Origin of the sequence: Delftia tsuruhatensis, from assembly GCF_903815225.1 — a bacterium.
In the GTDB taxonomy this organism is placed as follows: domain Bacteria; phylum Pseudomonadota; class Gammaproteobacteria; order Burkholderiales; family Burkholderiaceae_C; genus Comamonas; species Comamonas tsuruhatensis_A.
Genome location: NZ_LR813084.1, coordinates 777134 through 1681092, shown reverse-complemented (window position 1 = coordinate 1681092; position 903959 = coordinate 777134). Strand labels below are relative to the sequence as shown.

The window sequence follows — 903959 nt, the reverse complement described above, 5'->3', positions numbered from 1 at the left end:
AACCGATGGAGTGATCCGCATCGCGCAGTTGCATGCCCTCGATCTCCACGTAGTGGCCATCGGGCAGTGCATGCAGCGAACGGCGGTCCACCGGCCCCGCGCCGAGCACGGCGGCCACGGAAGCAGGCAGCAGCCGGCTCAGTTCGGACATGTCCAGCCCCACCAGGTCCGATGGCTGCCTGTCCAGCCGCAGCGCGGCCGCCAGCATGCGGTTGGCAGCCACCACCTTGCGGCCTTGCACGTCGGTCACGAGAATGCCTGCGGGAAAGCGGTCGATGATGGCTTCCAGCCGGTGCTGGGTCTCGGCCAGCGCGGTTTCGGCGCGCCGGCGCGCATCGGTGTCGATCATGGTCCAGATGACGCGGCCATCATCCTCGTCGGGGTCCAGCAGGGAGCCCTGCATGTCGAACCAGTGGCCCGCTCCGGAGGGCATGCGCAGGATCCACTCGGTGCGTACCGTGCCCCGCGCGTTGAGCTGACCGTAGAGCTGGCCGAAGCGTTCGAAGCTCTCGTCGCTGACATGCAGGGCCCGGAACGACACGCCCGCCGGCAGCCGTGAGGTATCGATCTGGAAGGTCTGCACCGCGCGCTCGTTGGCGTAGAGTATCTCGCGCTGGGGGCCGGCCATCACGATGAGTGCGCTGCCCCGGTCCAGCAAGGCCTTGATCAGGCGGGACTGCTCCACCCGCTGCTGGATGTCGGTGTGCGTGCCCAGCATGCGCACGGGCCTTCCTTCGGCATCGCGCTGGGTGACCTCACCGCGCGACTCCACCCACAGCCAGCTGTCCGCAGCCGCCCGCAGCCGCATCTCCACCCGGAAATCGGCGCCGTCATCCAGATGCCGCTGCAGCCGCTCCAGCACACGGGCCCTGTCCGAGGGGTGCACCATGGCGCAAAAGGCGTCATAGCTCATGGGAAACTGCGCGGCATCGAAGCCCAGCATCTGGTAGCAGCGTGCATCCCACTGCACATGACCGCTTTCGCAGTCCCACTGCCACAGGCCGTCGCGCACGGCGCCCACGGTCAGGCGCAGGCGCTCCTCGCTGCTGCGGATCGACTCCTGCATGGCCTGGTCCCGGGTGACGTCATGCACATAGCCATGCCACAGCAGCGAACCGTCCTCCTCCTGCTGTGGCCGGGCATGGCCATGGAGCCAGCGCACGCCGCCATCCGGCCCGAAGACCCGGTACTTGTGCTCCCAGACCTCCCGGTCGCCCACGCTGGCCTGCACCGAAGCCGTCAGCGCCGGCAGGTCCTGGGGATGCACGCGCTGCAGCAGCTCGCCATCCATGGACAGGTCCGCGCCGGCCCTGGCACCATGCAGCTCGAAAAAACCGGGGCTGGTGAACGGGAACTGGAACTGGCCATCGGGGCCGATGCAGAACTGGAACAGCCCGCCCGGCACCTCCTGCACCAACCGTGCAAAGCGCCTTTCGCCCTGCAGCCGCAGCCGTTCGCTGAGCTGGCGCTGGCGCGCCAGCCACAGAGTCAACAGCACGGCCAGCAGCAGCACCGCCGTGCCGATGCCATTGCGCAGCAGGCCTCGCTGCAGGGATGCCTCCAGCGGCTCGAAGATCGCCTTCTTGTCCAGCCCGGCGCTGACGATCAGCGGATAGCCATCCACCCGGCTCCAGGCATACATGCGCTCCACGCCATCCACGGCGGATTCGGCCTCGTAGGTACCGCGCTCCAGGGCTGGAGCGAACAGCGACACCCGCACGTCCGACACGGAGCGCCCCATCACGGTCTCCTGGCCCTGTGAGCGCGACAGGTAGGCACCGTCGGTGCGCAGCAGCAGGATCACGTCGTTGGCACCATCGAAGATCGACTGGAAATAGCGCGAGATGTACTCGGGCGACAGGGAGAGCACCAGCACCCCCGAGAACCGGCCCTGGCGGTACAGCGCCCGGCTCAGTTGTATGGTCCACTTGTGGGAGACACGCCCCTGCACGGGACGGCCGATGAACATGCCCATGGTCTCCCGGTCGGCATGGACCTTGAAATGTTCGCGGTCGCGTATGGAAACCTTGGCGGCCTGGGTCTCCGAAGGCTGCTGGAGGTTGGAGTAGACGATATCCCCGTTCTCGTCGGCCACGGCAATCTGCAGGAAGGTTCCGGCCGGATAGGCATCGAACGTGCTTTGCACCGCGCGCCTGAAGCCCACGCCATCGCCGTCGGCATAGTCCGACTCCAGGCCGCGCATGGTGTAGTCCAGCCCCGACAGCAGGGTCTGCACCTGCACCGAGATCGCATGCGACATCTGGCCCACGCGCAGCCAGGTCTGTGCCTCGGTGAAACTGCGCTGCGTGCGATGGCTGTCGACCAGCACGGTCCAGTAGGCCACCGTCGCCAGCAGCACGCAGCACAGGCCCGCCCAGACGGCCACGGCGGTCTGGCTCAGCGACTCGGCCGACAGGAAGCGGGACAGGCTGCGGGGCATTTTTGCGCGCATATCAAGCATCATGTTGAGTCACACACGGGCCGTGCGTCCCCGCGGTCGGTGGCCGCGGCAGCCCGCCGGGCTGCATCCTGGGAGACGCGACGATTGTTCCACACACAGGCCAGCCGCATGCATGGACTCAGTCCGATCTTTGCGCCAGCGCCCATCCCACATGCTCGCGCACGATGGCATCGGGATGCCCCGCCCGGCTGACCAGTGCCTGCCGCAGCGCGGCGTCACCGCTTTCGCGCCAGGCGTTGCCCAGCGCCACGGCCACGTTGCGCAGCCAGCGCGCATGGCCGATGCGGCGGATGGGGCTGCCTTCGGTCAGGCGCAGGAAGGTGGGCTCGTCCCAGGCGAAGAAATGCACGAGCTGCGCACCCGTCAGCACCTCGCGTGCATCGAAGTCGGGCAGACGGCTGGGCTGGGCGAACTTGTTCCAGGGACAGGCCAGCTGGCAGTCGTCGCAGCCATAGATGCGATTGGCCATCAGCGGCCTGAACTCCTCGGGGATGGAGCCCGCATGCTCGATGGTCAGGTAGGAGATGCAGCGCCTGGCATCGACACGGTGGGGTGCGACGATGGCCCCCGTCGGACAGGATGTCATGCAGGCCGAGCAGCTGCCGCAGTGCGCCGTGACCGGCTCGGTGGGCTCCAGCGCCAGGTCCACATAGATCTCACCCAGGAAGAACATGGAGCCCGCCTCGCGGCTGAGCACCAGGGTGTGCTTGCCGCGCCATCCCTGCCCGCTGCGGCTGGCCAGCTCGGCCTCCAGCACGGGAGCGGAGTCGGTGAAGGCGCGATGGCCGAAGGGCCCGATTTCCAGGGCGATGCGCTCGGCCAGCTTCTGGAGCCGGTTGCGCAGTACCTTGTGGTAGTCCCGGCCCCGGGCATAGACGGAGACGATGGCTTCCTGCGGCCGCTGCAGGCGCCGCCACTCCACCGCCTGCCAGTCGGGCGGCGTGCCGGCTGGCAGATAGTCCATGCGCGCCGTGATCACGCTGACCGTGCCCGGAACCAGTTCCACGGGCCGCGCCCGCTTGAGGCCATGGGCCTGCATATAGTCCATCCCGCCATGGAACCCTTGGGCAAGCCACTGCATCAAACCCGGCTCGGCGGACGACAAATCCACTCCAGCCACGCCAATTTGGGAAAATCCCAGCTCGCGGGCCCAGCCTTGCATCAAAGGAACCAATTGACTGCTGCACAACATACTCCCTCGATTGTAGGAAACGGACAGCCTCGGGAGCCGGGCTTCGCCGGACACCGCTGGACATGGCATGGCGAGGAAGATACGCAGCGGTTCGCGCAGCAACTGGCCGCGCAGCCTGGCCTGCGCAACGCCTATGTGACGCTGCACGGCGACCTGGGCGCGGGCAAGACCACCCTGGTGCGCCACTGGCTGCGCGCCCTGGGCGTGCAGGGCCGCATCAAGAGCCCCACCTACGCCGTGGTGGAACCCCACGAGGCCCCGGACCTGTCCATCTGGCATTTCGACTTCTACCGCTTCGACGACCCGCGCGAGTGGGAGGATGCAGGATTCCGTGATATTTTCGCCAGCCCCGGCCTCAAGCTGGCAGAATGGCCCGAAAAGGCTGCAGCGCTCACGCCTGCAGCCGATATAGCTATCCATATCGAAGCAATCGACGAGACGCAGCGCCAGGTCACCCTGCTGGCCGGCACACCCGTCGGACGCGCCGTGATCGAAGCACTCCAGGCATGAGCGACGCCCAATCCTCCTATCCCTACGGTCTTTCGCGCCGCAGCCTCCTGCAGGCCGGCTCCGTCGTGCTGCTGCTGGGCCGCCAGCACATCGCACATGGCGCCACCATCGTGGCCGTGCGCGTCTGGCCCGCGCCCGATTACTCGCGCGTGACCATAGAGTCCGACCGGCCGCTGGCCGCCAAGCAGTTCTTCGTGGACCAGCCTCCGCGCCTGGCCGTGGACATCGAGGGGATCGACCTCAATCCCGCGCTGCGCGAACTGGTCGCCAAGGTGCGGCCCGACGATCCCAACATCGCCTCCATCCGCGTGGGCCAGAACTCGCCCAGCGTGGTGCGCCTGGTCATCGACCTCAAGCAGCCGGCCAAGCCCCAGGTCTTCACGCTGCAGCCGGTGGCTGCCTACAGGCACCGCCTGGTGTTCGACCTGTACCCGGCCAAAGCCGTCGATCCGCTGGAGGCACTGATCAGCGAGCGCCTGCGCGACGCCTCCGGCGACGACACCGCCGTGGCATCCGCGCCCCCACCTGCGCCACGGCCCTCGGGCCCCAGCGCGCCTGCCGCCGATCCGCTGGGCGACCTGATCGCCCAGCACAGCAGCGGCCCGGGCGGCAAGATGCCCGCGCCGCCTGCCGTGGTCGCGCAGGCGCCCGCTCCTGCACCCCGCCCGCCGGCCCCCACGCCGACGCCGGCACCCGCTCCAGCCCCCGCGCCCGTTGCCGCGCCCAACATCGCCACCTCGCGCCAGACCGACCGCATCATCATCGTGGCGCTGGACCCGGGCCATGGCGGCGAAGACCCCGGCGCCACCGGCCCCAACGGCACGCGTGAGAAGGACGTGGTGCTCAAGATCGCCCATCTGCTGCGCGAACGCATCAACGACACGCGCATCGGCGGCAGCCCCATGCGTGCCTTCATGACGCGCGACGCCGACTTCTTCGTGCCGCTGGCCACGCGTGTCGAGAAGGCCAGGCGCGTGCAGGCCGACCTGTTCATCAGCATCCACGCCGATGCCTTCACCACGCCGGCAGCACGGGGTGCCAGCGTGTTCGCGCTCAGTGACAAGGGCGCTTCCAGCACGGCCGCGCGTTGGCTGGCCAACAAGGAAAACCAGTCCGACCTCGTCGGCGGGCTGAACATGGGTTCTCAGGACCAGCATGTACAGCGCATGCTGCTGGACATGAGCACCACGGCCCAGATCAAGGACAGCCTGAAGCTCGGCGGGGCCCTGCTCGGCGAGATCGGCAACATGGCCAAGCTGCACAAGCCACGCGTGGAACAGGCCGGCTTTGCCGTGCTCAAGGCTCCCGACATTCCCAGCGTGCTGGTGGAGACCGCCTTCATCAGCAACCCCGAGGAAGAGGCCCGGCTGCGCAGCACGGCCTACCAGGTGCAACTGGCCGATGCGCTGATGCGCGGCATCCGCAACTACTTCGCGCACAACCCGCCACTGGCGCGCAGCCGCTCCGTCTGAGCCGGCGTCAGGGCCGCCCTGTCGGACGGCGAAGACCGGACACCTGCAACTCGCCCGTCGCCAGCTCGGGCAGCTCTCCTACCGCCGCCGCGGGTCTGAAATGAGAGCATGCAAACATGTTCCACACAGTGCTTGCACCTGACGCCATCGAAGGCAACCACGCAGGCCACGACAGGAGATGAACATGAAGACACGCCTCTACTCCATTGCCGCAGCCGCCGCCATCGCCTTGTTCTCGGCCGGCTGCTCCACCAACCCCAGCAATGCCCAGATCGGGACCGGCGTAGGTGCCGTGGCCGGCGGCGTGGTGGGTGATGCGCTGTTCGGCAGCACACTGGGCACGGTCGGCGGCGCGGCAGCAGGCGCGCTGATCGGCAACGAGGTCGGCAAGCGCAACGACCGCCGCTGAGTGCAGCCCTTAGGGGCACGAAGCAAAAAGCCCCTCGGGCCCAAGGCCTCAAGGGGCTTTCTGTCGGGTACGGGCCGCTCAGGCAGCGGTCGTTGGCGCACGCCCCGCACGCCATGCGCCGAAGATGGCGATCAGGCCCGGCACCAGGATCAGGCCCCAGATGATCTTCTCCAGGTTCTCACGCACCCAGGGCAGATTGCCGAAGAAGTAGCCGGCCGCGCTGATGCCGAACACCCAGACGATGGCACCTCCCACGTTGAATGCAGTGAACTTTCCGCGATTCATCGCCGCCACCCCCGCCACGAAGGGTGCGAAGGTGCGAATGAAAGGCATGAAGCGGGCCAGCACGATGGTGATGCCGCCGTAGCGCTCGTAGAACGCATGGGCCTGGTCGAAGGCACGGCGGTTGAACCAGCGTGATTCCTCCCATTGGAAAACCTTGGGTCCGATGAAGCGGCCTATGGTGTAGTTGCACTGGTCCCCCAGCACGGCAGCCACCAGCAGCACGGTGCACGCGATGGAATAGTCCATGAGGCCGGCGCCGCACAGCGCGCCGACGATGAACAGCAGCGAATCGCCCGGCAGGAACGGCATGACCACCACGCCCGTCTCCACGAACACGATGAGAAACAACAGGGCATAGACCCAGGGACCGTAGGCCACGACAAAGGCCTCCAGGTGCTTGTCTATGTGCAGGATGAAGTCGATCAGGAACTGGATGATTTCCAAGGCAAGAGTCCTCCGCGGCGGGCGCCGCACCGGCCCGTACTGTACTGCGCGCTGCAGACTGCACGGAGCAAGTGCCCCCACCGCGTGGCAGGTACGTCATTTGTTACACCTCTTCATCAATCCATACCAAAAACTCACAGGCACGTCAGGTTTTTGCAGGCAAAGTCCGGGAATGGGCAGGCAAGGCCTGCCCCCATCCCGCAAACACAAGAGGAAATGCATCCATGAACAAGCTCCGCTCATCTTTCGGCAAGTCCCTGACCCTCGCCGCCGTTCTGGTCGGCGCCCTGGCCCTGGGAGGCTGCGCCCACCGCCCCAACAATGCCCAACTGGGCACGGGCGTGGGTGCCGTGGCCGGCGGCGTGCTGGGCAATGCGCTGTTCGGCTCCACGCTGGGCACCGTGGGCGGTGCGGCGGCCGGCGCGCTGATCGGCAATGAAATGGGCAGCAACAGCGACCGCGCAGGCCGCCGTCGCCACTGAGGCATTCGCCCGGCACCCCGGCTCTGGCCTTTATGGCCGGGGTGTCCCTGGAGCCGCTTTCGCGGCTCCTTTTTTTGGGGTGTTCAGGTCGCGTCAGCGCATTCCCACAGGCGCGAAGCGGTGCAGTCCACCGCCTAGAATTACCGCGTGAACGCATCCATTCCCACCCCTGACACCCCCGTGCGCCGCCCTATCCGCGATCTGCCCGATGAGCTCATCAGCCAGATTGCGGCCGGCGAAGTCGTAGAACGCCCGGCCTCGGTGGTACGCGAACTCGTGGACAACGCACTGGATGCCGGCGCCCGCCAGATCAATGTGCGGCTGCTGGCCGGTGGCGTGCGGCTGATCTCGGTGGAGGACGACGGCGGCGGCATCCCGCGCGACGAGCTGCCCGTGGCGCTGCGCCGCCATGCCACCAGCAAGATCACAGACCTGCACGACCTGGAGACCGTGGCCACCATGGGCTTTCGCGGTGAGGCGCTCGCGGCCATCTGCTCGGTGTCCGAGTCATCCATCCTTTCGCGCCCGGCCGGTCAGGATTCCGCCTACCTGCTCGATGCGCGCAGCGGCGAGCTGCGCCCCGCCGCCCGCAACCAGGGCACGACGGTCGAGGTCAAGGAGCTGTTCTTCTCCACGCCGGCCCGCCGCAAATTCCTCAAGAGCGACGCCACGGAGCTGGCCCACTGCATCGAGTCCGTGCGCCGCCACGCGCTGGCCCGCCCCGACGTAGGCTTCGCCATCTGGCACGAGGGCAAGCTCGTCGAGCAATGGCGAGCCGCCGGGAGCATGTCGGCCGATGCCTTGGCACAGCGCCTGGCCGATGTGCTGGGCGACGGCTTCGTGCAGAACTCCGTGACCGTGGACCATTGGTCGGGCGCTGTCCATGTCACGGGCCGCGCCGGCATACCCGATGCGGCGCGCTCGCGGCCCGACCAGCAGTTCTGCTATGTCAACGGCCGCTTCGTGCGCGACAAGGTGCTCACCCACGCATCGCGCAGCGCCTACGAGGACGTGCTGCACGGCCACAAGCAGCCCGTCTACGCCCTTTATGTGGAGATCGATCCCGCGCGCGTGGACGTGAACGTGCACCCGACCAAGATCGAGGTGCGCTTTCGCGACAGCCGCGAGGTGCACCAGGCCGTGCGCCACGCCATAGAGAATGCCCTGGCCGCCCCGCGCGCTGCGGCGGCCGCCGCCGCTGCCGCCGAGGAAGCCGCCCGCACCCCGGAGCTGGCCCCTGCCGCACCGGCCACCGCACCCAAGGTGGCGGCTCCCGCCTGGCCCCAGGCGCGCATGAGCTTTGGCGATGAACAGGGCGGTCACAAGGTCAGCAACATGGCGGGCCTGTGGGCACCCATGCGCGAAGCCGCACCGGCCCCCGTTGCGCTTGCTGCCCAGACGGCCGCGCAGACTGCCGGTGCCGCCGAAGTCGCGGTGGACAGGCCCGGCGTGCAATGGCCTGCCGGCGATGTGCCCGCCAGCTACGCACCCGCTGCACAGCCCCAGCCAGTCACCGTCTCCGAGCCTTCCCCTGCGCACTTCACGGCAGCGGCAGCGGACACCGCTGCCGCTGCCGAAGAAGCCATCTGGCCGCTGGGCCGCGCCGTCGCCCAGATCCACGGCGTCTACATCCTGGCCGAGAACGCCCAGGGCATGGTCGTGGTGGACATGCATGCGGCGCACGAGCGCATCGTCTACGAGCAGCTCAAGAATGCTGTCAATGCCTCGCAGCAGATCCCCAGCCAGCCGCTGCTGATCCCCGCCACCTTCGCCGCCACGCCCGAGGAAGTGGCCACGGCCGAGGCCCATGGCGACACGCTTCAGGCCCTGGGCATGGAGGTCTCCCCCTTCTCGCCCAAGACCCTGGCCGTGCGTGCCGTGCCCGCCACCCTGGCCCAGGGCGACGCCGTGGAGCTGGCGCGCAGCGTGCTGGCCGAACTGGCCCAGCACGACGCCAGCACCGTGGTCCAGCGCGCGCGCAACGAGATCCTGGCCACCATGGCCTGCCATGGCGCCGTGCGCGCCAACCGGCGCCTGACCCTGGACGAGATGAACGCCCTCCTGCGCCAGATGGAAGTCACCGAGCGCTCGGACCAGTGCAACCATGGCCGCCCCACCTGGCGGCAGATGAGCATGAAGGAGCTGGACGCGCTGTTCCTGCGGGGCCGCTGAAAGCCCCTGCCCCGCGTCAGTCGCGCATCCGGCCGAACGCCGCCAGCTGCTCGTACTTGCGATCTTCCTCGGCGATGAGCCGTGCCAGGTCCTCGTGCCCCGTGGCCGGTACCATGCCGGCATCTTCCAGGCGCTTGCGCACGGCGGGTTCTGCCAGCGCCTGCTGCAGCGCGGCGGTGATGCGCTGGGCCGTGGCGGCGGGCAGGCCGCGCGGTGCCATCAGCGCGAACCAGCCGACCAGTTCATAGCCGCCCAGCGCACCCAGTTCGGCCACGGCCGGCACCTGGGTCAGCGCGGCCAGGCGCCGGGCGCTGGTGACGGCCAGCGGCACGATGCGTCCGCCTTGCAGGAAAGGCAGGGCTGCCGTGGGCGAGAGCATGGCCAGGTCCAGCGTGCCGCCCGCCAGGTCGCTGGTCAGCGGCGCCACGCCCTTGTAGGGCACATGCGCGATGGAGACGCCCGCGCGCTGCTTGAGCAACTCGCCCGCGAAATGCAGGGTCGAGCCCACGCCCGAGCTGCCATAGCTGAGCTTGTCCGGCTGGCGCCGCGCCAGTTCCAGCAGTTCGGCCAGGCTCCTGACGCCCAGGCCCGGACGCGCGACCAGGACCAGCGGGCTGGTGGCGATCAGGCCCAGCGGCGTGAAGTCGCGGCGTCCGTCGTAGCGCTGGGCGGGATTGACCAGCCGCGTGGCCACCAGTTCGTTGCTGGCCCCCACCAGCAGCGTATGGCCATCGGCGGGAGCCGAGACCACGCGCTGTGCGGCGATGGCACCGGCTGCACCGCCCACGTTGTCCACCACCACCGTGGCCTTGAGGTGCGCGGCCAGCGCATCGCCGGTCACACGCGCGGCCAGGTCCACCGAGCCGCCGGCCGGATAGCCCACGACCAGCTTCACGGGCCGGGACGCAAAGGTGCCTTGCGCCATGGCCGGAACGGCCAGGCCCAGGGCCGCCGCGCCGAGAAGGCTGCGCCGGCTCGGGCCGGGGGCATGGGAAAAGGAAAATGCTGTGCTCATGGGGTCAATCACGGAGTGGGCGCGCAGGCGCAGTGGGAGAGAAAGACCGCCTCAGGCGGCGGACAGGAAGCGCCTGGCCAGCTTCACCCAGTAGGTGGCCGCCAGCGGCAGGATGCGGTCATTGAAGTCGTAGCCGGGGTTGTGCACCATGCAGCCTCCCGTGCCATGGGTCTCGCCCACGCCATTGCCCACGATCAGGTAGCTGCCCGGGCATTGTTCGAGCATGAAGGAAAAGTCCTCGCTGCCCGTCAGCGGCTGCAGGTCAGGGATCAGCGCCTGCTCGCCCAGCCAGTCGCGCGCCACTTCGCGTGCCAGCACCGTGCTGGCCACGTCGTTGACCAGGGCCGGGTAGCGCCAGCGGTAGTCGACCTCGGCCTGCACGCCCAGCGTGGCGGCCTGGGCCCGGGCCAGTTCGGTGATGCGTTCGCGCAGCAGGGCACGCACCTCGGGCCGGTAGGCGCGCACGGACAGGCGCAGCTCCACCTCGCCGGGGATGACATTCGGTGCATCGCCGCCATGGATGGCGCCCACGCTGACCACGGCCATGTCACGCGGATCGACATTGCGCGAGACCACGGTCTGCAGCGCCAGCACCAGGTGGGCCGCCGCCACCACGGGATCGGCCGACAGATGGGGCGCCGAGCCATGGCCGCCCTTGCCGCGCACGGTGATGACGACCGTATCCGACGAGGCCATGAACGAGCCCTCGCGAAAGCCGAACTGGCCTGCGGGAAAGCCCGGCATGTTGTGCAGGGCAAAGATGGCGTCGCAAGGAAAGCGCTCGAACAGGCCATCCTCGACCATCTTGCGGCCGCCGCCCAGGCCTTCCTCGGCGGGCTGGAAGATCAGGTGCAGCGTGCCATCGAAGCCCCGCGCCTCTGCCAGTTCGCGCGCCGCCGCCAGCAGGATGGCCGTATGGCCGTCATGCCCGCAGGCATGCATGCGGCCCGCATGGTGGCTGGCGTACGGCAGGCCGGTCTGCTCGTGGATGGGCAGCGCATCCATGTCCGCGCGCAGGCCCAGGCGACGCGCTCCCTGGCCGCTGCGCAGCGTGCCCACCACGCCCGTGCCGCCCAGGCCACGGTGCACCTCGTAGCCCCAGGAGGCCAGGCGCTCGGCGACCAGGTCACTGGTGGCGAATTCCTCGAAGGCCAGTTCGGGATGGGCGTGCAAGTGGTGGCGCAACTCCACCATCTCGGCTTCGGTGGCACGGATGCCGGGCAGCACGGGATCGGTGCCACCGGGCGCGGGAGAAACGGGCAAGTCGTGGTTCATGGCGCCAGAGTCTAGGAAGCGGGACCACCGCACAAAAGACCACCTGCGCTTGCCCCGCCAGGCATGGCTGGTCATCCCCCATGCGGGAATGGCACGGAACCTGCAAGATCGGGCCATGACCTCCCTGCCCTCGACCGCTGCCGCTCCGGCCATGAAACTGCACCAGATGCGCTACCTCGTCGCCGTGGCCGGCTGCGGCAGCGTGCGCGCCGCATCGCGGTCGCTGGGGGTCACCCAGTCGGCCATCACCCAGGCCCTGCGCGAGCTGGAGGAAGGCCACCGGCTGGCGCTGTTCGAGCGACAGAGCAGCGGCATCGCCCTCACGCCCGCAGGCCACGCCCTGCTGCGCCACGCCCAGCTGATCACCGCCCAGATCGCCCAGGCCGAGGACGAAATGGCGCGGCTGCGCGGCCACGGCGCCGCCACCCGCCTGTCCGTCGGCGTGACGCCCTGGGTGGGCCAAAGCCTGCTGCCGCATGTGCTGCGCTCCTTCCGCGCCGAACTGCCGCAGGTCCGGCTGGAGCTGTTCGAAGGCCTGTCGGCCGTGGCCCATCCCCGCCTGCGCGAGGGCACGATGGACCTGCTGATCGGCCGTGTGCCGCAGGGGGCATCGGCCGGCGACCTGCATGGCATGCCGCTGCTGCGCTACGAGGCCACGGTGGTGGCGCGCGCCGGCCATCCGCTGGCCGGTGCGCGATCCCTGGCCGCGCTGACCGACTGCGACTGGCTGCTCAACTACACGCCGCCCGAGGAAGAAGCGCTGGTGCAGCGCATCTTCCTGCGCCACGGCCTGCCCGTGCCCGCGGGCCGTATCCACCTGGTGCACTCCGCCTCGCTGCTGCTGCATCTGGTCGCGCACAGCGACATGCTGTCGTTCTGCCCCTGGCCATTGATCGAGTGCAGCGCGCCACAGGGCCGCATCGTGCCGCTGGCCCTGCGCGAGCAGTTCGAGCCGCACACGGTGGGCGTGGTCCAGCGCGGCCATGGCCGCCTGCCCTGGCCGGCCGAGCGCTTCGTGCACCACCTGATGGAGCAGGTCCGCGCCTGCCGCCACAGTCCGGACCCGGTGCTGCAGCGCGTGTTCCGCTCCATCGACGTGCTGGCCTGAGTGCGGTAAAAATTGCAGATCAATTGTTATTCATGCACACTATCAACAATTGAACCCAGCTTGCAGAGATGGCCATGGACACACTGACCCTTGAACAATTGCGGACCACCACGGATGCGGGTGGCGTTGCGGGCGTCACGCTCAAGGCCGAAGGCGGCGACTTCATCGTGCAGATCGAGACGCTCAAAGGTGGCGAAGCAGTGCTCGCCAAGGCCCGCAGCACCGAGCCCCGGCGCTTCGGCAACCCCGTCCAGGCCCTGGGCTTGCTACGCGAGCTGGGTCTGACGGTGGGAGCCTTCAATGTCGAACACTGGAACCCGGATGACAAGTCCACCGCCCGGGCGCGGCCCGATCGTGCCCTGGCGCTCCGGCGCACGCACCAGGCGGCGGGCTACGACCAGTGGTTCCGGGCCCAGGTGGAGCAGGGACTGACAGAGGCAGATGACGCGGAAACCAGCTGGATCTCGCAGGAATCCGCCAAGAAGGACATGCAGCGCCAGCGTGAGGTGCTGCAGGCCCGGGCCAAAGGCACCCGGTGATGGAACTGGCATGGACACCACGCGCCCAGCGTGACCGACAGGCCGCCATCGACTACATTGCCCAGGACAACCCCATCGCCGCCCTCGGCCAGCTCGACGAGATCGAACGGCAGACCGACATGCTGGTGCAGCACCCCCGCATGGGAAGGCCCGGCCGGGTGGACGGGACCTTCGAGCTGGTCATCAGCCATACCCCCTTCATCGTGGTGTACCGGCTCAGGCCAAAGGCCCGGCGCATCGAACTGATCCGCCTGCTGCACGGCGCCCAGTGCTGGCCGCCGGCCCAGGACGCGGGGCCATAGACCCGGACTGGCGGCTGCCGTTCACCGCCCCCCGGCCTGCGCCAGCGCCTGGGCGGCAGGCACATCCCAGCCCCCGCCGATGGCCCGGATCAGCCCCACGGCCGCCTGGTACTGCGCGGACTTCACCTGCAGGGCCTGGCGCCGGTTGCGCAGTTCGCTGCGGCGAGCGTCCAGCAGGTCGAGCTGGCTAACGTAGCCGTTGCGGTAGCGCGTGTCCGACAGACTGGTGGCGCGCTGGGCCGCCACCACGGCACGGGCCTGCACGGTGGACTGCTCCTGCAGTATGCGGATGGAGGACAGCTGGTCCTCCACCTCCTGGAAGGCCACCAGCGCCTGCTGGCGGTAGGCGGCCAGCGCGGCATCGAGCTGTGCGCCTGCAGCCTGCACGCCGGCCTCGCGCCGGCCGCCGTCGAACAGCGGCAGCGACAGCAGGGCGCCCACGCCCCAGGAGCGCATGGACCACTTGAACAGGTCACCGACCTCGGGCGAGGCATGGCCTGCAGCGCCGGTCAGCGAGATGCTGGGGAACCATGCCGTCTTCGCCACGCCCACGCGCGACTGTGCCGCGAACACGGCGCGCTGCGCGGCCGAGATATCGGGCCGGCGCATGAGCACCGTGGCCGGCACGCCCGCTGGAATGGAAGGCAGGGCCGTGGTCCAGGCGCCTTCGCCCAGGCCGAAGCGCGAGGCGGAGTCGCCCACCAGCACGGCCAGCGCATGCTCGACCTGGGCGCGCTGGCGGTCCAGTGCCAGCGCGTCCGATTCGGTGGCGGACAGCTCGGCCTGGATGCGGGCCACGTCAAGCTCGGCAATGTCGCCGGCCTGCAGCCGGCGCTCGGACAGGCGCAGCGTGTCGCGGTAGGCCTCCACGGTCTCGCGCATCAGGGCGCGCTCGGCATCCAGCGCGCGCAGCTGCAGATAGGTCTGCGCCACCTCGGCCTGCACGGCCAGCCGCGTGCTTTGCAGCAGGGCCTCGCGGCCCTCGGCGTCCAGCCGCGATGCGTCGGCCGCCTGGGAAATGCGGCCGAACAGATCGACCTCATAGGACAGGTTCAGCCCCGCATTGACCAGGGTGGCAGGCCGCGTGCCCGATGCCTTGTCCAGCCCCGCGCTGCGCGTGGCACCTGCGCCCAGGCCCAGCTGCGGCAGGCGGTCGGCATTGGCGCTGCGCGCCAGGGCGCGGGCCTCGGCCAGGCGTGCGGCTGCGGCCTGTATGCCCTGGTTGTCCAGCGTGGCCTTGTCCACCAGCGCGTCCAGCGCCGGGTCGGCAAAGGCCAGCCACCATTGGCCGCGCGCCTGGGCTTCGGCAGGCAGGGCCTGCGTCCAGCCCGCCTGCGGCGCGGCGCCCTGCTCCTTGAAGGCGGGTGCGGCCGGCAGCTCGGGCAGGCTCTGGGACACGCTGGCGCAGCCGGCCAGCGCCAGCGCCGCCACCAGGGGCAGCAGGCGCCTGGGCAGTTTCGAAAGCGATGGGATCTTCATGATCGGTTCCTGTTCTTGTGATGTGGGCTCATTCATGCTCGCCACGCGCAGCAGAGGGCATGGGCAGCGCGCCGCCACCCGAGGCATGGCCGTGGGCGGGTGCATGTGCAGGGACCTCTTCATCCATCTCGGGCCCATGCTGCTTGAGCGGCCGGTTGCCTGCCAGGCGGCGCATCAGCACGTAGAACACGGGCGTGAGGAACAGGCCGAAGGCCGTCACCCCGATCATTCCCGAGAACACGGCCACGCCCATGGCGCGGCGCATTTCCGAGCCGGCGCCCGTGGACAGCACCAGGGGCAGCACGCCCATGACGAAGGCCAGCGAGGTCATCAGGATGGGGCGCAGGCGCAGCCGGCTGGCCTCGATGGCGGCCTGTATGGGCGTGCGGCCCTCGAACTCAAGCTCGCGCGCGAACTCCACGATCAGGATGGCGTTCTTCGCGCTCAGCCCCACCAGCACGATGAGCCCGATCTGCGTGAAGACATTGCTGTCACCGCGAGAAAGCCACACGCCGGTCATCGCCGCCAGCAGCCCCATGGGCACGATCAGGATGATGGCGATGGGCAGGGTCAGGCTCTCGTACTGCGCGGCCAGCACCAGGAACACCAGCAGGATGGCCAGCGGGAACACGATCACTGCCGAATTGCCGGCCAGGATTTCCTGGTAGGTCAGGTCGGTCCATTCGAAGGCTATGCCCTTGGGCAGGGTCTCGGCCGCGATGCGCTTGATGGCGTCCTGCGCCTGGCCCGAAGAAAAGCCCGGTGCTGCACCCCCGTTGATGTCGGCCGTGAGGTAGCCGTTGTAGCGCATGGCGCGCTCGGGGCCGAAGCTGGAGTCCACCTTCATCAGCGCCGACAGCGGAATCATCTCGCCCGAACTGGAACGCACCTTGAGCATGCCCACGTCCTCGGCACGCGCGCGGTAGGGTGCGTCGGCCTGCACGCGGACGCTGTAGGTGCGGCCGAACTTGTTGAAGTCGTTCGCATACAGGCTGCCCAGGTAGATCTGCATGGTGTCGAAGATGTCCGTCACCGGCACGCCGAGCTGGCGTGCCTTGGTACGGTCGATGTCGGCGTACAGCTGGGGCACGTTGACCTGCCAGCTGGTGAACATGCCGGTCAGCTCGGGCGTCTGGTAGGCCTTGGCCATGAAGGCCTTCACGGCCGCGTCCATCTGGTCATAGCCCAGCGAGGCGCGGTCCTCCAGCTGCAGCTTGAAGCCGCCCGTGGTGCCCAGGCCTGCCACCGGCGGCGGCGGGAACATGACGATGAAGGCGTCCTGGATGCCTGCGAAGGCCTGGTTCAACTGGCCGGCCACGGCGCCGCCGCTCTGGTCGGCTCGCTTGCGCTCGTCAAAGGGCTTGAGCGTGGCGAAGACGATGCCCGAGTTGGAGCTGTTGGTGAAGCCGTTGATGGACAGGCCCGGGAAGGCGATGGTGTCCTCCACGTTGGGGTTGTCCTTCATGATCTCGCCCATGCGGCGGATCACCTCGTCCGTGCGGTCCAGCGTGGCGCCGTCGGGCAACTGGGCGAAGCCGATCAGGTACTGCTTGTCCTGCGCCGGCACGAAGCCCGAGGGCACGGCCTTGAACAGGCCGAAGGTCACGGCGATCAGCGCCAGGTAGATGCCCAGCATCAGCGCCTTGCGCGATATCACGCGGCCCACACCGCCGCTGTAGGCCTCGGAGCCCCGGTGGAACATGCGGTTGAAGCCACGGAACAGCCAGCCGAACGCACGGTCCATGCCACGTGTCAGCGCGTCCTTGGGCGCATCGTGGCCGCGCAGCAGCAGGGCCGCCAGCGCGGGCGACAGCGTCAGCGAATTGATGGCCGAGATCACCGTCGAGATGGCGATGGTCACCGCGAACTGCTTGTAGAACTGGCCCGTGAGGCCGCTGATGAAGGCCAGCGGCACGAACACCGCGCACAGCACCAGGGCGATGGCGATGATGGGCCCGGACACTTCGCGCATGGCGCGGTAGGTGGCGTTGCGCGGCGTGAGACCGGCCTCGATGTTGCGCTCCACGTTCTCGACCACGACGATGGCGTCATCCACCACGATGCCGATGGCCAGCACCAGGCCGAACAGGCTCAGCGCGTTGATGGAAAAGCCCAGCAGATGCAGCACGGCAAAGGTGCCGATCACCGAAACCGGCACGGCCAGCAGCGGGATGATGGAGGCGCGCCAGGTCTGCAGGAACAGGATCACCACCAGCACCACGAGCACGATGGCCTCCAGCAGCGTGTGCACCACCGATTCGATGGAGGCGCGCACGAACTGCGTGGGGTCGTAGGCGATGCGGTACTCCAGGCCCTCGGGCATGTTCTTGTTCAGGGCCTCCATGGTCTTGCGCACATTGGCCGAGATCTCCAGCGCATTGGAGCCCGGCGCCTGGAAGACGCCCATGCCCACGGCCGGGTCGTTGTTCAGCAGCGAGCGCAGCGAATAGTCGGCCGCGCCCATCTCCAGGCGGCCGATGTCGCGCAGGCGGGTCACGGCGCCGTCGGCGCCGCTCTTGACGATGATGTCGCCGAAGTCCTCCTCGCTCTGCAGGCGGCCCTGGGCGTTGATGGACAACTGCATGTCCACGCCCGGCAGTCCCGGCGAGGCGCCGACCACGCCGGCCGCAGCCTGCACGTTCTGGCCACGGATGGCGGCCACCACATCGCTGGCCGACAGGCCGCGCTGCGCCACCTTCTGCGGGTCCAGCCACACGCGCATGGCGTAGTCGCCGCCGCCGAAGATCTGGATCTGGCCCACGCCCTCGATGCGCGCCAGCGGGTCTTTCACGTTCAGCACCGCGTAGTTGCGCAGGTAGTTGATGTCATAGCGCTGGTTGGGCGAGACCAGGTGGACCACCATGGTCAGGTCGGGTGCGCTCTTGACCGTGGTGATGCCCAGGCGGCGCACCTCTTCCGGCAGGCGCGGCTCGGCCTGCGAGACGCGGTTTTGCACCATCTGCTGCGCCTTGTCGGGGTCGGTGCCCAGGCGGAAGGTGACGGTCAGCGTCATCACGCCGTCGCTGGTGGCCTGGCTGCCCATGTAGAGCATGCCTTCGACGCCGTTGATCTGCTCTTCCAGCGGCGTGGCCACGGTCTCGGCGATCACCTTGGGATTGGCGCCCGGGTACTGGGCGCGCACCACCACGGACGGCGGCGCGACCTCGGGGTATTCCGAGATCGGCAGCCCGCCCATGGCGATCAGGCCGGCGATCAGCATCAGCAGCGAAAGCACGCCCGCGAAGATCGGCCGGTCAATGAAGAATTTGGATAGGTTCATGGTGTTTGGCTCCGCCACGGCAAAGCGCGGCCCATGCCGCATGCGGTCAGGCGGCATTTCAGAGGCAGGAAAGGTGTGCGGCTAGATCAGGACTTGGTTGCGTCAGCCACTTGTTCGGCTGCCTGCCGGGTGCCAGGCTGGCGGGCATCGGCCCGCGCATCCATGGACACTTCCTTGGGCGCGACCAGGGCGCCGGGGCGGATGTGCTGCAGGCCGTTGACCACCACGCGCTCGCCAGGCTGCAGGCCCTGGGTCACGTTGCGCAGGCCGTTGACCGAGGCGCCCAGCACCACCTCGCGGTAGACGGCCTTGTTGTCGCCGCCCACCACCATCACGTACTTCTTGCTCTGGTCCGTGCCGATGGCGCGCTCGCTGACCAGCAGCATGCTGCTGTTGCGCGCCTGGCCCATGCGGATACGGGCGAACTGGCCGGGCATGAGGGCGCCATCCTTGTTGTCGAAGGCGGCGCGCACGCGCACCGTGCCGCTTCGGGCATCGACCTGGTTGTCGATCAGTTGCAGCCGGCCCTCGAAAGGCGTGCTGCCGGCCGTGGCCGTGCCCATCTGCACGGGAATGCTGTCGATCCTGGCGCGGTTGCCAGCGCCGCCGTCCAGCTCCTTGAGCGCACGCGTGATGACCTGCTCATCGGCATCGAAGCTCGCATAGATGGGGCTGACCGAGACCAGCGTGGTCAGCACCGGCGCGCCCGGGCCTGCGGCCACCAGGTTGCCCACGGTGATCTCGCGCTTGCCGATGCGGCCCGACACGGGGGCGCGCACCTGGGTGTAGCCCAGGTTCAGCCGTGCCGATTGCAGGGACGCCTGGGCCGCGCGCAGATTGGCCTCGGCCTCGCTGCCCGCATTGATGCGCTCGTCCAGCTCGCGCTGGGCAATCGCCCGCTCGTCCCACAGGCGGCGCGCGCGTTCCTGCTCGCTGCGCGCATAGGACTGGCGCGCCTGCGCCGAGGCCACCTGGGCTTCGGCCCGCTCGACCTCGGCGGCGTAGGGGGCCGGGTCGATGGTGATCAGCAGATCGCCCTGCTTGACCAGCGCGCCTTCGCGAAAGTGCACGGCCTGCACGGCACCGGCCACGCGCGAGCGGATGTCCACGCGCTCCACGGCTTCGAGGCGGCCCGAGAACTCGTCCCAGGCGGTGACCTCGCTTTCGGCGACCGTGGCCACCGACACGGGCGTGGCGGCGGGCTGGGCGCTGGCGGGCACGTCATCGGCCTTGGCCTCGATGCCGTGCAGGCCGAACAGGCCGGCGCTGACGGCGAGGATGGCCGCAGCGGCGGCAGGCAATCTCCAGCCCTTGCGCTGGGCGGAGACGGAAGAAGAGGACGAGGTGGATTCGGTGGACATGGTGTTTTTTGGGAAATTCAGGGAACACGATGCCCGCCCGGCGCCTGAACGCGCCGGGAAGGCGGAAGGGAAAAACGGGGCAGCAAGGTTCGCCGGCTGCGGCGGCGCGGGGCCTAGCCCGGTGCTGCGGGCTTGTTCATGGTGGCCTCGAAGAAGTCATGCACATGCAGGGACACGGCGGCGCTGCAGGCCGTACAGGCCTCGGCCTCGGACAGGGCCTGCGGCCAGTTCGACGCGCTGGGCAGCACATGGCTGCTGGCCGCCACCCCGGCCGCGCGCAGGCGGGCCGCATAGGCCTGGGCCTCGTCGCGCAGCGGGTCGTCACCGCCCACCAGCACCAGGGCCGGCGGCAGCTGGGCCAGGCGCAGCGAGCTGCCGGGCACGGCGTAGGGATGCATGGCGTCCTTGGGGCAGCTCAGGTACTCGCGCCAGCCCGTGGCCCAGCGGCATTCGCCAGCCTCGGGCGTGGCCTCGCGCTGCGAGGCCGTGCCGGTGCAGGGATCGAGCATGGGCGACACCAGGATCTGGCCCGCAAGCGGCGGATGGCCCCGGTCGCGCGAGATCACGGCCACGGCGGCGGCCAGGTTGCCGCCCGCTTCCTCGCCCGCAAGAAACAGCGGCGCGCCCTTGCCCGCCATCTTCACGCGGTGCTTGTACAGCCATTGCAGCATGGCGTAGCCGACCTCGATGGGCTGGGGGAACGGATGCTCGGGCGCCAGCGGATAGGCCAGCGACACCACGACGGCGCCCGCCTCCGCCAGCAGCCGGCCGATGTAGCGCCCGTTGTCCAGCGTGCCGCAGACAAAGGTGCCGCCATGGAAATGCAGCACCAGCGGCGAGACCGTGCCGGGCCTGCGCTGGCCATAGGCGCGCGCAGCCACGGTGCCGTGCTCGGGCAGCTCGATGGAGAATTCTGTTTCGGCAATCTGCGCCCCGACGGCGGGGCCGTTCGGGAGCGACGGGGAAGTGGACATGGCGCGAACCTGCGGCAATGGTCGATGGTTGGAATATAGGCGGCGCCGGCCATGTCTGAAATAGCAACGCAGCCATCGCTCTGTTTCCGTTTCACGAACAATCGCCCGATACCGCGCATGTGAGAATTCCGCCGAGCCGGCATTCCCTTGCCGGGCGCTGCAGGAGCAACTTTCCATGGACCAGATCCAGGCCATGCGTGTCTTCGTCCGCGTGGTGGAAGCAGGCAACTTCACCCGCGCCGCCGATTCGCTGGACCTGCCCAAGGGCACGGTCACCAAACAGATACAGGCGCTGGAGGCGCGCGTGCGCGTCAAGCTGCTCAACCGCACGACGCGGCGCGTCACCGTCACGCCCGATGGCGCGGCCTACTACGAACGCGCGGCGCGCCTGCTCAACGACTTCGACGATCTCGAAGCCAGCATGGTCAACACCCAGACCGCGCCCAGCGGGCGGCTGCGGCTGGACGTGGGCAGCTCCATGGCCCGGTTGATCATCATTCCGGCGCTGACCGAATTCTGCGAACGCTACCCCGACATACAGATCGACCTGGGCGTGGGCGACCGCCTGGTGGACCTGATCAGCGACAACGTGGACTGCGTGATCCGCGGGGGCGAGCTCAGCGACCAGTCCCTGGTGGCGCGGCGCATAGGGTCGATGAACTGGGTCACCGTGGCCTCGCCCGCCTACCTGGCACGCCATGGCGTGCCCCAGCACCCGTCCGAGCTGGATACGAAGCACCAGATCGTCGCCTTCTTCTCGGGCCATACGCGGCGCATGTACCCGCTGGAATTCCACCGGGGCGATGAATCCATCGAGGTGGCGGGCAACTACCGCATCGCGGCCAACGACAGCAATGCCTACACGGCCGCCGTGCTTGCGGGCTTTGGCATCGCGCAGCTGGTCACGGCCTTTGCCCAGCCGCTGATAGACAGCGGTGAACTGGTGGAAGTGCTGCCCGAATGGACCCAGCCGCCACTGCCCGTGCATGTGGTCTACCCACCCAACCGCCACCTCAGCGCCAAGGTGCGGGCCTTCGTGGACTGGGCCGCCGACCTGTTCGCGCGGCATCCGCAGTTGCAGCGCAGCTGAGCGGCCCATTGCCAAAGCCTTGCCGCCGGCAAGGCCTTCCCGCCCGTCAGACATGTCGGCCGGCAGGGCTGATCCATGCCCATTCGCCATGCCCGCCCCCGCCACCGGATACGACCTGCATCGGTTCAGGCCATGGTTCTTCCTGCGTGAAGGGGTTCGCGGTCATGCACCAAATGTCATCACCCCCATTCTGAAAATGCACCCGAACACGGCATGAAGGCACCAGTCTTGCGCACGATTCACCAAAACGATGCATGAAGGCATAACTTTTTGGCATAATTTTGGCTGCACATTCCCTCAGCAGCCTGTTTTTTAGTCAGAAGGTTCTCCTATGAAGTACGAGTCCGTCGGCCAATTCCTCGACGAAGTGGCGCAACGCAACCCTGGCCAGCCCGAATTCCTGCAAGCCGTCACCGAAGTGATGGAAAGCCTGTGGCCCTTCATCGAGAAGAATCCCAAGTACGCCGAACACGGACTGCTGGAGCGCCTGGTCGAGCCCGAGCGCGTGGTGATGTTCCGCGTCAGCTGGACCGACGACAAGGGCCAGGTGCAGGTCAACCGGGGCTTCCGCATCCAGCACAGCATGGCCATCGGCCCCTACAAGGGTGGCCTGCGCTTCCACCCCTCGGTCACGCTGTCCGTGCTCAAGTTCCTGGCCTTCGAGCAGACCTTCAAGAACGCGCTGACCACGCTGCCCATGGGCGGCGGCAAGGGCGGCTCCGACTTCGACCCCAAGGGCAAGAGCCCCGCTGAAGTCATGCGCTTTTGCCAGGCCTTCGTCACCGAGCTGTTCCGCCATGTGGGTCCGGACACCGACGTGCCGGCCGGCGACATCGGCGTGGGCGGCCGCGAGGTCGGCTACATGGCCGGCATGTACAAGAAGCTGTCCAACAGCGCCGCCAGCGTCTTCACCGGCAAGGGCCTGTCCTTCGGCGGCTCGCTGATCCGCCCCGAGGCCACCGGCTACGGCACCGTCTACTTCGCACAGGAAATGCTGGCCACGCGCGGCCAGTCCTTCGCCGGCAAGACCGTGTCGGTGTCCGGCTCGGGCAACGTCGCGCAGTACGCCGTGGAGAAGGCCATGCAGCTGGGTGCCAAGGTGGTGTCGGTCTCCGACTCCTCGGGCACCGTGTACGACCCCAACGGCTTCACCACCGAGAAGCTGGCCATCCTGATGGACGTGAAGAACCACCGCTACGGCCGCGTGGACGAGTACGCCAGGCTGGTGGGCGCCGAATTCCTGGCCGGCAAGACGCCGTGGCACCTGAAGGTGGACGTGGCCCTGCCCTGTGCCACGCAGAACGAACTCAATGAGCAGGATGCCAAGGTGCTGATCGCCAATGGCGTGCTGTGCGTGGCAGAAGGCGCCAACATGCCCTCCACCATCGAGGCCGCCAAGGCCTTCGAGAAGGCCGGCGTGCTGTACGCGCCGGGCAAGGCCAGCAATGCCGGCGGCGTGGCCACCTCGGGCCTGGAAATGAGCCAGAACGCAGCGCGCCTGTCCTGGCCCGCCGAGGAAGTGGACGCCCGCCTTCTGCAGATCATGCAAGGCATCCACGCCGCCTGCCTGAAGTACGGCAAGCGCGAGGACGGCACCGTCAGCTATATCGACGGCGCCAACATCGCCGGCTTCGTGAAGGTGGCCGACGCCATGCTGGCCCAGGGTGTGATCTGACCCTGCGCTTCACCCCCTTGCGCACCAAAGCCCATGCAGCCCGCTGCATGGGCTTTTTGCATGCCTCTTCCCGCAGGACGCACGCCCTGCGCCGTGGACCCGCCCAGGTCCGCCATGATCGAGGCATGGGGCGCACGACCGTCGGACGGTCATGTCGATTCAGGTCGCTGCGCGATGGGCCGCCCGCTGCAGCGCCTGCAGGACATCAGCGACAAGATGCTCCGAGGGTTCCAGGCCGACGGCCAGACGAATGATGCCAGCCTGCACCTTGCAGTACGTCCGCTTCGCCTGCTCGGCCGCCGGGTAGTAGGCCGCCAGGCTGTGCGCGCCGCCCCAGCTCGCCCCGATCTGGAAGACCTTCAGCGCATCGAAGAACGGATGGACCTCTTCGGTCGATGCAAGCCTGGGCACAAACGAAAGCACGCATCCACCCCCTTTGAACGACGCCTTCCAGCGGGCATGGCCTTCGTCCCCCGCAAGCGGCGGAAACAACACGCGCTCCACCATGGGGTGCCGGGCCAGTTTCTCCGCCAGGGCCAGCGCGCAGGCACATTGGTGGGCATACCGCAATGCAAGGGTGTCCAGCCCCCGCAACGCGAGAAAGCAATCGTCGGGGCTCACGGCTTGCCCCAGCACACTCTGGGCCGTGCGCAGCTTCTCATAGAGCGCGCGACTTGCGGTCGACAAGGCCCCGAGCAACAGGTCCGAATGCCCCCCCAGGAGCTTGGAGACGGCCTGGACCACGATATCGACGCCAGCGGGCACCCCCTGGAAGCCCAGAGGTGACGCCCAGCTGTTGTCGAGGACGGTCAGAATTCCGTGGGCCTTCGCTGCCTTCACGATGGCGGGAATGTCCTGCATCTCCATGGTCAAGGAACCCGGGGACTCCATGAAGATGAGTTTCGTGCCGGGCTTGAAGCGGCCGGCGATCTCCGCGCCAATGGCCGGATCGTAGGTTTCGCACTCGACCCCGAAGCGGCGAAGGTATTCGTTCGCGAAAGTTCTCAAAGGCCCATAGCAGGAGTCGGCGATCAGCACATGGTCGCCCCAGCCCAGCAACGCCAGGCCGATCTGGCACAAGGCAGACTGCCCCGAGGGACTCGCAACGCAGAAGGGGGCGTTTTCAAGGCATGCGATGCGCTCCTCCAGGGCGCGGGTCGTCGGCGTACCCGTCACGCCATAGGTATATCCGTCGAACAAGCGCTCCTTGCGCGTCGTGAAATCCGCGATGTCATCGAACAGGACCGTGGAAGCGCGCCATATGGCGGGCGACAGGCTTCGGAAATCATCAATCTTGGCCACTGGGAAAGCCCTCTTCATCTCAAGTTGGAACGGCACGCCGCGCAAACCTGCAATCCCGCAAGGATTGCGCCTGGCGTCAAGGCCAGGTGAACACCCATCGCTCATCTGGCAACCCGGTAGCCACTCTAGGATCTCATCCGATTACAATCAATGATCTGGACATGCAACTCCATGATCAAACCTTATGGGCTGTTGATGAATTTCCGCCAAGTCGAAGCGTTCCGGGCAGTGATGGTCACAGGCTCTGCCTCGCGCGCCGCAGACCTGCTGAACGTCACCCAGCCTGCCATCAGCCGCAGCATTCTCGAGCTGGAGAAGGCCACGGGATTCCAGCTGTTCGACCGGGTGCGGGGCCGGCTGGTCCCCACGGCCGAAGGACATCTCTTCTTCCGGGACGTCGAAACCACCTTCCAGGGCCTGGATCGCCTGAAGGCCAGCGCCGCGCGGATTCGCGACTTCGGCACGGGAGACATCCGGGTGGCCAGCCTGGCAGCCATGGGCTCCACGCTGGTGCCGCATGCGTTGAGACTGTTCAGGGCCAGGCACCCGGCGATCGCGATCACATTGCAGGTGACGGCTTCCGCCACCGTTCGGGAACTGCTGATGAGCAGCCGCTTCGACGTGGGACTGGCAGCGGATGAAATTGATGTCGCAGGCCTGGAGCATCAGCTCTTCGCGACCCCCCAGGCGATGTGCGCCCTGCCGGCAGGACACCGCCTGGCCGAACGGGCGGTCATCACGCCACAGGACCTCGCCGGCGAGTCCTTTATCGCGCTGTCGCCGGAAGATACGGTCCGGCGCAAGCTGGAAAAAGTCTTTCTCGAGAATGGCGTACGCCCGCGCATCGTGGCGGAGACGCCCAATTCGTCAACCGTCTGTGCGCTGGCGATGGAGGGGCTGGGCGTGGGCCTGGTGAACCCGTACTCGGTGGACGGCTATGCGTCCCGCGGCGTCACATTCCGGCCCTTTTCGGCAGCCGTGCACTTCAGGACCTTGCTCCTCTTCCGGCCGGACCTTCCGAAATCACGGATCGTCCGCGACCTGGCTGCATGCCTGATTGAAGCCCGGAACGCGCGCGCCGACCGGCTGGTGGGCTAGCGCCTGTTGTGCACGGCGCAGGGCTCAGGGTCTGCCGCGCACCGCATCGGCCAGCGCCGCCCAGGCCTTGAGCGTCAGCGCATGGGTAAAGCCCGTGCCCGCCACGGGATGCGACGACAGCTTGACCACCACCATCTGCGCGGCGGGATTGACGTGGATGAACTGGCCGTGGATGCCGGCGGCCTCGTAGGCGCCATCGGCGTTGTGCAGCACCCACCACTGGTTGCGGTAGCTGTAGCCGGGCCGCGCGGCCTGGATGCCGCGGAACTTGAACTGCTCGCGGTCGCCGCCACGCGCGATGTCCTCGATCACCGCCTTGTCGAAGACCCTGGCGCCATTGAAGCTGCCGCCCAGGCGCAGCATCTCGCCCACCCGCGCCAGGTCGCGCGCCGTGGCGTTCAGGCCCGCGCCCTGCAGCGGCGTGCCCGTGCTGTCCACCATCACATAGGCATCCTCCTGCATGCCCAGCTTCTGCCAGATGTTCTCGCTCATGAGATCGCTCCAGCGCCGGCCCGTGACGCGCGAGACGATCCAGCCCAGCACCTCGGAGTGCACGGTGCGGTAGACGAAGCCCTCGCCATGCGTGCCTTCCTTGGGAAGGGTCTTGAGGAAGTCGTAGACATTCGCCGGCCCGGTGTATCCCGGCGGACGCGGCAGCAGGCCCGACGCCCAGGAATAACCGAAGATCTCGGTCTTCGGATCGGCATAGTCCTCGCGAAAGCGCACCGCGCCCGTCATGTCCATGACCTGGCGCACCGTCATGTCGCCCCAGGCCGATCCTTCCAGCTCGGGCACGTACTTCGTGACCAATGCCTGTGGATCGATGCGCCCTTCGTGGGCCAGCTGCGCCGCCATCAGGCCCGTGAACGACTTGGTGACCGAGAACAGCAGATGCGGCGAGCTGGCCTGCATCTGGTTGGCATAGCGCTCGAAGACCACGCGCCCCTTGTGCAGCACGACGACGGCGTCGGTATAGGTGCGGTCCAGCCATTGGTCCACCGTGACGGGCTGGCCCTTGTCATCGTCAAAGCGCAGCGCGCCCAGCGGCATGGGCGCCTCGGGCAAGGCGGAAGGCGGCGCGGCGCCACGGCGGATGTTCTGCGTGGGCTGGATCTCGCGCAGGTGCTGGACCACCCAGCGCAGCTGCGGATAGCGGTAGCCGTTGGACACGTCGACGCGCTTGTCGGCCGCCGGAGGAAAGCCCTGCATCAGTCCCAGTTGCTCCAGGCGCACGCTGTCGGGCGGCGGCAAGGCCGGCGCCGGGGACTGGGCCGCGGCCCAGGCCGGCAACAGGGCCGCCGCGGCCATCGCCAGCCGGGAAGGCACAAAGAGCTTTCGGACCATCGCTGTCTCCTGGAGTTGGGGAAACGACCAGTCTTGCAGAATGCCCTTGCCCGGTCATGGGTGTTCCCCCGCCCGTCGGCCCGCAGACTGTCGTCTGCGCGACGGCGGATCAGCGGCGCGTCACGGCCGCGTCGCACCAGCGCTGGGCCACCTGGGGCGAGGTCATGCAGACCGTGTCGTGCGTCACCGTGGTCACGGCGCGCTCCAGCAGCTGGATGTCGGCCTCGTGCTGGCGTGCCACATGCGGATCCTCGAAGAAGATCACGCGCTGGCAGCGCCGGTCCAGCACCAGGTCGGCGATCTGGGCATCACCCCCCAGCGGGCCGCTGTTGTAGCGGTCCACCCAGGGCCGGTCCTCGGGCCAGCCACGGCTCCAGGCCATCTCGTTGAGCCGCTGGCCCGTCGTGCCCGTGCCCACGCGCCGGCCGAAGCGCGACAGCAGCTCGAAGTTGCGCGCCGCGAACTCCAGCATCGTGGGCTTGAGCGCATCGTGGGCGATCAACGCCAGCGTCTGCTGGCCGTAGTCATGAAAGCGCCGCGCCCCCGCGTCGGCGGGCAGGCCGGCATGGATGCGTTCCATCTCCACCCAGTCGCGCGCCGAGGCCACGGTGGACAGGAAGGGCTTGCCATGGATCACGCATTGGCGCTTGAGCGCCACGGCCTCGGGGAAGATGGAGGAGGGATCGACGGGATCGGTGAAGTAGATGGCGCCGTCGATGGTGCGTTCATCGCCTTCCACGCCCACGACCTCGGCCACCAGCTTCATCAGCCCGCCTTCGCGTCCATAGGGATAGCGGCGCAGGCCCCGGTAGGAGGCCAGCATGCCGGCGGCCTGGATGGCATCGAAGGTGCGGCCCACGGCATGCAGGCCCAGCTGCAGCTCGCGGATACCCGACTCGCAGGCTCGCAGCCAGGAGAACAGCGCGGCATCCTCGGTCTGGTGGTGGATTCGGTTGGCGGCAAGGCCCAGGCGTATCGGCATACAAGAATGATCCATCGGAGGGGGCTGCCCGCGGCGCCCCCGCGGCCCGTGGGCAGGGTGCAAGAATAGCGCCATTGCGTGACGGCCGGCCGCTGTGCCGGGCACTGAACTTTTGACCGTTTCCCGCCTCCATCCAGGCTTGATGTCCAAGTCGCCCCCTCCCCCGTCCGCCCGTCGCTGGCTGCGCCGCACCGCGCTGGCCCTGGGCGCGGCCGCGCTGCTGGCCGGCACCGGCTGTTCGGTCCTGGACACCAAGCAGCGCGAATGGATCTTCCAACCCAGCGACCGCAGCTGGCCCGGCGCCAACACGGCGGGCATGGAGGATGTCTGGATCGACATGCCCGCGCCCCATGGCGCCGGTGCCCGGCTCCACGGCCTGTGGCTGCCCGGCGAGGCGGCCGATGCGCCCGTGCTGCTGTACCTGCACGGCGCGCGCTGGAACGTCGCCGGCTCCTCGCCACGCATGCGGCGCCTGCATGAGCTGGGCTTCTCGGTGCTGGCCATCGACTACCGGGGCTTCGGCAAGAGCAGCGCCGGCCTGCCTTCCGAGGCATCCGCCGCCGAGGATGCGCGCGTGGCCTGGGACTGGCTGGGCCGCAAGGCGCCGGGCCGGCCACGCTACCTGTTCGGCCACTCGCTGGGCGGCGCCATCGCCATCGACCTCGCGCGCCAGGTCGATGACGAGGCCGGCGTCATGGTCGAGGCCACCTTCACCAGCATCCCCGACGTGGTGCGCAGCTTCCGCTGGGGCTGGCTGCCCGTGGGACCGCTGATCACGCAGCGCTTCGCCTCCATCGACAAGGTGGCCGGCATTGGCTCGCCGCTGCTGGTCGTGCACGGCAGCGCCGACCCGCTGATTCCCGCCACGCTGGGCCGCCAGCTGTTCGAGGCCGCCAGCGAGCCCAAGCGCTTCGTGCTCATCGAAGGCGCCAACCACCACAACACCCAGTCGCGCGCCATGGACCAGTACCGGCAGGCGCTGGGCGAACTGTTCGGCCTGCGCCCGCCCGCGCAGCAGGCGGCCCAGGCCGCCCTGCACTGAGCTTCACGATCCCCGGCCAGCGCCGAGGGATCCTAGGAGCAGCTGGCCGCGGCCTGCGAGATCACCGCGCGCAGCTGGCGCGTGGTGGAGCTGTCGTCAGGGCCCAGCGTGTTGCGCGTGTAGCGGCAGCCGTAGGTGGGCGCGGCCACGGTGGCCGGGGTCTGCACATCATCGCCGCCCGGCTTGGCGCCGCCCTGCTCCCACTGCACCATGGCGTCGAAGGCCTCGACCTGCTCGGCCACCGTGAAGTCGCAGTGCGAGGCCCCCCGGATGGCGCGCTGCACCAGCCACTGGCCACGGCCCTTGTCGGCCACGCGGCGCTGGTAGATCTGCTGCATGCTGAACGGCACGTAGAGGTCGCCCAGCGTGTGCAGCGTCACCACGGGGATGCTGATGTCGCCTGGGCTCACGGGAATCCAGCGCAGGCCGTCGCGGCGCAGCCGGTTGGCGTCGGGCGCGGCCGTGCGCTTCTGGACGGACGCGTTGAGCGCGGCCGAAGCGGCGGCATCGCCATCGATGCGGTAGGTGAAGCGCGTGGTGTCGGTCACATTCCTGTTGAGGATGCCGTTGACCGATCCGTCGCTGCCGAACACCCCCCAGACCGGCGCGAACGAGCCGCCCACGGCCACGCCCAGGTCGAACAGCGGGCGCGGGCCGCCCGTGAGGTTCTGGATCACGGACAGATAGGCGCGGCCCGACGCGGTGGGCGCCGCCGGGAAGCTGGTGAACAGGGTCGATGTCACCTGCCCCTGGATGGCCGCCCACTCGGTCAGAGGGCGCTGGGCCACACCGGCAAGGGCCTGGGCCGTCACCTGGGCCCCCGCGAAATAGTCGAACAGCTCGGTATCGCCCATCACGCCGCACATGGGCACGGCGCCCTGGTAGCGCACCTTGTTCCTGGCCGTGGCCAGGGCCTCGGCCTCGATGGCCGCCGCCGTGACATGGCCGCCCATGGAATGGCCGGTGATGTACAGGCGCTGCGGCTGGGCCAGCGGCCGGCCGTGGGCGGCCGCCAGTCGGTTGAAGGCCAGCGCCAGGGCATTCGTGTCCTCCACGCCGGCGCGCACGTCGTAATAGTTCTTGCTGTAACTGGACGCCGCCCAGGCGTAGCCGTTCTGGATCAGGTGGCGTCGTATCGACGGATTGGTCACATTGAGCGCATTGCCCTCACCCGCATAGCCGTGGGCGTACATCACCAGGCGGCCGTTCCAGCGGGCCGGCACCTCGATGCGGTAGGCCGCGCCCTCCAGCACACCCGCCCAGCGGCTGGTGCTGGCGTTGTCCACGGCATCGCCCGGCGCGGCAGCCAGCGCCTCGAAGGTGGTGGCCGAGGGATTGGCGGGCGAGAAGCTGCGGCCGTCCTGGGCACGGACCTCCTCCGGCGCGTCGCCGTCCCCGCCGCCACAGGCCGCAAGGGCCACGGTGGCCACCAAACCGAGAGATTTCCAACGATTCCAACGCATGGCTCGCATAAAGCTGTCTCCTTGTGGATGGGAATGAACCGGGGACCGGAGCCGGGTTCTGGCGCAGGTGCCGACGCAGCCTATGCCAGGCACGGTGACGGACATGCCGGTAGGAACCCGCAGCCCGGGCCTCGGGCTGTCGCATACATGACGGCCGCCTTGCGATAACATCGGCCCTCGCGGTGCAGGCCGCGCCCGGACCCGCGGGAAGGGTTGAACCCACTTGCATGCGCTTGCGCGCCTTCTTCCTTTTCACATGCCTTTGTGCAGCCGAGATGCGGGTCGTCGGTGTCTGCGCACGGAGGTATTCCAGTGAAACGCATCCCCGCCCGGCCCGACATGGGCCATCTCAAGAAACAGGCCAAGCAACTGCTGGCCGCGTACCGCGCCGGCTCGGCCGGGGCCATGGTCGCATTGCGCACCTTCCTGCCCGCAGCCTCGGGCCAGGATGACCAGGCCCTGGCCGCGATGGACCTGCGGCTGCACGACGCCCAGTCCTGCATCGCACGCGAACATGGCTTCGCCTCCTGGAGCGAGCTGTCCGGCTATGTCGCGGCCTGCCAGCGCCTGGCGGACGACCCCGGACAATCCCGGCGGCACTGGCTGGCCCTGGTCTATGCCGGCGATGTGGCCGGCGGCACCCAGCGCGGCCAACCCGCCCTGGCCCTGCGCCTGCTGGACGAGCGTCCGGACCTGGCAGGCAGCGACCCCTGGGTGGCCTGTGCCACGGGCGACCTGGCCGTGCTGCGCGAAACCACGCAGCGCGACCCGGGCTGGCTCCAGCGCGCGGGCGGTCCGTTGATGCTGGTGCCACTGATCGCCGTCACGCATTCGTCCCTGCTGCGCCTGCCGCAGTTCGCCGATCGGCTGCGCGCCTGCGCGCGCTGGCTGCTCGATGCCGGCGCCGACCCGCACCAGGGGATCGGCAACCGCTGGCCGCCGGCCAGCCTGCAATCGCCCTCCGAGACCGAGCGGCTGTCAGCCCTCTACGGCGCGGCAGGCCAGAACCACGACGTGCAGCTCACGCAGATGCTGCTGGAGGCGGGCGCCGACCCCAACGACGGCGAATCGCTCTACCACGCGCTGGACGGCAGCCCGGCCAGCCGCGAATGCACGCGCCTGCTGCTGGAGGCAGGGGCGCGCGTGGATGGCAGCAATGCCCTGTTCCGCGTGCTGGACCTGGACGATCTGCCGGCCTTGCACCTGATGCTGGCGCATGGGGCCGACCCGAACGAGGACAACGGCCAGGGAGAATGGGGCCGCCCCCTGCTGTGGGCCATACGCCGGCGCCGTTCGCCGGCCCATGTGCAGGCCTTGCTGCAGGCCGGTGCCGATCCGGCCACGCGGACACCGCAGGGCCTTCCGGCCACCACGCTGGCACGGCGCTTCGGCCTGGCCGAGGTGGCGGACCTGCTGGAGCAGGCGACACAGGCCGGCCCCGCCTCGCCTGAAGAACAACTGCTGGCCGCCTGCGCGCTGGGCGATGGAGCGGCAGCCCGCGGCCTGCTCGATGCCCATCCCGGCCTGCTGGCCGGCCTGGCCCCCGGGCAACTGCGCATGCTGCCCGAACTCGCCGCCCTGGGCTGCCTCGATGCCGTGCGCTGCATGGTGGAGCTGGGCTGGCCCATCGCCGCGCGCGGCGGCGACTGGGATGCCTCGGCCCTGAACCAGGCCGTGTTCCGCGGCGATGCGGCCATGGCGCGCTTCCTGCTGGAGCATGGCGCCCAATGGACCGAACGCCATGGCTACGGCGACAACTGCGCGGGCACGCTGTGCTGGGCATCGCTGAACCAGCCCGAATCGCCCGCCCCCGGCGGCGGCGACTGGCTGGGCTGCGCCCAGGCCTTGCTGGACCATGGCATGCCCAGGGCCAGGCCCGATCCCCAGATGCCCGGCTGTGTGCTGATCGATGGCAACCGCCAACGCTATCCGGATGAGATCACGGACCTGCTGCTGGGCGTGACGCCGGACTGAGCGCCTCAGCTGCGGCTGGCCTGCCAGTTGCGCAGCACGAAGCCCAGCCACAGCGCGGTGAACACCGCGGCGCCGAAGACCCAGCCCGACAGCGCGCCGGCCATGCTGCCCGACAGCAGCGTGCCGATGGTGCAGCCCAGGCCGGTCATCGCGCCCCAGCCCAGCAGCGCGCCACCGCCCAGCCCGCGCGCCACGTCGCGCCAGCCGGGGCGGCGCGGCAGCCATTGGCGGCTGGCCACGGCCGCCCCCCAGGCGCCGGCCACCAGGCCCAGCAACAGCACGGCATGGGGCGTGAGCAGGCTGTTCACCACGGCCGTGGCGCAACCACCCAGGGTGTCCAGGCCGTGCAGGCGCTCGGGCACCCAGCCGCCCGACTGGGCCCAGCCGCGCACCGTGCTGCCCAGGGTGGTGGTGACGCCCAGGGGCCGCATGCGCACGATGGCGGCGGCCGCGATCAGGCCCACGGCCAGCCCGCCCAGCGCAGGGTTCCAGCGGCCTCGCCAAAGCCCCTGCCAGAGCTGGCCCAGGCCTGGCGTCTGCGGCTGTACCTGTCCGGCCTCGGGCCGGGGCCATGCCCGGCCCGCTCGCGCATGCACACGCCAGATCCAGGCAGCCAGCAGGCCCAGCACGGCCAGTTGCAACGCCAGCGCGCCACCATAGCCCAGGTGGGCCGGCAGCCAGACCACGGGCGCATCGGCGATGGCCAGGCTGTACAGGCCGTTCCAGCTGCGAAAGCCCAGCACGAAGCCCAGGCCTGTCCCGGCCAGGGCGAACGGCGCCACGGGCGAGCCCTCGCCCAGCCGGTACCAGTGGGCGCTGATGCACGAGCCGGAGAGCGACATGCCCGCGCCAAAGGCCAGGCCCGCCAGCACCAGCACCCAGCTGACGGGGCCGATGTGCATGTCGGGCGGCAACTGGCCCGGCTGGGGCACGGCGACCCAGCTGCCCAGCACCACGGTCATGCCGACCGAGCCCACGGCCAGCGCCAGCAGGATGGACAGCACGCCACGCGGGTCACCGGACTCGAACCAATCGCGCGCATGGCAGTAAAAACAAAACCGCGCGCGCTGGAGCACCAGCCCCAGCACCAGGCCCAGGGCCAGCGCGAACACCAGCGTGCGCCCGCCGCCGTATCCCTGCAGGTGCGCGGCCAGCGGCCCCGCCGCCGCCAGCACGGCGGCCAGCGGCAGCCACCGCAGCCCCTCGCGCACCGCCTGCCCGTCCTGCGCCTTCGCACCGCTTGCCGCTGCCATGGCCACCCCCACCGTCATGATTCAAAAAAAGGGGGCCCGCTGCACGCGGGCCCCAAAGGAGCCGGGCTTTTGCCAAAGCCACTCGTCATGCGCCTGATCGGATCAAAGCACTGACACCCCCGCCCGGCCCCCGCCTTCAAGGATTCCTGCTCACTTGGCGGCCCAGACCGTGCCTGCCGGATTGTTGATGGGCACGCCCACGGAGTTCCCGTACTCGGTCCAGGAGCCGTCGTAGTTGCGCACCTGGTAGCCAAGGATCTTGGACAGCGCGAACCAGGTATGGCTGGAGCGCTCGCCGATTCGGCAGTAGGTGATCACGGGCTTGCTGCCGTCGATGCCCACGCCGGCGTAGAGCTTTCTGAGTTCATCCGCCGATTTGAAGCTGCCGTCCTCGCGCACGGCCTGGCCCCAGGGCACGTTGACGGCACCCGGGATATGCCCGGCACGGATGGCCAGTTCGGGCACGCCGGCCGGCGCGAAGATCTTGCCCTGGTACTCGTCGGCCGATCGGATGTCGATGAGCCTGGCATCGCTGCGGCCTTCGGCCGAGGCCAGGGCATCGGTCAGGCGGGCACGCAGCGCGGTGTTGACCTTGCCCACGCGGTAGGTGGTGGCCGCATATTCGGGCGCACGGTTGTTGAGCGGGCGGCTCTCGGCCTCCCATTTCTTGCGGCCGCCATCCAGCAGCTTGACGCCCTGCACGCCATAGATGTCGAAGACCCAGGCGCCCCAGGCCGCGAACCAGTTGTTGGTGTCGCCATAGAGAACCACCGTGGTGCCGTCCTTCACGCCGGCCTGGGACAGCAGCTTCTCGAACTGTTCCTTGCCCACGATGTCGCGGCGCAGCTTGTCGTTGAGGTCGTTGTGCCACGAGAAGTTGACGGCACCCGGCACATGGGAGCGCTCGTAGAGGCCGGGGTTGACGCTGACCTCCACGATGCGCACATCCGGCCGGTTGAGGTTGGCGGCCAGCCATTCGGTGCTGACCAGCGGTCCCTCGGGAATCGGCGTGCTGGCATGGACCGCGCCGCCGATCAGGGCCACGCCGTACAGCAGGGTGCACGCGCCCTGGCGCAGGGTGGCGGGGAGGGAGGAAAAAGCGGTCAGCGTTGCCATCACGTTCCTTTGTTCACGGTTGCGTTGCGTCGGGTTGCTCTGCGATGCAATGTAGGCAGGGCCGCGGCGGTTCCCAACTGCCGAATGCGCAGATGGATATGCACCACCCATGCATGGACAGCGTTGCCCCGCGTTCTCTGCTACCCTCGGGCGCCTATGTCAGCGCCCCTGTCCCCCGCCACCGCTGCTGCGCAGCCGGCCATGTCCCCCGTCCTGGTCGTCGTCCTGCTCGGCCTGCTGCTGGGGTTGCAGCCGCTGGCCACCGACCTGTACCTGCCGGCCCTGCCCGCGATACAGACGGCGTTCTCCACCCAGGTCTCCCAGGTGCAGCTCACGCTGACGGCCTTCCTGCTGTGCTTCGGCTGCTCGCAGCTGGCCTGGGGGCCCTTGTCCGACCGCTTCGGGCGCCGCCCCATCCTGCTGGCGGGCATGGCCGTCTACGTGCTGGCCGCCCTGGGCAGCGCCAGCGCCGAGACCATGGAATCGCTGGTCGCCTGGCGCGCCCTGCAAGGTGCCTCGCTGGGAGCGGGCGTGATGTGCGCACGCGCCATGGTGCGCGACCTGTTCGCGCCCCACCTGGGCGCCCAGGTCATGTCCAAGGCGCTCACGGGGCTGGGCGTGATCGCCTTCCTGAGTCCCGTCAGCGGCAGCCTGCTGGTGGACGCGCTGGGCTGGCGCGCGACCATGCTGGCCCAGGCCCTGATGGGCGCGCTGGCCCTGCTGCTGGTGGCGCTGCGCTTCACCGAGACGCTGGCGCGCACCAATCCCACGGCGCTGCAGCCGCTGGCCCTGGCGCGCAACTGGATCACCATCCTGCGCCACCCCGGATTCCAGTCCTACCAGTTGCTGACCTGCTGCACCTATGCGGGCCTGTTCACCAATCTGGCCGCCTCCTCCTTCACCTACATCCAGGTGCTGGGCGTCAGCCGCACGGCCTATGGCCTGCTGATGGGCAGCAATGCGCTGTGCTACATCGCGGGCACCTTCCTGTGCCGCTGGCTGCTGCGGCGCATGCCCGTATGGCGGGCCGTGCAGATCGCGGGCCTGGCCAGCCTGCTGTCGGCCACGGCCATAGGCATCGCGGCGCTGGCCGATGCGCGCAGCCTCTGGGCCTATGCCCTGCCCTTCTACGTCTTTCAGGTCGCCCACGGCGTGCACATGCCCTGCGGGCAGAGCAATGCCATCGCCCCCTTCCCGCAGTCGGCCGGCACGGCTTCGGCGCTCAATGGCTTCACCATGATGCTGATGGCCTTCGCCATGGGACACTGGCTGGGCCTGCAGTTGGACGGCCAGTCCACCCGGCCCATGGCCTTCGGCATCTGGTTCTGGGGCGTGTGCACGGCCCTGGTCGCCTGGGTGCTGGTGCGCCGCCACGGCCGGGCCGAAGGCCACCGCTGATTTCATTTTTTTGCGCTCCCGCTTGCCCATGTCCACCGTTTCCCCGCTTCCCTGCCTGGCCATCGCCGGCCCCACCGCCTCCGGCAAGACCGCCGCCGCCCTGGCCCTGGCCCGGCTGCTGGCCGGGCACGGCCAGGCGGTGGAGATCATCAGCGTGGATTCGGCCCTGGTGTTCCGGGACATGGACATCGGCACGGCCAAGCCCACGCCCGAGGAACTGGCCACCTGCCCCCATCACCTGATCGATATCCGCGATCCGCTGCAGGCCTACAGCGCGGCCGAGTTCGTGCAGGATGCGCAGCGGCTGGTGGCCGCCATCCGCGCGCGCGGCGCCCTGCCGCTGCTGGTGGGCGGCACCATGCTGTACTTCAAGGCCTTGCGCGATGGCATCGACGACATGCCTGCCGCCGACCCCGCCGTGCGCGCCCGGCTGGATGCCCAGGCCGCGCAGATCGGCTGGCCGGCCATGCATGCGCTGCTGGCCGGGGTCGATCCCGCCACGGCCGCGCGCCTGGCCCCCGCCGACAGCCAGCGCATACAGCGCGCGCTGGAGGTCTGGCAGGTGTCGGGCAGGCCGCTGTCCAGCTTTCACACAGGCCGCAGCCTGGACGCCCAGGGCCTGGTCGCGCCCGGCGGCTTTTTCTCGCTGGAGCCCCGGGACCGCGCCTGGCTGCATGCACGCATCGCGCTGCGCTTCGACGCCATGCTGGAGGCCGGATTCGTCGACGAGGTCCGGCGCCTGCGCGCGCGCGGCGATCTGCACCTGGACCTGCCTTCCATGCGCTGCGTGGGCTACCGCCAGGCCTGGGAATCGCTGGACGGGCTGCACCCCATGGAGTCGCTGCGCGAACGCGGCATCGCTGCCACACGCCAGCTGGCCAAGCGCCAGATCACCTGGCTGCGCAGCATGCATGAGCGCCACGCCGTGGACTGCGACGCGCCCGATGCCCAGCAGCAACTGCTGGCCGCCGCGCTGGCGGTGGTCGATGCGGCCCCCGGCCGTTGAAAGGACCTTGCCCATGCCCGGCCCGATCCCTGATGCCGCGCCCCTGCTGGAGGTCCAGGGCCTGGCGCGACGCTACCGCGACGAGGGCGGCAACGACACCGCCGTCTTCGAGAACGTGGACTGCCGCGTGGCAGGCGGCGAGTTCGTGGCCATCGTGGGCGACTCTGGCGTGGGCAAGTCCACCCTGCTCAACTGCCTGGCGGGACTGGACGAATGGCAGCAGGGCCGCGTGCTGCACCAGGGGCTGGATCTGTCGGGACTCGACGAAGCCGGCCGCGCGCTGTGGCGGCGCAGCCATGTGGGCTTCGTGTTCCAGGCCTTCCATGTGCTGCCGCATCTGGATGTGTGGCACAACGTGTGCCTGCCTCTCATGCTGTTGCAGCGCCTCGATGCGCAGGGCCGCCAGCGCGTTGAACGGTTGCTGCAGGCCGTGGGACTGCAGGGGCTGCAGACACGCCTGCCCTGGCAGCTCAGCGGCGGCCAGTTGCAGCGCGTGGCCATCGCCCGAGCCCTGGTCCACGCACCGGCCCTGCTGCTGGCCGACGAACCCACGGGCAACCTGGACCCCGGCACGGCCGCCCAGATCATGGATCTGCTGCTGCACCAGACCCGCGAGCATGGGGCCGCCCTGGTCCTGGTCACGCACTCCATGGAAGCCGCGCGCCGCGCCGACCGCGTGCTGCGCCTGACGGCCCAGGGCATGCGGCCGGCCTGATCCGGGAAAGCGACCACGGATGCTCGCCCTGCTGCGTACCTTCTCCTGGCAGGAGCTGCGCCAGCACCCCTGGCGCACGGCCACGGCCCTGGTGGCCATCATGCTGGGCGTGGCCCTGGGCTTCGCCGTGCATGTGATCAACCAGTCGGCGCTGGACGAGTTCTCGCGTGCCGTGCGCACGGTCAACGGCCAGCCGGACCTGGAACTGCGCGCCATGCAAGGCGCCCTGCCCGAGGCCTTGTACGGTCAGGTCGCGCAGCAGCCCCAGGTCGGCCTGGCCGCCCCCTGGATCGAGGCCACGGCCCTGGCCACGGGTACCGGCCAGGCCACCGCCCCCATCCAGTTGCGCGTGCTGGGCGGCGACGCCTTGCGGCTGGCCTCCGTGGCGCCGGCGCTCATGCCCCGGCTGTTCGAAGGCGGGGGCCGGCTGGACCTGTTCGCGCCGGATGCCGTCTTCCTCAACGCGGCCGCGCTGGAGGCCCTGGGGCTGACGCCCGGACAGGCTCGGCAGGCGCCCCTGCCCTGGCAACTGGCCGGCCGCATGCAGACCCTGCGCATCGCGGGCACGGTGGCCGCATCCGGCCCGCCGCTGGCCGTGATGGACATAGGCGCCTTGCAGGACAGCCTGGGCCGCTGGGGCCAGGTGGACCGCATCGACGTGCTGCTGGCCGAAGGCGCCACGCGCGAATCCCTGCTGGCCGGGCTGCGCCGCCTGCCTGACTGGCCGGCCCAGGCGCTGGCCAGCCGCCCCGGCGACGACCAGCAGCGCATTGCCGAGATGTCGCGCGCCTACCGCGTCAACCTCACGGTGCTGGCCCTGGTGGCCTTGTTCACGGGGGCCTTCCTGGTGTTCTCGGTGCTTGCGCTCAGCGTGGCGCAGCGTGCGCCGCAGTTCGCACTGCTGGCCGTGCTGGGACTGACGCCGCGCCAGCGCCTGGGCCTGGTCCTGATCGAGTCGCTGCTGCTGGGCATCGCGGGAAGCGCTGCCGGCATCGCGCTGGGTGCGGGGCTGGCCTGGCTGGCACTGCATCTGCTGGGCGGCGACCTGGGCGGCGGCTACTTCGCGGGCGTGCAGCCGGCGCTGCAATGGAGCGCCGGTGCCGCGCTGACCTTCGGCCTGCTGGGGGTGGCCGCCACCGTCGCCGGTGGATGGTGGCCTGCGCGCCAGGCCATGGAGCTGCCACCGGCCGCCACGCTCAAGGGCCAGGGCGCGGGTGGCGAGCGCGCGGCGCGCGGGCTGCCGGCCCTGCTGCTGATCGCGGCCAGCGTGGCCCTGGCCTTTCTGCCGCCTGTGGGGGGTATCCCGCTGGCAGCCTATGCGGCCGTGGCCCTGCTGCTGCTGGGAGGCATGGCGGCCCTGCCCTGGCTGCTGGGCCAATGGCTGCGCCTGGTGCCCCGGTCCCTGCTGGGCCGCCCGCTGGCCCTGCTGCCCGTGGAGCGCGCGCGGCGCATGCGCCGCAGCACCACGGTGGCCGTGGGCGGCGTGGTGGCCAGCCTGAGCCTGGCCGTGGCGCTGACGGTGATGGTGGCCAGCTTCCGGGACAGCATGGTCGCCTGGCTGGACGCCGTGCTGCCGGCGCCGCTGTACCTGCGCATGGCCGGTGGCGCAGGCCGCGCCGACGCCGCGCAACTGCCCACTGACCTGGCTGCACGCATCGCCGCCCTGCCCGGTGTGCAGCGCGCCCAGCCCATGCGCAGCACCAGCCTGTGGCTCAACCCCGAGCGTCCGGCGGTGAGCCTGCTGCTGCGGCCGCTGCACGGCCCGCAGGGCCAGCAACTGCCCTGGGTGCAAGGGCCGGTGCCGGTGCCCCCGGGCGACACGGCGGTCTATGTCAGCGAGGCCGTGGCCCAGTTGTATGGCGTGCGGACGGGTCAGGCATGGCCGCTGCTGGCCCAGGCGCTGCAGGCCGACAGCGACCGCATCGTCGTCGCCGGCATCTGGCGCGACTATGTGCGCCAGTACGGCGCCATCGCCATGGACTGGGAGGACTACGGGGCCCTGGCAACGGAAGGTCCGACGACGCCGGGCCCCACCGAGATCGCCATCTGGCCCCTGCATGACGGCCCCGATGCCGTGCAGCAGCTGCGTCCGCGCATCGAGGCCCTGATGGCCGTTCCCGGCGCCGCCCGGGCGCTGGAATTCGCCAGCAGCGGCGCACTGCGCGAGCGGTCCCTGCGCATCTTCGACCGCAGCTTCGCCGTGACCTACTGGCTGCAGGCCGTGGCCATCGCCATCGGCCTGTTCGGCATCGCGGCCAGCTTCAGTGCCCAGGTGCTGGCGCGGCGCAAGGAGTTCGGTCTGCTGGCCCACCTGGGCCTGAGGCGGCGCGACATCCTCGCCGTGGTGGCCGGCGAGGGCATGGCCTGGACCCTGGCGGGCGCCATCGCGGGCACCCTGCTGGGCCTGGGCGTGGCCGTCATCCTCGTGCACGTGGTCAACCCGCAGAGCTTTCACTGGACCATGGAGCTGTCCCTTCCCTGGCCACGGCTGGCGGCCCTGGCGGCCAGCGTGGTCGCGGCCGGCACGCTGACCGCCTGGCTGGCCGGGCGGGCAGCGGCGGGGCGCAGCGCGGTGCTGGCGGTCAAGGAGGATTGGTAGCGGGCGGCCCGGCTGCGACAATGGCTGCCATGCCGCACACCCACTCCCCCTGGCTGCACGAGGCGATCAACCGCATCGAGGCCGACTACCAGCGCAGCGCCGACACCCACCTGATCCCGCTGCCCCTGCCCGGCTACGCCGCCCAGGGCATCGACCTGTACCTCAAGGACGAATCGACCCATCCCACGGGCAGCCTCAAGCACCGGCTGGCACGCTCGCTGTTCCTCTACGCGCTGTGCAACGGATGGGTGCGCGAGGGCTCGACCATCGTCGAGGCCTCCAGCGGATCCACCGCCGTGAGCGAAGCCTATTTCGCGCGCCTGCTCGGCCTGCCCTTCGTGGCCGTGATGCCGCGCGGCACCTCGGCCGAGAAGATCGCGCAGATCGAATTCCATGGCGGGCGTTGCCATCTGGTGGACAGCGCTGCCCAGGTCTATGACGAGGCCCGCAGCGTGGCCGTCCAGACCGACGGCCACTACATGGACCAGTTCACCTACGCCGAGCGCGCCACGGACTGGCGCGGCAACAACAACATCGCCGAAAGCATGTTCACGCAGATGCGGCGCGAGCGCCATGCCGTGCCACGCTGGATCGTGGTGGGAGCGGGCACGGGCGGCACCAGCGCCACCATCGGCCGCTATGTGCGCTACCAGCGCCATGCCACCCAGGTCTGCGTGGCCGATCCCGAGGGTTCGGTGTTCGCCGCCTACCACCGCACGGGCGACGAGACGCTCACGGCGCCGGGCTCGCGCATCGAGGGCATAGGCCGTCCGCGCGTGGAGCCCAGCTTCGTGCGCACGCTGGTGGACCGCATGGAGGAAGTGGCGGACTGCGACTCCCTGGCGGCCATGCGCAGCCTGTCGGCGCTGCTGGGCCGGCGCGTGGGGCCCTCCACCGGTACCAACTACGTGGCCATGCTGAGGCTGGCCCATGGAATGCGCGAGCGTGGCGAGCAGGGCTCCATCCTCTCGCTGCTGTGCGATGCCGGCGAGCGCTACCTGCCCACCTACCATGACCCCGACTGGGTGATGCAGCGCATCGGCGACTGCTCGGCCGCCCAGGCACGGATCGTGCAATTGCAGGGCTGAGCGCGGCATGCCCATGCTGCCCCGACGCCGCCTGCTGGGCCTGGCTGCCGCCATGGGCGCCGCGGCGGCCGGCATGCCCGCCCTGGCCCTGCCGCCCCGCGCGCTGGCCTTTGCGCGCGACCATGGCAGCCATCCGGATCTGCGCACCGAATGGTGGTACATCACCGGCCAGGCACGCGCCGCGGGCCAGGCCTGGGGTTTTCAGGTCACGTTCTTCCGCTCGCGCGTGGATGCGGCGCAGTCGCTGCGCTCGGCCTTCGCGGCGCGCCAGCTGCTGTTCGCGCATGCGGCGCTGTGTGACGTGCAGGCAGGGCGGCTGCACCACGACCAGCGCATCGCGCGTGCAGGCTTCGGCCTGGCCGAGGCGGGCGAAGCCGATACCGATGTGCGGCTGCAGGACTGGTCCCTGGCCCGGTCGGACACGGATGCCGGCGAGCGCTACGACACCCGCATCCGGGGTGCCGGCTTCGCGCTGGAACTGCGCTTCGAGACCGCCGATCCGCCCTTGCTCCAGGGCCTGGCCGGCCTGTCGCGCAAGGGCCCCGACCCCGGCCAGGCCAGCTACTACTACAGCCGCCCGCAACTGCGCGTGGGCGGCAGCCTGGAACTGGCGGGCCGGCGCATGGAGATCGAAGCCGCGCGCGAGCCTGGCGACAACCGTGCCTGGCTGGACCATGAATGGAGCCAGGCCCTGATGCACCCCGATGCCGTGGGCTGGGACTGGATAGGCATGAACCTGTTCGACGGCCGCGCGCTCACGGCCTTTCGCCTGCGCCGTGCCGATGGCAGCGCGCTGTGGGCCGGTGGTTCCCTGCGCGGGGCCGATGGCACCGTGCAGGTTTTCGCCGCCGACGTCGTGCAATTCACACCGCTGCGCCAGTGGCGCAGCCCCGCCAGCGGTGCGAGCTACCCCGTGCAATGGCAGGTGGACACACCCGCCGGCCGCTTCACGGTCCATGCCCTGGTGGACGCCCAGGAACTGGACAGCAGCGCCTCCACAGGCGCCATCTACTGGGAAGGCCTGTGCAGCCTGCAAAGCCGGCACAACCCTGTGGGCCAGGGTTATCTGGAAATGACGGGCTACGCCCGGCCGCTGCAGCTGTGAGAGGCGATGCACGAACTGGCAGAAGATTGCGGTTCTTGCCAAATTTTGCCAATCACCCCACACTCGTGCCATGAGCACCATGAACATCTCTCTTCCGGACAGCCTCAAGTCCTTCGTGGATGAGCAGGTCAGCCAGCGTGGCTACGGCACGAGCAGCGAGTACGTACGCGAGTTGATCCGCAAGGATCAGGAGCGTCTGCAATTGCGCAGCCTGCTGTTGGCCGGGGCAGGCTCGGCACCGGCTGCCTTGGCAGATGCTGGCTATTTCGATGGTCTGCGCAGCCGGGTGCGGCAGGATTCCAAGTCTGGCGTCAAGACGTGAAAGCCAAGGCAATCATCCCGCGCGAGCAGGCCAACCGGGATGTCGATGAGGCCCTCGCCTACTACCTGGACCAGGAGGCCGAATCCGCTGCGCTGGGGTTCATCGATGCGCTGGAGAGGGCATATACCCACCTCAGCCGCCACCCGGCCACAGGCTCGCTGCGGCATGCCCACGAACTGCACCTGCCCGGTTTGCGCGCCTGGCAGCTGACACGTTACCCCTACATCGTCTTCTACGTAGAGCATCCTCACCACGTCGATGTCTGGCGTGTGCTGCACGGTCAGCGCGACATTCCAGCGTGGATGCAGCCCGGCAACGAATGACAGCAGGCTGCCAGGACCTGCATGGTCCTGGCAGCCTGCTTTTGTGCAGCGCCTTGAAGCGCAACGATGTCAGGGGCTGCGCTTTTTCTGCAGCCAGGCGATCAGCTCGCCCATGATGCCCTTGCGGAACAGCAGCACGCAGACCACGAAGATCAGGCCCGTGACGATGGTCACCGACTCGCCCAGCGTGGAGAACCATTCCACCCCCGTGATGCGCTGCAGGAAGCTGCCGAACTCGCCGATCTTGTTCTCCAGCATGACCACCACGGCCGAGCCCAGGATGGGACCGGACAGCGTGCCCAGGCCGCCCATCAGCGTCATCAGGATCACGTGGCCCGAGGTGGTCCAGTGCACGTCCGACAGCGTGGCGAAGCCCAGCACCACGGTCTTGAGCGAGCCGGCCAGGCCGGTGAGCGCGGCCGAGATCACGAAGGCCAGCAGCTTGAAGCGGGCCACGTCGTAGCCCAGCGAGGTCGCGCGCGGCTCGTTCTCCTTGATGGCCTTGAGCACCTGGCCGAAGGGTGAATGGATGGTGCGCACGATCAGCAGGAAGGCCAGGGCCACGATGGCCAGCGTGACGTAGTACATGGTCAGGTCGCTGCTCAGGTCGACGAGGCCGAACAGCTTGCCGCGCGGCACGCCCTGCAACCCGTCCTCGCCGCCCGTGAACGGGGCCTGCAGGCAGACGAAGAACAGCATCTGGGCCAGGGCCAGCGTGATCATCGAAAAATAGATGCCCTGGCGGCGGATGGCCAGCCAGCCGAAGATCAACCCCAGCAGCGCGCCGCCGGCCGTGCCGGCCAGCATGGCCAGCTCGGGCGTCAGCCCCCAGCCCTTGATGGCATAGCCCGTCACGTAGGCCGCGCCACCCAGGAAGGCCGCATGGCCGAAAGACAGCAGGCCCGTGTAGCCCAGCAGCAGGTTGAAGGCCGAGGCGAAAAGTGCGAAGCACATCAGCTTCATCACGAACACCGGATAGGCGCCCAGCAAGGGGGCGGCCAGCAGGCCCAGCAGCAGCAGGCCGTAGCCCCAGGGGGCGATGCGTTGAACAAGCGTCTTGGATTTCATGTGGTCTGCCCCTTGTCCTCGTTCTTGTTATTTCTCTTTGCCGAACAGGCCGGCGGGGCGGATGAGCAAAACGATGACCATGATGAAGAACACCACGGTGGACGATGCCTCGGGCCAGAAGACCTTGGTCAGGCCCTCGATCACGCCCAGGCCCAGGCCGGTGAGGATGGAGCCCATGATGGAGCCCATGCCGCCGATCACCACCACGGCGAAGACCACGATGATGAGGTTCTGCCCCATCAGCGGCGTGACCTGGTAGACGGGTGCCGCCAGCACGCCGGCGAAGGCCGCCAGGGCCGCGCCGAAGGCATAGGTCAACGTGATCATCACGGGCACGTTCACGCCGAAGGCCTCGACCAGGCGCGGGTTCTCGGTGCCCGCCCGCAGGTAGGCGCCGATGCGCGTCTTCTCGATCATGAACCAGGTGGCCACGCAGACGACCACCGATGCCACCACCACCCAGGCGCGGTAGTTGGGCATGATCATGAAGCCCAGGTTGGTCGCCCCCTCCAGCAGCTCGGGCGTGTCGTAGCCCAGGCCCGAGACGCCATAGACCGAACGGAACAAGCCCTCGATCAGCAGCGACAGGCCCAGGGTCAGCAGCAGGCCGTAGAGGTGGTCGAGCTTGTAGATCCAGCGCAACAGGAAGCGCTCGATCAGCACGCCCAGCAGCCCCACCAGCAGCGGCGACAGCACCAGCATCACCCAGTAGTTGATGTTGAAGTAGCTCATGGCCATCCAGGTGACCATGGCGCCCAGCATGAACAACGCGCCGTGGGCGAAGTTGATCACGTTGAGCAGGCCGAAGATCACCGCCAGCCCCAGGCTGAGGATGGCGTAGAACGAGCCATTGACCAGCCCCAGGAGGAGCTGGCTCATCAGGCCTGGCAGGGAAACACCGAAGATTTCCATGGGATGCAGCGGTCGTGGTTGGCCGGAGGGCGGTTGGGGTTCAGTTGCGGTGCGGCCTTACTTCCACAGCGCGCACTTGGTCTCGGCCTTGGTGGTCCAGACCTGGTCGGCGGGCAGCGTGGCCACGACCTTCAGATAGTCCCAGGGCTTCTTGGACTCGGCCGGCTTCTTGACCTCGACCAGGTACATGTCGTGGGCGAAGGTGCCATCGGGGCGGATCACGCCCTTGCCGTAGAAGTCGTCGATGGGCGTGCTCTTGAGGTGGGCCATGACCTTGTCGGCGTCCGTGGTCTTCACGGCCTGCACGGCCTTGAGGTAGTTGGTCACGGCCGAGTAGTCCGCGGCATGGATGGACGTGGGCATGCGCTTGGTCTTGGCGAAGAAGCGCTCGGCGAACTTGCGCGTGGCATCGTTCATGTCCCAGTACCAGCTGTCCGTGTACTGCATGCCTTCCGTGTTCTTCAGGCCCAGGCTGTGGATGTCCGTCAGGAACACCAGCAGGCCCACGGTCTTCATGCTCTTGTTGATGCCGAATTCCTTGGCGGCCTTGATGGCGTTGATGGTGTCGCCGCCCGCATTGGCCAGCCCCAGGATCTGGGCCTTGGAGGACTGCGCCTGCAGCAGGAAGGAGGAGAAATCGGATGCATTGAGCGGGTGCTTGACGCTGCCCACCACCTTGCCGCCCTTGGCCTTGATCACCGCCGTGGTGTCATTCTCCAGCGCCTGGCCGAAGGCATAGTCGGCCGTCAGGAAGAACCAGTCCTTGCCGCCACGCTCGACGACGGCCGTGCCCGTGCCCTTGGCCAGGGCCACGGTGTCATAGGCATAGTGCACGGTATAGGCATTGCACTGCTCGTTGGTCAGCGCGGACGATCCCGCGCCGCTGTTGAAGTGCACGCGCTTTTTCTCGTTGGCCACTTGCGATACCGCCAGGGCCGTGCCCGAGTTCGTGCCGCTGAACACCAGCGAGATGCCCTGGGTGTCGACCCACTCGCGCACCTTGGAGGCGGCGATGTCGGCCTTGTTCTGGTGGTCGGCGCTCAGCAGCTCGATGGGCTGGCCCAGCACCTTGCCGCCGAAGTCATCGATGGCCATCTGCATGGCGATGACGGCGTTCTTGCCCTCCACGTCGGCATACAGGCTGGACATGTCGGTCACGAAGCCGATCTTCACCTTCTCCTGGGCCATGGCAAGCGGGCTGGCCAGTCCGGCAGCGGCCAGCATGCACGACAAGGCGGTCAGTTTTGCTTTCATTTGTCTCTCCTTCGGGTTGCTGTCTTCGGTTTTTGTCACAGGGCCATGGCAGGAATGCGGCCGGCGAGCCCCAGGCGCCAGCTGCGTGGACATGCAAGGAGGATCAGACGCCCAGAAGCTCGTTGAGCACGGGCATCTTGGCCTGCAGTTCGGCCGCGCCGAAACGCTCGACCACATGCCCGTGCTCCACCACGTAGAAGCGATCGGCCAGCGGCGCGGCGAAGTGGAAGTTCTGCTCGACCATGACCACGGTATAGCCCTTGGCGCGCAGCGTGGTGATCATGCGGGCCAGCGCCTGCACGATGACGGGGGCCAGGCCCTCGGATATCTCGTCGAGCAGCAGCAGCCGTGCGCCCGTGCGCAGGATGCGCGCCACCGCCAGCATCTGCTGCTCGCCACCCGACAGGCGCGTGCCCTGGCTGTGGCGCCGCTCGGCCAGGTTGGGGAACATGGCATAGATCTCCTCCACGCTCATGCCGGGCTGGCCGGTCTTGAGCGGCGGCGGCAGCATCAGGTTCTCCTCGCACGACAGGCTGGAGAAGATGCCGCGCTCCTCGGGGCAGTAGCCCACGCCCAGGTGGGCGATGCGGTGCGTGGGCAGGTGGATGGCCTCCACGCCATTGATCCTGATCGAGCCCTTGCGCGCGCCCGTCAGCCCCATGATGGCGCGCAGCGTGGACGTGCGGCCCGCGCCATTGCGGCCCAGCAACGTGACCACCTCGCCAGGCTGCACCACCAGGTCCATGCCGTGCAGCACATGGGATTCGCCGTACCAGGCCTGCAGGCCCTTGATTTCCAATGCCGGTGCAGTCATCTCAATGTGCTCCCTGCAACTGGCCGTCGGTGGTGCCCATATACGCTTCCATCACTTGCGGGTTGCGCGAAACCTCCTCGTAAGGCCCCTCGGCCAGCACGGCGCCGCGCTGCAGCACCGTGATGCGGTCGGCGATGGTGGAGATCACCTTCATGTTGTGCTCCACCATGAGAATCGTTCGGCCGGCCGAGACCTTCTTGATCAGCTGGGTCACGCGGTCCACGTCCTCGTGGCCCATTCCCTGGGTGGGCTCGTCCAGCAGCATCAGCTCGGGCTCCATGGCCAGCGTGGTGGCAATCTCCAGCGCGCGCTTGCGGCCATAGGGCAGGTTCACGGTGACCTCGTCGGCCAGATCCTGCAGGCCGACCTCGGCCAGCAGCTCCATGGCGCGAGCGTCAAGCTGCGCCAGGCTCTTCTCGCTGCGCCAGAAATGGAACTCGGTGCCCAGCTTGCGCTGCAGCCCGATGCGCACGTTCTCCAGCAAGGTGCAATGCGGGAACACGGCCGAGATCTGGAAGGAGCGGATCACGCCGCGGCGCGCGATCTGCGCCGGAGCTTCCCGGGTGATGTCCTCGCCATTGAAGCGGATGGTGCCCGAGGTGGGCTCCAGGAACTTGGTCAGCAGGTTGAAGCAGGTGGTCTTGCCTGCGCCATTGGGGCCGATCAAGGCGTGGATGGAGCCACGGCGCACCGACAGGTCCACCTTGCTCACCGCCGTAAATCCCTTGAACTCTTTGGTCAGGTTCCGGGTTTCGAGAATAACGTCGCTCATGTGCGCTTCGCCTGCTCCGTTGATGCTGCCAGCCGACAACGCCGCGCCAGGGGTTCCGGCGCGCATTGTTCAGGGTCGGTCGCATCGTAGGCTTGGCCGCTTTGTGCACCGCAGCGGGAAAACGCCTACGTAGGTGCTCCTAAGCACAGGCCCTGCCCCGCAGTGCAACATGGGCCGCGCAGGCTGGTCAAAGCAAAAACAGACAGCAAATACTCACACTCGAGCAACTCAAGCCAGGCAGGGGCTGTACGGGCATGCGTATTCGTGCAAGCACTAGGGTTCTCCAGAGTGCTGGCCTGCCACCGAACAGATTGCGGGATCCAGCGCTTCCAAATCGATAGCAAACTACCGCTTTCCAGCGCTTGAGGACCTTGGCGATGTCCGCTGCCTTACGGGAAACACCGGATGCGGCAATCTCCCTGCGCCCTGCTCGGCCACTATGCGAAAAGCCGCAAATATGCTTAGGTTTGTCGCTCTTTCAAAAGAATGGCGACAAAGTGAAGCAATTTGCTATTCAATCAAGAGCAAAGAAGAAAGGCCCTGAATGGGGCCTCATGGATAGACGACGATGGTGCCAATTGTCATCGGCAAGATAGCAAGCGCCTGGCCGACTCACTGCAGCGTGTCCTTGCTGCCTTCCGGCAGGGCCAGGGGCAGCACGGCAATGCCTTCGTCCAGCAGCTCCATGGCCTGCTCGGGACTGGCCTTGCCACGGATGGCGCGCTCGTCGGTCTCGCCATAGTGCATGCGGCGGGCCTCCTCCACGAAGCGCTCGCCGACATCCTCGGTCTGCCGCGCCACCTGCCGGGACCACTGCAGCCATGCGGCCTGCATGGCTTGCAGATGCTCGCGTGCCTGGGGTTCGAGGGCGCGTGCAGGGAGGGTCCCGGCGTCGGTGGAAGGAGCCGCCGCTGACGGGGCGGCTGGGACCGGCCGGGCCCCCAGGTTGAGGCGGGGCGCACTCAGGCGCTTGGTGATGTCGCTGTGGCCGCAGACGGGGCACAGCACCAGCTGGCGCTGCAACTGGCCCTGGAAATCCTCTTCCGAGGCGAACCAGCCTTCGAAGAGATGGCCTTGCGGGCAATGGAGGTCGAGCACTTTCATCACGCACCCTCACCCATGAAACCACCGGTACCGCAGCCTCAGCCGCGGCGGTGGACCAGAAAACGATACACGAAACCCGGGAACGCCAGTGTCAGGAACAGTGCTCCCGTGATGGCATAGAACTCCCAGCCCTGGGGCGCGATCTGTCCCACGCGGCGCTCCAGCATCAGGGCCAGGCCGCCGACGATGAAGTACAGCAGCAGCATCTCCAGCAGGCACAGGGCCAGCGGCTTGCGCTGCGCGCGCAACGGCCCCAGCTGCAGCCAGCGGGGATTGAAGAAAGGCAAATTGGCTGCCACGAGGGCAGCCAATATCACGAGCCAGATCGAAGCGGTTTGCGACAAGCCGAAGTCCTCATCGCGGGACCTCGCCGGGAGGCCCCGCTTCGGGAAGGTGGATCAGGAGGCCAGGGCGCGCACGACGGCGTCGGCGCACAGGGCCATCAGGCCGCCCGGCAGGATGCCCAGGCCCAGCACCAGGGCGCCGTTGAGGGTCAGCACCACGCGCACGTCCAGCGAGGCAGAGACGCTGGTGGCGGTGATGGGTTCGTCGAAGTACATGACCTTGACGACGCGCAGGTAGTAGAAGGCGCCGATCAGCGACATGATCACGGCGAACACGGCCAGGGCGATATACAGGCTGTGACCCGAAGCCACCAGCGCCTGCAGCACGGACAGCTTGGCGTAGAAGCCGACCAGGGGAGGAATGCCGGCCATGGAGAACAGGCAGATCGCCATCACGCCGGCATACAGCGGGCTGCGCTGGTTCAGGCCTGCGAAGTCGGAGATTTCCTCGCTCTCGAAACCTTCACGGGCCAGCAGCTGGATCACGCCGAAGGCGGCCAGTGCGGTCAGCACATAGGTGACCACGTAGAACATGGCCGAGCTGTAGGCGTTCTCGATGGTGGCCGGATCGACCTTGCCATCGACCACGCCCGACATCAGGCCCAGCAGCACGAAGCCCATCTGGGAAATCGTCGAGTAGGCCAGCATGCGCTTGAGGTTGGTCTGCTGCAGGCCGGCGAAGTTGCCCACCAGCAGCGAGGCGATGGCCAGCACGCCCAGCATCTGCTGCCAGTCGATGGCCAGCGGCAGCAGGCCGTCCACCAGCAGGCGGATCACGATGGCGAAGGCCGCCAGCTTGGGGGCGCCGCCGATCATGGTGGTAATGGCGGTGGGAGCGCCCTGGTAGACGTCGGGGACCCACATGTGGAAGGGCACGACACCGAGCTTGAAGGCCAGGCCGGCGACCACGAAGACCAGACCGAACACCAGCACCTGGTGCTTGATCTCGCCCGAGTTGATGGCCTTGAAGACCTGGCCGATGTCCAGCGAGCCGGTCGCTCCGTAGAGCATGGACATGCCATACAGCAGGAAGCCGCTGGCCATGGCGCCCAGCACGAAGTACTTCATGGCGGCTTCCACTGAGGCCGTGTGGTCGCGGCGCAGTGCCACCAGCGCGTAGCTGGACAGGGTCAGCAGCTCCAGCCCCAGGTAGATGACCAGGAAGTTGTTGCCCGAGATCATGATGAACATGCCCAGCAGAGCCAGCATGGACAGCGTGAACATCTCGCCGCCACGCAGCATGTCGCGCTCGGCGGCGTAGGGGCGGCCATAGACCAGGGTGATCATGGTGGCCACCGAGGCGAAGCACTTGAGCCAGTTGCCCATGGCGTCGGAGACGACCATGTTGCCCCAGCCGTAGAATGTGTTGCCGCTGGAGGCGTACATGCCTTGCAGCACGGCGACCACGCCCAGGGTCAGCAGCGTCAGGACATAGGTGCCCGTGCGCCGCGCACTCTTGACGCCCAGGTCCACCAGGGCGATCACGCAGGCCATGACCAGGAGAAGAATCTCCGGATAGATGGCCAGCCAGCTGATGTTGTCAATCATCTCGAATCTCTCGTTTCAGTCTGGTCACTGCAGCTTGCTGATCGCGACATGCTTCAGCAGCTCGGCCACGGACACATCCATCACGTCGGTGAAGGGCTTGGGATACAGGCCCATGTACAGCACGGCGATCGCCAGCAGGCCCAGCACCAGGAACTCGCGGTTGCCGATGTCGGTCAGGCCGCGCACATTGTCGTTGGTGACCGGTCCCAGGTAGACGCGCTTGTACATCCACAGCGTGTATGCCGCGCCGAAGATCAGCGCCGTGGCTGCGCCCAGGCCGATCCAGAAGTTGTACTGCACGGCGCCCAGGATCACCATCCACTCGCCGACGAAGCCGGCTGTCGCGGGCAGGCCGCAGTTGGCCATGGCGAACAGCAGCGCGAAGGCCGCGAACTTGGGCATGGTGTTGACGACGCCGCCATAGGAGGCGATCTCACGCGAATGCACGCGGTCGTAGAGCACGCCGATGCACAGGAACATGGCGCCCGACACGAAGCCGTGGGCAATCATCTGCACGATGCCGCCGGACACGCCCAGCGGGTTGAAGAGGAAGAAGCCGAGGGTCACGAAGCCCATGTGGGCCACCGACGAATAGGCCACCAGCTTCTTCATGTCCTTTTGCACCAGGGCGACCACGCCCACGTAGATCACGGCGACCAGCGACAGCGCGATGATCAGCCAGGCCCACTTGTGCGCCGCATCCGGAGCGATGGGCATGGAAAAGCGCAGGAAACCGTAGGCGCCGAGCTTCAGCATGATGGCGGCCAGCACGGCGGAGCCGCCGGTGGGCGCTTCCACGTGCACGTCGGGCAGCCAGGTGTGCACCGGCCACATCGGCACCTTCACGGCAAACGCCGCGAAGAAGGCGAAGAAGATCAGCGTCTGCGCCGTCATGGACAGCGGCAGCTTGTGCCAGTCCAGGATCTCGAAGCTGCCACCCGACTGGGTGTACAGGTAGATCACCGCGACCAGGGTCAGCAGCGAGCCCATCAGCGTGTACAGGAAGAACTTGAAGGCCGCATAGATGCGGTTGGGGCCGCCCCAGATGCCGATGATCAGGTACATCGGGATCAGCGTGGCTTCGAAGAACACGTAGAACAGCAGGCCGTCCAGCGCGCTGAACACGCCGACCATCAGGCCGGACAGGATCAGGAAGGCGCCCATGTACTGGTTCACGCGCTCGGTGATGTTCTCCCACGACGCGATGACCACGATGACGGTGATGAAGGCCGTCAGCGGCACGAACCAGAACGAGATGCCGTCCACACCCAGGTGGTAATGGATGTTGAAGCGCTCGATCCACAGTGCGTTCTCCACGAACTGCATGGCAGCCGTGCCGTTGTCGAACTGCTGTATCAGCGGCAGCGTGACCGCCAGGCCGGCAAGCGCGCCGACCAGGGCCAGCCAGCGCACGGCCTTGACCTGCTCCTCGCGGCCCAGGGCCAGCAGGAGGGCGCCGAAGGCGATCGGCACCCAGATTGAAAGACTCAACCAATGCATTTTTGTTCTTCCTCTACTACTTGTTGAGCCACACGAAATACGTCATGAGAGCGAACACGCCCAGCAGCATGACCAACGCGTAGTGATAGAGATAGCCCGATTGCAGCTTGCGCACCAGCGCGCCGATGCGGCCCATGAGCTTCCAGGAACCGTTGACGATGGCACCATCGATGATGGCCTGGTCGCCGACCTTCCAGAAGAAGCTGCCGAAGGCGCGCGCGCCGCGGGCGAAGATGTTCTCGTAGACCCAGTCCACGCCGTACTTGCCTTCCAGCGCCTGGTAGACACCGATCTTCTGCATGGCGGCCTTGATGGCGGCCGGCACTTCGGGCTTGACCATGTAGAACAGGTAGGAGACGACCACGCCGGCCAGGGCCAGCCAGAACGGCGCGGCCGTGAAGCCGTGCAGCGCCATGGGCACCCAGCCGTGGATCTTCTCGGCCAGTTCGGCCATGGCACCGTGCTTGCTGCCATCGACGTGGATCACGCCCTTGAAGAAGTCACCGAACAACATGGGCATCAGCGCGATGGCACCGATCACCACCGAGGGGATGGCCAGCAGCATCAGCGGGCCGGTCACCACCAGGGGCGACTCGTGCGGCTTGGCGTCGTGGCCATGGCCGTGGTGGTCGTCGCGACCGTGGTGGTCGTCGTGGTGCGCGTCCGGGTTCTGGTCGTAGCGCTCCTTGCCGTGGAACACGATGAAGTACAGGCGGAAGGAGTAGAAGGCGGTGATGAACACGCCGGCCAGCACCGCGAAGTTCGCGAAGCCCGCGCCCGGCAGGTTCGTGGCGTGCACGGCCTCGATGATGGCGTCCTTGGAGTAGAAGCCCGAGAAGAACGGCGTGCCGATCAGCGCCAGGTTGCCCAGCAGGAAGGTAATCCAGGTGATGGGCATGTACTTGCGCACGCCGCCCATCCAGCGGATATCCTGGTTGTGGTGCATGCCCATGATCACCGAGCCGGCGCCAAGGAACAGCAGGGCCTTGAAGAAGGCGTGGGTCATCAGGTGGAACACGGCCACCGAATAGGCCGATGCGCCCAGGGCCACGGTCATGTAGCCCAGCTGCGACAGCGTGGAGTACGCGATCACGCGCTTGATGTCGTTCTGGATGATGCCCAGCACGCCCATGAACAGCGCCGTGATGGAGCCGATGATCAGGATGAAGCTCAGGGCCGTATCCGACAGCTCGTACAGCGGAGACATGCGCGAGACCATGAAGATGCCGGCCGTCACCATGGTGGCGGCGTGGATCAGTGCCGAGATGGGGGTCGGGCCTTCCATCGAATCGGGCAGCCAGGCGTGCAGCGGGAACTGGGCCGACTTGCCCATGGCGCCGATGAACAGGCAGATGCCGATCACGGTCACCAGCAGCCAGCCCGTGCCGGGCAGCAGGGTGTTCTGGATCTCGGGCAGCTTGGCGAAGATCTCGCCGTAGTTCATGGTGCCGGTGAAGGCGGCGATCAGGCCGATGCCCAGGATGAAGCCGAAGTCGCCCACGCGGTTGACCAGGAAGGCCTTCATGTTGGCGAAGATGGCCGAGGGCTTGTTGTAGTAGAAGCCGATCAGCAGGTAGGACACCAGGCCCACGGCTTCCCAGCCGAAGAACAGCTGCAGCAGGTTGTTGCTCATCACGAGCATCAACATGGAGAAGGTGAACAGCGAGATGTAGGAGAAGAAACGGTTGTAGCCGTCATCCTCCTGCATGTAGCCGATCGTGTAGACGTGCACCATCAGCGACACGAAGGTCACCACGCACATCATCATGGCCGTGATGCTGTCGATCAGGAAGCCGACTTCCATCTTCAGGCCACCGACCACCATCCAGGTGTAGATGGACTCGTCGAAACGCGCGCCGTCGAAGATCACGCTGTTGAAGGTGATGGCCGACAGGATGAAGGCGATCAGCACGCCCAAAATGGTGAGGGAATGGCTGCCGCCGCGACCGATCTTGTTGCCGCCGAAGGCCGTGCCCCAGATACCCGCGAGCGCGGAGCCCGCCAGCGGTGCCAGCGGCACCGCCAGGAGCATGGATGCAGAAAGGGTTTGACTCATTCTTAAGAACCTTGCAAGTGACGGCGGACTCAACCCTTGAGGGAGTTGAGATCTTCCGCATTGATGCTGGTCTTGTTGCGGAACAGAAGCACCAGGATGGCCAGACCGATGGCCGACTCGGCAGCCGCCACTGTCAGGATGAAGAACACGAACACCTGGCCGTGCATGTCACCCAGATAGCTGGAGAACGCCACGAAGTTCATGTTGACGGCCAGGAGCATCAGCTCGATGGCCATCAGCAGCACGATCAGGTTCTTGCGGTTCAGAAAAATGCCAACGACGGAGAGCGCGAACAGCATGGCGCCCAGCGTCAAGTAATGGCCCAAAGTCAGCGTCATGCTTTTGTCTCCACGGCGGGGGTTGCCTGGGCGGCCGGCGGTTGCGGTGCCTGGGTGACCGGCACCTTGACCAGCTCGAGGCGATCCTGGGCGCGCACGCGGATCTGCTGGGCCGGGTTCACGGCCTTGCTGTCCTTGCGCTTGCGCAGCGTCAGCGCAATGGCGGCGATCATGGCCACCAGCAGGATCACGGCAGCGATCTCGACGGGGTACAGGTATTCGGTGTACAGCAGCTTGCCCAGGGCCTGGGTGTTGGAGTACTGCACGGTCTGGCCTGCGGCGTTGACCATGGTGGCCGCGACGGCCTTGGGCTCCTCGACGCCGCTGAAGCCGCCCATCAGCACCATGCCCATTTCAAAGGCGATCAGCGCACCGATCAGGGCGGCGAAGGGGAAATGCTTCCAGAAGCCCTGGCGCACGGCGTCGATGCGGATGTCCAGCATCATCACCACGAACAGGAACAGCACCATCACGGCGCCCAGATAGACCAGCACCAGGGTCACGCCCAGGAACTCGGCCTTGAGAAGCAGCCAGATGCCGGCGGCCTGCGAGAAGGCCAGGATCAGGTTGAGCACGGCATGCACGGGGTTGCGCGCCGTGACGACCCGGAAGGCCGCAAACAGCAGCACGACCGAGAACAGATAGAAGAAACCAGTTTTGGCGTCCATGGATCGAATCTTTTCAAGTGATCAAGGAGCCGCTTCAGCGGTACTTGGCGTCCGCGGCCTTGGCCGCGGCAATCTCGGGTTCGTAGCGATCGCCGACGGCCAGCAGCATGTCCTTGGTGAAGTACAGGTCGCCGCGCTTTTCTCCGTGGTACTCGAAGATCTGCGTCTCGACGATGGAATCCACCGGGCAGCTTTCCTCGCAGAAGCCGCAGAAGATGCACTTGGTCAGGTCGATGTCGTAGCGCGTGGTGCGCCGCGAGCCGTCGTCACGCACATCGGATTCGATGGTGATGGCCATGGCCGGGCAGACGGCCTCGCACAGCTTGCAGGCGATGCAGCGCTCTTCGCCGTTGTCGTAACGGCGCAGGGCGTGCAGGCCGCGAAAGCGCGGCGACAGAGGTGTCTTTTCCTCGGGGAACTGCACCGTAACCTTGCGGCGGAAGGTGTAGCGGCCGGTCAGGGCCATGCCCTTGGCCAGTTCCCAGAGCATGAAGCTCTTGAGAAAGTCTTTGAACGAAAAAGGGGTAGCAGCAACCGCAGACATTCTTGCTCCGCTCAGTTCCAGATGTTCCAAGGCGAGTGCATCCAGCCACCCACGATGACCAGCCACACCAGGGTGACGGGAATGAAGATCTTCCAGCCCAGACGCATGATCTGGTCATAGCGAAAGCGCGGGAAGGTGGCACGGATCCAGATGAACATGGACACGACCAGGAAAGTCTTCGCCGCCAGCCAGATCCAGCCGGGGATGAACGACAGGAAGTCGAACGGTGGCAGCCAGCCGCCCAGGAACATGATCACGGCCAGGATGGACACCAGCCACATGCTGGCGTACTCGGCCAGGAAGAAGATGGCGAAGCCCATGCCCGAGTACTCGACCATGTGGCCGGCCACGATTTCGGCCTCGCCTTCGACCACGTCGAAGGGGTGGCGGTTGGTCTCGGCCACGGCCGAGATCAGGTAGACCACGAAGATCGGCAGCAGCGGCAGCCAGTTCCACGAAAGGACGCTGGCACCCATGCTGGCGAACTGGCCCTGGCCCTGGCTCAGCACGATCTGCGTGAGATTCATGCTGCCCGTGACCATGATCACGACCAGGAAGCAGAAGCCCAGCGCGATTTCATAGCTGACCATCTGCGCCGAGGCGCGCAGCGCGCCCAGGAAGGCGTACTTGGAGTTGGAAGCCCAGCCCGCGATGATCACGCCATAGACCTCGATGGAGGTGATGGCCATGATCAGCAGCAGGCCCGCATTGACGTTGGCCAGCGCCACTTCGGGACCGAAGGGAATCGCCACCCAGGCCGCCAGGGCCGGCATGATGGCCATCACGGGGCCCACATAGAACAGGCCCTTGGCCGCGGCCGTGGGCTGGATCAGTTCCTTGGTCAGCAGCTTCAGGCCGTCGGCCAGGGGCTGCAGCAGGCCGAAGGGGCCCACGCGGTTGGGGCCCATGCGCACCTGCATGAAGCCCAGCAGCTTGCGCTCCCACAGCGTCAGGTAGGCCACGGCGCCCATCAGTGGGGCGACGATGGCGACGATGCCCAGCAGGATCCACAGGACGGGCCAGGCCACGTCGGTCCACCAGGATGCGGCGATCAGGCCGGCACCGGCCGTCTTGAGTGCGTCAATCATGCGGCGCCTCCCTCACGAGCCTGACGGGCGTCGGCCGTCAGTTGCAGCGATGTCGCGCGGCGCACGATGCTGTCGAGCTGATAAATGCTGGCGACCACGGGCGCGGCCAGGCCTGCGCCATCGGCGATGGATGTCACGGCGGCGGCGCCGTTGCCCAGCAGGCTGGCGGGAACGCTGGTGGCACCGCCCGTGGCGGCAGCCAGCACGTCCTGCGAGGTCTCGTAGTCCACGCCCTGCACGCCCAGCAGGTTGGCCAGCACGCGCAGCACCTTCCAGCCCGGGCGGGCCTCGGCCAGCGGCTTGACCACGGCATGGAAGCTTTGCAGGCGGCCTTCGGCATTGACGAAGCTGCCCGAGGTTTCCGTGAACGGGGCAATGGGCAGCAGCACGTCGCTGAATTCCATGTTGGCCTTGAAGGGGCTCAGGGTCACGACCATCTCGGCCTTGTCCAGTGCCTGGGCGGCACGCGCGCCGGCGGCCGAGTCGAACACGGGTTCGTTGTTCAGCAGCAGCACGGCCTTGAGGTTGCCGGACAGCATCTCCGCGGCGTTCAGGCCGGAGGCGGCGGGTCGTGCACCCACCCACTGAGCGCCGACGGTGTTGGCGGCTTCGGTCAGGTAGCCGACCGAGGCGCCGGTCTGCTCGGCGATCCAGCGGGCCAGCGACAGCAGGGTCGACGCCTGCGCGTGGTGCGCGGCGGCATTGCCCAGCAAGATGGCCTTGCGCTCGCCGCGCAGCAGCGCGGCGGCGATGGATTGGGCCTCGGCATGCACGTTGGCGGCGGCAACGGGAGCAGCCACGCCCTTTTCCTGGGCCACGGCGGCGGCCACGTCAGCCAGGGCCTGGGCCCAGTCGCCGGCAGCCACGACGGAAGCCGTCACGGGCATGGCCCAGTCGTAGACGCGCTCATTGATGGCGAGCACGGCACAGCCTTGCTTGGCCGCCTGGCGGATGCGCTGCGCGAACAGCGGGTGATCCTTGCGCAGGTTGGAGCCCAGCACCAGGGCCGTCTGCAGCTTGGACAGCGACGCGATGGTCGTGCCCAGCCACTGCACGCCCTGGGCGGCCGTGAACTCGGCATTGCGCAGGCGGTAGTCGATGTTCTCGCTGCCCAGGCCACGCACCAGCTTGCCGGCAAGATACAGCTCTTCGAGCGTGCTGTGCGGGCTGACCAGCGAACCGATGGCGGAGGCGCCATGGTCGTTCTTGATCTGGCGCAGGCCGTTGGCCACGTATTCGAGAGCGGTCTGCCAGTCGACTTCCTTCCATTCACCGCCCTGCTTGAGCATGGGGCGGGTCAGGCGATCGTCGCTGTTCAGGGCTTCGTAGGAGAAGCGGTCGCGGTCGGCGATCCAGCACTCGTTGACCTCTTCGTTCTCGAAAGGCACGACGCGCAGGACCTTGTGGTTCTTGACCTGGACGATGAGGTTGGCACCGGTGGAGTCATGCGGGGACACCGACTTGCGGCGCGACAGCTCCCAGGTGCGGGCGCTGTAGCGGAACGGCTTGCTGGTCAAAGCGCCCACGGGGCAGATGTCGATCATGTTGCCCGACAGCTCGGAGTCCACCGTATCGCCCACCACCGTGGTGATCTCGGAGTGCTCGCCGCGGTTGATCATTCCCAGCTCCATCACGCCGGCCACTTCCTGGCCGAAACGCACGCAACGGGTGCAGTGGATGCAGCGGCTCATCTCCTCCATGGAGATCAGCGGGCCCACATCCTTGTGGAAGACCACGCGCTTTTCCTCCTCGTAGCGCGAGGAGGAGCCGCCATAGCCCACGGCCAGATCCTGCAGCTGGCACTCGCCACCCTGGTCGCAGATGGGGCAGTCCAGCGGGTGATTGATGAGCAGGAACTCCATCACCGATTGCTGGGCCTTGATCGCCTTCTCGCTCTTGGTGCGCACGATCATGCCCTGCGTCACGGGCGTGGCGCAGGCGGGCATGGGCTTGGGGGCCTTTTCCACGTCCACCAGGCACATGCGGCAGTTGGCGGCGATGGAAAGCTTCTTGTGGTAGCAGAAATGCGGGATGTAGGTGCCTGCCTTCTCGGCTGCATGCATGACCATGCAGCCCTCGGCGACCTCCACCTTCTTTCCGTCCAGTTCAATTTCAACCATATGCTTGTCTCGCGATCAGGCGGCGTGGACCGTCTGCTTGGAAGCGTTCTGGATCTTCGCTTCAAACTCGTGGCGGAAGTGCTTGATCATGGCGCGCACCGGCATGGCTGCCGCGTCGCCCAGCGCACAGATCGTGCGCCCCATGATGTTCACGGACACCGAGTCCAAGAGCTCGATGTCTTCAGGACGGCCTTCGCCGTGCTCGATGCGGTTGACCACGCGCCACAGCCAGCCCGTGCCTTCGCGGCAGGGGGTGCACTGGCCGCAGGACTCGTGCTGATAGAAGTAGGACAGGCGCAGCAGGCTCTCGACCATGTCGCGCGAGTCGTCCATCACGATCACGGCACCCGAGCCCAGCATGGATCCGGCCTTGGCGATGGAGTCGTAGTCCATCGTGCATTCCATGATGATGTCGGCCGGCAGCACGGGCGAGGACGATCCACCAGGGATCACCGCCTTGAGCTTGCGGCCCGTGCGCACGCCACCGGCCAGCTCCAGCAGCTTGCTGAAGGGCGTGCCCAGCGGCACTTCGTAGTTGCCGGGCAGGTTCACGTCACCGCTGACCGAGAAGATCTTGGTGCCGCCGTTGTTGGGCTTGCCGCACTCCAGGTAGGCCTGGCCGCCGTTGCGGATGATCCAGGGCACCGCCGCGAAGGTCTCGGTGTTGTTGATGGTGGTCGGCTTGCCGTACAGGCCGAAGCTGGCCGGGAATGGCGGCTTGAAGCGTGGCTGCCCCTTCTTGCCCTCCAGCGACTCCAGCAGCGCGGTTTCCTCTCCGCAGATATAGGCGCCGAAGCCATGGTGCGCATGCAGCTGGAAGCTGAAGCTGCTGCCCAGGATGTTGTCGCCCAGGTAGCCGGCGGCACGCGCCTCCTCCAGCGCGGCCTCGAAGCGCTCGTAGGCCTCGAAGATCTCGCCGTGGATGTAGTTGTAGCCCAGGGAGATGCCCATCGCGTAGGCCGCGATGATCATGCCCTCGATCACGATGTGCGGGTTGTGCACTAGGATCTCGCGGTCCTTGCAGGTGCCCGGCTCGCCCTCGTCCGAGTTGCACACCAGATGCTTCTGGCCCGGGAACTGGCGGGGCATGAAGCTCCACTTCAGGCCCGTGGGAAAGCCTGCGCCGCCACGGCCGCGCAGGCCCGATTCCTTGACGGTGGCGATCACCTGGTCCTGGGTCAGGCCTTCGCCGCCGTCCTTGCCCAGGATCTTGCGCAGGGCCTGGTAGCCGCCGCGCGCCTCGTAGTCCCTGATGGACCAGTTGGAGCCGTTGAGGTCGGCATAGATCTGGGGATTGATGTGACGGTCGTGGAAGCAGGTTTCCTTGCCCGAGGAGGCAAACCTGGCCAGGACCGATTGTGCGGCGGCGTTCATGCCTTGCCCTCCGCGGCGCGCAGGCCGTCGATCAGTTCGTCGAGCTTCTCGTTGCTCATGAAGCTGCACATGCAGCGGTCGTTCACCAGCATCACCGGCGAATCCGCACAGGCGCCCAGGCACTCGGACTGCTGCAGCGTGAACATGCCGTCGGGCGTGGTCTCGCCCATCTTGATGCCCAGGCGGGATTCCAGGTGGTGCAGCGCCTTGTAGCCGTCGCGCAACTGGCAGGGCAGGTTGGTGCAGACGTTGAGCTTGAACTTGCCCACCGGCCGCTGGTTGTACATGTTGTAGAACGTGGTCACTTCGTGCACCGCGATCTCGGGCATGCCCAGGAACTCGGCGATCACGGCCTCGCTCTCTGCGCTGACCCAGCCCTGTTCCTGCTGCACGATGGACAGGCAGGCCATCACGGCCGACTGCTTCTGGTCGGCCGGGTACTTGGCCACCTCGCGCGCAAAGCGCTCCTTGGTCGCTTCGGTAATCATCGGTCAACGTCTCCAAACACGATGTCCAGGGTACTCAGCACCATCACGGCATCGGCCAGCATGTGGCCGCGGCACAGCTCGTCCATGGCGGACAGATTGGCGAATCCCGGCGGACGGATCTTCAGGCGGTAGGGCTTGTTGGCCCCGTCGCTCACGATGTAGATGCCGAACTCTCCCTTGGGATGTTCGACGGCCGCGTATGCCTCGCCTTCGGGCACGCGGAAACCTTCGGTGAAGAGCTTGAAGTGGTGGATCAGCTCTTCCATGTTGGACTTCATGCCTTCGCGCGGCGGTGGCGCGATCTTGTGGTTGTCCACGATCACCGGGCCCGGGTTGGCGCGCAGCCAGTCCACGCACTGCTTGATGATGCGGTTGGACTGGCGCATTTCGGCCACGCGCACCAGATAACGGTCGTAGCAGTCGCCGGTCTTGCCCACGGGCACGTCGAAGTCCATGCGGTCATAGACCTCGTAGGGCTGCGACTTGCGCATGTCCCAGGCCACGCCGGAGGCACGCAGCATGGGACCGGTCAGACCCAGGTTCATGGCACGCTCGGCCGTCACCACGCCGATGTCCACGTTGCGCTGCTTCCAGATGCGGTTGTCGGTCAGCAGGGTCTCGTACTCGTCCGCGCACTTGGGGAAGCGCTGCGTGAAATCGTCGATGAAGTCCAGCAGCGAACCCTTGCGGTTGCGGTTCATCAGCTCCAGCGATCGCGCATTGCGCACCTTGCTGGCCTTGTACTGCGGCATGGTGTCCGGCAGGTCGCGGTAGACGCCACCCGGACGGAAATAGGCTGCATGCATGCGCGCGCCCGACACCGCCTCGTACATGTCCATGAGGTCTTCGCGCTCACGGAAGGTGTAGATCAGCGTGGTCGAGCTGCCTGCGTCGTTGCCGCTGGAGCCCAGCCACATCAGGTGGTTCATGATGCGGGTGATTTCCGAATACATCACGCGGATGTACTTGGCTCGGATGGGCACCTCGATGCCCAGCAGCTTCTCGATGGCCAGGCAGTAGGCGTGCTCGTTGCACATCATGGACACGTAGTCCAGCCGGTCCATGTAGGGCAGCGACTGGATGTAGGTCTTGCTCTCGGCCAGCTTTTCCGTCGCACGGTGCAGCAGACCGATGTGCGGATCTGCCCGTTGCACCACCTCACCGTCGAGCTCCAGCACCAGGCGCAACACACCGTGCGCTGCCGGGTGCTGCGGACCAAAGTTCAGGGAATAGTTCTTGATTTCAGCCATGGTCGTCCATCAAAAAGGCGCCCGGGGCGCCTTCAGTGCAGGCCCCCGTAGTTGTCTTCGCGGATGATCCGCGGCGTGATCTCGCGAGGCTCGATGGTGACCGGCTGGTACACCACGCGCTGCTGCTCGGCGTCATAGCGCATCTCCACATGGCCCGACAGCGGGAAGTCCTTGCGGAAGGGATGGCCGATGAAGCCGTAGTCGGTCAGGATGCGGCGCAGGTCGTCGTGGCCGTCGAACACGATGCCGAACAGGTCGAACGCCTCGCGCTCGAACCAGTTGGCACCGTTCCAGATCGGCGAGACCGAGGGAATGACCGGAAAATCGTCGTCCGTGCAGAAGACCCGCACGCGCACGCGCTGGTTCAGGCTGATCGACAGCAGGTGGGAGACCACGGCAAAGCGCGGGCCCTCGCGGCCGATCTCGGCATAGGTGGAGTAGTCCACGCCGCACAGGTCCACCAGGACCTCGAAACGGCAGTCGGGGGCCTTGTGCAGCACCTGCATGGCCTCCAGGTAGTCGGCAGCGGACACCTCGACCGTCACCTCGTCCAGGGCCACGGTCACGCTGCGCGCCTTGTCGCCCAAGGCAGCAGCCACCACATCCCGAAGCACTTCGGGGTGAATCGCAATAGCAGTCATCATCAAGCCCTTAGACGCGAGCGATGGTATGGGTGCGGCGGATCTTCTGCTGCAGCTGAATGATGCCGTAGATCAGGGCTTCCGCCGTAGGGGGGCAGCCGGGAACGTAGACATCGACCGGCACGATGCGGTCGCAGCCGCGCACCACGGAATAGCTGTAGTGGTAGTAGCCGCCGCCGTTGGCGCACGAGCCCATGGAGATGACCCAGCGGGGCTCGGACATCTGGTCATAGACCTTGCGCATGGCCGGAGCCATCTTGTTGCACAGGGTGCCGGCCACGATCATCAGGTCCGACTGGCGGGGGCTGGCACGGAAGACTTCCGAGCCGAAGCGGCCGATGTCGTAGCGCGCCGCCGCGGCGTGCATCATCTCCACCGCGCAGCAGGCCAGACCAAATGTCATGGGCCACAGCGAGCCCGTCTTGGCCCAATTCACCACAGAGTCGTAACTCGTGGTGATGAAGCCTTCCTTCATCACGCCTTCGATCATCGTGTTTCCTCAGTGAACCCGCTTCAGTCCCAGTCCAACGCACCCTTCTTCCATTCGTAGACGAAGCCCACGACGAGAACGGTCAGGAAAATCAGGACAGCGGCGAAACCAGCCCCGCCCACGTCCCGAAGCGCGACGGCCCAGGGCAGCAGGAAGGCGATTTCCAAATCAAACAGGATGAACAGGATGGCGACGAGGTAGTAGCGCACATCGAACTTCATGCGCGCGTCTTCGAAGGCCTCGAAGCCACATTCGTAGGGAGAGTTCTTGGCGGCATCGGGCCGGTTCGGACCCAGCACGTAACCCAGCACCAAGGGGACCACGCCGACACCCATGCCGACGAGAATGAACAAAAGAACGGGAAGATACTGGTCGATGTTCATCGTGTGCGGCTACCATGAAAGGCATGCCCGCACCGATCACAGCCTGATCAGCAGGGCAGGCTCTTAGTTATATCTTTGGTGCCGTCGGCGAGACTCGAACTCGCACAGCTTTCGCCACTACCCCCTCAAGATAGCGTGTCTACCAATTTCACCACGACGGCTACGTCTCGATTTCGGCTGGCTCTTTATCTCCGTTGCAAAGATTCCGCCTACCGAACAATCCCTGGATTCTACTCTGAAAAACCCTCGGATCCGGAGGCCCGAGGACTTTGTTTGAAATTATTTCGTGGGGATCTGGGCAGCACCTTCGGCACCCGCAGCAGGCGCCTGACCCGCGGCAGGAGCAGGCACTTCGCCAGCGGGCACGGCGGAAGCCGGTGCCGGCGCCGTGACGGGCGCGGGAGCCGCGCCTTCCAGCACGCTGCCCGAGCTCACGGGACGCGCATTGCTCAGGTAGGCCAGGGCCAGCGTGGTCACGAAGAACACGGTGGCCAGGCCTGCCGTGGAGCGCGACAGGAAGTTGGCACTGCCCGAGGCGCCGAACAGGCTGCCCGAGCTGCCGCTGCCGAACGAGGCGCCCATGTCGGCGCCCTTGCCGTGCTGGATCAGGATCAGGCCGATCATGCCCAGGGCCGCCAGCATCTGGACGGCGAGAATCACGCTTGCGAATGCATTCATTGGTTGTACCTGCTAGTAAACGCTAGTGGAGCTGAAAAAGCTGTTGGAGATGCCGACAAGCCTCACTGGGCCGCGGCGATGATGGCCAGGAAATCGGGCGCCTTCAGCGATGCGCCGCCCACGAGGCCGCCATCGATGTCGGGCTGGGCCAGCAGCTGGGCCGCGTTGGCGGCATTCATGCTGCCGCCGTACAGCAACGCGATGCGGTCGGCCTGCTGGCTGGCGGCGGAGAGCTGGGCCCGCAGCACGGCATGCACCTGCTGGGCCTGCTCGGGCGATGCGGTCTTGCCGGTGCCGATGGCCCAGACGGGCTCATAGGCAACGACCAGCTCGCTGATGCACGCACCCACCTGGTGGACCACGGCGGCCAGCTGGCGCTTGACAACCTCCTCGGTCCGCCCGGCCTCGCGCTCGGCCAGCGTCTCGCCCACGCAGACGATGGGCGTGACCCCCTTGGACAGCGCGGCCTGCGCCTTCAGCGCCACCACGGCATCGGTCTCGCCATGGTACTGGCGGCGCTCCGAATGCCCGACCAGCACGTAGCGCACGCCGAAGTCCTGGAGCATGGCGACCGACAGCTCGCCCGTGTAGGCACCCGCTTCATGCTGCGACACATCCTGCGCAGCCACGGCGATGGCCGAGCCGGCCAGCTCGGCCTGGGCCTGGGCCAGATAGGCCGCCGGCACGGCGACCGCAATGCCCGCCCCGCCCTCCTGGGGCAGACCTTCCTTGAGCGCCTTGAGCAAGACCGCGTTGGCAGCCAGGCTGCCGTTCATCTTCCAGTTGCCGACGATGAGTTTCTTCTTCATGGTTACCACGTCAAAACGATTTTGCCGGTGTGCTGACTCGACTCCATCAGCGCATGCGCCTTGTCCGCATCCGCGGCGGCAAAGGTGCTGTGGATCACCGGACGGATATGGCCCGCCTCGATCAGCGGCCAGACCTCGCGGCGCAGGGCCTGGGCAATCGCGCCCTTGAAGGCCACGGAACGCGGGCGCAGCGTGGAGCCCGTCACCAGCAGGCGACGGCGCAGCACCAGGCCCGCATCGAACTCCGCCTTGATGCCACCCTGCACCGCGATGATGACCAGGCGGCCATCCTCGGCCAGGCTTTGCACCTCGCGGGCCACGTAGCCGCCAGCCACCATGTCCAGGATCACATCCACGCCCTTGCCGCCGGTGATGCGCTGCACCTCCTCGGCGAAGTCCTGGGTCCGGTAGTTGATGGCATGGTCGGCGCCCAGCTTCAGGCAGTCGGCGCATTTGGCATCGGAGCCGGCCGTCACGATGACCGTGGCGCCACGCGCCTTGGCCAGCTGGATCGCCGTCACGCCGATGCCGCTGCTGCCGCCCTGCACCAGCAAGGTCTCGCCCGCCTGCAGGTTGCCGCGATCGAACACATTGCTCCAGACGGTGAAGAAGGTCTCCGGCAATGCCGAAGCCTCCACCTCGCTGAGTCCTGCGGGAATGGGCAGGCACTGGGCCACGGGCGCCACACAGTATTCGGCATAGCCGCCACCGGCCAGCAGCGCGCACACGCGGTCGCCCACATGCAGTCCGGCCTGCCGCATGGCATCGTCGTCACCCGAGACGATCACCCCGGCCACTTCCAGACCCGGAAGGTCCGAAGCACCGGGCGGCGGAGCATAGTGGCCCTTGCGCTGCAGCACGTCGGGGCGGTTGACACCGCTGGCCGACACCTGGATCAGCAGCTCCTGCGGACCCGCCACAGGCAGCGGACGCTCGCCCAGGCGCAGCACCTCGGGAGCACCAAAGTCCGTGAGTTCCACGGCACGCATGACTTGCTTTTCCATTTCGCGACCTCGCAATCCCTGTCCTGTCCAAAACGCCACAGGCGCTGACCAGGTCAGCGCCCTTGCCATCGATCACGGCACGTGTACCCGCAAGGCCGCACCCTCATCGGGGACGCAGCCTTGCCAGGCATCACTGCTGCTGTTGCTGCTGCTGCTCACCCTCGGCCGCGGGACGGCTTTCACGGGGCTCGCGCGCTTCGCGGGACTCACGCGGCTCGCGGGGTTCACGCGGCTCGCGGTACTCACGCGGCTGGCGCGGCTGGCGTTCGGCGGGCGCGGGGCGATCGCTGCGCTCCATGCCGGCAGGACGCTCGGTCAGCGCCTTCAGCGACAGCTTGACACGGCCCTTTTCGTCGGTTTCCAGGACCTTGACCTTGATGATCTGACCTTCCTGCAGGTAGTCGGAGACCTTCTCCACGCGCTCGTGGGCGATCTGGCTGATGTGCAGCAGGCCATCCTTGCCGGGCAGCAGGTTCACCAGGGCGCCGAAGTCCAGGATCTTGGTCACGGGGCCTTCGTAGATCTTGCCGATCTCGACCTCGGCCGTGATCTCCTCGATGCGGCGCTTGGCTTCGTCGGCCTTGGCGGCATCGCTGGAGGCGATGGTGATGGTGCCGTCTTCGCCGATGTCGATCTGGGTGCCGGTCTCTTCGGTCAGCGCACGGATGGTGGCGCCGCCCTTGCCGATCACGTCGCGGATCTTCTCGGGGTTGATCTTCATCGTGTACAGCTTGGGCGCGAAGGACGAGATCTCGGCCTTGGCCTCGCCCATGGCTTCCTGCATCTTGCCCAGGATGTGCATGCGCGCTTCCTTGGCCTGGGCCAGGGCGACCTGCATGATTTCCTTGGTGATGCCCTGGATCTTGATGTCCATCTGCAGCGCGGTGATGCCGTTGGTCGTGCCGGCCACCTTGAAGTCCATGTCGCCCAGGTGGTCCTCATCGCCCAGGATGTCGGTCAGCACGGCGAAGCGGTTGTCTTCCTTGATAAGGCCCATGGCGATGCCGGCCACATGGGCCTTCATCGGCACGCCGGCGTCCATCATCGACAGGCAGCCGCCGCAGACCGAAGCCATGGACGAGGAACCGTTGGACTCGGTGATCTCCGACACCACGCGGATGGTGTAGGGGAATTCTTCCTTGCTGGGCAGGCAGGCCACCAGGGCGCGCTTGGCCAGGCGGCCGTGGCCGATCTCGCGGCGCTTGGTCGAACCCATGCGACCCACTTCGCCGGTGGCAAAGGGAGGCATGTTGTAGTGGAACAGGAAGCGGTCCTCGAACTCGCCGGCCAGCGCGTCGATGCGCTGCGCGTCGCGCTCGGTGCCCAGCGTGGACACGACCAGGGCCTGCGTCTCGCCGCGCGTGAACAGGGCCGAGCCGTGGGTGCGGGGCAGCACGGAGTTGCGGATCTCGATGGGGCGCACGGTGCGCGTGTCGCGGCCGTCGATGCGCGGCTCGCCGGCCAGGATCTGGCTGCGCACGATGCGCGCCTCGATGTCGAACAACATGCCTTCGACCTTGACGCCGTCGAACTCCACGCCCTGCGCGGTCAGGCCGGCCTTCACGGCGGCATAGGCTTCGCGGCAGGCCTGCGTGCGGCTTTGCTTGTTGCGGATCTGGTAGGCGGCGCGCAGGGCTTCGTCGCCCAGTGCGGCCACCTTGGCGATCAGCTCTTCGTCCTTGGCGGGAGCGACCCAGTCCCAGACGGGCTTGCCGGCATCGCGCACCAGTTCATGGATGGCGTCGATGGCGATCTTGCCCTGCTCGTGACCGAAGACCACGGCGCCCAGCATCACGTCTTCGGGCAGCTGCTGCGCCTCGGACTCGACCATCAGCACGGCGGCTTCGGTACCGGCCACGACCAGATCCATCTGCGAATCCTTGCGCTGGGTCTGTCCGGGGTTGAGCACGTACTCGCCATTGATGTAGCCCACGCGGGCGGCACCGATGGGGCCGTTGAACGGGATGCCCGAAACGGCCAGCGCTGCCGAGGTGGCGATCAGGGCGGCGATGTCGGCATCGACCTCCGGATTCAGCGACACGGTGTGGATGACCACGTGCACGTCGTTGTAGAAGCCTTCGGGGAACAGCGGGCGGATCGGGCGGTCAATCAGGCGGCTGGTCAGGGTCTCCAGCTCGCTGGGCTTGGCCTCGCGCTTGAAGAAGCTGCCAGGGATCTTGCCTGCGGCGTAGGTCTTCTCGATGTAGTCGACGGTCAGCGGGAAGAAGTCCTGGCCGGCCTTGGCCTGCTTGGAAGCCACCACGGTGGCGAGCACCACGGTGTCATCGATGTTCACGAGCACGGCGCCGGAAGCCTGGCGTGCGATCTCGCCGGTTTCCATGGTGACCGTGTGCTGCCCCCACTGGAAGGTCTTGGTGACTTTGTTGAAGATGGTCATGTTTGCTCCTTGGTATGCGGACCGGATACCCTCACCCGGTCCAGGAACGGAGCGCAATTCAGAACACGATGCCATTCCATTGCTGGATTCATTGCTATCAAATCAGAAGCAATGGAATGACACAGCTTCGCTCCGTCTTGCTTTCTCCGAAGTAAAAAACGCCTGAGCTAGACAGGCTAACTCAGGCGTTTCGATCTCCCACCGTGCTTACTTGCGCAGGCCCAGCTTGGCGATCAGTGCGGTGTAGCGATCAGCGTCCTTGGACTTCAGGTAGTCCAGCAACTTGCGACGACGGCTCACCATGCGCAGCAGGCCGCGGCGACCGTGGTGGTCCTTGGCGTGTTGCTTGAAGTGAGGGGTCAGCTCGTTGATGCGGGCGGTCAGCAGGGCCACTTGCACTTCGGGGCTGCCGGTATCGTTGGCAGAGCGTGCATTGGACTTGACGACTTCAGCCTTCACGGAAGATGCGATCATTGTTTTTCCTTGGAAATTGGCAGCTCGCGAGGAGGCCGCCTTGGTTACTTGCGCCGGGACTGGAAAGGCCCCGACGTGCGTCTTGCACCATGCAAAACCCTGGGATTATACCAAGCGCGCTCCCTCCGACATTTCCACACCCCCAACGCCCCCAAGCCCGGGCCGCGAACGCTCCGAACAGAATGCAGACATACCGGCACGCCGGCAGTCCATCACCTACGGGAGGCAGCACCATGGTCATGCATTTCTCAACCCGGGCCGCACACGGCCCAGTGCTCCGGCGCACCTGCGCCGGGCTGGTCCTGGCCGCCCTGGGCCTGGCCCTGGCCTTTCCCGGGCACACCGCCCACCCGCCCGCCGACGTGCTGGCGACCACCAAGGCCGACAAAGCCGCCAAGACAGCCAAGGCCGGCAAGCGCAGGCAACCGGGCCAGCGGGTCCGTGCCCCCGCCCAGCGCAGCGGCTCCGAGGAAACCCCGGAACAGCGCGACAGGCGGCTGTACCGCGAATGCCAGGGCCGGCACAACGCCGGCGCATGCGCCGGGTACACGCAGCCACCGCCGGGAAACCGCCAGCGCTGAAAAAACTGTCCTAGATTTTCTTTCATGCGGACGCAGCCCGCAAAGCCGCGCCAGGCTTGGCTTGCGGACTGCACGACCGTGCCCGCAACCCGGCAGGACGCGCCGAAATTCCTAGGCCACAGCCAAAAAACCAGAATGTTCCGAGAGACAGGGTAACGACAGACCCATACGCTGAACGGCACAAAAGGCACCAGCAGGACCTGCGCGACAGGCAACGCGGCAAACACCCGGCACCCGGGCCTCGGCCGCTCCTTTGCCCCTGACCGTGCAAGGCCTGACGAGCCATCGCATTGCCAGCCAACCAGCGGGAGGGAACCCCAGCATGTCATCGCCCCCGGCATACCCATGCCTCTGGCAGGCCGCAGGCCTGCCCTTTCCACACCCTCGCTCACCTTGCACGCAGGCGCGAGGCTTTACCGCCGTCGAACTGATGGTGGTCATTGCCATCCTCGCCGTGCTGGCCTCGCTGGCGGCCCCCAGCTTCAGGCCCCTCATCGAGCGCTGGCGCGTGCGGCAGGTCGTCGAAGGACTGCAGTCCACGCTCCACTACGCGCGCTCCGAAGCCGTCCGGCGCGGTGGAGGCATCTCCATCCAGAAGCTGCCGCAGAACACCAACGGCTGCAAGCTGGCCCAGAACAAAGCCGACTGGGACTGCGGCTGGGCCATCGTCGCCAATAACCAGGAAATCCGGCGCATCGACACCCCGGCAGACATCACCGTGACCCGAACCACGAGCGGCCCGAACGCGGACAGGATCCAGGTGGACCGCTGGGGAGGCATGGATGGTGTCACGGCCCTTGGCTTCACCATTGCCCCCCTCCCGGACGGAATATCCTCCCCCGCCACCAAGGGCGTGTGCGTGGCCGCCGGCGGCCGCATCAAGGTCGTGGACCAGGTGCAGGTGCCATGCTGACCCGGCAAACACGCCACCGGCGCCAGTCCGGCATCACCCTGATCGAAACGCTGGTCGCCCTGGTCGTGGCGGCGCTGGGCATCCTCGGGGTGCTCGGCGCGCAGATGCGCACCCTGGCCGACAACCAGACCGGCGTGCGCCGTGCCCAGGCCATACGGCTGATCGAAGACCTCGGCGAGCGCACCCGGGTCAATCCCAACTCCCTGGGACAGATCAACGCCTACGTCTCCGACTGGAGCCACGTCCCCGCCATCACCACGGACTGCGCCACCGGCGAGTGCAGCCCGGCCGAGTTGGCGGCCTACCACCTGGCGCGCTGGAAAACCTCCGTGGGCCAGGTGCTGCCCGGCGGCACCGCCAAGGTCTTCATCTCCGAGGACGAGGCAGCCGCCACGACCGGCAACCAGCGCCAGCTGGGCGTCATGATCAGCTGGCGCGAGAACGAGAAGTCCGGCGACGCCACCTACAAGGACCCGATCGGCGGCGGCGCGCGCGACAACAAGGCCGTCGCCTGCCCCGCCGACAGGACCTGCCACCTCCAGTACATCCCCCTGAGTGCCCGCTGTGCGCCCTACTTCGGCGACAGCGCGGTGCAGTTCTTCTGCGCGGGCTAGCCATGACCCATCGACGCCCTCCCCCTTCTCCCGCCCTCCAGGGCGACCCTCGGCGCCGGCAGCAGGGCATGACCCTCGTCGAGCTGCTGGTCGGCATGGTCCTGGGCCTGCTGGTCATCGGCGTGGCCCTGGGTGCGCTCATGGCCTCGCGCGGCGTGACCGGCACCGTCAGCGACGCCAGCCAGCTGCAGCAGCAGGCCTCCCACATCTTCCGCGTCATGGGCCGGCAGCTGCGGCAGGCCGGCTCGCTGCGCCTGCTGCTGGCCTCGCAGAAGGCGCCGAACGAGCCCATCGACATTGCCGACCCCGTGGCCCTCGAAGCCCGGGCAGACGACTTCATCCCCGCCAACGACAGCATCCGGGGCAACGACACGCCCGCCAGCAACCAGTTCGCACTCACCGTGGGCTACAGCAACTACACGCAGCCGCTGCACAGCCCCCAGGGCAGCGCCTCCCTGCAACGCAACTGCCTGGGCCAGACCAACAGCGCCACCCTCATCCAGAGCCACTTCGTGCTGGACACCACCAGCAATACCCTGCGCTGCGCAGGCGGCGGCAGCACGCGACAGCCTTTTGCGGAAAACATCGCCAACTTCCAGCTGCGCTACCTGATGCAGGCCCCGGACGGCGCAGCCCGCGTCCGGTATGTCAGCGCGGCCGAGGTCGGCGCGAACTGGCCGCGCGTCTACGGCGTGGAGGTCTGCCTGGTGCTGTTCGGCACCGAAGCCATCGACATGCCCGCGGGCAGCACCTATACCGACTGCGCCGACAGCACGGGCACGGCCGCCACCATCGACATGACCACCCTGCCCGCGCCGCGCACCCGGCGCCTGCACATGGTGTTCCGCAGCGTCTACCAGTTGCGCGGCCAGGGGCTGGCCGGATGATGCGGCGGGCCCCACCCCTGCGGCATGCACAGCACGACCGCCCGGGCCCGCCGCCCCGGCGCCAACAGGGCATCGCGCTGTTCATCGTCATCGTGCTGGTGCTGCTGTCCATGCTGCTGGCGCTGTGGGCGTCGCGCAGCGCGCTGTTCAACGAACTGGTCGTGGGCAACGACGCCGACTACCAGCGCGCCTTCGAAGCCGCCCAGGCCCTGTTGCTGGATGCCGAGCTGGACATCCGTGGCGAACGGGCCAACGGCCAGGCATGCGAGGACGATGCCAGCAAGCCCTCCGTCTGCCGCAGGGGCAACACCACGGCCCGGTTTCCGCTGGAAGCCAAGGAGGTGCAGCCCCTGCTTGCCTTCCTGGACGCCCAGGCCGGCACCAAATGCCGCGATGCCCTGTGCGCCAAGCGCACCGGGCCGCAGGACTTCTGGAACAACACCGACGCCAGCCAGGGCCCCACCCTGGCCCAGATGGCCGCTGCGGGGGCGCGCTACGGCCAGTACACGGGCGCGATCACGGGATCGAACAGCAACCCCATCCTGGCCGAGCAGGGCGGCACGGACGGCGGCTGGTACTGGATAGAAGTCCTGCCCCATGACCCCCAGGCCGGCAATGCCGGCCTGGTTGCCGACGCAAGGCCCCTGCTGCCACTGCACATGGCCCCCCAGGTGCTCTACCGCGTGACTGCGCTGGCGCGGGGCCGCAAGGCCGGCACCCAGGTGGTGCTGCAGCAGACCTATGCGCGCCAGCGCATGAAGAACTGAGTAAACCGAAACCGAAGAACCGACGCAGGGAGCGGCGTATGAAGCAACACATCCCTTTCAAGGCCACATTGCTGGCCGCCATGACGGCCACCGCCTGGGCCCCGGCCAGCGGCTGGGCGCAGACGCTGAATCTGGCGCAATCACCACCGGCGACGGTGGAGCCGTTCGTGGCGCCGAATGTGATTCTCAGCCTGGATGATTCGGGCAGCATGCGCTATCGGATCAACAGCACCACAGCTTTAGGCGACCAAACGATCACGCAACCGGACTCCAATGGAAGTTGGTCGATTCGTGCCAGTCGCGTCAACATCCTTCGGCATGCCCTCAAGACAGTTTTCGAGGACCACCAATTGCTGCCCGATGGCAGCATTCGCTTCGCCTGGCAGACCATGGGCCGCTGCGGCAATGGTGGTGATGGCTGGACTGCGATGACACTGGACGCCAGCAGGCGCGACACCCATTCCATACGTGTGCTGGACAGCACCCACAGACAAAACTTTCTTAACTACATCGACAAACTCACCGGCTGCGCCTGGACCCCCACACACACCATGGTCAGCCAGGCAGATCGGTACATGCGGGCCAAACTCAACATCAACGGCCCCTGGGCCAGCGAGCCTGGGGAAAAAGACACCCCCTATCTGGGCTGTCGGCGTAACTACCACATCCTGATGACGGACGGAGGCTGGAACTATGCGATACGCAGTCCTGGCAACCAGATCCCGGACAGCCCCAACTTCGATGGAACCGGCAGAACACTTCCCGATAGCACGCCATATGCCACCACAGATCCGCAAACACAGATCTACCGCGACAACGACGCTGGCAGCTTCTCGACCATCGCAGATTGGGCATTCAAAAGCTGGGCCGATCCATTGCAAACCACTGGCTTGACCGGCAGTCCTCGCACTTCGACTGAGTACAACAGAGCGCCGCCCCAGGAAACATTCACCAGCAGTACCAACAAGGCCTCCTCCATCACGCTGAAAAAGTATTGGAACCCCCGCTACAACCCGGCCACCTGGCCGCACATGGCCACCTTCACGGTGGGCTTCAGCCAATATGCGCTGCCCCAGTTCAACTACACGGCAAATGGACGGACCCCCATAGCTTCCCCGCCTTCCGGCACCGTCCCCTATGGCTACGACGGCAATTTCGCCGACTATGCCAATGGCACCTTCGCCTGGCGAGCCGCAGGCAGCATGACGACGGATCAAAGTCTTCCCGGTGACGATCAGGCCGACCGTGGTCACGACATGTGGCACGCCGCCATCAATGGCCGCGGAAAGTTCTACGCCGTCAACCGCAGCGAAGACCTGGCCACGGCCTTCCGCCAGATCGTCCAGCAGATCAACGCCGAATCCGAACCAGACCGCAGCTCGGCCGCCACCAGCGGCTCCACCAGCACGCGCAACGCCGTGGGCCTGTACACCGCCCACTACGACCCCCAGCAGGCATGGAAAGGCTGGATCACCGCCCAGACCATCGCCCCGGGCGGCGCCACCGGCGCGGCCGCGGGCTGGGGCGCCCACACCGCCGACCAGCTCGACGCCCTGACCGACATCAACAACCGCGCCGTCCTCACCTGGAATGGCAACCACCCCGGCCAAGGGGTTCCGTTCCGGTGGGCATCCCTCAATACCGCGCAAAAGGCGCACCTGGGCCAGAGCAGAGGCACCCCCGATGGCCATGGCGAGAATCGCCTCAACTACCTGCGCGGCGAACGCGGCATGGAAGGCACCGGCAGCCCGCCCAGCTACACCGCCACCCGGCCCTTGCGCCAGCGCCAGTCGCGCCAGGGCGACATCATCAACTCCGCCATCTGGTACACGGGCGCGCCCTCCAGCCTCTACCCCACGCAGGACTACATGCAGTTCGCCCAGACCCGCCAGAACCGCACCCCCATGCTCTACGTGGGCGGCAACGACGGCATGCTGCACGGCTTCTCCGCCCTCGACGGCTCCGAGAAGCTGGCCTACGTGCCCCGGGGCGTGATTCCAGGCCTGGCCCAGCTCACCGAGCCCGGCTACGACAATCGCCACCGCTACTTCGTCGACGGCTCGCCCATGACCGGCGACGTGAAGATCGGCAGCCAGTGGAAGACCTTGCTGGTGGGCACCCTGGGCGCCGGCGGCAAGGGCTACTTCGCGCTGGACGCCACAGATCCCGCCAACTTCGGCGAAAACAATGCCGCCTCCCTGGTGCTGCTGGACCGCAGCCTGCACGCCAGCGAAACCTTCCCCGCCAACTGCTCCTTACTGTCCGACGACCAGGCCCGCAAGCGCTGCGAGGAGGACAAGGACATCGGCCATGTCTTCGCCCCGCCCGTGCTGGATGACTCCAACCCCCAGCGCACCACCCAGATCACCCAGCTGAACGATGGCCGCTGGGCCGTGGTCATGGGCAATGGCTACAACAGCCGCAATGGCCGGGCCGTGCTGCTGATCCAGTACCTGGACCAGGGCCGCGAGCTGCTGCGCCTGCCAACGCCGGCCGGCACGCCGGGCAACGGCCTGTCGGCCCCGCGCCTGGTGGACATCAATGGCGATGGCCGGCCCGACGTGGTCTATGCCGGCGATCTGCGTGGCAACCTGTGGAAGTTCCTCATCGCCAGCGATGATCCATCCAGCTGGGAGGTAGCGTTTGGCGGCCAGCCCTTGTTCCAGGTGGACAACTCCCGGGCACCGTCCATCACGGCCGCCCCGACCGTACGCGCCAACGACCGCCGGCAGGTCATGAAGAACTCTGCGGGCCAGGACGAGAACCTGGCCGTGGGCGGCATGATGGTCGCCTTCGGCACGGGCCGCAACGTGACGGTGCAGGATCCCGTCAACCCACAGGCCGGCACTCTCTATTCCGTGCTGGACAGCACGCGCTACAAGCGAGCCGGTGGCGGCGCCCGCGTGGAGCCCTGCCTGTCAACGGCCGATGCCGATTGCAAGCTGCGCGCCGACCAGGTGCCCAGGCCCACAAGCCCCCATGAGCTGATCGATCTGGCCCAGGCCGGCGCCAACACCACAGGGACCGGCGCCAGCGCCGGGCGCAACTTCTGGCAGGTCAACGGCGGGGGGGTCAACTGGACCACGCAGCGGGGCTGGCGCTTCACCCTTCCCGAGGTTGGCGAGCGCCTGCTCAAGCCCATGGCCTTCTTCGACGGCAGCAACATCCTGGCCATCCACACCCAGATTCCCGCCCAGGGCGACGGCATCGACGGTGTGGCCGCAGGGCCGCAGGAGACCTGCGAGGCCACGGCGGTCAATGGTGAGCGCCAGTTCCTGACCCTGCTCAACATCATGGACGGCAAGCGCCCTTCGGTGCAGGTCATGGACACCAATGGCGACGGCGTCTACAACGCCGCCGACGGGAACATGCACCGCATGACGGTCTCCAAAGGGGCCCAGACGCAGATCATCCAGGGCGAGCGCATCGTCATGAAGGGCGACAAGGACGAGGAGAACATCCTGGCCCGCATGCCCGAGCAACCGGCCCGCCCCAGCTGGCGCCAGATGCAATGAGCGACCGGCGCGCACCCCCAGCCAGCCTGCGCCACCGCGGCTTCACGTTGATCGAGCTCATGATCGTCGTGGCCGTGGTGGCCATCCTGGGCGCCATCGCCGTGCCCAGCTACAACGAGTACATCCGCCGCGCCCACCGCGCCGACGCCCGCGCCGGCCTGCTGCAGGCCCAGCAGTGGATGGAGCGGGCGGCCACCGCCACCGGTGTCTATCCCACCGGTGCGCTGCCCGCCGCGCTGAGCTGGACCGGGGATGCCAGCAAGCGCTACACCATCGGCCTGAGCGCAGGAAACACCCCCTCGGCCTATACCCTGGTCGCCACGCGCCGGGGCTCCCAGACCGGTGACCGCTGCGGGGATTTCACGCTGACGCATACGGGTGTGCGTGACGCCCTGAACCTCGCGGCCGGCACCAGCGCGGCGGAGTGCTGGTCGCGGTAGGGTCGCGGGCAAGCGACAGTCCCTGCCACCACCCTGGCCAGCCACTCATCCAGCGGCTGCATCCATTCGTCCGGTTCCCTCGCCCGCCCGTGAGTGCAATGCCTAGCATCCGGGCATGCACGCATTGCACCCACAACGGCTGCCACACGCCAAGGCACCCGCCCGACGCCACAAGGGGTTCACCACCCTGGAGCTGATGGTGGTGGTCGCCATCCTGGCCATACTCACCGCCCTCGCCGCGCCCAGCTTCACGCCCTTGATGGAGCGCTGGCGCGTGCGGCAGGTTGCCGAGGATCTCCAGGGAACCATCTATTTCGCCCGCTCCGAAGCCCTCAAGCGCGGCGGCAACGTCACCATCATCAAGGCCGCCAATGGCAATGGCTGCGCCAATGCCGGCGACAACACCCAGTGGGGCTGCGGCTGGCAAGTGACCAGCGGCAACACGGTGCTGCAGCAGACGCCCGCCCCATCCCGTATCCAGATCACCCTTGCCGACAGCACCGGCTCCATTGCCGTGGACCGCTGGGGCATGCTCTCGCACGGCGGCGGCACCGTGGCGGCGGCCATGGATCTCCTGCTCGTTCCCGAAGGCAAGATCGCCAGCGACCGAAGCGCAGTCCGGCTTTGCACAGGCACGGGCGGCAGGATCGTGCAGATGAAGGGCAGCGAATCCTGCTCCTGAACCGTTCCAGAGAAAGCAACATGCACAGACTCCAACGCAGCAAGCCGGCAGAGCGCCGCAACCAACGAGGCCTCACGATGATCGAATCCCTGGTCGCCATCGTCGTGGCCGCCCTGGGCATCCTGGGCATCCTGGGCACGCAGATGCGCACGTTGACGGATACCCAGACCACGGTCCGGCGTGCACAGGCCATCCGCCTGATCGAGGACCTTGGCGAACGCATGAAGGTCAACCCCAGCGTGCTGAGGGATACCGACGCCTATGTCGCTGATTTCAATAGCACCCCCGCGGCGGGCGATTGCCAGGCAGTCTCCTGCAATCGCACGCTTTTGGCGGCCTACGACCTCGGTGTGTGGAAGCAGACGGTCAGGGACACGCTGCCCCTGGGCCGGGCCAGCATCTTTCTTGCACCAGGCGAAGAAGTCGGCACCAACCGCCGGCAGATCGGCGTGATGGTCGCCTGGCGCGAGAACGAACGGGACCTGTCCGACAGCAATCAGGCCAATCAGAAGGCCTACAAGGACAACATCGACGCCACCCAGGTCCGGGCCGCCGATGGCACGCTGAGTTCGGGCGGTGGCGGCACGGCCGCGACCTCCTGCCCCGATGGCTACACCTGCCATCTTCAATACCTTCCGCTGGCTGCCCGTTGTGCCCCCTACTTCGGCAGCGGTGAAGCGACTCCTCAATATTTCTGCCCAGGATTCTGACCATGGCAGCACCCAGCCCCATGCCCCCCAACTCGCCAGTCCCGTCGGGACGAGCCCGCAGGCATGCCTTTGCCCGTCCTCTGGCCCAGCAAGGCTTCACCCTGCTGGAACTGATGGTGGGTATTGCCATCGGCCTGCTGGTCGTCGCCGTGGCCACGGCCGCGCTCATGGTGTCCCGTGGCGTGTCCGGCTCGGTCAGCGATGCCAGCGGCGTCCAGCAGCAGGCGGCCTATGCCATGCGTGTCATCGGTCTTCAGCTGCGCCAGGCAGGCTCCCTGTACCTGAACCTTGATCCCAAGAACCTGAAGCCCGATGCTGCCCTGGTGACCTCGACGCCCGTGGCGTTCGAGACGACGGCCAAAAGCGACTCCGGCCTGGAGTTTGACCCGTCGCTCAATACGGTCAGTGGCACGGCCACGCCCACCACCCTGACCGTCGGCTATCGCCGCTACAAGGAACCTGTCTACACAGATGCCGCAGAGCAGTCCCAGGCGCGCAACTGCGTGGGCGGGCCGGCCAACAGCAGTGTGGACCAGCGTATAGACAACGTCTTTCAGCTGAGCGGCAGCCAGTTGCAATGCAGCGGCAATGGCGCGGCCGCGCAGACCCTGGTACAGAACGTGGCCGATTTCCAGGTCCGCTATCTCATCCAGGACAACACCAAGCCGGGTTCGCCGGGCATCCAGTATGTTCCATCGGCCAACATCGGTGCCTGGACCACCGTGGAGTGGAGCAAGGTACGGGCCGTGGAAGTCTGTCTGGTCCTCTATGGCAATGAGCCCATCGATCTGCCTGCGGGCAGCAGCTATGTCGGTTGTGACGGCACCTCCGTCAACATGACCACGCTCACCGGCCAGCGCAACCGACGCATGCACATTGCCTATCGCAATGTCTTCCAATTGCGCAGCCAGGGCCTGATCGGCTCTGTGCTTTGATCATGAGAAAGCCAGCAATGCATCGCAAGACTGCCAACCACGCCCCTGGGCAGCAACGGGGCGTCGCGCTGTTCGTCGTCATCATCTTCGTCATGCTGTCCATGCTGCTGGCGCTCTGGGCGTCGCGCACCTCGCTGTTCAACGAACTGGTGGTGGGCAATGACGCCGACTACCAGCGTGCCTATGAGGCCGCCCAGGCGCTGCTGCAGGATGCGGAACTCGACATCCGCGGCGAAAAGGCCGACGGCACCATCTGCACGGGCCAGGACAATGTGTGCCGCACCAGCACCACCGCCAAGATCCCGCTGGAAACCCAGGAGATCGCCCCTTTGCTGTCCTCCTTGGGGGCCAGTTGCTCCCAGGGCCTATGCGGCAAGCGCGGCGGCAAACAGGACTTCTGGAACAACAACGACGACAAGCTGGGCCTCACACTGGCGCAACTGACCACGGCAGGAGTGGGGGCCCGATATGGCCAGTACACAGGCGCCTCGCTGGGTTCCACCGACAAGCCCGCAAACCCCATCCTGGCCGACACCAGCGCGGCCGATCGCGGCGGCTGGTACTGGATCGAGGTGCTTCCCTATCTGAACACCAAGAACATGGGACTGATCGCAGACACCCCGACCAACCTGCTGTCGCTCAACCTGAAGCCCTATGTGGTGTACCGCATCACGGCCCTGGCCTACGGCCGCAAGCCCAACACCATGGTGGTTCTGCAGCAGACCTATGCACAGCAAAAACGCAAGAACTAGGTGGCCCAGGGTGCAGCCATCGCAAACGCAAACGAATCCGAACACTCGGCATAGACATCAAGAGGCGCAGACATGAAATGCAAGCCCCCCAGCCCTCATCAGCTGTTCCCCCGCTCCCTGCTGTCCTGGGCCGCCGCGGCAGCCCTGCTGCCGCACGGCGCCTGGGCACTGGATCTGGCCCAGTCGCCGCCCGGTACCAAGGAGCCCTATGTGGCCCCCAACGTCATCATTTCCATCGATGACTCGGGGAGCATGAACTTCCGGCTCGACACGGAAAGCTCCAGCGGCGCCAGCAACCAGACCGAACCCAATGCGGACGGCACCTGGCCGATGTCCAGCCGCCGGGTCAACGTCCTGAAATATGCACTCGTCGGAAAGAATGGATCAGGCGGCATCTTCCGGGATACCACGTTACTGCCCGACAAGAAGATCCGGCTGGCATGGCAAGGCATGTGGAACAACGGCAACTCGTCCGGTGCCGACAATGTGGACAGCGCCGACAGCCGGGGCGCCGTCCAGATGAATACGAACTCCATGCGCCCGCTGCAAAGCACGCATCGCGCGAACTTCATCTCCTTCATCAGCAACCTGAGCCCTGGCGGTGGCACGCCATCGCATCTGATGTTCAGCCAGGCCGACAGCTACATGCGACGCGGGCTCAGCAAGAACGGCCCCTGGGCCAGCGACCCGGGCAATACCGGCGCGCCCTATCTGGCCTGCCGCCGCAATTACCACATCATGATGACCGACGGACGCTGGAACGGCACTGCCACCAGCGTCCCCGACAGCACCAGACGAGACAATGCCACCAGCCTGACGCTCAGCGACAACATGGTGTACGGCGGCAGTAGCGCGGCCGACCAGAGAAAGTCGGCCCTGTACCGCGACACATCCACGGGCACCACGCTGGCCGACTGGGCCTTCTATAGCTGGGCCACCCCGATGCAGACCTCGGGACTGACGGGCACCATGCAGCCGACCGCGGACTACCGCAAGGCCCCGTCCGTGGAAACATTCACCAACGACAGCGGCAGCTCCGTCACGCTGGACCGCTACTGGAACCCCCGCTACAACCCGGCCACCTGGCCGCACATGGTCACCTACACCATCGGCTTCAGCAAAATGGCGTTCGACTGGAGTTATTCCTCCATTACACGCCCGACGCAAATGGTGCCATTCGGCTATGACGGCAGCTTTCCGGATCTGGCCAAGGGTACGACCACCTGGCCCAATCTGACGGCCAGCACGGAGTCACGCAATGCGCTGGACCTGTGGCATGCAGCCCTCAATGGCCGTGGCCGTTTCTATGCAGTGGAAAAAGGCGAAGACCTGGAAAAGGCCTTCCGGGAAATCTTTGGCCAGATCAACACGCAGACCGACCCTGATCTGACCTCGACGGCTACCAGCGGCTCCAATGCATCGCGCAACGACGTCGGCAAATTCACCGGTGCCTATGAACCGCAGAATTACTGGAAAGGCTTCGTCACGGCGGAAACCGTGCAGAAAGACGGCACGACCGTATCGACCCCCAGCTGGGGAGGAAAGAATACGGCGGACAAGCTCGACGCCATCTCGGACATCAATACACGCCTCATTCTCACATGGAGCAACAAATGGGACTCCAACAGATACAGGGGCGGCGTACCATTCAAGTGGGCTACCGATGATTCCTATCTCAGCAGCGCGCAAAAGGCATCACTCGGCCTGAACTCAAATGATGTCACCGCCAAGACGGGGACCAAAGGTGAAAATATTCTCAACTATGTCCGTGGTGATCGGCGCTACGAAGGCTCTGAAACCAGCGGCTACACGACTAGCAGTCCTTTTCGTGAGCGCAAAAGCCGCCAGGGCGATATCATCAACTCCGTCGTCTGGTTCACTGGAAAGCCGTCCAGCAACTACTCTCTCCCGGGCTATCTGAGTTTCGTGAGCGGAAGCTCCCGTCCGGCCATGATCTATGTCGGAGGCAATGACGGCATGCTGCATGGATTCTCTGCCGTGGATGGCAGCGAGAAGATTGCCTATGTTCCCAGAGGCATCATTCCCTCGTTGAAATCTCTCGCCGACCCTACCTTCAACACCAGCCATCGATATTTTGTCGATGGCTCCCCGATGACCGGGGATGTCTATTTGAGCTCCGGGTCTAACTCCTTCTGGCGCACCTTGCTGGTGGGTACTCTGGGAGCCGGCGGCAAGGGCTATTTTGTCCTGGATGTGACCAATCCTGACAGCGCAAATCTCAGTGGAGGAACACCCGGATTTTCCGAGGCGAATGCCCAGGCGCTGGTCAAGCTGGACCGGACCCGGGATGCGTCGGAAACACCGACATGCCCCTTGACAGGTATCAGTGCGGCCGAGCTTGCGGCATGCACCCAGGAGGTGGCGGAAGACAGGGACATCGGGCATATCACCGCACGTCCGGTGCTGGATGAGAATGACCCCATGCGTACCACGCAGATCACCCTCATGAATGATGGACGCTGGGCTGTGGTGATGGGCAACGGATACAACAGCACCAGCCAGCGGCCGGTGCTGTTGATCCAGTATCTGGACGGTAACCAGGAACTGCTGCGCATCCCGGTCACGACCGATGTCCCCGGAACGGGATTGGCTGCGGACAATGGGCTTTCCGCCCCCAGCTTGGTCGACATCAATGGAGATGGCCGTCCAGACGTGGCCTATGCAGGAGACAACCTCGGCAATCTCTGGAAGTTCGATATCACGAGCGCTCGCCCCAGCAAGTGGCAGGTAGCTCTGGGTGGCCAGCCTCTTTTCACCGCAAGAGGACCGACCGCATTGAATTCCTCTCTGCGCACGAATGTTCAGCCCATCACGGTTGCACCGACTGTGCAGGCCAATGACCGCACCATGACCAAGGGCTCAGGCAAGGACGCAAAAATCGTTCGCGTAGGAGGAATGATGGTGGCGTTCGGAACGGGGCGTAACGTCACGAAGGATGATCCCAACAATGTACAGGTACAAACCCTGTATTCTGTGCTTGACGAAACCCGCTACCGGTTCACAGATAGCACCAGGACGCTGATCGAAGTCCACCCAGGCGAAGCTTCCTGCAGCCGGGGGGGAGATTGCATACCCACGCCAAAGGCATGGGGCGTCGGGGTGACAACTGCCAAGCTGGCCAAGCAGACCATCACCGAACTCGGCAATGGCGATTTTGCCACCGTCGATTCCGTTGACAAGCTGGGCGTCGCCACGTGGGGCGACTTCAATGGCTGGTATATGGATATGCCGGCCATCGGAGAGCGCCTCCTCAAGCCCATGGAGCTCTACGATGGCAGCAATATTCTGGTCATGTATTCCCAAGTACCAGCCAAGGGATCTAATGTGGATGTCAGTGTGGAAAGCTGCGAATCCACATCCGTCGATGAAGAGCGTCAATACCGCACCATGATCAATATCATGGATGGCCTTCGTCCCACGGTACAGTTGGTGGACAAAAATAAGGATGGAAAATACAACAGCAGTGATGAAGGTGTATCGCGAGCCCGGGTCAGCAAGGGATCGCATAACCTGATCACACAGAAAAAGAACATTCTGGATATCGACGCCAAGAACAACAAGGAGCCTCTGGCCCCAATGCCGGAAGAGTCCTTGCGCCCCAGCTGGCGCCAAGTCAAATAAGCATGCCTCGTTCTACTCACAGATGATCATCATGAAAAGAAAAAATCAGGGCTTCACTCTCATCGAATTGATGATCGTCGTGGCGGTTGTCGGAATTCTCGGAGCCATTGCCATACCGAGCTACTCCGAGTACATACGTCGCGGACACCGCGCGGAGGCCAGGGCAGGTCTTCTGCAGGCGGCGCAATGGCTTGAAAGGGCTTCCACGGCCACGGGAACCTACCCCCTGACCGCAGCATTTCCCAGCTCGCTCGCCACGGTGCCTTCCAATCGATACGACATCTCACTGAACTCGACCGATGGAAGAACTTTCACCTTGACGGCAACCCCCAAGGGCGCCCAGACAGGCGACAAGTGCGGCAACTACACGCTGACGAACGCAGGACTGCGAGGCGCCAACGGGAAAGTCTCCTCGGATACCGGCTTCGACTCCGCCTGCTGGGGCAAGTAAGCCAGACGGTCAGGCTGGCTTACCATTCCGGCCATGGCAGATTCCGACCACTACATGCACCAGGCGCTTGGGCTCGCTGCCCAGGCGCTTTTTCTTACCTCCCCCAACCCGCGCGTGGGCTGCGTGCTGGTGACGCCTGACGGGCGGATCGCCGGCCAGGGCTTCACACAGCAGGCCGGCGGTGCGCATGCCGAGGTGATGGCCCTGCGCGATGCCCAGGCCCGAGGCCAGGACGTACGCGGGACCACGGCCTATGTGACGCTGGAGCCCTGTTCGCACCACGGCCGCACGGGCCCCTGCTGCGATGCCTTGATTGCCGCGGGTGTCGCCAAGGTGGTGGGCGCGTTGACCGATCCCAATCCCCAGGTGGCGGGCCAGGGCTTCGCCCGGCTGCGGGCGGCGGGTGTCGAAGTGCAGGTGGGCCCGGGGGCTGCCGAGTCCCGGGAGCTGAACCTCGGCTTTTTCAGCCGCATGCAGCGGGGCCTGCCCTGGGTGCGCATGAAGGCGGCCAGTTCGCTCGACGGGGCGACCGCCCTGCACAATGGCCAAAGCCAATGGATCACCTCCCCCGAGGCACGTGCCGACGGCCATGCCTGGCGGGCCAGGGCCTGCACCATCCTGACCGGCATCGGCACCGTGCTGGAGGACGATCCGCGACTGAACGTGCGGGAAGTCGCCACCCCTCGCCAGCCACGCATTGCCGTGGTGGACAGCCACCTGGACATGCCGCTCACCGCCCAGGTACTCCAGGCCCCGGCCGGCTGCCTCATCTACACCAGCAGCCGGGACGCATCGAAAACCAGTGCACTTCAGGACCTGGGCGCGACCGTCATTCCCATGCCCAATGCGCAAGGCAAGGTGGACCTGGCCGCCATGCTGCGTGACCTGGCCGCACGCGGCACGAACGAGCTGCACGTGGAGGCGGGCTTCAAGCTCAATGGATCCCTGGTCCGTGAAGGGCTGGTCGATGAAATGCTGCTGTACCAGGCCCCCAAGCTGCTGGGAACCGGTGGCATGGGCATCGCCAGCTTCGGTCCCCTGGATGCGCTGTCCCAGGCATTGCCGATGGTCTTGCAGGATGTGCAGCGCATCGGCCCCGACCTGCGGGTCGTGGCCCGTGTCCAGGGGCGTGACGGCTTCTGACGCGGCTGGCCGCTTCCAGGGCATGCGGCAGGCGCCACCGTCCGACAGCGGATCGCACGCTCTCTGGGATATATCTCTGAACCATGTCCGGCGCTCACTCCCTACCGCATCCCTTGATACGCAGCCTTTCCCGAGGATGGTGGAGGGCTGCGCTCATGCTGTGGCTGTCCGCCATGGCCTGCGGCTGTGCCAACGGCCTGCCCACCCAGGTCGATCGTCCTGTCAGCACGGCTTTCCAGGCCCCGCAGGACACTCCGCTGGGCACCATGGTGCAGCAGCTGCGGCCCGCAGGCGCAAGGCCCCAGACATCCGCCTTCACCCTGCTGGCCGGCGCCCAGGCGGCCTACGGCGCGCGGCTGGCCCTGGTCGATGGCGCGCAGCGCACGCTGGACCTGCAGTACTACGCAATCCATGCCGACGAGAGCACGCAGCGGCTGCTGCGCGGCGTGGTCGATGCCGCCCGCCGGGGCGTGCGGGTACGGGTACTGCTGGACGATTTTCACAGCACGGGCGCCGATGCCCAGGTCATGCGCCTGGCCTTCGTGCCCGGCATAGAGATGCGCATGTTCAATCCGCTGGCCGGCGCGCGCGGCTCCGTGCTGGGACGGGCCTATACGCTGCTGACCGATTTCCAGCGCGCGCAGCAGCGCATGCACAACAAGCTGTTCATCGCGGACAACGTGATGGGCGTGATCGGCGGGCGCAATCTGGGGGATGCCTATTTCGACGCGGACAGCACCAGCAATTTCGTGGATCTCGACGTGCTGGCGGCGGGGCCGATCACCGCAGACCTGTCGCGCAGTTTCGACAGCTATTGGAACAACCCCCGGGCCTATCCCGTGCAGTCGCTGATCAGCCTCAAGGAACTTCAGCAGCTGCGCCAGCGCTTCGCCACCCAGGACGACGCAGCGCAGGACGATGATGCGCCAGCCACCTCCGTTGCATCCAGGACCGAGGATGGCCAGGATGTCCGGCACAACCAGGCCGTATGGGACCAGCAGCCCATGGACCTGCGCAAGGCGCCCTGGACCTGGGCCGCTGCGGCCGTGCTGGTGGATCAGCCCGCCAAGATTCCGCTGGACAAGGAAGAAGGGGCGGACGGCTCGACCGTGTCCAGCCCCGGCGAGGCGCAGGCCAGGCCAGCGGGCACGCTGGCGCTGAGCCAGCCCCCCCATGCGCTTCGCCAGGCCACGCGCCCCGTCCTGGAAGCCGACTCCGTGGTAAACGGGCTGCTGGCCCTGGTCCGCAAGACCCGGCGTGATCTGCTGGTGGTCTCCCCCTATTTCGTCCCCGGGCCGGACATGATGCAAGCCTTCCGTGGCGCACGGGATCGCGGCGTGCGTGTGCGCATCCTGACCAACTCGCTGGCCTCCAACGATGCGCCGCTGGCGCATGCCGGGTATGCGCGTCACCGCAAGGCCTTGCTGGAAATGGGCGTGGAGCTTTATGAGCTGCGCAGCACGGCGGCAGGCCTGCGCTCGGCGCTGCGCGCGGGCAGCACGGGCGGCGGGCCGTCAGGCTCTGCGGGAGCCTCGCGGGCCATGCTGCATTCCAAGCTGCTGGTGGTCGATGGGCATCTGGTGGCCGTGGGATCGATGAACCTGGACCTGCGCTCGCAGCTGCAAAACACCGAGATCGCACTGCTGATCGCCAGCCGTGAGTTCGGCCGGCTGGCCACGCAAAGCATTGCGCAAGGCCTGGAGGACGGCAGCTGGAAGGTGGAAATCGACCAGGATGGAGACCTTGTCTGGCGAGCCTCCGAAGACAGTGACCGCGAGGATGAACGCAGCGAGCCCGATGCCAGTTGGGGTCTGCGGCTGATGCTCAGGCTGCTGGGCCCGCTGGCGCCAGACCACCTGCTGTAAAGGCGCCTGCTCGCCTCAGTCCTGCTGCCGCCGTACCAGGGACTGGACCCAGAGCGTGATCTCGCGCTGATCGGTCTGGGTGCGCACGTCCTGGTAGGCCTGTTCGGCTTCGGGAAATCGCCTGCGCAGCAGGTTCAGCCACTGCTTGAGGCGGCCTGCACGCTGGCGCGGCTCCAGATCCTCGCAGACCATGTCCCAGAAACGCTGCACCTGGGGCACGAGGTCGCTCCAGCACACAGGCGCCGCCTGGACCGCGCGCCCCTGCACCGCCGCACGGATGGCCAGCGCCAGGCCCGGGTCGGCGACGATGCCCCGCCCCAGCATCAGGTCGCCGCAGCCCGATTGCTCGCGGCAACGCAGGGCATCGTCCACCGTCCATATCTCCCCATTGGCGACCACGGGAACGGAGACGGATTCCCGGATGCGCGGAATCATGTCCCAGTAGGCCGGAGGGCGGTAGCCATCGAGCTTGGTGCGCGCGTGCACGACGATCTCGCAGGCACCGCCCGCCTGCATGGCCTGGGCGCATTCGGTCATCAACGCGGTGTCGTTGAAGCCCAACCGCATCTTGGCCGACACGGGCATCGCTGGCGGAACGGCGGCACGCACGGCCGCCACGACGCGGGCGATCTGCTGCGGGTCCTGCAGCAGCGCGGCCCCGCCTCCATGGCGGTTGACCACCTTGGCAGGGCAGCCGAAATTCAGGTCGATGCCTTCCGGCCCCAGGCGCGCCAGATTGGCTGCGTTGGCGGCCATGCTGTCCGGGTCCGAGCCCAGCAGCTGGGCGCGCACCGGCACGCCTGCCAGCGTGCGGCTGCCATTGCGCAACTCCGGCATGGTGCGCAGGAACACCTTGTCCGGCAGCAGCGTTCCGGTGACGCGGATGAACTCCGAGACACAGCGATCAGCGCCTCCGACACGCGTGAGCACATCGCGCAACACAAAATCGAGCAAGCCCTCCATGGGCGCCAGCAACAGTCTCATCACCTTTGTCCCGGAGTCCGGGATCCCGTCCTTTGTTACAGATCAAACCTTGCGCTCATGGGAAGCAGACGGCCTGCACCACCAGGAACCACGGCCCGCCATGCTGCGGCAGGCGATTGTGCCCTTGCGGCAAGACCTTGCGCAGGGCGAGTTGTCATGGCTTCGTCATGCCACGGTCATTCATGTAACGTGCAATCGGGGTTTGTCGGACTCCCCCTGCTGCCCATGCTGCAAAAAACCGCAAAGGCCCTTGAAGAGCTGCAGCCCGGCCGCCGCAGCCTGCCGCTGCGCGAGCGCTCCGTGCTGCTGATGGCCGATGGCCGAACCGACGCGCAATTGCAGCAAGTCCTGGGTGCGCAAGCCGGGGAACTGGTCCGGCGGTTGATCGCCGCAGGCTACCTCCAGCGCGTGGCGGACGCTGCTCCATCGGCAGCCCCCGAGCCCCCGGCCATGGCACCCGCCGCATCCATGGATCCAGGACCTGTGGAGTCCACTGCTCCATCGACCACCACCCCGTTGAATCTTGCCGGCACGCGCATGTACCTGTTCGACATGTGCGAGCGCCTGTTCGCCAACCGCCACGAGGACAAGGCCCAGGCGCTGCGCCATCTGCTGCGCGAGGCGCGTGACCTGCCCGCGCTCCAGGACGCCGCTCAGCGATTGCTGCTGACCGTGCATGAGCATGCGGGCAGCGAACGCGCCGAGGCTCTGCGCGAGCGGCTGCGGCACCTGCTGCCGCACGAGACCGCATCCAGCGCCTGACTCAGGCCGCCGCCAGCCTCCACAGCGAGGTCAGCTCCGCCGCTCGCGCTGCATGCAGCGGATCGGCGGCATCCATGGCCTTGCCATGGCGCGGACGAATGTCTTGCCGGCCCAGGACCTTCAGGCCCGCCGCCTCGATCCACCCCAGCAGTTCGTCGCGCGAGCGCAGCTTCAGGTGCTCTGCCAGGTCCGACAGGATCAGCCAGCCTTCGCCCTCCGGCTGCAGATGGCTGGCAAGGCCCTGGACAAAGCCGCGCAGCATGCGGCTGCCTTCGTCGTAGACGGCCTGCTCCAGCAGGGAACTGGCCTTGCCCGGCAGCCACGGGGGATTGCAGACCACCAGGGCGGCCCGGCCTTCGGGGAACAGGTCGGCATGGCGCAGATCCACGCGCCGGGCCAGGCCCAGCCGCTGCAGATTGTCCTGCGCGCAGGCCAGCGCCCGGTCACTCAGATCGGTCGCCACCACCTGTTGCACGCCACGGTGCAGCAAGATGGCGGACAGCACGCCCGTGCCCACGCCGATATCCCAGACGGGCGCCTGGGCCTGCCGTACCGCCGCGGGCAGCGGTGCCTGCGCCACCAGGTCCAGGTACTCGCCACGCACCGGGGAAAACACGCCGTAGTGCGGGTGGATGCTCAATGGCGGCAGGCCCGGCACGGCCAGCGCCACGCCCTTCTTGCGCCATTCATGGGCGCCCAGGGCACCCAGCAGTTCGCGCAAGGGAACGAGCACGCTGGCCGCCGCCTCGTCCTGGGGTACGTCGCCCCAGGCCTCACCGCAGGCCAGGCTCCAGTCGGGCGCCCGCCGCAAGGCACAACGCCAACCGGCGTCGAGTTCGATCAGCAGGCTGGACAGAATGCGGGCACGCTGTGCCTGCGCCTGGCGGTGCAGGTGAAAGGCATGGGGAAACGCGGCCTTGCCGTCATCCGCGTCGGCGCGCCGATGGCGGGCCTTGGCCGAGGATGCGCCAGGCGCCTTGTCCAGGCGCCGGCCCAGGGCCTGCAGCAGCTGGCGCGCGTTCTGGAAATCGCCACGCCACAGCATGGCCTGTCCCTCGCAGGCCAGCCGGTAGGCACGGTCCGCAGGCAGGCTGTCATCGGCGATGACAATGCGGCGCGGCGCGGCCATGGTGCTGTCCATTCGCCACAGCGCGGCGTGCGTGGCATCTTGTTCCTGCCACTGCAGCAGGGACCAGTTCCGGGAAGAAGACATGGCCTGCTGCTCCGTGGATGATGGGCGGATGGACGCGCTGGCCAGATCAGTTCAGTGCGCGCTTGAGGCGCACTTCTTCGATCTTGAGGCCGCCGATCTGGGCGGTCTTGGCCGTGGACATCTCGCGCTTGAAGCCGGCGAGCTCATGGAAACGCAGTGCGCGCTCGTTGCGCAGCGGCACCCACGAGGTGACATTGGTGCAGCCTTCTTCCAGCAGACCGTCGCGCGCAGCGTCCCACAGGGCCACGCCCACGCCCTGGTTCCAGTGCGAAGGGGCGGCATAGATGGCCCAGATTTCGCCAGTGGTCTGGCGCGACTTCTCGTCACGCGAGCGGTCGAAACCGACAAAGCCCACGATCTTGTCGCCATCGATGGCCACCTGCACCTGGGGCTCGCAGTATTCGATGGCCTCGCGCCAGTAGGCCTGGCGCTTTTCTACCGACGACATGCTTTTGAGCTGGTCGTCAGGGACCAGTCCTCGATAAGCCTCCATGGCGGAAGCAGTATGGATCTGGGCAATCGCTTTTGCATCGCGGAGAGTGGCTGGACGAACCTGGATACTAGACATGGAAAAACCGAAACGAAAACAGGTGAAAATAGAAGGGCGTGATTTTCACCGGAATCGCGCTTTTTGCGTGCACTGCAGGCCTTAGCCATGCACGCAAGTACGGCTGTGCTCGTTTTCTTGCCCTTGGCTATCGGATGTGCTAGATGCTCTTCAAAAAAGAGCAACTGATGCATGTGACACAAGGCCTGGCAAAGAATCAGTTGACAATTCATGGCGATGCAGGCAGGACTGAGCGAACAGCCTGCCATCCTGCCTTGCCGGGCTTCACAGCCAGCGGCGCATCAGCGCCATGATGCGGTCGAACTTCGGCCCATAGGGCGGGTACAGCATCGAGGCGCCCGACCAGCGCGACTGCACGAACACCGCCTTCTGGTGGCTCAGCCGCGCAAACCCCTGCTCCGAATGGTAGGCCCCCCAGCCGCTGTCGCCCACGCCTCCGAACGGAAGGTTCTCGTGGGCGAAATGCAGCAAGGTGTCGTTGACCGTCACCCCGCCGCTGATGGTGCGCGACAGCACGGCATCACGCAGCTTCTCGTCCCGTCCGAACCAGTACAGGGCCAGCGGCCTGGGCCCGGCGTTGATGGCGGCGACCACGTCATCCAGCCGGTCATAGCTGATCACAGGCAGGATGGGCCCGAAGATCTCCTCCTGCATGAGCTGCATCTGGCTGGTGGCATTGAAGACCAGCGCAGGCGCCATCTGCCGCTCCACGGCATCGCCCCAGCCGGCCTCTGCGCCATCCAGTCCCGTGCCGCCATCTTCCATCCACTCGACATGGGCGCCCATGCCCTGGGCCTGGCGCAGCATCTGGCGCAGGCGCGCCAGGTGGCGCTTGGTCAGGATGGCCGCGTAGTCGGGATTGCCGGCAAAGCGCGGGAACAGGCGGCGTGCGGCGGCGCGAAAGGCCTCGGTGAACTGTGCCTCCTGGCCGCGCGGCAGCAGCACATAGTCGGGCGCGATGCAGGTCTGCCCCGCGTTGACGAGCTTGCCATGCGCGATCTTCAGCGCTGCTTCCTCCAGGTCGCAGTCGCTGGAGAGGATGCAGGGCGACTTGCCGCCCAGCTCCAGCGTGGTCGGCGTCAGATGGGCCGCCGCGGCCTGGGCCACGCGCCGTCCCACGGCCGTCGAGCCGGTGAACAGCAGGTGGTCGAAATGCAGCCCGGAGAATTGCGTGGCCACGCTGACGTCGCCCTCGATGACGGCGAACTCCTCGGGCGCGAAGAACTGCCCCACCAGGGCCGCCATCTGTGCCGAGGTGTGCGGCGTGAGTTCGCTGGGCTTGAGCATGACGCGGTTGCCGGCGGCCAGGGCCGTGATGGCCGGGCCCAGGGCCAGCTGCACCGGGTAGTTCCAGGGGGAGATCACGCCGACCACGCCCAGGGGCTGGCGCTCGATCCAGCCTCGTCCGGGCAGCAGCATCAGGGGCGTGCGCACCCTCTGGCGTCCCGACCAGCGCGCCAGGTGGCGCAGCGTGTGCTTGAGCAGGTTGCGCAGCACGAACAGCTCCACCATCTCGGTCAGCCGCGGCGAACGCATGCCGAAGTCAGCCTGCACCGCCGCGGCCAGCACGGGACCATGTTCTTCCAGCAGTTTTTGCATGCGCAGCAGGCGCTCGCGCCGCACCAGCAGCGGCACGTCCACCTGCGCCCGACTGGCCTGGTACTGAAGGTCGAAGACGCGGTGGAGATCCAGCGGGGTCATAGGCTCGATGATAAGAAACGCTTGCCTGCGCCGCAGTCCGGCCGGAACACGGCGGCAGGAAAAAAAAGGGAGCCTTGCACGGGCTCCCGGGGGTTACAGACTATACGGGCCTGCAGGCACAGCCCGACACCGAAGATGCGCAGGCCGCGTAAAGGCTGAAGCAAGACGCTTCAGGGCTCGCGCACTTCACGGGGCTGAACGTCGGTCACCTCACCCGCGCCAGGCAGCACGCCGGCACGGCGGCCTCCGGCCTCGGCGGCGCCATAGGCACGTTGAGGCCGCTGCGCCATCCATTCCGAACCCGAGCGGTAGACGGTCTGCCAGCCCGCTCGCGGGCTCATGCGCATGGACCAGGGCGTCACGGGCCGGCCCGTGAACCTGGCCCACAGCGCGCGCACGCCCCATACCAGGGCCAGCAGCGCGGCCGCCGTGAGCAGGCTGACAAAGAAGACCAGACCCACGAGCATCAGCAGGATGCGCACGGCCCAGCGGGTCAAGGTGGCGACGAAATCGTTCAAAGCAAAGCCTTTCCTGGCAGGTCCGGTGCGTCAGGCGGAATCTGCCGCATCGAACCGGAATACACCCGGTTCCTGTACCGGGTCCACATGCACCGCAATCGTGCTCTTGGGCGGAAAGCGCCCTTCGAGCAGCAGTTTCGACAGCGGGTTCTCGATCCGCTGCTGGATCGCGCGCTTGAGCGGCCGGGCCCCGAAGACGGGATCGAAACCCACCTTGGCCAGTTCGGCCAGGGCCTGGTCGGACACCTGCAGCGCAAGGTCCATTTTCTCCAAACGGCGCTCCAGCAGCTTGAGCTGAATCCTTGCGATGGACTCGATATTTTTCGCATCCAGCGCATGGAAGACAACGGTCTCGTCGATGCGGTTGAGGAATTCGGGCCGGAAATGGTTCTTGAGTTCCCCCCAGACCGCATCCTTGACCTCATCGTATTCCTCGCCGACCATGGACTGGATCAGCAGGGAGCCGATGTTGCTCGTCATCACGATGACCGTGTTCTTGAAGTCCACGGTGCGGCCCTGGCCGTCGGTCAGGCGGCCGTCGTCCAGCACCTGCAGCAGCACGTTGAAGACATCGGGATGGGCCTTCTCCACCTCGTCGAGCAGCAGCACGCTGTAGGGCTTGCGGCGCACGGCCTCGGTCAGGTAGCCGCCCTCCTCGTAGCCCACGTAGCCCGGAGGCGCGCCGATCAGGCGAGCCACTGAATGCTTTTCCATGAACTCGCTCATGTCGATGCGCACCAGATGGTCCTCGCTGTCGAACAGGAAGCCTGCCAGGGCCTTGCACAACTCGGTCTTGCCGACGCCCGTGGGACCCAGGAACAGGAAGGAGCCCGTGGGGCGGTTGGGATCGGACAGACCCGAGCGCGAGCGACGGATGGCGTTGGCCACGGCCGAGATGGCCTCATCCTGGCCGACCACACGGTCATGCAGCCTGTCCTCCATGTGCAGCAGCTTGTCCTTTTCGCCCTGCATCATCTTGGACACGGGAATGCCCGTGGCGCGGCTGACCACTTCGGCAATCTCTTCGGCACCGACCTGTGTGCGCAGCAGCCGGTGGGCCGGGGCACCGCCCTGTCCCTGTTCGCTGGCCTGCACCTCGTTGAGCTGCTTCTCCAGCGTCGGCAGCTTGCCGTACTGCAGCTCGGCGACCTTGTTGAAATCCCCCTTGCGCTTGAGCTCCTCGATCTGGATGCGGATCTGATCGATTTCCTTGCGGATCTGCTCCGAGCCCTGGGCACTGGCCTTCTCGCTCTTCCAGATCTCCTCGAGGTCGGCATATTCACGCTCCAGGCTGCCGAGTTCCTCCTCGATCAGTTGCAGGCGCTTTTGCGAAGCCTCGTCCTTTTCCTTCTTCATGGCCTCGCGCTCGATCTTGAGCTGGATCATCCGGCGCTCGAGCTTGTCCATCGCCTCGGGCTTGGAATCGATCTCGATCTTGATCTTGGCCGCCGCCTCGTCGATCAGGTCGATGGCCTTGTCGGGCAGGAAACGGTCCGTGATGTAGCGGTGGCTGAGCTCGGCAGCGGCCACGATGGCCGGATCGGTGATGTCCACGCCGTGGTGGGCCTCATAGCGCACCTGCAGGCCGCGAAGGATGGCGATGGTGTCCTCCACCGAAGGCTCGTCGACGAGCACCTTCTGGAACCTGCGCTCCAGCGCCGCGTCCTTCTCGATGTATTTGCGGTATTCGTCCAGCGTGGTCGCGCCGATGCAGTGCAACTCGCCGCGCGCCAGTGCGGGCTTGAGCATGTTGCCGGCATCCATGGCACCATCGGCCTTGCCGGCGCCGACCATGGTGTGGATCTCGTCGATGAAGAGGATGATGCGCCCCTCTTCCTGCGATACCTCCTTGAGCACGGACTTCAGGCGCTCCTCGAAGTCGCCGCGGTACTTGGCACCGGCCAGCAGGCCCGCCATGTCCAGCGACAGCACGCGCTTGTTCTTCAGGCTCTCGGGTACCTCGCCGGCAACGATGCGCTGGGCCAGGCCTTCGACGATGGCGGTCTTGCCCACGCCGGGCTCGCCGATGAGCACGGGATTGTTCTTGCTGCGCCGCTGCAGCACCTGGATGGAGCGGCGGATCTCGTCGTCACGGCCGATCACGGGGTCGAGCTTGCCGCTGCGCGCACGCTCGGTCAGGTCCAGCGTGTACTTCTTGAGCGCCTCGCGCTGGCCTTCGCCTTCCGCGCTGTCCATGGTCTGGCCGCCGCGCACGGCGTTGATGGCGGACTCCAGGGTGGAGCGCGTCACGCCGCTTTCCTTGAGCAATTGGCCTGCGCGCGTGGAGCTGCCGCTGCCGTCGGTCAGCGCCAGCAGGAACAGTTCACTGGCGATGAACTGGTCGCCGCGCTTGAGGGCTTCCTTTTCCGTGGCCTGCAGCAGGCGGCCCAGCTCGGAGCCTACCTGGACCTGGTCCTGGTGCTGCACGCGCGGCAGGTCGGCCAGGGCCTTCTCGGCCGCGGCCTGCAACTGGCCGACGTTGGCGCCGGCGCGCTGTAGCAGCGAGCGAGGGCCATCGTCCTGGCGCAGCAGCGCCACCAGCAGGTGCAGGGGCTCGATATTGGATTGGTCACCGCCCAGGGCCAGCGTCTGAGCGTCGGCCAGGGCTTCCTGGAACTTGGTCGTCAGTTTGTCGATTCGCATGGTGTTTCTTTTGCTCCTGAAACAGGGTCACTGCGATTTATCTGATACCTGCGGGGGAAATTTCAAGGTGTGCAGCGCCCACACGGGCGCCGGCTTGCGCCAGATCAAGCCCGCTGTCGCGCCCAGCCGGTTGCCCTGCCCGTTTCCCGATCAGCGCCAAGCATTGCGCTGAAAGAGCGAGAACTGCGTAGGCGTAACACCCAAATGCGTGCGAAAGCTGCGCACGAGATGGCTTGCGCTGGAAAAACCGCAGTCCAGGGCCAGGTCGGCCAGCGGCGGCGCCTGGCGCGCCCGCAGTGCCTGGCGGGCCCGCGCCAGGCGCTGCTGCAGCACCCATTCGTGCACGGTGCAGCCCATGCTCTGGCGGAACATGCGCGCGAAGTGGAATTCAGACAGGCAGGCCACCTGGGCCAGGGCCACCAGGGTCAGCGCCTTGCTGTCATGCAGATGCTCCTGGACATGGTCCAGCACCTTGCGCCGCGCGGCCTGCGACAACCCGCCCAGCGGTCGCTGCAATGCCTGCAACTGGCGCGGCGTGGCCGACTGCTGCACCAGCCTGTCGATCAATTGCTGCCCGATGGTATCGGCCTGCAGCAGCTGCTGCGGGTCCTGCCAGTCCAGCCGCATCAATGAGCGGGCACCGGCGTTGAAGGCCAGGTCATCGCCATAGATCTGCGGACGCAGCGTGCGTGAGCGCGGCTCGGCGTCGAGCATGCGGACCACGCGCCCGGCCCAGGCCAGATCGGAGACGTAAAGGTGCAGGAACTGTACCGGCGCGCGCACCAGCCAGTGGGACTCGCCCTCAGGCGGGAAGATGCAGATGCGCCCCGGCGCACCCATGGCCTCGGGCCGCTCCTTCAGCTGCGACCCTTCACCCCCGGCCAGATAGACCGACAGCGTGTGGTGGCCGGGCTGGCAGTAGCGCACCTCGTCGTCCCCATTGGCCCAGACGGCCAGCTCCACGCCTTCGCTCAGGCGCGCGCGCCGCTGCAGGCAGGCCTTGGAGCGGGACAGCACCTGGCAAAGGTGACTGGGGGGCAGCTCGGGCAGCGGCGTGGGCGTCATGGCTGCGATTGTGGGGCCACGGCGGGCTGGCAGTGGATGGCCATGCCACCAAACCGCAGGAATCTGCCATGGCTCCCGGGCCGGTGGCGCCATCATCAGCCGCCATGACTGCCACCCTTTATTGCCTGGTCGTGCTGATCTGGGGCTCAACCTGGATCGCCTTGAAGATGCAGCTGGGCTCCGTGCCCGTGGAGCTGTCCATTGCCTATCGATTCGCCCTGGCCGCCGTGCTGATGTTCACCTGGCTGGCCTGGTCCAGGCAGCTGCGCGTTCCGCGCGGCCCGGCGCTGCCGCGCGTGCTGGCCCAGGGCCTGTGCCTGTTCAGCGTCAACTTCGTATGCTTCATGCATGCCAGCGAGACGCTGGCCAGCGGACTGGCCGCCGTGGTCTTCTCCAGCGCCAACCTCTGGAACGCGCTGCTGGCGCGCATCCTGCACGGACGCAGGCTGGCGCCCCATGTGCTGGCTGGCAGCGTGTTCGGCCTGGCGGGCCTGGCCGTGCTGTTCTGGCCCGAGCTGCGCGAAGGCCGGCATGCCAGCCTGCCGGGCCTGGGCTGGGCCGTGCTGGGTACGCTGTGCTTTTCCTGCGGCAACATGCTGTCGGCCTCGCTGCAGTCCATGGGCTGGCGACCGGCCCAGACCAATGCCTGGGGCATGCTGGCGGGTACGCTGGCGCTGTCCGCCTATGCGCTGGTGGCGGGCCTGCCCTGGCGCTTCGACACAAGCTGGTCCTATGTCGGGTCGTGGCTTTACCTGGCCATTCCGGGGTCGGTGATTGCCTTCACGGCCTACCTGACCCTGGTGGGACGCATGGGCCCCGAGAAGGCCGCCTATGCCACGGTGCTGTTTCCCATCGTCGCCCTGGCCATCTCGGCCCTGGTCGAAGGCTATGTCTGGACCCCGCTGGCCGTCTCGGGCCTGCTGCTGGTGATCTGCGGCAACCTGCTGGTGTTCCGCCCGCCGCAGTGGCTGCGAAACGCGCCCCCCCACAAGGCCTGAGCCCCTCACTGGCGCCAGCGCGCCAGCGCCTGCTCGTCGCTGACGCGCGCATCGACCCAGCGCGCGCCGGCCGGGGTCTGCTCCTTCTTCCAGAAGGGCGCCAGCGACTTGAGGTAGTCCATGATGTATTCGCAGGCCTGGAAAGCCATGCCGCGGTGCGATGCCGTGACGGCCACGAGCACGATCTGGTCCATGGGACGCAGCGGTCCGACGCGATGGATGACCCGCGCGCCATGGATGCCGAAGCGTTGCACGGCCTCGTCGATGATGGCTTCGATGGACTTTTCCGTCATGCCCGGGTAGTGCTCCAGCTCCATGCTGGCCACGGCATCGCCCTCATTGCGGTCGCGCACCGTGCCCACGAAGCTGCACACCGCGCCCACGCGCGCATCGCCGGTGCGCAGGGCAGCCAGTTCGGCGGATACGTCGAAGTCTTCGGTCTGGATGGAAACACGGACGGCTTGCATGAAGGCATTGTCGCAGGCCGGTGATGCCGTGGCGAACTTGGTAGCATTGCCGTCCCCAGCAGCCGGACCTTTGCCGCAGCAGCCCACATGGCCACACTCACCATCAACACCGCCGAGTACACGCTCTACCCCTCGCCACGCAACGAGCACCGGGTGGTTTTCGAACACCAGCTGTTCGTGCCCCATCCCTACACCATCATCCATCTGCCCGACTATGGCTTCCAGGGCAAGGCGACGCTGTTCGCGGCCCACCGCCTGGCCGACGGCAAGATGGGCCAGCTCGTGAGCTGCGAGCTGGCCGAGGACCTCGCACGCTTCGAGCGCATGTTCGAACCCGATTGAGGCGCGCCCATGGACGACACCAGCCAGATCCAGCCTCCGCCCAGCTTCGCCGCCCTGTACGCCGACCGCCACGGCCGGCTCAAGGCCTCCATCGCCGAGGTGGTGGCCCGCTATGAGCTGTGCGAGGACCTGTCCAGCCATCTGGTCGAGCAGGCGCAGACGCTCTACCACACGGGCAACTCCTCGGAAGTGGGGGTCTTGCTCGGCATCCACGCGGGCCTGGCGGCCGAGGGCTCCATCGTCAGCCCCGGCGAGGCGCGCTGGATCGTGCAGCGCCTGGCGGAATTGCTGGAGTGGCAGGCTCCGTTGTTGACGCAGTCGGCCGAAGCGCCGGACGCCGCCTGACAACGGCGCGCGGGCGCGCTACACTGCACGCCATGTCTGCTGTCTTTGCCTCTCCCGCACACCACGGCCTGCCCGTGCGTGCCTGCCTGCGCAAAGCCTGCAAACCCCAGCTCGTCTGACCGGAGCTGAGGTTCCGTCCAGATGAGCGACGGAATCGGCCCGGCAGCCTCTCTCCCCTCCTTCTTGCTTCAGGCGCCTGCCTTTCCGCCCTCGGTCTGGCCGGTGGCCATGTCCGGTCGTCCATCGATTGAAGTACCGAAGGGATTTCCCATGTCCTTGCATTCCACGACCTTGCCGCATGCCCTCTTCCAGGGGCTGTGGCTTCCGCTGGTCACGCCGTTCGAGGCCGGCGACGACGCCCCGGTGGACCACGGCGCCCTGCGCGCCCTGGTGCAGCACTACAACGGCACCGGCATCGCCGGCTACGTGGCCTGCGGCTCCACGGCGGAAGCCGCCGCGCTGAGCGAAGCCGAGCAGGACGCCGTGCTCGCGACCTTGCTCGATGCCGCCCGGGGCCTGCCCGTGGTCATGGGGGTATCGGACTGCCACCTGGGCCAGGCGCTGGCACGCGTGCAGGCCCTCAACGCAAGGCCGCTGGCCGGCATCTTGGTGCCGGCCCCGCACTACATACGCCCATCACAGGCAGGCCTGCTGCAGTGGTTCACGGCCATCGCCGACCACAGCGTCCATCCCGTCATCCTCTACGACATTCCCTACCGCACGGGCGCGGTGCTGGATCTGGCCACGCTGCGCGCGCTGGCCTCCCATCCGCGCATCGTGGCGATCAAGGATTGCGGCGGTGATGCCGCCAAGACCCAGGCCCTGATCGCCGACGGTCGTTTGCAGTTGCTGGCCGGCGAGGACGCCCAGATCCTTGCCACGCTGGCCCAGGGCGGCGCGGGTGCGATCGCCGCGAGCGCCCATGCCCATACGTCGCATTTCGTCGAGATGATGCAGTGCATGGCGCGTGGCGACCTGCCTGCGGCACGCGCGCTGTGGCAACCGCTGCTGTCCCACATCGCCGCATGCTTTGCCGAGCCCAACCCTGCCCCCATCAAAGCCTGGCTTGCGGGCCAGGGCCGCATGCGGGCCGGCCTGCGCGCGCCCATGCAGCCGGCATCCGCAGCCCTGGCGCAGCGCCTGGCGCAGATTCAGCTACCGCCGCTGCTGTCCATGGACACCGAGCGCATCTCGGCATAGCGGTTCAATATCCGTTGTACCTGCCCGTGGGTCCATTCGCCACCCCGGGCCGCCGCGATGCCGCGGGTGTTGAGCTCGGCAGCCATGGCGCGGTGGGTCAGCCCGCGCGCCTGCAACTCGGCGAACAGCGCTTCATGCTGCCGGGCGAAGGCATCGGCGGTGGATTTTCGCTTTTCCACGGTGGCGCGCAGGTTATCGGCGCCGGCGCGCCCCAGTTGCACGCCACGTGCCCTTGCTTCGGACAGGGCCTTGCGCGTGCGTGCGCTGATGGCCTGGTCCACGGACTTGTCTGGGGCCATGGCGCTCAACCTCCGGTGACGGGGGGAAAGAAAGCCACCTCGTCGCCCTGGCGAATGGCAGCCACGCCCTCGCACAAGGTCTGGTTCAGCGCCATGCGCACGGCGCGGCCCTGCGCCAGCGCCTCGGCCGCCGCGCCACCGCGCGCGATCAGTTCGTCACGCAGGGCGCCCACGGTGGCGGCCCGCGTGGAAAGGGTTTCGCTGCCCGTGCCCAGGGCCTCGCGGATGGAGGCGAAATAGCGCACGGTGACGGTGATGGACTGGCTCATGACAGCAGCTCCGAGAAAGCGATGAAGCGGACCTTGTCGCCAGGTGCGATGGTCTGGCCTGGCGGGTTGTCGACCACGCCGTCGCCCCAGGCGGCCGATGTCAGCACGCCCGAGCTCTGGTTGCGGAACAGCTCCAGGCCGCCGCTTTCGTTGTAGCGCACGCGCAGGAACTCGCGACGCCTGTCCCCGCGCGGCCAGTGGAAGTCGGCGCGCACCTCGACGGAGCGCGGCAGCACCGATCGTACGCCCTGCAGACGCAGCACGAAGGGACGCACCAGCAGCAGGAAGGTGACGAAGCTGGAAACCGGGTTGCCGGGCAGCCCGATGAAGTGGGCAAAGCCGCCTGCCTCGCCGGCCTCTCCGTCCAGGCCCACGCGGCCATAGGCGAAGGGCTTGCCGGGCTTGACCGATATCTGCCACAGATCCAGCTGGCCCAGGGCCTGCACGGCGGGCTTGACATGGTCTTCCTCGCCGACCGAGACACCGCCACTGGTCAGGATCAGGTCGTGGGCACGGGCAGCCTCGCGCAAGGCATGGACCGTCGCTTCGCGCTGGTCCGGAACGATGCCGAAGTCGGTGACTTCGCAACCCATGCGCTGCAGCAGGGCGCGCAGGAAGAAGCGGTTGCTGTTGTAGATGCTGCCGGGCGGCATCTGCTCGGGTGCGATGGTGCCGGGCATGACGAGTTCGTCGCCCGTGGAAAACAGGGCCACGCGCGGCCTGCGTGCCACCTGCAGGCGGGCCAGGCCGATGCTGGCCGCCAGCCCCAGTTCGGCCGGCGACAGCCGCGTGCCGGCCGCGATCACGGTGGCGCCCTTGCGGATGTCCTCGCCCGAGCGGCGTATCCACTGGCCGGCCTCGGGCCGTGCCTTGACGCGCACGCGGCCATCTTCCAGCACCTCGCAGTCTTCCTGCATGACGATGGCATCGGCCCCGGCCGGCACGGACGCGCCCGTGAAAATGCGGGCCACCGTGCCCTCGGCCAATGGCTGGCCCGTGGAGCCTGCGGGAATGCGCTGAGAGACGGGCAGCACGGCATCACCGGCCGCGCAGTCGGCGCTGCGCACGGCATAGCCATCCATGGCGCTGTTGTCCTGGGGCGGCACCTGAAGGGGCGAGACGGCATCGGCCAGCAGCACGCGACCGTCCGCGTCGAAGCTGTCCACGGCTTCGACGCCATCGAGCGGCAGGGCATGCGCCAGCAGCTCGGCCAGTGCGTCATCGAGGGACTTGAGGGGGGCTCGCATGGTGTTCTTCTCCTGGTCTCATCGGCTGTCGGGTGCACGGTAGCTCAGTTGCTGCGCGTGTTCCAGTAGCCATTGCAGTATCTGCGCCGGCGCGTTGAGGTCCAGCACCGGCTGGCGCGGCGGCACGGGCAGGCGCCATGGTGCATCGGTGGCGATGGCCAGCACATGGGGATCGTGCGGATACAGGGGCGCCTGGGACTTTCCGGCGCTGGCGCGCTCGGGCTGATCCCGCCAGATCTCGATCTTGGGCAGGTCGGCGTGCTTGAAGCCCTCGACCAGCACCCAATCCACGCGCGGATCGAGTTCCGCCAGCATCTCGTGCACCGACAGTTCGGCAGGTTCGGCGAACTCGCGCATCAGCGCAAGCCGCCGGTCGGACGCCAGCACCACCTCGTAGGCACCGGCCTTGCGGTGGCGCCAGCTGTCCTTGCCCTCGTGGTCCACGTCGAAATCGTGGTGGGCATGCTTGACCACCGAAACGCCGAGCCCCTGCGCACGCATCAGCGTGATCAGGGGCTCCACGAGGCTGGTCTTGCCCGCGCCCGAGTAACCGGCAAAGCCGATGACCTTCATCGCCGCGCGCTCCAGCAGCGGGCGGGTAGACAGACCCGCCTTGGCATCAGTCGCAGTGCTGCGCGATGTAGGCCTTGATGCGCTGCGCATCGGCAGGCATGACGGTCACGCGCTTGGGCAGGTCTTCGATGCCTTCGAACTGCGCCGGGCGGTCGGGCTGGCGGCCCAGTGCTTCCTCGATGGTGGCGGCGAACTTGATGGGCAGCGCCGTCTCCAGCACGATCATGGGCACGCCGGGCAGCAGGTTCTCGCGCGCCACCTTGACGCCGTCGGCCGTGTGCGTGTCGATCATGGTGCCGAAGCGTTCGAAAGTATCGCGGATGGTGGCCAGGCGGTCGGCGTGCGTGCTCTTGCCGCTGACGAATCCATAGCGGGCGGCCGCTTGCTGGAACAGCGGATTGCCGCCCAGGTCGAAGCGGCCCTGGCGCGCCACGCCTTCGGCGAACAGCTCGCGCGTGGCATCGCCGTCACGGCCCAGCAGGTCGAACACGAAGCGCTCGAAGTTGCTGGCCTTGGAGATGTCCATCGAGGGGCTGGACGTCTCATAGGTATGCTCGCTGCCGCGCACCACATAGGCACCAGTGCGGAAGAACTCGTCGAGCACGTCGTTCTCATTGGTCGCCACGACCAGGCGTGCGATGGGCAGGCCCATCTGGCGTGCCACATGGCCTGCGCAGATGTTGCCGAAATTGCCGCTGGGCACGGTGAAGGCGACCTTCTCGTCGTTGCCCTGCGTGGCCTGCAGGTAGCCGGCGAAGTAGTAGACGACCTGGGCCAGCAGGCGGGCCCAGTTGATCGAATTGACGGTGCCGATCTTGTACTTCGCCTTGAAGGCGTGGTCGTTGGAGACGGCCTTGACGATGTCCTGGCAGTCGTCGAACACGCCTTCGATGGCGATGTTGTGGATGTTGGCATCCTGCAGGCTGAACATCTGGGCCTGCTGGAAGGGGCTCATGCGGCCGTGCGGGCTGGTCATGAACACGCGCACGCCCTTCTTGCCGCGCATGGCGTACTCGGCGGCACTGCCGGTGTCGCCGCTGGTGGCGCCCAGGATGTTGAGTTCTTCGCCGCGGCGGCCCAGTTCGTACTCGAACAGGTTGCCCAGCAGTTGCATGGCCATGTCCTTGAAGGCCAGCGTGGGGCCGTTGGACAGGGCCTCGAGCCAGAGGCCGTCCTCCAGCCGGCGCAGCGGCGTGATCTCGGCCGTGCCGAAGACCTGCTGCGTGTAGGTCCTGGCGCACAGGGCGCGCAGATCGTCGGCAGGAATGTCGTCGATGTACAGGCTCAGGATCTCGAAGGCCAGGGCTGCATAGCCCTCATCCTTGTAGATGCGGCGCAGCTCGCCCAGACGGGCGGCATCGATCTGCGGATAGTGCTCGGGCAGGTACAACCCGCCATCGGGCGCCAGTCCCTCGAGCAGGATGTCGCAAAAGCGCTTGCGGTCCGCATGGCCGCGCGTGGAAAGGTACAACATTTGAATTCCTTGTCAGTGGCCTCAGGGCGCTGCGCATGAAACCGGCGCCTCCCCACCTGGGGGCACCGAGGAAGGGCCTACGCCGGCCGCGCCGCCCCGCACCGAGGGTGCCGTCCCCCTCCCGCGCAGCGAGAGAGGGGAAAGGCGCGCAGCGCCTCAAGGGGAGCCTTGTCAGTTCAACTCTTCCTTGCGGATGCGGTTGATGGGGGCCAGGACCGTGGGCAGCTGCTGGATCTGCGCCAGCGCCGCGTCCATGTCGCCTTCGCGCGTGGCGTGGGTGAGGATGATCAGATCCGTCTGAGGCACGCCCTGGCTGCCTTCGCTGTCACCGCTCACCTCGCCAGCCTCGCGCTGCAGCAGGGCGTCGATGCTGATGCCGGCACCGGCGAGGATGCTGGTGATCCTGGCCAGCACGCCCGCCTCGTCGGCCACGCGGATGCGCAGGTAGTAGCTGGTCACCACCTCGCTCATGGGCAGCACGGGCAGCTCGCCGCCGGCGGCGGCCAGGGTGCTCGACTGGAAGGCCAGCGGCGGCACGCGATGCTCGGGATCGGCCGTGTGCAGGCGGGCGATGTCCACCAGATCGGCGATCACGGCGCTGGCCGTGGGCTCGGAACCCGCACCCTTGCCGTAGTACAGGGTCGTGCCCACGGCATCGCCGTGCACGACGACGGCGTTCATCGCGCCTTCGACGTTGGCGATCAGGCGCTTGGCCGGCACCAGGCTGGGGTGCACGCGCAGCTCGATGCCCTTGTCCGTGCGCTTGGTGATGCCCAGCAGCTTGATGCGGTAGCCCAGCTGCTCGGCGTACTTGATGTCGGCGGCCGACAGCTTGGTGATGCCTTCCACATGCGCCTTGTCGAACTGCACGGGAATGCCGAAGGCGATGGCGCTCATCAGCGTGACCTTGTGGGCGGCATCCACGCCTTCGATGTCGAAGGTGGGGTCGGCTTCGGCGTAGCCCAGGCGCTGGGCCTCCTTGAGCACCACGTCGAAGTCCAGCCCCTTGTCGCGCATCTCGGACAGGATGAAATTGGTCGTGCCGTTGATGATGCCGGCCACCCACTGGATCTGGTTGGCCGTCAGGCCTTCGCGCAGCGCCTTGATGATGGGGATGCCGCCGGCCACGGCCGCCTCGTAGGCCACCATCACGCCCTTGTCGGCCGCGGCCTTGAAGATTTCGCTGCCGTGCACGGCCAGCAGGGCCTTGTTGGCGGTCACCACATGCTTGCCGGCCGCGATCGCCTCCAGCACCAGGGCCTTGGCGATGCCATAGCCGCCGATCAGTTCGACGACGACATCGATCTCGGGGTTGGCGATGATCTCGCGCGCATCGCCGACCACCTTGGCCGTGTCGCCCACGACGGAGCGTGCACGTTCCGTATCCAGGTCGGCCACCATGGCAATCTCAATACCGCGGCCCGCGCGGCGGCGGATCTCTTCTTGGTTGCGCTGCAGCACGTTGAACGTGCCACCGCCCACGGTGCCAATGCCCAGGAGGCCTACTTGGATCGGTTTCATAAAGCTACTTGCCAGTCAAAAAGCGCTGCGGCGGTCGGGAGGCGCCCGCCTGCAGCCGTGAAAAAGCGGATTGCGGGCGGGGCTGCGGCCCCACCCGCGCGAACGGGTCAGCCACGGTCCGTGCCGTGGCGCTTGCGGTATTTCTCGAGGAACACGGCCAGGCGGCGAATGGCCTCGCGCAGGTCGGTCTCGTGCGGCAGGAAGACGATGCGGAAGTGGTCCGGCTCGGGCCAGTTGAAGCCCGTGCCCTGCACCAGCATGACCTTGGTTTCCTGAAGCACTTCCAGGAAAAAGGCCTGGTCGTCCTTGATCGGATAGATCTCGGGATCGAGGCGCGGGAACATGTACAGGGCTGCCTGCGGCTTCACGCAGGTCACGCCGGGAATCTCGGTGATGAGCTTGTGGGCCAGATCGCGCTGCACGCGCAGCCGTCCGCCGGCCTGCACCAGCTCGTCGATGCTCTGGTGGCCGCCCAGCGCCGTCTGCACCGCCCACTGGCCGGGCACGTTGGCGCACAGGCGCATGTTCGAGAGCATGTTCAGGCCCTCGATGTAATCCTTGGCCGGCTTCTTGTCGCCGGAAACCACCATCCAGCCAGCGCGATAGCCGCAGCTGCGGTAGGCCTTGGACAGCGAATTGAAAGTCAGCGTCAGCACATCGGTGGACAGGCTGGCCAGCGGCGTGTGCTTGACGTCGTCGTAGAGCACCTTGTCGTAGACCTCGTCGGCGAAGATCACGAGGCCATGCTCGCGCGCGATATCGACGATGCTTTGCAGCAACTGGCGGCTGTAGAGGGCCCCGGTCGGGTTGTTGGGATTGATGACGACGATGCCCTTGGTGCGCGGCGTGATCTTGGCGCGGATGTCGTCCAGGCTGGGCATCCAGCCGTTGTGCTCCTCGCACATGTAGTGCACGGGTGTGCCACCAGACAGGCTGGTCACCGCCGTCCACAGCGGGTAGTCGGGCGCGGGCAGCAGCAGCTCGTCGCCGTCGTCGAGCAGCGCATTGGTGGCCAGGCTGATCAGTTCGGAGGCTCCGTTGCCGAGGTAGATGTCGTCCAGCGACACGCCCAGGATGCCCTGGCGCTGGGTCTCGTGCATCACGGCCTTGCGTGCCGCGAAGATGCCCTTGCTGTCGGAGTAGCCTGCCGAGTTCGGCAGGTTGCGGATCATGTCCTGCTGCACTTCCTCCGGCGCATCGAAGCCGAACACCGCGAGGTTGCCGATGTTGAGCTTGATGATCTTCTGCCCGTCCTCCTCCATCTTCTTCGCCGCGTCCATGATGGGCCCGCGGATGTCATAACAGACGTTGGCTAGTTTGGCGGATTTGCGAACGGTTTTCATGCTGAAGATATGGAAGTGGCCACAGCGCTGTTGCGGCCTTCGTGCACGCCAGAATGCCCCATGCATACTGGTGAAACCTATAATTTGACCACAGTTCCGCAATGCAGCATCGCCCTGGCCCCGCCCAGGTGGCGACCACCCCCATCGCGCGCTCCGCGCCAGCCCCATCCATGAAATTCCACGCCGACAAATCCGATGCACAGATGATCACGGGCTATGGCCCCGGCTGGCTGGCAGTGGACAAGGAAAAATTCCAGCACAGCCTGCTCGTGGGGGCCCAGGGCCTGCGCCAACCCTGGGATTGCACCCGCTTCGAGGACCTGACACCGGAGCACTTCGAAGCCCTGGCCCTGCTGGATGCCGAAGTCATCATCCTGGGCAGCGGCCGGCGCAACCGCTTCCCCCCAGCGGCCTGGCTTCGCCCCTTGATGGCCAGACGCACAGGGCTGGAGAGCATGGACACCCAGGCCGCGTGTCGCACCTACAACATCCTTGCCAGCGAAGGCCGCAACGTCGTCGCGGCCCTACTCTTGGAGTAGACTCCTGCCCCCCTGATTCGGACAAATCCCGTTTTCAGGGTAAAATTGCAGGTTGCGGTTGGGGGCAATCGATAAAAGCAAGAACACCCACACAGCCCTCGGCATTTCAACGACTACACCCGAGAGATACAAGCGCATGGCGATCGTTGTCAACAAACCCCTTCCTGAATTTGAAGCCAACGCGACCGGCGGGATCAAGGTGACCAACACCTCCCACACGGGCCAGATTCTGATCCTGTATTTCTACCCCAAGGACAACACGCCTGGCTGCACCACCGAAGCCATGCAGTTCCGCGACAAGTACAAGGACTTCGTGAAGGCCGGTGCCACGGTGTTCGGCGTCTCGCGCGACAACATGAAGTCGCATGACGACTTCAAGGAGAAGCTGGAGCTGCCGTTCGAGCTGATCGCCGACACGGAAGAAAAGATGTGCCACATGTTCGGCGTGGTCAAGAACAAGATCATGTACGGCAAGAAGGTCAAGGGCATCGAGCGCTCGACCTTCCTGGTCGGCGCCGACGGCGTGCTGGTGCAGGAATGGCGCGGTCTGAAGGTGCCGGGCCACGTCGACGAGGTGCTCAAGGCTGTCAAGACACTGAAGTCCCTGAAGCAGGCCGCCTGATTCGGCACATTCCGACAACAGACCGGGAAAAGCAGCCACATTCCTGCCATTGGGCTATGCATAATGGGCCAATGCCTCAGTGCAAAACCGCCTTTCCCTGTCCCCCTACCAAAGCCGCCTCGGTTTCCAGGCGGCTTTGTGCTTTTTGATCCTTGTTGAGGAACGGTTCGTCCACCATGCCCCTGCCCCCCGCACCTGGCCGTCGTGCCGCCAAGCTCTCCCCCGAAGCCTTCCTCCCCGTGCGCGGCAACCAGCTCGCAGACACCGCGCCTGATGACAGCCACGCCAGCCCTTTGACCAATGGCGCTGCGACGCCTGCCCTGCGCGCCCGCAAATCAACCGCCAGCACAACCGAGCCCGCACGCAGCCGCACGTCTGCCGCCAGGAAGGCCGCCACCCCGGCCCCCGTCGCAGCAGCACCCGCCAAGCGCGCCAGCAGCAAGGTCGCCGCCGCCTCCAGCGCCCGCGCTCCCACCAAGCCTGCCACCGAGGCCAAGCCCGCCGCATTGCTGAGTGCGCCGGCGCGCCCGCGCCGCACACGCACGGGCCCCAAGACGCTGTTCGTGCTTGACACCAATGTGCTGCTGCACGACCCGACCAGCCTGTTCCGCTTCGAGGAGCACGACATCTTCCTGCCCATGGTGGTGCTCGAAGAGCTGGACGGCCACAAGAAGGGCATGACCGAGGTCGCGCGCAATGGCCGCCAGGTCAGCCGCACGCTGGATTCACTGGTAGCCTCCCAGCCCTCGGAAACCCTGGACAAGGGACTGCCGCTCAATGCCACGGGCCAGCGCAGCGCCACGGGCATGCTGCACTTCCAGACCGAGCCGCTGGAGACCTCGCTGCCCGACAGCCTGCCCCAGGGCAAGGCCGACAACCAGATCCTGGGCGTGGTCGCCGCGCTGCGCAAGAAGTTCAGCGAGCGCGAGGTCGTGCTGGTGTCCAAGGACATCAACATGCGCGTCAAGGCCCGCGCCCTGGGCCTGGCGGCCGAGGACTACCAGAACGACAAGGTGCTGGACGACGGCGACCTGCTCTATGCGGGTGCCCTGGCCCTGCCCCAGGACTTCTGGGCCAAGGCCGGCAAGAACGTCGAGAGCTGGCAGGAGGGCGCCATCACCTACTACCGCATCAGCGGCGCCATCGTGGACCAGCTGATGATCAACCAGTTCGTCTACCACGAGGCCCCGGGCGAGCCCAGCCTGTTCATGCGCGTGACCGAGATCCGCGACAAGACGGCCGTGCTCAAGACGCTCAAGGACTTCGGCAACCCCAAGTACGCCGTCTGGGGCGTCACGGCACGCAACCGCGAACAGAACTTCGCGATGAACCTGCTGATGAACCCCGACATCGACCTGGTCACGCTGACCGGCACGGCCGGCACGGGCAAGACCCTGCTGGCCCTGGCCGCCGGCCTGTCCCAGGTGCTGGACGAACGCCGCTACACCGAGATCATCATGACGCGCGCCACGGTGAGCGTGGGCGAGGACATCGGCTTCCTGCCCGGCACCGAGGAAGAGAAGATGGGCCCCTGGATGGGCGCGCTGGACGACAATCTGGAGTTCCTGGCCAAGGGCGACGGCGGCAATGCCGGCGAGTGGGGGCGCGCCGCCACCAACGAGCTGATCCGCAGCCGCATCAAGATCAAGAGCATGAACTTCATGCGGGGACGCACCTTCCTGAACAAGTACGTCATCATCGACGAGGCGCAGAACCTGACGCCCAAGCAGATGAAGACCTTGATCACGCGCGCGGGCCCGGGCACCAAGATCATCTGCATGGGCAACCTCGCCCAGATCGACACCCCCTACCTGACCGAAGGCTCCTCGGGACTGACCTATGCCGTGGACCGCTTCAAGGGCTGGCCCCACAGCGGCCACATCACGCTGGCGCGCGGCGAGCGTTCACGCCTGGCGGACTTCGCCAGCGAGGTACTGTAAGCCATGGCGATCAGCTGGATCACGGCGCTGAAGATGGTTCCCTGGGGCGATGTCATCGAGGCCACGCCCCAGGTCGTCAAGGCCGCCAAGAGCCTGCTGCGCAAGAAGGAAGCCGCGCAGCAGATCGACGCCCAGGCAGCTGCGGCCAGCGAGCCGCCGGCCGCAGCCCGCACGGCCGGCGAGCAGGCGCTGCTGCTGATCCAGTCGCAGGAAGCACGCATCGCCCAGCTGGAGCAGTCCCAGCGCCAGTCGCTGGAGCTGATCGAGAAGCTGGCCGAGCAGAACGCACAGATCGTCGCCACCGTGGGCGCGCTGCGCACCGGCGCCCAGCGACTGGCCTGGGCCTGCGCCATCCTCGGCACATGCGTGGCCGGCCTGCTGATCCAGGTCTGGCGCAGCACCTAGGCATCACCTTCTCAAAAGACAAACGGCCCGCCAGGGCCGTTTTCCATGGCGCAGCGGGACATCCATCAGTATTCGTCGCCGCCCCCATAGCCCACGGCCAGGTTCTCGAAGCGCGTCTGATTCTTCTGGAAGAACAGCTTGACCGTGCCCGTGGGGCCGTTACGCTGCTTGCCGATGATGACCTCGGCAATGTTCGGCTCCTTGCTGTCCTTGTTGTAGTAGTCGTCGCGATAGATGAACATGATGATGTCCGCGTCCTGCTCGATGGCGCCCGACTCGCGCAGGTCGGACATCATGGGACGCTTGTCGGTGCGCTGCTCCACCGAGCGATTGAGCTGGGACAGGGCGATCACCGGGCACTGCAGCTCCTTGGCCAGCATCTTCAGGCCCCGGGATATCTCGCCCAGCTCGGTCGCCCGGTTGTCGGCGCTGCCGGCTCCCGAACCGCTCATCAACTGCAGGTAGTCGACCACGATCAGCCCCAGCTTGCCACAGGTGCGCGCCAGGCGCCGCGCGTTGGCGCGCAGCTCCGTGGGCGACAGGCCAGGTGTCTCGTCGATGTGCAACGACACCGTGCGCAGACGCTCGATGGCCTCGGTCAGCCGCGGCCACTCATCGTCGCTGAGCTTGCCCGTGCGCAGATTGCCCTGGTTGACGCGGCCGATGGAACCGACGATACGCACCGCCAGCTGGGCCGCGCCCATTTCCATGGAGAAGATGGCAACCGGCAGACCCTCGTTGAGCGCCACATGCTCGGCAATGTTCACCGCGAACGAGGTCTTGCCCATCGAGGGACGGGCCGCCAGCACCACCATGTCGCCCGCCTGCAGGCCGCTGGTCATGCGATCCAGGTCTACGAAACCCGTGGGCACGCCGGTCACATCCATGGGGTTGTCGGCCATCTCCTGGACGCGGTCCAGCAGGTCCACCACCAGGGTGTCCAGCGACTGGAAGCCCTGCTTGTTGCGCGCCCCCTCCTCGCCGATGGCCAGGATCTTCTGTTCTGCCTCGTCCAGGATGCGCTCCACCGTCTTGCCCTGCGGATTGAAGGCATTGGTGGCGATCTCGTCGCTGGCTGTCACCAGCTTACGAAGGATGGAACGCTCGCGCACGATCTCGGCATAGCGCCGGATATTGGTGGCGCTGGGCACGTACTGGGCCAGCTGGTTGAGATACAGCAGCCCACCGATCTCCTCGGCCTTGCCCATGCCCTGCAGGTGCTCGTAGACGGTGATCACATCGGCCGGCTTGCTGGCGTTGATCAGCTTGCCGATGGCCTCGTAGATCAGCTTGTGCTCATGCCGGTAGAAATCGCCATCCACCAAGATGTCGCCCACGCGGTCCCAGGCATTGTTATCCAGCAGCAGGCCGCCCAGCACGCTGGACTCGGACTCCATCGAATGCGGCGGAACGCGCAACTGGGCGACCTGCTGGTCGTGCTCGCCAGAAGGCAGGGGCGCGAACGCATCATCATCGAGATCGAGCGGGGGCATTACGGACGACATGGGATTCCTAGACACAAGACTGCCATCGTAGCGGCAGGCAAAAGGCCGCGCCACCAGGCGCCATCACCCGGGCGGGGCAAAGCAAAAAGCCGCCCGAAGGCGGCTTTCTGACGATACGGGACAAGCCCCGGATCAGGAGTGGTCGCCGTAGACCGACACCGACACTTCGACGCTGACGTCGGTGTGCAGTGCCACGACCACGGTGGCGTCGCCCACGGTCTTGATGGGACCGTTGACCAGACGCACTTGCGACTTGGCGACGTTGAAGCCGGCCTTGGTCAGCTCTTCGGCGATGTCGGCATTGGTGACCGAGCCGAACAGGCGGCCGTCCACACCGGCCTTCTGGGTCAGCTTGACGTTCACGCCATTGAGCTTCTCGCCCAGTTGCTGTGCAGCCGCCAGCTTTTCAGCGGCTTGCTTTTCCAGTTCGGCGCGCTTGGCTTCGAACTCGGCCTTGGCGGCAGCCGTGGCACGGCGGGCGGCGCCCGTGGGGATCAGGAAGTTGCGGGCGTAGCCGTCCTTGACCTTGACGATGTCGCCGAGGCCACCGAGGTTCACAACCTTGTCGAGCAGAATGACTTGCATGGTTGTTACTCCTTAGATCTTGTGCTGGTCAGAGTAGGGAACCAGAGCCAGGAAGCGGGCGCGCTTGATGGCCGTGTTCAGCTGACGCTGGTAGATGGCGCGCGTGCCGGTCAGGCGAGCGGGCACGATCTTGCCGTTTTCGGCGATGAAGTCACGCAGAGTGTCGACATCCTTGTAGTCGATTTCCTCGACGCCGGCGACGGTGAAGCGGCAGAAGCGCTTGCGCTTGAACAGCAGCGACTGCGTGTTGCGCTTGGGGCGCTTGTCCTTGTTGAATTTCTTGAACGTGGCCATTTCTGGACCTCTTGAAAATTAGTTTTGTTGAATGTCCTGGATGTGCAAAACCAGCAGTTTGCCGTTGCGGGGCGTTGCCAGGAAGCCCTGGAACTTCCATCGGCTGCCAAGCGCCTGGCGGGCCAGCTTTTCAGCCAGCGCGCCGAAGGCCACCGCCTTGACGGATGCCGTGACGCTGCGCTCGCTTCCTGCTTCCTTTTGCCTGGACTCGTGTTCGAGCCGCAGATCCAGTGCAGGCAGCCCTGCCGGCGTGTAGCGCAAAGCCTGAAGCTCCGCGATGACTGCCGTCAGTGCAACGTGGTTTTCCACTCCTTCAGGTTCTTGACGGGCTGGGCTCAGGCCTGTTCGGTCTGGCTGGCCTTGCGGGCTTCTTCGCGCTCGACGGTCTTCATCATCGAGGAAGGAGCGGTGTCGGCCTTCTTCTTCTGAACCGTCAGGTGGCGCAGCACGGCGTCGTTGAACTTGAAGGCATGCTCCAGCTCAGCCATCACAGCCTGGTCGGCTTCGATGTTCAGGCACAGGTAGTGGGCCTTGGCGAGCTTGTTGATCATGTAGGCCAGTTGGCGACGGCCCCAGTCTTCTTCGCGATGGACCTTGCCACCGCCAGCGGTGATCATGCCCTTGTAGCGTTCCAGCATGGCGGGAACCTGCTCGCTCTGATCCGGGTGGATCAACAAAACGATTTCGTAATGACGCATATCGACTCCTTTTGGGAAAACGCCGCCCACTGCGTCTGTAGCGGTGCGGCAAGGCAAAGCATTGGATTCTAGCGCAGGCCTCATCCGTCTGTACACTTCACGCTGTCCGAGACCCCGGATCGGCGTGGGGCTTTTACCCCGGCGCACCGGCTTTGCCGCCACTGTGTGGGCCTGCACGGCCCCCACACGGACAGAAGGCCCTTGAAAATACACCGATCCGCTCGCATCTTGAGTCAAGATCGTGCAATCGCCGGATCTGCATCCAGGACCGGCGACCGCTTTGTTTTGTAGCTGAAGTTTCCACCCATGTCCGAACAGAACTCCAACCCCTTGCAAGACGCATCCCCGGAAGAAGTCGAGGCCGCCATGGCTGCCAACGCAGCCGACGAACTGTCGCGCCTGCAGGCCGAGCTGGCCGAGCTCAAGGCCAAGAGCGCCGAACTGGCCGACCAGTTCCTGCGCGCCAAGGCCGAGGCCGAGAACGTGCGCCGACGCGCCGACGACGAAGTGGCCAAGGCCCGCAAATTCGGCATCGAGAACTTCGCCGAAAGCCTGCTGCCCGTGTGCGACAGCCTGGATGCCGCCCTGGCCATCCAGCAGGCCACGCCCGAACAGCTGCGCGAAGGTGCCGACGCCACGCTGCGCCAGTTGACCGCGGCACTGGAGCGCAACAAGGTGGTGTCCATCAATCCGGCCGCCGGCGAGAAGTTCGACCCCAACCTGCACCAGGCGATCAGCATGGTCCCCGCACAGCAGGAGGCCAACACCGTCGTATCCGTGCTGCAAAAGGGCTACCTGATCGCCGACCGCATCCTGCGCCCGGCTCTCGTGACCGTGGCCCAGCCCCAGTAAGCACGCGCTCACGGCACACGCTCACGGGGCGTTGACAAAAAACAGGCAAAGCCCCTTGAAGCTGCGCGCGCCGGCCACAGTTAGCAGACATTCAAACATTTCACAGATCGCGGAGAGAACACAAAATGGGAAAAATCATCGGTATTGACCTGGGCACCACCAACAGCTGCGTGGCCATCATGGACGGCAACAACACGCGGGTGATCGAGAACAGCGAAGGTGCACGCACCACGCCCTCGATCATTGCCTACCAGGAAGACGGCGAGATCCTCGTCGGCGCCTCGGCCAAGCGCCAAGCCGTCACCAACCCCCGCAACACCATCTACGCCGCAAAGCGACTGATCGGCCGCAAGTTCGACGAGAAGGAAGTACAAAAGGACATCGACCTGATGCCCTACTCCATCGTCAAGGCCGACAACGGCGACGCCTGGGTGGAAGTGCGCGGCCAGAAGCTGGCTCCGCCGCAGATTTCCGCCGAAGTGCTGCGCAAGATGAAGAAGACCGCCGAGGACTACCTGGGCGAGGCCGTGACCGAGGCCGTCATCACCGTGCCTGCCTACTTCAACGACGCACAACGCCAGGCCACCAAGGATGCCGGTCGCATCGCCGGCCTGGAAGTCAAGCGCATCATCAACGAGCCCACGGCAGCCGCCCTGGCCTTCGGACTGGACAAGACCGACAAGGGCGACCGCAAGATCGCGGTGTATGACCTGGGCGGCGGCACCTTCGACGTGTCCATCATCGAGATCGCCGATGTGGATGGTGAAAAGCAGTTCGAAGTGCTGTCGACCAACGGCGACACCTTCCTGGGCGGCGAAGACTTCGACCAGCGCATCATCGACTACATCATCACCGAGTTCAAGAAGGAGCAAGGTGTCGACCTGTCCAAGGACGTGCTGGCCCTGCAGCGCCTGAAGGAAGCCGCCGAAAAGGCCAAGATCGAGCTGTCCAACTCGGCCCAGACCGACATCAACCTGCCCTACATCACGGCCGATGCCTCGGGCCCCAAGCACCTGAACATCAAGCTGACGCGCGCCAAGCTGGAAAGCCTGGTCGAGGATCTGATCGAGCGCACCATCGCTCCCTGCCGCACCGCCATCAAGGATGCCGGCGTGTCCGTGTCCGACATTCATGACGTGATCCTGGTCGGCGGCATGACCCGCATGCCCAAGGTGCAGGAGAAGGTCAAGGAATTCTTCGGCAAGGATCCCCGCAAGGACGTGAACCCCGACGAGGCCGTGGCCGTGGGTGCCGCCGTCCAGGGCCAGGTGCTGTCGGGCGACCGCAAGGACGTGCTGCTGCTGGACGTGACGCCTCTGTCCCTGGGCATCGAGACCCTGGGCGGCGTGATGACCAAGATGATCACCAAGAACACCACCATCCCGACGAAGTTCGCGCAGACCTTCTCGACTGCCGACGACAACCAGCCGGCCGTGACCATCAAGGTGTTCCAGGGTGAGCGCGAGATGGCATCGGGCAACAAGATGCTGGGCGAATTCAACCTCGAAGGCATCCCGCCCGCAGCACGTGGCGTGCCGCAGATCGAGGTGGCTTTCGACATCGATGCCAACGGCATCCTGAACGTCTCGGCCAAGGACAAGGCTTCGGGCAAGGAAAACAAGATCACCATCAAGGCGAACTCCGGCCTGTCCGAGGACGAGATCCAGAAGATGGTCAAGGACGCCGAGCTCAACGCCGCCGACGACAAGAAGAAGCTGGAACTGGTCCAGGCCCGCAATCAGGGCGAAGCCGCCGTGCACAGCGTCAAGAAGAGCCTGGGCGAGCATGGCGACAAGCTGGACGCCGGCGAGAAGACCGCCATCGAGAGCGCCGTCAAGGAACTCGAGGAAGTGCTCAAGGGCGAGGACAAGGATGCCATCGATGCCAAGACCACGGCACTGATGACCGCCAGCCAGAAACTCGGCGAGAAGATGTACGCCGATGCCCAGGCCGCTGGCAGCCCCGAAGCAGCAGCTGCCGCCGCGGCGGCCGGTGCCGCGGGGGCTTCCTCGGCAGGTGCTGCCGCTGCTGACGACAACGTCGTGGACGCTGAAGTCAAGGAAGTCAAGAAGGACTGAACGCAGCGCGAGGTCCCTCGATGACCGCTTGCCGCCGCGCTCGGCCCTGTCAAGGGCTGACGCGGCGTTACTGTTCCCACTGACTGGCTAGCACACACCATGTCCAAACGCGATTTTTACGAGGTCCTCGGCGTTGCCAAGAACGCCTCGGACGACGACATCAAGAAGGCCTATCGCAAGCTGGCGATGAAGTACCACCCGGACCGCAACCAGGGTGATGCGGCACGCGAGGCCGAAGAGCGTTTCAAGGAGGCCAAGGAGGCCTACGAGATGCTCTCCGACAGCAGCAAGCGCGCGGCCTACGATCAGTACGGCCATGCGGGCGTGGACCCCAACCGCGGCATGGGTGGTGCCGAGGGCTTCGGCGGCTTCGCCGAGGCCTTTGGCGACATCTTCGGCGACATGTTCAGCCAGGGCGGGCGCCGCGGCGGCGGTGGCCGCCAGGTCTATCGTGGCAATGACCTGAGCTATGCCATGGAGATCACGCTGGAGGAGGCGGCCCACGGCAAGGATGCGCAGATCCGCATCCCCAGCTGGGACAGCTGCGACACCTGCCACGGCAGCGGCGCCAAGCCCGGCACCAGCGCCAAGACCTGCACTACCTGCAACGGCATGGGCAGCGTGCAGATGCGCCAGGGCTTCTTCAGCGTGCAGCAGACCTGCCCGCATTGCCGCGGCACCGGCAAGATCATTCCCGAGCCCTGCACCAGTTGCGGCGGCCAGGGCAAGGTCAAGCGCCAAAAGACGCTGGAGGTGAAGATCCCTGCCGGCATCGACGACGGCATGCGCATCCGTTCCTCGGGCAACGGCGAACCCGGCACCAATGGCGGACCTGCGGGCGATCTCTATATCGAGATCCGCATCAAGGACCACGACATCTTCGAGCGCGAAGGCGACGACCTGCACTGCAACGTACCCGTGAGCTTCATCACGGCGGCGCTGGGCGGCGAGATCGAAGTGCCCACCCTCTCGGGCAAGGCTGCCATCGACATCCCCGAAGGCACCCAGGCGGGCAAGCAGTTCCGCCTGCGCGGCAAGGGGATCAAGGGCGTGCGCTCCAGCTATCCGGGGGACCTGTACTGCCACATCGTGGTCGAGACGCCGGTCAAGCTGACCGAATATCAGCGCAAGCTGCTGCGCGAGCTGGAGGAATCGCTCAAGAAGGGCGGCTCCAAGCACTCGCCCAGCGGGGAAAGCTGGACCGACAGGCTCAAGAGCTTCTTCAGCTGACCCCCGCCTGGAGTCCCAAGGAAAAACGCCTCTTGCGAGGCGTTTTTTCATGGACATGCAAGGCGTTCAGGGCGCGGGCCTGGGCTTCCAGGCGGCCGCCTGCCGCTCGACCCGCGCACGCTCGGCGGCATTGAGCGGCCCGGCCATGCTGTCGCGCTTGGTGGCCAGCGAGCGGTCCTTGCCGGCCGCCAGCAGCATCCAGAAATAGGCCTGTGAAGGACTGCGCTCCACACCCTTGCCCGAGGCATAGAGGCTGGCCAGATTGGACTGCGCCAGCGCATCGCCCTGCTGGGCTGCGCGCTGCAGCCAGTGGGCTGCCTGCTCGTCACTGGCAGGAACGCCCTGCCCATTGGCATAGAGCACACCCAGGTTGGACTGGGCTGCGGCATTGCCCTGCTCGGCCGCCTTTTCCAGCCATTGGGCAGCCTGCGCCATGTCACGGTCCACCGCGCCACCCTCGGCATAGAGCATGCCGGCATTGAACTGCGCATCGACGTGGCCCTGGCCCGCTGCGGCCACGAACCAGCGCAGGGCCTGGGGCACATCCTCGGCCACACCCCGCCCCGTCGCATACATCACGCCCAGGCTGTACTGCCCGGCGGCCTCGCCCTGCTCGGCCGAGCGCTGGAACCACTGCACGGCCTGGACGGGATCCCTGGCCGCGCCACGCCCTTCGGCCAGCATCAGACCCAGGTTGTTCTGCGCCACGGCGTCGCCCTGCTCGGCGGCCTTGCGATACCACTGGACGGCCTGGCCATCGTCGCGCGCCACGCCCCTGCCATTGGCATACATCAGCCCCAGGTCCGACTGCGCCGGCGCATAGCCCTGCTGCGCCGACTTCAGGTACCAGCGTGCCGCCGTCTCGGCATTCAGGGGGACGTCCTGGCCGCGCTTGTACAAGGAGCCCAGCGCGTACTGGGCACTGGCCTCTCCCTGCTCGGCACGTTGCTGCAGCGCCGCCAGCTCTGCGCTGCTCAGGCTCGCCTCTGCCTTGCTCGACTCGCTGCCGGCAGCCATCGCCGCCGCCCCAACGCCGGCTGCGGCGCCCGCGGCGACAGCCGTCTTGGCCGGAACGCCGCGGACCGCAGGCGCAGCCGCCTTGCCCCGGGATCTGGTGGTCGCCTTGGCCGCAGGTTTGGCCGCAGGCTTGGTACCCGGCCGGGAAGCGCTCTTGGAGGGACTCTTGGCTGCACTCTTGGCGGGCGGCTGCGGCTTGGCCAGGGCGGGCGCTGCGGCGCAGGCCAGGGCCGTGGCCAGCAGCAATGACAGGCCGGCAGGCAGGGCCCGCAGGCCCATCGGGAATCGATCGTTCATATGCTCTTATTTTTGCAGCAATCCATGCAAGCGACTGGCGCAAAGATTGACAAATTCTTTCAGAACGCTACCGAGGGAGCGCACGGAGCAGAGCGGCCCCCTCTTCAGCAGATATGGCACCCATCGCCATGCAATCGCACGCCACCACCAAAGACATCGCGCTTGAAGATGACAACCTCATATTTTGTGAGAGAAAATCCATCCAACTTCTCCTAACGAGAAGCCTGAGCCCCACCCATGAAGAATTCAGAGCGCAGTTTTGCACGGCGCATAGACCTCACCTCCCTGCAGTTGTTCGTGGCTGTCTGCGAACTGGGCAGCATCGGCCGCGCGGCCGAGCGCGAGTTCATCGCGGCCTCGGCCGTGAGCAAGCGCCTGTCCGACCTCGAAGCCACGGTGGACACCGCCCTGCTGTACCGCCACAGCCGCGGCGTGACCCTGACGCCGGCCGGCGAAAGCCTGCTGCACCATGCCCGCAACGTGCTCTACGGACTGGAGCGCATGCAAGGCGAGTTGTCCGAGTACGCCGACGGTGTTCGCGGACATGTCCGCATCCACGCCAACATGTCAGCCATCGTGCAGTTCCTGCCTGAAGACCTGGGTGTGTTCGCCCGCAAGCACGGCCAGGTCAAGATCGACCTGCAGGAGCAGTTGAGCCCCGCCGTGCTCGCCGCCGTGCAGGAAGGCACGGCCGACATCGGCATCTGCTCCATGGCGCACATGCCCAGCGGCAATGGCCAGGCGAGCCCCGCGCTCCAGCACCGCCCCTACCGGGAAGACCGCCTGGTCGTGGTCGTGCCCGAACAGCATGCGCTGGCGCACAGTGACAGCGTGGCCTTTTCCGATGTGCTGGAATGGGACATCGTGAGCCTGCAGGCCGGCTCCTCGATCAGCCTGGCCATGCGGGCCGCCGCCGCGCAGGCCGGCCATGCGCTGCACCAGCGCATACAGGTCACCAGCCTGGATGCCATGTGCCGCATGATCGACAACGGCCTGGGCGTGGGCCTGATCCCCGACCGTGCCTTCGAGCTCATGCATGGCGTAGGCCACCTTCGTGCCCTGGAGCTCACCGACGACTGGGCACGGCGCGAGCTGAGCATCGTGGCGCGCGACTTTGACGCGCTGCCCGTCACGGCGCGCCTGCTGGTCGAGCACCTGAGCCCGCCGGCAGCCACGTCCTGAGGCCTCGCGGGCCACAGGACGCCCCCAAGAATTTCCCCACGAACCCAACCACCAGAGACAGCCATGGGACGCACCCTCTACGACAAGATCTTCGACGAGCATGTCATCCACACCGAGGATGACGGTACCTCCGTGCTCTATATCGACCGCCACCTGGTGCACGAAGTCACCAGCCCCCAGGCCTTCGAAGGCCTGCGCATGGCCAACCGCAAGCTGTGGCGCGTCAGCTCCGTCGTGGCCACGGCCGACCACAACACGCCCACCGACGGCTGGGAGCGTGGCTATGACGGTATCGCCGACCCCATCAGCAAGGAGCAGATCACCACGCTGAACGCCAACATCGGCGAATTCGGCTCCGCTGCCTTCTTCCCCTTCATGGACAAGGGCCAGGGCATCGTCCACGTGATGGGCCCAGAGCAAGGCGCGACCCTGCCCGGCATGACCGTGGTCTGCGGCGACAGCCACACCTCCACGCACGGCGCCTTCGGTGCGCTGGCCCACGGCATCGGCACCTCCGAGGTCGAGCATGTGATGGCCACCCAGACCCTGCTGGCCAAGAAGGCCAGGAACATGCTGGTCCAGGTCAACGGCAAGGTGGCTCCCGGCATCACGGCCAAGGACATCGTGCTGGCCATCATCGGCAAGATCGGCACGGCAGGCGGCACCGGCTACACCATCGAGTTCGCGGGTGAAGCCATCCGCGATCTCAGCATGGAAGGCCGCATGACGGTGTGCAACATGGCCATCGAAGGCGGCGCACGCGCCGGCCTGGTGGCCGTGGACGACAAGACCATCAGCTACGTCAAGGGCCGCCCCCTGGCCCCCACCGGCGCGGAGTGGGATGCCGCCGTCGCCTACTGGAAGACGCTGCATTCGGATGCCGACGCGAAGTTCGACCGCGTGGTCGAGCTGCAGGCCAGTGACATCGTGCCGCAGGTCACCTGGGGCACCTCGCCCGAGATGGTGCTGGGCGTGGACGCCATCGTGCCCGATCCCGACAAGGAAAAGGATGCCAGCAAGCGCGGCGCCATCGAGCGTGCGCTGACCTACATGGCCCTGGAGCCCGGCAAGCCCATCAACGACATCTTCGTGGACAAGGTCTTCATCGGCTCGTGCACCAACAGCCGCATCGAGGACATGCGCGAGGCCGCCGCCGTGGTCAAGAAGCTGGGTCAGAAGGTGGCGCGCAACATCAAGCTGGCCATGGTCGTGCCCGGCTCGGGCCTGGTCAAGGAACAGGCCGAACGCGAAGGGCTGGACCAGATCTTCAAGGCCGCGGGCTTCGAGTGGCGCGAGCCCGGCTGCTCCATGTGCCTGGCCATGAACGCCGACCGGCTGGAGCCCGGCGAGCGCTGCGCCTCGACCAGCAACCGCAACTTCGAAGGCCGCCAGGGCGCGGGCGGGCGCACCCACCTGGTGAGCCCGGCCATGGCCGCGGCCGCCGCCATCCACGGCCACTTCGTGGACATCCGCAGGTTTTCCTGATTTCCCACTGCCCGCCAGCACACACCATGAAGCCCTCCTTCTCGATCCTCCTGATCGGCCTGGCCTTCACCCTGGCCGCCTGCAATACCGTCAAGGGCATTGGCCAGGACGTGCAAAGCGCGGGCAGCGCCATCGAGCGCGCCGCCCGCTGAACCCCGAATCCGATACAGCCATGCAACAATTCACCGTGCACAAGGGCCTCGTCGCCCCCATGGACCGCGAGAACGTCGACACCGACGCCATCATCCCCAAGCAGTTCCTCAAGTCGATCAAGAAGACCGGCTTCGGCGTGAACCTGTTCGATGAATGGCGCTACCTGGACCATGGCGAGCCCGGCCAGGATCCGGCCTCGCGCAAGCCCAACCCCGACTTCGTGCTCAATCAGCCGCGCTACGCAGGCGCATCCATCCTGATCGCGCGCAAGAACTTCGGCTGCGGCTCCAGCCGCGAGCACGCCCCCTGGGCACTGGACCAGTACGGCTTCCGCGCCATCCTCGCACCGAGCTTCGCCGACATCTTCTTCAACAACTGCTTCAAGAATGGCCTGCTGCCCATCGTGCTGCCCGAAGCCACGATCGAGATGCTGTTCAACGAGGTGGCGGCCTTTCCCGGCTACGAGCTGACCATCGACCTGGAGCGCCAGGTGATCGTGCGCCCACAGGGCGAGGAGATCCCCTTCGACGTCATCGCCTTCCGCAAGTACTGCCTGCTCAACGGCTTCGACGACATCGGGCTGACACTGCGCCACGCCGACAAGATCCGCGCCTACGAGGCCGAGCGCCTGGCCACCAAGCCCTGGCTGGCTCACACCCTCGTCCAGAAGCACTGATCCTCCGGCCTCCAACGTTTCCACGGGCCGCGGGCGCTGCTGCACAAGCCGCCAGCGGCCTTCCACCATCCGAACAGTCTCTCAAAGGAACACCATGAAAATCGCAGTCTTGCCCGGTGATGGCATCGGCCCCGAAATCGTCGCGGAAGCCGTGAAGGTCCTGGGCGCGCTGGGCCTGGACTTCGACATGCAGACCGCCCCCGTGGGCGGCGCCGCCTACGAAGCCAGCGGCCACCCGCTGCCCGAATCCACGCTCAAGCTGGCCATGGAATCCGACGCCGTGCTGTTCGGCGCCGTGGGTGACTGGAAGTACGACACGCTGGACCGCCCCCTGCGCCCCGAGCAGGCCATCCTGGGCCTGCGCAAGCACATGGGCCTGTTCGCCAACTTCCGTCCCGCCATCTGCTACGAGCAGCTGACCCACGCCTCCAGCCTCAAGCCCGAGCTGGTCGCGGGACTGGACATCCTCATCATCCGCGAGCTGACGGGCGACATCTACTTCGGCCAGCCGCGTGGCCGCCGCGTGGCCACGGACGGCCACTTCCCCGGCGCCGAGGAAGCCTTCGACACCATGCGCTACTCCCGGCCCGAGATCGAGCGCATCGCCCACGTCGCCTTCCAGGCCGCCCAGAAGCGCAGCAAGCGCGTGACCAGCGTGGACAAGGCCAACGTGCTGGAGACCTTCCAGTTCTGGAAGGACGTGGTCACCGAAGTGGGCAAGCAGTACCCGGACGTGCAGCTGGACCACATGTACGTGGACAACGCCGCCATGCAGCTGGTCAAGGAGCCCAAGCGCTTCGACGTGGTGGTCACGGGCAACATGTTCGGCGACATCCTCTCGGACGAAGCCTCCATGCTGACCGGCTCCATCGGCATGCTGCCCTCGGCCTCGCTGAACTCCAGGGGCCAGGGCCTGTACGAGCCCAGCCACGGCTCGGCTCCCGACATCGCGGGCAAGGGCATCGCCAACCCCCTGGCCACCATCCTGTCGGCCGCGATGATGCTGCGCTTCTCGCTGAACCAGGAAGCCGCCGCCCAGCGCATCGAGGCCGCCGTGCAAAAGGTGCTGGCGCGGGGCCTGCGCACGGCCGACATCTACAGCGAAGGCACGACCAAGGTCACGACGCGCGAGATGGGCGACGCCGTGGTGCAAGCCCTGGCCTGATCCCGAACCGACGCCATGCGGGCCCGCCCGCATGGCAAAACGTCAAATTTGATATCCATTTTTCGTCGTTTCGACGAAGATAATCATCAAAACCGCAAAGCCATCGGCAAACATATTCGCTAGAATGGCTGCTCTCATGTTTGCCGCACACCAGTCCCTCCTGCTGAACATTGCACCCGCCGCCCCGGCCGGTGTGGTCGTGCGCGCAATCGCATCCATCACCATTACGACAACCAAAGGCTGACCCAGCCCGGTTCGTCGTGCGCCCTCACCTGGCCCAGACGAGCCGGGCGACAACAGTCTTGGTCAAGCACTGTTTCACACTGAAAGGGCGTTTCAAATGAACAAGCCACAAGATAAGCAACTGGTAGGTCTGGTCGGCTGGCGCGGCATGGTCGGCTCCGTGCTGATGGACCGCATGCAGGCCGAGGGCGACTTCGAGCTGATCGAACCCGTGTTCTTCTCCACCTCCAACGCTGGCGGCAAGGCCCCGGCCATGGCGAAGACCCACACCGAGCTGCGCAACGCCAACGACATTGCCGAGCTGGCCAAGTGCGACATCATCATCACCTGCCAGGGTGGCGACTACACCAAGGAAGTCTTCCCCCAGTTGCGCGCCTCGGGCTGGAACGGCCACTGGATCGATGCCGCCTCCTCGCTGCGCATGGAAAAGGATGCGGTCATCGTTCTGGATCCGGTCAATGAAGATCTGATCAAGGCCAGGCTGGCCGCCGGCGGCAGGAACTGGATCGGCGGCAACTGCACCAACTCCATCCTGCTGATGGGCCTGGGCGGCCTGTTCAAGGCCGGCCTCGTGGAATGGGTCAGCTCCATGACCTACCAGGCGGCCTCCGGCGGCGGCGCCAACCACATGCGCGAACTGCTCAAGGGCATGGGCGTGGTCCATGCCGCCGTGGCAGACGAACTGGCCACACCCGCATCCGCCATCCTGGACATCGACCGCAAGGTGGCCCAGACCATCCGTACCGACGTGCCCACCGAGTTCTTCGGCGCGCCGCTGGCCGGCGGTCTGATCCCCTGGATCGACGCACAGCTGGACAATGGCCAGTCCAAGGAAGAGTGGAAGGGCCAGGCCGAGGTCAACAAGATCCTGGGTACCGAGCAGACCATTCCCGTGGACGGCCTGTGCGTGCGCATCGGCGCCATGCGCTGCCACAGCCTGGCACTGACCCTCAAGCTCAAGAAGGACCTGCCCCTGGCGGAATTGGAAGCCATCATCAAGTCCGGCAACCCCTGGGTGAAGTGGGTTCCCAACGACCGCGCCATCACCGTCAAGGAACTGACGCCTGCCGCCATCACCGGCGGCCTGGAAGTCGGCGTGGGCCGCGTGCGCAAGCTCAACATGGGTCCCGAGTACCTCTCCGCCTTCGTGATCGGCGACCAGCTGCTGTGGGGCGCCGCCGAACCGCTGCGCCGCATGCTGCGCATCCTGCTGGCCAACTGAGCCCGGCCGGCTTGAGCCAGCACAAAAGCGCCATGTCCCGGCCCGGGACATGGCGCTTTTTTCGGTTTTGAAAGCGGATCATCTGGGCACAATGACCGGGTCTGGTCACGGGCCTGTAGGCGGTTGCCTACAATAACCAAAGATACATTGTGTTTCTTCTCGTTGCCGTTCGACAACAACCATGGGTGTTGCCCGGCATCCAGGCGCTTGCGATCCTATAGCGTGGCCGACAATGCGACCCAAGCACCTTGGTATATGGCGTGCCATCTATCCCCGGGTAAATTTCAATTACATGTGCAAACGCGGGCAATCCCACAAAAACAATAGTGCCCGCCCAATTGCACCCACACAGGTTTGACGCCTTATGCATCGTTGGAAACTCTCTGTGCTGGCCGCTGCGGCCGTCGTCTCTGTCGGACTGCCCGCCTCCGAGGCATGGGCACTGGCGCTGGGCCGGGTGAACGTGCAGTCGGCCCTGGGCGAGCCCCTGCGGGCCGAGGTCGAGATCCCCCAGATCACCGCGGCCGAGGCCGAGGGCCTGCGCGTGGGCGTGGCCCCGCCCAGCGTGTTTCGCACCCAGGGCATGGAATACAACGCCACGGCCAGCCAGGTGCGTGTCAGCGTGCAGCGCCGCGCCGACGGCTCGGCCGTGCTGCGCCTGACGAGCACCCAGCCGGTCAACGAGCCCTTTGTCGACCTGGTGATCGATGCCAGCTGGGCTTCGGGCAATCTCCAACGCAACTACACCCTGCTGCTGGACCCTCCGGCACTGCAAAGGCCCGCGCCGGCCGTGACGGCTGCTGCCCAGGCATCTGCGCCCGAGCCGGCCGCCCCGGCACGCCGCCCCGTGCCCGTCACGCCTGCCGTATCCCAGGCCAGCGCCGGCAATGTCGAGGAAAGCCGCACAGCGCCCGCAACCACTTCGCGCAAAGCCGCAGCACCGGCCCGCGAGCGCTCCGCCCCAGCGTCGGAGTCCTCCGAGGTCAGGACCAGGGCAGGAGACACCGCCGGGCGCATCGCTGCGGCACACCTGCCGGCAGGAGTGTCCCTGGACCAGATGCTGGTGGCCATGCTGCGCGCCAACCCCAAGGCCTTCATCAACGGCAATGTGAACCGCATGCGTGCCGGCGCGGTGCTGACCGTGCCTGACGAAGCCACGGCCCAGGCCACATCGCCACGCGAGGCACGCCAGATCGTCGCAGCCCAGTCGCGCGACTTCAACCAGTTCCGCCGCCAGTTGGCGAGCGCGGCGCCGGCCGCTCCCGTGGCCTCGGCCAACCGGGAGGCATCGGGCAGCGTCCAGGCCCAGGTGGAAGATCGCAAGCCCTCCACGGCCGGCCCCGACAAGCTGACTCTGTCCAAGGGTGCCGTCAAGGGCGTCGAGGCCGATGAACGACTGGCCAAGCAAAAACAGGCCGACGATCAGACATCGCGCGTGGCAGAGCTGCAGCGCAATATGTCGGAGCTGAGCCAGATCGCATCCGCCACCAAGCCCGCCGACGGCACCGCCGCCGCCCCGGCCACAGCCGGCGCGGCGGGCGTGGCCGTGCCGGGCGCGCCCACCGTGCCCCCCCCACCAGAAGCCGCAGCACCCGCTGCAGCGCCCCCCCTGCAGCATCTGTCGACACTGCGCCACCCGCCCCCACGGAAGGCGTGGTACCCGGTACAGTGCCCGCGGAAGCCACGGCACCGGCCCCGCACCGGCTGAGCCCCCCCAAGCCAAAGCCTGCTCCCCGTCGCCCCGGTCGCCGAACCCAGCTTCATCGAGACGCTGATGGACGACCCCACCATTCCACTGGCCGGAGCCGCACTGCTGGCACTGCTTCTGGGCTACGGCGGCTATCGCGTCATGCAGCGGCGCCGCGCCGCAGCGGCAGCCAGCGAAAGCGCCTTCGGCGACAGCCAGCTGGCGGCCGACTCCTTCTTCGGCGCCAGCGGCGGCCAGCCAGCGGGTGGATACCGGCGCCTCCAGCCAGCTGTCGGGCACTTCCATGCACTACTCGCCCAGCCAGCTCGACGCCGGCGACGTGGACCCCGTTGCCGAAGCCGACGTCTACCTGGCCTATGGCCGTGACCTGCAGGCCGAGGAGATCCTCAAAGGAAGCCCTGCGCACCGACCCCTCGCGTACCGCACTGCACCAGAAGCTGGCCGACATCTATGCCAAGCGCCATGACCGCAAGGCCTTCGAGGCCGTGGCACAGACACTGCACGGACTGACCCAGGGCAAGGGCGCGGACTGGCAGCGCCTGGCCGATCAGGGCCGCATCCTGGACCCGGACAACCGCCTCTACCAGCCCGCTGGTGCCGCCGGGCTATCCACGGCCGCCGCGGCCGGTGGCGCCGCCGTGGCAGGCGCGGCGGCAGCCGGCCTGGCAGCCGCTTCGCTGGCGGACCGCCCGCTGGACCTGGAGATGCAGCGCGAAGGCCCCGCCACGCTGCCCATGGATCTGGACATGGACCTGAACATGGACCTGCCCGGGGGGCCTGGCCGATGCCAGCCTTCCCGTGCAGCACGCCGCCCCCTGCCCGCCCCGGCCCCCATACCCAGCGAGCAGGATTTCGCCGCCCTGGAGCCTACGCTGCGCACCCGCAGGAGGCCGCTGCGCCGACCGCACCCGCCACCCAGCGGGTCGAGCCTGCCACCGCCTCGCTGGACATGCCCGGCTTCCAGCCCACGGCCCACGCCTCGCTGACGGAGGCCTTGAACAGCAACAGCGCCATGACCGACCTGCGGCCGACCGAGATGCTGCCGCTGGATCTGCCGGGCGCGCCGTCCATCGCGGGTGAAGACGATGCAGTCCGCACCGAAATGCTGTCGCTGTCTTCCGACAGCTTCCCGGCTACCGAACCTTCTCCCCTGACCGGCCTGTCCACCCCGGGCGAGCAGTCCAAGGCCACGACGCTGTCGCTGGATGCGATGGAGTTCAACCTCGAGGATCTGGGCACACCGGCAGCCTCCACGGGCTCGGGCGTGCTGGAGACGGCAGCGGCCGCCAAGCCCGAGCCGGCAGAATCGCTGGAGTTCGATCTGGGCAGCCTGTCGCTGGACCTGGGCAACGACTCCCCTGCCGCGGCAACGCCACCTTCGGCCCCCGAGGACCCGCTGGCCACCAAGCTGGCCCTGGCCCAGGAGTTCAATGCCATCGGCGACAGCGACGGTGCCCGTACCCTGATCGAGGAAGTGATCGCCGAAGCCCATGGCGAACTCAAGGCCAAGGCCCAGCGCCTGCTTGCCGAGATCGATTGAAGCCGGAACCAGGTGCCTGCCATGGGCGCCGCGGGCCTGGACCGGGCCCGCGCCGGCTGCGTGTGACACGGGTGGCGCAAGCCACCAAGCGAATCCAGAACCTGATGCACAGTCAACACATGCCGGAGGCCTCGCCATGCGCGTAGCCCTTGGTGTCGCCTACAACGGCCAGCGCTACAGCGGCTGGCAAAGCCAGCCTTCGGGCAACACCGTACAAGACCATCTCGAAGCGGCCCTGGGCCGCTTTGCCGCTCAGGAAGTAGCCACCCTCTGCGCTGGCCGCACCGATGCGGGCGTGCACGGGCTGATGCAGGTTGTCCACTTCGACACCCTGCTGGAACGGGCCCCCTTTTCCTGGGTCCGTGGCACCAACACCTTCCTGCCGCCCGACATCGCCGTGCAATGGGCCCAGCCCGTGCCTGATGCCTTCCACTCGCGCGCCTGCGCCACCGCAAGGCGCTATGCCTATGTGCTTTTGCAGTCCCCCGTGCGTCCCAGCGTGGAAGCCGGGCGCGTGGGCTGGGTGTTCCATGCGCTCGATGGCATGGCCATGCAGGCGGCGGCACGGCATCTGCTGGGAGAACATGACTTCAGCTCCTTTCGCGCCTCCGGCTGCCAGGCCAAGACCCCCGTCAAGACGCTGCACCGCATCGAGATCACGCGCCGCATGGCCGGGGACGGTGCCCTGGCGGCCGCGGCCAGCGCCATGCGCCCCGGCGACGCCCCCATGGAATGCTGCTATTGGCGCTTCGAATTCGAGGGCAGCGCCTTCCTGCACCACATGGTGCGCAACATCATGGGCTGCCTGATCGCCATAGGCCAGGGCCTGTACACACCCGATTGGATGCAGCAGGTGCTGCAGGCGCGTTCGCGCGATGCCGCCGCCCCCACGTTCTCGCCGGACGGCCTGTACTTCCTGGGCCCGGTCTACGATGCCTCGTGGGGCCTGCCCTCGCGAACACCCGCCTATGATTGGCTCCCATGAAGAAGAACACCCCGCTTTCCGCCCACCGTACCCGCATCAAGATCTGCGGCCTCACGCGCGAGCAGGACGTGGATGCCGCCGTGGCCGCCGGGGCCGATGCGGTGGGCTTCGTGCTCTACGCCCCCAGCCCGCGTGCCGTGACGGTGCAGCGCGCCGCCGAGCTGGCAGGGCGCCTGCCCCCCTTCGTGACGCCGGTGCTGCTGTTCGTCAATGAAAGCGCGGCCAACGTGATGGCCGCCTGCGCAGCCATCCCCGGCGCCTGCGTGCAATTCCATGGCGACGAGTCCCCGGACGAGTGCCTGGCCGCGACGGGTGGCGGCACCCGCGCCTTCCTTCGTGCGGCACGCATTCCCCTGGGGCCTGACGCCGCAGGCTTCGACCTCGTAGAATACGCACAGCGTTACTCGAAAGCCCAGGCCATACTGCTCGACGCCCATGTCGACGGCTATGGCGGTGGCGGAAAAGCATTCAATTGGTCACTCCTTCCACCAAACGTCGCCTCTCACCTCGTTTTGTCTGGTGGACTCACGCCTGCAAACGTGACCGATGGCATCTTGCAAGTGCGCCCGCGAGGACTCTCGCTGGCCGTTGATGTCAGCTCCGGCGTCGAGGCCGACGGTCCCGACGGCAAGCCCCTGAGGGGCATCAAGGACGCCGGCAAGATACACAGCTTCATCGCCGCCGTGCGCGCGGCCGATGGCCAACCTTTGCAGACAAGCCATGTTCGAATACCAATACCCTGACGCATCCGGTCATTTCGGCCGCTTCGGCGGCAGCTTCGCCAGCGAAACCCTGACCCACGCCCTGACCGAGCTGCGCAACGCCTACGCCAAATACCAGAACGACCCCGAGTTCGTGGCGGAATTCCAGTCCGAGCTGGCCCACTTCGTCGGTCGCCCCTCGCCGGTCTACCATGCGGCCCGCATGTCGCGCGAGATGGGCGGCGCCCAGATCTACCTCAAGCGCGAGGATCTGAACCACACGGGCGCGCACAAGATCAACAACGTGATCGGCCAGGCCATGCTCGCCAGGCGCATGGGCAAGCCGCGCATCATCGCCGAGACCGGCGCCGGCCAGCATGGCGTGGCCACAGCCACCATCTGCGCGCGCTACGGCCTGGAGTGCATCGTCTACATGGGCGCGGAGGATGTGAAGCGCCAAAGCCCCAACGTCTACCGCATGCGCCTGCTGGGCGCCACCGTGGTGCCGGTGGAGTCGGGCAGCCGCACGCTCAAGGATGCGCTCAACGAAGCCATGCGCGACTGGGTGGCCAATGTGGACAACACCTTCTACATCATCGGCACCGTGGCCGGCCCCCACCCCTATCCGGCGATGGTGCGCGACTTCCAGAAGGTCATCGGCGAGGAATGCCTGGTGCAGATGCCCGAGTTCCTGGGCGCCGACCGCCAGCCCGATGCCGTGGTCGCCTGCGTGGGCGGCGGCAGCAACGCCATGGGTATCTTCCACCCCTACATCCCGTTCGAGAACACGCGCCTGATCGGCGTGGAGGCCGCCGGCGAGGGACTGGACAGCGGCAAGCACTCGGCTTCGCTGCAGCGCGGCAGCAGCGGCGTGCTGCATGGCAACCGCACCTTCATCCTGCAGGACGAGAACGGCCAGATCACCGAGACACACAGCATCAGCGCCGGCCTCGACTATCCGGGCGTCGGCCCGGAGCACGCCTGGCTGCAGGAGCTCGGTCGTGCCCAGTACGTGGGCATCACCGATCAGGAGGCACTGGACGCCTTCCACTACCTGTGCCGCACCGAAGGCATCATTCCCGCCCTGGAGTCCAGCCATGCCGTGGCCTATGCCATGCAACTGGCCAAGACCATGCGTGCCGACCAGTCCATCCTCGTGAACCTTTCCGGCCGCGGCGACAAGGACATCGGCACCGTGGCCGACCTCTCGGGCGCCGACTATTACGACCGACCCTCCATGCGCGGGCTCACGGTCAAGGGAGGAGCCGCTCAATGAGCCGCATCACCACGACTTTCGACAAGCTCGGGGAAGAAGGCCGCAAGGCCCTGATCCCCTACATCACGGCGGGCTTCCCGTTCGCCGCCATCACCCCCGCGCTGATGCACGGCATGGTCGAGGCAGGCGCCGACGTGATCGAGCTGGGCGTGCCCTTCTCGGACCCCATGGCCGATGGTCCCACCATCCAGAAGGCCGGCGACCGCGCCATCGCCAATGGCGTGGGCCTGGTGCAGGTGCTGGCCTATGTGCGCGAGTTCCGCCAGAAGAACCAGACCACCCCCGTGGTGCTGATGGGCTATGCCAATCCCGTGGAGCGCTATGACCAGGTCCACGGCCAGGACCGCTTCGTCAACGACGCGGCCGAGGCCGGCGTGGACGGCCTGCTCATCGTGGACTACCCGCCCGAGGAATGCGAGCAGTTCGCAGCCCAGCTGCGTGCGCGCGACATGGACCTGATCTTCCTTCTGGCGCCCACCTCCACCACCGAGCGCATGCAGCAGGTGGCGCGCGTGGCCAGCGGCTATGTCTACTACGTCTCGCTCAAGGGCGTGACCGGCTCGGGCGCGCTCGACACTTCGGCCGTCGAGGCCATGCTGCCGCGCATCCGCGAGCATGTAAGCATCCCCGTGGGCGTGGGCTTCGGCATCCGCGACGCCGCCACGGCCCAGGCCATCGGCCGCGTGGCCGACGCGGTGGTCATCGGCAGCCGCATCATCGAGATGCTCGACGGCCAGCCCCACGAGAAGATCGTCCCGCTGACCATCGACTTCCTGCGCGGCGTGCGCAAGGCACTCGACGCATAAGACGCATAATGCAGCCCTTGCATGCGGCCTGGTGCCGCATGCCCTGCGCCTGAAAAGGAAACACCATGTCCTGGCTTGAAAAACTCCTGCCTGCCAAAATCCAGCAAACCAACCCCACGGATCGCCACCAGCAGATCCCCGAGGGTCTGTGGATCAAGTGCCCGAGCTGCGAGACCGTGCTCTACAAGGCCGATCTGGAGAAAAACCAGAATGTCTGCCCCAGCTGCAGCCACCACCACCGCATTGGCGCGCGTGCACGCCTGAACCATTTCCTGGACGCCGAAGGCCGCTATGAAATCGGCCAGGAAGTCATTCCCGTCGACGCCCTGAAGTTCAAGGACAGCCGCAAGTACCCCGAGCGCCTGAAGGAAGCCCTGGAGAACACGGGCGAGACCGATGCGCTGGTCGTCATGGGCGGCGCCATCAAGAGCGTCAACGTGGTCGCGGCCTGTTTCGAGTTCGAATTCATGGGCGGCTCCATGGGCTCGGTGGTCGGCGAGCGCTTCGTGCGTGGCGTGGAGACCGCCATCGAGCAGAAGGTGCCCTTCATCTGCTTCACCGCCACGGGTGGCGCGCGCATGCAGGAAGGCCTGCTGAGCCTGATGCAGATGGCCAAGGCCAACGCCGCGCTCACACGCCTGGCCAAGAAGGGCCTTCCCTACATCTCGGTGCTGACCGACCCCACTTTCGGCGGCGTCTCGGCCAGCTTCGCCTTCGTGGGCGACATCGTCATCGCCGAGCCCAAGACCCTGGTCGGCTTCGCGGGCCCCCGCGTGATCGAGACCACCGTGCGCGTGAAGCTGCCCGAAGGCTTCCAGCGCGCCGAATTCCTGCAGGACAAGGGCGCCGTGGACATGATCGTGGACCGCCGCGAGCTGCGCGACCGCATCGCCGGCTCCCTGGCCATGCTGCAACGACTGCCTGCCGACGCGGTCCAGTAAAGCCGCGCCTGGACATACGAAAGCCGCCGCAGGTTGACGCCTGCGGCGGCTTTTTTCTGCTCCCCAACGATCAGACCAGCAGCATCAGGCCCGAGGCCTGGACATGGCCCAGCACCATCAGCGCGACCTGCAGCAGCACCAGGGCCACCAGCGCCGACAGGTCGATGCCGCCGATCAGCGGCACGATGCGACGGATGGGACGCAGCATGGGCTCGGACAGACGCTGCAGCACGCCGTAAATCGGCGACTGCGGCTGCACCCAGGACAGGATGGCATAGATCAGCAGCACGCCCACCATGCCGGACAGCGCCACGCGCACCAGCCCGCACAGCGCCAGCCAAGGCAGGGCGACCACACTGGAGTGCCCGCCCATGAGCAGCCACAGCAGCACGAACTGCAGCATCTGCAGCAGGAACGCCGCGATCAGGCTGGACATGTCCCAACGTCCGGCCGGCTTGATGATGCGGCGCAGCGGCATCACGATCCAGTCGGACAGCGCGAACACCAGCTGGCCCACGGGATTGCCGAACGGCACGCGCTGGGCCTGCATGTAGACCCGCAGCAGGCAGACCCCGGTCAGCAGGCCCACAACCACGTCGAGCAGGAAGGTAAGGATCTGGAAAAGCATGGCGTTGTAGGACGGCGAGAGAAAGATCGGACCGCCGCCTGCCGGCTGCGGCTCAGCATGGGATGATAGCCGCCGCATCCAGCCCGCCACATGACCGCTCCAACCGTACTGCACTCCCTGCCTCTGTTTCCCCTGGGCAGCGTACTCTTCCCCCAAGGCCTGCTGAGCCTGCGTGTCTTCGAAGTCCGCTATCTCGACATGGTCCGCAAGTGCGAGCGCACTGGAGCCCCCTTCGGTATCGTCGCGCTGCAATCCGGCAGCGAGGTGCGCAAGGCCGGTGCCGCCACGGAGCAACTGCATGCCGTGGGCACGCTGGCCCGGATCGTCCATGTGCAGCAGCCTCAGCCGGGCCTGTTGCACCTGCAATGCGAGGGAACGCAGCGCTTTCGCATGCAGCAGCACCGCCAGCTGCCCTATGGCCTGTGGGTGGCCGATGTGCAGATGCTGCCTGCCGATGCCGTGGTCGCCATTCCCGGGCACCTGCGTGCCACGGCCCAGGCCCTGGCCCAGGTGCTGATGCAATTGCATGCGCGTTCCACGGATGCGGACCACGCGCAGCTTCCCAGCGCGGATCAGATGGCCGATTGCGGATGGGTGGCCAATCGCTGGACCGAGCTGCTGCCCCTGCCCCTGCCCCTCAAGCAGCAGTTGATGGCACTGGACAGCCCCCTGGTCCGGCTGGAGCTCGTCTCGGATGTGCTCGAGCGCAGCGGCATCGGCCAGGCCCCGACGGATTGAAACAACAGCGGCGTGATACCGCGGCACGGTACGGCACATTGACGACACCATGCCCCGCAGGGGCGACAAAAATCTTAAAATCTCCGATTCAGCCAACCAGATGCGGGGCTTGGCGTCGGCATTGCCGGCGGCAGTCCAGCCTCCAGCCCCTTTCACCTGGCGTTTTTCCCGGCTTTCCCCGGTTTCCCCGGCCCATCGGCGTCCTGCGCCGGCGCTCACCCTCATGACCGAACACAACACCCCATCCGCGGCGGACCAGACCGCTCCCCAGGACGAAAACCAACTGATCGCCGAGCGCCGCGAAAAACTCAAGGCCCTGCGCGAACAAGGCGGCGTGGTCTTCCCCAACGACTTCAAGCCCGCTGACCGCGCCGAGGCCCTGCAGCGGGCCCATGCGGACAAGAGCGCCGAACAGCTCGACGCCGAGGCCGTGCAGGTCAGCCTGGGCGGGCGCATGATGCTCAAGCGCGTCATGGGCAAGGCCAGCTTCGCCACCATCCAGGACGGTTCGCTGGGCCCCACGCATGGCCGCATCCAGCTTTACATCACGCGCGACACGGTGGGCGAGGAGGTCTACGCGGCCTTCAAGCGCTGGGACCTGGGCGACATCCTGGGCGCCGAAGGCACGCTGATGAAGACCAAGACCGGCGAGCTGTCGGTCAAGGTGCAGACGCTGCGCCTGCTCACCAAGAGCCTGCGCCCCATGCCCGACAAGTTCCATGGCATGGCCGACCTGGAGCAGAAGGTCCGCCAGCGCTACGTGGACCTGATGATGGACGAGCAGGCGCGCCGCCGCTTCATCGCACGCAGCAAGGCCGTCTCGGGCATCCGTGAGTTCATGGTGGACAACGGATTCCTGGAGGTCGAGACCCCCATGCTGCACCCCATCCCCGGCGGCGCCAATGCCAAGCCCTTCGTGACGCACCATAATGCGCTGGACCAGGAGATGTACCTGCGCATCGCGCCCGAGCTGTACCTCAAGCGCCTCGTGGTCGGCGGCTTCGAGCGCGTGTTCGAGATCAACCGCAACTTCCGCAACGAAGGTATCTCGGTGCGCCACAACCCCGAGTTCACCATGATGGAGTTCTACGCGGCCTACTGGAACTACCGCGACCTGATGGACTACACCGAGGCCCTGGTGCGCGACGCCGCCCAGAAGGCCGTGGGCACGCTGCAGCTGACCTATGGCGGCAAGCCCGTGGACCTGGCCCAGCCCTTCCAGCGCCTGACCATCCCCGAGGCCATCGTCAAGTACACCGAGGCCGGCGACAAGGTCGCCGACCGCGAATGGCTGACCAATGCCCTGCGCAAGCTGGGCATGAACGAGGAAAAGGACCGCCTGTCCACGCGCACCCTGGCCGGCCTGCAGGTGCTGTATTTCGAGGAAGTGGTCGAGGAAAAGCTGTGGCAGCCGACCTTCATCATGGAGCATCCGACCGAGATCTCGCCGCTGGCACGCGCCAATGACGAACGCCCCGAGGTCACCGAGCGCTTCGAGCTGTACATCACGGGCCGCGAGTTCGGCAACGGCTTCTCCGAACTCAACGATGCAGAAGACCAGGCCGCGCGCTTCAATGCCCAGGTCCAGGCCAAGGATGGCGGTGACGACGAGGCCATGTACTTCGACCACGACTTCGTGCGAGCCCTCGAGTACGGCATGCCCCCCACGGGCGGCTGCGGCATCGGCATCGACCGCCTGATGATGCTGCTGACGGACAGCGCCAGCATCCGCGACGTGATCCTGTTCCCCGCGCTGCGCCGCGAACAGTAAGGCCGTCAAGGCCGACAGCTGCCCGAGCCGCCTGCGCCCCTTGGGGCCCAGGCGGCTTTTCCCTATACTGGCTCGCCATGCACATTCCCACCTACTGGGCGCAGGCGCGTCTGCGGCATGAAAGCCGCCCCACCCACGGCATCACCATCCAGCGCTGGGGATGGTCGGACACCAGCCAGGAAGCCGCCCAGGCCCACGCCGACGCACGGGCGCGCCAGGCCCTGGAGGCAGCCCGCAATGCGGCGCTGCCGCCCGGCGAGCCCCGCATGGAATGGAAGAACGAGTACGCACTCGACGGCTTCACCACGCCCATCCGCGAGGAGGTTCTGCAGCGGCGCGACGACACGGTCATGACACGCAACAGCTACGGGGCCCACTGCCTGAACACGGCCCGTGTGGCCATTGCCGACGTCGACCTTCCGCAACCGCCCCGGGCCCTGCGCTTTCCCGCCGTGACACTAGTGCTGCTGGCGCTGGCGGCGACCTGGCTGGCACAACTGGCCCCACACAAGAGCCTGTCGAGAATGGTGGGCACGGCGCTGGTCGTGCTGCTCCTGTTCCTGCTCACGCGGCGCGTGCAGCGCTGGTGGGAGACACGCCAGGCGCGCAGGCGCGCGGCCTCGGACCCTGCGCCCGCACGGGCCATGGAACGCGTGCAGGCCTTCCATGACAGCCACCCCGACTGGGGCCTGCGCGTCTACGAGACGCCCAACGGGCTGCGCGTCATCGTCACGCATGCCGACTTCGCCGCCGACGACCCGGCGGTGGAGCAATTGTTCGATGCCCTTCAGGTGGATCCGCTGTACGCCCTGCTCTGTGAACGCCAGCAGTGCTTTCGTGCACGGGTTTCGGGCAAGCCCTGGCGCATGGGCCTGACCGGCCTGTCCACCACGCTGCGCCGCTGGCCGGCCTCTCCTTCCACGTTGGAAGAAAGAAGGCAGTGGGCACTCGCCTATGACGAAAAGGCCAAAGGCTTTGCCGCCTGCCGGCTGATGCAACAGCTGGGCGACACTCGGATCTGCACGGCCGCCGAAGCCTTCGTGCAGTGGCATGACGAGGCCAGCCAGGCCCGCTCCAACCTGCCACTGGCCTAGGCGCAGGCTTGGGGCGACAATCATCGGCACACGGATGCTGCGCCCGACTTACACTGGCGCCACCCCCATGCCGCGCCCCGCGCGGGTCCTTGTTCCACGCCTGGTCTCGCAACCATGAAGGCCATGACTGCCCCCCCATCACCCCTGCCCGCCGAAAGCGCCGACTCCCCCGCCATCGAGCCCACGGGAGCACGCTTCGCCAAGCCGACGGACGAGTCCTCGCCCTTTTGCGTGCTGGTCGTGGAAGACCAGGCATCGGTGCGTACCAGCCTGGTCAGCGAATTGCTGCACGCAGGCGTGACACGCGTGCTGGAGGCAGCCGACGGCATCAGCGCCCTGGCACTGTTCCGCGAGCAGCGCCCCGACCTGGTGCTGCTGGACATCCGCCTGCCCGGCGAGGACGGCTACTGGGTCGCGCGCCAGCTGCGCGAAGCCGAGCCCGGTGAATGGACGCCCATCATCTTCCTGTCCGGTCTGGACAATGACCTGGACGTGTGGCGTGGCATCGAAGCCGGCGGCGACGACTACCTGGTCAAACCCGTCAAGCCCATCGTGCTCGTGGCCAAGCTGCGCGCCATGCGCCGTCTGCTGGACATGCGCCGCCGCCTGGTGTCGCTTTCAGCCGAGCTGCACGAGGCCAACCAGAAGCTCAACGAGATGGTCGAGCTCGACCAGTTGACGGGTCTGGTCAACCGGCGCGGCTTCGACCGCATCCTGCATGCCGAGCTCGCCTCGGCACGCAGGGAAGGACAGCCGCTGACGCTGATGCTCTGCGACCTGGACCACTTCAAGCGTTACAACGACACCTACGGCCATGTGCATGGCGACGAGTGCCTCAAGCAGGTGGGACGGCTGCTGCGCGAGGTCTGCGTGCGTCCGCGCGATGTGGCGGCACGCTATGGCGGCGAGGAATTCGCGCTGATCCTGCCGCGCACGCCGCGCTCGGGCGCCATGACCTTCGCACGCGCCGTGGGACAGATGCTGCGCGTGCTGCGCATACGCCACCCCGATGCGCCCGAAGGTGCGGGCCTGACGCTGTCGGGTGGCATCACCACCTGCATTCCCGACGAATACACCAGTGCCGAAGCCATGCTCATGCGCGCCGACCAGGCCCTGTATGCCGCCAAGGCCCAGGGACGCGACCGCTTCTTCAGCTTCGAGATGCAGATGGACACGGTGGAGCAGCGCCGCAGCTGACCACCGGGCCTTGCGCCAGCGCTTACGATCGCAGGCTGATGGCCCCTGGCACCCCGGTCGCGCACGCGGCCCCTGCATGCCGATTCCCGTTTCCTGAATGTTCGAAGTTATGCGACGTTTTCAAGCGCACCTGCCTGCCTGGATGCAGGAATGGCTGGAGTTCATCGTTCCCGGTGCCCAGATCCTGCTGATCATCTTCGCAGCCTGGCTGCTCAATCGCCTCGTGCGCCGCCTGATCGTGCGCGCGGGTCGCCACTACGGCCTGCCGCCCGAGTTGCTGGTGCCGCTGCGCGGAGTGTTCCGCTGGATCCTGATTGCCGCCACGGTGCCCCTGGTGCTCGAGCGCCTGGGCGTCTCGGCCACCGTGCTGTGGACGGCCTTCACGGGCTTCGCCACCGTGGGCGCCGTGGCCTTCTTCGCGGCCTGGAGCGTGCTGTCCAACCTGTTTTGCGCCGTGCTCATCGTGGTCGTCGGACCTTTCCGCCTGGGTGACTACATCGAAGTGCTGGACACGGCAGAAAAGCCCGGGGCCAAAGGCCGTGTGATCGACATCAACATGCTCTACACCACCTTGCAGGATGCGAATGCCCCCGACGGCGCACCCAACCTGCTGCAGATCCCCAATTCACTGATCTTCCAGCGCGTGGTCAGGCGCTGGAAAGGCGGCCTGGGCGCCGATGGCGAACATGCCAGCCCCAGCGAGGAAGCGTGCGCCATGCGCCTGACCACGCCACATGACGCCCAGGCCTCGCTGCCAGCCACGCACGCCACCAACTGACCCATTTCCCCATGGAAAAACCGCCGTCCGGCAACGGTACGGCGGTTTTGTCATTGAACAGCGCCTCAGGGCTTGCGAGGCCTGACCTTGCCTGCCGCCAGCTTGGCCCGGGCGCGGGCCTGCTCCACGTCCTGGGCGCGGGCCAGCGCCACGCCCATGCGGCGCTTGACGAAGCTCTCCGGCTTGCCGAACAGCCGCAGATCCGTGCCAGGCACGGCCAGGGCCTCTTCCACGCCATCAAATACCAGCCCCTCGGCATCCTGGGCGCCATAGATCACGGCGCTGGCACCGGGGTTGCGCAACGAGGCATCGACGGGCAGGCCCAGGATGGCACGCGCATGCAGTTCGAACTCGCTTTGCCACTGGGTGGCCAGCGTGACCAGGCCCGTGTCGTGCGGCCGGGGCGAGACCTCGCTGAACCACACCTGTTCGCCCTTGACGAACAGCTCCACACCGAACAGGCCCAGGCCGCCCAGGTCATCGGTCACGGCCTTGGCGATATCGCGCGACTTTTGCAGCGCCACCGGGTGCATGGGGTGCGGCTGCCAGCTCTCCACATAATCGCCGGACTGCTGGACATGGCCCACAGGATCGCAGAAGTGCGTTTGCACCTGTCCATCCGCGCCCTTGGCGCGCACCGTCAACTGGGTGATCTCGTAGTCGAAGTCGATGAAGCCCTCGACGATGACACGGCCATGGCTCACACGGCCGCCTGCCATGGCATATTCCCAAGCCTTGGCAACGTCACCGGGGCCGTCAAGCTTGCTCTGCCCCTTGCCGGAGCTGCTCATCACGGGCTTGACCACGCAGGGAAAGCCGATGGCGGGCCTGCCATCCGTGCCATCGATGGCGGCCTGCAGTTCCTGCTGCGAATCACAGAAACGGTAGGGGCTGGTGGGCAGTCCCAGCGTCTCTGCCGCCAGGCGGCGTATGCCTTCACGGTCCATGGTCAGGCGCGCCGCGCGGGCCGTGGGGATCACGGTGACCACGCCGGCGGCCTCCAGCTCCTCCAGCATGGGCGTGGCGATGGCCTCGATCTCGGGAACCACCAGGTCGGGCCTTTCCGCTTCGATCAGGGCCTTGAGCTGGGCCGGATCGCTCATGGTGATGGTGCGCGCATGGTGCGCCACCTGCTGGCCGGGCGCATTCTCGTAGCGGTCCACGGCAATCGTCTCCACACCCAGGCGCTGCAGCGCGATCAGCACTTCCTTGCCGAGCTCTCCGCTGCCCAGCAGCATGACTTTGGTGGCGTGGGGGGAGTAAGGGGTTCCGAGGGTGGTCATCTGCGCGTCCTGGGCAAGATAGGAAATGGAGAAAGGCAGGCCTGCGCGGCCCGCAGCAGCCCCCGATCATAGGGTGCCGATGCAGGCGCTGCCTACAGATCCAGCGCCTGCGCGAGATTGCTTCGCGCCCGTGCCTCCAGCCGTTGGCGGAACCAGTCCGTGCAGTAGATGGCCTCACGCCGCATGAAACCCTGCAGTACCTCGCGGCGCCTGGCACGGTACAGCGGCAGGGGAACCCACTCGTACTCGGCCCGCACCTGCACTTCGTACTCCGCAAAGCGCAAGGGGTCGGCCGCCAGAATGCCCAGGTCCGCATCCACCAGCAATTCGGCGTCCCGGCCTGCCGGCCGCGCGGCATGGCAGGTCGCCATGACCAGCCCGTGCACGCGTCCTGCCACATCGGCGGACAGGCCCTGCTCCCGCACCACGGCCGCAGCCCAGCTGGCGCTGCGCGCCTCGTTGTCCTTGGCCTGGGCGTCGTAGATGGCGTCATGGAACCACAGGGCCAGCCCCAGCTCGCCGGGATGCTCTGCCAGGGGCAGCGCCGGCTGCAGCAGTTCCATGGCCTCGGCCAGGTGCTGCAGCGTGTGGTAGCGACGACTGGGCTCGCTGTAGCTTTGCAGCAGTTGGGCCAGCGGCGGGGCGGGCGCCGACACCCCCAGCGCTCGCCAGGTCTGCATCCACGTGTGGTGCCACGCGTTGCCGGGCACAGTCTGCGTCATGCCGCATTCTTTCCCAGGCAAATGCCTATGTCGCGCGCCATGGTCAGGAGTCCGTGGTCCAGCGGCACCGTGCGCTGGGTATTGGCCACGCGGGAGATTTCCACGCTGCCGATCTGGCCACCCTGCAGCGTGACCATGCGGCCAAAACGTCCCGTCAGCACCAGTTGCGCCGCATGGTGGCCGTACTGCGTGGCCAGCACCCGGTCGAATGGAGTCGGGTCGCCGCCGCGCTGCACATGGCCCAGCACCGTGGTGCGCACTTCGCTCTTGAGGTGGGGCTGGAGGCGCTCGCGCAGCACATGGCCCACGCCGCCCAGCCGCACCGGATCGGGGCTTTGCGCGATGCGCTCGCGCACGGTGAGACTGGCGCCGCCTTCCTTGGCACCTTCGCCGATGCAGATGATGGTGTAGCGCTGGCGCTGCTCGCGCCTGCGGCAGAAGTCCACGATGGCCTGCAGCTCGTAGTCGATCTCGGGCAGCAGGATGATGTCAGCCGCACCTGCGATGCCGGCCTCCAGCGCCAGCCATCCCGCATGGCGCCCCATGGTCTCGACGATCATCACGCGATGATGGCTGTTGGCCGTGCTCTCGATGCGGCGCAGTGCCTCGGTGGCCGTGGCCACGGCCGTGTCGAAGCCGAAGCTGCGCTCGCAATTCGCGATGTCGTTGTCTATGGTCTTGGGAACGCCCACGCAGGTCAGTCCCACCTGTTCGGCCAGGCCATGGGCCAGGCTCATGGTGCCGTCGCCGCCGATGGCAACCACCACGTCCAGACCCAGTGCCCGGACATTGCGCCCCACCTGTTCGAGCGTGGCCGCGTCGCGCAGGGGATTGGCGCTGTTGCTGGTGCCCAGGATGGTGCCGCCCACATGCAGGATGCCCGACACCTCGTCCCAACCCAACGGCTTGACACCCGGCGGCTCGAGCATCAGCCCCTCGAAGCCATCCGCGATGCCCAGCACCTCGCACTGGCCGTGGTTGATCAGGGACTTCGTGACCGCACGGATCACCGCATTCAGGCCGGGGCAGTCGCCACCCCCGGTCAGCACGCCAACGCGCATCGGGAAACTCTCCTGTGAAGCAAGACAGCCATCATGCCAGCCCCCGGCCGGGACAAGAGCATGTGTCCGGCACATCCATACAATGAGGCGGCACCACATATTGCTCGCAGATTGTGGGCAGATTCGGCCAATCGACACGCGCCATCGAAACCACACGAAAACACAGACATGGTGAACTCCCCCTCGGAACAAGGCGCCAGTGCGGACATGTCCTCCGCCCCCTGGATCGTCCCGCTGCGCGCGGGCAACGGCCCGCGCTATCTTCAGATAGCGCGCATGATCGGGCGCGCCATCGAAGCCGGCACGTTGCGCCCCGGTGACCAGATTCCCACGCAGCGTGCGCTGGCCAGCCGGCTGGGCGTGGACCTGACCACGGTCACCCGCGCCTATGCCCATGCCCGCCAGCAGGGCTGGATCAGCGCCACCACGGGTCGCGGCTCCTTCGTGGCCCGGCCCACGGCGGCGCGCGAGGACAGCGCCGTGGCCGACCTGGGAATGAACGTTCCCCCCACGCATGGCGGATTGGATGCGCTGCTGCGCCAGGGCCTGGATGCCTTGCTGCAGGCCCATGGCGCCTGTGACCTGTCCTCCTACGAACCAGCCGCCATTGCCGACCAGGTGCTGGACGCTGGCCGCGATTGGCTGCGTCCCGCGCTGGGTGCGCAGACGCTGCAACAGCCCCTGCTGCTGGCCGCCGGCACGCAGGCCGCGCTGTGTGCCATCCTGATGCGATCCTGCCGCCAGGACGATGCCGTGCTTTGCGACCCATTGACCTACCCTGGCTTCCTGCTGGCCGCGCGCAGCCTGAGGCTGCGCATCGTGCCGGTGCAAGGCGACGATGCCGGCATGCGGCCCGATGCGCTGCAGGCGGCGCTCGACGGCGTGAATGCACGGTTGCTCTATCTGAACCCCACGCTGCACAACCCGACCACGCGCACCATGCCCACAGCAAGGCGGCAGGCCATCGCTGCCGTGCTCCGCGAACGACAGTTGACGCTCATCGAGGATGATCCCTACCGCCCTCTGCTGACCGATGCCCCGGCGCCGCTGACGCACTGGACCGGCGGTGTGCGCAGCTTCTACGTGGCATCGCTGTCCAAGACGATCTGGCCCAGCCTGCGCATGGCGTTCGTCCTCGCGCCCGACCAGGCAGCGGCCGACGAGGTGCAGGACTGCCTGCGTGCCACGGGCATGGGCTGCTCGCCTTTGCTGGCCGGCCTGGCCGCGCAGTGGATGGCCAGCGGACAGGCCCGGCGCATGGTGGGCGAGGTGCAGCGCGAAGCCCGCCTGCGCCAGGCGGCGGCACGCGAGCTGCTGCCACAGGCGCAGGCCGACGCCCAGGGACTGCATGCCTGGCTGCCCCTGCCGCCCCACTGGACGCAGCAGCTGTTCATGCACGCCTTGCAGGAGCGCGGTATCGCGGTCGCGCCGGCGCAGGCCTTTGCCGTGGATGGCCAGGGCCCCGAGGCGGTGCGCCTGTCACTGGGCGCCGCTGCCGGCATTGCGCAGCTGCGCACCACGCTGGAGAGCGTGGCCCGCCTGTGGCATTCGGGCGCAGCACGCAGCACGCGCGCACGGGCCGTGGTCTGAGTCCGAACTAGGACACCATCCCGCCCCAGGCCATCAACTGGCGCATCAGCCAGGCCGCCACCAGCAGCGTTCCCACGCTGGAGCACCAGATCAGCGCCAGCCAGCCCAGCTGGCGCACCGCCTTGCGCGTGCGGTCGCCGCTCATCAGTGATAGGCCTCGCCATGGCGGACCTTGCCGCGGAACACGTAGTAGCTCCATGCGGTATAGCCCAGGATGACGGGAAGGATGAACAGCGCGCCCACCAGCGCGAAGCCCTGGCTGGACTGCGGCGCGGCGGCCTGCCAGATGGTCAGCGAGGGAGGCAGGATGACGGGCATCAGACTGATCACCAGACCCGTGTAGCCCAGAAAGACCAGCGCCAGCGCCAGCGCGAAGGGGCTGCCATTGCGCCGCCTGCTGCCCAGTGCACGCCACAGCAGCGCCAGGCAGCCTGCCACCAGCAAGGGCACGGGAAGGAACCAGTAGAAGGCCCGGGAATGGAACCAGCGCTCGGCAATGCCGGCATGCAACAGCGGCGTCCACACACTCACGATGGCGATGGCCAGCGCCATCAGCACCGTGCAGTCGCGCGCCGTGCCGCGCAGCCGCTGCTGCAGCACGCCCTCGGTCTTCATCACCAGCCAGGTACTGCCCAGCAGCACATAGGCGGCCACCAGGCCCAGGCCCGTGAACAGGCTGAATGGCGTGAGCCAGTCGAAGGCGCCGCCCGCGAAGACACCGTCGCGCAGCTCGAATCCCCCCAGCACCGCGCCCAGCGTCACGCCCTGCATGGCCGTGGCCAGCAGCGAGCCGCCGGCAAAGGCCTTGTCCCAGATGTGGCGCCGGCCATTGCTGGCCTTGAAGCGGAACTCGAAGGCCACGCCACGCAGGATCAGCCCGATCAGCATCAGCATGATGGGCAGGTACAGCGCGCTCAGCACAGCCGAGTACACGACGGGGAAGGCCGCCATGAGCCCGGCGCCGCCCAGCACCAGCCAGGTCTCGTTGCCGTCCCAGACGGGAGCGATGGTGTTCATCATCACATCGCGGTCATGGCGGTCGGGGAAGAACGGAAACAGCATGCCGACCCCCAGGTCGAAGCCATCCATCACCACATACATGAAGACGCCAAGCACGATGATGCCGGCCCAGATCACAGACATGTCGATTCCCATGGGATTCCTCTTTTGATGATTCAGTGTCGGCCTGCGGGGGCCGGATGGGAGCCCGAGATCGGACGCATGGGCTGGTTGGGCTCGCCCGGGCCACCTTCGGCCGGCATCTCGCCCTCATGGGGCGGCGTGGCCAGCATCTGCAGGCCCATCCAGGTGCCCGTGCCGAAGACCAGCAGGTAGACCACGACCAGAGCGGCCAGGGACACGGCCAGATGCGAGACGTCGTGGCTGGACACGCCCTGGGCCGTGCGCATCACGCCGTAGACCACCCAGGGCTGGCGGCCGGTCTCGGTGACGAACCAGCCGGCCAGCAGGGCCACCAGGCCCGACGGCCCCATGGCCACGCAGAAACGCTGGAACCAGGGGGCTGCATACAGACCGCGACGCGAGCGCAGCCACAGTCCCCACAGCCCCATGGTGATCATCAGCACGCCCAGGCCCACCATGACGCGGAACGACCAGAACACGGTCGCCACATGGGGCAGGTCCTCGGGCGGATAGTCCTTGAGCGCGGGAATCTCGCCATCCCAGCTGTGCGTGAGCAGCAGACTGCCCAGGCGCGGAATCTCCAGTGTGTGGCGATTGGTCTGCGCCTGCTGGTCCGGCAGGCCGAACAGCACCAGCGACACGCCTTCGCCGGGCTTGGGATGCTCCCAGTGGCCTTCGATGGCCGCCAGCTTCGCGGGCTGGTGCTCCAGTGTGTTCAGGCCGTGCTGGTCGCCCACCAGGGCCTGCAAGGGGGCCGCGGCCAGGACCATCCACAGCGCCATCGACGTCATGCGGCGCACGGCGGGCGTTCCCCGCCCCTTCAGCAGATGCCAGGCACCCGTGGCGCCCACGATGAGCGCCGTGGACAGAAAGGCCGCGATGACCATGTGCACCAGCCGGTAGGGGAAGGAAGGATTGAAGACGATGGCCAGCCAGTCCGTGGGCATCACTCTGCCATCGACGACCTCGTAGCCCGCGGGCGTCTGCATCCAGCTGTTGGAGGCCAGGATCCAGGTGGCCGAGATCAGCGTGCCCAGGGCCACCATCAGCGTCGCGAAAAAATGCAGGCGCGGGCCCACCTTGTTCCAGCCGAAGAGCATCACGCCCAGGAAACCGGCCTCCAGGAAGAAGGCCGTCAGCACCTCGTAGGTCAGCAGGGGGCCGGTGACGCTGCCCGCGAAGTTGGAAAAGCCGCTCCAGTTGGTGCCGAACTGGTAGGCCATGACCAGACCCGAGACCACGCCCATGCCGAAGCACAGCGAGAAAAACTTGATCCAGTAGTGAAAAAGATCCTTGTAGACCGTGCGCCCCGTGGTCAGCCACAGGCCCTCCAGCACGGCCAGGAACGACGCCAGGCCGATGGAGATGGCGGGGAACACGATGTGAAAGGACACCGTGAAGGCGAACTGCACCCGGGCAAGGTCCAGTGCACTGATGTCAGGCAGGCTGGGCATGATTTGTCTTGTTGCTGAAATTTCGGGAAATTCTGAAATACATGCACACAAAAAGACATGCAATCTATTTCTGCATGCATGCTACTCCATACAAATTCCCGGCAATGTACGCAGGTAATTTCCATGCAATCTACATTGCATGCAATCTTCCACGCCCAAAGAAAAAGCCGCCCTGGTGGGCGGCTTCTCATTGGGTGGCCCTGACTCAGGGCAGCAGGTCCAGAGCCTGCAGATAGGCGGGCTGGCGCATGAGATCGTCCCAGGGCTGGGGCATGGTCTGCGGCAGCAGGGCCAGGCGACGGGATTCGCTGTCGGCATCTGGCTGCCAGCGGCCTGTGCGCGCGGCTTCCTGCATGCCTGCCAGCAACTCGTCCACATGCTCGCCCAGGCCCAGGCTCTGGTTGCACAGCAGCACCATGTCGCAGCCCGCATCGAGCGCGACCAGGGCTGCCTCGGTGTAGCCGATGACGCGCCCATCGATGCGGCGCGCCCCCTCCATGCTCAGGTCGTCGCTGAAGATGGCGCCGTCATAGCGCAGGCGGCCGCGCAGGATGTCCTTGAGCCACCTGGCCGAGAACCCGGCCGGGCGCTTGTCCACCTTGGGATAGACCACATGGGCGGGCATCACGGCCGTGAGCACGCTGGACAGCCAGGGGTAGGGCGCGGCATCCTCCCCGAGAATGGCGCCGAGGCTGCGCCCGTCGACAGGGATGTCGACATGCGAGTCGGCCTTGACGAAGCCATGGCCCGGGAAATGCTTGCCGCAGTTGCCCAGGCCGGCCTGCAGCAGGCCATGCATCAGGCTCCTGGCCAGCGCCGCCACCACGCGCGGATCGCGGTGGAAGCTGCGGTCGCCGATGACGCTGCTGGCGCCATGGTCCAGATCGAGCACGGGCGTGAAGCTGAAATCCACGCCGCAGGCGCGCAACTCGCTGCCCAGCACGTAGCCGGCCGCCGTGGCCGCATTCATGGCCGCCAGGGCGCCGCTGCCCTCCCGTTGCTGTCTGCCCTTGCCGTCGTCCATCCACATCTGGCCGAAGGCGCGCAGTGCGGGCAGATGGGTGAAGCCGTCCGTACGGAAACGCTGCACGCGCCCGCCCTCATGGTCCACGCAGATCAGCAGATCGGCCTTGACGGCCTTGATGTCGGCGCACAGCTGCACCAGTTGTTCCCGGTCTTGCCAGTTGCGCGCGAAAAGGATGATGCCACCGACCAGCGGATGAGCCAGGCGACGGCGGTCCGCATCGGCCAGCCGCGTGCCGGCGATGTCGATGATCAGGGGGGCGTGTTCAGTCATGGGAAGTCTCTCGGGTTTCGACCACGCAAAAGCTCGCTGCATAGTCGCTTTCGTCGGTCACGGACAGATGGACCTGGAGCCTGCGCTCTTCGAACCACAGCTTGAGCGCGCCGTGCAGCACGATGCTGGGCTGGCCGCTGGGCAGCTTCACGACCTCGCAGCTGCGCCAGGTCATGGGCATGACCATGCCCATACCGATGGCCTTGGAAAAAGCCTCCTTGGCCGAGAAGCGCGTGGCCACGAAACGGATGCCGCGCTCGGGCCAGCGTGCCCGCCGCGCGCGCCAGGTGGCCAGCTCGCCCTCGGCCAGCACCTTCTCGGCGAAGCGGTCGCCGTGGCGTTCCAGGCTGGCGCGGATGCGGCGCACATCGCAGATGTCGGTGCCTATGCCATAGATCATGACGCTCTCTCGCGCAGTGGTTTCAGGCGCCCTGGCGCTGCTGCATGCCCTGGTCGATGCATTGCTGGTAGGCACGCACCGTCTCGGCATAGCCCAGTTCCAGCGCATCGGCGATCAGCGCGTGGCCGATCGAGACTTCCAGCAGGCCTGGCACGCGCGCCACGAAGGCGGCGAGGTTGTCGCGGTTCAGGTCATGCCCGGCGTTGATGCCCAGGCCGGCATCGAGCGCCGCCCGGGCGGCCGCGGCATAGGCCTGCAACTGGGCTTCCTGTGCGTGCGTACCCCAGGCCGCCGCATAGGGCTCGGTATACAGCTCGACCCGGTCAGCGCCCACGGCACGCGCCGCAGCCATCTGTCCGGGCACCGGATCCATGAACAGGCTCACCCGCACGCCGAGCTGGCGGCACTCGTCGATCAAAGGCTTCAGGCGCTCGGCATCCTGAGGAAAATTCCAGCCATGGTCGCTGGTGAACTGGTCCTCGCTGTCGGGCACGAAGGTCGCCTGGTGCGGGCGCGTGTCGCGGATGAAGTCCATCAGGTTCTGCGTCGGGTTGCCCTCGATGTTGAACTCGGCCTGCGGCCACTGTGCCATCAGCGTCTGCAACTCGTACACGTCCTCGCCGCGGATATGGCGCTGGTCGGGACGCGGGTGGATGGTGATGCCCTGGGCACCCGCCTCCAGGCAGATCCTGGCGGCGCGCGTCACGCTGGGAATGCCCAGATGGCGCGTATTGCGCAGCAGCGCAACCTTGTTGACATTGACCGACAGCGCCGTGCGCTGGGAAGCATGGGGAGGATTCATAGGGATTGCAGATCCATCATCAACTGGCGGGTGCGCAGCATGGGACTGCCGCAATGGTATTGCAGCAGGGCCCTCAACTGGGGCTTGAGGGCCAGCGCCAGCTCGGGGCGGGCCGCCACATGCAGCGTGGCGTTGAAGGCCTGGCGGGCCTGCAGTGCATCCTCCAGGGCCAGCCATTGCTGCGCGTCCAGCACGGCGCGCTCGCCCTGGAGTGCAGGCCGCAGCCCCCCCTCCGCCACCAGCGCATAGCAGCGGCCCGCGGCCAGTGGTGCCAGCGTCGCGCTTTCCTCGCTCAGGGCCGGCAGATGGCCCAGCTCACGCAGCAGCAGCAGCTCGAAGGTGCGCAGCACGGGCTCGATGGCATCGCCATGCTGGCCCGCCAGCACGCGGACCACGCCGGCATAGATATCGAACAGGGCCGCATAGGGATCGTCGCGCGCCAGCAGCCGCATCAACAGCTCGTTGAGGTACAGGCCGGACAGCAGGGCATCCCCCTGGGGCATGACATGCCCCCCCACCCACTCGGCCCCCTTGAGGGTGTGGATCTCGGCATTGCCCTCACCGCCCAGGGTGTAGCTCAGGCGCAGCGGCTGCAGTGGCAGCAGCACCGGGCGGAAGTTCGAGGTCGGGCGCTTGACCCCCTTGGCCGCCAGCGCCACGCGCCCCCGGTGCCGCGTGAAGACCTCGAGGATCAGGCTGGACTCGCTCCAGTCATAGCTGTGCAGCACGAAGGCCGGCTCCTCCGAGACACGTTTGGCGCTAGCCATGGTTGCGGGCGAGCAGGATGAGTCGGTTCACTCGTAGCCGAAGGAGCGCACGCGGGCCTCGTCATCGGCCCAGCCGGATCGTACCTTGACCCAGACTTCCAGGAAGACCTTGGCATCCATGAGCTTCTCCAGCTCCTGGCGGGCCTCGGTACTGATGCGCTTGAGGCGCTCGCCCTTCTCCCCGATGACCATGGCCTTGTGGCCATCGCGCTCGACGACGATGGTGGCCGCCACGCGGATGAAGCGCTTGTGCTGCTTGCTGGCCTCTTCCTCGAACTTGTCGATCACCACCGTGGAGGTATAGGGCAGTTCGTCGCCCGTGAAGCGGAACAGTTTCTCGCGCACGGTTTCGGAGGCCAGGAAGCGCTCGCTGCGGTCCGTCAGCTCGTCCTCGGCGTACATCCAGGGCTGCTCGGGCAGGTATTTCTCGCAGATGCCGAACAGGCGCTCGATGTCGCCCTTGTTCTTGGCCGACATGGGAACGAATTCCGCGAACGGATGGCGCTCCTGCATGCCCTTGAGCCAGGGAGCGATCTCGGCGCGGCGGCCCACGGTATCGAGCTTGTTGGCGATCAGCAGTGTCGGAATTCCGGGCTTGAACAAGGACAGTACCTTGGCATCGGCCAGCGTGAACTGGCCCGCCTCGACGACGAACAGGATCAGGTCCACATCGCCGATGGCGCCCATCACCGTCTTGTTGAGGGACTTGTTGAGCGCCGTGCTGTGCTTGGTCTGAAAGCCAGGCGTGTCGACGAAGACGAACTGCGTGGCCGCGCGTGAACGGATACCCGTGATGCGATGGCGCGTGGTCTGCGCCTTGCGCGAGGTAATGCTGATCTTCTGGCCCACCAGCGCATTCATCAGCGTGGACTTGCCGACGTTGGGCTTGCCGACGATGGCGATCAGGCCGCAGCGCTGCGGGCCCGCCGGCACCTCGGGAGCCTCGCCTTCAGCCGGTGCCGAGGCCGAACGCGCAGTGCCGGCACCCGGTTTGGCCGCAGCCAGCAGGGCTTCGAGTTCAGCGGCGGTCTGTGCCGGCGCCGGGGACTTGTCTTGGTTCATGGGTGTCTTGCTTTCAGTAGTTCCAGCATGGCGGCAGCTGCTGCCTGCTCGGCCGCCCTGCGGGAGGCGCCCGTTCCCCGGGCCTGGAGCTGCAGCTGCGCAATCTCGCAGGCCACCTCGAAGGTCTGGCGATGGGCTGCGCCCGTGGTGGCCACCACCTCGTACTGCGGCAGTTTCATGCGTTGTCCCTGCAGCCACTCCTGCAAGGCCGTCTTCGCATCCTTTTGTGCCGCGCGCATGTGGGGGTTGATGTCCACACCCTGGAAAAGATGATGGACCACCTTTTCGCCCGCAGCGTAGCCGGCATCCAGATAGACGGCGCCGATCAGGGCCTCGACCGCATCGGCCAGGATGGAGGGACGCTGCTTGCCGCCGGATTTGGACTCGCCCTCGCCCAGACGAAGCAGATCGGGCAGCAGCAGCTTCAACGCGATCTGGTGCAGCGTGCCTTCCTTGACGAGATTGGCACGCACCCGCGAGAGGTCGCCTTCGGGCAGGGAGCTGAGCCGCTGGTAGAGCAGGCTGGAAATGGCAAGATTGAGCACCGAGTCACCCAGAAACTCCAGGCGCTCGTTGTTGTCTGCCGAGAAGCTGCGGTGCGTGATGGCACGCTGGAGCAGCGCAGGCTCGGCGAATTGGTGCTGCAGCCGCTGCTGCAGCGCATTCAGTAGGGGAGGCACCTATTGGGTCTGCTTCTTAAAACGATAGGTCAGATACGCCGGGCCCACGAGATGGATCTCGCGCGAATATTCGAAGCCCACGGCTACACGGTCATTGATCTTGGTCACCTCCAGGCCATCGGCCGTGACAGAAGTGAAATCGTCAATGGCCGCAGATCGATTGAAACTGGCCTTCACCTCGGCCACGGAATTACCCTCGCGCGCAGCCTTGTTGGCCGCCTTGGTGATGGCCTGGTATTCCAGGAAGACGGGAACGGATTGTGCGCCGACGGCCACCACGGCCACGGCCAGGGCCACGAAAAACACCAATCCCAGAAAGGACAGGCCGCGCTGGCGCGAACGCCGATTGCTGGATGTCAACATGCTTTTTCCTCCTCCGATGCGAGTCCCTCGCGCATGCCTGCGCAAATTCCGGCCGCAGGCATGCATCTGATCAATGGAAGCTGCCGATGCGCTTGATATCCCCGAAGTTCATCCACACGAAGAAGGCCTTGCCGACAATGTTCCTGTCGGGCACGAAGCCCCAGTAGCGGGAATCGAGCGAATTATCCCGGTTGTCGCCCATCATGAAATACTGCCCTTCAGGCACCTTGCAGGTGACCCCCTCGACGCTATAGCGGCAATTGTCCCGGAATTCGAAGCCGCTGGCCCCTTGCACGAAGGCGGGGACATCCTGGTTCACGATCATGCGGTGCGGCTTGTCGCCCAGCGTCTCCTCGTACTGCTTGAAGTAGCGCATCGCGTCCTTGTCGAAGAAGTCCGGCAGCTCGGTGGTCGCCACCGGCTTGCCGTTGATGGTCAGGCGCTTGTTCAGATAGGCCACTTCGTCGCCGGGCAGCCCCACCACGCGCTTGATGTAGTCCAGGCTGGGCTGCGGCGGGTAGCGAAAGACCACCACATCGCCACGCTGCAGGGGCGTGCCTTCGGTCAGCTTGGTATTGACCACGGGAAGGCGCAGGCCGTAGGTGAACTTGTTCACCAGGATCAGGTCCCCCACCAGCAGCGTCGGGATCATGGAGCCCGACGGGATCTTGAACGGCTCGAACAGGAAGGAGCGCAGCACGAAGACGATGGCGATCACGGGGAACAGGCCCGCAGTCCAGTCCAGCCACCATGGCTGCATGAGGATGCGGCCCTTGGCCTCGTCCGATACCTCGATATCGGTCTTGGCGATGCCCATGCGGTCGAGCTCCGCGCGGCGCGCCACGGCGGCCTGCTCCAGCGCCTGGGCAGCGCGGCGGCGGCCCGGCAGGAAGTAGAGGCGCTCGGCAGCCCAGTACACCCCGGTGACCACGGTGGCCAGGAACAGCAGCAGCGCGAAGTTGCCTTCGATGACCCCTGTGTACCAGGCGCCGATGTAGCCCACGAATGCCGCCAGCACGGCGGCCGTAATCCATTGCATGGCTTGCATCAATCCTCCACTTGCAAGATGGCCAGGAAGGCTTCCTGGGGCACTTCCACCGACCCGATCTGCTTCATCCGCTTCTTGCCGGCCTTCTGCTTTTCCAGCAGCTTGCGCTTGCGGGTGATGTCACCGCCATAGCACTTGGCCAGCACGTTCTTGCGCATGGCCTTGACGGTTTCGCGCGCGATGATGTTGGCACCGATCGCGGCCTGGATGGCCACGTCGAACATCTGGCGGCTGATGATCTCGCGCATCTTGGACACCACGGCGCGGCCGCGGAACGTGGCCTGGGAGCGGTGCACGATGATGGACAGCGCATCGACCTTCTCGCCGTTGAGCAGGATGTCCACCTTCACCACATCGGAGGCGCGGTACTCCTTGAACTCGTAGTCCATGGAGGCATAGCCGCGCGAGACCGACTTGAGCTTGTCGAAGAAGTCCAGCACGATCTCGCCCAGCGGCATCTCATAGGTGAGCATCACCTGACGGCCGTGGTACTGCATGTTGATCTGGACGCCGCGCTTCTGGTTGGCCAGCGTCATCACCGGGCCCACATAGTCCTGGGGCATGTACAGGTGCACGGTCACGATGGGCTCGCGCACCTCCTGGATGCGGCCGGCCTCGGGCATCTTGGAGGGGTTCTCGACCTGGATCACCTCGCCATCGCCCTTGACGACTTCGTAGACCACGCTGGGCGCCGTGGTGATCAGGTCCTGGTCGAACTCGCGCTCCAGGCGTTCCTGCACGATCTCCATGTGCAGCAGTCCCAGGAAGCCGCAGCGGAAGCCGAAGCCCAGCGCCTGGGACACTTCCGGCTCGAACTGCAGCGACGAATCGTTGAGCTGCAGCTTCTCCAGCGCATCGCGCAACTGGTCGTACTCGCTGGCCTCGGTCGGATACAGGCCTGCGAACACCTGGGGCTTGATCTCCTTGAAGCCGGGCAGCGCCTCGCTGGCCGGGCCCAGATTGTTGGGCAGCTTCTTTTCCAGCGTGATGGTGTCGCCCACCTTGGCGGCCTTGAGCTCCTTGATGCCCGCGATGATGTAGCCCACCTCGCCCGCGCGCAGCGCATCGCGCGGCACATCGGCCGGCGTGAAGACACCCAGGTTGTTGGCCTCGTAGGCCGCGCCCGTGGCCATCATCTTGAAGCGCTCGCCCTTCTTGAGCTCGCCGTCCACGACCCGCACCAGCATCACGACGCCCACGTAGGTGTCGAACCAGCTGTCGATGATCATCGCGCGCAGCGGACCGCCCGGGTCGCCCTTGGGCGGCGGCACCTTGGCGACCACGGCCTCCAGGATCTCGTCGATGCCCATGCCCGTCTTGGCCGAGCAGGGAATGGCGTCGCTGGCGTCGATGCCGATCACGTCCTCGATCTCGGCCTTGGCATTGTCCGGATCGGCCTGAGGCAGGTCCATCTTGTTGAGCACGGCCATCACCTCCACGCCCAGGTCCAGCGCGGTGTAGCAGTTGGCCACGGTCTGGGCTTCCACGCCCTGCGAGGCATCGACCACCAGCAGCGCGCCTTCGCAGGCGGACAGCGAGCGCGAGACTTCATACGAGAAGTCCACATGGCCGGGTGTGTCGATCAGGTTGAGGTTGTAGACCTGACCATCCTTGGCCTTGTATTGCAAGGCGGCAGTCTGCGCCTTGATGGTGATGCCGCGCTCTTTCTCGATGTCCATCGAGTCCAGCACCTGGGCCTCCATGTCGCGCTCGGCCAGGCCCCCGCAACGCTGGATCAGGCGGTCGGCCAGCGTCGACTTGCCATGGTCAATGTGCGCAATGATGGAAAAATTTCTGATGTGGTTCATCAACGAGAAGGACTGCTAGTGAAGTGGAAAACGACAGGGCCGGCGCGCAAGAAAAAAGGGCGCGTCCATGAACGACGCGCCCCGAACCAACAATCTCTGGCAACTGCGATAGTTGGGACTTTATTGTAGGCAAAAAGGGCCGCAAACCAAGCCCTGACAAGGCCTGCAAAGCTCCTGGCTTGATCTGTCACAATTATTTATCAACAGTTTATCAACAGACTGGGCAAGCCATTTCTCGCCCGTCAGCCACCGGATCGAGCAGTGCTTTTGCACTGCAACACCTCCCGATGGAAAACAGTTTCTGACGCCTTGGGCCGTCACGCTTTGGTGAGGCATTTTACCCAATGCCCCAAGGGGCATGGGTGGCCTGCGGCCCGGATTCCGAGGGTATTCCCGAGGATCCGGGAAAAGCACGGCATTGCTGCCTCAACGAGCCGGGCGGATCAGCACATACTGGGCCCATTCACCGCGCCGCACCAGCAGGTTCACGGGCTTGGTCTTGTCCGCCTTGGCCAGGGCCGCCTCGAAGCTCTTGAGCCCGGTGACTTCGATGTTGGCCAGTTGCAGGATCACATCGCCTTCGCGCAGACCGGCACGCGCGGCTGCATCCACGGCCGCCACCACGCGCACGCCACCCTTGATGCCGAGTTCCTTTTTCTGCGCATCGGTCAGCTCGCCCAAGGTCAGCCCCAGAGGCTGCGACACCAGCGTACTGCTCTTGCCAGCAGCCTTGGCCTGTGGCGCGCCATCGGGCTCGACCTCGGCGATCACCATGGTCAGATCCTTGGCGGCGCCACGGCGGAACACCGTGATGGTGCTACGTGTGCCGGGCTTGGTGTTGCCCACCAGACGCGGCAGGTCGGCCACCTTGTCGATGGCCTTGCCGTCGAACTTGATGATCACGTCACCGGGCTCGACCCCCGCCCTGGCGGCAGGCGAATCCGCCTCCACGGCAGAGACCTGCGCCCCTTGTGCCTTGCCCAGGCCGATGGATTCCGCAACTTCCTTGCTGACCGGGCCGATCTGCACCCCGATACGGCCGCGTGTGACCTTGCCCGTGGCGCGCAGCTGGTCGCTGACGCGCACGGCCTCGTCGATCGGGATAGCGAAGCTGATGCCCATGAAGCCGCCCGAGCGCGAATAGATCTGGCTGTTGATGCCCACGACCTCGCCGCGCATGTTCAGCAGCGGGCCGCCCGAGTTGCCGGGGTTGATGGCCACGTCGGTCTGGATGAAGGGCAGGTAGTCTCCCGTGTCACGCTGCTTGGCGCTCACGATGCCGGCCGTGACGGAATTGTCGAGACCGAAAGGCGAGCCGATGGCCATCACCCATTCGCCGACCTTGAGGCGGTTCACGTCGCCTATCTTCACGGCTGGCAGGCCGCTCGCCTCGATCTTCACCACGGCCACATCGGTGCGCTTGTCGCTGCCCACGATCTTGGCCTTGAATTCGCGCTTGTCGGTCAGCGTCACGATGACCTCATCGGCGCCCTCGACCACATGGGCATTGGTCATCACGTAGCCATCGGCCGTCAGGATGAAGCCCGAACCCACTCCGCGTGGTTGCTCCTCCTCGGGCTGGGAACGCGGCTGGGGGCGCTGGCGCGGCACATTGGGCACAGGCAGGCCGAAGCGGCGAAAGAACTCGAGCATGTCCTCATCCATGCCCAGCGCCTCGGCGGAATTGGCAGACACCTTCTCCAGCGTCCGGATGTTGACCACGGATGGCCCCACCTGCTCCACCAGGTCGGTGAAATCCGGCAGTCCCCGCACCATGGCGCCGCTTTGCGCATGGGCCGTACCCACTGGCAGCAGCGCACCCGCGCCGCCAGCAGCCAGCGCAAGCACGCCAGCCAGCGCGCAGGACTGCAGCGTCTTCCATCGAATGGTGGTCATGGTCATCCTTTCCTTCTCGATCATTGCATTGCCTCGGGCAGAAACCGCCCGGGTGGTTTGTTCAAAGGCTCAGCGCCGGTCCGCCTCGTGGACAAGCACTCATTCTGGCGCAGTCCCGGCGCCCAACGGCCAGACGATGGCTCAGAAGCCTGAAAGTCACGGTAAGTTCCCGGTCTGCAGCATCGGTGTGGCACGGCACGACCGCTGGCTTGCGCACAAATGACTGCACCCGTGTCCAATTTCAACGCCAGAAGGCAGGACACGGGTGCAAAAAAAGATCCGAGGCGGCAATACCCCGAGCCGCGAATCAGCGCTGCGAGGCGCGCGGCGCGGAGGCGAAATTGGCGTTGCGCAGAAAGCTGGCCGGCATCTGCAGCGTGGCCGGACCGCTGTACTGCGGATGCGATGCCAGCAGCGCATCCAGACGGGGATCGCGCAGCATCACGCTCTGGCCATAGGGGCCGGCCACGGCCACCACGGAGGAGGACTGCGCCGTGGCATCCAGCGGGAAGTCCTGGGGACTGCCGACCGCGGCCACGGGAGTGGCTGATCCGGAGTCCAGAGAGGCCAGCGCCCGTCCCTGCTGCAGGCCCGAACCGGCAGGCGTGCCCAGCATCACGCTCCAGCCGATGGCCGCCACTGCCGCCACGGAAGCAAAGCCTGCGGCCATCTTCCAACGGAACACCGACGCATTGGCTGCGTCGCGCATCGGGGCGCCATTGGCCACGGCACGGTCCTGGGCCGGCCTGGCCACCTGCTCCAGTTGTTGCGCCGCCACGGCCACCAGGGGTCGACGCGGCTCCTCGGCCAGTTGGGCCCGGATGCCGGAAAGCAGGTCATGCCGGCTGTGATGTGCCAGCTCGGGCGAGCGCAGCACGTCTCCCACGAGGTGGTACATGCGCCACTCCTGCTGGCCTGCATCGCTTTCCGCATAGGCCAGCACGGCCTGCAGTTCTGCGCTGCCGAGCTCTCCATCAGCCAGTGCCGACAACTGTTCGCGCTTCATCAGATCGTCATTCATGATCAATCACCTGCTTGTCTGCAAAGAGACTCTGTTCCCCATGGGTGCTTTCGCGACGCCCGCTACCAGCGCTTGCCCGACTGGCGCTCCAGCAAAGGCTTGACCCTTGCGGAAATCGCCTCCCGGGCGCGGAAGATCCGCGAGCGGACCGTGCCGATGGGACAGCCCATGGCGTTCGCGATTTCCTCATAGCTCAAACCTTCGATTTCCCGCAACGTCACCGCCTGGCGAAGATCCTCGGGCAAAGCCTCCATGGCAGCATTCACGGCCTGGGCGATTTCCTGCGCGGCCAGGATGGTTTCGGGCGTTTCTTCGGTGGTTAGTTCCTGGCTGGGCCGGGAAGTTTCATCATCGTCATCCCCGTTGTGTAACGCGCTTTCCGTGATCAGGGGTGAACGCTTCATGTCCAGCAGCGCCTTCTTGGCCGTGTTCACTGCAATGCGGTACAGCCAGGTATAGAACTGCGCTTCGCCGCGGAACTGGTGCAGCGCCCTGTAGGCACGTATGAAGGTTTCCTGGGTGATGTCCTGCACCAGGTCGACATCGCGCACCATGCGCCCCACCAGGCGTTCGATACGGCGCTGGTATTTGATGACCAGCAGTTCGAAGGCCCGCATGTCCCCTGCGTTGGTGCGTTCGACCAGGGTCAGGTCGCTGTCTGCAGAAGAAGGCGGGAAATCGGGAGGGGTCATGAAATCGATGAGAGCGAGCCACGCGGGCCCTGGCGCAGTCACTGCGGCCGTTCTGAAGGTCTGGGCGGGAAATATACAGCACGCCGCAATTCACCCCAGGTTTCCGGACTCTGCCGCTGCCGCAGGAGCAGCCAGCGCGTTCCACGCCATGGCTTGGCACCCGACCCACCTGCCTGCCAGGCCTGCGCCCACAACCATCGCCCTCCATCGGCGCGCACCTGCAGCGAGATCGGCTGCATGTCCTTGCCCCGCCCGGCCTCGCAGATCCACCATTGCTCACCATCCCACAGGACTACGCCTCTGCACAACCCACGCCATCCCTGGCGCAGACCGACCGCTGCCGCCAGACCGCCGAGAACCGCCACCGCAGGCCGATTCCCCGCAGGGAACTGCATGGCCCAGATCAGCAAAAGAAGGGCGGCCAGCAGCCACAGGCCGCACAGGCATGCCGCCAGCACCCTCGGCGGGTTCAGCGGATACCGGACTGCGGGTGGCGCGTGTCTCAAGGGCATGCGTGCAGTGTCGCAAAAGCCGACATGCCCCCGAACTCCGGCACTGCCACCTGGAAACGAAAAAGCCCGCAGCCTTGCGGCGCGGGCTTTTCTTCAATACGGGGCGCGATCTCAGATCCGCTTGAACACCAGCGTTCCGTTGGTGCCGCCGAAACCGAAGTTGTTCTTCACCGCCACCTCGATCCTTGCGTCCCGCGCCGTGTTGGCGCAGTAGTCGAGGTCGCATTCGGGATCCTGGTTGACCAGGTTGATGGTTGGCGGGATCTTCTGGTCGTGCAGCGCGAGCACGGTGAAGACGCTTTCGATGCCGCCGGCGCCACCCAGCAGGTGACCCGTCATGGACTTGGTCGAACTGACAACGGTCTTGCGCGCGTGGTCTCCCAGGGCCGCCTTGATGGCATTGGTCTCGTTGAGATCCCCCAGCGGTGTGGAGGTGCCATGGGCATTCAGGTAATCGACCTGATCGGCATTGACACCGGCATTGCGCAAGGCTGCCAGCATGGCACGGCGGGGGCCGTCCATGTTGGGGGCCGTCATGTGGCCGGCATCGGCGCTCATGCCGAAACCGCCCAGCTCGGCATAGATCCTGGCACCGCGGGCCTTGGCATGCTCGTACTCCTCCAGCACCAGCACACCCGCGCCTTCGCCCAGCACGAAGCCGTCGCGGTCCTTGTCCCAGGGGCGCGAAGCGGCCTTGGGATCATCGTTGCGCGTGGACAGTGCACGCATGGCGGCAAAGCCACCGACGCCCAGAGGGGAGACCGTGGCTTCCGTGCCACCGGCCACCACCACATCGGCATCGCCGTATTCGATCATGCGCCCTGCTTCACCGATGCAGTGCAGCCCGGTCGTGCAGGCCGTCACCACGGCAAGGTTCGGCCCCTTGAAGCCGAAGCGCATGGACACATGGCCAGCCACCATGTTGATGATGGAGGCTGGCACGAAGAACGGCGTGATGCGGCGCGGTCCGCGCGCAGCCAGTTCCGCGTGGGTATTCTCGATCAGCGGCAAGCCGCCGATGCCCGAGCCGATCACGCATGCAATGCGCGTGGCCATATCCTCGGACAGGGCTTCCCCCGTAGGCAGACCCGCGTCCTGCACGGCCTGCGCCGCGGCAGCGATGCCGTAATGGATGAAAGTGTCCATGGAGCGCGCATCCTTGGCGCTCATGTACGACTCCACATCGAATCCCTTGACCTCGCCTGCAATCTTGCAGGCAAAGTTCGAGGCATCGAACTTGGTGATGAGGTCAATGCCGGACTGGCCGGCCAAAAGATTGGCCCAGGCTTCGCCCACCGTGTTGCCCACGGGGGAGATGCAACCCAGGCCGGTCACGACAACGCGACGACGGCTCATGCGTAAAACCTTCTGCTGATCGCTCGGGACAGGGCCCTGTCAGGCCTTCTGGTGGGTGTTGGCGTAGTCGATGGCGTTTTGCACCGTCGTGATCTTTTCCGCGTCTTCGTCGGGGATCTCGATGCCGAATTCATCTTCCAGGGCCATCACCAGCTCCACCGTGTCCAGGGAGTCAGCACCCAGATCGGCCACGAAGGCCTTTTCGTTGGTGACTTGAGACTCTTCAACGCCGAGTTGTTCGGCAATGATTTTTTTGACACGTGCTTCGATATCGCTCATGGTTTCCCTCTGGGGGTTGTGAATGAACCCGCGATTCTAGCTGCTCCGGGCCAAAGTCCCTCGGCGGCCGGCCGTCGCGAGGAAACGGCCTCATGGGTTGCAAGCTGCGCCGGCTTCTGGCAGGAAGCCTTCGCGGCCCGCCGGTTTACATGTACATGCCGCCGTTGACGTGCAGTTCCTGCCCCGTCACATAGCCTGCGCCCGCGGAAGCCAGATAGGCCACGGCGTGGGCGATGTCGCTGGGCTGACCGAGGTCACCCATGGCGATCTGGGCCTTCAGCGCCTTCTTCTGCTCTTCAGGCAGCTCGGCCGTCATGTCGGTGGCGATGAAGCCCGGGGCGACGCAGTTCACGGTGATGCCGCGGCTGCCCAGTTCCCTGGCCAGTGCGCGTGTCATGCCCGCCACGCCGGCCTTGGCTGCGGCATAGTTGGCCTGGCCGGGGTTGCCCGAGGCACCCACCACGCTGGTGATGCTGATGATGCGGCCGAAGCGCTGCTTCATCATGGGCCGGATGGCCGCACGGCTGACGCGGAAAACCGCCTTGAGATTGGTGTCGATCACCGCATCCCAGTCATCGTCCTTCATGCGCATGGCCAGGGTGTCGCGCGTGATGCCGGCGTTGTTGACCAGCACATGCAGGCCGCCGTCGTTCTTGACGATGCCGTCGATCAGCGCCTCGACGGCAGGACCGTCCGTGACGTTGAGGTTCACGCCGCGGCAGCCTTCGTAGGCCGACAGTGCCTGGCTGATCTTTTCCGCGCCGCCATCGGTGGTGGCCGTGCCGATCACGCGATAGCCGCGCGCCGCCAGTTCCTGGGCGATGGCTGCGCCGATGCCGCGCGAGGCGCCCGTCACCAGGGCGACCTGGGGCTTGTTCTGGTTGTCAGTCATGCGAGGGATTCTTTCACGTCGGCCAGCGTGGCCGGATCATGGAGGGCTGCGGCCGTCAGGTCCGCGTCAATCCGCTTGGTCAGCCCCATCAGCACCTTGCCGGGGCCGCACTCGACGAGATGGCCGATGCCACGGGCCTTCATGGCCTGAACGCACTCCACCCAGCGCACGGGACCAAAGGCCTGGCGATACAGCGCATCACGGATCGCATCGGCGTCCTGCTGCACGGCCACGTCGATATTGTTGATCACGGGAATCTGCGGCGCGGCCAGCACTGTGGAAGCCAGTGCCGCCTTGAGCTTTTCAGCGGCAGGCTTCATCAGGCTCGAATGAAAGGGTGCCGACACCGGCAGCGGCAGCGCGCGCTTGGCGCCTGCCGCCTTGAGCGCTTCGCAGGCCTTTTCGACAGCCGACTTGCTGCCGGCGATCACGGTCTGCGAGGGATCGTTGAAGTTCACGGCCTCAACGACCTCCGCGCCGCCCAGCGCGGCGGTGACCTCGGCACAGCCTTCGCGCACCTTGTCCGCGTCCAGGCCCAGGATGGCCGCCATGGCGCCCGCGCCTACCGGCACTGCCTCCTGCATGGCCGCCGCGCGCAGGCGCACCAGCGGCGCAGCCTGGGCCAGGGTCAGCACACCCGAGGCCACCAGGGCAGAGTACTCACCCAGCGAGTGGCCCGCCACGGCGTCGGGCAATGCACCGCCCTCCGCCTGCCAGACACGCCATGCCGCCACGCCAGCCACCAGCATCACGGGTTGCGTATTGGTGGTCAGCGCCAGGACTTCCTTTGGGCCCTGCTGTATCAGTTGGCCGATGTTCTCGCCCAGGGCGTCCGAGGCCTCGGCCAGCGTCTGCGCCACGACGGGGTGGTCACCCCAGCCGTCGAGCATGCCCACGGATTGCGAGCCCTGACCCGGAAAGACAAATGCAAACTTCTTCATGTTCTTCAAATTGAAAGATTGTCGGCAGACATTGAAGCCATGCCCGGACTACATCTTCAGCAGCACGGCACCCCAGGTGAAGCCACCACCCACGCCTTCGAGCAGCACGTTCTGACCAGGCCTGACCAGGCCCGAGCGCACGCCATGGTCCAGCGCCAGCGGGATCGAGGCGGCCGAGGTGTTGCCATGCTGATCCACCGTGACCACCACCTTGTCCATGGACAGCTTGAGCTTGCGCGCCGTGCTCTGCATGATGCGGATGTTGGCCTGGTGCGGAATCAGCCAGTCGATGTCGGCATCGGTGAGACCCGCCTTGTCAAGCGTGGCGCGTGCCGCCTTCTCGAGCACGCCCACAGCGAGCTTGAAAACGGCCTGGCCATCCATCTTGAGCAAGGGATCGCCCAGCACCTGTCCGCCGTAGACGTTGCCCGGCACGCAGAGAATACCCACATGCTTTCCATCGGCATGCAGGTCCGAGGCCAGGATGCCCGGCTGCTCGGAAGCCTCCAGCACCACGGCGCCGGCACCGTCGCCGAACAGCACGCAGGTCGTGCGGTCATTGAAGTCGAGGATGCGGCTGAACACTTCCGACCCCACGACCAGGGCACGGCTTGCCGCGCCGGACTGGATCATGGCATCGGCCACCGTGAGCGCATAGACGAAGCCGCTGCACACCGCCTGCACATCAAAGGCAGCGCAACCGTTGGCGCCCAGCTTGTTCTGCAAGATGCAGGCCGTGGACGGAAAGACCATGTCGGGCGTCGAGGTCGCCACGATGATCAGGTCGATGTCCTGAGGCTGGCATCCAGCGGCCTCCAGAGCCTTCCTGGAGGCCTCCAGCGCCAGATCGCTGCTGGTGACATCGGGGGCGGCAAAGTGACGGGCATGGATACCGGTGCGCTCGACGATCCACTCGTCCGAGGTCTCGATGCCACGCCGGGCCAGATCGGCAGCCAGATCGTGATTGGTGAGTCGGCGGGGCGGCAGGTAGCTGCCCGTGCCGGTGATGCGTGCGTAGCGTCTCATCTGTGTTAGGGCGCCGACGTTCCTTGTTCCGCCTGCGCAGCCAGCAACAAAGGCAGGGCTGCGGAGATGCGGGTGCGGACACGGTCGAGCAGGTTGTTGCGGGCCGCATCATACGCGCGGTTCAGCGCATGCTCGAAAGCCAAGGCATCGGCCGACCCATGGCTTTTGAACACCAGCCCTCGGAGCCCCAACAGCGCGGCCCCGTTGTACCGGCGGTGATCAACGCGCTTCATAAGCGCATTTAGCACCGGATAGGCAACGATGGCCGCCATTTTCGTCAAGATGTTGCGCTTGAACTCCTGCTTGAGGATACCCGAGATCATGGATGCCACGCCCTCGGAGGACTTGAGCGCCACGTTGCCGACGAAGCCGTCACAGACCACGACCTCGGCCGTCCCCTTGAAGATGTCGTTGCCCTCGACATTGCCATAGAAATTCAGGTGCCCCGCCTTGCCCGCGGCGCGCAGCAGCTCGCCCGCGCGCTTGATGACTTCGCTGCCCTTGATCATTTCCTCGCCGATGTTGAGCAGGCCCACGGAGGGCGCCTCCTCGTTGCCAAGCGCCGACACCAGGGCCGAACCCATGACGGCGAACTGCAGCAGATGCTCGGCCGAGCAGTCCACGTTGGCCCCCAGGTCCAGCACGGTGGTCGCCGCACCCCGGGCGTTCGGCAACTGGGTGGCGATGGCCGGGCGGTCTATGCCGTCCAGCGTCTTGAGCAGGTAGCGCGAGATCGCCATCAGCGCGCCGGTGTTGCCGGCCGACACGGCAGCGACTGCCGCGCCATCCTTGACCTGCTGGATGGCCACACGCATCGAGGAGTCTTTTTTCCTGCGCAAGGCGACTTCGACCGGATCGTCCATGCCCACCACCTCGGTGGCGGCCACCACACCGGCACGTTCATGTGCCAGGCCGGCCAGTTCCTCGGGCTTCCCTACCAGCAGCAGGCGCGCATCGGCATGGGAATCGAGGAACTTGCGGCACGCCGCGAGCGTGACACGGGGACCGTGGTCGCCCCCCATGCAGTCAACAGCCAAAGTGATCATGAGCGACTACTGGCAAGCCTGCTGCGCGGCTTGAGAAGAAAGAGAGCAGCAATCAGAAAAACAAAAGCCCGCGCTACGAAAACTGTAGCCGCGGGCCCTGCGGGAAGTGCCGAAGATCAGGCTTCGGACTTGTTCTTCAGCACTTGACGGCCGCGGTACACGCCGTTGGGGCTGATGTGGTGGCGCAGATGGGTCTCACCGGTGGTGGGTTCCACGGCGATGCCGGGCACATTCAGTGCATTGTGCGAACGGTGCATGCCGCGCTTGGAGGGGGACTTCTTGTTCTGCTGAACAGCCATGATGGCTCCTGTGTATCTTGAAAGGGTTGGTAAAAAACGCGATCAGCCCATTAAAGACACGAGGGGGTTTCGCGCGAAGCCCTTGATTATAGCGCAATCGCTTTTCAAGGCCCCGGCCTTTTTGTCGGGCATCGCCATCAGTCGGCCGATTTGCCCACATCCAGCCCGCGCAGGACGGCGAACGGACTGGGCTTTTCCTCGTTGGCCTGCTCGAAATCGGCGTCACTGGATTGCATGCGCACGGGCTCGGGACAGCTGTCGTGCCGAGGCACCACGGGCAACTCCATGAGCAACTCATCCTCGATGAGCTCGAGCAGGTTGAACTCACGACTGAGCACCAGCACATCCTCCTCGCTCTCGTCATCCTCGGCCTCGGCCGTTGCCTCATCCGCCACGAAGCGGAAAGACCGATCGACCTGCAGGGAGATCGGAGCCACGGTCATGCAACGCTGGCAGACCATGGGCACCACGGCATCAGCCTGGAGATGCAGCCACACCTGACCAGGGCCGCCGGTCTGATCGACCAGTTCGCCCTCGGCCTGCCAATGCACATGGCCACGTGCTTCGCCGGCATCCGGCTGCGCATCCTGGGCCAGGCGCGGGAAGACCGACAGGGCGACCTCGTCCTGAAGATGGCCCTGCGACTGCGCAAACGCGCGAACATCGAGACGGGCCGCAGAAAATTCCTTGCTCATGCGGGCAGTGTAAGAGAATCCGGGCATGCAAGCTTCCCACCCCACTTCGTCCCAGGCTCCCGGCCCGGGACGCCCCCTGATCCTCGGTTCCACCTCCCGCTACCGCCGCGAATTGCTGGAGCGGCTGCGCCTGCCTTTCCAGACCCTCTCGCCCGAGGTCGACGAAACGCCGCTGGCTGGGGAAACACCGCTCGACCTGTCGCTGCGCCTGGCCCGCGCCAAGGCCCATGCTGTGGCCGCGCGGCACCCGCAGGCAGTGGTCATCGGCTCCGACCAGGTCCCCGAGCTTGACGGCCAGCCACTGTCCAAGCCCGGCAACCATGAGCGCGCCACCGAGCAATTGCGCCTGATGAGCGGACGCCAGATGAATTTCCATACCGCCGTGAGCGTGGTCTGCCTGGAAACAGGCTTTGCCGAAACCGACGTGGTGACGGTCCAGGTGCGCTTTCGTGAGCTGAATGATGCAGAGATCGAACGCTATCTGCGCGCCGAACAGCCCTATGACTGCGCGGGCAGCGCCAAGAGCGAAGGCCTGGGCATCTCCCTGCTCGACGCCATCGTCAGCGATGACCCCACGGCGCTGATCGGCCTGCCCCTGATCCGCACCTGCCAGCTGCTGCGCGCCGCAGGGGCGGTGCTGCCATGAGCGAGGCCCTTCCCAAAAGCGCCAAGGGAACGCTGTATCTGGTGCCCGCCCCCCTGGACTTCGGCTGCGACGAACAGACACCGCTGGCCGACGTGCTGCCCGATGGAACGCTGCGCACCGCGTCACGCCTGACGCACTGGATCTGCGAGAACGCCAAGAGCACACGCGCCTACCTCAAGCGCGTCGATGCACTGCACGGCCTGGTCCAGCCGCTGCAGGCCCAGCAGATCACCGAACTGCCCCGCGAAGCCCACAAGAAGGGTGACCACGGCGACAAGGGCGCTGCCGTCTTCGACGCCAGGCCGCTGCTGGCCCCGCTGCTGGCGGGCCATGACATGGGCCTGGTCAGCGAAGCCGGCATGCCGGCCGTGGCCGACCCCGGCAGCTCCATCGTACGTGCAGCGCATGATCTGGCCATCCGGGTCGTACCGCTGGTCGGGCCGGTATCGCTGCTGCTGGCCCTGGCCGCCAGCGGGCTCAATGGGCAGAACTATGCCTTCGTAGGCTATCTGCCCCAGGATCCGGGCGGGCGCTCACAGCGCATCAAGGAGCTCGAAGCGCTCGCGCTGCGCCAGGGCCAGACCCAGCAGTTCATAGAGACCCCCTACCGCAATGCCGCACTGTGGCAGGCCTTGCTGCAGACGTTGCAACCTCATACGCGTCTGGCCCTGGCCTGCGGCCTGACACTGGAAAACGCCCGCATCGAAAGCCGCCTGGTGCGCGAATGGCGCCAGCACAGGGAGGTACCGGACAACCGCACGCCGGTGGTGTTTTCCATCGGGCGTTGAGAAAGCCGCCCGACAAAAAAGCCCGCGCTTCCCCTGGAAGGCGGGCTTTTCAAGCGCCGGGAACCCGTTCAGCGCAAGACCGGCAGGCTGGAACGCAGGGCCTGCACCGCGCCGCCACCGAAGGCCGCGCCAAAGCGCTTGGCCAGACGCTCGGCCACATTGTCGCGGCGCGTGTAGTCGACGACCTCCTCGGCCTTGACCACCTCGCGGGCCACGTAGTCGAGGCTGCCCAGTTTGTCGGCCAGGCCCATCTCCACCGCCTGCTGCCCCGTCCAGAACAGGCCGCTGAAGGTTTCGGGCGTCTCGTGCAGCCGGTCGCCGCGGCCGGCCTTGACCACATTGATGAATTGCGAATGGATCTGGCCCAGCATCTGGTGCGCATGTGCACGCTGCGCCTCGGACATGGGACTGAAGGGATCCAGGAAGCCCTTGTTCTCGCCCGCCGTCAGCAGCCTGCGCTCCACGCCCAGCTTCTCCATGGCGCCCGTGAAACCGAAGCCATCCATGAGCACGCCGATGCTGCCCACGATGCTGGCCTTGTCGACAAAGATCTCGTCGGCCGCCGCGGCGATGTAGTAGGCCGCCGAGGCGCAGGTCTCCTCGACCACGGCATACAGCGGCTTGTCGTACTTGCCCTTGAGGCGAATGATTTCGTCATTGATGATGCCGGCCTGCACCGGACTGCCCCCCGGCGAGTTGATCAGCAGCACCACGGCGCGCGAGCCGGAATCCTCGAAGGCGCTGCGCATGGCGGCAACCACGAATTCCGCGCTGGCATCGGCGCCCGCGGCGATCTCGCCCTTGACCTCGACCACCGCGGTGTGCGGGGAAGAGCTGGTCGTGGTCGCGGTGTCCTTGGCGAACAGCACCCACAGCACGGCAAGGATGACCGCCGCCCACAGCAGACGCCCGAACAGGCGCCAGCGGCGCGCGGCACGCTGCTCGTTGATGGTGGCGAAGACCAGCTTTTCCAGCACATCCCGTTCCCAGCCGCTGGATGCCGCGCGGGCATCGGCGGCCGCCGCGGCAGGCGTGGCCCTGGCCCACAGGTCCGCGCCCGGGGTCGGGTGCGATGCGGAGCCAGGATTTTCCGGAGGTATGGGGGAAGTCATGTCAGAACTCGACGGGTTTCAGGTTATCGGCAGTATGCCAGTGCACCACCCCCGCGCCTTCGCTCAGGGAGATTTTCACGAGGCCACCCCGACAGGGCCCGCCAGCGCACGCACCGCTGTCCGGCGCATAGACTGCGCCATGGGTGGCGCACAGCAGCCAGCGCCCGGAGTCATCGAAAAGGCGGCCCGGCTGGTAGTCCATTTCCATGGCCACATGGGTGCAACGATTCAGGTAGGCATGCACCCGCCCCTCGAAGCGGATGGCAAAGGCACGGCAGGCATGCCCCGCATGGACCACATCGAACGGCACGGCCAGCCCCCCCTCTCGCAAGGCCTCGCTGGGGCACAGGAAGATGCGCTCAGTCATTCCGAAGGCCCTCCGGAGAAGAATGGCAGCCGCTGCTGACGCGGGCATGACGGATCACGCATGGGCCAGCAGCCACTGATGCAAATCCGCAACACTGTGCGCCACATGCAGCGGCTCCAGCGCACCGAAACCATCGGAGGCATGTGCCCCGTAGCCCACGCCCACGCTGGCACAGCCGGCGTTGCGCGCCAACTCCAGGTCATGGGTGGTATCGCCAATCATCAGCACACGCCCGGGCTCCACGCCGAATTCGGCCATCAGCTCCTGCAACATCAGCGGATGGGGCTTGCCCGCGGTCTCGTCCGCCGTCCGCGAACCATCGAACATTCCGCGCAACTGCGGGTCCTGCAACGCATCGTTGAGGCCGCGCCGGCTCTTGCCCGTGGCCACGGCCAGCCAGTGGCCTCGCCCTCGCAGCGCGGCCAGCATGGGCAGCACGCCGGGGAACAGGCTGATGTCATCCTGGTGGCGAAAGAAATGGTGGCGGTAGCGATTGCCCAGCTCGGGATATTTATCCGGTGGCACATCGGGCGCGGCGCGCGCCAGCGCCGGCATCAGCGCCATGCCGATCACATAGGAAGCCGCCTCGTCGCTGGGTGGCGTGCCGCCCACGTCCGCCACCGCCGCCTGTATGCACTTCACGATCACGGCCGTGGAGTCCGACAGCGTGCCATCCCAGTCGAAGGCGATCAGATCAAAGCGCCGCGCGCGTTGCCTCTCGGAAGAACCAGCAGAAGTTGTCATATCTGGGGATAGTCAGTGCCGGCCTCAGCCGGCGAAACGGGCCAGCTCTTCGGGAAGCTCGGCGCGCAGTTCCACCCGCTCGCCACTGGCCGGGTGAGTGAACTGTAGCCGCCAGGCATGCAGGAACATGCGTTTGAGCCCCTGCTTCTGCAGCCGACGGTTCAGATCGAAGTCGCCGTATTTGTCATCCCCGGCAATCGGATGCCCCTGGCTGGACAGGTGCACGCGGATCTGGTGCGTGCGCCCGGTCTTGATGGTCACCTCCAGCAGGCTCATGGCCGGCAGGCCCAGCAGGGGTTGAGGTGCCATCGTGCTGCGCACGCGCACCAGGGTGACGGAGCGCATGCCGTCGGGGTCGTCGGCCGTGGTCACGCGTACACGGCGCTCGCCGTCGGCCTGCAGATATTTGTGCAGCGGCAGATCGATCACCTTGCGGCTGGCCGGCCACGTGCCCTGGACCAGGGCCAGATAGGTCTTGCCGGTTTCACGCTCGCGGAACTGGTCTTGCAGATGCGTCAGCGCCGAGCGCTTCTTGGCCACCAGCAAGATACCCGAGGTCTCGCGATCCAGCCGGTGCACCAGCTCCAGGAAGCGGCACTGCGGCCTCGCCTGGCGCAATTGCTCGATGACCCCGAAGCTCACCCCCGAGCCTCCGTGCACGGCCACGCCGGCGGGTTTGTCGATGGCGATCAGGTGCTCGTCTTCCAGCAGGCTGGGGAAATCCCTGGCGGGCGCCGGGCGCTCGGCCTTTTCCGCGACCCTCTCGGAAATGCGGACAGGCGGAACCCGCACGACATCGCCTGGCGAAACGCGGGTTTCCGCACTGGCACGCCCCTTGTTGATGCGCACTTCACCACTGCGGATGATGCGGTAGACATGCGTCTTGGGAACGCCTTTGAGATGGCGTATCAGAAAGTTGTCCAGCCGCTGGCCGGCCGAATCAGCGTCGACTTCGACCAGCCGCACGGAGGCGGAGGCTGCGCCCAGGGGACGGTCGTGCGCCGGTTTGCCCTCTATAATGTGTTTCACCTGTGCCGAGCTATTTATAAGTGGTTGATTCGCATGGAGTTTAGTCCAAACAACCATTTCCCCCGCACAGGCAGGTCGATGCCATCCGGTGTCATGTACGCGAAACAGCAGGAATCGATGGCCTGCGAAGTTCGTCGTTGCATCGGTTGTGGCTGACGAATTGAAACACTGATACGGAATCTCAAGCTGGCAGAAGGTGTCGGACCCGGCGTCCGCAGCTGTCAGCGGATCAAAGCGAGCATGTGGATCTTTTGGGCATGGATGGTCACACTGTGGAGCAGGAAAACGCCTGCGCCCAGGATCATTGCCGCCCCCAAGCCTCCCGCCTGCCCCGCACGTGCAGCAGCTTCGCTCGAAGCTGGACGGCGTGCCTCTCTCATCGCTCTCGTCCCCCTGCCCTTGCCCCCATTGCTGACTTGAGCCAGGTCTCAAGCATCAAGGCATCCGGCGATTCCTTTCGTTTCGACGCGTCAGTCCGGCATCTCGGCTCCCCGCGAGCCTGTCTTTGATTACAAGTCAAAGGCGTGACGGTCTGGCAGCAGAGGCTGCACTCCGGCGCGCCCCAGAGAGAACGAATAAAGGAAACGCATCATGAAACGGATGCTCATCAACGCCACGCAGTCCGAAGAACGGCGCCTGGCCATCGTCGACGGCCAGAAGCTCCTCGATTACGAGATCGAGATCGAAGGCCGCGAACAGCGCAAGGGCAACATCTACAAGGCCGTCGTCACCCGCGTCGAGCCCAGCCTGGAGGCCTGCTTCGTCGACTACGGCGAGGACCGCCACGGTTTCCTGCCCTTCAAGGAAATCTCCAAGCAGTACTTCGCCGAGGGCGTATCGCCCAGCCAGGCACGCATCAACGAAGTCATCCGCGAAGGCCAGGAGCTGATCGTCCAGGTCGAGAAGGAAGAACGCGGCAACAAGGGTGCGGCCCTGACCACCTTCATCTCGCTGGCCGGCCGCTATGTGGTGCTGATGCCCAACAACCCGCGCGGCGGTGGCGTCTCGCGCCGCATCGAGGGCGAGGACCGTGCCGAGCTCAAGGAGGCGATGGACCAGCTCGAGTATCCCAAGGGGATGTCCATCATCGCGCGCACCGCCGGCATCGGCCGCACCGCGCCCGAGCTGCAGTGGGATCTGAACTACCTGCTCAAGCTGTGGAACGCCATCGACGGCGCGGCCAAGTCCGCCAAGGGCGCCTTCCTGATCTACCAGGAATCGAGCCTGGTGATCCGCGCCATCCGCGACTACTTCAACGGCGACATCGGCGACATCCTGATCGACACCGACGACATCTACGAGCAGGCGCAGCAGTTCATGCAGCACGTCATGCCCGAGCATGCCGCCCGCGTCAAGCGCTACCGTGACGACGCCCCGCTGTTCAGCCGCTTCCAGATCGAGCACCAGATCGAATCGGCCTACGCACGCACCGTGACCCTGCCCTCGGGCGGCGCCATCGTCATCGACCACACCGAGGCCCTGGTCTCCATCGACGTCAACTCGGCCCGCGCCATCAAGGGCGGCGACATCGAGGAAACCGCCACCCGCACCAACCTGGAAGCCGCCGACGAAGTGGCGCGCCAGATGCGCCTGCGCGACCTGGGCGGCCTGATCGTCATCGACTTCATCGACATGGAGGAGAGCAAGAACCGCCGCGAGGTCGAGAACCGCCTGCGCGACGCGCTGCGCCAGGACCGCGCCCGCGTGCAGTTCGGCACCATCAGCAAGTTCGGCCTCATGGAGATGAGCCGCCAGCGCCTCAAGCCCGCCCTGTCCGAAGGCGCGCACATCAACTGCCCGCGCTGCGGAGGCTCCGGCCACATCCGCGACACGGAAAGCTCGGCGCTGCAGATCCTGCGCATCATCCAGGAAGAGTCCATGAAGGACAACACGGCCGCCGTGCACTGCCAGGTGCCCGTGGAAGTGGCCAGCTTCCTGCTCAACGAAAAGCGCGGCGAGATCACCAAGATCGAACTCAAGCAGCGCGTCAACGTGATCATGGTACCCAACAAGTCCATGGACACGCCGCACTACAAGCTCGAGCGCCTCAAGCATGACGATGCACGCCTCGAAAGCATGGAAGCCAGCTACAAGCTGGCCGAGGAACTGGACGCCGAAACCACGGTGACGCGCCGCTCCCAGGAACCCACCAACAAGCAGACGCCCATGATCAAGGGTGTGCTGCCCGACATGCCGGCGCCCATCGCCGAGCCCCGTCCCGAAGGCAGCCGCAGCCGTCCGGGCCAGCGCGATGCCAGGCCTGCAGCGGCCGCCTCCCCAGCGCCGACCGCTGCCCCCGTGGTCGTCCGTGAACAGGGCTTCTTCGCCTGGCTCAAGAGCCTGTTCGGCTTTGGCACGGCGCCTGCCCCGGTGGCAGCTCCCGTGGCCCCTGCCGAGGCTCCGGTACGCGAAGCGCGCCGTGAAGGCCGCAACGACAACCGTGGCCGCCGCAACGAGCGTGGCGACCGCACCGAGCGCAATGCCGAGCGCGCCGGCACCCCCAATGCGGAACGTCAGGCTGGCGGAGGCGACCGCAGTCGCCGCAACGCTGAACGTGGCGAGCGCACGGAGCGCGGTGAACGAACAGAGCGTGGTGAGCGCCGCGGCCGTGGTGAACGCAGCCGTGACGGCGAGAACCGCCAGCCGCTGGAAGCCGTGAATGCCGTGGCCGCCGATGGCAGCGCCATCGAGGCACCCCGCGCCGAGCGCACGCCGCGCGGCGAGCGCCAGGAACGAGGCGAAGGCCGCCGCGAGCGTGGTGAACGAGGCGAACGCAGTGAACGTGGCGAACGCCAGCCCCGTCCATTCGACGCAGTGGCCGAGGGTGACGAAAACCTGGGCAACCAGGTCCAGCAACAGGATGAAGCCCAGGGCAATGCCGCCCCTGCCTTCGGCGAAGAGCAACCGCGCCAGCGCCGTTCGCGCGACCGCTATGGCCGTGACCGCCGCGAGCGTGGCGACCGGGGCGACCGTGCGGAGCGCGCCCCGCGTGAAGGCGAAGCCCTCGAGGCCTTCGAACCTGTCGAAGCCACCGCGCCCGGGCAGGACCAGCCAGCCCGCCGCAGCTACTTCAATGCGACAAGTGCTGCCACCGGCGCCCAGGCCTCAGCAGTGGTCGCCGAAGCCGTGGTACCCGCTGCCGCGGTCGCAGCCGTGGAGCCCCAGCCCGCTGCCGAGCCCGCGCAGCAGACAGCCGCAGCACCTGCCCCGGTGGCAGCGCCCATGGCTGCCACACCTGCTGCCGCAGCGGCCGATCCGCAGCCCATGGCTGCCGGGCGCGGCCTGCCCAAGGTCCAGTCCTACGCGCTGCCGATCTCCGAACTGCAGGCACTCGCCGAGGCTTCGGGCCTGCAATGGGTGGGCTCCGACCCCGACAAGGTCGCTGCCGTCCAGGCCGCCATCGCTGCCGAGCCCCAGCCCGAGCGCGTGGTGCGCGAGCGCCCGCCGCTGATCGTCCTCGATGATGGTCCGTTGATCCTTGTGGAGACCCGCAAGGATCTCGGCGACCTGCAACTGCCGTTCGAGCAACAGCAGCGGCAGGGCACGGCCCACGTCTGACGGCAGGCGGTGACGACACAGGGGCCCTCGTGGCCCCTGTTTGTTTTCGCCTTCGTCTCCATTTCCCTTCTTTCCCCCTTTTCCAGGAACCACCGCCTGCCATGCTGCTGCTGCTCTCCCCCGCCAAGTCGCTGGACTACGACACGCCACTGCCCCATGGTCTGGCGCACACGCTGCCCGTCTTCTCCGAGCAGCCCCAGGAGCTGATCGAGGTGCTGCGCCGCCAGTCTCCCCAGCAACTGTCGCAGCTCATGGGCATCAGCGACAAGCTGGCCGCGCTCAACGTGGCGCGCTATGAAGCCTTCAGCCCACGCTTCACGGCCGACAATTCCCGCCAGGCACTGCTGGCGTTCAACGGCGACGTCTACGAAGGCCTTCAGGCGCGCAGCCTGGATACCGAGGACCTCGACTGGGCACAGAAGCACCTGGCCATTCTCAGCGGCCTGTACGGCGTGCTGCGTCCGCTCGACCGGATGCAGCCCTATCGACTGGAAATGGGCACCCGCCTGGAGACGGAGCACGGCAGCAACCTGTACCAGTTCTGGGGCAACCGCATCGCCGAATACCTGAACCAGCGCGCAGCCCGCCAGCCTGCCAGCGAACGCGTCATCGTCAACCTGGCTTCGCAGGAATACTTCAAATCGGTAGACTTGAAGCACCTCAAGCCCCCGGTGGTGGAGTGCGCGTTCGAGGATTACAAGAACGGCTCCTACAAGATCATCAGCTTCCATGCCAAACGCGCGCGCGGGCTGATGGCACGATTTGCCATACGACAGCGCGCCCGCAGCGTGGCCGAACTCCAGGCCTTCGACCTGGAAGGCTACGCGCTGGCACCGGCCTCATCGACGCCTGCGCGGCTCGTGTTCCGCCGCAAGACGGCCGAGTGAGCCCCGCCCGCCGCTGTGGCGGCCCCTGGTTTCGACGCCTTTGGAGTCCATTCAACGCGGCAAGGGCCGCCTGCACGCCATGAGCCTCAATCCCTCCTCCCCCGATTCCCAGACCACGGCGCAGGACCTGCCGCCAGGCCTCACGCCCGAGCTCATGCAATGGGTGCAGGAGCAAAGCGCATCCGGTGTTTCACCCGCCGCCCTGCTGCGGTCCATGCGCGATGTGGGCTGGAGCGAAGCGCTGGCACGCAAGGCGCTGGGCCTGCCCGGGGAGATCGAAGCGGCCCCGGCCGCCGCCATCGTCTCTGCCTCCAGCCTGCCCGAGCCGGACCTCGCCCAGGACCCCTGCACCATCGATGTCGGCGACCGCCAGGTCCAGGTGCTGGTGAGCATGCGCAACCCGCGCATCGTGGTCTTCGGCAACCTGCTGTCGGATGAGGAATGCGAGGCCATCATCGCCGCCGCGCGACCACGCATGGCCCGTTCGCTCACGGTGGCCACGCAAAGCGGGGGCGAAGAGATCAATGAGGACCGCACCAGCAACGGCATGTTCTTCCAGCGCGGGGAAACGGGCATCGTCAGCCGGCTGGAGGAGCGCATCGCCCGCCTCGTGCGCTGGCCGCTGGACCACGGCGAAGGCCTGCAGGTGCTGCACTACGGACCTGGGGCCGAATACAAGCCCCACCACGACTATTTTGCGCCCCACGAGCCCGGCACGCCGACCATCCTCAAGCGCGGTGGCCAGCGCGTGGGCACCTTGGTGATCTACCTGAACGAGCCCGAGCGCGGCGGCGCCACCGTCTTCCCCGAGGTCCCACTGCAGGTGGTGCCACGCCGGGGCAATGCCGTCTTCTTCAGCTATGAACGCCCCGATCCTTCCACGCGCACCCTGCACGGTGGTGCCCCCGTGCTGGCTGGCGAGAAGTGGATCGCCACCAAATGGCTGCGCGAGCGCGAATTTCACTGAGAAATAGCGCCGCGACAAGGCCGCCAGCCGTATCGGCTCCATAGGGCTTGCAATGCCTGCAGGCATCGAATTTCAGTTAGCTTTGAGGGCTTGATCCGCGCATCTTCGCCTGGCGTGGACAGCCCAGGCCCAGAAAATCGCCGGCACGGCCGGCCCATCTCCCATGAACACACCCGAACAATCCCAGCTGGGCAAGAGCTCCGCCTACATCGACCAGTACGACCCCTCGCTGCTCTTTCCCCTGCCACGCGCTCCCAAGCGCGAGGAAATCGGCCTGAGCGGCGGCCAGATGCCTTTTTTCGGTGCCGACCTCTGGACCGCCTTCGAGCTGTCCTGGCTCAATCCGCGCGGAAAGCCCCAGGTGGCGCTCGCGCATTTCACCATCCCCTGCGAGACGCCCAACCTCATCGAGAGCAAGTCCTTCAAGCTCTATCTGAACAGCTTCAACAACACCCGCCTCGCCGACGCCAGTGAAGTGCAGGCCCGGCTGCGCGCCGACCTGGCCGAGGCCCTGTGGCGCGGCAGCGGCAAGAACGGCAGCATCGGCGTGAAGGTCATCGGCCTGGACCGCTTCGACCAGGAAATGGTGCAGGAGCTCGATGGCCTGCTGCTGGACCGTCTCGATGTGGAATGCACGCAATACCAGCCAGCCCCGGAGCTGCTGCGTGCCAACCATGGGGAAGCACCCGTCACCGAAACCCTGGTCAGCCACCTGCTCAAGAGCAACTGCCTGGTCACGGGCCAGCCCGACTGGGGCAGCGTGCAGATCCAGTACAGCGGCGCGCAGATCGATCAGGAGGGGCTGCTGCAATACCTGGTCAGCTTTCGCAACCACAACGAATTCCACGAGCAGTGCGTGGAGCGCATCTTCATGGATGTCTGGACACGCTGCCGCCCCATCAAGCTGTCGGTCTACGCGCGCTACACGCGCCGTGGCGGCCTGGACATCAACCCGTTTCGTACCAGCCATCCCGGGGCGCTGCCGGCCAACGTGCGCTCGGCACGGCAGTAGGCTCACCGCCTGCGCTGCCCGGCTCAGCGCAGCGTGAACACCTCCAGCGACCGCTCCAGCGACTGCGCACTGGCGCGCAGCGAGCCGGCGGCGCCGGCCGACTGCTCGACCAGGGCGGCATTCTGCTGGGTGACGGAGTCGAGCTGGGCCACGGCCTCGTTGACCTGGGCGATGCCGACCGACTGCTCGCGCGTGGCGATGCTGATCTGGTGGACCAGGTCGCTGACGCGACCCACGGCATCGACCATGCCGTCGATGGTGCGACCCGCGGCGTCCATGCGGGCATTGCCGTCATTGATGCCTTCCACCGTGCGGTTGATCAGGCCGCTGATCTCCTTGGCGGCCGAGGCGCTGCGCTGCGCCAGCGCCCGGACCTCGCCGGCCACGACCGCGAAGCCCCTGCCCTGCTCGCCCGCGCGCGCGGCCTCGACAGCCGCGTTGAGGGCCAGCAGGTTGGTCTGGAAGGCAATGCTTTCGATCACGCCGATGATCTCGCCCATGCGCCGCGAGGAGCCACGGATGTGCTCCATGGCCGAGCCCACCTCCTGGATGGCGGCCCCGCTCCTGCCCGCCACCTGGCGGCTCTGATCGCTCTCATTCGCCATGAGCTGGGCCGTGTCGGCGGTCTGCGCGACGGTGCCGGAGATCTCCTCCATCGACGCCGCCGTCTGCTGCAGGCTGGTGGCCTGGGATTCGGTGCGCTGAGCCAGGTCGAAGCTGCCCTGGGCGATTTCATGGGCCGTGGTGGCGAAGCCGCGCATTTCCGTGCGCACGTCGCCGACCACAGCGCGCAGATTGATCTGAATCTGCTGCAGCCGCTGCATCAGGGCACCCATGGCACCGGTGCAGTCATGCTCCAGGTTCGTGCCCAGCTGGCAGCTGGCGATGTCGGCAGCAAAGCTGCTGGCCTTGTCCAGACCCGCCACACAGCGTTGCTGGAAGCGCCACAGTACAAAGCCTCCGCCGGCCAGCAACACGGCCAGCCGTGCGCCCCAGGCTGCCGCCCCCTGCAAGCCCAGCAGGTCGGGCAGCATGGCGGCCAGGCCCACACCGCCCAGCATCAGCGCCATGCGGGAGGTCAGGCCCAGATCACCGCGCCGGTCCCACAGGCCGGCCAGACCCAGCCGACGCAGTTCGCCACCGCGCAGACGCAGCGTCTCGCGCCCGGACTCTGCCTCGGCGCGCATGCGCGCGTACAGGGCTTCGGCGGCCTCGATCTCGGCCATCTTCGGCTTCGTGCGCACCGACAGGTAGCCGCGCGGCCTGCCGCCCTCCATGATGGGGGTGACGTTGGCGCGCACCCAGTAGTGGTCGCCATTCTTGCGCCGATTCTTGACCAGTGCCGTCCACGGATAGCCGTGGGCGATGGTGCGCCACATGTCCTTGAAGGCCGCGGCGGGCATGTCGGGATGGCGGATCAGGTTGTGGGGCTGGTCGATCAGTTCCTCATAGGAATAGCCGCTGACCCGCACGAAAGCCGGGTTGCAATGGGTGATCTCGCCCTTGGTGTTGGTGACGGACACCAGCAGTTCATCGCCTGGAAAATCGTAGTTGAGCTGGCTGACGGGCAGGTTCATGCGCATGGGTACCACTCCTTTGGCTGTCTCTTGTTATGGTGAAATGGCAAGGCGAAGCGCGCTGAAGCCACCGGAATCCATCAAACGGAAACACAAATTCACATTTCCAAATCATCTCACAGTAGGCTTACGCAAGCGCCATGCTCGGAACTGGTGCATGGTTTTTTGCAGCGCATACGCCAGATCTGTGGTGATGATTCAGAACAGTTGAGGTGTAAAGGGATCGCTGTCGGGTGCGGGCTGGATGGTGCCCCGCAGCAGTTGCTCTCGCGCCAATGGGTCCTGGGCCGAGGCTTCCCAGTCGGCCTTGCGCACCAGGTTGCCCACGCGCACGCCCAGCAGGCGCAAGCGTTTGGTCAGCGGCACGCGCTTGAGGCACTGCCCCGCGGCGTGGCGCAGCGTGCGGGCGTCGGCCATAGGCAGCTCCAGCGTATGGTCGCGCGTGGCGGTCTTGAAGTCGTCGTAGCGCAGCTTGATGCCCACGGTACGCCCCATGTAGCCCTTGCGCTGCAGGTCCTGGGCCAGACGCTCGCACAGGTCGGTGAAGATGGCGCCCAGCTCGGCACGGTCGCGCACGGCGTGCAGGTCGCGCTCGAAGGTGGTCTCCCGGCTCATGGACACGGGCTCGCTGTGCGTGACCACGGGCCGTTCGTCATGCCCCCGCGAGACGCCGTGCAGCCAGTGCCCGTAGGAGCGGCCGAACCATTGCACGAGCTGGGGCAGGCTTTGCGCGGCCAGCTCACCAATGGTGTGTATGCCCAGGGATTGCAGTTTGGCATCGGCCTTGGGGCCTATGCCATTGATCTTTCGGCAGGCCAGCGGCCAGATGCGGCCTTCCAGGTCCTGTGGCTGGACGATGGAGATGCCATTGGGCTTGTCGAACTCGCTGGCCATCTTGGCCAGCAGCTTGTTGGGCGCCACGCCGATGGAGCAAGTCAGGCCCGTGGCGTCGAAGATGGATTTCTGGATCAGACGCGCCAGCACACGCCCGCCTTCGCGCTGGCCGCCGGGCACATCGGTGAAGTCGATGTAGACCTCGTCCACACCCCGATCCTCCATCTGCGGTGCGATGGAGACGATGATCTCCTTGAAGGCATGCGAAAAGCGCCGCACCTCGGCAAAGTCCACGGGCAGCAGGATGGCCTGGGGGCACAGGCGCGCGGCCTTCATCATGCCCATGGCGGACCCGACGCCGAACTGGCGCGCCGGATAGGTGGCGGTGGTGATCACGCCCCGGCCCGCGTAGTCCTTGAGGCGCGAGAATGCCTCGACCGGAATCTCGTTCAGCCGCCCGGCGTAGCGGGCCTCCAGCGCCTCGTCATGCGCGCGGCGACCACCCCCGATGACCACGGGCAGGCCCTTGAGCTGCGGATAGCGCAGCAACTCCACCGAGGCATAGAAGGCATCCATGTCCAGGTGGGCGATGCGGCGCGGCAGGCCTGCCTGCGCCGGGGTCGTGGGGTTCGTCGATGGGGTTTCGGGCACGCCGCCATTATTGCGGCAACTGTGCATTCATACAGCCCCAAGACCGCTCATCCCTGCAGGCAGATCAACACGAGGCCGAGGACCATCAGGCCCATGCCGATCTTCTCCTGGCGGCTCAGGCTTTCGCTGAGCACGCGGCGCGAGACGATGTAGCTGAAGACCACTTCGACCATGCCCAGCGTGCGCACGGGGGCCGCGCCCTGCATGGCATAGGCGGTGAACCAGGCCAGCGAGGCCGCCGCGCCCATGCCGCCGGCCAGCAGCGAGACCCGCCAGGCGCGGAAGATGGGGCGCAGGCCCTGCGCATGGGTGCGCGCGATCCAGGCCCCCAGACCCAGGGTCTGCATCAGTTGCGCGATCAGCACTCCCCAGGCGCCCGACAGCCAGGGCGAGGTCTCGCCCAGCCGCGCCAGCTCTACGGCACCGCCGCGGTAGCCCACGGTGGCGACGGCGAAGCAGGCACCGCAGGCCAGACCGTACAGGGCCGAGCGGCTGGCCCATGCCGACAACGACAGCATCTGCCCGCGCGGCGGCAGCGACAGGATGAGCACGCCGAAGGTGGCCAATGCCATGGCCACCAGGGCCACAGCCGTGGGCAGTTCGTGCAGGAAGATGCCCGCGAACAAGGCCACCTGCAGCACTTCCGTCTTGGACAGGGTCACGGCCACGGCGAAATTGCGTTCCTTCATGGCCAGCAGCAGGGCAGCCGTGGCCGCGACCTGGAAGAACGCGCCCAGCGCGATCCAGCCCAGGTAGGTCCAGGAGAACTGCGGCAGGGTCCAGGCACCGTCTCGTGCGGCGTACAGCGCCAGCAGGTAGGCACCGGCGAACGGCAGGCCGTAGAGAAAGCGCACCAGCGTCGCCGGCAGGGTGCCAAGCTCTGCGGTCAGCGAGCGCTGGGCCGTGTTGCGCACGGTCTGGGCCGCCGCAGCGAACAGCACCACGGGAACCCACAGCCAGGTCATGTCTTGAAGGGAAAAGGGCATTTCGGCAGATAAAGGAACGCACAAGGCAAGGCGCCGGCCAGCATAGCGCCAGCCTGTACGCCGGGCACACGCGCTTGGCGAGGGCCGCCCCGCCCGCCAGCGAAACGGGCGGACTTGCACGAGGCCGGACGGCCGCCCTCCTCGGATCCAACGGTTCCGGCTGCACCTGCTGGCAGCACACTCCTCGCCAACGACGCCGGCGGCTCAGGCCCGCACGGCGTCGCAGAACGCCGAGGGCGTCATGCCGAAATGGCGGCGAAAGGCCAGCGAATAGGCGCTGTGGCTCTCATAGCCGGCCCCCAGCGCCACCTGGAGTATGGACTGCCCTTCCAGCAGGGGCTGCATGGACGACAGCAGCCGCGCACGCTGGCGCCAGCGCCCGAAGCTCAGGCCCGTGGCCCGCAGGAAATGGCGGTGGAAGGTCTTTTCGCCCATGGCCAGACGCTCGGCCCAAGTGCCGGCGGTGGCGGCCAGGGCCGCCGCGTCCTTGCCTTCAGCCAGCGCGCGGCACACGCCCGCCATCCGCGCCTCCTGGGGCCAGGGCAGGTACAGCGGGACCACGGGGGGCTGGCGCAGCTCCTGCAGCAGCAGGTCCACCACCAGGCGGTCGCGCGGATTTCTCCGCCCGCAGGCAGGCCAGCGCGCCACCTCGCTGATGAGCTCGCGCAGAAGGGGCGAGACCTCGATCACGCAGTCCACCTCCGGAAGGCCTGCCGCCGCCTGGGCGTCAACGAACAGGCTGCGCACCTGTACGGCGCCACGCATGCGCAAGGCATGCGGCACGCCCGAGCGCAGCCAGACGCCGCGCGTGGGCGGCACCACCCAGCGCCCGCTGCGCGCACGCACCTCCAGCACGCCCTGCACGGCGTACAGCAGCTGGCAGCATCCGTGGGAGTGCTCCTCGACCTCCAGCCCCGCCGGATAGTCGGCGGCCACGCCGCTGACGGGCAAGGGCGCGGCCGCCTGCAGCTCGGGCAGGCCGGCGTGGCCGCAGGGCACGGTGGGCAGATCGGTGACGGTGCGCATGTTTGTCCAGATCCATGGAGGAAATGAGAAATTCTATGAAGACAGACAAACGCTCTGCCCGCAAACTGGCACCTGTTCGCCGTGATCCAACGCCATCGCACCATGTCACCCCTGCCCTCGTCCTCCCTGCTATCCCTGGCCCATGGCCGGGGTCCGGGCGCCTGCGCAGGCGCCGCATTTCGCACCGACTCTCCCTGATCCCGGCCTGGCGCAGCTTCCCGCAGTGGAAGCCAGGAGAGCGGGGCCGCCGTCCATACGGCGGCTGCAAACCCCAGCGTTTCCTGCGAGGCCCGCATGCTGAAGAATCCCGCGTCCCGATATCTCCCCTTTCCCACCATCGATCTGCCCGACCGCCAATGGCCGTCACGCCAGTTGAGCCAGGCACCCGTGTGGCTGTCCACCGATCTGCGCGACGGCAACCAGGCGCTGTTCGAACCCATGAACCGCGAGCGCAAGCTGCGCCTGTTCCACGAGCTGGTGCGCATTGGCTTCAAGGAGATCGAGGTGGGCTTTCCCTCGGCCTCGCAGACCGACTACGCCATCGTGCGCCACCTGATCGACGAGAACCTGATCCCCGCCGACGTGACACCCATGGTCATCACCCAGCTGCGCGAGGACCTGATCCGCGCCACCGTGGACAGCGTGGCCGGCGCGCGCCGCGCCATCGTGCACTTCTACAACGCCATCGCACCCGCCTGGCGGGAGATCGTCTTCGGCATGGAAGTACCCGGGATCATCGCCATGGTGGAGCGGCATATCGCCCTGCTGCGCGAACTGACCGATGCGCATCCCGAGACCGAATGGGTGCTGCAGTACTCACCCGAGACCTTCTGCATGGCCGAGCTCGACGTATCGCTGGCCGTCTGCAACGCGGCCATACGCGCCTGGGATGCCGGCCCGGCGCGCCCCATGATCATCAACCTGCCGACCACGGTGGAGGTGAGCACGGCCAATGTCTTCGCCGACCAGATCGAATGGATGCACCGGCGCCTGGAACGGCGCGAGCACATCGTGCTGTCCGTGCACCCGCACAACGACCGGGGCACGGGTGTGGCCTGCGCCGAGCAGGCCCTGCTGGCCGGCGCCCAGCGCGTGGAGGGCTGCCTGTTCGGCAATGGCGAGCGCAGCGGCAACCTCGACGTGGTGACGCTGGCGCTGAACCTGTACACGCAGGGCATCGCGCCGGGCCTGGACTTCTCGGACATCGCGGCCGTGGCCCGCATTGCCGAGGAATGCACGGCCTTGCCCATCCATCCGCGCCATCCCTATGTGGGGGACCTGGTGTTCACGGCCTTCTCCGGCTCGCACCAGGACGCCATCTCCAAGGGCTTCGCGGCGCAACGCCCCGACGCACCCTGGCGCGTTCCCTACCTGCCCATCGACCCGCAGGACCTGGGCCGCACCTACGACAGCATCGTGCGGGTCAACAGCCAGTCGGGCAAGGGCGGCATCGCCTTCCTGCTGCAGCGCGACCATGGCGTGGCCATGCCGCGGCGCATGCAGGTGGAGTTCAGCGCGGTGGTGCAGCGGCAGGCCGACACCAGCGAGACCGAACTGGCCAGCGAGGCGCTCTGGGCGCTGTTCGAGGCCACCTATCTCGCCCCCGAAGGCCTGCCCTGGCGCTACCGCAGCCACCACCTGTTCGACAGCACCCTGGGCCAGGGCATCTCGCTCGAAGTGGACACCGCCGACGGCCTGCGGCTGCAACTGCAGGGCGAGGGCAGCGGCCCCATCGATGCCGTGGCCGCCGCCATCGGCCAGCACCTGGGCCTGGCAATGCGCATCGACCACTACGAGGAACGCAGCCTGGGCCAGGGCGCGGGGGCCAGGGCGCTGGCCATCGTGGAGGCCGCCCTGCCTGGCGTGGCCGGCACGCGCTTTGGCGCAGGGCGCCATGCCAACATCGTGACCGCCTCCATCCTGGCCGTGCTGCATGCGGCGGGACGTCTGGCTGCGGCACGCATCGCCGAGCCCGCGCGGTCCGAGGCCTGACGCGGCCGCTCTCCCCGGGCATCAACACAAAGGACCGCCTCGGCGGTCCTTTCTTCTGTCAGCTGACTGGCTGGTACCGCTTCAGCGGTCGGCTCCCGGATAGGTGCCCGGCAACAGGATGGATCGGTCCACGGTATCGATCCGCGTATGGCCGCAGAAGGCCATGGTGGTCTCCAGCTCCTTCTGGATGATCTGCAGCGCGCGCGTCACGCCGTCCTGGCCGTAGGCGCCCAGGCCATAGAGGAAGCTGCGGCCGATCATCGTGCCCCGCGCGCCCAGGGCCCGGGCCTTGAGCACGTCCTGGCCGCTGCGGATGCCACCGTCCATCCAGACCTCGATGCGCTTGCCGGCCGCTTCGGCGATGGCAGGCAGCGCCTCGATGGAGGACGGCGCGCCATCGAGCTGGCGGCCGCCATGGTTGCTGACGATGAGCGCATCGGCCCCGCTGTCCGCCGCCAGGCGCGCATCCTCCGCGTCCATGATGCCCTTGAGGATGAGCTTGCCGCCCCAGAGCCTCTTGATGCGCTCCACATCATTCCAGTTGAGGCTGGGATCGAACTGGCTGGCCGTCCAGGACGACAGCGAGCTCATGTCCGCCACGCCGTCCACATGGCCGACGATATTGCCGAAGCTGCGGCGCTTCGTGCCCAGCATGCCCAGGCACCAGTGGGGTTTGGTCGCCAGGTTGGCGAGGTTGCGCAGCGTGGGCTTCGGGGGCGTGGACAGGCCGTTCTTGATGTCCTTGTGGCGCTGACCCAGGATCTGCAGGTCCAGCGTCAGCACCAGGGCCGAGCAGTTGGCGGCGCGCGCCCGCTCGATCAGGCGCTCCATGAAGCCGCGGTCGCGCATCACGTAGAGCTGGAACCAGAACGGGTGGCGGCCCGTGTGCTCGGCGATGTCCTCGATGGAGCAGATGCTCATGGTGGACAGCGTGAAAGGGATGCCGAAGGCCTTGGCCGCCCGCGCCCCCAGGATTTCGCCGTCGGCGTGCTGCATGCCGGTCAGGCCCGTGGGCGCGATGGCCACGGGCATGGCCACCTCCTGGCCGATCATGGTGGTGCGCGTGCTGCGCCCCTCCATGTTCACGGCCACGCGCTGGCGCAGCTTGATCTTCTGGAAGTCGTCCTCGTTGGCGCGGTAGGTGCCCTGGGTGTAGGAGCCCGAGTCGGCGTAGTCATAGAACATGCGCGGCACGCGGCGCTGTGCCACGGCACGCAGGTCTTCGATGCAGGTGATTTTGGAAAGGTCGGTGGACACGTGTGCAAGCCTTCTGGAACCCGCTGGCCGCGGGACTGCCGAGCATGGTAGTGCGCACGGCGGGTTCCGGTCACCCGCTGGGGTTTGAAGTGATTTGTGCACCGATTGAAATTTTCTCTCGCACAGTCCGACCAAGGGCTAACGCTAGTGTGCCGATCACTGCAGCGGAGGAGCATCCCGGCCGCACAACGCAAAAAACGCTTTCCAAAAAGGAGAAAGTCCTATGGTCTGGCAACAGGTTTACGATCCGCTGTCCAACATGTGGCTGTCCACCCTGCTCGCGGCCGTACCGGTCGTGGTGATGCTGGTGGGCCTGGGCTTACTGCACATGAAGGCCCACCTGGCCGCCGGCGCGGGGCTGGTGGCGGCGCTGGTGATCGCCATCTTCGTCTACGACATGCCGACCGGCATGGCCGGGCGCGCAGCGCTGTTCGGCGGCTTCACGGGCCTGCTGCCCATCGGCTGGATCGTGCTGAACATCATCTTCCTGCACCAGCTGACCGAGAAGAACGGCAGCTTCAAGATCCTGCAGGACTCCATTGCGGGCATCACCGAGGACCGACGCATACAGCTGCTGCTGATCGCCTTCGCCTTCGGCGCCTTCTTCGAGGGCGCGGCCGGCTTCGGCACGCCCGTGGCCGTGACGGCGGCCATCCTGATCGGACTGGGCTTTTCGCCGCTGGCCGCCTCGGGCCTGTCGCTGATCGCCAATACCGCGCCCGTGGCCTTCGGTGCGCTGGGCACACCGGTGATCACGCTGGCCAAGGTGCATGGCTACGATCTCATGGAGGTCACGGCCATGGTGGGCCGCCAGTTGCCGTTCTTCTCGGTGCTGGTGCCGTTCTGGCTGATCTGGGCCTTCGCGGGGCGCAAGGCCATGATGGAGATCTGGCCGGTCATCCTCGTGACCGGCGTGTCCTTCGCCATACCCCAGTACCTGGTGTCCAACTTCATCGGCCCGGAGCTCGTGGACATCATCGCGGCCATCGTCTCCATGGTCTGCATCGTCGCCTTCCTGCGCGTGTGGCAGCCCAGGAGCATCTGGCGCTCGACCTCGCTCAAGGGCCATGAGCAAAGCGGCGGCGAGGCCCGGCAGGCCAGCGCCGTGACCCAGCACCCGCGCGCCGACGTGATCCGCGCCTGGACGCCCTGGGCCATCCTCACGGTCTTCGTCTTCATCTGGGGCCTGCCCTCGGTCAAGGCCGCGCTCAACGGCCTGTTCGCCCCGGCCTTTCCGATGGAGGGCCTGCACAACCTGGTCGAGAAGGTGCCGCCCGTGGTGCGCCAGCCCACCAGGGAAGGCGCCATCTACACGCTGAACCTGCTGTCGGCCACCGGAACGGGCATCCTGCTGTCGGCCATCGTGGGCGGCCTGGTCATGAAATACAACCCCGTGCAGCTGGCCGGCCAGTTCCTGCGCACCCTCTGGCTGGTGCGCTACTCGCTGCTGACCATCGTGCTGATGCTGGCCCTGGGCACGCTCACACGCTACTCCGGCACGGACACCACGCTGGGCCTGGCCTTCGCCAACACGGGCGTCTTCTACCCCTTCTTCGGCACCCTGATGGGCTGGCTGGGCGTGGCGCTCACGGGTTCGGACACGGCATCGAACGTGCTGTTCGGCGGCATGCAGAAGGTGGCCGCAGAGCAGCTGGGCCTGTCGCCCAACCTCATGGGCGCGGCCAACAGCTCAGGCGGCGTGATGGGCAAGATGATCGACGCCCAGTCCATCGTCGTCGCCTCCACGGCCACGCGCTGGTTCAACCACGAGGGCGACATCCTGCGCTACGTGTTCTTCCACTCCATCGCCCTGGCCTGCCTGATGGGCATCTTCGTAACTTTGCAGGCCTATGTCTGGCCGTTCAGACTGATGGTGAACTGACGCAGCCCACGCCGGGCATCACCGCCGGCAGTTAACGACGCCGTTGCCCGGAAGTGAAGCTGGAGATATAGTTGCAAGATACAACATTTCTTCACCTGTCCTTCCGGAGCACGGCATGCCGCAGCACGATCTTTCCCTGGTGGACGGTATCCGCACCGCCTCGCGCCTGATGGTGCGCGAGCTGGGCTTCATGCAGGCCACGCTGGCAGCCACGGACTACCCTCCCTCGGCCGTACATGCCATTTTGGAGATCGGTGCGCAGGGGCGCATGCCGGCCTCGCAACTGGCCCAGGTCCTGGGGCTGGAGAAGTCCAGCATCAGCCGCATGGCACGCAAGCTGGTGGAGGCCGGTGAGCTGAAGGAAATGGCCGATGGAGAGGATGGCCGCATCAAGCAACTGGCACTCACCGCCAAGGGCCGGCGCACGCTGGCCGCCATCGAGGCCTTCGGACGCCAGCAGGTGACGGCCGCGCTGGACCGCATGCAGCCGCCCCAGCAACAGGCGGTCTCGCGCGGGCTGGCCCTCTACGCCCAGGCACTGCAGGCGCACCGGCAGGAAGAACCCCTGCCCGCGCCCGCACAGATACAGGTCCTGCCCGGATACCGGCCCGGCTGCATCGGCCGCATCGTGGAAATGCATGCGCGCTTCTATGCACGCCACGCAGGTTTCGGCGTCTTCTTCGAAAGCCGTGTGGCCAGTGGCCTGGCCGAGTTCGCAGGCCGGCTGGACAAGCCCTGCAATCAGTTGTGGACGGCGCTGGACGGCGAGCGCATCGTGGGTTCGGTGGCCATCGATGGCGAGGACCTGGGCAACGGCCAGGCCCATCTGCGCTGGTTCATCCTGGACGACGGCCTGCGCGGCGCAGGCATAGGCCGCCAACTGCTGCAGCAGGCCTTGGAGTTTTGCGACCGCCACGGCTTCGAGGCCACCCAGCTGTGGACCTTCCGGGGCCTGGATGCGGCACGCCGGCTCTACGAATCCTCGGGCTTCGCGCAGGCCGAGGAATGGGAGGGGCAGCAATGGGGCACGCCCGTGACGGAGCAGCGGTTCGTGCGGCCAGGGCCGCGCGCAGGCTCCGGCGGCTGAGCCGTTCACATGCCCTGCTCTCCCGCCACCAGCACGAAGGCAATGCGCGCAGGCCGGCCAGAGCGGTTGGCCCAGGCATGGTTGGTGCCGCGCTGTATGAGCACGTCTCCGGCGCGCAGCACGGTTTCCTGGCGATCCAGGATCGCGACCAGCTCGCCTTGCAGCATCAGCGCGTAGTCCACCGTATCCGTGCGGTGCATGCCCGGATGCTCACCGGGCTGCACGTTGCGATGGGCGTCGCCGTACATGCGCGCGAAGGTGGCATTGAGCGCGCGCTGCAGCTCCTGCGGATTGGTGGGCTCGGGCGGAATGTCCAGGATGCGCAGCACCGTTCCGTAGGGCGGTGGCGCCACGCCCTGGTGGATGGCAATGGTATCTGGCGCATCGATCTGCGCGGGAGAGGCATCGGTGCGCCAGAGGTTGGTGATGCGGTAGCCGGGGCGTTCCTCGACCAGGCGCACGGCGGGCGATGCCCCGTCCTCGGCAATGAAGGAGCGGCCCTGTGCGTCGTTGGCCGTGATCACGCGGCGGATGGGGGGCAGGCTGGAATCTGTCATGGGTGGAAATCGATCGAAATGCAAAACCGGGAAACTCAGGGAGCGGGATGGCGTTGCGCTGCCTCGCCCTGCTTGCGGAATTCATCGCGGATGCGCCGCTCCCACTGGCGGCGGTCCTGGGGGAAGACCACCTGGTCGCCGCGCTGGGCCACCTGCCTGACGGCGTCCGAGCGCGCGGCGGCGGCACAGGCGGCATCCAGCCGGCCCAGCACCGCCTCGGGCACGCCACGCGGCACGAACAGACCGGCGAAGGACTCCTCCTGCACCGCCATGCCCAACTCCCTGAAGGTGGGCACTTCGGGGAAGGCCGGGTGGCGGCGCTCCGAGGCCACGGCCAGCAGGCGCAGCTTGCCCGCACGGATCTGGGGCGCTGCCGAGGCCGCGATGCTGCTGACGAAATCCAGGCGCCCGGCCAGCAATTCCTGGATGGAGCCGGCATCGCCCTTGTAGGGCACATGCAAGAACTTGAGCGCCTGGTCGCGCTCCAGCTGGTCCATGGCCAGGAAGGGGGCCGAATTCGGCCCTGGCGATCCGTAGCTCAGCGACCCCTTCTTCGCGGCCGCCACCAGGTCGCCGATGGACTTGAAGGGGCTGTCGGCTCGCACGCTCACGCCCAGGATGTTCTCGGTGACGCCGCACAGCGGCTGCACGCTGTCCGGCCCCAGCTTCAGGCCCTTGACGTAGTGCGGCTGCACGGTGATGGGGGTCATGGGCGTGAAGGCCAGCGTCAGCCCGTCGGCCGGTGCCTGGGCCAGCAGGTTCATGCCGATCACGCCCGAGCCCCCGTCGCGCGAGACCACGACCACGCTCTGGCCCAGTTGCTGGCGGAATTCCTCGGCCAGCGTGCGCGCCATGACATCGGTGGAACTGCCCGCCGCCCAGGGGTTGATGAGGGTCAGGGGCCGCGACGGAAAGGATTCCTGCGCGGCGGCAACGGTGCAGCCCAGCGCCATCAGGGCGGCGAGCCACTTGCGGGTCGTCATGGTGTGTCTCCTTGTGATTTCTGGAATCGGGTAGCATGGTAATTCAGTCAGTCGACTGAATCAATCCCATGCAAGCTTGGGACGTCAGGCTTTGGCGTGGAACGTCCCCGCGCTGACTATGATCCGCAGCCATGACGCCCAGCACCGATGACACGCCGGCCGTGGAACCCCGCGCCCAGGCCCGCGAACGCCTTCTGAAGGCTGCAGAACAGCTGTTTGCACGGCATGGCTATGCGGGCACCTCGCTGCGCGCCGTCATGGCGCTGGCCGAGGTGGACACGGGGGCCATCCACTACCATTTCCGCAACAAGCTGGGTCTGCTCAAGGCCTTGTTCGAACAGCGCGTGGCACCCGTCAACGGGGAACGCCATGCGCTGCTGGAGAAGCTGGAGCAGCAGGAGACACCGCCCGCCATCGAGGACATTCTTCGCGCCTTCATCGCTCCCGCGCTGCGCGCCGCGCACAGCGAGGGCGAGGCCGACTTCAACCGCGTCACGGCCCTGTGCTCGGTGGATCCCGAACGGGAGGTCAGGGAAGTGGTGTTTGCCGCCTACGACGAGGCGGCCAGGCGTTTTGCGGCCCTGTTGCGTCAGGCGCTGCCGCAGCTGTCGCAGCACGATTTCCAGTGGCGGCTGGAGTGCATGTACGGCGCCATGATGTACATCCGCTCCGACAACGGCCGTGTCAGCCGCATGCTGGGCTGCGGCCACCGCGCCGATCCCGTGGAGCATGTGATCGACGAGCTGGTGGCCTTCACTGCGGCGGGCCTCAGTGCGGCGGGCCTCCATGCGGAGCGGTGATCGCTGCCAGCGCCTGATCAGCGTCCGCCCGCGCGCGAAGCCACCACGCCGGCGCCACGCACCTCTACCTGCACGCTGTCCAGCACCTGCCCCTTGGCATCGACCAGTTCCAGCCGGTGGCGGCCCGGCCAGGGCATCCAGGCGGCGGCCGCACCCCGGCCAATTTCCTTGGGCGCAGGCTCGGCCGCGCCGGGCGGGGCGGCGCTGACCATGCGCCAGCGCAGGCTGGCGTCCTGCCATTCCTGCATGGCGGCCGTGCCGGCGGGACGGGCCGACAGTTGCACCCGCTGGCGGTCCGGCGGGATGTCGGGGTCCAGCGCGAGGATGGTGCCATTGGCCGGGCGCGCGATGCGCACGGGCGAGGCGGCCGAAGTGCCGCGTCCGGAGGACGAAGCCACCGGCAAGCCGCTGCCCGCCATGGCGAACAGGTTTTGCTGCGTGCCCGCGACAAACCACTCGCCGCGCGCGCTTTCCAGCGGCAGGCCCGAGGCATCGGGCCCGAAGCGCACGGCCTGCTGCAGCACGCCGTCGGGCGCCTTGGGCGCGCGGCTGGGGGTGCGGGCATGCAGGAATCCCATCACGGCCGCCCAGACCGGCGCGGCGCCGCTGGTGCCGCTGACCGAGTGCATGGCATCGCCGCGCGCATTGCCCACCCACACGCCCACGGTGTAGCGCTGCGACCAGCCCACGGCCCAGTTGTCACGCATGTCCTTGCTGGTACCGGTCTTGACGGCCGTCCAGAAGCGCGTGGCCAGCACGCTGTCCGTGCCGAAGGTGGGCGCGCGCGCCATGGGGTCGGACAGGATGTCCCCGACGATGAAGGCCGCGCGCGCATCGATGGCCTGCACGGGCGCCTCGGCCCGGGCCTGGCCCGGAGTCCAGCGCACGGGCGTCAGCTGTCCGCCATTGGCAAGCGCGCGGTAGGCATTGGTCAGCTGCAGCAGCGGCACCTCGGCACTGCCCAGCGCCAGACTGAAGCCGTGGTAGCCGCCGCTTTCGCGCAGCGGCAGGCCCAGGCGCTGCAGCTGGGAGAAGAAGGCATCGGGCGTGACCATGACCAGGGTGCGCACCGCCGGCACATTGAGCGAGGACGCCAGCGCGGTGCGCGCGGAGACCCAGCCCTTGAAGCGCCGGTCGTAGTTCTGCGGGATGTAGAGCCCGTTCTGCGTGGGAATGTGGGCCGAAGAATCCTCGATCAGCGAGGCTGCAGTCAGTCGCCGCTCGGCGATGGCCTGGGCATAGAGAAAGGGCTTGAGCGTGGAACCGGGCTGGCGCATGGCGGTCACGCCATCGACCTCGGCCGCCTGGCTGAGATCGCCCGACGAGCCCACCCAGGCCAGCACATCGCCCGTGGCGTTGTCCAGCACCACGATGGCGCCATCCTCCACATTGCGCCCCTGCAGCTCCCGCAATTGCTGCTGCAGGCTCTGCACGGCAAAGCGCTGCACGGGCGCACTCAGCGTGGATCGCACGCTGGCCAGTCCCCGGGCCTGCCCGCCCGCCAGCAGCCGGCGTGCCAGGTGCGGCGCCATGCCCTCGCTGGCGGCCCATTGGCGGCGCTGCAGCATGCTGGCCGTGAGCAGCTCCATGGCCTTGCAGTCGCGCGCCGCGACGTCCTCGGGCGCCAGTGCCTGCAGCACGCCACAGGCACGCTGGCCCACGCGCTCGGGCAAGGCGTTGGGCGCCCGCACCAGGGCGGCGGCGATGGCCGCCTCGCGTGCATCCAGGCCGTGCGCGGCCTTGCCGAACAGTGTGCGCGACAGCGCGTCTATGCCCACGATCTCGCCACGGAACGGTACCAGATTCAGGTAGGCCTCCAGGATCTGATCCTTGCGCCAACGCCGGTCCAGCACCTGGGCAGCCACGGTCTGGCCGAGTTTCTGCACCACGCTGCGCCCGCCAGGTCCCTGGCGCCAGTCGCCATCCAGCAAGCCCGCCAGCTGCATGGTGATGGTGCTGGCACCCCGTGTGCGCTGGTTCCAGAGATTGCCCCAGGCGGCGGCGGACACGGCCTTCCAGTCCACGCCGCTGTGCTCGTAGAAGCGCTTGTCCTCGCTGAGCACCAGGGCCGTTCGCAGCGCGGGAGAGATATCGGACAGCGCCACCCATTCGCCACGGCGCACGCTGGTGTCCGTGCGCTGGCGCTGGAGCACCTCGCCCTCGCGCGAGAGCAGTGCGGTCTCGGAGGAGCGATGGCCCTCGCGGACTTCGGAAAAGCTGGGCAGCGCCTGGGCGGCACCGGCCGCGAACAGCAGCGCGGCCACCAGGGCCGCGCGGGGAAGGCGCATGAAGGAGGGAGTTCGCCGGCAATGGATCATGGAGCCGGCATTGTCCGCCTTTGCACCCGCAGCTCAGGAAGAATGGCGTATGCCCTTCTTGAGCTTGAAGGACAGCAGCACCATGAGCACGCCGAAGATCACCGCATACGTGGCCAGCACCCAGAGCATGGCCATCATGCCCGCGCCAGGCTGGGCCAGCACGAAGGCGCCGAACAGCACGGACAGCACGCCGCCCAGGATCAGCAGCCACTCGCCCGTGATCTCCTTGCGCAGCCGCACGGCCGCCACGATTTGCAGCAGGCCCGTGACCAGGGCCCATGCGCCGATGTACAGCGTCATCACCAGGGCCGTGACACCCGGCGCCACCACGGTGAGCACGCCCACCACCACGCCAGCCAGGCCCCACAGCAGCAGCACCCACCAGTGGCGCATCTGGTCCCGGCCCTGGATGGCCGAGTACACGCCCAGCAGGCCGTCGACGAACGTGAAGGCGCCGAAGGTGAGGACCAGCGCAGCCAGCGACACGGCCGGCTGCGCCCAGGTCAGCACGCCGAAGGCGATGGCGACCAGGCCGCGCAGCAGAAGCACCCACCAGGTGCGGTGAAGAATCGTGGACAGGGGGTTGGGGCTCATGGATGCTCCTTCAAGAGGGACCCCATGACCTTGGAGCAGGCCCGCAGCACTGTCTGTAGGCGAAGGCCGGTTTGGCAGCGGCGCCTGACCTGGATCAATCCAGCTGCAACAGCAAGGGCTGGTGGCTCGAGTACCGTGCTTCGCTGTTCACGGACCGGCCGCGCACAGGGGCACGCAGGCTTTCGCCGCCCCAGTCGAAATGCTGGGACCGTTCCTGATGCAGCAGGTTCCAGCTGCTGTGCCACTGGTCGATGGACAGGACGCCGTCCTCGCCCGCCGCCCAGGGTGCGGACAGCCGAGCGTATTCGTCCTCATGCAGCAAGAAGTTGAAGTCGCCGCAGAGAACGGCATGCAGCGTGTGCGGTCTGGTCTGCTGGGGCGAGCCATTGCTGGCGGGCTGAGGCGGCGCCAGAACCGGTCCCCGGGCTTCGATCTCCTGCAGGCACAGCACGTAGACATCGCCCCATGGACAGCGCATGCGCGACGATGCGCTCTTGGTCCATGCGGCCGCACCACCGGGCCTTCCAGATGAGGATCTGCATCACCCGGGCAGCGGCTCGCGCAGCTGGAACATATTGCCCTCGGGGTCCATGGCGTTGCAGACGCGAAAGCCAGGCCCTTGCCAGGATTGCTCCCACAGTTGGCCGCCATGGGCGATGACCAGGGGACGCACGGCCGCAAAGCTCTGCACGGTGGCAAAGAACTTGAGGGCCACGTTCTCGCGCGGCTGCGGCGGCTCGGTGATGGTGATGTGCCGCGCGATCGCCTCGGGCACGGCATGCAGCACCATCTGCAGGCCGGGGGACTGCAGCACGATCAGTTCGGACGTATGGTGCTGCATGCGCAGGCCCAGCACCTCCATGTAGAACAGCGCCAGCCTGTCGGGCTGCTTGGCGTAGATGAACAGGCCTGCGGATGCGGGACCGGACATGGTGTTCCTCGGCGACGATGGAGCGGCCACTGTAGCACCGCGCTCAGCTGTGCCCGGGCGCGCGGTTGAGCAGGTGCGTGCGCTGGTCGGCGCTCAGCGACAGGTAGCGCTCGTAGTGGCGCAGGATGTCGGCGATGATCTCCTCGCCGCGCAGGTACTGGATGTCATGACCCAGGCGACCGTCCTCGAAGAAGGTGATGGGCTCGTGGACATGGCGGTGCTCGCCCTCGCTGGCGGCATCGCGCACCATGAAGGTGGGCACGGCGCGCCGCGTGCTGCGCACGCCGTAGACGAAGTCGCGCAGCGAAGGATCTGGCACGGTCAGGCGCACGGCGCCCTCGCCATCCAGGTCTTCGCTGACCACGGCCTCGACCCCGCGCTTGTGCATCTCGGCCGCCACCTCGCGCATGGCGGGCAGCACCACGGTCGACAGGAAGCGGCGCACATCGGAGCGCGAAGGCTGGTGCACGATCTGCTCCAGTCGCTTGCGCCAGTGCTGGCCGCTCCAGAAGCTGGTGGCCGGCGCCAGGTCCGGCGAGAAGTGCGCGCGATCGGCCAGCAGGCCCCGCCACAGGCCGTAGCACAGCGACAGCATGATGACCGCCACGGGCAGGGCCGCCACCAGCGTCATGGCCTGCAAGGCCTTGAGGCCGCCGGCCAGCATCAGCACCATGGCCGTCACGCCCAGCACGGCCGCCCAGAACAGGCGCTGCCAGACCGGCGAGCGCGCATGGCCGCGCGAGGCGATGTTGTCCACCACGAAGGCGCCCGAGTCTGCCGAGGTCACGAAGAACACCGCGATCAGCACGATGGTGAGCCAGGCCACGGGCTTGAACCAGGGCAGGTATTCGAAGAAGCGGAACAGCAGCGCATCGACGTTGCCCGCCGTCTGGCCCAGGGCCCCCATGGCCACATGGGTGTCTATCCAGATGGCGCTGTTGCCGAAGGCCGTCATCCACAGCAGGTTGAAGGCCGTGGGCACCAGCAGCACGCCCGTCACGAACTGGCGGATGGTGCGCCCGCGCGAGATGCGCGCGATGAACATGCCCACGAAGGGCGACCAGGAGATCCACCAGGCCCAGTACAGGATGGTCCATCCGCCGAACCAGCCATCCTGGTTGGGCGGCTCATAGGCGAAGGTGCGGAACGACAGCTGCACCAGGCCCGAGAGGTAGTTGCCGATGTTCTCGCTCAGCGCCTCGAACAGGAAAACCGTGGGCCCCGCGACGATGACGAAGGCCAGCAGGATGAAGGCCAGCACGAGATTGAACTCGCTCAGGCGGCGCACGCCCTTGTCCAGGCCCGAGACGGCCGACAGCCCGGCCAGAGCGACGACGATGACGATGACCGAGATGCGAAACACCGCCGTGGACGTGTCCCAGCCGGTCAGCGTGTGCAGGCCCGCGGCCAGCTGCAGCGCGCCATAGCCCAGCGTGGTGGCGATGCCGGCGATGGTGCCCACCAGCGCGAAGGCATCGACGCTGTGCCCGATGGGCCCGTCGATGCGCTTGCCCAGCAGCGGGTACAGGCCCGAGCGCATGGTCAGCGGCAGGTTGTAGCGAAAGCCGAAATAGGCCAGCACCAGGCCCATGGTCCCGTAGACGGCCCAGGCGTGGAAGCCCCAGTGGAAGAACGTGGACTGCAGCGCCTCGCGCGCGGCGGCCGGCGTGGAGGGCACGGCCGTGGGGGGCTTGAGGAAATGCTGCAGCGGCTCGCCCACGCCGAAGTACATGAGGCCGATGCCCATGCCCGCGGCAAACAGCATGGCGGTCCAGGAGATGAAGCTGAATTCGGGCTCGGCATCGTCGGGGCCCAGCCGGATATCGCCGAAGCGGCTGGACGCCACGAAGATCAGAAAGGCCAGGAACAGCGTGACCGCGACGGCGTAGAACCAGTCCATGTGCCCCACCACCCAGGCCTGGGCACTGGAGAACAGCCGGTCTGCATTGTCCGGCAGCAGGCCGCAGTACAGCAGCAAAAGGCCCAGGACCAGCAGCGATGGAATGACGACGGGCCCGGAGAAGGTGATGCGCGGCGCGGGATCGGCGGGCGATGGCGGGGCGGCCTGCGGCGGGGCGGCGCCGGAGGTATCCGGGGCATCCGGTGGATGGAGCCCGGCCCGGGGATCGGTATTCGTGTCTGGCATGTACCCTCTCTCTCGTGATCAATGGTGTGCCCGGGAACCGATGTGCAATGGTGCAGGCCCGGCCTTCGTGGGGCGGGCTGCCTTCCCTGCTCGGGGGATGTCCGCCGGGCAAAGGCCGCAAGTATGCAGCGCCGGCGCGGCGACGCACGTCAGACGGAAACACCAAAGGCTTCCGCTTTGCTGACGTCAGTCGCGGCTTCCGAGCACCCCGGTCCAGCGCGCCAGCGCGCACAGCACGGCAGGCCAGAACACGGTGTTGGCGACATCATGCAGGCTGGCGCCCCAGCGCCAGTGACCGAAGCTGGCGACATCGTCGCGCATGTCGAGCAGTTCGCCCCCCACCGCGACGGCCAGGACGGCCAGCACGGGAGTCCAGCTGCCCAGGGGCCTGCGCAGCAGCGCGCATGCGGCAAGCGCCGTCGCCAGGCCCACGTAGACATGCAGGGCATCCTTGGACAGGCCCGTGGCCGCCACGATGGCCAGCTTCACGGCCTGGACGGTCGACGGCTCCATGTGTCGCGGCTTTCAGCCGGCCAGCCGGGCGACCACCGCCGGCGCGATGACGCGGTGTGCCGGCGCCACGCCCAGCATGTAGATGCGGCCCAGGGCATTGTGCACATGGACCACGGTGGACATGGCGACGGTGAATGTGCTGGACGACCCGCCTTCGGGCCGGGGCAGCTTCATGAGGGAGACCTGCACATCCAGATGCCTGTCGCTGTCGCCCAGCACCACCTCGTCGTCGCTCAGCGAATGAACGCGAAAGATGCCGGCGCGGTCACCCACGCGGTAGCTCGATGGAGCCCGCTGCGCATCCACGCCGCTGAGGGTGCCCAGGTCCTTGATGCCGAAGGGCGCCACCATGCGGTTGCGCATGCGCATCAGGAAGTCGATCCAGCCCGGCGTGCGTCCCACGGCGCGCAGGTACAGCGCCATGGGGCTGCTGCCGTCGTCCGGCAATTGCAGCTGGTAGCTGTCGTGGAAATAGGCGGTCTTGAGGCGGTCCTGCAGGGCGCTGCCTGCGGGAACCGGAGAGAGGATGACTTGTGCCATGGAGCGGAGGGTGATGAAAAAAGGGGGCGGTCCTGCAGCCATCATAGGCCGCAGGGCCGCCCCCTTGTCAGGGCGCCATCAACGCTGCATCAGCGCTTGTCGCTCACCTTGATGCGGGCGTTGGGAACCTCGCCGAACATCTCGGGCGCGTAAAGCGCCTCCACCCGCGTGGGCGGCAGCGCGAAGTCGCCGGCATTGTTCAGCCGCACGGTGTATTCCACGCGCGTATTGCCCTTGGGCAGGTACTGGTAGTAGGCGCGGTAGGCCTCGAAGCTGCGCTCCTCGTAGGCCAGCCAGCCCGAGCCTTCGGCGCGCTCGCCGCCCGAGGCGATCTCCGAGTCGCGCCCCAGTCCGCCCCCCAGGATGGTGGCGCCCGTGGGCACGGGGTCGGTGATGGCCACCCAGGTCATGTCGGTCTTTGCCTGCACCTCCAGCGTCACGCGCAGCACGTCGCCTCGCGAGTACTGGCCTGCGGGCAGGCCCTTGTCGGCCTGTTCCACGGGCTGGACCGTGCGCGTGACGGTGTAGCCGGCGCTGAACGGCGCCTTGAGCTGCACGGCCGCCACAGACTGCAGCGTGAGCCAGGGCTTGCCGGTGCCCTGCTGGGTCACCGTCAGCTGACCCTTGCGGGCATCACCCACCGCGCTCCACGGCAGGAACATGGTGTTGTTGCGCAGGCCACCGACCACCGTGGTCGCGCCGAAGCTGGAGGCCTGGTGGGCCGCCCCCTCGCTGTCGCTGGCGCGCATGCGCGTGACCTGGCTCCAGTCCACACGGGCCTGGGCGGCACCCAGGGCCGCCTGGGTGGCGCCCGTGACGGGCGTGGCCTCGAACTGCTGCGAGAAGCGCTGCAGGGCCAGAGCGCCCCACAGGTTGGCCGTGGTCGTGCTCCAGGCGCCATTGGCCTGGCGCGAGATGAAGCCGTTGGCCAGCCGCGGCAGGTCGTCCTTCCAGGTCGGGTCGTCCATGTTCACGAGCATCAGGCGCGCGAGGTTGACCTCGGGGCCCTGCATCAGCCACCACCACTGGTCATCCTGCTCGTTGCTGAAGCCCACGCGCGTGCCCTGGAAGCTCAGGCGCGCACGCAGGATCTGCTGTGCCTGGGCCAGCTGGGCGTCGCGCTGGGGTAGCTCGCGCACGTGCTTGAGCAGGGCCACCCAGTCGATGACGGCATGCGTGGGCCAGTCGTTGGGCGCGATCGTGATGCTGTCGAGCATGCGGGGGTTGGCGCGGCCCGTCAGCGCCAGCGCCTGGATGGCGGCCAGCTTGCGCATGTCCAGGTCCTTGCGCGGACTCCAGAAGTTGCGCTGGATGCGGCCCTCGACGAAGGCGATCAGTCCGTTTTCCATGCGCTCGCGCTCGGCCGCAGGCAGCACGAAGCGCTTGTCCACGCCCTGGGCCAGGGCCGAGAGGTTCAGCAGATGCGCGGTCAGCGCATCGCTGCCGCGCGCCGCTGTGTTTGCGCCCAGCGGGAAGTAGCTGGCCAGGCCGTCGCCGTCCAGGTAGTTGGGCAACTGGCCCATCGTGCTTTGCCACAGCGTGGCATCACTCATGCCCACGGCCTTGCTGGTGACCTGCTCCAGGCAGCTGTACGGGTAGCGCGCCCACCAGTCACGCACGCCAGGAAGGCCTTCGGCCAGCTTGGGTGCCAGCGACATGCGCAGGCCGCCACGGCCGGCCAGGGCATCGGCCGGCAGTTGCACGGGCAGGTTGATGCTGCCGTCGACCTGCATCAGCGTGCCCTGCTGCACCGTCAGCGGCACGGCCGGGATGATGCGCTGGCTGATCTTGAGCCTGTCGCTGGCGGGCTTGTCACCGCCTGCGGTATCACGCGCCTCGATCTCCCAGATCAGCGCCTCGGCGCGCGTCTGGCCCAACTGGGCCGGCGCCGTCACGTTCCAGGCCACCTCGCGCGCCTCGCCGGCGGGAATGTCCACGGTCTGCTGCGCCAGCTCCAACAAAGTGGCACGCGGCGTGACCTGGACCTTCATGGCCTTGGCCGAGGTGTTGCGCAGCGTGACCTGGGCGCGGAACTGGTCCTCCTCGCGCACCAGCGGCGGCAGGCCGCTGATGATCTGCAGGTCCTGGGCCGTGCGGATGGGCGCCTGGCCCGTGCCGAACAGCGCCAGGCCCTGGTCGGCCACGGCCACCACCTGGAAGGTGGTCAGCGAGTCGTTGAGCGGCACGCTGACCTGGGCCTTGCCCTGGGCATCGAGCACCACGCGCGGATTCCACAGCAGCAGTGTGTCGAACAGCTCGCGCGTCTGGCTTCGGCCACCGCCGCCGCCTGCGGCCACGGCCTTGCGGCCATAGTGGCGCCGGCCGATCACCTCCATCTGCGCGGTGGAGGTCTGCACGCCCCAGTCGCGCCGGCGCAGCATGGCATCGGCCAGTTGCCAACTGGTGTTGGGCATGAGTTCCAGCAGGGCCTGGTCCACCACGGCCAGCGCCACTTCGGCACCGGCAGCGGGCTTGCCATCGGGCAGCGTGGCGCTGACCGTGACCTTGGCGGTGCCGCGCACCTGGTAGCTGGCCTGGTCGGCCGTGACCTTGACGTCGATGCGGTGGGCCTTGGTGCCCACGCGGATCTCGGCCATGCCCAGACGGTAGGCCGGCTTGGACAGATCGACCAGGGCCGTGGGCGCGATGTATTCCTTGCCCTCGTACCAGAAGGCATTCCACCACTCGCGCGGTGCCTTGAAGCCCCAGGTGAAGAAGCTGTACCAGGGCACCTCGCGCAGCCGTCCGCGCAAGGCCAGCACGCTCACGTAGACGTTGGGGCCCCAGTCGGGCTGGACCTTGAGTTCCACGGTCGGGTTCTGGCCGTTGAGCTGCATGACCTGGGTGCTGACGATGCCCTCGCGCTCCACTGCGACCAGGGCCGTCGCATAGCGGAAGGGCATGCGCACCTGGAAACGCGCGGTCTCGCCGGGCTCGTAGCTGCGCTTTTCAGGCAGCACGTCCATGCGGTCATGGTCCTCGCCACCGAACCACAACTCGCCCTGGCGCGTGACCCAGACGCTGGAGGCGGCCTGGGCCGCGCGGCCTTCCTTGTCGGAGGCGGTGACGATCAGCTCGACCTCGCCGGGCTGCGACAGCTGGGCCTCGCATTGCACCAGGCCCTGGGCATCGCTGCTGCCCGAGCACACCGTGCCCATGGACTTGAGCGCGGTCTGGTTGTCGTAGCTGTAGAAGCCGCCGACCAGGCGCTTGCGGCTGGAGGTGGTGACGCGCGAGATCGCCTCGACCTTGACCGGCACGCCGGCCTGGGGCTTGCCGTCGACGCCCAGGGCCAGTGCCTGGAACTGGAGTTTGCGCCCCGTGGTGATCCAGTTTTCGGCGCGCACGCCGGCGACCACGGCCGCGGGCCACAGCGTCTGCGTGCTGCGCAGGGTCTGCACCTCGCCATTGGGGTCGGCGTAGCTGGCCTCGATCAGCAGCTCGCGCGGCTCGCGCTGCCTGGGCAGGTTCTCGATCTTGAGCTTGCCCAGGCCTTCGCGGTCCAGCGTCACGGGCAGCTTGTCGGCCACCACCTTGCTGTCCTGGGAGGCCGTGGCCTCCTCGTCGTCGCTCTGGCCCGTGTCCTCGGCACTGCGCGGCGCCGAGAAGCTGAAGCCCTGCCATTCGCTGCGGTCCACCGCGGTGGACCGCACCAGGGCCGACACGCGCACCGGCAGGTTGGCGGCCGGGCCACCGGAGACATAGTTGACCTGCACCTGCACCGGCAGGCTGGAGACGCCGACCAGGGCCTGCTTGCCTTCGGGTCCGACACGGCCTTCGAAGACGGGCAGGCGGAATTCCTCGACGCGGAAGCTGCCCGTGCCGAAGCGTGTGCTGCGGCCGCGCGCGCCATTGCCGCCGTCGCCGCGCAGCTCCACGGAGTAGGAACCCAGCTTGGCGCCCTTGGGAACGGAGAAGCTGTTCTCGGCGCTCAGGCCTCCCGTGCCCGTGGAGCGCCACTCCAGCGGCTGCGTGTACTGCTGGCCGCTGCCTTCGTGCGTGATCACCAGCTGCGTGGGCCGCTGCTCGGGCAGCGCAAAGCCGCCCTGGCCCTGGCCTATGCCGGTCTGGGTACGCATCAGGTGCTTCATGGACACGGTCTCGCCGGCACGCAGCAGCGTGCGGTCGAAGATGGTGTGGGCCACTTCGTCGCGCCGGGCGCTGCTGCTGGTGGGCACGTTGAAGCGCCAGGACTCGATGCCGCGCTGCCAGTCGCTCCAGGTGAAGGCCAGCTCCTGCTGGCCGTCCTTGCCCTGGGCGCGTGCGCTGACGAAGTAGGCCGGCGAGCGGTAGCCGACACCGCCCGTGCACTGGGGCGGCTCGGGCGACAGGCCTTCCAGGCGCGCCACGCCGCTGGCGTCGGTGGTGGCCGAGGTCAGCACCTTGCCGTTGCAGTCGGAAACCTGGATCTTGGCATTGGCCACGGCCTGGCCCTTGTCCAGCGTGGTCACCCAGGCGGCAGCGTTTTCGCGGCCGAGCTTGAAGTGCACGGACAGGTTGGTCACCAGGGCCGAGGTGCGCACATACATGCTGCGCGCCGAGCCGTAGCGCTCATCGAGCAGCGACTGCCCCAGCAGCGGCGAGGCGATCTCGACCACGTGAAAGCCCGGCGTGAGCGGAATGCCCACCACCTCGAAGGGGCGCGGATCGCCCTTGACGGGCTTGGGCAGCTCCAGCGTCTTGACGTCGCCCTGGCCGGCCAGCAGCGACAGCATGCGCGTCTGCACATAGTCGCGGTTTTCGTTGTCGATCACGGGCGGCAGCGGGCCCTTGATGTCGCGCGAGGCGCGCTTGCGGTCCATGTCGGAGGACTCGTAGTCCGCCACACGGCGCATCCAGGCAATGATCTCGGCGTCGCTGCCGGGCTGCTTGGTGCTCACGCGGCTGGCATCCAGGGACTTGGTGGCCAGTTCGGACTCCACATTGCGCAGCGTCACGGGCAGCAGGGCCGGGCCGTCCGGTCCCTCGGCATAGCGCTCGACGATGCCGAAGGGCGAGGCCGCGAACTTGGCCAGCGGCGGCAGCGCGCCCGTGGCCACCTGCAGCGGGAACATGTCGGCATTGCTCAGGCTGCGGCCCGCCGCGTCCTTGAACTGCGGCGGCAGTTCCACCGTGTAGCGGCCCTGGGCCTGCATGGTGGCCGGGAAGCTCAGGTTCTGCACCAGCGAATCCTCGCCGAGCTTTTCGCCATATTCGCCGTCGATGACGGGCGCCACCTTGGAGGCGCCGCTGCTCAGGCGGATGCCCTCGGCCAGCTTGCGCGGCACGGGCGCATTGAAGCTCAGGCGCATGGGGCGGATCGGCAGGCAGGCGGCCTGGGCGTTCTCGCGCTCGCAGCTGAACTCGGCCGCGAAGGGCTCGCGCACGCGGTACTCGAAGCGCCTGTCCTGGCGGCTGGCCACGCCATTGGGCGTGGCAATGCCGGCGCCGAAGACCAGCTTCATGGTCGTGCCCGCCGTCAGGCGGCGGTTGCAGGCCAGCGTAGCGTACTGCAGCGGGTTCTTGGCAGCAGCCTTGTCCCAGCCGCGGTGCTTGAGCAGCTCGTCGCGCTCCTTGCCGTCGATCAGGCGCACGGGAATGCGCTCGCCCACGCCTTCGGCCGTGCACCACATGTGCTGCTGCAGGCTTTGCACGGTGGCCGGGCCCGACAGGCGCAGCGCGAAGTACTGCTCCTCGTCGATCTGTTCATAGGTGTCGGGCGCCATGTCCAGCACGGCCGGGCCGCCGGTCTGGAACTGGTAGCTGGCAGCGCCCGTCACGGCCGTGCCCGCAGGCGACTTGTAGCCGGCCACCAGCTGGGCCGTGCAGCGCACGCCGGGCGGCAGGGCCTGCTTGAAGTCGAACACCCATTCCCGGTCGCTGTTCCAGCGGCCCGTGCCCTGGGTGGCCGCCGCATCGCTGCAGCTGAGCGTGACCGGCGCGGCCGCCTTGGGGTCGCCAAAGCGCACGGCCGTGCCATCGAACTGCACCACCACCTGCTCGACCTTGGCCACCTCCCCCTGCGGACTGAACTGGCGCACGCCCACGGCCTGCGCCGTCAGCGCCGCCGATCCCAGCAGCAGCCCCAACCCCCACCGGCTCCAGGGCCGGCTGTGCGCCGGAGCCCCCTGCAACCCATTGATCGCTTTCATGCGAAGCACCCCCATGGCAATCCCTTCTGTCGGGCTCAGATGGCCCGCTGTTTTCTTGGAATGAGCAGGATTTCAGCACTGCGATGCGAGCTGCCCGCATGACACGCTGCCAATGCAAATGGAAAAACCCTGCGCTGCTGGCAGGGCTCGGCGGCAAGGGCTGGAACAAGGCGCTGGCCTGTCGCCCGCATGCACCGAATGCAGGGCCGCATCCGCTGCGGCTGAAAACCACTGCGCGGGATGATACCGGCCCGCATCCGCTGCAGGCCCTGCTGCGGGTGCCCGGAACCGCGTCTGCGGTGTATCCATCTGTAAGACATCGGCGCATCAACGCGTCATATATGTCCGCTCACAAGGATTCACTCCAGCCGCTATGCAGGCCAGCTTCGGCGATGGCCGTACCAAAACACAGCGCTTGTTGCCGGCCACAGGGGCTGTCGCCCCGCAGTCCGCATGTCTTACTGTGGCTGGAAGCCGCTGGTCTGGATGATGCGTTTCCAGACCTGGGTATAGGCCTGCTCGCGCTCGGCCAGCCGTGCGGGCGGCATGTGGCCCACGGTCAGGCCCAGGGCGGTGAGCTGCTCGTGCACATCGGGCTGTTTGAGCACGGTAGCCACGGCGGCGGAGAAGCGGTCGATGAAGGCCTGGGGCGTGCCGCGCGGCGCGTAGATGCCGTAGTAGGGCGTGTCCTCGAAGCCCTTGACGCCCTGCTCGGCCAGCGTGGGCACTTCGGGCATGGTGGCCTGGCGACGCGTGCCCAGCACGCCGATCACGCGCAGCTTGCCGGCCTTGTGGTTTTCCATGAAGTCCTGCACCGAGGCGATGCCGGCCGGAATCTGGTTGCCCAGCATGTCGGCCAGCATGGGCGCGCTGCCCCGGTAGGGCGCGGCCACCAGATCCAGCCTGTAGTGCTCGCCCAGCAGCCTGACCAGGAATTCCGGCGTGGACGCGGGCGCGGGAATGCCGATGCTGCCCCGCCTTGCGCCCTGGCGCACCCACTCCACATACTCGGCCAGGTTGCGCGCCGGCGTGTTGGCGGAGACCGCCAGCGCGTTCACGAAGGTGGCAAAGCCGGCCACGGGAACGAAGTCATGGCCAGGGTCGAAACCCGGCTTCTTCACCACCTGGGGGAGGATGGAGATGGTGTGGTCGTGCGTGAGGAACAGCGTGTGCCCGTCGGCCGCGGCTGCCTTGAGCTGCTGCGCTGCGATCTGGCCGCCCGCGCCGGGACGGTTGTCCACCAGCACCGTGGTGCCCAGCACGTCCTTGAGCCGGTCGGCCAGCAGGCGCGCGATGGCGTCCGTGCCGCCGCCCGGCGGAAAGCCCACCAGGATGCGGATGGCCTGTCCCGGCTGTGCCCAGGCCAGCGGAGCCAGGGCCGACGAGGCAGCAACGGCGGTCACTGCGCCGGCCGCGCGCAGCGCCTCGGTCAGCAGTTGGCGGCGGGAGGATGTCATGGGCGTGGCTCCGCGTTCGAGGGGATCAGCCCAGGCGCGCCTTCAGGCGTGCCTGGTGGCCGGCGAGCTGCTTGCGCACCTGGGCCGGCGCCGTGCCGCCCAGTGTGTTGCGTGCATTGAGCGAGCCTTCGAGGCTGAGCGCCTCGAAGACATCGGCCGCTATGCCGGGGTTGAAGGCCTGCAGTTCGGCCAGCGGCAGCTCGGTCAGGTCCACGCCCTTTTGCGAGGCCAGCTTGACGGCATGGGCCACGGTCTCGTGCGCATCGCGGAAGGGCAGGCCCTTCTTGACCAGGTAGTCGGCCAGGTCGGTAGCGGTGGCGTAGCCCTTGAGTGCTGCGGCGCGCATGGCTTCGGCGTTGACGGTGATGCCGCCCTTCTTGCCGCCCGTGGCCGGGTCGGCCTGGCCGCCAATCATCTCGGCGAAGATGCGCAGCGTGTCCTTCAGGGTGTCCACCGTGTCGAACAGCGGCTCCTTGTCTTCCTGGTTGTCCTTGTTGTAGGCCAGGGGCTGGCCCTTCATCAGGGTGATCAGGCCCATCAGGTGGCCGACCACGCGGCCGGTCTTGCCGCGTGCCAGCTCGGGCACGTCGGGGTTCTTCTTCTGCGGCATGATCGACGAGCCGGTGGTGAAGCGATCGGCGATGCGGATGAAGCCGAAGTTCTGGCTCATCCAGATGATCAGTTCCTCGGACAGGCGGCTCACGTGCACCATGCACAGGCTGGCGGCCGAGGTGAATTCGATGGCAAAGTCGCGGTCGCTGACGCCGTCCAGCGAGTTCTGGCAGACGCCTTCCATGCCCAGGGTGCGGGCCACGCGCTCGCGGTCCAGCGGGTAGGTGGTGCCTGCCAGGGCGGCGCTGCCCAGCGGCAGCACGTTGACACGGCGGCGCAGGTCCAGCATGCGCTCGGCATCGCGCTTGAACATCTCCACATAGGCCAGCAGGTGGTGGGCGAAGCTCACGGGCTGGGCCACCTGCAGGTGGGTGAAGCCGGGCAGGATCACGTCCACGTTCTTTTCCGCGACCTCGACCAGGGACAGCTGCAGCTCATTGAGCAGGCCCTCGATCAGATCGATCTCGCCGCGCAGCCACAGGCGCACGTCGGTGGCCACCTGGTCGTTGCGGCTGCGGCCGGTGTGCAGTCGCTTGCCGGCGTCGCCGACCAGCTGGGTCAGGCGGGCCTCGATGTTCAGGTGCACGTCTTCCAGGTCGAGCTTCCACTCGAACTGGCCGGATTCGATTTCCTGCGTGATCTGCGCCATGCCCTTGCGGATGGACTCATGGTCGGCGGCGCCGATGATGCCCTGGGCGGCGAGCATCTCGGCGTGCGCCAGGCTGCCCATGATGTCGGCCTGCCACAGGCGCTTGTCGAAGAACACGCTGGAGGTATAGCGCTTGACCAGATCGCTCATCGGCTCTTCGAAGAGAGCGGACCAGGCCTGGGCCTTGGTGTCGAGCTGGTTGTGCGAGGCGGACGTTGGTTGATTGGCAGACATGTGAGGACGCGATCTTCGATAAGGCGGCGGGCGGCATCGCCCCCCGGCGCAGGCAGGAAGCGAAGATTCTATCGACCTGGGCCGCACCCCGCCCGGGCAGGGGCCTCGGCCGCCGCTGTGCAGGCCGCGCCGCCATGGCCATAATCCCGGCAGGCGGCCCCTGCCCCGCCCGTCATCCAGCCGAAACGATCTTGTCCACCCAGCCACCGCCCCCTGCAGCTTCTGCGCCCGCGGCGCTCGTCTTCGACGCCTGCAACGTCGGCGTGGTGCTGCGCGCCGTGCTCTTCGTGCAGGCCGTGGTGGCCTCGGCCGCCATGTTCGGCGCCGACTCGCCCCTGCAATGGCTGGAGCAGATGGCCCTGCTGACCGGTGCCAGCTTGCCCGGCACCCTGGTCTGGCTGGTGGTGGCCTGCCTGCTCAAGCACCCGCTGCAGCGCCTGCCTGCCGCCGGCCAGTACGCGGCCGGCGTGCTGCTGGGCATGGGCGCCGGGCTCTATGCCTGCGCCATGCTGCAATGGGCCGGCGGCGGCGGCGCGCCCTGGCTGGCCAGCGCCACGGCGGGCGGCCTGCTGGCGGCCGTGCTGGTGGCGGCCCTGGTGCTGCGCGCGCGCGGCCATGCCCCGGCCTATACCCAGGCCCGCCTGGCCGAGCTGCAGTCCCGCATCCGCCCGCACTTCCTGTTCAACACGCTCAACAGCGCCATTGCCCTGGTGCGCGCCGAGCCGGCCAAGGCCGAGGCCCTGCTGGAGGACCTCAGCGACCTGTTCCGCTACGCGCTGGCCGAGCCCCACAGCACGACGACCCTGGCCGAGGAGATCGAACTGGCCCAGCGCTACCTGGCCATAGAGCAGGTGCGCTTCGGCGAGCGGCTGCAGGTGCAATGGCAGCTGGATCCCGGCGCCCACGGCGCCCTGTTGCCTCCGCTGCTGCTGCAGCCACTCGTGGAAAACGCCATACGCCATGGCGTGGAGCCCAGCGCGCGCGGTGGCAAGCTGCAGGTGCGCACCGAGCGCCGTGGCGACCAGGTCGAGGTGCGCATCACCAACACCCTGCCGACCGATGTCGTGCACGCTGCGTCCACGCGCGGCCACGGCATGGCACTGGCCAATGTGCGGGCCCGGCTGTCGCTGCTGCATGACCTGCAGGCGCATCTGAAGGCCCGCACGCTCCAGGGCCATTTCGTGGTGCGCATCAGCCTTCCGCTGGCCGTGCCCGCAGGGCGCCGAGCCCCGGCCGCCCCATCGAAGAAGAACCATGCACATCCTGATCGTTGACGACGAAGCCCTGGCACGCGCCCGCATCCGCACCCTGCTGGCCGACGTGCAGGCCTGCACGGGTACCGGTCCGCACCTGATCAGCGAAGCCGCCGATGCACGCGAGGCCATGGCGGTACTGCAGGCGCCAGGGCCGCGTGCCGTGGAACTGGCGCTGCTGGACATCCACATGCCGGGCCAGGACGGCCTGTCCCTGGCCCATGCGCTGCGCCGCCTGCCACAGCCGCCTGCCGTGGTCTTCGTCACGGCCCACGCCGGCCATGCCGTTGATGCCTTCGACCTGGACGCTGCCGACTACCTGACCAAGCCCGTGCGCCGCGAACGCCTGCAGCAGGCCCTGGCCAAGGCCGCGCGCACGACCGCCCTCCAGACGGCGGAGCGCGACAGCAGCCCCGTGCTGCTGATACAGGACCGCGGCGCCACCGTGCGGCTGCCTCTGTCCGAGGTGCTCTACCTCAAGGCAGAGCAGAAATACGTGACCGTGCGCACCGTGGGCCGCAGCTACATCCTGGACGGTGCCCTGGCCGAACTGGAAGCCCGCCACGCCGACCACCTGCTGCGCGTGCACCGCAACGCCCTGGTGGCCCGCAATGCCCTGCGCAGCCTGGAGCGCCACGACGACCCCGCCGAAGGCGAAGGCTGGGCCCTGCGCCTGCACGGCATCCCCGAACTGCTCATGGTCTCCCGCCGCCAGCTCCCCCAGGTCCGCGCCGCCATCCGCGACGAAAGCCAGCCGGGCTGATGCCCTGACCGCGCCAGAGAGCGCAAGGCTTGAAACAGGCGCGGCCCGTCTCAGGGACACCGAGGAAGGGCCGCCCCGCACCGAGGGTGTCGTCCCCCTCCGCGAAGCGAGAAGGGGGAAGGCTCGTCAGCGCCTCAGGGGGTCACGCCATTTTTCTAGACAGGTCCCACATCGCATCCACCAGCAGATCGATGTCGCGCGCGTCGTGCCACAGGTGGGTGGAGACGCGCACGCCATAGTGGTCGGCCGGCGCACCGATGACGGGGAAGTTGGAGTTGCGGATCACGAAGCCCTGCGGATAGTCGCTGAGCATGCGCGCCACGAAGGTCGATGACTTGCTCCCGTTCATCACGTCGTCCTTGTTCTGGAACGGGTTGAAGCAGGTCAGCGCCGACAGCAGCTTGGGATCGTCCTTGGGCGAGTACAGCGAGTCCACGCCCCAGCGCTCCACGATCTTCTCCTTCAGGTAGGACGACAGCGTGAGGTCATAGGTCTCGATCTTCTTGCGGCCGATGCCGTCCCACTGGGTACAGGCCTGCACCAGCGCCTGGAACATGGGCGTGTGAACGCTGCCGCAGGCAGTGACCGAAGCCGCCACGTCGAAGGTCTCCTTGGCCGTGGTCGTGCGTTCCAGCGCGGGGTAGGCGCTGGTGTGCACCGGGTACCACTTGGGCAGCGGCAGCGGGTTGGAGGCGCGGATCTTGTTGCGGATGATGAGGATGCCCGTCGAGCCCGGACCGCACTGCCACTTGTGGCCTGCGCCCGACATGAAGTCCATGCCCAGCTCGGCGTAGTTGTAGGCCATCATGCCCGGCAGGTGGGCGCCGTCCACGATGCTGATCAGGCCGTGCGCCTTGACCACGGTCATGAGGTCGGCGATGGGCAGCATGGTGCCGGTCTTGTAGGTGGGCGAGGACCACATCATGGCGCGCACGCGCTTGCCCTGGGCCTTGAGCGCGCGGATGCGCTCGTCGAACAGGTTCACATAGGTGGCTGCCGTCTGGTTGTTGCCCACTGGCAGCGCGATGCGCGAGACTTCGATGCCGTAGCGGTCCTGGGCGATCTTCAAGGGCGTGTCGCCGCCGCCATGCTCATGGTTGGTGGTCACCACCACGTCGCCGCGCTGCCAGTCGATGCCCAGGATGGCGTGGCACATGCCCGACGAGGTGTTGGCCGAGAACGCCAGCTCGTCGGCATCCACGCCGAAGCCCGGAGCCACCTGCTTGCGCAGGTCCAGCAGGTTGCTGTAGCCATTGCCCGAATCGGCCGCCTTCTCGCGGTTCTTCGTGTCGAACACCTCCAGCACCAGCTTGGGCATGGAGCCGGCCGTGCCGATGTTCATGTAGGTCTTCTCGGGCTTGAGGATGAACATGTTCTGCACATCCGTCCAGAAGGCCTCGTCGCGCATCAGTTGCTCGCGCAGCGCGGCGGCCGAGGTCTGCGCATTGCCGCTGCCGCAGGCCGCCAGCAGCGGCCCCAGCGTGGCCGCGCCGGTGCCGTAGCCCAGCATGCGCAGAAAGTCCCGGCGCTTGGAGGTCCAGCGCTGCGGATAGCCCGACTCGAGCCCGGCGCGGGCCGGTGCGGAGGATGCCGTGGTGTCGCAATGGATGCCGTTCATGGGGTGTCCTCCTGGATGTCAGCGGCGGCCGACGATGGCCGAGATCTCGATCTTCACGTCGCGCGGCAGACGCGCGACTTCCACGGTGGCCCGTGCCGGCGCACCGGTCTTGAAGTACTCGCCATAGACCTTGTTCATGGCCGCGAACTCGTTGAGGTCCTTCATGAAGACCGAGGTCGACAACACGTCCTCGTAGGACAGCCCCTGGGACTTGAGCTTGGCGCCGATGTGGTCCAGCACCGCGCGGGTCTGCTCCTCGATGGTCGTGCCCTGGATGGCCGTGCCCTGGGCGTTCAGCGGCAGCACGCCCGAGAAATAGAGGGTGTTGCCATGCGCCACCATCTGCGAATAGGGGCCTATGGCCGGGTAGATCTGCGTGGTGGACAGCACCTCGCGCCTGTTCGGCGCCGCACAGCCCGCCAGCGCCGCCGCCATCACGGCCACCGCGCACGCCAGCGCCGCGCGCCCCTTGTTCGAACGAATATCCATGGCATTGCCCTCCTGTTAAAAAGCCGGATTTCATTTGCCGTGCACCACAGGGCCACATCGGCATTCCAGAAACACCTGGTCACCTTCAAAAAACATCGAAGGTGGCACGAACCATTGATACAAAATGATTCAAACTCGTTGTTTCATGGAGAAATTCTAGGCAGGGATGGCAGGCATTCGATAATCAATTTTCCCCTACGCACCACTACGCAGACCGGCCTGCGCAGTGCTACGCAGTGCAAACACTCTCTTTGAAAACAATGACTTGGCATGGATTCTGCTCCATGCAGCCGAACACTTAGGACCGCAGAGGTATGGCGCACCACAATACGGCAGATTGATTATCCAGAACCCCAAGATGGGGACATTGCACCAAGAAAATGCATATCCACTTCCGCGCACTGATCGGATATTCTTTCGTGCGCGATGAATAATTCAATGCATTGCTCAATCATGGGATATTCAATATCGTCGCTCCCGCATGCTGATTCACGGGAATATGCACACGATCTGGAACTGGGAGGGGTAACGCGCCTGCCATTCGCAAGATCCGGGACCGCGCCCCACGCGATACGCGCAACCCCTGTTGACAAGGGTCAGGCGCAGGACCGACAAGAGCGTCGGTGCATCCCACACAGGCTCCCATGCAACTTCCGCTGAAACTTGCGCTTTTGTCGATCGCCGCCATCCTGGTCGCACTGGGCCTGGTCGCGGCGACCGTGCAGCATCAGACGCTGGAGCTCGCGCGCCAGGAGCGCGAACTGGTGGAAACCGCCTACCTGCACAGCAAGGAGACGGAGCTGCGCCACTATGTGCAGCTGGCGAGCACCGCGCTGGCGCGCATCAAGTCCAGCGGCGAGGCGCTGGCGCAGCAGCAGCGCCAGGCACTGGAGACGCTGTCGCGCATGCAGTTCGGGGAAGACGGCTACTTCTTCGTCTACGACGAGCACGGCAGCGTGCTGCTGGACGCGCGCCAGATGGGGCTGTCGGGCGTGGACCTGTGCGACCCCAACAGCCCGGGCGGCGCCGAGCCCGCCCGCATCATCCTGGATGCCGCGCGCGGCGGCGGCGGGCTGGTGCGCTACCAATGGCAAAAGCCGTCCTCGCTGCGCACCGAGGCCAAGCTCGCCTACGTGGCCACGGTGCCCGAATGGGGCTGGTCGCTGGGCACCGGCCTGTACCTGGACGATGTGGAGCAGGCGCTGCGCCAGATCGACGAAAGCGCCCAGGCCAATATCGCGGCCACGCGCTGGCGCATCTTTGCCATTGCGGCGCTGTGCATCGTGCTCATCGGTGTCGCGGGCCTGGCCTTCAATCTCAGCGACCACCGCGTCTCCAGCACCAAGCTGCAACGGCTGGCGCAACGCGTGGTGCATTCGCAGGAGGAGGAGCGCACGCGCGTGGCGCGCGATCTGCACGACGGCGTGGTCCAGGTGCTGGTCTCCTCCAAGTTCATGCTGGAGACGGCCCAGGCCCAGCTCAGAAGACTGGCCACCCAGGACCCCGCCACGGCCCGGCGCATGGTGGATCAGGGGCTGGAGCAGCTCAACCACGCGCTGGTCGAGATACGGCGCGTGTCGCACGGCCTGCGCCCCGCCCTGCTCGATGACCTGGGACTGGCTGCGGCACTGGAATGGATGAGCCAGCAGGTGCACGCCGAAGGCGGCCTGCACATGCAGTTCGGCTGCCGTGGCGAGCCCCGCCTCCTGCCCCCCAGCCACTCCACGGCGCTGTTTCGCGTGGCCCAGGAGGCCGTGACGAACGCGCAAAACCACGCGCAGGCGACACGCATCGAGGTCAGCCTGCACTTTCAGCGCCGCCGCACCGTGCTGCAGGTCAGCGACGATGGCCGGGGCTTCGACATGCGCCGTGTGCAGCGCGACCGCCAGTGCGGCATAGGACTGCGCAACATGCGCGAGCGCATCGAGGGCCTGGGCGGCCAGCTGTCCATCAGCTCGGGCCGCAGGGGCACCCGGCTGGTCGCGGTTCTCTACCGGGACGGCGTTGCCGCGCAGCACTCCTCCCCAGAATTCGAACTTCCACAGGCTGCCGCATGAACCCCATGATCCGCGTTCTTCTGGTGGACGACCATCCTCTCGTGCGCGACGGCGTTTCCATGCGCCTGCAGGCCACGGACCATATCCGCGTGGTGGGCGAGGCCGCCAGCGTGGACCAGGCCCTGTCCCTGGCGCGGGAGCTGGCGCCCGACCTGGTGGTCACCGACATCCGCATGCCGGGCGCCAGCGGCATCGACCTGGCGGCCCTGTTCCGCGAGCAGTTCCCGCTGGTGCGCGTGCTGGTGCTGTCCATGCACGAAGACCCCGAGTACGTGCGGCGCGCCGTGGCGCTGGGCGCGCGCGGCTACGTCCTCAAGGACGCGCCGGCGCAACAGCTCATAGAAGCCATGGATACGGTCTACGGCGGGGGCCTGTATTTCAGTCCCGGCCTGCGCACCGTGGTCGAGGGCGACGGAGGCATGTACGGCCCCCGGCGCGCCCTGACGCCGCGCGAGGCCAGCGTGCTGCAGTGGATCTCCGAAGGCCGCTCCAACAAGGAGATCGCAGCGCTCATGGGCACCTCGGTGCGCACCGTGGAAACCCACCGCCTGCATCTGCGCCGCAAGCTGCGCATCGAAGGCCATGCCGCCTTCATCAAATACGCCGTGGACTACGCCGACCTGCTGGGCGGCACGTCCCTGGAGCCGGGCAGCGCCCTCCTGCGATGACACCGGCCGTGTTGACGTGCTGGCGCCCGTGACCCGCGCTCAATGCGCGTGGGCCGCGCCGCTGACCACGGTGACCAGGACGATGCCCAGCAGCAGCCAGCCCACCTGGGCCACGGTCTCGCGCGCACTCAGGCGTTTTTGCAGCTGCGGAATCAGGTCCGCCAACGCCACGTAGATGAAGCTGCTGGAGGCGACGGCCAGGAAATACGGCAGCAGCTCCTGCAGTTGCCCGACCAGGAAGTAGCCCGCGATGCCCCCCAGCGTGGTCACGGCACCGGCCATGGACACCTTGATCAGGGCCACGCGCCGGTTGGAACTGGACTGCCGCAGCACCACGATGTCGCCCATGTGGTGCGGTACCTCGTGCGCGAGCACCGACACCGCGGCGATCAGGCCCAGGCGCAAGTCCGCCATGAAGGCAGAGGCGATCAGCACGCCGTCGCCAAAGCAGTGCACGCTGTCGCCCGTGAGCACGGCCCAGCCGCTGCCGCCGCGCCCGCCATGGCCATGCGCGTGCCCATGGTGGCCATGATCATGGCCGTGGTCTCCCGCATGGGCGTGGGCGTGGGCGTGGGCCTCGCCATGCTCGTGCCCGTGGTGCCACAGTTCGGCCTTGGACAGCAGGAAGAAGAACACCAGGCCCACCAGCAGCGTGATAAACAGGTCATGCGCCCCGGCCTCACTCTCGAAGGCCTCGGGCAGCAGATGCATGAAGGCCGTGGCCAGCAAGGCCCCGGCCGCCAGGCTCAGCAGGCGCTGGGGCATCATGCCCGGCGAGCGGTTGCCTCCCAGCCCCATCAACAACGCGGCCACCCAGACGCTGCCAATGCCGGCGGCCAGGGTGGCCAGAATGATTGCTACCAATGTCATAGCGATTTATGCTTCAACCGTATGCCCTTGCAGGCGAAACCCGCGAATTCTCGCAGAAGACGGGCCGCATCGCCGCCGTGGCCTGCGATCCCATGAAGGGAGCAGGCCGCGGTTTTGCATGCCCTTGGGTTTCAGCCTACAGAAGCTGTCAAGCCCCCCTTGGCACAGCGCTTGGGGGCCCGGCAAAGCAGCCGCTCAGGGAGCAACCCCGTTCTTGTTGAACCAGGCCAGCATCCTTTCCCAACCGTCCCTGGCCGCCTGCTCGCGGTAGCTGGGCCGGTAGTCGGCATGGAAGGCGTGAGGCGCCTGCGGATAGATCACGAACTCCGAAGCCTTGGCCGCGGCCGAGCCCTGCTTGAGCGCTGCGCGCATGCGCTCCACGGACTCCAGCGGAATGCCCGTGTCCTGGCCACCATACAGGCCCAGCACGGGGGCCTTGAGGCTGGAGGCCAGCTCCAGCGGGTGGCGAGGCTGCAGGGCGGTCTTGGCGCCCTCCAGTCGCCCGTACCAGGCCACGCCGGCCTTGACCGGGCCATGGGCCGCATACAGCCAGGTGATGCGTCCACCCCAGCAAAAGCCCGTGATGGCGACCCGGGACTTGTCGCCGCCCTGCGTGCCCGCCCATTCGACGGCCGCATCGAGGTCGCCCATCACCTGTTCGTCAGGGACCTTGGAGATCAGCTCGCTCATGAGCTTGGCGATCTCGCCGTAGGCCATGGGATCGCCCTGGCGCGCGAACAGCTCGGGAGCGATGGCCAGGTAGCCCGCGCGCGCCAGGCGCCGGCAGGTGTCGGCGATGTACTCGTGCACGCCGAAGATCTCGGAGATCACCAGCACCACGGGCAGGTTCTTCCTGCCCGCCGGCGCCGCGCGGTAGGCCGGTACCTGGAAGCCGTTGACGGTGAAATGCACTTCCCCTGCCGTCAAGCCGTCGGCCGGCGTGGAAATCGCCGTCTGCGCCATCAGCGGCGTGGCCGCCGCCGCATAGCCCAATCCCAGTGCCGTCTGCAGCGCCAGCCGCCGCGAAGGGCCGGCCTCGGTACTTTGGCCCGGAACCAGGGCCATCAGGTCCTGCCGCTGATCATCACGCATGCATCTCTCCTTGGTGGTGGTTGAGAACCGGCCCAGTCTACGATGCCTGCGTGAAGTTCAATGCGCCTTGTCCCAGTCGGGGCCGACGCCCACCTCGGCCAGCAGAGGCACCTTCAGCTCGGCCACGCCAGCCATCAGGCGAGGGATCTCGGAGCGCACCCAGTCCACGTCGCCCTCGGGCAGCTCGAACACCAGTTCATCGTGCACCTGCATGATGACGCGCACCTCGGACTGCCTGGCATCGAGCTCGGCCTGCACCGCGACCATGGCTTTCTTGATCAGGTCGGCGGCCGTGCCCTGCATGGGCGCATTGATGGCCTGGCGCTCGGCGGCCTTCTTGCGCGGGCCGCTGCCGCCGTTGATGTCCACCAGGTACAGGCGCCGGCCGAAGACGGTTTCCACATAGCCGTGCTCGCGCGCGAACTCCACCGTCTCGTCCATGTAGCGCTTGACGCCCGGATAGCGCTGGAAGTAGCGGTCGATGTAGGCCGCCGCCGCCTTGGTCTCTATGCCCAGGTTCCTGGCCAGGCCAAAGCTGCTCATGCCGTAGATCAACCCGAAGTTGATGACCTTGGCGTAGCGGCGCTGCTCGCTGCTGACCTGCTCCAGCTCCACGCCGAAAACCTCGGCAGCCGTCGCGCGGTGCACGTCGCGGCCTTCGTGGAAGGCGCGCAGCAGCGACTCGTCGCCGGACAGGTGGGCCATGATCCGCAGCTCGATCTGCGAGTAGTCGGCGCTGGCGATCACATGGCCGGGCGCGGCGATGAAGGCCTCGCGCACGCGACGGCCCTCGGGCGTGCGGATGGGGATGTTCTGCAGATTGGGATCGTTGCTGGACAGGCGTCCCGTCACCGCCACAGCCTGGGCATAGTGCGTGTGCACGCGCCCCGTGCGCGGCAGCGCCAGCTGCGCCAGCTTGTCGGTATAGGTGCCCTTGAGCTTGGAGAGGCTGCGGTGCTCCAGCAGCTTGGCCGGCAGCGGGTAGTCCTCGGCCAGCTTCTCCAGCACTTCCTCGTCGGTGCTGCGCGCGCCCGTGGCGGTCTTCTTCACGACGGGCATGCCCAGCTTGTCGAAGAAGATCTCACCCAGCTGCTTGGGGCTGGCCAGGTTGAAGGGCTGGCCCGCGATGTCATAGGCCTCCTGCTCCAGCTGCACGATGCGCTGGCCCAGGTCGTTGCTTTGCCTGGCCAGCGTGGCGGCGTCGATCAGCACGCCATTGCGCTCGATGCGGTACAGGGCCTCGCTGGTGGCGATCTCCAGTTCGTAGATGCCGCGCAGGCCGTCGCTGGCCTGCAACTGCGGCCACAGCACGCGGTGCACGTCCAGCGTCTGGTCGGCATCCTCGCAGGCATAGGCTGCGGCCTTGTCCACGGGCACCTGGGCGAAGGGAATCTGGTGGGCCCCCTTGCCGCACAGGTCCTCGTAGCTCAGCCCCGTGCGGTTGGCGTGGCGCAGCGCCAGGCTGGCCAGGCCATGGGGGCGGTGCACTTCCAGCACATAGCTTTGCAGCATGGTGTCGTGCACATAGCCCTGCACCTCGACGCCGGCATTGGCGAACACATGGCGGTCGTACTTCACGTGCTGGCCCAGCTTGGGCCGGCGGGCATCCTCCAGCCAGGGCTTGAGGCGCGCCAGCACCTCGTCGACGGGCAATTGCTCGGGCGCATCGGGACCCGCATGGCGCAGCGGGATATAGGCCGCCGCGCCGGGCTCCACGCTCAGCGAGATGCCGACGATCTCGGCGCGCATCTCGTCCAGCGAGGTGGTTTCCGTGTCGATGGCCGTGAGCTCGGCCCCGCCTATGCGCTCCAGCCAGCGGTCGAAAGCGTCCCAGGTAAGGACCACGTCGTAGTCGAGCGTGCGCTGCTGGGCCGCCTCGGCCTCGGTCGTGGCCTGGTCGGATTCGGTCTGCTCCTGCGCAAACATGTCGCCCGTGGCCTGGTCGGCACGCGGCCTGCCCGCCTTGCGACCGGCCTTGACGGCCTCGAGCGCATCGGGCTCGGCCGCTGCACCGCCCAGTGCGCGCGCCAGCCCCTTGAAGCCATAGCGCTCGTAGAACTCGCGCAACGGCGTGGCATCGGGCTCGCGTGGCGCCAGCGCATCCAGCAGAGGCAGGCCGGGCACCTCGGCCCGCAGGTCGCAGTCCGTCTTCATGGTCACTAGCTGGCGGCTCAGCGCCAGTTGCCCCGAGGCGATGGCGTCGCGCAGATTCTGGCCGGCCACGCCCTTGATGCCCTCGGCGGCAGCGATCAGGCCATCCAGCGAGCCATGCTCGGCCAGCCACTTGGCCGCCGTCTTGGGGCCGACCTTGTTCACGCCCGGCACGTTGTCCACGGCATCGCCGACCAGCGCCTGGTAGTCGACCATCAGCGTGGGCGGCACGCCGAACTCGGCCGTCACGCCAGCCACGTCGCGGCGCTTGCCGCTCATGGTGTCCATGACCATGATGTGCTCATCCACCAGTTGCGACAGGTCCTTGTCACCGCTGGAGATCACCACGTTCACACCCTGCGAGGCGGCGGCCTTGGCCAGCGTGCCGATCACATCGTCGGCCTCCACGCCCTGGATGGCCAGCACGGGCCAACCCAGCAGCCGGACCACTTCATGGATGGGGTCGATCTGCGAACGCAGGTCATCGGGCATGGGCGCGCGCTGGGCCTTGTACTCGGGGTACAACGCATCACGGAAGGTGGGCCCGCTGGTGTCGAACACGCAGACGGCGTAGTCGGCCGGCACTTCCTTCCTGAGCGCCTGCAGCATATTGATCATGCCTCGGATGGCGCCTGTGGCGGGGCTGGCCGGATTGCCGGGCTCGGCACGCAGGTCCGGCATGGCATGGTAGGCGCGGTACAGGTAGCTGGAGCCGTCGATCAGCACCAGGGTCTTGGAATTGCTCATGCGCCGATTGTGCACGTGCCGGCTGGCGTACGCGCGCGACAGCGGCGTGCGCAGGTTCTACAATGCCGGCATGCGCGCCGCACCACTCCTCATTCTTCTGAGCCTGGCCGCCAGCCCCGTGCTGGCCCAGAACACCACGCCTGCCCCGGCGGCCTCCACCGCTCCCGCAGATGCGGGCTCCGCCCAGCCCGCGCCGGACACGGGCAGGCCCGAGAGCCGCGACAGGACCAACCAGCGCGTGGAACACATCCATGTGGAAGATGGCGGCAGCCGGGTGGACGAGTTGCGCGTGGGCGGCCAGACACGCAGCATCACCGTGCAGCCCAAGGTCGGCGACATGCCTTCCTACGAAGTGCAGTCCAACGATGGCGCGCGTGCCTCGCGCAATCGTGGAGATGGCGACGGCACCAATGGCACGCGCGTCTGGAACCTCAAGAAGTTCTGAACCTCGCAGGACTGCCCTGCCCCGCAGCGGGCGGCATCCCAGGGGCAGCGCCTGATGGCGCTGCCCTTTTTACGTATCTGAAGACAACGATTTCCGCCGTGCCGTGAAGGCCGGCTTCGCAACATGGCCGTTTTCACCGAAGTCACCGAAAAAGACGCGCGCGAACTGCTGCGCCGCATGTCCCTGGGTACCCTCAAGCAGTTGCGCGGCATCCAGGGTGGCATCGAGAACACCAACTACTTTCTCACCACCGACCAGGGCGAGTGGGTGCTGACACTGTTCGAGCGTCTGACGGCCGAGCAGTTGCCGTTCTACCTGTACCTGATGAAGCACCTGGCCCAGGCCGGCATCCCCGTGCCCGATCCGCAGGCCGAGGCGCGCAGCGGCGACATCCTGCTGCGCCTGTGCGGCAAGCCGGCCTCCATCGTCAACCGCCTGCCCGGTCGCAGCGAGCTGGCCCCCCAGGCCGTGCACTGCACGGCCGTGGGCGAGATGCTGGCACGCATGCACCTGGCCGGACGCGACTACGAGCGCCAGCAGCCCAACCTGCGCAGCCTGGCCTGGTGGAACGAGACCGTGCCCACGGTGATCCCGCACATCGACGCCGCCACAGGCGAACTGCTGCGTTCGGAGCTGGCCTTCCAGAACCACGTGGCCGCTTCCCCGGCCTATGCCGCCCTGCCGCGCGGTCCCGTGCACGCGGACCTGTTCCGCGACAACGTGATGTTCGAGGGCGAGCGGCTGACCGGCTTCTTCGACTTCTACTTCGCCGGCGTGGACAGCTGGCTGTTCGATCTGGCCGTCTGCCTCAACGACTGGTGCATAGACCATGCCACCGGAGCCCATGACGCGGCCAAGGCACAGGCCATGATCGACGCCTACCAGGGCGTGCGCCCCTTGAGCGCCGCCGAGCGCGAGCTGTTCAACCCCATGCTGCGCGCAGGCGCGCTGCGCTTCTGGATTTCGCGCCTGTGGGACTTCCATCTGCCGCGCGAGGCCTCGCTGCTCACGCCCCACGACCCCACGCATTTCGAGCGCGTGCTGCGCCAGCGCCTGGCCCATCCCGTGGCGCTGGCCTGACACCCCTGGCGCCAGGGCCAGGGGCTTTGCGGTCCATGGCGCCACATCCTCGGGTACAGTCCCCGTTCCGGCGCCGGCCGCGCGGCCCACGCCAGAGGCCATGTCCGCCGGGACGCCCCGACCTCCTCACCCCATGAAACTTCTCATCGTTCCCGCCCGCACCGGCCTGCAATGGGTGCAGCAGGGCATCCGCACCTTCCGCCAGCAGCCGCTGGCACTGGCGGCATTGTTCTTCCTGTCGATGGCGGCCATCTCGCTGGTGACGCTGCTGCCCCTGATCGGCCCCGTGATCGCCCTGGGCCTGCTGCCGGCCACCTCGCTGGCCATGATGGTGGCCGCCGCCGAGGCCTCGCACGGGCGGGCGCCCACGCCGACCCTGCTGCTGGTGGCCTTTCGCACCGGCCGTCAGCGCCTGAACTCCATGATCACCCTGGGTGCCATGTATGCAGCCGGCTTCCTGCTGATCATGGGCCTGTCCATGCTGGTGGACGACGGCCAGTTCGCCAACGTCTACCTGGGTGGCGAGCCTTTGACGCGCGAGATCGCGGAGTCCGCCGACTTCCAGGCCGCCATGTGGCTGAGCATGGGTCTCTATCTGCCGCTGTCGCTGCTGTTCTGGCATGCCCCGGGACTGGTGCACTGGCACAACATTCCCCCGGTCAAGGCATTGTTCTTCAGCCTGGTGGCCTGCGTGCGCAACATCGGTGCGCTGGTGGTCTTCGGCCTGAGCTGGATGGGCGTGTTCATCGTCGCCGGCATCGTCATGTCCCTGGTCACCGCCATCCTGGCCCAGGTCCTGGGCAATATCGCCAACGGCCTGGTGATCGCCACGGCCATGCTGCTGGCCGCGATGTTCTTCACCTCCATCGTCTTCACCTTCCGCGACTGCTTTGCCGCCCCCGATGCCAGCGACAGCAGCGATGCCATCGGCTCCGAGCCACCCCCGCCACCGGGGTTGTCCCAGTGAGAGCAAAGCCCCTTCTCAGGGGCTTTTTCTTTGGGGCACCGCAGCCGTGCCCCATGGCAGCGTCACGACTTCGTCATATTCATGACATTTCCATGTCACGCAAGCTACCTAGCATGCCGGGCGGACGTCGAGCTTGCCCACGCTGCGCTGCGACGCCCGGCCCTCTCCGACCGGATGGCCGTCACAAACAATCAACGGAAGCCCCATGTCCCAATCCACGATGCTCTCGCGCCGCAAGGCACTGCAATTCCTGACCGGTGCCCCCCTGCTGCCGCTCGGCTCCGCTGTGTCTGCCACCGGACTGCTGACCGCCTGCGGCGGAAGCGATGGCCCTGCGAGAAACTATGTGTCGGCCAGCTTCACGTCGATGGCCGCCCCCACGCTGGCCACCCCCCAGGCGATGGCGAAGATGACCGTGGCCTCGCAGCTCAAGGTGCAGTACAGCGACGACAGCACGCAGACCTATGACCTTGGCTACCAGCCCTTCTTCGTGACGGGCGATGAAGTGCCAGACGGCAAGGGAGGAAAGATCCTGGCAGGCGGCTATTACGACATCAACAACAACAAAATCATCGATCGCACGGTGGCCGGCAGCGAGCGCCACTTCTTCTCCGATTCGCCTGACGGCACTTCGCTGCTGACAGTGCCCAATGCCAAGGTGGAAGGCGTGAAGGGCAAGCCCGTCTTCGCCGTCGTGCAGTTCGAATACACGACCTGGGCCCAGGACGGCAAGACCGACATGTACGGCAAGCTGCCGTCGCCCATCGCCGTGCTGACGCTGGACCAGGACCAGGCCACGGGCAAGCTCAGCCTGGTCAAGTACCACAACGTGGACACCTCCAAGGTCCATGGCCTGTGGATCACCTGCGGCGCCAGCCTGTCGCCCTGGGGCACGCACCTGTCCAGCGAGGAGTACGAGCCCGACGCCTTCGCGTCGGGCAACGCCCAGCTGCAGGCCTTCAGCCAGAACCTGTACGGCGACCAGAACAAGGCCAACCCCTACCACTATGGCCACATGCCCGAGGTCACCGTCAACGCCGACGGCACGGCCAGCATCAAGAAGCATTTCTGCATGGGCCGCATCTCGCACGAGCTGGTGCAGGTCATGCCCGACCAGCGCACGGCGCTGATGGGCGACGATGCCACCAACAGCGGCTATTTCGTCTTCGTGGCCGACAAGGAAAAGGACCTGTCATCGGGTTCGCTGTACGTGGCCAAGGTGGGCGCGGGCTTTTCCATCGACCCCGCTTCGGGCAGCGCCGCCGCGCTGACCTGGATCAAGCTGGGCTCGGCCACCAGCGCCGAGATCGAGCAGTTGGCCAACACGCTCAAGCCCACGGACATCATGAGCGTGGTCAAGGCCGATCCCAACGACGCCAGCTACACGAAGATCACGGCCAACGGCAAGGTCGAGTGGATCAGGATCAACCCCGGCATGGACAAGGCCGCCGCCTTCCTGGAAACCCATCGCTATGCGGCCTTCAAGGGCGCCAGCATGGGCTTCACCAAGATGGAAGGCACGACCGTCAACGCCAAGGACAAGGTGGCCTATTCCGCATTGCAGAACTGCGAGAAGTCCATGGTGGCCGGCGACGCGCTGAACGTGGCGGGCAACGGCGTGTCCATCCCCAGGCAGCTCAAGGCCGGCGCCGTGATGGCACTGAACCTGCGCGGCGGCCAGAAGGACACGGCCGGTGCCGCCATCAACAGCGAATGGATGCCCGTGGACACCAAGGCCCTGCTGGCCGGCGAGGACATCCCGGCCGATGCCCTGGGCAACACCGGCAATCCGAACAAGATCTGCAACCCCGACAACCTCAAGTTCTCGGAGAAGATGCGCACCCTGTTCATCGGCGAGGACAGCGGCCAGCACGTGAACAACTTCCTGTGGGCCTACAACATCGACACCAGGCAGCTCTCGCGCCTGATGTCGATTCCCGCCGGTGGCGAATCCACCGGCCTGCACGCCGTGGACGAGATCAACGGCTGGACCTACATCATGAGCAACTTCCAGCACGCCGGTGACTGGGGCAGCATCCACAACGTGGTCAAGCCCACGCTGGATCCGCTGATCAGCGCCAACTACCGCGGCAAGTTCGGCGCCGCCGTCGGCTACCTGACCGGCACGGCCGCCCAACCCAGGCTATCGGCCTGAGCATGCACCAGGAGCGCCCCGCGCGGTACAGGGGGCTGCTCGCCACGGGCCATGGTTCTCTCCATGGCCTTCTTTCATGGCCTCCGGCCCGCACGGCGGATGCCATGACTGCAGCCCATGCACGCAGGACGAGGCGTGCGGCGATGTGCGCCACACCGCCGCGCCGAACCTCGGAATCACGCCTGGATCTGCGGTGCCGGCTCTACATCAGTCCGTCGGCGCGCAGCATCTCCATGACCTTGAGCACGCCGCTGACCTGGGCGGGCTCTCGCGCATAGTCCTCGGCGCAGAAAAAGCGCAAGGCACCGATTTCCTGGCCGGGCCGTATCCGCTCATCCTCACCGAGCGCATAGAGAAAGCAGTCCTGCTCCATGCGGCGCGCGGGCACCTCCCCATAGGCGAGTGCGGTGACATGGCCATAGGGGCGCAGTTGCCGCGGCCGCAGCACCAGGCTCAGCTCCTCCTCGATCTCGCGGTGCAGCGCCTGCTCGGGCGTCTCGCCGGCATCGACCTTGCCGCCCGGCAGATACCATGCACGCCTGTTGTTGGAGTAGGCCAGCAGCAGGCGGCGCTGCCGGACCACGATCAGCCCGGCCGTGGCCAGGCCCGGAGCCTGTGCAATGGACTCTGGCACGGCCATCACTCCACCACCGTGAGCTTGGCGATGGACAGCGCCAGCCACTTCGTGCCATGCCTGCCGAAGCTGACCTGGGCGCGCGCGTCATCGCCCGTACCCTCGAGCGCCAGCACCTTGCCCTCGCCGAACTTGTTGTGGAACACGTTCAGGCCCACGCGCAGTCCATGGCCCGGATCGGCCTTCTGCGCAGGCACGGGCGGGCTGGCGAAGACTTCGCTGCGCCAGCCTTCGGCCTTGTTGCCGAAGCCTCCCCGGTCGCGCGCGCCATAGCCGCCGCCCCCGGGCTTGGGTGCGTAGCTGCCGAAGCCGCTCTGCCGGGGCGTGATCCACTTGAGCGCCGCCTCGGGCAACTCGTCGAAGAACCGGCTCTTGATGTTGTAGCGCGTCTGCCCGTGCAGCAGGCGCGTCTGCGAGTGGCTCAGGTACAGGCGCTTGCGCGCACGCGTGATGGCCACGTAGGCCAGGCGGCGCTCCTCCTCCAGGCCACCCCGGTCCATCATGGCGTTCTCGTGCGGGAACAGGCCCTCTTCCACGCCGCCGATGAAGACCGCGTCGAACTCCAGGCCCTTGGAGGCATGCACGGTCATCAGTTGCACCGCGTCCTGTCCCGCCTGGGCCTGGTTGTCGCCGGCCTCCAGGGCCGCATGGGTCAGGAAGGCGGCCAGCGGCGACAGGGTCTCGCCGGTGTCGGCATCGACCGTGGCGGCCGCCGTGCCGGCCGGCGGCTTGAGCGGCGTGTCCAGCAGCGGCTGCGATGGGTCCAGCCCCTGGCTGGCCGGGCTCTGCGTCAAGGCCCTGGCACCTTCGTGCTCGTCCAGCGGCAAGGCCACGGCATCGCGGCCGAAACCTTCCTGGGTGACGAAGCTTTCGGCGGCGTTCACGAGTTCCTGCAGGTTCTCTATGCGGTCGGCGCCTTCCTTCTCGTTGCGGTAGTGCTCGATCAGGCCGCTGTCCTCCTCGACGGCCTCGATGATCTCGCGCAGCGTGCGGCCCTGGGTCTGCTCGCGCAGCACGTCGATCCTGGCAACGAAGCCCGCCAGCTTGGCGCCCGGTGCCCCCGGCACGGCCGAGACCGCGTCGTGCAGCGAGCAGCCCGCGCCGCGCGCCGCGTCCTGCAAGGCCTCCACGCTGCGCGCGCCGATGCCGCGCGGCGGGAAGTTCACCACGCGCAGGAAGCTGGTGTCGTCGTGCGGGTTCTCCAGCAGGCGCAGGTAGGCCAGCGCATGCTTGATTTCGGCACGCTCGAAGAAGCGCAGGCCGCCATAGACGCGGTAGGGGATGGCGGCATTGAACAGCTGGGACTCGATCACGCGGCTTTGCGCATTGCTGCGGTAGAGCACGGCGATCTCCTGGCGCTGCCAGCCGTCCTTCTTCACGAGTTGCTGGATCTCCTCGACCATCCACTGCGCCTCGGCGATGTCGGTGGGCGCCTCGTAGATGCGCACCGGCTCGCCCGGGCCCTGGGTGGTGCGCAGGTTCTTGCCCAGGCGCTGGCTGTTGTGGCTGATCAGCGCGTTGGCGCAGTCCAGGATGTTGCTGTAGGAGCGGTAGTTCTGTTCCAGCTTGATCTGCCGCTGCACGCCGAACTCGCGCACGAAATCCTGCATGTTGCCCACGCGCGCCCCGCGGAAGGCGTAGATGCTCTGGTCATCGTCCCCCACGGCGATCACGCTGCCCCCGGCCTGCAGCCGGCCGTCGACCAGGTCGCCCGCCAGTTGCTTGAGCCACTGGTACTGCAGCTTGTTGGTGTCCTGGAACTCGTCGACCAGGATGTGGCGGAAACGCCGCTGGTAATGGGCACGCAGCGCCGCGTCGTCGCGCAGCAGCTCGAAGGAGCGCAGCATCAGTTCGCCGAAGTCGACCACGCCCTCGCGCTGGCACTGCTCCTCGTAGAGCTGGTAGATCTCGACCTTCTTGCGCGTATCGGGGTCATGGGCCACCACGTCGCCCGGACGCATGCCCTCTTCCTTGCAGCCGGCGATGAAGTACTGCAGCTGCTTCGGGGGAAAACGTTCGTCGTCCACGTTGAACTGCTTGCACAGACGCTTGACGGCCGACAGCTGGTCCTGCGTGTCCAGGATCTGGAAGGTGGACGACAGCCCCGCCGCCTGGTGGTGGGCGCGCAGCAGCCGGTTGCACAGGCCGTGGAAGGTGCCTATCCACATGCCGCGCACGTTGTAGGGCAGCATGGCCGACAGTCGTGCCAGCATCTCCTTGGCGGCCTTGTTGGTGAAGGTCACGGCCAGGATGGATCCCGGCGTGGCCTGCCCGGTCTGCAGCAGCCATGCGATGCGCGTGGTCAGCACCCGGGTCTTGCCCGAGCCCGCGCCGGCCAGGATCAGCGCATGGCCGGCCGGCAGCGTCACGGCAGCGAGCTGCTCCTCGTTGAGGTGGGCCAGCAAAGGGGAGTTGGAGTCGGGCGCGGCGCCGGGCGCGCCGTCGAGCAGATCGATCGGGAACATTCCGGCATTGTAGGAAGACCCCGCCCGCCGGGACATCCAGGGCCGCATTTCCTTGTATCCGGCCACGCGCCGTGTTCATAAGCCCAACGCTATGGCCGCCATATCGAAAGGGTTCGCATGCACCCTGCCGGCAGCGTATAGAATCAATCACCGGGCCCAAGTTTCTTGCGGTCCGGTTTTTTGTGCCCGGGCCACAGCCGCCCTGGCGACGCGGCCCGCCCGCGCCGCCCGCAAGACCGGCCTCCAAGCCAAGCGCCCCATCGCGGAGGGATGTTCCTGCCGCGACCTTTCATGGAGCTTGGAATCAAATGGAAATCTTCGACTACGACAACATCCTGCTGCTGCCCCGCAAGTGCCGCGTGGAAAGCCGCTCGGAATGTGACGCCAGCGTGGAACTGGGCGGTCGGTCGTTCCGCATCCCGGCCGTGCCGGCCAACATGAAGACGGTGGTGGATGAACAGATCTGCACCTGGCTGGCCCGCAACGGCTACTTCTATGTGATGCACCGCTTCGACCTGGACAACGTCCAGTTCGTGCGCGAGATGCAGGGCAAGGGCTGCTTCGCCTCCATCTCGCTGGGTGTCAAGAAGCCCGACTACGACACCGTGGACCGCTTCGTCGCCGAAGGCCTGTGCCCCGAGTACATCACCATCGACATCGCCCATGGCCATGCCGACAGCGTGAAGAACATGATCGGCTACCTCAAGCAGCACCTGCCCAAGGCCTTCGTGATCGCCGGCAACGTGGGCACGCCCGAGGCCGTGATCGACCTGGAAAACTGGGGCGCGGATGCCACCAAGGTCGGCATCGGCCCCGGCAAGGTCTGCATCACCAAGCTCAAGACGGGCTTCGGCACGGGCGGCTGGCAGCTGTCGGCCCTGAAGTGGTGCGCGCGCGTGGCGACCAAGCCCATCATCGCCGACGGCGGCATCCGCAGCCATGGCGACATCGCCAAGAGCGTGCGCTTCGGCGCCACCATGGTGATGATCGGCTCGCTGTTCGCGGGCCACGAGGAATCGCCCGGCCAGACCGTCGAGGAAAACGGCCAGCGCTTCAAGGAGTACTACGGCTCGGCCTCGGACTTCAACAAGGGCGAGTACAAGCACGTCGAGGGCAAGCGCATCCTCGAACCCGTCAAGGGCCACCTGGCCGACACCCTGATCGAGATGGAACAGGACGTGCAAAGCTCGATCAGCTACTCGGGCGGCAAGAAGCTCATGGACATCCGCAAGGTCAACTACGTCATCCTGGGCGGCGACAATGCAGGCGAGCACCTGCTGATGTAGGCACGCTGCGTGCAGGAAAAATGGCGGCTTCGGCCGCCTGTTTTCCGCCTGTGCGCACCGATGACGATCTGGAAGAGACATGAACACCCCCACATCCCCGCACGCTGGCCATCATGGCAGGCGGCGAGGCCACCGACTTCGAGCATGCCCAGCCCGTCTTCGCCCACCTGGGCCGCGCCACCCTGGTCGGCCCGCATGGTGCGGGGCAACTGGCCAAGCTTGCCAACCAGATGATCGTGGGCATCACCATCGGCGCCGTGGCCGAGGCCTTGCTGCTGGCCGAGCGCGGTGGCGCGGACCCTGCCAGGGTGCGTGAGGCGATTGCAGGCGGCTTTGCCGACAGCCGCATCTTCCAGGTGCACGGTGAGCGCATGGTGAAGCGCGACTTCGCACCGCGCGGACGCATGACCGTGCAGCTCAAGGACATGCGCAACGCCCTGGCCACCGCACAGGACCTGGGCTTCGATGCCCCCATTACGGTCCTGTTCGAGCAGTTGTACGCGCAGGGCGTGGAACAGGGCCTGGGCGATCTGGACCAGAGCGGCCTGTTCATGGAATTGGCCCGACGCAACGCCATGCGTTAAAAAATTCGGCAGGTTTCCTGCAAGCGCCGCAAAAATGCCGCATAATTGCGGTCTCGTTTGCATAGCAGGCGACACGTGGGGCTCTTAGCTCAGCTGGTAGAGCAGCGGACTCTTAATCCGTTGGTCGAGTGTTCGAATCACTCAGGGCCCACCACATTTTCCAGGTTGATTCTTTCAGCCTGGGCCTTCGGAAACTCCGAGGGGGCTCTTAGCTCAGCTGGTAGAGCAGCGGACTCTTAATCCGTTGGTCGAGTGTTCGAATCACTCAGGGCCCACCAAAATTCCTTGTCAGCCTGGACCATTCCAGGCGGATTCCTTTGGAAACCCCAAGGGGGCTCTTAGCTCAGCTGGTAGAGCAGCGGACTCTTAATCCGTTGGTCGAGTGTTCGAATCACTCAGGGCCCACCACCAAACCAATGCAGGCACTGAAGCGAGTCATCGCTCAGTGCTTTTGTCTCTGGTACTGCATGAGCACGGTCATGCTCTCGCGGCCCGCCTTGGCCACCCACTCGCGACCGAACCGCTCGCCCATGAGGTCCAGCATCCTGCGCAGGTCCGCCGTGGGAGTGGATACCAGGACCTTGTTGTCCATCAGGGCTTTCCTGCCCAGTTCATCGGCCTGCCGCGCCAGCTCCCACCCCTGCTTTTCCGCCAGCCCGGCGGCTTCGGCGATGGCACGGCGCTCGGGCTCGCCCAGCGATTTCCACGCCACTTCGCTGACACACAGCATGTTCTTGGGAATCCAGGCCTTGATGTCCAGAAAGACCTTCATCGTTTTCCAGGCCTGGCTGTCCACGCCCGTGGTGCTGGACGAGAGCATGGCATCGATGCTGCCCTGCTCCAGGCTGCGGGGCAGCTCGCCGGCCGCGAGCACCACGGGCTGGGCACCCCACAGCTCGGCCAGCCGGCGCGTCCAGTCGCTTTGTATGCGCAGCCTGAGCCCCTTGAGATCGGCAATGCTGTTGACCGGGCGGCGGCAAAACAGCCCCTGCGCCGGCCAGGGGACGGCGCAGAGCAGGCGCACCCCCTGGCGGGCCAGCAGGAACTCCTGGATGCCGGGCCGGGTCAGCTGCCACAGGCGCTGGGCATCGTCGAAGCCGCGCACCATGAAGGGCAGCGCGTCCATGCCCAGCAGGGGATGCAGGTGCGCACAGGACGACATGAGCACCTCACCGAATGCGATCTCGTTGCGCTGCAGGGCCGGCAGGACCTGGTCCATGGGTCGCAGCGCTGAATTGGACACCACCTCGATCTCCAGGGACTGCCGCGTGCCGGCCGAGATCCGTTGCGCGAAGCTGCGCAGGTTCTGGGTGTGGAAGACCGCATCGCCATAGGCCGCCGAAAGCTGAAGGCGCCGGCCACTGGACCAGGCAGGCGCGGCGGACAATTGCAGCGCAACCGCGCCCAGGCACGACAGGGACGTGCGGCGAGACAAGGTCATGGATTCCCTCCCGGATGAAGCGCATGGACCGCGGCCCTCACCGCGGCGGCATCATCTTTGGCAAGATGACTTTCAATAAAGTCTATCAAATATCTCAAAAACAAACACATCAACTATCAAACAGGGCATGGCCGCGCCTTCGCACTACGGCAGATGGGCATGGCCACCTTCACACCAAAGGCCCCCAAGCCGCTACAGTGTGGACCTGCCGCATGGCGCGTGAGCGCGCGGCCTTCTCCTGCGCCGCCGGCCCTGCCCGCTGCACACAACCGCCCCGTCTTCATGCCGCAAAATGCTCCCCCGCTCTGGCAGGGCCCGCGCTGGGCCCTGGCCGTCCTGCTTGCCATCCTGGGCATGCTGGGCCCGTTCTCGATCGACACCTACATCCCCGCCTTTTCAGGCATTGCCCAGGCCCTGGACGCCACACCGCTGCAGATGCAGCAGACGCTGTCGGCCTATCTGTTCGGCTTCGCCTTCATGAACCTGTTCCACGGCGCCCTGGCCGACAGTTTCGGCCGCCGGCCCGTGGTGCTGTGGGGGCTGGCCGTGTTCACGCTGGCCTCCGCAGGCTGTGCGCTCTCCCAGAGCATCACGCAACTGGTGCTGTTCCGCGCACTGCAGGGCCTGTCCACGGGTGCGGGCATCGTGGTTTCGCGCGCCGTGGTGCGCGACCTGTTTCCACCCGCTCAGGCACAGCGCGTGATGGCCCAGATCACCATCTTCTTCGGCATCGCACCGGCCCTTGCGCCGGTGATCGGCGGCTGGCTGTTCGTGCACCTGGGCTGGGCTGCGGTGTTCTGGTTCCTGACGCTGGTGGGCGTGCTGCTGTGGAGCATCAACTGGCGCTTCCTGCCCGAGTCGCTGCCGCCGCAGCAGCGCCAGCCCTTTCGCTTCAAGCCGCTGATGCAGGGCTACAAGGTGCTGTGCAGCGACCCCCGCTTCGTGCTGCTGGCCTTTGCCAGCGGCGTCCCGTTCAACGGGATGTTTCTCTACGTGCTGTCGGCGCCAGCGTTCCTGGGTGATCTTCTGCACCTGCAGCCCCAGCAATTCTTCTGGTTCTTCGTGATCTCGATCTCGGGCATCATGGGCGGCGCCTGGGTCAGCGGCCGACTGGCCGGGCGCATTCCACCCAAGCGCCAGATCCGCCATGGTTTTCTGATCATGTTCGTGGTGTCCATCATCAACCTGGCCGCCAACCTGATCTGGCCCGCGCATGTGAGCTGGGCCCTGATTCCCGTGGGGGTGTTCGCCTTCGGCTGGGCCATGATGGTGCCCGTGGTGACCCTGCTGGTGCTGGACATCCATCCCGAACGGCGCGGCCTGGCCTCGTCGCTGCAGGCGGTGGTGGGCTCCACGGCCAACGGCATCGTGGCCGGCATGATCGCGCCGCTGGTGATGCACTCCACCGTGCTGCTGGCCGCGGGCTCGATCAGCATGATGCTGATCGGCCTGGTGTCATGGATCTATCTGCACCACCGCTGGCCCGAGATCGGGCGACATGCCTCGGAGGCCTGAGCCCCTGCCGCGCTCAATCTACGCTGCGTTGCCCTGGCGCAGCATCCTGTCCTTGTAGTAGCGGGCCTTTTCCGCGTACATGGCCTGGTCCGCGCGCGAGACCGTGGCTTCGACCTGGCTGCCCGAATCGCAACAGGCCACACCCATGGAGAGGCTGACCGCCTGGCCCGGATAGAACTGGTTGTTGAGTTCGAGCAGCGAGAGGATGCGCTCCTTGACGGCCTGCGCCGCGCGCTCGTCCGAGGCCGGCAGCAGCACCATGAACTCGTCGCCACCGATGCGCGCAGCGCAGGCCGGCGCGTCCACGGCCTTGGCCAGCACTTCGCCCACGCGGCGCAGCATGTCGTCGCCGGCCGCATGTCCGTGCTCGTCGTTGGCTTCCTTGAGTCCGTTCATGTCGATGGCGATCACCGCCAGCGGCCAGGGCCCCTTGCGCGCCAGGCGGTTGAGCTCCTCGATGTAGAAGGCGCGATTGCGCAGCTGGGTCAGCACATCGTGCTTGCCCAGGTATTCGAGGTAGGCCTCGGCCTTCTTGCGCGCCGTGATGTCCACCAGCGACAGCAGCACCAGGCCCCAGTCGTGCGCGTGGCCATCGAGCACGGCCAGTTGCATGTGGATGTGCAGCGCATCGCCCGACAGTGCATAGTTCACCACTTCGCGGTGCTGCACGAGCTTGCCGTTCCAAAGATCCTGCAACTGCTCGGCAAAGGAGTCCATCATCTCGTCGCGGAAGATGCGCCCCAGACGGCTGAGCAACTGAAGCTTGTCGGTTGCCCCGAACATGCGCAGCGTCTGGCGATTCACATCCACCACGCGGATCTCCTGCATGCAGCGGGAGATGAATTCAGGATGCACCTTCAGGAAGGTGGCGAAGTCGCTGATGCCCTGGGCACGCACGTCATCGAGCAGGCGCTTGATGGCGCTGAAATCCTCGACCCACAAGGACACGGGAGAGTACTCGAACAGATCTCGCGCGTACTGCTCGCTGCGGTGCAGCTGGCGCGTGCTGCGCATCTCGGCCGTCACATCCTCCAGCGACACGAGCACGCAGTCCCACAACAGCTCATGGCCCGGCAGGATGCGACCGCGGATCTGCACATCGAGGCGGCGGCCATCCAGCGTGTAGTTGGCCGTGCGGTTCGCGAAAGTCAGGGAGCCGTTCCAGAGATCCTCGAGCTCGCAGGCCAGCCCGGCATGCATGTCGTCCCGGAACACATCGGCCAGGCAGCCGAGAAAGGTCTGCTGATCCTTGGCGCCGAACAATTCCAGCGTGCGCTGGTTGACACGCACCACCTTGAGCGCCGCGCTGCACTGCAGCAGCGCTTCGGGATGGGCCGCGAAATGCGCACGCAGATCGGTCACGCCTTCAGAGCGCCACTGGTCGAGCAACTGCCTGAGCGCGCTGTAGTCCTCCAACCACAGCGAAACAGGAGCGAGTTCGAACATGTGCTCGAAATCCACACTGGACGCGATCAAAGACTCCACAAGACACCTCCGCGCCGCGATTATGGCAGTCGCAGCCCGCGCCGAAAGCAGGTTCTGCGCACAAAAGACAAGCCAGGTTCCCGCTTTGCGCGGGACATAAAAAAACCGGCCCCGAAGGACCGGTCCGCATGGAGGATGCCGGGTCTGTCAGCGCACGGCGCGCTTGCGGTCACCGCCCTGAGGCTGGTAGGGCTTGGGAGCGCTCTTGCCGAAAGCCGGGCGGCGATCGCCACCACCGAAGCCACGCGATTCACCGCCAAAGCCACGCGACTCGCCTGTCGCACCACGGAAGCCACCTTCGCGACGCTCACCGCCGCGTGCCGCGCCACGGTCGCCGAAGCTGCGGCCTTCGCCACCCCGACCATAGCCGCCCTCACGCGGTCCCTGGCCATAGCCACCTTCACGGGGCGCCTGGCTGTGGTAGCCGCCTTCACGCTGGCCACCCTCACGCGGACCGCCGAAGCCGCCGAAGCCGGCCTTGCGGCCATAGCCCTCGGAGTCCCGGCGCGCGCCGAAGCCGCGCTCGCCGCCACGGTCACCGAAGCTGCGCTCGCGATCGCCGCCGAAGCCACGATCGCGGTCACCACCGAAGCCGCCACGGTCGCCGCCGAAACCACCGCGGCCACCGCCACGGCGATCACCACCACGACCCTCGAAGCCGCCACGGCGGCCGCCACCACGGCCTTCGTTGCTGCTGGGCGCGCGCTGCACAGGCTCCAGACCGGGGATCACCTCGGCCTTGAATTGCTGGCGGCTGTAGCCTTCGATGTCGAAGATGCGGCGGCGGTCGCGGAATTCCGCGAATGTGACGGCCACGCCCTCGCGCCCCGCACGGCCCGTACGGCCGATGCGGTGGGTGTAGTCCTCGGCCTTCATGGGCAGGCCATAGTTGAAGACGTGGGTGATGGTGGGCACGTCGATGCCGCGTGCCGCCACGTCGGTGGCGACCAGCACTTGCACCTGACCATTGCGCAGCGCCATCAGGCGGCGATTGCGCAGGCCCTGGCTCAGGGCACCGTGCAGCGCCACGGCCGAGAAGCCATCCTGCTGAAGGTCATTGGCCAGACCGTCGCACTCGACCTGGGTCGACGCGAAGACGATGGCCTGGTTGATCGAGGTATCGCGCAGCCAGTGGTCCAGCAGCTTGCGCTTGTGCTGGGAGTTGTCGGCCCAGAACAGCACCTGCTTGATGTTGGCATGCTTTTCCTGGGGCGTGGCGATGGTGACCTTCTTCACGCCGGAGCCGCCGTCGTGCATCACGCGCATGGCCAGTTGCTGGATGCGCGGCGCGAAGGTGGCGCTGAACATCATGGTCTGCTTGCGCTGGGCCGTGAGTTCGTTGATCTCTGCCAGATCGTCGGAGAAGCCCAGGTCCAGCATGCGATCGGCTTCGTCAACGACCAGGAACTGCACCTGGTCGAGCTTGATCTGCAGCGAACGCTGCAGGTCCAGCAGACGGCCGGGCGTGGCCACCACCAGGTTGGCGTTCTGCAGCTTGGCGATCTGCAGTTGGTAAGGCATGCCGCCGACGACGTTGGCGATGCGCAGGCCACGGCAGTGCTTGACCAGCTCGATGGCGTCATGCGCCACCTGCTGTGCCAGCTCGCGCGTGGGGCACAGAATCAGGGCGCCGGGCACGGCGGCCTTGAAGTTGCGGGGATTGGTCGGGTCCTTGCGCTTGTTGCGCTTGGGGGCCGGCTGGCCGCTGGCGGCCGCCTCGGCGCACTGGCGCTCGTATTCGGCGCGGCTGGCGGCCTCTTCCTCGGCGCGCTGCTGGATCAGCGTGTGCAGAACGGGCAGCAGGAAGGCTGCGGTCTTGCCGGAGCCGGTCTGGCTGGAGACCATGAGGTCGATGAAGGGCTGGTCACCGCCGGAGTTCATGGCCAGGGGAATGGCCTGTTCCTGCACGGGCGTGGGCTGGGTGTAGCCGAGATCGGCCACGGCGCGCACCAGCTCCTCGGCCAGGCCCAGCTCGACGAAGGCGTTGGGCAGCGCTTCGGCGGCCTCGGCCTCGGGGGTCTGCTCGATGGACTGGTCGGCGGCGGCAACGGCTGCGTCCAGCACGGACGGGGCGGCCTCGGAAGATGCAAAGGAAGAATCGGCAGCGGCGATGGCGCCCTGCTCAAGAGAGATGTCGTTCATGAATGGCTCTAACGAAAAGCATGCGCAGTCAGCGCTCTGCCACGCTTTTCTCGACGGTTGGTTCAACATCCACCGTCAGACTTGACCGGCCCTTCGCAAAAGGGCGGATGGGCATTTTCGGCTGGTCTGGCCACTCGATCGCCGCAAGGCGCATCGATTGCAGACACACAGCGCAGGGCCCTTGTGTGATGGAGATGTGCAAATTGCCCTTGTTGATGGGGCAAGACGACGATTCTCGCACACTGCGGGTTTTCCCGCAAGCCCCTGCGCAAGCCAACGTCAATCAGACACTCAGCAACTGCGCCCGGTAGTGCTGCAGCTCATCGATGGACTCATGCACGTCGGCCAGCGCCGTATGGCGCTGCGCCTTCTTGAACGAGGCATAGGCCTCGGGCTTCCAGCGCCGGGCCAGCTCCTTGAGCGTGCTGACATCGACATTGCGGTAGTGGAAGAAGGCATTGAGCCGGGGCATGTAGCGCTCCATGAAGCGCCGATCCTGGCCGATGCTGTTGCCGCACAGCGGTGCCTTGCCCTTGGGAACGTACTGCGACAGGAACTTGATCAGCGCGGCCTCCGCATCGGCCTCGGTGACGGTCGAGGCCTTGACGCGTTCGATCAGCCCGCTCCTGCCGTGCGTGCCCTTGTTCCAGGCGTCCATGCCATCGAGCAGTGCATCACTCTGGTGAATGGCAAACACCGGACCCTCGACGCGCGTGGACAGGTCGGGGCTGGTGACAACCACCGCAATCTCGATGATGCGGTCGGTGTCGGGCTGCAGCCCGGTCATCTCGCAGTCGAGCCAGACGAGATTGAGATCGGATTTGGCCAGGGTGGCGGTCGTGCCGGATTCGGCGGGGGAGGAAATGCAGGCGCTGGTGGCTTCGGACATGGCCCAAATTGTCGCCTACACTGCGGCCACATGGCCTCCACCCCCGATTTTCCCCCGTCGCTGTCCCTGCTGTTCGCCGCAGCGGTGCTCGCCCAGTGGTTGCTGCGCGCCTGGCTGGTCTCGCGCCAGGTGCGCCATGTGGCACGCCATCGCGGTGAAGTGCCGGCGGTGTTCGCGCAGCGCATCAGCCTGGCCGCGCATCAGAAAGCCGCCGACTACACGCTGGCCAAGGCCCGCGTCGCTCTGATCGACATGACGCTGGGCGCCGTCGTGCTGCTGGGCTGGACCTTGCTGGGCGGACTCGATGCGCTCAACCAGTGGCTGCTGGGCTCGATGGGCGCGGGCCTGTGGCAGCAGCTGGCGCTGCTGGCCGGCTTTGCCCTGATCTCCGGGCTGGTGGAACTGCCGATGTCGCTCTACCAGACCTTCGTGCTGGAGCAGCGCTTCGGCTTCAACCAGATGACGCTGCGGCTGTGGCTGATCGATGCCGCCAAGTCCAGCCTCGTGGGCGCAGCCATCGGATTGCCCGTCGCCGCCCTCATCCTTTGGCTCATGGCATCGGCCGGCGGTCTGTGGTGGCTCTGGGCCTGGGCCGTCTGGACAGGCTTCAACCTGCTGCTGATGTGGATCTTTCCGAGCTTCATCGCACCGTTGTTCAACAAGTTCGAACCACTGGCCGACGGCCCGCTGAAGGAACGCGTGACCACGCTGATGCAGCGTTGCGGCTTCACGGCCAAGGGCCTGTTCGTGATGGATGGCAGCCGCCGCTCGGCCCATGCCAATGCCTATTTCACGGGCTTCGGCCATTCCAAGCGCGTGGTGTTCTTCGACACCCTGCTCAAGCAGCTCGACGCCGACGAGGTGGAGGCCGTGCTCGCGCACGAGCTGGGCCACTTCAGGCACCGCCACATCCTCAAGCGCATGCTGCTGATGTTCGCGGCCAGTCTGGCCGGCTTTGCACTGCTGGGATGGCTGTCGCAGCAGCTGTGGTTCTACCTGGGCCTGGGCGTGCGCCCCGGCCTGGACCTGGCATTGGGCCAGACCGGCATGGGTGGCAACGAGGCCGTGGCGCTGCTGCTGTTCCTGCTGGCCGTGCCGGTGTTCAGCTTTTTCGTCACCCCGCTGTTCTCGGCACTGTCGCGCCGTGACGAATTCGAGGCCGACGCCTATGCCATGCAGCAGGCCGGCGGCGCCCATCTGGCCTCGGCCCTGCTCAAGCTTTACGAGGACAATGCCGCCACGCTCACGCCCGACCCCTGGTACGTGGGCTTTTACTACTCGCATCCGCCGGCCCTCGCCAGGCTCGCGCGCATGCCCTCTCCGACCTGAACCCACCGCATTCATCATGAGCACACAACGCTTGCAACAACAGGACTGGTCCACCCAGCAGCGCCGCGCGCTGACTTCCGACGAACTGCGCGCCGCGCTGGCCACCCTGCCCGGCTGGCAGCTCGATGGCGACGCCATCGCCAGGAGCTACGCTTTCGCCAACTACTACGAGACCATGGCCTTCGTGAACGCGCTGGCCCTGATCGCCCACCAGCAGGACCATCACCCCGATCTGGCCGTGAGCTATGGCCGTTGCGGCGTGCGCCTGAACACCCATGACGTGAACGGTATCTCGTCCACCGACATCGAATGCGCGCGGCGCATCGATGCGCTGCTGGAGCGTCCATGAAGCGCAACCCGGTGTCCCATGGCTGAGCGCGCCGCACTGCGCGAAGGCCTGGTCGTTTCCAGCCACGGCCGCCACTGCGTGGTCGAGACCGAGGACGGCGCACGCCACATCTGCCATCCGCGCGGCAAGAAAAGCCAGACCGTGGTCGGTGACCGCGTGCGCTGGCAGTTGCCGCCTGCGGGCCAGGGCGAGGAAGGCACCATAGAGAAGGTGCTGGAGCGGCGCAACCTGTTCTATCGCCAGGACGAGATCCGCACCAAGTCCTTCGCGGCCAACATCGACCAGGTGCTGATCCTGATCGCGGCCGAGCCGGTGTTCTCCGAGAGCCAGCTGGCCCGGGCCCTGATCACGGCCGAGGCCACGCACATCAAGCCCCTGATCGCCCTGAACAAGCGCGACCTGACCGAACCCTTTGCCGACGCCTGGGAGCGCCTGGCGCCTTATCGCGAGATGTACCTGGGCCGGGAAACACCGCACTACGAGGTGCTGGCGCTTTCATTGGCCAATGAGGGGGAAGCCGACCGCCAGCTGCTGATGCAGCACCTCCAGGGCAAGGCCACGCTGGTGCTGGGCCCGTCCGGCTCGGGCAAGAGCACCCTGATCAACCTGCTGGTGCCCGGCGCGCGCGCGGCCACCAACGAGATCTCGCAGGCACTGAACTCGGGCAAGCACACGACCACGACGACCAGCTGGTACTGGATGGACGAGGAGCGCACGACGGCGCTGATCGATTCGCCGGGCTTCCAGGAATTCGGCCTGCACCACATAGAGCCGACCGACCTGCCCCGCTGCATGCCCGACATCGGCGCCCATGCACAGGAATGCAAGTTCTACAACTGCACCCATCTGCACGAGCCGGGCTGCGCCGTCATGCCCCGCGTTGAAGACGAGGAAAACGGCATGGACGCCGACCACGACATCAGCGCCAACCGCTACTACATCTATGCCGAGCTGTTCGACGAACTGAGCCAGGCGAAAAAGTACTGACCGGGCTGCTCAGCCCAGCAGGCGTGCCAGCGACAGCAGAGCCAGCAGCAGCAGCCAGACCACGACCGAGCGCCAGACCAAGCCGACGACGCTGCGCAGGTGGCCGATCTCGGGCTCGCGGCCCGGCGTGGCCTCGCTGTCCACATCCAGGTCGATCTCCTCGCCATCGTCGCGCGTCACCGAGATGCCCTCGCGGCGCTTGAGCGCCTCGCCACCCAGGCGCACGTTGATGGCGCCCGACGTCGCGGCCAGGATGACGCCGTCGTTGTCGTTGGGAAAGCGCTGGGCATGGAAGCGCCACCCCTCGATGGCCTCTTCGAAGCTGCCGACCACGGCGAACGACAGCGCGGTCAATCGGGCAGGCAGCCAGTCGATCACGGTCCAGGCCTGGCGCGCCGCATGCTGGAGCTGGGGGCTGACCTGGGAACCGCCCACCAGCCCCTTGCGCGACCAGGAGCGCGACAAATGCTCGGTCATGCGATAGAACACGGCACCCAGCGGACCCAGCCCCAGCGCCGCCAGCGCCGAGAACCAGAACAGCACGCCGAACACATGGCGGTGCGCAGCCAGCACCGAGTACTCGATCACATGGCGCACCACCTCGCTGCGCGGCACCTCGCTGGCATCGACCTGCTGCCAGTGCGCCAGGGCCTCGCGTGCGGCATATTCGTCACCGGCATCCAGCGCGTCGCGGATCCGGGTGAAATGGTGGCTGAACTGGCGAAAGCCCAGCGTCACGTAGAGCACGGCCACATTCCAGACCATGGCCAGAGGCCAGCCCACCCCCCACAGCAGCAGCAGGTAGATACCCATCACCAGCACGCAGGGCAGCGCCACTGCAACGGTCCAGGCCAGCCAACCGTGGTGCGCCTGGCCGGCATCGAAGTTGCGCCGCACCGATACCGTCCAGGCACGATAACCGGCATGCACGAGATTGGCGGGAGCCAGGGGTCGCGCCTGCTCGATCAGCAGGGCGATCAAAATGGCAAAGAAACTCATCCGGCCATCATACTGGGCCAGCCATCCCAACCCGTGACCACTGGATGGCACGCCACCCGATCCGGGGCTCAGGCCGACAGGAATCGGTAAAGATTGCGCAGCATGCCCGCCGTCGCGCCCCAGATGTAGCGCTGGCGGTCCCCATCCTGGTAGGGCATGGCGAACCACTCGCGCGGCACGCCGTTCCAGACCATGGCATGGCGTTCGTGGTTGGCGGGGTCGAGCAGGAAGGCCAGAGGCACCTCGAACACGTCCGCCACCTCGTAGGGATTGGGTTGCAGCCGCGCCCGCGGATCGACCAGCGCCACCACCGGCGTGATCAGGAAGGCCGTGCCCGTGATGTAGATCGGCAGCGTGCCCAGCACCTCCACATCGCCGGCCGCCAGCCCGACCTCCTCCTGCGCCTCCCGCAAGGCCGTGGCCTGGGCCGAACCGTCCTCGGGGTCGCGCTTGCCGCCGGGAAAGGCCACCTGGCCGGAGTGCGTGGACAGGTGGGCCGTGCGCTCGGTCAGCAGCACCGTCGGCTCGTCGCGCAGCACGATGGGCACGAGCACGGCCGCATCGGCGGGCTGGCGATCGCTGAAGCGTTTCTCGCGCACCACCTCGGGGGCCCACTGCGGCGGAAGCGCGAAGCGCCTGCGCAGGGCCTCGGGCGTGCGGACCTCGGCAGGGACCGCCGGCAGATGGCTGTCGATGCCAACCAAAGGGGCCTGGCGTGGATCGGCGATCGACGGCATGGCCACGGGCCTGGGGCCGCCAGTGGGCTCGGGATTGTCGATAGGGGGCAAAGAGGACACGAGGGATGAGGGAGTGTGGAGCCGGCTAGGCAACAAAAAAGCCGCTACAGGCGACTGTAGCGGCTTTCCGGCTGTGGCGCAGGTGCTCAGGCTTCGGCAGAAACCTTGACGCGCGACGGCAGCTTTTCCTTGATGCGGGCCGACTTGCCGCTGCGCTCGCGCAGGTAGTACAGCTTGGCACGACGCACATCGCCGCGGCGCTTGACTTCGATGCCGGCGATCAGGGGAGAGTAGGTCTGGAACGTACGCTCCACGCCTTCGCCGCTGGAGATCTTGCGCACGGTGAAGCCGCTGTTCAGGCCGCGGTTGCGCTTGGCGATCACCACGCCTTCGTAGGCCTGCACGCGCTTGCGGCTGCCTTCAACCACGTTCACGCTCACGATGACGGTGTCACCAGGGGCGAACTGGGGGATGGTCTTGTTCAGACGGGCGATTTCCTCTTGCTCGAGGGTCTGGATCAGGTTCATGGTCAAATCCCATCGATCTTGTCCGCGCCAGGATTGGCAAGCACCGGGATTGGCGCCATGGCTGCTTTAAGGCACAGCAGCGGCCGGATAGAGGATCGAAGAATCCGGCATTATAGCCCGCAGGCGTTTTTTGCCAAAAACCCCTCGTCCTTGGCGTTGAGCAGACCCTGGGCACGCGCCTGCTCGATCAGCTCCGGGCGGTGCCTGGCGGTGATGGCCAGGCGCTGGTCGCGGCGCCAGCGCTCGATCTGGGCGTGGTGCCCGGACAACAGCGCCGCGGGCACCTCGCGCCCTTCCCAGACTTCGGGACGCGTGTAGTGCGGGCAGTCGAGCAGGCCGTCCAGCGCGGGATTGAAGCTGTCCTGCTGGAAGCTGCCCTCGTCGTTGAGCACTCCCGGCTGCAACCGCGCCACCGCATCGAGCAGGGCCATGGCCGCGATCTCGCCACCGGAGAGCACGAAGTCCCCCAGGCTCAACTGATGGGTCACATGGGCATCGATGAAACGCTGGTCCAGGCCCTCGTAGCGCCCGCACAGCAGGATGGCGCCCGGCCCCTGCGCCCAGTCGGCAACGACACCGTGGCGCAGCGTGGTGCCGATGGGTGAAAACAGCACCACGGGAGCCGACCCGGCCTCACCCGCGTCACGGCGCGCCTGCTGCGCCGTCTCCAGGCAGCGCAGCAAAGGCTCGGCCATCATCACCATGCCCGGGCCTCCGCCAAAGGGCCTGTCATCCACGCGCCGGTAATTGCCCTGGGCGTGGTCGCGCGGGTTCCACAGATGCACGCCGACCTGGCCTGATGCATAGGCACGACGGGTCACGCCGCTTTCAAGAAAGGGCGCGAACAGCTCGGGAAACAGCGTGATGATGTCGAAGCGCATGGCGATCGGAGGTCAGTAGTCGGGTTGCCAGTCCGCGACAATGGTCTTGCCCGGCAGATCCACCTTGTCCACATAGGCGTCGACAAAGGGAATCATGCGCTCGCGCTCCTTGCCATCCTCTTCATAGGCCAGCACAAGCACGGTCTGCGGCCCCGTGGACAGCAGATCGCGCACGATGCCCAGAGCCACGCCTTCACGATTGACCACAGACAGGCCCATCAGGTCGACCCAGTAGTACTCACCGTCCTCGGGCTGCGGAAAGTCGCTGCGCGCCACGAAGATGCGCGCACCGCGCAGCGCCTCGGCCGCATTGCGGTCGAGGACGGAAGGCGACGTGGCGACCACCGAGTCGGAATGCACACGCGCCTGCTTGACCGGCAGCAGCAAGGTTCCCGAAAACTGCCGCGCGCCTTTCTCGGCGGGCTGCAGGTACCACTGCCTGGCGGTGAACAAGGCCTCGGGGTCGGAGCTGAAGGCGGCCACCTTGAACCAGCCCTTGATGCCCCAGGCTTCGGCGATGCGGCCGACCTCCACGGCATCGGCAGGCAGGACGCTGGCTTCGAGTTCGGGCATGTGGCTCATGGCAGTCGGTGGACGGTCGATAAGGGAAGGTGAAAACAAAAACGGGCCCCGTCAGACAAGCCAACGGAACCCGCTTTCAAGAGGGGATGCGGATCAGGCAGCCTTCTTGGTGGCCTGGCTGATCAGGCGATCGGCAGTCTCGGAAGTCTGCGCACCAACGCTCTTCCAGTAGTTGACGCGGTCCAGAGCGACGCGCAGACCCTCTTCGCCGCCACGGGCGTTGGGGTTGTAGAAGCCCAGGCGCTCGATGAACGAGCCATCGCGGCGAACACGCTTGTCGGCGGCAACGATGTTGTAGAACGGACGGGCCTTGGAACCGCCGCGGGAGAGTCGAATGACGACCATGATTTATCCTTCGGGTGGGCGCAGCCACCATGCATTAGCTAGACAATGAACGGCTGCACAGTTTTGCGGCGTTGAGACACGCGACATGGCCACCCGGCCAGCGACACGCCGTAAAGCCGATCATTATATCGAACTTCTTCTCCCATGCCTAGCATCCGACCCAGCCAGGACGGCGATCTCGCCGCCATCACCGCCATCTACCGCCACCATGTGCTGCATGGCACGGGCACCTTCGAGACCGATCCCCCTTCCGAATCCGACATGGCCGCGCGCCGCGCCGATGTGCTGGCCAAGGGCCTGCCCTACCTGGTGGCCGTGGACGCGCAGGGCCTGGTACTGGGCTTTGCCTACGCCAACTGGTTCAAGCCCCGCCCGGCCTACCGTTTCTCGGCCGAAGACTCCATCTATGTGAATGAGGCGGCCCGTGGCCAGGGCGTGGGCCGCCTGCTGCTGGACGCGCTGTCGCGCGATTGCGAGGCCGCAGGCGTGCGCAAGCTGCTGGCAGTGATCGGCGATTCGGCCAATGCCGGCTCCGTCGGTGTGCACCGCGCCGCGGGCTTCAGTCCTGCCGGCACGCTGCGCTCCATGGGCTGGAAGTTCGGCCGCTGGCTGGACATCGTACTCATGGAGAAGACCCTGGGAGACGGCGACCGCAGTTCGCCCGAATAATGGGCACATGAACCGACCCGGCATGCCCCTGAACGACACCGCGCCTGCGCCGGTGCCGCGCCACAAGAACAAGACCCTGGCCGCATGGCTGGCCTTCATCGGCGGCCCGCTGGGCCTGCACCGCTTCTACCTGCACGGGCTGGGAGACTGGCTGGGCTGGCTGCTGCCCATCCCCACCGCCCTGGGCGTGTACGGCATCGAACGCGTGCAGCAACTGGGCCAGGACGACCAGCTCAGCTGGTTGCTGATTCCACTGCTGGGCTTCACTATCGCAGGCTGCGCGCTGCGCGCCATCCTCTACGGCCTGACCGACACCGAGGCCTGGAACCGGCGCCACAACCCCGGCGCCGACCTGCAGGCACCGGCGGGACGCACCGGCTGGCCGACCATCTTCGCCATCGCGCTGTCCCTGATGCTGGGCGCGGCCGTGCTCATGGCCAGCATCGCCTACAGCTTCCAGCACTACTTCGAGTACCAGGTCGAGGAGGCGCGCAAGATTTCCCAGTGACGATCGCGCTGGACGGAGCGGGCCTCAGCAGGTGCCAGCGCCAGGGACACCGGGGAAGGGCCTGGGCCGGCCACGCCGCCCCGCACCGAGGGTGTCATCCCCTCGGGGGAAGGCGTGCAGCGCCTCAGGGGGTCAATACAGCTGCAGGCTGATCCAGTAGGCGATGGATGCCACGAAGGCGCTGGCCGGGATCGTCAGCACCCAGGCCCAGACGATGTTGCCGGCCACGCCCCAGCGCACGGCGCTGGCGCGCTGGGTCGAGCCCACACCGACGATGGCGCCGGTGATGGTGTGGGTGGTCGACACCGGAACGCCAAGGAAGGTGGCGAAGAACAGCGTCAGCGCCCCGCCGCTTTCGGCGCAGAAACCGCCTACGGGCTTGAGCTTGGTGATCTTCTGGCCCATGGTCTTGACGATGCGCCAGCCGCCGAACATGGTACCCAGTCCGATGGCCAGGTAGCAGCTGACGATGGTCCACATCGGCGGCTCGGCATCGCCGGCGTTGGCATAGCCCGTGGCGATCAGCAGCAGCCAGATGATGCCGATGGTCTTTTGCGCATCATTGCCGCCATGGCCCAGGCTGTAGGCACCGGCAGAGACCAGCTGCAGCCGGCGGAACCAGCGGTCCACCTTGTTGGGAGCGGCACGCCGGCAGACCCAGGCCACCAGCACCATCATCAGCGAGCCCAGCAGGTAGCCCAGCAGCGGCGAGACGAAGATGAAGGCCACGGTCTTCCAGATGCCGCCCGCGATCAGCGCGCCCGCGCCGGCCTTGGCCATCACGGCACCCACGATACCGCCGATCAGCGCATGCGAGGAGCTGCTGGGAATGCCATAGATCCAGGTGATCACGTTCCAGGCGATGGCGCCCACCAGGGCACCGAACACCACGTGCGTGTCCACGATGCCGGGCTGCACGATGCCCTTGCCCACGGTGGCCGCCACACTCAGGTGGAAGACGAAGACCGCCACCACGTTGAAGAAGGCCGCGAAGGCCACGGCCTGCGTGGGCTTGAGCACCCCCGTGGAGACCACGGTGGCGATCGAGTTGGCCGCATCGTGGAAGCCGTTCATGAAGTCGAACAGCAAGGCCAGCACCACCAGCAGGATCACGACCCACAGGGCCGCTTGTACGGTTTCCATAACGAAACGACTCCGCGAGGGCTCAGGAATTCTCGAGGACGATGCCCTCGATCAGGTTGGCCACGTCCTCGCAGCGGTCGGTCACCGTCTCCAGCAGCTCGTAGATGGCCTTGAGCTTGATGACTTCGCGCACATCGGGCTCCTCGCGGAACAGCTTGCTCATGGCCGAGCGCATGACGCGGTCGGCATCCGATTCGAGGCGGTCGATTTCCTCGCAGGTCTTCATCGCCGCATCCACCACCGAAGGGTCGGAGATGCGCGACAGCAGCTTCACCGCGTCGCGCAGCCGCTCGCAGCAGCGCACGCACAGGTCGGTCAGGCGCGTGATCTCCTCGGTCATGTGGCGCACGTCGTACAGCGCCATGGTCTCGGCCGCGTCCTGGATCAGGTCGGCCACGTCGTCCATGGTGTTGATCAGCGAGTGGATGTGCTCGCGGTCCAGCGGCGTGATGAAGGTCTTGTGCAGCGCCTTGGTGACCTCGTGCGTCACACGGTCGGCAGCACGTTCGGCGTTGTTCACATCCTCGTTGTACTTCTCGCGAAGATGGGAATCGTTGTAGTTGGCGACAAGCTGCGAGAAGGCATGCGCGGCTTCGACGATGCGATCGGCATGCTGGTTGAACATCTCGAAAAAATTGCCTTCGCGCGGCAATAACTTGCCAAACAGCATGAATGCTCCTTACCGGGAAAAGTGGGGAACCAGGCGACTCACTGCGTCACATTGCGGATGCTTGGCATGGCTTCCCGGCTTGAACGGGGCGAAGTGTACTCTTGAGTCCAATGCGCGTTTTTGCGCGCTGGCGCGCCGGCCGCTCAGCCTCCGCGAAAAATAAAATACACGGCACCCACCATGCACAGGCCGGCCCACAGGAAGTCCCATTTGAGCGGCTGGTTCAGGTAGAGCACGGCAAATGGCGCAAACACCGCCAGCGTGATCACCTCCTGGATGATCTTGAGCTGGGCCACGCTGAACTGCGTGTGACCGATGCGATTGGCCGGCACCTGCAGCAGGTACTCGAACAGCGCGATCCCCCAGCTGGCAAGGGCTGCCACGTACCAGGGCGAGGAGGCGTGGTTCTTCAGGTGTCCATACCATGCAAAGGTCATGAAGACGTTGCTCATGGCCAGCAGGACCACGGTCTGCAGACCGACGGGAATATGTTGGAGCCAGCTCATGTGATTTGCCGCCTGGTGCATGAAAGAGGGAATTATGGCTTCGCCTGCCGCAGCCTTGGCATCTTCGATTTTTTTCCCAAATTTGCTTTTTTGCGCGATTCCCTGTGAGAACCACTTCTCATCGCATCAATACGCAACATCTCGCATCGATCAAAACCGGTCAAAGCTTCATCGGATCGTCATTTTTTTGTCATATCCCGTCGACGGCACGGGGAATTGCGCCCACGCTGGCGCCAGCTCACTCGCCCAGATAGGCGGCCCGCACACGCGGATCGCTGAGCAGGGTCTGCCCAGGCCCTGTCATGGTGATCAGTCCTGACTCCATGACGTAGCCGCGGTCGGCCAGGGCCAGGGCCCGGCTGGCATTCTGCTCGACCAGCACCATGGTCACGCCCAACGCGTGCACGTCGCGCACCACCTCGAAGATCTTGTCCACCATGATGGGGGACAACCCCATGGATGGCTCATCGAGCAGCAGCACCTTGGGCTGGCTCATGAGCGCGCGCGCCATGGCCAGCATCTGCTGCTCGCCACCGGACATGGTGCCGGCCAGCTGGTCCTTGCGCTCCTTCAGGCGCGGGAAGATGCCGAACATGCGCTCTATGTCGGCAGCAATGCCCGCCTTGTCGTTGCGCGTGTAGGCGCCCATGAGCAGGTTCTCGGTGATCGTCATGCGCGCGAAGACGCCACGCCCCTCGGGAACCATCACCAGACCCTGGGCCACCAGGTCCCATGCGCCCGCATGGCGAATGCTGCTGCCCAGGTAGTGCACGTCACCATCGGCCATCTGCAGGCTGCGCGTGACGGCCTTCATGGTCGTGGTCTTGCCGGCGCCGTTGGAGCCGATCAGCGAGACCAGCTCGCCCTGGCGCACCTCGAAGTCCACGCCCTTGACGGCCTGTATGCCGCCATAGGCCACCTTGAGGCCTCTTACCTCCAGCAGCACCGGCGCGGACGCGCCCCCGTCTTGCACATGCTCAGCCATGGTTCAGTGTCCTCCGGTGCCCAGATAGGCCTCGATCACCTTGTCATTCTTCTGCACCTCGGCAGGCGTGCCTTCGGCGATGGGCTTGCCGTAGTCCAGCACGGTGACGCGGTCGCACAGCCCCATGACCAGCTTCACGTCGTGCTCGATCAGCAAGATGGTGCGCTGATCCTGGCGGATGCGGTCGATCAGCTCGCGCAACTGCACCTTCTCGGTGGCGTTCATGCCGGCCGCAGGCTCGTCCAGCGCAATCAGCTGCGGGTCGGTGGCCAGGGCACGCGCGATCTCCAGGCGGCGCTGATCGCCGTAGCTCAGGGTCCGGGCCTTGAAGTCGGCATATCTGGAGATGCCCACGTAGTCGAGCAGCTCACGGGAGCGTTCACGGATGGCGGCCTCCTCGGCCTTGAAGCCGCGTGTGCGGAACACGGCGCCGACCAGGCCCGAATGCGTGCGCACATGGCGCCCGACCATCACGTTCTCCAGCGCCGTCATCTCGGCGAACAGCCGGATGTTCTGGAAGGTGCGCGCAATGCCGGCCCTGGCCACCTTGTGCACGGCCGTGGGCTCATAGGCCTGGCCCGCCAGCTCGAAGCTGCCGCTGTCGGGCGTGTACAGCCCCGTGATCACGTTGAAGAAAGTGGTCTTGCCCGCGCCATTGGGGCCGATCAGCCCGTAGACCTGGCCGCGGCCAATGGTCATGCCCACGTCGGACAGGGCCTGCAGTCCGCCAAAGCGCTTGGAAATACCCGACACCCTGAGCACCGGGGCACTGGAACTGTTATCTGCCGTGTTCGCCATCTGCGGTATCTCCATGCTCAGGACTGGTGCGGCAGGTTCTTGCCATGCTCGGGCGAGGGCCACAGGCCGCGCGGGCGCATCAGCATGATGACGATCATGGCCAGCGCGATCAACAGCTGGCGCAGGATGGAGGCATCGAGCCGCCCGTCGGTCATCTGCTGCAAGGGTCCAGCCACATAGCGCAGCACCTCGGGCAGGGCCGACAGCAGCACCGCGCCCAGGATCACGCCCGGCAGGTGGCCCAGGCCGCCGAGCACCACCATGGCCACGATCATGATGGACTCCATGAGGCTGAACGACTCGGGCGAGACGAAGCCCTGGAAGGCGGCGAACATGGCGCCCGAGACGCCGCCGAAGGATGCGCCCATGCCGAAGGCCAGCAGCTTCATGTTGCGCGTGTTGATGCCCATGGCCTTGGCGGCGATCTCATCCTCGCGGATGGCCATCCAGGCACGGCCTATGCGCGAGTCCTGCAGGCGCCAGCAGATCACGATGCTGACCAGCACCAGGAACAGGAACAGGTAGTAGTACAGCGTGACCGAGCTGATGTCGTAGCCGAATATCTCCTGGCGCCTGGCCAGGTCCAGCCCCAGGATCTTGACCGAGTCGATCTGGCCTATGCCCTTGGGACCGTTGGTGATGTTGACCGGCTGGTCCAGGTTGTTCATGAAGATGCGGATGATCTCGCCGAAGCCCAGCGTGACGATGGCCAGGTAGTCGCCGCGCAGCTTGAGCACCGGGATGCCCAGCAAAATCCCCGTGATGGCCGCGAGCAGCGCCGCCAGCGGGATCACCAGCCAGATCGAGGTGTGCAAGCCCTCGGGGAACATGGCGGCGAAGCCCTCGAAGGTCTCGGCCAGGTGGGGCGAGGCCATGAGCGCGAACATGTAGGCGCCCACGGCGTAGAAGGCCACGTAGCCCAGGTCCAGCAGGCCTGCATAGCCCACCACCACGTTCAGACCCAGTGCCAGCAGCACGTAGAGCAGGGCCAGGTCGGCGATGCGTACCCAGGCATTGCCGAAATACTGGAGCACCAGGGGCAGCACCAGCAGCGCCAGGCCGCCCGCAATCCATTGCACGGTTTTCTTGCTGTTCATATGCAGCTCCTCAGGCGCGGTCGGCCACGCGCTCGCCCAGCAGCCCCGAAGGGCGCAGCGTCAGGATGACGATGAGCACGATGAAGGCGAAGATGTCGGTGTAGTGGCTGCCCAGCACCCCGCCCGTCAGGTCGCCGATGTAGCCCGAACCTATGGACTCGATCAGCCCCAGCAGCATGGCGCCCACCACGGCGCCGGCCAGGTTGCCGATGCCGCCGAACACGGCCGCCGTGAAGGCCTTGAGGCCCGGCAGGAAGCCCATGGTGTGGTGGGCCGTTCCGTAATTGGAGGCATACATGATGCCCGCGATGGCCGCGAGCACGGCGCCGATGATGAAGGTCGCCGAGATCACCACATCGGGCTTGACACCCATCAAGGCCGCCACGCGCGGATTCTCGGCCGTGGCCCGCATGGCACGTCCGAGCTTGGTGTAGTTGACCAGGTAGGTGAGCGCCGCCAGCGCGATCGCCGTGACCACCAGCACCAGGATCTGCGTGGGGGTGATCACCGCCGTGCCGATCTCGAAGGGCGTGCTGGGCATCAGCGTGGGATAGGCCTTGTAGTTGGGCTTCCAGATGATCATGGCCAGCGTCTGCAGCAGCAGGGAGACGCCGATGGCCGTGATCAGCGGCGCCAGGCGCGGGCTGTTGCGCAGGCGGCGATAGGCCACCTTCTCGATCACGAAATTCAGCGCGGCCGCCACCACGCAGGCGATCAGCGTGGCCAGCAGCAGGATCAGCCAGCCGGGGGCGCCGGGCATGGCCTCCTGCATGAGCCCTATGCAGCTCCAACTGGTCAGCGCACCGACCATGAGCACCTCGCCATGGGCGAAGTTGATGAGCTGGATGATGCCGTACACCATCGTGTAGCCCAGGGCGATCAGGGCATACATGCTGCCCAGGACCAATCCGTTGATGATCTGCTGAAGCAGTATGTCCATATGTGCTCGCCCCTCTCGTCCAGGATGCAGACATTGAGCGTGCCTCGCATCCAAACGAACGGAGCCAGCAATGCCATGGTGGTGGAAGCTCTCCCGCCGAATCCTGGCTTGTGGCCGGGAAGCCGCAGGGGATGGGCGATTCTAGGCAGCGTCCGGCGACCTGCAATGCCTTGTTGCAGCGGGGTTTTCCGTGGCTTTACAAGCGAAACGCAGTTATGTAGCACTGCAGCATTTGCCAGGCTCACTCGCTGGTTCGCAGGGCCTCCTCCTCCACGTCGCGCAGCCGGTCCTTGCCGAAGTAGATCTCGGTGCCGACAAAGAAGGTCGGAGATCCGAAGGCGCCGCGATGGAAGGCATGCTCCGTGTTCGCCAGCAGCGCGGCCTTGACCTCGGCCGTCTGGCTGGCGGCGACGAGGGCCTGCGCATCCAGGCCGGCAGCAGTCAGCTCGGATCCGATCACTTGCGCGTCGTCCATCTTGCAGCCCTTCTCCCACATGCTGGAGAAGACGGCATCCACATAGTGCTCGAAGCAGCCCAGCCCCCGGGCCGCGACGGCCCCGCGCATGATCTGCAAGGTGTTGACCGGGAAATGGGGATTCATCCGGTAGCGCATGATCCCGTGTCTTTGCACGAAGCGCCGCAGCTCCAGCTCCTCATAGGCGCGCTTGAGGGGAATCGCGGCATTCGCCTCGGCCGGCGAGCGGTTGTTGGCGAGCTTGAACAGCCCGCCCAGCAGCACGGGAACATAGTCGAAGTGCAGGCCGCTGCGCGCCTCGATCCCGGGGATGACGCGGTGGCAGAGGTAGGCATTGGGACTGCCGAAATCAAAGAGGAATTGCACGGTGGATGGCATGGTCTGGCTTTCCTGGGGATGGATCGGATGGACAGGGAGCGGGACACGGCGACGGGGGCGCTTACCAGGACTCCATCCAGGGACGGATCTCCGTCTCGTGCGTCCATGCATCGCGCGGCTGCTGGTGCAGCTGCCAGTAGAGGTCGGCGATGTGGACCGGGTTGAGGATGCCGTCCTGCTGCTTGAGCGCGTACCGCTCGGGGAAGTTGCTGCGGATGAATTCCGTGTCGATGGCGCCGTCGATCACCGGATGGGCCACATGGATGCCCTGGGGCCAGAGCTCACGCGCCATGCTCTGGGCCAGCGCCCGCAGGGCGTGCTTGGCGCCCGCGAAGGCGGCAAAGCCCTCGCGCCCGCGCAGGCTGGCCGTGGCGCCCGTGAAGAGGATGGTGCCCCGTCCACGCGGCAGCATCACCCTGGCGGCCTCGCGCCCCATGAGGAAGCCCGCGAAGCAGGCCATCTCCCAGACCTTGTAGTAGACGCGCGCCGTGGTCTCGGTGATGCCGAAGCGCACATTGGCGCCGATGTTGAAGACGGCCACTTCGATGGGGGCGATCTCGGCCTCTATCTTCTGCACCAGGGCCACCATCTCCTCCTCCTTGCGCGCATCGCTGCCGAAACCGTGGGCCTCGCCTCCCGCAGCGCGGATCTGCTCGACCAGGGGCTGGAGCTTGTCGGCACTGCGGCGCGTGACGCAGGCGATATAGCCTTCGCGCGCAAAGCGCTGGGCGATGGCACCGCCCGTGGCGTCGCCGGCGCCGATCACGAGGATGGCTTTCTTGTCGGTCATGGATTCTCCGTGGATGAAGTTTCAAGTTCATTTTTTGAACTGACTGCACGGTAGGTTTAAAATCAGAACCCGTCAAGCGGGGAACTGCCCAATGAAATGGAACGAACTCGAGGAAGAATGCTGCTCCGTCGCACGCACGGTCTCGGTCATCGGCGACCGCTGGACCCTGCTGGTGTTGCGCGACTGCTTTCTGGGCATACGACGCTTCGATGAATTCCTCGGGCGGCTGGGCATTTCGCGCCCCATGCTCTCGGACCGGCTGGCCCGGCTGGTCGATGCGGGCGTGCTCGGGAAAGTGCCCTACCAGGAGGCTCCGGTCCGGCATGAGTACCGCCTGACGCCCAAGGGCCTGGACCTGCATCCCGTGATCATGGCCATCGTGCACTGGGGCGATGTGCACATGGCGGGCGAGGCCGGCCGCCCTCTGCTGCACCGCCATGCCGGCTGCGGCCATGTCTTCGACCCGGTCATGGTCTGCTCGCAATGCCATGCGCCCTTGCGGGCCCGGGACGTGACCGTGGAGCCCGGCCCGGCCGCCCGGGGCTGATCAGGACCCTTCGCCGGCCTCTGCGTCCCATTGGCGCAGCACGGCCAGCTTCTCGCCTATCTTGATCTCCAGGCCCCGCGGCACGGGCTGGTACCAGCCGGGCTCGGCCATGCCTTCGGGCAGATAGGTTTCACCGGCCGCGTAGGCATTGGGCTCGTCGTGCGCGTAGCGGTACTCATGGCCATAGCCCAGCTCCTTCATGAGCCGGGTGGGCGCGTTGCGCAGGTGCACGGGCACCTCCCGGCTCTTGTCCTGCTTCACGAAGGCGCGCGCCTTGTTGTAGGCGTTGTAGCCGGCATTGCTCTTGGCGGCCATGGCCAGGTAGATCACGGCCTGGCCCAGCGCCAGCTCACCCTCCGGACTGCCCAGGCGCTCATAGGTCAGGGCCGCATCATTGGCGATCTGCATGGCGCGCGGATCGGCCAGGCCGATGTCCTCCCAGGCCATGCGCACGATGCGCCGCGACAGGTAGCGCGCATCGGCGCCGCCGTCGAGCATGCGCGTGAGCCAGTAGAGCGCCGCATCGGGGTGGGAGCCGCGCACGGACTTGTGCAGGGCCGAGATCTGGTCGTAGAAGTTGTCCCCGCCCTTGTCGAAACGCCTGGAATTGAGGGTCAGCGCGTTCTGGACGAAGTCGGCGTCGATCCGGGTGATACCCGCTGCGCCCGCGGCTGTCTGGCATTGCTCCAGCAGGTTCAGGAAACGGCGGGCATCGCCATCGGCATAGCCGATGAGGGTGTCCCGGGCCAGGTCATCGAACTCCAGACCATCCAGGGCCTTGTCCCGGGCCCGCCGCAGCAACAGCTGCAGCTCCTCGTCCGTCAGTGACTGGAGCACGTAGACCTGCGCGCGCGACAGCAGGGCCGAATTCACCTCGAAGGAAGGATTCTCCGTGGTCGCGCCGATGAAGGTCACCAGGCCGCTTTCCGCATAGGGCAGCAAGGCATCCTGCTGCGACTTGTTGAAGCGATGGATCTCATCCACGAACAGGATGGTATGCCGGCCCATGGCCAGGTTCTGCTGGGCCTGCTCCATGGCGGCGCGGATGTCCTTGACGCCCGAGAACACCGCGGACAGCGCGATGAACTCGCACTTGAAGGCCGTGGCCGTGAGCCGCGCCAGCGTGGTCTTGCCCACGCCGGGCGGTCCCCAGAAGATCATCGAATGCGGCTTGCCCGACTGGAAGGCCAGCCGCAGCGGCTTGCCCTCGCCCAGCAGATGGGACTGGCCTATGACCTCGTCCAGCGTCCTGGGCCGCAGCGCTTCGGCCAGCGGTGCGGCGGGCTCCCGGGTGAACAGATCAGCCATGGTGCAGCTCCCGCACAGGCATTGGCGCGCAGCGCCAAGCGGGCAGCCCGCGTTCCGGATTCATCGCCGGGAGGAACAGAAGCAATTGCGAAACCATGGCGCCATTGTCCACGCCATGGGCGCCCGCCGTGCGCCACGGCCTGCATGCCTGATACAGGTCATCGGCTGAAGATCTGTTTCTCCAACAGGAAATGCCGGCATCGGCCCCAGGCATGTCACTCCCATGACATGGATGGTTTGCATGCACCCCAACCAGAGCAATCACTGACATTTTTCTCGTGTCCGGGGCCACAGCCCTAAAATACAGCCCTTTGCGAGGCCAGCCGCGTTGTCTTCGCGGCCTTCGGGGCCATGCCCATGCAGCCCCCGCGCTCCGCGTTTCCCCACTGTTTCTGGAACTGCCCGCCATCCGGCAAGCAGGGCCTTTTCCTTTCCGCATCCATGCAAACACTCAAGACCCGGGACCTCATCGCCCTAGGCTTCATGACCTTTGCGCTGTTCCTCGGCGCCGGCAACATCATCTTCCCGCCCATGGTCGGCCAGGGCGCCGGCGAACATGCCGCCGCCGCAGCCACCGGCTTTCTGCTGACCGGCGTGGGCCTGCCCCTGCTCACGGTGGTGGCGCTGGCGCGGGTCGGCGGTGGCCTGGATGCGCTGACCTCGCCCGTGGGCCGCAAGGCGGGCATGGCGCTGGGCCTGCTGATCTATCTGATCCTTGGCCCGTTGTTCGCCACGCCGCGCACGGCCACGGTCTCGTTCGAGATGGGTTTCGCCCCGTTCATCGGCCACAGCGGCGCAGCCCTGTTCATCTACTCGGCCGTGTACTTCGCCCTGGTCATGGGCCTGTCCCTGTTCCCGGGCAAGCTCATCGACAGCATCGGCAAGCTGATCACTCCCGTGCTGATCCTGGCCCTGGTGGTGCTGGGCGCCGCCGCCGTGCTGCTGCCGGCCGGAGCAGCCACCCGCGCCAGCGGCGACTACCTGGTGTCGCCGCTGGCCGAGGGCTTCCTGGAGGGCTACCAGACCATGGACGCGCTGGGCGCGCTGGCCTTCGGCATCGTCATCGTCAACGCCATCCGCGACCGCGGCGTTACCCACACCGGCCTGCAGACGCGCTACGCCATCATCGCCGGCGTGATCGCGGCCGTGGGCCTGGGCCTAGTCTATCTGTCGCTGATCCACCTGGGCGCCACCAGCCAGTCCATCGCCCCTGGGGCCCGGACCGGCGTGCTCATCCTCACGCAGTATGTGCAGCACACCTTCGGTCCCGTCGGCAGCGTGCTGCTGGCCGTGGTGATCTCCCTTGCCTGCCTGACCACGGCCGTGGGCCTGGTCAGCGCCTGCGGCGCGTATTTCGGCGAAATGCTGCGCCTGCCCTACCGTGCGGTCGTGGTGGCCATCGGCCTGGCCTGCATCCTGGTGTCCAACCAGGGCCTGGCCCAACTGATCGCCATCTCCGGTCCCGTGCTGGTCGGCATCTACCCGCTGGCCATCGCCCTGGTACTGCTGAGCCTGTTGTCGGGCCTGTGGCGCAATGCCCGGCGCGTGTTCGCGCCGGTGCTCGCCGTGGCGCTGGTGTTCGGCCTCATCGATGCGGCCAAGGCCGCCGGCTGGCAGGACTGGCTGCCAGCCTTCCTCGGCAGCCTGCCCGGCAACGGCATGGGCTGGGCCCTGCCCGTGGCCGCCACCCTGGTCCTGGCCGGCCTGCATGACCGGCTGCGCCCCGTGGCCGCACGGCCCGCCGGTGCCTGAGCCGACAGGCGGACCACCCGGCGTCTCCCCAGTCAGGCGGTCCTGAAGCGGGCCATGAGTTCGACCAGCTGATGGGCCTGCTTGCGCAGGCTCTCGGCGGCCGAGCTGGTCTGCTCCACCAGGGCGGCGTTCTGCTGGGTCCCTTCCTCGATGCGGACGATGGCGCTGTTGACATGGCTCACGCCGGCGCTCTGCTCGCCGCTGGAGTGGCTGATGGCGCCGATCATGCGCGAGACATTGGCGATGGCCTCCTGCGCCGAGGCCATGGTCGCTCCCGCGCTGTCCACCTCCTGCGCCCCCAGGGCCACGCGCTGGGCATTGGCCTGGATCAGGTCACGGATCTCGCGCGCCGCGCCCGAGCTGCGCTGGGCCAGCGAACGGACCTCCGCAGCCACCACGGCAAAGCCGCGGCCCTGCTCGCCGGCGCGTGCGGCCTCGACAGCGGCGTTCAGCGCCAGGATGTTGGTCTGAAAGGCGATGCCGTCAATCGTCTCGATGATGCTCACGACGCGCTCCGACGCATCCTGGATGCTGCGCATGGTGCCCACGACGGCGGAGATGGCATTGCCGCCGCGCGTGGCGATGTCGCTGGCCGTAGAGGCCAGGGCATTGGCCTTGCGGGCATGGTCCGCGTTGCCGCGCACGGTCGAATCGAGCTGGACCATGGAGGATGCCGTCATCTGCAGCGCCGAGGCCTGCTGCTCGGTGCGCTGTGCAAGATCGCTGTTGCCCGCCGCGATCTGCGAACTGGCCGATGCCACCTGCTCGGCATTGCCGCGCACTTCCACGACGATGCTGCGCAGCTGCTCCTGCATGGCGCCCAGCGCACGCAGCAACTGGCCCAGTTCGTCGCGCCCGCCATGCTCGATGGCATTGGTCAGGTGGCCCTGGGCGACCTTCTCGGCCAGCCGTACCGCGCTGCGCAGCGGCGCCACGACCGCCCGCGTGATGCGCCAGCCTATGGCAACACCGGCTGCCGCGGCCACCAGCATCAGTGCCAGGCTCAGCTCGGTGGCGTGCCTGCCGCTGCGGTAGGCTTCATCGCCCACGGCCTTGCTCTGCGCCGCGATGCCGGCCTTGAGCCGGGCCAGCAGCTCGGCCGGTTCACGGTCCACGCCGCGCACGGCCATGTCACCCACGGAGGGGTCGAAGCCCGTGGCCTCGAACTTGTCCAGGCCCACACGGTAGCCCTGTGCCATCTTGCGGTGCTGCGCGACAAAGCCCTGGGCCATCTCGCGCAGCGCCGCATCGTCCACCAGAGCCAGCAGGGCCGCGGTCTTTTCCTGCACGGCAAGCTCATCCGCGAGGAATCCTTTCCAGTGCTGCTCGCGCAGCGCATTGTCCGAGCCGCGCAGCAGCACGTTCTTCCATTCCTGGACCTGGGTCTTGAAATGGCCCTCCACTTCGGCGGCCAGGCGTTCCGCAGTCATGTGGCGCTGGACATCGCCATGGAAAACGCCCAGGGATTGATGGGCCGACCAGAGGCCGAAGAAGCCGGCGGCGAGGGTGAAGAACAGCGCCATGGCAATGGCGAGCGGCAACTTGCGACTGAGATTCATAGGGACATGCGAGAGCCGGCCAGCATGTCCTTGTGGGACGTCGAAACAGCAAGCTGGCCGCAGACCGCCATTGTCCCGGCGATATTAGGCAAAACCATTACAAAACCTCACAATTTGCACACGGCAGACAGTGAAGGCATTGAAGGCTGCCCGGGCAGCGATGGACTGTCTACTGCTTGAGCACGTCAGCGCCCGCAGGCACCTTGAACTCGAAGGTCGAGGCCGGCAGGGATGCCTGGGTCTGCAGCTGGCTGAAGCGGATCAGAGAACGCTGGCCGAAGCTGTCAAGAATGTCCAGCGCCGCGAGCTGCCCGTCGGCGGCAAAGCCCACGCGCACGCTCTTGAGCTGGCCGTTCCTGTCCTTGGGGCTGGCCTGCACCCATTGCAGGCCATCCTGGTCGGGGGCGGACTGCAGGTCGAAATCGGCGCCCAGCGCCTTCAGATCGCTGGCCGACGCCAGGATGGCGGCCGGCGTGCTGCCCAGGGCCTGCGCCTGGGCACGCTGCGTGACCTGGTTGAGGTCGGCGTCATACAGCCACAGCGTCTTGCCGTCCGCGACGATGGTCTGCTCGAAGGGCTTGGTGTAGACGAAGCGGAACTTGCCCGGACGCTGGAATTCGAAATGGCCGCTGGAGTTCTTGGTGCGTGGCGGCTGCCCGTCCTTGGCCGGGGCCGTCACCGCCTGGGTGAAGTCGGCCCGGCCGGCCTGGGAGTTCTTCATGAAGGCTTCCAGGCTCTTGAGGCCGTCGGCCCAGGAGGCCGTCGCGCTGGCCGCGATCAGCATTGCAGTCAACAGTCGTTTCATTCTTTCTCCGTGGTTGCGGTCCGGCCTCACTCACCGGAACGTGCCGGCACCAGCACATCGCGCTGGCCGCTGGAGGTCAGGGAACTGACCAGGCCCGCCTTCTCCATATCCTCGAGCAAGCGTGCCGAACGGTTGTAACCAATCCTGAGCTTGCGCTGCACATAGGAGATGCTGGCCTTGCGGTCCTTGAGCACCACCTCGACGGCCTGGTCGTACATGGGATCCTTCTCGCCGCCACCGCCTTCGCCGGCCTCCGAGCCGAACTCGCTGTCGCCCTCGGCCGTGCCGCCTTCGAGCACGCCTTCGATGTAGTCGGGGTCGCCCTGCTCCTTGAGGTAGCTGACCACGCGGTGCACCTCCTCATCCGAGACGAAGGCGCCGTGCACGCGCACGGGCAGGCCCGTGCCGCTGGCCATGTAGAGCATGTCGCCCATGCCCAGCAGCGACTCGGCGCCCATCTGGTCGAGCACGGTGCGGCTGTCGATCTTGCTGCTGACCTGGAAGGCGATGCGCGTGGGGATGTTGGCCTTGATCAGGCCCGTGATCACATCCACGCTGGGGCGCTGGGTGGCCAGGATCAGGTGGATGCCGGCCGCACGCGCCTTCTGGGCCAGGCGCGCGATCAGCTCCTCGATCTTCTTGCCGACCACCATCATCAGGTCGGCCAGTTCGTCGATGACGATGACGATGTGCGGAAGACGCTGCAGCGGCTCCGGCTCCTCCGGCGTGAGGCTGAAGGGGTTGGGAATGGATTCCTCGCGTGCCTTGGCCTCGTCGATCTTGGTGTTGTAGCCGGCCAGGTTGCGCACGCCCAGCTTGCTCATCAGCTTGTAGCGGCGCTCCATCTCGGCCACGCACCAGTTCAGGCCGTTGGCGGCCTGCTTCATGTCGGTGACCACGGGACACAGCAGGTGCGGAATGCCCTCGTAGACCGACATTTCCAGCATCTTGGGATCGATCATGAGCAGGCGCACATCGCGCGCCTCGGCCTTGTACAGCAGCGACAGGATCATGGCATTGATCCCCACCGACTTGCCCGAACCCGTGGTGCCGGCCACCAGCACGTGCGGCATCTTGGCCAGATCCGCCACCACGGGGTTGCCCACGATGTCCTTGCCCAGGCCCATGGTCAGCATGCTCTTGGCATCGTGGTAGACCTGCGAGCCCAGCACCTCGGACAGCCGGATGGACTGGCGCTTGGCATTGGGCAACTCCAGCGCCATGAAGTTCTTGCCTGGAATCGTCTCTATCACGCGGATGGAGACCAGGGACAGCGAGCGTGCCAGGTCCTTGGCAAGGTTCACGATCTGCGAGCCCTTGACGCCCGTGGCCGGCTCGATCTCGTAGCGCGTGATCACGGGACCTGGCATGGCGGCGACCACACGCACCTCGACACCGAAGTCCTTGAGGCGCTTCTCGATCAGGCGGCTGGTCATCTCCAGCGTCTCGGGCGAGACACTTTCCTGGCGCTGCTGCGCCGCATCGAGCAGGTCCACCTGGGGCAGCTTGCTGTCGGGAAGCTCGGAAAACAGCGGCTTTTGGCGCTCCTTGACCACGCGCACGCTGGGCGCCGCGGCCTCCTGGAGCACGGGTTCGATGATCTGCACGGGCTGCTGGTGCTGGACGGCGCTTTCGATGCGTTCCTCCTGCACCACCTCCTCGCGCTCGCGCGCTGCGCGGCGGCCCACAGCCTCGTCCTTGGCCTTCTCGCGGCGCGCGAAGATGAAATGCACCCAGCCGTCCAGGCGGGCGCCCATGGCTTCGGCCAGATGCCCCCAGGAAAAGCGGAACACCATGGCCAGGCCGATCACGGCCACGCAGATGCCGATCAGCCCCGAGCCCATGAAGCCCAGCCATTGCAGGCCGTGGTATCCCAGCATGTAGCCGAAGACGCCGCCGGCCGGGCCGGGCAGCACACTCTCGAAGCGGTACAGTCGCGTCCACTCCAGGGCGCAGCTGGCGCCCAGCAGCAGCAGCAGGCCGCCCCAGAAACGAAGACGCCGGCGCCACAGCGGCGCCGGCTGCACGCCTTCGCGTGGCACGCCACCGCGCAGCCAGCGCGCAAAAGAGGACAGCCAGGTCTGCAGCGAGGCCAGCACCAGCCACCAGACCGACATGCCGAAGCCGAAGTAGCAGGCGTCGGCCAGCCAGGCGCCCACCCGGCCCATCCAGTTGCCGACCAGGCGCATATGCCCGGCCCCGGAGGTGGACCATGCGGGGTCCTGCGGGGAGTAGCTGAACATGGAGGCGAGCCAGAACACCAGGGCGAGCAGCCCTGCCAGCAGCAGCATTTCATGGCCGAAGCGCGCCACCATGCCGGGGCGCGCTGCGGACTTGGCCTTGCCCTTGGCCGATGTGGAAGCGTTCAGAGCGTTCAATGAGTAGGTCATACGCAGGCGGGAGCTTACCCCAGCCCCCTCGGACTGGCCGCAAAAACAGCCAGGGCGACCTGCTAGCGTAATGCAAGCACTTGCAACAGACCATGACAGTCCTGCGCGGGCAGGTCGGCGCGATCATTTTTGACAATCCAGGCCATTGATCCATATGGCGGCAGGAACCTGCAGGCGGAGCGATACTCCATCGCTCTGCCCGATGTCTCTTTTTCTGCGCGCCGATCGTCGGCGTGCGCTTTTTTCAAGAACCGCATCCATGTCTTCTACGCAACACGCCAAAGTCCTGATTCTCGGCTCCGGCCCGGCCGGCTACACGGCCGCCATCTATGCCGCACGCGCCAACCTCAACCCGCTGCTGGTGACCGGCCTGGCACAGGGCGGCCAGCTGATGACGACGACCGAGGTGGACAACTGGCCTGCGGACGTGAACGGCGTGCAGGGCCCCGAGCTGATGCAGCGCTTCCTGGAGCATGCCGAGCGCTTCAAGACCCAGGTGGTGTTCGACCATGTCCACAGCGTCGACTTCTCCAAGCGCCCCTTCACGCTGACCGGCGACTCCGGCACCTACACCTGCGACAGCCTGATCATCGCCACCGGCGCATCGGCCAAGTACCTGGGCCTGCCCTCCGAGGAGGCCTTCATGGGCCGTGGCGTCTCGGGCTGTGCCACCTGCGACGGCTTCTTCTACCGCGAGCAGCCCGTGTGCGTGGTCGGTGGCGGCAACACGGCCGTGGAGGAAGCGCTGTACCTGTCCAACATCGCCAGCAAGGTCACCCTGGTGCACCGCCGCGACAAGTTCAAGGCCGAGCCCATCCTCGTGGACAAGCTCATGGACAAGGTCCGCGCCGGCAAGATCGAGCTCAAGACCCATTTCGTGCTCGACGAGGTGCTGGGCGACGCCTCGGGCGTGACCGGCATCCGCATCAAGAGCACGCAGGACGGACATGCCGAGGACATCCAGCTGCAGGGCTGCTTCATCGCCATCGGCCACGCGCCCAACACCGACATCTTCAAGGGCCACCTGGAGATGGATGAGACCGGCTACATCATCACCCAGGGCGGCCTCAAGGGCTTCGCCACCCAGACCAGCGTGCCCGGAGTGTTCGCTGCCGGCGACGTGCAGGACCATGTCTACCGCCAGGCCATCACCAGCGCCGGCACGGGCTGCATGGCGGCCCTCGACGCTCAGCGCTTCCTCGAACAGGAATAAGCGGGAAACCGCCGCCGGCACAAAAGCCCCTGGGTACGGACGTGTTTGGCCGCCCCCGGGGCTTTTCTCATGGTGACGCTATAATGCGTGGCTTTGCTGGATTTGACGCGCCTTGCATGCCAAGGCCTGATGCTCCGGCGGATGGGGTTACCGCCACCCCTATTCTGGCGAGGTGAGGTTGCCGGCGAACTTTGCAGCGCGATTGCGCCCTTTGCAAGGACCAGAGCCGGCGGCTGTTGAAACTATCGGAGTGTCCTCATGGCACGCGTATGTGAAGTAACGGGCAAGAAGCCCATGGTGGGAAACAACGTTTCCCACGCCAACAACAAGACCAAGCGTCGTTTCCTGCCCAACCTGCAGTACCGCCGTTTCTGGGTGGAAAGCGAAAACCGCTGGGTGCGCCTGCGCGTTTCCAGCGCCGCCCTGCGCCTGATCGACAAGAACGGTATCGACTCCGTGCTCGCAGACCTGCGTGCCCGTGGCCAAGCCTAATTCCCTCAAGGAGAAACACCATGGCTGCTAAAGGCGGACGCGAAAAGATCAAGCTGGAATCCACTGCGGGAACCGGCCACTTCTACACCACCACCAAGAACAAGAAGACGATGCCCGAGAAGATGCTCATCGTGAAGTTCGACCCCAAGGCTCGCAAGCACGTCGAGTACAAGGAAATCAAGCTGAAGTAATTCAGCGGGATCTCCCCACAGGAAAGCCGCCACGCGCAAGCCTGGCGGCTTTTTTGCGCCTGGAAACTCACCCCCGCGCCGGTTGGCCCAGTTGCGAGCAGGCCATGGCGCCCAACTCGCGGCAGGCCTGCTCGACCACGGCATCCACGGGCAGGGTGCAACCCAGGCGCATGCAGTGCTCGTAGCGCCCCGAGTTCGAAAACATGCTACCCGGCGCCGTGCGTATGCCGTGCGCCAGCGCCTGGGTGAACAGCTCGGAGGTGGAGACGCCGGCCGGGAACTCCAGCCACAGGCTGAGCCCGCCCGAGGGAAGGCTCAACCGCGTGCCCAGCGGGAAAAAGCGCGCCACCAGCTGCGCCATGCCCTCGCGCTGGCGCCGCAACTGCTGCCTGATGCGCTGCAGGTTGCGCAGATGGGCCGGCGAGCCCACACAGGCCGCCGCCAGCAGCTGTGCCAGCGTCTGTGTGCCACGGCTGCGCGCGAACTTGAGCATCTGCACGCGGCCGTGCCACTGCCCCGCATTCATCCAGCCCTGGCGCAGGCCGGGTGCCATGCTCTTGTTGAAGGCCTCGCAGTAGATCACCTGGCCCGGCAGCCGGTCCCAGGCCTTGATCGGGCGCACCGGCTGGCTGCTTTCCACGAACAGTCCATAGGAGTCGTCCTCGATCAGCGCCACGCCGTGGGCCGTGCACAGCGCGACCAGGCGTGCCTTGTGCTCGTCGGGCATGCGCGTGCCCAGCGGCATCTGCAACTCGGGCACGACCACCACGGCCTTCAGCCGTGGCTGGGTCTGCAGCGCCAGCTCCAGCGCCTCGAGGGACAGGCCCGTGCGCGGACTGCAGGGAATTTCCAGGGCCTGCATCTGCAGCGATTCCACGACCTGCAGCAGCCCGTAGTAGGTAGGCGACTCCACGGCCACCACATCCCCGGGCGAGGCCACGGCGGCCAGCGCCAGGCTCACGGCCTCGGAATTGCCGGTGGTGGCCAGCACATCGGCCGGCGCCACATGGATGCCGGCGGCCAGCGCGCGCCGGGCCATGGCACGCTGGAAATCCGGGTGGCTGCCCATCATGGAGCGCCCCAGCACCAGCAGGTCGGGCTGCTCGCGCAGCAGCCGCGCAGCAGCCTGGTTCAGATAGCCATGGTCGAACAGTTCGGACGGCGGCGTGGCACCGCCCAGGTCCACGCGCACATCGGCCTGGCGCCCGCGCTCCAGCAGCAGCGAAATATGCTCGTTGATGCCCGCGAAGTGCTGCTGCGGCAATGGCTGCACGGGCCGGCTCAGGTCCGGCTCGCTGGCCGGCGCCAGGCCGACCGGGCGAGCATCGCGCACGAAGTAGCCCACGCGCGCCCGGGCCTCCAGATGGCCCAGGTCTTCCAGATGGCGCAGGGTCTGCAGCGCGGTGGACAGGCTGATTTCATGGCGGCGCATCAGCTCGCGCACCGAGGGCATGCGCTCGCCTGCCTTGAGTGTTCCCAGTTCCATGGCCAGGCTGTAGTCGGCCGCCAGGCGGCGGTACAGGGTGGGAGCGGCGCTGGCGGAAGTCATGGACGCAGAGTCAGAAGAGGGCAGATGGACCTGTGCAGGATCTTGCCGCAATCCACTGTTACGCAACAGATACAGATACCTATTGAAAACAGCAGAACAGAAGGCCTGCAATCCGCACTGCTGCGGCGCAACAAGCCATCGCTTGTGCCTGTGCCCAGGGCCGTTGCACGCCTACGCTGGAGGGCCTGTAAACACAAGGACAAAGACCCATGCACAGCGCCGATACCGACTCCCTTGACCTGCGCAGCCTGCCCCCTGGTGCCGAGCTGCACCTGCTGGTGCGTGAAGGTGGAGAACTGTTCTGCCGCCGGGGCCAGCTGGAAATCACCATCCCCCAACAGGCCTGGGAAGAAGGCATGCCAGGGCTGGTCCTCACGCTGCTGCCCGGGCAAGGCTGGCGCGCCGGTGCCGATCTGCGCATACGCGCCAGGGCACGGACCCAGGCCGTGGCAGACCTGGAACTGCACCAGGCTCCGATGGAACAAGGCCGCATGGCCTCCGAAGAGGGCATGCGGCCCCAGGCATGGTCGCTGGCCGGCTGGCTGCGTGGTTTCAGGCGTGGGCAGCGCGCAGCCTGACCGAGAACTCCTTGAGCGCGGCAATGCCGCTGGCTTCGGCGCGATGGCACCAGGCCTGGAGATGGGCGATGAGCTGTTCGCGTGACAGCGAGGTGTTGAGCCACAGTTGCCGCAGTTCCTCGCGCATGACCAGCATCTGGTCCAGCACGGGATGTGCCGCGCGCGCCTGGGCCAATTGGCCCAGGGCCTGTGCAGGCACCTTGTCCACATCGCGGTGCAGCCAGCGCCGCGCCGTCCTGAGCAGCGAGAGGTCGGCCTTTTCAGCCTTGCGCTGCTTGAGTGCGTCCAGTTCGACCTGAACCGCGGCGCGCACGCCGCGCGCATAGCGGGCCATGACTTCGTAGCGGTTGGCGATCACGGCCTCCAGCGTCTTTTCGTCGGCGACCGGCTTGACGGCACCCATGACCAGCCTGGGCGGTGTCTTCTTGACCTTGGCCCAGCCGATCTTCTGCATGGCGCTGATGTAGGCCCAGCCCACATCGAACTCGTAGCGCTTGACCGAGAACTTGGCCGAGGTCGGATAGGTGTGGTGGTTGTTGTGCAGCTCCTCGCCGCCGATGATCAGGCCCCAGGGCGAGAGATTCGTGCTGGCGTCCTGCGCCTCGAAATTGCGATAGCCCCAGAAATGGCCCAGGCCGTTGACCACGCCGGCCGCCCAGAACGGGATCCAGACCATCTGCACGGCCCAGATGGTCAGGCCGACGGCGCCGAACAACGCCACGTCGATGAACAGCATCAGCGTCGGCCCCCAGGCCGAGTGACGGCTGTAGACATGGCGCTCCATCCAGTCGTCGGGCGTGCCGTGGCCGAACTTCTTGAGCGTCTCGGCGTTCTTGGCCTCTTCGCGGTACAGCTCCGCCCCCTTGCGCATCACGGTGTCGAGGCCGCGCGTCTGGGGGCTGTGCGGATCGTCCGCCGTCTCGCACCTGGCATGGTGCTTGCGGTGGATGGCCACCCACTCCTTGGTGACCATGCCCGTGCCCAGCCACAGCCAGAAGCGGAAGAAATGCGAGGGCACCGGCCCCAGGTCCAGCGAGCGGTGGGCCTGGCAGCGGTGCAGGAAGATGGTCACGGCCGCGATGGTGATGTGCGTGGTCACCAGGGTGTAGAGCAGCAGTTGCCACCAGGACAGCTGCCACAGGCCGTGGGCCATCCAGTCCACGGCGACATTCCAAACCGACCCGAAATCCAGCGACATAAGCACAGCCCTTGGCAATGGCGGCACCGGGCGGCGCCGCTGCCTCAATTTTAGGCGCCCTCACCAGAACAGTAGGAAATCTCCTACGGTTTACAGCTTATTGCGCCTGGACTCAGCCCTTGCGGGTCCAGACGGCCGCGAAAAAGCCGTCGGTCTCATGGCGCTGCGGCCACAGACGCAGGTACTGCGTGCCAGTCTCTCCGCCGCTGCACAGCGCGGCGCCCTGCTCCACCTTGAGCTGGGCCAGCAGCTCGCCCGCATCCATGGGCACGAAGTCCTGGTGTTCGGCAGCGAACGCCTCGGCGATGGCCTCGTTCTCCTGAGGCAGCACGGAGCAGGTGGCATAGACCAGGCGCCCGCCCGGCTTGACCAGGCGCGCGGCGCTGGCCAGGATGGCGGCCTGCTTGCCGGTGAGTTCCTCGACAGCCTTGGCGGACTGGCGCCATTTGAGGTCGGGATTGCGGCGCAACGTGCCCAGGCCCGAGCAAGGGGCATCCACCAGCACGCGGTCGATCTTGCCGGCCAGGCGCTTGACCCGGTCGTCACGCTCATGGGCAATGGCGGCCGGATGCACATTGGACAGCCCCGAGCGCGCCAGGCGCGGCTTCAGGGCCTCGAGCCGGTGGCCCGACACGTCGAAGGCATACAGGCGCCCGGTGCTGCGCATGCAGGCGCCGATGGCCAGGGTCTTGCCGCCCGCGCCCGCGCAAAAATCCACCACCATCTCGCCGCGCTTGGCATCGAGCAGCAGCGCCAGCAGTTGCGAGCCTTCATCCTGCACTTCGATGGCGCCGCGCGTGAAGGCGTCCAGCCGCGTCAGCGCGGGCTTGCCCTGGATGCGCAGGCCCCAGGGCGAGTAGGGCGTGGCCTCGGCAGCGATGCCGGCCTGGCCCAGTTCCTTTTGCACCTCGGCACGCTTGGCGTTCAGCGCATTGACGCGCAGGTCCAGCGGTGCGGCCTGCTCCATGCTTTTCGCAAAGGCCCAGAAGTCCTCGCCCAGTTGCTGCCTGAGCGGCTCGACCAGCCATTCGGGCAGGTTGTGGCGGTGCGACTCCATCAATTCCTCGGGGCGCACGGCCTCGCAGGCATCGAGCCATTGCAGCTCCTGGGGCGAGAGTGCCGCGCGCACGAAACTGCGGGCCTCCTTGCGCGCCTGCTCGGAGCGGGCCATCGCCTCCTGGCTGTGGGCCAAGCCCAGGATGGCCAGCCGTCGCTCGCGCGCGCCGCTGCCCGAGCGCGCCAGGCTTTCGAACAACAATTTCTTGCGCAGCACGGTGTAGGCCGTCTCGGCCAGCGTGGCGCGCTCGCGCGGGCCCAGGTTGCGGTTGTCGCGGAAAAAGCGTGACACCACGGCATCGGCCGGGTGTTCGAAAGTCAGGGTGCGCTTGACCAGTTCGGCGCAGGCGTCGAGAAACGGTTTGGGATGCATGGGCGCGATTGTCCCACTGCCTTGCATTTCCGAGAGGGCCACAGGTCGGAACGCGGCGCGGGCACCGCTACCATGCCTGTCCATGAACGATGACGACCTTCCCCCTCTGACCCCAACGCCCCCAGGCCTGTACCGCCACTACAAGGGCGGACGTTACGAAGTGCTTGCCACCGTGCGCCACAGCGAGACGCGCGAGCCCATGACCCTGTACCGCGCGCTGTACGGCGAGCGCGGCCTGTGGGTGCGCCCCGCCGCGATGTTCAACGAGACCGTGGTGATCGATGGCGTGCAGCAGCCCCGGTTCGCACGCTGCCCCGAACCGGAGCAGCAGTCCTTCCAGAGCGAAGGGCTGTGACGGTTCAGGCCTGCATCAGCCGTGCCACGGCGCGCGGATAGATGATGTGCTCCTGCACGAGCACGCGCGCGGCCAGGCTCTGTGCCGTGTCGCCGGGCAGCACGGGCACCACGGCCTGCTCGATGATGGGGCCCACGTCCAGCTCGGCCGTCACGCCATGCACGGTGCAGCCCGCGAACTTGCAGCCCGCGTCGATGGCGCGCTGGTGCGTGTGCAGGCCCGTGAATGCCGGCAGCAGGGAAGGATGGATGTTGACCATCCGGCCTTCGTAGCGGGAGACAAAGCCCGGCGTCAGGATGCGCATGAAGCCGGCCAGCACGACCAGGGCCGGATCGTGGCGGTCGATCACCCGGGCCAGTTCGGCGTCGAAGGCCTCGCGGCTGGGAAAGGGACGGTGGTCCAGCACCTCGGTGGCAATGCCCTGCTCCTTCGCGAACACCAGGCCCGATGCCTCGGCCTTGTTGCTGACCACGGCCGCGACACGCGCGCCATAACGCCGTGCCCAGTCCTGTTGCTGCGAAGCACGCACAATGGCAGCCATGTTCGAGCCGCCGCCCGAGATCAGGATCACGATATTTTTCATGGGCGGCGATTGTCGCACCGCAGGCCCCGGGGCCTGCGTCCGCCCCGGCAAGGCCCACGACCGTGCCGGGCCATCTCCTTCGTTCCGTACCCATTCGCCATGCCATTCGATCCCCGCACCACACCCCTGACCGCCGTCGAGGCCCGCGTACTGGCCACGCTGATGGAGAAGGCGCGCACCGTGCCCGACAGCTATCCACTCACACTCAATGCCCTTGTCACCGGCTGCAACCAGAAAAGCAGCCGCGACCCGGTGATGGAGGTCAGCGAGGGCGAGGCCCAGGAGGCGCTGGACAGCCTGCGCCTGCGCACCCTGTCCGTGCAGATCAGCAGCGCGCGGGCCACGCGCTGGGAGCACAACTTCCCGCGTGGCGTGGGCGTGCCCGATCAGAGCGCCGTGCTGCTGGCCCTGCTGATGCTGCGCGGCCCGCAGACGGCCGGCGAGTTGCGCATCAACGCCGAACGCTGGCACCGCTTTGCCGACATCTCCTCGGTCGAGGCCTTTCTCGATGAGCTGCGCGAGCGCAGCGAGGAGAAAGGCGGCCCCCTGGTCGTTCTGCTGCCGCGCGCACCCGGCGCGCGCGAGCAGCGCTGGGCCCACCTGCTGTGCGGTCCAGTGGATGTGCATGCCATCGCCGCAGCACCGGCTGCCGGGGGCCCGCGCGGCGACGCGCTGGCACAGCGCGTGGTCGACCTTGAGGCCCAGGTGCAGCAATTGCAGGCGCGCCTCGCACATGTCTATGCCCAGCTGGGCCTGGAAGAGCCTGAACCCGATGCCTGACAGGAAACATGTCCCGTGACGGCAGACCGCCCGGGACATGCTCCATCAGGGATTGCCATAGGTTGTCACGCCCTGGACAGTTCAAAAAAGAACGTGCGTGCTACAAAAGCCGGGATTGAAGGAGACACCATCCATGGACCTGGCATTTACCCCTGAAGAACAGTCCTTTCGCGAGGAAGTCCGCGCCTGGGTGCGGGCCCACCTGCCCCAGGACATCGCGCACAAGGTGCGCCATTCGCTGCGCCTGACGCGCGACGACCTGCAGAACTGGGCCAAGATTCTTGGCAAAAAGGGCTGGCTGGGCTACGGCTGGCCCAAGCAGTTCGGCGGCCCCGGCTGGACAGCCGTGCAAAAGCACCTGTTCGAGGAGGAATGCGCGCTGGCCTGCGCGCCGCGCATCATCCCCTTCGGCCCCGTGATGGTGGCGCCCGTGATCATGGCCTACGGCTCGCCCGAGCAGCAGCAGCGCTTTCTGCCCGGCATCGCCAGCGGCGAGGTCTGGTGGAGCCAGGGCTACTCGGAGCCCGGCTCGGGCTCGGATCTGGCCAGCCTCAAGACCCGCGCCGAGCGCGTGGGCGACAAATACATCGTCAACGGACAGAAGACCTGGACCACGCTGGGCCAGTATGGCGAGTGGATCTTCTGCCTGGTGCGCACCAGCAACGAAGGCAAGCCCCAGACCGGCATCAGCTTCCTGCTGATCGACATGAAGAGCCCCGGCGTGACCGTGCGCCCCATCAAGCTGCTCGATGGCGAGTGCGAGGTCAACGAGGTCTTCTTCGACAACGTCGAGGTGCCCGCCGAGAACCTCATCGGCGAGGAGAACAAGGGCTGGACCTACGCCAAGCACCTGCTGAGCCACGAGCGCACCAACATCGCCGACGTGAACCGCGCCAAGCGCGAGCTGGAGCGCCTCAAGCGCATCGCCAAGGCCGAGGGCGTCTACGAAGACCAGCGCTTCCGTGACGAGATCGCCCGGCTGGAAATCGACGTGGTGGCACTGGAGATGCTGGTGCTGCGCGTGCTGTCGGCCGAGAAATCCGGCAAGAACCCGCTGGACATCGCGGGCCTGCTCAAGATCAAGGGCAGCGAGATACAGCAGCGCTACTCCGAGCTGATGATGCTGGCCGCCGGCCCCTTCAGCCTGCCCTTCATCGAGGAGGCCATGGAGGCCGGCTGGCAGGGCGACTTCCCCGGCGGCGTGGTGGACAACGCCCCGCTGGCCTCGACCTACTTCAACATGCGCAAGACCACCATCTACGGCGGCTCCAACGAGGTGCAACGGAACATCGTCGCTCAGACGGTGTTGGGCTGATTTGGACTCAGGGGGTGGCGCCAGGGCGCCATCCCCATTCGGCATCAGGAGTGAGACAAATGGATTTTGATTTTTCGGATGACCAGCAACAACTGCGCGACGCCGTTCGCCGCTGGGTGGACAAGGGCTACACCTTCGAGCGCCGCCGCGCCATCGTGGAGGCCGGCGGCTTCTCGCGCGAAGTCTGGGGCGAACTGGCCGAGCTGGGCCTGACGGCGCTGACCGTGCCCGAGGCCCATGGCGGCCTGGGCCAGGGCGCCATCGACGTGATGGTCGTGATGGAGGAGCTGGGACGCGGGCTGGTGATGGAGCCGCTGTCGCAGGCCTTCGTGGCCTCGGCCGTGCTGGGACAGTACGCCGAAGCCGCCGTCGCCGGCCAGTGGCTGCCGCGCGTGGCCAGCGGCGAGGCCCTGGTCGTGCTGGCCCACCAGGAGCGCCAGGCGCGCTACCGGCTCGATGTCTGCGCGGCCAAGGCCACAAGGAACGGCAGCGGCTACACGGTCGATGCCGTCAAGAGCGTGGTGCCTGCGGGCGATGCGGCCGACGCCTTCCTGGTGCCGGCCCAGCTGGACGGCAAGATTGCGCTGTTCCTGGTGGAGCGCGGCGCCAGCGGCGTCGGCACCCAGGGCTACCGCACGCAGGACGGCAGCCGCGCGGCCGAGCTGCGCTGCCAGGGCGCGCCGGCCACCCTGGTCAGCACCGACGGCCTGGCCGCGCTGACGCTGGGCCAGGACGTGGCCAATGCCGCGCTGTGCGCCGAGGGCGTGGGCGCCATGGAGCAGACACTGCACCTGACCACCGACTACATGAACCAGCGCAAGCAGTTCAACGTGCCCATCGCCAGCTTCCAGGCCCTGCGCCACCGCGTGGCCGACATGAAGATGCAGCTGGAGCTGGCCCGCTCCATGAGCTACTACGCCAGCCTCAAGATGGGCACGCCCGAGGCCGAGCGCCATGTGGCCATCGCGCGCGCCAAGGTCCAGCTAGGGCAGTCGCTGCGCTTCGTGGGCCAGCAGTCGGTGCAATTGCACGGCGGCATCGGCGTGACCGACGAATACGCGGGCAGCCACTACTTCAAGCGCCTGACGCAGATGGAGATGACGGGCGGCGACACGCTGCACCATCTGGGCACCGTGTCCGAGAAGATGCAGGACACGGCCGGCGTGTTCGCCTGAGCGGCACCTGCCCCCTGGCAAGCCCCGCGACGGCGGGGCTTTTCCTTGCACGGCCGCCAGGCTAGGCCGCCGCAGGCTCCAGGGCCGCCCTGGCGCGGCCCGCATCGAACAGCCGCCGGATGCGCTCGCGCTCCGCATCCGACTGCCCGAAGCACCAGTGGCAGCCCAGGTACAGCAGCAGATTCACGCCCAGGGCCAGCACGCCGGCCGTCAGGCTGCCCAGGCCGGGAATGTCGTCGGGATAGATCCAGGTCAACACGGCCGCCAGCGTGAAGCCCACGCCCATGGACAGCAAGGCACCGATGCGGTTGCCGCCGCGCCAGAACATGCCCAGGAACAAGGGCACGGCCAGTTGCACGATGCCTTGGTAGGACATCTGCGCCAGCAGCTGCAGCCGCGGCATGTCGTAGGTCATGAAGGCCACGACGGATGCGCCCAGCATGAAGAGGGCCATCGAGGCCTTGGCGATGAGGGTCAGCTGCCGGTCCGTGCGCGGCGAGATGACCTGCACGACGTCATTGGCGATCTGCGCGCCGCAGACCTGCACGCAGCCATCGACCCAGCCCATGCTGGCCGCCAGCACGATGACGATGGCCAGCCCCAGCATCCACTCGCCGCCCACGTGATACAGCAGCGTGAACCAGCCGTCCTGCGGCTTGGCGCTGACCACGTCCAGGCCGCTGGCCGCCAGCGCCACCAGCGTCAGGAGCGCATAGAAGCCGCCGGCCACGACCATGGTCTGCACCGTGCCCTTCTTGACCGCGCCCACGCCGCTGGCGGTGTAGATGCGCTGGTAGCTCGTGGGCCAGCACAGCGATCCGATCACACCCGTAAGGATCAGGCTGGACACATACCAGATACCGTACTGGCCGCCCTGCCCCGGCAGGCGCAGCAGCTCGGACGGCAGCGTCGCCAGGTTGCTGTATGACGCCTCGCGGCTGAACCAGAGCAGCCCCAGGCACAGCAGCGCGCTGCCGCCATAGGCCACGATGCCTTGCGCCAGGTCGGTGATGACCAGGCCGCGCATGCCCATCTGCACCGTCCAGATCTGCCGCACGCCGATCAGGGCCACGCCCGCCACCAGGCTGGCGCCCATGCTCCAGGCGCCGAAGCTGGCGAAGTGGAACAGCACCGTCATGGCCTGGATGCCCAGCACCAGCCAGGGGAACAGGCAGATGATGCCGATCAGGCTGGCGATCACGCGCACCGCCCGGGAATCGAAGCGCATGCCCAGCATGTCGCACTGCGTGCGCAGGTCAAAGCGCTTGCCCCAGACCCAGGCGCGCTCGGCCATCAGGTACATGGCGGTCACGCCCAGCAGCGTATAGGCCAGCGCATACAGCCCCAGCACGCCCGCCCCCGCGCTCAGGCCGAAGAAGGCGGTGTAGGTCGCGCCCGGCCACCAGGAGTTGGTATAGGACATGGCGATGAACCAGGCGGAAAACGAGCGCCCACCCACCGCGTAGTCGGTGAAGCTGCCGCTGCTGCGCTGCGTGGCATACAGGAGCACGACGATCAGCGCCATGAACCCGAACAGCAGGCCGAAGGTGATCAGAGGGGATCCGTTCATGGCGTTCTTTCAGCAAGGTTCGTTGTCCAGCTCATCGCCGAATTCGCCGCGCACGCGTTCCACATGCATCAGCAGGGCGACGCCCGCGATCAGCAGCAGGGCATCGATCAGCCAGTAGGCGATGGCCAGCGGCATGCCCAGCACCAGCATGCGCTGGCCGCCTGCGGCCAGGTAGAACGGCGGAAAGACCGCCAGCAGCAGGCATGCGCCCAGCCACAGGGTGACGATGCCGGCCTTGGCGCGCGCCGGCAGTTGAAGGATCAGGTCGTTCATGAGGGGCTCCGGCACGCCGACTCCTGCGCCAGCGCGCGGGAGTCGGCGGCATGGAAAAGGGCTAGAAGGGTGTGCGGTCCAGGAAACGGTCGAGCACGTTGCGCGTGATGCGTGACACGTTGTTGTCGTAGCCGTTGTGCGACAGGCTGCCGGCCCAGGCGATGGAGCCTGTCGAGAACACCGCGCCGCCCGCCGCGGTCTCGTAGAAGACCAGGTCGGCCTTCACCAGCGGACTGACCGTGCCGCCGGTGCCGGGGTAGTTGATCAGGATTTCCTCGGCCACCACCTGGTAGATGTCGGAATGCCCGGTCGAGGACGCCAGCACCAGCGTATTGGGCGGGCTGCCCAGCAGGCGGTCGACATGGTCCAGTTCCAGGCCCGCGGCACCATTGCCGACCAGGCCGAAGTCGCCGATGCGCTCATCGTCCGCAATGCCCTCGAAGATGAAGCGGGCGCGCGGATCGAAGCTGCCTTCCTTGCGCAGGAAGTAGGAAGAGTCATCGAAACCCTGCGCGATGAAGCCATTGCCGGCGATCATCTGCGGCGCGCGGCCCTGGCGTCGCCACAGCCCGCCGTACTCGCCGGTGAAGCTGTGGTAGTACTCGCCGGGCTCGGCCGCCCAGGCGCGGGTGCCGTCCTCGTTGCGGCGCACCTCCATCACGCCCGGCACCACCGGATTGAAGGCCACGCGCCAGTACCAGGTGTTGCCGCCCATGGACATGATGCGCCCGCCGCGCGCGCGGAAAGCGTCCACGGCGTCCCACATCTCCTTGGACCAGTATTCGGAGTGGCTGCTGGTGATCAGCACATCGTGGTCGCCCAAGGCCGCCTCGCCCTGGTAGTGCAGGTCTTCGTCGGACAGGCAGTCGAAGCCGTAGCCCAGCGCCTCCAGCCAGTCGATCACATGCGTGTCGGCGTTGAACTGCCACAGCGCCGAACCGCGTCCGCCCAGCCAGGAACGGTACTTCGGCCGCATGTTCAGGATGGGCCGCAGCCGCGAGGTATAGCAGACGCCCGCGCCGTCGCTATGCACGTCGTAGCAGGAGTTGCCGTATTCGCGCTGCTCGCCGAGGAACAGGTCGTTCTTGCGCAGGATGGCCACCTGGTCGGTCAGCAACTGCGCCAGCGGCGCATCGGTGGGCATGTGCTCGTTGGCATAGGCCATGTAGCTGGCCGTGGGCACCAGGTAGGCGATGCGGTGGCGCGTCCTGCCGGGCACGGGGCGCACGACGAAGGGAATGAATTCCTCGTCGTCGCCGCAGCGCAGGTGGGCCGCGTACAGGCCGGACGGCAGCGATTCGGGCACGGTCAGCGAGAAATCGGTGTCCCAGCCCGCGTCGTGCACGGCATCATCATGGAAGTGCATGGCGCCGTACTCGCGTGGCGCATGGCGCCAGTTCATTTCCTCGCCGGTCCAGTTGGCGCCCTTCATGGCGCGCACCGGCAGGTTCACCGTGCGGCCATGCAGCTGGTTGCCGCTGATGTCCTCGATGGTCTCGGATTCCATGCGGCGCGAGAAATCCCATACGCCCACCACGCCATGCGTGCGCATGCCGGCAAAGCAGGGGTCCTCCAGCGCGCGGATCCCGGCCTCGTCCAGCGCACGGGCGCTGAGCCGGGGCCGGTCGATCTTGCCGTTCATCAGCGCCCGGCCCACGACGCGCCCGTCGGCCAGCGCCGGCGTCGCGGCAAAGCCCAGCAGGGTCTGCGCATCCAGGGCCGGCGCCGCCATGCGCTGCTGCACGCAGGCCGCGTCGTCGACCCTGGCGTAGACGCGGTGCGGGATCTGGCGCAGCGTGACCGTGCCCTGCTCCGCATCGATGGACAGCGCCACCGAATACCATTCGCGCGCCAGCAGGGGCTTGCCGCTGGCCAGGATCTCGGTCCCGCCCGCGCCGGCCAGCACGGCCTCCAGTTCGCCGCGCGCATTGATGTCCAGCCGCACGCCATGCTGCGTCTGGGGATTCCACAGGCACATGACGGTCTGCGCCCGGCCGCCGGGCTGGGTCGGCCAGACGATGGCCTGCAGCGTCATCGCGCCCAGCCGCGCGACATGGCGGTTGCCGCCGACCCAGGCGAAGGAGCCGCAGTGGATGCGCTGTTCGCGCCCGTCGTAGGTCCGCTCGATGCTGCTGGGAATGTGCTCCTCCTTGTAGCCCGGTCCCTGCGGGTTCATGTCGCCATGGATGATGCGGACAAGCCGCGCCCCGTAGGGCCGGGCGGGCCGTGCGCTCACCTTGAACGCAATGGTCTCGCCCGCCGCCACGCTGATCTTGTCGCTGTAGCCGGTGATGCTGTTCATCGAATGTCTCCCCCAACGCTGGTTGCTGGTGTCCGCCGTGCCGTCAGTCCGCGAGCGCCTGCCCGAAGTGCTGCTGCCAGCGGGCCTTGAAGACGAACCATTCGGCGTCCTCGATGCGGTCGAACACCGCGCCCTCGATGGGCTCGACGGGGGCGCCGCGCGTGGCGCCCAGGCGTGCGGCCTGCCAGGGACCGAAATGCGCCAGCTCGACCAGCACATGCTTGCCGGGCATGGGCGCGCTGCGAAAGCGCTCCAGCAACCTTTTGAGCGCCTCGCTGTGCTGGCCGCACGGATGGCGGCGGAATTCCTCCGCCAGGCCGGGATCGGGTATCGGTTTCATCGTGTTCCCCTTGGGTGGATATCGGCGTGACCCAAGATATCAGCGCCCCCGCGCGGGAATGTGGCCGCAATGTACAGTGTGTTTGGCAGGCGCCGTGCACACGCGCGGCCGGCATGCCTAGCCGCGCGGACCCGGCGCCGCCCGGCCCTGGCGCAGATCGCTGGCGGTGCAGCCGAAGCGCTGCTTGAACGCGTAGCAGAAATGGGAGAAGTTGGTGAAGCCGGCGCGGTACATCACCTCCTTGATCGACAGGTGGGACCAGCGGGCATCGGCCAGCATCTCGTAGGCCAGTTGCAGGTGCGCATCGCGCAGCTGCTGGCCAAAGCTGGTGTTGTGCCCCGCCAGTATGCGGTGCACATAGCCGGGCGAGATGCGAAGCTGCTGCGCCACCTGCGCCGCGCTGAGCGTGGCCTCGCCGTCTCCGGCACGGATGCGGCTGACGATTTCGCGGTACAGCCAGGCCGCCGAGCGCCCGCGGCCTGGCGGGGCTGCGCCGGCCTCGCCCTCGCCGCGCAGCAGGATGGCCACCAGCCGCGCCAGCTCGCCCGCCAGATCGGGGGCGAGCCGCTGGCGCGTCGGCTCGTCCAGCTCCCAGACAGACCGCGCGAAGCCCCGCACCACGGCCGCCAGGCCGCTGGCGCCGCCGCGCCGGTTCGCGCAATGCATCCACACGTGCGGATACTCCGCTTCAAGCATGGCTGCGGGCACACGGATGGTGGTGTTGCGGAAATTGTCGGCACAGGACAGCTCGTAGTACTCGCTGCTGCGGACCATGACGTAGCCGCCCGCATCCACGTAGCCGTTGCGTCCCTGGTGCGCGAAATACAGCGGCCCGGTTTCGGGAAAGACCAGCACGTAGCTGTCGTCGGCGTCGCTGGCGATGTGGCTGCGGGTGCGCAGCACGCGCTGCCGGTCGGAGTCGAAGCGCGTCAGGCTGACGCGGCCCAGCGCCTGCTCGGACAGTTCGCCCCGGATGCCGTGCTTGCGGTCGCCGACGATGTCGACGCGGTAATACACATCGCCCATGATCTGCTGCCACCGCAGCAGCTGGCGCGACGAATCCACACCGGCGGTGCTGTGCACTTGTGCCATGCTGTCCCCCCTCTCGGTTTCCGTCCGGAGCCGTCGCCCGCATGCCTGGCGCAGCGCCATTGCGGCAGCGGATCGTGGACGCCATGTCAGCAGAAACCGGCCGGTGTCGCAATCATCGGAATCGATGACGTGCGGCCGACCGGCTCCCCCGTGCCCGCGCCCTCAGGTCAACCGGTAATCCACGGGCCTGAGCGGCGCCGGCAGGTCCGTCTCGCCCAGCGTGCGGCCCAGGCTGATCTCGATGGAGCGGCAGATGGTGTCCAGCGGCAGGTCGTTGCTCTCCAGGCCGAAAGGCTCCTCCAGCTCATCGCCCAGCGCGTCGAGCCCGTAGAAGGTGTAGGCCACGATGGCCACGACGAAGGGCGTCATGAACCCCGTCGTGTCCACCAGGCCGAAAGGCAGCAGAAAGCAGTACATGTAGGCCGTGCGGTGCAGCAGCAGCGCATACGAGAACGGCATGGGCGTGTTGCGGATACGCTCGCACGAGGCCGCCGCCGCCGTCATGCGCGTGAAGGTCTTGTCCATGGAGGCCGCCAGGCAGGGGTCCATCTCGCCACGGCGCACGCACTGCGCCAGGTCGCGCCCCATGTCCATCATCAGTGCATCGCAGCGCTGCTCCAGCGGCAGGGCCTGCAGCTGGCGCCATTCCCCTGGCACCAGCCAGCGGCCCGCAGCCGCATCGTCATGCAGGCCGCGCAGCTGGGCCCGCAGCAGATGCGCAAAGGCGATGGCCCGGTGCACCATGCGCACGCGCACATCGGTGGCGGCCTGGCGCGGGTCGGGCACCGCATCCAGGACGATCAGGCTCTGGCACTGGCGCGCCAGAGTGCGCGCGCAGATCACCATCTCACCCCAGAGTTTGCGCCCTTCCCAGTAGCGGTCGTAGGCCGTGTTGTTGCGAAAGCCCAGGAAGATGGCCAGTGGCAGGCCGATCAGCGTGAAGGGAATGGGCGTGACCGTGATCTTGACGTCGAACAGGTTGCCGTGCACCAGGGTGATGAGGGCGGCGAACACGATGTTCACGAGCAAAGTGACCTGGATGCGCTGGAGCACCGAGCCCCGCAAAATCAGAAACAGCCTGAGGCCGGCGGGGCGATCACGGACGATCATGGGAATGTTTTTAGGTGAAAACCCTGATTCGATCACACATTGAGCAGGTCAATTCCCTGCGACCTCGCCCGCGCGCAAAAAAAGGCGCCCCGAGGGCGCCTTGCTTCACGGACAGCGGGCTGTCACAGCGGGCTGGAACGGCGGCGCGCCATGCCCCAGCCCATGAGGCCCAGCAGGGCGGACATCAGGAGCAGGCCCCACTCGGAGAGGGTGGGGATGGCTGCGGGACCGGGGGGAGCCGCGATCACCACGGGTGGTGCCGCCGCCTGGTTGTTGGCAGGCGTGACGTCGTTGTCCGCGCTCGTGGTGACCTGCACATTGGACGTGCCGGGCGCCGTCGGCGTACCGGAGACGGGGCAGACCACGGTGGCGCCCGCCGGGACGGTGTCGCCCTGCGCCCAGTTCACACCGCCGATCTTGCACTGGCCCACGGTGACGCCGGGCGGCAGGCCTGTCACGCTGCAGGTCGCGTTGGTCGCATCCACCGCGCCCTGGTTCTTGCAGGAGAACGAAGCCGTGGGTGGATACGGCTCGCCCACCGTACCCTTGGGAGGCAGCCCGCCAGTGTCCGTGCTCATGTCGCTGGAGGTCGCCGCGGCCAGCAGGTTGGTCTGCACCATGGCACCCAGCAGCGTAGCCACACCGTCACCACCAATGACATAGTTGCCGTTGTTGATCTGGTCCGTGGGCGTTCCCACCGGCACCTTCACCGTCATCGTGAAGCTGAGGGTCTCGCCCTTCTTCAGCAGCGGGATGGAGCAGGCGGCCGGTGCCGTGGAGGCTGGTGCAGGCCCCGTGCAATAGCCCTTCGGATCCTGCAAGGAGACGAAGGTCGTCGAATTGCCGCCGCTGTCCTGCGGCATGGAGGGCGTCACCACGACGTTGCTCACGTCGGCATCGCTGCTGTTGGTGTAGGTGTAGGTGTAGGTGATCTCGGTGGCGTCATCCCTGGGTGCGCTCACCGGTCCCGATGCCGTGATCCACAGCCCTTTGGGCAGGGCCGTGGTGAAGTTGTCGACATACAGGTGGCCCGAATGGCCACCCGGGCTGCATCCGGCGGCAATGGCTTCCAGCCGCACCTTGTCGCCTACGCGCAGCACTTCGTTGCCCGGGGCGACGTCATAGGCTTGTGGTTCCGTGAACATCAAGGTCTCGCCGCCCTTGTCGGTGAAGGTCTTCCACGCTACACCCGACTGTCCTCCGTAGTGGTACTTGAAAAACAGCTCCTTGGGCGTGGTCAGTGTCGTGTTCGTCTGCACGTCGTAGGTCTTGACCAGGGAGATCGCATAGTACGGACGCTGATTGGCAGGGTGGCCGGAGTCATGCAGCACGGGAGCTGCGATGAAGCGGATATGGATCTTTCCGTCCTTGTCCACATCGTCTGCCGTCAGCGTGACCTCCTGCTGGATGGAGCTCACCGACTTGGCCTGCGTGCTGAAACCGGCAGGTACGCTGTTGGTGCGAGGAATCCTGGTGTCCTTCAGGTTGATACGTGCAGAGTTCATGCCCCGGATCGGCAGCATCAGCTCAGGCATGCCTGCAGGGGTCGACTGCCATAGCAGATCATGCACGGTCGCTTCCGCGGCATCCGGGACCACCTGGTTGAGGAGCAGCATGCCGGCAGCGGCTGGCTGGCGCTGCAGATCCGCGAGCTTTTGGGGATTGGTTGTGGCGGTCGCCGTCGTCCCATCGTTTTGCCAGATACCCTCGGTCCAACCCGTGAAGTCCTTGGCTTCGAAGTCGCCGTTCACGAACCCCGCGTGCGCCCACATGCTGGACAGCAGGGCACAGCCCAGGGCCCATTTCCTGGACCTCCTCCACGCCACGCCATGAGGCGCAGTCTGCAAGGCATTCAAATGCTTCATGGAATCCCCCTTCTTCTAATCGAGTGGTGCCGTTGCACCGTTGCACAAATGACCGCGCGGTCTGCGCGCTCCGGAACGGCTCGCATGTGCCGGTCGCCGGAAAAAAGACGAACGAATCCCCCACGCGCCCGAGGCCGTGTTCAAAAACAGGGGAGGTAAAAAGTGACTGGCGCCTAGGGAACGAACACCAGCCCGCGACCGAACACCGCCCTCACGGGCAGGGCCAGGCCGGAGATATCCAGGGTCTTGCGGCGCAGCCGCGTCAATTGCGATTCGATGCGGTGAAAACCGTCATCCACATCGGCGTAGCCCATGGCCTCGATCAGGGTCTGCTTGGCGACCATGGCTCCAGGCGTGGCCATCAGGCAGCCGAGCAGTTCCAGCTCGCGGCTGGTCAGGGCGACGATCTGGTGGTTGGGCGCGACCAGGCAGGCTGACAGAGGATCGAGCCGCCAGGTCAGGAACGGTGCCGGTGCCCTGGCCGGCTGGCTGCTGTTGCGGCGCAGTTGCGAGCGGATGCCGGCCACCAGCTCGTTCATGTCCGTGGGCTTGACGAAATACTGCAAGGCCCCTGCGTTGAGGCCGGCGATACGGCTGTCCAGGTCGCCACGCGCCGTCAACACCACGACCGGTATCTCCTGCTCCGCCAGCCGCTTGACCAGGCTCAGTCCGTCCTCGCCAGGCAGGCCCAGGTCGACGACGACCAGATCGGCCTTCTCGCGCAGTAGCTTTACGTAGAAGTCTTCCGCAGAATCCGTACCCCAGGCATGCAGTCCCGATTTCGTTAAGAATCGACACACATTGATACGAATATCCTCATCGTCCTCCACGACGGCGACGGTGAACTCGATCGATGGCTCTAGTGTCTGCTGCATGATGAATACTTATTGGTGCGCGGATTTTCATTGGGGCCAGGGTCCGCCGCCATGCACGAACACTCTCGAATGCTCACAGTTCCGAGAAACGCACAAAAATTTACATTTCTTGCATGGATCACGGCGTCGCTGGGGCTGCTGGCATTTTTCGTGCTGAGCCCGGCATCCATGCCTCCCCCTGACAAGGGGCTGCGCCTGGGCAAGGATCTGCCCATGCAGGTGCTGGTCGATGCGGGCCGCGACATGACGGTGACGCAGGTCGCGGCCCTGCCCGATGATGCCTTCGAAACCCGCAATGCGCCTTTGAACGAGGGCTATACCCGCCAGGCGTACTGGGTGAGGGTTGCCATGCCAGCGCTGGCACCGTCCAGTCCCCTGGCACGCGACGATCCGCTGTGGCTGGAGATCACGCCCACCTACCTCGACAAGGTCACGCTCTACCAGCAGGTCCACGGTCTGTGGCAGGCGCGCGAAAGCGGGGATACCGTGCCCATGACCCAGCGCATCCACGTGCGCCAGCTGGTGTTTCCGCTGCGGCCCGGGCAGCCCTTTCTACTGCGCCTGGAGACCAGCAGCGCCATGCAGCTGTACGCCACGGTCTGGCGCAGCACGGGGCTGCTGGCCTGGCTGTCCAGCGTGGAGTGGGCATCCGGCGTGCACCAGGGCGTGAACCTGGTGCTGACCCTGCTGATCGGGGGAGCGGCCCTGGCCTTGCGCATGCGCAGCCTCATCGCCATGACCTTGCTGGCTTTCGTCGTGCTGACGCACAACGCCAACGTGCGCGGCTATGCCCAGCTGTGGCTGCCCGAGCCGTGGTCACCGCATGCGGACATCTGGGTCAGCGTCGGCGTTTTCCTGCTGCCCGCCGCATTCGCCTGGCAGGCGCGCGAGACCCTGACCCAGGGCACGGCATGGCGCCGCATCGACCGGATGCTGGTGCTGCTGACCCTGGCACCGCTGCTGGCCGTGCTCAGCATCCCGGCGGGGTACTACACCCAGTGGGCCTGGCTGGGTGTCAGCGTGCCCTGGATGGTGAGCGCCTTGAGCGCGCTGGTTGCGTGGAACAACCTGTTTCGTCAGGGCGCCACCATCGTCAACCTGCTGGTCCTGATCCCCTACTCCCTGCATGCGGTCATGGGCCTGCACGTGGCCGCGGCCTATACGGGACTGGTGACCTCCAGTGTCGAGGCAGGGCTGTACTGGCAGCTGGAATCCCTGCTGCTGTACATCCTCATCATCATCGCGGTCGGCGCCAGCCTGGTCGAGAAGTTCCAGAGCTCCATGGGCAGACAGGCCCAGCTGGTGGAATCGCTGGCCCGGTCCGAACATGCACTGGAGGCCAGGGTGCGCATGCGCACGGCCGAGCTGCTGCATGCGCAAAATGCGCTGCAGGCTGCCCTGCACGGCGAGCGCACCTTGCGGCTGGAGCAGCGCCAGTTCTTCAACATGGTCAACCACGAATTCCGCACGCCGCTGGCCGTCATGGACAGCGCCGCCACGGAGCAACTGACCTTTCCCTCCTCCGACATCGACGAGCAGCTGGAGCGCGCCGCCCAGATCCGGCGCGCCTGCAGGCGCCTGACGGGCCTGGTGGACAACTGTCTGGTCAGTGACCGCCTGGATGCACCCGCATTCCGACTGCAGCTCGACCGGGTGAACGTCATGGACCTGATCGACGATGCCGTGCAGCTCGTGCACTGGTCCCGCCGCCATCGCCTTGCACTGGAAACCGCGGGCGCTCCTGCCCTCTGGGAGTGCGATCCCACGCTGGTGCGCATCGCCCTGTCCAACCTCGTGGACAACGCCGTGAAATATGCCCAGGCCGGTGACATCGCCGTGCGCGCGCGCACCGATGCACAAGGCCGGCTGGAGCTGACCGTCAGCGACCAGGGTCCGGGCCTGGCGCCAGAGCTGGCGCAGCGCATCTTCGAACTGCATGAGCGCGGCGAGCATGCGGACAAGACCCGGGGCTTCGGCCTCGGCCTGTGGGTGGCCCGGCGCGTGGCGCAGATGCATGGTGGCGATGCGCAGGTCTGCCCGGCCCCTGGCGGGGGCACCTGCTTCACCCTGACACTGCCTCCCGAAATACCCGAGGACGGAGGCCTGCCCCCCACCACGCCGACCGGCCCCCCGCCTGGCACGGCCACCACTCCATCGCCCGATACCCCATGCTCACCCGATTCCTCCAACGCAGCGTGAACCGGCTGGCACTGCCGGGATGGCTCGTGCTGTCGCTGGGCCTGGTGGTGTGCTTCATCCTCAGCCCCGCCTGGCAGTCCCTGCCGGCAAAGCGGCTGCAGCTGGGCACGGACCTGCCCATGCTGGCGCTGATCGACCCGCTGGGCACGCGGACCATCGAGGAGGTGGCCGCCACGCCCGAAACGGACTTCACGCTGCTCGATGCGCCCTTGAACAAGGGCTATACCCGCGACGTCTACTGGCTCAAGATACCGGCCCCCTACATCGCGGCCGGCAAGGTGGAGCCTGAGCATGACCCGCTGTGGCTGGAGATCCTGCCCAGCTACCTGGACCAGGTCACGCTGTACCAGCGCAGCCAGGGCACCTGGCAGGAGCGCCGCAGCGGCGATGCCGCCCGCGACACGCAGCGCGTCCATGTGCGGCAGCTGGTGTTTCCCCTGCTCCCCGGCGAGCCGCTCATCCTGCGCGTGCAGACCTCCAGCCCCATGCAGGTGGACGCCACGATCTGGCGCAGCAGCGGGTTGATGACACAGTTCTCCGCGGTGGAGTGGGCTTCTGGCCTGCACCAGGGCATCAACCTCATGCTGGCCCTGCTGATCATCGGCGCGGCCCTCGCCCTGCGCCTGCGCAACCTGGCCGCCATGGCCGTCGCCGCCATGGCCGTGCTGGTCCATGGTGCCAGCGACCGTGGCTACCTCCAGGTCTGGCTGCCGCCGCAGCTCGCCCCGTGGGGAGATCTGTGCGTGAGCCTCGGCACCCTGATGCTTCCCGCAGCCCTGGCCTGGCAGATGCGCGAGCTGCTCACGCGCAACACACGCTGGCGGCGCATGGACCAGGCCTTGCTGGCCCTGGGTGTCATCCCCCTGCTGTGCCTTCCCGCCATCCCGCTGGGCCGCTACCAGGACTGGGCCTGGATCGGCGTGGGCGCGCCCTGGGCCATCAGCGCGCTGTTCGCCGTGGTGGCCTGGAGCAACCTGCTGCGCGAGCGCGCCACCCTGGTCCACGTGCTGATGGTGGTCCCCAGCACCATGTACGGATTGATGGGCCTGTATGTGACGGCGGCCTATGTCGGCCTGGCCAGCCTGCCGACCATAGAGACCAGCGTCTTCTGGCAGCTCAACACCTTGCTGGTCAACATCGTGATCACGGTGGCGGTCGGCGCCAGCCTGATCCAGAAATTCCGCGACTCCATGGCCCGCCAGGCCCAGCTGCTGGAGTCCCTGGCCCGGTCGGAGCATGCGCTGGAGGAACGGGTACGCCTGCGCACGGCCGAGCTGCTACGCGCCCAGAATGCGCTGCAGGCGGCCCTGCACAGCGAGCGCAGCCTGCGGCTGGAACAGCGCCAGTTCTTCAACATGGTCAACCATGAGTTCCGCACACCGCTGGCCGTGGTGGACAGCGCGGCCACCGAGCAATTGTCCTTTCCCTCACCCGACATCGAGTCCCAGCTCGATCGGGCCGCCCAGATCCGCCGGGCCTGCAGGCGCCTGACGGCCCTGGTGGACAACTGCCTGATCAGCGACCGCCTGGACGCCCCCGCCTTCAGGCTGCAGCTGCACAAGGCCCCCGTCATGGAACTGGTCGACGATGCCGTGCAACTGGTGCACTGGTCACGCCGCCATCACCTACGCCTGGACAGCGCGGATGCCCCCACCACCTGGGAATGCGACTCCACCCTCACACGCATTGCCCTCTCCAACCTGGTGGACAACGCCGTGAAATATGCCCAGGCCGGCGAAATCGCCGTGTGCGCGCGCACCAACGTACAAGGACAGCTGGAATTGAGTGTCAGCGACCAGGGCCCGGGCCTTGCGCCCGAGCTGGCACAGCGCATCTTCGAGCGCTTCGAGCGCGGCCATCGCTCGGACCAGGCACGCGGCTTCGGCCTCGGCCTGTGGGTCGCGCGACGCATCGCGCGGCTGCACGGCGGCGACATCCAGGCGGCCCCCTCGGCACAGGGCGGCACATGCTTTACCTTGACGCTGCCGATGCGCCCTGACCCCGCCGCACAAGCCAAGCCCCTGCCGACAGCCTCTTCAAACATCGTGACCTGAAGAATCCACGATAATGAAAAGTTCGCCGCTGGCGTGGCTTCATGGCGTTGATCACCAACGATGCCCTCGCCACCCCCTGGCCATACTCACCATACTTGTCCATGAGCGCCATTTCCATTCCCGCCGATATCAACCGCAAGTACCTGGAAGCAGCTCGCCAACAGATCGCTCAGGGCGACCTGAAAAAGGCCGCGCAAACCCTGAACAAGGCACATCGTCAAATGCCCAACGATGCCCGCGTCTTCATGCTGGCGGGTCTGATGGCGGAAAGAGCGGGAAACATTCCCAAGGCAGAGGAAGCCTTTGGCCAGTGCCTCGAGCTGGCGCCCGTCTGGGGGCCTGGCCTGCTGGAAAGCGCACTCTTTCGTGCAAGACACGGCCAGTTCGAGACAGCCATTGAATTGGCGGAGAAAGTGGCCCGTATCGAACCCCGGAACCCCCAGGTCCTCGCAGGTGTGATCGACATTGCACATCGTGCCGGCAATCTACCGATGGCCATCAGGCATCTGCAACGCGGACTGGAACTGCACCCCAACGATGCAACGCTGCGCCAGCACCTGGCAGGCGATCTGGGCGATGTGGGAGAACATGCACAGGCCCTGCAACTGTGGAATGGGCTGATCGAGGAGTTCCCCCAGCAACCCCGATACAGGATGGGCCGAGTCAAGTTCAACGTCGCGCGTGGCCAAGCTTCGGAGGCTCTGGATGACATCCTCATCCTGGAAAAGGAATTTCCCGAAGATCCCACACTGGTCTATTACGCTGCGCTGGCAAGGGGAGAGACCCCGGCGCATCTGCCCGAGGAAATTCACCGCAACCTGTTCGACAACATGGCGGAGCAGTTCGACAAGCACCTAGTCCAGGGACTGGGCTACCAATTGCCGAAACTGGTCGCACAGCAATTGATTGCACGGCACCCCGAAAAGGAGGTCAATGTGCTGGACCTGGGCTGTGGTACAGGTCTGCTGGGACTGTGCCTCGGCCCCATGCAGGGCTACCTGATTGGCGTGGACAGCTCCCTGAAGATGATCGAGCAGGCCTCCAAGCACGGGGTCTACGACCGCTTTCACCACGTCAATCTGCTGGACGCACTGAGCAATACCCCGGACCAGGAATACGACGTTATCACCTGTCTGGATGTTCTGGTCTACATCGGCGATCCTCAGCCGGTGATTTCCAATGCAGCGCGCATCCTCAAGACCGGGGGCGAGTTCATCTTCTCGTGCGAAACGGGCGCAGAAGACGGCCCGGACTTTGCTCTGCAGCAGGCCAATGGACGCTACACGCACAAACGCAGCCACATCGAGGCAATGTGCAAGCAAGCAGGCTTCAGTGTTTCCACTGAAGAAATGGTGCTGCGCATGGAAGGCGGCCAGCCCGTGCACGCCTTCGTAGTGACCGCCATCAAAACAGCCTGAGGCAGCTCCCGCAGCCTACACCCACGCCACCTCGTGCGTGGGTCCCATGCCCGTGCAGGAGCCATCCCGCGCCCAGCGCGAGCTCCTGGGCACGTGCAGCAACAGGAACTCCATCTGATCGGCCAGAATGCGCCGGTTGCGCAGGATGAAATCTTCCCAGAGACTGGGCACGTAGGGCGCGTACAGCAGGGGCATGCGCGCCTGCTCGGGCGTGCGGGCGCCCTTGCGGTGATTGCAGGAGCGACAAGCCGTCACCAGGTTCATCCACTGGTGGCCACCGCCCGCCGAGATCGGAACGATATGCTCGCGCGTGAGGTCGCTCTCATGGAAGAGCCTGCCGCAGTAGGCGCAGATGCAGCGGTCGCGCGCGAACAGCTTGCCATTGGTCAGGCCCGGCTGCAGGCTGTGGGGGTTGATGGAAGGCGCGCCGCGTGTGCCGATGATGCTGTTGATGTGGATGACCGACTGGCAGCCCGTGACGGCATTGTGACCTCCGCGAAAGCAGGCCACCTCCCCCCCGGATTCCCAGCGCACATCGTCCGCCGCGTAATGCAGCGCCGCCTGCTCCAGCGAGATCCAGGATTGGGGCAGCCCTTGGGCCGACAGCTTCAAAACCTTCACGACACGCCTCCTCTGACACCTTGGGTGAGTGGGAATGCAGCCAGTGCATAGGCCCCGGGCAGGCCTTATCGAAGCAATATACTCTGTTTCCATGTCGGATTGACAGCCCGGGCCGGGTGCGCGCGTGCCAGCCGCTACTGAAAACAAAGCATCCCATGAAGATTTTTCGAGGTTTCAACCATCCAGGGAAAGAGTCGGCCTGTGCTGTCACCATCGGCAATTTCGATGGGGTGCACAGGGGCCACCAGGCCATGCTGGCCCTGCTGGCAGCCGAGGCCGCGCAGCGCGGCGTGCCCACCTGCGTGCTGACTTTCGAACCCCATCCGCGCGACTATTTCGCCCAGGTCCTGGGCCGGCCCGGAATCGCCCCGGCGCGCATAGGCACGCTGCGCGACAAGCTGTCGGAGCTGGCGCGCTGCGGCGTGGACCAGACCGTGGTGCTGCCCTTCAACCAGACTCTGGCCAGCCAGGCGCCCCAGGCCTTCATCGACGAAGTGCTGGTGGCCGGGCTGGGCGCCCGGTACGTTCTGGTCGGTGATGATTTCCGCTTCGGCGCGCAGCGCGCGGGCGACTACGCCATGCTCGATGCGGCCGGCCAGCGCCAGGGCTTCGACGTAGCGCGCATGAACAGCTACGAAGTCCATGGCCTGCGTGTATCCAGCACCCATGTGCGCACGGCCCTGTCCGAGGGCCGCATGCAGGATGCGGCGCGGCTGCTGGGCCATCCCTACACGATCTCCGGGCATGTGGTGCATGGCCGCAAGCTGGGCCGCAGCCTGGCCGAAAGCCGCCAGGGCGCGGGAGACGGCTTTCGCACGCTGAACCTGCGCTTCAACCACTGGAAGCCCGCGGCCGGCGGCATCTTCGCGGTGCTGGTGCATGGCCTGCACGAGCAGCCGCTGCGCGGCGTGGCCAACCTGGGCGTGCGGCCCTCGCTGGACCCCGCCGACGTCAACGGCGGGCGCGTGCTGCTGGAGACCCACTGCCTCGATTGGCCCGGCGCGCCGGGTGGGGAAGAGGCCTACGGTAAAATCATCCGCGTGGAACTTCTGCACAAACTGCACGACGAACTGAAGTACAACAGTCTTGACGCCCTCACCGCAGGCATCGCCAAGGACTGCGATGACGCGCGCGCGTTCTTCGCCACCATCCACACGCCCATCTACACCGAGACCCGTCGCCAGACCACGCGCGACCGAATTTGACGCTCTCCGTCACCTGCCTGGGCGTGGGTGCGCTCCAGGCTTTCCGTTTCCCTTTTCGTGTCCGGGCCAGGCCGTCCGGGCCCTGGCCTGCTTTCAAGGTTCTCCATGTCTGATTCGAAAGTCTCTCCCAACGCCAATGCGGGCTATCGCACCACGCTGAACATGCCCGACACGCCCTTTCCCATGCGCGGCGACCTGCCCAAGCGTGAGCCGGGCTGGGTCCAGGAATGGGAGGACAAGGGCATCTACAAGAAGCTGCGCGATGCACGCCATGGCGCACCCAAGTTCATCCTGCATGATGGTCCACCCTATGCCAACGGCAAGATCCACATCGGCCATGCAGTGAACAAGGCGCTCAAGGACATGATCGTCAAGAGCCGCCAGCTCGAAGGCTTCGACGCCATGTACGTACCGGGCTGGGACTGCCACGGCCTGCCCATCGAGAACGCCATCGAGAAGCTGCACGGCCGCAACCTGCCGCGCGACGAGATGCAGGCCAGGAGCCGCGCCTTCGCCACCGAGCAGATCGCCCAGCAGATGGTGGACTTCAGGCGCCTGGGCGTGCTGGGTGACTGGGACCACCCCTACAAGACCATGAACTACGCCAACGAGGCCGGCGAACTGCGTGCCCTCAAGCGTGTCATGGAGCGGGGATTCGTCTACCGCGGCCTCAAGCCCGTGTACTGGTGCTTCGACTGCGGCTCCTCGCTGGCCGAGTTCGAGATCGAGTACGCCGACAAGCAGAGCCAGACACTGGACGTGATGTTCCCCGCTGCCGAGCCCGAGAAGCTCGCCGCGGCCTTCGGCCTGCCGTCGCTGGACAAGCCGGCCTTCATCGTGATCTGGACCACCACCGCGTGGACCATCCCCGCCAACCAGGCACTGAACGTCAATCCCGAGCTCGAATACAGCCTGGTGGACACCGAGCGTGGCCTGCTGATCGTGGCCTCGGCCCTGGTCGAGAAATGCCTGGCGCGCTGGAAGCTTGAGGGCCGGGTCGTGGCAAGCGCCAAGGGTGAGAGGCTCGACCACATGCCGTTCAGGCATCCGCTGGCCCATGTGGACAAAGGCTATGACCGGATCTCGCCCGTCTACCTGGCCGACTACGCCACCGCAGACGATGGCACGGGCGTGGTGCACTCGGCTCCAGCCTACGGTCTGGACGACTTCAACTCCTGCGTCAGCAATGGCATGGCCTATGAGGACATCCTCAACCCCGTGCAGGGCAACGGAGTCTATGCGCCCGAGCTGCCGCTGTTCGGTGGCCAGCACATCTGGAAGGCCGTTCCCGTCATCCTCGACGCGCTGAAGGTGGCCGGCCGCCTGATGGACACCACGACCATCACCCACAGCTACCCGCACTGCTGGCGTCACAAGACGCCCGTGATCTACCGCGCCGCCGCCCAATGGTTCATCCGCATGGACGAAGGCGAAGGCGTGTTCACCAAGGTCGGCGACAAGCCCGCCCAGACGCTGCGCCAGATCGCGCTCGAAGCCATCGAGAAGACCCAGTTCTACCCGGAGAACGGCAAGACCCGCCTGCGCGACATGATCGCCGGCCGGCCCGACTGGTGCATATCGCGCCAGCGCAGCTGGGGCGTGCCCCTGCCCTTCTTCCTGCACAAGGACAGCGGCGAGCTGCACCCGCGCACCATGGAGATCATCGACCAGGCCGCCGCCATGGTCGAGCAGGGCGGCATCGAGGCCTGGAGTCGCGTGACGGCCGAGGACATCCTGGGCGCCGAGGACGCCGTGCACTACACCAAGAGCACCGACATCCTCGAGGTCTGGTTCGACTCGGGCTCCACGTTCTGGCACGTGATGCGCGGCACGCACGCCGACATGCACCACGACCAGGGCCCCGAGGCCGATCTGTACCTGGAAGGCCATGACCAGCACCGCGGCTGGTTCCATTCCTCGCTGCTGCTGGCTTCGGCCATCTTCGGCCGCGCGCCCTACCGCGGCCTGCTGACCCACGGCTTCACCGTGGACGGCCAGGGCAAGAAGATGTCCAAGTCGCTGGGCAACACCGTTGCCCCGCAGGACGTGAGCAACAAGATGGGCGCCGAGATCATCCGCCTGTGGGTGGCCTCGACCGACTATTCGGGCGACCTGGGCATCGACGAGAAAATCCTGGCGCGCGTGGTGGACGCCTACCGCCGCATCCGCAACACGCTGCGCTTCCTGCTGGCCAACGTCAGTGACTTCGATGCAGCCAGGGATTCCGTGCCCGTGGACGAGCTGCTGGAGATCGACCGCTGGGCCCTGGCCCGCGCGGCCCAGTTCCAGGCCGAGGTGCTGGCCCACTACAAGGTCTACGAGTTCCACCCCGTGGTGGCCAAGCTACAGCTGTTCTGCTCGGAGGACCTGGGCGGCTTCTACCTGGACGTGCTCAAGGACCGCCTGTACACCAGTGCACCCGGCAGCCTGGCCCGCCGCAGCGCCCAGACCGCGCTGCACCGGATCACGCACGCCATGCTGCGCTGGATGGCGCCGTTCCTGTCCTTCACGGCCGAAGAGGCCTGGAAGGTCTTCGGCGACAGCGAGTCCATCTTCCTGGAGACCTATACCGACCTGCCGGCCGGCGACGAGGCCCTGCTGGCCAAGTGGGCGCGCCTGCGCGAGATCCGTGACGTGGTGAACAAGGACATCGAGGCCGTGCGCGCCGAAGGCAAGCTGGGTTCGTCGCTGCAGGCCGAGGTCCGTCTGTCGGCCCAGCCCGAGGATCTGGCCCTGCTGCACAGCCTGGGCGACGACCTGAAGTTCGTCTTCATCACCTCGGCTGCACAGGCCCTGGCCGGCGAAACCTTGCTGGCCGAGGTCACGCCCAGCAGCCATGCCAAGTGCGAGCGCTGCTGGCATTACCGTGCCGATGTGGGCACCAACCCCGAGCATCCCGGCCTGTGCGGCCGCTGCGACAGCAATCTGCACGGCGCCGGCGAAGTGCGCACGACCGCCTGACCACCGTCCGAGGCCCAGCCATGACCCCTACCTTTGCCGCGGTACCCCAATCCCGCAACAGCCGCATCTGGCCCTGGCTGGCCTGGTCGCTGGCCATCATCGCCATCGACCAGCTCACCAAGCAGTGGATCCTGGATGCCTACCAGCTGGGGGACTGGACACCGATCACGGGCTTCTTCAACATCGTGCGCGCGCACAACACCGGTGCGGCCTTCTCCTTCCTGGCCGGTGCCGGGGGCTGGCAGCGCTGGCTGTTCGTGGGCATCGGCGTGGCGGCCACGGTGCTCATCGTCTGGCAGTTGCGCAAGCACCCGGGGCAGAAACTGTTTTGCTTCTCCCTGGCCAGCATCCTGGGCGGCGCCATCGGCAACGTGGTCGACCGGCTCCAGCACGGCTATGTGGTGGACTTTCTCGACTTCTACTGGGGCCGCTCGCACTTTCCGGCCTTCAATGCCGCCGACATCGCCATCAGCGTGGGCGCGGCCTGCCTGATCCTCGATGAGGTGCTTCGCGCACGGCGCGCCGGCAAGAGCTGACCCGCGCCGCGATGGCGCTTCGCGACAGCCCCTCCCGCGAGGGGCTTTTTCGTTGACGCCGCATCCCGGACACCGATGCATGGGGGTTTTCCTGAGTGCGTTTGTGGTCAACGGAATTTCTTTTTGCTTCGTTTTATTTCTACAATTTTCCTTATTTCGCACCAAACTGTGCGCTCATGCGGCCGCCTCTCCTGCGCGCAAGCCAGGACCGGGGTTATATTGGTCCGCTTCTCCGCTCACAGCACATGAAGCACTTACTCAATCTCCTGGCCGCCATCGCCCTGCTGGTATGGGGCACGCACATGGTCCGCACCGGCGTGCTGCGTGTGTTCGGCGCCAACCTGCGCAACCTGCTCGCCCACAGCATGAGCAACCGCTTCTCGGCCGCGCTGTCGGGCCTGGGCGTGACCGCGCTGGTGCAGTCGAGCACGGCCACTTCGCTGATGACCTCGGCCTTCGTGGGTCAGGGCCTGATCACGCTGCCGGCAGCGCTGGCCGTGATGCGTGGCGCCGACGTAGGCACGGCACTGATGGCGGTGCTGTTCTCCACCGACCTGTCCTGGCTGTCGCCTCTGTTCATCTTCGTGGGCGTGGTGCTGTTCATCACCCGCCAGGACACGACGGCCGGGCGCATAGGCCGGGTGCTGATCGGCCTGGGCGTGATGCTGCTGGCGCTGCGCCTGGTGGTGGAGGCCACCGAGCCGCTGCTGGAGGCACCCGCCGTGCGCACATTGCTGGCCTCGGTGACCAGCGACATCTTCATGGAGCTGCTGCTGGGTGCCGTGCTCGCCGTGATGGCCTACTCCAGCCTGGCCATCGTGCTGCTGATCGCGGCCATGGCCAGCTCGGGCGCGATCCCCATGGAGGTGGCGCTGGGCCTGACGCTGGGCGCCAACATCGGCAGCGGCCTGGTAGCCGTGCTGACCACGGCCAAGTCCAGCGTGGAGGTGCGCCAGGTCACCATCGGCAACATGCTGTTCAAGATCATGGGCGTGGCCATCGTCGCGCCCTTGCTGGGGTTGTGGATCACCTATGTGCTGCCGCTGATCGAGGGCAAGGGCCAGAACATCGTGCTGTTCCACCTGGCCTTCAACATCTTCAACAGCCTGTGCTTCATCGGCCTGACGCAGACCGTGGCGCGCTGGGTGACGGCCCTGCTGCCCAAGCCCGAGGCCAGCGCCACCAGCCTGCTGCGCCCGCGCCATCTCGACCCCTCGGCACTGAGCACGCCTTCGCTGGCCATCTCCTGCGCCGCGCGCGAGGCCCTGCACCAGGCCGACATGGTGGAGTCCATGCTGATCGGCATGCAGCGCGTGCTGGAGACCGACGACCTCAAGCTGTCCCAGGAGCTGCGCGAGCTCGAGGGCACGGTGGACGACCTGTACTCGGCCATCAAGTACTACATGACCAAGATCTCGCGCGCCGAGCTGGATGAGCGCGAGGGCCAGCGCTGGACCGAAATCATCAGCTTCACCATCAACATGGAGCAGATCGGCGACATCATCGAGCGCGTGCTGCTGGACATCGAGGACAAGAAGATCAAGAAGGGCCGCCAGTTCTCGGAAGCCGGCACCCAGGAAATCCGCGAACTGCTGCACCACCTGCTGGACAACCTGCGCCTGGCCATGAGCGTGTTCCTCAACGGCAATGTGCGCGAGGCCCAGAAGCTGCTGGAGGAGAAGGCGCGTTTTCGCGACCTGGAACTGGCCTACTCGGCCACCCACCTGGCGCGCCTGTCCGACAACACCGTGAGCAGCATAGAGACCAGTTCGCTGCACATCGATCTGATCAGCGACCTCAAGCGCATCAACTCGCTGCTGTGCTCGGTGGCCTATCCCATTCTGGAATCGGCCGGTGCGCTGGCGCCCAGCCGCCTCAAGGAGTCGGCACTGGACCAGACGGCGCGCTGAGCGCCGAGCATTCACCAGCCCAGCCAGGCAGCCAGCACCTGTGCGGCCTCGGGCGTGAACCGGTCCTGGAGCAGCCATTCGATGAGCTGGCCGCGCTCCATGAGCGCGAAGGCCTGCACCTCGCCATCCTGGTTGTCGGGCCGCAGGCCATCGGGCACGGTGGCACTGAACCAGTCGATGCGCTCGCGCATGAAGCCCCGGCCTTCGGCCTCGTCGCTGGGGCGCTCGAACAGCACATGTCCGCCATGGCGCATGCCCTGCAGTTCGGCTACGCGCAGGCCGGCCTCCTCCCAGGTCTCGCGTTCCACAGCTTCGGCCACGGTATCGCGCGCGGCCACCATGCCCCCCATCAACGTGTCCCACATGCCGGGGTTCGTGGGCTTGTCCCGGGCACGCTGCTGCACCCAGACGCGTCCGTCGGGTGCCTCGCCGACCAGGTGCACGGCCTGTGTGGCAATGCCCAGCGGGCGAACGGCGCCACGCTCCACCGTGGCAATGCGCCGGCCCTGCAGGTTGCACACGGCCAGTTGCTCATCGCGCCAGGGGCCGCAGTGGCCCGTGGCGCGCAGCACTCGGGCCAGGGCGTCGAGCTGCTGCGTGGCATCGCCCTCGCCGCTCAGATGCCAGCCCTGTGCCCGGCCCTGCAACGCCACGCCATGGGCCTGCAATGCCTCGTGCGGCAGCTGCCGCGCCAGACTGTCTTGCAGCGAACCTATTTCATGGCCCGCCACCCACAATGCACGGCGTGGCTGCTGCGCCGGCTGGCGCACATCGGCCCGCAGGCGCAGCAGCCAGGCCTGCACCCCAGGATCGTGCGGCGTACTCATGGCACAAGAATGGTCGAACCCGTGGTCCTGCGCGCCTCCAGGGCCACGTGCGCCTGGCGAACATCGGCCAGTGCGAAACGCTGGTCGATATGGATCCTGACTGCGCCGCCTTGCACGACCGCGAACAGCTCGTCCGCCATGGCCTGGGTGGCATCGCGGCTGGTGATGTGGGAGAACAGCGTCTGACGCGTCACGTACAGCGACTTGGCGGCCAGCACGGCGGGCGCGAAAGGCGCCACCGGCCCCGAGGCATTGCCGAAGCTCACCATCAGGCCGAAGCGCCGCAGGCAGGCCAGCGAGCCTTCCCAGGTGTCCTTGCCCACGCTGTCGTAGACCACCTTCACGCCCTGGCCGCCCGTGATCTCCTGGACACGCTCGGCGAAATTCTCGCTGCGGTAGTTGATGGCATGCGCCGCGCCATTGGCCAGCGCCAGCGCGCATTTCTCGTCCGATCCCGCCGTGGCGATGAGCCTCAGGCCCAGGGCCCGCGCCCATTGGCAGGCGATCAGTCCCACGCCGCCGGCCGCCGCATGGAACAGCACGGCATCGCCCGGTGCCAGGCCTTCGACGGGCATGCATTTGCGCAGCAGATACTGGGCCGTGAGCCCCTTGAGCATCATGGCCGCACCCATCTCGAAATCGATGCCGTCAGGCAGCCGGCACACGCAGATGGCCGGCATGACGCGCACCTCGCTGTAGCTGCCCGGCGGATTGCTGGCATAGGCCACGCGGTCGCCCACGCGCAGGTGGTCCACCCCCGCCCCCACGGCCTCGACCACGCCCGCACCCTCCATGCCCAGGTTCAGGGGCATGGGCAGCGTGTACAGGCCTGAGCGCTGGTAGACATCGATGAAGTTCAGCCCCACCGCGTGGTGGCGTATGCGCACCTCGCCCGGCCCGGGCTCGCCGACGGCGACCTGTACCAGCTCCAGGACCTCGGGACCGCCGTTGTGGCGGATCTGCACTGCAATACCCATGGGATGCACTCCTGTGAAAGCGACAAGAGCGGCATCGTGCCATGTTTTGGAGCGCCTCGCGGGACGCGACAGCGCGGGCGCCATGCAGCGCCTATAGTGGCGAGCCTGAAAGGCCCGCCTCCCACGCGTACCGCGATCCGCATGAACCAGCCGCTGAAGCCCTCCACCGCCGCCATACTGACGCTGCCGCCCCTGCTGTGGGCAGGCAACGCCATCGTGGGCCGCATGGTCCATGACCTGATCTCGCCCTTTGCGCTGAACTTCCTGCGCTGGGCCATCGCCTTCGCGCTGTTGTTGCCGCTGGCCGCCCGGGCGCTGCGCCCCAGCGGCCCCGTCTGGCCGCAGTGGCGCCAGTTCGCCCTGCTGGGCTTGCTGGGCATCGGCTGTTACAACGCCCTGCTGTACCTGGCCCTGAAGACATCGACGCCACTGAACGCCACCCTGGTGGGCTCGAGCATGCCCGTATGGATGCTGGTCGTGGGTCGTATCTGCTGGGGCATTGCCGTCAGCCGCCGCCAGATGCTGGGTGCCGCGCTGTCGGTGGTGGGCGTCGCCGTGGTGCTCTCGCGCGGCGACCCACGGGTCTTGCTGCAGCTGCAATTGGTGCCTGGCGACCTGTTCATGGTGCTGGCCACCATGCTCTGGGCCTTCTACACCTGGCAACTGTCCCGATCCACCGTGTCGCAGGAACTGCGTTCGGACTGGTCAGGCTTTCTGCTGGCGCAGATGGTCTTCGGGCTGATGTGGTCCGGCCTGTTCACGGGGCTGGAGGCGGCCTCGGGCCGTTTTCATCTGCAGCCGGGCTGGCCCCTGCTGGGCGCACTGCTGTTCATCGCCATCGGCCCGGCCATCCTGGCCTACCGCTTCTGGGGGCTGGGAGTGCAGCGCAGCAGTCCTGCAGTGGCAGGTTTCTTCGGCAATCTGATGCCCCTGTTCACCGCGCTGCTGTCCATCCCGCTGCTGGGCCAGACGCCCCAGCCATACCACGCACTGGCGTTCGTGCTCATCGTGGGCGGCATCATGGTGTCTTCGCGCCGGGGATAGCCTTGGCCACGCCGTGCCCGGCGGCGCGCACGGGCACCTTGGCCAGCAGTTGCTCGAAGCTGAGAATCGGCACGGGCGGACTGAACAGGTAGCCCTGGAAGTACTCGCAGCCATAGTGGGCCAGCAGGGCGCGCTGCTCCAGCGTCTCCACGCCTTCGGCGATCACATCCAGGTTCAGGTTGCGGGCCATGCCGATGATGGTCTGCACGATCACGTCGTCGGTGTGGCGCATGCCCAGGTGACGCACGAAGGACTGGTCGATCTTGAGCTGGTTGAGCGGCAGCTGGGTGAGATAGGTCAGCGAGGAGTGGCCGGTGCCGAAGTCATCCATGGAAAAGCACACGCCATGGCTGCGCAGCTGCTTCATCTTGGCGATGGACTCCTGTACGTTCTCGATCACCAGGGACTCGGTCAGCTCCAGCTTGAGCAGATGCGGGGCGATGCCGGCGTTGCGCACCTGCTCGATCACCTGGGAGGCGAAGTCCTGGTGGCGGAACTGGCGCGCGCTGACATTCACGGCCACCTGCAGATGGCGCAGGCGCCCATCCTTTTGCCAGGCCGCCAGCTGCTCGCAGGCCGTGCGGATCACCCACATGCCCAGAGGCACGATGATCTCGCTTTCCTCGGCCACCGCGATGAACATGCCGGGCGGCACCAGGCCGCGTTCAGGATGGCGCCAGCGCAGCAGGGCCTCGGCGCCGATGACCTCGCCCGCCAGCGTGAACTGGGGCTGGTAGTGCAGCTCGAACTGGGACTGCGCCAGGGCCTGGCGCAGATCGCCCTCCATGCGCACGCGCTGGTGGATCTCCACCTGCATCTGCGGGTCGAAAAAGCACAGGCCGCTGCCGTTGCGCGCCTTGATCTGGTACATGGCGATGTCGGCCTGCTTGAGCAGTTCCGCCGCCGACTGCGGCTGGCGGCCGAACAGCGTGGCGCCGATGCTGCAGGCGCTGCGATGCATGTGCGCCCCCAGCACATAGGACTGGTTGAGCCGCGCCAGGATCTTCTCGCCGATGCGCTGCGCCAGCGTGGCAGCCTCGGCCGGTTCATGCGACAGCTCGCAGAGCATGACCACGAACTCGTCCCCGCCCAGGCGTGCCACCGTGTCCGAGGAGCGCACGGCGCTGCGCAGCCGGTGGGCCACCTGTTGCAGCAACTGGTCGCCCACCTCATGGCCCAGCGTGTCATTGAGCATCTTGAACTGGTCCAGGTCCAGGAACAGCAGCGCCCCGGTCCAGCCTTCGCGCGCGGCCAGCACCGTGGCTTGGGCCAGGCGATCAAGCAGCAGGCGACGGTTGGGCAGGCTGGTCAGCGGGTCATAGAAGGCCAGGCTCTCGATCTCGGCCGTCGCCAGCCGGATGTCCGTGATGTCGTTGTAGGTGATGACGACGCCGTCCTCGGCAGCCGGGCGCGCCGTCATCTGCACAAAGCGGCCACTGGGCAGTTGAACCTCCACAGGCTTGCCGGACAGTTCCAGCAGTTGGGCGTGCAGATCCCTGGACTCTTCGAGCAGGTCCTTGGACATGTTCAGGCCGCAGGTGCTCGGACAGGCCTCCAGCAGTTCGCGCAGAGGACGGCCTGGTTCCAGCAGCGGGACATGCCAGGGAAACATCTCGCCATAGCAATGGTTCCAGCGCAGCACGCGCAACTGCGCATCAAGCTGCAAAAAGCCGCTGACCATGCTGTCCAGCGCCTGGTCCAGCCATTGCTCGGAGCGCTGGGCCTGCCGGCGGGCCGCATGCAGGCGCTCCATGTAGCGGTGCACCGTCCATCCCAGCACGGCCAGCAGCCCCCCCAGAAGGATCAGGGCCGCCACCATCACCCAGGCAGCCACGCGCCAGCCCGCCAGCACGGTGGACATGGGCAGGCTGGCCGTGACCCACAGATTGCCGCGGGGCAGCGGGTGCGCGGCGACCAGTGCGGGCACCCGGCTCAGTCGCGAGGCCATGTACATGACGCCGCTGGAAGCCATCTGCGATGTGGCGGGCAGCAGGCGCGTCGCGGCGGCCTCGCCAAATTGCGGCATGGACAGCAGCAGCTCGCCATGGCCCTGCTCCAGGGTCACCTCCAGCCCGTCGAGCACACCACCCTGGGCCAGCACCGCGCCCAACGCCGATGCCGGCAACTGCATCAGCACGCTGTTGCGCGGCGCCCCGTGGCCCAGCGGCCGCAGCACGTACAGCATGCGCTCCACCCCAGGCACCTGCGGCGCCACGGCGGGGGGACTGGCCAGCAACTCCGACCGGCTGCGGGCGCCGATGCGCTCCCAGACCTGCGCAGGCAGTTCGATGGCGGGTCCGTCGCCAGAGGCAGCCAGTTCTCCACCCTGGGCACCGTGCACGGACATGCGCCGCACCAGCGGGTTCTGCCGCGCCATGGTGTGCAGCATCTCCTGCAATTGCTCCCGCGGCATGGCCGCCGGATCACGCGCGCCCAGCAGATCATCGACCCCCAGGGCCAGCGCGTCGATGGACTCCAGGCTGCGGCCTATGGCGGCCTCGGAGCCCAGCACGAAGCGCACCAGGCGCAGCGAGGCCTCCTCCTGCGCCGTGCTGCGCATGCTGCCGAGCAGCCAGACCATCGCCCCCGCCAGGGCCAGTGTCAGCAGCACCAGCAACAGGCCGAGCGTATGGCGCATGCCGGCGGGCCGACTCCAGGGGCCGGTATTCCCGGCCTCCGATGGCCGGGCCTGATCGGTCATCGTCCTGCTCCTGTCATGGCATGCGGGGCCTGGAGGACCGTCTCACCCCGCGGCCTGAATGGCACTGCAAGACCAGCCACACATCCGTCTTGGCCCCGGACCTGTTCATGGCGGCAGTGCGGGCACGCATCAGAAGGTCCCTGCGTACAGGCCACCGTCGGGCAGGATGTTCTGGCCCGTCATGTAGCCGGCGTGCACGCTGCAAAGGAAGGCGCAGATGGCACCGAATTCCTCGGGTGTGCCGAATCGGCGCGCAGGCACCTGGGACTGCTGGGCCAGGCGGACATCGTCAACGCTCCGGCCGCTCTTGTCCGCGGCAGCCGAGAAGGTCGTGCGCAGGCGATCGGTATCGAACTTGCCGGGCAGCAGGTTGTTGACGGTCACGCCCTTGGCGGCGATGCCGCTGCGCGCCAGGCCCGCCACGAAGCCGGTGAGGCCGCTGCGCGCGCCGTTGGACAGGCCCAGGATGTCGATGGGCGCCTTCACGGCGCTCGACGTGATGTTGATGATGCGGCCAAAGCCGCGTGCCGCCATGCCATCGACCGTGGCCTTGATCAGCTCGATGGGCGTCAGCATGTTGGCATCCACCGCCTTGAGCCAGGCCGTACGGTCCCAGTCGCGGAAGTCACCGGGTGGTGGCCCGCCGGCATTGGTGACGACGATGTCGAAGTCCACGCCGGGGCCACCCGCGGCCGTCAGCACCGCGGCACGGCCCTGCTCGGTGGTGATGTCGGCAGCAACGGACACGATCTGGACCCCGGGTGCCAGGGCCGAGAGGCGGGCTACGGCCTCCTGCAGAGCTTCGGGATTGCGTGCGTTGACCACCAGGTTCACACCCTCCTGCGCCAGCGCACTGGCGCAGCCGTAGCCCAGGCCCTTGCTGGCGCCGCATACCAGGGCCCACTTGCCCGCAATTCCCAGATCCATGTCTCACTCCTGAACAAACAAAAACCCCGCCAGCGCCCGTGCGGCGGCAGAGCACATTGTGCGCGAGGCTTCGCCGGTTTCGCGCCAAACCTGCGAAAACGTGGGCACGCACGCCGCGGGAGGCACCGGAGGCCGGCTTCAGTGGACGCCGCCTCCGGGCTGGCCGCGGAACAGCCTGTGGTGCAACCGCCGCAGCGACCACCATACGCCCAGCGCCACCAAGGGAATCGCGACGGCGGCCGTGCTTTCGGGCGACCAGGGCCAGCCCAGCGTCTTCGCGCCCTTGGCCAGGTAGCTGATCAGGCCCGTGAAGTAATAGGTGATGGCGGCGACCGACAGGCCCTCCACCGTGGACTGGAGCTTGAGCTGCATGTCCTGGCGCTGGTTCATCGCCCCCAGCAACTGCTGGCTGCTTTGCTGCTGCTCGATCTCCACGCGGGTGCGAAGCAGGCTGCTGACGCGCGAGACGCGCTCGGACAGTGCGTTCTGGCGCCGGGCCGCCCACTCACAGGTGCTGCGCGCGGGCGTCAGGCGCCGGTCCATGAACTCGCGGATGGTCTGCATGCCATCGATGCGCGACTCCTGGATATCCTGTATGCGCTTGTCCACCAGTTCGAAATACGCGGCACTGGCCGAAAAGCGCGAATGCGTGGTCGCGTACTCGCTCTCCACCTGCCCGGCCAGGCGTGTCAGCCGGTCCAGCAGGGCCGGCTCGGCGTCGCGGTCCGCCAGCCGGATGGAATGGGCCAGGGCCGCCAGGTCGCGCTCGGCCGTGGCCAGCACGGCAGCGGCCTGCCGGGCCGCCGGCAGCCCCAGCAATGCCGCCATGCGGTAGGTCTCGATTTCCAGCAGCCGCTGCACCAGACGCCCCAGGCGGCGCGCAGACAGGGACTCGCCCGCCAGCAGCAGCATGCGCGAGAAACCATCGGCATGGATGGCGAAGTCCGTGTAGACCTTGCCACCGTCGCCTGCCACGCAGGCACCCACCAGCGTGTCCTCCTGCAGCATGTGGCGGACCAGATGCCGCGCATCGACAGCGCTTTCCTGCAGGGCCCACAGATGCAGTGCGCTCAGGCATTGCCCCGGCAGGGCGGCCAGCCAGTCGCGCGGCACATAGTCGATGGCCGCCTCGGGCTCGCGCACATCGTCGATGCCGGCCTGGGCCATGGGCTTGCTGAAGGTCCAGCAGACGAATTCCGTATGCAGCTCCCAGCGCAGATGGAAAGCCCCCAGGTCGATCAGCACATGGGTGGTGGACGCATCGGGCGGCGGCCGGTGGTGGTTGCGCAGCAGCGTGGTCACATGGGCGCGGCTGGCTTCGCGCTGGGCCGCGTCGGCCAGCATGACCACATGCGTGATGGCCAGGGGAGCCTGCATCTCCTCGGCCGGGCGGGCGTGGATCTCGTTGTGCAACAGCACGCGCTGGGGGTGCTGGGATGACAGAAGTGGGGACATCGGAACCTCGAAAAACTGCGCGCTATTGTGCAGGCAACGACGCAGCGGGCATCAGGGCCATCCCAGGCAAAAAAAACGGCCCCGAAGGGCCGTCAAGCAACATGGTTGCAACGCTGAGGCGATCAATCCTCCACGAATGCTTCTTCGCGCTTGTTCTTCACTGCGGGCATCAGCACCACCACCAGCAGCACCACGGCGGCGAGCAGCAGGCCGGCCGAGATCGGACGGGTCACGAACACGCTCCAGTCGCCACGCGACAGCAGCAGCGCACGGCGCAGGTTCTCTTCCATCATCGGGCCCAGGATGAAGCCCAGCAGCAAGGGAGCCGGTTCGGTGCCCAGCTTGTGGAACACATAGCCCACGAAGCCGAAGATACCCACCATCCACACGTCCCAGGTGTTGTTGTTGGTACCGTACACGCCGATCGCGCAGAACAGAACGATGGACGGGAACAGCCAGCGGTAGGGCACGGTCAGCAGCTTGATCCAGACGCCGATCAGCGGCAGGTTCAGGATGATCAGCATCAGGTTGCCGATCCACATCGAGGCGATCAGGCCCCAGAACAGCTCGGGGTTGCTGGTCATCACCTGCGGGCCGGGCTGGATGTTGTGGATGGTCATCGCGCCCACCATCAGCGCCATCACGGCATTGGGCGGAATGCCCAGCGTCAGCAGCGGGATGAAGGAGGTCTGCGAACCGGCGTTGTTGGCCGACTCGGGAGCGCACACGCCACGGATGTTGCCTTGGCCGAAGGGGACTTCGCCCGGCTTGAGCTTGGTCTTCTTCTCGATGGTGTAGGCAGCGAAGGCCGACAGCATGGCACCGCCACCGGGCAGGATGCCCAGGGCCGAGCCCAGGGCCGTGCCGCGCAGCATGGCAGGCAGCATGCGCTTGAAGTCCTCGCCCGTGGGCATCAGGCCGGTCACCTTGGCGGCGAACACTTCGCGCTCGTCCTCAGGCTTGGACAGGTTGGCGATGATTTCGCCGTAGCCGAACACGCCCATGGCGATCACGACGAAGTCGATGCCGTCGGTCAGTTCGGGAATGTCGAAGCTGTAGCGAGCCACACCGGAGTTCACGTCGGTACCGACCATGCCCAGCAGCAGGCCCAGCACGATCATCGCGATGGCCTTGAGCAGCGAGCCCGAAGCCAGCACCACGGCACCGATCAGACCCAGGGTCATCAGCGAGAAGTACTCGGCGGGGCCGAACTTGAAGGCGACTTCCGTCAGCGGAGGCGCGAAGGCCGCCAGGATCACGGTGCCCACGCAGCCGGCGAAGAACGAGCCGATGCCGGCCGCGGCGAGCGCGGGTCCCGCTCTCCCCTTTCTGGCCATCTGGTAGCCGTCGATCACGGTCACCACCGACGAGGATTCACCGGGCAGGTTCACCAGAATGGCAGTGGTCGAGCCGCCATACTGGGCGCCGTAGTAGATGCCGGCCAGCATGATCAGCGCCGCCACCGGAGGCAGGGCGTAGGTCGCGGGCAGCAGCATGGCGATCGTTGCCACGGGACCGATGCCGGGCAGCACGCCGATCAGCGTACCCAGCAGACAGCCTACGAAGCAGTAGATCAGGTTCTGGAAAGTGAAGGCGACGCCGAAGCCGGTCGCCAGGTTCTGAAAAAGTTCCACGGACGATGCTCCTGCTTAGCCGGTGATGAAGCTGGGCCAGACGGGGAACTGCAGATTCAGTGCCCATACGAATGCCACATAGCTGCCCACTGCGAGGACGGTGGACAGAATCGCCACTTCCTTGAAGTTGAAGCTGTGGCCACCCAGGCTGGCGATGAACACCAGCGCATAGATGGCGACGATCAGGCCGAACTGGGGAATGCCAAGGCCGGGAACGCCTACCAGCAGGATGCCGAACGCAAAGTTCGCGGCCAGGATGAAGAACACCTGCTTCCACGCCCACTTGCCGATCTTGTCACCGCCCGACGGACCCTTGGTCAGGCCCGTGACGCAGATGGCGGCACCCAGGATGGACATCAGCACGCCCAGGATCAGCGGGAAGTAGCCCGGGCCCATGCGGGCGCCGGTGCCGACGGTGTAGTTGGTTGCGCCGATCGCAAAGGCGAGGCCGACCACCAAGAACATCACGCCGGAAAAAAAGTCTTTCTGACTCTTGATTTTCACGAGAATGTCTCCTTACGGAATCACGACCCGGCGATTTTGCGTTCAGAAAAACTGTGTCCGAATGTGGATTCCACCTACAAAGGGCATACCCTCATGTCCTACCCGCATGGTCCTTTTTCCATGGCACCGGCGCCGGCACGACCTCACCTTGCCGGCCCCAAAACAAGAGCAATCACTCACACCGAAACCTAGCCGTCAGCCCAGCAACGGCGTGCTGGCCATGACCTCCTGCAGCGTGGTCACGCCTTCTGCCACACGCAACGCACCAGCCAGGCGCAGCGGACGCATGCCATCCTGCACGGCCTGGCGGCGCAAGGCATCCATGGAAGGCGAGGTATGGATCTGCTGCTTGAGCGCCTCGCTGACGGTCAGCAGCTCGTACAACCCCATGCGGCCGCGAAAGCCCGTCATGCGGCAATCCACGCAGCCCACGGGCCTGTAGGGCTGGCAGCCGCCCGACAGTTTCCAGGGCCGCACGGTCTCGGCCAGCGTGGCGGCCGAAGTCTCCTCGTCGCGCTGCTTGCACTGCGGGCACAGCGTGCGCACCAGGCGCTGGGCGAGCACGCCCAGCAGCGTGGCATTGATCAGGTAGGGCGGCACGCCCAGCTCCATCAGCCGGCTCACGGCGCTGGGGGCATCGTTGGTGTGCAGCGTGGAGAACACGAGGTGGCCGGTGAGCGCGGCCTGCACGGCCATCTCGGCAGTGGCCAGATCACGGATCTCGCCCACCATGATGATGTCCGGGTCCTGGCGCATCAGCGAGCGCAGGCCTTCCGTGAAGCCGAAGTCCAGTTGCGGCTGCACCTGGGTCTGGTTGAAGCTGGGTTCGATCATTTCGATCGGATCCTCCACGGTGCTGACATTGACCTCCTCCGTGGCCACGCGCTTGAGCGTGGAGTACAGCGTGGTGGTCTTGCCCGAGCCCGTGGGACCTGTCACGAGGATGATGCCGTGCGGACGGCGCACCAGCTCGTTCCAGCGCTGTGCGTCGTGGCTGGTGAAGCCCAGCGCGTCGAGGTCCTTGACGGTGTTGTCGGGATCGAAGATGCGCATCACCAGCTTCTCGCCGAAGGCCGTCGGCAGCGTGGACAGGCGCATCTCCACCTCGTCGCCGCGCGGATTGCGGGTCTTGATGCGGCCGTCCTGCGGGCGGCGCTTCTCGACCACGTCCATGCGCCCCAGCAGCTTCACGCGCGAGACCATGGCATTGAGCACGCCCATGGGCATCTGGTAGACCGGGTGCAGCACGCCGTCGATGCGAAAGCGGATCACGCCCTGCTCGCGCCGCGGCTCCATGTGGATGTCGCTGGCGCGCTGGTCGAAGGCGTACTGCCACAGCCAGTCCACCACGCGCACCACGCCCTGGTCATTGGCGTCGAGCTGCTTGCTGCTGTTGCCCAGCTCCACCAATTGCTCGAAGCTTGCGGCACTGGCCGCGCCGCCGGCCTTCTCGGCCGCGCGTACCGATTTGGCCAGTGCGAAGAATTCTGCCGTGTAGCGCTTGATGTCCTGGGGATTGGCCACCACGCGGCGCACCTTGCGGCGCGCCTGTCGCTCGACCTCGGCCACCCAGTCGTCCAGGAAGGGTTCGGCCGTGGCCACCACCACCTCCTGGGGGGCCACCTGCACGGGCAGCACCTTGTGGCGCTCGGCGTAGCTGGCACTCATGATCTCGCCGACACGCCCCACATCGACACGCAACGGATCGATGCGCAGGTAGGCCAGGCCGCTGCGGTCGGCAAGGTACCGGGTCAGTTCCTCGATGTCCAGTGCACGGCCGTCGCTGGCGCGGGCCATGCCCACGTTGGCCAGCCGCACCAGGGGGTGCTGGCTGCTCTCTGCCTGCGAGCAACGCGCCACCGTGCGCTGGGCCTCCTCGGCCGTGATCACCCCATCGGCCAACAGCCACTGCACCAACCTGCGCCAGTCCAGCGGTCCCTTGGCACCTTGCGCGGTGGTGGGTTGACTGTGCAAGGCGGTGGAGGTCAGGTCGGACATGGCGTGCTCGAGGCGGAAGGTGAATTCGCCCTATGGTAAGCCCGCCGGTGCGCTGTCCTGTTCCTGCGCCTTGCCCCAGCGCGCGCACCGCCCTACCAGGGCCGCACGAAAATCTTCGGCCAGCGGGCCGTGGGCAGATCCCAGCGGGCCTGCACCTGCTCGCAGGCCACCTGCAACTGCCCTGGCTCCAGTGCGCGCGGTGTGCGCTGGGCCAGCACCACGGTATTGCCTTCGCGCGTGGGACGGAACGCCCACATGGCCTCCTCGCCGAACGCCTCGGCCATGCGCGCCAGGCTGCGCTCGTAGCTGGAAGTGCGGCCGAACAGATTCACCGTCATGATGCCGTCCTCGGTCAGCAGGCGGCGGCAGTCGGCATAGAACTCTGCGCTGTCGAGCACCGGGGCGGCCGCCTCGTGGTCATAGAGATCGACGGCCAGCGCATCGACCGTGCCCAGCCACTCGCTCCTGCGGATCTCCCGGGCTGCATCGGCCAGCACCACGCGCAGGGTGTCGCTGTCGGGCGGCAGCTTGAACCAGCTGCGGCACACGGCCAGCACCTGCGGGTTCAATTCGATGGCCGTGGTGCGCATGCGCAGCTTCTTGTGGCAGAACTTGGTGATGGCGGCCGCGCCCAGGCCCAGTTGCATGGCATGGCGGCCGGCCACGCCGGCCGGCTCCATGAACAGCAGCCAGCCCATCATGCGCTGCACGTATTCCAGCTCGATCTCGAAGGGTTCGCGGATGCGCATGGAACCCTGGATCCAGGGCGTGCCCAGGTGCAGATGGCGCACATCGCCATCGTCGGAGACACTGACTTCGGGCAACTCGGCGGCGGTATCGGGAGTGGATGGGGCGGCCTTGGCGGCGCCACGGGTCTTGCGTATCACGTCGAAGGATTGGAAATGAGGGGTTCAGAGCAATTGATGGGCCGCCAGCGCCTCGCGCCAGGCATCGACCTTGCGTTCGAAACGCCAGCTGGCATTGGCCGGACTGGTCGAGGGCAGCTTCACCACGGAAAGGCCAAGGGCCTGCGTACGGCCTGCGTGCTTGTAGCTTTCGCCACCGTTGTGCAGGGCCAGCGCCAGGTGCGGACAGCGCGCGCGCAGCGCCACGAAGTCGTTCACCTCGGCGGCGCGTATGGCACTGTCCAGGCTGCCTTCGCGCTCACAGCTGGCATACACATCCCACAACCCCAGGCCACGCACCAGCAGCCACTCGCAACGGCCGGCATAGTCGTCACGGCCCGGTTGCGGATGTCCCGGCCACAGGGCCTGGAGCAAGGGCCAGAACTGGTTTTGCGGATGGGCGTAGTACTGCTGCAATTGCAGCGAGCGCAGGCCGGGAAAGCTGCCCAGCACCAGCGCACGGGTGCGCTCATCGGCCACCGGCGCCAGCCCCTGCCAGCGCGGGGCGTCCGGAGTCTGCGGATCGGAAACGGGCAAGGACATGGCCGGCATTGTCGCCCAGAGGCCACGGGGCCGCTCGCGCCAGCCGGCAAGACCGTGGATGCCGGCCCTTTGCTCAGGCCATGGCCGGCAGGCCGCGCAGCGCAGCGCGGGCGTTGCGGCCCGTGGCCAGTGCCAGTGCCTCGGGCGTGATGCCGCGCAGCCTCGCCACCTCGGCCGCAATGCGCGGCAGCTCGGCCGGCGTGTTGCGTCCCTGAGGCAAGCCCTTTGCCCGCTGTTCGGCCGTGGCATACAGCCAATGCGGAGGTATGTCGGGCGCATCGGTTTCCACCACCAGCGCGTCCAATGGCAAGCTGGCAGCCAGTTCGCGCAGCCTGAGTGCACGGTCATAGGTCACGGCCCCGCCGAAGCCCAGCTTGAAACCCAGTTCGATGAATGCCCGCGCCTGCTGCGCACTGCCATTGAAAGCATGGGCGATGCCGCCCTGCACGGGCCTCGCGCGCAGTGTCTTGAGCAGCCGGTCGCTGGACCTGCGCACATGCACGATGACGGGCAGCTTGAACTCACGCGCCAGCGCAATCTGCTGCTCGTAGAACCAGATCTGCCGATCCACGTCCAGGCCAGGCACGAAGAAATCCAGCCCGATCTCCCCCACGGCCACCAAATGCGCATCGCCACGCAGCCGCACAAGCATCTCGCGCAAGGCGGTGATGTCTTCCTCCCGGGCCCGGGGTGTGTACAGCGGGTGGATGCCCAGCGCATAGCTGTCGCCGTGGCGGTGCGCCAGGGCCGCCACGGCATCCCAGTGCGCACGCGCCACGGCCGGTATCACCAGATGGGTCACCCCGGCATCCGCCGCTTGCGCGCGCACGGCATCGCGGTCGGCGTCGAATTCAGGGGCGTCGAGATGGCAGTGGGTGTCTATCCAGGCGGGCATGCCGGCATCATGCCACCCGGCCGCAAGACAGCGGCGCGGCAGGGCAAGCCGCGATAAACCAAGGGTAAACCCTTGGGTTATTGCGAACGCAATCCGTTTGACAAAATCAATGCACGAAGGACTTCCCCCACCATAAAAATACATCAAGAAACATTTGCAACCGCATCGAACGCTCGCGTCACGGCAGTCACTCTTTGGAGAGAGGAATTTCCCATGAAGCGCTCAGCATGGAGTCGAATCCTGGACCTTGGCGGCGGACGCAGGCAGGCGGAGCTGGACGGCCAGCTGGCCGCCCTCCACAAGTCCCAGGCGGTGATCGAGTTCGATCTGCAAGGCCATGTCCTGGCTGCCAACCGGAATTTCCTGGACACCATGGGCTACGAGGAGCGGGAGGTCCTGGGCCAGCACCATCGCATGTTCGTGGACCGTCAGATGGCCGAGTCGGCCGAGTACGCCGAGTTCTGGCGGCGCCTGGGCAGCGGCATCCACGACGCGGGACGCTACCGGCGCATTGCCAAGGATGGGCGCGATATCTGGCTGCAGGCCAGCTACAACCCCATCTTCGACCGCCAGGGGCGACCCTTCAAGGTGGTGAAATACGCCACCGACATCACGGAGCAGCAGCGCCGCAACGCCGATGCCGAGGGCCAACTGGCCGCCATCTCCAAGGTGCAGGCCATCATCGAGTTCGACCTGCAAGGCAACATCCTTCACGCCAATGCGCTGTTCCTGCAGGCCATGGGCTACGCACTGGACGAGATCGTGGGACGGCACCACGGCATGTTCGTGCAGCCCCATGAACGCCAGAGCCCCGCCTATGCGCAGTTCTGGCGCAAGCTGGGCAGCGGCCAGCATGACGCGGGCCAGTACCTGCGCATCGGCAAGCATGGCCGTCAGGTCTGGATCGAGGCCAGCTACAACCCCATCTTCGATGCGGACGGCCGCCCGTTCAAGGTGGTCAAGTACGCCCGGGACATCACGCGCCGCTTCACCGCGGCGCAGACGCTGGGCGAGGCCATGCAGGGCCTGAGCGAAAGCGCCGAACATGCGGGCCAGGCCAACGAACTGGCACGCCAGGCCTGCCAGGTCGCCGAGCAGGGTGGGCGCACGGTGCACGAGGTGATGGGCACCATGGAGTCCATCAGCGCCAGCTCGCGCAAGATCAACGACATCATCGGCGTGATGGATGGCATCGCCTTCCAGACCAATATCCTGGCGCTGAACGCGGCCGTGGAAGCGGCCCGCGCAGGCGAGCAGGGGCGTGGCTTCGCCGTGGTGGCCGGCGAGGTCCGGGCGCTGGCACAGAACAGCGCAGCGGCCGCAAAGGAGATCAAGCAACTCATACACACCTCGGTCGAGCAGGTTGCGCTGGGGGCCGAGCAGGTACGCCAGGCAGGCGGCACCATGCAGGAGATCGTGGATTCATCCCATCAGGTCACGGCCATCATGGGCGATGTGGTCCAGGCCTCGATGACCCAGTCGGCACGTCTGCGCGAAGTGACGGCCGACCTCACCGCCCAGACCCTGGCCGTGACCGAAGCGCCCAGGGCACCGATCCAGCACAGACCGGTGCCGGCCACCCTGGTCCCCGACGCGCCGCAGATCAAGGCGGCCCCGACTGCCACGCCGTTGACGGCGCGCGCCCAGCGCCTGCCGGGCGAGCTGCTGCGCATGGCCTGAAGGCGGACCTAGGCCAGTTGCCCCTGTACCAGGCGCACCTTGCGATCACAGCGCGCCGCAAGCTGCTCGTCGTGCGTGACCATGACGAAGGCCGTGCCATGGCTGCGCGCCAGCTCCAGCATCAGCCGGAACACGGTATCGGCCGTGGTGCGGTCCAGGTTGCCCGTGGGCTCGTCGGCCAGCACGCAGGCCGGCTGGGTCACCAGGGCGCGCGCGATGGCCACGCGCTGGCGCTCACCGCCCGACAGTTCGGCGGGACGGTGCAGCATGCGCTCACCCAGCCCCACGGCCGCCAGCATGCGCGCCGCGCGCTCCAGACACTCGGCCTTGTCGTCGCGGCGTATGCGCAGCGGCATGGCCACGTTGTCCAGGGCACTGAATTCGGGCAGCAGGTGGTGGAACTGGTAGATGAAGCCCAGGTGGCGGTTGCGCAGCGCGCCCTGCTTTTGCGCACTGAGCTCATGCAAGGGCTCGCCCTTGAGCGTGACGCTGCCGCTGGTGGGCGCATCCAGCCCGCCCAGCAGATGCAGCAGCGTGCTCTTGCCGGAGCCCGATGCGCCGACGATGGCCAGCGTCTCTCCCGCATGCACCTGCAGGTCCACACCGGCCAGCACCTGCACATCGAGCAGGCCTTCGGCGAAGCGCTTGGTCAGGCCGCGTGCATCGAGAACCACGGACGGCGGTGGGGACACGTCGAAACCGGGCATCACATTCACTTCATTCATAGCGCAGCGCCTCCGCGGGATTGACGCGGCTGGCACGCCAGCTGGGATAGATGGTGGCGACAAAGGCCAGGATCAGCGAGATCACGGCAATCGGCATGATGTCGCTGTACTGAGGATCGCTGGGCATCTTGCTGATCAGGTACACGTCCTTGGGCAGGAAGTTGGCGTGCAGCAGCCGCTCGATGGCCGGCACGATGACGTCGATGTTGAAGGCGATGCCCAGGCCCAGCAGCAGGCCGGCGAAGGTGCCGATGACGCCGACCATGGCGCCTTGCACCATGAAGATGCCCATGATGCTGGACGGTGATGCCCCCAGCGTGCGCAGGATGGCGATGTCGGCGCGCTTGTCGGTCACCGTCATCACCAGCGTGGACACCAGGTTGAACGCGGCCACGGCGACGATCAGCGTGAGGATGATGAACATCATGCGCTTTTCCAGCTGCACGGCCGCGAACCAGGTCCGGTTCTGCTGGGTCCAGTCGCGGATCAACAGGCGGTCGGTGATGGTATGGGCCAGCTCCATGGCCACGCCGGGCGCCTCGTGCAGGTCCTTGAGCTTCAGGCGGATGCCGGTGGGCCCTTCGAGGCGGAACAGGCGTTGCGCATCCTCGTAGTGCATCATCACCAGGGCCGAGTCGTATTCATAGTGGCCGGAGTCGAAGGTACCTGCCACATGCATCTGCTTGAGGCGCGGCACCACGCCGGCCGGCGTGACCTGCCCACCCGGAGCGATCAGCGTGACCAGATCGCCCTGGCGAACGCCCAGCGAGCGGGCCAGCTCCACGCCCAGCACCACGTTGAACTCGCCGGGCACCAGGCGGGCCAGCACTTCGGCGTTGGTGGCCGCCACATCGGTGACCTCGCCCTCGCGCGCAGGGTCGATGCCGCGCACCAGGGCGCCCTTCATGTCCTCGCCACGCGCCAGCAGCGCCTGGGCGGAGACGAAGGGAGCGGCGCCCAGCACATCGGGGTTGCCGCGCGCCTCGCGCATGGTGCGCTCCAGATCCGGCAGGGCGGCTCCCTGGGGCGCGAAGATCTCGATGTGCGAGACCACGCTGAGCATGCGGTCGCGCACTTCCTTCTGGAAGCCGTTCATCACGCTGAGCACGATGATCAGCGCCGCCACGCCCAGGGCAATGCCCAGCATGGAGACGCCCGAGATGAACGAGATGAAGCCGTTGCGCCGCGTGGCGCGCCCCGCCCGGGTATAGCGCCAGCCCACGGCCAGTTCGTAAGGAAATTGCATGGGCATGCATTGTGTCATTGCCCACAGGCCCTGCATGGCGGCAGGCTTTGCCGTCGGCGTGTCAGTGCCCGCGCCATGCACCATACCGGGGGCAAACCCCGGGCGCCGGCAGCCGATCCACCCCATGCCCGACAATAGCGGCCATGCTTTCGACCGCGCCCCTGGTTTCCTCCTCCCAAGCACTGCTGGAGGAAACGACCGAATGGATCATCCCCTATGCCGGCGGCCCGTCTTCCGACACGGGCGATGGATCGGCCGCCGCCGCAGGCTGGTCCGGCCTGCAACTGCCCATGCTGCAGGCCCTTCTCTCCCTGATGCAAGCCGGGCCCGCGCAGGCCGGCAACGAAATGGACTTCTCGCCCCCCCATGAACGCGCCCTCGCGCGCTCCATGGGTCTGCCGGACGCTGCGGGACTGATTCCCTGGGCCGCCTGGCAGGCCGGCGAGCCGGACCGGGCCTGCGCCTATGTCACGCCATGCCACTGGCACATCGGCGCGGACCAGGTGTTGCAGGGCGACCCGTCCTCCACGCGATTGGGCGAAGAGGAGTCGCGACAGCTCATGGCCCTGCTCTCACCCTGGTTCGCCGACGACGGCATCACCCTGGAGTATCTGCAGCCACAGTGCTGGCTGGCACGCGCGGACCTGTTCGACGGGCTGCCCACGGCCTCCATGGACCGCGTCATCGGCCGCGACGTGCGTCCCTGGCTGCCCGATGCGCAGCAGGCACGGGCCCTGCACCGCCTGCAAAGCGAGGTGCAGATGCTGCTCTACACCCATGTCTTCAATGACACCCGTGCCGCCAAGGGCCAGGTACCTATCAATGCCTTCTGGGTCCATGGCAGCGGGCGCCTGCCGGCGGGCGCACCCGCCGCCCCTGCCCTGGCCGTGCAATGCGTGCAGGACCTGCGTGGTCCTGCGCTGCAGGGCCACGCAGGCGACTGGCGCAGCGCCTGGCAGGCACTGGATGCCGGCCTGATCACCCGTTTGCTGGAGCGCGTGCGTGCAGGCAGGGAACTCACGCTGACCCTGTGCGGCGAACGCCATGCCATTTCGTGGCACAGCCGCGCGCCGCGCTGGAAGGACAGGCTGACAGGCCTGTTCGGCCCGCGCGCCCTGCCCGATCTGGGCAGCATGCTCTGACACACCGCCCATGAAAATCATCCCCCGCGAGATCCCTGCGCAACAGGCCACGGCACTGCGCCAGGCCGGCGTCCACCCGCTGCTGGCCCAGCTCTACGCGGCGCGCGGCGTCTGCTGCGCCGACGAACTGGACGATGCGCCCGCGCGCCTGCTTCCCCCCTCGGGCCTGCTGGGCATGGAGGCCGCCGTGCGGCTGCTGGCCGACGCCATAGAGCGAGGCCTGCGCCTGTGCATCGTGGCCGACTACGACTGCGACGGTGCCACGGCCTGCGCCGTGGGCTGGCGTGGCCTGCGCATGCTGGGAGCGGCCCAGGTCGACTATCTGGTGCCCGACCGCGTGGTGGACGGCTACGGCCTCACCCCCCCCATCGCGCGCCGTGTCAAGGAAACCGGCGCCGACGTGATGGTCACCGTGGACAACGGCATCGCCAGCGTCGAGGGCGTGGCCGAGGCCAAGGCCCTGGGCCTGCAGGTGGTCGTCACCGACCACCATCTGCCCGGCAGCCACCTGCCGTCGGCCGATGCCATCGTCAACCCCAACCAGCCCGGCTGCGGCTTCGAGAGCAAGTCCATGGCCGGGGTCGGTGTGATGTTCTACGTCCTGCTGGCCCTGCGGGCCGAGCTGCGCGCGCGCGGGCGCTTCGACAAGGCCGGCCAGCCCCGCCTGGAAGCCCTGCTGCCCCTGGTGGCCCTGGGCACCGTGGCCGACGTGGTGCGGCTGGACGCCAACAACCGCCGCCTGGTGGCCCTGGGCCTGAAGCAGATCCGCCGCGGGCAGATGCAGCCGGGCCTGCAGGCCCTGTTCGATGCCGCCGGACGCAAGGCCTTTGCGGCCACCACGTTCGACTTCGGCTTCGCCCTGGGGCCGCGCATCAACGCCGCGGGCCGGCTGGCCGACATGACCATCGGCATTGAATGCCTGACCACGGACGATGCGGGCCGTGCCGCCAACCTGGCCCAGATGCTGGACGCCATCAACCGCGAACGGCGTGAACTGGAAGGCGGCATGCGCGAGCAGGCCCTGCTCATGGCCGAGGGCCTGTGCGAGGACGGCATGACGCCGCCGGCCGCCATCAGCGTGTTCGACCCGGACTTCCACGAAGGCGTGGTCGGCATCGTCGCCTCGCGCATCAAGGACCGCATGCACCGCCCCAGCTTCGTCTTCGCGGCCAGCGGCGCGCCGGGGCACGAGCACGAACTCAAGGGCTCGGGCCGCTCCATCCCGGGCTTTCACCTGCGCGACGCGCTGGACCTGGTGTCCAAGCGCCACCCCGGGCTGCTGTTGCGCTTCGGCGGCCACGCGATGGCGGCGGGCTGCACCATCGCCGAGGCCGATTTCGCCCTCTTCGAGAAGGCCCTGGCCCAGGTGGCCCAGGAATGGCTGGATGCCGCGACGCTGACGCGGCGCATAGAGACCGACGGGCCGCTCGATCCGGATTTCCGCAAGCCTGAAATCGTCGAACGGCTCAACCTCGCCGTCTGGGGCCAGGGTTTCGCGCCGCCCACCTTCAGCGAGCAGCTGGAAGTGGTGTCACAGCGCCTGGTCGGCGAAAGGCACCTGAAGCTGCAACTGCGCCATCAGGGCGAAACCGTGGACGGCATCTGGTTCGGCCACACCGACCCCTTGCCGCCCTCGGCCTGCATGGCATTTCGCATGGACATCAATGAATGGCGCGGGGAGCGCAAGGTCCAGTTTCTGATCGAAGGAATCCATTCGGACGGCATCTAGATGCCTGCCCATGGACGAAGGCCTGCAGGCCGGCCCTGACCAGGTACCGGCCTGCATCCTCGCTCCTCCCCGCTCAGAAGGTCTCCCAGTCGCCATCCGCCGCGGCCTTTGCGGCCGGTAGCGCTGCCTTGGCGGGGGGCTTGGCCTGGGGCGGCTGTATCCCGCCCGCCGGGGCGTTGCGCACGGCAGGCGCGGGCCGCGCCGGCGCGGCAGGGGCTGCCGCCGCGGGCCTGCGGGCCGGCGCGGACGCCCTGGCAGGCGCCAGCGCACTGCCCTCCTGCCCCAGCTTGAACACGGCCACCACCCCCGCCAGGCGCCTCGCCTGCTCCTGCATGGCCAGCGCCGCCGCGCTCGACTCCTCCACCAGCGCCGCATTCTGCTGCGTCATCTGGTCCAGCTGGCTCACCGCCTGGTTCACCTGGCCGATCCCGTCGCGCTGCTCCGTCGACGACGCCGTGATCTCTCCGATCAGATCACTCACCCTGCGCACGCTGGACACGATCTCCTCCATGGAGCGCCCCGCCTGCTCCACCTGCTGCGAGCCCGATTGCACGTTGTCCACGCTGGTCGTGATCAGCGTCTTGATCTCCTTGGCCGCCTCCGCGCTGCGCTGGGCCAGCGAACGCACCTCGCCCGCCACCACGGCGAAGCCCCGGCCCTGCTCGCCCGCGCGCGCCGCGTTCAGCGCCAGGATGTTGGTCTGGAAGGCAATGCCGTCGATCACGCCGATGATGTCGGCGATCTTGCGGCTGCTGTCCGTGATCTGCTGCATGCTCTGCACCACCTGGCCCACCACCGCTCCGCCCTGCTCGGCGGCCTTCGCCGCCGTGGCCGCCAGCTGGTTGGCCTGGCGCGCCGTGTCGGCCGACTGGGTGACGGTGGCCGTCAGCTGCTCCATGCTGGCCGCCGTCTCCTGCAGGTTGGCTGCCGTCTGCTCGGTGCGCGCGGACAGGTCCTGGTTGCCGCTGGCGATCTGGTTGGAGGCCGTGGACACGGACTCCACGCCCGAGCGCACCTCGCCGACCACGCCGCGCAGGCGCTCGGCCATGCCGTTGAGCGCGCTCAGCAGATGGCCCAGCTCGTCGCCACGGCTGCTCTGCACCGAACCGGTGAGGTCGCCTGCGGCAATGCCATCGGCCAGTGCCACGGCCTGGTCCAGCGGCCGGGTGATGGAGCGCATGATGGCCACGCCCATGAACAGCCCCAGGGCCACGATGGCCGCGCTGGCCAGTGCACCCAGCCAGTAGGCCTGGCGCCGCTGCGCCATGCCCTCCTCGCGGGCCAGCTCGCTTTGGTGCTCCAGCTGCTGCACGAAGGCCTCCTGTGCCGCGTTGTAGCGCTCGGCCGCCGGGCGCAGCTGCTTTTCCACGATATCGAAGGTAGATGCGAAATCGCTGGCCTTGCGTGCATCCTGGGCCGCGGAGTTGGCCTTGAGCGTCTCGCGGCGCTCGGCCGCCACGGCGTCCAGCGCCTGCTTGGACTGGGCATTCAGTTGAAGCTCGCCCACCTGCTTTTGCAGCACATTGATGCGCTCTATGCCCTTGCTCATCAGCGCGCGCTGCTGCGCGGCCAGCGTCTCGTCGGGGGACATGGCCGCGACGATGGAGCGCTCCACACTCATCTGGGTCAGATGCCGCCACTCGCGCGCCAGCGTGGCGCCGCGCTGCGCGGTCATCACATCGGTATTGATCTTGTCATTGACCCCATGCAGATAGACCAGGATGCCGCCATTGACCGCCAGCATGCCCGCCAACAGCCCCAGCACCAGGGCCCAGAGCTTCTGGGCAACGGTGATTTGATTCAGATTCATGGAAAACCGATCTTTTCTCTAACATTGCCGGAGCCTGGCCACGGCGCCCCTGCCGACCATTGCTCCGGGGAACCATTCTTGTCCACCCTTGACGGCGCCTGGCTGATCATCGTCATGCGGCTGTCACTATTGAGGGGGGTTGACCCGCACTCAGGGAAGTCCCCAGCCATAGCGCGGGACCCGGGAAATGCCCCCCACCTACAATGGGCCGGTGCCCAAGTCCTATCTGAACGCCGATCTGCACAGCCACTCCGTGGTCTCGGATGGAACGCTGACGCCGGAGCAACTGGCCGAACGCGCCGCCTCCCGGGGCGTGCAGCTGTGGGCGCTGACCGACCATGACGAGGTCGGGGGCCAGCACCGCGCCGCGGCCGCGGCACGCGCCTGCGGCCTGGACTACCTCACGGGTGCCGAGATCTCGGTGAGCTTTGCCGGCACCACGGTGCACATCGTGGGGTTGGGCTTTGATGCCGACGATCCGGCACTGGTCGAAGGCCTGTACGCCACGCGCGACGGACGCGGTCCCCGGGCCCGTGAAATGGCCCGACAGCTGGAGCTGGCCGGCATCGCGGGCAGCTACGAAGGCGCGCTGCGCTTCGCCGGCAATCCGGGCCTGATCTCGCGCACGCATTTCGCGCGCTTTCTCGTGGAGTCGGGATACTGCCGTGATACCGGCGAGGTATTCCGCCACTACCTGACCGAAGGCCACCCGGGCTATGTGCCCCATACCTGGGCCCGCCTGGGCGACGCGGTGCGCTGGATCACCCAGGCCGGCGGCGCGGCGGTGATCGCCCATCCGGCCCGCTACACGCTGACGGCCAACGAGGAATACGCGCTGTTTTCCGAGTTCAAGGCCCACGGCGGACAGGGCGTGGAAGTCGTCACCGGCAGCCACCGGCCCAGCGAGTACGCCATCTACGCCGACATGGCGCGCGAGTTCGGGCTGGCCGCCTCGCGCGGCAGCGACTTCCACAGCCCCGAGGAATCGCACACCGATCTGGGCGACCTGCCCTATCTGCCGGGCGAGCTGACACCCGTCTGGGAGCTGCTCGACGCACGCATACAGAGGGCCTGAGCCGCCCCCCACAAAGAACACCATGGTCCTACGCTTCGAAGCCCACCCCGACAACCCCCAGCCCCGCCTGATCAAGCAAGCCGCCGAGATGCTGCGCCAGGGCGCCATCCTGGCCATCCCCACTGATTCGAGCTATGCCCTGGTCTGCCACCTGGACGACCGCCCTGCGGTGGAGCGGCTGCGCCGCATCCGCCAGATCAACGACAAGCACCACCTCACGCTGCTGTGCCGCGACCTGTCCGAGCTGTCCAGCTACGCGCGCGTGGACAACCGCCAGTACCGCCTGCTCAAGCTGGCCACGCCAGGGCCCTACACCTTCATCCTGGAAGCCTCCAAGGAAGTTCCCAAGCGCCTGAGCCATCCCTCGCGCAAGACCATCGGCCTGCGCGTGCCCGATCGCAAGGGCACGCAGCTGCTGCTGGAACAACTGGGCGAGCCACTGATCGCCACCACGCTGATTCCCCCGGGCGAGACCGAGCCCCTGCATGACGCCGACGAGATCATCGAGCGATTTGCCCACGACCTGGATGCCGTGGTCGATGCCGGTGCCTGTCCCTCGGAGCCGACCACGGTGATCGACCTCGTGCCCATGTCCTTGGGCAACCCGCCCACCGTCGTGCGCCAGGGGCGGGGCAGCCTGGAGGCCCTGGGACTGGAAGCGGCCTGAACGCTGGCGCTCAGTGCTGCGCCCACTCCAGTGACCGGGCAGCGGCAGGCGCGCGCCGAGGGACCCCGGCTGCGGGCACCGCCGGTGCCAGCGCAGGCCGCTCCTGCATTGCCGCGAAGCCGGCGGCGGCTGGCGGCTCGTCATCGAGCTTGAAGGCGCCCACCGCCTGCTCCAGCTCCTGCGCGCGCTCCGTCAGGGCAGAGGCGGCACGCGAGGCCTGCTGCACCAGGGCCGCGTTTTCCTGGGTGGCACTGTCCATGTGGCCCACGGCGGTATTGACCTGGGCAATGCCCTCGCTCTGCTCCCGCAGCGCCTGCGACATCTCGCCCAGCAGGCCCGAAACCTGCCCGACGGCGCCCACGATTTCCTGCATGGTGTCGCCCGCCTGGCTGACCAGTCCCGCTCCGCTTTCCACCTGGCGAACGCTGGTGGTGATCAGCTCCTTGATCTGCTTGGCGGCCTCGGCCGAGCGTCCGGCCAGGCTGCGCACTTCGCTGGCCACCACGGCGAATCCCCGGCCCTGTTCGCCCGCGCGCGCCGCTTCGACGGCGGCATTGAGCGCCAGGATATTGGTCTGGAAGGCAATGCCCTCGATGACCTGGATGATGTCCACGATCTTGCGCGAGCTGCCGCTGATGGCCTCCATGGTCTGCACCACCTCGCCCACCACGGCGCCGCCGCGCCGCGCCGTGGCCGAGGCGTCGACGGCCAGGCCGCTGGCCGAATGCGCGCGGTCGGCGTTCTGGCGCACCGTGGCCGTGAGCTGCTCCATGCTGGCGGCCGTCTGGGCCAGCGCCGAGACCTGGGCCTCGGTGCGACGCGACAAGTCGGTGTTGCCGGCGTCGATTTCGCCGGCCGACAGGCCGATGGAGTCCGTGGACTGCTTGATGCGCCCCACCAGTTCGGTCAGCGTGTCCTCCATGGTGCCCAGCGCGCCAAGCAGGCGGCCGAAGTCCCCCTGGAGCTCGGTGGAGAACTCCTGGCTCAGATCCCCTGCCGCCACGGTCTCCGCGATCAGGATGGCCTGCCCCAGCGGCTGCACGATGCCCCGCCTCAGGCTGAACCATGCCACCAGGGCCAGCGTGCAGACCACCGCCCCCAGGCCCAGCACCCACCAGCGCGTCTGCTCCAGCGCCTGTTCGGCCACCGTGGTCGCGCCACCGGCCGCCAGCGCCTGCTCGGCCCGGCCCAGCGAGAACACCGTGACGGCCATCATCGTGAACACCAGCAGATTGATACCGCCGAACGCAATCACCAGCCGCCAGCCTATCGGCAGCCTGCCCAAGCCCAGTACGCCCACATCCCACCTCGTATTTGCGTGGCCCGGAGGCCTTGGTGAAAAACCTGTTGAGGAACTTGCCCCTTGATGTTTCATTTTGCAACACACACCAAGGGTTGCCAATCTGTGGAAACCTCCATGTCCACGCGGCCAGCGCCGCGCACGGGCTCTGCGGGGGGCTGCGGCAAGGCGGGCCTGCGTCTGAGACAATGCCCGCCGTGGACCTCTCCAACCTCATACAGACCGTACTCATCTACGCCCTGCCCGTGCTCTTCGCCATCACGGTGCACGAGGCGGCCCATGGCTATGCCGCGCGCCACTTCGGCGACCACACGGCCGCCATGATGGGACGCATCACGCTCAACCCCATCAAGCACATCGACCCCATCGGCACCATCCTGATGCCGCTGCTGCTGTACTTCGCCACCTCGGGCGCCTTCCTGTTCGGCTATGCCAAGCCCGTGCCGGTGCGCTTCGACCAGTTGCGCCACCCCAAGCGCGACATGATCTGGGTTGCGCTGGCGGGGCCGGCCTCCAACTTCGCGCAGGCGCTGCTGTGGGGCATCGTTCTGGTCGTTCTGGTAGGCCTGGGCATCGATGAACGCTTTTTTCTCGAGATGTGCCGCGCCGGTATCCTGGTCAATCTGGTGATGTGGGCCTTCAACCTGTTTCCGCTGCCGCCGCTGGACGGCGGGCGCATCCTCGTCGGCCTGCTGCCCTGGCGCCAGGCACAGTGGGTGGCGCGCATCGAGCCCTGGGGCTTTTTCATCGTCATGGGCCTGGTCATCGCCGGCGTGGTCGGCAGCCTTTGGCTGCGCCCGCTGATGGACCTGGGCTACGCAGTGATCGACTTCGTCCTGACCCCGCTGATCTCGCTGTTGCGTTGAAAGCCTGGCCGGCCTTGCGGCCAGCCAGGCCTTGCAGCGCCGCTTTTTTCATTCCCTGTCGCAGTCTCCCGTCATGAGCACCATCCGTTTCCTCACCGGCATCACTCCCAGCGGAACCCCGCACCTCGGCAACTATGCCGGCATGCTGCGCCCGGCCATCGCGGCCAGCCGCTCGCGCGAAGTGGAGAACTTCTATTTCCTGGCCGACTACCACGCCCTGATCAAGTGCCAGGACCCGGCGCGCGTGCAGCGCTCGACCATCGAGATCGCTGCCAGCTGGCTGGCGGCCGGCCTCGATCCCGAGCATGTGACCTTCTACCGCCAGTCCGACATTCCCGAGATTCCCGAGCTGTGCTGGCTGCTGACCTGCGTGACCGGCAAGGGCCTGCTCAACCGCGCCCACGCCTACAAGGCGGCGGTGGACAAGAACCAGGCGGACGGCACCGAGCCCGATGATGGCGTGACCGCCGGCCTGTTCATGTATCCCGTGCTCATGGCGGCCGACATCCTGGCCTTCAACGCCCACAAGGTGCCCGTGGGCCGCGACCAGGTCCAGCACATCGAGATGGCGCGCGACATGGCCTCCAGCTTCAACCACATCTACGGCGGCGAGTATTTCAAGCTGCCCGAGGCCCAGGTCGAGGACAACGTGGCCACGCTGCCCGGCCTGGACGGCCGCAAGATGAGCAAGAGCTACAACAACACCATCGCGCTGTTCTCCTCGCGCGAGCAGTTGCGCAAGCTCATCGGCAGCATCACCACCGACTCGCGCGCGCCGGGCGAACCCAAGGAAGTGGAAGGCTCGGCCCTGTTCCAGATCTACCAGGGCTTTGCCAGCGAAGAGGAAACCGAGGCACTGCGCCGACAGTACGCCGAAGGCATCGCCTGGGGCGACGCCAAGCAGCAACTGTTCGAGCGCATCGACCGCGAGCTGGCCCCCATGCGCGATCGCTATGAACATCTGATTGCCCACCCCGGCGAACTGGAGGACATTCTCCAGGCGGGCGCCGCCAAGGCGCGCCGCGAGACCACGCCGCTGCTGCGCGAGCTGCGCTCGGCGGTCGGGCTGCGCAACCTGGCGCAGGCGCAGGTGGGCGGCAAGGCCAAGGCCGCCAGGCAGGCGCTGCCGCAGTTCAAGCAATACCGCGAAGCCGACGGCAAGTTCTACTTCAAGCTGTTGGCCGCCGATGGCCAGCTGCTTCTGCAAAGCCAGGGCTTCGATGCCCCCAGGGAGGCCGGCCAGGCCATCGCCCGCCTGCAGCAAGACGGCGCGCAGGCGCTGGCCTCGCTGATGCCCCGACTGGAGCCCTCGGACTCCACGCGGGTGCTGGCTGCGCTGCAACAGCTGCGCGATGCCGCAGAGTAAGGGTAAGCTTCGCTTGGAAAACCGCATTTTTGCGGGCAGTCTTGCCCGCAGCCCGGCGCCAGGGATTCTGGCGCTTGCGTGAAAGGACATTTGGATGCGTATCGCTGCTCTGGACGATGATCCGCTGCAACTGGAGATGCTGCGTCAGGTCGCGCTGGAGACGGGCCACAGCTGCCACACCTACCAGACGGGATCGGCCCTGCAGCTGGAGCTGCGCCGCGAGAGCTTCGACCTGCTGATCGTGGACTGGCACCTGCCCGACATGGAGGGAACGGACCTGGTCCGGTGGGTACGCGGGCATGTCAGCCGCGAGCTGCCCATCCTGATCATCACCCACCGCAGCGAGGAAGCCGACATCGTAGAAGGCCTGTCCTGCGGCGCCGACGACTTCATGGTCAAGCCCGTGCGCCATGGCGAGTTGCGCGCGCGCATGGCCGCGCTGCTGCGCCGCGCCTATCCGGTGAACACGCAAAGCGTGCTGGAGTTCGGGCCCTATCGCTTCCTCACCGCCACCAACAGCCTGGAGATGCACGGCCAGCCCATCGAGGTCACGCACCGCGAATACACGCTGGCCCTGACGCTGTTCCAGAACCAGGGTCGCCTGCTGTCGCGCGAGCACCTGCGCGAGGCCGTGTGGGGCCACAATGCCGAAGTGCAGTCGCGCTCGCTGGACACGCATATCTCGCGCCTGCGCGCGCTGCTGAACCTGCGCGCCGGCCAACCCTACGCCATCAGCGCCGTCTATGGCTACGGCTACCGCCTGGACGTGCCCGATGCCGCCCTGCAGGCGGCCGCGCAGACGCCATGACCGGACACATGCCCGCCACGGCTCGATGGCATGGCCCCATTGCCCGGGCCTGCGTGCTGGCGACGCTGACAGCGCTGGGAATGGGCGGTGCCCTGGCACAGATCAAGCCAGCATCCCGCGACGGCGACATGATGGCGCACCGCGTGGTCTCCGGCGACACCCTGGAGCAGCTGGCAGCACGCTATCTTGGCGATCCTCGCCAGTGGACCCGGCTGCAGCAGCACAACGGCGTGGCCGACCCCTATCGCCTGAGGCCCGGCTCCGTGCTGGAGATCCCCGTGCGCCTGCTGCGCGCCGCCGTGGCTTCGGTGGAGTTCGTGCAGGGTGATGCGCGCTCCACCCGCCCGCTGGACCACCTGGCCGACAGCCGGGCGGATACCCAAGGTGTCGGCGAGCCGGTACGCAAGGGCCAGACGCTGCAGGAGGGCGACCGCTTGCAGCTGGCCGAGGACGCCTTTGTCGCCGTGCGCCTGGCCGACGGCTCCCTGGTCCGCGTGCAGTCGCAATCGGACGTGCTGCTGCGCCAGATGCGGCGCAAGGGCCGCGCCGGCAGCCTCCAGTCCGTGCTGGACCTGCGCGAAGGTGGCGTGGAGGCATCGGTTCCTCCCGAGCCCGACCATGCCGAGCGCCGCTTCGAAATCCGCACGCCCGCGGCCTCGACCAGCGTGCGTGGCACCCGCTTCCTCGTGCAGGCCGATGCATCGGGCAGCACGGCCGCAGCGGTCGATGAGGGAACGGTCGCCGTGGACTCCGATGGCCCCGAGGCCGGCGCCGCGCTGCTGCGTCCGGGTCAAGGCGTGGCCGTGGCTTCTGATGGCAGGGTGGGCCCTGCCCGATCCATGCTGGAAGCGCCCGACGTCACGGCGTGGCCCGCGCTGTCCGAGGATGCCAACTGGGTCAGCCTGCCACTGCCGACCCTGCCGGGCGCCGTGCGCTACCAGTTGCTGCTGTCCCGTGATGCCGACATGACCCAGGTGCTGCGCAGTGCCAGCTTCCAGGCCATGGCATCGCCCTTGCGGCTGGCCGGGGTCGAGGATGGGGACTACGTGCTGTCGCTGCGCGGCGTCGACGCCCAGGGCATTCCGGGAGCCGCCAGCCGCCATGCGTTGCGCGTCAAGGCCCATCCCGTGCCGCCGTTGTACGAGGCACCGCAGGCAGATGCCACCGTGGGCCTGGGCCAGGCCAGCCTGCAATGCACCAGGGTCGTGGGCGCTGCCCGCTACCGCATCCAGGTCGCCTCCGCCGAAGCGGGGAGCGGATTCGCAGCGCCTGCCATCGACGCCCGCGACCTGAGCGACTGCGTCCTGCCCCCGGCGGCTCTGGCCAGGCTGCCCGCTGGGCGCTATCTGTGGCGCACCGCCAGCATCCGCACGCTGGCAGATGGCAGCGCCGATCAGGGCCCCTTTGCCGCGCCACAGGCCATGCGGCTCGCGCCCGTACCGGCAAAGCCGTCGGCCGATGCGCTGCAGATGGGTGACCGCCCCGGGGAAGGCAGCCGCCAGATCCGCTGGAGTGGCGAATCCGGCCAGCGATACCATGTGATGGTGTCGCGCGACCAGGAGTTCAACGCCCCGCTGGTCGACACCTGGACCGAGCAACCCCAGTGGAGCGCCGAAGGCCTGCCGGCAGGCACCTACTACCTGCGGCTGCAGATCGAAGATGCCAACGGCCTGCGCAGCGACTTCTCGGCCGCGCGCCAGTTCCGCACGGGCAGCTGGATCGTGGATGCCAGCGGCCAGATGCTGCATTCCGGCAGTGGAGAACGCCTGCAGCGCCAGTAGGCCGCGCCTCAGCCCCACGTCGAACCTCTCCAGCGCTTGTCCAATCTTCCGCCCACGCCAGAGCCCGGCCCCGAAGCCCCCGCGCAACAGGCGCCAGCCCGTGGCCGCGGGCTGCGCAGGGACTGGCTGCTGCTGGCCGCCGGCCTGCTGTCCCTGGTGCTCTGGCTCAGCGGTGACGGGCAGCTGGAGCGCGCCAACGGCTTCGTGCAGGACACGGCGAGCTGGCTGCACCAGCCACGGGCCTCCCGGGACATCGTCATCATCGCCATCGACGAGGCCAGCATCGACGCCATCGGTCGCTGGCCCTGGCGGCGCGCACTGCATGCAGGCCTGCTGGAGCGCATCGGCCAGGCCCCGCCACGTGCCATCGGACTGGATGTGATCCTCAGCGAGGAAGACCTGGACTATCCCGGCGACGACCTGCTGCTGGCGCGCACCCTGCAACGCAGTGGCCGGACCGTGCTTCCCGTGGCGGCGGGCACCGCCCCTTTGCCGGCCTTCGCGCAGGCCGCCGCGGCCCTGGGACACACCCAGCTTCCCGTGGATACGGACGGCGCAGTGCGCAGCTTCCATGCGGTCGAAGGCACGGCACAGCAGCCCTGGTGGCATATGGCGCTGTCCCTGCACTGCATTGGCGAAAGCGGCCGTGCATGTACCAGCCCGAAGCCCGCGCCGCAGACCCAGCCCGGAGCCCCGGCATGGCAGCGCCATCAGCGGGAAATCATCGCCTTTGCCCGCCCCGGGTCGGAACAGGGCGCCCGGGATCGCTCGCCTTTCACCACCTACTCCTACATCGACGTGCTGCGGGGTCGCATTCCCGCCGCGGCCTTTCGCGGCAAGTATGTGCTGATCGGGACCACGGCCGAGGGCCTGGGCACCCGGTTCACCGCCCCCCTGGGTGCCGGTGCGCGCCCCATCTCCAGCGTGGAAATGCTGGCCCATGTGCTCAACGGCAGCCTGCAGGGCACGCATGTGCATCCCGCGTCCGTGACGCTGGATCGGGGGCTGAACGCGGGCGCGGTGCTGCTGGCCTTGCTGGCACTGGCCTGGCTCGGTCCTTCGGGCGGCATGCTGGCCTGTGCGATGCTGGCCCTGGCCTGCCTGTCGCTGGCCGGCCTCGCGCCCCGCATCTGGCAGGTGCAGACCGCACCCGCAGCCGGCCTGCTGGGCCTGGCCCTGGCCTATCCCCTGTGGGGCTGGCTGCGCCTGCGCGCCGCCGCCCGCTTTCTGGCGCTGGAGCTGCGTGACCTCCAGGGCCAGGGCCTGCCCATGTCCCTGGGCGGCGACCTGCTGGACCAGCGCATCGCAGCCGTGGAACAGGCCTCCCGGCAACTGCGCGCGCTGCACCATTTCGTCAGCGAAAGCCTGCGCCAGCTGCCCTCGGCCACCTTCGTCTGCGACCGCCAGGGGCATCTCCTGCTGGCCAATTCCGCCGCCCATGCCTATGCCCGCAGCCTGGGCCGGGAATTGCGGGCCGGCGACGCATTGCCCCCGCTGCTCGCAGGCCTCAAAGCACCCGAGGCCACAGGCCAGGCAGGCAGTGCCCTGCTCACGGCCACGGCCCTCGCCGCTGGCGCGCTGCCGCGCAGCAGCGAGGGGCAGGATGCCCAGGGGCGCAGCCTGATGCTGCTGGCCCAAGCCTTCGATGCGCAGCCCACCACGGGCTGGCTGATCACCCTGGTCGATATCAGCGAACTGCGCAGCGCCCAGGCCCAGCGCGACCAGGCCATGCAGTTCATCTCGCACGACATCCGCGCCCCTGTCGCCTCGATCATCACCCTGCTGGAAATGCAGCGGGGGTCCGCGACCCCCTTGTCCTCGCAGGCACTGCTGCCACGCATCGAAGGCTATGCCCAGGCATCCCTGCAGCTGGCCGATGACTTCGTGCACCTGGCACGCGCCCGGCAGCAGGTCATCCGCCAGGAACCGCTGGACCTGGGCCTGGTGGTGGACCAGGCCGTGGAAAGCTGCTGGGCCCAGGCAACGGCCGCGCAGGTCTGCCTCCAGTTCAGCCTGCCTCAGCACGAGTACCCCGTGCTCGGCGACCAGGGCATGCTCCATCGCGCCATCGTCAACCTGATAGGCAATGCCATCAAATACGGCCACGGCGGACACATCGGCGCAGAGACGACGGTGCAGTGTCTGCTGTCGCAGGACGCGGCCCATTGCCGCATCGCCATCCGTGATCATGGCCCCGGCATGGATGCCGAGACCCTGGCCCGGCTGAGCCGGCCGTTCGAGCGCCTGGAACAGCACAAGCACGTCGACGGCGTGGGCCTGGGCCTGGCCTTCGCACGCACGGTGGCGGCCCGCCATGGCGGCCGGCTGGACATCCAGAGCGCACCGGCGGAGGGCAGCACCTTCAGCATCGTGCTGCCCAAGGCGACCGCCAGCGCCCCGGATTGAACCGGCGCGGCGGCTGCCCAGGCAACGAAAAAGCCCTGAAACCTTTCGATTTCAGGGCTTTGCGTATGGTGGTGCGGCTGGCAGGAATCGAACCCACGACCCCTTGGTTCGTAGCCAAGTACTCTATCCAGCTGAGCTACAGCCGCAACGCTTCGCATTGTAGCGTGGCATTTTCACCTTCCGGACAAAAGCGCCACATTTGTGCAAAAAAAACGGAAGACGCTGCTCCGCCACCGCCAACAGTCCATGCACAAAAAAAGAGCCTGCCGCCCCACAAGGGCGGCAGGCTCTTTCATACCAATCGATGGTAGGGCCTCCCAGAGTCGAACTGGGCACCAACGGATTATGAGTCCGCTGCTCTAACCAAGCATGAGCTAAGGCCCCGGATTCACCTAGGCAGCGCGGGCACCGCCATGGCAAACGGTTATTGTAGGGCCTAACGGCCGCCTCAACGCTTGTGGCTCAGCGCATTGCTGACCAGCTTGGAGGTGATGTCCACGATCTGGATCATGCGGTCATAGTGCATGCGGGTCGGCCCGATCACGCCCAGCGTGCCCACCACCTTGCCATCGAGCTCATAGGGTGCACTGACCACGGACAGCTCCTCGAAGGGAACGACCTGGCTTTCCCCCCCGATGTAGATGCGCACCCCCTCGGCCTGGCTGGAGAAATCCAGCAGCCGCAGGATCTGGGTCTTTTGCTCGAACAGGTCGAAGGCACGCCGCAGGTTGCCCATGTCGCTGGAGAAATCGCTGACCGACAGCAGGTTGCGCTCGCCTGCGATGACCACGTCCTCCTGGGCGCTGGACATGGCTTCCGTGCCGATGTTGACGGCTGCCTGCATCAGCGTGGCCACCTCGCCGCGCAGCTGCTCGACTTCGCCCTTGAGGCGCTCGCGCACCTCCTCCATGGCAAGGCCCGCATAGTGGCTGTTCAGGAAGTTGGAGGCTTCGACCAGTTGCGATGCCGAGTAATCCACGTCGGTGAAGATGACGCGGTTCTGCACATCGCCCTCGGGCGATACGATGATGACAAGGAAGCGCCTCTCGGACAGGCGCACGAACTCGATGTGCTTGAACACGGAGGTGCGGCGCGGCACCAGCACCACGCCCACGAACTGGGAGAGGCTGGACAGCAGGTTGGCCGCGTTGGCGATGACTTTCTGCGGCTGCTCGGGTGCGAGTTCGGGCGTCACGATGTCTGCACGGTCCGCGGTGAGCATGGTGTCCACGAACAACCGGTAGCCCCGGGCGGTCGGAATGCGGCCTGCCGAGGTGTGCGGGCTGATGATCAACCCCAGGTCTTCGAGGTCGGCCATCACATTGCGTATCGTGGCAGGCGACAATTCAAGCCCCGACGCGCGCGACAGGGTCCGCGAGCCCACAGGCTGGCCGTCAGCGATGTAACGCTCGATCAGCGCTTTGAGCAACAACTTGGCACGTTCGTCGAGCATGTGATGATTTTAGTGATGTATGCCTCAAACACAGCCCGGACGATCCGGGCTTTTTTCATACAGACAGAGCGGCGAAGCCAAAGGCAGCCTGCGATATCCTGCAACCCATGACCTCAAACCAAGCCGCCCTGCTGATACTCGCCAGCGCCGCCGTGGTGTACATCGCAGTCCGTATCGCAGTGAGGATAAGGGCACACGGCCGCAGAAAAACTCTGCTGAGATCACGGAGAGGCCAGCAGAGTTTTGACCCAAAGTCTACGATCTACAACCCTCGGCCATACCGCGGCACAAACCGACGGCGCAAAGATTGAGGACCGAAGAGATCACGTAGGGGTAGCAGCAGATAGACGATGGAGCCACCTGCCACGACCCTCAAAACGATGGATAGCATCTCGCAGGCAAGCCACGGACACGCCCCACATCTCGGCCAGTTCGGCCTGCTGATAAGCACCAGACCGCCACAGCCGCACGATAACCTCAACATCTCCATCATCGATAGAGCGTTTTCGACCCCAAGTCTTGCCGCGTGCCCTAGCCGCAGCTTGCCCAGCCATGACCCTCTCTCTGATCATTGACCTCTCCAGCTGCGCGACGGCACCTAACACCTGAAAGGTGAACTCGCCGAACGGGCTGGACGTATCAAGCGGCTCCGTAAGACTACGGATACCAGCACCCACAGCTTTCAGACGCCGTTCGGTGGCCAGCAAGTCATGCAGGCTTCGAGCGATGCGATCCAGTTTCCAAACGACCAAGACGTCGCCCTGCTGCAAGCAATCGAGCGCCGCGTGCAACTGGGGACGGGGACCAACCCCCGAACTGGAATCAGCAAACAGCCTATGGACACCAGCCCGCTCAAGGGCATCACGCTGCATCGTCGTGTCCTGATCAAGCGTGGAGACACGCGCATATCCGATCAGCATTGCTTACTCCCCGACCCAGAGAAGACCAAGCTTTTTCCAGTCGCGGTTCGTCAAGGCAAACCGGAGCATTGAGCGCAGGACGACAGCACGGCTTGTGCCGAACATCTCGGCCAGCTCGTCGATAGTGCTTGAGATGTGCGCCGGGACAGAGACGTCAAGCCGGGCATGCGTGGCCCGATGCTTGGCAACGCGGGCAGCGTTACCGGAAATGTTTTCGCGATGATCAATAGACATAGGAATCCCTCAACAGCCCTTCACAGGGCCACAGCGAGCCAAAATCGGACTCCCCCAAGATCATTAGGCGCACCCCCTGACAGACGTTGTCTTGCGCTCTACATGCAAGACAAACCAGTCTTTCCAGCGCGACAGCTCCGAGTAGACAACTGACTGACTGTCAAGCACACAGTCGAATGACGCACTGACAGCATCCAGCACCCGAGGGAACCACCCCAGATCTACCGGCTTGCCCATGTCAAAGTCCCCGAATGCGCTGTAGCGATTCGTGAAGGCCTGCCCCTCGCGGAATGCCTTGACAATGTACTTGGCGATATACGAGGCAATGCGCGCAGGACTGCGTGTGCTGTTGCGCTTGCGCCGGGCAAGATCGATGTTGCCGCCACGCTCTTTCGTGACGCCACGCCAGACACTGCGGATAGCGTCAAAGCTCTTGACCTGATAGGTCTGGCCCTGGTCATTCCTGCGCTCGAACACACGGGGCACGTTCGCAGTCGCAATGTGCCAGTGGATTGCCCCCCGAGCTTGGTACTCATACACGGCCACAGCCTTGAACGCGGGCATGTACCTGCGCATGCGCCGGACGAACTCTTTCAGATCCTTTTTGGATCGCTCCAGGTCAGTTTCGTTTGCCCGATACGTGAGGGTCAGCAGGGTGTCTGAGCCCATTGCCTTGCAGAGCTTGCGCACCTTCACTTTTGCCCGGTTTGCCGCGATTGTCAGCGACCGTTCCCGCATCTCGTCGGCCTCCTCCTCGCGCCGCTCGATAACGCGCTCCAGGTAGGTTTCCAGGGCGATGTGATTCCACTCACGTTCGACCCAGACCGTGGGCGCCGTGCCCGAAATCTCCATGTGACCATTGCCCAGGTCATGGGCCTTGACCCGCATGCCCTCGCCTGTGCTGCCATCAAAGACCGTGAGAGCCTCGCCGCAACGGTGCATGTGCAGCAGTTCTTCGGGGGTGTATCGACGCGTAGGGTTCGCATCACAGATAATTCGAATCATGGTGACCTGTCGTAGAGGTTGCTATCACGAACCCCGGGCAGTTGGCGCTGTCGCGGGGTTCACCTTTTTCAGAGCCTTTGCGCCCTGTGTGTTCCAAAGTGTTTATGGGATAAATCTAGGCCGCGCTGCGCGCGGCCCGCGCCTGCGCTTCGCTTGCATCCACGGGCCGCCCGCACGCCGGCCTTGACCGCCATAGACGCAGCGAGACACAGGAGCGCAGCAGCGCAGAAATACATGTTTTTTAGGGCGACGATTCGCGGCCCGCTGAGCTGGAGCACTGCGCCTCGCGGAGCAGGCCAGCGCGGAGGCGAACCCAACGACACAGCAGCGCCAAGCCAAGTAGACCGGGAAGCACGCGGCAGGCGCGCTAGTGACAGCGTGAGCACATCGACGGGCACGTCGCGCGACAAAGCGGCATCTTCGGACAGCGGCCTAACTGGCATCAGAAGACACCCCAGGCGCTCGGGCCCCTGCGTCAGCATTGCCAGCATCGACAAGCACAGGTTCATAGACGTAAGGATCAAATGGACGCAACCTGCGCCATTCATCACACGCAATATGCCCCACATCGAGCAACCGACGCGACCCGTTAAAACACACGCAATGGTCATTGATGCACATTGCACCAGTAATCAGAGGCATCGTAACAACTCGCCTGATTTCATCGTATGCAGGAGCAGTCCAAGGGCGATCCGAAAGCCTAGGAATGAATGCAACGCGCTCGTCAGGCACAACGACAGGCGTTGACGTAGCAGTAACTTGATTACCTTGCCGCTGAAGCGACGATGATGCATTGGGGACGGCCGAAACAGGCTCAGGCGCGCCAGGATGCAAACGAGCATTGATAGCCCTATAAGCAAACCAAGACATCACAAATACAGTCAAAAGCGCAGCAATCATCACAACAAGCATCCACGGAAAGGAACGCACTGGCTTGACATGGATACTTGCGCTTTTGTATTTACCGAATACGCTTTTTGGAAGCTTATATCTCTTCTTAATGGGCGCATTTTTCCAGCCTGTACGGCAGTTATCTGCGCACTCAGGCCACTCATACCACCAGCGACCGAGGATGCCCAGATCGCGCAAATGGACGTGCCGACCGATAAGCGCACGCACATTAGCATGAATGAGATTCGGACCCTGAGTAATTATGTAGAAATCGAGACCCCTATGACGATGCGTTTCCAACGACGCAATCATCTCGGGAATCTTCTGACCAGGACCACCAGGACGCCATACCCGTTGGACCTCATCAATGATGATGACAGAGCCATCAGGCACCGTCTCATGCCATTTCTCAGGCTCCGCCAATTCGATATGCGGAATGAGCAACTCAGGAATGCCATTCACATACAGCTGACGATCTTTGCCAAGCTCATCAAGCATTGAAACCAGAGCAGCACTCTTACCAGTCCCAGGGTTGCCAGTGATGAGTGTGAGCATTTATGAACCCTGCCCAGTTGTTTGCAGAGCAAACCGTTTCATGACCATCCAGGCGAGACCGGAAACAATCCCGCCACTAGTGATAGACATAGCATCAAAAAAACCCGCCATTGCAAGGAGCTGCAAGACCTCAGCACCGAGCCCCGCGAAAGCACCTTGAATAGAACCGATAGCATTAGTGATAGCAGAATCCGCTCCCTCATATGTCGTGTATCCAAAACCAAGAGACACAAGCACACGAGACACCAGGGGCCAAGAAATTTTGGCCAGCCATTCAGCGATGCCCTCCATTAGTCGCCCCTCCTACTGAGACCGACAAATGCCAATGCAGCGGATAGCCACGCGAACCCAACGAGAATCGGCCGTATTCCTGTAGCAAAATCACAGAGCAAATCCCACCGAAATGCCATGGAAACACCCATCACATCGAACTGTCGAGGGGCCGGGCATGAACCATTTTCAGGGCCGACATTCTGCTTTGTTATCTGCATAGGAACAGTCTTTTTCGGCAACTCTTTAGCGTCGATGCCGCCGAGCTTCTGGCAAGCAACAATGTCAGGATACATCTCACAAAGACCCGGATCCTTTTCCGTAGGCTTATCACCATCCCCAGGATTGGGGTCAGGCTTTGGGTTAGGGTCCGGGTTCGGATTATCTACAGGCCTATTAATAGGCTGTATATCAACTTGCCAAGGACTACCAGGCACGGGGGCAGGAGTAACACGAACGCCCGGCTGATTCCAAGGCTGGTTATCTACACCCGGAGGGGCAGAAGGATTGTAATTAGGATTAGGAACCGGATTACCCGTTGGGATAAACAAGGGAGCTATTTCCGGCAGATTTATCGGCAACGGGTACGGCAAATCAAGCGGCACGCGCTCAGGCAAAATATTCCCAGGCTTTGCCAATATCTCCTCAAATCTAGGCTGATCAACTGCCGGGCTAACACAGCCGGCGGGTGTTTTAGTCCAGCCAGCAGGGCACTCTTCTGGCGTCTCAACATCCTTAGAGTAGAGCCCAGCAGTTACATAGTTCCAAATATTTGGATTGCTTTTCATTTGGGCCCGATAATTACAATCTCTAGGACCAAAGGGACCATTAATAATCCCGATAAACTGATAGCTCCAGTCAGCACCGGGACCAGTAGAGGACAAACATGCAGCCTCAGGGCTTGGCTGTAACGCTGGATTCCAGCTTGTCCACCACAACTTCCCGTCACCGCGCACGGGGTCCGAAGTTTCACGCCAAATCCCTTCCGCCTCATCCCAGATCAACTTCCCGACACCGAGCCACGCCGCAATAGCGGCAGCAGTACGCAAGCCTGGATGCGCGAATATCAACCCCGCAGCAATCTTCGGCGCGTTAGCTGCAAAGCGCATAGTCGCAGGGACAGCGACAGACCGACCTCCCACACTCAAAGCAGCATTGGTTCGGACAGTGCCACCCAGAAGCTGGGCACTATTTGCGGCATTGCCAAAATTAAAGGCGCCACCAGCGCCAGAAGCCAACCCACCACCCGGGGACCAGCCAAGCGGTGGAGCCAATTGGGCATACCCAGCATGTACAACACCGGACAACAATGCCGCAACAGCGATTACCAGCGCCCGCAAATCAGCCATACAGCCCCCAGAACGCCGATAAACGCAGCGTAAAACTCAGGCGTTGCCATCGTTACCTCCATCACCAATATGGAAGACAGTGCGCGCAATAAATGTCAGACCATAAACAACGATCCAGACGCCACCAACCATCCAACCGAGAGCGAGCCCATCCGAGGCCTGAAGCAAGCCGCAAGGCTGAGCCTCGAAAGTGCTGACAACTTCAATCAACGGGCTACCAGTCACCGGGCGAAGGCCATATGTAATAGCAGTTGGATTTATTGCCCTGAGCTCCACAACATGGGCCGATCCGCCTTGCTGGACAACATTGCCAATCTGGGAGCTAGCAACCGCTTGAGCAGCTTGCAACTGAGTCGGGTAGCACGCCGCACCCACCTGATAAGAGGGCATTACAAGCTCCGAGACTTAATAAAACGATGAGCAAACAACGCAACACGGGCAGAAAGCACCGCCGCTGATACCCATGCGGCATTGATGCCCATATCAATCAACAGCGGTGCAATCAGCTGCATTACAAACCCCAGTGGATCACAGACCCTTGCGAATGAACTTGAATGCGTAGACGGCAACGATTGCCGCCAGGACGATGCCCGCGACCTTCAGCGCATCAGTCGAAAGACTGCTGAGGGCGGTTGTGACTTCGGCGGGCAGCTCGGCATGCGCCGTGCTGACGGCACCAGCGACAATCGCGGGAATCGCGATAGCGCGCACGATCAGAGTACGTTGGAATTTCATAGAAGACCCCTTGAAAACGATGCGGGATTGCATCGTCTAGACCACGACAAGCCATGGCCTAGGCGCTGAAATCACAGCACGTAATCAAGTCTTCGCAGCCGTGCCGGACTGGCCACCACGGCCCGCAGGAGCGAGCGACGGCACGGGCGTGAAGTCAACGATGGCGGGCATGATCTTGCGAGACTGGAAATCAACCCGCATGCCGTAGACGGGGGCATACAGGCCCCGCGTGATCTTGCCGACCAGGGGGGCAGGAACGGGCGTCACGCCGACTTGCAGCTCAATGCCGTCAGCATCCAGCGTGAGGCAATCGACTTCCTGGAATTCGTAGGGCTTGCCGCTCTTGCCGGTGCCCTTGCGAACCTCTTGCACGACCAGGACCTTGATGAATGCGGGCAGGGGTGTAGACATGGTGTTTCCTTAACAGACTGCGTAATGGAATCCCGCGCAGATCGGGCTATACGAGCGACAGTGCTCTGAGCTACCCCGCACGCGAGGCAGAGCAGAGGCCTGTCAAGGTGCATGCCCCACGGATTGCGCCGGGACAGCCAACCCGGAACTGCCCTCAGAGGCTTGCCCGGGGACATGCAGACTGGCGAGCGACACCCCAACGTTTGGGAACCCGGCATGGACCAAGCAGTACATGGCAAGGCGAGCTTGGCCCCAGGTCGCACACTTGATCGAGCGATCACGAAAAAGACCGGAGCGAACAGGCTCCAGATACGTCACGACGTATGCGGTGGATGAGCTCATAAACGCTCCGTGACATAGAAGAAGGCAGCGACCAGAACGGACTCCGTCACAAGCACGTACAGCACGGCCACAACGCGCCAGAAGATCGGCGGATAGTTCATGCCGCGACCCCCAGGTCGACGTTCACGGAGCAGACTCATGCGACGTTCACGCAGGGAGCACTCCCCACCGCTACCGACACCGAGCCCGTGAGCTACCACGGGGGCAGCGCCTGGAATGGCAGCGGGGGGAGTGCATTTGCAGGATGCAGCAGGTTCGCCGCAGAGCAGGCAGCGCTGATCACTTGCAGGGAAGGGCGCAGGAGTACGCCGGGAGAGAGCGAAGGCCGAGAAGGAAACTTGCGTAGCTGACATGGGTAGCTCCAGGTCAAAACCTCAAGACCATCCCTGCTTCCGGCGGTAGGCCGTGCTGTGGATCACTGCAACTGGCCGGGATGATCCCGAGGGGTTAAGATGCCGAAGACTTTTCCCCCACAGGGAAGTCAAAAACCTTCGATATGAAGAATTTTACTTCAAAGTGAAGACTTTTACAGAGGGTAAACCCTATGAATGCACTTGAATCAATTGTTGGCATCTACAAGGCCCGATGCGGCCTAAGGTTCGACAAGGACGCAGCAGAGGCCCTCGGACTCGAAGGCAAGACTTTCTCGAACTACATGAAAGGACGCCGGAGGCTCCCGGACATAGCGATCGCGAAGATGGCAGAGATGGCACACATAGATGCAATGCAGATCATTGCTGCTGTGAACCTAACCCACCAAGCGACCCCGGACGAAGAAAAAAGCTACTGGGAAGAAAAGTACAAAACTTTAATGATGTAATTTCCAGAAATGACGTCCACGTTTCGCCACGTTGCCTTGATCGGGAAGTACCACGCGCCCAGTGCAAGCGCCCCGTCCGAGAATGCCAGCCATGCGCTAGAGCGCATCGCCGGCTTTCTCAGGCGCCAGGGCTGCGAAGTCGTGCTCGATACCCAGTCGGCCCTGCATGCCGGCCTGACAGACTACCCCACGCTCGACGTGGACGGCCTGGGGCGGCATTGCGACCTGGGCCTGGTCGTCGGCGGCGACGGCACCATGCTGGGCGTGAGCCGGCACCTGGCGCAATACGGGACGCCCCTGATCGGGGTGAACCAGGGGCGGCTGGGCTTCGTCACCGACATCGCGCTCGAGGATTTCGAAGGCACGCTCACTCCCATGCTCCAGGGCGAGTACGAAGAGGACCTGCGCCCGCTGATGTGTGCCCGCGTCATGCGCGACGACCAGTGCGTGTTCCAGGCCCTGGCCATGAACGACGTGGTGGTCAACCGCGGCGGCACCTCGGGCATGGTGGAGCTGCGCATCGAGGTCGGCGGCCGCTTCGTCTCCAACCAGCGCGCCGACGGCCTGATCGTGGCCACGCCCACGGGCTCCACGGCCTATGCGCTGTCTGCAGGCGGCCCCATGATGCACCCATCCATTCCCGCCTGGGTGATGGCGCCGATCGCTCCGCACAACCTGTCCAACCGCCCCATCGTGCTGTCGGATGCCAACGAGGTCACGATCGAGGTCGTCGGCGGGCGCGACGTGAGCGCCAATTTCGACATGCAGTCCCTGGCCTCGCTGCAACACGGCGACCGCATTCTCGTGAGCCGGGCCCATCACAGCGTGCGTTTCCTGCACCCCAGGGGCTGGAACTATTTCGCCACGCTGCGCAAGAAGCTGGGCTGGAACGAGGGGGGCGCCTGACCATGGCGCTCAAGCGCATCGTGCTGCGCGACTTCGTGATCGTGCAGGCATTGGACCTGGACTGGCAGGCAGGCTTCACGGTGCTGACCGGGGAGACAGGCGCCGGCAAGTCCATCCTGATCGATGCCCTGCAACTGGCCTTGGGCGCACGCGCCGACGCCGACGTGGTGCGCGAGGGCTGTGCCCAGGCCGACATCTGCGTGGAGTTCGATGGCTGCGCGCGCCTGCGCCCGTGGATGGAGGCCGCGGGCCTGGCCAGCGAGGACAACGGCCTGCTGCTGCGGCGCACGGTGGACACCCAGGGCAGGAGCCGCGCATGGATCAACGGCACACCGGCCACGGCCACGCAACTGCGCGCCCTGGGCGAGCAACTGATCGACATCCACGGCCAGCATGCCTGGCAAAGCCTCACGCGGCCCGATGCGGCACGTGCCTTGCTGGACGCCTACGCAGGCATAGACAGCCGCGAGGTTCAGGCCGGCTGGAGCCTCTGGAGCCAGGCCCGGCAGGCGCTGCAGCATGCGCAATCCGCCCAGGACAGCCTGCAGCGCGAGCGCGAACGGCTCCAGTGGCAGATCGCCGAACTCGACAAGCTGTCGCCGCAGGCCGACGAGTGGGATGAACTCAACGCCCAGCACACGCGCCTGTCCCATGCCCAGACGCTGATCGACACCGCCCAGACCACGCTGCAGATGCTGGAGGACGACGAGTCCGGCGTCATCAGTCCGCTGGGGCGCGCCAGCCACATGGTCCAGAACCAGGAGCACCTGGAGCCCGAGTTCCAGAACATCGCCGACGTACTGGCCTCCAGCATGGCCCAGGTCCAGGATGCTCGCCATTCGCTGCAGGCCTATCTGCGACGCGCCGACCTGGACCCCGAGCGCCTGGCCGAGCTCGATGCCCGCCTCTCGCTGTGGATGCAGCTGGCACGCCGCTACCGGCGTACGCCCGACGAACTGCCCGCGCTGCTGGCTGGCTGGCGTCAGGAGCTGCAGCAGCTGGACGCCGCCGTGGACATAGAGTCCCTGCATGCCGCCGAGCAGGCGGCGCAGCAGCACTACCAGGCCTGTGCCCGGATACTGTCCCAGCAGCGTGCGCTGGCTGCGCCCAGGCTGTCGCGCGCCATCACCCAGGCCATGCAGGGCCTGGGCATGGAAGGCGGCCTGTTCGAGGCCGCACTGTCCACCGCCGATGCGCCCGGCGCCTTCGGCGTGGACAGCGTGGCCTTCCTGGTCGCCGGCCATCCGGGCGCCAGCCCCAAGCCCATCGCCAAGGTGGCTTCTGGCGGCGAGCTGTCGCGCATTTCCCTGGCGATCGCCGTGACCACCAGCGAGCTGGGCGAGGCAGGCACGCTGATCTTCGACGAGGTCGACTCGGGCGTGGGCGGTGCCGTTGCCGAAACCGTGGGCCGCCTCATGCACGCGCTGGGCCGTTCGCGCCAGGTGCTGTCCGTCACCCACCTGCCCCAGGTCGCAGCCTGCGCCGATCACCACTACCTGGTAGCCAAGCAGCGCGCCAGGCAGGGCACGCTCAGCACCGTCCAGCCGCTGGACAGCGCCGCGCGCGAGGCGGAGCTGGCGCGCATGCTGGGCGGCGAGCGGCTGTCGGAGACCACGCTGGCCCATGCCCGCGAGATGCTGGCCATGGCGCGCCAGGCTCCGCCACCCCGCCCTGCCCCGCGCCGTGCCGGGCGGCAGGGGACTGCGGGCAATGCGCAACGCGGCAAATTCAAGGCGGGCAGCGCGGCCGACGGTGCACGCAACACCACGGGAGGCTGACACCATGTCGCTAGAGATCGTTCTGATCACCGGAATGTCCGGATCGGGCAAGTCCGTTGCCCTGCACGCGCTGGAGGATGCCGGCTACTACTGCGTGGACAACCTGCCGCCGGAACTGCTGTCGGCCTTTGTCGAACTGGAGCACGGCCGCCACAGCAACAAGGTGGCCATTGCCATGGATGCGCGCAGCGCAGGGGGCCTGCCCCACCTGCCCGGGCAGCTCGAGCGGCTGCAGCAACAGGGGGTGGTCCCCCACCTGGTCTTCCTGGACGCCACCACGGGCACCCTTGTGCGGCGCTTTTCCGAGACCCGGCGACGGCACCCTCTGTCACGGGGCCCTGTCGCCGAAGGCAGGCGCGCCCTGGTCCAGGACATAGAGACCGAGCGCGAACTGCTCGGCGAACTGCGCAACCAATCGCATGTCATCGACACCAGCAACCTGCGCTCGTCCCAGTTGCAAAGCTATATCAAGGAGCTGATCGCGGCGCCGGTCGGGCAGATGACCCTGGTGTTCCAGTCCTTCGGATTCAAGCACGGCCTGCCGTCGGACTCCGACTATGTCTTCGACGTGCGCATGCTGCCCAACCCGCACTACGAGCCCCAGCTGCGCCCGCTGACCGGCATGGATGCGCCCGTGGCCGATTTCCTGCGCCAGCAGCCCGGCGTGGACCAGATGCGACGCGATATCCAGCAGTTCCTGGAGTCCTGGCTGGACATGATGGCCAGCAACCACCGCAGCTATGTCACCGTGGCCATCGGTTGCACGGGAGGGCAGCACCGCTCGGTGTTCCTGGTCGAGGAGCTGGCACGGCACTTCGCCCCGCGCTGGCCCACGCTGTGCCGCCACCGCTCGCTGGACAGCCGCCCCACGCCCAAGCCTTCCGAGCTGTCCGCCGACGCCTAGCCGCGCCCGTGCCTGGATTTGCGCCATATCCCGTTCCAGCGATGCAGGGCCTGCCACCGACGATGAACGCTCCCCGCGTGCTGCTCGTGGAGGACGACCCTGCGATCGCGCGCACCGTCTGCTATGCGCTGGAGCGCGACGGCATCGCCATCCGCCATTGCCTGCAACTGGCCGATGCGCGTGCGCAATGGAATGCGCAACGCCCCGACCTGCTGCTGCTCGATGTGGGCCTGCCCGACGGCAACGGCCTGGACTGGTGCCGCGAACTGCGCCAGGCAGGCGCCACCGTTCCCATGCTGGTACTCAGTGCGCGCGGCGAGGAAATGGACCGTGTGCTGGGCCTGGAGCTGGGCGCGGACGACTATCTCACCAAACCCTTCAGTCCACGCGAGCTGGTGGCGCGCACCCGGGCGCTGCTGCGGCGTACACAGCGTCTGCAGACTCCGCAGGCCATCACAGCCCCGGCCCACGCCTTGTTCAGCATCGATACCCAGGGCCAGCGCATATGCATCCAGGGCGTGGCGCTGGAGCTGACGCGGCGCGAATACCAGCTGCTGCGATGCCTGCTGGAGCGTCCGGGACGCATCCTGAGCCGCGAGTTCCTGCTCGACAGCATCTGGGGCCAGGACAGCGACAGCACGGACCGCACCGTGGACACCCATGTCAAGACCCTGCGCGCCAAGCTGCGCACCCAGGCACCGCACCAGGACTTCATCGCCACCCACCGCGGCATGGGCTATAGCCTGACGCTGCCGGATTGACACGGCACTGCACGCCATGCGCCTGGGACTGCGGCTGTTCTTTGCCTTCTTCGTCATCAACGGCCTGGCCGCCTTCTTCGTGCTGCGCGTCTTCATGGTCGAGGTCAAGCCCAGCGTGCGCAAGGTCACCGAGGACACACTGGTCGAGACCGCCTACGCGCTGGCGGCCCTGGCCAGCGACGACATGGCCAGCGGCGTGCTGCGCCACAGCCCTGCGGACAGCCGCTTCGCCCACCACATGCGGGCCTATGCCAGCCAGTCCGTCAAGGTCTGGATCTGGGATACGCGCAAGACCAGCCTGGACATGCGCGTCACCCTCACCGACCAGCAGGGCCGCGTGCTGTTCGACTCGGCAGGAACCGACCTGGGGGCCGACTACTCGCAATGGCGCGACGTGCACCGCACGCTGCGCGGCGAGTATGGCGCACGCACCACACGGGAGGTACAGAACGACGAGGCCAGCAGCGTCATGTATGTCTCCGCCCCCATCATGGTCGATGGCCGCATCGCAGGCGTGCTCACGGCCTCCAAGCCCGCCCACTCGGTACAGAAGATCATCGACGGCGCGGAAAGCAAGATGCTGCGCGGCGGCCTGCTGTTCCTGCTGCTGTCCGCCAGCGTGGGCTTTGCCGTCACCTGGTGGCTGGTCATCCATGTGCGGCGCCTGCGCAACTACGCGCAGCAGGTGCAGGCACCCACGCTCCATGAGGCCGCCTCGCCGACGACGGCTCCGCCCATGCCCGAGGCGCCCCGCATGCCCGGAGAGCTGGGAGAACTGGCCTGCGCCATGGAGAACATGCGCAGCCGCCTGGAAGGTCGCGACTACATCGAAGGCTATGTGCGCGCCCTGACACATGAACTCAAAAGCCCCGTGGCTGCCATCCGCGGCGCGGGCGAGCTGCTGCAGGAAGATCTGCCGCAGGCCGACCGCGAGCTCTTTGCCCGTCAGGTCGTGGACCAGTGCCAGCGCCTGCAAAATCTCGTGGACCAGTTGCTGCGCCTGAGCCAGCTGGAGCAGCGCAGGGCATTGCGCGCGTACACGACCTGCAGCCTGCGCGCCTGCGCCGAGCAGGCCATGGTGCAGCTCCAGGGCGCGGCACACCAGCGCGGCATAGCGCTGATGCTGCAAGGCCAGGACAGCCACGGCCCCTGGGAACAAGACCTGGTGGTGCTGGCCCTGAGCAATCTGCTGAGCAATGCCATCGACTTCGCACCCGAGGGCAGTTCCATCCATGTGGAGCTGGAGCCCGGACGCGTGAGCGTGCGCGACCACGGCCCGGGCGTGCCCGACGCCCTGCTCGACCGCCTGGGCGAGCGCTTCTTCACCATGCCTCGCCCTGATGGAGAACGCAGCGGCACGGGCCTGGGCCTGTCCATCGTGCTGCGCATCATGCTGCTGCACGGCGGAGGCATGCAGGCCGCCAACGCCCACCCCGGCCTGCGCGTCACGCTGGACTGGCCCCTGCAGGTGCACTGAAAACCACCCCGTTCCACGGAGGCTGGCGCCCGGGGCCAGTGAGGGCCGGTCCGGAGAATTCGTACTTCACGCCCGCTTCACAGACTTCATCTCCGGCACACAGGCCCCTCCGAGACTGCGTCCACGATCAACGAACGGGATGTGGAATGAAGAACCGACTACTGGCCAAGGGCCTGGCCCTGCTCGCCATGCTGGGCCTTTTGATGCTGGGCCTGGGCCTCATACACGATGTGGTGCAGGACCGCATACGCAACCGCGACCACGCCGTGCAAGGCGTGGTCGCCAGCCTGGCCGGACGCCAGACCCTGATGGGCCCGGTGCTGGTGCAAAACTGCACCGAGACCACGGGCATGGAAAAAGGCAGCAAGACCGAATGGACCACGCGCCCGTTCCAGCGGCTGCTGCTGCCGGACCAGCTGCGCCACGAGGCCACGGCACGCATGGAGGACCGCTCGCGCGGCCTGCACAAGGTCAGCACCTATGCCTTGCAAGACAGCATCACTGCCAGCTTCGCCAACGCCGCCCAGTATCTGGACAAGCCCTCCATAGAGCCGGCGGCGGATCAGACCGTGCGCTGCGGCGCCTTGCGCGTGGCACTGTCCCTGACAGACCCGCGCGGCATCCGATCTGCCACCATCGAAGTGGATGGCAGGAGCCTGGACGTGGGACCCGGCACGTCGCTGGAGCGCTACTCGCAAGGCCTGCAGGCCACCTTGCCGACTACCCTGCTCAAGCAGGATGGCACCCTGAAGCTGCAGATCGCCCTGGAGCTGGTCGGCACCGAGAAGCTGGCCTTCGTGCCGCTGGGCAACAGCAGCCAAGTACAGCTGTCGGCCGACTGGCCTCATCCGTCCTTTGGCGGCAGCTTCCTGCCCAACCGGCGTGAAATCGGCGACAAGGGCTTCAACGCCCACTGGAATCTTTCGGCCCTTGCTTCCTCCGCGCGACAGGCCTTCACCGACCAGCAGCCGCTGTGCCAGCCAGGCAGCCAGCGGCAAGCCGGTGAATACGCCGCACCGGCCCAGGCAGGCAACGGCCCCTGCCTGGAATCGCTGGACACCGACTTCGTGGACCCGATCAACCCCTATTCGCTCAGCGACCGCGCCACCAAGTACGGCCTGCTCTTCGTGGTGCTGACCTTCGTGGCCGTCGGCCTGTTCGAGGTGCTCAAGCAACTGCGCGTGCACCCCATCCAGTACCTGCTCGTGGGCTCGGCGCTGTGCAGCTTCTTTCTGCTGCTGATCAGCCTGTCCGAGCACATGGGTTTCGCCAGCGCCTATGCCATCGCCGCCACGGCCTGCGTGCTGCTGCTGGCCCACTACGCCAGCCACATCCTGGGCAGCGTGCGCCGTGGCCTGCCTTTCGCAGCGGCAATCGCGTCGCTCTACGGGCTGCTGTACGTGCTGCTGCAACTGGAGCAAAGCGCGCTGATCGTGGGAGCCATTGCATTGTTCGCCGTGCTGGCCGTGATCATGATCTGCACACGGCATGTGGACTGGTATGCCTTTGGCCGCCAGGATGGCGAGCGCAATGCAGAAGGCTTCTCCAGGACCACCGGAGCACTGCCATCATGAGTGCCGCTACCGACCACATCCATCGCCTCGGTGACCTTCAAGGCACGCATGGCTGCGATGAGCAGGCAATGCAGCGCCAGCACTGCGAGCAGGCCTGGAAACGGGCTCTGCAAAACGGCGACCGCGAGGCCCTGCGCAGCCTGAGGCTGCACATCGCCGATGCCGCAGCGCACGCCCGGCGTGTACCGGGCGGACGCGAACAGTGGCTGGCTTGGATGCTGCTGCGTTGCGCCCTGCTGCTGCCGCGGCGCCGGTTCTAGCGCATTCAGCCGCCGAGCTGCCCGTCGAGCAGCTTGCGCACCGGCGCCGGCAGGCCCATGCCGGCCCAGGCCTTGGCATCGGCCCAGCAGCCCTCCGGCCCCATACGCGCGCCTTCCATGCCGACTGACCGCACGGGCACCTGCACCGGATGCAAGTGCAGGTCGCGGTGGGTAAGCACATGCAGGAAGGCGGGCAGGTCGGTCCAGTCAGGGGGAGCAGCGGCAGGCCAATGCTGCCCGACTGCCTGGGCCAGTGCATCGCGTCCACCGAAGACGGGCGGCGCAAAAAGCCCGGCCCAGATGCCCTGCTGGGGCCGGCGCTCCAGCCAGACGCGACCGTGCTCATCCACGGCGATCAGCAGCCACCAGGCCTCGGCGCCGCGCTTGAGCTTGCGCGTGCGCACGGGGTAGCTCTCAGGGCTGCCGAGGCGGGCTGCACGGCACTGTGGCTGCAGCGGGCACACCAGGCAGCCGGGCTTGCGCGGCAGGCAGATCGTGGCGCCCAGGTCCATCAGGCCCTGGGTATAGCGCGGCATGGAATGCTCCAGATCCTCGGTCGGGCATAGCTGCTGCGCCAGGTCCCATAGCTCGCGCTCATTCTTCGCGACGGCCAGGTCGGCATCGAAGGCCAGCACGCGCGTGAGCACGCGCCGCACATTCGCATCCAGGATGGGCACACGCTGCGAAAAGCAGAAGGAGGCGATGGCTCCCGCCGTGGAGCGCCCTATGCCCGGCAAGGTGGCCAGATCTTCTGCCCGGCCCGGGAAGACGCCACCCCATTGCTCGACCACGACCTGGGCGCAGCGGTGCAGATTGCGTGCCCGGCTGTAGTAGCCCAGGCCACTCCACAGCGCCAGCACCGCATCCTGCGGAGCGGCCGCCAGGCTGGCGACATCGGGAAAGGCATCGAGAAAGCGCTGGTAGTAGCCCAGCACGGTGCTGACCTGGGTCTGCTGCAGCATGATTTCAGAGAGCCAGACGCGATAGGGGTCGCGCGTCTGCTGCCAGGGCAGGTGATTGCGCCCATGGGACGCCTGCCACTGCACGACCGGAGCGGCAATCGAGGGGAGAGTCAAGATATCAAGCAGTCAAAGGGTTTTCCTGCACCACTCTCGCCTGCGCCGCGAGCGCAGGCGTCGGTGACAGGGGTTGCAGCAGCTCCAGGGTGGCATGGCCCAGCTGCAGTTGCAGGGCCGTGAGCTGTTCGTCGGCGGCCTCGATCTCAGCAATGCGCTCCACCAGTCCCGAGGCCGCATTCTGGATGCGGTCCACCGCTTCGATGCGGCGGGCGAAGCTGCGCTTGCGTTCCTTCAACTGGGCATCGAGCTGGGCCGTCGCGGACTTGCTCCACATGTCCACATCATTGGCGGCGGACTCGAACACGGTACGCAACCGCATGGCCAGCGCCTTGATCAGGCGCTGGGCAAAGGCGGGATTGCTGCGCTTGAGCGCATGGCCCAGGCCCAGATACTGGATATAGCTGGCCTCGATGCGCTGCAGGTCGCCACCGAATTCCGCCAGTTCCAGCTGGGCAGGAGCTTGCAGGGAGAAGCCGAATTCGGCATTGAGTTCCTTGAAGGTCGCGGCCAGCATGGACTGGATTTCCCCGGCCTGGGCCTGGGCCCGGGATGCCACGGTGCGCAGGCGTTCAAAGGTCTCGGCATAGACCTTGCGGGCGCCCAGCTTCAGCCCACGCTGCTCCAGGGCATCCTTGAGATCGACCAGTTCCTGCTTGAGCGCGCTGGAGCCCAGTTGCCGGAAGATGTCGCGCAGCATGCGCATGTGGACCAGCCGCACGGCCTGTATGCGGGCCGCGCTGGCATCGAAATCCTGCTGCTCGCTCTCTATGCGGTGGCGCATGGAAGCGATCACGCTGGCATTCTTGCCGCGCAGGCTGCGCAGTTCGGCCATCTGATCGTCCAGGTCCCGGCGGCGGATGTTGAGCACGCGCTCCACCTCGGTCTGGAGCTGCTGCACATTGGCCTTGACCGCTGTCTGCAACACCTTCTGGCGCTGGCCCATGATGCCTTCGGCCAGCATGTTCTCGAACACGGGCAATCCACTGGCCTGCAGCAGCGCGTCATTGCCGGAAACCTTGGCCACCAGCCCCTTCTGCGCCGACACGGGCAGCACGCGCTCCATGGGCAGGCCCAGCATGTGCGCCGACTCCAGGCGCTGGCGCTGCAACTGGCCCTGCACCTGGGCAGCGGAACTCAGGCTGTCCCAGAGCGTGTCGATCTTGTTGAGCACCACGAGCCGGGAATCGGCCAGCATCTGCTGACCCGCGGCCGCTTCAGGGGGCAGCACATGGTCACGCCAGATGGCCAGGTCGGACTTGGTCACGCCCGTGTCGGCCGCCAGCACGAAGACCACGGCGTGGGCCTGGGGGATCAGGTTGACGGTCAGCTCGGGCTCCGCGCCCACGGCATTCAGGCCCGGAGTGTCCAGGATCACCAGCCCCTGCTTGAGCAGGGGATGGGGCATGTTGATCAATGCATGCCGCCACATCGGCACCTCGACCAGGCCCTGGTCGTCGACGAAAGGGTTGCCGCCCTGGTCTTCGTCATGCCAGAAGCCCCAGGCCCGGGCGAGTTCAACCGAAACCTTGCGCACTTCGGCCACCTTGGCCAGCGTGTCCGCGATCTGCTGGGCATTGCCCACGTCCAGTGGCAACTGCAGCCAGGCCTCGGGGCGGGCACGCCACTGGCCCAGGCTCTCCAGCGACTCGCGGGTATCTATGGGCAGCAGGCGCAGGCTGGGCTGCAGATCGGCCTCCCAGCCCAGCTCGGCCGGACACATGGTCGTGCGACCCGCGCTGGCCGGCATGAGGCGGCGGCCATAGTGCGCAAAGAAGACGGCATTGATCAGCTCGGACTTGCCGCGCGAGAACTCCGCCACGAAGGCCACCATGACCTTGTCGCCGCGCACCTGGGCCTCGAGCCGCTGCAGCCGCTCCTGCACGGCGACATCCAGCAGCTCCTGGGACTGCAGCCATTCGCGCAGCGCATGCAATTGCTGCGCAAAGCCGCGGCGCCACGCGCCGTGCTGGTCGAATTGCTCGTTGAATGATGGTCCCACGTGTTTCCCCCGCCGTTGCACCGCCGCGGCATCGCCGATGTTCAATGATCGCCCCGGCCTTGCGCCGCAAGCGTGATGCCTGTTCTCCTCAAAATATAGCACCGTCGCCCGGATTTGCCCGCTGCGGCGCCGCATGGCCGGCCCGGGACATGGGGGGATTGGGAATGAAAAATCATTTACTTACAAATGCAACACATTCCCACCCACCCCCGCGATGGCAGGCCTTGCATTGCGCCATGCGGCCAGCCACGGCCGTCGCCCCAGGTGTTTCAGGATTTGTCAGATTTTCTGGCAACGTGCGCAGAAGTAAGTACTGCGCTGCCCCTGACGGATCAGTTGCACGGCCGCGCCGCAATGCGTGCACGGCAGACCCTCTCGGCCATAGACCCTGGCCTGCAGCTGGAAGTGGCCGGCCATGCCGTCGGGCGCGGAGAAGTCGCGCAGCGTCGTGCCGCCCTGCTCCACCGCCAGGGCCAGTACACGGCGGATTTCCTCGAACAGCCTGCGAACCTTGCGCTGTCCGACCTCACGGGCGGGCTGCGTAGGCGCGATGCGTGCCATGAACAGCACCTCGCTGGCATAGATGTTGCCTACACCCACGACCACGCTGCCACCCAGCAGCAACTGCTTGATGGGCGTGCGGCTGGCCAGCAGGCCCTCCCGGAAAGCCGTGAGGCAGAAGCTGTCCTCCAGAGGCTCCATCCCCAGGTGATCGAGCAGCCTGCGCGCCCAGGGATCGTCCAGTCCCCGCACATACATCACGGCACCGAAGCGGCGCGGGTCATGCAGGCGCAGCAGCCCATGGCTGGTCTGCAGATCGAAATGGTCATGCGTCCCGGCCGGACCCAGTGCCGGTTCATGCGGCGCCACGAAGCGCAGGCTGCCCGACATGCCCAGGTGCAGCAGCAGCATGCCTTCGCTCAACTCCATCAGCAGGTACTTGCCACGGCGGCGCACGCCCAGGACTTGCCGTCCGGCCAGCAGCCCCGGGTCGATGCCAAGAGGCCAGCGCAATGGCTTGCCCAGGGCCACGGACACGATGCGTGCTCCGGCGATCTGCGAGGCAAAGGCGCGTCGCGTGACTTCGACTTCTGGCAATTCAGGCATGCGATCCGGTTTGTGCTGCGGTTGTGCGAAATGCGGGGCAAGGCTTCGATTATTATGATTCGATGGATCATCGCCTTCGCCTTCAGGGACTCGCCGTGGCTGCTGCCCTGGCCATGGGTTCCGCCACTGCCTGGGCCCTCCCGGGCAAGACCGCAGCCACGATCGAGGCGGAGTCCCCCGAGCCTCCGGCCGCCGCATCCGGGCAGGAGGAAGGCTCCGCACTTGACGCCGAATTGTTCTACAAGATACTGGTCGGCGAGATCGTCGCAGACGAAGGGGCGTTCGGCGATGCCCAGGCCATCATGATGGATGCCGCGCGCACCAGCGACAGCGAACAGCTGTATCGCCGGGGCACGGAGCTGGCCCTGCAGTCGCGCTCGGGCGAACGCGCACTGGCCAATGCCCGCGCCTGGCTTGACGCCTTTCCCCAGTCGCGCGATGCCAACCGCTTCGTGCTGCAGATCCTGGTGGCGCTCAACCGCATCGCCGACTCAGGCCCCTACCTCCAGCGCGAGATCGCTGCCACCCCCGCCCCCTCCAAGCCCGCGACCTACCTGGGCATCACCCAGCTCTACAACAACGCCAGCGACAAGGCCCTTGCCGCCGATGTCGTCGAGCAGGCCATGGCCGCCGAAATCGACAACCCTGCAAGCGGCCCGCTGGCCTGGGCCACCATAGGCCACATGCGCCTGGGCGCGGGACAAAAGACGGCGGCGATGCTGGCCGTGCACAAGGCCCAGTCACTCACCCCGGACACCGGCCCCGTGGCCTTGTTGTCCATGGAGCTGCTGGAGGTGGGGATATCCGAGGCGGAGCCCATCGTCAAACGCTATTTGGCCAAGAACCCTTCCGCCCAGATGCGCATGGCCTATGCACGCGTGCTGCTGGGGCAGCAGCGCCTGGAAGAAGCCCGCCGGCAGCTCGTATCCATCACCGTGGACTCGCCCGACTACGCCGAGGCCTGGGCCACGCTGGCCGCGCTGCAACTGCAGTCCGACGAGGTGGGAGCCGCCCAGGCGTCCACCGAACGCTTCGGCAAGCTGGTGCCCCAGCTTCCCGCAGGCGTTGCACGCAGCGCCGCCCAGTCCCAGTACTACCTGCTGCAGTCCCAGATCGCCGAAAAGCAGGGCCGATTCGCCGAGGCCGACGCCCTGCTGCGCCGCATCGATGATGCCCCCAACCTGCTGAGCGTGCAGACGCGCCGTGCCGCCCTGCTGGCACGCCAGGGCAAGCTCAAGGAAGCCCGCGCCCTCATCGAGGCTGTTCCCGCCAGCGGCCCCAGCCAGCAGCGGCTCAAGCGCCTGGCCGAAGTACAGCTGCTGCGCGATGCCGACCAGCCGGCCCAGGCCTATGCACTGCAGGCCCAGTTGCAGAAGCAGGATCCCGATGACGCCGAACTGGCCTATGACACGGCCCTGCTGGCCGAGCGCATCGGCAAGCATGACGAGATGGAGCGGCTGCTGCGCGACATCATCGCGCGCAAGCCCGACTTCCAGCATGCCTACAACGCGCTGGGCTACTCCTTCGCCGAGCGCGGAATCCACCTGGACGAGGCGGAGAAGCTGGTGGGCAAGGCTCTGGAGATGTCTCCAGGCGACCCGTTCATCACCGACAGCCTGGGCTGGGTGAAATTCCGCCGCGGCGAGCTGGACGAAGCCCTCAGGCTGCTCGAAAGCGCCTACGCCAACCGCCCCGACGTGGAGATCGCCGCGCATCTGGGCGAAGTCCTCTGGGCCAAGGGCGAGCACGATCGGGCCCGGCAGGTCTGGGGCCAGGCCCTGGCCAAGAGTCCCGACAACAGCACGCTGCGCGAGACGCTCAGGCGCCTGGGCGTGTCGCTCTGAACTGCATCGCGATGCCCATCCAGCCGCGCTCCCTGCGGCGCCGCCAGTTGTGCGCTGCCGCAGCATCCCTTGCACTGCTGGCCCTGGCCGGCTGCGCCCTGCCCCCCCGCCAGCTCCAGTCTGATGACACGGCCACTGCGGGCCATTGGTCGGGCCGCCTGGCGCTGCAAGTGGAAGATGCGCAAAACCAGTCCTTCAGCGCAGGCTTCGAGCTGCTGGGCACACCCGTGCGCGGCGAGCTGCTGCTCTTCACCCCACTGGGCTCCACGCTGGCGCGCTTGTTGTGGGCACCGGGACAGGCCAGCCTGCAGCAGGGCGAGGACCGCAAGACCTCGGACTCCCTGGCCGCGCTCGTCCAGGAACTGACGGGCAGCGACCTGCCCATCGCGGCACTGTTCGACTGGCTGCAAGGCCGTGCCACTGCCGCCGCGGGCTGGGACGTGGACCTGTCTCGCGTGGAGCAAGGCCGCCTGGTGGCTCGGCGCCACGACCCGCAGCCACCCGCCGCATTGCGCATCGTGCTGGACATGCCCTGACCGCCGCAGGGGCCCCACCTCGCCGCATCGCCATCATTTCCCATCCTTTTCGCCCATGCGCTCGCTGCACGATGTACCGGCCCCGGCCAAACTCAACCTGTTTCTCCACATCACCGGCCGCAGGGCGGATAGCTACCACCTGCTGCAGTCGGTATTCATGCTGCTGGACTGGCATGACACGCTGCACCTGGACAGGCGCGGCGACGGGCAGGTCAGCCGCGAGGACCTCTCCGGCATGGCCCTGCCCGCCGACGATCTCATCGTGCGCGCCGCGCGGGCACTCCAGCGCGCCACAGGTTGCACCCAGGGCGTGCACATCGGCGTGGAGAAGCGCATTCCCGCCCAGGCCGGCATGGGAGGCGGCTCCTCGGATGCCGCCTCCACCCTGATCGCGCTCAACCGGTTGTGGCAGCTGAATCTGCCGCGGCAGGCACTGCAGCACATCGCACTGGACCTGGGCGCCGACGTCCCGTTCTTCCTGTGCGGCAGTTGCGCGTGGGTGGAGGGCATCGGCGAACAGATCACCCCGCTGGCACACGCCGATGCGCCGCCCCCCCAGAGGTTCGTGGTGGTCAAGCCCGAGGCCGGCCTGGAAACCATGGCAATCTTTCGCGACCCAGCACTGAAGCGTGACCACGCGCATGCTACAATCGCCGACTTTGCTGCAGATCACTACGGCTTTGGCCGAAACGACTTGCAGCCTGTCGCGGAAAGACTGCAGCCAGAAGTGAAAAAAGCCATCGATTGGCTGGAGTCCTTCAAACTGCATGCTAGAATGACGGGCTCGGGAAGTGCAGTATTTGCACCACTGACGCAAACAATCGACCTCCAAAGCGCCCCAAGCGCATGGAATGTCAAAGTTTGCAGCAATCTGCAGACCCATCCCTTGAAGGATTGGTTGGCAGATGAGAATTTCTAGGCTTTTCGTCCACGACGAGAAGCCTGTGTAGGGGAGTCGCCAAGTTGGTAAAGGCACCGGATTTTGATTCCGGCATGCGAGGGTTCGAGTCCTTCCTCCCCTGCCAAACATCTTTCGCGTCAAGGCAAACCCATCGTACTGGGGCGCTCAATGCATTCACATCATCCTGACATCATGGTCTTCACCGGCAATGCCAATCCAGGCATGGCCGCTGAAATCGTTCAGCACCTGGGCACCACACTGGGCGCCGCCGACGTGGGTCGCTTCTCCGATGGAGAAGTCGCCGTCGAGATCAAGCAGAACGTGCGCACGCGAGACGTCTTCGTCGTGCAATCGACCTGCGCGCCGACCAACGATCACCTGATGGAACTGCTGGTCATGGTGGACGCGCTCAAGCGCGCATCGGCCGAGCGCATCTGCGCGGTGATCCCCTACTTCGGCTACGCCCGCCAGGACCGCCGCCCGCGCTCGACCCGCGTGCCGATCACGGCCAAGGTCGTGGCCAACATGCTGCAGGCCGTGGGCGTCGAGCGCGTGCTGACCATGGACCTGCACGCCGACCAGATCCAGGGCTTCTTCGACATCCCCGTGGACAACATCTATGCCACGCCGGTGCTGCTGGGCGACCTGCGCCAGAAGAACTACGAAGACCTGATCGTCGTCTCCCCCGACGTGGGTGGCGTGGTCCGCGCCCGTGCGCTGGCCAAGCAGCTCGGCTGCGATCTGGCCATCATCGACAAGCGCCGCCCCAAGGCCAACGTCTCCGAAGTCATGCACGTGATCGGTGACATCGACGGCCGCAACTGCGTGATCATGGATGACATGATCGACACGGCCGGCACACTGGTGAAGGCCGCCGAGGTGCTCAAGCAGCGCGGCGCCAAGAGCGTCTACGCCTATTGCACGCACCCGATCTTCTCGGGCCCCGCCATCGACCGCATCGGCAACGGCGACGCCCTGGACGAGGTCGTGGTCACCAATACCATTCCACTGAGCGCCGCCGGCCAGGCCTGCAGCAAGATCCGCCAATTGTCCGTGGCCCCCCTGATTGCCCAGACGATCCAGCGGATTTCCACCGGTGATTCGGTGCTGAGCCTGTTCTCGGAATAGAATAGCGGGCTTTGTAGCCAAGATCTGCAAACCTCCTTCGGGAGGTTTGCGCGTTCCGGGCCGGTCTTCGGGCCGTTGCGGAACCATCGCAAGAGCAGCCATCTCCCGAGGGGACTGGCGTTCTTTTATCAACGGATGAGGCTGGTCGCGGTCCATCCATCTAGGAGTTAGTTATGCAATTCGTCGCTTTTGAGCGCGCCAAGCAAGGTACGGGTGCGAGCCGCCGTCTGCGCAATTCGGGCAAGGCCCCTGGCATCGTCTACGGTGGAGCCGCCGAAGCCCAACTGATCGAGATCGATCACAACGCCCTGTGGCACGCCCTGAAGAAGGAAGCGTTCCACTCCAGCGTGCTGGACATGGAAGTCAACGGCCAGACCTCCAAGGTCGTGCTGCGCGACGTGCAGTTCCACCCCTACAAGCAGCTGATCCTGCACGTGGACTTCCAGCGTGTCGACGACAAGACCAAGGTGCACCTGAAGGTGCCGCTGCACTTCGAAGGCGCGGAACAGTCCCAGGCCGTCAAGGTCGAGAACTGCACGGTCACCCCCCTGATCCACGAACTGGACGTGGTGTGCATGCCCGCCCAGCTGCCCGAATTCATCAAGGTGGACCTGAGCGGCCTGAACTCCAAGTCGACCCTTGGCCTGCAAGGCGTGAAGCTGCCCAACGGCGTGAAGGCTGTGGTGCGCGGCTCCAACAAGAACCCCGCCCTGATCTCCATCAAGCTGCCCGAAGTGGCTCCCGATGCAGGCGCAGCTCCCGCTGCCGCCCCGGCCGCTCCGGCCAAGAAGGGCAAGAAGTAATTCCTGGCTTTCCCCTGCGGCGGCTCCGGCCGCTGCAGTCCATGCAAAAGGCCCACCTCGCGTGGGCCTTTTGCATGGCCGCTCCCTCCCCGGCCTGCCACGGCCGCCATGGAGATAATCGCCGGATGATCAAATTGTTTGTCGGACTGGGCAACCCCGGGCCGGAGTATGAGGACACCCGCCACAACGCGGGCTTTTGGTGGATCGATGCGCTGGCGCGCGAGCTCAAGGTGAACCTGACTCCAGAGCGCAGCTACTTCGGACTCATGGCACGCACCAGCGTGCGCGGCGAAAGCGTCTGGCTGCTAGAGCCCCAGACCTTCATGAACCTCTCGGGCAAGTCCGTGGGCGCGCTGGCACGCTTTTTCAAGATCCAGCCCCAGGAAGTTCTCGTCGTCCATGACGAGCTGGACTTTGCGCCCGGCCAGGTCAAGCTCAAGCGCGGAGGCAGCCACGGCGGCCACAACGGGCTGCGCGACATCCATGCCCAGCTCGGCTCCCCCGACTACTGGCGGCTGCGCATAGGCATAGGCCATCCGGGCCACAAGGCCGAGGTCGCCAACTGGGTGCTCAGGAAACCCGCACCCGATCAGCGCCAGCTGATCGAGGACAGCATCGCCCACTCCCTGAAGGCCTGGCCCGAGCTGCAGGCCGGCGACATGGACAAGGCCACGCTGCTGATCCACACCACCAAGCCCCCGCGTCCCAAGCCTGCGCGCGCGGCATCGACCGAGCCAGGAGACCCGGACAAGGCCTAGCCCGGAGCCTGCGCCTGCAGGCGCAGGAACTTCTGCATCAGGGTTTCGCGGTCCTCGACATGGGCAGGATTGACCGGAATGCAGGCCACTGGGCAGATCTGCACGCACTGCGGCTCATCGAAGTGGCCCACGCATTCCGTGCACTTGCTGTGCTCGATCTCGTAGTAGGCCTCGCCCATGGAGATCGCGTCGTTCGGGCACTCGGGCTCGCACACATCGCAGTTGATGCATTCGTCGGTGATCATCAGCGCCATGGCAGCTCCTTCACGGACACGCGCACCTGGGATCCCGCGCAGCGGCTGGCAATGGGGCGGCTCGCCATAGGGCGGCACGCCATGGAGGCAACGGGTGTCATGGCGCCATTATCCCGTCCGCACCATAGTCATGGCACCCGAACGGACTTGTCGCGGCATGGCGCGAACGCACCGGAAAATCGCCTGGATGCTGCGCGCATCGCTGGCGCACAGTACCATTCGGGCCCAAGGCCTGCCCCATCCGCGGCCATGAATCTCCCCGACCTGTCCATGGCCCACAGCGCCCACGAACGCACCGACCATCCATGAGCATCTTCCTGCTCAAGCGCCTGCTGATGCTGGCAGCCACGCTGCTGGGTGCCTCGGCCGTGGTTTTCGGCGTGCTTGAAGTGCTGCCGGGCAACGCCGCCCAGATGCTGATGGGCCCCGATGCCTCGCCCGAGGCGGTGCAGGCGCTGGCGGTACAGCTGGGCCTGGACCGGCCGGCCTGGCAACGATACGCGCAGTGGCTGCAAGGTCTGCTGCACGGCGACATGGGCCTGAGCTACGCCTACAGCACGCCGGTCAGCGATCTCGTACTCGAGCGCCTGGCCGTCACCGTTCCCCTCGCCGTGATGGCCATGCTCATCACCACCGTGCTGGCCCTGGCCGCCGGTATCTATGCGGCCGCGCGCCACAACCGCTGGGGCGATCTGGGCGTCATGGGCCTGGCGCAACTGGGTATCGCCATTCCCAACTTCTGGTTCGCCATCCTGCTGATCCTGGTGTTCTCGGTGAAGCTCCAATGGTTCTCCGCAGGCGGCTTCCCCGGCTGGAGCGAAGCGGACGGCGGTGGTCCGCTACCCGCGCTGCGGGCGCTGCTGCTGCCGGCGATCTCGCTGGCCGTGGTGCAGGCGGCCATCCTGGCCCGCATCACGCGCTCCGCCGTGCTGGAGGTGCTGCGCGAGGATTTCGTGCGCACGGCACGCGCCAAGGGCCTGTCGCGCCGTGCCGTCCTCTGGGGCCATGTGCTGCGCAACGCCATGATCCCCGTGCTCACCGTCATGGGGCTGCAATTCGCACAGTTGCTGGCCGGCACCATCGTGGTGGAGAACGTGTTCTACCTGCCGGGCCTGGGCCGGCTGATCTTCCAGTCCATCGCCAACCGCGACCTCATCGTCGTGCGCAACTGCGTGCTGCTGCTGGCGGCCATGGTGGTGGTCATCAACTTCGCCGTGGATGTGCTGTACGCAGCCATCGACCCACGCATCGAGGCCAGCGACATATGAGCCCATCGGACAGTCAACTTGCGTCCCCGGCAGCGCCTGCGGAACACCTGCCCACGCGGGCGGTCACGCGCCAGGCGCCGGCGGGCCTGGCGCGACGCATGCGGGGACACCGCAGTTTCATGCTGGGCGGGGCGCTGACCCTGCTGCTGCTGACGGCCGCGCTGCTGTCCTTCTTGTGGACCCCGGGCTCGGCCTACGACATGGATCTGGAAGCCAAACTGCTGGCGCCTGCAAGCACGCACTGGCTGGGCACCGACGCCTTCGGGCGCGATGTGGCCTCGCTGCTACTGATCGGTGCGCGCAGCTCCATCCTGGTCGGCGTGATCGCCGTGGGCATGGGGCTGTCCATCGGCGTGGTGCTGGGGCTGGTGGCGGCAGCATACAGGGGCTGGGTGGAGGAGGCCATCATGCGCCTGGCCGACTTCAGCTTTGCCTTCCCCGCACTGCTTTCGGCCATCATGCTCACGGCCGTGTTCGGCGCGGGCATCGTCAACGCCATCATTGCCATCGGCATCTTCAACATTCCCACGTTCGCACGCATCACACGGGCCTCGGCCAAGGCCGTGTGGGCACGCGAATACGTGCTGGCCGCCAGGGCCTGCGGCCATGGCCGCGCCAGCATCACCTGGCACCATGTGCTGCCCAACATCCTGCCGGTGCTGGTGGTGCAGGCCACCATACAGTTCGCGCTGGCCATCCTGGCGGAAGCCGCCCTGTCCTACCTGGGACTGGGCACGCAGCCTCCCCAGCCATCCTGGGGACGCATGCTGAGCGAGGCCCAGACCCTGATGTTCCAGGCACCGCTGCTGGCCGTATGGCCGGGACTGGCCATCGCACTGTCGGTGCTGGGCCTCAATCTGCTGGGCGACGGCCTGCGCGATCTGCTCGATCCGCGCCTGTCACGGCAGCGCTGAAGGACGCGGCATGCCCCTGCTCGAAGTCTCCGGCCTCACCATCACCTTGCAGACCCCGCGCGGTCGCGCGCGTGCCGTGCAGAATCTGGAGTTCATCCTGGAGCGCGGTGCCACGCTGGGCCTGATCGGGGAGTCCGGCTGCGGCAAATCGCTGACGGCCCTGGCACTGATGGGTCTGCTGCCCGAGCATGCACAGGTCGATGGCAGCATCGTGCTCAATGGCCAGGAACTGCTGGACCTGGGCGAGGATGCGCTGTGCCGCCTGCGTGGCAACCGCATGGCCATGGTGTTCCAGGAGCCGATGACGGCGCTCAATCCCGTGCACAGCGTAGGACGGCAGGTGGCCGAGCCGCTGCGCCGCCACCTGGGCCTGGGTCGCCAGGCGGCACGCGCGCAGGCGGTGGCATTGCTGGAACGCGTGGGCATTGCAGGCGCGACCGGGCGCTACGACGACTTCCCGCACCAGTTCTCGGGCGGGCAGCGCCAGCGCATCACCATCGCCATGGCCCTGGCCTGCGGGCCCGACCTGCTGATCGCCGACGAGCCCACCACCGCCCTGGACGTGACCGTGCAGCAACAGATCCTGGACCTGCTCCAGGAACTGGTGGCCGAGCATTCCATGGCCCTGCTGCTGATCTCGCACGACCTGGGAGTGATCGCCCAGAACGTGGAGCAACTGCTGGTCATGTACGGCGGCACCGTGGTCGAAAGCGGCATGACCGAAGCCATCTTCGCGCGCCGCGCCCATCCCTACACGCGCGGCCTGTTCGCTGCACGGCCACAATGGAACGCGCGGGCGCCGGACAGCCCCCGCCAGGACCGCTTGCCCACCATTGCCGGGACCGTGCCCGAGCTGGTGGACCTGCCCGCCGGATGCGCCTTCGCGGGCCGCTGCGACTTCACGGAGCCGGCTTGCCACAGCGAGCGCCCCCGCTGCATGGTGCTGCAGCGCCCGCAGCGCCCCACGCCGTCGTCCCTCCAGGCCTGGGCACAGCCCCACGTGGTGCGTTGCCGGCGCCCCGAAGCCATTGCACCAGACCCTTTGGCAGCAGGAGCCGCCGAATGACGGCGCACGATGCCCCGCCCCTCGACGGCGCGCCTCTGCTGCAGGTGACGCAGCTGGCCCGCAGCTACCAGTTGCCGCGCCGCTCGCTGTGGCGTGCCCCCCAGCCGGTGCATGCGCTGCGTGGCGTGGACTTCACGCTGGCCGCCGGACGCAGCCTGGGCGTGGTCGGGGAATCGGGCTCGGGCAAGTCCACGCTGGCGCGGCTGGTGATGGCGCTGGACAGGCCCAGCGCCGGCAGCGTGCGGCTGCTCGGCCAGGATCTGCACCGCCTCTCAGGCCAGGCCCTGCGCGCCGCGCGCCGCGATTTCCAGATGGTGTTCCAGGATCCCTATGGCTCCCTGGATCCGCGCATGACCGTGGAGCACATCGTCTGCGAGCCCCTGACGGCCCAGCCGCTGCCTGCGGCGCGGTCCGCGCGCCGCGACCTGGCCGGTGCCACGCTGGAGCAGGTCGGACTGCGCAGCCAGGACCTGGACAAGTACCCCCATGAGTTCTCCGGTGGCCAGCGCCAGCGCATCGCCATCGCACGTGCGCTGATCACCCGCCCGCGCCTCATCGTGGCCGACGAGCCCGTGAGTGCGCTCGACGTCTCGGTCCAGGCCCAGGTCCTGAACCTGCTGCGGGATCTGCAGCGGCAACTGGGCCTGTCCTACCTGTTCATCAGCCACGATCTGGCCGTGGTGCGCCACCTGTGCGATGAGGCCATCGTGCTCAAGGATGGCCTCATCGTCGAGCGCGGAGCACCGCAGCAGCTGTTCCACGCCCCGCAACATCCCTACACGCAGGCCCTGGTCAGGGCCGTTCCGCGGCTCACGCTGCAGCACCGCGGCTAGCCTCTGCCATGGCCCAAGGCCGCGCACCTGTGCGTGCTGGTGTAAAAACACTGCTGCAGGCCGCAGCCAGCGGCCCGAGCCCCCTTGCAAGAATTTCCGGAGACCTGTTCATGTTCAACCGCCGTTCCCTGCTGGCCCGCTCCGCTGCCGCCGGCCTGCCCCTGCTGATGCCCTGGCCCGCACTGGCCCAGAGCCGCAAGGACAGCGTCACGCTGGCGATGACGCTGGAGCCACCGGGGCTGGACCCCACGGCAGGCGCAGCTTCCTCCATCGGCGAGATCGTGCTCTACAACCTGTTCGAGACACTGACCAAGATCAACTCCGACGGCAGTGTCTCCCCCCTGCTGGCCGAGAGCTGGGAAGTCTCGCCGGACCTCAAGACCTACACCTTCCGCCTGCGCAAGGGCGTGGGCTTCCAGAACGGCGAGCCCTTCAACGCCCACAGCGTGAAGTACTCCTTCGATCGCGCCGGCGACGACAAGAGCACCAACAAGGACAAGCGCACCTTCGCGGCACTGACCACGCGCGTGGTCGATGACCACACGGTGGTGGTCATCAACAAGGACATCGATCCCGACTTCCTCTTCGTGCTGGGCCAGGCCACTTCCATCATCGTCGAACCCAAGAGCGCGGCCACCAATGCCACGCGCCCCATCGGCACCGGCCCCTACCAGTTGGGCAGCTGGAACAAGGGGGCGGCAGTCACGCTCACGGCCTGGCCCCAGTACCGCACGGCCCCGAGCCTGCGCATACGCCGGGCCACTTTCCGCTTCATCTCCGATCCTGCCGCCCAGGTCGCTGCCCTGCTGGCAGGCGATGTCGATGCCTTCCCGCGCGTGACCCCGCGCAGCGTCGCCCAGTTCAAGGCCAATGGCCGTTTCCAGGTCGTGGTCAGCGGCTCGCGCGCCAAGACCATCCTGGCCATGAACAACGCGCGCAAGCCCCTGAACGACGCACGCGTGCGCCGTGCCATCGCCGCCGCCATCGACCGCAAGGCCGTGATCGACGGCGCGGGCGACGGCTACGGCCTGCCCATCGGCAGCTACTACGTGCCCACGGCCTTCGGCTATGTGGACACCACGGGCATCAATCCGTTCGACGTGGAAAAGGCCAAGGCCCTGCTGTCCGAGGCCGGCATCAAGACGCCGCTGGAGCTGACCATGACCCTGCCGCCCACACCCTACGCCCGCCAGGGCGGCGAGGTGATCGCCGCGCAACTGGCCAAGATAGGCATACGCGCCAGGCTGCAGAACGTCGAATGGGCCCAGTGGCTGTCGGGCACCTACACCCTCAAGAACTACGACCTGACGCTGATCTCCCATGTAGAGCCCTTCGACCTCGGCAACTTCGCCAAGCCCGACTACTACTGGGGCTACCAGTCCGCGCAGTTCAACGAGCTCTACGACAAGATCAAGAACGCCTCGCGCCCCGCCGACCGCTCGCGGCTGCTGGGTGATGCCCAGCGGCTGCTGGCCCAGGAATCGGTACACGCCTTCCTCTACACCCCGCAGTGGGTCACGGTGGCCAACAAGAGCCTGCGCGGCCTGTGGAAGGACATGCCTGTCTTCGTCAACGACCTCTCGGCCCTGTCCTGGGCCGGCTGAGCCGAAGGCGACACGGCCGCCTGCCATGGCGGCCCACACTGGGCCGCACATTCCCACAGGAGAAGCCTTGATGACTGCCATGCCACCTGCCCCGGGCCAGGCCCTGCACGACCTGCCCGCCCATGAGTTGCTGCGCGCCTACCGGGCGCGCAGCCTCTCGCCCGTCGAGGTGCTGGACGCGCTGCTGGCCCACGTGCAGCGCTGGGAACCGCAGTTGCACGCCGCCTACCTTCTGCGGCCCGAAGCGGCCCTGGCCCAGGCGCGTGCAAGCGAGGCCCGCTGGCTGCGCGGCGACCCCATGGGCCTGCTCGATGGCGTGCCCGCCACGGTCAAGGACAACATCGCCACGCGCGGAGACCCCACGCCTGTGGGCACGGCCGCCATGCCTCTGGTCGCGGCGCCGCAGGATGCACCGCCAGCGGCCCGGCTGCGCGAGGCCGGCGCCATCGTCTTCGCCAAGACCACCATGCCCGACTACGGCATGCTGTCCTCGGGCCTGTCCTCGCTGCACGGCAACACCTTCAATCCCTGGGACCTCGGAAAGACACCAGGCGGCTCCAGCGCAGGGGCGGGCGCCGCGGCCGCCGCGGGCTATGGCCCCCTGCATGTGGGCACCGACATCGGCGGCTCCATCCGCCTGCCCGCGGGCTGGTGCGGCATCTTCGGCCTCAAGCCCAGCCTGGGCCGCGTGCCCATCGATCCGCCCTATACGGGCCGCTGCGCCGGCCCCATGACGCGCACCGTCGCCGATGCGGCGCTGATGATGCAGGTGCTGTCCCGGCCTGACGCGCGCGACAGCATGGGCCTGCCCGCGCAGGACATCGCCTGGACCGGCTTCGACATGGATCCTGCCCAGGTCCGCGGCCTGCGCATCGGCCTGCTGCTGGAGGCCGGCTGCGGCCTGCCCGTGCAGCCCGCGGTGCGCGCCACCGTGGAGCAGGCCGCACGCTGGCTGGAGGCCGCCGGCGCCCATGTGGAGCCGATGCGGCCCTGGCTGACGCCGCAGATGCTCGACGGCCTGGACCAGTTCTGGCGCATGCGCTCGCACATGGACCTGCAGGCCCTGCCGGCCGCGCAGCGCGCCATGGTCCTGCCCTTCATCCGTGACTGGGCCGGCAGTGCCTCGGCGCTGACGCCCGCGCAGCTGTACATCGCCAGCCAGCAATCCCACCTGGTGCGCGTGGCCACCGTCCAGGCCACGGCAGCCTTCGACTACGTGCTGTCGCCGGTGGCCCCCATCACGGCGTTTGCCGCGCAGATGCCCTGCCCCACGAATGATCCGCTGCGTCCGCTGGAGCACATTGCGTTCACGGTGCCCTACAACATGTCGGAGCAGCCTGCAGCCTCCGTGCCCTGCGGCCACGACGGTGCCCTGCCCATCGGCGTGCAGGTCGCCGGGCGCCGCTTCGACGACCTGGGCGTACTGCGGCTGTCCCGTGTGCTCGAGCAATTGCGCCCGTCCCCGCCCGCCTGGCCGACGCCGCCCCGCGCTACTCCAGCCGAATCCCCGCGTCCTTGACGATGCGTCCCCAGCGCGGAAGGTCGCGCTCCATGACGGCGGCCAGTTCCTCCGGGCTGCTGCCCACCGGGCGCAGGCCCATGGATACCAGGCGGCCGCCGAGCTCGGGCGCGGCCACGACGCGCCGCACCTCGGCCGACAGCCTGTCGACGATGGGACGGGGCGTTCCCGCCGCCACGAAGGTGGCGAACCATCCATTGGCCTCGAACCCCGCCAGACCCGACTCGGTGAAGGTCGGCACATCGGGCAGCGCCGGATGGCGCTGCATGCCCGTGATGGCCAGGATGCGGATCTTGTCGGACTTCAGATGGGCATGGGCCGAGGACACGTCGATGAAGCCCGAGGACAGTTGTCCACCCAGCACATCGTTGACCAGCGGCGCCGCGCCCTTGTACGGGATCAACGCCAGGTCCAGCCCCGCCTTGGCCCGCAGCAACTCGCCATGCATGTGCGAGGAGGTTCCATTGCCATAGTTGCCGTTGCTGTACTTGCCGGGATGGGCCTTGACCAGGGCAATGAACTCCTTGAGCGTCGCGGCCGGCACCTCGCGTGGCACCACGAGCAGGTCCGAGGAAAGGGCCACCTGCGAGACCGGCGCGAAATCCCTGAGCACGTCATAGGGCAGCTTCGGGTACAGCGCCGGCGACTGGATCATGGCCGTGATCCCCAGCAGCAGGGTATGGCCGTCGGGCGCCGACTTGGCCACCACATCGTTGCCGATGATCCCGCTGGAGCCCGGCCGGTTCTCCACCACCACGGGCTGGCCCCAGGCCTGGCTCAGTTGCTGGGCAATGATGCGGCCGATGATGTCCGTGCCTCCCCCGGCCGGATAGGGGATCACCATGCGCAGTGGCCTGGAGGGATAGGCAGCGGGGCCCTGCGCCCAGGCGATGGGCGAGGCCGCTCCCAGGACCGTACTGGCCGCGCACGCCATGGCCGCCCGCAGGCAGCCGCGTCGACTGGATTCCATGGCTTGTCTCCTTGTGCTGTGTACGGCACCCTCCTGTGCGGGGTGCATGCCCTGCCATGGGGCAGAGGTCCATCGACAGTGTGGCCATGGCGGCTCGAGCCACCAATCACCGAACGGCTCAAAATGATTGGCAAAAAAGATCAGCGGCCGCGTCGCTGGGCCTGCCGATAGGCGCCTGGCGGCAGGCCGGTCCACCCCTTGAAGGCGCGGTGAAAGGTGCTGGCCTCCGCAAAGCCCACACGGGCCGCGATATCGGCCAGCGTCAGTTCGCTCCGGTGCAGCAGTTCGATGGCCGCATCACGACGCAGATCATCCTTGAGGGACTGAAAGCCCAGGCCCTCGTCGCGCAGGCGGCGGCGCAGGGTCTGAGGCGTCATCGACAGCGCGGCTCCGACCTGCTCCAGCGAAGGCAGCTCGCCCGCCAGATCGCGCCGCAGCAGATGCCGGATGCGTTCGCCCAGCCGGGCCCGGCCACGGTAGCGGATCACCAGCCCCATCGGTGCCTGGCCCAGGAACTCGACCAGGCTCTGCGGACTCTGCACCACCGGCAGCTCCAGCCACCGGGCATCGAACTCCAGCCCGGTGAAGTCACAGCCCGGCCGCAGCGGCGCGAGAAACAGGCGCTGCGCCTCCGTGCCATAGGGCATGCTGTCGGCGGGCGCGCACACGCCCGTCAGCTCGATCCTGCGCGATACCAGCCAGGACATGACGCCATGGCCCAGAAAGCAGAACGAGCGCTCGGCATAGGCCAGCGGCGCGTCGCGCTCGCGCCGCGAGACCACGGCGATGCGGGCCATGCCGCCGGCCACCTGCAACCTCGGCGTGAAATCATGGAGCACCAGCCGGTAAAAACGCAGGCCGGCGTGCAAGGCCTCGCCCAGCGTGCGGCAAGGCTGCATGATCCGGCAGGCCTGGGCGAAGCTGCCCACGGGCAGCGGATGCCGGCACAGGCCCCACAGCTCGTCGCGGCAGACACGGCGCAGCACGCGGATCAGCGCCGCGTACTGCGCCTGGGTCACGCGCGACAGCGGCGCATCCAGCAGGGCCGGCGAAATACCGGCGCGGCGCAGGATGGCAGGCACATCCATGCCATTGCGCTGCGCGCCCTGCACGATCTGCAGGACCTGGGCAATGGCGATGGTGTGGGCCGTGGTCTGTGGCATGGGCGGGGTGGAGGCGGCCCCGGATGGGTCGGTCAGTGCCGCCCGCCATTGTCTCCATCAAGGCCCCATATATCGATCCAGGAATCCCAGCACCCGCTGCTCGTAGGGCTGGGGCGCGTAGTCGTACAGGTCCACATGCGCGGCGCCCTCCACCATCCACAGCGCCTTGGGTTCACGCGCCGCCTCGAACAGCTCGCGGGTTTCCGCGGGCGTGGTGTGCCGGTCCTGCAGGCCGGCCGCGATCAGCACGGGAGCGCCCAGCGCCTTCACATGGTCTATGGGGCGCAGTTGTGCCAGCTCCAGATGCAGGCGCAGCGGTAACTGCCACGCCAGCAAGGGCGTGACCAAGTCCGCCAGCCAGCCGATGTGCGCGCGCACGCGGTTGTCTATGGCTTGCCGGATGTCGGGAAACACGGACTCCAGCACCACCACATCCGGCCCCGGCACCACGTGGGACAGAAGCAGTGCCGCACCGCCCAGCGATGTACCGAGCACCGCGACTTTCTCGCCCGGCAGCTGTTGCCGCACATAGGCCATGGCGGCACGAACGCCCGCGCCCTCGGCCATGCCGAAACTGATGCGCTCGCCGCTGCTTTCGCCATGCGCGGGCAGGTCGATCAGGCAGACGGAATATCCCTGCCGACGAAGCATGCGCGCACGCGCCAGCATGGCGAGCCGGTCTGCGTACACACCATGCAGCAGCAGCACGGCACCATGGCCCGGCTGCCCCTTGGCGAACCAGCCCCTGACCTGCCCTCCATCGTCGGTGGGCAACTGCAGCGTCTGGGCCGGCCAGTCTGCGGGCGGCGCGCCGAGAGGCCGGCGGTCTGGCTGGCTCAGCAGGCTGCCCACCAGCCAGGCTGCCACCATCAGCAGGACCAACCCGGCCACGCCCGCCATCAGCAGGGCGGCAAGCCATGAAAGATTGCGCAAGCGAGAAAGCATGGCGTGGACTGTGCCACGGCCCGGCCGCTGCGCCATGGCCGGTGGTGAAAAGCAGCGTGTTCCTAGCGCTGCACCAATGCCAGCCGCACGGCCATGCCCAGGAAGACCAGCCCGGCCACACGATTGAGCCAGTTCTGGGCACGCACGGAGCGCTGAAGCAGCACACCGAACCAGCCCGAGCAGCAGGCAATGGCACCGAACACCAGCAGCGCCGCCAGCATGAACACACAGCCCAGCACCATCACCTGCGTGGCCACGCTGCCGCGTGCAGGGTCCGCGAACTGCGGCAGAAAGGCGAGGAAGAAAATCAGCACCTTGGGATTGGTGAGGTTCATCACCACGCCACGCCCCACCCAGCGCAGCGCCCTGGCAGGGGTCAGCAGGTCGCCGGTGGCGGCCTGCGGCATCTCGCCCGGCCGGGCCACGGCGCGCAGGGCTCCCCAGGCCAGCCATGCCAGATAGGCCGCGCCACACAGCTTGATGGCGGTGAACAGCAGGGGCGAGGCCGCGACCAGCGCCGCCAGCCCCAGGGCCACGGCCGCCGTGTGCACCACCAGGCCCAGGCACAGGCCCAGCACCACGCACAGACCCACGCGCCAGCCGCGCTGCGCCGACTGCATGAGCACGAACAGGTTGTCCGGCCCCGGGCTCAGTCCCAGCAGCACGGCCACGCCAAAAAAGGCCAGCAGGGTTTCCATGGTCGGCATCGCATCGCTCCTCTCAACATATCCAGGCTTGCGCAGGGCGGATTTCAGCCCTGCGCCGTGACGATCCAGCCTTCCAGCGGATCCAGATCATGGGGCAACCCATAGAGCACATCGCCCTTCCGATGGCATGCCGCCGCCCAGGCAGCCTGCAACATGCAGATGACGGCGTCGAGCCGGTCACCGCAGCCATCGGACAGCAGCTGTTCCCGCAATGCGAGAGCGCCGCCCCCATCCCCCGCGCCGCCGCCTATCCGAAGTCGCAGCGACAATGGGTTCGCGCCGCACTCCAGGGCCTCGATCAGATGCGCACGCGAGCGGCGGCGTTCGGCTGTCTGCCGCGCGGGATCATCGCTCTTGTAGCTGCTGCGCCCGAGCACGGCTCGCGCCAGCATGCCGGGATAGGCCTCCAGCGCCACGCGGTGGGCATCGCCCCGGCAGGCTGGCTGAAGGCCCGGCAGGTGCACTCCAGCCGCGCGCAGCAGGGGAAGGCCGGCATGCAGCATATAGGCCACGGGCGGGTTCACCCATTTCATGGATGGGCTGGCACCGGCCGGCCTGTCCGTCGCCCGATGCGCGAACTTGCCGCCCGCGGGCCGTGCCGCGCAAAAGGCCTTGAAGCGCTCGCGGATCTCCTCGCGTGTCAGTCCGGCATAGTGGTCCATGCAGGCCGCCCAATCGGTCGGCCAGCCCAGTTGCTCCACCAGCTCGCGCGGCAACCCGAAAGGCAGGTCGAAACCACCGACCCAGGCCGGTTCTGCCGGCAAAGCCAGCCAGGCAGCCCATTCACCCAGGGAGGCGAAGCCGCGCAATCCGTCCAGAACCACCAGGCCCTCGTCCAGCAGGCGCCCGAAGGCCATGGCGATGGGCTTGCGTGTCGACGGCCGGCTGCTGAAATCGCAGCCCACCACCTGCATGGCCTCCATCACCGCCATGGCACTCAGCCCAGACCCAGTGCCGTCACGCCGGCCGCGATGCACACAGCCCCCGCGATGCGCGCGGCCCGGTCGCCTTCGCGCAGCAGGTGTCCGCCAATCAGCGCCGCGAACAGCATGGACACCTCGCGCGCGGGCGCCACATGCGACATGGGTGCATCCTGCATGGCATACAGCACCAGCACGTAGGCAATGGGGCTGATCAGCGCCACCAGGGCCGCGAAGCGCCACTGGGCATGCCACAGACTGCGCGCGGTGGGCAGGTCGCGCAGCACCACCGGCGCCAGCAGGAACACGCGCACGAAGTTGCCCATGTAGTCGATGAGGATGGGCGACATCAGCAGCATCTTGACGCCATAGCCGTCCACCACGGTATAGCTGGCGATGAAGGCGCCTGTCAGCAGGCCGTACCACAGGCCCATCCGCAGGCGCTCGCGTGCCTCGGGGTCATGGCGCGCGCGCAGCAGTCCGGGGCCGCCCGCGATCAGGAACACGCCCACGACCACGCCCGCGATACCCAGCACGCCCAGCGAGGAGATCCGTTCGCCAAGGAAGACGATCGCCACCATGGAAGACAGCAGCGGCCCCGAGCCTCGCGCCAGCGGATAGACCACGGTCAGGTCGGCGCTGCGGTAGCCGCGCAGCAGCGTCACATAGTAGGCCACGTGCAGCAGGCCGCTGATGGTCACGACCACCCATTCGGCCCGGCCCCACAGCGGCACCACGTCGCGCCCCACCCACCAGCCCAGCGGGGCCCAGATCACCATCATGATGACGGAGGTGAAGAAGGCGAAGCGCGAGTCGCCGCCGGCCTTCTTGGCCACGATGTTCCAGCCGGCGTGCACCAGTCCGGCGATGATGATCAGGGCAAAGGCTTGCAGTGACATGGTGGAGGGAGGGGAAAGAAAAAAGGCCGCGCACTGCGCAGCCTGGGGTGTGTAGCCGGGCGTGCGGGGACGCCGCCCCTGGATTCACTTGCGGCTGGATACCAGCGAGAGGAACTCGCGGCGCAGTTCCGGATTGGTCAGGAAGGCACCTCGCATGACGGAGTTCAGCATCTTGCTGTCCATCTCGCGCACGCCGCGCCAGGACATACAGAAATGCGAGGCCTCCATGACCACGGCCAGGCCGTCGGGACGGGTCTTTTCGAGGATCAGGTCGGCCAGCTGGATGATGGCCTCTTCCTGGATCTGGGGACGGCCCATGATCCAGTCCACCAGGCGGGCGTACTTGGACAGGCCGATGACGTTGGTGTTCTTGTTGGGCAGCACGCCGATCCAGATCTTGCCGATCACCGGGCACAGGTGGTGGCTGCAGGCGCTGCGCACCGTGATCGGGCCGACGATCATCAGCTCGTTGAGGTGCTCGGCATTGGGGAATTCGGTGATGGCCGGCTGGGCCACGTAGCGGCCGCGGAACACCTCGTTGAGGTACATCTTGGCCACGCGGCGTGCCGTGGCGCGCGTGTTGTGGTCGTGCTGGGTGTCGATGACCATGCTGTCGAGCACACCCTGCATCTTGTCCTGCACTTCGTCGAGCAAGGCCTCCAGCTCGCCCGGCTCAATGAATTCGGAGATGTTGTCGTTGGCATGAAAACGCTTTTGCGCCTGCTTCAACCGCTCGCGGATCTTGACCGAGACGGGGACTCCCTCGGCTTCGCTGTCTTTTTTCATGTCGACGGGTTCTCTGAACATGGCTGGCATGGTAACAGCGAACCCGGCCCGCTGCACGCAAGGGATTTTGCCATCAAACCCTGGATCGGTCCGCGCAGGATGCTACATATTAAATAGCAAAAGACGATGAATGCGCACAGGCCGGGCCTACAGCTGGAATTCGGCGATCAACGGCAGGTGGTCCGACATCCGCCACCAGATTCGCCCCTTTGGCACATGCAGGCCCAGCGGCGTGAGGCCGCGCACGTAGACATGGTCCAACTGGGCCAGCGGCAGGCGCGAAGGGTAGGTGGGCACGCTGGGCAGCTCGTCGTACTCGTACAGGCCGAAGCCGGCCAGCATGCGCTTGATCTGCCCGCCCCAGTCGTTGAAATCGCCTGCCACCACCAGCGGTGCTCCCGGGGGCACCTCGCGCTCGATGAAGCGCTTGAGTTGCGTGATCTGGCGGACACGGCTGCCGGGAATCAGGCCCAGGTGCACGACGATGGTGTGCACGCGCCGGTGCTGCACCTCGACCTCCACATGCAGCAGGCCGCGCTGCTCGAAGCGGTGATCCGACATGTCCTCGTGCTGGTGGCCCACCACGGGCCAGCGCGTCAGCAGCGCATTGCCATGCTCCCCGTGGCGGGTGTAGGCATTGGTGCGGTAGACGGCCTCGTAGCCCAGCGGCGCGAGGTACTCGGCCTGGGGCACATGGGGCCAGCGGTCGAAGTACGCAGCCTCCTTGTGGTTCATCTTGCGCACTTCCTGCAGGCAGACGATGTCGGCATCGAGCTGCTCCACGGCCAGTCCCAGGTTGTGGATCTCCAGACGTCGCACCGGGCCCAGCCCCTGGACGCCCTTGTGGATGTTGTAGGTTGCGACGCGCAGTATCGAGGGACCGGGGTCCACCTGATGGGAATTCGCGTTTTCAGTCATGGCGGTTCGGGAACGCTGGCAAGGGTTTCAGTCCGGCTCCAGTCGGGCAAAGCGCGGAAGCAGCAAGATCGCCTCCGCGTTGGACGGTGAATAGCAGCGCCGGGCCGCTTCACGCCAATCATGCCAAGCAGATGCGGTATGTTCCCTCGGATTCAAGAACACGCCGGTGTAGGACGGAATCCGCAGCCCGAAAACCCTCTCGCGGTTGTGCCATACCCCCGGCGCATAGCGGTGCTGCCAGGCCGGATAGATCGTGTAGACATTCTCCAGTCCCCAGTCCTGGAGCAGGCAGTCCGGGGCATCGCCGTCGATGCCGGTTTCCTCTTGCACCTCGCGCAGCGCGGTATCGCGCCAGGATTCGCCTTCATGGTCCTTGCTGCCCGTCACGGACTGCCAGAATGCGTCGCCCTCCGGCGCGGGTGCCGTGCGGCGCAGCAACAGCACCTGCCCATCATCCCGGTAGATGATGACCAGCACCGATTCGGGAATCTTGAAGGCGGGCATGTGCCGCTCAGCCCTTGCCTGCGCCCGCCTTGGTCGCGACGGGCGGCGGCAGTTCCTTGGCCTGCAACGCGCGCACCTGGACGACGAGCTGGTTGTGGGCGTCCAGGAAGGCCGCTGCAATGACCTTGCCTTCGTTGGTATTGCTCCAGCCCGCGCCGGCCGCGCCCAGTCGCCCCAGCACCATGCCTCCGATGCCCAGGTCGGTGGTGCGCGCCGCGCCCGTGGCCGCGGCCACCTGTTCGGTGGTCTCATTGTCGGACAGCAGCAGCGCCGTCTGGGCCTCCTTGAACTTGACCTGCTCCACCAGGCCTGCCAGGCCGGCGATGTCGCGCAGCACCGGGATCATGGCGACCACGCCCGCCAGGCCCCGGCCGGCGTCCTGCTCGCTGAAGGTCAGGCTGGGGGTCAGCGTGTACTGGGCCTCAAAGCCCCGGCCCTTGCGCACCGTGGAGTTCTCGCGCAGCACGCCGGAATTCCTCAGGTCCTGCTCCTGCACGGTGCCGCGCAGACCGGCACCCCGGTCCACCACGCGAAAGCAGCCGCTTTGCTGGGCCAGCAGCTTGACCAGCGGCACGGGCGAGGCCGGCAGTTGGTAGCCGGAGCCCATGACATAGCCATTGGGATTCTCGGCCAGGGCCAGCGTGGCCACGGGCGCATCGCAGCGGACCAGCTCGCGCGAGCCGTTGTGGGCGCCCAGCGGGCCTGCCGAACCCGTGATCTCCGAACCGCCCTGCCCCAGCTCGGTCTTCTTCTCGCCACAGCCCGTCAGGCCAAGGCCGGCCACCATGGCCATCGATGCAACACCCAGGAAACGCATGGAGCCCTCCGCAAAAAGGAAAACGGCAGGAGCCATGCCAGCCCCTGCCGTCCGTATCAAGCCATCAGGCCCCTTGCTCAGCCCTGGGCAGGCAGAGGGTTGCGCAGGCGGATGTGCAGCTCGCGCAGCTGCTTCTCGTCCACCGGCGATGGCGCCTGGGTCAGCAGGTCCTGGGCGCGCTGGGTCTTGGGGAAGGCGATCACGTCGCGGATGGACTCGGCGCCCGTCATCAGCGTGATCAGGCGGTCCAGGCCGAAGGCCAGGCCGCCGTGCGGGGGCGCGCCGTACTGCAGTGCGTCCAGCAGGTAGCCGAACTTGGCGCGTGCGTCCTCGGCAGAGATCTTGAGCGCGTCGAACACCTTGCTCTGCACGTCGGCACGGTGGATACGCACCGAGCCGCCGCCCAGCTCCCAGCCATTCAGGACCATGTCGTAGGCCTTGGCCAGGCAGTTGGCAGGGTCCGTGACCATCAGTTCCTCATGGCCGTCCTTGGGCGAGGTGAACGGGTGGTGCACGGCAGCCCAGCGGTCGTTTTCCTCGTCGTACTCGAACATGGGGAAGTCGACCACCCACAGCGGTGCCCAGCGGTTCTCGAACAGGCCGTTGGCCTTGCCGAAGTCGCTGTGACCGATCTTGATGCGCAGGGCACCAATGGAATCGTTGACGATCTTTTCCTTGTCGGCGCCGAAGAACAGAAGATCGCCGTCCTGGGCACCCGTGCGCTGGAGGATCTCGGCAATGGCGGCGTCATGCAGGTTCTTGACGATGGGCGACTGCAGGCCATCGCGGCCCTTGGCCACTTCGTTGACCTTGATCCAGGCCAGGCCCTTGGCGCCGTAGATCTTGACGAACTCGGTGTACTGGTCGATCTCGCCGCGCGAGATCTGCGAGCCGCCGGGCACGCGCAGCGCGACCACGCGGCCGCCCTTGGTGGTGGCAGGCGTGGAGAACACCTTGAAGTCCACGTCCTTCATGACCTCGGTCAGCTCGGTGAATTCGAGCTTGACGCGCAGGTCCGGCTTGTCCGAGCCGAAGCGGAAGGCCGCGTCCTGGTAGGTCATGATCGGGAACTCGCCCAGGTCCACGTTCAGCTGGGTCTTGAAGACCTCGCAGATCATGCGCTGGAAGATGGCGCGGATCTCCTCTTCGCCCAGGAAGGAGGTCTCGCAGTCGATCTGCGTGAACTCGGGCTGGCGGTCGGCGCGCAGGTCCTCGTCGCGGAAGCACTTGGTGATCTGGTAGTAACGGTCGTAGCCGGCCACCATCAGCATCTGCTTGTACAGCTGGGGCGACTGGGGCAGCGCGAAGAACTCGCCGTCATGCACGCGGCTGGGCACCAGGTAGTCACGCGCGCCCTCGGGCGTGCTCTTGCCCAGCATGGGCGTCTCGATGTCGATGAAGCCTTCCTTGTCCAGGAAGTTGCGCACCTGGATGGCCGTGCGGTAGCGCAGCATCATGTTGCGCTGCATGTACGGGCGGCGCAGGTCCAGCACGCGGTTGGTCAGGCGCACGGTCTCGGACAGGTTCTCGTCGTCCAGCTGGAACGGCGGCGTGACCGAGGCGTTGAGCACGTTCAGTTCATGACACAGCACTTCGATCTGGCCGCTCTTGAGCTTGTCGTTGGTCGTGCCTTCGGGGCGTGCGCGCACCAGGCCCTTGACCTGCACGCAGAACTCGTTGCGCAGGCCTTCGGCGGTCTTGAACATCTCGGCGCGGTCGGGGTCGCAGACCACCTGCACGTAGCCCTCGCGGTCGCGCAGGTCGATGAAGATCACGCCGCCATGGTCGCGACGACGGTTCACCCAGCCGCACAGGGTAACGGTTTCGCCCATCAGGGCTTCGGTCACGAGACCGCAGTAGTGGGAGCGCATGGCCATGATGAAGATGCTTCCTGCGCCCCTGGAGGGCGCGACAGTTTGTTATTTGGATTCCGGGGGAGGGGTGAGATCGGGAGGAGTCACCACGCCCATCGAGACAATGTACTTGAGCGCGGCATCCACGCTCATTTCGAGTTCAATGCAGTCGCTCTTGCGGACGATGACGAAATAGCCGCCCGTGGGATTGGGAGTGGTCGGCACGAACACGCTCAGGTACTCGTCACGCAGGTAAGCCGCCACTTCGCCGCTGGGCGAGCCCGTGACGAACGCCACGGTCCACACCCCCTCACGCGGCCACTGCACCAGCACGGCCGTGCGAAAGGCGTTGCCGCTGTCCGAGAACACGGTGTCCGAGACCTGCTTGACGCTCGAATAGATCGAACGTACCACGGGTATGCGGCTGACCACGGCATCGCCCCAGGACACCAGCTTGCGGCCTATGAAATTGCTGGCCGCCGCGCCCACCACCAGCAGGATCAGCAGCGTCAGCACGACGCCGAAGCCGGGAATGTGAAAACCCAGCAGCCGGTCGGGATGCCAGGCCTCGGGCAGGATGGTCAGCGTCTGGTCCAGCGTGCCGATGATCCAGTTGAGCACACCCAGCGTGATCACCAGGGGAACGATCACCAGCAGACCGGCGAACAGCCATTTGCGCAGTGCGGACATGGGTAGTGCAGGCCTTGTTCAGTCGGCCGCGGCAGGCGCGGGCGCAGGAGCCGGTGATGCGGCGGGGGCGGGCGTCTCTGCCGCAGCGGGTGCCGGAGCGGCAGCGCCCTTGCCGCCGCTGTTCTTGAAGTCGGTCGCATACCAGCCCGAGCCCTTGAGCTGGAAGCCGGCGGCCGTCAGTTGCTTGGAAAAGGACTCGGCCCCGCAGGCGGGGCAGGTCGTCAGCGGGGCATCCGAGATTTTCCGCAGCACGTCCTTGGCATGGCCGCAGGAGCCACACTTGTACGCGTAAATAGGCATGGCGCTATTGAAAGGAGGATAGGTGCAAAACCCTCAATTATAGGCGCCCACCCGCATCAGACCTCCGCAGCACCAAATGCCTGGATTTCCTCGCGGCGGTCGGCAAGCCACTGGGGTGCCAGGGAGCCTCCGACCATGCCGCCGATCGCGGCCAGCAGGCCGGCCAGCTGCTGCGGGAAAGCCTCATGCAGTGCAGGAGTGACCATGAACACCACCCAGACGCCTATGCCCAGCACCACGGCAAAGATGGCACCCTGTGTGGTGGCGCGCCGCCAGTACAGGCCGAAGACCAGCGGCACGAAGGCGCCGACCAAGGGCACCTGGTAGGCACTGGAGACCAGTTCATAGATGGGCGTTCCCTCCATCTTGATGGAATAGGCCAGCACGCACACGCTGAAGACCAGCACGCTGATGCGCATGGCCAGCAGCATCTCGCGGTCGCTGGCATCGGTGCGGAACTGGCGCCAGATGTTCTCGGTGAAGGTCACGCTGGGCGCAAGCAGCGTGGCGGAAGCACAGGACTTGATGGCCGACAGCAGCGCGCCGAAGAACAGCACCTGCATGACGAAGGGCATCTTGTCCATCACCAGCGTCGGCAGCACTTTCTGGGGATCGTCCTGCAGCAGGGCGGCGGCCTCCTGCGGCATGATGATCAGCGCACTGGCCACGAGGAACATGGGCACGAAGGCGAAGAAGATATAGGCCGTGCCACCGATGACGGTGCCACGCGTGGCGGACCGCTCGCTGTCGGCCGACATCACCCGCTGGAACACGTCCTGCTGGGGGATGGAACCCAGCATCATGGTGATGGCCGCGCCGAAGAAGAAGAGGATCTCGTGCCAGCTCGGCTCGGGCCAGAACTGGAACAGGTCTCGGCTGGCCGCCAGATCGATCACCTTGCCCGCGCCGCCGGCCATGTCGCCGGCGAACCAGGCCAGCACCACCAGGCCGACGACCAGGATGATCATCTGCAGAAAATCCGTCACGGCCACCGACCACATGCCACCGAACAGCGTATAGGCCAGGATGGAGAGCACGCCGATGGTCATGCCCATGGGAATGCTGACCGAGCCGCCCGACAGCAGGTTGAACACCAGGCCCAATGCCGTGACCTGGGCGGACACCCAGCCCAGGTAGCTGAGCATGATGATCAGCGAGCAGATGATCTCGATGGATCGGCCATAGCGCTGGCGGTAGTAGTCGCTGATGGTCAGCAGCGTCATGCGGTAGAGCTTGCCGGCGAAGAACAGGCCCACAAGGATCAGGCACATGCCGGCACCGAAGGGGTCTTCGACCACGCCGCGCAGGCCGCCTTCGATGAATTTGGCGGGCACGCCGAGCACGATCTCCGAGCCGAACCACGTGGCGAACGTGGTGGTGATGATCATGTACATGGGCAGGTGGCGCCCGGCAATTGCGAAGTCGGCCGTGTTCTTGACCCGCCTGGCCGCCCACAGGCCGATGGCTATGGTCACGAACAGGTAGGCGATCACCATAGAGAGCAGCACGCTGGCACTCCTGTTTCAAAAGTGGGAAAGGGGAAAGGTCGCGAAAACCCGTTTTCTCAGTACCAGCGCATGCGCACGACCAGCTGCAGCAGGATCAGCGCGATGACGAAACCGATGCCCGCGCTGACAATGGCCTGCAGCAGGCGATTGGTGAGCTTTTGCTGCTGGAGCAGTTCCTTGAGCAGCGCATCGTTGTCGCCGCCACGGTGCGCGAGCCGCTGGTGGATCAGGCGCGGCAGCTCCGGAATGAGCTTGGCGTAGCGCGGCGCCTCGGCCAGCAGCTCGCGCCACAGGCGCTGGGGGCCCATCTGGTCGAGCATCCATTTCTCGAGGAAAGGCTTGGCCGTGCTCCAGAGGTCCAGGTTGGGGTCGAGCTGGCGGCCCAGCCCTTCGATGTTCAGCAGCGTCTTTTGCAGCAGCACCAGTTGCGGCTGGATCTCCACATGAAAGCGCCGCGAGGTCTGGAACAGGCGCATCAGCACCATGCCCAGCGAGATCTCGGCCAGAGGGCGATCGAAGTACGGCTCGCACACGGCGCGGATGGCGGCCTCCAGCTCATCCACGCGTGTGGTCGGCGGCACCCAGCCGCTTTCGATGTGCAGCTCGGCCACGCGCTTGTAGTCGCGTCGGAAGAACGCCGTGAAGTTCTGCGCCAGGTACTCCTTGTCGTATTCGGTCAGCGTGCCGACGATGCCGAAGTCCAGCGAGATGTAGCGACCGAAGGTTTCCGGCTCCAGGCTGACCATGATGTTGCCGGGGTGCATGTCGGCGTGGAAGAACCCGTCGCGGAACACCTGGGTGAAGAAAATGGTCACGCCATCGCGCGCGAGCTTGGGGATGTCCACGCCGGCCTCGCGCAGGCGCTCGACCTGGCTGATGGGCACGCCCTTCATGCGCTGCATGACCATCACGTCGGTACGGCAGAAATCCCAGTACACCTCGGGGATGAGCACCAGATCCAGACCCTCCATGTTGCGGCGCAGTTGCGCAGCATTGGAGGCTTCGCGGATCAGGTCCAGCTCGTCGTGCAGGTAGTTGTCGAATTCGGCCACCACCTGGCGGGGCTTGAGGCGCTTGCCGTCTGCCGACAGGCGCTCGACCCAGCGCGCCATCATGTGCATCAGCGCCAGGTCCTTGTCGATCACGGTCTTCATGCCCGGGCGCAGCACCTTGACGGCCACCTCGCGCTCCACGCCATCGCGGTCGCGGATCACCGCGAAGTGCACCTGGGCGATGGAGGCGCTGGCCACGGGCTCGCGCTCGAAGCGCACGAACACTTCGTCGAGCGGTTTGCGGAAGGCGCGCTCGATGGTGTCCACCGCGATCTGCGAATCGAAGGGCGGCACGCGGTCCTGCAGCCGCGCCAGTTCCTCGGCCACATCGGGCGGCATCAGGTCGCTGCGCGTGGACAGCACCTGGCCGAACTTCACGAAGATGGGGCCCAATTCCTCCAGCGCTTCACGCAGGCGCTGGCCACGCGGCTTGTCCAGCCTGCGGCCCAGCGTGAGCACGGCGCGTGCGCGGCGCATCCAGGGGTGCTCGAAGCTCGAGAGCACCAGTTCGTCGAGCCCGTAGCGGAACACCACCCAGAGGATGGTCAGCCCGCGAAGAAACCGGCTCATGGCTTGTCGTTCTCGAAACCGGGCAGGGCCACCACGGGGGCGCTGGCGGGAGCAGGGCTGCGTGCGGCCTCCGCGGCCGGCTCACCGGCATCGGGCTGCCCGCCCGCCATGCGCGCGCCCACGAACTGGCGCAGCGCCTGGGCGGCGCTGCGTGCCACCTTGGCGATCGTGTGGGCCGGCGCATCACCGATGATGCGGGCCAGGTCCTCCTCCACGTCCCATTCGACGTGGTCCACCAGCCAGTTGATGTCCGCCGCCAGTTGCACATCGCCCTCGATGCGTATGGAGGGCTTGTCGCCGCGCAACGCCACCTGGGCCAGCGCCAGCGGCGAGGTCTCGGTGACTTCGAGCAGCAGGTCGGGCTGGGCCCCCTCGGGGGCCACGTTGAACAGCCCCGCCGGCGTGATCTGCAAGGCCATGGAATAGCCGCGCCATTGCACGCGCGCCACGCGGCCCTTTTGCCGCACAAGGCGCTCCGTGGCCTCTCTTTCCTGCATCAGCACATGGTTGAGAAACAGCACGAGGCGCTGATGCACCTCGCTGACCAGCCATTGCGGAGGTTGCGGACCGGCCATCACGCGTTCCATGAGGCCGTTCAGGAAAGAAAAAGGGGACTGTGTTGCCATAGTCCCCGATTATTCCCGAAGTGAGAGGAATTACTGCAATGCCTGGACACCCGCCACCAGCCAGCCGCTGGCACCGCTCTTGGGCTTGGTCATGTTCCAGACCTCGCGGAAGGGCGTGGGGCCCGCCGAAGCGTCCTCACGGATCATGCCCGAGAATTCCACGCTGGCCATGTAGTCATTGCCCAGGTCCTCGATACCCAGCAGCTGGGCGTCGATCATGACCACGTCGGTCTGGTTGGGCTGACCGGGACGCTGGGCCTCGCGCTCGCTGAGCTGGCCACGGATCTCGGTCAGCATCTCGTCGGTCATCATCGCGCGCAGCGATGTGATGTCCGAACGGTCCCAGGCCGATTGCAGTGTCACGAAGTTGCGCTTGGCGGCCGTCAGGAAGCCCTCGGTATCGAAGCCTTCGGGAACACCCCAGTTCTGCGAGCCGGCCAGCGCCGAGCCGATCTGCACGCCGGAGCCCGAGGCCGCCGGCTGCAGGTTCTGTTCCCAGGGACGGGCCGCGGCGTCGTTGCCGACCTTCTCGGGGTTGTACTGGCGTGCCAGCGGCGCGCTGTCCACGCTGCCGGCATTGCCCGGACCCGCAGGTGCCGCGCCCTGGAACGCGAACGGACTGTTCTGGGGGGCCGACTGCGCACCGGCGGCCGCGCGACGCGAACGCATCACCATGCCGACCACGACCATGATGACCAGGGCCAGCAGCGCGAACAAAAGGAACTGGCCGAACGCGGCGCCCAGGCCCAGCGAATTGGCCAACCAGGCCAGACCCAGGCCTGCCGCCAGGCCGCCGAGCATGGCGCCCCAGGGCTTCTTGGCAGGAGCGGCCTGGGCAGGTGTCGCGGGCTTGCCTGCCGCATTCTGCGTGGCGGCGTTCTGCGGCGGCGTGTTCTGCGCCGGCGCGCGCGCTGCTTCACGCTGCGTCACGTTGCTCGACTGCTTGCCCACCGATCCGCCACCGCCCATGCGCTTGGCATCGGCCGTGCCGTGGACCACCACCAGCATCGCAACCAAGACCATAGACCATAGCTTTTTCATGTCATCTCCTCGAATAATCGTGTTGCCGTCGCCTCACCGAGCGCCTCGCGCACTCAGCACTTGATTCCCACATGCAGGGCCGCGATGCCGCCCGTCATGTTGTGATAGTCCACATGGCCGAAGCCGCAGTCCTGCATCAGGCGCTTGAGTTCCTCCTGGCCCGGATGCATGCGGATGGACTCGGCCAGATAGCGGTAGCTGGCATCGTCGCCCGCCACCAGCTTGCCCATGGCGGGCAGCACCTTGAACGAGTACCAGTCGTAGGCCTTCTCCAGCGGCTTGGCCACCTTGGAGAATTCCAGCACCAGCAGCTTGCCGCCGGGCCTCAGGACGCGGTTCATCTCCTTGAGCGCCGCATCCTTGTGCGTCATGTTGCGCAGGCCGAAGGCCACGGTGACCAGATCGAAATGGCCGTCGGGAAACGGCAGGGCCTCGGCATCGCAGACCAGGGTCGGCAGGATCACGCCCTTGTTGATCAGGCGGTCGCGGCCCACGCGCAGCATGGCCTCGTTGATGTCCGTATGCACCACCTGGCCGGTGGCGCCGACCTTCTTGGAAAAGGCCAGAGCCAGGTCCCCCGTGCCGCCCGCGATGTCCAGCGCCCTGTCGCCTTCCTTGAGGTTGGCCACCATCACCGTGTAGGCCTTCCAGGCACGGTGCAGACCACCCGACATCAGGTCGTTCATGACGTCGTAGCGCGAGGCGACCGAATCGAACACGCCGCGCACGCGGCGGGCCTTGTCGCCCTCGTCCACCGACTGGAATCCGAAATGTGTGGTGCTCATAACAACGATGCTAAGCAAGCAGTAGTAATGCGTACAGCGACAACCCCGTATGGCCACGGGCTTTGCCGCACCAGGGTTATCAAGAACAAAAAGCTTGAAAAGCCTTTGAACAAAGCCTTTCAAGCTATTTTTAATATAGCACCACCCCCAATAACCCTGTGCTGTGCAAAGGTCCTGAATGTGGCGCTGCGGGAACGGAGCGTGCCCGTGCGCGTTCAGTGGCCGCCGCAGCCATGCCCGCCATGGCCCGCGCCGGCGCCCTTGGCCGGCATGGGGGTGTCGCGGTCCATGCCGGCTTCCAGCAGGCGATCCAGGTACTGGGCCCAGAACTCGTCCTGGCGGCGGCCCAGCTCGTAGAGGTATTCCCAGGTGTACAGACCGCTTTCATGGCCATCGCTGAAAAAGGGCTTGATGGCGTAGTTGCCCACGGGCTCGATGGCTGTGATGGCGACATCGCGCTTGCCCGTCTGCAGCACCTCCTGGCCCGGGCCGTGGCCCTGGACCTCGGCCGAAGGCGAATACACGCGCAGCAGTTCGAAGGGGATGCGGAAGCTCGCGCCATCGGAGTAGGCGACTTCCAGCACGCGCGAAGCGCCATGCACGGTCAACGCCTCGGGCGTAGGGGTGTCAGGGGTCAGACCGGCCATGCGGTGCTCCTCATTCAGTGGATTGGCGCAACTGCCAGGCGTCAAGCACGCGTGCCAGTTCCGCGTCGATGGACGGCAACTGCGCCGCCAAGGCGGCCTCGCGGTCGGCATCGCGCGGGCGCTGGACCGTGGCCCAGACCGAACCGGGGAAATGGCTGTCCCACGCGAAACGCGCGATCACGTGCCAGTGCAGGTGCGGCACCATGTTGCCCAGCGCCGCGAGATTCATCTTGACCGGCGCCAGCCGCGCGCGCAAGACCTGCTCGACCTCGGCCACGGCCTCCATGCAGTGCCGGCGTTCGGCGGCATCCAGGTCCGAGAACTCGGCCGCATGCGCATTCCAGACGACGCGGTAGAAGGCCGGAAAGCCCTCCTCCTGCGCGCGGACCACGCGCAGGCGCCGACCGAGCCAGACCGGCAGGCCGCCTTCTTCGGCACACAGGGGGCAGGATGCAACGGCCTTCAAACCAGAACCCTTTCAATGCCGCCGGCATTGGCGCGCTGCACATAGTCGGCCATCCAGTTCTCGCCCAGGATCTGGCGCGCCATCTCGACCACGATGTAGTCGGCTTCCAGCAGGCCGTTGTTCAGGTCGCCACCGTAGCGCGACAGGCCCTGCAGGCAGCTGGGGCAACTGGTGAGGATCTTCACGTTGTCCTTCTCGGCCAGGGCACCACTGGCACGCAGCGCAGCCTCGCCCTTCTTGAGCTCCTCTTCCTTGCGAAAGCGGATCTGCGTGGAGATGTCGGGGCGCGTGACACCCAGCGTGCCCGATTCACCGCAGCAGCGCTCGCTCTTGACCACGCCGTCGCCGACCAGGGCCTTGACGGTCTTCATCGGGTCCTGCAGCTTCATGGGCGAATGGCAGGGGTCGTGGTAGAGATAGCCTTCCTTGCCCTGCAGCGTGACGCCCTTCTCCAGCAGGTACTCATGGATGTCGATGATCCGGCTGCCCGGGAAGATCTTGTCGAACTCGTAGCCCTGCAACTGGTCGTAGCAGGTGCCGCAACTGACCACCACGGTCTTGATGTCCAGGTAGTTGAGCGTGGTCGCGACGCGGTGGAAGAGCACACGGTTGTCCGTGATCATCTTCTCGGCCTTGTCGTACTGGCCACTGCCGCGCTGCGGGTAGCCGCAGCACAGGTAGCCCGGTGGCAGCACGGTCTGCACGCCCGCATGCCAGAGCATGGCCTGGGTGGCCAGGCCCACCTGGCTGAACAGGCGCTCGGAACCGCAGCCGGGGAAGTAGAACACCGCCTCGGTGTCAGCACTGGTGGTCTGCGGGCTGCGGATGATGGGGACGTAGTCCTTGTCCTCGATGTCCAGCAACGCGCGGGCCGTCTTGTTGGGCAGGCCGCCGGGCAGCTTCTTGTTGATGAAGTGGATCACCTGCTCCTTGATGGGCGCGCGGCCCACCGAGGCTGGCGGATGCCGGGTCTGCTTCTTCGCCAGCCCCTGCAGCACGTCGGAGGCCAGGCGCTGGGCCTTGAAGCCCACGCCGACCATGGCCGAGCGCATGAACTTGATGGTGTCCGGATTGGTGGCGTTGAGCATGGCCATGGCCAGCTTGTTGCCGGGCCGGAAGCTCTTCTTGTCCATCTTGCGCAGCAGGTTGCGCATGTTCATGGTGACGTCGCCGAAATCGATCTTCACCGGGCAGGGGTTGAAGCACTTGTGGCAGACCGTGCAGTGGTCGGACACGTCCTCGAACTCCTGCCAGTGGCGCAGCGACACGCCGCGGCGTGTCTGCTCCTCGTAGAGGAAGGCCTCGACCAGCAGCGAGGTCGCCAGGATCTTGTTGCGCGGGCTGTACAGCAGGTTGGCGCGCGGCACGTGGGTGGCGCACACGGGCTTGCACTTGCCGCAGCGCAGGCAGTCCTTGACCGAGTCGGCGATGGCGCCGATGTCGCTTTGCTGCATGATCAGCGACTCGTGCCCCATCAGGCCGAAGCTGGGCGTGTAGGCGTTGGTCAGGTCGGCGAACATCAGCGATTCGCGCGGCGAGCGGCCATCGTGCGTCTGCCCCACCACGGCCTGCAGCTTCTCGTTGCGGATCAGCTTGCCCTTGTTGAAGCGGCCCTCGGGGTCCACGCGCTGCTTGTAGGCGGCGAACGGCGCCAGTTCCTCGTCGCTGAGGAACTCCAGCTTGGTGATGCCGATGCCGTGCTCGCCCGAGATCACGCCGTCCAGGCTGCGCGCCAGCACCATGATGCGCGCCACCGCCTCGTGGGCCGTCTGCAGCATCTCGTAGTCGTCGCTGTTGACGGGGATGTTGGTGTGCACGTTGCCATCGCCCGCATGCATGTGCAGGGCCACCCACACGCGCCCCTTGAGCACGCGCTGGTGGATGGCGTTGATGGCCGCCTGCAGCGGCTGGAAGGCCGCGCCCGCGAAGATCTGCGCCATGGGCGCCTTCAACTGTGTCCTCCAGCTGGCGCGCAGCGTATGGTCCTGCAGTTGCGGGAACAGGTTCTCGACGTCGTCCAGCCAGCCCTGCCACAGCGCGCGCACTTCGGCCACCAGGACCAGGGCCTGCTGCACGCGGTCCTCCAGCAGCTCGGCCGAGGGAATGTCCCCCGCGTCATCCTGCTTGCCCAGCGGCAGGTCGCCATGCTGGAAGAAGTCCGTCAGCGCATCGCACAGCTTGAGCTTGTTGCGCAGCGACAGCTCGATGTTGATGCGCTCGATGCCGTCCGTGTACTCCCACATGCGCGGCAGCGGGATCACCACGTCCTCGTTGATCTTGAAGGCGTTGGTATGGCGCGAGATGGCGGCGGTGCGCTTGCGGTCCAGCCAGAACTTCTTGCGGGCCTCGGCGCTGACGGCCGTGAAGCCCTCGCCATTGCGCGAGTTGGCGATGCGCACCACCTCGGCGGCCACGCGCGCGACCTCGTCGGCGTCGTCGCCGGCGATATCGCCCAGCAGCACCATCTTGGGCAGGTGGCCGTTGCCCTTCTTGCTCTTGGTGGCGTAGCCCACGGCCTTGAGGTAGCGGTCGTCCAGGTGCTCGAGACCCGCCAGCAGCACGCCCGAGCGCTTTTGCTCGGCGAACATGAAGTCCTTGATCTCGACGATGCTGGGCACGGCGTCCTTGGCGTTGCCGAAGAACTCCATGCACACCGTGCGCGTGTGCTCGGGCATGCGGTGGACCACCCAGCGCGCGCTGGTGATCAGGCCGTCGCAGCCTTCCTTCTGGATGCCCGGCAGGCCCGACAGGAACTTGTCGGTCACGTCCTTGCCCAGGCCCTCCTTGCGGAACTTCTGGCCCGGAATGTCCAGGCGCTCGCTGCGGATGGGCGTCCTGCCATCGGCCTCGAAGTACTGCAGCTCGAAGCTGGCCATCTCGGCGTCATGGATCTTGCCGAGGTTGTGGCCCACGCGGGTGACCTCCAGCCACTGCGCCTCGGGCGTGACCATGCGCCAGGACACCAGGTTGTCCAGCGCCGTGCCCCAGAGCACGGCCTTCTTGCCACCGGCGTTCATGGCGACGTTGCCGCCGATGCACGAGGCCTCGGCCGAGGTCGGGTCCACGGCGAAGACGAAGCCCGCGCGCTCGGCCGCGTCGGCCACGCGCTGCGTGACCACGCCGGCCTCGGTGAAGATGGTGGGCACCTCGTGGTCCACGCCGGGGATACGGCGCATCTCGACCTCGGTCATGGCCTCGAGCTTCTCGGTGTTGATGACCACGCTTCGCCAGGTCAGCGGAATCGCGCCACCGGTGTAGCCCGTGCCGCCGCCCCGCGGGATGATGGTCAGCTCCAGCTCGATGCAGGCCTTGACCAGGCCCGCCATTTCGGCCTCGGTGTCGGGCGTGAGCACGACGAAGGGGTATTCGACGCGCCAGTCGGTGGCGTCCGTCACATGGGCCACGCGCGACAGGCCGTCGAACTTGATGTTGTCCTTGGCCGTCAGGCGGCCCAGGCTCTTTTGCACGCGGCGGCGCAGCTGCTCGGCCTCGACGAAGGTGGCATTGAATTCATGGACGGCGCGGCGCGCCGCATCGACCAGCTGGCCGACCAGGCCATCGCGCACGGGATCCTGCTGCGGAGCGCGGCGCTTGTCGATTTCGCCCAGGCGGTGCTCCAGCGCCTCGACCAGGGCCTTGCGCCGGTCGGGGCTGTGCAGCAGGTCGTCCTGCAGGTAGGGATTGCGCTGGACCACCCAGATGTCCCCCAGCACCTCGTAGAGCATGCGGGCGGAACGGCCCGTGCGCCGCTCCTGGCGCAGCTGGTTGAGCACGTCCCACATGGAAGTGCCCAGCAGGCGGATCACGATCTCGCGATCGGAAAACGAGGTGTAGTTGTAGGGAATCTCTCGCAGACGGGCGGGCTCGGCTGCCTGTGCCTGCAGGGCCGCCAACGCAATCGGTACATTCATGGGGTAGACCGTGTCTGGCGCTCGTGGGGCGCCGCTATGCCAAGTGGGACCGCAATTTTAAGCGAGCCCCCCAAGGACGCGCTTCCCGCGGGCCTCTGCGGGCCAGCCCTCGCAAGGCGCGACGCCTGCCATCTCCATCCCCCTGACACAGGCCAGACGAGGCTGCAAGCCCTTATACAGAAAGAGCCCAAACGAGCCAATACGAACAACCCGCGCTTTGGAAACGAAATGGTATTGACCTAAAATGGCGCCGCTTCGCGTGTCATCTTTTGTCACACGACTGACATACGGGACCAGGGCTCACCCGGGTTTGGCCTGTAGTGCGGTGCGAAGCAAGCGAAAACAATGACACAGACATGTCATGCCCTTGCCGTACCGTGGCAGCGGTCTGAAACCGTCACCGAACCAGAGGAGTCCTCATGCAACTGAAGCAACTGGCCATGGCCGCCGCCATCGCAGCCACCGCCATCTCGGCGCAAGCCCAAACCGAAATCCAGTGGTGGCACTCGATGAGCGCAGCCCTGGGCGACTGGGTGAACGACCTCGCCAAGGAATACAACGCCAGCCAGACCAAGTACAAGATCGTGCCCACCTACAAGGGCCAGTATGACGAGTCCATGACGGCAGCGATCGCCGCGTTCCGCGCCGGAAACGCGCCCGACATCCTGCAGGTCTTCGAAGTGGGCACGGCCACCATGATGGCGTCCAAGGGCGCCGTGGTGCCGGTCACCAAGATCATGAACGATGGCGGCTTCAAGTTCGACCAGGGCGAGTACATCTCGGCCGTGGCCGGCTACTACACGGCCCCCAACGGCCAGATGATGAGCTATCCGCTGAACAGCTCCACGACCATCTTCTACTACAACAAGGACGCCTTCAAGAAGGCCGGCCTGGACGAGAACAAGCCGCCCAAGACCTGGCCCGAAGTGTTCGCAGCCGCCGAAAAGCTCAAGGCTTCGGGCCATCGCTGCGCGCTGACCACCAGCTGGATGAGCTGGACCCAGCTGGAGAGCTTCTCGCTGTGGCACAACACGCTGTACGCGACCAAGAACAACGGCTTTGACGGCACCGATGCCAAGCTGGTATTCAACTCGCCGCTGCACGTCAAGCACTTCGAGAACCTGGCCAAGGCCGCCAAGGATGGCAGCTTCGTGTACAAGGGCCGCGGCAACGTGCCGGACGCCGCCTTCGCTTCCGGCGAATGCGCGATGATCACGGGCTCCTCGGGCCTGTATGCCCGCGTGGTCAAGGAAGGCAAGTTCGCCTTCGGCCAGTCGCAGCTGCCCTACTACGCCGATGTCAAGGGAGCGCCCCAGAACACGGCCATCGGCGGTGCCTCGCTGTGGGTGATGGCCGGCAAGAGCGCGGAGAACTACAAGGGCGTGGCCGATTTCTTCAATTTCCTGAACAACTCCAAGATCCAGGCCGCCAGCCACCAGCGCACCGGCTATCTGCCGGTGACCACGGCCGCCTACAAGCTGACCGAAGCTTCGGGCTTCTATGAAAAGCACCCCGGCACCGACACAGCCGTGACGCAGATGATCCGCAAGACCACCGACAAGTCGCGCGGCATCCGCCTGGGCAACTTCGTTCAGATCCGCACCATCATTGATGAGGAAACCGAACAGATCTGGACCGGCAAGAAGACGCCCCAGCAGGCGCTGGACACCGCGGTCACCCGCGGCAACGAGCAACTGGGTCGCTTTGCCCGGGCCAACAAGTAATCCCCCCATGTGATCCGCGGCGCGGGCGCTGCGCAAGCAGTCCGCACCGTGCATCACAGGCCCGCAACCGGCGGCCCCAGGGCCATCCAGGTTGCGGGCTGTTTTGTTCTACCCGAGCTCCGTCATGGAAAAACGCGTTCTTTTCCGATCCGCCTGGCTGCCGTGGGTGCTGATAGCCCCCCAGATGGTCATCGTGCTGGTCTTCTTCTTCTGGCCAGCCGGTCAGGCCATCGTGCAGTCCTTCCAGGCGCAGGATACCTTCGGCTTTTCCACCGAATGGGTGGGCCTGGCCAACTTCCAGCACCTGTTCGAGGATCCGGCCTATCTGGCCTCGTTCAAGACCACGGCCATCTTCTCGCTGCTGGTGGCGGTGTTCGGCATCGCGCTGTCGCTGATGCTGGCCATCTTCGCGGACCGCGTGATCAAGGGCGCGCTCGCCTACAAGACCGCCCTGCTGCTGCCCTATGCCGTCGCCCCTGCCGTGGCTGGCGTGCTGTGGGTGTTCATGTTCTCGCCCTCCATCGGCGTCGTGGCCTATGCGCTGCGCATGAGCGGCTATGACTGGAACCACCTGCTGAACTCCAACAACGCGATGACGCTGATCGTCATCGCCGCGATCTGGAAGCAGATCTCCTACAACTTCCTGTTCTTCCTCGCGGGCCTGCAGTCCATTCCCAAGTCGCTGATCGAGGCTGCCGCCATCGACGGCGCGGGCCCCATGCGCCGGTTCCGGGACATCCAGTTCCCGCTGCTGTCGCCCACCACCTTCTTCCTGCTGGTGATGAACGTGGTCTACGCCTTCTTCGACACCTTCGGCATCGTGGACGCCACGACCCAGGGCGGTCCGGGCCAGGACACCTCCATCCTGGTCTACAAGGTCTATCACGACGGCTTCAAGGCCATGGACATGAGCGGCTCTGCCGCGCAGTCGGTGGTGCTGATGGTGATCGTGGTCGCGCTCACCGTGGTTCAGTTCCGCTATGTCGAGAAGAAAGTCCAATACTGATCATGGTTGAACGCAGCCCCCTCCTGACCTTTTTCTCGCACCTGATCATGGTGCTCGGCGTGATCATCGTCGGCTTTCCGCTGTACCTGGCCTTCGTGGCCTCCACGCACACGCCGCAGGACATCATCCAGGTGCCCATGCCCCTGGTGCCCGGCGGCAACTTCTGGGAAACCTACAAGGCCGCCCTGTTCGGCGGCTCGGGCCCCGGCTCCAGCGCTCCCGTGGCGCGCATGATGTGGATCAGCTTCGTCTCGGCCATGGTGATCACCGTGGGGAAGATCGCGATCTCGCTGCTGTCGGCCTTCGCACTGGTGTACTTCCGCTTCCCCTTCAAGAAGATCTGCTTCTGGCTGATCTTCGTGACGCTGATGCTGCCCGTGGAAGTGCGCATCGGCCCCACCTACGAAGTCGTCTCCACGCTGGGCATGCTCAACAGCTACGCGGGCCTGACGGTTCCGCTGATCGCCTCGGCCACGGCCACCTTCCTGTTCCGCCAGTTCTTCCTGACGGTGCCCGACGAACTGGTGGAGGCCGCCCGCATCGACGGCGCCGGCCCCATGCGCTTCTTCAAGGATGTGCTGGTTCCGCTGTCCAAGACCTCGATCGCGGCGCTGTTCGTGATCCAGTTCATCTACGGCTGGAACCAGTACCTGTGGCCGCTGCTCGTGACCACCTCGGAAGACATGTACCCCGTGGTCATCGGCATCAAGCGCATGGTGGCCAGCGGCGATACCGGCAACGACTGGAACGTGGTGATGGCGACGGCCCTGCTGGCCATGCTGCCGCCCGCTGCCGTGGTGATCCTGATGCAGCGCTGGTTCGTCAAGGGCCTGGTGGATACCGAAAAGTAAGCCCCCTTCCGCCCCCACCCACCGTATAGAACCCCGCAGAGCAAGCGCCAGCGCCCTTCGCCCTGCGACTCAACCAGAATCTTCGTATGGCATCCATTTCCTTTCGCAACCTGATCAAGCGCTACGGCCACGGCCCGTCGGCCAACCAGGTACTGCACGGCGTCAACGCCGAAATCAAGGACGGCGAATTCGTCGTCATCGTCGGCCCCTCGGGCTGCGGCAAGTCCACCCTGCTGCGCATGGTGGCCGGCCTGGAGGAGATCTCCGACGGCCAGCTGCTGATCGGCGACAAGGTGGTCAACGACGTGGAGCCGGCCAGGCGCGACATCGCCATGGTGTTCCAGAACTATGCGCTGTACCCGCATATGTCGAACTACGAGAACATGGCCTATGGCCTGAAGATCGCCAAGGTGCCGGCCGACGAAATCAAGCGCCGCGTGGACAAGGCCGCCAAGATCCTTGAGCTGTCGCACCTGCTGGACCGCAAGCCGCGCCAGCTGTCGGGCGGCCAGCGCCAGCGCGTGGCCATGGGCCGCGCCATCGTGCGCCAGCCCAAGGTCTTCCTGTTCGACGAGCCGCTGTCCAACCTGGACGCCAAGCTGCGCGGCCAGACCCGCATCGAAATCCAGAAGCTGCACGCCGAGCTGGGCATCACCAGCCTGTTCGTGACCCACGACCAGGTCGAGGCCATGACCCTGGCCCAGCGCATGATCGTGATGAACGGCGGCGTGATGGAGCAGTTCGGCACGCCCGAGGAGGTCTACCACACGCCTGCCTCCACCTTTGTCGCCAGCTTCATCGGCTCGCCTCCGATGAACCTGCTCAAGAATGCTCCCGGCGGCGCGGCCGGCCGCATCCTGGGCATCCGCCCGGAGCACCTGACCGTCGTCGCCGAAGGCGGCTGGGAGATCCAGGTGGACACCGTCGAGATGCTGGGCGCCGAGCGTCTGGTCTACGGCACCCTCAATGGCGAAGGCATTACGGTGCGCATCGACGAAGGCTCACCCTTTCCCAAGGCCGGCGAGACCTTGCGCGTCAAGCCTTCCGAAGAACGCCGCCTGCACTGGTTCGACGCCGAAACAGGAAAGCGGATCTGATCCTGCCGAAGGCCGGCCCCGGCCTTCATCCAAGAGAGCCCCAGAGGCTCTCTTTTTCCTTCCAAGCCTTCCTTCCCGACGGACTCGCCATGACCGAGAACCTGAAACCCTGGCCCTACCCCCTGTGGGTGGCCCACCGCGGCGCCGGCAAGCTGGCACCCGAGAACACCATGGGCGCCTTCCGCCTGGGCGCCGCCCACGGCTGGCGCATGTTCGAGTGCGATGCCAAGCTGTCCAGCGACGGCGTGCTGTTCCTGATGCACGATGCCACGCTGGAACGAACCACCAACGGCCACGGCACGGGCGGCGATCTCACCATGGGCGAGATCGCCCAGCTCGACGCAGGCAGCTGGCATTCGCGCGCCTATGCGGGAGAGGCCCTGCCCACGCTGGAGGCGCTGGCACGCTGGTGCCTGGCCAACCATTTCTTCCTGAACGTGGAGATCAAGCCCACGCCAGGCCAGGAAGAAGCCACGGGCCGCGCCACGGGCGAGCTGATGAACCGCATCTGGCCCAGGGATCGGGTTCAGCCGCTGTTCACCTCCTTCAAGACCGAATCCCTCGAGGGGGCGCGCGACACGGCGCCGCACATTCCGCGTGGGCTGCTGGTGGACAGGCTGGCCGACGCCACGGGCGATACCGACCTGCGCACGGCGCTGGACCTGGGCTGTTCGGCCATGGTGCTCAACCATGCATTGTGGGACGCAGCCCTGGTCTCCAAGGTCCATGGCGCGGGCCTGCGCTGCAGCAGCTACACGGTCAACGATGAATGGGCCGCCCAGCGCCTGATCGACCTGGGCACGGACGGCATCATCACCGACCGCGTGGATCTCTTCAGTCCGGCCTCACGCTGAGGCGGCTGCTGGCAGGCCGGGCAGGACCATTGGAAACACCTGTGCGCGCGGCACCGCGCACAATCGGCCCCCATGATTGCGCCTCCTACCAGGTCCCGCGTCCGGGCCGCACCGGCAATGCGCCACGCGCTGGCGACCATGCTCATGGCACTGGCACTGCTGCCATGCGCCAGCCCGCTCCAGGCCCAGGATCGACCCGCAGTCGATGCGCCCGCAGCCCAGGACAAACCCGCCCTGCCCGGCGTGGACGAGTTGCGCAGGCAACTCGATGCCATTCCCCGCAAGCTGGCGGAGGACGATGACGGCCGCAAGCTGCTGGACGAGACCGCCGCCATCGGCACGGCGGCCGATCAGGTTGCCGCCCGCCGCAGCCAGGAGCTGGCCGACATCGATTCCCGCCTGGCAGGCCTGGGCCCCGCTCCCGAGAAAGGCGCCCCCGCCGATGCCCCCGACGTGGCCGAGCAGCGCGCCAGCCTGGCCCGGCAGCGCAGCGCCGTGGATTCCGAACTCAAGCTGGCCCGCCTAGTATCGGTGGACGCGGACCAGCGCGGCAACGAGCTGATACGCCAGCGCCGTGAGCAGTTCCAGGCTGCGTTGACGGCACGCACCGACTCGCCCCTGGGCCGATCTTTCTGGCGCAATCTGCGCGCTGCCGCGCCGCTGGACGGAGTGCGTCTGCGAGGTCTGGGACATGGGCTGCGCGAGGCCGTGGCCTCCACCATGGGGTCCGAGCGCCGTGGCGGGTTCCTGGCCAGCCTGGCAGCCGCCCTGCTGATCGCCCTGCTGGGCCCCTGGCTGGCCGAACGCCTGCTGGTGCGCGCCGCGCCGGCACGCCTGCCCAGCGGTCGCCTGCGCCGCTCGCTGCGAGCTGCGGCCACGGTGCTGATCAACACCTTGCTGATCGGACTGGCCGCACAACTGGCCTGGAGCGTCCTCAAGGCCGGCGACGGCTTCGGCGAACCGCTGCAGGCACTGGCCCGGGCCAGCGTGCAAAGCGCGCTGTTCGGTGCCTTCGTCGTCTCGCTGGGCCAGACGCTGCTGTCGCGCAGGCGCAGCTCCTGGCGCCTGCCCGGCGTGTCGGACGAGCTGGCGCGCCGCCTCAGCCCCTACCCCTGGTGGATCGCCGGTGTCGCCGCACTCAGCGCCCTGGTGACCGAGGTCAACAGCATCATCGGCGCCAGCCTGGCCGCCGAAGTCACGGTGCATGCGACCTCTTCCCTGCTCATCCCGGTCATCGTGATGCTGGCACTGCGTCACCTGCGCACGCCCCAACCCGCCTGCGACTCCGAGGAACTCCCCACCCCTCGCCCCCTGTGGGTGGGCCTGCTCGTGGCCTGCGCAGGGCTGGCCAGCATCGCCACCATCACGCTGGCGGCCAGCGGCTTCGTCGCGCTGGCCGGTACGCTGGCGCGCCAGATGGTGTGGACCGGCGTGGTCTTTGCCACCACCTACCTGCTGTTCCAGCTCGGTGACGACCTGTGCGAAGCCCTGTTGTCGTCCAAGGGCGGCTTCGGAGCGCGACTGAACCAGGGCTTGGGCATTGAGGCCCGGCTGCTGGACCAGGCCGCCGTGCTGGCCTCGGGCCTGCTGCGCGTGGCCCTGCTGTTCTACATGGTGATCGCGCTGCTGGCACCGCTGGGCACGGGACCCGACGAGGTCTTCCGCCGTGGCAGCAGCATCAACCATAGCCTCAAGGTGGGCGAGTTCACCATCGCGCCCCAGGCCTTGCTGACCGCGCTGGCCGTGGTGGTCACGGGTCTGGTCGTGATCCGGGTGATCAAGCGCTGGCTGACGGACCGCTATTTCCCCAACACCGCGCTGGAACCCGGCATGCGCAGCTCCATCACCACGCTGCTGGGCTATGTGGGGGGCATCTTCGTGGTGGCCGTGGCGCTGGCGGGGCTGGGCATCAGCGTGGAGCGCATTGCCTGGGTGGCCAGCGCGCTGTCCGTGGGCATCGGCTTCGGGCTGCAGGCCATCGTGCAGAACTTCATCTCGGGCCTGATCCTGCTGGCCGAGCGGCCGGTCAAGGTGGGAGACTGGGTGGTGCTGGGCGATACCGAGGGCGACGTGCGCCGCGTCAACGTGCGTGCCACGGAGATCCAACTGGGCGATCGCTCCACCGTCATCGTGCCCAACTCTGAATTCATCACCAAGACCGTGCGCAACATGACGCTGGCCGGCGCGCCAGGCCGCGTGCTGCTGCGCCTGCCCGCGCCGCTGGACACCGATGCCGAGCGCATGCGCACGCTGATCCTCGACGCTTTCCGCGCGCACGAAGGCATTCTGGACACGCCCGAGCCCATGGTGCAGCTCGAAGGTATTGCCAACGGCACGCTGACCTTCTTGGCCATCGGCTATGTGGGCAACCCGCGCAACGCGGGCGGCGTGCGCAGCGATGTGCTTTTCAGCATCCTGGCCTCGCTCAAGAGTGCCGGCCTGTACCTGTCGCCACCGGCGACCACCTCGGTGGCGGCGCCGGCTGCGGCAGGCGCACAGGCACTGTCCGGCACCGCCGAAGGCCCGGGCTAGCCGCGCCCAGCCATCTCCGAGCGCACATGGTCCGCGACCACCGCCATCACCTGGCGCAGGTGGCCGCGCAGCGGCTCGAAGCCCGCGTTGGGCTCGCGCGTGTCCTCGTCCATGTAGACAGGGCGGCGGATTTCGATCTGCAGGCTGTGGCGCCCCAGATGCGGCTGGCCTATGCGGCCGATCAGCTCCACGCCCTTGTAGGGCTCGTTGTAGGCCACGCTGTAGCCGAATCCCGCCAGCGTCTCGCCCACCAGGCGGATGAACCCGGGCGCGCAGGTCGTGCCGTCGCGGTCGCCCAGCACGAAGTCGGCCAGCGGCGGCGCATCGCTGCGGCCCAGGCGCTTGTAGACATCATTGGGCATGGAGTGCAGGTTCAGGTGCCACACGGCACCGAAGCGCCGCACGCTGCCATCAATGGCCTGCGCCAGCGCCGCATGGTAGGGGCGCCAGTAGCGCGCGATGCGATGCTCAATCTCGGCCACCGTGCGCGGACGCCCATACAGCGGCGTGGCCACGCCGTCGCGGCTGATGCGTTGCCAGATCAGGCCCAGCCCCTGCTGCGTCTTGACGCTGGGCGTCAGCGGCACCGGCCATGTGCCGTCGATCTGCGCAGGATCCAGGTCGGCCTCGCTGCGGTTGGGGTCGATGTAGGTGCGAGGAAAGGTCGCCTCGATCAGCGTCGCGCCGTGCGCAGGCCACTGGTCCCACAGAGCGGCCACATGCGTGTCCTCGCCACGGCGCAGCAAGGACATGGGTACGGCGTGGCCGAAGTCCTCGGGATAGGAGGTGCCGCTGTGCGGCGAGTCGCAGACGATGGGCAGCGCCTCGGCGGTTGCGGCATGCACCACGACCGGGGTGTCCGGCCGGGGGCACAGGAAATCGTTCTCTGCCATGCGGTCCATCAGTCGAGCTTGATGTTGGCGCGCTTGGCCACGGCCGTGTAGCGCTCGATGGCGGCCCTGATCTGCTGCGCGAACTGCTCGGGCGTATTGCCCATGGGTTCGCCCGAGATGGACTTCTGCTTTTCGACGTAGTCGGGCATGGCCATGGCCTTGTGCGCGGCGGCATTGAGCTTGTCGATGATGGCGCGCGGCGTGCCGGCCGGTGCGACCAGGCCGAACCAGCCGCCGTCCCCCATCTGCGGGAAGCCCAGTTCGGCATAGGTCGGCACGTCGGGCAGCACATCGGCGCGCTTGAAGGCCAGCACGGCCAGCGGACGCAGCTTGCCGTCCTTGATGTGGGGCAGCGTGGAGGGCAGGTTGTCGGTCATGGCATTGACCTGGCCGCCCAACGCGTCGGTGATGGCCTGGCCCGCGCCCTTGTAGGGAATGTGCAGCAGGTCGATGCCGGCCAGATTCATGAAGTTCTCGATATTGGCATGGCCCAGCGAGCCCGTGCCCGGCGAGGCGAAGCTGTACTTGCCCGGATTGGCCTTGGCCAGGGCGATGAATTCCTTCATGGTCTTGGCGGGCACGCTGGCATTGATCACGAACACGCTGGGCACCGACATCACGTTGGTGATGGGCGCGAAGTCCTTGACCGGGTCGTAGGGCAGCTTGCGGAAGATGGCCGGGTTGGAGCCATGCGTGCTCACCGTGGCCATGCCGATGGTGTAGCCGTCCGGTGCGGCACGCGCGATCTCGGATGCGCCGATGGAGCCGCCCGCGCCCCCCTTGTTGTCCACCACCACGGACTTGCCCAGGATGGTGCTCATCTTCTCGGCCAGCAGGCGCGCCACCATGTCGGTGGAGCCACCGGCGCCGAAGGGGACGACCAGGCGGATCGGGCGGCTGGGGTAGTCGGCGGCCGGGCCCTGGGCCCAGGCGGCGGGAGCCACAAGGGCGATGGCGGCGCAGGCGGCCAGGCTGGACAACAGGGTGCGGCGCATTGGCATGGGGGTTTCCTCTCGTGAGCTGTGATTGCGGTGGAGCAGGGGCTTCACCGGACAGGCGCCGATTCTGGACAGCGCAGCTGCCAGCGAAAAGGGACAAGACGGCAATCAACCATGACGAACCGTCATAATTGCATCCGTCATGCGCATGCACTCCCCCTCGATTTCCGAGCTGCACGCCTTTGCGGCAGCGGCACGCCTGGGCAGCTACTCCCTGGCGGCCCAGGAGCTGTATGTCACCCAGGGCGGCATCAGCCGGGCCATCGCCAGGCTGGAGGAGCATCTGGGGTTCGCGCTGTTCGAGCGCCAGGGCCGGCGCAGCGTTCTGACCGAGGCGGGCCGCGAGTACCTGCAGGCCGTGGAGCCGGCCATCCATACCATCGAGTCGGCCTCGGCGGCCGTGCGCAGGCGCCACTTCGGGCCGCAGCTGCGGCTGTCCGTGGTGCCCACGCTGTTCAGCCACTGGCTGATCCCCCGCCTGCCCGACTTCAATGCACGCCATCCGGGCATCGTGCTGTCCTTCGCGCCCTACCGCCGAGACGATCCGTTGAATGCCGCCGAGATCGACGGCTGGGTGCGCGTGGGCAGCGAACCCTGGCCTGCGCATGTGGCGGCCGACTACGTGGTGGGCCGCGACCTGGTCCCCATCTGCCACCCCAGGGATCTGCCGGGCCTGCGCAGTCCTGGCGATGTGCTGGCGCGCCCGTTGCTGTTCCACACCAACTACCCCGGCAACTGGGCGCGCTGGATGGCACACCTGGGCCTGCCGGGCCCCTGCCCCAGGCCGGCGGCGGACTTCGAGCTGGTGGCTCTGCTGGTGCAGGCCGTGGCCGCCGGCATGGGCGTGGCCCTGGTCCAGCGCTGCCTCGTCGAGCAGGACCTGGCGGCCGGGCGCGTGGCCCTGGCGTTGCCTGCCCCGGTGCACATCGAGCGCGGCTACTTCCTGTGCCGGCCTGTGGCGCGCATGCCTTCCGAAGCGTTTTCGCAGTTCCGGCAATGGCTGCTGGCCCAGGCAGCCACCTCCCGCGCCGCATCGGCACCGGCTACTGTGGCGGCCGGGCAACTGCGGATCGATTGATCCACGTCAAATCTCCTTCACCCCGATCAGCGCCATCCGCGCGAAAGCACCCACTGGCAAAACGCCATCAGCACCACCAAAGCCACATAGGTGGCGATCTTTCCGTCCCGTCCGAACCACCACAGGCCCGCGAAAAGCACTGCGGCACCAACAATCAGATTGATAGCAACCTGTACCCACCAGGCATAAGCCTGCGGCGCTTTTCCAAACATAAGCCGGGAGCACAACACCAGTCCCAAGGACAGGAACAGCGCGGGCGCCAGGAAGTTGAGCACATGGTTCGCGCTCGCCATCACACCCATATAGGGACTCCGATTCCATGGTGTTGCGGTCAGGGATGCCTGAATCAGCGCGAAATTTTATAATCTCCGGTTATGGCAGTCTGGGCACTCGGCATCAACCACCACACGGCTCCGCTCGATATGCGGGGTCGCTTCGCGTTCGCGCTCGATCAGATCGTGCCCACGCTGCAGGGCCTGCGCGAATCGCTGACCGGCCCGGGCCGCCGGCACAGCGCGGTCGAGACCGCCATACTGTCCACCTGCAACCGCACCGAGATCTACTGTGCGGCCGAAACGCCGGCACTGGACCATACGGTGCACTGGCTGGCCCATAGCGGCGGCATTTCCTCGGAGCTGCTGCGTTCGCACTCCTACCTGCTGGAAGATGGCCATGTGGCGCGCCACGCCTTCCGGGTGGCCAGCGGCCTGGACTCCATGGTGCTGGGCGAGGCCCAGATCCTGGGCCAGATGAAGAATGCCGTGCGCGCCGCCGAGAACGCGGGCGCCCTGGGCAGCACGCTGAACCAGTTGTTCCAGCGCAGCTTCGCCGTGGCCAAGGAGGTTCGCAGCTCCACCGAGATCGGTGCCCACAGCATCAGCATGGCGGCAGCCGCCGTGCGCCTGGCAGGCCAACTGTTCGAGGACCTGTCCCAGATCAAGGTGCTCTTCGTGGGCGCGGGTGAGATGATCGAACTGGTCTCCACCCATTTCGCGGCGCGCAACCCCCGGCAGATCATGATCGCCAACCGCACGCTGGAGCGTGGCGAGAAGCTGGCGGCCCAGTTTGGCGCAGGCACGATGCGACTGGCCGATCTGCCCGAACATCTGCACGAATACGACGCCGTGATCAGCTGCACGGCCTCCAGCCTGCCCATCATCGGCCTGGGCGCCGTCGAAAGCGCGCTCAAGAAGCGCAAGCACCGCCCCATGTTCATGGTCGACCTGGCCGTGCCGCGCGACATCGAATCCGAGGTCAGGGACCTGCGCGATGTCTACCTCTACACGGTGGACGACCTGGCCACCGTGGTGCGCACGGGCCAGGCCCAGCGCCAGGCGGCGGTCGAGCAGGCCGAGGTCATCATCGACCACGGCGTGCAAAGCTTCATGCACTGGCTGGACCAGCGCCGCCCGCAGGCCGGCGTCGTGCCGCTGATCCGCCAGCTCAACACGCAGACCGACGAATGGCGGGCACTGGAGATCGCCCGTGCCAAGAAGCTGCTGGCCAAGGGCGAGGACATCGACACCGTGCTGGAGGCGCTGTCGCGCGGCCTCACGCAGAAGATGCTGCATGGCACCCTGGCCGAGCTGCACAAGGGCGATGCCGGGCAGCGCCACCAGACCATGGACACGGTCTCGCGCCTGTTCCTGCGCTCGGCCCAACGCACGCCGTCCGCGGACAAGTCGCTTTAGCAGCGCTAGCCGCCATCGCAGCCGCACGACGGCAGCCCACCTTCCCGCGGCTTTTTCACGCCGATCCGCCGCCCGCCGCCGCGACGCGGCCCCGCCCCAAGCCATACTCCCCGCCATGCAAGATTTCCTGCGCCAACAGCTGGAGCGCTATGCCCAGCGCCTAGAAGAACTCGACTTCCTGCTCTCGCGCGAAGACATCATGGGCGACATGAAGCAGTACCGCGCCATCTCGCGCGAGCACGCGGATGTGACGGCCATCGCCGGACGCTACGCCCGCTACCGCCAGCGCGAAGGCGATCTGGCCGGCGCCCGCGAGATGCTGGAAGACCCCGACATGGCCGAGATGGCGCGCGAGGAAATCTCGGGGGCCGAAGCCGAACTGCTGCTGCTCGAAGACGAGCTGCAACGCCTGCTGCTGCCCAGGGATCCCGACGATGCACGCGATGCCTATCTCGAAATCCGCGCCGGCACGGGTGGCGACGAGTCGGCCCTGTTCGCGGGCGACCTGGCACGCATGTACACGCGCTACTGCGACTCCGTGGGCTGGAAGGTCGAGATCATGAGCGCCAACGAGAGCGAGTTGGGCGGCTACAAGGAAGTCGTGCTGCGCGTGGAAGGCGAGAATGTCTACGGTCGCCTGCGCTTCGAGTCGGGCGGCCACCGCGTGCAGCGCGTGCCCGCCACCGAAACCCAGGGCCGCATCCATACCAGCGCCTGCACCGTGGCCGTGATGCCCGAGCCCGACGAGACCCAGGCCATCACGCTCAACCCTGCCGACCTGCGCATCGACACCTTCCGCGCCAGCGGTGCCGGCGGCCAGCACATCAACAAGACCGACTCGGCCGTGCGCGTGGTCCACCTCCCCACGGGCATCGTCGCCGAATGCCAGGACGGCCGAAGCCAGCACAGCAACAAGGCCAAGGCCCTGCAGGTGCTGCAGGCGCGCCTGCAGGAAAAGGAGCGCAGCGAGCGCGAGGCCAAGGAGGCCGCCCTGCGCAAGGGCCTGATCGGCAGCGGAGACCGCAGCGACCGTATCCGCACCTACAACTTCCCGCAAGGACGCCTGACCGACCACCGAATCAACCTCACGATCTACAAGCTGCTGGCCGTGATGGAAGGCGATCTGGGCGATGTCCTCGACGCCTTGCAGGCCGCGCGCGAAGCCGAGCTGCTGGCCGAGCTGCAGGTCAACACCTGACCATGGCCACTCCGACCACCATCGAGCAGGCCCTGCGGCAGGCCCAGGGTCAGGGCCTTGCGCGCATCGATGCGCAGATGCTGCTGCTGCATGTCCTGGAGCGCCAGGCCGCGGGCCGCGCCTGGCTGCTCACCCATGACCAGGATGCGCTGGCGGCGACGCAGGCCCAGGCCTACGCCGCGCTGTGCGCGCGGCGCCTGGATGGCGAACCCGTGGCCTACCTGACGGGGCACAAGGAGTTCTACGGCCTGGACCTGGCCGTGGACGCGCGCGTGCTGGACCCCCGGCCCGATACCGAAACCCTGGTGGATTGGGCGCTGGAGCATATGCAACCCGTGGACGACTCCACATGCCGTGTGGCGGACCTGGGCACGGGCAGCGGCGCCATCGCCCTGGCACTGCAAAGCCAACGCCCCGCCGCGACCGTCTGGGCCGTGGATGCCAGCGCCGAGGCCCTGGCCGTGGCGCGTGCCAATGCACGGCGCCTGGGGTTACCCGTGCAGTTGGCGCAGGGCAACTGGCTGGAGCCGCTGGCAGGCCAGGCGGCGTTCGACCTCATCGTCAGCAATCCGCCCTACATCCGGGACGACGACCCCCATCTGCGGGCGCTGGTCCACGAACCCCTGTCGGCGCTGGCCAGCGGGGCCGACGGCCTGGCCGACATCCGCGCCATCGTCGGCCAGGCGCCCGGACACCTGGCCGACGATGGCTGGCTGCTGCTGGAGCATGGCTGGGACCAGGCCGATGCCGTGGCCTGCCTGCTGCGCGAGGCCGGCTTTGGCAAGGTGCAGCACCGCCATGACCTGGGCGGCATCGCACGCTGCACGGGCGGGCAGTGGCATCACCGCGCCTGAGCGGGACATTCCCGCATGCTTCCCGGGCCCGCACCGAGAGTGAAATAATCCCCTCCATGCCGCGCCTGCGGCGCCCAACACGATCCGGAGCACCACACAGATGAGCGACACCCAGCAACGCATCGACCAACTGGTCAAGAGCAACAACATCCTGCTGTTCATGAAGGGCAGCGCCAGCTTTCCCATGTGCGGCTTCTCGGGCCGCGCCATCCAGATCCTCAAGGCCTGCGGCGTGGAGACCAGGGACATCGCCACGGTCAATGTGCTCGATGACCAGGAGATCCGCCAGGGCATCAAGGACTACAGCAACTGGCCCACGATTCCCCAGCTCTATGTGGGGGGCGAATTCATCGGCGGCTCGGACATCATGATGGAGATGTACGAGTCGGGCGAGCTGCAGCAGCTGCTGGCGCCCAAGGCCTGAGCCTTCGCACCCGCCCAGAAAATCAGCCACCCCCTGGGGTGGCTTTTTTTGTGCCCGTCTCCCGTTCGAAAGCCTTCGGGCAAGCATGCAGGCCAGGGACATGCGATGTGTGGTCGAATAGACACATCTTTCACATCCGGAAGTGCGCCTCTGTGACCGCTTCCCGCCCTGCCTATGAGTCTGTCCCAAAGTCTGTTGTTGATCGTCGCGCTGATCCTGACCAGCGCCTTCTTCTCCGTGGCCGAGATCTCGCTGGCCGCCTCGCGGCGCCTGAGGCTGCGGCAGATGACGGAGGATGGCGAGCCTCGCGCCGAGCTCGTCATGAAGATGCAGACCCAGCCGGGCGAGTATTTCACGGTCACACAGATAGGACTGAACGCCGTCGCCATCCTGGGCGGCGTCGTGGGCGAAGGGGCATTGACGCCCTACCTGGCCGACCTGCTGATGCTCTGGCTGCCCGAGAGCCGGGCGCAGACCGTGGGCTTCTTGCTGTCCTTCGCCACGGTCACCTCCCTGTTCATCCTGTTCGCCGACCTGCTGCCAAAGCGCCTGAGCATGGCCGAACCCGAAGCCCTGGCCGTCCGTGTGCTGCGCCCCATGCTGTGGTGCATGGCCGTGCTCAAGCCGCTGGTCTGGTGCTTCAATCATCTGGCTGACGCCGTGGCCAAGCTGTTCGGCCTGCCCACGGTGCGCGACGACCGCATCACGCACGAGGACATTCTTGCCATGACCGAGGCTGGCGCCCGCGCCGGCGTGCTGGCCGCCCAGGAGCAGCAGGTGATCGCCAACCTGTTCGAGCTGGATTCGCGCACCATCGGCTCGGCCATGACCCAGCGCGACCGCATCGCCTACTTCCACCGCGACGATCCCGATGAGCTGATCCGGGCCCGTATCGCCGAGGAGCCTTTCTCCACCTACCCCGTCTGCGATGGCGACATAGACCATATCGTCGGCTATGTGGATGCCAAGGATCTGTTCCAGCGCGCGCTGAACAACCAGCCCCTGTCGCTCATGGACGACTCGCTCGTCCACAAGGTCCTGGTCGTGCCGGACCGGTTGACGCTGGCCGAGGTGCTGGAGCAGTTCCGTCAGGTGCACGAGGACTTCGCCGTCATCGTCAACGAATACAGCCTGGTGGTCGGGGTGGTCACGCTCAATGACGTGATGAGCACGGTGATGGGCGGCCTGGTCGGCCCCGGCGACGAGGAGCAGATCCTGCGGCGCGACGAGAACTCCTGGCTGATCGACGGCGTCACTCCCGTGGAGGACGTGATGCAGGCCCTGGAGCTTGACGACCTGCCGCACTCGGAGGATTACGAGACACTGGGCGGCTTCCTCATGGTCATGCTGCGCCGCATCCCCAGGCGCACGGACACCGTGCAATGGGGTGGCTACCGCTTCGAGGTCATGGATGTGGACAGCTACCGCATCGACCAGGTCCTGGTCACCCGCATGTCGGACAGCAGCCCGGCTGCGCCCCCCAATGCGGGCGACACGGCGGCGGCCGTGGCCAAGGTGTCCAGCATGTCCTCGGACCCGGGCTGACGAGACTGCGGCGATGGCGGGCGGCCATGCCCGCTGCCGTCGATCACACCGAGCGCGGAGGCTCGATTTCCCAGCGGCGCTGCGCCGCGAAGACGGCATTCGGGTACTGGGGCTGGCCACGGCTGCCGTTGTAGCGGCCCAGCGCCATGTAGGCATCGCCGTTCTCGCGGTCCAGGTAGTGGCGCAGGATCACGCAGCCGAAGCGCAGATTGGTCTGCATGTGGAACAGCTTGCCGATGTCCCCGTCGCCGATCAGCCGCATCCAGAACGGCATGATCTGCATGTAGCCGCGGGCGCCCACGCTGGAGATGGCGAACTTGCGGAACGCGCTCTCCACCTGCACCAGACCCAGCACCAGCGAAACCTCCAGGCCGGCGCGCTTGGACTCGTACCAGACCGTCTGGAGGAACTCCAGCCGCGTGGAAAGATCAGGCTTGCGCGAGCGCAGGCGCTCGCTGCTGGCCGTGAGCCAGCGCAGATAGTCCAGTCGCGCCTCGGTGGAGGCAAAGCGCAGCTCCGGCGGTGCCGATCCCGTGACGGCCGAGCTCAGCGCCGTGCGCACCGAGTCGGCCAGAGGCTCCTCGAGCTGCCCGCCGGCCCAGGCAGGCGCTCCGACCGCAGCCAGCAGCGGTGCCGTGCCCAGCGAAGCTGCCAGGCGCAGGCAATCGCGGCGCGCCATCACGGAAGCCTGGCTCACAGGCCCAGCCTCTGCTTCAGATGCGACAGCACCTCGGCGACGGCCAGCCTGGTCGCCTCGGTGTCGCGGCGGTGCTGGTACTCGACCTGGCCTTCCTTGAGGCCACGGTCCGACAGCACCACGCGGTGCGGCACGCCGATCAGTTCCCAGTCGGCGAACATGGCGCCGGGACGCTCGCCGCGGTCGTCCAGGATCACGTCCACGCCCAGCGCCAGCAGCTCGGCGTGCAGCTTTTCGGCAGCTTCCTTGACGGCTTCGCTGCGGTCCATGCCGATGGGGCAGACCACCACGGTGAACGGCGCGATCGCGTCGGGCCAGATGATGCCGCGCTCGTCATGGTTCTGCTCGATGGCGGCCGCCGGCAGGCGCGTGACGCCGATGCCGTAGCAGCCCATCTCGAACAGCGTGGGCTTGCCGTTCTCGGCCAGGAAGGTGGCATTCATGGCCTGTGAATACTTGGTGCCCAGATAGAACACATGGCCGACTTCGATGCCGCGCTCGATCGCCAGTTCACCCGCGCCGTCGGGCGACTTGTCGCCTGCGACCACGTTGCGCAGGTCGGCCACGGCATCGGGCTCGGGCAGGTCGCGGCCGAAGTTCACGCCGGTGATGTGGAAGTCGGCCTCGTTGGCACCGCAGACCCAGTCGGCCAGCACGGCGACTTCGCGGTCCACCACCAGCTTCACGGGCTTCTTCAAGTCGATCGGGCCCAGGTAGCCGGGCTGGCAGCCGAAGTGTTCCTCGATCTCGGCCACCGTGGCGAAACGGAATCCCGCGTCCAGGCCCGCCACCTTGGCCACCTTGATCTCGTTCATGTCATGGTCGCCGCGCAGCAGCAGCAGCCAGACCTGGCTGCCGGCCAGTTCTCCCTTGTCGTTGAGCACATCGGTGGCCAGCACCAGCGACTTGACGGTCTGCGACAGCGGCAGGCCCAGCTGCGCCGCCACCGATTCGCAGGTGCTGTTGCCGGGCGTGGCCACCTTCGCCATGGCCTGGCCTGGCGCGGGGCGGGGGCCCGCCGGGGCCAGGGCCTCGGCCTTCTCGATATTGGCGGCGTAGTCGCTGGCGGGGCAGTAGACGATGGCGTCCTCGCCAGTCGAGGCGATCACCTGGAATTCCTCGCTCAGGTCGCCGCCGATGGCGCCGCTGTCGGCACGCACGGCTCGGTACTGCAGGCCGAAGCGGTCGAAGATGCGCTTGTAGGCCGCGCGCATGGTCTGGTAGCTGGCCTGCGCGGCATCGCGGTCCTTGTCGAAGGAGTAGGCATCCTTCATGATGAACTCGCGCCCGCGCATCAGGCCGAAGCGGGGGCGGCGCTCGTCGCGGAACTTGGTCTGGATCTGGTAGAAGTTCTTGGGCAGTTGCTTGTAGCTCTTGAGCTCCTGGCGGGCGATGTCCGTCACCACCTCCTCGCTGGTGGGCTGGATCACGAAGTCACGGCCATGGCGGTCCTGGATGCGCAGCAACTCCGGGCCCATCTTCTCGAAACGGCCGGTCTCCTGCCACACCTCGGCAGGCTGGACCACGGGCATGGTCACCTCGACAGCCCCGGCCCGATTCATCTCCTCGCGCACGATGGCCTCCACCTTGCGGATCACACGCAGGCCCATGGGCATGTAGTTGTAGATGCCCGCGCCCAGCTTCTTGATCAGGCCGGCCCGCATCATGAGCTTGTGGCTGACCACTTCGGCATCTGCCGGAGCTTCCTTGAGGGTGGAGATGAAAAATTGGGAGGCTTTCATGGATCAGGGGCTTCGCGGGAATCGGGGGCAGCGTGCTTGCCGCTGGCAAGGCACCGTGCATAATGGACACAATTCAGAAAATTGGGGTTCGATTATGCTTGACCGGGACGGATTTCGCCCGAACGTCGGCATCATCCTGCTCAACCAAAAGAACCAGGTGTTCTGGGGCAAGCGCATCCGCACCCACAGCTGGCAGTTTCCACAGGGTGGCATTGACCGGGGGGAGACACCCGAACAGGCCATGTTCCGGGAACTGCATGAGGAAGTGGGGCTGATGCCCAACCACGTTCGCGTGGTCGCCCGCACCCGGGACTGGTTGCGCTACGAGGTGCCAGACCGGTACATCCGCCGCGATGCGCGCGGACACTACAAAGGTCAGAAGCAGATCTGGTATCTGCTGCAACTGGTAGGTCACGACTGGGATTTGAACCTGCGTGCCACGGACCATCCCGAGTTCGATGCCTGGCGCTGGAACGACTACTGGGTTCCTCTGGACGTGGTGGTGGAGTTCAAGCGCGGCGTCTACGAGATGGCCCTGACGGAGCTGGCCCGTTTCCTGCCGCGCGGCGAGCAGCAGCGCAACCGCTATCTGCGCAGCGGCATGCGTCCCAGGGAAGCACATGAAGCCGGTCCGGAAGCCTATGCGGCCCCCGGCCTGCACCCCGCCCGTACCGGCAGTTTTCGTGTCAATCCCGGCATGGAGCTGCCACCTGGGGCCTGCTTCGATCCCGATCCGCAGTCAGGCCAGCAGCCCAGCCTGCTGCCCGACCCTGGCAAGGTCTGATGGCACCACGACAAAGCGCACCCGAGGGTGCGCTTTGTCGTTCAGGGTGGACTCCATGTCTCAGTGGCCGGCAACCACCATGTTGTCGCGATGCACCATCTCGGGCCCGGCCGAATAGCCGAGCAGGCGCTCGATCTCGGCCGAGCTCTTGCGGCACAGCAGGCGCGCCTCGGCACTGGCATAGTTGGCCAGGCCGCGAGCCACCTCGATGCCCTGGGCATCCCGCACGGCGATCACATCGCCACGGGCGAATTCACCATCCACATTCACCATGCCTATGGGCAGCAGGCTCTTGCCTTCATCGCGCAGCTTGGCCACGGCGCCCGCATCGACGGCCACGGAGCCGCGCAGTTGCAGGTGGTCGGCGATCCACTGCTTGCGCGCCTGGTTCTTGTGGGTCTGGGCCACGAGCAAGGTGCCGATGGACTCGCCTGCGGCCAGCCGCACCAGAACATCCTTTTCACGCCCCCAGGCGATCACGGTCGAAGCCCCCGAACCCGCAGCGCGCTTGGCCGCCAGGATCTTGGTGATCATCCCGCCCTTGCCGATGGACGAGCCCGCGCCGCCCGCCATGTCCTCCAGCACCGGATCCCCCGCCTTGGCCACATCGATGAAGCGTGCATCGGGATTCCTGCGCGGATCGGCGCTGTACAGCCCGCGCTGGTCGGTGAGGATGACCAGGGCATCGGCCTCGACCAGATTGGCCACCAGGGCGCCAAGGGTGTCGTTGTCGCCGAACTTGATCTCGTCGTTGACCACGGTGTCGTTCTCGTTGATCACCGGCACGATGCCCAGCTCCAGCAGCGTCAGCAAGGTGGTGCGCGCGTTCAGGTAGCGTTCGCGGTCCGCCAGGTCGGCATGCGTGAGCAGCACCTGGGCACTGCCCATGCCCTGCTCGCGCAGCTTGGACTCGTACATCTGGATCAGCCCCATCTGACCTACTGCGGCAGCTGCCTGAAGCTCATGGATCTCCTTGGGCCGGGCCGCCCAGCCCAGGCGTTTCATGCCTTCCGCCACGGCGCCGCTGGAGACCATGATCACCTCGCGCCGCTGGCCTCCATGGCTTTCATCGCCGCGCACCAGCGCCGCCAGTTGGCGGCTCCATTCCTGGATGGCGGCCTCGTCGAGACCGCGCCCTTCATTGGTCACCAGGCTGGAGCCGACTTTGACCACGATGCGATGGGCATCGCGCAACAGATTGGAAGACATGATGGATAGTGATTCTTGCAACGCCAGGCCGCAGGGGCCGGCAATGCTGTTGTGATCAGGGCAATGCGTGGCGCCAAAAGCGCCTACTCGGCGTCACCACGGGAAAAACGCGGATCGGCAGGATCCAGGCCATCTGACTCGATCTCGGCGAAGCGCGGATCGACCTCGGCGGGGCCTGCCTCGATCTGCTGCTGCGCGTGCACATGCTGGTAGATGGTACGGATCAGCACCTCGCAGCCTTCGCGCGTCAGAGCGGAGATCTCGAACACCGGCCCCTTCCACTTGAAACGCTTGACGAAGTCCTTGACGCGCGCGGCACGCTCCTCGGCCGGCACCATGTCCAGCTTGTTGAGCACCAGCCAGCGTGGCTTGTTGTAGAGCTCGGCATCGTACTTCTGCAACTCGCCGACAATGGCCTTGGCCTGGGCCACGGGATCCACACTGTCATCGAAGGGTGCCAGATCGACCACGTGCAGCAGCAGCCGGGTGCGCTGCAGGTGGCGCAGGAACTGATGACCCAGGCCCGCGCCTTCGGAGGCACCTTCGATCAACCCTGGAATATCGGCCACCACGAAGCTCTGCTCGGCAGCGACGCGCACAACGCCCAGGTTGGGATGCAGTGTGGTGAACGGGTAATCCGCGATCTTGGGCCGGGCATTGGAGACCGCAGCGATGAAGGTGGACTTGCCCGCATTGGGCATGCCCAGCAGGCCCACATCGGCCAGCACCTTGAGCTCGAGCTTGAGGTTCTTGCGCTCTCCAGGCCAGCCCGGCGTCTTCTGCCGGGGAGCCCGGTTGATGGCGCTTTTGAAGCGCAGGTTGCCATAGCCGCCATCACCACCCTTGGCAATGGTCACCACCTCGCCAGGGGTCAGCAACTCGTAGAGCACCTCACCGGTTTCTGCATCGCTGATGATGGTGCCCACCGGCATGCGCAGCGTGATGTCGTCTCCGGCGGCGCCGAACATGTCCGACCCCTTGCCGTGTTCGCCCCGCTTGGCATCATGGCGACGCGAAAAGCGGTAGTCCACCAAGGTGTTGAGATTGGCATCGGCCACCGCGTAGACATGGCCCCCACGGCCGCCGTCACCACCATCGGGGCCGCCGAATTCCTTGTATTTCTCGTGCCGGAATGACACGCAGCCATTGCCGCCGTCACCGGCGGCAATGTCGATATAAGCTTCGTCGACGAACTTCATGAGGCATCCAGTTTACAAAAAGCAGTGTGCACCAGACAGCCCCAGGCCACACCTCAGCGACAGAAAAGGAAAGAAGGGAGGGAGCACACCAACGCACGCCCCTCCTGAAACGACAAAGCCCCGACAGGTCGGGGCTTCGAGCATCAAGGCGACGGGGCTCAGGCAGCCGTCACATTGACCGTGTGCTTGGACAGTGCACCCTTGACGGCAAACGACACATGGCCATCCACCAGAGCGTAGAGGGTGTGGTCCTTGCCCACGCCGACGTTGTCGCCGGGGTGGAACTTGGTGCCACGCTGGCGCACGATGATGGAGCCGGCAGTGATCAGTTCACCACCGAAAGCCTTCACGCCGAGCATTTTGGGCTTGGAATCGCGCCCGTTTCGCGTAGAGCCGCCGCCTTTTTTCTGTGCCATGACTCAGCTCCTGAATTAAGCAGCGATCGCCACGATCTGCAGTTCGGTGAACTGCTGGCGATGGCCTTGGCGTTTCTGATAGTGCTTACGACGGCGCATCTTGAAGATGTGCACCTTGTCGTGCTTGCCGTGGGCGACCACGGTTGCCTTGACAGACGCGCCGGACACCAGAGGCGTGCCGACCTTGATTTCAGCGCCGTTGCCGACTGCCAAAACCTGATCGATCACAACTTCCTGGCCCACGTCCGCAGCAATCTGTTCTACCTTGATCTTTTCGCCGGCCGCGACGCGATACTGCTTGCCGCCGGTTTTTATGACTGCGTACATTTAAACCTCATGAATTTGAGAGCTCCGCGAACGAATTTCCACGGAAGCCCGGGATTCTAGCACGCACTCACATTCCCTGCCTAGCCCCCCGCCACCCCTCGACCGCCACCCGCCCAGAGGCAGGCGGCAGGCGGCACGGCTCTTCCTATAATTACTGATCCACTTGGCGGCCACAGTACCTTGACCACAGCTCTTCCCACCCCCAATCCGCTTGCCCTGATCACCGACGACATGCGCGAAGTGGATCATGTGATTGCCCAGCGCCTGACCACCAGCGTTCCGCTCATCGCCCAGATCTCCCAGTACATCATCGCAGCGGGCGGCAAGCGCCTGCGCCCGGCCCTGCTGCTCATGGTCTGCAACGCGCTGGGATACGAAGGCCGGGACAAGCATGTCCTGGCGGCCGTGGTCGAGCTGATCCACACGGCCACCTTGCTGCATGACGACGTGGTGGATGAATCCACCTTGCGCCGCGGCCGCCCGACCGCCAACGAAACCTTCGGCAACCCGGCCAGCGTGCTGGTCGGCGACTTCCTGCACTCACGCTCCTTCCAGATGATGGTGGAGGTGGGCAGCATGCGTGTGCTGAAGATCCTCTCGGACGCCACCAACGTGATCGCCGAGGGCGAGGTGCAGCAGTTGATCAACACCCATGATGCGTCGCTGGACGAGGCAGGCTACCTGCATGTCATCCGCTCCAAGACCGCCCAGCTTTTCGAAGCGAGTGCCCAACTGGGCGCCGTGCTGGCCGACGCCCCGCGCGACATCGAACAGGCCTGCGCCAGCTACGGACAGGCCCTGGGCACGGCCTTCCAGATCATCGATGATGTGCTCGACTACGCAGGAGACGCCCAGGAGATGGGCAAGAACCTGGGTGACGATCTGCGCGAAGGCAAGTGCACCCTCCCCCTGATTGCCGCAATGCAGCGCGGCACACCCGAACAGGCCGCCATCGTCCGGGCGGCCATCGAACAAGGCTCCACGGAACAGTTGTCCACCGTGGTGGACATCGTGCGCAGCACCGGCGCCCTGGACGTGGCGCGCGAAGCGGCACACGCCGAGGCACGCCGTGCCATCGATGCAATAAATGTGCTGCCAGGCAATTTGCACACGACAAGTTTGCTACAATTGGCGTCTCAGCTCCTGGAGCGGCGCACCTGAAATCCATTCAGGCTGCCTGCTTTTTCTACAGAAGCAACGGGGTGTAGCTTAGCCTGGTAGAGCGCTACGTTCGGGACGTAGAGGCCGGAGGTTCGAATCCTCTCACCCCGACCATTTCTGGTCACATACACAACCACCATCACATGCTTGCGCCAGGTCCAAGACCCGGGCGCCAAGACATGCGAGCGGCATTCCAAGTCCTAAGGGATGATAGGATAAATGTCCTTTCCTTCCATACGTCTTGCTACATGGCTGTTGCTGACTCCTCGCTCAAGAACGCTTCCGCTGTCGCATCGCTGCCAGGCATAGGGCGCGCCCTGGTCTCTGCCGGCAAGGTATCGCAGCAGGCAGCGGAAGCAGCCGCCAGCAAGGCCGTCGCCAACCGCAGTTCGTTCATCGCGGAACTGAGCAGCGCAGGCACCATTTCCGCACTGGAAGTGGCAGAGACCGTCTCTACCATGTTCAGCGCGCCGCTGCTCGATCTCGATGCCATCGACCCGATGCGGCTGCCGCAGGAACTGCTGGACACCAAGATCAGCACGACCTACCGCGTCCTGCCGCTGAGCAAGCGCGGCAACCGCCTCACGGTGGCCACGGCCGACCCCACGCAGCAGGAAGCCGCGGAACAGATCAAGTTCACCACGCAGCTTGGTGTGGACTGGATCATCGTCGAGGCTGACAAGCTGGACAGGCTGATAGCGCAACTGAACAAAAGTGCGGGCGAAGCCATGGAAAGCTATGGCGGCGGCGGCGACTTCGAGTTCGGCGACCTCAAGACCGACGAACCCGCCGAGGAAAAGGACAACACGGCGGCGGCGGACGTCGAAGACGCACCCATCGTCAAGTTCCTGCACAAGATGCTGCTCGACGCCTTCAACATGCGCGCGTCGGACTTGCACTTCGAACCCTATGAGCATCAGTACCGCGTGCGCTTTCGTATCGACGGCGAGTTGCGCGAGATTGCCTCGCCGCCGATTGCCATCAAGGAAAAGCTGGCCTCGCGCATCAAGGTGATCTCGCGCCTGGACATCTCGGAAAAGCGTGTTCCCCAGGACGGACGCATGAAGCTGAAGGTCGGTCCGGACCGTGTCATCGATTTCCGCGTCAGCACGCTGCCCACGCTGTTCGGCGAAAAGATCGTGATCCGTATCCTGGATCCCAGTTCTGCCAAGATGGGCATCGATGCCCTGGGCTACGAGCCCGAGGAGAAGGCACGCCTGCTTGATGCCATCGGCCGCCCCTACGGCATGATCCTGGTCACCGGACCCACGGGCTCGGGCAAGACCGTGTCGCTCTACACCTGCCTGAACCTGCTGAACAAGCCCGGGGTGAACATCGCGACGGCCGAGGACCCTTCGGAAATCAACCTGCCCGGCGTCAACCAGGTCAATGTGAACGAGAAGGCCGGCCTCACCTTCGCGACGGCGCTCAAGGCCTTTCTGCGCCAGGATCCGGACATCATCATGGTCGGCGAAATCCGGGACCTGGAGACTGCCGATATTTCGATCAAGGCCGCCCAGACCGGCCACTTGGTGCTGTCCACGCTGCACACCAATGACGCGCCCACCACGCTGACCCGCATGCGCAACATGGGCATCGCGCCATTCAACATCGCCTCCAGCGTGATCCTGATCACCGCCCAGCGGCTGGCCAGGCGGCTGTGCCCCCAGTGCAAGGAACCCGCCGACATTCCCCGGGAGGCCTTGCTCGACGCGGGCTATGCCGACGCGGAAGTCGACGGCAGCTGGGTCACCTACAAACCCGTCGGCTGCCCGGCCTGCAACAATGGCTACAAGGGCCGCGTCGGCATCTACCAGGTGATGCCGATCAGCGAGGACATCCAGCGCATCATCCTGCAGGACGGCAGCGCCCTGGAGATCGCGGCCCAGGCCAGGCGCGAAGGCGTGCGATCGCTGCGCGAAGCCGGCCTGCACAAAGCCCGGATGGGACTGACCTCACTCGAAGAAGTGCTGGCAGTCACCAATGAGTAAATAGCGCGGACAGCGCAGACAACAAACGAGGGAGCACCATGGCCACAGCAGCGTCCAAGGGCATCAAGGAATTCGTCTTCGAATGGGAGGGCAAGGACCGCAACGGCAAGATCGTCCGCGGCGAGACCCGGGCCGGCGGCATCAACCAGGTCCAGGCCATGCTGCGCCGCCAGGGCGTGCTTCCCAGCAAGATCAAGAAGCGCCGCACCCGCGGCGGCAAGAAGATCAAGCCCAAGGACATCGCGCTGTTCACGCGCCAGATGGCCACGATGATGAAGGCCGGTGTCCCGTTGCTGCAGGCCTTCGACATCGTGGGACGCGGCAACACCAATGCCAGCGTGACGCGCCTGCTGGCCGACATCCGCGCCGACGTGGAGACCGGCACCTCGCTGAATGCGGCCTATCGCAAGCACCCCATGTACTTCGACAGCCTCTATTGCAATCTGGTGGAGGCCGGGGAAGCCGCCGGTATCCTGGAAGCGTTGCTCGATCGCCTGGCCACCTACATGGAGAAGACCGAGGCCATCAAGTCCAAGATCAAGTCGGCGCTGATGTACCCGATCTCCGTGGTCGTCGTGGCCTTTGTCGTCGTGACCATCATCATGATCTTCGTGATCCCGGCCTTCAAGGAAGTATTCAGCTCGTTCGGCGCCGATCTTCCCGCCCCCACGCTGTTCGTGATGGGCATCAGCGACGTCTTCGTGCAGTGGTGGTGGGTGATCTTCGGCGTATTGGGCGGCGGCCTCTACTTCTTCATGCAGGCCTGGAAGCGCAACGAGCGCATGCAGCAGTTCATGGACCGCACACTGCTCAAGGTCCCGATCTTCGGCGTGCTGATCGAGAAATCCTGCGTGGCGCGCTGGACGCGTACCCTGTCGACCATGTTCGCCGCAGGTGTCCCGCTGGTCGAGGCGCTGGACTCCGTGGGGGGTGCATCCGGCAACGCCGTCTACGCCAACGCCACGGAGAAGATCCAGCAGGAGGTGTCCACGGGCACCAGCCTGACCGTGGCCATGACCAATGCCAACGTCTTTCCCTCGATGGTGCTGCAGATGTGCGCCATCGGGGAGGAGTCGGGTTCCATCGACCACATGCTGGGCAAGGCCGCGGACTTCTACGAAGAAGAGGTCGATGACATGGTCGCAGGCCTTTCCAGCCTGATGGAGCCCATCATCATCGTCTTCCTGGGCACTCTCATCGGCGGCATCGTGGTGTCCATGTACCTGCCCATCTTCAAGCTGGGACAGGTGGTCTGATGCTTCTGGATCCCTGGATGCAGGCCGCGCTGGGCGGCCTGTTCGGCCTGATGGTCGGCAGCTTTCTCAATGTGGTGGTGCACCGCATGCCGCGCATGATGGAGCAGGATTGGGATGCGGAGTGTGCCCGATGGGTGCAGGAGCGCTCCGGCGGCGTACCGTCCCTGCCATCCACCCCGGCCGAGCCCGCGTTGAGCCTGAGCCGCCCCCGCTCGCGCTGCCCCCATTGCGGCCATGCGATCGCCTGGCACGAGAACATTCCCGTGTTCAGCTACCTGGCGCTGCGGGGCCGTTGCTCGCAATGCAAGACACCCATCGGCGTGCGCTATCCACTGGTGGAGCTGACCTGTGCCGCGCTGTTTGCCTTCTGCATCGCGCGATGGGGCATCAGCCCGACCGGCGCGGCGTGGTGTCTGTTCAGTGCCGCCTTGCTGAGCCTGGCGTTGATCGACTGGGATACCACGCTGCTGCCCGATGACATCACCCTGCCCCTGCTATGGGGCGGACTGCTGGCATCGGCGCTGCACTGGACGACCGTACCCGTGGCCGATGCCATCTGGGGCGCGGCTGGCGGCTATCTGTCGCTGTGGCTGGTCTACTGGGGCTTCAAGCTGGTCACCGGCAAGGAAGGCATGGGATATGGCGACTTCAAGCTGTTTGCCGCGCTCGGCGCGTGGTTCGGCTGGCAGGCCCTCATTCCCATCATCCTGGTCTCTTCGGTGATCGGTGCCGTCGTGGGCATCGCGCTGAAGATCAACAGCCGCCTGCGGGAAGGCGGTTATGTACCCTTCGGCCCCTTCCTCGCCGGTGCAGGTTTTGCCGCCATGGTGTTCGGTCCCCAGCAGATGCTGCAATCCCTGCTGTCGGCACTCGGACTTTGAACCCATACTGCGGCATGGTCTCCACTCCCCTCCTGCCATCCGTGCGCACGCCCGTCCGGCTGGGCCTGACGGGGGGCATAGGCAGCGGCAAGAGCACCGTGGCTGCACGGCTGGCCTTGCGCGGAGCGGTCGTCGTCGATGCGGACCGGATCTCGCGCAGCCTCACGGCCGCCGCAGGTGCCGCCCTGCCGGAAATCATCCGCAGCTTCGGCCCCGGCCTGATCGACGCCAGTGGCGCCCTGGACCGGGCCCGCATGCGCGAGCTGGTATTCCAGCAGCCCGATGCGCGCCAGCGCCTGGAGGCCATCATTCACCCCCTGGTGGCCCGGCAAACTGCGCAGGAGGTCGACCAGGCCACGGCAGCAGGGTGCCGGCTGATCGTCCACGACATCCCCTTGCTGGTGGAGTCCGGCCGCTGGCCCGGCCTGCTCGATGCCGTGCTGGTGGTGGACTGCCGCCCCGAGACACAGATCGTGCGCGTCATGGCTCGCAATGGCCTGTCCCGCGAGGCCGTGGCTTCCATCATTGCCACCCAGGCCAGCCGCGCCGTCCGCCTGGCGGCCGCCGACTGGGTGCTCTACAACGACGAAGCCATGACGATCGAAGCTTTGCACGCATGCACCGATCGAATCTCAGCATGGTTCGGGCTATGATGCACGCCATGGCTTGGCCTGTGCGTGTAATTCAGCATGTGCACGACGTCGACAGCTGATTCCTGAGCACCCCGAGGAGCCCAGCAAGCGTGATCCTGTACGAATATCCCTTCAATGAGCGCCTGAGGACCTACCTCCGGCTCGAGCAGCTCTATCGCCGCCTTGGCGAGTTGCTGTCGCGCGCTCATGCCATCGATCATCATTTCGCACTGGTGACCATCTTCGAGATCATGGATGTGGCCTCGCGTGCCGATCTGAAGACCGATGTACTGAAGGATCTGGAACGCCACAAGAATCTGCTCGACAGCCTGCGCGGCAATCCCGACATTGCCGAGCACATGCTCGACCAGGTCTCCCGGCATGTGGAGCAGTGCTTTGCCCAGCTCAACGCCCAGAACGGCAAGGCCGGACAGGCCCTGACCGACAACGAATGGCTGATGGCCGTGCGCAGCCGCATCGGCATCCCCGGCGGCACCTGCGGCTTTGATCTGCCTGCCTACCATGCCTGGCAGTTCCATGACCCCCAGGTGCGCCTGCGCGATCTGGAGGACTGGGCCAGCACCCTGGCGCCTCTGGGGCAATCGCTGCAACTGCTGCTCAAGCTGCTGCGTGAAACCGGCGTGCCGCAATGGGTGGCTGCGGAAAAGGGCGTGTTCCAGCAGGCCATGCCCCCGGGCCGCAGCTTCCAGCTGCTGCGCCTGCGCATCGATCCGGCGCTGAGCCTGGTGCCGGAGATCAGCGGCAACCGCCTGCTGGTGTCCGTACGCCTGCTGCGCCCTGAGGAAGGTGCCAAGCCCCAGCCCTGCAGCGACGATGCCTCTTTCGAGGTCACGCTGTGCAGCTGAGGGGAAAGACGGCAGACATGTCCACGACTTCCCAGCCAACGTCCTCGAAGGCCGGTCCGACGGTACGTTGCCCGACCTGCGGTGGCCCCAGCCTGTTCGCGCCAGCCAACCGCTTCCGTCCCTTCTGCAGCGAACGCTGCCGCCAGATCGACCTGGGCGCATGGGCCAACGAGGAATTCCGTGTCCCCGCCCCCACGCCCCCGGAGGATGCACCCTTCGGCGATCCCCGCACCGAGCCCTGATCAGGCCTGCGGCCGGCCGGCCTCGTAGTGGCCCGCATCGAATGGCAATCCGCGCTCCTCGCTGAGCCACTGCAGCACGGGGTAGGCGCCAGGAAGCACAGGATGCACCTGCAAGGGCAGTTGCTGCCAAGCCATCTGCTGGCCTTCGCGCATCTCGAACTCCCCGCTCCAGCGCCTGATCTTGCACCAGTGCAGGCGCACCAAGGCATGCGGGTAGTCGTGCTCGGTCACCTTCCAGACCTCTGCGGCGGCAATCTCGACGCCCAGCTCTTCCTGCAACTCGCGGCGCAGCGCCTGCTCCACCGTCTCGCCGGATTCGAGCTTCCCGCCCGGGAACTCCCAATAGCCGGCATAGGGCTTGCCAGGGGGCCGGCTGGTGATCAGCAGCGCGCCATCGGCCTCACGCAAAAGCACACCGACTGCCACTTCAGTGTGCTTGCGCGGTGCGGCCACGCCGGCAGCAGCGCTCAGGGATTTTTCTTTGTCAGTCACTTGATCTCTCGCAATGATTCCGCTGTCTGCCACGGGGGCAGACAGCGGCCTGATCAGAGCTCGGCCTCTTCAGCCAGCCCTTGTACATCCGCAATGCCGGTCTGGCCGCCGGCCTGGCGCTCGGCGCGGCCCGCATAGTCGCGGGCGAACTGGTGAGCGACACGGCCGCTGCGCGAGCCGCGTTCCAATGCCCAGACCAGGGCTTCCGGGCGGGCCGCCTCGATGGCAGGCCTGTCCAGTCCCAGCGCCTCCAGCCACTGCGCCACGACGCGCAGGTATTCGTCCTGGCTGAACGGATAGAAGCTTACCCACAGGCCGAAGCGCTCGGACAGCGAGATCTTCTCCTCGATCACCTCGCCGGGATGCAGCTCCCCATCCTCGCCACGCTGGTACGTCAGGTTCTCCGACTGGTACTCGGGCAGCAGGTGGCGACGGTTGCTGGTCGCATACACCAGCACGTTCGGACTGGCGGCGCTGACCGAGCCGTCAAGAATGGATTTCATCGCCTTGTAGCCAGGCTCGCCCTCCTCGAAACTCAGGTCATCGCAATAGATGATGAACTTCTCGGGCCGACCGGCCACCACTTCCACGATATCGGGCAGGTCCGTCAGATCGGCCTTGTCCACCTCGATCAGGCGCAGCCCGTGAGGGGCGTAGGCATGCAGGCAGGCGCGGATCAGCGAGGATTTTCCCGTGCCGCGCGCCCCCGTGAGCAGCACGTTGTTGGCGGTACGGCCTGTGACGAATTGCTCGGTGTTGCGGGCGATCTTGTCCTTTTGCACATCGATGTTCTGCAGGTCGGAAAGCTGCATGGCGCCGACATGGCGCACGGGCTCCAGCAGGCCGCAGCCATTGGCGCGCTTGCGGTAGCGCCAGGCGATGGCTGCGTTCCAGTCAGCGGGCGATTGCAGGGGTTGGGGGAGGATGGCCTCGATGCGCTGCATCAACTGCTCGGCGCGCTGCACGAGCTGCAGCAAAGGGGTGGCGACGGCTTGCGTTGGCGAAGTCATGGATGTCTCTCGAATACGGTTTTCACGGCGGCCAGCGCGGCGCCCGCCCGGGAATCGAGATGGATCTCATGCCGACGCCGGGGCGGCCGCGCGCCAGCTGCCATTGAAAGCTGGCGGCAGCAAGGCAAGGCGCCCTGCCGCCATCAGCGGCGCGGTGGGAGGAGAGTCAGGAGCGGTAGTCGGCGTTGATGCTCACGTAGTCGTGGCTCAGGTCGCAGGTCCACACGGTCTGCTCGGCCTCCCCTCGGCCCAGCAGCACGCGCACGATGATCTCCTGCTGCTTCATCACGCGCTGGCCGTCTTCCTCCTGATAGGCAGGATTGCGGCCGCCATCGACTGCGACATGCACATCGTTCAGGTACAGGTCGATCTTGGTCTGGTCCAGGTCGTCGATGCTAGCATAGCCCACCGCCGCGAGGATGCGGCCCAGGTTCGGGTCGCTGGCGAAGAATGCCGTCTTGACCAGGGGCGAATGCGCGATGGAATAGGCCACCAGGCGGCACTCCGCCTCGGTCTTGCCGCCTTCCACCTTCACGGTGATGAACTTGGTGGCGCCCTCGCCATCGCGCACGATGGCCTGGGCCAGCAGGCGCGCCACCTCCAGCAGGGCAGCCTTCAGGGCCTGGCCCTCGGAGCTCGTCAGCGACGTGACCGGGGCATTGCCGGCCTTGTGTGTCGCCACCAGCACGAAGGAGTCGTTGGTCGAGGTGTCGCCGTCGATGGTCACGCGATTGAACGAACCGTCGGCCAGCTCCTTGACCAAGGGCTGCAGCAGCTCGGGCGCGATGGCCGCGTCGGTGGCCAGAAAGCCCAGCATGGTCGCCATGTTGGGACGGATCATGCCCGCGCCCTTGCTGATGCCGGTGATGCTCACGCGCTTGCCGCCGATGTCCACGGCGCGGCTGAAAGCCTTGGGCAGGGTATCGGTGGTCATGATGCCTTCGGCCGCCGTGCCCCAGTTGTCGGCCTTGGCGGCGGCGATGGCAGCTGGCAGGCCCGCGGCGATGCGGTCCACGGGCAACTGCTCCATGATCACGCCGGTCGAGAACGGCAGGATCTGCTCGGGCTTCAACTGCAGCAACGCAGCCAGGTCTGCACAGGTGCGGCGCGCGCGCGCCAGGCCATCGGCGCCGGTGCCGGCATTGGCATTGCCCGTGTTGACGACCATGGCACGGATGGCGCCGCCGGTCTGCACCAGATGTTCGCGGCTGACCTGCACGGGCGCGGCGCAGAAACGGTTCTGGGTGAACACACCTGCCACCGAGGCGCCTTCATCGAGCAGGAACACGGACAGGTCCTTGCGATTGGCCTTGCGCACACCGGCTTCGGTGACGCCGATGCGGACGCCGTCGATCGCCAGCAGGTCGGCGGCCACGGGAGCGGAGAGATTCACAGGCATGAAGGGACTTTCTACGGTGGAAGAAAAACGCGCTCCATTATCGGAACAAACCAGGGCCGCGGGCATTTCATCGCCCTCAAAAAAGAAGACGGCACGGTATGCATCCGTGCCGTCTTCTCGTCTCGCATTGCCTTACGACACCCGCCGTGTCACGACAGCTTTCCGTGGCACTGCTTGTACTTCTTGCCACTGCCGCAAGGGCAGGGGTCGTTGCGACCCACGCGGACACCTTCGGGCAGTTCCAGTGGCTCGTCCTCGACGGAGCCGCCGATATCGCCATCCGACGGGGCACCATAGGTCATGTGCTCCAGGCTGTGGGCGCTGCGCTGCTCCATGGCCTCGGTGGCCTGCTCCACCTGCTCGCGCGACTGCACCTGCACGGTCATCAGCACGCGCGTGACTTCGGTCTTGACCTGGTCGATCAACTGGCGGAACAGCTCGAACGCCTCGCGTTTGTACTCCTGCTTGGGCTGCTTTTGGGCATAGCCGCGCAGATGGATGCCCTGGCGCAGGTAGTCCAGCGCGGACAGGTGGTCGCGCCAGTTGGTGTCGAAGCTCTGCAGCAGCACGGCGCGCTGGAACTGCGTGAAGTTCTCGCGTCCGATCAGCTCCACCTTGGCCTCGAACACTTCGCGCGCAGCCTGCAGAACCTTCTCGAGGATTTCCTCATCGGTGATGGCGTGCGCGGATTGCACCTCGGCCTGCAGCGGCAGCTGGATGCGCCACTCGCTGTCCAGCGCCTTTTCCAGGCCGGCCAGGTCCCACTGTTCCTCCATGGACTCGGCGGGCACGTACTGGCGCACCAGATCGGTCACGACGTCGTCGCGCATCACGGTGATCATCTCGTGCAGGTCAGAGGCATCGAGGATCTCGTTGCGCTGCTGGTAGATCACCTTGCGCTGGTCGTTGGACACGTCGTCGTACTCGAGCAGCTGCTTGCGGATGTCGAAGTTGCGGGCCTCGACCTTGCGCTGCGCGCCTTCGATGGAGCGCGTCACGATGCCGGCCTCGATGGCTTCGCCGTCAGGCATCTTCAGCCGGTCCATGATGGCGCGCACGCGGTCGCCCGCGAAGATGCGCATCAGCGCATCGTCCAGGCTCAGGTAGAAACGCGAGGAGCCCGGATCACCCTGTCGGCCCGAGCGGCCGCGCAGCTGGTTGTCGATGCGGCGCGACTCATGGCGCTCGGTGGCGATGATGCGCAGGCCGCCCAGGGCCGAGACCTTGTCGTGCTCGACCTTCCAGTCGGCGCGCAGTTGCTCGATGCGCTGCTGGCGCTCGGGTTCGGACAGGGATTCGTCGGCCTCGATGGCCGCGACCTGCTTTTCGATGTTGCCGCCCAGCACGATGTCGGTGCCGCGGCCCGCCATGTTGGTGGCGATGGTGATCATGCCGGGCCGTCCGGCCTGGGCCACGATATCGGCCTCGCGCTCGTGCTGCTTGGCGTTGAGCACCTGGTGGGGAAGCTCTTCCTTGTTGAGCAGCTCGTCGATGATTTCCGAGTTCTCGATCGAGGTCGTTCCCACCAGCACGGGCTGGCCGCGCTCATGGCATTCGCGGATGTCGCGAATGGCAGCCTCGTACTTCTCGCGCGTGGTCTTGTAGACACGGTCGAGCTGGTCATCGCGCCTGCTGGGACGGTTGGGCGGGATCACCACGGTCTCCAGGCCGTAGATTTCCTGGAACTCGTAGGCCTCTGTATCGGCCGTGCCCGTCATGCCGGCCAGTTTGCCGTAGAGGCGGAAGTAGTTCTGGAAGGTGATCGAGGCCATGGTCTGGTTCTCGGCCTGGATGGCAACGCCTTCCTTGGCCTCGACCGCCTGGTGCAGGCCGTCGCTCCAGCGCCGGCCCGCCATCAGGCGGCCCGTGAACTCGTCGACGATGACGATCTCGCCGTTCTGCACCACATAGTGCTGGTCGCGGTGGTAGAGATTGTTGGCGCGCAGCGCCGCATACAGGTGGTGGACCAGCGTGATGTTGGCCGGGTCGTACAGCGAGGCACCCTCGGCGATCATGCCGGCATGGCCCAGCAGGCGCTCTGCGGCCTCGTAGCCCTGGTCTGTCAGGAACACCTGGTGGCTCTTTTCGTCCACCGTGAAATCGCCGGGCTTGGTCACGCCCTCGCCGGTGCGGGGGTCGGCCTCGCCTTCCTGGCGCACCAGGGAAGGAACGATCTTGTTCATGGCCACGTACATGGCCGTGTGGTCCTCGGCCTGGCCGCTGATGATCAGCGGCGTGCGGGCCTCGTCGATCAGGATGGAGTCCACCTCGTCGACGATGGCGTAGTTGAGCACACGCTGCACGCGGTCGCCCGACTCGTAGACCATGTTGTCGCGCAGGTAGTCGAAGCCGTACTCGTTGTTCGTGCCGTAGGTGATGTCGCTGTTGTAGGCAGCCTGCTTTTCCTCGCGCGGCATGTTGGGCAGGTTGATGCCCACCGACAGGCCCAGGAAGTTGTACAGGCGGGCCATCCAGGTCGCATCGCGGTTGGCCAGATAGTCGTTCACCGTCACCACATGCACGCCGTTGCCGGACAGCGCGTTCAGGTAGACCGGCAGCGTGGCGGTCAGCGTCTTGCCCTCGCCGGTGCGCATTTCGGCGATCTTGCCGTAGTGCAGCGCCATGCCACCCAGCAGCTGCACATCGAAATGGCGCATCTTCATGACGCGCTTGGAGCCCTCGCGCACCACGGCGAAGGCTTCGGGCAGCAGATCGTCCAGCGACTCGCCCTTGGCCACACGTTCCTTGAATTCCTGCGTCTTCGCGCGCAGAGCCTCGTCGCTGAGCTTCTCGTACTCGGGCTCCATCGCGTTGATGCGGGCGACCGTCTTGCGGTATTGCTTGAGAAGCCGATCGTTTCGGCTGCCGAATAGTTTGGTGAGGAAGTTGGTGGCCATGCGAAAAAGACACACCGCCCTCCGCGGTAGCGGAACGCGGTGTGCCTGGAATCCCTAGATTGTTGGATTTCAGATGGGGCCGCTTCACCCGCCTGCAAGTACTCCTTTGCAGAGCACTCGCGGCCGGCCCGAAGCGAGAACCGAACAATTGATTCTAACTGTCTCCGTCCAACCCTCTTCCAGGCAGGCTGACGCAGGGAACCCCCAGGGCCGGATCCCCGGCGCAATGCTGATATAACGGCACTCTTTGGCTGACTCCGTCAAAGCCATCCGCCAAGCCCCATGACCTTCACCCGCCGCCACCACGCCGTCACGGCCCTGCATGCCGTCGAGAACTCTCCGACGCTGGCCCGGCTGGCCCAGCTCACGCGGGATTCCAGCAATCGCCTGGCCGCCGTGCTGCCGCTGGTGCCCCCGCTGCTGCGCACCAGTCTCCAGGCCGGCCCCATCGAAGGAAGCACCTGGTGCCTGCTGGTCGGCAACAATGCGGCGGCCGCCAAGATCCGCCAGTTGCTGCCGGCCATGGCGGCCCACTTGCGCACCAAGGGCTGGGACGTGACCGAGATCCGCCTCAAGGTGCAGGCCTGATCGGCCTGTCCGCAACCAACGAAGCCGGAAATGAAAAAAGGCCTCCTGGGAGACCTTCTGGTGCCGGTTGTCGGATTCGAACTGACGACCTACCGCTTACAAGGCGGGTGCTCTACCAACTGAGCTAAACCGGCGAAGCACGCATTCTAGCGCAGAAACAGGCCACGCCAGCCGTTCGCCGAATCCTGCAGCCCGGATCCGGCCGCAGGCTACTTGACCAGCTTCAGCGAAGGCCGCGAACCCGAAGGCGGCGGGGTACGCGGGGGTTCGTCGCCACCCCCCTCGTTCGGGGTGCTCACCAGCTGCACGACACGGTCGTCGGCACCGGCTTCGGCCTCCTCCTCCGTCACGGCAGCCTCATGGGAGGGCCCGTCGGACTCCTGCTCGCCAGGGGCATCGGCCTGCGGCTCCGGGAAGGCCATTCCCTGCCCCGTCTCGCGCGCATAGATGGCCATCACCTGTTCAACGGGCACCATGATCTCGCGGGGCTGGCCGCCAAAGCGGGCCGTGAAGCTGATGTAGTCGTTGCCCATCTGCAGGCCGCTGGTGGCGTCGTAGCTGATGTTGAGCACGATCTCGCCGTCGCGTACGAACTCGCGCGGCACCTGCACGCCGCGGTCCACGCGCACCGCGATGTGGGGCGTGAAGCCGTTGTCGGTACACCACTCGAACAAGGCCCGGATCAGGTAGGGGCGGGTGGAGGTTGCTTCGGGGGCAGTCATGACGATCCCAGGAAAAGAGTGGTCTGAATACGAAAACGGGCAGGAGGCGACGGTATCCGCCTTCCCTGCCCGCGCAAACGGCCGTCAACCGATGCGGCTTACTTGCGCATCACCTTCTCGGAAGGTGTCAGCGCTTCGATGTAGGCGGGGCGCGAGAAGATGCGCTCGGCGTACTTGAGCAAGGGAGCGGCATTCTTGGACAGCTCGATGCCGTAGTAGTCCAGGCGCCACAGCAGCGGGGCGATGGCCACGTCCAGCATGGAGAAGTTCTCGCCCAGCATGTACTTGTTCTTGAGGAACACCGGGGCCAGTTGCGTCAGGCGGTCGCGGATGTGGGCACGGGCCTTCTCGATGGCCTTTTCGTTGCCCTTGGCATTGCGCTCCTCCAGAGTGCTGACGTGGACGAACAGCTCCTTCTCGAAGTTCAGCAGGAACAGGCGCACGCGCGCACGGTCCACGGGGTCGCCGGGCATCAGTTGAGGATGCGGGAAGCGCTCGTCGATGTACTCGTTGATGATGTTCGATTCGTACAGGATCAGGTCGCGCTCGACCAGGATGGGCACCTGGCCATAGGGGTTCATCACGCTGATGTCTTCAGGCTTGCTGAACAGGTCCACATCGCGGATCTCGAAATCCATGCCCTTCTCGAACAGCACGAAGCGGCAGCGGTGTGAAAAGGGGCAGGTCGTTCCCGAATAAAGCACCATCATGGTGGAGGCTCCTAAAAATCAAAAAGAGTGGGTCGCTCGCGGCGCCCACTCTGTACACAGTTCAGCCGCAGCAATCGCTTGCACGGCCTTCTGCTGTCACGGTTTTATTTGACGTCTTTCCAGAACGCGGCGTTGAGGCGCCATGCGATGAAGATGAAGACCGCCAGGAACAGCAGCACACCCACGCCGATGCGGATGCGGCTGTTCTGGGCCGGCTCACCCATCCATTGCAGGTAGTTCACCAGATCGCCAACTGCCTGATCGTACTGCACTGCGCTCATCGTGCCAGGAGAGACCTGCTCCCACCCCTTGAAAACCTGGGTCTTAGCGCCATGCACCTCGGCTTCCTCGAAGATCGCACGGCGCTCGCCCTGCAGCTGCCACAGCGCATGCGGCATGCCCACGCTGGGGAAGGCCAGGTTGTTCCAGCCCGTGGCCTTGGTGTCGTCGCGGTAGAAGGTGCGCAGGAAGGTGTAGAGATAGTCGGCGCCCGTGCCGTTGTGGCCTGCGCGCGAGCGCGCGATCACGGTGAGGTCGGGCGGATTGGCGCCGAACCACTCCTTGGCCTCCTTGGGATTGATGGCGGCCTTCATGGTCTCGCCCACCTTGTCGGTGCTGAACAGCAGATTGTCCTTGATCTCCTGCTCGGTCAGCCCGATGTCCTTGAGTCGATTGAAGCGCATGAACGCGGCCGAATGGCAGCTCAGGCAGTAATTGACGAACAGCTTGGCGCCGTTTTGCAGCGAGGCCATGTCATTGGTCTTGCCCGGAGCCTTGTCCCAGGCGATTCCGCCCTCTGCGGCCTGCGCACCGGTCACGATGCCCAGGGCCGCGATCAACGTGAGAATCAGTTTCTTCATTGTTGTTCTCTCCAGCTTCAGTGCGGCTTGAACGTCACACGGTCGGGAACGGGCTTGGTTTCGCCCAGGCGGCTCCACCAAGGCATCAGCAGGAAGAAGCCGAAGTAGAACAGCGTTCCGACCTGGGAGACGCGCTCGCCGATGGGCGAAGGCGGCTGCACGCCGAGGTAGGCCAGGATCACGAAATTGACCACGAAGATGCCATACAGGTACTTGTGCCAGCCCGGACGGTAGCGGATGGACTTGACCGGGCTGCAATCGAGCCAGGGCAGCGCGAACAGGATGATCACGGCACCACCCATCACCACCACGCCCCAGAACTTGGCATCGATGGACAGCATCATCGCGATGGCGCCCAGGGCCACGATGGCGATCGCGCCCTTGACGAAGCCCGGCAGGCGCGACTTGATCACGCCGAAGCCCGCGCCCAGCACCACGCAGGCGATGAGCACATACATCATCTCGCTGGTGATGGCACGCAGCATCGAATAGAAAGGCGTGAAGTACCAGACCGGAGCGATGTGCGAAGGCGTCTTCAGCGGATCGGCCGGAATGAAGTTGTTGTACTCCAGGAAGTAGCCACCGAACTCGGGCGCGAAGAACACCACGGCCGAGAACAGGAACAGGAACACCGTCACGCCGAAGATGTCGTGCACCGTGTAGTAGGGATGAAAGGGAATGCCGTCCAGCGGGTGGCCCTTGGCGTCCTTGGGCGCGTTGGGGCCCTTGATCTCGATGCCATCGGGGTTGTTGGAGCCAACGTCGTGCAGCGCCAGCAGGTGGGCCACGACCAGACCCAGCAGCACCAGGGGCACGGCGATCACGTGGAAGCTGAAGAAGCGGTTGAGCGTCGCGTCGCCCACCACGTAGTCGCCACGGATCAGCAGCGCCAGGTCAGGACCGATGAAGGGGATCGCCGAGAACAGGTTCACGATCACCTGCGCACCCCAGTAAGACATCTGGCCCCAGGGCAGCAGGTAGCCCATGAAGGCTTCGGCCATCAGCACCAGGAAGATGGCGCAACCGAAGATCCAGACCAGTTCCCGCGGCTTGCGATAGGAACCATACAGCAGGCCCCGGAACATGTGCAGGTAGACCACGACGAAGAAGGCCGAGGCGCCCGTGGAATGCATGTAGCGAATCAGCCAGCCCCAGGGCACATCGCGCATGATGTACTCGACCGAGGCGAACGCCTTCTCGGCGTCGGGCTTGTAGTGCATCACCAGGAAGATGCCGGTGACGATCTGGATCACCAGCACCAGCAGCGCCAGCGAGCCGAAGATGTACCAGAAGTTAAAGTTCTTCGGAGCATAGTACTCCGACATGTGCACGCGATAGGCGTCGAAAGCCGTGGGAAAACGGTTCTCGAACCAGTTCGTGAGCTTGGCGCCTGCCGGCGCGTTGGGATCGATGTCCTTGAATTCGTGGGCCATTGTTCTCGTCTCCCTCAAGCCTTGTCTTCACCGATCAGGAGCCTGGTCTCCGACAGGTACATGTGGGGCGGCACCTGCAGGTTGTCCGGCGCCGGCTTGTTCTTGAAGACGCGGCCGGCCATGTCGAAGGTCGAGCCATGGCAGGGGCACAGGAAGCCGCCCTTCCAGTCGTCGGGCAGCGAAGGCTGGGCGCCGGACTGGAACTTGTCCGAAGGCGAGCAGCCCAGGTGCGTGCAGATGCCGACGACGACCAGCACCTCGGGCTTGATCGAGCGGGCCTCGTTCATCGCATAGGGCGGGGTGAACTCCTCGGGATGGCGCTTGGACTGGGGGTCGGCGAGCTGGCTGTCGAGCGAAGGCAGCTCCTTGATCTGCTCGGGCGTGCGCTTGATGATCCACACCGGCTTGCCGCGCCACTCCACCGTGAGCTTCTCGCCGTCCTTGAGCGCGGAGATATCGACCTCCACTGCAGCCCCGGCGGCCTTGGCCTTCTCGGATGGCTGGAAGGTGCTCACGAACGGGACGGCTGTCGCCACGCCGCCCACCGCACCAGCGCACGCCGACGTGATGATCCACGTCCGCTTGCTGGAGTCGATTGGAGTGTCACTCATGGGGTTCCTCGAACTACGTCGCTTGAGTTGGGGTCAACAATAAATTGTAGCGGGGCGAGTATGGTTATTCCACACCACGCCCGACATTGACAGGCTCCAAAGCCGCGCAATACTGCGCTATCTCAAACTCTTTCCAGATGGAGCCAGCCATGGGCATGATGCAGGAATTTCGCGAGTTCGCGGTTAAGGGAAACGTGGTAGATCTCGCCGTGGGCGTCATCATCGGCGGAGCGTTTGGCAAAATCGTCGATTCCGTGGTAAACGACCTGATCATGCCGGTCGTGGGCCTGGTTTTCGGCAAGCTGGACTTCTCCAACCTGTTCCTTGTCCTGGGCAGCGTGCCCCAGGGAACCGCCATGACGCTGGATGCTCTCAGAAAGGCCGGCGTACCGGTGTTTGCCTATGGCAACTTCATCACGGTGGCCGTGAACTTCATCATCCTGGCCTTCATCATCTTCATGATGGTCAAGCAGATCAATCGCCTGCGCCGTGAAGCTCCACCGGCCCCCGCACCCGCCCCCGTCACGCCCGAGGACATCGTGCTGCTGCGCGAAATCCGCGACAGCCTGAAACGCTGAATCGCCTGTTTTGATGCAAATCAAAACGCCCGTGGCAAGTCTGCCACGGGCGTTTTCCACTACTACGGATTGCGTACAGGTGGGTTAGCCATTCACCCGGCCAATTGCCGCGCCATGCGCACTGCCTCGATCAGGCTGGCGGCCTCGGCCACTCCCCGGCCCGCGATATCGAAGGCCGTGCCATGGTCGGGACTGGTGCGCACCAGGGGCAGGCCCAGGGTCACGTTCACCCCTTTTTCCACGCCCAGGTACTTCACCGGAATCAGTCCCTGGTCGTGGTACATGGCCAGCACCACGTCGAACTCGCCCGCATGGCCCGGTGCGTTGCGTGCGCGCATGAACACCGTGTCGGGCGCATAAGGGCCATGGACGTCCAGCCCCTGCGCGCGCGCCCGGGCGATGGCCGGGGCGATGATCTCCACCTCCTCGCAGCCGAACAGCCCCCCCTCGCCGGCATGCGGATTGAGCCCAGCCACGGCGATGCGGGGGACGCGGCCCAGGCTGCGCGACAGCGCCTCGTGCGTGATGCGCAGGGTCTGCATCAGGTTGTCCGGCGTGACGGCCTCGATGGCCTGGCGCAACGAGGTATGAATGCTGACCAGCACCGTGCGCAGCTCGTCATTGGCCAGCATCATGCGCACCGGCATCCGGTCCAGGCCCACGCCCGCATGCCGCGCTGCCTCGAACTGCAGCAACTCGGTATGGCCCGGAAAATCCACGCCCGCGGCATGCAGGGCCTCCTTGTGCAGAGGCGCGGTCACCAGCGCCGCGATCTCGCCACGCAAGGCCGCCTGCGCGGCCCAGACCACGCAGCGCGCAGCCGCGTCGCCGGCACTCGCGCTGACCTGCCCCCAGGCAGCGGGCCCGGGCAGGCCGGGCAGCTCCAGCAAGGGAATGCAGCCTGGCGGCACCGCGAACCGCTGCGCAGGCGCATCGATCACTGCCACGGGCAGGGCTATTGCGTTGGCGCCACCGCATCCGCGCGCCGCGACCCGCGCCGCCCTGCGTACTGTCTGCAGCTCGCCCACGACGAAGCAGCCATGCATCTCGCCCGGCGCCTGCATGAACGCCTTCGCGATAGTCTCGGGCCCCACCCCGGCGGAGTCGCCCTGCGTGATGGCGATCACGGCCTCTGATGGCGTGGATTCAAGCATTTTGTTGGGCTTCCGATGCAATTCATGCCGGGTTGTCGATTTCCACGAAACGGTGCTCCAGCCCCAGCTCGACCGCCACATGGCCGGCGAGTGCGGGTGCGCCATAGCGCTCCGTGGCATGGTGGCCGGCGGCGATGAAGGCCACGCCCGTCTCCCGCGACAGATGGGCCTGGGGCTCGGAAATCTCGCCGGTGATGAAGGCATCCGCGCCCGCCGCGATGGCCGATTCGAAGAAGCCCTGGGCGCCCCCGGTGCACCAGGCCACGCGGCGGATGGAACGGCCCGCCCCCGGCAGGCAGACCGGCGCCCGGCCCAGTGCCTGCTCCACATGCTGCGACAGCGAAGCCGCATCCGCAAAATCGGCCGGGGCGATCCAGCCCAGATTCTGCTCGCCAAACGCCGCCTCGCCCGCGAGGCCCAGGCGCCGCCCCAGTTGGGCGTTGTTGCCCCACTGCGGATGGGCGTCCAGCGGCAGGTGGTAGGCGAAGAGGCTGATGTCATGGGCCAGCAGCAGGCGGATGCGCTCCTTGAGCCAACCCGTGATGCGGCCATCCATGCCACGCCAGAACAGGCCATGGTGCACGAAGATGGCATCGGCGCCGATGGCGATGGCCGACTCGATCAGTGCACGGCTGGCCGTCACGCCGCTGACGATGCGACGGATCTCGTCCCGCCCCTCGACTTGCAGCCCGTTGGGGCCATAGTCCTTGAAGCGCTCGGGCTGCAGCAATCCGTCAAGGTGGGCCAGTAATTCTTGTCGCGTGGTGCTCATGGGGCCGATTGTCGGCGATGGAGAGCGCATGAAAAAGGGCAGCCGCGCCGCCCCTTCAATGGAACCGCCGGCCTCAGCCACGCCGAGGTTGCCAGCCCTTGCAGGCCAGAGGCCAAAAGCCCATGGCCGCACCCAGGATGCCCATGGCCGCCACATAGTGGGCGGGCGCCAGCACGTCCACCTGCTGCCAGACCGACACCAGCATGGGCGTCATGCCGCCGAAGACCGCGTAGGCCATGTTGTAGGCGAAGGACAGGCCCGTGAAGCGCACCTCGGCCGGGAAGGCGCGCACGCCCACCACCGGCAGCAGCGAGATGCTGCCCACGAAGAATCCCACCAGCGCATAGCTCCAGACCAGCGAGGACGCCGTGCCGGGAAGGTTCAGATAGAACACATAGGCCGTCGCCGTCATTCCGAGCCAGCCCGTCACCATGGCCACGCGCGTGCCCATGCGGTCGGACAGCCAGCCCCAGAACACGCAGCCCAGCGTCAGCGTCACCGTGGCCACGGCATTGGCCTTCATGGCCAGGGCCGCCTCGATGTGGAAGACCTTTTGCAGGTAGGCCGGCGTGAACAGCACCACCACCACGATGGCCGTGGACAGCACCCAGGTCATCAGCGCCACCAGCACGCAGGCCTCGCGGTGGTCGCGCACGATGGTCTTGAGCGGCAGCTCGCGGTCGGCCTGCTTGCGCGCCATCATCTCCTGGAAGATGGGCGTCTCGTGCAGGAACTTGCGCAGGTACACCGACACCAGGCCGAACACGCCGCCCAGGATGAAGGGCATGCGCCAGGCCCAGTCGTGGATCTCCTCGGTGCTGTAGGTGCTGTTGAGCCAGACGCCGATGATGGAGCCCAGGAAGATGCCGCCCGTGATGCCCGAAGTCAGCGAGCCGATGGCAAAGCCATAGTGGCGTGCCGGCGCATGCTCGGCAACGAAGACCCAGGCGCCCGGCATCTCGCCGCCGATGGCCGCGCCCTGCAGCACGCGCATGGCCAGCAGCAGGATAGGCGCAGCGATGCCGATGGAGGCATAGGTGGGCAGCAGGCCGATCACCAGCGTGGGCACGGCCATCAGGAAGATGGACAGCGTGAACATCTTCTTGCGGCCCAGGATGTCTCCGAAGTGCGCGATCAGAATGCCGCCGATGGGCCGCGCCAGATAGCCGGCCGCGAAGATGCCCAGCGTCTGCAGCTGGCGCAGCCAGTCCGGCATCTCGGCCGGGAAGAACAGCTTGCCGATGACATTGGCGAAGAAGACGAAAACAACGAAGTCGTAGAACTCCAGGGTGCCACCCAGGGCCGACAGGCCAAGGGTCTTGTAGTCCTCCCGGTTCAGGGGACGTGCGGTCGCGGCAGCGGGCGCCATGCCCGGCTGCGCTTGGTCAAGCGTAGTCATGGTTTTTTTCCAGGGATCGAACAGCAGGACGGCGCGGTGGAAGCCACGGCAACGGATGAACGTGCAGCGGCAGATCGTTCTGCAAGGCTTCGGGATCGGAGGACTTGGCTCTCTCTTGGGGCCGGCTTGTGGGCCGGCCCAACAGCGAACGCGGCGTGGCGCAGTCGTGGGGAGATTCTAGGGTTTGCACTGTAGTTGTGCGGGGAGCGCGGCTTTGGGGTCTGGGGCTAGCCCATGACGCCTGAGCCGACAGGCTCGCCGTGCACCGCCCTCAAGGAGGCAACGCGCGTACGAACAGGCTGAGCACCAAACCAGCGATACCGGCACCCCATGCCATCCAGAAGTACAGCACCACTCTGGTCAACTCTGGCGCATAGCGCCTTTGCCGCAGCCGCTGCAAAAATTGCCAGTCAATCAACAGGTTGTTTTGAATTTCTGAGCACTTCCCATGGCAACCACCAAGAAACCAGAAAGAAAATGTGCAATATAAAATGGAAGTACACAGCAGCCAGACACAAAAACAAGCAACAATCCCTCTGCATGGTTGGGCAACAAGCCCATGGCAGCAGCAAGAAAAACGGAATAAACGACAACGCCAACGTTGCAACACCTTAATAACCAAATCATGAAATCACCTCTGACCTGCCCCCTGCCGCCTTACCAATCATTCGTAGAGAGGTCCAAGGGTTGGCAGGTTAACTGATCCTGCGTCCGTGGTTGATAGGTTTGGGCTCGGTGTTTGGCTGCAAACGCGGCTGGTGGGATCCGTCCAATGCTCCCGTGTGGTCGAACCTCGTTGTAATCCTGACGCCAGATGGCGATGGCCTCTCGCGCTTGAGCCAATGACTCGAACCAGTCCTCATTGAGGCATTCATCCCGGAATTTGCCGTTGAAGCTTTCGATGTAGGCGTTCTGAGTTGGCTTGCCCGGTTGAATCAGGATGTGCTGAACGCCTCGTGCCTGCATCCACGCCATGAAGGCCCTGCAGGTGAACTCTGGCCCGTTGTCCGTCCTGATGGCCTCTGGGTAGCCCCTGAAGCGGGCAGCTCGCTCAAGGATTCTGGTGACGTATGTGCCGGGCATCGACAAATCTACCGCGATGTCCACGCACTCGTGGCTGAAGTCATCGGCAATGGTCAAGCACTTGATGCGCCTGCCGTTGCTCAATGAATCACTGACAAAGTCCAGGCTCCATGTTTGATTGACCCGTGTCGCAGCCACCAGCGGTGTGCGCTCGCCACGGTACTTCTTGCCCTTGTTGCGCTTGCGCAGGGCCAAGCCTTGCTCGCGGTAAAGGCGAAGCACCTTCTTGTGGTTGATGCCAGGAAACTTGCCCTGCAGCATGTCGTGCACGCGGCGATACCCAAAGCGCCACCGCTCCATGGCGACAGCCTGGATGCGTTCAGCCAGGCGCACTGTGTCTACATCGGGTTGCGGTGGATGCCGCCAGGCATCTCGGGACAGCCCCACAAGACGACAAGCCTGCCGCTCAGAGATCTGGGTGTGTTCCAGCATCTTGGCGATGGCTTTGCGTTTGTCTTGCGGGGCTAGCGCTTTACCCCGAACCCGACCTTGAGTGCCTCCAGGTCCAGGTGCGCTTCGGCCAGCAGTTTCTTGAGCCGGGCGTTCTCGACTTCAAGGTCCTTCAGGCGCCGGGCCTCGTCGGCTTCCATGCCGCCGTACTTGGCACGCCACTTGTAGAACGTGGGTTCGCTGAATCCGCCTTGGCGGCAGACCTCCTTGACCGCCAGGCCAGACTCGGCCTGCTTCAAGAACCCAATGATCTGCTGTTCGGTAAATCGACTCGTCCTCATGTCCGTCATTCTCCAGGTTGGCGGACCTCACTTCCATTCAACTGGTACGGCTATGAGGGGGCAGGTCACGCCGGCACAATGAACGGGGCGCTTGATGCGCTGAGGCTGAGTGTGAACGGAATGTCCAGTACTGCGGCCACCCTGTCCACATCGATAGTCGTGATGCCGAACCTGTGTACGCCGTCAGGCAATTGTGCAAAGTCTATGAACAGGATGTGGCGAGCCAGCCCGGATCAGTTTCATAAACAGCTTCATGGGAATATGGGATACGACATGTCCAGCTTCTTCGAGGAAGATTATTACACGAGGCTGAAAAAATAGAACCACAAACTCTCAATTTCTCAAATCATCAATTCAAAATTAATGGAACTACTCCAACCATAAAAAAACCGATACATATCGGAATAATACATAAATAGCTTTTTTTTCCGAAAATTTTTATTGATATTAAAATTAATGCAAATAACAAAAATATCCAAAATAAAATCCCGAACTTCAATGCCCACAAAGAAATATAGCCAAACAGGCCTATCGAGAATGGAAGAATTATCAGATAAATTATGTAATTCATTGTCAACCATTATATTAGGCAAGAGGCGGTCGATTATTCGGATCAGGATATTTCTTTAGAAAATCAAAATCTTTACATGAAATAATTCCAACTATGGCAAATGGCCTATCAATCCATGTATTTGAAGAGAAATTTACTGTAGTCCACCCTCCACATCTAGATTCATACCTAAAACAACCAACCTCCCATGCTCCGGGCAAACTAATACATATTAACTTGCAATCATCTGGCTTATCTTTGTATTCACACCTGGGACAGCCACCAACATCGGACAAGCCTAAAGTGTCAAATCTATAAATTGGATTTTGAGAAGCATATCCATATACATTTAACCCACCACTCAATCCAATAGGATCTTGCTGCATATATCTGCCAGAAATCTGCTGATAGTCTCTATTATAGTTGTAATTCAAACCCATCGTCACGTCAAAATACTGCCCAGGAAATCTCAGATTAACTTCCACTAGATTTTGCGGCAATATTCCCGCCGCTCCAAAGGCCTCCGCCACAGATTTCCAAGTGGATGCCCCCTGCTTGCTGGTCCCCAACACCGGCGTTCCCAGATGATCCGTATGTAGATAATGAACGCTGCTGCTCCTGTTCGTCAATTGCGCTTCGTTGACCTCCGCCTGCCAGATGGGGTCTGTGCTCCATTGTCCCTGCTGCGCCTTCTGGGGATCGAAGGCATAGGCCTTCATCATTACCTCCTGTTCGTTTATCTCACCCAGCAGACCCGTGACGCTGTAAAAGAAATAGGTGATCTTGGTGGCTTGGCCTTCCTTGACTTCTTTGGATATGCGCCGCCCCAACGGGTCATAGCGGTATTGGGCTTCGATGCTCGGGGTGTTCTGGCCCTCCGCCGTGCTGGCATAGCGGATCAACCGCTCTGCGGCGTTGTAGCTGTAGGTTCGTTCCACTTTGTCACTGCTTTCCCTGGCTGTATGGCCCTGCAGCGTGTACTCCACCTGTGTTTGTACGACCTGCGCAGCTTTGTCGAAGGGCCGCAGACGCGGGTAGCTCGTGAGCTGGTTGTCCGCGTTGTAGTGCCACTGCCCTGCCTGGTGGCCGCTGAAGACGCGGTTGTGTACCGCGTCGTACTGGTATTGCTCCGTGGGCAGGCCCAGGTCCTTGAGCGGTTGGTTTGGGGCGGCCTTGGTCAGCCGGTCCAGGCTGTCGTAGCCGTATTCGGTTGTGCCCAGGTCGCTGACGATCTGAGTAATGTTGCCGGCCTTGTCGTATTGGTAGTGGCGGCTGACCAGCAGTTCGGTTGCCGCGTTCTTGACCTCAATGGACAACGGCCTTTGCAGGGCGTCCAGGCTCAGGGTCTTGGTGGCGCCGGGCGTTTCTATGCGGGTGGCCGTAAGCCACTGGTAGTTGCCGTAGCGGATCTGGCTCTGGTCGGGCAGGGTCACCAGGCTCAGGCGGCCTTTGTCGTAGCTGTACTGGCCTGCACTGCCGTCCGGGTAGCTATGGCCGGCCAGTTGGCCGTCCGCGTTGTAGCTTTGGCCCACCGTGAAGCTGAAGCTGCCCGTGTTGTCCACCTTGCCGTAGGTGATCTTGTTCTGAGTAGTTCGTCCCTGCGCGTCCTTGTCGTAGGTGGCGCTGCTGATCAGGTTCTGCTGGCCGTCCTTTTGTTCGTAGGCCGTGAGCAGGCCATCGGCGTCGTATTGGTAGCTGATCTGCTGGTCTGTTTCCGTTCCTTTGAGCTGGTGTTCTTCATGGACCATGCGGCCCGCCTTGTCGTAGGCGTAGCTGCGTGTGTTGCCGCCCGCGTCCGTGCGTTTTGTCAGTTGGCCTGCGGCGTCGTAGCTGTACTGGATGGCTCCGCCCATAGGCCGGATTTCCTTTGTCAAGCGCCCGGCCTTGTCGTATTCAAAGCGGTGGGTGTTGCCCTTGGCGTCGGTCAGACTGGTGAGCTGGTCGTGGGCGTTCCAGGTCTGCTTGGTGGCCTGGGCCAGCGGGTCCAAGGTTTTGACGACGCGGCCCAGGCCGTCGTATTCGTAGATGGTGGTGCGCCCTGCCGGGTCGATGCTGACTGCGCGTTGGCCCAGGCTGTCGTATTGCTGATGCTGGGTGCGGGTTTGGTCCGGGGTCGAGGGATTCGCCAGATGCTGGGTGACAGCGGTCTGCGTGCCGCTTTGGTCGTATTGGTAGGTTTCCTTGTACGTGGGGTACTGCGTGGCGATGAGCAGGCCTGCTTGGGGACTGCCGTCTTCTCCATAGGCGTAGGTGATGGTGCTGCCTGCGGCATCGATGCTGCTGGCGATGCGTCCCCGGTTGTCGTAGGTTATCTGGGTGATGAGGCCGCTGGGGCTGGTCGTGCTCAGGGGCAGACCGGTGCTGTCGTAGGTGATGCGTGTGCCTGCACCTTGGGTCTGGCCCGGGGCAATGGTTTCTATGACTCGACCTTGCGGGTCGTAGCGGGTTTGCTTTGTTCGGCCCGCTGCGCTGGTGCTCTGGGTGCGCCTGCCTCTGGCGTCATATTGGTGGCTGGTGGTTTGATTCAGCGCGTCGGTCGCTTTGATGAGCCGGCCTGCAGCGTCAAAGCCCAGCGTGGTGGTGTTGCCCAGGGCATCGGTCTGCGTTGCGGGCAGGCCCCTGGCGTCGTAGCTTGCGCTGCTGCTGTGGCCCAGCGGATCCGTGGCTTCGATCAAGCTGCCGTTGTTGTCGTAGCGGTAGCTGGTGGTGCGAGCATCGTCGCCCTTGCCGTCGCCTGCGCCCGTGCTGCGGCTCGTCAGTTGCCCATAGCTGTCGTACTGGTAGCGCGTTGTGCGCTGTTCGGGCCGGCCCAGGGCCTGGGTCCAGGTGATGACGCGGCCTTTGTCGTCATGGGTCCAGATGCTGGTGATGCCGCCCTGGTTGATGTGCTTGGTCCTGAGCCCGCGCACGGGCTCGTATTCGTATTGGTCGCGGCTGCCGTCCGGGTGGATGATTTGCAGCGGCTGGTAGTTGTAGTCGTAGCTGGTGGTGGTGGTCAGGCCCCGCGCGTCGATGGCGCGGGTCTGGTAGTTGCCGTCCCAGAGAGTTTTGGCTGCAGGCTTGCCGTTGAAGGTTCTTTCAAGTTCGTTGCCTTCTTTGTCGTAGAGGTAGACCGTGGTGTTACCCCGGCAGTCCAGGTAGGTGACGAGGAACTGGCGTTTCTCACGCAGGTACTGGTTCTTGCCGGTGGAGGCACAGCCCTGTCCATCGAATTTGCCGACCCGGCCACCGCCCCAGAGGTTGGCGAGCTTGCTGGTGGTGCCGCTGGTGCCCGTGGGGTCCAGGACCTTGCCGGCCGCGCCCAAGGTGAGCAGCGGTGCGGGGGCAGGAATGCTCTGGCTGTACTGCACCGTGACCTGGGCGCCCAATGGGTCGGTGCGGCTGGTGAGCTGGCCGTTGGCGTCGTAGGTGTAGCTCCAGCGCTGGCCCATGACGTCGGTGGCCTGGGTAAGCAACTGCCCATTCCATTGGTAGCTGACGCTGCGCCCGGCGCGGTCTTCGATGCGGGTGATAAGACCATTGGCCAGGGTGGCCGTGTAGACGGTGCCGCCATGGTGGTCGAGGATGCGGGCCCGCGTGGCGCTGTCATAGGCAAAGCGCACGTTGATGCCGTTGGTGTTGGCGTAGCCCAGGATGCGGCCCTGTGCGTCGTAGTCGATGCTGTTGCCCAGGCGGTCATACCAGCGCCATTGCGCCAGGGGGTTCTGGGCACTGCCCCCTTCGGGCAACCGCTTGATGAAGACGGGGGCATTGTTCTTGCCCTTGGCGATGTAGAGGTCGGCCTGGCCGCTGCGCTCGTACAGCACGCCCGCGCGTTCGATGATCCTGGCGTCACGGCCCAGCGGGTCGAGTTCGAAGTTCAACGGGGCCCAGGCGGGATTGAGCCACCAGCGGCCCTGGCTCCAGCTGCGCACGATGTCCAGCGGGCCGCCCAGCACCTGCACGCGCAGGTCGATGTGGGTTTCGGTGTATTCGCCATTGATCCAGCGCACCTGGGGTTCGCTGGCCTGGGTGGTGAGGGAGTAGCCGGGATCGCCCGGGCGGGTGAAGGCGCTTGGGCTGGAGTAGTCCTGCGCGTTGACCATCGATGGCAGCACGCTCGCTGCCGTCAGGACTGCGCACAGCAAGCCGTGCACAGCATGTTTTCTGTTTCTCATTTCTTTCCCTCTCATCTCGCGAATCGTTTGCCTTGTTGAATACATCTCTAGGGCCTGCAACCGGGCCATGCCCGGACGCGGTTGATGGATGGTGAATGCTCTGCGCTTCAGCGGAAGTTGCCTCCGCCTCCTGCATCTCCCGAGCCGCCTCCGCCCGAGCCACCGCCACCGGGGCCTGTGCCACCGCCAACGCAGCATTGGCCACGGCAGGCGGGTGTGCATTCGGGGGCCAGCGGCAGCGGTGTTCCTTGCGCACCGCCCCCGGCCCCGCCCCAGCCCGGGTAGCCTGGGCCGCAATACTCACGGCCGTTGATCACCTGGCATCTGGTGTCGGGCTGCCAAGGAGGAGTTGCACCAGAGCCAGCACAAGATCCCCCGACAAGCCGACCGAAGGTGGAAGAGACGGTGCGCATTTCCTCCTCTCCATTGGCACAGACCCAGCCACATTCCGCCGTGGCCCACTGCGCATAGGACGAGCAGCTGCCCGCATTGCGCGCATTCACCACGATGCTTTGCACAGCCCCCATCTCTGCCGAGCGCGCCTGCCTGAAGCCCATGCTGCGCGGGTGCAGCTTGACGGCCGTGATGCGGTAGGGAATGACCACGCGCTGCTTGGCGGCCAGGGTCTTGGGGATATCGGCCAGGAATTCGTAGCGGTAGTACTCGTCGGACTGCGGCGGCGTGAAGACGACCTTGTCGGCCTGGATCAGGCCGTAATTGGTCAGCGTGAGTTCGCCCGTGAATTCCTCGCCCACCTGCAGTTCGGGCAGGCTGATGGACAGAGGTTCCAGCAGCACCACGGGGGCCGGCACCTGGGTCTGGAAGGTGGCTTCCAGGGTGATCTGGTACTCGTCCTTGATGGTGGTTTCCGTCACGCTGAAGTCGATGCTGATGGTCTGGTACTGCAGGTGCACGCGCTCCGAGGTGGTGACGCCCGGGCGCACGAAGACGCGGCCCGACCTGTCGGCATGGCGCGGGCCGCTGGCGCGGTAGGTGTAGGTGCCGGGCGGCAGGTCGGTGAGCACGGCCTTGCCTTGCGCGTCCGTGGTGAGGGTGCGCAGATAGGTGAGCACGGCATCGTTTTGCAGGCGGATGCGCACGTTGGCCACGCCCGGTATGGGCTTGCCGCCCGCGTCCAGCGTTTCCGTGAACAGGTCGGTGGCATGGAAGCTCAGCCCGCCCTGCCCGCTTTGCGTGACGGCCACCGAGACGGGTATGGTGCCCGTGCCCTGGTTGCTGGCCGTGATCTGCAGTCGGTAGTTGTAGATGCCGTCGGCCACGTCCTTGCCCGGGCTGGCCGTGACCTGGATGGGCACCTGGGCGCCCACGTCCACAGCGCCGATGTGACTGGCGCTGGACAGGAAGATCCAGGAAGGCGCGGCCTTGCCATCCTTGTCCACCAGTTGGACCTTCACGTCCTGGGCTGCCACCAGGCCACGGTTGCCGATGGTGATGCTCTCGGTGACGGTCTTTTCCTGCTGTACCCCGGTTTCTATGTAGGTGGGGTTGGCAAACAGTTCGGGCAGGGCCTGCACCAGCCGGTAGTGGATGGTGAAGCTTCCGCGGGGCGTGTCCCCTGTCTCGTTGGCGTAGGCCGTGAGCACGACGGTGCCCGTCTCACCGGCCGACGCACTGCCCGTGAAGCGGATGACCATGGGCACCGAGGCGCCTGCGGCCACGTTGACCGGCGCACCCGGCTCCACGCTGATGCCCGGCGGCAGGCTGCCGCTGGGCTGCTGTGCCGGAACCACGGCCCACCGCACGCCGGTGGCGCCCGTGCCCGCACTGGCACGCGCATTGACCGTGATGCTGGCGGCAAAGCCGCGCGGCGCGGTGAGCTGGTAGCTGGCCAGGTCGAAGCTCAGGCGGTTGATGGTGAAGCGCCCCTGCTCGGTGGTGGTGGTCTCTTCCGGATGGATGACGGAGACGATGTAGGTGCCGTTGTCATTGGCCGTGGGCACGAATTCGTAGCGGTACTGGCCGCTGTCGTCGGTGGCGATGCCTATGCGCCGCTTGAAGCCCGAGATGTCCAGCACCATGCGCAATGCTGCGTTGGGCATGGGTTGCCCGCTGGCGCGTGACACGGCGGCGCCGGCAATGACGACGCGTTGCGCGCCATACGAGACCGCCGGGCTGACGGAGCTGACCGTGCCCGTATAGGGCGTCTTGGGCTGCTCGGGCTCGGGCGGCTTGTTGTTGACGGTGACGGCGCGCGTGGCTTCGCCGGTCTTGCCTGCCGTGCTGGTGGCCACGGCCCTGAGCGTGAATGCGCCGTTGACTGCGCCCGATGTGTCCCACTGCATGCTGTACGGGCTCTGCGTGGCCGAGCCGATCAGGCTGCCGTTGGCGAAGAAATCGACCTTGGCAATGCCGTCCGGTGCCGAGGCGGCAACGCCCACGGAGGTGCTGCCGATCACTGTGGAGCCCTGGGCAGGCATGGTGAAGTTCACCGTCGGGGCCGCAATGGCATAGGTCACGGCAACCGCCGCGCTCCTGGGGCTGGTGCCGCGCGCATTGCTGGCCGTGGCCTCGACGCGGTGCGTACCTTCGGAAGGCAGGGTCAGGCTGCCGGAGAAGCTGCCATTGGCCGATGCGGCCACAGGAGCGCCCAGGGCCTGGCCACCCAGATACAGCTGCACCTGCGAGCCCGCCATGGCCGTGCCGGAGACGGCCAGTTGCGGCGTGGACACCTGTGCGTTGTTGACGGGCTGCGCAATGACAGGGGCCGGCGGCGCGCTGAGGCTGAGCGTGAACGGGATGTCCAGCACGGCCGAGACCCCATCCACATCGGTGGCGGTGATGCCGAACCGGTGCACGCCATTGGGCAGTTGCGCAAAGTCGATGAACTGGCTGTGGCTGAACGGGCTGGTATTGCCGCCGCTGCGCTCGAAGATCTGCAGGCCGTTGATGGTGGCCTTAATGTTGGCGATGCCGATGACGCTTTGAGCAGTTACTGTCAGTTCGCCAGGCTCGCGTATGGTGGCATTGGATGCCAGCGCTGCCTTGGCAAAAGTTACGCTGATCTGAGGCGGTGCAGGTATGTACGAGAACTTTGCCAAGGGCCCGGCTCCGCTGAGGTTTTCCCCATTTTTCCCGGCCGCGAAAAGGGTGTGTTCTCCCCTTGTCCCCAGATTGTGCGGGCCATATGAAAATCTTCCGTCAATTTCCACAGGGACATTGGATGCGATTTCATTGCCATTCAGAAATATGGATACGACCCGGCTATTTTTGGCAATCCCAGAGATATGCAATGCAGGCAGGCTGACTGCCGTGCCTTGTGATGGCTGTGTGATGAGTGGCGCTGACAATATATCGAATACGATGTCGGTCTCGGCAGTGTTGCCTGCGGCATCTGGAAAGATCAATTTTGCGAATATTTGACTTTCCTCTTTCGAGAAGTCGAATGGAATTTCTGCTTGCCCAGCCTCGGCGAGTTGATCCACTATCGGGTTTGCATGGGCAGCATCATGCGAAATCTTAACCAGCCCATTTTTTGGCATGGAGCCACGATCCACGACTTTGTAAGCGATGGCCGATTTGCCTGAATCCTTCTGGATGATGCGCGCGGATATTTCAGGCGGATCCAGGTCGATTTTTACCGGCTCTGAGAATTCAGACCATTCTTCCCAGGTTCCGCCAGAATTGATGCTTCCACGAACTCTGATTCGATATGCTTGCCCATTAACCCATCCGGTAGGCCAAGTGAATTCCAATGCGTTTCCTACGTTTTCGCCATGAACCAGTTCATTTTTTTCGTTCTGTATTTCCACCTCATAGGCGTTCATTGCCCCCAAGGCGTTCCAACTCCATTTCGGCGACTGGTTCGTAAAGATGGCTTGTGCTGAAGGGGCTGAAAGCGTGAGTCCAGAGATGTCAACAAAATCGTACTCACTGTCCTGCCTGGACAAGCTACCGTCTGCACCCGGGACAAATGAAAGACCCTGTCTAGCACGAATGGAATCTTCCTTGTTGCATCCAACTTCGATTCCTTCGCCCTGCCGTCCCTGGACGCCTATCGTCGCAGATTTTCCGTTGCTTTCCGTTCCCAGCAAATATCTATATTGAAACTTTATTTCATTGGTTTCTTCATGCAGGACTACCTGAAAGGTCCCCATCGGCAGATTGGTGCCATAGAAATACATGTTCGTCCATTGGACTATCAATCGTCTTCTCGGCGCTTCCCCCAATGTAAGGTAATGAACCATTCCACCGACCTGACCAGAAACATCCGTACGAAGATCATCCCAATAAACAAAAATGGTGTCTCCCAGGGACAATTTGGGAAGACAGGAATTCGCATATTCAGTGGTTTTTGTGTCAAAACTTATCAAACCGTTCGTTGTCACATAAAATTCAGAGTACTTTCTTCCGAAATATTCAAACTCGAAACCTATGGGAAATTTACCTGCCGCAACATCATCCCCCTTGAGGCTTGTATCAATCCCCTGCCCGGCGCCCCCGGCAACTGCAGATACTGAAATCAGCAGAAAAACCAGCCAATCACGAAAACACTTTCGCATACGGAAAACAAATAAACAAACACCTGATACAGCAATGGCGTTCATTATTTTCAAAGAAGGAGCCAGTAACTCATTCACGACGGCACAGATGCTAAAAAAGAATTTCAACACCCAAGGCACGATGGCTGATTTTTTCTGCATCAACATCTCTCCCTCACAATTTTTTAGGTTGTTCTTCAAAACCGCCCGCATGCCGCCTGAAGCCGGTGGCCCGCTGTTGTCCCGATGGCCTGCATGCTCGCCACCTGGGCCTGATAGGCCTGCCAGCCGCCCAGCAGCCAGTACACGGGCACTGCGTCAGGCCGGTGGCCCAAAGAGGCCTGTTGCATTGCCAACCGGGCACGCAACTCAGGCTCCGTCGAAGCGTCGGCTATGACCACCAAGGCCCGGGATGCGGAGACTCCTGGCTGGTCGCCGCGTGCCTTGCGGCTGGCCAGAGCGTTTAACTGGATGGCCAGATCGTGTGTGGCGACCAGCCGGTGCGTTTGTTGTTCATCAACGGGTGACTGCACAACAGGCGACGCATCCAAGGCCTTGCTGAGGGACAGCACCGTCCATTCAATGCCTTGTCCCAGGCTGGCGATCCAGTCGCTGGCGGACAGGTCCTGCAGCTTGGCCAGTGCCGTGGGATGCAGGGCCACCACCGCGCCGCCCAGCAAGGCCTTCACACGGCCAAAGCCCTGGCTGCGCAATTGCCGGCATGCGGCGTCAAGGTCCGCATGGTCCAACCCGGTGCCCAGCAGGATGACTTCCTCCTGCATCAGAAAGCGCTTGCCTTGCAGCTCCGGCAAATCCATCTGCATGGCCTGCGTGACGGGCAATGCGCGTCGGTGCTGCGCCGGCCGCACGTCAACGAGCATGGCCGCCTGCGCGCCAGGGGTAACAAGGCGCTGCCGCCACTCGGCCGGGCTCATCCAGCAGGAAGAAGTCAACGCCAGAGGTGGCGCCTGACGGGGCCACGTCACAGGGGACTTGGCGGCGCTCGCGTCTCGTATGGCATGTGCGTCTGCCCGACAGGACTGCGACTCAGCACCGGTCTGCGCCTGCAATGGCGCAGCCGCCAGGACGGCTGTGCACACCGCCAGTGCATGCGCTAGGCCAGCGCCCGGAAGACGGAGCAGCTTCATGCATCCATCCCCGCACCTGCACGGGCGGCGCGCCGGCGCTTGTGCTGCAGGCGGGCGCCCAAAGCCATGAGAGCGGACAACAGCGCCAGGCCCGCTGCCTCCAGCCCAGGAACCGCCGTCAACTGATCCTCAGGCAAGGGCCCGGACTGAATGACGGGGCCGCCCGGGTCCTTGATGACGCCATTGGCCTGCAGGTCGTCGTCGCCCAACAGGCCATCGGTGATGGTGTAGCTGATGCGGTTGCCGTTGATCGACAGGTTCCTGGGCGCGTACCAGATGCTGCGGCCCCGTGAATGGGGGGTGGGCCCGTACTTCAGGTAACTGCTGATGCCGAACAGGTTGGGCCACTCGGTGGTGACCGTGACCGTGCTGCCGACGTCGCAACCGGTGAGTTCGTAGTCGAACACGCCATGCGGGAAGAGCAGCACGTTGAACAGCGGCAGCCAGCCTTCGGGCTTGCGTACAGCCGTCTTGTCCGGGTTGAAGCGGCAGTTGGCGCCGCCCCCCGTCACCGAGGCTTTCAGCGTGCCGGAGCCGCTGGGTGTGGGCAGGGTCACATCCTTGCCGCCCACAGGCGCGGCCTGGTTTTGCAGGGATACGCGCAAGGCTTCGCCCGCACCGGCCGCCGTCACGCGCATCTCGAATGCGCCGGCCAGTCCATTGGCGCGAAGAGCGGGCGACGCGGCAACGCCTGCCGCATCGGTGGCGGCCTGCGCTGCGAGCGTGCCGCCATCAAACACGGCGCTCGCTCCGCTGTCCGGCAGCGCAAAGACCACGGCGTGGCCGGCCACGGCGGCGCCCTGCGCATCGGTGACCTTGACACGTATGGGTGCCGCATAGGCCGTCCCCACGGTGGCCGTCTGCCCATCCCCTGTCAGCTTGACGATGCGCAGCACGGGCGCCGTGCCATCCAGGTTGGCCAGCGTGAAGCGCACGCCGCCGGGCAAGGACTCGACGCCGGCGGATACGGTGAAGCTACCCGCAGCGCCAGTGGCCGTCAGCACCGGGCTGCGTGCCAGGCCCTGTGCGTCGGTGAGCACGCGCGCCTGGCGGCTGCCGCCGGCAAAGCGTGCGGAGGCCCCGCTGGCGGGCGCGTCGAACGTGACCTCCTGCCCTGCCACCGGGTTGCCACCAGCCGTCTGCAGGCGCACCTGCAGCGGCAGCGCAAACGGCTGCTCCAGCCTGGCGGACTGCAGGTCGCCGGACACGATGGAAAGCGTCCAATCCCGCGCGGGTTCCTCCTGCCACTGGGCGGCGACCAGGCCTATCCACTGCGCCAGCGATTGCAGAGCCACATTCCGGGTGCCGTGGGATGGCAGCGCCCTCAACAGGGGCTGGGCTTGCACCAGGGCCGAAAGGGCCTGGGCCGGCTTTTGCTGCTCCATGGCGATCCTGGCCTGGCCCAGCAATGCCTCGACGGCCTGCCGCTGGTCTGCCGTGGCCTGCGCCAGCGCAGCCACTGCGGCCCGGGTGTTGGCGGCGGCTTGAGGTTCTGCGATGACGGCGACCGGCTGCGACCAGCTGTCCACCAGCGATTTGTCGCCGGATTTGCGCAACTGCGTCTCGACCGTGGTGGCCAGCGAGGTGCCTGGCAGGTTCAACCAGGCCTGCACACGCAGCTCGGCCTGGGAAGCAGGCTCCAGGGACCACCTGACCTGATCACCATCGACCACTGCCTGCGGCGAGGACGAGCGCAGCTTCATGCCGCTGGCCAGGGTCATGGCTTGCTCCAGCGCAATGGCTTGCGTGCTGCGGTTGGCGATGCTGGTTCTGACGCGCACGGCGGATTGCGCCAGCATGGGCTCGGACACAGGCGGGACCAAAGCACTGAAGCGGGTCTTGGTCCAGTCTTTCCACGAAGCCGCAACCGCGCTTTGCACCAGGGCATCGAAGCCGATCACCAGCACCTGGCCCTTGCCGTGGGCCACGCCCAACGCAGCGGTCTGCCCTGTGCCATAGCGGGCCAGTTCCGAGCCAGCGCCCTCGTTCTGCAACGCCCAGGCCTGGCCTTGCAGGGCCAGCGCTGCATCGCCCAGGCGCACAGCGCCCCCAGCAGGCAGTGGCTGGCCTGAACGGCTGCCGCCCCAGACGTCGGCCAGGGTGTCCGGCAATGCGCCCGGTGCGCCATCGATGACCAGCGAGGCACCGCGGTAGACGGCGGCCCGCACTTCCTCCATCTGGGAAGCGGCCAGGTCATCCACCGATCCATGGAGCCAGAGCGCACTGAAGTCACCGGCACGCAAGGCCTTGCGGAGTTCACCTGGCGTGACCGCCAACTGCACCGTGCCATCGGCCTGCGCCAGCAGATCCTCCAGGGCCTGGCGCTTGGCGTCCGTGCAAGCGGTATCGGTGCCGCATGCGGCATAGGCCAACACACGCAGGCCCTGATCCAGAGTCTGCGAGGCGGCTACGGAGGCCTCCTGCTCGGTTCGCAGCAGGGTACTGGCCACGTTGTTGCCGGTGACGGAGTCGCGGGTGGCCGCGCCGATCCGCACGGCCAGCAGGAACTCCCTGGCGTCGGCGCTTGCTTCAGGACGTACCTGCAGCACCAGTGTCGCAGCTGAGTCCTTGGCCAGATCGCCCAGGTTCCAGCGGCCCTGCGCATAGCTGCCGGTCGCCGCCGAATGGCTGGCGATCTCCAGCCCTTGCGGCAGGTCCACATGGACCACGGTGCCGGCCGCCAGGGCCGGGCCGGCATTGCGTGCCGCGATGGTGACGGTGGAGGTACCGCCACGCGCGATGGAGGCGGGCGCCGCGGCCAAGGTGACGCCGACGTCGGCCAGAGGCTCCGGCTCAGGACCGATGGCCGTGGCCGAACGCTTTGCGAAAAGATATCCGGTCGCCGCCGTGCCCGAAGTCAGGGCGATGCCCGAGATCCGCCCCGGCGCGGACTGGCCGCCCGCAGTACCCGCAAGGGCTGCGCCATCGACCAATCCTTCGCTGACGGCCGCCAAAAGCGCATAGCTGCCCGGTAGCAGTCCATCGAAGCGGAACTGGCCCCGGGCGTCCGTATGCGCCGTGGCCAGCACCGACTCCCCGGTGCCGGTGCGTGTGCCGGTGAGCTTGATTTCAAGCACGGGGATGCCGGGTTCGCCGGCATCGCGCAGGCCGTTGGCATTGCGATCATCGAATGCCGTGCCGGCAATGCTGGCCTGCGCCTCGCCGGCCGCCAGGCCGATGGTGTAGTGGCCCGTGGTGTCCACGTCGAAGAGATGCAGGTAGTAGCTCCAGCCCAGGTCCTCATTGCGCTCACGGGAGAGCCAGATGTTCTCGGCAGGAAGGGGATAGCCATCGGAGCGGACCACCTGATGGGGCTGCCGGGCGCCCTTGAAAGGGTCGGGCACGCGCGCATAGGCCATGCCGTTGGCGACAGGGTTGAACTGCAGGCTTGCCGTTGCGCCGGAGGGTTTGAATTGCGCGGAACGGCTTTGATCGCTGACCTCGGTATCCACGCCATCGGATTCATAGACGCGCAAGACATCGCCATCCTTGGCCAGGAAATCATGGATCTTGTCCCGCCCTGGCAGATCCACACGCACATCACGGATCAGCTCATGGGTGTTGACACTCCTGATCAGGGAGGTCAACGCCCCGCCCAGAGAGTCCGCATGGGTGAATCCGGCCGTGAATTCGACAAATTTTCCGGCAAGGCTGGAAACCATGTTCCAACGGCCGTTTCTGGACGATCCCGGCGCGATGTCTCCAAAGTCGAGCAACAGGCTTTTGCCCGCCGGTGCGTCATCGACATAGCCGCTCAGAATCTGGAAATTGACAAGAAGCCCCTGCCGGTTTTCGACAATCCGGGGCTGGGCGGTATCTATCCGGGTCTTGTACGAGGTGCCTGCGCCACTGTTCCTGATGCGCACGCCCAGTGTGAAGGGGTCGGAAGGTTCCACCTCGGCGGTGAAGGCATCGTCGCCGGGGACATCACGGGGCAGGAAATAGTCCAGCACCAGTTCCGGCTGGGGCCGCACGACGATGGATTCCGGCGCCACGTCCACGGTATCGGTCTTGCCATCCAGGGTGTAGGTGACCCTGGCGCCTATGTAGTAGATCTCTCCCTGGGGATTGCGGCCGCCCGAGCCGGCGGCCGGAATGATCAGCCAGCGGACATTGGCCACGGCCTTGGGGGCGATCGTGCCACCAGCCAGCGAGCCGATGCCCTCCATGCCGTCCGTGCGATAGAAGAAACGGGCGCCCGTGGCTGCGGAGTCGGTGGTGGCCTGCACCACATTGTTGTTCGCATCCAGGAATTGCAGCGTGATGCTGACGTTTTCCAGCTTCTGGTCCGAAAGTCCATTCGTGATCACCATCCTGGCATCGAATGCCTGGCGCTCCAGGGAAAGCTTTTGCTCGATGACGATACGGACTTCGGCGCATACCGCGTCGGCGGCCTGTGCAAAGGCCATGCCCATGGAGCCACCAATGGCCAACACCATGCAGACCAGCAACGCCATCCATCCGGACACGCGCTTTCCCATGCCTTTCCAGCTCATAGGCCCTCCGACTCCCTTTATTCATTGGGATGGCATTCTATTGAATACATCTATCGGCATCAAACCCATTCACCAACCAATCAGGCAGCAGAAATAGGACTGGTCCTATTTTTCAAGAGCCATTGCTCCCTGGAGCCCCCTCTTTGAATTTGTCTGGCATTCACTGGAAAATAGGACGATTCTGATTCGGTGCTTCTGTGGCCTGCCACGCAACGCCGGCTTGACTGAAAGCCGGGACCTCCCGTATCCAGGGAGATCCACCCCATCCGCGCCCACCTGCGGCATCGTTCCCCCGCAGCCCCGTGCTCAACTTGCCGCACAATGAGGCCTGTACTCCCGCACAGAACACCACATTTCATGAAACGCACCTGGCTGCTGTTTTCGCAGGTGGTCACCATCCTGGTGGCCGCCTATTTCGTCGTCGCCACACTGCAACCCGACTGGCTGCGCCGCGGCGCCGTGCGCAGCAACGCCGGCATTGCGCTGCTGGAGGCGCCCCCCACGCCCATCGGGGAAGTCAACCCCGGCAGCTTCGCCCCGGCGGCCAAGAAGGCGGCGCCCGCCGTGGTGAGCATCAACACCAGCAAGGCAGTGCGCCATCCGCGCAGCAATGACCCATGGTTCCAGTTCTTCTTTGGCGACCAGGGCACGCAGGAGCAGGCCGGACTGGGCAGCGGCGTGATCATCAGCCCGGACGGCTACATCCTGACCAACAACCATGTGGTGGAAGGCGCCGACGACATCGAGGTCACGCTGACCGACAGCCGCCAGGCCAAGGCGCAGGTCATCGGCACCGACCCCGAGACCGATCTGGCCGTGCTCAAGATCGCACTGGACAAGCTTCCCGTCATCGTGCTGGGCAATTCCGACCAGGTCGCCGTGGGCGACCGCGTGCTGGCCATCGGCAACCCCTTCGGCGTGGGGCAGACCGTGACCAGCGGCATCATCAGCGCCCTGGGCCGCAGCCAGCTGGGCATCAATACCTTCGAGAACTTCATCCAGACGGACGCCGCCATCAACCCCGGAAATTCGGGCGGCGCGCTGGTGGACGCCAACGGCAATCTGCTGGGCATCAACACGGCGATCTACTCGCGCTCGGGAGGCAGCATGGGCATCGGCTTTGCGATCCCCGTGTCCACCGCCAAGCTGGTGCTGGACGGCATCGTCAAGGACGGACGCGTGGTGCGCGGCTGGATCGGCGTGGAGCCCAACGAGCTGTCGCCCGAACTGGCCGAGACCTTCGGCGTGAAGGCGGATTCCGGCGTGATCATCACCGGCGTGCTGCAGGCAGGTCCGGCGGCCCAGGCCGGCATGCGCCCGGGCGACGTCATCGTGCAGGTCGGCGACAAGCCCATCCGCAATGTGTCCGAGCTGCTGACGGCCGTGGCCGCCCTCAAGCCCGGGGAGGCATCGAAGTTCGAGGTACGCCGTGGCGACGGCCCCGTGGAGCTGCATATCACCCCGGGCCTGCGCCCGGCGCAATCGTCGCAGCGCATGCAGCGCCGCTGAGCGGCACCGGCCCTTCCCGCGAAAGCGCCTGTCCTCAGGCGCTTTCGTTTTGGAAACACCGCAGCTACAGCCGCTGAAGGCGCTGCGCCGCGCGCCACCGGCCGCCAGGCGGCACGAGGACGGGCGCATCGATGGCGGCGGCTTCCACGCACAGCATCTGCCGCCATGCCTGCGCCGGCATGTCGGCCAGGCGGGCGCACAGCTCGGGCCCGGGGTTCCAGACCACCGTCTCGCTCCATGCGGCATCCTGCGAGATGCGCAGGCGACGGCCCGTCGCCATCAGATCCATGCCCTGCACGGGCCGTGGGTAGACGCGGTCCAGCTCGGCGCCGAATGCCACATCGCCCTGCTGCGTGGGATGGGTGTCGGCCACGGCATCCCAGTAGCGCAGACCATGCAGTCCCCGCAGCCGGCATTCCTGCACATCGGCCACGCGCAGGTAGCTGTGCAACGCCGCGGTGAAGGACAGCGGCGCCTCCCCCTGGTTGTGTACCCACAGTTCCACATCGGCACGACCGGGCATGAGCGTCAGCTCCAGCCAGGCCTCGAAGGCATGCGGCCAGACGGCTCGCGTCTGCGGCGTGTCGACGAGCTTCAGGCGCAGAACAAGGCCATCGCCCTCCAGGGACTTCACCTGCGATGCATCGCCCTGCCAGGCCAGCGTGCGCGCAAACCCGTGCTTGGCCAGCGGGCCGCGCTGGTTGAACTGGGGAAAACAGACCGGTATGCCGCCGCGGATGGGGGTCTTGCCATCATGGACCGCCTGCGGACTCAAGAACAGTTGCTCCTCGCCCCGCACCTGCCAGGACAGCAGTTGCGCGCCCTGGAGCACGATCAGGGCCGTGTCGCCGCATTCCAGCACCAGCCGGATGGCCGGCAGACCCTGCCAGGTCGTGGCAAGTGCGCCAGGAGCATCGGGAGCTTGCGCTGCCGCATGTAAAGCTGCGCCAGCCGGAAAGGAAGATGTAACTTTCATGCTTGAATATAGCCTCTCCCCGCACTGCCCCGTCCACCATGCAACGTCCCCCCGCTCCCTCCGCCCTTGTCTTGCGCCTGGGCATGCTCGCACTGACCGCCTCGCTGGCCGCCTGCGGAGGCGGTGGCGGAGGTGACAGCAATGCAGGTGGCGGAGACGGCGGTGCTGGCGGCGGCCAGCCCGGAGTCAGCACGGTCACCGTGCAATGGACCGCGCCTTCAGCAGGACAGGTGGTGACCGCGGGGACGCCCCTGTCCCTGAGTGCGCGGGTCCAGGCCGATGGCGCCAACGTCGCAGACGCAACCGTGGTGAGCTTCAATGCGGCCACGGGCATCAGCACCTCGGCGCTGACCAGCGCCGGCGTGGCGACCGCCGCGCTCACCGGCGCGGTGCCCGGACGCCAGCAGGTGCAGGCCAGCGCCACCGTGGCCGGCCGCACGGGCACGGCCACGCAGACCTTCTACCTGCGCCCTGCGCCTGCGCCGCTGCGGGTGCTGGTGCCCACGTATTTCTACCCCACCGGCGCGGGAGCCACGGCCTGGAATGCGCTGACGGCCAGCGCACAGGCGAATCCGACCGTGCAGATGACGGCCATCCTGAATCCGGCCAATGGCATTTTCACGGGCCCGGATGCGAACATCACGCGCGCCGCCACCGCCTTTGCCAACGCGGGCGGCCAGTTGGTGGGCTACGTGAGTTCCAGCTATGGCACGGGCACGCGATCGCTGGCCAGCATCCAGGCCAATATCGACAACTATTTCACGCACTACGGCGCGGGCCTGGTCAAGGGCTTCTTCATTGACGAGATGGCGGCCACCACCAACCGGCTGGACTTCTATCGCACCATCTACCAGTACATCAAGGCCAAGAATCCCAACCTGATCGTGATCGGCAACCCTGGCCTCGTGCCCGTGGCCGGCTATGCCGATGTGGCCGATGTACTGACCACGTTCGAGGGCAAGGGCTCCAGCTATGCCGCCTACGATCCGCGCACGACGAGTTTTGACTGGCTGTACGGGCTGCCCAACAGCCACCAGGCCTCGCTGGTGCACAACGTGTCGGGCTGCGCGGCCATGCAGACGGCCGTGCAGTCGGCCGCCTCGGCCCGCTACCAGGCGGGATGGATCTATGTGACCCAGCTGGAGTTCGAGCCCAGCACTGGCGTGGGCAACCCCTGGGCCGGGCTGCCGAACTACTGGGATGCCTTTGTGCAGACCGTGCGCGCCAACAATGCCGGGCAGGCCCTGCCCGCCTGCTCGTAAATAACGCCTGAATCCCTGGCGCTGAATGCAGCGCGGGCGCCTGTGAAGCACAGGCGCCCGCGGATGCTGGAAAGGCGCAGGCCGTTCAGGCCGTGAGTTCGTCGGCGCGGGCCTGCGCCATGGCGAAATCCAGATCGCCCGAGTAGATGGCACGCCCGCAGATCACGCCCTCGATGCCTTCGTTCTCGACCTTGCACAGGGCCTCGATATCGGCCATGCCCGACAGGCCACCCGAGGCGATGACGGGGATCTTCAGCGACTGCGCGAGCTTGACGGTGGCATCGATGTTGATGCCCGTGAGCATGCCGTCGCGGCCGATGTCGGTGTAGATGATGGACTCCACGCCCCAGTCCTCGAAGCGCTTGGCCACGGAGTGCACGTCCTGCCCCGTGAGCTTGCTCCAGCCGTCGATGGCGACCTTGCCGTCCTTGGCATCCAGGCCCACGATGACATGGCCCGCGAAAGCACTGCAGGCATCCTGCAGGAAACCCGGGTTCTTCACCGCGGCCGTGCCGATGATCACGTACTCGATGCCGGCGTCGATGTATTTTTCGATGGTGTCCAGGTCGCGGATGCCACCGCCGAGCTGCACCGGGATCTCGCCATCGACCTCCTTGAGGATGGCCTTGATGGCGGCCAGGTTCTTGGGCTGGCCCGCAAACGCGCCATTGAGGTCGACCAGGTGCAGGCGGCGTGCGCCGGCATCGAGCCAGCGGCGTGCGATGATGGCCGGATCTTCGCCGAACGTGGTCGACTGGTCCATATCACCCTGGATGAGGCGTACGCAATGGCCGTCCTTGAGGTCGATGGCGGGAATGAGCAGCATGATGGTTTGCGAGCAATGAAGGCCTGGGTTTCAGCGGCCGTTGCGGTGGGAGGGAAAGGGGTTCAAGGCTTCCAGCCCAGGAAATTGCGGAACAGCGCAAGGCCCTGGTCCGCGCTCTTTTCCGGATGGAACTGGGTGGCGAAAATATTATCGCGTGCGACGGCGCACGCAAAGCGCCCGCCGTAGTCGGTCTCAGCCGCGCAATGCTGCGGCAATTGCACCACGGCGTAGAAGCTGTGCACGAAGTAGTAGAAGCTGTCTTCGGGAATTCCGCGCCACAGCGCATGGACCCGGCCTTCGTACGGCGTCTGGTGGACACGGTTCCAACCCATCTGCGGCACCTTGAAGCGGCTGCCGTCGGCCTGGGTACGCCCTTGCAGATCGAACTTGCGCACGTCGCCGGGGATCAGGCCCAGGCCGGCCACATCGCCTTCATCGCTGTGGTCCAGCAGCATCTGCATGCCCACGCAGACACCGAACAGCGGCTTGTTGGCGGCGGCATGCAGCACGGCCTCCTGAAGGCCCGAGTCGCGCAGTTCGCGCATGCAGTCGGGCATGGCGCCCTGGCCGGGCAGCACGATGCGGTTGGCGGCCAGCACCACATCGGGATCGGCGGTGACCACGACCTGCCAGCCGGAATCGGCGGCGGCCGTGCGCACGGCTTGTGAAACCGAGCGCAAGTTGCCCATGCCGTAATCGACGACGGCGACGGTGTTGTCAGTCAAACTCATAGCGTGTGGCGCGTGTTCGGTCGGATTTTCGGCTGGATTGCCCGGTCAGATCAAGTTTTGACCGAGGTCAATCGCTTCTCTTTAGAGAGCACCCTTGGTCGAAGGGATTACGCCGGCCATGCGCTCGTCATGCTCCAGCGCGAAGCGCAGGGCGCGCGCAAAGGCCTTGAAGATGGTTTCGCACTGATGGTGCGCGTTGAAGCCCTTGAGGTTGTCGATGTGCAGCGTCACGCCGGCATGGTTGACGAAACCCTGGAAGAACTCGTAGACCAGCTGGGTGTCGAGTTGGCCGATGCTGCCGGCTGTGAACTTCACCTCCATGTGCAGGCCTGGGCGGCCCGAGAAATCGATGACCACGCGGCTCAGGGCCTCGTCCAGCGGCACGTAGGCATGGCCGTAGCGGCGGATGCCCTTCTTGTCGCCGACGGCCTTGGCGAAGGCCTGGCCCAGCGTGATGCCGATGTCCTCGACCGTATGGTGTCCGTCGATGTGCAGGTCGCCCTCGCAGTCGATGTCGAGGTCAATCAGGCCGTGGCGAGCGATCTGGTCGAGCATGTGGTCCAGGAAGCCGATGCCCGAGCGCAGGCTGGCCTTGCCGGTGCCGTCGAGATTGATGCCCACCTTGATCCGGGTTTCGGCGGTGTTGCGCTGCACCTCGGCGGTGCGCGCGGCGACGGTGTTGCTCATAGGGATTCCTTCAGGGCCGCCAGCATCCGGGCGTTTTCTTCGTGGGTGCCCACGGTCAGGCGCAGGCAATTGGCCAGCAGCGGGTGCATGACCGAGACATTCTTCACCAGCACGCCCCGGGCCTTCATTTCGGACTGGGCATGCGCGGCATCGCGCACACGCAGCAGCACCATGTTGGCCTCGGAGGGCCAGACCTTGTCCACGCCGGGCAACGCGGCCAGGGCATCGATCAGAGGCTGGCGCTCGGCGCGGATGGCCACCGCCTGCTGCGCATAGAGGGATTCATGCTCCAGCGCGAAGATCGCCGTCTCGCAATTGAGCACGCTGATGTTGTAGGGTGGGCGCACCTTGTCGATCTCGCCGACGATGGCGGCCGGACCGATCAGGTAGCCAAGCCGGGCCCCAGCCAGGCCGAACTTGCTGAGCGTGCGCATCAGCAGCACATGGGCGTTGCGGGTCGGCTCGGCGCGCATGTTCTCGATCCAGCTGCGGCGGGCGAAGGGCTGGTAGGCCTCGTCCATGACGACCAGGCCGCCGATGGTGCCCACGGTGTCGATCACGGCCTGCACGTCCTCCTCGGCCCAGAGCGTGGCCGTGGGGTTGTTCGGATAGGCGATATAGGTGATGGCCGGACGATGCTCGGCGATGGCGGCCCGCATGGCCGGCACATCCAGCTCGAAGTCGGCCGTGAGGTCCACACCGACGAAGTCCAGGCCCTGCAGCCGGGCGCTCATGGGGTACATCACAAAGCCCGGCATGGGCGCCAGCATGGTGGCACGGCCCTCTGTGTGGGGCTGGGCACAGGCCAAGGCCAGCAGGGTGATGATTTCGTCGGAGCCATTGCCCAGCAGCACGGCGCTGCCCGAGGGGGCTCCGGCATAGCCTGCCAGCATCTGCTTGAGCACCTCCTGGCGTTCGCCGGGATAGCGGTTGATCTCCAGCTGTCCCAGCCGCTCGCCCAGCGTGGCCTGCAGTTCGGGCGGCAGCCGGAAAGGGTTCTCCATCGTGTCCATCTTGAGCAGGCCCTGCGAGGGCTGCACATGGTAGGCCTGCATCGCGCGCACATCGGCGCGGATGCGCTCCAGGGCCAGGGTCTGTACCTGCGGAATGGAAGCTGTCATGGCATGCACACTTTCACGAAACAGTGGGGAAGGAATCCATGGGGGTGGCCGTTCAGGCCTGCGTGGCCTGTGCCGGCGCTACCTGATGCAGCGGGTGCACCACGGTCACGCCACCGAACTGGGCGCCATGCGGCAGGTGCAGGGTCAGCATCTGCTCGCAGCCGCTATGCTGGGCGCATGCCACGGCCAGACAATCGCCAAAGGCCAGTTGGTGGCGCGACTGCACGGCCCAGGCTGTCTCCAGCGTGGCGGCGTCGGTCTTCCAGGGCGTCCAGGTCTGGTAGCGGCGAATGGCGGCGCGCGCATCGCCTTGCGGCAGCGGCCGGTCCGAGGTCGTGACCAGCTCGTAGAACTCGCACAGCGCCTGGCTGCCCGTGCGTCCGCTGCGCGTGCGCCACAGCAGGTCCAGCCATTGCAGCACGGCGGCATGCAAGGCGCCCTGCCCCGTGTCCTCGGCCGCGACCAGCACGGAGGTATCGACAAAGACGGTGTTCATGCCTGGCACTCGCGGCGCAACGCGGCCACGCGCTGCGCGGGCCGCACCTCGCCGCGATCCCAGCTGCGCTCATCGGTTCGCCAGGCCAGATAGGCCCGCTCGTAGGCGTCCTCGCGACGCTGCATCTCGGCCATGAAGTCGCCCACCATGCGCGAGACGCTGGTGCCTCGGCGCGCGGCCTCGATACGGGCCCATTCGAGCACACTGTCTTCAACGGTGATGGTGAGATTCTTCACAGGATGCAAGTCTACACGAATTTCGTGTTCCACAAAATTCGTGTCGATCGCGCAAACCACAGAACGGACAAGGCAATGAAAAAAGCGCCATCGCTTTTGGCGACGGCGCTGATGTCGAATCGCAGCAACTGCTTACTTCAACCGCATTTCCGCGGCACGCGCATGGCCCTGGAGACCCTCACCATGGGCCAGTACCGAGGCGATACGGCCCAGGGTCTGGGCACCAGCCTCGCTGACCTCGATGAGGCTGGATCGCTTCTGGAAGTCATAGACCCCCAGCGGCGAGGAAAAGCGCGCCGTGCCGCTGGTGGGCAGCACATGGTTGGGACCTGCACAGTAGTCGCCCAGGCTTTCGCTGGTGTAGGCCCCCAGGAAGATGGCTCCTGCATGGCGCAGCAGCGGCTCCCACTTGTGGGGATCGGTGCTGGAGACCTCCAGGTGTTCGGGCGCGATGCGGTTGCTGATGGCGCAGGCCTCCTGCATGTTGCGCGTGAGGATGAGAGCGCCACGATCGTTCAGGCTCTTGGCGATGATGGCGCGCCTCGGCATCTCGGGCAGCAGGCGGTCGATCTCCCGCTGCACGGCATCGATGTAGGTGACATCAGGACACAGCAGGATGCTTTGCGCCAGCTCGTCGTGCTCGGCCTGGCTGAACAGGTCCATGGCCACCCATTCGGGTGGGGTGCTGCCGTCGGCCAGCACGAGGATTTCGCTGGGGCCGGCGATCATGTCGATGCCCACGGTCCCGAACACGCGCTTCTTGGCGCTGGCCACATAGGCATTGCCGGGGCCGGTGATCTTGTCCACCTTGGGGATGGTGGCCGTGCCATAGGCCAGGGCCGCGACCGCCTGGGCACCGCCGATGGTGAAGCCGCGCGTGACGCCGGCCACATAGGCGGCGGCCAGCACCAGCGCGTTCTTCTCGCCGCGCGGCGTGGGCACGACCATGATGATTTCCTGCACGCCTGCCACATGGGCGGGAATGGCGTTCATCAGCACGCTGGAAGGGTAGGCCGCCTTGCCGCCAGGAACATAGATGCCCACGCGATCCAGCGGCGTGACCTTCTGGCCCAGCAGGGTGCCATCCTCGTCACGGTAGCTCCAGCTTTCACCGCTGGCGCGCTTTTGCGCCTCATGGTAGGTGCGCACGCGCCTGGCCGCGGCCGTCAGCGCCTCGCGCTGCTCATCGCCCAGGCTGTCGAAAGCCGCCTTGAGCTCGGCCTGCGCCAGCTCCAGCGAGGCCATGCCGCCCACCTGCAGTCCGTCAAAGCGCGCCGTGTACTCCAGAACGGCCACGTCGCCACGCTTTTGCACATCGGCCAGGATGTCTGCCACGCGTTGCTCGATGGCTGCATCCGTGTCCGCCGACCAATGCAGGCGCTGCGCAAAATCGTGCTCGAAATTGGCGTCCAGCGTGGACAGGCGGACAGGGGCGGCTTGGTATTCCATGGTGAAGGGGCTTCAGTCTTGGGGAATGGCCGATGCAAAGGCATCGATGATCTTGCGCAGGGGCGCCTGCTTGAGCTTGAGCGAGGCCTGGTTGACCACCAGGCGCGAGCTGATCTCCATGATGGGCTCCACCTCGATCAGATCATTGGCCTTGAGCGTGTTGCCCGTGGACACCAGGTCGACGATGGCATCGGCCATGCCCGTCAGCGGGGCCAGCTCCATGGAGCCATACAGCTTGACCATGTCCACGTGTACGCCCTTGGTCGCGAAGAAGTTGCGCGCGATCTCGGGATACTTGGTGGCGATGCGCAGCCGCGCGCCCTGCTTGACGGCCAGCGCATAGTCGAAACCGTTGCGCACGGCGACACTGACACGGCAGCGTGCGATCTTCAGGTCCAGGGGCTGGTACAGGCCCTGGCCACCGTGCTCGATCAGCGAGTCCAGGCCTGCGACGCCAAGATCGGCCCCGCCATACTGCACATAGACCGGCACGTCGGAGGCGCGCACCAGCACCACGCGCACGTCGCTCTGGTTGGTCTCGAAGATCAGCTTGCGCGACTTCTCGATGTCCTCGCTGACCGAGATGCCGGCGGCGGCCAGCAGCGGTACGGTTTCGTCGTAGATACGGCCCTTGGACAGGGCAATCGTGATGGTCATTGGGAAACTCTTTCGATATCGGCACCCAGGCCGCGCAGCTTGTCTTCCATGCGATCGTAGCCGCGGTCCAGATGATAGATGCGATCGACCAGGGTCTCGCCCCGGGCCACCAGGCCGGCGATGACGAGGCTGGCCGAAGCGCGCAGATCGGTGGCCATCACGGCTGCCCCCGACAGCGGCCGGCTGCCGGTGATGGTGGCCACGCGCCCGTCGGTGGTGATGCTGGCACCCAGGCGCAGCATCTCGTTGACGTGCATGAAGCGGTTCTCGAAGATGGTCTCCGTGACCATGCTGCTGCCCTCGGCCACCAGGTTCAGCGCCATGAACTGCGCCTGCATGTCCGTGGGAAAGCCCGGGTATTCGGTGGTGCGAAAGCTCTGCGCCTTGAGCTTGCCGCTGGCGCGCACGCGGATGCCCGCGTCCTCGGCGGACACTTCGGCGCCCGCGTCCTTGAGCTTGTCGATGACGGCGCCCAGGTGGTCGGCGCGGCCGTTGCGCAGCAGCGCCTCCCCTCCCGTGGCCGCCACGGCGCACAGAAAGGTGCCGGCCTCGATGCGGTCGGCCACGACCTCGTGCTCGCAGCCGCCCAGGCGCTCCACGCCCTGGACCACGATGCGGCTGCTGCCATGGCCTTCGATCTTCGCGCCCATCTTGATGAGCATGTCGGCCAGGTCACCGATTTCCGGCTCCATGGCAGCGTTCTCCAGCACGGTTTCGCCCTCGGCGAGCACCGCGGCCATCAGGAAATTCTCGGTGCCGGTCACCGTCACCATGTCGGTGGTGATGCGCGCGCCCTGCAGACGCCGGAGGCCCTCGGGCAGGCGCGCGTTCATGTAGCCGTTCTCGACGGTGATCTCGGCCCCCATCGCCTGCAGGCCCTTGATGTGCTGGTCCACGGGACGCGAGCCGATGGCGCAACCGCCCGGCAGCGACACGCGCGCCCGGCCGAAACGTGCGAGCAGCGGGCCCAGTGCCAGGACGGATGCGCGCATGGTCTTCACCAGCTCGTAGGGGGCCTCGGGATGGGACAGGGCCCCGGCGTCGATGCGCACGGTGCCATCGCCATCATGTTCGGCGCTGACACCCATGTTGCGGATCAGCTTGAGCATGGTGGCCACATCCTGCAGGCGCGGCACATTGTGCAGGGCGACAGGCTCGCACGACAGCAGCGCGGCGCACAGTTCGGGCAGGGCGGCGTTCTTGGCGCCGGAGACCGTCACCTCGCCATGCAGCGGGCGGCCCCCGCGAATCAGGAGTTTGTCCATGGCTGGCAGTCTTGAATCGATGGATCGGAAAAGAAGATGCCGCGCATGCCCTGATGGCCGGCTGCGGCAGAAAGTCTGGGCGCGGAAAAGACGGCGCAGGCAGGTGGCAGGCTCAGGCCCGACCGGCCTGCGCAGCCCATTCGGCGGGCGTATAGGTCTTCATGGACAGGGCATGCACCTCATCGGTATGCATGCGCTGTCCCAGCGTGGCGTAGACCAGGCGCTGGCGTTGCACCAGACGCTGGCCTTCGAAATGGGCGGAGACGATGGTGGCGAACCAGTGCCGTCCGTCGCCTTCGAGCGCAATGTGTTCACAAGGCAGGCCGGCGGCAATCAGTTCCTTGAGTTGGTCTGCAGTCATGGGGGAAGCTTTCCTGCCATGCATCGCGGCATGGCCCTGGGTGGCGGCGGCGCCGGGCGCCGACCGCCTGTTCATGAATCGTTTGGAAAATGCCGGCACAGTGCCAGCCGCAGCGTGCATGAGGCCTCAGCCGCGGATCTTGTAGCCCGTGCGCAGCAAGTGCACCGCCAGGGCACTCACCACCAGCCAGGCCGAACCGACGATGGCCAGGCTGATCCAGGGCGAGACATCGCTCTGCCCGAAGAAGCCGTAGCGGAAACCGTCGATCATGTAGAAAAACGGGTTCAGATGGCTGACTTTTTGCCAAAAGGGCGGCAAGGACTGGATGGAATAGAACACGCCCGACAGGAAGGTCATGGGCATGATCAGGAAGTTCTGGAAGGCCGCCATCTGGTCGAACTTGTCGGCCCACAGGCCGGCGATCACACCCAGCGTGCCCAGCAGCGCCGCGCCCAGCAGGCCGAAGACCAGGATCCACAGCGGCGCCGTGAACTCGGGGATGGCGAAGTACAGCGTGACGATGAACACGCCCACGCCCACCAGCAGGCCACGCAGCACCGAAGCACCCACATAGGCGCCGAACCAGGCCCAGTGCGACAGTGGCGTGAGCAGCACGAAGACCAGGGAACCCATGATCTTGCTCTGCACCAGGCTGGAGGAACTGTTGGCGAAAGCGTTCTGCAGCACGCTCATCATCACCAGGCCCGGGATCAGGAACGCCGTGTAGCTGATGCGGTCATAGACCAGCACCCGGCCTTCGAGCACATGGCCGAAGATCAGCAGGTAGAGCACGGCCGTGAGCACGGGCGCGGCCACGGTCTGGAAGCTGACCTTCCAGAAACGCAGCACTTCCTTCTTGAGCAGGGTCCGCCAGCCGTTCATGCCGAAGTCCCCTGCGAAGTCTGGCCTTGCTCGTTCATCACGTGGATGAAGACATCCTCCAGGTCGGCACGGCGGATTTCCACGTCCTCGGGAACCACCGCGCCCTCACGCAATGCGGCCAGCAGGCGCTCCACATCACTGGCGTCATGGGCCGGAATCTGCACGATGCGGCCCGTGACCCGGGCACGCTGCACAAGGGCCGGCGGCAAGACCGCATCCGTCTTGAACTGAAGCACGTTGGAGGATGCGGACTTGAGCAGATCGGACATGGTCGAGAGCTTGACGATGTTGCCCTGCTTGAGCATGGCCACGCGGCTGCATAGCGCCTCGGCCTCCTCCAGGTAATGGGTGGTGAGCAGCACGGTATGGCCTTCGCGGTTCAGGCGCGCGATGAAATGCCACAGCGTCTGGCGCAACTCCACGTCCACACCCGCCGTGGGCTCGTCGAGCACGATGATGGGCGGCTTGTGCACCAGCGCCTGGGCCACCAGCACACGGCGCTTCATGCCGCCGGACAGTTGGCGCATGTTGGAACTGGCCTTGTCGGCCAGCCCCAGGCTGTGCAGCAACTCGTCGATCCAGTCGTCATTGTTCCTGACGCCGAAGTAGCCGGACTGGAAGCGCAGCGCCTCGCGCACGTTGAAGAAGGGATCGAACACCAACTCCTGCGGCACGATGCCCAGCTTGCGCCTGGCGGCCGCATAGTCGGCATGCACGTCGCTGCCCTGCACCAGCACGCGCCCGCTGGTGGCGCGAGACAGGCCGGCCAGGATGCTGATCATCGTGGTCTTGCCTGCCCCATTGGGGCCGAGCAGACCGAAGAACTCGCCCTCCTCGATATCCAGGCTCACGTGGTTGAGCGCCTGAAAGGCCCCTTTCGGGGTCTGGTAGGTCTTGGAGATGGATTGGAATGAGACGGCAGACATGCGAGGCGCCATTCTAGGCCCTTGCCGCCAAACCTGCCCTGCGGGGTTCTTTGCGGCGCGTCGCGCTGGCGTCAGGCCTGCTGCACGGACAGCAGGCCATCGACGCCATACAGTGCCGCCATGGACTGCAGCCCCTGGGGCAGATCCACGACCACCAGCTGCTTGTCCACGGCCTGTGCCGTGCGGCGGCAGGCCAGCAGCACGGCCAGAGCGGCCGAATCGAAGACCTCCAGGCCGCCGGCATCGACCGGCACCCTGGCACCGTCGAAGCCCTGCACCTGAGGTTGCAGCTGCGAAAGGCAGCTGCGCGCCTGCCGATAGGTCAGTTCACGGGGAAGCCGCAACATGGGATGGCTGTAGGTCGTGGACACCCGCGCGATCAACCCTTGCCGGGCGGCGTGGCGGGCATCTTGCTGCGCGTGGCCAGGGTATCGATCAGGCCGTCGATGCCGCGGGCATTGATTTCCTGGCTGAACTGGTTGCGATAGGTCTCGACCAGCCACACACCCAGCACGTTGAGGTTGTAGATCTTCCAGCCATCGGCCGCCTTCTCCAGGCGGTAGTCCAGCTGCACCGGATCGCCACGGCCCAGCACCTCGGTGCGCACCAGCACGTCGGTGTCGCCGGCCGCCGCGCGCAGCGGCTTGACGTTGATGGTCTGGTTGCTGACCTGGGCCAGTGCGCCGGAGTAGGTGCGGATCAGCAAGGCCTTGAATTCCGTCTCCAGCCGCTGGCGCTGCTCGGGCGTGGCCTGGCGCCAGGCCGGCCCGACCGACGCCGAGGTCATGCGGCGGAAGTTCACATAGGGCATGACCTTGTCGTTGACCAGCGCATTGACCCTGGACACGTCGCCCTCCCGCAGGGACGGGTCCTTCTTGATGGTCTCCAGCACGTCGGTGGAGACACGCTTGACCAGCGCGTCGGGCGTTTCGTCGGCAGCGTGGGCCGGCAGCGCCGCCGCCCAGGTTCCCATGGCCAGCATGGCCGCGGCGGCGGCGGCATTCCAGGCACGTCGATTGATCATCAGTCTTCCTTTCCCGGCGGGGCCTCATGCTCCGACCTAGGTTGATATTGCACAATTTTGCGGTCGCGCCTTGTCAGGCACCGACCGTTTTTGATCTCTGGATGTTACGAACTGCCTACTTCGCGCTGTCTTCAGGTGGCAGCTTGCCCGCATCGTCGTCGTAGTCCTCGATACGGCCGTCATCGCCCGAGCTGTTGCCGCGCCGCAGGTTCAGGTAGACATCGCGTGTCAGGCTGTAGCGGTCGATGGCGACGGAATCCAGGGTGTCCGAGGCATTGAGCAGGCGCGCGCGCGTATCCACCAGGCGCAGCGCATACAGGCTGTTGCGCACCGGGATGTCGTTGACGGCCGTGATGGGGTTGCCCAGCCAGTCCACGGGAAGGGCTGCCGTGTCACGAACCGTCGACGGCCCCAGCAGGGGCAGCACCAGATAGGGCCCGGTGGGAACGCCCCAGCGGCCCAGGGTCTGGCCGAAGTCCTGCTTGTGGCGCGCGATGCCGGCTTCGCTGGCGATGTCGAACAAGCCGCCAATGCCGAAGACCGTATTCACCGAGAAACGCACCACGGAGTTGTAGGCTCCCTCGGCGCGCCCCTGCAACGCATTGTTCACGAACGACCAGATATCGCCCAGGTTGGAGAAGAAGTTGGTCACGCCATCGCGCGCCACGCTGGGCGTGACGTCGCGATAGACCGTGGCCACCGGCTTGAGCAAGGCACGGTCCACGCCATCGTTGAACGCGTACATGCTGCGGTTGAAGGACTCGTACGGGTCCAGGGGATTGCGGGCCGTGTCAGCGGTGGTGGCGCAGCCGGCCAGCAGCGCAGCCGTGGCCAGCGTGCCCAGCATCGCGGCGCGCTGCCAGGGGCGGCCCCGGGCCGCCATGTCATGGTGGTTGGTTGTCATTCTTTGCCTCCTGCCTCGGAGCTTCCACCTTGCTCGGCCTTGCCGTAGAGGAACTGTCCGATCAGATTTTCCAGCACCACGGCCGACTGGGTGGCGACCACGCGGTCACCGTCCTTGAGGTTGTGCTCGTCGGCGCCGGCCTCGATGCCGATGTACTGGTCGCCGAGCAGGCCGCTGGTCAGGATCTTCAGGGAGCTGTCCTTGGGGAAAGCGTAGCGCTTTTCCAGGGCCATGGTCACGCTGGCCTGAAAGACCTGGTCGTCGAAGGTGATGGATTCCACGCGCCCCACGACCACGCCGGCGCTGCGCACGGCGGCCTTGGGCTTGAGGCCGCCGATGTTGTCGAATCGCGCCGTCAGCGTATAGGTCTTCTGGAAGTTCAGGCTCAGCAGATTGGCCGACTGCAGCGCCAGGAACACCAGCGCCACGGCACCGATCAGCACGAACAGTCCGACCCAGACATCACTCTTGGATTGCTGCATGGTTTGTTTTTCCTTGTTTGCGAGAGGTGGTCCGGATCAGAGGCTGAACATCGTGGCCGTGAGCAGGAAGTCCAGCCCCAGCACGGCCAGCGAGGCCATCACCACCGTGCGCGTGGTCGCGCGGGAAACGCCTTCTGGCGTGGGCTTGGCCGCGTAGCCCTGCAGCAGCGCGATGAAAGTGACCGCCACACCGAACACCAGGCTCTTGATGACGCCGTTGCCCAGGTCATACCACCAGTCCACGCCGTTCTGCATCTGGCCCCAGAAGGCACCGCCATCGACACCGATCATGACCACGCCCACCAGCCAGCCGCCGATGACGCCGACGGCGCTGAAGACGGCCGCCAGCAGCGGCATGGCCACGAGGCCCGCCACGAAGCGCGGGGCCAGGATGCGGCGCACGGGATCCACGGCCATCATCTCCATGGCCGACAGCTGCTCACCGGCCTTCATGAGGCCGATCTCGGCCGTCAGCGCCGTGCCGGCACGGCCGGCGAACAGCAAGGCCGTGACCACGGGGCCCAGCTCGCGCACCAGCGACAGCGCCACCAGCAGGCCCAGGGCCTCGGCCGATCCATAGCGCTGCAGCGTGTAGTAGCCCTGCAGGCCCAGCACGAAGCCGACGAACAGGCCCGAGACGCCGATGATGGCCAGCGAATAGTTGCCCAGGAAATGGATCTGGTCGCCGATCAGGCGCGGGCGGCCCAGCGCCGGCCCCATGAGGGCGAGCAGGCGGCCGAACAGGCGGGTCCCCATTCCCAGCCGTGTCAGCTGGTGGCGCACTGCCGCGCCGATGCGGGCAGGATGCAGCGGCTTCATGCGTGCCTCCTGCCGAAATCCTCTTCGGCGCTCACGCCAGGGTAGTGGAAAGGCACGGGGCCGGTGGGACGCGCATGGATGAACTGCTGCACCAGCGGATCGGGATCGGCCCGCACCTGCTCGGGCGAACCCTGGGCGGCGACACCACCGTTGCCCAGGATGACCACATGATCGGCAACGCGGAAAGTCTCCTCCACATCGTGGGAGACCAGGATGGAGGTCAGGCCCATGGCGTCATTGAGCTCACGGATCAGCTGGGCCGCCGTGCCCAGGGAAATCGGGTCCAGGCCGGCGAAGGGCTCGTCGTACATGACCAGTTCCGGGTCCAGCGCGATGGCGCGCGCCAGCGCCACGCGCCTGGCCATGCCGCCCGAGATCTCGCTGGGCATGAGCTCGCGCGCCCCCCGCAGGCCCACGGCATGCAGCTTCATGAGCACGATGTCACGCACCAGCTCATCGGGAAGGTCGGTGTGCTCGCGCAGTGGAAAGGCCACGTTGTCGAACACGCTCATGTCCGTGAACAAGGCGCCGAACTGGAACAGCATGCCCATGCGCCGGCGCGCGGCATACAGTCCCGCGGCGTCCATGGCGCCGACATCCTTGCCATCGAACAGCACCTGCCCCTGCTGGGCTCGCTGCTGGCCGCCGACCAGGCGCAGCACCGTGGTCTTGCCGCCGCCCGAGGCTCCCATCAGGGCCGTGACCTTGCCGCGCGGCACCTGCAGCGACAGGTCGCGCAGGATCACGCGGTCGCCATAGCCGAAGGTGACGTTGCGCAACTCCACGAGAGAGGCTGGTGATGTCATGCTGGGATGCGTTCGAATGGGAGATCTCTGGCCAGTCCGCTATTGTGCAGACATGCTGCATAGCGTGCATGCAGTGTCCGCGAATAAACATACATTCATGTATGTTTCTAAAAGAATCAGTGTTCCGGTGCCATGAAAAAAAGAGCGCACTTCGCTTGATGGGCAAGCGCCGTGCACTCTTTTCAAGCCTGGGTAAACCCGGATCAGCAGCAGCTTTTTTACAACATGTTCTGCAAGAACGCCTGGGTGCGTCCGTGTTGCGGTGCCGCAAAAAAAGCCTCCGCGGGGCCTTGCTCGACGATCTCGCCCTTGTCCATGAAGATCACGCGGTTGGCCACCTCACGGGCGAAACCCATCTCGTGGGTGACGACCAGCATGGTCATGTGTTCCTGCGCCAGCTCGCGCATGGTGCGCAGCACCTCGCCCGTCAGCTCCGGATCCAGCGCGGACGTGGGCTCGTCGAAGAGCAGGATATCGGGCTCCATGGCCAGGGCACGCGCGATGGCCACGCGCTGCTTTTGCCCGCCCGACAGGCGGTTCGGATAGGCATCCCGCTTCTCCAGCAGGCCCACCTTGCTGAGCAGCGCCTCGGCCTTGGGCACGATCTGCTCGCGCCTGAGGCCCTTGACGATGAGGGGCGCCTCGATGATGTTCTCCAGCACCGTGAGATGGGGAAACAGGTTGAAGGACTGGAACACCATGCCCATCTTGCGGCCGATCTGGCGGATCTGCGCCTCGGGCACATAGCGGGCATGGCCATCGGCGCCCGTGTCCACCAGCACCTCGCCCTCCACGGCGACGCGCCCGCTGTCGATGGTCTCCAGATGGTTGAGGCAGCGCAGGAAGGTACTCTTGCCCGAGCCGGACGGCCCGATGATGGCCACCACTTCGCCACGCGCCAGTTCCAGCGAGACGCCGCGCAGCACCGGCACGCCGCCGAAGCCCTTGCAGATGTTCTGCGCCGAGATCATGGCCTCGGCTGCGGTGTCACGCGTCGTATTTGGCATGGCGTTTTTCGAGGTATTGGAAGATCCAGGTCAGCACCAGCGTCATGACCAGATAAAAGCCCGCGGCCACCACGAAGGGCGTGATGGTGAAGTCGCGCTGCACGATGCCCCGCGCGGCGCGTAGCAGATCATTGAGTGCCAGCACGTAGATCAGCGAGGTGTCCTTGACCAGGGTGATGGTCTCGTTGCTCACGGGCGGGATGATGCGTGCCCACATCTGCGGCAGGATGATGCGGCGCATGGTCTGGCCATAGCTCATGCCCAGCACCTTGGCGCCCTCGTACTGCCCCCGGTCCACGGACTGGATGCCGGCACGGAAGATTTCGGCGAAATAGGCCGCGTAGTTCAGCGCGAAGGCGACCACGGCGGCCGGAAAGTCGGGCAGGCGCACGCCGATCACCGGCACGAAGGGGAGCGCGAAGTAGATGAACAGCATCTGCAGCATCAGCGGCGTGCCGCGCATCAGCCAGATGTAGCCGCCGACCATTCCGCTCAGGGAGCGAAAGCGCGAGATGCGCAGCAGCGCCAGCGTCAATCCCAACGGGATGGACAGTGCCAGCGTGATGACGAACAGCTTGAGGGTGACCAGGGCGCCGGCGGTCAGCGGCCCCATGAGCGAGATTACATATTCCATCGAATGGCCTCAGTGCGGTGCGCGGCCCCGCCGGCATCGGCAGGATCCGGGCAGCCACGGGCGCGTGCGTCCCAGAACGCAAAAGACCGGCAATGCCTGCAAGGCCTTGCCGGTCGCATGGCGTGCCGGATTTACTTGATGATGTCCTTGCCGAACCACTTGGAAGCGATTTCGGCGGCCTTGCCGTCCTTCTTCATTTCGGCAAGGGCGGCTTCCAGCTTGCCCAGCAGCTCGGTGTCTTCCTTGCGCAGGCCCACGCCGTAGTCCTCGGTGCCGAAGTTGTCCTCGAGCACCGCGTACTCGCCGGACTTCTTGGCCACGTGGAAGCGCCCCACGACCTCATCGACCACGACGGCATCCAGGCGGCCGGCGGACAGGTCCATCAGCGCGGTGATGTTGTCGCCGAAGGTCTTGAGCTCCTTGAAGCTCGCTGCCACGGCCGCGTCCTTCTTGATGGCGTCCACGGCAGAGCTGCCGTCCTGCGCGCCCACGACCTTGCCTGCCAGGCCGGCCTTGTCCTTGATGTCGGAGTTGGCACGCACGATGATGATCTGGTGGTTTTCCATGTAGGGCGCGGTGAAGGCGATGTTCTTCTTGCGCTCTTCGGTGATGGTCAGGCCGTTCCACAGCGCATCGACGCGCTTGCCGACCAGCTCGGCTTCCTTGGCACTCCAGTCGATGGGCTTGAAGTCCACTTCCAGGTTCATGCGCTTGGCGGCTTCGCGGGCCATGTCGATGTCGAAGCCGACGATCTCGTTCTTCTCGTCACGAAAGCCCATGGGCGGGAAGTTGTCGTCCAGGCCGATCACCAGCTTGGTCACGGCAGCGGGCGCAGGGGCGGCGGCCGGTGCAGCGGCGGTCGATGCGGGCTCGTTCTTGCCGCAGGCTGCCAGCAGGGCAGACAGGGCCACCGTGGCCAAGAGGGTGCGTTTTTTCATGGCGTCAAAGCTTTGGAGTGGAAAAAGCGGAAGGCGGCGGTCACGGCACAGCACGCCAGGGTGCTCGATCGTTGCAATGGTCGGCCCTTTACAGGACCTTGTCTCGGTGGGTGTACCGGCGCCGAATCGTGTATTGTCGCGCAGACCGGCGCACCCCGCCAGCACGTCCGGCCAAGACCGTGCAAATCGGCGTACGGCGGGCTACTGGAGCATGAAGGTCTTGTACTCGAGCCGGTTGAGTTCGCGCGAGAGCAGGTACAGCCCCGTGCACAGCGTCACCAGCATCGCCAGGCAAAAACCATAGCCGTAGAACGCGGCGCCCAGGGCCAGCGAGATGCCCGTGAAGGCGATGTTCAGCACCACCAGCAACAGGCACAGCAGGAACACGATGCGCCGCTCGTCCAGGTAGAAGAACACGTTGAGCACGGCCATCACCCCCACCTGCAGTCCCGCGCCAACCACCTGCACATGCAGCAGCGGCAGGTACAGCTGGGAGATGCCCAGCAGTTGCAGGATGGCCGGTCCCGCCACCAGGGTCACCAGCACGGCCAGTGTCTGCACCTTGGCGATCTCGCCCAGGCCGGCCTGTATGGCATAGACCATTTCATTGCGCATGGACTCGATGTATTCGAGCGAGCCTCCACCGCGCACGGCATCGAAGAACTTGTCGTAGTACTCGACGAAGTCCGTCTCGATGCGCACCAGGAACACGGCCATGCCCGGAATGATGGACAGGTACGACAGGAACACGGGCAGGTCGTAGATCAGGGAAGCCCGCAACCCGCCGATGATCTGCTGCGAGGTTGGCGGGTAGTACCAGAACATGAACTTGTCGATCCAGATGCCCAGGTTGTAGAGCACGCCGATGGCGATCAGCGCCGGAAAGATCAGCGAGCGCTGCGTGAAGTCGAAGGCGATCCAGCGCTTTTGCAGCGGAAAGCTGCGCAGCACGATCATCCACATGCCGGCCAGCAGCAGCACATGGCCGATGACGAAGCTGGCCAGCAGCCCTTCCAGCCCCCAGTAGCGCAGCGGCAGGGCCAGCAGCACGATCAGCAGATAGGTGGCGCCGAACAGTCCCGCGATGGCCCGGTAATGCTTGAGTCCCGACAGCAGCACGGTCATGACCCAGACCACGCACATCAGCGTGAAGCCGGCCAGCATCAGCACGCGATACAGCAGGCCCTGGCCTGGCAGCACGAGGAACAGCGCCAGCGTGCCCAGCGCGCTGGCGCAGGCCACCACCACCAGCAACAGGCCATGCAGGTTGGGCAGGATGCTTTCGTCCTGCTCGAGGAACAGGCGGTCGGAGACGAAGCGCGTGAAGGCCAGCTGTGCCGCCCCGGTCAGGATCAGGCTGCTGGCCACCAGATAGGTCACCGAGGTCTGGAACTGCGTGACCAGCAGCGGCGGCGCCACCACGCTGACGCTGAACACGCCCACCAGCAGGATGCCGATGATGGAGAACACCCAGGGCCCCGAGCCGATCACGCCCGCATAGGCATAGGCCTGCAGCACGCTGGTCAGCGTGTTCTTGCGCAGCAGGTGGCGCAGTTCGAATCCGATGCCGGCCATCAGCGTGTTTCCCCGGACGGTTGCAGCGCCCTGTCATAGACCTGCTTGTAGCGCGCGAACAGCAGCCGGTCCGAGTAATAGCGTTCCACGCGTGCAATGCCGGCGGCGCTGGCGGCCTGCCATTGCGCGGGCGAGGCCAGCAGTTCCAGGCAGGCATCGGCCAGCGCCTCGGGATTGGCGATGCCGACCACGCGCCCGCACGAGCCCAGGGCCTGGTCCTCGGGGCCCAGGCCGTCGATGAGCTGGCGGCATGAACCCACGTCGGTGCTGACCACGGGAACGCCGGCCGCCTGGGCTTCGAGAATCACCAGCGGCAGCGCCTCGCTGATGGAGGACAGCACGACCAGTCCCACGCGCGGCAGCAGCTCCTCCACCTTCTGCATGCCCAGGAAGCGCACATGCGACTGCAGTCCCAGGCTTTCCGCGAGATTGCGGCATTCCTCGGCATAGGCGGGGTCCTCGGCCGTGGGACCGGCGACCCAGGCCTGCGCCTCGGGCAGGCGGTTGACCACGCGGCGCATGGCGCGGATGAAGGTCTTGATGTCCTTGATGGGCACCACACGCCCGATCAGGCACAGCACGGGCGGCGCCTCGACGGGCCGCTGGGCGCGCAGCGGCGCGAAGCGCTCGATGCGTATACCGTTGGGAATGCTGACCGTACGCTGCGCGGGAGCGCCATCGGCCACCTGCCGCAGGCGGTTGTTTTCGTACAGCGCGATGATGGGATCGGCCGCCGCATAGCAAAAGCGCCCCATCCAGTCGAAGAAGCGTATCCACATCTGGCGCAGGAAGGAGACCTCCATGGGGTCGCGCTGGAAGATGTTGCGGTTGTCCCGGATCCAGGTGCTTTGCAGCAGGTCGATCTGGCGCTCCTTGGTGTAGATACCGTGCTCGGACAGCACCAGGGGCAGGCCGCGCGCATGGTGCAGCAGAGCCCCCAGAAAGCCGGCATAGCCGGTCGATACGGTGTGCAGCACACGCACGGGAATCAGGCCATGGGCGATGCGCGCCATCAGCCACAGCGGCTGCAGCATGATGCGCACGGTCCAGAAGAAGTCCACGAAGGAGGGGTCGGTGCAGTGGCTCCGGTAGCTGTCGCGGATCAGGTCCCAGGCGTATTCGCTGTGCAGGAAATCCTCCAGCGGCAGGCTGCGACCGGGCTGCAGCTCCAGCGCGATGCAGCGCATGGCATCGAGCACCTGTGCGCGGCTGCCGGGGCTGCCGTCATGCGCCTCCAGCGCGCGCAGGAACTCCTGCGCCTTGGCCAGCGCCTCGGGGTGGCCCCGGGTGGGCGCGGGCTGCATGCTGGAATGCAGCGCATCGAAGAGGAAGTGTTGCTCGAAGTGCACCACATTGGGCGGCAGCGGATAGCGGAAATCGCCATAGTCCTCGCGCCGGCTTCCCAGGAAAACGATGGCGAAGCGGTGCTCGGGATAGGCCTGCAGGATCTGGTTGACCCAGCTGGACACGCCACCGCTGACATAGGGGAAGGTACCTTCGAGCAGCAATGCGATGTCCGCCTGCGCCGCCGTGGGGAACTGGCTCATGGAACGCTCCAGTAGCTGATGCAGGGCCGCAGCCGCGGCAGGGCATGCTGCACGTCCAGCGAACGCATCAGCGCCTGCACACGCGCGAATTCGCGCCGCTCGAACAGCAGCTCGGCCTGGTAGGGAATGACCCGCGCGGGCTCCATCCCCAGCGCCAGGGAGCGCTCATAGCAGGCCAGCGCCTCGCCCTCCCTGGCCAGCAGGTGCATCAGCCGGCCCCGGCGCAGCATCAGCTGGGCGTTGTCGGGACGCTGCGCCAGCACCAGGTCGCAGTAGTGCAGGGAGCGGCCGATCGCGTGGTCGCGCACATCGCCTTGCGCCACACCCTGGTAGACCAGCTCCGCATACAGGTCGGACAGGGCGCGCGCGGCCTGCAGCCCGCGCGCATCCAGCGCGCCGTCGCCCTGCGCCTGCCGCGCCTGCTCGAAGCTGTGCAGTTCCAGGTGGATGGTCTTGCTGATCTCCCGCTCCTTGGCGTCGAGCATGCTGTAGGCCAGCAGGCGCAGGTCCTCGCTGGAATCGCCCAGCGCCGTGCGCAGCATGGGCGAGGCGATGCGCCCCGGCACGCTGCCCAGCGCCACCATGGCCCGCATGCGCGATGCCACGGGAACGTTGGGATTGGCCAGAAAGGACTGCAGGCCGGCCTGGCGCCGGCCCGTGCCGGCCTGCTGGTGGGGATCGAAGTCGGGCAGCGGCATCGCGGGAAAGCGCGGGTCGCCGCGCGGGCCGCGCTGGGCATGCAGCGCGATGGTCGCGATGACGGCCCCGACGATGCCCGCCACCGGAACGGCATAGGCGAACAGGCCCATCAAGGCCACCAGGGCCAGGCGCTGGCGCATCGACCTGGCCGACGTGGCCAGGAAGGGGGCCAGGCACAGCGCCAGCAGGGCGCTGGCCAGCCCATGGGCCACCAGATACCCCAGCAGTGCGGCATCCGACTGGCTGCGCAGCAGCCACAGGCTGCTCCAGGAGGCGATTTCAGCCGCCAGCGCGCCCAGGGCGAACTTGATGTTAAGCATGCCCCTGCCCCATCTGGTGCAAGCGTTCGAGCACGCTCATGGCCGAGCATCGGTCCAGCAGGATGGTGTGCGGGAAGATGCCGGCATCGGCCAGCGAGGCCACGCCGCGCTGGGCCAGCCAGCCCTCGATGCGGTTCAGATAGCCTTCGGCCGTGGCGTTCGTGCCCAGCGGCATGAAGATGGCCAGAAGCTGCCGGCCCTCGTGCTCCTGGAGCCAGGAGCGGTCCAGCATCCGCTCCAGCCGCATGATCTGCTGGGCCATCTGCGCCTGGACCGCGGCGGGCGACAGCTCCAGGGCCACGACCACGCTGCTCAGGCGCGCACTGCGGTTGACATGCTCCATGCGCTGCAACTCGAAGGCAAAGGGCGCCGGACATGCGGGATAGGCCTGCAGCAACGGCGCGGCCAGGCTGTTGGCGGCCACGCTGTCCGTGTAGTAGCCCAGCAGCAGGTTGATGGTCTGCAGCGCTTCTTCCTGCAGGGCGAAGAACGGCATCTCCTCGACCAGCAACAGGCCGTAGATCTCGCCCTCCAGATCCAGCATGGGCGCCGCCACCAGGTACTGGGTCTGCTGGCCCTGGGCCATGCTTTGCGAGACATGGCACAGCACATGGCTGTCCAGGGCCTGGCGCACCAGTGCGTCCTGGGCATGGATGGGCCTGTCGCCCCCCATCTGTGCGATGGGCGTGCGCTCCAGCACGCCATTGCGCACGGGCACGAGGCTGGCCACGCTGATCTGGCTGAAGCGCGCCAGCAGATTGAGCAGGCGCTGGGCATCGCCCTCGGCGCCACTGAGCCCGCTGAGCACATTGATGGCGTCTCGCATGGACACGGGCCGGCCTATGAGTTCCTGTTCCAGCCGGTCATGGGACAGGCGCAGCAGGTAGTGCTGGCGTATCAGTTGCTCGGTACGCTGGTCCATGTAGTTCTGCGCCGTGCGCGCCCGGCGGATGCGCGCGCGCCACAGGCTGGAGATCTCGCCCACGACCATGACCACGATCAGCCCGCCCAGGAAGTACTGCTCGGGAAACAGGGACAGGTCCCGCTGGTTGACGCCCAGCCAGCCCAGCAGCAGCACGCCAGCCGCCGACAGGCCAGCCATGGGCCCGTAGCGCAGGGCCACCACCATGGGCGCCAGCCAGGACCAGGGGAACTCCTCCCCCACCCACAGCGGATTGCCAGGGTTGACCCACCAGCCGAGCAGCAGGGCCAGCAGGGGCAGCAGCAGCGTCTCGCCCACCACCACCCAGGGTCTGGCGCTGGTCTGCACCAGCAATCCCAGGGGTGAGCCCCGGAACTCCGCGGCAATGCCGGCGCGGCGCGGCGCCTGCGGGTGCGCCGTCGCGCTGGGTGTGGCTTGGTCTGGCATGGGCAGGGATTCCCGGAGGTGCTTATCGGGCGTTGGCCAGGCCAGTGCCCAGCAGGTTGCGGATCAGCTTCTGGCCGACGGCCGACAGGGCCTCGCGGCTCCAGCCGCTTTGGCCGCCGGTGCCACTCCACACGGTGGCTCCTGTGCCCACGTCCACGATCTCCAGGGCCACGCCCACGGCGGGCTCGCCATCCACACCGACCTTGTAGCGCCACTCGTCCACCGCGCCCAGCAGCGCATAGCGCACGCCTTCACCGCGGGCCCAGGCCAGCGCATCGTCCCGGCGCCTGGTGTCGCGGCCGTCGAACAGCGTCTCCTGCAGCGCATCGCCCGAATAGCGCTTGACCGAGCCAATGCCGCGAGCGTTCAGCAGGGCGGCCGCGATGGCGGCCGCGCGATTGCCCGCCATGGGGGTTTCCGTATGGTTCTCGAAAGGCAGGACAGCCCAGCTTGCATTTGCCTCGAGCGCGGGCGCCGTGCCGCGGTCGATGGTGGAGCAGGCGGACAACAGGCCCAGCAGGGCAACGCCCGTGAGCACGCGGAGGCGGGAGGCGAAAGAGGTGCGTTGTGTCATGGGAGGACTCCTTGGAATCTTCAGTAATGGAGGCGGTAGGTGAGCAGCAGCTCGCGGGTATTGCCCACGGTATTCAGGCCCGATCTGGAAAAATTCAGGCCCAGGGCGAGGTGGTCCGCACCGAACAGGCTGGTGGCCAGGCCCATGCCCAGCTCATAGCCCGCGCCGTTGATGCTGTGGTGGGTCAGGGCCAGGCTGGCATAGGGTCGCAGCGCGCGCGTGTACTGCTGCTCGTAGCCGCTGTTGACCATCATCTGCAGGCCGGAAAAGCGGAAGCTGCGCGGCAGCAGGTAGTCGATGCCGGGATCGCTGCCGGGTGGCAGGTAGCGCAGGATGGCCGCGTCCCGGCCCTGCAAAAGCGCCGGGTCGTTGCGGCTGTAGCGGTGCCAGGACGTGAATGCGCCGAACTGCAGGCTGGGCGCCTCGCTGCGGTAGGTGTGCAGGTATTGCAGCGTGGCATGGCTGCCCGAGCCGACGCGTGCGCCGGACTGCACGCGGTAGCGCTCGGACGCCAGCTCCAGCGAGACCTGGTCCAGGCGCGACAGCTGGTAGGTGGTGCCCAGGGCCACGCGGTCCTTCATGCCGCCCATGCGCATGGCCAGCGTCTCCTGTGTGGCCAGGTGCCTGCCCAGCGAGGCCTGCAGGCTCCAGCGACTGTCCACGTTGTAGGTCTGCGAGAACTGCATGGGCGTATAGCCCTCCAGGCTTTCGCGCCGGCCGAGCAGGAACTCGCTGCTGCCCGCCGCCGTCCTGCGCGTCAGCCGCAGGCCCACGCCTTGCTCCGATGACGGGCCCTGCACCAGGCTGCCGTTGTTGACACTGCGGCGAACATCCTCGGCATCGAGATCCAGGGACCAGCGCGGATCCAGGGCCACATGCCAGCGCAGTCTCGCGACCCGCTCATCGATGCTGTCCAGGTGGCGGCTGCGCAGCTGCAGGCCACCGAAATCACTGAAGGCCAGCAACTGCTCGACCAGCGCCAGATGCAGGGGCTCGTCATCGGACTGGCCGTCCATGGTCTCGAAGGCCGCCGTCTGCGCCAGCCGCACATCGCCCACCATGGCCGCCGCATTGATGCGGTCATAGCGTGGCAGCGCCTCGTCATGGCGCTCGATCAGCCGGCCGGCTTCGGCCGTGTCCTTCTGTGCCAGCGCCACCGTGATCTCGGCCCACAATGGCGCGCTGGCGCTCTTGCTGCGACTGCGCGCGTACTGCTGCCACAGGTAGCCGCGCTCGGCCTGGTACTCGCCACGCTCCTGCAGCCAGGCCGTGGCCAGCTCCGCCGCGGCGGCGGAGTGTTCGCGGCGACCTCCTTCCAGGTCCATGCGCAGCAGTTCGCGCAGCAGGGCCAGTTCGCCATCGCCCTGGGACTGGAACAGCATCAGGCGTCCCCGCGCCTGGCGCTGGACCTCCTCCAGGCCCTCGGCGGTCAGCCACCGGCGTGCGGCTCCCGCCGCCTTGCCGTCCTGGGCACGTGCACGTGCCCTTTCGCGCTCCCACAACTGCTGCCTCAGGCTCCAGGCCAGATCGGCCTGCTGGTTCTGCTCCAGCGCATCGGCATACTGCATCATCCAGAGGAAGTCGTCCGCATGCTCCATGCGATGCGGCTTCAGGTAGCGCTCCAGCGCGATCGCCGGACGCGACAGGGTCATGTAGGCGGCTGCCAGAGCGCCGTGCATGTCCGCATCCCGGGCCCAGACGGGCTCCGCCGCCGCCAGCAGCAGCTTGAGCGCCGCCGCATTCTGCGTATCGATCAGCAGCCACAGCAGGCCCTGGCGCAGCACAGTGGAGCCGGGGTCCAGCGCCAGCCCCTTCTCGAAGGCTTCCATGGCCTTCCTTGGCTGCCCGATGCGCTGGAAGTAGGCCCCCAGGATCTGGAAGAAGGTCGGCTGCTCACGCAGGCGCCTGATCAAGGCGGGATCGGCCATGATGCGATCGACCTGGCGGCCGATCTGCGTCCAGTCCCCCTGGTCTTCCAGCAGGTAGAAGGCCTGCGTCAGGTGGCGCAGCTCATGGAACTGCTCCCAGGCATGCAGGGACATCTGCGCGGCCTCGCGCCGATCCGTGCGCTGCAGCAGGCGGATCACTTCGTCGTAGTCGCTGATGCCGGCGTGCGGCGTCTGCAGCAGGCGGCGATAGGCCTTGAGCGTCAGCGCCTCCTGGCGCTGGTCCTGGGCCAGATCGCCCAGCAGGCGCCAGTACTCGCCCTCGTCCTGCATGCCGGCAGGAATCCGCGCCTGCGCGTCCTCCAGCCAGCGCAGGCCCAAGGCCGGCTCGCCCTGCAGCAGCGCCAGCACGGCTGCGGGCATGGCATGGGCGGGGGTGCGCTGGGCGGGATCGGCCAGCACGCGCTTCCAGGCCTCCAGCGCCAGTTGCGGCCGGCCTGCGCGCTCGGCCAGCTGGGCCAGCAGGATCTGGGACTGCGGCGTGCGGCCGTGCTGCTTCAGGTAGTCGATGGCGGCGCCGGGCTCGGCCTGGCGCTCGTAGGCCTGCACCAGCGCCTGCTGGAGCGCCAGGTCCTCGGGCCGGCGGCTCAACTGGTGGCGCAGCCCCGCGATGAGGGCACGGTCATCGAACAGGCCCGGGGCCAGCCGCATCACGGTCTTCCAGGCATCCTCGCGTCCCGTGTGCTGTGCGATGGCGAGCCAGTTGTCCAGAGCGTCCTGCTGCTGCCCCATCCATTCGGACACCTGGGCCAGCCTTTCGCGCCAGCCCATGTCCTGCGGAGCCTGGCGCACTGCGGCGGCAGCCACGCGCCAGGCATCCTCCAGATTGCGGTTTTCAAGGAAGACCTCGTAACCCAGCAGATACGTCTTGTCGTCGAAAGGCAGGCCCGGCGGCGGCTTGCGGGCTGGCTCGGCGGTGCGCTGCAGCCGCCAGCCCGGCGCATTCCAGGCCACGGGCCGGAGCGCCCAGGCACCGTCATCGGTACCAGTGGACGGGCCGATCTCCACGCCCGATGCCCGGGCCAGCTGTGCCTGCCACTGCTGCAGCAGGGACAGCTGCAGCAGCCGCTTGGCGTAGTGCTGCGCCTGGGCGCGGTCGCCTGCCGCGCGCGCCAGACCGATGAGCCGGCGCAGCGTCTCGGGGTCACTGCCCAGCAATTCCTCCTGTTGCCGCGCCAGCGCCAGCGCCTCGGCCGCCCGGTTGCCCGATTGCAGCACCTGCAGTGCCTGCCACAGGTAGGCGCGCGACTGCTGGGCGTCCTGCGTCGTGGCGCTGGCCTGGCGCAGCAGCCCTGCCGACTCCTCGTACAGCGACATCCCCAGCGCCTGCCGAGCAGCCGCCTCGTAGACCTGCGCCCTGCGCCCCGCGTCTTCCTGGCGGTGCGCAATCTCCTCATAGATGCCCAGCGCCAGCGGCGTGTCCCTGAGCACCAGCGCAGACGACGCCAGATAAAGCGCCTGCTCCTGGGTCAGCCCCTGCAGCGGCACGTCCTTCAACGCCTGCATCACCTGCGGCGCCAGCGCCTCGGCCTGGCCACCCGCGCGGTGGTCCTGCTTTTGCGCCTCCAGATAGCCCTGGTAGGCGGCCTGCCAGTGGTCCCAGGCCTGGACGGCAGCGCTGGGCAGCGCCTGCTTGGCCGCCTCTTCCCGCGCCAGCTTGATGGCCTGCAGGCGCTCTTCCTTGGCCTTGAGCAGGGCGCGCAGGTTCTCGTTGCCGGGATCGCTCTTGAGCAGGTTGCTCAGGTAGTTGTAGGACAGCTCGGAGTCATCTCCGGTGACGGAGAGCCTGCGCTCCAGATCCTGCTTGGGAAACAGCATCCACAGGGCGCCACCGATCAGTACCGCCAGCAGCGCGATCAGCCAGAAGGGAACCGTGATGGGACGCTCAGAGCCCCCGGCATTGCGCTTGGAGTTCGACACTGTGTTGGGTACTTCTGAAGGAACGGAGGTTGGCGTTGGCGTTGCCGGTATCGGCACCCGCCACCGCAATGAGGGGAGTGGCGGCGTTCGAGGAGCTCAGCGAGCAGCCGGCCGGCAGGGACATGCGCAGCTCCAGCGGCACATGTCCCTGCAGGGTGAAGCGCACGCCGCCGTCGGCCTGGGGCAGCCATTGCGTGAGCCGGGCATTGGCATCCACCAGATAGGGGCGCGCCGCGTCGGTGGCCGCGTCGGCGGCAGCGCCTTTGGCGCCCTGCTGCCCCTGTTGCACCAGGTATCCGGCGCTGCCGGTCAGGTGCAGGTAGTTGCCGTCTGTTCCCTTGGCATAGCCGGCAATGCCGCTGCTGGCAGCCATCGATGGCAGGGCCATGGCGGGCGGCATGCGCAGCGTGCGCAAGTGGCCGGGCCCCCGCAGGCGCCAGCCCTGGCCGTCGCGGCCGATGGCGAATTCGTAGAAATCCTGCACCTTGCGGATGTACTCCGAACTGTAGACAGGCTGCAGCCGCTGGGCCAGCGCCCACTGATAGATCCTGTGCAGGGCCTTGATGCTGGCCTGCTTGCTGGCGGAGTAGGAGTGGTAGTAGATGTCCACGGCCTTCAGGCGCCGGGGAGCATCGGTCATCTCGAAGGTCTCGATGACACGCTCGAAGCCGTAGAACGGCCCGTGCCAGAGGTTGGTGTAGATGTTCTCGTTGGTGACGGGCGCATAGATCTGCAGGTGGCCGCCCTTGCGCAGACCCCAGCTGCGCACCTCGGTCAGCGAGGGATTGCTGCGCGTGATGGCCGTGTCGCCACCATTCATGTTGAGCAGGCCGGCGGCATCCGAGATGGCCAGGGCCTCGGCGCTGGGCGCCGTGTTGCCGGTCCACAGGAACACGTCCACCGGCTTGCCGGGCGGCGCCAAGCGCTTGCGGATGTAGTCGACCGAGCCGTTGATCTCCCGGTCCATGTCCATCTGGTAGCCGGGGATGTGGAGGTTGAGGTTCACCTCCTTGCTGTCATCCTGGTTGGGTGCCGCCGCGGGCTCCCAGAAGAAGGGGTGCGAGTAGGAATGGCTGGCGATCTCCACATGCGGCATGGCGAAGATGCGCCTGGCAATGCCTTCCAGTTGCCCGGCCCACTGCGGGTACAGGCCCTGCGGCGAGACCTCGGCCTCGATGACGGAGATGGTGTGCGGGATCCTGTAGCGCTCCAGGATCTCGCGGCGCAGCACTTCGCCAGCGAAGGGCGTACCCGGCAGCTCTGCCTTGGAGGGAAAGCCGTCCCCGTCCACATGGGCCAGCAACAGGCGACGACCATTCTCCGTCGTGACATCGGGCGCAGGGAAATCCTGCAGGCGCAGCGCCTCGCGCAGCAGCTTGAACGGATCGACCACCCAGCGCGACTGATCGGTTCCGGGCATGCCGACCAGCACATAGGGCATCAGGGCAAAGCCGCCCCAGGGCGTGATCGCGGCGGAAACGAAACGGCGCCCCTGCCTGTCATCGAAGGACAGCAGCTCGCGGCTGCCCTGGGCGGCCTGCGGCGTGAGCTCCCAGCCTTCATAGTCATGCGCCGGCTCGCCGGGCTGTATCTCGAAACCCATGAGGGCGCCCTGCCCGGCCCGCCGCAACGGGAAAGCGGGCGCCGCCTGCACGCTGCGCATGCCCAGGGCAGCGGCAAGGCCCCTGTCCTGCGACAGCCCCAGGGTGTTGAGCACCAGCAGCGGCATGCCCTGCCGCACCTGGGCCTCCAGCCATTGGCGCAGGCCCCTGGCGCGCATCTCCGGCACCGCTCCCCCGAACCAGCTCACCACGCCGGCGTAGCGGTCACGCACCACCCCTTCAGGCAACGGCTCGCGTACGTCGGCGTAGTCGGCGATGTAGCCCATGTAGTTGAGCGGCATCTCCAGGAAGCGGTGGGCTGCCGCGCTATTGATGGACGGGTAGTCGGCACCGTTGTAAAGAATCAACACCCTGCGCGCCACGGCCTCCACCTGGCCTATGCCCAGGGTCTGCAGCCCTGCGTCCGAGACCCATGGAATGAGGCCCTGCTGCGCAATGCGCTGCGCCGTCTCGCGCGTGGCATCGCGGTCATGCGGCGCCACATAGTCGATGGACAGCACCGGCAGGCCATCGCGCTCGCGGATGGTCTTGAGCTGCCCCAGCAGCCAGTCGCGGTCCTTGTCGGGCACATTCACATAGCGCTTGAGGCCGGCATCCCATCCCCGGTACAGCGACTCCGCCGCCACCATCTGCACCTTGTCGCGCACGCGCGGCACGATCTCGAAGCCACGGTTCAGAATGATGCGTATGCCGGGAAATCGCTGGTGAAGGGTCTCGATGACACGCACCAGACCGTCCTGCTGGGCCTGCTCGTCGAATTTCGCGGCAAGCCGGTAGGAGTCGAGCGTATCCAGGAAAAATCCCCGATAGCCCTTGCTCCACAACGGACCGATCACCTCGTCGGCGAAGAAGGCAGGCCACTGGGCGGGGGTCTGGTCCAGCACGACGGACTGCCAGGCACCGTTGCGTGCCATCTTCCAGGCCTCGGGGATCTTGCCGAAGTAGGCGCGCCCGGGCAGCACCTCCGCCACCGACGCATAGGCGTACAGCTCGCTGCCCGGGGCCTGCCTGCGCAGTTGCACGGGGTCGTAGCCGTGGCCGGGCTCCACGACGGCGATGTCGTACAGGCTCAGTTCACTGAGCGATGCCTTGTTCCCGTAGTAGACGGCGACCGCCGGTTCCGCGGCCTGGACAGTCCAGCCGCACAGCAGCCCCCAGCAGAACAGGCAGCTTCGCAGGAAAGCGTTCACGGCCTTCTCCTCGGGGTGTGGTGACACCCAGTCATTTAATAGTTTTTATGCATCAATTGCTGAAACAATTTGATGAAAGCTATCGTCAGTGTGACGAAATGCGGGCCGAGCATAACGTCGTTTGTCTGGAAATGTGATTTCTCCCTACTTTTGTGGTCAGAGCCCTTGAAGCCGATGGGAAGCTGGGTTATTGCGATACTCGGCGGGCCCGAAAATCACCCCAACGAGGTATTCATGATCCTGGTCACCGGCGGCGCCGGCTTCATCGGCTCGCACACCTGCGTGGAACTCGCCGCCGCGGGCGAGCCCTACCTGATCTACGACAACTTCAGCAACAGCAGCCCGGACGTGCTCGAACGCATGGAGCGCATCACGGGCCGCCGGCCGCTGTGTGTCGAGGGCGATGTACGCGACCCTGCGGCACTGGCGCGGCTGTTCGCCGAGCACTCCATCCGCGAAGTGATCCATTTCGCCGCCCTCAAGGCCGTGGGCGAGTCGGTGGCCCAGCCGCTGCGCTACTACGAGCACAACGTGGGCGGCACCGTCGCCCTGCTCCAGGCCATGCAGGCGGCCAACGTGCGCAGCCTGGTGTTCTCCTCCTCGGCCACCGTCTACGGCGATCCGGCCAGCCTGCCCATCCGCGAGGATTTCCCCCTGTCCGCCACCAACCCCTATGGGCGCAGCAAGCTGTGGATAGAGGACATGCTGGCCGACCTGGACCATGCCGAGCCCGGACAGTGGCGCCTGGCGCGGCTGCGCTACTTCAACCCCGTGGGTGCGCATGAAAGCGGCCTGATCGGAGAGGACCCGCGCGACATTCCCAACAACCTCATGCCGTATGTGGCCCAGGTGGCCACCGGCCAGCGCGAGCGGCTCAGTGTCTACGGCAACGACTATGCGACACCCGACGGCACGGGCGTGCGCGACTACATCCATGTCACCGACCTGGCGCGCGGCCACCTGGCGGCGCTGCGCTACCTGCGCGGGCAGCAGGGGCTGCTGACGGTGAACCTGGGCACCGGCCGCCCGGTCTCGGTGCTGGAGATGGTGCGCGCCTTCGAGCGTGCCAGCGGCCGCCCCGTGCCCTACCAGATCGTGGCGCGCCGCCCTGGCGACGTGGCCCAGTGCTGGGCCGACCCGGCCGAGGCCGAGCGCCTGCTGGGCTGGAAGGCCGCCCTGGACGTGGATCGCATGTGTGCCGATGCCTGGCGGTGGCAGAGCACGGCGGCCCGCTTCGAACGCTGAAACCCGCAGGGCCCGCTGCCCCTGGGGGCGTGGTATCTTTTCGCCCTTCCTTCACGCCTTAGCCACGAGTCTGCCCATGCTAGCCAAACGCATCATCCCCTGTCTTGACGTCACGGGAGGGCGCGTCGTCAAAGGCGTGAACTTCCTGGAGCTGCGCGATGCCGGCGATCCCGTGGAGATCGCGGCGCGCTACAACGCCCAGGGCGCGGACGAGCTGACCTTCCTGGACATCACGGCCACCAGCGATGGGCGCGACCTGATCCTGCCCATCATCGAGTCCGTGGCCAGCCAGGTCTTCATCCCCCTGACCGTGGGCGGCGGCGTGCGCACCGTCGAGGACGTGCGCCGCCTGCTCAACGCGGGCGCGGACAAGACCAGCTTCAATTCGGCGGCCATCGCCAACCCCGACGTCATCAACGCCGCCTCGGACAAGTATGGCGCGCAGTGCATCGTCGTGGCCATCGACGCCAAGCGCCGCACGGCCGAGGACGAGCAGCGCATGGGCGCCGACGGTCGCGCCGTCGGCCCGGGCTGGGACGTCTACAGCCATGGCGGGCGCAAGAACACCGGCCTGGACGCCGTGCAATGGGCCTCGGAGATGGCGCGTCGCGGCGCGGGCGAGATCCTGCTGACCAGCATGGACCGCGACGGCACCAAGTCCGGCTTCGACCTCAGGCTCACGCGCGCCGTCAGCGACGCCGTCCCCGTGCCCGTGATCGCCTCGGGCGGCGTGGGCTCGCTGGACGACCTGGCCGATGGCGTGACCCTGGGCGGCGCCGACGCCGTGCTGGCCGCCAGCATCTTCCACTACGGTGAATTCACCGTGGGCCAGGCCAAGCAGCGCATGGCCGAACGCGGCGTGCCCGTGCGCCTCTGATACGGAGCGTCGGCGGACTCCTTCATTTCAGTTTTCCATGGCGCTCGCGCCACCCACAACCCATGAAACCGGCGCAGCCCAAAGGGACCAGGGACAGCGAGCAAGGGCCTGAGCCGGCCGCACCGCCCCGCAGCAAGGCTGTCGTCTCCCTCCCGCGCAGCGAGAGAGGGGGGAAGGCGCGAAGCGGCTCAGGGGGTGTATTTTCAACCCAGGCAATTCCTGACAATCCTGTCACGGGGATGCCCATCCAGGATATTCACAATGCAGGCAATGAACTGGCTAGATCAAGTCAAATGGGATGCGCAGGGCCTGGTGCCCGTGATCGCGCAGGAAAAGGACACGGGCGACGTGCTGATGTTCGCCTGGATGAACCGCGAGGCCCTGGCCAGGACGGCCGAGCTGGGCCGCGCCGTCTACTTCAGCCGCTCGCGCAACAAGCTGTGGTTCAAGGGCGAGGAATCGGGCCACGTGCAGACCGTGCACGAGGTGCGCATCGACTGCGACAACGACGTGGTCCTGCTCAAGATCACCCAGACCGGCCACGAGCCCGGCATTGCCTGCCACACGGGGCGCCACAGCTGCTTTTACAGCGTGCTGCAGGACGGCCGGTGGCAGGCCGTCGATCCGGTCTTGAAAGACCCCGAATCGATCTACAAATGAATTCCACGACCATGAACGACACCGCAAACACCTCCTCGCAGGACGCGCTGGCACGCCTTGCTGCCGTCATCGAAAGCCGCAAGCCCGCCAACGGCGGCGACCCCGACAAGAGCTACGTCGCCCGCCTGCTGCACAAGGGCCCCGATGCCTTTCTGAAGAAGATCGGCGAAGAGGCCACCGAAGTGGTCATGGCCGCCAAGGACGCGGACCATGGCGGCGATGCCGGCAAAATCCTCTACGAAGTGGCCGACCTGTGGTTTCATAGCATGATCGCCCTGGCCCACTACGGCCTGACGCCTGCCCAGGTCGTGGCCGAGCTGGAACGCCGCGAAGGCACCAGCGGCATCGAGGAGAAGGCGCTGCGCAAGGCCCGGGAACGTGACGTGAACGAGAAAGGACCGCTGCCATGAATGACGATTTCATCGAAGTCCGCGCCCTGGACCAGTCCCGCGTCGAAGGCCTCAAGGCCTGGGGCTGGGTCAGCTATCTGCTGCACCTGGTGGTGGCCGTGGCCGCCGTCGTGCCCGGCGCCCAGCCCAGCATCGCGTTGCTGGTGATCGCCCTGATCATCGACCTGGTCAAGCGCGGCGACGCCGAAGGCAGCTGGATGGCCAACCACTTCTCGTGGCGCATCCGCAGCGTGGTCTGGGCCGGCATCCTGTACCTGGTCACGGCGCCGCTGTGGCTGCTGTTCTTCGTGCCCGGCTGGATCGCCTGGACCGTCATCTCCATCTGGTTCCTCTACCGCATCGTGCGCGGCATGGTCGCCATGAACCGCAACCAGGCCGTGGACCGCTGAGCCACAGGACACGGCCTCCATGTCCCCGACCCCGACCTGCAAGATCAACCTCGCCCTGCAGGGCGGGGGCTCGCACGGCGCCCTGACCTGGGGCGTGCTCGATGCGCTGCTGGAAGACGGCAGCCTCGTCTTCGACGGCATCAGCGGCACCAGCGCCGGCGCCATGAATGCCGTGGCCCTGGCCCAGGGCTACGCCCGGGCCGCGCGCCAGGAGTCCGATCCCGAAGCAGCCAGGCAGGCGGGCGCCGCCCTGGCCCGCGCCGCCCTCACCGAACTGTGGGAAGGCGTGGGCACCATGGGCAGCCTGATGTGGGGCGTGCCGCTGCCGGGCAGCCCTTTCATGGGCGTGCTCAACCAGTTCTTCTCGCCCTACCAGACCAACCCGCTGGACATCAATCCATTGCGCAAGCTGCTCGAACGCGTGGTGGACTTCGAGGCGCTGACCCATCCTCCCCTGGAAGGCGTGGTGCCCAAGGTCTTCGTCTGTGCCACCAATGTGCGCACGGGCCGGGGCTGCATCTTCTCGGGCAGGAAGCTCAGCGCCGACGCGGTGATGGCCTCGGCCTGCCTGCCGCAGCTGTTCAAGGCCGTCGAAATCGAGGGCGAGCCCTACTGGGATGGCGGCTTCTCGGGCAACCCGGCCCTGTATCCGCTGATCTACGGCACGGCATCCAGCGACATCCTGCTGGTGCAGATCAACCCCATCGAGCACCACGACCTGCCCAATACGGCGGCGGACATCATGGACCGCATGAACGAGGTCACCTTCAACGCCGGCCTGCTGGCCGAGCTGCGCGCCATCGAGTTCGTCAAGCGCCTGCTCGAGCAGGGCCGGCTGGACCCGGCACGCTACAAGAAGGTGCTGCTGCACCGCGTGGATGGCGGCGCCGTGCTCAAGGGCTACGGCGCCTCGACCAAGACGCGCTCGGACATGCGCTTCGTGCGCGAGCTGTTCGAGCTCGGGCGCGAGCAGGGACGCCAGTGGCTGGAGCAGCACCGCAGGCACATAGGCGTGCGCCAGACCCTGCAGATCAACGACAATCCTCCCTGATTCCCGACCGACCCAGGATCTTCCGAGCGCCATGCACGACCACGACCCGAATTGCCTTTTCTGCCGCATCATCAAAGGCGAGATTCCTTCCCGCAAGGTCTATGAGGACGATGAAGTCTTCGCCTTCCACGACATCCATCCCGGCGCGCCGGTCCATTTCCTGATCGTGCCCAGGAAGCACATCCCCTCCATGGCCCAGGTCCGGGCCGAGGACGCGCCGCTGCTGGGCCGGCTGATGGCCCTTGCACCGCGCCTGGCCGCCGAGCAGGGCTGCAATCCGTATCCCGAAGGCGGCTTTCGCCTGGTGGTCAACACCGGCACCGAAGGCGGCCAGGAGGTCCACCACCTGCATGTGCATGTCATGGGCGGACCACGCCCCTGGCTCAAGGGGTGACATCTCTTTGAGCGGCCACGCGGCTTTCCGAGCACGATGGCGGCAGCCGGCGCAGGCTGGCCCGTCTCTTGCTTGAGGATGTCCCTGTTTCTCGCGCCGGCCGAACGGCTTTTGTGGGGCCTTGCGAACGGCTGCCATGGCCCGGCGTCTAAAATGACCTGCAATTCTTAGGAGAGATTCTCATGGGCTCGTTTTCCATCTGGCACTGGCTGATCGTGCTGGCCATCGTGGTTCTGGTGTTCGGCACCAAGAAGCTGAAGAACATCGGCTCCGACCTGGGCGGCGCCGTCAAGGGCTTCAAGGACGGCATGAAGGACGGCTCCACGCCCGAAGGCACGCCGGGTGCCGCTCCCGGCCAGGTCGCCAATCAGACGACCGCCGACAAGACCACCATCGACGTCGAAGCCAAGCAAAAGAGCTGATAGCTCGACTGCCCTGCGTTCATGATCGATATTGGCCTGTCCAAGATGGCGCTGATCGGCGCCGTGGCCCTGGTGGTCATCGGCCCCGAGAAGCTGCCGCGCGTGGCGCGCACCGTCGGCACCCTGCTGGGCAAGGCCCAGCGCTACGTGGCCGACGTGAAGGCCGAAGTCAACCGTTCCATGGAGCTCGATGAGCTGCGCAAGATGAAGGATGGCGTGGAAAGCGCGGCGCGTGACGTCGAGCAGTCCATCCATACCTCGGCCGCCTCGTTCGAGAAGGACTGGAACGAAACCACGGCCTCGCTGGCGTCTGCGTACGAGTCCTCCTCCTACGACGCCGGCAGCGATACGCACAGCGCCGTGGCGCCGAGCTACAGCCATCCGCGCAAGAACTGGCGCCTCAAGCGCGCCGCCGTGCCGCAGTGGTACAAGGCCCGCTCCGGCGTGCGCACCAAGGCGCAGTCAGGCGCCGCGCGGGTCGCGCGCTTTCGGCCCCAGAAATTCCGCTGAGCATGCTGGCGCGCCGCGGGCCCAGAGGCATGCCCGGCCTTTGCCACCGAGGCGCCCCTTGCTGCCGACACCTGCCCGATCCGTCGGGCTTTGTGCTTTCCACCTCCTGTCCACGGGCACTTTCCTGCCCTGCCCCGGTTTCGCACCATGTCCGACATTCCACCTAAAGAAGACGAGCTGGCCGGCACCGAGCAGCCCTTCGTGCAGCACCTGATGGAGCTGCGCGACCGCCTGCTCTACTGCATCTACGGCATCGCCCTTGCCGTCGCCGTGCTGGCCTTCTGGCCCGGGCCCAACGGGCTGATCGACTTCATCGCCCACCCCATCAAGGCGCACATGCCGCCCGACGCCAAGCTCATCGCGGTCGGCGTGTTCACGCCCTTCTTCGTGCCGCTGAAGGTGCTGATGATGGTCGGCGTGCTGGCCGTGCTGCCCTGGATCATGTACCAGATGTGGGCCTTCGTGGCGCCAGGCCTGTACAGCCACGAAAAGCGTTTCGCGCTGCCGCTGATCATCTTCGGCAGCCTGCTGGCCTACGTGGGCATCGCCTTCGTGCAGTTCTTCGTGCTCGACAAGATGTTCGCCTTCATCCAGGGCTTCACGCCGGACAGCGTGGCGGCCACGCCGGACATCGCCTCCTACGTGGAGGCCATCCTGTCGCTGTACCTGGCCTTCGGCCTGGCCTTCCAGGTGCCCATCGTGGTCATGCTGCTGGTGCGCTTCGGCATGGTGGAGATCGACAAGCTCAAGTCCTTCCGCGGCTACTTCATCGTCGTGGCCTTCGTCATCGCCGCCGTGGTCACTCCGCCCGACGTGATCTCCCAGCTGGCCCTGGCCGTGCCCATGTGCATTCTTTACGAGATCGGCATCCTGGGTGCCGGCTGGTTCAGCCGCGTGTCCAAGGCTCCGGAAGAAGAAGCCGAACCCGGCACTGCAGTGGACAAGCCGGCAGACGACAAGCCCGCGCAATAGTCCCCGCAGCACGAAAAGCAAAAAGCCCTTGGTTCATCACCAAGGGCTTTTTCTTTGGCCGATGGCCAAGCCCCTCGCGGGGCTGGCATCTCAACGCGGCAGGTCGGACGCGCCCATGAGGAACTCGTCAATCGAGCGAGCGGCCTGTCGGCCTTCGCGGATGGCCCAGACCACCAGGGACTGGCCGCGGCGCACGTCGCCGGCTGCGAACAGCTTGGGCACGCTGGTGGCGTAGCCGCCCGTGAAGTCGGTGGTGGCCTTGGCGTTGCCGCGCGCGTCCTTGTCTACGCCGAAGGCGTCGAGCACGGCCTGCACGGGGCTGACGAAGCCCATGGCCAGCAGCACGAGGTCGGCCTTGAGCACCTGCTCGGAGCCGGGCACCTCGACCATCTTGCCGTCCTTCATCTCGATGCGCACCGTCTTGACCGCCGTGACCTGGCCCTTCTCGCCGATGAACTCCTTGGTAGCGATGGCGAACTCGCGCTCGCAGCCTTCCTCATGGCTGGAGCTGGTGCGCAGCTTGATCGGCCAGTAGGGCCAGACCAGGGGCTTGTTCTCCTGCTCGGGCGGCATGGGCATCAGCTCGAACTGGGTCACGCTGACCGCGCCGTGGCGGTTGCTGGTGCCCACGCAGTCGGAGCCGGTGTCGCCGCCGCCGATGACGATGACATGCTTGCCGTCGGCGCGCAGCTGGCCCTTGAGCTTGTCGCCCGCGTTGACCTTGTTCTGCTGGGGCAGGAACTCCATCGCGAAGTGGATGCCCTTGAGTTCGCGGCCCGGCACGGGCAGGTCGCGCGACTGCTCGGCCCCGCCGGACAGCAGCACGGCATCGAACTCGGCCATGAGCTGCTCGGGGCTGACGGTTTCCTTGGCCCAGTTGGTGACCTTGGAGTCCTGGCCCAGGCCATCCTTGCCCGCCACCAGCACGCCGGTGCGGATCTTGACGCCTTCGGCCACCAGTTGCTCGACGCGGCGGTCGATGTGGGACTTCTCCATCTTGAAGTCGGGGATGCCGTAGCGCAGCAGGCCGCCGACGCGGTCGTTCTTCTCGAACAACGTCACGTCATGGCCGGCGCGCGCCAGCTGCTGCGATGCGGCCAGGCCCGCAGGACCCGCGCCGACCACGGCCACCTTCTTGCCGGTCTTGCGGCTGCTGGGAAGGGGCTTGACCCAGCCTTCGGCCCAGGCGCGGTCGATGATGGCGTGCTCGATGGACTTGATGCCCACGGCGTCGTCGTTGATGTTCAGCGTGCAGGCGGCCTCGCAGGGCGCGGGGCAGATGCGGCCCGTGAACTCGGGGAAGTTGTTGGTGCTGTGCAGCACGGCGCTGGCGCTCTTCCAGCCACCGTGGAACACCAGGTCGTTGAAGTCCGGAATGATGTTGTTGACGGGGCAGCCGTTGTTGCAGAACGGCGTGCCGCAGTCCATGCAGCGCGCGCCCTGGATCTTGGCCTGGCTGTCATCGAGGCCGATGACGAATTCCTTGTAGTGCTTCACGCGCTCGGCGACGGGCGCGTAGCCCTCCTCGAGGCGCTCATATTCCATGAAGCCGGTGGTCTTTCCCATGATGTCGTTGTCCTGATGTGTGGGGTGCAGGGATGGACGCGGGCCGCTGCCCGCATCCTTCGCTTCCTTGTTATTTGGCGGCCACCGCCTCCTTGGCGTGTTCCTCGACCTCGGGCGTGGCGGGCTCTTCCATCACCTGGCGCTCGTACATCTCGGACAGCGCGCGCTTGTACTCGCTCGGGAAGACCTTGACGAACCTGGAGCGGGCCGCGGCCCAGTTGTCCAGCAGGTCGCGGGCACGCTTGGAGCCGGTCCAGCGGCTGTGCGCCTCGATCAGCGCGCGCAGCTGGCGCTCGTCGGTCTCGCGGCGGTGCCACACGGCAGGAGAGACCTGGGCCAGGTGCTCGTCATGGGGCAGCACCTTGTCCAGGGACACGGACGCCTTGTTGCAGCGTTCGGCGAACTTGCCGTCCTCGTCGTAGACATAGGCCACGCCCCCGCTCATGCCGGCGGCGAAGTTGCGGCCGGTCTTGCCCAGCACGACCACGGTGCCGCCGGTCATGTATTCGCAGCCGTGGTCGCCCACGCCTTCGACCACGGCCGTGGCGCCTGACAGGCGCACCGCGAAGCGCTCGCCGGCCACGCCCCCGAAGAAGGCCTCGCCGCTGGTGGCGCCGAACATCACGGTGTTGCCCACGATGGTGTTGGTGGTCGTATCGCCACGGAACTCATGGCTGGCGTGCACCACCACGCGTCCGCCGGACAGGCCCTTGCCCGTGTAGTCGTTGGCGTCGCCGCGCAGGTTCAGCGTGATGCCGTTGCACAGGAAGGCACCGAAGGACTGGCCGCCCGTTCCCTCGAAGTGGATGCGGATGGTGTCGTCGGGCAGGCCTTCGGGGTGCTTGCGCGTCACGGCGCCCGAGAGCATGGCTCCCACCGAGCGGTTGACGTTGCGCGCCACCTCCATGATGCGCACCTTCTCGCCGTTGTCGATGGCGGGCTTGCAGCGCTCGATCAGCTTGACATCCAGCGCCTTGTCCAGCAGGTGGTCCTGGCTTTCGACATGGAAGCGCGCCACGTCGGCAGGCACCTCGGGCTGGGCGAAAAGGCGCGAGAAGTCCAGGCCCTGGGCCTTCCAGTGGGCGATGCCCTTGCGGGTGTCCAGCAGGTCGGAACGGCCGATCAGGTCATCGAACTTCGCCACGCCCAGCTGGGCCATGATCTGGCGCACTTCCTCGGCGATGAAGAAGAAGTAGTTCACCACGTGCTCGGGCTTGCCCGAGAACTTGGCGCGCAGCACCGGGTCCTGCGTGGCCACGCCCACGGGACAGGTGTTCAGGTGGCACTTGCGCATCATGATGCAGCCCTCGACGACCAGGGGCGCCGTGGCGAAGCCGAACTCGTCGGCCCCCAGCAGCGCGCCGATGACCACGTCGCGGCCGGTCTTCATCTGGCCGTCGGCCTGCACGCGGATGCGGCCGCGCAGGCGGTTGAGCACCAGGGTCTGCTGGGTCTCGGCCAGGCCGATTTCCCAGGGCGAGCCTGCGTGCTTGATGGAGGACCAGGGCGAGGCACCCGTGCCGCCGTCGTGCCCGGCGATCACCACGTGGTCGCTCTTGCACTTGGCCACGCCGGCCGCGATGGTTCCCACGCCCACTTCGGACACGAGCTTGACCGAGATGTCGGCGTGCGGGGCCACGTTCTTCAGGTCGTGGATCAGTTGGGCCAAGTCCTCGATCGAGTAGATGTCGTGGTGGGGCGGGGGCGAGATCAGGCCCACGCCGGGCACGGAATGGCGCAGCTGGCCGATGTAGTCGGACACCTTGCCGCCGGGCAGCTGGCCGCCTTCACCGGGCTTGGCGCCCTGGGCCATCTTGATCTGCACCTGGTCCGAGGACGACAGGTACTCGGCCGTGACGCCGAAGCGGCCCGATGCCACCTGCTTGATCCTGGAACGCAGCGAGTCGCCGTCCAGCAGCTCGATGTCGGCCTCGACCTTGTCGGCGCCGATGATGGAGCCCAGGGTCTCGCCCTTCCTGATGGGGATGCCCTTGAGCTCGTTGCGGTAGCGCCTGGGGTCTTCGCCGCCTTCGCCGGTGTTGCTCTTGCCGCCGATGCGGTTCATGGCCACGGCCAGCGTGGCATGCGCCTCGGTGCTGATGGAGCCCAGCGACATGGCGCCGGTGGCAAAGCGCTTGACGATCTCCTTGGCCGGCTCGACCTGGTCCAGCGGGATGGCCTTGGCGGGATCGACCTTGAACTCGAACAGGCCGCGCAGCGTCATGTGGCGCCTGCTCTGGTCGTTGATCAGCTGGGCGTATTCCTTGTAGGTGCTCCAGTTGTTGGAGCGCGTGGAATGCTGCAGCTTGGCGATGGCGTCGGGCGACCACATGTGCTCTTCGCCGCGCGCGCGCCAGGCGTACTCGCCACCGGCGTCCAGCATGGTCTCCAGCACCGGATCGTCGCCGAAGGCGGCGCGGTGGTTGCGGATCGCCTCCTCGGCGATCTCGAACACGCCGATGCCCTCGACGCGGCTGGCCGTGCCCGTGAAGTACTTGTCCACGGTGTCGCTGTTCAGGCCGATCACCTCGAACAGCTGGGCTCCGCAATAGGACATGTAGGTGGACACGCCCATCTTGGACATGATCTTGGACAGGCCCTTGCCGATGGCCTTGACGTAGTTGTAGATGGCCTTGTCCGCCGACAGGTCGCCACCCAGCTCCTTGTGCATGTCGGCCAGGGTTTCCATGGCCAGGTAGGGATGCACGGCCTCGGCGCCGTAGCCCGCCAGCACGGCGAAGTGATGGACCTCACGCGCCGTGCCGGTCTCCACCACCAGGCCTGCGGTCGTGCGCAGGCCCTCGCGCACCAGGTGCTGGTGGATGGCAGACAGCGCCAGCAGCGCGGGGATGGCCACCTGGGTGGCGCTGACATGGCGGTCGCTGATGATCAGGATGTTGGCACCGCCCTTGATGGCGTCCACGGCCTGCGCGCACAGCGATGCCAGCTTGGCTTCCACGCCCTGCTTGCCCCAGGACAGCGGGTAGGTGATGTCGATGGTGGCGCTCTTGAACTTGCCCTGGGTGTGGCGTTCGATGTCGCGCAGCTTGGCCATGTCGGCGAAGTCCAGCACGGGCTGGTGCACTTCGAGGCGCATGGGCGGGTTGACCTGGTTGATGTCCAGCAGGTTGGGCTTGGGTCCGATGAAGGACACCAGCGACATCACGATGGCTTCGCGGATGGGGTCGATCGGCGGGTTGGTCACCTGCGCGAACATCTGGCGGAAGTAGTTGTACAGCGGCTTGTTCTTGTCCGACAGCACGGCCAGCGGGCTGTCGTTGCCCATGGAGCCTATGCCTTCCTCGCCGTTCTTCGCCATGGGCGCGAGCAGGAACTTGATGTCTTCCTGCGTGAAGCCGAAGGCCTGCTGGCGCTCGAGCAGCGGCAGCGTGGCGGCCTCGGGGGCGGCCGGGGTGTCGGCGCCCACGCTGCCCAGCTTGATGCGCAGGTTCTCGATCCACTGCTTGTAGGGCTTGGTGTTGACGATGTTGGCCTTGAGCTCGTCGTCCTCGATCAGGCGGCCCTGTTCCAGGTCGATCAGCAGCATCTTGCCGGGCTGCAGGCGCCACTTGCGCACGATGGCGCTGTCGGGCACGGGCAGCACGCCGGCTTCCGAGGCCAGGATGACCAGGTCGTCGTCGGTGATCACATAGCGCGAGGGGCGCAGGCCGTTGCGGTCCAGCGTGGCGCCGATCTGGCGGCCGTCGGTGAACACGATGGAGGCCGGGCCGTCCCAGGGCTCCATCATGGCGGCGTGGTACTCATAGAAGGCGCGGCGGCGCTCGTCCATGGACTCGTGCTGCTCCCAGGGCTCGGGGATCATCATCATCACGGCCTGGCTGATGGGGTAGCCGGCCATGGTCAGCAGCTCCAGGCAGTTGTCGAACGTCGCCGTGTCGGACTGGCCCGCGAAGCTGATGGGATAGAGCTTCTGGAGGTCCTCGGCCAGCACGGGCGAGGCCATCACGCCCTCGCGCGCCAGCATCCAGTTGTAGTTGCCGCGCACGGTGTTGATCTCGCCGTTGTGGGCCACGTAGCGGTAGGGGTGGGCCAGCGGCCACTCGGGGAAGGTGTTGGTCGAGAAGCGCTGGTGCACCAGGCCGATGGCCGAGACGCAGCGCTCGTCGGACAGGTCGTTGTAGTACACCCCCACCTGGTCGGCCAGCAGCAGGCCCTTGTAGACCACGGTGCGGCTGCTCATGCTGGGAACGTAGTATTCCTTGCTGTGCTTGAGCTTGAGGTTCTGGATGGCGGCGCTGGCCGTCTTGCGGATCACGTACAGCTTGCGCTCCAGCGCGTCCTGCACGATCACGTCGGCGCCGCGGCCGATGAAGACCTGGCGCAGGATCGGTTCCTTTTCCTGGACCGTGGGCGACATGGGCATGTCGCGGTTCACGGGCACATCGCGCCAGCCCAGCAGGACCTGGCCTTCGGCCTTGATGGCGCGTTCCATCTCCTGCTCGCAGGCCAGGCGCGAGGCATGTTCCTTGGGCAGGAAGATCATGCCCACGCCGTACTCGCCGGCCGGCGGCAGGGTCACGCCCTGCTTTGCCATTTCTTCGCGGTAGAGCTGGTCGGGAATCTGGATCAGAATGCCGGCGCCATCGCCCATCAGCTTGTCGGCGCCCACGGCGCCGCGGTGGTCGATGTTCTCGAGGATCTTGAGCGCGCCCGTGACGATGTCATGGCGCTTGACGCCCTTGATATGGGCGACGAAGCCGAGGCCGCAGGCATCGTGCTCGTTGCTCTTGGAGTACAGACCGTGGTCTTGGAGATGCTTGATCTCGGCAGCCGTCGTCATGGCGGAATCCTCAAATTTTTCGCAGGGAATGCAAGATTAAGGCAAGGCATCAACCCATGCAATAAATTTATATAAGGGTCAGATTCCAATTAATTCCAAGACAAAAAGATCGGAAATTAATTAGGGACACATTTTTTTGCGCTGCACCCAGCCATTCAAATCAATGACTTGCAGTCCGTCAGCAGGTACTAACGCACTATTGTGGTGCCGTCACCTGCGCGACCCGGGGGTCTGCCGGCACGCTGGCGGGTGACGCGGCGTTCCGTGCGCTGTTGTAAATCGGCAATGAACTGCTCGTCCCCCAGCGCCCAGCCACGCAGCGCGGAGCCGGCAATGCGTTCCAGGGCCTCGGCGCCCAGGCCTTCCTCGACGGCTGCCACATAGGCGGCATCGCGTGCGAACGGCGTGTTGCCCAGGCTCCAGAACACCGCATGCGGGTGGATGAGCGCGTCGTTGCCCAGGCCCGCGTTGTGCGCGTAGCTGGACCAGGGCCAGTCGGCGGGGCGTTGCACCAGGCCGGCGCGCACGGGGGCGCCATCGATGAAGACCATGCTGGGCAGCATCCAGCTGGCCTGCAGCACCGTGCCCCGGTAGCGGCCTTCCCACAGCGTGCCGCTGCGCCCGTGGCGGTCATTGAAGTAGCGCACGTAGCGCCGGCCCACGGCCTGCATGAACTTGGGCAGGCCTTCGTCGCTGCGCGGCGTGGCCAGCAGATGGAACTGGCTGGGCAGCAGCACATAGGCATGCACGGACAGCTGGAAGCTGTGCGCCATCTCCCGCATCAGGGCCAGCATGGTCTCGCGGTCCTGGGCATCGACGAAGATGTCCCCGCCGTTGTTGCCGCGCTGGATGATGTGGTGCGGCAGATCCGCGAGAGTGAGTCGGGGCAGGCGGGCCATGGTGCAGGAATGTGCCGGGGGCGTGCGACGAAAGCAGGGATTATGGAACGCCCTGCCCGGCCGCGCTCAGAGCGACAGGCGCGACGAGGCCCTGAGCAACTGGCTGACCGTCTGCGTGGCCGCCAGCAAACGGGGCAGCAGCTGCTCGCGCATCATCTCGGCGCTGTTGCGGTTGGCCTGGCCGCTGATGTTGAGGGCGGCCACCGTGCGCCCGGCCGCGTTCTTCACGGGCGCGGCGATCGAGATCAGCCCCTCGGCCAGTTCCTGGTCCACCAGCGCCCAGCCCTGGGCGCGCACCTGCAGGATGCGCTCCAGCAGCCGCGCATCGTCCTGCTCGGTCAGGGCCGTGAACTGCTGGCGATCACGCGCGGCCAGCAGGGCATGCAGGGATTCGTCGCTCTCACCAGCCAGCAGCACGCGGCCCATCGAGGTCCAGCAGGCCGGCAGGCGCGAACCCACGCTCAGGTTCGTACTCATGATCTTGTGGGTGTGCACACGCAGCACGTAGACGATGTCGCCGCCATCGAGCACGGCGGCCGAGCAGGACTCCTTGACCTCATCGACCAGACGCTCCATCACGGGCTCGGCCAGGTTCCAGAGCGGGGTGGAACTCAGATAGGCAAAGCCCAGTTCCATGATGCGCGGCGTGAGCTGGAACAGCTTGCCGTCGCTCTTCACGTAGCCCAGCGTCTGCAGCGTCAGCAGGATGCGCCGCGCACCGGCGCGCGTCAGCCCTGTGCGCGCCGCGACCTCGCTGAGCGTCTGCGCAGGCGCCTCGGCGCTGAACGAGCGGATCACTCCCAGGCCGCGCGCGAAGGACTGCACGTAGCTGTCCCCGGGGCGCGGTGCCCCGCCCTCTTCTTCAGCCCCACCTGTGGAAATTACGGAAGCGGCATTTTTTTCCATGGCCCTATAATTCTTTCTACGAACTTTTGTTCTATATGCGAACATTTTAGCGCAAGGCCCACAGCCTGCGCATGTAGGAGACAGCCAGTGATCAACAAAATCACCGACACCATCGCCGAGGCGTTGTCGGGCGTCCAGGACGGCTCCACCGTTCTCATCGGGGGCTTCGGCACCTCGGGCAATCCCACCGAACTCATCGACGGCCTGATCGCCCAGGGCGCGCGCGAGCTGACCGTGGTCAACAACAACGCGGGCAACGGCGACCAGGGCCTGGCAGCCCTGCTCAAGAGCGGCCAGGTGCGCAAGATCATCTGCAGCTTCCCCCGCCAGGTGGATAGCTGGGTGTTCGACGACCTGTACCGCAGCGGCAAGATCGAGCTGGAACTCGTGCCCCAGGGCAACCTGGCCGAGCGCCTGCGTGCCGCCGGCGCCGGCATCGGCGGCTTCTTCTGCCCCACGGCCTATGGCACGGAGCTGGCCAACGGCAAGGAAACGCGCGAGATCAACGGCAAGCACTATGTGCTGGAGTACCCCATCCACGGCGACGTGGCGCTGGTCAAGGCCGAGAAGGGCGACCGCTGGGGCAACCTGACCTACCGCATGTCGGCACGCAACTTCGGCCCCGTGATGGCCACGGCAGCCAAGCACACCATCGCCACCGTGCACGAGATCGTCGAGCTGGGCGCACTGGACCCCGAGGCCGTGGTCACGCCCGGCATCTACGTGAGCCAGATCGTGAAGATCGACCGCGTGGCCACCCAGGCCGGCGGCTTCAGGAAAACCGCATGAGCGCCCCCACCGCCGAAAGCAAGAGCATGAGCAGCTACCAGAAACGCAGCAAGCAAGAGCTGGCCCGCCGCGTGGCCGAAGACATCTTCGACGGCGCCTATGTCAACCTGGGCATCGGCATGCCCACCCAGGTCGCCAACCACATCCCGGCCGGCCGCGAGGTCATACTGCAAAGCGAGAACGGCATCCTGGGCATGGGCCCGGCGCCGGCCGAAGGCCAGGAAGACTATGACCTGACCAATGCCGGCAAGCAGCCCGTCACCCTGCTGCCGGGCGGCTGCTATTTCCACCATGCCGACAGCTTCGCCATGATGCGCGGCGGTCACCTGGACATCTGCGTGCTGGGCGCCTTCCAGGTCTCGGCCACGGGCGACCTGGCCAACTGGAGCACGGGCGAGGCCGGTGCCATTCCCGCCGTGGGCGGTGCCATGGATCTGGCCGTCGGTGCGCGCCAGACCTGGGTGATGATGGACCTGCTGACCAAGACCGGCGAGTGCAAGGTCGTGCAGGCCTGCAGCTACCCGCTCACGGGCCTGTCCTGCGTCAAGCGCATCTATACCGACCTGTGCACGCTGGAATGCACGCCCGAGGGCCTGCGCCTGATCGATACCGTGCCCGGCCTCTCGCACGCCGAGCTGCAGTCCATCGTGGGCCTGCCCATCGCGCCGGCCGCCACGGCCTGATCCCTTCGAAGACCGCACGGGCGCGCTGCGGCGCGCCTTTGCATCCCTAATCATTTCCTCAGGAGACACCATGAGCCAGTCCAACCAGGCCTTCATCTGCGACGCCATCCGCACCCCCTTCGGCCGCTACGGCGGCGCCCTGTCCTCGGTGCGCACCGATGACCTCGGCGCCCTGCCGATCAAGGCGCTGATGGAGCGCAACCCCGGCGTGGACTGGACCGCCGTGGCCGACGTGCTGTACGGCTGCGCCAACCAGGCCGGCGAGGACAACCGCAACGTGGCACGCATGTCCTCCCTGCTGGCCGGACTGCCCATCGATGTGCCGGGCGCCACCATCAACCGCCTGTGCGGCTCGGGCCTGGACGCCGTGGGCACGGCCGCGCGCGCCATCAAGGCGGGCGAGGCCCGCCTGATGATCGCGGGCGGTGTGGAAAGCATGAGCCGCGCCCCCTTCGTCATGCCCAAGGCCGAAAGCGCCTTCAGCCGCAGCAACGCCGTGTACGACACCACCATCGGCTGGCGCTTCGTCAACAAGCTGATGAAGCAGCAGTACGGCGTGGACTCCATGCCCGAGACGGCCGAGAACGTGGCCGACGACTTCAGGATCGAGCGCGAAGCCCAGGACCGCATGGCCCTGGCCAGCCAGCAAAAGGCCGCCGCCGCCATCGCCGCCGGCTACCTGGCCCAGGAAATCGTGGCCGTGACCCTGGCCCAGAAGAAGGGCGACCCCATCGTGGTCAGCCAGGACGAGCACCCGCGCGCCACCACCATCGAGGCGCTGGCCAAGCTCAAGGGCGTGGTGCGTCCCGACGGCACCGTCACCGCCGGCAATGCCAGCGGTGTCAACGACGGCGCCTGCGCGCTGCTGCTGGCCAATGAAGAAGCGGCCAGGCAATACAACCTGGTGCCCCGCGCCCGCGTGGTCGGCATGGCCGTGGCCGGCGTGGCCCCGCGCATCATGGGCTTCGGCCCCGCGCCTGCCGTGCGCAAGGTGCTGGCCCTGACCGGCCTGACGCTGGAGCAGATGGACGTGATCGAGCTGAACGAAGCCTTCGCCGCGCAGGGCCTGGCCGTGCTGCGCGACCTGGGCATTGCCGACGATGACCGCCGCGTCAACCAATGGGGCGGCGCCATTGCGCTGGGCCATCCGCTGGGCGCCTCCGGTGCCCGCCTGGCCACCACGGCCGTGAACCAGCTGCACACGCTGGGCGGCCGCTATGCGCTGTGCACGATGTGCATCGGCGTGGGCCAGGGCATTGCCGTGATCCTGGAAAAGGTCTGAGACTGCGATGAGCACCGTGGACAACAAGACACCCGTCACCGTGGTCAGCGGCGCCAGCAACGGCATCGGCCGCGCCATCGCCGAGGCCCTGCTGGCCCAGGGCCGCGCCGTGGTCAACCTCGACTACGTGCTGCCTGACTGGAGCCATCCGCTGCTGGTGAGCTACCAGGCCGACCTGACCAGCGAGCAGGCCACCGCAGACGCCGCGGCCCGCATTGCCGCCGCGCACAACGTGGTGGCCCTGGTCAACAACGCGGGCGCCACGCGCCCAGGCACCATAGACAACGCCACCAGTGCACAACTGGACGACGTGGTGGGACTGCACCTGCGCGCGCCCATGCTGCTGGTGCAGGCCTTCCTGCCCACGCTGCGCGCCTGCGGCGAGGGGCGCATCGTGAACATGTCCTCGCGCGCCGCGCTGGGCAAGCCCGACCGCATCGTCTACTCGGCGACCAAGGCCGGCCTGATCGGCCTGACGCGCACCCTGGCGATGGAGCTGGGCCGCGACCGCATCACGGTCAACGCCCTGGGCCCCGGCCCCATCGCCACCGAGCTGTTCACCCAAAGCAACCCCGAGGGCGCACCGCAGACCCAGCGCATCCTGAGCAGCATCGCCGTGGGCCGCATGGGCACGCCTGAAGACGTAGCCCGCGCGGCGCTGTTCTTCCTGTCGCCCGACAACGGCTTCGTCACAGGACAGGTGCTCTACGTCTGCGGCGGCACCACGCTGGGCGTCGCGCCCGTCTGACCAACTGCCCGTCAAGGCACCACACCTCCAAGAAGAACCACTGGAAGCGCCCGCCGCACCGGCGGGCGCCACACAGGGCCTTGCCCTGGCCGGACCCGCCGTGCGTGGCGCCCGGCCTTCCACCTTATTGCCGAACCAGGAGACCTCTCGATGTCCGATCCAACCCCCCGTTTCACCCGCCGCCGCAGCCTGAAAGCCCTGGCCGCCGCCTCGCTGGCCGCAGCCGCCAGCCTGTCAGGCACGGTCGCCCTGGCCCAGGACCAGTTCCCCAGCAAGCCCATCACCATCCTCGTGCCCTTCGCCGCTGGCGGCACCACCGACATCCTGGCGCGCATCGTCGCCCAGGCGCTGCAGCAGGAGCTGGGCCAGACCGTGATCGTGGACAACAAGCCCGGCGCGGGCGGCAACATCGGCGCCGTGGCCGCCGCACGTGCCCCGGCCGACGGCTACACGCTGTTCATGGGCACGGTGGGCACGCATGCCATCAATGCCGCGCTCTACGCCAAGCCCGGCTTCGACCCCATCAAGGACTTCTCGCCCCTGACGCGCGTGGCCAACGTGCCCAACCTGCTGGTGGCCCACCCCAGCCAGCCGTTCAAGACCGTCAAGGAAATGATCGCCTACGCGCGCGCCAACCCCGGCAAGCTGAACTACGGCTCCTCGGGCAGCGGCAGTTCCATCCACCTGTCGGGCGAGCTGTTCCGCTCCATGACGGGTCTGGACATGGTGCACGTGCCCTACAAGGGCAGCGCCCCGGCCATCACCGACCTGCTGGGCAACCAGATCGCCATCATGTTCGACAACATGCCTTCGGCCATCCAGCATGTGCGCTCGGGCAAGCTGCGCCCCATCGCCGTGACCACGGCCAAGCGCTCGCCCGAGCTGCCCGATGTGCCCACCGTGGCCGAATCCGGCGTACCCGGCTACGAGGCCACCTCGTGGTTCGGCCTGTGGACCCAGGCCAAGACGCCCGCCGCCGTGCAGCAGCGCCTGTACACGGCCATCGCCAAGGTGCTCAAGGACCCGGCCGTGGTCAAGAAGATCAACGACCAGGGTGGCGATGTCGTGATCGATACGCCGGCCGAATTCCTCGCCTACATCAAGGCCGAATCGGCCAAGTGGAGCAAGGTTGTAAAAGACTCCGGCGCGCAGGTATAACCGGCCTCCCCCTGAGCCGCTACGCGGCTTCCCGTTGCACGGCGCCCCCTGAGGGGGACGGCGCCCTCGCCGCGAGGCGGCTCTTGCTCGGCGCCCCTGATCTTGGGCCGTGCCGGTCTCAAGCGCTGTACGCCAGAGCACAGGCCTGGGACTTGGAGAATAAAAAAGAGCTGCCTTCGGGCAGCTCTTTTGCGTTGTGTTGGCGGGCTCTCAATCCAAAAGATCAGAGTAGTCGCCCTTGTCGTAGCCTTCGATGGCTTTCCAGGGCTGGGCCAGGGGGGCGGGGAGCTTGCTGGCGGTGACCACGATGCGTTCGGTGCCGTGGGCGTCGCTGCGTTCCACGCGGCGGGCGAACTGGTGGGCCACGTCCCAGTCAACGACGGTGGTCTGCTCGTTGGCCGTGCTGCGGTAGCGCTGCACGCCGTTGTGGGCCTTGCCCACGCGCTCCATGCCCTGCAGGGCGGTGGGCGGCACGATCCAGTAGACGTTGTCGAAGGAGCCGCCGTAGCCGACGTTGCCGTGGTGGGCCAGGTCCACGCTGATGACGCGGCGCAGCTTGGCCAGGATGACTTCCACGCCCACCTTGCCGTCTTCGGCGCGGCGGATGGACAGCGGCGCGGCGCGGGCCTCGTCATGGGCATGGCCGGCGTGCGGGCCGTGGGCATGGTCGTGGCCGTGGTCCTGGCTCTGGCGCAGCGCGGCGGGCATTTCGCGCTCTATCCACAGCTGGCCCTTGCGGCGGTAGACACGGTTGGTATAGATGCTGCTGCGCTGCACGCCATCGCTGCCCACGCTCATGGCCTCGTAGGTGATGCGCAGGTCGGCCTCGGGCGTGGCCTGCACGGCGGCGGTGGTGCGCGCCACGGCATCGGAGGCGGCAGGTGCCGCCTTGGCTGGCTCGGCGGCCCATGCCGCTGCGACGGAGCAGACCAGCAGCGCGGCCGTGAGGATATGGCGCGCCGCGCGCGGCGTAGTAAGGGAATGCATCATGGAATCCGGCAATGCGAAAAAACCGGGGCCGGGTGCATGGCACCACGGCTCCGGCCAGGGGTTGGCGGCTAGCCAACGAAGAAGAAAGCGATCACCAAGGGATCACAGGCCTGCGGCCTCGCGGACCTTGGAGAACACGCGGGTGTTGTCCATCGTGCCCTTGAAGATCCTGGCGCCCGCGCCGCCGGCGAACAGCATCACGTCGCCGCCGCCATGGGTTTCGGAACCGGGCGTGCCCAGGTTCAGGCCGACTTCCTGCAGGTAGTTGTCGTCCGTGGTGTCCACGTTGGTGACGTCATCGCGCGAGGCGCCGCGCGCCGGGGCGATCCAGGGCTTGTTGCCGTCTTCGGGATTGACCTGGCTGGAGGCCGTCGCGTTGGGGCGGCCGCCGTTGCCGAAGGCCAGTGTGGTGTAGGGCTTGCCGTCCTGGGCCTTGGCGACCTGGCCGGTCTGGTAGTCCTGCACCTTGCCCAGGATGGGGTTGCCGATCCTGGAGTAGCCGTTGAACACCATGTTGTGGTCATGGTCGGCGGTGACCACGATCAGCGTGTTCTTCAGGCCCGGGTCCTTCTTTTCCATGTAGGCCATGGCGGTCTCGATGGCACGATCGAAGGCCAGCGTGTCTTCCAGCGCACGCTTGGCATTGGTGCCGTGCAGTGCGTGGTCGATGCGGCCGCCTTCCACCATCAGGAAGAAGCCCTTGTCGTTGCGGCTGAGCACGTCCAGCGCCTTGCTGGTCATGTCGGACAGGCTGGGCTCATCCAGCTTTTGCTTGACGCGGTCCAGCTCATAGGCCATTTCGCTCTGGGTGAACAGGCCCAGCAGCTTGGGCGCCTTGGTGGCGTCCAGGGCGGCCAGCTCGCTGCCCTTGGCGACATAGGCGTAGCCCCTGGCCTTCATCATGTCCACGAGGTTGGCCGCGTCCGTACGCTTGCTGCTGGGGTTGACCGACTTGGGCAGGTAGTTGCGCTGGCCGCCACCCATGAGCACGTCGATGCCGTCGCCCAGCTTGGTGTTGTAGTTTGCATGGCCGGGCACGGACTGCTCGGCGATGGTGTTGTAGCCATTGCGGTTGCAGATGTGGGCGTAGGTCGCGGCCGGCGTGGCATGGCCGACGCGCGTGGTGGAGACGGCGCCGACGGCGCGGCCCTTGGCCTTGGACAGTTCCAGCAGGGTCTGGGCGGGCTGGCCGTTGCCGGGCTGGCAGGTGGAGTCCTCGCCGTTGATGAACTGCTGGCCGTTGGCCGCGTAGGCCAGGGTCTCGGCCGACATGGAGATGACTTCGTTGTTCATCTTCACGCCGGTCATGTAGGCCGCCATCGAAGGCGCGCTGTCCGTGGTCTGGCCGTCACGCGAGAAGGTCTTGATGCGGCTGGCGTAGGGCAGGGTCTGCATGGTCAGGGCCGCACGCTCGCTGCTGGTCAGCGAGCCGGGCTTCTGGGCGAGCAGCTTCTCGCCCTTGTAGATGCGTGCCGCGGTCACGGTGACCGGGCCCATGCCGTCGCCGAGGAAGAAGATGACGTTCTTGGCCTCGCCGGCCGCATGGGCCGCAGGTGCCAGCAGCGCCAGCGCGCCGGCCGCCGCCAGGGCGAGGGAGGTCTTTTGGAGGATCGGGTGCATGTGGAATTCCTTGAGTGCCTTGGTTGCAGCGTGCGGCATCACAAGCCGATGCTCTTCTTGATCAGCGTGAAGACGGTGGTGTTGTCGATCACGCCCGAGAACGTGTCGGCACCCATGCCTTGCGCGCCCAGGAACACGTCGCCGCCACCATGGGTTTCGGAGGCCAGGGGCACCACGGCCTCCTGCAGGTAGTCGGGGCTTTCCAGCGAGGCCGCGTCGATGGGGCCGCGCGTGGCCAGGCGCTTGGGACCGTTGCCGAAGCCCAGGATGGTGTAGGGATTGCCATCCACGTCGGTGGAAGCCTTGCCGTCCACGTAGTTCCTGACCAGGCCCAGCACGCCGGGCTTGCCCGCCTCGGTCTTGCCGGTGCGCGCGGCGTAGCCGTTCAGGTGCAGCGTGTGGTCATGGTCGGCCGTGACGACGATCAGCGTGTTCTTCAGGCCCGGGTCGACCTTCTGCATCTTGTCCAGCGCGGTCTTGATGGCATTGTCGAAGGCCACGGTGTCCTGCAGCGCACGGCGCGCATTGGTGGCGTGCAGCGCATGATCGATGCGCCCGCCCTCCACCATCAGGAAGAAGCCCTTCTTCTTGGCGGACAGCGCGTCGATGGCCTTGCCCGTCATCTCGGCCAGGCTCGGCTCCTTGGTCGCATCGCGGTCCAGGTCGTAGGCCATGTGGTCCTTGGTGAACAGGCCGGCGATCTTGCTGCCGTCCACGGGCAGCTTGTCGAACTCGCCCTTGTTGGCGGCGTAGCTGTACTTCTGCGTCTTGAATTCGGCGATCAGGTTGCGGCTGTCGTTGCGACGCCCGCCATCGGCCTTGGGCGTGAAATAGTAGGAACCACCGCCCAGGATCACGTCCACGCCGTCGCCCAGCTTGCTGTTGTAGCCGGCGCCGCCGGGCACCAGGGCCGCGGCGATGGTGTTCTCGGCATCGCGGTGGCAGACGTGGGCGTAGGTCGCAGCCGGCGTGGCGTGCGTGATGCGCGCGGTGGAGACCACGCCCGTGCCGTAGCCGGCCGCCTTCATCTGCTCGAGCAGCGTGGGCACGGCCTGGCCGTTGCCGCTGGGGCAGGTGCTGTCGTAGTTGGTGTGGTAGGCCTTGCCGCTGGCGTCCGTGGCCTTGGTCTCGGGCGTCATGGAGATGACTTCGTTGTTCATCTTCACGCCGGTCATGTAGGCGGCCATGGAGGGGGCGCTGTCGGTGACCTGGGCATCGTTGGAGAAGGTATGGACGAAGGCCGTCTCGGGCAGCTTGTCCATGGCCAGCTCGCCATCCTCGCCCACGCTGTAGATGCGCGCGGCCGTCATGGTGGTGATGCCCATGCCGTCGCCCAGGAAGAACAGCACGTTCTTGGTCGGGGCGGGGGTGGACGAGCCATCGCTGCCGCCACAGGCGCTCAGCAGCAGCGAGGCACCGGCCAGCGCGCTGCACAACATCTTCAGTTTCATGCGGAAATCCCTCCGGGAACGGGGGCATGGCCGCACTGCCGCGCAAGATCATGCGCCGTTCGGACTCCCCCTGTTGATAGGCGTTCTCAATGTAGGGTTCTCCTGTGACGGAGACGTGACAGCCACGCCCCGGCAGAAGGCGTATCGTCATGCCACTGCCATCCGGGCCGCATGCACCAAGGCGACTGCCGGATGGTTGCCGCGAAAGAACAAGGAACCCCATGGAGCCGCAAGCACCCACACCCGCCTCTTCCGAGCCCACGGTCAGGCCGACGCTGGACTATCCCTTCGAGGCCCCGCCGCCCAGCGGCCAGACGCTGGAAGTCGCCCCCGGCGTGCTCTGGATACGCATGCCCCTGCCTTACGCACTGGACCACATCAATCTCTGGGCCATCGATGACGGCGAAGGCTGGGCCATCGTGGACACGGGCGCACGCACCGATGAGGGCGTTGCCACTTGGCGCGGGCTGTTCTCGAAGTCCTCGGACGGAAGATCATTGACACGCGTCTTCGTGACCCACATGCACCCCGACCATGTGGGGCTGGCCGGCTGGCTGACACGCAAGTTCCACGTGCCGCTGTACATGACGCGCCTCGAATACCTGAATTGCCGCGTGGTGGTCTCGGACTGCAGCCGCGAGGCCCCGCCCGATGCCATCGCCTTCTACCGCCGCGCGGGCTGGAGCGACGGCGCGCTGGAGTCCTACCGGGCCCGCTTCGGCAACTTCGGCAAGCACATCCATGCCCTGCCCGACAGCTACCGGCGCCTGAGTGACGGCGAGGAGCTGCGCATCGGCGGGCATCTGTGGCGCGTGGTGGTGGGCAGCGGCCACTCCCCCGAGCACGCCAGCCTCTACTGCCCCGATCTCAAGCTGCTGATCTCGGGCGACCAGGTGCTGCCGCGCATTTCATCGAACGTATCGGTCCATCCCATGGAACCGGAGGCCAATCCCATGGCCGACTGGCTGCAGTCGCTGGAGAAGGTCCGGCGCGAAGTGCCGGACGACGTGCTGGTGCTCCCTGCCCACGGGGAATGCTTTCGCGGCCTGCACGCGCGCATCGATGCCCTGGCCTCGGGGCAGCAACGCGCCAACGACCGCCTGCTGGCCGCACTGGCCGAACCCCGGCGTGCCGTCGATGTCTTCGGCGCGCTGTTCTCGCGCCCGATCAGCGAGGCCAGCCCCGCCCTGCTGGGCATGGCCACGGGCGAGAGCCTGGCCTGTCTGAACCACCTGATGCATGCCGGGCAGGTGGAGCGCAGCATCGACAGCGACGGCATCGCCTGGTACAGGGCGGTCGGGCAGCCCTGAGTTTCAGGAGGCGGGCAGCAGCGGATAGCGCTGCGCCAGCGCGTCCTTCAGCCCGAATTCCGCCAGGATGGCCTGCATGCGCTCGGCCGCACTGCGCTTCTTCTGCCCGGTATGGCGCGCGATGATCAGCTCGTTCTTCATGCTGTGCTCCCATCCGACCAGCTCGGTCACCGTGACCTGGTAGCCGCAGGCCTCCAGGTACAGGCAGCGCAGCACATTGGTGAGCTGGCTGCCCATCTCGCGCGTATGGATGGGGTGGCGCCACAGTTCGGCCAGCGGCGTGCGGGACAGCGACAGCGCCTTGTTCTCGCGCAGGCAGGCGGCCACCTCGGCCTGGCAGCAGGGCACGAGCACCATGGCGCGGGCCTTTTTCTCCAGGCCGAAGGCGATGGCATCGTCGGTGGCGGTATCGCAGGCGTGCAGGGCAGTGACCACGTCGAAGCGGTCGGGCATGGCGTCGGCGCGCGTGGATTCAGCCACCGACATGTTGAGGAAGGCCATGCGCTCGAAACCCAGCTCGGTGGCAAGCCTTTGCGATGCCTCGACCAGCGGGGCCCGCGTCTCTATGCCGAAGATGCAGCCACGGCCCAGCGCCTTGAAGTACAGGTCGTAGAGGATGAAGCCCAGGTAGGACTTGCCCGCTCCGTGGTCGGCCAGCGTGACCCCATGCCCGTCCCTGGACAGCTCGTCCAGGATGGGTGCGATGAACTGGTACAGGTGGTAGACCTGCTTGAGCTTGCGGCGCGAGTCCTGGTTGATCCGGCCCTCGCGCGTGAGGATGTGCAGGGCCTTGAGCAGTTCCAGGGACTGGCCTGGCCTGAGGTCCAACTGCTGGGCCACGTCCTGTTCGGGCCGGGGCTGCGGCTTGGCGGAGCGGTGCTTCATTGGGCCGGGCCCTGCTTGCCGGCATGCGCGACCGGGCAGCGCGCGCCCACGCCCAGGTCCAGCCAGCCTTCGATGCCGATCTTCTCCAGCGTCTCCATGTTGCGCTCGTAGATGGACTCGGCCTCGGGAAAGACCTCCACGGCCTTGTCGATGCTGTCCTCGCGCAGCAGATGCAGCGTGGGATAGGGCGAGCGGTTGGTGCAGTTGGTGACGTCGTCGACCTCGGTGCCTTCGAACTGGAACTGCGGGTGAAAGGAGGCCACCTGCAGGATGCCGCCCAGGTCCAGTTCCTCGACCATGGCATCGGCCACCTCGAGAAAGTCATTGAAGTCCAGGAAGTCCTGCAGGGCGTGCGGCAGGATCAGCAGCGTGGTGTCGCGCTTGTCCGGCGAGGCCTCGGCCAGCGCTTCCAGCTCGCGGTGCAGGTCGGCCGCCACGCCCTCGGCGTCGGTCGCCTGGCTGACCGTGTAGTGGATCTGGCCCTTGACGTGCACACCCTTGGCGAAAGGGCACAGGTTCAGGCCGATCACGGCCTTCTCCAGCCAGTGCACCGTGTCCTCGATCACGGTGACAGGCGGAAACTCGGCCGCGCGAATCTCGTGGTTGGTATCGGTCATGGCTGTGCCCTTCAAAAGCAAACGGGGGCACTGCGCCCCCAGACATCGCGAAACCGTCCGGGACCCATTCCCTGCCCTGGCACGCAGGGTCCGCATTCTATCCGTGCCGCTTGGGCGACGCCGACGCTCGGACTCTCAGCCCAGCAGGCGCCTGCCCGTCAAGAGCTCGTGCTCGCGCGCGGCATAGCGGTCCGTCATCCCGGCGATGAAATCGGCGACCACCCGGGCACGCGCCGACACACCCTCTGCAGCCATCGCCCTTTGCACGAAGCGCGGCTTCATGCGCTCGGGCTCGACCATGCAGGCGGAAAACAGCTCGGTCACCACCTGCTGCGCAACCTCCATGGTCTGCACCACCTGCGCATGGCGATAGAGGTTGCGGAAAAGGAACTGCTTGAGCTGACGGGACTGCCGCTCCATGGTATCGCTGAAGGCCACCAGGGGGCCAGGCTGGGCACGCACTTCATCGACCGAGCAAGGCCCTGCCTGCGCGATGCGCTGGCGCGTGGCCTCGATCACGTCATAGACCTGGTCGCTGAGCATGCGGCGAATGCTTTCGTACAGCAGGCGCCGCTCGGCCAGCGGCATGCCCAGTTGCGGATGCTCGGCCAGCGTGGCATCGTGGTAGCGCGCAAACAGGGGCACGGCCTCGCACAACTGGACCATGGTGATCAGGCCCGAACGCACCCCATCGTCCACGTCATGGGCGTTGTAGGCGATGGCATCGGCGAGGTTGCACAGCTGGGCCTCCAGCGAGGGCTGCCCGCCTTGCAGGAAACGCCGGGCCACGCCCCCGGGCTCGCGCGCCTCCAGGTGCTCGGCATTGGCGCGCGAACAGTGCTTGAGGATGCCCTCGCGCGTCTCGAAGCTCAGGTTCAGGCCATCGAAGGCCGGATAACGCTCCTCCAGCCGGTCCACCACGCGCAGGCTCTGCAGGTTGTGCTCGAAGCCGCCATGCGGCTGCATGCAGGCATTGAGTGCGTCCTGTCCCGCATGGCCGAAGGGGGTATGGCCCAGGTCGTGGGCCAGGCAGATGGCCTCGACCAGATCCTCGTCGAGTCGCAATGAACGCGCCACCGACCGGCCCAGCTGGGCCACTTCCAGCGAATGGGTCAGACGCGTGCGGAACAGATCGCCTTCATGGTTGACGAAGACCTGGGTCTTGTAGACCAGGCGCCGAAAGGCCGAGGAATGGACGATGCGATCACGGTCGCGCTGGAAGTCGCTGCGCGTGGGAGCAGGCACTTCCGGGAAGCGCCTGCCCCGGCTGCGGGCCGGGTGGCAGGCATAGGGAGCCAGGGCCTGTTTCTGCATTCGATCGCCTCATCATGCGGACAAGGCGCACTCTAGCAGTTCCCGATGGCGCCCGGTACCGGTGCTCAGGCGCAGCAGGCGTCGATGACCTCGCGCACCAGCGCATCGGGTGCGGAACGCATGACGGCCTTGCCCGGCCCATCGATCAGCACGAAACGGATCTCGCCCGCCTCGGACTTCTTGTCGACACGCATCAGCTCCAGATAGCGCGCGGCGTTGTCTCCCTCGTCCAGCACGGCGCCCCGCACAGGCAGGCCCGCACGTTCGATCAGCAGGCGCAGCCGCTTCACGAAGGCGGCGTCGACCAGGCCCAGGCGCTGCGACAGCTCGGCCGCCATCACCATGCCTGCGCCCACGCCTTCGCCGTGCAACCAGTTGCCGTAGCCCATGCCGGCTTCGATGGCATGGCCGAAGGTGTGGCCGAAGTTGAGGATGGCGCGCAGTCCGGCCTCCTTTTCGTCCTGCCCCACCACCCAGGCCTTGATCTCCACGCTGCGCTGGATGGCATGGGCCAGTGCTGTGCGGTCGCGCGCAAGCAGGGCATCCATGTGCTCTTCCAGCCAGGACAGGAAATCCATGTCGGCGATCGGCCCGTACTTGATGACTTCCGCCAGGCCGGCACTCAGTTCGCGCCCGGGCAGCGTGTCCAGCGAGGCCAGATCGCAGACCACCAGCTGCGGCTGGTAGAAGGCACCGATCATGTTCTTGCCCAGCGGGTGGTTGATGGCCGTCTTGCCGCCCACCGAGGAATCGACCTGCGACAGCAGCGTCGTGGGCACCTGCACGAACGGCACGCCACGCATATAGCTGGCCGCCGCAAACCCCGTCATATCCCCGATCACGCCGCCTCCCAGCGCGAACAGCACGGTCTTGCGGTCACAGCTGCCAGCCAGCAGATCGTCGAAGATCAGGTTCAGCGTCTGCCAGTCCTTGTGGACTTCGCCATCGGGCAGCACCACGGTCCGCACGCAACGATAGCGTTGCGCCAGCACGCGGCGCAGGGCCGGCTCGTAAAGCGGTGCGACCACGTCGTTGCTGACGATCACGGCCTGCGCTGCCGCGGGCAGAGCCGCATAGGTTCCAGCTTCACCCAACAGGCCGGCCCCGATGGCAATGGGATAGGAACGCTCTCCCAGATCGATGGTCACGACCTGGGAATCGGGCAGGAAAGAGGCGTTGGGCAAGATGCGTCGCTCCAAAGGGGGTAGGAATGAATTCGGTTCCGCGACACGGCAGCGCGCCCGGCAACCATCCATCTTAAAGAAAAAGGCCTGGGCAGATGCCGAGGCCTCGGTGCTCCAGCCAGAATCGCTCAGGACAGTTCCGCCTGCATGCGTATGCGCTGGGCCGCCTGTGCCACGGTCAGGCCCGATGTCTGGATCACGAAGTGTGCCGTCTCCAGATAGAGTGGCTCGCGCTGCAGCAGCAGCTGCCGCAGCCGCATCGCCGGATCCTCCACCTGCAACAGGGGCCGGGTCGCATCATTGCGCAACCGCGCCGCGATGTCTTCGGGACTGCACTCCAGATAGAACACCTGGGTCCGCTCGCTCAGATGCCGCCGGTTCTCCTCGCGCAACACCACCCCGCCGCCGGTGGAAAGGAGCAGACTGGATGAAGAGGAGGAAAGCTCGTCGATGACCTGGGCCTCGACATCGCGAAACGCCTGCTCACCCTCCCGTTCGAAAAACTCGCGGATGCTGCAGCCGATGCGCTGCTCGATCACATGGTCGGAGTCCACAAAACGCATCGACCACAGGCGAGCCAGTTGGCGTCCTATGGTCGATTTACCGGAGCCGGGCAGGCCGATCAAGGCCACCACCCTCGCATGCAGCGACGATGGAGCTTGATCGGAACTCACCGGTGTCTTCTTCACTCGGGCAGGCAGACGGAAGTCACTCCATAGGGGGAGGTCAGGAACGAGCCGTTCTTCTGGTCGCCTTCGACGAACGAGGTCAGGAACACGCGCTCCGCACGCCCTTCGGAACCCGCTGCATTGGAGCTGACGACCAGCTTGTACAGCAACCAGGTGGCCACATTCTGCGGGTATTCAGCCTGCACGATCAGGCGGCCATTGGCACCCGTCTTGCGACCATTCAGGTACGACACGACGATGTCGGCCTTGGGCGGTGTCAGGCGACCGTCGCCGTTGGCATCTTCGCCGATGTCCAGATTGCCATTGCGATTCACGTCCTCGTTCAGGCAGAAGCCGGATCCGGCAGTGTGCGCATTCTTGACATTGTCATAACGCCCGAAGCCATAGCGCAGGATATCGACACTGACCGACACGTCGGCGTCTGCGACAGCCTCGCCAGCGGCGTTGGCCACGGCCACATCAAATTGCTTGATGTAGGTGAGATTGTTGGTCCCCTTGATCAGTTCGTTGTGATCACCAATGGTGATGGACACGGGCTCGCTGGCCACGGTCAATTGGCTGATACGCGAGTCGGGGCATTTGCCGTTGGCCAGGGATGCATCGGTGTTGCCGAAGCACATCCGGATGTTCACCCCCTCTGTCGGACTGATGCGCGTACCGGGAATATATTGCGCCAAGGCGACGCCACTGCCATTAGAGATGACCAGCTGGTTCCCTGTCGAAATGGATTCACCGGATCCCAGACCAGGCGGAACGATTTCAAACCGGACGCGCATGTTGGGGATCGCACGATTGTCCTTGTCCAGGAACAGGGCCCGCAGCTGGGCCGAATTGGTCCGACCGCCATCCAGGTTGGGCTTGACCGTGTTCGGCACGATGGACAGGCTTGCAGCGCTGACGACACCGACGGCGTCCGGCACTTGGGAAGACCCACCCGCCACCGTGACCTGTTCGTTCGAGACCACGCCAGACGCCTTGGCCTGCAGGGAGTACACCTGGGCAGCGCCGGGGGCATTGAATGCCGAGAACTTCGCTACTCCGGCCGTATCGGTCTGTGCCGAGATCGCTGCGCTGAGGACCGAACCGGACAGGACCACAGGGATCCCGGCAATGCCGGCTCCATTGACATCGGAAACCTTGGCCGTGACCTCGACTGGCTGACCCGGGGTTGGTGCCGAAGGAACCACGGTCAATGCGATCTTGCTCCCCGTGACCGCCACCACACCAGCCCCGGTCTGAGCGCCAGCCTTGAGATTGAACTTGATGTCCCGATTGGAGCGGTCTCCACCAATCTCGATCTTACCCGTCATGCGGCCGGAAGCATCCGTCACCTTGGCGTCGGGCGTGAAGACACCGGAATCCAGCACCACCGACACAGGCGCGTTTGCAACGGGATTTCTGCTCGCGGACAGTGCCGTGACTGTCAGTGTGGCAGCATCGCTTCCCGAGTTCGCTATCACGGTCTTGTCCAGAAGGAACTCCACGCTGGCCACATCAGGCGTCACGCCCCCTGTTCCTCCTCCCGGATTTCCCGCACTCCCACCACCACCACCACATGCCACCAAGGCACATGATGCCAATATTGTCAGAAATATTTTCTTCATCAACTATCTCCCAAAAATTCCAATTACCGCTTTAATCCATCGGAAATCATTTTCGGCGTAATAAACACCAGCATTTCCCGCTTCTGAGATTCCCGAACCCTGTTCTTGAATAGATTTCCCAGCACAGGGACATCACCCAAAAATGGAATCTTGTTTTCCTGATTGGTCTCTTCCATCTCAAAAATGCCACCAATCACCACCGTACCGCCGTTTTGCACCAGAACCTGTGTTCTTATATGCTTGGTATCGATGGCAACACCTTGAGTCGTTGTCTCGCCGCGTGAATCCTTGTTTACATCCAAATCAAGAATGATATCGCCTTCCGGGGTGATTTGGGGTGTCACCTCCAGCTTGAGAACCGCCTTTTTGAAGGCGATCGTTGTGGCGCCGTTGGGAGCTGTCACCGAATATGGATATTCGGTACCTTGCTCGATCAAGGCCTTCGTCTGATCCGCTGTGATCAGGCGTGGGCTGGAAATGATCTTCCCCTGACCGTCGGCCTCCATGGCAGACAGCTCCAGCGCCAGGAAGCGGTTGGCAGCCGAATTGAAGATGGACAAGGCAAATGTCCCCGTTCCACTGACACCAGTCAGCTTTGGCGCGGGAAGGTTCACAAAGTTGTCTAATGTGTTGACGGTCCCGCCGGAGCCACTGGAAGCCACTGCATTGTCGTACCCGGTTCCGAACACCAGGCGATTGTTGCCACCAAGCGTATAGCCGCCGTCACCACCACGCTGGGCCCGCAGATCCCCCCCCCCAGACGTACGCCCAAGGCACGACCGAACGTGTCACGCGCTTCCACGATACGTGCCTCGATCAGCACCTGCCGCACAGGAACATCCAGCGTGACCAGCAATGCTTTCATTTCCTCCAGCTTGGAAGGCGTGTCTGTCACGAACAACTGATTGGTACGAGGCTCTGATATGGCCGATCCGCGCTCGGACAGGAATCTTGTGGAATTGCCATTGCCTGCGCCCCCCCCCGTACTCCGAGTGATCTGCTGAAGAATGTCCACCGCCTTTGCATAGTTCAGCTGAAAGCCCTGCGTCCGCAGGGGCTCCAGCTTCTGGATCTCCATTGCAGCCTCGTAGTCCCGCTTGGTACGGGCGTCGATTTCGTCCTTGGGCGCGATCCACAGCACGGACCCGGACTTGCGCATCCCCAGGCCCTTCGCATCCATGATGATCTGCAGGGCCTGGTCCCAGGGAACATCCTTGAGGCGCAGGGTCAGGGCACCCGACACCGTATCGGAGGTCACGATGTTGAAGTTCGTGAAGTCGGCGATCACCTGCAGCAGCGAACGCACTTCAATGTTCTGGAAGTTCAGGGAGAGCTTTTCGCCGCTGTAACCCGGCCCCTGTGTCAGCTTGCCCACCTCCACCTTCTTCTGACGGACTTCGACCACGAACTGGCTGTCGCTCTGATAGGCGCTATGCTCCCAGTCGCCTACGGGGGCAATGCGCATGCGCACCGTTTCACCCTGCTGGGTCGTGGAAATCGTCTGCACAGGTGTTCCGAAGTCCGCGACATCCAGCTTGCGCCTCAGCCCTTCAGGCAGGGACGTGCGCAGGAAATCCACCACAAGCTCCTTGCCTTCACGGCGCATATCCACGCCGACCTGGCTGCTGCTCAGTCCCACGACGATACGTCCCGATCCATCGCTGCCACGGCGAAAGTCGACGTCACGGATCGGCTGGGTATTGCTGTCGGTAGCCACCTTGGTCTCGAACACCCTCTGTTCCGAGGGGATCGCGCTGGCCGACGCCGCAGCCGGATCCAGCAGAATCAGCAATGCCTTGCCCTGACGCTCCGTCCGGTATGAAGTTGCGGATTTCAGGTTCAGCACCAGGCGGGCACGGCCCGAGGCTTCGACGATGTTGATGGATCGCAGATTCCCCTGGTTGAGCTCGATCACCGACTTTCCGGTGGAATTGGTCGCACCAGGGAAATCGAGCGCGATGCGGGCAGGCGACTGGATGGCGAACCCCGTGGGGTCGGCGGCCAATGCCTCGGACAGCTCGATGCGCACCACCTCGGTGCCACCCTGGATGGAGCCACTGACGGACTCGATCGCCGATTGCGCCCAGGCCAGGGACCCCAGCAGCCAACCGCCCATGGCGATTCCCCAGCGAGCCTTTTGCATTATTTTGTGTTGTGAGCCCATCATTTCCTTCCCTCCTGCAACTCCAGTGTGCTGTTTCTCTCTATCCAGTCACCGCTGCCATCCTGGACGATTTCCCGCAGCTGGATCGAAGTCTCCGTGATCCGGGTGATCTTTCCGTAGTTCTGCCCCAGGTAGTTCCCGACACGGACCTGGTACAGCAGGGTTCCCACCTTGATCAGCGCCGCGGGCACGCCCTTCTTGTCCAGGCTGCCCACCATGGTCATGGCATCCAGGGGCTCGGCCTCCAATGGCTCCTTGCGGCGATTGAGTTCAGCCGCTATCAGACTGGTGTTCGCATTGGCCTGGGCAGACTCCCGCCGCAGCACCTGCATCAGCTTCATTGGATTGAAGGGATCCATGCCATCCGCGCCCAGGTAGGCCTGCGGCGTAAATGGCTTGGGTTCTTCGAGCGGTCGGATGCGCGGCTTGGCATTGGCTCGCTCCTGCGCCATCCAGGACCGCAAGTCGTCCTCATCCGAGGCGGAACAGGCCGACAACGCCAGGCTGGTTGCCAGCATGCACCAGCCGATGAAACGCATTTGCCTCATTTCTTCTTGTCCTTCGCAGCAGCCGCACGCTGGGCCTGCACTTCATCCGCATCCAGATAGCGGAAGGTGCGGGCGGTAGCCTCCATGCTCAGGATATCGCCACCCTCCTTGCCGACAGGTGCTATGGACAGGTTGTTCAGAGTGACGATGCGGGACAGGTACGCGACATCGGAGGCAAACGAGCCGATGTCGTGGAAACGTCCGGTGACCTTCAGGGAGATGGGCAACTCCGCGTAATACTCCTTGACCACCATGGCGCCCGGCCGGAAGGTTTCGAACTGCAGGCTTCGCCCCAGGCCCGCCTGGTTGATATCGGAAAGCAGCGCCGCCATTTCCGCCTTGCTCGGCAACTGCTTCTCCAACTGCGTCACATACTGCTGGACCTGTTCGCGCTGCTTCTTGAGTCCATCCAGGCTGACCGCCTTGGACAGTTTCTGGCTGAAATCCTGGCGCAGCGTGATCTCGGTGTTGCGCTCCTGTTCCAGAGATTCCTCGTAGTCCTTGATGAACACATACCAGAGCAAGGCAGCCACGCCCAAGGCGATGGCCACGCACAAAAGCGCCTGGGGCAACACGGGCCAACGCGATGGATCATTGGGATCCAGCCCCCTGAATTGCCGCTGTATGTTTTCCTGCAGCGCGGAAAAATCGATGTCGTTCTTTTTCTTCTTGGCCATCACTTGGGCTTTCCTGGGTTGGCCGCCGATGAAAGACTCTTCTCTGCGTCGCTGGCACGCGTCAGTTGGAAGCGCAGGTTGAAAGCTGCGGCACGGCGCTGATCCTTGGGCGTGACATTCACCGTCCTGGCAACGATCTCCGCCAGTTCCGGCTTGGAAATCCAGGGCGTCCCTTCCGAGAGATTGCGCAGCATCTCGGACACGCGTTCATTGGACTGAGCCGTGCCCAGCATGGTCACGGTCAGGCCTTCCTGCTTGATGCTGGTGATGTAGACGCCGTCCGGCAGTTGGGCCACCAGCTCGTTGAGCATGTGCACGGGCAGGTTGCGGTCGGACTGCAGATCCTCCACGGCCTTCTGGCGTGCGCGCAAGGCGGTGATCTCGTCCTCCAGGCCGGCGATTTCCTTGATCTGGGATTCCAGCACGGTGATCTCGGCGCGCAGCATGTTGTTCTTCGCCTGCTGGGCCTCGATCATCATCTGGTACCACCAGTAGACCATGCCGATCAGGGCAGCGCCCACCAGGGCGGACAGCACCATGGTGGCCTGGAAAGCCTCCTTGCGGCGTTTGCGCGCTGCCTCTCTATGGGGCAGCAGATTGATCAGGATCACGAGACGAACCTCCGCATGGCCAGTCCGCAGGAGGTCAGATAGGCGGGCGCCTCGCGCGACATGCGCTTGAGGCGCACGCCGCTGCCGATTTCCATGCCGTCGAAGGGATTGGCCAGGGAGCAGGCGAATCCCGTCTGCTGCGTGATGGCCTCGGACAGGCCGGACAGCGGGGCGGAGCCCCCTGCCAGCAGGATGTGGTCGATGCGGTTGTGGGGCGTGCTGGTGAAGAAGAACTGCAGCGCGCGCGAGACCTCCTGGGTCATGCTCTGCACAAAGGGCTTGAGCACGGCCGAGCCGTAGTCCTCCGGGAGCTCGCCGCTGCGCTTCTTGGCCTCGGCCTCTTCCAGCGCAAAGCCGTACTGGCGCGCGATCAGCTGGGTCAGTTGTGCGCCGCCGAATGCCTGGTCGCGGTCATAGAGCACTTCGTCATCTCGCAGGATCTGCATGCTGGTGGTCATCGCGCCGACCTCGAACAAGGCCACCAGGGCATTGGCACCCTGGTTGGGAAGGCGCTCGATCAGCCGGGCGGCAGCCATGCGCGATGCATGGGGCTCGATGTCGATGACGACAGGCTTGAGGCCGGCCGCTTCGGCCAGACCCTGGCGGTCCTGGACCTTCTCGCGGCGTGAAGCGGCAATGAGCACATCCACGTCGCCCGGGGAATTCGTGGAAGGGCCGATGACACAGAAGTCCAGACTCACTTCGTCGAGTGAGAAGGGAATGTACTGATTGGCCTCGGATTCGACCTGGACCTCCAGTTCCTGCTCGCTCATGCCGTCCGGCAGGGAGATCTTCTTGGTGATCACGGCGGAGGCCGGCAAGGCCATGGCCACGTTCTTGGTCCGCGTACCGCTTTTCTTGACCAGCCTGCGCACGGCCTCTGCCACTTCATCGAACTTCTCGATGTTGCCATCCGTGATCCACCCCCGCTCCAGCGGCTCGATGGCACAGCGCTCCAGCAACAGCTCGCCCGACTTGGCACGCGACAACTCGACGAGCTTGGCGCTCGAAGAACTGATGTCGATGCCTAGCAAAGGTGCGGGCTGGCGACTGAATAAGGATCCCATAGCAATCAACTTGCCCTCCCTCTTCTTGTGTATGTAAAGAACGCAACAAACCTTCACATATAGGTCGAATGCTATCAGCAAGACCACGCGCAACTCACCATGCCGACCGGCCCGCACCTGGCCGGAGTGGCCAAAAACAGACATTTTTGCGAGCCATCAAATGCGACAGGAATGCACCCCTGCTTGCATATCGACGGTTCACCTGGCTTAGGATGCAAGGTTGGCGGCCACGCTGGCAACCGTGTGCAGCCGCCTCCTACCGACCCTCTGGGATGCGCATTTTTATAATGCGCCACTCCTCAGCACTCCCTGCGACATGCCGTCTTCAGACCCCCGAGAAACCCAGGCCGCAAAGCCACGTTCCGCCCCGTCCAAGCCCATGCACTGGTTCCCCAAGGCCTTGCTGTGGCTGCTGGGCATCGCAGTCGCCGGCGCGCTGGCCCTGATGCTGACGGTCGCCGTGGCACTGGCCATGGCCTACCCCAACCTTCCCGACGTCTCCGAACTGGCCGACTACCGGCCCAAACTGCCGTTGCGCGTGTATTCCAGCGAAGGCGCGCTACTGGGCGAGTTCGGTGAGGAGCGGCGCACGCTGACCCCGATCCAGGACATTCCGAAGGTGATGACCGATGCGGTGCTTGCCATCGAGGACACCCGCTTTTTCGAGCATGGAGGCGTGGACTACAAGGGCATGGCACGCGCGGCACTGGCCAATCTGGGGCGCGTGAAAAGCCAGGGTGCATCCACGATCACCATGCAGGTGGCCCGCAATGTCTATCTGTCTTCGGAAAAAACTTTCACACGCAAAATTTACGAAGTCTTACTGACTTTCAAACTCGAACATCTGCTGACAAAGAACCAGATTCTCGAGATCTACATGAACCAGATCTATCTGGGAAATCGGGCCTACGGCTTTGCCGCCGCCTGCGAAGCCTATTTCGGCAAGCCGCTCAAGGACATCACGGTCGCCGAAGCGGCCATGCTGGCGGGCCTGCCCAAGGCCCCGTCGGCCTACAACCCTATCAGCAATCCCAAGCGTGCCCGCTCCCGCCAGCTCTACATCATCGAGCGCATGGAGGAGAACGGCTTCATCACGGCCGCCCAGGCCCAGGAAGCCAAGGCGGAGCCGCTGAAGATCCGCACCGGAAGCTTCAACACCCGCGTACACGCCGAATATGTGGCCGAGATGGCGCGCCAGCTGATCTTTGCACAGTACGGCAACGAGGCCTACACGCGCGGCCTGAACGTCTATACCACCATCAATGCAGGCGAACAGGAAGCCGCCTATACAGCGCTGCGCCGCGGCATCATGGACTATGAACGCCGCCAGAAGTACCGCGGCCCAGAGAAGTTCGTGGCCCTGCCCGCCGATGCGGAGGACCGCGAGGACGCCATCGACGACACGCTGGCCAACCACCCCGACAACGGAGATGTGCTCGCCGCCGTGGTGCTGGATGCCAATCCCCGCAAGATCCTTGCGGCACGCGCCGACGGCGAGCAGATCGAGATCACGGGCGAAGGCTTGAAGCCTGCGGAGTCGGGCCTCAATCCCAAGGCGCCACCCAACATCAAGATCCGCCCCGGTGCCGTGATCCGCGTGGTGAAGACACCCAAGAACACCTGGGAGATCACCCAGTTGCCCGAGGTGGAAGGCGCCTTCGTGGCCCTGGTGCCGCAGACCGGTGCACTGCGCGCACTCGTGGGCGGCTTCGACTTTCAGAAGAACAAGTTCAACCACGTGACCCAGGCCTGGCGCCAGCCCGGCTCCAGCTTCAAGCCCTTCATCTACTCCGCGGCGCTGGAAAAGGGCTTTTCGCCCTCGACCATGATCAACGATGCGCCCCTGTTCTTCAGCGCAGGAGTGACCGGCGGCCAACCTTGGGAGCCCAAGAACTACGACAGCCGCTACGACGGCCCGATGACCATGCGCACGGGCCTGAACAAGTCCAAGAACATGATCTCCATCCGCCTGCTGCAGGCCGTGGGCCCCAAGCAGGGCCAGGAATGGATCACGCGCTTCGGCTTCGATGCCGCCAAGCACCCGGCCTACCTGACCATGGCGCTGGGCGCCGGTGCGGTCACGCCGCTGCAACTGGTGTCCGGCTACTCGGTGTTCGCCAATGGAGGCCACCGCGTCAATCCCTGGCTGATCGCCCGTGTCACCGACCACAAGGGCCGCATCCTGTCCGAGTTCACGCCGCCGCCCGTGCAGGAACTGCCCCAGGCCATCGACGCACGCAACGCCTTCATCATGGACAGCCTGCTGCAGGACGTGGCGCGCGTGGGCACGGCCGCACGCGCGCAGTCCACGCTCAAGCGTCCCGACCTGTATGGCAAGACGGGCACGACCAACGACTCGGTGGACGCCTGGTTCGCGGGCTTCCAGCCCACGCTGGCCGCCGTCTCCTGGATCGGCTATGACACGCCGCGCAACCTGGGCAGTCGCGAGACCGGCGGCGGCCTGAGCCTGCCGATATGGATCAGCTTCATGCAGCACGCACTCAAGGGCGTTCCCGTGGCCGAGATGCCCGTCCCTCCGGGCGTCGTGAACATGGGCGGCGAGTGGTACTACGAGGAAAATGCGCGCAACGGCGGCGTGAGCAGCCTGGGCATGGATGGTGCCGCTGCGGGTGGTGCAGCCGGCGCCACGCCACCGCCCGCCAGCGAGGAGCGCAACCGCATCCTGGATCTGTTCCGCAACTGATACGATCCGCCACGCAAGAAAGCCCGGCACCGCCGGGCTTTCTTCATGGGGCCGGACGATATCGGAGCCGAAGCTGGGGTCAGCGCGCCGAAAACTGCAATGCCAGACCCGATTGCTCGGAGGCGTAGCGGCTCAGATTGGCGAAGAACTCGCCCGCGCCCTTGGTATCGAGCCAGGCCCCCTGCCCCGCGTCGTAGCGGTAATGGAAGCCACCGGCCTTGGCCGCCAGCCAGATTTCGTGCAGCGGCTTTTGCTGGTTGATGACGATCTGGCTGCGGTTGGGAAAGACCAGGGTCACCATGCCTCCCACGCGCTGGGCATCGAGGTCGGCATCGGTTTCATCGTTGATGCGATCGCAGTCCTGCTCCACTGCCAGCAGCAGTCGTTCGGCAAGATCGAGGAATTCTTGGTCAGTCATTACAATTCGCTGATGTTGAAAGCCTCGCGAATTCTAGTCAGGTGCATTGCCCTTGCGACCTGTGCGGCGTCCCTGGCCGCCTGCGGACAGAAGGGCCCCCTGTTCCTGCCCAGCGACCCGGTCGCCAGAGGCCGGGCCACCCTGCCCCAGACGCTGGGGATCTCCAGCAAGCCCGAGCAGGTGTCGCCGGCACCTGTCACAGCACCTTTGCCTGAAGGCCCTGCGGATGCTTCCGCAAAGGAACATGCAACGCCCACCGGTACAGGCACGCCAGCCCCCCATAAGCAGCAGGCCGACTGAGACCGATGCCGTGCCGCGGCTTGATGCACATCAACACCGCGCCCAGGCATGGCGCTTAGAGTGACTCTCTCTTGTCCCTCGACAAACCGCCATGCCCGTAGAGCTCTACCGAGACAAAAACCACGCCTGCCTGATGTTCACCGACCTCATCGAGGAGGACGGTCAGGCCATACAGGCCAACCAGTTCCTCATCGTCGATGACGACACTGGCGCCATCATCGATCCAGGCGGCAATCTCGCGTTCAACGAGCTGTTCATGGGCATGTCGCGGCATTTTGCGCCGCACAAGCTGTCCTATCTGATCGCATCCCATGCCGACCCGGACATCATCGCCTCGCTGGACCGCTGGATGACCAGCACCAAGGCGCAACTGGTGATCTCGCGCATCTGGGAGCGTTTCGCGCCCCACTTCACCAAGGTCGGCAAGACCGAGAACCGCGTCATCGGAGTGCCCGATGCCGGAGGCCGACTGCCGCTGGGCCGCCACGAGCTGCACCTGCTGCCCGCGCACTTCCTGCACGCCGAAGGCAACTTCCACTTCTACGATCCGATCAGCCGCATCCTGTTCACGGGCGACCTGGGCGTATCCCTGATGAATGGCATCGAGGCCCAGGTGCCCGTGACCGACCTGGTGCCGCACATCGCGCGCATGGAAGGCTTTCACCGCCGCTACATGGTCTCCAACAAGGTTTTGCGCCTGTGGGTCCAGATGGCCCGCCAGCTGGAGATCGACATGATCGTGCCCCAGCATGGCGCTCCCATCATGGGCAAGCAGGCCATCGCCGACCTGTTCAACTGGCTGGAAGGACTGCAGTGCGGCATCGACCTGTTCGACCAGCGCAACTACCAGTTGCCCACGGCCGACATCGATCCCGTCACGCGCCAGCTGCGTCCCGCGCTGCGCGCCGTCGCTGGCTAAATGCTGCGACGCCGCAGCGCACGGCCGGCGCGCCAGGCCAGCAACAGCCCCAGAATGGCCGCATAGACAGCCACTTCGGCGAAGTTGTTCTTGCCTGCGCGCATCCAGAAGAAATGCAGCAAGGCCAGTGGCACCACCGCATAGACCAGGCGATGCAGCCGCTGCCAGCGCTGCCCGCCCATGGCGCGCACCACGGTCCTGGGCGAAGTGGCGGCCAGCAGCGTGAGCAGCAGCAGTGCCACGAAACCCACGAGGATGAAGGGGCGCCTGGGAATGTCGTGCACGATGTCGACCCAGTCCAGTCCCATGTCGAACCAGGCATAGCACAGCAGGTGCAGCAGGGCGTAGAAGAAGACATACAGGCCCAGCATGCGCCGAAAACGCGCCAGCGCCGTCAGACCCAGCGCCTGCCGCAGCGGCGTCACGGCCAGCACCACGCACAGCAAGCGCAGCGTCCAGTCACCCGTGGAGCGCAACAGGGCCTCGGCCGGATTGGCACCCAGGGTGTTGGCAAGGGCTCCCGCCACCAGCCATGCGAAAGGCAGCAGGCACAGAAGGAACACCAGGGGCCTGGCCGCGCGATGCAGCAGCAGGCGCTGTGCCGAAGTCACTGCCGCGGGCATCAATAGAACTTCTTCAGATCCATGCCCGCGTAGAGCTGGCCGACCTGGGCCTCATAGCCGTTGAACAGCAGCGTCCTGCGTTTCTTGGCGAAAAGGCCGTCTTCACCAATGCGCCGTTCCGTCGCCTGGCTCCAGCGCGGATGAGGCACGTCGGGATTGACGTTGGAGTAGAACCCGTATTCATTGCGCGCCGCCTTGTTCCAGGCCGTGCCGGGCTCCTTGTCGGTCAGGCGGATGGCGACGATGCTCTTGGCGCTCTTGAAGCCGTATTTCCAGGGAACGACCAGGCGCACGGGTGCCCCGTTCTGGTTGGGCAGCACCTCACCATACATGCCGAAGGCCAACAGGGTCAGCGGATGCATGGCCTCGTCCAGGCGCAAGCCCTCGGTGTAGGGCCAGTCGAGCACGCCGCTGCGCAGGCCCGGCATCTGGGCCTTGTCGGCCAGCGTCACGAACTCCACATACCTGGCGCTGCCCAGCGGCTGCACCTTGCGCAACAGCTCGGCCAGCGAGTAGCCGACCCAGGGGATCACCATGGACCAGCCCTCCACGCAGCGCAGGCGGTAGATGCGCTCCTCCTGCGGCGCGAGCCTGAGCAGCGCGTCGAGGTCCAGTGTCTGCGGCTGCTGGACCAGGCCCTCCACCTTCACAGTCCAGGGACGGGTCTTGAGCGTGTGGGCGTTCCTGGCGGGATCGTCCTTGTCCAGCCCGAACTCGTAGAAGTTGTTGTACTGGGACGCATCGGCATAGGCCGTGACACGGTCCATGGTGTTTGCGCCCACCACCTGGGAAGGCACGGAGGCCAGCGCCGCCAGCTTGCCGGGGCGCTGCACGCCCGCGGCCCAGCCGGGCAATGCCGCGCCCGCCGAGCCTGCAGCCAGGTACTGCAGCCAGGCACGGCGCTTCAAATAGACGGCCCGGGGCGTGATCTCGCTGCCGTGCGGGTGTTGGAAGCCATCGTCGTGGGAGCGGATCAGCATGGGAATCTCCTGGTGTGCCGGCGGGCACGAGCCGCAATTGCTGGCGATATGGCGATTGGGAGCCTCGCAGGCGCGCGCAAGTTCCCTGCGGGACCGATGCGATCGGTGCACGAAAAAGCGGCATGCGCCTGAACGCATGCCGCTGTCCTTGTCTTGCCAGTGTCACTGTCACTGCCGTGGCTCAAAGCTCGCCGTAGCTGTGCAACCCCGACAGGAACATGTTCACGCCCAGGAAGGCAAAGGTCGTGATGGCCAGGCCGCCCAGCGCCCACCAGGCCGAGACCGTGCCGCGCAGGCCCTTGACCAGACGCATGTGCAGCCAGGCCGCGTAGTTGAGCCAGACGATCAGCGCCCAGGTCTCCTTGGGGTCCCAGCTCCAGTAGCCCCCCCAGGCCTCGGCCGCCCACAGCGCGCCCAGCACGGTGGCGATGGTGAAGAAGGCGAAGCCCACGGCGATGGACTTGTACATCACGTCGTCCAGCAGCTCGAAGCTGGGCAGGCGCTCGGCAATGCGCTTGCGTGCCAGCAGGATGCCGGCCACGATCAATGCCGAGACGCCGAAGTACACCATCCAGTAGCTGCCGCCGTTCTCGGTCGCGCCCTGGCGGAACACGATGGGCTCGAAGCACAGCACCACGCCCAGCAGCCACAGCGGGGCCAGCTTGTACCAGCGCGTCTCGGTGGCCTGCTGCTTGATCAGGTAGGCGAAGGAGACCATGGCCGCCAGCGCGAAGGTGCCGTAGCCGATGAAGTTCGCGGGCACGTGCAGCTTCATCCACCAGCTCTTGAGCGCGGGCACCAGGGGCTGGATCTCATGGGCCTCGCGCACCAGCGTGTACCACAGCAGGAAGCCCACGGCCGCGCTGACCACGAGCATCACGAAGCCGCCCAGGGCGCGCGTGTCGTAGTGCTGCTCGTAGTAGAGGTAGAACAGCGCCGTCATCCAGCAGAACATGACGAACACTTCGTAGAGATTGCTGACGGGAATGTGGCCCACGTCGGGACCGATCAGGTAGCTCTCATACCAGCGCACCATGGTGCCCACCAGGGCCAGCGTCACGGCCAGCCAGGCCAGGCGCGAGCCCAGCAGCGACAGGGCCGTACCCTCGCCGCGCGCGAACATGCCGATCCAGTAGAAGACGGTGCTGATGAAGAACACCATGCTCATCCAGAGGATGGCCGACTGGCTGGACAGGAAGTACTTGAGCCCGAACACCGTGTCCGAGCGCGCCAGCTGCGCACCCTCCGGCCCCTGGTACAGCGCGATGGCCAGCAGCGACAGCCCCGCCACCACCACCATCAGCATGCGCAAGGGCCGCCAGAACCAGCCCATCCAGATGGCCGAGGGAATGGTGCCGACCAGGATGCACTTCTCGTAGACATCCATGTACTCGCCATAGCGCTGCAGCGCGTAGAGCAGCCCCACCGCCACCAGGGCCGCGAACACCCAGTCGAACCAGTTGCGGCGGGAGAAGAAGCCCTCGTTGAGCGTCAAGGTCGTCGTGGTGGCGGTGTTCATGCAGAACCTCCGTGGGTTTTCTTGTGAATGGGCTCGGCGCCGATCAGCTTGCCGGCCAGCATGGCGAATTCTCTATCACCATCGAGCGTCTTGCGATTGGTGGACAGGGCCATCTCGGCATGGCTTGCGCCATCGCGGGGCGTGAGCCAGATCCAGATGCGCCGGTCACGCACGTAGAGCATGGCGAACACACCGATGATCAGGAAGAGGCACCCCAGGTACACGACGTTCTTGCCCGGTGCGCGCGCTACCTGGAACACGCTGGCCTGCACCTGCTTGAAGTCCTGCATCATGAAGGCCATGGGCGCAGGGTAGAACTGCGCATCGCTGAGCGAGAACACAGCCTGGGTCATGAAGGATTGGGTCTGCTCGCTGGGCTCCAGGGATGCCTGCCCTGCCTGGGCGCGCACGATCTGCGCCAGTTCGAACAGCACGCCGTTGAGGATGCGCACCAGCACCTCGCCGGCGCGCTCGCGCTCTGCGGCGGGCACATTGCCCTCCATGAAGTCCGAGATCGCCTGCAGGCCGCCCAGCGGCTTGCCGTCCGGCCCCTGCTTGTCGTTCTGGCCGGCAAACAGCTCCAGCGCCTTCGTGGCCGACTGCGCCAGCGGGCCGGCCAGGTCCGCGCGCGAGGCATCGACGGCCTTGGCCACGTAGGCCCGGGCCGCCTTCTCGCGCAGTTGCGGGTCCTGCAACGCGCCGCGCAGCCGCATGAAGGTGTCCATCGAGCCTTCAGGGTCGGCGGGCACGCGCAGGTAGCGCATGGGATCGGCCTGGCTGTCGCGCACGCCCAGCAGGAACACGGGCTGGCCATCTCCCGTGTCCACGGGCAGCATGTAGTTCTGGAACTCGCGCGCCTGGCCCGACGCATCGCGCAGCTTGTAGCCGATGCTGGGGCCGATGTTGCGCAGCTCCTTTTTGGTCACGGTCTTGTGGGCCGCGCCCAGGCGCTCGTCGATGGCCTGGCGCAGGTCCACCTTGCGCACGTCGGTGGGGCCACCGGCCCCGGCCGCGCCGAAGTTCTCGACGTTGATGACGCGCAGCTGCGTGTACTCCAGCGTCAGCGCCTCCTCTTTGCCATCGGGGCGGCGGCGCGTGAACTCGCTGGATCCGCCGATCACGCCATCGGCCTCGAAAGGCTTGGCGCCGGCCTCGAAGGGCACGGCCTGCAGCTTCACCGAAGAGCCGCCGTCATCGAAGCTCGACTGGTAGATCTCGATGCCGCGGTAGCTGGCCGGGTGGTTGACCTCGATGCGCTTTTCCACCTGCTCGCCCGTGGCCTTGTCGTGGATGACGACTTCGCTGGCAAAGAGCTTGGGCATGCCGGTGGAGTAGTACTCGACGATGAACTTCTTGAGCTCCACCGCGAAGGGCAGCTCCTGCAGCAGCACGCCATCGGACTGGGTCAGGATGGCCGTGCCCGCCGTGCCGCCTTCGGTCACCAGCAGGTTGCCGCGAAAGGTGGGATTGGCTTGCGAGAGCCGGTGCTGTCCGGGCACCTCGGAGATCAGGCCACCGCCGGTATAAGGTGTTTTGCCTCCCAGCCACATCTGGGCACGCACGACGAGATCGCCGTCGAACAGGCCGCCCAGGCAGATCAGCACGATGGCGCAGTGGGCTGCGATATAGCCCAGCTTGTTGGCCGCACCGGCCTTGGCCGCCAGCATCCAGCCCGTTCCCGGGCCTGCCGCCGTGTCACGCTGCTGCAAACGCACCTTCCAGCCGCCCGATGCCAGTTGCTGGCCCAGGCGCCTGGCAGCCTCCTCGGTGCTGCCGGGCACGAGGCTGCTGGCACGGTGGCCGAAGGCCTTGAGGCTTTGTTCGCGGATGTTTTCCTTGTAGCTGCGCAGGTCGGCCAGGTACTTGGGCGCATGGCGGGCCACGCACAGCGAGGTGCTGACCACCAGGAAAGCCAGGATCAGCAGGAACCACCAGGCGCTGTAGACCGCGTTGAGCTTGAGCGCGAGGAACAACTGGGCCCAGAAGGGCCCGAACTGGTTGACGTAGTTGCCCACCGGCTCATGCTGCTTGAGCACGGTGCCGATCACCGAGGCAATGCAGATGACCGTCAGCAGCGAGATGGCGAAGCGCATCGATGCCAGCAACTCCAGCACCGCGCGCACAGCCTGCGGGCGGGGGGGAGCAAGGGCGGCACCGGAAGAGTTGTCTGACATGGAAAGCGAAAAACCAATACCCGAATGAAAAAAGCGGGACCATCTGCACTCATGCGATGGACCCGCCTGGCTTGGGGTGTCTGTAAAGCAATAGGTTCCCGGTGATTACCCTAGGAACACGGGGTCCCCTGGGATCGCATCAACGCAGGCCGGCGATGTAGTCTGCCACGGCCTTGATTTCGCGATCGTTAAGCTTGGCAGCAACCTGTGTCATCTGAATGCTATTGCCGCGCTTGCCGTCGCGAAAGGCCACGAGCTGGGTCGTGGTGTAGTCGGCATGCTGGCCGGCCAGGCGCGGGTACTGGGCGGGAATGCCGGCACCGTTGGGGCTGTGGCAGCCCGCGCAGGCGGCAATGTTGCGCTCCTGGATGCCGCCGCGGTAGATGCGCTCGCCCATGGCGACCAGGTCCTTGTCCTTGGCGAAGCCGTCCTTGGGCTTTTGCGTGTGCAGCCAGGCGGCGATGTTCTTCATGTCCGGTTCGCTGAGCATGCTGGCAAAGCCCTTCATCACCGGGTCCTTGCGCTTGTCGTCCTTGAACTCCAGCAACTGCTTGACCAGGTACTCGGGATGCTGGCCGGCCAGCTTGGGCTGGATAGGCACGGTGGAATTGCCGTCGGCCGCGTGGCATGCCGCGCAGACCGCGGTGTAGCTGGCCTCGCCCTTCGCCAGATCGACCTTGGCCGCCTTCGGCTGCGCTGCGGCAGCAGGTGCCTCGCCAGCGGAGAACGCGGGAAAGGCGGGGGCTGCAAGAATGGCAGCCGTCAGCAAAGAGGCAAGCAACTTCATATCGAGGGCGTGGTTCTGTTGTTGAAAGCGCAAAAATTCGGCGGATTCTACAATGGGGCCCCCTGCGATTGATATCGTCAGGAACCCTGCTTTCACTGCGGCGCACAGAGGAAAACACATTCCTTGATCGTGGTCACAAACTGGCCACGGATCCGGCGCAAAACGCATGTTTCGCGCACCCAGCATATCGATCTGTGCCAGTCCGGCAATAAGGGCTGTACCGATGTGGGCCGCAATACCACAGAGCCCCCGACCGGCACGCCGCATCAGCCGGCGCCGAAGCGGCTTTCCGCCTGCCGCCGGAATTCCGAAGGGGTCATGCCCTTGATCTCCAGGAAGCGCCGGTTGAAATTGGCCACGTTGTTGAAGCCCACCTGGTAGCAGATGTCGGCAATGAAGCTGTCGGTCTGCATGAGCAGGTGGCAGGCATTGTTGATGCGCACGCGGCTGACGAAATCCGTGAAGCTGTTGCCCGTGGCGCGGCGGAAGAAGCGGCTGAAGCGGCTCTCGCTCATGCCCAGCTCGGCCGCCACGTCGGCCAGGCTCAGGGGCTCGTCCACGCGCGCCATGATGCGGTTGACCACCTCGTTGATCTGGTCCACCTGGGCCTCGCCCTGGGCTCCCTGCATCTGCACGGCGGACAGCAGGCGGTAGTCGGTGCACTCGGCCAGATCGGACAGCAGCTCGCAAAAGGCCGCGAAGCGGCGCATGCCGCGCGTGCGCTTGACCGCCTCCCAGCGGGCGCGCGCCTTGTGCTCCATGCCGAAGAACTCGATGCCATGGCGTGCGCGGTCCAGCAGATGCAGCACTTCACGCATCTCCGGGATCTGCTCGGCCGCGCGGGCAATGGGGTCGTGGTGGAACAGGATCACGTAGTCACGCTCGGGGGCCCCGCCCTCGGGCACGTCCAGCGAGATCCAGTTGTGCGGCAGGCGCGGGCCGCACAGCACGAGGTGGCCAGGCTCGAAAGGCCCGATCCAGTCTCCCACGAAGGCGCGACCCGACGTGTCGGTGATGAGGTGCAGTTCGTACTCCTCATGGAAATGCCAGCGCACCAGGGGGCTCGGAAAGCCGTGCGCCAGGCAGCGCACCAGGCCGCTGTCCTCCACGTCCTCATAGCCCAGGGCGGGCGTGCGCACGAAGTCGCGCTCCAGCTCGGGATGGCGCTGTCGGGGTGTTCTGCGGCGCGGGCTGGGCATGTTCAGGATCTGGAGTGGCCTCGGACGAACGCTATCACCTATTCGTGCGGCTGGGCCGCAAGCAGGGCATCGAGTTCGGCACGCCAGGGCGGCTGGGCGCCGGCACGCGTGCAGTTGAGCGCAGCGGCCGTGGCGGCAAAGCGCAGCACACGGCGCCAGACGATGTCGGGCAGCTCCTGCAGATGGCAGGCCTGCACGGCGCCCTGCTCCAGCAGCGCGACCGACAGCGCCGCGCCAAAGGTATCCCCCGCGCCGATGGTGTCCACCAGTGCCACCTCGGGCGGGCGCACCGACAGCGGCACCCGGCCCGCACGCAGCAAGGTGGCCCCGGCAGCGCCACGCGTGAGCACCACGGCCCTTGCGCCCTGCGCCAGCCAATGGGTGGCGGCCTCCAGCACCGGCACGCCCGGCGTGAGGAAGGCCATGTCCTCCTCGCTGAGCTTGACCAGGTCGGCCAGCCCGCCCCAGGCCATGCAGTCGCGCCTGAAGGCCCCGGCATCGCCGATCAGCGTGGGACGCACATTGGGATCGAAGGCGATGATGCGCCGCCCGCGCTGTGCAGCCACCAGGTCCAGGATGCGCGGACCCGCAGGCGCACGCAGCAGCGCGATGGAGCCGAATTGCAGATAGCGGCATTGCGGTGGCAGCTCGGGCAATTCGGCCGGCGCCCACAGCGTGTCCGCCGTGCCCTGCATGTAGAAGGCATAGCGATTGGTGTCCTGCCCGCGCTCCACGAAGGCCAGCGTGCTGGGCGCATCGCAGCGCTGCACCAGGTGCATGTCCACGCCATTGCGCTGCAGGTGGGCGAACAGGCGCTCGCCGAAGAGATCACGGGACAGTTGCGAGACCAGCCCCGTGGCCTGTCCCAGCCGCGCCGCTGCCACGGCACAGTTCGCGGGAGCCCCTCCTTCATGGCCCTGGAAGGCCAGGCCGCCCGTGGCGGTGAAATCGATCAGGGCCTCGCCCACGACGGCTATGCGCATGCGCAACCACCTTGCTGCTTGACGGATGAAGGCATGCAGGCATGCAGGCGGTCCGTGGCGCGCCGCACCGCTTCCACGAGGCGAGGATGGCCCGCAGCCGCCCCCCACAACGATGGCTGGGCGCAAAGCGCCGCCACCGGATCGGCCGCCGCGCAGATGGCATGCGCCGCCACGGGGTCCATGGCCTGATCCTCGTATGCATACGGCAGTGTGCCATGGTGCCAGCGCTGGAGAAAGGCCAGGAACAGCGCGGGCAGCATGGCCACGGCATCCACCGGCGCCTTCTGCGCGAGGCGCTCGCGCACGGTCGGTGCGATGAAGCCAGGGATCTTGGCGAAGCCGTCGGCAGCCACGCGCTGGTTGGTATCGCACAGGGCCGCATTGCCGAAGCGCTCCAATACCGTGTCCCGGTAGGCCGGCAGGTCAAGCGCGGACGGCTGGCCGGGCACCGCCAGGCAGGCGATCACGTCCTGCGTCACATAGTCCCAGGCCATCTTGCGTATCGCCGGCATGGCAATGCCTTCATGGATGAAGCGCTGGCCCGCCAGCGTTCCTGCCCAGGCGATGCAGCTGTGGCTGGCGTTGAGGATGCGGATCTTGGCCTCCTCGTACGGCGCCACGGACGCCACCATTTCCACGCCCACGCGCTCCCAGGCCGGCCGGCCCGCGATGAAGCGGTCCTCGATCACCCACTGCGTGAAGCTTTCGGCCATGACCGGCGCGGCATCGTCCCAGCCCGTCGCGGCACGCACCCGCGCCCGCAGCTCAGAAGGAGGTCGCGGCGTGATGCGGTCGACCATGGCGTTGGGGCAGCTGACGTTGCGCTCGGCCCATCGGGCCAGATCCTGCAGCTGCGCCAGTTGCAGAAAGGCCATGAGGCCGGCACGCAGGCGATCGCCGTTGTGGCGCAGGTTGTCGCAGCTCAGCAGCGTGACCGGCCCGGTCTGTGCCCGGCAACGCGCCTGAAGAATGGCGCACAGCACGCCATGGATGGTCTGGCCCACCTGCCCTTGCCGTGCTCGTGCGACGTCGGCCGCCAGCTCGGGGTTCGAGGCATCGAGCACGCCGCTGCCGTCAAGGCAGTAGCCCGCCTCGGTCACGGTGAAGGAAATGATGCGCGTGGCGGCCTCTGCCCCCCGCGCGACCACGGCTGCCAGCCCGGGCGCGTGGGCGATCACCTCCCGCAGGGCCTCGATGCGCTGGTAGCGCACCTCGCCATCGGGCGCAATGGTCTCCAGTGTGTAGGCCCCACCCTGGCGCGCGAGAGCGTCCAGCGTTTGCGTCATGTCGGGGCGCAGGTTGGCCCCCACCAGCGCCCACTGCGTGTCGCCCGCGTCGATCAGGCGCTGAAGATAGGCGGCCTGATGCGCGCGATGGAAGGAGCCCAGACCCAGGTGCAGCACCGTGGGGCCGGAAGAAGACAGGACAGTCGCGTTCATGGTTTCCCGAAGGGATGGAGGAAAAGACAAGTCGCCCGGGCGGCTTGCGGGAATTTCCGCTCAAGGACTCGCCAGCGCCCGGCCCTGGCGGTCGAACAGGTGCACGGTGCAGCCGGGCTCCAGCGCCAGCGACACCGCGTCACCCACCGCCATGGGTGTGCGCTCGGCCTGGCGTGCAATGAGTTGTGCGCCACCCGCATTCACATGGATCAGCGTGTCCGCGCCCAGCGCCTCGATCAGTTCCACGCGCCCCAGCACCTGACGGATAGCAGCGCCACCGTCCTGCGCCCGCGTCACGCGCAACGCCTCGGGACGTATGCCCAATGTGGCGCCGTCCAGAGGCAATCTGACCTGCATGCTTTCGCAGAAAGCGGGCAGGTTGTCGGAGTCGATCAGGTTCATCGACGGCATGCCGATGAACCGGGCGACGAACTGGTTGGCCGGGCGATCGTAGAGCGCCAGCGGTGCCCCCACCTGCTCGATGCCCCCATCGCGCAGCACCACCACGCGGTCGGCCAGGGTCATTGCCTCCACCTGGTCATGGGTGACATAGATGGTGGTGGCGCCCAGGGCCTTGTGCAGCTTGTGGATTTCCACCCGCGTATTGCCGCGCAAGGCCGCGTCGAGGTTGGACAGCGGTTCGTCGAACAGGAACACCTTGGGCGCACGCACGATGGCCCGGCCTATGGCCACGCGCTGGCGCTGCCCGCCCGACAGGTCGCGTGGCCTGCGCTCCAGGTAGGGCGTGAGATGCAGCGACTCGGCCGCCTGCCCGACCTTGCGCCGGATTTCCTCGCGTGGCACGCCGGCCAGGCGCAACGCGAAGGACATGTTGTCGTACACGCTCATGTGCGGATACAGCGCATAGCTCTGGAACACCATGGCCAGATCGCGCTTGCCCGACGCTGCATGCGTGATGTCGCGCCCGTCGAGCAGCAATTGTCCCGAGCTGATGGTCTCCAGCCCCGCGATCAGGCGCAGCAGCGTGGATTTCCCGCAGCCCGAGGGACCGACAAAGACGATGAATTCACCCTGCTCGATGGACAGATCCACGCCGCGCACGACCTGCGCGCCACCGTAGTTCTTGCGAAGGTCCCGGAGTTCCAGATAGGCCATGGTGTTTCCTGCAAACAGGGCGCTACTTGACGGCGCCGAAGGTCATGCCCTGCACCAGCTGCTTCTGGCTGAACCAGCCGAACACCACGATGGGGGCGATGGCGATGAGCGAGGCGGCCGAGAGCTTGGCCCAGAACAGCCCCTCGGGGCTGGCGTACGAGGCGATCAGCGTGGCCAGCGTGCCGGCCCGGGCGCTGCCGAGGTTCAGCGACCAGAAGGCCTCGTTCCAGCTCAGCACCAGGCACAGCAGGCCCGTGGAGGCCATGCCGCCCGCCGCCAGCGGCAGCACCACATGGCGGAACCCGGTCCACAGGCCTGCGCCATCCATGCGTGCGGCCTCCAGGATCTCGCCGGGAATGTCCTTGAAGGCGCTGTAGAGCATCCAGACCATGATGGGCAGGTTGGACAGCGTGAAGACGACGGTCAGCGCCGTCAGCGAATCCAGCAGCCCCGCGCTCTGCGCCAGCACATAGACCGGCAGCAGCGCGCCCACGGCCGGCATCATCTTGGTCGACAGCATCCACATCAGCACGTCGCGCGTGCGCGGTGTGCGAAAGAAGGCCATGGAGTAGGCCGCCGGCACGGCGATGACCAGGCCGATCAGGGTCGAGGCCAGGCTGGTGACCAGCGAATTGCGCGCATACAGCAGATAGTCGCTGCGCCGCTGCACTTCGCCGAAGTTGTCCAGCGTGGGTTCGAACACGAACAGCGGCGGCACGGCGATGGCCTGCAGCTCGGTCTTGAAGGCCGTCAGGAACAGCCAGGCCAGCGGGAAGAACAGCAGCAGCGCGACAGCCCAGGCCGCGGCGGCGCGCACCAGGGTGGAAGAACTCGTTTTCATCATGCGCTCAGTCCAGGTTCTTGCCGACGATGCGGATCAGGAAGATGGCGACGATGTTGGCCAGCACCACGGCGAACAGCGCGCCGGCCGAGGCCACTCCCACATCGAAGTTCATCAGCGACTGCTTGTAGATCAGGTAGGTCAGGTTGGTGCTTTCGTTGCCAGGACCACCCGCCGTGGTGATGGCGATCTCGGCGAACACGCTGAGCAGGAAGATCATCTCGATCATCACCACCACCGCCATGGGCCGCGCCAGATGCGGCAGCGTGAGATGGCGAAAGCGCTGCAGCGCGTTGGCGCCATCCATGCGCGCGGCCTCCATCTGCTCGCGGTCCAGCGACTGCAGCGAGGTGATGAAGATCAGACAGGCGAAGGGCAGCCACTGCCAGGAGACCATGACGATGATGGACAGCAGCGGCACCTCGGTGAGCCAGTCCACGGGCTGCAGGCCCAGGGTCCGCCACAGGCTGGCCAGCACGCCGTAGATCGGGTTCATCATCATGTGCTTCCACAGCAGCGCGTTGACCGTGGGCATGACGAAGAACGGCGAGATCAGCAGCACCCGCACGGCGCCGCGCCCCGGAAACGGCTCGTTGACCAGCAGCGCGATCAGCACACCCAGCACCAGGGTGATCAGCAGCACACTGCCCAGGAACAGCAGCGTGTTCCACACCGCGGGCAGGAAGTCCGGGTCGGTGATGAAGAAGGCGTAGTTGCTCCAGCCATTGAAGGGGTGCTCGCCGGGCTGCAGCAGGTTGTAATTGACGAACGAAAAGTAGATCGTCATGAGCAGCGGCACGAGCATCCAGCACAAAAGCGCGGCCACGGCAGGCGCCATAAGCACACGGGGCAGGAGACGGTTCATGGTCAGGCATCCCGTCGGCGGTCACTTGTAGTAGCCGCTTTTGCGCATCTCGCGTTCGGTCAGCGCCTGCGAGGCCTTGAGCGCCTGCTCCACCGTAACCTTCCCCGACAGCGCAGCGGCCATCTGCTGGCCCACGGCGATGCCGATGGCCTGGAATTCGGGAATGGCCACATACTGCACGCCGACATAGGGCGAGCGGGGTTCGGTCGCATCGGTCAGGCTCACGCTGTCGATGGCGCGCTTCTCGGCCGCGGCAAAACCGGCGACCTTCTGGAACTCGGTATTGGCATAGGTCGACTGGCGCGTGCCCGTGGGCACGGCGCGCCACCCCTGCTCATGCGCGACCAGTTGCACATAGGCCTTGGAGGTCGCCCACTTCACGAAGGCCTGGGCCATGTCGGCCTTCTTCGAGCTGGCGGGAATGGCCAGGTTCCAGGTCCACAGCCAGGCCGCCCCCTTGGGCGTGCTGGCCACGGGCGCGGCCGCATAGGCCACCTTGTCGGCCACCTTGGACTGCCGGGGATCGCTGACGAACGAGGCCGCGATGCTCGCGTCGACCCAGGCGCCGCACTTGCCTTCGTTGAACAGTGCCAGGTTCTCGTTGAAGCTGTTGGCCGAGGCGCCCGGTGGACCGTAGGCCTTCATCAGGTCCACGTACAGACCCACGGCCTTCTTCCATGCCGGTGTGTCGAGCTGCGGCTTCCATTGCATGTCGAACCACTGGCCACCATGGGTGTTGGCCATGGTCGTGATCAAGGCCATGTTGTCGCCCCAGCCCGGCTTGCCGCGCAGGCAGATGCCATAGACGCCGGCCTCGGGATCGTGGACCTTGGCAGCGAACTGCCGCACCTGCTCCCAGCTGGGCTGCTCAGGCATCGCAAAGCCCGCCCTGTCCGCCAGATCCTTGCGGTACATCAGCATGGAACCTTCGCCGTAGAAGGGAGCAGCGTAGAGCCTGCCCTCATGCGACAGCCCCTCGCGGATCGTGGGCAGCAGGTCGCCCGCGTCGTACGCTGCGTCGGTGACGATGGGCTGCAGCCAGCCTTTCCTCGACCAGATCGGCACCTCGTAGATCCCCACGGTCATCACGTCGAACTGGCCACCCCGGGTGGCGATGTCGGTGGTCACGCGCTGGCGCAGCACGCCTTCCTCCAGGGCCACCCACTTGAGCGTGACGCCGGGGTGGGCCTTCTCGAAGTGGGAGGAGAGCTTTTGCATCTCGATCATGTGGCCGTTGTTCACGGTGGCGATCACGAGTTCGGTGCCGGCCTGCGCCACCAGCGCCGTGGCGGCCATGACCAGCGTGACGCCGGCCTTGAGCGATCTGTGCATCTGTGTCTCCTGATTCCCTGGTGTTTTGGGTGCCGGACCACGGCGTCCCATCCCGCCGCGGCTGGTTCATTGTGGCGATGGCCTGAGTCCGGGATTGGTACGGCATGCCGCAATACCGATACTTTTATGCACATGCAATGCCGTGATATCCCTTACCGACTGCATCAAACCATCTTCCAACAGGGCGGCTTCGCCATGCCTTCTAGAATCGAGGTCGTCCACTTCCCCGAGGCAGACCATGGCCGTGCAGCGCATTCCCGTTCCGCCGAGCGCCCTCGGCGAATCCCCCTTCTGGCACCCCGGTGAGCGGCAGCTCTACTGGTGCGACATCCAGGGGCTGCGCATCCACTCCTGGGAGCCGGCCAGCGGCGTGCACCGCAGCTGGGCCACGCCCAGCGAGCCGGGCTGCTGCGCCCCCACGGACCGGGGCCGCATCGTCGTGGGCCTGCGCGATGGATTCGGCCTGCTGGACACCGCCACGGGCCGCACCGACATGATTGCCCGCCTGGACCACGACCCGCGCCAGCTGCGCCTCAACGACGGACGCTGCGACCGCGCGGGACGGCTGTGGGCCGGATCGCTGTTCTCGCCCAAGACCTCGCCCGACGCTGCGCTGTGGAGCCTGCGCGCGGACGGTGCCGGCGGCTATGCCGTGCAGCGCATGGCCGGAGACTGCACCACGGCCAACGGCCTGGCCTTCAGCCCCGACGACGCCTGGATGTACTGGGCCGACACGCCCGCCCACCGCATCGACCGCTTCGTCTTCGACCTGGATTCGGGCACGCTGGGCACGCGCTCGCTGTGGAAGGCCTTCGCGCCCAAGACCGAAGGCCGGCTGTATGGCGGACGCCCCGACGGCGCCAGCGTCGATGCCCGGGGCAACTACTGGGTGGCCATGTACGAAGGCGGCTGCGTGCTGCAGCTGAACCCCGAAGGCGAGGTGCTGCTGCGCCTGGACACCCCCGTGCGCTGCCCCACCATGGTCTGCTTTGGTGGCGAGGACCTGCGCACGCTGTACATCACCTCGGCCGGCCATGGGCGGCCCGAGGCCGAGCACACGGCGCCCGTGCCGGCCGGCGCGCTGATGGAATGCCGCGTCGATGTCCCCGGCCTGCCGGTGAACGCCTTTCGCGAGGCCTGAGCCCTCGCCCGGACCTCCCGGGGTGTCGAGAGGCTCAGGCCCTCAGGCGCTGCAGCAATCCCGCGGTCGAGGCATCGAGACCCGCCACATTCCCGCTGGCCAGGCGTGGCTGCAGGTCGCGCGCCAGCAGCTTGCCCAGCTCCACCCCCCACTGGTCGAAACTGTTGATGCCCCACAGCGCGCCCGCCACGAACACACGGTGTTCCTGCAGTGCAATCAGCGCGCCCAGCGCCGCAGGCGTGAGCGCCTCCAGCAGCATGAACGTGCTGGGCCGGTTGCCGGGAAAGTGGCGGTGTCCGTCTTCGCAGGAGCGGCCCTGCATCAGGGCCTGCGCCTGGGCCAGGGCATTGGCCAGCAGCTGCTCATGGTGGCCGGGCAGGCCATGCGAGGGCCTGCGCACGGCGATGATCTCCAGCGGCACGATGTCGCTGCCCTGGTGCAGCATCTGGAAGAAGGCATGCTGGCCATCCGTGCCCGGCTCGCCCCAGAGCACGGGCGCCGAACCCTGCGCCAGCGGCCGGCCCTGCCGGTCCACGCGCTTGCCATTGCTCTCCATCTCCAGCTGCTGCAGATAGGCCGGCAGGCGCCGCAGCCCCGCGTGGTAGGGCGCGATGCAGCGGCTGGCAAAGCCGAGCAGGTTGCGGTTCCAGACATCGAGCAATCCCAGGCGCACGGGCAGGTTGGCCTGCAGCGGGGCCTGGCGAAAGTGCGTGTCCATGGCATGTGCGCCGGCCAGCAGCGCGCGAAAGGCCTGTGCGCCCACGGCGATGGCCACGGGCAATCCGATCGCCGACCACAGGGAATAACGGCCGCCCACCCAGTCCCAGAAGCCGAAGGTGGTGGTGATGCCCATCTGCGCGGCCGCCGGGGCATTGGTGGTCAGCGCCACGAAATGCCGGGACACCTCCTCGCCACTGCCCTGGGCACGGAACCACTCCAGTGCGCTGCGCGCATTGGCCAGCGTCTCCTGCGTGTTGAAGACCTTGGAGGCCACGATGAACAGCGTGTTGCGCGGCCGCACCCTGCCGAGCACGGGCTGCAGCGCGTGCCCGTCCACATTCGAGACGAAATGCATGCGCCGCTGTCCGTCGCACAGGCCCTGCAAGGCCTGCACGGCCATCTGCGGCCCCAGGCCCGAGCCACCGATGCCCAGGCACACCACGTCGGTGATATCGGCATCGGCGCGCACACGCTCGGCATGGGCCAGCATGGCATCCAGGGTTTCGTGCACCTGGTCCAGGGCCCAGGCCAGGCCCGGCGGCGCCTCGCCGCGCGGGCTGCGCAGCAGCGTGTGCAGCACGGCCCTGCCCTCGCTGCCATTGATGTGCTCGCCGCCGAACATCGCATCGCGCTGGCGCTCCACCCCGCATTCCCGCGCCAGCCGCAGCAGCAACCCTTCGGCCTGTGCATCCCAGAGGTTCTTGGACAGGTCCGCGAAGCAGTGGGGCGCTTCCTGGCTGAAACGTGCGAACCGGCCCGGGTCCTCGGCAAAGGCATGGCGCAGATCGAAACATTGGCGCAGGCCATCGGCATGCTGGTGCAACGCAGGCCAGGCGGATGTCTGGTCGCAACGCAGGGGCAGGGGGAGTACGGACACCATGGAAAGTAATCTGATTACTTGATCAACAACACATCACTGGAAAGAAGCACCGATAACTTCCTATAATTTATCTGATTTCCTGAAGAATTGGTAACCAAGTTACCAAAATGAATGTACCAACTTGTGGAGACAGCATGGGGTTCGATCTGGTCTTGTTCGGTGGCACGGGGGATCTGGCATGGCGCAAGCTCCTGCCCGCGCTGTTCCAGGCGTTTCGCCATGGCAGCCTGCCCGGGGGCGGCCGCATCCTGTGCATAGGGCGCGACGATCTGAGCGACGACCAGTACCGCGCGCTCATCCAGGGGCGCCTGGAGAAGGTGGAGCTGTCCAAGCGCCCCAGCGCCGAGGAGTTCTCGCGCTTTGCCGCGTTGCTGCACTACCTGCGCATGGACCTGTCCCAGCCCGCCGACTACGAGCGCCTGGCCACGGCGCTGAAGACCCGGGGCGCCGAGACGTTGGTGATGTACCTGGCCACCGCGCCCAGCCTGTTCACAACGGTCTGCGAGCAGATCGCCGCCGTGGGCCTGAACGGCCCGCAAACCCGCGTGGTGCTTGAAAAGCCGCTGGGCCACGACTTTGCGTCCAACCAGGCCATCAATGCCGCGCTGCGCAAGGTGCTGCGCGAGGAGCAGGTATTCCGCATAGACCATTACCTGGGCAAGCCCTCGGTGCAGAACCTGCTGGCACTGCGCTTCGGCAACGCGCTGTTCGAACCCCTTTGGCGACGCGAGACCATCGCCAACATCCAGATCACCATCGCCGAGGAACTGGGCGTGGAAAGCCGCGGCGGCTTCTACGACCAGACCGGCGCGCTGCGCGACATGGTTCAGAACCACGCGCTGCAACTGCTGTGCGCCATCGGCATGGAGCCGCCCATCAATGCCAGCGCCCATGCCATCCGCGATGAGAAGCTCAAGGTGCTGCAGTCGCTCAGGCCCTGGACGCCCGAGACCCTGAGCCAGCATGTGGTGCGCGGCCAGTACCTGGCCGGTGTCTCCCAGGGCCAGCCCGTGCCCGCCTACCAGCAGGAAAAGGGCGTGACGCCCGGCAGCCAGACCGAGACCTTCGTCGCCCTGCGCACCGAGATCGGCAACTGGCGCTGGGCCGGCGTGCCCTTCTACATCCGCACCGGCAAGCGCCTGGCGGGGCGCGATGCGCGCATCGTCGTCAACTTCCGGCCCGTGCCCCACCCCATCTTCCGCTCACCCCTGGCCGAGGCCAACCGGCTGGTCATCAACCTCCAGCCCAAGGACGGGCTGGAGCTGCACCTGCTGGCCCAGGGAGCGGCCCAGCAAGCCGAGCCTTCGCTGGCGCCCGTGCACCTAAACCTGGATTTCGACCAGCGCTTCGGCGCCCAGCGCGTGGGCGCCTACGAGCGCCTGCTGCTGGACGTGATCGCCGGGCGTCTGAACCTGTTCGTGCGCAGCGACGAGCAGGAGCAGGCCTGGCGCTGGGTGGAGCCCATCCTCCAGCACTGGCGCAACGAGCCCTCGGGGCCGCGCGGCTATGCGGCCGGCAGCTGGGGCCCCAGCGCGGCCAGCGCCATGATCGCGCGCGACGGGTTTTGCTGGAGCGAGGAGGTTTGAAGCACCCCCTGAGGCGCTGACGCGCCTTCCCCCTCTCTGCCCGCTATGCGGGGGAGGGGGACGACAGCATCGCTGCGGGGCGGCGCGGCCGGCGTAGGCCCTTGCTCGCTGTCACTGGCTTTGGTGCGCGCCAGTTTCAAGCGCCGCGCCCTGCCTGCCTATAGCCCGCCAGACACGGCGATTCATGCGGGAACCTACAATGAGGCCCCGAGAGATTGACCACACCATGAATCCTGCCGTGCCGGCTGCCGATGCCGCCCCCACTTCCTCCCTGATCGATCCCAAGCTGGCCATGGGCTGGATGCACACGGCGCGCTTTCTGACGACGGCCGCGCAGCTGCACCATCTGCCCAAGGTCGAGGTGCCCGAGATCGCCTTCGTGGGCCGCTCCAACGCCGGCAAGTCCACCTGCATCAACACGCTGACGCAGCAAAAGCAGCTGGCCTTCGCTTCCAAGAAGCCGGGCCGCACCCAGCACATCAACCTGTTCTCGCTGGGCAAGCAGGGCGTGACCGACGCCGTGCTGGCCGACCTGCCTGGCTACGGCTATGCCGCGGTGTCGCGCTCGGACAAGCAGCGCTGGCAGCGTGTGATGCTGAACTACCTGGTCAGCCGCGAAAGCCTGTCGGCCATCGTGCTGCTGTGCGATCCGCGCCTGGGCCTGACCGAACTCGACGAAGCCCTGCTCGATGCCATGCGCCCTCGCGTGCAGGAAGGCCTGAAGTTCCTGGTGCTGCTGACCAAGGCCGACAAGCTCACGCGCGCCGAGCAGGCCAAGGTGCTGTCCATCACGCGCCTGAATGCGGGCGGCGGCGAGGTGCGCATGTTCTCCGCGCTCAAGAAGCAGGGTGTGGACGAGGTCGCGCAGTTGCTGTGGCACTGGAGCCATCCCGAAGGCCTGGTACAGCCTGGCGCCGAAGTGCCAGCCACGGAGCCCGCCCCTGACGTCGCACCCGCGACGCCCGCAGCGCCCGACAGCCTCCAAGATTAGCGCCCGGAGGCGCTCGTGTGGCCAGCGCCCCGCAAGGAGCGCAACATGGTGACCACCTGCATCCACGAGCTGCCTCACGGCATCCATCTGCACTGTCGCGTCAGCGGCGAACCGGGCAAGCCCCTGCTGCTGTTCCTGCACGGCTTTCCCGAAGGCAGCTTCATCTGGGAAGGCCTGCTGGCGCATTTCGGCGCGCAATGGCGCTGCGTGGCTCCGGACCTGCGCGGCTTCGGCCACTCCAGCCAGCCGCAGGGTGTCGAGCACTACAAGGCCAGGCACCTGCTGCAGGACCTGGCGGCGCTGATCACCCTGGAAAGCCCCGGCGCGCCTGCGGCCTGCGTGGTGGCGCATGACTGGGGCGGAGCCCTGGCCTGGGGCCTGGCCAACCGCCACCCCGGGCTGATGCAGCGGCTCATGATCCTCAATGCCCCGCATCCCGGGGCCTTCTTGCGCGAGCTGCGCCACAACCCCGTTCAGCAGGCCGCAAGCCAGTACATGCACTTCCTGCGCCGCCCCGATGCGCCGGCCCTGCTGGCCGACGACGGCTGGCAGCGCATGCTGGGCTTCTTCCGCACACCGCAGGGCGAGCTGCCGGACTGGCTCACGCCTGCGCTGCAGCAGCGCTATCGCGAGCACTGGGACCTGGGCGTGCACGGGGCCTGCCACTTCTACGGCGCCAGTCCGCTGGTGCCGCCACGCCCCGGAGATCCTGCATCGGAAGCCGCGCTGCGCGACCTCAGGCTGCCACCGGAGATGCTGGACATCCGCGTTCCCACACTGGTGCTGTGGGGCGACAGCGACCCGGCACTGCAGCCGGCCCTGGTCGACGGATTGGAGCAATGGGCACAGCACCTCACGGTGCAGCACCTGGCCGGCACCTCGCACTGGGTCGTGCACGAGCAGCCCGATGCGGTGCGCGAGGCGCTGGCGGACTTCCTCTCCAGGCCCGCCTAGCGCAGGCTGTCAGTACACCGAAGGCTCGCCCTCGGGCCGGGTCTTGAAGCGCCGGTGCACCCAGTAGTACTGCTCGGGCATGGTGCGGATGGCGGCTTCCAGCTCGCGGTTCATGCGTGCCGTGTCGGCCTCGGCATCGTCGGTGGGAAAGTCCGTCCAGGCCGGCGTGATCTCGGCCACGTAGCCCGTGGGCGTCATGCGCGTATACATGCCCAGCACCTTGGCCCGACCCAGGCGCGCGAAGCGCGACAGTGAGGGGATGGTGGCCGCGTCCACGCCGAAGAAGGGCACGAAGACCGAATCGTTGCGGCCAAAGTCCATGTCGGGCAGCAGGTACAGCAGCCCGCCCTTGCGCAGGCTGGAGATGATGGGCTTGACCCCGTCGGCGCGGTTGAGCATGCGCACATCGCCGAAGCGCTGGCGCCCGGCCATGAACCAGGCATCGACGGCCGGATCGGGATGGGTGGAAAAGATGGAAGTGAAAGGCCGCGTGGTGTGCAGCGGCAGCGCCAGCCCGCCCGCATCCATGCTGTAGAAATGCGGCGCGAACAGGATGGTCGGCATCTCACCATCGAGTTCATGCACGGCGCCCTGCAGCTTCACCCGTGCTGCCACCACATCGCGCGACGCCGACCACAGCCAGCTGCGGTCCAGCCATGTCTGGCAAAAGACGATGAAGTTTCGGCGCGCCAGGTCCTTGCGCTCGGCCTCGGCCAGCTCCGGAAAGCACAGTGCCAGATTGCGCAGCGCCACCTTGCGGCGTGGTGCCGCGAGCACGAACAGCACACGCCCCAGCAAGGCTCCCAGCCCGCGCAACCAGGGCAGAGGCATCCAGGCCAGCGACCGCATCAGCCACACGCCGATACGCCCGCTCATGCCTGCACCCCGGTGCTGGCCATTTCACGGCGCGGCTGCTTGTAGCGCGCATAACCCCAAAGGTATTGCTGCGGGCACCGGCGGATGGTGTGCTCCATCGCTTCGTTGATCTGCTGCACGGCAGCTTCGAGATTCTCTGACAAGGGCACGGGCAACTCCTCAAGATACAGCGCATAGCCCCGCCCCCAGGACAAGCGCTCGCAACGGGCCACGATCACGGCAGCCCCGGTCTGCAGGGCCAGCCTCGCGGCCAGCGTCATGGTATAGGCATCACGGCCGAAGAATGGCGACCACACGCCTTGACCCTCGGGCGGCACCTGGTCGGGCAGCAAGCCCACGGCCGCGCCCCGGCGCAACGCCTTGATCATCTGGCGCACGCCGGCCAGGGTGGTAGGCACGGCCTGCACGCCAGGGCGATTGCGCGCCGTCTCCATGACCTGGGCCAGCCAGGGTTGGCGCGCAGGACGGTAGAGGATGGTGATCTCGCCGTGCTCGGCCGACCACTGCCGCGCCGCATGCTGGACCGACAGCTCGAAACATCCCAGGTGCGGAGTCAGAAAGATCACGCCGCGCCCGGCTGCATAGGCACGGCGTACGCACTCCTCATCGTGCATGACGCAGCGCGGCGGCGAGCCCATCCACATGCGCGGCAGCTCGGCCACCATGCGCCCGGCATGCCCCACCGCCGGAGCCACGGCGCTGAAGGCATAGCCCGCCTGACGGGCGTTGGCCAGAAAGCGGCGCCGATAGGGGGCCGAGGCCGCGAAGGCCACCCAGCCCATGAGTGCGCCAAGGGAGTGCAATAGCCACAACGGCAGTGCAGCGAACAGTCGGAACAGGGAAGGCATTAAAATGTGCGGGTCGCTGAGTTAACTGAGCAACTTGCAGAGCGACGTTAAACAATTCTGCTAAAGCGTTCGCCAAGGCTCCCGAAGCTTGGGCAACGCCCATCAAAAAAGCTGCAACCAAGGAGTTTATTCACATGGCGAACGACTTTCTTTTCACCTCGGAATCCGTCTCTGAAGGCCATCCGGACAAGGTGGCCGACCAGATCTCTGACGCGATCCTGGACGCCATTTTCGCCCAAGACCCGTACAGCCGCGTGGCGGCCGAGACACTGACCAACACGGGCCTGGTGGTTTTGGCAGGTGAGATCACCACCGGCGCGAACGTCGACTACATCCAGGTCGCACGCGACACCATCAAGCGCATCGGCTACGACAACACCGACTACGGCATCGACTATCGTGGCTGCGCCGTGCTCGTGGCCTACGACAAGCAAAGCCAGGACATCGCCCAGGGCGTGGACAAGGCCAGCGATGACGAGCTCAACACCGGCGCCGGCGACCAGGGCCTGATGTTCGGCTACGCCTGCGACGAGACGCCCGAGCTGATGCCCGCGCCCATCTACTACGCACACCGCCTCGTCGAGCGCCAGGCCCAGTTGCGCAAGGATGGCCGCCTGCCCTTCCTGCGCCCGGACGCCAAGAGCCAGGTGACCATGCGCTATGTGGATGGCAAGCCCCACAGCATCGACACCGTGGTGCTGTCCACCCAGCACAGCCCCGACCAGTCGGAGTCGGCCACGAAGATGAAGGCCAGCTTCACCGAAGCCATCATCGAGGAAATCATCAAGCCCGTGCTGCCGTCCGAGTGGCTCAAGGAAACCAAGTACCTGATCAACCCCACGGGCCGCTTCGTCGTGGGCGGACCCCAGGGTGACTGCGGCCTGACCGGCCGCAAGATCATCGTCGACACCTACGGCGGCGCCTGCCCGCACGGCGGCGGCGCCTTCAGCGGAAAGGATCCGACGAAGGTGGACCGCAGCGCCGCCTACGCCGCGCGCTACGTGGCCAAGAACATCGTGGCCGCCGGCCTGGCCCGCCAGTGCCAGATCCAGGTGGCCTACGCCATCGGCGTGGCACGCCCGATGAACATCACGGTCTACACCGAAGGCACGGGCGTCATCCCCGATGCCGAGATCGCCAAGCTGGTGGCCTCGCACTTCGACCTGCGCCCCAAGGGCATCATCCAGATGCTGGACCTGCTGCGCCCCATCTACAGCAAGACCGCAGCCTACGGCCACTTCGGCCGTGAGGAGCCCGAGTTCACCTGGGAGCGCACCGACAAGGCGGCCGCGCTGCGCGCAGCCGCTGGCCTGTAAACCCTCCGCAGGGGGCTTCACGCCCCCGCGTCAAGCACACAAGACCCCATGCCACGCGTATCGCGGCATGGGGTTTTTTCCATTGCAGGCCTTCTTACAATGCTCGTGCCTCGCGAGGGCCTGCCACCAACTCCCGGCTGCTAAACTGCCAGCGCTTTTCCCCGAGGGAGGCCATCTCCGTGGCCGATCCATCCGAAGTCCGCCATATCCGAGAGAAGACAAGAAGCAATGGCAACCTCCTCCAAAGCCATCTACGGGTTCAGCACTCTTTTGTTGCTCGCGGTACTGGCCGTCTATCTTCCCGGCCTGAGCAACGGCCTGCTGTTCGACGATATGCGCCTGACGGATGGCACCATTTTCGGAAGCTATGGCAGCCTGCTGCAATTCAAGCAGCGGACCTTGTCATATGGCAGCTTTGTCTGGATTGAGCAGATTTTCGGCGCCGGCTGGTGGAAGCAGCGCGCCTTCAATGTCGCCCTGCATCTGGCCACGGTGGCGGCCCTGTATGCACTGTTCAAGGCCTTGCTCACACATACGCGCTTTCCCCATGACATGGAAGAGCAACCGCATTTCCCGGCATCCCGCGATGCGGCCTTGCATCTGGGACTGGTGCTTTTCGCCCTCAACCCCGTCGCCGTCTATGCGGTCGGCTATCTCATCCAGCGCTCCATCGTCATGGCGACGCTGTTTGCCGTGCTGGCATGCTGGTCCTTCGTACGAGGCCTTCAGAGCGGACGGATCGCATGGCATGCGGCGGCCCTGGTGTGCTATCTGCTCGCCGTGCTTTCCAAGGAGCATGCCTTCCTGACCGTCGCGATGGTCGTCCCGCTCTATCTCTTCATCCGCCGCCCGGGCCTGAAACCCGCCCTGGCCATCATCGGCGCAACCTTGCTGCTGCTGGCCATTGCCTCGGCAGCGGTCTTCCATTTCTTCGGCCAACTGGTAGGGCAGATCTTTGACGAGCAATCCCTGGGCTATGCACGGCAGCTGGAAGCACTGCATCCCGGCATCACCTCCAGGATCTACCCACTGAGCATCCTGAACGAGGCAGCCCTGTTCTTTGCCTATGGCTTTCTGTGGGCCGTTCCCTATGTGGGCTGGATGTCCGTCGATCTGCGACCGGCATTTCCCCTGGGCCTGGGCTCCGTCTGGCATCTTGCGGGTGCATTGGGCTATCTGGCTTTGCTGGCCTGTTCCGTCTGGGCCTTGCTCAAACGCCCGGGCGTCATGGGCCTGGTGGCCCTCTGTCTTCTGTTTCCGCTGCTCTGGTACGCCACTGAATTCGCGACAGTCTGGCTGCAGGACCCCTTCGTGCTCTATCGCAGCTACCTGTGGGCCATCGCCATCCCGGGACTGGTGGCCATTGCACTGACGGGTGTCAAGCCTCGCACCATCTATATCGCAGGCATCTTCATCGGCATTGTGTTTGGGGCTCTGGCATTCGAGCGGGTACTGTCCCTCCAGGACGCCGGCACTTCCTGGGCGGATGCCGCCGAAAAGATCGACAAGAAAGCCCCGGCCAATGCCGTGGGCCGTGGCCGAGCCTTTCTCAACCTGGGTACCGCGCACGCAGACAAAGGCATGCTGGACCAAGCCTTGCAGGATTTCGCCACGGCCAATGCCCTGGGGGACCTGGGCGGCAATGCACTGTTCAACATGGGTGCCATTCTTTCCCAGCAAAGGAAGTTCACCGAGGCCTTGAATGCCTTTGATGCAGCGCAGTCCAAGGGCTTCAAGGGGCAGGCATTGCACTATCAGAAAGCCGAGGCCATGATGGCCATGGGCCAGTTGCGTCCCGCATTCGACGCCTACTCGCTCGCGCTGAATGAGCCTTCCGAGGACAGCGACAACGCCAGGCAGATGGAGCAGGCCATTCGCCTCAAGCGCGCGGAGGCCGCCATAGGCCTTCAGCAATACGCCATCGCCGCCGATGACTTCCGCCGTCTGCTGCAGGCATCGCCGAACGCTCACCGCCCAACCGTGGGACTGGGGCTGGCCCTTGTAGGCCAGGGCGACAGCGCGCAAGCCAAACAGTTGCTGGACGCTCTGATCGCCCGCAGCCCCAGCGCACCGGCCTACTATGGTCGGGCCATGGCCCACCGCGGCCTGGGCCATCTGCCCGAGGCGCTCAAGGACCTGGATCAGGCCATCCGACTGGAGCCACAGAATCCGCAGTATCGCCAGATCCGCAATCAGTTGAGCCCGGTGCCAGCGGCGAAGTAAACAGTCCGCACGATGGCCCTTCGCATCCTCCACGTCGGCAAATTCTTCCCCCCCTACCGGGGCGGAATGGAAGTCTTTCTTGCCGACCTGATCCACGAGCAAAGACGCCAGGGCATAGATGCCCATGCCCTGGTCCATGGCGATCCACTGCAGGATGATCCCTCCTGGCTGGAGCGTGTCCCCGTCCAGTTCAACCTGGTCTATGCACCGATGGCCATCGGCTTTCGGCGCGCGCTGGGCCGCGCCATCGAACGCGTCCAGCCCGACGTGCTGCACCTGCACCTGCCCAACAATTCGGCGTTGTGGGCGCTCACGCTGCCGATAGCCAGGCGTGTGCCCTGGGTGATCCACTGGCACTCGGATGTGGTGGTGTCCAACATCAAATGGTCGGTGGCCCTGGCCTACATGCTGTACCGCCCTTTCGAGCAGGCCCTGCTGGAGCGGGCCCAACAGGTATTCGCCACTTCGCCGCCCTATCTCGAGGCCAGCAATGCCCTGCGCGCCTGGCGCGGCAAATGCGAGATCGTCCCGCTGGGCCTGGATCTTCGAAATATTCCTCCTCCTGCGGTGCTATCACCCGGCCAGGGCTGGCGCCCAGACACGAGACTGCGCCTGCTCTCCATAGGCCGGCTTACCTACTACAAGGGTTTTGAAACACTGATCCGCGCGGTGTCGACCATGCCTGGCGTGGAGTTGCTGATCGCAGGCGAAGGCGAGCTGCGCACATCGCTGGCGGCACTGATCCGCCAATGCACCCCCGAAGGCAGACCCGCACCCGTGCGACTGACGGGTGCCGTCTCCGACGGGGAAAAGCATGCGCTGTTCGCCAGCTGCGATATCTTTTGCCTTGCTTCACGCGAACGCACGGAAGCTTTCGGCATCGTCTTGCTGGAGGCCATGCTGCATGGCAAGCCCTGTCTTGTGACCGACCTCCCAGGCTCGGGCATGCCCTGGGTGGTTGCGCATGCCCACGCCGGCCTGCATGTTCCCTTCGAGGACCAGGATGCATGGCGCAGCAGCATCGCGCGCCTTCAGCACAATACCGCCCTGCGACAGCGGCTGGGCCAGTCGGGGCACAAGGCCTTGCACCGGTTCTTCAGCATCGGCCCCTGCGAGCAAAGCGTGGCACGACACTACCGCAGCCTGGCACCGGATACTCGCCCTGCCAAGCCACGCCAGGGTCTGCTGGTCGTCATCTCCACACGCAACAATGAGACCGAGATCGGGCATCTGATACGCCGTGTACATGCGCTGGTGAAGGCCTCGGTTCTGGTCGTGGACAACCGCAGCACCGATGCGACCTGCCATGAAGCAGAAGAATGCGGGGCCCGGGTGCTGCGCCCATTGCTGGCCATGACCAATTGGGGCAGCTTGCAGACCGGACTGCGCTATGCGCAGACCCACGGCTTCCAGACCGTCGTCACCATCGACGCCGAAGGCCGATATGAAGTCGAGGAGCTGCCCGCCCTGTTGGCTCAACGTGAACAGGCAGACATGGTGGTTGCCTATTTTTCCGAGCGCAACAGCCTGGTACGACGCATCGCGTGGCAATGGTTTCGCTGGCTGACCGGCTTTGGCCTGCGGGACTTCGTTTCCGGCTTCCGCCTATACAACCGACAGGCCCTGGAGACGGCAACCTCCACGCAGGCAACGATGCTGGACTACCAGGACATAGGAACCTTGCTGCTCATGCGCCGGCAAGGCCTGCGGATAGCAGAAGTGGCCCTGCCACTGCATACGGCAAGAGTGAATCGTTCCAAGATCTTCAGATCATGGGGCAATGCCGTCCGCTATGCCGCAGTCTCTTCCCTGTTGAGCATTGCCCATGGCAGAGCCAGGCAAAGACCGCTTCACCCGCCACGCTAGCCCGTCACACCCGTTGCGCGACCCGGGCGTAGATGCCTACTGTACGCTCTGCGCACTTCTCCCAGGAAAACTGCGCGGATCGTGCCAGCCCCAGCGCCCTGGCCTGCTCTTGCCATATTTCATCCGCAAGACAGGCCTCCAGGCCATGCGAGATCTCCTCCAGATCGAGAGGATCCACCAACCAAGCCGCGCCACCCGCGACTTCCGGCATGCAGGATACCCTGGATGTCAGCACCGGCGTGCCACTGGCCAAGGCTTCGACAATAGGCAGACCAAAGCCCTCATAGAGCGACGGATAGGCCATCAATCGTGCCCCCGCATACAAGGCAGGTAGCCAGGATTGATCAACGTAGGAAATATAGCGTGCCCACCCCTGAGCCTGCGCCTTCTCAATGCATGCATGAATGGAATCTGAATTCCATCCCCTGGCTCCGGCAATCACCAGCGGCCAATCGCTCCTCATTCTCTCCGGCAGCATTCCATAGGCCTGAACGAGGCGCTCCACATTTTTTCTAGGCTCCACGGTCCCCACAAAAAGGCTATATTCCCCGGCCCTCAGGCCCAAGGCCTTCATGGCCGGCTCCAGCATTTCTGAGGAGCGAGGAAAAAAATCGCTCCCTGCGGCCAAATGAATGGCCGTGACTTGCTCCGGCGGCATCAAACCGTGTGCCAGGACTTCCTTCCGGACCGTTTCGGATACGGTGATGACATGGTTGGTCCGTGCCAGACTTTCGCCCAGGGCCATATTCATATATTCCACCCGAGCCCGTGGATGGAACTGTGGACATATGATATGGGAAAGATCATGAACTGTACTCACCGTCCTTCCCTTGAATGGAGGAACGATATAGTTGGGAGAGTGATAAACAGATTTCTCGTTACCACGCAGACGCCATTCAAAAATCGCAGGTGCCAATCTCTCATAGACACGCACGGCTATCCGGCTTCCTGCAAGTTTGTCGCGCAAAGCCGCCTTTTTCCTGTTGAGAGATATGGACACAAGGTCCGATGTCTCCAGCGCGCCCAAGGGGTCGCTGACCCAGCGCCCGGAGGAAAAATAGCGCAACCTCTCGATATCCTCATGGTATCTCACCCTCCTTGCCAGCTCGTAGGTGTAACGGCCAATACCAGTCAAAGGAGGGCGGAGGGCATCAGCCGCAAATATGACGTCGAGCTTCATGCACATATCCCATTGGGCAAGACCTCCGCTCCGAGGAGAAAAACAGTGGCATCATCGGACTCCATTTCCATGGCGTCCGGTATCTTTCCACAAAGCTTCTTGCAGCAGTCTTTTGCACTCGACAGCCCGACGGCTCCAGGAATGACCCTGAATGAGGGACTCCTTTCTATACTCCATCAATTTCCCGGGGTCACTCATCCATTGCAAGCACATATGGCGCAGCACCTTTTCTATTTCCTTATGGCTGTTCTTCACCACAATCCCCGCACCCATGCTTTCGATCAATTCCGCACCGGGATCGGAATCTTCTCCAGTCTGGATATGCAGTATCGGTCTTCCTGCACCAAGATACTCATAGACCTTCCCGGGGATCTGATAACTTTGTACGTTACCAATATTTACAAGCACGTCTGCCTGCCGCTGCAATTCAAGACATTCAAAATGACTTCTTTGCCCCAGAAATTCCACTCCATCCACACCATGAAACAGGTATTCAAATGCAGAATTATTGCCGGCAATAATAAAAGATATGCCCAGATCCTTCATCAGTGAAAGCGCTTTCGCCAGCTCGACCGGGTTTCTGAAATCTCTGTAAAAATTACCCGTGAACACGAGACGGAACCGGCAACCACCCGGGCGATCATTGACATCCGTCTGCCCTGACGGGAACCCCTGAGGCAGCACGAACATCTTTTTTCCAATGCCTTCCCCATGCCTCTGCTTCAGCAGATTCGAAACGCTGTCGGCTGTTACCCAAATGGAAGTGGCGCAAGAGACCACTTTTCTCTCGACCATCGAGTCCACTGCACGCCTCCAGCGCGGTGAATATGGAGTCAGCAGGGGATCACCCAAGTCCACGACCCAAGGAATATTGAAGCGACGGGCATGAGATCCTACAAATATATCAACTGCCGGTTCATGGGAACTTATCACCACGTCAAAATTTTCCGTCCTCAGCAACTTCCTCATTTTTCGAAGGGCGAACGGGTACCATTCAGATCTGACATCAGGGTATAAGACCACATCCAGAGCTGATCGCACCAACCGATAAGCACGAAAAGCCCATGAAGCATGCGATGACTTCATGTCAGCGGCATCTTCAGACCTTACATGCCTCTTCCTCGCAAGCCTTTGACTCAACCCAATGAATGGCCCAGGCCAAACGCGATGAATAGTTATCCGCCCATCAAGATCCATTGGAAATGCATGTTCAGCAGATATGTCCGGGCAGATGACATGAACATTCACCCCCAACTTGACCAGCTCATTGGTTAGATAAAACCATCTCAGAGCCTGGGCAGCCAATATTGGCGGAAACTCATACGCGACAAGCAGAATCTTCACGAAATCTGCTCTCTTAAAACGGAAACTATTCTTGCAGCGGCCTTCCCATCACCATACGGGGAAACGCCTCTCGCCATCTCCTTGTATGCCATTCCATCCTGCAACAGTCTTTGCGTCTGCTGCACGATGTATTCAGTATCCGCCCCCACCAACTTCACGACACCTTCAGAAACTGCCTCAGGACGCTCTGTTTCCTCACGTAGCACAAGCACCGGCTTTCCCAATGCGGGTGCTTCTTCCTGGACACCCCCGGAATCGGTCAGGATCAGATAGGATCTCTTCATTGCAGCGACAAAAGGCGCATAGTCCAATGGCTCACAAAGCATGAAATTCGGCTCATCCTTCAGGAACTCATGGGCTAAACCCTTGACATTGGGGTTTGGATGCACCGGGTAAAGAAACTGAACATCAGGATTCTGGCGCGCCAGGGTTTTCAACGCCTGGCAGATGCGATGCAATGGCTCCCCAAAATTTTCCCTGCGATGTGAGGTAATCAGGACCAGACGCTTTTCTGGATCCATGGGCACGCTAATTTCCAGATCCTTTTCAGCAGCCATCAGCAAAGCATCGATGACGGTGTTGCCGGTCACAGTGATGCTGCTGTCCGTTATTCCATCTCTCAGGAGATTCTGGCGTGAACCTTGTGTAGGTGCGAAATGCCAGCGCGCAAGCTTTCCCGCAATCACACGATTTGCCTCTTCCGGAAATGGATTCTGTACATCCCATGTCCGCAGCCCTGCCTCGACGTGGCCTATTGGTATTTTCCGATAGAAACAGGCAAGGGAAGCTACCATCACAGTCGTGGTATCTCCTTGCACCAGTACGGCATCAGGATTTTCAGACTCCAGCACCTCATCCATCTGAAGGAGCAGACGCCCGGTCAATTCCGCCAATTTCTGATTCGGTTTCATGATATTCATATCGATATCTGGCTTGATATCGAAAAAATCAAGAACCTGATCCAGCATCTGGCGATGCTGGGCCGTGGCCAGCACTCGCACCTCGGCCCAAGGCTCATTTTTTAGTGCGCGGATCACGGGCGCCATCTTGATTGCCTCTGGACGAGTACCAACGACGCAGCATATTTTTTTTCGACTCGAGTGCATGCAGCAATCCCCTTTTGGGAGCAATAGTGTCTCGCGACAATGAATAAAAATCCTTGACGGAATCCCAGTTGGTGCACTCTCGACCGGCGCGGAGAACGACAACGAACTCGCCAAACTGGTGGCTCATCCTGGCCTCCAGCACATCGAAATCCATCAATCCCATCGCACACAGCGGGGCAAACACCTTGGCTATCACATCTTCGAACTGGAAAACATGGGAATGAACACCTGGATGCCATCCATCAAGTGCTTTCCTCAGAGAATCAATATTCAATCTCTCTTCAACAATATTCTCCGCATTGATATAACCCTTGTCGTACAGCATCGCCGATTCCAAGGCATGCAATGCCTTCGCAGGAAATTCCGGCTGCAAGTGCTGAAATATCAGGTACGCCAGACTTGTGTCACTGCGGAATTTGTCGAAACTATAGCGCTTGTCCGGCAGGACAATCATGCAGTGACCACCGCGCTTGAGGAGTTTTCGCAATGTCTGGAAATAATCGACGAAACCGACTACATGTTCAGCCACATGGGCTGCGATGATCATGTCGAACTCGTCAGTGATCACATTGCAATAATTCTCATCCTTGCAGACATAGTCCACATGAATCACTGAGTCCGGATTTTCCCCAATTCGCATTGCATGCTGTCTCAGCTCATCGGTATCGTAGCAATCCAGTGTTTTCAGATCAGCCTCTGCTTTTCCAAGCGTTGGCCTGATAAATGGTCCTATTTCCAGAGCGGAGATGGGATGATTCAGATAAGGGAGAATAACCTCTCGCCTGAACTCCTCAAGGCTCCCATACCCCCCATCCATCTTTCCGGTGCCTTGCACATGCATTCCATTTCCTCCTGCCAGATAAAAATTATTCAACCTGATCTAGGCAGCCAATCGGGAGCGAAGATCGGAAGCACCGGCCCGGAAAATCTCCCTCATTGCCAACACCACTTGCTTGTTCTTTTTTTTCATCATTTCCCTGGAGACTCTATCAGGAAAAAATCCTGCCTCGAACTCATTTTCTGTCACATACGCATACCCCAATTCGAGAAAATCTCCCAGCATGGGAGATCGAACTACGGGTATCAAGCCAATCTCCATATACTCGTAAAGCTTGGTTGGACAGGCCACCCTATTCACTGCAGAGTCATCGCGAAGCACCAGGCCAAAGTCATGATTCATGTACTCCTGCACCAAATTGTCCTTTGGGCAAAATTTGAACCTCGGCTTCTTTAGCAGCTGCTTCTTTTTGGCGTCTTTTTCGATAACCTTCCAATCCTGTGAAAGAAACTGAAAATCAGCCACGCCATGCGTCGCAGCGGCAAGCTCCAGCATGGCGTCCACATTCTGCCAAATCTGTATACCTCCCGCGTATACGACCCGGACAGGGAGTTCACTTTCACCCTTGGCATCACCCGTGTTGGCTGGAAAATGCATTTCCTCAACAATCGGCAAGACAATCACCTTTGGATTGATCAGCGGATACTTTTCCCGGTAGTGCTTTTGCATTGCCCGCGTCACCATCACACAGGCTTTTGCCTTTCGAAGCACCTCCTGCTCAATGGCTTCATATTTTTCGACCAGTTCAGGACGCCCAAGCATCACCTCCTCTTCCGGAACGATTCCATGAAAATCAACAATGCACTTCCCGGAGTCCAACCACGGCACAATGAACTCGGCAAGGTGAATGGTATGTATATATACAGTATTCACCGATGCATAAATACTGTCCAAGATCCCCTTGTAGTCGGGACTGCTTGGCGAAACACAGATCTCCCACGCATTCTCTTCTACCTTGGAAAACCTGGCCTCCTCGGAATTGTTTTGCGATATATGGATATAGAGTCGCACACGCTGCTTAATAATCTCGTCCACAGCTCCGATCCGGCTCATCCAGCCTTCCTTCACCTTCTTTTTCGAAGGGAATGGAGCAACTATTGCGATCTCTATATTCTCAAGCATATTCACGAATCTTTCTCATCGATTGCAATAAATCAATGTACTTCTCGACCGTGCTGCCAATTGAATATTCAGGAAATTGTTCAGCTGCACCAATGGCTTTTTCCAGAAATTCCGAGTACTCTCCCAATACCTTCAGCATGGCTTCAGCAAGCGAATCAACCGCAGATTCGGGCATCTCCATCAGGAATTCATTCACATTCTTGACATCAAGCTCCTGTTGGGAAAGCGCACAGCCTTGCGCGATATAAACATGCCCATAAGCCTCCTGTAACTCCTGTGCCGCACCTGTCGCAGACAGAATTGCGGGAAGGCCAAAGAAGGACAATTCAAGCGTGGCGATGCTGAAGCCCTCCAAGAGGGAAGGAAGAATGCCGACATGGGCTGATGCCATCAGCTTGGACAGTTCACGCCTGGACAGTGCGCCAGCAAGCGTGACAGACTCGGAAACCCCCAATCGCTCGATATCTTCATTCAATTTGGAAAAAATATCCGGATAACCATCCATGGCTCCGGCCATCACAAGCTGTGCACCCGGATATTTGCGCTTTATCCGGGCAAACGAGTTCACAATCAGCCGATGGTTCTTCTGCGGGTGCAGATTTGCAATATGCAGCAACACAGGAGCACTTCTTGCATCCAGTCTCTTCTTTCGAAGTAGATCCAAAGGTGGCCGAATCAGATCCAGATTATTCAGTCCATTGTTTATCAGCGACACCCTTGCAGCATCGACACCCAACTCCTCCGCGGAGAATTTTGCAACAAACCCGGATACTGCAACGAAATGAGCAATATCATTTCTCCGCATATCCGCAATCGCCCTGTTTCCTTTTTGCCAATAATATGCATTGTGAATCACCTCAAGCACGGGAATGCCTGCCGCTCGGAATGCATCCAGAGAGAAATAACAATGATGGGTAATAGCTATCGCATTGACCGACTTGGCAATGGCTGATTTCAGGGCTTCTTTGTTCTGGTGCAGTTCCATGACCTCGATGCCGTGCGATCTCGCTTCTGCAGCACTTCGCCCACCATCCTTAGCCACCAAAATCTTGCATTGAATTCCTACCTGACGAAAATTCAGACACAGGTCAATCACGACTCTCTCGACACCACCATCATGAAATGCATCGACAAGCATTATCACCTGCTGCGTCGGGCCGGCTGAATTCACCTTGTCCGAATCAATATTCACGAATCCAATTGAATCGTCAGGTGGAGCCGTCCCCTCCGGAGGCTTGACATGTGGCTCGGGTCTGCTTGCCATGGAAATAGACAGCTTATCCCACAAAAAACCAAATGTATGCCGAATGGCTCCCCCCAGGCCCAGCTCAGACCTGACTTCAGAGAACTGGCTATAACGCCATAGCGCATTTTTAACGAACCGCTCCAGCCCCCCTTCCGGAGCCCTCTCCGCAGCTTGCAGGTTGAATACTCCGGCCTTTCTCTCGACCTCGAGCCTCCGGAGGTCATTCAAAAGTCGATTGGAATATTCACAGTACTCATTACCCCATTTTTTGTAATGAATGATCTGTCGCTCAAAGAATCCCGTTGATTCCTTGAAGAGCAAGTGTGGCGACAGGTCTGCCTTGTCCAGCGCAGACAGGAGATATGCAGCTCGGGCTGCCTTGTCAAAAAGTTGAGACATCTCTGCCAGACCGAATGACAAAGGTCTGGACTGTTCGCCTGTGATGTTTACCCATGATCCCGACGAGAGGCGCTGGCACTCGTCGATCGAGCGCAAAAGATACTGTTTTGCAGCAGGCAGATCACGTTTTTGGAGAGCAAATCTTGCCAGGCAGAACAATGCATCCAATGTCTTGTTTCCAAGTATCGGACTATAGGGCAATACATCTATCTTGGCGCATTCCGAGTAAAAGAAAGATGCATCGCCAGTTCGACCCTGCTTTCGAGCCAACTCCCCTGCGGCGAACAGCAAAGATACTTGCCAGCGAATCTGATGGGCTGTTGGTGGCGAAATTGCGGCATACCTGCGTACATCCTCCTCAAGGGCCTTGACCGTGGTTTCCGCAGTTTCTGGCTGCTCGATATGAAAGTAGATTCGACCGCACAGCGCCGCGCCATAATCAACCGACTCAGGATCACAAGAGGCCAGGACACGTTCTTGCATTTCTGCAAGTCGCTCCTTGGAGCCCATGCGCATGCCAATCGTTACCATCCCCTTCAGCAACCAGGGATTCTGATAGTCGCGCGCAAAGGCTGCCACATTGAAGCCTGGGTCTTCTGGCAAATTCCATGCTGTTTCTTCGTATGGAATGCCTTTACCCTCAAGAGGATCAGCCATCCCCAGCAATAGCACCCACTCAGACTCTTGCTCAGGCGTTGCATCGGCCGGAACATTGACCCACTTGCGGCTTTCATTTGGACATTTGAGCGCACCTCCTGCTGTTTGCAGGAATCCTTGCTCCAGCAGGAAAAACTGCCCGACCTCAGCAACCAGGCGCTCCCAGGTATAGACATGAAAATGATGCGGATTGGGGTCTTTGCCTGTCTCATCAACCCAATTGTTGGGTGCACAGACCATGACCCTTCCCGAAGGTTTGAGCACGCGCCTCAGCTCCCGAAGGTATGCCATCGGTTCTGGCACATGCTCGATCGTCTCGAAGGCAGCGATAAAGTCCACGCTATTGTCAGGAATGGAGCTCAGCGCCTGGGCATCGCCGCACCTGAACTCCACCCCCCCCGGCTGCCCATAGTTGGCTTTCGCATATGCAATGCCGAAATCGCTGAGATCCACACCAATGACTGATTTGGCTTTGGATGCATTGTAGAGAATATGGCTTCCATAACCTAATCCACATGCCACATCAAGGACATGGTCTCCAGGGCGTATGAAATCACATGCCTTGTAATAACGAATGCAGTGGGCATCGGATCTTCTTCCAGTTACCCGCAGCATGTCGTTGTGAAGCATCTTCTCTTCTTCAAGCACAGAGAGATCAAATTCCACGAGTGCCTTGGCCGGTATTTTTTCCAGAATGACAAATACCTGCCAACCATCCTTATTAAGCGCTTCGTAATCGTTGACGTAATAATAAAGAGGATGCTTCCGAAATCCCGCCTCGAAGCACCGGTCCTCCCACCAGGCGCGCCCCTCGATTGTCAGATGCCAATGGCCATCGCGGTCTGGTGTGGTTGCTATCTGCAGGAAAACATATCGCGAAGAAACACGATACATCTCGCGCAGTGCTGCCGGAACATCTTCTGGAGCCAGGTGTTCAAGACAATCTGTCGAAACAACAGCATTGAAATGCTCATCCGGAAATGGAATCGACAGGACCGAGCCTTCGAAGAATCGATTCTTCCATCGTGCGTTTGCGCGCTCCACCACCACGGATGAAATATCCATGCCTACCGCATCGATATCCAGCGAAAGAAGCTCCTCAATCAGATACCCCTCGCCACAGCCGATATCAATTGCGGACCCATATCCACAGGTTTCCGCAATCAATCGGGCTGTTTTTTTCAGGTCACTGCTGCGCTCGCCGACTCGATCAGAACGCTGCCAATAACCATCATAGAGAGTCTTGTAGTCAAGTTCATTCTTGTTCTGCATCATCCCACCTCGCCTTCATGCACAAATCTGTCAGTCCACCAAAAAAATACTCATTCTTACGCATCAACACCTGGAAGAACGCAGCCTCGTCCTTCCAATGGAGAATCCGCTGCGCCCCATAGTCCGGGCTCTCTTCGTGAGATATCGCTGCCTGGATTTCATAAAGATTCGCCCCTAGTCGACAATCAAATTCCAGCCACACGACAAACTTTTCACCAGCGCTGAATCTTCTATTCCAGAATATCAGCTCATCCGAGCCGCTTGCCATGATTCGCATATCTTGATTCAAAGTCCCCCAGGAATGAATCTTTATCCCCTCACGATTGCGAACCCTTACGGCAACATTCAGATTTGTGGCGTCAATCCTGGAAAGGCACTCCATCCGAACACGGACAATATCTCCCGGATAGAATACGCTCCCCGGATTTCCATCGCTATCAAACAGTGCCGTTGTCAATATCTCGACACCGCCATCCCCAAACGACAGATCATCTGCTGGTCCAGACGGAGGTCCCTGCTCGATTTCATTTTCCGAGGAATTCGTACCAGATGATGAATCAATGGAATCCGCCCCCACCCTGGAAGTCTTCAGCTGAATATCTTTCATCGCCTGGATGAAGTAGGCAGACTCTTCCTCATGCATCAGCCTTCTGTAGTCCAGCAGCACCTGGGATGACGCACCAGAAGAGACACATGCGCCTTTTTTGAGCAGGATTGCCCGCTCCGTCAGCGTTCGCACCGCCTCCTGATCATGTGAAACAAAGAGCAGGGTAACGCCGTCTGCACGCAGTTTTTCGATACGACGAAAGCAGCGCTTTTGGAAAAGCGCATCCCCTACAGCAAGCGCCTCATCGACGATCAGAATATCTGGCTCAAGCTGCACTTGAACAGCAAAAGCCAGTCGCACCAGCATCCCGCTGGAGTAGGTTTTGACCGGCTGGTCCAGAAATCCGCCAATATCCGCAAATGCCGCAATACTATCGAACCGTGCATTGACCTCATCACGACTCATACCCAGCATCAGGGCATTCAAATACACATTTTCTCGACCCGTGAATTCTGGATTAAACCCTGACCCAAGCTCAAGCAGTGCGGCAACCCGCCCGAATGTTTCAACAGTTCCCTGCGTCGGATCGAGTGTTCCTGTAATAATTTGAAGCAGCGTACTTTTTCCACCGCCATTGCGCCCCAAAATACCGAACGCCTCTCCCTTCCTGACTTCAAAATCAATGTCCCTGAGAGCCCAGAATTCGCGATAGTAATTTCTCTGCGGCATGCCTGCAATTTTCTGCAGCCTGGGGAGGACTATTTGCTTCAACCTGTCACGAGGCTGGTCATAGATTTGATAGCACTTGCTCAGCCCGTCAACCTTGATCGCAATATCAGATGACATCGGCAAAACCTTTCCGCATCTTCTGAAACCAGGCAAATCCGGCCCAGGCGATCGCGGCTGCGACACACATCTGCAATGACCAATTCAACCAGTCAACCCCATGGCCCCAGATCATTGCACCCCTGGCCTGCTCGAGAATATCTGCAAGTGGATTCAGCCGGACGATGACCTGATATTTTTCCGGCAGCGTGGAAACCGGGTAGAAAACGGGGGAAAGAAACATTACCACCGTGGTGATCACGCCCACGACATGCACGATGTCACGCAGATAGACACTCAATGATGCCAGTATCCACGAACAACCCAGAATCAGAAGAATCAAAGGAAGAAGAATGATTGGCAGATACAAAATACTCAACGGAGGAATTCCAAAAAATATGAGATAGAAAACCATCCAGACAGATACACTGATAACAAAATGGAAAAGAGCAGTACCCAGTGCAACAAGAGGCAGCACTTCCAGCGGAAATATTATTTTCTTGACATAATTGACGTTGTTGACGACCAGCAATGGTGCACGCCCTATGCATTCGGAAAATATATTGAAAACCATCAAGCCAGAAAACAGAATCATTGCAAATTCCGTTTTCGAGTCACTCCCTCCAGACCAGCGCGCCTTGAAGACCACGCTGAACACGAACGTATAGACGATCAACATCAGCAGCGGATTGAAGAATGACCACAACAAGCCCAGCGTTGCACCTCGATAGCGGCCAAATATATCCCTCTCTATCAAGCTGAATATCAAACTGCGATTGACGGCAATAGATTTAAATAGCTCCAACGGCGAAACTGATCGAGCGGCATGAGGATTCATTCGATATCCTTTGTATTATTCTTCATCAATATCCGGCGATCCATTTCAACGGACGTCATCCCCGGCCATAGACGTCATCGAAACGCACGATGTCATCCTCGCCCAGATAATCGCCAGACTGCACTTCAATGATTTCCAATGGCTCCAGACCTGGATTTCTCAATCGATGAAGATGCCGCACGGGAATATAGGTGGATTCGTTTTCACGCAGTTGAAAGCTGCGCTCGCCATGCGTGACCTCGGCAACGCCCTTGACCACGACCCAGTGCTCTGCCCGATGCTGGTGCATCTGCAGACTCAGGCTGGCGCCGGGGTTGACGACGATGCGCTTCACCTGGAATCGCTCGCCACCATCGATGCGGTCGTACCAGCCCCAAGGGCGGTGCACCTTGCGATGCGACGAAGCCATCTGGCGGTTTTGCGCCTTCAATTCGGCAACGACTTTCTTGACATCCTGTGTCCGGCGTTTGTCCGCCACCAAGACGGCATCGGCTGTTTCAACCACGATGATGTTGTCCAGGCCCACCGTGGCGACAAGGCAGGTCTCCGAGAACAGCAAACTGTTTTGGGTATCGATCGCCAGGGTCTGGCCGGCATGGGCATTGCCTCGGGCATCGTGAGGCAGCACCTCCCACAAGGCGTCCCAGGCGCCGAGGTCGGACCAGTCTGCATCCAGGGGTACCACATGGGCTGGGATGCCCAAGTCCTGACGGACCGGCAGATGCTCCATGACTGCATAGTCGATCGAGTCGGAAGGGCAATCGCCGAAGGCCTCGCCTTGAGGTCGGATGAAGTCCAGATCACGGCTGCTGTGCTCGACGGCAGTCTGGCATGCCCGCAGCATCTGCGGCTGCAACGCAGCCATGGCCTTGAGCCATTGTCCTACCCGGACCATGAACAACCCGCTGTTCCACAGGTAATTGCCACTTTCCAGATAGGCCCGGGCCACCTCCAGACTGGGCTTCTCCTCGAAGCGCCGGATGGCAAAAGCGTCGAAACCCTCCACTGCCAGGGACTTCTGAATATAGCCATAACCTGTCTCCGGCCGATCCGCCACGACACCGAAAGTCACCATGGATCCCTGCCGAGCCAGTTGCCAGGCGGTGTCCAGGGCTTGGTGCAGCCGCTCCAGGTCACGGATGACATGGTCGGCCGGCATGGCAAGCAGAACATCGTCCGCATCGGCCACCAGGGCTGCGAGTGTCAGCGCGGGCGCCGTATTGCGTCCCACGGGCTCCAGCACGACCCTTGCGCCAGGGATGCCAGCCTCCTGCAATTGCTGGGCCGCCAAGAATCGATGTTCGCTATTGCACACCACGATCGGCGAGCGCCTTGGAATGTGGGGCGCCAGACCATCGAGCCGCTTGACAGTATCCTGCAACAGAGAAGTGCCCGTCCCTGCCACTGCAAGAAACTGCTTGGGATAGGCTTCGCGCGAAAGAGGCCAAAGGCGGGTACCGGAGCCGCCGCACAAGATGACGGGAAGCAGGGCGGATGTCATGGGGTCGGAGGCTCGGACGGGGCCTGGAGGAGGTCCGCGGCATCCGCCTCGAGCATCGCGAGCCGCTGATTGAGCCGCCGCACATCGCGCTCGATGCGGGTGTTGACCATGTCGGCATGCAAGGCCTTGATCAACAAGACGATGCAGGCCAGCAGCAGCAGCATGGCGGGCGGATAGCTGATGCCAAGCGCCGCTGCCAGACGGTTGATCATCCCCGGCCAGACCCCCAGCACGACGGCCGCCGCGGCAACCAGCACCCAGAAAAGGCCATGCATGAGATACAGATGATCGCGGCGAATCAGGTACAGGATCAGCGCAGCCAACCCCACACCCATGAAAGTCGTTGTTACCTGAAGGGATGCCATGGTGATAATCAAAACCTACCGAAAGTAGCCAATCGCGCCGCAAGACTGGGCAAATGACGGCCTGAAACGCTCCAATCCGCCCACGGAATACGTAAAACTTCCCATTGTAGGTTCCGCATCATGTGCTGTTGGCTGCCAGCCCCGGCTGCACCATCCCTTTCCTTGACAGGGTCACGCCCCCTTGTTTTCGCCAGCGCAAGCCTGACCACACCGGGCAGAAGGTAACGGCCCGGGCTGTTGCCGCACTACACTGAAGCCTTGATTTCCGGCACGTTCCAAAGCGCTTGCCTGCGAACTACCACTCATGCCATCTCCCAACCTCCACCTCCTGCTCATAGACCCCCAGAACGATTTCTGCGATCTGCCTGCCGAATGGTGTGTCCATGGTGTGGGCCCCAGCCTGCCCGTGGCGGGTGCCCATGCCGACATGCAGCGGCTTGCCGGGTGGATACGGCGCGAGGGCGCACGGCTCGATGCGGTCACGGTGACGCTGGACTCGCACCAGCGCTACGACATCGCCCACCCGGCCTTCTGGCGCACGGGAAGTGGCGCGGATGTGGCGCCGTTCACGCCCATACATGCGGCCCAGGTGCGTGCCGGGCAATTCCTGCCACGTGACGATGGCGCCCTGCCGCGTACGCTGGCCTATCTCGACGCGCTGGAGGCCCAGGGGCGCTACACACTGATGGTCTGGCCGGTGCATTGCGAGGTCGGCAGCTGGGGGCACGGCGTGCATGCCGATGTGCTGGCCGCCTGCGGGCAGTGGCAGCAGCAGCGCCAGCGCGCCGTATGCAACGTCTTCAAGGGGCTGAACCCCTGGACCGAGCACTACAGCGCCCTGCTGGCCGAGGTCCCGGACCCGGCCGATCCGGCCACCCAGCTCAACACCGCACTGCTCGCGCGGCTGGCCGAGGCCGATCTGCTGGTGGTTGCCGGCGAAGCCAGCAGCCACTGCGTGCGCTCCACGGTGGAGCACCTGGTGGCGCATCTTGCGCATCCCGAGCGCATCGTGCTGATGCGCGACGCCATGAGCCCGGTGGCGGGCTTCGAGTCCGCGCACCATGATTTCCTCTCAGCCATGCAGGCCCGCGGATTGCGGCTGGCCTCCAGCCAAGAACTCAACCTGTAGGGGCAAGCCCCGCACCTGCGCATGCAGCGCCCGACTCCCAAGCACCGCACCATGGCTCCCATCATCACCAGCCTGCTCGACACCGATCTCTACAAGTTCACCATGTGGCAGGCGATGCTGCACCGCAATCCGCAGACCGAGGCCGAGTACGAGTTCGTCTGCCGCACGAAGACGGCCTTCCCGCTGTCCGAGCTGCTGCCGCAGGTGCAGCAGGAACTCGATGCCCTGTGCGCGCTGCGCTTCACGCCCGAAGACCTGGCCTACCTGGGTGGCCTGCGCTTCATGAAGAGCGACTTCATCGACTTCCTGCGCATCTTCCAGTTCCAGCGCGCCTTCATCCGCGCCTGGGCCGATGGCGACACGCTGCACATCGAGGCCAAGGGGCCCCAGGTCCATGTGATGGGCTTCGAGATCTATGTGCTGGCCATCGTCAACGAGCTGTATTTCCGGCGCTTCGACGCCCAGGCAGCGCTGTCCGAGGGCCGCCGACGCCTGGCCGGCAAGATCGAGCGCCTGCGCCACCTGGCCTGCGAGGCAAAGCTGCGCAATCCGTTCGAGCTGTTCGACTTCGGCGTGCGCCGGCGCTTTTCCGGGGCCTGGCAGCGCGAGGTGGTGCAGGCCTTCGCCACGCAGACCGCGCAGTGGTTCAAGGGCACGTCCAACGTGCTGCTGGCCCGGGATTTCGGCATCGTGCCCATTGGCACCATGGCCCATGAGTACCTGCAAAGCTACCAGGCCCAGGGCGTGCGCCTGCGCGACTTCCAGATCGCGGCCCTGGAGGACTGGGTGCAGGAGTACCGTGGCGACCTGGGCATCGCCCTGACCGACACCGTGGGCATGGACGCCTTCCTGGCAGACTTCGACATGTACTTCGCCAAGCTGTTCGACGGGCTGCGCCACGACTCGGGCGACCCCTATGCCTGGGGCGAGAAGGCCATCGCCCATTACCAGAAACTGCGCATCGACACCCAGGCCAAGCGCCTGGTCTTCTCCGACGGGCTGGACCTGGACACGGCGCTGGCCCTGTACCAGCGCTTTGCCGACCGCATACAGCTGGGCTTCGGCATCGGCACGCGGCTGACCAACGACATGGGGCTGGAGACCATCAACATCGTGATGAAACTCACCCATGCCAACGGCCAGCCCGTGGCCAAGATCTCGGACTCGCCGGGCAAGACCCTGTGCAACGACGAAACCTACCTGGCCTATCTGCGCCAGGTGTTCGGTCTGGCCCAGCCCATGGCCGCCTGAGCATCGAGGGCCACACCATGCTGCGCATCACCATCGCCCAATTCAACCCCACCGTCGGCGACATCGCCGGCAACGTGCGGCGCATGGCCGAGGCCGCCGCCCGGGCCGCGCACGAGCAGGCCGACCTGCTGGTGTTTCCCGAGCTGTCGCTGTGCGGCTACTACCCTGGCGACCTGCTCGATGAGCCGGCCTTCCTGCTGCGGCTGGAGGACGGCCTGCGGCAATTGCTGCAGGCCTCGCGCCAGTGGCCGCGGCTGCACTGGGTCGTGGGCGCGCCCATGCGTGCCCAGGGCCCCGGCAAGCCGCTGCACAACAGCCTGCTGGTCCTCCAGGACGGCGCCGTGCGTCTGCGCTACGACAAGCAGCTGCTGCCGACCTACAACATCTTCGACGAGCGCCGCCACTTCGAGCCCGGCCCCGACGCCGCCAAGGTGCTGCGCATCGGCCAGGCTCAGGTGGGCTTTCTGATCTGCGAAGACGGCTGGAACGATGCGGGCGCCGACTACGCCACCAACCCGTTCGCGCGCATGGCCGACGCCGCGCCCGATCTCGTGGTCAGCATCAACGCCAGTCCCAGCCACCTGGGCAAGCGCGAGCAGCGCCATGAGGTCTTCGGCCAGGCGGCCACGCGCCATGGCCTGCCCATCCTCTATGTGAACCAGATCGGGGGGCAGGACCAGATCGTCTTCGACGGCGCCTCGTTCGCTGTCGAGCCGCAGCGGGGCGTGGTCTTCGAGGCCGAGCGCTTCGTGGAGGACCTGCGCACGCTGCAATTCGACGATGGGCGCTTCCTCGATACGGCCGGCCAGCCCTGCGCCGCCGTGCCGGCCCGGGGCCTGCCGACCATGGAGTTCTACCGGCGCCAGATCGTGCTGGGCCTGCGCGACTATGCGCGCCGCTGCGGCTTCACGCGCGCCGTGGTCGGCAGCTCGGGCGGCATCGACAGCGCACTGACCCTGGCCCTGGCGGCCGAGGCCCTGGGCCCCGACAACGTGGTGGCCGTGACCATGCCCTCGCGCTTTTCCTCCAGCGGTTCGGTCGATGACTCGGTGGTCCTGTGCCGCAACCTGGGCATCACGCTGCACGAGCACCCGATCCGCGACCTGGTCGACGGCTATGCGCGCCAGTTCGAGAGCAGCTTCGGCCAGCCGCTACGCGGGTTGCCGCTGGAGAACCTGCAGGCGCGCATCCGGGGCACCACGCTGATGGAGTACTCCAATGCCTTCGGCCACCTGCTGCTGACCACGGGCAACAAGTCCGAGATCTCGGTGGGCTACTGCACGCTGTACGGTGACACCAACGGCGGCCTGGGCCTGCTGGGCGATCTCTACAAGACCGAAGTCTTCGCGCTGTCGCGCCACATCAACGAAAGCGCGGGCCAGGAACTGATTCCACAGGCCATCATCGACAAGCCGCCTTCGGCCGAGCTGGCACCGGACCAGAAGGACGAGGACAGCCTGCCGCCCTACCCGGTGCTGGACGAGATCCTCAAATACGCCATCGAGGGCCGGCACCTGTCCACGGCCGAATTCACGGCGGCCGAAGCCTTCGTGAGGCAGCTCCAGGGCCGAAGCGGTGGCGCCGAGCTGGTCGAGCGCGTCCAGCGCATGATCTTCCGCAGCGAATACAAGCGCCGCCAGGCCCCCCCCATACTGCGCGTGCGCCCGCGCGCCTTCGGCACGGGGCGCCAGATGCCCATTGCCGCCCATTACGAGTGAATCCCGCCAGTCCGTCTATGCAAGAGAACGCCGCCATGGGCGCCCCTACACAATCCCCTTCCGTCGACGAGCACGTACACACCGCCGTGCTGATCGGGCGCTTTCAGCCCCTGCACAACGGCCACATGGCCCTGCTGCGCGCGGCGCTGGAGCGCGCCGGGCAGGTCGTCGTCGTGCTGGGCAGCGCCTGGCAGGCGCCCAATCCCAAGAATCCCTTCAGCTGGCAGGAGCGTGCGCAAATGCTGCGCGAGGCGCTGCCACCGGCCGACGCGGCCCGCCTGCACTGCGTGCCGGTGCGCGACTACTACAACGAGCCGCTGTGGGTCCAGGCCGTGCAGCAGGCGGTGCAAGCCCATGTCCCCGAAGGGGCCGGCGTGGCCCTGATCGGCCACTTCAAGGACGCCACCAGCAGCTATCTGGCGCGCTTTCCGCACTGGCGGCTGATCAGCCTGCCACGCCTGGGCCAGTTCGACGCCACGCCGCTGCGCGACATCTACTTCGGCGAGGCCGGCGTGGACTTCGCAGCCCTGTCCGAACAGGTGCCGCCAAGCACCCTGCAATTCCTGCGCCAATGGGCCACGACGCCCATCCATGCGCAGATGCGCGAGGAATGGCGCGTGCTCACCGGCTATCGCAAGGCCTGGGCCGTGGCCCCCTATCCGCCCGTCTTCGTGACCGTGGACGCACTGCTGCGCTGCCGCGCTGCGGGCGGCGAGGACACCGTGCAGGACCAGATCCTGCTGATCCGCCGCGGCCACGCGCCCGGCCAGGGCCTGTGGGCGCTTCCGGGCGGCTTCCTGGAGCCGCGCGACACGCTGTGGCAATCCTGCCTGCGCGAGCTGCGCGAGGAAACCTGCGCCACCCTCGACGAGGATGCACTGCGGGCCGCGCTGCAGTCCGTACAGGTCTTCGACCACCCCGACCGCAGCCTGCGCGGGCGCACCATCACCCATGTGCACTACCTGGATCTGGGCATGCTGCCGGCCCTGCCCCCCGTGCAGGGCGGTGACGATGCGGCGCTGGCGCGCTGGGTGCCCGTGGCCGATCTGGCCGGCATGGAAAGCGCGTTCTTCGAGGACCATTTCCAGATCCTGCGCCAGTTCCTGCCCATCCCCGAGCAGGGTGGGACGGACACGGACGTGAAAATCGGCTAAAACCGGGGATTGCGGCGCCATCTTGCACCGCACACCCCTTGTTTCCCGTGTTTCCGTCCCGCGTTTGAATGACCACACTACAGATCCGACCCGCCACCCCCGATGACGCCGAACTCATCGTCCGTTTCGTGCGCGAACTCGCCGTCTATGAAAAAGCCGAACATGAGGTGCTGGCCACGCCAGAGCATGTGAAGCGCACCCTGTTTGCCGACAACCCCGCCGTCTTCGGCCTGATCTGCCTGCATGGCGACCGGCCCGTGGGCTTTGCCGTGTACTTCTTCAACTACTCGACCTGGCAGGGGCGCCACGGCCTGTACCTCGAAGATCTCTACGTCACGCCCGAGGCGCGCGGCCTGGGCGCGGGCACGGCGCTGTTGCGCCGCCTGGCCCAGATCGCCGTCGAGAAGGACTGCGGCCGCTTCGAATGGAGCGTGCTCGACTGGAACCTGCCCTCCATCGAGTTCTATGACCGTCTGGGCGCCCTGCCCCAGAAGGAATGGATACGCTACCGCATGACGGGGGACACCCTGCTGGCAATGGCGCGCGAGGCCTGAGGCAAGTCCCTCGCCTCCATCACTCCGGCTCCACGCCCTGGCGCAGCGCCTGCTCGACCACCTCGCGCGTCAGCGTGGGCACGAAGGTCTCGATGAAGGCGTAGGCGTAGCCACGCAGCCAGGCCCCCTTGCGCAGGCCCAGGCGCGTGGTGTTGACCTCGAACAGGTGGCCTGCGTCCAGCGTGCGCAGGCCGACGTCGCGCTCGGCGTCCAGCGCCACCGACGCCACGATGCCCACGCCCATGCCCAACTCCACATAGGTCTTGATCACGTCGGCATCCATGGCCGTCAGCACCACGTCGGGCTCCAGGCCCTCGCGTGCAAAGGCCTCGTCGATGTGGGCACGCCCGGTATAGCCCTGCTCGTAGGTGATGATGGGATGGCGCGACAGGGCCTCCAGCGTCAGCGGCTGGCCGGATTGCAGCAGGGCATGGCCGGGCGGCACGACCACGCCATGCGTCCAGCGATAGCACGGCAACGCGACAAGCCCCTCGTAGCCGGCAAGGGCCTCGGTCGCCACGCCGATGTCGGCCTCGCCGCTGCGCAGCATCTGGGCCACCTGCTCGGGCGAGCCCTGGTGCAGGTGCAGGCGCACCTGCGGATAGCGCTGGCGGAAGTCTCGCACCACATGGGGCAGCGCATAGCGCGCCTGCGAATGCGTGGCTGCGATCGACAGCCGGCCCTGCTCGCTGGCACTGAAGTCGGCCCCCACGCGGCGCAGGTTGTCGGCCTCCAGCATCAGCCGTTCGACGATGGGCAGCAGCGCCTCGCCCGGCGGCGTCAGCCCGGTCAGCCGCTTGCCGGCGCGGATGAAGATCTCCACGCCCAGCTCCTCTTCAAGCTCGCGGATCTGCCGGCTCACGCCCGGCTGGGAGGTATGCAGGGTGTGGGCCACCTCGGTCAGGCTGTAGCCCCGGCGCACGGTTTCGCGCACATAGCGCAGTTGCTGGAAATTCATGGGAATGGCTCCGCCCGGAGCCTGCCCGGCCCGGGCCTGGTGGATGCGGACGGTGATGCGGCGCGGGTGCCGTGGCTCAGGAGTGCGGGGTGTCGCCCACGGACAGTTCCAGCAATTCGATGAGGTTGCCGCCGGGATCGCGCGCATAGCAGCGGCGCCCCTCGGTCACCGGTGCCACATCCAGGGCAAGCCCCCCCTGCTGGAGCAGGCGCCCGCGCAGGCTGTCGACATCGCGCACGACCAGGGCCAGTTGCACCAGGCCGGCCGCCGCGCGCTGTGCCGCGCTGGCCGGCTCGCGCAAGGGCAGCAGGTCGATGCGCTGGCCACCCGCCAGAAAGCTCAGCCCCGGCCGCCCCGGCACCACGGGCCGCGACAGGCCCAGCACGGAGCCGTAGAAATGCTCCACGGCCTGCTGCGAGCGCTGTGGATAGGACAGCTGCACATGGTGGACGCCATAGACGAAATCCTGCGGCGCCGCCGCCTCGTCATCAGCCTCCCAGGCACACAGGCCACCCGGGTGCATGGCACGGCTGCTGGCTGGAGCCTGGTCACGGGCGGGGCTGAAAGTGTGGTTCATCGCAGTTGTCTCGGAAAGGATTCAACAGCCTCAGCGCTGTCGTGAGGCCATTGTCGAGACATGTCGAAAAAACCAAAAATAATAAAAATTCAGTCTTTTATTTCCAAATCATCTCAAGAACATCAGCGCCGATGGTCGGCGCGCCGTGCCAGCCGTTCGCCCGCGAACTGCAGCACCGAGACCAGGGCCACGAGGATGACGATGACCTCGAACATGACCCGCGTCTCGTAGCGTTCGTAGCCATAGCGGATGGCCAGGTCGCCCAACCCTCCGGCACCGACCGCGCCTGCCATGGCCGAAGCGTTGACCATGGCGATGACGCTCACGGTCATGCCACCGATCAGGCCCGGCAATGCCTCGGGCAGCAGCACCTGGCGCACGATCTGCGCTCGGCGCAGCCCCATGGCCCGCGCCGCCTCCACCAGGCCGCAGTCCACCTCCCCCAGGCTGACCTGGGCGATGCGGGCAAAGAACGGGATCAGGTTGGCCGACAGCGGCACGACGGCCGCCCAGGTGCCCAGCGTGGTGCCGACGATGGCCCGCGTCACGGGCAGCAGGGCCACCAGCAGGATGATGAAGGGAATGGCGCGGCAGATGTTGACGGCGACGGACAGGCCCTTGTGCAGGCGCGGCCTGGCATAGAGCCCGCCCGGCTGCGTGGTGTGCAGCACGATGGCCAGCGCCAGGCCCGCGCAGATGGCGATCAACGAGGAGACGCCCGCCATCAGCAGGGTTTCCATCAGGGCCTGGAGGTATTTATCGAGCGGAGGCAGGGACATGGCCTAGCAGTCGCAGTTGGTCGGCGCCCAGCGCCTGTTGAAGGTATGCCAGCGCGGCAGGCGTGGGGGGCGAAGGCAGGTCCTCCACGGGAACGCCCACCAGCAGCCGTCCCTGCGCATGGCCGCGTATGCGGTCCAGCCCGCCGTGCAGCAGGCGGGCACGCGGGCCCAGCACCTGCAGGCGTGCCAGCGCAAGGCCCTGCTGCCCGTGCGCATCGGCCCAGTCGATGGCGAGCACGGCCAGCGCGTCGCCGGCACCCGGACCCGCCTGCAAGAGCAGGTCGGCGGACGCTGCATGCTGCAGCGGGCGCAGCAACGCGCGCGCCGCCTCCGAGCGCGGCGCGGCGAACACCTGCCAGACTTCGCCGCTCTCCTGCTTGCGCCCCTGGTCCAGCACCAGCACCCGGTCGCAGACCTCGCGGATCACGGCCATGTCATGGGTGATCAGCACGATGGTCAGACCCAGCTTGCGATGCAGCTCGCGCAGCAGCTCCAGGATGGACTGCGTGGTCTCGGGGTCCAGCGCCGAGGTGGCCTCGTCGCACAGCAGGATCTCGGGCTCGTGGACCAGGGCACGCGCAATGCCCACGCGCTGCTTCTGGCCGCCCGACAGCTGGGCCGGATAGGCGTCCATCTTGTCCGTCAGTCCCACCAGGGCCAGCAACTCGTCCACGCGCGCCCGGACGATGGCCGGCCGCCAGCCCGCGGCGCGCAGCGGCAGCGCCACGTTCTCATACACCGTCCGGGATGACAGGAGGTTGAAGTGCTGAAAGACCATGCCGATGCGCCGGCGCAGCAGCACCAACCCGTCCTCGTCCAGCGCGGCGACATCGATGCCATCGACCAGCACGCGCCCCTCGCTGGGCCGCTCCAGCGCATTGACGGTGCGCAGCAGCGTGGATTTTCCCGCGCCGCTGCGGCCGATGATGCCGAAGGCCTCGCCGCGCATGATCTCCAGGCTCAGCGCCTCCAGTGCCTGCACAGGGCCGCGTGCGCCCGGATAGTGCTTGCGCACGCCATCGAAGACGATGTGCGGCAAGTCACTGCCGCCCGGGGCCTGCGCCTCGCCGGCCGCTGCCAGTTCCACTTTCATCGCGCGGCCCGCCCTCAGAAAGCGGGAACCACCGAGCCCTGGTACTTGCCCACGATGAACTGGCGCACGGGCTCGGACTGGTAGGCGCGCAGCAGGGCCGCGACCCAGGGGGCCGCACGGTCGCGCTCGCGCACGGCGATGATGTTCACGTAGGGATTGCGCTCGCGTCTTTCGACGGCGATGCCGTCGCGCGTGGCGATCAGGCCGGCCTGGTAGGCAAAGCTGTTGACGATGGCCGAGGCATCGAGATCGTCCAGCGAGCGCGCCAGCACCACCGAGGCGGCCTCGACCAGCTGCACCTTCTTCTGGTAGGCCGCGATGTCGGCCAGCCCGGCCGTGCCCTTGAACGGATCGAAGCCCTCGCGCAGCTTCAGGATGCCCTGGTCCTGCAACACCACCAGCGCGCGGGTCTGGTTGCTGGGATCGTTGGGGATGCCCAGGCGCGCGCCCGCCGGCAGATCGGACAGGCGCCTGTGCTTCTTCGAATAGAAGGCAATGGGCGAGATGTAGGTATCGCCCGCCGCCACCAGCCTGTAGCCGCGCTGCTGGTTCTGGTCGCGCAGGAAGGGCACATGCTGGAAGGAATTGGCCTCGATGTCGCCGTTGTTCAGCGCCTCGTTGGGGCTGGCGGCGCCGCTGATGACCACGGGCTTGACCTCCAGGCCCTGCTCGCGGGCCACGCGGGTCACCACTTCCCAGATCTCCTCGTCCACTCCGCCGCGCACGCCCACGCGCAGCGGACCGGTCTGTGCAGCCTGGGCCACGCCTGCCGCCACGGCCGTGCCGGCTGCCAGTCCCCGCAGAAATACTCGCTTGTCCATCACACAGTCCTTTCAATGTCAGCTATTCATTCCGTTGTGCCCCGAAGCCATCAAAGCGCGCATGACCCAAGCCAGGGCAGCCGAGCAAGGGCCGCCCCGCAGCGAGGGCTGCGTCCCCCTGCCCGCAGTGCATAGCGCTGCGAGGGCGGGGGGAAGCGGCGCAGCCGCTCAGGGGGGCGAATACGCTCCGGGACGCAATTCGCGGCCCGCGGCGCGGGCCTGTGCCTGCAGGCGGGCGAAATGTTCGGGATAGAAGCGCTCGGCCACATCCAGGTGGGAGCGCACGCGGCCCTTGAGCGCGTTCTCGCCCACATGGCTGAACAGCGGGTTGTCGGGATCGCTTTCGGGGCCGGTGGCCAGCAGGGCCAGCTCGGGCGGCAGCGTCAGCAGCGGCACCTGGCCCAGATCCAGGCGCGGCGCCAGGAAATAGGCGATGGAGTAGCGCTCCACACCCGCCCGGGGCACGAGCACGCGGTGCACGTTGGCGCGCAGGTAGCCATTGGTGGCCAGCTCCAGCATCTCGCCGATGTTGATGACGAAGGCGCCGTCGCGCGGCGGCACATCGACCCAGCCGCCCGCAGTCTCCACCTGCAGTCCGCCCACCTCATCTTGCAGCAGCAGGGTCAGCAGGCCGCCATCCTTGTGGGCGCCCACGCCCTGGCCCGCGGCTCCGGCGTCGCTTCCCGGGTAGTGGATGATCTTGCTGCGGTGCGCCGGCAGTCCGCTGACCAGCGCGTCCAGCGCGCCCTCGGGCAGCTGCAGCGCGGCCACGAAATGGCGCAGCAGCTCCAGCGCCACGCCATGGGCCGCCGCCTGCCAGGCCAGCACTTCCTCGCGGAACCCGGGCAGGCCCTGCGGCCACTGGTTGGGTCCCTGCAGCCCCTTCCAGTCCGGCACGCCAGGGCCTGCGGGGATCTCGGGCGATTCCTCGCCGATGTCGATCTGCTCGCGCTGGTCGGGCCGCTGGCGCGTGATCTCCATGCCCACGGCCGTGTAGCCGCGAAAGTGCCGGGTGTTGGCGATGGCCAGCGCCTGCTTGGCCGCCAGCGGTAGCGCGAAGAATTCGCGCGCGCGCCGCTGTATGCCCTGCCAGGCGCCGGCGCCAATGCCGTGGCCTTCCAGGTAGAAGAATCCGGTATCGCGCGCGGTGTGCGCCAGGTGGCGCAGCGCCTGTTCGCGCGTGGCCGGCGCGCGCAGGGCCCGCAGGTCGATGACGGGCAGCGCCGCGGCCGGCTGCGCAAGGGCCGCGGCCTCAAGGGTGGGTTCAGTCAAGGTGCTCATGCGGACGTTCCGGCGATGGTGGGAAAAGGAAGCGGATCAGGTGGCGGCTCGGATGGCCGGGATGGTTCAGGCGGCCAGGCGCTGCCCGCGCGCCGGGGCCGTCGCCCCATGCGCGGCTGCCGCGCGCTCCAGCGCCTGGGCCAGGTCGGCCAGCAGGTCCTGCGGGTGCTCGATGCCGATGGACAGGCGCACCAGCCCGGGGGCAATGCCCGCGCGCGCCAGTTCCTCGTCGCTCAGCAGGCTGTGCGTGGTTTCTGCAGGGATCGCGGCCAGCGACTTGCTGTCGCCGATGTTGACCAGGCGCAGGAACAGGTGCAGCGCGTCATAGAAGGCACGCGCGACCTGCCGGCCGCCGCGCAGCTCGAAGCCCAGCAGGGCCGGCACCTGCGCGCCGCGCAGCTGGCGCCTGGCCAGCAGGTGATCGGCATGGCCGGGCTGGCTGACATGGTGGATGCGCTCGACCAGCGGATGCGCCTGCAGGAACCCGATCACCGCCAGCGTGTTGCCGCTGGCGCGCTGCTGGCGCAGGGCCAGCGTCTCCAGCCCCTGCAGCAGCAGGAAGGCGCTGTGCGGCGCCAGCGCCGCGCCGCAGTTGCGCAGCAGCACGGCGCGGGCCCGCGCGATGAAGGCGCGGTCCGGAAACTTCTCCGTGAAGATGAAGCCCTGGTAGGCCGGTTCGGGCGCGCTGAACTGCGGATAGCGCCGTGCATGGGCCCGCCAGTCGAAGCGCCCGCTGTCCACGATCAGTCCACCCAGCACATTGCCATGGCCGCCAATGGCCTTGGTGGCCGAGTGCACGACGATGTCGGCACCCCAGTCGAAGGGCCGCAACAGCAACGGCGAGGCCACGGTGTTGTCCACCACCAGCGCCACGCCAGCCGCATGGCTGATGTCGGCCAGCTGGCGCAGGTCTGCGATGCCGCCAGAGGGGTTGCCCACCGACTCCACGAAAACGGCCTTGGTCCGCGGCCCTATGGCCCGGCGCAGCGCCTCGAAGTCATCCTTGGCCACGGCCGTGCTCTGCACGCCGCGCGAGGCCAGCACATGGGCGATGAAGTTGTGCGTTCCGCCATACAGTTGCGAAGCCACGACCACATGGTCGCCAGCGCCGGCCAGCGTGGCCAGCGCCACGTCGATGGCCGCCATGCCCGACGCCAGCGCCAGTGCCGCCACGCCGCCTTCGAGCGCGGCGATGCGCTGCTCCAGCACGGCCAGCGTGGGATTGGCCGTGCGCGAGTAGACGTCGCCCTCTTCGACCAGGCCGAACAGGTTGGCGCCATGCTGGGCGCTGTCGAACACGAAGGAGGTGGTCTGGTAGATGGGCACGGCCGCGCTGCGCTGCTGCTCGCGCCCCCGGTAACCGGCGTGCAGGGCCTGCGTGTCCTGCTGCCACAGGGCATCGCTGGCCACGTCGTGCTGCTCGTGCGGCGCGGGTCCGGTGCCGATGGCTGCGCTCATGGAAGGCTCCTGAAAAGTCGTCGATGCAGCCCATTATTCGGAGCCCTCCTGCTGCGCACTACGAAGAAAAATGCGTTCGCTTATTCGGTTTGCGCATGTCGAGCGGCCGCCGTTCGCCTATTTGCCGGACACATATGAATGCGCGTTTTGCTTCGTTGGAGACCAGGCGGTGTGGGACCAGGATCGGCAGTCCTGAAACCGTTTCGGAGGGAGTTCCATGACCCGCACGCCCCATACACCCCACACACCCCAAGACCACCAGTGCGCCGACTGCACCACGACCGGGCCTTCGCTGTCGCGACGCACGCTGCTGCGTGGCGGAGCCGCCGCCGGCGCCCTGGGCTCGGCCGCCTGGTTCAGTGGCCGCGCAGGGGCGCAGCCGCGCCGCAAGATCACCTTCGCCTGGAGCCAGGCAAGCTTTTGCCATTCGCCGATTCCCGTGGCGCTGGAGCGCGGCTTCTTCGAGCGCAACGGCCTGGACGTGGAATTGCTCAACTGGGGCGGCTCGGCCGACCAGTTGCTCGAAGCCCTGGCCACGGGCAAGGCCGACGCCGGCGCGGGCCTGATCCACCGCTGGATCAAGCCGCTGGAGGCGGGCCTGGACGTCAAGCTCATCGGCAGCGTGCACGGCGGCTGCCTGCGCCTGGTGGGCGTGCGGTCGGCCGGTGTCACGCTGGAGCCGAAGACGCTCAAGGGCAAGACCATCGGCGTGGCCGACCTCAACAGCCCGGCCAGGCAGTTCTACGCCATCCACCTGGCCAAGCGCGGCCTGGACGTGGACAAGGACATCGAATGGCGCGTCTACCCGGCCGACCTGCTGGACGTGGCGGCGAAAAAGGGCGAGATCCAGGCCATCGCCGACGGCGACCCCAACCTCTACCTGATCGAAAAGCGCAACCCCGGCACCTTCCTCGAACTGGGCAACAGCGCCAAGGGCGAATACGCCGAAAGCATCTGCTGCGTGATCGGCGCGGGCGCCCGGTTCGCCAAGGCCGACAAGGCGGCCGCAGCCAACGTGGTGCGCGCCCTCACCCAGGCCTCCGACTACATCGCGGAGAACCCCAACGAAACCGCGAAGATCTTCGCGAAATACTCGCCCAAGGTGCCCGTCGAAGACCTGCAGCGCCTGCTGGCCGAGCTGACCTTCAAGCACCACCCGCACGGCAAGCCGCTGCGCGACGAGGTCCAGGCCTTCGCCGCCGACTTCCGCACGGCCGGCGTGCTCAGGAAGCAGACCGATCCGGTCCGCTTCGCCAACCACATCACGCTGGACGTGCTGGCATGAGCACCGCAGGACACGATTGGCGCCTGGCCGCGCACGGCGCGGCAGATCCCGCGTCCACGGCTGCCGCAGCACCGGCTGCCGCAGCACCAGCAGGCCGGCTGTGGCGCACGGGCCTGCTGGCCGCTGCCGCCTGGGCCGGGCTGGGCATGCTCACGCTGCTGTGGCCCAACAAGGAGATCGGCTTCAGCGAATGGGCCTTCACCCGGGAGTTCGGCATCACCGCCCTGGTGGCCGCGCTGGCGCTGCTGGCCGCCGCCGTGCTGCAACTGCAGAAGGCGCCACGCCTGGACCGCTGGCTGCGGCCTGCAGGCGCCTGGCTGGTGGCCGCGCCGCTGCTGCTGGCGCTGTGGGAAACATTGACGGCCAAGCTGGGCGTGCTGCCGCCGCCCTTCTTCGCGCCGCCGCAGAGCCTCATCGATGTGGTCCACGAGGACTGGCAGCGTCTGGGCCTGTCCACATTGCACTCGCTGCGGCTGCTGCTCAACGGCATCGTCATCGGCGCCCTGGTCGGCTTTCTGACAGGGGTGTGGATCGGCTGGTCGCGCATCGCGGGCTACTGGGTGCATCCGCTGCTGCGCTTCCTGGGCCCCGTACCGGCCTCGGCCCTGCTGCCGCTGGCCTTCTTCTTCGCACCGTCGAGCTACTCGGCCGCGGTCTTCCTGGTGGCCCTGGCCACCTTCTTCCCCGTGGCCGTGCTGACCTGGTCGGGCGTGGCCTCGGTGGGCAAGAGCTACTACGACGTGGCCCGCACGCTGGGCGCCTCGTCCTGGTTCCTGGTGCTGCGCGTGGCCATTCCGGCCGCCCTGCCCCAGGTCTTCGTGGGCCTGTTCATGGGGCTGGGCGCTTCGTTCTCGGTGCTGATCACGGCCGAGATGATGGGCGTGAAGGCCGGCCTGGGCTGGTACCTGCAGTGGGCCCAGGGCTGGGCCGCCTACGCCAACATGTATACGGCGCTGCTGGTCATGGCCGTGCTGTGCTCGGGACTGATCACGCTGCTGTTCACGGTGCGCGACCGTGTGCTGTCCTGGCAGAAGGGAACCGTCAAATGGTGACCGCTGCAGACACGGCCCCCACGGCACCGGCATCGGCCATCACGGGCGCCGCCATCGACGTGCAGTCCGTCAGCCACTGGTTCGGCCAGGGGCGCACGGCCCTGCAGGTGCTCGACGACGTCAGCCTGCGGGTGCGTCCCGGCGAATTCGTCGCCCTGCTGGGCCCCAGTGGCTGCGGAAAATCCACCCTGCTGCGCCTGGTGGCGGGGCTGGATGCCCCCACGGCAGGCGCCGTGACCCAGGATGGCACGCCCATCACCGAGCCCGATCCTTCGCGCATCGTGGTCTTCCAGGACCCCACGCTGTTTCCCTGGCGCACCGTGCACGGCAACGTGGCCCTGGGCCTGCAGGCGCGCGGCCTGCTGGGCAGCCAGTCGCACCGCATCGCCGAGGCGCTGCGCCTGGTCGGCCTCACGGAGTTCGCGGACAGCCATCCCCACCAGCTGTCGGGCGGCATGGCCCAGCGCGCGGCACTGGCCCGCGCCCTGGTCAACGACCCGCGCCTGCTGATCCTGGACGAGCCGCTGGGCAAACTGGACTCGCTGACGCGGCTGGCCATGCAAAGCGAGATCCTCAGGATCTGGCAGCGTGCCGGCTTTTCCGTGCTGCTGGTCACGCACGACGTGGAAGAGGCCCTGTTCCTCGCCAACCGCGTGCTGGTCTTCAGCCAGCGGCCCGCGCGCATCGTGGCCGAGCTGCCGGTGGACCTGCCCTACCCGCGCCAGCGCGGCCATGCCCGCCTGGCCGAACTGCGCCATGAGGCGCTGCGCCACCTGGGCCTGGACCAGACCTGGTAGGAACCACGGACTTCATGCAGCGCAGCGACGCCCCCGAGTGGCTGAACCCCTTGATCGCCGCCCTGCAGCAGGCCCAGGCAGGCCTGCTGCAGGCGCTGCACGGCCTGGGCCTGGTACCGAGGGTGGACGGCCAGCCCGCCTGGCCCTGGGCCCTGCGCCTGTCGGGCGAGAACCTGCTCATCGACCTGGGGCAGGCACGCGGCCTGCTGTGGTCGCTGGCTGCCCTGGCGACGGCCGCCGCGCTGCTGGTGCTGGCGCTGTCCATCCGGCGCACGCGGTGGCCGGCCCTGGGCCTGGCCGTGCTGGTCCTGGCGCTGGCGCCCTGGCCGCGTGCCGATCTGGTCCTGGTGCCCGCCCGTCCCACCAGCCTGCATGCCTCGCCCACGGGCTTCAGCGTGGAAAGCATCGCGCGCGGCAGCCAGGCCTATGCACGGCACTGCGTGGCCTGCCATGGCGCGGACGGGCGTGGCCATGGCCCGCTGGCAGCCCGCCAGTCCCCCTGGCCACCCAACTTCACCAGCCCCCTGCTGTGGCGCCGCGCCGATGGCGACCTGCTCTGGACGATTCTTCATGACACGCGCACCGTGCAGTCGGAGACCGGCCCGCAGGCGCATGGCCAGTCGGGCCGCCTGTCCAGCGACGACGCCTGGGCCCTGATCGACTTCATGAAAGCCCAGGCCGCCGGCCAGATGCTGCGGATCGCGGGCACCTGGCCCTATCCCGTGGGCCTGCCCGACATGGACGTGCGCTGCGCCGGCCAGCCTCTGCGGCGCCTGCAGGCATGGCAAAGCCGCCAGCAGCGCCTGAGGCTGGTGGCCGGTGCCGCGCAAGTCCAGGAAGACCCGCGCCTGGTCAGCCTGCAACTGCGGCCGGACGAACCCGCGGGCAACGCCGCGCTGGACTGCACCGTCACCGACCCGCGCGCCTGGCAGGCCATGGCCCTGATCAGCGGGTCCACCCGGCTGGAGGGCATGCAATGGATGGGCGACCGCGACGGCTGGCTGCGCGCCCTGTCACGGCCCGGCGCGGCGGGCTGGTCGGAAGACGACCTGGTCTGCCGCACGGACACGGTCGCCTGGCCCGCCACCGGCCCTGCCGCCGACGGCCTGGGAGCCCTGATCGCACGCATGGACGCGGAGCCGGTGCGCTTCGTCAAGGGCGGCTTCGTGCATTGAGCCTGCACCGGGCACCGGGTCGGCGCGCGCAATGCTCCGCCACACCCATGCCGCTGGCGACAGCCACCATGGACCCGCGGCCCCTCAGGGACCCGCTCGATCGGCGATTGGCAACTTTTCCTTGCCAATCCTTCAAGGACGGCAGGACTAGTGGCCGGTCCGCGCTCTTCCTATATTCGCGCCTCGGCGCGTCCCCGCTTTCTGAAAACGGAGATGCGCGCGACACTGACGCGGGGTCCCCACCCCCGCATGACCGGATCGAACAAAGGAGAGAAGCAATGACCGATCTCACCATCAACGGCAAGGCCGTTTCCGTGGACCTGGATCCCGACACGCCCATCCTGTGGGCGCTGCGCGACACGCTGGAGATGACCGGCACCAAGTTCGGCTGCGGCGCGGCGCTGTGCGGCGCCTGCACCGTGCACATGAACGGCCAGGCCATACGTTCGTGCGTGACACCGATCTCGGCGGCGGCCGGCCAGAAGATCACCACCATAGAAGCCATGACCTCGGGCAGCGACCGCGTGGGCACCGCCGTGCGCGATGCCTGGGTGCGCCACGACGTGGCCCAGTGCGGCTACTGCCAGAGCGGGCAGATCATGAGCGCCACGGCCTTCCTCAAGACCCTGCCCAAGGGCAAGAAACCGAGCGCAGAGGAGATCGATGCCGCCATGGCGGGCAACATCTGCCGCTGCGGCACCTATGCGCGCATCCGCACGGCCGTGGCCGATGCCGCGCGCACCCTGGGCTGAAAGGAGCAGACACCATGCTGAACACCTTGCACCCCGCCGAACTGCCGCGCGCCCTGCGCCACATCCTGGAGCGTGACGAGGCCGCCACCGGCACCGCCACCGGCATGCAGCGGCGCAGCTTCCTGAAACTGGCCGGCGCGGGTTCGCTGGCGCTGGGCGTCTTTCCCGCCATGGCGCAGGCGCCGGCCGGCAATGCGGCCCCTGGCCTCAAGCCCACCGAGCAGCCCTCGTCCTTCGTGGAAATCTCGCCCGATGGCGAAGTGACCGTGGCCATCAACCGGCTGGAATTCGGCCAGGGCGTGCACACCGCACTGCCCATGGTGCTGGCCGAGGAGCTGGATGCCGACTGGAGCAAGGTCCGCGCGCGCCTGGGCGGCAATGACCCGGCCTATGCCGATCCGCGCTTCGGCATCCAGATGACGGGCGGCTCCACGGCCCTCAAGCACAGCTTCACGCAATACCGCGAACTCGGCGCCCGCGCGCGGGCCATGCTGGTGGCCGCCGCCGCCGAGCGCTGGAAGGTCGATGCCGCCACGCTGCGCACGCGCGAAGGCTTCGTGCTGGGCCCGGCCGGCAAGAAGCTCGGCTATGGCGAGCTGGCCCAGGCCGCCATGGCCCAGCCCGTTCCGGCCACCGTGCAGCTCAAGCAGGCCAGGGACTTCCGCCTCATCGGCAAGCCCACGGGCCGCATCGACGCACGCGCCAAGAGCAGCGGCCAGCAGAGCTTCGGCATCGACATGCACCTGCCGGGCCAGCTGACCGCGGTGATCGCCCACCCGCCTGTCTTCAAGGCCAGACTGGCCTCACTCGACGATGCCGCCGCGCGCGCCGTGCCCGGCGTCAAGGCCGTGCTGCGCGTGCCCGTCGATGGCGGCGGCGAAGGCGTGGCCGTGATCGCCACGGGCTACTGGCCCGCGCGCAAGGGCCGCGAGGCGCTCAGGGCGCAATGGGATACGGACGCCGTCGAGAAGGTGGACAGCGAGCGCCAGCTGGCCCAGTACCGCGCACTGGCCACGCAGCCCGGCGCGCGCCACTTCGATGCCGACATCTCGGCGCTGGACAAGGCCCCCCGCCATATCGAGGCCGAGTTCAGCTTCCCCTACCTGGCCCACGCCCCCATGGAGCCGCTGAACTGCACGGTGCGGATGGCAGAGACGGGCGAGGCCGGTGCCGACCTCTACCTGGGCACGCAGTTCGCGGGCGTGGACGGGATGGCCGCCGCGCGCGTGCTGGGCCTCAAGCCCGAGCAGGTGCGCGTGCATGTGCAGATGGCCGGAGGCGGCTTCGGGCGCCGTGGCGTGGGCACCAGCGACTATGTGGTCGAGGCCTGCCAGGTGGCCCTGGCCGCGCGCGGCGCAGGACTGAAGGCGCCCGTGCGCATGGTCTGGAGCCGCGAGGACGACATCAAGGGCGGCTACTACCGCCCCATGCACCTGCACCGCGCGAAGATCGGTTTCGACGAGCGCGGCAAGGTGCTGGCCTGGGACCATGCCATCGTGGGCCAGTCGATCACGGCAGGCACCATGTTCGAGGGCGGCATGGTCAAGAACGGCATCGACGCCACGGCCGTGGAGGGCATGCGCGAGCCCTATCCGCTGCCCATGCGCCTGACCGTGCACCATCCCAAGGTCAACGTGCCCGTGCTCTGGTGGCGCAGCGTGGGCTCGACCCACACGGCCTTCGTCATGGAGACGCTGATCGACGAGATCGCGCGCGGCAGCCGCCAGGATCCCGTGGCCTACCGCATGCAGCTGTTCGGCGACAGGCATCCGCGCCACCGCAGCGCGTTGCAGCTGGCCGTGGACAAGAGCGGCTACGGCAAGCGCCAGCTGCCCTCGGGCCGCGCCTGGGGCGTGGCGGTGCACGAATCCTTCGATACCGTGGTGGCCTATGTGGTCGAGGCCTCGGTCAAGGAGGGCCGCCCGGTACTGCACAAGGCCACAGCCGGCGTGCACTGCAACCTGGCCGTGAACCCGCGCACCATCGAGGCGCAGATCCAGGGCGCGGCCCTCATGGGCCTGTCCATGTGCCTGCCCGGCGCGGCGATCACGCTCAAGGATGGCGTGGTGGAGCAAAGCAACTTCGGCGACTTCGCCGTGCCGCGCATCACCGACATGCCCGAGATCGCCGTCCACATCGTGCCCAGCGCCGAACCGCCCACGGGCATGGGCGAGCCCGGCCTGCCGCCGCTGGCGCCGGCCTTCGCCAACGCCGTGGCGCAGTTGACGGGCAAGCCCGTGCGCAAGCTGCCCTTCGACCTGGCCTGAGACCCTAGCCGCCGCCCCCCGCAGCGGCGGCCAGTTCCCGGGCGGTCAGCACATGCCCCGCACCGTCCTGCATGCGCTCCACCGCCATGTCGATGAAGGCACGCACGCGCCGGGGCACGGACGCCCGGCTGCCGTAGTAGACATGCAGGCCGATGTGCTCGCAGGAATGCGCCAGCAGCAGCGGCACCAGGCGCCCGGCGCGGATGTGCGGCGCCGCGGCGATGTTGGCCAGCTGCCCCAGCACCTGGCCGGAGAGCACGGCATGCAGTTCCAGCTCGGCATCGTTGGTGGACAGCGCGGCCGTCATGTAGCGGTGCTCGATCTCGTCGCCCACCTTCAGGTACCAGGGCAGCACATTGTCCGTCGCCCCATGGCGGAACACGCTGCAGCGGTGCCCTGCCAGGTCGTCCAGGCTGCGGGGCACGCCGTGCCTTTGCAGGTACTCGGGCGCCGCGCAGATAAACAGCTGTATCGGGAACAGCCTGCGCGCGATCACGCTCTCATCGGGCGAGACGCCGATGCGAAAGCCCACGTCCACGCGGTCCAGCACCCAGTTGCCGATGCCGTCGTCCAGCCGCACGTCGGGCACGATGCCCGGGTGCCTGCGGCAGAACGCATCGACCAGGGGCATGAGCACGGGCGCGAACGAGGACTTGGGACCCACGATGCGCAGCGGGCCCGCGATCTCTTCCCGGCTCTCGCGCGCCAGGCTCAGCGCCCGGTCCAGCGCGGCCAGGGCCGGCTGGGTGTTCTCCAGGAAATGCTGGCCTTCCTCGGTCAGCGCCAGGCTGCGCGTGGTGCGGTGCAGCAGGCGCACGCCCAGGTGCTGCTCCAGCTGGGCCACGGCCTGGCTGGCCGCCTGGGGGCTGACACCCTGGGCCCGCGCCGCCTGGCGCAGGCTGCCGAGTTCCACCGCCTTGGCGAAGGTGGCGATGGCGCGCAGTTCATTGATGGGCATGGGAGGGAAAGCCGGAGCGGTGACGGGCAGGACGCCAGTATCTCCGCTCTGCCTTGTCCCCGTGGTTCAGCGGCGCGCCAGCCACACGCCCACGGCCGTGATCGCCATGCCGGCCAGGGCCGGTCCCGCCAGCGTCTCGCCGAACAGGGCCCAGGCGATCAGCGCCGTGGCCGGTGGCGTCAGGTAGAACAGGCTGGCCACGTTGACGGCCCCCCCGCGGCGGATCAGCAGGTTCAGCAGGCCCACGGCCCCCACCGACAGCACCAGCACCAGCCAGGCCAGGGCGAAGACGAACTCGCCCGTCCAGTCCACGCGCAGCGTCTCGGTGCCGGCGGCCAGCGCCGCCGTCACGGCCAGACAGGGCAGGTACTGGATCACCGCCCCCGTGCGCAGGTCGAACGCAGGGCAAAAGCGCTTCTGGTAGAGCGTGCCCGCCGTGATCCCGGCCAGCGCCACCACGGCCGGCACCAGCATGGACAGCAGGGCCGCCGTGGGCACCGAGGCGATCTTGCCCGCCACCACCAGGGCCACGCCCGCGAACCCCAGGGCCAGCCCGGCCCACTGCCGTGGCCGCACGGCCTCGCCCAGCAGCAGGCCCGCCACCAGGGCCGTGATCAGGGGCTGCAATCCCACGACCAGGGCCGTGACGCCGGAGGGCAGGCCATGGGCGATGGCCGTGAACACGCCGGCCAGGTACACGCCGTGCACGAACAGGCCCGAGACCGCGATGTGCAGCCACTGCCGGCCCGGGCGCGGCCAGGGCGCGCGCAGCAGCAGGGCCACGGGCAGCATCAGCGCGATGACCGCCGCATAGCGGATGGACAGGAAGGTCAGCGGCTGCACATAGGGCAGCCCGAACTTGGCGCCGATGAAGCCCGTGCTCCACAGCAGCACGAACAGCCAGGGCAGCAGGGCGGCGAGCGCGCCCGGCGCGGGGGATTCTTGTTTCATCGGGAGGATTCGGCAGTCGAGGCGGCGGGCGACAGTCTCTCATGCCCGCCCAACAGCAGGGCCGCCGCTTCTTCGTCGCCCAAGGCGTCGGGCAGCCTGACCAGGCGCTCGGCCGGGTACAGGCGCGCACTGGCATAGGCGCCCAGCGGCCCCGTGGCATAGCCCACACGACCCCCGACCGCCACATGGGCCACGCCCTCGCCCACGGCCGCCACCCGCCCCGCGCCCTCCAGGCCCAGCCCCGGGGGAAAGACCATGGGCACGGCCCCCTTGCGCTGGCTGACATCGAGCGGATTCACGCCGATGGCGGTCTGCTCCAGCCAGACCTCGCCCGGGCCGGGCGCCTGCACTGCGAGCGGCACCCGGCGCATGGCATCAGGTGTGCCTGCGGCGTCGATTCGGACCTTGATTCCTTGCGGCATTTCTTTGCTCCCGTGAAATGCAGGCAGCGTAGGGCAGGCGATCCCTGGCAGCAATCAGGCCCCGTGCAGTTCATTGCTGCATGCAGTGCAGCAATGAAGGCCCGTCAAAAGTCCTGCCGCAGCCCGACCTCCAAGCCTGTCGAAGTCCGCCCGCCAAAGTAGTTGGCCGCAGCGGGGCTGCCGCTGACCGGGGGGCCGCCGGCCACCGCGAAGGCCGCCCCGCCCCGGTTGGAGATGCGCGCCGCATGCACGTACAGCGCCGTGCGCCGCGACAGGGAATAGACGTAGCCCAGGCCCAGCAGGTCCGCGTCATTGGCGCTTTGCGCGGCCGTGGCGCCGGTCTGGTCGGCCTTCACGTAGCTGAGCTTGACCACGCCGGGGCCGGCGGGGATGCTGGCGCCCACCAGGGTGTTGACCGTGCGGTCGGCGCCATGGATCCAGCGGCGCTGCGCCAGGCTGGCCTTGAGCCAGCCGAAGTCGTAGGAGACGCCGTAGCTCTGGTCCTTGAAATGCGTGCCGCTGGCGGTGTTGCGCGTGGTCAGCTGCGCGGCCGCCAGGTTCCAGCCCGCGCCCGTCCAGCCCAGCCGAAAGCCCGTGGCGCGCGTGAAGCCAGCCGCCGTCGTGCCCTTTTCGCCGGCCGTGGCGATCAGGCTGCCCTGGAACCCGCCCAGTCCCGAGGGCAGGAAGTACTCCACCGCGTTGCTGACGCGCAGCGTGGGATTGGCCGACTGGGATTCCGGCGCCGTGCCGAAGGCCTGTCCCAGCGCCCGCGATGCGGTGAAGGAGCGGAAGCTGTTGGCGCCCGCGATGCCCAGGGTGGCGAAGGGATCGAAGCCGCTCCAGACCAGGTGGGTGGGCACCCAGTCTCGGCCCAGTCGCAGCTCGCCCCATTGCCGCGACGCCAGGCTGACGGTGGAGCGGCGGTCCCAGAACGGGCCGCTGGCGCCCATGGCGCCCATGGCGCCCGTGTCGGCGAGGAGGGTGCCATCCAGGTAGAAGCCGGCGCTCAGCCCCGCGCCCAGGTCTTCCTGGCCGCGCAGCACCAGCTTGCTCGTGGAGTTGGCCCCGCTGGCCAGGGACGTGGTCGAGCCCAGGCCCTGGTTGTGCACCTGGCGCACGCTCAGATCGACCGTGCCGGACAGCGTGACCGAGGACTGCGCTCCCGCCTGCAGGGCCGCGAGCCCCAGGAAGCCGGCCACCATGTGGCGCATCAATGCATTCATGTCGTCTCCTCTCTTGTGTTGTCTGCGGTGCGCGGGCGGCGCGCTCCGCTATTCGGGCTTGAAGCCCGCGCTCCTGAGCAGCTCGGCGCTCTGCGCCACGTCGGCCGCGATGAAGCGCTTGAACTGCTCCGGGGTTTCGGTGACCGGATCGATGCCGAGACTGGCGAAGGCGCCCGACTTCGCCAGCTCCGCGACGGCGGCGTTGGCCGCTTCGTTGAGCCGGCGTATGCGGTCGGCCGGCGTGTCGCGCGGCGCCCACAGGCCGTACCAGGAGACGTAGGCAAACCGGGGCAGCCCGCTTTCCTGCAGCGTGGGCACCTCGGGCGCCAGCGGACTGCGCTTGCCGGAGGTGATGGCGATGGGCTTGACCTTTCCCGCCTTGGCCAGGGGCAGCACCGAGATCATGGAGTCCAGCAGCAGATCCACATGGCCCCCGCCCACGTCGACCAGGGCTGGCTGCGTGCCCTTGTAGGGCACGTATTCGAGCTGCATGCGGCCCTGCTGCGCCAGCATCAGCGTGGCCAGGTGGCTGGGCGCGCCCACGGCGGGGATGGCCGCCGTCCAGGTGTTCTTGGCGCCCGCGGCCAGCACCTCGCCCAGCTTGCCGTAGGGATGCTGGGGCGAGATCACCAGCATCAGCGGCGCCTCGCCCACGCGGGCGACCGGTGCGAAATCGGTCTGCGGGTCGTAGGGCGGATGGGCCAGCACCTGCTTGGCCAGCACATGCGTGGCGGCCGAGAACAGCAGGGTGTAGCCGTCGGCGGGCGCGCCCTGCACCGCGCGGCCGCCGACGACGCCGCTGCCGCCGACACGGTTCTCGACGATCACCGTGGCGCCCAGCTGCTTGCGCAACTGCTCCGAGAACAGCCGGGCCGCGCTGTCCACGCCGCCGCCGGCCACGAAGGGCACGATGACGCGGATGGTACGGCCCGCCTCGGGAAAGCGCGCGGGGCTGGCGGCCGCCGGGGAAGCCCAGGCCGGCAGGGACGCGGACATGGCGCATGCCATGGCCACACCGACGCACAGCGGCGCCAGCAGGCGGCGGGAAATCTTCATGGTCTGTCTCCTGTTTTTTGTGAAATCGATGGGGCCGCGCCGGCAGGCATGGCGCGGCGGCCATGGCGGCGCACCAGCACGCTGAGCGTCTCGTCCAGGGCCTGGGCATCCAGGCCCCGCGTGATGAAGACGATGCGCGTGCGCCGGTCCTCGCCGGGCCAGGCCGGCAGCCGCTGCGGCGGCGCGAACAGGTGCTGGGCACCGTGGATGGCCAGCGGCTGCTGCGGGCTTTCCAGCAGGTGGACGATGCCCTTGACGCGCAGCAGGTCGTCCCCGCGCAGCGCCATGACCATGTCCATCCACTCGCCGAAGGCCGCCGTGGGCAGGGGCTGCTCGCGCTCCAGCACGAAGGACGAGATGCCGCCCCGGTGCACACCCTGGCCCCCGCTTTCGCCGGCCTCCTGCCCTGGCAGCGCGGGCCGGTAGGCCGGCGCCTGCGCCCCCGCCTCCAGGGCCTGGGGCTCGGTGCACATCAGCTGCTGCAGCCGCTGCACATGGCCGACCGGCTCCCGGGCCAGCGGGGCCTGGCCGTTGAGCGACCGGATGGCGTCCAGCAGGTCCGCAGGCGGCGGCGCGCCGGCCAGCAGGTCGGTCTTGGTCAGCAGCACCAGGTCCGCGACCGCCAGCTGCCGCTGCGCCTCGGGGTAGCCGCGCAGCGTGGCCTCGCCCAGCAGGGCATCGACCGTGCAGGCCACGCCGGCCAGCGCGTAGCGCGCGCGCACCGTGGGCTCGCCCAGGAAGGAACGCAGGATGGGGCCGGGGTCCGCCAGCCCGCTGGTCTCGATGAGCACGCGGCGTGGCGCGCCCTCGGCACGCTGCGCCAGCCGCTGCAGCGCACCCACCAGGTCGCCGCGCACGCTGCAGCATAGGCAGCCGTTGGCCAGCAGCACGGTGTCCTCGCTGGCGAAGCTGACCAGCGCCTGGTCGATGCCGGTGGCGCCGAACTCGTTGACGATGATGGCCGTGCCCTCCAGGTCGGGCAGGGCCAGCAGCCGGTTGAGCAAGCTGGTCTTGCCGCTGCCCAGAAAGCCCGTGAGCACGGTCACCGGGATGCGCGGCCGCGCATCGTCCGGCAGGGCCAGCAGGGCCGAGAAATGGCCGCTCATGCCGCGCCTCCATGGACTTCGGCGAACGAGCGCAGCGTGCGCTCCAGCCGCGCCAGCGCCCACTGCGCCACGGCCGGCGGCACCGCATCCGAGCCCAGCACGTCGAGCAGGTCGCGCAGCGGCTGGCCGCCCCACTCCAGCCCGCTGCGGGCACGGAACCAGTGCGCCACCTCGGGCTGCTCGCAGCGCTCGCCCCCGTCCTGCAGGTAGTCCACGATGTCCAGCTCGAAATCCTCCAGCCGCAGGCTGATGCCGCCCGCGCCGCAGGCGCAGGCGCCGCCCAGGGCGACATGGCGCAGGGCCAGTCCGCACCAGAGGTCCCACAGCAGGGCCGCCTGCTGTGCCGTTGCCGAGGCCATGGCCGTGCTCACTGCCCGTCCCAGGCCACGGCGCAGGACGCCGCACCGGATGCAGCGGCGCCGCTGCGCAGCGCCTGCGTGCCTGCGTGGTCCACCTGGCCCCGGGCGTCCAGGGCCACGCGGTAGACCTCGCGCGCCACCCGGGCGCTCACATAGCCTTCGCGCACGTCCTCGGCCACCTTGTCCAGGTCGCGCGCCAGCGGGTCGCCGAAGCCGCCCCCGCCGCCGGAGAGCATCCTGTAGGCATCGCCGCGCTCCAGCCGCACGTTGAAGATCTTGGCGTTGGCATGGTCGGTCTTCCACTCGCCCTTGTGGCGCACGGCCAGGCCATTGCCCATGGCGTCGCCGCCGCCTTCCAGCCCCCAGGGCTTGCAGTGCACGCGGTCGATGCGCGTGGTGACGGTGAAGGGCGACAGCGCCTGCACCACCATCTCCGCGCCCAGGCCGCCGCGGAACTCGCCCGCGCCGGCCGAGTCCTGGCGGATCTCGTACTTCTCCACCAGCACGGGGTACTTGGCCTCCAGCTGCTCGGTGGGGCTGTTGTGGGTGTCGCCGTCGTTGATGCAGACGGTGACGGAAACACCGTCCTCGCGGCTCTTGGCGCCCCAGCCGCCGCCCAGCGGGCCGATGCCGACGATGAACAGCCGCCCGTCCTCGGGCGAGATGCCGTGGATGTTGGGGAACACCAGGTCGGCATGGTGGCCCGCGATGGAGCGGTCGGGAATGGCCGGCGCCAGGGCCTTGAAGATGGTGTCGATGACCGTCATGGGGAAGGTCATCCACACCCGCATGGGATAGGGCCGCTCGGCGCTGATCACCGTGCCCATGGGCATGATGACCTTCAGCGGCCGGAAACTGCCGTCGTTGACCGGGTAGTCGGTCGGCGTCGTGAGGCATTTGTAGGCGACCTGGGCGCAGGCGATGCCGGTGGTGAAGCCGCTGTTGTAGAAGCCGCGCACCTGTTTCGACACGTCCGACAGGTCCACCGTCATCTCCTCGCCCTGCACCGTGACCTTGACGCGGATGGGAATGCGCTTGCCGATCTCCAGGCCGTCGTCGTCCATGAAGGACTCGGCCTCGTACACGCCATCGGGAATGGACAGCGTGTTCTTGCGCGCCACCGCCTCGCTGGCGTCCATGATCTGGGCGATGGCACCGTTGACGGCGCCCGCGCCGTAGCGCTGCAGCAGCTCCACATAGCGGCGCTCGCCCGTGGTGATGGCCGTGATCTGCGCGCGCAGGTCGCCCAGGGCGCGCTCGGCCAGGCGCACGTTCATGGCGATGATGTCGATCAGGTCCTGGTTGACCGCGCCCTGGCGCTGGTACTTCATGATGGGGATCTGTATCCCCTCGCTGAAGATGTCCGTCGTCACGTTGCCCAGCGTGCCGCCCACGTCCAGCCAGTGGGCCATGCAGCAGGTGAAGCCTTCGAGCCGGCCTTCGTGGAACACCGGCATGGTGAAGGTGAAGTGGTTCAGGTGGCTGCCCGTGGTGTAGGCGTCGTTGGTGACCAGGATGTCGCCGGGCAGGATGTTGTCGTAGCCGAAATGGCGGATCTTGGCCTTGACGGTCTCGGACATGCCCCGGATGAACATGGGCAGGCCCAGGCCGATGGAGACCGTGTCGCCCTCCTTGGTGAACAGGCCGACCGTGAAGTCCAGCGCCTCGTAGATGATGAGGTTGTAGGCCGTGCGCGTCAGGTTGGTCTTCATCTCCTCGGTGACGGCGTACAGGCCGTTGCGGATGATCTCCACGGTGACCGGGTCGACGGTCTTCGGTTCGGTGATGGCATTCATTGGCGGTCGCTCCCGATGTCGATTTGCAGGTTGCCCAATTCGTCCACGCGCAGCCGGTCGCCGGGCTGCACGACGGTGGTGGAGGCGTGCTCCTCGATGAGGGCCGGGCCGGCGATCTCGTTGCCCGAGAGCAGCCGGTCACGGATGTAGACCGGCGTGTCGGCCCAGCCTGTGCTGCGGAAGTACACGGGCTTGGTGGCGCGCACCGCCAGCGTGTCGGGCGCCGCCGTGCCCCTTTCCACGCTGTGCCTGGGCGGCTTCTTCATCGTGCCCAGCACGGTCACGCGCAGGCTGACCAGGTCGGCCGGCTCCTGGGGCGCCGAGGTGCCGTAGCGCACCTTGTGCAGTTCGTCGAACTGGCGCTTGATGGCCGAGCGGTCGCGGCCCTCGAAGAAGGCCATGGGCAGGTCCACGGTCACCGCATGCTCCTGGCCCACGTAGCGCATGTCGGCCGCGCGCTCGATGACCACGCCCTCGGGCCGCACGCCGGACTGCGCCAGCGCCGCGCGCCCCTCGTCCTCCATGCGCTGGTAGGCGGCCTCGATCTCCTCGAAGGACACGTCGCCCAGCTTGCGGAACACCGAGCGCACATAGTCGTAGCGCAGGTCCGAGAACAGCATCCCGTAGGCCGAGAAATACCCGGGCGCATAGGGAATCAGCACCTTGCGGATGCCGATCTCGCGCGCGATCGCCGAGGCATGCAGCGGCCCCGCGCCGCCGTAGACGACCATGGTGAAGCTGCCCGCGTCGAGCCCGCGCTCCGTGGTCACGGCCTTGACCGCGTGCGACATCTGGGTGACCGCGATGCGCAGGATGCCGTCGGCCGCCTCGGTGGCATCCAGGCCCAGCGGGGCCGCCACGCGCTGCACCATCTGGCGCTGGCAGGCATCCATGTCCAGGCGCAGCTCGCCGCCCAGGAAATGCTCGGCGTCCAGCCGGCCCAGCACCAGGTTGGCATCGGTCACCGTGGGCTCCGTGCCGCCCCGGCCGTAGGCCACGGGGCCGGGGATGGAGCCCGCGCTCTGCGGTCCCACGCGCAGCGCGTTGCCGGTCTCCACCCGGGCGATGGAGCCGCCGCCCGTTCCCACTTCATGGATGTCCATCATGGGGATCTGGATGGGCAGGGCGCGCTCGTAGCCGCCGATCAGCGCCGAGCCCGTGGTCAGCGGCCGGCCTTCGCTGATCACGCCGGCCTTGGCCGTGGTGCCGCCCATGTCGAAGGCGATGGCGTCGCCCATGCCCAGCTGCGCGCAGATGGCCTGGGCGCCGATCACGCCGGCGGCCGGGCCCGATTCGAGCATGCGCACGCAGCCGACCTTGGCATGCTCGACCGGGAACAGCCCGCCCGTGGACTGCACGATGTAGAAGTCGCCACCGAAGCCCTTGCCGCCCAGGTGGTCCTCCAGCTGGCCCAGGTATTCGGACACGCGCGGGCCCACGTAGGCATTGGCCACGGCGGTGGAGACGCGCTCGAACTCGCGGTACTCCTGGGACAGCTCGTGCGAGGCGCAGACGAAGGCGCCCGGCATCTCCTCCTGCAGGATCTGCTTGACGCGCTGCTCGTGCGCCGGGTTGCGGTAGGAGTGCAGCAGCAGCACGGCCACGGCCTCCACGCCCTGCCCCTTGAGCTCGCGCGCCAGCTCGCGCACGGCCGCCTCGTCCAGCGGCTTGTGCAGGCTGCCGTCGGCGCGCAGGCGCTCGGACACCTCATGGCGCAGCGAGCGCCGCACCAGAGGCTGGTGCTTGTTGAAGAACAAGTTGTAGGCATCGGGCCGGTTCACGCGGCCGATCTCGTAGATGTCGCGAAAGCCTTCGGTGATCAGCAGCGCCGTCTTCGCGCCATTGCGCTCCAGCAGCGTGTTGATCGCAATCGTCGAGCCATGCAGGAACAGCTGGCCGTCGCGCCAGTCGATGCCGGCGCTGTCGATGGTGGCCTGGATGCCGTTGACCAGCTCGCCATGCGTGGACAGGGCCTTGCCGAACAGCAATTGGCCGCTGGCCTCGTCGAAGGCGGCCATGTCGGTGAAGGTGCCGCCGATGTCGACGGCAATGCGCAGCCGGGGGCGTTGCGCGGGGGTGGCGTTGTTTTCCATGGGGCTTGTCTCCATCCTCAAGCGGCTGCAGCGTCGTCGGTACCGATGCGGTTGCGCAGGACACCGAGGCCGGTGATCTCGACCTCGACGATGTCGCCTTCCTTCATGTACAGCGGCGGCTCGCGGCGGTCGCCGACGCCGCCGGGCGTGCCCGTGGCGATCACGTCGCCGGGCGACAGCGGCGTGAAGCGCGAGACGTAGGCCACGATGGTGGGGATGTCGAAGATCAGGTCCGACAGGCCGGCCTTCTGCATCACCCGGCCGTTGACGCGCGTCTCCAGTTGGAGCTTCGTCACGTCGGGCACCTCGTCGCGCGTGACCAGCCAGGGGCCGAAGGGCGCGGTGCCGGGAAAGTTCTTGCCGGGCGTGAACTGGTGCGTGTGGCGCTGCCAGTCGCGCACGCTCACGTCGTTGAAGCAGGCGTAGCCGGCGATGTGGCCGAAGGCATCTTCCCTGGCGATATGGCGCCCGCCCTTGCCGATGACGAAGGCCAGCTCGCCCTCCCAGTCGAAGCGCTCGGAGAACGCGGGGCGCAGCACCTCGTCGCCATCGGCGGCCAGGCTGTCGTTGAAGCGCAGGAACAGCGACGGGTACTCGCTGTCGGCACGCTTGGTTTCCGCCACGTGTGTCTTGTAGTTCAGGCCCACGCAGATCAGCTTGCCGGGGGCGGGGATCACGGGCAGGGCGCGGGTCTGCGCGGCGTCGATGGACACGCCACCCTGCTGCAGGGCCTGCGCCAGCGCATCCAGCGCCTGGGCACGCAGCACGCTGGCGAGGTCGGGGTGGCGGGCGAGGAATTCAGCCGGCGGCTGCAGGTAGCTGCCGTCCCGGACCAGCCCGTAGCTGGGCTGTCCGGCATGGATGAAGCTGGCGAGTTTCAACGGTTTTTCCTTGTCGCAAGTTCTGGAAAACTGCCAGCGAAGCGCCGCTGGCAAGGGACAAGGTCCACTGTAGAAATCGCGTCGATATCTGCATAGATAGAATTTTCCGTTTTCAGGATTGCTGAAAAAGGCATATCTCCATCGGGTATCCACCATGCATCTCCCCAGCGTCAGGCTGTTCCTCGAAGTCGCCGAGGCCGGCAGCATCAGCAAGGTCGCCACGCGGCGCCACACCGTGCAGTCGCACATCAGCCGGCAGATCAGCGAGTTCGAGTCGGCCCTGGGCGGCGCCCTGTTCCGGCGCACGGGCCGGGGCGTCACGCTGACGCCGCTGGGCCTGCGCGCGGCGGCCCGGCTGCGCGGCTGGCTGCAGGAGACCGAGCAACTGCAGGAGACGCTGCGCGCCGAGGCGGGGCAGCTGTGGGGCGAGGTGCGCCTGGGCATCGTGCCCTCGGCCGCGCACCCGCTGATGACCCATCTGTTCGGCTGGCTGCAGCGCGAGCACCCGGGCATCCGCCTGAACATCACAGAAGCGCAGGGCACGGAGCTCGACGCCCTGCTGGACAGCGGCGCCGTGGACATCGCCATCCTGTTCCGCTTCGCGCGCCCGGGCGGCGGCGACGAACGGCTGCTGAGCACGGCGCACAGCTATCTGGTGTCGCGCCCCGGTGATCCGCTGACGCAGGCGCCCACGCTGGAGTTCACTCGGCTCGACGGCCTGCCGCTGGTGCTGCCGCGCCGCCCCAGCCACTGGCGCGACGCGCTCGACGATGCGGCGCACGGCCACGGCTTTCGCCTCATCGCCGCCGCCGAGGCCGATTCGCTGACCGTGCAAAAGGAACTGGTCGCCCATGCGAGCGGCCTGTACTCGGTGATCGGCCCCTACTCCATCGACGCCGAACTGCGCCAGGGCCGGCTGCAGGCCAGCCGGCTGGTCAACCCCGGCCTGGTGCGCCATGTGGCGCTGGCCCTGCCCAAGCACGGCAAGCTCACGCAGGCCTGCCGCGTGGTGGGCGATGCCATCGAGGCGTTGACGCAGTCCTGGGGCGGGCAACTGATGCCAGGGGCCTTGAGCGCGGAGGCCTGATCAATAGCCCCGTGCCGCATCCACCGCCTGCGGCATCTGCCCGGTCGCACGCCAGCGCCGGATATTGCCCGCCACGATGGCCGAGGCGGTGGCGCGGTCGGTCGGCGCCGAGATGTGGGGCAGCACGGTGACGGCCGGATGCGTCCATTGCCAGGCGGACTCGGGCAGCGGCTCCTGCGCGAACACATCGAGCACGGCATGCCCCAGATGGCCGCTGTCCAGCGCCGCGCGCAGGGCCGCGTCATCCACGATGGGGCCGCGCGCGAAGTTGATCAGCGAGGCGCCGGCGGGCAGGCCGGCAAGCGCCTGCGCATCGACGATGCCCTGCGTCTGCGGCGTCAGCGGCAGCAGGCAGACGAGGATGTCGGTGCGCGCCAGCATGGCCGGCAGTTCGGCAGCGCCCGCATGGCAGTGCACGCCGGGCAGCTGCTTGCGCGTGCGGCTCCAGCCGCAGACCTGAAAGCCCGCGCCGAGCAGCCGCTGCGCAGCCGCCTCGCCCAGGGCGCCCAGGCCCAGCAGGGATACGGTGCGCTCCCGGGCATGCACAGGGTCATGCGCCAGCCATTGCCGCGCGGCCTGCTGGCGCGCATAGCGCGGCATGTCGCGGTGCAGGTACAGCGTCCAGGCCAGCACGGCCTCGGCCATGGTGTCGGCCAGCTGCGGGTCCACCAGGCGCACGATGGGCAGGCCGCTGCCGCCCAGGTCGCCGACCAGGCGCTCCACGCCGGCCCAGACGCTGTGCACCCATTGCAGGTTCGGCAGCGTGCGCAGGTCGGCGGGCTGCGGGTTGGCGACGATGGCGACCTCGCAGGCCGCGCGCTGTGCCGCATCCAGCATGTCCAGCGGGACCACGCGCTCCTCGGGAAGTGCTGTCTGCAAGGCTTGCAGCCAGGCACGGGCCGATGGATAGCCGGGCGCGCAGACCAAGGGCAGCACGGACTGCGCGCCACTCATTTCGCGAAGACCTTGTCCAGGTCGGCAAAGCCCTTGACCTCGATGGGATTGCCACTGGGATCGCGAAAGAACATGGTCGCCTGCTCGCCGGGCTGGCCCTCGAAGCGCAGGCTGGGCGGGATCACGAAGTCGATCGCCTGGCCCTGCAGCCGCTCGGCCAGGGCCTTCCAGTCGGCGATGGCCATCACCAGGCCCAGGTGGGGCATGGGCACCATGTGTTCGCCGACGCGGCCCGTGTGGGTGACCGCGAAAGGCTCGCCCAGGTGCAGCGAGATCTGGTGGCCGAAGAAGTCGAAGTCCACCCAGGTGTCGGTGCTGCGGCCTTCCTGGCAGCCGAGCAGGCCGCCGTAGAAGGCGCGCGATGCGTCGAGGTCGCGGACATGGTAGGCAAGGTGAAAGCTCGTGCGCATGGTTTTTTTCTCCTGTGAGGGACGGATGCGCGGGCCGGGGCCCGCCGTGGGTGGCGCGAGCCTAGCAGAGGCCTTTCGAAAGTGATAGCGTTGATTTCTTTGCATTCCCCAAGGAAATCTTTTGGAGACACGCTATCTCAAGAGCCTGATCGCCGTGGTGGACAGCGGCTCCATCGCCGATGCGGCGCGCATGGAGCACCTGACCGCCGCCGCCGTGGGCCAGCGCGTGCAGGCGCTGGAGCGCGAGCTGGGCTTTGCCCTGCTGTCGCGCAGCGGCCATGCGGCCCGCCCCACCCAGGCCTGCATCGCCCTGTTGCCACGCGCACGGCGCCTGGTGCGCGAGGCCGCGCTGCTGGCCAGCGACGCCAGCGCCGATGGCCTCGGCGGCACGCTGCGCATCGGTGCCATCTCGACCGCATTGACGGGCATGCTGCCGGCGGCGCTGCGCAGGCTCACACAGGCGGCGCCGCAGTGCCGGCCCGTCATCGTGCCCGGCACCTCGCGTTCGCTGTTCCAGATGCTGCAGGCCGGCGAACTCGATGCGGCCATCATCGTCGCGCCGCCGTTCGAGCTGCCCAGGATGCTGCGCGCCGTGCAGCTGCGCAGCGAACCGCTGGTGCTGCTGGCCCCACCGGGCGTACGCGGCCGGGCCGCAACGCTGCTGCGCGACCTGCCCTACATCCGCTACGACCCCGACGCCTGGGGCGGGCGCCATGCGGCGCGCTGGCTGGCCGACCAGGGGCTGGAGCCCGCCGTGCTGTGCGACCTCGACGCGCTGGAGGCCATTGCCATGCTCGCGGCCGACGGCATGGGCGTGGGCCTGGTGCCACGCTGGACGGGCCTGGAGCGCTTCGCGGGCGACTGCCGCATGCTGCCCGTCGCGGGGGCCGCCTATGAGCGATCCATCGTGCTGGTCACCAGCGCCGAACCCGACCTGCCGCAGATGACGGCTTTGCTGGAAAGCGCGCTGGCCCAGGTCAGTCCGCCTGCACGTAGCCCGTGACGCGGATCATCTCGCGGTACCTGGCGATCTCGCGGGCATAGGCGGCAGCGGCTTCGGCGGGCCTGGCGACATTGCGGCCGTCGGCAACCTGCCAGCCAGCACGCCCAGGACGCTGACCACGGCCAAGGCCGTCCAGGCGGAACTCAGGAAGGTGCGCGAGCGCGGCTATGCCATGGTGGTCGATGATTTCATCATGGGCGAGGTCGCCCTGGCCGCCGCCGTGGTCGACGCCGAAGGCGTGCCCCTGGGCGCCCTGCACCTGAGCGGCTCCTCCAGCCAGTGGCCGGCCCGCTCCGCACCGCTTGCGTCCTGGCCATGCGGGGACCTGGGAACGCCTGTCCATGGCCGAAAAACGGGATTCCGTCAACGCCTTCCCACCCGCCCAGGAAACCATGGGAAGGTTGCATTTATTTTCACTTTCGTGATTCGGACTCCCTTTCATAGGACATTGTCTGAAAATATATAACAGCCCATAGGACAATTCCTATTTCTCAATCTTCAACACCTACTTTTCTCAGAATTTTCTGATTTCATCCCGGATATGTAATAACCAGTTACTTCAAGGGAATTCGTTCACTCCATAGCCCCAGCCTATCATCCGTCGACCGTGCATTTCCATGCACCAACCCATGTCCCGCCATGGCATTGCGGGCATCCGCGCTTTGCGCGCACGACAGGAGGGAACCGGATGTCTCAACGCACTTTCATTGCCCGCAGCCCGCTGGGAGACCAATTGGAATTCCGGTCCCTGATGGGCCAGGAGCACATTTCGCGGCTCTTCGAATTCCGCGTGCGCCTGATCAGCAAGCAGCCGGACATTGCCGCCAAGTCCCTGCTGGGCAAGGACATGAGCATAGAGATGGACCTGACCACCGAGATCCATGGAAGTGGCAAGCGATTTCTTTCAGGTCAGGTGACACAATTCACCTACACCGGCCGCGATGGAACCTTTTCCAGCTACGAGGCTGTATTGCGCCCCTGGCTATGGCACGCCACAAGACGTTCGGATTTCAGGATATTCCAGAACAAGACCGTGCCGGAAATCGTGCAGGAGGTGCTTGAACCCTATGGATTCGTCACGGAACTGCGGCTTGTGGGCAAATACCGCAGGCACGGCTACCTGGTGCAATACGGAGAAAGCGATTTCAATTTCGTCTCCCGCCTCATGGAAAAAGAAGGAATCTTCTACCTGTTCGCCCACCAATTGGGCCGGCATACCCTGCTGCTGGGCGATGACATAGGATCCGTCTCCTTCCTGCCCCACGGCCCGCGCACCATTCCCTATTACAGCAGCGACCGTGCCGGGCAGGTCAAGGACGAAGACCACGTGGACATGTTCGGGGCTTTCGAGGACATTGCCTCCGGCCGGTTCGCGGCCGACGACTACGACTTCGAGCAGCCCAGGGCCATGCTGGGCACCGGTGATGAGTTCCCCGCAGGCCACAGGGAAGACGACCGCGAGATCTTCGACTGGCCCGGCGGCTACACCGACCGCCGCCATGGCGAGGAATACGCCCGCATCCGCCTGGAACAGTTGCAGGTCCAGCGCGAAAGCGTGCGGGGCGAGGGCAATGCCCGCTGCATGGCGCCGGGCCATCTGTTCACCCTCTGCAAATACCCCCGGCAGGATCTGAACAAGGACTACCTGATCGAGACGGCCACCTACCGCTTCGAGGAGAACGCGCGCACCAGCGATGGCGCAGGCGGCAGCGGCCTTGCCGGGCGTGGCGGCACCGACAGCGCCACCACCTACCGCATCGGCTTCCATGCCGTGCCCAAGCGGGTGGCCTACCGCAGCCAGCGCAGCACGCCCAAGCCCCACACCACGGGCCCGCAGACGGCGGTGGTCACGGGCCCCGCGGGCGAGGAGATCCACACCGACAAATACGGCCGCGTGAAGGTGCAGTTCCACTGGGACCGCTACGGCAAGAGGGACGAGAACTCCAGTTGCTGGATCCGCGTCAGCCAGAACTGGGCGGGGGCGGGCTACGGCAGCATGCACATCCCGCGCATAGGGCAGGAGGTCATCGTCGACTTCCTCAACGGCGACCCGGACCATCCCATCATCACGGGCCGTGTCTACAACGCTATGGCCATGCCGCCCTGGGAGCTTCCGGCCAACAAGACGCAGTCGGGCATCAAGACGCGCTCCAGCCAGGGCGGCGTGCCGGGCGACGGCATGAAGAACAGCCCGGGCACGGCCAACGCCCTGCGCTTCGAGGACAAGGCCGGTGCCGAGCAGCTGTGGCTGCATGCGCAAAAGGACATGCTCGCCGAAGTGGAGTGCGACTCGGAGACCTGGATCGGCAGGGACCGCAGCAAGGTCGTGGACCGGGACGAATTCAACACCATCCACCGCGACAGGACGGAGGTGGTGGACCGCAACGAGAAGATCGACGTGCACGGCTGGCGCACCGAGGTGGTGGACCTGGACGAGACGCTGACCGTGCACCAGAACCGCCGAAGGACGGTGGACCTGGACGAGAGCCTGCACATCCGCCAATCCCGCCACAAGACCGTGGGCCAGCACGAAAAGGACAGCATAGGGCGCAACTGGTCCACCATGGTGGGGCGCTACAAGAGCGAGACCATTGGCATCGCCTGCCTGCAGAACGTGGGCATCGCCAGGGTGGTCAACATTGGCGCCGCCTACAGCGTGAATGTCGGGATGCTGATGAACACGCTGGTCGGCATGAACCAGAGTTCGCAGATCGGCCGGGACCAGAGTTTCAAGGTCGGCAACGATCATCACCTGGACGTCGGCAGGAACAGCCGTCTGTCGGCCGGCGATACGTTCCAGGCCGACATCGGCAAGTCGTGGAAAGTCCATGTGGGCCAGTACAGCCAGCACGCGGCGGGCACGGTGCTGATACGGACCGCGGGCGAGCATCTGGAACTGGCCTGTGGTGCCGCAAGAATCGTGCTGCGGGCCGATGGCGGCATCTACCTCTACGGCACGCACATCGAGATGCTGGCGGCCTCGGGGATACACGTGGACGCAGCCCAGGTCAAGGTGAACTGCGGCGCGGCCCAGGCCGCCCCCGAGGCACCTCCCCCACCCGCGCCTGCGGAACCCGACCCGGCCGTCCCGGGCCTCGATGACGCCATGGAGGGGCTGGCACAGGCGGCCTCCAGTCTCAAGGGCGCCCTGGGTGCCGTGCAGCAGATCAAGGGCCTGGTGCAGACCGCGAAAGCCATTGGCGGCGGGGATACCGGCGCCCTGACGGGCGCCATGGCCGGTGCATTGGGCGGCGCACTGGGCCGCCCACTGGGCAGCGCGCTAGCCCCCTCGGCCGCGCCCCCTGGCAGCACGCCTGGATTCAACCCGAATGCCTGACCCAGGGCATATCCCTCTGATTCCCCCAAACCAAGGAACGATCATGGGCCCACCCGCAGCACGACAAGGCGACTCCCATCCCGAAGGCCCCATCCTGGAGGGCAGCGCCGACATCCTCATCGGCTCGCAACCCGCCGCGCGCCTGAGCGACAAGGTGGGCCACAGGCGGGGCACCGAGACCATCACCGAAGGCGAGCCCACGGTGCTTTTCAATGGCCGGCCCGCTGCGCGCATGGGCGACATGGTGGCTTGCGGCGAAGTCATCACCAGCGGATGCGGCACGGTCTTCATCGGCAAGAGCCATGGGCAATGCCTGGTCCAGGCCGCCGAATCCGGCCAAAGCCTGGTCACGGACCTGTAGAGAAGATGCAGGGCCCCGCCGCTTCCCGGGTGGCATGGTCGCGGGAGCAGGACCAGCGCCACGCGCTGCTGCTGCAAGCCATGGCACCCGCACCCTGCCTGTATGCCGTGGTGGACTGCGCCTTGCACGGCAGCCTGTATGCACAGTTGCAGAACGAGCCCGCCGAAAGCGAAATCCAGTGCCTGTACGACGGCATGCCGGCCGTGCGGTACGCCCGCGTGGCCCCTTACCTGCTGCACGTGCACCGGAACAGCCCGATTTACCGCCGCTGGCTGGCCGAAGGCTGGCTGCAGCACTGGGGCATCTTCATCGCGGCAAGCCTGACGACACGGCAGATCAGGCGGCACCTCAAGAAATTCCTGACCGTGCGGCTTCCCGGATGGCAGACCGCTCACCTGCGCTTCTATGACCCGCGCGTGCTCTGCGGACTCCTCCAGCAGGCAGACCCCGGCCAGGTCCATGATCTGCTGCGCGTCCCCGGCGAAATGCCCTTTGCCACCTTCCTCGTACCGCAGACCGGCCAAAGCCTGGTGGCGTACTCCAGCCAGGGCAACGCCCTGTTCAACCGACTGACCCGGGCCAGCCATCTGCAAACCCGATACCACACGGTGGCCGAGCCATGTTCCTGAAGATCTCTGCGCACCAGCTGCGGCATCTCGACCGCCAGGCCGCCGCCCGCTCCCGCCAGGCATTCGCAGCCCTGGTACTCCAGCAATGGCAGCAGCACTTCGCCCTGCTCATGCCGGGCCTGCCTGCGCAGCCCCTGCCACAGATGCAGGCCCTGGTGGACGCGGCCTGCGACACCTGCTGCAACGCCGGTGTCACGCAAAAGCCGCAAGTCCTGCAGTTTGCGTTCGCCACGCTGCGCGCGGCGCACCTGGGCTGCTCTCCCGAGTTCATCCAAGAAATGAGCCGCTACTTCCTGCGCCACCAGGCCAGCCATCAGGCCGCGCAGGACTGGATAGACCATGTCCTGGCAGCCATCCCGGCGCCTGGCCCACCGCCCGCTGCACCATGAGTAAGAAAAAGACCCCGGCTTCTCCACCACCGCTCACGCCCGAGCAGCAAACCCATGCGCGCGAGAAAAACGAGGCATTGCAGGCCAGGCTTGAACCGGACGACTGGGACGAGGTCATGCGCCAGATCCTCAAGAGCTGCGGCACGGGCGCCATCGCCGATGGTGCCGTGCTGTCCTGCAAGACGGTACGGCGAACCAACTGCGCCGGCCCCACGCCCAAGGCCGGCAACCGCATGAGCCAGGCGACGGCGGACGCCATCAACGCCGAAGCCGGCACCGACATCGACTTCGACGAACTCGCCCAGTACGAAGGCGGCCAGGCCACCGAAGGCTATGTGCCCTGGTGGCCTCAGGGTGTGGGGGTCAAAGATGGCGTTATCAGCATCAACACCGCGCGCGTCAAGGGAAAGAAGGATGGCCCTCTCAGAGGCGCCAGCGCTTCGGGCGTGACCATTGGTACGGGGGTGGATCTGGGGCAGCAGGATCCCAAGGTCTATGCGGATCGACTGAAAAAGGCGGGAATCCCTCAAGCGCTGATCGACAAGCTCAAGCCATATATGAAGCTGAAGCGTGCGGAGGCATGCAAATATCTGCGAGAAAACCCCTTACGGATTACTAAAGAGGAGGCAGATCTAATTGACAAAGAAATGAAGAGCGAAAAATTAGAAACAGCAAAGCTTGGCTACGAGATCAATACGGAGTCTCTAGAAAATCCTAAAAATTTCGAGAATTTATCCAAGGAAGAGCAGACTGTACTATTTTCCAGAACATACCAAGACGGGAACATTACAAACAATTCTAGTTCAGGACTATCTAAATATATGGCCCAAGGCGATAAGAATAGAGCTGTAAATCAACTCAGCACGCAAAATTATCGAGGGATCGCACACAAGGACAGGATACCTAAAGAGCATGATTATCTCAACAAATCCTACAAAACAAAAATTCTTCCAAACGATCTCAAACCTCAATAGGAAACTGTTAATTTCAAAAATCACTGCATTGTTATTTTTTTTGACATCCTCTTGCTCCAGAGTTTATGCAAATGATCTTATGTTCGACAAAAACACCTTTCCACATACTCCGATGCACGGAACTTTTGTTGTAATAGAGACAATTCCAGATATCAGGGCGATCCCATCCAACCAATATTACCCAAGCCTATTCATGCCAGAACAAAGGGTCAAGTTTGAATATGATGGCGAGGTGGGTAGCGATTGGGAAGATTACTTTGAGTACAAGATGACAGTTTATCCACCCTACGATCCCAGGATGTGCTCGCAAAGCCATTGGCTGCACTATTGCAATGAAATTCATGGAACAAAAGAAATTCCAGCAATACCAGTCACACAAGATTTGATAATGACCACAGAAATAGCCAAAGATGAAGTCTACTTGTCACTCAGAGAATATTTCGTTAAACATGGACTAAAGCGCAAGGATTTTGTATATGAAGGCAACATCAGCGACGGAGGGGCTTCGTACATTTTTTACTTCAAGAACTGGAATACATTAATTAGTAGAACAGCATACTCCGAAGCCGACATAAGCTCCAAAACAAGAAATAAATCATCCAAGGCCCATGGAGTTATTCAAATTCTCAAACGTATTGATGAAAACGCTCGTATTCCATACCGCCCCATGACCAAGTAGCTTCAAACAAGGTTCTTTCCCTTGACTTTCATATCACCAGGATACGAAATCAGAAAGGTGATCTCAGGAAATTCATGTACCACAGTTCCACAAAGATCGAATTCCCAAGGAGCACGATTATCTAAACAAATCCCATCCAAAACAAATGAAAAATATGAATCTCAACAAAATAATTGAATTTACTCTAAAGAAAATTACATTCTATGTAGCTTGCACACTATTACTTTCACATGTTCACGCTGGGGATGATCTAATGTTTGACAAAAACCGGTTTCCACATACTCCAATGCACGGTACATTCATAGTAGTACAAACAATACCTGACTTGAGCAACATTCCAGCAAGCAGATATTATTCAAGTGTTTTCATGCCCCAACAAAGAGTGAAATTTGAATATGATGGTGAAGTCGGCAGTGATTGGGATGGATATTTTGAATATAAAATGACAGTATTCCCCCCATATGATAAAAGAATGTGCAGTCAAGATGATTGGCGTCACTACTGCAATGATTTTTCTGGTGTTTTAGGAATGCCCGCAAGGCCCATCACTCAAACAATAATACTCAGCGCCTCTAGAATAAAAAACCAAAAAGACATTAATGAATCAGAAGAACTAATACCATACGGATTAAAATTAAACGACTATATCTATGGAGGAAACACATCAGACGGCGGAGTGGTCTATGACAGCTTTTATTTTAATAACTGGAACACATTGATTAGCACTACCACATATTCCGATGCTAATTTGAGATCGAAGGCATTCAGTAAGGCAAAGGTCCACACAGCCATTCAAATACTGAAACGCGTAGACGAAAATGCGCGTATAGCCTACCGCCCCATGGTCAGATAGCTCCACTCAAGCCCTTCTCCCACTCCTCCACACCCCAGGACACGGCATCCAAACATATGCACGTGCACAGCCACACCCTGTACGCTGGCGCACGGACCGCCCCCATCCCCAGCAAATCCCGCGCATTCGACATGCACCGCCGGGCGGCTGGCGCCTCCCTGAAGGGCGGGCTATACTGCCGCCTGCTTTCTTGATCCAAGCTGCTGCAAGAAAGACGCTTTTCCGGGCATCTGCTGCCCGGATGTCTTTCATCGTCCGCACGAAACCGGACGCTGCGAGCGCCGTCCCGGCCTCGCGCCATTGCAGCCATGAACACTTCCCTGCGACTCCAGCGTGCCTTTGCACGCACGGGCATCTCCCTCGACTATCGCGACGGCATCTACCACGTGCGCGACGGCCAGGCCGAGGCCCATATCCTCCTGCCCGACAGCCTTCCCCTGGAGGACAAGGCCGTGCGCCAGTTGCTGGCCTTCGCGGCCGTGCGCCGCCATGACGGGCACGGCGGCGTGTGCAAGGCCTGCGCCACGCCCGATTTCCACCCCGGCACGGTGGCTCCCGTGGGCAGCGTGGTGGCCACGCCGCAGGACTTCGTCATTCCCGCGGCCATAGGCACGGACATCAACTGCAGCGTGCGCCTGCTGACCACCGGCGCACGGCTGGACCAGCTGGCGCCCCACAAGAGCCGGCTGGTGGAGCGCCTGACCGCCAGCCTGCTGGGCAGCGGGCGCGATGTGCCCGTGACGACGGCCGCCTTCCGCGCACTGTTCGATGTCGGGCCTTCGGCCTTCCTCGACCGCCTGGGCAAGGACGGACTGTGGGGCCACGCAGACAAGGAACGCCTGCACCGGGAACTTGACGCCTGCATCGGACTGGCGCATTTCGCGGGCGGCGCGCGCCACGCCCCCCACGCCTATCTGCAGGAACGCCACGCCGTGTTCCGCGATCCCTGCCTGGGCACCGTGGGATCGGGCAACCACTTCGTGGAGCTGCAGGTGGTCGACGAGGTGATCGACCGGCACGCGGCCTACCGGGCCGGCCTGCGCGCGGGCGACGTGGTGGTGATGATCCACAGCGGCTCGCGCGACCTGGGCTTTTTCGTGGGCCAGGCCTGGATGGACCGGGCCCGGGCCGAGTGGCCGCAGGGCATGAAGCACCCGGCCAGCGGCCTGTACGGACTGTCGGGTCCGCTGGCCGGCGAGTACCTGCAGGCCATGGGTGTGGCGGCGCGCTATGCCTGGGCCAACCGCGTCGTGCTGGCCGAACTGGTGCGCAAGGACCTGGAGCAGATCGTGGGCGCAGCGGATTCCCGCCTGGTGGTCGATGTGCCGCACAACGTGGTGTTGCAGGAGAACGGCATGAACATCCACCGCAAGGGCGCCACGCCGGCCCGCGCGGGCGATTTCGCGCTGATCCCCGGCTCCATGGGCGATGCCTCCTACCTGGTCACGGGCCTGGGTTCGGCCGACTGGCTCTGGTCCTGCAGCCATGGCGCGGGGCGGCGCATGCGCCGCCAGGCCCTGCGCGCCCTGCGCCCCGAGGCCCGCACCGAAGACCAGGGCTGGCAGTGCGTGACCTTGCGCGAGGAGCGCCGCATCGAGGAGGCGCCCGAGGCCTACAAGCCCATCGGCCCGGTGATCGAGTCGCAGGAGAGCGCGGGCCTGATCCAGGCCGCCGTGCGGCTGCGGCCCTGGATCACCTTCAAGGCCTGAGCTTCACGGCGCCCTGTCCCGCGCCAGCTTGCGGTACAGCGTCTGGCGGCTGATGCCCAGCATGCGCGCGGCCTGGCTGATGTTGCCCCGGCAGTTCTCCAGCGCTTGGCGAACCGCTGAGCGCGACAGCTCGTCGAGATTCTGCGCCGGGGCCGCCGGCGGCGTGGCCGGCGCCAGGCGCGCGCTCTTGTGCAGCTGCGCCTGGAAGTCGTCGGGCAGGTGCCGCCATTCGATGCAGTCCTCGCCCGGGTCCAGCATGGCGCATGCGGTTCTGAGCACGCTGGCGCACTGGCGCAGGTTGCCGGGCCAGTGGTAGGCCGTCAGGCGCGCGAGCAGGGCCGGCGCCAGATGCACGGGCTGCCCGGGCACGATGCCGTCCAGGATGCGCACGCACAGCGCCTCCAGGTCGGTGCGCTCGCGCAGCGGCGGCAGCTCCAGCGCCAGCCCGTTGATGCGGTAGTAGAGATCGGCTCGGAAGCGCCCCTGCTCCACCGCCAGCTCCAGCGCATGGTTGGAAGCACAGACCAGTGCGAAATCCACGGCCACGGGCGTGCCGCTGCCCAGCGGCACGACCTGTCGCTCCTGCAGCACGCGCAGCAGCCGCGCCTGCAGGGCCAGGGGCATGTCGCCGATCTCGTCAAGGAACAGGGTTCCGCCATCGGCATCGCGCAGCAGGCCCCGGCGGCCTTCGCGGCGCCCGCCGGTGAAGGCACCCGCCTCGTAGCCGAACAGCTCGGACTCGATCAATGCCTCGGGAATGGCCGCGCAGTTGATGGCGACGAAGGGGCCGGCGCGGCGCGGGCCGCTGTCATGGGAGGCACGCGCAAACCACTCCTTGCCCACGCCCGACTCGCCCTGGATCAGCAAGGCAATGGGTTTGTCCAGCACCCGCCGGGCACGGGAAGCGGCGGCGCGCCAGCGCGCATCGCCCGTATCCAGCCGCGCCAGCGCGTCTTCAGGCGCGGCCACCGCGACGGTTGCCGGCCTGGCCACAGGTCCGATGGTGTGGCGGTCCGGCACGAGGCGGCAAAACAGCGGCAAGCCTTCCAGCGTGCGCAGGGCCTGCGGCGCATCGGGCCTGAGCCTGTGGCGCGCCAGCAGTTGCTCCATGCCGCAGGCCAGCACCTGGTCCAGCGCCACGCCCCCGATGCGACCCGCATCAAGGCGCAGCAGCGCCAGCGCGCTGCGGTTGGCACCGACGATCCAGCCGTCCTGCGCCACCAGCACGATGGCCTCGGCCACCGTGCCAAGCCCTTCGGGATGGGCGTGCAGGTGCAGGCGCATGCCGCCCTGGCTTTCACAGGCCAGCAGGCGGTTCTCGATCATGTGGGCCGCCGTGCTCACCAGGCCCAGCGTATGGGCGCTGCCGCGGCCATGCTCGCTGGAGATGTCCAGGATACCCAGCAGTTGCCCGCTGCCAGAGAGGATGGGCGCGGCCGAGCAGGTCAGAAAGCCGTTGCGCTCCAGGAAATGCTCGCCACCCCGGACCTGCAGGGGCTGCATCTCGGCCAGCGCCGTGCCGATGGCATTGGTGCCGCGCTGGTCCTCGTGCCAGCAGGCGCCGCTGGTCAGGGCCACGCGCCCGGCCTTGTCCAGGAAATAGGGATCGCCGCAGGTATCGACCAGGGTGCCGCAGGGGCCCGAGAGCACGACCACGCTCTGGCTGTCGCGCACCTGCTCGAACAGGTATTCCATGATGGGACGCGAATGCGCGAGCAACTGCTGATGGCGGCCACGCAGCATGCGCAGCGCGTGCTGCTCCAGGTTGTCCGGCGGGCCCAGGCGGCCCGTGGGCTTGAGGCCCTGGTCGGCGCTGCGCTGCCATGAGCGCGCCAGGCGCTCGTCCAGCAGGCCGGCGGGGCAGCGGCCGGACTCCAGCAGATGCTGGCGGGCCTGCCGCAAGGCCAGGGAAGCGGAAGGGGTTGGCATGCTGTCTCCTGCTCGGGCGTCAGGGCGCCCTTTCGGGCCAGTATGGACCGAGGGCGGCGCGCGGGGCAATGCCGCAGACCTGACTGCCGTCCCGAGTGTTCCATTTCGTGACAGCTGTCCCGTGCTGGAACGTCTCGGATGGGGACAGTGCCCGCTGCGCGCGCCGGCCCGTGCGCATCGCCGCCCAATGCAATCAATGGCTTGCGCACCTGTCCTGGCTGGCACGCCTTTTGAATGGGTGTCCGTGTCCAGGGCCATGCGGCACCTGGATGCACACAACACCCATCGGAGACAGGCACATGACCGTTTACGCAGCCCCCGGCGCCGCCGGCGCCAAGATCGCCTACAAGGCACGGTACGACAACTTCATCGGCGGCAGGTTCGTGCCGCCCGTCAAGGAGCAGTATTTCGACGTGGTCACGCCCGTCAGCGGCAAGGTCTACACCCGTGCCGCGCGCTCCACGGCCGAGGACATCGAGCTGGCGCTGGATGCGGCCCACGCCGCCAGCGACGCCTGGGGCAGGACCAGCGCGGCCGAGCGCGCCAATATCCTGCTGAAGATCGCCGACCGCATCGAGGCCAACCTGGAGCTGCTGGCCTATGCCGAGACCGTGGACAACGGCAAGGCCATCCGCGAGACGCTGAACGCCGACATCCCGCTGACCGTCGATCATTTCCGCTACTTCGCGGGCTGCGTGCGCGCCCAGGAAGGCGCCCTGAGCCACATTGACGAGACCACGGTGGCCTATCACATCCAGGAGCCGCTGGGCGTGGTCGGCCAGATCATCCCCTGGAACTTCCCCATCCTCATGGCGGCCTGGAAGCTCGCTCCCGCGCTGGGCGCCGGCAACTGCGTGGTACTCAAGCCCGCGGAGTCCACGCCCATCAGCATCCTCATCCTGGCCGAGCTGATCGCCGATCTGCTGCCGCCCGGCGTGCTGAACATCGTCAACGGTTTCGGACGCGAGGCCGGCATGCCGCTGGCCACCAGCAAGCGCATCGCCAAGATCGCCTTCACGGGCTCGACCTCGACCGGCCGCGTGATCGCACAGGCCGCAGCCAACAACCTGATCCCGGCCACGCTGGAGCTGGGCGGCAAGTCGCCCAACATCTTCTTCGCCGATGTGATGGACAAGGACGATGCCTTCCTCGACAAGGCCATCGAAGGCCTGGTGCTGTTCGCCTTCAACCAGGGCGAGGTCTGCACCTGCCCCAGCCGCGCGCTGATCCAGGAAAGCATCTATGACCGCTTCATGGAGCGCGTGCTCCGGCGCGTGGCCGCCATCAGGCATGCCAACCCGCTGGACACGGACAGCATGATGGGCGCCCAGGCCTCCAGGGAGCAGCTGACCAAGATCCTGTCCTACCTGGACCTGGGCAAGCAGGAAGGTGCCGAGGTGCTGGCCGGCGGCGGCCAGGCCCATCTGGGCGGTGACCTGGAGGGCGGCTACTACGTGCAGCCCACGCTGTTCAAGGGTCACAACAAGATGCGCATCTTCCAGGAGGAGATCTTCGGCCCCGTGCTGGCCGTGACCACCTTCAAGGACGAGGCCGAGGCCCTGGCCATCGCCAACGACACGCTCTACGGCCTGGGCGCCGGCGTATGGAGCCGCAACGGCAACGTGGCCTACCGCATGGGCCGCGCCATCAAGGCCGGGCGCGTGTGGACCAACTGCTACCACGCCTATCCCGCGCACGCGGCCTTCGGCGGCTACAAGGAATCGGGCATAGGCCGTGAAACCCACAAGATGATGCTGGACCACTACCAGCAGACCAAGAACCTGCTGGTCAGCTACAGCGAGAACAAGCTGGGCTTCTTCTGATGTGAATGCGGCCGGCAGCCCACGGTGCGGCCGGCCGTACAGGAAAGGTCCACCCCATGGTCGACAAAGTGATTGCCACCGATGCCGCACTGGCGCTGATCGCCGACCTGCGGGCGCAGCACGGTCCGGTGTTCTTCCACCAGTCCGGCGGCTGCTGCGACAACAGCGCCGCCAACTGCTACCTGCCCGGCGAGCTGACGATAGGCGCTCAGGACGTGCTGCTCGGGCAGGTGGGCGGCGCGCCCTTCTACATCGGCAGGTCCCAGTACGAGTACTGGAAACACACCCAGCTCATCCTGGACGTGATCGAAGGCCAGGGCGGCACCTTCTCGCTGGAAGGCAGCACCGGCAAGGCCTTCCATACGCGGTCGCGGCTGTTCACGGACGAGGAATTCGCGGCCATCCAGGCCGATGAAGCCAGCGGCTCCACATTGACGTGAACAAGCCCTACCTGGCCAGCCGCTTGACCGCGGCCTCGGTCAGGCGCACATGCTCGTCCGGGTCCGAGCCGATGTGCACGAAGCCGACCTTGCCATCCTGGCCGATCACGTAGGAGATGCGGTCCGCCCGCCGGGGATCGGCGGCGGCCGAGGCGTCATAGGCGCGGATGGTCTTTGCCTGCGGGTCCGAGGCCACGGCGAACTGGTCACGGCAGGCCTCGGTGGAAAAGCGCTTGAGCGTCTCGATGTCGTCATGCGACATGCCCACCACCCGGGCCCCCATGGCCGCGAAACGTGGCGTGGCTTCCGCGAAGGCATGGGCCTCCATGGTGCAGCCCTGGGTGAAGGCCTTGGGGAAAAAGTACAGCACCACCGGCCCCTTGGCGAGCGCGGCCCCCATGTCGAAGTCGAAGGCCTTGCCGGCCACGGCGGCCGGCGCGGTGAAGCGCGGTGCGCTGTCGCCCACCTTGAGCGCGGCCTGGGCCAGCGGCGACAGCAGCAGCGCGGCGAGCAAGGGCACGGCCGCACGGGCACAGCGGCGCCCCAGTGACGAAGGAGGACGGATGGATTCGCGGCGGCGGACAGCGGGCATGCAAGGGCTCCTGAAACATGGGACTTTGCCCATTGTGACCAATCGGCCAAGGCCCTGCGGGCATGAGCATCCGCTTCGGGGTGAAGCCCGCCCTATGGCCCGCGCCACCGGGTCTGCCGCACGCCAAGCCGCAGCTGCTGGATGCGGCGATGGATGGTGGAGCGGCTGACGCCGAGCTGGCGGGCCGCCTCGGAGACGTTGCCCTGGCATTGCGCAAGCAGTTGTTCCAGCGCCTGCGCGGCGCCCTCGCCGGTGTTGCCTGACAAGGCAGTGCGCGGCGCAGCGCCTTGCAGCGCATCGGGCAGGTGCTCGGGCTCGATGCGGCCGTCGCCATCGTGGCCGCACAGGGCTGCGGCATAGCGCAGCGCGTTGTGCAGCTCGCGCAGGTTGCCGGGCCAGGCATGGGCGGCCAGCACGGCCCGGGCTGCGTCGCCCAGGTGCAGATGGCCGCCCAGGGTGGCCAGCATCCGGTCGGCAAGGGTCTGCAGGTCGCTGCGCTGGCGCAGCGCAGGCAGGTGCAGCTCGGCGGCGTTGAGGCGGTAGAGCAAGTCTTCGCGAAAGCTTCCACTGCGCACCAGCTCGGCCAGCGGCCGGTGCGAGGCCGAGATGAAGCGCACGGCCACCGCACGGGGTGCACGGGCGCCCAGCGGGGTGATTTCGGATTCGGACAGCACCCGCAGCAGCTTGGCCTGCAGGGCCAGCGGCATGTCGCCGATCTCGTCGAGAAACAGCGTGCCTTCGTGCGCCGCGGCGATCAGCCCTTCGCGGCCCTTGCTTGCGCCGCCGGTCCAGGTGCCGGGAAGGTAGCCGAACAGCTCGCTTTCCAGCAAGGCCTCGGGAATGGCTGCGCAGTTGATGGCGATGAAGGCGCCGCTGCGGCCGCTGCCGGCATGCAGTGCGCGGGCCAGGTATTCCTTGCCCGCGCCGGTCTCCCCCTGCACCAGGATGGGCAGCTCCTGCGGCGCGAGCCGGGCCGCCTTGTGCAGCAGCGTTTGCAATCCCGCATCGCCCGTGTCCAGCGCCTGCAGTGCGGCCGGCATGGGCGGCTGCGCGGGCCTTGCCTGGGCGTGCTGGCGACGGGTCTGGCGCTGCGGCTCCATGGCATGGGCAAAAAGGATGCTGCCGTCGCGGGCGCGGATGATGCGCTCCTGCGCCGGGCGATTGCGACGCAGCTCGGACAGGTGGCGCAGGTCCATGTCGAAGAAGCGCTCCAGCGGCTGGCCGATGAGGCTGCGGCGCTGGCGCCAGTCCAGCTGCGCGGCGGCGGCCAGCAGGCGGGCGCCCGCGTGGGTCATGGCGCGGATGCGGCCCCGTGCATCGACGCTGATGGAGGCGTCGGGATCGACGTCCAGGAAATCGGGCGACTGTGCCAGGCGCACCACCCAGTCCTGGCCGGACTGCGCCATCAGGTTGGCCTGCTCCACGCGCCGCGCCGCGGCCACGACGAGGTTGAGCGCCAGGTTCTGGCTGGCCCGCTCGGCGGGCGAGCGCAGCAGCGACAGGTCCAGCACCGCCGCCAGTTCGCCGCGCAGGTCGTAGATGGGTGCCGCCGTGCAGGACAGGCCGGTGTGGGTGAAGTCGAAATGGTCGCTCTGGTGCACGGTCAGCGCCTCGCCCGTTTCCAGGCAGGCGCCCACGGCCGAGGTGCCGGAATGGTCCTCGCGCCATTGCGCGCCCAGGTACAGGCCTGCGCGGCGCAGGTCGTCGGCGTCGGCCTCGTGCCCCAGGAAGTCCACGGCCACGCCGTGCCGGTCGGCCAGCAGCAGCACGTAGTCCAGACCCTTGAGCTGCTGGTACAGCCGCTCCAGCGCATGGCGTGCGATGTGGATCAGCGGCTCGGACTCCTCGCGGTGCGCACGCAGCTGGCCGTCGGTGACGATGTGGGCTTCGCTGGTATGCGTCGGGTCGAGCCGATGGTGGTCTATGCAGCGGCGCCAGCTGCGCAGCACGGCGCGGTCACGCTCCTGTCCACGCTGGGAGTAGCCCAGACCGAAGGCTTCGATTTCCTGGATGTGCGAGGCGTAGGACTGCAAAGGCATGGGGTGGAGTCGATGTGGACCTTGAACGTGCCGCAGAGGATTTTGTGCCCTGCGCGATGCCGGGCCAATGCAGATTTACCCACTGCCTCTGCTGCGTTGCAGCAAGCGTGCTGCGACAGGTGTCGCATGGCTGAGCCACCTGTCGCGCGCGGCCAGGGTGGACAACGAGCCACGGGACAAGGGGTTTGTACCCAGGGCTTGCAGGCAATTCATTGATTTGCCGGGCACGGCTTGCCTGTCGGGCGCGCCTGGCATGGTGATTGCGTAGGAACGCCTGCCCGGAAAAAAACCAGCGGGCATGACCACCCTCAAGGAGACAACCATGACAGATACGACGGCTGCCGCCCGTGCCCAGGCGCTGCTTGGCCAGCTCAACCATTCTTTGGCGGACCGCGACTTCGCGGCCGCCAGCCGCCTGTTCGCCGACGAATGCTACTGGCGCGACCTGGTGCTGCTGACCTGGAACATCAAGACCATGGAGGGACGCGGGCAGATCGCCGACATGCTGGCTGCGCAGCTGGACGCCGCGGCGCCCGTGCGCTTTTCGCTGGACGAGCGCGAAGCGGTGGAGGAGGCCGATGGTGTGGTGTCCGCCTGGATCGTGATCGACACACGGCATGCGCGCGGCGGCGGTCACATCCGCATCAGGGGCGGGAAGATCTGGACGCTGCTGACGACTGCCCAGGAGCTCAAGGGGCATGAGGAACCCTTGGGAACACGCCGCCCCATGGGGGCCGAGCACGGCATCCGGCGCGGCCGCCAGACCTGGCTGGAGCGCCGCCAGAAGGAAGCAGAGGAGCTGGGCCGCGACAGGCAGCCCTTCGTGCTGGTCATCGGCGGCGGCCAGGGCGGCATCGCGCTGGGTGCCCGGCTGCGCCAGCTGGGGGTCTCGCACATCGTCATCGACCGCCAGGCGCGCCCTGGCGACCAATGGCGCAATCGCTACAAGTCGCTGTGCCTGCACGATCCGGTCTGGTACGACCACCTGCCCTACATGCCGTTTCCGGACAACTGGCCCGTGTTCGCGCCCAAGGACAAGATCGGCGACTGGCTGGAGATGTACACCAAGGTGATGGAGGTGAACTACTGGCCGTCCACCGAGTGCCTGAACGCCCGCTTCGACGAGGACCGGCAGGAGTGGGAGGTCACCGTGGAGCGCGATGGTGAAAAGCAGGTGCTGCGCCCCAGACACCTGGTGTTCGCCACGGGCATGTCGGGCAAGGCGAATGTGCCCAGGATCCAGGGCCAGGATGTCTTCCGGGGCGAGCAGCAGCACTCGTCCCGGCACCCCGGCCCGGATGCCTATGCGGGCAGGAAGGTGGTGGTGATCGGCGCCAACAACTCCGCGCACGACATCTGCGCGGCCCTGTGGGAGCATGGCGCGGATGTGACCATGGTGCAGCGCTCGTCCACGCACATCGTGCGTTCCGATTCGCTGATGGACATCGGCCTGGGCGACCTGTATTCGGAACGCGCCGTGGCCAACGGCGTGACGACCCGCAAGGCGGACCTGATCTTCGCCTCCCTGCCCTACCGCATCATGGCCAACTTCCAGGTGCCGGTGTACGACCGCATCCGCGAGCGCGATGCGGACTTCTACCGCAAGCTGGAGGCCACCGGCTTCATGCTGGACTTCGGCGATGACGGCTCCGGCCTTTTCATGAAGTACCTGCGGCGCGCATCGGGCTACTACATCGACGTGGGTGCCTGCGATCTGGTGATCGACGGCAGCATCAAGCTGCAGGCGGGCAAGCAGATCAGCCACCTGTCGGAAAACGCGGTGGTGCTGGACGACGGTACCGAGCTGCCGGCCGACCTGGTGGTCTACGCCACCGGCTATGGCTCGATGAACGGCTGGGTTGCCGACCTGATCAGCCAGGAGGTGGCGGACAAGGTGGGCAAGGTCTGGGGCCTGGGCTCGGACACCACCAAGGACCCGGGGCCGTGGGAGGGCGAGCAGCGCAACATGTGGAAGCCCACGCAGCAGGAGGCGCTGTGGTTCCACGGCGGCAATCTGCACCAGTCGCGCCATTACTCGCTGTACCTGGCGCTGCAGCTCAAGGCGCGCCAGGAAGGCCTGCCCGTGCGTGTCTATGACCTGCAACAAGTCCACCACCTGAGATAGGCCCGAATAATCCCCATGGGCGGCCATGCCGCCCATCGATACAGACTGACAGAAAGAAAGTCCCATCATGAAAGCAGCACGTTTCCACGACCGCGGCGACATCCGCATCGAAGACATTCCCGAGCCTGTTGTGGAGCCCGGCACCGTAGGCATCGAGGTGGCCTGGTGCGGCATCTGCGGCACGGATCTGCACGAGTTCATGGAAGGGCCGATCTTCATCCCGCCCTGCGGCCATCCGCATCCCATCTCGGGTGAGTCCGCCCCCGTCACCATGGGGCACGAGTTCTCCGGCGTGGTCTATGCCGTGGGCGAAGGGGTCGACGACATCCAGGTCGGCCAGCACGTGGTGGTGGAGCCCTACATCGTGGCCGACGATGTGCCCACGGGGCCGGGTGACAACTACCACCTGTCCAAGGACATGAACTTCATCGGTCTGGGCGGGCGTGGCGGCGGGCTGGCCGAGCGGATCGCCGTCAAGCGCCGCTGGGTGCATCCGATCTCCGAGACCATCCCGCTGGACCAGGCCGCGCTGATCGAGCCGCTGTCCGTGGGCCACCATGCCTACACCCGCAGCGGAGCCCAGGCGGGCGACGTGGCGCTGGTGGGCGGGGCCGGCCCCATCGGCCTGCTGCTGTCCGCCATCCTGAAGGCCAAGGGCCTGACCGTCATCGTCACCGAGCTGAGCGCCAGGCGCAAACAGAAGGCGCGTGAGTCCGGCGTGGCCGATCACATCCTGGACCCGTCCGAAGTGGACGTGGTGGCCGAGGTGATGAAGATCACGGGCGGCAAGGGCGTGGATGTGGCCTTCGAATGCTCCAGCGTCAACAAGGTCCTGGACACGCTGGTGGCCGCGACCAAGGCCACGGGCGTGGTGGTCATCGTATCCATCTGGAGCCATCCCGCCACCATCAACGTGCACAGCGTGGTCATGAAGGAACTGGACGTGCGCGGCACCATCGCGTACTGCAACGACCACCAGGAGACCATCAAGCTGGTCGAGCAGGGCAAGATCGACCTGGAGCCCTTCATCACCCAGCGCATCCAGCTCGATGACCTGGTGGCGCAGGGCTTCGACACGCTGATCCACAACAACGAGTCGGCGGTGAAGATCGTCGTGCAGCCGAGGTTCAAGGCCCGGTAACCGCCGCCTGGGGCGTCCGTGACCGAACCATGGTCACGGTCTCCCCTGGCGACTCGCGCCGGCACAAGACCGATCAGGCTGGGCGGCCGCCCCCCGCAGCCCGTAGGACGCATGCCGGCGCTGGCGGCCGTTGGCGCCATCGTCCATGCACAGATGGGCCAGCCTGTCGATGAAGCCATGGAGTGCTCCAGGGCGTCGATCGAGGGGGTGGTAAATCCCCTCAGGACCGAAGGGGACTCGGGGATCTGGCGCGCGAGGTCCGGACGCCGGGACGATTGCTGAATCGCCATGGCCATCGCAAACGGCCTGTCCACTCCTGCAGGCGAACGCCGAACCGGCATCGACGAGGTTGCCGTCGACGTGCAGGCGCACCACACCCCCTCCTGACCCACCCCACCCCTTGAAACCTGGCGGAATTGCCTTATTATTAGCACTCGTCGGGCATGAGTGCTAACAGCCTCGCCCGCATTGCTTCCGAATGCCGGTCCGCCCGGACCGGCAAGTCTTTGTTTCAACTTTGTTGATGATTAGGAGTTGGTATGAACCTGCGTCCCCTGCACGATCGCGTGATCGTCAAGCGCCTCGAGAACGAAACCAAGACGGCCTCGGGCATCGTGATCCCCGACAACGCCGCCGAGAAGCCTGACCAGGGTGAAGTGCTGGCCGTGGGCCCCGGCAAGAAGAACGACAAGGGTGAGCTGATCGCCCTGAACGTGAAGGTCGGCGACCGCGTTCTGTTCGGCAAGTACAGCGGCCAGACCGTCAAGGTCCATGGCGACGAACTGCTGGTGATGAAGGAAGACGACCTGTTCGCAGTCGTCGAGAAGTAATCCGCTTCCCTGCACCGCACTTTCCAACTGAATCCGGAGAATTGAAATGGCAGCAAAAGACGTAGTTTTCGGCGGCGAAGCACGCGCCCGCATGGTTGAAGGCGTGAACATCCTGGCCAACGCGGTCAAGGTCACCCTGGGCCCCAAGGGCCGCAACGTGGTGCTGGAGCGCTCCTTCGGCGCCCCCACCGTGACCAAGGACGGCGTGTCCGTGGCCAAGGAAGTTGAACTCAAGGACAAGCTGCAGAACATGGGCGCCCAGCTCGTGAAGGAAGTGGCTTCCAAGACCAACGACATCGCCGGCGACGGCACGACCACCGCCACCGTGCTGGCACAGGCCATCGTCCGCGAAGGCACCAAGTACGTGGCCGCCGGCCTGAACCCCATGGACCTGAAGCGCGGCATCGACAAGGCTGTCGCCGCCCTGGTGGAAGAGCTGAAGAAGCAGTCGAAGGCCACCACCACCTCCAAGGAAATCGCCCAAGTGGGTTCGATCTCCGCCAACTCCGACGAATCCGTGGGCAGCATCATTGCCGAAGCCATGGACAAGGTCGGCAAGGAAGGCGTGATCACCGTTGAAGAAGGCAAGTCGCTGGCCAACGAACTCGACGTCGTCGAGGGCATGCAGTTCGACCGCGGCTACCTGTCGCCCTACTTCATCAACAACCCCGAAAAGCAGGTCGCCCTGCTGGACAACCCCTTCGTGCTGCTGTTCGACAAGAAGATCAGCAACATCCGCGACCTGCTGCCCACGCTGGAAGCCGTGGCCAAGGCCGGCCGTCCCCTGCTGATCATTGCGGAAGACGTCGAAGGCGAAGCCCTGGCGACGCTGGTGGTCAACACCATCCGCGGCATCCTGAAGGTCGTGGCCGTCAAGGCGCCCGGCTTCGGCGACCGCCGCAAGGCCATGCTGGAAGACATCGCCATCCTGACCGGCGGCAAGGTCATCGCTGAAGAAGTGGGCCTGGCGCTGGACAAGGTGACGCTGGAAGACCTGGGCCAGGCTGCCCGCGTCGAGATCGGCAAGGAAAACACCACCATCATCGACGGCGCAGGCAAGGCTGACGAAATCGAGGCCCGCGTCAAGCAGATCCGCATCCAGATCGAGGAAGCCACCAGCGACTACGACCGCGAAAAGCTGCAAGAGCGCGTGGCCAAGCTGGCCGGCGGCGTGGCCGTGATCAAGGTCGGCGCTGCCACCGAAGTCGAGATGAAGGAAAAGAAGGCCCGCGTCGAAGACGCCCTGCACGCCACCCGCGCTGCCGTGGAAGAAGGCATCGTGGCCGGCGGCGGCGTGGCCCTGCTGCGCGCCAAGCAGGCCGTGGGCGAGCTGTCCACCGGCAATGCCGAGCAGGACGCCGGCATCAAGCTGATCCTGAAGGCTGTCGAGGCTCCGCTGCGCGAGATCGTGGCCAACGCCGGTGGCGAACCCTCCGTGGTGGTCAACGCCGTGCTCAACGGCAAGGGCAACTACGGCTTCAACGCCGCCAACGACACCTACGGCGACATGCTGGAAATGGGTATCCTGGACCCGACCAAGGTGACCCGCACGGCCCTGCAGAACGCCGCTTCCGTGGCTTCGCTGCTGCTGACGACCGAAGCGATGATCGCCGAGTCGCCCAAGGCCGAGGCAGCCCCCGCCATGCCCGACATGGGCGGCATGGGTGGCATGGGCGGCATGGGCATGTAATTGCCCGCCGCGCAGCCGGCAGCGCCTTGCGCGCCTGCCGGTTGGCCCCGCAAGAACAAAGGCCGCCTTCGGGCGGCCTTTTTCATGGGACGGCGGCTTGCTTCAGCCGATGGCCTGGCGCCAGGCGCGGCCCAGGCGCGCCACGGCCTCGGTGATCTGAGGCACCGTGGGCGCCGCGTACGACAGGCGCATGCACAGGCCGGCCTGCTGCTGCACATCGGCCGGGAAGAAGGCCTTGCCCGGCACATAGAGCACGCCCTGCTCCACGGCCGCCGTGAACAGTGCGCGGGCCAGGGCCTCGGGCTCGCCCATGTGCCCCTGCGGCGGCAGCAGTTGCGCCCAGACGAACATGCCGCCCGCGGGCCGCACGAAACGGATCTGCGTGCCCAGCGCCGACTGCATGCCCGAGCACAGCGCGTCCATGCGCGCCGCGTACTCGGCGCAGGCCTTGGCGAGCTGGGGCGCATAGCGGCCCGAGCGCAGGTAATGGGCAGCGATCAGTTGCGCCAGTGGCGAGGTGCACAGGTCGGCCGTCTGCTTGGCGATGGTGCAGCGGCGCAGCAGCTGGGCGTCGGCCAGCATCCAGCCGATGCGCAGCGCAGGCGCCACGGTCTTGGACAGGCTGGACAGGTAGACCACCGGGTTGGCTGCCGCGCCGCATTGCGCAAGCCCTGTCTCGTGGATCGACGGTTCGCGCTGCCCGCCAAAGCGCAGCTCGCCATAGGGGTCGTCCTCGACGATGGCAAAGCCGTATTGCTGCGCCAGCGCCACCAGGGCCGCGCGACGCGCCGCCGGCAGCAGGGTGCCGCCCGGATTGGAGAAGTTGGGCACCGTGTAGAGCAGCTTGGGGCGGCGCGCATGCGGCCATTGCGCCAGCAGCCGGGCCAGGGCCTCGGTGTCCAGGCCCTGGTCATCCGTGGGCACGGCCACGACCTGGGCCTGGGCCAGCTTGAGCGTCTGCAGCGTGGCCGGGTAGGCGGGCACCTCGACCAGCACCGGGTCGCCCGGCTCGACCAGCACCTTGACCAGCAGGTCGAAGGCCTGCTGCGAACCCGTGGTCACGATCATGTCGGCCGGCGAACAGGCGATGCCGCGCGTGGCGCACAGCGCGGCCAGCGCCTCGCGCAGCGGCAGCTGGCCTTCGCTGGCACCGTATTGCAGGCTGGCGGCCGCGTCCTGCTGCAGCGCCGCCATGGCCGCCTGCTGCAGGCCTTCGGCGTCGAACAGGCTGGGCGACGGGTAGCCGCCGGCCAGCGACAGCATGCCGGGACGGCTCAGATAGGGGAACAGCTCGCGGATCGGCGAGCCTTCGGGCTGGGCGAACAGCGGATTGAACAGATGGGCGGTGGGCGAGGAAACGCCCGGGTCTGCGGTGCTCATGGAAGCCTCTTGCAAAAGACAAGGGGCGCACGCGCGGCACCAGGCCTGCGCATGCGCCCCGGGGAACGGAAAGGATGCGGCCCGGGTGCTCAGGCGGCCGTTCGGATGGCCTGGGCGCGCAGCGCGCCGCGCAACTGGTCGATCGAATGCTGCCGGGCCTGCTCGTACAGCGCGATCTCGTCATGCACGCGCGCGCCCAGGTCGGCCTCGAAGGCCTGCTGGGCGGCATTGGCCGCGTACTTCTTCTGTTCCTCGCCCCCCAGGTTGGACTGGAAGATGCCGGCCGCGCTCACGGGCAGGAAGTCCTCGTAGATGATGGGTTCGGCATGGACCAGTCCCCGGCTGACCAGGGCGTCGAGGTCCGATGCCGCCGCCGCCGCGGCTTCGCCGCCGGCCAGGGCCGCGCCCGCTTCGCTCAGGGCGAAGCGGTAGAAGGCCAGGTCCTCGCGGCGCAGCTGTTCGTGGGTGTCGGGAAAGGCCTCGAAGGCCTGTGCCAGGCGGCTTGCGTAGTCGGGCGCGGCGCTGCCGGCGCTGCCCATGTCGCGCACCTGGGCCAGCAATTGGTCGTAGAGTGCGCGGCCCTTGCGCGTCAGCGCCACGCCGCGCTGCTCGATCTCGCCGAAGCGCGCGGTGTGGGAGCCGCCGCCAGCGGCATCGCCCGCGAAGCGCACGGTTTCCTTGAGCGCCTTGAAGCTGGTCTGGCGCAGCAGGATGGGGCAGGCGCGGCGCGGCGGGCCCTCGACCACGTCCTTGGCGTCCATGCCGCGCACGGGCATGGCGGACTGGGCGGCGTCGATGTCCAGCGTGCGCGGGGTCAGATGGTTGATGTGCGGGCCCTTGAAGCAGACCACGTCGGCGATCAGGCGGTGGGCCTTGTGCAGGGCCTCGTAGGTGGCCGCATCCACCGTGGACTCGCTGTGCCAGCGGAAGGTCTCCAGCGCCTCGCGCACGAACTCGTCGGCCTCGGCATCGTCCAGGCCGCCGGCCGCCTCGGCCTGGGCGATCAGCGCCAGCGCGCGTTCGGTGAAGATGCCGCGGCGCGCCAGGATGGCGGCCGCCTGGGCACGCAACGCCTCGTCGGCGATCAGGTCCAGGCGCAGCAGCGAGGTGAAGACGCGGAAGGGATTGGCCAGCAGCGCCGCATCGGCGACGGGGCGAAAGGCGGTGGAATGCACCGGCACGCCGGCCACCGACAGGTCGTAATAGCCCACGGGCTCCATGCCCATGACGGCGAACAGGCGGCGCAGCATGGACAGCTCGGCGGCCGTGCCCACGCGGATGGCGCCGTGGCGCTCCACGCCCAGGCGGGCCAGCTCGCCCGCACGCTGCATCTGCACGCGCATGGCGGGATCCGCCTGCAGCGTGCGTTCATTGATGTCGGCCACCAGGTCGATCAGCGTGCCGTACTGCGGCACCTCCTTGCGGTACATCTCGGACATGGCGCTGGAAAAGCGCGCACGGATCTCATCGGAAGGCACGAAGGCGTGGACAGGCGTAGTGGACATGGTGATCGTGGGATGGGTGGTAGGGCCAGTAGCGGCCCCGCGGCAGAGTGGATTCCTGGCATGCATGCTAGGTCTGCGCCTTGAGCCCGGTCAAACGATAATCAGGCCCATAGGTCATTCCCAAACAGAATGCCCCCACCCACGATCGCCCCTCCCCGCCATGCTGCTGTCCCGCCGATTCCTGCCCCCCATGTCCCTGCTGTGCGCCTTCGAGGCAGCGGCCCGGCACCAGAGCTTCACGGCGGCCGCGGCCGAGCTGCACCTGACGCAAAGCGCCGTGAGCCGCCAGATCCGCGCACTGGAGGAACGGCTGGAGGCCGAACTCTTCGTGCGCGAGCGCCAGACCGTGCGCCTGAGCCCGGCCGGCCAGGCCTATGCGCAGGAGATCCGCGGCGCGCTGACGCGCATCTCCACCGCCACGCTGGGCTTTCGCGCCAACCCGCGCGGCGGCAGCCTGAACCTGGCCATCCTGCCCACCTTCGGCACGCGCTGGCTGGCGCCGCGCCTGCCGCAGTTCTTCAGCGCCCACCCGGGCATCACCATCAACCTCACCACGCGCCTGTCGCAGTTCGACTTCCAGCTCGAAGCCGTGGATGCCGCCATCCACTTCGGCCTGCCGCACTGGCCCGGCGCCGAGCTGGCCTTTCTGATGAGCGAGACCGTGGTGCCCGCCTGCAGCCCCGCGCTGGCCGCCCAGCATGGCTTTTCCCAGCCCCAGGACCTGTTGCGCGCCCCGCTGCTGCACCTGGCCTCGCGCCCCGACGCCTGGCAGCGCTGGCTGTCGGAGCACCAGGTGGCACTGCTCGAAGGCCAGGGCATGCTGTTCGACCAGTTCGCCACCGCCGCGCAGGCCGCCATCGCGGGGGTGGGCGTGGCCCTGCTGCCGCGTTTCCTGATAGCGCGCGAACTCGCCCAGGGCGACCTGGTGCGCGCCCTGCCCCACCTGCCCGAGATGGAAAGCGCCGAGCGCTACTACCTGGCCTGGCCCACCAGCCGTGGCAACTACCCGCCGCTGCAAAGCTTCCGGGACTGGCTGCAGCAGGCGGCCCAGGACTTCATGGGCGACAGCGCGCAAGGCCGATGATCCGAAAGAAACATAAAGACAGCAGGGTGACCGCCCACGGGGATGGACATCCCCTGCACCGACGGCCTCTGTGATGCAGATGCCGCAGGGCCGGCTCACGTTGATGTGAGGTCACGAAGCTGCATGCCAGCCCGCCAATCGCGGCGCGGCGCATCCGTGCCTGTCACCTCCTCGGGAAAGCCCCAGCTCAAACCCTTGTTTTAGCTATTTTCAATCGAGCAGCCATTTACGTACATTGAATCACATTCAGTACACGTAATAACCGGACGCTTCGCCCGGCCCCACGGAGAACGGCAGATGAAGGCAGCTCGGTGGTCTTTGGCCATGGCGTTCGCAACGCCTGCGCCCGCGCGGACGGTCCCCGGTGTCGGCCTGACGGTGCATGGCCGGCTGGATGCATCGGTCGACACCATTCGTCAACGCCCCTGCCCCAGATGGGCTTTCCCCTCTCACAGGAAGATGCCATGACCGACATTCGACAAGGCCTGGACGCTGCACCGATGGGCGCGTTCCGCTGGGCCGCCATTGGCGTGTGCATGCTGCTGAACATGATCGATGGTTTTGACGTGCTCGTGATGGCCTTCACGGCCTCCGCCGTATCGGCCGAATGGACACTGACGGGGTCACAGCTGGGGGTGCTGCTCAGCGCCGGCCTGTTTGGCATGGCAGCGGGCTCACTGTTCGTCGCCCCTTGGGCCGACAAGGTGGGCCGCAGGCCCGTGACGCTCGGATGCCTGCTGCTGAGCGGCACCACCATGGTGCTGGCAGCGGGCGCGCGAACCTACGTGGAACTGGCTGCCATGCGCGCGCTGACGGGCATCGGTATCGGAGGAATACTCGCGTGCAGCAACGTGATCGCCAGCGAGTACGCCTCGGCGCGCTGGCGCAGCCTTGCGGTGAGCCTGCAGTCCACAGGCTATGCGCTGGGCGCCACGCTGGGTGGAATGATCGCCGTATGGCTGCTTTCCGCACATGGCTGGCGGTCAGTCTTCCTGTTTGGCGGCATTGCCACGCTCGCAGCCATTCCCGCCGTCCTCTGGCGGCTGCCGGAGTCGCTGGACTTTCTGCTGACGCGGCAGCCGGCCCGCGCTCTCGATCGCATCAACGCACTGGCAAGGCGCAGCCGCCTGCCGGCCATTGCGGCACTGCCGCCACTCAGGCCGCAGGCGGGCACGCATGCAGGCGTGCGTACGCTGCTCACCCCACGGCTGCAACGCCCCACATTGCTGGTCTGGCTTTCATTTTTCCTGGTCCTGTTCGGCTTTCACTTCGTGATGAACTGGACGCCCAAGCTGCTGGTCTCTGCGGGCATGACACAGCAGCAAGGTGTCAGCAGCGGTGTGTTGCTGAGCGTGGGCGGCATCGTGGGAACGGTGGTGCTGGGAGCCCTGTCTGCCCGCTTCGCGGTGCACCGGGTACTGGCGGTATTCATGATCGTGACAGCCGGGCTGTTGAGCATCTTCGTCATGCAGGCCGCGGACGCCGCCATGGCCTTCATGATCGCGTTCTCCATCGGCATCTTCCTCAATGCCTGCGTCGCCGGCCTGTATGTGATCGCCCCCCTCGTATACGACACGTCCGTAAGAGCCACCGGCGTCGGATGGGGCATAGGCATCGGCCGCATCGGCTCCATCATGTCGCCGCTGGTGGCCGGCGTACTCATAGACAAGGGCCTCCAGCCTGCGCAACTCTATGTCGGCTTCGGCATGGCTTTCGTGCTTGCGGCCGTGGTGGTACTGCTGCATCGGATCCGCAGCCCGCGCGAAACGCTCCCGCAGGCCGCCGACGCAGCCACGGCCAACCATTGAGTGCCGTGCGATCACCGGCCGGTCACGGCGTGCCACCGACAAATGGACCAGATCCACACCGCAAGCCCGGCCAGACGCGTGGGCAGCGGAGGCATGCCGCAGGTGCATCCATCCAAGGCCCTCTGCGAGCGCACTGCCGCGCAGTATGCCGGCTCCGGCAGCTACATCCGGGGCCGCGACTGGCAGGCCCTGGTCCGCCTGCTGGACCGCGAACAGCCCGAATACCGGACCTAGCAGGCCACCAGGCCTTCCAGCGCCGCCACCGGCAGCCGCCCGGCCAGCCCGATGGCCACGATGGCCGCCCCGGCAGCCGGTGGCGAGGCAGGCCGCAGCCGGCCGCTTCGGCCGGCGAACTGCAACTCGCTCCATTGGTTCGCCCCCGTGCGCACCACGCCCTTGAGCCGCAGCACGCCTTGCGGCACCGACGCCAGCCAGCGGCGCAAGGCGGCTTCGGGCAGCACGCCTTCGGGCTGGCAGCACCATGTCTCGAACTGCCGGCCATGCGAGCCACGCAGGGCCTTGCCGCCCCAGGAGGCCGCGCGCGCGCCGCGCAGCAAGGCCGCGCCGCTGAGCAGCTCCACCGGCACCTGTGCCTCGCGGGCCTCGCAGTGCCGCGCGGCCGGCGCATGGGCGGCTATCCAGCCATGCACCCGCTCCAGGGCAGGCGCATCGGCCAGATCGGTCTTGTTGACGATGAGCAGGTCGGCGCGGGCCACCTGGCGCTGCAGCGTGTCGGCCAGCAGCGGATCGGCGGCCTGGAAGGCCAAGGCGGCCGCATCGACGACCACGACGACGCCATCCAGCGACAGCGCCTGGTCGGCCAGGCCCAGCTGGGCGATGCGCCAGGGGTCGGAGACGCCGCTGGCCTCGATCACAACGCCATCGAAGCGTTCGCGCTGCCGCAGCACCGTGATCAGTGCCATGGACAGGTCATCGCCGATCTGGCAGCAGACGCAGCCATTGGTCAGCGCGATGGTGTCGCCGCCATGGCTCTCGATCAGCCCTGCATCGATGTGAAGCGCGCCGAAGTCGTTGACCAGCACCGCCAGCCGCTGGCCACCGGCATGGCGCAGCCAGTGGTTGAGCAAGGTGGTCTTTCCGGCGCCCAGAAAGCCCCCGATGACCGTGAGGGGCAGCCGCTCGTGCACCGTCATGCCGCCTTGAAAACGCGGCCGGACAGCACTGTGCCCCAGACCCTGAGGTCCTTGAGCACCATGGGGTCCAGGGACAGGGGATCGTCCTCCAGCACGCAGAAGTCGGCCCGCTTGCCGCATTCGATGCTGCCGATCTCGTGGTCCATGCGCAGCGTCCAGGCCGCGCCCAGCGTGACGGCATGCAGGGCCTGGGCCACGGTGAGGCGTTCGGACTCGCCCAGCACGCGGCCCTGGGGCGTGAGGCGGTGCACGGCGCACCAGGCGGTGAACAGCGGGCCCAGCGGCGTGACGGGCGCGTCCGAATGGATGGCCAGCGGCACGCCGGCCGCCAGCGCGCTGGCGCAGGCGTCCAGCCGCAGGGCCCGGTCGGGGCCCATGGTCATCTCGTAGTGCTGGTCGCCCCAGTACCAGAGGTGGTTGGTGAACAGGTTGGCGCACAGGCCCAGCGCCGCCATGCGGCGAAACAGTGGCGCGTCGATCATCTGGCCATGCTGCAGGGTGTGGCGGTGGTCGGGCCGGGGTGCCCGCGACAGCACGCGGGCGATGGCAGCTATGGCCACCTCGCTGGCCTCGTCGCCATTGGTGTGGGTGTGGATGAGCAGGCCGGCGCGGTGGTAGGTCTCGAAGTCGGCCTCGTACTGCGCGGGCGCCGTGACCCAGATGCCGTTGGGCGCGCCGTTGTAGTGGCCGGGCCAGCGCAGCCGCGCCGAAAAACCCTGGATGGAACCGTCCAGCATCATCTTGACCAGGCCGTAGCGCAGCCGGTCGGTGTTGCGCGCCATCAGCGCGCGCACATGCTCGGCGCCGGCCTGGGCCCCATGCGTGCCATGGAAGGCCTGGAAGGCGGGCAGGATGCGGATGGGCACCTGGTCGTCGGCCAGCGCCGCCTCCAGCACGCCGCAGTCCTGCGCGGTGAGCTTGTTGACCAGGTCGGTGGCCGTGGTCACGCCCTGGCGGCAGGCCAGGCGCGCGAAGGAGCGCACGCCGTCCTCGGTCATGGGCGCCAGCAGGCCGGCATCGCCGACCTTGCGCAGCACCAGGAACATGGCGGCCGGCTCCTGCAGTTCGCCCGTGGGTTCGCCGGCGCGCGCGTGGCCGTCCGGGAAGCGCACCACGCCCTCGACCTCATTGTCGCGCGTGATCTCGGCCAGGCGCAGCATGGCGCTGTTGATGTTCATCAGGTGGCCGTTGGCGTGGGAGATCACGATGGGCCGCGTGGCGCTGGCGCGGTCCAGGTGCTCCACCGTCATGCGCTCGCCGCCGAAGTAGATGGGGTCGAACCCCCAGGCGATCAGCGGCTGCGCGGCCGGCAGGCCCTGGGCATCCATGCGCGCCGCCACCTCGGCCAGGCGGTCCACCACGGCCTGCATGGAGCGCAGGCCGGCCCAGAGCTTGCCGTCGGGATCGCGCCGGTCGAACCAGCCCGTGTACGTCCACTGCCACATGCTGCCTTCCTTGAGGTGGCAATGGCCCTCGACCAGGCCGGGCAGCAGCACCTGGTCCGCGAAGCGCTCGTCGATGCGGCACTCGCCCCAGGCCGTGCAGCGCGCCAGGTCCCCGACAGCGAGGATGCGCCCGTCGCGCACGGCCACGTGCGTGGCCTCGGGCTGCATGGGATTCATGGTGATGATCTTGCGGGCGACGTAGACGGTGATGGTCATGGACAGGAAGCTCCTCGTTCAGAAAGACAGCGGCGCGCGCGGCACGCCGTCGACCTGGCCCACGCGGATGCAGCGCACCCAGTGGCCCGGCGCGGCCTCGCGCAGCGGTGGCGCCTGGGCCGCGCAGGCCGGCACGGCCACGGGGCAACGGCCCGCGAAGCGGCAGCCCGGCGGCGGATCGATGGGGCTGGGCGGATCACCGGCCAGCCGGATGCGCCGCGCCGCGCGCTCGCGCCCGCCGCGCACCGTGGGCACGGCCGACATCAGCGCCACGCTGTAGGGGTGCAGCGGCCGTGCGAAGAAGGCCTGGCGTGGCGCGCGCTCCACGATCTGGCCCAGGTACATGACGGCGATGTCGTCGCAGATGTGCTCGACCACGGCCATGTCGTGCGAGATGAACAGGTAGCTCAGGCCCAGCTCGCGCTGCAGCCGCGCCAGCAGGTTGAGGATCTGGGCGCGGATGGCGATGTCCAGCGCCGACACGGGCTCGTCGCAGACCACCAGCTCGGGCCGCGTGGCCAGGGCGCGCGCGATGTTGATGCGCTGGCGCTGCCCGCCCGAGAACTGGTGCGGGAACAGCTGGCGCTGTTCGGGCCGCAGGCCCACCTGGCTGAACAGCTCGGCCACGCGCGCCTCGCGCTCGGCCGGCGTGCCCACGCCCATCAGCTCCAGCGGTGCGCGCACCGCATCGCCCGCGCGCTGGCGCGGATTCAGCGAGGAGAACGGGTCCTGGAACACGATCTGCATGCGCCGGCGCGCCTGGCGCAGGGCCTCGCCGGACAGCGCGGCCAGGTCGGTGTCGCCCAGCTGCATGCGGCCCGCCGTCACGGGCGCCAGCCGCATCACGGCCAGCGCCGTCGTGGTCTTGCCCGACCCCGACTCGCCCACCAGCGCCAGCGTGCTGCCGCGCCGCAGGCTCAGGGAGACGCCGTCCACAGCCCTGACCACCTCGGGAGGGCGAAACAGGCCCTTGCCAGGGCGCGGAAAGTGGACTTGCAGGTCGTCCACCTGCAAAAGGATGTCGTCCATGCGGGCGTTCATGCCAGTGCCTCCGCGTCGGCGCGCGCGGCGGGCTCGGTGGCGTGCAGCCAGCAGGCCACGCCATGGCCGACCTCGCCCAGCGCGATCAGCGGCGGCACTTCGTCCGTGCAGCGCGGCAGGGCCTCGCGGCAGCGCGCACGAAAGGCGCAGCCGCTGCCCAGCTCCCAGATCGAGGGCACGACGCCGGGGATCTCGGGCAGCTCGGTGCGCCCGCCTGCCTGGCTGCTGCCCAGCTCGGGCAGGCAGGCGATCAGGCCGCGCGTGTAGGGGTGGGCCGGTGCCGACAGCACCTGCTCGCAGCGGCCCTGCTCGATCACGCGGCCCGCGTACATGACCATGACGCGGTCGGCCATCTCGGCCACGGCCCCCATGTCATGCGTGATCAGCACGATGGCCGTGCCCTTTTCGCGCTGCAGTTCGCGCAGCAGGTCGAAGATCTGCGCCTGCACGGTCACGTCCAGCGCCGTGGTGGGCTCGTCGGCGATCAGGATGTCGGGCCGGCAGGCCAGGGCCATGGCGATCATCACGCGCTGGCGCATGCCGCCCGACAGCTGGTGCGGGTACTCGTGCGCGCGCCGCTCGGGCGCCGGGATGCCGACCTGCCGCAGCATGTCCACCGCGCGCGCATGCGCCGCCGCCGCGTCCAGCCCCGCATGCAGGCGCAGCGATTCGGCGATCTGCGCGCCCACGGTGAACACGGGGTTCAGCGAGGTCATGGGCTCCTGGAAGATCATGGAGATGCGGTTGCCGCGCACCTGGCGCATGCGCGCTTCGCTGGCCGCCAGCAGATCCTCGCCCAGGAGGCGCACCTGCCCGCCCGCGATGCGACCCGGCGGCGAGGGAATGAGGCGCAGCAGCGCCAGCGCCGTCATGCTCTTGCCGCAGCCGGATTCGCCGACCACGCACAGGGTCTCGCCCGCGCGCAGATCGAAATCCACGCCGTTGAGCACCGTGGCCTGGCCGCGCCGGCCCTGGAAGGCCACGCGCAGGCCGCTGACCTGCAGCAGGGGGGGGATATCGTGGTCCATCAGCGCTCCCTCAGCTTGGGATTGAGTGCGTCGTTGAGCCCGTCGCCGATCAGGCTGACGGCCAGCACGGTGACGAAGATGGCGGCACCGGGAAAAGCCACGGCCCACCAGCAGGACAGCAGGTACTGGCGGGCCGACCCGATCATCAGGCCCCAGCTCATCTGGTTGGGGTCACCCAGGCCCAGGAAGGACAGTCCGGCCTCGAACAGGATGGCCGCGCCCACAGCCAGCGTGGCCGAGACCACCAGCGGCGGCAGCGCATTGGGCAGGATCACCTTCCAGAGGATGCGGCTGTGGCGCGCGCCGATGGCACGTTCGGCGCGCACGAACTCCAGCTGCCGGATGCGCAGGAACTCGGCACGCGTCAGCCGCGCCGTGGCCGGCCAGCTGACGCTGCCGATGGCCAGCGTGACCGTGGCCAGCGAGGGCGAGAACAGCGTGACCACCACCATGGCGAACAGCAGCGCCGGCAGCACCTGGAAGAACTCGGTCACGCGCATCAGCAGCGCATCGACGCGGCCGCCGTAGTAGCCGGCCAGCGCCCCCAGCGTCACGCCGATGCACACCGACAGCAGGGCCGCGAAGGCGCCCACCATCAGCGTGGCCCGCCCGCCGTGGACGATGCCCGTGAGCACGTCGCGCCCCATCTGGTCGCTGCCCAGCCAGGCCTCGGCGCTGAACGGCGGGGTCTGGGGCATGGTGCGGATCTCGAACGGGTCCGCAGGCCAGATCCAGGGGCCGGCGATGGCCACCAGCAGCACGATGAGCAGCATGGCCATGCCGGCAATGGCCGAGGGGTTGCGCAGGAACATGCGCAGGGCCTCGCGGGCCGGGTGTTCACCCAGGGCCGGCAGCGGCGTGCCCGCCTGCGGTGCGGAAAGCGGAGGGGCGATGGCATGCATGGTGTTCAGGCCGCCTTGATGCGGGGATCGATGAGCCGGTAGCACAGGTCGGTGACGAGGTTCATCACGACCACGACGATGGCGGAGAACAGCAGCACGCCCAGGAGGGTCGGATAGTCGCGCCGCAGCACCGAGTCGAAGGCCAGCCGGCCCAGGCCCGGCCAGTTGAAGACCGTCTCCACGATGATGGCGCCGGCCATGACGTTGCCGAACTGCAGGCCCAGCATGGTCACCACGGGCAGCAGCGCGTTGCGCAGCGCATGGCGGTAGAGCACGGCCTGTTCGGCCAGACCCTTGGCACGCGCCGTGCGGATGTAGTCCGCGCCCAGCACGTCCAGCATGGACGCGCGCGACAGCCGGCTGTACTGCGCCAGGTAGACCAGGGCCAGCGTCAGCGCGGGCAGCACCAGGTGCCGCGCCACGTCCAGCAGGTCGGCCAGTCCGCCGCCGCCCGCCGCATCGGCCGAGCGCATGCCCGACACCGGCAGGATGGGCCACCAGGAAGCGAAGACCAGCACCAGCAGCATGCCGGTCCAGAACACGGGCGCCGCAAAGCCCACCAGTGACAGCACGGTGATGCACTGCGACAGCAGGCCGTTGGGCCGGCGCGAGGACAGCACGCCCAGCAGCGTGCCCACCACGAAGGCCGCGAGCACGGCGGCCAGCACCAGCAGCAAGGTGGCAGGCACGCGCTCGGCAATCATCTGCGCCACCGGCAGGTTGAAAAAGTAGGAGTAGCCCAGATCCCCGCTGGCCACGCGCGCCAGGTAGATGCCCAGCTGCACGGGCAACGGCCGGTCCAGCCCGTAGCGTGTGCGCAGCTCGGCCATGAGCTCGGGCTCCATGCCGCCGCTGGCGCCGGCAATGGTCTCCACGGGATCGCCGGGCGCCGCATGCACCAGCATGAAGTTCAGTACCACCACGGTCAGCACCAGCGCCAGGCCCTGCAGCAGCCGCTTGAGGAGTATGCGAATAAAAGCCATGGACTGCACCTCCCCGACTACTTCAGAAAGATCTCGTCATAGGGCGAGGCTGGCCCCCAGATCGTGGTCGGCAGGTTGCCCACGTTCTTGCGCGCGGCAGTGTGATAGGGCGAGTTGTTGATGAAGATCACCGGCAGCTCGTCCGTCACGGTCTTCTGGAAGGCCGCATAGAGCTTCTTGCGCTCGGCCGTGTCCAGCGTGCTGCTGGCCGTGTTCAGCAGCTCGTCCACCTGGGGATTGCGGTAGGACTGGGTATTGGTCCAGACCACGGGCTTGATGTTGGTGGACAGGTAGCTGCGGTGCACGCCGATGACCGGGTCGCCCCAGTTGAAGACCGTGTCCATGGACAGATCGAACTCGTGCGTGGCCAGCCGCCTGGCCCAGGCCGGAAAGTCGGCCGAGGCGCGCACCTCCACCGCCACGCCCACCTTCTTGAGCTGGGCGCGCACATACTCGGCCACGTTCTTTTGCTGCTCGTCCACGCCGGGCAGGTAGTCGATGGTGATCTTGAAGCGCTCGCCATTGGTGCCGGGCTTGAGGCCTGCCTCGTCCAGCAGCGCGGCGGACTTCTTGAGGTCCGGCGGATAGCGCACCAGGTCGGTGGCGGCAAAGGGGCTGCCGGCCACCAGCGGCCCGTCGGCCACGGTGGCAAAGCCGCCCATCAGCGCCTTGGTGATGAAGTTCTTGTCGATGGCATGGGCAATGGCCTTGCGCACGCGCACATCGTCCAGCGGCTTCCTGGCGGTGTTGATGGCCAGCCAGTTGAGCGAGCCTATGCCCTCGAAGCCCTTGCTGGTCAGCGTGATCTGGGGGTTGGCGGCCAGGCGCCTGAGATCCATCGACAGCGACACATAGGGCACCATCTGCACATCACCCCGCTCCAGGCTCAGCAGCAGGCTGGAGGAGTCGGGAACGATGTGGAAGACCAGCTTGTCCAGATAGGGCCGGCCGGGTAGGAAGAACTTGTCGAAGCGCTCCATCACGATGCGCTGGCCCGCGCGGAACTCGGTCAGCTTGAACGGCCCCGAGCCCACCACGTCGGCGCTGTTGCGCGCATGGGTCTTGAGGTCGGCACCATCGCCATAGATGTGCTTGGGCAGTATGGGCGCCAGCGCCGGGCTCATGGCCAGCAGGATGGCCGGATGCGGCGCGTTCATGCGGATGATGGCCGTGTAGGGGTCGGGCGTGTCCACCTTCTCCACGGGCCCCAGCATGGTCTGGAACGGATGGTTGGCCTTGATGGCCATGATGGAGAAGGCCACGTCGGCCGAGGTGATGGGCTTGCCGTCGTGGAACACGGCATTCCTGCGCAGGTTCAGGGTCAGCGACTTGCCGTCCTCGGCCAGCTTCCAGGATTCGGCCAGGTAGGGCTGGGGCTTCCACTGGTCATCGAAGCGCAGCGGGCTGGCGAACAGCTGGGTGGAAGGCATGGCCGTGGCAATGCCCGATTGCACGGCGCCGTTCAGGTGCCGTGGCACCTGGGTGCTGCCCACGACCAGGGTGCCGCCGCGCCTGGACTCCTGCGCTTGCAGCGGCGTGGCCGCCAGGGTCGCCAGCGCGCCGGCAAGGGCCAGGGCGCCCAGGGCGCGGTATCGGAGCGTGGTGCGGAAAGTGGTGCGGAAAGTGGTGCGGAACATGGCCCCTCCCTCGTTGGATCGCAGGGCCGCGCGGATCGCGGCGTGCAAACCAGAATACGCAACAAGGGCCCGTGCAGCAGGGGCCACAGCCGCCCCGACGTAGGAGCCAGAGGCCCGGTGTTTACCCGCGCCGGCCGGCCCCATGCCTTTACTTGCCTGCACCCGGACCGCAACATGGCGCGGACCTTGCATCCGCTCCCGAGATCGCCCCCGACTGCCCGCGCCGCGCCATGAGTTCACCGCTTGCTTCCGACCCACGCCACCAGTGGTCCCGCCTGTTCGTGCTGCCCGAGCAGCCCGGCCTGCCGCTCAAGGACAGGCTGCGCCTGGCCCTGGTCCGGCCCATCCTCGAAGGGCGCCTGCCGCCGGGCGCGCCCATGCCGCCCTCGCGCGAGCTGTCACGCCTGATGGCGGTGTCGCGCAACACCGTGACCACGGTCTACGAGCAATTGGTGGACGAGGGCTTTCTCCAGTCCCGCCCGCGCAGCGGTGTCTTCGTGGCCCGGGACTCGCGCCTGGCCGGCGTGGACAGGACACTGGCCGTGCCGGCGCCGGGCCCGGACGGGCCGGCGCCGGACTGGGCCCTGCGCGTGCTGCGCTCGCTCACGGACAGGCACACGCTGTCCAAGCCGCAGCAGTGGCACGAGTACCCCTATCCCTTCGTCTACGGCATGCACGACCCCGCGCTGTTTCCCACCGAGGGCTTCCGGGAATGCTGCACGCGCAGCCTGGCGCGCGCCCAGATGCCGCACTGGACGCCGGACTTCGAGACCGACGACGTGCCCGACCTGATCGAGCAGATCCGCCTGCGGCTGCTGCCCCGGCGCGGCGTGTTCGCGCTGCGCGAGGAAATCCTGGTGACCGTGGGCGCCCAGCAGGCCTTCTACCTGCTGGCCGATGCCCTGCTGGATCCGTCCCGGCGCATGGGCTTCGAGGAGCCCGGCCATCCCCATGCGCGCAATACCTTCTCGCTGCGCCGCCCGCACTGGGTGCCCGTGGCCGTGGATGGGGAAGGCGTGGTGGTGGACGGCCTGCCGGCCCTGGACTACCTGTTCGTCACCCCGTCGCACCAGAGCCCGACCACGGTGACGCTGAGCCTGCGGCGGCGCGAGCAGCTGCTGCGCCGCGCGGAGCGGGACGATTTCGTGATCATCGAGGATGACTACGAGGCCGAGAACCTCTACCAGGGCACGCCCATGCCCGCGCTCAAGAGCCTGGACAAGAGCGGTCGCGTGATCTATGTGGGCTCGCTGTCCAAGAGCCTGTCGCCCGCGCTGCGGCTGGGCTACATCGTCGCGCCGCGCGCGCTCATCGACGAGCTGCGCGTGCTGCGCCACGCCATGGTGCGCCATCCCAGCGCCTTCCTGCAGCACACCTACGCGCTGTTCCTGTCGCTGGGGCACCACGAGACCCATGCGCGGCGCGTGAACCAGGCCATGCAGGAGCGCGTGGCCCAGGTGGAGCGTTCGCTGCGCGCGCATCTGCCGGACTTCCACTCCCGCCAGCCCCAGGGTGGCGCCTCACTGTGGGTGCAGGCGCCGGCATGGCTCGATGCCGATGCACTGGCCGCCGTGGCGCGCCGCCATGGCGTGCTGATCGAGGCAGGCAGCGCGTTCTTTGCGACGCCGCGCCAGCCCTGCCCCTTTTTCCGGCTGCGCCTGTCGTCCATTGCCACCGATCAGATCGATGCCGGCATCCAGGCGCTGGCGCGGGCGGTAATGGAGCTGGACTCAGCCCGCAATCACTGCTGCGCGTAGGATTCCAGCGGCTTGTCGTTGGGCTTTTGCAGCAGCTGCTTGAGCATGTCGCTCATGGGCAGGTTCAGCGGGGCATTCTTGGGCGGAATGGGCTGCACGAACCACTTGTCGTAGATCTTCGCCACTTCGCCCGAGGCCATCATGCCCACCAGCACATCGTCCACGGCCTTCTTGAAGGCGGGGTCGTCCCGGCGGAACAGGATGGCGATGGGCTCGGAGCCCAGCACCTCGCCCACGATCTTGTAGCCCGCGGGGTTCTTGGAGTTGGCGATCACGCCGGCCAGCAGGTTGTCGTCCAGCACGAAGGCATCGGCGCGGCCGGACTCCAGCATCAGGAAGCTCTCGAAATGGTCCTTGCCCAGCGAGGTGGGCAGATTCACGCCATTGTCGCGCCCGTACTTGCGCAGCAGCTGCACGGCGGTCGTGCCGGCCGAGGCCGCCACGGGCTTGCCGTCGAGCTGCTTGAAGGAGGTGATGCCCGAGTCCGCGCGCACGGCCATGCGCACCTGGCTCACGTAGGTGGTCACGGCAAAGGCCACCTGCTTTTGGCGCGCAAGGTTGTTGGTGGTCGGGCCGCAGCCGATGTCCACAGTGCCGTTCTGCACCAGGGGCATGGTGTTCTGCGAGGTCAGGGCCATGTACTCGATCTTCGCCTTGGGCACGATCTGGGCCAGCACCTTCTCGCACAGTTCCACGTGGTAGCCCACGTACTTCTGCGTGGTGCCGAAGGCATAGGCCATGGGCGCCGAGCTTTCGCGCACGCCCATCACCACCTTGCCTGTGCTCTGGATCTTGTCCAGCGTGCCGGCCGGTTCCTGCGCATGGGCGGCGCCGGATGCAGCCAACACACATGCCATTGCCACATGGGCCATTACGAATCGCATCGAGGGGTCTCCTTGGATAGTTGTTGCAGGTCTGGACGGCATCGGCAGCATGCGCAGCGGACCGCCGTCAAGTCGCTTGCATCAACTATCGAGCAATCAGCCAGCCCTGCATAACGATGAAATGGAAGAAGGTCATGCCCCCGTCACATGACCCCGCACCCCAGTGGTGCGCCAGCGGCATCATTCGGCGGCCGATCCCGCCGCGAGCCGGTGCATCAGCGCGCGCGTGGACGCATCGACACCCAGCCAGTCGCCGCTGTCCTGGCGCGCATGCAGCTGGCGCGCCAGATGCTTGCCCAGCTCCACGCCCCACTGGTCGAAGCTGTTGATGCCCCAGACGGCGCCGGCCGAGAACACGCGGTGCTCGTACAGCGCGATCAGCGCGCCCAGCGAGGCCGGGTCCAGCTGCTGCAGCAGCAGGAAGCTGCTCGGACGGTTGCCCGCGCAGTGGCGCTCCGCGCCCTCGCCATGGCGGCCTTCCATGAGGGCCTGGGCCTGGGCGATGGCATTGACCACCAGGCTCTGGTGGTGCGCGCCCAGGTACTTGCCGCCATCGCGCAGCGCGATGAACTCCACGGGGATCACGTCCTGGCCCTGGTGCAGCATCTGGAAGAAGGCGTGCTGGCCGTTGGTGCCCGGCTCGCCCCAGATCACGGGCGCCGTGCGCACGGGCAGGGTCTGCCCATGGCGCGTCACGCCCTTGCCGTTGCTCTCCATCTCCAGCTGCTGCAGGTAGGCCGTCAGGCGCCGCAGGCCATGGCTGTAGGGCGCGATGCAGCGGCTGGAGAAATCGCAGAAATCGCGGTACCAGACGTCGAGCAGGCCCAGGCGCAGCGGCAGATTGGCCTGCGCCGCGCTGGAAAAGAAATGCGCGTCCATCGCATGCGCCCCGTCCAGCAGCGCGCGGAACTGCGCGGCGCCGATGGCGATGGCCACGGGCAGGCCGATGGCCGACCACAGGGAAAAACGTCCGCCCACCCAGTCCCAGAACCCCAGCGTGCGCCGGATGCCGAAGTCGGCGGCGGCCTGCACGTTGGTGGTGAGCGCCACGAAATGCCGGTCGATGGCGCATGCGGCCTGCGGGTCCTCGCTGCCGCCTTCCTCCAGGAACCAGCGGCGCGCCGAGTGCGCATTGAGCATGGTCTCGGCCGTGGTGAAGGATTTGGAGGCGATCAGGAACAGCGTGCTGTGCGGCCGCACGCGGCGCAGCACATGGCCCAGTTCATGGCCATCGACATTGGAGACGAAATGGAAGTTCTTGCCCGCATCGACCCAGTCCTCCAGCGCGTTGACCACCACCTCGGGCCCCAGGTGGGAGCCGCCGATGCCGATGTTGACGATGTCGGTGATGCCCTGGTCGCCGCGCACCTGCTCAGCCAGGGCCAGCATGGCATCCAGCGTCTCATGGACCTGGGCCAGCGCCTCGCGCATGGCCGGCTGCCATTGCTGCACGGTGGCGCAATGGCGCAACTGGCCACCATCACGCGGCATGCGCAGCAGCCAGTGCATGGCGGCGCGGCCCTCGGTGCAGTTGACGGCCTCGCCGGCCAGCATGGCATCGCGCTGCGCCAGCACGCCGGCCTGCTGCGCCAGATCGCGCAGCAGTTCCTCGGTGCGCCCCGTCCAGAGATTCTTGGACAGGTCGGCGAACACGTGGGGCGCCTGCTGGCTCAGGGCATCCAGCCGGCCTGCGTCGGCGGCAAAGGCGCCGCACAGGTCCAGCGACCGGATCTCGTCATGGAAATGGTCTTGGAGTGCCGACCAGGCCGGCAGGCTGTTACACAGAACGGGCAAGATCTTCATCCAATCAATCGGCGGCCTGGCCCATCAAGGTTTCGAGCTTTCGCGTGTCGGCGGCAAAGGCGCGGATGCCCTCGGCCAGCTTCTCGGTCGCCATGGCATCCTCGTTGAGCGCCAGGCGGAAACCCGCCTCGTCGTAGTGCACGGGGTCCAGCGGCAGGGTGCGTGCCGCCTCGGCATCGAGGGCGCGCACGACGGGTGCATCGCTGGCCCCCAGCTGGGCCAGCAGCTCGGGAGCGATGGTCAGCAGGTCGCAGCCCGCCAGCGCCACGATCTGGCCCGTGTTGCGAAAGCTCGCGCCCATGACCTCGGTGGCGATGCCGAAGTGCTTGTAGTGCTCGTAGATGGCGCGCACGGAACGCACGCCCGGGTCGTTGGCGCCGGCCATGGCGGCCTCGTCCCACTGGGTACCGGCCTGCTTCTTGTACCAGTCGTAGATGCGGCCCACGAAGGGCGAGATCAGTTGCACCTTGGCCTGCCCGCAGGCCACGGCCTGGCAGAACGAGAACAGCAGCGTGAGATTGGTATGGATGCCGCGCAGCTCCAGCTGGCGCGCCGCCTCGATGCCCTCCCAGGTGGAGGCGATCTTGATGAGCACGCGGTCGATGTGCACGCCTTCGGCCTGGTACAGCTCGATCAGGCGCTCGGCACGCGCCACGGTGGCCGAGGTATTGAAGGACAGGCGTGCATCGACTTCGGTGGAGACGCGGCCCGGAATGGTGTTCAGGATCTCGCAGCCGAAGCGCACCAGCATGCGGTCCATGACCTCGTCGAGGCCGCGGCCCTTGTACTGGGCCACGGTGGCGCGCATCAGCGGCGCGTACTCGGGCTTTTGCACGGCCTTGAGGATCAGCGAGGGATTGGTGGTCGCATCCTGCGGCTGGAACCGGGCCAGCTGATGGAAGTCGCCGGTATCGGCCACCACGGTCGTGTACTGTCGAAGCGCGTCAAGCTGGTTCATGGCTCATCCTTTGGACTCGGTTCCCGGCTGATAAAACGGCATCGCACCGCTTCGGTGCGAATCCTCCCGCAAATCTTCCGAGTGTATGCGCCCGCATGGTTTCCATCTGCTTCACGAAAGTAAGCAGAGGCTGCGACTCATGCAAAATGCGCATTGGCCGCCCTTTCACCGACACGCCAAAGAACTCTTCCCACCGACTACATGCTGGACCGCATCACCGCCTCGCTGCCCTCGCTTGCTCCCGCCGAACAACGCGTGGCCCGCCTGGTGCTGGCCGATCCCAGGGCCTTTGCGCGGCAGCCGGTGCGTGAGCTGGCCGAGCGCGCCCATGTCAGCAAGCCGACGGTGGTGCGCTTTTGCCGCAGCATGGGCTATGACGGCCTGGCCGACTTCAAGCTCAAGCTGGCAGGCAGCGTCAGCGAAGGCGTGCCCTTCATCCACCGCAGCGTGGACAGCGACGACAAGACCAGCGACGTGATGGTCAAGGTGGTGGACAACGCCGTGGCCGCCTTCCTGCAATACCGCAACGCCGCCAGCACCACGGCCATCGAGCAGGCGGCCCAGGCCATTGCATCGACCTGGCAGACCGGCCGGCGCATCGAGTTCTATGGTGCCGGCAATTCAGGCATCGTGGCCCAGGATGCGCAGCACAAGTTCTTCCGCCTGGGCGTGACCAGCCTGGCCACCAGCGACGGCCACATGCAGGTGATGAGCGCCACCCTGCTGGGCCCGGGCGACTGCGCGGTGATCATCTCCAACTCGGGCCGCACGCGCGACCTCATGGATGCGGCCGACATCGCGCGCAAGAACGGCGCCACCACCATCGCCATCACGGCCAGCGGCTCGCCCCTGGCCTCGGCCTGCCACATCCACCTGGCGGCCGACCACCCCGAGGGCTACGACCGCTACAGCCCCATGGTGTCGCGCCTGCTGCACCTGCTGGTCATCGACGTGCTGGCCACCTGCGTGGCCCTGCGCATAGGCCCGGCGCTGCAGCCCTCGCTGGAGCAGATGAAGAACAATCTGCGCGCCAAGCGCTACACCTGACACGCCGACTCCCGCGCTCAGCCCTGCCAGCGCCTGAGCACCAGCGAGGCGTTGACGCCGCCGAAGCCGAAACCGTTGACCAGGGCATGCTCCATGGCCCAGGGCCTTGCCGCGCCGGCAATCAGGTCCAGCCCCTGGGCCAGGGGATCGGGCTCCACCAGGTTGCGCGTGGCCGGCGCCATCTGGTCGCGCAGCGCCAGCACCGTGAAGATGGCCGCCACCGCGCCCGCCGCGCCCAGCAGATGACCTGTCGCCGATTTCGTGGAACTGATGGCCACACCGCTGCCCTCGCCGAACAGCGCGCGCATGGCCGCCAGCTCGCCGCGATCGCCCACGGGCGTGGACGTGGCATGGGCATTGAGGTACTGCAGCTGCGCAGGGGCCAGACCGGCCATGGCCAGGGCCAGGGCCATGCTGCGGTGCGCACCGTCGCCATCTTCGGGACCCGAGGTGATGTGATAGGCATCGGCACTCGTGCCATAGCCCACCACCTCCGCCAGCGGCGTGGCGCCACGCGCAAGCGCATGCTCCAACCCTTCCAGCACCAGGGCGCCCGCGCCCTCGCCCATCACGAAGCCGTCGCGGCCTGCGTCGAAGGGGCGCGAGGCCTCCTCGGGCCGGCCGTTGTAGCCCGTGGACAGCGCCTTGGCCGCCGCGAAGGCCCCCAGGCTCACGCGGTCGATGGCCGCCTCGGTACCGCCGCACAGCGCCACGTCGGCCTCGCCCGAACGGATCAGCCGCAGGCCGTCGCCCACGGCCTGCACGCTGGCCGCGCAGGCCGTGACGGGAGCACCCAGCGGCCCCTTGAGCCCATGGCGTATCGAGACGTGGCCGGCGGCGAGGTTGACGAGAAAGGACGGCACCGTGAAGGGCGACAGGCGCGACACACCCCGGCTGTCCGTGGTGCGCACCGCCTGGGCGATGGCTCCGAAGCCGCCAATGCCCGAAGCGATGATGCAGGCCGTGCGCGTACGCTCCTGCTCGCTGGCCGGCTGCCAGCCGGCCTGGGCCAGCGCCTGGTCCGAGGCATCGAGCGCCAGCGGAATGAAGCGGTCCATCTTGCGCTGGTCCTTGGCCGAGACCACGGCATCGATGTCCCAGCCGCCTTCAGGATCCCGGGGCAGATCGGGCACCTGGCCAGCCACCTGCGCGGCGACATCCGGTGCCAGGCCCTCCGGCAGGCGGCTCAGGCCGGACGCGCCGGCCAGCAGGCGGCGCCAGGACAGCTCGGCACCCCGGCCCAGGGGCGAGACCATGCCCATGCCCGTGATGACCACGCGACGAGACAGGCTGGCCGCGCTCATGGGCGCCTCCCGAAGATGCATGTGGAGAGCGAGGCGCGCGCAGGACGCGGACCGCTTGGCATGGGGCAGGCATTCATCGGATCTTCCCTGTAGAGTGCGCAATCCCCGCCAGGTACGCCCTGGCGGGGATCACATTTATGATGATGATCGTCATCATAAACATGTTTTGATGATGATCACAATCATTGGACGATAACCATGAAAGTCTCCAAAGCCCAGGCCGCGCAGAACCGGCAGGACATTCTCGAAGCCGCCTCGCGGCTGTACCGCGAACACGGGCTGGACGGTGTGGGCGTGGCCGAGGTCACGCGCGGCGCGGGGCTGACGCACGGCGGCCTCTATCGCCATTTCGAATCCAAGGACGCCCTGGTCCGAGAGGCCTGCGCGCGCGCCTTCGACTGGTCCATCGCACCGCTGGATGGACTGCAGGACACGGAACAAGGCAGTCTCGCCGCCCGCGTGCAGTCCTACCTCTCTCCCCAGCACCGGGACAGCCCCGGCAGCGGCTGCCCCGCGGCCGCGCTGGCCGTGGATGTGGCGCGGGCAGGAGCCGACCTGTCGGCCGTGTTCGCGGAAGGGGTGGAGCGCAACATCGTGCGTTTTGCACGCGTGATCGGCGGACTTGACGACAGCCAGGCACCGGATGGAGCACTGCGTGCCCAGTCCATGGCCATGCTCAGCAGCATGGTCGGCGCCCTGGTACTGGCGCGCGCCACGGCAGCGGCCAATCCGGCGCTGTCCGACGAAATACTGGCAACGGTGAGCGCACGCCTGCTCGCCCGGGAACAGCCCGACGGCTAGACACGCGGCGCTATACGTCCTGCGAAGGCAGCGGCATGGCCTGCTCGATCAGGCTGGCATGCAGCGCGGCACCCAGGGGCAGCACCTCGTCGTTGAAGTCGTAGCGGCTGCTGTGCAGCGGCACGCCGGGCTGCGCACCCGTGGACTGGCCCAGGCGCAGATAGGCGCCGGGCTTGTGCTGCAGCATGAAGGAGAAGTCCTCCGCCCCCATGCTCGGCTCCAGGTGGCGATCCAGGTTTTCGACGCCGACCAGGGATTCGGCCACATCGGCGGCGAAGGCCGCCTCGGCCGGGGAGTTGATCGTCGCGGGATAGATGCGCTCATAGTGCACCTTGGCCGTGGCACCCAGCCCCAGCGCCACCGCGCTGCACAGCTCCTGCAGGCGCTGCTCGACACGGTCCTGGACAGCGGGGTCGAAGGTCCGTACCGTACCCACCAGCGTCGCCGTGCCGGGCATCACGCTGAAGGCACCCAGGTCCCCCGCCTGCACCGCGCACAGGCTGATGACGGCACTGTCGATGGCGCGGACGTTGCGCGAGACGATGCTCTGCACCGCCGTGGTGATGTGCGCCGCCGCCAGCACCACGTCCACCGTCTGGTAGGGATGGGCCCCGTGGCCGCCTCGTCCCGTGATCTCGATGGTGATGCGATCGGCCGCCGCCATCATCGCGCCCATGTTGATGCCCACCGTGCCGGCGCGCATGGCAGGCCAGTTGTGCATGGCATACACGGCCTGCATCGGAAAACGCTCGAAGAGACCATCACTGATCATGGCCCGAGCCCCGCCCCTTCCTTCCTCCGCCGGCTGAAAGACCAGCACGGCCGATCCGTCGAAGCGCCGCGTCGCCGCCAGATAGCGGGCGGCACCCACCAGCATGGCCGTGTGGCCGTCATGCCCGCAGCCATGCATCAGCCCCTGCTTGCCCGACTTCCATGGAAATTCGTTGTGCTCGACCATGGGCAGCGCATCCATGTCGGCGCGCAGCCCCACCATCGCGCCCGAGCTGTGACCCTGGCCCCGGATCACGGCCACCAGGCCCGTGGTGCCCATGCCCTCGTGGATCTCGTCCACGCCGCATTGGCGCAACGCTTCCTTGACGCGCGACGCCGTGTAGCGCTCCTCGAATCCCAGCTCAGGGTGCGCATGCAGCTCGCGGCGCAATGCCGTCAGTTCAGGGTGGTACTGGGCGATCTGGGCAAAGGCCCGTCCCCCGGCCTTGTATCGGGCGGCTTCCATAGCCTTGCTCTTTCACTTCGTTGGCCTGCGCAATACCTTAACGCAGGAAAGTGCGGCCATTGACCGTCAGGCCTCTGCAAGAAAGCAAAAGGCCTCCCGAAGGAGGCCTTTCGTTGCGCGGATGCCGCGTTCTCAGAAGCGATGGCGCAGACCCACGGTGAAGCCCGTGCGCTTGGTGGCACCGTTGGCATCGAGCATCACGCCCGAGCCACCACTGGTCTTGGTGTGGTCCAGGGCCACATAGGCATCGGTACGCTTGGAGAAGGCGTAATCGACCACGGCCACCAGGAAGTCCGCCTTGCCGTTGAAGGCACCCGTGCCCGAGCCCGACTGCTTGGCGTGGTAGTAGTGCGCGCCGACGTTGACCTGCGGCGTGATCTGGTAGCCGAAGCCCATCTTGTACATCTGGCGCTTGTTGGCATCGCCGGCCACGAATCCGCCATTGGACGAACCCGTCCAGAAGGAGTTGAGGATGGCCTGGTCGAAGCCACCGCCTGCGGCGGCGGCCGGGAAGGCATCCTTGCGCTTGTTCAGGCCATAGCCCAGGTTCACGTACCACGGGCCCACGCGGTAGGAGCCGCCCAGGGTCCAGGCATCCACCTTGGTGCCGGCAGGCAGCGTCGTGCCCAGGTAGCCGGCGCCGGCGGAGATACCGCTCTGCGAATAGCGCAGATAGCCGCCCGCGGTCTTGATCGCCCCACCGGGGTTCACGCCGGTACCGACCTTGTCGAAGGTGTTGTTCTCGTCGAACGAATACTGCAGCGCACCGCGCACGGGGCCGAACTCGGCCACGTACTTGAGCATGTTGCTGGCACGCGCGCCCATGGACATGCCGATTTCAGGCTTGTAGGCCTCCATGTAGGGCGAGTAGGGGAAGGAGGCATAGGTCGAGGTCACCAGGTCGAACAGCATGTTGTACTGGCGGCCCATGGTGATCTGGCCGAAGCTGCTGCTGCGGATACCCACCCAGGACTGCTGGAAGTAGCTGGTGGCGGCCTGTTCACCCGTGTCGGCCAGGAAGCGCGACTCCAGGTTGGCGATGGCAGCCAGGCCGCCGCCCAGGTCTTCGGTGATGTTGATGCCCCAGCGGCTTTGCGACATGCCGCCGCCGATCATCTGGGTCTTGCCGCTCTTGGTCGGGCCTTCATTGGTGGTGTGGCGCACGGCTGCATCGACGATGCCGTAGAGTTGTACGCTGCTTTGCTGGGCGAATGCCGCAAGCGGTGCCGTCGCACCCAACACCGCCAGTGCCACGCTCTTTTTCACGAATGAAGATTTCATTGTGTTGTCTCTCTCTTGTTAACGATTGGTTGGTGGAAATTTCATTCTAGAAACGCTTTCCCCCCACCGTCAGCGTTGGTACAAGCACAACACAGGTATTTCCCTAGCACAAAACAAAAAGGCCAGTCCGAAGACTGGCCTTTTTTTGCATCAAATGGCAACTGGCTTACACCAGCGGGCCATCAGAAAGCGTGGCGGATACCCACTTGCACGCCGGTCTGGCTTTCGCCAGCTTGCACGCCACCGGTGTACACGCCCTTGGCTTGCAGACCCAGGGTCGAGGCATCCTTGTTCTTCAGGAATGCCAGGTTGCCGTACAGGGCGGTGCGCTTGGACAGGTTGTGGACGTAGCCCAGAGTGATCTGGTGAGCCTTGGAGTCGATGGCCTTCTGGTCGTACAGAGCGTACTGCAGCTTGACTTCGCCCACGCCGCCCACGGGAGCGGAAGCGCCCAGCATGTAGGAGTTGGTCTTGATGTCGCCACCGATGTCGCGCTTGAACTTGGTCTGCTGCAGCAGGCCGCTCAGCTTGGCAACGCCGAAGTTGTACGAAGCACCCAGGGTGATTTCGTCACGGTCGGTAGCAATGCCGCCCACGGCAGTCTTCTGCTGGGCCACGCCCAGGCTGGCGCTCAGGGGGCCGTTGTCGTATGCAACGTAACCGCCGATGTAACGGCCGACGCTGTCAGCAGTACCGATGGTTTGCTTTTCGTCGAAAGCGTAGCCAAAGCCGGCGTTGAAACCGCCGAAGTTGGGGGTGTAGTAGGAGATCAGGTTGTTGGCGCGGATGCCGTTGTCGTCGGCGCCCTGAGCACCAGCCCAGTTACGGAAGCCCATGAACTGGCCGATACCGGTGGCGCTGAACAGGTCGTACGAAGTCAGCTTCTGGAAGGTCGGGACTTGGTCGCGACCCAGGCGCACTTCACCGAAGTTGCCCGACAGGCTCACGGTCGAACGACGCTTGAAGTTGAAGCCGCTGGCGTTGCCGTCGTCGCCGAAGATTTCGCCTTCCAGCCAGAAGCCGGCCTTCAGACCGCCACCCAGGTCTTCCGTGCCGCGCAGGCCCAGACGGCTCGTGGAGTTGCCGCTGGTGCCCAGGCCGTAACGGCTGTCGCCGGCTGCGTCCTTGTTCACGTACGCGACGCCAGTGTCGACGATACCGAACAGGGTCACGGAGGATTGAGCCATTGCGGCGCCGGAAGCAGCCAGCACTGCCAGGGCAATCAGAGATTTTTTCATTACGAGTTACTCCAAGGTTTAGAAGGGCGCCGGTTGTGAGGAAGAGAGGCTTGGCCTGATGCTCCACCGGTTTCCCGCGCCAACCTCCTGGTGGGGAAGTTAGGGCCTATTGCACCAGACCACCGCTGCCCATGCAAAGAAATTCACCCAAAAACGGGCCTTAACCCCTGTTTTTCGTTGCACTGCCGCAACAAACCTACACGCCTGCACAATCAGGCCCAACCCGAACATCGCATCGGCCTTGTTGCGCTCGCACAAAGAGAGGGCATGGCATCCTGGTGTACCGTTCAGACTTGGAATTTGCCGTGATTTGCCGCTCTAGGGACCGCCCATGGACAAGATAATGACTGCCGCCGACGCGGCGCTTCGCACCCTGTTTGCCCGACCCTCGGCTGCCGAGCGCTCACCCGCGGCCGGCATGGCGGAAGGGGCGTTGACCGAAGAGCAGCGCCGCCTGTCGGGCGCCTTGATGCGCGTCAATCACGTCGGAGAGGTCTGCGCCCAGGCGCTGTACAACGCCCAGGCCATGGTGACGCGCGACATGGTTCTGCGCGAGCACCTGCTGGAGGCGGCACGCGAGGAAACAGACCACCTGGCCTGGACGCGCGAGCGCCTCGATGCCCTGGGCGAGCGCCCCAGCCTGCTCAACCCTCTGTGGTTCGCGGGCGCCTTCGTGATCGGCGTGGTGGCGGCCAAGGTCAGCGACGCCGCAAGCCTGGGTTTCGTCGTGGAGACCGAGGAACAGGTGTCCGCCCACCTGGCCAGCCACCTGGGGCGACTGCCCGAGGAAGACCGCCCCTCGCTGGCCGTGGTCGCCCGCATGAAGGATGATGAGGAACGCCATGCCGCCGCCGCCCGCGAGGCCGGCGCCCTGCAGCTGCCCACTCCGGTCCAGGGCCTGATGCGCCTGGCGGCCAAGGTCATGACAACGACCGCACACCGCATCTGAACCCATCAACCCATGAAAAAGCGGGCCAGGCCCGCTTTTTCATTTCCGAGCCACCGACCTCAGGCCTCGACGATGTCGAATCCCGTGGTGATCTCGGCCGTCTTGCCCAGCATGATGGTGGCCGAGCAGTACTTGTCATGGCTCATGGCAATGGCCCGCTCCACGGCCCCCACGGGCAAGGCCGTTCCGCTGACGGTGAACTGCATGTGGATCCTGGTGAACACCTTGGGATCCGTGTCCGCCCGCTCGGAGGTGAGCTTGACGCTGCATCCCTTGACCGCATGGCGGCCGCGCTTGAGTATCAGCACCACGTCATAGGCCGTGCAGCCACCCGCTCCGGCCAGCAGCATCTCCATCGGCCGCGGTGCCTGGTTCCGGCCGCCGTTGGCGGGTTGGGCCGCATCGGGCGCCCCGTCCATATTGACCACGTGGCCGCTGCCCGTCTCCGCCACGAAGCCCATGCCCGAGCGCATGCCGGTCGTGCCGCCTGTCCAACTCACTGTGCATTCCATTGTCGCGTCCTTAAAAAACTGTTGCTATTTTGCATCAACTAGACAAAAACCCTGATTTTGTTGCAACGCAGCACTTCACAGGCATACAATGCACCCAAGCGTTACTTGAAGGGTTAACCCGAACACTCTTCAAACGGACAGCAGATTGTGAAGCATCTTCGCACTGCATCGCACCATTTGTCTCCTCCACCTCCTCTATTGGTGGATTCAGCCCCCGGCTTCACAGCCTGGGGCTTTTTTTTGCCTTCGTCGTGCCCGGCCCCACTGGACGCTGCACTGCAACATCGGCCACAAGCGCCTATGATGGCCGCCTGCCCCCTGGCAGGCCGGCGCCGGCCTGCAGCACTCCAGCCCTTCGCCGACGATGAACCACCCTCTGACCCCCGCCGACTACCTGACCAAGATTCTCACTGCGCGCGTGTACGACGTGGCCGTGGAGTCGGACCTGGAGCCCGCCAAGGCACTGAGCCGCCGCCTGCACAACAAGGTGCTGCTCAAGCGCGAGGACCAGCAGCCCGTGTTCAGCTTCAAGCTGCGCGGCGCCTACAACAAGATGGCGCACCTGTCGCCCGAGCAGCTGCAAAAGGGCGTGATCTGCGCCTCGGCCGGCAACCATGCGCAGGGCGTATCCCTGGGCGCCCGCAAACTCGGCTGCCGCGCCGTGATCGTGATGCCCACCACCACGCCTCAGGTCAAGATCGATGCCGTGCAGGCGCTGGGGGGCGAAGTCGTGCTCGCGGGCGAAAGCTACACGGATGCCTACAAGCACGCCGTCAAGCTGCAAAAGGAACAGGGCCTGACCTTCGTGCACCCCTTCGACGACCCCTATGTGATCGCCGGCCAGGGCACGATCGCCATGGAAATGCTGAGCCAGCTGCAAAAGCTGGGCAGCCCGAACCTGGATGCCGTCTTTGTCGCCATCGGCGGCGGCGGACTGATCTCGGGGGTGGCCAACTACATCAAGGCCGTGCGCCCCGACGTGAAGGTAATCGGCGTTCACACCAAGGATTCGGATGCCATGCTGCAGTCCGTGCGTGCCGGCCACCGCGTGGAACTGCCCGATGTGGGCCTGTTCGCCGACGGCACGGCCGTCAAGCTCGTGGGCGAGGAGACTTTCCGCATCGCCCGGGGCCTGGTGGACGACTACGTCGTGGTCGATACGGACGCCGTCTGCGCCGCCATCAAGGACATCTTCGTGGACACGCGCTCCATCGTGGAGCCCTCAGGCGCGCTGGCCGTGGCCGCGATCAAGCAGTACGTCGCCAAGCACAAGACCAGGGGCGAGACCTATGCCGCCATCCTGTGCGGCGCCAACATGAACTTCGACCGGCTGCGCTTCGTCGCCGAGCGCGCCGAGGTGGGCGAGGAGCGCGAGGCCCTGTTCGCCGTGACCATCCCCGAAGAGCGCGGCAGCTTCAAGCGCTTTTGCGAGGTCGTGGGCAAGCTGCCCGGCGGCCAGCGCAACGTGACCGAGTTCAACTACCGCATCAGCCACGAGAGCAAGGCCCATGTGTTCGTGGGCCTGACCACGGCGGCACGCGGCGAATCCGAGAAGATCGCCAGGAACTTCGAGAAGAACGGCTTCGAGGCCCTGGACCTGACCTTCGACGACATGGCCAAGGAGCACCTGCGCCACATGGTCGGCGGCCACTCGCCGCTGGCCCAGGAAGAGCGGTTGCTGCGCTTCGTCTTCCCCGAGCGGCCCGGCGCGCTGTTCAAGTTCCTGAGCCTGATGGCGCCGACCTGGAACATCTCGCTGTTCCACTACCGCAACCAGGGCGCCGACTACGGCCGCATCCTGGTGGGCATGCAGGTGCCGGCCAAGGACGGCAGGAAGTTCGACGCCTTCCTGAACAACCTCGGCTACCCCTGGGTCGAGGAAACCGCGAACCCGGCCTACCAGCTGTTCCTCAAATAGGACGCATCCGGGCCACGCAGCCATGCAGCCCCTGCGCCATTTCCTGCTGGCCGTCCAGTTCTTCAGCCGCCTCCCGGTCACGGGGCGGATCGCGGCCTGGGCCGGCTGGAGCCCCGAGCTGCAGCGCGCCAGCGTCGCCCACCTGCCGGGCGTAGGATGGCTGGTCGGCGCCTGGGGCGCCGCCTGGCTGCTGGCCACGGCCTGGCTGCTGGCACCCAGCCCCTGGGCGCCGCTGGTGGCCGCCGTGGCCTCCACCATCGCCACGCTGTGGCTGACCGGGGGCCTGCACGAAGATGGCCTGGCCGACGTGGCCGATGGCCTGGGCGGCTTTGTACCCCCCGAACGCGCCCTGGAAATCATGAAGGACTCGCGGCTGGGCGCCTATGGCGCCATGGCCCTGGTCATGGCGCTGCTGGCCAAGGTCGCCATGGTCGCGCTGCTGATCGATGTCCATGCGGGACTGGCGGCCTGGCTGCTGTGCGGCATCCACGTCCTGTCCCGCCTGGCACCGTTGGCGCTGATGCAGTGCCTGCCCTATCTGGGCCAGGCCGCCACCTCCAAGGCGCTGCATGCGGCCGGTCGTCCCTTGGGCGCCAGCGGCCTGGCCACGGCCCTGCTCTGGAGCCTGCCCGCCCTGATGCCTGCGTGCTGGCTGCCTGGCATCGGACCTTTGACGACCACGCCTGCCGGCCTGCTGCTGGTGGCTGCCCTGCTCCTGCCCGGCCTGATCGCCACCGCTGCCATGGTGCGCTGGCTGCGCCGCCGCCTGGGCGGCATGACGGGTGACTGCCTGGGAGCGGCCCAGCAGGCCTGCGAGCTGGCCATGCTGCTGGGCGCCTGCGTGGCGCTGATGCGCTGGAATGCGCCATGACGGGCACCCCGCGCGTCCCTCGGCTCTGGCTGGTGCGCCACGCCCGCCCGCTGGTGGAGCCCGGCATCTGCTACGGCCGGCTCGACATGCAGGCCGATGCCCAGGCAACGGCCCATGCGGCGCAGGCACTGCACCACGCCCTGCCCGCCGATTGCCGGGTGCTGCATTCACCACTGCGCCGGTGCCTGCAGCTGGCACAGGCACTGAAGGCCTTGCGGCCCGGGCTGACCGTTTCCCCGGACCCTCGACTGGTGGAAATGGATTTCGGCGAATGGGAGGGACGGCCCTGGGAGGCGCTAGACCGCCAGGCCATCGATGCCTGGGCGGCGGATCTGGCCCACTGTGCGCCCGGTCGGGGAGAGACGCTGGCCGCCATGCTGCTCAGGGTCGACCAGGCCCTGCAACAGGCCAGGAACCAGGCCGGTAATCATGCCGCCCCCCCTGATGTCGTCTGGATCACCCATGCAGGTGTGGCGCGCTGCGTGCAATGGCTGATGCGCCACGGCGACACCCCGCCACGGGCCGCGCAATGGACACATCCAGCCCCCGAGCCCGGAAGCTGGATGGTGGTGGCGCTACCTTCCTGAGAGCGCCGAAGGGCTCAGCGCTTGTCTGGCAGGGGCAGTTGCAATGTGATCGAAGCCGGGCCGTCGACGCGGGGCCCCAGGCGCGCCTCACGGGCCGAGACGGACTGCAGCACCACGCCATCGTCCACGGCACGCCCTACGCGGAAAGGCCTGGCCGGCTGGTTGCCCACGGCGATCACCGCGGCGCCCCCTCCGCTGTCGCGGCCGGCCAGCACGCCGACGAGTGCATAGCGGGCGACCACCGAAGCCGCCGCAGGTGCCGCCGCCTCCGGCGCCGCCACGCCGCCCAGGGCCTGCGCCAGGGCGGGTGCGTCGATCTGCAGCGCCTCGGCGGGTGCAGGCGGTACGGACTGTGCCGCGCCGCCGCTGCCCAGGCGCATGGCCCAGAAAGCCACGACGCCGGCCGCCAGCAGCCAGAGCACGAACGTGGCCGCCTTGACATGCCAGGTCCGAGGCTGGCCGCGGTTCAATGAAAGTGTCACCATCGCGCGATTATGATGGAGTGATATGTCCAATTTGCTGCACCGTTCCATGACCGGCCTTTCGCGCCATCCGCTGCCTGCCACGCGCTCTGCGCTCCAGCGCGGCTTCACGCTGATCGAGCTGATGGTGGTCCTGGTCATCATCGGCGTGCTGGCGGCCCTGATCGTGCCCAATGTGCTGGACCGCGCGGACGACGCCCGCGTCACGGCGGCCCGCACCGACATCACCAACATCTCCCAGGCACTCAAGCTCTACCGCCTGGACAACCAGCGCTACCCCACCTCGGAGCAGGGCCTGCAGGCCCTGGTCGTGCGCCCCACCAGCGGCCCGCTGCCCGGCAACTGGAAGCCCTATCTGGAAAAGCTGCCCAACGACCCCTGGGGCCGCCCCTATCAGTATCTGAACCCTGGCATCAAGGGCCCCATCGACGTCATGTCCTTTGGCGCCGACGGCCAGGCCGGCGGGGAAGGCAAGGATGCCGACATCGGCAGTTGGCAGTAAGCGGGCCCCCACGCTCCCTCACTGCGTGTGGTCGCTGCCCCCCGGGGGGGCCGCGTTTCGCCTTGGGGCGGCCCGGCGGCGAAACATCAGCCAACCCATTCATCCATGTCACGCACGGACGCAGACGATCTAGCCCACGGCCCGGGGCATGCACGGGGCTTCACCCTGCTTGAGCTGCTGGTGGTGATCAGCATCATGGCCCTGGCAGCGGCAGGCGTGAGTCTGTCGATGCGCGACAGCGGGCAGGCCCAGCTGGAACGCGAGGCCGAGCGTCTGGCCGCACTGCTGGAATCGGCGCGCGCCCAGGCGCGGGCCAATGGTGCGCCCGTGCGTTGGCGACCCATGCCACAGGGATTTCGCTTCGAGGGTCTGCCGGCCGCCGCGCAGTTGCCGTCGCAATGGCTGCAGCCCGGCGTACAGGCGCAGCCCGCTGCGCCCTTGATCCTCGGCCCCGAGCCCTTGCTGCCGCCGCAGTCGGTCACGCTGACGCTGCGCGATTCCTCCGTCCCCGCACTGCGCGTTGCCACCGACGGACTGAGGCCCTTCGCGGTGCAGTCCCTGCCATGACGCGCTTTGCACGAGCAAGCCACCGGCCGGGCCCGCAGCGCGGTTTCACGCTGATCGAGGTATTGGTCGCCCTGGGCATCGTGGGCATTGCGCTGATGGCGGGCCTGCAGGCCACTTCGGCGCTGACGCGCAATGCCGAGCGCCAGTCCGAGGTGTTGCTGGCCCAGCTGTGCGCACAGAACGAACTGGTGCGCATGCGGCTGTCACGCCAGATGCCTGCCGTGGGCGACAACAGCGTCACCTGCGAGCAAGGCGGCAGGCAGCTGCAGGTTCAGCTCGCCGTACGGCCCACGCCCAACCCGAGCTTTCGCCGCGTGGATGCCCTGGTCGTCACGGCCGAGCATCCGGTGCTGCGTGTATCCACCATCGTCGGGCGGTATTGAATGAGCTTGCGCGCCATGTCCCGCACGCGGGGCTTCACCCTGGTCGAGTTGTTGGTGGCCATCGCCGTGATGGCGCTGCTGGCCCTGATCAGTTGGCGCGGCCTGGACAGCATGGTGCGCGCGCAGGAGGCCATCCGCGCCCGCAATGACCAGCAGATGGTGCTGCAGACCGTGCTCGCGCAATGGAACGCCGACCTGGAAGCCCTGATGCCGCTCGAGCATGCGCAGGCCATCGACTGGGACGGCCAGGTGCTGCGCATGACCCGCAAAAGCAGTGCCGCCACCGACGACGGCGCCCGTGTGGTGGCCTGGGCGCGGCGCCAGACCGGCGGCCGCGACCAATGGCTGCGCTGGCAGTCGCCACCGCTGCGCACGCGGGCCCAGTGGCGCGATGCCTGGACCCAGGCGGCTCAGTGGGGACGCAACCCCTCCGACGACCAGCGCCGCCGCGAGACCGTGCTGCTCCCTCTGGACCAATGGCGCCTGTACTACTACCGGGACAATGCCTGGAGCAATCCGCAGTCCAGCGGTTCGGACAACGCCACGGGAGCACCGAATCCGCCGACGGGCGGCGCCTCCGGAGCCGCCCAGCTGCCCACGATTCCCGACGGCATCCGCGTCGAGCTGACCCTGCCGCCCGACAGCGCCGTCGCGGGACGCATCACCATCGACTGGGTCAATCCCCTGCGCTCCAACCTCCGCTCATGACCCGCGCCACACCCTGCTTTCGTCAGCCCCACCAACGCGGGGCGGCCCTGCTGGCCGCCATGCTCACGGTCACCCTGGTGGCCACGTTCGCCGCCACGGCACTGTGGCAGCAGTGGCGCAGCGTGGAGGTGGAGACCGCCGAGCGCAACCGCATGCAGGCCGCCTGGATCCTGCTGGGCGCACTGGACTGGTCGCGCGTGGTGCTGGCAGAGGATGCGCGCACCAGCCTCCAGGTGGACCACCTGGCCGAGCCCTGGGCCGTGCCGCTGCAGGAGGCCCGCCTGTCCACCTTTCTGGCGGCGCAGAACAATGTCAGCCAGGTCGACGACGGGATGGCCGACATGCAGGACGCCTTTCTCTCGGGCCAGATCATCGACCTGCAGTCACGCCTGAACCTGCGCAACCTGCTGACCGCTCCCGACAAGCCCGAGAGCCTGCGCCCGCTGGCCCGCCTGCTGGAGCGCCTGAACCTGCCTCCAGCCTATGCCACGCAAATCGTCCAGGCCTTGCGCGCGGCCTCGAGCGCCAGCGAGGGCTCACAGTTCCTGATGCCGCGCACCCTGGCCCAGCTCGGCTGGCTCGGCCTGCCACCCGAGGTCATCGCGCGCCTGGAGCCCTACATCACGCTGCTGCCCGAGAACACGCCGGTCAACCTCAACACCGCCAGTGCCGAGGTCATCTGGGCCAGCGTGGAGGATCTGACCTGGTCGCAGGCCAGCCAGCTGGTGCAGTTGCGCGCCTCCCGCCCGCTGCGCAGCCTGGCCGATGCCTCGAATGCCCTGGGGCTTCCGCAGAAGTTCGAAGGCCAGAACCTGTCGGTCGCCACCACCTTCTTCGAGGCGCGCGGCCGCATGCGCCTGGGAGATGTCGTGGCCAGCGAGCGATCCATGTTGCGCCGAAGCAACATGCTGGTGACTACCATCTGGCGTGAGAGGGGGGACTGGGGAATGCCCGGAACCCCGGCGCAGTGACAGATGATTGTCACACTCGCCCTCTACAATGCCCGGTTCCGCCCATGAGCACCTTGATTCTTCACCTGCCTGCGGGCTCCGTCGGCGAATACGCCTACGCGCTCAGCAGCGATGGCCTGCACGCCGACCGGCATGGCCATTCCGCGCCCGGTCTGCTGCCCGACCCGGGCCGCGCCGGTCAGACCGTGGCCGTGGTGCCGCACCAGGCTCTGTCATGGCATCTCGTCAACCTGCCCCAGGGCGTGCCCACAGGCAGCCGGCGAGGCCATGCGCGGCTGCGCGCCGTGCTCGACGGACTGCTGGAAGAGCGCCTGCTCGATGATCCCGCCCAACTGCACCTGGCCGTGCAACCGCAGGCGCGCGCGGGCGAGCCCTGCTGGGTCGCCGCCTGCGACAAGGCCTGGCTGCACGCCCACCTCCAGGCACTGGAGGCTGCGGGCCGGCCCGTGGGACGCATCGTGCCCGAATGTCCGCCCCAGTCCGTGCCCCAGCTGTGGGCCGTGGGCACGCCGGAGTCGGCCTGGCTGCTGGCCACCGGTCTGGGCACGGTTCCGGGCGTGGATTCGCTGGCCTGCCTTCCCCTGGGAACCGACAGGGTCGATCCCTCCACCCAGGCAGCCCTGCTGCAGGCCCTGCCGCCCGAGACGCCCATCCAGGCCGATCCGGCCCTCGCGCGTGCCGCCGAATCCCTGCAACGCCCTGTCATCCTGTGGACGGAGGCACAGCGTGGCCTGGCCGCCCGCTCCCAACCCTGGGACCTGGCCCAGTTCGACCTGGACCTTGGCGGCCACGGCCGTGCCCGGCGCCGCCTGCTCGATGGCTGGCAAAGCTTCTGGCGCGCGCCGCAATGGAAGGCCGCACGCTGGGGCGCCGTGCTCGCCCTGTTCGCCCAGGTGGCGGGCCTCAATGCCTGGGCCTGGACCGAGAACCGCGCCATCGCGGCCAAGCAGGCCCAGGTGCGCGCCACGCTGTCCACCAGCTTCCCCCGGATTCCCGTCATCATCGATGCCCCCGTGCAGATGCAGCGCGAAGTCGCCGCGCTGCGCCAAGGTTCGGGCGCCCTGACAGAGGGTGACCTGGAGCCGCTGCTGGCCGCCGCCTCCCAGGCCCTGCCCGCCGGCATGCTGCCCCAGGCCATGGACTACCAGGACCGCCAACTGCGCCTCAAAGGCGTGCCGCTGGAGGCCGAGGCACTGGAGCAGGCACAGCAGCGCCTGGCTGGCCGTGGCCTGCGCCTGCAGCGCGATGGCGCCGACCTGCTGCTTGCCACGGAAGCCCAGCCATGAACCCGCGCTCCCCCTCGCTCCAACGGCTGGCACCGCTGCGCGCCCGCTGGGCCGCGCTTGCGCCACGCGAACAGAACATGGCCCTGCTGGCCGCAGGCGTGCTGGGCCTGGCCCTGCTGTGGTGGCTGGCCCTGGCCCCCGCGCTGCACAGCCTGCGCACCGCGCCCGAGCGCCATGCCCAGGCGGACCGCCAACTGCGCCAGATGCAGCTGCTGCAGGCCGAGGCCGAGCAGTTGCGCGCCAACGCACGCCCCGTGGTCGGCGATGCCAAGGCCCTGCTGCAAAGCTCGCTGACCGCCGAGCTGGGCGCATCCGCGCAACTGAACTGGATCGGCGACCGAGCCCAGATCACGCTCAAGGCGGCCCCCGCGCCGGCCCTGGCACGCTGGTTGGCCCAGGTACGCAACAACACCCATGCCGTGCCGGCCGAGATGAAACTGGCGCGCACGGCCAAGGACGCTGCCGGCGCCACCGCCCCCGTGCGCTGGGATGGCAGCCTGGTGCTGGACCTGGCGGCCGACCCGTCCAAGACCTCCTGAGCATGCGCCGCCCTACCTCCTCTCGCCCACCCCAGCGCGCTCCGCGCGGCTGGGCGCTGGCCGGGGCTGTGTGCGGCCTCGTGGCGACCACGGTGCTGTGGGCGCCTGCCGCCTGGCTGGCGCGCGGCGTGGACTCGGCCACCCAGGGCCAGGTGCTGCTGCTGCAGCCGCGCGGCACGGTATGGAATGGCTCGGCCTCGCTGGTTCTCACGGCAGGAGCCGGCAGCCGAGACCGCACGGCCTTGCCCACACGCCTGGAGTGGACGCTGCGCCCGCGCCTCGACGGTGCGCGCATCCAGCTGCGCAGCGAATGCTGCACGCCCGGCCCCGTGGTGCTGGACCTGCTGCCGCGCCTGCAGGGCCTGCGCGCCGTGGTGCATGACAGCGACACGCGCTGGCCGGCCTCGCTGCTGGCCGGCCTGGGCACTCCCTGGAACACGGTGGACCTGCAAGGCCAGTTGCGGCTTGCCACGCAGGCCCTGCAACTGCAGCTGCTGTGGCAATCGGGCCGCTGGCGCAGCGAGGGGAACACCCGCCTGGAGGCACTGGCCGTATCCTCTCGCCTGTCGCCGCTGCGCCCGCTGGGCAGCTACCGGCTGGACATCCTGGGCGGCGACAGCCCGCAGCTGCAGCTCAGCACCCTGTCCGGCGACCTGCGCCTGAGCGGCCAGGGCCAGTGGGTGGGCCAGCGCCTGCACTTTCAGGGCGAGGCATCGGCCAGCCCGGAGCGCGAGACCGCGCTGTCCAATCTGCTCAACATTCTGGGACGGCGCCAGGGGCCCCGGTCCATCATTTCCTTCGGTTGATCCATGACTCAGCAGCACACGACCCCGTTCTGGCGCAACACCCTGCACACCCTGGCCGTCAGCGCCATGCTGGCCTGCACTGCCGGTGCCACCCAGGCGCAGACCGCCATGCCGCCCAGCCTGCGCCCGGGCGAGCCTGTCACGCTGAACTTCACGGGCGCCGACATCGAGGCCGTCTCGCGCGCCATCGGCGCCATCACCAACCGCAACGTGGTGGTCGATCCCCGCGTCAAGGGCCAGATCACGCTGCTGACCGACAAGCCCGTGCCTCCCGCCACGGCCTACCAGCAGTTCCTGGCGGCGCTGCGCCTGCAGGGCTTCACCATCGTCGAATCGGCCGGCCTGTACAAGGTCATCCCCGAGGCCGATGCCAAGCTGCAGGCCAGCGAGGTGGCCGTGGGCGCGGCCCGCGGCACGGCGGGCAGCCAGATCGTCACCCAGATCTTCAAGCTCAACTACGAGAACGCGGCCAACCTCGTTCCCGTGCTGCGCCCGCTGATCAGCCCCAACAACACCATCAACGTCAACCCGGGCAACAACTCGCTGGTCATCACCGACTACGCGGACAACCTGCAGCGCATCTCGCGCATCGTGGCGACCATGGATGTCTCCAACGCCACCGATGTGGAGATCATCCCGCTGCGCCACGCCGTGGCCACCGACATGGTGGCCCTGGTCTCGCGCCTGGTCGAAGGCGGCACGGCCGGTGCCGGCGCCGGCGGCGCCGCCATGGCGGCCACGGCCAATATCCCGGGACAGAGCGACAACGCCTTCAAGACCTCGCTGATGGCCGAGCCGCGCAGCAACTCCATCGTGCTGCGCGCGGCCAACCCCGCGCGCCTCGCCCAGGTGCGCTCGTTGATCGCCCGGCTGGACCAGCCCGCCATGAATGGCGGAGGCGACCAGGGCAACATCCATGTGGTCTACCTGAAGAACGCCGACGCCGTGGCGCTGGCCGCCACGCTGCGCGCGGCCATCGGCGCGCAGGCCACCGTGGCCGGCACGGCCGGCGGCCTGCCGGGCGGTGGCGCCATGGCAGGGCAAGGTGGCGGCATCTCGGCAGTGCCTGCCTCGCAGCCCGTGCTCTCGCGCGACGCCAGCGGCACGGCCTCCATGGGCATGGGATCCTCCTCCTCGGGCGGACTGGGCAGCGGCGGAGGTGGCGGCGCATTGGGCGTGGCCCAGCAGCCTTCGACGGGCGGCATGATCCAGGCCGATCCCTCGACCAACTCGCTGATCATCACGGCCCCGCCCCCCATCTACCGCCAGTTGCGCGCCGTGATCGACAAGCTCGACGGCCGCCGTGCCCAGGTGCTGATCGAGAGCCTGATCGTCGAGCTCAAGGACAACCGCCTGGCCCAGTTCGGCGTGCAGTGGCAGGCCATCCTCAGCAACAACGGCAAGGTGCTGGGCAGCATTGGCAACAACTCCAGCGTGGCCGGCGCCAACATCCTGAGCCTGCTGAACGCCTTCAACAAGGACGGCAGCATCAACACGAGCACGGGCGGCATCACCGGCGACACGGTCACCAGCATGCGCGGCACCAACCTCGGCTTCACGCAGAGCGTGAACGGCAACACCACGCTGGGCTTCCTGGCCAACTTCCTGCAGAACAGCGGTGATGCCAACATCCTGTCCACGCCCAACCTGATGACGCTGGACAACGAGGAGGCGCGCATCATCGTGGGCCAGAACGTGCCCATGGTCACGGGCTCCTACGCCAGCAATTCCACGGGCGGCACCGTCAACCCCTTCACCACGGTCGAACGCAAGGACGTGGGCCTGATGCTGCGCGTGCGCCCGCAGATCAACGAGAACGGCACGGTCAAGCTGGCCGTGTTCCAGGAAGTCTCCTCCGTGGACGAATCCACGCGCAAGGACACCAACGGCCTGACCACCAACAAGCGCTCCATCGAATCCAATGTGCTGGTCGAGGACGGCAACATCGTGGTGCTCGGCGGCCTGATCGACGACAACTACTCCCAGGCCGAGGACCGGGTGCCGCTGCTGGGCGACATTCCCGTGGTCGGCAACCTGTTCCGCAACACCAACCGCAAGCGCAACAAGACCAACCTGATGGTGTTCCTGCGCCCCGTGGTGATGCGCGATGCCGAGGCCACCAACCAGGTCTCGACCGACCGCTACGAAGCCATCCGCGCCCAGCAGCAAGGCCTGCAGCCCGAGCAGAATGTGCTGCTGCGCTCGGTCAATGCCGCGCCCGTGCTGCCCACGCTGACGCCCAGGCCCGACCCGGGCTCGTTCAACAACCCGGCCGCCATCGTCAACGTGCCGGGCGCCAGGCACGAGGTGATCGACTTCACCCAGCCTGCCGCACCCGCGCCGGCCGCGCCCGGGGCGCTCTGAGGCAGGAAGGCCGTTCATGCGCTATCCCCTGCCCTACGCGTTCGCACGCACCAGCCAGCTGCTGGTGGAGGACGACGGACACGACCCCGTGCTCTGGCACGGCCCCGCCCCCGACTGGCAGGCCGTCTCCGAGGTGCAGCGCAAGCATGCGGTGCAGCGTTGGCAGATGCTGGACGCCGGCACCCTGGCCCACCGCATCAGCGCCGCCTACTCCCAGGGCGAATCCAGCGCGGCCCTGGTGGTCAGCGAAGTCGAGTCCGATGCCGACCTCTCGCGCATGATGCAGGAGCTGCCCGCCGTGGAAGACCTGCTGGAAACGGCCGACGACGCGCCCATCATCCGCATGCTCAACGCCCTGCTCACGCAGGCCGCGCGCGACGGCGCCAGCGACATCCACATCGAGCCCTACGAACGCCACTCCAGCGTGCGCTTTCGCGTGGACGGCGGCCTGCGCGAAGTCGTGCAGCCCAACCGCGCCCTGCACGCGGCCCTGATCTCGCGCCTGAAGATCATGGCCGACCTGGACATCGCCGAAAAGCGCCTGCCCCAGGACGGCCGCATCAGCCTGCGCCTGGGCACGCGCGCCATCGACGTGCGGGTCTCCACCCTGCCCAGCGCCCATGGCGAACGCGCCGTGCTGCGCCTGCTGGACAAGAGCGAGAGCAAGCTCAGCCTCGAAGCCGTGGGCATGCAGGGCGAGACCCTCAGGCGCTTCACGCACCTGACGGCCCAGCCGCACGGCATCGTGCTGGTCACCGGTCCCACGGGCTCGGGCAAGACCACCACGCTGTACGCGGCGCTGTCGCGCATGGATGCCAGCCACAGCAACATCATGACGGTGGAGGACCCCATCGAATACGAGCTGGCGGGCGTGGGACAGACCCAGGTCAATGCCAAGATCGACCTGAGCTTCGCCAAGGCCCTGCGCGCCATCCTGCGCCAGGACCCGGACGTGATCATGATCGGCGAGATCCGCGACTTCGAGACCGCGCAGATCGCCATCCAGGCCTCGCTGACGGGCCACCTGGTGCTGGCCACGCTGCACACCAACGATGCCTCCAGCGCCGTCACGCGCCTGATCGACATGGGCGTGGAGCCCTTCCTGCTGTCATCCTCGCTGCTGGGCGTGCTGGCCCAGCGCCTGGTGCGCAAGATCGACGCCGGCGAGCCCAGCGGCTATCGGGGTCGCACGGGTATTTTCGAGCTGCTGGTGGTGGATGACACCATCCGCGCCCAGATCCACCGCCAGGCCAGCGAGGCCGAAATCCGCGACACGGCCATGGCCGGCGGCATGCGCCTGATGCGCGAGGACGGCGAGCGCCTGGTGCGCGAAGGCATCACCACCCCCGAGGAAGTGCTGCGCGTCACCCGGGACTGAGGGGGCTGCCCCTGCGCAGCGCAGGGCATCCCTCTTTGCCACAATGGTCGGCATGTTGGAATCCCTGCGCGCCTGGAGCGCTCCCTATGGCGGTGACCTCTTCCTGTGGGTCGCCACGCTGAGCCTGATCAGCTACATCGCCCTGTGGTGGTTCAAATCCCGCCTGTCCACCAGCCAGCTGCGCCGCGTCATCCGCCTGTCGGCGCTGGTGGCCCTGCCCCTGTCCTGGCTGGCCATACAGCAGGGCGAGAACCACCTGGCCGCCGCCATCCTGCCCCTGGTCTGGTGCGTGGTGCTGGGCATCACCTGCGCTCGGGAAATGGCGCGTAGAAGCTGAGCGCGGGAGCCGCGCAGACAGCGCCCTGGCGCGGCACTGCCTGCACCGTCCCCACCGTGAACTGGAAGTTGGAACCTGCCATGACATCATTCAATGAAGTCCGCCTGTCCATGCTCGACCTCGTGGCCGTGCGCGAAGGCGGCACCGTGGCCGAGGCCCTGGACATCGCGCTGGCCACGGCCCGCAAGGCCGAGGAACTGGGCTTTGCCCGCTACTGGCTGGCGGAGCACCACAACATGCCCGGCATCGCCAGCTCGGCCACGGCCGTGCTGATCGGCCACATCGCGGGAGGCACCTCGAAGATCCGCGTGGGTTCCGGCGGGATCATGCTGCCCAACCATGCGCCCCTGGTCGTGGCCGAGGCCTTCGGCACGCTGGCCGAGCTGTATCCGGGCCGCATCGACCTGGGCCTGGGCCGCGCGCCCGGCACCGATGGCGCCACCATGCGCGCGCTGCGCCGCGACCGCGTCGAGACCGAGGAAGACTTTCCCCGCGACGTGATGGAGCTGCAGCGCCTGCTGGGCCCGGCCACGCCGGAGCAAAAGCTGGTGGCCACGCCAGGCGCAGGCACCAACGTGCCGATCTGGCTGCTGGGATCGAGCCTGTTCTCGGCCCAGCTGGCCGCGCACCTGGGCCTGCCCTACGCCTTCGCCTCGCACTTCGCGCCACGCATGCTCTACCAGGCCGTGCAGCTGTACCGCAGCCTGTTCAAGCCCTCCGCCCAGCTCGCCAGGCCCTATGTGGTCGTCGGCGCGCCGGTGATCGCCGCACCCACCGACGAGGAGGCCGAGTACCTGGCCAGCAGCACCTACCAGCGCGTGCTGGGCATCATCACGGGCCGGCGCGGCCTGCTGCCGCGCCCCGTGGAGAACTACGCGGCCCAGCTCGGCGAGCAGGAGCGCCGCGCCATCGGCGACTTCCTGGCCGTGGCCGCCATCGGCGGGCCGGACCAGGTGCGCACGCGCCTGCAAAAGCTGCAGGCCGACACCGAGGCCGACGAACTCATCCTGGTCAGCGATGTCCATGACCGCGACCTGCGCCTGCGCTCGCTGGAGATCACAGCCCAGGCCATGGGCCGCTGAGGCATGAGCCGCTCGGCCCGGCTGCTGCAGCTCATCGACCTGCTGCGGCGTGCGCGCCTGCCGCAGACCGGACCGGTGCTCGCCCGCCAGCTGGACGTGAGCCTGCGCACGCTGTACCGCGACATCGCCACCCTGCGCCAGCAGGGCGCCGCCATCGAGGGCGACCCGGGCATCGGCTACGAGATGCGGCCCGGCTTCCTGCTGCCGCCGCTGATGTTCACGCCCGACGAGCTCGAGGCCCTGCTGCTGGGCGCGCGCTGGGCCAGCCACCAGGCCGACCCCGAACTGGCCCAGGCGGCCACGGCAGCGCTGGACCGCATCCGCAGCGCGCTGCCGCTGGAGCTGCGCATCGAGGTGGACACCAGCGGCCTGCTGGTGCCGCCCATGTGCCAGTCCACCGTGACCGAGCCCTGGCAGGCGGCACTGCGCCTGGCCATACGGCGCCAGAACAAGGTGCTGCTGCACTACACCGACGAGAAAGGCCAGCCCACGGAACGGCATGTCTGGCCGTTTGCCATGGCCTTCTTCGACCAGCGGCGCATCCTCGCGGCCTGGTGCGAGCTGCGCCAGGACTTCCGGCATTTCCGCGCGGACCGCGTGCGTTGCGTGACCGATCTCCAGGAACGCTACCCCGGCAGCCGCAGCAGCCTGATCGAGCGCTGGTCGCAGCAATTGGGCTACAAGGTCCACTGACACCACTGCTGACAAAAACTGTCAGCATGTCCTCCTACAGTCACTCCCATGGCCTCTTCGCCATGCCTTGAAAACCAATGGGAGCCTTCATGAACGACACGACCCAGCCTCTGCGCTTTTTCTACCACCCGCACTCGCGTGCCGTCATCACGCGCTGGATGCTGGAGGAATGTGGCGCCCGGTATGAGCCCGTGCGGCTGGAATACGGCACCTCGATGAAATCCGCAGACTACCTGGCCGTCAACCCCATGGGCAAGGTGCCGGCACTGACGCATGGCGACATCGTGGTCACCGAACTGGCGGCCACCCTCGCCTACCTGGCCGACATCTTCCCCGCAAAGCAGCTCGCACCAGCCGTGGACAGCCCGCAGCGCGGCAACTACCACCGCTGGATGTTCTTCCTGGCCGGCCCCGTCGAGGCGGTGATGACAGCCAAGAGCCAGGGCCACCTGGAGCAGCAGACGCCGGAGCAGGCCATGTCGGCCGGCTATGGCCGCCACGACGACGTCGTGCAGACCCTGCGCCAGGCCGTGGCCGGCAAGCGCTACCTGTGCGGCGACCAGTTCACGGCGGCCGACGTGCTCATGGCCAGCTACCTGCGCTGGGGCACGATGATGAAGCTGCTGCCCGCGCTGCCGGAATTCAGCGCCTATGGCCAGCCTCTGCACGAGCGCCCGGCCTCGCTGCGCGCCATCCAGCTCAACGAGGCGGACCTGGCGGCGCAACCGGCCTGAGGCCACGAACCTGCGGTCGCACGCGGCGCCGGGCAGTGGTGCCATCCAGCCGTCACCGGCAGCGGATACCATCGGGGGTTGGACCGCCGGATGGCGTGTCCCGGACACCATCCTTTCCCGACCTTTCCCGGATCCCGCCGCGCATGCCCGCCTTTTCCTTCGAAGCCCTGGACGCCCAAGGTCAGACCCGCAAGGGCACGATCGAGGCCGACAACGCGCGTGCCGCGCGCAGCCAGTTGCGGGCCCAGTCCCTGGTGCCCATGGCCGTGGAGGTCGTGGCCTCGGGCTCCGCGCCGGGCCGGCAAGGCAGTGCATCGCGCTGGCTGACCCGACCCGTGTTCGGCGCCACGGCCCTGGCCGTCTGGACCCGCCAGATGGCGGGCCTGGTGGCCTCGGGCCTGCCCATAGAACGTGCCCTGGCGGCCCTGGCCGAGGAGGCCGATGACCCGCGCCAGCACCACCTGGTGGCCGCGTTGCGCGCCGAGGTCAACGGCGGCTCCACCTTCGCGCGCGCCCTGTCCCAGCACCCGCGCGAGTTCTCCGACATCTATTGCGCCGTGATCGGTGCCGGCGAGGCCAGCGGCAGCCTGGGCCAGGTGCTGGAGCGGCTGGCCGACGACCTGGAATCGCGCCAGGCATTGCAGTCCAAGCTCATCGGCGCGGCCCTGTATCCGGCCATCGTGACGCTGGTGGCCATCGTCATCGTGCTGTTTCTCGTCAGCTACGTGGTCCCGCAGGTCGCCAGCGTGTTCGCGGGCACCAAGCGCGCCCTGCCCTGGCTCACCGTGGCCATGCTGGCCCTGAGCGACTTCGTGCGCAGCTATGGGTGGGCCATGCTCGGCGCCCTGGTGCTGGGTGCCATCGGCTTTCGGCTGTCCATGAAGAACCCGGTGCTGCGCGAGCGCTTCGATGCCTGGTGGCTGCGCCTTCCCCTGATCGGCCGGCTGTCACGCAACTACAACGCGGCGCGCTTCGCGGGCACCCTGGCCATGCTGGCGGGAGCGGGCGTGCCCATCCTCAAGGCCTTGCAGGCCGCGGCCGAGACCCTGGGCAACCGCGCACTGCGCGCCGACGCCATGGATGCGCTGGCCCTGGTGCGCGAGGGCGCGCCCCTGGCCTCGGCCCTGGCGCAGAAAAAACGCTTTCCCGGGCTGGTCGCCATGTTCGCGCGCCTGGGCGAGCAGACCGGCCAGTTGCCGGTGATGCTCCAGCGCGCGGCCAATCAGCTGTCCACCGAGGTCCAGCGCCGCGCCATGCACCTGGCCACCATCCTGGAGCCGCTGCTCATCGTCGCCATGGGCATGATCGTGGCCCTGATCGTTCTGGCCGTGCTGATGCCCATCATCCAGCTCAACCAGTTCGTCAAATAACGCAAAGGCCAGACACCATGCCCGTAAGCCTGCAGGACAAGCTGGTCGTCGCCATCTCCTCGCGGGCGCTGTTCGACTTCGAGGAGGAGAACCGGCTGTTCGATGCGGGTGACCCCCAGGCATACATGCGGTTGCAGTTGGAACGCCTGGACGTACCGGCCCGACCGGGCGTGGCCTTCTCCCTGGTCAAGAAACTGCTGGCCTTCAATGAACCGGAGCACCAAAGGGTGGAGGTCGTCATGCTCTCACGCAACGACCCGGTCAGCGGCATGCGCATCTTCCGCTCCACGCGCGCAGCGCAGGTTGCGCTTGAGCGCGGCGTGTTCACCCAGGGCCGGGCGCCATTCAATTACCTGAGGCCTCTCGGCGCCCACTTGTTTCTTTCCGCCAACGCCGGGGACGTATCGAAGGCACTGCGCCTGGGCTATCCCGCAGCCCATGTGTTCACCGACTCCGTGCGCGCCAGCGACGCGCACCCGAACGAAGTGCGCATCGCTTTCGATGGCGACGCCGTGCTGTTCTCCGACGAAGCCGAACGCATTTACCAGACGCACGGTCTGGCGGCCTTCCAGCGCCACGAAATCGACAAGGCACTGCAACCTCTTCCCGACGGGCCATTCAAGCCGCTGCTGGCCGCGCTGCATCGGCTGCAGCAGGCAGGGGCTGCGGGAATGCGCCTGCGCACCGCACTGGTCACCGCGCGCAGTGCACCAGCCCATGAGCGGGCCATCCAGACGCTGATGAGCTGGAACATCGCTGTGGACGAAGCCATGTTCCTCGGCGGCCTTGAAAAGGGTCCGTTCCTGCGCGAGTTCGAGCCGGACTTTTTCTTCGACGACCAGACCGGCCACGTCAGCTCGGCCGCGCGCCATGTGCCGGCAGGCCATGTGAGCAGCGGCATCTCCAATCCGGACGCCGATCCACCGAAGTAAACAATTGCAAAGGGCGGTCCGCCCGGGGTTGCAGATGCCGGTTTCGTGCCCAAATGAAGGCCATGCATTTTCCCCTCATGAACCGCTCTGCCCTGCTGCGCAGGCCGCCCCTGCTGCAGGCCGCCTTGGCCGTCCTGCTGACCAGCGCCTTCATGCTGCCCGCAGCGCGTGCAGAGGCGACCGATACGGCAGACAAGGCGGCCGACGGGCCGGCCACCGCCAGTCAGGCACCGCTGACCAAGGGGGAAATCAAGGCCCAGCGCGAATTCAAGATGCTGGACTTCAACAAGGACGGCAAGCTCAGCCGTACCGAGGTGGCCCTGTTCCCGCGCCTGGCCGCCGCCTTCGACGAGGCGGACACCGACAAGGACGGCTATGTCTCCTACGACGAGGTCAAGGCCTTCGCCGTCAAGTACCGTGCCGAGCGCGACAAGGCCAAGGCAGAGGCGGCACGCGCCGCCGAGCATGCGACGGCCCAGCCCCCTGCCAGGCCGGATAGCTCAAGGGACTGACCCGCTCCCCGGCGGGCAGCAGCCGCATACCCCTGACAATCAAAGACCGCCCGTGCGCTTGACCTTGGGTTCCGAATAGGTCAGGGGCTCCTCGCGCACCTGCTGCTTGTTGCGCGCGAGGTTGTCGGCCTTGCTCAGTTCCTCCGCCTGCTCCACGGCCATGGCACTGGCGCGCCACATGGACTGGATGAACTCGATGAGCTGCTTGGAGATCGGCTCCTTGGGCGGCTCTTCGGCCTCTTCCTTCTGCTTGATCTCCTCGGCCAGCGTCCAGTCACGGTTTTCCTGGTCCACGACTGAAGGTTTTTCGGGGTCGCGCACCACTCGGCCCTCGCCGATGCGGTCCGTGGACTCGACGGGGTTGGCGGCGTTCACGGGGCGCACGGGCACCGCGCCCGATGCACCGGTGGAATACAGATCGGCACTCTGCGGGCGCCACGGTATGGGCGATCGGTCAACAGGTGGAATTGGCATGGCTCGACCCTCTTGCTGGATGTGTGCGGCTGGCGGGAATTCCCCGCCCTCGCCTGATCATCGGCATCCACTGAAAGAACTGAAGCGGTTTTTTGGAGAAAACCGCGGACCGGGTCCATACCAAGGGTAAACCCCTGGAATTGGAAGGCGACTAAAGGAATCGCTCCAGCAGCTTGCGCGAGGTCCGGTCCAGTGCCGTGCTGTCGGGCACGCTGAACTGCACGCCATCCTGGCTGGTGATCAGCAGGTGGGTGCGGCCCGACAGGCGCCGGATGTCCTCTTCGGCCTTGAGTACCAGTTGCACCGGACCCCGGTCGGTCTCCAGGTCCCAGGTGCTGGGCGTGGAAAAGCCCGACACCTTGTGGATGCGACGGATCACGGGCACGAACTCGCGCACGGCCAGGTCTTGCTCGATCAGCGCACGCGCCTGCGCGGGCAGGTGGTCCATGCGGTCCACCCACAGCGCCTCCTTGCCATCGGCCGCCACCAGGGACAGACCTTCCTCGGGCGCCGCGATCGGAAAGGCGCGCACGGGTACCACGGCCTCATGGCGCGTGCCGTCGGCCAGGGTCAGGACCAGGCGGCCATGGGTATTGCGCTCGACAAGGATCCGGGCCAGATCGGAATGGGAAGTGTTGGACATGGCTTATTCCTTGGTCGTGGCCAGGGTCAGGCCAGCGGCCTGGGCGTCTTCCTCGGCGCGGCGCGCCTGGGCCTGGTACAGGCGCCAGTAGGCACCCTGCTTCTCCATCAATTCGTCGTGAGGGCCCACTTCCACGATCTCGCCCCGGTCCATCACCACCAGGCGATCGGCCTTGCGCAGCGTGGACAGGCGGTGGGCGATGGCGATCGTGGTGCGGCCCTGCACCAGGTTGTCCAGCGCCTTCTGGATCTCCTTCTCGGTCTCGGTGTCCACGGCCGAGGTGGCCTCGTCCAGGATCAGGATGCGCGGGTCGATCAGCAGTGCGCGCGCAATGGAGATGCGCTGGCGCTCGCCGCCCGACAGGCCCTGGCCGCGCTCGCCGACCAGGGAGTCGTAGCCGTGCGGCAGGCGCAGGATGAATTCATGGGCATGGGCCGCGCGGGCGGCCGCGACGATCTCCTCGCGCGTGGCGTCCGGCTTGCCATAGGCGATGTTCTCGGCGATGGTGCCGAAGAACAGGAAGGGCTCCTGCAGCACCAGGCCGATGTTGCTGCGGAAGTCCGAGACCTTGAGCCGGCGGATGTCCACACCGTCCAGCTGTATCGAGCCCTCGCTGACGTCATAAAAGCGGCTGATCAGGTTGACCAGGGTGCTCTTGCCCGAGCCGCTGTGCCCCACCAGGCCAATCATTTCGCCCGGGCGTATCTGCAGATCCAGGTGCTTGATGACGGCGCGGCTGCCATAGCGGAAGGTCAGGTTGTCCAGGGTGATCGCACCCTGCACGCGCTGCAGCCTGACCGGGTTGACCGGATCGGGCACGTTGCTCACATGGTCGAGGATGTCGAAGATGCGCTTGGCGCCGGCCGCCGCCTTCTGCGTGACCGAGACGATGCGGCTCATCGAATCCAGCCGGCTGTAGAAGCGCCCGATATAGGCGATGAAGGCCGTGAGGATACCGACCGTGATCTGGCCACCGGCCACCAGCCAGATGCCGAAGCCCCAGACCACGAGCAGGCCGATCTCGGTCAGCAGGGTGACCGTGGGCGTGAACAGCGACCAGGTCTTGTTGACCTTGTCATTGGCCTGCAGGTTGACCAGGTTGGCCTGGGCGAAGCGATCGGCCTCGCGCTTTTCCTGGGCGAAGGCCTTGACCACGCGGATGCCGGGAATGGTGTCGGCCAGCACGTTGGTGACCTCGGACCAGACGCGGTCGATCTTCTCGAAGCCCGTGCGCAGGCGGTCGCGCACCAGGTGGATCATCCAGGCGATGAAGGGCAGCGGCACCAGGGTGACCAGCGCCAGCCACGGATTGATGGAGAACAGGATGACCGAGGTCATCACGATCATCAGCACATCGGTGGCGAAATCCAGCGCATTCAAGGATAGAAACAAATTGATGCGATCTGTTTCCGCCCCGATGCGCGCCATCAGATCACCCGTGCGCTTGCTGCCGTAGTAGTCCAGCGAAAGCGTCAGCAGGTGGTTGTAGGTGGTGGTGCGCAGGTCCGAGCCGATGCGCTCGGACACCTTGGCCAGCACGAAGGTGCGTGCCCAGCCCAGGCCCCAGGCCACCAGGGCCGACAGCAGCAGGCCGCTCAGATAGAAAACCACGAGGCCGCTGTCGATCTGCTGCCCGTTCTGGAACGGGATCAGGATCTTGTCCACGATGGGAATCGTCAGGTAGGGCGCCACCAGGGTGGCACCCGTGGAGGCCAGCGTCAGCAAGAAGCCCAGCAGCAGCTGGTGCCGGTAGGGACGGGCGAAGCGCCACAGCCGCAACAGCACCCAGGTGGAGGTCTGCGGCCCCTGCTGGCGCGCACAGGCCGGGCATTCCTCGGCTTCGGGCGGCAGCTCGGCCTGGCAGGCCGGGCAGCGCGGCACGTCGTCCTCGGGATCGTCGAAATCCTCGCCCCGCGCCAGGCGCTCGCGCTGGTGGTCGAATTGCTGGAGCAGGTGCAGCACGGCAGCCTGGTGGCGCAGCGTGAAGCGCCACAGGCCCAGCCGCGCATCCGGGCCGTGCAATTCGAGATTGCCCACGCCGCCATGGTCGAGCGTGCGCAGGCTCTGATCAACAGATAGTGCCCACTCACTCCATTGCTGCCCCGCAGGATCACGGGCCAGCAGGCGCTGCGTGGTCAGGACCACCCAGCCTTGGCCGAAGCGCATATCCAGGGTCAGGTCAACCGGGACGAGGGCCAGCACGTTTTCATTGGAAGCGAGCCTGGCTCGCAGCTCAGCCCCCTCGGGGCTGGCAAAGAAGGCCGAAACGTCCACAGAATGGTGTTCTTGCATGTTGAGTTGTTTTTCCCGCCCCTGGCGGCTCCTGGTGTCATGCGGGCAACCGCGGCTCCCCGGTGGATATCCCGCGCTGGGCGCGGCATACCCTGCTCAACGCGCCAACCCTGGTTTAGGCTGACAACGCTGCGCATGGGCTTTCTGGGCGCACAATCCTCTCCCATTCTCCGGCGATCCGCACCCGGGTCGTCGCTCACGCTTACCCGCTGACCGACATGGCGAAATTCAAAGACATCCAACTCTTGCGCACCACCTACCTGCGTGGACCCAGCGTCTGGACCTACCGCCCCGTGCTGGAGGTCTGGCTGGATCTCGGCGAGCTGGAGGACTACCCCTCGAACAAGCTGCCCGGCTTCAACGAGCGCCTGACCACATGGCTGCCCGACCTGGTCGAGCACCACTGCGGCGTTGGCGAGCGCGGCGGCTTCATCCAGCGCCTGGAAGGCGGCACCTGGTGCGGCCACGTGCTGGAGCACATCATCATCGAGCTGCTGAACCTGGCGGGCATGCCGGCCGAGTTCGGCCAGACGCGCGAGATCTCCCAGCGCGGCGTCTACCGCATGGTCTTTCGCTGCCCCGAGGAGACCGTGGCGCGCACGGCGCTGGCCCACGGCCACAGGCTGATCATGGCCGCCATCAACGACGAGCCTTTCGATCTCAAGGCCGCCATCCAGGCCATCAAGACCGAGATCAACGACCGCTACCTGGGCCCGAGCACGGGCTGCATCGTCGATGCGGCCGGCGAGCGCCGCATCCCGCACATCCGCCTCAATGACGGCAACCTCGTGCAGCTGGGCTATGGCGCCGCGCAGCGCCGCATCTGGACCGCCGAGAGCGACCAGACCAGCGCCATCGCCGAAGGCATCGCCCAGGACAAGGATTTCACCAAGCGCCTGCTGGCTGCCTGCGGCGTGCCCGTGCCCGAAGGCCAGATCGTCAACAGCCCCGAGGAGGCCTGGGAAGTCGCGCAGGACATCGGCGTCCCGGTCACGGTCAAGCCCTCGGACGGCAACCATGCCCGCGGCGTGACGCTGGACCTGCGCGACGAGGCTGACATCAAGGCCGCCTTCGCGCTGGCCCAGCCCGAAGGCTCGGACGTCATCGTCGAGCGCTTCATCGACGGCACCGAGCACCGCATCCTGGTCGTGGGCGGCAAGGTGGTCGCGGCCTGCCGCGGCGAGACCGTGAGCGTGGCCGGCAACGGCAAGTCCACGCTGGCCGAGCTGGTGGCCGTGGTCAACCAGGACCCGCGCCGCGGCCCCGAGCAGGAATACCCGCTGGACTGGATCAACCTCGAAGCCCCGGCCGTGAAGCTGGAACTCAAGCGCCAGAACGTCACGCCCGACACCGTTCCCGCCCAGGGCGAGAGCGTGCTGCTGCAGCGCAACGGCAACATGGCCATCGACTGCACGGATGAAGTCCACCCCGACGTGGCCTACATGGCCACGCTGGCCGCCAAGATCGTCGGCCTGGACATCGCGGGCATGGACATGATCCTCAAGGACGTGTCCCAGCCCATGAAGGAACAGGGCGGCGCCATCCTCGAAGTCAATGCCGGCCCCGGCCTGCTGATGCATCTGAAGCCCACCAGCGGCGCGCCGCGCCCCGTGGGCATGGCCATCGCCGACCACCTGTTCCCGCGCACCGAAGAGGGCACGGGCGCGGGCCGCATTCCCCTGGTGGGCATCGCGGGCACGCGCAACAACGGCTTCACGGCCCGCCTCGTGGGCTGGCTGCTGCAGCTGTCGGGCAAGCTCACGGGCGTGGCCAGCAGCGAGGGCATGTTCCTGTCCAACCGCCAGACACAGAAGACCAATACCGCCAACTGGGCCGGCGCCCACCGCCTGCTGACCAACCGCCTGGCCCAGGCCGCCGTCATCCAGACCACGGCCCGCTCCATCCTGGAGGAAGGCCTGGCCTATGACCGCTGCCTGGTCGGCGTGGTCACGGACATGGACGGCTTCGAGCAGTTGCCCGACCACGACGTGCACGAGCAGTCGCAGATGACCCGCGTGATGCGCACCCAGATCGACGTGGTGCTGGACGAGGGTGCTGGCGTGCTCAATGCCGACATCGAGCAGGTCGCCGATCTGGCCCGCCTGTGCGACGGTGAGGTGCTTTTCTATTCGATGCAGGCCGACAGCCCCGTGGTCGCTGCCCACCGTGCCGAGAGCGAAGGCCGCGCCGTCTTCGTGCGCGGCAGCCAGGTCATTCTGGCCACGGGCGGCGTGGAGCGCGTGCTGGGCACGCTGGACGCGCTGAGCCTGCCCGGCGGCCAGCGCCCGGACACGCCGGCCCTGCTGGCGGCCATCGCCGCCGCGTGGTCCATGGACATCGCCCCCGACCTGATCGTCGCCGGCATCAAGACCTTCGACTACACGCCCGCTGCCGCCACGGCCGCTGCCTGAGCCCGACCACACGATGACATGCAGGCGGGCCCGGCGACGCGGCCTGCCCTCCGAAAGAAGACACTATGCAGATCACCCGCATCCGAGCCCTGCGCGGCCCCAATCTCTGGACCCGCAGCACCGCCATAGAGGCCGTCGTGCAATGCGAGCCCGGCGATTGCGACTACTCGGCCCTGTCCGGCTTCGAGGACCGGCTGCGCGCGCGCTTTCCCAAGATCGGCACGCTGCAGCCGCATGGCGCCGAGCAGCGCCTGTCCCTGGCCCATGTGCTGGAAGTCGCTGCCCTGTCGCTGCAGGCCCAGGCTGGTTGCCCGGTGACCTTCAGCCGCACGCATGAAACCGTGGAGACCGGCACCTACCAGGTGGTCGTCGAGTACACCGAGGAAGCCGTGGGTCGCCTGGCCATGGAGCAGGCGGGCGAGCTGCTGCAGGCAGCCCTGGCAGACACGCCCTTCGACGCCGACAAGGTGGTCGCCCAACTGCGCGAACTCGACGAGGACGAGCGCATCGGTCCCTCCACGGGCGCCATCGTCGATGCGGCCGTCGCGCGCGGCATTCCGTTCCGCCGCCTGACATCGGGCTCGCTGGTGCAGTTGGGCTGGGGCTCCAAGGCCCGCCGCATCCAGGCAGCCGAACTGGACCAGACCAGCGCCGTGGCCGAATCCATCGCACAGGACAAGGACCTGACCAAGCGCCTGCTGCACGCCGCCGGAGTGCCCGTGCCGCTGGGCCGCCCCGTCAAGGATGTGGACGATGCCTGGGTCGTGGCCCAGGAGGTCGGCCTGCCCGTCGTGGTCAAGCCCCAGGACGGCAACCAGGGCAAGGGCGTGGTGGTCAACATCACCACGCACGAACAGCTCAAGGCTGCCTATGCCACGGCCTCGGAATTCGGCGACGAGATCATGGTCGAGCGTTTCCTGCCCGGCCATGACTTCCGCCTGCTCGTGGTCGGCGGCCAGCTGGTCGCGGCCGCGCGCCGCGAGCCGCCCCAGGTGCTGGGCGACGGCCAGCACACCATCCGAGAACTGGTGGACATCGTCAACCAGGACCCGCGCCGGGGAACAGGCCACGGCACGGCGCTGACCAAGATCCGCCTGGACGACATCGCCATCGCGCGCATCGCCACCGAAGGGCTGACGCCGGAATCCGTGCCCGCGCAGGGCCAGCGCGTGGTGCTGCGCAACAACGCCAACCTGTCCACGGGCGGCAGCGCCACCGACGTGACCGATGACGTGCACCCCGACATCGCCGCGCGCGCCATCGAGGCCGCCCAGACCATCGGCCTGCACATCTGCGGCGTGGACGTGGTCTGCGAGACCATGCTGCGCCCGCTGGAAGAGCAAAACGGCGGCATCGTCGAAGTCAACGCCGCGCCCGGCCTGCGCATGCACCTGGCGCCCTCCTTCGGCAAGCCGCGCAACGTCGGCGTGCCCATGGTCGATGAGCTGTTCGCACCCGGCCAGGACGGCCGCATCCCCCTGGTCGCCGTCACCGGCACCAATGGCAAGACCACGACCACGCGCCTGATCGCCCACCTGTTCACCTCGCACGGCTGGCGCACGGCCATGACCAACACCGATGGCGTGTACGTGAACGGCCGCCAGATCGACAGCGGCGACTGCTCCGGCCCGCGCAGCGCGCGCAACGCGCTGGCCCACCCCGAGACCGATGCGGCCGTGCTCGAATGCGCGCGCGGCGGCATCCTGCGCGAAGGCCTGGGCTTCGACCGCTGCCAGGTCGCCGTGGTCACCAACGTGGGTGCCGGCGACCATCTGGGCCTGAACTACATCACCACCGTCGAGGATGTGGCCGTGCTCAAGCGCGTCATCGTGCAGAACGTGGCCGCCGACGGCTACGCCGTGCTCAACGCGGCCGACCCCCTGGTCGCCGCCATGGCCGCCACCAGCCCCGGCAAGGTCATCTACTTCGCGGCCGACCGCCACCACCCCGTGATGGCCACGCACCGCGCCCAGGGCAACCGCGTGGTCTACGTGGACGGCGACAGCATCGTCGCGGCCGAAAGCTCGTGGCGCGAGACCATCCCGCTGCGCGAGATCCCCATCACGCGCAACGGCACCATCACCTTCCAGGTCGAGAACGTCATGGCCGCCATCGCCGCGGCCTGGGGCGTGGGCCTGCCCTGGCAGACCATCCGCCGGGGCCTGGCCGGCTTCGTCAACGACAGCGACAACGCGCCGGGCCGCTTCAACGTCATGGACTACCGGGGCGCCACGCTGATCGCTGACTACGGCCACAACCCCGACGCCATCCGCGCCCTGGTGCAGGCCGTGGACGCCATGCCCGGCAAGCGCCGCAGCGTGGTCATCAGTGGCGCCGGCGACCGCCGCGACGAGGACATCACCGAGCAGACCCAGATCCTGGGCCGCGCCTTCGACGACGTCATCCTCTACCAGGACGCCTGCCAGCGCGGCCGCGCCGACGGCGAAGTCCTGGCCCTGCTGCAAAAGGGCCTGCAAGGCGCCGCCCGCACCAGCTACGTCACCGAGATCCATGGCGAGTTCAACGCCATAGACCACGCGCTGGCGCGCCTGACCCCGGGCGATCTGTGCCTGGTACTGGTCGATCAGGTCGAGGAAGCCCTCGAACACCTGCGCCGCCATGTGGCCGGTGAGGCTTGAATTGACACACCCCCTGAGGCGCTGACGCGCCTTCCCCCTGAAAGGGGGACGACACCCTCGAGGCGGGGCGGCGCGGCCGGCCCAGGCCCTTCCTCGGTGTCTCTGAGTTGGGCCGCGCCAGTTTCATACGCAACGCCATGATCGAAGCCAATGTGAAGTATTTCCCGCGAGGCCAGGCACTGCTCGCAGCCACTGCAGCCACGCTGCTGCTGGGCGCCTGCGGTGCGCGCGCCGAGCAGGTCGGCTCCGTGGACACGGTGTTCAAGTTCATCGGCCCCGACCACAAGATCGTGGTCGATGCCTATGACGACCCCAAGGTCCAGGGCGTGACCTGCTATGTCTCGCGCGCCAAGACCGGCGGCATCAAGGGCGGCCTGGGCCTGGCCGAGGACCGCGCCGAAGCCTCGATCAGCTGCGTGCAGACCGGCCCCATCCAGATCCCGGCGCCGCTCAGGCAGCAGGACGAGGTGTTCACCGAGCGCATCTCGCTGCTGTTCAAGCGCCTGCGCGTGGTGCGCATGGTCGATGCCCCGCGCAACACCCTGGTCTACATGACCTACTCGGACCGGGTGATCGAAGGCTCGCCTCAGAACAGCGTCACGGCCGTGCCCGTGCCGCGCAGCACGCCGATACCGCTGAACAGGTAGGGCCGCGGCCGGGCTCAGTCCAGCCAGGGCCCGGCGTCGCGCCCGATGCGCAAGGCCAGCCGGCGCAGCCGGGGCAGGTAGCGGCGCTGCAGCTCCTGGGGCGAAACCGACTGGCGCGGAAAGATCAGGTTGATGGCGCCCAGCAGGCGCCGTCCGCTGCGCAGCGGCACCGCCACGGCGGCGAAGCTAGCCTCGCGCGTCCACTCCCCTTCGTTGGTGGCATAGCCCCGCGCCAATGTCTCCTCCACCAGGGCCTGGACCGCGGCCGCATCGCGCGCCATGGCGCCCACCACGTCGTCGCGGCGGCCCAGCAGCGACAGCAGGGCCTCGCGCTCATCGGCCGAACAGGCCGACAGATAGGCGCGGCCCAGCGCCGTGAAGAACACCGGAATCTGCTCGCCGATCATGCCCCGGTGCTGCGACAGCCGGCTGAAGCGGTGCGTGCTCTCGCGCACGACCATGAAACCCGCCTCCATGGTGCCCAGGTCGCAGGGCCACAACAGGTCGGGCACGGCCGCGCGCATCAGCGGCAGCGCCACCTGCTCCACCCAGGCCTCGTCCTCGAAGCCCTCGCTGAGGCTGCGCACCTCGAAAGTCAGGTAGTAGTGGCCTTCCTTCTCGGCCCGGCGCACGAAACCTTCGGCGCGCAGCGTCTCCAGCAGGCGCTTGACCGTGGTGCGGTGCACGCCGCAGGCCTGGGCCAGGGCCGTGGTGCTGGCCTGCCCGCCCGGGGCACGGTTGAGCGCGCGCAGCACGGACAGGCCGCGCGCGAGGCTGCGCACGTCCTTGTAGTCGCGGTCGGGCGGCAGCGGATGTTCAGGCATGGCGGGATGTCAGCGCAAAGGCGCGCAGTGTAGCCCGCTCATGCCACGGCCGGCGCCTGCGCATGGCAGGCCTGCACGAAGGCTGCCAGTGCCGGCGAGCGACGCTTTCCGGCACGCTGCACCAGCGAGAAATCCCGCCACATGCGCGGCAGCGTGGTGGGCAGGACCGCCAGCTCTCCGGAGGCCACCAGGGCCTGCACCAGCACACGCGACAGGCAGCTGATGCCCAGGCCCTGGGCCACGCAGCGCGCGATGGCCTCGGAGCTGCCCAGCGTGGCCGCCGCCGGCAACTGGTGCAGATGGGGCAGCAAGGCATGCTCGACCATCTCACGCGTGCCCGACCCCGGCTCGCGCAGCAGCCATCGCGCGGCACGCAGCGCCGCCACGCCCAGCGGGCGCTGCTGCGCGGAACGCACCAGCGGGTCCGTGGCCGAAGCGACGATGACCAGCTCGTCGCGCATCCAGGGCTCGACCTCCAGGCCCGGCCAGTGGCTGGTGCCTTCGATCAGGCCCAGATCCACGTCCAGCGACTGCACGGCCTCGCCCACCTCGCGCGTATTGGCGATCTGCAGATCCACGCTCAGTTGCGGATGGCTGCGCGCCAGATGGGCCAGCACGGCAGGCAGCGCATAGGTACCGATGGTGGTACTGGCTGCCACGCGCAGACGCACCGGCATGCTGGCCGCGCGCGCGGAAAACGCCTGCTCGATGCCCCGCGCCTGCTCCAGCAGCGCCAACGCCTCGGGCAGCAGGGCCCGGCCCGCGTCGTTGAGCGCCAGACGCCGGCCCACGCGCTCGAACAGCCGGGCGCCCATGGACTGCTCCAGCTGCTGCAAGGCCGCGCTGGTGGCCGATTGCGACAGGGCCACGGCTTCGGCCGCGGCCACCGTGGAGCCCGCCTGGGCCACGGCGCAGAAGATTTCGAGCTGGCGCAGGGTGAGATGCAGCATGGGGGACAGTGTGAACCAGCCATCTACCCGTTTTCCAGGTTGATGCTACAAATACTATTCGTTATACAAATATAACCAAGAAATCTAAAGTGCCCGACATGTGCCGCGCTCCTGACGCGGCATGCAGGCACCATGAACACGACATCCGCCCCCGTTCCGCCCCCACATCCCACGCCCCCCGCTGGCCGCACCGACTGGCCGGCTGGTTGCCCGGCCTGCTGCTGGCCGGCGCCATCGCCGCCGTGGCCACCTGGGGCGCCCGCCAGCCGCTGCTGGCCGGTTCCGGCCTGAGCGCGCTGACGCTGGCCATCTGCCTGGGCCTGGTCATCGGCAACACCGTCTACCCGCGCCTGGCGCCGGCCTGCCACGGCGGCGTCGGCCTGGCCAAGCAACGCCTGCTGCGCGCGGGCATCGTGCTCTACGGCCTGCGGCTGACCTTCCAGGACATCGGCCAGGTCGGCATGACCGGCGTGCTGGTCGACGCGCTGGTACTGGGCAGCACCTTCCTGCTGGCGCAATGGCTGGGCCGGCGCGTCTTCGGCCTGGACGCACGCACCACGGTGCTCATCGGCGCGGGCAGCTCCATCTGCGGCGCGGCCGCCGTGCTGGCCACCGAGCCCGTGGTCAAGGGCCGGGCGGAGGACGTGGCCGTGGCCGTGGCCACCGTGGTGGTCTTCGGCACCGTGGGCACCTTCCTGTATCCCGCCCTGTTCCACTGGAACGCGGCCCAGGGCTGGCTGGACATGTCGCACGCCCAGTACGGCCTGTACGTGGGCTCCACCGTGCACGAGGTGGCCCAGGTCGTGGCGGCCGGCGAAGCCGTCGCGCCCGAGGCCGCCGACGTGGCCGTGATCTCCAAGATGGTGCGCGTCATGATGCTGGCGCCCTTCCTGCTGCTGCTGTCCATGGCCGTGGCGCGCGGCCAGCGCAGCCACCATGTGCATGACGGCCAGCCGCGCCGCATCACCATCCCCTGGTTCGCGCTGGGCTTCGTGGCCATGGCCGGCATCCACTCCCTGGGCGTGCTGCCCGCGCCCCTGGTGCAGGCCGGCGTGCAACTGGACAACGCCCTGCTGGCCATCGCCATGGCCGCCCTGGGCCTGACCACCCATGTCAGCGCCGTGCGCGCCGCAGGCACCGGCCGCTGCTGCTGGCCGCCGTGCTGTTCGCCTGGCTGCTGGGCGCAGGGCTGCTGCTCAACCGCTGGGTGCCGGCACTGTTCTGAAAACCTCTTGCCCTGCAGAAGAAACGCCCTGCCCAGCAGGGCGTTTCTTCTGCAGAGGCGCATCGGCCCCCCCCCGGTCAATGGCAAGCCAGGAGAGGATCCTGGCTCAGGGCCCCAGGCGCTGGCCTGCACCGCTCCCAGCGGATCGCCCCCCCGGCACTGCGTCTGACGCAGGCGCCACATCATGCGCGTGCGGCGTTGCCGCGCTTGCCAAGGCGCATCGCACGCGCAAGCAGCCCGCCCCTGCCTCCGGGTCATTTCCGATTTCTCACAGCAGATATAGGACCAGTCCTAAAACAAAGAAATACAAATATCTCCATTCCTAGGAAATTCACTGAAAACGAAGCAATGCTCTTGTATGGAATTCACACCCACCAGAGAGAAACATGGACGGTCCTAATCAGAATATTCTTAGAAGCAGAGGCAGAATCAGCCATCATTCCCAGGACACCCATGAACTCGGCGGGGAAATGGCCATTTGTTTTCCGTTCAGTCTTTAAGGTATACCTGAGGGCACGGGTCCAGCGTGACGCGGTCATGCTCCAGGGGCTTCACCTCCTCTGGCCATCGCCGGCCTGATCCCGGGCATCGGCTTTCAAGGCACAGGTCACGCAAGAAGAAACGACCGGTTTTTCATTTCATTCAACCATGCCATGGCGCATATCCCATTCATGCAGAGGGAGGGAGATTCATGTCCGATCGTACTTTCACAGTCCACAGCCCATTGGGCGAGAAATTGCAATTCCGGTCCCTGTCCGGAGAGGAAGGCATCTCCCGCCTCTTCGAATTCCGCATACGCCTGATCAGTGAAACCCCTCCATCTCCGCCAAGGAACTGCTGGGCAAGGACATGAGCGTGGAGATCGACCTGACCACCGAACGCCATGGCGGCGGCAAGCGATTTCTGTCGGGGCAGGTGACGCAGTTCACCTACACCGGCAAAGACGGAAAATTCAGTGCATATGAAGCCGTCGTGCGCCCCTGGCTATGGCATGCCACACGCCGCTCGGACTTCAGGATCTTCCAGTTCAAGACCGTGCCGGACATCCTCCAGGAGGTGCTGGCGCCCTACGGCTTTGCCATCGACAACCGGCTGGCCGACGAGTACCGCGAATGGGTCTACCTGGTCCAGTACGGCGAGTCGGACTTCAACTTCGTCGCGCGCCTCATGGAGATGGAGGGAATTTTCTTCTTCTTCTCCCACAGCCAGGGCAGCCACACCCTGGTGCTGGCCGACGACATCGGCTCGCTGAGCCCGCTGCCCAACGGACCTGCCACCATCCCCTACTACTCGGGTGACCGCGCGGCCCACGTGAAGGATGAGGATCACATCGATGGCTGGACCTTCGCCGAGGACATCGCCTCGGGCCACTTCGAGGCCGACGACTACGACTTCGAACGCCCCAAGGCCACGCTGACCACCCGCCAGCATCAGCCTGCCGGCCACAGGGAAGACAGCCGCGAGATCTACGACTGGCCCGGCGGCTACACCCAGCAGGGCGATGGCGAGCACTACGCCCGCGTGCGCATCGAGCAGCAAAAGGCACGGCGCGAGATGGTGCAGGGCGAGGGCAACGCGCGCAACATCGCGCCGGGCTACCTGTTCACGCTCAGCAAGTACCCGCGCCAGGACCAGAACAAGCCCTACCTGATCGAGTCGGCCACCTACCGCTTCGAGGAGAACGTGCGCCGCAGCGACGGCGCGGGCGGCAGCGGCCGCTCCAGGCGCGCGGGCACGGACAGCCCAACCACCTACCGCATCAGCTTCCATGCCGTACCCAGGAGCGTGGCCTACCGCAGCCAGCGCAGCACGCCCAAGCCCCACACCACGGGCCCGCAGACGGCGGTGGTCACGGGCCCCGCGGGCGAGGAGATCTACACCGACAAGTACGGCCGCGTGAAGGTGCAGTTCCATTGGGACCGCTACGGCAAGAGGGACGAGAACTCCAGCTGCTGGATCCGCGTCAGCCAGACCTGGGCGGGAGCGGGCTACGGCAGCATGCACATCCCGCGCATAGGGCAGGAGGTCATCGTCGACTTCCTCAACGGTGACCCGGACCATCCCATCATCACGGGCCGCGTCTACAACGCCTTGCAGATACCGCCCTGGGATCTGCCGGCCAACAAGACGCAGTCGGGCATCAAGACGCATTCCAGCAAGGGCGGCGTGCCGGGCGACGGCATGAAGAACAGCCCGGGCACGGCCAACGCCCTGCGCTTCGAGGACAAGGCCGGTGCGGAGCAGCTGTGGCTGCATGCGCAGAAAGATCAGCTCACCGAGGTCGAGAACAACGAGGAAAAATGGGTCGGTAACGATAGGCGCAAGGTCATAGACCGGGACGAATTCAGCACCATCCACCGCGACAGGACGGAGGTGGTGGACCGCAACGAGAAGATCAACGTGCATGGCTGGCGCACCGAGGTGGTGGACCTGGACGAGACGCTGACCGTGCACCAGAGCCGCCAAAGGACGGTGGACCTCAATGAGCGCGTCGCCATCGGCCTCAAGCGGGCCAAAAGCATAGGCCGGATGGAGAACGTCACCATCGGCCTGCTCAAGACGCAGAGCATAGGCATGGCCTACATGCAGAACGTGGGCGCGGGCAAGATGATGAACATCGGTGCCAGCTACGTGCAGAACATAGGCATGGCCATGCAGACCAACGTGGGCATGAGCCAGAGCCTGAATGTGGGCCAGGACCACAACGTCCAGGTGGGCAGCAAGCAGAGCACCCAGGTGGGCGAGCAGTGCTCGTTGACTGTAGGAACAGGCCAAGTCTCCAACATCACCATGGATGGCCAACGCATCCAGCTCATCGCTGACCACATCCGGCTCGAAGCCCGGCAGGAACTCCTGTTCGTCAGTGGCAAAAGCACCGTCCGCGTCACGCCGGGCGATATCCAGATCCTGTCTCCCACGGACCGCCTGAACTGCTGAGCGCTGGCAGCGCCTGGTTCTCCCGCCTTTTTCCCCGTTGCTTTTCAGGAGAAATTCTCATGAGTGGCCAACCCGCAGCCCGCATCACCGACCGTGTCGCCCAGGGCCGCATCATCACCGGCTCCACCACCGTGCTCATCGGCAGCCAGGGCGGCATCGCCTGCTCCGTCTGCCCCGGCGGCCTGACCATCGCCAACCCCGTCAACCCCCAGCTCGGCGCCAAGGTCCTGCTCGGCCCCGAAGACCTGGACTTCGCCCTGCCATCGGCCGCCCTGCCCCTCGTCTGGCAGCGCCAGTACAGCAGCTACGTCAACCCCCAGCACGGCGCCGCCTGCGGACTGCTGGGCCATGGCTGGCACCTGCCCCAGGAACTGGCCATCGAGCTGCTGGGCGACTCCACCTTGCTGCATGACGCCAGCGGGCGCGTCATCACCTTCGCGCAGGCCCTGGTGCCGGGCGGCCAGCTGCACAGCGCCAGTGAAGACCTGTGGCTGCTGCGCGGCGGCAACGACCGGGGCGACCACGACACCGCCGCCTGGGCCGCGCACCCGCGCTGGGCCCCCTTCGCGCAGCAGGACCCGGCGCTGGCGCGCAGCCCCCGCACCCTCCTGGCGGCCAGCGGCCCGGGCGGTGGCCAGGGCGACATCCTGTGGTGCTTCGCGCCCGGCACGGGCCAGGCGCAAGAGGGCGCCGGCGCCTGGCAGCTCGTGGCCCGCATCGACCGCTTCGGCCGCCGCCAGAGCTACCACTACAGCGACGGCACCCAGCGCGGCCCGGGCGCCCCCCAGTCCGTGGCCGACCCCCTGCCCGCAGGCCGCCTGCCCGCAGGCCGCCTCATCGCCCTGACCGACGGCGCAGGCCGGCGCTACCGCCTGCTGCACCAGCGCATCCACGGCGGCCGGCCCGCCCAGGGCCTGTGGGGCGCCGACGACGGCTGGCGCCTCATCGGCGTCGACCTGGAGCACGACCGGCTGGCCCCATCGCCCCTGTCCGGGCACCAGCCCGCCCCCATCCCCCTCGTGCGCTACGGCTACGGCAGCGCAGGCGAGCTCATCACCGTGCACGACCGCGCGGGCCAGCGCGTGCGCGCATTCGAATGGGAACACCACCGCATCCGTGCCCACCGCCACCGCAGCGGCCCCTGGCACCGCTACCGCTACGACAGCGCCCAGCCCGGCGCCCGCGTCATCGCGCACAGCAGCGAAGACGGCCTGTCCTACCGCTTCGAGTACCTGGCCCAGCCCCCGGGCCCGCACGGCCAGCCACGCACGGCCACCCGCGTCAGCGACAGCCTCGATCGCACCGAGACCTACCACTTCGAAGGCGAGGCGGGCCTGTCGCGCCTCATCGCCCACCACAAGGCCGACGCCAGCCGCTGGCTGTACAGCCACGACAGCTTCGGGCGCCTGGCCTCGCACACCGACCCGCTGGGGCGCTGCACCCACCTGCGGCGCGACGGCCAGGGCCGGCTGCTGGGCCTGCAACGGCCCGACGGCCGCAGCACCAGCCTGCGCTACGACGACACCACGGGCCAGCTGATCGAGGCCAGCGACGCGGCCGGCGCCACCACCGCCTACCGCTACGACGCCTGGGGACGCCTGGCCGCCATCACCGGCCCCGACGGCGGCACCCAGACCTACCACTACCCCGACCCGCAGGACACGGGCCTGGCCTGCGACAGCCCCATCCGCATCGAAGACGCCCAAGGCGGCAGCCAGCACCTGGCCTGGAGCGACACAGGCCAGCTGCTCTCGCACACCGACTGCTCGGGCCAGGACACGCGCTACCGCTACGACCGCTGGGGCGTCCTCAGCGAAGTCATCAACGCCCTGGGCCAATGCCAGCGCCACCACCGCGACGCGCAAGGCCGCATCGTGGCCAGCGAATGGAACGACGGACAGATCGAGCGCTACCACTACGACGAAGCCGGCCACCTCATGCGCATCGAACCGGCCCCGCCCGGGCAAGGCCCCAGCGCCGACACCAGCATCCACCTGCGCCACGACCTCTGGGGCCGGCTCACCGAGCGGCGCCACGGCGGCCTCACCCTGGCCTTCGAATACGACGCCGCCGGACGCCTCACGCGCCTCGTCAACGAAAACAACGCCCAAAGCCGCTTCGCCTGGGACGCGCTGGACCGGCTCGTACAGGAAGAAGGGTTCGACCTGAGGCTGCAGCGCTACCACTGGGACGCGGCAGGCCAGCTCATCGAAGCCACGGACGGCAACGCCGCCCGGCAAACCAGCAGCCACTACCGCTGGGACGCCAACGGACAACTGACCGAGCGCCGGCTGGCGGCCAGCGCCCACGCCAGCGCGCAAACCCACGGCTACACCTGGGACGCGGCGGGGCGGCTGAGCGAAGCCCGCGTCTGGGTGCACACCGACCCCGACACCGCCGGGGGCGGCCCCCTGCTGCAAAGCCGCATCCAACTGCAACGCGACCGCCTGGGCCGCATCACGGGCGAAGTGCAACAGCTGTACCGGCCCCAGCCCCCGGCCTCTGCCCTGCAAGACCCCCCGCTCGAATACGAACACCGCATCCGCCACGGCCTGGACCGCCTGGGCCAGCGCCGGCACAGCACCCTGCAAGGCCTGGGCCGCCTGGACTGGCTGACCTACGGCGCAGGCCATGTCCACGGCCTGCTGCACGACGGCCAGCCCCTGATCGACATCGAGCGCGACGCGCTGCACCGGGAAACCCTGCGCAGCCTGCACCTGCGCAAGCTGCACGACAACCAGCCAGCAGCGCCGCTGCAAACCCGGCGCGAATGGGACCGCCTGGGCCGCCTGGCCGCCATCGCCACCCAGGGCCTGCAAGACCGGGACAGCGCAGCCGCCGGACTGCGCCCCCTGCTCGGCCAGATCACGGGCCGGCGCTACCACTACGACGCGCTGGGCCAGCTGGCCGCCATCGAACAGATCACCGCACCGGGCCAGGCCCTGCAACAGCTGCGCTACGGCTACGACAGCGCCGGGCGCCTGAGGGCGGCGGCCGACAGCCTCCAGCCCCAGGCCCGCACCCGCTGGCCCATGGACCCCGCAGGCAACCGCCTGCCCGGCGACGACATGGCCGGCGCAGGGCAGGCGCCAGACCACTGGGCCGCCCAGGTCCACGCCCACTGGAGGCAAGCGGACTTCAACCTGCTGGGCCTGGGCCACATGGTCCCCCCGCAGCACGGCCCCGTGCAGCGCTGGCCCGACAACCGCATAGGCTTCACGCAGGAACGCGCCTGGCGCTACGACGCCTGCGGCAACCGCATCACCCAGCTGCAATCAGACCAAGGACGCCAGGACCTGCACTACGACGGCGCCCACCAGCTCATCACCGTACAGCTCAGCCGGGGCAGCGCAGGCGGCGAGCCCGGGCAAGCCCTGCACCACTGCCACTACCTCTACGACGCGCTGGGCCGACGGCTGCGACAGCAAAACCACCAGCCCGGCCACCCCAGCCGCACCTGCTACTACGGCTGGGACGGCGACCGGCTCGTGCACACCGAACGCGTGCAGGAAGGCCAGGACACCCGCCAGCTGGAACACACCGTCTACGAGCCCGGCGGCTTCACGCCGCTGCTGCGCCTGAGCACCAGCCGCCAGGGCGACCCGCTGGACACCCCGCACCTGCTGGTGCGCGCCATAGGCGCCAGCCTGCCGGACACGGGAGACGGCAACCACGAACAGGCCCAGGCGCTGGCCGCCATGCAAAGCATGCTGCGCGCCATGCCCCGGTTCATGCAGGAAGACCTGGAGCGCCACACGCGCCAGGCGCTGGAGCAGGGCCTGCCGCCGCAGGCACTGGCCATCCTGGGAGATCAGGCCGAGAGCGCCCGGCAGATCCACCAGACCATGCAGGAGAACCTGCAAGCCAAGGAGCGGCGCGAGCAGGCGCCCATCGCCATCCACCACTACCACTGCGATCACCTGGGCACGCCGCTGGCGTTGACGGACCAGGCAGGGCACGTCGTGTGGGCGGCGCGCCTGGACCCCTGGGGCCAGGTGCAGGAGGAATACAACCCGCAAGGCATTCACCAGGAGATCCGCCTGCCGGGCCAGCACCATGACCGAGAGACGGGGCTGTACTACAACCGGCACCGGTACTACGACCCGGAGATTGGGGCTTATATCAATCAGGATCCGATTGGGTTGAGGGGAGGAAGCAATAGTTATCTATACCCCTCATCGCCACTGAGCAAAATAGATCCAATGGGATTATGGTCAACTGGCGCGCACAATAAAATTCTGGATGCATATGGGACTAGGTTGGGGTTGAGCCAGAATTCCATTGAAACAATGAAACAAGGGTCGCGAGACGCCGACAGATCCCGATTTCAAGGCGATAGATATGGATATATGCACGCCATGAGTTCGAAGTCTCTTTCAAAGAAGGACTCCTGCTTGAAGGCAAACGATTTTCTAGATATTTTTGTAAGCGGAAATAATGGGGGAGATCCAGTATCGGATTTCATGCTTGGATTCGGGATGCATGTGGTAATGGACTCAATGTCACCGGCTCATTCCGGTTTCAAAATCTGGAGAAAACGGGATTTTTATAAACATGGACCATTTCCTACATCAATTGAAAATACCCCAAGTCCAGCGCAAATTGAATCCATAGTAGATAATATGGTTGATTTTAATAATGGATCTAGATTCGACTGCTCATGCTTTGAATAGGTGTTGATATTAATGCTGAAGCAAATATTCTTAAATATTGAGCATATGATCAAGTCAAGAACAACGATAATCTTGCTGCTTGCAATTAATCACAACCATGCAGCAGGCGGATTAAAAACCGAATGGATGGAGTTGAATCGCGCAGATGGATGTGTTTCGCTAAATGAAATATATATGGAGCATTCATATCTGAAAGGATACGAAAAACCAGCGGATATTTACAAAAAAATAAAGGAGGTACACAAGGATGCCATAATGAGGCCATTTATTGATTATATCTTAGAGGAACGTTCAGAGGGCGAAAGGATAAGTGAGAATGAAAAGCGATTTTTTAGAAGCTTTTCAAAGAAGAATGCTGTTGTTATTGCAAGCAAGGAGAATGGATTGCAAATTATTCTTGCAACCAGAGAGCTTTGTAAAAAAATAACCAAATAGAAATTTTATTAATTTAAATAATCAGAAAATGCTTCTGCAAAATACCCCAGAAGAAAAAATTTTCTCACTAGCTTGCCAACTATGTAGTTCAATGAGCTAGAGATTTTTTAAAATACCCTATCATTGCAATCGTATTGGCGTGTGCCAACAGCAAGGGCACGTGGTGTGGGCGGCGCGCCTGAACCCCTGGGGCCAGGTGCAGGAGGAATACAACCCGCAGGGCATTCACCAGGAGATCCGCCTGCCGGGCCAGCACCATGACCGGGAGACGGGGCTGTACTACAACCGGCACCGGTACTACGACCCGGAGATCGGGGCTTATATCAATCAGGATCCGATTGGGTTGATGGGGGGACGAACTCCTACCTGTGTTCAGACGACCCGAAATCTTGGGTTGACCTTCTCGGATTGCAAAAAATATCCTCATCCAAAATACAGTCAGGCTTGCAGCAGCCGGCGCTATTTGATCGAAAGATTCCTCAAAACGAGCTGGATCTACAGACTGCGGAAATGATTAAATTGCCAAATTATGATCCAGGCAGCTTGGTTGCGGGCAAGAAGCCTTGGCAAAGTGCAGCGGAAAACTTCAGTCCGTATGACTACACGCAGTATTGCAGAAAATGGAGCAAGGCAAATCTCACATGTACTGCAAGTGACCGTGAGCCTGGACGTGACGTAAAAACGCCAAGCGACTATATTCCGAAAGAAATATGGAAAACGAAAAGCATTCCGGAAGGATACAGTTGTGATTCTCCATATTATTTTCTAGATATGGAGCAAAGAGGATCGGCTCCGACAGCAGGCATAGATGATTTGGCGGATGCAGTATCAAGAATAATAAATCAAAGAAGAAAGTGATATGAGAATTTCAATTTTAATTTCTCTTGCAATATTTTTATCATTTGAGGCGAATGGTGAAGAGGTGAGAAATGATGTCTGTGAGGCTTATGCTTTGAGGGATAGCGTTGCTGCTGTGTTTCCGATAAACGGCAAAAGAAATATTTGGAAGTGGTATATCTCAAAAAAAATAACAGATCACGCTGAATATGCCTGGATTGCTGAGCCTGGGAAGATTTTTAATCAAGGAAGCAGGGAGTTCATTGGAAATGGGGTGGCTTTCTCTATTTCATTGAGAAATTCTGAATCCATTAAAAGAACAGAGAAGAGTGGAAGCCTTCAGGAAATTATTAATCTCTCGAAGAAAAATGCTTATTTAACAAAAATATCCATCCAGGACAAAGATGAGTTAGATAACATCTTTTTAATGCATTCCAGCATAATCCAAGGCAAACTAACTGATGAAAATTCACTCTTGATTGCCACAATGGACAGAATGACAACTTCTCTTGTAAAAAAAGGCCATCCAACTCATATGAAGATGACCGCATTTATGCCATATCCAGAGGAGTCATATGAATGTATTGTCGAGATTCACTACGAGGATGGAGGTTGATGCTTGCTCATTTACAGAGGAGACTTTCTGTCCTCGGCACAGCGCCTTGCTAGATTGGGCAGATCCGCCTCCAGGAGCACCTGCTGCAATAGCAGATACAGGAGCACACCCGACAACACACCCCCAGGGGTCGAAGTGCACCACTACCTGCATATCCAGGCCCAGACCATGTGCCAGGGCATTTTTCATGCTGCCCCCTCACGACATGCCCCGAATCAAGGGTAAACCCATGACTTGATGTGCACCTGGTGCACGCAGTTCGCAGCCATGCCGGTGCTGCCCACAATCCGCCTCCATAGCCGGCCCGCAGGCAAAGCCACGGGCCACCGCAACGGATCACGGAGACAAGGCAGAGCATGGATACGGCAGCAGACACCCCGGCGCAGACGCAGCCCTACGACGTCGCCATCATCGGCGCAGGCCCCGTGGGCCTGACCCTGGCCAACCTGTTGGGGCTGGCCGGCGTGCGCACCCTGGTGGTCGAAAAGCTGGACCGCCTCATCGACTATCCGCGCGCCATCGGCATCGATGACGAATCGCTGCGCACCTTGCAGGCCGCGGGCCTTTCCGGCGAGGTCGAGGGCCACATCACGCCCGACCACTGGATGCGCTTTTTCACGGCCAGCGGCCAGTGCTTTGCCTCCATCGAGCCGCGCACCGACGAGTTCGGCTGGTCGCGGCGCAATGCCTTCATACAGCCCCAGGTGGATGCCATCCTGCACCAGGGACTGGCGCGCTTCGCCCATGTGCGGTTGCTGTTCGGGCAGGAGCTCGCCCATTTCAGCCAGGACGCCCATGGCGTGGACCTGCAACTGCTGGCCGCCGACGGCACGCGCCAGGCGCTGCGCGCGCGCTTCCTGGTCGCCTGCGACGGCGGCAACAGCGCCGTGCGGCGCGCGCTGGGCATCGCCTTCGAGGGCCGCACCAAGCCCAACCAGTGGATCGTGGTCGATGTGCGCAACGATCCGCTGGGCACGCCCCACATCGGCATGCACTGCGACCCCGATCGCCCCTATGTGTCGGCCGCGCTGCCCCATGGCATCCGCCGCTTTGAATTCATGGTCATGCCCGGCGAAACGGAGCAGGAGCTGTCCCGGCCCGACAACCTCGCGCGCCTGATGCGCAAGGTCGTGGCCGACCCGGAGCGCCTGGACTACATCCGCAAGCGCGTCTACACGCACAACGCGCGGCTGGCCGCGAAGTTCCGCGAAGGGCGCGTGCTGCTGGCCGGCGATGCGGCCCACATCATGCCGGTCTGGCAGGGCCAGGGCTACAACAGCGGGCTGCGCGATGCCAGCAACCTGGCCTGGAAGCTGGCCATGGTGGCCAGAGGGCAGGCGGGCGAAGCCCTGCTGGACAGCTACGGCCAGGAGCGCCGCGACCATGCGCGCAGCATGATCCACCTGTCCGAGGTGGCCGGGGACATCTTCGCGCCCGAAAGCCGCACGGCCGCACGGCTGCGCGATACGGTGATGCTGGCCCTCAATGCCGTGCCCCCGGTCAAGCAGTACTTCGCCGAGATGCGCTTCAAGCCCATGCCGCGCTATGAGCAGGGCGTGGTGCTGCACGGCCAGGACCCGCAGGCCCCGCCCGCGCCACTGCTGGGCGGGCTGCTGCAACGCTCGGGCGACACGCCGCTGGGCCGCTTGCTCGGCCTCATGGCCGAGAAGAAGGAATCGCCGCTGGGCCGTCTCGTCCATGGCCTGCAGACACCACCGCCCAGCGCCGTCGGCCGCATGTTCATCCAGCCGCGCGTGCTCGACGGCGCAGGCCGCATCCTGCGGCTGGACGACGTCATCGGCCCGCACTTCGCCCTCATCGCCTGGACCACGGATCCCGTGCAGGGGCTGGACGCGCAGGCGCTGGCCTTCTGGCGCCGACTCAATGCGCGGATGGTCCGCGTCATGCCGCCCGGGCAGATGGCGCATTGCCCGCCCGCGCACGAGACGGTGGTCACCGTGGGCGATGTCCAGGGCCGCCTCAAGGACTGGTTCGGCGCGCAGACGCGCTCCATCGCCTTCGTGCGCCCCGACCGCTTCGTGGCCGCGATGGCATCGCCCCAGGAAACCGGCGCCGTGACCGCGCAGCTGGCGCGGCTGCTGCATGTCCCCCTGGTACCGGGCGGTGCCTGCGCGCTGCAGGACTGAGCCATGGACACCACCGCCATGGCCCGTGCGCGGCGCGCCTTCCTGGGCATGTCGCACTCCCCGCTGCTGGGCCTCAATCCCGTGCCTGCGGACGATCAGCAGGCGCTCGACGCCGCCATTGCGGCGGCGCGCGCGGCCGTCCATGCCTTCGATCCGGACCTGGTCGTGCTCATCGGCCCCGACCACTACAACGGCTTCTTCAACGCGCTGATGCCGCCGTTGTGCCTGGGCACCGCGGTGCACGCCGTGGGCGACTATCTGTCCCCGGCAGGCCCGCTGAACGTGCCCGAGGACCTGGCGCTGGCCCTGGCCACGCACCTGATGGATGCGCATGTGGACATCGCGGTCTCGCGCCGCATGGAGGTGGACCATGGCTTCGCCCAGGCGCTGCAGGTGCTGTGGGGCGACGAACTGGCGCGCACCCCGCCCGTGCTGCCGCTGTTCCTCAACGCCGTGGCCCCGCCCGCCATCGCGCGGCTGGCGCGCTGCCGCACGCTGGGCGAGGCCCTGGGCCGCTTTCTGGACGGGTTGCCGCAGCGCACGCTGCTGATCGGATCGGGCGGGCTTTCGCACGAACCGCCCGTGCCCACGCTGGACCACCCCGACCCGGCCGTGCGCGAGCGCATCACCGTCGGCGTGCCGCCCACCGAGGCAGAGAAAGCCGCCAAGACCGAGCGGGTGAAGGCCGCCGGCCTGGCACTGGCCCGTGGCGAGGCCTGGATGAAGCCGCTCAATCCCGCCTGGGACCTGGACTGGATGCAGGCCCTGGCCAGCGGCGAACTGGACCGCCTGTGCCGCCACAGCGAGGCTTGCATCGAAACGCAGGCCGGCCGTTCGGCCCATGAATCCAAGACCTGGCTGGTGGCCCGCGCCGCCCTGCCGCAGCACCCGGGCCTGCCCTGCCCCGTGAATGCCTACCGCCCCGTGCCTTCGCTGATCGCCGGCTACGGCGTGATGTTCATGCACACCGACGACTGACCCGCCCCTCCCCCTGAAGCCATGCACACCACCGAACACACCACCGACCCCATAGAGACCTGGGCCCGCCGCCTGCGCGAAGCCGAACGGCAGAACCTGCCCATCGCGCCGCTGCGCGGCGAAATCCCCGACGAAACCACGGCCTACGCCGTGCAACTGGCCAACGTGCGCCACGCCCAGGGCCAGGGCCGGCGCATCATCGGCCGCAAGATCGGCCTGACCTCGAGTGCCGTGCAGCAGCAGCTGGGCGTGGACCAGCCCGACTTCGGCACGCTGTTCGCCGACATGGTCTGCGGCGACGACGAGCCCATTGCCATGTCCCGCACGCAGCAGCCCAAGGCGGAGGCCGAAGTCGCCCTGGTGCTGTCGCGCGACCTGGACCTGCGCGACGCCACGGTGGCCGACGTCATCGGCGCCACCGCCTACGTGCTGCCCGCCATCGAAATCGTGGGCAGCCGCATCGCCGACTGGGACATCCGCTTCGTGGACACCGTGGCCGACAACGCCTCCAGCGGCCTGGTCGTGCTGGGCGCCGTGCCGGTGCGGCTCGACGGGCTGGACCTCAAGCTGTGCGAGATGCGCATGCAGCGCAATGGCGAGACGGTGTCCACCGGCTCGGGCGCCGCCTGCCTGGGCCACCCGCTCAATGCCGCCGCCTGGCTGGCGCGCAAGCTGGCCACGTTGGGCCAGCCGCTGCGCGCGGGCGACCTCGTGCTGACGGGCGCGCTGGGCCCCATGGTGGCCGTGCGGCCCGGTGACCGTTTCGAGGCGCAGATCGGCGGCGTGGGCACGGTGCGCGCGCGCTTCGGTCCCTGAATCGCCCGGCGGCCTCCCGCAACGACACCACCCCCAGGAGACAAGAAAATGCACAACCGACGTACCCTTTCCCGCCTTTTGCTGCTGTCGCTGGCCGGCAGCGCCCTGCCCGCGCTGGCCCAGGAGTTTCCCAACCGGCCCGTGGCCATGGTCGTGCCCTTTCCGGCCGGAGGCATCACCGATGCCGTGGCCCGCGCGCTGGCGCAGAAGATGGGAGAGCAGCTGGGCAAGCCCGTGGTCGTGGACAACCGGCCCGGCGGCGGCGGCCAGATCGCGGCGGCCCACGTGCGCCAGCAGCCAGCCGATGGCCACACCCTCTTCGTGGGCGCGACCGAGATGTTCGCCATCAATCCCACGCTGTTTCGCAGCTTCTCCTATGACCCGCTCCGGGATTTCACGCCCGTGGCCTCGCTGATCGCATCGCCGCTGGTGCTGGTGGTTCCAGCCAGCGGCCCGCTGCACAGCGTGGCCGAGCTGGTGCAGCAGGCCCGCTCGCGCAAGGGGGGCCTGAACTATGCCTCCCAGGGCATGGGCTCCATAGGCCATCTGCTGGGCGAGACCTTCCGGGGCAAGGCCGGCGGCCACTACAGCCATGTGGCCTACAAGGGCTCGACCCCGGCGCTGCAGGACGTGATGGGGGGCCAGGTGGACTTCATGTTCGACCCCGTCATCACCACGGCGCCCCTGATCGCCGGCAGGAAGCTGCGGCCGCTGGCCATCGCGGCGCAGCGGCGCTCTCCCCAGCTGCCCGAGGTACCCACGCTGGCCGAGCTGGGCATCCCCGGCGTGGACGCGGGCGTCTGGTTCGGCGCCGTGGCCCGCGCGGGCACGCCCGCGCCCCTGGTCGAGCGCCTCAACGACGCCATCAACAAGGCCATGAAGGACCCCGAGGTGCTGCGGCGCTTCGCCGACCAGGGCATGCAGCCCTTCGCCTCCACGCCCGCGCAGTTCGGCAGCTTCATGCAGGCCGAGATCGCGCGCTGGGCGCCGCTGATCAAGGCCAGCGGCGCCGCCATCGATTGAAACCCGCGAGAACGCAGACATGACCCGCAAACTCCAGGCTGCCATCATCGGCAGCGGCAACATCGGCACGGACCTGATGATCAAGATCCTGCGCCACGGCCGGCACATCGAGATGGCGGCCATGGTGGGCATCGACCCGGCCTCCGACGGCCTGGCCCGTGCCGCCCGCATGGGCGTGGCCACCACCCATGAAGGCGTCGAGGGACTGGCGCGCCTGCCCGGGTTCGGCGCCATCGACATCGTCTTCGACGCCACCAGCGCCGGCGCGCATGTGCGCAACGATGCCCTCCTGCGTGCCCTCAGGCCCGCCATCCGCATGGTGGACCTGACGCCGGCCGCCATCGGTCCCTATTGCATCCCCGTGGTCAACGGCCATGCGCACCCGGACGCGCCCAACCTGAACATGGTCACCTGCGGCGGCCAGGCCACCATTCCCATGGTGGCGGCCGTGGCCCGCGTGGCCACCGTCCACTATGCCGAGATCGTGGCATCGATCGCCAGCAAGAGCGCCGGCCCGGGCACGCGCGCCAACATCGACGAGTTCACCGAGACCACCTCGCGCGCCATCGAGGCCGTGGGCGGCGCGCGCAAGGGCAAGGCCATCATCGTCCTGAATCCCGCCGAGCCGCCGCTGATCATGCGCGACACGGTCTACACGCTCAGCGAGGCCGCCGACGAGGCCGCCATCGCCGACTCGGTGGCCCGCATGGCCGAGGCCGTGCAGTCCTATGTGCCCGGCTACCGCCTCAAGCAGGCCGTGCAGTTCGATCGCATCGAGCAGCCCATCCGCATTCCCGGCGTGGGCGATGCGCTCACCGGCCTCAAGACCTCGATCTTCCTGGAGGTCGAGGGCGCGGCCCACTACCTGCCCGCCTATGCGGGCAACCTGGACATCATGACCAGCGCCGCCCTGCGCACGGCGGAGCACATGGCGGCCCGCGCGCTCGGCCTGGCCGCCTGAAAGGACCTGTGCAATGAACGGCAAGAAGATCTACCTCTCGGACGTGACGCTGCGCGACGGCAGCCACGCCATCCGCCACCAGTACAGCCTGGAACAGGTGCGCCGCATCGCAGCCGCGCTCGACGAAGCCGGCGTGGACTCCATCGAGGTCGCCCACGGCGACGGCCTGCAAGGCTCCAGCTTCAACTACGGCTTCGGCGCCCATGGCGACCTGGAATGGATCGAGGCCGTGGCCGGCGTGGTGCGCCGCGCCAGGATCGCCACGCTGCTGCTGCCCGGCATCGGCACCGTGCATGACCTGAAGGCCGCCTTCGAGGCAGGCGTGCGCGTGGTGCGCGTGGCCACGCATTGCACCGAGGCCGATGTCGCGCGCCAGCACATCGAATACGCACGCCACCTGGGCATGGAAGCCGTGGGCTTTCTGATGATGAGCCACATGACCACGCCCCAGGCGCTGGCCGGCCAGGCGCGGCTCATGGAAAGCTATGGCGCCACCTGCTGCTATGTCGTGGATTCCGGCGGTGCGCTGGGCATGCAGGACGTGCGCGAGCGCTTTCGCGCCTTCAAGGACGTGCTCAGGCCCGAGACGCAGACCGGCATGCATGCCCACCACAACCTGAGCCTGGGCGTGGCCAACTCCATCGTCGCCGTCGAGGAAGGCTGCGACCGCGTGGACGCCAGCCTGGCCGGCATGGGCGCGGGCGCCGGCAACGCGCCACTGGAAGTCTTCGTCGCGGCGGCCGAACGCCTGTGCTGGCACCACGGCGCCGACCTGTACCGGCTCATGGACGCGGCCGACGACATCGTGCGGCCGCTGCAGGACCGCCCCGTGCGCGTGGACCGGGAGACCCTGGCCCTGGGCTACGCCGGTGTCTACAGCAGCTTTCTGCGCCACAGCGAGGCCGCCGCGCGCAAGTACGGCCTGCGCACCGTCGACATCCTCGTCGAGCTGGGCCGCCGCCGCATGGTCGGCGGGCAGGAGGACATGATCGTGGACGTGGCCCTGGACCTGCTGCGCCGGCACGAGACCCCCTGCCGCGCGCCCGCGTGACCCCCATCCCCGCCCCAGCAACCCTCCGGAGAGCGCCATGCACACCCCCTTCACCGAAGAGGCCACGAGCCGCTTCATCACCATCACCGACGGCGGACAGCCGCTGCGCCTGCACTACAACGACGTGGGCCAGGGCGGGCAGACCGTGGTCCTGCTGCACGGCTCCGGTCCCGGCGCCAGCGGCTGGGCCAACTTCCACCGCAACATCGAGCCGCTGGCCCGGGCCGGCTACCGCCTGCTGCTGCTCGACTGCCCGGGCTGGAGCAAGAGCGACAGCATCGTCAGCACGGGCTCGCGCTCCGACCTCAACGCACGCTGCCTGCACGCCGTGCTCGACGGGCTGGGCATCACGCAGCCCGTGCACATCGTCGGCAACTCCATGGGCGCGCACAGCGCCGTCGCCTTCGCCCTGGCCCATCCGGGGCGCGTGGCCCGGCTGGTGCTCATGGGCGGCGGCACGGGCGGTCCCAGCCAGTTCGTGCCCATGCCCACCGAAGGCATCAAGCTGATCGGCGCGCTGTACCGCGAGCCCACGGTGGAGAACCTGCGGCGCATGATGGACGTCTTCGTCCACGACGCCAGCAGCCTCACCGAGGCGCTCTACCAGCAGCGCCTGGCCAACATCCTCGCGCGCCGCGACCACCTGGAGAACTTCGTCAAGAGCCTGCAGGCCCATCCCCGGCAATTCCCCGACTACGGCCACCGCCTCGGCGAGATCCGCGCGCGCACCCTCGTGGTCTGGGGCCGGGACGACCGCTTCGTGCCGCTGGACGTGGGCCTGCGCCTGATCTGGGGCATCGCCGATGCCGAGATGCACATCTTCAACCAGTGCGGCCACTGGGCGCAGTGGGAACATGCCCAGCGGTTCAACACCTTGGTGGAGGAGTTCCTCGCACGCCCTTGAACCAAGGGAATACCCTTGATCAAATTGCAGGCTCAATTAATTTGCAATGCAAATTAATTGAGTTGCAAACATAATTCGGAGCATGTCCTTTGCCTCCGCCCCTCCCCGCGCCCGCCTGGGCTTTCTCATGGTCACCCTGGTGCGCCAATGGCGCCGCCAGGTCGAGGAACAACTGGCCGCCGACGGCCTGACCGACGCCACCTGGGCGCCGCTGATCCACCTGCGCGCCTGGGGCGATGGCGTCACGCAAAAGGAGCTGGCCGAGCGCGTGGGCCTGGACGGCTCCAGCCTGGTGCGCCTGCTCGACATCCTCGAAGGCCATGGCTGGGTGGAACGCCGCGCCGATCCCGGCGACCGGCGCAGCAAGCGCATCTTCCTGACCGATGAAGGCAACCGCGCCGTGGACCGCGTGCGCGCCACCATGCTGCAGGCCGAGCTGGCCATGCTGCAGGACCTGGACGATGCCGAGGTCCAGGCCATGCTCGCGGGCATGGCCAAGATCCAGGCGCGCATGGCCGCGCTGCGCGCCGAGGCCGCGCCATGAGCGCCCTGCAGCAAGCCTATGGCCGGCTGATCGAGCACGGCACGCACTGGGGCTTCGACCCCGTGCGCCTGCGCCAGCACCTGCGCACGGCCTTCGCCGCCTGCCTGGCCCTGCTGGCTGCCTGGCAGCTGGGGCTGGAGCATCCCCAGTGGGCGGCGATGGCGACCTGGGCCGCCTCGCAGCCGCTGCGCGGGCAACTGATCGAGAAAAGCTTTTTCCGCGTCGCGGGCACCGTGGTCGGCACGGCCGTGGGCGTGGGACTGGTGCTGCTGGCCCAGGGCAATCTGCTGTGGATGGTGCTGGGCCTGGCCGTGTGGCTGGGCCTGTGCGCGGGCGTGGGCAATCTGCAGCGCAGCTTCGTGGCCTACGGCACCATGCTGTCCGGCTATTCGGCGGCCATGGTCGCACTGCTGGACTTCGCCCATCCCGACCAGGTCTTCGCCCTGGGCTGGGACCGGCTGTGCACCGCGCTGACCGGCGTGTTCGCGGCCCTGCTCGTAGGCTGGCTGTTCACGCCCAAGGGCAGCGGCATTCCCGGCAACGCCGAAGTGCGCCGGCTGTTCGCGCAACTGCTGCGCGACCTGGCCGACAGCCTGCAGGCGCGTGGCCGGTCCTCGCTGGGCTCGCAGGAGATCGCGGCGCGCCTGCTGGCCCTGGCCGTGATCGAGGAAGGGCTGGACCCGCATGCCGCAGGCTCGCAGCGCTCGCGCGATGCCGTGCAGGCCATGCGCCGGCTCATGAACGCCCAGATCTCGGCCCTGCTGTGGCTGCGCGATGCGCCGTCGATGCAGCCTCCCGAGTCCTTTGCGCAAGGCCAGGGCCGCGAGGCCGCGCAGGCGCTGCGAGAGGCTGCCGACGTGCTGGAGACCCGCCCCGACCTGCACGCGGCGGCCGCGGCCCTGGTGCGTGCGCGCGAGGCGGCAATGGCCTGGCCCGGGGCCGCCGACATGCTGGCGCCCCTGGGGTTCGCGCTGCAGGCCCATCTGGCCGCCACGCACGATGTGGCCCTGCCGCCAGGCCACCGTGCCCGCCAGTGGCCCGTGGTGCTGCACAGCGACTGGCTGGGCGCGCGCCGGGCCATGCTGCGCGCATCCTCGGCCGTCGCCATCGTGGGCCTGCTGTGGGTGGCCACGGGCTGGAGCGGCGGCGCCTACATGCTGCTGGGCATGTCCATCATGCTGACCGTGTTCTCGGGCTTCGAGAACCCTGCGGCCAGCATGCGCCACGTCACGCTGGGCCAGGCCATGGGCGTGCTCGTGGCCCTGGCCTGCCAGTGGCTGGTGTGGCCATTCGCCGCCAGCCAGGCCGGCCTGGTCTGGCTGATGCTGCCCTTCGTCTTCGTGGGTGCCCTGGTGTTCTCCCACCGGCGCACGGCCCTGTCGGGCTACGACTGCAACATGGTGCTGCTGCTCCTGCTGCAGCCCCACTATCCGCAGACGGCCAGCTTCGGCCACGCGCTGGCCCTGGGCCTGGCCGTGGTCTCGGGGCCGCTGGCGGGCTGGGCCGCCTACCGCTTCATCCTGCCCGTCACGCTGCAGGGGCGGCTGCAGGGCCTGCGCGCCATGATGGTCCACGAACTGCAGGACATGGCCGCCACCCCCGGCCACGCCCGCGACGGCCGCATCTGGCGCGCCCGCCTGTACCACCGGCTGCTGCGCCTGGTGCGCCTGTCCGAGCAGGCCGGCGGCCAGCGCGGCGCGCAAGCGGCCGAATGCGGCCTCGCGGCGCTGCACGTGGGCCGCGCCATCCAGGCGCTGCACCAGTTGTCCGGCGAGGCCGCCCTGGGCGACGGCACGGCCCGCGCCGTGCGCGCCGCGCTGGCGCGGCTGCGCCAGTTGCAGGCCGCGCCCGCCGCGTGTCCGGGTCTTTTGCGCGCCCTGGCGCAGCGCCTGGACACACTCCGTCCCGACCAGGCCCGCCAGCTGCGCCAGGCCGCGCACGAAATCGCCCGGCACCAGGATTTCTTTCGCGCCGCGCCCTAGCCGCCCAGCGCAAGCTGCAAGCCCTGGACAAAAAAGGCCTCCCCGCCTGCGCGGGAAGGCCTCGTCCCTCAGGGCCGTTGCAGCGTTCTTACACGTTGGCGATCGACACGGCCTTGGAGACCAGGTAGGGCTCCAGCGCCTCGGGGCCGCCTTCGGAGCCATAGCCCGAATCCTTGACGCCGCCGAACGGCATCTCGGCCGACGCCACGGCCGGCTGGTTGATCCACAGCATGCCCGTCTCGACCTGCTGGGACAACTGGTGGGCCGTCTTCAGGGAGCGCGTGAACGCATAGGCGGCCAGGCCATAGGACAGGCGGTTGGCCTCGGCGATGGCCTCGCCCAGGTCGTCGAAGCCACGGATGGCGGCCACGGGGCCGAAGGGCTCCTGGTTGAAGATGTCGGCGCTCAGCGGCACATCGCCCAGCACCGTGGGGGCAAAGAAATTGCCCGCGGCACCCAGCGATCCGCCACCGGTCAGCAGCTTGGCGCCGTGCTTTTGCGCGTCCTCGATGAAATGGGTCAGCGCGGTGACGCGGCGCGGGTTGGCCAGCGGGCCCATCTGCGTGCCCTGGGCCAGGCCGTCGCCGACCTTGAGCGCTTCGGCATGCGCCACCATGGCGCGCGTGAATTCCTCGCGCACGCTGTTGTGCACCAGAAAGCGCGTGGGCGAGATGCAGACCTGGCCCGCGTTGCGGAACTTGGATGCACCCGCCGCCTTCACGGCCAGTGCCACGTCGGCGTCCTCGGCCACGATCACCGGGGCATGGCCGCCCAGCTCCATGGTCGAGCGCTTCATGTGCTGGCCCGCCAATGCCGCCAGCTGCTTGCCCACGGCCGTGGAGCCCGTGAAGGTGACCTTGCGGATCACCGGATGGGCAATCAGGTAGGAGGAGATCTGGGCCGGGTCGCCGAACACCAGGCCCACCACGCCGGCGGGCACGCCCGCATCGACGAAGCACTTGAACAGGGCGGCCGGCGCGGCCGGGGTTTCCTCGGGCGCCTTGCACAGGAAGGAGCAGCCCGTGGACAGCGCCGCGCCGATCTTGCGCACGATCTGGTTGACGGGGAAGTTCCAGGGCGTGAAGGCCGCCACCGGACCCACGGGCTCCTTGATGACCAGCTGCTGCACCTCGGGGCGGCGCGCGGGCACGATGCGGCCGTAGATGCGCAGCGCCTCGTCGGCGAACCATTCGATGATGCCCACGCCGGCCAGGATCTCGCCCTTGGCCTCGGCCAGCGGCTTGCCCTGCTCCTGCGTCAGCAGCGCGGCGATCTCGTCGGCGCGCTCCTTGAGCAGGGCGGCCGCACGGCGCATGGTGGCGCCGCGCTCATGGGCGGACACATTGCGCCAGACCTCGAAGCCGCGCTGGGCAGCGACCAGCGCGCGGTCCAGGTCGGCGGTGTCGGCATGGGCCACATGGCCGATGACCTCGCCGCTGGCCGGGTTGCGCACGGCAATCTTCCTGCCGCTGGCGGCATCCTGCCATTGGCCGTCGATCAGGAGTTGGGTGTCGGTGTAGGAGTGGCTCATGCTGAAAGAATCCTTGGAAGGGCTGGACGGACGGGGAATCTGCCGGCCACGGCCGGCAATGGCGGAAAAGGCATGCAGGACGGAGTTCGACGTCCTGGGCGCAGGCCCAGGGGGACCGGACCAGGCACCGGCACGCCAGCAGGACACACGCGCGACATCATTCTAGGAACGCAGGTCCCGACAGAGCCATGCAAGGCTGTCCCGGACACTACACCTAAAATCCGCGGCAACAATACTGTCCCAACCTGGAGAGGGAAGCATGAGACGACTTATCGACACCACTGCGCGCAGGGCCTTGTCGGCCCTTGCGCTGTCCCTGGGCCTGGGCGCCGGGCCCGGCATGGCCCAGGCCCAGGCTTTCGCGCCGGTCATCAGCGTGGACCACCATGTCCAGCCCCTGAATTCCCCGAGGGAATTCCTGGCATCGCGCAGCCTCTTGGCTGCGGCCGCGGTGACGCCACTGCGCGTGGAGCTGGGCGAATGGAAGGAATACCGCGCCGCATCGGCCCCGTTCGGCGGTGCGATGCAGGTGGGTGCACAGCGGCTGAGCGCGCGGACGGCCACGGTCGATGCGCTGACCTCGCAGCTGCGATGGAGCACCACGGCCTCGGGCGGCCAGGTGGCGGCCATCAGCGTGCGCTCCGATGGCGCCTACGGCATTCGCCTGGGTGTCGAGATGGCGCAGCTGCCCGGCAGCGCGCTGCTGCGCGTCTACGCGCAGGGCGACCGTGCCGGTGCCTATGAAATCGCGGGGCAGCGCGTGCTGCAGATCCTGCAGGCCAACCTGGATGCCGGCGACACCAGCGCCGAGGGGCGCACCTGGTGGACGCCCGACACGGGGGGCGAGGAGGCCACGCTGGAGATCGAGTTGCCGCCTGGCACCCCGGTCGACCTGCTGCGCGTTGCCATTCCGCGCGTCATGCACGTGCATGAGAACCTGTCGCTGCCGCTGGAAAGCGAGCTGCAGTTCTCGGCCCAGCTCAATGAATCCCTGTCCTGCAACCTGGACTCCACCTGCTACAACGATTACAGCGCCCAACGCGATGCCGTCGCCCGCATGCTGTACGTCAAGGACGGCCAGGGCTATGTGTGCTCCGGCACCCTGCTCAACGACAGCGGCAGCTCCGGCACGCCGTACTTCATCACCGCCAACCACTGCATCGGCAGCCAGACCGTGGCCTCCACCCTGGAGACTTCCTGGTTCTACCGCACGCCCTCGTGCAACAGCCGCACGCTGTCCTCGGCCAGCAGGGTCCTGCGCAACGGCGCGACCCTGCTGTATGCGACGGCCTCCTACGACGCGACCCTGCTGCGCCTCAATGACACGCCACCGGCCGGCGCCGTGTTCTCCGGCTGGACCAACCAGCCCCTGGCTGCGGGCATGTCCATCGTCGGCGTGCACCATCCGCGTGGCGATCTTCAAAAGATCAGCTTCGGAACGGTCTACGGATCGGTCGCGTGCGAACCCTCGAGCGACAGCACCATGAAGTGCTTCGACCGTCCCGGCGGCTTCAACCTGGTGAGCTGGGACAAGGGCCTGACAGAGGGGGGCAGCAGCGGCTCGGGCCTGTTCCTGAACGGCCGCCTGGCGGGCACGCTCTATGGCGGCGACGACCAGACCTGCCCGGCCTCGGGCGGCACCTCGATCTACGGACGCTTCGACCTGTTCTACCCCGCCGTGCAGAAATGGCTGGCAGCACAGGCCGGCACCGGCGGCGGCACGGGTGGCGGCACGGGGGGTGGCGACACAGGCACGGGGCAGGGGCGCACCCCCATCTACCGGTTCTTCAACCGGATGACGGGCGCGCACTTCTATACGGCCAATGTCTCCGAACGCGACTACGTGGTCGCCAACTACCCGGCCTTCCAGTACGAGAACGTGGCCTTCTATGCATCCGCGCAATCGCAGCAGGGCCTGGATCCGGTCTACCGCTTCTTCAACCGCGCGACCGGTGCGCACTTCTTCACCATCAACCAGGCCGAGCGGGACTATGTGAACGCCACCTACCCGAGCTTCAAGGATGAAGGCACATCCTGGTATGCGATGAAGGCCGCGGGCAATGGCTCCGTCCCCATGTACCGGTTCTTCAACCGCCAGACAGGGGCGCACTTCTACACCATCAACGCATCCGAACGCGACTTCGTGATCGCCACCTACCCGCTGTTCAAATACGAAGGCATCGGCTACTACGTCTGGAACTCCCAGTAATCCACCTGGGTTGCAACAACGCAAAGGCCCCGCGACGCGGGGCCTTTCTTCTTTCCGACGGGCGTGGTCTACCCCACCAACACCAGCCCGGGTGGCAGGCTGTCGCCGAAGCTGCGCCTGGCATCCTGTGCATCCATCTGTTGCACCTGCTCGACCAGATCGATCCAGCGCTGCGGCGCGCCGGCCGCGCGCAGCCGCTCCAGCACCCGGGCACGCTGCGCGTCAGGCAGGTCCAGGGCGCGGTCCCCGGTCATGCGCGCCATCTGCACGGCCGCGAACATGGCCGTCTCGTTGCGGCGCCAGTCCTGGGCCAGGGTGGCTTCGAGGAATTCCTGCGCGGCCTCGGGCGGCATCACGCGGTGGGCATTGGCGGCCAGCGGCATGCGCGCGGCCAGCCTCCCTATGGCCCACCAGGTCTGCACGGACTCGCCGGGCTGCGCCAGGCGCTGCAGCATCCACTGGCCCATCTCCTGGCGGTACTGCCAGGGCACGGCCTCCATCGCTGCGAACAGGCGCAGCATGTCGTCATAGCTGCCGTGCGCCGCCTTGCCCTGGGAGCGCTGCACGGCCTGCTGCATGTGGCCTGCCACCTCTTCCAGCAGCTGCATCTGCCGCGCCTCGTCAAGGCCCGCGGCCACGCGGCGCCAGAACACCCACCACTCGGTGCGGTTGGCATTTTCGCCGCCATGGCCCAGGCCCTGGCCGTGCAACTGCCAGACTTGCTGCATGCGCCAGCCATCCAGTTCGGCGCCCACGCCAGGCCGCAGGCACCAGCCCGCGAGGTTGAGCCAGACACGCTCGTGTTCGGCGGTGCGGCGGCGGCGCCTGGCACGGGCCAGCAAGGCATCGAACAAGGCGCGCAACAGGCCCAGTTCCCACTGCTCGCGTACGCCCAGCAGGCGCTCCAGCGACTGGCGCAGCTGGCGCACCTCCTTGCCACCGATTTCCCGGGCCTGGCTGCCGAAGATGCGGTCGATCAGGGCAACGGCCTCGGGCAGGCGCGCGAAATGCGCAGCGCCGTCGGCCCCGGCGTCGCCACCACCGGCCGACTCGCCCAGAGCGCCGCGCATGTTGAACGGCAGCAGCCACTGGCGCGCCGGATCGTCGGCCGCCACGCAGCCCACTTCCAGCGTGCCCACTTCGGTCATGCGTGCGTGCAGCAGGACCTCGACCTGGGCCTTGTCCCGTCCCTCGGGCGCGGGCAGCACGGTGGACAGCACGGGCAGTTCAACCCAGCCCTCCCCCTGCAAGGCCGCGATCTGGCCGGCCTGCGCGGGGGTCGCGGCGAGGCTGTTGGCCACCAGGGAGAACCGCACGGCCCGGCCCAGCCGCAGGCCGAAACGCCGTCCGCTGAGCACGATGCGCACGCCCTCCTCGGTGCCACGCGGCAGCAGGCAGATGCCCTGGGGCGCGGTGCCGGCCTCCCCATCCTGCCGCCCCGGCAGCACCAGCCAGTAGCTGCGTGCCGAGCCACCGCCGATGCGCGGCACCACGGCGGCCGTGGCGCCCGCCCGGGCCGAGGGCTGGAGCGCGCGCCAGTGCGCCAGCCCATGGGCCGCCGCGCCGCGCGCCACGGCCCAGTCCGGGTGCGGGTTGTGCAGCAGGCGCAGGGGCTGGCCGCGCCAGGACTGCAGCAATTGCTGCAGCCGCCCGGCCAGTGCATGGGCGTGGAAGACGCCGCCGTTGAGCAGCAGGCTGTCGGGCAGCTCGCCGCCCGCGTGTTGCGCCAGGAACCGGGCCAGGTGCCGCGAGATCGCCGCATCGGCAGGATAGGGCAGGCCCAGGCCCCGCAGCGCGCCCTGGCGCTTCGTCGGCGCATCTTCCAGGGCGGCCAGCGGCAGAAAACCCTCCACCACCCATTCGCGCACTTCATCGCGCCGCAGCGTGGCCGAACGTGTCTGCGCCAGCAGGCTGGAGCCAGCGCCCAGCAGCGTGACGGCCACCGACTCCGGTGCGCCATCAGCCAGCAGCTGCTCCTTGGCCGCACGGCAACGCTGCACCAGCTGTGCGAAGCGCGCGGCCGGCAGGCGCCCTCCCGCCGCAGCGAACAGGGGCTCGATGCGGTGCGCGATGGCCAGGTCCATGTTGTCGCCGCCCAGCATCAGGTGCTCGCCCACGGCAATGCGCGTGAGCGCCGGCAGCCCGCCATCGGGCGAAGACTGCACCCGGATCAGCGTCAGATCGGTGGTGCCACCGCCCACGTCGGCCACCAGCACCAGCCGGCTGTGGGCCAGTTGTGCGGCCAGCGCATCGCCCTGCAACACCAGCCAGTCGTGAAAGGCGGCCTTGGGCTCCTCCAGCAATTGCACCGATGGCAGGCCGGCGAGCCGCGCGGCCTCCATCGTGAGCGCGCGTGCACCTTCGTCGAACGAGGCGGGCACGGTCAGCACCACGAGCTGGTCGTGCAGCGGTGCCTCGGGATGGCGGCGGTCCCAGGCCTGGCGCACATGGGCCAGGTAGCCGGCCGAAGCCTGCAGCGGCGAGACCTTGGCCACCTCCTCGGGCGCTCCCCAGGGCAGGATGGGCGCAGTCCGGTCCACGCCGGCATGAGACAGCCAGCTCTTGGCGCTGGCCACCAGCCGATCGGGCACGGACGCACCCAGCTCGCGCGCCCAGCGACCGATCACGGCGGGTGCCCGCGCATCGGCATCCAGAGCCGTCCAGGGCTGCTGCCAGGCATCGCCCAGCTCGCCGGCAGCCGCCTGGTAGCGGGCCGACGGCAGCAGCGGCTGCGCGCCGACTTCGGCGGCCGATACGCGCTGGGGAATGTCCAGCAGCGCGATGTCGGCGGCCGCTGCATGGACGGACACATGGGCCACGACGGTGTGGCTGGTGCCCAGGTCGATACCCACGATGTGGGCGGCATTCGGTGCGAAGGCGCTATCAGGCATGGGAGCAATCAATACATGGCACAGCGCACGGACCGGGGAGGACGGCTACCGCGCAGCCGCCTCGGCGACTTCCGGCCGCACGTCGAATTCGACCTTCCAGCGCTCCTCGCCGCCCACGGGCACGGCATTGAGTTCCAGCGTTCCGATGTCGGTCACGCGCGCATGCAGGGTGACGGGAACGACCTCGCCGGGGGCACGGCCTTCGGCGGGCAGGTGGGCCTCGATCTCCTGCAGCTCCACCAGTTCCTCGGACCCCCAGAAGTCCAGCACGGTGCCGACCTGGTCGGCGCGGCGCACCGAGGAGCCGAAAAAGCGCAGGCGCACGGGCTCGCCCACGACCAGGCCGAACTCCTGGGCATCGAGCGCGACCTCGGTGCCCTCCTCCATGCCGAAGGGCGCCAGGCACAGGGCCGAGATCGGCGGCTCCATGCCGGGGATGGCGGGCATGTTGCTTTCCACGCCCACGTAATAGCTTTGCGCCGTGCCGCCGCGGATGCGCACGCCACGCCCCGCGCCCGCCACATGGCCGAAATAGGCCGCACCGCGTGCCACGGCCAGGTCGAGGTTGGCGCCTTCCAGCAGGCGCGCGGGCGCGGCGCCGTCGGCGGCCAGCCAGCCATTGATGACCTCGAGGATGCGCTGCTCGATCTGCGGCGCCTTGAGCACGCCGCCATTGAACAGGATGGCCGAGGGCCGCAGGAAGGCCGCGCCCTCGGGCTGCGTGCCCTGCAGGCCTTGGATCTGCTCGGTGGCGCCGGCCTGGCGCGACAGGAAAGCCGCCAGGTGGCGCGTGACCGCCGCATCCTGCGCATAGGGCAGGCCCAGTTGCGTCAGCGCGGCACGCGCACGGACCTGGGGCTTGTCGGTGACCGCCACGCGCGGGAAGAAGCCTTCGACCAGCATCTGCAGCACTTCATCGCGCGTGACCTCGGTGCGGATGCTGCCGGCGATGAGCTTGCTGCCCCGGCTGGGCACGACCACGGGCACGGACTGCAGCGAGGCATCGGCCAGCAATTGCTCCTTGGCCTGGCGGCAGCCGTGCGCCAGCGCGCGGGTCTGCCAGGCGTCCAGTTGCCGGCCCTCCTGCGCCAGCTTGCGCGCCACGCCATAGGCCAGGGCCAGGTCCATGTTGTCGCCGCCCAGCAGGATGTGCTCGCCTACGGCCACGCGCTGCAGCTCCAGGCTGCCGTCCTTTTCCAGCACGGCGATCAGCGACAGGTCGGTGGTGCCGCCGCCCACGTCCACGACGAGGATGATGTCGCCATGGCGTACCTGCTTGCGCCACTGGCCACCGCTGGCCTGGATCCAGCTGTACAGCGCGGCCTGGGGTTCTTCCAGCAGCGTGAGCCGCTGAAAGCCCGCCGCGCGGCAGGCCTCGGCCGTCAGCTCGCGCGCGGCCGGGTCGAACGAGGCGGGGATGGTCACCGTCACGTCCTGGGCGTCGAACGGCGCCTCGGGATGGGCCTGCTCCCAGGCCCAGCGCAGGTGGGACAGATAGCGGATGGAGGCGGTCAGCGGCGAGACGCGATGCACTTCCTCGGGCGCGTCGGCCGGCAGCAGCGGCGAGCGGCGGTCCACGCCCGGGTGGCACAGCCAGCTCTTGGCGCTGGAAACCAGCCGGATCGGCGTGGCCGCGCCACGCGAGCGCGCGAACTCGCCCACCACGAAGTCCTGGCTGGCGCCCCAGGGCAGGGCCATGTCGGAAGCCGTCAGCTCGCTTTCATGCGGCAGGTAGAGGAAGGAGGGCAGCAGCGGCCGCGCCTCGACGCTGGCCGGGCCCGTGAGCTGGGGAATGGGCAGCACGTCCTGCGCCACCCTCTCGCCATCGCTGGCCTGGCGGTCCACATAGGACAGCGCACAGTGCGTGGTGCCCAGGTCGATGCCGATGCTGTAGCGGGATGCGTTGGCCTGGTCCATGCTCACAGCTCCACCTCGGCCTGGGCCACGATGGCGGCGGCCTTGCCATCGGTCAGTTGCGGCAGGCGGACATCGTCCACGCGCCAGCCACGGTGTCCCAGCGTGCCCGTGAACGGCGCCTGGCCGACCACGTTGCCCGTCAGGCGCACGGCGGCGGCGTCGAAGCCGGCGGCCAGCGTCACGCGGCTGCCTTCGGCCTCGGCACGCACGGGCGCGATGCTGAAATGCTCGCGCAGCACCTTGCGGCAGCCCTCGTGCACCACGCGCGCGGCGGCGCCGATCTCGGCATCGGCATAGCCGGCCACGTCTTCCTGGACGAAGTCCACGAAGCGCGCCTCGCGCTGCAGCAGGCCCAGCAGCTGCAGGGCGGCGGTATCGGTGGGCACGTGCAGCTCGACGGTCTTCTCGACCGGGACCTCGACGCGCTTTTCGATCACTTTCTCCACCACCTTCTCGACAGGCACTTCCACGCGCACCTCGACGATGCGGTCCACGGGCACCTCCACGCGCACCTCCTTAGGTGCGGGCGGCGGCACGTCGGCGGCCAGGGGCTCGCCATTGCGCAGGCGGGTGACATCGGCGGCCAGGCGGCCGTTGCCCAGGATGGCGAAGAAACTGCCGATCGCGATGGCGATACGGCTCAGAAACGATGGGGGAGTCTTGGAATTCATGGGATTTCCCGGCAGGAAAAGGCCCCGCCGGGCAAGGCGCCACGCGGCAGGACGGGCGGGCGCCACAGAGGTGCTGTGCGCCCGCAGGGTCCGTGATGTTACCCAAAGCAACGAAGCCCCGTCCTGCGTGCGGCCCCTTGCCCCCGTGCGGAAACGGGCTGGCGGCATAATTGCGGCCGACCTCCTGTCCCAGCCATGGCCCGTACCTCCCGCCTCACCGATGCCCTGACCTGCCGCAGCGCCCTGCGCGCGCAGCGGCCCCAGCGCGTGCATGGCGTACCCACGGCCTTCATCAGCCTGTGCGGCTTCACGGCCCTGCTTTCCGCCGCCGTGCGGAAAGCCTGAGGCCAGCCCCACCGCCCCAGCTTCCGCACGGCCCCCGCCGCACCCCCTGCAGGCAAGCCCCTGGCAGCGCCGCCGCATGGCGCAGCCCCTTTCCCGGCCACTGGATTCCTGGAGCTGAAGATGGACATGGAACTCTCGCAAAATTTTCTGCGCGCCAAAAGCCCTTGCGCATCGGGCTTTCGCTGGTTCGTGCGCAACCGCCACGACGGCAACGACTACCAGCGCGTGCTGGACGCCCTGGTCACCGACGGCCGCGTCGAGGACGCGCGCTGGCTGATGCAGCAGTTCGGCCCCACCGATGCCGTGCTCGAAGTCGAGCACCTCGAGTCCGAGGCCCTGGTCTTCGCCGGCACCGTGGTGGTGCACGGCGAAGTGCGCGTGCCCGGCCTGCTGGCCGTGGGCCGCACGCTGCAGGCCGGTGCCGGCATCCACGCGGGCCGCATCGAGGCCGGCCAGGACCTGCACAGCGGCGGCGCCATCTTCTGCGCAGGTCCGCTGCAGGCCGGCGGCCTGGCCAAGGCCGCCTGGAGCGTGGACGTGCAGGGCGAGTTGCGTGCCGGGGACGTGCGCGCGGGCTGGGAGCTGCGCTGCGCCGCCGACCTGCGCCTGGCCGGCGGTGCCCAGGCGGGGCAGGACATCGAGGTGCAGGGCGCCATCCACTGCGGCAAGGGCCTGCGCGCGGGCGGCAGCATCCGCGCGCAGGGCCTGATCAAGCTGGGCCATGGCCTGCATGCGGGCGCCGACGTGCATGGCGGCAACCACATCGAGGCCGAATGGGGCCTGCGCGCGCTGGGCGACATCCGCGCGGCCTGCAGCATCCGCGCGGGCGAGACCCTGCATGCCGAAGGCGAGATAGAGGCCGGCCCCGGCTATGGCATCTATGCGGGCATGAACGTGCAGCAGGACGCCTGGCCGTCCTGCGCGTGGGTGCATGCGGCGCGCCAGCCGCCAAGCCTGCTCAGCGGCTGGTGGGCGGGCGGCGTGGCCCCGGCCTGAGCCATCCCGGCGCGTGCAAAATGCGTTCTTTGTGCCCCGGGCACTCTTTCCAAGGAATTCCACCGTGTTCACCGGCATCATCCAGGCCGTGGCAAGCATTGCCGACCTGCGCGACCAAGAGGGGCTGCGCACCTTCGTCCTCGACTTTCCCGAAGGCTTCTGCGAGGACCTGGCCATAGGCGCCAGCGTCTCCACCGACGGCGTGTGCCTGACGGTGACCGAGATCCTCTCGCCCACGCGGGCCAGCTTCGACGTGATGCTGCAAAGCCTGAACATCACCACGCTGGGCCGCTACGCCGTGGGCGGGCGCGTCAACGTGGAGCGGGCGGCCAGGGACGGCGCCGAGATCGGCGGCCATCCGCTGTCCGGCCATGTGGACTTCACCGCGCCCGTGCTGGAGGTGGCCTCCAGCGACACCAACCACCGCATCCGCTTCGGCATTCCCGAGGGCTTTCGCCACTACGTGTTCGCCAAGGGCTACATCGCCATCAACGGCGCCAGCCTGACGGTCTCCGAGGTGGACCGCCAGGCCGGCTGGTTCGAGGTCTGGCTGATTCCCGAGACGCGCCGCATGACGGTGTTCGAGTCCAAGGGCGTGGGCGACCTGCTGAACGTGGAGATCGACCGCAGCACCCAGGTGGTGGTGGACACGGTGCGCGAGACCGTGCAGCAGAGCCTGGGGCGCCTGAAGCCCGTGCTCGAGGCCCTGCTGAAGGAAAAGGGCCTGAGCCTGGACGATTTCATCGACGTCCCCAAGCTCCCCGGCTGACGCGTGCAGCGGGGGCCTGCACGGCCCCTGCCGCTCAGTGTTCCGCCGCCATCGGCGCGGTGAAGCTGCGCAGGCGCAGTGCATTGCTGAGCACGAACACGCTGGACAGCGCCATGGCCCCGGCCGCGAACATGGGCGACAGCAGCATGCCGTTGAACGGATACAGCAGGCCGGCGGCCACCGGGATCAGGGCCACGTTGTAGGCGAAGGCCCAGAACAGGTTCTGGCGGATATTGGCCATGGTGGCCTTGGACAGCGCGATCGCATTGGGCACGCCGCCCAGGTCGCCCGACATCAGCACCACGTCGGCCGCCTCGATGGCGATGTCCGTGCCCGTGCCGATGGCCAGGCCCACATCGGCCTCGGCCAGCGCCGGCGCGTCGTTGATGCCATCACCCACATAGGCCAGGGTGCCGTGCGCGGCCTTCAGGCGCTTGACCGCATCGACCTTGCCGCCGGGCAGCACCTCGGCCACCACCTCGTCGATGCCCAGCTGGCGCGCGATGGCTTCGGCCGTGAGGCGGTTGTCTCCGGTGATCATCGCCACCTTCAGGCCCAGGGCATGCAGGGCGGCGATGGCGGCCGGCGTGCTGTCCTTGATGGGATCGGCCACGGCGATCATGGCGGCCAGCCGGCCGTCGATGGCCGCGTACAGCGGCGTCTTGCCCTCGTCGCCGAAACGCATGGCATCGACGGCCAGGCCGTCCACCGACAGGCCCAGCTCGCGCATGAAGCGGTCGGCGCCGATCTCCACGCGCACGCCCCCCACCCCGGCACGCACGCCAAAGCCCGTCACGGACTCGAAGCCGTCCACCACGCCCAGTGCCAGGCCCTCGGCCTTGGCCGCATCCACGATGGCGCGGGCGATGGGATGCTCGGAGCGGTCCTCCACGGCCGCCACCAGGGCCAGCACGCGCTGGCGCTCACCTTCGAAGCCCGGGGCCAGCACCAGGTCGGTCAGCTCGGGGCGGCCACGCGTCAGCGTGCCGGTCTTGTCCACGGCCACGACACGCGCATCCTTGAGGGTCTGCAGGGCCTCGCCCTTGCGCAGCAGCACACCCATCTGGGCGGCGCGGCCCGTGCCGACCATGATGGACGTCGGCGTGGCCAGCCCCATGGCGCAGGGGCAGGCGATGATGAGCACGGCCACGGCATTGACCAGCGCGAAGCTCAGCGCAGGTGAAGGCCCCCAGGCCAGCCAGGCGCCGAAGGTCAGCAGGGCCACGGCCATCACGGCCGGAACGAACCACATGGTGACCTGGTCCACCAGGGCCTGTATCGGCAGCTTGGAGCCCTGGGCCTGCTCGACCATGCGGATGATCTGGGCCAGCAGCGTGTCGCCGCCGACCTTGGTGGCCTTGAAGGCCAACGCGCCGTTCTGGTTGACCGTGCCGCCCACCAGCTCGGCCCCGGCCTTCTTTTCCACCGGCACGGGCTCGCCGCTGATCATGGACTCGTCCACGAAGCTGCTGCCCTCGATGACTTCACCGTCCACGGGAATGCGCTCGCCGGGCCGCACCTCGACGATGTCGCCCGTGCGCACGGTGGCGATGTCCACTTCGTGCACCCCGCCCTCGCGGCGCACCCGCGCCGTCTTGGCCTGCAGCTGCACCAGGCGGCGGATGGCCTCGGACGTATTGCCCTTGGCACGCGCCTCCATGAAGCGGCCCAGCAGGATCAGGGCCACGATCACGGCCGAGGCCTCGTAGTACACGTTGACCGTGCCGGCCGGCAGCCACTGCGGCGCAAAGGTCGCCACCAGCGAATAGGCGAAGGCCGCCGAGGTGCCCACGGCCACCAGCGAATTCATGTCGGGCGCGCCACGCAGCAGCGCCGGAACCCCTTTCTGGAAAAAGCGCAGCCCCGGACCGAACAGCACGATGGCCGCCAGCACGCACTGCAGATACCAGCTGTTTTGCGTGCCTATCGTCTGCCCCACCCAGTGGTGGAAGGCCGGCACCATGTGGCCGCCCATCTCCAGCACGAAGACCGGCAGCGCGAACACCGTGGCCACGACCAGCGAGCGCCTGAGCGATTCGCGCTCGCGTGCCTGGCGCTGCTGCGCATCGTCCTCGCCGCCGGGCGCGGCGGCCGCAGCACCGGCCACCAGCGGCCGGGCCTCATACCCCGCCTTCGATACGGCGGCCACCAGGGCCGCCACATCGCCGCCCGCCCAGTGCACCAAGGCACGTTCGGTGGCCAGGTTGACGCTGGCCGACTGCACACCCGGCACTTTCTTCAGCGCCCGCTCGACACGGCCCACGCAGGAGGCACAGGTCATGCCCTGGACCTCCAGCTCCACGCCGGCCTGCGGCACCTCGTAGCCCGCCTTCTCGATGGCGGCGATGGCGGCCGGCACATCGGGGGCGCCCTCGAAGCGGATGCTGGCCTTCTCGGTGGCCAGGTTGACGGCGGCCTCGGTCACGCCAGGCAGCTTCTTGAGCGCGCGCTCGACACGCCCCACGCAGGAGGCGCAGGTCATGCCCTGTACGGGCAGGTCGATGGCCAAGCCGGCCTTGGTCGATGCAGTCATTGCCAACTCCTTCTTTCTCGATGGAGGCACTTTAAAGATTGCCATCATGTCAAGGTCAAGCCAGGAGAATGGCGGTTGTCATCGGCATGTCATGCACCGGCGCCAGCAGGCCCCTCCCCCTGCGGGCAGCCCGCGCTTCGTGCAGGTCCGACAATGAAAAAGCCCGCCGGTTCCGGCGGGCTTTTTCTGGCTGCCGATCAGCCGATGCGCGCAATCACAGCCCCCAGCGCCTGCGCCTTCCCCGCCTCGGCCACCAGAGAAACCACCCCAGTGCGATGCGCAGCCACCTGCATCTCCATCTTCATCGCCTCCATGACGGCGATCACATCGCCCTCCTGAACCGTATCGCCATCCGCCACCTTCCAGGCATGCAGATTCCCGGCAATGGGCGAGGTGACGGCAGCAGGATCGACGCAAGATTCGGCCGCAGGCGCGGCAGCCACGCCACCGCCAGCCGATGCCAGCCCCTGCAGCAACACCGCAGGCAGCCCCAGCGACACACGCCGCCCGTCGATCTCGACCGCGCAGCGCACCAGGCTGGCATCGGGAAGCGGCTCGGCGCGCACGGCGGCGGCCAGGGGCTCGGCGAAGTCGGACTCGATCCAGCGCGTGTGGACCTTGAAGCCGTCCTCGCCCGTGAAGTCGCGATGACCGATGACGGCGCGGTGGAAGGGCAGCACCGAGGACAGGCCCTCGATGCGGAACTCGGCCAGCGCGCGGCGTGCGCGGGCCAGGGCCTGTTCGCGCGTGGCACCGCTGACGATGAGCTTGGCCATCAGCGAGTCGAAGCTGCCCGGCACCAACGAGCCGGCCTGCACGCCCGTGTCCAGGCGCACGCCGGGGCCTGAAGGCGGATCGAAGCGCACGACAGGGCCGGGCGTGGGCAGGAAGCCCCGGCCCACGTCCTCGGCGTTGATGCGGAACTCGATGGAGTGACCCAGCGGCGCGGGCGTCTCGGTGAGGGACAGGGGCAGGCCGTCGGCCACGCGCAGCTGCTCGATCACCAGGTCCACGCCCGTGGTCTGCTCGGTCACGGGGTGTTCGACCTGCAGGCGCGTGTTGACCTCCAGGAAGGAGATGGCGCCGGACTGGCTCAACAGGAACTCCACGGTGCCCGCGCTCACATAGCCGGCAGCCGCGCAGATGTCGCGCGCCGCCGCGTGGATGCGCTGGCGCTGGTCGTCGCTGAGGAAGGGGGCCGGGGCCTCCTCGACCAGCTTCTGGTTGCGCCGCTGCAGCGAGCAGTCGCGCGTGCCCAGCACGACCACGTTGCCGTGGGTGTCGGCCAGCACCTGGGCCTCGATGTGGCGGGGCCGGTCCAGGAACTGCTCGACGAAGCATTCGCCGCGGCCAAAGGCCGTGACGGCCTCGCGCACGGCGGAGTGGTAGAGCTCCTCGACCTCGTCCATGCGCCAGGCGATCTTCATGCCCCGGCCACCACCGCCGAAGGCCGCCTTGATGATGATGGGCAGGCCATGCTGCTCGGCAAAGGCCAGCACTTCGCCGGCCTCCTTGACCGGATCGGGCGTGCCGGCCACCAGGGGGGCGCCGACCTGCAGGGCGATCTTGCGCGCCTCGACCTTGTCGCCCAGCTTGGCGATGGTCTCGGGCGTGGGGCCGATCCAGCGCAGGCCGGCATCGAGCACGGCGCGTGCGAAGGCTTCGCTCTCCGACAGGAAGCCATAGCCGGGGTGCACGGCGTCGGCGCCGCTCTTGTGCGCGATGGCGATGAGCTTGGCGATGTTCAGGTAGGTGTCGGCGGGGCGCTCGCCGTCGAGGCCATGGGCTTCGTCGGCCATGCGCACATGCAGGGCGTCGATATCGGCGTCGGCATAGACGGCCACGGACTTCACGCCGTAGTCGGCACAGGCACGGGCGATGCGCACCGCGATCTCGCCACGGTTGGCAATCAGGACTTTCTTCATCGCAATTCCTTCAGTATTCAGTTCGTCGAACCCTGGGCGCCGGGCTGGTATTCCTCGAAGGCGCGGATGGGGTTGAAGCGGATCCAGGCGCCCACGGGGATCTGGCCCGCCCGGTCCAGGTGGTGCGGCGCCACGCAGCCGATCACGGGGTAGCCGCCCGTGAGCGGATGGTCGGCCAGGAACAGCACGGGCTGGCCGCTGGGCGGCACCTGGATGGCGCCCAGCGGCGTGCCTTCGCTGGGCAGCTCGCCCGCGACGGCGCGCGCCAGCGGCTGCTCGCCCGCCAGGCGCAGGCCCACGCGGTTCGATTGCGGCGTGACCTGCCAGCGCTGGGTGGCCAGCAGGGCCACGGCCTCGGGCGTGAACCAGTCGGTGCGCGGGCCCAGTTCCACGTCCAGCACCACATCCTGGCCGGCCACGGGCAGGGATTCGGGGGGCAGTTCGGGGCTGGCCACGGCCATGCGCCCTGCGGGACGCAAGGGCAGGACCTGGCCCACGGCCAGCGGTGCCGGGCCGACGTGGGCCAGCGTGTCCGTGCAGGCGCTGCCCAGCACGGGCGTGACCGCGAAGCCGCCGCGCACGGCCACATAGCAGCGTGCACCGGCCACGGGCTGGGCTATGGACAGCTGGTCGCCATCGGCCAGGGCCACGGCCTGGTAGCGCGCCACGTTCCAGCGCCGGCCCGCCTGGGTGGTCACGGTCAGCGGCGCATCGGCGCCCGTGACGGCGACCACGGTGTCGCCCCGGCTTTGCAGGGACAGGCCGCCGCCCACGGTTTCGAGCACGGGCAGATCGCTGGGGTTGCCCACCAGGCGGTTGGCGGCCTTGAAGGCCGCCTGGTCCATGGCGCCCGAGGCCGAGACGCCCTGCCCGGCCTGGCCCAGGCGGCCCCGGTCCTGGAACAGCGTCATCAAGCCCGTCGCCTTGACGCGCAGTGCATTGCCTTCATGCGGCACGGCCTGCGCCACGGCGGGCGCGGGCGCGTCATCCACCTGGGCCATGCCGGCCGCATCGACGAAGCGCACGCGGTAGCCGGGCTGCAGCAGCGCGGGCAGCGCGCGCGCCAGGTCCCACATGCGAGCCGAGGTGCGGCCTATCAGTTGCCAGCCGCCGGGGCTGGCCTGGGGATAGACGGCGCTGAACGTGCCGCCCAGCGCCACCGAGCCGGCCGGCACGCGCGTGCGCGGCGTGCTGCGGCGCGGCACGTTGAAGATCGGATCGCCCCCGCTGAGGTAGGCGAAGCCGGGCGCGAAGCCCGTGAAGGCCACGGCGTATTCGCTGCCCGTGTGGCGGCGCACGACTTCCTCGGGCGTGATGCCCAGCAGTTGCGCCACGTCGGCCAGGTCTTCGCCGTCATAGTGCACGGGAATCTCGACCAGCACGTCGCTGCGCTCGGCACGCTGGCCCAGGTCGCGCGCGGCGATGCGGCGCACCAGCTCGGCCACGCCCACTTGCGTGGGCGCGAACTGCACGAGCACCGTGCGCGCGGCGGGCACCAGCTCCTGCACCCCGGCGATGGGATCGCGCTGCAGCGAGCCCAGCAGGGCCAGGGTCTCATCCAGGTCGGCCAGCTCCACCATCAGGGCCTGGCGATTGACGGGTAGGAAACGCATGGTGTGCCCTCAGCCCACGAAGGAGGAAATGCGCACGCCCTCCTGCTCGAATCGCTCGCGCAGGTGGCGTGCAATGGCCACGGCACCGGGGCTGTCGCCGTGCACGCAGATGGAGTCGGCGGCAATGCGCACCAGGCTGCCATCGACGGCCTCGACCACGCCGTCTCGCACCAGGGACAGCATGCGCGCGGCGATCTGGTCCACATCGTGCAGCACGGCGCCCGGATCGCGGCGCGAAACCAGGGTGCCCTCGGGCGTGTAGCCGCGGTCGGCAAAGGCCTCGGCCACCACGGTCAGGCCCGCATCGCGCGCCCAGTCGATCAGGGGCGAGCCGGCCAGCGCCACCAGCACCAGGCTGGGGTCGATGGCGCGCATGGCCGTGATCACGTCGGTGGCCTGGCGCCTGTCGTGGGCGATGGTGTTGTAGAGCGCGCCGTGTGGCTTGACGTAGCGCACCTCGGTGCCGGCCACGCGGGCCAGGCCCTGCAGCGCACCGATCTGGTAGATGACGCCGGCCACCAGGTCGGCGCTGGCCACATCCATGTTGCGCCGGCCGAAGCCGACGAGGTCGGGATAGGACACATGGGCGCCCACCATGGCGCCGCGCTCGCGGGCAGCCTTGAGCGTCTCCAGGATGCCTGCCGGGTCGCCGGCATGGAATCCGCAGGCCACGTTGGCGCTGCTGACGATGTCGAGCATGGCGGCGTCGTCGCCCATGCGCCATCCGCCCAGGCTCTCGCCAAGATCACTGTTCAGGTCAATTTTCATCGTTCTCTCCTCGCCGGACTCGGTGCACAGGCTCTCAGTGCAGCTGGCCGGCGTTTTCCTTCAGATCCTGGGTCACGGTCAGGGCCGTGCGAATGGTCTCGCGCACGGCAGCCACCTGGTCGGCCAGGCACATGCTGGGCATGCCCGGCTTGCGCGCTGCCTGCTCGGGCAGGGCCGGCACGTGGATGAAGCCGCCACGCGCGCCCGGCGCCGCCTTGCCCTGGGCCAGCCAGTGCATGAGCGCGAAAAACACGTGGTTGCAGACAAAGGTGCCCGCCGTGTTGGACACGGAAGACGGAATGCCGCGCGCGCGCAGGTTATGCACCACGGCCTTGATGGGCAGCGTGGAAAAGTACGCGGCGGGCGCGCCCGGGATCACCACCTGGTCCACAGGCTGGCGCGCCGCATGGTCGGGAATGCGGGCGTCGTCGATATTGATGGCCACGCGCTCGGGCGTGAACTCGCTGCGGCCGCCCGCCAGGCCCAGGCTGATGACCAGCACCGGCTGCAGTTGCGCCAGTGCCTCCTGCAGCTGGCGCAGCGACTCGCCGAACACGCAGCGCAGCTGCAGGCCGTGGACGGTGGCGCCGGCCACGGTCTCGCCATGCAGGGCACGCGCCACTTCCCACGAGGGATTGACAGGGTCCTGCTCGAACGGCTCGAAGCCGGTCACCAGGATGCAGGGGCTTGTGGGTTCGGTCGTCATATCGGTATCAGTGTTGGCTATCTCTGTGATTCATAGTGCTAACGCTCCAGTCGCAGCCCCAGAAACTGGCGCGGCCCACCCCAGGGACGCCGAGCAAGAGCCGCCTCGCGGCGAGGGCGTCGTCCCCCTTCCAGGGGGAAGCCGCAAAGCGGCTCAGGGGGTGCCATCTCCTCAGCGGAACATCAGGAAGTACAGCAGGAAGACGTTGGCCGTCAGCAGCGCCAGGGCCGTGGGCACCTGGGCGCGGATCACCGCGTTCTTGTCGATCTCCAGCAGCGCCGCAGGCACCAGGTTGAAGTTGGCCGCCATGGGGGTGAGCAGGGTTCCGCAGTAGCCCGACAGCATGCCGATGGCTGCCATCACGGCCGGATCGCCATGGTAGACGCCGACCAGGATGGGCACGCCCACGCCGCCGGTCATCACGGGGAAGGCCGCGAAGCCATTGCCCATGACCACGGTGAACAGCGCCATGCCGATCACGTAGACGGCCACGGCCACGAAGCGGATGTCCATGTTGATGTAGGTGGTGGTCACATAGGCCACGGCCTTGCCCACGCCGGCGTCCGAGAACACCAGGCCCAGCATGCCCAGCATCTGGGGCAGCACCAGGGCCCAGCCCAGGGCGTCGGTCAGGCGGCGCGATTCGCGCATGCCCTGGGCCGGCGTCTCGCGGGTCAGCCAGCAGGCCAGACCCAGGGCCAGCACGCAGCCCACACCCAGGCTCACCAGCGTGGTGGCCTTGGGGTCCAGCAGCGGCGTGCCGCCGAAGACCAGGTGCGAGGCGCTGAGCGTGCCGACCATGGTGATCAGCGGAATCGCCAGGGCCGGCGCGAACAGCTTGTTGCCCAGGCGCCTGGCGCTGGCCAGGTACTCGGCATCGCTGCGCGGCACATGGCGGCCGCTGCCCACGCCGCCGAAGCCGGCGATCAGCGCCATGGCCACGGCGATGATGCCCACGACCATGGGCGGCAGCTCGTTGCCCACCAGGAAGACCGCGGCGTACAGCGCCCAGAACAGTCCGCTGGACCAGCGCCTGGGGTTGCTGGCGTCGCGCAGCGTCATCACGGCCGTGACGGCCAGGACGAAGCCGACCAGGTAGTACAGGTGTTGGATGGTCAGCGTCATGTTCAGGCTCCCTTGGCTTCGGTGGCGGCAACGGCTTCGGCGCCGGCCTTGTAGTCGGCCAGTTCACGCTGCAGCGTGCGGTCCAGGCGGTTCAGGCGCCAGGCATGGATGACGAAGGCGCAGATGGCGGTGGGGATGCCCCACAGCGCGACGTGGATGGGCTCCACCTCGATGCCGGCTTCCTTCAGGAAGGTGGTCATCAGCACGATGGCGCCGAAGGCCACGAAGATGTCCTCGCCGAAGAACAGGCCCACGTTGTCCGTGGCAGCCGAGTAGGCGCGCAGCTTGTCGCGCACCTTGGCGGGCAGGATGCCGTAGCGCGACTGGGTCGCGCCCTCGGCCATGGGCGCCAGCAGCGGACGCACCATCTGCGGATGGCCGCCCAGGCTGGTCAGGCCGACGGCGGCCGTGAGCTGGCGCGCGGCCAGGTAGACGATCAGCAGACGGCCGGCCGTGGCCGACTTGATGGAGCTGATCCAGTTTTGCGCGTGCTGGCGCAGACCGTGGCGCTCCAGCAGGCCGATCACCGCCAGCGGCAGCAGGATGATCAGCGGCAGGTTGCGGGTCTTGATGAAGCCCGTGCCGATGGTGGCCAGCACCTTGTCGATCGGGAAGCCCGCCGCCAGCGCCGTGCCGATGGCCGTGACGATCACGACCATCATGGGATTGAAGCGCAGCACGAAGCCCGCCACGATGATGGCCACGCCTATCAGCGGCCAGAGATTGACATCAGTCAGCATGTGGTTCCCCTTGCCCAACCCCTGAATCCGGCAGATTGTCTCCGCCTCATCCAAGTTTTGTTCAACAAAAATGAAAAGTTGTCTTACACACTTGAATTGTGAGCATGACAATCAGTGCATAGACATAGTACAAACCCGCATGGAATTGCCTACAAATTGAGCAGGATGCGCCAGGCGATCCATCGCCCGCACGACAGTGGACGGCCGCCACGCCCAGGGGCTGGACGGGCGTAGGCAAACTCCTACAATGGCCCGCACCCGCGTGCCATGGCGACTGCCGCCGGCACGCGCGGTACCCCGAGGAACCGCGACCTGCTCCATTCACATGCACCAGCCCTGAATCCATGCGACGCCGTCAACTTGTCTCTCTCCTGCCTCGTGCCGCGGCCATTTCCGCCGCGCCCGCCTTCGTGCGCAACGCCCTCGCCGACGAGCCGGGCCTCTCGGCCAAGACCATCACCATCGGCTGCTCGGCAGCGATGACCGGCCCGCTGGCCAGCTTCGGGAAGGACATCCGGCAGGGAACGGAAGCCGCCATGGCCCAGATCAATGCGCGCGGCGGCATCCATGGGCGCACGCTGCAGCTGCAGATGGTGGATGACGGCTACGTACCCCAGCGCACGGCCGACAACGTCAAGCAGATGCTCGCCAAGGGCTCGGCCTTCGCGCTGCTGTCCTGCGTGGGCACACCCAACAACGCAGCCATCCTGCCCCTGGTCGAGGACAGCGGCATTCCCTACGTGGCGCCCTGGACGGGCGCTTCCTCGCTGCGCAAGGGCTATCGCAGCGTCTTCCACGTGCGCGCCAGCTACACCGATGAGATGCGCCGCCTGGTGCAGCGCCTCACGGGCATGGGACTCAAGGGCATAGGCATCGTCCACCTTGACAACGCCTATGGCCGCGAGATGCTCGAGGACGCCACGCGCGAGCTGGCCGGCCAGGGCCTGCAGCCCGCGCTGCAGCTGGCCGTGGCCACCGATGGGAAGAATGTGGCCGAAGTGCTGGACAAGGTGCTGGCGGCCCACCCCTCGGCCGTGCTGCTGGCCACGGCGGGCACGGTGTCGGCGGACCTGGTGCGCGGGCTGCGCAAGCATTCGCCGGGGCTGCTGCTGGCGGGCCTGAGCGTGACCCTGCCCAACGACAGCCTGGCCGGGCTGGGCAAGGACGCGCGCGGCATGGCGTTGACCATGGTCGTGCCCGCCCCCCACCAGGGCAAGCTGCAGCTGGTGCGCGACTACCAGGCGGCCATGCGCGCCGGCAACCAGCAGGAGTTCTCCCTGGGCAGCCTGGAGGCCTATGTGAACGCGCGCGTGCTCGCGGAGGGCCTGGAGCGCGCGGGCCGCGACCCCGCACAGTCGCGGCTGCGCACGGCGCTGGCAGGCATACGCCGCTGGGACCTGGGCGGCTTCGCCATCGACTACGCCAGCCAGGCGCCCTACGCGGGATCGGGCTTCGTGGAGTTGGGCGTGCTGGGCGACGGCGGACGCTTCCTGTCCTGACCGGCACGGTACAGGTGCATGCCAGGGATACACTGCTGACCTGCTTCCGATCCGTCCGCCATGACCCGCACCACCGACACACAGAACCTGACCGACCGCGTGACCGAGCAACTGCGCAGCAGGCTCATTGACGGCGCCTGGGAGCCGGGCCAGAAGCTGTCGGAGGCCGCGCTCAGTGAAAGCCTGGCCATCTCGCGCAACACGCTGCGCGAGGCCTTCCGGCTGCTGACCAAGGAAGGCCTGCTGGTGCACGAGCCCAACAAGGGCGTATCGGTGGCTGCGCCCAGCATCGCCTCCATCATCGACATCTACCGCGTGCGCCGCATGGTCGAGTGCCAGGCCCTGGCCCAGGCCTATCCCATGCACCCGGCGCGCGGCCTCATGCGCGAGGCCGTGGACATGGCCCAGCGCCACCGCGAGGCGCAGGACTGGTCCGGCGTGGGGACGGCCAACATGTCCTTTCACAAGGCCATCGTGCAATTGGCCGACAGCGAACGCCTGAACACCATGTTCGAGCACCTGCTGGCCGAACTGCGCCTGGCCTTCGGCCTGCTGCGTGACCCGCATTTCCTGCATGCGCCCTATGTGGACATGAACGCGCGCATCCTGCAGCAGTTCGAGGACGGCCGGCCCGCCGAGGCGGCCACCGCGCTCAACGACTACCTCGTCCATTCGGAGCGCCTGATCCTCGCGGCCTATGCGCGCATGCTGGCGGAAAAGGGTGTCAGGGTCTGAGCCCCACCGGGGCCGCAAGACGCAGGAAAACCGCCGGCATGCCGGCGGTTTTCCGTTTCACGGGACGGCTTCAACGCGCGGCCGCACGCCGCGCATCCCAGCTCCAGCGCCCCACCGGGCCAAGCATCAGCTGCACGAAGCCTCCGGCGATCGCCAGGTTCTTCAGGAACTGGATCAGTTGCCCCTTGTCGGAGAACTGGTGGTGGAACATCAGCGCCGACGCGACACTGAAAAGAGCCATCACGGCCGCCGCCTCGCGCGTGCGCCAGCCCAGCAGCAGGGCCGTGGCCACGCCCAGCTCGACGACCAGCGCCATCGCATAGGACAGCAGGGGCAGCGGCAGGCCGGCCTTGGCGATATAGGCCATGGTGCCTTCCGGCCCCAGCAGCTTGCCGATGCCGCTGTACAGGAACAGCAGGCTCAGCAGCACCCGGGCCAGCAGCGGTGCGACGTCGGCCCAGGGCGCGGCTGCGGACCGCGGCAATGCCTCAGCCCGGTACACGGGCGCTTCCCTCGCCTTGGGCCGCCGTCACCGATCCACCCAGGCGCTGCAGCTCAGCCAGGTATTCCGGGCCGCTGCGCAGGCGCTGGTACCGGGCCAGGCGCTGCTGGTATTCGGCATCCCAGTAGTTCTCGGCGCGCTCCGGATAGGCGTTGAGGCCGGCGCGGCTCCACATGGCCAGGTCGGCCTGCACTTCGGCGCGCGACAGGGCGCGGCCGGCGGTGGCGGGCTCGGCCCCGAACCAGGTCTCGCTGGAGGCCGGCGCGGCCGAGGCCATGCCCGACCAGGAGGCAGCGGACAGGGCAACGATGGCGAGGATGTGCTTGGCGTGCTTCATGACGGTTCCTTTGTCAGATCGTGCAGCGCGTGATTGCGTTCTGCATGGCTGCAAGTCTCGTCCCGCGCCGCTTTCATGTAAGTGCCTAAACGCACATCTCCGTGCAATCTCCGCGCCGCGGCTCAGGGCCACTGCTGGGCGGGCCGCGCCACCTGCAGCACCTGCAGCGGCGCCGAGCGTCCGCGCACCTGAACCTCGTGCGGCGGGCCCAGGCCGGACGCCCGGCCGGCGAGCCGCGCGACCTCCAGCGACAGCACCAGGCGCACCTGTGCGCTCTTGGTGTATTCCTGGAGGCGGCTCGCTGTGTTGACCACCTCGCCCACGGCCGTGAACGTGGTGGTGCGCTCGAACCCCACGCGCCCGACCACGGCGCGGCCCGCGTGCAGGCCGATGCCGAAGTCCAGCGGCTGGCCGAACTGCACCTCGAAGCTCGCACCCCATTCCTGCATGCGCCGATCGATGAGCACGCTGGCATGGATGGCCTGCCTGCAGGCCGTGGCCAGGTCCGTCTCCAGGCCGAAGATGGCCATCACGCTGTCGCCGATGAACTGATTGGCCAGGCCGCCGCCATCGCGCACGGCCTGGCCCACGGTCTCGAAATACTGGTCCAGCACCCAGGACAGGTCCACGGGCCATTGGCGCTCGGACAGGCCGGACCAGCGCCGCAGGTCCACGAACAGGATGGCGACCTCGCGCTCCTCGCCATGGCGCCCGTCCTGCGCCGCGGCCGGAGTACGGAACAGCGGCACCACGGTGATATCGCCCATGGGCCGCAGCTGGCAGGCCAGGCGCACATCGGCGGGCGCCTTCACGCGCTCCAGCGTCAGGCGCTCGGCGCGACGGGGCTCGGGCAGGTGGGCTGGCGGACCGCTGACGCGCACGCGGCAGGTGGAGCAGCGCGCCTTGCCGCCGCACAGCGAGAGATGGGCGATACCATGCTCGCGGCTGGCCTCCAGCACGCTGAGGCCGCGCGGCACCTGGATGCTGCGATCCGGATACCGCAATTGCACCAGGCCCTGACCGCCCGAGCGCGCGCGCATCAGTCGCCACAGCCCGCGCCCGGCCAGCGGCAGGGCCAGGATGGCCAGCCAGCCCTCGCGCAGCGCGGCCGTGATGTCGCGCAGCAGCAGGGCCGCCTCGGGCGAGGGGACGGGCGCCGCCGGCAGGACCGCTGCCCGGATCTCGCGCGCCATCGAAAGGATGCCCAGCGCAGCCAGCACGGGCAACAGCACGGCCCCGGTCAGCAGCAGCGGCTGCCAGCGCCGCCAGGCGGCATGCCGGCGCAAGGCCATGTGCAGGCCCAGGCACCCATGGATCCAGGCCGCGCACAGCAGCGCCAGCTGGACCGCCAGGCTCGACGGATTCCAGACCGAGCGCACGATGCGGGCATAGGAGGGCTCCACGGCCCAGATCTCCTGGGCCAGGCGCGTGGCCGGTACATGCAGGGCCAGCAGCAGGGGCAGGCCCAGGCCCAGCGCCAGGCGCAGCGCCTCCAGCGCCGGCATGCGCAGGCTGCGCCGCTGCCACAGCGCGTGCAGCGCCAGCGCCAGGTGCGTGGCCAGCGCGCCATACAGCAGGACGGTGCCGGGCAGGGAACGCCACAGCCCATGGATGGCCGCGCGCGCGGCCTCGGCCGTGTTCAGGGAAACCAGGCCCAGCGCGTGGTTGGCCAGGTGCAGGGCCGCATACGCCCACAGCACGAGGCCACTGGACCAGTGAAGGCTGCGAAGAGCGGGAAGATCCGGACGGAAGACGCGGGCCATGGGTGAGGGGAGGGAGCGCCGGTGCGCGCAGGTCGATAATCGGCGCAAACCTGCCGCCGGTCCAGGCTTTTTGTTCTCCCCCTCCCCGTTTGGTTCCATGGCTTCACCGACTCCCCGCCCGCCTGCGCCCTCGGGCTTCGCCCTGCGCCGCATCGCTCTGTTCGAGGGGCTGGCCGACACCTGCCTCGCCCGCATCGCGGCCGACTGCGACTGGCGCCAGCTCGACGCCGGCCAGCCCGTGTTCAGCCGCTGCTCCACGGGCAGCGATGTGTTCTTCCTGGCCACCGGCCGCGTGCGCATCACCACCTACTCGCCCGGCGGGCGCGAGGTCAGCTTCCGCGACCATGAGGCCGGCGAACATTTCGGACACCTTGCGGCCATCGACGGCCATGCGCGCTCCACCGATGTGCTCACGCTGCAAGCCTCGCTGCTGGCCAGCCTCTCGCGCGAGGCCTTCCTGGCCCTGCTGGCGCGCGAGCCGGCCGTCGCCATGCGCGTGATGGTCGATCTGGCCGGGCTGGTCCGCCGGCTGACCGACCGCGTCATGGAACTGAGCACGCAGGGCGTTCCCACCCGCCTGCATGCCGAGCTGCTACGCCTGGCGCAGGCGGCCGGCGTGGCAGCCGACAACACGGCCCGGCTGGAGCCGGCACCATCGCATGCCATGCTGGCCAGCAAGATCAGCACCAACCGCGAACAGGTCACCCGCGAGCTGGGCGCTCTGGCGCGGCGCGGCCTGCTGCGCAAGGAGGGTCGGCAGGCGCTGCTGGTCACCGATGTACGGGCGCTGCAGGCGCTGATGGCGCCACTGCCCTGATCCCCTGCGGCTCAGGCCGGCCGCATCCGCCAGCCCGTGGGCGAGAACTCCAGCCGGTCCGTCAGCGCGATCCGGGCGAGGAAGCTCTCGTCGTGCGAGACCACGACCAGCGCGCCTTCATGGCTGCACAGCATGGCCTCCAGCGCCTGCAGCGAGGGCAGGTCCAGGTGGTTGCAGGGCTCGTCCAGCAACAGGAGCTGGGGTACCGGATCGCCGTGCAGGGCGCAGGCCAGCGCCGCCTTCAGCCGCTCGCCGCCGCTGAGCTGCGCGCCCGTCAGCGCCAGCGTCTGCGGCCCCAGGCCCAGCTGCGCCAGCCGTGTGCGCAGTTCGTCCTCGGCCACGGCGGGACAGGCCTGGCGCAGCAGCTCCAGCACGGGGCGCCGTGCGTCCAGCCGGGCCAGGCGCTGGTCCAGATAGGCGAAGGGCACGAATCGCTGCGCCCGACCGGCCAGGGGCAGGCATCGCCCTGCCATCACATCGAGCAGTCGGGTCTTGCCACAACCGTTGGGCCCGACGATGGCCAGCCGCTGGCCGCCGCGCAGCGTCAGGCTGACCGGCCGGCATGCATGCGAGAACGGCGGCACCACCTCGTCCAGCAGCGCCACCACGCGCTGGCCTGCGCCAGCCGCCACGGGCAGCCCCTGGAGGTGGATGTGCGCGGCCTGTTGCACCTGCAGCGCCGCCTCGCGCACGCGCTCGTCCAGCTGCTCGCGCGCGGCCGCGTGCTGCTGGCGCAGCCGCCCGGCCGAGCCTTCGCTGCGCTCCTTCTGGCGGTCGAGCAGGATGCGCGCCTGGTTGGCCTCCTGGTCATGGCGCCGGCCGCGGGCCTGGCGACGTTCCTGGCGCTCCTGTTGCGCGCGCAGCTGCTGCGTTTCGCGGCGCCGCTCCAGCTTGCGCTGCTCCAGCTGCCCGCTGGCCTGGGCCCGTTCACGTTCCCGGGCCTCGGCATAGAAGGAATATCCGCCGCCGTAGCCACGCAGGCCCGACGGCGACAGCTCGACGATGCGCTCCATGCCTTCGAGCAGTGTCCGGTCATGGCTGACCACGATCAGGCCACGCGGCCAGCGCCGCAGTTGCTGCACGAGTGCGGCACGGCTGCCCTGGTCCAGGTGGTTGGTGGGTTCGTCCAGCACCAGATGGCCGGCTTCGGACAGCAGCGCGCCCGCCAGTGCCACGCGCATGGCCTCGCCACCGCTGAGCGCATGGCCGGGCGTCTCGGGGTGCAGCCGACCCAGGCCTGCCAGCTCCAGCTGGGCCTGCAGACGCTGGCGCAGGTCCCAGCGGTCGGCCAGCAGCTCGAAGTCGCGCGCGTCGGCGCTGCCGCCTTCGATACGGGCCAGGGCATCGAAAGCCTCCCGCAGCCCGGCCAGCGCCGCCACCGAAGGCTGGTCATGCCAGTCCGTGCGCTGCGCCAGGTACAGCACGCCGGCCGTGCGCAGGCAACGGCCCTGCGAGGGTTCATCCAGCCCCGCCAGGATGCGCGCCAGCCGGGACTTGCCCACGCCATTGCGCCCCACCAGGCCGGTGCGGCGCAGGTCGAAGCTTTCGGAAAGATCGGAGAAAAGGGTTCTGCCGTCGGGCAGTACGCAGGAGACGCCGTCCAGCGTGATGGTGGTATTTGTCATGGTGCAGGTCATGGATGCCAACGCAGTTCCTTGCCATCTCGCATGCATTGCGCATGCCGTGGGCAGGGGCGGGAAAAGCGGGCCGCGGAAGACGCGGCGGCATCAATGGCGCATGGGACGAATACCTCCTGGCAAAGAAAAATGAAGTTGCGATTATAGAAATCACGGACCCAGCGCACAACCGCCACCGCCTTCCTGCACCGGCCCGCTCGGATCAGGCTCGGCGGACGCACCTGGGCCATATGCAGGCGGTGCCGACGTCACGGCATGGGCCGCCACGGGCCGGTCGGCGCCGGCCGGGCCGCCGCCTTCCAGGGGAGATGTCGCCGGGCGGCCGTGAAAACACAGGGCATTGATCGCGATCCACAAAGGCATGTTCAAGTTCCGGAGTCGGCAGGGGGCGGTGGCCGGCCCGCGCTGCTGCGCGGCCCGGCGATGCGCCGCTGCCATTCGAGGACGAAGACGAAGAAGACAGGCACGAAGAACACGGCCAGCAGCGTGCCGCTGACCATGCCGCCGAACACGCCCGTGCCGATGGCGTGCTGGGTTTCCGCGCTGGCGCCCGAGGCCAGCATCAGCGGCACCACGCCCAGCGCAAAGGCCAGCGAGGTCATGAGGATGGGCCGCAGTCGCAGCCGCGCCGCGTTGACGGCGGCCTCGCGCAGGCCCTGGCCCTGCTCGCGCAGCTGCTTGGCGAACTCCACGATCAGGATGGCGTTCTTGGCCGACAGGCCGATGATGGTGATCAGGCCCACCTTGAAGAACACGTCGTTGGGCATGCCGCGCAACAGCACGGCGGCCACGGCACCCAGCAGGCCCAGGGGCACCACCAGCATCACCGACAGCGGGATGGACCAGCTCTCGTACAACGCGGCCAGCACCAGGAAGACCACCAGCATGGACAGTGCCATGAGCAGCGGCGCCTGCGCCGCCGACTGGCGCTCCTGCAGCGACTGCCCGGTCCAGGCCACGGCAAAGCCCTGGGGCAGTTGGGCGACGAGCCGTTCCATCTCGGCCATGGCCGCGCCGCTGGACGTGCCCGGCGCGGGCGTTCCCGAGATGCGCGAGGCCAGGAAGCCCTGGTAGCGCACCAGCTGCAGCGGCGTCTCGGACCAGACCGGCGTGGCGAATTCGGACAACGGCACCATGCCGCCAGAGGCATTGCGCACGTTCAGTCGGAGCACGTCATCGACCTGCATGCGCGCGGGCGCATCGGCCTGCACGATGACCTGCTGCATCCGCCCCGCGTTCGGAAAATCGTTGACATACAGCGATCCCATGGCGGTGGACAGCGTGTCGCTGATCGCCTCGAACCCCACGCCCAGGGCCTGGGCCTTCTGGCGGTCGATCTCCAGGCGCACGCTGGTACCCGAGGGCAGGCTGTCCTGGTAGGCCGAACCCAGCACGCTGCTGGCCCCGGCCAGCGCCAGCAACTGGTCGGTGGCCGACTTGAGCGCGGCATGGCCCTGGCCCATGCGATCTTGCAGGTACATGGTGAAGCCGGACGAGGTGCCCAGCTCGTCGATGGCTGGCGGCTGCAGCACCATGATGGCCCCCTCGGGCGCATGCTCCATGGCCTTTTGCGCCAGCGCGACTTCCTCGCCCGCCGTGGCGCCGTCGCGCCGGTCCCAGTCCTTGAGCGTGGTGAAGGCCATGGCCGCGTTCGGCCCCGAGCCCGCGAAGCTGAAGCCCAGCACCGAGATGCTGGAGGCGATGCCGGGACGCGACGCCACATGCTCCTCATAGCGCTTGACGATGTCCAGCGTGCGCTCGGCCGTGGCATCGGCAGGCAGCTGGATGGAGGCCATGAAGTAGCCCTGGTCCTCCTCGGGCAGGAAGGCCGAGGGCAGCTGGCGCAGCGCGAAGACCAGGATGGCCACGATGGCGACGAACAGCAGCATCATGCGCCCCGTGCGCCTGACCAGGGCCGTGACATGGGCCTCGTAGCGGCAGGTCAGCCGCTCGAAGCCGCGGTTGAACCAGCCGAAGAAACCCTTTTTCTCATGGTGGCCTGCCGCCACGGGCTTGAGCAGCGTGGCGCACAGCGCGGGCGTCAGGCTCAGGGCCAGGAAGGCGGAGAACAGGATGGACACCGCCATGGACAGCGTGAACTGCTGGTAGATCACGCCCACCGATCCGCTGGCGAAGGCCATGGGAATGAACACCGCCGTCAGCACCAGCGTGATGCCGATGATGGCACCCGTGATCTCCTTCATCGCCTTGATGGTCGCCTCGCGCGGGGACAGGCCCTCCTCGGCCATGAGGCGCTCCACGTTCTCGACCACGACGATGGCGTCATCCACGATGATGCCGATGGCCAGCACCATGCCGAACATGGTCAGCACGTTGATGGAAAAGCCCGCCGCCAGCATCACGGCAAAGGTGCCCAGCAGCGCCACGGGCGCCACGATGGCCGGGATCAGCGTGTAGCGCAGGTTCTGCAGGAACAGGTACATCACCAGGAACACCAGCACCATGGCCTCGACCAGGGTCTGCACCACCTTCTCGATGGAGATCTTCACGAAGGGCGCGGTGTTGAACGAGATGGTGTGCTCCATGCCCTGGGGCAGCATGCCGGACAGCTCGGCCATGCGCGCCTGCACGGCGGCGGCCGTGCGCACGGCGTTGGCGCCCGGCGACAGCTGCACCGCGGCATTGGTGGCGGGCTTGCCGTCCCCGCGGTTGGAGAAGGCATAGGACTGTGCGCCCAGCTCCACGCGCGCCACGTCGCCCAGCACCAGGCGCGAGCCGTCGGCGTTGGCGCGCAGCACGATGGCGGCGAACTGCTCGGGCGAGGTCAGTTGGCCCTGCACCGTCAGCGGCGTGGTCACACGCTGGCCCGGCACCGTGGGCGAATCGCCCACGCGGCCCGGTGCGATCTGCATGTTCTGCTGCCGGATGGCCTGGGTCAGGTCCTCCATGGACAGACCGTAGGCGATCAGCCTGGCCGGATCGACCCACACACGCATGGCGCGCTCGGTGCCGAACAGCTGCACGCGGCCCACGCCCTCGATGCGGCGCAGCTCCTCGACGATGTTGCGCGCCATGTAGTCGTTCAGCGCCAGCTCGTCGAACTCGCCCCCTGGCGAGACCAGGCCCACCAGCAGCAGAAAGCTGGACGTGGCCGACTCGACCTGCAGGCCGTTCTGGCGCACGGCCTGCGGCAGGCGCGGCTCCACGGCCTTGATGCGGTTTTGCACGTCGACCTGGGCCAGTTCGGGATTGGTGCCGGGCTTGAAGGTGGCCTTGATCTCCGCGGAACCCGAGGTGTCCACCGAGGATTCGAAGTACAGCAGGTGCCGGACACTGGACAGCTCGCGCTCGATCAGCGAGACCACGGAGTCGTTGAGCGTCTTGGGCGTGGCGCCCGGATAGGTGGCGTACAGGCTCACCGTGGGAGGCGCCACCGTGGGATAGCGCGAGATGGGCAGTTGCGGAATGGCGAGCACGCCCAGCAACACGATGAACAGCGCGATGACCCAGGCGAAGACGGGCCGGTGAATGAAGAACTGAGGCATGTACGCGAGGCCTGGAGGTCAGTGCGCGGGCGGCGCACGGCAGAAAAGGAGAATGTTCAAAACCGATGGCCCTGTGTGCGATCGGGATGCAAATGCAGATTGCCAGAAAGCACGGGGATGGTGGAAACTGCGGCTGGCGCGGCTGCGGCCCCCGGCGATCTGCCATCGGGGCCATTCATCCATGAAGCCGCCATGACTCCCACTCAGCTCATACAGCTCAACGGCACAGCCGCTGTGACTTCATATTCATCGATTTGTTTCGCATGCCGGCCATTCACGGCGGCACAGGGAAACAGCTTGCGGTCCTTCGATGGCATTTCGACCCAAGAAATGTGGAAGAACGATGGAGATGGACACAGGCTGCGCCGCGATCCAAAAATGGCTTCTATCATTGCCCAGCCCTTGCCTTTCCAGCCGTCGACATCGCTGATCCTCGTCGCCGAGGACGAACCCGAGATCGCAGACATCCTGTGCGCCTACCTGGCCCGCAGCGACCTGCGCACCGTTCACGCCGCCGATGGCCAGCAGGCCCTTGAACTCCATCACCATTTGAAACCCGATCTCGTTCTTCTCGATGTGCAGATGCCACGCCTGGATGGTTGGCAGGTGCTGTCCGAAATACGCCGGCGCGGCGATACGCCGGTCATCATGCTCACGGCCCTGAACCAGGATGTGGACAAGCTCATCGGCCTGCGCATGGGCGCCGACGACTATGTGGGCAAGCCCTTCAACGCGGCCGAGGTCGTGGCGCGCGTGCAGGCCGTGCTGCGCCGCTCGGGCCTGGCCCAGAGGCGCGACACGCAGCTGCTGCAGGCCGGCCCCTTCCGCGTGGACCTGGAAAGCCGCGAAGTCTCCGTGCAGGTGCAGGGAGCCACGCATGTGCCCGATCTCACCGTGACCGAATTCAACCTGCTGGCCAGCCTGGTGCGCTCGCCGCGGCGCGTGTTCAGCCGCGCCGAGCTGCTGCTGGGCTGCCTGCCCGAAGGCCATACGCTGGAGCGCACCGTGGACAGCCACATCAGCAAGCTGCGCAAGAAGCTCGAAAGCCTGGGACTGCAAGGCATGCCCGTGGGCGTGCGCAGCCTGGGCTACCGGCTGGGGCTGGATCCATGAGGGTCGCGCCCGCCCGCAGTCCCCTGCCGGGACAGGCCGCAGGCCGAAGGATGCTGTCATGAGCACGGCGGCCGGCCTGCGCCGGCAGGTGGTGCTGACCATGTCCGTGGTCACGCTGGCCGTGGTCATGCTGTGCGTGCTGGGCTCCTATGCCTTCTATGCGCTGCTGCTGACCTTCCACCCGGCCAGCGTCTCCGACGGCTGGATGCCCTCCAGCGTGGAGCTGGCCTGGGTGCTGCTGACCCTGGTCGTGGCCCTGCTCATCGCCATCTTCGTGGCCACGCGGCTGTCGCGGCGCATCCTGCCTTCGCTGGACTCCGTGGCGATCAGCCTGCGCCAGCTGGCCCAGGGCGACCTGTCGGCGCGCGCCAGCACCGATGGCCGCGCCCTGCACGAGGCGGCCCAGCTGGTGCACGACTTCAACCTGCTGGCCCAGCGGCTGGAGGGCATGGCCAAGGAGCGTGCCTTCTGGAGCGCGGCCATCGCCCATGAGCTGCGCACGCCCGTCACCATCCTGCGCGGACGGCTCCAGGGTCTGGCCGACGGCGTCTTCGAGCCTGGCAGGGACATGCTGGCCAGCCTGATGACCCAGGTCGAGGGGCTGACCCGCCTGATCGACGACCTGCGCCTGCTGGGCCTGCAGGAGAACGGCCACCTGCAACTGCAGCTGGAGCAGACCTGCCTGGCCGGCGAGATCCGCTCGGTGGCGCTGGCCGTGGGCCCTGCGCTGGAGCAGGCGGGCCTGCAACTGGCGCTGGAGCTGGACGAGCAGCCCGTGGTCTGCGACCCCGTGCGCATACGCCAGGCCTTGCTGGCCCTGCTGGAGAACGCCATGCAGCATGCCCAGCCCGGCCCCCTGCTCGTGGCCGCCCGCGTACGCCAGGGGCTGTGCACGGTACAGGTGGAAGACAGCGGGCCCGGCGTGGCCGCCGATCTCGCCCCGCGCATCTTCGAGGCCTTCCAGCGCGGTGAAGGCAACCGCGCCAAAAGGGCCGGTAGCGGCCTGGGGCTTGCCGTGGTGCAGGCCATCGCCCAGGCGCATGGCGGCCGGGCGCACTGCCTGGCGGGTGCCCGCGGCGGCGCCCGTTTCGAGCTGAGCTGGCCGGCCTGACTCCCGCGGCTCAGGCCGTGCCCGATGCCAGGCCCCGGGCCAGCTCCTGCGCCACCAGGTGGCGTGCGCCCCATGCCTGTGCCAGTGCCCTGGCCCGGCCCAGGCGCACGCGTCCGAATTCGAAATCCACGATGCCGGCCTGCCGAGCCGCCTGCGGCCGCGCGGGTTGCTCGCGCGTGCGGCCATCGGTGAGCAGCCACAGCCAGCCTTCGCAGGCCTGCCCGTCCGGTCCGGCTGCGCAGTGGCGCTCCAGCAGCAGCCCGGCCCGTTGCACGGCGGCCTGCAACGGCGTTCCGCCACCGCCGCCTATGGGCGCTATCCAGCCATCGTTCCATGCCGCCGCCTTGCGCGGTGGCAGGCGCAGCTCCACCTGCGTGCCGGCAAAGCAGATCAGCGCGACCTGCTCGCGCCGCCGATAGGCCTCGTCCATCAGTGCCAGCAGCACGCCCTTGGCCCGCGCCAGCGCACCGCCGGCCGCCATCGAGGCCGAGCAATCCAGCACGAAGCAATGCAGCCGCGTTCCCTGCGGCGGCTCGCTGCGCCGGCGCAGGTGCTGCGGTCGCAGCGCGGCGCTGCCGCGCGCGGCCAGGGTACGCGGCCAGTCCCAGCCGCCCGTGGCCGGACCACCGGCCGGGGCCTGCGCCAGGCGCGGCTGGCCAGGCATGGGAGGGCCCGCCCCCGCGTCCTTTGCCTGCTGCACAGGACCACGGGGGCTCAGGCTTTTTTTGCGAAAGGCGCTCCCGCCTCGCCTGCCAGCAGCGCCGGCAAGGGCATGCGCAGCATGCCCACGGGCTCGGGCGGCATGGCACCCCAGTCGGCCTCGCAGGAATGGCCATCGCCGGGGCCGCTGGTCGTGGTCGCGCCCCCGTCCGGGGTACGGGCCTGCGACGGCGGTGGTGGCTGCTGCGAGGACGGCTGCGAGGGCGGTTGTGCGGGCGGCTGCGGCGCGCCCGGCTTGCGCCGGTGCGCCAGCACCAGCTCTGCCACGGCCTGCACATGGGCAGGCGCCACGGCCGCATCGCCCAGCCAGGCAGCCCAGGCGCGCGCCGCGCGCAACAGCACCAGGTCGGCGCGCAGGCCGTCCACCTGGGCGGCGATGCACAGCGCGCCTGCGGCCTGCAGCACCTCGTCGGACCAGGGCAGCGCACCGGGCGCGGCCAGCCGCTGGCGCGCGGCACCCAGTTGCGCAGCCAGTGCGGCCTGGGCCTGGGCATGGCGTGCGCGGAAGGCCTGGGGATCGGCATCGAACTGCAGCCGTGCGCGCACGATGGCCTGGCGCTCGGCCGGGTCCTGCACATTGGCCAGCCGCACGCACAGGCCCAGGCGGTCCAGCAGCTGCGGGCGCAACTGCCCCTCCTCGGGATTCATGGTGCCCACCAGCACGAAGCGCGCCGCGTGGCGGTGCGAGATACCGTCGCGCTCGACCACGTTGACGCCGCTGGCGGCCGCATCCAGCAGCACGTCGACCAGGGCATCGGGCAGCAGGTTGATCTCGTCCACGTAGAGCAGGCCGCCGTGGGCGCGCGCCAGCAGGCCGGGCGCGAACTTCAGCGCATGGCCGGCCATGGCCTGGCCCAGGTCCAGCGAGCCGGCCAGGTGCTCCAGCGAGGCACCCAGCGGCAGGGTGACGAAGGGCGCGCCGTCCATCAGCTCGGCCAGGGCGCGCGCGGCCGTGGACTTGGCCGTGCCGCGCGGGCCTTCGACCAGCACGCCGCCAACCTGCGGGTCGATGGCCGCCAGCAGCAGGGCCTGGCGCAGCGCGGGCTGGCCCGCGATGGCGGCGAAGGGGAACAGCGGCGGCAGGCCGGGCTGTTGTGCGGTGTTCGGGAAATCGGTCATGCCGGCCGTCCTTCGAGATGTTGTTCCTGGTCCAGCAGCAGGTCTTCGAGCTGCTGGCGGTAGCCGCCGGGCTGCTCCCACAGGCCGCGCTGCATGGCTTCGAGCAGGCGCTCAAGCATGTCGCGCAGGGCCTGGGGATTGTGCCGCTGCAGGAAGTCGCGCGTGGCCTCGTCCAGCACATAGGCATCGGCCACCAGGGCGTAGTGGTGGTCGCCCACCTGCTGGGTGGTGGCATCGAAGCCGAACAGGTAGTCCACGGTGGCCGCCATCTCGAAGGCGCCCTTGTAGCCGTGGCGTTTCGCCCCGTCCATCCACTTGGGATTGGTGACGCGCGAGCGCACCACGCGGGCGATCTCCTCCTTGAGCGAGCGCACGCGCGGCTGGGCCGGGTCGGCATGGTCGCCGTGGTAGAGCGCGGGCTGGCGGCCCGACAGGTGGCGCACGGCCGAGGCCATGCCCCCCTGGAACTGGAAGTAGTCGCCCGAGTCCAGGATGTCGTGCTCGCGGCTGTCCTGGTTCTGGGCCACCACGTCGAGTTCGCCCAGGCGGCGGCGCAGCGCATCGCCTGCGGGCACGCCTTCGGCATCCTGGCCATAGGCATGCTGGCTCCAGCCCAGGTAGGCCTGGGCCAGGTCGGCATCGCCCTGCCATTCGCCGCTCTGGAACAGCGCGCCCAGGCCCGAGCCGTAGTGGCCGGGCGGCGCGCCGAACACGCGCCAGCCGGCCTGGCGGCGCGCCTGCGCGGCCTCCATGCCCTGCGCCGCCAGTTCGGCGGCCTCGGCCAGGATGCGCGCGCGGATGGGGTTGTCCTCGGCATCCTCCTCCTGCGCCGCCACGGCCTGCACGGCCGCATCGAACATCTGCACGGCGCCCGGAAAGGCGTCGCGGAAAAAGCCCGAGATGCGCAGCGTCACATCCACGCGTGGCCGGCCCAGGCCCACGCGCGGCACGACCTCGAAATCCACCACGCGCTGGCTGCCCGGCGCCCACTTGGGGCGCACGCCGATCAGCGCGAAGGCCTGGGCGATGTCGTCGCCGCCCGTGCGCATGGTGGCCGTGCCCCAGACCGACAGGCCCAGGGTGCGCGGATAGTCGCCATGCTCCTGCAGGTAGCGCTCGATCAGCCGGCGCGTGGCCTGCTGGCCCAGTTCCCAGGCGGCCTGGGTGGGGATGGCGCGCGTGTCCAGCGTGTAGAAGTTGCGCCCCGTGGGCAGCACGTCGGGCCGGCCGCGCGAGGGCGAGCCGCTGGGCCCGGGCGGCACGAAGCGGCCCTGCAGGCCGCGCAGCAGTTGCTCCAGCTCCTGGCCGCCGCAGGCATCCAGCGCGGGGGCCAGCACGGCATGGACATGGTCCAGCGCGGTCTCGGTGCGGGGGCCTTGTGCTGCGGCCTGGGCCTCGCCGTCGAGCAGGCGCTGGGCCAGCAGCTCCAGGCGCTCGCGCGTGTCGCCCTCGTGGCGCCAGGGTTCATCGCTGACGGATTGCAGCGCCTCGGGCCGCGCGCCGCGCCAGGGCCTGGCGGCCTCGATGCGCAGGGGGTCGAAGGCCTCGTCGCCCAGCAGGTCGGCGGCCAGCGCGTTGAGCAGCCCGGGGAAATTGCCCGAAGGAAAGCGCGCCAGCGCCAGCAGCGTATCGCGCCGCTGGCGCCCCGCGGGCGAGGCGCCGAAGACATGCAGGCCGTCGCGGATCTGCGTCTCCTTGAGTTCGCACAGATAGGCGTCGATGCGTTCGAGCAGCGCATCGTCGTCCCGGGCCGTCTCGGGTGCCAGGTCCAGTTCGCGGTCCAGGTGCTGGCGGCGCACGGTGTCCAGGATCTGGCCGCGCAGCAGCAGCGCGCGGCGGGCGTCGACCAGCAGGGCGTCGTAGTACTCGTCCACCATCCGCTCCAGATCCTGCAGGGGGCCATGGTTCTCGGCGCGCGTCAGCGGCGGCATCAGGTGGTCGATGATCACGGCCTGGCTGCGGCGCTTGGCCTGGGCGCCTTCGCCGGGGTCGTTGACGATGAAGGGGTACAGGTGGGGCAGCGGGCCGAGGATGGCGTCGGGCCAGCAGGCCTGGGACAGCGCCAGGCTCTTGCCCGGCAGCCATTCGAGGTTGCCGTGCTTGCCCACATGGACCACGGCGTCCACGGCGAAGCGGTCGCGCAGCCAGAAGTAGAAGGCCAGGTAGCCGTGCGGCGGCACCAGCTCGGCGTCGTGGTAGCTGGCGTAGTCCTGCGGTCCGGCGCCCGCCAGCACGCGCGCCGGCTGGATGCCCACGAAGACATGGCCCAGGCGCAGGCCGGCGATCATGAAGCGGCCCTGGCGCAGCAGGGGGTCGGCCTCGGGCGCGCCCCAGCGCGTCGTGATGGCCTCGGCCATGCCGGCCGGCAGCGCGGCCAGGCGCGCGCGGTAATCCTCCAGCGCGTAGCTTTGCCAGGCCGGGCGCAGCGGCCACCGGGCGGGGTCGTTGGCAATGCCCTGCTGCAGGGTGCGCATCAGCGCCTCGCCGTCGGCGGGCCGGTGTGCCGGATCGCCCAGGTCATGGCCTTCGGCGGCCAGGCGCTGCAGGATGGCGATCACCGAGGCCGGCGTGTCCAGCCCCACGCCGCTGCCGATGCGCCCCTCGCTGCCCGGGTAGTTGGCCAGCACCAGGGCCAGGCGGGTGTCCTGCGCGGGCAGGCTGCGCAGCCGGCACCAGCGCCAGGCCAGCTCGGCCACGAAGTCCACGCGGTCGGGCTCGGGCTGGTAGGCCACCACGTCGGCCTGGGTGACGGGGCAGCGATGGGACAGGCCCTTGAAGCTGATGGCGCGCGTGATGATGCGGCCGTCCATCTCGGGCAGCACCACCTGCATGGCGATGTCGCGCGGGCGCAGGCCCTGGCTGTCGGCCCACCAGTCCTCGCGGTTGCCGCCGCTCGCGATCACCTGCAGCACGGGCGCGTCGCCGGCCAGGGCCGAGCCCGCTTCCAGCGACGAGAAGGCCGTGGTGTTGAGCACCAGTTGCGCGGCGTGGTCCGCGCACAGCTGCTGGAAGGTGGCCAGGCACAGCGGGTCCTTGAGCGAATCCAGCGCCACGGGCAGCGGATTCATGCCGCGCCGCTGCAGGGCCACGGCCATGGCGTCGAAGGCCGCCGTGTTGCCGGCCAGCAGGTGGGAACGGTAGAACACCAGGGCCACCGTGGGCGCGCCCGCCGTCCAGGTGCGGCGCAGGTCGTCGATGCCGGCCACGGCGTGGGCCTGCACGCCGGCATCGGCGCACAGCGCGGGCGGCACATGCACCGCCGCCTGCGGCAGCGTGCGTGGCGGCAGCGGGGCATCGCCCTGGTCCAGCCCGTGGTACACGACCGCCTTGAGGAACTCGCGCGCATTGGCCGCGCCGCCCGAGCGCAGGTACTGCCACAGCTGGCGGCAGGCCGATGCCGGCAGCGTGCTGCGCGCCAGCAGCTGCGGGTCTTCCTGCAGGTCGCCCGAGAACATGGCCAGGCGCTGGCCCCTGCGGCGCGCCAGCGCGCCGATCTGTTCGATGCCGTAGGGCCAGGCCGATTCCGAGCCCAGGTGATCGACGATGACCACGCGCGCATGGCGCAGCACCTCGTCCACATACAGGTCCAGCGAGGCCGGCTGGCGCAGGTACAGCAGATTGGCCACGCGCACCGAGGGGAAGCCGCCGGGCTCGCCGGCCAGCGCCTGCATGGCCGAGGACAGCAGGGCCAGCGTGGTGTCGGCCGAACTCAGGATGACGATGTCGGCCGGCGTCTGGTCGAGGCGGGTGACGATGCTCTCGTCCTCGACGAAGCCACCGGGGCGCGTGGACAGCAGGTGCATTGGGACAGTTTCAGTACGGAAATTTGGGAGAGATGGTGCGGGGCGCGGCGCCACAAATTACCACGGCCTCACTCCAGGGACGCCGAGCAAGAGCCGCCTCGCGGCGAGGGCGTCGTCCCCCTCCCGCGTGCGAGAGAGGGGGAAGCGGCGCAGCCGCTCAGGGGGTGACACCTTCCAGGCCACTGCGCAGCGCTGCTTCGTCAAGGTCTTGTCCGATGAACACGAGGCGCGTGCCGCGCTGTTCGCCTTCGCGCCAGGCACGGTCAAAGTGATGGTCGAAGCGGCGGCCCACGCCCTGCAGCAGCCAGCGCATGGGCTTGCCCGGGATCTCGGCAAAGCCCTTGACGCGCAGGATGGCCTGCTGCGCCACCAGCGATTCCAGCGCGGCCAGCAGGCGGTCGCGGTCCACGGCGGGCAGATCGATCACCAGCGAGTCGAACTCGTCGTGGTCATGGTCCTCGTCATGGTCGTGGTGGCTGACGCGCTGGTCGATGGTGGCCTCGGCCGCCTTGGCCTGGCCCAGCAGCACGTCCAGCGGCAGGCGGCCCTGGGCGGCCTGCACGATCTTGACCTCGGGCGGCAGTTCCTCGCGCACCAGGGCCTCGACCTGGGCCAGGGTGGCCGCATCGACCAGGTCGGACTTGTTGAGCACCACCAGGTCGGCCGCACCCAGCTGGTCCTCGAACAGCTCGTGCAGCGGCGACTCATGGTCCAGGTTGGGGTCGGCGCGGCGCAGCTCGTCCACGGCCTGGGGGTTGGCCGCGAACTGGCCGCTGGCGGCGGCCGGCGTGTCCACCACGGTGACCACGGCGTCCACCGTGAACACGTTGGCGATCTCGGGCCACTGGAAGGCCTGGACCAGGGGCTTGGGCAGGGCCAGGCCCGAGGTCTCGATGATCACGGCGTCGATCTGGTCGCGGCGCTCGGCCAGTTGCTTCATCACGGGGAAGAACTCTTCCTGCACCGTGCAGCACATGCAGCCGTTGGCCAGTTCGTAGAGCGCGCCTTCGCTCTCGTTGCCCTCCTCGTCGCAGCCGATGCCGCAGCCCTTGAGGATCTCGCCGTCGATGCCCAGCTCGCCGAACTCGTTGACGATGACGGCGATGCGCCGGCCTTCGGCGTTGTCCAGGATGTGGCGCAGCAGCGTGGTCTTGCCGCTGCCGAGGAAGCCGGTGACGATGGTGGCGGGGATCTTGGCGGTTTGCATGGGAAGTGCTCCAGAAGGGAAGAAGTCAGACAGTGGAGGAAGACAGGGCGGCTTGCAGCGAAGGAAGGACCTCTCTCGCAAAAAGCTCCATGCCCTGCATGGCCTGGGCATCGCTCCACAGGCCGTTGGCATTGAAGACGCAGCGCAGCTGGCGGATGCCCGTGCGCTCGCCCAGGGCGGTGATCTGGGCATGGCAGGCATCGGGCGTGCCATGGATGAATTGCTCGCGCAGCACGCGCTCCACGTCGATGGGCGGCACCTGATCGGCGGGAATCCCGCGCCGGCCCGCGAAGTACACGCGGCGCTGGACCAGCTGCGGCCACAGCGTGGCCAGTTGCGCCTGCACCGCCGCGTCATCGGCGCCTATGCAGACGTAGCGTGCCAGCGACGAGCGCGCGCGCAGGGCGCCGGCATCGCGCCCGCGCGCCTGCGCGGCGGCGTCCAGGCGTTCGAGCTGCGCGCCCTCGGGCGGTTCCAGGCTCAGCAGCAGCGGCAGGCCGTGGTCCACGGCAAAGCCCAGGGTCTCGGGCGTGGAGCCGGCGACATACAGGGGCGGATGGGGGCGCTGCACGGTCGCGGGCAGGGGCGGACGGTCCTCGAAGCGCCATGGCCCCGGACCCGAGGACACGGGCCGGCCGGACAGGGCATCCACCAGGATGCGGCAGGACTGCTCGAAGCGCTGGCGCGTGCCGTCCGCATCGATCTGCAGCGCCTGCAGGGCGGCAGGCTCCGTGCCCCGGCCCACGCCCACGTCGATGCGGCCGCCGCTTTGCAGGTCCAGCTGGGCGATCTCCTCGGCCAGCATCAGCGGATGGTGAAGGGGCAGCACCAGCACCGAGGTGCCCACGCGCAGCCGCTCGGTGCGCGCCAGCAGGGCGGCAGCCAGCAGCAGAGGCGAGGGATAGGGCCAGGGCGTGTCGGGCACGCGGAATTCGTTGAACCACACGCCCTCGAAGCCCAGGCGCTCGGCGCGCTCGAACAGCGCCAGGAATTCGCGGTGGCTGCCGCGCGTGGCCTCGCGCGTCCAGCCGGCCAGGTCGATGCGCATGGCTAGTCCTCCACTCTGAGCCGCGCCCGCAACAGGGTCTGCGGCGGCGCGTCTATGCGTTCGAAATCCACGCCGAAGACGGCGTCCAGTCCCGGCGCATGCAGCAGCTCGGCCGGTGTGCCGTCCAGCGCGATGCGGCCCTGGTCCAGCACGATGACGCGCTCGAAATGCTGCAGCGCCAGCTCCAGGTCGTGCATGACCACCAGCACCAGGCGCTCGCGGCCGCGCCGTGCCAGCGCCTGCACCAGGGCCAGGCGGTGGCGCACGTCCAGGGCTGCGCCGGGCTCGTCGGCCAGCAGCACGGGCGGGTCGGTGGCCAGCACCGTGGCCAGCAGGGCGCGCGCCTGCTCGCCGCCGGACAGCGTGGACCAGCGGCGTGCCGCGAAGTCCTGCAGTCCGGCCCGGGCCATGGCATTGCGCGCATCGCCCTGCCCCGCCAGCCGCATCTGCAGGAGTTCGGCCAGCGTCAGGTCCCAGTGCGGCGCAAAGCGCTGTGGCATGTAGCCGATGCGGCGTGCGCGTTCCGCCACGGGCAGCGCCAGGAGGTCCTGGCCGTCGAGCTGCACGCTGCCGCCATCGGGCGCCTGCAGCCCTGCCAGCAGCGACAGCAGGGTGGACTTGCCCGCGCCATTGGGTCCGACCAGGGCCACGGCGCCCCGCGCGGGCAGCCCCAGCGAGAGGCCATCGATCACGCTGCGGCCACGGCGGCGCAGCACCAGGTGGCGGGCCTGCAGACGGTGCGTGGAGACAGAGGAATGCACGTTCATGCCGACCTCAGCCTGCGCGCCAGCAGCACGATGAAGAAAGGCCCGCCCGCCACGGCCGTGACCAGGCCCAGCGGGATCTCGGCCGGCGGCAGCACGCTGCGCGCGATGGCATCGGCCAGCGTGACCACGATGGCGCCCGTCAGCGCCGATGCGGGCAGCACGGCGCGGTGCAGCGGCCCCACCAGCCAGCGCGCGATGTGCGGCGCCGCCAGGCCCACGAAGGCCACCAGGCCGCCATAGGCCACGGCCACGCCGACCACCAGGGAGCCGGCGAGCACCGCACGCGGCGTGAAGCGCGCCACGTCCAGGCCGAAGCCCTGGGCCGCGTCGGCGCCCAGGCCCAGCAGGTCCAGCCCGCGCGCCAGCGCCAGCGACACGCCCAGGCAGGCCGCCGAGGCCAGGGCCAGCAGGCCCAGCCCGCCCCAGGAGGGCGTCTGTATGCCGCCCAGCACCCAGCTGAGTACCACCTGCAGGCTCACGGTCTCGTCGGACAGCGCCAGCATCAGGAACGAGCGCAGCGCGCCCAGCATGGCCGCCAGGGCCACGCCGGCCAGCAGCATGCCGGCGGCGTCCAGCGCCCCGGCCACGCGCGCCACGGCCAGCACCAGCAGGGTCGAGCCCCAGGCCCCCGCAAAGGCCAGCGCGGGCAGGGTCAGGGATTGCGGCAAGCCCAGCGGGATCAGCAGGGCCACGGTGGCGCCCAGCGCCGCCCCGCCCGAGGCGCCCAGCAGATAGGGCTCGGCCAGCGGATTGCGGAACACGCCCTGGAAGATGGCGCCCGACAGGCCCAGCAGCGCGCCCACCAGGCCTGCGGCCAGCACGCGCGGCACGCGCCATTGCAGCAGCAGCCGATGGCGCAGGCTGTCCTCGCCCGCCACGGCGGCCCACAGGTCGGCCGGGCTGGCCCACTGGTGGCCCGCGCAGGCGGCCAGCAACAGGCTGGCCACAAGGAACAGGCCGGCGCAGGCCCAGGGGCGCCAGGTCGATGTCATGTGTTGCCCTTCGCCCAGGCGGCCGGATGCAGCCAGCGCGAGAATTTCTCGATGCCGTCGAAGGTGCGCGGCCCCGGAATCAGGAATTCGGCGCGCGCCACCGTGGTGGCCCGGCCACCGCGCACGGCGCGCAGGTCGCGCCAGCCGCGCTGGCCCACCAGGTCCTGCAGGGCCTCCTGCGTGCCGGCGAACAGCAGCACGTCGGGGTCGGCGGCCAGCACGGCCTCGGGCGAGACCTGGGGCACGGTGCCCAGGCCGTCGATGGCGAAGCGGCTGCCCGCGCGCAGCATGGCCTCGCCGGTATAGGTGCCGGGGCGCGCCACCAGCAGCATGCCGTTGCCCAGCCGGCCCGTCACCATGACGGTGCGCGCAAAGCGCTGCGACACGACGCGGCGGTCCACGGCGTCCAGCCGCGCCTGCAGCCCCTCGGCCAGCGCCTGGCCGCGCGCGGCCACGCCCGTGGCCAGGCCCACCAGGCGCAGATTGCCCATGACCTCGTCCAGCGTGCGGCTGAGCAGCACGATCACGGGCACGCCGATGCGCTCCATGGGATCGACCAGCTGGTGCGCGGCCTGGCGCGCGGGCGTGACGATGACCAGGTCGGGCCGGCGCGCGACCAGGGCATCGACCGAGAAACCCAGCCGCCCGCCCACCTTGGGAATGCGCTCCACGCCGGGCGGAAAGCGCGTGAAATCCTCCACGCCCACCACGCGGTCCAGCAGCCCCAGCGAGGCCACCAGCTCGGTGTTGGAGGAAAAGATGGAGACGATGCGCCGTGGCGGCGTGGCGATCTCCACGCGCCGGCCCAGCGCATCGTGCAGCACCACGGGCGCACCCTGCGCCCAGGCGCCGGACAGCCCGCCGGCCAGGGCCGCCGCAGCACCCTGGCGCAGCCATTGCCGGCGTGTGGAGCAGGATCGCCTCATGCCATGCCTCAGAACTCGGCCTGGAGGCCGACGACCAGTTCACGGCCCGCCATCGACGTTCCGCAGCCGCCATTCTGGTAGGCCGGATTGGCGATGCAGGGCTTGCGGTCCAGCGCGATGAAGATCGGATGGCGGTTGATGTCGAACAGGTTGTTCACGGCCGCGAACAGCTTGACGCCCGGCGTCACGCGGTAGTCGGCGCGCAGGTTCCAGACCGTGAAGGCGCCCTTGCGGTGGATGAATGTGCTGCCGGGCTCGCCCTGGGGGATGAGCAGCGCCTCTTCGGTGTCATACCACATGGGTCCGCGCAGCAGCGTGGCCAACTGCAGGCTCCAGTCGCCCTGCAGGCGCCCGCTGCCGCGCCCGTAGCGCAGGCCGGCCGAGGCCTCGTAGCGGTACATGCGCTGCACCTTGTCGGTGTTGGCCGAGGCCGCCGCGCCCTTGTCGCGCATGCTGAAGTGGTAGTAGCCGCCGGCCCAGGCCTTGAGCTGGTGGCCGGTCAGGTCCAGCGCCCGTGCCAAGTCCACATCGGCCTGCAGCTCCAGGCCGCGCGCCACGATGTCGGCCGCGTTGTTGGCGTAGTCCGAAGTATTGGTCGCGGCCCCGCGCGAGACCGTGATGATGCGGTCGCTGATGGTGTTCTGGAACAGGGCCGTGTCCACGCGCCAGCCGGGCTGCTGCAGCGTGGCGCCGACCTCGACCTGGCGGCTGCTCTCGGGCTTGAGGTTGGGGTTGCCGAAGGTGCGGCCGCCGCCGACGGCGGTGAAGTCGGAGGCCAGCTCGGTGGCCGTGGGCGCGCGAAAGCCTGTGGAGGCGGCGGCGCGCAGCGTCAGCTGCTGCGTGGCCTTCCAGGTGGCGCCGGCCGACCAGGTGTGGTTGTCGTAGTCGCGCGTGCTGCGCTGGGCCAGGGCCAGGTGGGGCGTCTCGTCGAAGCGCGTCGTGCCCCAGGTCTTGCGCAGGCCGGCGCGCAGGGTCAGGCGGTCGTCGAACAGCGTCTGCGCGTCCTCCAGGTACAGCGCATGCACCTGCTCGGTCTGGTTGTTGTCGTAGGGCGCGACCTGTCCGGAAGGGCCGCCCGGCATGGCCACGCGGAAACGGTCCGAACGCAGCCTGCTGCGCTCCCAGTCGAAGCCCATGAGCAGGTCGTTGGTCTGGCTCAGGCGCAGCCGGGGCTGGAAACGCAGGCCCGTGGCATCGAGCTGGCGGTGGTTGTAGTCGCGCGCGGTGCCGGGCACGGCGCTGTTGCCCGAGCGGATCACGGGCGAGGCCCAGTTGAACTCGTCGATGTCGGCCAAGCTGTACAGATGGGCCAGCCAGCTCAGGCGCTGGCCGGGCAGCGCACCCTCGTAGGTCAGGTCCAGCGAGCGGTTGCTGCGGTTGTCGCGGCTGTAGGTGTTGGCGCCCGATCCGCGAAAGCCCGCGTTGTAGATGCCGTCGGTGCGCAGCTTGAGTTCCACGCGGTGCAGCTCGTGCAGCTGCCAGCCCAGGGCGCCGCTGGCGCCGCGCCGCTTCCAGCCGGTGTTGTCCATGCGCGTGCCGCCGTCGCCCGATTCGTAGTCGCCGCGCCCGCCTGCGCTGACGCCGACGTACCAGTCGAAGCGCTCGTTGGCGCCGGCCGTCTGCGCATCGGTGCGCCACTGGTCCCACGACCCGGCCGAGACCTGGGCGCGCGTGCCGGGCGCCGTCGCCCCGGATTTCATGATGATGTTGACCACGCCGCCCATGGCCTGGCTGCCATAGATCACCGAGGACGGGCCGCGCACGATCTCGATGCGCTCCACGTCCGAGGGGCTGAGCTTGGACAGGTTGGCCGTGCCCGCGCGCCGGCCGTTGACCAGCACCAGCACCTGGCTGCGGAAGTCGCGCCCCTGGCCGTCGGTGGAGGCGCCGCGCAGGTTCATCGAGGTCTGGGCCGCCGTCCATTCGCTGAGAAAGCCCACGGCGTTCTCGGCCAGCAGGTCGGTGACCGAGCGCGCGCTGGAGCGCTCGATGGCCTCGCGGTCTATGGTCTGCGTGGTGCCCGCGATGCGGCTGCGGACCTCGGGGCGTGCCGTGGCCGTGACGAAGACGGCGTCCAGTGCGTCATCGGCGGACTGCGCCGGCTGAGCGGCGCCGGCCGCCGCCATGCAGCAGGCCAGAGACGCCGCGACCGCGAGTGGCCGCAGGGGGGAAAGAAGGGAAAGAAGGCCGGAAGGACCAGCAGCCCGGGAAGCGAAGCGCATGCGTTGAACCCAACTGCCCCGCTCACCCGCGGGGCCTATCGTCTGAACCTCGCCGGGCAGCGCGCACGCCGGAGCCGGCCACCGCAGCGCAGGCTGGAGGGGCCGGACCGGACAGGCGCACTCCCGCGGCGTCCGAAAGCCATGCCGAAGGCCGGTATCCGGGCTTGCGGAATGCCTGGGGTGCACAGGGCACCGTCGGGCAGGCCTCCCCGCCTTCCCATGTCCCTGGAGACACAGTGGCTTGCAGCGCGTGGAGCGCCGGCGTGGGGAGCTTGATTTCCGCTGACCGTTGCGGGGGCAGCGCAGGCATTGCGAGCGGCCACCGTGGATGGCATCGCGCACCTGCTTCCCGTTGAACCCCTGGCCGTTGAACGGCATGGGGCACCCTCGGCAGCGGCGCGCCGCAGCGCCCCCGGGGGCCGCCTGCGATGCGCCAGCGGCGGATTATCGCTGATGCGCCCCGTCCCAGAAGGCGGGGACCCGGGCCAGGGCACGCAGGGCGCGGCGCCCGGCACGGGCACTGGAGGCCAGATGCGCCTGCAGATAGCCCGCGGCGAACCAGGCACGCGGATCGCGGGCGGCCTCGTCCCGGAAAAGGTCCGACGCCACGGCGATGTCGTTGTGCAGGCCCAGCGCGTCCTGGGCCGGCGCCAGCGCCTGCGCGAAGCGCCGCCCCTTGCCGGCGGGCCACAGCCCCGGCGCACACTCCCGCGCGAACTCCGACAGATAGCGCAGGCGCTTGAGCCGCTTGCGCACGCGGTGCTGTTCTTCCAGCGGCAGGCCGTCGAAGCGGCATCCATCGCGCAGCACCTGGCGATGCAGGCGCCGCAGCCGCCGCGACAGGTACCTGCGCGTGCCGGACGCGGACAGGGCCGCAAAACCGCCACGCCCCTTGCCATCGGGCGCCAGCGCCAGCGCCTGGATCTCGGCCAGCGCCCGCACGAAGCCCGGCTCGCGCACCGCGGCGGCCGCCTCCTCGCGCGGTGCCTCGGGTGGCGCCCATTCGCACAAGGGGGCACCGGCCGCCTGCAGCAGGGGCTGCGCCACATCGGCCAGGGTCGCTGCGTCACGCAACGTACCCAGGCATGCAAAGGCCCGGGCCAGGGGCGCATCCCATTCACCACGGATGGCGGGTGCCAGCCCCGCGCATTCGCGCAGCACGGTGCGCAGCCGCCTCAGGCCCACGCGCAGCTGGTGTATCGGTTCGGCCTCGCCGCCCCCGGCGGCCACGGCATGTGCATGGGTGTGCACCTGCGCCAGCGCGCTGGCCAGTGCCGCGCGCACAAAGCCGGCCGCGTCAGGTCGGGATCGGTCTGGCAATGAGGTGTTGGCGGGCATGGTGCAAGGGACAGAGGATGCCGATGGCGATGATTGTGGTCCGCGGCGCTGACAGGGGTCAATCCAGTCCTTCCCCGCTCAGGCGGTGCAGCGCGGGCCGCGCAATGCGCACATAGTCGGCCGAGTCCAGCACGATGGAGCGGTCCAGCCGTCCCGCGTTGAAGGCGATCTCGCCAAAGCGTTCGACCAGGTCCGGATCCACCACCAGGCGGATGGCAGGGGTGAGGGAGAAAGGCGGCACGGCGCCCATGACGCAGCCGGTGGCGGCCTGGGCCTGCTCGGGCGTGGCCAGCGTGGCCTTGCGCACGCCCACGGCCTGGGCCAGCCGCTTGAAGTCCAGCTTGCGGTCGCCGGGCAGCACGGCCAGGTAGAGCTGCGCATCGGCCGCGTCGCGGCTCTTGCACAGCATGGCCTTGGCGCCCTGGCCCGGCTCCGTGCCGCGGATGCGGGCCACCAGGTCGGAGCGGCCTTCGGCCGGGTGTTCCAGGACGCGAAAGCGCGCGCCCTGTGTCTGCAGAAGTTCCACGAGGGTTTCGAACATGGGGGAATTTGGAAGGCCATTGATTTTGACATTTTGTCCAATTCAAAACAAAATGTCCAATATGACAGAACGAACTCCCGAACAGCGCCTGCTGCTGGACCAGCTCGCGCAGATTGCCGAAGGCCTGGGCCAGACCTTCGCCCCGTTCTGCGAGGTGGTGGTGCACGACCTGCTCGACCCTTCCCATGCGGTGCTGGCCATCCACAACAACCTCTCGGGCCGCGAGGTCGGCCAGGGTGCGACGGAACTGGGCCTGGCCCGCATCCTCGACCCCGGCTACGAGCAGGTCATCGCCAACTACCCCAACCGGTTCGCCGATGGCCGGCAGGCCAAGAGCACCTCCATCGGCATCCGCGACGCCGAGGGCCGCTACATCGCCGCGCTGTGCATGAATGTGGACCTGACGATGTTCCAGGGCTTCCAGGGCATGCTCAACCGCTTTGCCGCCGTCAGCGGCGACACGCCGGCCCGCGAGATGCTGGAGCCGGCCGGCGCAGGCACCGACGCCCTGCGCGCCCGCATCGACGAATTCGCCGCCCGCCTGGCGACCACGCCGCGCGCCCTCAGACCCGAGGACCGGCGCGCCCTGGTGCGCGAGCTCAAGGGCGCCGGCCTGCTCGAAGTACGCCGCTCCATGGAGACCATCGCCGCCCACCTGGGCGTCTCGCGCGCCACGGTCTACAGCTACGCCAGATAGGCCCCTCCTTCGCTAAGTGCACACCCCCATGACGAACCATCTCCCCACCTACGACGACGTGGCCGCAGCGGCCCAGCGCATCCAGGGCCATGCCCACCGCACACCCGTGCTGACCTCGCGCACGCTGGACGAGGCGCTGGGCGCACGCGTCTTCCTGAAGTGCGAGAACCTGCAGCGCATGGGCGCCTTCAAGTTCCGTGGCGCCTTCAACGCGCTCTCGCGCTTCGGTGCCGCCCAGCGCAAGGCCGGCGTGGTGGCCTTTTCCTCGGGCAACCACGCCCAGGCCATCGCGCTGGCCGCACGGCTGCTGGGCATTCCCGCCACCATCGTCATGCCGCAGGACGCGCCGGCCGCCAAGGTCGCGGCCACCCGGGGCTATGGCGGCCAGGTCGTGCACTACGACCGCTATACCGAGGACCGCGAGCAGATCGGCCGCGACCTGGCCGAACGCCATGGCCTGACCCTGATCCCGCCCTACGACCATGCCGACGTGCTGGCCGGCCAGGGCACGGCCGCCAAGGAACTGTTGGAGGAAACCGGCCCGCTGGACGCCCTCTTCGTGCCGCTGGGCGGCGGCGGCCTGCTGTCGGGCACCGCCCTGTCCACGCGTGCGCTCAGCCCCGGTTGCGCGCTCTACGGCGTGGAGCCCGAGGCCGGCAATGACGGCCAGCAGTCGCTGCGCGCAGGCCGCATCGTCCACATCGATACGCCCAGGACCATCGCCGACGGTGCCCAGACCCAGCACCTGGGCGGCATCACCTTCCCCATCATCCAGCGCGACGTGACCGACATCCTTACCGCCAGCGATGCCGAGCTGGTCGATGCCATGGGCTTTCTGGCCACGCGCATGAAGCTGGTGGTCGAGCCCACGGGCTGCCTGGGCCTGGCCGCCGCGCGCCAAAGGAGCGAGGAATTGCGCGGCCGGCGCGTGGGCATCATCCTCAGCGGCGGCAACGTGGACCTGCAGCGCTTTTGCCAGTTGCTGGGCGGCTGATCCGGGCCGCCGCGCGGGCCGTTCAGGTCCCTCAGTCGCGCGGGCTGAAGGTGCGCGGAAACACCACGGGCGCGCTGCGATCAGCCAGCCGATAGCCCATGGCGGGCCGACGCGAGGCACCTTCCACCTGGCCGGCCTCCAGCAGAAAGCCGGCGGCCATCATGCGCGTGCGAAAGCCGCTCTTGTCCACGGGGCGGCCCAGCACCACCTCATAGACCTGCTGCAGCTGCGGCAGCGTGAAAGGCTCGGGCAGCAGAAAGGCCGGCAGCGAGGTGTATTCCACCTTGCCGCGCAGCCGCTCCACCGCCGCGCGCAGGATCTGCGCGTGGTCGAAGGCCAGCTCCGGCGCACGCAGCAGCCCATCCACCGCGAACCACGACACATCGGCGGCATTGGCGCCCTTGGCCAGGATCAGGTCGTGGCCCGGGATCAGCGCGAAATACACATGCGTGGCCGACCAGCCGCGCGGGTCGCGTGCCGCCCCGCCCCAACTGCCCAGTTGCTCCAGATAGGGGCTTTGCACGCCCGTCTTGTCCAGCAGCTTGCGCCGCGCGCAGGCCAGCAGGTCCGCATCCTGGTGCACGTCCACGAAGCCGCCGGGCAGCGCCCACAGTCCCGGGAAAGGGTCGTTCCCCGCCGTGGGCCGCTGCACCAGCAGCACTTGCAGCGCGTCGTCCGCCACCGTGAAGATGACCACGTCGACCGTGGTGAACGGGCGCTGGAAGTCCAGCGCGCCTTGCGGGGGAGAGGTTTTTTTCGTGGCCATGGGATGGATTGTGCTTGACGTGCCGGATTTTAAGTTGTACTGTGCAACCCATATAAGTTGTACAGAACAACTCTCAAGGAGAAGCAGCATGTTCGGCATCCGTTTCATCAAGTCCCAGCCCACGGTCCACCTCATGCAGTTCCGCGCCGGCAAGGTGGTGCGCGAAGGCGTGGGCCAGTCGTTCTTCTACTACGCCCCCACCACCACCCTGGTGGCCGTGCCCGTGGGCAGCCAGGACTGCCATTTCATGCTGGAGCTGGTGACGGCCGACTTCCAGAGCGTCACCGTGCAGGGCCAGGTCACCTACCGCATCAGCGAGCCGCGCCAGACCGCCACGCTGATGGACTTCGCATTGGCACAGGACGGCCGGAAATACCTGTCCGAAGACCCACAGCGCCTGGGCGACCGCGTGACCATGCAGGCCGAGGTCATCGTCCAGCAGGCCGTTCAGGCGCTGGAGCTCAAGCAGGCGCTGCGCTCCTCGGCGCTGATCGCCCGCACGGCCCAGCGCGAGCTGGCCGCCCAGCCCGAGATCGCGGCCCTGGGGCTGGAAATCCTGGGCGTCTCGGTCATGGCCGTCAAACCCACGCCCGATATCGCCCGCGCACTGGAAGCCGAGGCGCGCGAATCCAATCTCAAGGCCGCCGACGACGCCGTCTACGCGCGCCGCATGGCCGCCGTGGAGAACGAGCGCGCCATCCGCCAGAACGAACTCGACACCGACGTGGCCGTCGAGCGCAAAAAGCGCCAGATCCGCGAAGCCCAGCTCGAAGCCCGGGCCGCCCAGATGCGCAAGGAAAACGAGCTGCGCGCCGAACAGATGGCCGCCGACGTGGCGCTGGAGAGCAGCCGCAAGGACTTCGTCGCAGGCCAGGCCGCCAACAGCCGCACCCTGGCCGAAGCCGAGGCCTACCGCGTGGGCGCCGTCATGGACGCGCTGGAAAAGGCCGATCCGCGTACCGTCCAGGCCCTGGCCGCGGCCGGCATGCAGCCGGGCCAGCTCATCGCCCAGGCCTTCGGCGGCATCGCCGAGAAGGCCGAGCGCATCGGCCAGCTCAACGTCTCGCCCGAGCTGCTGCAGTCGCTGATGGGTGCGGGTGCCGGGGCAGGAGCGGTCCCTGCTCCCCCCACCGCAGCGCCCTCCAGCGAGGCCGCAAGGAGCCGCCGTGAACGCCAATGACCGCAAGACCGTGCTGGTGGTGCGCCGCACGCGGCTCGATGAGCTGGTGGCCCGGTACCACACGCTGTCCCAGGCACGCTTCTACATCGAGCACCTGGGCGCCGACTTCGGCGACTACCTGCGCGAAAGCGCCGCCTACGCCGCCGCCCTGCAGGCCGTGGTGCAGGCGCTGGAGGCACGCGGCCGCTACCAGATCGTGGACCGCACCCTGGTGCCCAACTTCGTCTTCGGCGCCGACGACATCGTGGTGGCACTGGGCCAGGACGGCATGGTGGCCAACACCCTGAAATACCTGGACGGCCAGCCACTGATCGGCGTCAACCCCGAACCCGCGCGCTGGGACGGCCTGCTGCTGCCCTTCGGCCCCGGCGACCTGGACAGCCTGCTGGGCGACGTGGCCGCCGGCCGCCGCCCCACGCGGGCCGTGACCCTGGCCGAGGCGCGCCTGTCCGACGGACAGGTGCTGCGCGCCGCCAATGACCTGTTCATCGGCCCGCGCAGCCATACCTCGGCCCTGTACGACATCGCGCTGGGCGACCGGCAGGAGTCCCAGTCGTCCTCGGGCCTCATCGTCGCCACGGGGCTGGGCTCGTCGGCCTGGATCAAGAGCATCGTCACGGGATCGATGGGCATTGCCTGCGCGGTGCGCGGCACCTCTGCGGACTTCGGCTACCAGCCCTTCGCCTGGGACGCGCAACGCCTGGACTTCGCCGTGCGCGAACCCTTTCCCAGCCGCTCCTCCACGGCCGAGCTGGTCTACGGCCAGGTCACCGCCGGCCAGCCTTTGACGCTGCGTTCGCGCATGCCCGACCACGGCGTGATCTTCTCCGACGGCATGGAAGCCGACTACCTGCAGTTCACGGCGGGCATGGAGGCCACGATCGGCTTGTCGGACCGGCAGGGCTGTCTGGTGGTGTGATGGCTATGCTGCAAGCCCTACAGACAATGCAACGGCGACGCCTGGACGATATGAATGACTTGACCACATCCCCGCCGCAGTCCGTCCAGGATCTGCTGCACGCCATGGCCCAGGGCTTCACCCCGCGCTGGCTGCCCTTCTGGGGCCATCAACCCGCCGCCGACGGCTCCATCGGCAAGAGCTGCCTGAGCCAGTGGTTCGAGGCCGGCTTCGAGGTCGATGGCCAGCACTACCCCACGGCCGAGCATTTCATGATGGCGGGCAAGGCGCGGCTGTTTGGCGACGAGGCGGCGCACGCCGCCATCGTGCGCTGCCGCACGCCGGGCGAGGCCAAGAAGCTGGGGCGCGGCATCCAGGGCTTCGATGAAGCGGCCTGGGTAGCCGCGCGCATGGGCATCGTGGTGCGCGCCAACGAGGCCAAGTTTTCCCAGAATCCGGCCCTGGCCCGCTATCTGCTGAACACGGGCGAACGCGTGCTGGTGGAAGCCAGCCCCGTGGACGCCATCTGGGGCATCGGCCTGGCCGCCGACGATGTGCGCGCCACCGACCCCGCGCGCTGGCAGGGACTGAATCTGCTGGGCTTTGCGCTGATGCAGGTGCGGGCGCGGCTGCGCGGCACCGCTCCTGACCAACCATGAGCGGGAGCACAGGCATGGCCATGGACACGCTGGACCGATACCGTGGTGCCCTGCTGGGCCTGGCCTGCGGCGACGCCGTGGGAACGACGCTGGAATTCCAGCCGCGCGGCAGCTTTGCGCCGCTGACCGACATGGTGGGCGGCGGTCCGTTCTCGCTGCCCGCCGGCAAGTGGACCGACGACACCTCCATGGCCCTGTGCCTGGCCGAAAGCCTGCTCCAGCGCAGCGGTTGCGACGCGCACGACCAGATGACGCGCTATGCGAACTGGTACGAATGGGGCTACTGGAGCTCGACCGGCAACTGCTTCGATATCGGCATGGCCACCAAGGCCGCCATCCAGCGCTTCCTGGCCTGCGGCGATCCCCTGGCCGGTTCGCCCGATCCGGACCAGGCCGGCAACGGCTCATTGATGCGGCTGGCACCCGTTCCCATGTTCTTCGGCCAGGACGAAGATCTGGTGCAGCGCATGGCCGAACTCAGCTCGCGCACCACCCATGCAGCCCCTGAATGCCTGCAGGCCTGCCGCCTGTTCGCAGTGGCGCTGAGCCGGGCGTTGAGCGGCCTGCCCCTGCCGCAGGTGCTCGACCTGTGCGATATCGTCTCCGCCACCGACAGCCCCCGTATCAGAGACATCGCCGCAGGAGGATACCTGGACAAGAGCGCCGCGCAGATCCGGGGCAGCGGCTATGTGGTGGACAGCCTGGAAGCGGCGCTGTGGTGCTGCACCCGCCACGACAGCTTCGAGGCAGCCGTGCTGGAGGCCGCAAACCTGGGTGACGACGCTGACACCACGGCCGCCATCGCCGGCCAGCTCGCTGGCGCCACCCACGGCGCCAGCGGCATTCCAGGGCATTGGCTGCAACGGCTGCACCAGGGCCATGAGATCGGTGCCATGGCCGAATCACTGTGGCGGGCAGCCCGGCAGCTCAGGGCTTCTTGTCCAGCTGGTTCTCCCAGGCCTTGAGCACCTTGACGCGTGCCCGCGAGAAATCGGCCATGCAATTGGCGCGCGCGTCTTCCCGGATCCAGGTGGCCGAGTTGAATTCCGCATAGAAGTCGCAGGAGCTGCGCGCGAACTGCACCCAGTTGCGCTGCGACTCCTCCAGGGCGGCCGAGGCCTGGGGCATGCGGGCCTTGAGCTTGAGGGACAGCTCGACGTAGGCCTCCTTCACGGCGGACTTGTTCTGCTCGGCCAGGCAGGCGCGGATCTCGGACATGTTGGTGGCGCCGTCCTCGCAGCTGGCGGCCATGGCGTGGGGCACCCAGCACAACTGCAGCGCGGCGGTGGCGAAAAAGGCGAGGACTTTGGTCATGGGTGAGGCGGACTGGGCGGGCGATGGCAGTGTGCCGCGATTACACCATCCCCCCGTGGCAGGGAAAGTACGGAGCATGGCGGCGCACGGGCCATTGCCTGCGCCCGCACAGCGAAGCAAAGCGCATATGCATGCTCGCAAAGCTTTGTTGCTCCAGCCCCGGGGGCACCGCAAGATGCCTGCGTACCCATCTTCCGTCGGTTCCCGATCCGCCATGCAGCATCTCCCCGCCTTCATCCGTCCCGGCCGCTCCCGCCATCCCATTGCCTCCCCCCGTTCCCTCATCTGCCTGGCGCTGGCCATGGTGGCCGGTGCGGCCCATGCCGACGCGACCCTGGACAAGATCAGGCAGCGCGGCAAGGTCACCATCGGCGTGCTGGTCAACGGCGGCCCCTTCGGCTCCATCGACCCGTCCACCCAGCAACTGGTGGGCTGGAACCCCGAGCTGGCGCGCGCCCTGGCCAAGGGCCTGGGCGTGGAGGCCGAGCTGGTCCAGGTGCAGACCGCCACGCGCGTGCAGTTTCTGCAGGCCGGCAAGGTGGATCTGCTGATCGCCTCCATGGAGCTGAACCCCGACCGTGCCGAGACCCTGGGCTACGCGCCCACGCCCTTCTACCGCGTGGGCGGCATTGCCGCCGTGCGCAAGGGCAGCGGCGTTGCCAAGTGGGAAGACCTGCGCGGCAAGCCGGTGTGCGTGTCCCAGGGCAGCAGCTTTGCCAAGCCGCTGGCCAGCGAGTACGGCGCCCAGGTGCATGGCTACAAGAGCTCGTCGGACTCGCTGCTGGCGCTCAAGGGCGGCAACTGCGTGGCCGCCGTGCATGACAGCACGCTGATCTACCCGCTGCTGCGCAACAACCCCGAATGGGCGCAGTACTCGGCCCCCATCGCCACCGAGGTGCTGCCCGCGCCCTCCGTGGTCTGGACCCGCAAGGGCGAGGCCGACACCATCGCCGCCGTGGACAAGGTGGTGCAGAACTGGCACCGCACGGGCTGGCTGATCGCCGCCGAAAAGCGTGTGGGCATAGAGCCGGCCAACCCGCTGCTGCCTGAGCTGCAGGCGAAGTTCAAGTCCGCAAGCTGACCGCCGGCCGCCACGGCGCCCCCCCTTTTCGACCACCCAGGCCCAGGCCCCGCAAGACGGGGCCGGGCCTTCCGTTCCCTGATGGATTCACGCATGCCTCGCCTTCTTCCCCCCCTTGCCGCCGCCCTGGCCCTGCTGCTGGGCGCCGGTGCCACCCACGCCGATGCCACGCTGGACAAGATCAAGCAACGCGGCAAGCTGTCCGTGGGCATCGACGGTGCCAGCCCGCCGTTCGGCGTGCTGGACCCCGCCACCGGCAAGACCGGCGGCTACCAGACCGAGCTGGCCGCCGACATCGCACGCCGCCTGGGCGTGTCGCTGGAGACGGTTCCCGTGACGGCCTCCACGCGCGTGCAGTTCCTGCAAAGCGGCAAGGTGGACCTGCTGATCGCCAACATCCAGTGGACGCAGGAGCGCAGCGAGATTCTCTCGTTCGCGCCCACGCCTTATGACCTCATCGGCGGCGGCGCCCTGGTGGCCAAGGCCAGCGGCATCAAGCGCTGGGAGGACCTGCGCGGCAAGGTGGCCTGCGTGTCGCAGGGCAGCAACTTCGCCAAGCCCCTGGCCGAGAGCTATGGCGCCGTGGTCAAGGGCCTGCGCGGCATTCCCGAGTCGCTGCTGGCGCTCAAGGGCGGCACCTGCGCGGCGTCGGTCCATATCCAGCCCGCCCTTTATGAAAAGCTCACCGGCCCGAATGCAGCCGAGTGGAAGGACTTCGAACTGGGCACGCAGGACCAGTTGATTCCCTCGCCCACCGTGGTGTGGACGCGCCGCGGCGAGGCCGACACCCAGGCCTTTGTGGACAAGGCCATCCAGGACTGGCACCGCACGGGTTTTCTGCTCAAGGTGGCCCGCGCCAGCGGCGTGCCCGACACCTGGATCGCCGAGCGCCATGAACGCGCGCTGAAGGGCCAGTTCGACCGCGCGCCCTACGACTTCGCGGTGTATGCGGCAGCGCAGGCCGAAGCGCAGGCAACCCAGGCTGCCGCCGCCAAGGGAGCCAAGCCATGAAGCCGGTTCACACCGCACTGGCAGCCCTGCTGGCCCTCACAACCCTGGCAGCCCATGCCGACGCCACGCTGGACCGCATCAAGCAGCGCGGCAAGATCGTGGTGGGCGTGATGCTTTCGGGGCCGCCGTTCGGCACCATCGACCCCGTCACGCAAAGGCACGTGGGCTACAACGTTCAGCTGTCCGAAGGCGTGGCCAAGGGCCTGGGCGTGGCGGTGGAGACCGTGCAGGTCCAGCCGTCCAACCGCGTGCAGTTCCTGCAGCAGGGCAAGGTGGACATCCTGATCGCCAACATGCAGTGGACGCAGGAGCGCAGCGAGATCCTGTCCTTCGTGCCCACGCCGTTCGAGGAAGTCGGCGGCGCCGCCATCGCCAAGAAGGGCAGCGGCGTGCGCCAGTGGGACGACCTGCGCGGCAAGCCCGTGTGCGTGTCCCAGGGCAGCAATTTCACCAAGCCGCTGGCCGATCAATACGGCGCCCAGATCAAGGCCTTCCGGGGCCAGCCCGAGTCGCTGCTGGCTCTCAAGGGCGGCAACTGCGCGGCCGCCGTGCACGTCAGCCCCACGCTGCGCGAACTCGTGGCCAGCAATGCGGACTGGAAGGACTACGAGATCGTCTCCCCCGCGGACATCATTCCCTCGCCCTCGGTGATCTGGCTGCGCAAGGGCGAGTCCGACACGCAGGCGGCCATCGACCGCATCGTGCAGGACTGGCACCGCACGGGCTGGCTGATCGAGGTGGAGCAGCGCAACGGCATGACGCCCACGCCGCTGCTGCACCAGCTGCACGACAAGTTCAGGAAGGCGCCCGCATGAGCACCCACACCAGCACCAGCGGCCACATCACCGGCCCCGCCGACCTGGTCACCGCGCTGCGCCACGCCCTGGGCGACGCCCATGTGCTCACGGGTTCCGATGCGGCCGGCTACCTGACCGACCAGCATGGCCGCCTCACGGGTCAGGCCCTGGCCGTGGCACGGCCCGCCGACACGGCCCAGGTGGCGCAGCTGGTGCGCCTGTGCCGCGCCCACCGAACGCCCATCGTGGCCCAGGGCGGCAACACCGGGCTGATGGGCGGTGCCACGCCCGACGCCTCGGGCCACGCCGTGCTGCTGTCGCTGGCGCGCCTGAACCGCGTGCGCGCCATCGACACCGACAACGACACCCTGACCGTGGAGGCCGGCGCCGTGCTGGCCCATGTGCAGCAGGCAGCGCGCGATGCGGACCGGCTGTTTCCGCTCAGCCTGGGCTCCGAGGGCAGCTGCACCATTGGCGGCAACCTGTCCACCAACGCGGGCGGCACCCAGGTGCTGCGCTACGGCAACGCGCGCGAGCTGGTGCTGGGCCTGGAAGTGGTGACGGCCGAGGGCGACATCTGGGACGGCCTGCGCGGGCTGCGCAAGGACAACACCGGCTATGCGCTGCGCGACCTGTACGTGGGCAGCGAAGGCACGCTGGGCATCATCACGGCGGCCACGCTGCGCCTGCATCCGCTGCCCCGCGCCCAGCACACGGCCCTGCTGGCCTTTGGCTGCATACGCGATGCAGTGGCCTTTCTCAGCCAGGCGCGGGCGGGCTTCGGCGCCAGCCTGACGGCGTTCGAGCTGATGTCGGACACGGCCCTGGGCCTGATAGCCCGGCATGTGCCCGAGCAGCCGATTGCGCTGGCGCTCAAGGCGCCCTGGTATGCGCTGATCGAGTTGTCCGACAGCGAGGGCGAGGCCCATGCGCGCCAGCGCTTCGAGGACGTGGTGGGCCAGGCCTTCGAGGACGGCCTGGTCACCGATGCCGCCATTGCCCAGAGCCTGCAGCAAAGCCAGGCCCTGTGGCGGCTGCGCGACCAGGCCCTGGGCGAGGCCCAGCGGCGCGATGGCGGCAACATCAAGCACGACGTGTCGGTGCCCATCTCGCGCATCCCCGACTTTCTCGCGGCCACGGCCGCGCTGCTGCAGGCGCGCTTTGGCGCCGTGCGGCCCGTGGCCTTCGGGCACCTGGGCGACGGCAACCTGCACTACAACGTGTCGCACGCGCCGGACAGCACGCCGGCGCAACTGTTCGCCCAGGAAGAAGCCATCCACGAGGTGGTGCACGACAGCGTGCACGCCCATGGCGGCTCCATCAGCGCCGAGCACGGCGTGGGCCAGACCAAGCGCGACCTGCTGCCCCGCTACAAGAGCGCCGTGGAGCTGCAGCTCATGCGGCGTCTCAAGCAGGCCTTCGACCCGCTGGGCCTGCTCAATCCCGGCAAGGTGCTGCAGCCCCTGCCGGACGGTTTGCAGCATGGGTTGCCGCACTCTTTACCGCATGCATCTCCAACGCCCGCCGCCGCATTCCAGGAAGGCACCACGCCATGACCACGCCCTTTCCCCTTTCGCAGCGCGTGCAGCGCGTCAGGCTTTCGCCCAATGCAGCGGCCAGCGCGCGGGCCACGGCCCTGGCCCGCCAGGGCCGCGACATCATTGCGCTGACCACGGGCGAGCCCGATTTCGACACGCCCGAGCCCATCAAGCAGGCCGCCATCGCAGCCCTGGCCCGTGGCGAGACAAAGTACACGCCCACGCCCGGCACGGCCGCGCTGCGCCAGGCCATCAGCGCCAAGTACCGGCGCGAGAACGGGCTGGACTTCGACGCCGGGCAGATCATCGTCAGCAACGGCGGCAAGCAGGTGATCTACAACGCGCTGGCAGCCACGCTGGACGCGGGTGACGAGGTCATCGTGCCCGCGCCGTACTGGCCTTCGTTTCCCGACATCGTGCGCGTGAACGATGGCACGCCGGTCATCGTGGACTGCGGCATCGAGCAGGGCTTCAAGCTCACGCCGGCCGCGCTGCAGGCCGCCATCACGCCGCGCACGCGCTGGCTGGTGCTGAACACGCCGGGCAACCCCTCGGGCGCCGTCTACAGCCGCGAGGAACTGGCCGCACTGGCCCAGGTGCTGCGCCAGCACCCGCAGGTTCTGGTGCTGCTGGACGAGCTGTACGAGCACATCTGGTTCACGCCCCAGGCCCCCGCGCACTGGCTGGCGGTGGCCCCCGATCTGCGCGAGCGCACGCTGCTGGTCAACGGCGTCTCCAAGACCTATGCCATGACCGGCTGGCGCATCGGCTGGGGCGCAGGCCCGGCCGCGCTGGTGCAGGCCATGGTGGTGATCCAGTCGCAGGCCTCGTCAGGCCCCAATTCCGTGGCCCAGGCCGCGGCCACAGCGGCGCTGCAGTCTCCCGACCAGAGCTTTGTGCAGCAGGTCCGCAACGCCTATGCGCGGCGCGCGCAACTGGTCACCCGGGCGCTGGCCCAGGTGCCGGGCCTGGCCCTGCTGCCCCCCGGCGGATCGTTCTTTGCCTTTGTGCACTGCGGCGCGCTGATGGGCTACCTGCGCCCGGATGGCCAGCCCATCACCAGCGACACCGACCTGACCGAATGGCTGCTGGAGTCCGAAGGCGTGGCTGCCGTGGATGGCGGGGCCTACGGCCTGTCCCCGTACTTCCGCATCTCCACGGCCGCCAGCGACGAGGTGCTGGCCGAGGCCACGGCCCGCATCGCACGCGCCGTGGCCGCGCTGAAGGAACCGGCTGCACAAGCGCAAGCGCATGCAAAGCCGGCCGCCCTGGAGACCGTGCCATGAACGACAGCCTGCTTGCGCAGGGCGTACAAGCGCTCAAGGGTCTGGGCCTGAACTATGCCTTCGTGCTGGACGTGGCCGAGCGTCAGGCCTTTGTGCGCGGCATGCTTGTGACCGTGCAGCTGGCCCTGCTGACCATTGCCGGCAGCCTGGCGGCCGGCGTGGCGCTGGCGGCGGCCCTGACCTCGGGCCGCGCCTGGCTGGCACGGCCTGCGCGCGCCTTCGTGGAGGTCACGCGCAACACGCCCACGCTGGTGCAGCTGTACTGCGCCTTCCTGGTGCTCAACATGCTGATCACCCAGCAACTGCGCGACTGGGGCGCGGGCAACAACCCGCTCACGCCCTTTGTCTGGGTGGTGATCGTGGTCTCGCTGCACAAGGGCGTGTTCCATGCCGAGGCGCTGCGCGCCGGCATCGAGGCCGTGCCCGCCACCACGCTGGAGGCAGCGCGCTCGCTGGGCTTTTCGCAGCGCCAGCTGCTGGTGCGCGTGCAGCTGCCGCTGGCCCTGCGCTTTGCCCTGCCCTCGCTGACCAACAACCTGGTGGACCTGGTGAAGATGACGGCCGTGGCCTCGGCCATTGCCGTGGGCGACGTGACCTACGAGTCCATCATGATCTGGTCGCAGCGCGACAACGTGCTGGAGTTGCTGCTGCTCATCCTGCTGTGGTTCGGCCTGCTGACCTGGCTGGTCAGCCTGGCGGGCCGCTGGCTGGAACAACACCTGAGGATGCCCGGCTATGGCCAATGAAGCCACCCTGAATCCCGGCGCCGCGCCCCGCCCGCTGCCCGCCGCCCTGCTGCGCGCGGTGCGCAGCCCCTGGCTGATCGCAGGCGCCGCACTGCTGGCCCTTTGCGCCTGCTGGGCCGCCACGGACAGCGCCCCGCCTGCCTTCGTGCACCTGTGGAAATGGCTGCCCGCGCTGCTGCGCGGCCTGTGGGTCAACATCGAGATCAGCGTGCTGGCCGTGGCCATCGGCACCGTGGTCGGCCTGGTGCTGGGCGCCCTGTCGCTGTCGCCCACGCCGGCCGTGCGCACCGGAGTGCGCTGGTATGTGCAGCTGTTTCGCAATGCGCCCATCCTGGTGCTCATCTACTTCACCACCTATGTGTTCCCGTTCGAGCTGAAGCTGGTGAGCTGGACCTTCCCGTTCCCCGACTGGGTCAAGGTGGTGCTGGGCCTGGCCCTGCCCACCAGCGCCAACGTGGCCGAGATCTTCCGGGGCGCCATCCAGTCCATTCCCAGTGCGCAGTGGGAAGCGGCCCAGTCGCTGGCCTTTCGCCGCAGCGAGATCTTCCGCCTCATCGTGCTGCCGCAGTGCGTGCGCCGCATGCTGCCGCCGTGGATGAACCTGTACGCCAGCATCACCATGAGCACCTCGCTGGCCTCGCTGGTGGGCGTGCACGACGTGGTGGACACCGCCCAGATCGCCAGCAACACCGTGGCACGCACGGACTTCACCATCCTTGTGTACTTCACGCTGCTCGCGCTTTTCTTTGCCTATTGCTATCCCATCGCCCGGGCAACCCGGGCATTGGAGCGACGCCATGAAAATCACTGAAACGCTCCCCCTGAGCGGCTTCGCCGCTTCCCCCGTGTGCACGGCGCCCTCTCTCGCTTCGCGGGAGGGGGACGACACCTTCGCTGCGGGGCGGCCCTTGCTTGGCGCCCCTGAGTCGGGCAACGCTGGCACACACCACGTCACCCAGGCGGTGCAAAGTGCCGCCTCGGCAAAGTCCGGCACGGCGCCTGCCCTGGTCCATCTGCAGGATGTGCACCTGTCCTTTGGCGACAACCAGGTGCTCAAGGGCATCGACGTGCAGGTGCGGCGCGGCGAGGCGGTGACCATCATCGGGCCCTCGGGCTCGGGCAAGTCCACCATCCTGCGCTGCATCACCGGCCTGCTGCGTCCCCAGCGCGGCGCCATCTCGGTGGCCGGCACGCGCGTGGACCAGCTGCGCACCGAGGCCGAGCTGATCGCCCTGCGCAAGCGCGTGGGCTTCGTCTTCCAGCAGTACAACCTGTTTCCCCATCTGTCGGTGCTGGAGAACCTGGTCATCGCCCCCACGCGCGTGGTCGGCCGCGACCGCGCCACGGCCGAGCGCGAGGCCCGCGCCCTGCTGCAGAAGGTGCGCCTGGACCACAAGGAAGCCGCCTACCCGGGCGAGCTGTCCGGCGGCCAGCAGCAGCGCGTGGCCATTGCGCGCGCCCTGGCCATGCGGCCCGAGCTGATCCTGTTCGACGAAGTGACCTCGGCCCTGGACCCCGAGACCGTGGGCGAGGTGCTGACCGTCATCCGCGACCTGGTCAGGGACGGCATGACCTGCGTGCTGGTCACGCACGAGATGCGCTTTGCCGAAGAGGTCAGCGACCAGGTGTATTTCACCGAGGCCGGCCACATCGTCGAGCACGGCAGCGCCGCCCAGATCTTCGGCAGCCCGCGCAGCGATCGCACGCGCGAGTTCCTGCAGCGCGCCCTGGGCGATGGTGGCCGGCCCAGGCCTGCGCCAGCCGCTCCGGCCACAACGCCGCTGCCCTTCGACAGCCTGCGCTTTGCCCTTTGATCCCCCACCTCCAGGAGCACATCCCCATGACCGCAGAAACAACGACTGAAACCACGGCCGGCACAGGCACCAATACAGACGCCGCCACCCTGCGCCGCCAGGCCGTGGACGCCGCCCTGGCCGACGTGCGCCAGCTGCTGCAGGCCGGCACGCCCGACCGCAGCACCCTGTCGGCCATCACCGCACGCCTGGAGCAGCTGGCCGCGCACAAGGCCTTGTTCAGCCGCGCGGACTTTCCCCCGCCCGCGCAGACCGAAGGCGTGGGCGCCTCCACGCGCTACCGGCTCAACCCGGCCGATGGCGATGCGGGCCTGGCCCTGTACCTGAACTCCATCAACCCCGGCAAGACCACGGCGCCGCACAACCACACGACCTGGGCCGTGATCGTTGCCGTCGAAGGCCAGGAGCTCAACCGCCTCTACGAACGCACGGACGACCGCAGCAACCCCGCACGCGCCAGCATCCACCTGGCGCGCGAATTCACCGTGCAGCCGGGCGCCTCCATCGCCTTCCTGCCCGATGACATCCACAGCATTGCCGTCGTGGGCGAGCAGCCCACGCTGCACTTCCATCTCTACGGCCAGCCGCTGGAAACCCTGAGCGGCCGCGTGGCCATCGACCCCGACACCGGCGAAGTCAAGAACTACAACGCCGCCTACTTCCGACCCAGCGAGGCCGTGGCATGAGCAGCCCCCAAGACAAGCACCGGCCCCTGGGCCCATCGACCCGCCTGCTGCACGCAGGCACGCCGCCGCTGCAGGGCGGCTCCGGCCCCGTCAACGTGCCCGTGGTGCGCACCAGCACCGTGCGCTTTGCCGACAGCGCCGCCTACGCCGACCTGCACCACCGCCGCGAGGCCGGCGAGCGCGTGGCCTCCTACGGCCGCCACGGCCTGGACACGCACCGCGCGCTGGAAGACGCCGTGGTCGCACTGGAGGGCGGCCACCGCGCCTTTCTCACGCCCTCGGGCCTGTCCGCCATCACCCTGGTGCTCATCGCCCTGCTCTCGCCCGGCGACCATGCCCTGGTGGCCGACAGCGTCTACTCGCCCGTGCGCCGCGTGGACGCCACCTTGCTGCAGCGCCTGGGCATCACGCTGGAATACTTCTCGCCCTCGCGCGACGATCTGGCCGGCAAGATCCGCCCCAATACACGCCTGATCTACCTGGAATCGCCCAGCTCCCTGCTCTACGAGGTGCTGGACCTGCCCGCCCTGGCCGCCGTGGCACGCCAGCACGGCATTCCCGTGGCCACCGACAACACCTGGAGCGGCGGCTGGTTCTACCAGCCCCTGGAGCACGGCGCCAACCTCTCCATCCAGGCCGCGACCAAGTACATCGCCGGCCACTCCGACGTGATGCAGGGCATCGTCATCACCGACGGCCCCGCACTGTCGAAGAAGATATCCACCGCCTACGAGGCCCTGGGCCTGACCATAGGCGCCGACGACGCCTACCTCGCCCTGCGCGGCCTGCGCACCCTGCCCGTGCGCCTGGCCCAGCACCAGCGCCACGCCACCGAGATCGCCCAATGGCTGGAGCAGCAGCCCCAGGTCGGCCGCGTGTTCTACCCGGCCCTGCCGTCCGATCCCGGCCATGCGCTGTGGAAGCGGGACTTCAGCGGGGCCAGCGGGCTGGTGTCGTTTGCGTTTGCCGAAGGGGTGGATGCCGGTGCCGGCGCCGTGTTCGTTGACTCGCTGCGGCAGTTTGCGCAGGGGGCCTCCTGGGGCGGGTATGAGAGCCTGGCGCTGGTGGCGCAGCCTGAGAGGTTGCGGGAGCACAGTGTGTGGACGGGGACTGCGCCTGTGGTGCGGTTGCATGTAGGGCTGGAGGATCCTTTGGATTTGATTGCGGATCTGGAGAGGGGGTTGAGGGTGGTGTCGGAGCGGTCCAGGCTGGCTGCCTGAGCTTACTTTTTGACTCTGCTGCGTTTGCTGCGTTTGCTGGTTCTGGCCCTGCCGGGGGGTTTCTTTTCGAGGCCGGGTCTCGGCCCGGCGGCCGACCTACTTTCCTTTGTTTCGCCAAAGGAAAGTAGGCAAAGCAAAGGCGACCCGGATGTCCGCGACCCCTTCGCTTCGCTGCGAGGCAACCTGCGTCGTGGCGGTTGCGGGGTTCGCTGCGGAACTCGCTTTGCGCTTCGCGCGCCGCTCAGACAACCGCAGCGAGTCAGATCACGAAGCAGTCCTGTCCTTCGGCAGGACTGCAACCCCGCAACCACCACGCCGCAGGCGCTGACATACGGGGAGTTGTGACGGGCCGTCGCTTCGCTCGGCCCCTGGTTTGAAGCCGAACGCAGTGATGGCGCCGGCTGTTGGCTGTTGGCTGTTGGCTATCCCTCAGCCTCCCCCCTTCTGCCCACGCCTGCGTTGGGCGGGATGCGGGGTGGCAGCCCTGCCGAAGGACAGGGCTGCTTCGTTGTCTAGCTCGCCGTGATGTTTGAGTGAAGCGCGCAGCGCGTAACGAGTTTCACGGCGCACCCCGCATCCCGCCCAACGCAGGTCGCCCCGTAGCGAAGCGAAGGGGTCGTGGGCAGTGCGGGGCGCGCTTCTTTGCCTACTTTCTTGCCGCGCGGCAAGAAAGTAGGTCGGCCGCCGGGCCGAGACCCGGCCTCGAAAAGAAGCCGCCCAGCAGGGGCAAAAAGCAGACCGAAAGCCAGACTCAAACAGCAGGCACCAGCCGAATCCCAGCAGCCCACCCATCCCGCTCCAACTGCTCCACCAGCCCCAACTCCCAATCCAGATAAGCCCGAAACCCCGCATCCCTCAACGCCAGATCCCGATGCGCATAAGGGCTGTACCACTGGTCATCATCCCCCGTCAGCACATCCGCATCTCCCTGCCCCAGCGGCAGACCCGCAGCAGCCCAGGCAGAAGTGCCTCCGACGACGGAACGCACATCGCGCCCCGTGCGCGCCGCCAGTTCGGCGGCCACGCTGCGCGCCAGCACGCCGTCCGGCGAGGTGAGCACCACCACCTGCGCTGGCGGCAAGGCCTGCACGAAGGTGGGCAGACGGTCGGGCACGGCAAAGCGTGCACCGGCGATGTGCTGCTTCTCGAAGGCGGGGCGGCTGTCCACGTCGAAGACGATGGCGCGGCCTTCGCCCAGCAGTTCCTGCGTCTGCTGCACGGACAGCTGGGGCGCGGGGGCGTGGGAGGCGAGCACGCGCACGGGTTCGGCGCCGGTGTCCAGGGTGGCCAGCGCGGGCGGAACGTAGGTGAAGACTTCCCAGCCCAGCTGGGCCAGCCAAGCGCCGGTGGTGAGGGCGCGCACGCCGTCCCAGTCAGCCAGCACGATGCGTGCGCCGCGCGTGGCGGCGTATTCGTCGGTGGCCTGCACGAGTTGGCCGCCCGGCGCCCAGCGCCAGCCGGGCAGGTGGCCGGCCTGGTATTCCTCGCGGGTGCGCACGTCGAAGCGGTAGAGCGTGCGCTCGGTGGCTTCGGTTTCGAAGCGGGCCAGGCCTGCAGCATCGATGGATTGCACGCCCGCGCGCTGCGCCACGCTGGCTGCGCGTTCACGTGCCGTGGCCAGGGCGACGGCGCCGGGCTCGGGCAGCGGGGTGCGGCGGCCATGGGCCAGCCTGCGACCTGTCAGCAGCCAGTCCATGGTGCCGTTGCGCAGCGAGACGACCTGGTTGGGGATGCCGGCGTCGATCAGGGTCTGCGCGCCCACGATGGAGCGCGTGCGGCCCGCGCAGTTGACGACGACCAGGGTTTGCGGGTCCGGGGCGATTTCGCCGATGCGGTAGACCAGTTCGGCCCCCGGCACGCTCAGTGCGAAGGGCAGGCTGAAGGCCGCGAATTCCTCGGGCGTGCGGCTGTCGACGACGACGATGTTGTCGCCGCGCTGCACGCGCGCGCCCAGTTCGTCCGAGGTGATCCAGGGCGTGTGCTTTTCATGCTCGATGACTTCGCCAAAGGCCTTGCTGGGCACGTTGGTGCCGCTGAAGATTTCCAGCCCCTCGGCCGCCCAGCCTTCGGTGCCGCCCTCCAGCACCGAGACGTTGGGCCAGCCCAGGCGCACGAGCTTGGCGGCGGCCTCATGGGCCAGCGTGCCGTCGCCATCCACCAGGACGATGCGCGTGCCGCGGCGCGGCACCAGGCGGTCGATGAGCTGCTCCAGCCGCCAGGCCGGGGCAGGCGCCGCGAACAGGATGTGGCGGTGTGCGAAGACACCGGCCTCGCGCACGTCGAGCACGGCGATTTCCTCGCCATCGGCCAGGGCCTGCCGGAGCGCGGCGGGCGTGACCAGCGCATGGCGAATCGACTTGGGCGGGCCGAAGGTGCGGAAGCTGCCGCCCTCCAGGCTCTCGAAGACCACGCGCTCGGGCATGCGTTCCAGGCCGCGTCCGTAGAAGTGCAGGTGCAGGCCGGGCTCCTCGCCGATCAGCTCGATAGTGTGCACATCGGTGGGCGTGAGCACTACCGAGGTTCCGCTGCCCACATCGGCGCTGCGCCCCACCGCCAGGGTGTCGCGCAGCGGGTCGTCGGTCTTGCCGCGTGTGAAAAACACGTTGCGCTCCACGCCCTGAACGCCCGCGATGATGGCCCAGGTGGTGTGGTCATGCGGCGGCTGGGACTTGCCCGGCAGGCCGGCGGACAGGTACAGCGCATAGCGCCCCCCCAGGTCTTCGCCCAGCCGGTAGACCTGGGCCGGGTTGCTGGCCGAGACGGGGAAGTGCGCGTGCGGGAACAGTTCGCGCTGCAGGCCCAGCGCCTCCAGCTCGCGCGCCACGGCCTGCAGTTGCTCGGGCGTGGCGTGCTCCGGGTCGGGGAGCAGGCGCCGGGCCGTGGCGATGAAGCCGGTGATGGCGGCCGCGCGGCGGCTGGCCACGTCGCTGCCGCTGAAGTCGATGGAGAGGTGGGTCTGTGTCATGGGGAGGGTCCGGGGGAGTGTCCCGGGCAGGATCCGGGAGGCGTTCACAAGAGGACATGACGGTAGGCCGGGCCCGCCCCGGCTCCAACGAAGCATTGCGGATATGGATATGAGCTTTGGGCACTGCGCCCACGCACCCCGCACCCCGCCTTGTGCCCTGCGGCCCGTTGTGCGGCAGCCGCATATGCATAGCCGCAATGCTTAGTTCACGCCGTGGCGGCAGCCTCCCAGACTGCGGGCATCGACTCTTTGCACTCCGGCACTCCCATGATCCGCACCCCGTCTGCGCTGCGCGCGCTGCTGCTTCCCCTGTTCTCCGCCCTGGCCCTGCACGCGCCTGCGGCCCTGGCCTCGGCCGACAGCTTTCCGAACAAGCCGGTGCGCATCATCGTGCCCGTGGCGCCCGGGGGCAGCGCAGACAAGCTCACGCGCACGCTGGCCGACAAGCTGGCCGCGCTGTGGGGCCAGTCGGTGGTGGTGGAGAACGTGGCCGGGGCCAGCGGCACCATCGGCGCGGCCAAGGTGGCCAAGGCGGCGCCCGACGGCTACACGCTGCTGCAGCAGGGCGAGGGCCTCACGCTCAACGGCCTGCTGTTCGCCCAGCTGCCCTACGACACGCAAAAGGCCTTCACACCCATCATCAAGGCCGTGGTCAATCCGCAGGTGCTGGTGGTCAACCCCGGCACGGGCCTGAACACGCTGGGAGAGTACCTGGCGCGCGCCAGGGCCAGGCCGCAAAGCATCAGCCTGGGCCTGCCCGGCAATGGCGGCATTGCCCATGTGGCGCATGAAATCCTCACGCAGGAGACGGGCGCCAAGGTCAACTACATCCCCTACCCGGGCGGTGGCCCCGCCTCGCTGGACGTGCTGGGCGGCCATACCGATGCCACGCTGATCACGCTGGCCGCCGTGACCGAGTACGTGCGCGCCGGCAAGCTGCGCGCCCTGGCCGTGACCACGCCCTACCGCTCCGACGCCCTGCCCCAGGTGCCCACCATGGCCGAGGCCGGCGTGCCCGGCTTCTCGGTGGAAAGCTGGCAGGGCTACTTCGCGCCGGCCGGCACGCCCGCGCCCATCGTCGCCAAGATCAACCGCGACCTGCAGACCGTGCTGCAGGCGCCCGATGTGCGCGCCCAGCTGGAGCACATGGGCTTCAAGGTGGCGGGCGGCTCCCCGGCCGACCTGGGCCAGAGCCTGCAAAGCGAGCGCCCACGCTACGCCCGCGCGATCCAGTCGGCGGGGCTGTCGCTGCGCTGATGGCAGGCTCTCAGAGGGGAGAGGGCCGATTGTCCAGGCGCCATTTCTCCCCCTCGGGCGTGCCCGGCACGGGCGGGCGCAGGCCCTGGATGCTCCACAGGCTGAAGGGCGTCTCGTCCACATGCATCTCCCAGCGCAGGCCCCGGTCGGCGATGAAGGGGGACAGCTGCCGCCGCACTCCTTCGAGAAAGCGCGTCTTGGTTTCCTCGTCGCGTATCTGCCGGGCGATATGGTCCACGCTGATGCGCACAAAGTCATCGGCCTGCTCGCCTCCGATGAAGAACGAGGTCCTGGCGACGGCCTCGAACACCACGCCCACGTAAAAGCGCGGCAGGTCGCCGTAGACGGCCGTGATGCGCTGGGCGATAGCCTGCTTGTCTTCATCGCTGAAGGCGTTTTCGGGGTGGTAGATCTTCCAAAGGGGCATGGTTTTCTCCGGGGGCAAAAATCGGTTGAACAGCGGTTGCGCAGGTCTCAGGACACGGCGGCCTCGGCCGCGCGGTAGCGCGCCGCGGGCGTGCCGCCCTGCGTGAGCGCCGTGACCAGGCGGGCGCGCGACGCGTCGAAGTCCTGCCAGGCGACCATGTCCTGCAGCGTGGGAAAGCAGATGGCCTCGCCCTGGTCCAGCGCAGTCAGGGCCGTGTCCACCAGGGTCTCGGGCGACATGAACAGGTGCTCGGGAAACGGCGCAGGCTTGCCGCCGAAGAACTCGGAGCGCACCAGGCTGGGCATCACCGCCTGGACCGTCACGCCCCTGGGCGCCAGTTCGGCCTGCAGCGAGCGCGTGAAGCCCAGCACATAGGCCTTGGAGGCGCTGTAGCTGGCCGCGCCCGGCACGGGCATCACCGCCAGGATGGAGCCGATGTTGACCAGCGTGCCCCGCCCGCGCGCCGCGAACAGGCGTGCCGCCGCCAGGGAAAGCCGTGTCAGGGCATGGATGTTGACCATGACCAGGCGATCGACTTCGCCGGCATCCACCTGGGCGGCCGGCCCCAGGGCGCCCAGGCCCGCGCAGTTCACGACCATGTCCACCTGGCTGGCGCCGGACAGCAGCGCCTCGACGCGCTGCAGGCCGGCCGTTTCCGCCAGATCGGCCGCCACCACCTGGACCTCGCGTCCATGGTCCGCGCGCAGCCGCTGTGCCAGCGCCTGCAGCCGGTCTTCGCGGCGCGCTACCAGGATCAGATCATGGCCGCGCGCGGCCAGCCGTTCGGCGTAGACGGCGCCAATGCCCGAGGAGGCGCCCGTGATCAGGGCGATGCCCTTGTCCTTGTGTGTACTCATGAAGGGAATCCTTGCTGCAGGAAGCGGTGGTTGAAAAGTGACTCCAAATATAAACTCTAATCATTAGAGTTACAAGCCGCGGATCAAGCCAACCCGCACCGGACCTGTTTTGCTGAGACACTCCAGGCCTGCGACAACCGTGAACGGAAAAGAGGAATCCCATGCGATCCAAGAGCTTCGAGGGCATGACCTGCTCGATCGCCACCACGCTGGAGGCCATCGGCGACCGCTGGGCCATGCTGGTGCTGCGCGACCTGATGCTGGGCCTGAGCCGCTATGACGACCTGAAGAAATCCACGGGCATCACCAATGCCACGCTGGCCGACCGCCTGCGCCAGCTGGAGCACAACGGCCTGGTCGAGCGCCGCCTCTACCAAAGCGGTCCCGACCGCTACGAATACCTGCTCACGGCCAAGGGGCGCGACCTGGCGCTGGTCATGCAGGCGCTGGCCCAGGTGGGCGACAGATGGCGCCAGCAGGAGCAGGCGGGCGTCCCGCTCGAGTTCGTGCGCGCCCACTCGGGCAAGTCCGTGCAGCTGGCCCTGGTGGAGCAGGAGTCCGGCGAGCCCGTGCCCCTGGCCGAACTGCGCGTGCAGGCCGGCCCGGGTGCGGACGACCTGGTGCGCTGGCGACTTTCCAAGCTGGCCGAACGCGGCGCCCCCTAGGCGCGGCCCATCGCCTATCCTCACTTAGACGTTTTGCTTCTATAAAGCTTCCCTCTTATTCGTTCGTCTTCCACCCCGGTTTTCTTAGATTGGTGCCTATAGCCACCAACCCGCCCGCGAGGACGACGAAGTCATGACAGCCCACACATTGGAATCCGCCTTGCCCGAGGCCCTGCAGCAGGCGCAGGAACACGCCCGCGACCAGGGGCTGGGCCACGCCGGCGGCGTGCGCCCGCCCGTGGCCTGGGCATTGGTGCAGGCCGGCCAGGCCGTGCTGGTCGATGTGCGCACGGCCGAGGAACGGAAGTTCGTCGGCCAGGTGCCAGGCAGCCTGCACGTGCCCTGGGCCACGGGCACGGCGTTGACGCGCAACCCCCGCTTCACCCGCGAACTGGAGGCACGCCTGGCCCCGCAGGGCGGCAAGCAGGCCGTGGCCCTGCTGCTGTGCCGCAGCGGCAAGCGCTCGGTGCTGGCGGCCGAGGCGGCGGCGCAGGCCGGCTTCGCCCATGTCTTCAACGTGCTCGAAGGCTTCGAGGGCGAAATCGACGCGCGACAGCAGCGTGGCAGCACCGACGGCTGGCGCCTGCACGGCCTGCCGTGGGTACAGGACTGAGGGAGCACGCACATGGCCAGCTTCGACATTGCCGACCTGACCCAGAGCCTGCATGCCGCGCGCCGCGAATGGCGCGAGGCCCACGGCCGTTCGCAGGAGCCCGGGGCGCGCGAATTTCCCTCGCGCGAGGCGCTTTCCACCATCATCGACCAGCTCAAGGGTGCCTTGTTTCCCATGCGCCTGGGCCCGCACGACCTGCGCCAGGAAAGCGAGGACATCTTCGTGGCCCACCAGCTGGACTCGGCCCTGCATGCGCTGCTGGGCCAGATCCGGCTGGAGCTGCGCCTGGCGGCGCCCCATTCGCTGGGCGCCGACGCCATGGCGCTGGACATCGCGCGCGCCTTCGCCGAGGCCTTGCCGCAAATCCGCCGCCTGCTGGACAGCGACGTGCTCGCAGCCTTCCAGGGCGACCCCGCCGCGCGCAGCGTGGACGAGGTGCTGCTGTGCTATCCGGGCGTGCTGGCCATGATCCACCACCGCCTGGCCCACCAGCTGTACCTGCTGGAGCAGCCGCTGCTGGCACGCATCGTGGCCGAGCTGGCCCATGCGCAGACCGGCATCGACATCCATCCGGGCGCGAAGATCGGCCGGGGCTTTTTCATGGACCACGGCACGGGCGTGGTGATCGGCGAGACCGCGGTGATCGGCGAACGCGTGCGCCTGTACCAGGCCGTGACACTGGGCGCCAAACGCTTTCCCGCCGACGAGCATGGCCACCTGCGCAAGGGCCTGGCCCGCCATCCCATCGTGGAGGACGACGTGGTCATCTACGCGGGCGCCACCATCCTGGGGCGCGTGACGCTGGGACGCGGCGCCGTCATCGGCGGCAATGTCTGGGTCACGCAGGACGTGCCGCCCGGCGCCCATGTCACCCAGGCCCATGCGCGCGAGCACGGGCATCAGCCCCGGGAGGTCGCCGCATGAGCACCCCCCTGGTCACGAGCTTCGGCATCGCCGTGCGCCAGGCACGCGAGGCCCAGGGCTGGTCGCAGGAGCGGCTGGCCGAGTATTCCGACCTGAACCGATCCTACGTGGGCGAGATAGAGCGCGGCCGCGTCATCGCCTCGCTGCTGACCGTGGAGAAGCTGGCCTCCTCGCTGGGCGTGCAGCCCTCGGCCCTGGTCATGCGCGGCGAGGCCGTGGCCCACGACCAGCTGGTGCGCGGTCTGCGCTTGGCGGCTATAGCATGTTGAAGACATGTGCGGGGGCCGGGACACTGGCCCTGTTTCTTCCCTTCCCTTTTTCTGAACTGAATACGGAGTCTGCACATGTCGGCAACAGTGGGTGGCACGACCGCGCTCGGCGACAACGCCGCGCGGCAATTGGCCAATGCAACCAAGACCGTTCCCCAGCTTTCGACCATCAGCCCGCGCTGGCTGACGCACCTGCTGCAATGGTCGCCGGTGGAGGCCGGCATCTACCGCCTCAACCGCGTCAAGAACCCGGAGGCCATCAAGGTCACCTGCACGGCCAAGCAGGAAGAGAACCAGCTGCCGCGCACCTATGTGGACTACGAGGAGCAGCCGCGCGAGTACTTCCTCAACGCGGTCTCCACCATCCTGGATGTGCACACGCGCATCTCCGACCTCTACAGCAGCCCGCATGACCAGATCAAGGAACAGCTGCGCCTGACCATCGAGACCATCAAGGAGAACCAGGAAAGCGAGCTGATCAACAACCCCGACTACGGCCTGCTGGCCCAGGTCACGGACGAGCAGCGCATCTTCCCGCTGACCGGCGCGCCCACGCCCGACGACCTGGACGAGCTGCTGACCAAGGTCTGGAAGGAGCCCGCCTTCTTCCTGACCCACCCGCTGGCCATTGCCGCCTTCGGCCGCGAGGCCACGCGCCGGGGCACGCCACCGCCCACGGTCAGCCTGTTCGGCTCGCAGTTCATCACCTGGCGCGGCATTCCGCTGATCCCCTCGGACAAGGTGCCCGTGGCCGATGGCAAGAGCAAGATCCTGCTGCTGCGCGTGGGCGACAAGCGCCAGGGCGTGGTCGGCCTGTACCAGCCCGGCCTGCCGGGCGAGCAGAGCCCGGGCCTGTCGGTGCGCTTCATGGGCATCAACAACCATGCCATCGCGTCCTACCTGATCTCGCTGTACTGCTCGCTGGCCGTGCTCACGCCCGACGCGCTGGCCGTGCTCGACGATGTCGAGATCGGCAAGTACCACGACTATCCCGACACCTACAAGTAAAGAGGCCGGGCGTTGACTGTGTCTGCAATCACCTCCGTGGCGCCCCAGGCGCCCTTCGACCCCGAGGCGCTGGCGCGCATGGCCAACGCCCTGTTCTCCGCCGCACCGGGATCGGCTCCTGCCCTGCCTGGTCTGGCTGGCCTGCCCGCTGGCGTGCAGGCCCCCGTGAACGTGGCGCCCCCGGGCTCGCCGCTGGCCAGCCCCGCGGGCCTGGGCCCTGGCGTGCCGGGCACGCCCATACCGCAGGGCCTGGCGCCCGGCAGCAACCTGCTGCCGGCCTCGCCCGCGCCGCTGGCCTCGCTGGCCCACCGCACGCCCGCGCTGCTGCCCCATGCCCAGGCCGGCAACGGCGTGCCCGACCATGTCTTGAGCGCCCTGCCCGCCTACGAGCCGCGCCTGGGATCGCAGGTGCTGGGCGTGCCCCAGCGCCAGGGCGATCCGCTGGATGCGCTGGCCGCGCTCCCGTTCGCGGCGCCCTCCGTGCCGCGCATCGGCGTGCCCACCGATGGACCCGGCATTGCGTCCACCGTGCCTTCGGCCGAGCCGCGCTTTTACTTTGTCGATCCCGTGGTGCTGCCCGCCGGCTACACCACGCCGGCCCATCCGCTGCAGCGCCAACAGGCTTCGCACGGGGCAAGGCATGGCACGGCCAACGTGCAGGCGCCCTTCGACGTGCATGCCGTGCGCCGGGACTTTCCCATCCTGTCCGAACGCGTCAACGGCCGTCCGCTGGCCTGGCTGGACAACGCCGCCACCACGCACAAGCCGCGCGCGGTGATCGAGCGCATCCGCCATTTCTACGAGCACGAGAACTCCAACATCCACCGCGCGGCCCATGAACTGGCCGCGCGCGCCACCGACGCCTACGAGGGCGCGCGCGAGCGCGTGCGCCGCTTCATCAACGCGCCCGACGTGAACGAGGTCATCTTCGTGCGCGGCACCACCGAGGCCATCAACCTCGTGGCCAAGAGCTGGGGCTGGCAGCATGTGGGCGAGGGCGACGAAATCATCGTCTCCCACCTGGAGCACCACGCCAACATCGTGCCCTGGCAGCAGCTGGCGGCCGCCAAGGGCGCGAAGATCCGCGTGATCCCGGTGGACGACTCGGGCCAGGTGCTCATCGATGAGTACCGCAAGCTGCTGAACCCGCGCACGAAGATCGTCTCCGTCACCCAGGTCTCCAACGCGCTGGGCACGGTCGTGCCCGTGCAGCAGATCGTCGCGCTGGCCCACCAGGCGGGCGCCAGGGCCCTGGTCGATGGCGCGCAGTCGGTCTCGCACATGGCCGTGGACGTGCAGGCCATCGGTGCGGATTTCTTCGTGTTCTCGGGCCACAAGGTCTTCGGGCCCACGGGCATCGGCGTGGTCTGGGGACGGCGCGAGGTGCTGGAGGACATGCCGCCCTGGCAGGGCGGCGGCAACATGATTGCCGACGTGACCTTCGAGAAAACCGTCTACCAGCCCCTGCCCAACACCTTCGAGGCCGGCACCGGCAACATTGCCGACGCCGTGGGCCTGGGCGCCGCCATCGACTACGTGCAGGCCATGGGCATGGAGCGCATCGCGCGCTACGAGCATGATCTGCTGCAGTACGGCACGCAGGCGCTGGCGCCCATCCCTGGCCTGCGCCTGATCGGCACGGCGGCCGACAAGGCCAGCGTGCTGTCCTTCGTGCTCAAGGGCTGGACCACGGCCGAGGTGGGCGAGGCGCTCAACGCCGAAGGCATTGCCGTGCGCACCGGACACCACTGCGCCCAGCCCATCCTGCGGCGCTTTGGCGTGGAGACCACGGTGCGGCCCTCGCTGGCCTTCTACAACACCACCGAGGAAATCGACCGGCTGGCGGCCGTGGTGCAGGGGCTGGCGGCGCGCAGGCGGGGTTGAGGCCTGGCCTGGGCGGCGGCGTCGCCCTCCAAGCTTGCCTGCGCCGGCCCTACTCCGCCCGCGCCCCCGATACCCGCACCTGCTCGGCCGCCACCGGCATCTGCTCGCGCACGAAGCGCCAGAACGCGTCCACGCCCATGGGCTTTACGGGCAGCGAGCCCTGCTCGACGAACTGCTTTTGCACCTCCGGATTGCGCAGCGCCGTGGCCAGTGCGCCGTTCAGGCGCTCCAGCGCCGCGCGCGGCGTGCCGGCCGGGGCGACCAGGCCATACCAGGAGTCGGTGTAGAAGCCCTTGACGCCGGCTTCCTCGAACGTGGGCACGTCCGGCAGGGCCGGCAGGCGCTGGCGCGAGGCCACGGCCAGGGCGCGCAGCTTGCCCGAGCGGATGAAGGGGATGGCGCCCGTGGTCAGCACGAAGTCCACGCGGCCCGCCATCAGGTCGGTCATGGCCGGGGCCGTTCCCTTGTAGGGGATGTGGGTGACATCCACGCCCGTGAGCTGCTTGAAGCTGGCGCCCGCCAGGTGCTGGCTGGAGCCCACGCCGCCCGAGCCGTAGTTGAGCTGGCCGGGCCTGGCGCGCGCCGCCGCCAGCAGGTCCTGCACCGAGCGCAGCGGCGAGTCCACCGGCACCAGCAGCACGCTGGGCGAGGTGGTGATCATGCCGATGGGCGCGAAGTCCTTGAGCGGGTCGTGGTTCAGCTTGGCGTAGAGCGCCGAGTTCAGGCCGTGCGAGGCCACGGTGGCCAGCATGATGGTGTTGCCATCGGGCCTTGCGCGGGCCGCCGCGTCGCTGCCCAGGTTCCCGCCCGCGCCGGCCCGGTTGTCGATGGTGATGGGCTGGCCCAGGGCCTCGCTCATGCGCGTGGCAGCCAGCCGCGCCACGTTGTCGGAGGGGCCGCCCGCAGGCCAGCCCACGATGAGGGTGATGGGGCCCTGAGCCAGCGCGGGAAGGGCCAGCGTGCACAGGGTGAGCGCAGCCAGGCTGCGGCGCGACAGAGGGGTCATGGCAGTCGTCCTTGTCCATTCAAAGGTTTGCATGGCCAGGGCCTTCAGGGCTTGCCGTCCTGCCAGGGCATTTCGGTCCAGAGCTTGCGAAACCCGGCCTCGGTGCGCTCCAGCTCGGCCGCGTAGGCGGGTGGCGCCAGGTAGCGCAGCGGCGCGTACATGGCCTCGGCCTGCTGCCTGAACTGCGGGTCGGCCGCGATGGCGGCCACGGCATCGACCAGTTTTTTGCGCACGCCTTCGGGCAACCCCTTGGGCGCGGCCAGGCCGCGCAGGGAGGCCAGCTCGATATCGATGCCTTGCTCCTTGAACGTAGGCACCTGGGGCGCCAGCGAGCTGCGCGCCGCCGACATCTGGCCCAGCAGGCGGATGGGCGTGCCGCCCTTCTGGTAGGCCAGCACCTCGCCCACGTTGATGGCGCCGATGGTGATCTGCTGGCCCGTGGCGGCGGCGCGCACCTCGCCCGCGCCCTTGTAGGGCACATGGGTGAGCTGCGTGCCCGTGGCCTTGGCGAACAGCAGCATGGCCAGGTGGTCGTCCGAGCCCGTGCCCGTGGTGCCCACGGTCACGGCGCCGGGGTTGGCCCGGGCGTAGGCGGCCAGGCCGGCCAGCGTGGTGATGGCATTGCTGTTGTGGATGGCAAAGCCGCCCGGGTCGTCCACCAGGTTGCCCAGCAGGTCGTACTGGCTCCAGTGGAAGCTGCTCTTGCGCTCGATGGGGATGGTCAGCACGTTGGGCGTGTTGATGAAGCCGATGGTGTAGCCATCCGGCCTGGCCCGCGCCAGTTCGCCAAAGCCGATGCCGCCGCCCGCGCCGGGGCGGTTGAGCACGACCACGCTGCCGCCCAGCTTCTTTTCCAGATGGCGGGCCAGCAGCCGCGCCACCAGGTCGGTGCCGCCGCCGGGCCCGTAGGCCACGATCATCTCGATGTTGCGCGAGGGATAGGGGGCCTCGGTCGGGTTCTGGGCCATGGCCGGCAGCGCCATGCAGGCGGCGGCCAGGCCTGCGCACCATGCGCGCCTTGTTTGCTGTGTCATCTTTGTCTCCTCGGTAGCCCTTTGCAGAGGCCTGCGGGCTTTGCTTGTGGTTGCTGGACAGGGATCAACGGGACGGGAACAGGGCCCGGGCGATGCGCTCGCGCGCATGCGGCCAGACCTCGGGATTGACCAGGCGCGCGGGCCGCTGGCCGCTGGCCAGCAGTTGCACGATCTGGGTGGCGGCCAGCTCGGCGTTGTTGCGCCGGGCCTCGTGCGTGACGCCAGCGGTGTGGAAGGTCGCCACCACCTGGGGCAGCGACAGCAGCGGATGGGATGCGGGCGGCGGCTCCTGGTCCCACACATCGAGGCCCGCGCCCGCCAGGTGGCCGCCGGCCAGGGCCTGGTGCAAGGCGGCCTCGTCATGGATGCCGCCGCGCGCCGTGCTCACGAAGACCGCGCCGAGCTTCATGGCCGCGAAGGCGGCCGCATCCATCATCCCCAGCGTGGAGGCATCGCGCGGGCAGTGCAGCGAGACGATGTCCGAACGGCGCAGCAGTTCGTCGAAGGAGACGGCCTCGGCACCGCGCGCGGCCAGGCCGGCCGCGTCGTAGGCCGGGTCGCAGCCGATCACCTGCATGCCGAAGGCCCGGCCCAGGGCCGCGACGCGGCTGCCGGCCTCGCCCACGCCCACCAGGCCCAGCGTGCGGCCGCGCAGCTCATGGCCCATCACGTCTTCCCGGCTGAAGCCCCGGGCGGGCGCGCGCAGCAGGCGGTCGGATTCGTTGATGCGGCGCAACACGGACAGCATCAGCCCGATGGCCATCTCGGCCACCGAATCCGCATTGCCGCCCGACTGGTTCATCACGGCCACCCCGGCCCGCGTGCAGGCCCCGATGTCGATGGTGTCGCAGCCCGAGCCGCTGGAGGACACGGCCAGCAGATCCGGGCAGCGCGCCAGCAGGTCCGCCGTGGCGAACCAGTGGCGCGGCAGCTCGTCCTTGGCGGCCGTGATCTGGTAGACCTGTGCGCCGGCCAGGGCCTGCCAGGCGGCGGCGTCATCGCCCTCGCGCCGGCAGGTGAGCAGTTGCACGCCAGGTGCGGCCGAGACGATGCGGTCAAAGGCCGCATCCAGCCAGTAGTCGAAGCGGACCACGCGGCGGCTCATCACAGCACCCCCTTGTCGCGCAGCGTGCGCAGCACCCAGGAACGGTCGGCGCTGCCAGCGGCGATCTGGGCCAGCACCTCGGCCTCGCTGCGCTGGATCGCTTCCACGCGGTCGGCGATGTCGGCGGCCTCAACGGCGGGCACGGCCAGCAGGCCGTCGCCGTCGCCCAGCACCAGGTCGCCCGGGTGGACCACCATGCCGTCGATGCTGACGGGCACATGCAGCTCGCCGGGGCCGTCCTTGTAGGGGCCGCGATGGGATACGCCGCGCGCATAGACCGGCAGGCTGTGCTCGCCGATGGTGTCGCTGTCGCGGATCAGCCCGTCGATGACGATGCCGGCCGCGCCGCGCGCCATCATCAGCGCCAGCATGATCTCCCCGATGATGGCGTTGGGCCCGGCGCCGCCCGCGTCCACCACGATCACGTCGCCGGGGCCGCAGATATCGATGGCATGGTGGACCATGAGGTTGTCGCCGGGCCGCGTGCGCACGGTCAGCGCGCGGCCCACCAGCGGACCCTGGCGGCGGTGGAAGGGCCGCAGGGCCGAGGTGCCCGTGGTGCGGCTCATGGCGTCGCTGACATTGGCGACCGGAAAGCTCCGGTAGCGCTGCAGCAGCGCATCGTCGATGCAAGCCTCGGGCCGGGCGTGGATATGGAATCCGGGAATCTTGCTCACTGCTCTGTCTCCGTCTGTGTCTGTGTCTGTGTCTGTGTTTGTGTCGATACCGTTGTCTTGCCGCTCAGAACGCATCCCAGGCCTGCGCGTGGCGCACGCAGGCCGGCGTGACCTGGTCCAGGCGCGTGACGCCCAGCATGGCCATGTCGCGCAGCACCTCCGCGCGCAGCAGGGCCATGGCGTGGTCCACGCCCGCCGGCCCGGCCACCGAGGCCGCATAGTTGAAGGGCCGGCCCACGAAGACGCAGCGTGCGCCCAGGGCCAGGGCCTTGAGCACGTCGGTGCCCCGGCGCACGCCGCTGTCCAGCATCACGGGCAGGCCTGGCACGGCGCGCACGATGCCGGGCAGCACGCGCAGCGGTGCCACGGCGCCATCGAGCTGGCGCCCGCCATGGTTGGAGACGATGAGGCCGTCGGCGCCGTGATCGCGTGCCAGCACGGCGTCTGCGGCCGAAAGAATGCCCTTGACCACGAGTTGCCCCTGCCAGCGCTGGCGGATGGCGGCCAGATGCGGCCAGGCCAGGTGCGAGCGGTCCGAGAAATCACGCAGCACGCTGGCCGACAGGATGGGCGCGCCCCGGTGCGCATAGTTGTTCTCGAAATGCGGCATGCCGTGGCGCCACAGGGTCTTGAGAAAGCTGCCGAACAGCCAGCGCGGGTGGCTGATGCCCTGCCAGGCCAGGCTGGGACCGGGCCGCAGCGGCGTGGAAAAGCCCGCGCGCACATTGTTCTCGCGGTTGGCGGCCACGGGCGTGTCCACCGTGATCACCAGGGTCTGCACGCCGGCGGCGGCCACGCGGTCCAGCAGCGCATCGATCTGGCCCTGGTCGCCCGGCAGATAGGCCTGGAACCAGGTGTGGGGCGCGGCCGCCATCACGTCTTCCAGCCGGATCAGCGAGGAGCCGCTCATGATGGCCGGCACGCCCGCCTGCTGCGCGGCCCGGGCCAGCACCAGGTCGCCCCGGTAGGCCGACAGCGCGGCAATGCCCATGGGTGCCACGCCGAACGGCGCGCCGTAGCGGCGCCCGAACAGCTCGAAGGAGGGATCGCGCTGCGCCACGCCCACCAGCGCGCGCGGCACGAAGGCCAGGTCGGCGAAGGCGCGGCGGTTGTCCGCCAGCGAGGCGTTGTCCTCCACCGCCCCGCTGATGTAGGCATGGATGGGGCGCGGCAGGTGCCGCCGCGCCAGCCGCTCGAAATCATCGAGCGACAGCACCTGGCGCAGGCGGCGCGGCGGCCTGGCAGGGGCTGGCGCAGCGGCTGCGCAAGCGGGGGCGGAGGGCACGGTGTTGGCAGGCATTGCCGGCCAATGTAGAAGGGCCTACTCACAAAGAAAAGCGAAATAAATAGGAATCGATATTTCGATTTTGGAAGAATGTCGCCATGACCCTCAAACAGCTCGAAGCCTTCTACTGGGCCGCCACCTGCCTGAACTTCACCGTGGCCGCCGACCGCGTGCACCTGTCGGTCTCATCGCTGTCCAAGCGCATTGCGGAGCTGGAGGCCTCGCTGGGCGTGCAGCTGTTCGACCGCAGCGGCCGCGCCGCCGAACTCACGCCCCAGGGCGAGCAGCTGCTGCCGCGCATCCGCGAGCTGCTGCATGGCGCCGCCCAGCTGCGCGAGGCGGCGGGCCGCAGCGTGGGCCTGCAGGGCCGCTGCCGCATCGGCTTTGGCGAGCTCAGCGGCCTGACCTGGCTGCCCCGGCTGGTGCAGCGGGTGGCCGCGCTGCACCCGGACCTGCAGCTGGAGCCCCACACCGACATCGGCCAGGTGCTGGAGCAGCGCATCGTCGATGGCGAGCTGGACTGCGTGGTCATCGCCGGGCCATCGTCGCGCAGCAGCCTGGCCTTCGAGCAGGTCGCCCAGGTGCGCTTCGTCTGGGCCGCCAGCGACGACTTCATCGCCCGCGCAGGCACCCACCAGCCCCGGCGCCTGGTGCGCGAGCAACTGCTGATCGCCTTGCCCACCGGCTCGGGCGCCACGCGCACGCTGGACGAATGGCTGGGCCGCCACGGCCTGGCCGTGGAGCGGCGCCTTGCCTGCAACAGCTGGGGCGCCGTGGTGGGCATGGTGGTGGACGGCCTGGGCTTCACCTACATGCCCGAGCAATGGGCCCTGGCCCTGCAGGAACGCGGCCGCCTGCGCGTGCTGGAGGGCGGCACCGAAGCGGGCAGGCACAGCGCCCTGGCCCCGCTGACCTACACCGTGCAATGGCGCCGCGACGACGCCCGGCCGCTGATCACGGAGATGCGCGAGATCATCCGCAGCGTGATCGATTTCCCGGCGCCGCGTTGTTTGAGTTGAATATCACTGATTCCAGGGATATTCAAATTAACAGTTTCGTAGTAAACAAATGAACATTCAATATCAAAATGATCCATTAAAAATTCATCGATAGAGCATTTTCAATTTCAAATACCAATCAAGGAAAAGTTGCCCCTGCAGGCGCACCCATCATTCGCATGAATTTCTTGGAATATTGAAAATCGTTTCTCAAAGAAAATTGACAATCCTTTGCAAAAACTGCCTATGATTTGACAACTCCTTTCAATTGTTCCCGGCTGGAACTTCTGCGTTTCCAGCCGTTTTCCATTCATGAGCACTGTGCCTGCCGATACCGGTCTCCGCAGCCCTCACGCCGAATCCTGTGGTGCGCTGACGCTTCAACCCATTGATTCCAGCGACGAAGCTGCTCTCCTGGCCATCTTCGCCTCCACACGCGAGCAGGAGCGCGAACAATTCGGCTGGCCCGAGGAGCAATGGAACGCCTTCATCCGCCAGCAGTTCATGGCGCAGCACACCCAGTATTCGACGGCCTATGCCAACCCCAGTTTCGATCTGGTGCTGCGCGATGGCGAGATAGCGGGCCGGCTGTATGTGGACCGCAGCCCGCAGGAAATACGCGTGGTGGATATCGCCCTGCTTCCCAGGCACCGTCGCCAGGGCGTGGGGCGGCAGTTGCTGCAGGATCTGATCGACGAATCGGACGCCCTGGGCATTGCGCTGGGGCTTCATGTGGAGAAGAACAACCCCATCCTGGACTTCTACCAGCGCCTGGGTTTTGTCACCGAGGCCGACCGCGGCGTGTACTGGTACATGCGCCGCGCGCAGCAGCCTGCGCACATGCCCAGCCTTGAGGATTTCACCGGCCTGGTCGGCACCGATTTCGCGTTGCAACTCCCCGGTGCCGCGCCCGTGGCGCTGCGCCTGGAAAAGGCCACGGTCACGCAGGGATTGCTGGCCTCGCGCTGCTCACTGCGCTTCAAGGGACCTGACATCGGCCGCCCGACCCACGACACCTACCTGCTTTCCCACGAACGCCTGGGACGCTTTGCTCTGTTCCTGGGGCCCGTCGTGGATGCGGAGCCGGGGCAAACCAGCTACCAGGCACTCATCACACGCATGAACACGTCGATCAAGGAGGAGGAGACGCCATGAGCGAGGCATATATGGGAGAAATCCGTCTTTTTGCGGGCAACTATGCCCCCCAGAACTGGGCATTGTGCGACGGCAGGCTGATTGCCATCAGCGAGAACGACGCGCTCTTCGTGCTGCTGGGTACGACCTACGGTGGCGATGGCGTGACCACCTTCGCCCTTCCCGATCTGCGGGGTCGGCTGCCCATAGGCCAGGGCCAGGGCACGGGCAGGACCAACCGCATCCTGGGCCAGAAAATGGGGTCGGAAAGTGTCACCCTGACTGTCGGCCAGCTCCCTCAGCACACCCACCCATTCGCCGTGGCCGGCGCGGCCAGCACCGGCAAGCCACAGGGACAGGTGCCGGCAGCCCTTACGGGCTTCAACCTGTATGCGCCCGCCCCCCCCAGCCAGGCCACCACGATGGCAGGCACCACGGTGGAATCCGTCGGCAGCGGGCAGGCCCACAACAATGTCATGCCCAGCCTGGTGCTGAGCTACATCATCTGCCTCTACGGCACCTTCCCCAGCATGTCTTGAGACCGTACAGGAGCCCCCCATGGAACCCTTTGTCGGAGAAATCCGCGCATTCGCCTTTAACCAGATCCCCCGGAACTGGATGTCGTGCAATGGCGCCCTGTTGCCGATCCAGCAGAACCAGGCACTGTTCGCCCTGCTGGGCACCCGATATGGAGGCAACGGCTCGACGAACTTCGCCCTGCCCGACCTGCGCGGCCGCGCACCCCTGGGAGCCGGCGGCGCGTTTCCCCTCGCCAGCGCAGATGGTTCGGAAACCGTCACGCTGAACCAGAACCAGATCCCGCAGCACACCCATCAGGTGGCATGCAGCAGCGCGGTGGCCACCACCAACGTGCCCACCAATGCCGTGATGGCCGAGGCCGCCAACAGTCTCGCAGCCTACGGGACGCCCACCAATGCCTTCCTGGCGCCTGCCGCCGTGGCCACGAGCGGCGACAACCTGCCCCACGAGAACATGCAGCCCTCGCTGGTCGTGAACTGGTGCATCGCCACGCAGGGCATCTTCCCGCCACGCAGCTGACCCACTCTCCCCAAGGAAACATCGATATGGCAGATCCCTTCTACGGTGAAATCCGGGCCTTCGGCTTCGACTTCGCCCCCGCCAACTGGGCCTTCTGCGCAGGCCAGACCATCCAGATCCAGCAGAACTCGGCGCTCTACTCCGTGATCGGCAACCAGTTCGGCGGAAACGGTAAAACAGACTTCGCCCTGCCCAACCTGCAGGGCAACGTCCCCATGGGCAGCGGAACAGCACCCGGCCTGACACCTCGCGACGTGGGCGACACCATGGGCACGACCCAGGAAACGCTGCTGCTCACCCAGATACCGCCGCACAGCCATGGCATCACCGCCCAGGCGGCAGGCGCCACTTCGGCCCTGCCCGGCGGCAACCTGCTGGCACAGGGGGGCCAAGGCGTGCCTCCCCGGACCAGCGCCAGGCAGACCTATGCATCGGCGACGCCGGATTCCACGCTGGCACCGACAGCGCTGTATCCCGCAGGAGGCGGCCAGTCCCACAGCAACCTGCAGCCCTACCTGGCGCTGAATTTCTGCATCTGCCTGTCCGGCGAATTCCCGGTCCGTTCATGACCTCCTTCTACCCCTAGCCGCTGCCCGCCATGTCCACGAACCACCTTCCCGCACGCAAGTCCGCTTCCCGCATGCTATCCCTGTGGTTTGCGTGGTTCATGGGGCTGATGCTGGCGCTGGCTGCGCCGGCCCATGCCACCGTTTCCTCGGGCATCATCGACTTCGGGACCGGCGCTCCCAACGGCATCTTCCCGGACGTGGCCACCGACTACAACGGCCTGCGCTTCTCCGGACAGTGGTCGTACTTCTCCGCGGCAGACCTGCAGACGGGCTCCCCCGGGATCATCACGTCCGGCGACGCCATCACGTCGACGTCACTCGACGGAAAGGCCATCATCAAGTCGTCCAATGGCACGGATCGCTTCAGCCTCGCGCAGGTGCGCATCCATGCCTACGGCGACATGACCCAGTTCACGTTCACAGGCTATCGCGACGGAAGTCCCGCGCCCAATGCGAGCGTGGTCGTGTCCAAGACGCTCCCCATGACCCAGCAATTCGTCACAGTCAATCTCGGCGCGCTGTCGGATGTGGACGAAGTACGCGTGAGCAACAACGCTGCACTCGATCCCGCCAACTTCGCCTTCGACGATCTGGCCGTGGACCCCCATCCCCCTGCCACACCCACGGCAACGGCGCTGTCGCCCACGAGCGGCCTGGCCGCTGGCGGAGATCTGGTCACCATCATCGGAGCCAACTTCACCAACGTGATCGGCAGCTCCATCGTGACCGCAGTGAGCTTCGGCGGCACGCCGGCGACCAGCTTCACGGTCAACAGCGCCACCCAGATCACGGCCACGGCACCGGCAGGATCGGGCACGGTGAACGTGACCGTCACGACGGCAGGTGGCACCAGCGTCACTGCCGCAGCCAATCAGTTCACCTATCTGCCCGTGCCCACGGTGACCTCCATATCGCCCAACTTTGGCCCGCAGGCAGGCGGCACCATCGTGACCATCACCGGCACCAACCTGTCCGGCGCCACGGCCGTGACCTTCGGCGGAACGCCAGCCACGGGCTACACGGTCAACAGCGCCACCCAGATCACCGCCACCTCGCCTGCGGGTACAGGCACGGTCGATGTGCGCGTCACAACGGCGGGCGGCACCAGCGCCATCAGCGGGGCCGATCAATTCAGCTACCTGGCAACGCCCACGATCACCGGCATCGCACCCACGGCAGGCCCGCAGGCGGGCGGCACGGAAGTCACCATCACGGGCACGAACTTCATCGGCACCACGGGCGTGAACTTCGGCGCCACGGCAGCGGCCGGCTTCACGGTCGACAGCGCCACCAGCATCAGGGCCACGGCACCGGCCGGAACGGGCACGGTGGACATCCGCGTCAGCAACATTGTCGGCACCAGTCCCGCCATCGCCGCTGACCAGTTCACCTATGTGGCGACACCGTCGGTCACCTCCATTTCACCCACGACGGGTCCCACAGGTGGCGGCACCACGGTGACCATCACCGGTACCGGCTTCTCCGCGGCACCTGCCACCGGTGCCGTGCACTTTGGCGCCACGGCCGCCACCTACACCATCAACAGCAACACCCAGATCACCGCCACCGCGCCCGCGGGCAGCGCCGGCACGGTCGATGTGACGGTGACCACGGCGGGCGGCACCAGCGCCACCAGCGCGGCCGACCAGTTCACCTATGTGTCAGCGCCCACGGTGACTTCCATCTCGCCCACGGCAGGGCCTACCGCTGGGGGCACCAGCGTGACCATCACCGGCACCAACCTGTCCGGCGCCACGGCCGTGACCTTCGGCGGCACGGCCGCCAGCGGCTTCACGGTCAACAGCGGGACCCAGATCACCGCCACCTCGCCCGCGCGCAGCGCCGGCATGGTCGATGTGACGGTCACCACGGTCGGCGGCACCAGCGCCACCAGTTCTGCAGACCAGTTCACCTATGTGGCCATGCCCACGGTGACGTCCGTCTCGCCCACGGCAGGGCCAACCGCGGGGGGAACCTCGGTGGTCATCACCGGCACCAATCTGTCAGGCGCCACGACCGTGACCTTCGGCGGCACGGCCGCCACGGGCTTCACCGTCAACAGCGCCACGCAGATCACGGCCACCTCGCCTGCAGGATCGGCTGGCCCGGTCGATGTGCGCGTCACCACGGCAGGCGGCACCAGCGCCACAGGCGCGGCCGCCCAGTTCACCTATGTGGCCATCTCGGTGACACCCGCGACGCTGGCCGGCACGCCCAAGGTAGGCGTCTCGTTCAGCGAGACCCTTTCTGCCAGCGGCGGCGCGACGCCCTACACCTTTGCAACGGCCGGCGGCAGCACGCTGCCCGCAGGCCTGTCGCTGTCGTCCGCCGGGGTGATCAGCGGCACGCCCACGGCGGCCGGGCCCTTCAGCTTCACGGTGCAGGCGACCGACAACAGCAGCATCAGCGGCCAGCGCACCTACAGTGGCAGCGTGGCGGCAGCCACGGTGGTGCTGACGCCTGCAGCTTCCACGCTGCCGACCGCCAGGCTGAACACGGCCTATGCAGGGCAGACCTTCACTGCCAGCGGAGGCACGGCGCCCTACACCTACGCCAGCAGCGGCACGCTGCCGACCGGAATGACCTTCAACGCCAGCACTGGTGTTCTGAGCGGCACGCCCACCGCGGCGGGAAGCTTCACCTTCACCATCACGGCCACGGATTCCTCCACGGGCACGGGAGCCCCGTTCACCTCGGGCAGCACCAGCTACACCCTGGTGGTGAACTCCACCAACGCCGACCTCGGCGCCCTGGCACTGAGCAGCGGCACGCTCGCACCTGGCTTTGGTGCAGGCACCCTGGCCTACACGGCCACCGTGCCCAATGCCAGCAGCACCATCACGGTGACAGCCACCGCTGCCGATGGGGGCGCCACGATCCTGGTCAACGGCGCAGCGGCAACCACCCCGGTGGTGCTGAACGTGGGCAGCAATACCGTGTCCATCGAAGTCACGGCGCAGGACGGCACGACCAAGAAGACCTATGTGGTGACGGTAACGCGCGAGGCCAGGCAAAGCGCATCGGGCTCGGGTGTGGATCTGGGCATTGCCAACAGCAGCCCCACCTGCACGCTGACTGCGGCCAGCTTCACCTCGCCTTCTGCCGTGGCCGGCTCGCTGGGCCCGCTGCCGACGGCCTTCACCTACCCGCAGGCCGCCGTGGACTTCACGGCCAGGCAGTGCGCCCCCAGCAGCACGCTGACCGTGACACTGACCTTCACCTCTCCCGTGCCCGCCAATGCGCAGCTGATGAAGTACGACGCCACCGCAACGCCCAAGTGGCAGCCCTTCACGCCCACCATCAGTGGCAACCAGGTCAGCTACACCATCGTGGACGGCGGTCTGCGCGATGACGACAAGACGGTCAACGGCGAGTTCGTCGATCCCGTCATCCTGGCCCTGCCTGCAGTCCCCGCAGGAGCGCAGAGCATCCCCGCCCTGGACCGCTGGGGCCTGCTGCTGCTGTCGCTGATGGCGGGAGCAGCCGGCTTCATGGGCATGGCACGCAGGCAGCGTACCGGACAGTAAGACGCGCCAGGAAGCAACCCGCGCTGCTGCATGTCGGCAGCGCGGGTTCGCTTGTGTGCCCTACAGGAAACCCCGTGGCGCGAGACAATCACCGCCATGACCACCGCGCCGATTCCAGATTCCGCCGACCCCATGCCCCAGCCGCCCGAGCAGCCCGACCTGGACGCCTGCTGCGGCAATGGCTGCGACCCCTGCATCTTCGACACCTACGACCTGGCCATGGATGCGTACCGCCAGGCGCTGCGGGCCTGGCGTGCGCGCCACGAGGGCGAGTCCGCCGGCCCGGGGTAGGCGGACTCAGTCCACGCGCGCGATGAGATCCACCTCGACGGCGGCACCCTTGGGCAGTTGCCATACACCCACCGAAGTGCGCGTGTGCGCCCCCACCGGCCCCAGCACCTGGGCGATGAGGTCAGAGGCGCCGTCGGCCACCTCGCTTTGCTGGGTGAATCCGGCCGCCGAGCGCACGTACACCGTGATCCGGGGGATGGCGCGCACAGCGTCCAGCGAGCCGGCCGCGCGCTGCACGAAGGCCAGGGCGCGCATGGCGCAGATGGCGGCGGCGGTCCTGGCGCCGGCCAGGTCGATGGCCTCGCCGACCGCGCCCACGTACAGCACCTCGTCGCCGACGCGGGGGATCTGGCCGCTGATGAACAGCTGCTGGCCGTCCCGCACCACGGGCGTGTAGTTGCCGCCGATCTTGATTTCGCCATCGAAGCTGTGGCCCAGCGCGCGGGCCGCCGCCGCGAATCGTTCGTCTGCTGTCATGTGTGCGCGTTCCGAAAAAGGGAAGGCGCCCAGTCTATGCCTTCGGCGCCGCCAGCGGACGGTCAGACGCCCAGCTGCCGCGCGGCGAGGTCCTTCATGATTTCCTCGGAACCGCCGCCGATCATCATCACCTTGACCTCGCGGTAGATGCGCTCGCTGCGCGTGCCGCGCATGAAGCCCATGCCGCCCAGGATCTGCACGGCCTGGTCGGCACACAGCTGCATGGCGCGCGTGGCCTGGACCTTGGCCAGGCAGGTGCGCGCCACCAGCTCGTGGGCCAGGCCCCGGCCTTCGCGCAGGCGCCAGGCCAGCTCGTAGACCATGGCGCGTGCGGCCTCGATCCGCAGGTACATGTCCATGAGCTTGTGGCGTATGACCTGGCGCTCGGCCAGCGGCGCGCCGAAGGTGCTGCGACCACGTGCCCACTCCAGGGCCTCGCGCAGGCAGGTCTCGGCGTAGGCGCAGGCGCTGGCGGACATCACCAGGCGCTCGTGGTTGAAGTTGTTCATGAACACCTTGAAGCCCGCGTTCTCGGCGCCGATGAGCTGGTGCGCCGGCACGCGCACGTTGTCGAAACGCAGGTGGGCGGTGTCGGAGGCCCACCAGCCCATCTTCTTCAGCCCGGTGCGTGCCAGGCCCGGGCTGTCGCCCGCGACCAGCAGGGCCGAGATGCCGCCCGGCCCCTTGTTCGCGGGCTCGGTGCGCACGGCCACGGTGAACCAGTCGGCGCGCATGCCCGAGGTGATGAAGGTCTTCTCGCCGTTGACGACATAGTGCTCCCCGTCGCGCACGGCCGTGGTCCGGAGCGCGGCCACGTCCGAGCCGCCACCAGGCTCGGTGACGGCCAGCGCCGAGATCTGCTCGCCGCGCAGCACGCCGGGGATCACGCGCCGCTTCAGTGCCTCGCTGCCCCAGTGCAGCACGGGTGGCAGGCCGATGATGTGCGAGGTCAGCGAGGCCGACAGCCCGCCGCAGCCCGCACGCGCCAGTTCCTCTGCGACGACGAACTGGTGGAACACATCGGCCTCGGTGCCGCCCAGTTCCTCGGGATAGCCCAGGCCCAGCGCGCCCAGCTCGGCCATGCGGCCATACAGCGCGCGGGGAAAGCTGCCGGCCTCATCCCAGTCGTTGACGAAGGGCGCGATCTCGCGGTCCACGAAGTCGCGCAGGCTGCGGCGAAAGGCCTCATGCTCGGGCGAGAAGTAATGGGGCAGTGGCGGGGAATCGAACATGCAGAGGCTCCGGTATCTCAGACCTTGGGGAAAATTCCCATGAACTTGCACAGCACCTGCAGCATCACCTCGTCGGCACCTGCGCCTATCGAAGTCAGCCGCCCGTCGCGGAAAAAGCGCGAGACCGGGCTTTCCATCACATAGCCCATGCCGCCCCAGAACTGCAGGCAGCTGTCGGCCACCTCGCGCACCAGGCGTCCGACCTTGAGCTTGGCCATGGTGGCCACGCGCGTGCCATCCTCGCCGCGCACCACCATCTCCACCCCTTGCCAGGCCAGGGCGCGCACGGCCGCCACGTCGGCCTGCAGCTCGGCCAGGCGGAAATGCACCCACTGGTTGTCCAGCAGCGGCCGGCCGAAGACCTGGCGCCCGCGCGTGTAGGCTATGGTCTGATCGATGGCGCGCTGGGCCATGGCCGTGGCGTTGAGCGCGCCCCACAGGCGCTCGGCCTGGAACTGCTCCATCTGGTAGATGAAGCCCATGCCCTCTTCGCCAATGCAATGCCTGCGCGGCACGCGCACATCGTCGAAGTACAGCTGGGCCGTGTCCGACGCGTCCATGCCGATCTTGCGGATCTTGCGCGCCACGCTGATGCCCGGCGTCTTCATGGGCACGATGATCAGCGACTTGTTCCTGTGCACCGGCCCGTCGGATGTGTTGGCCAGCAGGCAGCAGAAGTCGGCCTGCGTGCCGTTGGTGATCCACATCTTGCCGCCGTTGATCACGTAGTCGCCGCCGTCCCGGCGCGCCGTGGTCTTGATGGAGGCCACGTCCGAGCCGCCCCCCACCTCGGACACGCCGATGCAGCCCACCTGCTCGCCCCGGATGGCGGGCGCCAGGAACTCGGCGCGCAGCCCGGGGCTGCCGTGCCGGGCCAGGGCCGGCGTGCACATGTCGGTCTGCACGCCGATGGCCATGGGGATGCCGCCGCAGTTGATGTCCGCGATGGCCTCGGCCAGCACGGCCGCATAGGAATAGTCCAGGCCCAGGCCGCCGTTGTCCACGGGCTTGTCCAGACCCAGCAGGCCCAGCCGGCCCATCTGGCCGAAGACCTGGTGGGCCGGGAAGATTTCCTCGGCCTCCCAGGCATCCACATGGGGGTTGACCTCCTGTGCCACCCAGCGGCGCACGGTGTCGCGCAGCTGCTCGTGTTCCTGTGTCAGTTGCATGGCTTGTCTCCTTCAACCTTGTTCCTGCAAGGACTGCGCGTACCGGTCATCCGGCGTGATCTCCAGCAGCACCCGCCCCGCCGTCGCCTGGTCGCCCAGAGCCGCGTGCACGGCCGCCACCACGCCGGCGGCGGTGGCGGCGTGCACGTGTTCCATCTTCATGGCCTCCAGCACCAGCACGGGCTGGCCGGCCTCGACCCTGTCGCCCACGGCCACGGGCAGGGCGACCACGCGGCCGTTCATGGAGGCACGGACCTTGCCGTCGCCACCCGCCGGGCCGGCGCGCAGCGCGGCCTCGTGGCTGCGGTCCTCGGCCACGTGGGGGGCGCCCGCCAGGTGCAGCCACAGCGTGGCGCCATCGCGCTCCCAGGCCACGGCCTCGGTAATGCCGTCGAGCGTGAAGCGCGCATGGCCGCCGGCCGGCGCGTCCTGCACCGTGAGCACGCACGGCACGCCGTCCTGCTCGATCTCGTACACGCCCGCCGCCGTGCGGCGCACGCGCGTGCCGAGCGCCTCGCCGTCCAGGGTCCAGCGCAGCCCCACGGGGTGGCGGTGGACCAGCCGCGCCACCTCGCCCCAGGGCTGGCCTGCCGCCGTCTCCAGCAGCAGCCAGCAGGCAACGGCGCGGGCCCGGGCCTGCCGGGCCTGCTGTTGCGCATCACCGGCCAGCAGCCCGGCCCCCTGCTCCGCGATGAAGGCCGTGGTCGCGCCACCCGCCAGGAACACCGGATGCGCCAGGCAGCGCGCCAGGAAGGCCTGGTTGGTCGCCACGCCCAGCGCCACCAGGTCGCCCAGCGCGCGGTGCAGCCGGCGCGCGGCCTCGTGGCGCGTGGCGCCGTGGGCGATGATCTTGGCGACCATGGAGTCGTACCAGGGCGGTATGGCCGTGCCCGAGGCCAGCGCATGCTCCACGCGCACGCCCGGCGGCGGCTGCCAGCGGCGCAGCGTGCCGCTTTGCGGCATGAAGCCCTGGGCCACGTCCTCGGCGCACAGGCGCACCTCGATGGCGTGGCCTGCGAAGCGGATGGCGTCCTGCGCGGCCGGCAGCGGCTCGCCGGCGGCCACGCGCAGCTGCCATTCCACCAGGTCCAGGCCCGTGATGGCCTCGGTGACCGGGTGCTCGACCTGCAGCCGCGTGTTCATCTCCATGAAGTAGAAGGCGCCCTGCCCGTCCAGCAGGAACTCCAGCGTGCCCGCGCCCTCGTAGCCCATGGCCAGTGCCGCCGCCACCGCCGTGGCGCCCATGCGCTCGCGCAGGGCGGCGTCGACGGCGGGCGATGGCGCCTCCTCGATCAGCTTCTGGTGGCGGCGCTGCACCGAGCAATCGCGCTCGCCCAGGTGCACGACGTGGCCGTGGCGGTCGGCGAAGACCTGGATCTCGATGTGGCGCGGCCGCGCGATGGCGCGCTCCAGGATCACGGTGGCGTCGCCGAAGGCGTTGCGCGCCTCGGACTGCGCGCTGCGCAGCAGCGCGTCGAACTGCGCGGCCTCGGCGACCAGGCGCATGCCGCGCCCGCCGCCCCCGGCCGTGGCCTTGATCATGACGGGGTAGCCGATGCGGCCCGCCTCTTCGGCCAGGCGCGCCTCGGACTGGTCCTCGCCCTGGTAGCCGGGGATGCAGGGCACGCCGGCCTCTCTCATCAGGCGCTTGGCGCCGGCCTTGTCACCCATGGCGCGCATGGCCTCGGGCGAGGGTCCGATGAACACCAGGCCCGCCGCGCGGCAGGCCTGGGCGAAGTCCGCGTTCTCGGCCAGGAAGCCATAGCCCGGGTGCACCGCATCGGCCCCGGTGGCGCGCGCGGCCTCGATGATGCGGTCCGCGCGCAGGTAGGACTGCGCGGGCAGCGGCTCGCCGATGCACACGGCCTGGTCGGCCGCCAGCACATGGGCGGCACGCGCGTCGGCGCTGGAGTGGACGGCCACCGTCTGATAGCCCATGGACCGGGCCGTGCGCATGACGCGCAGGGCGATCTCGCCCCGGTTGGCGACCAGGATCTTGTGGAACGGTGTGGCGTGCGGCATGGCGTGAAGTGCTCCGGGCGGGTTCTCAGGGACGGGCGACGGAGAACTGCATGGCCTGCGGCGTGCGTGCCTCGGCCTCGCGGCAGGTGGCCAGCACGTTGGCCAGCACGGCGCGCGTGTCGCGCGGGTCGATCACGCCGTCGTCCAGCAGCCGCGCGCTGGTGGTGAACACGCTCATCTGGCTGTCGAAGCGTTCGATGATCTGGCGCTCCAGCGCGTCGAGCCGTGCCGTGTCCACCCCGCCCTTGCGGCGCATGCCGGCCTCGGTGACGGTGCGCATGGTGCGTGCGGCCTGCTCGCCGCCCATGACGGCCGTCCTGGCGTTGGGCCAGCTGAAGCAGAAACGCGGATGAAAGCCCCGTCCGCACATGCCGTAGTTGCCCGCTCCGAAGGAAGCGCCGCAGTAGAGGGTGATCTGCGGCACGGTGGCATTGGTCACGGCCTGGATCATCTTGGAGCCGTGCTTGATGATGCCACCCTCCTCATGGGCACGGCCCACCATGAAGCCGGTCGTGTTGTTGAGGTACAGCAGCGGCGTGCGTGCCTGGCAGCAGGCCTGGATGAAGTGCGTGGCCTTGGTGGCGCCGGCCGTGTCGATGGGGCCGTTGTTGGTGATCACGCCCACGGCCCAGCCTTCGAGGCGGAAGCTGCCGCAGACCGTGGCGGCGCCGTAGTTCTGGCCGAACTCCAGGAACTCGGAGTCATCGGCGATGCGCGCGATGACCTGGCGCATGTCCACGGGCCGCTTGTAGTCGGCGGGCATGATGCCCAGCAGCTCCTCGGCGTCGTAGCGCGGCGGCTTGAAGGCACGTGCCGGGAAGGCTGCAGGGGCGGCGCCCCGGTCCCAGTCGATCTGGCCCAGGATGGAGCGCGCGATGCGCAGCGCGTCGCGGTCGTCCTCGGCCAGGTAGTCGCCCAGGCCCGAGACCGAGGTATGCATGACGGCGCCGCCCAGTTCCTCCTCGGTCGCCACCTCGCCCGTGGCCGCCAGCAGCAGGGGCGGCCCCGCGAGGAAGGCGCGCGAGCGGTCGCGCACCATGATGATGTGGTCCGACAGCCCCGTCTGGTAGGCGCCCCCTGCCGTGGAGGAACCATGCGTGACCGTGACCACGGGCAGGCCCGCGGCCGACAGCCGCGCCAGGTTGCGGAAGGTGCTGCCACCGTGGATGAAGTCCTCGACGCGGTAGGCCATGAGGTTGGCGCCCGCGCTTTCCACCAGCTGCACATAGGGCAGCTTGTTCTCCAGCGCCAGCTCCTGCACGCGCAGCGTCTTGTCCAGGCCCATGGGCTGCAGCGCGCCGGCATCGATGCCGCAGTCCGAGGCCTTGACCATGCAGCGCACGCCGCTGACGAAGCCTATGCCCGCGATGATGCCGCCGCCCGGCACGCTGCGCTCGGGCTCGGGCGTGTCCATGCAGTAGCCGGCCAGCGTGCTCAGCTCCAGGAAGGGCATGCCGGGGTCCAGCAGCAGGGACAGGCGTTCGCGCGGCAGCAGCTGGCCGCGCTTTTCCAGGCGCTCGCGCGCCGCCTCGGACCTGGCCACCGTGCGCTGCTCCAGGGAGCGCAGGCGCTCCAGCTGGGCCAGCGTGGCGGCCCGGTTGGCCTGGTAGCTTTCGCTGCCGGTGGCGATGGTGGATTCGATCAATGGCATCTGGACCTTCTCGCAGTCCCCGCACGGCGGCGCAGCGCCGGCTTCGGGTAGTGCTTTCAGTCTAGGAAGGCCCGCCACGCATGTATTGCGGCAACCTGCTGACCCTGCATGCGGGCCGTGGAACAGCAGGATTGCGCAAGCCGTGCCGGGGCAAAGCTGGGACCATCCGCTTTCGCCCCAAGGAGACATGCCGATGCCCAGCACCGCCGCCTGCACCCCGCAAGAGATGGGAGGCCTGCCCTCGCCACCGCCGGCCATCGGCATGGCGCAATGGATGCGCGAACGCGCCCTGCGCTCGGCGCCCCGCCCGGCGCTGAGCTTCGAGGGCCAGACCTGGAGCTACGGCGCGCTGCAGTCGCGCATAGAGCGCGCCGCCGCCGTGCTGGCGCATGGCGGCCTGGGCCCGGGCATGCGCGTGGCCTACCTGGGACTGAACCACCCCATGTTCCTGGTCACGATGTTCGCGGCCTCGCAGCTGGGCGCCATCTTCGTGCCGCTGAACTTCCGGCTCACCGGGCCCGAGCTGCACTACATCCTCAACGACGCGGGCGTGCACACGCTGGTGGCGGGCAGCTCGCACCACGAGGCCATCGCCGCCATCCGTGCGGATCTGTGTTGCGCCAGCTACTGGAATGCGGAGGGCGAGACGTCCTTCCCCGATGCCTGGCCCGACTTGCAGCACGCCATGCAGACGGCCCCGCCCTGGCCGCACGCCCCCGCCGCACCGCTGAACGACGACGTGGCCCTGATCATGTACACCTCGGGCACGACCGGGCGCCCCAAGGGCACCCTGCTGACCTGCGGCAACTTCTGGTGGAACCATGTGGGCGAGCTGTACAGCATCGACGTGCTGGCGTCGGACCGCCTGCTGGTGTTCGCGCCCATCTTCCACATCGGCGGCCTCAACGTGCTGACGCTGACCACCCTGCTCAAGGGCGGCCATGTGGTGCTGCACCGCAGCTTCGATGCCGACCGCGCGCTGCACGACATCGCGGCCCATGGCATCACCACGGTCTTCGCCGTGCCCGCCATGCTGCTGTTCATCAGCCAGTCGCCACGCTTTGCCGGGGCCGACCTGTCCTCCCTGCGCCTCATCGTCTGTGGCGGCGCGCCCTGCCCCGAGCCGCTGCTGCGCGCCTATGGCCAGCGCGGCATCGGTGTGCAGCAGGGCTACGGCCTCACCGAGACCGCCGCCCTGGTCACCGTGCTGGCCGAGGAATACGCGCTGGACAAGCTGGGATCGGTCGGCCATGCCGCACTGCTGACCCAGGTGCGGCTCATCGATGCCGCGGGCGAGGTGGTGCAGGCGCCCGGCGAGCGCGGCGAGATCTGCGTGCGCGGGCCCAACGTGGCGCGCGGCTACTGGAAGCAGCCCGAGGCCACGCGCCAGGCCTTCGGCGCCGACGGCTGGTTTCGCACCGGCGACGTGGGCTATCGCGATGCGGACGGCTTCCTCTACGTCTGCGACCGCGTCAAGGACATGATCATCACGGGCGGCGAGAACGTGTACCCGGCAGAGGTGGAAAGCGTGCTGGCCGGCCACCCGGCCATCGCCGAGGTCGCCGTGGTCGGCGCCCCCGATGCGCGCTGGGGCGAGGCCGTCGTCGCCGTGCTGGCCCTCAGGCCGGGCCAGTGCCTGGACCTGGAGCAGCTGCAGGCCTTCGCCGCCGCACGCCTGGCCCGCTACAAGATGCCGCGCCGCCTGCACCTGGTGGCGGCGCTGCCGCGCAATCCGACGGGCAAGATCCTCAAGTACCAGTTGCGGGAAAGCTTGAAAACACTGCCCTGAGCGCACCGCGGCGACCCGGCCCCGGCGCCCCTTCTCCGGGGCGCTTTTTTGTCACCGGGCCACCCGGCCACGGCCGCCCCGGCCTGCGTATACCCCGATAAAAAACCAAGCACTTGCTTTCTAGAATGCCCTTCAGGAGTGCTGGCGCCAGCGCAGCACCTCACGGCGCCTTCCGTTTGTTTGCACTGCCCCCGCGGCAGCCCGTCATGACAACGACTTGCCAGGAGACCCCGCCATGCCGCCCCAGCCCGCCCGCCTAGAGATCGCACTGCCACGCCCCGAACCGCAGGAGCCGCGCGTCATGTGGCTCAACGCGGACCGCGCCGTCTACAGCGGCCTGCTGGGCCAGCCGCGCGAACGCTGCCTGGGCGGCCACGCCATCTATTTCTCGCTGCGCGGCTCGCACCGCGTGCGCATAGCCGACGGCGCCTGGCAGCACAGCAGCCTGTCCATCGTGCCGCCCTATGTGCGCCACGGCATCGAGGCCAGCGAGCGCACCATCTGCAATCTGCTGATCGAGGCCGAAACCCTGGATGCGCGCCAGTTGCCACCCCCGCTGCGCGGCGATGGCGGTGCCGTGCATGACGCGCCGCTGCTGGAGCGCATGCGCGACGGCCTGGCCCGGCTGTTGCCCCTGCTGGGGCACCACGCGCCGGGCCATGGCGTCGGCGCCACCGATTTCGACCGCATCTTCTTCGGCGAGCCGCTGCGGGCGCCTGCGCTGGACCGGCGCGTGCAGGCCATCATCGACAAGGTCAAGGCCGACCCCAGCAGCCCCTCGCCCGCGCTGCGCTGTGCCAGCGACATCTGTCTGTCGGAATCGCGCTTCCTGCACCTGTTCAGCCAGGAAACCGGCGTGCCTTTCAGGCGCTTCAAGACCTGGAAGCGCGCCCGCGCCTTCCTCGGCTACGTGACCCAGGACATGAAGCTGACCGACGTGGCCCTGGACGCGGGCTACCCCGACGCCACGCACTTCAGCCATTCGATACGCCAGATCTACGGGCTGACGCCGAAGTCGATCTTCGCGGGGAGCCGCAAGCTGACGGTATTTGCGGGGGCGGGCACCCGCTAGCCCCCAGCACCCAGTCCACCAGCCGGTCCGCCACGGCCTGCGGCGATAGCGGGCCTTCGGGCCGGTACCAGGAATAGACGGAGTGCAGCGCGCCCAGGAAGAAGTAGCACTCCATCTTCTCTGCGCGGCCTGCAAGGCCTGCATCGTGCAGCCCCTGCAGCGCGCGCGTCCACAGCTGCTCGTAGCGGCGGCGCAGGTCCACGATGGCGGCGCGGTTGGCGCCTTCCAGGTGGCGCCATTCGTCCACCACCAGGGGTGCCATGCCGATGCGGTCCTCCAGCAGATGGGCCAGATGCTCGCGCGCCAGCGCGCGGAAGTACGCTGCCGGCGCCATGCTGCGCGCATCGATGGCCTCCAGCACCTGCAGGCAGGCGCGCAGGCCATGCTCCACGCCGGCGAACAGCAGGGCCTGCTTGCTGGCGAAGTGGTAGAAGGGGCTGCCCGACTGCATGTGGGCGGCAGCGGCGATGTCGCGCATGGAGGTGCCGTCGAAGCCCTTTTCACGGAACAGGCGCGCGGCCGCGATGACAAGCTCCTCGCGCCGGTTGTCGCTGTGGATATCGCTCTTGCGCGGGCGGGCCATGGCGTCGCTCCAGTCACCGCAGGCAGGCTATGCCGCAGGTCATCTGGCGTAGCCCGAGACCACCTTCCAGCGCCCATCCACCACCTGGGACAGCCGCGACTCGTCGCTGCCCAGGCGCTTTTGCGCGCTGAACGAGATCACGGGGAAGCCGAACATGTCGGGCTCGAAGCGCATGGCATCCATGGCCTGGATGAAACTGTCGGTGCTGAGGGCCTTGCCGGCCTTGTTCGCGGCCTGGGCGAAGTGGTCCACGATGACGTAGCCATAGACCGAGAAGACATTGGGGTCGTCGCCGAACCGTGTCTTGTACTTGTTGGCCCACAGGCGCAGCGGCCCCGAGGCATCGTCCAGATAGGGATGCTGGGCCGTCATGGTGGTGAGCAGTCCCTCGACGGCCTTGCCGCCCAGCTTGGTCACGACCTCGGTGTACGAAGCCGAGGTCGAGAGGAAGATGGGTTCGAAGCCGCTCTTGCGCGATTCGGCCATGACGCCCACGGTCTCGCGGATCGTGGTGCCCAGGATGACGAAGTCGCAGGACGCGGCCTTGAGCCGCGCCACCTGGGACGAGAAATCGGTGGCGCCGCGCTTGTAGGTGGTCTTCTCCACCAGGTCCTTGCCGACGGCCTGGAGCCCGGCCTCGGCGCCGCGCAGCACCTCCAGCCCGAAGTCGTCATCCTGGTAGACCGTGCAGACCTTCCTGGCGCCCTTGTCGGCCACCAGCCGGGGCGCGGCCAGGCGCACCTGGTCGTAGTAGGTCGCGGCGAAGGAATACTTGAGCCGGTGCAGCGGCTCGTACATCTCGCGCGCCGCCGTCAACGGATAGAAGTTGATGACGTTCTTCTCGAACTGCACGGGCATGGCCGCCATGTTCTGGGCCGTGCCCAGGTGGCCGGCCACGAGGAAGACCTTGTCGCGGTTGACCAGCTTCTGCGCGGCCAGCACGGCCTTCTTGGGGTCGTAGCCGTCGTCTTCCACGATCATGCGCAGCTTGCGGCCATGGATGCCGCCTTGCTCGTTGATCTCGTCCAGGCGCATCAGCATGCCGTTGCGCGCGGGCTTGCCCATGGCCGCCACGGGTCCGGACAGGTCGAGGATGGAGCCCAGCAGGATCTCCGTGGGCGTCACGCCCTGCTGCGCGTGGGCCGGGCCTGAAGCCAGGGCCGCCAGCGACACCAGGGCCGCTGCGTGGATGCTTGTCATGCTTGTCTCCTTCGCTTGTGGTGGATGGCTGCGGGCTCAGGCGTACATGGCCTCGATCTGCGCCGCGTACTTGGCCTGTACCAGGCGGCGCTTGAGCTTCATGGTGGGCGTCAGTTCCTCGTCCTCGGCCGTGAGCTGGGTCTCCAGCAGGTAGAACTTCTTGACCTGCTCGACGCGCGCGAACTTGGCGTTCACGCGGTCGATCTCGGCCTGGACCAGGGCCTGGACTTCGGGCGCGCGCGTGAGGCTGGCGTAGCTGGAGAACGGCACGTCACGCTCCTGGGCGTACTTTTCCACGTTCTCCTGGTCGATCATGAGGATCACGGTCAGGTAGGGGCGCTTGTCGCCGATCACCACGGCATCGGTGATGTAGGGACTGAACTTGAGTTCGTTCTCCCACTCGCTGGGCGCCACGTTCTTGCCGCCCGCGGTGATGAGGATGTCCTTCATGCGGTCGGTGATGCGCAACAGGCCCTCACCGTCCATGGTCCCCACGTCGCCCGTGCGCAGCCAGCCGTCCGCGCTGAAGGTCTCGGCCGTCTTGGCCGGCTGGTTCAGGTAGCCCATGAACACGTTGGCGCCGCGCACCTGGATCTCGCCGGTGCCCGGGTCCACGCGCACCTCGTTGTAGCCCGCGGCGGGACCGATGGAGCCCGGCACGATGCGCTCGGGCCGCATGCAGGTGGAGGCGCCGCAGGTCTCGGTCATGCCCCAGACCTCCAGCATGGGCACGCCCAGCGCCAGGTACCAGCGCACCAGGTCGGGCGAGATGGGCGCGGCGCCCGTGATCAGGTAGCGCGCGCGGTCGATGCCGATGGACTTGCGCACATTGCCCAGCACTGTCCAGCGCGCCAGCGCAAAGGCCGCGCGCAGGCCCGGCCCCACGGGCCGGCCGGCCAGCACGGCGTCGGCCACGCGCGTGCCCACGCCCAGGGCCCAGGCGTAGCCGGCGCGCTGCAGCGCCGTGGCCTCGCGCAGCCCCAGCATCACGGCCGAATAGTATTTTTCCCAGACGCGCGGCACGCCCGTGCAGACTGTGGGCGCGATCTCGCGCATGTTCTCGGGCACGGTCTCGGGGTTCTCCACGAAGTTCAGGCGCGCGCCCGTGTAGAGCGAGAAATACTCGCCGCCCACGCGCTCGGCGATGTGGCACAGCGGCAGAAAGCACATGCATTCGTCGCTGTCGTCGCGCGGCAGGATGGTGTTGTAGCCGCGCACGGTATGCACCAGCCCGGCATGCGAATGCATGGCCCCCTTGGGCTTGCCCGTGGTGCCCGAGGTGTAGACCAGGATGGCCAGGTCGGCGGGCCGCACCGCCGCCGAGCGCTCGGCCACGGCCTGCGGCTGCGCGGCCAGGTGTGCGCGGCCCAGCGCGCGCAGCTGCTCCAGGCTGATGACCGCTTCGTCCTGCAGCCCGCGCAGGCCCTTCATGTCGAAGACCACGATGCGGCGCAGCAGCGGCAACTGACCGCGCACCTGCAACGCCTTGTCCAGCTGCTCGTCGTTCTCCACGAACAGCACGGTGGTGGCCGAGTCCTCGCACAGGTACTGGACCTGCGATGCCGCATCGGTGGGGTAGATGCCGTTGCACACGCCGCCACAGGACAGCACGGCCAGGTCGCACAGCACCCATTCGATGACGGTGTTGGACAGGATGGAGACGGTCTGGCCCGGCGCCAGCCCCAGGGCCAGCAGGCCGCCCGCGATCTCGCGCACCGCCTCGCCCACCTCGCGCCAGCGGTGGCTGCGCCAGATGCCCAGCTCCTTTTGCCGCAGCCACACGCTCTCGCCCCGTGCGGCCACGGCGTTCCAGAACAGGGCGGCGATGGTGTCGCCCTCCAGCACGCTGTCGTGCCGGGGCTGCATGCGGTGCAGGTTCCACAGGTTGGGCATCGTCGGACTCCTTGTCCTGGCGGCTAGCGCCAGCTCTTGCGCTTCTTCCAGCGCCGCTCGCCGCGCACTCCGCTATCGCGCAGGCCCAGGTAGAACTCCTTGATGTCGTCCTTCTCGCGCAGGCGCTCGCAGCTGTCTTCCATCACGATGCGGCCGTTTTCCAGCACGAAACCGTGGTCGGCCGCATTCAGCGCCATGCTGGCGTTCTGCTCCACCAGCAAGATGGTGGTGCCGCGCTCGCGGTTGATGCGCACCACGATCTCGAAGATCTCCCGCGTGAGCCGGGGCGACAGGCCCAGGCTGGGTTCGTCCAGCAGGATCATCCTGGGCGCGGCCATGAGGGCGCGGCTGATGGCCAGCATCTGCTGCTGCCCCCCCGACAGCAGGCCGGCCTCCTGGCGCAGGCGCTCGCGCAGCACCGGGAAGTAGCCCAGCACCGTCTCCATGTCGCGCGCCACGCCGTCGCGGTCGGCGCGCGTGTAGGCGCCCATCAGCAGGTTGTCGTGCACGCTCAGCAGCGGGAACACCTCGCGCCCCTCGGGCACATGGACCAGGCCCTGGCGCACGATGGCGGCGGGGTCGCGCGCCGTGATGTCCGCGTCCATGAAATGCACCTGGCCCTTGCGCGGATCGATGATGCCCGAGATGGTCTTGAGGATGGTGGTCTTGCCCGCGCCGTTGGAGCCCAGCACGGTGGCGATCTCACCCTGGCGCACCTGCAGGCTGACGCCACGGATCGCCTTGACCGGGCCGTAGGAGGACTCGATGTTCTGCAGCCGCAGCATGGCGGGCGCGGCCTCGGGCGCGATGTCCGCATCGATCAGAGGCGTCGGCGGGGATGCCGGCAGCGCGCTCATGCGGCCACCCTCCTGAGCGAAGCCACGTCGTCGGCCGTGCCCAGGTAGGCCTCGGCCACGCCGGGATGGGACTGCACCTCGTGCGGCAGCCCCAGGGCCAGCACCTCGCCCTGGCTCATGGCCAGCACCCGGCTGCTCACGCGCGAGACCAGGGACATGTCGTGCTCCACCATCAGCACGGTCACGCCCAGCTCCTGCTGTATGTCCTGGATCCAGAAGGCCATGTCGTCGGTCTCCTCCACATTCAGGCCCGAGGACGGCTCGTCCAGCAGCAGCAGGCGCGGCCGCGTGCACAGCGCGCGCGCCAGCTCCACCACCTTGCGCACGCCGTAGGGCAGACCTGCGACCAGCGCGTCGCGGTGGTGCTGCAGATCCAGCAGATCGATGACCTGTTCCACTTCCGCGCGCGCCTGTATCTCGGCGCGGCGCGTGCCGGGCGTGAACAGCAGGTCGCCCCACAGGCCGCTGCGCCGATGGCAATGCCGCCCCACCAGCAGGTTCTGCAGCACGCTGGCGTGCTCGAACAGCTCGATGTTCTGGAAGGTCCGCGCGATCCCCAGCGCAGCGATGCGGTGCGCGGGCAGCTGGGTCAGCGCCTGGCCGTCGAACACAATGGCGCCCGACGTGGGCTCGTAGATGCGGCTGATCAGGTTGAACACCGTGGTCTTGCCCGCACCGTTGGGCCCGATCAGCGTGAACACCTCGCCGCGCCGCACATCGAAGCTCACGCCGTTGACGGCACGCACGCCGCCGAAGCGCACGCCCAGGTCGCGCACCGAAAGAAGAGGAGTGTCATGGTCCATGCAGCATCCCTCCTAGCGCAGCCGGTCCGACTTCTGGAAGGTCTTCTGCCGCCGGAACATGCCCTGGCGGTAGAACGGAAACACCTGCAGCCAAGTGCGGATCTTGACCCAGCGCCCGTACATGCCCGCGGGCTCCAGCAGCACGAATGCGATCAGCACCACGCCATAGATGAAGGACTTGAGGCCCGGCGCCTGGCCGATGGCGTCCGGCAGCACATCCTTGGCCGCCGCGATGCCCTGGGGCAGCGCGATGATGAAGAGGGCGCCCAGGAACGCGCCGTGGATGGACCCCAGCCCGCCGATGACCACCATCAGCAGCAGATCGATGGACTGCACGATGTTGAACTGGTCGGGCGACAGAAAGCGGATCTGGTGCGCATACAGCGCCCCGCCCACACCCGCCAGCGCGGCCGAGAACGCGAAGGCCGTGGTCTTGTAGGCGGCCACATGGATGCCCATGCTGCGCGCCGACACCTCCGAGTCGCGGATGGCGACGAAGGCCCGCCCCGTGGGCGAGCGCAGCAGGTTCAGGCAGGCCAGCGTGGCCAGCACCGCCACGGCCAGGCACACGAAATAGAAGGACTCGGCCGTGTCGGCCTTCCAGCCGAAGGCCTGCACCACGCCCACGGACTTGCCCGCGTTGCCGCCCGTCACACCCTCCCAGCGCGCGAACACTTCCTCCACGATGAAGCCGAAGGCCAGCGTGGCAATGCCCAGGTAGATGCCCTTGACGCGCAGCGCGGGCAGGCCCACCACCACGCCCACGGCCGCCGCCAGCGCGCCGCTGACGGCCAGGGCCAGCGGAAACGGCCAGCCCATTCCCGTGAGAAAGGCCTGGGCATAGGCGCCCACGCCGAAGAACGCGGCCTGTCCCATGGAAAACAGCCCCGTGTAGCCGGCCAGCACCATCAGCCCCAGGCCCACCACGGCATAGATCAGCACAAAGGTCAGCTGGGCCAGCAGGTACTCGGACAGCAGCGCCGGCGCGGCCAGCAGGGACAGCACCAGCAGCCCGTACCAGAATGCCTGCCCGCCGTGGCGCACCAGCCGGATGTCCTGCGCATAGTCGGTCTTGAAGATGAAGCGCATGGCCTGGTACTCCCCTCAGACCTTCTTGCGCAGGGCTTCGCCGAACAGGCCGTTGGGCATGACGACCAGCACCAGCAGAACGACCACATAGGCGGCGATGTCCTTGAAGCCCTCGGGCAGGTAAAAGCCGGACAGTGACTCGACCACGCCGATGACCAGCCCGCCCACGATGGCCCCCGGCACGCTGCCGAAGCCGCCGATCACGGCCGCCGGAAAGGCCTTCAGCCCCACGAAGCCCATGTTGGCGTGCACGAAGGTGATGGGCGCCAGCAGCAGCCCCGCGATGGCCGCCACCGCCGCCGCAAGGCCCCAGACCAGGGTATTGAGCCGCCGCACGGGAATGCCCATGTAGCAGGCCGCCAGCTGGTTCTGCGAGGCTGCCTGCATGGCGATGCCCAGCCGGCTGAACCGGAAGCCCGTGTACAGCACGGCACACAGCACGCCCGTCGCCGCGATGACCACCAGGTGCTCGGCATTGAGCACCAGCCCCGCCAGGTTCAGCGCCGTGTCGCGGTAGGGCACGGGCAGGGCCAGCGTCTCCGTGCCGATGGAGGGAACCATGGTGATGGCGCCCCGGCACACATAGCCGATGCCGATGGTCAACATCACCACCGAGAACGCAGGCTGGCCCAGGATGGGGCGGATCAGGGCCACCTCCAGCAGCAGCCCGCACAGTGCCATGGCCGCCACGGCCAGCAGCGCCGCCAGCCAGAACGGCAGGCCCAGCACCGACATGGCCAGGAAGCCCGCGAAGGCGCCCAGCATCATCAGCTCGCCCTGGGCGAAGGTCACCGTCTCCGTGGCCTTGTAGATCAGCACGAAGCCCAGCGCGATCAGGCCGTAGATGCAGCCCTGCGCCACCCCGCTGATCAGCAACTGAAGCAACTGCACCCGCGCCTCCGTCCCCTGCCCGATGCGCGGCCACATGGCGCATCCCGGTGCCGCGATTGTGGGCAGTCAGGGCAGACAGGCGCTTGCGGGAACCTGCTGCGTCAGGCGCGTGGTTTCCCGTAAGGGTGAGGGCCGTCAGCTCCCCGTGGACGCGTAATGCCGCACCCCCAGCCGCCAGACGCGGGACGCCAGCCAAAGGAAGGCGAAGCCGGCCAGTGGCGAGACCCATCCCACCCAGGCCGGCGCGCCCAGCGGGTCGGGCTTGCCCATGACGGCCAGCGCCGGGTAATAGGCCACGCAGGTCAGCGGCACCACGAAGGTCAGCAGGCGCCGGAACCACTGCGCGTACACGGCCAGCGGGTACTGGGCGGCTTCCACGCTGCCGTAGCTGAGCACGTTGGCGGCCTCCAGGCTTTCCACCGTCCAGAACGACAGCGCGCCCTGCAGCACCAGGATGCCCAGGAACAGCGCCACGCCGCCGGCCACGGCCCATAGAGCCAGGGCAACGGCCTGGGCCGTCCATGCCACGTCGCCCTGGACTGTCGCGAAGCCCAGCACCATCAGGCCCTGCAGCAGGCGGCCCAGGCGGCTGATGCGCACGTCGTGGCCCATGAGCTGCAGCCACACGGGGCGCGGGCGCAGCAGCAGGCGGTCGAAGGCGCCCGTGCGCAGGAACTGCGTGCCCAGCACGTCGAAGCCCCGGCCCAGCGCGTCGGCGATGGCGAACATGCAGTTGACCAGCCCGTAGAACACGGCCACCTCGCCGATGCGCCAGCCCTGCACGTCGCCGAAGCGGTGGAACAGCGACCCGACGGCGATCACCTCGATGCCCGTGACCAGGAACTGGCCCAGGGTCAGCATCAGCGCCGAGGCCGGATAGCGTGCCTGGCCGGCCAGCGAGGCCAGCGCCAGGCGCAGGAACATGGCGAAAGCACCCACCGCTCAGCCCCCCTGCACTTCGAGCCGGCGCATGGTGCGCGCCATGGCCAGGCGGCCCAGGGCCACGATCACGGCAGTCCACAGGCCTTGCAGCGCCAGTCCCGCCAGCAACTGCGCGCCGGCCATCTGCCCGAAGTAGATGCGCGCGGGGATGTCCATCACGCCCGCCAGCGGCTGCAGCAGCAGCACGGTCTGCCAGGCATCGGGCATCAGCGCCAGCGGCAGCAGGCTGCCCGACAGCACGATGACCACGGGCGCGGCCAGCGTGTTGATGCCTTTTTCGTTGAGTGCGGCCGCCGCCGCGATGTTCAGCAGCATGACCAGGGATGTGGACAGCAGCAGTGCCAGCAGCAGGGAGGCCGCAAAGCCCAGGCCCGCCATCCAGCCGGCCGGCGGCTGCCAGGCCCAGGCGCCCAGGCCCAGCAGCGGCAGGGCCAGGCCCGCGAACGCCACCATCAGCGCCACGCGCGGCAGCACGCGCGCCGCGATCCAGCCGGCCGAACGCACGAACCACAGTGCATAGGCGTCCACCGGGCGCAGCCGGTCATAGGCCACCGACCCCGTGCGCACGGCCAGCGCCACATCGGGATCGCCGCTCCAGGGCAGCAGCGCGAACAGGCCCTGGGCCAGCCAGGTGTAGGTGATGGCATGCTCCAGCGGGATCGGCGCGCCGGCCGAGTCCGGGGCGCTGCCGTAGAAGGCGGCCAGCACCATGGCCTTGAGCGCACCCCACCAGCATTGCGTGGCAAAGCCCGCGTAGGCGGCCGTGCGGTACTGCAGCATCAGCAGGAAGCGGGAGGCGAAGGCCGCCGAATAGGGGCGCACCAGGTCGTGCAGTGTCATGGCGTTCAGGCCTCGGCCGCGCCGTGCATGGCGTAGAAGCGGGCGATCACGGCCTCGATGGCCAGGGCCTCTCCGTCTTCCCCGGTGGAAGGCCCTGCGGCCGCGACCTGCGCGCGCAGCGCATCGACCCCGCAGTCGGCCAGCACCCGGCCATGGCCGATGACGATCACGCGCCGCGCCAGCGCCTCGATGTCATGCATGTCGTGCGTGGTCAGCAGCACCGTGGTGCCGCGCTCGCGGTTGGCGCGCAGCACGAAGTCGCGCACGGCCAGCTTGGAGGGCGCGTCCAGCCCGATGGTGGGCTCGTCCAGGAACAGGATCTCGGGCTCGTGCAGCAGGGCCGCCGCGATCTCGGCGCGCATGCGCTGGCCCAGCGACAGCTGGCGCACGGGCTGGTCCAGCAGGCGCTCCAGGCTCAGCAGCGCCACCAGCTCGTCGCGGGTGCGCGCGAAGCGCACGGGATCGACCCGGTACAGGTCGCGCAGCAGGTTGAAACCGTCGCCCACGGGCAGGTCCCACCACAGCTGGCTGCGCTGGCCGAAGACCACGCCGATGCGGCCCACATGCCGTTCGCGGTCGGCGAAGGGATCGCGCCCGTCGATCTCCACGCGCCCGCCATCGGGCCGCAGAATGCCCGCCAGGATCTTGATGGTGGTGGACTTGCCCGCGCCATTGGGGCCGATGAAGCCCAGCAGCTCGCCGCGCTCCAGCGCGAAGGACACGCCCGCCAAAGCCTGCACCGTGCGCCAGCGCGGCCGCGCCAGCGCCCGCACCGCGCCCATCACGCCGGGGTCGCGCTCATGGATGCGGTAGGTCTTGCGCAGGTCTTGGACGAGGATGTGTGGCATGGCGGGACACGAAAAGGGGGAGCGATTCTACACAGGCTGCAGCCCTGCTATCCTGCGCGCAAATTCACGGCAGGCGCCGCGCCTGCCGCCATCCACACAAAGGAAACCAAGCCATGGCCGCTGAAGGCAATGCAAGCCAGCTCGTAGGAATCGTCACGCTGCTGGGGGCCGCCGTCGTGGCCGTGCCGCTGTTCAAGCGCCTGGGGCTGGGCGCCGTGCTCGGCTATCTGGCCGCCGGTCTGGCCATAGGCCCCTACGGGCTGGGCCTGGTGACGGACGCGCAGACCATCCTGCACGTGGCCGAGCTGGGCGTGGTGATGTTCCTCTTTGTCATCGGGCTGGAGATGAAGCCCTCGCACCTGTGGGATTTGCGCGGCCAGATCTTCGGGCTGGGCAGCCTGCAGGTCGTGGTCTGCGCGCTGCTGCTCACGGGCGTGGGCATGGCCTTCGGCTTTCCCTGGCAGGTGGCCTTCGTGAGCGGAGCGGGCTTCGTGCTGACCTCCACGGCCATCGTCATGCAAGTGCTGGCCGAGCGCGGCGACATCCTTGCGCCGCGCGGCCAGCGCATCGTCTCCATCCTGCTGTTCGAGGACCTGCTCATCGTGCCGCTGCTGGCCGCCGTGGCCTTTCTGGCGCCGGCCGATGCGGCGCCCGTGGCGGCTTCGCCGCTGTGGCAGCGCGCAGGCCTGGCCCTGCTGTCGCTGGGCGCGCTGGTGGGCGCGGGCCTGTGGCTGCTCAACCCCCTGTTCCGCATCCTGGCCAAGGCCAAGGCGCGCGAGGTGATGACAGCCGCCGCCCTGCTGGTGGTGCTGGGCGCGGCCCTGCTGATGGAAATGGGCGGCCTGTCCATGGCCATGGGCGCCTTCGTGGCGGGCGTGCTGCTGTCCGAATCGTCGTTCCGCCACCAGCTGGAGGCCGATGTCGAGCCCTTCCGGGGGCTGCTGCTGGGCCTGTTCTTCCTGGGTGTGGGCATGGCGCTGAACCTGGAGGTAGTGGCGCTGAACTGGCGCATCGTGGGCCTGGGCGTGGTCGCGCTCATGCTGGGCAAGGCCCTGTGCATCTACGCCGTGGCCCGCGTGGCGCGCAGCAGCCACGCGGACGCTCTGGACCGTGCCATCCTCATGGCCCAGGGCGGCGAGTTCGCCTTCGTGCTGTTCGCCGAGGCGCTCAAGCTCAAAGTGCTGACTCCCGAGGTGCATGCCAACATGACGGCCATCGTCGTGCTGTCCATGGCCATCACGCCGCTGGTGGTGGTGCTGCACAAACGCCTGGCGGGCGCCCAGGCCGTCTCGCTGGACGGGGTGGAGGCACCGCAGGACCTGCGCGGCAACGTGCTCGTCATCGGCTTCGGCCGCGTGGGCCAGATCGCCAGCCAGGGGCCGCTGGCGCGCGGCGCCAAGCTGTCCATCATCGACAACGACCCCGACGTGATCCGCAACGCCGAGCCCTATGGCTTCAAGGTCTACTTCGGCGACGGCGCGCGCGCCGACATCCTGCACGCAGCCGGTGCCAGCCACGCCAGCGCCATCCTGGTCTGCGTGGACAGCAAGGCCGCGGCCACGCGCATCGTGGAGAACGTTCGCCACGAATGCCCGCATGCCCGCCTCATCGTGCGCGCCTATGACCGCGAGCACGCGCTGGAACTCATCCAGAAGGACGCCGACCATGTCGTGCGCGAAAGCTTCGAGTCCGCCCTGCTCATGGGCCGCCACGCCGTGCTGGCCCTGGGCGCCACCGAGGACGAGGCCCGGACCCTGGAGGCCGAAGTGCGCGGCCGCGACACCGAGCGCTTCGCGCTGGAGACCGCCGGCGGCACCTTCGCGGGCCGTGCGCTGCTGCTGGGCAACATCGAGCGCATCGATCCGCCGCGCCATGACAGGCCGGCGGACAGCGCAGCGTAGCGGGCCGCAGACCTTGCGCAGCGAGGGCAGCGTCCTTCAATGCCGCTGGTTGATCTGTATGAGATTGCCGCAGGTGTCGTCGAACACGGCTATCGTCACGGGGCCCAGATGGGTGGGCAGCCTTGTGAAGCGCACGCCGGCCGCGCTCAGGCGCTCGTACTCGGCCTGCACGTCGTCCACGCCGAAGAAGGTGGCCGGCACGCCGTCCGCATGCAAGGCGGTCTTGAACGGCCTGGCCGCCGGGTGCATGTCCGGCTCCAGCAGCAGCTCCACGCCATCGGGGTCGCCAGGCGAGGTCAGCGTCAGCCAGCGCGTCGGCCCTCCCATGGGAATGTCGTGCTTGAGGATGAAGCCGAGCACGTCGCGGTAGAAGGCCAGGGCCTTGTCCTGGTCGTCGACGAGCACGCTGGTGATGACGATCTTCATGGAATGCTCCTTGTACCTAACCTGCGCGCCCCCCGGGACTCCAGGCACGGCCGTGTCAATTCAGCCTGAAGCCGATGGGAACATGCACCCACATGCGCTCGGGCACCCCATCGCGCTTGCCGGGGATGAAGGCCCACTGCCGGACGGCATCCAGCGCCGACTGGTCCAGCGCGGGGTGTCCGCTGCTTTGCGCGATCTCGGCGCTGAGGACCTTGCCGTCGGCGTCCACCAGTACCTTCAGCCAAGCCTGGCCTTGCTGGCCCAGCCGCCTGGAGAGGGCCGGATAGACCGGGGGAATGTTCCTCAGGGTCGAATCGGCGGACACAGGCTGCACGATCACGGCCTGCGGCACTGCCGGGCCCGTCGTGCCGGAGGCACAGCCTCCCAGCACACCGACGGTCAGGAGCAGGGCGGCGCAGCGCAAGCGGGACAGTCGAAAGCACATGTCGGGATATCGGTGGCAAGTCGGGACAGGAATCATCTCATGATCCGGGGTGCGCAAAGCCCGCAGGACACGGCCCCGGATGAGCCACATCGCGGGGAAGCTTCTTCCCTCAGGGCTGTCTCGCGTGCACCTGCACCTGCCACCAGCGCGGCAGCAGCGCACGCACTTCGGCGCGCCGGTAGCGGTCATCAATGAGAAAGACCACGCCCCTGTCCTGCTCGCTGCGGATCACGCGGCCCGCGGCCTGCACGACCTTGCGCAGGCCCGGGTAGAGATAGGTGTAGTCGTAGCCCCTGTCCGCGCCGAACTGGCGGTCCATGGCGCGCTTCATCTCTTCATTCACGGGATTGACCTGGGGCAGGCCCAGCGTGGCCACGAAGGCGCCGATCAGGCGCTCGCCGGGCAGGTCAACGCCTTCCGAAAACGCACCACCCAGCACTGCAAGGCCTATGCCCTGCCCTGCCTCGGTGAAGCGCCCCAGGAACTCGGCGCGGCCCGCCTCGTCCATGGATGGCGTCTGCAGCCACAGCGGCAACCCGGGATGCAGGAGCCGCAGGCATTCGGCCACGCGCTGCAGGTAGTCGAAGCTGCTGACAAAGCACAGGTAGTTTCCGGGCCGGCGCGCGTACTGTGCGGCCACAAGATCGGCGATGGGCCGCAGCGAGCGCTCCCGGTCCCGAAAGCGCGTGGAGATGTGGTCGGCGACCTGGACCTCCAGTTGCTCCGCCAGGAAAGGCGAATCGGCTTCCAGCCAATGCGTGCCTTCGGGCAGGCCCAGCATGTCGCGGTAGAAATGCGGCGGGCTCAGCGTGCCCGAGAACAGCACCGTGGCATGGGCCGCCGCATGGCGCGCCTTCAGGTGCGGCGCGGGCACCACGTTGCGGATGCACAGCGTGGAGGCCGGCGCGCGGCCCGTTCCCGATCGGCCCGGCAGTTGGCTGACATCGAACAGCGCATGGCCGCCGAACTGCTCGGCCAGCGCCATGAACTGCAGCGCCTCCCAATAGAAGGCCAGCACCGGGTCGCCGGGCAGCATGGGGCTGTCGGCATGGGCGTCGGCGATGGCGGCCACGGCGCGCTGCACGGCGCCCAGCAGCGCGGCGGGGACCTCGCCATGGGCCTGGTAGCTGGCGGTCTGCGCCTTGTTCAGCGCGGTCCAGCTGCGGCTCAGGCGGTCCAGCGCCTTGCGCACGGGCCCGGCCGCCGCCTTGCGCGCGGCGGCCAGCGCGAACTGCGACAGCTCGGCCGTGTACATGCGGCGCGCGCGCTCCAGCAGGTTGTGGGCCTCGTCCACCAGCACGCCCGCCTTCCACTGCTGGGCCTGGGCCAGCGCATGCAGCATGGCGGCGCTGTCGTAGAAGTAGTGGTAGTCGGCCACGACCACGTCGCTCCAGCGCACCAGTTCCTGGGCCAGGTAGTAGGGACAGACCGCGTGGTCCAGCGCCAGCGCGCGCACGGCGGGCGGGTCCCAGGGCGGGGCCTGCTGCATGGCGGCGGCCCGTGCGGCCGGCAGCCGGTCGAAGAAGCCGCGCGCCAGCGGGCAGGACTCGCCGTGGCAGGCCTTGTCGGGGTGCTCGCAGGCCTTGTCGCGCGCCAGCACGTCGAGCACGCGCAGCTGCACGGGCGCCTCCTGGTCGCTCAGCTGGCGGTTCACGCTGGCCAGGGCCTGCAGCGCCAGGCCATGGCCCGTGCCCTTGGCCGTGAGAAAGAACAGCTTGTCCAGGCCCTGGCCGGTGGCGGCCTTGAGCATGGGGAAGATCGTGCCCAGCGTCTTGCCTATGCCCGTGGGCGCCTGCGCCATCAGGCACTGGCCGCCTTGCTCTGAGCGCGCGCTGCGGTAGACGGCCACGGCCAGTTCACGCTGGCCCGCGCGAAAGCCCTGCATGGGAAAGCGCAGCGCCTGCAAGGCCTGCTCGCGCGCCGCGCGGTGGGCAGCCTCGCTACGCGCCCAGTCCAGAAAGAGCGCGCACTGCTGCTCGAAGAAATCGCGCAGTTGCGCGGCGTCCTGCTCCTGAACCAGCGTGGTTTCCTCCGAGGTCCCCACATTGAGATAGACCAGCGCCACGCGCAGCCGCTGCAGCCCGCGCGCCTCGCACAGCAGGTGGCCGTAGATGCGTGCCTGCGCCCAGTGCAGCGCGCGATGGTGCGGCCGCACGCCTTCGATCCGGCCCCGGTAGGTCTTGATCTCCTCCAGTTGTCCTGCCCGGGCATCGAAGCCGTCGGCGCGGCCGCGCACGCGCAGGTCCTCGCAGGTACCGGTCAGGCTGATCTCCGTCTCGTAGTCCTTGCCCCGGCGCGACTGCACCAGACTGTGGCCGGCCATGCCCTCCAGCGCGCTGGGCGCGGGCGTGAAGCGCAGGTCCAGGTCTCCCGCGCGCGCCGTGAACTCGCACAGCGCGCGCACGGCCACGGTGTAGCTCACGCGGCCTCTCCCAGGGCCTGGCCGCGCCACTGCACATGGCACACGCGCGCGGGAATGCCGTGCTCGGCGCAGTACTGCAGCCAGCGGATCTGGTTGTCCTGCAGCTTGTCGCCGGGGGCCTTGGCCTCGACCAGTTCGTAGCGGCGCTCGGCCGGCCAGAAACGCACCAGATCGGGGAAGCCCGTGCGGTTGGCCTGCACATCGCGCAGCAGCCGCGCGAAGAACAGCTTGAGGTGGGCCGCCGGAATGCAGTCCAGCGCCAGCGCCAGCAGCGGTGCGGTCAGCGTGCCCCAGAACACGAAGGGCGACTGCAGGCCCTGCTTGTCGGCATGGCGCTGGAGAATGACGCCGCGCCAGCTGCCGTCGTCGAGGCGGGCCAGGCAGTCATCGAACAAGGCAGCACGGCGCCGTGCGAAGTCGGGCGAACCCAGGTCGGCCGGGCCACTCTGGAACGGGTGGAAGAAAGCCCCGGGCAATGGCGCGAAGATGGCCGGCCAGCACAGCAGTCCGAACAGGGAATTGATCAGCGCGTTTTCCACATAGAACACCGGAGCCGCCTCGCTGTGCCAGTGGTCGCGCAGCACGTATTCGACGGATGCCGGCTGGGCCGGCAGGTCCAGCTCCAGGTCGATGCGCATCTGCGCCACCACGGGCTCCAGCGCCGCCGCGCGCGCCCGCGAGCCCTGGCCCAGGCTGCGGCGCAGGCGCGGCAGCATGCGCGCCACGCGCTGCAATTCCTCGTCGCTCTCGGGCTGGGCCTGGGCGGCCTGGGCCAGAGCCATGGCGTCGGCAAAGCGCTGCATGCGCTCGTACACGCGCATGCGCCGATGGCGCGCGCCAGGGTAGCTGCTTTGGGCATAGGCCTGCTCGGCCCGCTCCCAGTCCTGGGCACGCTCGCAGGCCTGGCCAATGCGCAGCAGCACCTTGGCACGGCGCTTTTCCAGCCAGGGGTTGGCGCTGGCGCAACGCGCCACCGCCAGCAGCAGGGCATCGATGTCGCCGCCTTCGTCCAGCCCCTGGCGGCAGGCCTGCAGTGCCAGATAGCGGTCCACGTCTTCGCGCGCCTGGAAGGCGCGCGAGGCGGCATCGAAGGCCACGGACTCATAGCGGAACACGCCCAGATCAGCCAGCACGAATTCAGACCAGTCCTGGTGGAGGTTGCCGAAGAACATCAGCCGAAAGCGCTCGCACAGCTCGCCGACCATGACGCGCCAGGCAGCCTCGCCCGGCTGCGGCTGCCATTGCGCATAGGGCCGGGGCGCTTCATGCAAGGGCTGCAGCGCCTGCAGCAGCTCGGCCTTGCGCAGGCCCGCTGCAGGCAAGGCGCCCGCGAACCACTGCATCAGCTCGGGCTTGGTGTGCAGCGCGAACAGTTCGTCCAGCGCCATGGGCTGGCCGGCATCGAGCCAGCCCAGCGCCAGCAATGGTCCGGCCGCGCCGGCAATGTCGGGAATTTCCTCGTACACCAGCTTGCTCGCGCGAAACCATGGCCCGCGCCGCATCAGCAGCCGCACCAGCAACGCCCGCGACGGCTGGGGCAATTGAACGAAGCGTGCCAGGAATTCCTGCTCGCCCGCGTCCAGCAAATCCCCGTGGCGCTCGGCGATCCAGTCCAGCGCGCGCTGGAAATTGTGCAGATAGTAGAAACGGTGGGGAGGGACCATGGCGCAGGCAGATCTGGCAGCCACGCCGCCAAAACTGTATCTTTATACAGTCATCATACCAAACCGGCGAGTGGTCACTTCCCCGTCGGGGGTTCGCTGCGCGGGCTTCGGCCTGCCTCATCCGGCCAGGAAACCGCCGTCCGCAGCCAGGCAGTGCCCCACCACATAGGCCGCCTCGTCCGACATCAGCCAGACGACCGCCGCGGCCACTTCCTGCGGATGGCCCATGCGCCGCAGCGGCAGGCCCGCCGCCACGGCATGCATGTCGGCAATGCCCGAGCCCAGCATCATGTCCGTGACCACGCGGCCAGGGGCAACGGCATTGATGCGGATGCCGCGCGGCGCGTACTCCATGGCGGCGGCGCGGGTCAGCGACAGGGCCGCAGCCTTGGAGGCGCCGTACAGCGACAGGCCCGGGTTGGGATTGCGTATGCCGCTGACGCTGGTGTTGTTCACGATGGTGCCGCCGCCCGTGGCCAGCATGGCCGCCAGTTCATGGCGCATGGCGTGGAAGACCGCACGCACATTCGTATCGAAGACCTGGGAGAAGACCGCGTCATCCTGCTCGGCCAGCGCGGCGCGCCGCTCCTGGAAGCCCGCATTGTTGAAGGCCGCGTCCAGCCGCCCGAAGCGCGCCACGGCCTGCTCCACCACCGCCGCCATGTCCTCCTGCCGCGTTGCATCGCAGGCCAGGAAAAGGCCGTCTGCTCCCCGTTGCCGGATTTCCTGCTCCAGCTCCAGGCCCAGCTCACGGCGGCGCCCCGTGACCACCACGGCGGCGGCGCCCTCCTCGGCCATGCGCAGGGCGGTGGCCCGGCCTATGCCGCTGGTGGCACCCACCACCAGGCAGACACGCCCCCGGAGCCGCCCCGATGGTGCAAGGGCCGGCAGGGGGCCGGCCAGTTCCAACTGACGCTGCTGCATGTCCATGGCGATGTTCCTTCGCAATTTGGTTGCATGGTACAACCAATAGACTAAAAACACCATTCAGGCAAAGCCGGTGCCATCCCGCGCGGCTCACTTGCAGGGATGCGCCATTGGATGCAAACTTGCTTCAACATTGATGCAATGAGGTCCACCATGAGAACCACGGTCACCATCGACGACGCCTTGTACGAGGAAGCGCTGGAGCTGGCGGAGCCAGAAATGGACAAGGCCGACCTGTTTCGCGAAGCCATCAAGACGTTCGTGAGAGTGCAGGCGGCCAAGCGTCTGGCCGCGCTGGGAGGCTCCGCACCGGACATGCGGGAGATTCCCCGTCGCCCACAGGGCATCGAGCCATGAATCCCGTTCTGGTCGATACCTCGGTCTGGATCGATCACTTCAGGCAGGGCAATCCTCACCTGGCGCAGTTGCTGCAGCAAGACATGGCGCTCATGCATCCCCTGGTGCTGGGTGAACTGGCTTGCGGCACGCCACCGGCACGCGCACGCACGCTCGCGGACCTTCAGCGGCTCAAGCCTGCCCGACAGGCCAGCATGCGCGAAGTGCTGGCCTTGATAGAGCGCGAGCAACTCTTTGGTCTGGGCTGCGGTCTGGTGGACATCACGCTCCTGGCCTCGGCACTCATGTCTTCAGGCGCCAGCCTGTGGTCGCGAGACAAACGCCTGCACGCGCTGGCCCAGCGGTTTGGCATTGCCTGCCGGAGCGTCTTGCCGTAGGGCCGGTTTCCCTGCTTCTCGAAGAGCTGGCCCCGCGCACGGCGCCCGCGCGGGTTCGCACAAGCGCGCGACACGCGCTAGAAATCCGGACTGCGCATCCTCGACAAGGCATCCTGCCGATTGGCGGCTCCCAGCTTGCGGTAGATGTTTTCCAGGTGCCGCTTCACCGTGCCTGCACGCAACTCCAGCATGGCGGCGATTTCTGCGTTGGTGTTGCCGTTGGCGACCCATTGCAGCACTTCACGTTCGCGCGGGCTCAGCACGTCGGCAGCCGGCGAGCCCGGTGAGAGCGCCTGCCATGCCGCCTGGCTGATTCGCTGCTGCTGGCTCAGGCGCCGCCACTGCGCCTGCGCATGCGGCCCCAGCAAGGTCAGCGCCATGCGCTCCGCCGCGGTGTAGCCGCGCGAGGCACGTGTGACATTGAGGGTCAGCATCGCGCCGTGGCCCAGTTCCACGTCCAGCGCGAGTCCGTCCTGCTGGCCCACCTGGGAGTAGGCCTGGGCATAGAGCGCCGTCCTCTGCCATTGCCCGCGAGTCAGCAGGTCGGAAATGCTGGCGGCCTGCGTCTGGCGCTGCCGATACAAGGGGTTGTCGGCCAGATGCCGGTGCACCGCAGCGTTGACTTCGGAGGAAATGGCCCGCACCGGATCGTAGGCCGTGTAGCCACGGACTTCCGCAATGCCGGAGAAATCCACCACCCGAATGTCACCCGGCACCACCAGGCGCAGCGCGTGCAGCAAATGCGTGGCCAGCGCGTGCAGATCGGGCGCGCCGTGCACCGCGAGGATGGCCTGATTGAGTTGCCCCAGTTGCTGCGTTGACAGGGTCATGTCGCGAAATCCAATGGCGTGCTCGAGGTGCTGGCGATAGGTGGGCCGGCTGAGGCCGCATTTTCAGGCCTGCGATGTGCCGTCGGCACATTTTCACGATCTTCGCAGAAAGCTAAGGTCACGCGGTCCGCAACAACAGCGCGCGGGTCTGCCCGGGACACGCAGCGCAACGGGAGGAACCGTGCACGCTTTTCTTCACAGACCCCTTCGACGCCTCCTGCTTCTGGCAGTGCCTGGCGCGCTGTGCAGCCTGCTGGCACTCAATGGCCAGGCCGCGACCATCGTGGTCAATACCACGGACAACACGCCCGGTGCAGCGGACTGCAGCCTGAATGAGGCATTGACCAGTGCCCAGATGGATGACGGCAGTTGGGGCAACGGCGCATGCATATCGGGCAATGGCGCGGACACCATCGTGTTCGACCCGGCCGTCTTTCCGGCAGGCAGCCTCACCGCCATTGCATTGGCAGGCCATTCCATCGACCTCAACTTCACCACCTCGGACATCACGATCGACGGGGACCAGCGGGTGGCGCTCGATGGGGGCAATGCCTCCCGCCTGGTGTCGGCCCAGGGCAGCGGTGTCCAGCTCACGCTGCGCGGCCTGACGCTGCGCGGCGGGCAGACCGCCGCCGGTGAAGACGGCGGCGCCATCTACCTGGACAACGGCGTCACCCTGCGCCTGGAGCGCAGCGTGGTGCAGGACAGCACGGCCGGCATCAACGGCGGGGGACTGTACAGCCGCGACAGCACGGTGACCATCGTGGACAGCGTGTTCAGCGGCAACCAGGCAGGGGGACAGGGCGGTGCCATCTACAGCACGGGCAGCGGCTCGCTGACGGTGGAGCGCAGCCGCCTGTCCGGCAACACGGCCCGCACGCTGGGCGGGGGCCTGCGCAGCGGGGTGCCGACCACCATGACCGACAGCACCGTCACCGGCAACGCGCTGGCGTCTCCGGGCTCGGGTGCCGGCGTCTCGTTCACGCTCACCCGCCCCCGCACACTCCACGGCAACCAGATCACGAACAACGCGCCCGGCAACAACTGTGGCGGCGAAACGTTCACGGGGACGGGCAACCGCTACTGGCCGGCCAGCGATTCAAGTTGCCCGGCGGCGGCAGGTGCCATCGCCAAAGCACCGCAGGCCATCACCTTCACCACGGCGCCACCGGCCGGCGCACGGGTGGGGGATACCTATGACGTGGCCGCCGTCGGAGGCGCCTCGGGAAACCCCGTCATGTTCGCCGTGGATGCATTGACCGCGGCGATCTGCAGCGCCTCCGGCAGCACCATCCGCTTCCAGGCCGCAGGGACATGCACGATCAACGCCAGCCAGCTCGGCGATGCGGACCATGACGCGGCTACGCAGGCGGTGCAGATGGCGGCGGTGGGACAGGGCCCCTCCCGTGTCACGCTGACTTCCAGCGCCAATCCCTCGCGCTCCGGGCAGTCGCTGTCCTTCTCCGTGGTGGTCGCACCCGATGTCTCCCTGGGCACCGCCGCCGTCCCCACGGGAACGGTCGAAATCCTGGCTGGCGGCCTGTCGCTGGGCACGGCGGGTTTGTCCAATGCCAGGGCCATCATCGCCACCACCCAACTGACGGTGGCCGGCCCGCATGCCATCGTGGCCCGGTACGGCGGCGATGCGAACTATCTCGCCGCGGACAGCGGCGCATGGACCCAGACCGTGGAGCCCGCAGCCCCGGCCCCGGCCACAGCCACACCCGTGCCCGCGCTGGGCCCCTGGGGAGTGCTGCTGTGCGCCGTGCTGACGGGATGGGCAGGACTGCGGCTGCGCCGCGTGCACGGCACCTGATGCGGCACCTGATGCCACCGCCTGCCCGCAGGCCTCAGGCCGAATGCATCCAGCGCTGGTGCAGCCAGCGCGCCGCATGGTCCAGCGCATAGCCCAGGGCGCCGATCAGCACCACGGCAGCCATCAGCTCCGAATACGCCAGGCGGTCGCGCGTGTCGAGGATGAAGTAGCCCAGGCCGGCCGATACGCCCAGCATTTCTGCGGGCACCAGCACGATCCAGATGATGCCGATGGCCAGGCGCACGCCCGTGAGGATCTGGGCCGTGATGCCGGGCAGCACCACGCGCAGAACGGTCTCGGTGCGCGTGGCCGACAGGCTGCGCGCCAGCAGCAGCCAGTTGCGGTCCAGCTGGGCCACGCCGGCCGCCGTGCTCAGCAGGATGGGCCAGACGGCGGCGAAGGCCAGCAGGAAGTACACGGGCGCGTCGCCCACGCCCAGCACCATCACGGCAATGGGCATCCACGACAGCGGCGAGATCATGCGCAGGAACTGGAACACGGGCGAGAACGCCTGCGAGAACCCGCGCGACAGGCCCACCAGCACGCCCAACGGCACGCCGACCACGAAGGCCAGCAGCAGGCCCACGGCCACGCGCCGCAGGCTCAGCAGGGTGTGCATCCAGATGTCGGCGCCCGTCAGCAGCTGGCCCAGCGCCTGCAGCGAAGGCCAGGGCGCGAAGGCCGCAGCCACGGGCGTGCTGCGCGCCAGCAGCGCGCCGCCCACCCACCACAGGGCCAGGACCAGGGCCGCGCCCAGCAGCGGCAATCCAATACGTCGCAACACCTGGCTCACACCACGATGGTTTCGCGGCGCGAGAAATCGGCCGGAATGCCGAAGACCTGCGGGCCGCCCACGGCCTGGATGGCCTTGCGCACGAAGCGGTCGTCCACCAGGTCGGTGGCCGCGAACTTGGGCTCCAGCTTGTCGAGGAAGCGCGTGTCGCCCTCGACCTTGGTGGCCTTGATGGCGCGCACCAGCTGCTCGGTGTACGAGGGATAGGGATAGGGCTGGAAGTCGATGCGCCGCTGGTGCCAGCCCTTGTTGACGACCACGCCGCTGGCCTCGTAGCTGGCGTAGTCGGTGGCGGCCAGCACCTTGGACAGCGTCTGCTGCGGATGGGGCGTGTAGCGGCGCTCGCCCGTGCTCGACAGCAGGCGCGCGGCGGCCAGGCGGTTGTCGCGCGTCCACAGCTGGGCCTTGACCACGGCATTGGTCACGCGCTGCGCCCATTCGGGCTTGTCGGCGATATCGCGCTCGGCCAGGAAGGTGACGCAGCAGGCGTGGTCCTTCCAGACATCGCCCGAGAAACGCAGCATCTTGCCCACGCCCGCGATCTCGGCGGCGGCGTTGAAGGGCTCGGCCACGATGAAGCCCGCGATCGACTTGCCGGCCAGGGCCGAGACCATCTCGGCCGGCGCCAGCACCACGAGGTTGACCTCGCTGGCCGCGACGGCACCGCCGCGCGCACGGGTCACGGGAGTGAGCCCGGCCTTGCGCAGCACGTCCTGCAGCAGGATGTTGTGGATGGAGTACCAGAACGGGATGGCCACGGTCTTGCCGCCCAGGTCCTGCACCTTGCGGATGTCGGGCGAGACGGTCAGGCCCGAACCGTTGACGTGGTTCCAGGCCACGATCTTGGCCGGGAACTTCGCACCGTAGCGCACCCACAGCGTGGAAGGCGTGAGCAGGTGGATGACGTTGACCTGGCCCGAGACGAAGGCCTCGACGATCTGCGCCCAGGAGCGGAACAGGCGCGGCGCCTCGGCCTTGAGGCCTTCGGCCTCGAACAGGCCGTTGCCGTGGGCCACCAGCAGCGGCGTGGCGTCGGTGATGGGCAGGTAGCCGATCTTCACGGGCTGGTCATCGCCCTTGAAGGCCTGGGCGCGCGCGTCGCCGGCCGCCAGCAGCGGCGCGGCCACCGAGGCCGTGGACAGCGCACCCAGGCGCAGCATGTCGCGCCGCGTCAGGCCGCAGCCGCAGTCCGGGGAGGCGCAGACATGGATGTATCGGGAGGAGTCCTGCAAGCTCATGCGAAAGACCTTTCAGAAGAGCGGTGTTGAAATCGGGAAGGAAGCGAGGGGTCGGAGCGTCTCATGCATGGGCCGCATGGCGCACGTCGTGCAGCGCCGAGAGGATGTCCATGCGCAGCGCAGTGACGGCGGCGGCCTGGTTCTCGCGCGGACGCTGTATGTCCACGCGCCATTCGCGCACGATGCGGCCGGGCCGCCCGCCCATCAGCGCGATACGGTCGCCCACGAGGATGGCCTCGTCGATATCGTGCGTGACCAGCAGCGCGGCCGTGTGCCAGCGGTGCACCACGTCCACCATCAGCTCCTGCATCTCGGCGCGCGTGATGGCATCCAGCGCGGAGAATGGCTCGTCGGCCAGCAGCAGCTGAGGCTCGCGCGCCAGGGCACGCGCCAGGGCCACGCGCTGGGCCATGCCGCCCGACAGCTGGGACGGATACAGCGCGCCGCTGCCGCCCAGGCCCACGGCCTGCAGCGCCTGCTCCACGCGCTGGGCCAGTGCCTCCTTGCCCAGCTTCGGCTGGCGCACGAAGTCCAGGCCGAAGCCCGCGTTGCGCCGTGCGTCCAGCCAGGGCAGCAGGCTGGGTTGCTGGAAGACAAAGGCCGCGCGCGGATGGGGCGCGGTCAGTGGCTCGCCAAGGAACTGGAGTTCGCCACGGCGCCAGGCGCCGCCATCCAGCGTCTCGATGCCGCCGAGCACGCGCAGCAGCGAAGACTTGCCGCAGCCGCTGCCGCCCAGCAGGCAGACGATCTCGCGGGGCGCGATGTGCAGCGACACGTCCTCGAACACGGCCTTGCCGGGCGCATAGCCAAAGGCCGCGCCGCGTGCCTGCAGCACGGGCGCGGGAGCGTCGGGGGGAAGAGCTTCCGTCTGGGTCATGAACTGGTGGTTGCCAGGGCAGCGCCAGCCAGCGCGCCCTGAAGCTGGGTGACGCTGGGCGTCACGATGGGGATGAAGGCCGCCTCGCGCCAGCGGCGCGCGAATCCCAGCGGCTGGTCGCGATGATAAGCGCGTCCGCCGCTGGCATGCAGCTCCAGCTGCAGGGACTGCTGCACGATGTCGTTCAATTGCAGGCGCAGCCGGAACAGGGCTTGAGGCCGGTCAAGAAAACGCCCGTCGGCCAGGCCTGCATGCAGCGTGGCCGTGGCCAGTTCCAGCGCATGGCGCTGCTGCTGCAGCGGGCCGGCCAGCACATCGCGCCCCGCCCCCGCGCGCGCCGAGGCCGCCGCCAGCGAGGCCCTCGCCAGGCCTATGCACAGGCCCAGCTGCAGACCCATGAAGGCAGGCCGCACGCGCGGCAGGAACTGGTTGGCGTCGGCATGGATGAGGTCGGCCGGCCCCATCTCCAGTCCATCGATGGACAGCGCCGCCGTGTGGCTGCCGCGCAGCGCGATCAGGTCCAGGTCCGCGCTGCGCGCCATGCCCGCCGCCTCGCAGGGCAGCGCGGCCACGAGGGGCTGGCCGCCATCGGTGCGCGCGATGGCCACGGCCACCACGAAGCCGCCGGGCAGCAGGTTGGTGGCCCAGGGCACGCGCCCGCTCAGGCGCAGGGCGTCGCCCTCGCCGGGCCGGGCCTGCACTTGCAGTGCCTCGATGCCGCCCAGGTATTTCATCGCGTTGGACAGGCCCGTGGCGCCGGCCCGCCGCCCTTGCAGCAGGTCGGGCAGCCAGCGCCGGCGCAGCGCGGCGTTGGGCGACTGCAGCAGGTATTCGATGAAGGCGCGCTGGGCCCAGAAGACAAAGGCCGCCGCCAGCGAATGCCCGGCCACGGCCGCGATGGCCTCCAGGGCATCGCCCGGCGTGCCGCCCTGCCCGCCTTCGGCGGCGGACACGCCCACGCCGAACAGGCCCTGGCCGGCCAGGCGAGACAGCACCTCGTGCGCATGGGCGCCGTCCGCATCCAGCGACTCGGCATGCGCATCCAGCCATTGGCGCAGCGGCTCAGCCAGCATGGCTGCTCTCCTGCGGCTGTTGTCGGAACTGCGCGGGCAGATAGGGCTGCAGCTGCGGATTGACCGGGCTTTGCGCCAGGCTGTTGGCGAAGTTGCACAACGTGGCCAGGCTGATGCCCAGCACCACCTCCAGTGCCTGCTGCTCGCTGAACTCCCAGGCCCGGAAATCGTCCAGGGCCTGGTCGGAGACAGCGCCGCGCGTGGCGATCACGGCCTCGGCGAAGCGGCGCACGGCATCCAGGCGCGGCTGGCCCGTGTCCTGGCCGTCCTGCAGCGCGATCACCTCGGCCTGCGACAGGCCGGCCTGCCTGCTGGCCAGCTTGGTGTGGCCGGCCACGCAGAAGTCGCAGCCATGGATGCGCGCGGCCGTGATCTGCACCACCTCTCGCTCGGCCAGCGTCAGCTGGGCGCGCGCATTGATCTGGCCCACGGTGACATAGGTCTCCAGCGCCTGCGGCGAGTTGGCCAGGACGGCGATCAGGTTGGGCAGGAAGCCGTTGCCGGCCAGGGCACGCTCCACGAAGGGGCGGCTGGCCTCGGGGGCGGTCTCGGGGGTGTGCAGGGTCAGGCGTGCCATGGTGTTCTGGAGGGATGAAGTAATGCCTTGATGATCGGCCGCGCCACCTTCGCCATCAATGGCACCGCGTCGCGGATTTATGCCCGAACGTGTCAACCCGCAGGCCAGGCATGCAGGGGCATGGCCACCTTCAGCAGCAGCGGGCCTGGGCGCGCTGCCAGGCACCGGGCTGCTCGCCCATCACGCGCTTGAAGGCCCGCGAGAAGGCCGCGTAGGACTCGTAGCCCACGGCCTCGGCCACCTGTGCAATGGCCTCGCCCTGGGCCAGCCGCCGTGCCGCCAGCTGCATGCGCAGCAGCAGCAGGAACTGCTGGGGCGGCTGGCCGCAGCCCTCCGCGAACTGGCGGAAGAACGTGGCGCGCGACAGGCACACGCGCGCCGCCATGTCGGCCACCGACCAGTTGCGGCCCGGATCGCGCAGCAGGTCGGCCACCAGCGGTGCGAAGCCCGGCCTGCGCAGCAGGCTCCAGATGCCGCGAGCACGCGCATCGCCATGCGCGAGCTGGCGCAGGCCGTAGAAGAACAGCAGGCCCACGAGCCGGTCCATCACGGCCGAGGGCTCGGTGCCCGTGCGCAGCGCCTCGGCACGCATCAGGTCGAACAAGGCGGAGGCGCCGCTGATGGCGTGGTCGTCGCCGCGCAGCACCAGGTGGTCGGGGAAGGCATCGACCAGCAGGCCGCGCATGGGGCCTTCGAAGGTGAAGAAGCCGCAGGCCAGCGCGGTCTCGCCGAGGCCGGCCGCGCCTACGCCGGCCGCGCCCCCCATGGGGCGCATGGCCTGCGGCGCGCAGGCCATGCCGGGATCGGCATAGGGAGAGATGAAATGCGGCACATCGCGCGACAGGAAGACGCCGTCGCGCGGCCGCAGCCGCACCGAGGGCTGGCCCGGCAGGTGCAGCCAGCAGCGTCCATCCAGGATCAGGTGAAAGCTCGCCCGCGCACGCCCGGCCGTGGAGGCCCGCCAGCGCCCGCAGTACTGGCCCACGTGGAACACGCTGGCGCGCCATTGCAGGCCGTTGAGCAGGCCGTCGATCACGCGATCGATCTGCGCTTGGGCCGCATTGTCGGGAACGGGATCTGGCAGCACGGCGGCGATGGTCGGGGTCGGACGAGGACAGGGGGTCGGCCGGCCAGTATCGCCACGATGCGCGCGCAGGGGAACGAATCTTTGGGCATATGCTTGTGCCCGTCCCGGCATCAGCGCCTGGTGCCGGCGCTCAGTCCGGCCGGATGTCCGACTCCCGGATCACGGCCGACCAGCGCGCCACCTCCTGGGCGATCTGCTCGCGCGCCTCATCGGGCGTGGTGACCAGAGGCATGGCGCCCTGGGCGACCAGCGCCTCCTTCACCTCCTGCTGGGCCATGACTTCCTGGAGCGCGCCGCTGAGCCGGGCCACGACGGGCTGCGGCGTGCCTGCCGGCGCCAGCAGGCCGAACATGGAGCTCACCTCGAAGCCCGCCAGCCCCGCCTCGGCCGCCGTGGGAATCTCGGCGATGGCAGGCAGGCGCTGCGCCGTGGTCACGGCCAGGCCGCGCAGCCGGCCGCCCTTGATGAAGCCCTGTGTGGCCGGCAGGGTGTCGAAGACCACATCGACCTGGCTGCCCATGAGGTCGTTGAGCGCGGGCGTGCTGCCCTTGTAGGGCACATGGGTGATCGGCACGCCCGCCTGGCGCTTGAACAGCTCGGCCGCCAGATGCTGGGGCGAGCCGTTGCCCGAGGAGCCGTAGTTGAGCCCGCCCGGCGTGCCCTTGGCCAGGGCGATGAACTCGGCCAGGCTGGCCGACTTCACCGAGGGCCCCACCGTGATCACCAGAGGGACCCGGCCCACGATCCCTATCGGAGCGAAGCTCTTGTCCATGGTGAAGCCCGCCGTCGACGCCATGAGCACGCTGTTGATCGAGTGGCTGGTCAGTGCGCCCAGCAGCAGGGTGTAGCCGTCGGGCTTTTCCCTGGCCACGGCGGCGGCCCCGAGGTTGCCGGCCGCGCCCGCTCGGTTTTCCACCACGACGGGCTGGCCCAGCGCCACCGAGAGCCTTTGCCCCACCACGCGCCCGATCACGTCGGTGGCGCCTCCGGGCGTGTAGGGAATGACCAGCCTGATGGCCCGGGCGGGATAGGCCGCATCGGCCAGGGCGGGCGGGACGGCCCCCGCGACCAGGGCCAGCAGCGCAGCGGCCAGCAAGGCGCGCCGGTTGGACGGATGAAAACAGCGTGCGGCGTTCATGGATGTCTCCTTGTCCGGTTTCGGTGCCGGGAATGCATGCCCGGCACGCACGCCGGACACGGCCGCATGGTTAGTCAATTAGATTATTAATAATATAGGTGATAACGACAGCAATAATCTTGGATCACACGGCTATGCTCGGTGCGACACGGCGGCACCCGCCTTTCCACCGACCTGCAGCACTGCGCCACCCCACCATGACCGACGACTCCCAGACACCCCCACCGGGCCACGACATCGCCCCCGCCGACGCAGCCAACGGCATCTCCAAGGGGCTGACCCACTACGGCGACCGCGGCTTCTCGCTGTTCCTGCGCAAGGCCTTCATCAAGGGCGCGGGCTACACGGACTCGGCGCTGGAGCGGCCCGTCATCGGCATCGCCAACACCGGCAGCAGCTACAACCCCTGCCATGGCAATGCGCCCCAGCTCGTCGAGGCGGTCAAGCGCGGCATCCTGATGGCGGGCGGCCTGCCCATGGACTTCCCGACCATCTCGGTGCACGAGAGCTTCTCGGCGCCGACCAGCATGTATCTGCGCAACCTCATGTCCATGGACACCGAGGAAATGATCCGTGCCCAGCCCATGGATGCCGTGGTGCTCATCGGCGGCTGCGACAAGACCGTGCCGGCCCAGCTCATGGGAGCGGCCTCGGCGGGCATCCCGGCCATCCAGCTGATCACGGGGTCCATGCTCACGGGCTCGCACCGCGGCGAGCGCGTGGGCGCCTGCACCGACTGCCGCCGCTACTGGGGAAAGTTCCGCGCCGAGGAGATCGACGCCCAGGAGATCGCCGACGTGAACAACCAGCTGGTGGCCAGCGTGGGGACCTGCTCGGTCATGGGAACCGCCAGCACCATGGCCTGCATCGCCGAGGCCCTGGGCATGACGGTGCCTGGCGGTGCCTCGCCCCCGGCCGTCACGGCCGACCGCATCCGCATCGCCGAGCAGACCGGCGCCGAGGCCGTGCGCATCGCCCGCGAGCGCCTGACCATCGACCGGATCCTCACGCCCGCCGCCTTCGAGAACGCCCTGCGCGTGCTGCTGGCCATCGGCGGCTCCACCAACGGCCTGGTGCATCTGGCGGCCATCGCGGGGCGCCTGGGCTATGACATCGATTTGCAGGCCCTGGACCGCATGGGGCGCGAGACGCCGGTGCTGCTGGACCTCAAGCCCTCGGGCGAGCACTACATGGAGGACTTCCACCATGCGGGCGGCATGGCCACGCTGCTGCGCGAACTCAAGCCGCTGCTGAACCTCCAGGCCCTGACCATCACGGGCCGCACGCTGGGCGAGGAAATCGAACGCGCGGGCCCCGGCTTCGCGCAGGACGTGGTGCGCCCGCGCTCCCGCCCCATCTATCCGCAGGGCGGCATCGCCGTGCTGCAAGGCAACCTGGCACCGGGCGGCGCCATCATCAAGCAGTCGGCCGCCCACCCTCGGCTCATGGAGCACGAAGGCCGCGCCGTGGTCTTCGAGAACGCGGCCGACCTCGCCGAGCGCATCGACCGCGACGACCTGGACGTCACGGCCGACGACATCCTGGTGCTCAAGAACATCGGCCCCAAGGGCGCGCCCGGCATGCCCGAGGCCGGCTACATCCCCATTCCGCGCAAGCTGGCGCGCGCGGGCGTCAAGGACATCGTGCGCCTCTCCGACGGACGCATGAGCGGCACGGCCTTCGGCACCATCGTGCTGCATGTGACGCCTGAATCCGCCGTGGGCGGCCCGCTGGCCCATGTGCGCAATGGCGACCGCATCGCGCTGTCCGTGTCCCGGCGCGAACTGATCCTGAAGGTGAGCGCCGAGGAACTGGCCCGGCGCGCCCGCGAACACCCGGTCGTCGAGCCCACGGCCGAGCGCGGCTACCGCAAGCTGTTCCTGGACACCGTGACCCAGGCGGACCAGGGCGTGGACTTCGACTTCCTGCGCGGTGCCAGCGCACGCGGCACCATTCCCGCCCCGCGCGGATAAGCCATGCGGGGCAGCGCGGCGCAGGCCGGCAGTTGGGACAAAATGCCGGTTTTGTCCCAAACCCTTGTATCGATGGTCGCTGCCGCCGCATTGCCGATTGCCCTGGAGGCCGAACCCACCGTCCCGGCGACGGACGCCCTGGGCGCCATGGTGGCCGCGCTGGAGGAGGACGTGGTCTTCGGCCGCCTGCACCCGCGCGAGCGCCTGGTCGAGGACGATCTCATGGCGCGCTTCGACGTCAAGCGCCATGTGGCCCGCGAGGCGCTGGCCGCACTGGACCGCATGGGCCTGATCGAGCGCCGCAAGAACGTGGGCGCCCTGGTGCGCTCGTTCTCCACCCAGGAGGTCGAGGAGCTGTACGAGCTGCGCGCCATGCTCGAAGCCGAGGCCGCCCGCAAGATACCGCTGCCCGTGGCGCCCGAGAGGCTGGAGCGCCTGGAGGCCATACAGCGCCAGCACGATGCCGCCGTGGCCGAGGGCAATGCGCGCCAGGTCTTTCGCATCAACCTGGCCTTCCACCAGGAGCTGTTCGCCCTGGCCGGCAACGAGACGCTGCACAAGGCCATCACCGAATACGCGCGCCAGACCCATCCCATCCGCTTCGCCTCGCTGGTCTCCATCGAATACCGCGAACGCGCCCGCCGCGAGCACTGGCAGATGATCGAGGCGCTGCGCACCCAGGACCGCGAGGCCCTGGTGCGCCTGTGCACCGGCCACCTGCTGCCCTCGCGCGATGCCTATCTGAATGCGCAGTTGCAGCGGTTGTAGGCGGCTGTGGCATCTGGACAGCGCGGCCTGATCAGGCGCTGCCGCCACCCTCCCGCAGCAGTGCTTCGTGATCACGCCCGCCATAGAAGATGCCGATGATGCAAACCAGGTCTGCAACGACGGCGAAGGCGATGACAGTTCGCTTTCAGTAGTTGGTGATACGCAAGCCCGGCCTCACGTCGTCGCGCGGCGTGCCGCGAAGTGGAAACGTGCGCAGGCTCTCGCAGTAGCTCACGATGGCATCGGTGTATTGAACTGCCACATCGTGCGAGGCGGCCTCGGCGATGTAGCGGTAAAGATCGACAAGCTGCTCCTGGGCCTGCGAACTGAAGACAACGCGATAGTTCATCTCGCCTTGGCATGTTCAGCGGCAAGGCGCGCCCGCAGTTGATCGGCAGTGACGGCGCTCGAGGGATCGGCCTTCAACGCGTCATAGGCGGGGCCGACCTAATCTTGCAGCCAGCTTTCCACCGCACGATCCCGCGCCATCAGCGCCCGCAAGCCATCACGGATCACTTCGCTCTCGCTGGCGTACTCGCCAGCACGCACCTTCGCCCGTACTGCATCTGCCATGTCGTTGGGCAGGGTGATGCTCATTTGCTGGGTGGTTCTCATGCGCGGCTCCTTGAATGCAGCGGGATTTAATCCTACTGTCAGGCCAAAGCCATGTCCAGAATCCGTCCCCTCACCCTTTTATGGGCACTTCAGACACTCGCCCCCAACCTCCCCCGGTACGCCGCAGGCGTCTCCCCGAACGTGCGCCGGAACAGCCCGATGAAGGCGCTGGCCGTGGAATACCCCAGGTCCAGCGCGATATTCGTCACCGGCACGCCGGCGGCCAGCATCTCCAGGGAGCGCATCAGCCGTGCGCGCTGGCGCCAGGCGGTGAAGCTGAAGCCCGTCTCCGCGACGAAGCGCCGGCTCAGCGTGCGCGAGCTGACGGCCGCCCAGCGTGCCCAGGCCTCCAGGTCGCGCGCGTCGGCCGGGTCGGCGATCAGGGCGCGGGCGATGCGCTGCAGGCGCGGGTCCGCGGGCAGGGGCAGGCCCAGCGGCTCCACGGGCAAGGTGCGGATCTCGTCGAGGATCACCGCCATCACATGGGCGCGGGCCTGGTCCGCCGAGGGATCCTGCGGCACGGGCCGCGTGGGAACGCCCTGCTGCCAACCCCAGCCCGCCGCGCGCAGCACGGCCTCGCGCAGCAGGCCTGATGTGCGGATGGCGCAAGGCCGCTGCGGCAGGTCGGCGCAGGCCGATTCCGCCACATAGACGCTCCAGCCATGAAAGGGCCCATGGGAGCGACCCGAATGCAGCTGATTCGGTGGCAGCCACACGGCATGGATGGCGGGCACCACCCAGACCGCGTCCTCCACCCCCACCGACAGCAGCCCGCGCAGCGAGCCGAACAACTGTCCGCGCGCATGGCGGTGCGGCTCGGAGGCCAGTTCCTCGTCCTGGTTGCCCTCGGCCGCGATCAACACGGGGCCATCGGCACGGTTCACATGGCTGACCAGTTCAAGAATGGCATCGGGCATGGCGTCTTTGAGCTATCTATTGGCTGATCCAGTTTACAGCCGCCAGGATTTTGTTCTTACGCTCCTGCCATGCACACTCCACACCCTGCCCTTGCGAACCCGCCGGGCCCGCCCGTCGACCTGGCCGCGCTCTATGCCGCACCTGCCGAAAGAATCCAGAAGGCCGTGCGCGACCGGCTGTCCGACTTCCACGAAGCCTATCTGCGCCAGGCCAGCTTCTTTTGCCTGGCCACGGCCGGCAAGCATGGCCTGGACGCCTCGCCGCGCGGCGGGCCCGCGGGCTTCGTCCATGTGCTGGACGATCGCACCGTGGCCTTCGCCGACTGGCCCGGCAACAACCGCATCGAATCCCTGCGCAACCTGCAGGCCGATGACCGGCTCGCCATGCTCTTCCTGTTCCCGGGGCTGGACCTCTTCCTGCGCATCAACGGGCGCGGCCGCATCTCCACCGACCCGCCACTGCTGGAAGAACTGCGCGAAGGCCGCGGCGCGCCCAGGACCGCCACCGTGGTCCTGATCGACGAGGTGCTGCTGCACTGCGGCAAGGCCATTCACCGCGCCGGCCTCTGGAGCCCGTCCAGCCAGCTGGACCGTGCCGCCCTCCCCTCCGTGGGACAGATGATGGCCGCGCTCATGCAGTTGGCCGACTCCACGGCACCGGCCCTGGACGCGCAGCAGCAGCAGGAACTCAGCACCCACTACGCCCACGCGGTCCGGCAAGACCTGTACTGACGGCCCCCCTTTTCAGGAGACATGCCATGCAACTGGACACCACCCGATTTCCCCTGGTCTACCTGCGCGGGCACGATGCTCAGCAAGCTCGCGCCGGCACGGAGGCATCCGCCGAAGGCCAGCTGGAATCCCTGCTCGACCAGGGCCGGCCCTTCGTGCTGCTGACCGATCAACTGCCCGGCGACCACCCCGAGGAAAGCCACGAGGAGCGCAAGCAACGCGCCCTGTTCTTCAAGCGCAACCGCGAACGCATGCGCCAGCTGTGCCGGGGCATGGTCGTCATCACGGGAGACCGCGTCGTGCCCGCCGCCCTGCGCCTGGCCATGCAGGGCATGGGCAAGGCATTGGGGATGCGCATCGCCTTCGTGCAGGAGGACGGTGATGCACGGCAGCGTTCGATGGAGTGGCTGGCACAGGCCTGAAAGCAGGCTGCACCGAGCGTGGGCACGAACAGACACATTTTCCCGTACGCCTGACCGGTGGAATCGGCATCGATAAAATGGATGGGAATCATTCTCATATCGATTTCTCCATGCACTCCCCCCTCCACACGCTGACCCCGATCGCCGGGGCAATGGCCCTTGTGTTGTCCGCTGGCACCTGGGCACAGACCGCCCCGTCCGCCTCCACGGCCGTCATGCCCGAACTGGGCACCGTCTCCGTGGAGGCCAGCGCCGACGCGTCGGCCGAGGGCTTGTCCAGGCCCTATGCGGGCGGCCAGGTGGCGCGTGGCGGGCGGGCCGGCATCCTGGGAACGCGCGACCACCTGGAGACGCCGTTCTCCATCACCAGCTACACCAGCGCGCTGATCCAGGACCGCCAGGCCAAGAGCGTGGGCGACGTGCTGCAGAACGACCCGTCCGTGCGCATGGCACGCGGCTTCGGCAACTTCCAGGAGGCCTACTTCGTGCGCGGCTTCGTGCTGGGCTCGGACGACGTGGCCTACAACGGCCTGTACAGCCTGCTGCCGCGCCAGTACATCGCCACCGAACTGTTCGAGCGCGTGGAGCTGCTGCGCGGCGCCTCGACCTTCCTCATGGGCGCCAGCCCCAACGGCGGCGGCCTGGGCGGCAACATCAACCTGCTGCCCAAGCGCGCGGGCAGCGACCCGCTGTCGCGCGTGACGGCCGGCATCGCCAGCGGCGGCCAGGCCTTCGTGGCGGCCGACGTGGGCCGGCGCTTCGGCCCCGGCGACAGCACGGGCATCCGCCTGAACGCCGCGCACCGTGGCGGCGACACGGCCATCGACCGAGAAAGCTCCAGGCTGGACCTGGTGTCCCTGGGCCTGGACTGGCGCAGCCGCAACGTGCGCCTGTCGGGCGACATCGGCTGGCAGGACAACCGCCTCAAGCGCACGCGCACCAACGTCACGCCGGCCGCAGGGCTGGCCGCCATCCCCTCGGCGCCCGATGCCTCCTCCAACTGGGCCCAGCCCTGGAGCTATTCCGACGAACGCGACCTGTTCGGCACGCTGCGCGGCGAGTGGGACATCAACGGCAACGTCACGGCCTGGGCCGCCTACGGCCTGCGCCGCAGCACGGAGAACAACTCGCTGGCCAATATCACGCTGGCGGCCACCGGCAACGGCGCAGCCACCGCCAGCCGCTTCGACAATGCGCGCAAGGACCGCGTGAGCACGGGCGAACTGGGCCTGCGCGCACGGCTGCAGACCGGCAGCGTGGGCCATGAGATCGTGGCCAGCTACTCGGCCTTCGACCTCAAGGTCTACAACGCCTACGGCATGAGCCTGGGCAATGCGCTCAACACCAATCTCTACAACCCCGGCTACTACGCCATCACGCCGCTCAACTACCTGGGCAACGACCTGTCCAACCCCGCCTACAACCGGGGCACCCGCCTGCACAGCTTCGCGCTGGGCGACACGCTGTCGCTGATGGATGGCCGCATGCTGGTCACGGCCGGCGTGCGCCGCCAGGCCATAGAGACGGATTCGGTCTCCTACCGCGTGGTCAGCGGCGGCGTGGTCACCAGCCCGGGCGGCGTGCGCACGGCCTATGACCAGAGCCGCACCAGCCCCGTGCTGGGCGCGGTGTTCAAGCTCACGCCCCAGGTGTCGCTGTACGGCAACTACATCGAGGGCCTGGCCCAGGGCGAAACAGCGCCGGCCCGTTCGGGCAACACCGTCATCGTCAACGCGGGCGAGCAGATGTCGCCCTACGTGACCAGGCAAAAGGAAGTGGGCGTCAAGTACGACGGCGGCAAGCTCGGCGGTGGCCTGGCCTTCTTCTCCACCGACAAGCCGCGCTCGCTGATCGACGGCAACCGCTTCACCTCGGCCGGCAAGGACCGCCACCAGGGCCTGGAGTTCAACGTCTTCGGCGAAGCCGCGCGCGGCCTGCGCCTGCTGGGCGGCGCCACCTGGCTGGACGCCAGGCAGGAAAGCACGGGCAATGCCAGCACCACCGGCAAGCGCGTCATCGGCGTGCCGCGTTTCCAGGCCACCGTGGGCGCGGAATGGGATGTGCCCGGCCTCAACGGCCTGACGGTCGATGGCCGCCTGGTGCACACCGGCGCCACCTATGCCAACGACGTCAACAGCCTGCGCGTGGCCGGCTGGAACCGCCTGGACCTGGGCGTGCGCTACCTGACCGAAGTCCAGGGACGGCTGCTGACGCTGCGCCTGCGCGTGGACAACGTGACGGACCGCAACTACTGGGCCTCCGTCGGCGGTTATCCGGGATCGGGCTACATGACGCTGGGCGGGCCGCGCACGTTCTCGCTGAGCGCGAGCATGGATTTCTGATCGGTGCGGGCACCTGACATCGGGTGAGGATGCAGGCCCGTCGCGGCCACGTCCCGCCGCTGGCAGCCTGCATGCCGCACGGACAGCGCCTGCGATGCCCGCTGCGCCTCACCGGCCCTGCTCCTCGCTCCGGCCGTTTTCCTTGCGTACCACCGGGACACTGGCCACGCGCGGCAACAGCATGAGGATGGCCAGGGCCAGCAGCGTCGCGAGCAGGGCCACGGCCTCGCGCCCCAGCCCGCAGGCCACGCCGATGGCTGCCGTCATCCATATGCCCGCTGCGGTGGTCAGGCCCTGTACCTGTTCTTCGGAATCGCGCTTGATGATGGCCCCTGCGCCCAGGAAACCCACGCCGGCCACCACGCCCTGTATCACGCGGCTCATGTCGGCGATGTGCATGCCGTCACGCTCGGGCACCAGCACGAACAGCGCCGCGCCCATGGCTACCAGCATGTGGGTGCGCAGCCCCGCGGCCTTGCCCTTGTGCTCGCGCTCGTAGCCGACCATGCCGCCCAGCAGGGCCGCCAGCAGCAGGCGCACCATGACGCGCGTGACCTCGGCGGCATCGGGCAGGCTGGAAAATTCCTCGACCAGGGTCTCCGTCACTTCCTCCCACATGGCGTGCTCCTTTCCTGGGTTCTGTTTCAGACCTACGGATGGGAGCATGGCGCGGCCTGCATCGCAGCCAGGCCATCGCGGTTCGCCATCGGCTGTCAGCCAAGCGCGCCAGGGTCAGTTCGCCGGCCTGTCCTGGTCCCTGGCAGGGGCGGGCGCGGTTTCAGGTTCGGGCCGCGGCTGCGCTGCCGGCGCGGGCACCAGGCTCAGCATGTGCTGGGCCAGGGTCTCGTACAGCGGCCGGGCCAGCATGCGCGAGACCAGGCTGGCCAGCATGGCCGCCGCCATGAGGCTGAGCACCATGGAGTGGCCATCCACCATCTCCATGACGATGATGAAGGCCGTCAACGGCGCCTGGGTCACGGCGGCCAGGAAGGCCGCCATGCCCATGGCGATGAGAGCGGGCGCGATGTCGTGGCCCATCAGGCTGGCCACGTTGTGGCCCACGCCCGCGCCGATGGACAGCGATGGCGCGAAGATGCCACCGGGCACGCCCACCCAGGCCGACAGCCAGGTGGCGACGAACTTGAGCGTGACATAGAAGGAGGGCACGTCGGCCTGCCCCGCCAGCATGTGCTTGACGGCCTCCGAGCCGGCGCCGAAGGTCGCGCCGCCCGTCACCATGCCGATGACCGCGATCACCAGCGCGATGGCTGCCGCGAAGCGGATGGGAAAGCGCGCGCGCAGCTGGTTCAGCCGCTCGGGCGCGCGGGTCAGCGAGGCCGCCAGCAGCTTGGCGAACAGCCCGCCCAGCACGCCGCAGGCCAGGGTCACGCACAGTCCGGGCAGCAGCGCGTCCCAGGTCAGGCCGGGCACCTGGATGCGCCCGAAATAGCTGAGATTGCCGAAGGCCGACACCCCCATCAGGCCGGCCAGCACGATGGCCGCGATGATCAGGCCGCTGGAGCGCGACTCCAGCTTGCGCGACAACTCCTCGATGGCGAAGACCACGCCCGCCAGCGGCGCATTGAAGGCCGCCGCGATGCCGGCCGCACCGCCAGCCACCAGCAACGCATGGCTGCTGATGCCCGAATGCGGTCCGAACCAGCGCCGCGCATGGTGCATGACGCCGGCCGCCACCTGCACCGACGGCCCCTCGCGCCCGATCGACAGCCCCGCCGCGAAGCCCGCGCTGGCCAGCACCATCTTGGAGAACGACAGCCACAGCGACACGAAACGCCCGCGCTGGGCGGGGTCCAGCGCCGGGTCCAGCGTGGCGATCACCTGCGGTATGCCAGAGCCCGCCGCGCCCGGCGCCCAGCGGCGCGTGAGCCATACGGCGCCCGCCGTGACGGCAGGCATCCACAGCAGCACGGCCCAGCCGCCCTGCCAGTGGTAGATGCTCTCGAAAAGCTCAAAGCCCGCATCGGCCATCAGCGTGAAGGCCACCACGCACAGGCCGGCAGCGACCGCATAGGCCAGCACGATGGTGCGGTCCAGCCAGCGCCTGCCATCCCGGAATTCCTGGTTCAGGTTGTGGAGGAAGTCGGGTTCTTGCTGCATCGCGGAAAGAGGCTGGGCGAAAGCCCTTGATTGTGCACAAGCCCGGCCGCAGGGGCTGTCGCCAGCGCCAATGCCTACTTCACCGCTGCGTTGATAGGCATGCGCCTTGGCCGCGCCGCAGCAGGTAGATATCCATGATCCACCCATGCTGCCGGCGCGCGGCGGCGCGGGCCTGCACGATGCGCGGACCGGCCTCGGCCAGCGGACCGCTGTCCAGCCTCTGGCGGTCCATGCCCAGGTAGGCGCCCCACCAGATGTGCAGGTCTTCAGGGGCCAGTTCGGTGAAGCTGCACTGCCCGTCCAGCATGACCACGGCGGTGTCCACGCCCGGGGGCCAGCCCTGCTCGCGCAGCTGGCGGCCCGTGGTGACCACGAAGGGCCGGCCTATGCCGTTGAGCGCGATCGCATGCGCGGCGCACAGCACCTGCATGGAGCTGATGCCGGCCACCACGCTGACGCTTTGCGGCGCCGGCTGCATGCGCGCCGCAATGCGCAGCGTGCTGTCGTACAGCGCGGGGTCGCCCCAGACCAGCAGGGCCACGCGCAGCGGCTGACCTTCTTCACTGGGGGACAGGCCCTGCGCCACCGCCTCGGCGATGGCCGCCTGCCAGCGCTGCGTGATGGCGGCATGCCATTCATCGACCTGGGCCAGGTAGTCGTCGCCCGTGCTGCGGCGCACGGGCATGTCGAAGCCCTTGATGCGCGGGCCGGGGGCGGTGATCACGGCATCGCAGAGGTCGCGGCGCAGGGCGGCCAGCTCGGCCTTGTCCTCGCCCTTGTGGGGCAGCAGGATCAGGTCGGCGGCCTGCATGGCGGCCTGGGCCTCGCGCGTGAGGTGGTCGGGGTTGCCCGTGCCGATGCCGATCAGGCTCAAGGCCACGGGCGGCAGGGACGCGCTCATGCGCCGTCCTCGGCGAGTGGAGTGTCCCGCGCCGTGTCCAGCGCGGCGCCTTCGCGCACATGGGTGGCCGGAAAACGCGGCTCCGTGCCCAGCGGGCGGTAGCGGCGGTCGTAGTCGGCGGCGTAGAGGCGGCTTTCGCCGAAGTCCTCGGCCTGCAGGCTGCGGCCCACCAGGATCAGGGCCGTGCGCTCCATGTGGGTGGCCACGGCCTCGGCCAGCGCGCCCACCGTGGTGCGCACCACGGTCTCGTCGGGCCAGCTGGCGCGCCAGACGATGGCCACGGGGCAGTCGGCGCCGTAGTGCGGCAGCAGCTCGGCCTGCACCTTGGCGGCCACATGGATGGACAGGTGGATGGCCAGCACCGCGCCCGTGGCCGCGAAGGCGGCCAGGTTCTCGCCCTCGGGCATGGCGGTGGCGCGGCCCGAGGTGCGCGTCAGCACCACGGACTGGCACAGGCCGGGCAGGGTCAGCTCCGCGCCCAGCGTGGCGGCAGCCGCCGCGAACGAGGGCACGCCGGGCGTGACGGTGCAGGCGATGCCGGCCTCGCGCAGGCGGCGCAGCTGCTCGCCCATGGCCGACCACACGGACAGGTCGCCAGAGTGCAGGCGGGCCACGTCCTCGCCGCGCGCCTCGGCGGCCTGGATCTCGGCCACGATGTCGTCCAGGCTCATGGAGGCGGTGTTGACGATGCGCGCGCCCGGCGGGCAATGCGCCAGCAGCTCGCGCGGGATCAGCGAGCCCGCGTACAGGCAGACCGGGCAGGCGGCCATGAGGTCGCGCCCGCGCACGGTGATCAGGTCGGCGGCGCCGGGGCCGGCGCCGATGAAATGCACGGTCATGCCGTTGCTCCTTGGTGGTCTGCCGGGCCGCCGTGGGCCAGGCAACAGTTCAATGGCCCGGCCCGGCGCAGTGCCAGGGCCAGGGTGGCGCTGCCGTCTTGCGCCACCAGGCGGGTCACGCCCAGCGCGGCACCGGGGCCGGCGGCGGCCAGCGCGGCGGCTTCGGACACGCTGCCCGTGCCGTAGCGCGCCAGCATGCGCGGCGACTGCGTCACCACGGGCTGGCCCGGCAGTTGTTCCGCAGGCACGCGCACCAGGATGGCGGACGGCGCGGTTTCGGCCAGCCAGCCGGCCAGGGCCGGATGGCCGGCCTTGGTGTCCAGCACGGCCACGGCGCACAGGGGCTGCGGTGCGCCACCGTCCCGCTGCAGCTGGTCCCGGGCCTGCTGCCACAGCGCCTGCAGCACCTCGGGCCGGGCGTCCGTGTGCATGCCCACGCCCAGCACGCCGCAGCGGTGGAGGGCTGTGGCCATGGATGCCGGTGGCATCATCGCTGCCAGCTCCACTGCACCAGCGGGCGCGCGGCCTTCCAGCTGCGCATGCGGCCCAGCGGCTCGGCGCTGGCGATCTCCAGGCGCAGCAACTGGCCGCCATGGTCCGCCTGCAACTGCACCAGCAGGGCCTGGGTCTCCAGCGTCACGGCGTTGACCACCAGGCGGCAGCCGGCGGGCATCAGCGCGCGCAGGCGCTCGAACAGCGCGGCATTGAAGCCCCCGCCCACGAACACGGCCTGGGGCGCCGCCAGCGCCTGCAAGGCATCGAAGGCCTCGGGTGCCAGGCCCTGCACCACGCGCAGGCGGGATTGCAGGCCGAAGCGCGTGGCGTTGGCGCGGATGTTGTCCGCACGCGCTGGATTGCGCTCCAGGCTGATGGCCGTGCCGCCCGCCAGGCACCACTCCACGGCCACCGAGCCCGACCCGCCGCCCACGTCCCACAGGCATTCGCCGTGGCGCGGCGCCAGGGCCGCCAGGGTCAGCGCGCGGGCCGGGGCCTTGGTGATCTGGCCGTCGTTGGCATACCAGGCGTCGGGCCGGCCCGGCACCTGCGGCAGGGCGGCACCGCCCCGGGCCAGCACGGCCACGGCCACCGGGGCCTGCGCGGGGTCGGCGGCCAGGGCCTGCACGGCCTCGGCCGCAGGCCAGGCGCGGCGGCGCTCGCGCGGGCCGCCCACGGCCTCCATCACCTGCAGCCGGCTGTCGCCCCAGCCTTCCTGCACCAGCCAGCCGGCCAGCGCGGCCACGGCGGCGCCGTCGCGCAGCAGCACCAGCAGTTGGCGTTCAGGCGCCAGATGCGGCAGCAGCTGCTGCACCTGGCCGGCATGCAGGCCCAGGCAAACCGTGGCCTCCAGCCTCCAGCCCAGGCGGGCCGCGAGCAGCGAAAATGTCGAGGGTTGGGCGTGGCAGCGCCATTCCTGCGGCGCCAGGTGCGCCGCCAGGCTGCCGCCCGCCCCGTACCAGAACGGATCGCCCGAGGCCAGCACCACCGTGGGCCGGCCCCGGCAGGCCAGCACGGGCGCCACGTCGAAAGGCACGGGCCAAGGCCGGCCGCGCTCGCCCACCCGGGCCAGCGCCAGGTGGCGCGGCCCGCCGAAGACGGTGTCGGCGGCGTCCAGCGCGCGCCGGGCGGCGGGCGCCAGGCCGTCCAGGCCGTCCTCGTTCAGGCCTATCAATGTCAACCAGGGATCAGTCATGCCCCATGTTCTCCTGCTGGGCGGCACCAGCGGCGCCAGCCAGCTGGCCCAGGCCCTGCACCGCGCCGGCATCGCCGCCGTGTTCTCGTATGCGGGCGTCACCCGGGCGCCCGTGGCCCAGCCCCTGCCCACGCGCGTGGGCGGCTTCGGCGGTGCCGAAGGCCTGGCGCAGTTTCTGCGCGCGCAGGCCATCAGCCATGTGGTCGATGCCACCCACCCGTTTGCCGCCCAGATGAGCCGCAACGCCTGCGCGGCCTGCGCCGCCACGGGCACGCCCCTGCTGGCGCTGGAGCGCGCGCCCTGGCAACCCCAGGCCGGCGAACGCTGGGTGGACGTTCCCGACATGGCAGCGGCTGCCACCGCCCTGCCCCAGGCACCCGCACGGGTTTTCCTGGCCGTGGGCCGCAAGCAGCTGGACGCCTTTGCCAGCCAGCCGCAGCACCATTACCTGCTGCGACTGGTCGATGCGCCCGCCCCCGGCAGCCTGCCCCTGCCCCGCACCTCGGTGGTGCTGGGCCGCGGCCCGTTCAGCGCCGCCGATGACGCGGCGCTGCTGCGTACGCACGGCATCGAATGGCTGGTGGCCAAGAACGCGGGCGGCGAGGCCACGCGCGGCAAGCTCGATGCCGCGCGTGGCCTGGGCCTGCCCGTGGTGATGGTCCAGCGCCCCGGCCTGCCCGACCGTCCGCGCACCGAGTCGGTACAGGCGGTGCTGCACTGGGTCGCTCATGGCGCGCTGCCCGGGGAGCCGCCATCCATGCCGTAGTGGCGCGGCGTGTAGACCCAGCGCCCCACGTGGCGCGTGCTGCTGTTGCCCACCAGCACCACGGTGCGCATGTCGGCCATCTCGGGCCGGGCCTCGGCCAGCGTGCACACGCGCAGCTGCTCGTCGGGCGTGGACACGGCACGCGCGAACACCAGCAGGCGCTGCGGCTCGCAATGGGCGCGCAGCAGCTCCAGCAGGCGCACGAAGCCCTCGGGCCGGCTTCGGGAGCGCGGGTTGTAGAAGGCCATGGCGAAATCGGCCTCGGCGGCCAGTTGCACGCGCCGCGCGATCACGGGCCAGGGCTTGAGGTTGTCCGACAGATTGATGCAGCAAAAATCATGGCCCAGCGGCGCGCCGGCCCGCGCGGCAGCGGCCAGCATGGCGGTGATGCCGGGCAGCACCTGCACGTCCAGCGCCTGCCACTGTGCGGCCTCTGCGGATTCGGCAGGCCCTGCGGATTCGATGGCCTCGAACACGGCCGAAGCCATGGCGAAAACGCCCGGATCGCCCGAGGACACGACCACCACCTGCCGCCCCTGGGCCGCCAGCGCCAGCGCCTGGCGCGCACGCTCCAGCTCCACGCGGTTGTCCGAGGCATGCCAGGCCACGCGGCCGGCGTCTCCTGCCCCTTCCACCAGCGCCCGGGCGCGCGCCACATAGGGCAGGTAGCCGACCACGTCGGTGGCGGTCTGCAGGGCCTGCGCCACTTCGGGCGTGATCTGTTGCAGCGCGCCCGGCCCCAGGCCAGCCACGGTCAGCCGCCCGCTCACCATGCGGCCTCCGGCCGGCGGCCCTGGCCGTGCACGAGCACGATGGCGAAGTAGGGGCAGGCGTCGTCGGCCACCTCGGCCAGGCGCGCCACCTGCTCGCTGTCGGTGGTGCCGTTCTGCACCAGCCAGGCGGCATCGAGCCGGCCCGCGCGCTGCAGGGCGCGGCGGATGCGCGGCAGGTTGCGGCCCACCTTCATGACCACCAGGGCCTCGGCCGAGTCCATGCGGCGCACCAGCTCGTCCTCGGACAGGGTGCCGGTCATCACGCTGAGCACGTCGTCGCCCCAGGTGATGGGCTCGCCCGTGGCGTGCCAGCAGCCCACCATGCCGGGAATGCCGGGCACCACCTCCAGCGCCACCCGGCCGCGTTCGCGCAGCCGGGTGTACAGGTGCATGAAGGAGCCGTAGAGGAACGGGTCGCCCTCGCACAGCACCACCACCTGCTCGGTGCGCGCCAGGGTTTCCAGGCGCAGGCACCAGTCATCGTAGAAGCGCGCCAGCAGGTCCACATAGTCCGCGCTGTCCACGGGCAGCTCGGTGGTCACCGGGTATTCCATGGCGTGCTCGGCGGCGTCTTCGGCCAGCAGGCCGGCCACCAGCTGGCGGGCCTTGCCGGGCCGGCCCTTCTTGCGGAAGAACGCCACCTGGCGCGCACCGCGCACCAGGCGATCGGCCTTGACGCTCATCAGTTCCGGGTCGCCCGGGCCCAGGCCCACGCAGACGATGCCAGGCCCGCCCTGGCTGGGGCGCAGCGGCTCACTCGACATGGCTGGCCAGCGCGTTGACGGCCGCCACGGTGATGGCCGAGCCGCCCAGGCGGCCACGCACCACCACCGAGGGCACGGGCAGGTCCTGCATCAGCGCCTCCTTGGATTCCATGGCGCCGACAAAGCCCACGGGGCAGCCGATGATGGCCGCCGGCCGGGGACAGTCGGGCTGCTGCAGCATGTTCAGCAGATGGAACAGCGCCGTGGGCGCATTGCCGATGGCCACCACGGCGCCGGCCAGGTGGGGGCGCCACAGCTCCAGCGCGGCGGCGCTGCGCGTATTGCCCATCTCGCGGGCCAGCGCGGGCACGCGCTCGTCGTTCAGCGTGCAGATGACGGGATTGGCGGCGGGCAGGCGGGAGCGGGTGATGCCTTCGCTGACCATGCGCACATCGCACAGCACGGGCGCGCCCTGCTGCAGGGCCTGCGCGGCGGCCTCGGCCATGCCGGGAGAAAAGGCCACGTGCGGGGCCAGCTCCACCATGCCGGCGGCGTGGATCATGCGCACCACCACGCGCTCTTCCATGGGGGAGAAGCGCTCCAGCGCCGCCTCCCGGCGGATGGTGGCAAAGGATTGCCGGTAGATCTCGGCGCCATCGGTTTCGTAGCGGTGCAGCATTATTCTTTTGAAAACAGCAATCCCGGATTGTCTCGCACCGCGGCCAGGGTCTGCTGCTCCTGCGCCCTATCCCCGGCCCTGCCATGGCGTACCACGGCATAGACCGGGCCTTGTCCCTGCTGTTCTTCGGCGCGCAGCACCACGCTGGCCGGCGCCTGGCGCGCACACCCCTTGGCGCAGCCCGTCACGTGCAGATGGGCGCCTTCGGGCACCTGCGCCGCCAGCTCCAGCGCCAGGGCCTGCGTGGGGCCCAGCGCCTGGGTGCAGCCGGGCGCCCCCGTGCAGGCCGACACGCGCAGGCGCGGGTCCCGGGCCTCGGTGATCCAGTCGCTGGCGCCGTCCAGGCCCGCGGCGGCCCACCAGGCAGGCCGCTGTGCACCGGCCGCCGGGTCTTCCAGCAGCAGCATGCGCCAGGGCGTGGCACGCAGGCAGGTGGCGCCCGGCAGGGCGCGCAGCAGCAGCGCCAGGGCCTCGGCCCGCAGCCGGCCCAGCGGCGCCCCCACCAGCCAGCCCAGGCCGGGCACGGCACCCGGAGCAGGCCCTTCGCCGTGCACGGCAGGCTGTGCCGCCACCCAGGCCATGCCTGGTGGCGGCTCCAGCGCCTCCGCCACGGCCGCCATGCGACCGGGCCGCAGACCCTGTGCCCGGCGTCGGGCCGCCTGTCCAGCGAACCAGCGCGCCAGCACGAGGCCGACGGCCACGGCCTGGCCTGCATCGGCCACGGCCAGCGCCTGGCCGCGACCGTCGGGCTGCACCAGCCACCCCGTGGATGCGCGCTGCAGACGGATATCGGCCGACACGCCTGCCAGCCGGCCCTGCGAGCCCTCCACGGACCAGCCGAACTTGGCGGGCAGGCCCGCCAGATCGTCGGCGTCGTCCAGCGCCTGCTGCAGCGCCCGGCCCAGCGCATGGACCTGTTCCTGCGGCTGGCACAGCGGATCGACCACCAGGTTGCGCCGCCGCTCGCGGCCCGCATCGGCATCGAGCAGGCCCGCCGCCGCCAGCGCGCGCAGCACGGCGCCATGGCGCTCGGGCGCAATGCCGCGCAGCTGCACATTGGCGCGGCTGGACAGCTCCAGCGCCCCATTGCCATGCACCAGGGCCAGCCGCGCCAGCCTGCGCGCCTGCGCCACCGTCAGTCGCCCCAGCGGCGGGCGCACACGCACCACCAGCCCGTCGCCGGAGGCCATGGGCTGCCAGGCGCCGGGGCACCAGCCTTGGATGTGGGGGGTGGGGTTCATGGGAAGGGCACAGGAGGGACCGCCGTCCGGGCGCAACTGTACGACGAGCAAGCTGCCCCGTTGCACCGCCAGGCCTTGGGCTGGGCAGCAATCGCCATTTTCTTGATCAGACACCCGTCATCGCTCGGGATAGGGCTTGCCCAGATCCCAGCGCGACCGCCAGTGCGCCACATACTGGCTCGCGACATCGGGCATGCCCCGGATGACGACGACGTTCTCGGAATTGGCCGTCTCGGCCGATGGCGCATAGTTGAAGGAGCCTGTCTGCACCGTCTCGCCGTCCACGATGATCGTCTTGTCGTGGTGGATGTGGAAATGGTCGTTGGTGCGCAGTTCCACGCCGCCGGCTGTCACGGCGTCCATGGCCTTCCTGCTGGTCTTGCCCAGGTTGCGCTTTTTGTCGATGACCACGCGCACCTGAACGCCGCGCTTGCGGGCATCGACCAGCGCCTGCACGATATCGGGGGCCTGGAAGGCGTAGGCCAGCATCTGGATGCTGCGCTGCGCGCTGCCTATGGTCTCCAGCACCAGCGTGCGCGCCGAGCCTTCGGGCGAGAAGCCGACCTGGACGCCGGGCTCGGCCGGTGCCTGGGCCTGGGCTTGCCCCAGCAGGGGAAGGCCCAGCAGGAACGCGAGGGCAATGCATCTGGGGGTTGTCATTCTTTCATCCTCGGAACAGGTATCTCCGACAGCACCAGGGGTCTCCAAGGCGGGATTGTGACCATGAATCCTTTGGCATGTGCTGAATCGCATCAATGCGAATCAGTCTCAGTACAATCGCCGCAACCTTCCGCCCTGGACTCCGCAGACCACCATGCCCTGGCCGCTGCTGCGCCAGCGCCCCGCCCCCGTGCCGCCACCCTTGCCGACTGCCGACATACTGCGCTTCCCCCAGCCTCCGGCCCGGGGGGCCGTGCCATGCACGCACGGCGCAGGGCAGAGGTCATGAAGCGCGACCCCCTGGCCGCCGCGCAGGGCGGCATGGTCCCCGCCTCCCCGCTGGCCGCGCTCTATGCGCGCTGGCGCCAGCCGCTGGTACGGCTGCTGCAGGGGCGCCTGGGCAGCCGCGCACAGGCCGAGGACACGGCGCAGCAGGTGTTCACCCAGATGGCTGCCTCGGGCCGCCTGCCGGAGGAAGGCAAGGAACAGGCCTACCTGAGCCGCGCCGCCAGCAATCTCGCCGTGGACCAGTGGCGCAGGCAAGGCGGAGAGCGGGCCATCGCCACCGTGCCGGCCGATGACGGCGGCGAGGAACGGCTGGAACAGCCCGCCGATGACAGCCACGACCCCGTCCACCAGGCCCAGAACCGACAGTACCTGGCCCGCCTGGAGGACGCGCTGGGCGAGCTGTCCGGGCGCCAGCGCGAGGCCTTCACGCTGCACATCCTGGAGGGCCTCACGCAGGAGCAGGTCGCGCAGCGCATGGCCATCTCGGTGCGCATGGTGGCCCGGCATGTGAGCCGGGCCTATGCCTACTGCGAACTTCGGCTCCAATACGGGAGCATGGAGCAGATGCGGCGCCTGACCGCCGACACCGCGCCAGACCCCGAACAGGCCCCCGGATGCGGCCCCACGCCATGAACAAGACACCGCCCCCAGGAATGGCGCCAGACACACTGGTGGACCTGCACGAGACCGCCGCCGACTGGTTCACCCGCCGCCAGACACCGGGCTGGACGGCCGCGGACGAGCGCGCTCTCGACGCATGGCTGCAGGCCGACCCATTCCACCGCGACATCTTCGACAGCATGGGCCGCACGCGGCAATTGTTCGCTCGACTCCAGCAGGCCAGGGACGATGCGCAGGCGCAAGGCGCTCCCCAGGTCCCGTCGCCCCGGTCCCGGGTGCCCACTGCCCTGCGCCCGCGCCGCCGGACCGGCGCCTTCGCGGCGGCGGCCCTGGCCTGCTGCTGCGTCCTGCTGCTGGGGGGATGGCATCTTTGGGACAACACCGCCCGCTACACGCTGCGGATGGCCACGGGCCCTGGCGAGACGCGCGAAGTCGATCTCCCCGATGGCAGCCGCGTGGCCTTGAATTTCGACAGCAGCTTGCAGGTGCACTACTACCCGCGCCGCCGTGAGGTGGTGCTGGACCAGGGAGAAGCCTTCTTCGAGGTCGCACCCGATGCGGCGCGCCCCTTCACCGTGGACTCGGGCCGCAGCCGGGTGAAGGTCGTGGGCACGGCCTTCAACGTGCGTGCCGCGCCGCCGCGCCTGGTGGTCAAGGTGCTGCGCGGCAAGGTCGAGGTCAGGGCGGACCGCGATGACGCCGACGCTCCGGCGTTGCTGCTGGGCGCGAATGCGGGCGTCGCCATCGATCCGGAGACGGGCAGCCACGCACCGGTGGCCGCACCCGCGGACTCGGTGGGCGACTGGCGCAGCGGACAGCTGCGCTTCAAGCGCACGCCGCTGGCCGAGGTGGCCCAGGAGCTGTCCCGCTACCTGGGCAGGCCCGTGCTGCTCGCGTCCGAGGAACTCGGCCACCTGCCGGTGTCCGCCTTTTTCTCCACGGCCTCGCCCGAGCCCTTCATCGAGCTGCTGCCCGACCTGATCCCGGTGCGCGTGCGCAGACAGCCATCGGGCGAATGGCTGATCGCCAGTCGCTGACACAAAGATACATATTGTTTCAATTAAAGGCGGCGCGGCAGGTTCATGCCTTCGCCGAAATCCTCGTCTTCAACGGATGGGGACCGGATTTCCGGGCTCCCCCGGCTGCCAGCCAACAGGATCGAAGCAGGACTTCGCCCCCAGCCAACGGCAGCAAACGCGGTGCGCCGCGTGCGCAGGTGGGCGAGCGAGCCTTTGCGGCATGGCCTGGTGGGCATGTCCGGCGAGGGCCGCCCCACTGCACGCGCGGTGCGATCTGGCGCATGAGCGCCATGCAATGAAGATGCAGGATTCAAACGTGAAGCGGGCAAGACAACTGAGAGGGGCCCTGATGGGCCAGGTGCTGACAGCCAGTGTGCAGGGCAGCCATGGAGGGGCATTCTGGGCAGGCGCACGCCATGCGGCCATGCCGCTGCTGGTGGCGGGCGCCGTGGCAGCCATGGCGCTGCCAGCCGCAGCACAGGCGCAGGAGGCACGGATGCAGTTCGACATCGCGGCCCAGCCGCTGGCCACCGCGCTGGGCGTGTTCGGCAAGCAGGCGCGCCAGCAGGTGCTGTTCGACGAGGCCGATCTGGCCGGGCGCAGCGCACAGGCCGTCAAGGGCCTGCTGACGCCGCGCCAGGCGCTGCAGCAGCTGCTGGGTGGCTCGGGCCTGGCCATCGCCACCGAGCGCAACGGCGGCTTCACCCTCAAGCCCGCGCCCCGGCCCGCCGCCGGCACGCAGGTGCTGGGCGAAGTCCAGGTGACGGCGCAGGCCCTGCGCAGCGCCTCCACCGAAGGCACGGGCGCCTATGCGGCGCGGGCCGTGAGCATGGGCAAGAGCGAGCAGGCGCTCAAGGACATGCCCCAGTCCATCAGCGTGGTGACCGACCAGCTCATGAAGGAGCAGAACATCACCTCGGTCTACGAGGCCCTGGCCAGCACCACGGGCATCACCCTGCTGCAAAGCCCGCAGGGCGGCAAGTACATCTATGCACGCGGCTTCGACGTGACCAGCATGCAGTACGACGGCATTCCCGTGGAGCGCCTGTACGGCCGTGCCAGCAATTACGCGGGCAGCTCGGTCATCTACGACCGCGTGGAGGTGCTGCGCGGCGCCAACGGCCTCATGCAGGGCGGGGGCGACCCCGGCGGCGCCGTCAACCTGGTGCGCAAGCGCCCGCTGGCGGAGTCGGGGGTCAGCGTCATGGCCAGGGCCGGTTCCTGGGACCGCTACGGCGCCCAGGTGGATGCCAGCGGCACGCTCAACCAGGAAGGCACGCTGCGCGGCCGTGCCGTGCTGGACCGCCAGGACGAGCACTCCTTCATCGACTATGTGAACAGCCGGAACACCACGCTGTACGGCACGCTGGACTACCGGCTGTCGGCGGACACGCAGCTGAGCCTGGGTGGCAGCCTCGAAAGCATGAAGGGCCGCCCCTTCATCTCGGGCCTGCCGCGCTATGCCAACGGCACGGACATCGGCCTGCCGCGTTCCACCTTCCTGGGCGCCGACTGGAACCGGCAGGACAACTCCAACAAGGCCTTGTACGCCGACCTGACGCACCAGTTCAATGACCGCTGGCGCGCCAAGGTCTCGGCCATCTATCTGCGCGAGGAGCTGGACCTGAAGTACGCGGCCTCGCTGCGCTCGGTCAACCCGGCCACCATGCTGGGCGGCAACACCCCGGCCATGACCCGGTCCCACATGAACGCCATGGGCCTGGACGCCCACCTGACGGGCGACATCGACGCCTTCGGCCGCCAGCATGAAGTGGTGCTGGGCGCCACCTACAACCGCTCGCGTGCCGACACCACCTACAGCGCGTTCACCACGGCCAGTCCCATCGACGTCACCGCACCCAACGCGCACATCGCCGAGCCTGGCGACGAGGCCCTGGCCGCCGTGTTCAACGAGAACCGCCTCGCCCGGACCGAGCAGACCAGCCTCTACGGCGCGCTGCGCCTGCAACTGAGCGATCCGCTCAAGCTGGTCGTGGGCACGCGCCTGAGCCGCTACGCCACCGACTGGGACACCTACAGCCGCACGGCCGGCGGGCTCAGCGTGAGCAAGGCTCCCCAGGGCGACACGAAGCTGATGCCGTTCGCAGGCGCCATCTACGCCATCGATCCGCAGTGGTCGACCTATGCCAGCTATTCGACCATCTTCAAGCCGCAGGCGCTGCTCGACGAGGCCGGCCGCAACCTCAAGCCCATCACCGGGGACACCTACGAGATCGGCATCAAGGGCGAGCTGATGGACAAGCGCGTGAACACCTCCCTGGCGCTGTACCGCGTGAACCAGAACCACCGCGCGCAGGAAGACCTCTCCACCAGCCCCACCTGCCGCGACGGCTACTACTGCTATACCGACACCGGCAAGGTCCGCAGCCAGGGCCTGGACGCCGAGATCAGCGGCGAACTGACACGCGGCTGGAAGCTGTTCGCGGGCTACACCTACAACAGCAACAAGTACGCCCAGGACATCAGCAGCGAGGGCAAGAGCTTCAACACCTACACGCCCAGGCACCTGCTGCGCGTGTGGAGCACCTACCGCCTGCCAGGCACATGGAGCGACTTCACCATCGGCGGCGGCGTGAATGCCCAAAGCTCCAACTACCGCCAGGTGGGTGTGGTGGCCGTCACCGTACCGGGCCGCGCCGTCTGGAACAGCCACGTGCGCTACCGCATCAACCGGCAGTGGGAAGCGTCGCTGAACTTCAACAACATGTTCGACAAGACCTACTACGTCTCCGTGGGCAACCTGCTCAACAGCAGCCACTACGGCGAGCCCCGCAATGTGATGCTGACGCTGCGCGGATCGTTCTGAGGCGGCGCGACGGCCCGTGTTCAGCCTGCATCGTCCAGGCTGGCGCCGGGCCGGTCCTGCACGCAGGACACGGCGATGAAGGAGATGGCGGCCATCGCCACGATGTAGGCCCCCACCAGCCACGACCGGCCCCAGGTGGCGATGATCGACTGCGCGATGGTCGCGGCAAAGGCCCCGCCCAGGATGGAGCCCAGCGCGTAGCCGACCGAGACGCCCGAGTAGCGCACCCGGGCTGGAAACATCTCGGCATACAGGGCCGCCTGGGGACCGTAGGTCAGGCCCAGCGGCACCGACAGCACCAGCAGCGCGAGGAGGAACCAGCCGATCTGGCCGGTATCGACCAGCAGCCACAGCGGAATCGCCCATACCGCCAGCACCACGTAGCCGATCTGGAAGGTGCGCACCCGCCCGATGCGATCGCCCAGCAGGCCGCCGGCCAGCGTGGACAGCAGCCATCCGAAGGCCGCTGCCGTGCAGGCGGCCAGCAGCTGCTGCGGCGGCAGTTGCAGCACCCGCTGGCCGTAGCTGAGGAAGTAGGCCACCAGCAGGTAGCCAGCGGCGTTGTTGCCCACGAAGATCAGGGCCGTCAGCAGCACCTGGCGGCGGTGGTGGCGCCACAGATGGCCCAGCGGCGCGGCCGATTCGCGGCGGCGCTGGTGCATGCGCAGGAACACGGGCGACTCCTGCACCGAGCGGCGGATCAGGCCGCCGACCACCACCAGCGCCACCGAGAACAGAAAGGGCAGGCGCCAGCCCCATTCCACAAAGCGCTCCTTGCCCAGGATGGCGGTCACCACCCACAGCACGCCGGTGGCGGCGATCATGCCCAGGGGCACGCCGATCTGCGGAAAGGCGCCGAAGAAGGAGCGCCTGCCGGCCGGCGCATGCTCCACCGCCATCAGGGCCGCGCCGCCCCACTCGCCCCCGGCCGAAAAGCCCTGCAGCACGCGCAGCAGGATCAGCAGCACGGGCGCCCACAGGCCGATCTGCGCATAGCCGGGCAGCAGGCCGATCAGCGTGGTGGCCGCGCCCATCAGGATCAGCGTGCCCGACAGCACGGCCTTGCGGCCGAAGCGGTCTCCCAGATGCCCGCAGACGATGGCGCCCAGCGGGCGGAACAGAAAGGCCACGCCGACGGTGGCGAAGGCCAGCAGCAGCGACAGGCCGGGATTGTCCTGGGCGAAGGGCGTGAAGAACAGCGGCCCCAGCACCAGGCCCGCGGCCTGTGCGTAGATGAAGTAGTCGTACCACTCGATGGTGGTGCCGACCAGCGTGGCGGTCAGCACTTTGCGGTCTTCGCGTGACCGCGCCGTCTGCTGGGGCAGCGGCAGGGAGGCGGTGGTAGGCATGCTTGTCTCCTTGGCGTTTGAATGGGACCGGTCTGCGCCGGCCTGGGGCCTGTCCGGGTGGGAGGCGGCCTCATGCCCCGCCGATCCGCACCACCTGCTCGATGGCGCCGAAGAGGCTGGCGCCGTCACCGTCGCGCATCTCGATGCGCACGCGGTCGCCGTGCCGCAGGAAGGGCGTGCGCATGCAGCCCTCGCGCAGCTGCTCGCGCACGCGGGCTTCGACCAGGCAGCACACGCCGACCACATCGCTGCGGTTGGAGACGGTGCCGCTGCCCAGCACGGTGCCGGCCACCAGCCGGCGCGTGCGGGCCGCGTGGGCGATCAGCTGGCCGAAGTGGAACTGCATTTCCTCGCCGGCCTGCGGGCAGCCGATCTGGCGGCCGTTGAGCCAGACCTCCATGGCGCGGTGCAGCTTGCCGCCATGCCAATGCGCACCCAGTTCATCGGGCGTGACGAGCACGGGCGACAGCGCCGAGGCCGGCTTGGATTGAACAAAGCCAAAACCCTTGGCCAGTTCGGGCACGACCAGATTGCGCAGCGTGATGTCATTGACCAGGCCCAGCAGGCGCACATGGCCGAGCGCGGCCTGGGCATCGACGCCCAGTGGCACGTCGCCCGTCACCACGGCGACCTCGGCCTCCAGGTCCACGCCCAGTTCCTCGCTGGCCGCCACGATGTCGTCGCACGGCCCCATGAAGTCGTCGGAGCCGCCCTGGTACATCACCGGATCGACCAGGAAGGACGGCGGCATCTCGCCGCCGCGCGCGCGGCGCGTGAGGTCCACGTGGTTGAGGTAGGAGGAGGCATCCAGCCACTGGTAGGCGCGCGGCAGCGGCGCGGCGCAGTGCCGGGGATCGAAGGGCCGTGCAGGCCCGGCGCCTGCGTTCAGCGCCTCGTACTGCGCGCGCAGGCCGGGCAGCACGTCGTCCCAGCGGTCCAGCGCCTGCTGCATCGTGGCGGCCAGTTCGGGCACGGTGCGCATGCGCCGCAGGTCGCGGCTGACGACGGCAAGGCAGCCGTCGCGGCTGGCGTTCCTGAGGGTGGCGAGTTTCATGGAAGACTCCTTTTCTTCAGTCGTTGAGGGCGGCCCACATCTCGCGGTCGCGCTCGGCGGTCCATATGCGCGGCTGCGCAATGCCGCTGGCCTCGTCGTAGGCGCGCGAGACGTCGAACGGGATGCAGTGCTCGTAGATGAAGACCTGGCCGAATTCGGGGTCCATGGCGCGGCGCGTGGCGGCATAGACCTCGCGCAGCGACTGGCCGGCGCGCACGCCGTCCTGCGCGCAGCGGTACAGGGTCTGCACCCAGCGCCGCGTGTAGTCGATGGCGGCGAGGCTGTCCTGCGGCGTGCGCAGCGCCGGCCCCCGGCCCGGCACCAGTTGTGCAGGCTGCAGGGCCTGCAGCGCGTCCAGCGTGGCGGGCCACTGCGCCAGGTGGGCGTCGCCGGTGTAGACGCCGGCATTGAACTCCACCAGGTCGCCCGAAAAGCAGATGCCCTGCGCAGGAATCCAGGCGATGGTGTCGCCCCGGGTATGGCCCGCGCCCAGGTGCATCAGCCGCACTTCGAGGGTGCCCAGGAACAGGGTCAGCGCGCGCTCGAAGACCACGGTCGGCCAGGTCAGGCCCGGAATGGTTTCGGCCGACTGGAACAGCCGGGGAAAGCGGCCGATCTCGGAGTCCATGTCGGCCTGCCCGCGCTCGGCGATCAGCTCCCGCGTGCCCTGGCTGGCGAACACGTTGACGGCGCCCTCGGCCGCATAGGCCGAGGCCCCCAGCACGCGCACCGCGTGGTAATGCGTGAGCAGCACATGGCGTATCGGCTTGTCGGTGACCGAGCGGATGGCGCGGATCAGGCCCTGCGCCATGGCGGGCGTGGCCGTGGCGTCGATGACCATCACGCTGTCGTCGCCGATGATCACGCCGGAGTTGGGGTCGCCCTCGGCGGTATAGGCATAGGCGTTGTCGGACAGGCGTTCGAAGGTGATCTTCCTGTCGGCCAGGTCGGCATGGGAGGCGAAGGCTTTGCGGTTCATGGGGGTTCCTGCAGGCGGTGGGGTGAAGAAGGGGGGGGGTGGCGTGCTCAGGCGATGGCCAGGGCCAATGCCTGCCCGCGCATGGCTTCGCCGATGGCTGCCTGCACGGCGGCGGGATCGCCCACGCGCTCGGCCAGCAGCAGCACCAGGCGCGCCAGCCGGTCGCGCTGCACGGCGGGGTCGGGCACATCGGTCAGGGCGATCAGGTGTTCGAGCAGGTCGTCGAGCTGGGGCTGGGTGGCGGGCATGGGTCAGGCCTCCTCGCGAACGCTGTCTTCCTGCCCCAGGGCGGCGTGCAGCCATTCGCCGATGGTGTGCAGCGCATCGGCGGCCACCACGGCCATCACATGCTGGTCGGGCCGGATCAGCCAGACGGCCGCACCCTCGCCGGCCCGGGACTGCAACTGGCGCCGCAGCGCGGCGCGCCCTGCGCCATCGCAGTGCCGGCCCACGGCCACCCACTGCAGCAGCGGATGCGAGGGCCGCCAGGGCGGTGGCTCATCGTCCATGACCAGGGCGGTGAACCAGGGGCCCAGAAGCGCGTGCAGTGAGACCGCGCCGGCCGCTTCGCGCCGCAGCACCACGTTCGGCAAGGCCATGCCGGCAAGCGCCGTCCCGCTGCGCACCAGGCGGGAAGCCGGATAGACGGCCGGCATGCACAGCCGCCCGGTATTGACCATGCGGGCCGCCCAGTCATGCGACGGGGCCAGCGCGATGATGGCCTCGCGCCACAGCGCGGCCGAGGCCTGCGGACCCGGATGCACAAAGCGCGCGGCGCGGCGGGCCTGGCGGATGTTCTCCAGCGCCGCATGCCTGCGTTCATGGGCGTAGCTGTCGATGAGTACGTCGCCGGCCTGGCCCTGCAAGTGCAGCGCCAGCTTCCAGCCCAGGTTGTCGGCATCCTGGATGCCGCCGTTGCCGCCGCGTGCCCCAAAGGGCGCGACAAGGTGGGCCGCGTCGCCGACGAAGAACACGCGGCCGCTGCGCATCTGCTCCAGGCATTCATGGCGGTAGCTCCAGGCGCCGGACCAGGCAATGTCGAAGTCCACGCCCTCGCCCACCAGCCGCGCCACGCGGGCACGCATGGCGGCCTCGGTGGTGGCGACGCCAGCGTCCTCGCCGGGGGCCAGCTGGAAGTCCAGGCGCCAGGTGTCGTCCGCCATCTTGTGGCGCCACACGGCGCGCCCGCCATTGGCGCCGGCATCCAGCCAGGTCCAGCGCTCCTCGGGCCACCGGCCTGTGCGCAGCACGATGTCGATGATGATCCAGCGGTCCTCGGTGCGGTCATACACCTGCGGCTGAAGGCCCAGCGCAGTGCGCACGCCGCTGTGGGCGCCGTCGCAGGCCAGCACCCATTGCGCCCGGGTGCGGTAGCCGCCGTCGGGCGTGGCCACTTGCAGTTCCACGCAGTCGCCCAGCGGCTTGACCGCCTGGACCTGGTTGAGCCAGCGCAACTCGGCCAGGGGTTCGCGCTGCAAGGCCTCGACCAGGAATTTCTCGACGTAGTACTGCTGAAGGTTGGCGAAGCCGTTGTGGCGGACATCGGGCTGCTCCTGCAGGCGAAAGCAGGTGACGGCCTCGTCCCGGCACAGCACGCGCCCGAGGTTCCAGCGCACGCCCTTGGACACGACCGCGCCGGCCACGCCTAGCCGCTCGAAGATGTCCAGCGTGCGCTGTGCCCAGACCATGCCGCGCGAGGCCAGGCCGCGCACGCCCACGGTGTTGTCGTCGTCCAGCACCACGACGCGCACGCCGCGCCGCGCCAGGTCGAGCGCGGCCGTCAGTCCGCTCAGGCCCGCGCCGACGATGGCGACCGGATGGGGCTCGGCCCGTGCGACATCGAGTTCCCGTGGCCGTCTGTATGGATAGACAGGTAGTTGTTGCATCGATGGACCGTCCGATAGCGGCGTTCTATAGTGGGTGAGACCACTCTAGAAGTCCGCGCGTACACCGTCTGTCCTATCGAATGACGACACGCCGCCTGTGCAAGCATCACGGCCAACAGGAGTACAGAAGATGGAGACCCATGAGCCGGTCATTCCCACGCCGGCACGCAACGCCCTGACCCCCGAGGCCGTGCGTGAACTGGGACGGCCCACGTTCCATGCCACGTTGCTGCGGGGACTGCATGACGCCGTGGGCGCCGATCACCTCACCCATCTGCGCTACGACCGCGGCGGTCGCATCGGCTATGCGCGCTGCGCCAGCCTGCGCGATCAATCGATGATCGAATGGACCACGGACGTCTATGTCGACCGCCTGTACCTGCGCGACCCCAACTACGAGCGGGTCTGCCACGGCACCCGGGATCACGCCCGGGACCGCGCCTCGCAGGTCCACCTGACGGCCTTGTCTTCGCAGAGCATCCGCGACACGGAGTACCGCCAGGAACTGTTCGAGAAGCCGGGCTTTGCGAGCAAGATCTCCCTGCTGGGATTCTGGGAAGGTCATGCCTGCTATGTGAACCTGTACTTCTCGCATGCGGTGTCCGGCGACACCACCACCCTGCTGCACTGCTGCGCCCCGTTGCTGATCGCACTGGCACAGCGCCATGGCGAGATCGTGGGGGCGCAGCCCACGCCGCTGACGGAACCGCTGTCCGGGATGGGCTCCCTGTCCACCCGCGAACGCCAGGTGGCGGAGCTTCTGTGGCAAGGCCGCACCGCCAAGGAAACCGCCCGCGCCCTGCAGATATCGCCCACCACCGTGCTGACCTACAAGGCGCGGCTTTTCGAAAAGGCCCAGGTGGCCAACCTGAAGGAATTCCTCCTGAAGGCGCCGTCACGATCGCCACGCTGAGCCCCCTCGGGCCGACAATGCCGTAGCGGGGAAGACTTGCGTCAGCGATTTCCGGGACCGAGGGAACGCAGCGCGGGCACACTGAATCACATCTCCCGCCGCTGTTCCCACAGCACCCGGTGTTGCACGCCTGCCGCGCGGCGCTACCCCCTCATTCATTCGGCCGATCCAAGGAGTTTCCATGCCTTTTCAACGCACCGCAGTTTCTGCAACCCTGGCTGCCAGCCTGTTTCTGGCGGCAGGATGGGCAGCCGCCGCGGAAGGAGCTGCAGTGACCCGTGCGGCACCGTCCGCTGCCGCCAGGGCCGCGGACGACAAGGTCCGGTCACAGCTGGAGGCCACCACCTGGGTGCGCGACGGCAAGGCCGAGGCACCGCGCGTGATCTATACCTTCACCGACCCCAACTGCAAGTACTGCCACAAGTTCTGGGAGGCCGCACGCCCCTGGGTGGATGCGGGCAAGGTGCAGTTGCGCCACATCCTGGTCGGCGTGATCCGGGACGACAGCGCCACCAAGGCAGCCGCCATCCTGCAGGCACCGGACCGCGCGGCCGCCCTGCTGGAGCATGAGAAAAAGGCCGGCCAGGGCGGCATCGCGCCTGCCTTCAGCGTCGGCCCCGACATGCGCAAGGCGCTCGACGACCACCACAAGCTCATGCTGTCGCTGGGCTTTCGCGGAACGCCGGGCATCGTGGTGCTGCAGGAGGCAGGCAGCGTCAAGGCCTATGGCGGCATGCCGCGCGAAGCCGCCTTGCCCGAGGTGTTCGGGGCGCTCTGAGGCCCCTGCGGATTCACAGCGGCCCGCAAGCGCTCCAGCCGCCGCCCAGCGCGCGGAACAGCTGGGCCAGCGCAACCTGGCGCCGGGTCACGGTGTCGATGTAGGCCCCCTCGTTGGCGAAGGCGCTGCGCTGGGCATCCAGATAGCGCAGATGGTCGTCCACGCCGGCGCGGTAGCGTGCCTCGGCCAGCCGCAGGGCCTGGCGGCTGCTGTCCAGCAGCGCCAGGCGCGCGGCTTCCTCGCGCCGCAGCGTGTCCGTGGCGGCCAGGGCGTCGGCCACTTCGCGGAACGCGGTCTGAACGGTCTGCTCGTAGGCGGCCACCGCCATGTCCTTGCGCACCGCGGCCAGGTCGAGGTTGGCACGGTTGCGCCCCCCATCGAACAGGGGCAGCGTGACCTGGGGCGAGAACGACCAGGCGCGCTGGCCCGAGCGGAAGAGATCGGACAGCTCGGCGCTGGACGAGCCCAGAAAACCGGTCAGGGAGATGCGCGGGAAGAACGCCGCGCGCGCGGCGCCGATGTCCGCGCTGCGCGCGCGCAGCCGGTGCTCGGCCGCCTGGATGTCGGGGCGGTGGATGAGCAGCTCCGAAGGTGTTCCGGCCGAGATGTCCTGCAGCAGCAAGGGGGCCTGGGCCGGCTGCTCGGGCAGGTACGGAGACAGGTCGGTGACGCCCGTGAGCAGCAGCAGGGCATTGCCGGCCTGGCGCAGCTCGCGTTCGCCGCGCTCCAGGTCGGCACGGGCCTGGGCCGCCAGTCCCAGCGCTTCCTGATGATCCAGGGCGGTGGCCGCGCCCGCCTTGCGCCGCTCACCGGTCAGGCGCAGCGACGCCTCCCGGCTTTGCAGTGTGCTCCTGGCCAGCTGCAGGTGACGCATCGCGCCGTCACGGGCCAGGTAGGCCTGCACCACCTCCGCGCCCAGGCTGATCCTGGCGGCGCGTGCCGCCTCTTCGGTGGCCAGGTATTCGCCCAGCGCCGCCTCGGACAGGTTGCGCACGCGGCCGAACAGGTCCAGCTCGAAGGCGGCCAGCCCCACGCCAGCCTGCCAGTTGCCTTGCACCTGCGGCTGGCCGGAGGCGCTCAGGTCGCCCGGCAGCCGCTGGCGCGTGCCGCCGGCCTGCAGGCCCACGCCAGGCAGCCGGTCGGCGCGCTGTATCTGGTACATGGCGCGCGCCGCCTCCACGTTGAGCAGGGCCTGGCGCAGGTCCCGGTTGTTGGACTGGGCCAGGTCCACGATATGGCGCAGCCGCTCGTCGGCGATGAAACCGTTCCAGTCCAGCGTGGCGGCGGCCGATGACAGCGTGAGCGCGGCCTCCTCGCGGGGCCATTGCGTGGGGATGGGGGCATCCGGGCGGTGATGGACCGGTGCGAGCGAGCAGCCCGCCAGCACCAGGCCGGCGGCGAGGGCGCACAGGGCGCGGGGGAAGAAGGACATGGACATGGCACTCATTCGATGGCGGTGGCTGGAGCCTGCAAGGCGGAATGGGCGGCGGCTGGCGCCTTGCGCCGGAACAGGGACAGCACCCAGACGAAGAAGACGGGCACGAACACCACCCCCAGCAGCGTGGCCGACAGCATGCCGCCGATCACGCCGATGCCGATGGCCGCCTGGCTGGACGCACCCGCGCCCGAGGCCAGCGCCAGCGGCACCACGCCCAGGATGAAGGCCAGGGAGGTCATGACGATGGGCCTGAAGCGCTGGCGGGCCGCCTGCAAGGCGGCATCCATGAGGGAATGCCCCTGCGCATGCAGGTCCTTGGCGAACTCCACGATCAGGATGGCGTTCTTGGCGGCCAGGCCGATGATGGTGATCAGGCCCACCTTGAAGTACACGTCGTTGGACAGGCCCACGGCCGAGGTGGCGAGCACCGAGCCCAGCGCGCCGATGGGCACGATCAGCATCACGGCGGCGGGAATGCTCCAGCTCTCGTACAAGGCCACCAGCAGCAGGAACACCACCACGATGGCCAGGGCGAACAGCTTGGGCGCCTGCGCGCCGGCGGCCCGCTCCTGGAAGGACAGCGCCGTCCACTCGTAGCCTATGCCGCGCGGCATCTCGGTCATGATGCGCTCCAGCTCGGCCATGGCCTCGCCGGTGGTATGGCCCGGCCTGGCGTCGCCCGAGATGCGAAAGGCCGGATAGCCGTTGTAGCGCGAGATCTGCACCGGCCCGCTTTCCCAGCGCACCGTGGCAAAGCTGGACAGCGGCACCTGCTGCCCGCTGGCGTTGGGCACATGCAGGCGCAGCAGGTCCTCGGGCTGCGCGCGGGCCTGCGTGTCGGCCTGCACCACCACGCGCTGCAGGCGGCCCGCGTTGGGAAACTCATTGATCACCGCCGAGCCGTAGGCCGTGGACAGCGCGGTGTTGATGGCGCTGAACTCCACGCCCTGGGCCTGCGCCTTGCGGCGGTCGATGTCCAGCCGCAGCTGCGGCGCATCCTCCAGGTTCTCCATCATGGCGTAGGCGATGATGGGCGAGGCATTGGCCTTGGCCAGCAGCTGGTCGCGCGCGGCGGTCAGTGCCTCGCGGCCCAGGTTGGCGCGGTCCTGCAGGCGCAGGGCGAAGCCGCCGGAGTTGCCCAGGCCGTCGATGGACGGCGGATCCAGGGCCATGACGGTGCCGTCGGACAGGCTGGCGAAGCGCTGGTTGAACGCCTGCACTTCGTCCCACGATGCCTGGCCCGCGCCGCGCACCGACCAGTCCTTGAGCGTGACGAAGGCCAGGGCCGCGTTCTGCCCCATGCCCGAGAAGCTGTAGCCCATCAGGAATTCGGCGTGGGCCGTGGCGGGACGGCTCGCTATGTATTGCTCCATGTCCTGGACCATGGCCTTGGTGCGCGCCGTGGTCGCGCCCGGCGGCAGTTGCACGCCGACGATGTAGTAGCCCATGTCCTCATAGGGCACGAAGGACTCGGGCATGCGCGTATAGGCCACGCCCAGCACGCCCACGATGGCCGCATAGACCAGCATGCAGCGGCCGGCGCGCCGCACCAGGCGCTGGTTGAGGATGTCGAAGCGCGCGGTCAGGGCCGCGAAACGGCGGTTGAACCAGCCGAAGAAGCCCTTCTTTTCCTCGTGGTGGCCCTTGGCGACCGGCTTGAGCAGCGTGGCGCACAGTGCCGGCGTGAAGGTCAGCGCCAGCAGGCCCGAGAACAGGATGGAGACGGCCAGCGACAGCGAGAACTGCCGGTAGATCACGCCCACGGAGCCGCTCATGAAGGCCAGCGGCAGGAACACCGCCACCAGCACCAGCGTGATGCCGACGATGGCGCCCGAGACCTGCTGCATGGCCTTGACCGTGGCAGCCAGCGGCGACAGCCCCTCCTCGGCCATGATGCGCTCGACGTTCTCCACCACCACGATGGCGTCGTCCACCAGAATGCCGATGGCCAGCACCATGCCGAACATGGTCATCATGTTGACCGAGAAGCCCAGCGCATACATCACGCCCAGGGTGCCGGCCAGGCACACGGGGACGACGATGGTGGGGATCAGCGTGTAGCGCAGGTTCTGCAGGAACAGCCACATCACCAGGAACACCAGCACCACGGCCTCCACCAGGGTCTGGATCACCTTGCCGATGGCCACCTCCACGAAGCGCGAGGTGTCGTAGGGTACGGAATACTGGATGTCGGCCGGGAAGTTCTGCGACAGCTCGGCCAGGCGGGCCTTGACGGCCTGGGCGGTCTGCAACGCGTTGGCGCCCGGCGCCAGCTGCACGGCGGCGGCCACGCCCTGCCGGCCATCCTCGCGCGAGGAAAAGCTGTAGTCCAGCTGGCCGATCTCCAGCCGTGCCACGTCGGCCAGGCGCACCACCGAGCCATCGGCCCGCGCGCGCAGCACGATCTGGCCGAACTCCTCGGGCGAGGCCAGCGTACCCTTGACCGCGATGGTCGCACTCAGTTCCTGGTCGGGCCCCGCGGGCGTGCCTCCGAAGCTGCCCGCCGGCACCTGGGCGTTCTGGGCGGCGATGGCCGCATTCACATCGGCCACCGACAGGCCGTAGCCCAGCAGCTTGCGCGGATCGACCCAGACCCGCATGGCCACGTCGGCGGCGAAGAACTGCACCTTGCCCACGCCGGGGATGCGGCGGATCTCGTTGTTGATGTTGCGCACGGCGTAGTCGGACAGGGCCACTTCGCTGCGCTCGCCGCCGCCTTCCTTGTAGGTCAGCGAATAGATCATCAGGAAGTTGGCGCTGGCCTGCTCGACCTGCAGGCCCATCTGCATCACGGAGGCGGGCAGGCGGGCCTCGGCCTTCTTGATGCGGTTTTGCACTTCCACCTGGGCCAGCGCGGGCTCGGTGCCCGGGGCGAAGGTGGCCGTGATCTCGGCCTGGCCCGTGGAGCCGCTGGAGGAGTCGAAGTACAGCAGCCCCTTGGTGCCGTTGAGCTCCTCCTCGATGACGCTGGTCACCGATTCCATCACCGTGGTGGCGGAGGCGCCCGGGTAGGTGGCCGTGATCGAGATCTGCGGTGGCGCCACGTTGGGGAACTGGGCGACGGGCAGCGCCGGTATCGCCAGCAGGCCGGCGAGCATGATGAAGATGGCCACCACCCACGCGAAGTTGGGGCGGCTGATGAAGAACTTGGACATGGTCTATTCCTTGGGCACGCGCGCGCTCATTCGCCGCAGGAGCCGGAGCTGCCGCAGGCGCTGGAGGTGCCGGAAGGCGCTTGCGTGGGGACGGTCGTCACCCGCACCCGGGCCCCGGGCTGCAGGCCCGCCATGCGGCCGACCACCACGCGCTCCCCCCCCTGAAGGCCCTCGGCGATATGCCATTGCGCGCCGTGCATGGCGGCGGTCCGCACGGGCCGTGCCTGCACCTTGTCCTGGGCATCCACCACCAGCACCTGGGCCTGGCCATCGGCACCGCGCTGCACGGCCCGCTGCGGCACGAGGATGGCGGCGGGGTCCACGCCCTGCCCCACCGTCACACGCACATACATGCCGGGCAGCAGCATGCCATCGCGGTTGTCGAACCGGCCGCGCAGCACCATCTGGCCCGTGCCACGGTCCACCGTCACATCCGAGAACATGAGCCGACCCGTGCGTTCCAGGCCCGTGCCATCCACCTTCAGGGAAACCGGCGTGCCCTCCCTGCCGTCCCTCTCCTGGGCCTGTGCCAGCCGCCCCTCGGCCAGGGCTGCGCGCAGACGCTGTGCGTCGGACACGGGCTGCTGGAAGTCGGCGTAGACCGGATCGAGCTGCTGGATCAGCGCCATGGCCGTGGCCTCGCCCTGGCCGACCAGGGCCCCCTCGGTCACCAGGGCACGTCCGATGCGCCCGGAGATGGGCGCCTTGACCGTGGCGTACTCCAGGCTCAGGCCGGCGGCCTCCACCTCGGCCTGGGCCGACTGGCGAGCGGCCTGGGCGGCCTTCAGGCGGGCCTGTGCAGCCTCGAAATCCTGCCGGCTGACCGCCTCGATGGCCACCAGGGGTTCATTGCGGCCGACCACGGCGCGGGCATCGAGCAGCGCCGCCTCGGCGCTGGCCAGCTGTCCCTGGGCACGCGACAGCGCGGCGCGCAGGGGCGCCGGATCGATCTGGAACAGCACCTGGCCCGCCTTGACGTCGGCCCCCTCCTCGAAATGGCGGCGCAGCACGATGCCCGCCACCCGGGCGCGCACCTCGGCCACCCGCACGGGCTCGATGCGGCCCGGCAATTCGCTGGACAGGGCCAGGCGCGCCGGCTCCACCGTGACGGCCTCCACCACGGGCAGCGCATCGCCCGTCGCCGCCGGTGCCCCGTTCTGGCCGCAGCCCGCCGCCAGGGCCGCCAGCACCAGGGCCGCCAGGGGCAACCCACGCCGTTTGTTCAGACGCATGCTCATTTTCACAACCTGCTTTGAGTTCGATACGAAGGACGCGATGGTACAAAGATAGATCAAATGAGTCAATATCGATTCATATCGTCTGATAAATGATTCACACGATAGAATCCGGACACTTTCCAAGGAGGCATGACGAGCGATGACGAGCACCAAGCAAGAGGACGAAGGCAAGCTGCTGAGCGCGCTGGCACTGGCGTTGCTGGACGCCCCCCAGGCCAATCTGCAGGAGCTGGCACGCGCCATCGGCATCAGCAAGGCCACGCTCTACCGCTTCTGCCCCACGCGCGACCAGCTGATCGACCGGCTCATAGCGCATGCCGCCGACACGCTCAGCCGCGCCATGCGGGCGGCCGAGCCGGAGCGATCCTTGCCGCTGGAGGCCTTGCGCCGGCTGTCGGCCCACTGCCAGGAGCACCAGACGCTGCTGCTGTTCCTGATGTATTTCTGGCGCTCCGACGTCTCGGTGGTCCAGCAGATCGAGCACGAATGGACGAGCACCATGGACGCCTTCTTCCTGCGCGGCCAGCAGGCCGGGGTGTTTCGCATCGATATCCCGGCGGCGGCGATGACCGAGCTGTGGCTGTCCATGATGGTCGGGCTGCTGGACGCGGAACGGCGCGGCCGCGTGGCACGGGCGGGACTGGCGACCTTGCTGGAGCAGGCCTTCCTGCACGGGACCCTGCAGCCCGGGGCCGCAGTTGGATAGAAGTCGATGAATGGATCGACGCGAGAGAGCAAAATCGATGAATGGAATATTCCTGGCTCACATTCATGAACAGCATTCATTCAAATGCTTGAGCGCATCCACCTGACCATCGTCCGGGAAGTGGAGCGCCAGGGTTCGCTGACCGCCGCGGCCGGCGTGCTGTGCCTCACGCAGTCGGCGCTGAGCCACAGCATGAAGAAGCTGGAGCAGCAACTGGGCACGGACATCTGGCTGCGCGAGGGCCGCAGCCTGCGCCTGACGCAGGCCGGCCAGTACCTGCTGGCCGTGGCCCAGCGCGTGCTGCCCCAGCTGGACCAGGCCGAGGAGCGGCTGCGGCAGTTCGCCCAGGGCGAGCGCGGCGCGCTGCGCATCGGCATGGAGTGCCATCCCTGCTACCAGTGGTTGCTCAAGATCGTCGCTCCTTATCTGGCCGCCTGGCCCGACGTGGAGGTGGATGTGAAGCAGAAATTCCAGTTCGGCGGCATCGGTGCGCTGTTCGGCTACGAGATCGATCTGCTGGTCACGCCGGACCCGCTGTTCAAGCCAGGCCTGACGTTCGTTCCCGTGTTCGACTACGAGCAGGTGCTCGTGGTCTCCAGCGGGCACGCCCTGGCCGGCGCGGACTTCGTGGAGCCCGCCCAGCTCACGCCCGAGGTACTCATCACCTACCCCGTGCCCACGGACCGGCTGGACATCTACAACCAGTTCCTGATGCCGGCCGGCGTCATGCCCAGGCGCCAGAAGGCCATCGAGACCACGGACATCATGATGCAGATGGTGGCCAGCGGCCGGGGCGTGGCCGCCCTGCCCCGCTGGCTGGTCCAGGAGTACGCCGGCAAGCTCGACGTGGTGCCCGTGCGCCTGGGACAGCGGGGCATTGCCAAGCAGATCTTCCTGGGCGCACGCGAGGTGGATCTGGCCACCGACTATCTGCAGGCCTTCATCACGCTGGCGCGACAGCCGCTCGCCGACGCAGCGGCTCTCCCCTGACGGGCCATCGGACCTGCCAGGGTCGTGGCTGCCGTGGACCCGGGCGAAGCAGCCACGGGCCTGGCTTGCGAAGCCCTGCCTACACGACGGAGCGCGAGATCGGGTCCGTCATGAGCACGATGGCAAGAATGACCGCAGAGATCGCGGTCCAGAGCAGCATCTGCAGAAAGTGGGTCATGGAGCCTCCGCAAAGTGATGCGCATGGGGCATGCACGGGCAAGAGGCTGCCTGCTGGTGAGGCCGCCTCTTGCCAGGCGCCCCATCAGGGCGCGGCGCGGTAGCGGTTGCGCAGGTCGCGCACCTCGTCGTGGTTGCGCTGCGCGCCCTGGGCCTGGCGCTCCACCACCGCGCGGATGGCCGGTGGCAGCGGCTGCCTGAGTGCCTTGCGGTACTGGGCCACGGCCGCATCCTCGCCACGCTCGCATTCTTCCAGCACCGCCTTGTCATCCTGCGAGGTCAGGGCCGTCTTCACCGACACCCAGCCACGATGCAGGGCACCGGCCACGGTACCGCCCGAGGCAGGCTCCTGGCCCAGCTTGCGGATCTCGGCCTCCAGTTCCCGGGCGGCCGCTGCGCACTCGGAGGAGTGGCGCATGAACAGGGTCTTCAGATCCGCCGCATCGGCGTTCTCCGCCGAGGTGCGAAAGCCGTACTCGCCGTCGCGGCAGGACTCGAGCAGGTCATTGAGCACGTCGGCCACATCGCCATTGTCGATATCGCCGGTGTAGGCCGCAGCCACGGTGGCGTCGGCCACATCGCGGCGGGCCGCGCGATCCCAGGCCGCGCGGGCGGCAGGCCGGGCCTGGTCCCATTCGAGATGGCTGGTGCCGCGCCGGCTGGTCCATTGGCGCTCCCACTCCGACTCGAAGGCATCGAAGTCGGCATCGGGACGCGCTGCCGCGCTCCATCCCAGCTCGTAGGCCGGACGGTATTCCTCGTAGCTGCGGCCAGCCACATAGTAGGGCTCGTGCTGGTAGGCATCGCGCCAATAGGCGTCTTCGACCGTGGGGTTGACGGCCTCTGCCGCACCCTTGCCTGCCAGCCCGCCGACCACAGCACCGGCCACGGCACCCACGGCGGCACCGGCGGGACCGCCCATGGCGCCGAAGGCTGCACCGGTGACGGCTCCGCCTGCCGCGCCTATGCCGGTACCCACAGGATGCGCGCCCGGCGCGTCGGACAGAGGATCGCGGTTTGCGGGATTGGTTTGCGTCATGGGATGTACTCCTTCGCAGTTGCAATGGGTCCTATCCTGATCGCCACGGCGGGCGACAGACGTGCGCCGTCATGGCCATATGCCGTAGGAAGGCGGCCCCCGGACCGCACGGACATCGCGCCAGACCTTTGTGGACATTGTTCGCACGTGCACGGCAGGGCAATCGGCGTGCCTGCTGCGCCAGCCAGGCGGCACAGGCATGTTTCGCTCTCGCGCTTGAGATGCGGTCCCACGCAGCCCCTGCGCACATGCGACGAGCATGGTCCAAGCGCCGTCTCACGGACCGAGCGCGAACGAAAGGAACACGCGATGACAGACAAATCCCTGCACCCTGCCCCTACCGGCAGTACGCCCCAGCCGTCAGGCAAGGTCTCCACCAGAAAACCCGGACAGGTCGGCACGGCCCCGCATGCACCTGGCGCATCCGGCGCCGCCGAGCCGGGCCTGCGCCTGCCCCATGAGCGCGACCAAGGCCTCGATGCCACCAGCCGCTCTCCGGATCCCGTGATCCGGCAGGCCCATGACGACATCGCGTCCGGACAGGTGGATACCGACATGCGCCAGATCCCGGGACTGGATGCGCAGCAGCGCAAAAAGCTGGTACGCCAGAAACGCTAGGAGGGCCTGGACACGCTGCCACGAAGGCCTGCCTGGCGCCACGGAAATGCAGTAGCATCTCACACTCGCTTACAACAGTGCAGGATGGACCGATTGCCTCTTGCCGCTGAAGTCCCCTCCCGCCGGGCGGGCCATGGCACGCCGACGCGGCGCGCCTCGCAGGCCAGCGGGAGCCGGGGCCGCTGGCCTCATCGGCGCTGCCTGAAGATCGAACACCTGCCATGCAGCCCCCTTCCACCGCCCTGCCCAGCACCATTTTCGCCACCAGCCAGGCTTCGCAGGAAGAACGCTTCGAAGCCTGGCGCAGCAGCATCTCGGTGCTCTTCGACGTGGCTCCGGTGGCACGGGATACGACCGAAGAGAGCTTTCATGCCTCGCTGCATGCCGTGCACCTGGGCCAATTGCTGCTGGGTGACCTGCATTTCGGTGCCCAGCGTTTTTCGCGCGGCCAGGCACGTGCGGCCCACGATGGCCTGGACCACTACCTGGTCCAGTGGTATCGCAGCGGTGGCTTCATGGGCCGGCATGGCGACGACAGCGAACTGCAGGTCCGTGCCGGCGATGTGGTCGTGTTCGACATGGCGCGCACGCAGCACACGCTGGCCAGGGGCTCGCATGTACTCTCGCTGATCGTGCCCCGCAGGCTGGGCGATGCGGCCCTCGGCGCGGCGGGCCCGGGCCTGCATGGCACGGTGCTGTCCGCCGACAGCCTCTTCGGCGGCCTGCTGTCCGACCACCTGGGCGCCCTGCACCGGCGACTGCCCGGCATAGGTGCAGCGCAGGCCGACGACGTGGTCCACGCCACCATGCAGATGCTGGCGGCCTGCCTGCGTCCCAGCCAGCGCACCCTTGCAGAAGCCCGTGCTGAAGTGCAGGCAGCGACGCTGGGGCGCATCCAGCGCCATATCGCACAGAACCTGGGCACGCCCCTGACGCCGGATGCACTGTGCCGCAGATTCGGAATCTCGCGCCACAGGCTCTACCAGTTGTTCGAGCCCGAGGGGGGCGTGATGCGCTATGTGCAGCAGCGCCGGCTGCAGCGGGCCTTCCATACGCTGTCCAACCCGGCCTGCCGGCGCCTGAAGGTGGCGGACGTGGCCGCGCGACTGGGTTTCGCGAGCGAAGCGCATTTCAGCCGCGCCTTCCGCGCCGAGTTCAGCCAGACACCCAGCGATGTACGCGCCATGGCCGAGGCCGCAAGGGCCAGCCGCATGAATCCGCCTGTGAACTCGACTCCGGCCTCCGTGGAATACGCCGACTGGCTGCTCGGGCTGATGGCCTGAGCGGCCAGGATCAGCCGCGGTGCATGGAGGGCAGGCCCTCCCACTCCCGCCGGATCTGCTCCAGCCCCTGCGCATAGGTGGTGACTTCGAATCCGGGGAAGCGGTGCTTGAACCGGCTGGAGTCGAAGAGGTTGTCCTGCCCGTAGCGCGGCAGCAGCTCACGGATCTCGCGCACCTGCCGGGACAGGAGGCCTGCGGCCGCGAAGCTCCATCGGCCTATGACGGTGTAGCCGGTCTCCCGGCCGAACACCTTGCCGGCCAGGGTGATGAGCTCCCGGTAGGTCAGCCGCTCATCACAGCACGGCAGGTGCCAGGTCTGCCCGAAGGCATCGGAGGCATTGCCCAGGGCTGCGAGCGCACGGCTGGCATCGGGTGTCCAGATCAGCGTTCGCCGCGTGTCGTCACGGATAGGCACGCGGGGCCTTTGGCCAGCCTTGATCCGGTCGATGACCAAGGCATTGGTGAAACTCTGCGTCTTGCCCGCTCCATAGAACTCGGGCGCCCGGCCGATGAGCACCGGGATGTCGCCGCGCGCCATCTCCTCGAGCACCATGCAGGCCATGGCCGCACGCACCCGCCCCTTGCGCCCCACCGGCTCGAAGGGCGTCTCCTCGGTCTGCAGCCGATCATCCTGCGGGTACATGTAGGTGTTGTCGAAGTAGGCGAAGCTGGCGCCCTCGGCCCGGCAGGCATCCAGGGCGTTCTTCAGCATCACGGGGAACTGGCTTTCCCACAGTCCGGTATCCGGCGGCAGGCCGGCCGTGAAGTAGACGATGCGGCTGCCCCGGACCGCCTCGGCCGTCTGCCGCGCATCGAGCAGATTGGCCGGCACCAGGCTGTCCGTGTCGTTGACCTTGCGCGGATTGCGGCTCACGAGCCGCACATCGCCGGTGTGGTTTCGCCGCAGCTCCCGTGCCAGCTCCGTGGCGATCTGTCCGTTCGCACCCAATATCGTCTGCATCTGCGCCCGCCTTCCGTCGTTGACCGCGTATCTGTGGAAAGCAGGTTAACCTTGAAGCAAGGTTCAATGTCAATCACGCATCACCACGGAGCCCTCGGGCGCAAAGGCCATGAAGATCGGAGAACTCGCGCAGCACACGGGCCTGACGCCTTCGCGCATCCGCTTCTATGAACGCATCGGCCTGCTCAAGGCCGCACAGCGACAGGCCAACGGTTACCGCAGCTACGGCGGCGATGCCGTGGTGGCGTTGAGGCTGATCACCGCCGGGCAGCGTGCGGGCTTCAGCTTGGATGAGCTGCGCGCCCTGTTGCCGGGCGACCTCGCGCAATGGGAACATGGCGCCGTGCTCGACGCCCTGCACCGCAAGATCACGGACATCGAAGCCTTGCAGGCGCGGCTGGCGCAAAGCAAGGCACAGCTGGTCGAACTGATGGAGCAGATTGCAGCCCGGCCCCGGGACATGGATTGCGCAGCCAACGCCCGGCGCGTGCTGTCCAGGATGCAGTGGGCGCAGGCCGAAGCAGAATCGGCGGCCCGTGGCCGGCCCCGGAAATCCTCCGCCGCAGCCAATCACCGGCGCTGAGAAGTCCTCACTGCCCCTTGCGCAGCGAGACCGGCGTGCCCCAGACAGGGTCGGGCACCCCCTGGCGGCCCAACGTGGTCACCTGCATGGGGACAAGCCGCGACATCAGCTTTTCCTGCTCGGGGCTCAAGTCGGCACGCGTGGCCAGATAGGTCCGCGTGAACTCCATGGGCACCGGCAGCGTGTGACCGACACGCCAGGGCTCGCGCCGGTTCAGGGCAGCCTGCCTATCTCTGCCTGCAGCGCCGCGATGTTCTCCTCGTGCCGGCGCAGCCGGGCACGCCGCTCTTCGGCCTGCGGTCCCGTCTGTGGCCCGTCCGGTGAACGCAGCAGGCTGGCCTGCTGCCTCTCCTTGTCCAGCTCCATCTCGAGAATCTGCCGGCGTTCCTGCTGCGCGCCGTCGGGCCGGCGAACGCCGGCCACGGTCCCGGGGCGCGCCGCCGGCGCACCTGCGGCGGCTGCGGCATGCCGTGCGGGACATGTCGCGGCCCGGGCATTGCCTCCTCCACCCACGATGAATTCGACCGAGTCGCGAGTGCAGCGCCCCGGTTCCTCGGCAGCCTTCAACTCCTTCACCAGCCCCTGGGCAGCACAGGGAAAGTGCGCCATCAGGGCACAGAGCGCCGCGGCTGCCACGGCTGCGGCATGGCGTGCATGGAGCCCTGGCCATCCCTTCATCACCACCCCACGGACAGGGGCGTCCTGCCACTGGCGCCAGCGACGGACGGAATGCGGCTGGTCTTCATGGCGCTGTGGCCCGCCTGGACCGGGAGGGTGCCACTCAGCCACGGCGCGATGCAGGCGTCTGCATCTGCACGGTGGCATAGGAGACGATGGGGACCCGGCCCTGCAGGTAGTAGACACAGTCCGAGACCTCGCCCATGGGGCGCAGCGACGGACGTTCCCAGCCGCGCACATCGGAATCTGCCGTCATCAGGGGGCACATGATGCGCTTGACGATGGCCTGCATGAGCGGAACCTTCAGTTCATAGGCATAGGTCACCTTGATGCGCAGCACATTGGCATCGCGCAGGGAGATACCGGCCCCGCGAATGGGGGCCGCCGTGCGGAACTCCAGGTTGTCGTTGGGAATGGTGGTCACGCCGGCACGCGTGATGCCGTAGATGCGAAAGGCCTCGTCGGAGGGGCTGAGCACCGACAACTTGACGTTGAGCCCCAAGTTGACCGCCGCCAGGGCCTGCGCATAGGCGCCGGCCAGCCGCGCCGCGTCGCTGGATTCGAAGGCATTCTGGTAGAAGGGCACCAGGCCCTTGGCCAGCGAGTTCTTGATGGCACTGGCCTGGGCCCCGTTGACCGAGCCATGGCGCGCCGCCATGAAGGTGGCGTTGTTGAGCGTGAGCTTGGCCATGTACAGAAGGCCGGCCTGCAGCAGGACGAAGGTCAGCAGGATGGCGATGGGCCCGACGATGATGAACTCCGTCAGCGATGCGCCGCGTTGGCGTGCGGCGTGCGGCCTCCTGCGATGTGGGTGCACCATGGCCACGGTCCTGGCTCAGGGCGCTGCCTGCAGCCCGGGCCGCGGCAGCTGGATCTGCGCTTCGGAGGGTGCGACCGTGCGTGCGGCCGCGCGCGCCGGGTCCTGCACGCGTGCCACGGCCTCCGGCCGTGCGGGGCTGGCCAGCGCTCCCTGGACATTGCGCCCGAACAGGGGCGCGAGATCGGAGCGCAGCCGCGAGATCTCCTCGCGCACCTGGGCAGGCGCGTTTGCCATGCTCAATCCTGCGCGGTTGATCGCCATGTCGGCCTGCGACAGGCGCACCAGGCCAAGGTTGTAGGCGGCCCGCGCATCGTTGCCGTCGATGCGCAGCGCCGCCTCGAAACCGGCTGCGGCCTCGGCGAGGTCACCCGACAGCGCGGCGGACGCGCCATAGCCGAACCACAGCTGGGCATTGTTCGGATAGATGGAAGTCAGCTGCTTGAACTGCCGGGAGGCCCCCAGCCAATCGCCACGCGCGTAGGCATCCTCGGCCGCCTGCAGCGCGGCCCGGGATTCGTCGGCTTCGGCCCTGGCCTGCGCGCCGGCCTGCTCCTGGGCCTGAGGTGCCTCGGCCTGTGCGGCCCGCGCCGATGCGCCTGGCGCGGAGCGTGCCTGTGCCATGGATCCGAGCACACCCGGAGCTCCTTCGAACGGATTGGCCGCGGGCTGCGCCGGAGCAGCACAACCCGCGAGCGCGGCAACAGCCAGAAGAACAGTGGCAAGGCGTGGTGTCAGGAGGGTCATGGCGGTGATATGCATGAAAGGCGATGGTCAATGTGCACGGCTGGTGCTGTGCGGGGGCATGTCCGGGTTGTGGCGTGCGATGCGGCATCCGGCCTCGATGCCCAGGGCCCGGGCCTGGCCGGCCCGCAGCTCCAGCACCTCGCTGGCCCCCAGGCGCCAGCGAAAGCGCCAGGGCGCGACATGCGCGCAGACACGCAGCACGCGGCCCTCTTCGTCAAGAAAGGCCACATCGATGGCATAGGCCATGCCCACGGTATGGATGCTCGCGCAGCGCGTGATCCACAGGCCTTGCTGCGACTGCAGCGGCGCGCGCCAAAGCAGGCCGCGCGCACGCTGCGCGAAACTGCGCGCCGTGGCCACGCGGCAGGCCGTGGGATGGCCGTCCACATGCAGCACAGGGGCGTGATCGAACATGGTTTCAAGACTTGCGCGCATCGGGGAGCGGGTGGGACACAGGCCAGGACATCACAAGCCCGAGGCCAGGAACTTCATGGCGATCGGAAAGCCGATCACGATGAACGTGCAGGGAAAGATGAAGAAGATCAGGGGGCCGAGCATCTTCACCGGTGCCTCCATGGCCATCTTCTCGGCACGCAGGAAGCGTTCCGTGCGGCGCTGCTCGGCCTGTGCCCGCAGGATGGGCCCCAGGCTGGAGCCGGTCTTCTCGCCCTGGATCAGCGCCGAGACGAAGCTGGTCACGGGCGGAAAGTCCAGCCGCTGCGCGAAATCGCGCAGCGCGTCGATGCGCGCCTTTCCGGCGCGCACGTCGCGCAACACGCGATTGACCTCCAGGGTCAGCGGCCCCTGCGTGCTCTTGGCCACGGCCTGCTGCATGGCGCCGGAAAGGTTGAGCCCGGCCTCGATGGACAGTGTCAGCAGATCGATGAAGAAGGGCAGGGCCTTGAGAATGGCCAGGTTGCGCTTCTTGGTGACTTCGGCCAGCCACAGGTCCGGATAGAAGAAGGCCATGGCAGCCAGCACCAGCACCATGGCGAGGCCGCTGGAACCCAGCATGGACTGGATGAGCAATCCCAGCAGGGCACCCGCCATCGAGGAGACGACCTTGCCCGCGAAGAACTGCTGCGCACTGAGCGCATAGTCCTGGCCGCCGCGGCGCAGGGCCAGGGCGTAGCGCTCCTCGCTGCGGCTGCTGATGGCCCAGTGCAGGCTGGAAGCCAGGAGATTGATCAGGGGCCAGGTCATGCGAAACAGCTTCGGCGGCTTGTCCTTGTAGGTGCGGTCCTCGTCGGGCGCCTGGCGAAACAGCCGGTAGGTAGCCGCCAGGCCCACGATGAGCGCCAGCGCGAGCAGCAATGATGCGATCATCCCCTGCATGGGATCCTCCTTGCATGACGGTGGCAAGGTCTCGCCACCCGTGTGGAATCCGGCCTAGACATCGATGGTGACGATCTTCTTGATGAACACCCCTCCCATGATCAGCAACACGCCGATCACGGCCATCACGGCCCAGCCGTAGTAGGTGGTGAACAGGGGCTCCATGGCCTCGGGCTCCATCTGGAACAGAACGAAGGCCAGGAACAGCGGCAGCAATCCCACGACGATGCCCTGCAGCTTGCCCTGCGAGGTCAGCGCCTTGATCTTGCCCTCCATGGAGGATTTGGCCCGCAGCGTGGAGGCCAGCCTGTCCAGCACTTCCGAGAGGTTGCCGCCGACTTCCTTGGAGATGGTGACCGCCGAGGCCAGCAGCCGCACGTCCTCGACGTCGACGCGCTGTGAAAAGCTCTCGAAGGAGTCCTCCAGCGACACACCCAGCTTTTGCTCGCGCAGCACCATGGACATCTCCTGGCAGAACGGGGGCGGCGACTCGGTCGCCACGAGGTCGATGGCCATCGCCAGGCTGGCGCCCGAGCGCAGCGCCCCGGCCATCATGTTGAGCACATCGGGCATCTGCTGGACCAGGCGCTGTTCGCGCCGCTTGCGAAGAAAGCCATAGGCGATGCGCGGCAGCACGAATATGCCCACAGCCACGAGCACGGCAAGCGGCAACGCGCCCGTCACGATCCATACCAGCGGCGGCACCACGGCGACCATGCCGATGTTGATGAAGAACAGGCGCTGCGGGTCGATGAACAGAAACATGTCCTCGAGCGAGAGCTTGGCATCGGTCGTGAACTTCGCGCGGTAGCCCCCCCAGGTCATGCGCAGGAACAGCAGCACCAGCACGACAGAGCCGGCCGTGCAGGCAGCGACGAGAAGCGGCAGCCAGTCCATGTCTCAGGCCGCCTTGCGGAAGATTTCCAGGTCCACCTCCACGCCGATCTGGCGCAGCTTCTCGTAGAACTCCGGAACACTGTCGCAGCCCGTGAAATAGCCTGCGGTCTTGCGCTCGGGCGTGAAGCCCGTCTCCACGAACTCGAAGAGATCCTGCAACTGGATCTTGCCGCTCTCCACGCCCGTGACTTCGGTGATGCGCGTGATCTTGCGGCTGCCGCAGGCAAAGCGCGTCTGCTGAACGATGAGGTCCACGGCGGAGGCGACCTGCTCGCGGATGGCCGTCACGGGCAGATCCATGCCCGCCATCATGACCATGACCTCCAGGCGTGCCAGCATGTCGCGCGGACTGTTGGCGTGGGCGGTGGTCAGTGATCCGTCATGCCCGGTGTTCATGGCCTGCAGCATGTCCAGGGCCTCGCCGCCGCGGCACTCGCCGACGACGATGCGGTCCGGCCGCATGCGCAGCGAATTCTTCACAAGCTCGCGGATCGCGATCTGGCCCTTGCCCTCGGCATTGGCGGGGCGCGACTCCAGCGAAACCAGGTGCTCGTGCGGCAATTGCAGCTCGGCTGCATCCTCGATGGTCACGATGCGCTCGCCCACGGGAATGAAGTTGCTCAGGATGTTGAGCAAGGTGGTCTTGCCCGAACCAGTTCCGCCCGAGACGATGATGTTCTTGTGCTGCTGAACGGCCACGCGCAGGAACTCGACCATCTGCTCGTTGGCCGATCCGAAGCGCACCAGGTCCGAGGCCTCGAGCTTGCGTTTGGCGAATTTCCGGATGGTCATCGACGGCCCCTTGAGGGCCAGCGGCGGAATGATGGCATTGAAGCGCGAACCATCCTTGAGACGTGCATCGACCAACGGCGAGCTCTCATCGATGCGGCGACCCACGGGCGCCACGATGCGCTCGATCACGCCCATCACGGCCTTCTCGCTGGAAAACGCCAGGGGAACGCGCGACAGCCTTCCCTCGCGTTCGACGAAGATCTCGTCGACGCGGTTGACCATGATTTCCGTGACGGAGGGGTCGGCCAGCAGCGGCTCGAGCAGGCCCAGGCCGATGGCCTCGTCGCGCACTTCCTGCATCAGGCGGTCCCGGTCCACATGCGCGGGAATGCCGGCCGGCATCTGCTGGAAGATCTCGCGGATCGCCTGCTCGGTGTGCAGCCGCAGCTCGGCGTCCGACATGCGGTGCACGTCGGTGCGGCGCATGTCGAAGGACTCGATCAGCTTCTCGTGGATCTTGCGCCGGTACTCCAGCCACTGCTCGTCGATCTGCACGCTGGAGTGATGGCGCACCCCGGACCCCGGAGAGGGGGCGGCCCGTGGGCCCGCGGCCCCGGGCACGGCATGCAACGCCACGGCCACGGGCGGGCGCTCCGTTACCGCAGGGGCTTGTGGCGCAAGGGCAGCGACGGGTGGGGCCCCCGACGCCGATTCCGGCATGACCACGGTCTCTCCATGCCTGGCCGGATCGCCCTGCTGGCGGCTCCAGCGCACCAATAGCCTGTGGGGGCCTATGCGTATGGCCTCGGTGGGCTGCAGCGGACCGAATGTCGTGATCTTGGCGTCCTTGACGTAGGTCCCGAACATGGTGCCCAGGTCGCGCACGAAGGCCTGTTCATTCGACACGAAGACTTCGGCATGCTCCTTGTGAACGGTCCACCCGGGCAGCACCAGATCGGCGTCCGCGCCACGGCCGATACGGCAGCGCGTGCCCTCGATGGTCACCGTGCGCTGCTGCCCGTCAGGGCCCTGGATATCGAGATACAGCATTCTTGTTTCCGATGGTTTTCAGCGCGCCAGCTTGCGTTCGATCATGGAGCGGACTTCCTGCAGGTTGCCGTAGGCGCTTTCGCTGGCCAGCAGGGCCGCGCGGTCGGCGGCCGGCGTGTGCAGGCGCGGAGTGACCACGACCAGCATCTCGGTCTGCTCGTTGCTCAGTTCCTGGGTGGAGAAAAGTCGTCCGACCACCGGGGCACGGCCTATGACGGGGATGCCTTCCTTGTTGCGCGCGCCCACGCTCTTGAGCAGCCCCGAGATCACCAGGGTCTCGTTCTGCCGCAGGCTGACCTCGGTCTCCGTGCGGTTGGTGGAGAAGGCCACGAACTCGCCCGTGCCGTTGGAGCGGTCGGGCTGGCTGACCTCGGCCACGATGGTCGAACGCACATTGCCGGCCTTGTCGATCACGGGCTTGAACTCGAGGATCACGCCATAGGGCTTGTAGACCACACTGATCTGGCCGAAGCCCGAGCTGACCGGAATGGGTACCTCACCGCCCACGCGCACCTTGGACGCGCCACCGCTGACGCTGCTGATGCGCGGCTCGGCCAGGGTCCAGCTGTCGCCATTGGATTCCAGGAAATTGAGCACCGAGGTGATCTGCGTGGCAAGCCCGAAATAGGAGATGAAGGGCCTGGCCGAGTTCGTGACGGGATAGCCCTCCTGGTTCAGTCCCCGGAAGGTGGAATTGGCATAGAAGTAGCCCGAGGTCGCGAAGGTGGGGCCCGCGACGCCGAGATTGCTCCATTTGACGCCGATGTTGTCCAGCGCCCGCTTGCGCACCTCGACCACCTTCACATCCAGCTGCACCATGGGCTCAGGCACGACCGTGTACTGCTCCTCGGGCCGCTCGCGCACCAGGTTGAGCACCAGCGGATAGGCCTTGGCGATCTTCTGGATCTTTTCCGCGGAGGCCTGGTTGGCATAGGTTCCGTCGAGCACCACACGGTCGCCGACAGTCTGCACGCTCACACCCGGGTCATAGGACAACAGGCGGCGCAGATCGGCAGCCGTGCGCTCATTGTTGTCGGCGCTGATCGACACCTCATACTGAATCTGCCGACCGTTGCGCAGCCAGACATAGAGCGTGGTCGTGCCAGGGCTTTCCCCCATGAGAACGACCTGCCGGTCGGCCACCACGGAAGCCGTCAGCAGCTTGCCGTTGCCGATGGCAACACGATCCACGCCGGACTGTGCCAGTACACGCACCTGGCCGACGTAGAGGGACAGTGGCGCGGCGGATGCAGCCACCGGTCCGGGCACGCCACGACCGCCTTCCGCGGCCGGGTGGGCAGCAAGGCCCTGTCCCGGACTCGACGGCGGCACTTCGGGAGGAGCGTCCGCTGCCGCCGAACCGCACAAGGCAAGGCCGAGCAGTGCAATCAGGGAAGACCTCGGGAGGAAAAGCTTGTTCATGGAGATATGAGACGAATCAGGAAGCAGGGCAGTCGGCCGCGCTCAGTGCGTGGAGGCGGGCTGCGCCAGGGATGGGAGGTTCGGGGCGGCGGCCGGCCCGCTGACTGCACCCGCCGCAGCGGCGGCGCCGGCTCCCGCACCCACCCCCATCAATTCGCGAGTGACCGAATCGAGCTGAGCCCGCTGTTGCGGAGCCTGGGCGCTCGAATCGAGTACGGGCGTGCGGTTCACGCTGCCTCCGCTGCCCGAGCCACCGATCAGGAACTCGACCAGGCGGCCGCTGCGGTTGGTGCTGGTGCCTGCGACCACATCGTCCAGGGTCAGGGGCTCGCTGGGATTGCGGCTCTGGTCGCCGGGCGCGCGCAGCACGGCCGTCAGCCGCCCCCCGGACTTGGCCGCGATGATGCGTGTCGCGTCCTCGGGCATGACGTCGAGGGTGACGTGGGAGTAGGCGCGCGCCGTTGCCTCCCCGGCCGCCGCCGCGCCCTTCTGCGACTGTCCCGTGGCCAGCACTTCGACGTTGGACAGCATGGGGAAGGTCAGCTCCTTGTCCCCGCTGCCCTGGCCGGTGCCGGAGCGCGCGGTCAGCATCAGGTCGATGCGGTCGCCGGGCCGCAGCATGCCCGAGATCGAGCTGATCTCGTCCACGTCGATGGTCAGGGCGCGCCTGCCGTTCTTGAGCGTGGCCGCGAAGACCTCGCCCCCCCGGCTGGCCGTGTAGCTGATCTGCAGCGGCTCGCCACGGTCCATGTCCACGAGCAACGCCTGGCCGTCGATGCTGTCGTAGGTCTCGGGCGTGACCATGTTGCGATTGACGTAGTCCGATGGAATCTGGCGCACCGAGACGCTGCCCGTGTCGATCACATCGCCCGCGTGCATCGGCCGGTTGGCCACGACGACGGCCTGCAGCGTCTTGCCGCGCGTGGCCGCTTCCTCGATCTCCGAGATGCGTGAATTGATGGCACGGTTGCTCAGGTAGAAGGCGCCGCCGCCCAACGCGATGGCGGCAGCCAGGAGAAGCCAGTTCTTGTTGATGGATACAGCCACGGAAACCTCAGGGCAGCGAAATGTAGAAAGTCAGCGCGCGATAAAAGGCCTTGAAGGCCTCCACCAGCATCTGTGGCGTGTTCGGGCTGGAGAACAACACCAGAACCACGAGCACGCAGACGACGCAGTACTCGACCATGGCAAAGCCTGTGGTGCGGGTTCTCGCGCGGTGATCGCGGGCAGGCACGCCCCTTGTCCCTTTTTGCGTATTCATTCGAAGGTCACGAGATTGGTGTTCATCACCGTCAGGCCGTTCTGCACGTCGGCGCCCACGGACACGTCCAGCTGCTGGCGGTCACGGCCATACATGCGCACCATCGCTGCCGGCTTGCCGTCCAGCGCGTTCTGCTCCTGCAGCAGCTTCCATCCGCCACGCAGCAGGCTGGCGTGGTACTGGGCTGCCAGTGTGGCCACGCTGTCCTTGCTCATCCACAGCACCTGCTTGCTGCGCTTGCCGGCATCAATGGACTCGACCACGTTGACCGCCTGGGCGCTGCGCATGGGCGCAGGTATGCCCGAGGCATCGATGCGCGGCTCTATGCCCTGGACCCGGGATACCGACAGCGTGCCTTGCGAGCCGCCGCCCGCCGCCTCGCGCAGCTTGACCAGCAGGTAGAACGGCCCGTGCGGGCGACCCAGCAGCGTGTCGGCTCCCGCCGGCGTGACGGCGATCTGGGACGGCTCGCCCTTGCCCGCCTGCCAATGCGCCTTGTAGTAGGACACCACCTCCTCCCTGGAGGCCTTGCTCTCGAAGCTCTGCACCCGCATGGGCACGCCGTTGATGCGCATGTCATCGGACACCCACTGCACCTTGGACTGCGGCGGCTCGGGGATCTGGGGCCAGGGCGTCGCTCCATAGGTGAAGGAAGGCCCTGCAGCGACCCACGAAGCCAGTGACAGGAGCAGGGCGACACATGCGGCGGCACGCCCCCGCACGGGCAATCGACCTAGCATTTGTTGCCCTCCTGCCACCGGTACTCCACGTCCCGCTCCTGCGCGTCGCGCAGGCTGCCCGTGGGAACATAGTCAGGCAGCACGATGCCGACATCGGGCGTATGCCGCTCGAACGGTGTCATCAGGGTACCCAGCACGTCCATCACGGGTTCGATGTAGCCGCCCAGCACGGCACGCCGCACGCGATGGCAGGTGGACTCGCTGCCCCCCCTGGCGCCGCTGGCATTCCAGGCGCCGGCCGCGATGGCCGTGGCCCCGGGCAGGCCCACCTGGACATTCCTGAGTGCGTCGAAGCGCACGACATCGGCCAGCGACACCGTGACCTCGGCGCGCATGGTGCCGCCACGGGGCAGGCCGAAAACGGGTTCCGCAACCTTCTGCTGCAAGACACCCAGTGCATCGCCAGGCAACCTGCCCAGGTCTCGCTCGGTGATCACCACGCGATTGAAATCCTCCAGCAGCGGCCGGTATTGCACATCACTCCACAGAGGAATGCGATGGGAGTCGGGGCGATCACGCAGGGGACTGTCGCGATAGGCGATCTCCTGCTGCCCCGCCTTGCGCTGGAGGAAGAAGCGCGCACGCGCCTCCTGCGCCAGGTCACTGGCGCTCTTGGCACGCCCGAGGGGGTCCTGCGCTCTCTCGAAGGCCACGTAGCGGCTGGCCTGTATGGCCGAGTGCTTGACGTCCGCATAGCGGGCCAGATAGTGCAACCCCAGGAACATCGGGGCCAGCACCAGCAGGCAGACGAGAAACTCGGTCGTGGCCTGACCCGCCTGTGAAGTGCGCCAACGCATGTACGGCCCCATCAGCGGCCCGCATCGCCAAAGCCACGCGCATCGGCGGGTACCTCGAAGATGCCGGCGGGCAGGGATTTGCCGACTTCCACGCGGATGGCGCGTTCCGAGGAGCGCGCGGCCTGCTGCGCGGCCTGGACCGAGGCTACGGGATGCGCGGGTGCGAACCGCCGGGCCTCGACGACAAGATCCCGGTCCGACCCCGGGTACTTGAGCCAGGGCTCGAGCAGGCAAAGCCGGCCCGGGCTGCCTTCGGGCGCCGTCCAGCGGCAGTGCAGCGCCGTGCCGGCGATCGCCATGCGCTCGCCGGCCATGGCAGCGGGATCCGCGGCCGGTGCCGCAGGCATGCAGGCCCCGCTTTCCTGCCGGCGGCTGCCGCCGCCCGGCAGTTGGGGATCGTAGACGACCTCGACCGAGCTGCAGGCATCGGGATGAATGGTCACCGACCGCGTGCGCGTCGCCACGGGACGGCAGCTCTCGCCCGGGCCAGGGCCCCAGCGGCCACGGTCTATGGCCGTCACGGTCCTGACCTGCGCATGGCGCACGCCATCGAATGCCTCCTGCGTGAACGTGGTCTCCAACGCCAGGATCTCGGCGTCGGACAGGCTCCCGCCCCGGGTCGCCTCGCCGTCCGCCGAACCGGCCTGGGCCCTGGCGTTGCGACAATCCTCGATGACGCTGCGGATCGCCTGCACATAGGCCTGGGGATCATCCCAGCGCGTCTCACGCTCGATCAGCACGGTGGTGGCGCCCTTGGATGCAACCGCCGCAGAGCCGTCCGATACGGATCCGCCCTCTCTTGAGCAGGCAACGAGCGACAGTGCGGCCAGGGCCGCCAGGAGCACGGATTTCTTGTGTCTGGACATCGGCATGCAATTCCTATTGAGTGAACCCCGACAGCACCGGGTTCAGGCCCAAGGCGCCGTAGACCAGGGTCTTGTTGGCGGCGGAAGGCTCCTTGAGCCGCACCTGCCAGTAGGGGTTGTAGAGGCTGGCGTACTCCTTGTGCCCGTCGGCGCGGAACAGCGAGATGCCTGTCACATCCTGGCTGTCGCGCTGCGGACGCTCGAAGAAGATGCGTGCCTCGGTCAATGAAAAAACCTGGTCCTTGGCGAAACCGGCGTGCAGGTCCGGCGAGCCCAGGGGGGACGTCATGGGGCGTGCGGCAAAGCCCAGCGTCTCGTTCGTACGCAGCTGCGCCCTGTCCTTGGCCGCCACCACCAGGTAGGACATCTCCAGCTTGCTCGGGCGCCCGTCGTTGCCGCGCTGCACGTCATAGAGCTCCTTGACGCCGCTCCAGCCACCGTTTTTCTTGGTGTTGTTGTAGGCCAGCGTGCCCGCGCCGCCGTCGGTGGGGATCATGTTGCCCCTGGTGTGCCCGCCCTTGTCGGCCACCGAGCGTCCCCAGCCGATGGGCTCGGCCACGGTGCCCTTGCCCCAGCTGCACCCCTTGGGGCCGATCTTCTGCTTGAACTCCACCGTGTCCTGGGCCTCCCAGCGGTCATAGTCCACGAGCCGCGTCACGCCCTGCTTGTCCGAGCCGATGCGAAATGCGAAAGGCACGCACATGCTCGCGGAGCCGAAGAACAGCTTCACGAACGGAACGTCCGAACCCGGCCGCTGCGTCGAGAAATCGTCGCGCGAGATCAGCAGCAGATCGGCGGCCGTGCGCCTTTCGTCACGCCCGCCCGAACCACGGGTATAGCGGTGGACCATGCGCTGCCATTCGAGCTCGTTGAGTGCCATGACGGCATTGGCCTCGACCAGGTGGGCAGGCGCATCGCGGCGGCCGTCCTGGGTCGCAACGCTGTTGTCCAGCACGAACTGCGAGGCATCGCGCGTGGCCCGCGCCATCAGCGGCGGGACGAAGGCGGAGCGGATGGCGCCCGTGTACCAGAGGTTGAAAGCCATCTCCCAGGCATTGATCACGGCCGGCACCGCCGTCTGCAGCACCCTTTCGGACTGCGTCGCCGCCGTGTTCAGGACCCGCATGGACTGCGCCAGGATATTGATGGCCGCGCTCAACGGCGGCACCTCGACCGTCACGGCAGCCAGGGCCTGAAAAATCGACTGGTAGTTGCGCGTCGCCGTCTTGAAGTAGTCGTTCCAGGACTGCAGGCTGACCATCTGGGCGATCAGCACCTCGTTGGCGATGACCGCCCGATTGGTATAGGAGACAAGGTTCAGGGCCCGCGCCTGTACCAGCCCGCCCGAGTAGGCGGCCGCGTCCGCTGCGCTCACGATCTTCTGCTTTTCCGAAGTGGCCTGGCCGACGCTGTACACGCCCGCGAACACCACGGCCAACGTGGCCGCGAACGCCAGGAACCAGACCAGTACCTGGCCGCGCTGGCGCCGGGACAAGCCGGCTGGCCGGTGCGTTCTCCGCGTCTGCATCGTCGCGCTCCTGCCGTTGCGGGTGCTATTTGACGCGCACGAGTTCGACCCGGCGGTTCTTGGCCCGGCCCTCGTCCGTGCGGTTGTCGGCGACCGGAACCGTGCTGCCCAGACCCTTGGACTGCAGGCGTGCGGCCTCGATGCCCGAGGCGACCAGGGCCTCCATCACGCTGCGCGCCCTGGACTGGGACAGCGTCTGGTTGGCGGATGCGTTGCCGACGTTGTCCGTATGGCCCTCGATGGACAGGCGCAGCCCCGGAGTGTTCTTGAGCAGGGCAACGACCTCATCGAGCGCAGGCCTGGCCTCGCTGCGGATCTCGGAGCGGTTGTTGTCGAAGTTGATGTAGAGCGTGGCAAATCCCTGTCTGTTGATGGAATCGGCCAGTTGTCCGGCCGTCACCACCTGCTGCATGGGCTTGGCTTCGATGAAACTGAGCTTGTAGTTGCTGTCGTAGTCGTTGGCGAGCACCACCCAGACCTGTGGGCCCTTTCCCTCGATCAAGAACACGTTCGTGCCCTCGTGTCCTGCACCCAGTGTCAGGCGGCGCCCACCCAATGCCTTGATGGCGTTCTCGTAGTTCCTGAACACGGCAAGGGTCCCGGCGGGCGACGTCGTCGAGTAATTGATGGATGTCACCTTTCCCTCGGCCACCAGATGGCCCTGGTCATCAAAACCGGGGTCCTTGGCAGTGCATTTCTTCCCCTGCTGGCAATAAAAGATGTTGCCTTCTCCATATACACCAAATTCCGACACCTTCCGGCCATTGATCTTGTAGCCAGGCATACCCGAAAGAAGGGAGTGGTCCTGCGCATGCACCACAGGAGAGGAAGCCAGACATCCGGCGAGAATCGCGGAGGAAACGATGAACTGCTTGAACACGGAAACCTTTCTAAACCCACTCATGGTCGCTCAATGAAAAAGGCGTGAAGCACAGGGCCTCACGCCAATCATCAACGGCCCTTTGCTGCGGAGTCCTGGAAGGATTCAAGCGTGTGCTTGGACTGGCCACGAGTGTTGGCTCCTTCGGCCTGGGTCTTGGCCAGATTGGCGGCCTGCGAGCCGTCCTTGCCTCCCAGCTCGGCGGCCATGGCACCGGTCTGGCCCTTGACGACGTTACCGAATGCGCTGTAGACACCAATGGCTGCAATGGCAATCAGCGCCACGATGATGATGTACTCGGTCATACCTTGACCGCGTATCTTCTTCATGGAAAGCACATTGTTGGACAATTTCATTGAATACTCCTCCAAAAGAAAAACAAAGACTCACCCGGCCTCGGGAAAAGTGGGCGAATTATTGCAAGCACAGGCCCCGCGGTTTGTGAAAAAAATGTAATAGTTCCTGTTGTTACAGATACTTTCTTATTCTCACAAATTCACAGAATATCCCGAGCATCTACCGGGTGTCGCCATTCCCGTCAGGTGTTCCAATTGACCTCCAGGCGCAATGCACGCGTTCCGCCTCCTGCCTCTGTCAGACAACTTCGCCTGAAAAATGCAATTTTCTCAACTAATCAATCACATCAATAGTCAATTTCTATTGAAATGAATGTTGCCAATGTGCATCACATCCAGGGATGGCGGACAGGCGCAGGCCTTTGGGCCGCCGCGCTCTGCGCGGGCCTGTCGCTGTCCCTGCCCTGGCTGGCCGCCGCGCTGCTGCCCGTCGCCGGCGCCCTGCTCGTGCATGCCATGGGCCGGGCCCGGAACCTGAGATCCCGGCTGCTGTGGCTGGCCAGCTTCGGCACGGGATTTCTCACCGGCGCTCTGGGCTGGCTGGGTCTGGGCCTGTACCGCCCCCCCGTCAACCAGCTGCTCTCATCGGCCCTGCTCTGGTTGGGCATCGTGGGCCTGCAGCTGGCGATCCATTTGCTGTGCTTTGCATCGCTGTACCTGCTGCTGCGCTGCCTGCGCCTCCGATGGGCCAGGCCTTTGCGAGGCACTGCGGGGGAGTCGTTGCTGCTGGCCACGGCATGGACCCTGGCCGAAGCCCTGCGCTCGACAGGTCCGCTGGCCCTGCCCTGGGGTCTGTGGGGCTACGGCGCCATCGACAACCTGCTGCTGCGGGGCTTCTATCCCCTGGGCGGCAGCTTGCTGGTCGGCTGGCTGCAGTGGCTGCTGGCGGGGCTGCTGCTGTGCGGCTGGCGTGCGTTGCGCGCCTGGCGTCAGGGACGCAGGCCCTGGGGCGCGGGACGGCGTCTGTTGCTGGCAGCGCTGCTGTGGGCCGGCGCCGGCACGGCCGCGCAACACGCCGAGTGGACACGGGAGCAGGGGCCGACATTGCGCGTGCGCGTGGTCCATACACACTGGCCCGAAGCGCAGAAATACCAGCCCGAGAACCAGCTCCTGGCACTGTCTGCGCTGGAGCAGGCAGCGGACTCGCCCCAGGCCGACCTGGTGGTCTTCCCGGAGCTGTTCCTGGTCCAGCGCATCGGCCTGCTGCCGGCGGCACTGCGCCAGCACATGGCGCTGCGGTTGCGCGAGCATGGTGCGGCCCTGCTCTTCGGCGCCCCTGGAAACGCCTTTGCTCCCGGGGACGTCCAGTCCGATGCCGGCCAGCTCAACACCCTGGTGCTGGTCGATGAGCAGGGCAGCGGCCACTCCTACGCCAAGCGCCTGCTGCTGCCCTTCACCGAATACCTGCCCGGTAGCGCCTGGGTCCGCTGGATCTGGCCCCTGCTGTACCGCTACCCCCTGGCGGACATGGTGGCCGGTCCCGAGCGGCAGCCCGCGCTCATGGTCCGGGGCGTCCAGCTGGGCCCGCTGATCTGCAGCGAACTGGCGGCGCCACTGCTCAGCGCGGCCCAGGGAGCCCAGGCCGGCCTGCTCGTCGTTCCGTCCAGCGACTCCTGGATTCCTTCACGGCTGTACCTGGCCCAGGCCCATGCGCTGGCCAGGGTCCGCGCCGCCGAACTGCAAAAACCGCTGGTGCGCGCCAACAACGCAGGCATCAGCAGCTTCATAGACCACCATGGCCACACGCTGGCCTCCTGGGGTGGCGAGGCCGGCACGGGCGTATGGACGCTGGCACCGCGCACCGGCAGCACGCCCTATGCGGCCATGGCCGCCGGCCTGCAGGGCAGCTTGCGGGCCCCCGCCCCCTGAACCCGGCGAACCGTGTGACCGCCAGGGTGCAACGTTCCACCAAAACACAGGCATGCGGGAGGTCAGCAGCTTTGCTGCAGCACTGCCGCCATCCTCACTCCACCGTCACGCTCTTGGCCAGGTTGCGCGGCTTGTCGACGTCGGTGCCGCGCGCGCAGGCCGTGTGGTAGGCCAGCAGCTGCAGCGGCACCACGTGCAGGATGGGGCTCAGGGCGCCGTAGTTCTCGGGCATGCGGATCACGTGCACGCCCTCGCTGCTGTCGATATTGGTCTTGGCATCGGCCAGCACGTAGAGCACGCCGCCACGCGCGCGCACTTCCTGCATGTTGCTCTTGAGCTTTTCCAGCAGCTCGTCGTTGGGCGCGACGGTGACCACGGGCATGGCACTGTCCACCAGGGCCAGCGGGCCATGCTTGAGTTCGCCGGCCGGGTAGGCCTCGGCGTGGATGTAGCTGATCTCCTTGAGCTTGAGCGCGCCTTCCAGCGCGATGGGGTAGTGGATGCCCCGGCCCAGGAACAGCGCGTTCTCGCGCTTGGCGAAGTCCTCGGACCAGCTGATGACCTGGGGTTCCAGCGCCAGCACGGACTGCAGGGCCACGGGCAGGTGGCGCATGGCCGCCAGGTATTGCTGCTCCTTTTCCTCGGACAGGCGCCCCTGCGCCTGGGCCAGCGCCAGGGTCAGCAGGAACAGGCCGGCGAGCTGGGTGGTGAAGGCCTTGGTCGAGGCCACGCCGATCTCCACGCCAGCGCGCGTGATGTAGGCCAGCTCGCACTCGCGCACCATGGCGCTGGTGGCGACGTTGCAGACGGTGAGCGTGTGCTTCATACCCAGGCTCTGGGCATGGCGCAGCGCGGCCAGGGTGTCGGCCGTCTCCCCCGACTGGCTGATGGTGACGACCAGGGTCCTGGGATGGGGAACGCTGGTGCGGTAGCGGTACTCGCTGGCCACTTCCACGCTGCAGGGCAGGCCGGCCAGCGATTCGATCCAGTACTTGGCCGTGCAGCCGCTGTAGTAGCTGGTGCCGCAGGCCAGGATGAGCACGCGGTCGATTTCCTTGAACACGCGCCAGGCAGCCGTGCCGGCCTTGCCGTCCGAGGCCGCGCCGTCGAACAGCTCGGGCACGATGGCCTGCACGCCTTCCAGCGTGTCGGCGATGGCGCGCGGCTGCTCGAAGATCTCCTTTTGCATGTAGTGGCGATAGGGGCCCAGTTCGGCCGCGCCGCTGTGGGCATGCACGGTGCGCACGGGGCGCTGCTCGGGCGCCAGCCGCTCGCCGCCCTTGCCCACCAGCCAGTAGCGGCCGGGCTGCAGATCCACGATGTCGCCCTCTTCCAGATAGACGATCTGGTCGGTGACGCCGGCCAGGGCCATGGCGTCGCTGGCCAGGAAATGCTCTGCGCCCTCCTGTCCAACGCCCAGGATCAACGGCGAGCCGGCGCGTGCACCCACGACACGCCGGGGCTCGTCCTTGTGCATGACGGCGATGGCGAAGGCGCCGTGCAGGCGTTGCGTGGCCGCCTGCACGGCCTCGAACAGGTCGCCACCGTAGAGGCTGTCCACCAGGTGGGCGATGACCTCGGTGTCGGTCTGGCTGGCAAAGACATAGCCCTTGGCCTGCAGCTCGGCGCGCAGGGCTTCGTAGTTCTCGATGATGCCGTTGTGCACCAGGGCGACGCGGGCCGGCTGGTCGGCATCGGCCACGGGCGAGACGCCGGGGCCATGGCTGAAGTGGGGGTGGGCGTTGCGCACCGCCGGTTCGCCATGCGTGGCCCAGCGTGTGTGGGCGATGCCGGTATGGCCAGCGACCTCGTCCTGCCGGACCTGGGCCATGAGTTCGGCCACGCGCGATGTGGAGCGCGCACGCTGCAGCCCCAGGCTGTGCACGCCCTGGGCATCCAGCGCCTGCACGGCCACGCCGCAGGAGTCATAGCCGCGATATTCCAGGCGCTGCAGGCCCTGGACGAGGACGGGGACGATATCGCGGAAAGAAACCGCTGCGACGATGCCACACATGGACAAACTCCTTGTTTCGGGATGACGACGGATGCTACGCAGATTGAAAAGAAATTTCCCGCCAGAATTCTTCTGAATTTGAATCAATATTTCACGGAAAATCGATGAAGAAATATTATTTCAATAGCATATGAAAAATGACAAAAAATTCCATAGAACTGGATGCCATTGACCTCCAACTTCTGCACTTGCTGCAAACCGATGCCAGCCGCAGCAACCAGGCCCTGGCCCGCCTGCTCCAACTGTCGCCGCCCACCTGCCTGCGCCGGGTACGGCGGCTGCGCGACAGCGGGCTGATCGAGCGACAGGTCGCCATCCTGCAGCCCGAGCGCCTGGCTGAGGCCCTGGGCCACGGATTGCAGGCCATCGTCGAGGTCTCCCTGGACCGCCAGGACAGTGGCGCGCTGGACGCCTTCGAGCACAGGGCCGTGGCCCTGGATGCCGTGCAACAGTGCTGGCGCGTGTCGGCCGGCCCCGATTTCATCCTGGTGGTGGCCGCGCCCGACATGCCGTCCTATCTGGCCCTGAGCCGGGAGTTGTTCACCGAGGATGCCAACGTGCGCAATGTCAAGAGCTTTTTCAGCGTCCGGCGCGCAAAGCTCGCCACCGCCATGCCGTTGCCACCGGCATCAGGGCCGATACCTGCCGGATGAGGCCAGCAGAGCCCATTTTGTGAGCATTTGTTTCCATCCGGAAGCCACCCGGCCGGGGTGCAGGCGTAGGACAAAGGCCTGCGATGTGTCTTGGACGCGAACTTTGGACAACGCAAATCCGCGAGTCGTTGCGCGCGCCCGGGGAGAATGATACAAATTGATGCAACAACACTCTCTGACGCGCTAGGCAATCGGCGCGCACTCGGCTCGCACCGCCATGTCCTTGCGCCAGCGCATCCATCGCCGCACCTACCCCTTGCGCGTTTCCAGCATGGCATTGGGCGGCCTCGTCGTGGGCACGGCCATGACCGAGCTGGGTGCCAGCACGGCGATCTGGGGCTTCGTGCTGGCCAGTGCGCTGGTCTGGCCGCACATCGCCTTCCTGCATGCGCGCCACGCCCGGGACAGCCACCGTGCGGAGCATGCCAACCTGCAGATCGATGCGCTCATCATCGGCAGCTGGATTCCGGTGATGCATTTCTGCGCGCTGCCCAGCATCGCGCTGCTGGCGATCAGCATCGCCGACCGCAACCACACGGCCACGCGCGACGGCTGGCTGCAGTCGCTGTTCGCCACCCTGGTGGCCGCCGGCGCGGTGGCCTTGGTGCTGCAACCGCAGCCCTCGTGGGAGGCCAGCCTGGCCGTGCAGCTGAGCATGCTGCCCCTGCTGCTGCTGCACAGCGTTTTCTCCAGCTGGTCCACACGCCAGCTGGTGCGCAAGCTGGCACGCCAGAACGTGAAATTGCAAGTGCTCAGCCGCATCGATCCGCTGACCACGCTGTACAGCCGCGACTACTGGTGGCAGAAGGCGCGCGCGGCACTGCGCGACTACCGCCAGACACAGGCCTCGGCCTGCCTGCTGATCGTGGACATCGACCATTTCAAGCGCATCAACGACAGCTTCGGCCACACCGTGGGCGACGAGGTGCTGCAGGCCATCGGCCTGACGATCCGGCATTGCCTGCGCTCGCATGACGCGGCGGGCCGCTATGGCGGCGACGAGTTCGCCGTGCTGTGCCTGCACACGCAGCTGGACGATGCCTATGCGGTGGCGCTGCGCATCCGCAACCAGCTGAGCCAGCTGCGCGTGCGCGAGCACCCTCAGTTGCGCGTGAGCGCCAGCATCGGCGTGGCCGCGGCGGACCCGAGCTTTCTGTCGGTCAAGGACTGGATCAACGCGGCCGACAGCGCGCTGTACAGTGCCAAGGACGCCGGGCGCGACCAGGTGATTCCCGCCGCGCCGCTGATGGCGGGCGGCGCGGCCCCTGCGTCGCGCCAGGGCGACGCGCGAAGGTCCGCCGAGCAGCAGCCCGAGCCGGACGACACGCTGATCTGAGGGCCCTGCACCCTCGCTCACCCATCAGGGTGCCAGATCCGAGCGCCGCACGTCCCCTCCTGGCCAGCGCAGGCAGACGCTGCATCCCCCGCCAGGCGCGGCGCGGATGCTGGCCTCGCCGCCATGGCGACGCATGACACCGCGCACCAGGGCCAGTCCCGTGCCCAGGCCCGGGAACTCCGACTCCCGGTGCATGCGCTGGAAGATGCCGAACAGTGCCCCGGCACGCGCCGGGTCGAAGCCCACGCCGTTGTCCGAGACGCTCAGCGCGATGCCGCCATCGGCATCGCGTTCCACCTCGATGGCCACGCGCGGCCGGGCCACGGGCTGGGTGAACTTGACGGCGTTGTCCAGCAGGGCCTCGAGCACCTGGCGCAGCAGGTTGGCGTCGGCGCGTACGGCGGGGCTGTGCTGCGGCCAGCTCCACTGCAGTCGCGACGCGGCCTCGCTTGCTCTCCATTGGGGCCGCGCCAGCACGGCCTGGCAGGCCTGCTGAAGCAGCTCCTGCAGGGCCACGGGCTGCCACTGCATGGGCGTGCGGGCAGCGCGCGACAGGGCCAGCAGGCCGTCGAGCATGCCGGCCATGCGGCGTGCCGACTGGTCCATGGTCTGCAGGAAGGCGCGCGCCTCCTGCAGCTCCTGCGGCGAAGGCACGGCCTGCGCCAGCACTTCCTCGATCAGAGGGCCGAAGGACAGCACATGGCGCAGCGGCGCACGCAGGTCATGGGAGACCGCCTGCAGCCATTCCTGTTGTGCGCTGCGCAGGGCGTGCAGCTCATGCTCGGCCTGGGCCAGGCGCAGCAGCGCGGCCTCCAGGGTGCGCGGCGGGCCCAGCAGGTCCGCCGGTGATATGGGAGGCTGGGAGGCGGGGGAATCGTTCATGGGCATGGGCGTGAAGTCAGGCAAAGGAGGTCCATCCGGTCCAGCCCGGCCCCCTCATGGCTTGGGCAGCTTGACGGGCCGCTTCCAGTTGGCAATGCTGACCTGCCGCCCCCGGGAAACGGACAGCACGCCCGGCTCGGTGCTCTTGGTGATGGTGGAGCCGCCACCTACCGTGCCTCCGGCGCCGATGGTGACGGGCGCCACCAGCACGCAGTTGCTGCCGATGTGCACGTCCGCCTCGATCACGGTGCGGTGCTTGTTGACGCCATCGTAGTTGGCCGTGATGGAGCCAGCGCCGTAGTTGACGCGCTCGCCCACCGTGGCGTCGCCCAGGTAGGCCAGGTGGTTGGCCTTGGCGCCATCGGCCAGGGTGGAGTTCTTGACCTCGACGAAATTGCCGATGTGGACCTCGCGGCCCAGTTGGGCGCCGGGGCGCAGCCGTGCAAAGGGGCCGACCAGGGCGCCCTCGCCCACGCTGACGCCCGCCTTTTCGCCATCGATGTGCGTGTAGGGATGGATCACGGCACCCGCCGCGATCGTTGCGTTGGCAATGCTGCAATAGGCGCCGATGCGCGCACCTTCGCCGATCTCCACCCGGCCGCTGAAGATGCACCCCACGTCGATCTCCACATCCTGGCCGCAGACCAGCTCGGCAACGCGGCCGGCGCGGGGGTCGTCGCGCAGGTCGAAGCGCGCCGGATCGGCCAGGCGCACGCCCTGCTCCATCAGTGCGCGGGCCTGGGCGTGCTGGTGGGCCCGCTCCAGCTCGGCCAGCTGCAGCGGGCTGTTCACGCCGGCCACCTGCACCGCGTCGGCGATGCAGTGGGCCACCACGGGCACGCCGTCGGCCACGGCCATGGCCACCACGTCGGTCAGGTAGTACTCGCCCTGGGCGTTGTCGTTGGTCAGGCGTGCCAGCCAGCCGGACAGGTGGCGGGCCGGCACGGCCATGATGCCGCTGTAGATCTCCTGGATGGCACGCTCGGCCTCGCTGGCATCCTTTTGCTCGACGATGCGCTGCACGGTGCCGTCGGCGCCGCGCACGATGCGGCCATAGCCCGTGGGATCGGGCAGGCGCACGGTCAGCAGGGCCAGGCGTTCGCCCGCCGCCGCCTCGACCAGCGCCCGCAGGGTATCGGCGCGCGTCAGCGGCACGTCGCCCGAGAGCACGATGACCATGCCGTCGCCGGCCAGCGCGGGCACCGCCTGCTGCACGGCATGGCCCGTGCCCAGCTGCGGCTCCTGGCGCACGAACTTCAACGCCATGGCGCCGCCCTGGTGGGCGGCAGCGATGGCAGGCTCGACCTGGTCGGCCCCGTGGCCCGTGACCACCACGGCCGCGCGCGCATCGAGCTGCGCGGCCGTGGCCAGCACATGGCCCAGCAGCGGGCGGCCCGCCAGGCGCTGCAGGACCTTGGGCAGGCGGCTTTTCATGCGCGTGCCCTTGCCCGCGGCCATGATGACGAGATCGAGAGGTGCTGTCATAAGTGTTCCGTGCAACACCGGACTTGTCCGGCAACGCAGGCGATTATCGGCCCGTGGCGCGCCGCCGCCAGCCAGTGCGGCGACACCGATCTGCCGTATGCTCTGCAGCGCCATGCCCCATGCCACCACCGCCCCAGCCCCCCTGCTGCGCACGCGCGCCATCGGCGCAGGACACCTGCGCGCCTTCCTGGCCGTGGCCCGGCACCTGAACTTCCGCGCCGCCGCCGACGAGCTGGCGCTGACGCAGTCGGCCGTGAGCCGCCAGATCCAGTCGCTGGAGGACGAGGTCGGCGTGCCGCTGTTCCTGCGCCACACGCGCGCCGTGGAGCTGACGGGCGCGGGCGCCCAACTGCTGCGTTCGGCGGCGCCGGCGCTGGAGCAGATCGATGCCTCGGTACGCCAGATCCGCCAGACCGTGGGGCGCAAGAGCGTGGCCATCACCACCTGGGCCAGCTTCGCGGCCATGTGGCTGATTCCCCGGCTGGAGGCCTTCCAGCGCGCATGGCCGGACATCGACATCCGCATCGACACCAGCGACACCGTGATGGACCTGGACACCACCGACGTGGACCTGGCCTTGCGCTATGGCCGCGCGGGCGATGGCTGGCCCCAGGCACGGCGCCTGTTCGGCGAGCAGTTGGCCGTGGTCGCCAGCCCGCGGCTTCTGGCCGGCGGACCGCCGCTCAGGACACCGGCGGACGCCGCGCACTACACCTTGATCGAGACCGGCGACGTGCACCGCATGCCCCAGCTCGAATGGCTGAGCTGGCAGCGCTGGTTCGGCGTGCAGGGCTGCGACCAGTTGCAACCACCGCGCTGGCTGTACTTCAACTACGCCCACCAGATCGTGCAGGCCGCCATGGCGGGCCAGGGCCTGGCGATTGCGCGGCTGCCGCTGGTGGCCGACGCGCTGGCGGCCGGAGACCTGGTCGAAGTCCTGCCCGCCCACCGACTGGAATCGCCCCTGGCCTACTGGCTGATCGTGGGTCCGCGCAGCGCCCAGCGGCCGGAAGTGGCAGCGTTCTGCCAGTGGATGCTGGAACAAGCCCAGGTCACGCGCGAAGCGCTGGAGCCGGTCGCGTAGGCACGCTATGCAGCCGGTTCACCCAGGTGCAGCATGCGCTGGGGCTCCAGCACCTCGATCCAGTAGCCATCGGGATCCTTGATGAAAGCCACATCCCGGATCTTGCCTTCCTGCGGCCGCTTCACGAACGGCACGCCGTTGCGCTCCAGCCAGGCCATGGCCGCAGCCAGGTCGGGCACCGCAAAGCAGATGTGCCCGAAACCCTTGGGCTCGGCATTGCCGTGGTGGTAGGAGAATCCCGCCTCCTGTTCGGTGCCCCAGTTGTGCGTCAGCTCCAGCACGGCGGGCCGGCCGAAGGTCCAGGCCATGCGCTGGCCCCGGTCGCTCGGCGGCGGGTCGCCGTCCTGCACATGCGCCAGGAAATAGAGACTGAAGCGCATATCGGCGAAGTCGACGCGGCGCAGCAGCCGCATGCCGAAGACGCGGGTATAGAAGTCCAGCGCCACCTGCGGGTCGCGCACGCGCAGCATGGTGTGGTTGAGCACGAATCCCGCCGTTTCGGGCGGGGGTGCGTGCAGGGCGCCGGGCGCCTGGTCGTAGCGGTCGTTCATATGCATTCACATTCAGGAGGCGTTGCGCACCGGGACCACCACCGGCGCCTGCGCCTGGGGGCGCGGGACCTGCGGCGTTTCGTCGCGGGCCGCCTTCAGTTCCTGGTAGCGCATGCAGCTGACGCGCAGGAACGAGGCGAAGTTGTCGATCTCGCCACGGAACTTGGTGACCTCGTCGTAGAGCGTGGCGATCAGTTCGTTCGTGGTCCTGTTCTCGCCACGGGCCATGGCGCCCAGCACGGTCCAGAACTCGTTTTCGAGACGCACGGTCGTGATCACGCCGTGGATGCGCACCGAATGGCTGCGCGATTCGTAGTTGATGGGATCGGTACGGACATAGACCTCGCACATGGCGTCACCTCATGAATGGTGGCTTCACTTCCTGTCCAGCGTGGCGATGTAGGCCGCCAGGTTGGAGATGTCCTCGTCCGAAAGGGACTTGGCCGTTTCGGCCATCAGCGCGGCGAACGTGCCGCCGCGCCGCCCCTCTCGGTAGGCCTTGAGCGCGCTGGCCGTATAGGGCGCATTCTGTCCCGCGATCTTCGGATACTGGGGCATGACGGTGGAGCGGCCATCGCCGCCGTGGCAGGAGGCGCACAGCGCGTACCTGGCGCGGCCGGCCTCCACATCCGCGGCCAGCGCGGGCCGGCACAGCAGCAGCAAAGGGACGCACACGGCTGCGGCCATGCGGGGAGGATTCAGTGACATCATGGGGAGACCTTTTCTAGTAGAGTTTCAGCGGCTCGCTGGCCAGCGCGTCATCCGAAGGCAGCAGGCCTTCCTGCACCAGCGCGCGCACCACCTGCGCGCGCACGGCCCAGGGGTTGATGCGCTCGCGGCGCAGGGCCGCCACCTCGTCGCGGGTATAGGGCGTGAAGTCCGGCGCCAGCTGCTCGCCGCTGTAGTTGCGCAGCAGCCAGTTCATGACATCGGCCACCTGTGCATCGTCGAGGGTGGACAGCGCCACGCCCGGCACCTGCACCAGGTAGGCGCGTCCCGCCGGCAGCAGCGTGAAGTAGCCGATGCGGCCGGCCAGCGTCGGAAACTCGCGGACCGAGCGCCCCTTGTCGCCATGGCAACCCGCGCAGTGCGCGGCGAACAGGGCCGCCGTCGCCGGCAGGGGCCGCGGCGCAGGCGCCGGCCGCACCTGGGCGGCGGCCGGCAGGCAGCCCGCCAGCAGCCACAGCAGCGGCAGCAGGACGCGCGCCGACGGGCAAGCACCGGGTCCGGGCATGCGCGGCTCCCCGGCCTACTCCGCCAGGCCCACCAGGGCAGCGCTGGAGCAGTGGTAGACCATGCTCGACGCGCCGAAGCACCAGATGATGTCGTTGTTGAGCTGCGGCCGGTAGCTGGGCATGTCGCCTTCCTGCCCCAGGCAGGCGCAGCGCCCGCACGAGTCGGTGCCGCAGCAGTCGCGGTAGGCGATCAGATAGGTCTTGCCGTCATCCGGGTTGATGCAGGAGCCGACCCAGGAGGTGGGCGACGGCGAGGTGCCGGGCGGACAGCTGCTGGGGCCGCCGCCGCAGCAGGCGCACAGATAGCCGTCGCTGGAGCAGTAGCGCCAGTAGTTGCATTGGGTGGGGTCCTTGGTCTGCGCCGCGCGCGCGAAACGCGACGCCAGCTGCGAGGCCGAGGCCGGGGCCGCCTGCGCCTTGCGATGCACGGGCAGCAGCGGCACGGCCACCGTGGCGACCAGGGCGCGGCCCACGAAGGCGAGCATGGAACGGCGCGACGAACGCTGCGCCGCGCCCCGCGACGCCGATTCGAAAAGCCGGTCGAACGGGTTCCTGGAAATCAGTCTCATGGTGTCTCCTGCGGATGCGATGCCCGCGCGACTCAGGCCGCCTGCCGGGCGTGGACGCGTTCCCGGGCCTTGAGATAGGCCTGGATGGAGCCATAGCCGGTCTCCTCGGCCACGGCCAGGCTCTCCAGGTGCTCGCGGCTGTTGACCAGCCCCTTGGCGCGGATCACGCCCTGCCCGTCGATGAGCACGGCATAGGGCAGCTTGCCCACCTGGAAGGCCATGCCGACCTGGGGCGAGTTGACGTAGGCCACCTCGTCCAGGCCGTGCTGCTCGATCATGCGGCGCTGCTCGCCGAGGTCGCCATCGCCCACCAGGGTGACCTCCAGCCGCTCGCCCCGGGCAAAGGACCGGGCGATGGGCAGCAGCTTCTTGCACACCGGGCAGGTGGGCGAGACGAACATCAGCAGCCGGCTGCGGCCCGAGGCGGCCGGCCCGCCGATCTGCACCATGCCACCCTGCAGCGAGGCCACGCTCATCGACGGCGCCATCTCGCCCACCTCGGGTCCGTGGTCGTTGACCATGGCGCCCATGGGCGCGACGCGCTCATGCAGGATGCCGATCTGCCGCGCCAGGCCGAAGACCATCAGGCCCAGCACCAGCAACAGCACCGTATGCAGTCCGATCACATAGGGGAGGATGTCATTCATGGTCATGCCTTCGTCGTTCAGTGGGGATCCAGGCCGGCGCGGAAGTTGTCTTCATAGCGGGGCGGCGCGGGCCGGAACACCAGCCCCGTGGCCAGATAGCAGGCCAGCAGCGTGGCGGCCGCCGCCGGGGCCAGCAGCCATTCGACGGGTTGCGGCAAGGCGGCCGAAGGCCAGGCGGCCAGCGCCAGCGCCGCCAGTGCCAGCAGCAGATTGCGCAGCACCAGCGCCGCGCTGACGGGCTGGCGCAGGTCCGAGCGGAAGCACCCGCAGTCGATCTCGCGCCGGCCGCGCCGCAGGTTGATGGCCAGGGCCGCTGCGAACACCAGCAGCAGCGCGGCGGCGCCCCAGGCCGCCGCGCCACGCGCGGCGGGCACCTGCAGCCCTGCGGCGATGGCCGTCTCGGCCACCGGCAGCAGCAGGGCCACGGGCCGCACCAGGCGCTGCGGCAGCACGCGGAAGTTGCCGACCACGCCGGGCAGTTCATGCCAGGCGGCCAGCTTGCCCGCCGCCGCCAGCGCGAAGACAGCGCCCAGCAGCAGCACCAGGCTCAGTTGTGCAAGCGATGGCATGGCTTCACTCGTCGGCCACGGTCAGGATCTGGGGCGACATGCCCAGCTTGTCGATCTTGGCCACCACCTTGCCTGCAGCGTCGTGCATGAAGATGTCGGTGTTCTCGGCGATGGTGTAGACCAGCGGCCTGTCGTCCTGGCTCACCGCCACCGAATGGGCCTTTTCCTTGAGCCGGATGCGCTGCACGCGCTTTTGCGATGCCACGTCGAACACCCACACCTCGGTGCCAGCATCCTTGTGCGTCCACGCATGGCCCTTGTGCATGAGCACATACAGGCGCTGGCTGGGCCCGTGGAAGGCGCTGACCTGCCAGCCGCCGGGCAGCCAGCCGGCCGCCCGCTCCTGCCGGGTCGCGAGATGCCAGGGCGCCTGCTTGCGGGCGACGGGCCCCGACAGATCGACGGTGACCACCGCCCCCGAATAGGTGACCAGGTGCAGCTGCTGGCGCCGCCGGTCCCATCCCGAATGTTCGAAGGCCGGATCCCTTTGCGCATCGAAGACGCCTTCGGCGCGCTGCGTCTCGGCCTGCAGCTTGTCGTCGAAGCGGACCGTGGCCACCGAGCCGTCGGCGCACAGCGTCGAGAAGCGGTTCTCGCCATGGGCAAAGACCAGCCCGCAGCCGGCGATGTCGATATCGCCGAGGTACTGGCGACCCTTCAGATCGACCACGCTGACCGAGGTGCGCGGCGCGAGGTTGTAGGACAGGGCATAGCGGCCATCGGGCGTGACCGCGAAATTGTGCTTCTTGGTGACCACCAGCAGGCGGCCGCTGGGCAGCGGGATCTCGGCCAGGATGTCCAGGCTTTGGGCATCGCGCACCACCAGGAAGTCCTGGCGCTTGCCGCGCGTGTGCTTTTCCCAGTAGCTGTCGACGGCGTACAGCTCCTTGCCGTCGGGAGAAACCGCGAAGTTGGGCCAGTACGCCTGGCTGAAGGAGCTTTCGATGCGCCCTGTCGGCCCATCGACCACCCAGGTCTTGGCGGCCTGGGCCGCAGGAAAGGCCGTATCCAGAATGAACAGCCGGCGCGCATGGGTGGGCGTCAGCCGCAGGGTGACATGGGACTCGGCGATCTCCAGCTTGGCGCCGGCATCGAGGTCATCGCGCTCTCCAGCCGCTCCTGCGGCCGACGCCGCGCACAGTGCGGCCGCTGCCGCTGCAAGCCATGGTTTCATCGCCGTCTCCTGCGGTTGCTCCATACGGCGCGCCGTGCCAGGGCCGGCGCATTGAATGGAACAAATTAGACGGCATCACCCATAGCCAAAGGTAATAACCAGGCACTACAGCCCCCCGGGGCTTGCACCATTGACAAGCTCGGGCAGAGGCCCTCAAGCCTGCAGCGTCACGCGCGCGAACTTGCGCTTGCCCACCTGCACCACATAGGTGCCGGCATCGAGCTTCAGACCCCGGTCGCCGACGGGCGAGCCGTCCACGCGCACGCCACCGCCGTCGATCAGGCGGTTGGCCTCGCTGGTGGACGGCGCCAGGCTGGCCTGCTTGAGCAGGGCGCCGATGCCCAGGGGCGCGCCGGACAGGCTGACTTCGGGGATCTCGTCGGGAACGCCGCCCTTGCTGCGGTTGATGAAGTCCTGCTCGGCCGCCTCGGCCAGGGCCGCGCTGTGAAAGCGCGCCGTGATCTCCTTGGCCAGCATGACCTTGGCGTCCTTGGGATTGCGTCCGCCCGCGATCTCGGCCTTGAGCGCGGCGATCTCGGCCAGGCTCTTGAACGACAGCAGGGTGTACCAGTCCCACATCAGCGTGTCCGAGATGCTCAGCACCTTGGCGAACATGGTGTTGGCGTCCTCGGTGATGCCGATGTAGTTGTTCTTGGACTTGGACATCTTGTGCTCGCCATCCAGCCCCACGAGCAGCGGCATGGTAAGCACACACTGCGTCTCCTGCCCATACTCCTGCTGCAGGTGGCGCCCCATGAGCAGGTTGAACTTCTGATCCGTGCCGCCCAGCTCCAGATCGGACTTCAGCGCCACCGAGTCATAGCCCTGCAGCAGCGGGTAGAGGAATTCGTGCAGGCTGATGGAGTTGCCGTCGGTGAAGCGCTGGTGGAAGTCGTTGCGCTCCATCATGCGCGCCACCGTGTACCTGGCCGACAGCTCGATCATGCCGCGCGCGCCCAGCTTGTCGCACCACTCGCTGTTGTAGCGCACCTCGGTGCGGGCCGGGTCCAGCACCTTGGCGGCCTGGGTGTAGTAGGTCTCGGCGTTGACCTTGATCTGCTCTGCCGTCAGCGGCGGGCGCGTGCTGTTGCGGCCCGAAGGATCGCCGATCAGGGTGGTGAAGTCGCCGATCAGGAAGATCACCTGATGGCCCAGGTCCTGGAGCTGGCGCATCTTGTTGAGCACCACGGTATGGCCCAGGTGGATGTCGGGCGCCGTCGGGTCCAGGCCCAGCTTGATGCGCAGCGGCACGCCCGTGGCCTCGGACCGGGCCAGCTTCTGCACCCAGTCGGCCTGGGGCAGCAGTTCATCCACGCCGCGCAGGGTGATTTCCAGCGCCTGGCCTACACCGTCGGTGACCGGGAATGTTGTAACAGCAGATTGATTCATAAGGGTTTTTCGCCAGGCAGCGTAGGACTGCGTCGGTATACTGCGGGGATTTTCTCGCTGTGGCGAATTCTAGACGCCCGCCTATCCGCACCGCAGAGCGCGGACTTGTTGCCCGTCTGGAGCGCGTATCCCGCCACGGTGAAGCCCACGCATGTTCATCCACGCGGATGCGCGCGACCCAAGGACTCAATGTTGTGAAATATGGCTTGAAGCATGCAGGCGGTGCCCTTGTTGCGCAACTGACCACCGTGATCCAGCAACACCCCAAGCGTGTCACCGCGGCACTGGCAGCCATCTTGCTCACGGGCGGCGGCGGCGCCTTCGCCGTGGCCAATCTGGGACCCGATCCGGCGGACCTGCCGGTGCGCATGCTGTCCACGCCCGTGGAGTCGCTGGCCGAGGGACAGACCCTGGCCGAGCTGACCGACAGCATCCAGGGCATCTCCCTGTACCGTTCCGAATACACGCGCGGCAGCGACACCGCCGAAACCCTGCTGCAGCGCCTGGGCGTGGCGGATCCGGCTGCCGCGGCCTTCATGCGCGGCAATGATCAGGTGCGCCAGCATGTGCTGGGCCGCGCGGGCCGCCTGGTGACGGCAGAGACCACGCCCGACCACCAGCTGTCCCAGCTGACCGTGCGCTGGGCGCCCGACGAGGACGGCAGCTTTCGCCGCCTCGTGGTCGAGCGCAGGAACAACGAGCTGAGCGCCCGTGTCGAGACCGGTCAGCTGACCGCATCCCCCCGCCTGGCAGGTGGCGTGATCCGCAGCTCGCTGTTCGCCGCCACCGATGCCGCGGCCATCCCCGATTCCGTGGCCATGCAGATGGCCGACATCTTCCAGGGCGACGTGGACTTCCGCCGCAGCCTGCGCAAGGGCGACCGCTTCTCCGTGGTCTATGAATCGCTGGAAGCCGATGGCGAGCCGCTGCGCGCGGGCCGCGTGCTCAGCGCCGAGTTCCACAACAACGGCAAGGTCGTCCAGGCCATGTGGTTCCAGGATGAAGGCAAGGCCAAGGGCGACTACTACACGCTGGACGGCAAGAGCCGCCGCCAGGCCTACCTGACATCTCCCGTGGAGTTCTCGCGCATCAGCAGCGGCTTTGCCATGCGCATGCACCCCATCCACAAGACCTGGCGCGCCCACCTGGGCACGGACTTCGCCGCCGCCACGGGCACCAAGGTGCGCACCGTGGGCGATGGAACCGTCTCGTTCGCCGGCGTGCAGAACGGCTACGGCAACGTGATCTTCGTGGACCACGCCAACAACCACACCACCGTCTACGCCCACCTGAGCCACATCGGCGTGACGCGCGGCCAGCGCGTCGAGCAGGGCGACATCATCGGCAACGTGGGCTCCACGGGCTGGGCCACGGGCCCGCACCTGCACTTCGAATTCCGCGTCAATGGCGAGCACCGCGACCCGCTGACCATCGTCCAGGCCACCGACGCCGCCCGCCCGGTCTCCAAGGCCGGTCGCGCGGCCTTCGACAAGCTGGCTGCACAGATGCGCATCGAGCTGCAGGCCTCGAACGAGGCATTGGCCCTGGCCAGCGAGCGCTGAACATCGCTGAGCCACCGCGCCCCTCCAACAAAGGCTGCCTCGGCAGCCTTTGTCGTTCCGGGCACTTGCCTTTGTGGGCATCCGACCCGTGCCGCGCGGCTACCATTGCCCCATGACCCACGCTGCACCCGCCTCTGTCGCCCACCGCTACTGCATCGGCCTGATGTCCGGCACCTCGCTGGACGGAGTGGACGGCGTGCTGGTGGATTTCTCCCAGGGCACCCAGGTGCTCTGGCACGCCAGCCGTGGCTTTGATGCCGGACTGCGCGCCGAACTGCTGGCCTTGAACCGGCCCGAGGGCCACGACGAGCTGCACCGCGCCGCCCTGGCCGCCAACGGTCTGGCGCGCAGCTATGCCGAAGTGGTGGGCGAGCTGCTGGCATCCACCGGCATGGCGCCAGGCAACATCGCCGCCATCGGCGCCCATGGCCAGACCGTGCGCCACCGCCCGCAGATGTTCGACGGCACGGGCTACACGCTGCAGCTCAACAGCCCCGCCCTGCTGGCCGAGCTCAGCGGCATCACGGTGGTGGCTGACCTGCGCAGCCGCGATGTGGCGGCTGGCGGCCAGGGTGCGCCACTGGTACCGGCCTTCCACCAAGGCGTGTTCGGCCGGTCTGGCCAGACCGTGCTGGCGCTCAACGTCGGCGGCATCGCCAACCTCAGCGTGCTGGATGGCGATGGACAGACGGTGCTGGGTTTCGACTGCGGCCCCGGCAATGCGCTGATGGACGGCTGGTGCCAGGCCCACACGGGCCAGCCCTACGACGATGCAGGTCGATGGGCGGCCATGGGCAAGGTCCTGCCCGCCTTGCTGGACAGGCTGCTGGCCGAGCCCTTCCTGCACAAGCCGCCGCCCAAGAGCACGGGTCGCGACCTGTTCCATGCCGACTGGCTGGCCGGCCACCTCGCCGCCTGCGCGGCCGATGCGGCCCCGGCCGATGTGCAGGCCACGCTCACCGAATTCACGGCCCACGCCTGCGCCGAGGCCGTGCAGCGCTTCGGACGTGGCGGCCGCGAGCTGCTGGTCTGCGGCGGCGGCGCCTTCAATGCCCATCTGATGCAACGCATCGCCGCCCTGCTGCCCGGGGTGGCCGTGGACACCACGGCCGCGCGCGGCCTGCCACCGCTGCAGGTGGAGGCCGCCGCCTTCGCCTGGCTGGCCCGCCAGGCCCTGCTGGGCCTGCCGGGCAATCTGCCTGCCGTCACGGGCGCGCGCGGCCCGCGCATCCTGGGCGCCATCTACCCCGCATAGCCTCTCCTGGCAAAAAAAGGCCCGTGCAAGGCATCGCTGCCAGGCACGGGCCCCCACCATGCATCGCTGCGGTATCAGCCGCCGATATACACAAACTTGAAGAGGAAGACGCCTCCGATCAGCCACACCATCCAGTGCACTTCCTTGGCACGGCCCGTGAACAGCTTGAGCACGGCATAGGTGATGAAGCCGAAGGCCAGGCCATTGGCCACCGAGTAGGTGAAGGGCATGAGCAGGGCCGTGACGGCGGCGGGGATGGCCTCGGTGGTCTCGCCCCATTCGATCTCCGTCAGCTCCTTGAGCATCAGGCAGGCCACGAAGAACAGCGCGGGCGCCGTGGCATAGGCGGGCACGACACCGGCCAGCGGCGCCAGGAACAGGCAGCACAGGAAGAGCACGGCCACGGTCAGCGCCGTCAGGCCCGTGCGGCCGCCGGCCTGCACGCCGGCCGCGCTTTCCACGTAGGCGGTGGTGCTGGAGGTGCCCAGCAGCGAGCCCGCGAAGATGGCGCCGCTGTCGGCCAGCAGCGAGCGGTTGAAGCGCTGCATGCGGCTGGGCACCAGCAGGCCCGCGCGCTTGGCCACGCCCATCAGCGTGCCCGTGGCATCGAACAGCTCGACCAGGAAGAACACCAGCACCACGTTCAGGATGCCGCCCGTCAGCGCCGACTTGATGTCCAGCTGCAGGAAGGTGGGCGCGATGGAGGGCGGCGCCGAGAAGATGCCCTTGAACTCGTTGCCCGCGAAGAAGAACGAGGCGACGGTGACGGCCACGATGCCGATCAGGATGGCGCCCGGCACCTTGAGACGGTCCAGCACGACGATGATCAGAAAGCCCAGCGAGGCCAGGATGACCTCGGGCTTGTGCAGGTCGCCCAGCGTCACATAGGTGGCCGGAGAAGCCGCGACGATGCCCGCGCTCTTGAGCGCGATCAGTGCCAGGAACAGGCCGATGCCCACCGTGATCGCGATGCGTATGGACTGCGGTATGCCCTTGATGATCAGCTCGCGCAACCCGAACAGCGTCACCAGCAGGAACAGGCAGCCCGAGACGAAGACCGCGCCCAGCGCGGCCTGCCAGGTGAAGCCCATGTGCAGCACCACCACGTAGGCGAAGTAGGCGTTCAGTCCCATGCCTGGCGCCAGCGCGATCGGGTAGTTGGCGTACAGCGCCATGATGGTCGTGCCCAGCGCCGCGATCAGGCAGGTGGCCACGAAGACCGCCCCCTTGGGCATCCCCGCATCCCCCAGGATCGAGGGATTGACGAAGATGATGTAGGCCATCGTCAGAAAGGTCGTCAGGCCCGCGACCAGCTCGGTTCTGATATTGGTGCCGTGCTCGCTGAGCTTGAACACCCGTTCCATCCAGTTCATCGCAATTGTCTCCGTGTTGTTTTCGCATGCGGGGCGCAACGGTTGGAAAGCGCCCGGGGTTGTGTACCGGCTGTCCGGGCCGACACAGGGCATGGCACCCTGTCGGGCGGCCATGGACTTCGGTGCGCGCATCGCTGCGCGCGGATTCATGAATGGATGGTGGCGACGGCCCGCTCAGCCCCCGACGGCCTGCACGGCCTCGATCGCGCGCAGGATGGACTCGGGCGTGGCCGGCGACTGCAGCGGCGGGTTGCTGCGGTGGCCGCCCGCGGCCGAGACGGCATCGCGGATGGCGAAGAACACCGAGAACGGCAGCAGCAGCGGCGGCTCGCCCACGGCCTTGCTGCGGTGGATGGAGTCCTCGAAGTTGTCGCCCTCGAACAGCCGCACGTTGAACACCGGCGGGCAGTCGTTGGCCGTCGGGATCTTGTAGGTGCTGGGTGCGTGCGTGGTGAGCTTGCCGCTTTGCGGATGCCAGACCAGCTCCTCGGTGGTCAGCCAACCCATGCCCTGGATGAAGGCGCCCTCGACCTGGCCCACGTCCACGGCCGGGTTCAGCGAGCGGCCCACGTCGTGCAGCACGTCGGCGCGCAGCAGCTTGAACTCGCCCGTGAGCGTGTCCACCACCACCTCGCTCACGGCCGCGCCGTAGGCATAGTAGAAGAAGGGCCGGCCCTGCATGGTGTCCTTGTTCCAGGACAGGCCCGGCGTGGCGTAGAAGCCGTCGGACCACAGCTGCACGCGCTCGATGTAGGCCTCGCCGACCACGGTCCTGAAGTCCAGCACCTTGCCGTTGACATGCACCTTGTCGTTGGCGAAGCGCACCTCCTCGGCCCGGCCGCCATGGCGCTCGGCGGCGCAGGCGGCCAGGCGCTCGCGGACCTGGCGGGCCGCATCCTGGGCCGCCTTGCCGTTGAGGTCGGCGCCCGTCGATGCCGCCGTGGCCGAGGTGTTGGCCACCTTGGTGGTGTCGGTGGCCGTGACGCGCACGCGCTCGAAGCCCACGCCCAGCTCGTGCGCCACGACCTGGGCCACCTTGGTGTTCAGGCCCTGGCCCATCTCGGTGCCGCCGTGGTTCACGAGGATGGAGCCGTCGTTGTAGACGTGGACCAGGGCGCCGGCCTGGTTGAAGTGCTTGACGTTGAAGGAGATGCCGAACTTGAGCGGCGTCAGCGACAGCCCGCGCTTGAGCACGGGACTGGCGGCGTTGAACTCGGCAACGGCCTCGCGGCGCGCGCGGTAGTCGCTGCAGGTCTCCAGCTCGGCCACCAGCTCGTGGATCACGTTGTCGGTCACGACCTGGCTGTAGGGCGTGACATTGCGCTCGCTTTTGCCGTAGAAGTTGACGCGGCGCACATCGAGCGCATCGCGTCCCAGCTCGCGCGCCACCGTCTCCATGATGTTCTCGATGGCGATCGCGCCCTGCGGGCCGCCAAAGCCGCGGAAGGCCGTATTGCTCTGCGTATTGGTCTTGCCCGAGTAGCCGTGCATGGACACGTCGGGCAGCCAGTAGGCGTTGTCGAAGTGGCACAGCGCGCGTGTCATCACGGGGCCGGACAGATCGGCCGAGTGCCCGGCGCGCGAGACCATGGAGATCTCGGCGCCCAGGATGCGGCCTTCGTCGTCGTAGCCCACCTCGTAGTCGTACCAGAAGCAGTGGCGGCGGCCCGTGATCATGAAGTCGTCATCGCGGTCCAGGCGCAGCTTGACGGGCCGGCGCAGCCGCGTCGCGGCCACCGAGGCCACGCAGGCGAACAGGGCCGACTGCGACTCCTTGCCGCCAAAGCCGCCGCCCATGCGCCGGCACTCCACGTGCACGGCATGCGCGGCCACGCCCAGCGCATGGGCCACGAGGTGCTGCATCTCGCTGGGGTGCTGGGTGGAGCAGTGCAGGTGCACGGCGCCGTCTTCCTTGGGGATGGCGTAGCTGATCTGGCCTTCCAGGTAGAACTGCTCCTGGCCGCCCACGTAGAACGTGGACTTCAGGCGGCGCGGCGCGTTGTCGATGGCGCGACGCGCGCCCCCTTCATGGGTGCTGCGCGCCAGGTGCATGGGCGGCAGCACGTACTGGCCCAGCGCGTGCGCCTGCTGCGGCGTGAGCACGGGCGGCTCGGCCGTGATGTCGGCCGCCGCCTTGGCCTGGGCCGCGGCCAGGCGCGCGGCCTCGCGGGTTTCGGCGATCACGGCGAACAGCGGCTGTCCCAGGTAGCGGATCTCGCCGCTGCACAGGATGGGGTCGTCGTGGATGATGGAGCCGCAGTCGTTGACGCCGGGAATGTCCTCGCCCGTGAGCACCTCCACCACGCCGGGCATGGCGCGGATGGCGTCCAGCTTCAAGGCATTGAGCCGGCCGTTGGCCACGGGCGACAGGCCCAGCGCGCAGTGCAGCGTGCCGTCCAGCTCGGGCAGGTCGTCGATGTAGGCGGCCTCGCCCGCCACATGCAGGTGGGCCGATTCATGCGGGCGGCTGATGCCCACGCGCTGGCCCTGCTGGTGGGCGCTGGCCTCGGCGCCCTCGTCCACGCGGAAAGCCGTGTTCTTCAGGTAGTGGGCAAAGGCTTCGTTGGAATGCAGCAGTGCGGGATCGATGGGACGGTTCATATCAGGCTCCTTGCACTGCGGCATGCGTCACATGCGGCATCACGCTGAAAACACTGGTGGCTTGACTGGGCAGCGGCTGCTGGGGACGGGTTTCCAGCCACAGGCGCTGCAACAGGTTCTGCGCCACCTTGAGCCGGTAGTCGGCACTGGCACGCATGTCGGACAGGGGCTTGAAGTCCTGGGCCAGCGCGGCCTGGGCGGCCTTCACGGCCGATGCATCCCAGGGCTGGCCCACGATGGCGGCCTCGGCCAGCGCCGCGCGCTTGACCACGGCGGCCATGCCGCCAAAGGCCAGCCGTGCCGACTTCACCACCTCGCCATCGAGTTCGATGGCCATGCCGGCGCACAGCGCCGAGATGTCGCAGTCAAAGCGCTTGCTGATCTTGTACGCCCGTGTCTGGCGCCGCGCGGCGGCCAGCGGCACGGCCAGGGCCTGCACGAACTCGCCGGGCTCGAGTTGGTTCTTCATGTAGTCCAGATAGAAATCGGGCAGCGGCATGCGGCGCACGCGCGCGCCCTTGCGCAGCTCGATCTGCGCATCCAGAGCCATCAGCACCGGCGGCGAATCGCCAATCGGCGAGCCGTTGGCCACGTTGCCGCCCATGGTGCCCGCATGGCGTATCGGCAGGGAGGCAAAACGCAGCCAGACATCGGTCAGGCCCTCGAAGCGCTGTGCCAGCGCGGACCAGGCGGATTCGAGCGAGGCACCGGCGCCGATGTACAGCTCGCCGCCTTCGAGGCTGGCTTCGCCATGCCGCTCCTCGACACGCTTCATCTCGGCCACGTCGCCCACGTAGACGATGTCGCCCAGGTCACGGAACTGCTTGGTCACCCACAGGCCCACGTCGGTGGAGCCGGCCAGCAGGCGCGCGCCGGGCTTGGCCTCGCATTGCGCCGCCAGCCCGTCCAGCGTGCGCGGTGCATGGAAGCTGTCCACGCGCCCGCCCCGGGCGGCATTGGGCGCGGCGTAGTCCAGGCCGGCATCCGCGGACCGCAGGCCCTCGAGCGCCTGCACCACGGGCGCGGTGGCCATGCGCGTGGCGGGCAGGTCGAACATGCGCTGACCCGCATCCAGGATGGGACGGTAGCCCGTGCAACGGCACAGGTTGCCCGACAGCTCGTCGGCCAGCTGCTGGCGCGAGGGGCGCGTGCCGGCCTGCTGGTGGTGCTCGTAGGCCGACCACAGCGACATCACGAAGCCCGGCGTGCAAAAGCCGCACTGCGAGCCATGGCAGTCCACCAGGGCCTGCTGCACGGGATGCAGCTGCGCCTCGGCAGGCTTGCCCGCGGCACAGGACGGCCGGCCAGCGCACTGTCCCTTGACATCCTCCACCGTGAACAAGGCCTTGCCATGCAGCGTGGGCAGGAACTGGATGCAGGCATTGACGGTCTGCAATTGCAGGCCGCCCACGGCATCCTGCGCCCCCTCCTCGGCCAGCTCGGCGATCACCACGGTGCAGGCGCCGCAGTCGCCCTCGTTGCAGCCTTCCTTGGTGCCGGTGCAGCGTGCTTCACCGCGCAGCCAGTCGAGCACCGACCGCGTGGGATGCTGGCCGCTGACCTCGACGACCTGGCCTCGATGGTAGAAGCGGATGGGTTGGGAACGGGGGCTCTGGCTCATGCTCGTGGGGCAACTGCTGGTGCGTGGACTATTCGATGCACCCGAGATTACGTCCAGCCCCGGTCAAACGCATAAGAGGGCTTCGATATCTCCTATGCGGGCTGCCATATATTCTTGCGAAAAACAAGGGTAAACCCGCAAATCATGCATGAATTCCTGCAACCCAGGTTCAAAAAGCTTCGCCGCCCAAGGCCTGGCCAGCCTCCCGCAAGGCCGCGTGCAGGCGGGCCGCGGCGGGTGAGGGCAGGCGGTCGTTGCGGGTGATCAGGCCGTAGTCGTCCATCTGGCAGGGCATGGGCAGGGGCAGGATGGCGACCAGGCCACGTTCTGCGTAGTAGCGTGCCACGTCGGCGGCCAGTACGGCGAGCATGTCGCTGCGCTCGAGCAGCCGCGTGATGAACAGGGGCGCCGAGGTTTCGACCACGCTGGCGGGCGGCCGCAGGCTGTCGCGCTGGAACATCAGCTCGAACCGATGGCGCAGCACCGAGCCCAGCGGCGGAACGATCCAGGTTGCAGCGTCCAGTCCCTCCAGCGCCAGCGGTCCGCCCTCCAGTAGGGGATGGCCGGGCCGCGCCACGGCATTGACGGGCTCGAAGGTCAGCGGCTCATAGTCCAGCCCCAGCTTGTCGTGCTCGGCCGACAGGCGCCCTATGACCAGGTCCAGCCGATCCTGGGACAGGCGCTCCAGCAGCACATTGCTGCTCTCCACCTCGACGGTCACGTTCAGGCGCGGCCACTGGCGCTTGAGCCCGGCCACCACGTCGGGCAACAGGCGCACGGCGGGCGAGGTGATGGCGCCCACACGCACATGGCCGGCCTGCCCTTCCCGTATGCCGGCGATCTCGTCGTGGGCCTGGTCCAGGCTCTCGACCAGCAGCCGCGCGTGGCGGATCAGCGCCTGGCCGTATTCGGTAGGGCGCACGCCGCGCGGCAGGCGCTCGAACAGGCGCACGTCCAGCAGTTGCTCCAGCTCGCGCAGCATCTTGGAGGCCGCGGGCTGGGTCATGGCCAGCACCTCGGCCGCACGGTGGATGTTGCCCTCGTCGGCCAGGGCCACGAGCAGCAGCATGTGGCGGGTCTTCAGGCGCGAGCGCAGGTACCAGTGCCCCTGGTTCATGGCATTCATAGGGTTCCCTCGGATACTGAAATCGATATCAAAACAGGCCGTCTTTTCATTGGAAGGATAACAAGCGCTTATCTACAGTAGTGCATCCCGGCTCCTTTGTTCCGCCGCGCGGCGGGCGGAGCCCTCCCCTTTCCCCGATGACCCGCTCCGCGATGAACGACAAGCAAAAGCCCAGGCTCCGCTCCGCCGACTGGTTCGGCACGAACGACAAGAACGGCTTCATGTACCGCAGCTGGATGAAGAACCAGGGCCTGCCCGGGCATGTGTTCGACGGCCGCCCTGTGGTAGGCATCTGCAACACCTGGTCCGAGCTGACGCCCTGCAACGCCCATTTCCGCAAGCTCGCCGAGCACGTCAGGCGCGGCATCTACGAGGCCGGCGGGTTTCCGGTCGAGTTCCCGGTGTTCTCCAATGGCGAGTCCAATCTGCGCCCCACGGCCATGCTCACGCGCAACCTGGCCGCCATGGATGTGGAGGAAGCCATCCGGGGCAATCCCATCGATGCCGTGGTGCTGCTGTGCGGTTGCGACAAGACCACGCCGGCGTTGTTGATGGGCGCGGCCAGCTGCGACGTGCCCGCCATCGTGGTCTCGGGCGGGCCCATGCTCAACGGCAAGCTCGACGGCAGGAACATCGGCTCCGGCACGGCCGTGTGGCAGCTGCACGAGTCGCTGAAGGCCGGCGAGATCGACCTGCACCAATTCCTTTCCGCCGAGGCCGGCATGTCCCGCTCGGCCGGCACCTGCAACACCATGGGAACGGCCTCCACCATGGCCTGCATGGCCGAGGTCCTGGGCACCAGCCTGCCGCACAACGCTGCCATCCCGGCCGTGGATTCCCGCCGCTATGCGCTGGCCCACCTGTCAGGCCAGCGCATCGTGGAGATGGCCCGCGAAGGGCTGACGCTGTCCAGGGTGCTGACGCGCGAGGCCTTCGAGAACGCCATCCGTGCCAATGCGGCCATCGGCGGCTCGACCAATGCCGTCATCCACCTCAAGGCCATCGCGGGCCGCATGGGCGTGCCGTTGGCACTGGAGGACTGGACACGCGTGGGCCAGGGCATGCCTACCCTTGTGGACCTGATGCCTTCGGGGCGCTTTCTGATGGAGGAGTTCTACTACGCCGGCGGCCTGCCCGCCGTGTTGCGCCGCATGGGCGAGGCCGGCCTGCTGCCGCACCCGCAGGCGCTCACGGTCAATGGGCACAGCCTCTGGGACAACGTCAAGGATGCGCCCCTGCACGACGACGAGGTCATCCGTCCGCTGCAACGGCCGCTGATCGCAGACGGCAGCATCCGCGTGCTGCGCGGCAACCTGGCACCGCGCGGCGCCGTGATCAAGCCCTCGGCCGCCACGCCCGCACTGCTCAGGCACCGCGGCCGCGCCGTGGTGTTCGAGAACCTGGAGCACTACAAGGAGCGCATCGTGGACGAAAGCCTGGATGTGGATGCCGACTCGGTGCTGGTGCTCAAGCACTGCGGCCCGCGCGGCTATCCGGGCATGGCCGAGGTGGGCAACATGGGCCTGCCTCCCAAGCTGCTGCGCCGCGGCGTCAAGGACATGGTGCGCATCTCCGACGCACGCATGAGCGGCACGGCCTACGGCACGGTGGTGCTGCACGTGGCGCCCGAGGCCGCGGCCGGCGGCCCGCTGGCCATGGTGCGCGACGGCGACTGGATCGAACTCGACAGCGACGCGGGCCGCCTGCACCTGGACATTGCCGAGGATGAGTACCGGCGCCGCATGGCCGAACTCCGGCCCAACGAGGCTCCGGCCGATGGTGGCTACCGGCGGCTGTACGTCAGCCACGTGCTGCAGGCCGACGAGGGCTGCGACCTGGACTTCCTGGTGGGCTGCCGTGGCGCGGCCGTTCCCCGGCACTCGCACTGAGCCCGCGCACCGAGTCCCACGCGACCAGGACCCAGACACCACCCTGCATCCACCGGGAGACCACCGTGACCTCGATTTCCAGACGCCAGCTTCTCAGCACCGCCACGACGGCCTGCGCCACCTGCGCGCTCGCGCCACTGGCCGTTTCGGCCCAGGCCACCTGGCCTTCCAGGCCGGTCTCGCTCGTCGTCGGCTATCCGCCGGGCGGGCTGACCGATGCCGGCGCACGCTTCGTCACGCAGGGCATGTCCTCGGTGCTGGGTCAGTCGGTGGTGGTCGAGAACCGGCCCGGCGCATCAGGCAACATCGGTGCCAGCGAGGTGCTGCGGGCCAATGACTCCCACAAGCTGCTGGTGGCCAATACCAGCCTCACCATCAATCCACACACCTTTGCCACGCCCTCGCCCAACCCGCTGGACTTCACGCCCATCGGGCTGATCCTGGAGTCCCAGTTAGTGCTGTGCGTGCACCCGGCCTCTCCCGCGAAGGACCTGGAGCAGTTCCGAGTCTGGGTCGAGGCCGGGACCCGGGCTGGCGGGTTCAGCTATGCCAGCGCCGGCAGCGGCGGCAACACGCATCTGGCAATGGAGCTGCTGCGTGAGCGCGCCGGCCTGCCCATGATGAACCAGGTGCCCTACAAGGGCAGCGCACCGGCCATCCAAGACGTGGTGGGCAATCAGGTGCCCTGCATCGTGGACGCGGCCTCGCTGCTGATCCCCTTCATCACCACAGGCAGGCTGCGCCCCATCCTGGTCACCGGCGCCGCGCGCCTGCCAGCCCTGCCGGACGTGCCCACGGGCACCGAGCTGGGTCTGAAGGACTTTCTGGTCACCGTCTTCGTCGGCCTCTGGGGCAAGCCCCGGCTGGAGCCCGAGATCGTCCGCGCCGCCAATGCGGCCCTGAACACAGCCACCGCAGCGCCTGCCGTGAGCAGCGCTATCGCCAAGAACGGCGACATGGTCGGTGGCGGTTCGCCCGAGCGGCTCGACCAGCTGACCCGAGACAACTACCGGCTCTGGGGTGAAATCGCCAGGAAGAACCGCATCCGCGCCGGCTGATCGGAATGCGCCATGGCTGCACACCGCTCCCCCGCCAAGGCGGCGGCTTTCCCGACGGCATACGGCCCATCATCGAGGCCACCTGTGATGCCCATTTCGAAGGGTTACCCGAAGTGGTCTTCTTCTCCAAGAAAACCTGAGGCCTGGCTGCAGGCCTCACTCATGCTCGGCCGGCTCCAGCGGCTTGGGGCGCACGTCCTCATCCTCGCCCAGCTGCGAAAAGATCATGGTCGAGGCCAGCGTCACCGCGCCCATGCAGACGAAGGTGGCGCGGAAGGCGTCGAGTGTCTGCTGCGGCGTATCGCCCCCGAACCACTCGCTGAAGCCGGCCAGCACGGCACCGGCCGCCGCCACGCCCATGCCCATGGCCAGCATCTGCACCATGGACAGCAGGCTGTTGCCGCTGCTGGCGTTGCCTGCATCCAGATCCTTGAGCGTGACGGTGTTCATGGCGGTGAACTGCATGGAATTGGTGGCGCCGAAGATCAGCAGCTGGATGATCACCACCCACAGTGGCAGGGCCGTGGACATGAAGCCGAAGCTGGCGATCATCAGCGACAGCAGCAGGGTGTTGCCCATGAGCACACGGCGGTAGCCGATGCGCTGTATCAACGACGTGGTCTGGCGCTTCATGGCCATGCTGGCCAGCACCGTGGGCAGCATCATCATGCCGGCCTGCATGGGAGAGAAGCCCAGGCAGACCTGCAGCACCAGGGGGATCAGAAAGGGCATGCAGGAGCTGCCCAGGCGCGAGAACAGGTTGCCCAGCAGCCCGACGCGCAGGCTGCGCACGGCGAACAGCTCCGGCGCGAACAGCGGATCGGGCCGGCGCAGCGCATGCAGCCAGTAGGCGGCCAGGCTGGCCAGGCCGAAGATCAGCAGCACGAACACCATGGCGCCGTGGATGCCCTTGCCCGACATGCTGTCCAGCGCCAGCGACACGGCCACCATGCCGAAGGCCAGCAGCACATAGCCCACGCCATCGAAGCGCTTGACGGCAAAGCGCTCGCCCACGGGCATGAAGCGCAGCGTGGCCGCCAGGCCGATCAGGCCCACGGGCACGTTGACCAGGAAGATCCAGTGCCAGCTCACGTACTCGACCATCCAGCCGCCCAACGTCGGCCCGATCAACGGACCGACAAGGCCGGGGATGGCCACGAAGCTCATGGCCTTGAGGAACTGCTCGCGCGGAAACGCGCGCAGCACGGCCAGCCGTCCCACGGGCATGAGCAACGCGCCGCCCATGCCCTGCAACACGCGCGCGGCCACCATCAGGCTCAGGTTGGGGGCGAGCGCGCACAGCACCGAGCCCAGCACGAACAGCCCGATAGCCCACAGATAGACGCGCCGCGTGCCGAAGCGGTCGGCCATCCAGCCCGAGGCAGGGATCAGCATGGCCATGGTCAGCGAATACGCCACGATCACCGACTGCATGCGCAGCGGGCTCTCGCCCAGGGCCTCGGCCATGGTGGGCAACGCGG

Annotated in this window: 800 protein-coding genes, 9 tRNA genes, 7 pseudogenes and 1 riboswitch (2 of these 817 running past the window's edge); of the genes and pseudogenes, 340 read left to right on the top strand and 476 right to left on the bottom strand. The window is 67.1% G+C overall.

Annotated features, from left to right (window positions below):
- Nucleotides 1-2440, bottom strand: the 5' portion of a protein-coding gene (locus tag L1Z78_RS07615) for a diguanylate cyclase (RefSeq protein ID WP_234640927.1). It extends 587 nt beyond the left edge of the window; 2440 of the gene's 3027 nt are visible here — the first part of the coding sequence; its start codon is at nucleotides 2438-2440; its stop codon lies beyond the left edge, outside the window.
- 139 nt (nucleotides 2441-2579) lie between these two features.
- A complete protein-coding gene (gene queG, locus L1Z78_RS07610; RefSeq protein WP_234640926.1) occupies nucleotides 2580-3623 on the bottom strand; it encodes a tRNA epoxyqueuosine(34) reductase QueG in 1044 nt (347 codons plus the stop codon).
- Nucleotides 3624-3635: 12 nt separating this feature from the next.
- Between queG and tsaE the strand changes: the two genes are divergently transcribed.
- The 3 genes from tsaE to L1Z78_RS07595 all read left to right on the top strand — a co-directional run bounded on the left by tsaE (nucleotide 3636) and on the right by L1Z78_RS07595 (nucleotide 6044).
- A complete protein-coding gene (gene tsaE, locus L1Z78_RS07605) occupies nucleotides 3636-4163 on the top strand; it encodes a tRNA (adenosine(37)-N6)-threonylcarbamoyltransferase complex ATPase subunit type 1 TsaE (protein ID WP_234640925.1) in 528 nt (175 codons plus the stop codon).
- Nucleotides 4160-5635 carry an N-acetylmuramoyl-L-alanine amidase gene (locus L1Z78_RS07600; protein WP_234640924.1) on the top strand — a complete coding sequence of 492 codons (1476 nt, stop codon included), beginning with the start codon at nucleotides 4160-4162 and terminating at the stop codon, nucleotides 5633-5635. Before tsaE ends, L1Z78_RS07600 begins: the two co-directional genes overlap by 4 nt.
- A 184-nt stretch (nucleotides 5636-5819) precedes the next feature.
- Nucleotides 5820-6044: a glycine zipper domain-containing protein gene (locus L1Z78_RS07595; RefSeq protein WP_016447665.1), complete on the top strand. Its 225-nt coding sequence runs from the start codon at nucleotides 5820-5822 to the stop codon at nucleotides 6042-6044.
- A gap of 78 nt (nucleotides 6045-6122) precedes the next feature.
- Here L1Z78_RS07595 and L1Z78_RS07590 read toward each other — a convergent pair whose 3' ends face one another.
- Entirely contained in the window at nucleotides 6123-6773 is a 651-nt protein-coding gene (locus L1Z78_RS07590) for a DedA family protein (RefSeq protein WP_234640923.1), read from the bottom strand.
- Nucleotides 6774-6997: 224 nt separating this feature from the next.
- Between L1Z78_RS07590 and L1Z78_RS07585 the strand changes: the two genes are divergently transcribed.
- Together L1Z78_RS07585 and mutL are read left to right on the top strand one after the other, a co-directional pair.
- On the top strand, nucleotides 6998-7255 hold the full coding sequence (locus L1Z78_RS07585; protein WP_234640922.1) for a glycine zipper 2TM domain-containing protein: 258 nt from the start codon (nucleotides 6998-7000) through the stop codon (nucleotides 7253-7255).
- Nucleotides 7256-7402: 147 nt separating this feature from the next.
- Nucleotides 7403-9427, top strand: a complete 2025-nt coding sequence (mutL, locus tag L1Z78_RS07580; protein ID WP_234640921.1) for a DNA mismatch repair endonuclease MutL — start codon at nucleotides 7403-7405, stop codon at nucleotides 9425-9427.
- 16 nt (nucleotides 9428-9443) lie between these two features.
- Here mutL and L1Z78_RS07575 read toward each other — a convergent pair whose 3' ends face one another.
- Nucleotides 9444-10442 (bottom strand): Bug family tripartite tricarboxylate transporter substrate binding protein, encoded by a 999-nt coding sequence (locus tag L1Z78_RS07575; RefSeq protein WP_234640920.1) that lies wholly within the window; start codon nucleotides 10440-10442, stop codon nucleotides 9444-9446.
- A 51-nt stretch (nucleotides 10443-10493) separates the two neighbouring features.
- Nucleotides 10494-11717 carry a M20 aminoacylase family protein gene (locus L1Z78_RS07570; protein WP_418921677.1) on the bottom strand — a complete coding sequence of 408 codons (1224 nt, stop codon included), beginning with the start codon at nucleotides 11715-11717 and terminating at the stop codon, nucleotides 10494-10496.
- Between the two features lie 115 nt (nucleotides 11718-11832).
- Between L1Z78_RS07570 and L1Z78_RS07565 the strand changes: the two genes are divergently transcribed.
- The 3 genes from L1Z78_RS07565 (at nucleotide 11833) to L1Z78_RS07555 (ending at nucleotide 13666) form a co-directional block, all read left to right on the top strand.
- A complete protein-coding gene (locus L1Z78_RS07565; protein ID WP_234640919.1) occupies nucleotides 11833-12825 on the top strand; it encodes a LysR family transcriptional regulator in 993 nt (330 codons plus the stop codon).
- Nucleotides 12826-12899: 74 nt separating this feature from the next.
- Nucleotides 12900-13364 carry a hypothetical protein gene (locus tag L1Z78_RS07560; protein ID WP_234640918.1) on the top strand — a complete coding sequence of 155 codons (465 nt, stop codon included), beginning with the start codon at nucleotides 12900-12902 and terminating at the stop codon, nucleotides 13362-13364.
- Nucleotides 13364-13666, top strand: a complete 303-nt coding sequence (locus tag L1Z78_RS07555; RefSeq protein WP_234640917.1) for a type II toxin-antitoxin system RelE/ParE family toxin — start codon at nucleotides 13364-13366, stop codon at nucleotides 13664-13666. Before L1Z78_RS07560 ends, L1Z78_RS07555 begins: the two co-directional genes overlap by 1 nt.
- A 21-nt stretch (nucleotides 13667-13687) precedes the next feature.
- On the opposite strand, the gene L1Z78_RS07550 is transcribed toward L1Z78_RS07555, so the two are convergent.
- The 4 genes from L1Z78_RS07550 to L1Z78_RS07535 form a co-directional block, all read right to left on the bottom strand.
- Nucleotides 13688-15145, bottom strand: coding sequence for an efflux transporter outer membrane subunit (locus L1Z78_RS07550; protein ID WP_234640916.1), 1458 nt, complete (start codon nucleotides 15143-15145; stop codon nucleotides 13688-13690).
- Nucleotides 15146-15173: 28 nt separating this feature from the next.
- Nucleotides 15174-18425 carry an efflux RND transporter permease subunit gene (locus L1Z78_RS07545; RefSeq protein WP_234640915.1) on the bottom strand — a complete coding sequence of 1084 codons (3252 nt, stop codon included), beginning with the start codon at nucleotides 18423-18425 and terminating at the stop codon, nucleotides 15174-15176.
- An 86-nt stretch (nucleotides 18426-18511) separates the two neighbouring features.
- On the bottom strand, nucleotides 18512-19786 hold the full coding sequence (locus L1Z78_RS07540; RefSeq protein WP_234640914.1) for an efflux RND transporter periplasmic adaptor subunit: 1275 nt from the start codon (nucleotides 19784-19786) through the stop codon (nucleotides 18512-18514).
- Nucleotides 19787-19899: 113 nt separating this feature from the next.
- Complete coding sequence (locus L1Z78_RS07535) at nucleotides 19900-20760, bottom strand: alpha/beta hydrolase (protein WP_234640913.1); 861 nt, start codon at nucleotides 20758-20760, stop codon at nucleotides 19900-19902.
- 175 nt (nucleotides 20761-20935) lie between these two features.
- Between L1Z78_RS07535 and L1Z78_RS07530 the strand changes: the two genes are divergently transcribed.
- Entirely contained in the window at nucleotides 20936-21850 is a 915-nt protein-coding gene (locus L1Z78_RS07530; RefSeq protein ID WP_234640912.1) for a LysR family transcriptional regulator, read from the top strand.
- Nucleotides 21851-22181: 331 nt separating this feature from the next.
- Complete coding sequence (gdhA, locus tag L1Z78_RS07525) at nucleotides 22182-23525, top strand: NADP-specific glutamate dehydrogenase (RefSeq protein ID WP_234640911.1); 1344 nt, start codon at nucleotides 22182-22184, stop codon at nucleotides 23523-23525.
- A 159-nt stretch (nucleotides 23526-23684) separates the two neighbouring features.
- Here the strand turns inward: gdhA and L1Z78_RS07520 are convergent, their stop codons facing one another.
- Nucleotides 23685-24827 carry a trans-sulfuration enzyme family protein gene (locus L1Z78_RS07520; protein ID WP_234640910.1) on the bottom strand — a complete coding sequence of 381 codons (1143 nt, stop codon included), beginning with the start codon at nucleotides 24825-24827 and terminating at the stop codon, nucleotides 23685-23687.
- A gap of 171 nt (nucleotides 24828-24998) precedes the next feature.
- Between L1Z78_RS07520 and L1Z78_RS07515 the strand changes: the two genes are divergently transcribed.
- Nucleotides 24999-25925, top strand: coding sequence for a LysR substrate-binding domain-containing protein (locus L1Z78_RS07515; RefSeq protein ID WP_234640909.1), 927 nt, complete (start codon nucleotides 24999-25001; stop codon nucleotides 25923-25925).
- A 24-nt stretch (nucleotides 25926-25949) separates the two neighbouring features.
- Here the strand turns inward: L1Z78_RS07515 and L1Z78_RS07510 are convergent, their stop codons facing one another.
- Nucleotides 25950-27269 carry a serine hydrolase domain-containing protein gene (locus L1Z78_RS07510; protein ID WP_234640908.1) on the bottom strand — a complete coding sequence of 440 codons (1320 nt, stop codon included), beginning with the start codon at nucleotides 27267-27269 and terminating at the stop codon, nucleotides 25950-25952.
- Nucleotides 27270-27378: 109 nt separating this feature from the next.
- Nucleotides 27379-28251 carry a methylglyoxal synthase gene (locus tag L1Z78_RS07505; RefSeq protein ID WP_234640907.1) on the bottom strand — a complete coding sequence of 291 codons (873 nt, stop codon included), beginning with the start codon at nucleotides 28249-28251 and terminating at the stop codon, nucleotides 27379-27381.
- Between the two features lie 142 nt (nucleotides 28252-28393).
- Between L1Z78_RS07505 and L1Z78_RS07500 the strand changes: the two genes are divergently transcribed.
- Complete coding sequence (locus tag L1Z78_RS07500) at nucleotides 28394-29293, top strand: alpha/beta hydrolase (RefSeq protein WP_234640906.1); 900 nt, start codon at nucleotides 28394-28396, stop codon at nucleotides 29291-29293.
- Between the two features lie 32 nt (nucleotides 29294-29325).
- On the opposite strand, the gene L1Z78_RS07495 is transcribed toward L1Z78_RS07500, so the two are convergent.
- Nucleotides 29326-30765 (bottom strand): alpha/beta hydrolase, encoded by a 1440-nt coding sequence (locus L1Z78_RS07495; protein ID WP_234640905.1) that lies wholly within the window; start codon nucleotides 30763-30765, stop codon nucleotides 29326-29328.
- Nucleotides 30766-31068: 303 nt separating this feature from the next.
- Here L1Z78_RS07495 and L1Z78_RS07490 point away from each other — a divergent pair, with 303 nt between their 5' ends.
- Nucleotides 31069-32730 carry an ankyrin repeat domain-containing protein gene (locus L1Z78_RS07490; RefSeq protein ID WP_234640904.1) on the top strand — a complete coding sequence of 554 codons (1662 nt, stop codon included), beginning with the start codon at nucleotides 31069-31071 and terminating at the stop codon, nucleotides 32728-32730.
- 5 nt (nucleotides 32731-32735) lie between these two features.
- Here L1Z78_RS07490 and L1Z78_RS07485 read toward each other — a convergent pair whose 3' ends face one another.
- Nucleotides 32736-33983 (bottom strand): YeeE/YedE family protein, encoded by a 1248-nt coding sequence (locus L1Z78_RS07485; RefSeq protein ID WP_234640903.1) that lies wholly within the window; start codon nucleotides 33981-33983, stop codon nucleotides 32736-32738.
- A 150-nt stretch (nucleotides 33984-34133) separates the two neighbouring features.
- The gene (locus L1Z78_RS07480; protein ID WP_234640902.1) at nucleotides 34134-35099 is read right to left on the bottom strand and encodes a sulfurtransferase; all 966 of its coding nucleotides are present in this window, start codon (nucleotides 35097-35099) and stop codon (nucleotides 34134-34136) included.
- A 201-nt stretch (nucleotides 35100-35300) separates the two neighbouring features.
- Here L1Z78_RS07480 and L1Z78_RS07475 point away from each other — a divergent pair, with 201 nt between their 5' ends.
- The 8 genes from L1Z78_RS07475 (at nucleotide 35301) to L1Z78_RS07440 (ending at nucleotide 43655) form a co-directional block, all read left to right on the top strand.
- A complete protein-coding gene (locus L1Z78_RS07475; protein WP_234640901.1) occupies nucleotides 35301-36497 on the top strand; it encodes a multidrug effflux MFS transporter in 1197 nt (398 codons plus the stop codon).
- 28 nt (nucleotides 36498-36525) lie between these two features.
- Nucleotides 36526-37503 (top strand): tRNA (adenosine(37)-N6)-dimethylallyltransferase MiaA, encoded by a 978-nt coding sequence (gene miaA, locus L1Z78_RS07470; RefSeq protein WP_234640900.1) that lies wholly within the window; start codon nucleotides 36526-36528, stop codon nucleotides 37501-37503.
- A gap of 13 nt (nucleotides 37504-37516) precedes the next feature.
- Nucleotides 37517-38218 carry an ABC transporter ATP-binding protein gene (locus L1Z78_RS07465; RefSeq protein WP_234640899.1) on the top strand — a complete coding sequence of 234 codons (702 nt, stop codon included), beginning with the start codon at nucleotides 37517-37519 and terminating at the stop codon, nucleotides 38216-38218.
- Nucleotides 38219-38237: 19 nt separating this feature from the next.
- Nucleotides 38238-40817 carry an ABC transporter permease gene (locus L1Z78_RS07460; protein WP_234640898.1) on the top strand — a complete coding sequence of 860 codons (2580 nt, stop codon included), beginning with the start codon at nucleotides 38238-38240 and terminating at the stop codon, nucleotides 40815-40817.
- Between the two features lie 20 nt (nucleotides 40818-40837).
- Nucleotides 40838-41905 (top strand): PLP-dependent cysteine synthase family protein, encoded by a 1068-nt coding sequence (locus L1Z78_RS07455; RefSeq protein ID WP_234640897.1) that lies wholly within the window; start codon nucleotides 40838-40840, stop codon nucleotides 41903-41905.
- Nucleotides 41906-41912: 7 nt separating this feature from the next.
- A complete protein-coding gene (locus L1Z78_RS07450; RefSeq protein WP_234640896.1) occupies nucleotides 41913-43010 on the top strand; it encodes a carotenoid 1,2-hydratase in 1098 nt (365 codons plus the stop codon).
- A 70-nt stretch (nucleotides 43011-43080) separates the two neighbouring features.
- Nucleotides 43081-43332 carry a type II toxin-antitoxin system ParD family antitoxin gene (locus L1Z78_RS07445; RefSeq protein ID WP_234640895.1) on the top strand — a complete coding sequence of 84 codons (252 nt, stop codon included), beginning with the start codon at nucleotides 43081-43083 and terminating at the stop codon, nucleotides 43330-43332.
- The gene (locus L1Z78_RS07440) at nucleotides 43329-43655 is read left to right on the top strand and encodes a type II toxin-antitoxin system RelE/ParE family toxin (protein ID WP_234640894.1); all 327 of its coding nucleotides are present in this window, start codon (nucleotides 43329-43331) and stop codon (nucleotides 43653-43655) included. The genes L1Z78_RS07445 and L1Z78_RS07440 overlap by 4 nt, the downstream gene beginning before the upstream one ends.
- A gap of 69 nt (nucleotides 43656-43724) precedes the next feature.
- Here L1Z78_RS07440 and L1Z78_RS07435 read toward each other — a convergent pair whose 3' ends face one another.
- The 27 genes from L1Z78_RS07435 to rpsO all read right to left on the bottom strand — a co-directional run bounded on the left by L1Z78_RS07435 (nucleotide 43725) and on the right by rpsO (nucleotide 69774).
- Complete coding sequence (locus tag L1Z78_RS07435) at nucleotides 43725-44723, bottom strand: branched-chain amino acid ABC transporter permease (RefSeq protein WP_234640893.1); 999 nt, start codon at nucleotides 44721-44723, stop codon at nucleotides 43725-43727.
- 27 nt (nucleotides 44724-44750) lie between these two features.
- Nucleotides 44751-45635 carry a branched-chain amino acid ABC transporter permease gene (locus L1Z78_RS07430; protein WP_234640892.1) on the bottom strand — a complete coding sequence of 295 codons (885 nt, stop codon included), beginning with the start codon at nucleotides 45633-45635 and terminating at the stop codon, nucleotides 44751-44753.
- Between the two features lie 57 nt (nucleotides 45636-45692).
- Nucleotides 45693-46889, bottom strand: a complete 1197-nt coding sequence (locus L1Z78_RS07425; RefSeq protein ID WP_234640891.1) for an ABC transporter substrate-binding protein — start codon at nucleotides 46887-46889, stop codon at nucleotides 45693-45695.
- Between the two features lie 103 nt (nucleotides 46890-46992).
- A complete protein-coding gene (locus L1Z78_RS07420; protein WP_234640890.1) occupies nucleotides 46993-47703 on the bottom strand; it encodes an ABC transporter ATP-binding protein in 711 nt (236 codons plus the stop codon).
- A 1-nt stretch (nucleotide 47704) separates the two neighbouring features.
- Entirely contained in the window at nucleotides 47705-48475 is a 771-nt protein-coding gene (locus tag L1Z78_RS07415) for an ABC transporter ATP-binding protein (RefSeq protein WP_234640889.1), read from the bottom strand.
- Between the two features lie 612 nt (nucleotides 48476-49087).
- A complete protein-coding gene (locus tag L1Z78_RS07410) occupies nucleotides 49088-49579 on the bottom strand; it encodes a DUF1178 family protein (RefSeq protein ID WP_234640888.1) in 492 nt (163 codons plus the stop codon).
- Nucleotides 49580-49617: 38 nt separating this feature from the next.
- Entirely contained in the window at nucleotides 49618-49923 is a 306-nt protein-coding gene (locus tag L1Z78_RS07405) for a DUF2818 family protein (protein WP_234640887.1), read from the bottom strand.
- Between the two features lie 54 nt (nucleotides 49924-49977).
- Complete coding sequence (nuoN, locus tag L1Z78_RS07400) at nucleotides 49978-51471, bottom strand: NADH-quinone oxidoreductase subunit NuoN (protein ID WP_234640886.1); 1494 nt, start codon at nucleotides 51469-51471, stop codon at nucleotides 49978-49980.
- 24 nt (nucleotides 51472-51495) lie between these two features.
- Nucleotides 51496-52971 (bottom strand): NADH-quinone oxidoreductase subunit M, encoded by a 1476-nt coding sequence (locus L1Z78_RS07395; RefSeq protein WP_234640885.1) that lies wholly within the window; start codon nucleotides 52969-52971, stop codon nucleotides 51496-51498.
- A gap of 16 nt (nucleotides 52972-52987) precedes the next feature.
- Nucleotides 52988-55027, bottom strand: coding sequence for an NADH-quinone oxidoreductase subunit L (nuoL, locus tag L1Z78_RS07390; RefSeq protein WP_234640884.1), 2040 nt, complete (start codon nucleotides 55025-55027; stop codon nucleotides 52988-52990).
- Nucleotides 55028-55056: 29 nt separating this feature from the next.
- A complete protein-coding gene (gene nuoK, locus L1Z78_RS07385) occupies nucleotides 55057-55365 on the bottom strand; it encodes an NADH-quinone oxidoreductase subunit NuoK (protein WP_016447704.1) in 309 nt (102 codons plus the stop codon).
- Nucleotides 55362-56033, bottom strand: coding sequence for an NADH-quinone oxidoreductase subunit J (locus tag L1Z78_RS07380; RefSeq protein ID WP_234640883.1), 672 nt, complete (start codon nucleotides 56031-56033; stop codon nucleotides 55362-55364). Before L1Z78_RS07380 ends, nuoK begins: the two co-directional genes overlap by 4 nt.
- Before the next feature lie 34 nt (nucleotides 56034-56067).
- On the bottom strand, nucleotides 56068-56577 hold the full coding sequence (nuoI, locus tag L1Z78_RS07375; protein ID WP_234640882.1) for an NADH-quinone oxidoreductase subunit NuoI: 510 nt from the start codon (nucleotides 56575-56577) through the stop codon (nucleotides 56068-56070).
- Between the two features lie 11 nt (nucleotides 56578-56588).
- Nucleotides 56589-57665, bottom strand: coding sequence for an NADH-quinone oxidoreductase subunit NuoH (gene nuoH / locus L1Z78_RS07370; protein ID WP_034363791.1), 1077 nt, complete (start codon nucleotides 57663-57665; stop codon nucleotides 56589-56591).
- Nucleotides 57662-59785, bottom strand: coding sequence for an NADH-quinone oxidoreductase subunit NuoG (gene nuoG / locus L1Z78_RS07365; protein WP_234640881.1), 2124 nt, complete (start codon nucleotides 59783-59785; stop codon nucleotides 57662-57664). Before nuoG ends, nuoH begins: the two co-directional genes overlap by 4 nt.
- A 15-nt stretch (nucleotides 59786-59800) precedes the next feature.
- Entirely contained in the window at nucleotides 59801-61159 is a 1359-nt protein-coding gene (gene nuoF, locus L1Z78_RS07360) for an NADH-quinone oxidoreductase subunit NuoF (protein WP_234640880.1), read from the bottom strand.
- Nucleotides 61156-61647 carry an NADH-quinone oxidoreductase subunit NuoE gene (nuoE, locus tag L1Z78_RS07355; protein ID WP_234640879.1) on the bottom strand — a complete coding sequence of 164 codons (492 nt, stop codon included), beginning with the start codon at nucleotides 61645-61647 and terminating at the stop codon, nucleotides 61156-61158. Before nuoE ends, nuoF begins: the two co-directional genes overlap by 4 nt.
- Entirely contained in the window at nucleotides 61644-62897 is a 1254-nt protein-coding gene (locus tag L1Z78_RS07350) for an NADH-quinone oxidoreductase subunit D (RefSeq protein ID WP_234640878.1), read from the bottom strand. Before L1Z78_RS07350 ends, nuoE begins: the two co-directional genes overlap by 4 nt.
- Before the next feature lie 32 nt (nucleotides 62898-62929).
- Nucleotides 62930-63538, bottom strand: coding sequence for an NADH-quinone oxidoreductase subunit C (locus L1Z78_RS07345; protein ID WP_234642114.1), 609 nt, complete (start codon nucleotides 63536-63538; stop codon nucleotides 62930-62932).
- Between the two features lie 10 nt (nucleotides 63539-63548).
- Complete coding sequence (locus L1Z78_RS07340) at nucleotides 63549-64028, bottom strand: NuoB/complex I 20 kDa subunit family protein (RefSeq protein ID WP_012206978.1); 480 nt, start codon at nucleotides 64026-64028, stop codon at nucleotides 63549-63551.
- Between the two features lie 23 nt (nucleotides 64029-64051).
- A complete protein-coding gene (locus L1Z78_RS07335) occupies nucleotides 64052-64411 on the bottom strand; it encodes an NADH-quinone oxidoreductase subunit A (RefSeq protein ID WP_012206979.1) in 360 nt (119 codons plus the stop codon).
- A gap of 76 nt (nucleotides 64412-64487) precedes the next feature.
- A tRNA-Leu gene (locus L1Z78_RS07330) sits at nucleotides 64488-64572 on the bottom strand.
- 118 nt (nucleotides 64573-64690) lie between these two features.
- The gene (secG, locus tag L1Z78_RS07325) at nucleotides 64691-65089 is read right to left on the bottom strand and encodes a preprotein translocase subunit SecG (protein WP_234640877.1); all 399 of its coding nucleotides are present in this window, start codon (nucleotides 65087-65089) and stop codon (nucleotides 64691-64693) included.
- Between the two features lie 62 nt (nucleotides 65090-65151).
- Nucleotides 65152-65898 carry a triose-phosphate isomerase gene (tpiA, locus tag L1Z78_RS07320; RefSeq protein WP_234640876.1) on the bottom strand — a complete coding sequence of 249 codons (747 nt, stop codon included), beginning with the start codon at nucleotides 65896-65898 and terminating at the stop codon, nucleotides 65152-65154.
- 2 nt (nucleotides 65899-65900) lie between these two features.
- Nucleotides 65901-66902, bottom strand: a complete 1002-nt coding sequence (locus L1Z78_RS07315; protein ID WP_234640875.1) for an NAD(P)H-quinone oxidoreductase — start codon at nucleotides 66900-66902, stop codon at nucleotides 65901-65903.
- A 130-nt stretch (nucleotides 66903-67032) separates the two neighbouring features.
- Nucleotides 67033-69300 carry a polyribonucleotide nucleotidyltransferase gene (gene pnp, locus L1Z78_RS07310; protein WP_234640874.1) on the bottom strand — a complete coding sequence of 756 codons (2268 nt, stop codon included), beginning with the start codon at nucleotides 69298-69300 and terminating at the stop codon, nucleotides 67033-67035.
- Nucleotides 69301-69507: 207 nt separating this feature from the next.
- On the bottom strand, nucleotides 69508-69774 hold the full coding sequence (gene rpsO / locus L1Z78_RS07305) for a 30S ribosomal protein S15 (RefSeq protein WP_012206984.1): 267 nt from the start codon (nucleotides 69772-69774) through the stop codon (nucleotides 69508-69510).
- A gap of 239 nt (nucleotides 69775-70013) precedes the next feature.
- On the opposite strand from rpsO, the gene L1Z78_RS07300 reads away from it, so the two are divergent.
- The 15 genes from L1Z78_RS07300 (at nucleotide 70014) to L1Z78_RS07230 (ending at nucleotide 87671) form a co-directional block, all read left to right on the top strand.
- Entirely contained in the window at nucleotides 70014-70355 is a 342-nt protein-coding gene (locus L1Z78_RS07300; protein ID WP_234640873.1) for a hypothetical protein, read from the top strand.
- Between the two features lie 322 nt (nucleotides 70356-70677).
- Complete coding sequence (locus L1Z78_RS07295; RefSeq protein WP_418921676.1) at nucleotides 70678-71268, top strand: GspH/FimT family pseudopilin; 591 nt, start codon at nucleotides 70678-70680, stop codon at nucleotides 71266-71268.
- Nucleotides 71262-71882 (top strand): type IV pilus modification protein PilV, encoded by a 621-nt coding sequence (gene pilV, locus L1Z78_RS07290; RefSeq protein ID WP_234640871.1) that lies wholly within the window; start codon nucleotides 71262-71264, stop codon nucleotides 71880-71882. The genes L1Z78_RS07295 and pilV (L1Z78_RS07290) overlap by 7 nt, the downstream gene beginning before the upstream one ends.
- 2 nt (nucleotides 71883-71884) lie before the next feature.
- Nucleotides 71885-72769: a PilW family protein gene (locus tag L1Z78_RS07285; protein WP_267967000.1), complete on the top strand. Its 885-nt coding sequence runs from the start codon at nucleotides 71885-71887 to the stop codon at nucleotides 72767-72769.
- The gene (locus tag L1Z78_RS07280) at nucleotides 72766-73536 is read left to right on the top strand and encodes a pilus assembly PilX family protein (RefSeq protein WP_234640869.1); all 771 of its coding nucleotides are present in this window, start codon (nucleotides 72766-72768) and stop codon (nucleotides 73534-73536) included. The genes L1Z78_RS07285 and L1Z78_RS07280 overlap by 4 nt, the downstream gene beginning before the upstream one ends.
- 38 nt (nucleotides 73537-73574) lie before the next feature.
- On the top strand, nucleotides 73575-77051 hold the full coding sequence (locus L1Z78_RS07275) for a pilus assembly protein (protein WP_234640868.1): 3477 nt from the start codon (nucleotides 73575-73577) through the stop codon (nucleotides 77049-77051).
- On the top strand, nucleotides 77048-77491 hold the full coding sequence (locus L1Z78_RS07270) for a type IV pilin protein (protein ID WP_234640867.1): 444 nt from the start codon (nucleotides 77048-77050) through the stop codon (nucleotides 77489-77491). The genes L1Z78_RS07275 and L1Z78_RS07270 overlap by 4 nt, the downstream gene beginning before the upstream one ends.
- A 115-nt stretch (nucleotides 77492-77606) precedes the next feature.
- Complete coding sequence (locus tag L1Z78_RS07265) at nucleotides 77607-78173, top strand: GspH/FimT family pseudopilin (RefSeq protein WP_234640866.1); 567 nt, start codon at nucleotides 77607-77609, stop codon at nucleotides 78171-78173.
- A 20-nt stretch (nucleotides 78174-78193) separates the two neighbouring features.
- Entirely contained in the window at nucleotides 78194-78883 is a 690-nt protein-coding gene (gene pilV / locus L1Z78_RS07260; protein WP_234640865.1) for a type IV pilus modification protein PilV, read from the top strand.
- Nucleotides 78884-78885: 2 nt separating this feature from the next.
- Nucleotides 78886-79818 carry a PilW family protein gene (locus L1Z78_RS07255; protein WP_418921675.1) on the top strand — a complete coding sequence of 311 codons (933 nt, stop codon included), beginning with the start codon at nucleotides 78886-78888 and terminating at the stop codon, nucleotides 79816-79818.
- Between the two features lie 17 nt (nucleotides 79819-79835).
- Entirely contained in the window at nucleotides 79836-80570 is a 735-nt protein-coding gene (locus L1Z78_RS07250) for a pilus assembly PilX family protein (protein WP_234640864.1), read from the top strand.
- A 72-nt stretch (nucleotides 80571-80642) separates the two neighbouring features.
- Nucleotides 80643-84212 (top strand): pilus assembly protein, encoded by a 3570-nt coding sequence (locus L1Z78_RS07245; protein ID WP_234640863.1) that lies wholly within the window; start codon nucleotides 80643-80645, stop codon nucleotides 84210-84212.
- Between the two features lie 31 nt (nucleotides 84213-84243).
- Nucleotides 84244-84663, top strand: a complete 420-nt coding sequence (locus L1Z78_RS07240) for a type IV pilin protein (RefSeq protein WP_234642112.1) — start codon at nucleotides 84244-84246, stop codon at nucleotides 84661-84663.
- Nucleotides 84664-84696: 33 nt separating this feature from the next.
- Entirely contained in the window at nucleotides 84697-85806 is a 1110-nt protein-coding gene (gene ribD / locus L1Z78_RS07235) for a bifunctional diaminohydroxyphosphoribosylaminopyrimidine deaminase/5-amino-6-(5-phosphoribosylamino)uracil reductase RibD (RefSeq protein ID WP_234640862.1), read from the top strand.
- An 83-nt stretch (nucleotides 85807-85889) separates the two neighbouring features.
- The gene (locus L1Z78_RS07230) at nucleotides 85890-87671 is read left to right on the top strand and encodes a phospholipase D family protein (RefSeq protein ID WP_234640861.1); all 1782 of its coding nucleotides are present in this window, start codon (nucleotides 85890-85892) and stop codon (nucleotides 87669-87671) included.
- A 15-nt stretch (nucleotides 87672-87686) separates the two neighbouring features.
- Here the strand turns inward: L1Z78_RS07230 and L1Z78_RS07225 are convergent, their stop codons facing one another.
- A complete protein-coding gene (locus tag L1Z78_RS07225) occupies nucleotides 87687-88655 on the bottom strand; it encodes a tRNA dihydrouridine synthase (RefSeq protein WP_234640860.1) in 969 nt (322 codons plus the stop codon).
- A gap of 225 nt (nucleotides 88656-88880) precedes the next feature.
- Here L1Z78_RS07225 and L1Z78_RS07220 point away from each other — a divergent pair, with 225 nt between their 5' ends.
- Nucleotides 88881-89417, top strand: a complete 537-nt coding sequence (locus L1Z78_RS07220) for a hypothetical protein (protein WP_234640859.1) — start codon at nucleotides 88881-88883, stop codon at nucleotides 89415-89417.
- Nucleotide 89418: 1 nt separating this feature from the next.
- Here the strand turns inward: L1Z78_RS07220 and L1Z78_RS07215 are convergent, their stop codons facing one another.
- The 6 genes from L1Z78_RS07215 to L1Z78_RS07190 form a co-directional block, all read right to left on the bottom strand.
- Nucleotides 89419-90630: a N5-glutamine methyltransferase family protein gene (locus tag L1Z78_RS07215; RefSeq protein ID WP_234640858.1), complete on the bottom strand. Its 1212-nt coding sequence runs from the start codon at nucleotides 90628-90630 to the stop codon at nucleotides 89419-89421.
- Between the two features lie 46 nt (nucleotides 90631-90676).
- Nucleotides 90677-91198, bottom strand: coding sequence for a GNAT family N-acetyltransferase (locus L1Z78_RS07210; RefSeq protein ID WP_234640857.1), 522 nt, complete (start codon nucleotides 91196-91198; stop codon nucleotides 90677-90679).
- 264 nt (nucleotides 91199-91462) lie between these two features.
- A complete protein-coding gene (locus L1Z78_RS07205) occupies nucleotides 91463-92899 on the bottom strand; it encodes a coniferyl aldehyde dehydrogenase (protein WP_234640856.1) in 1437 nt (478 codons plus the stop codon).
- A 170-nt stretch (nucleotides 92900-93069) separates the two neighbouring features.
- The gene (locus L1Z78_RS07200) at nucleotides 93070-93417 is read right to left on the bottom strand and encodes a hypothetical protein (RefSeq protein ID WP_234640855.1); all 348 of its coding nucleotides are present in this window, start codon (nucleotides 93415-93417) and stop codon (nucleotides 93070-93072) included.
- A 30-nt stretch (nucleotides 93418-93447) separates the two neighbouring features.
- Nucleotides 93448-96060 (bottom strand): ATP-dependent chaperone ClpB, encoded by a 2613-nt coding sequence (clpB, locus tag L1Z78_RS07195; RefSeq protein ID WP_234640854.1) that lies wholly within the window; start codon nucleotides 96058-96060, stop codon nucleotides 93448-93450.
- Between the two features lie 150 nt (nucleotides 96061-96210).
- A complete protein-coding gene (locus tag L1Z78_RS07190; protein ID WP_234640853.1) occupies nucleotides 96211-97125 on the bottom strand; it encodes a helix-turn-helix domain-containing protein in 915 nt (304 codons plus the stop codon).
- A gap of 104 nt (nucleotides 97126-97229) precedes the next feature.
- Between L1Z78_RS07190 and L1Z78_RS07185 the strand changes: the two genes are divergently transcribed.
- Nucleotides 97230-98123: a DMT family transporter gene (locus L1Z78_RS07185; protein ID WP_234640852.1), complete on the top strand. Its 894-nt coding sequence runs from the start codon at nucleotides 97230-97232 to the stop codon at nucleotides 98121-98123.
- A 5-nt stretch (nucleotides 98124-98128) separates the two neighbouring features.
- On the opposite strand, the gene moaE is transcribed toward L1Z78_RS07185, so the two are convergent.
- On the bottom strand, nucleotides 98129-98590 hold the full coding sequence (gene moaE / locus L1Z78_RS07180) for a molybdopterin synthase catalytic subunit MoaE (RefSeq protein WP_234640851.1): 462 nt from the start codon (nucleotides 98588-98590) through the stop codon (nucleotides 98129-98131).
- A gap of 87 nt (nucleotides 98591-98677) precedes the next feature.
- On the opposite strand from moaE, the gene L1Z78_RS07175 reads away from it, so the two are divergent.
- The 3 genes from L1Z78_RS07175 (at nucleotide 98678) to dapA (ending at nucleotide 100477) form a co-directional block, all read left to right on the top strand.
- The gene (locus tag L1Z78_RS07175) at nucleotides 98678-98932 is read left to right on the top strand and encodes a hypothetical protein (protein ID WP_234640850.1); all 255 of its coding nucleotides are present in this window, start codon (nucleotides 98678-98680) and stop codon (nucleotides 98930-98932) included.
- A gap of 9 nt (nucleotides 98933-98941) precedes the next feature.
- Nucleotides 98942-99277, top strand: coding sequence for a hypothetical protein (locus tag L1Z78_RS07170; protein WP_234640849.1), 336 nt, complete (start codon nucleotides 98942-98944; stop codon nucleotides 99275-99277).
- A gap of 270 nt (nucleotides 99278-99547) precedes the next feature.
- Nucleotides 99548-100477: a 4-hydroxy-tetrahydrodipicolinate synthase gene (dapA, locus tag L1Z78_RS07165; RefSeq protein ID WP_234640848.1), complete on the top strand. Its 930-nt coding sequence runs from the start codon at nucleotides 99548-99550 to the stop codon at nucleotides 100475-100477.
- Here the strand turns inward: dapA and L1Z78_RS07160 are convergent.
- The 7 genes from L1Z78_RS07160 to L1Z78_RS07130 form a co-directional block, all read right to left on the bottom strand.
- Nucleotides 100429-100776, bottom strand: a complete 348-nt coding sequence (locus L1Z78_RS07160; RefSeq protein WP_234640847.1) for a recombinase family protein — start codon at nucleotides 100774-100776, stop codon at nucleotides 100429-100431. The genes dapA and L1Z78_RS07160 overlap by 49 nt on opposite strands.
- A gap of 5 nt (nucleotides 100777-100781) precedes the next feature.
- Nucleotides 100782-101045 carry a molybdopterin converting factor subunit 1 gene (gene moaD / locus L1Z78_RS07155; protein WP_234640846.1) on the bottom strand — a complete coding sequence of 88 codons (264 nt, stop codon included), beginning with the start codon at nucleotides 101043-101045 and terminating at the stop codon, nucleotides 100782-100784.
- A complete protein-coding gene (glp, locus tag L1Z78_RS07150; RefSeq protein ID WP_234640845.1) occupies nucleotides 101042-102292 on the bottom strand; it encodes a gephyrin-like molybdotransferase Glp in 1251 nt (416 codons plus the stop codon). The genes moaD and glp overlap by 4 nt, the downstream gene beginning before the upstream one ends.
- Before the next feature lie 18 nt (nucleotides 102293-102310).
- Nucleotides 102311-102865, bottom strand: a complete 555-nt coding sequence (gene mobB / locus L1Z78_RS07145; protein WP_234640844.1) for a molybdopterin-guanine dinucleotide biosynthesis protein B — start codon at nucleotides 102863-102865, stop codon at nucleotides 102311-102313.
- 46 nt (nucleotides 102866-102911) lie between these two features.
- Complete coding sequence (gene thrC, locus L1Z78_RS07140; RefSeq protein WP_234640843.1) at nucleotides 102912-104339, bottom strand: threonine synthase; 1428 nt, start codon at nucleotides 104337-104339, stop codon at nucleotides 102912-102914.
- Nucleotides 104340-104510: 171 nt separating this feature from the next.
- The gene (locus L1Z78_RS07135; RefSeq protein ID WP_234640842.1) at nucleotides 104511-105860 is read right to left on the bottom strand and encodes a homoserine dehydrogenase; all 1350 of its coding nucleotides are present in this window, start codon (nucleotides 105858-105860) and stop codon (nucleotides 104511-104513) included.
- Nucleotides 105861-105967: 107 nt separating this feature from the next.
- The gene (locus L1Z78_RS07130; RefSeq protein ID WP_234640841.1) at nucleotides 105968-107203 is read right to left on the bottom strand and encodes a pyridoxal phosphate-dependent aminotransferase; all 1236 of its coding nucleotides are present in this window, start codon (nucleotides 107201-107203) and stop codon (nucleotides 105968-105970) included.
- Between the two features lie 170 nt (nucleotides 107204-107373).
- Between L1Z78_RS07130 and L1Z78_RS07125 the strand changes: the two genes are divergently transcribed.
- The 4 genes from L1Z78_RS07125 (at nucleotide 107374) to L1Z78_RS07110 (ending at nucleotide 110709) form a co-directional block, all read left to right on the top strand.
- Nucleotides 107374-107742 carry an Mth938-like domain-containing protein gene (locus L1Z78_RS07125; RefSeq protein WP_234642111.1) on the top strand — a complete coding sequence of 123 codons (369 nt, stop codon included), beginning with the start codon at nucleotides 107374-107376 and terminating at the stop codon, nucleotides 107740-107742.
- Between the two features lie 136 nt (nucleotides 107743-107878).
- Nucleotides 107879-108364: a peroxiredoxin gene (locus tag L1Z78_RS07120; protein WP_234640840.1), complete on the top strand. Its 486-nt coding sequence runs from the start codon at nucleotides 107879-107881 to the stop codon at nucleotides 108362-108364.
- 176 nt (nucleotides 108365-108540) lie between these two features.
- A complete protein-coding gene (locus L1Z78_RS07115) occupies nucleotides 108541-110304 on the top strand; it encodes a PhoH family protein (RefSeq protein ID WP_234640839.1) in 1764 nt (587 codons plus the stop codon).
- 3 nt (nucleotides 110305-110307) lie between these two features.
- A complete protein-coding gene (locus tag L1Z78_RS07110; protein ID WP_234640838.1) occupies nucleotides 110308-110709 on the top strand; it encodes a hypothetical protein in 402 nt (133 codons plus the stop codon).
- Nucleotides 110710-110774: 65 nt separating this feature from the next.
- Here L1Z78_RS07110 and dnaB read toward each other — a convergent pair whose 3' ends face one another.
- The 5 genes from dnaB to rpsF form a co-directional block, all read right to left on the bottom strand.
- The gene (gene dnaB / locus L1Z78_RS07105; protein WP_234640837.1) at nucleotides 110775-112214 is read right to left on the bottom strand and encodes a replicative DNA helicase; all 1440 of its coding nucleotides are present in this window, start codon (nucleotides 112212-112214) and stop codon (nucleotides 110775-110777) included.
- A gap of 132 nt (nucleotides 112215-112346) precedes the next feature.
- Complete coding sequence (gene rplI / locus L1Z78_RS07100) at nucleotides 112347-112799, bottom strand: 50S ribosomal protein L9 (protein ID WP_234640836.1); 453 nt, start codon at nucleotides 112797-112799, stop codon at nucleotides 112347-112349.
- Between the two features lie 12 nt (nucleotides 112800-112811).
- Nucleotides 112812-113093, bottom strand: coding sequence for a 30S ribosomal protein S18 (rpsR, locus tag L1Z78_RS07095; RefSeq protein WP_158386426.1), 282 nt, complete (start codon nucleotides 113091-113093; stop codon nucleotides 112812-112814).
- 18 nt (nucleotides 113094-113111) lie between these two features.
- Entirely contained in the window at nucleotides 113112-113402 is a 291-nt protein-coding gene (gene priB, locus L1Z78_RS07090) for a primosomal replication protein N (RefSeq protein WP_234640835.1), read from the bottom strand.
- A gap of 26 nt (nucleotides 113403-113428) precedes the next feature.
- Nucleotides 113429-113791: a 30S ribosomal protein S6 gene (rpsF, locus tag L1Z78_RS07085; RefSeq protein WP_012207028.1), complete on the bottom strand. Its 363-nt coding sequence runs from the start codon at nucleotides 113789-113791 to the stop codon at nucleotides 113429-113431.
- 306 nt (nucleotides 113792-114097) lie between these two features.
- Here rpsF and grpE point away from each other — a divergent pair, with 306 nt between their 5' ends.
- From grpE to dnaJ, 3 genes are all read left to right on the top strand, one after another.
- Nucleotides 114098-114643 (top strand): nucleotide exchange factor GrpE, encoded by a 546-nt coding sequence (gene grpE, locus L1Z78_RS07080; RefSeq protein ID WP_234640834.1) that lies wholly within the window; start codon nucleotides 114098-114100, stop codon nucleotides 114641-114643.
- 89 nt (nucleotides 114644-114732) lie between these two features.
- Nucleotides 114733-116721, top strand: a complete 1989-nt coding sequence (gene dnaK / locus L1Z78_RS07075; protein ID WP_267967010.1) for a molecular chaperone DnaK — start codon at nucleotides 114733-114735, stop codon at nucleotides 116719-116721.
- A 99-nt stretch (nucleotides 116722-116820) separates the two neighbouring features.
- Nucleotides 116821-117951: a molecular chaperone DnaJ gene (gene dnaJ / locus L1Z78_RS07070; protein WP_234640832.1), complete on the top strand. Its 1131-nt coding sequence runs from the start codon at nucleotides 116821-116823 to the stop codon at nucleotides 117949-117951.
- 66 nt (nucleotides 117952-118017) lie between these two features.
- Here dnaJ and L1Z78_RS07065 read toward each other — a convergent pair whose 3' ends face one another.
- Nucleotides 118018-119265, bottom strand: coding sequence for an SEL1-like repeat protein (locus L1Z78_RS07065; protein ID WP_267966999.1), 1248 nt, complete (start codon nucleotides 119263-119265; stop codon nucleotides 118018-118020).
- A 237-nt stretch (nucleotides 119266-119502) separates the two neighbouring features.
- Here L1Z78_RS07065 and L1Z78_RS07055 point away from each other — a divergent pair, with 237 nt between their 5' ends.
- The 5 genes from L1Z78_RS07055 to leuB all read left to right on the top strand — a co-directional run bounded on the left by L1Z78_RS07055 (nucleotide 119503) and on the right by leuB (nucleotide 123926).
- On the top strand, nucleotides 119503-120447 hold the full coding sequence (locus tag L1Z78_RS07055; RefSeq protein WP_234640831.1) for a LysR substrate-binding domain-containing protein: 945 nt from the start codon (nucleotides 119503-119505) through the stop codon (nucleotides 120445-120447).
- A gap of 63 nt (nucleotides 120448-120510) precedes the next feature.
- Nucleotides 120511-121932, top strand: a complete 1422-nt coding sequence (gene leuC / locus L1Z78_RS07050; RefSeq protein ID WP_234640830.1) for a 3-isopropylmalate dehydratase large subunit — start codon at nucleotides 120511-120513, stop codon at nucleotides 121930-121932.
- Nucleotides 121933-121958: 26 nt separating this feature from the next.
- Nucleotides 121959-122084, top strand: coding sequence for an entericidin A/B family lipoprotein (locus L1Z78_RS07045; protein ID WP_012207035.1), 126 nt, complete (start codon nucleotides 121959-121961; stop codon nucleotides 122082-122084).
- A 20-nt stretch (nucleotides 122085-122104) separates the two neighbouring features.
- The gene (gene leuD, locus L1Z78_RS07040; RefSeq protein WP_234640829.1) at nucleotides 122105-122761 is read left to right on the top strand and encodes a 3-isopropylmalate dehydratase small subunit; all 657 of its coding nucleotides are present in this window, start codon (nucleotides 122105-122107) and stop codon (nucleotides 122759-122761) included.
- 94 nt (nucleotides 122762-122855) lie between these two features.
- Nucleotides 122856-123926, top strand: a complete 1071-nt coding sequence (gene leuB / locus L1Z78_RS07035; protein ID WP_234640828.1) for a 3-isopropylmalate dehydrogenase — start codon at nucleotides 122856-122858, stop codon at nucleotides 123924-123926.
- A gap of 42 nt (nucleotides 123927-123968) precedes the next feature.
- Here the strand turns inward: leuB and L1Z78_RS07030 are convergent, their stop codons facing one another.
- Nucleotides 123969-124145, bottom strand: coding sequence for a hypothetical protein (locus L1Z78_RS07030; RefSeq protein ID WP_234640827.1), 177 nt, complete (start codon nucleotides 124143-124145; stop codon nucleotides 123969-123971).
- A 121-nt stretch (nucleotides 124146-124266) separates the two neighbouring features.
- On the opposite strand from L1Z78_RS07030, the gene asd reads away from it, so the two are divergent.
- From asd to accD, 7 genes and pseudogenes are all read left to right on the top strand, one after another.
- On the top strand, nucleotides 124267-125391 hold the full coding sequence (gene asd, locus L1Z78_RS07025; RefSeq protein ID WP_234640826.1) for an aspartate-semialdehyde dehydrogenase: 1125 nt from the start codon (nucleotides 124267-124269) through the stop codon (nucleotides 125389-125391).
- Nucleotides 125392-125755: 364 nt separating this feature from the next.
- Nucleotides 125756-128639 (top strand): annotated as a pseudogene (locus L1Z78_RS28130) (FimV/HubP family polar landmark protein).
- 136 nt (nucleotides 128640-128775) lie between these two features.
- Nucleotides 128776-129624, top strand: a complete 849-nt coding sequence (truA, locus tag L1Z78_RS07015; protein WP_234640825.1) for a tRNA pseudouridine(38-40) synthase TruA — start codon at nucleotides 128776-128778, stop codon at nucleotides 129622-129624.
- A complete protein-coding gene (locus tag L1Z78_RS07010) occupies nucleotides 129621-130367 on the top strand; it encodes a phosphoribosylanthranilate isomerase (protein WP_234640824.1) in 747 nt (248 codons plus the stop codon). Before truA ends, L1Z78_RS07010 begins: the two co-directional genes overlap by 4 nt.
- Nucleotides 130345-131601, top strand: a complete 1257-nt coding sequence (trpB, locus tag L1Z78_RS07005) for a tryptophan synthase subunit beta (protein ID WP_234640823.1) — start codon at nucleotides 130345-130347, stop codon at nucleotides 131599-131601. The genes L1Z78_RS07010 and trpB overlap by 23 nt, the downstream gene beginning before the upstream one ends.
- Nucleotides 131598-132407 (top strand): tryptophan synthase subunit alpha, encoded by an 810-nt coding sequence (gene trpA / locus L1Z78_RS07000; RefSeq protein ID WP_234640822.1) that lies wholly within the window; start codon nucleotides 131598-131600, stop codon nucleotides 132405-132407. The genes trpB and trpA overlap by 4 nt, the downstream gene beginning before the upstream one ends.
- 65 nt (nucleotides 132408-132472) lie before the next feature.
- Complete coding sequence (gene accD, locus L1Z78_RS06995) at nucleotides 132473-133348, top strand: acetyl-CoA carboxylase, carboxyltransferase subunit beta (protein ID WP_234640821.1); 876 nt, start codon at nucleotides 132473-132475, stop codon at nucleotides 133346-133348.
- Nucleotides 133349-133418: 70 nt separating this feature from the next.
- On the opposite strand, the gene L1Z78_RS06990 is transcribed toward accD, so the two are convergent.
- On the bottom strand, nucleotides 133419-133976 hold the full coding sequence (locus L1Z78_RS06990; protein ID WP_234640820.1) for a YggT family protein: 558 nt from the start codon (nucleotides 133974-133976) through the stop codon (nucleotides 133419-133421).
- Nucleotides 133977-134066: 90 nt separating this feature from the next.
- Here L1Z78_RS06990 and L1Z78_RS06985 point away from each other — a divergent pair, with 90 nt between their 5' ends.
- From L1Z78_RS06985 to L1Z78_RS06965, 5 genes are all read left to right on the top strand, one after another.
- Nucleotides 134067-134714: an LON peptidase substrate-binding domain-containing protein gene (locus tag L1Z78_RS06985; RefSeq protein ID WP_234640819.1), complete on the top strand. Its 648-nt coding sequence runs from the start codon at nucleotides 134067-134069 to the stop codon at nucleotides 134712-134714.
- 223 nt (nucleotides 134715-134937) lie between these two features.
- Entirely contained in the window at nucleotides 134938-136485 is a 1548-nt protein-coding gene (gene lysS / locus L1Z78_RS06980) for a lysine--tRNA ligase (RefSeq protein ID WP_234640818.1), read from the top strand.
- A 77-nt stretch (nucleotides 136486-136562) separates the two neighbouring features.
- Nucleotides 136563-137579, top strand: a complete 1017-nt coding sequence (locus L1Z78_RS06975) for a hypothetical protein (RefSeq protein ID WP_234640817.1) — start codon at nucleotides 136563-136565, stop codon at nucleotides 137577-137579.
- 123 nt (nucleotides 137580-137702) lie between these two features.
- Nucleotides 137703-138776: a diguanylate cyclase domain-containing protein gene (locus L1Z78_RS06970; protein WP_234640816.1), complete on the top strand. Its 1074-nt coding sequence runs from the start codon at nucleotides 137703-137705 to the stop codon at nucleotides 138774-138776.
- A 109-nt stretch (nucleotides 138777-138885) separates the two neighbouring features.
- Entirely contained in the window at nucleotides 138886-139554 is a 669-nt protein-coding gene (locus tag L1Z78_RS06965; RefSeq protein WP_234640815.1) for a mechanosensitive ion channel family protein, read from the top strand.
- A gap of 65 nt (nucleotides 139555-139619) precedes the next feature.
- On the opposite strand, the gene purT is transcribed toward L1Z78_RS06965, so the two are convergent.
- The 3 genes from purT to L1Z78_RS06950 form a co-directional block, all read right to left on the bottom strand.
- Nucleotides 139620-140837 carry a formate-dependent phosphoribosylglycinamide formyltransferase gene (gene purT, locus L1Z78_RS06960; protein ID WP_234640814.1) on the bottom strand — a complete coding sequence of 406 codons (1218 nt, stop codon included), beginning with the start codon at nucleotides 140835-140837 and terminating at the stop codon, nucleotides 139620-139622.
- A gap of 92 nt (nucleotides 140838-140929) precedes the next feature.
- Nucleotides 140930-141559: an N-methyl-D-aspartate receptor NMDAR2C subunit gene (locus tag L1Z78_RS06955; protein ID WP_234640813.1), complete on the bottom strand. Its 630-nt coding sequence runs from the start codon at nucleotides 141557-141559 to the stop codon at nucleotides 140930-140932.
- Entirely contained in the window at nucleotides 141556-142620 is a 1065-nt protein-coding gene (locus L1Z78_RS06950) for a 6-phosphofructokinase (protein ID WP_234640812.1), read from the bottom strand. Before L1Z78_RS06950 ends, L1Z78_RS06955 begins: the two co-directional genes overlap by 4 nt.
- A 168-nt stretch (nucleotides 142621-142788) precedes the next feature.
- On the opposite strand from L1Z78_RS06950, the gene L1Z78_RS06945 reads away from it, so the two are divergent.
- The gene (locus L1Z78_RS06945) at nucleotides 142789-144210 is read left to right on the top strand and encodes a PLP-dependent aminotransferase family protein (RefSeq protein WP_234640811.1); all 1422 of its coding nucleotides are present in this window, start codon (nucleotides 142789-142791) and stop codon (nucleotides 144208-144210) included.
- A gap of 7 nt (nucleotides 144211-144217) precedes the next feature.
- Here the strand turns inward: L1Z78_RS06945 and L1Z78_RS06940 are convergent, their stop codons facing one another.
- From L1Z78_RS06940 to L1Z78_RS06830, 23 genes are all read right to left on the bottom strand, one after another.
- Nucleotides 144218-144355, bottom strand: coding sequence for a DUF2474 domain-containing protein (locus L1Z78_RS06940; protein WP_234640810.1), 138 nt, complete (start codon nucleotides 144353-144355; stop codon nucleotides 144218-144220).
- Nucleotides 144355-145365, bottom strand: coding sequence for a cytochrome d ubiquinol oxidase subunit II (cydB, locus tag L1Z78_RS06935; protein WP_234640809.1), 1011 nt, complete (start codon nucleotides 145363-145365; stop codon nucleotides 144355-144357). Before cydB ends, L1Z78_RS06940 begins: the two co-directional genes overlap by 1 nt.
- Before the next feature lie 20 nt (nucleotides 145366-145385).
- Nucleotides 145386-146807 (bottom strand): cytochrome ubiquinol oxidase subunit I, encoded by a 1422-nt coding sequence (locus L1Z78_RS06930; protein WP_275444442.1) that lies wholly within the window; start codon nucleotides 146805-146807, stop codon nucleotides 145386-145388.
- 205 nt (nucleotides 146808-147012) lie between these two features.
- A complete protein-coding gene (gene nagZ / locus L1Z78_RS06925; RefSeq protein ID WP_234640808.1) occupies nucleotides 147013-148104 on the bottom strand; it encodes a beta-N-acetylhexosaminidase in 1092 nt (363 codons plus the stop codon).
- Nucleotides 148097-148504 (bottom strand): holo-ACP synthase, encoded by a 408-nt coding sequence (gene acpS, locus L1Z78_RS06920; RefSeq protein ID WP_234640807.1) that lies wholly within the window; start codon nucleotides 148502-148504, stop codon nucleotides 148097-148099. The genes nagZ and acpS overlap by 8 nt, the downstream gene beginning before the upstream one ends.
- Before the next feature lie 22 nt (nucleotides 148505-148526).
- A complete protein-coding gene (locus tag L1Z78_RS06915; protein WP_234640806.1) occupies nucleotides 148527-149306 on the bottom strand; it encodes a pyridoxine 5'-phosphate synthase in 780 nt (259 codons plus the stop codon).
- A complete protein-coding gene (gene recO / locus L1Z78_RS06910) occupies nucleotides 149303-150073 on the bottom strand; it encodes a DNA repair protein RecO (protein ID WP_234640805.1) in 771 nt (256 codons plus the stop codon). The genes L1Z78_RS06915 and recO overlap by 4 nt, the downstream gene beginning before the upstream one ends.
- Nucleotides 150074-150100: 27 nt before the next feature.
- The gene (gene era / locus L1Z78_RS06905; RefSeq protein WP_234640804.1) at nucleotides 150101-151135 is read right to left on the bottom strand and encodes a GTPase Era; all 1035 of its coding nucleotides are present in this window, start codon (nucleotides 151133-151135) and stop codon (nucleotides 150101-150103) included.
- Complete coding sequence (gene rnc / locus L1Z78_RS06900) at nucleotides 151132-151815, bottom strand: ribonuclease III (protein ID WP_234640803.1); 684 nt, start codon at nucleotides 151813-151815, stop codon at nucleotides 151132-151134. The genes era and rnc overlap by 4 nt, the downstream gene beginning before the upstream one ends.
- Nucleotides 151816-152178 carry a DUF4845 domain-containing protein gene (locus L1Z78_RS06895; RefSeq protein WP_234640802.1) on the bottom strand — a complete coding sequence of 121 codons (363 nt, stop codon included), beginning with the start codon at nucleotides 152176-152178 and terminating at the stop codon, nucleotides 151816-151818.
- Between the two features lie 70 nt (nucleotides 152179-152248).
- Complete coding sequence (gene lepB, locus L1Z78_RS06890) at nucleotides 152249-153226, bottom strand: signal peptidase I (RefSeq protein ID WP_234640801.1); 978 nt, start codon at nucleotides 153224-153226, stop codon at nucleotides 152249-152251.
- Nucleotides 153226-155034: a translation elongation factor 4 gene (gene lepA / locus L1Z78_RS06885; RefSeq protein ID WP_234640800.1), complete on the bottom strand. Its 1809-nt coding sequence runs from the start codon at nucleotides 155032-155034 to the stop codon at nucleotides 153226-153228. The genes lepB and lepA overlap by 1 nt, the downstream gene beginning before the upstream one ends.
- Before the next feature lie 426 nt (nucleotides 155035-155460).
- Entirely contained in the window at nucleotides 155461-156930 is a 1470-nt protein-coding gene (locus L1Z78_RS06880) for a DegQ family serine endoprotease (protein WP_234640799.1), read from the bottom strand.
- A 307-nt stretch (nucleotides 156931-157237) separates the two neighbouring features.
- The gene (locus tag L1Z78_RS06875; protein WP_234640798.1) at nucleotides 157238-157951 is read right to left on the bottom strand and encodes a sigma-E factor negative regulatory protein; all 714 of its coding nucleotides are present in this window, start codon (nucleotides 157949-157951) and stop codon (nucleotides 157238-157240) included.
- A 62-nt stretch (nucleotides 157952-158013) separates the two neighbouring features.
- Nucleotides 158014-158643, bottom strand: a complete 630-nt coding sequence (gene rpoE, locus L1Z78_RS06870; RefSeq protein WP_234642108.1) for an RNA polymerase sigma factor RpoE — start codon at nucleotides 158641-158643, stop codon at nucleotides 158014-158016.
- Between the two features lie 623 nt (nucleotides 158644-159266).
- Nucleotides 159267-160511 carry a beta-ketoacyl-ACP synthase II gene (fabF, locus tag L1Z78_RS06865; protein WP_234640797.1) on the bottom strand — a complete coding sequence of 415 codons (1245 nt, stop codon included), beginning with the start codon at nucleotides 160509-160511 and terminating at the stop codon, nucleotides 159267-159269.
- Between the two features lie 39 nt (nucleotides 160512-160550).
- Nucleotides 160551-160790: an acyl carrier protein gene (gene acpP, locus L1Z78_RS06860; protein WP_003058049.1), complete on the bottom strand. Its 240-nt coding sequence runs from the start codon at nucleotides 160788-160790 to the stop codon at nucleotides 160551-160553.
- 145 nt (nucleotides 160791-160935) lie between these two features.
- A complete protein-coding gene (fabG, locus tag L1Z78_RS06855) occupies nucleotides 160936-161682 on the bottom strand; it encodes a 3-oxoacyl-ACP reductase FabG (RefSeq protein ID WP_234640796.1) in 747 nt (248 codons plus the stop codon).
- Complete coding sequence (fabD, locus tag L1Z78_RS06850; protein ID WP_234640795.1) at nucleotides 161679-162623, bottom strand: ACP S-malonyltransferase; 945 nt, start codon at nucleotides 162621-162623, stop codon at nucleotides 161679-161681. Before fabD ends, fabG begins: the two co-directional genes overlap by 4 nt.
- Nucleotides 162624-162671: 48 nt before the next feature.
- The gene (locus L1Z78_RS06845) at nucleotides 162672-163649 is read right to left on the bottom strand and encodes a beta-ketoacyl-ACP synthase III (RefSeq protein WP_234640794.1); all 978 of its coding nucleotides are present in this window, start codon (nucleotides 163647-163649) and stop codon (nucleotides 162672-162674) included.
- Between the two features lie 5 nt (nucleotides 163650-163654).
- A complete protein-coding gene (plsX, locus tag L1Z78_RS06840) occupies nucleotides 163655-164695 on the bottom strand; it encodes a phosphate acyltransferase PlsX (RefSeq protein ID WP_234640793.1) in 1041 nt (346 codons plus the stop codon).
- Between the two features lie 116 nt (nucleotides 164696-164811).
- Entirely contained in the window at nucleotides 164812-164994 is a 183-nt protein-coding gene (gene rpmF / locus L1Z78_RS06835) for a 50S ribosomal protein L32 (RefSeq protein WP_012207072.1), read from the bottom strand.
- 137 nt (nucleotides 164995-165131) lie between these two features.
- Nucleotides 165132-165689, bottom strand: a complete 558-nt coding sequence (locus L1Z78_RS06830; protein ID WP_234640792.1) for a YceD family protein — start codon at nucleotides 165687-165689, stop codon at nucleotides 165132-165134.
- A 25-nt stretch (nucleotides 165690-165714) separates the two neighbouring features.
- On the opposite strand from L1Z78_RS06830, the gene L1Z78_RS06825 reads away from it, so the two are divergent.
- A complete protein-coding gene (locus L1Z78_RS06825) occupies nucleotides 165715-166335 on the top strand; it encodes a Maf family nucleotide pyrophosphatase (protein WP_234640791.1) in 621 nt (206 codons plus the stop codon).
- Nucleotides 166332-167123, top strand: a complete 792-nt coding sequence (locus L1Z78_RS06820; protein ID WP_234640790.1) for an SAM-dependent methyltransferase — start codon at nucleotides 166332-166334, stop codon at nucleotides 167121-167123. Before L1Z78_RS06825 ends, L1Z78_RS06820 begins: the two co-directional genes overlap by 4 nt.
- Before the next feature lie 68 nt (nucleotides 167124-167191).
- On the opposite strand, the gene L1Z78_RS06815 is transcribed toward L1Z78_RS06820, so the two are convergent.
- Genes L1Z78_RS06815 through L1Z78_RS06800 form a run of 4 tightly spaced genes read right to left on the bottom strand, consistent with a single transcriptional unit; the run spans nucleotide 167192 to nucleotide 170375 of the window.
- Nucleotides 167192-168235, bottom strand: coding sequence for a S49 family peptidase (locus L1Z78_RS06815; protein WP_234640789.1), 1044 nt, complete (start codon nucleotides 168233-168235; stop codon nucleotides 167192-167194).
- 1 nt (nucleotide 168236) lies between these two features.
- Entirely contained in the window at nucleotides 168237-168602 is a 366-nt protein-coding gene (locus L1Z78_RS06810) for a Rieske (2Fe-2S) protein (protein ID WP_234640788.1), read from the bottom strand.
- Nucleotides 168603-168656: 54 nt separating this feature from the next.
- Nucleotides 168657-169346 carry an HAD family hydrolase gene (locus L1Z78_RS06805; protein ID WP_234640787.1) on the bottom strand — a complete coding sequence of 230 codons (690 nt, stop codon included), beginning with the start codon at nucleotides 169344-169346 and terminating at the stop codon, nucleotides 168657-168659.
- Between the two features lie 24 nt (nucleotides 169347-169370).
- Nucleotides 169371-170375: an RluA family pseudouridine synthase gene (locus L1Z78_RS06800; RefSeq protein ID WP_234640786.1), complete on the bottom strand. Its 1005-nt coding sequence runs from the start codon at nucleotides 170373-170375 to the stop codon at nucleotides 169371-169373.
- Between the two features lie 591 nt (nucleotides 170376-170966).
- Between L1Z78_RS06800 and L1Z78_RS06795 the strand changes: the two genes are divergently transcribed.
- The 4 genes from L1Z78_RS06795 (at nucleotide 170967) to queF (ending at nucleotide 176799) form a co-directional block, all read left to right on the top strand.
- A complete protein-coding gene (locus tag L1Z78_RS06795; protein ID WP_234640785.1) occupies nucleotides 170967-173933 on the top strand; it encodes an Rne/Rng family ribonuclease in 2967 nt (988 codons plus the stop codon).
- Between the two features lie 101 nt (nucleotides 173934-174034).
- Nucleotides 174035-174820 (top strand): peroxide stress protein YaaA, encoded by a 786-nt coding sequence (yaaA, locus tag L1Z78_RS06790; RefSeq protein WP_234640784.1) that lies wholly within the window; start codon nucleotides 174035-174037, stop codon nucleotides 174818-174820.
- A gap of 79 nt (nucleotides 174821-174899) precedes the next feature.
- The gene (locus L1Z78_RS06785; RefSeq protein WP_234642107.1) at nucleotides 174900-175787 is read left to right on the top strand and encodes a 2OG-Fe(II) oxygenase; all 888 of its coding nucleotides are present in this window, start codon (nucleotides 174900-174902) and stop codon (nucleotides 175785-175787) included.
- A 163-nt stretch (nucleotides 175788-175950) separates the two neighbouring features.
- Nucleotides 175951-176799, top strand: a complete 849-nt coding sequence (gene queF, locus L1Z78_RS06780) for an NADPH-dependent 7-cyano-7-deazaguanine reductase QueF (protein ID WP_234640783.1) — start codon at nucleotides 175951-175953, stop codon at nucleotides 176797-176799.
- Nucleotides 176800-176822: 23 nt separating this feature from the next.
- Here the strand turns inward: queF and L1Z78_RS06775 are convergent, their stop codons facing one another.
- From L1Z78_RS06775 to L1Z78_RS06760, 4 genes are all read right to left on the bottom strand, one after another.
- Nucleotides 176823-178382, bottom strand: coding sequence for a methyl-accepting chemotaxis protein (locus tag L1Z78_RS06775; protein ID WP_234640782.1), 1560 nt, complete (start codon nucleotides 178380-178382; stop codon nucleotides 176823-176825).
- A gap of 192 nt (nucleotides 178383-178574) precedes the next feature.
- Complete coding sequence (gene dinB / locus L1Z78_RS06770; RefSeq protein ID WP_234640781.1) at nucleotides 178575-179888, bottom strand: DNA polymerase IV; 1314 nt, start codon at nucleotides 179886-179888, stop codon at nucleotides 178575-178577.
- Nucleotides 179889-179908: 20 nt separating this feature from the next.
- Complete coding sequence (locus tag L1Z78_RS06765) at nucleotides 179909-180847, bottom strand: DMT family transporter (RefSeq protein ID WP_234640780.1); 939 nt, start codon at nucleotides 180845-180847, stop codon at nucleotides 179909-179911.
- 204 nt (nucleotides 180848-181051) lie between these two features.
- Nucleotides 181052-181873, bottom strand: coding sequence for an AraC family transcriptional regulator (locus L1Z78_RS06760; RefSeq protein ID WP_234640779.1), 822 nt, complete (start codon nucleotides 181871-181873; stop codon nucleotides 181052-181054).
- 294 nt (nucleotides 181874-182167) lie between these two features.
- Between L1Z78_RS06760 and L1Z78_RS06755 the strand changes: the two genes are divergently transcribed.
- Entirely contained in the window at nucleotides 182168-183865 is a 1698-nt protein-coding gene (locus tag L1Z78_RS06755) for a 2-isopropylmalate synthase (protein WP_234640778.1), read from the top strand.
- An 81-nt stretch (nucleotides 183866-183946) separates the two neighbouring features.
- Here L1Z78_RS06755 and L1Z78_RS06750 read toward each other — a convergent pair whose 3' ends face one another.
- Nucleotides 183947-185122 (bottom strand): alpha-hydroxy acid oxidase, encoded by a 1176-nt coding sequence (locus L1Z78_RS06750; protein ID WP_267966998.1) that lies wholly within the window; start codon nucleotides 185120-185122, stop codon nucleotides 183947-183949.
- Between the two features lie 223 nt (nucleotides 185123-185345).
- Between L1Z78_RS06750 and L1Z78_RS06745 the strand changes: the two genes are divergently transcribed.
- Nucleotides 185346-187004: an L-lactate permease gene (locus L1Z78_RS06745; protein WP_234640777.1), complete on the top strand. Its 1659-nt coding sequence runs from the start codon at nucleotides 185346-185348 to the stop codon at nucleotides 187002-187004.
- 115 nt (nucleotides 187005-187119) lie between these two features.
- Nucleotides 187120-188091, top strand: coding sequence for a helix-turn-helix domain-containing GNAT family N-acetyltransferase (locus tag L1Z78_RS06740; protein WP_234640776.1), 972 nt, complete (start codon nucleotides 187120-187122; stop codon nucleotides 188089-188091).
- Nucleotides 188092-188096: 5 nt separating this feature from the next.
- Here the strand turns inward: L1Z78_RS06740 and L1Z78_RS06735 are convergent, their stop codons facing one another.
- Both L1Z78_RS06735 and L1Z78_RS06730 read right to left on the bottom strand, forming a co-directional pair.
- Nucleotides 188097-188648 (bottom strand): cupin domain-containing protein, encoded by a 552-nt coding sequence (locus L1Z78_RS06735; protein ID WP_234640775.1) that lies wholly within the window; start codon nucleotides 188646-188648, stop codon nucleotides 188097-188099.
- Between the two features lie 35 nt (nucleotides 188649-188683).
- Entirely contained in the window at nucleotides 188684-189631 is a 948-nt protein-coding gene (locus L1Z78_RS06730; protein WP_234640774.1) for a tripartite tricarboxylate transporter substrate binding protein, read from the bottom strand.
- Between the two features lie 131 nt (nucleotides 189632-189762).
- On the opposite strand from L1Z78_RS06730, the gene L1Z78_RS06725 reads away from it, so the two are divergent.
- The gene (locus L1Z78_RS06725; RefSeq protein WP_234640773.1) at nucleotides 189763-190431 is read left to right on the top strand and encodes a TetR/AcrR family transcriptional regulator; all 669 of its coding nucleotides are present in this window, start codon (nucleotides 189763-189765) and stop codon (nucleotides 190429-190431) included.
- 17 nt (nucleotides 190432-190448) lie between these two features.
- Here L1Z78_RS06725 and pbpC read toward each other — a convergent pair whose 3' ends face one another.
- From pbpC to argH, 10 genes are all read right to left on the bottom strand, one after another.
- Nucleotides 190449-192719: a penicillin-binding protein 1C gene (gene pbpC, locus L1Z78_RS06720; protein WP_234640772.1), complete on the bottom strand. Its 2271-nt coding sequence runs from the start codon at nucleotides 192717-192719 to the stop codon at nucleotides 190449-190451.
- 63 nt (nucleotides 192720-192782) lie between these two features.
- Nucleotides 192783-193343 (bottom strand): HdeD family acid-resistance protein, encoded by a 561-nt coding sequence (locus L1Z78_RS06715; protein ID WP_234640771.1) that lies wholly within the window; start codon nucleotides 193341-193343, stop codon nucleotides 192783-192785.
- A 94-nt stretch (nucleotides 193344-193437) separates the two neighbouring features.
- Complete coding sequence (locus L1Z78_RS06710) at nucleotides 193438-193821, bottom strand: hypothetical protein (protein WP_234640770.1); 384 nt, start codon at nucleotides 193819-193821, stop codon at nucleotides 193438-193440.
- Between the two features lie 63 nt (nucleotides 193822-193884).
- Complete coding sequence (locus L1Z78_RS06705; protein ID WP_234640769.1) at nucleotides 193885-194274, bottom strand: VOC family protein; 390 nt, start codon at nucleotides 194272-194274, stop codon at nucleotides 193885-193887.
- A 43-nt stretch (nucleotides 194275-194317) separates the two neighbouring features.
- Nucleotides 194318-196420, bottom strand: a complete 2103-nt coding sequence (locus L1Z78_RS06700) for a BCCT family transporter (RefSeq protein ID WP_234640768.1) — start codon at nucleotides 196418-196420, stop codon at nucleotides 194318-194320.
- Between the two features lie 186 nt (nucleotides 196421-196606).
- Nucleotides 196607-196933 carry a hypothetical protein gene (locus L1Z78_RS06695; RefSeq protein ID WP_234640767.1) on the bottom strand — a complete coding sequence of 109 codons (327 nt, stop codon included), beginning with the start codon at nucleotides 196931-196933 and terminating at the stop codon, nucleotides 196607-196609.
- A 12-nt stretch (nucleotides 196934-196945) separates the two neighbouring features.
- Nucleotides 196946-197473, bottom strand: a complete 528-nt coding sequence (locus L1Z78_RS06690; RefSeq protein ID WP_234640766.1) for a DUF2867 domain-containing protein — start codon at nucleotides 197471-197473, stop codon at nucleotides 196946-196948.
- Nucleotides 197474-197562: 89 nt separating this feature from the next.
- Nucleotides 197563-203619 carry an alpha-2-macroglobulin family protein gene (locus L1Z78_RS06685; protein WP_234640765.1) on the bottom strand — a complete coding sequence of 2019 codons (6057 nt, stop codon included), beginning with the start codon at nucleotides 203617-203619 and terminating at the stop codon, nucleotides 197563-197565.
- A gap of 443 nt (nucleotides 203620-204062) precedes the next feature.
- Entirely contained in the window at nucleotides 204063-205061 is a 999-nt protein-coding gene (locus L1Z78_RS06680; RefSeq protein ID WP_234640764.1) for a Bug family tripartite tricarboxylate transporter substrate binding protein, read from the bottom strand.
- Nucleotides 205062-205086: 25 nt separating this feature from the next.
- Nucleotides 205087-206556 (bottom strand): argininosuccinate lyase, encoded by a 1470-nt coding sequence (argH, locus tag L1Z78_RS06675; RefSeq protein ID WP_234640763.1) that lies wholly within the window; start codon nucleotides 206554-206556, stop codon nucleotides 205087-205089.
- Between the two features lie 134 nt (nucleotides 206557-206690).
- On the opposite strand from argH, the gene L1Z78_RS06670 reads away from it, so the two are divergent.
- Both L1Z78_RS06670 and L1Z78_RS06665 read left to right on the top strand, forming a co-directional pair.
- The gene (locus L1Z78_RS06670) at nucleotides 206691-207830 is read left to right on the top strand and encodes a sensor histidine kinase (RefSeq protein WP_418921674.1); all 1140 of its coding nucleotides are present in this window, start codon (nucleotides 206691-206693) and stop codon (nucleotides 207828-207830) included.
- Entirely contained in the window at nucleotides 207811-208572 is a 762-nt protein-coding gene (locus L1Z78_RS06665; RefSeq protein ID WP_234640761.1) for a LytR/AlgR family response regulator transcription factor, read from the top strand. The genes L1Z78_RS06670 and L1Z78_RS06665 overlap by 20 nt, the downstream gene beginning before the upstream one ends.
- 142 nt (nucleotides 208573-208714) lie before the next feature.
- Here the strand turns inward: L1Z78_RS06665 and L1Z78_RS06660 are convergent, their stop codons facing one another.
- On the bottom strand, nucleotides 208715-210190 hold the full coding sequence (locus L1Z78_RS06660; protein WP_234640760.1) for an aminotransferase class V-fold PLP-dependent enzyme: 1476 nt from the start codon (nucleotides 210188-210190) through the stop codon (nucleotides 208715-208717).
- A gap of 18 nt (nucleotides 210191-210208) precedes the next feature.
- On the bottom strand, nucleotides 210209-210679 hold the full coding sequence (locus L1Z78_RS06655) for a Rid family detoxifying hydrolase (protein WP_234640759.1): 471 nt from the start codon (nucleotides 210677-210679) through the stop codon (nucleotides 210209-210211).
- Nucleotides 210680-211323: 644 nt separating this feature from the next.
- On the opposite strand from L1Z78_RS06655, the gene L1Z78_RS06650 reads away from it, so the two are divergent.
- Entirely contained in the window at nucleotides 211324-212736 is a 1413-nt protein-coding gene (locus L1Z78_RS06650; protein WP_234640758.1) for a cache domain-containing protein, read from the top strand.
- Nucleotides 212733-213404 (top strand): response regulator, encoded by a 672-nt coding sequence (locus L1Z78_RS06645; RefSeq protein ID WP_234640757.1) that lies wholly within the window; start codon nucleotides 212733-212735, stop codon nucleotides 213402-213404. Before L1Z78_RS06650 ends, L1Z78_RS06645 begins: the two co-directional genes overlap by 4 nt.
- A gap of 39 nt (nucleotides 213405-213443) precedes the next feature.
- Here the strand turns inward: L1Z78_RS06645 and L1Z78_RS06640 are convergent, their stop codons facing one another.
- The 3 genes from L1Z78_RS06640 to polA form a co-directional block, all read right to left on the bottom strand.
- Nucleotides 213444-214274, bottom strand: a complete 831-nt coding sequence (locus tag L1Z78_RS06640) for a ZIP family metal transporter (RefSeq protein WP_234640756.1) — start codon at nucleotides 214272-214274, stop codon at nucleotides 213444-213446.
- Between the two features lie 195 nt (nucleotides 214275-214469).
- On the bottom strand, nucleotides 214470-215366 hold the full coding sequence (locus tag L1Z78_RS06635; protein WP_234640755.1) for a dienelactone hydrolase family protein: 897 nt from the start codon (nucleotides 215364-215366) through the stop codon (nucleotides 214470-214472).
- A gap of 57 nt (nucleotides 215367-215423) precedes the next feature.
- On the bottom strand, nucleotides 215424-218264 hold the full coding sequence (gene polA, locus L1Z78_RS06630; protein ID WP_234640754.1) for a DNA polymerase I: 2841 nt from the start codon (nucleotides 218262-218264) through the stop codon (nucleotides 215424-215426).
- A gap of 70 nt (nucleotides 218265-218334) precedes the next feature.
- Between polA and L1Z78_RS06625 the strand changes: the two genes are divergently transcribed.
- From L1Z78_RS06625 to L1Z78_RS06610, 4 genes are all read left to right on the top strand, one after another.
- Nucleotides 218335-218709, top strand: coding sequence for a hypothetical protein (locus tag L1Z78_RS06625; protein ID WP_234640753.1), 375 nt, complete (start codon nucleotides 218335-218337; stop codon nucleotides 218707-218709).
- Nucleotides 218710-218832: 123 nt separating this feature from the next.
- Nucleotides 218833-219789 (top strand): homoserine kinase, encoded by a 957-nt coding sequence (locus tag L1Z78_RS06620; protein ID WP_234640752.1) that lies wholly within the window; start codon nucleotides 218833-218835, stop codon nucleotides 219787-219789.
- Between the two features lie 133 nt (nucleotides 219790-219922).
- Nucleotides 219923-220756, top strand: coding sequence for a BPSS1780 family membrane protein (locus tag L1Z78_RS06615; protein WP_234640751.1), 834 nt, complete (start codon nucleotides 219923-219925; stop codon nucleotides 220754-220756).
- A gap of 205 nt (nucleotides 220757-220961) precedes the next feature.
- Nucleotides 220962-222911: a PhoX family protein gene (locus tag L1Z78_RS06610; protein ID WP_234640750.1), complete on the top strand. Its 1950-nt coding sequence runs from the start codon at nucleotides 220962-220964 to the stop codon at nucleotides 222909-222911.
- A 202-nt stretch (nucleotides 222912-223113) separates the two neighbouring features.
- On the opposite strand, the gene L1Z78_RS06605 is transcribed toward L1Z78_RS06610, so the two are convergent.
- Together L1Z78_RS06605 and L1Z78_RS06600 are read right to left on the bottom strand one after the other, a co-directional pair.
- Complete coding sequence (locus L1Z78_RS06605; protein ID WP_234640749.1) at nucleotides 223114-223545, bottom strand: NUDIX hydrolase; 432 nt, start codon at nucleotides 223543-223545, stop codon at nucleotides 223114-223116.
- Between the two features lie 5 nt (nucleotides 223546-223550).
- A complete protein-coding gene (locus L1Z78_RS06600; protein WP_234640748.1) occupies nucleotides 223551-226010 on the bottom strand; it encodes a UvrD-helicase domain-containing protein in 2460 nt (819 codons plus the stop codon).
- 308 nt (nucleotides 226011-226318) lie between these two features.
- Between L1Z78_RS06600 and L1Z78_RS06595 the strand changes: the two genes are divergently transcribed.
- The 5 genes and pseudogenes from L1Z78_RS06595 to L1Z78_RS06575 all read left to right on the top strand — a co-directional run bounded on the left by L1Z78_RS06595 (nucleotide 226319) and on the right by L1Z78_RS06575 (nucleotide 228288).
- Complete coding sequence (locus tag L1Z78_RS06595) at nucleotides 226319-227296, top strand: GMP reductase (protein ID WP_234640747.1); 978 nt, start codon at nucleotides 226319-226321, stop codon at nucleotides 227294-227296.
- Nucleotides 227297-227397: 101 nt separating this feature from the next.
- Nucleotides 227398-227880: pseudogene (locus L1Z78_RS06590) on the top strand (NAD(P)-dependent oxidoreductase); the annotation flags it as partial.
- Between the two features lie 78 nt (nucleotides 227881-227958).
- Nucleotides 227959-228034, top strand: a tRNA-Lys gene (locus L1Z78_RS06585).
- A 48-nt stretch (nucleotides 228035-228082) separates the two neighbouring features.
- Nucleotides 228083-228158: transfer RNA gene (locus tag L1Z78_RS06580), tRNA-Lys, on the top strand.
- A gap of 54 nt (nucleotides 228159-228212) precedes the next feature.
- A tRNA-Lys gene (locus tag L1Z78_RS06575) sits at nucleotides 228213-228288 on the top strand.
- Nucleotides 228289-228322: 34 nt separating this feature from the next.
- Here the strand turns inward: L1Z78_RS06575 and L1Z78_RS06570 are convergent.
- A complete protein-coding gene (locus tag L1Z78_RS06570; protein WP_234640746.1) occupies nucleotides 228323-229321 on the bottom strand; it encodes a TRAP transporter substrate-binding protein in 999 nt (332 codons plus the stop codon).
- A 282-nt stretch (nucleotides 229322-229603) separates the two neighbouring features.
- Between L1Z78_RS06570 and L1Z78_RS06565 the strand changes: the two genes are divergently transcribed.
- Nucleotides 229604-230836, top strand: coding sequence for a multidrug effflux MFS transporter (locus L1Z78_RS06565; protein WP_234640745.1), 1233 nt, complete (start codon nucleotides 229604-229606; stop codon nucleotides 230834-230836).
- 18 nt (nucleotides 230837-230854) lie between these two features.
- On the opposite strand, the gene L1Z78_RS06560 is transcribed toward L1Z78_RS06565, so the two are convergent.
- The 3 genes from L1Z78_RS06560 to orn all read right to left on the bottom strand — a co-directional run bounded on the left by L1Z78_RS06560 (nucleotide 230855) and on the right by orn (nucleotide 235352).
- On the bottom strand, nucleotides 230855-232321 hold the full coding sequence (locus L1Z78_RS06560; RefSeq protein WP_343217788.1) for a sensor domain-containing diguanylate cyclase: 1467 nt from the start codon (nucleotides 232319-232321) through the stop codon (nucleotides 230855-230857).
- Between the two features lie 147 nt (nucleotides 232322-232468).
- A complete protein-coding gene (locus tag L1Z78_RS06555) occupies nucleotides 232469-234463 on the bottom strand; it encodes a DEAD/DEAH box helicase (protein ID WP_234640743.1) in 1995 nt (664 codons plus the stop codon).
- A gap of 283 nt (nucleotides 234464-234746) precedes the next feature.
- The gene (gene orn, locus L1Z78_RS06550) at nucleotides 234747-235352 is read right to left on the bottom strand and encodes an oligoribonuclease (protein ID WP_234640742.1); all 606 of its coding nucleotides are present in this window, start codon (nucleotides 235350-235352) and stop codon (nucleotides 234747-234749) included.
- Between the two features lie 30 nt (nucleotides 235353-235382).
- Here orn and L1Z78_RS06545 point away from each other — a divergent pair, with 30 nt between their 5' ends.
- Genes L1Z78_RS06545 through rsgA form a run of 3 tightly spaced genes read left to right on the top strand, consistent with a single transcriptional unit; the run spans nucleotide 235383 to nucleotide 238017 of the window.
- On the top strand, nucleotides 235383-236681 hold the full coding sequence (locus L1Z78_RS06545; protein WP_234640741.1) for a M48 family metallopeptidase: 1299 nt from the start codon (nucleotides 235383-235385) through the stop codon (nucleotides 236679-236681).
- 16 nt (nucleotides 236682-236697) lie between these two features.
- Nucleotides 236698-237030: a 4a-hydroxytetrahydrobiopterin dehydratase gene (locus L1Z78_RS06540; RefSeq protein ID WP_234640740.1), complete on the top strand. Its 333-nt coding sequence runs from the start codon at nucleotides 236698-236700 to the stop codon at nucleotides 237028-237030.
- Between the two features lie 18 nt (nucleotides 237031-237048).
- Complete coding sequence (gene rsgA, locus L1Z78_RS06535; RefSeq protein WP_234640739.1) at nucleotides 237049-238017, top strand: ribosome small subunit-dependent GTPase A; 969 nt, start codon at nucleotides 237049-237051, stop codon at nucleotides 238015-238017.
- A gap of 9 nt (nucleotides 238018-238026) precedes the next feature.
- On the opposite strand, the gene L1Z78_RS06530 is transcribed toward rsgA, so the two are convergent.
- The 6 genes from L1Z78_RS06530 to rpsP all read right to left on the bottom strand — a co-directional run bounded on the left by L1Z78_RS06530 (nucleotide 238027) and on the right by rpsP (nucleotide 242088).
- Nucleotides 238027-239016, bottom strand: a complete 990-nt coding sequence (locus L1Z78_RS06530) for a CobD/CbiB family protein (protein WP_234640738.1) — start codon at nucleotides 239014-239016, stop codon at nucleotides 238027-238029.
- A gap of 68 nt (nucleotides 239017-239084) precedes the next feature.
- Nucleotides 239085-239753 carry a CoA pyrophosphatase gene (locus tag L1Z78_RS06525; protein ID WP_234642105.1) on the bottom strand — a complete coding sequence of 223 codons (669 nt, stop codon included), beginning with the start codon at nucleotides 239751-239753 and terminating at the stop codon, nucleotides 239085-239087.
- 146 nt (nucleotides 239754-239899) lie between these two features.
- Nucleotides 239900-240280 (bottom strand): 50S ribosomal protein L19, encoded by a 381-nt coding sequence (gene rplS, locus L1Z78_RS06520; protein ID WP_016445784.1) that lies wholly within the window; start codon nucleotides 240278-240280, stop codon nucleotides 239900-239902.
- Between the two features lie 110 nt (nucleotides 240281-240390).
- Complete coding sequence (trmD, locus tag L1Z78_RS06515) at nucleotides 240391-241161, bottom strand: tRNA (guanosine(37)-N1)-methyltransferase TrmD (RefSeq protein WP_234640737.1); 771 nt, start codon at nucleotides 241159-241161, stop codon at nucleotides 240391-240393.
- A gap of 12 nt (nucleotides 241162-241173) precedes the next feature.
- Nucleotides 241174-241743, bottom strand: coding sequence for a ribosome maturation factor RimM (gene rimM, locus L1Z78_RS06510; protein WP_234640736.1), 570 nt, complete (start codon nucleotides 241741-241743; stop codon nucleotides 241174-241176).
- Between the two features lie 93 nt (nucleotides 241744-241836).
- Nucleotides 241837-242088, bottom strand: coding sequence for a 30S ribosomal protein S16 (rpsP, locus tag L1Z78_RS06505; RefSeq protein WP_234640735.1), 252 nt, complete (start codon nucleotides 242086-242088; stop codon nucleotides 241837-241839).
- Nucleotides 242089-242232: 144 nt separating this feature from the next.
- Between rpsP and L1Z78_RS06500 the strand changes: the two genes are divergently transcribed.
- Together L1Z78_RS06500 and L1Z78_RS06495 are read left to right on the top strand one after the other, a co-directional pair.
- Nucleotides 242233-242757, top strand: coding sequence for a GNAT family N-acetyltransferase (locus tag L1Z78_RS06500; protein WP_234640734.1), 525 nt, complete (start codon nucleotides 242233-242235; stop codon nucleotides 242755-242757).
- A 7-nt stretch (nucleotides 242758-242764) separates the two neighbouring features.
- On the top strand, nucleotides 242765-243265 hold the full coding sequence (locus L1Z78_RS06495; RefSeq protein WP_234640733.1) for a TM2 domain-containing protein: 501 nt from the start codon (nucleotides 242765-242767) through the stop codon (nucleotides 243263-243265).
- A gap of 132 nt (nucleotides 243266-243397) precedes the next feature.
- On the opposite strand, the gene L1Z78_RS06490 is transcribed toward L1Z78_RS06495, so the two are convergent.
- The 9 genes from L1Z78_RS06490 to L1Z78_RS06450 form a co-directional block, all read right to left on the bottom strand.
- Nucleotides 243398-244408, bottom strand: a complete 1011-nt coding sequence (locus L1Z78_RS06490) for an inorganic phosphate transporter (protein WP_234640732.1) — start codon at nucleotides 244406-244408, stop codon at nucleotides 243398-243400.
- A 22-nt stretch (nucleotides 244409-244430) separates the two neighbouring features.
- Nucleotides 244431-245078: a DUF47 domain-containing protein gene (locus L1Z78_RS06485; RefSeq protein WP_234640731.1), complete on the bottom strand. Its 648-nt coding sequence runs from the start codon at nucleotides 245076-245078 to the stop codon at nucleotides 244431-244433.
- A gap of 143 nt (nucleotides 245079-245221) precedes the next feature.
- Complete coding sequence (locus L1Z78_RS06480) at nucleotides 245222-245584, bottom strand: DMT family protein (protein WP_234640730.1); 363 nt, start codon at nucleotides 245582-245584, stop codon at nucleotides 245222-245224.
- A gap of 238 nt (nucleotides 245585-245822) precedes the next feature.
- Entirely contained in the window at nucleotides 245823-246569 is a 747-nt protein-coding gene (locus L1Z78_RS06475) for an ABC transporter ATP-binding protein (protein WP_234640729.1), read from the bottom strand.
- Nucleotides 246570-246572: 3 nt separating this feature from the next.
- Nucleotides 246573-247367 carry an ABC transporter ATP-binding protein gene (locus L1Z78_RS06470; protein WP_234640728.1) on the bottom strand — a complete coding sequence of 265 codons (795 nt, stop codon included), beginning with the start codon at nucleotides 247365-247367 and terminating at the stop codon, nucleotides 246573-246575.
- 17 nt (nucleotides 247368-247384) lie between these two features.
- A complete protein-coding gene (locus tag L1Z78_RS06465) occupies nucleotides 247385-248464 on the bottom strand; it encodes an ABC transporter permease subunit (RefSeq protein ID WP_234640727.1) in 1080 nt (359 codons plus the stop codon).
- Between the two features lie 10 nt (nucleotides 248465-248474).
- Nucleotides 248475-249404, bottom strand: coding sequence for a branched-chain amino acid ABC transporter permease (locus tag L1Z78_RS06460; protein ID WP_234640726.1), 930 nt, complete (start codon nucleotides 249402-249404; stop codon nucleotides 248475-248477).
- Nucleotides 249405-249645: 241 nt separating this feature from the next.
- Complete coding sequence (locus tag L1Z78_RS06455; RefSeq protein WP_234640725.1) at nucleotides 249646-250257, bottom strand: 2-hydroxychromene-2-carboxylate isomerase; 612 nt, start codon at nucleotides 250255-250257, stop codon at nucleotides 249646-249648.
- A gap of 61 nt (nucleotides 250258-250318) precedes the next feature.
- The gene (locus L1Z78_RS06450; RefSeq protein WP_234640724.1) at nucleotides 250319-251047 is read right to left on the bottom strand and encodes an SDR family oxidoreductase; all 729 of its coding nucleotides are present in this window, start codon (nucleotides 251045-251047) and stop codon (nucleotides 250319-250321) included.
- A gap of 91 nt (nucleotides 251048-251138) precedes the next feature.
- Here L1Z78_RS06450 and L1Z78_RS06445 point away from each other — a divergent pair, with 91 nt between their 5' ends.
- Nucleotides 251139-251594, top strand: a complete 456-nt coding sequence (locus L1Z78_RS06445) for a winged helix-turn-helix transcriptional regulator (RefSeq protein WP_234640723.1) — start codon at nucleotides 251139-251141, stop codon at nucleotides 251592-251594.
- Here L1Z78_RS06445 and L1Z78_RS06440 read toward each other — a convergent pair whose 3' ends face one another.
- On the bottom strand, nucleotides 251595-252902 hold the full coding sequence (locus L1Z78_RS06440) for a replication-associated recombination protein A (protein WP_234640722.1): 1308 nt from the start codon (nucleotides 252900-252902) through the stop codon (nucleotides 251595-251597).
- Between the two features lie 441 nt (nucleotides 252903-253343).
- On the opposite strand from L1Z78_RS06440, the gene brnQ reads away from it, so the two are divergent.
- Nucleotides 253344-254654, top strand: a complete 1311-nt coding sequence (gene brnQ, locus L1Z78_RS06435) for a branched-chain amino acid transport system II carrier protein (protein ID WP_234640721.1) — start codon at nucleotides 253344-253346, stop codon at nucleotides 254652-254654.
- A 32-nt stretch (nucleotides 254655-254686) separates the two neighbouring features.
- Here brnQ and L1Z78_RS06430 read toward each other — a convergent pair whose 3' ends face one another.
- Nucleotides 254687-256213, bottom strand: coding sequence for a methyl-accepting chemotaxis protein (locus L1Z78_RS06430; protein ID WP_326491968.1), 1527 nt, complete (start codon nucleotides 256211-256213; stop codon nucleotides 254687-254689).
- Between L1Z78_RS06430 and L1Z78_RS06425 the strand changes: the two genes are divergently transcribed.
- The gene (locus L1Z78_RS06425) at nucleotides 256103-256393 is read left to right on the top strand and encodes a hypothetical protein (protein ID WP_234640719.1); all 291 of its coding nucleotides are present in this window, start codon (nucleotides 256103-256105) and stop codon (nucleotides 256391-256393) included. The two genes, L1Z78_RS06430 and L1Z78_RS06425, sit on opposite strands and share 111 nt — an antisense overlap.
- Here L1Z78_RS06425 and lolA read toward each other — a convergent pair.
- Together lolA and L1Z78_RS06415 are read right to left on the bottom strand one after the other, a co-directional pair.
- Nucleotides 256383-257018 (bottom strand): outer membrane lipoprotein chaperone LolA, encoded by a 636-nt coding sequence (gene lolA / locus L1Z78_RS06420; RefSeq protein ID WP_234640718.1) that lies wholly within the window; start codon nucleotides 257016-257018, stop codon nucleotides 256383-256385. The two genes, L1Z78_RS06425 and lolA, sit on opposite strands and share 11 nt — an antisense overlap.
- Before the next feature lie 26 nt (nucleotides 257019-257044).
- Nucleotides 257045-259408: a DNA translocase FtsK gene (locus tag L1Z78_RS06415; RefSeq protein ID WP_234640717.1), complete on the bottom strand. Its 2364-nt coding sequence runs from the start codon at nucleotides 259406-259408 to the stop codon at nucleotides 257045-257047.
- Nucleotides 259409-259667: 259 nt separating this feature from the next.
- On the opposite strand from L1Z78_RS06415, the gene trxB reads away from it, so the two are divergent.
- The 3 genes from trxB (at nucleotide 259668) to rpmG (ending at nucleotide 261304) form a co-directional block, all read left to right on the top strand.
- Entirely contained in the window at nucleotides 259668-260621 is a 954-nt protein-coding gene (trxB, locus tag L1Z78_RS06410; protein ID WP_234640716.1) for a thioredoxin-disulfide reductase, read from the top strand.
- A gap of 258 nt (nucleotides 260622-260879) precedes the next feature.
- Entirely contained in the window at nucleotides 260880-261113 is a 234-nt protein-coding gene (rpmB, locus tag L1Z78_RS06405) for a 50S ribosomal protein L28 (RefSeq protein WP_012207163.1), read from the top strand.
- Between the two features lie 20 nt (nucleotides 261114-261133).
- Nucleotides 261134-261304 (top strand): 50S ribosomal protein L33, encoded by a 171-nt coding sequence (gene rpmG, locus L1Z78_RS06400; protein WP_234640715.1) that lies wholly within the window; start codon nucleotides 261134-261136, stop codon nucleotides 261302-261304.
- 67 nt (nucleotides 261305-261371) lie between these two features.
- Here the strand turns inward: rpmG and L1Z78_RS06395 are convergent, their stop codons facing one another.
- On the bottom strand, nucleotides 261372-262853 hold the full coding sequence (locus L1Z78_RS06395) for a PLP-dependent aminotransferase family protein (RefSeq protein WP_234640714.1): 1482 nt from the start codon (nucleotides 262851-262853) through the stop codon (nucleotides 261372-261374).
- Between the two features lie 209 nt (nucleotides 262854-263062).
- Here L1Z78_RS06395 and L1Z78_RS06390 point away from each other — a divergent pair, with 209 nt between their 5' ends.
- Entirely contained in the window at nucleotides 263063-263431 is a 369-nt protein-coding gene (locus tag L1Z78_RS06390) for a hypothetical protein (protein ID WP_234640713.1), read from the top strand.
- On the opposite strand, the gene L1Z78_RS06385 is transcribed toward L1Z78_RS06390, so the two are convergent.
- Both L1Z78_RS06385 and L1Z78_RS06380 read right to left on the bottom strand, forming a co-directional pair.
- Entirely contained in the window at nucleotides 263406-264629 is a 1224-nt protein-coding gene (locus L1Z78_RS06385; RefSeq protein WP_234640712.1) for a fatty acid desaturase, read from the bottom strand. The genes L1Z78_RS06390 and L1Z78_RS06385 overlap by 26 nt on opposite strands.
- Before the next feature lie 112 nt (nucleotides 264630-264741).
- A complete protein-coding gene (locus L1Z78_RS06380; protein WP_234640711.1) occupies nucleotides 264742-266058 on the bottom strand; it encodes an RsmB/NOP family class I SAM-dependent RNA methyltransferase in 1317 nt (438 codons plus the stop codon).
- 82 nt (nucleotides 266059-266140) lie between these two features.
- Between L1Z78_RS06380 and L1Z78_RS06375 the strand changes: the two genes are divergently transcribed.
- Complete coding sequence (locus tag L1Z78_RS06375; RefSeq protein ID WP_234640710.1) at nucleotides 266141-266413, top strand: DUF1653 domain-containing protein; 273 nt, start codon at nucleotides 266141-266143, stop codon at nucleotides 266411-266413.
- 4 nt (nucleotides 266414-266417) lie between these two features.
- Here the strand turns inward: L1Z78_RS06375 and purN are convergent, their stop codons facing one another.
- Nucleotides 266418-266996, bottom strand: a complete 579-nt coding sequence (gene purN / locus L1Z78_RS06370) for a phosphoribosylglycinamide formyltransferase (protein WP_234640709.1) — start codon at nucleotides 266994-266996, stop codon at nucleotides 266418-266420.
- Nucleotides 266997-267095: 99 nt separating this feature from the next.
- On the opposite strand from purN, the gene L1Z78_RS06365 reads away from it, so the two are divergent.
- From L1Z78_RS06365 to L1Z78_RS06355, 3 genes are all read left to right on the top strand, one after another.
- Nucleotides 267096-267776, top strand: coding sequence for a YceH family protein (locus L1Z78_RS06365; RefSeq protein WP_234640708.1), 681 nt, complete (start codon nucleotides 267096-267098; stop codon nucleotides 267774-267776).
- A 133-nt stretch (nucleotides 267777-267909) separates the two neighbouring features.
- Nucleotides 267910-269091: an acyl-CoA dehydrogenase family protein gene (locus L1Z78_RS06360; RefSeq protein WP_234640707.1), complete on the top strand. Its 1182-nt coding sequence runs from the start codon at nucleotides 267910-267912 to the stop codon at nucleotides 269089-269091.
- A 59-nt stretch (nucleotides 269092-269150) separates the two neighbouring features.
- On the top strand, nucleotides 269151-270266 hold the full coding sequence (locus tag L1Z78_RS06355) for an acyl-CoA dehydrogenase family protein (RefSeq protein WP_234640706.1): 1116 nt from the start codon (nucleotides 269151-269153) through the stop codon (nucleotides 270264-270266).
- 61 nt (nucleotides 270267-270327) lie between these two features.
- On the opposite strand, the gene L1Z78_RS06350 is transcribed toward L1Z78_RS06355, so the two are convergent.
- The 8 genes from L1Z78_RS06350 to L1Z78_RS06315 all read right to left on the bottom strand — a co-directional run bounded on the left by L1Z78_RS06350 (nucleotide 270328) and on the right by L1Z78_RS06315 (nucleotide 279693).
- Entirely contained in the window at nucleotides 270328-271836 is a 1509-nt protein-coding gene (locus tag L1Z78_RS06350; RefSeq protein WP_234640705.1) for a sodium:solute symporter family protein, read from the bottom strand.
- Nucleotides 271837-271845: 9 nt separating this feature from the next.
- Nucleotides 271846-272109 (bottom strand): hypothetical protein, encoded by a 264-nt coding sequence (locus L1Z78_RS06345; RefSeq protein ID WP_234640704.1) that lies wholly within the window; start codon nucleotides 272107-272109, stop codon nucleotides 271846-271848.
- A 61-nt stretch (nucleotides 272110-272170) separates the two neighbouring features.
- Complete coding sequence (locus L1Z78_RS06340) at nucleotides 272171-274411, bottom strand: N,N-dimethylformamidase beta subunit family domain-containing protein (RefSeq protein WP_234640703.1); 2241 nt, start codon at nucleotides 274409-274411, stop codon at nucleotides 272171-272173.
- 43 nt (nucleotides 274412-274454) lie between these two features.
- Nucleotides 274455-274751: a hypothetical protein gene (locus L1Z78_RS06335; protein ID WP_234640702.1), complete on the bottom strand. Its 297-nt coding sequence runs from the start codon at nucleotides 274749-274751 to the stop codon at nucleotides 274455-274457.
- 117 nt (nucleotides 274752-274868) lie between these two features.
- Complete coding sequence (locus L1Z78_RS06330; protein WP_234640701.1) at nucleotides 274869-275843, bottom strand: AraC family transcriptional regulator; 975 nt, start codon at nucleotides 275841-275843, stop codon at nucleotides 274869-274871.
- Between the two features lie 162 nt (nucleotides 275844-276005).
- Nucleotides 276006-276953, bottom strand: a complete 948-nt coding sequence (locus tag L1Z78_RS06325) for a bestrophin family protein (RefSeq protein WP_234640700.1) — start codon at nucleotides 276951-276953, stop codon at nucleotides 276006-276008.
- 122 nt (nucleotides 276954-277075) lie between these two features.
- Nucleotides 277076-278458, bottom strand: coding sequence for an IPTL-CTERM sorting domain-containing protein (locus tag L1Z78_RS06320; RefSeq protein ID WP_234640699.1), 1383 nt, complete (start codon nucleotides 278456-278458; stop codon nucleotides 277076-277078).
- Between the two features lie 533 nt (nucleotides 278459-278991).
- The gene (locus L1Z78_RS06315; RefSeq protein WP_234640698.1) at nucleotides 278992-279693 is read right to left on the bottom strand and encodes a response regulator transcription factor; all 702 of its coding nucleotides are present in this window, start codon (nucleotides 279691-279693) and stop codon (nucleotides 278992-278994) included.
- Between the two features lie 168 nt (nucleotides 279694-279861).
- Between L1Z78_RS06315 and L1Z78_RS06310 the strand changes: the two genes are divergently transcribed.
- From L1Z78_RS06310 to L1Z78_RS06300, 3 genes are all read left to right on the top strand, one after another.
- Entirely contained in the window at nucleotides 279862-281892 is a 2031-nt protein-coding gene (locus L1Z78_RS06310; RefSeq protein ID WP_234640697.1) for a sensor histidine kinase, read from the top strand.
- Complete coding sequence (locus tag L1Z78_RS06305) at nucleotides 281862-283946, top strand: sensor histidine kinase (RefSeq protein ID WP_234640696.1); 2085 nt, start codon at nucleotides 281862-281864, stop codon at nucleotides 283944-283946. Before L1Z78_RS06310 ends, L1Z78_RS06305 begins: the two co-directional genes overlap by 31 nt.
- 101 nt (nucleotides 283947-284047) lie before the next feature.
- On the top strand, nucleotides 284048-285364 hold the full coding sequence (locus tag L1Z78_RS06300; RefSeq protein ID WP_234642104.1) for a methyltransferase domain-containing protein: 1317 nt from the start codon (nucleotides 284048-284050) through the stop codon (nucleotides 285362-285364).
- A 15-nt stretch (nucleotides 285365-285379) separates the two neighbouring features.
- On the opposite strand, the gene L1Z78_RS06295 is transcribed toward L1Z78_RS06300, so the two are convergent.
- Nucleotides 285380-285985 (bottom strand): HNH endonuclease, encoded by a 606-nt coding sequence (locus L1Z78_RS06295; RefSeq protein ID WP_234640695.1) that lies wholly within the window; start codon nucleotides 285983-285985, stop codon nucleotides 285380-285382.
- Nucleotides 285986-286140: 155 nt separating this feature from the next.
- On the opposite strand from L1Z78_RS06295, the gene L1Z78_RS06290 reads away from it, so the two are divergent.
- The 4 genes from L1Z78_RS06290 (at nucleotide 286141) to L1Z78_RS06275 (ending at nucleotide 292597) form a co-directional block, all read left to right on the top strand.
- Entirely contained in the window at nucleotides 286141-287190 is a 1050-nt protein-coding gene (locus L1Z78_RS06290; RefSeq protein WP_234640694.1) for a bifunctional riboflavin kinase/FAD synthetase, read from the top strand.
- A 105-nt stretch (nucleotides 287191-287295) separates the two neighbouring features.
- A complete protein-coding gene (gene ileS / locus L1Z78_RS06285; protein ID WP_234640693.1) occupies nucleotides 287296-290151 on the top strand; it encodes an isoleucine--tRNA ligase in 2856 nt (951 codons plus the stop codon).
- 20 nt (nucleotides 290152-290171) lie between these two features.
- On the top strand, nucleotides 290172-290687 hold the full coding sequence (lspA, locus tag L1Z78_RS06280; RefSeq protein ID WP_234640692.1) for a signal peptidase II: 516 nt from the start codon (nucleotides 290172-290174) through the stop codon (nucleotides 290685-290687).
- Nucleotides 290688-290932: 245 nt separating this feature from the next.
- A complete protein-coding gene (locus L1Z78_RS06275) occupies nucleotides 290933-292597 on the top strand; it encodes a Na/Pi cotransporter family protein (RefSeq protein ID WP_234640691.1) in 1665 nt (554 codons plus the stop codon).
- 11 nt (nucleotides 292598-292608) lie between these two features.
- Here the strand turns inward: L1Z78_RS06275 and L1Z78_RS06270 are convergent, their stop codons facing one another.
- The gene (locus L1Z78_RS06270) at nucleotides 292609-293424 is read right to left on the bottom strand and encodes an NUDIX hydrolase (protein WP_234640690.1); all 816 of its coding nucleotides are present in this window, start codon (nucleotides 293422-293424) and stop codon (nucleotides 292609-292611) included.
- Nucleotides 293421-294401, bottom strand: a complete 981-nt coding sequence (locus L1Z78_RS06265) for a quinone oxidoreductase family protein (protein ID WP_234640689.1) — start codon at nucleotides 294399-294401, stop codon at nucleotides 293421-293423. Before L1Z78_RS06265 ends, L1Z78_RS06270 begins: the two co-directional genes overlap by 4 nt.
- 141 nt (nucleotides 294402-294542) lie before the next feature.
- Between L1Z78_RS06265 and L1Z78_RS06260 the strand changes: the two genes are divergently transcribed.
- Nucleotides 294543-295445, top strand: coding sequence for a DMT family transporter (locus L1Z78_RS06260; RefSeq protein ID WP_234640688.1), 903 nt, complete (start codon nucleotides 294543-294545; stop codon nucleotides 295443-295445).
- Here L1Z78_RS06260 and L1Z78_RS06255 read toward each other — a convergent pair.
- The 9 genes from L1Z78_RS06255 to L1Z78_RS06215 form a co-directional block, all read right to left on the bottom strand.
- Nucleotides 295420-298083, bottom strand: a complete 2664-nt coding sequence (locus L1Z78_RS06255) for an EAL domain-containing protein (protein ID WP_234640687.1) — start codon at nucleotides 298081-298083, stop codon at nucleotides 295420-295422. The two genes, L1Z78_RS06260 and L1Z78_RS06255, sit on opposite strands and share 26 nt — an antisense overlap.
- Before the next feature lie 192 nt (nucleotides 298084-298275).
- Nucleotides 298276-299073 (bottom strand): SDR family oxidoreductase, encoded by a 798-nt coding sequence (locus L1Z78_RS06250; protein ID WP_234640686.1) that lies wholly within the window; start codon nucleotides 299071-299073, stop codon nucleotides 298276-298278.
- A gap of 138 nt (nucleotides 299074-299211) precedes the next feature.
- Nucleotides 299212-300528: a DUF3422 family protein gene (locus L1Z78_RS06245; RefSeq protein WP_234640685.1), complete on the bottom strand. Its 1317-nt coding sequence runs from the start codon at nucleotides 300526-300528 to the stop codon at nucleotides 299212-299214.
- 122 nt (nucleotides 300529-300650) lie between these two features.
- Entirely contained in the window at nucleotides 300651-302162 is a 1512-nt protein-coding gene (locus L1Z78_RS06240; RefSeq protein WP_234640684.1) for a tripartite tricarboxylate transporter permease, read from the bottom strand.
- A gap of 15 nt (nucleotides 302163-302177) precedes the next feature.
- Nucleotides 302178-302666, bottom strand: coding sequence for a tripartite tricarboxylate transporter TctB family protein (locus L1Z78_RS06235; RefSeq protein ID WP_234640683.1), 489 nt, complete (start codon nucleotides 302664-302666; stop codon nucleotides 302178-302180).
- Between the two features lie 195 nt (nucleotides 302667-302861).
- A complete protein-coding gene (locus L1Z78_RS06230) occupies nucleotides 302862-304664 on the bottom strand; it encodes a GspE/PulE family protein (protein WP_234640682.1) in 1803 nt (600 codons plus the stop codon).
- A 92-nt stretch (nucleotides 304665-304756) separates the two neighbouring features.
- Nucleotides 304757-305551: a spermidine synthase gene (locus L1Z78_RS06225; RefSeq protein WP_234640681.1), complete on the bottom strand. Its 795-nt coding sequence runs from the start codon at nucleotides 305549-305551 to the stop codon at nucleotides 304757-304759.
- A 24-nt stretch (nucleotides 305552-305575) separates the two neighbouring features.
- The gene (locus tag L1Z78_RS06220) at nucleotides 305576-306121 is read right to left on the bottom strand and encodes a DNA-deoxyinosine glycosylase (protein ID WP_234640680.1); all 546 of its coding nucleotides are present in this window, start codon (nucleotides 306119-306121) and stop codon (nucleotides 305576-305578) included.
- A gap of 64 nt (nucleotides 306122-306185) precedes the next feature.
- Entirely contained in the window at nucleotides 306186-307007 is an 822-nt protein-coding gene (locus L1Z78_RS06215; protein ID WP_234640679.1) for a TatD family hydrolase, read from the bottom strand.
- Nucleotides 307008-307220: 213 nt separating this feature from the next.
- Between L1Z78_RS06215 and L1Z78_RS06210 the strand changes: the two genes are divergently transcribed.
- Nucleotides 307221-308687 (top strand): methyl-accepting chemotaxis protein, encoded by a 1467-nt coding sequence (locus tag L1Z78_RS06210; protein WP_234640678.1) that lies wholly within the window; start codon nucleotides 307221-307223, stop codon nucleotides 308685-308687.
- Nucleotides 308688-308695: 8 nt separating this feature from the next.
- Here the strand turns inward: L1Z78_RS06210 and lolD are convergent, their stop codons facing one another.
- Both lolD and L1Z78_RS06200 read right to left on the bottom strand, forming a co-directional pair.
- Entirely contained in the window at nucleotides 308696-309412 is a 717-nt protein-coding gene (gene lolD / locus L1Z78_RS06205) for a lipoprotein-releasing ABC transporter ATP-binding protein LolD (protein WP_234640677.1), read from the bottom strand.
- On the bottom strand, nucleotides 309405-310658 hold the full coding sequence (locus tag L1Z78_RS06200; RefSeq protein WP_234640676.1) for a lipoprotein-releasing ABC transporter permease subunit: 1254 nt from the start codon (nucleotides 310656-310658) through the stop codon (nucleotides 309405-309407). The genes lolD and L1Z78_RS06200 overlap by 8 nt, the downstream gene beginning before the upstream one ends.
- 143 nt (nucleotides 310659-310801) lie before the next feature.
- Here L1Z78_RS06200 and L1Z78_RS06195 point away from each other — a divergent pair, with 143 nt between their 5' ends.
- Together L1Z78_RS06195 and recJ are read left to right on the top strand one after the other, a co-directional pair.
- On the top strand, nucleotides 310802-311800 hold the full coding sequence (locus L1Z78_RS06195) for a phosphoglycerate mutase (RefSeq protein ID WP_234640675.1): 999 nt from the start codon (nucleotides 310802-310804) through the stop codon (nucleotides 311798-311800).
- Between the two features lie 10 nt (nucleotides 311801-311810).
- Nucleotides 311811-313529: a single-stranded-DNA-specific exonuclease RecJ gene (recJ, locus tag L1Z78_RS06190; RefSeq protein ID WP_234640674.1), complete on the top strand. Its 1719-nt coding sequence runs from the start codon at nucleotides 311811-311813 to the stop codon at nucleotides 313527-313529.
- Nucleotides 313530-313602: 73 nt separating this feature from the next.
- On the opposite strand, the gene L1Z78_RS06185 is transcribed toward recJ, so the two are convergent.
- Nucleotides 313603-315339 (bottom strand): methyl-accepting chemotaxis protein, encoded by a 1737-nt coding sequence (locus tag L1Z78_RS06185; RefSeq protein ID WP_234640673.1) that lies wholly within the window; start codon nucleotides 315337-315339, stop codon nucleotides 313603-313605.
- Between the two features lie 211 nt (nucleotides 315340-315550).
- Here L1Z78_RS06185 and L1Z78_RS06180 point away from each other — a divergent pair, with 211 nt between their 5' ends.
- Both L1Z78_RS06180 and L1Z78_RS06175 read left to right on the top strand, forming a co-directional pair.
- On the top strand, nucleotides 315551-316414 hold the full coding sequence (locus L1Z78_RS06180) for a 3',5'-nucleoside bisphosphate phosphatase (protein WP_234642103.1): 864 nt from the start codon (nucleotides 315551-315553) through the stop codon (nucleotides 316412-316414).
- Between the two features lie 22 nt (nucleotides 316415-316436).
- Nucleotides 316437-317081 carry an L-threonylcarbamoyladenylate synthase gene (locus L1Z78_RS06175; RefSeq protein ID WP_234640672.1) on the top strand — a complete coding sequence of 215 codons (645 nt, stop codon included), beginning with the start codon at nucleotides 316437-316439 and terminating at the stop codon, nucleotides 317079-317081.
- Between the two features lie 10 nt (nucleotides 317082-317091).
- On the opposite strand, the gene L1Z78_RS06170 is transcribed toward L1Z78_RS06175, so the two are convergent.
- Nucleotides 317092-318357 carry a methyl-accepting chemotaxis protein gene (locus tag L1Z78_RS06170; protein ID WP_234642102.1) on the bottom strand — a complete coding sequence of 422 codons (1266 nt, stop codon included), beginning with the start codon at nucleotides 318355-318357 and terminating at the stop codon, nucleotides 317092-317094.
- Nucleotides 318358-318578: 221 nt separating this feature from the next.
- Here L1Z78_RS06170 and L1Z78_RS06165 point away from each other — a divergent pair, with 221 nt between their 5' ends.
- From L1Z78_RS06165 to L1Z78_RS06145, 5 genes are all read left to right on the top strand, one after another.
- On the top strand, nucleotides 318579-319247 hold the full coding sequence (locus L1Z78_RS06165) for a site-2 protease family protein (protein ID WP_234640671.1): 669 nt from the start codon (nucleotides 318579-318581) through the stop codon (nucleotides 319245-319247).
- 73 nt (nucleotides 319248-319320) lie between these two features.
- Nucleotides 319321-320613, top strand: coding sequence for a tryptophan--tRNA ligase (locus tag L1Z78_RS06160; RefSeq protein WP_234640670.1), 1293 nt, complete (start codon nucleotides 319321-319323; stop codon nucleotides 320611-320613).
- Between the two features lie 94 nt (nucleotides 320614-320707).
- The gene (locus tag L1Z78_RS06155; protein ID WP_234640669.1) at nucleotides 320708-321421 is read left to right on the top strand and encodes a response regulator transcription factor; all 714 of its coding nucleotides are present in this window, start codon (nucleotides 320708-320710) and stop codon (nucleotides 321419-321421) included.
- An 8-nt stretch (nucleotides 321422-321429) separates the two neighbouring features.
- Entirely contained in the window at nucleotides 321430-323202 is a 1773-nt protein-coding gene (locus L1Z78_RS06150) for a FecR family protein (protein ID WP_234640668.1), read from the top strand.
- Between the two features lie 36 nt (nucleotides 323203-323238).
- A complete protein-coding gene (locus tag L1Z78_RS06145; RefSeq protein ID WP_234640667.1) occupies nucleotides 323239-325608 on the top strand; it encodes a CHASE2 and HATPase_c domain-containing protein in 2370 nt (789 codons plus the stop codon).
- 69 nt (nucleotides 325609-325677) lie between these two features.
- Here the strand turns inward: L1Z78_RS06145 and L1Z78_RS06140 are convergent.
- The 12 genes from L1Z78_RS06140 to L1Z78_RS06085 form a co-directional block, all read right to left on the bottom strand.
- Nucleotides 325678-325754, bottom strand: a tRNA-Arg gene (locus L1Z78_RS06140).
- A gap of 159 nt (nucleotides 325755-325913) precedes the next feature.
- Nucleotides 325914-325992, bottom strand: a tRNA-Ile gene (locus L1Z78_RS06135).
- 64 nt (nucleotides 325993-326056) lie between these two features.
- A complete protein-coding gene (gene hrcA, locus L1Z78_RS06130; RefSeq protein ID WP_234640666.1) occupies nucleotides 326057-327061 on the bottom strand; it encodes a heat-inducible transcriptional repressor HrcA in 1005 nt (334 codons plus the stop codon).
- Nucleotides 327062-327384: 323 nt separating this feature from the next.
- Nucleotides 327385-327981: a recombinase family protein gene (locus L1Z78_RS06125; RefSeq protein ID WP_234640665.1), complete on the bottom strand. Its 597-nt coding sequence runs from the start codon at nucleotides 327979-327981 to the stop codon at nucleotides 327385-327387.
- Nucleotides 327982-327984: 3 nt separating this feature from the next.
- The gene (locus L1Z78_RS06120; protein ID WP_234640664.1) at nucleotides 327985-328215 is read right to left on the bottom strand and encodes a hypothetical protein; all 231 of its coding nucleotides are present in this window, start codon (nucleotides 328213-328215) and stop codon (nucleotides 327985-327987) included.
- A 63-nt stretch (nucleotides 328216-328278) separates the two neighbouring features.
- A complete protein-coding gene (locus L1Z78_RS06115) occupies nucleotides 328279-329220 on the bottom strand; it encodes a rolling circle replication-associated protein (RefSeq protein ID WP_234640663.1) in 942 nt (313 codons plus the stop codon).
- Nucleotides 329221-329652: 432 nt separating this feature from the next.
- Entirely contained in the window at nucleotides 329653-330666 is a 1014-nt protein-coding gene (locus L1Z78_RS06110) for a zonular occludens toxin family protein (protein WP_234640662.1), read from the bottom strand.
- The gene (locus tag L1Z78_RS06105) at nucleotides 330667-330957 is read right to left on the bottom strand and encodes a DUF2523 domain-containing protein (protein ID WP_234640661.1); all 291 of its coding nucleotides are present in this window, start codon (nucleotides 330955-330957) and stop codon (nucleotides 330667-330669) included.
- Nucleotides 330957-331985 (bottom strand): virulence factor TspB C-terminal domain-related protein, encoded by a 1029-nt coding sequence (locus L1Z78_RS06100; protein WP_234640660.1) that lies wholly within the window; start codon nucleotides 331983-331985, stop codon nucleotides 330957-330959. The genes L1Z78_RS06105 and L1Z78_RS06100 overlap by 1 nt, the downstream gene beginning before the upstream one ends.
- A gap of 336 nt (nucleotides 331986-332321) precedes the next feature.
- Complete coding sequence (locus L1Z78_RS06095) at nucleotides 332322-332675, bottom strand: hypothetical protein (RefSeq protein WP_234640659.1); 354 nt, start codon at nucleotides 332673-332675, stop codon at nucleotides 332322-332324.
- 138 nt (nucleotides 332676-332813) lie between these two features.
- Nucleotides 332814-333020 (bottom strand): major capsid protein, encoded by a 207-nt coding sequence (locus tag L1Z78_RS06090; RefSeq protein WP_234640658.1) that lies wholly within the window; start codon nucleotides 333018-333020, stop codon nucleotides 332814-332816.
- An 84-nt stretch (nucleotides 333021-333104) separates the two neighbouring features.
- Entirely contained in the window at nucleotides 333105-333431 is a 327-nt protein-coding gene (locus tag L1Z78_RS06085) for a hypothetical protein (protein ID WP_234640657.1), read from the bottom strand.
- Between the two features lie 886 nt (nucleotides 333432-334317).
- Between L1Z78_RS06085 and L1Z78_RS06080 the strand changes: the two genes are divergently transcribed.
- The 8 genes from L1Z78_RS06080 (at nucleotide 334318) to L1Z78_RS06045 (ending at nucleotide 342253) form a co-directional block, all read left to right on the top strand.
- Complete coding sequence (locus tag L1Z78_RS06080; protein WP_234640656.1) at nucleotides 334318-334593, top strand: hypothetical protein; 276 nt, start codon at nucleotides 334318-334320, stop codon at nucleotides 334591-334593.
- A 9-nt stretch (nucleotides 334594-334602) separates the two neighbouring features.
- Nucleotides 334603-335499, top strand: a complete 897-nt coding sequence (locus tag L1Z78_RS06075; protein WP_234640655.1) for an NAD kinase — start codon at nucleotides 334603-334605, stop codon at nucleotides 335497-335499.
- A gap of 2 nt (nucleotides 335500-335501) precedes the next feature.
- On the top strand, nucleotides 335502-337277 hold the full coding sequence (gene recN, locus L1Z78_RS06070; protein ID WP_234640654.1) for a DNA repair protein RecN: 1776 nt from the start codon (nucleotides 335502-335504) through the stop codon (nucleotides 337275-337277).
- 4 nt (nucleotides 337278-337281) lie between these two features.
- A complete protein-coding gene (gene rapZ, locus L1Z78_RS06065) occupies nucleotides 337282-338181 on the top strand; it encodes an RNase adapter RapZ (RefSeq protein WP_234640653.1) in 900 nt (299 codons plus the stop codon).
- A 41-nt stretch (nucleotides 338182-338222) separates the two neighbouring features.
- On the top strand, nucleotides 338223-338942 hold the full coding sequence (gene creB / locus L1Z78_RS06060; protein ID WP_234640652.1) for a two-component system response regulator CreB: 720 nt from the start codon (nucleotides 338223-338225) through the stop codon (nucleotides 338940-338942).
- A gap of 16 nt (nucleotides 338943-338958) precedes the next feature.
- Entirely contained in the window at nucleotides 338959-340419 is a 1461-nt protein-coding gene (gene creC, locus L1Z78_RS06055) for a two-component system sensor histidine kinase CreC (protein ID WP_234640651.1), read from the top strand.
- A gap of 146 nt (nucleotides 340420-340565) precedes the next feature.
- Entirely contained in the window at nucleotides 340566-341993 is a 1428-nt protein-coding gene (gene creD / locus L1Z78_RS06050; protein WP_234640650.1) for a cell envelope integrity protein CreD, read from the top strand.
- Nucleotides 341990-342253 carry a hypothetical protein gene (locus tag L1Z78_RS06045; protein WP_234640649.1) on the top strand — a complete coding sequence of 88 codons (264 nt, stop codon included), beginning with the start codon at nucleotides 341990-341992 and terminating at the stop codon, nucleotides 342251-342253. The genes creD and L1Z78_RS06045 overlap by 4 nt, the downstream gene beginning before the upstream one ends.
- A gap of 5 nt (nucleotides 342254-342258) precedes the next feature.
- On the opposite strand, the gene mutY is transcribed toward L1Z78_RS06045, so the two are convergent.
- From mutY to mutM, 3 genes are all read right to left on the bottom strand, one after another.
- Nucleotides 342259-343329 (bottom strand): A/G-specific adenine glycosylase, encoded by a 1071-nt coding sequence (gene mutY / locus L1Z78_RS06040; RefSeq protein ID WP_234640648.1) that lies wholly within the window; start codon nucleotides 343327-343329, stop codon nucleotides 342259-342261.
- A 4-nt stretch (nucleotides 343330-343333) separates the two neighbouring features.
- Nucleotides 343334-345331 (bottom strand): dynamin family protein, encoded by a 1998-nt coding sequence (locus L1Z78_RS06035; RefSeq protein ID WP_234640647.1) that lies wholly within the window; start codon nucleotides 345329-345331, stop codon nucleotides 343334-343336.
- A gap of 279 nt (nucleotides 345332-345610) precedes the next feature.
- The gene (gene mutM / locus L1Z78_RS06030; RefSeq protein WP_234640646.1) at nucleotides 345611-346438 is read right to left on the bottom strand and encodes a bifunctional DNA-formamidopyrimidine glycosylase/DNA-(apurinic or apyrimidinic site) lyase; all 828 of its coding nucleotides are present in this window, start codon (nucleotides 346436-346438) and stop codon (nucleotides 345611-345613) included.
- Between the two features lie 62 nt (nucleotides 346439-346500).
- On the opposite strand from mutM, the gene L1Z78_RS06025 reads away from it, so the two are divergent.
- From L1Z78_RS06025 to pth, 7 genes are all read left to right on the top strand, one after another.
- Complete coding sequence (locus L1Z78_RS06025; protein ID WP_234640645.1) at nucleotides 346501-348282, top strand: tetratricopeptide repeat protein; 1782 nt, start codon at nucleotides 346501-346503, stop codon at nucleotides 348280-348282.
- A gap of 11 nt (nucleotides 348283-348293) precedes the next feature.
- The gene (locus L1Z78_RS06020) at nucleotides 348294-348818 is read left to right on the top strand and encodes an outer membrane lipoprotein LolB (RefSeq protein WP_234640644.1); all 525 of its coding nucleotides are present in this window, start codon (nucleotides 348294-348296) and stop codon (nucleotides 348816-348818) included.
- Nucleotides 348819-348873: 55 nt separating this feature from the next.
- Complete coding sequence (gene ispE / locus L1Z78_RS06015) at nucleotides 348874-349737, top strand: 4-(cytidine 5'-diphospho)-2-C-methyl-D-erythritol kinase (RefSeq protein ID WP_234640643.1); 864 nt, start codon at nucleotides 348874-348876, stop codon at nucleotides 349735-349737.
- A gap of 29 nt (nucleotides 349738-349766) precedes the next feature.
- A tRNA-Gln gene (locus L1Z78_RS06010) sits at nucleotides 349767-349843 on the top strand.
- Nucleotides 349844-349887: 44 nt separating this feature from the next.
- Nucleotides 349888-350847 (top strand): ribose-phosphate pyrophosphokinase, encoded by a 960-nt coding sequence (locus L1Z78_RS06005; RefSeq protein ID WP_234640642.1) that lies wholly within the window; start codon nucleotides 349888-349890, stop codon nucleotides 350845-350847.
- Nucleotides 350848-351020: 173 nt separating this feature from the next.
- The gene (locus tag L1Z78_RS06000) at nucleotides 351021-351650 is read left to right on the top strand and encodes a 50S ribosomal protein L25/general stress protein Ctc (RefSeq protein ID WP_234640641.1); all 630 of its coding nucleotides are present in this window, start codon (nucleotides 351021-351023) and stop codon (nucleotides 351648-351650) included.
- Between the two features lie 125 nt (nucleotides 351651-351775).
- Nucleotides 351776-352408: an aminoacyl-tRNA hydrolase gene (gene pth, locus L1Z78_RS05995; protein ID WP_234640640.1), complete on the top strand. Its 633-nt coding sequence runs from the start codon at nucleotides 351776-351778 to the stop codon at nucleotides 352406-352408.
- Here pth and L1Z78_RS05990 read toward each other — a convergent pair.
- Entirely contained in the window at nucleotides 352405-352662 is a 258-nt protein-coding gene (locus L1Z78_RS05990) for a YfhL family 4Fe-4S dicluster ferredoxin (RefSeq protein ID WP_234640639.1), read from the bottom strand. The two genes, pth and L1Z78_RS05990, sit on opposite strands and share 4 nt — an antisense overlap.
- A 305-nt stretch (nucleotides 352663-352967) precedes the next feature.
- Between L1Z78_RS05990 and L1Z78_RS05985 the strand changes: the two genes are divergently transcribed.
- The 6 genes from L1Z78_RS05985 (at nucleotide 352968) to L1Z78_RS05960 (ending at nucleotide 359866) form a co-directional block, all read left to right on the top strand.
- Nucleotides 352968-353930 carry an ABC transporter permease gene (locus tag L1Z78_RS05985; RefSeq protein ID WP_234640638.1) on the top strand — a complete coding sequence of 321 codons (963 nt, stop codon included), beginning with the start codon at nucleotides 352968-352970 and terminating at the stop codon, nucleotides 353928-353930.
- Complete coding sequence (locus tag L1Z78_RS05980; protein ID WP_234640637.1) at nucleotides 353927-354844, top strand: ABC transporter permease; 918 nt, start codon at nucleotides 353927-353929, stop codon at nucleotides 354842-354844. Before L1Z78_RS05985 ends, L1Z78_RS05980 begins: the two co-directional genes overlap by 4 nt.
- 10 nt (nucleotides 354845-354854) lie before the next feature.
- Nucleotides 354855-355910 (top strand): ABC transporter ATP-binding protein, encoded by a 1056-nt coding sequence (locus L1Z78_RS05975; protein ID WP_234640636.1) that lies wholly within the window; start codon nucleotides 354855-354857, stop codon nucleotides 355908-355910.
- Nucleotides 355907-356743 (top strand): ATP-binding cassette domain-containing protein, encoded by an 837-nt coding sequence (locus L1Z78_RS05970; RefSeq protein WP_234640635.1) that lies wholly within the window; start codon nucleotides 355907-355909, stop codon nucleotides 356741-356743. Before L1Z78_RS05975 ends, L1Z78_RS05970 begins: the two co-directional genes overlap by 4 nt.
- 110 nt (nucleotides 356744-356853) lie before the next feature.
- Complete coding sequence (locus tag L1Z78_RS05965) at nucleotides 356854-358347, top strand: ABC transporter substrate-binding protein (RefSeq protein WP_234640634.1); 1494 nt, start codon at nucleotides 356854-356856, stop codon at nucleotides 358345-358347.
- Nucleotides 358348-358417: 70 nt separating this feature from the next.
- Nucleotides 358418-359866: an amidase gene (locus L1Z78_RS05960; RefSeq protein ID WP_234640633.1), complete on the top strand. Its 1449-nt coding sequence runs from the start codon at nucleotides 358418-358420 to the stop codon at nucleotides 359864-359866.
- Here the strand turns inward: L1Z78_RS05960 and L1Z78_RS05955 are convergent.
- The 21 genes from L1Z78_RS05955 to L1Z78_RS05855 form a co-directional block, all read right to left on the bottom strand.
- Nucleotides 359838-360836 (bottom strand): Bug family tripartite tricarboxylate transporter substrate binding protein, encoded by a 999-nt coding sequence (locus tag L1Z78_RS05955; RefSeq protein WP_234640632.1) that lies wholly within the window; start codon nucleotides 360834-360836, stop codon nucleotides 359838-359840. The genes L1Z78_RS05960 and L1Z78_RS05955 overlap by 29 nt on opposite strands.
- Before the next feature lie 140 nt (nucleotides 360837-360976).
- Nucleotides 360977-361999: an AraC family transcriptional regulator gene (locus tag L1Z78_RS05950; RefSeq protein WP_234640631.1), complete on the bottom strand. Its 1023-nt coding sequence runs from the start codon at nucleotides 361997-361999 to the stop codon at nucleotides 360977-360979.
- Between the two features lie 57 nt (nucleotides 362000-362056).
- The gene (locus tag L1Z78_RS05945; protein WP_234640630.1) at nucleotides 362057-362944 is read right to left on the bottom strand and encodes an alpha/beta hydrolase; all 888 of its coding nucleotides are present in this window, start codon (nucleotides 362942-362944) and stop codon (nucleotides 362057-362059) included.
- 62 nt (nucleotides 362945-363006) lie between these two features.
- Nucleotides 363007-363651 (bottom strand): LysE family translocator, encoded by a 645-nt coding sequence (locus L1Z78_RS05940; RefSeq protein WP_234640629.1) that lies wholly within the window; start codon nucleotides 363649-363651, stop codon nucleotides 363007-363009.
- 44 nt (nucleotides 363652-363695) lie between these two features.
- Complete coding sequence (locus L1Z78_RS05935) at nucleotides 363696-364574, bottom strand: DUF429 domain-containing protein (protein WP_234642101.1); 879 nt, start codon at nucleotides 364572-364574, stop codon at nucleotides 363696-363698.
- 14 nt (nucleotides 364575-364588) lie between these two features.
- A complete protein-coding gene (locus tag L1Z78_RS05930; protein WP_234640628.1) occupies nucleotides 364589-365470 on the bottom strand; it encodes an EamA family transporter in 882 nt (293 codons plus the stop codon).
- An 84-nt stretch (nucleotides 365471-365554) separates the two neighbouring features.
- Entirely contained in the window at nucleotides 365555-366277 is a 723-nt protein-coding gene (folE, locus tag L1Z78_RS05925; protein ID WP_234640627.1) for a GTP cyclohydrolase I, read from the bottom strand.
- Nucleotides 366278-366403: 126 nt separating this feature from the next.
- Nucleotides 366404-367174 carry an endonuclease/exonuclease/phosphatase family protein gene (locus L1Z78_RS05920; RefSeq protein ID WP_234640626.1) on the bottom strand — a complete coding sequence of 257 codons (771 nt, stop codon included), beginning with the start codon at nucleotides 367172-367174 and terminating at the stop codon, nucleotides 366404-366406.
- A 27-nt stretch (nucleotides 367175-367201) separates the two neighbouring features.
- Nucleotides 367202-367678 carry a dihydroneopterin triphosphate diphosphatase gene (nudB, locus tag L1Z78_RS05915; RefSeq protein ID WP_234640625.1) on the bottom strand — a complete coding sequence of 159 codons (477 nt, stop codon included), beginning with the start codon at nucleotides 367676-367678 and terminating at the stop codon, nucleotides 367202-367204.
- A gap of 7 nt (nucleotides 367679-367685) precedes the next feature.
- A complete protein-coding gene (locus L1Z78_RS05910; protein ID WP_234640624.1) occupies nucleotides 367686-368495 on the bottom strand; it encodes a CsgG/HfaB family protein in 810 nt (269 codons plus the stop codon).
- A 77-nt stretch (nucleotides 368496-368572) separates the two neighbouring features.
- Nucleotides 368573-370372 carry an aspartate--tRNA ligase gene (gene aspS, locus L1Z78_RS05905; RefSeq protein ID WP_234640623.1) on the bottom strand — a complete coding sequence of 600 codons (1800 nt, stop codon included), beginning with the start codon at nucleotides 370370-370372 and terminating at the stop codon, nucleotides 368573-368575.
- Between the two features lie 42 nt (nucleotides 370373-370414).
- The gene (locus L1Z78_RS05900) at nucleotides 370415-371038 is read right to left on the bottom strand and encodes a DUF502 domain-containing protein (RefSeq protein WP_234640622.1); all 624 of its coding nucleotides are present in this window, start codon (nucleotides 371036-371038) and stop codon (nucleotides 370415-370417) included.
- Between the two features lie 18 nt (nucleotides 371039-371056).
- Complete coding sequence (locus L1Z78_RS05895) at nucleotides 371057-371338, bottom strand: FmdB family zinc ribbon protein (protein WP_234640621.1); 282 nt, start codon at nucleotides 371336-371338, stop codon at nucleotides 371057-371059.
- Between the two features lie 56 nt (nucleotides 371339-371394).
- Complete coding sequence (locus L1Z78_RS05890; RefSeq protein WP_234640620.1) at nucleotides 371395-372846, bottom strand: sodium:solute symporter family protein; 1452 nt, start codon at nucleotides 372844-372846, stop codon at nucleotides 371395-371397.
- A 56-nt stretch (nucleotides 372847-372902) separates the two neighbouring features.
- The gene (gene ubiB, locus L1Z78_RS05885) at nucleotides 372903-374468 is read right to left on the bottom strand and encodes a ubiquinone biosynthesis regulatory protein kinase UbiB (RefSeq protein ID WP_234640619.1); all 1566 of its coding nucleotides are present in this window, start codon (nucleotides 374466-374468) and stop codon (nucleotides 372903-372905) included.
- On the bottom strand, nucleotides 374465-375094 hold the full coding sequence (locus L1Z78_RS05880; RefSeq protein ID WP_234640618.1) for a ubiquinone biosynthesis accessory factor UbiJ: 630 nt from the start codon (nucleotides 375092-375094) through the stop codon (nucleotides 374465-374467). Before L1Z78_RS05880 ends, ubiB begins: the two co-directional genes overlap by 4 nt.
- 30 nt (nucleotides 375095-375124) lie before the next feature.
- Complete coding sequence (locus tag L1Z78_RS05875; protein ID WP_234640617.1) at nucleotides 375125-376135, bottom strand: Tim44 domain-containing protein; 1011 nt, start codon at nucleotides 376133-376135, stop codon at nucleotides 375125-375127.
- 53 nt (nucleotides 376136-376188) lie between these two features.
- Complete coding sequence (gene ubiE, locus L1Z78_RS05870) at nucleotides 376189-376920, bottom strand: bifunctional demethylmenaquinone methyltransferase/2-methoxy-6-polyprenyl-1,4-benzoquinol methylase UbiE (RefSeq protein ID WP_234640616.1); 732 nt, start codon at nucleotides 376918-376920, stop codon at nucleotides 376189-376191.
- A 215-nt stretch (nucleotides 376921-377135) separates the two neighbouring features.
- Complete coding sequence (locus L1Z78_RS05865; protein WP_234640615.1) at nucleotides 377136-377567, bottom strand: gamma-butyrobetaine hydroxylase-like domain-containing protein; 432 nt, start codon at nucleotides 377565-377567, stop codon at nucleotides 377136-377138.
- A 10-nt stretch (nucleotides 377568-377577) separates the two neighbouring features.
- Nucleotides 377578-378033 (bottom strand): HIT family protein, encoded by a 456-nt coding sequence (locus L1Z78_RS05860; protein ID WP_234640614.1) that lies wholly within the window; start codon nucleotides 378031-378033, stop codon nucleotides 377578-377580.
- A complete protein-coding gene (locus L1Z78_RS05855) occupies nucleotides 378030-381944 on the bottom strand; it encodes a DUF3683 domain-containing protein (RefSeq protein ID WP_234640613.1) in 3915 nt (1304 codons plus the stop codon). The genes L1Z78_RS05860 and L1Z78_RS05855 overlap by 4 nt, the downstream gene beginning before the upstream one ends.
- A gap of 419 nt (nucleotides 381945-382363) precedes the next feature.
- Here L1Z78_RS05855 and ugpB point away from each other — a divergent pair, with 419 nt between their 5' ends.
- From ugpB to L1Z78_RS05825, 6 genes are all read left to right on the top strand, one after another.
- Nucleotides 382364-383668: a sn-glycerol-3-phosphate ABC transporter substrate-binding protein UgpB gene (gene ugpB, locus L1Z78_RS05850; protein WP_234640612.1), complete on the top strand. Its 1305-nt coding sequence runs from the start codon at nucleotides 382364-382366 to the stop codon at nucleotides 383666-383668.
- Nucleotides 383669-383792: 124 nt separating this feature from the next.
- The gene (ugpA, locus tag L1Z78_RS05845; RefSeq protein WP_234640611.1) at nucleotides 383793-384674 is read left to right on the top strand and encodes a sn-glycerol-3-phosphate ABC transporter permease UgpA; all 882 of its coding nucleotides are present in this window, start codon (nucleotides 383793-383795) and stop codon (nucleotides 384672-384674) included.
- A 2-nt stretch (nucleotides 384675-384676) separates the two neighbouring features.
- Nucleotides 384677-385525 carry a sn-glycerol-3-phosphate ABC transporter permease UgpE gene (ugpE, locus tag L1Z78_RS05840; RefSeq protein WP_234640610.1) on the top strand — a complete coding sequence of 283 codons (849 nt, stop codon included), beginning with the start codon at nucleotides 384677-384679 and terminating at the stop codon, nucleotides 385523-385525.
- Nucleotides 385526-385611: 86 nt separating this feature from the next.
- Complete coding sequence (ugpC, locus tag L1Z78_RS05835; protein ID WP_234640609.1) at nucleotides 385612-386622, top strand: sn-glycerol-3-phosphate ABC transporter ATP-binding protein UgpC; 1011 nt, start codon at nucleotides 385612-385614, stop codon at nucleotides 386620-386622.
- Nucleotides 386623-386711: 89 nt separating this feature from the next.
- Nucleotides 386712-387476: a glycerophosphodiester phosphodiesterase gene (gene ugpQ, locus L1Z78_RS05830; RefSeq protein WP_234640608.1), complete on the top strand. Its 765-nt coding sequence runs from the start codon at nucleotides 386712-386714 to the stop codon at nucleotides 387474-387476.
- Between the two features lie 138 nt (nucleotides 387477-387614).
- Nucleotides 387615-390008 carry a DUF3772 domain-containing protein gene (locus tag L1Z78_RS05825; RefSeq protein WP_234642100.1) on the top strand — a complete coding sequence of 798 codons (2394 nt, stop codon included), beginning with the start codon at nucleotides 387615-387617 and terminating at the stop codon, nucleotides 390006-390008.
- Here the strand turns inward: L1Z78_RS05825 and L1Z78_RS05820 are convergent.
- Together L1Z78_RS05820 and L1Z78_RS05815 are read right to left on the bottom strand one after the other, a co-directional pair.
- Nucleotides 390005-390910 carry an N-formylglutamate amidohydrolase gene (locus tag L1Z78_RS05820; RefSeq protein WP_234640607.1) on the bottom strand — a complete coding sequence of 302 codons (906 nt, stop codon included), beginning with the start codon at nucleotides 390908-390910 and terminating at the stop codon, nucleotides 390005-390007. The two genes, L1Z78_RS05825 and L1Z78_RS05820, sit on opposite strands and share 4 nt — an antisense overlap.
- Complete coding sequence (locus tag L1Z78_RS05815) at nucleotides 390910-391902, bottom strand: tripartite tricarboxylate transporter substrate binding protein BugE (RefSeq protein WP_234640606.1); 993 nt, start codon at nucleotides 391900-391902, stop codon at nucleotides 390910-390912. Before L1Z78_RS05815 ends, L1Z78_RS05820 begins: the two co-directional genes overlap by 1 nt.
- Before the next feature lie 139 nt (nucleotides 391903-392041).
- On the opposite strand from L1Z78_RS05815, the gene L1Z78_RS05810 reads away from it, so the two are divergent.
- On the top strand, nucleotides 392042-392977 hold the full coding sequence (locus L1Z78_RS05810) for a LysR substrate-binding domain-containing protein (protein WP_234640605.1): 936 nt from the start codon (nucleotides 392042-392044) through the stop codon (nucleotides 392975-392977).
- 26 nt (nucleotides 392978-393003) lie between these two features.
- Here the strand turns inward: L1Z78_RS05810 and L1Z78_RS05805 are convergent, their stop codons facing one another.
- On the bottom strand, nucleotides 393004-393279 hold the full coding sequence (locus tag L1Z78_RS05805; RefSeq protein WP_234640604.1) for a hypothetical protein: 276 nt from the start codon (nucleotides 393277-393279) through the stop codon (nucleotides 393004-393006).
- 72 nt (nucleotides 393280-393351) lie between these two features.
- On the opposite strand from L1Z78_RS05805, the gene hemA reads away from it, so the two are divergent.
- From hemA to L1Z78_RS05780, 5 genes are all read left to right on the top strand, one after another.
- Nucleotides 393352-394668 (top strand): glutamyl-tRNA reductase, encoded by a 1317-nt coding sequence (hemA, locus tag L1Z78_RS05800; RefSeq protein WP_234640603.1) that lies wholly within the window; start codon nucleotides 393352-393354, stop codon nucleotides 394666-394668.
- A 115-nt stretch (nucleotides 394669-394783) separates the two neighbouring features.
- Nucleotides 394784-395866 (top strand): peptide chain release factor 1, encoded by a 1083-nt coding sequence (gene prfA, locus L1Z78_RS05795; protein ID WP_234640602.1) that lies wholly within the window; start codon nucleotides 394784-394786, stop codon nucleotides 395864-395866.
- Between the two features lie 2 nt (nucleotides 395867-395868).
- The gene (gene prmC, locus L1Z78_RS05790) at nucleotides 395869-396720 is read left to right on the top strand and encodes a peptide chain release factor N(5)-glutamine methyltransferase (protein WP_234640601.1); all 852 of its coding nucleotides are present in this window, start codon (nucleotides 395869-395871) and stop codon (nucleotides 396718-396720) included.
- A 100-nt stretch (nucleotides 396721-396820) separates the two neighbouring features.
- The gene (grxD, locus tag L1Z78_RS05785) at nucleotides 396821-397144 is read left to right on the top strand and encodes a Grx4 family monothiol glutaredoxin (RefSeq protein WP_234640600.1); all 324 of its coding nucleotides are present in this window, start codon (nucleotides 396821-396823) and stop codon (nucleotides 397142-397144) included.
- Between the two features lie 174 nt (nucleotides 397145-397318).
- Entirely contained in the window at nucleotides 397319-398689 is a 1371-nt protein-coding gene (locus tag L1Z78_RS05780) for a hemolysin family protein (RefSeq protein WP_234640599.1), read from the top strand.
- Between the two features lie 43 nt (nucleotides 398690-398732).
- Here L1Z78_RS05780 and L1Z78_RS05775 read toward each other — a convergent pair whose 3' ends face one another.
- Together L1Z78_RS05775 and L1Z78_RS05770 are read right to left on the bottom strand one after the other, a co-directional pair.
- Complete coding sequence (locus L1Z78_RS05775; protein ID WP_418921706.1) at nucleotides 398733-399368, bottom strand: lytic transglycosylase domain-containing protein; 636 nt, start codon at nucleotides 399366-399368, stop codon at nucleotides 398733-398735.
- Nucleotides 399369-399382: 14 nt separating this feature from the next.
- Entirely contained in the window at nucleotides 399383-401128 is a 1746-nt protein-coding gene (locus tag L1Z78_RS05770) for a proline--tRNA ligase (RefSeq protein WP_234640597.1), read from the bottom strand.
- Between the two features lie 94 nt (nucleotides 401129-401222).
- Here L1Z78_RS05770 and L1Z78_RS05765 point away from each other — a divergent pair, with 94 nt between their 5' ends.
- Nucleotides 401223-401912, top strand: a complete 690-nt coding sequence (locus L1Z78_RS05765) for an RNA pyrophosphohydrolase (protein ID WP_234640596.1) — start codon at nucleotides 401223-401225, stop codon at nucleotides 401910-401912.
- A 60-nt stretch (nucleotides 401913-401972) separates the two neighbouring features.
- Here L1Z78_RS05765 and proB read toward each other — a convergent pair whose 3' ends face one another.
- The 4 genes from proB to rplU form a co-directional block, all read right to left on the bottom strand.
- Complete coding sequence (proB, locus tag L1Z78_RS05760; protein WP_234640595.1) at nucleotides 401973-403121, bottom strand: glutamate 5-kinase; 1149 nt, start codon at nucleotides 403119-403121, stop codon at nucleotides 401973-401975.
- Between the two features lie 83 nt (nucleotides 403122-403204).
- Nucleotides 403205-404320 (bottom strand): Obg family GTPase CgtA, encoded by a 1116-nt coding sequence (cgtA, locus tag L1Z78_RS05755; RefSeq protein ID WP_234640594.1) that lies wholly within the window; start codon nucleotides 404318-404320, stop codon nucleotides 403205-403207.
- 158 nt (nucleotides 404321-404478) lie between these two features.
- Nucleotides 404479-404736: a 50S ribosomal protein L27 gene (gene rpmA / locus L1Z78_RS05750; RefSeq protein WP_012207283.1), complete on the bottom strand. Its 258-nt coding sequence runs from the start codon at nucleotides 404734-404736 to the stop codon at nucleotides 404479-404481.
- A gap of 15 nt (nucleotides 404737-404751) precedes the next feature.
- Nucleotides 404752-405063, bottom strand: a complete 312-nt coding sequence (rplU, locus tag L1Z78_RS05745; protein WP_012207284.1) for a 50S ribosomal protein L21 — start codon at nucleotides 405061-405063, stop codon at nucleotides 404752-404754.
- 231 nt (nucleotides 405064-405294) lie between these two features.
- On the opposite strand from rplU, the gene L1Z78_RS05740 reads away from it, so the two are divergent.
- The 8 genes from L1Z78_RS05740 (at nucleotide 405295) to L1Z78_RS05705 (ending at nucleotide 412092) form a co-directional block, all read left to right on the top strand.
- Complete coding sequence (locus L1Z78_RS05740) at nucleotides 405295-406224, top strand: polyprenyl synthetase family protein (protein WP_234642099.1); 930 nt, start codon at nucleotides 405295-405297, stop codon at nucleotides 406222-406224.
- 37 nt (nucleotides 406225-406261) lie between these two features.
- Nucleotides 406262-406338, top strand: a tRNA-Pro gene (locus L1Z78_RS05735).
- A gap of 134 nt (nucleotides 406339-406472) precedes the next feature.
- Complete coding sequence (gene pilB / locus L1Z78_RS05730; protein WP_234640593.1) at nucleotides 406473-408215, top strand: type IV-A pilus assembly ATPase PilB; 1743 nt, start codon at nucleotides 406473-406475, stop codon at nucleotides 408213-408215.
- 38 nt (nucleotides 408216-408253) lie between these two features.
- Nucleotides 408254-409471: a type II secretion system F family protein gene (locus tag L1Z78_RS05725; protein ID WP_234640592.1), complete on the top strand. Its 1218-nt coding sequence runs from the start codon at nucleotides 408254-408256 to the stop codon at nucleotides 409469-409471.
- Nucleotides 409471-410352, top strand: coding sequence for a prepilin peptidase (locus tag L1Z78_RS05720; RefSeq protein ID WP_234640591.1), 882 nt, complete (start codon nucleotides 409471-409473; stop codon nucleotides 410350-410352). The genes L1Z78_RS05725 and L1Z78_RS05720 overlap by 1 nt, the downstream gene beginning before the upstream one ends.
- Before the next feature lie 14 nt (nucleotides 410353-410366).
- The gene (coaE, locus tag L1Z78_RS05715) at nucleotides 410367-411005 is read left to right on the top strand and encodes a dephospho-CoA kinase (RefSeq protein WP_234640590.1); all 639 of its coding nucleotides are present in this window, start codon (nucleotides 410367-410369) and stop codon (nucleotides 411003-411005) included.
- An 89-nt stretch (nucleotides 411006-411094) separates the two neighbouring features.
- Complete coding sequence (gene zapD, locus L1Z78_RS05710) at nucleotides 411095-411850, top strand: cell division protein ZapD (protein ID WP_234640589.1); 756 nt, start codon at nucleotides 411095-411097, stop codon at nucleotides 411848-411850.
- A gap of 17 nt (nucleotides 411851-411867) precedes the next feature.
- On the top strand, nucleotides 411868-412092 hold the full coding sequence (locus L1Z78_RS05705; RefSeq protein WP_234640588.1) for a DNA gyrase inhibitor YacG: 225 nt from the start codon (nucleotides 411868-411870) through the stop codon (nucleotides 412090-412092).
- On the opposite strand, the gene L1Z78_RS05700 is transcribed toward L1Z78_RS05705, so the two are convergent.
- The 4 genes from L1Z78_RS05700 to secA all read right to left on the bottom strand — a co-directional run bounded on the left by L1Z78_RS05700 (nucleotide 412093) and on the right by secA (nucleotide 417890).
- Nucleotides 412093-412584, bottom strand: a complete 492-nt coding sequence (locus tag L1Z78_RS05700; RefSeq protein ID WP_234640587.1) for an NUDIX domain-containing protein — start codon at nucleotides 412582-412584, stop codon at nucleotides 412093-412095.
- A 53-nt stretch (nucleotides 412585-412637) separates the two neighbouring features.
- Nucleotides 412638-413594 (bottom strand): ATP-binding protein, encoded by a 957-nt coding sequence (locus L1Z78_RS05695; protein WP_234640586.1) that lies wholly within the window; start codon nucleotides 413592-413594, stop codon nucleotides 412638-412640.
- A gap of 166 nt (nucleotides 413595-413760) precedes the next feature.
- Nucleotides 413761-414993: a bifunctional glutamate N-acetyltransferase/amino-acid acetyltransferase ArgJ gene (argJ, locus tag L1Z78_RS05690; protein WP_234640585.1), complete on the bottom strand. Its 1233-nt coding sequence runs from the start codon at nucleotides 414991-414993 to the stop codon at nucleotides 413761-413763.
- 149 nt (nucleotides 414994-415142) lie between these two features.
- A complete protein-coding gene (secA, locus tag L1Z78_RS05685) occupies nucleotides 415143-417890 on the bottom strand; it encodes a preprotein translocase subunit SecA (RefSeq protein ID WP_234640584.1) in 2748 nt (915 codons plus the stop codon).
- 282 nt (nucleotides 417891-418172) lie between these two features.
- Between secA and L1Z78_RS05680 the strand changes: the two genes are divergently transcribed.
- Nucleotides 418173-418478 (top strand): hypothetical protein, encoded by a 306-nt coding sequence (locus tag L1Z78_RS05680; RefSeq protein WP_234640583.1) that lies wholly within the window; start codon nucleotides 418173-418175, stop codon nucleotides 418476-418478.
- A gap of 58 nt (nucleotides 418479-418536) precedes the next feature.
- On the opposite strand, the gene L1Z78_RS05675 is transcribed toward L1Z78_RS05680, so the two are convergent.
- The 6 genes from L1Z78_RS05675 to petA all read right to left on the bottom strand — a co-directional run bounded on the left by L1Z78_RS05675 (nucleotide 418537) and on the right by petA (nucleotide 422814).
- A tRNA-Thr gene (locus tag L1Z78_RS05675) sits at nucleotides 418537-418612 on the bottom strand.
- Between the two features lie 75 nt (nucleotides 418613-418687).
- Nucleotides 418688-419200: a ClpXP protease specificity-enhancing factor gene (locus L1Z78_RS05670; protein WP_234640582.1), complete on the bottom strand. Its 513-nt coding sequence runs from the start codon at nucleotides 419198-419200 to the stop codon at nucleotides 418688-418690.
- Nucleotides 419201-419298: 98 nt separating this feature from the next.
- A complete protein-coding gene (locus tag L1Z78_RS05665) occupies nucleotides 419299-419910 on the bottom strand; it encodes a glutathione S-transferase N-terminal domain-containing protein (RefSeq protein WP_234640581.1) in 612 nt (203 codons plus the stop codon).
- A 104-nt stretch (nucleotides 419911-420014) separates the two neighbouring features.
- A complete protein-coding gene (locus tag L1Z78_RS05660; protein WP_234640580.1) occupies nucleotides 420015-420770 on the bottom strand; it encodes a cytochrome c1 in 756 nt (251 codons plus the stop codon).
- A 17-nt stretch (nucleotides 420771-420787) separates the two neighbouring features.
- Entirely contained in the window at nucleotides 420788-422203 is a 1416-nt protein-coding gene (locus tag L1Z78_RS05655) for a cytochrome b (RefSeq protein ID WP_234640579.1), read from the bottom strand.
- A 14-nt stretch (nucleotides 422204-422217) separates the two neighbouring features.
- Nucleotides 422218-422814, bottom strand: a complete 597-nt coding sequence (petA, locus tag L1Z78_RS05650; protein ID WP_234640578.1) for a ubiquinol-cytochrome c reductase iron-sulfur subunit — start codon at nucleotides 422812-422814, stop codon at nucleotides 422218-422220.
- Between the two features lie 149 nt (nucleotides 422815-422963).
- Here petA and mscL point away from each other — a divergent pair, with 149 nt between their 5' ends.
- The gene (gene mscL, locus L1Z78_RS05645; RefSeq protein WP_234640577.1) at nucleotides 422964-423392 is read left to right on the top strand and encodes a large conductance mechanosensitive channel protein MscL; all 429 of its coding nucleotides are present in this window, start codon (nucleotides 422964-422966) and stop codon (nucleotides 423390-423392) included.
- A gap of 92 nt (nucleotides 423393-423484) precedes the next feature.
- On the opposite strand, the gene pdxA is transcribed toward mscL, so the two are convergent.
- From pdxA to L1Z78_RS05630, 3 genes are all read right to left on the bottom strand, one after another.
- On the bottom strand, nucleotides 423485-424546 hold the full coding sequence (gene pdxA, locus L1Z78_RS05640; protein ID WP_234640576.1) for a 4-hydroxythreonine-4-phosphate dehydrogenase PdxA: 1062 nt from the start codon (nucleotides 424544-424546) through the stop codon (nucleotides 423485-423487).
- Between the two features lie 22 nt (nucleotides 424547-424568).
- Complete coding sequence (locus tag L1Z78_RS05635) at nucleotides 424569-425318, bottom strand: Nif3-like dinuclear metal center hexameric protein (protein WP_234640575.1); 750 nt, start codon at nucleotides 425316-425318, stop codon at nucleotides 424569-424571.
- Nucleotides 425319-425391: 73 nt separating this feature from the next.
- Complete coding sequence (locus tag L1Z78_RS05630; RefSeq protein WP_234640574.1) at nucleotides 425392-426717, bottom strand: MFS transporter; 1326 nt, start codon at nucleotides 426715-426717, stop codon at nucleotides 425392-425394.
- A 330-nt stretch (nucleotides 426718-427047) separates the two neighbouring features.
- Between L1Z78_RS05630 and L1Z78_RS05625 the strand changes: the two genes are divergently transcribed.
- On the top strand, nucleotides 427048-427332 hold the full coding sequence (locus tag L1Z78_RS05625) for a hypothetical protein (protein ID WP_234640573.1): 285 nt from the start codon (nucleotides 427048-427050) through the stop codon (nucleotides 427330-427332).
- Between the two features lie 42 nt (nucleotides 427333-427374).
- Here L1Z78_RS05625 and L1Z78_RS05620 read toward each other — a convergent pair.
- From L1Z78_RS05620 to L1Z78_RS05600, 5 genes are all read right to left on the bottom strand, one after another.
- A protein-coding gene (locus L1Z78_RS05620) for an IS3 family transposase (protein ID WP_234640572.1) occupies nucleotides 427375-428531 on the bottom strand; the annotation gives its coding sequence in 2 pieces (ribosomal slippage) (nucleotides 427375-428285 and nucleotides 428285-428531; 1158 coding nt in all).
- Between the two features lie 585 nt (nucleotides 428532-429116).
- Nucleotides 429117-433238, bottom strand: coding sequence for an RHS repeat-associated core domain-containing protein (locus L1Z78_RS05615; RefSeq protein ID WP_234640571.1), 4122 nt, complete (start codon nucleotides 433236-433238; stop codon nucleotides 429117-429119).
- 107 nt (nucleotides 433239-433345) lie between these two features.
- Nucleotides 433346-436297, bottom strand: coding sequence for an Ig-like domain-containing protein (locus tag L1Z78_RS05610; RefSeq protein ID WP_234640570.1), 2952 nt, complete (start codon nucleotides 436295-436297; stop codon nucleotides 433346-433348).
- 1637 nt (nucleotides 436298-437934) lie between these two features.
- Nucleotides 437935-438618, bottom strand: a complete 684-nt coding sequence (locus L1Z78_RS05605) for a hypothetical protein (RefSeq protein WP_234640569.1) — start codon at nucleotides 438616-438618, stop codon at nucleotides 437935-437937.
- Nucleotides 438619-438881: 263 nt separating this feature from the next.
- Nucleotides 438882-443381 (bottom strand): choice-of-anchor U domain-containing protein, encoded by a 4500-nt coding sequence (locus tag L1Z78_RS05600; RefSeq protein WP_234640568.1) that lies wholly within the window; start codon nucleotides 443379-443381, stop codon nucleotides 438882-438884.
- Between the two features lie 357 nt (nucleotides 443382-443738).
- Here L1Z78_RS05600 and L1Z78_RS05595 point away from each other — a divergent pair, with 357 nt between their 5' ends.
- The gene (locus L1Z78_RS05595) at nucleotides 443739-444890 is read left to right on the top strand and encodes a S1C family serine protease (protein ID WP_234640567.1); all 1152 of its coding nucleotides are present in this window, start codon (nucleotides 443739-443741) and stop codon (nucleotides 444888-444890) included.
- Between the two features lie 64 nt (nucleotides 444891-444954).
- Here L1Z78_RS05595 and L1Z78_RS05590 read toward each other — a convergent pair whose 3' ends face one another.
- Nucleotides 444955-445866 (bottom strand): D-hexose-6-phosphate mutarotase, encoded by a 912-nt coding sequence (locus tag L1Z78_RS05590; RefSeq protein ID WP_234640566.1) that lies wholly within the window; start codon nucleotides 445864-445866, stop codon nucleotides 444955-444957.
- An 83-nt stretch (nucleotides 445867-445949) separates the two neighbouring features.
- Here L1Z78_RS05590 and L1Z78_RS05585 point away from each other — a divergent pair, with 83 nt between their 5' ends.
- Complete coding sequence (locus L1Z78_RS05585) at nucleotides 445950-447128, top strand: spherulation-specific family 4 protein (protein WP_234640565.1); 1179 nt, start codon at nucleotides 445950-445952, stop codon at nucleotides 447126-447128.
- 85 nt (nucleotides 447129-447213) lie between these two features.
- Here the strand turns inward: L1Z78_RS05585 and hisA are convergent, their stop codons facing one another.
- The 28 genes from hisA to L1Z78_RS05445 all read right to left on the bottom strand — a co-directional run bounded on the left by hisA (nucleotide 447214) and on the right by L1Z78_RS05445 (nucleotide 476141).
- Complete coding sequence (gene hisA, locus L1Z78_RS05580) at nucleotides 447214-447954, bottom strand: 1-(5-phosphoribosyl)-5-[(5-phosphoribosylamino)methylideneamino]imidazole-4-carboxamide isomerase (protein ID WP_234640564.1); 741 nt, start codon at nucleotides 447952-447954, stop codon at nucleotides 447214-447216.
- 62 nt (nucleotides 447955-448016) lie between these two features.
- On the bottom strand, nucleotides 448017-448685 hold the full coding sequence (hisH, locus tag L1Z78_RS05575; RefSeq protein WP_234640563.1) for an imidazole glycerol phosphate synthase subunit HisH: 669 nt from the start codon (nucleotides 448683-448685) through the stop codon (nucleotides 448017-448019).
- Nucleotides 448686-448766: 81 nt separating this feature from the next.
- Nucleotides 448767-449372: an imidazoleglycerol-phosphate dehydratase HisB gene (gene hisB, locus L1Z78_RS05570; RefSeq protein ID WP_234640562.1), complete on the bottom strand. Its 606-nt coding sequence runs from the start codon at nucleotides 449370-449372 to the stop codon at nucleotides 448767-448769.
- Complete coding sequence (hisC, locus tag L1Z78_RS05565; protein WP_234640561.1) at nucleotides 449369-450493, bottom strand: histidinol-phosphate transaminase; 1125 nt, start codon at nucleotides 450491-450493, stop codon at nucleotides 449369-449371. The genes hisB and hisC overlap by 4 nt, the downstream gene beginning before the upstream one ends.
- A 52-nt stretch (nucleotides 450494-450545) precedes the next feature.
- On the bottom strand, nucleotides 450546-450989 hold the full coding sequence (locus tag L1Z78_RS05560) for a PIN domain-containing protein (RefSeq protein ID WP_234640560.1): 444 nt from the start codon (nucleotides 450987-450989) through the stop codon (nucleotides 450546-450548).
- The gene (locus L1Z78_RS05555; protein WP_234640559.1) at nucleotides 450986-451225 is read right to left on the bottom strand and encodes a DUF6364 family protein; all 240 of its coding nucleotides are present in this window, start codon (nucleotides 451223-451225) and stop codon (nucleotides 450986-450988) included. Before L1Z78_RS05555 ends, L1Z78_RS05560 begins: the two co-directional genes overlap by 4 nt.
- 132 nt (nucleotides 451226-451357) lie before the next feature.
- On the bottom strand, nucleotides 451358-452674 hold the full coding sequence (hisD, locus tag L1Z78_RS05550; protein ID WP_234640558.1) for a histidinol dehydrogenase: 1317 nt from the start codon (nucleotides 452672-452674) through the stop codon (nucleotides 451358-451360).
- 12 nt (nucleotides 452675-452686) lie between these two features.
- Nucleotides 452687-453331 (bottom strand): ATP phosphoribosyltransferase, encoded by a 645-nt coding sequence (gene hisG / locus L1Z78_RS05545; RefSeq protein ID WP_234640557.1) that lies wholly within the window; start codon nucleotides 453329-453331, stop codon nucleotides 452687-452689.
- Entirely contained in the window at nucleotides 453328-454596 is a 1269-nt protein-coding gene (murA, locus tag L1Z78_RS05540) for a UDP-N-acetylglucosamine 1-carboxyvinyltransferase (RefSeq protein ID WP_234640556.1), read from the bottom strand. The genes hisG and murA overlap by 4 nt, the downstream gene beginning before the upstream one ends.
- 112 nt (nucleotides 454597-454708) lie before the next feature.
- Nucleotides 454709-454957 (bottom strand): BolA family protein, encoded by a 249-nt coding sequence (locus L1Z78_RS05535; protein ID WP_234640555.1) that lies wholly within the window; start codon nucleotides 454955-454957, stop codon nucleotides 454709-454711.
- A 126-nt stretch (nucleotides 454958-455083) separates the two neighbouring features.
- Nucleotides 455084-455839, bottom strand: a complete 756-nt coding sequence (locus L1Z78_RS05530) for an ABC transporter permease (RefSeq protein ID WP_234640554.1) — start codon at nucleotides 455837-455839, stop codon at nucleotides 455084-455086.
- Entirely contained in the window at nucleotides 455836-456765 is a 930-nt protein-coding gene (locus tag L1Z78_RS05525; protein ID WP_234640553.1) for an ABC transporter ATP-binding protein, read from the bottom strand. Before L1Z78_RS05525 ends, L1Z78_RS05530 begins: the two co-directional genes overlap by 4 nt.
- A gap of 71 nt (nucleotides 456766-456836) precedes the next feature.
- Nucleotides 456837-457112: an STAS domain-containing protein gene (locus L1Z78_RS05520; RefSeq protein WP_234640552.1), complete on the bottom strand. Its 276-nt coding sequence runs from the start codon at nucleotides 457110-457112 to the stop codon at nucleotides 456837-456839.
- A gap of 32 nt (nucleotides 457113-457144) precedes the next feature.
- Nucleotides 457145-457789: an MlaC/ttg2D family ABC transporter substrate-binding protein gene (locus L1Z78_RS05515; RefSeq protein ID WP_234640551.1), complete on the bottom strand. Its 645-nt coding sequence runs from the start codon at nucleotides 457787-457789 to the stop codon at nucleotides 457145-457147.
- A 115-nt stretch (nucleotides 457790-457904) separates the two neighbouring features.
- Nucleotides 457905-458693 (bottom strand): VacJ family lipoprotein, encoded by a 789-nt coding sequence (locus L1Z78_RS05510; protein ID WP_234640550.1) that lies wholly within the window; start codon nucleotides 458691-458693, stop codon nucleotides 457905-457907.
- On the bottom strand, nucleotides 458690-459175 hold the full coding sequence (gene mlaD / locus L1Z78_RS05505; RefSeq protein ID WP_234640549.1) for an outer membrane lipid asymmetry maintenance protein MlaD: 486 nt from the start codon (nucleotides 459173-459175) through the stop codon (nucleotides 458690-458692). The genes L1Z78_RS05510 and mlaD overlap by 4 nt, the downstream gene beginning before the upstream one ends.
- 36 nt (nucleotides 459176-459211) lie before the next feature.
- Nucleotides 459212-459994, bottom strand: coding sequence for a lipid asymmetry maintenance ABC transporter permease subunit MlaE (mlaE, locus tag L1Z78_RS05500; RefSeq protein WP_234640548.1), 783 nt, complete (start codon nucleotides 459992-459994; stop codon nucleotides 459212-459214).
- On the bottom strand, nucleotides 459991-460800 hold the full coding sequence (locus L1Z78_RS05495) for an ABC transporter ATP-binding protein (protein WP_234640547.1): 810 nt from the start codon (nucleotides 460798-460800) through the stop codon (nucleotides 459991-459993). The genes mlaE and L1Z78_RS05495 overlap by 4 nt, the downstream gene beginning before the upstream one ends.
- Nucleotides 460801-461018: 218 nt before the next feature.
- On the bottom strand, nucleotides 461019-461807 hold the full coding sequence (locus L1Z78_RS05490; RefSeq protein WP_275444420.1) for an amino acid ABC transporter ATP-binding protein: 789 nt from the start codon (nucleotides 461805-461807) through the stop codon (nucleotides 461019-461021).
- Nucleotides 461788-462441: an amino acid ABC transporter permease gene (locus L1Z78_RS05485; protein WP_234640546.1), complete on the bottom strand. Its 654-nt coding sequence runs from the start codon at nucleotides 462439-462441 to the stop codon at nucleotides 461788-461790. The genes L1Z78_RS05490 and L1Z78_RS05485 overlap by 20 nt, the downstream gene beginning before the upstream one ends.
- Nucleotides 462442-462572: 131 nt before the next feature.
- A complete protein-coding gene (locus L1Z78_RS05480) occupies nucleotides 462573-463379 on the bottom strand; it encodes an amino acid ABC transporter substrate-binding protein (RefSeq protein WP_234640545.1) in 807 nt (268 codons plus the stop codon).
- Nucleotides 463380-463580: 201 nt separating this feature from the next.
- Complete coding sequence (gene pelG, locus L1Z78_RS05475; protein WP_234640544.1) at nucleotides 463581-464954, bottom strand: exopolysaccharide Pel transporter PelG; 1374 nt, start codon at nucleotides 464952-464954, stop codon at nucleotides 463581-463583.
- Nucleotides 464954-466501 (bottom strand): GT4 family glycosyltransferase PelF, encoded by a 1548-nt coding sequence (gene pelF / locus L1Z78_RS05470; RefSeq protein WP_234640543.1) that lies wholly within the window; start codon nucleotides 466499-466501, stop codon nucleotides 464954-464956. Before pelF ends, pelG begins: the two co-directional genes overlap by 1 nt.
- Entirely contained in the window at nucleotides 466498-467520 is a 1023-nt protein-coding gene (locus L1Z78_RS05465) for a hypothetical protein (RefSeq protein WP_234640542.1), read from the bottom strand. The genes pelF and L1Z78_RS05465 overlap by 4 nt, the downstream gene beginning before the upstream one ends.
- Nucleotides 467513-468889 carry a PelD GGDEF domain-containing protein gene (locus L1Z78_RS05460; protein WP_234640541.1) on the bottom strand — a complete coding sequence of 459 codons (1377 nt, stop codon included), beginning with the start codon at nucleotides 468887-468889 and terminating at the stop codon, nucleotides 467513-467515. Before L1Z78_RS05460 ends, L1Z78_RS05465 begins: the two co-directional genes overlap by 8 nt.
- Before the next feature lie 22 nt (nucleotides 468890-468911).
- Complete coding sequence (locus L1Z78_RS05455) at nucleotides 468912-469463, bottom strand: penicillin-binding protein activator LpoB (protein ID WP_234640540.1); 552 nt, start codon at nucleotides 469461-469463, stop codon at nucleotides 468912-468914.
- 20 nt (nucleotides 469464-469483) lie between these two features.
- A complete protein-coding gene (locus L1Z78_RS05450; RefSeq protein WP_234640539.1) occupies nucleotides 469484-473329 on the bottom strand; it encodes a tetratricopeptide repeat protein in 3846 nt (1281 codons plus the stop codon).
- Nucleotides 473295-476141 (bottom strand): bifunctional glycoside hydrolase 114/ polysaccharide deacetylase family protein, encoded by a 2847-nt coding sequence (locus L1Z78_RS05445; RefSeq protein ID WP_234640538.1) that lies wholly within the window; start codon nucleotides 476139-476141, stop codon nucleotides 473295-473297. The genes L1Z78_RS05450 and L1Z78_RS05445 overlap by 35 nt, the downstream gene beginning before the upstream one ends.
- Nucleotides 476142-476375: 234 nt before the next feature.
- Between L1Z78_RS05445 and galE the strand changes: the two genes are divergently transcribed.
- From galE to tatC, 10 genes are all read left to right on the top strand, one after another.
- Nucleotides 476376-477386: a UDP-glucose 4-epimerase GalE gene (gene galE / locus L1Z78_RS05440; protein ID WP_234640537.1), complete on the top strand. Its 1011-nt coding sequence runs from the start codon at nucleotides 476376-476378 to the stop codon at nucleotides 477384-477386.
- A 76-nt stretch (nucleotides 477387-477462) separates the two neighbouring features.
- Nucleotides 477463-478263 carry an imidazole glycerol phosphate synthase subunit HisF gene (gene hisF, locus L1Z78_RS05435; protein ID WP_234640536.1) on the top strand — a complete coding sequence of 267 codons (801 nt, stop codon included), beginning with the start codon at nucleotides 477463-477465 and terminating at the stop codon, nucleotides 478261-478263.
- Between the two features lie 261 nt (nucleotides 478264-478524).
- Nucleotides 478525-478923 carry a phosphoribosyl-AMP cyclohydrolase gene (gene hisI, locus L1Z78_RS05430; RefSeq protein WP_234640535.1) on the top strand — a complete coding sequence of 133 codons (399 nt, stop codon included), beginning with the start codon at nucleotides 478525-478527 and terminating at the stop codon, nucleotides 478921-478923.
- On the top strand, nucleotides 478920-479333 hold the full coding sequence (locus tag L1Z78_RS05425; RefSeq protein WP_234640534.1) for a phosphoribosyl-ATP diphosphatase: 414 nt from the start codon (nucleotides 478920-478922) through the stop codon (nucleotides 479331-479333). The genes hisI and L1Z78_RS05425 overlap by 4 nt, the downstream gene beginning before the upstream one ends.
- Nucleotides 479330-479722: a DUF4870 family protein gene (locus tag L1Z78_RS05420; RefSeq protein WP_234640533.1), complete on the top strand. Its 393-nt coding sequence runs from the start codon at nucleotides 479330-479332 to the stop codon at nucleotides 479720-479722. Before L1Z78_RS05425 ends, L1Z78_RS05420 begins: the two co-directional genes overlap by 4 nt.
- 19 nt (nucleotides 479723-479741) lie before the next feature.
- Complete coding sequence (locus L1Z78_RS05415; protein WP_234640532.1) at nucleotides 479742-480773, top strand: patatin-like phospholipase family protein; 1032 nt, start codon at nucleotides 479742-479744, stop codon at nucleotides 480771-480773.
- A gap of 31 nt (nucleotides 480774-480804) precedes the next feature.
- Entirely contained in the window at nucleotides 480805-481167 is a 363-nt protein-coding gene (locus L1Z78_RS05410) for a histidine triad nucleotide-binding protein (RefSeq protein WP_234640531.1), read from the top strand.
- Nucleotides 481168-481349: 182 nt separating this feature from the next.
- Nucleotides 481350-481589, top strand: a complete 240-nt coding sequence (gene tatA, locus L1Z78_RS05405) for a Sec-independent protein translocase subunit TatA (RefSeq protein ID WP_234640530.1) — start codon at nucleotides 481350-481352, stop codon at nucleotides 481587-481589.
- A 21-nt stretch (nucleotides 481590-481610) separates the two neighbouring features.
- Nucleotides 481611-482099 carry a Sec-independent protein translocase protein TatB gene (gene tatB / locus L1Z78_RS05400; protein WP_234640529.1) on the top strand — a complete coding sequence of 163 codons (489 nt, stop codon included), beginning with the start codon at nucleotides 481611-481613 and terminating at the stop codon, nucleotides 482097-482099.
- A 147-nt stretch (nucleotides 482100-482246) separates the two neighbouring features.
- Nucleotides 482247-483071 carry a twin-arginine translocase subunit TatC gene (gene tatC / locus L1Z78_RS05395; protein ID WP_234640528.1) on the top strand — a complete coding sequence of 275 codons (825 nt, stop codon included), beginning with the start codon at nucleotides 482247-482249 and terminating at the stop codon, nucleotides 483069-483071.
- Nucleotides 483072-483161: 90 nt separating this feature from the next.
- Here tatC and L1Z78_RS05390 read toward each other — a convergent pair whose 3' ends face one another.
- The 4 genes from L1Z78_RS05390 to L1Z78_RS05375 form a co-directional block, all read right to left on the bottom strand.
- Complete coding sequence (locus L1Z78_RS05390) at nucleotides 483162-484637, bottom strand: glutamate synthase subunit beta (protein WP_234640527.1); 1476 nt, start codon at nucleotides 484635-484637, stop codon at nucleotides 483162-483164.
- 70 nt (nucleotides 484638-484707) lie between these two features.
- Entirely contained in the window at nucleotides 484708-489438 is a 4731-nt protein-coding gene (locus L1Z78_RS05385; RefSeq protein ID WP_234640526.1) for a glutamate synthase-related protein, read from the bottom strand.
- 188 nt (nucleotides 489439-489626) lie between these two features.
- On the bottom strand, nucleotides 489627-490337 hold the full coding sequence (locus tag L1Z78_RS05380) for a transposase (protein ID WP_234640525.1): 711 nt from the start codon (nucleotides 490335-490337) through the stop codon (nucleotides 489627-489629).
- A gap of 66 nt (nucleotides 490338-490403) precedes the next feature.
- Nucleotides 490404-491243, bottom strand: a complete 840-nt coding sequence (locus tag L1Z78_RS05375) for an IclR family transcriptional regulator domain-containing protein (protein ID WP_234640524.1) — start codon at nucleotides 491241-491243, stop codon at nucleotides 490404-490406.
- An 87-nt stretch (nucleotides 491244-491330) separates the two neighbouring features.
- Between L1Z78_RS05375 and L1Z78_RS05370 the strand changes: the two genes are divergently transcribed.
- From L1Z78_RS05370 to L1Z78_RS05350, 5 genes are all read left to right on the top strand, one after another.
- Nucleotides 491331-492032 carry a 3-oxoacid CoA-transferase subunit A gene (locus L1Z78_RS05370; RefSeq protein ID WP_234640523.1) on the top strand — a complete coding sequence of 234 codons (702 nt, stop codon included), beginning with the start codon at nucleotides 491331-491333 and terminating at the stop codon, nucleotides 492030-492032.
- Nucleotides 492033-492058: 26 nt separating this feature from the next.
- Nucleotides 492059-492715: a 3-oxoacid CoA-transferase subunit B gene (locus L1Z78_RS05365; RefSeq protein ID WP_234642097.1), complete on the top strand. Its 657-nt coding sequence runs from the start codon at nucleotides 492059-492061 to the stop codon at nucleotides 492713-492715.
- A 70-nt stretch (nucleotides 492716-492785) separates the two neighbouring features.
- Nucleotides 492786-493997, top strand: coding sequence for a 3-oxoadipyl-CoA thiolase (gene pcaF, locus L1Z78_RS05360; RefSeq protein WP_234640522.1), 1212 nt, complete (start codon nucleotides 492786-492788; stop codon nucleotides 493995-493997).
- A gap of 7 nt (nucleotides 493998-494004) precedes the next feature.
- Nucleotides 494005-494745 carry an SDR family NAD(P)-dependent oxidoreductase gene (locus L1Z78_RS05355; protein ID WP_234640521.1) on the top strand — a complete coding sequence of 247 codons (741 nt, stop codon included), beginning with the start codon at nucleotides 494005-494007 and terminating at the stop codon, nucleotides 494743-494745.
- 150 nt (nucleotides 494746-494895) lie between these two features.
- Nucleotides 494896-495903 (top strand): Bug family tripartite tricarboxylate transporter substrate binding protein, encoded by a 1008-nt coding sequence (locus L1Z78_RS05350; RefSeq protein ID WP_234640520.1) that lies wholly within the window; start codon nucleotides 494896-494898, stop codon nucleotides 495901-495903.
- A 210-nt stretch (nucleotides 495904-496113) separates the two neighbouring features.
- Here L1Z78_RS05350 and L1Z78_RS05345 read toward each other — a convergent pair whose 3' ends face one another.
- From L1Z78_RS05345 to L1Z78_RS05335, 3 genes are all read right to left on the bottom strand, one after another.
- On the bottom strand, nucleotides 496114-496893 hold the full coding sequence (locus L1Z78_RS05345; RefSeq protein ID WP_234640519.1) for a hypothetical protein: 780 nt from the start codon (nucleotides 496891-496893) through the stop codon (nucleotides 496114-496116).
- A 102-nt stretch (nucleotides 496894-496995) separates the two neighbouring features.
- Complete coding sequence (locus tag L1Z78_RS05340; RefSeq protein WP_234640518.1) at nucleotides 496996-498513, bottom strand: alkaline phosphatase; 1518 nt, start codon at nucleotides 498511-498513, stop codon at nucleotides 496996-496998.
- Between the two features lie 38 nt (nucleotides 498514-498551).
- Nucleotides 498552-499964: an alkaline phosphatase gene (locus tag L1Z78_RS05335; protein WP_234640517.1), complete on the bottom strand. Its 1413-nt coding sequence runs from the start codon at nucleotides 499962-499964 to the stop codon at nucleotides 498552-498554.
- Between the two features lie 221 nt (nucleotides 499965-500185).
- On the opposite strand from L1Z78_RS05335, the gene L1Z78_RS05330 reads away from it, so the two are divergent.
- Nucleotides 500186-501274: an MBL fold metallo-hydrolase gene (locus L1Z78_RS05330; protein ID WP_234640516.1), complete on the top strand. Its 1089-nt coding sequence runs from the start codon at nucleotides 500186-500188 to the stop codon at nucleotides 501272-501274.
- A 3-nt stretch (nucleotides 501275-501277) separates the two neighbouring features.
- Here the strand turns inward: L1Z78_RS05330 and L1Z78_RS05325 are convergent, their stop codons facing one another.
- From L1Z78_RS05325 to L1Z78_RS05275, 11 genes and pseudogenes are all read right to left on the bottom strand, one after another.
- Nucleotides 501278-502159, bottom strand: coding sequence for a class I SAM-dependent methyltransferase (locus L1Z78_RS05325; protein WP_234640515.1), 882 nt, complete (start codon nucleotides 502157-502159; stop codon nucleotides 501278-501280).
- Nucleotides 502156-502776, bottom strand: coding sequence for a DUF1415 domain-containing protein (locus L1Z78_RS05320; RefSeq protein WP_234640514.1), 621 nt, complete (start codon nucleotides 502774-502776; stop codon nucleotides 502156-502158). The genes L1Z78_RS05325 and L1Z78_RS05320 overlap by 4 nt, the downstream gene beginning before the upstream one ends.
- A 135-nt stretch (nucleotides 502777-502911) precedes the next feature.
- Complete coding sequence (locus L1Z78_RS05315; protein WP_234640513.1) at nucleotides 502912-504090, bottom strand: deoxyguanosinetriphosphate triphosphohydrolase; 1179 nt, start codon at nucleotides 504088-504090, stop codon at nucleotides 502912-502914.
- Between the two features lie 65 nt (nucleotides 504091-504155).
- Nucleotides 504156-505274, bottom strand: coding sequence for a 3-dehydroquinate synthase (gene aroB, locus L1Z78_RS05310; protein WP_234640512.1), 1119 nt, complete (start codon nucleotides 505272-505274; stop codon nucleotides 504156-504158).
- Between the two features lie 128 nt (nucleotides 505275-505402).
- A complete protein-coding gene (locus L1Z78_RS05305) occupies nucleotides 505403-505948 on the bottom strand; it encodes a shikimate kinase (RefSeq protein ID WP_234640511.1) in 546 nt (181 codons plus the stop codon).
- 11 nt (nucleotides 505949-505959) lie between these two features.
- Nucleotides 505960-507468: an Ig-like domain-containing protein gene (locus L1Z78_RS05300; RefSeq protein ID WP_234640510.1), complete on the bottom strand. Its 1509-nt coding sequence runs from the start codon at nucleotides 507466-507468 to the stop codon at nucleotides 505960-505962.
- A 122-nt stretch (nucleotides 507469-507590) separates the two neighbouring features.
- Nucleotides 507591-509710 (bottom strand): annotated as a pseudogene (gene pilQ, locus L1Z78_RS05295) (type IV pilus secretin PilQ).
- A 20-nt stretch (nucleotides 509711-509730) separates the two neighbouring features.
- On the bottom strand, nucleotides 509731-510279 hold the full coding sequence (locus L1Z78_RS05290; RefSeq protein ID WP_234640509.1) for a pilus assembly protein PilP: 549 nt from the start codon (nucleotides 510277-510279) through the stop codon (nucleotides 509731-509733).
- Nucleotides 510276-510956 carry a type 4a pilus biogenesis protein PilO gene (locus tag L1Z78_RS05285; RefSeq protein WP_234640508.1) on the bottom strand — a complete coding sequence of 227 codons (681 nt, stop codon included), beginning with the start codon at nucleotides 510954-510956 and terminating at the stop codon, nucleotides 510276-510278. Before L1Z78_RS05285 ends, L1Z78_RS05290 begins: the two co-directional genes overlap by 4 nt.
- Nucleotides 510956-511567: a PilN domain-containing protein gene (locus L1Z78_RS05280; protein ID WP_234640507.1), complete on the bottom strand. Its 612-nt coding sequence runs from the start codon at nucleotides 511565-511567 to the stop codon at nucleotides 510956-510958. Before L1Z78_RS05280 ends, L1Z78_RS05285 begins: the two co-directional genes overlap by 1 nt.
- Nucleotides 511564-512643 (bottom strand): pilus assembly protein PilM, encoded by a 1080-nt coding sequence (locus tag L1Z78_RS05275; protein ID WP_234640506.1) that lies wholly within the window; start codon nucleotides 512641-512643, stop codon nucleotides 511564-511566. The genes L1Z78_RS05280 and L1Z78_RS05275 overlap by 4 nt, the downstream gene beginning before the upstream one ends.
- A 370-nt stretch (nucleotides 512644-513013) precedes the next feature.
- Between L1Z78_RS05275 and L1Z78_RS05270 the strand changes: the two genes are divergently transcribed.
- Nucleotides 513014-515338, top strand: a complete 2325-nt coding sequence (locus L1Z78_RS05270) for a penicillin-binding protein 1A (protein WP_234640505.1) — start codon at nucleotides 513014-513016, stop codon at nucleotides 515336-515338.
- Nucleotides 515339-515417: 79 nt separating this feature from the next.
- Here L1Z78_RS05270 and cyaY read toward each other — a convergent pair whose 3' ends face one another.
- Nucleotides 515418-515756, bottom strand: coding sequence for an iron donor protein CyaY (cyaY, locus tag L1Z78_RS05265; RefSeq protein WP_234640504.1), 339 nt, complete (start codon nucleotides 515754-515756; stop codon nucleotides 515418-515420).
- 12 nt (nucleotides 515757-515768) lie between these two features.
- Between cyaY and lptM the strand changes: the two genes are divergently transcribed.
- Both lptM and L1Z78_RS05255 read left to right on the top strand, forming a co-directional pair.
- A complete protein-coding gene (gene lptM / locus L1Z78_RS05260; RefSeq protein WP_234642096.1) occupies nucleotides 515769-516056 on the top strand; it encodes an LPS translocon maturation chaperone LptM in 288 nt (95 codons plus the stop codon).
- Between the two features lie 91 nt (nucleotides 516057-516147).
- Entirely contained in the window at nucleotides 516148-516975 is an 828-nt protein-coding gene (locus L1Z78_RS05255) for an MBL fold metallo-hydrolase (RefSeq protein ID WP_234640503.1), read from the top strand.
- On the opposite strand, the gene L1Z78_RS05250 is transcribed toward L1Z78_RS05255, so the two are convergent.
- The 12 genes from L1Z78_RS05250 to L1Z78_RS05195 form a co-directional block, all read right to left on the bottom strand.
- A complete protein-coding gene (locus L1Z78_RS05250; protein WP_234640502.1) occupies nucleotides 516972-517598 on the bottom strand; it encodes a sulfite oxidase heme-binding subunit YedZ in 627 nt (208 codons plus the stop codon). The genes L1Z78_RS05255 and L1Z78_RS05250 overlap by 4 nt on opposite strands.
- Nucleotides 517598-518578: a protein-methionine-sulfoxide reductase catalytic subunit MsrP gene (gene msrP / locus L1Z78_RS05245; protein WP_234640501.1), complete on the bottom strand. Its 981-nt coding sequence runs from the start codon at nucleotides 518576-518578 to the stop codon at nucleotides 517598-517600. The genes L1Z78_RS05250 and msrP overlap by 1 nt, the downstream gene beginning before the upstream one ends.
- Nucleotides 518579-518759: 181 nt before the next feature.
- Nucleotides 518760-520097, bottom strand: a complete 1338-nt coding sequence (gene ccsB / locus L1Z78_RS05240) for a c-type cytochrome biogenesis protein CcsB (protein WP_234640500.1) — start codon at nucleotides 520095-520097, stop codon at nucleotides 518760-518762.
- Nucleotides 520094-522271 carry a cytochrome c biogenesis protein ResB gene (locus L1Z78_RS05235; RefSeq protein WP_234640499.1) on the bottom strand — a complete coding sequence of 726 codons (2178 nt, stop codon included), beginning with the start codon at nucleotides 522269-522271 and terminating at the stop codon, nucleotides 520094-520096. Before L1Z78_RS05235 ends, ccsB begins: the two co-directional genes overlap by 4 nt.
- Before the next feature lie 139 nt (nucleotides 522272-522410).
- Nucleotides 522411-523058 (bottom strand): c-type cytochrome, encoded by a 648-nt coding sequence (locus tag L1Z78_RS05230; protein WP_234640498.1) that lies wholly within the window; start codon nucleotides 523056-523058, stop codon nucleotides 522411-522413.
- 266 nt (nucleotides 523059-523324) lie between these two features.
- Nucleotides 523325-524257: an AraC family transcriptional regulator gene (locus tag L1Z78_RS05225; RefSeq protein ID WP_234640497.1), complete on the bottom strand. Its 933-nt coding sequence runs from the start codon at nucleotides 524255-524257 to the stop codon at nucleotides 523325-523327.
- A gap of 38 nt (nucleotides 524258-524295) precedes the next feature.
- Complete coding sequence (locus L1Z78_RS05220) at nucleotides 524296-525240, bottom strand: carbohydrate kinase family protein (RefSeq protein WP_234640496.1); 945 nt, start codon at nucleotides 525238-525240, stop codon at nucleotides 524296-524298.
- Complete coding sequence (dalD, locus tag L1Z78_RS05215) at nucleotides 525231-526679, bottom strand: D-arabinitol 4-dehydrogenase (RefSeq protein ID WP_234640495.1); 1449 nt, start codon at nucleotides 526677-526679, stop codon at nucleotides 525231-525233. The genes L1Z78_RS05220 and dalD overlap by 10 nt, the downstream gene beginning before the upstream one ends.
- 60 nt (nucleotides 526680-526739) lie before the next feature.
- Nucleotides 526740-527795: an ABC transporter ATP-binding protein gene (locus L1Z78_RS05210; protein WP_234640494.1), complete on the bottom strand. Its 1056-nt coding sequence runs from the start codon at nucleotides 527793-527795 to the stop codon at nucleotides 526740-526742.
- 22 nt (nucleotides 527796-527817) lie between these two features.
- Nucleotides 527818-528636: a carbohydrate ABC transporter permease gene (locus L1Z78_RS05205; RefSeq protein WP_234642095.1), complete on the bottom strand. Its 819-nt coding sequence runs from the start codon at nucleotides 528634-528636 to the stop codon at nucleotides 527818-527820.
- 7 nt (nucleotides 528637-528643) lie between these two features.
- Complete coding sequence (locus L1Z78_RS05200) at nucleotides 528644-529501, bottom strand: carbohydrate ABC transporter permease (RefSeq protein ID WP_234640493.1); 858 nt, start codon at nucleotides 529499-529501, stop codon at nucleotides 528644-528646.
- 21 nt (nucleotides 529502-529522) lie between these two features.
- On the bottom strand, nucleotides 529523-530833 hold the full coding sequence (locus tag L1Z78_RS05195; RefSeq protein ID WP_234640492.1) for an ABC transporter substrate-binding protein: 1311 nt from the start codon (nucleotides 530831-530833) through the stop codon (nucleotides 529523-529525).
- A 238-nt stretch (nucleotides 530834-531071) separates the two neighbouring features.
- Between L1Z78_RS05195 and L1Z78_RS05190 the strand changes: the two genes are divergently transcribed.
- Complete coding sequence (locus tag L1Z78_RS05190; RefSeq protein WP_234640491.1) at nucleotides 531072-531974, top strand: SMP-30/gluconolactonase/LRE family protein; 903 nt, start codon at nucleotides 531072-531074, stop codon at nucleotides 531972-531974.
- Between the two features lie 34 nt (nucleotides 531975-532008).
- Here L1Z78_RS05190 and pgi (L1Z78_RS05185) read toward each other — a convergent pair whose 3' ends face one another.
- Nucleotides 532009-533574, bottom strand: a complete 1566-nt coding sequence (gene pgi, locus L1Z78_RS05185; RefSeq protein WP_234640490.1) for a glucose-6-phosphate isomerase — start codon at nucleotides 533572-533574, stop codon at nucleotides 532009-532011.
- 134 nt (nucleotides 533575-533708) lie between these two features.
- On the opposite strand from pgi (L1Z78_RS05185), the gene zwf reads away from it, so the two are divergent.
- The 3 genes from zwf (at nucleotide 533709) to L1Z78_RS05170 (ending at nucleotide 537105) form a co-directional block, all read left to right on the top strand.
- A complete protein-coding gene (gene zwf, locus L1Z78_RS05180; RefSeq protein WP_234640489.1) occupies nucleotides 533709-535160 on the top strand; it encodes a glucose-6-phosphate dehydrogenase in 1452 nt (483 codons plus the stop codon).
- 226 nt (nucleotides 535161-535386) lie between these two features.
- On the top strand, nucleotides 535387-536151 hold the full coding sequence (gene yihA / locus L1Z78_RS05175) for a ribosome biogenesis GTP-binding protein YihA/YsxC (RefSeq protein WP_234640488.1): 765 nt from the start codon (nucleotides 535387-535389) through the stop codon (nucleotides 536149-536151).
- A 45-nt stretch (nucleotides 536152-536196) separates the two neighbouring features.
- Complete coding sequence (locus tag L1Z78_RS05170; RefSeq protein ID WP_234640487.1) at nucleotides 536197-537105, top strand: alpha/beta fold hydrolase; 909 nt, start codon at nucleotides 536197-536199, stop codon at nucleotides 537103-537105.
- A 9-nt stretch (nucleotides 537106-537114) separates the two neighbouring features.
- Here L1Z78_RS05170 and L1Z78_RS05165 read toward each other — a convergent pair whose 3' ends face one another.
- Together L1Z78_RS05165 and L1Z78_RS05160 are read right to left on the bottom strand one after the other, a co-directional pair.
- Entirely contained in the window at nucleotides 537115-537981 is an 867-nt protein-coding gene (locus L1Z78_RS05165; protein WP_234640486.1) for a lysophospholipid acyltransferase family protein, read from the bottom strand.
- Nucleotides 537978-538829, bottom strand: coding sequence for a lysophospholipid acyltransferase family protein (locus L1Z78_RS05160; RefSeq protein WP_234640485.1), 852 nt, complete (start codon nucleotides 538827-538829; stop codon nucleotides 537978-537980). The genes L1Z78_RS05165 and L1Z78_RS05160 overlap by 4 nt, the downstream gene beginning before the upstream one ends.
- A gap of 134 nt (nucleotides 538830-538963) precedes the next feature.
- Here L1Z78_RS05160 and metK point away from each other — a divergent pair, with 134 nt between their 5' ends.
- From metK to L1Z78_RS05145, 3 genes are all read left to right on the top strand, one after another.
- Nucleotides 538964-540145: a methionine adenosyltransferase gene (gene metK, locus L1Z78_RS05155; RefSeq protein ID WP_234640484.1), complete on the top strand. Its 1182-nt coding sequence runs from the start codon at nucleotides 538964-538966 to the stop codon at nucleotides 540143-540145.
- Between the two features lie 228 nt (nucleotides 540146-540373).
- Nucleotides 540374-542368 (top strand): tetratricopeptide repeat protein, encoded by a 1995-nt coding sequence (locus L1Z78_RS05150; protein WP_234640483.1) that lies wholly within the window; start codon nucleotides 540374-540376, stop codon nucleotides 542366-542368.
- 66 nt (nucleotides 542369-542434) lie between these two features.
- Nucleotides 542435-544234 (top strand): glycosyltransferase, encoded by a 1800-nt coding sequence (locus tag L1Z78_RS05145; RefSeq protein WP_234640482.1) that lies wholly within the window; start codon nucleotides 542435-542437, stop codon nucleotides 544232-544234.
- 4 nt (nucleotides 544235-544238) lie between these two features.
- Here L1Z78_RS05145 and L1Z78_RS05140 read toward each other — a convergent pair whose 3' ends face one another.
- Genes L1Z78_RS05140 through L1Z78_RS05095 form a run of 10 tightly spaced genes read right to left on the bottom strand, consistent with a single transcriptional unit; the run spans nucleotide 544239 to nucleotide 557474 of the window.
- Nucleotides 544239-545414, bottom strand: coding sequence for a glycosyltransferase family 4 protein (locus L1Z78_RS05140; RefSeq protein ID WP_234640481.1), 1176 nt, complete (start codon nucleotides 545412-545414; stop codon nucleotides 544239-544241).
- A 51-nt stretch (nucleotides 545415-545465) separates the two neighbouring features.
- Entirely contained in the window at nucleotides 545466-546758 is a 1293-nt protein-coding gene (locus L1Z78_RS05135) for a glycosyltransferase (RefSeq protein WP_234640480.1), read from the bottom strand.
- The gene (wecB, locus tag L1Z78_RS05130; RefSeq protein ID WP_326491967.1) at nucleotides 546755-547804 is read right to left on the bottom strand and encodes a non-hydrolyzing UDP-N-acetylglucosamine 2-epimerase; all 1050 of its coding nucleotides are present in this window, start codon (nucleotides 547802-547804) and stop codon (nucleotides 546755-546757) included. Before wecB ends, L1Z78_RS05135 begins: the two co-directional genes overlap by 4 nt.
- Complete coding sequence (locus L1Z78_RS05125; RefSeq protein WP_234640478.1) at nucleotides 547773-548705, bottom strand: methyltransferase domain-containing protein; 933 nt, start codon at nucleotides 548703-548705, stop codon at nucleotides 547773-547775. Before L1Z78_RS05125 ends, wecB begins: the two co-directional genes overlap by 32 nt.
- A 39-nt stretch (nucleotides 548706-548744) precedes the next feature.
- Nucleotides 548745-549830, bottom strand: a complete 1086-nt coding sequence (locus L1Z78_RS05120) for a hypothetical protein (RefSeq protein ID WP_234640477.1) — start codon at nucleotides 549828-549830, stop codon at nucleotides 548745-548747.
- Nucleotides 549817-553401 carry a methyltransferase domain-containing protein gene (locus L1Z78_RS05115; RefSeq protein WP_234640476.1) on the bottom strand — a complete coding sequence of 1195 codons (3585 nt, stop codon included), beginning with the start codon at nucleotides 553399-553401 and terminating at the stop codon, nucleotides 549817-549819. Before L1Z78_RS05115 ends, L1Z78_RS05120 begins: the two co-directional genes overlap by 14 nt.
- Nucleotides 553382-554791 carry an ABC transporter ATP-binding protein gene (locus tag L1Z78_RS05110; protein WP_234640475.1) on the bottom strand — a complete coding sequence of 470 codons (1410 nt, stop codon included), beginning with the start codon at nucleotides 554789-554791 and terminating at the stop codon, nucleotides 553382-553384. The genes L1Z78_RS05115 and L1Z78_RS05110 overlap by 20 nt, the downstream gene beginning before the upstream one ends.
- Complete coding sequence (locus tag L1Z78_RS05105) at nucleotides 554781-555608, bottom strand: ABC transporter permease (protein ID WP_234640474.1); 828 nt, start codon at nucleotides 555606-555608, stop codon at nucleotides 554781-554783. The genes L1Z78_RS05110 and L1Z78_RS05105 overlap by 11 nt, the downstream gene beginning before the upstream one ends.
- A 55-nt stretch (nucleotides 555609-555663) precedes the next feature.
- Nucleotides 555664-557109, bottom strand: a complete 1446-nt coding sequence (locus L1Z78_RS05100) for a mannose-1-phosphate guanylyltransferase/mannose-6-phosphate isomerase (protein WP_234640473.1) — start codon at nucleotides 557107-557109, stop codon at nucleotides 555664-555666.
- The gene (locus tag L1Z78_RS05095) at nucleotides 557106-557474 is read right to left on the bottom strand and encodes a DUF2304 domain-containing protein (RefSeq protein WP_234640472.1); all 369 of its coding nucleotides are present in this window, start codon (nucleotides 557472-557474) and stop codon (nucleotides 557106-557108) included. The genes L1Z78_RS05100 and L1Z78_RS05095 overlap by 4 nt, the downstream gene beginning before the upstream one ends.
- Nucleotides 557475-557778: 304 nt before the next feature.
- On the opposite strand from L1Z78_RS05095, the gene L1Z78_RS05090 reads away from it, so the two are divergent.
- From L1Z78_RS05090 to L1Z78_RS05070, 5 genes are all read left to right on the top strand, one after another.
- Nucleotides 557779-558603 (top strand): cysteine hydrolase, encoded by an 825-nt coding sequence (locus L1Z78_RS05090; protein WP_234640471.1) that lies wholly within the window; start codon nucleotides 557779-557781, stop codon nucleotides 558601-558603.
- Nucleotides 558604-558654: 51 nt separating this feature from the next.
- Nucleotides 558655-559854, top strand: coding sequence for a nicotinate phosphoribosyltransferase (gene pncB, locus L1Z78_RS05085; RefSeq protein WP_234642094.1), 1200 nt, complete (start codon nucleotides 558655-558657; stop codon nucleotides 559852-559854).
- Between the two features lie 17 nt (nucleotides 559855-559871).
- Complete coding sequence (locus L1Z78_RS05080; RefSeq protein ID WP_234640470.1) at nucleotides 559872-561572, top strand: NAD+ synthase; 1701 nt, start codon at nucleotides 559872-559874, stop codon at nucleotides 561570-561572.
- Between the two features lie 35 nt (nucleotides 561573-561607).
- Nucleotides 561608-562726: a bifunctional nicotinamide-nucleotide adenylyltransferase/Nudix hydroxylase gene (locus L1Z78_RS05075; RefSeq protein ID WP_234640469.1), complete on the top strand. Its 1119-nt coding sequence runs from the start codon at nucleotides 561608-561610 to the stop codon at nucleotides 562724-562726.
- A gap of 68 nt (nucleotides 562727-562794) precedes the next feature.
- Nucleotides 562795-563280: a GNAT family N-acetyltransferase gene (locus tag L1Z78_RS05070; protein ID WP_234640468.1), complete on the top strand. Its 486-nt coding sequence runs from the start codon at nucleotides 562795-562797 to the stop codon at nucleotides 563278-563280.
- A gap of 19 nt (nucleotides 563281-563299) precedes the next feature.
- Here the strand turns inward: L1Z78_RS05070 and L1Z78_RS05065 are convergent, their stop codons facing one another.
- The 7 genes from L1Z78_RS05065 to L1Z78_RS05035 all read right to left on the bottom strand — a co-directional run bounded on the left by L1Z78_RS05065 (nucleotide 563300) and on the right by L1Z78_RS05035 (nucleotide 570247).
- Nucleotides 563300-564238 carry a CysB family HTH-type transcriptional regulator gene (locus L1Z78_RS05065; RefSeq protein WP_234640467.1) on the bottom strand — a complete coding sequence of 313 codons (939 nt, stop codon included), beginning with the start codon at nucleotides 564236-564238 and terminating at the stop codon, nucleotides 563300-563302.
- 76 nt (nucleotides 564239-564314) lie between these two features.
- Nucleotides 564315-564815 carry a VOC family protein gene (locus L1Z78_RS05060; protein WP_234640466.1) on the bottom strand — a complete coding sequence of 167 codons (501 nt, stop codon included), beginning with the start codon at nucleotides 564813-564815 and terminating at the stop codon, nucleotides 564315-564317.
- A gap of 122 nt (nucleotides 564816-564937) precedes the next feature.
- Nucleotides 564938-565594: a methionine ABC transporter permease gene (locus tag L1Z78_RS05055; protein WP_234640465.1), complete on the bottom strand. Its 657-nt coding sequence runs from the start codon at nucleotides 565592-565594 to the stop codon at nucleotides 564938-564940.
- Nucleotides 565572-566687 carry a methionine ABC transporter ATP-binding protein gene (locus L1Z78_RS05050; protein WP_234640464.1) on the bottom strand — a complete coding sequence of 372 codons (1116 nt, stop codon included), beginning with the start codon at nucleotides 566685-566687 and terminating at the stop codon, nucleotides 565572-565574. The genes L1Z78_RS05055 and L1Z78_RS05050 overlap by 23 nt, the downstream gene beginning before the upstream one ends.
- A gap of 14 nt (nucleotides 566688-566701) precedes the next feature.
- Entirely contained in the window at nucleotides 566702-567508 is an 807-nt protein-coding gene (locus L1Z78_RS05045) for a MetQ/NlpA family ABC transporter substrate-binding protein (RefSeq protein ID WP_234640463.1), read from the bottom strand.
- A 168-nt stretch (nucleotides 567509-567676) separates the two neighbouring features.
- Nucleotides 567677-568789, bottom strand: coding sequence for an isopenicillin N synthase family dioxygenase (locus L1Z78_RS05040; RefSeq protein ID WP_234640462.1), 1113 nt, complete (start codon nucleotides 568787-568789; stop codon nucleotides 567677-567679).
- A gap of 66 nt (nucleotides 568790-568855) precedes the next feature.
- Entirely contained in the window at nucleotides 568856-570247 is a 1392-nt protein-coding gene (locus tag L1Z78_RS05035) for an O-acetylhomoserine aminocarboxypropyltransferase/cysteine synthase family protein (protein WP_234640461.1), read from the bottom strand.
- Between the two features lie 217 nt (nucleotides 570248-570464).
- On the opposite strand from L1Z78_RS05035, the gene L1Z78_RS05030 reads away from it, so the two are divergent.
- From L1Z78_RS05030 to L1Z78_RS05005, 6 genes are all read left to right on the top strand, one after another.
- Entirely contained in the window at nucleotides 570465-571532 is a 1068-nt protein-coding gene (locus tag L1Z78_RS05030; RefSeq protein ID WP_234640460.1) for an ABC transporter substrate-binding protein, read from the top strand.
- Nucleotides 571529-572584 (top strand): ABC transporter permease, encoded by a 1056-nt coding sequence (locus L1Z78_RS05025; RefSeq protein WP_234640459.1) that lies wholly within the window; start codon nucleotides 571529-571531, stop codon nucleotides 572582-572584. Before L1Z78_RS05030 ends, L1Z78_RS05025 begins: the two co-directional genes overlap by 4 nt.
- A complete protein-coding gene (locus L1Z78_RS05020; RefSeq protein WP_234640458.1) occupies nucleotides 572578-573381 on the top strand; it encodes an ABC transporter ATP-binding protein in 804 nt (267 codons plus the stop codon). Before L1Z78_RS05025 ends, L1Z78_RS05020 begins: the two co-directional genes overlap by 7 nt.
- 14 nt (nucleotides 573382-573395) lie before the next feature.
- Nucleotides 573396-574556 carry a c-type cytochrome gene (locus tag L1Z78_RS05015; RefSeq protein WP_234640457.1) on the top strand — a complete coding sequence of 387 codons (1161 nt, stop codon included), beginning with the start codon at nucleotides 573396-573398 and terminating at the stop codon, nucleotides 574554-574556.
- Nucleotides 574557-574834: 278 nt separating this feature from the next.
- Nucleotides 574835-575308 (top strand): (2Fe-2S)-binding protein, encoded by a 474-nt coding sequence (locus L1Z78_RS05010; RefSeq protein WP_234640456.1) that lies wholly within the window; start codon nucleotides 574835-574837, stop codon nucleotides 575306-575308.
- A 14-nt stretch (nucleotides 575309-575322) separates the two neighbouring features.
- Entirely contained in the window at nucleotides 575323-577575 is a 2253-nt protein-coding gene (locus L1Z78_RS05005) for a xanthine dehydrogenase family protein molybdopterin-binding subunit (RefSeq protein ID WP_234640455.1), read from the top strand.
- Nucleotides 577576-577579: 4 nt separating this feature from the next.
- On the opposite strand, the gene L1Z78_RS05000 is transcribed toward L1Z78_RS05005, so the two are convergent.
- From L1Z78_RS05000 to L1Z78_RS04955, 10 genes and pseudogenes are all read right to left on the bottom strand, one after another.
- Nucleotides 577580-578533: a LysR family transcriptional regulator gene (locus L1Z78_RS05000; protein WP_234640454.1), complete on the bottom strand. Its 954-nt coding sequence runs from the start codon at nucleotides 578531-578533 to the stop codon at nucleotides 577580-577582.
- A 66-nt stretch (nucleotides 578534-578599) separates the two neighbouring features.
- Entirely contained in the window at nucleotides 578600-579484 is an 885-nt protein-coding gene (locus tag L1Z78_RS04995) for a DMT family transporter (protein WP_234640453.1), read from the bottom strand.
- A gap of 44 nt (nucleotides 579485-579528) precedes the next feature.
- Nucleotides 579529-579855 (bottom strand): annotated as a pseudogene (locus L1Z78_RS04990) (alcohol dehydrogenase catalytic domain-containing protein); the annotation flags it as partial.
- Nucleotides 579856-580010: 155 nt separating this feature from the next.
- Nucleotides 580011-581129 carry a porin gene (locus tag L1Z78_RS04985; protein WP_234640452.1) on the bottom strand — a complete coding sequence of 373 codons (1119 nt, stop codon included), beginning with the start codon at nucleotides 581127-581129 and terminating at the stop codon, nucleotides 580011-580013.
- Nucleotides 581130-581177: 48 nt separating this feature from the next.
- Nucleotides 581178-582137 (bottom strand): Bug family tripartite tricarboxylate transporter substrate binding protein, encoded by a 960-nt coding sequence (locus L1Z78_RS04980; RefSeq protein WP_418921705.1) that lies wholly within the window; start codon nucleotides 582135-582137, stop codon nucleotides 581178-581180.
- 44 nt (nucleotides 582138-582181) lie between these two features.
- Entirely contained in the window at nucleotides 582182-583291 is a 1110-nt protein-coding gene (locus L1Z78_RS04975) for a CobW family GTP-binding protein (RefSeq protein ID WP_234640450.1), read from the bottom strand.
- Complete coding sequence (locus L1Z78_RS04970; RefSeq protein WP_234640449.1) at nucleotides 583288-583650, bottom strand: hypothetical protein; 363 nt, start codon at nucleotides 583648-583650, stop codon at nucleotides 583288-583290. The genes L1Z78_RS04975 and L1Z78_RS04970 overlap by 4 nt, the downstream gene beginning before the upstream one ends.
- An 8-nt stretch (nucleotides 583651-583658) precedes the next feature.
- Complete coding sequence (locus tag L1Z78_RS04965) at nucleotides 583659-585446, bottom strand: hydantoinase B/oxoprolinase family protein (protein ID WP_234640448.1); 1788 nt, start codon at nucleotides 585444-585446, stop codon at nucleotides 583659-583661.
- Entirely contained in the window at nucleotides 585443-587539 is a 2097-nt protein-coding gene (locus L1Z78_RS04960) for a hydantoinase/oxoprolinase family protein (RefSeq protein WP_234640447.1), read from the bottom strand. The genes L1Z78_RS04965 and L1Z78_RS04960 overlap by 4 nt, the downstream gene beginning before the upstream one ends.
- A gap of 17 nt (nucleotides 587540-587556) precedes the next feature.
- Complete coding sequence (locus L1Z78_RS04955) at nucleotides 587557-588420, bottom strand: fumarylacetoacetate hydrolase family protein (protein ID WP_234640446.1); 864 nt, start codon at nucleotides 588418-588420, stop codon at nucleotides 587557-587559.
- A gap of 154 nt (nucleotides 588421-588574) precedes the next feature.
- Here L1Z78_RS04955 and L1Z78_RS04950 point away from each other — a divergent pair, with 154 nt between their 5' ends.
- Nucleotides 588575-589507 (top strand): LysR family transcriptional regulator, encoded by a 933-nt coding sequence (locus tag L1Z78_RS04950; protein WP_234640445.1) that lies wholly within the window; start codon nucleotides 588575-588577, stop codon nucleotides 589505-589507.
- Here L1Z78_RS04950 and L1Z78_RS04945 read toward each other — a convergent pair whose 3' ends face one another.
- Both L1Z78_RS04945 and L1Z78_RS04940 read right to left on the bottom strand, forming a co-directional pair.
- The gene (locus L1Z78_RS04945; RefSeq protein WP_234640444.1) at nucleotides 589508-590461 is read right to left on the bottom strand and encodes a 2-hydroxyacid dehydrogenase; all 954 of its coding nucleotides are present in this window, start codon (nucleotides 590459-590461) and stop codon (nucleotides 589508-589510) included.
- Entirely contained in the window at nucleotides 590458-590871 is a 414-nt protein-coding gene (locus tag L1Z78_RS04940) for a VOC family protein (protein ID WP_234640443.1), read from the bottom strand. Before L1Z78_RS04940 ends, L1Z78_RS04945 begins: the two co-directional genes overlap by 4 nt.
- A gap of 121 nt (nucleotides 590872-590992) precedes the next feature.
- On the opposite strand from L1Z78_RS04940, the gene L1Z78_RS04935 reads away from it, so the two are divergent.
- Nucleotides 590993-591874, top strand: coding sequence for a LysR substrate-binding domain-containing protein (locus tag L1Z78_RS04935; protein ID WP_234640442.1), 882 nt, complete (start codon nucleotides 590993-590995; stop codon nucleotides 591872-591874).
- On the opposite strand, the gene L1Z78_RS28125 is transcribed toward L1Z78_RS04935, so the two are convergent.
- Nucleotides 591849-592133 (bottom strand): hypothetical protein, encoded by a 285-nt coding sequence (locus L1Z78_RS28125; RefSeq protein WP_418921720.1) that lies wholly within the window; start codon nucleotides 592131-592133, stop codon nucleotides 591849-591851. The genes L1Z78_RS04935 and L1Z78_RS28125 overlap by 26 nt on opposite strands.
- Between L1Z78_RS28125 and L1Z78_RS04930 the strand changes: the two genes are divergently transcribed.
- The 9 genes from L1Z78_RS04930 (at nucleotide 592026) to L1Z78_RS04890 (ending at nucleotide 600805) form a co-directional block, all read left to right on the top strand.
- Nucleotides 592026-592340, top strand: a complete 315-nt coding sequence (locus tag L1Z78_RS04930; protein ID WP_418921673.1) for a hypothetical protein — start codon at nucleotides 592026-592028, stop codon at nucleotides 592338-592340. The genes L1Z78_RS28125 and L1Z78_RS04930 overlap by 108 nt on opposite strands.
- A gap of 222 nt (nucleotides 592341-592562) precedes the next feature.
- On the top strand, nucleotides 592563-595211 hold the full coding sequence (locus L1Z78_RS04925) for a type VI secretion system Vgr family protein (RefSeq protein WP_234640441.1): 2649 nt from the start codon (nucleotides 592563-592565) through the stop codon (nucleotides 595209-595211).
- Nucleotides 595212-595254: 43 nt separating this feature from the next.
- Nucleotides 595255-595572 carry a PAAR domain-containing protein gene (locus tag L1Z78_RS04920; RefSeq protein WP_234640440.1) on the top strand — a complete coding sequence of 106 codons (318 nt, stop codon included), beginning with the start codon at nucleotides 595255-595257 and terminating at the stop codon, nucleotides 595570-595572.
- A 5-nt stretch (nucleotides 595573-595577) separates the two neighbouring features.
- Complete coding sequence (locus tag L1Z78_RS04915) at nucleotides 595578-596201, top strand: DUF4123 domain-containing protein (protein ID WP_234640439.1); 624 nt, start codon at nucleotides 595578-595580, stop codon at nucleotides 596199-596201.
- Entirely contained in the window at nucleotides 596192-596590 is a 399-nt protein-coding gene (locus tag L1Z78_RS04910; protein WP_234640438.1) for a hypothetical protein, read from the top strand. Before L1Z78_RS04915 ends, L1Z78_RS04910 begins: the two co-directional genes overlap by 10 nt.
- The gene (locus tag L1Z78_RS04905; protein ID WP_234640437.1) at nucleotides 596587-597564 is read left to right on the top strand and encodes a pesticin C-terminus-like muramidase; all 978 of its coding nucleotides are present in this window, start codon (nucleotides 596587-596589) and stop codon (nucleotides 597562-597564) included. Before L1Z78_RS04910 ends, L1Z78_RS04905 begins: the two co-directional genes overlap by 4 nt.
- Before the next feature lie 79 nt (nucleotides 597565-597643).
- Nucleotides 597644-598243 (top strand): hypothetical protein, encoded by a 600-nt coding sequence (locus L1Z78_RS04900; protein WP_234640436.1) that lies wholly within the window; start codon nucleotides 597644-597646, stop codon nucleotides 598241-598243.
- A gap of 154 nt (nucleotides 598244-598397) precedes the next feature.
- Nucleotides 598398-599096: a hypothetical protein gene (locus L1Z78_RS04895; protein ID WP_234640435.1), complete on the top strand. Its 699-nt coding sequence runs from the start codon at nucleotides 598398-598400 to the stop codon at nucleotides 599094-599096.
- 308 nt (nucleotides 599097-599404) lie between these two features.
- Nucleotides 599405-600805 carry an RtcB family protein gene (locus L1Z78_RS04890; protein WP_234640434.1) on the top strand — a complete coding sequence of 467 codons (1401 nt, stop codon included), beginning with the start codon at nucleotides 599405-599407 and terminating at the stop codon, nucleotides 600803-600805.
- Nucleotides 600806-600808: 3 nt separating this feature from the next.
- Here the strand turns inward: L1Z78_RS04890 and L1Z78_RS04885 are convergent, their stop codons facing one another.
- The gene (locus tag L1Z78_RS04885; protein ID WP_234640433.1) at nucleotides 600809-602734 is read right to left on the bottom strand and encodes a sigma-54-dependent Fis family transcriptional regulator; all 1926 of its coding nucleotides are present in this window, start codon (nucleotides 602732-602734) and stop codon (nucleotides 600809-600811) included.
- A 299-nt stretch (nucleotides 602735-603033) separates the two neighbouring features.
- On the opposite strand from L1Z78_RS04885, the gene L1Z78_RS04880 reads away from it, so the two are divergent.
- Both L1Z78_RS04880 and L1Z78_RS04875 read left to right on the top strand, forming a co-directional pair.
- Entirely contained in the window at nucleotides 603034-604557 is a 1524-nt protein-coding gene (locus tag L1Z78_RS04880) for an aldehyde dehydrogenase family protein (protein ID WP_234640432.1), read from the top strand.
- Nucleotides 604558-604613: 56 nt separating this feature from the next.
- The gene (locus L1Z78_RS04875) at nucleotides 604614-604997 is read left to right on the top strand and encodes a DUF779 domain-containing protein (protein WP_234640431.1); all 384 of its coding nucleotides are present in this window, start codon (nucleotides 604614-604616) and stop codon (nucleotides 604995-604997) included.
- A 7-nt stretch (nucleotides 604998-605004) separates the two neighbouring features.
- Here L1Z78_RS04875 and L1Z78_RS04870 read toward each other — a convergent pair whose 3' ends face one another.
- Together L1Z78_RS04870 and L1Z78_RS04865 are read right to left on the bottom strand one after the other, a co-directional pair.
- Nucleotides 605005-605589, bottom strand: coding sequence for a peroxiredoxin (locus tag L1Z78_RS04870; protein WP_234640430.1), 585 nt, complete (start codon nucleotides 605587-605589; stop codon nucleotides 605005-605007).
- Nucleotides 605590-605681: 92 nt separating this feature from the next.
- On the bottom strand, nucleotides 605682-607628 hold the full coding sequence (locus L1Z78_RS04865; protein ID WP_234640429.1) for a sigma-54-dependent Fis family transcriptional regulator: 1947 nt from the start codon (nucleotides 607626-607628) through the stop codon (nucleotides 605682-605684).
- Between the two features lie 322 nt (nucleotides 607629-607950).
- Between L1Z78_RS04865 and L1Z78_RS04860 the strand changes: the two genes are divergently transcribed.
- The 4 genes from L1Z78_RS04860 to groL all read left to right on the top strand — a co-directional run bounded on the left by L1Z78_RS04860 (nucleotide 607951) and on the right by groL (nucleotide 613414).
- The gene (locus tag L1Z78_RS04860; protein ID WP_234640428.1) at nucleotides 607951-609753 is read left to right on the top strand and encodes an NAD(P)/FAD-dependent oxidoreductase; all 1803 of its coding nucleotides are present in this window, start codon (nucleotides 607951-607953) and stop codon (nucleotides 609751-609753) included.
- Between the two features lie 67 nt (nucleotides 609754-609820).
- Nucleotides 609821-610894, top strand: a complete 1074-nt coding sequence (locus L1Z78_RS04855; RefSeq protein WP_234640427.1) for a 2,3-butanediol dehydrogenase — start codon at nucleotides 609821-609823, stop codon at nucleotides 610892-610894.
- A 539-nt stretch (nucleotides 610895-611433) separates the two neighbouring features.
- Nucleotides 611434-611724: a co-chaperone GroES gene (groES, locus tag L1Z78_RS04850; RefSeq protein ID WP_234640426.1), complete on the top strand. Its 291-nt coding sequence runs from the start codon at nucleotides 611434-611436 to the stop codon at nucleotides 611722-611724.
- 46 nt (nucleotides 611725-611770) lie between these two features.
- A complete protein-coding gene (gene groL / locus L1Z78_RS04845) occupies nucleotides 611771-613414 on the top strand; it encodes a chaperonin GroEL (RefSeq protein ID WP_234640425.1) in 1644 nt (547 codons plus the stop codon).
- Between the two features lie 102 nt (nucleotides 613415-613516).
- On the opposite strand, the gene L1Z78_RS04840 is transcribed toward groL, so the two are convergent.
- Both L1Z78_RS04840 and L1Z78_RS04835 read right to left on the bottom strand, forming a co-directional pair.
- Entirely contained in the window at nucleotides 613517-614794 is a 1278-nt protein-coding gene (locus tag L1Z78_RS04840) for a PLP-dependent aminotransferase family protein (protein ID WP_234640424.1), read from the bottom strand.
- 89 nt (nucleotides 614795-614883) lie between these two features.
- Entirely contained in the window at nucleotides 614884-616299 is a 1416-nt protein-coding gene (locus tag L1Z78_RS04835; RefSeq protein WP_234640423.1) for a VOC family protein, read from the bottom strand.
- Nucleotides 616300-616459: 160 nt separating this feature from the next.
- On the opposite strand from L1Z78_RS04835, the gene L1Z78_RS04830 reads away from it, so the two are divergent.
- From L1Z78_RS04830 to L1Z78_RS04820, 3 genes are all read left to right on the top strand, one after another.
- A complete protein-coding gene (locus tag L1Z78_RS04830; protein WP_234640422.1) occupies nucleotides 616460-617383 on the top strand; it encodes a LysR family transcriptional regulator in 924 nt (307 codons plus the stop codon).
- A gap of 464 nt (nucleotides 617384-617847) precedes the next feature.
- Nucleotides 617848-619191, top strand: coding sequence for an MFS transporter (locus L1Z78_RS04825; RefSeq protein ID WP_234640421.1), 1344 nt, complete (start codon nucleotides 617848-617850; stop codon nucleotides 619189-619191).
- A 42-nt stretch (nucleotides 619192-619233) separates the two neighbouring features.
- Nucleotides 619234-619425, top strand: a complete 192-nt coding sequence (locus tag L1Z78_RS04820) for a hypothetical protein (protein ID WP_234640420.1) — start codon at nucleotides 619234-619236, stop codon at nucleotides 619423-619425.
- On the opposite strand, the gene L1Z78_RS04815 is transcribed toward L1Z78_RS04820, so the two are convergent.
- Genes L1Z78_RS04815 through L1Z78_RS04785 form a run of 7 tightly spaced genes read right to left on the bottom strand, consistent with a single transcriptional unit; the run spans nucleotide 619422 to nucleotide 627597 of the window.
- The gene (locus L1Z78_RS04815) at nucleotides 619422-620345 is read right to left on the bottom strand and encodes a CobW family GTP-binding protein (protein ID WP_234640419.1); all 924 of its coding nucleotides are present in this window, start codon (nucleotides 620343-620345) and stop codon (nucleotides 619422-619424) included. The genes L1Z78_RS04820 and L1Z78_RS04815 overlap by 4 nt on opposite strands.
- Nucleotides 620342-622006 carry an amidohydrolase gene (locus tag L1Z78_RS04810; RefSeq protein ID WP_234640418.1) on the bottom strand — a complete coding sequence of 555 codons (1665 nt, stop codon included), beginning with the start codon at nucleotides 622004-622006 and terminating at the stop codon, nucleotides 620342-620344. The genes L1Z78_RS04815 and L1Z78_RS04810 overlap by 4 nt, the downstream gene beginning before the upstream one ends.
- 18 nt (nucleotides 622007-622024) lie before the next feature.
- Nucleotides 622025-623047 carry an ABC transporter ATP-binding protein gene (locus tag L1Z78_RS04805; protein ID WP_234640417.1) on the bottom strand — a complete coding sequence of 341 codons (1023 nt, stop codon included), beginning with the start codon at nucleotides 623045-623047 and terminating at the stop codon, nucleotides 622025-622027.
- Nucleotides 623044-624075 carry an ABC transporter ATP-binding protein gene (locus L1Z78_RS04800; protein ID WP_234640416.1) on the bottom strand — a complete coding sequence of 344 codons (1032 nt, stop codon included), beginning with the start codon at nucleotides 624073-624075 and terminating at the stop codon, nucleotides 623044-623046. Before L1Z78_RS04800 ends, L1Z78_RS04805 begins: the two co-directional genes overlap by 4 nt.
- Nucleotides 624075-624977 (bottom strand): ABC transporter permease, encoded by a 903-nt coding sequence (locus L1Z78_RS04795; RefSeq protein WP_234640415.1) that lies wholly within the window; start codon nucleotides 624975-624977, stop codon nucleotides 624075-624077. Before L1Z78_RS04795 ends, L1Z78_RS04800 begins: the two co-directional genes overlap by 1 nt.
- A 5-nt stretch (nucleotides 624978-624982) precedes the next feature.
- Nucleotides 624983-625960 (bottom strand): ABC transporter permease, encoded by a 978-nt coding sequence (locus L1Z78_RS04790; RefSeq protein WP_234640414.1) that lies wholly within the window; start codon nucleotides 625958-625960, stop codon nucleotides 624983-624985.
- 17 nt (nucleotides 625961-625977) lie between these two features.
- Nucleotides 625978-627597 carry an ABC transporter substrate-binding protein gene (locus L1Z78_RS04785; protein ID WP_234640413.1) on the bottom strand — a complete coding sequence of 540 codons (1620 nt, stop codon included), beginning with the start codon at nucleotides 627595-627597 and terminating at the stop codon, nucleotides 625978-625980.
- A gap of 230 nt (nucleotides 627598-627827) precedes the next feature.
- Between L1Z78_RS04785 and L1Z78_RS04780 the strand changes: the two genes are divergently transcribed.
- A complete protein-coding gene (locus L1Z78_RS04780) occupies nucleotides 627828-629354 on the top strand; it encodes a PLP-dependent aminotransferase family protein (RefSeq protein ID WP_234640412.1) in 1527 nt (508 codons plus the stop codon).
- Here the strand turns inward: L1Z78_RS04780 and L1Z78_RS04775 are convergent.
- The 3 genes from L1Z78_RS04775 to tal all read right to left on the bottom strand — a co-directional run bounded on the left by L1Z78_RS04775 (nucleotide 629339) and on the right by tal (nucleotide 632999).
- Nucleotides 629339-630238, bottom strand: coding sequence for a transporter substrate-binding domain-containing protein (locus tag L1Z78_RS04775; RefSeq protein ID WP_234640411.1), 900 nt, complete (start codon nucleotides 630236-630238; stop codon nucleotides 629339-629341). The genes L1Z78_RS04780 and L1Z78_RS04775 overlap by 16 nt on opposite strands.
- Before the next feature lie 180 nt (nucleotides 630239-630418).
- Complete coding sequence (gene pgi / locus L1Z78_RS04770) at nucleotides 630419-632041, bottom strand: glucose-6-phosphate isomerase (RefSeq protein WP_234640410.1); 1623 nt, start codon at nucleotides 632039-632041, stop codon at nucleotides 630419-630421.
- 4 nt (nucleotides 632042-632045) lie between these two features.
- Entirely contained in the window at nucleotides 632046-632999 is a 954-nt protein-coding gene (tal, locus tag L1Z78_RS04765; RefSeq protein ID WP_234640409.1) for a transaldolase, read from the bottom strand.
- A 201-nt stretch (nucleotides 633000-633200) separates the two neighbouring features.
- On the opposite strand from tal, the gene L1Z78_RS04760 reads away from it, so the two are divergent.
- Complete coding sequence (locus L1Z78_RS04760; RefSeq protein WP_234640408.1) at nucleotides 633201-634046, top strand: MurR/RpiR family transcriptional regulator; 846 nt, start codon at nucleotides 633201-633203, stop codon at nucleotides 634044-634046.
- Between the two features lie 17 nt (nucleotides 634047-634063).
- On the opposite strand, the gene fabF (L1Z78_RS04755) is transcribed toward L1Z78_RS04760, so the two are convergent.
- Complete coding sequence (gene fabF / locus L1Z78_RS04755) at nucleotides 634064-635350, bottom strand: beta-ketoacyl-ACP synthase II (RefSeq protein ID WP_234640407.1); 1287 nt, start codon at nucleotides 635348-635350, stop codon at nucleotides 634064-634066.
- A 198-nt stretch (nucleotides 635351-635548) separates the two neighbouring features.
- Between fabF (L1Z78_RS04755) and L1Z78_RS04750 the strand changes: the two genes are divergently transcribed.
- Nucleotides 635549-636151 carry a TetR/AcrR family transcriptional regulator gene (locus L1Z78_RS04750; RefSeq protein ID WP_234640406.1) on the top strand — a complete coding sequence of 201 codons (603 nt, stop codon included), beginning with the start codon at nucleotides 635549-635551 and terminating at the stop codon, nucleotides 636149-636151.
- A 10-nt stretch (nucleotides 636152-636161) separates the two neighbouring features.
- Here L1Z78_RS04750 and L1Z78_RS04745 read toward each other — a convergent pair whose 3' ends face one another.
- From L1Z78_RS04745 to L1Z78_RS04735, 3 genes are all read right to left on the bottom strand, one after another.
- Entirely contained in the window at nucleotides 636162-637388 is a 1227-nt protein-coding gene (locus L1Z78_RS04745; protein WP_234640405.1) for a M20 aminoacylase family protein, read from the bottom strand.
- 132 nt (nucleotides 637389-637520) lie between these two features.
- Nucleotides 637521-638669, bottom strand: coding sequence for a porin (locus L1Z78_RS04740; RefSeq protein WP_234640404.1), 1149 nt, complete (start codon nucleotides 638667-638669; stop codon nucleotides 637521-637523).
- A 182-nt stretch (nucleotides 638670-638851) separates the two neighbouring features.
- Nucleotides 638852-639907, bottom strand: coding sequence for a porin (locus L1Z78_RS04735; protein ID WP_234640403.1), 1056 nt, complete (start codon nucleotides 639905-639907; stop codon nucleotides 638852-638854).
- Nucleotides 639908-640238: 331 nt separating this feature from the next.
- Here L1Z78_RS04735 and coq7 point away from each other — a divergent pair, with 331 nt between their 5' ends.
- Nucleotides 640239-640856: a 2-polyprenyl-3-methyl-6-methoxy-1,4-benzoquinone monooxygenase gene (gene coq7 / locus L1Z78_RS04730; protein WP_234640402.1), complete on the top strand. Its 618-nt coding sequence runs from the start codon at nucleotides 640239-640241 to the stop codon at nucleotides 640854-640856.
- A 59-nt stretch (nucleotides 640857-640915) separates the two neighbouring features.
- On the opposite strand, the gene L1Z78_RS04725 is transcribed toward coq7, so the two are convergent.
- On the bottom strand, nucleotides 640916-641368 hold the full coding sequence (locus L1Z78_RS04725) for an OsmC family protein (protein WP_234640401.1): 453 nt from the start codon (nucleotides 641366-641368) through the stop codon (nucleotides 640916-640918).
- 364 nt (nucleotides 641369-641732) lie between these two features.
- Here L1Z78_RS04725 and ilvA point away from each other — a divergent pair, with 364 nt between their 5' ends.
- Genes ilvA through L1Z78_RS04710 form a run of 3 tightly spaced genes read left to right on the top strand, consistent with a single transcriptional unit; the run spans nucleotide 641733 to nucleotide 644744 of the window.
- A complete protein-coding gene (gene ilvA, locus L1Z78_RS04720) occupies nucleotides 641733-643286 on the top strand; it encodes a threonine ammonia-lyase, biosynthetic (RefSeq protein WP_234640400.1) in 1554 nt (517 codons plus the stop codon).
- Between the two features lie 22 nt (nucleotides 643287-643308).
- Nucleotides 643309-644157 (top strand): adenosylcobinamide-GDP ribazoletransferase, encoded by an 849-nt coding sequence (locus L1Z78_RS04715; protein WP_234640399.1) that lies wholly within the window; start codon nucleotides 643309-643311, stop codon nucleotides 644155-644157.
- Nucleotides 644154-644744, top strand: coding sequence for a histidine phosphatase family protein (locus tag L1Z78_RS04710; RefSeq protein WP_234640398.1), 591 nt, complete (start codon nucleotides 644154-644156; stop codon nucleotides 644742-644744). Before L1Z78_RS04715 ends, L1Z78_RS04710 begins: the two co-directional genes overlap by 4 nt.
- A 14-nt stretch (nucleotides 644745-644758) precedes the next feature.
- Here L1Z78_RS04710 and L1Z78_RS04705 read toward each other — a convergent pair whose 3' ends face one another.
- Nucleotides 644759-645229: a type II secretion system protein N gene (locus L1Z78_RS04705; RefSeq protein WP_234640397.1), complete on the bottom strand. Its 471-nt coding sequence runs from the start codon at nucleotides 645227-645229 to the stop codon at nucleotides 644759-644761.
- Nucleotides 645230-645251: 22 nt separating this feature from the next.
- Between L1Z78_RS04705 and gspG the strand changes: the two genes are divergently transcribed.
- The 17 genes from gspG to L1Z78_RS04620 all read left to right on the top strand — a co-directional run bounded on the left by gspG (nucleotide 645252) and on the right by L1Z78_RS04620 (nucleotide 660390).
- Nucleotides 645252-645728: a type II secretion system major pseudopilin GspG gene (gene gspG, locus L1Z78_RS04700; RefSeq protein ID WP_418921672.1), complete on the top strand. Its 477-nt coding sequence runs from the start codon at nucleotides 645252-645254 to the stop codon at nucleotides 645726-645728.
- Nucleotides 645729-645833: 105 nt separating this feature from the next.
- A complete protein-coding gene (locus tag L1Z78_RS04695; protein ID WP_234640396.1) occupies nucleotides 645834-646295 on the top strand; it encodes a GspH/FimT family pseudopilin in 462 nt (153 codons plus the stop codon).
- A complete protein-coding gene (gene gspI, locus L1Z78_RS04690; RefSeq protein ID WP_234640395.1) occupies nucleotides 646292-646678 on the top strand; it encodes a type II secretion system minor pseudopilin GspI in 387 nt (128 codons plus the stop codon). The genes L1Z78_RS04695 and gspI overlap by 4 nt, the downstream gene beginning before the upstream one ends.
- Complete coding sequence (locus L1Z78_RS04685; RefSeq protein WP_234640394.1) at nucleotides 646679-647386, top strand: prepilin-type N-terminal cleavage/methylation domain-containing protein; 708 nt, start codon at nucleotides 646679-646681, stop codon at nucleotides 647384-647386.
- On the top strand, nucleotides 647383-648357 hold the full coding sequence (gene gspK, locus L1Z78_RS04680) for a type II secretion system minor pseudopilin GspK (RefSeq protein WP_234640393.1): 975 nt from the start codon (nucleotides 647383-647385) through the stop codon (nucleotides 648355-648357). Before L1Z78_RS04685 ends, gspK begins: the two co-directional genes overlap by 4 nt.
- Nucleotides 648358-648401: 44 nt before the next feature.
- Nucleotides 648402-649643: a type II secretion system protein GspL gene (gene gspL / locus L1Z78_RS04675; RefSeq protein WP_234640392.1), complete on the top strand. Its 1242-nt coding sequence runs from the start codon at nucleotides 648402-648404 to the stop codon at nucleotides 649641-649643.
- Complete coding sequence (gene gspM / locus L1Z78_RS04670; RefSeq protein ID WP_234640391.1) at nucleotides 649640-650182, top strand: type II secretion system protein GspM; 543 nt, start codon at nucleotides 649640-649642, stop codon at nucleotides 650180-650182. The genes gspL and gspM overlap by 4 nt, the downstream gene beginning before the upstream one ends.
- A gap of 2 nt (nucleotides 650183-650184) precedes the next feature.
- On the top strand, nucleotides 650185-650988 hold the full coding sequence (gspN, locus tag L1Z78_RS04665; RefSeq protein ID WP_234640390.1) for a type II secretion system protein N: 804 nt from the start codon (nucleotides 650185-650187) through the stop codon (nucleotides 650986-650988).
- A 3-nt stretch (nucleotides 650989-650991) separates the two neighbouring features.
- Complete coding sequence (gene gspD / locus L1Z78_RS04660; RefSeq protein WP_234640389.1) at nucleotides 650992-653352, top strand: type II secretion system secretin GspD; 2361 nt, start codon at nucleotides 650992-650994, stop codon at nucleotides 653350-653352.
- Between the two features lie 16 nt (nucleotides 653353-653368).
- Complete coding sequence (locus L1Z78_RS04655; RefSeq protein ID WP_234640388.1) at nucleotides 653369-654730, top strand: GspE/PulE family protein; 1362 nt, start codon at nucleotides 653369-653371, stop codon at nucleotides 654728-654730.
- 52 nt (nucleotides 654731-654782) lie between these two features.
- Complete coding sequence (locus L1Z78_RS04650) at nucleotides 654783-655067, top strand: hypothetical protein (protein WP_234640387.1); 285 nt, start codon at nucleotides 654783-654785, stop codon at nucleotides 655065-655067.
- Between the two features lie 80 nt (nucleotides 655068-655147).
- Nucleotides 655148-656149 (top strand): LLM class flavin-dependent oxidoreductase, encoded by a 1002-nt coding sequence (locus L1Z78_RS04645; protein ID WP_234640386.1) that lies wholly within the window; start codon nucleotides 655148-655150, stop codon nucleotides 656147-656149.
- Between the two features lie 3 nt (nucleotides 656150-656152).
- Nucleotides 656153-656842 (top strand): helix-turn-helix transcriptional regulator, encoded by a 690-nt coding sequence (locus L1Z78_RS04640; RefSeq protein ID WP_234640385.1) that lies wholly within the window; start codon nucleotides 656153-656155, stop codon nucleotides 656840-656842.
- 89 nt (nucleotides 656843-656931) lie between these two features.
- The gene (locus tag L1Z78_RS04635) at nucleotides 656932-657576 is read left to right on the top strand and encodes a glutathione S-transferase family protein (RefSeq protein ID WP_234640384.1); all 645 of its coding nucleotides are present in this window, start codon (nucleotides 656932-656934) and stop codon (nucleotides 657574-657576) included.
- A 143-nt stretch (nucleotides 657577-657719) separates the two neighbouring features.
- The gene (gene gspF / locus L1Z78_RS04630; protein WP_234640383.1) at nucleotides 657720-658946 is read left to right on the top strand and encodes a type II secretion system inner membrane protein GspF; all 1227 of its coding nucleotides are present in this window, start codon (nucleotides 657720-657722) and stop codon (nucleotides 658944-658946) included.
- A gap of 17 nt (nucleotides 658947-658963) precedes the next feature.
- Nucleotides 658964-659878: a 5'-nucleotidase gene (locus L1Z78_RS04625; protein ID WP_234640382.1), complete on the top strand. Its 915-nt coding sequence runs from the start codon at nucleotides 658964-658966 to the stop codon at nucleotides 659876-659878.
- A gap of 62 nt (nucleotides 659879-659940) precedes the next feature.
- A complete protein-coding gene (locus L1Z78_RS04620; RefSeq protein WP_234640381.1) occupies nucleotides 659941-660390 on the top strand; it encodes an EF-hand domain-containing protein in 450 nt (149 codons plus the stop codon).
- Nucleotides 660391-660429: 39 nt separating this feature from the next.
- On the opposite strand, the gene L1Z78_RS04615 is transcribed toward L1Z78_RS04620, so the two are convergent.
- From L1Z78_RS04615 to L1Z78_RS04605, 3 genes are all read right to left on the bottom strand, one after another.
- On the bottom strand, nucleotides 660430-660864 hold the full coding sequence (locus L1Z78_RS04615; protein WP_234640380.1) for a hypothetical protein: 435 nt from the start codon (nucleotides 660862-660864) through the stop codon (nucleotides 660430-660432).
- A gap of 151 nt (nucleotides 660865-661015) precedes the next feature.
- Nucleotides 661016-661507: a DUF1854 domain-containing protein gene (locus L1Z78_RS04610; protein WP_234640379.1), complete on the bottom strand. Its 492-nt coding sequence runs from the start codon at nucleotides 661505-661507 to the stop codon at nucleotides 661016-661018.
- 3 nt (nucleotides 661508-661510) lie between these two features.
- A complete protein-coding gene (locus tag L1Z78_RS04605) occupies nucleotides 661511-663799 on the bottom strand; it encodes an ABC transporter ATP-binding protein (protein WP_234640378.1) in 2289 nt (762 codons plus the stop codon).
- 218 nt (nucleotides 663800-664017) lie between these two features.
- Between L1Z78_RS04605 and cphA (L1Z78_RS04600) the strand changes: the two genes are divergently transcribed.
- From cphA (L1Z78_RS04600) to L1Z78_RS04590, 3 genes are all read left to right on the top strand, one after another.
- Nucleotides 664018-666210 carry a cyanophycin synthetase gene (gene cphA / locus L1Z78_RS04600; RefSeq protein WP_234640377.1) on the top strand — a complete coding sequence of 731 codons (2193 nt, stop codon included), beginning with the start codon at nucleotides 664018-664020 and terminating at the stop codon, nucleotides 666208-666210.
- Nucleotides 666211-666275: 65 nt separating this feature from the next.
- Complete coding sequence (gene cphA / locus L1Z78_RS04595; protein ID WP_234640376.1) at nucleotides 666276-668849, top strand: cyanophycin synthetase; 2574 nt, start codon at nucleotides 666276-666278, stop codon at nucleotides 668847-668849.
- 137 nt (nucleotides 668850-668986) lie between these two features.
- Nucleotides 668987-669496: a CreA family protein gene (locus L1Z78_RS04590; RefSeq protein ID WP_234640375.1), complete on the top strand. Its 510-nt coding sequence runs from the start codon at nucleotides 668987-668989 to the stop codon at nucleotides 669494-669496.
- Between the two features lie 14 nt (nucleotides 669497-669510).
- Here L1Z78_RS04590 and L1Z78_RS04585 read toward each other — a convergent pair whose 3' ends face one another.
- Together L1Z78_RS04585 and L1Z78_RS04580 are read right to left on the bottom strand one after the other, a co-directional pair.
- Entirely contained in the window at nucleotides 669511-670320 is an 810-nt protein-coding gene (locus L1Z78_RS04585; RefSeq protein ID WP_234640374.1) for a DNA-binding transcriptional regulator, read from the bottom strand.
- Nucleotides 670321-670358: 38 nt separating this feature from the next.
- Nucleotides 670359-671270, bottom strand: a complete 912-nt coding sequence (locus L1Z78_RS04580; RefSeq protein WP_234640373.1) for a LysR family transcriptional regulator — start codon at nucleotides 671268-671270, stop codon at nucleotides 670359-670361.
- A 132-nt stretch (nucleotides 671271-671402) separates the two neighbouring features.
- Between L1Z78_RS04580 and L1Z78_RS04575 the strand changes: the two are divergent.
- From L1Z78_RS04575 to L1Z78_RS04500, 16 genes and pseudogenes are all read left to right on the top strand, one after another.
- Nucleotides 671403-672495 (top strand): annotated as a pseudogene (locus L1Z78_RS04575) (YeiH family protein).
- An 849-nt stretch (nucleotides 672496-673344) separates the two neighbouring features.
- Nucleotides 673345-675432 carry a type VI secretion system Vgr family protein gene (locus tag L1Z78_RS04570; protein ID WP_326491966.1) on the top strand — a complete coding sequence of 696 codons (2088 nt, stop codon included), beginning with the start codon at nucleotides 673345-673347 and terminating at the stop codon, nucleotides 675430-675432.
- Nucleotides 675433-675491: 59 nt separating this feature from the next.
- Entirely contained in the window at nucleotides 675492-680105 is a 4614-nt protein-coding gene (locus tag L1Z78_RS04565) for an RHS repeat-associated core domain-containing protein (RefSeq protein ID WP_234640372.1), read from the top strand.
- Nucleotides 680106-680117: 12 nt separating this feature from the next.
- Entirely contained in the window at nucleotides 680118-680540 is a 423-nt protein-coding gene (locus L1Z78_RS04560) for a hypothetical protein (RefSeq protein ID WP_234640371.1), read from the top strand.
- A gap of 139 nt (nucleotides 680541-680679) precedes the next feature.
- Nucleotides 680680-681054 (top strand): RHS repeat-associated core domain-containing protein, encoded by a 375-nt coding sequence (locus L1Z78_RS04555; protein WP_234640370.1) that lies wholly within the window; start codon nucleotides 680680-680682, stop codon nucleotides 681052-681054.
- The gene (locus L1Z78_RS04550; RefSeq protein WP_234640369.1) at nucleotides 681051-681398 is read left to right on the top strand and encodes a hypothetical protein; all 348 of its coding nucleotides are present in this window, start codon (nucleotides 681051-681053) and stop codon (nucleotides 681396-681398) included. The genes L1Z78_RS04555 and L1Z78_RS04550 overlap by 4 nt, the downstream gene beginning before the upstream one ends.
- Before the next feature lies 1 nt (nucleotide 681399).
- Nucleotides 681400-681993, top strand: a complete 594-nt coding sequence (locus L1Z78_RS04545) for a hypothetical protein (RefSeq protein WP_234640368.1) — start codon at nucleotides 681400-681402, stop codon at nucleotides 681991-681993.
- A 356-nt stretch (nucleotides 681994-682349) separates the two neighbouring features.
- Nucleotides 682350-684140, top strand: coding sequence for a bifunctional 3-(3-hydroxy-phenyl)propionate/3-hydroxycinnamic acid hydroxylase (locus tag L1Z78_RS04540; protein ID WP_234640367.1), 1791 nt, complete (start codon nucleotides 682350-682352; stop codon nucleotides 684138-684140).
- A gap of 3 nt (nucleotides 684141-684143) precedes the next feature.
- Entirely contained in the window at nucleotides 684144-685118 is a 975-nt protein-coding gene (locus L1Z78_RS04535) for a 3-carboxyethylcatechol 2,3-dioxygenase (RefSeq protein WP_234640366.1), read from the top strand.
- 21 nt (nucleotides 685119-685139) lie between these two features.
- Nucleotides 685140-685934 carry a 2-keto-4-pentenoate hydratase gene (gene mhpD / locus L1Z78_RS04530; RefSeq protein ID WP_234640365.1) on the top strand — a complete coding sequence of 265 codons (795 nt, stop codon included), beginning with the start codon at nucleotides 685140-685142 and terminating at the stop codon, nucleotides 685932-685934.
- A gap of 48 nt (nucleotides 685935-685982) precedes the next feature.
- Nucleotides 685983-686957, top strand: coding sequence for a Bug family tripartite tricarboxylate transporter substrate binding protein (locus L1Z78_RS04525; protein ID WP_234640364.1), 975 nt, complete (start codon nucleotides 685983-685985; stop codon nucleotides 686955-686957).
- 19 nt (nucleotides 686958-686976) lie between these two features.
- Nucleotides 686977-687918: an acetaldehyde dehydrogenase (acetylating) gene (locus tag L1Z78_RS04520; RefSeq protein WP_234640363.1), complete on the top strand. Its 942-nt coding sequence runs from the start codon at nucleotides 686977-686979 to the stop codon at nucleotides 687916-687918.
- Between the two features lie 13 nt (nucleotides 687919-687931).
- Entirely contained in the window at nucleotides 687932-688969 is a 1038-nt protein-coding gene (gene dmpG / locus L1Z78_RS04515; RefSeq protein WP_234640362.1) for a 4-hydroxy-2-oxovalerate aldolase, read from the top strand.
- Nucleotides 688970-689006: 37 nt separating this feature from the next.
- A complete protein-coding gene (locus L1Z78_RS04510) occupies nucleotides 689007-689873 on the top strand; it encodes an alpha/beta fold hydrolase (RefSeq protein ID WP_234640361.1) in 867 nt (288 codons plus the stop codon).
- Nucleotides 689874-689955: 82 nt separating this feature from the next.
- Nucleotides 689956-690417 (top strand): MarR family winged helix-turn-helix transcriptional regulator, encoded by a 462-nt coding sequence (locus L1Z78_RS04505; protein WP_234640360.1) that lies wholly within the window; start codon nucleotides 689956-689958, stop codon nucleotides 690415-690417.
- Nucleotides 690414-692399 carry an FUSC family protein gene (locus L1Z78_RS04500; RefSeq protein WP_234640359.1) on the top strand — a complete coding sequence of 662 codons (1986 nt, stop codon included), beginning with the start codon at nucleotides 690414-690416 and terminating at the stop codon, nucleotides 692397-692399. Before L1Z78_RS04505 ends, L1Z78_RS04500 begins: the two co-directional genes overlap by 4 nt.
- Nucleotides 692400-692487: 88 nt before the next feature.
- On the opposite strand, the gene L1Z78_RS04495 is transcribed toward L1Z78_RS04500, so the two are convergent.
- Nucleotides 692488-693930, bottom strand: coding sequence for an NAD-dependent succinate-semialdehyde dehydrogenase (locus L1Z78_RS04495; protein WP_234640358.1), 1443 nt, complete (start codon nucleotides 693928-693930; stop codon nucleotides 692488-692490).
- Nucleotides 693931-694189: 259 nt separating this feature from the next.
- Here L1Z78_RS04495 and L1Z78_RS04490 point away from each other — a divergent pair, with 259 nt between their 5' ends.
- Complete coding sequence (locus L1Z78_RS04490) at nucleotides 694190-696139, top strand: trypsin-like peptidase domain-containing protein (RefSeq protein ID WP_234640357.1); 1950 nt, start codon at nucleotides 694190-694192, stop codon at nucleotides 696137-696139.
- 68 nt (nucleotides 696140-696207) lie between these two features.
- Here the strand turns inward: L1Z78_RS04490 and L1Z78_RS04485 are convergent, their stop codons facing one another.
- From L1Z78_RS04485 to L1Z78_RS04475, 3 genes are read right to left on the bottom strand one after another with little or no spacing between them, the layout of a single operon-like run.
- Nucleotides 696208-699030, bottom strand: a complete 2823-nt coding sequence (locus L1Z78_RS04485; RefSeq protein ID WP_234640356.1) for an Hsp70 family protein — start codon at nucleotides 699028-699030, stop codon at nucleotides 696208-696210.
- Between the two features lie 45 nt (nucleotides 699031-699075).
- A complete protein-coding gene (locus L1Z78_RS04480; RefSeq protein WP_234640355.1) occupies nucleotides 699076-700947 on the bottom strand; it encodes an Hsp70 family protein in 1872 nt (623 codons plus the stop codon).
- Nucleotides 700948-700949: 2 nt separating this feature from the next.
- Entirely contained in the window at nucleotides 700950-701618 is a 669-nt protein-coding gene (locus tag L1Z78_RS04475) for a DUF2760 domain-containing protein (protein ID WP_234640354.1), read from the bottom strand.
- A gap of 195 nt (nucleotides 701619-701813) precedes the next feature.
- Between L1Z78_RS04475 and L1Z78_RS04470 the strand changes: the two genes are divergently transcribed.
- The 3 genes from L1Z78_RS04470 (at nucleotide 701814) to L1Z78_RS04460 (ending at nucleotide 703728) form a co-directional block, all read left to right on the top strand.
- Nucleotides 701814-701963 carry a hypothetical protein gene (locus tag L1Z78_RS04470; protein WP_234640353.1) on the top strand — a complete coding sequence of 50 codons (150 nt, stop codon included), beginning with the start codon at nucleotides 701814-701816 and terminating at the stop codon, nucleotides 701961-701963.
- A gap of 120 nt (nucleotides 701964-702083) precedes the next feature.
- Nucleotides 702084-702959 (top strand): hypothetical protein, encoded by an 876-nt coding sequence (locus tag L1Z78_RS04465; RefSeq protein WP_234640352.1) that lies wholly within the window; start codon nucleotides 702084-702086, stop codon nucleotides 702957-702959.
- A 64-nt stretch (nucleotides 702960-703023) separates the two neighbouring features.
- The gene (locus L1Z78_RS04460) at nucleotides 703024-703728 is read left to right on the top strand and encodes a riboflavin synthase subunit alpha (protein WP_234640351.1); all 705 of its coding nucleotides are present in this window, start codon (nucleotides 703024-703026) and stop codon (nucleotides 703726-703728) included.
- Nucleotides 703729-703762: 34 nt separating this feature from the next.
- Here the strand turns inward: L1Z78_RS04460 and L1Z78_RS04455 are convergent, their stop codons facing one another.
- The 7 genes from L1Z78_RS04455 to L1Z78_RS04425 all read right to left on the bottom strand — a co-directional run bounded on the left by L1Z78_RS04455 (nucleotide 703763) and on the right by L1Z78_RS04425 (nucleotide 713138).
- Nucleotides 703763-706261 carry a heavy metal translocating P-type ATPase gene (locus L1Z78_RS04455; protein WP_234640350.1) on the bottom strand — a complete coding sequence of 833 codons (2499 nt, stop codon included), beginning with the start codon at nucleotides 706259-706261 and terminating at the stop codon, nucleotides 703763-703765.
- 197 nt (nucleotides 706262-706458) lie between these two features.
- Nucleotides 706459-708186, bottom strand: a complete 1728-nt coding sequence (locus L1Z78_RS04450; RefSeq protein WP_234640349.1) for an acetyl/propionyl/methylcrotonyl-CoA carboxylase subunit alpha — start codon at nucleotides 708184-708186, stop codon at nucleotides 706459-706461.
- 17 nt (nucleotides 708187-708203) lie between these two features.
- Nucleotides 708204-709799 (bottom strand): urea amidolyase family protein, encoded by a 1596-nt coding sequence (locus tag L1Z78_RS04445; protein ID WP_234640348.1) that lies wholly within the window; start codon nucleotides 709797-709799, stop codon nucleotides 708204-708206.
- Between the two features lie 9 nt (nucleotides 709800-709808).
- Complete coding sequence (locus L1Z78_RS04440) at nucleotides 709809-710567, bottom strand: LamB/YcsF family protein (RefSeq protein ID WP_012207525.1); 759 nt, start codon at nucleotides 710565-710567, stop codon at nucleotides 709809-709811.
- Nucleotides 710568-710601: 34 nt separating this feature from the next.
- On the bottom strand, nucleotides 710602-711273 hold the full coding sequence (gene pcp, locus L1Z78_RS04435) for a pyroglutamyl-peptidase I (RefSeq protein ID WP_234640347.1): 672 nt from the start codon (nucleotides 711271-711273) through the stop codon (nucleotides 710602-710604).
- Nucleotides 711274-711444: 171 nt separating this feature from the next.
- The gene (locus tag L1Z78_RS04430; protein ID WP_234640346.1) at nucleotides 711445-712398 is read right to left on the bottom strand and encodes a DUF979 domain-containing protein; all 954 of its coding nucleotides are present in this window, start codon (nucleotides 712396-712398) and stop codon (nucleotides 711445-711447) included.
- Between the two features lie 2 nt (nucleotides 712399-712400).
- Nucleotides 712401-713138, bottom strand: a complete 738-nt coding sequence (locus tag L1Z78_RS04425; RefSeq protein WP_234640345.1) for a DUF969 domain-containing protein — start codon at nucleotides 713136-713138, stop codon at nucleotides 712401-712403.
- A gap of 344 nt (nucleotides 713139-713482) precedes the next feature.
- Between L1Z78_RS04425 and L1Z78_RS04420 the strand changes: the two genes are divergently transcribed.
- Both L1Z78_RS04420 and L1Z78_RS04415 read left to right on the top strand, forming a co-directional pair.
- Nucleotides 713483-714637: an ABC transporter substrate-binding protein gene (locus tag L1Z78_RS04420; RefSeq protein ID WP_234640344.1), complete on the top strand. Its 1155-nt coding sequence runs from the start codon at nucleotides 713483-713485 to the stop codon at nucleotides 714635-714637.
- Between the two features lie 60 nt (nucleotides 714638-714697).
- On the top strand, nucleotides 714698-715372 hold the full coding sequence (locus L1Z78_RS04415) for a GntR family transcriptional regulator (protein WP_234640343.1): 675 nt from the start codon (nucleotides 714698-714700) through the stop codon (nucleotides 715370-715372).
- Between the two features lie 70 nt (nucleotides 715373-715442).
- On the opposite strand, the gene L1Z78_RS04410 is transcribed toward L1Z78_RS04415, so the two are convergent.
- From L1Z78_RS04410 to L1Z78_RS04400, 3 genes are all read right to left on the bottom strand, one after another.
- Nucleotides 715443-715856 (bottom strand): DoxX family protein, encoded by a 414-nt coding sequence (locus tag L1Z78_RS04410; RefSeq protein ID WP_234640342.1) that lies wholly within the window; start codon nucleotides 715854-715856, stop codon nucleotides 715443-715445.
- Between the two features lie 4 nt (nucleotides 715857-715860).
- Nucleotides 715861-716211, bottom strand: a complete 351-nt coding sequence (locus tag L1Z78_RS04405; RefSeq protein ID WP_234640341.1) for a DUF4148 domain-containing protein — start codon at nucleotides 716209-716211, stop codon at nucleotides 715861-715863.
- A gap of 122 nt (nucleotides 716212-716333) precedes the next feature.
- Nucleotides 716334-717974: an adenylate/guanylate cyclase domain-containing protein gene (locus tag L1Z78_RS04400; RefSeq protein ID WP_234640340.1), complete on the bottom strand. Its 1641-nt coding sequence runs from the start codon at nucleotides 717972-717974 to the stop codon at nucleotides 716334-716336.
- A 97-nt stretch (nucleotides 717975-718071) separates the two neighbouring features.
- Here L1Z78_RS04400 and L1Z78_RS04395 point away from each other — a divergent pair, with 97 nt between their 5' ends.
- Nucleotides 718072-718791 carry a Crp/Fnr family transcriptional regulator gene (locus L1Z78_RS04395; RefSeq protein WP_234640339.1) on the top strand — a complete coding sequence of 240 codons (720 nt, stop codon included), beginning with the start codon at nucleotides 718072-718074 and terminating at the stop codon, nucleotides 718789-718791.
- 11 nt (nucleotides 718792-718802) lie between these two features.
- On the opposite strand, the gene L1Z78_RS04390 is transcribed toward L1Z78_RS04395, so the two are convergent.
- Nucleotides 718803-720416, bottom strand: coding sequence for an ABC-F family ATP-binding cassette domain-containing protein (locus L1Z78_RS04390; RefSeq protein ID WP_234640338.1), 1614 nt, complete (start codon nucleotides 720414-720416; stop codon nucleotides 718803-718805).
- A 377-nt stretch (nucleotides 720417-720793) separates the two neighbouring features.
- Entirely contained in the window at nucleotides 720794-723934 is a 3141-nt protein-coding gene (locus L1Z78_RS04385) for an efflux RND transporter permease subunit (protein WP_234640337.1), read from the bottom strand.
- A 378-nt stretch (nucleotides 723935-724312) separates the two neighbouring features.
- Here L1Z78_RS04385 and L1Z78_RS04380 point away from each other — a divergent pair, with 378 nt between their 5' ends.
- On the top strand, nucleotides 724313-725047 hold the full coding sequence (locus tag L1Z78_RS04380; protein WP_234640336.1) for a response regulator: 735 nt from the start codon (nucleotides 724313-724315) through the stop codon (nucleotides 725045-725047).
- A 58-nt stretch (nucleotides 725048-725105) separates the two neighbouring features.
- Nucleotides 725106-726158: a sensor histidine kinase gene (locus L1Z78_RS04375; RefSeq protein ID WP_234640335.1), complete on the top strand. Its 1053-nt coding sequence runs from the start codon at nucleotides 725106-725108 to the stop codon at nucleotides 726156-726158.
- 10 nt (nucleotides 726159-726168) lie between these two features.
- On the opposite strand, the gene L1Z78_RS04370 is transcribed toward L1Z78_RS04375, so the two are convergent.
- From L1Z78_RS04370 to L1Z78_RS04320, 11 genes are all read right to left on the bottom strand, one after another.
- Nucleotides 726169-726822: a vWA domain-containing protein gene (locus L1Z78_RS04370; RefSeq protein ID WP_234640334.1), complete on the bottom strand. Its 654-nt coding sequence runs from the start codon at nucleotides 726820-726822 to the stop codon at nucleotides 726169-726171.
- A 50-nt stretch (nucleotides 726823-726872) separates the two neighbouring features.
- Nucleotides 726873-727997 carry an ATP-binding protein gene (locus L1Z78_RS04365; RefSeq protein WP_234640333.1) on the bottom strand — a complete coding sequence of 375 codons (1125 nt, stop codon included), beginning with the start codon at nucleotides 727995-727997 and terminating at the stop codon, nucleotides 726873-726875.
- Nucleotides 727994-731800, bottom strand: coding sequence for a cobaltochelatase subunit CobN (gene cobN, locus L1Z78_RS04360; protein WP_234640332.1), 3807 nt, complete (start codon nucleotides 731798-731800; stop codon nucleotides 727994-727996). The genes L1Z78_RS04365 and cobN overlap by 4 nt, the downstream gene beginning before the upstream one ends.
- Before the next feature lie 157 nt (nucleotides 731801-731957).
- Nucleotides 731958-733007, bottom strand: a complete 1050-nt coding sequence (cobW, locus tag L1Z78_RS04355) for a cobalamin biosynthesis protein CobW (RefSeq protein WP_234640331.1) — start codon at nucleotides 733005-733007, stop codon at nucleotides 731958-731960.
- A gap of 25 nt (nucleotides 733008-733032) precedes the next feature.
- On the bottom strand, nucleotides 733033-734055 hold the full coding sequence (locus L1Z78_RS04350) for an LLM class flavin-dependent oxidoreductase (RefSeq protein WP_234640330.1): 1023 nt from the start codon (nucleotides 734053-734055) through the stop codon (nucleotides 733033-733035).
- A gap of 2 nt (nucleotides 734056-734057) precedes the next feature.
- Complete coding sequence (locus L1Z78_RS04345; protein WP_234640329.1) at nucleotides 734058-734822, bottom strand: ABC transporter ATP-binding protein; 765 nt, start codon at nucleotides 734820-734822, stop codon at nucleotides 734058-734060.
- Nucleotides 734819-735814, bottom strand: coding sequence for a FecCD family ABC transporter permease (locus L1Z78_RS04340; protein WP_234640328.1), 996 nt, complete (start codon nucleotides 735812-735814; stop codon nucleotides 734819-734821). Before L1Z78_RS04340 ends, L1Z78_RS04345 begins: the two co-directional genes overlap by 4 nt.
- On the bottom strand, nucleotides 735811-736740 hold the full coding sequence (locus L1Z78_RS04335) for an ABC transporter substrate-binding protein (protein WP_234640327.1): 930 nt from the start codon (nucleotides 736738-736740) through the stop codon (nucleotides 735811-735813). The genes L1Z78_RS04340 and L1Z78_RS04335 overlap by 4 nt, the downstream gene beginning before the upstream one ends.
- A gap of 8 nt (nucleotides 736741-736748) precedes the next feature.
- A complete protein-coding gene (locus tag L1Z78_RS04330; protein ID WP_234640326.1) occupies nucleotides 736749-738866 on the bottom strand; it encodes a TonB-dependent receptor in 2118 nt (705 codons plus the stop codon).
- A gap of 231 nt (nucleotides 738867-739097) precedes the next feature.
- Nucleotides 739098-739351: riboswitch (cobalamin riboswitch) on the bottom strand.
- A 55-nt stretch (nucleotides 739352-739406) separates the two neighbouring features.
- Complete coding sequence (locus tag L1Z78_RS04325; RefSeq protein ID WP_234640325.1) at nucleotides 739407-740300, bottom strand: CHAD domain-containing protein; 894 nt, start codon at nucleotides 740298-740300, stop codon at nucleotides 739407-739409.
- Nucleotides 740301-740358: 58 nt separating this feature from the next.
- Nucleotides 740359-740841: a YbaK/prolyl-tRNA synthetase associated domain-containing protein gene (locus L1Z78_RS04320; protein ID WP_234640324.1), complete on the bottom strand. Its 483-nt coding sequence runs from the start codon at nucleotides 740839-740841 to the stop codon at nucleotides 740359-740361.
- A 61-nt stretch (nucleotides 740842-740902) separates the two neighbouring features.
- Here L1Z78_RS04320 and L1Z78_RS04315 point away from each other — a divergent pair, with 61 nt between their 5' ends.
- Nucleotides 740903-741538: a helix-turn-helix transcriptional regulator gene (locus L1Z78_RS04315; RefSeq protein WP_234640323.1), complete on the top strand. Its 636-nt coding sequence runs from the start codon at nucleotides 740903-740905 to the stop codon at nucleotides 741536-741538.
- 28 nt (nucleotides 741539-741566) lie between these two features.
- The gene (locus tag L1Z78_RS04310; protein WP_234640322.1) at nucleotides 741567-742532 is read left to right on the top strand and encodes a threo-3-hydroxy-L-aspartate ammonia-lyase; all 966 of its coding nucleotides are present in this window, start codon (nucleotides 741567-741569) and stop codon (nucleotides 742530-742532) included.
- Nucleotides 742533-742563: 31 nt separating this feature from the next.
- Here the strand turns inward: L1Z78_RS04310 and L1Z78_RS04305 are convergent, their stop codons facing one another.
- A complete protein-coding gene (locus L1Z78_RS04305) occupies nucleotides 742564-743298 on the bottom strand; it encodes an NUDIX hydrolase (protein ID WP_234640321.1) in 735 nt (244 codons plus the stop codon).
- 88 nt (nucleotides 743299-743386) lie between these two features.
- Here L1Z78_RS04305 and L1Z78_RS04300 point away from each other — a divergent pair, with 88 nt between their 5' ends.
- The 4 genes from L1Z78_RS04300 (at nucleotide 743387) to L1Z78_RS04285 (ending at nucleotide 747000) form a co-directional block, all read left to right on the top strand.
- Nucleotides 743387-744478, top strand: coding sequence for an SPFH domain-containing protein (locus L1Z78_RS04300; protein WP_234640320.1), 1092 nt, complete (start codon nucleotides 743387-743389; stop codon nucleotides 744476-744478).
- Nucleotides 744465-745397 carry a sugar kinase gene (locus L1Z78_RS04295; RefSeq protein WP_234640319.1) on the top strand — a complete coding sequence of 311 codons (933 nt, stop codon included), beginning with the start codon at nucleotides 744465-744467 and terminating at the stop codon, nucleotides 745395-745397. The genes L1Z78_RS04300 and L1Z78_RS04295 overlap by 14 nt, the downstream gene beginning before the upstream one ends.
- Before the next feature lie 104 nt (nucleotides 745398-745501).
- The gene (locus tag L1Z78_RS04290) at nucleotides 745502-746035 is read left to right on the top strand and encodes an NADAR family protein (protein WP_418921704.1); all 534 of its coding nucleotides are present in this window, start codon (nucleotides 745502-745504) and stop codon (nucleotides 746033-746035) included.
- Nucleotides 746032-747000 carry an ADP-ribosylglycohydrolase family protein gene (locus L1Z78_RS04285; RefSeq protein WP_326491965.1) on the top strand — a complete coding sequence of 323 codons (969 nt, stop codon included), beginning with the start codon at nucleotides 746032-746034 and terminating at the stop codon, nucleotides 746998-747000. The genes L1Z78_RS04290 and L1Z78_RS04285 overlap by 4 nt, the downstream gene beginning before the upstream one ends.
- Here the strand turns inward: L1Z78_RS04285 and L1Z78_RS04280 are convergent.
- A complete protein-coding gene (locus tag L1Z78_RS04280; RefSeq protein WP_234640317.1) occupies nucleotides 746963-747349 on the bottom strand; it encodes a lysozyme inhibitor LprI family protein in 387 nt (128 codons plus the stop codon). The genes L1Z78_RS04285 and L1Z78_RS04280 overlap by 38 nt on opposite strands.
- Before the next feature lie 301 nt (nucleotides 747350-747650).
- Between L1Z78_RS04280 and L1Z78_RS04275 the strand changes: the two genes are divergently transcribed.
- From L1Z78_RS04275 to metC, 10 genes are all read left to right on the top strand, one after another.
- Nucleotides 747651-748430 carry a transporter substrate-binding domain-containing protein gene (locus L1Z78_RS04275; protein ID WP_234642090.1) on the top strand — a complete coding sequence of 260 codons (780 nt, stop codon included), beginning with the start codon at nucleotides 747651-747653 and terminating at the stop codon, nucleotides 748428-748430.
- Between the two features lie 93 nt (nucleotides 748431-748523).
- The gene (locus tag L1Z78_RS04270; protein ID WP_234640316.1) at nucleotides 748524-749441 is read left to right on the top strand and encodes a transporter substrate-binding domain-containing protein; all 918 of its coding nucleotides are present in this window, start codon (nucleotides 748524-748526) and stop codon (nucleotides 749439-749441) included.
- Nucleotides 749438-750256, top strand: coding sequence for a transporter substrate-binding domain-containing protein (locus L1Z78_RS04265; RefSeq protein WP_234640315.1), 819 nt, complete (start codon nucleotides 749438-749440; stop codon nucleotides 750254-750256). The genes L1Z78_RS04270 and L1Z78_RS04265 overlap by 4 nt, the downstream gene beginning before the upstream one ends.
- Nucleotides 750253-751794, top strand: a complete 1542-nt coding sequence (locus L1Z78_RS04260; protein WP_234640314.1) for an FAD-binding oxidoreductase — start codon at nucleotides 750253-750255, stop codon at nucleotides 751792-751794. The genes L1Z78_RS04265 and L1Z78_RS04260 overlap by 4 nt, the downstream gene beginning before the upstream one ends.
- Complete coding sequence (locus tag L1Z78_RS04255; RefSeq protein ID WP_234640313.1) at nucleotides 751791-753062, top strand: aminotransferase class I/II-fold pyridoxal phosphate-dependent enzyme; 1272 nt, start codon at nucleotides 751791-751793, stop codon at nucleotides 753060-753062. Before L1Z78_RS04260 ends, L1Z78_RS04255 begins: the two co-directional genes overlap by 4 nt.
- Nucleotides 753059-753808, top strand: a complete 750-nt coding sequence (locus L1Z78_RS04250) for an amino acid ABC transporter permease (RefSeq protein ID WP_234640312.1) — start codon at nucleotides 753059-753061, stop codon at nucleotides 753806-753808. The genes L1Z78_RS04255 and L1Z78_RS04250 overlap by 4 nt, the downstream gene beginning before the upstream one ends.
- A complete protein-coding gene (locus L1Z78_RS04245) occupies nucleotides 753798-754619 on the top strand; it encodes an amino acid ABC transporter permease (protein WP_234640311.1) in 822 nt (273 codons plus the stop codon). Before L1Z78_RS04250 ends, L1Z78_RS04245 begins: the two co-directional genes overlap by 11 nt.
- Entirely contained in the window at nucleotides 754606-755622 is a 1017-nt protein-coding gene (locus tag L1Z78_RS04240; RefSeq protein ID WP_275444441.1) for an amino acid ABC transporter ATP-binding protein, read from the top strand. Before L1Z78_RS04245 ends, L1Z78_RS04240 begins: the two co-directional genes overlap by 14 nt.
- Before the next feature lie 26 nt (nucleotides 755623-755648).
- Nucleotides 755649-756308: a cysteine dioxygenase family protein gene (locus L1Z78_RS04235; RefSeq protein ID WP_234640310.1), complete on the top strand. Its 660-nt coding sequence runs from the start codon at nucleotides 755649-755651 to the stop codon at nucleotides 756306-756308.
- Entirely contained in the window at nucleotides 756305-757528 is a 1224-nt protein-coding gene (metC, locus tag L1Z78_RS04230) for a cystathionine beta-lyase (RefSeq protein WP_234640309.1), read from the top strand. The genes L1Z78_RS04235 and metC overlap by 4 nt, the downstream gene beginning before the upstream one ends.
- Before the next feature lie 751 nt (nucleotides 757529-758279).
- On the opposite strand, the gene L1Z78_RS04225 is transcribed toward metC, so the two are convergent.
- The gene (locus tag L1Z78_RS04225) at nucleotides 758280-760493 is read right to left on the bottom strand and encodes a rhodanese-like domain-containing protein (protein WP_234640308.1); all 2214 of its coding nucleotides are present in this window, start codon (nucleotides 760491-760493) and stop codon (nucleotides 758280-758282) included.
- A gap of 267 nt (nucleotides 760494-760760) precedes the next feature.
- Between L1Z78_RS04225 and L1Z78_RS04220 the strand changes: the two genes are divergently transcribed.
- Nucleotides 760761-761750, top strand: a complete 990-nt coding sequence (locus tag L1Z78_RS04220) for a tripartite tricarboxylate transporter substrate binding protein (RefSeq protein ID WP_234640307.1) — start codon at nucleotides 760761-760763, stop codon at nucleotides 761748-761750.
- 10 nt (nucleotides 761751-761760) lie between these two features.
- Here the strand turns inward: L1Z78_RS04220 and L1Z78_RS04215 are convergent, their stop codons facing one another.
- Together L1Z78_RS04215 and L1Z78_RS04210 are read right to left on the bottom strand one after the other, a co-directional pair.
- Nucleotides 761761-762177 carry a tautomerase family protein gene (locus tag L1Z78_RS04215; protein ID WP_234640306.1) on the bottom strand — a complete coding sequence of 139 codons (417 nt, stop codon included), beginning with the start codon at nucleotides 762175-762177 and terminating at the stop codon, nucleotides 761761-761763.
- Nucleotides 762178-762224: 47 nt separating this feature from the next.
- Entirely contained in the window at nucleotides 762225-763034 is an 810-nt protein-coding gene (locus tag L1Z78_RS04210; RefSeq protein WP_234640305.1) for an SDR family NAD(P)-dependent oxidoreductase, read from the bottom strand.
- Between the two features lie 161 nt (nucleotides 763035-763195).
- Here L1Z78_RS04210 and L1Z78_RS04205 point away from each other — a divergent pair, with 161 nt between their 5' ends.
- The 6 genes from L1Z78_RS04205 to L1Z78_RS04180 all read left to right on the top strand — a co-directional run bounded on the left by L1Z78_RS04205 (nucleotide 763196) and on the right by L1Z78_RS04180 (nucleotide 768397).
- A complete protein-coding gene (locus L1Z78_RS04205; protein ID WP_234640304.1) occupies nucleotides 763196-763699 on the top strand; it encodes a winged helix-turn-helix transcriptional regulator in 504 nt (167 codons plus the stop codon).
- Nucleotides 763700-763832: 133 nt separating this feature from the next.
- A complete protein-coding gene (locus L1Z78_RS04200) occupies nucleotides 763833-764312 on the top strand; it encodes a rhodanese-like domain-containing protein (RefSeq protein WP_234640303.1) in 480 nt (159 codons plus the stop codon).
- Between the two features lie 12 nt (nucleotides 764313-764324).
- A complete protein-coding gene (gene epsC, locus L1Z78_RS04195) occupies nucleotides 764325-765236 on the top strand; it encodes a serine O-acetyltransferase EpsC (protein ID WP_234640302.1) in 912 nt (303 codons plus the stop codon).
- Nucleotides 765233-765505 carry a helix-turn-helix domain-containing protein gene (locus L1Z78_RS04190; protein ID WP_234640301.1) on the top strand — a complete coding sequence of 91 codons (273 nt, stop codon included), beginning with the start codon at nucleotides 765233-765235 and terminating at the stop codon, nucleotides 765503-765505. The genes epsC and L1Z78_RS04190 overlap by 4 nt, the downstream gene beginning before the upstream one ends.
- A gap of 75 nt (nucleotides 765506-765580) precedes the next feature.
- Nucleotides 765581-766513, top strand: a complete 933-nt coding sequence (locus L1Z78_RS04185; RefSeq protein ID WP_234640300.1) for a family 2A encapsulin nanocompartment shell protein — start codon at nucleotides 765581-765583, stop codon at nucleotides 766511-766513.
- A gap of 12 nt (nucleotides 766514-766525) precedes the next feature.
- Nucleotides 766526-768397, top strand: coding sequence for a family 2A encapsulin nanocompartment cargo protein cysteine desulfurase (locus tag L1Z78_RS04180; RefSeq protein ID WP_234640299.1), 1872 nt, complete (start codon nucleotides 766526-766528; stop codon nucleotides 768395-768397).
- Nucleotides 768398-768446: 49 nt separating this feature from the next.
- Here L1Z78_RS04180 and L1Z78_RS04175 read toward each other — a convergent pair whose 3' ends face one another.
- From L1Z78_RS04175 to L1Z78_RS04155, 5 genes are all read right to left on the bottom strand, one after another.
- On the bottom strand, nucleotides 768447-769403 hold the full coding sequence (locus L1Z78_RS04175) for a Bug family tripartite tricarboxylate transporter substrate binding protein (protein ID WP_234640298.1): 957 nt from the start codon (nucleotides 769401-769403) through the stop codon (nucleotides 768447-768449).
- A 44-nt stretch (nucleotides 769404-769447) separates the two neighbouring features.
- On the bottom strand, nucleotides 769448-770437 hold the full coding sequence (locus L1Z78_RS04170; RefSeq protein ID WP_234640297.1) for a tripartite tricarboxylate transporter substrate binding protein: 990 nt from the start codon (nucleotides 770435-770437) through the stop codon (nucleotides 769448-769450).
- 64 nt (nucleotides 770438-770501) lie between these two features.
- Entirely contained in the window at nucleotides 770502-771542 is a 1041-nt protein-coding gene (locus L1Z78_RS04165; protein ID WP_234640296.1) for a hydroxyacid dehydrogenase, read from the bottom strand.
- Nucleotides 771542-772219, bottom strand: a complete 678-nt coding sequence (locus tag L1Z78_RS04160) for an RraA family protein (protein WP_234640295.1) — start codon at nucleotides 772217-772219, stop codon at nucleotides 771542-771544. The genes L1Z78_RS04165 and L1Z78_RS04160 overlap by 1 nt, the downstream gene beginning before the upstream one ends.
- A gap of 64 nt (nucleotides 772220-772283) precedes the next feature.
- Complete coding sequence (locus L1Z78_RS04155) at nucleotides 772284-773519, bottom strand: alpha-hydroxy acid oxidase (RefSeq protein ID WP_234640294.1); 1236 nt, start codon at nucleotides 773517-773519, stop codon at nucleotides 772284-772286.
- 83 nt (nucleotides 773520-773602) lie between these two features.
- Here L1Z78_RS04155 and L1Z78_RS04150 point away from each other — a divergent pair, with 83 nt between their 5' ends.
- The 7 genes from L1Z78_RS04150 (at nucleotide 773603) to L1Z78_RS04120 (ending at nucleotide 781082) form a co-directional block, all read left to right on the top strand.
- Nucleotides 773603-774523, top strand: a complete 921-nt coding sequence (locus L1Z78_RS04150; RefSeq protein ID WP_234640293.1) for a LysR family transcriptional regulator — start codon at nucleotides 773603-773605, stop codon at nucleotides 774521-774523.
- A 291-nt stretch (nucleotides 774524-774814) separates the two neighbouring features.
- On the top strand, nucleotides 774815-775657 hold the full coding sequence (locus L1Z78_RS04145; RefSeq protein ID WP_234640292.1) for a GNAT family N-acetyltransferase: 843 nt from the start codon (nucleotides 774815-774817) through the stop codon (nucleotides 775655-775657).
- Nucleotides 775654-776175 carry a phage tail protein gene (locus L1Z78_RS04140; RefSeq protein WP_234640291.1) on the top strand — a complete coding sequence of 174 codons (522 nt, stop codon included), beginning with the start codon at nucleotides 775654-775656 and terminating at the stop codon, nucleotides 776173-776175. Before L1Z78_RS04145 ends, L1Z78_RS04140 begins: the two co-directional genes overlap by 4 nt.
- Before the next feature lie 19 nt (nucleotides 776176-776194).
- Nucleotides 776195-776695, top strand: coding sequence for a phage tail protein (locus L1Z78_RS04135; RefSeq protein WP_234640290.1), 501 nt, complete (start codon nucleotides 776195-776197; stop codon nucleotides 776693-776695).
- A gap of 26 nt (nucleotides 776696-776721) precedes the next feature.
- On the top strand, nucleotides 776722-777264 hold the full coding sequence (locus L1Z78_RS04130; RefSeq protein ID WP_234640289.1) for a phage tail protein: 543 nt from the start codon (nucleotides 776722-776724) through the stop codon (nucleotides 777262-777264).
- Nucleotides 777265-777293: 29 nt separating this feature from the next.
- Nucleotides 777294-780791 (top strand): IPTL-CTERM sorting domain-containing protein, encoded by a 3498-nt coding sequence (locus tag L1Z78_RS04125; protein WP_234640288.1) that lies wholly within the window; start codon nucleotides 777294-777296, stop codon nucleotides 780789-780791.
- A gap of 96 nt (nucleotides 780792-780887) precedes the next feature.
- On the top strand, nucleotides 780888-781082 hold the full coding sequence (locus L1Z78_RS04120) for an oxidoreductase-like domain-containing protein (RefSeq protein ID WP_234640287.1): 195 nt from the start codon (nucleotides 780888-780890) through the stop codon (nucleotides 781080-781082).
- Nucleotides 781083-781088: 6 nt separating this feature from the next.
- Here the strand turns inward: L1Z78_RS04120 and L1Z78_RS04115 are convergent, their stop codons facing one another.
- From L1Z78_RS04115 to L1Z78_RS04095, 5 genes are all read right to left on the bottom strand, one after another.
- Nucleotides 781089-781559 (bottom strand): RidA family protein, encoded by a 471-nt coding sequence (locus L1Z78_RS04115; RefSeq protein WP_234640286.1) that lies wholly within the window; start codon nucleotides 781557-781559, stop codon nucleotides 781089-781091.
- A 62-nt stretch (nucleotides 781560-781621) separates the two neighbouring features.
- Nucleotides 781622-782791, bottom strand: coding sequence for an acyl-CoA dehydrogenase family protein (locus L1Z78_RS04110; RefSeq protein ID WP_234640285.1), 1170 nt, complete (start codon nucleotides 782789-782791; stop codon nucleotides 781622-781624).
- A gap of 17 nt (nucleotides 782792-782808) precedes the next feature.
- The gene (locus tag L1Z78_RS04105; RefSeq protein ID WP_234640284.1) at nucleotides 782809-783960 is read right to left on the bottom strand and encodes an acyl-CoA dehydrogenase family protein; all 1152 of its coding nucleotides are present in this window, start codon (nucleotides 783958-783960) and stop codon (nucleotides 782809-782811) included.
- 12 nt (nucleotides 783961-783972) lie between these two features.
- Entirely contained in the window at nucleotides 783973-785982 is a 2010-nt protein-coding gene (locus tag L1Z78_RS04100) for an acetyl-CoA carboxylase biotin carboxylase subunit (RefSeq protein ID WP_234640283.1), read from the bottom strand.
- A 25-nt stretch (nucleotides 785983-786007) separates the two neighbouring features.
- Nucleotides 786008-787633 (bottom strand): acyl-CoA carboxylase subunit beta, encoded by a 1626-nt coding sequence (locus tag L1Z78_RS04095; RefSeq protein ID WP_234640282.1) that lies wholly within the window; start codon nucleotides 787631-787633, stop codon nucleotides 786008-786010.
- A 193-nt stretch (nucleotides 787634-787826) separates the two neighbouring features.
- Here L1Z78_RS04095 and L1Z78_RS04090 point away from each other — a divergent pair, with 193 nt between their 5' ends.
- Nucleotides 787827-789422, top strand: coding sequence for an acyl-CoA synthetase (locus L1Z78_RS04090; RefSeq protein WP_234640281.1), 1596 nt, complete (start codon nucleotides 787827-787829; stop codon nucleotides 789420-789422).
- A gap of 235 nt (nucleotides 789423-789657) precedes the next feature.
- Nucleotides 789658-790494 (top strand): AraC family transcriptional regulator, encoded by an 837-nt coding sequence (locus tag L1Z78_RS04085; protein WP_234640280.1) that lies wholly within the window; start codon nucleotides 789658-789660, stop codon nucleotides 790492-790494.
- On the opposite strand, the gene L1Z78_RS04080 is transcribed toward L1Z78_RS04085, so the two are convergent.
- The 10 genes from L1Z78_RS04080 to L1Z78_RS04035 form a co-directional block, all read right to left on the bottom strand.
- The gene (locus tag L1Z78_RS04080; RefSeq protein WP_234640279.1) at nucleotides 790397-791077 is read right to left on the bottom strand and encodes a TetR/AcrR family transcriptional regulator; all 681 of its coding nucleotides are present in this window, start codon (nucleotides 791075-791077) and stop codon (nucleotides 790397-790399) included. The two genes, L1Z78_RS04085 and L1Z78_RS04080, sit on opposite strands and share 98 nt — an antisense overlap.
- 39 nt (nucleotides 791078-791116) lie before the next feature.
- Nucleotides 791117-792277 (bottom strand): ABC transporter substrate-binding protein, encoded by a 1161-nt coding sequence (locus tag L1Z78_RS04075; protein WP_234640278.1) that lies wholly within the window; start codon nucleotides 792275-792277, stop codon nucleotides 791117-791119.
- 36 nt (nucleotides 792278-792313) lie between these two features.
- Nucleotides 792314-794170, bottom strand: coding sequence for an AMP-dependent synthetase/ligase (locus L1Z78_RS04070; protein ID WP_234640277.1), 1857 nt, complete (start codon nucleotides 794168-794170; stop codon nucleotides 792314-792316).
- Nucleotides 794171-794193: 23 nt separating this feature from the next.
- Nucleotides 794194-794955, bottom strand: a complete 762-nt coding sequence (locus tag L1Z78_RS04065; protein WP_234642088.1) for an ABC transporter ATP-binding protein — start codon at nucleotides 794953-794955, stop codon at nucleotides 794194-794196.
- Between the two features lie 68 nt (nucleotides 794956-795023).
- Nucleotides 795024-795830, bottom strand: coding sequence for an ABC transporter ATP-binding protein (locus L1Z78_RS04060; RefSeq protein WP_234640276.1), 807 nt, complete (start codon nucleotides 795828-795830; stop codon nucleotides 795024-795026).
- 12 nt (nucleotides 795831-795842) lie between these two features.
- Nucleotides 795843-796919: a branched-chain amino acid ABC transporter permease gene (locus L1Z78_RS04055; protein WP_234640275.1), complete on the bottom strand. Its 1077-nt coding sequence runs from the start codon at nucleotides 796917-796919 to the stop codon at nucleotides 795843-795845.
- Between the two features lie 15 nt (nucleotides 796920-796934).
- A complete protein-coding gene (locus tag L1Z78_RS04050; protein WP_234642087.1) occupies nucleotides 796935-797810 on the bottom strand; it encodes a branched-chain amino acid ABC transporter permease in 876 nt (291 codons plus the stop codon).
- 135 nt (nucleotides 797811-797945) lie between these two features.
- Nucleotides 797946-798734, bottom strand: a complete 789-nt coding sequence (locus L1Z78_RS04045) for an ABC transporter permease (protein WP_234640274.1) — start codon at nucleotides 798732-798734, stop codon at nucleotides 797946-797948.
- Between the two features lie 18 nt (nucleotides 798735-798752).
- A complete protein-coding gene (locus L1Z78_RS04040; RefSeq protein ID WP_234640273.1) occupies nucleotides 798753-799592 on the bottom strand; it encodes an ABC transporter permease in 840 nt (279 codons plus the stop codon).
- 5 nt (nucleotides 799593-799597) lie between these two features.
- Nucleotides 799598-800440, bottom strand: coding sequence for an ABC transporter ATP-binding protein (locus tag L1Z78_RS04035; RefSeq protein ID WP_234640272.1), 843 nt, complete (start codon nucleotides 800438-800440; stop codon nucleotides 799598-799600).
- A gap of 113 nt (nucleotides 800441-800553) precedes the next feature.
- Between L1Z78_RS04035 and L1Z78_RS04030 the strand changes: the two genes are divergently transcribed.
- Nucleotides 800554-802341: a monovalent cation:proton antiporter-2 (CPA2) family protein gene (locus tag L1Z78_RS04030; protein ID WP_234640271.1), complete on the top strand. Its 1788-nt coding sequence runs from the start codon at nucleotides 800554-800556 to the stop codon at nucleotides 802339-802341.
- A 36-nt stretch (nucleotides 802342-802377) separates the two neighbouring features.
- Here the strand turns inward: L1Z78_RS04030 and L1Z78_RS04025 are convergent, their stop codons facing one another.
- The 5 genes from L1Z78_RS04025 to L1Z78_RS04005 form a co-directional block, all read right to left on the bottom strand.
- Nucleotides 802378-802767 carry a VOC family protein gene (locus L1Z78_RS04025; protein ID WP_234640270.1) on the bottom strand — a complete coding sequence of 130 codons (390 nt, stop codon included), beginning with the start codon at nucleotides 802765-802767 and terminating at the stop codon, nucleotides 802378-802380.
- A 55-nt stretch (nucleotides 802768-802822) separates the two neighbouring features.
- A complete protein-coding gene (locus L1Z78_RS04020) occupies nucleotides 802823-803212 on the bottom strand; it encodes an energy transducer TonB (RefSeq protein WP_234640269.1) in 390 nt (129 codons plus the stop codon).
- Between the two features lie 109 nt (nucleotides 803213-803321).
- Nucleotides 803322-805634 carry an ATP-dependent DNA helicase gene (locus L1Z78_RS04015; RefSeq protein ID WP_234640268.1) on the bottom strand — a complete coding sequence of 771 codons (2313 nt, stop codon included), beginning with the start codon at nucleotides 805632-805634 and terminating at the stop codon, nucleotides 803322-803324.
- Nucleotides 805631-807298, bottom strand: coding sequence for a VRR-NUC domain-containing protein (locus tag L1Z78_RS04010; protein ID WP_234640267.1), 1668 nt, complete (start codon nucleotides 807296-807298; stop codon nucleotides 805631-805633). The genes L1Z78_RS04015 and L1Z78_RS04010 overlap by 4 nt, the downstream gene beginning before the upstream one ends.
- 117 nt (nucleotides 807299-807415) lie before the next feature.
- Nucleotides 807416-808228 carry an SDR family NAD(P)-dependent oxidoreductase gene (locus L1Z78_RS04005; RefSeq protein WP_234640266.1) on the bottom strand — a complete coding sequence of 271 codons (813 nt, stop codon included), beginning with the start codon at nucleotides 808226-808228 and terminating at the stop codon, nucleotides 807416-807418.
- Between the two features lie 150 nt (nucleotides 808229-808378).
- On the opposite strand from L1Z78_RS04005, the gene L1Z78_RS04000 reads away from it, so the two are divergent.
- Complete coding sequence (locus L1Z78_RS04000) at nucleotides 808379-808582, top strand: type II toxin-antitoxin system VapB family antitoxin (protein WP_016448366.1); 204 nt, start codon at nucleotides 808379-808381, stop codon at nucleotides 808580-808582.
- Nucleotides 808579-808959, top strand: coding sequence for a type II toxin-antitoxin system VapC family toxin (locus tag L1Z78_RS03995; RefSeq protein ID WP_234640265.1), 381 nt, complete (start codon nucleotides 808579-808581; stop codon nucleotides 808957-808959). Before L1Z78_RS04000 ends, L1Z78_RS03995 begins: the two co-directional genes overlap by 4 nt.
- A 77-nt stretch (nucleotides 808960-809036) precedes the next feature.
- Here L1Z78_RS03995 and L1Z78_RS03990 read toward each other — a convergent pair whose 3' ends face one another.
- A complete protein-coding gene (locus L1Z78_RS03990; RefSeq protein ID WP_234640264.1) occupies nucleotides 809037-809789 on the bottom strand; it encodes a helix-turn-helix transcriptional regulator in 753 nt (250 codons plus the stop codon).
- 229 nt (nucleotides 809790-810018) lie between these two features.
- Here L1Z78_RS03990 and L1Z78_RS03985 point away from each other — a divergent pair, with 229 nt between their 5' ends.
- Nucleotides 810019-811605 carry an Ig-like domain repeat protein gene (locus L1Z78_RS03985; RefSeq protein WP_234640263.1) on the top strand — a complete coding sequence of 529 codons (1587 nt, stop codon included), beginning with the start codon at nucleotides 810019-810021 and terminating at the stop codon, nucleotides 811603-811605.
- Between the two features lie 34 nt (nucleotides 811606-811639).
- Here the strand turns inward: L1Z78_RS03985 and L1Z78_RS03980 are convergent, their stop codons facing one another.
- The 7 genes from L1Z78_RS03980 to L1Z78_RS03950 all read right to left on the bottom strand — a co-directional run bounded on the left by L1Z78_RS03980 (nucleotide 811640) and on the right by L1Z78_RS03950 (nucleotide 818388).
- Nucleotides 811640-812398, bottom strand: coding sequence for an ABC transporter permease (locus L1Z78_RS03980; RefSeq protein WP_234640262.1), 759 nt, complete (start codon nucleotides 812396-812398; stop codon nucleotides 811640-811642).
- The gene (locus L1Z78_RS03975; RefSeq protein ID WP_234640261.1) at nucleotides 812395-813636 is read right to left on the bottom strand and encodes an ABC transporter substrate-binding protein; all 1242 of its coding nucleotides are present in this window, start codon (nucleotides 813634-813636) and stop codon (nucleotides 812395-812397) included. The genes L1Z78_RS03980 and L1Z78_RS03975 overlap by 4 nt, the downstream gene beginning before the upstream one ends.
- Before the next feature lie 61 nt (nucleotides 813637-813697).
- Nucleotides 813698-814513, bottom strand: a complete 816-nt coding sequence (locus tag L1Z78_RS03970; RefSeq protein ID WP_234640260.1) for an ABC transporter ATP-binding protein — start codon at nucleotides 814511-814513, stop codon at nucleotides 813698-813700.
- On the bottom strand, nucleotides 814510-815586 hold the full coding sequence (locus tag L1Z78_RS03965) for an acyl-CoA dehydrogenase family protein (RefSeq protein WP_234640259.1): 1077 nt from the start codon (nucleotides 815584-815586) through the stop codon (nucleotides 814510-814512). The genes L1Z78_RS03970 and L1Z78_RS03965 overlap by 4 nt, the downstream gene beginning before the upstream one ends.
- A complete protein-coding gene (locus L1Z78_RS03960) occupies nucleotides 815576-816163 on the bottom strand; it encodes a carboxymuconolactone decarboxylase family protein (RefSeq protein ID WP_234640258.1) in 588 nt (195 codons plus the stop codon). Before L1Z78_RS03960 ends, L1Z78_RS03965 begins: the two co-directional genes overlap by 11 nt.
- A 130-nt stretch (nucleotides 816164-816293) precedes the next feature.
- Nucleotides 816294-817250 (bottom strand): AraC family transcriptional regulator, encoded by a 957-nt coding sequence (locus L1Z78_RS03955; RefSeq protein WP_234640257.1) that lies wholly within the window; start codon nucleotides 817248-817250, stop codon nucleotides 816294-816296.
- Nucleotides 817251-817380: 130 nt separating this feature from the next.
- On the bottom strand, nucleotides 817381-818388 hold the full coding sequence (locus L1Z78_RS03950) for a Bug family tripartite tricarboxylate transporter substrate binding protein (protein WP_234640256.1): 1008 nt from the start codon (nucleotides 818386-818388) through the stop codon (nucleotides 817381-817383).
- 197 nt (nucleotides 818389-818585) lie between these two features.
- Between L1Z78_RS03950 and L1Z78_RS03945 the strand changes: the two genes are divergently transcribed.
- Together L1Z78_RS03945 and L1Z78_RS03940 are read left to right on the top strand one after the other, a co-directional pair.
- Nucleotides 818586-820361, top strand: coding sequence for an IlvD/Edd family dehydratase (locus L1Z78_RS03945; RefSeq protein ID WP_234640255.1), 1776 nt, complete (start codon nucleotides 818586-818588; stop codon nucleotides 820359-820361).
- A 72-nt stretch (nucleotides 820362-820433) separates the two neighbouring features.
- Nucleotides 820434-821129 carry a GntR family transcriptional regulator gene (locus tag L1Z78_RS03940; protein WP_234642086.1) on the top strand — a complete coding sequence of 232 codons (696 nt, stop codon included), beginning with the start codon at nucleotides 820434-820436 and terminating at the stop codon, nucleotides 821127-821129.
- 31 nt (nucleotides 821130-821160) lie between these two features.
- On the opposite strand, the pseudogene L1Z78_RS03935 reads toward L1Z78_RS03940, so the two are convergent.
- The 3 genes and pseudogenes from L1Z78_RS03935 to L1Z78_RS03925 form a co-directional block, all read right to left on the bottom strand.
- Nucleotides 821161-821478 (bottom strand): annotated as a pseudogene (locus L1Z78_RS03935) (type II toxin-antitoxin system RelE/ParE family toxin).
- A pseudogene (locus L1Z78_RS03930) lies at nucleotides 821475-821744 on the bottom strand (ribbon-helix-helix domain-containing protein). Before L1Z78_RS03930 ends, L1Z78_RS03935 begins: the two co-directional pseudogenes overlap by 4 nt.
- Nucleotides 821745-821833: 89 nt before the next feature.
- Nucleotides 821834-822661, bottom strand: a complete 828-nt coding sequence (locus L1Z78_RS03925) for an AraC family transcriptional regulator (RefSeq protein WP_234640254.1) — start codon at nucleotides 822659-822661, stop codon at nucleotides 821834-821836.
- 69 nt (nucleotides 822662-822730) lie between these two features.
- Between L1Z78_RS03925 and L1Z78_RS03920 the strand changes: the two genes are divergently transcribed.
- The 3 genes from L1Z78_RS03920 to L1Z78_RS03910 all read left to right on the top strand — a co-directional run bounded on the left by L1Z78_RS03920 (nucleotide 822731) and on the right by L1Z78_RS03910 (nucleotide 826157).
- Nucleotides 822731-823393, top strand: a complete 663-nt coding sequence (locus L1Z78_RS03920; RefSeq protein ID WP_234640253.1) for an MSMEG_1061 family FMN-dependent PPOX-type flavoprotein — start codon at nucleotides 822731-822733, stop codon at nucleotides 823391-823393.
- Nucleotides 823394-823419: 26 nt separating this feature from the next.
- The gene (locus L1Z78_RS03915) at nucleotides 823420-823815 is read left to right on the top strand and encodes a hypothetical protein (protein ID WP_234640252.1); all 396 of its coding nucleotides are present in this window, start codon (nucleotides 823420-823422) and stop codon (nucleotides 823813-823815) included.
- Nucleotides 823816-823925: 110 nt separating this feature from the next.
- Entirely contained in the window at nucleotides 823926-826157 is a 2232-nt protein-coding gene (locus L1Z78_RS03910) for a TonB-dependent receptor (protein ID WP_234640251.1), read from the top strand.
- Between the two features lie 108 nt (nucleotides 826158-826265).
- Here the strand turns inward: L1Z78_RS03910 and L1Z78_RS03905 are convergent, their stop codons facing one another.
- The 6 genes from L1Z78_RS03905 to cbiE form a co-directional block, all read right to left on the bottom strand.
- On the bottom strand, nucleotides 826266-826775 hold the full coding sequence (locus tag L1Z78_RS03905; protein WP_234640250.1) for an MgtC/SapB family protein: 510 nt from the start codon (nucleotides 826773-826775) through the stop codon (nucleotides 826266-826268).
- A 114-nt stretch (nucleotides 826776-826889) separates the two neighbouring features.
- The gene (locus tag L1Z78_RS03900) at nucleotides 826890-828275 is read right to left on the bottom strand and encodes a chloride channel protein (protein ID WP_234640249.1); all 1386 of its coding nucleotides are present in this window, start codon (nucleotides 828273-828275) and stop codon (nucleotides 826890-826892) included.
- A gap of 79 nt (nucleotides 828276-828354) precedes the next feature.
- The gene (cobF, locus tag L1Z78_RS03895; protein ID WP_234640248.1) at nucleotides 828355-829176 is read right to left on the bottom strand and encodes a precorrin-6A synthase (deacetylating); all 822 of its coding nucleotides are present in this window, start codon (nucleotides 829174-829176) and stop codon (nucleotides 828355-828357) included.
- Nucleotides 829173-830015, bottom strand: a complete 843-nt coding sequence (cobM, locus tag L1Z78_RS03890) for a precorrin-4 C(11)-methyltransferase (RefSeq protein ID WP_234640247.1) — start codon at nucleotides 830013-830015, stop codon at nucleotides 829173-829175. Before cobM ends, cobF begins: the two co-directional genes overlap by 4 nt.
- A complete protein-coding gene (locus L1Z78_RS03885; protein WP_234640246.1) occupies nucleotides 830012-830488 on the bottom strand; it encodes a cobalamin biosynthesis protein in 477 nt (158 codons plus the stop codon). The genes cobM and L1Z78_RS03885 overlap by 4 nt, the downstream gene beginning before the upstream one ends.
- A 14-nt stretch (nucleotides 830489-830502) precedes the next feature.
- Nucleotides 830503-831705 (bottom strand): precorrin-6y C5,15-methyltransferase (decarboxylating) subunit CbiE, encoded by a 1203-nt coding sequence (cbiE, locus tag L1Z78_RS03880; RefSeq protein ID WP_234640245.1) that lies wholly within the window; start codon nucleotides 831703-831705, stop codon nucleotides 830503-830505.
- On the opposite strand from cbiE, the gene L1Z78_RS03875 reads away from it, so the two are divergent.
- Nucleotides 831704-832471 carry a cobalt-precorrin-6A reductase gene (locus L1Z78_RS03875; RefSeq protein WP_234640244.1) on the top strand — a complete coding sequence of 256 codons (768 nt, stop codon included), beginning with the start codon at nucleotides 831704-831706 and terminating at the stop codon, nucleotides 832469-832471. The genes cbiE and L1Z78_RS03875 overlap by 2 nt on opposite strands.
- Here L1Z78_RS03875 and cobJ read toward each other — a convergent pair.
- From cobJ to L1Z78_RS03850, 5 genes are all read right to left on the bottom strand, one after another.
- Complete coding sequence (cobJ, locus tag L1Z78_RS03870) at nucleotides 832432-833244, bottom strand: precorrin-3B C(17)-methyltransferase (protein ID WP_234640243.1); 813 nt, start codon at nucleotides 833242-833244, stop codon at nucleotides 832432-832434. The genes L1Z78_RS03875 and cobJ overlap by 40 nt on opposite strands.
- Nucleotides 833238-834008: a precorrin-2 C(20)-methyltransferase gene (gene cobI, locus L1Z78_RS03865; protein ID WP_234640242.1), complete on the bottom strand. Its 771-nt coding sequence runs from the start codon at nucleotides 834006-834008 to the stop codon at nucleotides 833238-833240. The genes cobJ and cobI overlap by 7 nt, the downstream gene beginning before the upstream one ends.
- Complete coding sequence (locus L1Z78_RS03860; RefSeq protein ID WP_234640241.1) at nucleotides 833998-834627, bottom strand: precorrin-8X methylmutase; 630 nt, start codon at nucleotides 834625-834627, stop codon at nucleotides 833998-834000. Before L1Z78_RS03860 ends, cobI begins: the two co-directional genes overlap by 11 nt.
- Entirely contained in the window at nucleotides 834627-835868 is a 1242-nt protein-coding gene (gene cobG, locus L1Z78_RS03855) for a precorrin-3B synthase (protein ID WP_234640240.1), read from the bottom strand. Before cobG ends, L1Z78_RS03860 begins: the two co-directional genes overlap by 1 nt.
- Nucleotides 835869-835985: 117 nt before the next feature.
- Complete coding sequence (locus tag L1Z78_RS03850; RefSeq protein WP_234640239.1) at nucleotides 835986-836528, bottom strand: phospholipase D family protein; 543 nt, start codon at nucleotides 836526-836528, stop codon at nucleotides 835986-835988.
- Between the two features lie 285 nt (nucleotides 836529-836813).
- Here L1Z78_RS03850 and L1Z78_RS03845 point away from each other — a divergent pair, with 285 nt between their 5' ends.
- The 3 genes from L1Z78_RS03845 to L1Z78_RS03835 all read left to right on the top strand — a co-directional run bounded on the left by L1Z78_RS03845 (nucleotide 836814) and on the right by L1Z78_RS03835 (nucleotide 841283).
- Nucleotides 836814-837449: an RNA polymerase sigma factor gene (locus tag L1Z78_RS03845; RefSeq protein ID WP_234640238.1), complete on the top strand. Its 636-nt coding sequence runs from the start codon at nucleotides 836814-836816 to the stop codon at nucleotides 837447-837449.
- A 20-nt stretch (nucleotides 837450-837469) separates the two neighbouring features.
- Complete coding sequence (locus tag L1Z78_RS03840; protein ID WP_234640237.1) at nucleotides 837470-838474, top strand: FecR family protein; 1005 nt, start codon at nucleotides 837470-837472, stop codon at nucleotides 838472-838474.
- 298 nt (nucleotides 838475-838772) lie between these two features.
- Nucleotides 838773-841283 (top strand): TonB-dependent siderophore receptor, encoded by a 2511-nt coding sequence (locus L1Z78_RS03835; RefSeq protein ID WP_234640236.1) that lies wholly within the window; start codon nucleotides 838773-838775, stop codon nucleotides 841281-841283.
- A 20-nt stretch (nucleotides 841284-841303) separates the two neighbouring features.
- Here L1Z78_RS03835 and L1Z78_RS03830 read toward each other — a convergent pair whose 3' ends face one another.
- From L1Z78_RS03830 to L1Z78_RS03810, 5 genes are all read right to left on the bottom strand, one after another.
- Nucleotides 841304-842632, bottom strand: a complete 1329-nt coding sequence (locus tag L1Z78_RS03830; RefSeq protein ID WP_234640235.1) for an MFS transporter — start codon at nucleotides 842630-842632, stop codon at nucleotides 841304-841306.
- Between the two features lie 70 nt (nucleotides 842633-842702).
- Entirely contained in the window at nucleotides 842703-843686 is a 984-nt protein-coding gene (locus L1Z78_RS03825; protein WP_234640234.1) for a fumarylacetoacetate hydrolase family protein, read from the bottom strand.
- A gap of 16 nt (nucleotides 843687-843702) precedes the next feature.
- Nucleotides 843703-844665 (bottom strand): MBL fold metallo-hydrolase, encoded by a 963-nt coding sequence (locus L1Z78_RS03820; RefSeq protein ID WP_234640233.1) that lies wholly within the window; start codon nucleotides 844663-844665, stop codon nucleotides 843703-843705.
- Between the two features lie 47 nt (nucleotides 844666-844712).
- Nucleotides 844713-844913, bottom strand: coding sequence for a DUF2783 domain-containing protein (locus L1Z78_RS03815; protein ID WP_234640232.1), 201 nt, complete (start codon nucleotides 844911-844913; stop codon nucleotides 844713-844715).
- Between the two features lie 3 nt (nucleotides 844914-844916).
- On the bottom strand, nucleotides 844917-846551 hold the full coding sequence (locus L1Z78_RS03810) for an FAD-dependent oxidoreductase (protein ID WP_234640231.1): 1635 nt from the start codon (nucleotides 846549-846551) through the stop codon (nucleotides 844917-844919).
- A 130-nt stretch (nucleotides 846552-846681) separates the two neighbouring features.
- Here L1Z78_RS03810 and L1Z78_RS03805 point away from each other — a divergent pair, with 130 nt between their 5' ends.
- Nucleotides 846682-847464 (top strand): helix-turn-helix domain-containing protein, encoded by a 783-nt coding sequence (locus tag L1Z78_RS03805; protein ID WP_234640230.1) that lies wholly within the window; start codon nucleotides 846682-846684, stop codon nucleotides 847462-847464.
- Nucleotides 847465-847645: 181 nt separating this feature from the next.
- Nucleotides 847646-848242, top strand: a complete 597-nt coding sequence (gene dsbG / locus L1Z78_RS03800) for a thiol:disulfide interchange protein DsbG (protein ID WP_234640229.1) — start codon at nucleotides 847646-847648, stop codon at nucleotides 848240-848242.
- A gap of 13 nt (nucleotides 848243-848255) precedes the next feature.
- Here the strand turns inward: dsbG and L1Z78_RS03795 are convergent, their stop codons facing one another.
- From L1Z78_RS03795 to L1Z78_RS03785, 3 genes are read right to left on the bottom strand one after another with little or no spacing between them, the layout of a single operon-like run.
- Nucleotides 848256-849680, bottom strand: a complete 1425-nt coding sequence (locus tag L1Z78_RS03795) for an efflux transporter outer membrane subunit (protein WP_234640228.1) — start codon at nucleotides 849678-849680, stop codon at nucleotides 848256-848258.
- Nucleotides 849681-849685: 5 nt separating this feature from the next.
- Nucleotides 849686-852835 carry a multidrug efflux RND transporter permease subunit gene (locus L1Z78_RS03790; RefSeq protein WP_234640227.1) on the bottom strand — a complete coding sequence of 1050 codons (3150 nt, stop codon included), beginning with the start codon at nucleotides 852833-852835 and terminating at the stop codon, nucleotides 849686-849688.
- A gap of 26 nt (nucleotides 852836-852861) precedes the next feature.
- Nucleotides 852862-854073, bottom strand: coding sequence for an efflux RND transporter periplasmic adaptor subunit (locus tag L1Z78_RS03785; RefSeq protein ID WP_234640226.1), 1212 nt, complete (start codon nucleotides 854071-854073; stop codon nucleotides 852862-852864).
- A gap of 139 nt (nucleotides 854074-854212) precedes the next feature.
- On the opposite strand from L1Z78_RS03785, the gene L1Z78_RS03780 reads away from it, so the two are divergent.
- Together L1Z78_RS03780 and L1Z78_RS03775 are read left to right on the top strand one after the other, a co-directional pair.
- The gene (locus L1Z78_RS03780) at nucleotides 854213-854779 is read left to right on the top strand and encodes a TetR/AcrR family transcriptional regulator (RefSeq protein ID WP_234640225.1); all 567 of its coding nucleotides are present in this window, start codon (nucleotides 854213-854215) and stop codon (nucleotides 854777-854779) included.
- Between the two features lie 84 nt (nucleotides 854780-854863).
- Nucleotides 854864-855769 carry a LysR family transcriptional regulator gene (locus tag L1Z78_RS03775; protein WP_234640224.1) on the top strand — a complete coding sequence of 302 codons (906 nt, stop codon included), beginning with the start codon at nucleotides 854864-854866 and terminating at the stop codon, nucleotides 855767-855769.
- A 262-nt stretch (nucleotides 855770-856031) separates the two neighbouring features.
- Here the strand turns inward: L1Z78_RS03775 and L1Z78_RS03770 are convergent, their stop codons facing one another.
- The gene (locus L1Z78_RS03770; RefSeq protein WP_234640223.1) at nucleotides 856032-856985 is read right to left on the bottom strand and encodes a ferritin-like domain-containing protein; all 954 of its coding nucleotides are present in this window, start codon (nucleotides 856983-856985) and stop codon (nucleotides 856032-856034) included.
- 309 nt (nucleotides 856986-857294) lie between these two features.
- Between L1Z78_RS03770 and L1Z78_RS03765 the strand changes: the two genes are divergently transcribed.
- The gene (locus L1Z78_RS03765) at nucleotides 857295-857603 is read left to right on the top strand and encodes a hypothetical protein (RefSeq protein ID WP_234640222.1); all 309 of its coding nucleotides are present in this window, start codon (nucleotides 857295-857297) and stop codon (nucleotides 857601-857603) included.
- A gap of 221 nt (nucleotides 857604-857824) precedes the next feature.
- Nucleotides 857825-858886, top strand: coding sequence for a helix-turn-helix domain-containing protein (locus L1Z78_RS03760; RefSeq protein WP_234640221.1), 1062 nt, complete (start codon nucleotides 857825-857827; stop codon nucleotides 858884-858886).
- A 10-nt stretch (nucleotides 858887-858896) separates the two neighbouring features.
- On the opposite strand, the gene L1Z78_RS03755 is transcribed toward L1Z78_RS03760, so the two are convergent.
- Nucleotides 858897-859847: an NAD-dependent epimerase/dehydratase family protein gene (locus L1Z78_RS03755; RefSeq protein WP_234640220.1), complete on the bottom strand. Its 951-nt coding sequence runs from the start codon at nucleotides 859845-859847 to the stop codon at nucleotides 858897-858899.
- 109 nt (nucleotides 859848-859956) lie between these two features.
- Here L1Z78_RS03755 and L1Z78_RS03750 point away from each other — a divergent pair, with 109 nt between their 5' ends.
- Nucleotides 859957-860430, top strand: a complete 474-nt coding sequence (locus L1Z78_RS03750; RefSeq protein WP_234640219.1) for a MerR family transcriptional regulator — start codon at nucleotides 859957-859959, stop codon at nucleotides 860428-860430.
- Nucleotides 860431-860437: 7 nt separating this feature from the next.
- Here L1Z78_RS03750 and L1Z78_RS03745 read toward each other — a convergent pair whose 3' ends face one another.
- From L1Z78_RS03745 to L1Z78_RS03665, 17 genes are all read right to left on the bottom strand, one after another.
- Nucleotides 860438-860599: a hypothetical protein gene (locus tag L1Z78_RS03745; protein ID WP_234640218.1), complete on the bottom strand. Its 162-nt coding sequence runs from the start codon at nucleotides 860597-860599 to the stop codon at nucleotides 860438-860440.
- 44 nt (nucleotides 860600-860643) lie between these two features.
- Complete coding sequence (locus tag L1Z78_RS03740) at nucleotides 860644-861039, bottom strand: hypothetical protein (RefSeq protein ID WP_234640217.1); 396 nt, start codon at nucleotides 861037-861039, stop codon at nucleotides 860644-860646.
- 172 nt (nucleotides 861040-861211) lie between these two features.
- Nucleotides 861212-861928: a TadE/TadG family type IV pilus assembly protein gene (locus tag L1Z78_RS03735; protein WP_234640216.1), complete on the bottom strand. Its 717-nt coding sequence runs from the start codon at nucleotides 861926-861928 to the stop codon at nucleotides 861212-861214.
- A 15-nt stretch (nucleotides 861929-861943) separates the two neighbouring features.
- Nucleotides 861944-862561, bottom strand: coding sequence for a tetratricopeptide repeat protein (locus L1Z78_RS03730; protein WP_234640215.1), 618 nt, complete (start codon nucleotides 862559-862561; stop codon nucleotides 861944-861946).
- A 138-nt stretch (nucleotides 862562-862699) separates the two neighbouring features.
- The gene (locus L1Z78_RS03725) at nucleotides 862700-863086 is read right to left on the bottom strand and encodes a DUF192 domain-containing protein (RefSeq protein ID WP_234640214.1); all 387 of its coding nucleotides are present in this window, start codon (nucleotides 863084-863086) and stop codon (nucleotides 862700-862702) included.
- A gap of 51 nt (nucleotides 863087-863137) precedes the next feature.
- Nucleotides 863138-863998 (bottom strand): type II secretion system F family protein, encoded by an 861-nt coding sequence (locus tag L1Z78_RS03720; RefSeq protein ID WP_234640213.1) that lies wholly within the window; start codon nucleotides 863996-863998, stop codon nucleotides 863138-863140.
- A 63-nt stretch (nucleotides 863999-864061) separates the two neighbouring features.
- On the bottom strand, nucleotides 864062-864904 hold the full coding sequence (locus L1Z78_RS03715; protein ID WP_234640212.1) for a type II secretion system F family protein: 843 nt from the start codon (nucleotides 864902-864904) through the stop codon (nucleotides 864062-864064).
- Nucleotides 864905-864907: 3 nt separating this feature from the next.
- A complete protein-coding gene (locus tag L1Z78_RS03710; RefSeq protein ID WP_234640211.1) occupies nucleotides 864908-866686 on the bottom strand; it encodes an ATPase, T2SS/T4P/T4SS family in 1779 nt (592 codons plus the stop codon).
- Nucleotides 866687-866704: 18 nt separating this feature from the next.
- Complete coding sequence (locus tag L1Z78_RS03705; protein WP_234640210.1) at nucleotides 866705-867943, bottom strand: type II and III secretion system protein family protein; 1239 nt, start codon at nucleotides 867941-867943, stop codon at nucleotides 866705-866707.
- Nucleotides 867944-868150: 207 nt separating this feature from the next.
- The gene (gene cpaB / locus L1Z78_RS03700; RefSeq protein ID WP_234640209.1) at nucleotides 868151-869155 is read right to left on the bottom strand and encodes a Flp pilus assembly protein CpaB; all 1005 of its coding nucleotides are present in this window, start codon (nucleotides 869153-869155) and stop codon (nucleotides 868151-868153) included.
- A 7-nt stretch (nucleotides 869156-869162) separates the two neighbouring features.
- On the bottom strand, nucleotides 869163-869369 hold the full coding sequence (locus L1Z78_RS03695; protein WP_234640208.1) for a hypothetical protein: 207 nt from the start codon (nucleotides 869367-869369) through the stop codon (nucleotides 869163-869165).
- A complete protein-coding gene (locus tag L1Z78_RS03690; RefSeq protein WP_234640207.1) occupies nucleotides 869366-870109 on the bottom strand; it encodes a hypothetical protein in 744 nt (247 codons plus the stop codon). Before L1Z78_RS03690 ends, L1Z78_RS03695 begins: the two co-directional genes overlap by 4 nt.
- Nucleotides 870103-870906 (bottom strand): hypothetical protein, encoded by an 804-nt coding sequence (locus tag L1Z78_RS03685; protein ID WP_234640206.1) that lies wholly within the window; start codon nucleotides 870904-870906, stop codon nucleotides 870103-870105. Before L1Z78_RS03685 ends, L1Z78_RS03690 begins: the two co-directional genes overlap by 7 nt.
- 11 nt (nucleotides 870907-870917) lie before the next feature.
- Nucleotides 870918-871778 (bottom strand): hypothetical protein, encoded by an 861-nt coding sequence (locus L1Z78_RS03680; RefSeq protein WP_234640205.1) that lies wholly within the window; start codon nucleotides 871776-871778, stop codon nucleotides 870918-870920.
- Between the two features lie 7 nt (nucleotides 871779-871785).
- Entirely contained in the window at nucleotides 871786-873300 is a 1515-nt protein-coding gene (locus L1Z78_RS03675) for a Tad domain-containing protein (protein WP_234640204.1), read from the bottom strand.
- Between the two features lie 25 nt (nucleotides 873301-873325).
- Nucleotides 873326-873937, bottom strand: coding sequence for an OmpA family protein (locus L1Z78_RS03670; protein ID WP_234640203.1), 612 nt, complete (start codon nucleotides 873935-873937; stop codon nucleotides 873326-873328).
- Between the two features lie 314 nt (nucleotides 873938-874251).
- Complete coding sequence (locus L1Z78_RS03665) at nucleotides 874252-874536, bottom strand: hypothetical protein (RefSeq protein WP_234640202.1); 285 nt, start codon at nucleotides 874534-874536, stop codon at nucleotides 874252-874254.
- 309 nt (nucleotides 874537-874845) lie between these two features.
- On the opposite strand from L1Z78_RS03665, the gene lnt reads away from it, so the two are divergent.
- Nucleotides 874846-876405, top strand: coding sequence for an apolipoprotein N-acyltransferase (lnt, locus tag L1Z78_RS03660; RefSeq protein WP_234640201.1), 1560 nt, complete (start codon nucleotides 874846-874848; stop codon nucleotides 876403-876405).
- Nucleotides 876406-876499: 94 nt separating this feature from the next.
- Here lnt and glmS read toward each other — a convergent pair whose 3' ends face one another.
- A complete protein-coding gene (glmS, locus tag L1Z78_RS03655) occupies nucleotides 876500-878419 on the bottom strand; it encodes a glutamine--fructose-6-phosphate transaminase (isomerizing) (protein WP_234640200.1) in 1920 nt (639 codons plus the stop codon).
- A 137-nt stretch (nucleotides 878420-878556) separates the two neighbouring features.
- Here glmS and L1Z78_RS03650 point away from each other — a divergent pair, with 137 nt between their 5' ends.
- Nucleotides 878557-879072 carry an Lrp/AsnC family transcriptional regulator gene (locus L1Z78_RS03650; RefSeq protein WP_234640199.1) on the top strand — a complete coding sequence of 172 codons (516 nt, stop codon included), beginning with the start codon at nucleotides 878557-878559 and terminating at the stop codon, nucleotides 879070-879072.
- Between the two features lie 217 nt (nucleotides 879073-879289).
- Complete coding sequence (locus tag L1Z78_RS03645; protein WP_234640198.1) at nucleotides 879290-880408, top strand: sensor domain-containing diguanylate cyclase; 1119 nt, start codon at nucleotides 879290-879292, stop codon at nucleotides 880406-880408.
- Nucleotides 880409-880432: 24 nt separating this feature from the next.
- Here the strand turns inward: L1Z78_RS03645 and L1Z78_RS03640 are convergent, their stop codons facing one another.
- Complete coding sequence (locus L1Z78_RS03640) at nucleotides 880433-881290, bottom strand: sensor histidine kinase (RefSeq protein WP_234640197.1); 858 nt, start codon at nucleotides 881288-881290, stop codon at nucleotides 880433-880435.
- A 54-nt stretch (nucleotides 881291-881344) separates the two neighbouring features.
- Nucleotides 881345-882775: a bifunctional UDP-N-acetylglucosamine diphosphorylase/glucosamine-1-phosphate N-acetyltransferase GlmU gene (gene glmU, locus L1Z78_RS03635; protein ID WP_234640196.1), complete on the bottom strand. Its 1431-nt coding sequence runs from the start codon at nucleotides 882773-882775 to the stop codon at nucleotides 881345-881347.
- Nucleotides 882776-882887: 112 nt separating this feature from the next.
- Here glmU and L1Z78_RS03630 point away from each other — a divergent pair, with 112 nt between their 5' ends.
- Nucleotides 882888-883859, top strand: a complete 972-nt coding sequence (locus L1Z78_RS03630) for a LysR substrate-binding domain-containing protein (RefSeq protein WP_234640195.1) — start codon at nucleotides 882888-882890, stop codon at nucleotides 883857-883859.
- A 5-nt stretch (nucleotides 883860-883864) separates the two neighbouring features.
- Here L1Z78_RS03630 and gloA read toward each other — a convergent pair whose 3' ends face one another.
- The 9 genes from gloA to tyrS form a co-directional block, all read right to left on the bottom strand.
- A complete protein-coding gene (gloA, locus tag L1Z78_RS03625; protein ID WP_234640194.1) occupies nucleotides 883865-884410 on the bottom strand; it encodes a lactoylglutathione lyase in 546 nt (181 codons plus the stop codon).
- Nucleotides 884411-884422: 12 nt separating this feature from the next.
- Nucleotides 884423-884761: a ribbon-helix-helix domain-containing protein gene (locus L1Z78_RS03620; RefSeq protein WP_234640193.1), complete on the bottom strand. Its 339-nt coding sequence runs from the start codon at nucleotides 884759-884761 to the stop codon at nucleotides 884423-884425.
- Between the two features lie 24 nt (nucleotides 884762-884785).
- Nucleotides 884786-885121, bottom strand: coding sequence for a c-type cytochrome (locus tag L1Z78_RS03615; RefSeq protein ID WP_418921671.1), 336 nt, complete (start codon nucleotides 885119-885121; stop codon nucleotides 884786-884788).
- A 13-nt stretch (nucleotides 885122-885134) separates the two neighbouring features.
- Nucleotides 885135-885644: a c-type cytochrome gene (locus L1Z78_RS03610; RefSeq protein WP_234640192.1), complete on the bottom strand. Its 510-nt coding sequence runs from the start codon at nucleotides 885642-885644 to the stop codon at nucleotides 885135-885137.
- Nucleotides 885645-885659: 15 nt separating this feature from the next.
- The gene (gene mauA, locus L1Z78_RS03605; protein ID WP_234640191.1) at nucleotides 885660-886214 is read right to left on the bottom strand and encodes a methylamine dehydrogenase (amicyanin) small subunit; all 555 of its coding nucleotides are present in this window, start codon (nucleotides 886212-886214) and stop codon (nucleotides 885660-885662) included.
- A gap of 32 nt (nucleotides 886215-886246) precedes the next feature.
- Entirely contained in the window at nucleotides 886247-886861 is a 615-nt protein-coding gene (gene mauD / locus L1Z78_RS03600) for a methylamine dehydrogenase accessory protein MauD (RefSeq protein ID WP_234640190.1), read from the bottom strand.
- Nucleotides 886862-886878: 17 nt separating this feature from the next.
- Nucleotides 886879-887430 (bottom strand): MauE/DoxX family redox-associated membrane protein, encoded by a 552-nt coding sequence (locus L1Z78_RS03595; RefSeq protein ID WP_234640189.1) that lies wholly within the window; start codon nucleotides 887428-887430, stop codon nucleotides 886879-886881.
- A gap of 4 nt (nucleotides 887431-887434) precedes the next feature.
- Nucleotides 887435-888604 carry an amine dehydrogenase large subunit gene (locus tag L1Z78_RS03590; RefSeq protein ID WP_234640188.1) on the bottom strand — a complete coding sequence of 390 codons (1170 nt, stop codon included), beginning with the start codon at nucleotides 888602-888604 and terminating at the stop codon, nucleotides 887435-887437.
- A 153-nt stretch (nucleotides 888605-888757) separates the two neighbouring features.
- Complete coding sequence (gene tyrS, locus L1Z78_RS03585) at nucleotides 888758-889993, bottom strand: tyrosine--tRNA ligase (RefSeq protein ID WP_234640187.1); 1236 nt, start codon at nucleotides 889991-889993, stop codon at nucleotides 888758-888760.
- Nucleotides 889994-890160: 167 nt separating this feature from the next.
- Between tyrS and L1Z78_RS03580 the strand changes: the two genes are divergently transcribed.
- Both L1Z78_RS03580 and L1Z78_RS03575 read left to right on the top strand, forming a co-directional pair.
- The gene (locus tag L1Z78_RS03580; protein ID WP_234640186.1) at nucleotides 890161-891555 is read left to right on the top strand and encodes a peptidoglycan DD-metalloendopeptidase family protein; all 1395 of its coding nucleotides are present in this window, start codon (nucleotides 890161-890163) and stop codon (nucleotides 891553-891555) included.
- Nucleotides 891556-891667: 112 nt separating this feature from the next.
- Complete coding sequence (locus L1Z78_RS03575; protein ID WP_234640185.1) at nucleotides 891668-892810, top strand: anhydro-N-acetylmuramic acid kinase; 1143 nt, start codon at nucleotides 891668-891670, stop codon at nucleotides 892808-892810.
- Between the two features lie 74 nt (nucleotides 892811-892884).
- Here the strand turns inward: L1Z78_RS03575 and L1Z78_RS03570 are convergent, their stop codons facing one another.
- The 4 genes from L1Z78_RS03570 to L1Z78_RS03555 all read right to left on the bottom strand — a co-directional run bounded on the left by L1Z78_RS03570 (nucleotide 892885) and on the right by L1Z78_RS03555 (nucleotide 899522).
- Nucleotides 892885-894183 (bottom strand): NCS2 family permease, encoded by a 1299-nt coding sequence (locus tag L1Z78_RS03570; protein ID WP_234640184.1) that lies wholly within the window; start codon nucleotides 894181-894183, stop codon nucleotides 892885-892887.
- A gap of 174 nt (nucleotides 894184-894357) precedes the next feature.
- The gene (gene xdhB / locus L1Z78_RS03565; protein WP_234640183.1) at nucleotides 894358-896784 is read right to left on the bottom strand and encodes a xanthine dehydrogenase molybdopterin binding subunit; all 2427 of its coding nucleotides are present in this window, start codon (nucleotides 896782-896784) and stop codon (nucleotides 894358-894360) included.
- A 1-nt stretch (nucleotide 896785) separates the two neighbouring features.
- Entirely contained in the window at nucleotides 896786-898405 is a 1620-nt protein-coding gene (xdhA, locus tag L1Z78_RS03560; protein ID WP_234640182.1) for a xanthine dehydrogenase small subunit, read from the bottom strand.
- Nucleotides 898406-898574: 169 nt separating this feature from the next.
- A complete protein-coding gene (locus L1Z78_RS03555; RefSeq protein ID WP_234642084.1) occupies nucleotides 898575-899522 on the bottom strand; it encodes a LysR substrate-binding domain-containing protein in 948 nt (315 codons plus the stop codon).
- A gap of 161 nt (nucleotides 899523-899683) precedes the next feature.
- Between L1Z78_RS03555 and L1Z78_RS03550 the strand changes: the two genes are divergently transcribed.
- Both L1Z78_RS03550 and L1Z78_RS03545 read left to right on the top strand, forming a co-directional pair.
- On the top strand, nucleotides 899684-901420 hold the full coding sequence (locus tag L1Z78_RS03550) for an IlvD/Edd family dehydratase (protein ID WP_234640181.1): 1737 nt from the start codon (nucleotides 899684-899686) through the stop codon (nucleotides 901418-901420).
- A 65-nt stretch (nucleotides 901421-901485) separates the two neighbouring features.
- Nucleotides 901486-902478: a Bug family tripartite tricarboxylate transporter substrate binding protein gene (locus L1Z78_RS03545; protein WP_234640180.1), complete on the top strand. Its 993-nt coding sequence runs from the start codon at nucleotides 901486-901488 to the stop codon at nucleotides 902476-902478.
- A 156-nt stretch (nucleotides 902479-902634) separates the two neighbouring features.
- On the opposite strand, the gene mdtD is transcribed toward L1Z78_RS03545, so the two are convergent.
- On the bottom strand, nucleotides 902635-903959 hold the 3' portion of the coding sequence (gene mdtD / locus L1Z78_RS03540) for a multidrug transporter subunit MdtD (RefSeq protein WP_234640179.1). It continues 109 nt past the right edge of the window; 1325 of the gene's 1434 nt are visible here — the last part of the coding sequence; the start codon falls outside the window, past its right edge — the gene reads right to left on this strand; it ends in the stop codon at nucleotides 902635-902637.

Excerpts from the sequence above, each read along its gene's own strand:
- queG (WP_234640926.1), bottom strand. The coding sequence starts at position 3,623 with ATGCAAGGCTGGGCCCGCGAGCTGGGATTTTCCCAAATTGGCGTGGCT.
- L1Z78_RS07600 (WP_234640924.1), top strand. The coding sequence starts at position 4,160 with ATGAGCGACGCCCAATCCTCCTATCCCTACGGTCTTTCGCGCCGCAGC.
- L1Z78_RS07595 (WP_016447665.1), top strand. The coding sequence starts at position 5,820 with ATGAAGACACGCCTCTACTCCATTGCCGCAGCCGCCGCCATCGCCTTG.
- L1Z78_RS07585 (WP_234640922.1), top strand. The coding sequence starts at position 6,998 with ATGAACAAGCTCCGCTCATCTTTCGGCAAGTCCCTGACCCTCGCCGCC.
- L1Z78_RS07575 (WP_234640920.1), bottom strand. The coding sequence starts at position 10,442 with ATGAGCACAGCATTTTCCTTTTCCCATGCCCCCGGCCCGAGCCGGCGC.
- L1Z78_RS07570 (WP_418921677.1), bottom strand. The coding sequence starts at position 11,717 with ATGAACCACGACTTGCCCGTTTCTCCCGCGCCCGGTGGCACCGATCCC.
- L1Z78_RS07565 (WP_234640919.1), top strand. The coding sequence starts at position 11,833 with ATGACCTCCCTGCCCTCGACCGCTGCCGCTCCGGCCATGAAACTGCAC.
- L1Z78_RS07560 (WP_234640918.1), top strand. The coding sequence starts at position 12,900 with ATGGACACACTGACCCTTGAACAATTGCGGACCACCACGGATGCGGGT.
- L1Z78_RS07555 (WP_234640917.1), top strand. The coding sequence starts at position 13,364 with ATGGAACTGGCATGGACACCACGCGCCCAGCGTGACCGACAGGCCGCC.
- L1Z78_RS07550 (WP_234640916.1), bottom strand. The coding sequence starts at position 15,145 with ATGAAGATCCCATCGCTTTCGAAACTGCCCAGGCGCCTGCTGCCCCTG.
- L1Z78_RS07545 (WP_234640915.1), bottom strand. The coding sequence starts at position 18,425 with ATGAACCTATCCAAATTCTTCATTGACCGGCCGATCTTCGCGGGCGTG.
- L1Z78_RS07540 (WP_234640914.1), bottom strand. The coding sequence starts at position 19,786 with ATGTCCACCGAATCCACCTCGTCCTCTTCTTCCGTCTCCGCCCAGCGC.
- L1Z78_RS07535 (WP_234640913.1), bottom strand. The coding sequence starts at position 20,760 with ATGTCCACTTCCCCGTCGCTCCCGAACGGCCCCGCCGTCGGGGCGCAG.
- L1Z78_RS07530 (WP_234640912.1), top strand. The coding sequence starts at position 20,936 with ATGGACCAGATCCAGGCCATGCGTGTCTTCGTCCGCGTGGTGGAAGCA.
- gdhA (WP_234640911.1), top strand. The coding sequence starts at position 22,182 with ATGAAGTACGAGTCCGTCGGCCAATTCCTCGACGAAGTGGCGCAACGC.
- L1Z78_RS07515 (WP_234640909.1), top strand. The coding sequence starts at position 24,999 with ATGATCAAACCTTATGGGCTGTTGATGAATTTCCGCCAAGTCGAAGCG.
- L1Z78_RS07510 (WP_234640908.1), bottom strand. The coding sequence starts at position 27,269 with ATGGTCCGAAAGCTCTTTGTGCCTTCCCGGCTGGCGATGGCCGCGGCG.
- L1Z78_RS07505 (WP_234640907.1), bottom strand. The coding sequence starts at position 28,251 with ATGCCGATACGCCTGGGCCTTGCCGCCAACCGAATCCACCACCAGACC.
- L1Z78_RS07500 (WP_234640906.1), top strand. The coding sequence starts at position 28,394 with ATGTCCAAGTCGCCCCCTCCCCCGTCCGCCCGTCGCTGGCTGCGCCGC.
- L1Z78_RS07495 (WP_234640905.1), bottom strand. The coding sequence starts at position 30,765 with ATGCGAGCCATGCGTTGGAATCGTTGGAAATCTCTCGGTTTGGTGGCC.
- L1Z78_RS07485 (WP_234640903.1), bottom strand. The coding sequence starts at position 33,983 with ATGGCAGCGGCAAGCGGTGCGAAGGCGCAGGACGGGCAGGCGGTGCGC.
- L1Z78_RS07480 (WP_234640902.1), bottom strand. The coding sequence starts at position 35,099 with ATGGCAACGCTGACCGCTTTTTCCTCCCTCCCCGCCACCCTGCGCCAG.
- L1Z78_RS07475 (WP_234640901.1), top strand. The coding sequence starts at position 35,301 with ATGTCCCCCGTCCTGGTCGTCGTCCTGCTCGGCCTGCTGCTGGGGTTG.
- miaA (WP_234640900.1), top strand. The coding sequence starts at position 36,526 with ATGTCCACCGTTTCCCCGCTTCCCTGCCTGGCCATCGCCGGCCCCACC.
- L1Z78_RS07465 (WP_234640899.1), top strand. The coding sequence starts at position 37,517 with ATGCCCGGCCCGATCCCTGATGCCGCGCCCCTGCTGGAGGTCCAGGGC.
- L1Z78_RS07460 (WP_234640898.1), top strand. The coding sequence starts at position 38,238 with ATGCTCGCCCTGCTGCGTACCTTCTCCTGGCAGGAGCTGCGCCAGCAC.
- L1Z78_RS07455 (WP_234640897.1), top strand. The coding sequence starts at position 40,838 with ATGGCTGCCATGCCGCACACCCACTCCCCCTGGCTGCACGAGGCGATC.
- L1Z78_RS07450 (WP_234640896.1), top strand. The coding sequence starts at position 41,913 with ATGCCCATGCTGCCCCGACGCCGCCTGCTGGGCCTGGCTGCCGCCATG.
- L1Z78_RS07445 (WP_234640895.1), top strand. The coding sequence starts at position 43,081 with ATGAGCACCATGAACATCTCTCTTCCGGACAGCCTCAAGTCCTTCGTG.
- L1Z78_RS07435 (WP_234640893.1), bottom strand. The coding sequence starts at position 44,723 with ATGAAATCCAAGACGCTTGTTCAACGCATCGCCCCCTGGGGCTACGGC.
- L1Z78_RS07430 (WP_234640892.1), bottom strand. The coding sequence starts at position 45,635 with ATGGAAATCTTCGGTGTTTCCCTGCCAGGCCTGATGAGCCAGCTCCTC.
- L1Z78_RS07425 (WP_234640891.1), bottom strand. The coding sequence starts at position 46,889 with ATGAAAGCAAAACTGACCGCCTTGTCGTGCATGCTGGCCGCTGCCGGA.
- L1Z78_RS07420 (WP_234640890.1), bottom strand. The coding sequence starts at position 47,703 with ATGACTGCACCGGCATTGGAAATCAAGGGCCTGCAGGCCTGGTACGGC.
- L1Z78_RS07415 (WP_234640889.1), bottom strand. The coding sequence starts at position 48,475 with ATGAGCGACGTTATTCTCGAAACCCGGAACCTGACCAAAGAGTTCAAG.
- L1Z78_RS07410 (WP_234640888.1), bottom strand. The coding sequence starts at position 49,579 with ATGAAAGTGCTCGACCTCCATTGCCCGCAAGGCCATCTCTTCGAAGGC.
- nuoN (WP_234640886.1), bottom strand. The coding sequence starts at position 51,471 with ATGATTGACAACATCAGCTGGCTGGCCATCTATCCGGAGATTCTTCTC.
- L1Z78_RS07395 (WP_234640885.1), bottom strand. The coding sequence starts at position 52,971 with ATGCATTGGTTGAGTCTTTCAATCTGGGTGCCGATCGCCTTCGGCGCC.
- nuoL (WP_234640884.1), bottom strand. The coding sequence starts at position 55,027 with ATGAGTCAAACCCTTTCTGCATCCATGCTCCTGGCGGTGCCGCTGGCA.
- nuoK (WP_016447704.1), bottom strand. The coding sequence starts at position 55,365 with ATGACGCTGACTTTGGGCCATTACTTGACGCTGGGCGCCATGCTGTTC.
- L1Z78_RS07380 (WP_234640883.1), bottom strand. The coding sequence starts at position 56,033 with ATGGACGCCAAAACTGGTTTCTTCTATCTGTTCTCGGTCGTGCTGCTG.
- nuoI (WP_234640882.1), bottom strand. The coding sequence starts at position 56,577 with ATGTCTGCGGTTGCTGCTACCCCTTTTTCGTTCAAAGACTTTCTCAAG.
- nuoH (WP_034363791.1), bottom strand. The coding sequence starts at position 57,665 with ATGATTGACGCACTCAAGACGGCCGGTGCCGGCCTGATCGCCGCATCC.
- nuoG (WP_234640881.1), bottom strand. The coding sequence starts at position 59,785 with ATGGTTGAAATTGAACTGGACGGAAAGAAGGTGGAGGTCGCCGAGGGC.
- nuoF (WP_234640880.1), bottom strand. The coding sequence starts at position 61,159 with ATGAACGCCGCCGCACAATCGGTCCTGGCCAGGTTTGCCTCCTCGGGC.
- nuoE (WP_234640879.1), bottom strand. The coding sequence starts at position 61,647 with ATGATTACCGAAGCGACCAAGGAGCGCTTTGCGCGCGAGGTGGCCAAG.
- L1Z78_RS07350 (WP_234640878.1), bottom strand. The coding sequence starts at position 62,897 with ATGGCTGAAATCAAGAACTATTCCCTGAACTTTGGTCCGCAGCACCCG.
- L1Z78_RS07345 (WP_234642114.1), bottom strand. The coding sequence starts at position 63,538 with ATGACTGCTATTGCGATTCACCCCGAAGTGCTTCGGGATGTGGTGGCT.
- L1Z78_RS07340 (WP_012206978.1), bottom strand. The coding sequence starts at position 64,028 with ATGATCGAAGGCGTGATGAAGGAAGGCTTCATCACCACGAGTTACGAC.
- L1Z78_RS07335 (WP_012206979.1), bottom strand. The coding sequence starts at position 64,411 with ATGAACATCGACCAGTATCTTCCCGTTCTTTTGTTCATTCTCGTCGGC.
- secG (WP_234640877.1), bottom strand. The coding sequence starts at position 65,089 with ATGAATGCATTCGCAAGCGTGATTCTCGCCGTCCAGATGCTGGCGGCC.
- tpiA (WP_234640876.1), bottom strand. The coding sequence starts at position 65,898 with ATGAAGAAGAAACTCATCGTCGGCAACTGGAAGATGAACGGCAGCCTG.
- L1Z78_RS07315 (WP_234640875.1), bottom strand. The coding sequence starts at position 66,902 with ATGGAAAAGCAAGTCATGCGTGCCGTGGAACTCACGGACTTTGGTGCT.
- pnp (WP_234640874.1), bottom strand. The coding sequence starts at position 69,300 with ATGACCATCTTCAACAAAGTCACCAAGACCTTCCAGTGGGGGCAGCAC.
- rpsO (WP_012206984.1), bottom strand. The coding sequence starts at position 69,774 with ATGATCGCATCTTCCGTGAAGGCTGAAGTCGTCAAGTCCAATGCACGC.
- L1Z78_RS07300 (WP_234640873.1), top strand. The coding sequence starts at position 70,014 with ATGCATTTCTCAACCCGGGCCGCACACGGCCCAGTGCTCCGGCGCACC.
- L1Z78_RS07295 (WP_418921676.1), top strand. The coding sequence starts at position 70,678 with ATGTCATCGCCCCCGGCATACCCATGCCTCTGGCAGGCCGCAGGCCTG.
- pilV (WP_234640871.1), top strand. The coding sequence starts at position 71,262 with ATGCTGACCCGGCAAACACGCCACCGGCGCCAGTCCGGCATCACCCTG.
- L1Z78_RS07285 (WP_267967000.1), top strand. The coding sequence starts at position 71,885 with ATGACCCATCGACGCCCTCCCCCTTCTCCCGCCCTCCAGGGCGACCCT.
- L1Z78_RS07280 (WP_234640869.1), top strand. The coding sequence starts at position 72,766 with ATGATGCGGCGGGCCCCACCCCTGCGGCATGCACAGCACGACCGCCCG.
- L1Z78_RS07275 (WP_234640868.1), top strand. The coding sequence starts at position 73,575 with ATGAAGCAACACATCCCTTTCAAGGCCACATTGCTGGCCGCCATGACG.
- L1Z78_RS07270 (WP_234640867.1), top strand. The coding sequence starts at position 77,048 with ATGAGCGACCGGCGCGCACCCCCAGCCAGCCTGCGCCACCGCGGCTTC.
- L1Z78_RS07265 (WP_234640866.1), top strand. The coding sequence starts at position 77,607 with ATGCACGCATTGCACCCACAACGGCTGCCACACGCCAAGGCACCCGCC.
- pilV (WP_234640865.1), top strand. The coding sequence starts at position 78,194 with ATGCACAGACTCCAACGCAGCAAGCCGGCAGAGCGCCGCAACCAACGA.
- L1Z78_RS07255 (WP_418921675.1), top strand. The coding sequence starts at position 78,886 with ATGGCAGCACCCAGCCCCATGCCCCCCAACTCGCCAGTCCCGTCGGGA.
- L1Z78_RS07250 (WP_234640864.1), top strand. The coding sequence starts at position 79,836 with ATGCATCGCAAGACTGCCAACCACGCCCCTGGGCAGCAACGGGGCGTC.
- L1Z78_RS07245 (WP_234640863.1), top strand. The coding sequence starts at position 80,643 with ATGAAATGCAAGCCCCCCAGCCCTCATCAGCTGTTCCCCCGCTCCCTG.
- L1Z78_RS07240 (WP_234642112.1), top strand. The coding sequence starts at position 84,244 with ATGAAAAGAAAAAATCAGGGCTTCACTCTCATCGAATTGATGATCGTC.
- ribD (WP_234640862.1), top strand. The coding sequence starts at position 84,697 with ATGGCAGATTCCGACCACTACATGCACCAGGCGCTTGGGCTCGCTGCC.
- L1Z78_RS07230 (WP_234640861.1), top strand. The coding sequence starts at position 85,890 with ATGTCCGGCGCTCACTCCCTACCGCATCCCTTGATACGCAGCCTTTCC.
- L1Z78_RS07225 (WP_234640860.1), bottom strand. The coding sequence starts at position 88,655 with ATGAGACTGTTGCTGGCGCCCATGGAGGGCTTGCTCGATTTTGTGTTG.
- L1Z78_RS07220 (WP_234640859.1), top strand. The coding sequence starts at position 88,881 with ATGCTGCAAAAAACCGCAAAGGCCCTTGAAGAGCTGCAGCCCGGCCGC.
- L1Z78_RS07215 (WP_234640858.1), bottom strand. The coding sequence starts at position 90,630 with ATGTCTTCTTCCCGGAACTGGTCCCTGCTGCAGTGGCAGGAACAAGAT.
- L1Z78_RS07210 (WP_234640857.1), bottom strand. The coding sequence starts at position 91,198 with ATGTCTAGTATCCAGGTTCGTCCAGCCACTCTCCGCGATGCAAAAGCG.
- L1Z78_RS07205 (WP_234640856.1), bottom strand. The coding sequence starts at position 92,899 with ATGACCCCGCTGGATCTCCACCGCGTCTTCGACCTTCAGTACCAGGCC.
- clpB (WP_234640854.1), bottom strand. The coding sequence starts at position 96,060 with ATGCGAATCGACAAACTGACGACCAAGTTCCAGGAAGCCCTGGCCGAC.
- L1Z78_RS07190 (WP_234640853.1), bottom strand. The coding sequence starts at position 97,125 with ATGACGCCCACGCCGCTGCCCGAGCTGCCCCCCAGTCACCTTTGCCAG.
- L1Z78_RS07185 (WP_234640852.1), top strand. The coding sequence starts at position 97,230 with ATGACTGCCACCCTTTATTGCCTGGTCGTGCTGATCTGGGGCTCAACC.
- moaE (WP_234640851.1), bottom strand. The coding sequence starts at position 98,590 with ATGCAAGCCGTCCGTGTTTCCATCCAGACCGAAGACTTCGACGTATCC.
- L1Z78_RS07175 (WP_234640850.1), top strand. The coding sequence starts at position 98,678 with ATGGCCACACTCACCATCAACACCGCCGAGTACACGCTCTACCCCTCG.
- L1Z78_RS07170 (WP_234640849.1), top strand. The coding sequence starts at position 98,942 with ATGGACGACACCAGCCAGATCCAGCCTCCGCCCAGCTTCGCCGCCCTG.
- dapA (WP_234640848.1), top strand. The coding sequence starts at position 99,548 with ATGTCCTTGCATTCCACGACCTTGCCGCATGCCCTCTTCCAGGGGCTG.
- L1Z78_RS07160 (WP_234640847.1), bottom strand. The coding sequence starts at position 100,776 with ATGGCCCCAGACAAGTCCGTGGACCAGGCCATCAGCGCACGCACGCGC.
- moaD (WP_234640846.1), bottom strand. The coding sequence starts at position 101,045 with ATGAGCCAGTCCATCACCGTCACCGTGCGCTATTTCGCCTCCATCCGC.
- glp (WP_234640845.1), bottom strand. The coding sequence starts at position 102,292 with ATGCGAGCCCCCCTCAAGTCCCTCGATGACGCACTGGCCGAGCTGCTG.
- mobB (WP_234640844.1), bottom strand. The coding sequence starts at position 102,865 with ATGAAGGTCATCGGCTTTGCCGGTTACTCGGGCGCGGGCAAGACCAGC.
- thrC (WP_234640843.1), bottom strand. The coding sequence starts at position 104,339 with ATGTTGTACCTTTCCACGCGCGGCCATGCGGACCGCAAGCGCTTTTGC.
- L1Z78_RS07135 (WP_234640842.1), bottom strand. The coding sequence starts at position 105,860 with ATGAAACCGATCCAAGTAGGCCTCCTGGGCATTGGCACCGTGGGCGGT.
- L1Z78_RS07130 (WP_234640841.1), bottom strand. The coding sequence starts at position 107,203 with ATGAAAACCGTTCGCAAATCCGCCAAACTAGCCAACGTCTGTTATGAC.
- L1Z78_RS07125 (WP_234642111.1), top strand. The coding sequence starts at position 107,374 with ATGAAATTCCACGCCGACAAATCCGATGCACAGATGATCACGGGCTAT.
- L1Z78_RS07120 (WP_234640840.1), top strand. The coding sequence starts at position 107,879 with ATGGCGATCGTTGTCAACAAACCCCTTCCTGAATTTGAAGCCAACGCG.
- L1Z78_RS07115 (WP_234640839.1), top strand. The coding sequence starts at position 108,541 with ATGCCCCTGCCCCCCGCACCTGGCCGTCGTGCCGCCAAGCTCTCCCCC.
- L1Z78_RS07110 (WP_234640838.1), top strand. The coding sequence starts at position 110,308 with ATGGCGATCAGCTGGATCACGGCGCTGAAGATGGTTCCCTGGGGCGAT.
- dnaB (WP_234640837.1), bottom strand. The coding sequence starts at position 112,214 with ATGTCGTCCGTAATGCCCCCGCTCGATCTCGATGATGATGCGTTCGCG.
- rplI (WP_234640836.1), bottom strand. The coding sequence starts at position 112,799 with ATGCAAGTCATTCTGCTCGACAAGGTTGTGAACCTCGGTGGCCTCGGC.
- rpsR (WP_158386426.1), bottom strand. The coding sequence starts at position 113,093 with ATGGCCACGTTCAAGAAATTCAACAAGGACAAGCGCCCCAAGCGCAAC.
- rpsF (WP_012207028.1), bottom strand. The coding sequence starts at position 113,791 with ATGCGTCATTACGAAATCGTTTTGTTGATCCACCCGGATCAGAGCGAG.
- grpE (WP_234640834.1), top strand. The coding sequence starts at position 114,098 with ATGTCCGAACAGAACTCCAACCCCTTGCAAGACGCATCCCCGGAAGAA.
- dnaJ (WP_234640832.1), top strand. The coding sequence starts at position 116,821 with ATGTCCAAACGCGATTTTTACGAGGTCCTCGGCGTTGCCAAGAACGCC.
- L1Z78_RS07065 (WP_267966999.1), bottom strand. The coding sequence starts at position 119,265 with ATGAACGATCGATTCCCGATGGGCCTGCGGGCCCTGCCTGCCGGCCTG.
- L1Z78_RS07055 (WP_234640831.1), top strand. The coding sequence starts at position 119,503 with ATGAAGAATTCAGAGCGCAGTTTTGCACGGCGCATAGACCTCACCTCC.
- leuC (WP_234640830.1), top strand. The coding sequence starts at position 120,511 with ATGGGACGCACCCTCTACGACAAGATCTTCGACGAGCATGTCATCCAC.
- L1Z78_RS07045 (WP_012207035.1), top strand. The coding sequence starts at position 121,959 with ATGAAGCCCTCCTTCTCGATCCTCCTGATCGGCCTGGCCTTCACCCTG.
- leuD (WP_234640829.1), top strand. The coding sequence starts at position 122,105 with ATGCAACAATTCACCGTGCACAAGGGCCTCGTCGCCCCCATGGACCGC.
- leuB (WP_234640828.1), top strand. The coding sequence starts at position 122,856 with ATGAAAATCGCAGTCTTGCCCGGTGATGGCATCGGCCCCGAAATCGTC.
- L1Z78_RS07030 (WP_234640827.1), bottom strand. The coding sequence starts at position 124,145 with ATGGATGCGATTGCGCGCACGACCACACCGGCCGGGGCGGCGGGTGCA.
- asd (WP_234640826.1), top strand. The coding sequence starts at position 124,267 with ATGAACAAGCCACAAGATAAGCAACTGGTAGGTCTGGTCGGCTGGCGC.
- truA (WP_234640825.1), top strand. The coding sequence starts at position 128,776 with ATGCGCGTAGCCCTTGGTGTCGCCTACAACGGCCAGCGCTACAGCGGC.
- L1Z78_RS07010 (WP_234640824.1), top strand. The coding sequence starts at position 129,621 with ATGAAGAAGAACACCCCGCTTTCCGCCCACCGTACCCGCATCAAGATC.
- trpB (WP_234640823.1), top strand. The coding sequence starts at position 130,345 with ATGTTCGAATACCAATACCCTGACGCATCCGGTCATTTCGGCCGCTTC.
- trpA (WP_234640822.1), top strand. The coding sequence starts at position 131,598 with ATGAGCCGCATCACCACGACTTTCGACAAGCTCGGGGAAGAAGGCCGC.
- accD (WP_234640821.1), top strand. The coding sequence starts at position 132,473 with ATGTCCTGGCTTGAAAAACTCCTGCCTGCCAAAATCCAGCAAACCAAC.
- L1Z78_RS06990 (WP_234640820.1), bottom strand. The coding sequence starts at position 133,976 with ATGCTTTTCCAGATCCTTACCTTCCTGCTCGACGTGGTTGTGGGCCTG.
- L1Z78_RS06985 (WP_234640819.1), top strand. The coding sequence starts at position 134,067 with ATGACCGCTCCAACCGTACTGCACTCCCTGCCTCTGTTTCCCCTGGGC.
- lysS (WP_234640818.1), top strand. The coding sequence starts at position 134,938 with ATGACCGAACACAACACCCCATCCGCGGCGGACCAGACCGCTCCCCAG.
- L1Z78_RS06975 (WP_234640817.1), top strand. The coding sequence starts at position 136,563 with ATGCACATTCCCACCTACTGGGCGCAGGCGCGTCTGCGGCATGAAAGC.
- L1Z78_RS06970 (WP_234640816.1), top strand. The coding sequence starts at position 137,703 with ATGACTGCCCCCCCATCACCCCTGCCCGCCGAAAGCGCCGACTCCCCC.
- L1Z78_RS06965 (WP_234640815.1), top strand. The coding sequence starts at position 138,886 with ATGCGACGTTTTCAAGCGCACCTGCCTGCCTGGATGCAGGAATGGCTG.
- purT (WP_234640814.1), bottom strand. The coding sequence starts at position 140,837 with ATGACCACCCTCGGAACCCCTTACTCCCCCCACGCCACCAAAGTCATG.
- L1Z78_RS06955 (WP_234640813.1), bottom strand. The coding sequence starts at position 141,559 with ATGACGCAGACTGTGCCCGGCAACGCGTGGCACCACACGTGGATGCAG.
- L1Z78_RS06950 (WP_234640812.1), bottom strand. The coding sequence starts at position 142,620 with ATGCGCGTTGGCGTGCTGACCGGGGGTGGCGACTGCCCCGGCCTGAAT.
- L1Z78_RS06945 (WP_234640811.1), top strand. The coding sequence starts at position 142,789 with ATGGTGAACTCCCCCTCGGAACAAGGCGCCAGTGCGGACATGTCCTCC.
- L1Z78_RS06940 (WP_234640810.1), bottom strand. The coding sequence starts at position 144,355 with ATGAGCGGCGACCGCACGCGCAAGGCGGTGCGCCAGCTGGGCTGGCTG.
- cydB (WP_234640809.1), bottom strand. The coding sequence starts at position 145,365 with ATGGGAATCGACATGTCTGTGATCTGGGCCGGCATCATCGTGCTTGGC.
- L1Z78_RS06930 (WP_275444442.1), bottom strand. The coding sequence starts at position 146,807 with ATGCCCAGCCTGCCTGACATCAGTGCACTGGACCTTGCCCGGGTGCAG.
- nagZ (WP_234640808.1), bottom strand. The coding sequence starts at position 148,104 with ATGACTGAACACGCCCCCCTGATCATCGACATCGCCGGCACGCGGCTG.
- acpS (WP_234640807.1), bottom strand. The coding sequence starts at position 148,504 with ATGATCTATGGCATAGGCACCGACATCTGCGATGTGCGCCGCATCCGC.
- L1Z78_RS06915 (WP_234640806.1), bottom strand. The coding sequence starts at position 149,306 with ATGAATCCTCCCCATGCTTCCCAGCGCACGGCGCTGTCGGTCAATGTC.
- recO (WP_234640805.1), bottom strand. The coding sequence starts at position 150,073 with ATGGCTAGCGCCAAACGTGTCTCGGAGGAGCCGGCCTTCGTGCTGCAC.
- era (WP_234640804.1), bottom strand. The coding sequence starts at position 151,135 with ATGAACCAAGACAAGTCCCCGGCGCCGGCACAGACCGCCGCTGAACTC.
- L1Z78_RS06895 (WP_234640802.1), bottom strand. The coding sequence starts at position 152,178 with ATGTTGACATCCAGCAATCGGCGTTCGCGCCAGCGCGGCCTGTCCTTT.
- lepB (WP_234640801.1), bottom strand. The coding sequence starts at position 153,226 with ATGCAAGCCATGCAATGGATTACGGCCGCCGTGCTGGCGGCATTCGTG.
- lepA (WP_234640800.1), bottom strand. The coding sequence starts at position 155,034 with ATGAACCACATCAGAAATTTTTCCATCATTGCGCACATTGACCATGGC.
- L1Z78_RS06880 (WP_234640799.1), bottom strand. The coding sequence starts at position 156,930 with ATGACCACCATTCGATGGAAGACGCTGCAGTCCTGCGCGCTGGCTGGC.
- L1Z78_RS06875 (WP_234640798.1), bottom strand. The coding sequence starts at position 157,951 with ATGAATGACGATCTGATGAAGCGCGAACAGTTGTCGGCACTGGCTGAT.
- rpoE (WP_234642108.1), bottom strand. The coding sequence starts at position 158,643 with ATGACCCCTCCCGATTTCCCGCCTTCTTCTGCAGACAGCGACCTGACC.
- fabF (WP_234640797.1), bottom strand. The coding sequence starts at position 160,511 with ATGAGCCGTCGTCGCGTTGTCGTGACCGGCCTGGGTTGCATCTCCCCC.
- acpP (WP_003058049.1), bottom strand. The coding sequence starts at position 160,790 with ATGAGCGATATCGAAGCACGTGTCAAAAAAATCATTGCCGAACAACTC.
- fabG (WP_234640796.1), bottom strand. The coding sequence starts at position 161,682 with ATGACTGACAACCAGAACAAGCCCCAGGTCGCCCTGGTGACGGGCGCC.
- fabD (WP_234640795.1), bottom strand. The coding sequence starts at position 162,623 with ATGAAGAAGTTTGCATTTGTCTTTCCGGGTCAGGGCTCGCAATCCGTG.
- L1Z78_RS06845 (WP_234640794.1), bottom strand. The coding sequence starts at position 163,649 with ATGAGACGCTACGCACGCATCACCGGCACGGGCAGCTACCTGCCGCCC.
- plsX (WP_234640793.1), bottom strand. The coding sequence starts at position 164,695 with ATGATCACTTTGGCTGTTGACTGCATGGGGGGCGACCACGGTCCCCGT.
- rpmF (WP_012207072.1), bottom strand. The coding sequence starts at position 164,994 with ATGGCTGTTCAGCAGAACAAGAAGTCCCCCTCCAAGCGCGGCATGCAC.
- L1Z78_RS06830 (WP_234640792.1), bottom strand. The coding sequence starts at position 165,689 with ATGAGCAAGGAATTTTCTGCGGCCCGTCTCGATGTTCGCGCGTTTGCG.
- L1Z78_RS06825 (WP_234640791.1), top strand. The coding sequence starts at position 165,715 with ATGCAAGCTTCCCACCCCACTTCGTCCCAGGCTCCCGGCCCGGGACGC.
- L1Z78_RS06820 (WP_234640790.1), top strand. The coding sequence starts at position 166,332 with ATGAGCGAGGCCCTTCCCAAAAGCGCCAAGGGAACGCTGTATCTGGTG.
- L1Z78_RS06815 (WP_234640789.1), bottom strand. The coding sequence starts at position 168,235 with ATGACTTCCCCCATACCTCCGGAAAATCCTGGCTCCGCATCGCACCCG.
- L1Z78_RS06810 (WP_234640788.1), bottom strand. The coding sequence starts at position 168,602 with ATGACTGAGCGCATCTTCCTGTGCCCCAGCGAGGCCTTGCGAGAGGGG.
- L1Z78_RS06805 (WP_234640787.1), bottom strand. The coding sequence starts at position 169,346 with ATGACAACTTCTGCTGGTTCTTCCGAGAGGCAACGCGCGCGGCGCTTT.
- L1Z78_RS06795 (WP_234640785.1), top strand. The coding sequence starts at position 170,967 with ATGAAACGGATGCTCATCAACGCCACGCAGTCCGAAGAACGGCGCCTG.
- yaaA (WP_234640784.1), top strand. The coding sequence starts at position 174,035 with ATGCTGCTGCTGCTCTCCCCCGCCAAGTCGCTGGACTACGACACGCCA.
- L1Z78_RS06785 (WP_234642107.1), top strand. The coding sequence starts at position 174,900 with ATGAGCCTCAATCCCTCCTCCCCCGATTCCCAGACCACGGCGCAGGAC.
- queF (WP_234640783.1), top strand. The coding sequence starts at position 175,951 with ATGAACACACCCGAACAATCCCAGCTGGGCAAGAGCTCCGCCTACATC.
- L1Z78_RS06775 (WP_234640782.1), bottom strand. The coding sequence starts at position 178,382 with ATGCGCATGAACCTGCCCGTCAGCCAGCTCAACTACGATTTTCCAGGC.
- dinB (WP_234640781.1), bottom strand. The coding sequence starts at position 179,888 with ATGCACAGTTGCCGCAATAATGGCGGCGTGCCCGAAACCCCATCGACG.
- L1Z78_RS06765 (WP_234640780.1), bottom strand. The coding sequence starts at position 180,847 with ATGCCCTTTTCCCTTCAAGACATGACCTGGCTGTGGGTTCCCGTGGTG.
- L1Z78_RS06760 (WP_234640779.1), bottom strand. The coding sequence starts at position 181,873 with ATGCGCACCGTCACCGATCTGCCCACCGTGCCCTGCGGCCACGCCGGC.
- L1Z78_RS06755 (WP_234640778.1), top strand. The coding sequence starts at position 182,168 with ATGCTGAAGAATCCCGCGTCCCGATATCTCCCCTTTCCCACCATCGAT.
- L1Z78_RS06745 (WP_234640777.1), top strand. The coding sequence starts at position 185,346 with ATGGTCTGGCAACAGGTTTACGATCCGCTGTCCAACATGTGGCTGTCC.
- L1Z78_RS06740 (WP_234640776.1), top strand. The coding sequence starts at position 187,120 with ATGCCGCAGCACGATCTTTCCCTGGTGGACGGTATCCGCACCGCCTCG.
- L1Z78_RS06735 (WP_234640775.1), bottom strand. The coding sequence starts at position 188,648 with ATGACAGATTCCAGCCTGCCCCCCATCCGCCGCGTGATCACGGCCAAC.
- L1Z78_RS06730 (WP_234640774.1), bottom strand. The coding sequence starts at position 189,631 with ATGACGACCCGCAAGTGGCTCGCCGCCCTGATGGCGCTGGGCTGCACC.
- L1Z78_RS06725 (WP_234640773.1), top strand. The coding sequence starts at position 189,763 with ATGACGCCCAGCACCGATGACACGCCGGCCGTGGAACCCCGCGCCCAG.
- pbpC (WP_234640772.1), bottom strand. The coding sequence starts at position 192,719 with ATGCGCCTTCCCCGCGCGGCCCTGGTGGCCGCGCTGCTGTTCGCGGCC.
- L1Z78_RS06715 (WP_234640771.1), bottom strand. The coding sequence starts at position 193,343 with ATGAGCCCCAACCCCCTGTCCACGATTCTTCACCGCACCTGGTGGGTG.
- L1Z78_RS06710 (WP_234640770.1), bottom strand. The coding sequence starts at position 193,821 with ATGCGCTGTCCATGGGGCGATGTCTACGTGCTGTGCCTGCAGGAGATC.
- L1Z78_RS06705 (WP_234640769.1), bottom strand. The coding sequence starts at position 194,274 with ATGTCCGGTCCCGCATCCGCAGGCCTGTTCATCTACGCCAAGCAGCCC.
- L1Z78_RS06700 (WP_234640768.1), bottom strand. The coding sequence starts at position 196,420 with ATGCCAGACACGAATACCGATCCCCGGGCCGGGCTCCATCCACCGGAT.
- L1Z78_RS06695 (WP_234640767.1), bottom strand. The coding sequence starts at position 196,933 with ATGGAGCCGTCGACCGTCCAGGCCGTGAAGCTGGCCATCGTGGCGGCC.
- L1Z78_RS06690 (WP_234640766.1), bottom strand. The coding sequence starts at position 197,473 with ATGGCACAAGTCATCCTCTCTCCGGTTCCCGCAGGCAGCGCCCTGCAG.
- L1Z78_RS06685 (WP_234640765.1), bottom strand. The coding sequence starts at position 203,619 with ATGGGGGTGCTTCGCATGAAAGCGATCAATGGGTTGCAGGGGGCTCCG.
- L1Z78_RS06680 (WP_234640764.1), bottom strand. The coding sequence starts at position 205,061 with ATGACATCCTCCCGCCGCCAACTGCTGACCGAGGCGCTGCGCGCGGCC.
- argH (WP_234640763.1), bottom strand. The coding sequence starts at position 206,556 with ATGTCTGCCAATCAACCAACGTCCGCCTCGCACAACCAGCTCGACACC.
- L1Z78_RS06670 (WP_418921674.1), top strand. The coding sequence starts at position 206,691 with ATGGCCATAATCCCGGCAGGCGGCCCCTGCCCCGCCCGTCATCCAGCC.
- L1Z78_RS06665 (WP_234640761.1), top strand. The coding sequence starts at position 207,811 with ATGCACATCCTGATCGTTGACGACGAAGCCCTGGCACGCGCCCGCATC.
- L1Z78_RS06660 (WP_234640760.1), bottom strand. The coding sequence starts at position 210,190 with ATGAACGGCATCCATTGCGACACCACGGCATCCTCCGCACCGGCCCGC.
- L1Z78_RS06655 (WP_234640759.1), bottom strand. The coding sequence starts at position 210,679 with ATGGATATTCGTTCGAACAAGGGGCGCGCGGCGCTGGCGTGCGCGGTG.
- L1Z78_RS06650 (WP_234640758.1), top strand. The coding sequence starts at position 211,324 with ATGCAACTTCCGCTGAAACTTGCGCTTTTGTCGATCGCCGCCATCCTG.
- L1Z78_RS06645 (WP_234640757.1), top strand. The coding sequence starts at position 212,733 with ATGAACCCCATGATCCGCGTTCTTCTGGTGGACGACCATCCTCTCGTG.
- L1Z78_RS06640 (WP_234640756.1), bottom strand. The coding sequence starts at position 214,274 with ATGACATTGGTAGCAATCATTCTGGCCACCCTGGCCGCCGGCATTGGC.
- L1Z78_RS06635 (WP_234640755.1), bottom strand. The coding sequence starts at position 215,366 with ATGCGTGATGATCAGCGGCAGGACCTGATGGCCCTGGTTCCGGGCCAA.
- polA (WP_234640754.1), bottom strand. The coding sequence starts at position 218,264 with ATGAGCAATTCCAAGACCCTGGTGCTGATCGACGGCTCCAGCTACCTG.
- L1Z78_RS06625 (WP_234640753.1), top strand. The coding sequence starts at position 218,335 with ATGCGCGCCGCACCACTCCTCATTCTTCTGAGCCTGGCCGCCAGCCCC.
- L1Z78_RS06620 (WP_234640752.1), top strand. The coding sequence starts at position 218,833 with ATGGCCGTTTTCACCGAAGTCACCGAAAAAGACGCGCGCGAACTGCTG.
- L1Z78_RS06615 (WP_234640751.1), top strand. The coding sequence starts at position 219,923 with ATGAAACTTCTCATCGTTCCCGCCCGCACCGGCCTGCAATGGGTGCAG.
- L1Z78_RS06610 (WP_234640750.1), top strand. The coding sequence starts at position 220,962 with ATGTCCCAATCCACGATGCTCTCGCGCCGCAAGGCACTGCAATTCCTG.
- L1Z78_RS06600 (WP_234640748.1), bottom strand. The coding sequence starts at position 226,010 with ATGTTCCCGATCGATCTGCTCGACGGCGCGCCCGGCGCCGCGCCCGAC.
- L1Z78_RS06595 (WP_234640747.1), top strand. The coding sequence starts at position 226,319 with ATGGAAATCTTCGACTACGACAACATCCTGCTGCTGCCCCGCAAGTGC.
- L1Z78_RS06570 (WP_234640746.1), bottom strand. The coding sequence starts at position 229,321 with ATGACCTTGTCTCGCCGCACGTCCCTGTCGTGCCTGGGCGCGGTTGCG.
- L1Z78_RS06565 (WP_234640745.1), top strand. The coding sequence starts at position 229,604 with ATGCCGCAAAATGCTCCCCCGCTCTGGCAGGGCCCGCGCTGGGCCCTG.
- L1Z78_RS06555 (WP_234640743.1), bottom strand. The coding sequence starts at position 234,463 with ATGAACGACATCTCTCTTGAGCAGGGCGCCATCGCCGCTGCCGATTCT.
- orn (WP_234640742.1), bottom strand. The coding sequence starts at position 235,352 with ATGTCCGAAGCCACCAGCGCCTGCATTTCCTCCCCCGCCGAATCCGGC.
- L1Z78_RS06545 (WP_234640741.1), top strand. The coding sequence starts at position 235,383 with ATGGCCTCCACCCCCGATTTTCCCCCGTCGCTGTCCCTGCTGTTCGCC.
- L1Z78_RS06540 (WP_234640740.1), top strand. The coding sequence starts at position 236,698 with ATGAGCACACAACGCTTGCAACAACAGGACTGGTCCACCCAGCAGCGC.
- rsgA (WP_234640739.1), top strand. The coding sequence starts at position 237,049 with ATGGCTGAGCGCGCCGCACTGCGCGAAGGCCTGGTCGTTTCCAGCCAC.
- L1Z78_RS06530 (WP_234640738.1), bottom strand. The coding sequence starts at position 239,016 with ATGAGTTTCTTTGCCATTTTGATCGCCCTGCTGATCGAGCAGGCGCGA.
- L1Z78_RS06525 (WP_234642105.1), bottom strand. The coding sequence starts at position 239,753 with ATGCCGTCGATCGCCGATCCACGCCAGGCCCCTTTGGTTGGCATCGAC.
- rplS (WP_016445784.1), bottom strand. The coding sequence starts at position 240,280 with ATGAACCTGATCCAGACCCTCGAGCAAGAGGAAATCGCCCGTCTGAAC.
- trmD (WP_234640737.1), bottom strand. The coding sequence starts at position 241,161 with ATGCGCTTCGACATCATCACGCTGTTTCCCGAGCTGTTCGCGCCCTTT.
- rimM (WP_234640736.1), bottom strand. The coding sequence starts at position 241,743 with ATGAGCCACATGCCCGAACTCGAAGCCAGCGTCCTGCCTGCCGATGCC.
- rpsP (WP_234640735.1), bottom strand. The coding sequence starts at position 242,088 with ATGGTCGTCATTCGACTCTCCCGCGGCGGTTCCAAGGCCCGTCCGTTC.
- L1Z78_RS06500 (WP_234640734.1), top strand. The coding sequence starts at position 242,233 with ATGCCTAGCATCCGACCCAGCCAGGACGGCGATCTCGCCGCCATCACC.
- L1Z78_RS06495 (WP_234640733.1), top strand. The coding sequence starts at position 242,765 with ATGAACCGACCCGGCATGCCCCTGAACGACACCGCGCCTGCGCCGGTG.
- L1Z78_RS06490 (WP_234640732.1), bottom strand. The coding sequence starts at position 244,408 with ATGGAAACCGTACAAGCGGCCCTGTGGGTCGTGATCCTGCTGGTGGTG.
- L1Z78_RS06485 (WP_234640731.1), bottom strand. The coding sequence starts at position 245,078 with ATGCTGTTTGGCAAGTTATTGCCGCGCGAAGGCAATTTTTTCGAGATG.
- L1Z78_RS06480 (WP_234640730.1), bottom strand. The coding sequence starts at position 245,584 with ATGAGCTGGCTCCAACATATTCCCGTCGGTCTGCAGACCGTGGTCCTG.
- L1Z78_RS06475 (WP_234640729.1), bottom strand. The coding sequence starts at position 246,569 with ATGGCTGAGCATGTGCAAGACGGGGGCGCGTCCGCGCCGGTGCTGCTG.
- L1Z78_RS06470 (WP_234640728.1), bottom strand. The coding sequence starts at position 247,367 with ATGGCGAACACGGCAGATAACAGTTCCAGTGCCCCGGTGCTCAGGGTG.
- L1Z78_RS06465 (WP_234640727.1), bottom strand. The coding sequence starts at position 248,464 with ATGAACAGCAAGAAAACCGTGCAATGGATTGCGGGCGGCCTGGCGCTG.
- L1Z78_RS06460 (WP_234640726.1), bottom strand. The coding sequence starts at position 249,404 with ATGGACATACTGCTTCAGCAGATCATCAACGGATTGGTCCTGGGCAGC.
- L1Z78_RS06455 (WP_234640725.1), bottom strand. The coding sequence starts at position 250,257 with ATGCCATCCACCGTGCAATTCCTCTTTGATTTCGGCAGTCCCAATGCC.
- L1Z78_RS06450 (WP_234640724.1), bottom strand. The coding sequence starts at position 251,047 with ATGACCGACAAGAAAGCCATCCTCGTGATCGGCGCCGGCGACGCCACG.
- L1Z78_RS06445 (WP_234640723.1), top strand. The coding sequence starts at position 251,139 with ATGAAATGGAACGAACTCGAGGAAGAATGCTGCTCCGTCGCACGCACG.
- L1Z78_RS06440 (WP_234640722.1), bottom strand. The coding sequence starts at position 252,902 with ATGGCTGATCTGTTCACCCGGGAGCCCGCCGCACCGCTGGCCGAAGCG.
- brnQ (WP_234640721.1), top strand. The coding sequence starts at position 253,344 with ATGCAAACACTCAAGACCCGGGACCTCATCGCCCTAGGCTTCATGACC.
- L1Z78_RS06425 (WP_234640719.1), top strand. The coding sequence starts at position 256,103 with ATGGAAAACGCCCAGGGATTGATGGGCCGACCAGAGGCCGAAGAAGCC.
- L1Z78_RS06430 (WP_326491968.1), bottom strand. The coding sequence starts at position 256,213 with ATGAATCTCAGTCGCAAGTTGCCGCTCGCCATTGCCATGGCGCTGTTC.
- lolA (WP_234640718.1), bottom strand. The coding sequence starts at position 257,018 with ATGAAACGACTGTTGACTGCAATGCTGATCGCGGCCAGCGCGACGGCC.
- L1Z78_RS06415 (WP_234640717.1), bottom strand. The coding sequence starts at position 259,408 with ATGACCTACTCATTGAACGCTCTGAACGCTTCCACATCGGCCAAGGGC.
- trxB (WP_234640716.1), top strand. The coding sequence starts at position 259,668 with ATGTCTTCTACGCAACACGCCAAAGTCCTGATTCTCGGCTCCGGCCCG.
- rpmB (WP_012207163.1), top strand. The coding sequence starts at position 260,880 with ATGGCACGCGTATGTGAAGTAACGGGCAAGAAGCCCATGGTGGGAAAC.
- rpmG (WP_234640715.1), top strand. The coding sequence starts at position 261,134 with ATGGCTGCTAAAGGCGGACGCGAAAAGATCAAGCTGGAATCCACTGCG.
- L1Z78_RS06395 (WP_234640714.1), bottom strand. The coding sequence starts at position 262,853 with ATGACTTCCGCCAGCGCCGCTCCCACCCTGTACCGCCGCCTGGCGGCC.
- L1Z78_RS06390 (WP_234640713.1), top strand. The coding sequence starts at position 263,063 with ATGCACAGCGCCGATACCGACTCCCTTGACCTGCGCAGCCTGCCCCCT.
- L1Z78_RS06385 (WP_234640712.1), bottom strand. The coding sequence starts at position 264,629 with ATGTCGCTGGATTTCGGGTCGGTTTGGAATGTCGCCGTGGACTGGATG.
- L1Z78_RS06380 (WP_234640711.1), bottom strand. The coding sequence starts at position 266,058 with ATGCATCCCAAACCGTTTCTCGACGCCTGCGCCGAACTGGTCAAGCGC.
- L1Z78_RS06375 (WP_234640710.1), top strand. The coding sequence starts at position 266,141 with ATGAACGATGACGACCTTCCCCCTCTGACCCCAACGCCCCCAGGCCTG.
- purN (WP_234640709.1), bottom strand. The coding sequence starts at position 266,996 with ATGAAAAATATCGTGATCCTGATCTCGGGCGGCGGCTCGAACATGGCT.
- L1Z78_RS06365 (WP_234640708.1), top strand. The coding sequence starts at position 267,096 with ATGCCATTCGATCCCCGCACCACACCCCTGACCGCCGTCGAGGCCCGC.
- L1Z78_RS06360 (WP_234640707.1), top strand. The coding sequence starts at position 267,910 with ATGGACCTGGCATTTACCCCTGAAGAACAGTCCTTTCGCGAGGAAGTC.
- L1Z78_RS06355 (WP_234640706.1), top strand. The coding sequence starts at position 269,151 with ATGGATTTTGATTTTTCGGATGACCAGCAACAACTGCGCGACGCCGTT.
- L1Z78_RS06350 (WP_234640705.1), bottom strand. The coding sequence starts at position 271,836 with ATGAACGGATCCCCTCTGATCACCTTCGGCCTGCTGTTCGGGTTCATG.
- L1Z78_RS06345 (WP_234640704.1), bottom strand. The coding sequence starts at position 272,109 with ATGAACGACCTGATCCTTCAACTGCCGGCGCGCGCCAAGGCCGGCATC.
- L1Z78_RS06340 (WP_234640703.1), bottom strand. The coding sequence starts at position 274,411 with ATGAACAGCATCACCGGCTACAGCGACAAGATCAGCGTGGCGGCGGGC.
- L1Z78_RS06335 (WP_234640702.1), bottom strand. The coding sequence starts at position 274,751 with ATGAAACCGATACCCGATCCCGGCCTGGCGGAGGAATTCCGCCGCCAT.
- L1Z78_RS06330 (WP_234640701.1), bottom strand. The coding sequence starts at position 275,843 with ATGGCACAAGTGCACAGCACCGCCGGTGTGGATTCGTCGCGCCAGCTG.
- L1Z78_RS06325 (WP_234640700.1), bottom strand. The coding sequence starts at position 276,953 with ATGATCGTCCGTGATCGCCCCGCCGGCCTCAGGCTGTTTCTGATTTTG.
- L1Z78_RS06320 (WP_234640699.1), bottom strand. The coding sequence starts at position 278,458 with ATGAACTCTGCACGTATCAACCTGAAGGACACCAGGATTCCTCGCACC.
- L1Z78_RS06315 (WP_234640698.1), bottom strand. The coding sequence starts at position 279,693 with ATGCAGCAGACACTAGAGCCATCGATCGAGTTCACCGTCGCCGTCGTG.
- L1Z78_RS06310 (WP_234640697.1), top strand. The coding sequence starts at position 279,862 with ATGCCTCCCCCTGACAAGGGGCTGCGCCTGGGCAAGGATCTGCCCATG.
- L1Z78_RS06305 (WP_234640696.1), top strand. The coding sequence starts at position 281,862 with ATGCTCACCCGATTCCTCCAACGCAGCGTGAACCGGCTGGCACTGCCG.
- L1Z78_RS06300 (WP_234642104.1), top strand. The coding sequence starts at position 284,048 with ATGAGCGCCATTTCCATTCCCGCCGATATCAACCGCAAGTACCTGGAA.
- L1Z78_RS06290 (WP_234640694.1), top strand. The coding sequence starts at position 286,141 with ATGAAGATTTTTCGAGGTTTCAACCATCCAGGGAAAGAGTCGGCCTGT.
- ileS (WP_234640693.1), top strand. The coding sequence starts at position 287,296 with ATGTCTGATTCGAAAGTCTCTCCCAACGCCAATGCGGGCTATCGCACC.
- lspA (WP_234640692.1), top strand. The coding sequence starts at position 290,172 with ATGACCCCTACCTTTGCCGCGGTACCCCAATCCCGCAACAGCCGCATC.
- L1Z78_RS06275 (WP_234640691.1), top strand. The coding sequence starts at position 290,933 with ATGAAGCACTTACTCAATCTCCTGGCCGCCATCGCCCTGCTGGTATGG.
- L1Z78_RS06270 (WP_234640690.1), bottom strand. The coding sequence starts at position 293,424 with ATGAGTACGCCGCACGATCCTGGGGTGCAGGCCTGGCTGCTGCGCCTG.
- L1Z78_RS06265 (WP_234640689.1), bottom strand. The coding sequence starts at position 294,401 with ATGGGTATTGCAGTGCAGATCCGCCACAACGGCGGTCCCGAGGTCCTG.
- L1Z78_RS06260 (WP_234640688.1), top strand. The coding sequence starts at position 294,543 with ATGAACCAGCCGCTGAAGCCCTCCACCGCCGCCATACTGACGCTGCCG.
- L1Z78_RS06255 (WP_234640687.1), bottom strand. The coding sequence starts at position 298,083 with ATGCGCCATACGCTCGGCCTGTTGCTGGTGCTGCTGACACTGGCCCTG.
- L1Z78_RS06250 (WP_234640686.1), bottom strand. The coding sequence starts at position 299,073 with ATGGATCTGGGAATTGCGGGCAAGTGGGCCCTGGTATGCGGCGCCAGC.
- L1Z78_RS06245 (WP_234640685.1), bottom strand. The coding sequence starts at position 300,528 with ATGTCCCCACTTCTGTCATCCCAGCACCCCCAGCGCGTGCTGTTGCAC.
- L1Z78_RS06230 (WP_234640682.1), bottom strand. The coding sequence starts at position 304,664 with ATGTCCGACCTGACCTCCACCGCCTTGCACAGTCAACCCACCACCGCG.
- L1Z78_RS06220 (WP_234640680.1), bottom strand. The coding sequence starts at position 306,121 with ATGCCGGCCATGTCCTTGCCCGTTTCCGATCCGCAGACTCCGGACGCC.
- L1Z78_RS06215 (WP_234640679.1), bottom strand. The coding sequence starts at position 307,007 with ATGCCCGCCTGGATAGACACCCACTGCCATCTCGACGCCCCTGAATTC.
- L1Z78_RS06210 (WP_234640678.1), top strand. The coding sequence starts at position 307,221 with ATGAAGCGCTCAGCATGGAGTCGAATCCTGGACCTTGGCGGCGGACGC.
- lolD (WP_234640677.1), bottom strand. The coding sequence starts at position 309,412 with ATGAATGAAGTGAATGTGATGCCCGGTTTCGACGTGTCCCCACCGCCG.
- L1Z78_RS06200 (WP_234640676.1), bottom strand. The coding sequence starts at position 310,658 with ATGCAATTTCCTTACGAACTGGCCGTGGGCTGGCGCTATACCCGGGCG.
- L1Z78_RS06195 (WP_234640675.1), top strand. The coding sequence starts at position 310,802 with ATGCTTTCGACCGCGCCCCTGGTTTCCTCCTCCCAAGCACTGCTGGAG.
- recJ (WP_234640674.1), top strand. The coding sequence starts at position 311,811 with ATGAAAATCATCCCCCGCGAGATCCCTGCGCAACAGGCCACGGCACTG.
- L1Z78_RS06185 (WP_234640673.1), bottom strand. The coding sequence starts at position 315,339 with ATGAATCTGAATCAAATCACCGTTGCCCAGAAGCTCTGGGCCCTGGTG.
- L1Z78_RS06175 (WP_234640672.1), top strand. The coding sequence starts at position 316,437 with ATGGTCCTACGCTTCGAAGCCCACCCCGACAACCCCCAGCCCCGCCTG.
- L1Z78_RS06160 (WP_234640670.1), top strand. The coding sequence starts at position 319,321 with ATGAGCACCATCCGTTTCCTCACCGGCATCACTCCCAGCGGAACCCCG.
- L1Z78_RS06155 (WP_234640669.1), top strand. The coding sequence starts at position 320,708 with ATGCGTATCGCTGCTCTGGACGATGATCCGCTGCAACTGGAGATGCTG.
- L1Z78_RS06150 (WP_234640668.1), top strand. The coding sequence starts at position 321,430 with ATGCCCGCCACGGCTCGATGGCATGGCCCCATTGCCCGGGCCTGCGTG.
- hrcA (WP_234640666.1), bottom strand. The coding sequence starts at position 327,061 with ATGCTCGACGAACGTGCCAAGTTGTTGCTCAAAGCGCTGATCGAGCGT.
- L1Z78_RS06125 (WP_234640665.1), bottom strand. The coding sequence starts at position 327,981 with ATGCTGATCGGATATGCGCGTGTCTCCACGCTTGATCAGGACACGACG.
- L1Z78_RS06120 (WP_234640664.1), bottom strand. The coding sequence starts at position 328,215 with ATGTCTATTGATCATCGCGAAAACATTTCCGGTAACGCTGCCCGCGTT.
- L1Z78_RS06115 (WP_234640663.1), bottom strand. The coding sequence starts at position 329,220 with ATGATTCGAATTATCTGTGATGCGAACCCTACGCGTCGATACACCCCC.
- L1Z78_RS06110 (WP_234640662.1), bottom strand. The coding sequence starts at position 330,666 with ATGCTCACACTCATCACTGGCAACCCTGGGACTGGTAAGAGTGCTGCT.
- L1Z78_RS06105 (WP_234640661.1), bottom strand. The coding sequence starts at position 330,957 with ATGGAGGGCATCGCTGAATGGCTGGCCAAAATTTCTTGGCCCCTGGTG.
- L1Z78_RS06095 (WP_234640659.1), bottom strand. The coding sequence starts at position 332,675 with ATGCCCTCTTATCAGGTGGGTGCGGCGTGCTACCCGACTCAGTTGCAA.
- L1Z78_RS06090 (WP_234640658.1), bottom strand. The coding sequence starts at position 333,020 with ATGAAATTCCAACGTACTCTGATCGTGCGCGCTATCGCGATTCCCGCG.
- L1Z78_RS06085 (WP_234640657.1), bottom strand. The coding sequence starts at position 333,431 with ATGTCTACACCCCTGCCCGCATTCATCAAGGTCCTGGTCGTGCAAGAG.
- L1Z78_RS06080 (WP_234640656.1), top strand. The coding sequence starts at position 334,318 with ATGAATGCACTTGAATCAATTGTTGGCATCTACAAGGCCCGATGCGGC.
- L1Z78_RS06075 (WP_234640655.1), top strand. The coding sequence starts at position 334,603 with ATGACGTCCACGTTTCGCCACGTTGCCTTGATCGGGAAGTACCACGCG.
- recN (WP_234640654.1), top strand. The coding sequence starts at position 335,502 with ATGGCGCTCAAGCGCATCGTGCTGCGCGACTTCGTGATCGTGCAGGCA.
- rapZ (WP_234640653.1), top strand. The coding sequence starts at position 337,282 with ATGTCGCTAGAGATCGTTCTGATCACCGGAATGTCCGGATCGGGCAAG.
- creB (WP_234640652.1), top strand. The coding sequence starts at position 338,223 with ATGCAGGGCCTGCCACCGACGATGAACGCTCCCCGCGTGCTGCTCGTG.
- creC (WP_234640651.1), top strand. The coding sequence starts at position 338,959 with ATGCGCCTGGGACTGCGGCTGTTCTTTGCCTTCTTCGTCATCAACGGC.
- creD (WP_234640650.1), top strand. The coding sequence starts at position 340,566 with ATGAAGAACCGACTACTGGCCAAGGGCCTGGCCCTGCTCGCCATGCTG.
- L1Z78_RS06045 (WP_234640649.1), top strand. The coding sequence starts at position 341,990 with ATGAGTGCCGCTACCGACCACATCCATCGCCTCGGTGACCTTCAAGGC.
- mutM (WP_234640646.1), bottom strand. The coding sequence starts at position 346,438 with ATGCCTGAATTGCCAGAAGTCGAAGTCACGCGACGCGCCTTTGCCTCG.
- L1Z78_RS06025 (WP_234640645.1), top strand. The coding sequence starts at position 346,501 with ATGGATCATCGCCTTCGCCTTCAGGGACTCGCCGTGGCTGCTGCCCTG.
- L1Z78_RS06020 (WP_234640644.1), top strand. The coding sequence starts at position 348,294 with ATGCCCATCCAGCCGCGCTCCCTGCGGCGCCGCCAGTTGTGCGCTGCC.
- ispE (WP_234640643.1), top strand. The coding sequence starts at position 348,874 with ATGCGCTCGCTGCACGATGTACCGGCCCCGGCCAAACTCAACCTGTTT.
- L1Z78_RS06005 (WP_234640642.1), top strand. The coding sequence starts at position 349,888 with ATGCATTCACATCATCCTGACATCATGGTCTTCACCGGCAATGCCAAT.
- L1Z78_RS06000 (WP_234640641.1), top strand. The coding sequence starts at position 351,021 with ATGCAATTCGTCGCTTTTGAGCGCGCCAAGCAAGGTACGGGTGCGAGC.
- pth (WP_234640640.1), top strand. The coding sequence starts at position 351,776 with ATGATCAAATTGTTTGTCGGACTGGGCAACCCCGGGCCGGAGTATGAG.
- L1Z78_RS05990 (WP_234640639.1), bottom strand. The coding sequence starts at position 352,662 with ATGGCGCTGATGATCACCGACGAATGCATCAACTGCGATGTGTGCGAG.
- L1Z78_RS05985 (WP_234640638.1), top strand. The coding sequence starts at position 352,968 with ATGAGCATCTTCCTGCTCAAGCGCCTGCTGATGCTGGCAGCCACGCTG.
- L1Z78_RS05980 (WP_234640637.1), top strand. The coding sequence starts at position 353,927 with ATGAGCCCATCGGACAGTCAACTTGCGTCCCCGGCAGCGCCTGCGGAA.
- L1Z78_RS05975 (WP_234640636.1), top strand. The coding sequence starts at position 354,855 with ATGCCCCTGCTCGAAGTCTCCGGCCTCACCATCACCTTGCAGACCCCG.
- L1Z78_RS05970 (WP_234640635.1), top strand. The coding sequence starts at position 355,907 with ATGACGGCGCACGATGCCCCGCCCCTCGACGGCGCGCCTCTGCTGCAG.
- L1Z78_RS05965 (WP_234640634.1), top strand. The coding sequence starts at position 356,854 with ATGTTCAACCGCCGTTCCCTGCTGGCCCGCTCCGCTGCCGCCGGCCTG.
- L1Z78_RS05960 (WP_234640633.1), top strand. The coding sequence starts at position 358,418 with ATGACTGCCATGCCACCTGCCCCGGGCCAGGCCCTGCACGACCTGCCC.
- L1Z78_RS05955 (WP_234640632.1), bottom strand. The coding sequence starts at position 360,836 with ATGGAATCCAGTCGACGCGGCTGCCTGCGGGCGGCCATGGCGTGCGCG.
- L1Z78_RS05950 (WP_234640631.1), bottom strand. The coding sequence starts at position 361,999 with ATGCCACAGACCACGGCCCACACCATCGCCATTGCCCAGGTCCTGCAG.
- L1Z78_RS05945 (WP_234640630.1), bottom strand. The coding sequence starts at position 362,944 with ATGCTTTCTCGCTTGCGCAATCTTTCATGGCTTGCCGCCCTGCTGATG.
- L1Z78_RS05940 (WP_234640629.1), bottom strand. The coding sequence starts at position 363,651 with ATGCCGACCATGGAAACCCTGCTGGCCTTTTTTGGCGTGGCCGTGCTG.
- L1Z78_RS05935 (WP_234642101.1), bottom strand. The coding sequence starts at position 364,574 with ATGGAGGCCATGCAGGTGGTGGGCTGCGATTTCAGCAGCCGGCCGTCG.
- L1Z78_RS05930 (WP_234640628.1), bottom strand. The coding sequence starts at position 365,470 with ATGTCACTGCAAGCCTTTGCCCTGATCATCATCGCCGGACTGGTGCAC.
- folE (WP_234640627.1), bottom strand. The coding sequence starts at position 366,277 with ATGTTCAGAGAACCCGTCGACATGAAAAAAGACAGCGAAGCCGAGGGA.
- L1Z78_RS05920 (WP_234640626.1), bottom strand. The coding sequence starts at position 367,174 with ATGACTGAAAACGCGAATTCCCATCAGGTGGACCCCGGTCCCTCGATA.
- nudB (WP_234640625.1), bottom strand. The coding sequence starts at position 367,678 with ATGCCCGCCTTCAAGATTCCCGAATCGGTGCTGGTCATCATCTACCGG.
- L1Z78_RS05910 (WP_234640624.1), bottom strand. The coding sequence starts at position 368,495 with ATGCGTTTCCTGGGTGTTGCATCGATGGCCATGGTGGCCGGCCTTGGC.
- aspS (WP_234640623.1), bottom strand. The coding sequence starts at position 370,372 with ATGGCCATGCGCTCCCACTACTGCGGTCTCGTGACCGAAGCCCTGATG.
- L1Z78_RS05900 (WP_234640622.1), bottom strand. The coding sequence starts at position 371,038 with ATGTCCGCACTGCGCAAATGGCTGTTCGCCGGTCTGCTGGTGATCGTT.
- L1Z78_RS05895 (WP_234640621.1), bottom strand. The coding sequence starts at position 371,338 with ATGCCTATTTACGCGTACAAGTGTGGCTCCTGCGGCCATGCCAAGGAC.
- ubiB (WP_234640619.1), bottom strand. The coding sequence starts at position 374,468 with ATGAGCCGGTTTCTTCGCGGGCTGACCATCCTCTGGGTGGTGTTCCGC.
- L1Z78_RS05880 (WP_234640618.1), bottom strand. The coding sequence starts at position 375,094 with ATGGCAACACAGTCCCCTTTTTCTTTCCTGAACGGCCTCATGGAACGC.
- L1Z78_RS05875 (WP_234640617.1), bottom strand. The coding sequence starts at position 376,135 with ATGAAAAAGCTATGGTCTATGGTCTTGGTTGCGATGCTGGTGGTGGTC.
- ubiE (WP_234640616.1), bottom strand. The coding sequence starts at position 376,920 with ATGAGCACCACACATTTCGGATTCCAGTCGGTGGACGAGGGCGACAAG.
- L1Z78_RS05865 (WP_234640615.1), bottom strand. The coding sequence starts at position 377,567 with ATGGCCGGTCTGACCCCTGACACCCCTACGCCCGAGGCGTTGACCGTG.
- L1Z78_RS05855 (WP_234640613.1), bottom strand. The coding sequence starts at position 381,944 with ATGAATGTACCGATTGCGTTGGCGGCCCTGCAGGCACAGGCAGCCGAG.
- ugpB (WP_234640612.1), top strand. The coding sequence starts at position 382,364 with ATGCAACTGAAGCAACTGGCCATGGCCGCCGCCATCGCAGCCACCGCC.
- ugpA (WP_234640611.1), top strand. The coding sequence starts at position 383,793 with ATGGAAAAACGCGTTCTTTTCCGATCCGCCTGGCTGCCGTGGGTGCTG.
- ugpE (WP_234640610.1), top strand. The coding sequence starts at position 384,677 with ATGGTTGAACGCAGCCCCCTCCTGACCTTTTTCTCGCACCTGATCATG.
- ugpC (WP_234640609.1), top strand. The coding sequence starts at position 385,612 with ATGGCATCCATTTCCTTTCGCAACCTGATCAAGCGCTACGGCCACGGC.
- ugpQ (WP_234640608.1), top strand. The coding sequence starts at position 386,712 with ATGACCGAGAACCTGAAACCCTGGCCCTACCCCCTGTGGGTGGCCCAC.
- L1Z78_RS05825 (WP_234642100.1), top strand. The coding sequence starts at position 387,615 with ATGCTCATGGCACTGGCACTGCTGCCATGCGCCAGCCCGCTCCAGGCC.
- L1Z78_RS05820 (WP_234640607.1), bottom strand. The coding sequence starts at position 390,910 with ATGGACCGCATGGCAGAGAACGATTTCCTGTGCCCCCGGCCGGACACC.
- L1Z78_RS05815 (WP_234640606.1), bottom strand. The coding sequence starts at position 391,902 with ATGCCAATGCGCCGCACCCTGTTGTCCAGCCTGGCCGCCTGCGCCGCC.
- L1Z78_RS05810 (WP_234640605.1), top strand. The coding sequence starts at position 392,042 with ATGCGCATGCACTCCCCCTCGATTTCCGAGCTGCACGCCTTTGCGGCA.
- L1Z78_RS05805 (WP_234640604.1), bottom strand. The coding sequence starts at position 393,279 with ATGGGTGTGATGGCGAGCGCGAACCATGTGCTCAACTTCCTGGCGCCC.
- hemA (WP_234640603.1), top strand. The coding sequence starts at position 393,352 with ATGGCAGTCTGGGCACTCGGCATCAACCACCACACGGCTCCGCTCGAT.
- prfA (WP_234640602.1), top strand. The coding sequence starts at position 394,784 with ATGCAAGATTTCCTGCGCCAACAGCTGGAGCGCTATGCCCAGCGCCTA.
- prmC (WP_234640601.1), top strand. The coding sequence starts at position 395,869 with ATGGCCACTCCGACCACCATCGAGCAGGCCCTGCGGCAGGCCCAGGGT.
- grxD (WP_234640600.1), top strand. The coding sequence starts at position 396,821 with ATGAGCGACACCCAGCAACGCATCGACCAACTGGTCAAGAGCAACAAC.
- L1Z78_RS05780 (WP_234640599.1), top strand. The coding sequence starts at position 397,319 with ATGAGTCTGTCCCAAAGTCTGTTGTTGATCGTCGCGCTGATCCTGACC.
- L1Z78_RS05775 (WP_418921706.1), bottom strand. The coding sequence starts at position 399,368 with ATGGCGCGCCGCGATTGCCTGCGCCTGGCAGCTTCGCTGGGCACGGCA.
- L1Z78_RS05770 (WP_234640597.1), bottom strand. The coding sequence starts at position 401,128 with ATGAAAGCCTCCCAATTTTTCATCTCCACCCTCAAGGAAGCTCCGGCA.
- L1Z78_RS05765 (WP_234640596.1), top strand. The coding sequence starts at position 401,223 with ATGCTTGACCGGGACGGATTTCGCCCGAACGTCGGCATCATCCTGCTC.
- proB (WP_234640595.1), bottom strand. The coding sequence starts at position 403,121 with ATGTCTTCCAATCTGTTGCGCGATGCCCATCGCATCGTGGTCAAAGTC.
- cgtA (WP_234640594.1), bottom strand. The coding sequence starts at position 404,320 with ATGAAGTTCGTCGACGAAGCTTATATCGACATTGCCGCCGGTGACGGC.
- rpmA (WP_012207283.1), bottom strand. The coding sequence starts at position 404,736 with ATGGCACAGAAAAAAGGCGGCGGCTCTACGCGAAACGGGCGCGATTCC.
- rplU (WP_012207284.1), bottom strand. The coding sequence starts at position 405,063 with ATGTACGCAGTCATAAAAACCGGCGGCAAGCAGTATCGCGTCGCGGCC.
- L1Z78_RS05740 (WP_234642099.1), top strand. The coding sequence starts at position 405,295 with ATGCGCGAAGTGGATCATGTGATTGCCCAGCGCCTGACCACCAGCGTT.
- pilB (WP_234640593.1), top strand. The coding sequence starts at position 406,473 with ATGGCTGTTGCTGACTCCTCGCTCAAGAACGCTTCCGCTGTCGCATCG.
- L1Z78_RS05725 (WP_234640592.1), top strand. The coding sequence starts at position 408,254 with ATGGCCACAGCAGCGTCCAAGGGCATCAAGGAATTCGTCTTCGAATGG.
- L1Z78_RS05720 (WP_234640591.1), top strand. The coding sequence starts at position 409,471 with ATGCTTCTGGATCCCTGGATGCAGGCCGCGCTGGGCGGCCTGTTCGGC.
- coaE (WP_234640590.1), top strand. The coding sequence starts at position 410,367 with ATGGTCTCCACTCCCCTCCTGCCATCCGTGCGCACGCCCGTCCGGCTG.
- L1Z78_RS05705 (WP_234640588.1), top strand. The coding sequence starts at position 411,868 with ATGTCCACGACTTCCCAGCCAACGTCCTCGAAGGCCGGTCCGACGGTA.
- L1Z78_RS05695 (WP_234640586.1), bottom strand. The coding sequence starts at position 413,594 with ATGACTTCGCCAACGCAAGCCGTCGCCACCCCTTTGCTGCAGCTCGTG.
- argJ (WP_234640585.1), bottom strand. The coding sequence starts at position 414,993 with ATGCCTGTGAATCTCTCCGCTCCCGTGGCCGCCGACCTGCTGGCGATC.
- secA (WP_234640584.1), bottom strand. The coding sequence starts at position 417,890 with ATGGCCACCAACTTCCTCACCAAACTATTCGGCAGCCGAAACGATCGG.
- L1Z78_RS05680 (WP_234640583.1), top strand. The coding sequence starts at position 418,173 with ATGACCTTCACCCGCCGCCACCACGCCGTCACGGCCCTGCATGCCGTC.
- L1Z78_RS05670 (WP_234640582.1), bottom strand. The coding sequence starts at position 419,200 with ATGACTGCCCCCGAAGCAACCTCCACCCGCCCCTACCTGATCCGGGCC.
- L1Z78_RS05665 (WP_234640581.1), bottom strand. The coding sequence starts at position 419,910 with ATGATGGTGCTTTATTCGGGAACGACCTGCCCCTTTTCACACCGCTGC.
- L1Z78_RS05660 (WP_234640580.1), bottom strand. The coding sequence starts at position 420,770 with ATGAAGAAACTGATTCTCACGTTGATCGCGGCCCTGGGCATCGTGACC.
- L1Z78_RS05655 (WP_234640579.1), bottom strand. The coding sequence starts at position 422,203 with ATGGCCCACGAATTCAAGGACATCGATCCCAACGCGCCGGCAGGCGCC.
- petA (WP_234640578.1), bottom strand. The coding sequence starts at position 422,814 with ATGAGTGACACTCCAATCGACTCCAGCAAGCGGACGTGGATCATCACG.
- mscL (WP_234640577.1), top strand. The coding sequence starts at position 422,964 with ATGGGCATGATGCAGGAATTTCGCGAGTTCGCGGTTAAGGGAAACGTG.
- pdxA (WP_234640576.1), bottom strand. The coding sequence starts at position 424,546 with ATGCTTGAATCCACGCCATCAGAGGCCGTGATCGCCATCACGCAGGGC.
- L1Z78_RS05635 (WP_234640575.1), bottom strand. The coding sequence starts at position 425,318 with ATGAGCACCACGCGACAAGAATTACTGGCCCACCTTGACGGATTGCTG.
- L1Z78_RS05630 (WP_234640574.1), bottom strand. The coding sequence starts at position 426,717 with ATGACTACGCTTGACCAAGCGCAGCCGGGCATGGCGCCCGCTGCCGCG.
- L1Z78_RS05625 (WP_234640573.1), top strand. The coding sequence starts at position 427,048 with ATGCCATCCAGAAGTACAGCACCACTCTGGTCAACTCTGGCGCATAGC.
- L1Z78_RS05615 (WP_234640571.1), bottom strand. The coding sequence starts at position 433,238 with ATGAGAAACAGAAAACATGCTGTGCACGGCTTGCTGTGCGCAGTCCTG.
- L1Z78_RS05605 (WP_234640569.1), bottom strand. The coding sequence starts at position 438,618 with ATGCTCGTTGACGTGCGGCCGGCGCAGCACCGACGCGCATTGCCCGTC.
- L1Z78_RS05600 (WP_234640568.1), bottom strand. The coding sequence starts at position 443,381 with ATGAGCTGGAAAGGCATGGGAAAGCGCGTGTCCGGATGGATGGCGTTG.
- L1Z78_RS05595 (WP_234640567.1), top strand. The coding sequence starts at position 443,739 with ATGAAACGCACCTGGCTGCTGTTTTCGCAGGTGGTCACCATCCTGGTG.
- L1Z78_RS05590 (WP_234640566.1), bottom strand. The coding sequence starts at position 445,866 with ATGAAAGTTACATCTTCCTTTCCGGCTGGCGCAGCTTTACATGCGGCA.
- L1Z78_RS05585 (WP_234640565.1), top strand. The coding sequence starts at position 445,950 with ATGCTCGCACTGACCGCCTCGCTGGCCGCCTGCGGAGGCGGTGGCGGA.
- hisA (WP_234640564.1), bottom strand. The coding sequence starts at position 447,954 with ATGCTGCTCATTCCCGCCATCGACCTCAAGGACGGCCATTGCGTACGC.
- hisH (WP_234640563.1), bottom strand. The coding sequence starts at position 448,685 with ATGAGTTTGACTGACAACACCGTCGCCGTCGTCGATTACGGCATGGGC.
- hisB (WP_234640562.1), bottom strand. The coding sequence starts at position 449,372 with ATGAGCAACACCGTCGCCGCGCGCACCGCCGAGGTGCAGCGCAACACC.
- hisC (WP_234640561.1), bottom strand. The coding sequence starts at position 450,493 with ATGACAGCTTCCATTCCGCAGGTACAGACCCTGGCCCTGGAGCGCATC.
- L1Z78_RS05560 (WP_234640560.1), bottom strand. The coding sequence starts at position 450,989 with ATGAACACCGTCTTTGTCGATACCTCCGTGCTGGTCGCGGCCGAGGAC.
- hisD (WP_234640558.1), bottom strand. The coding sequence starts at position 452,674 with ATGGAATACCAAGCCGCCCCTGTCCGCCTGTCCACGCTGGACGCCAAT.
- hisG (WP_234640557.1), bottom strand. The coding sequence starts at position 453,331 with ATGACCATCACGATTGCCCTGTCCAAGGGCCGTATCTACGACGAAACC.
- murA (WP_234640556.1), bottom strand. The coding sequence starts at position 454,596 with ATGGACAAACTCCTGATTCGCGGGGGCCGCCCGCTGCATGGCGAGGTG.
- L1Z78_RS05535 (WP_234640555.1), bottom strand. The coding sequence starts at position 454,957 with ATGACTGCAGACCAACTCAAGGAACTGATTGCCGCCGGCCTGCCTTGT.
- L1Z78_RS05530 (WP_234640554.1), bottom strand. The coding sequence starts at position 455,839 with ATGAACGGCTGGCGGACCCTGCTCAAGAAGGAAGTGCTGCGTTTCTGG.
- L1Z78_RS05525 (WP_234640553.1), bottom strand. The coding sequence starts at position 456,765 with ATGTCTGCCGTCTCATTCCAATCCATCTCCAAGACCTACCAGACCCCG.
- L1Z78_RS05520 (WP_234640552.1), bottom strand. The coding sequence starts at position 457,112 with ATGTTGCGGCTTCCCCGTGAACTGACCTATCGGCAGGCGCGCAGCTGC.
- L1Z78_RS05515 (WP_234640551.1), bottom strand. The coding sequence starts at position 457,789 with ATGATCAATCGACGTGCCTGGAATGCCGCCGCCGCCGCGGCCATGCTG.
- L1Z78_RS05510 (WP_234640550.1), bottom strand. The coding sequence starts at position 458,693 with ATGACAACCAACCACCATGACATGGCGGCCCGGGGCCGCCCCTGGCAG.
- mlaD (WP_234640549.1), bottom strand. The coding sequence starts at position 459,175 with ATGCAGCAATCCAAGAGTGATGTCTGGGTCGGACTGTTCGTGCTGATC.
- mlaE (WP_234640548.1), bottom strand. The coding sequence starts at position 459,994 with ATGAAGCCGCTGCATCCTGCCCGCATCGGCGCGGCAGTGCGCCACCAG.
- L1Z78_RS05495 (WP_234640547.1), bottom strand. The coding sequence starts at position 460,800 with ATGACATCACCAGCCTCTCTCGTGGAGTTGCGCAACGTCACCTTCGGC.
- L1Z78_RS05490 (WP_275444420.1), bottom strand. The coding sequence starts at position 461,807 with ATGCCAAATACGACGCGTGACACCGCAGCCGAGGCCATGATCTCGGCG.
- L1Z78_RS05485 (WP_234640546.1), bottom strand. The coding sequence starts at position 462,441 with ATGGAATATGTAATCTCGCTCATGGGGCCGCTGACCGCCGGCGCCCTG.
- L1Z78_RS05480 (WP_234640545.1), bottom strand. The coding sequence starts at position 463,379 with ATGAAAAAACGCACCCTCTTGGCCACGGTGGCCCTGTCTGCCCTGCTG.
- pelG (WP_234640544.1), bottom strand. The coding sequence starts at position 464,954 with ATGGCCGGCATCGGATTCGAACTGCGCCACCTGCTGCGCAAGAACACG.
- pelF (WP_234640543.1), bottom strand. The coding sequence starts at position 466,501 with ATGAGCCAGTTCCCCACGGCGGCGCAGGCGGACATCGCATTGCTGCTC.
- L1Z78_RS05465 (WP_234640542.1), bottom strand. The coding sequence starts at position 467,520 with ATGCTTAACATCAAGTTCGCCCTGGGCGCGCTGGCGGCTGAAATCGCC.
- L1Z78_RS05460 (WP_234640541.1), bottom strand. The coding sequence starts at position 468,889 with ATGCCAGACCAAGCCACACCCAGCGCGACGGCGCACCCGCAGGCGCCG.
- L1Z78_RS05455 (WP_234640540.1), bottom strand. The coding sequence starts at position 469,463 with ATGACACAACGCACCTCTTTCGCCTCCCGCCTCCGCGTGCTCACGGGC.
- galE (WP_234640537.1), top strand. The coding sequence starts at position 476,376 with ATGATCCTGGTCACCGGCGGCGCCGGCTTCATCGGCTCGCACACCTGC.
- hisF (WP_234640536.1), top strand. The coding sequence starts at position 477,463 with ATGCTAGCCAAACGCATCATCCCCTGTCTTGACGTCACGGGAGGGCGC.
- hisI (WP_234640535.1), top strand. The coding sequence starts at position 478,525 with ATGCAGGCAATGAACTGGCTAGATCAAGTCAAATGGGATGCGCAGGGC.
- L1Z78_RS05425 (WP_234640534.1), top strand. The coding sequence starts at position 478,920 with ATGAATTCCACGACCATGAACGACACCGCAAACACCTCCTCGCAGGAC.
- L1Z78_RS05420 (WP_234640533.1), top strand. The coding sequence starts at position 479,330 with ATGAATGACGATTTCATCGAAGTCCGCGCCCTGGACCAGTCCCGCGTC.
- L1Z78_RS05415 (WP_234640532.1), top strand. The coding sequence starts at position 479,742 with ATGTCCCCGACCCCGACCTGCAAGATCAACCTCGCCCTGCAGGGCGGG.
- L1Z78_RS05410 (WP_234640531.1), top strand. The coding sequence starts at position 480,805 with ATGCACGACCACGACCCGAATTGCCTTTTCTGCCGCATCATCAAAGGC.
- tatA (WP_234640530.1), top strand. The coding sequence starts at position 481,350 with ATGGGCTCGTTTTCCATCTGGCACTGGCTGATCGTGCTGGCCATCGTG.
- tatB (WP_234640529.1), top strand. The coding sequence starts at position 481,611 with ATGATCGATATTGGCCTGTCCAAGATGGCGCTGATCGGCGCCGTGGCC.
- tatC (WP_234640528.1), top strand. The coding sequence starts at position 482,247 with ATGTCCGACATTCCACCTAAAGAAGACGAGCTGGCCGGCACCGAGCAG.
- L1Z78_RS05390 (WP_234640527.1), bottom strand. The coding sequence starts at position 484,637 with ATGGGAAAGACCACCGGCTTCATGGAATATGAGCGCCTCGAGGAGGGC.
- L1Z78_RS05385 (WP_234640526.1), bottom strand. The coding sequence starts at position 489,438 with ATGACGACGGCTGCCGAGATCAAGCATCTCCAAGACCACGGTCTGTAC.
- L1Z78_RS05380 (WP_234640525.1), bottom strand. The coding sequence starts at position 490,337 with ATGGCCCGCCTGCCCCGACTCACTCTCGCGGATCTGCCGCACCACATC.
- L1Z78_RS05375 (WP_234640524.1), bottom strand. The coding sequence starts at position 491,243 with ATGGAAAAAAATGCCGCTTCCGTAATTTCCACAGGTGGGGCTGAAGAA.
- L1Z78_RS05365 (WP_234642097.1), top strand. The coding sequence starts at position 492,059 with ATGAGCAGCTACCAGAAACGCAGCAAGCAAGAGCTGGCCCGCCGCGTG.
- pcaF (WP_234640522.1), top strand. The coding sequence starts at position 492,786 with ATGAGCCAGTCCAACCAGGCCTTCATCTGCGACGCCATCCGCACCCCC.
- L1Z78_RS05355 (WP_234640521.1), top strand. The coding sequence starts at position 494,005 with ATGAGCACCGTGGACAACAAGACACCCGTCACCGTGGTCAGCGGCGCC.
- L1Z78_RS05350 (WP_234640520.1), top strand. The coding sequence starts at position 494,896 with ATGTCCGATCCAACCCCCCGTTTCACCCGCCGCCGCAGCCTGAAAGCC.
- L1Z78_RS05345 (WP_234640519.1), bottom strand. The coding sequence starts at position 496,893 with ATGATGCATTCCCTTACTACGCCGCGCGCGGCGCGCCATATCCTCACG.
- L1Z78_RS05340 (WP_234640518.1), bottom strand. The coding sequence starts at position 498,513 with ATGCACCCGATCCTCCAAAAGACCTCCCTCGCCCTGGCGGCGGCCGGC.
- L1Z78_RS05335 (WP_234640517.1), bottom strand. The coding sequence starts at position 499,964 with ATGAAACTGAAGATGTTGTGCAGCGCGCTGGCCGGTGCCTCGCTGCTG.
- L1Z78_RS05330 (WP_234640516.1), top strand. The coding sequence starts at position 500,186 with ATGGAGCCGCAAGCACCCACACCCGCCTCTTCCGAGCCCACGGTCAGG.
- L1Z78_RS05325 (WP_234640515.1), bottom strand. The coding sequence starts at position 502,159 with ATGAAGCACCGCTCCGCCAAGCCGCAGCCCCGGCCCGAACAGGACGTG.
- L1Z78_RS05320 (WP_234640514.1), bottom strand. The coding sequence starts at position 502,776 with ATGACCGATACCAACCACGAGATTCGCGCGGCCGAGTTTCCGCCTGTC.
- L1Z78_RS05315 (WP_234640513.1), bottom strand. The coding sequence starts at position 504,090 with ATGCAGAAACAGGCCCTGGCTCCCTATGCCTGCCACCCGGCCCGCAGC.
- L1Z78_RS05290 (WP_234640509.1), bottom strand. The coding sequence starts at position 510,279 with ATGAGGCAAATGCGTTTCATCGGCTGGTGCATGCTGGCAACCAGCCTG.
- L1Z78_RS05285 (WP_234640508.1), bottom strand. The coding sequence starts at position 510,956 with ATGGCCAAGAAGAAAAAGAACGACATCGATTTTTCCGCGCTGCAGGAA.
- L1Z78_RS05270 (WP_234640505.1), top strand. The coding sequence starts at position 513,014 with ATGCACTGGTTCCCCAAGGCCTTGCTGTGGCTGCTGGGCATCGCAGTC.
- cyaY (WP_234640504.1), bottom strand. The coding sequence starts at position 515,756 with ATGACTGACCAAGAATTCCTCGATCTTGCCGAACGACTGCTGCTGGCA.
- lptM (WP_234642096.1), top strand. The coding sequence starts at position 515,769 with ATGTTGAAAGCCTCGCGAATTCTAGTCAGGTGCATTGCCCTTGCGACC.
- L1Z78_RS05255 (WP_234640503.1), top strand. The coding sequence starts at position 516,148 with ATGCCCGTAGAGCTCTACCGAGACAAAAACCACGCCTGCCTGATGTTC.
- L1Z78_RS05250 (WP_234640502.1), bottom strand. The coding sequence starts at position 517,598 with ATGCCCGCGGCAGTGACTTCGGCACAGCGCCTGCTGCTGCATCGCGCG.
- msrP (WP_234640501.1), bottom strand. The coding sequence starts at position 518,578 with ATGCTGATCCGCTCCCACGACGATGGCTTCCAACACCCGCACGGCAGC.
- ccsB (WP_234640500.1), bottom strand. The coding sequence starts at position 520,097 with ATGAACACCGCCACCACGACGACCTTGACGCTCAACGAGGGCTTCTTC.
- L1Z78_RS05235 (WP_234640499.1), bottom strand. The coding sequence starts at position 522,271 with ATGTCAGACAACTCTTCCGGTGCCGCCCTTGCTCCCCCCCGCCCGCAG.
- L1Z78_RS05230 (WP_234640498.1), bottom strand. The coding sequence starts at position 523,058 with ATGAAGTTGCTTGCCTCTTTGCTGACGGCTGCCATTCTTGCAGCCCCC.
- L1Z78_RS05225 (WP_234640497.1), bottom strand. The coding sequence starts at position 524,257 with ATGCCCAGCCCGCGCCGCAGAACACCCCGACAGCGCCATCCCGAGCTG.
- L1Z78_RS05220 (WP_234640496.1), bottom strand. The coding sequence starts at position 525,240 with ATGCGCATAGCCGTCGTGGGCGAGGCCCTGATCGATTTCACCGCCACG.
- dalD (WP_234640495.1), bottom strand. The coding sequence starts at position 526,679 with ATGAACGCGACTGTCCTGTCTTCTTCCGGCCCCACGGTGCTGCACCTG.
- L1Z78_RS05210 (WP_234640494.1), bottom strand. The coding sequence starts at position 527,795 with ATGGCCTATCTGGAACTCCGGGACCTTCGCAAGAACTACGGTGGCGCG.
- L1Z78_RS05205 (WP_234642095.1), bottom strand. The coding sequence starts at position 528,636 with ATGAAAACGAGTTCTTCCACCCTGGTGCGCGCCGCCGCGGCCTGGGCT.
- L1Z78_RS05200 (WP_234640493.1), bottom strand. The coding sequence starts at position 529,501 with ATGAACCGTCTCCTGCCCCGTGTGCTTATGGCGCCTGCCGTGGCCGCG.
- L1Z78_RS05195 (WP_234640492.1), bottom strand. The coding sequence starts at position 530,833 with ATGCACAGATCGCTCAAGGCCGGCGTCACGCTGGTCATGGCCGCCACG.
- L1Z78_RS05190 (WP_234640491.1), top strand. The coding sequence starts at position 531,072 with ATGGCCGTGCAGCGCATTCCCGTTCCGCCGAGCGCCCTCGGCGAATCC.
- pgi (WP_234640490.1), bottom strand. The coding sequence starts at position 533,574 with ATGGTGTCCGTACTCCCCCTGCCCCTGCGTTGCGACCAGACATCCGCC.
- zwf (WP_234640489.1), top strand. The coding sequence starts at position 533,709 with ATGGGGTTCGATCTGGTCTTGTTCGGTGGCACGGGGGATCTGGCATGG.
- yihA (WP_234640488.1), top strand. The coding sequence starts at position 535,387 with ATGAATCCTGCCGTGCCGGCTGCCGATGCCGCCCCCACTTCCTCCCTG.
- L1Z78_RS05170 (WP_234640487.1), top strand. The coding sequence starts at position 536,197 with ATGGTGACCACCTGCATCCACGAGCTGCCTCACGGCATCCATCTGCAC.
- L1Z78_RS05165 (WP_234640486.1), bottom strand. The coding sequence starts at position 537,981 with ATGAGCGGGCGTATCGGCGTGTGGCTGATGCGGTCGCTGGCCTGGATG.
- L1Z78_RS05160 (WP_234640485.1), bottom strand. The coding sequence starts at position 538,829 with ATGCCTTCCCTGTTCCGACTGTTCGCTGCACTGCCGTTGTGGCTATTG.
- metK (WP_234640484.1), top strand. The coding sequence starts at position 538,964 with ATGGCGAACGACTTTCTTTTCACCTCGGAATCCGTCTCTGAAGGCCAT.
- L1Z78_RS05150 (WP_234640483.1), top strand. The coding sequence starts at position 540,374 with ATGGCAACCTCCTCCAAAGCCATCTACGGGTTCAGCACTCTTTTGTTG.
- L1Z78_RS05145 (WP_234640482.1), top strand. The coding sequence starts at position 542,435 with ATGGAAGTCTTTCTTGCCGACCTGATCCACGAGCAAAGACGCCAGGGC.
- L1Z78_RS05140 (WP_234640481.1), bottom strand. The coding sequence starts at position 545,414 with ATGAAGCTCGACGTCATATTTGCGGCTGATGCCCTCCGCCCTCCTTTG.
- wecB (WP_326491967.1), bottom strand. The coding sequence starts at position 547,804 with ATGGCGCCCGTGATCCGCGCACTAAAAAATGAGCCTTGGGCCGAGGTG.
- L1Z78_RS05125 (WP_234640478.1), bottom strand. The coding sequence starts at position 548,705 with ATGCATGTGCAAGGCACCGGAAAGATGGATGGGGGGTATGGGAGCCTT.
- L1Z78_RS05115 (WP_234640476.1), bottom strand. The coding sequence starts at position 553,401 with ATGATGCAGAACAAGAATGAACTTGACTACAAGACTCTCTATGATGGT.
- L1Z78_RS05110 (WP_234640475.1), bottom strand. The coding sequence starts at position 554,791 with ATGTCATCTGATATTGCGATCAAGGTTGACGGGCTGAGCAAGTGCTAT.
- L1Z78_RS05105 (WP_234640474.1), bottom strand. The coding sequence starts at position 555,608 with ATGAATCCTCATGCCGCTCGATCAGTTTCGCCGTTGGAGCTATTTAAA.
- L1Z78_RS05100 (WP_234640473.1), bottom strand. The coding sequence starts at position 557,109 with ATGACATCCGCCCTGCTTCCCGTCATCTTGTGCGGCGGCTCCGGTACC.
- L1Z78_RS05095 (WP_234640472.1), bottom strand. The coding sequence starts at position 557,474 with ATGGCATCCCTTCAGGTAACAACGACTTTCATGGGTGTGGGGTTGGCT.
- L1Z78_RS05090 (WP_234640471.1), top strand. The coding sequence starts at position 557,779 with ATGCCATCTCCCAACCTCCACCTCCTGCTCATAGACCCCCAGAACGAT.
- pncB (WP_234642094.1), top strand. The coding sequence starts at position 558,655 with ATGGCTCCCATCATCACCAGCCTGCTCGACACCGATCTCTACAAGTTC.
- L1Z78_RS05080 (WP_234640470.1), top strand. The coding sequence starts at position 559,872 with ATGCTGCGCATCACCATCGCCCAATTCAACCCCACCGTCGGCGACATC.
- L1Z78_RS05075 (WP_234640469.1), top strand. The coding sequence starts at position 561,608 with ATGGGCGCCCCTACACAATCCCCTTCCGTCGACGAGCACGTACACACC.
- L1Z78_RS05070 (WP_234640468.1), top strand. The coding sequence starts at position 562,795 with ATGACCACACTACAGATCCGACCCGCCACCCCCGATGACGCCGAACTC.
- L1Z78_RS05065 (WP_234640467.1), bottom strand. The coding sequence starts at position 564,238 with ATGAATTTCCAGCAACTGCGCTATGTGCGCGAAACCGTGCGCCGGGGC.
- L1Z78_RS05060 (WP_234640466.1), bottom strand. The coding sequence starts at position 564,815 with ATGAACCACACTTTCAGCCCCGCCCGTGACCAGGCTCCAGCCAGCAGC.
- L1Z78_RS05055 (WP_234640465.1), bottom strand. The coding sequence starts at position 565,594 with ATGTCCCTGCCTCCGCTCGATAAATACCTCCAGGCCCTGATGGAAACC.
- L1Z78_RS05050 (WP_234640464.1), bottom strand. The coding sequence starts at position 566,687 with ATGAAAGTGGAACTGGCAGCGGCCGGCGAGGCGCAGGCCCCGGGCGGC.
- L1Z78_RS05045 (WP_234640463.1), bottom strand. The coding sequence starts at position 567,508 with ATGGACAAGCGAGTATTTCTGCGGGGACTGGCAGCCGGCACGGCCGTG.
- L1Z78_RS05040 (WP_234640462.1), bottom strand. The coding sequence starts at position 568,789 with ATGAGCACCTTGACTGAACCCACCCTTGAGGCCGCGGCCCTTGCGCAG.
- L1Z78_RS05035 (WP_234640461.1), bottom strand. The coding sequence starts at position 570,247 with ATGAGCGCAGCCATCGGCACCGGACCCGCGCCGCACGAGCAGCACGAC.
- L1Z78_RS05030 (WP_234640460.1), top strand. The coding sequence starts at position 570,465 with ATGACCCGCACGCCCCATACACCCCACACACCCCAAGACCACCAGTGC.
- L1Z78_RS05025 (WP_234640459.1), top strand. The coding sequence starts at position 571,529 with ATGAGCACCGCAGGACACGATTGGCGCCTGGCCGCGCACGGCGCGGCA.
- L1Z78_RS05020 (WP_234640458.1), top strand. The coding sequence starts at position 572,578 with ATGGTGACCGCTGCAGACACGGCCCCCACGGCACCGGCATCGGCCATC.
- L1Z78_RS05015 (WP_234640457.1), top strand. The coding sequence starts at position 573,396 with ATGCAGCGCAGCGACGCCCCCGAGTGGCTGAACCCCTTGATCGCCGCC.
- L1Z78_RS05010 (WP_234640456.1), top strand. The coding sequence starts at position 574,835 with ATGACCGATCTCACCATCAACGGCAAGGCCGTTTCCGTGGACCTGGAT.
- L1Z78_RS05005 (WP_234640455.1), top strand. The coding sequence starts at position 575,323 with ATGCTGAACACCTTGCACCCCGCCGAACTGCCGCGCGCCCTGCGCCAC.
- L1Z78_RS05000 (WP_234640454.1), bottom strand. The coding sequence starts at position 578,533 with ATGCCCATCAATGAACTGCGCGCCATCGCCACCTTCGCCAAGGCGGTG.
- L1Z78_RS04995 (WP_234640453.1), bottom strand. The coding sequence starts at position 579,484 with ATGAAACAAGAATCCCCCGCGCCGGGCGCGCTCGCCGCCCTGCTGCCC.
- L1Z78_RS04985 (WP_234640452.1), bottom strand. The coding sequence starts at position 581,129 with ATGAATGCATTGATGCGCCACATGGTGGCCGGCTTCCTGGGGCTCGCG.
- L1Z78_RS04980 (WP_418921705.1), bottom strand. The coding sequence starts at position 582,137 with ATGGCATGCGCCATGTCCGCGTCCCTGCCGGCCTGGGCTTCCCCGGCG.
- L1Z78_RS04975 (WP_234640450.1), bottom strand. The coding sequence starts at position 583,291 with ATGAGCGGCCATTTCTCGGCCCTGCTGGCCCTGCCGGACGATGCGCGG.
- L1Z78_RS04970 (WP_234640449.1), bottom strand. The coding sequence starts at position 583,650 with ATGGCCTCGGCAACGGCACAGCAGGCGGCCCTGCTGTGGGACCTCTGG.
- L1Z78_RS04965 (WP_234640448.1), bottom strand. The coding sequence starts at position 585,446 with ATGAATGCCATCACCGAACCGAAGACCGTCGACCCGGTCACCGTGGAG.
- L1Z78_RS04960 (WP_234640447.1), bottom strand. The coding sequence starts at position 587,539 with ATGGAAAACAACGCCACCCCCGCGCAACGCCCCCGGCTGCGCATTGCC.
- L1Z78_RS04950 (WP_234640445.1), top strand. The coding sequence starts at position 588,575 with ATGCATCTCCCCAGCGTCAGGCTGTTCCTCGAAGTCGCCGAGGCCGGC.
- L1Z78_RS04945 (WP_234640444.1), bottom strand. The coding sequence starts at position 590,461 with ATGAGTGGCGCGCAGTCCGTGCTGCCCTTGGTCTGCGCGCCCGGCTAT.
- L1Z78_RS04940 (WP_234640443.1), bottom strand. The coding sequence starts at position 590,871 with ATGCGCACGAGCTTTCACCTTGCCTACCATGTCCGCGACCTCGACGCA.
- L1Z78_RS04925 (WP_234640441.1), top strand. The coding sequence starts at position 592,563 with ATGTCTCAACGCACTTTCATTGCCCGCAGCCCGCTGGGAGACCAATTG.
- L1Z78_RS04920 (WP_234640440.1), top strand. The coding sequence starts at position 595,255 with ATGGGCCCACCCGCAGCACGACAAGGCGACTCCCATCCCGAAGGCCCC.
- L1Z78_RS04915 (WP_234640439.1), top strand. The coding sequence starts at position 595,578 with ATGCAGGGCCCCGCCGCTTCCCGGGTGGCATGGTCGCGGGAGCAGGAC.
- L1Z78_RS04910 (WP_234640438.1), top strand. The coding sequence starts at position 596,192 with ATGTTCCTGAAGATCTCTGCGCACCAGCTGCGGCATCTCGACCGCCAG.
- L1Z78_RS04905 (WP_234640437.1), top strand. The coding sequence starts at position 596,587 with ATGAGTAAGAAAAAGACCCCGGCTTCTCCACCACCGCTCACGCCCGAG.
- L1Z78_RS04900 (WP_234640436.1), top strand. The coding sequence starts at position 597,644 with ATGTTCGACAAAAACACCTTTCCACATACTCCGATGCACGGAACTTTT.
- L1Z78_RS04895 (WP_234640435.1), top strand. The coding sequence starts at position 598,398 with ATGAATCTCAACAAAATAATTGAATTTACTCTAAAGAAAATTACATTC.
- L1Z78_RS04890 (WP_234640434.1), top strand. The coding sequence starts at position 599,405 with ATGAACACTTCCCTGCGACTCCAGCGTGCCTTTGCACGCACGGGCATC.
- L1Z78_RS04885 (WP_234640433.1), bottom strand. The coding sequence starts at position 602,734 with ATGCCAACCCCTTCCGCTTCCCTGGCCTTGCGGCAGGCCCGCCAGCAT.
- L1Z78_RS04880 (WP_234640432.1), top strand. The coding sequence starts at position 603,034 with ATGACCGTTTACGCAGCCCCCGGCGCCGCCGGCGCCAAGATCGCCTAC.
- L1Z78_RS04875 (WP_234640431.1), top strand. The coding sequence starts at position 604,614 with ATGGTCGACAAAGTGATTGCCACCGATGCCGCACTGGCGCTGATCGCC.
- L1Z78_RS04870 (WP_234640430.1), bottom strand. The coding sequence starts at position 605,589 with ATGCCCGCTGTCCGCCGCCGCGAATCCATCCGTCCTCCTTCGTCACTG.
- L1Z78_RS04865 (WP_234640429.1), bottom strand. The coding sequence starts at position 607,628 with ATGCCTTTGCAGTCCTACGCCTCGCACATCCAGGAAATCGAAGCCTTC.
- L1Z78_RS04860 (WP_234640428.1), top strand. The coding sequence starts at position 607,951 with ATGACAGATACGACGGCTGCCGCCCGTGCCCAGGCGCTGCTTGGCCAG.
- L1Z78_RS04855 (WP_234640427.1), top strand. The coding sequence starts at position 609,821 with ATGAAAGCAGCACGTTTCCACGACCGCGGCGACATCCGCATCGAAGAC.
- groES (WP_234640426.1), top strand. The coding sequence starts at position 611,434 with ATGAACCTGCGTCCCCTGCACGATCGCGTGATCGTCAAGCGCCTCGAG.
- groL (WP_234640425.1), top strand. The coding sequence starts at position 611,771 with ATGGCAGCAAAAGACGTAGTTTTCGGCGGCGAAGCACGCGCCCGCATG.
- L1Z78_RS04840 (WP_234640424.1), bottom strand. The coding sequence starts at position 614,794 with ATGAGCACCGCAGACCCGGGCGTTTCCTCGCCCACCGCCCATCTGTTC.
- L1Z78_RS04835 (WP_234640423.1), bottom strand. The coding sequence starts at position 616,299 with ATGTCCACTACGCCTGTCCACGCCTTCGTGCCTTCCGATGAGATCCGT.
- L1Z78_RS04830 (WP_234640422.1), top strand. The coding sequence starts at position 616,460 with ATGCTGCTGTCCCGCCGATTCCTGCCCCCCATGTCCCTGCTGTGCGCC.
- L1Z78_RS04825 (WP_234640421.1), top strand. The coding sequence starts at position 617,848 with ATGACCGACATTCGACAAGGCCTGGACGCTGCACCGATGGGCGCGTTC.
- L1Z78_RS04820 (WP_234640420.1), top strand. The coding sequence starts at position 619,234 with ATGGACCAGATCCACACCGCAAGCCCGGCCAGACGCGTGGGCAGCGGA.
- L1Z78_RS04815 (WP_234640419.1), bottom strand. The coding sequence starts at position 620,345 with ATGACGGTGCACGAGCGGCTGCCCCTCACGGTCATCGGGGGCTTTCTG.
- L1Z78_RS04810 (WP_234640418.1), bottom strand. The coding sequence starts at position 622,006 with ATGACCATCACCGTCTACGTCGCCCGCAAGATCATCACCATGAATCCC.
- L1Z78_RS04805 (WP_234640417.1), bottom strand. The coding sequence starts at position 623,047 with ATGAACGCCCGCATGGACGACATCCTTTTGCAGGTGGACGACCTGCAA.
- L1Z78_RS04800 (WP_234640416.1), bottom strand. The coding sequence starts at position 624,075 with ATGGACCACGATATCCCCCCCCTGCTGCAGGTCAGCGGCCTGCGCGTG.
- L1Z78_RS04795 (WP_234640415.1), bottom strand. The coding sequence starts at position 624,977 with ATGCATGCCATCGCCCCTCCGCTTTCCGCACCGCAGGCGGGCACGCCG.
- L1Z78_RS04790 (WP_234640414.1), bottom strand. The coding sequence starts at position 625,960 with ATGGCTTTTATTCGCATACTCCTCAAGCGGCTGCTGCAGGGCCTGGCG.
- L1Z78_RS04785 (WP_234640413.1), bottom strand. The coding sequence starts at position 627,597 with ATGTTCCGCACCACTTTCCGCACCACTTTCCGCACCACGCTCCGATAC.
- L1Z78_RS04780 (WP_234640412.1), top strand. The coding sequence starts at position 627,828 with ATGAGTTCACCGCTTGCTTCCGACCCACGCCACCAGTGGTCCCGCCTG.
- L1Z78_RS04775 (WP_234640411.1), bottom strand. The coding sequence starts at position 630,238 with ATGCGATTCGTAATGGCCCATGTGGCAATGGCATGTGTGTTGGCTGCA.
- pgi (WP_234640410.1), bottom strand. The coding sequence starts at position 632,041 with ATGAAGATCTTGCCCGTTCTGTGTAACAGCCTGCCGGCCTGGTCGGCA.
- tal (WP_234640409.1), bottom strand. The coding sequence starts at position 632,999 with ATGAACCAGCTTGACGCGCTTCGACAGTACACGACCGTGGTGGCCGAT.
- L1Z78_RS04760 (WP_234640408.1), top strand. The coding sequence starts at position 633,201 with ATGCTGGACCGCATCACCGCCTCGCTGCCCTCGCTTGCTCCCGCCGAA.
- fabF (WP_234640407.1), bottom strand. The coding sequence starts at position 635,350 with ATGAGCGCGGCCAGCCTGTCTCGTCGCGTGGTCATCACGGGCATGGGC.
- L1Z78_RS04750 (WP_234640406.1), top strand. The coding sequence starts at position 635,549 with ATGAAAGTCTCCAAAGCCCAGGCCGCGCAGAACCGGCAGGACATTCTC.
- L1Z78_RS04745 (WP_234640405.1), bottom strand. The coding sequence starts at position 637,388 with ATGGAAGCCGCCCGATACAAGGCCGGGGGACGGGCCTTTGCCCAGATC.
- L1Z78_RS04740 (WP_234640404.1), bottom strand. The coding sequence starts at position 638,669 with ATGAAATCTTCATTCGTGAAAAAGAGCGTGGCACTGGCGGTGTTGGGT.
- L1Z78_RS04735 (WP_234640403.1), bottom strand. The coding sequence starts at position 639,907 with ATGAAAAAATCTCTGATTGCCCTGGCAGTGCTGGCTGCTTCCGGCGCC.
- coq7 (WP_234640402.1), top strand. The coding sequence starts at position 640,239 with ATGGACAAGATAATGACTGCCGCCGACGCGGCGCTTCGCACCCTGTTT.
- L1Z78_RS04725 (WP_234640401.1), bottom strand. The coding sequence starts at position 641,368 with ATGGAATGCACAGTGAGTTGGACAGGCGGCACGACCGGCATGCGCTCG.
- ilvA (WP_234640400.1), top strand. The coding sequence starts at position 641,733 with ATGAACCACCCTCTGACCCCCGCCGACTACCTGACCAAGATTCTCACT.
- L1Z78_RS04715 (WP_234640399.1), top strand. The coding sequence starts at position 643,309 with ATGCAGCCCCTGCGCCATTTCCTGCTGGCCGTCCAGTTCTTCAGCCGC.
- L1Z78_RS04710 (WP_234640398.1), top strand. The coding sequence starts at position 644,154 with ATGACGGGCACCCCGCGCGTCCCTCGGCTCTGGCTGGTGCGCCACGCC.
- L1Z78_RS04705 (WP_234640397.1), bottom strand. The coding sequence starts at position 645,229 with ATGGTGACACTTTCATTGAACCGCGGCCAGCCTCGGACCTGGCATGTC.
- gspG (WP_418921672.1), top strand. The coding sequence starts at position 645,252 with ATGTCCAATTTGCTGCACCGTTCCATGACCGGCCTTTCGCGCCATCCG.
- L1Z78_RS04695 (WP_234640396.1), top strand. The coding sequence starts at position 645,834 with ATGTCACGCACGGACGCAGACGATCTAGCCCACGGCCCGGGGCATGCA.
- gspI (WP_234640395.1), top strand. The coding sequence starts at position 646,292 with ATGACGCGCTTTGCACGAGCAAGCCACCGGCCGGGCCCGCAGCGCGGT.
- L1Z78_RS04685 (WP_234640394.1), top strand. The coding sequence starts at position 646,679 with ATGAGCTTGCGCGCCATGTCCCGCACGCGGGGCTTCACCCTGGTCGAG.
- gspK (WP_234640393.1), top strand. The coding sequence starts at position 647,383 with ATGACCCGCGCCACACCCTGCTTTCGTCAGCCCCACCAACGCGGGGCG.
- gspL (WP_234640392.1), top strand. The coding sequence starts at position 648,402 with ATGAGCACCTTGATTCTTCACCTGCCTGCGGGCTCCGTCGGCGAATAC.
- gspM (WP_234640391.1), top strand. The coding sequence starts at position 649,640 with ATGAACCCGCGCTCCCCCTCGCTCCAACGGCTGGCACCGCTGCGCGCC.
- gspN (WP_234640390.1), top strand. The coding sequence starts at position 650,185 with ATGCGCCGCCCTACCTCCTCTCGCCCACCCCAGCGCGCTCCGCGCGGC.
- gspD (WP_234640389.1), top strand. The coding sequence starts at position 650,992 with ATGACTCAGCAGCACACGACCCCGTTCTGGCGCAACACCCTGCACACC.
- L1Z78_RS04655 (WP_234640388.1), top strand. The coding sequence starts at position 653,369 with ATGCGCTATCCCCTGCCCTACGCGTTCGCACGCACCAGCCAGCTGCTG.
- L1Z78_RS04650 (WP_234640387.1), top strand. The coding sequence starts at position 654,783 with ATGTTGGAATCCCTGCGCGCCTGGAGCGCTCCCTATGGCGGTGACCTC.
- L1Z78_RS04645 (WP_234640386.1), top strand. The coding sequence starts at position 655,148 with ATGACATCATTCAATGAAGTCCGCCTGTCCATGCTCGACCTCGTGGCC.
- L1Z78_RS04640 (WP_234640385.1), top strand. The coding sequence starts at position 656,153 with ATGAGCCGCTCGGCCCGGCTGCTGCAGCTCATCGACCTGCTGCGGCGT.
- L1Z78_RS04635 (WP_234640384.1), top strand. The coding sequence starts at position 656,932 with ATGAACGACACGACCCAGCCTCTGCGCTTTTTCTACCACCCGCACTCG.
- gspF (WP_234640383.1), top strand. The coding sequence starts at position 657,720 with ATGCCCGCCTTTTCCTTCGAAGCCCTGGACGCCCAAGGTCAGACCCGC.
- L1Z78_RS04625 (WP_234640382.1), top strand. The coding sequence starts at position 658,964 with ATGCCCGTAAGCCTGCAGGACAAGCTGGTCGTCGCCATCTCCTCGCGG.
- L1Z78_RS04620 (WP_234640381.1), top strand. The coding sequence starts at position 659,941 with ATGCATTTTCCCCTCATGAACCGCTCTGCCCTGCTGCGCAGGCCGCCC.
- L1Z78_RS04615 (WP_234640380.1), bottom strand. The coding sequence starts at position 660,864 with ATGCCAATTCCACCTGTTGACCGATCGCCCATACCGTGGCGCCCGCAG.
- L1Z78_RS04610 (WP_234640379.1), bottom strand. The coding sequence starts at position 661,507 with ATGTCCAACACTTCCCATTCCGATCTGGCCCGGATCCTTGTCGAGCGC.
- L1Z78_RS04605 (WP_234640378.1), bottom strand. The coding sequence starts at position 663,799 with ATGCAAGAACACCATTCTGTGGACGTTTCGGCCTTCTTTGCCAGCCCC.
- cphA (WP_234640377.1), top strand. The coding sequence starts at position 664,018 with ATGGCGAAATTCAAAGACATCCAACTCTTGCGCACCACCTACCTGCGT.
- cphA (WP_234640376.1), top strand. The coding sequence starts at position 666,276 with ATGCAGATCACCCGCATCCGAGCCCTGCGCGGCCCCAATCTCTGGACC.
- L1Z78_RS04590 (WP_234640375.1), top strand. The coding sequence starts at position 668,987 with ATGATCGAAGCCAATGTGAAGTATTTCCCGCGAGGCCAGGCACTGCTC.
- L1Z78_RS04585 (WP_234640374.1), bottom strand. The coding sequence starts at position 670,320 with ATGCCTGAACATCCGCTGCCGCCCGACCGCGACTACAAGGACGTGCGC.
- L1Z78_RS04580 (WP_234640373.1), bottom strand. The coding sequence starts at position 671,270 with ATGCTGCATCTCACCCTGCGCCAGCTCGAAATCTTCTGCGCCGTGGCC.
- L1Z78_RS04570 (WP_326491966.1), top strand. The coding sequence starts at position 673,345 with ATGAGCGTGGAGATCGACCTGACCACCGAACGCCATGGCGGCGGCAAG.
- L1Z78_RS04565 (WP_234640372.1), top strand. The coding sequence starts at position 675,492 with ATGAGTGGCCAACCCGCAGCCCGCATCACCGACCGTGTCGCCCAGGGC.
- L1Z78_RS04560 (WP_234640371.1), top strand. The coding sequence starts at position 680,118 with ATGCTGAAGCAAATATTCTTAAATATTGAGCATATGATCAAGTCAAGA.
- L1Z78_RS04550 (WP_234640369.1), top strand. The coding sequence starts at position 681,051 with ATGATTAAATTGCCAAATTATGATCCAGGCAGCTTGGTTGCGGGCAAG.
- L1Z78_RS04545 (WP_234640368.1), top strand. The coding sequence starts at position 681,400 with ATGAGAATTTCAATTTTAATTTCTCTTGCAATATTTTTATCATTTGAG.
- L1Z78_RS04540 (WP_234640367.1), top strand. The coding sequence starts at position 682,350 with ATGGATACGGCAGCAGACACCCCGGCGCAGACGCAGCCCTACGACGTC.
- L1Z78_RS04535 (WP_234640366.1), top strand. The coding sequence starts at position 684,144 with ATGGACACCACCGCCATGGCCCGTGCGCGGCGCGCCTTCCTGGGCATG.
- mhpD (WP_234640365.1), top strand. The coding sequence starts at position 685,140 with ATGCACACCACCGAACACACCACCGACCCCATAGAGACCTGGGCCCGC.
- L1Z78_RS04525 (WP_234640364.1), top strand. The coding sequence starts at position 685,983 with ATGCACAACCGACGTACCCTTTCCCGCCTTTTGCTGCTGTCGCTGGCC.
- L1Z78_RS04520 (WP_234640363.1), top strand. The coding sequence starts at position 686,977 with ATGACCCGCAAACTCCAGGCTGCCATCATCGGCAGCGGCAACATCGGC.
- dmpG (WP_234640362.1), top strand. The coding sequence starts at position 687,932 with ATGAACGGCAAGAAGATCTACCTCTCGGACGTGACGCTGCGCGACGGC.
- L1Z78_RS04510 (WP_234640361.1), top strand. The coding sequence starts at position 689,007 with ATGCACACCCCCTTCACCGAAGAGGCCACGAGCCGCTTCATCACCATC.
- L1Z78_RS04505 (WP_234640360.1), top strand. The coding sequence starts at position 689,956 with ATGTCCTTTGCCTCCGCCCCTCCCCGCGCCCGCCTGGGCTTTCTCATG.
- L1Z78_RS04500 (WP_234640359.1), top strand. The coding sequence starts at position 690,414 with ATGAGCGCCCTGCAGCAAGCCTATGGCCGGCTGATCGAGCACGGCACG.
- L1Z78_RS04495 (WP_234640358.1), bottom strand. The coding sequence starts at position 693,930 with ATGAGCCACTCCTACACCGACACCCAACTCCTGATCGACGGCCAATGG.
- L1Z78_RS04490 (WP_234640357.1), top strand. The coding sequence starts at position 694,190 with ATGAGACGACTTATCGACACCACTGCGCGCAGGGCCTTGTCGGCCCTT.
- L1Z78_RS04485 (WP_234640356.1), bottom strand. The coding sequence starts at position 699,030 with ATGCCTGATAGCGCCTTCGCACCGAATGCCGCCCACATCGTGGGTATC.
- L1Z78_RS04480 (WP_234640355.1), bottom strand. The coding sequence starts at position 700,947 with ATGGACCAGGCCAACGCATCCCGCTACAGCATCGGCATCGACCTGGGC.
- L1Z78_RS04475 (WP_234640354.1), bottom strand. The coding sequence starts at position 701,618 with ATGAATTCCAAGACTCCCCCATCGTTTCTGAGCCGTATCGCCATCGCG.
- L1Z78_RS04470 (WP_234640353.1), top strand. The coding sequence starts at position 701,814 with ATGGCCCGTACCTCCCGCCTCACCGATGCCCTGACCTGCCGCAGCGCC.
- L1Z78_RS04465 (WP_234640352.1), top strand. The coding sequence starts at position 702,084 with ATGGACATGGAACTCTCGCAAAATTTTCTGCGCGCCAAAAGCCCTTGC.
- L1Z78_RS04455 (WP_234640350.1), bottom strand. The coding sequence starts at position 706,261 with ATGACTGCATCGACCAAGGCCGGCTTGGCCATCGACCTGCCCGTACAG.
- L1Z78_RS04450 (WP_234640349.1), bottom strand. The coding sequence starts at position 708,186 with ATGAAGAAAGTCCTGATTGCCAACCGTGGCGAGATCGCGGTGCGCATC.
- L1Z78_RS04445 (WP_234640348.1), bottom strand. The coding sequence starts at position 709,799 with ATGCGTTTCCTACCCGTCAATCGCCAGGCCCTGATGGTGGAGCTGGCC.
- L1Z78_RS04440 (WP_012207525.1), bottom strand. The coding sequence starts at position 710,567 with ATGAAAATTGACCTGAACAGTGATCTTGGCGAGAGCCTGGGCGGATGG.
- pcp (WP_234640347.1), bottom strand. The coding sequence starts at position 711,273 with ATGACGACCGAACCCACAAGCCCCTGCATCCTGGTGACCGGCTTCGAG.
- L1Z78_RS04430 (WP_234640346.1), bottom strand. The coding sequence starts at position 712,398 with ATGACGCTGACCATCCAACACCTGTACTACCTGGTCGGCTTCGTCCTG.
- L1Z78_RS04425 (WP_234640345.1), bottom strand. The coding sequence starts at position 713,138 with ATGCTGACTGATGTCAATCTCTGGCCGCTGATAGGCGTGGCCATCATC.
- L1Z78_RS04420 (WP_234640344.1), top strand. The coding sequence starts at position 713,483 with ATGCGACGCCGTCAACTTGTCTCTCTCCTGCCTCGTGCCGCGGCCATT.
- L1Z78_RS04415 (WP_234640343.1), top strand. The coding sequence starts at position 714,698 with ATGACCCGCACCACCGACACACAGAACCTGACCGACCGCGTGACCGAG.
- L1Z78_RS04405 (WP_234640341.1), bottom strand. The coding sequence starts at position 716,211 with ATGAAGCACGCCAAGCACATCCTCGCCATCGTTGCCCTGTCCGCTGCC.
- L1Z78_RS04400 (WP_234640340.1), bottom strand. The coding sequence starts at position 717,974 with ATGGCCCGCGTCTTCCGTCCGGATCTTCCCGCTCTTCGCAGCCTTCAC.
- L1Z78_RS04395 (WP_234640339.1), top strand. The coding sequence starts at position 718,072 with ATGGCTTCACCGACTCCCCGCCCGCCTGCGCCCTCGGGCTTCGCCCTG.
- L1Z78_RS04390 (WP_234640338.1), bottom strand. The coding sequence starts at position 720,416 with ATGACAAATACCACCATCACGCTGGACGGCGTCTCCTGCGTACTGCCC.
- L1Z78_RS04385 (WP_234640337.1), bottom strand. The coding sequence starts at position 723,934 with ATGCCTCAGTTCTTCATTCACCGGCCCGTCTTCGCCTGGGTCATCGCG.
- L1Z78_RS04380 (WP_234640336.1), top strand. The coding sequence starts at position 724,313 with ATGGCTTCTATCATTGCCCAGCCCTTGCCTTTCCAGCCGTCGACATCG.
- L1Z78_RS04375 (WP_234640335.1), top strand. The coding sequence starts at position 725,106 with ATGAGCACGGCGGCCGGCCTGCGCCGGCAGGTGGTGCTGACCATGTCC.
- L1Z78_RS04370 (WP_234640334.1), bottom strand. The coding sequence starts at position 726,822 with ATGCCTGGCCAGCCGCGCCTGGCGCAGGCCCCGGCCGGTGGTCCGGCC.
- L1Z78_RS04365 (WP_234640333.1), bottom strand. The coding sequence starts at position 727,997 with ATGACCGATTTCCCGAACACCGCACAACAGCCCGGCCTGCCGCCGCTG.
- cobN (WP_234640332.1), bottom strand. The coding sequence starts at position 731,800 with ATGCACCTGCTGTCCACGCGCCCCGGTGGCTTCGTCGAGGACGAGAGC.
- cobW (WP_234640331.1), bottom strand. The coding sequence starts at position 733,007 with ATGCAAACCGCCAAGATCCCCGCCACCATCGTCACCGGCTTCCTCGGC.
- L1Z78_RS04350 (WP_234640330.1), bottom strand. The coding sequence starts at position 734,055 with ATGCGCATCGACCTGGCCGGCTGGACGCGCGAGGCCACGCGCGGCAGC.
- L1Z78_RS04345 (WP_234640329.1), bottom strand. The coding sequence starts at position 734,822 with ATGAACGTGCATTCCTCTGTCTCCACGCACCGTCTGCAGGCCCGCCAC.
- L1Z78_RS04340 (WP_234640328.1), bottom strand. The coding sequence starts at position 735,814 with ATGACATCGACCTGGCGCCCCTGGGCCTGCGCCGGCCTGTTCCTTGTG.
- L1Z78_RS04335 (WP_234640327.1), bottom strand. The coding sequence starts at position 736,740 with ATGAGGCGATCCTGCTCCACACGCCGGCAATGGCTGCGCCAGGGTGCT.
- L1Z78_RS04330 (WP_234640326.1), bottom strand. The coding sequence starts at position 738,866 with ATGGCGGCGGCCGGCGCCGCTCAGCCGGCGCAGTCCGCCGATGACGCA.
- L1Z78_RS04325 (WP_234640325.1), bottom strand. The coding sequence starts at position 740,300 with ATGCCCGCCAACACCTCATTGCCAGACCGATCCCGACCTGACGCGGCC.
- L1Z78_RS04320 (WP_234640324.1), bottom strand. The coding sequence starts at position 740,841 with ATGTTCGAAACCCTCGTGGAACTTCTGCAGACACAGGGCGCGCGCTTT.
- L1Z78_RS04315 (WP_234640323.1), top strand. The coding sequence starts at position 740,903 with ATGACAGAACGAACTCCCGAACAGCGCCTGCTGCTGGACCAGCTCGCG.
- L1Z78_RS04310 (WP_234640322.1), top strand. The coding sequence starts at position 741,567 with ATGACGAACCATCTCCCCACCTACGACGACGTGGCCGCAGCGGCCCAG.
- L1Z78_RS04305 (WP_234640321.1), bottom strand. The coding sequence starts at position 743,298 with ATGGCCACGAAAAAAACCTCTCCCCCGCAAGGCGCGCTGGACTTCCAG.
- L1Z78_RS04300 (WP_234640320.1), top strand. The coding sequence starts at position 743,387 with ATGTTCGGCATCCGTTTCATCAAGTCCCAGCCCACGGTCCACCTCATG.
- L1Z78_RS04290 (WP_418921704.1), top strand. The coding sequence starts at position 745,502 with ATGGCCCAGGGCTTCACCCCGCGCTGGCTGCCCTTCTGGGGCCATCAA.
- L1Z78_RS04285 (WP_326491965.1), top strand. The coding sequence starts at position 746,032 with ATGAGCGGGAGCACAGGCATGGCCATGGACACGCTGGACCGATACCGT.
- L1Z78_RS04280 (WP_234640317.1), bottom strand. The coding sequence starts at position 747,349 with ATGACCAAAGTCCTCGCCTTTTTCGCCACCGCCGCGCTGCAGTTGTGC.
- L1Z78_RS04275 (WP_234642090.1), top strand. The coding sequence starts at position 747,651 with ATGGTGGCCGGTGCGGCCCATGCCGACGCGACCCTGGACAAGATCAGG.
- L1Z78_RS04270 (WP_234640316.1), top strand. The coding sequence starts at position 748,524 with ATGCCTCGCCTTCTTCCCCCCCTTGCCGCCGCCCTGGCCCTGCTGCTG.
- L1Z78_RS04265 (WP_234640315.1), top strand. The coding sequence starts at position 749,438 with ATGAAGCCGGTTCACACCGCACTGGCAGCCCTGCTGGCCCTCACAACC.
- L1Z78_RS04260 (WP_234640314.1), top strand. The coding sequence starts at position 750,253 with ATGAGCACCCACACCAGCACCAGCGGCCACATCACCGGCCCCGCCGAC.
- L1Z78_RS04255 (WP_234640313.1), top strand. The coding sequence starts at position 751,791 with ATGACCACGCCCTTTCCCCTTTCGCAGCGCGTGCAGCGCGTCAGGCTT.
- L1Z78_RS04250 (WP_234640312.1), top strand. The coding sequence starts at position 753,059 with ATGAACGACAGCCTGCTTGCGCAGGGCGTACAAGCGCTCAAGGGTCTG.
- L1Z78_RS04245 (WP_234640311.1), top strand. The coding sequence starts at position 753,798 with ATGGCCAATGAAGCCACCCTGAATCCCGGCGCCGCGCCCCGCCCGCTG.
- L1Z78_RS04240 (WP_275444441.1), top strand. The coding sequence starts at position 754,606 with ATGAAAATCACTGAAACGCTCCCCCTGAGCGGCTTCGCCGCTTCCCCC.
- L1Z78_RS04235 (WP_234640310.1), top strand. The coding sequence starts at position 755,649 with ATGACCGCAGAAACAACGACTGAAACCACGGCCGGCACAGGCACCAAT.
- metC (WP_234640309.1), top strand. The coding sequence starts at position 756,305 with ATGAGCAGCCCCCAAGACAAGCACCGGCCCCTGGGCCCATCGACCCGC.
- L1Z78_RS04225 (WP_234640308.1), bottom strand. The coding sequence starts at position 760,493 with ATGACACAGACCCACCTCTCCATCGACTTCAGCGGCAGCGACGTGGCC.
- L1Z78_RS04220 (WP_234640307.1), top strand. The coding sequence starts at position 760,761 with ATGATCCGCACCCCGTCTGCGCTGCGCGCGCTGCTGCTTCCCCTGTTC.
- L1Z78_RS04215 (WP_234640306.1), bottom strand. The coding sequence starts at position 762,177 with ATGCCCCTTTGGAAGATCTACCACCCCGAAAACGCCTTCAGCGATGAA.
- L1Z78_RS04210 (WP_234640305.1), bottom strand. The coding sequence starts at position 763,034 with ATGAGTACACACAAGGACAAGGGCATCGCCCTGATCACGGGCGCCTCC.
- L1Z78_RS04205 (WP_234640304.1), top strand. The coding sequence starts at position 763,196 with ATGCGATCCAAGAGCTTCGAGGGCATGACCTGCTCGATCGCCACCACG.
- L1Z78_RS04200 (WP_234640303.1), top strand. The coding sequence starts at position 763,833 with ATGACAGCCCACACATTGGAATCCGCCTTGCCCGAGGCCCTGCAGCAG.
- epsC (WP_234640302.1), top strand. The coding sequence starts at position 764,325 with ATGGCCAGCTTCGACATTGCCGACCTGACCCAGAGCCTGCATGCCGCG.
- L1Z78_RS04190 (WP_234640301.1), top strand. The coding sequence starts at position 765,233 with ATGAGCACCCCCCTGGTCACGAGCTTCGGCATCGCCGTGCGCCAGGCA.
- L1Z78_RS04185 (WP_234640300.1), top strand. The coding sequence starts at position 765,581 with ATGTCGGCAACAGTGGGTGGCACGACCGCGCTCGGCGACAACGCCGCG.
- L1Z78_RS04175 (WP_234640298.1), bottom strand. The coding sequence starts at position 769,403 with ATGACCCCTCTGTCGCGCCGCAGCCTGGCTGCGCTCACCCTGTGCACG.
- L1Z78_RS04170 (WP_234640297.1), bottom strand. The coding sequence starts at position 770,437 with ATGACACAGCAAACAAGGCGCGCATGGTGCGCAGGCCTGGCCGCCGCC.
- L1Z78_RS04165 (WP_234640296.1), bottom strand. The coding sequence starts at position 771,542 with ATGAGCCGCCGCGTGGTCCGCTTCGACTACTGGCTGGATGCGGCCTTT.
- L1Z78_RS04155 (WP_234640294.1), bottom strand. The coding sequence starts at position 773,519 with ATGCCTGCCAACACCGTGCCCTCCGCCCCCGCTTGCGCAGCCGCTGCG.
- L1Z78_RS04150 (WP_234640293.1), top strand. The coding sequence starts at position 773,603 with ATGACCCTCAAACAGCTCGAAGCCTTCTACTGGGCCGCCACCTGCCTG.
- L1Z78_RS04145 (WP_234640292.1), top strand. The coding sequence starts at position 774,815 with ATGAGCACTGTGCCTGCCGATACCGGTCTCCGCAGCCCTCACGCCGAA.
- L1Z78_RS04140 (WP_234640291.1), top strand. The coding sequence starts at position 775,654 with ATGAGCGAGGCATATATGGGAGAAATCCGTCTTTTTGCGGGCAACTAT.
- L1Z78_RS04135 (WP_234640290.1), top strand. The coding sequence starts at position 776,195 with ATGGAACCCTTTGTCGGAGAAATCCGCGCATTCGCCTTTAACCAGATC.
- L1Z78_RS04130 (WP_234640289.1), top strand. The coding sequence starts at position 776,722 with ATGGCAGATCCCTTCTACGGTGAAATCCGGGCCTTCGGCTTCGACTTC.
- L1Z78_RS04125 (WP_234640288.1), top strand. The coding sequence starts at position 777,294 with ATGTCCACGAACCACCTTCCCGCACGCAAGTCCGCTTCCCGCATGCTA.
- L1Z78_RS04120 (WP_234640287.1), top strand. The coding sequence starts at position 780,888 with ATGACCACCGCGCCGATTCCAGATTCCGCCGACCCCATGCCCCAGCCG.
- L1Z78_RS04115 (WP_234640286.1), bottom strand. The coding sequence starts at position 781,559 with ATGACAGCAGACGAACGATTCGCGGCGGCGGCCCGCGCGCTGGGCCAC.
- L1Z78_RS04110 (WP_234640285.1), bottom strand. The coding sequence starts at position 782,791 with ATGTTCGATTCCCCGCCACTGCCCCATTACTTCTCGCCCGAGCATGAG.
- L1Z78_RS04105 (WP_234640284.1), bottom strand. The coding sequence starts at position 783,960 with ATGCAACTGACACAGGAACACGAGCAGCTGCGCGACACCGTGCGCCGC.
- L1Z78_RS04100 (WP_234640283.1), bottom strand. The coding sequence starts at position 785,982 with ATGCCGCACGCCACACCGTTCCACAAGATCCTGGTCGCCAACCGGGGC.
- L1Z78_RS04095 (WP_234640282.1), bottom strand. The coding sequence starts at position 787,633 with ATGCCATTGATCGAATCCACCATCGCCACCGGCAGCGAAAGCTACCAG.
- L1Z78_RS04090 (WP_234640281.1), top strand. The coding sequence starts at position 787,827 with ATGCCCAGCACCGCCGCCTGCACCCCGCAAGAGATGGGAGGCCTGCCC.
- L1Z78_RS04085 (WP_234640280.1), top strand. The coding sequence starts at position 789,658 with ATGCCGCCCCAGCCCGCCCGCCTAGAGATCGCACTGCCACGCCCCGAA.
- L1Z78_RS04080 (WP_234640279.1), bottom strand. The coding sequence starts at position 791,077 with ATGGCCCGCCCGCGCAAGAGCGATATCCACAGCGACAACCGGCGCGAG.
- L1Z78_RS04075 (WP_234640278.1), bottom strand. The coding sequence starts at position 792,277 with ATGACAAGCATCCACGCAGCGGCCCTGGTGTCGCTGGCGGCCCTGGCT.
- L1Z78_RS04070 (WP_234640277.1), bottom strand. The coding sequence starts at position 794,170 with ATGCCCAACCTGTGGAACCTGCACCGCATGCAGCCCCGGCACGACAGC.
- L1Z78_RS04065 (WP_234642088.1), bottom strand. The coding sequence starts at position 794,955 with ATGCTGCGGCTGCAGAACATCGAGTCCTCCTACGGCCCGGTCAAGGCG.
- L1Z78_RS04060 (WP_234640276.1), bottom strand. The coding sequence starts at position 795,830 with ATGGACCATGACACTCCTCTTCTTTCGGTGCGCGACCTGGGCGTGCGC.
- L1Z78_RS04055 (WP_234640275.1), bottom strand. The coding sequence starts at position 796,919 with ATGCGCTTCATCTTCAAGACCGACTATGCGCAGGACATCCGGCTGGTG.
- L1Z78_RS04045 (WP_234640274.1), bottom strand. The coding sequence starts at position 798,734 with ATGTTCCTGCGCCTGGCGCTGGCCTCGCTGGCCGGCCAGGCACGCTAT.
- L1Z78_RS04040 (WP_234640273.1), bottom strand. The coding sequence starts at position 799,592 with ATGACACTGCACGACCTGGTGCGCCCCTATTCGGCGGCCTTCGCCTCC.
- L1Z78_RS04035 (WP_234640272.1), bottom strand. The coding sequence starts at position 800,440 with ATGCCACACATCCTCGTCCAAGACCTGCGCAAGACCTACCGCATCCAT.
- L1Z78_RS04030 (WP_234640271.1), top strand. The coding sequence starts at position 800,554 with ATGGCCGCTGAAGGCAATGCAAGCCAGCTCGTAGGAATCGTCACGCTG.
- L1Z78_RS04025 (WP_234640270.1), bottom strand. The coding sequence starts at position 802,767 with ATGAAGATCGTCATCACCAGCGTGCTCGTCGACGACCAGGACAAGGCC.
- L1Z78_RS04020 (WP_234640269.1), bottom strand. The coding sequence starts at position 803,212 with ATGTGCTTTCGACTGTCCCGCTTGCGCTGCGCCGCCCTGCTCCTGACC.
- L1Z78_RS04010 (WP_234640267.1), bottom strand. The coding sequence starts at position 807,298 with ATGGTCCCTCCCCACCGTTTCTACTATCTGCACAATTTCCAGCGCGCG.
- L1Z78_RS04005 (WP_234640266.1), bottom strand. The coding sequence starts at position 808,228 with ATGGACATGCAGCAGCGTCAGTTGGAACTGGCCGGCCCCCTGCCGGCC.
- L1Z78_RS04000 (WP_016448366.1), top strand. The coding sequence starts at position 808,379 with ATGAGAACCACGGTCACCATCGACGACGCCTTGTACGAGGAAGCGCTG.
- L1Z78_RS03995 (WP_234640265.1), top strand. The coding sequence starts at position 808,579 with ATGAATCCCGTTCTGGTCGATACCTCGGTCTGGATCGATCACTTCAGG.
- L1Z78_RS03990 (WP_234640264.1), bottom strand. The coding sequence starts at position 809,789 with ATGACCCTGTCAACGCAGCAACTGGGGCAACTCAATCAGGCCATCCTC.
- L1Z78_RS03975 (WP_234640261.1), bottom strand. The coding sequence starts at position 813,636 with ATGAGCTTGCAGGACTCCTCCCGATACATCCATGTCTGCGCCTCCCCG.
- L1Z78_RS03970 (WP_234640260.1), bottom strand. The coding sequence starts at position 814,513 with ATGACCCAGACGGAAGCTCTTCCCCCCGACGCTCCCGCGCCCGTGCTG.
- L1Z78_RS03965 (WP_234640259.1), bottom strand. The coding sequence starts at position 815,586 with ATGCTGGCTGAGCCGCTGCGCCAATGGCTGGATGCGCATGCCGAGTCG.
- L1Z78_RS03960 (WP_234640258.1), bottom strand. The coding sequence starts at position 816,163 with ATGGCACGCCTGACCCTGCACACCCCCGAGACCGCCCCCGAGGCCAGC.
- L1Z78_RS03950 (WP_234640256.1), bottom strand. The coding sequence starts at position 818,388 with ATGAACGCCGCACGCTGTTTTCATCCGTCCAACCGGCGCGCCTTGCTG.
- L1Z78_RS03945 (WP_234640255.1), top strand. The coding sequence starts at position 818,586 with ATGACCGACGACTCCCAGACACCCCCACCGGGCCACGACATCGCCCCC.
- L1Z78_RS03940 (WP_234642086.1), top strand. The coding sequence starts at position 820,434 with ATGGTCGCTGCCGCCGCATTGCCGATTGCCCTGGAGGCCGAACCCACC.
- L1Z78_RS03925 (WP_234640254.1), bottom strand. The coding sequence starts at position 822,661 with ATGCCCGATGCCATTCTTGAACTGGTCAGCCATGTGAACCGTGCCGAT.
- L1Z78_RS03920 (WP_234640253.1), top strand. The coding sequence starts at position 822,731 with ATGCACACTCCACACCCTGCCCTTGCGAACCCGCCGGGCCCGCCCGTC.
- L1Z78_RS03915 (WP_234640252.1), top strand. The coding sequence starts at position 823,420 with ATGCAACTGGACACCACCCGATTTCCCCTGGTCTACCTGCGCGGGCAC.
- L1Z78_RS03910 (WP_234640251.1), top strand. The coding sequence starts at position 823,926 with ATGCACTCCCCCCTCCACACGCTGACCCCGATCGCCGGGGCAATGGCC.
- L1Z78_RS03905 (WP_234640250.1), bottom strand. The coding sequence starts at position 826,775 with ATGTGGGAGGAAGTGACGGAGACCCTGGTCGAGGAATTTTCCAGCCTG.
- L1Z78_RS03900 (WP_234640249.1), bottom strand. The coding sequence starts at position 828,275 with ATGCAGCAAGAACCCGACTTCCTCCACAACCTGAACCAGGAATTCCGG.
- cobF (WP_234640248.1), bottom strand. The coding sequence starts at position 829,176 with ATGAGCGCGTCCCTGCCGCCCGTGGCCTTGAGCCTGATCGGCATCGGC.
- cobM (WP_234640247.1), bottom strand. The coding sequence starts at position 830,015 with ATGACCGTGCATTTCATCGGCGCCGGCCCCGGCGCCGCCGACCTGATC.
- L1Z78_RS03885 (WP_234640246.1), bottom strand. The coding sequence starts at position 830,488 with ATGGCCACAGCCCTCCACCGCTGCGGCGTGCTGGGCGTGGGCATGCAC.
- L1Z78_RS03875 (WP_234640244.1), top strand. The coding sequence starts at position 831,704 with ATGCCCCATGTTCTCCTGCTGGGCGGCACCAGCGGCGCCAGCCAGCTG.
- cbiE (WP_234640245.1), bottom strand. The coding sequence starts at position 831,705 with ATGACTGATCCCTGGTTGACATTGATAGGCCTGAACGAGGACGGCCTG.
- cobJ (WP_234640243.1), bottom strand. The coding sequence starts at position 833,244 with ATGGTGAGCGGGCGGCTGACCGTGGCTGGCCTGGGGCCGGGCGCGCTG.
- cobI (WP_234640242.1), bottom strand. The coding sequence starts at position 834,008 with ATGTCGAGTGAGCCGCTGCGCCCCAGCCAGGGCGGGCCTGGCATCGTC.
- L1Z78_RS03860 (WP_234640241.1), bottom strand. The coding sequence starts at position 834,627 with ATGCTGCACCGCTACGAAACCGATGGCGCCGAGATCTACCGGCAATCC.
- cobG (WP_234640240.1), bottom strand. The coding sequence starts at position 835,868 with ATGAACCCCACCCCCCACATCCAAGGCTGGTGCCCCGGCGCCTGGCAG.
- L1Z78_RS03850 (WP_234640239.1), bottom strand. The coding sequence starts at position 836,528 with ATGACAACCCCCAGATGCATTGCCCTCGCGTTCCTGCTGGGCCTTCCC.
- L1Z78_RS03845 (WP_234640238.1), top strand. The coding sequence starts at position 836,814 with ATGAAGCGCGACCCCCTGGCCGCCGCGCAGGGCGGCATGGTCCCCGCC.
- L1Z78_RS03840 (WP_234640237.1), top strand. The coding sequence starts at position 837,470 with ATGGCGCCAGACACACTGGTGGACCTGCACGAGACCGCCGCCGACTGG.
- L1Z78_RS03830 (WP_234640235.1), bottom strand. The coding sequence starts at position 842,632 with ATGCCTACCACCGCCTCCCTGCCGCTGCCCCAGCAGACGGCGCGGTCA.
- L1Z78_RS03825 (WP_234640234.1), bottom strand. The coding sequence starts at position 843,686 with ATGAAACTCGCCACCCTCAGGAACGCCAGCCGCGACGGCTGCCTTGCC.
- L1Z78_RS03820 (WP_234640233.1), bottom strand. The coding sequence starts at position 844,665 with ATGAACCGCAAAGCCTTCGCCTCCCATGCCGACCTGGCCGACAGGAAG.
- L1Z78_RS03815 (WP_234640232.1), bottom strand. The coding sequence starts at position 844,913 with ATGCCCGCCACCCAGCCCCAGCTCGACGACCTGCTCGAACACCTGATC.
- L1Z78_RS03810 (WP_234640231.1), bottom strand. The coding sequence starts at position 846,551 with ATGCAACAACTACCTGTCTATCCATACAGACGGCCACGGGAACTCGAT.
- L1Z78_RS03805 (WP_234640230.1), top strand. The coding sequence starts at position 846,682 with ATGGAGACCCATGAGCCGGTCATTCCCACGCCGGCACGCAACGCCCTG.
- dsbG (WP_234640229.1), top strand. The coding sequence starts at position 847,646 with ATGCCTTTTCAACGCACCGCAGTTTCTGCAACCCTGGCTGCCAGCCTG.
- L1Z78_RS03795 (WP_234640228.1), bottom strand. The coding sequence starts at position 849,680 with ATGTCCATGTCCTTCTTCCCCCGCGCCCTGTGCGCCCTCGCCGCCGGC.
- L1Z78_RS03790 (WP_234640227.1), bottom strand. The coding sequence starts at position 852,835 with ATGTCCAAGTTCTTCATCAGCCGCCCCAACTTCGCGTGGGTGGTGGCC.
- L1Z78_RS03785 (WP_234640226.1), bottom strand. The coding sequence starts at position 854,073 with ATGAGCATGCGTCTGAACAAACGGCGTGGGTTGCCCCTGGCGGCCCTG.
- L1Z78_RS03780 (WP_234640225.1), top strand. The coding sequence starts at position 854,213 with ATGACGAGCACCAAGCAAGAGGACGAAGGCAAGCTGCTGAGCGCGCTG.
- L1Z78_RS03775 (WP_234640224.1), top strand. The coding sequence starts at position 854,864 with ATGCTTGAGCGCATCCACCTGACCATCGTCCGGGAAGTGGAGCGCCAG.
- L1Z78_RS03770 (WP_234640223.1), bottom strand. The coding sequence starts at position 856,985 with ATGACGCAAACCAATCCCGCAAACCGCGATCCTCTGTCCGACGCGCCG.
- L1Z78_RS03765 (WP_234640222.1), top strand. The coding sequence starts at position 857,295 with ATGACAGACAAATCCCTGCACCCTGCCCCTACCGGCAGTACGCCCCAG.
- L1Z78_RS03760 (WP_234640221.1), top strand. The coding sequence starts at position 857,825 with ATGCAGCCCCCTTCCACCGCCCTGCCCAGCACCATTTTCGCCACCAGC.
- L1Z78_RS03755 (WP_234640220.1), bottom strand. The coding sequence starts at position 859,847 with ATGCAGACGATATTGGGTGCGAACGGACAGATCGCCACGGAGCTGGCA.
- L1Z78_RS03750 (WP_234640219.1), top strand. The coding sequence starts at position 859,957 with ATGAAGATCGGAGAACTCGCGCAGCACACGGGCCTGACGCCTTCGCGC.
- L1Z78_RS03745 (WP_234640218.1), bottom strand. The coding sequence starts at position 860,599 with ATGGAGTTCACGCGGACCTATCTGGCCACGCGTGCCGACTTGAGCCCC.
- L1Z78_RS03740 (WP_234640217.1), bottom strand. The coding sequence starts at position 861,039 with ATGGCGCACTTTCCCTGTGCTGCCCAGGGGCTGGTGAAGGAGTTGAAG.
- L1Z78_RS03735 (WP_234640216.1), bottom strand. The coding sequence starts at position 861,928 with ATGGTGCACCCACATCGCAGGAGGCCGCACGCCGCACGCCAACGCGGC.
- L1Z78_RS03725 (WP_234640214.1), bottom strand. The coding sequence starts at position 863,086 with ATGTTCGATCACGCCCCTGTGCTGCATGTGGACGGCCATCCCACGGCC.
- L1Z78_RS03720 (WP_234640213.1), bottom strand. The coding sequence starts at position 863,998 with ATGATCGCATCATTGCTGCTCGCGCTGGCGCTCATCGTGGGCCTGGCG.
- L1Z78_RS03715 (WP_234640212.1), bottom strand. The coding sequence starts at position 864,904 with ATGGACTGGCTGCCGCTTCTCGTCGCTGCCTGCACGGCCGGCTCTGTC.
- L1Z78_RS03710 (WP_234640211.1), bottom strand. The coding sequence starts at position 866,686 with ATGCTGTATCTCGATATCCAGGGCCCTGACGGGCAGCAGCGCACGGTG.
- L1Z78_RS03695 (WP_234640208.1), bottom strand. The coding sequence starts at position 869,369 with ATGAATACGCAAAAAGGGACAAGGGGCGTGCCTGCCCGCGATCACCGC.
- L1Z78_RS03690 (WP_234640207.1), bottom strand. The coding sequence starts at position 870,109 with ATGCTAGGTCGATTGCCCGTGCGGGGGCGTGCCGCCGCATGTGTCGCC.
- L1Z78_RS03685 (WP_234640206.1), bottom strand. The coding sequence starts at position 870,906 with ATGCGTTGGCGCACTTCACAGGCGGGTCAGGCCACGACCGAGTTTCTC.
- L1Z78_RS03680 (WP_234640205.1), bottom strand. The coding sequence starts at position 871,778 with ATGCCGATGTCCAGACACAAGAAATCCGTGCTCCTGGCGGCCCTGGCC.
- L1Z78_RS03675 (WP_234640204.1), bottom strand. The coding sequence starts at position 873,300 with ATGCAGACGCGGAGAACGCACCGGCCAGCCGGCTTGTCCCGGCGCCAG.
- L1Z78_RS03665 (WP_234640202.1), bottom strand. The coding sequence starts at position 874,536 with ATGAAATTGTCCAACAATGTGCTTTCCATGAAGAAGATACGCGGTCAA.
- lnt (WP_234640201.1), top strand. The coding sequence starts at position 874,846 with ATGAATGTTGCCAATGTGCATCACATCCAGGGATGGCGGACAGGCGCA.
- glmS (WP_234640200.1), bottom strand. The coding sequence starts at position 878,419 with ATGTGTGGCATCGTCGCAGCGGTTTCTTTCCGCGATATCGTCCCCGTC.
- L1Z78_RS03650 (WP_234640199.1), top strand. The coding sequence starts at position 878,557 with ATGACAAAAAATTCCATAGAACTGGATGCCATTGACCTCCAACTTCTG.
- L1Z78_RS03645 (WP_234640198.1), top strand. The coding sequence starts at position 879,290 with ATGTCCTTGCGCCAGCGCATCCATCGCCGCACCTACCCCTTGCGCGTT.
- L1Z78_RS03640 (WP_234640197.1), bottom strand. The coding sequence starts at position 881,290 with ATGAACGATTCCCCCGCCTCCCAGCCTCCCATATCACCGGCGGACCTG.
- glmU (WP_234640196.1), bottom strand. The coding sequence starts at position 882,775 with ATGACAGCACCTCTCGATCTCGTCATCATGGCCGCGGGCAAGGGCACG.
- L1Z78_RS03630 (WP_234640195.1), top strand. The coding sequence starts at position 882,888 with ATGCCCCATGCCACCACCGCCCCAGCCCCCCTGCTGCGCACGCGCGCC.
- gloA (WP_234640194.1), bottom strand. The coding sequence starts at position 884,410 with ATGAACGACCGCTACGACCAGGCGCCCGGCGCCCTGCACGCACCCCCG.
- L1Z78_RS03620 (WP_234640193.1), bottom strand. The coding sequence starts at position 884,761 with ATGTGCGAGGTCTATGTCCGTACCGATCCCATCAACTACGAATCGCGC.
- L1Z78_RS03615 (WP_418921671.1), bottom strand. The coding sequence starts at position 885,121 with ATGATGTCACTGAATCCTCCCCGCATGGCCGCAGCCGTGTGCGTCCCT.
- L1Z78_RS03610 (WP_234640192.1), bottom strand. The coding sequence starts at position 885,644 with ATGCCCGGACCCGGTGCTTGCCCGTCGGCGCGCGTCCTGCTGCCGCTG.
- mauA (WP_234640191.1), bottom strand. The coding sequence starts at position 886,214 with ATGAGACTGATTTCCAGGAACCCGTTCGACCGGCTTTTCGAATCGGCG.
- mauD (WP_234640190.1), bottom strand. The coding sequence starts at position 886,861 with ATGAATGACATCCTCCCCTATGTGATCGGACTGCATACGGTGCTGTTG.
- L1Z78_RS03595 (WP_234640189.1), bottom strand. The coding sequence starts at position 887,430 with ATGCCATCGCTTGCACAACTGAGCCTGGTGCTGCTGCTGGGCGCTGTC.
- L1Z78_RS03590 (WP_234640188.1), bottom strand. The coding sequence starts at position 888,604 with ATGAAACCATGGCTTGCAGCGGCAGCGGCCGCACTGTGCGCGGCGTCG.
- tyrS (WP_234640187.1), bottom strand. The coding sequence starts at position 889,993 with ATGAATCAATCTGCTGTTACAACATTCCCGGTCACCGACGGTGTAGGC.
- L1Z78_RS03580 (WP_234640186.1), top strand. The coding sequence starts at position 890,161 with ATGCGCGCGACCCAAGGACTCAATGTTGTGAAATATGGCTTGAAGCAT.
- L1Z78_RS03575 (WP_234640185.1), top strand. The coding sequence starts at position 891,668 with ATGACCCACGCTGCACCCGCCTCTGTCGCCCACCGCTACTGCATCGGC.
- L1Z78_RS03570 (WP_234640184.1), bottom strand. The coding sequence starts at position 894,183 with ATGAACTGGATGGAACGGGTGTTCAAGCTCAGCGAGCACGGCACCAAT.
- xdhB (WP_234640183.1), bottom strand. The coding sequence starts at position 896,784 with ATGAACCGTCCCATCGATCCCGCACTGCTGCATTCCAACGAAGCCTTT.
- xdhA (WP_234640182.1), bottom strand. The coding sequence starts at position 898,405 with ATGAGCCAGAGCCCCCGTTCCCAACCCATCCGCTTCTACCATCGAGGC.
- L1Z78_RS03555 (WP_234642084.1), bottom strand. The coding sequence starts at position 899,522 with ATGAACCAGGGGCACTGGTACCTGCGCTCGCGCCTGAAGACCCGCCAC.
- L1Z78_RS03550 (WP_234640181.1), top strand. The coding sequence starts at position 899,684 with ATGAACGACAAGCAAAAGCCCAGGCTCCGCTCCGCCGACTGGTTCGGC.